Annotated in this window: 801 protein-coding genes, 3 tRNA genes, 4 rRNA genes, 1 other RNA gene and 12 pseudogenes (2 of these 821 cut by a window edge); 388 read left to right on the top strand and 433 right to left on the bottom strand. The window is 59.4% G+C overall.

What is annotated here, in order from left to right:
* Positions 1-867, top strand: partial view of a glutamine synthetase family protein gene (locus AC1MEW_RS04820; RefSeq protein ID WP_201190203.1) — the 3' portion only. It extends 510 nt beyond the left edge of the window; the window shows 867 of its 1,377 coding nt (coding positions 511-1,377); its start codon lies beyond the left edge, outside the window; its stop codon occupies positions 865-867.
* A gap of 286 nt (positions 868-1,153) precedes the next feature.
* On the top strand, positions 1,154-1,792 hold the full coding sequence (locus tag AC1MEW_RS04815; RefSeq protein WP_201198694.1) for a TetR/AcrR family transcriptional regulator: 639 nt from the start codon (positions 1,154-1,156) through the stop codon (positions 1,790-1,792).
* A gap of 203 nt (positions 1,793-1,995) precedes the next feature.
* Here AC1MEW_RS04815 and AC1MEW_RS04810 read toward each other — a convergent pair whose 3' ends face one another.
* The 8 genes from AC1MEW_RS04810 to AC1MEW_RS04775 form a co-directional block, all read right to left on the bottom strand.
* Positions 1,996-2,211, bottom strand: coding sequence for a TOBE domain-containing protein (locus AC1MEW_RS04810; RefSeq protein WP_003229256.1), 216 nt, complete (start codon positions 2,209-2,211; stop codon positions 1,996-1,998).
* Positions 2,212-2,245: 34 nt separating this feature from the next.
* Positions 2,246-3,052, bottom strand: a complete 807-nt coding sequence (gene ssuB / locus AC1MEW_RS04805; protein ID WP_201190231.1) for an aliphatic sulfonates ABC transporter ATP-binding protein — start codon at positions 3,050-3,052, stop codon at positions 2,246-2,248.
* Positions 3,049-3,831 (bottom strand): aliphatic sulfonate ABC transporter permease SsuC, encoded by a 783-nt coding sequence (gene ssuC / locus AC1MEW_RS04800; protein ID WP_480425559.1) that lies wholly within the window; start codon positions 3,829-3,831, stop codon positions 3,049-3,051. Before ssuC ends, ssuB begins: the two co-directional genes overlap by 4 nt.
* Positions 3,832-3,840: 9 nt before the next feature.
* Positions 3,841-4,989, bottom strand: a complete 1,149-nt coding sequence (ssuD, locus tag AC1MEW_RS04795; protein WP_149660253.1) for an FMNH2-dependent alkanesulfonate monooxygenase — start codon at positions 4,987-4,989, stop codon at positions 3,841-3,843.
* 25 nt (positions 4,990-5,014) lie between these two features.
* Positions 5,015-5,980, bottom strand: a complete 966-nt coding sequence (locus AC1MEW_RS04790) for a sulfonate ABC transporter substrate-binding protein (protein WP_480425557.1) — start codon at positions 5,978-5,980, stop codon at positions 5,015-5,017.
* A gap of 101 nt (positions 5,981-6,081) precedes the next feature.
* Positions 6,082-6,675: an NADPH-dependent FMN reductase gene (gene ssuE / locus AC1MEW_RS04785; protein WP_201198704.1), complete on the bottom strand. Its 594-nt coding sequence runs from the start codon at positions 6,673-6,675 to the stop codon at positions 6,082-6,084.
* Between the two features lie 317 nt (positions 6,676-6,992).
* Entirely contained in the window at positions 6,993-7,631 is a 639-nt protein-coding gene (locus tag AC1MEW_RS04780; protein WP_201198707.1) for a peroxiredoxin, read from the bottom strand.
* Positions 7,632-7,927: 296 nt separating this feature from the next.
* Entirely contained in the window at positions 7,928-9,262 is a 1,335-nt protein-coding gene (locus AC1MEW_RS04775) for an OprD family porin (protein WP_480425555.1), read from the bottom strand.
* 367 nt (positions 9,263-9,629) lie between these two features.
* Here AC1MEW_RS04775 and tauA (AC1MEW_RS04770) point away from each other — a divergent pair, with 367 nt between their 5' ends.
* Complete coding sequence (tauA, locus tag AC1MEW_RS04770) at positions 9,630-10,616, top strand: taurine ABC transporter substrate-binding protein (protein WP_480427187.1); 987 nt, start codon at positions 9,630-9,632, stop codon at positions 10,614-10,616.
* A gap of 153 nt (positions 10,617-10,769) precedes the next feature.
* On the opposite strand, the gene argA is transcribed toward tauA (AC1MEW_RS04770), so the two are convergent.
* Both argA and argE read right to left on the bottom strand, forming a co-directional pair.
* Complete coding sequence (argA, locus tag AC1MEW_RS04765) at positions 10,770-12,068, bottom strand: amino-acid N-acetyltransferase (protein WP_201198711.1); 1,299 nt, start codon at positions 12,066-12,068, stop codon at positions 10,770-10,772.
* Positions 12,069-12,335: 267 nt separating this feature from the next.
* A complete protein-coding gene (gene argE / locus AC1MEW_RS04760) occupies positions 12,336-13,505 on the bottom strand; it encodes an acetylornithine deacetylase (RefSeq protein ID WP_201198713.1) in 1,170 nt (389 codons plus the stop codon).
* Between the two features lie 157 nt (positions 13,506-13,662).
* On the opposite strand from argE, the gene AC1MEW_RS04755 reads away from it, so the two are divergent.
* A complete protein-coding gene (locus AC1MEW_RS04755; protein ID WP_322269918.1) occupies positions 13,663-15,030 on the top strand; it encodes a CYTH domain-containing protein in 1,368 nt (455 codons plus the stop codon).
* Positions 15,031-15,185: 155 nt separating this feature from the next.
* Here the strand turns inward: AC1MEW_RS04755 and AC1MEW_RS04750 are convergent, their stop codons facing one another.
* A complete protein-coding gene (locus tag AC1MEW_RS04750; RefSeq protein ID WP_123509746.1) occupies positions 15,186-15,656 on the bottom strand; it encodes an Lrp/AsnC family transcriptional regulator in 471 nt (156 codons plus the stop codon).
* A gap of 126 nt (positions 15,657-15,782) precedes the next feature.
* On the opposite strand from AC1MEW_RS04750, the gene AC1MEW_RS04745 reads away from it, so the two are divergent.
* The 6 genes from AC1MEW_RS04745 (at position 15,783) to AC1MEW_RS04720 (ending at position 20,774) form a co-directional block, all read left to right on the top strand.
* Positions 15,783-16,121, top strand: coding sequence for a hypothetical protein (locus AC1MEW_RS04745; RefSeq protein ID WP_201198717.1), 339 nt, complete (start codon positions 15,783-15,785; stop codon positions 16,119-16,121).
* Positions 16,122-16,235: 114 nt separating this feature from the next.
* Positions 16,236-18,020: a type IV pilus assembly ATPase TfpB gene (gene tfpB, locus AC1MEW_RS04740; protein ID WP_201198725.1), complete on the top strand. Its 1,785-nt coding sequence runs from the start codon at positions 16,236-16,238 to the stop codon at positions 18,018-18,020.
* 109 nt (positions 18,021-18,129) lie between these two features.
* Complete coding sequence (locus tag AC1MEW_RS04735; protein WP_201256269.1) at positions 18,130-19,050, top strand: SPFH domain-containing protein; 921 nt, start codon at positions 18,130-18,132, stop codon at positions 19,048-19,050.
* Between the two features lie 8 nt (positions 19,051-19,058).
* Entirely contained in the window at positions 19,059-19,508 is a 450-nt protein-coding gene (locus AC1MEW_RS04730; RefSeq protein ID WP_201256270.1) for an NfeD family protein, read from the top strand.
* Positions 19,509-19,573: 65 nt separating this feature from the next.
* Positions 19,574-19,894 carry a DUF2388 domain-containing protein gene (locus AC1MEW_RS04725; protein ID WP_201190679.1) on the top strand — a complete coding sequence of 107 codons (321 nt, stop codon included), beginning with the start codon at positions 19,574-19,576 and terminating at the stop codon, positions 19,892-19,894.
* Positions 19,895-20,105: 211 nt separating this feature from the next.
* Positions 20,106-20,774, top strand: coding sequence for an outer membrane protein (locus tag AC1MEW_RS04720; protein WP_201256271.1), 669 nt, complete (start codon positions 20,106-20,108; stop codon positions 20,772-20,774).
* A gap of 138 nt (positions 20,775-20,912) precedes the next feature.
* Here AC1MEW_RS04720 and gcvP read toward each other — a convergent pair whose 3' ends face one another.
* Entirely contained in the window at positions 20,913-23,786 is a 2,874-nt protein-coding gene (gene gcvP / locus AC1MEW_RS04715) for an aminomethyl-transferring glycine dehydrogenase (protein WP_480425550.1), read from the bottom strand.
* Between the two features lie 155 nt (positions 23,787-23,941).
* Here gcvP and AC1MEW_RS04710 point away from each other — a divergent pair, with 155 nt between their 5' ends.
* Positions 23,942-25,081, top strand: coding sequence for a DegT/DnrJ/EryC1/StrS family aminotransferase (locus AC1MEW_RS04710; RefSeq protein WP_201198735.1), 1,140 nt, complete (start codon positions 23,942-23,944; stop codon positions 25,079-25,081).
* A 65-nt stretch (positions 25,082-25,146) separates the two neighbouring features.
* Here AC1MEW_RS04710 and gcvH read toward each other — a convergent pair whose 3' ends face one another.
* From gcvH to AC1MEW_RS04665, 9 genes are all read right to left on the bottom strand, one after another.
* Positions 25,147-25,530, bottom strand: a complete 384-nt coding sequence (gene gcvH, locus AC1MEW_RS04705; protein WP_201198737.1) for a glycine cleavage system protein GcvH — start codon at positions 25,528-25,530, stop codon at positions 25,147-25,149.
* Between the two features lie 50 nt (positions 25,531-25,580).
* On the bottom strand, positions 25,581-26,663 hold the full coding sequence (gene gcvT, locus AC1MEW_RS04700) for a glycine cleavage system aminomethyltransferase GcvT (protein WP_201198739.1): 1,083 nt from the start codon (positions 26,661-26,663) through the stop codon (positions 25,581-25,583).
* Positions 26,664-26,818: 155 nt separating this feature from the next.
* Positions 26,819-28,435, bottom strand: coding sequence for an ABC transporter permease (locus AC1MEW_RS04695; protein WP_480425547.1), 1,617 nt, complete (start codon positions 28,433-28,435; stop codon positions 26,819-26,821).
* Positions 28,436-28,666: 231 nt separating this feature from the next.
* On the bottom strand, positions 28,667-29,671 hold the full coding sequence (locus AC1MEW_RS04690) for an extracellular solute-binding protein (RefSeq protein ID WP_480425545.1): 1,005 nt from the start codon (positions 29,669-29,671) through the stop codon (positions 28,667-28,669).
* 252 nt (positions 29,672-29,923) lie between these two features.
* Positions 29,924-31,141 carry a 2-octaprenyl-3-methyl-6-methoxy-1,4-benzoquinol hydroxylase gene (locus tag AC1MEW_RS04685; protein WP_480427184.1) on the bottom strand — a complete coding sequence of 406 codons (1,218 nt, stop codon included), beginning with the start codon at positions 31,139-31,141 and terminating at the stop codon, positions 29,924-29,926.
* Between the two features lie 9 nt (positions 31,142-31,150).
* Positions 31,151-31,636 (bottom strand): DUF4442 domain-containing protein, encoded by a 486-nt coding sequence (locus AC1MEW_RS04680; protein WP_201198747.1) that lies wholly within the window; start codon positions 31,634-31,636, stop codon positions 31,151-31,153.
* On the bottom strand, positions 31,629-32,816 hold the full coding sequence (gene ubiH, locus AC1MEW_RS04675; protein WP_201198749.1) for a 2-octaprenyl-6-methoxyphenyl hydroxylase: 1,188 nt from the start codon (positions 32,814-32,816) through the stop codon (positions 31,629-31,631). The genes AC1MEW_RS04680 and ubiH overlap by 8 nt, the downstream gene beginning before the upstream one ends.
* A complete protein-coding gene (gene pepP, locus AC1MEW_RS04670; protein WP_201198751.1) occupies positions 32,813-34,147 on the bottom strand; it encodes a Xaa-Pro aminopeptidase in 1,335 nt (444 codons plus the stop codon). The genes ubiH and pepP overlap by 4 nt, the downstream gene beginning before the upstream one ends.
* A gap of 27 nt (positions 34,148-34,174) precedes the next feature.
* On the bottom strand, positions 34,175-34,729 hold the full coding sequence (locus AC1MEW_RS04665) for a YecA/YgfB family protein (protein WP_201198753.1): 555 nt from the start codon (positions 34,727-34,729) through the stop codon (positions 34,175-34,177).
* Between the two features lie 183 nt (positions 34,730-34,912).
* Between AC1MEW_RS04665 and AC1MEW_RS04660 the strand changes: the two genes are divergently transcribed.
* The 4 genes from AC1MEW_RS04660 (at position 34,913) to AC1MEW_RS04645 (ending at position 36,337) form a co-directional block, all read left to right on the top strand.
* Complete coding sequence (locus AC1MEW_RS04660; RefSeq protein ID WP_007942437.1) at positions 34,913-35,122, top strand: TIGR02449 family protein; 210 nt, start codon at positions 34,913-34,915, stop codon at positions 35,120-35,122.
* Positions 35,119-35,436, top strand: a complete 318-nt coding sequence (locus AC1MEW_RS04655) for a cell division protein ZapA (protein ID WP_007942435.1) — start codon at positions 35,119-35,121, stop codon at positions 35,434-35,436. The genes AC1MEW_RS04660 and AC1MEW_RS04655 overlap by 4 nt, the downstream gene beginning before the upstream one ends.
* A gap of 30 nt (positions 35,437-35,466) precedes the next feature.
* A non-coding RNA gene (gene ssrS, locus AC1MEW_RS04650) (6S RNA) lies at positions 35,467-35,645 on the top strand.
* Positions 35,646-35,731: 86 nt separating this feature from the next.
* Positions 35,732-36,337, top strand: a complete 606-nt coding sequence (locus tag AC1MEW_RS04645; RefSeq protein ID WP_201198755.1) for a 5-formyltetrahydrofolate cyclo-ligase — start codon at positions 35,732-35,734, stop codon at positions 36,335-36,337.
* A gap of 35 nt (positions 36,338-36,372) precedes the next feature.
* Here the strand turns inward: AC1MEW_RS04645 and AC1MEW_RS04640 are convergent, their stop codons facing one another.
* Entirely contained in the window at positions 36,373-36,540 is a 168-nt protein-coding gene (locus AC1MEW_RS04640) for a hypothetical protein (RefSeq protein ID WP_201198757.1), read from the bottom strand.
* A gap of 195 nt (positions 36,541-36,735) precedes the next feature.
* On the opposite strand from AC1MEW_RS04640, the gene AC1MEW_RS04635 reads away from it, so the two are divergent.
* From AC1MEW_RS04635 to AC1MEW_RS04620, 4 genes are all read left to right on the top strand, one after another.
* Positions 36,736-37,185, top strand: a complete 450-nt coding sequence (locus AC1MEW_RS04635) for an EVE domain-containing protein (RefSeq protein ID WP_201256478.1) — start codon at positions 36,736-36,738, stop codon at positions 37,183-37,185.
* A gap of 259 nt (positions 37,186-37,444) precedes the next feature.
* Positions 37,445-38,410 carry an HlyD family secretion protein gene (locus AC1MEW_RS04630; protein ID WP_480425541.1) on the top strand — a complete coding sequence of 322 codons (966 nt, stop codon included), beginning with the start codon at positions 37,445-37,447 and terminating at the stop codon, positions 38,408-38,410.
* Positions 38,407-41,130 carry a ribosome-associated ATPase/putative transporter RbbA gene (gene rbbA, locus AC1MEW_RS04625; RefSeq protein ID WP_480425539.1) on the top strand — a complete coding sequence of 908 codons (2,724 nt, stop codon included), beginning with the start codon at positions 38,407-38,409 and terminating at the stop codon, positions 41,128-41,130. The genes AC1MEW_RS04630 and rbbA overlap by 4 nt, the downstream gene beginning before the upstream one ends.
* Positions 41,130-42,248, top strand: a complete 1,119-nt coding sequence (locus AC1MEW_RS04620) for an ABC transporter permease (protein ID WP_480425538.1) — start codon at positions 41,130-41,132, stop codon at positions 42,246-42,248. Before rbbA ends, AC1MEW_RS04620 begins: the two co-directional genes overlap by 1 nt.
* A 118-nt stretch (positions 42,249-42,366) precedes the next feature.
* On the opposite strand, the gene AC1MEW_RS04615 is transcribed toward AC1MEW_RS04620, so the two are convergent.
* A complete protein-coding gene (locus AC1MEW_RS04615) occupies positions 42,367-42,777 on the bottom strand; it encodes a flagellar basal body-associated protein FliL (RefSeq protein WP_480425536.1) in 411 nt (136 codons plus the stop codon).
* Between the two features lie 150 nt (positions 42,778-42,927).
* Between AC1MEW_RS04615 and AC1MEW_RS04610 the strand changes: the two genes are divergently transcribed.
* Entirely contained in the window at positions 42,928-43,905 is a 978-nt protein-coding gene (locus AC1MEW_RS04610; protein ID WP_201198767.1) for an NADPH:quinone oxidoreductase family protein, read from the top strand.
* Between the two features lie 60 nt (positions 43,906-43,965).
* Here AC1MEW_RS04610 and AC1MEW_RS04605 read toward each other — a convergent pair whose 3' ends face one another.
* Together AC1MEW_RS04605 and AC1MEW_RS04600 are read right to left on the bottom strand one after the other, a co-directional pair.
* Positions 43,966-44,580, bottom strand: a complete 615-nt coding sequence (locus AC1MEW_RS04605) for an energy transducer TonB (protein WP_201256482.1) — start codon at positions 44,578-44,580, stop codon at positions 43,966-43,968.
* 180 nt (positions 44,581-44,760) lie between these two features.
* On the bottom strand, positions 44,761-45,390 hold the full coding sequence (locus AC1MEW_RS04600; protein WP_201256483.1) for a flagellar basal body-associated protein FliL: 630 nt from the start codon (positions 45,388-45,390) through the stop codon (positions 44,761-44,763).
* Between the two features lie 132 nt (positions 45,391-45,522).
* Between AC1MEW_RS04600 and AC1MEW_RS04595 the strand changes: the two are divergent.
* Positions 45,523-46,205: pseudogene (locus AC1MEW_RS04595) on the top strand (MFS transporter); the annotation flags it as partial.
* Here AC1MEW_RS04595 and AC1MEW_RS04590 read toward each other — a convergent pair.
* A complete protein-coding gene (locus AC1MEW_RS04590) occupies positions 46,181-46,849 on the bottom strand; it encodes a gamma-glutamylcyclotransferase (RefSeq protein WP_201198772.1) in 669 nt (222 codons plus the stop codon). The pseudogene AC1MEW_RS04595 and the gene AC1MEW_RS04590 overlap by 25 nt on opposite strands.
* Positions 46,850-47,201: 352 nt before the next feature.
* On the opposite strand from AC1MEW_RS04590, the gene AC1MEW_RS04585 reads away from it, so the two are divergent.
* On the top strand, positions 47,202-47,678 hold the full coding sequence (locus tag AC1MEW_RS04585; protein ID WP_322270819.1) for a sn-glycerol-3-phosphate transporter: 477 nt from the start codon (positions 47,202-47,204) through the stop codon (positions 47,676-47,678).
* A 44-nt stretch (positions 47,679-47,722) separates the two neighbouring features.
* Here the strand turns inward: AC1MEW_RS04585 and AC1MEW_RS04580 are convergent, their stop codons facing one another.
* The 6 genes from AC1MEW_RS04580 to AC1MEW_RS04555 form a co-directional block, all read right to left on the bottom strand.
* Positions 47,723-48,691 (bottom strand): CDP-6-deoxy-delta-3,4-glucoseen reductase, encoded by a 969-nt coding sequence (locus AC1MEW_RS04580; protein WP_201198774.1) that lies wholly within the window; start codon positions 48,689-48,691, stop codon positions 47,723-47,725.
* Positions 48,691-50,157, bottom strand: coding sequence for a 4-hydroxy-3-polyprenylbenzoate decarboxylase (gene ubiD / locus AC1MEW_RS04575; RefSeq protein ID WP_007942423.1), 1,467 nt, complete (start codon positions 50,155-50,157; stop codon positions 48,691-48,693). Before ubiD ends, AC1MEW_RS04580 begins: the two co-directional genes overlap by 1 nt.
* A gap of 69 nt (positions 50,158-50,226) precedes the next feature.
* On the bottom strand, positions 50,227-52,230 hold the full coding sequence (locus tag AC1MEW_RS04570) for an acyltransferase family protein (RefSeq protein ID WP_480425533.1): 2,004 nt from the start codon (positions 52,228-52,230) through the stop codon (positions 50,227-50,229).
* 149 nt (positions 52,231-52,379) lie between these two features.
* Entirely contained in the window at positions 52,380-53,639 is a 1,260-nt protein-coding gene (gene rho / locus AC1MEW_RS04565) for a transcription termination factor Rho (RefSeq protein ID WP_007942421.1), read from the bottom strand.
* 244 nt (positions 53,640-53,883) lie between these two features.
* On the bottom strand, positions 53,884-54,213 hold the full coding sequence (gene trxA / locus AC1MEW_RS04560; protein WP_201190319.1) for a thioredoxin TrxA: 330 nt from the start codon (positions 54,211-54,213) through the stop codon (positions 53,884-53,886).
* Between the two features lie 122 nt (positions 54,214-54,335).
* A complete protein-coding gene (locus AC1MEW_RS04555; protein ID WP_201198779.1) occupies positions 54,336-55,043 on the bottom strand; it encodes a FadR/GntR family transcriptional regulator in 708 nt (235 codons plus the stop codon).
* 256 nt (positions 55,044-55,299) lie between these two features.
* Between AC1MEW_RS04555 and AC1MEW_RS04550 the strand changes: the two genes are divergently transcribed.
* From AC1MEW_RS04550 to ppx, 5 genes are all read left to right on the top strand, one after another.
* Positions 55,300-56,085: a transporter substrate-binding domain-containing protein gene (locus AC1MEW_RS04550; protein WP_201198781.1), complete on the top strand. Its 786-nt coding sequence runs from the start codon at positions 55,300-55,302 to the stop codon at positions 56,083-56,085.
* Between the two features lie 21 nt (positions 56,086-56,106).
* Positions 56,107-56,787 (top strand): amino acid ABC transporter permease, encoded by a 681-nt coding sequence (locus AC1MEW_RS04545; protein ID WP_201198783.1) that lies wholly within the window; start codon positions 56,107-56,109, stop codon positions 56,785-56,787.
* Complete coding sequence (locus tag AC1MEW_RS04540; protein ID WP_480425530.1) at positions 56,784-57,434, top strand: amino acid ABC transporter permease; 651 nt, start codon at positions 56,784-56,786, stop codon at positions 57,432-57,434. The genes AC1MEW_RS04545 and AC1MEW_RS04540 overlap by 4 nt, the downstream gene beginning before the upstream one ends.
* Complete coding sequence (locus AC1MEW_RS04535; RefSeq protein WP_201198787.1) at positions 57,421-58,158, top strand: amino acid ABC transporter ATP-binding protein; 738 nt, start codon at positions 57,421-57,423, stop codon at positions 58,156-58,158. Before AC1MEW_RS04540 ends, AC1MEW_RS04535 begins: the two co-directional genes overlap by 14 nt.
* Positions 58,159-58,401: 243 nt before the next feature.
* Entirely contained in the window at positions 58,402-59,904 is a 1,503-nt protein-coding gene (ppx, locus tag AC1MEW_RS04530; protein ID WP_201198788.1) for an exopolyphosphatase, read from the top strand.
* 206 nt (positions 59,905-60,110) lie between these two features.
* On the opposite strand, the gene ppk1 is transcribed toward ppx, so the two are convergent.
* Positions 60,111-62,336, bottom strand: a complete 2,226-nt coding sequence (ppk1, locus tag AC1MEW_RS04525) for a polyphosphate kinase 1 (protein ID WP_323570460.1) — start codon at positions 62,334-62,336, stop codon at positions 60,111-60,113.
* Between the two features lie 18 nt (positions 62,337-62,354).
* Positions 62,355-63,368 (bottom strand): porphobilinogen synthase, encoded by a 1,014-nt coding sequence (gene hemB, locus AC1MEW_RS04520; protein ID WP_480425528.1) that lies wholly within the window; start codon positions 63,366-63,368, stop codon positions 62,355-62,357.
* A 208-nt stretch (positions 63,369-63,576) separates the two neighbouring features.
* On the opposite strand from hemB, the gene AC1MEW_RS04515 reads away from it, so the two are divergent.
* Positions 63,577-64,200, top strand: coding sequence for a DedA family protein (locus tag AC1MEW_RS04515; RefSeq protein WP_201198792.1), 624 nt, complete (start codon positions 63,577-63,579; stop codon positions 64,198-64,200).
* On the opposite strand, the gene AC1MEW_RS04510 is transcribed toward AC1MEW_RS04515, so the two are convergent.
* Positions 64,181-65,416 (bottom strand): sterol desaturase family protein, encoded by a 1,236-nt coding sequence (locus AC1MEW_RS04510; protein ID WP_480425525.1) that lies wholly within the window; start codon positions 65,414-65,416, stop codon positions 64,181-64,183. The two genes, AC1MEW_RS04515 and AC1MEW_RS04510, sit on opposite strands and share 20 nt — an antisense overlap.
* Before the next feature lie 115 nt (positions 65,417-65,531).
* Between AC1MEW_RS04510 and elbB the strand changes: the two genes are divergently transcribed.
* Positions 65,532-66,200: an isoprenoid biosynthesis glyoxalase ElbB gene (gene elbB / locus AC1MEW_RS04505; protein WP_201198794.1), complete on the top strand. Its 669-nt coding sequence runs from the start codon at positions 65,532-65,534 to the stop codon at positions 66,198-66,200.
* 116 nt (positions 66,201-66,316) lie between these two features.
* Here elbB and AC1MEW_RS04500 read toward each other — a convergent pair whose 3' ends face one another.
* Positions 66,317-66,772 carry a YaiI/YqxD family protein gene (locus AC1MEW_RS04500; RefSeq protein WP_123403905.1) on the bottom strand — a complete coding sequence of 152 codons (456 nt, stop codon included), beginning with the start codon at positions 66,770-66,772 and terminating at the stop codon, positions 66,317-66,319.
* Between the two features lie 107 nt (positions 66,773-66,879).
* The gene (locus tag AC1MEW_RS04495; protein ID WP_480425522.1) at positions 66,880-68,778 is read right to left on the bottom strand and encodes an FTR1 family protein; all 1,899 of its coding nucleotides are present in this window, start codon (positions 68,776-68,778) and stop codon (positions 66,880-66,882) included.
* 166 nt (positions 68,779-68,944) lie between these two features.
* Here AC1MEW_RS04495 and AC1MEW_RS04490 point away from each other — a divergent pair, with 166 nt between their 5' ends.
* From AC1MEW_RS04490 to AC1MEW_RS04475, 4 genes are read left to right on the top strand one after another with little or no spacing between them, the layout of a single operon-like run.
* Positions 68,945-70,342, top strand: coding sequence for a COG3014 family protein (locus tag AC1MEW_RS04490; RefSeq protein ID WP_201255712.1), 1,398 nt, complete (start codon positions 68,945-68,947; stop codon positions 70,340-70,342).
* 12 nt (positions 70,343-70,354) lie between these two features.
* Positions 70,355-70,729, top strand: coding sequence for a YcfL family putative periplasmic lipoprotein (locus AC1MEW_RS04485; protein WP_480425519.1), 375 nt, complete (start codon positions 70,355-70,357; stop codon positions 70,727-70,729).
* A 23-nt stretch (positions 70,730-70,752) separates the two neighbouring features.
* Positions 70,753-71,343 carry a penicillin-binding protein activator LpoB gene (lpoB, locus tag AC1MEW_RS04480; protein ID WP_201255714.1) on the top strand — a complete coding sequence of 197 codons (591 nt, stop codon included), beginning with the start codon at positions 70,753-70,755 and terminating at the stop codon, positions 71,341-71,343.
* Positions 71,344-71,346: 3 nt separating this feature from the next.
* Positions 71,347-72,090, top strand: a complete 744-nt coding sequence (locus tag AC1MEW_RS04475; RefSeq protein ID WP_480425518.1) for a penicillin-binding protein activator LpoB — start codon at positions 71,347-71,349, stop codon at positions 72,088-72,090.
* Positions 72,091-72,299: 209 nt separating this feature from the next.
* Here the strand turns inward: AC1MEW_RS04475 and AC1MEW_RS04470 are convergent, their stop codons facing one another.
* From AC1MEW_RS04470 to AC1MEW_RS04460, 3 genes are all read right to left on the bottom strand, one after another.
* The gene (locus AC1MEW_RS04470) at positions 72,300-72,932 is read right to left on the bottom strand and encodes a LysE family transporter (RefSeq protein ID WP_480425516.1); all 633 of its coding nucleotides are present in this window, start codon (positions 72,930-72,932) and stop codon (positions 72,300-72,302) included.
* 238 nt (positions 72,933-73,170) lie between these two features.
* The gene (locus AC1MEW_RS04465; protein WP_201198803.1) at positions 73,171-73,752 is read right to left on the bottom strand and encodes a mechanosensitive ion channel family protein; all 582 of its coding nucleotides are present in this window, start codon (positions 73,750-73,752) and stop codon (positions 73,171-73,173) included.
* Positions 73,752-75,662 carry an ATP-binding cassette domain-containing protein gene (locus AC1MEW_RS04460; RefSeq protein WP_480425513.1) on the bottom strand — a complete coding sequence of 637 codons (1,911 nt, stop codon included), beginning with the start codon at positions 75,660-75,662 and terminating at the stop codon, positions 73,752-73,754. Before AC1MEW_RS04460 ends, AC1MEW_RS04465 begins: the two co-directional genes overlap by 1 nt.
* A gap of 50 nt (positions 75,663-75,712) precedes the next feature.
* Here AC1MEW_RS04460 and AC1MEW_RS04455 point away from each other — a divergent pair, with 50 nt between their 5' ends.
* Positions 75,713-76,177, top strand: coding sequence for a TIGR02444 family protein (locus AC1MEW_RS04455; RefSeq protein WP_322269938.1), 465 nt, complete (start codon positions 75,713-75,715; stop codon positions 76,175-76,177).
* Here the strand turns inward: AC1MEW_RS04455 and AC1MEW_RS04450 are convergent.
* Positions 76,174-77,274 (bottom strand): AlgP family protein, encoded by a 1,101-nt coding sequence (locus AC1MEW_RS04450; protein ID WP_201255709.1) that lies wholly within the window; start codon positions 77,272-77,274, stop codon positions 76,174-76,176. The two genes, AC1MEW_RS04455 and AC1MEW_RS04450, sit on opposite strands and share 4 nt — an antisense overlap.
* Positions 77,275-77,466: 192 nt before the next feature.
* On the opposite strand from AC1MEW_RS04450, the gene AC1MEW_RS04445 reads away from it, so the two are divergent.
* On the top strand, positions 77,467-78,132 hold the full coding sequence (locus tag AC1MEW_RS04445) for an FKBP-type peptidyl-prolyl cis-trans isomerase (RefSeq protein ID WP_201255708.1): 666 nt from the start codon (positions 77,467-77,469) through the stop codon (positions 78,130-78,132).
* Positions 78,133-78,192: 60 nt separating this feature from the next.
* Here AC1MEW_RS04445 and AC1MEW_RS04440 read toward each other — a convergent pair whose 3' ends face one another.
* From AC1MEW_RS04440 to AC1MEW_RS04410, 7 genes are all read right to left on the bottom strand, one after another.
* Positions 78,193-78,651, bottom strand: coding sequence for an Rsd/AlgQ family anti-sigma factor (locus AC1MEW_RS04440; RefSeq protein WP_046045098.1), 459 nt, complete (start codon positions 78,649-78,651; stop codon positions 78,193-78,195).
* Positions 78,652-78,829: 178 nt separating this feature from the next.
* Entirely contained in the window at positions 78,830-79,381 is a 552-nt protein-coding gene (locus tag AC1MEW_RS04435; RefSeq protein ID WP_201198820.1) for a disulfide bond formation protein B, read from the bottom strand.
* Between the two features lie 336 nt (positions 79,382-79,717).
* A complete protein-coding gene (locus tag AC1MEW_RS04430) occupies positions 79,718-80,956 on the bottom strand; it encodes a heme biosynthesis protein HemY (RefSeq protein ID WP_201198822.1) in 1,239 nt (412 codons plus the stop codon).
* Complete coding sequence (locus tag AC1MEW_RS04425; RefSeq protein ID WP_201198824.1) at positions 80,953-82,095, bottom strand: uroporphyrinogen-III C-methyltransferase; 1,143 nt, start codon at positions 82,093-82,095, stop codon at positions 80,953-80,955. Before AC1MEW_RS04425 ends, AC1MEW_RS04430 begins: the two co-directional genes overlap by 4 nt.
* Positions 82,096-82,111: 16 nt before the next feature.
* Positions 82,112-82,879 carry a uroporphyrinogen-III synthase gene (locus AC1MEW_RS04420; protein WP_201198826.1) on the bottom strand — a complete coding sequence of 256 codons (768 nt, stop codon included), beginning with the start codon at positions 82,877-82,879 and terminating at the stop codon, positions 82,112-82,114.
* Complete coding sequence (gene hemC / locus AC1MEW_RS04415) at positions 82,876-83,817, bottom strand: hydroxymethylbilane synthase (protein WP_480425510.1); 942 nt, start codon at positions 83,815-83,817, stop codon at positions 82,876-82,878. The genes AC1MEW_RS04420 and hemC overlap by 4 nt, the downstream gene beginning before the upstream one ends.
* Before the next feature lie 138 nt (positions 83,818-83,955).
* Positions 83,956-84,702, bottom strand: a complete 747-nt coding sequence (locus tag AC1MEW_RS04410; protein WP_201198832.1) for a LytR/AlgR family response regulator transcription factor — start codon at positions 84,700-84,702, stop codon at positions 83,956-83,958.
* A 460-nt stretch (positions 84,703-85,162) separates the two neighbouring features.
* Between AC1MEW_RS04410 and argH the strand changes: the two genes are divergently transcribed.
* Complete coding sequence (argH, locus tag AC1MEW_RS04405) at positions 85,163-86,557, top strand: argininosuccinate lyase (RefSeq protein WP_201198833.1); 1,395 nt, start codon at positions 85,163-85,165, stop codon at positions 86,555-86,557.
* 129 nt (positions 86,558-86,686) lie between these two features.
* On the opposite strand, the gene AC1MEW_RS04400 is transcribed toward argH, so the two are convergent.
* The gene (locus AC1MEW_RS04400) at positions 86,687-87,346 is read right to left on the bottom strand and encodes a glutathione S-transferase family protein (RefSeq protein WP_201198834.1); all 660 of its coding nucleotides are present in this window, start codon (positions 87,344-87,346) and stop codon (positions 86,687-86,689) included.
* Between the two features lie 124 nt (positions 87,347-87,470).
* Here AC1MEW_RS04400 and AC1MEW_RS04395 point away from each other — a divergent pair, with 124 nt between their 5' ends.
* From AC1MEW_RS04395 to AC1MEW_RS04385, 3 genes are all read left to right on the top strand, one after another.
* On the top strand, positions 87,471-87,755 hold the full coding sequence (locus AC1MEW_RS04395; RefSeq protein ID WP_007894899.1) for a hypothetical protein: 285 nt from the start codon (positions 87,471-87,473) through the stop codon (positions 87,753-87,755).
* 361 nt (positions 87,756-88,116) lie between these two features.
* Positions 88,117-88,362 (top strand): TIGR02647 family protein, encoded by a 246-nt coding sequence (locus tag AC1MEW_RS04390; protein ID WP_150748704.1) that lies wholly within the window; start codon positions 88,117-88,119, stop codon positions 88,360-88,362.
* Between the two features lie 182 nt (positions 88,363-88,544).
* Positions 88,545-91,391: a class I adenylate cyclase gene (locus AC1MEW_RS04385; protein ID WP_480425507.1), complete on the top strand. Its 2,847-nt coding sequence runs from the start codon at positions 88,545-88,547 to the stop codon at positions 91,389-91,391.
* 5 nt (positions 91,392-91,396) lie between these two features.
* Here the strand turns inward: AC1MEW_RS04385 and rnk are convergent, their stop codons facing one another.
* The 3 genes from rnk to cyaY all read right to left on the bottom strand — a co-directional run bounded on the left by rnk (position 91,397) and on the right by cyaY (position 93,508).
* On the bottom strand, positions 91,397-91,807 hold the full coding sequence (gene rnk, locus AC1MEW_RS04380) for a nucleoside diphosphate kinase regulator (RefSeq protein ID WP_201198839.1): 411 nt from the start codon (positions 91,805-91,807) through the stop codon (positions 91,397-91,399).
* A 1,148-nt stretch (positions 91,808-92,955) separates the two neighbouring features.
* Positions 92,956-93,171, bottom strand: coding sequence for a DUF1289 domain-containing protein (locus tag AC1MEW_RS04375; RefSeq protein ID WP_201255707.1), 216 nt, complete (start codon positions 93,169-93,171; stop codon positions 92,956-92,958).
* A gap of 4 nt (positions 93,172-93,175) precedes the next feature.
* Positions 93,176-93,508 carry an iron donor protein CyaY gene (cyaY, locus tag AC1MEW_RS04370; protein ID WP_201198843.1) on the bottom strand — a complete coding sequence of 111 codons (333 nt, stop codon included), beginning with the start codon at positions 93,506-93,508 and terminating at the stop codon, positions 93,176-93,178.
* Positions 93,509-93,822: 314 nt separating this feature from the next.
* Here cyaY and lptM point away from each other — a divergent pair, with 314 nt between their 5' ends.
* Genes lptM through AC1MEW_RS04340 form a run of 6 tightly spaced genes read left to right on the top strand, consistent with a single transcriptional unit; the run spans position 93,823 to position 98,436 of the window.
* The gene (gene lptM / locus AC1MEW_RS04365; protein WP_201198845.1) at positions 93,823-93,999 is read left to right on the top strand and encodes an LPS translocon maturation chaperone LptM; all 177 of its coding nucleotides are present in this window, start codon (positions 93,823-93,825) and stop codon (positions 93,997-93,999) included.
* Between the two features lie 9 nt (positions 94,000-94,008).
* On the top strand, positions 94,009-95,256 hold the full coding sequence (gene lysA, locus AC1MEW_RS04360; RefSeq protein ID WP_201198847.1) for a diaminopimelate decarboxylase: 1,248 nt from the start codon (positions 94,009-94,011) through the stop codon (positions 95,254-95,256).
* Between the two features lie 4 nt (positions 95,257-95,260).
* Positions 95,261-96,091 carry a diaminopimelate epimerase gene (gene dapF, locus AC1MEW_RS04355; RefSeq protein WP_201198848.1) on the top strand — a complete coding sequence of 277 codons (831 nt, stop codon included), beginning with the start codon at positions 95,261-95,263 and terminating at the stop codon, positions 96,089-96,091.
* A 13-nt stretch (positions 96,092-96,104) separates the two neighbouring features.
* Positions 96,105-96,830 carry a DUF484 family protein gene (locus AC1MEW_RS04350; RefSeq protein WP_201198850.1) on the top strand — a complete coding sequence of 242 codons (726 nt, stop codon included), beginning with the start codon at positions 96,105-96,107 and terminating at the stop codon, positions 96,828-96,830.
* Between the two features lie 2 nt (positions 96,831-96,832).
* A complete protein-coding gene (gene xerC, locus AC1MEW_RS04345) occupies positions 96,833-97,732 on the top strand; it encodes a tyrosine recombinase XerC (protein ID WP_201198852.1) in 900 nt (299 codons plus the stop codon).
* On the top strand, positions 97,729-98,436 hold the full coding sequence (locus AC1MEW_RS04340) for an HAD family hydrolase (protein WP_480425503.1): 708 nt from the start codon (positions 97,729-97,731) through the stop codon (positions 98,434-98,436). Before xerC ends, AC1MEW_RS04340 begins: the two co-directional genes overlap by 4 nt.
* A gap of 229 nt (positions 98,437-98,665) precedes the next feature.
* Here AC1MEW_RS04340 and sutA read toward each other — a convergent pair whose 3' ends face one another.
* The 4 genes from sutA to glnK all read right to left on the bottom strand — a co-directional run bounded on the left by sutA (position 98,666) and on the right by glnK (position 101,443).
* Complete coding sequence (gene sutA / locus AC1MEW_RS04335) at positions 98,666-98,989, bottom strand: transcriptional regulator SutA (protein WP_201198856.1); 324 nt, start codon at positions 98,987-98,989, stop codon at positions 98,666-98,668.
* Between the two features lie 102 nt (positions 98,990-99,091).
* A complete protein-coding gene (locus tag AC1MEW_RS04330) occupies positions 99,092-99,517 on the bottom strand; it encodes a secondary thiamine-phosphate synthase enzyme YjbQ (protein WP_033060691.1) in 426 nt (141 codons plus the stop codon).
* A 214-nt stretch (positions 99,518-99,731) separates the two neighbouring features.
* Entirely contained in the window at positions 99,732-101,069 is a 1,338-nt protein-coding gene (locus AC1MEW_RS04325) for an ammonium transporter (protein WP_201198858.1), read from the bottom strand.
* Between the two features lie 35 nt (positions 101,070-101,104).
* Positions 101,105-101,443, bottom strand: coding sequence for a P-II family nitrogen regulator (gene glnK / locus AC1MEW_RS04320; RefSeq protein ID WP_002555808.1), 339 nt, complete (start codon positions 101,441-101,443; stop codon positions 101,105-101,107).
* A 415-nt stretch (positions 101,444-101,858) separates the two neighbouring features.
* Between glnK and AC1MEW_RS04315 the strand changes: the two genes are divergently transcribed.
* On the top strand, positions 101,859-102,119 hold the full coding sequence (locus AC1MEW_RS04315) for an accessory factor UbiK family protein (protein ID WP_201198860.1): 261 nt from the start codon (positions 101,859-101,861) through the stop codon (positions 102,117-102,119).
* Positions 102,120-102,562: 443 nt separating this feature from the next.
* A complete protein-coding gene (locus AC1MEW_RS04310; RefSeq protein ID WP_201255706.1) occupies positions 102,563-103,090 on the top strand; it encodes a BRO-N domain-containing protein in 528 nt (175 codons plus the stop codon).
* 54 nt (positions 103,091-103,144) lie between these two features.
* Here the strand turns inward: AC1MEW_RS04310 and AC1MEW_RS04305 are convergent, their stop codons facing one another.
* Positions 103,145-103,450, bottom strand: coding sequence for a HigA family addiction module antitoxin (locus AC1MEW_RS04305; protein ID WP_480425500.1), 306 nt, complete (start codon positions 103,448-103,450; stop codon positions 103,145-103,147).
* A 626-nt stretch (positions 103,451-104,076) separates the two neighbouring features.
* On the opposite strand from AC1MEW_RS04305, the gene AC1MEW_RS04300 reads away from it, so the two are divergent.
* Positions 104,077-105,570 carry a YifB family Mg chelatase-like AAA ATPase gene (locus AC1MEW_RS04300; protein WP_201198872.1) on the top strand — a complete coding sequence of 498 codons (1,494 nt, stop codon included), beginning with the start codon at positions 104,077-104,079 and terminating at the stop codon, positions 105,568-105,570.
* 6 nt (positions 105,571-105,576) lie between these two features.
* Here AC1MEW_RS04300 and AC1MEW_RS04295 read toward each other — a convergent pair whose 3' ends face one another.
* The 3 genes from AC1MEW_RS04295 to AC1MEW_RS04285 form a co-directional block, all read right to left on the bottom strand.
* Entirely contained in the window at positions 105,577-106,791 is a 1,215-nt protein-coding gene (locus AC1MEW_RS04295; RefSeq protein WP_480425498.1) for an aldose 1-epimerase family protein, read from the bottom strand.
* 264 nt (positions 106,792-107,055) lie between these two features.
* Positions 107,056-109,032: a methyl-accepting chemotaxis protein gene (locus AC1MEW_RS04290; RefSeq protein WP_480425497.1), complete on the bottom strand. Its 1,977-nt coding sequence runs from the start codon at positions 109,030-109,032 to the stop codon at positions 107,056-107,058.
* A gap of 174 nt (positions 109,033-109,206) precedes the next feature.
* Complete coding sequence (locus AC1MEW_RS04285; RefSeq protein WP_201198878.1) at positions 109,207-110,127, bottom strand: LysR substrate-binding domain-containing protein; 921 nt, start codon at positions 110,125-110,127, stop codon at positions 109,207-109,209.
* A 157-nt stretch (positions 110,128-110,284) separates the two neighbouring features.
* On the opposite strand from AC1MEW_RS04285, the gene AC1MEW_RS04280 reads away from it, so the two are divergent.
* Positions 110,285-111,682 carry a NorM family multidrug efflux MATE transporter gene (locus AC1MEW_RS04280; RefSeq protein WP_480425495.1) on the top strand — a complete coding sequence of 466 codons (1,398 nt, stop codon included), beginning with the start codon at positions 110,285-110,287 and terminating at the stop codon, positions 111,680-111,682.
* A 143-nt stretch (positions 111,683-111,825) separates the two neighbouring features.
* Here AC1MEW_RS04280 and AC1MEW_RS04275 read toward each other — a convergent pair whose 3' ends face one another.
* The gene (locus AC1MEW_RS04275) at positions 111,826-113,499 is read right to left on the bottom strand and encodes a putative bifunctional diguanylate cyclase/phosphodiesterase (RefSeq protein ID WP_480425494.1); all 1,674 of its coding nucleotides are present in this window, start codon (positions 113,497-113,499) and stop codon (positions 111,826-111,828) included.
* A gap of 263 nt (positions 113,500-113,762) precedes the next feature.
* Between AC1MEW_RS04275 and rep the strand changes: the two genes are divergently transcribed.
* On the top strand, positions 113,763-115,772 hold the full coding sequence (gene rep / locus AC1MEW_RS04270; RefSeq protein ID WP_480425493.1) for a DNA helicase Rep: 2,010 nt from the start codon (positions 113,763-113,765) through the stop codon (positions 115,770-115,772).
* A gap of 56 nt (positions 115,773-115,828) precedes the next feature.
* Positions 115,829-116,401 (top strand): xanthine phosphoribosyltransferase, encoded by a 573-nt coding sequence (locus tag AC1MEW_RS04265; RefSeq protein ID WP_201198882.1) that lies wholly within the window; start codon positions 115,829-115,831, stop codon positions 116,399-116,401.
* Between the two features lie 127 nt (positions 116,402-116,528).
* Here AC1MEW_RS04265 and AC1MEW_RS04260 read toward each other — a convergent pair whose 3' ends face one another.
* The 6 genes from AC1MEW_RS04260 to dadA form a co-directional block, all read right to left on the bottom strand.
* The gene (locus tag AC1MEW_RS04260; protein WP_480425491.1) at positions 116,529-118,451 is read right to left on the bottom strand and encodes an acetyl-CoA hydrolase/transferase C-terminal domain-containing protein; all 1,923 of its coding nucleotides are present in this window, start codon (positions 118,449-118,451) and stop codon (positions 116,529-116,531) included.
* Positions 118,452-118,725: 274 nt separating this feature from the next.
* A complete protein-coding gene (locus AC1MEW_RS04255) occupies positions 118,726-119,142 on the bottom strand; it encodes a c-type cytochrome (protein WP_201198885.1) in 417 nt (138 codons plus the stop codon).
* Positions 119,143-119,323: 181 nt separating this feature from the next.
* A complete protein-coding gene (locus AC1MEW_RS04250) occupies positions 119,324-119,872 on the bottom strand; it encodes a cupin domain-containing protein (protein WP_047226150.1) in 549 nt (182 codons plus the stop codon).
* Between the two features lie 129 nt (positions 119,873-120,001).
* Positions 120,002-121,075, bottom strand: a complete 1,074-nt coding sequence (gene alr / locus AC1MEW_RS04245; RefSeq protein WP_480425490.1) for an alanine racemase — start codon at positions 121,073-121,075, stop codon at positions 120,002-120,004.
* A 109-nt stretch (positions 121,076-121,184) separates the two neighbouring features.
* Positions 121,185-121,538: a RidA family protein gene (locus AC1MEW_RS04240; protein WP_201198887.1), complete on the bottom strand. Its 354-nt coding sequence runs from the start codon at positions 121,536-121,538 to the stop codon at positions 121,185-121,187.
* Positions 121,510-122,814 carry a D-amino acid dehydrogenase gene (dadA, locus tag AC1MEW_RS04235; RefSeq protein ID WP_201198893.1) on the bottom strand — a complete coding sequence of 435 codons (1,305 nt, stop codon included), beginning with the start codon at positions 122,812-122,814 and terminating at the stop codon, positions 121,510-121,512. The genes AC1MEW_RS04240 and dadA overlap by 29 nt, the downstream gene beginning before the upstream one ends.
* 156 nt (positions 122,815-122,970) lie before the next feature.
* On the opposite strand from dadA, the gene AC1MEW_RS04230 reads away from it, so the two are divergent.
* Positions 122,971-123,459, top strand: a complete 489-nt coding sequence (locus tag AC1MEW_RS04230; RefSeq protein WP_003177284.1) for an Lrp/AsnC ligand binding domain-containing protein — start codon at positions 122,971-122,973, stop codon at positions 123,457-123,459.
* A 123-nt stretch (positions 123,460-123,582) separates the two neighbouring features.
* On the opposite strand, the gene AC1MEW_RS04225 is transcribed toward AC1MEW_RS04230, so the two are convergent.
* Positions 123,583-123,936, bottom strand: coding sequence for a YkgJ family cysteine cluster protein (locus AC1MEW_RS04225; protein WP_201198895.1), 354 nt, complete (start codon positions 123,934-123,936; stop codon positions 123,583-123,585).
* A 147-nt stretch (positions 123,937-124,083) separates the two neighbouring features.
* Between AC1MEW_RS04225 and AC1MEW_RS04220 the strand changes: the two genes are divergently transcribed.
* Positions 124,084-125,397 carry an NAD(P)/FAD-dependent oxidoreductase gene (locus AC1MEW_RS04220; RefSeq protein ID WP_201198897.1) on the top strand — a complete coding sequence of 438 codons (1,314 nt, stop codon included), beginning with the start codon at positions 124,084-124,086 and terminating at the stop codon, positions 125,395-125,397.
* A gap of 136 nt (positions 125,398-125,533) precedes the next feature.
* Here the strand turns inward: AC1MEW_RS04220 and AC1MEW_RS04215 are convergent, their stop codons facing one another.
* Positions 125,534-125,779: a DUF1127 domain-containing protein gene (locus tag AC1MEW_RS04215; protein WP_201198899.1), complete on the bottom strand. Its 246-nt coding sequence runs from the start codon at positions 125,777-125,779 to the stop codon at positions 125,534-125,536.
* Between the two features lie 178 nt (positions 125,780-125,957).
* On the opposite strand from AC1MEW_RS04215, the gene AC1MEW_RS04210 reads away from it, so the two are divergent.
* Positions 125,958-127,385 (top strand): aminotransferase-like domain-containing protein, encoded by a 1,428-nt coding sequence (locus AC1MEW_RS04210; RefSeq protein WP_201255313.1) that lies wholly within the window; start codon positions 125,958-125,960, stop codon positions 127,383-127,385.
* Between the two features lie 21 nt (positions 127,386-127,406).
* Here AC1MEW_RS04210 and AC1MEW_RS04205 read toward each other — a convergent pair whose 3' ends face one another.
* From AC1MEW_RS04205 to AC1MEW_RS04195, 3 genes are all read right to left on the bottom strand, one after another.
* Positions 127,407-129,851, bottom strand: coding sequence for a fimbria/pilus outer membrane usher protein (locus AC1MEW_RS04205; RefSeq protein ID WP_480425488.1), 2,445 nt, complete (start codon positions 129,849-129,851; stop codon positions 127,407-127,409).
* On the bottom strand, positions 129,851-130,555 hold the full coding sequence (locus tag AC1MEW_RS04200) for a fimbria/pilus chaperone family protein (RefSeq protein WP_201255315.1): 705 nt from the start codon (positions 130,553-130,555) through the stop codon (positions 129,851-129,853). Before AC1MEW_RS04200 ends, AC1MEW_RS04205 begins: the two co-directional genes overlap by 1 nt.
* Positions 130,556-130,731: 176 nt before the next feature.
* A complete protein-coding gene (locus tag AC1MEW_RS04195; protein WP_322269960.1) occupies positions 130,732-131,382 on the bottom strand; it encodes a DUF1120 domain-containing protein in 651 nt (216 codons plus the stop codon).
* A gap of 281 nt (positions 131,383-131,663) precedes the next feature.
* Between AC1MEW_RS04195 and AC1MEW_RS04190 the strand changes: the two genes are divergently transcribed.
* On the top strand, positions 131,664-133,232 hold the full coding sequence (locus AC1MEW_RS04190; RefSeq protein ID WP_201255317.1) for a phospholipase D family protein: 1,569 nt from the start codon (positions 131,664-131,666) through the stop codon (positions 133,230-133,232).
* Positions 133,233-133,419: 187 nt separating this feature from the next.
* Here AC1MEW_RS04190 and AC1MEW_RS04185 read toward each other — a convergent pair whose 3' ends face one another.
* Both AC1MEW_RS04185 and AC1MEW_RS04180 read right to left on the bottom strand, forming a co-directional pair.
* Positions 133,420-134,565 (bottom strand): MFS transporter, encoded by a 1,146-nt coding sequence (locus tag AC1MEW_RS04185; protein ID WP_201198919.1) that lies wholly within the window; start codon positions 134,563-134,565, stop codon positions 133,420-133,422.
* Between the two features lie 188 nt (positions 134,566-134,753).
* On the bottom strand, positions 134,754-136,247 hold the full coding sequence (locus AC1MEW_RS04180) for an aldehyde dehydrogenase (protein WP_201198921.1): 1,494 nt from the start codon (positions 136,245-136,247) through the stop codon (positions 134,754-134,756).
* A gap of 236 nt (positions 136,248-136,483) precedes the next feature.
* Here AC1MEW_RS04180 and AC1MEW_RS04175 point away from each other — a divergent pair, with 236 nt between their 5' ends.
* On the top strand, positions 136,484-136,846 hold the full coding sequence (locus tag AC1MEW_RS04175) for a cupin domain-containing protein (protein WP_123403799.1): 363 nt from the start codon (positions 136,484-136,486) through the stop codon (positions 136,844-136,846).
* Between the two features lie 189 nt (positions 136,847-137,035).
* On the opposite strand, the gene rpmG is transcribed toward AC1MEW_RS04175, so the two are convergent.
* Both rpmG and rpmB read right to left on the bottom strand, forming a co-directional pair.
* Positions 137,036-137,191, bottom strand: a complete 156-nt coding sequence (gene rpmG / locus AC1MEW_RS04170) for a 50S ribosomal protein L33 (protein WP_007894709.1) — start codon at positions 137,189-137,191, stop codon at positions 137,036-137,038.
* A gap of 11 nt (positions 137,192-137,202) precedes the next feature.
* Positions 137,203-137,436 carry a 50S ribosomal protein L28 gene (gene rpmB / locus AC1MEW_RS04165; protein ID WP_007894701.1) on the bottom strand — a complete coding sequence of 78 codons (234 nt, stop codon included), beginning with the start codon at positions 137,434-137,436 and terminating at the stop codon, positions 137,203-137,205.
* A 446-nt stretch (positions 137,437-137,882) separates the two neighbouring features.
* On the opposite strand from rpmB, the gene AC1MEW_RS04160 reads away from it, so the two are divergent.
* Positions 137,883-139,469, top strand: a complete 1,587-nt coding sequence (locus AC1MEW_RS04160; RefSeq protein WP_480425485.1) for an ABC transporter substrate-binding protein — start codon at positions 137,883-137,885, stop codon at positions 139,467-139,469.
* A gap of 143 nt (positions 139,470-139,612) precedes the next feature.
* On the opposite strand, the gene radC is transcribed toward AC1MEW_RS04160, so the two are convergent.
* A complete protein-coding gene (gene radC, locus AC1MEW_RS04155) occupies positions 139,613-140,287 on the bottom strand; it encodes a RadC family protein (RefSeq protein WP_201198927.1) in 675 nt (224 codons plus the stop codon).
* 135 nt (positions 140,288-140,422) lie between these two features.
* Here radC and coaBC point away from each other — a divergent pair, with 135 nt between their 5' ends.
* The 4 genes and pseudogenes from coaBC to argB all read left to right on the top strand — a co-directional run bounded on the left by coaBC (position 140,423) and on the right by argB (position 144,765).
* The gene (coaBC, locus tag AC1MEW_RS04150) at positions 140,423-141,631 is read left to right on the top strand and encodes a bifunctional phosphopantothenoylcysteine decarboxylase/phosphopantothenate--cysteine ligase CoaBC (protein WP_201205063.1); all 1,209 of its coding nucleotides are present in this window, start codon (positions 140,423-140,425) and stop codon (positions 141,629-141,631) included.
* A gap of 5 nt (positions 141,632-141,636) precedes the next feature.
* Positions 141,637-142,092, top strand: coding sequence for a dUTP diphosphatase (dut, locus tag AC1MEW_RS04145; RefSeq protein ID WP_134420907.1), 456 nt, complete (start codon positions 141,637-141,639; stop codon positions 142,090-142,092).
* 366 nt (positions 142,093-142,458) lie between these two features.
* Positions 142,459-143,835: pseudogene (locus tag AC1MEW_RS04140) on the top strand (phosphomannomutase/phosphoglucomutase); the annotation flags it as partial.
* Between the two features lie 24 nt (positions 143,836-143,859).
* Positions 143,860-144,765, top strand: a complete 906-nt coding sequence (gene argB / locus AC1MEW_RS04135; protein ID WP_123403785.1) for an acetylglutamate kinase — start codon at positions 143,860-143,862, stop codon at positions 144,763-144,765.
* 170 nt (positions 144,766-144,935) lie between these two features.
* Here the strand turns inward: argB and pyrE are convergent, their stop codons facing one another.
* Positions 144,936-145,580: an orotate phosphoribosyltransferase gene (pyrE, locus tag AC1MEW_RS04130; RefSeq protein ID WP_201198933.1), complete on the bottom strand. Its 645-nt coding sequence runs from the start codon at positions 145,578-145,580 to the stop codon at positions 144,936-144,938.
* 82 nt (positions 145,581-145,662) lie between these two features.
* Between pyrE and AC1MEW_RS04125 the strand changes: the two genes are divergently transcribed.
* The gene (locus AC1MEW_RS04125; protein ID WP_003176915.1) at positions 145,663-146,442 is read left to right on the top strand and encodes an exodeoxyribonuclease III; all 780 of its coding nucleotides are present in this window, start codon (positions 145,663-145,665) and stop codon (positions 146,440-146,442) included.
* A 79-nt stretch (positions 146,443-146,521) separates the two neighbouring features.
* Here the strand turns inward: AC1MEW_RS04125 and gltS are convergent, their stop codons facing one another.
* From gltS to rph, 3 genes are all read right to left on the bottom strand, one after another.
* Positions 146,522-147,730: a sodium/glutamate symporter gene (gene gltS, locus AC1MEW_RS04120; RefSeq protein ID WP_201255319.1), complete on the bottom strand. Its 1,209-nt coding sequence runs from the start codon at positions 147,728-147,730 to the stop codon at positions 146,522-146,524.
* Between the two features lie 398 nt (positions 147,731-148,128).
* Positions 148,129-148,497: a DUF4870 domain-containing protein gene (locus AC1MEW_RS04115; protein WP_201255320.1), complete on the bottom strand. Its 369-nt coding sequence runs from the start codon at positions 148,495-148,497 to the stop codon at positions 148,129-148,131.
* A 28-nt stretch (positions 148,498-148,525) separates the two neighbouring features.
* Entirely contained in the window at positions 148,526-149,248 is a 723-nt protein-coding gene (rph, locus tag AC1MEW_RS04110) for a ribonuclease PH (RefSeq protein WP_201190467.1), read from the bottom strand.
* A 270-nt stretch (positions 149,249-149,518) separates the two neighbouring features.
* Here rph and AC1MEW_RS04105 point away from each other — a divergent pair, with 270 nt between their 5' ends.
* The 6 genes from AC1MEW_RS04105 to AC1MEW_RS04080 all read left to right on the top strand — a co-directional run bounded on the left by AC1MEW_RS04105 (position 149,519) and on the right by AC1MEW_RS04080 (position 154,811).
* Entirely contained in the window at positions 149,519-150,382 is an 864-nt protein-coding gene (locus AC1MEW_RS04105) for a YicC/YloC family endoribonuclease (RefSeq protein ID WP_201198940.1), read from the top strand.
* 12 nt (positions 150,383-150,394) lie between these two features.
* Positions 150,395-151,015 carry a guanylate kinase gene (gene gmk / locus AC1MEW_RS04100; RefSeq protein WP_201198941.1) on the top strand — a complete coding sequence of 207 codons (621 nt, stop codon included), beginning with the start codon at positions 150,395-150,397 and terminating at the stop codon, positions 151,013-151,015.
* A 167-nt stretch (positions 151,016-151,182) separates the two neighbouring features.
* Positions 151,183-151,446: a DNA-directed RNA polymerase subunit omega gene (rpoZ, locus tag AC1MEW_RS04095; RefSeq protein ID WP_007894670.1), complete on the top strand. Its 264-nt coding sequence runs from the start codon at positions 151,183-151,185 to the stop codon at positions 151,444-151,446.
* 57 nt (positions 151,447-151,503) lie between these two features.
* Positions 151,504-153,609, top strand: a complete 2,106-nt coding sequence (spoT, locus tag AC1MEW_RS04090) for a bifunctional GTP diphosphokinase/guanosine-3',5'-bis pyrophosphate 3'-pyrophosphohydrolase (RefSeq protein ID WP_201198942.1) — start codon at positions 151,504-151,506, stop codon at positions 153,607-153,609.
* A 24-nt stretch (positions 153,610-153,633) separates the two neighbouring features.
* Positions 153,634-154,014, top strand: a complete 381-nt coding sequence (locus AC1MEW_RS04085; RefSeq protein ID WP_003229509.1) for a RidA family protein — start codon at positions 153,634-153,636, stop codon at positions 154,012-154,014.
* Between the two features lie 56 nt (positions 154,015-154,070).
* Positions 154,071-154,811, top strand: a complete 741-nt coding sequence (locus AC1MEW_RS04080; protein ID WP_322269971.1) for a putative periplasmic lipoprotein — start codon at positions 154,071-154,073, stop codon at positions 154,809-154,811.
* Between the two features lie 139 nt (positions 154,812-154,950).
* Here AC1MEW_RS04080 and AC1MEW_RS04075 read toward each other — a convergent pair whose 3' ends face one another.
* Entirely contained in the window at positions 154,951-155,808 is an 858-nt protein-coding gene (locus AC1MEW_RS04075) for an SDR family oxidoreductase (protein WP_480425482.1), read from the bottom strand.
* Between the two features lie 189 nt (positions 155,809-155,997).
* Between AC1MEW_RS04075 and exbB the strand changes: the two genes are divergently transcribed.
* The 6 genes from exbB to AC1MEW_RS04045 all read left to right on the top strand — a co-directional run bounded on the left by exbB (position 155,998) and on the right by AC1MEW_RS04045 (position 162,911).
* Entirely contained in the window at positions 155,998-156,957 is a 960-nt protein-coding gene (gene exbB / locus AC1MEW_RS04070) for a tonB-system energizer ExbB (RefSeq protein ID WP_480425480.1), read from the top strand.
* Between the two features lie 6 nt (positions 156,958-156,963).
* Positions 156,964-157,392, top strand: coding sequence for a TonB system transport protein ExbD (gene exbD, locus AC1MEW_RS04065; RefSeq protein WP_201190481.1), 429 nt, complete (start codon positions 156,964-156,966; stop codon positions 157,390-157,392).
* Positions 157,389-158,138 (top strand): TonB family protein, encoded by a 750-nt coding sequence (locus AC1MEW_RS04060; RefSeq protein WP_201198950.1) that lies wholly within the window; start codon positions 157,389-157,391, stop codon positions 158,136-158,138. The genes exbD and AC1MEW_RS04060 overlap by 4 nt, the downstream gene beginning before the upstream one ends.
* A 278-nt stretch (positions 158,139-158,416) precedes the next feature.
* Positions 158,417-159,346: a hydrogen peroxide-inducible genes activator gene (locus AC1MEW_RS04055; RefSeq protein ID WP_201198952.1), complete on the top strand. Its 930-nt coding sequence runs from the start codon at positions 158,417-158,419 to the stop codon at positions 159,344-159,346.
* Positions 159,347-159,355: 9 nt separating this feature from the next.
* Positions 159,356-161,431 (top strand): ATP-dependent DNA helicase RecG, encoded by a 2,076-nt coding sequence (gene recG / locus AC1MEW_RS04050; RefSeq protein WP_201198954.1) that lies wholly within the window; start codon positions 159,356-159,358, stop codon positions 161,429-161,431.
* 79 nt (positions 161,432-161,510) lie between these two features.
* Entirely contained in the window at positions 161,511-162,911 is a 1,401-nt protein-coding gene (locus AC1MEW_RS04045; protein ID WP_480425477.1) for an aminoacyl-tRNA deacylase and HDOD domain-containing protein, read from the top strand.
* A gap of 188 nt (positions 162,912-163,099) precedes the next feature.
* Here AC1MEW_RS04045 and AC1MEW_RS04040 read toward each other — a convergent pair.
* The 11 genes and pseudogenes from AC1MEW_RS04040 to AC1MEW_RS03990 form a co-directional block, all read right to left on the bottom strand.
* A pseudogene (locus tag AC1MEW_RS04040) lies at positions 163,100-163,171 on the bottom strand (helicase); the annotation flags it as partial.
* 394 nt (positions 163,172-163,565) lie between these two features.
* Positions 163,566-163,709: a hypothetical protein gene (locus AC1MEW_RS04035; RefSeq protein ID WP_201255101.1), complete on the bottom strand. Its 144-nt coding sequence runs from the start codon at positions 163,707-163,709 to the stop codon at positions 163,566-163,568.
* A gap of 94 nt (positions 163,710-163,803) precedes the next feature.
* Positions 163,804-164,181, bottom strand: a complete 378-nt coding sequence (locus AC1MEW_RS04030) for a helicase (RefSeq protein ID WP_480425476.1) — start codon at positions 164,179-164,181, stop codon at positions 163,804-163,806.
* Between the two features lie 192 nt (positions 164,182-164,373).
* The gene (locus AC1MEW_RS04025; protein WP_480425474.1) at positions 164,374-165,450 is read right to left on the bottom strand and encodes a hypothetical protein; all 1,077 of its coding nucleotides are present in this window, start codon (positions 165,448-165,450) and stop codon (positions 164,374-164,376) included.
* A 2-nt stretch (positions 165,451-165,452) separates the two neighbouring features.
* Complete coding sequence (locus AC1MEW_RS04020; RefSeq protein ID WP_480425472.1) at positions 165,453-165,875, bottom strand: hypothetical protein; 423 nt, start codon at positions 165,873-165,875, stop codon at positions 165,453-165,455.
* A 67-nt stretch (positions 165,876-165,942) separates the two neighbouring features.
* Entirely contained in the window at positions 165,943-166,329 is a 387-nt protein-coding gene (locus AC1MEW_RS04015) for a hypothetical protein (RefSeq protein ID WP_201255098.1), read from the bottom strand.
* A gap of 3 nt (positions 166,330-166,332) precedes the next feature.
* Positions 166,333-166,815 (bottom strand): hypothetical protein, encoded by a 483-nt coding sequence (locus AC1MEW_RS04010; RefSeq protein ID WP_480425470.1) that lies wholly within the window; start codon positions 166,813-166,815, stop codon positions 166,333-166,335.
* Between the two features lie 20 nt (positions 166,816-166,835).
* Positions 166,836-167,264: a hypothetical protein gene (locus AC1MEW_RS04005; protein ID WP_322269981.1), complete on the bottom strand. Its 429-nt coding sequence runs from the start codon at positions 167,262-167,264 to the stop codon at positions 166,836-166,838.
* A 40-nt stretch (positions 167,265-167,304) separates the two neighbouring features.
* A complete protein-coding gene (locus AC1MEW_RS04000; RefSeq protein WP_480425469.1) occupies positions 167,305-169,740 on the bottom strand; it encodes a PEP-utilizing enzyme in 2,436 nt (811 codons plus the stop codon).
* Between the two features lie 9 nt (positions 169,741-169,749).
* Entirely contained in the window at positions 169,750-171,156 is a 1,407-nt protein-coding gene (locus AC1MEW_RS03995) for a TIGR01777 family oxidoreductase (RefSeq protein WP_480425467.1), read from the bottom strand.
* Positions 171,157-171,264: 108 nt separating this feature from the next.
* Positions 171,265-172,536, bottom strand: coding sequence for a hypothetical protein (locus AC1MEW_RS03990; RefSeq protein WP_480427182.1), 1,272 nt, complete (start codon positions 172,534-172,536; stop codon positions 171,265-171,267).
* A gap of 393 nt (positions 172,537-172,929) precedes the next feature.
* Between AC1MEW_RS03990 and AC1MEW_RS03985 the strand changes: the two genes are divergently transcribed.
* Positions 172,930-173,319 (top strand): DUF6124 family protein, encoded by a 390-nt coding sequence (locus tag AC1MEW_RS03985; protein WP_201255095.1) that lies wholly within the window; start codon positions 172,930-172,932, stop codon positions 173,317-173,319.
* Between the two features lie 79 nt (positions 173,320-173,398).
* Here AC1MEW_RS03985 and AC1MEW_RS03980 read toward each other — a convergent pair whose 3' ends face one another.
* The 35 genes from AC1MEW_RS03980 to AC1MEW_RS03810 all read right to left on the bottom strand — a co-directional run bounded on the left by AC1MEW_RS03980 (position 173,399) and on the right by AC1MEW_RS03810 (position 210,240).
* Complete coding sequence (locus AC1MEW_RS03980) at positions 173,399-174,805, bottom strand: tetratricopeptide repeat protein (RefSeq protein WP_480425465.1); 1,407 nt, start codon at positions 174,803-174,805, stop codon at positions 173,399-173,401.
* A 64-nt stretch (positions 174,806-174,869) separates the two neighbouring features.
* Positions 174,870-175,616, bottom strand: coding sequence for a hypothetical protein (locus tag AC1MEW_RS03975; protein ID WP_480425463.1), 747 nt, complete (start codon positions 175,614-175,616; stop codon positions 174,870-174,872).
* A gap of 143 nt (positions 175,617-175,759) precedes the next feature.
* Positions 175,760-178,369, bottom strand: coding sequence for a T6SS phospholipase effector Tle1-like catalytic domain-containing protein (locus AC1MEW_RS03970; RefSeq protein WP_480425461.1), 2,610 nt, complete (start codon positions 178,367-178,369; stop codon positions 175,760-175,762).
* On the bottom strand, positions 178,354-178,908 hold the full coding sequence (tli1a, locus tag AC1MEW_RS03965; RefSeq protein WP_149659463.1) for a Tli1a family immunity protein: 555 nt from the start codon (positions 178,906-178,908) through the stop codon (positions 178,354-178,356). Before tli1a (AC1MEW_RS03965) ends, AC1MEW_RS03970 begins: the two co-directional genes overlap by 16 nt.
* Before the next feature lie 222 nt (positions 178,909-179,130).
* The gene (gene tli1a, locus AC1MEW_RS03960; RefSeq protein ID WP_480427179.1) at positions 179,131-179,676 is read right to left on the bottom strand and encodes a Tli1a family immunity protein; all 546 of its coding nucleotides are present in this window, start codon (positions 179,674-179,676) and stop codon (positions 179,131-179,133) included.
* Between the two features lie 220 nt (positions 179,677-179,896).
* The gene (tli1a, locus tag AC1MEW_RS03955; protein WP_480425460.1) at positions 179,897-180,454 is read right to left on the bottom strand and encodes a Tli1a family immunity protein; all 558 of its coding nucleotides are present in this window, start codon (positions 180,452-180,454) and stop codon (positions 179,897-179,899) included.
* The gene (gene tla1, locus AC1MEW_RS03950; protein WP_201255086.1) at positions 180,454-181,260 is read right to left on the bottom strand and encodes a toxin Tle1 chaperone Tla1; all 807 of its coding nucleotides are present in this window, start codon (positions 181,258-181,260) and stop codon (positions 180,454-180,456) included. Before tla1 ends, tli1a (AC1MEW_RS03955) begins: the two co-directional genes overlap by 1 nt.
* Positions 181,261-181,271: 11 nt before the next feature.
* A complete protein-coding gene (locus tag AC1MEW_RS03945; protein ID WP_480425458.1) occupies positions 181,272-183,344 on the bottom strand; it encodes a type VI secretion system Vgr family protein in 2,073 nt (690 codons plus the stop codon).
* A gap of 28 nt (positions 183,345-183,372) precedes the next feature.
* The gene (locus AC1MEW_RS03940) at positions 183,373-184,374 is read right to left on the bottom strand and encodes a serine/threonine-protein kinase (protein WP_480425457.1); all 1,002 of its coding nucleotides are present in this window, start codon (positions 184,372-184,374) and stop codon (positions 183,373-183,375) included.
* On the bottom strand, positions 184,371-185,099 hold the full coding sequence (locus tag AC1MEW_RS03935) for a PP2C family protein-serine/threonine phosphatase (RefSeq protein ID WP_201198987.1): 729 nt from the start codon (positions 185,097-185,099) through the stop codon (positions 184,371-184,373). Before AC1MEW_RS03935 ends, AC1MEW_RS03940 begins: the two co-directional genes overlap by 4 nt.
* Positions 185,099-188,638: a type VI secretion system membrane subunit TssM gene (gene tssM / locus AC1MEW_RS03930; protein WP_480425455.1), complete on the bottom strand. Its 3,540-nt coding sequence runs from the start codon at positions 188,636-188,638 to the stop codon at positions 185,099-185,101. The genes AC1MEW_RS03935 and tssM overlap by 1 nt, the downstream gene beginning before the upstream one ends.
* A 13-nt stretch (positions 188,639-188,651) precedes the next feature.
* Complete coding sequence (gene icmH, locus AC1MEW_RS03925; RefSeq protein ID WP_201199003.1) at positions 188,652-189,527, bottom strand: type IVB secretion system protein IcmH/DotU; 876 nt, start codon at positions 189,525-189,527, stop codon at positions 188,652-188,654.
* 5 nt (positions 189,528-189,532) lie between these two features.
* Positions 189,533-190,864 (bottom strand): type VI secretion system baseplate subunit TssK, encoded by a 1,332-nt coding sequence (gene tssK / locus AC1MEW_RS03920; protein WP_201190514.1) that lies wholly within the window; start codon positions 190,862-190,864, stop codon positions 189,533-189,535.
* 2 nt (positions 190,865-190,866) lie between these two features.
* Positions 190,867-191,367 carry a type VI secretion system lipoprotein TssJ gene (gene tssJ / locus AC1MEW_RS03915; RefSeq protein ID WP_201199011.1) on the bottom strand — a complete coding sequence of 167 codons (501 nt, stop codon included), beginning with the start codon at positions 191,365-191,367 and terminating at the stop codon, positions 190,867-190,869.
* Positions 191,368-191,372: 5 nt separating this feature from the next.
* Positions 191,373-192,569 carry a type VI secretion system-associated FHA domain protein TagH gene (gene tagH, locus AC1MEW_RS03910; protein ID WP_480425454.1) on the bottom strand — a complete coding sequence of 399 codons (1,197 nt, stop codon included), beginning with the start codon at positions 192,567-192,569 and terminating at the stop codon, positions 191,373-191,375.
* 17 nt (positions 192,570-192,586) lie between these two features.
* Positions 192,587-192,727, bottom strand: a complete 141-nt coding sequence (locus tag AC1MEW_RS03905; RefSeq protein ID WP_008030659.1) for a hypothetical protein — start codon at positions 192,725-192,727, stop codon at positions 192,587-192,589.
* A 315-nt stretch (positions 192,728-193,042) separates the two neighbouring features.
* Positions 193,043-194,563, bottom strand: a complete 1,521-nt coding sequence (locus AC1MEW_RS03900; RefSeq protein ID WP_480425453.1) for a sigma-54 interaction domain-containing protein — start codon at positions 194,561-194,563, stop codon at positions 193,043-193,045.
* 10 nt (positions 194,564-194,573) lie between these two features.
* Complete coding sequence (gene tssH, locus AC1MEW_RS03895) at positions 194,574-197,228, bottom strand: type VI secretion system ATPase TssH (protein WP_201199029.1); 2,655 nt, start codon at positions 197,226-197,228, stop codon at positions 194,574-194,576.
* Between the two features lie 13 nt (positions 197,229-197,241).
* Positions 197,242-198,249, bottom strand: a complete 1,008-nt coding sequence (gene tssG, locus AC1MEW_RS03890) for a type VI secretion system baseplate subunit TssG (protein ID WP_201199038.1) — start codon at positions 198,247-198,249, stop codon at positions 197,242-197,244.
* Complete coding sequence (gene tssF / locus AC1MEW_RS03885) at positions 198,213-200,000, bottom strand: type VI secretion system baseplate subunit TssF (protein WP_322269997.1); 1,788 nt, start codon at positions 199,998-200,000, stop codon at positions 198,213-198,215. Before tssF ends, tssG begins: the two co-directional genes overlap by 37 nt.
* Positions 200,001-200,024: 24 nt before the next feature.
* Positions 200,025-200,453 (bottom strand): hypothetical protein, encoded by a 429-nt coding sequence (locus AC1MEW_RS03880; protein ID WP_242486225.1) that lies wholly within the window; start codon positions 200,451-200,453, stop codon positions 200,025-200,027.
* Positions 200,450-200,671, bottom strand: a complete 222-nt coding sequence (locus AC1MEW_RS03875) for a hypothetical protein (protein ID WP_201255083.1) — start codon at positions 200,669-200,671, stop codon at positions 200,450-200,452. The genes AC1MEW_RS03880 and AC1MEW_RS03875 overlap by 4 nt, the downstream gene beginning before the upstream one ends.
* Positions 200,668-201,063: a hypothetical protein gene (locus AC1MEW_RS03870; protein ID WP_201255082.1), complete on the bottom strand. Its 396-nt coding sequence runs from the start codon at positions 201,061-201,063 to the stop codon at positions 200,668-200,670. Before AC1MEW_RS03870 ends, AC1MEW_RS03875 begins: the two co-directional genes overlap by 4 nt.
* Positions 201,060-201,446, bottom strand: a complete 387-nt coding sequence (locus tag AC1MEW_RS03865; RefSeq protein ID WP_201255081.1) for a hypothetical protein — start codon at positions 201,444-201,446, stop codon at positions 201,060-201,062. The genes AC1MEW_RS03870 and AC1MEW_RS03865 overlap by 4 nt, the downstream gene beginning before the upstream one ends.
* Positions 201,443-201,733 carry a hypothetical protein gene (locus AC1MEW_RS03860; RefSeq protein ID WP_347340435.1) on the bottom strand — a complete coding sequence of 97 codons (291 nt, stop codon included), beginning with the start codon at positions 201,731-201,733 and terminating at the stop codon, positions 201,443-201,445. Before AC1MEW_RS03860 ends, AC1MEW_RS03865 begins: the two co-directional genes overlap by 4 nt.
* A gap of 162 nt (positions 201,734-201,895) precedes the next feature.
* The gene (locus AC1MEW_RS03855) at positions 201,896-202,327 is read right to left on the bottom strand and encodes a hypothetical protein (RefSeq protein ID WP_201255080.1); all 432 of its coding nucleotides are present in this window, start codon (positions 202,325-202,327) and stop codon (positions 201,896-201,898) included.
* Complete coding sequence (locus AC1MEW_RS03850) at positions 202,324-203,244, bottom strand: hypothetical protein (protein WP_323570264.1); 921 nt, start codon at positions 203,242-203,244, stop codon at positions 202,324-202,326. Before AC1MEW_RS03850 ends, AC1MEW_RS03855 begins: the two co-directional genes overlap by 4 nt.
* On the bottom strand, positions 203,237-203,755 hold the full coding sequence (locus tag AC1MEW_RS03845) for a PAAR domain-containing protein (RefSeq protein ID WP_480425450.1): 519 nt from the start codon (positions 203,753-203,755) through the stop codon (positions 203,237-203,239). The genes AC1MEW_RS03850 and AC1MEW_RS03845 overlap by 8 nt, the downstream gene beginning before the upstream one ends.
* Before the next feature lie 10 nt (positions 203,756-203,765).
* A complete protein-coding gene (tssE, locus tag AC1MEW_RS03840) occupies positions 203,766-204,173 on the bottom strand; it encodes a type VI secretion system baseplate subunit TssE (RefSeq protein WP_201199052.1) in 408 nt (135 codons plus the stop codon).
* Positions 204,174-204,186: 13 nt separating this feature from the next.
* Positions 204,187-205,662 (bottom strand): type VI secretion system contractile sheath large subunit, encoded by a 1,476-nt coding sequence (gene tssC, locus AC1MEW_RS03835; protein WP_201199057.1) that lies wholly within the window; start codon positions 205,660-205,662, stop codon positions 204,187-204,189.
* Between the two features lie 29 nt (positions 205,663-205,691).
* Entirely contained in the window at positions 205,692-206,195 is a 504-nt protein-coding gene (gene tssB, locus AC1MEW_RS03830) for a type VI secretion system contractile sheath small subunit (protein WP_201199063.1), read from the bottom strand.
* Between the two features lie 32 nt (positions 206,196-206,227).
* On the bottom strand, positions 206,228-207,784 hold the full coding sequence (gene tssA / locus AC1MEW_RS03825) for a type VI secretion system protein TssA (protein WP_201255077.1): 1,557 nt from the start codon (positions 207,782-207,784) through the stop codon (positions 206,228-206,230).
* Positions 207,785-208,435: 651 nt separating this feature from the next.
* A complete protein-coding gene (locus AC1MEW_RS03820; protein WP_003213368.1) occupies positions 208,436-208,711 on the bottom strand; it encodes an HU family DNA-binding protein in 276 nt (91 codons plus the stop codon).
* A gap of 192 nt (positions 208,712-208,903) precedes the next feature.
* Positions 208,904-210,052 carry an NAD(P)/FAD-dependent oxidoreductase gene (locus AC1MEW_RS03815; protein WP_480425448.1) on the bottom strand — a complete coding sequence of 383 codons (1,149 nt, stop codon included), beginning with the start codon at positions 210,050-210,052 and terminating at the stop codon, positions 208,904-208,906.
* A 20-nt stretch (positions 210,053-210,072) separates the two neighbouring features.
* Complete coding sequence (locus tag AC1MEW_RS03810) at positions 210,073-210,240, bottom strand: rubredoxin (protein WP_103398534.1); 168 nt, start codon at positions 210,238-210,240, stop codon at positions 210,073-210,075.
* 201 nt (positions 210,241-210,441) lie between these two features.
* Here AC1MEW_RS03810 and AC1MEW_RS03805 point away from each other — a divergent pair, with 201 nt between their 5' ends.
* Together AC1MEW_RS03805 and ubiA are read left to right on the top strand one after the other, a co-directional pair.
* Positions 210,442-211,005, top strand: coding sequence for a chorismate lyase (locus AC1MEW_RS03805; protein WP_201199075.1), 564 nt, complete (start codon positions 210,442-210,444; stop codon positions 211,003-211,005).
* A complete protein-coding gene (gene ubiA / locus AC1MEW_RS03800) occupies positions 211,005-211,895 on the top strand; it encodes a 4-hydroxybenzoate octaprenyltransferase (RefSeq protein WP_201199076.1) in 891 nt (296 codons plus the stop codon). Before AC1MEW_RS03805 ends, ubiA begins: the two co-directional genes overlap by 1 nt.
* 109 nt (positions 211,896-212,004) lie before the next feature.
* Here the strand turns inward: ubiA and AC1MEW_RS03795 are convergent, their stop codons facing one another.
* Complete coding sequence (locus AC1MEW_RS03795) at positions 212,005-212,382, bottom strand: COG4315 family predicted lipoprotein (protein WP_201199077.1); 378 nt, start codon at positions 212,380-212,382, stop codon at positions 212,005-212,007.
* A gap of 151 nt (positions 212,383-212,533) precedes the next feature.
* Here AC1MEW_RS03795 and phoB point away from each other — a divergent pair, with 151 nt between their 5' ends.
* From phoB to AC1MEW_RS03780, 3 genes are all read left to right on the top strand, one after another.
* Positions 212,534-213,223 (top strand): phosphate regulon transcriptional regulator PhoB, encoded by a 690-nt coding sequence (phoB, locus tag AC1MEW_RS03790; protein WP_007896474.1) that lies wholly within the window; start codon positions 212,534-212,536, stop codon positions 213,221-213,223.
* 74 nt (positions 213,224-213,297) lie between these two features.
* A complete protein-coding gene (phoR, locus tag AC1MEW_RS03785; protein ID WP_207200056.1) occupies positions 213,298-214,584 on the top strand; it encodes a phosphate regulon sensor histidine kinase PhoR in 1,287 nt (428 codons plus the stop codon).
* Between the two features lie 123 nt (positions 214,585-214,707).
* Positions 214,708-216,048 carry a hemolysin family protein gene (locus AC1MEW_RS03780; protein WP_201199079.1) on the top strand — a complete coding sequence of 447 codons (1,341 nt, stop codon included), beginning with the start codon at positions 214,708-214,710 and terminating at the stop codon, positions 216,046-216,048.
* Positions 216,049-216,225: 177 nt separating this feature from the next.
* Here AC1MEW_RS03780 and AC1MEW_RS03775 read toward each other — a convergent pair whose 3' ends face one another.
* From AC1MEW_RS03775 to AC1MEW_RS03740, 8 genes are all read right to left on the bottom strand, one after another.
* Entirely contained in the window at positions 216,226-217,122 is an 897-nt protein-coding gene (locus tag AC1MEW_RS03775) for a peptidoglycan DD-metalloendopeptidase family protein (RefSeq protein WP_201199080.1), read from the bottom strand.
* Between the two features lie 242 nt (positions 217,123-217,364).
* Positions 217,365-218,318, bottom strand: a complete 954-nt coding sequence (locus AC1MEW_RS03770) for a response regulator (protein ID WP_480425446.1) — start codon at positions 218,316-218,318, stop codon at positions 217,365-217,367.
* Between the two features lie 164 nt (positions 218,319-218,482).
* A complete protein-coding gene (gene phoU, locus AC1MEW_RS03765; RefSeq protein ID WP_008150055.1) occupies positions 218,483-219,244 on the bottom strand; it encodes a phosphate signaling complex protein PhoU in 762 nt (253 codons plus the stop codon).
* 71 nt (positions 219,245-219,315) lie between these two features.
* On the bottom strand, positions 219,316-220,149 hold the full coding sequence (gene pstB, locus AC1MEW_RS03760) for a phosphate ABC transporter ATP-binding protein PstB (protein WP_201184614.1): 834 nt from the start codon (positions 220,147-220,149) through the stop codon (positions 219,316-219,318).
* Between the two features lie 142 nt (positions 220,150-220,291).
* A complete protein-coding gene (gene pstA, locus AC1MEW_RS03755) occupies positions 220,292-221,962 on the bottom strand; it encodes a phosphate ABC transporter permease PstA (protein WP_201199083.1) in 1,671 nt (556 codons plus the stop codon).
* 15 nt (positions 221,963-221,977) lie between these two features.
* A complete protein-coding gene (locus AC1MEW_RS03750; RefSeq protein WP_201199085.1) occupies positions 221,978-224,260 on the bottom strand; it encodes an ABC transporter permease subunit in 2,283 nt (760 codons plus the stop codon).
* 233 nt (positions 224,261-224,493) lie between these two features.
* Positions 224,494-225,495: a phosphate ABC transporter substrate-binding protein PstS gene (locus AC1MEW_RS03745; RefSeq protein WP_201190582.1), complete on the bottom strand. Its 1,002-nt coding sequence runs from the start codon at positions 225,493-225,495 to the stop codon at positions 224,494-224,496.
* A gap of 242 nt (positions 225,496-225,737) precedes the next feature.
* Entirely contained in the window at positions 225,738-227,036 is a 1,299-nt protein-coding gene (locus AC1MEW_RS03740; RefSeq protein WP_201199087.1) for an MFS transporter, read from the bottom strand.
* Positions 227,037-227,400: 364 nt separating this feature from the next.
* On the opposite strand from AC1MEW_RS03740, the gene AC1MEW_RS03735 reads away from it, so the two are divergent.
* Positions 227,401-227,805, top strand: a complete 405-nt coding sequence (locus AC1MEW_RS03735; RefSeq protein WP_007896491.1) for an acyl-CoA thioesterase — start codon at positions 227,401-227,403, stop codon at positions 227,803-227,805.
* Positions 227,806-227,862: 57 nt separating this feature from the next.
* A complete protein-coding gene (locus tag AC1MEW_RS03730) occupies positions 227,863-228,762 on the top strand; it encodes a D-hexose-6-phosphate mutarotase (protein ID WP_480425444.1) in 900 nt (299 codons plus the stop codon).
* An 82-nt stretch (positions 228,763-228,844) separates the two neighbouring features.
* Here the strand turns inward: AC1MEW_RS03730 and AC1MEW_RS03725 are convergent, their stop codons facing one another.
* The 5 genes from AC1MEW_RS03725 to AC1MEW_RS03705 all read right to left on the bottom strand — a co-directional run bounded on the left by AC1MEW_RS03725 (position 228,845) and on the right by AC1MEW_RS03705 (position 232,642).
* Entirely contained in the window at positions 228,845-229,381 is a 537-nt protein-coding gene (locus AC1MEW_RS03725) for a DUF3299 domain-containing protein (RefSeq protein ID WP_201199091.1), read from the bottom strand.
* A gap of 88 nt (positions 229,382-229,469) precedes the next feature.
* On the bottom strand, positions 229,470-229,715 hold the full coding sequence (locus AC1MEW_RS03720) for a GlsB/YeaQ/YmgE family stress response membrane protein (RefSeq protein ID WP_201199093.1): 246 nt from the start codon (positions 229,713-229,715) through the stop codon (positions 229,470-229,472).
* A 119-nt stretch (positions 229,716-229,834) separates the two neighbouring features.
* Entirely contained in the window at positions 229,835-230,917 is a 1,083-nt protein-coding gene (locus tag AC1MEW_RS03715; RefSeq protein ID WP_322270010.1) for a 5-(carboxyamino)imidazole ribonucleotide synthase, read from the bottom strand.
* A gap of 11 nt (positions 230,918-230,928) precedes the next feature.
* Entirely contained in the window at positions 230,929-231,420 is a 492-nt protein-coding gene (gene purE, locus AC1MEW_RS03710; protein ID WP_019694319.1) for a 5-(carboxyamino)imidazole ribonucleotide mutase, read from the bottom strand.
* Between the two features lie 304 nt (positions 231,421-231,724).
* Positions 231,725-232,642 carry a LysR substrate-binding domain-containing protein gene (locus AC1MEW_RS03705; RefSeq protein WP_201199097.1) on the bottom strand — a complete coding sequence of 306 codons (918 nt, stop codon included), beginning with the start codon at positions 232,640-232,642 and terminating at the stop codon, positions 231,725-231,727.
* Positions 232,643-232,822: 180 nt separating this feature from the next.
* Between AC1MEW_RS03705 and aspA the strand changes: the two genes are divergently transcribed.
* From aspA to AC1MEW_RS03670, 7 genes are all read left to right on the top strand, one after another.
* Positions 232,823-234,247, top strand: a complete 1,425-nt coding sequence (gene aspA / locus AC1MEW_RS03700) for an aspartate ammonia-lyase (RefSeq protein ID WP_140664972.1) — start codon at positions 232,823-232,825, stop codon at positions 234,245-234,247.
* Between the two features lie 556 nt (positions 234,248-234,803).
* Positions 234,804-236,255: an alanine/glycine:cation symporter family protein gene (locus AC1MEW_RS03695; RefSeq protein ID WP_201255075.1), complete on the top strand. Its 1,452-nt coding sequence runs from the start codon at positions 234,804-234,806 to the stop codon at positions 236,253-236,255.
* Positions 236,256-236,422: 167 nt separating this feature from the next.
* The gene (locus tag AC1MEW_RS03690) at positions 236,423-237,427 is read left to right on the top strand and encodes an asparaginase (RefSeq protein ID WP_201199101.1); all 1,005 of its coding nucleotides are present in this window, start codon (positions 236,423-236,425) and stop codon (positions 237,425-237,427) included.
* 149 nt (positions 237,428-237,576) lie between these two features.
* Entirely contained in the window at positions 237,577-238,569 is a 993-nt protein-coding gene (locus AC1MEW_RS03685; protein ID WP_480425443.1) for an AraC family transcriptional regulator, read from the top strand.
* Between the two features lie 259 nt (positions 238,570-238,828).
* Positions 238,829-239,860, top strand: a complete 1,032-nt coding sequence (locus AC1MEW_RS03680; protein ID WP_480425441.1) for a histone deacetylase family protein — start codon at positions 238,829-238,831, stop codon at positions 239,858-239,860.
* A 12-nt stretch (positions 239,861-239,872) separates the two neighbouring features.
* Positions 239,873-240,973, top strand: coding sequence for a polyamine ABC transporter substrate-binding protein (locus tag AC1MEW_RS03675; RefSeq protein WP_201255051.1), 1,101 nt, complete (start codon positions 239,873-239,875; stop codon positions 240,971-240,973).
* 129 nt (positions 240,974-241,102) lie between these two features.
* Complete coding sequence (locus AC1MEW_RS03670; RefSeq protein WP_480425440.1) at positions 241,103-245,674, top strand: dermonecrotic toxin domain-containing protein; 4,572 nt, start codon at positions 241,103-241,105, stop codon at positions 245,672-245,674.
* A gap of 33 nt (positions 245,675-245,707) precedes the next feature.
* Here the strand turns inward: AC1MEW_RS03670 and pdxR are convergent, their stop codons facing one another.
* Positions 245,708-247,258, bottom strand: coding sequence for a MocR-like pyridoxine biosynthesis transcription factor PdxR (gene pdxR / locus AC1MEW_RS03665; RefSeq protein ID WP_480425438.1), 1,551 nt, complete (start codon positions 247,256-247,258; stop codon positions 245,708-245,710).
* A gap of 104 nt (positions 247,259-247,362) precedes the next feature.
* Here pdxR and AC1MEW_RS03660 point away from each other — a divergent pair, with 104 nt between their 5' ends.
* The 3 genes from AC1MEW_RS03660 to AC1MEW_RS03650 are packed head-to-tail and all read left to right on the top strand — an operon-like array spanning position 247,363 to position 249,132.
* A complete protein-coding gene (locus AC1MEW_RS03660; protein ID WP_201199112.1) occupies positions 247,363-247,986 on the top strand; it encodes an FMN-binding negative transcriptional regulator in 624 nt (207 codons plus the stop codon).
* Between the two features lie 9 nt (positions 247,987-247,995).
* Entirely contained in the window at positions 247,996-248,442 is a 447-nt protein-coding gene (locus AC1MEW_RS03655; protein ID WP_201199113.1) for a GNAT family N-acetyltransferase, read from the top strand.
* Positions 248,443-248,460: 18 nt separating this feature from the next.
* Positions 248,461-249,132, top strand: coding sequence for a GNAT family N-acetyltransferase (locus AC1MEW_RS03650; protein WP_201199114.1), 672 nt, complete (start codon positions 248,461-248,463; stop codon positions 249,130-249,132).
* A gap of 124 nt (positions 249,133-249,256) precedes the next feature.
* Here the strand turns inward: AC1MEW_RS03650 and AC1MEW_RS03645 are convergent, their stop codons facing one another.
* Positions 249,257-250,156 (bottom strand): homocysteine S-methyltransferase family protein, encoded by a 900-nt coding sequence (locus AC1MEW_RS03645; protein WP_480425435.1) that lies wholly within the window; start codon positions 250,154-250,156, stop codon positions 249,257-249,259.
* A gap of 111 nt (positions 250,157-250,267) precedes the next feature.
* Between AC1MEW_RS03645 and AC1MEW_RS03640 the strand changes: the two genes are divergently transcribed.
* The 4 genes from AC1MEW_RS03640 to AC1MEW_RS03625 all read left to right on the top strand — a co-directional run bounded on the left by AC1MEW_RS03640 (position 250,268) and on the right by AC1MEW_RS03625 (position 257,691).
* Positions 250,268-251,089: an ABC transporter substrate-binding protein gene (locus tag AC1MEW_RS03640; RefSeq protein WP_201199117.1), complete on the top strand. Its 822-nt coding sequence runs from the start codon at positions 250,268-250,270 to the stop codon at positions 251,087-251,089.
* Positions 251,086-251,922: an amino acid ABC transporter permease gene (locus AC1MEW_RS03635; protein ID WP_480425434.1), complete on the top strand. Its 837-nt coding sequence runs from the start codon at positions 251,086-251,088 to the stop codon at positions 251,920-251,922. Before AC1MEW_RS03640 ends, AC1MEW_RS03635 begins: the two co-directional genes overlap by 4 nt.
* A 190-nt stretch (positions 251,923-252,112) precedes the next feature.
* Positions 252,113-255,070: an autotransporter outer membrane beta-barrel domain-containing protein gene (locus AC1MEW_RS03630; RefSeq protein WP_480425433.1), complete on the top strand. Its 2,958-nt coding sequence runs from the start codon at positions 252,113-252,115 to the stop codon at positions 255,068-255,070.
* A 200-nt stretch (positions 255,071-255,270) separates the two neighbouring features.
* Positions 255,271-257,691, top strand: a complete 2,421-nt coding sequence (locus tag AC1MEW_RS03625) for an autotransporter outer membrane beta-barrel domain-containing protein (RefSeq protein ID WP_480425432.1) — start codon at positions 255,271-255,273, stop codon at positions 257,689-257,691.
* Positions 257,692-257,900: 209 nt separating this feature from the next.
* Here the strand turns inward: AC1MEW_RS03625 and oadA are convergent, their stop codons facing one another.
* Positions 257,901-259,709: a sodium-extruding oxaloacetate decarboxylase subunit alpha gene (gene oadA / locus AC1MEW_RS03620; protein WP_201199130.1), complete on the bottom strand. Its 1,809-nt coding sequence runs from the start codon at positions 259,707-259,709 to the stop codon at positions 257,901-257,903.
* An 11-nt stretch (positions 259,710-259,720) separates the two neighbouring features.
* Positions 259,721-261,136: an acetyl-CoA carboxylase biotin carboxylase subunit gene (locus AC1MEW_RS03615; RefSeq protein WP_201199131.1), complete on the bottom strand. Its 1,416-nt coding sequence runs from the start codon at positions 261,134-261,136 to the stop codon at positions 259,721-259,723.
* Positions 261,137-261,326: 190 nt separating this feature from the next.
* On the opposite strand from AC1MEW_RS03615, the gene AC1MEW_RS03610 reads away from it, so the two are divergent.
* On the top strand, positions 261,327-262,289 hold the full coding sequence (locus AC1MEW_RS03610) for a LysR family transcriptional regulator (protein WP_322270023.1): 963 nt from the start codon (positions 261,327-261,329) through the stop codon (positions 262,287-262,289).
* Here AC1MEW_RS03610 and AC1MEW_RS03605 read toward each other — a convergent pair.
* From AC1MEW_RS03605 to hexR, 3 genes are all read right to left on the bottom strand, one after another.
* Entirely contained in the window at positions 262,231-262,443 is a 213-nt protein-coding gene (locus AC1MEW_RS03605) for a PA3496 family putative envelope integrity protein (protein ID WP_201199133.1), read from the bottom strand. The genes AC1MEW_RS03610 and AC1MEW_RS03605 overlap by 59 nt on opposite strands.
* Before the next feature lie 182 nt (positions 262,444-262,625).
* Positions 262,626-263,597: an IS110 family RNA-guided transposase gene (locus AC1MEW_RS03600; RefSeq protein WP_480423023.1), complete on the bottom strand. Its 972-nt coding sequence runs from the start codon at positions 263,595-263,597 to the stop codon at positions 262,626-262,628.
* A gap of 267 nt (positions 263,598-263,864) precedes the next feature.
* Positions 263,865-264,731, bottom strand: coding sequence for a transcriptional regulator HexR (gene hexR / locus AC1MEW_RS03595; RefSeq protein WP_008027445.1), 867 nt, complete (start codon positions 264,729-264,731; stop codon positions 263,865-263,867).
* Positions 264,732-264,999: 268 nt separating this feature from the next.
* On the opposite strand from hexR, the gene AC1MEW_RS03590 reads away from it, so the two are divergent.
* Positions 265,000-265,314, top strand: coding sequence for a hypothetical protein (locus AC1MEW_RS03590; protein WP_201255046.1), 315 nt, complete (start codon positions 265,000-265,002; stop codon positions 265,312-265,314).
* 73 nt (positions 265,315-265,387) lie between these two features.
* On the opposite strand, the gene AC1MEW_RS03585 is transcribed toward AC1MEW_RS03590, so the two are convergent.
* Positions 265,388-268,258, bottom strand: a complete 2,871-nt coding sequence (locus AC1MEW_RS03585) for an EAL domain-containing protein (RefSeq protein WP_480425430.1) — start codon at positions 268,256-268,258, stop codon at positions 265,388-265,390.
* Between the two features lie 258 nt (positions 268,259-268,516).
* Between AC1MEW_RS03585 and uvrD the strand changes: the two genes are divergently transcribed.
* The 4 genes from uvrD (at position 268,517) to AC1MEW_RS03565 (ending at position 272,905) form a co-directional block, all read left to right on the top strand.
* Complete coding sequence (gene uvrD / locus AC1MEW_RS03580; protein ID WP_323569989.1) at positions 268,517-270,703, top strand: DNA helicase II; 2,187 nt, start codon at positions 268,517-268,519, stop codon at positions 270,701-270,703.
* Positions 270,704-270,862: 159 nt separating this feature from the next.
* Positions 270,863-271,303 carry an EamA family transporter gene (locus AC1MEW_RS03575; protein WP_201190686.1) on the top strand — a complete coding sequence of 147 codons (441 nt, stop codon included), beginning with the start codon at positions 270,863-270,865 and terminating at the stop codon, positions 271,301-271,303.
* A 177-nt stretch (positions 271,304-271,480) separates the two neighbouring features.
* Positions 271,481-272,350: a Tim44 domain-containing protein gene (locus AC1MEW_RS03570; RefSeq protein ID WP_480425429.1), complete on the top strand. Its 870-nt coding sequence runs from the start codon at positions 271,481-271,483 to the stop codon at positions 272,348-272,350.
* A 147-nt stretch (positions 272,351-272,497) separates the two neighbouring features.
* On the top strand, positions 272,498-272,905 hold the full coding sequence (locus AC1MEW_RS03565) for an SMI1/KNR4 family protein (protein WP_007943369.1): 408 nt from the start codon (positions 272,498-272,500) through the stop codon (positions 272,903-272,905).
* 21 nt (positions 272,906-272,926) lie between these two features.
* Here the strand turns inward: AC1MEW_RS03565 and AC1MEW_RS03560 are convergent, their stop codons facing one another.
* Positions 272,927-274,690: a cation:proton antiporter gene (locus AC1MEW_RS03560; RefSeq protein WP_322270026.1), complete on the bottom strand. Its 1,764-nt coding sequence runs from the start codon at positions 274,688-274,690 to the stop codon at positions 272,927-272,929.
* A gap of 285 nt (positions 274,691-274,975) precedes the next feature.
* Between AC1MEW_RS03560 and AC1MEW_RS03555 the strand changes: the two genes are divergently transcribed.
* Positions 274,976-275,458 (top strand): acyl-CoA thioesterase, encoded by a 483-nt coding sequence (locus AC1MEW_RS03555; protein WP_201199141.1) that lies wholly within the window; start codon positions 274,976-274,978, stop codon positions 275,456-275,458.
* 148 nt (positions 275,459-275,606) lie between these two features.
* Here AC1MEW_RS03555 and pdxY read toward each other — a convergent pair whose 3' ends face one another.
* Positions 275,607-276,479 carry a pyridoxal kinase PdxY gene (gene pdxY / locus AC1MEW_RS03550; protein ID WP_201199143.1) on the bottom strand — a complete coding sequence of 291 codons (873 nt, stop codon included), beginning with the start codon at positions 276,477-276,479 and terminating at the stop codon, positions 275,607-275,609.
* Positions 276,480-276,599: 120 nt separating this feature from the next.
* On the opposite strand from pdxY, the gene AC1MEW_RS03545 reads away from it, so the two are divergent.
* Complete coding sequence (locus AC1MEW_RS03545; protein WP_201255043.1) at positions 276,600-277,013, top strand: DUF3301 domain-containing protein; 414 nt, start codon at positions 276,600-276,602, stop codon at positions 277,011-277,013.
* A 121-nt stretch (positions 277,014-277,134) separates the two neighbouring features.
* Here the strand turns inward: AC1MEW_RS03545 and AC1MEW_RS03540 are convergent, their stop codons facing one another.
* Positions 277,135-278,094: a CobW family GTP-binding protein gene (locus AC1MEW_RS03540; protein WP_480425428.1), complete on the bottom strand. Its 960-nt coding sequence runs from the start codon at positions 278,092-278,094 to the stop codon at positions 277,135-277,137.
* A 27-nt stretch (positions 278,095-278,121) separates the two neighbouring features.
* Between AC1MEW_RS03540 and AC1MEW_RS03535 the strand changes: the two genes are divergently transcribed.
* Positions 278,122-278,478, top strand: coding sequence for an NADH:ubiquinone oxidoreductase (locus AC1MEW_RS03535; RefSeq protein WP_480425426.1), 357 nt, complete (start codon positions 278,122-278,124; stop codon positions 278,476-278,478).
* Positions 278,479-278,482: 4 nt separating this feature from the next.
* On the opposite strand, the gene AC1MEW_RS03530 is transcribed toward AC1MEW_RS03535, so the two are convergent.
* Genes AC1MEW_RS03530 through dksA form a run of 3 tightly spaced genes read right to left on the bottom strand, consistent with a single transcriptional unit; the run spans position 278,483 to position 280,788 of the window.
* The gene (locus AC1MEW_RS03530; protein ID WP_201199156.1) at positions 278,483-279,151 is read right to left on the bottom strand and encodes a DUF1826 domain-containing protein; all 669 of its coding nucleotides are present in this window, start codon (positions 279,149-279,151) and stop codon (positions 278,483-278,485) included.
* Positions 279,151-280,356 carry a zinc metallochaperone GTPase ZigA gene (zigA, locus tag AC1MEW_RS03525; RefSeq protein WP_201255041.1) on the bottom strand — a complete coding sequence of 402 codons (1,206 nt, stop codon included), beginning with the start codon at positions 280,354-280,356 and terminating at the stop codon, positions 279,151-279,153. The genes AC1MEW_RS03530 and zigA overlap by 1 nt, the downstream gene beginning before the upstream one ends.
* Before the next feature lie 27 nt (positions 280,357-280,383).
* The gene (gene dksA, locus AC1MEW_RS03520; protein ID WP_201255040.1) at positions 280,384-280,788 is read right to left on the bottom strand and encodes an RNA polymerase-binding protein DksA; all 405 of its coding nucleotides are present in this window, start codon (positions 280,786-280,788) and stop codon (positions 280,384-280,386) included.
* A 124-nt stretch (positions 280,789-280,912) separates the two neighbouring features.
* Here dksA and AC1MEW_RS03515 point away from each other — a divergent pair, with 124 nt between their 5' ends.
* Positions 280,913-281,290, top strand: a complete 378-nt coding sequence (locus AC1MEW_RS03515) for a glutamine synthetase (RefSeq protein WP_201255039.1) — start codon at positions 280,913-280,915, stop codon at positions 281,288-281,290.
* On the opposite strand, the gene AC1MEW_RS03510 is transcribed toward AC1MEW_RS03515, so the two are convergent.
* Positions 281,287-282,489 carry an N-acetylmuramoyl-L-alanine amidase gene (locus AC1MEW_RS03510; RefSeq protein WP_201255038.1) on the bottom strand — a complete coding sequence of 401 codons (1,203 nt, stop codon included), beginning with the start codon at positions 282,487-282,489 and terminating at the stop codon, positions 281,287-281,289. The two genes, AC1MEW_RS03515 and AC1MEW_RS03510, sit on opposite strands and share 4 nt — an antisense overlap.
* An 86-nt stretch (positions 282,490-282,575) precedes the next feature.
* On the opposite strand from AC1MEW_RS03510, the gene folE2 reads away from it, so the two are divergent.
* The 7 genes from folE2 to AC1MEW_RS03475 are packed head-to-tail and all read left to right on the top strand — an operon-like array spanning position 282,576 to position 288,707.
* The gene (folE2, locus tag AC1MEW_RS03505) at positions 282,576-283,475 is read left to right on the top strand and encodes a GTP cyclohydrolase FolE2 (protein ID WP_480425423.1); all 900 of its coding nucleotides are present in this window, start codon (positions 282,576-282,578) and stop codon (positions 283,473-283,475) included.
* Positions 283,472-284,140 (top strand): metal ABC transporter ATP-binding protein, encoded by a 669-nt coding sequence (locus tag AC1MEW_RS03500; protein WP_322270035.1) that lies wholly within the window; start codon positions 283,472-283,474, stop codon positions 284,138-284,140. Before folE2 ends, AC1MEW_RS03500 begins: the two co-directional genes overlap by 4 nt.
* Positions 284,140-285,006: a metal ABC transporter permease gene (locus AC1MEW_RS03495; RefSeq protein ID WP_201255036.1), complete on the top strand. Its 867-nt coding sequence runs from the start codon at positions 284,140-284,142 to the stop codon at positions 285,004-285,006. The genes AC1MEW_RS03500 and AC1MEW_RS03495 overlap by 1 nt, the downstream gene beginning before the upstream one ends.
* 11 nt (positions 285,007-285,017) lie before the next feature.
* A complete protein-coding gene (locus tag AC1MEW_RS03490; protein WP_322270036.1) occupies positions 285,018-285,893 on the top strand; it encodes a metal ABC transporter substrate-binding protein in 876 nt (291 codons plus the stop codon).
* On the top strand, positions 285,890-286,450 hold the full coding sequence (locus AC1MEW_RS03485; RefSeq protein WP_480425420.1) for a gamma carbonic anhydrase family protein: 561 nt from the start codon (positions 285,890-285,892) through the stop codon (positions 286,448-286,450). The genes AC1MEW_RS03490 and AC1MEW_RS03485 overlap by 4 nt, the downstream gene beginning before the upstream one ends.
* A 2-nt stretch (positions 286,451-286,452) precedes the next feature.
* Complete coding sequence (locus AC1MEW_RS03480; RefSeq protein WP_480425418.1) at positions 286,453-287,790, top strand: dihydroorotase; 1,338 nt, start codon at positions 286,453-286,455, stop codon at positions 287,788-287,790.
* 23 nt (positions 287,791-287,813) lie between these two features.
* On the top strand, positions 287,814-288,707 hold the full coding sequence (locus tag AC1MEW_RS03475) for a His/Gly/Thr/Pro-type tRNA ligase C-terminal domain-containing protein (RefSeq protein WP_322270037.1): 894 nt from the start codon (positions 287,814-287,816) through the stop codon (positions 288,705-288,707).
* Positions 288,708-288,784: 77 nt separating this feature from the next.
* Here AC1MEW_RS03475 and AC1MEW_RS03470 read toward each other — a convergent pair whose 3' ends face one another.
* Positions 288,785-289,306 carry a DUF3617 domain-containing protein gene (locus AC1MEW_RS03470; RefSeq protein WP_201255033.1) on the bottom strand — a complete coding sequence of 174 codons (522 nt, stop codon included), beginning with the start codon at positions 289,304-289,306 and terminating at the stop codon, positions 288,785-288,787.
* Positions 289,307-289,437: 131 nt separating this feature from the next.
* On the opposite strand from AC1MEW_RS03470, the gene cls reads away from it, so the two are divergent.
* The gene (gene cls, locus AC1MEW_RS03465; protein ID WP_322270038.1) at positions 289,438-290,877 is read left to right on the top strand and encodes a cardiolipin synthase; all 1,440 of its coding nucleotides are present in this window, start codon (positions 289,438-289,440) and stop codon (positions 290,875-290,877) included.
* On the opposite strand, the gene cfaB is transcribed toward cls, so the two are convergent.
* The 5 genes from cfaB to hflK (AC1MEW_RS03440) form a co-directional block, all read right to left on the bottom strand.
* Positions 290,874-292,058 carry a C17 cyclopropane fatty acid synthase CfaB gene (gene cfaB / locus AC1MEW_RS03460; protein ID WP_201199174.1) on the bottom strand — a complete coding sequence of 395 codons (1,185 nt, stop codon included), beginning with the start codon at positions 292,056-292,058 and terminating at the stop codon, positions 290,874-290,876. The genes cls and cfaB overlap by 4 nt on opposite strands.
* A gap of 226 nt (positions 292,059-292,284) precedes the next feature.
* Complete coding sequence (locus tag AC1MEW_RS03455) at positions 292,285-294,195, bottom strand: heavy metal translocating P-type ATPase (protein ID WP_480425414.1); 1,911 nt, start codon at positions 294,193-294,195, stop codon at positions 292,285-292,287.
* Entirely contained in the window at positions 294,192-295,250 is a 1,059-nt protein-coding gene (hflK, locus tag AC1MEW_RS03450) for a protease modulator HflK (RefSeq protein ID WP_201199178.1), read from the bottom strand. Before hflK (AC1MEW_RS03450) ends, AC1MEW_RS03455 begins: the two co-directional genes overlap by 4 nt.
* Complete coding sequence (hflC, locus tag AC1MEW_RS03445) at positions 295,247-296,287, bottom strand: protease modulator HflC (protein WP_201199180.1); 1,041 nt, start codon at positions 296,285-296,287, stop codon at positions 295,247-295,249. Before hflC ends, hflK (AC1MEW_RS03450) begins: the two co-directional genes overlap by 4 nt.
* On the bottom strand, positions 296,284-298,251 hold the full coding sequence (gene hflK / locus AC1MEW_RS03440) for a protease modulator HflK (RefSeq protein WP_201255032.1): 1,968 nt from the start codon (positions 298,249-298,251) through the stop codon (positions 296,284-296,286). Before hflK (AC1MEW_RS03440) ends, hflC begins: the two co-directional genes overlap by 4 nt.
* Before the next feature lie 225 nt (positions 298,252-298,476).
* Between hflK (AC1MEW_RS03440) and lpdA the strand changes: the two genes are divergently transcribed.
* Positions 298,477-299,877 carry a dihydrolipoyl dehydrogenase gene (gene lpdA, locus AC1MEW_RS03435; protein ID WP_480425413.1) on the top strand — a complete coding sequence of 467 codons (1,401 nt, stop codon included), beginning with the start codon at positions 298,477-298,479 and terminating at the stop codon, positions 299,875-299,877.
* 58 nt (positions 299,878-299,935) lie between these two features.
* Here the strand turns inward: lpdA and AC1MEW_RS03430 are convergent, their stop codons facing one another.
* On the bottom strand, positions 299,936-300,412 hold the full coding sequence (locus AC1MEW_RS03430) for an Lrp/AsnC family transcriptional regulator (protein ID WP_201199186.1): 477 nt from the start codon (positions 300,410-300,412) through the stop codon (positions 299,936-299,938).
* A gap of 145 nt (positions 300,413-300,557) precedes the next feature.
* Between AC1MEW_RS03430 and AC1MEW_RS03425 the strand changes: the two genes are divergently transcribed.
* On the top strand, positions 300,558-301,187 hold the full coding sequence (locus AC1MEW_RS03425) for a LysE family translocator (RefSeq protein WP_480425412.1): 630 nt from the start codon (positions 300,558-300,560) through the stop codon (positions 301,185-301,187).
* Positions 301,188-301,190: 3 nt separating this feature from the next.
* Here AC1MEW_RS03425 and AC1MEW_RS03420 read toward each other — a convergent pair whose 3' ends face one another.
* The 7 genes from AC1MEW_RS03420 to AC1MEW_RS03390 all read right to left on the bottom strand — a co-directional run bounded on the left by AC1MEW_RS03420 (position 301,191) and on the right by AC1MEW_RS03390 (position 310,457).
* The gene (locus tag AC1MEW_RS03420) at positions 301,191-303,326 is read right to left on the bottom strand and encodes a hypothetical protein (protein WP_480425411.1); all 2,136 of its coding nucleotides are present in this window, start codon (positions 303,324-303,326) and stop codon (positions 301,191-301,193) included.
* Positions 303,313-304,506, bottom strand: a complete 1,194-nt coding sequence (locus AC1MEW_RS03415) for a DUF3142 domain-containing protein (protein WP_480425410.1) — start codon at positions 304,504-304,506, stop codon at positions 303,313-303,315. The genes AC1MEW_RS03420 and AC1MEW_RS03415 overlap by 14 nt, the downstream gene beginning before the upstream one ends.
* A 216-nt stretch (positions 304,507-304,722) precedes the next feature.
* Positions 304,723-305,553, bottom strand: coding sequence for a class I SAM-dependent methyltransferase (locus AC1MEW_RS03410; RefSeq protein WP_480425409.1), 831 nt, complete (start codon positions 305,551-305,553; stop codon positions 304,723-304,725).
* Complete coding sequence (locus tag AC1MEW_RS03405; RefSeq protein ID WP_323569988.1) at positions 305,547-306,701, bottom strand: acyltransferase family protein; 1,155 nt, start codon at positions 306,699-306,701, stop codon at positions 305,547-305,549. The genes AC1MEW_RS03410 and AC1MEW_RS03405 overlap by 7 nt, the downstream gene beginning before the upstream one ends.
* Entirely contained in the window at positions 306,698-307,585 is an 888-nt protein-coding gene (locus AC1MEW_RS03400; RefSeq protein ID WP_201255028.1) for a class I SAM-dependent methyltransferase, read from the bottom strand. Before AC1MEW_RS03400 ends, AC1MEW_RS03405 begins: the two co-directional genes overlap by 4 nt.
* A complete protein-coding gene (locus AC1MEW_RS03395) occupies positions 307,582-308,886 on the bottom strand; it encodes a glycosyltransferase (protein ID WP_201255027.1) in 1,305 nt (434 codons plus the stop codon). The genes AC1MEW_RS03400 and AC1MEW_RS03395 overlap by 4 nt, the downstream gene beginning before the upstream one ends.
* The gene (locus tag AC1MEW_RS03390; protein WP_201199195.1) at positions 308,880-310,457 is read right to left on the bottom strand and encodes a glycosyltransferase; all 1,578 of its coding nucleotides are present in this window, start codon (positions 310,455-310,457) and stop codon (positions 308,880-308,882) included. The genes AC1MEW_RS03395 and AC1MEW_RS03390 overlap by 7 nt, the downstream gene beginning before the upstream one ends.
* 438 nt (positions 310,458-310,895) lie before the next feature.
* Between AC1MEW_RS03390 and AC1MEW_RS03385 the strand changes: the two genes are divergently transcribed.
* Genes AC1MEW_RS03385 through AC1MEW_RS03350 form a run of 8 tightly spaced genes read left to right on the top strand, consistent with a single transcriptional unit; the run spans position 310,896 to position 319,884 of the window.
* Positions 310,896-311,810: a GDP-mannose 4,6-dehydratase gene (locus AC1MEW_RS03385; RefSeq protein WP_322270047.1), complete on the top strand. Its 915-nt coding sequence runs from the start codon at positions 310,896-310,898 to the stop codon at positions 311,808-311,810.
* Positions 311,807-312,778, top strand: coding sequence for a GDP-mannose 4,6-dehydratase (gmd, locus tag AC1MEW_RS03380; RefSeq protein WP_201199198.1), 972 nt, complete (start codon positions 311,807-311,809; stop codon positions 312,776-312,778). Before AC1MEW_RS03385 ends, gmd begins: the two co-directional genes overlap by 4 nt.
* Positions 312,779-312,781: 3 nt before the next feature.
* The gene (locus AC1MEW_RS03375; protein ID WP_201255026.1) at positions 312,782-314,224 is read left to right on the top strand and encodes a mannose-1-phosphate guanylyltransferase/mannose-6-phosphate isomerase; all 1,443 of its coding nucleotides are present in this window, start codon (positions 312,782-312,784) and stop codon (positions 314,222-314,224) included.
* On the top strand, positions 314,225-315,022 hold the full coding sequence (locus AC1MEW_RS03370) for an ABC transporter permease (RefSeq protein ID WP_201199202.1): 798 nt from the start codon (positions 314,225-314,227) through the stop codon (positions 315,020-315,022).
* Complete coding sequence (locus AC1MEW_RS03365; RefSeq protein ID WP_480425405.1) at positions 315,022-316,275, top strand: ABC transporter ATP-binding protein; 1,254 nt, start codon at positions 315,022-315,024, stop codon at positions 316,273-316,275. Before AC1MEW_RS03370 ends, AC1MEW_RS03365 begins: the two co-directional genes overlap by 1 nt.
* On the top strand, positions 316,272-317,639 hold the full coding sequence (locus AC1MEW_RS03360; protein WP_201199206.1) for a glycosyltransferase family 4 protein: 1,368 nt from the start codon (positions 316,272-316,274) through the stop codon (positions 317,637-317,639). Before AC1MEW_RS03365 ends, AC1MEW_RS03360 begins: the two co-directional genes overlap by 4 nt.
* The gene (locus AC1MEW_RS03355; protein WP_480425403.1) at positions 317,623-318,753 is read left to right on the top strand and encodes a glycosyltransferase family 4 protein; all 1,131 of its coding nucleotides are present in this window, start codon (positions 317,623-317,625) and stop codon (positions 318,751-318,753) included. The genes AC1MEW_RS03360 and AC1MEW_RS03355 overlap by 17 nt, the downstream gene beginning before the upstream one ends.
* A complete protein-coding gene (locus AC1MEW_RS03350; RefSeq protein ID WP_322270051.1) occupies positions 318,754-319,884 on the top strand; it encodes a glycosyltransferase family 4 protein in 1,131 nt (376 codons plus the stop codon).
* Between the two features lie 189 nt (positions 319,885-320,073).
* Here the strand turns inward: AC1MEW_RS03350 and AC1MEW_RS03345 are convergent, their stop codons facing one another.
* The 4 genes from AC1MEW_RS03345 to AC1MEW_RS03330 form a co-directional block, all read right to left on the bottom strand.
* On the bottom strand, positions 320,074-320,439 hold the full coding sequence (locus AC1MEW_RS03345; protein WP_322270053.1) for a DUF6124 family protein: 366 nt from the start codon (positions 320,437-320,439) through the stop codon (positions 320,074-320,076).
* Positions 320,440-320,875: 436 nt separating this feature from the next.
* Positions 320,876-322,906 carry a pyridoxamine 5'-phosphate oxidase family protein gene (locus AC1MEW_RS03340; protein ID WP_480425402.1) on the bottom strand — a complete coding sequence of 677 codons (2,031 nt, stop codon included), beginning with the start codon at positions 322,904-322,906 and terminating at the stop codon, positions 320,876-320,878.
* A 56-nt stretch (positions 322,907-322,962) separates the two neighbouring features.
* Positions 322,963-323,589 (bottom strand): glutathione S-transferase family protein, encoded by a 627-nt coding sequence (locus tag AC1MEW_RS03335; protein WP_480425400.1) that lies wholly within the window; start codon positions 323,587-323,589, stop codon positions 322,963-322,965.
* Positions 323,590-323,839: 250 nt separating this feature from the next.
* Positions 323,840-324,739 (bottom strand): LysR family transcriptional regulator, encoded by a 900-nt coding sequence (locus AC1MEW_RS03330; RefSeq protein WP_322270056.1) that lies wholly within the window; start codon positions 324,737-324,739, stop codon positions 323,840-323,842.
* A 147-nt stretch (positions 324,740-324,886) separates the two neighbouring features.
* On the opposite strand from AC1MEW_RS03330, the gene AC1MEW_RS03325 reads away from it, so the two are divergent.
* The 8 genes from AC1MEW_RS03325 (at position 324,887) to pbpC (ending at position 338,851) form a co-directional block, all read left to right on the top strand.
* Positions 324,887-325,510 carry a CDP-alcohol phosphatidyltransferase family protein gene (locus AC1MEW_RS03325; protein WP_201255021.1) on the top strand — a complete coding sequence of 208 codons (624 nt, stop codon included), beginning with the start codon at positions 324,887-324,889 and terminating at the stop codon, positions 325,508-325,510.
* Positions 325,511-325,550: 40 nt separating this feature from the next.
* Positions 325,551-327,308: a bifunctional alpha/beta hydrolase/class I SAM-dependent methyltransferase gene (locus AC1MEW_RS03320; RefSeq protein WP_480425399.1), complete on the top strand. Its 1,758-nt coding sequence runs from the start codon at positions 325,551-325,553 to the stop codon at positions 327,306-327,308.
* Positions 327,308-328,621 carry a phosphatase PAP2/dual specificity phosphatase family protein gene (locus tag AC1MEW_RS03315; RefSeq protein WP_322270058.1) on the top strand — a complete coding sequence of 438 codons (1,314 nt, stop codon included), beginning with the start codon at positions 327,308-327,310 and terminating at the stop codon, positions 328,619-328,621. Before AC1MEW_RS03320 ends, AC1MEW_RS03315 begins: the two co-directional genes overlap by 1 nt.
* Positions 328,611-329,066 (top strand): hypothetical protein, encoded by a 456-nt coding sequence (locus tag AC1MEW_RS03310; protein ID WP_322270060.1) that lies wholly within the window; start codon positions 328,611-328,613, stop codon positions 329,064-329,066. Before AC1MEW_RS03315 ends, AC1MEW_RS03310 begins: the two co-directional genes overlap by 11 nt.
* 11 nt (positions 329,067-329,077) lie before the next feature.
* Positions 329,078-329,698, top strand: coding sequence for a lysophospholipid acyltransferase family protein (locus AC1MEW_RS03305; RefSeq protein WP_480425398.1), 621 nt, complete (start codon positions 329,078-329,080; stop codon positions 329,696-329,698).
* Position 329,699: 1 nt separating this feature from the next.
* Complete coding sequence (locus tag AC1MEW_RS03300; protein ID WP_322270062.1) at positions 329,700-330,632, top strand: phosphatidate cytidylyltransferase; 933 nt, start codon at positions 329,700-329,702, stop codon at positions 330,630-330,632.
* Positions 330,633-330,710: 78 nt separating this feature from the next.
* On the top strand, positions 330,711-336,536 hold the full coding sequence (locus AC1MEW_RS03295) for an alpha-2-macroglobulin family protein (protein WP_480425397.1): 5,826 nt from the start codon (positions 330,711-330,713) through the stop codon (positions 336,534-336,536).
* 17 nt (positions 336,537-336,553) lie between these two features.
* Positions 336,554-338,851: a penicillin-binding protein 1C gene (gene pbpC, locus AC1MEW_RS03290; RefSeq protein WP_480425395.1), complete on the top strand. Its 2,298-nt coding sequence runs from the start codon at positions 336,554-336,556 to the stop codon at positions 338,849-338,851.
* 71 nt (positions 338,852-338,922) lie between these two features.
* On the opposite strand, the gene glmS is transcribed toward pbpC, so the two are convergent.
* The 21 genes from glmS to rpmH all read right to left on the bottom strand — a co-directional run bounded on the left by glmS (position 338,923) and on the right by rpmH (position 359,211).
* Positions 338,923-340,758, bottom strand: coding sequence for a glutamine--fructose-6-phosphate transaminase (isomerizing) (glmS, locus tag AC1MEW_RS03285; RefSeq protein ID WP_480425393.1), 1,836 nt, complete (start codon positions 340,756-340,758; stop codon positions 338,923-338,925).
* Between the two features lies 1 nt (position 340,759).
* Positions 340,760-341,536, bottom strand: coding sequence for a DeoR/GlpR family DNA-binding transcription regulator (locus AC1MEW_RS03280; protein ID WP_480425392.1), 777 nt, complete (start codon positions 341,534-341,536; stop codon positions 340,760-340,762).
* A 212-nt stretch (positions 341,537-341,748) separates the two neighbouring features.
* The gene (gene glmU / locus AC1MEW_RS03275; protein WP_480425391.1) at positions 341,749-343,116 is read right to left on the bottom strand and encodes a bifunctional UDP-N-acetylglucosamine diphosphorylase/glucosamine-1-phosphate N-acetyltransferase GlmU; all 1,368 of its coding nucleotides are present in this window, start codon (positions 343,114-343,116) and stop codon (positions 341,749-341,751) included.
* A 117-nt stretch (positions 343,117-343,233) separates the two neighbouring features.
* The gene (locus AC1MEW_RS03270; protein ID WP_201115593.1) at positions 343,234-343,659 is read right to left on the bottom strand and encodes a F0F1 ATP synthase subunit epsilon; all 426 of its coding nucleotides are present in this window, start codon (positions 343,657-343,659) and stop codon (positions 343,234-343,236) included.
* Between the two features lie 45 nt (positions 343,660-343,704).
* Positions 343,705-345,084: a F0F1 ATP synthase subunit beta gene (gene atpD / locus AC1MEW_RS03265; RefSeq protein ID WP_201196056.1), complete on the bottom strand. Its 1,380-nt coding sequence runs from the start codon at positions 345,082-345,084 to the stop codon at positions 343,705-343,707.
* A gap of 27 nt (positions 345,085-345,111) precedes the next feature.
* Positions 345,112-345,972: a F0F1 ATP synthase subunit gamma gene (atpG, locus tag AC1MEW_RS03260; RefSeq protein ID WP_201196055.1), complete on the bottom strand. Its 861-nt coding sequence runs from the start codon at positions 345,970-345,972 to the stop codon at positions 345,112-345,114.
* Between the two features lie 50 nt (positions 345,973-346,022).
* Positions 346,023-347,567 (bottom strand): F0F1 ATP synthase subunit alpha, encoded by a 1,545-nt coding sequence (atpA, locus tag AC1MEW_RS03255; protein ID WP_008007884.1) that lies wholly within the window; start codon positions 347,565-347,567, stop codon positions 346,023-346,025.
* A gap of 21 nt (positions 347,568-347,588) precedes the next feature.
* Complete coding sequence (locus AC1MEW_RS03250) at positions 347,589-348,125, bottom strand: F0F1 ATP synthase subunit delta (protein WP_201199223.1); 537 nt, start codon at positions 348,123-348,125, stop codon at positions 347,589-347,591.
* Positions 348,126-348,137: 12 nt separating this feature from the next.
* A complete protein-coding gene (locus AC1MEW_RS03245; protein ID WP_008027535.1) occupies positions 348,138-348,608 on the bottom strand; it encodes a F0F1 ATP synthase subunit B in 471 nt (156 codons plus the stop codon).
* 56 nt (positions 348,609-348,664) lie between these two features.
* A complete protein-coding gene (atpE, locus tag AC1MEW_RS03240) occupies positions 348,665-348,922 on the bottom strand; it encodes a F0F1 ATP synthase subunit C (protein WP_002555987.1) in 258 nt (85 codons plus the stop codon).
* 134 nt (positions 348,923-349,056) lie between these two features.
* Positions 349,057-349,926, bottom strand: a complete 870-nt coding sequence (gene atpB, locus AC1MEW_RS03235; RefSeq protein WP_201199225.1) for a F0F1 ATP synthase subunit A — start codon at positions 349,924-349,926, stop codon at positions 349,057-349,059.
* A gap of 16 nt (positions 349,927-349,942) precedes the next feature.
* Positions 349,943-350,350, bottom strand: coding sequence for a F0F1 ATP synthase subunit I (locus AC1MEW_RS03230; protein WP_201196051.1), 408 nt, complete (start codon positions 350,348-350,350; stop codon positions 349,943-349,945).
* Between the two features lie 148 nt (positions 350,351-350,498).
* Complete coding sequence (locus AC1MEW_RS03225; RefSeq protein WP_201196050.1) at positions 350,499-351,371, bottom strand: ParB/RepB/Spo0J family partition protein; 873 nt, start codon at positions 351,369-351,371, stop codon at positions 350,499-350,501.
* A gap of 9 nt (positions 351,372-351,380) precedes the next feature.
* A complete protein-coding gene (locus tag AC1MEW_RS03220; RefSeq protein WP_201196049.1) occupies positions 351,381-352,178 on the bottom strand; it encodes a ParA family protein in 798 nt (265 codons plus the stop codon).
* Positions 352,179-352,196: 18 nt separating this feature from the next.
* Positions 352,197-352,841: a 16S rRNA (guanine(527)-N(7))-methyltransferase RsmG gene (rsmG, locus tag AC1MEW_RS03215; protein ID WP_322270067.1), complete on the bottom strand. Its 645-nt coding sequence runs from the start codon at positions 352,839-352,841 to the stop codon at positions 352,197-352,199.
* A complete protein-coding gene (gene mnmG / locus AC1MEW_RS03210; protein WP_201199228.1) occupies positions 352,838-354,730 on the bottom strand; it encodes a tRNA uridine-5-carboxymethylaminomethyl(34) synthesis enzyme MnmG in 1,893 nt (630 codons plus the stop codon). The genes rsmG and mnmG overlap by 4 nt, the downstream gene beginning before the upstream one ends.
* Before the next feature lie 549 nt (positions 354,731-355,279).
* On the bottom strand, positions 355,280-356,650 hold the full coding sequence (mnmE, locus tag AC1MEW_RS03205) for a tRNA uridine-5-carboxymethylaminomethyl(34) synthesis GTPase MnmE (protein ID WP_201199229.1): 1,371 nt from the start codon (positions 356,648-356,650) through the stop codon (positions 355,280-355,282).
* 79 nt (positions 356,651-356,729) lie between these two features.
* Positions 356,730-358,418: a membrane protein insertase YidC gene (gene yidC, locus AC1MEW_RS03200; RefSeq protein ID WP_322270068.1), complete on the bottom strand. Its 1,689-nt coding sequence runs from the start codon at positions 358,416-358,418 to the stop codon at positions 356,730-356,732.
* A gap of 2 nt (positions 358,419-358,420) precedes the next feature.
* Positions 358,421-358,666, bottom strand: a complete 246-nt coding sequence (gene yidD / locus AC1MEW_RS03195) for a membrane protein insertion efficiency factor YidD (protein ID WP_073636650.1) — start codon at positions 358,664-358,666, stop codon at positions 358,421-358,423.
* Complete coding sequence (gene rnpA / locus AC1MEW_RS03190; protein ID WP_480427177.1) at positions 358,659-359,060, bottom strand: ribonuclease P protein component; 402 nt, start codon at positions 359,058-359,060, stop codon at positions 358,659-358,661. Before rnpA ends, yidD begins: the two co-directional genes overlap by 8 nt.
* 16 nt (positions 359,061-359,076) lie before the next feature.
* Positions 359,077-359,211, bottom strand: a complete 135-nt coding sequence (rpmH, locus tag AC1MEW_RS03185; protein ID WP_003213577.1) for a 50S ribosomal protein L34 — start codon at positions 359,209-359,211, stop codon at positions 359,077-359,079.
* Positions 359,212-359,778: 567 nt separating this feature from the next.
* Between rpmH and dnaA the strand changes: the two genes are divergently transcribed.
* The 4 genes from dnaA to gyrB are packed head-to-tail and all read left to right on the top strand — an operon-like array spanning position 359,779 to position 365,995.
* On the top strand, positions 359,779-361,299 hold the full coding sequence (gene dnaA / locus AC1MEW_RS03180; RefSeq protein WP_201199231.1) for a chromosomal replication initiator protein DnaA: 1,521 nt from the start codon (positions 359,779-359,781) through the stop codon (positions 361,297-361,299).
* 39 nt (positions 361,300-361,338) lie between these two features.
* Positions 361,339-362,442, top strand: a complete 1,104-nt coding sequence (gene dnaN / locus AC1MEW_RS03175; RefSeq protein WP_201199232.1) for a DNA polymerase III subunit beta — start codon at positions 361,339-361,341, stop codon at positions 362,440-362,442.
* Between the two features lie 20 nt (positions 362,443-362,462).
* The gene (recF, locus tag AC1MEW_RS03170; RefSeq protein ID WP_201199233.1) at positions 362,463-363,566 is read left to right on the top strand and encodes a DNA replication/repair protein RecF; all 1,104 of its coding nucleotides are present in this window, start codon (positions 362,463-362,465) and stop codon (positions 363,564-363,566) included.
* Positions 363,567-363,571: 5 nt separating this feature from the next.
* Positions 363,572-365,995 (top strand): DNA topoisomerase (ATP-hydrolyzing) subunit B, encoded by a 2,424-nt coding sequence (gyrB, locus tag AC1MEW_RS03165; RefSeq protein WP_201199234.1) that lies wholly within the window; start codon positions 363,572-363,574, stop codon positions 365,993-365,995.
* Positions 365,996-366,159: 164 nt separating this feature from the next.
* On the opposite strand, the gene AC1MEW_RS03160 is transcribed toward gyrB, so the two are convergent.
* Positions 366,160-366,879, bottom strand: a complete 720-nt coding sequence (locus AC1MEW_RS03160; protein WP_201199236.1) for a response regulator transcription factor — start codon at positions 366,877-366,879, stop codon at positions 366,160-366,162.
* 191 nt (positions 366,880-367,070) lie between these two features.
* Between AC1MEW_RS03160 and AC1MEW_RS03155 the strand changes: the two genes are divergently transcribed.
* The 3 genes from AC1MEW_RS03155 to AC1MEW_RS03145 all read left to right on the top strand — a co-directional run bounded on the left by AC1MEW_RS03155 (position 367,071) and on the right by AC1MEW_RS03145 (position 371,001).
* Positions 367,071-367,328 (top strand): hypothetical protein, encoded by a 258-nt coding sequence (locus tag AC1MEW_RS03155; protein WP_480425387.1) that lies wholly within the window; start codon positions 367,071-367,073, stop codon positions 367,326-367,328.
* A 424-nt stretch (positions 367,329-367,752) separates the two neighbouring features.
* Positions 367,753-368,670 carry a FecR family protein gene (locus AC1MEW_RS03150; protein ID WP_416195323.1) on the top strand — a complete coding sequence of 306 codons (918 nt, stop codon included), beginning with the start codon at positions 367,753-367,755 and terminating at the stop codon, positions 368,668-368,670.
* 18 nt (positions 368,671-368,688) lie between these two features.
* Positions 368,689-371,001 carry a CHASE2 domain-containing protein gene (locus AC1MEW_RS03145; protein WP_480425386.1) on the top strand — a complete coding sequence of 771 codons (2,313 nt, stop codon included), beginning with the start codon at positions 368,689-368,691 and terminating at the stop codon, positions 370,999-371,001.
* Between the two features lie 224 nt (positions 371,002-371,225).
* Here AC1MEW_RS03145 and AC1MEW_RS03140 read toward each other — a convergent pair whose 3' ends face one another.
* The 4 genes from AC1MEW_RS03140 to glyQ form a co-directional block, all read right to left on the bottom strand.
* The gene (locus AC1MEW_RS03140; RefSeq protein WP_201196036.1) at positions 371,226-372,005 is read right to left on the bottom strand and encodes a lysophospholipid acyltransferase family protein; all 780 of its coding nucleotides are present in this window, start codon (positions 372,003-372,005) and stop codon (positions 371,226-371,228) included.
* 81 nt (positions 372,006-372,086) lie between these two features.
* Positions 372,087-372,620, bottom strand: a complete 534-nt coding sequence (gene gmhB / locus AC1MEW_RS03135) for a D-glycero-beta-D-manno-heptose 1,7-bisphosphate 7-phosphatase (RefSeq protein WP_480425383.1) — start codon at positions 372,618-372,620, stop codon at positions 372,087-372,089.
* 6 nt (positions 372,621-372,626) lie between these two features.
* Complete coding sequence (gene glyS / locus AC1MEW_RS03130; protein WP_201199242.1) at positions 372,627-374,681, bottom strand: glycine--tRNA ligase subunit beta; 2,055 nt, start codon at positions 374,679-374,681, stop codon at positions 372,627-372,629.
* A complete protein-coding gene (gene glyQ, locus AC1MEW_RS03125) occupies positions 374,678-375,631 on the bottom strand; it encodes a glycine--tRNA ligase subunit alpha (protein ID WP_008155694.1) in 954 nt (317 codons plus the stop codon). The genes glyS and glyQ overlap by 4 nt, the downstream gene beginning before the upstream one ends.
* Positions 375,632-375,712: 81 nt before the next feature.
* On the opposite strand from glyQ, the gene tag reads away from it, so the two are divergent.
* From tag to AC1MEW_RS03110, 3 genes are all read left to right on the top strand, one after another.
* The gene (gene tag / locus AC1MEW_RS03120; protein WP_480425381.1) at positions 375,713-376,270 is read left to right on the top strand and encodes a DNA-3-methyladenine glycosylase I; all 558 of its coding nucleotides are present in this window, start codon (positions 375,713-375,715) and stop codon (positions 376,268-376,270) included.
* Positions 376,271-376,310: 40 nt separating this feature from the next.
* Complete coding sequence (locus tag AC1MEW_RS03115) at positions 376,311-377,198, top strand: lysophospholipid acyltransferase (RefSeq protein WP_201199246.1); 888 nt, start codon at positions 376,311-376,313, stop codon at positions 377,196-377,198.
* 76 nt (positions 377,199-377,274) lie between these two features.
* On the top strand, positions 377,275-377,514 hold the full coding sequence (locus AC1MEW_RS03110; protein WP_201199248.1) for a PilZ domain-containing protein: 240 nt from the start codon (positions 377,275-377,277) through the stop codon (positions 377,512-377,514).
* On the opposite strand, the gene AC1MEW_RS03105 is transcribed toward AC1MEW_RS03110, so the two are convergent.
* The 5 genes from AC1MEW_RS03105 to def all read right to left on the bottom strand — a co-directional run bounded on the left by AC1MEW_RS03105 (position 377,515) and on the right by def (position 382,235).
* On the bottom strand, positions 377,515-377,832 hold the full coding sequence (locus AC1MEW_RS03105; protein WP_201205074.1) for a tetratricopeptide repeat protein: 318 nt from the start codon (positions 377,830-377,832) through the stop codon (positions 377,515-377,517).
* Between the two features lie 175 nt (positions 377,833-378,007).
* Positions 378,008-379,381 carry a Trk system potassium transporter TrkA gene (gene trkA / locus AC1MEW_RS03100; RefSeq protein ID WP_322270073.1) on the bottom strand — a complete coding sequence of 458 codons (1,374 nt, stop codon included), beginning with the start codon at positions 379,379-379,381 and terminating at the stop codon, positions 378,008-378,010.
* A gap of 23 nt (positions 379,382-379,404) precedes the next feature.
* The gene (gene rsmB / locus AC1MEW_RS03095) at positions 379,405-380,715 is read right to left on the bottom strand and encodes a 16S rRNA (cytosine(967)-C(5))-methyltransferase RsmB (RefSeq protein WP_480425379.1); all 1,311 of its coding nucleotides are present in this window, start codon (positions 380,713-380,715) and stop codon (positions 379,405-379,407) included.
* Entirely contained in the window at positions 380,712-381,671 is a 960-nt protein-coding gene (gene fmt, locus AC1MEW_RS03090; RefSeq protein WP_201199251.1) for a methionyl-tRNA formyltransferase, read from the bottom strand. Before fmt ends, rsmB begins: the two co-directional genes overlap by 4 nt.
* Before the next feature lie 57 nt (positions 381,672-381,728).
* Positions 381,729-382,235 (bottom strand): peptide deformylase, encoded by a 507-nt coding sequence (def, locus tag AC1MEW_RS03085; RefSeq protein WP_480425377.1) that lies wholly within the window; start codon positions 382,233-382,235, stop codon positions 381,729-381,731.
* Between the two features lie 167 nt (positions 382,236-382,402).
* Between def and AC1MEW_RS03080 the strand changes: the two genes are divergently transcribed.
* The 3 genes from AC1MEW_RS03080 (at position 382,403) to tsaC (ending at position 385,221) form a co-directional block, all read left to right on the top strand.
* On the top strand, positions 382,403-383,428 hold the full coding sequence (locus tag AC1MEW_RS03080; RefSeq protein WP_201199253.1) for a LysM peptidoglycan-binding domain-containing protein: 1,026 nt from the start codon (positions 382,403-382,405) through the stop codon (positions 383,426-383,428).
* A gap of 79 nt (positions 383,429-383,507) precedes the next feature.
* Positions 383,508-384,608 carry a DNA-processing protein DprA gene (gene dprA / locus AC1MEW_RS03075; RefSeq protein ID WP_480425376.1) on the top strand — a complete coding sequence of 367 codons (1,101 nt, stop codon included), beginning with the start codon at positions 383,508-383,510 and terminating at the stop codon, positions 384,606-384,608.
* A 55-nt stretch (positions 384,609-384,663) separates the two neighbouring features.
* The gene (tsaC, locus tag AC1MEW_RS03070; RefSeq protein WP_322270078.1) at positions 384,664-385,221 is read left to right on the top strand and encodes an L-threonylcarbamoyladenylate synthase type 1 TsaC; all 558 of its coding nucleotides are present in this window, start codon (positions 384,664-384,666) and stop codon (positions 385,219-385,221) included.
* 126 nt (positions 385,222-385,347) lie between these two features.
* Here the strand turns inward: tsaC and AC1MEW_RS03065 are convergent, their stop codons facing one another.
* Positions 385,348-386,325 carry an NADPH:quinone reductase gene (locus tag AC1MEW_RS03065; RefSeq protein ID WP_322270079.1) on the bottom strand — a complete coding sequence of 326 codons (978 nt, stop codon included), beginning with the start codon at positions 386,323-386,325 and terminating at the stop codon, positions 385,348-385,350.
* A gap of 172 nt (positions 386,326-386,497) precedes the next feature.
* Here AC1MEW_RS03065 and hemF point away from each other — a divergent pair, with 172 nt between their 5' ends.
* Complete coding sequence (gene hemF, locus AC1MEW_RS03060) at positions 386,498-387,412, top strand: oxygen-dependent coproporphyrinogen oxidase (RefSeq protein ID WP_480425375.1); 915 nt, start codon at positions 386,498-386,500, stop codon at positions 387,410-387,412.
* A gap of 11 nt (positions 387,413-387,423) precedes the next feature.
* Positions 387,424-388,245 (top strand): shikimate dehydrogenase, encoded by an 822-nt coding sequence (aroE, locus tag AC1MEW_RS03055; protein ID WP_201199268.1) that lies wholly within the window; start codon positions 387,424-387,426, stop codon positions 388,243-388,245.
* A 156-nt stretch (positions 388,246-388,401) separates the two neighbouring features.
* Here aroE and AC1MEW_RS03050 read toward each other — a convergent pair whose 3' ends face one another.
* The 3 genes from AC1MEW_RS03050 to betC all read right to left on the bottom strand — a co-directional run bounded on the left by AC1MEW_RS03050 (position 388,402) and on the right by betC (position 392,577).
* Positions 388,402-389,970 carry a SulP family inorganic anion transporter gene (locus AC1MEW_RS03050; protein ID WP_201199271.1) on the bottom strand — a complete coding sequence of 523 codons (1,569 nt, stop codon included), beginning with the start codon at positions 389,968-389,970 and terminating at the stop codon, positions 388,402-388,404.
* Positions 389,971-390,125: 155 nt separating this feature from the next.
* A complete protein-coding gene (gene choX, locus AC1MEW_RS03045; protein WP_201199279.1) occupies positions 390,126-391,046 on the bottom strand; it encodes a choline ABC transporter substrate-binding protein in 921 nt (306 codons plus the stop codon).
* 16 nt (positions 391,047-391,062) lie between these two features.
* A complete protein-coding gene (gene betC / locus AC1MEW_RS03040; protein ID WP_201199281.1) occupies positions 391,063-392,577 on the bottom strand; it encodes a choline-sulfatase in 1,515 nt (504 codons plus the stop codon).
* A gap of 114 nt (positions 392,578-392,691) precedes the next feature.
* On the opposite strand from betC, the gene AC1MEW_RS03035 reads away from it, so the two are divergent.
* Positions 392,692-393,642 (top strand): choline sulfate utilization transcriptional regulator, encoded by a 951-nt coding sequence (locus tag AC1MEW_RS03035; protein WP_201199283.1) that lies wholly within the window; start codon positions 392,692-392,694, stop codon positions 393,640-393,642.
* Between the two features lie 45 nt (positions 393,643-393,687).
* Here AC1MEW_RS03035 and AC1MEW_RS03030 read toward each other — a convergent pair whose 3' ends face one another.
* The gene (locus tag AC1MEW_RS03030; RefSeq protein WP_201199285.1) at positions 393,688-394,353 is read right to left on the bottom strand and encodes an NAD(P)-dependent oxidoreductase; all 666 of its coding nucleotides are present in this window, start codon (positions 394,351-394,353) and stop codon (positions 393,688-393,690) included.
* Positions 394,354-394,437: 84 nt separating this feature from the next.
* Here AC1MEW_RS03030 and AC1MEW_RS03025 point away from each other — a divergent pair, with 84 nt between their 5' ends.
* Positions 394,438-394,794: a DOPA 4,5-dioxygenase family protein gene (locus AC1MEW_RS03025; RefSeq protein WP_201199287.1), complete on the top strand. Its 357-nt coding sequence runs from the start codon at positions 394,438-394,440 to the stop codon at positions 394,792-394,794.
* Here the strand turns inward: AC1MEW_RS03025 and AC1MEW_RS03020 are convergent, their stop codons facing one another.
* Complete coding sequence (locus AC1MEW_RS03020; protein WP_201199288.1) at positions 394,795-395,196, bottom strand: GFA family protein; 402 nt, start codon at positions 395,194-395,196, stop codon at positions 394,795-394,797.
* Between the two features lie 319 nt (positions 395,197-395,515).
* On the opposite strand from AC1MEW_RS03020, the gene AC1MEW_RS03015 reads away from it, so the two are divergent.
* The 9 genes from AC1MEW_RS03015 to AC1MEW_RS02975 all read left to right on the top strand — a co-directional run bounded on the left by AC1MEW_RS03015 (position 395,516) and on the right by AC1MEW_RS02975 (position 406,068).
* The gene (locus AC1MEW_RS03015) at positions 395,516-396,823 is read left to right on the top strand and encodes a CitMHS family transporter (protein ID WP_201199289.1); all 1,308 of its coding nucleotides are present in this window, start codon (positions 395,516-395,518) and stop codon (positions 396,821-396,823) included.
* Positions 396,824-396,893: 70 nt separating this feature from the next.
* A complete protein-coding gene (locus AC1MEW_RS03010) occupies positions 396,894-397,661 on the top strand; it encodes a TerC family protein (protein WP_201199290.1) in 768 nt (255 codons plus the stop codon).
* Between the two features lie 317 nt (positions 397,662-397,978).
* Complete coding sequence (locus AC1MEW_RS03005) at positions 397,979-399,637, top strand: Na/Pi cotransporter family protein (RefSeq protein ID WP_201199291.1); 1,659 nt, start codon at positions 397,979-397,981, stop codon at positions 399,635-399,637.
* A 174-nt stretch (positions 399,638-399,811) separates the two neighbouring features.
* Positions 399,812-401,188 carry a M16 family metallopeptidase gene (locus tag AC1MEW_RS03000; protein WP_201256278.1) on the top strand — a complete coding sequence of 459 codons (1,377 nt, stop codon included), beginning with the start codon at positions 399,812-399,814 and terminating at the stop codon, positions 401,186-401,188.
* A gap of 285 nt (positions 401,189-401,473) precedes the next feature.
* Complete coding sequence (locus AC1MEW_RS02995) at positions 401,474-402,502, top strand: DUF5924 family protein (protein ID WP_480425373.1); 1,029 nt, start codon at positions 401,474-401,476, stop codon at positions 402,500-402,502.
* A gap of 54 nt (positions 402,503-402,556) precedes the next feature.
* The gene (locus tag AC1MEW_RS02990; RefSeq protein WP_201199295.1) at positions 402,557-403,705 is read left to right on the top strand and encodes an ABC transporter permease; all 1,149 of its coding nucleotides are present in this window, start codon (positions 402,557-402,559) and stop codon (positions 403,703-403,705) included.
* On the top strand, positions 403,702-404,505 hold the full coding sequence (locus tag AC1MEW_RS02985; RefSeq protein WP_201199297.1) for an ABC transporter ATP-binding protein: 804 nt from the start codon (positions 403,702-403,704) through the stop codon (positions 404,503-404,505). The genes AC1MEW_RS02990 and AC1MEW_RS02985 overlap by 4 nt, the downstream gene beginning before the upstream one ends.
* A gap of 1 nt (position 404,506) precedes the next feature.
* A complete protein-coding gene (locus tag AC1MEW_RS02980) occupies positions 404,507-405,445 on the top strand; it encodes an MlaD family protein (RefSeq protein WP_201199299.1) in 939 nt (312 codons plus the stop codon).
* A complete protein-coding gene (locus AC1MEW_RS02975; RefSeq protein WP_480425371.1) occupies positions 405,442-406,068 on the top strand; it encodes an ABC-type transport auxiliary lipoprotein family protein in 627 nt (208 codons plus the stop codon). The genes AC1MEW_RS02980 and AC1MEW_RS02975 overlap by 4 nt, the downstream gene beginning before the upstream one ends.
* 164 nt (positions 406,069-406,232) lie before the next feature.
* Here AC1MEW_RS02975 and AC1MEW_RS02970 read toward each other — a convergent pair whose 3' ends face one another.
* The 5 genes from AC1MEW_RS02970 to AC1MEW_RS02950 form a co-directional block, all read right to left on the bottom strand.
* The gene (locus AC1MEW_RS02970) at positions 406,233-407,462 is read right to left on the bottom strand and encodes a nucleoside recognition domain-containing protein (protein WP_201199303.1); all 1,230 of its coding nucleotides are present in this window, start codon (positions 407,460-407,462) and stop codon (positions 406,233-406,235) included.
* A 233-nt stretch (positions 407,463-407,695) separates the two neighbouring features.
* Positions 407,696-409,027 carry a glutamate/aspartate:proton symporter GltP gene (gltP, locus tag AC1MEW_RS02965; RefSeq protein ID WP_201199305.1) on the bottom strand — a complete coding sequence of 444 codons (1,332 nt, stop codon included), beginning with the start codon at positions 409,025-409,027 and terminating at the stop codon, positions 407,696-407,698.
* A 699-nt stretch (positions 409,028-409,726) separates the two neighbouring features.
* The gene (locus AC1MEW_RS02960; protein WP_480425370.1) at positions 409,727-410,194 is read right to left on the bottom strand and encodes an inhibitor of vertebrate lysozyme family protein; all 468 of its coding nucleotides are present in this window, start codon (positions 410,192-410,194) and stop codon (positions 409,727-409,729) included.
* Between the two features lie 2 nt (positions 410,195-410,196).
* Positions 410,197-410,361 carry a DUF1328 domain-containing protein gene (locus AC1MEW_RS02955; protein ID WP_008002172.1) on the bottom strand — a complete coding sequence of 55 codons (165 nt, stop codon included), beginning with the start codon at positions 410,359-410,361 and terminating at the stop codon, positions 410,197-410,199.
* A gap of 96 nt (positions 410,362-410,457) precedes the next feature.
* Positions 410,458-410,745 (bottom strand): hypothetical protein, encoded by a 288-nt coding sequence (locus AC1MEW_RS02950; protein ID WP_201256276.1) that lies wholly within the window; start codon positions 410,743-410,745, stop codon positions 410,458-410,460.
* Between the two features lie 440 nt (positions 410,746-411,185).
* Here AC1MEW_RS02950 and algB point away from each other — a divergent pair, with 440 nt between their 5' ends.
* Both algB and AC1MEW_RS02940 read left to right on the top strand, forming a co-directional pair.
* The gene (algB, locus tag AC1MEW_RS02945) at positions 411,186-412,532 is read left to right on the top strand and encodes a sigma-54-dependent response regulator transcription factor AlgB (protein ID WP_201199311.1); all 1,347 of its coding nucleotides are present in this window, start codon (positions 411,186-411,188) and stop codon (positions 412,530-412,532) included.
* A 10-nt stretch (positions 412,533-412,542) separates the two neighbouring features.
* Positions 412,543-414,333: an ATP-binding protein gene (locus AC1MEW_RS02940; RefSeq protein WP_201199320.1), complete on the top strand. Its 1,791-nt coding sequence runs from the start codon at positions 412,543-412,545 to the stop codon at positions 414,331-414,333.
* 9 nt (positions 414,334-414,342) lie between these two features.
* Here the strand turns inward: AC1MEW_RS02940 and AC1MEW_RS02935 are convergent, their stop codons facing one another.
* The 7 genes from AC1MEW_RS02935 to AC1MEW_RS02905 all read right to left on the bottom strand — a co-directional run bounded on the left by AC1MEW_RS02935 (position 414,343) and on the right by AC1MEW_RS02905 (position 421,707).
* Complete coding sequence (locus tag AC1MEW_RS02935; protein ID WP_201199322.1) at positions 414,343-415,956, bottom strand: EAL domain-containing protein; 1,614 nt, start codon at positions 415,954-415,956, stop codon at positions 414,343-414,345.
* A 76-nt stretch (positions 415,957-416,032) separates the two neighbouring features.
* A complete protein-coding gene (locus AC1MEW_RS02930; protein WP_480425367.1) occupies positions 416,033-416,812 on the bottom strand; it encodes an N-acetylmuramoyl-L-alanine amidase in 780 nt (259 codons plus the stop codon).
* A gap of 103 nt (positions 416,813-416,915) precedes the next feature.
* The gene (locus tag AC1MEW_RS02925) at positions 416,916-419,027 is read right to left on the bottom strand and encodes a GGDEF domain-containing protein (RefSeq protein ID WP_480425365.1); all 2,112 of its coding nucleotides are present in this window, start codon (positions 419,025-419,027) and stop codon (positions 416,916-416,918) included.
* Positions 419,024-419,902, bottom strand: a complete 879-nt coding sequence (locus tag AC1MEW_RS02920; protein ID WP_201199334.1) for an endonuclease/exonuclease/phosphatase family protein — start codon at positions 419,900-419,902, stop codon at positions 419,024-419,026. The genes AC1MEW_RS02925 and AC1MEW_RS02920 overlap by 4 nt, the downstream gene beginning before the upstream one ends.
* A gap of 14 nt (positions 419,903-419,916) precedes the next feature.
* Entirely contained in the window at positions 419,917-420,558 is a 642-nt protein-coding gene (locus AC1MEW_RS02915) for a thiol:disulfide interchange protein DsbA/DsbL (protein WP_480425364.1), read from the bottom strand.
* Between the two features lie 200 nt (positions 420,559-420,758).
* The gene (locus AC1MEW_RS02910) at positions 420,759-421,370 is read right to left on the bottom strand and encodes a c-type cytochrome (protein WP_322270089.1); all 612 of its coding nucleotides are present in this window, start codon (positions 421,368-421,370) and stop codon (positions 420,759-420,761) included.
* 46 nt (positions 421,371-421,416) lie between these two features.
* The gene (locus tag AC1MEW_RS02905; protein WP_201199338.1) at positions 421,417-421,707 is read right to left on the bottom strand and encodes a c-type cytochrome; all 291 of its coding nucleotides are present in this window, start codon (positions 421,705-421,707) and stop codon (positions 421,417-421,419) included.
* A 191-nt stretch (positions 421,708-421,898) separates the two neighbouring features.
* Here AC1MEW_RS02905 and yihA point away from each other — a divergent pair, with 191 nt between their 5' ends.
* Positions 421,899-422,540 carry a ribosome biogenesis GTP-binding protein YihA/YsxC gene (gene yihA, locus AC1MEW_RS02900; protein ID WP_201199339.1) on the top strand — a complete coding sequence of 214 codons (642 nt, stop codon included), beginning with the start codon at positions 421,899-421,901 and terminating at the stop codon, positions 422,538-422,540.
* Positions 422,541-422,834: 294 nt separating this feature from the next.
* Here the strand turns inward: yihA and polA are convergent, their stop codons facing one another.
* The gene (polA, locus tag AC1MEW_RS02895) at positions 422,835-425,606 is read right to left on the bottom strand and encodes a DNA polymerase I (protein ID WP_201199340.1); all 2,772 of its coding nucleotides are present in this window, start codon (positions 425,604-425,606) and stop codon (positions 422,835-422,837) included.
* A 74-nt stretch (positions 425,607-425,680) separates the two neighbouring features.
* Between polA and AC1MEW_RS02890 the strand changes: the two genes are divergently transcribed.
* On the top strand, positions 425,681-425,971 hold the full coding sequence (locus AC1MEW_RS02890; RefSeq protein ID WP_201199341.1) for a DUF2782 domain-containing protein: 291 nt from the start codon (positions 425,681-425,683) through the stop codon (positions 425,969-425,971).
* Between the two features lie 59 nt (positions 425,972-426,030).
* On the top strand, positions 426,031-426,981 hold the full coding sequence (locus tag AC1MEW_RS02885) for a homoserine kinase (RefSeq protein ID WP_201199342.1): 951 nt from the start codon (positions 426,031-426,033) through the stop codon (positions 426,979-426,981).
* 127 nt (positions 426,982-427,108) lie between these two features.
* On the opposite strand, the gene AC1MEW_RS02880 is transcribed toward AC1MEW_RS02885, so the two are convergent.
* Complete coding sequence (locus AC1MEW_RS02880; RefSeq protein WP_201199347.1) at positions 427,109-428,029, bottom strand: zinc ABC transporter substrate-binding protein; 921 nt, start codon at positions 428,027-428,029, stop codon at positions 427,109-427,111.
* A 66-nt stretch (positions 428,030-428,095) separates the two neighbouring features.
* On the opposite strand from AC1MEW_RS02880, the gene zur reads away from it, so the two are divergent.
* Genes zur through AC1MEW_RS02860 form a run of 4 tightly spaced genes read left to right on the top strand, consistent with a single transcriptional unit; the run spans position 428,096 to position 430,898 of the window.
* A complete protein-coding gene (gene zur, locus AC1MEW_RS02875; protein WP_201195974.1) occupies positions 428,096-428,578 on the top strand; it encodes a zinc uptake transcriptional repressor Zur in 483 nt (160 codons plus the stop codon).
* Positions 428,578-429,363, top strand: a complete 786-nt coding sequence (gene znuC / locus AC1MEW_RS02870) for a zinc ABC transporter ATP-binding protein ZnuC (RefSeq protein ID WP_480425362.1) — start codon at positions 428,578-428,580, stop codon at positions 429,361-429,363. The genes zur and znuC overlap by 1 nt, the downstream gene beginning before the upstream one ends.
* Complete coding sequence (znuB, locus tag AC1MEW_RS02865) at positions 429,356-430,144, top strand: zinc ABC transporter permease subunit ZnuB (RefSeq protein ID WP_322270092.1); 789 nt, start codon at positions 429,356-429,358, stop codon at positions 430,142-430,144. Before znuC ends, znuB begins: the two co-directional genes overlap by 8 nt.
* Positions 430,145-430,181: 37 nt before the next feature.
* Entirely contained in the window at positions 430,182-430,898 is a 717-nt protein-coding gene (locus AC1MEW_RS02860) for a PA5502 family lipoprotein (protein ID WP_480425361.1), read from the top strand.
* A 120-nt stretch (positions 430,899-431,018) separates the two neighbouring features.
* Here AC1MEW_RS02860 and katE read toward each other — a convergent pair whose 3' ends face one another.
* Positions 431,019-433,157, bottom strand: coding sequence for a catalase HPII (katE, locus tag AC1MEW_RS02855; RefSeq protein WP_480425360.1), 2,139 nt, complete (start codon positions 433,155-433,157; stop codon positions 431,019-431,021).
* A gap of 265 nt (positions 433,158-433,422) precedes the next feature.
* Between katE and AC1MEW_RS02850 the strand changes: the two genes are divergently transcribed.
* From AC1MEW_RS02850 to AC1MEW_RS02840, 3 genes are all read left to right on the top strand, one after another.
* Positions 433,423-434,430 (top strand): methionine ABC transporter ATP-binding protein, encoded by a 1,008-nt coding sequence (locus tag AC1MEW_RS02850; RefSeq protein ID WP_480425358.1) that lies wholly within the window; start codon positions 433,423-433,425, stop codon positions 434,428-434,430.
* A complete protein-coding gene (locus tag AC1MEW_RS02845; protein ID WP_201199364.1) occupies positions 434,430-435,104 on the top strand; it encodes a methionine ABC transporter permease in 675 nt (224 codons plus the stop codon). The genes AC1MEW_RS02850 and AC1MEW_RS02845 overlap by 1 nt, the downstream gene beginning before the upstream one ends.
* 77 nt (positions 435,105-435,181) lie before the next feature.
* A complete protein-coding gene (locus AC1MEW_RS02840; RefSeq protein ID WP_322270093.1) occupies positions 435,182-435,955 on the top strand; it encodes a MetQ/NlpA family ABC transporter substrate-binding protein in 774 nt (257 codons plus the stop codon).
* A gap of 178 nt (positions 435,956-436,133) precedes the next feature.
* Here the strand turns inward: AC1MEW_RS02840 and AC1MEW_RS02835 are convergent, their stop codons facing one another.
* The 5 genes from AC1MEW_RS02835 to AC1MEW_RS02815 are packed head-to-tail and all read right to left on the bottom strand — an operon-like array spanning position 436,134 to position 440,042.
* Positions 436,134-436,769: an SCO family protein gene (locus AC1MEW_RS02835; protein WP_201199367.1), complete on the bottom strand. Its 636-nt coding sequence runs from the start codon at positions 436,767-436,769 to the stop codon at positions 436,134-436,136.
* Positions 436,766-437,665, bottom strand: a complete 900-nt coding sequence (gene cyoE / locus AC1MEW_RS02830) for a heme o synthase (protein ID WP_201199369.1) — start codon at positions 437,663-437,665, stop codon at positions 436,766-436,768. Before cyoE ends, AC1MEW_RS02835 begins: the two co-directional genes overlap by 4 nt.
* A complete protein-coding gene (locus AC1MEW_RS02825) occupies positions 437,653-438,732 on the bottom strand; it encodes a COX15/CtaA family protein (RefSeq protein ID WP_201199370.1) in 1,080 nt (359 codons plus the stop codon). The genes cyoE and AC1MEW_RS02825 overlap by 13 nt, the downstream gene beginning before the upstream one ends.
* Positions 438,733-438,742: 10 nt before the next feature.
* Positions 438,743-439,336 carry a hypothetical protein gene (locus AC1MEW_RS02820; protein WP_201199371.1) on the bottom strand — a complete coding sequence of 198 codons (594 nt, stop codon included), beginning with the start codon at positions 439,334-439,336 and terminating at the stop codon, positions 438,743-438,745.
* Positions 439,302-440,042 carry an SURF1 family protein gene (locus AC1MEW_RS02815; RefSeq protein ID WP_480425356.1) on the bottom strand — a complete coding sequence of 247 codons (741 nt, stop codon included), beginning with the start codon at positions 440,040-440,042 and terminating at the stop codon, positions 439,302-439,304. The genes AC1MEW_RS02820 and AC1MEW_RS02815 overlap by 35 nt, the downstream gene beginning before the upstream one ends.
* 70 nt (positions 440,043-440,112) lie before the next feature.
* Between AC1MEW_RS02815 and AC1MEW_RS02810 the strand changes: the two genes are divergently transcribed.
* Positions 440,113-440,316: a twin transmembrane helix small protein gene (locus tag AC1MEW_RS02810; protein ID WP_027926133.1), complete on the top strand. Its 204-nt coding sequence runs from the start codon at positions 440,113-440,115 to the stop codon at positions 440,314-440,316.
* 4 nt (positions 440,317-440,320) lie between these two features.
* On the opposite strand, the gene AC1MEW_RS02805 is transcribed toward AC1MEW_RS02810, so the two are convergent.
* From AC1MEW_RS02805 to coxB, 4 genes are all read right to left on the bottom strand, one after another.
* Positions 440,321-441,208, bottom strand: a complete 888-nt coding sequence (locus AC1MEW_RS02805) for a cytochrome c oxidase subunit 3 (RefSeq protein ID WP_201195959.1) — start codon at positions 441,206-441,208, stop codon at positions 440,321-440,323.
* 33 nt (positions 441,209-441,241) lie between these two features.
* Complete coding sequence (locus AC1MEW_RS02800; protein ID WP_201256274.1) at positions 441,242-441,796, bottom strand: cytochrome c oxidase assembly protein; 555 nt, start codon at positions 441,794-441,796, stop codon at positions 441,242-441,244.
* Positions 441,797-441,961: 165 nt separating this feature from the next.
* Positions 441,962-443,551, bottom strand: a complete 1,590-nt coding sequence (ctaD, locus tag AC1MEW_RS02795; protein ID WP_201256273.1) for a cytochrome c oxidase subunit I — start codon at positions 443,549-443,551, stop codon at positions 441,962-441,964.
* Positions 443,552-443,633: 82 nt separating this feature from the next.
* Positions 443,634-444,761: a cytochrome c oxidase subunit II gene (coxB, locus tag AC1MEW_RS02790; protein WP_201195953.1), complete on the bottom strand. Its 1,128-nt coding sequence runs from the start codon at positions 444,759-444,761 to the stop codon at positions 443,634-443,636.
* A gap of 371 nt (positions 444,762-445,132) precedes the next feature.
* Here coxB and AC1MEW_RS02785 point away from each other — a divergent pair, with 371 nt between their 5' ends.
* Entirely contained in the window at positions 445,133-445,783 is a 651-nt protein-coding gene (locus tag AC1MEW_RS02785; RefSeq protein ID WP_201199375.1) for a hypothetical protein, read from the top strand.
* Between the two features lie 120 nt (positions 445,784-445,903).
* On the opposite strand, the gene AC1MEW_RS02780 is transcribed toward AC1MEW_RS02785, so the two are convergent.
* From AC1MEW_RS02780 to AC1MEW_RS02755, 6 genes are all read right to left on the bottom strand, one after another.
* Positions 445,904-447,430 carry a SulP family inorganic anion transporter gene (locus tag AC1MEW_RS02780; RefSeq protein WP_201199376.1) on the bottom strand — a complete coding sequence of 509 codons (1,527 nt, stop codon included), beginning with the start codon at positions 447,428-447,430 and terminating at the stop codon, positions 445,904-445,906.
* Between the two features lie 90 nt (positions 447,431-447,520).
* The gene (locus tag AC1MEW_RS02775) at positions 447,521-448,252 is read right to left on the bottom strand and encodes a carbonic anhydrase (protein WP_201195944.1); all 732 of its coding nucleotides are present in this window, start codon (positions 448,250-448,252) and stop codon (positions 447,521-447,523) included.
* 243 nt (positions 448,253-448,495) lie between these two features.
* Entirely contained in the window at positions 448,496-449,554 is a 1,059-nt protein-coding gene (locus AC1MEW_RS02770) for a PA0069 family radical SAM protein (RefSeq protein WP_322270098.1), read from the bottom strand.
* A gap of 70 nt (positions 449,555-449,624) precedes the next feature.
* Positions 449,625-450,929 (bottom strand): c-type cytochrome, encoded by a 1,305-nt coding sequence (locus tag AC1MEW_RS02765; RefSeq protein ID WP_480425355.1) that lies wholly within the window; start codon positions 450,927-450,929, stop codon positions 449,625-449,627.
* 12 nt (positions 450,930-450,941) lie between these two features.
* Positions 450,942-452,726 (bottom strand): GMC family oxidoreductase, encoded by a 1,785-nt coding sequence (locus tag AC1MEW_RS02760; protein WP_480425354.1) that lies wholly within the window; start codon positions 452,724-452,726, stop codon positions 450,942-450,944.
* Between the two features lie 2 nt (positions 452,727-452,728).
* Positions 452,729-453,469, bottom strand: coding sequence for a gluconate 2-dehydrogenase subunit 3 family protein (locus AC1MEW_RS02755; protein WP_201199383.1), 741 nt, complete (start codon positions 453,467-453,469; stop codon positions 452,729-452,731).
* Between the two features lie 302 nt (positions 453,470-453,771).
* On the opposite strand from AC1MEW_RS02755, the gene AC1MEW_RS02750 reads away from it, so the two are divergent.
* Positions 453,772-454,419 carry a dual specificity protein phosphatase family protein gene (locus tag AC1MEW_RS02750; protein ID WP_201199384.1) on the top strand — a complete coding sequence of 216 codons (648 nt, stop codon included), beginning with the start codon at positions 453,772-453,774 and terminating at the stop codon, positions 454,417-454,419.
* A 56-nt stretch (positions 454,420-454,475) separates the two neighbouring features.
* On the opposite strand, the gene AC1MEW_RS02745 is transcribed toward AC1MEW_RS02750, so the two are convergent.
* Both AC1MEW_RS02745 and prlC read right to left on the bottom strand, forming a co-directional pair.
* Positions 454,476-454,763 (bottom strand): YheV family putative zinc ribbon protein, encoded by a 288-nt coding sequence (locus tag AC1MEW_RS02745; RefSeq protein WP_201199386.1) that lies wholly within the window; start codon positions 454,761-454,763, stop codon positions 454,476-454,478.
* Positions 454,760-456,838 carry an oligopeptidase A gene (gene prlC / locus AC1MEW_RS02740; RefSeq protein WP_201199388.1) on the bottom strand — a complete coding sequence of 693 codons (2,079 nt, stop codon included), beginning with the start codon at positions 456,836-456,838 and terminating at the stop codon, positions 454,760-454,762. Before prlC ends, AC1MEW_RS02745 begins: the two co-directional genes overlap by 4 nt.
* A 62-nt stretch (positions 456,839-456,900) precedes the next feature.
* Between prlC and AC1MEW_RS02735 the strand changes: the two genes are divergently transcribed.
* Both AC1MEW_RS02735 and AC1MEW_RS02730 read left to right on the top strand, forming a co-directional pair.
* On the top strand, positions 456,901-457,446 hold the full coding sequence (locus AC1MEW_RS02735) for a gamma carbonic anhydrase family protein (RefSeq protein WP_201199391.1): 546 nt from the start codon (positions 456,901-456,903) through the stop codon (positions 457,444-457,446).
* 28 nt (positions 457,447-457,474) lie between these two features.
* Positions 457,475-458,125: an HAD family hydrolase gene (locus tag AC1MEW_RS02730; protein WP_201199393.1), complete on the top strand. Its 651-nt coding sequence runs from the start codon at positions 457,475-457,477 to the stop codon at positions 458,123-458,125.
* Between the two features lie 115 nt (positions 458,126-458,240).
* On the opposite strand, the gene AC1MEW_RS02725 is transcribed toward AC1MEW_RS02730, so the two are convergent.
* Positions 458,241-459,317 (bottom strand): aminopeptidase, encoded by a 1,077-nt coding sequence (locus AC1MEW_RS02725; protein ID WP_480425351.1) that lies wholly within the window; start codon positions 459,315-459,317, stop codon positions 458,241-458,243.
* Positions 459,318-459,377: 60 nt separating this feature from the next.
* On the opposite strand from AC1MEW_RS02725, the gene AC1MEW_RS02720 reads away from it, so the two are divergent.
* On the top strand, positions 459,378-459,800 hold the full coding sequence (locus tag AC1MEW_RS02720; RefSeq protein WP_201256816.1) for a PA0061/PA0062 family lipoprotein: 423 nt from the start codon (positions 459,378-459,380) through the stop codon (positions 459,798-459,800).
* Between the two features lie 40 nt (positions 459,801-459,840).
* Positions 459,841-460,260: a PA0061/PA0062 family lipoprotein gene (locus AC1MEW_RS02715; RefSeq protein WP_201199398.1), complete on the top strand. Its 420-nt coding sequence runs from the start codon at positions 459,841-459,843 to the stop codon at positions 460,258-460,260.
* Between the two features lie 6 nt (positions 460,261-460,266).
* On the opposite strand, the gene AC1MEW_RS02710 is transcribed toward AC1MEW_RS02715, so the two are convergent.
* Both AC1MEW_RS02710 and AC1MEW_RS02705 read right to left on the bottom strand, forming a co-directional pair.
* Positions 460,267-460,506: a DUF1161 domain-containing protein gene (locus tag AC1MEW_RS02710; RefSeq protein WP_480425350.1), complete on the bottom strand. Its 240-nt coding sequence runs from the start codon at positions 460,504-460,506 to the stop codon at positions 460,267-460,269.
* A gap of 249 nt (positions 460,507-460,755) precedes the next feature.
* A complete protein-coding gene (locus AC1MEW_RS02705) occupies positions 460,756-461,187 on the bottom strand; it encodes an OsmC family protein (protein ID WP_201199402.1) in 432 nt (143 codons plus the stop codon).
* Positions 461,188-461,426: 239 nt separating this feature from the next.
* Between AC1MEW_RS02705 and AC1MEW_RS02700 the strand changes: the two genes are divergently transcribed.
* A complete protein-coding gene (locus AC1MEW_RS02700) occupies positions 461,427-462,428 on the top strand; it encodes an LLM class flavin-dependent oxidoreductase (RefSeq protein ID WP_480425349.1) in 1,002 nt (333 codons plus the stop codon).
* Between the two features lie 68 nt (positions 462,429-462,496).
* Here the strand turns inward: AC1MEW_RS02700 and AC1MEW_RS02695 are convergent, their stop codons facing one another.
* Positions 462,497-462,718, bottom strand: coding sequence for a DUF1161 domain-containing protein (locus tag AC1MEW_RS02695; RefSeq protein ID WP_201199406.1), 222 nt, complete (start codon positions 462,716-462,718; stop codon positions 462,497-462,499).
* Between the two features lie 123 nt (positions 462,719-462,841).
* Complete coding sequence (locus AC1MEW_RS02690; protein ID WP_054047931.1) at positions 462,842-463,057, bottom strand: dodecin; 216 nt, start codon at positions 463,055-463,057, stop codon at positions 462,842-462,844.
* Positions 463,058-463,214: 157 nt separating this feature from the next.
* On the opposite strand from AC1MEW_RS02690, the gene AC1MEW_RS02685 reads away from it, so the two are divergent.
* The gene (locus AC1MEW_RS02685) at positions 463,215-463,541 is read left to right on the top strand and encodes an ElaB/YgaM/YqjD family protein (protein WP_201195924.1); all 327 of its coding nucleotides are present in this window, start codon (positions 463,215-463,217) and stop codon (positions 463,539-463,541) included.
* Here the strand turns inward: AC1MEW_RS02685 and AC1MEW_RS02680 are convergent.
* The gene (locus AC1MEW_RS02680) at positions 463,538-464,431 is read right to left on the bottom strand and encodes a LysR family transcriptional regulator (protein ID WP_201199408.1); all 894 of its coding nucleotides are present in this window, start codon (positions 464,429-464,431) and stop codon (positions 463,538-463,540) included. The genes AC1MEW_RS02685 and AC1MEW_RS02680 overlap by 4 nt on opposite strands.
* A gap of 112 nt (positions 464,432-464,543) precedes the next feature.
* On the opposite strand from AC1MEW_RS02680, the gene trpB reads away from it, so the two are divergent.
* The 3 genes from trpB (at position 464,544) to AC1MEW_RS02665 (ending at position 467,156) form a co-directional block, all read left to right on the top strand.
* The gene (gene trpB / locus AC1MEW_RS02675) at positions 464,544-465,764 is read left to right on the top strand and encodes a tryptophan synthase subunit beta (RefSeq protein ID WP_201199410.1); all 1,221 of its coding nucleotides are present in this window, start codon (positions 464,544-464,546) and stop codon (positions 465,762-465,764) included.
* Entirely contained in the window at positions 465,764-466,576 is an 813-nt protein-coding gene (gene trpA / locus AC1MEW_RS02670) for a tryptophan synthase subunit alpha (RefSeq protein ID WP_480425348.1), read from the top strand. Before trpB ends, trpA begins: the two co-directional genes overlap by 1 nt.
* 121 nt (positions 466,577-466,697) lie before the next feature.
* Positions 466,698-467,156, top strand: a complete 459-nt coding sequence (locus AC1MEW_RS02665) for an anti-virulence regulator CigR family protein (protein WP_201256815.1) — start codon at positions 466,698-466,700, stop codon at positions 467,154-467,156.
* A 121-nt stretch (positions 467,157-467,277) separates the two neighbouring features.
* Here the strand turns inward: AC1MEW_RS02665 and AC1MEW_RS02660 are convergent, their stop codons facing one another.
* The 10 genes from AC1MEW_RS02660 to AC1MEW_RS02615 all read right to left on the bottom strand — a co-directional run bounded on the left by AC1MEW_RS02660 (position 467,278) and on the right by AC1MEW_RS02615 (position 477,156).
* Positions 467,278-469,239, bottom strand: a complete 1,962-nt coding sequence (locus AC1MEW_RS02660; RefSeq protein ID WP_322270106.1) for a DUF7844 domain-containing protein — start codon at positions 469,237-469,239, stop codon at positions 467,278-467,280.
* Positions 469,236-469,556, bottom strand: a complete 321-nt coding sequence (locus AC1MEW_RS02655; protein WP_201195912.1) for a DUF2388 domain-containing protein — start codon at positions 469,554-469,556, stop codon at positions 469,236-469,238. Before AC1MEW_RS02655 ends, AC1MEW_RS02660 begins: the two co-directional genes overlap by 4 nt.
* Before the next feature lie 27 nt (positions 469,557-469,583).
* The gene (locus AC1MEW_RS02650; RefSeq protein WP_201256813.1) at positions 469,584-469,901 is read right to left on the bottom strand and encodes a DUF2388 domain-containing protein; all 318 of its coding nucleotides are present in this window, start codon (positions 469,899-469,901) and stop codon (positions 469,584-469,586) included.
* Positions 469,902-470,008: 107 nt separating this feature from the next.
* Complete coding sequence (locus tag AC1MEW_RS02645) at positions 470,009-470,326, bottom strand: DUF2388 domain-containing protein (RefSeq protein WP_201256812.1); 318 nt, start codon at positions 470,324-470,326, stop codon at positions 470,009-470,011.
* 390 nt (positions 470,327-470,716) lie between these two features.
* Positions 470,717-470,869 (bottom strand): DUF1127 domain-containing protein, encoded by a 153-nt coding sequence (locus AC1MEW_RS02640; protein WP_460148371.1) that lies wholly within the window; start codon positions 470,867-470,869, stop codon positions 470,717-470,719.
* A 382-nt stretch (positions 470,870-471,251) separates the two neighbouring features.
* On the bottom strand, positions 471,252-472,745 hold the full coding sequence (locus tag AC1MEW_RS02635) for an acetyl-CoA hydrolase/transferase family protein (RefSeq protein ID WP_201199424.1): 1,494 nt from the start codon (positions 472,743-472,745) through the stop codon (positions 471,252-471,254).
* Between the two features lie 180 nt (positions 472,746-472,925).
* The gene (locus AC1MEW_RS02630) at positions 472,926-474,362 is read right to left on the bottom strand and encodes an NAD(P)(+) transhydrogenase (Re/Si-specific) subunit beta (protein ID WP_201199426.1); all 1,437 of its coding nucleotides are present in this window, start codon (positions 474,360-474,362) and stop codon (positions 472,926-472,928) included.
* Positions 474,362-474,685, bottom strand: coding sequence for an NAD(P) transhydrogenase subunit alpha part 2 (locus AC1MEW_RS02625; RefSeq protein WP_007947884.1), 324 nt, complete (start codon positions 474,683-474,685; stop codon positions 474,362-474,364). Before AC1MEW_RS02625 ends, AC1MEW_RS02630 begins: the two co-directional genes overlap by 1 nt.
* 15 nt (positions 474,686-474,700) lie before the next feature.
* Positions 474,701-475,822: a Re/Si-specific NAD(P)(+) transhydrogenase subunit alpha gene (locus tag AC1MEW_RS02620; protein WP_322270109.1), complete on the bottom strand. Its 1,122-nt coding sequence runs from the start codon at positions 475,820-475,822 to the stop codon at positions 474,701-474,703.
* Positions 475,823-476,256: 434 nt separating this feature from the next.
* On the bottom strand, positions 476,257-477,156 hold the full coding sequence (locus AC1MEW_RS02615) for a LysR family transcriptional regulator (protein WP_201199432.1): 900 nt from the start codon (positions 477,154-477,156) through the stop codon (positions 476,257-476,259).
* 157 nt (positions 477,157-477,313) lie between these two features.
* On the opposite strand from AC1MEW_RS02615, the gene AC1MEW_RS02610 reads away from it, so the two are divergent.
* The 7 genes from AC1MEW_RS02610 to AC1MEW_RS02580 all read left to right on the top strand — a co-directional run bounded on the left by AC1MEW_RS02610 (position 477,314) and on the right by AC1MEW_RS02580 (position 487,812).
* On the top strand, positions 477,314-478,495 hold the full coding sequence (locus AC1MEW_RS02610) for an acyl-CoA dehydrogenase (RefSeq protein ID WP_201199434.1): 1,182 nt from the start codon (positions 477,314-477,316) through the stop codon (positions 478,493-478,495).
* 13 nt (positions 478,496-478,508) lie between these two features.
* Complete coding sequence (locus tag AC1MEW_RS02605; RefSeq protein ID WP_480425345.1) at positions 478,509-479,729, top strand: CaiB/BaiF CoA transferase family protein; 1,221 nt, start codon at positions 478,509-478,511, stop codon at positions 479,727-479,729.
* A 641-nt stretch (positions 479,730-480,370) separates the two neighbouring features.
* Positions 480,371-481,909, top strand: a 16S ribosomal RNA gene (locus AC1MEW_RS02600).
* A gap of 300 nt (positions 481,910-482,209) precedes the next feature.
* A 23S ribosomal RNA gene (locus AC1MEW_RS02595) occupies positions 482,210-485,101 on the top strand.
* A 173-nt stretch (positions 485,102-485,274) separates the two neighbouring features.
* A 5S ribosomal RNA gene (gene rrf / locus AC1MEW_RS02590) occupies positions 485,275-485,390 on the top strand.
* A 108-nt stretch (positions 485,391-485,498) separates the two neighbouring features.
* Positions 485,499-485,614 (top strand): 5S ribosomal RNA (rrf, locus tag AC1MEW_RS02585).
* The 16S, 23S and 5S rRNA genes sit together here, the layout of an rRNA operon.
* Before the next feature lie 317 nt (positions 485,615-485,931).
* Positions 485,932-487,812 (top strand): methyl-accepting chemotaxis protein, encoded by a 1,881-nt coding sequence (locus AC1MEW_RS02580; RefSeq protein WP_201199440.1) that lies wholly within the window; start codon positions 485,932-485,934, stop codon positions 487,810-487,812.
* Positions 487,813-487,869: 57 nt separating this feature from the next.
* Here the strand turns inward: AC1MEW_RS02580 and AC1MEW_RS02575 are convergent, their stop codons facing one another.
* From AC1MEW_RS02575 to AC1MEW_RS02555, 5 genes are all read right to left on the bottom strand, one after another.
* Positions 487,870-488,337, bottom strand: a complete 468-nt coding sequence (locus AC1MEW_RS02575) for an SRPBCC family protein (RefSeq protein ID WP_201255821.1) — start codon at positions 488,335-488,337, stop codon at positions 487,870-487,872.
* A gap of 22 nt (positions 488,338-488,359) precedes the next feature.
* The gene (locus AC1MEW_RS02570; RefSeq protein ID WP_480425343.1) at positions 488,360-491,776 is read right to left on the bottom strand and encodes an amino acid adenylation domain-containing protein; all 3,417 of its coding nucleotides are present in this window, start codon (positions 491,774-491,776) and stop codon (positions 488,360-488,362) included.
* Between the two features lie 13 nt (positions 491,777-491,789).
* Positions 491,790-492,719, bottom strand: coding sequence for a diiron oxygenase (locus AC1MEW_RS02565; RefSeq protein ID WP_201255823.1), 930 nt, complete (start codon positions 492,717-492,719; stop codon positions 491,790-491,792).
* Positions 492,716-493,492 (bottom strand): DUF3050 domain-containing protein, encoded by a 777-nt coding sequence (locus AC1MEW_RS02560; RefSeq protein WP_201255824.1) that lies wholly within the window; start codon positions 493,490-493,492, stop codon positions 492,716-492,718. The genes AC1MEW_RS02565 and AC1MEW_RS02560 overlap by 4 nt, the downstream gene beginning before the upstream one ends.
* 782 nt (positions 493,493-494,274) lie before the next feature.
* A complete protein-coding gene (locus AC1MEW_RS02555; RefSeq protein WP_201255825.1) occupies positions 494,275-494,985 on the bottom strand; it encodes a GntR family transcriptional regulator in 711 nt (236 codons plus the stop codon).
* A 243-nt stretch (positions 494,986-495,228) separates the two neighbouring features.
* Between AC1MEW_RS02555 and lapG the strand changes: the two genes are divergently transcribed.
* From lapG to AC1MEW_RS02540, 3 genes are all read left to right on the top strand, one after another.
* Positions 495,229-495,921, top strand: a complete 693-nt coding sequence (lapG, locus tag AC1MEW_RS02550) for a cysteine protease LapG (RefSeq protein WP_201192596.1) — start codon at positions 495,229-495,231, stop codon at positions 495,919-495,921.
* Positions 495,922-495,935: 14 nt separating this feature from the next.
* Positions 495,936-497,882, top strand: a complete 1,947-nt coding sequence (gene lapD, locus AC1MEW_RS02545; RefSeq protein ID WP_480425340.1) for a cyclic di-GMP receptor LapD — start codon at positions 495,936-495,938, stop codon at positions 497,880-497,882.
* Positions 497,883-498,372: 490 nt separating this feature from the next.
* Complete coding sequence (locus AC1MEW_RS02540) at positions 498,373-498,645, top strand: DUF6124 family protein (protein WP_201192591.1); 273 nt, start codon at positions 498,373-498,375, stop codon at positions 498,643-498,645.
* Between the two features lie 48 nt (positions 498,646-498,693).
* Here AC1MEW_RS02540 and AC1MEW_RS02535 read toward each other — a convergent pair whose 3' ends face one another.
* Positions 498,694-499,032, bottom strand: a complete 339-nt coding sequence (locus AC1MEW_RS02535; protein ID WP_109627175.1) for a tryptophan synthase subunit beta — start codon at positions 499,030-499,032, stop codon at positions 498,694-498,696.
* A 146-nt stretch (positions 499,033-499,178) separates the two neighbouring features.
* Complete coding sequence (locus AC1MEW_RS02530; RefSeq protein WP_480425339.1) at positions 499,179-518,711, bottom strand: immunoglobulin-like domain-containing protein; 19,533 nt, start codon at positions 518,709-518,711, stop codon at positions 499,179-499,181.
* A 360-nt stretch (positions 518,712-519,071) separates the two neighbouring features.
* On the opposite strand from AC1MEW_RS02530, the gene AC1MEW_RS02525 reads away from it, so the two are divergent.
* From AC1MEW_RS02525 to AC1MEW_RS02475, 11 genes are all read left to right on the top strand, one after another.
* Positions 519,072-520,424, top strand: a complete 1,353-nt coding sequence (locus AC1MEW_RS02525) for a TolC family outer membrane protein (RefSeq protein ID WP_322270117.1) — start codon at positions 519,072-519,074, stop codon at positions 520,422-520,424.
* Between the two features lie 42 nt (positions 520,425-520,466).
* Positions 520,467-522,623 (top strand): type I secretion system permease/ATPase, encoded by a 2,157-nt coding sequence (locus AC1MEW_RS02520; RefSeq protein ID WP_201199447.1) that lies wholly within the window; start codon positions 520,467-520,469, stop codon positions 522,621-522,623.
* Positions 522,613-523,980, top strand: a complete 1,368-nt coding sequence (locus tag AC1MEW_RS02515) for an HlyD family type I secretion periplasmic adaptor subunit (RefSeq protein WP_201199448.1) — start codon at positions 522,613-522,615, stop codon at positions 523,978-523,980. Before AC1MEW_RS02520 ends, AC1MEW_RS02515 begins: the two co-directional genes overlap by 11 nt.
* Positions 523,981-524,282: 302 nt before the next feature.
* Entirely contained in the window at positions 524,283-525,170 is an 888-nt protein-coding gene (locus AC1MEW_RS02510; protein ID WP_480425337.1) for a TauD/TfdA dioxygenase family protein, read from the top strand.
* A gap of 17 nt (positions 525,171-525,187) precedes the next feature.
* The gene (locus tag AC1MEW_RS02505) at positions 525,188-526,213 is read left to right on the top strand and encodes an ABC transporter substrate-binding protein (protein ID WP_480425335.1); all 1,026 of its coding nucleotides are present in this window, start codon (positions 525,188-525,190) and stop codon (positions 526,211-526,213) included.
* A 5-nt stretch (positions 526,214-526,218) separates the two neighbouring features.
* A complete protein-coding gene (locus AC1MEW_RS02500) occupies positions 526,219-527,079 on the top strand; it encodes an ABC transporter ATP-binding protein (protein ID WP_201199454.1) in 861 nt (286 codons plus the stop codon).
* A 20-nt stretch (positions 527,080-527,099) separates the two neighbouring features.
* Entirely contained in the window at positions 527,100-527,966 is an 867-nt protein-coding gene (locus AC1MEW_RS02495; RefSeq protein ID WP_201199456.1) for an ABC transporter permease, read from the top strand.
* A 207-nt stretch (positions 527,967-528,173) separates the two neighbouring features.
* Positions 528,174-529,094 (top strand): LysR family transcriptional regulator, encoded by a 921-nt coding sequence (locus tag AC1MEW_RS02490; RefSeq protein WP_201256809.1) that lies wholly within the window; start codon positions 528,174-528,176, stop codon positions 529,092-529,094.
* Between the two features lie 217 nt (positions 529,095-529,311).
* Entirely contained in the window at positions 529,312-530,847 is a 1,536-nt protein-coding gene (locus AC1MEW_RS02485) for an MFS transporter (protein WP_480425332.1), read from the top strand.
* 26 nt (positions 530,848-530,873) lie between these two features.
* Positions 530,874-531,938: an HlyD family secretion protein gene (locus AC1MEW_RS02480; protein ID WP_201199459.1), complete on the top strand. Its 1,065-nt coding sequence runs from the start codon at positions 530,874-530,876 to the stop codon at positions 531,936-531,938.
* Entirely contained in the window at positions 531,935-533,491 is a 1,557-nt protein-coding gene (locus tag AC1MEW_RS02475) for an efflux transporter outer membrane subunit (RefSeq protein WP_480425331.1), read from the top strand. Before AC1MEW_RS02480 ends, AC1MEW_RS02475 begins: the two co-directional genes overlap by 4 nt.
* Here the strand turns inward: AC1MEW_RS02475 and AC1MEW_RS02470 are convergent.
* Complete coding sequence (locus AC1MEW_RS02470) at positions 533,472-534,161, bottom strand: NYN domain-containing protein (protein WP_480425330.1); 690 nt, start codon at positions 534,159-534,161, stop codon at positions 533,472-533,474. The two genes, AC1MEW_RS02475 and AC1MEW_RS02470, sit on opposite strands and share 20 nt — an antisense overlap.
* A gap of 501 nt (positions 534,162-534,662) precedes the next feature.
* On the opposite strand from AC1MEW_RS02470, the gene AC1MEW_RS02465 reads away from it, so the two are divergent.
* From AC1MEW_RS02465 to AC1MEW_RS02450, 4 genes are read left to right on the top strand one after another with little or no spacing between them, the layout of a single operon-like run.
* The gene (locus tag AC1MEW_RS02465; RefSeq protein ID WP_480425328.1) at positions 534,663-535,445 is read left to right on the top strand and encodes an efflux RND transporter periplasmic adaptor subunit; all 783 of its coding nucleotides are present in this window, start codon (positions 534,663-534,665) and stop codon (positions 535,443-535,445) included.
* Positions 535,442-536,761, top strand: a complete 1,320-nt coding sequence (locus AC1MEW_RS02460; protein WP_323570129.1) for an efflux RND transporter periplasmic adaptor subunit — start codon at positions 535,442-535,444, stop codon at positions 536,759-536,761. Before AC1MEW_RS02465 ends, AC1MEW_RS02460 begins: the two co-directional genes overlap by 4 nt.
* Positions 536,762-538,858, top strand: a complete 2,097-nt coding sequence (locus tag AC1MEW_RS02455; RefSeq protein ID WP_322270127.1) for a site-2 protease family protein — start codon at positions 536,762-536,764, stop codon at positions 538,856-538,858.
* Between the two features lie 11 nt (positions 538,859-538,869).
* Positions 538,870-539,367, top strand: coding sequence for a GNAT family N-acetyltransferase (locus AC1MEW_RS02450; protein ID WP_322270128.1), 498 nt, complete (start codon positions 538,870-538,872; stop codon positions 539,365-539,367).
* Between the two features lie 68 nt (positions 539,368-539,435).
* On the opposite strand, the gene AC1MEW_RS02445 is transcribed toward AC1MEW_RS02450, so the two are convergent.
* Complete coding sequence (locus tag AC1MEW_RS02445) at positions 539,436-539,747, bottom strand: DUF6916 family protein (RefSeq protein WP_322270129.1); 312 nt, start codon at positions 539,745-539,747, stop codon at positions 539,436-539,438.
* Between the two features lie 54 nt (positions 539,748-539,801).
* The gene (locus tag AC1MEW_RS02440) at positions 539,802-540,389 is read right to left on the bottom strand and encodes a phage tail protein (RefSeq protein ID WP_322270130.1); all 588 of its coding nucleotides are present in this window, start codon (positions 540,387-540,389) and stop codon (positions 539,802-539,804) included.
* 213 nt (positions 540,390-540,602) lie between these two features.
* Here AC1MEW_RS02440 and AC1MEW_RS02435 point away from each other — a divergent pair, with 213 nt between their 5' ends.
* The 6 genes from AC1MEW_RS02435 (at position 540,603) to AC1MEW_RS02410 (ending at position 555,040) form a co-directional block, all read left to right on the top strand.
* Positions 540,603-542,174, top strand: a complete 1,572-nt coding sequence (locus AC1MEW_RS02435) for a glycosyltransferase family 39 protein (RefSeq protein ID WP_480425326.1) — start codon at positions 540,603-540,605, stop codon at positions 542,172-542,174.
* A gap of 446 nt (positions 542,175-542,620) precedes the next feature.
* The gene (locus tag AC1MEW_RS02430) at positions 542,621-543,466 is read left to right on the top strand and encodes a sulfotransferase family protein (protein WP_201199481.1); all 846 of its coding nucleotides are present in this window, start codon (positions 542,621-542,623) and stop codon (positions 543,464-543,466) included.
* Between the two features lie 51 nt (positions 543,467-543,517).
* Positions 543,518-551,749, top strand: coding sequence for an Ig-like domain-containing protein (locus tag AC1MEW_RS02425; RefSeq protein WP_480425325.1), 8,232 nt, complete (start codon positions 543,518-543,520; stop codon positions 551,747-551,749).
* 40 nt (positions 551,750-551,789) lie between these two features.
* Positions 551,790-553,307 carry a TolC family protein gene (locus AC1MEW_RS02420; protein WP_322270134.1) on the top strand — a complete coding sequence of 506 codons (1,518 nt, stop codon included), beginning with the start codon at positions 551,790-551,792 and terminating at the stop codon, positions 553,305-553,307.
* 15 nt (positions 553,308-553,322) lie between these two features.
* Entirely contained in the window at positions 553,323-554,108 is a 786-nt protein-coding gene (locus AC1MEW_RS02415; protein ID WP_480425323.1) for an aspartyl/asparaginyl beta-hydroxylase domain-containing protein, read from the top strand.
* On the top strand, positions 554,096-555,040 hold the full coding sequence (locus tag AC1MEW_RS02410; protein ID WP_480425322.1) for a sulfotransferase family protein: 945 nt from the start codon (positions 554,096-554,098) through the stop codon (positions 555,038-555,040). Before AC1MEW_RS02415 ends, AC1MEW_RS02410 begins: the two co-directional genes overlap by 13 nt.
* Positions 555,041-555,097: 57 nt before the next feature.
* On the opposite strand, the gene AC1MEW_RS02405 is transcribed toward AC1MEW_RS02410, so the two are convergent.
* The 3 genes from AC1MEW_RS02405 to AC1MEW_RS02395 form a co-directional block, all read right to left on the bottom strand.
* On the bottom strand, positions 555,098-555,481 hold the full coding sequence (locus AC1MEW_RS02405; protein WP_480425321.1) for a DUF6124 family protein: 384 nt from the start codon (positions 555,479-555,481) through the stop codon (positions 555,098-555,100).
* A gap of 442 nt (positions 555,482-555,923) precedes the next feature.
* Positions 555,924-556,682: a slipin family protein gene (locus AC1MEW_RS02400; RefSeq protein WP_201255472.1), complete on the bottom strand. Its 759-nt coding sequence runs from the start codon at positions 556,680-556,682 to the stop codon at positions 555,924-555,926.
* Positions 556,683-556,684: 2 nt separating this feature from the next.
* The gene (locus tag AC1MEW_RS02395; protein ID WP_201255473.1) at positions 556,685-557,218 is read right to left on the bottom strand and encodes an NfeD family protein; all 534 of its coding nucleotides are present in this window, start codon (positions 557,216-557,218) and stop codon (positions 556,685-556,687) included.
* A gap of 198 nt (positions 557,219-557,416) precedes the next feature.
* Here AC1MEW_RS02395 and AC1MEW_RS02390 point away from each other — a divergent pair, with 198 nt between their 5' ends.
* Together AC1MEW_RS02390 and AC1MEW_RS02385 are read left to right on the top strand one after the other, a co-directional pair.
* Positions 557,417-557,878 (top strand): aminoacyl-tRNA deacylase, encoded by a 462-nt coding sequence (locus AC1MEW_RS02390; RefSeq protein ID WP_201255474.1) that lies wholly within the window; start codon positions 557,417-557,419, stop codon positions 557,876-557,878.
* Between the two features lie 117 nt (positions 557,879-557,995).
* Entirely contained in the window at positions 557,996-558,241 is a 246-nt protein-coding gene (locus tag AC1MEW_RS02385) for a DUF2789 domain-containing protein (protein WP_201192536.1), read from the top strand.
* A gap of 153 nt (positions 558,242-558,394) precedes the next feature.
* On the opposite strand, the gene AC1MEW_RS02380 is transcribed toward AC1MEW_RS02385, so the two are convergent.
* Complete coding sequence (locus AC1MEW_RS02380; RefSeq protein ID WP_201192534.1) at positions 558,395-558,754, bottom strand: helix-turn-helix domain-containing protein; 360 nt, start codon at positions 558,752-558,754, stop codon at positions 558,395-558,397.
* Entirely contained in the window at positions 558,754-559,056 is a 303-nt protein-coding gene (locus AC1MEW_RS02375; protein ID WP_201255475.1) for a type II toxin-antitoxin system HigB family toxin, read from the bottom strand. The genes AC1MEW_RS02380 and AC1MEW_RS02375 overlap by 1 nt, the downstream gene beginning before the upstream one ends.
* A gap of 239 nt (positions 559,057-559,295) precedes the next feature.
* On the opposite strand from AC1MEW_RS02375, the gene AC1MEW_RS02370 reads away from it, so the two are divergent.
* The 11 genes from AC1MEW_RS02370 (at position 559,296) to pgaD (ending at position 573,488) form a co-directional block, all read left to right on the top strand.
* Positions 559,296-559,724, top strand: coding sequence for a MarR family winged helix-turn-helix transcriptional regulator (locus AC1MEW_RS02370; protein WP_201199494.1), 429 nt, complete (start codon positions 559,296-559,298; stop codon positions 559,722-559,724).
* Positions 559,721-561,793, top strand: a complete 2,073-nt coding sequence (locus AC1MEW_RS02365) for an FUSC family protein (RefSeq protein WP_480425318.1) — start codon at positions 559,721-559,723, stop codon at positions 561,791-561,793. Before AC1MEW_RS02370 ends, AC1MEW_RS02365 begins: the two co-directional genes overlap by 4 nt.
* Positions 561,790-561,999, top strand: a complete 210-nt coding sequence (locus AC1MEW_RS02360; protein ID WP_008059581.1) for a DUF1656 domain-containing protein — start codon at positions 561,790-561,792, stop codon at positions 561,997-561,999. Before AC1MEW_RS02365 ends, AC1MEW_RS02360 begins: the two co-directional genes overlap by 4 nt.
* Positions 561,996-562,883 (top strand): efflux RND transporter periplasmic adaptor subunit, encoded by an 888-nt coding sequence (locus tag AC1MEW_RS02355; protein WP_201192527.1) that lies wholly within the window; start codon positions 561,996-561,998, stop codon positions 562,881-562,883. The genes AC1MEW_RS02360 and AC1MEW_RS02355 overlap by 4 nt, the downstream gene beginning before the upstream one ends.
* Positions 562,880-564,328: an efflux transporter outer membrane subunit gene (locus tag AC1MEW_RS02350; RefSeq protein ID WP_480425317.1), complete on the top strand. Its 1,449-nt coding sequence runs from the start codon at positions 562,880-562,882 to the stop codon at positions 564,326-564,328. Before AC1MEW_RS02355 ends, AC1MEW_RS02350 begins: the two co-directional genes overlap by 4 nt.
* 82 nt (positions 564,329-564,410) lie before the next feature.
* A complete protein-coding gene (locus AC1MEW_RS02345; protein WP_201199503.1) occupies positions 564,411-565,046 on the top strand; it encodes an NADH:ubiquinone oxidoreductase subunit N in 636 nt (211 codons plus the stop codon).
* Between the two features lie 309 nt (positions 565,047-565,355).
* Positions 565,356-566,861 carry a YdgA family protein gene (locus AC1MEW_RS02340; protein ID WP_201199505.1) on the top strand — a complete coding sequence of 502 codons (1,506 nt, stop codon included), beginning with the start codon at positions 565,356-565,358 and terminating at the stop codon, positions 566,859-566,861.
* 255 nt (positions 566,862-567,116) lie between these two features.
* Complete coding sequence (gene pgaA / locus AC1MEW_RS02335; RefSeq protein WP_201199514.1) at positions 567,117-569,597, top strand: poly-beta-1,6 N-acetyl-D-glucosamine export porin PgaA; 2,481 nt, start codon at positions 567,117-567,119, stop codon at positions 569,595-569,597.
* A gap of 12 nt (positions 569,598-569,609) precedes the next feature.
* Entirely contained in the window at positions 569,610-571,607 is a 1,998-nt protein-coding gene (gene pgaB, locus AC1MEW_RS02330; RefSeq protein ID WP_201199516.1) for a poly-beta-1,6-N-acetyl-D-glucosamine N-deacetylase PgaB, read from the top strand.
* A 1-nt stretch (position 571,608) separates the two neighbouring features.
* Entirely contained in the window at positions 571,609-572,964 is a 1,356-nt protein-coding gene (pgaC, locus tag AC1MEW_RS02325; protein WP_201199518.1) for a poly-beta-1,6-N-acetyl-D-glucosamine synthase, read from the top strand.
* On the top strand, positions 572,961-573,488 hold the full coding sequence (gene pgaD / locus AC1MEW_RS02320) for a poly-beta-1,6-N-acetyl-D-glucosamine biosynthesis protein PgaD (protein ID WP_201255477.1): 528 nt from the start codon (positions 572,961-572,963) through the stop codon (positions 573,486-573,488). The genes pgaC and pgaD overlap by 4 nt, the downstream gene beginning before the upstream one ends.
* A gap of 174 nt (positions 573,489-573,662) precedes the next feature.
* On the opposite strand, the gene AC1MEW_RS02315 is transcribed toward pgaD, so the two are convergent.
* On the bottom strand, positions 573,663-575,192 hold the full coding sequence (locus AC1MEW_RS02315) for an FAD-dependent oxidoreductase (protein ID WP_480425314.1): 1,530 nt from the start codon (positions 575,190-575,192) through the stop codon (positions 573,663-573,665).
* A gap of 141 nt (positions 575,193-575,333) precedes the next feature.
* Between AC1MEW_RS02315 and AC1MEW_RS02310 the strand changes: the two genes are divergently transcribed.
* The 5 genes from AC1MEW_RS02310 (at position 575,334) to AC1MEW_RS02290 (ending at position 579,197) form a co-directional block, all read left to right on the top strand.
* Entirely contained in the window at positions 575,334-575,894 is a 561-nt protein-coding gene (locus AC1MEW_RS02310; RefSeq protein WP_201199520.1) for a YbhB/YbcL family Raf kinase inhibitor-like protein, read from the top strand.
* Between the two features lie 90 nt (positions 575,895-575,984).
* Complete coding sequence (locus AC1MEW_RS02305) at positions 575,985-577,691, top strand: vWA domain-containing protein (RefSeq protein ID WP_480425313.1); 1,707 nt, start codon at positions 575,985-575,987, stop codon at positions 577,689-577,691.
* Positions 577,692-577,708: 17 nt separating this feature from the next.
* Positions 577,709-578,290: an RNA polymerase sigma factor gene (locus AC1MEW_RS02300; protein WP_201255480.1), complete on the top strand. Its 582-nt coding sequence runs from the start codon at positions 577,709-577,711 to the stop codon at positions 578,288-578,290.
* Complete coding sequence (locus tag AC1MEW_RS02295) at positions 578,287-578,904, top strand: hypothetical protein (protein WP_480425311.1); 618 nt, start codon at positions 578,287-578,289, stop codon at positions 578,902-578,904. Before AC1MEW_RS02300 ends, AC1MEW_RS02295 begins: the two co-directional genes overlap by 4 nt.
* Before the next feature lie 20 nt (positions 578,905-578,924).
* Entirely contained in the window at positions 578,925-579,197 is a 273-nt protein-coding gene (locus AC1MEW_RS02290) for a hypothetical protein (RefSeq protein WP_323570133.1), read from the top strand.
* Between the two features lie 151 nt (positions 579,198-579,348).
* Here the strand turns inward: AC1MEW_RS02290 and AC1MEW_RS02285 are convergent.
* A tRNA-Arg gene (locus tag AC1MEW_RS02285) sits at positions 579,349-579,425 on the bottom strand.
* Positions 579,426-579,774: 349 nt separating this feature from the next.
* Between AC1MEW_RS02285 and gabD the strand changes: the two genes are divergently transcribed.
* From gabD to AC1MEW_RS02270, 3 genes are all read left to right on the top strand, one after another.
* A complete protein-coding gene (gene gabD / locus AC1MEW_RS02280) occupies positions 579,775-581,217 on the top strand; it encodes an NADP-dependent succinate-semialdehyde dehydrogenase (RefSeq protein ID WP_201192510.1) in 1,443 nt (480 codons plus the stop codon).
* A 199-nt stretch (positions 581,218-581,416) separates the two neighbouring features.
* On the top strand, positions 581,417-582,694 hold the full coding sequence (gene gabT, locus AC1MEW_RS02275; protein WP_201199559.1) for a 4-aminobutyrate--2-oxoglutarate transaminase: 1,278 nt from the start codon (positions 581,417-581,419) through the stop codon (positions 582,692-582,694).
* 137 nt (positions 582,695-582,831) lie between these two features.
* Positions 582,832-584,046, top strand: coding sequence for a response regulator (locus tag AC1MEW_RS02270; RefSeq protein WP_201199561.1), 1,215 nt, complete (start codon positions 582,832-582,834; stop codon positions 584,044-584,046).
* Between the two features lie 188 nt (positions 584,047-584,234).
* Here the strand turns inward: AC1MEW_RS02270 and AC1MEW_RS02265 are convergent, their stop codons facing one another.
* Both AC1MEW_RS02265 and desA read right to left on the bottom strand, forming a co-directional pair.
* A complete protein-coding gene (locus AC1MEW_RS02265) occupies positions 584,235-585,224 on the bottom strand; it encodes a GGDEF domain-containing protein (protein ID WP_201199563.1) in 990 nt (329 codons plus the stop codon).
* Positions 585,225-585,589: 365 nt separating this feature from the next.
* Entirely contained in the window at positions 585,590-586,777 is a 1,188-nt protein-coding gene (gene desA / locus AC1MEW_RS02260; RefSeq protein ID WP_480425310.1) for a delta-9 fatty acid desaturase DesA, read from the bottom strand.
* Between the two features lie 147 nt (positions 586,778-586,924).
* Between desA and dibA the strand changes: the two genes are divergently transcribed.
* The 7 genes from dibA (at position 586,925) to AC1MEW_RS02225 (ending at position 594,631) form a co-directional block, all read left to right on the top strand.
* Positions 586,925-588,844, top strand: coding sequence for a phosphodiesterase DibA (dibA, locus tag AC1MEW_RS02255; protein WP_322270171.1), 1,920 nt, complete (start codon positions 586,925-586,927; stop codon positions 588,842-588,844).
* A 331-nt stretch (positions 588,845-589,175) separates the two neighbouring features.
* Positions 589,176-589,358 carry a sulfur starvation response protein OscA gene (gene oscA / locus AC1MEW_RS02250; protein WP_123498265.1) on the top strand — a complete coding sequence of 61 codons (183 nt, stop codon included), beginning with the start codon at positions 589,176-589,178 and terminating at the stop codon, positions 589,356-589,358.
* A gap of 150 nt (positions 589,359-589,508) precedes the next feature.
* On the top strand, positions 589,509-590,522 hold the full coding sequence (locus AC1MEW_RS02245; RefSeq protein WP_480425309.1) for a sulfate ABC transporter substrate-binding protein: 1,014 nt from the start codon (positions 589,509-589,511) through the stop codon (positions 590,520-590,522).
* 70 nt (positions 590,523-590,592) lie between these two features.
* Complete coding sequence (gene cysT / locus AC1MEW_RS02240) at positions 590,593-591,411, top strand: sulfate ABC transporter permease subunit CysT (RefSeq protein WP_463259051.1); 819 nt, start codon at positions 590,593-590,595, stop codon at positions 591,409-591,411.
* A gap of 12 nt (positions 591,412-591,423) precedes the next feature.
* Positions 591,424-592,296 carry a sulfate ABC transporter permease subunit CysW gene (cysW, locus tag AC1MEW_RS02235; protein ID WP_054050211.1) on the top strand — a complete coding sequence of 291 codons (873 nt, stop codon included), beginning with the start codon at positions 591,424-591,426 and terminating at the stop codon, positions 592,294-592,296.
* A gap of 3 nt (positions 592,297-592,299) precedes the next feature.
* Positions 592,300-593,289 (top strand): sulfate/molybdate ABC transporter ATP-binding protein, encoded by a 990-nt coding sequence (locus AC1MEW_RS02230; RefSeq protein ID WP_480425307.1) that lies wholly within the window; start codon positions 592,300-592,302, stop codon positions 593,287-593,289.
* A gap of 163 nt (positions 593,290-593,452) precedes the next feature.
* The gene (locus AC1MEW_RS02225; protein ID WP_480424703.1) at positions 593,453-594,631 is read left to right on the top strand and encodes an integrase core domain-containing protein; all 1,179 of its coding nucleotides are present in this window, start codon (positions 593,453-593,455) and stop codon (positions 594,629-594,631) included.
* Between the two features lie 33 nt (positions 594,632-594,664).
* On the opposite strand, the gene AC1MEW_RS02220 is transcribed toward AC1MEW_RS02225, so the two are convergent.
* Positions 594,665-595,183, bottom strand: a complete 519-nt coding sequence (locus AC1MEW_RS02220; RefSeq protein WP_201255344.1) for an Mpo1 family 2-hydroxy fatty acid dioxygenase — start codon at positions 595,181-595,183, stop codon at positions 594,665-594,667.
* Between the two features lie 84 nt (positions 595,184-595,267).
* On the opposite strand from AC1MEW_RS02220, the gene AC1MEW_RS02215 reads away from it, so the two are divergent.
* The gene (locus AC1MEW_RS02215; protein ID WP_201199581.1) at positions 595,268-595,954 is read left to right on the top strand and encodes a Crp/Fnr family transcriptional regulator; all 687 of its coding nucleotides are present in this window, start codon (positions 595,268-595,270) and stop codon (positions 595,952-595,954) included.
* 189 nt (positions 595,955-596,143) lie between these two features.
* Complete coding sequence (locus tag AC1MEW_RS02210) at positions 596,144-596,509, top strand: response regulator (RefSeq protein WP_201255345.1); 366 nt, start codon at positions 596,144-596,146, stop codon at positions 596,507-596,509.
* A gap of 267 nt (positions 596,510-596,776) precedes the next feature.
* Here AC1MEW_RS02210 and AC1MEW_RS02205 read toward each other — a convergent pair whose 3' ends face one another.
* Positions 596,777-597,781 carry an AraC family transcriptional regulator gene (locus AC1MEW_RS02205; protein WP_201199605.1) on the bottom strand — a complete coding sequence of 335 codons (1,005 nt, stop codon included), beginning with the start codon at positions 597,779-597,781 and terminating at the stop codon, positions 596,777-596,779.
* 100 nt (positions 597,782-597,881) lie between these two features.
* On the opposite strand from AC1MEW_RS02205, the gene AC1MEW_RS02200 reads away from it, so the two are divergent.
* The gene (locus tag AC1MEW_RS02200; protein ID WP_480425305.1) at positions 597,882-598,955 is read left to right on the top strand and encodes a fatty acid desaturase; all 1,074 of its coding nucleotides are present in this window, start codon (positions 597,882-597,884) and stop codon (positions 598,953-598,955) included.
* A 152-nt stretch (positions 598,956-599,107) separates the two neighbouring features.
* Here the strand turns inward: AC1MEW_RS02200 and AC1MEW_RS02195 are convergent, their stop codons facing one another.
* From AC1MEW_RS02195 to AC1MEW_RS02185, 3 genes are read right to left on the bottom strand one after another with little or no spacing between them, the layout of a single operon-like run.
* Positions 599,108-600,718, bottom strand: coding sequence for an arylsulfatase (locus tag AC1MEW_RS02195; RefSeq protein ID WP_480425303.1), 1,611 nt, complete (start codon positions 600,716-600,718; stop codon positions 599,108-599,110).
* 14 nt (positions 600,719-600,732) lie between these two features.
* Positions 600,733-601,548, bottom strand: a complete 816-nt coding sequence (locus tag AC1MEW_RS02190) for an ABC transporter ATP-binding protein (protein WP_480425302.1) — start codon at positions 601,546-601,548, stop codon at positions 600,733-600,735.
* On the bottom strand, positions 601,545-603,143 hold the full coding sequence (locus AC1MEW_RS02185; RefSeq protein ID WP_323570139.1) for an ABC transporter permease: 1,599 nt from the start codon (positions 603,141-603,143) through the stop codon (positions 601,545-601,547). Before AC1MEW_RS02185 ends, AC1MEW_RS02190 begins: the two co-directional genes overlap by 4 nt.
* A 381-nt stretch (positions 603,144-603,524) precedes the next feature.
* On the opposite strand from AC1MEW_RS02185, the gene AC1MEW_RS02180 reads away from it, so the two are divergent.
* Positions 603,525-604,538 carry an ABC transporter substrate-binding protein gene (locus AC1MEW_RS02180; protein WP_201199615.1) on the top strand — a complete coding sequence of 338 codons (1,014 nt, stop codon included), beginning with the start codon at positions 603,525-603,527 and terminating at the stop codon, positions 604,536-604,538.
* A 124-nt stretch (positions 604,539-604,662) separates the two neighbouring features.
* Here the strand turns inward: AC1MEW_RS02180 and AC1MEW_RS02175 are convergent, their stop codons facing one another.
* Entirely contained in the window at positions 604,663-605,583 is a 921-nt protein-coding gene (locus AC1MEW_RS02175; protein ID WP_201199618.1) for a LysR family transcriptional regulator, read from the bottom strand.
* A 183-nt stretch (positions 605,584-605,766) separates the two neighbouring features.
* On the opposite strand from AC1MEW_RS02175, the gene AC1MEW_RS02170 reads away from it, so the two are divergent.
* Positions 605,767-606,672 carry a TauD/TfdA dioxygenase family protein gene (locus AC1MEW_RS02170; RefSeq protein WP_480425301.1) on the top strand — a complete coding sequence of 302 codons (906 nt, stop codon included), beginning with the start codon at positions 605,767-605,769 and terminating at the stop codon, positions 606,670-606,672.
* 112 nt (positions 606,673-606,784) lie between these two features.
* Here AC1MEW_RS02170 and AC1MEW_RS02165 read toward each other — a convergent pair whose 3' ends face one another.
* Complete coding sequence (locus AC1MEW_RS02165) at positions 606,785-608,401, bottom strand: alkaline phosphatase family protein (protein ID WP_480425300.1); 1,617 nt, start codon at positions 608,399-608,401, stop codon at positions 606,785-606,787.
* Between the two features lie 216 nt (positions 608,402-608,617).
* Complete coding sequence (locus tag AC1MEW_RS02160; RefSeq protein ID WP_480425299.1) at positions 608,618-609,562, bottom strand: LysR family transcriptional regulator; 945 nt, start codon at positions 609,560-609,562, stop codon at positions 608,618-608,620.
* 165 nt (positions 609,563-609,727) lie between these two features.
* On the opposite strand from AC1MEW_RS02160, the gene AC1MEW_RS02155 reads away from it, so the two are divergent.
* The 3 genes from AC1MEW_RS02155 to AC1MEW_RS02145 all read left to right on the top strand — a co-directional run bounded on the left by AC1MEW_RS02155 (position 609,728) and on the right by AC1MEW_RS02145 (position 613,995).
* Complete coding sequence (locus tag AC1MEW_RS02155; RefSeq protein WP_480425297.1) at positions 609,728-612,085, top strand: TonB-dependent receptor; 2,358 nt, start codon at positions 609,728-609,730, stop codon at positions 612,083-612,085.
* 23 nt (positions 612,086-612,108) lie between these two features.
* A complete protein-coding gene (locus tag AC1MEW_RS02150) occupies positions 612,109-613,452 on the top strand; it encodes an aryl-sulfate sulfotransferase (protein ID WP_480425296.1) in 1,344 nt (447 codons plus the stop codon).
* Positions 613,453-613,668: 216 nt separating this feature from the next.
* Positions 613,669-613,995: a hypothetical protein gene (locus AC1MEW_RS02145; protein WP_201192463.1), complete on the top strand. Its 327-nt coding sequence runs from the start codon at positions 613,669-613,671 to the stop codon at positions 613,993-613,995.
* Here the strand turns inward: AC1MEW_RS02145 and AC1MEW_RS02140 are convergent.
* Complete coding sequence (locus AC1MEW_RS02140; protein WP_480425294.1) at positions 613,985-614,221, bottom strand: hypothetical protein; 237 nt, start codon at positions 614,219-614,221, stop codon at positions 613,985-613,987. The genes AC1MEW_RS02145 and AC1MEW_RS02140 overlap by 11 nt on opposite strands.
* 159 nt (positions 614,222-614,380) lie before the next feature.
* Here AC1MEW_RS02140 and AC1MEW_RS02135 point away from each other — a divergent pair, with 159 nt between their 5' ends.
* The 10 genes from AC1MEW_RS02135 to AC1MEW_RS02090 all read left to right on the top strand — a co-directional run bounded on the left by AC1MEW_RS02135 (position 614,381) and on the right by AC1MEW_RS02090 (position 622,839).
* Positions 614,381-615,196, top strand: a complete 816-nt coding sequence (locus AC1MEW_RS02135; protein WP_480425293.1) for an energy transducer TonB — start codon at positions 614,381-614,383, stop codon at positions 615,194-615,196.
* 45 nt (positions 615,197-615,241) lie between these two features.
* A complete protein-coding gene (locus AC1MEW_RS02130; RefSeq protein WP_201199631.1) occupies positions 615,242-615,967 on the top strand; it encodes a MotA/TolQ/ExbB proton channel family protein in 726 nt (241 codons plus the stop codon).
* 1 nt (position 615,968) lies between these two features.
* Positions 615,969-616,370 carry an ExbD/TolR family protein gene (locus AC1MEW_RS02125; protein WP_003220570.1) on the top strand — a complete coding sequence of 134 codons (402 nt, stop codon included), beginning with the start codon at positions 615,969-615,971 and terminating at the stop codon, positions 616,368-616,370.
* Positions 616,371-616,654: 284 nt separating this feature from the next.
* Positions 616,655-617,236 carry an alpha/beta hydrolase gene (locus AC1MEW_RS02120; protein WP_201199633.1) on the top strand — a complete coding sequence of 194 codons (582 nt, stop codon included), beginning with the start codon at positions 616,655-616,657 and terminating at the stop codon, positions 617,234-617,236.
* Between the two features lie 73 nt (positions 617,237-617,309).
* Complete coding sequence (locus AC1MEW_RS02115) at positions 617,310-618,242, top strand: sigma 54-interacting transcriptional regulator (protein ID WP_201199635.1); 933 nt, start codon at positions 617,310-617,312, stop codon at positions 618,240-618,242.
* 272 nt (positions 618,243-618,514) lie between these two features.
* A complete protein-coding gene (locus AC1MEW_RS02110) occupies positions 618,515-619,297 on the top strand; it encodes a MetQ/NlpA family ABC transporter substrate-binding protein (RefSeq protein ID WP_201199637.1) in 783 nt (260 codons plus the stop codon).
* Between the two features lie 576 nt (positions 619,298-619,873).
* On the top strand, positions 619,874-620,539 hold the full coding sequence (locus tag AC1MEW_RS02105) for an amino acid ABC transporter permease (RefSeq protein WP_480425291.1): 666 nt from the start codon (positions 619,874-619,876) through the stop codon (positions 620,537-620,539).
* The gene (locus AC1MEW_RS02100) at positions 620,520-621,179 is read left to right on the top strand and encodes an amino acid ABC transporter permease (protein ID WP_201199639.1); all 660 of its coding nucleotides are present in this window, start codon (positions 620,520-620,522) and stop codon (positions 621,177-621,179) included. The genes AC1MEW_RS02105 and AC1MEW_RS02100 overlap by 20 nt, the downstream gene beginning before the upstream one ends.
* Positions 621,176-621,958: an amino acid ABC transporter ATP-binding protein gene (locus AC1MEW_RS02095; RefSeq protein WP_480425290.1), complete on the top strand. Its 783-nt coding sequence runs from the start codon at positions 621,176-621,178 to the stop codon at positions 621,956-621,958. The genes AC1MEW_RS02100 and AC1MEW_RS02095 overlap by 4 nt, the downstream gene beginning before the upstream one ends.
* Complete coding sequence (locus tag AC1MEW_RS02090; protein ID WP_201199649.1) at positions 621,955-622,839, top strand: transporter substrate-binding domain-containing protein; 885 nt, start codon at positions 621,955-621,957, stop codon at positions 622,837-622,839. The genes AC1MEW_RS02095 and AC1MEW_RS02090 overlap by 4 nt, the downstream gene beginning before the upstream one ends.
* A 133-nt stretch (positions 622,840-622,972) precedes the next feature.
* Here AC1MEW_RS02090 and AC1MEW_RS02085 read toward each other — a convergent pair whose 3' ends face one another.
* A complete protein-coding gene (locus AC1MEW_RS02085) occupies positions 622,973-624,133 on the bottom strand; it encodes an AAA family ATPase (RefSeq protein ID WP_480425289.1) in 1,161 nt (386 codons plus the stop codon).
* A gap of 328 nt (positions 624,134-624,461) precedes the next feature.
* Between AC1MEW_RS02085 and AC1MEW_RS02080 the strand changes: the two genes are divergently transcribed.
* The 4 genes from AC1MEW_RS02080 (at position 624,462) to AC1MEW_RS02065 (ending at position 632,157) form a co-directional block, all read left to right on the top strand.
* Positions 624,462-625,565 (top strand): efflux RND transporter periplasmic adaptor subunit, encoded by a 1,104-nt coding sequence (locus tag AC1MEW_RS02080; RefSeq protein WP_201199655.1) that lies wholly within the window; start codon positions 624,462-624,464, stop codon positions 625,563-625,565.
* Positions 625,562-626,629, top strand: coding sequence for an efflux RND transporter periplasmic adaptor subunit (locus tag AC1MEW_RS02075; RefSeq protein WP_201199657.1), 1,068 nt, complete (start codon positions 625,562-625,564; stop codon positions 626,627-626,629). Before AC1MEW_RS02080 ends, AC1MEW_RS02075 begins: the two co-directional genes overlap by 4 nt.
* The gene (locus AC1MEW_RS02070; RefSeq protein WP_480425287.1) at positions 626,626-629,679 is read left to right on the top strand and encodes an efflux RND transporter permease subunit; all 3,054 of its coding nucleotides are present in this window, start codon (positions 626,626-626,628) and stop codon (positions 629,677-629,679) included. The genes AC1MEW_RS02075 and AC1MEW_RS02070 overlap by 4 nt, the downstream gene beginning before the upstream one ends.
* Positions 629,680-629,910: 231 nt before the next feature.
* A complete protein-coding gene (locus AC1MEW_RS02065; protein WP_480425286.1) occupies positions 629,911-632,157 on the top strand; it encodes a glycoside hydrolase in 2,247 nt (748 codons plus the stop codon).
* 102 nt (positions 632,158-632,259) lie between these two features.
* Here the strand turns inward: AC1MEW_RS02065 and AC1MEW_RS02060 are convergent, their stop codons facing one another.
* The 9 genes from AC1MEW_RS02060 to AC1MEW_RS02020 all read right to left on the bottom strand — a co-directional run bounded on the left by AC1MEW_RS02060 (position 632,260) and on the right by AC1MEW_RS02020 (position 641,694).
* Positions 632,260-632,889, bottom strand: coding sequence for a class I SAM-dependent methyltransferase (locus AC1MEW_RS02060; protein WP_480425284.1), 630 nt, complete (start codon positions 632,887-632,889; stop codon positions 632,260-632,262).
* Between the two features lie 156 nt (positions 632,890-633,045).
* On the bottom strand, positions 633,046-633,402 hold the full coding sequence (locus AC1MEW_RS02055; protein ID WP_201255352.1) for a DUF6124 family protein: 357 nt from the start codon (positions 633,400-633,402) through the stop codon (positions 633,046-633,048).
* Between the two features lie 553 nt (positions 633,403-633,955).
* Positions 633,956-634,600 (bottom strand): methionine ABC transporter permease, encoded by a 645-nt coding sequence (locus AC1MEW_RS02050; RefSeq protein ID WP_322270191.1) that lies wholly within the window; start codon positions 634,598-634,600, stop codon positions 633,956-633,958.
* The gene (locus AC1MEW_RS02045) at positions 634,590-635,711 is read right to left on the bottom strand and encodes a methionine ABC transporter ATP-binding protein (RefSeq protein ID WP_201199673.1); all 1,122 of its coding nucleotides are present in this window, start codon (positions 635,709-635,711) and stop codon (positions 634,590-634,592) included. The genes AC1MEW_RS02050 and AC1MEW_RS02045 overlap by 11 nt, the downstream gene beginning before the upstream one ends.
* Positions 635,712-635,713: 2 nt before the next feature.
* Complete coding sequence (locus AC1MEW_RS02040; RefSeq protein WP_480425282.1) at positions 635,714-636,523, bottom strand: MetQ/NlpA family ABC transporter substrate-binding protein; 810 nt, start codon at positions 636,521-636,523, stop codon at positions 635,714-635,716.
* Between the two features lie 192 nt (positions 636,524-636,715).
* Positions 636,716-638,074, bottom strand: coding sequence for an LLM class flavin-dependent oxidoreductase (locus AC1MEW_RS02035; protein WP_322270192.1), 1,359 nt, complete (start codon positions 638,072-638,074; stop codon positions 636,716-636,718).
* Positions 638,074-639,267 (bottom strand): SfnB family sulfur acquisition oxidoreductase, encoded by a 1,194-nt coding sequence (locus AC1MEW_RS02030; protein ID WP_201199678.1) that lies wholly within the window; start codon positions 639,265-639,267, stop codon positions 638,074-638,076. Before AC1MEW_RS02030 ends, AC1MEW_RS02035 begins: the two co-directional genes overlap by 1 nt.
* A 20-nt stretch (positions 639,268-639,287) precedes the next feature.
* Positions 639,288-640,529, bottom strand: a complete 1,242-nt coding sequence (locus AC1MEW_RS02025) for an SfnB family sulfur acquisition oxidoreductase (protein WP_480425281.1) — start codon at positions 640,527-640,529, stop codon at positions 639,288-639,290.
* Between the two features lie 403 nt (positions 640,530-640,932).
* Entirely contained in the window at positions 640,933-641,694 is a 762-nt protein-coding gene (locus AC1MEW_RS02020) for a hypothetical protein (RefSeq protein WP_201255354.1), read from the bottom strand.
* Positions 641,695-641,925: 231 nt separating this feature from the next.
* On the opposite strand from AC1MEW_RS02020, the gene AC1MEW_RS02015 reads away from it, so the two are divergent.
* The gene (locus AC1MEW_RS02015) at positions 641,926-642,111 is read left to right on the top strand and encodes a hypothetical protein (RefSeq protein WP_322270196.1); all 186 of its coding nucleotides are present in this window, start codon (positions 641,926-641,928) and stop codon (positions 642,109-642,111) included.
* A gap of 77 nt (positions 642,112-642,188) precedes the next feature.
* Here the strand turns inward: AC1MEW_RS02015 and tcyN are convergent, their stop codons facing one another.
* The 4 genes from tcyN to AC1MEW_RS01995 form a co-directional block, all read right to left on the bottom strand.
* Positions 642,189-642,944, bottom strand: coding sequence for an L-cystine ABC transporter ATP-binding protein TcyN (gene tcyN / locus AC1MEW_RS02010; RefSeq protein WP_201255355.1), 756 nt, complete (start codon positions 642,942-642,944; stop codon positions 642,189-642,191).
* A gap of 4 nt (positions 642,945-642,948) precedes the next feature.
* The gene (gene tcyL / locus AC1MEW_RS02005; protein WP_201199682.1) at positions 642,949-643,614 is read right to left on the bottom strand and encodes a cystine ABC transporter permease; all 666 of its coding nucleotides are present in this window, start codon (positions 643,612-643,614) and stop codon (positions 642,949-642,951) included.
* Positions 643,614-644,414, bottom strand: coding sequence for a cystine ABC transporter substrate-binding protein (gene tcyJ / locus AC1MEW_RS02000; protein WP_201199683.1), 801 nt, complete (start codon positions 644,412-644,414; stop codon positions 643,614-643,616). Before tcyJ ends, tcyL begins: the two co-directional genes overlap by 1 nt.
* A gap of 358 nt (positions 644,415-644,772) precedes the next feature.
* Complete coding sequence (locus AC1MEW_RS01995; RefSeq protein WP_201199684.1) at positions 644,773-645,765, bottom strand: D-cysteine desulfhydrase; 993 nt, start codon at positions 645,763-645,765, stop codon at positions 644,773-644,775.
* Positions 645,766-645,955: 190 nt separating this feature from the next.
* On the opposite strand from AC1MEW_RS01995, the gene epsC reads away from it, so the two are divergent.
* Together epsC and betT are read left to right on the top strand one after the other, a co-directional pair.
* Complete coding sequence (epsC, locus tag AC1MEW_RS01990) at positions 645,956-646,882, top strand: serine O-acetyltransferase EpsC (protein ID WP_480425279.1); 927 nt, start codon at positions 645,956-645,958, stop codon at positions 646,880-646,882.
* A 417-nt stretch (positions 646,883-647,299) separates the two neighbouring features.
* On the top strand, positions 647,300-649,255 hold the full coding sequence (betT, locus tag AC1MEW_RS01985; RefSeq protein WP_201205085.1) for a choline transporter BetT: 1,956 nt from the start codon (positions 647,300-647,302) through the stop codon (positions 649,253-649,255).
* Between the two features lie 17 nt (positions 649,256-649,272).
* Here betT and AC1MEW_RS01980 read toward each other — a convergent pair whose 3' ends face one another.
* The 3 genes from AC1MEW_RS01980 to AC1MEW_RS01970 form a co-directional block, all read right to left on the bottom strand.
* The gene (locus tag AC1MEW_RS01980) at positions 649,273-649,530 is read right to left on the bottom strand and encodes a hypothetical protein (RefSeq protein WP_480425278.1); all 258 of its coding nucleotides are present in this window, start codon (positions 649,528-649,530) and stop codon (positions 649,273-649,275) included.
* Between the two features lie 138 nt (positions 649,531-649,668).
* Complete coding sequence (locus AC1MEW_RS01975; protein ID WP_480425277.1) at positions 649,669-650,559, bottom strand: SDR family oxidoreductase; 891 nt, start codon at positions 650,557-650,559, stop codon at positions 649,669-649,671.
* A 10-nt stretch (positions 650,560-650,569) separates the two neighbouring features.
* Positions 650,570-651,310 (bottom strand): SDR family oxidoreductase, encoded by a 741-nt coding sequence (locus AC1MEW_RS01970; RefSeq protein WP_480425276.1) that lies wholly within the window; start codon positions 651,308-651,310, stop codon positions 650,570-650,572.
* A 129-nt stretch (positions 651,311-651,439) separates the two neighbouring features.
* On the opposite strand from AC1MEW_RS01970, the gene AC1MEW_RS01965 reads away from it, so the two are divergent.
* The 3 genes from AC1MEW_RS01965 (at position 651,440) to AC1MEW_RS01955 (ending at position 653,103) form a co-directional block, all read left to right on the top strand.
* Positions 651,440-652,330 (top strand): LysR family transcriptional regulator, encoded by an 891-nt coding sequence (locus AC1MEW_RS01965; protein WP_480425275.1) that lies wholly within the window; start codon positions 651,440-651,442, stop codon positions 652,328-652,330.
* 129 nt (positions 652,331-652,459) lie between these two features.
* Positions 652,460-652,642, top strand: a complete 183-nt coding sequence (locus AC1MEW_RS01960) for a type II toxin-antitoxin system HicA family toxin (protein ID WP_201199690.1) — start codon at positions 652,460-652,462, stop codon at positions 652,640-652,642.
* Positions 652,639-653,103, top strand: a complete 465-nt coding sequence (locus tag AC1MEW_RS01955; protein ID WP_322270201.1) for a type II toxin-antitoxin system HicB family antitoxin — start codon at positions 652,639-652,641, stop codon at positions 653,101-653,103. The genes AC1MEW_RS01960 and AC1MEW_RS01955 overlap by 4 nt, the downstream gene beginning before the upstream one ends.
* 136 nt (positions 653,104-653,239) lie before the next feature.
* Here the strand turns inward: AC1MEW_RS01955 and AC1MEW_RS01950 are convergent.
* Positions 653,240-653,361 (bottom strand): annotated as a pseudogene (locus tag AC1MEW_RS01950) (LacI family transcriptional regulator); the annotation flags it as partial.
* A gap of 22 nt (positions 653,362-653,383) precedes the next feature.
* Between AC1MEW_RS01950 and AC1MEW_RS01945 the strand changes: the two are divergent.
* The 3 genes and pseudogenes from AC1MEW_RS01945 (at position 653,384) to AC1MEW_RS01935 (ending at position 656,950) form a co-directional block, all read left to right on the top strand.
* Positions 653,384-654,441, top strand: a pseudogene (locus AC1MEW_RS01945) (NtaA/DmoA family FMN-dependent monooxygenase).
* A gap of 287 nt (positions 654,442-654,728) precedes the next feature.
* Entirely contained in the window at positions 654,729-655,766 is a 1,038-nt protein-coding gene (mgrA, locus tag AC1MEW_RS01940; RefSeq protein WP_123402695.1) for an L-glyceraldehyde 3-phosphate reductase, read from the top strand.
* Between the two features lie 158 nt (positions 655,767-655,924).
* Positions 655,925-656,950 carry an IS110 family RNA-guided transposase gene (locus AC1MEW_RS01935; RefSeq protein ID WP_322269892.1) on the top strand — a complete coding sequence of 342 codons (1,026 nt, stop codon included), beginning with the start codon at positions 655,925-655,927 and terminating at the stop codon, positions 656,948-656,950.
* A 304-nt stretch (positions 656,951-657,254) separates the two neighbouring features.
* Here the strand turns inward: AC1MEW_RS01935 and tauD are convergent, their stop codons facing one another.
* The 7 genes from tauD to AC1MEW_RS01900 form a co-directional block, all read right to left on the bottom strand.
* Complete coding sequence (gene tauD, locus AC1MEW_RS01930; RefSeq protein ID WP_480425272.1) at positions 657,255-658,097, bottom strand: taurine dioxygenase; 843 nt, start codon at positions 658,095-658,097, stop codon at positions 657,255-657,257.
* A gap of 129 nt (positions 658,098-658,226) precedes the next feature.
* Positions 658,227-659,060 (bottom strand): taurine ABC transporter permease TauC, encoded by an 834-nt coding sequence (tauC, locus tag AC1MEW_RS01925; protein WP_201199699.1) that lies wholly within the window; start codon positions 659,058-659,060, stop codon positions 658,227-658,229.
* The gene (gene tauB, locus AC1MEW_RS01920) at positions 659,057-659,851 is read right to left on the bottom strand and encodes a taurine ABC transporter ATP-binding subunit (RefSeq protein ID WP_480425271.1); all 795 of its coding nucleotides are present in this window, start codon (positions 659,849-659,851) and stop codon (positions 659,057-659,059) included. Before tauB ends, tauC begins: the two co-directional genes overlap by 4 nt.
* Positions 659,852-659,866: 15 nt before the next feature.
* Positions 659,867-660,844, bottom strand: coding sequence for a taurine ABC transporter substrate-binding protein (tauA, locus tag AC1MEW_RS01915; protein WP_201199701.1), 978 nt, complete (start codon positions 660,842-660,844; stop codon positions 659,867-659,869).
* A gap of 303 nt (positions 660,845-661,147) precedes the next feature.
* Positions 661,148-662,731 (bottom strand): glutamate--cysteine ligase, encoded by a 1,584-nt coding sequence (gene gshA / locus AC1MEW_RS01910; protein WP_480425269.1) that lies wholly within the window; start codon positions 662,729-662,731, stop codon positions 661,148-661,150.
* 382 nt (positions 662,732-663,113) lie between these two features.
* On the bottom strand, positions 663,114-663,497 hold the full coding sequence (locus AC1MEW_RS01905) for a PaaI family thioesterase (RefSeq protein WP_007972875.1): 384 nt from the start codon (positions 663,495-663,497) through the stop codon (positions 663,114-663,116).
* Positions 663,497-665,821, bottom strand: a complete 2,325-nt coding sequence (locus AC1MEW_RS01900; protein ID WP_201256650.1) for a Tex family protein — start codon at positions 665,819-665,821, stop codon at positions 663,497-663,499. Before AC1MEW_RS01900 ends, AC1MEW_RS01905 begins: the two co-directional genes overlap by 1 nt.
* Positions 665,822-666,182: 361 nt before the next feature.
* On the opposite strand from AC1MEW_RS01900, the gene ompR reads away from it, so the two are divergent.
* Both ompR and AC1MEW_RS01890 read left to right on the top strand, forming a co-directional pair.
* Positions 666,183-666,923: an osmolarity response regulator transcription factor OmpR gene (ompR, locus tag AC1MEW_RS01895; protein WP_054047784.1), complete on the top strand. Its 741-nt coding sequence runs from the start codon at positions 666,183-666,185 to the stop codon at positions 666,921-666,923.
* Positions 666,924-667,037: 114 nt separating this feature from the next.
* Complete coding sequence (locus AC1MEW_RS01890) at positions 667,038-668,351, top strand: ATP-binding protein (RefSeq protein ID WP_322270208.1); 1,314 nt, start codon at positions 667,038-667,040, stop codon at positions 668,349-668,351.
* A gap of 167 nt (positions 668,352-668,518) precedes the next feature.
* Here the strand turns inward: AC1MEW_RS01890 and rimK are convergent, their stop codons facing one another.
* Genes rimK through rimA form a run of 3 tightly spaced genes read right to left on the bottom strand, consistent with a single transcriptional unit; the run spans position 668,519 to position 670,697 of the window.
* Entirely contained in the window at positions 668,519-669,424 is a 906-nt protein-coding gene (gene rimK, locus AC1MEW_RS01885) for a 30S ribosomal protein S6--L-glutamate ligase (RefSeq protein ID WP_054047778.1), read from the bottom strand.
* Positions 669,421-669,900, bottom strand: a complete 480-nt coding sequence (rimB, locus tag AC1MEW_RS01880; protein WP_446739715.1) for a retropepsin-like aspartic endopeptidase RimB — start codon at positions 669,898-669,900, stop codon at positions 669,421-669,423. The genes rimK and rimB overlap by 4 nt, the downstream gene beginning before the upstream one ends.
* A gap of 17 nt (positions 669,901-669,917) precedes the next feature.
* Positions 669,918-670,697, bottom strand: a complete 780-nt coding sequence (gene rimA, locus AC1MEW_RS01875) for a S6 modification regulatory phosphodiesterase RimA (protein ID WP_201256649.1) — start codon at positions 670,695-670,697, stop codon at positions 669,918-669,920.
* 116 nt (positions 670,698-670,813) lie between these two features.
* Between rimA and AC1MEW_RS01870 the strand changes: the two genes are divergently transcribed.
* On the top strand, positions 670,814-671,221 hold the full coding sequence (locus AC1MEW_RS01870; RefSeq protein ID WP_201199709.1) for an RNA-binding S4 domain-containing protein: 408 nt from the start codon (positions 670,814-670,816) through the stop codon (positions 671,219-671,221).
* A gap of 330 nt (positions 671,222-671,551) precedes the next feature.
* Here the strand turns inward: AC1MEW_RS01870 and AC1MEW_RS01865 are convergent.
* Positions 671,552-671,740, bottom strand: a pseudogene (locus AC1MEW_RS01865) (phosphatase PAP2 family protein); the annotation flags it as partial.
* A 102-nt stretch (positions 671,741-671,842) separates the two neighbouring features.
* Here AC1MEW_RS01865 and hslO point away from each other — a divergent pair.
* On the top strand, positions 671,843-672,745 hold the full coding sequence (gene hslO / locus AC1MEW_RS01860) for an Hsp33 family molecular chaperone HslO (protein WP_201199711.1): 903 nt from the start codon (positions 671,843-671,845) through the stop codon (positions 672,743-672,745).
* 182 nt (positions 672,746-672,927) lie between these two features.
* The gene (locus AC1MEW_RS01855) at positions 672,928-674,469 is read left to right on the top strand and encodes a phosphoenolpyruvate carboxykinase (RefSeq protein WP_201199713.1); all 1,542 of its coding nucleotides are present in this window, start codon (positions 672,928-672,930) and stop codon (positions 674,467-674,469) included.
* A gap of 76 nt (positions 674,470-674,545) precedes the next feature.
* On the opposite strand, the gene AC1MEW_RS01850 is transcribed toward AC1MEW_RS01855, so the two are convergent.
* From AC1MEW_RS01850 to AC1MEW_RS01825, 6 genes are all read right to left on the bottom strand, one after another.
* Entirely contained in the window at positions 674,546-675,817 is a 1,272-nt protein-coding gene (locus tag AC1MEW_RS01850; RefSeq protein ID WP_480425266.1) for a type II toxin-antitoxin system HipA family toxin, read from the bottom strand.
* 2 nt (positions 675,818-675,819) lie between these two features.
* Positions 675,820-676,308 (bottom strand): helix-turn-helix domain-containing protein, encoded by a 489-nt coding sequence (locus AC1MEW_RS01845; protein WP_201256647.1) that lies wholly within the window; start codon positions 676,306-676,308, stop codon positions 675,820-675,822.
* Positions 676,309-676,499: 191 nt separating this feature from the next.
* Positions 676,500-676,853: a DUF1493 family protein gene (locus AC1MEW_RS01840; RefSeq protein WP_201256653.1), complete on the bottom strand. Its 354-nt coding sequence runs from the start codon at positions 676,851-676,853 to the stop codon at positions 676,500-676,502.
* Positions 676,854-677,165: 312 nt separating this feature from the next.
* Positions 677,166-677,462 carry a hypothetical protein gene (locus tag AC1MEW_RS01835; protein WP_480425264.1) on the bottom strand — a complete coding sequence of 99 codons (297 nt, stop codon included), beginning with the start codon at positions 677,460-677,462 and terminating at the stop codon, positions 677,166-677,168.
* 329 nt (positions 677,463-677,791) lie between these two features.
* On the bottom strand, positions 677,792-677,968 hold the full coding sequence (locus tag AC1MEW_RS01830) for an antitoxin PaaA2 family protein (RefSeq protein ID WP_201256645.1): 177 nt from the start codon (positions 677,966-677,968) through the stop codon (positions 677,792-677,794).
* Between the two features lie 65 nt (positions 677,969-678,033).
* A complete protein-coding gene (locus AC1MEW_RS01825; RefSeq protein ID WP_201256644.1) occupies positions 678,034-678,309 on the bottom strand; it encodes a hypothetical protein in 276 nt (91 codons plus the stop codon).
* A gap of 297 nt (positions 678,310-678,606) precedes the next feature.
* On the opposite strand from AC1MEW_RS01825, the gene AC1MEW_RS01820 reads away from it, so the two are divergent.
* Positions 678,607-679,110, top strand: a complete 504-nt coding sequence (locus tag AC1MEW_RS01820) for a polysaccharide deacetylase (protein ID WP_201256643.1) — start codon at positions 678,607-678,609, stop codon at positions 679,108-679,110.
* A gap of 18 nt (positions 679,111-679,128) precedes the next feature.
* Here the strand turns inward: AC1MEW_RS01820 and AC1MEW_RS01815 are convergent, their stop codons facing one another.
* Positions 679,129-679,305, bottom strand: coding sequence for a hypothetical protein (locus AC1MEW_RS01815; RefSeq protein WP_201256642.1), 177 nt, complete (start codon positions 679,303-679,305; stop codon positions 679,129-679,131).
* A 234-nt stretch (positions 679,306-679,539) separates the two neighbouring features.
* Here AC1MEW_RS01815 and AC1MEW_RS01810 point away from each other — a divergent pair, with 234 nt between their 5' ends.
* The 3 genes from AC1MEW_RS01810 to AC1MEW_RS01800 all read left to right on the top strand — a co-directional run bounded on the left by AC1MEW_RS01810 (position 679,540) and on the right by AC1MEW_RS01800 (position 683,538).
* Positions 679,540-681,468: a RecQ family ATP-dependent DNA helicase gene (locus AC1MEW_RS01810; RefSeq protein WP_480425262.1), complete on the top strand. Its 1,929-nt coding sequence runs from the start codon at positions 679,540-679,542 to the stop codon at positions 681,466-681,468.
* Positions 681,469-681,704: 236 nt separating this feature from the next.
* Entirely contained in the window at positions 681,705-682,931 is a 1,227-nt protein-coding gene (locus AC1MEW_RS01805; protein WP_201199729.1) for a 3-hydroxyacyl-CoA dehydrogenase, read from the top strand.
* Positions 682,932-683,106: 175 nt separating this feature from the next.
* Entirely contained in the window at positions 683,107-683,538 is a 432-nt protein-coding gene (locus tag AC1MEW_RS01800) for an acyl-CoA thioesterase (protein ID WP_416195302.1), read from the top strand.
* A gap of 69 nt (positions 683,539-683,607) precedes the next feature.
* Here the strand turns inward: AC1MEW_RS01800 and AC1MEW_RS01795 are convergent, their stop codons facing one another.
* From AC1MEW_RS01795 to AC1MEW_RS01780, 4 genes are all read right to left on the bottom strand, one after another.
* Positions 683,608-684,087, bottom strand: a complete 480-nt coding sequence (locus AC1MEW_RS01795) for a glycine zipper domain-containing protein (protein ID WP_201256641.1) — start codon at positions 684,085-684,087, stop codon at positions 683,608-683,610.
* Positions 684,088-684,480: 393 nt separating this feature from the next.
* Entirely contained in the window at positions 684,481-686,829 is a 2,349-nt protein-coding gene (locus AC1MEW_RS01790; RefSeq protein ID WP_480425261.1) for an FdhF/YdeP family oxidoreductase, read from the bottom strand.
* Positions 686,826-687,665 carry a formate dehydrogenase accessory sulfurtransferase FdhD gene (fdhD, locus tag AC1MEW_RS01785; RefSeq protein WP_480425260.1) on the bottom strand — a complete coding sequence of 280 codons (840 nt, stop codon included), beginning with the start codon at positions 687,663-687,665 and terminating at the stop codon, positions 686,826-686,828. The genes AC1MEW_RS01790 and fdhD overlap by 4 nt, the downstream gene beginning before the upstream one ends.
* 148 nt (positions 687,666-687,813) lie before the next feature.
* Complete coding sequence (locus AC1MEW_RS01780) at positions 687,814-688,701, bottom strand: LysR family transcriptional regulator (RefSeq protein WP_322270214.1); 888 nt, start codon at positions 688,699-688,701, stop codon at positions 687,814-687,816.
* A gap of 137 nt (positions 688,702-688,838) precedes the next feature.
* Between AC1MEW_RS01780 and lysM the strand changes: the two genes are divergently transcribed.
* Complete coding sequence (lysM, locus tag AC1MEW_RS01775) at positions 688,839-689,279, top strand: peptidoglycan-binding protein LysM (protein ID WP_201199740.1); 441 nt, start codon at positions 688,839-688,841, stop codon at positions 689,277-689,279.
* Between the two features lie 122 nt (positions 689,280-689,401).
* On the opposite strand, the gene yrfG is transcribed toward lysM, so the two are convergent.
* Positions 689,402-690,064, bottom strand: coding sequence for a GMP/IMP nucleotidase (yrfG, locus tag AC1MEW_RS01770; protein ID WP_201256640.1), 663 nt, complete (start codon positions 690,062-690,064; stop codon positions 689,402-689,404).
* A gap of 90 nt (positions 690,065-690,154) precedes the next feature.
* On the opposite strand from yrfG, the gene nudE reads away from it, so the two are divergent.
* Both nudE and cysQ read left to right on the top strand, forming a co-directional pair.
* On the top strand, positions 690,155-690,721 hold the full coding sequence (gene nudE, locus AC1MEW_RS01765) for an ADP compounds hydrolase NudE (RefSeq protein WP_054047735.1): 567 nt from the start codon (positions 690,155-690,157) through the stop codon (positions 690,719-690,721).
* A complete protein-coding gene (cysQ, locus tag AC1MEW_RS01760) occupies positions 690,718-691,551 on the top strand; it encodes a 3'(2'),5'-bisphosphate nucleotidase CysQ (RefSeq protein WP_480425258.1) in 834 nt (277 codons plus the stop codon). The genes nudE and cysQ overlap by 4 nt, the downstream gene beginning before the upstream one ends.
* A gap of 158 nt (positions 691,552-691,709) precedes the next feature.
* Here the strand turns inward: cysQ and AC1MEW_RS01755 are convergent, their stop codons facing one another.
* The 4 genes from AC1MEW_RS01755 to rfbC form a co-directional block, all read right to left on the bottom strand.
* Positions 691,710-692,165 carry a thioesterase domain-containing protein gene (locus AC1MEW_RS01755; protein WP_201256638.1) on the bottom strand — a complete coding sequence of 152 codons (456 nt, stop codon included), beginning with the start codon at positions 692,163-692,165 and terminating at the stop codon, positions 691,710-691,712.
* Positions 692,166-692,186: 21 nt separating this feature from the next.
* Positions 692,187-693,581 (bottom strand): sigma-54-dependent transcriptional regulator, encoded by a 1,395-nt coding sequence (locus tag AC1MEW_RS01750; RefSeq protein ID WP_201256637.1) that lies wholly within the window; start codon positions 693,579-693,581, stop codon positions 692,187-692,189.
* A complete protein-coding gene (locus AC1MEW_RS01745; RefSeq protein ID WP_201199746.1) occupies positions 693,578-695,386 on the bottom strand; it encodes a sensor histidine kinase in 1,809 nt (602 codons plus the stop codon). The genes AC1MEW_RS01750 and AC1MEW_RS01745 overlap by 4 nt, the downstream gene beginning before the upstream one ends.
* A gap of 105 nt (positions 695,387-695,491) precedes the next feature.
* Entirely contained in the window at positions 695,492-696,037 is a 546-nt protein-coding gene (gene rfbC / locus AC1MEW_RS01740; protein WP_201199748.1) for a dTDP-4-dehydrorhamnose 3,5-epimerase, read from the bottom strand.
* A 166-nt stretch (positions 696,038-696,203) separates the two neighbouring features.
* Here rfbC and AC1MEW_RS01735 point away from each other — a divergent pair, with 166 nt between their 5' ends.
* The 11 genes from AC1MEW_RS01735 (at position 696,204) to AC1MEW_RS01685 (ending at position 707,255) form a co-directional block, all read left to right on the top strand.
* Positions 696,204-699,116, top strand: coding sequence for an aminotransferase (locus AC1MEW_RS01735; protein ID WP_480425256.1), 2,913 nt, complete (start codon positions 696,204-696,206; stop codon positions 699,114-699,116).
* A gap of 291 nt (positions 699,117-699,407) precedes the next feature.
* Positions 699,408-700,286: an N-carbamoylputrescine amidase gene (aguB, locus tag AC1MEW_RS01730; protein WP_201199751.1), complete on the top strand. Its 879-nt coding sequence runs from the start codon at positions 699,408-699,410 to the stop codon at positions 700,284-700,286.
* 4 nt (positions 700,287-700,290) lie between these two features.
* A complete protein-coding gene (aguA, locus tag AC1MEW_RS01725; RefSeq protein WP_480425254.1) occupies positions 700,291-701,397 on the top strand; it encodes an agmatine deiminase in 1,107 nt (368 codons plus the stop codon).
* A 244-nt stretch (positions 701,398-701,641) separates the two neighbouring features.
* Positions 701,642-701,854: a hypothetical protein gene (locus tag AC1MEW_RS01720; RefSeq protein ID WP_123598111.1), complete on the top strand. Its 213-nt coding sequence runs from the start codon at positions 701,642-701,644 to the stop codon at positions 701,852-701,854.
* 355 nt (positions 701,855-702,209) lie between these two features.
* On the top strand, positions 702,210-702,881 hold the full coding sequence (locus AC1MEW_RS01715) for a DsbA family protein (protein WP_201256636.1): 672 nt from the start codon (positions 702,210-702,212) through the stop codon (positions 702,879-702,881).
* Between the two features lie 18 nt (positions 702,882-702,899).
* Positions 702,900-703,295 carry a nuclear transport factor 2 family protein gene (locus tag AC1MEW_RS01710; protein ID WP_322270220.1) on the top strand — a complete coding sequence of 132 codons (396 nt, stop codon included), beginning with the start codon at positions 702,900-702,902 and terminating at the stop codon, positions 703,293-703,295.
* A 235-nt stretch (positions 703,296-703,530) separates the two neighbouring features.
* On the top strand, positions 703,531-704,817 hold the full coding sequence (locus tag AC1MEW_RS01705; RefSeq protein ID WP_201199757.1) for an OprD family porin: 1,287 nt from the start codon (positions 703,531-703,533) through the stop codon (positions 704,815-704,817).
* Positions 704,818-705,048: 231 nt separating this feature from the next.
* On the top strand, positions 705,049-705,795 hold the full coding sequence (locus tag AC1MEW_RS01700) for a 2OG-Fe dioxygenase family protein (protein ID WP_201199759.1): 747 nt from the start codon (positions 705,049-705,051) through the stop codon (positions 705,793-705,795).
* Between the two features lie 13 nt (positions 705,796-705,808).
* Complete coding sequence (locus AC1MEW_RS01695; protein WP_201199761.1) at positions 705,809-706,246, top strand: GNAT family N-acetyltransferase; 438 nt, start codon at positions 705,809-705,811, stop codon at positions 706,244-706,246.
* Complete coding sequence (locus AC1MEW_RS01690) at positions 706,243-706,959, top strand: AzlC family ABC transporter permease (protein ID WP_201199762.1); 717 nt, start codon at positions 706,243-706,245, stop codon at positions 706,957-706,959. The genes AC1MEW_RS01695 and AC1MEW_RS01690 overlap by 4 nt, the downstream gene beginning before the upstream one ends.
* On the top strand, positions 706,938-707,255 hold the full coding sequence (locus tag AC1MEW_RS01685) for an AzlD domain-containing protein (protein WP_010464672.1): 318 nt from the start codon (positions 706,938-706,940) through the stop codon (positions 707,253-707,255). The genes AC1MEW_RS01690 and AC1MEW_RS01685 overlap by 22 nt, the downstream gene beginning before the upstream one ends.
* On the opposite strand, the gene AC1MEW_RS01680 is transcribed toward AC1MEW_RS01685, so the two are convergent.
* Positions 707,172-708,098, bottom strand: coding sequence for a LysR family transcriptional regulator (locus AC1MEW_RS01680; protein WP_201199763.1), 927 nt, complete (start codon positions 708,096-708,098; stop codon positions 707,172-707,174). The genes AC1MEW_RS01685 and AC1MEW_RS01680 overlap by 84 nt on opposite strands.
* 320 nt (positions 708,099-708,418) lie before the next feature.
* On the opposite strand from AC1MEW_RS01680, the gene AC1MEW_RS01675 reads away from it, so the two are divergent.
* From AC1MEW_RS01675 to AC1MEW_RS01665, 3 genes are all read left to right on the top strand, one after another.
* Positions 708,419-708,829, top strand: coding sequence for an antitoxin Xre-like helix-turn-helix domain-containing protein (locus tag AC1MEW_RS01675; RefSeq protein WP_201199764.1), 411 nt, complete (start codon positions 708,419-708,421; stop codon positions 708,827-708,829).
* Positions 708,829-709,506, top strand: coding sequence for an RES family NAD+ phosphorylase (locus tag AC1MEW_RS01670; RefSeq protein ID WP_201256634.1), 678 nt, complete (start codon positions 708,829-708,831; stop codon positions 709,504-709,506). Before AC1MEW_RS01675 ends, AC1MEW_RS01670 begins: the two co-directional genes overlap by 1 nt.
* A 300-nt stretch (positions 709,507-709,806) precedes the next feature.
* Entirely contained in the window at positions 709,807-711,420 is a 1,614-nt protein-coding gene (locus tag AC1MEW_RS01665) for a Fic family protein (RefSeq protein WP_480425251.1), read from the top strand.
* Between the two features lie 58 nt (positions 711,421-711,478).
* Here AC1MEW_RS01665 and AC1MEW_RS01660 read toward each other — a convergent pair whose 3' ends face one another.
* Entirely contained in the window at positions 711,479-711,772 is a 294-nt protein-coding gene (locus tag AC1MEW_RS01660) for a DUF3077 domain-containing protein (RefSeq protein WP_480425249.1), read from the bottom strand.
* A 506-nt stretch (positions 711,773-712,278) separates the two neighbouring features.
* Between AC1MEW_RS01660 and AC1MEW_RS01655 the strand changes: the two genes are divergently transcribed.
* Complete coding sequence (locus AC1MEW_RS01655; RefSeq protein ID WP_201199766.1) at positions 712,279-712,596, top strand: transcriptional regulator; 318 nt, start codon at positions 712,279-712,281, stop codon at positions 712,594-712,596.
* Positions 712,586-712,870: a helix-turn-helix domain-containing protein gene (locus AC1MEW_RS01650; RefSeq protein WP_201256632.1), complete on the top strand. Its 285-nt coding sequence runs from the start codon at positions 712,586-712,588 to the stop codon at positions 712,868-712,870. The genes AC1MEW_RS01655 and AC1MEW_RS01650 overlap by 11 nt, the downstream gene beginning before the upstream one ends.
* A 177-nt stretch (positions 712,871-713,047) precedes the next feature.
* Here AC1MEW_RS01650 and AC1MEW_RS01645 read toward each other — a convergent pair whose 3' ends face one another.
* Positions 713,048-713,389: a hypothetical protein gene (locus tag AC1MEW_RS01645; RefSeq protein ID WP_480425247.1), complete on the bottom strand. Its 342-nt coding sequence runs from the start codon at positions 713,387-713,389 to the stop codon at positions 713,048-713,050.
* A 41-nt stretch (positions 713,390-713,430) separates the two neighbouring features.
* Entirely contained in the window at positions 713,431-715,224 is a 1,794-nt protein-coding gene (locus tag AC1MEW_RS01640) for an AAA family ATPase (RefSeq protein WP_480425245.1), read from the bottom strand.
* Positions 715,225-716,175: 951 nt separating this feature from the next.
* Here AC1MEW_RS01640 and AC1MEW_RS01635 point away from each other — a divergent pair.
* Genes AC1MEW_RS01635 through AC1MEW_RS01625 form a run of 3 tightly spaced genes read left to right on the top strand, consistent with a single transcriptional unit; the run spans position 716,176 to position 717,804 of the window.
* Entirely contained in the window at positions 716,176-716,397 is a 222-nt protein-coding gene (locus AC1MEW_RS01635; protein ID WP_201256630.1) for a tautomerase family protein, read from the top strand.
* Positions 716,394-717,050 carry a DsbA family oxidoreductase gene (locus AC1MEW_RS01630; RefSeq protein WP_480425244.1) on the top strand — a complete coding sequence of 219 codons (657 nt, stop codon included), beginning with the start codon at positions 716,394-716,396 and terminating at the stop codon, positions 717,048-717,050. Before AC1MEW_RS01635 ends, AC1MEW_RS01630 begins: the two co-directional genes overlap by 4 nt.
* A gap of 43 nt (positions 717,051-717,093) precedes the next feature.
* Complete coding sequence (locus tag AC1MEW_RS01625; protein ID WP_322270227.1) at positions 717,094-717,804, top strand: SDR family NAD(P)-dependent oxidoreductase; 711 nt, start codon at positions 717,094-717,096, stop codon at positions 717,802-717,804.
* Between the two features lie 196 nt (positions 717,805-718,000).
* Here the strand turns inward: AC1MEW_RS01625 and AC1MEW_RS01620 are convergent, their stop codons facing one another.
* From AC1MEW_RS01620 to AC1MEW_RS01605, 4 genes are all read right to left on the bottom strand, one after another.
* Entirely contained in the window at positions 718,001-718,732 is a 732-nt protein-coding gene (locus AC1MEW_RS01620; RefSeq protein WP_480425243.1) for a TauD/TfdA family dioxygenase, read from the bottom strand.
* 259 nt (positions 718,733-718,991) lie between these two features.
* Entirely contained in the window at positions 718,992-719,729 is a 738-nt protein-coding gene (locus AC1MEW_RS01615) for a TSUP family transporter (protein ID WP_201256626.1), read from the bottom strand.
* A 607-nt stretch (positions 719,730-720,336) separates the two neighbouring features.
* Positions 720,337-722,802, bottom strand: coding sequence for a membrane-bound PQQ-dependent dehydrogenase, glucose/quinate/shikimate family (locus tag AC1MEW_RS01610; RefSeq protein ID WP_480425241.1), 2,466 nt, complete (start codon positions 722,800-722,802; stop codon positions 720,337-720,339).
* A gap of 190 nt (positions 722,803-722,992) precedes the next feature.
* Entirely contained in the window at positions 722,993-723,910 is a 918-nt protein-coding gene (locus AC1MEW_RS01605; RefSeq protein WP_480425240.1) for a GntR family transcriptional regulator, read from the bottom strand.
* A 152-nt stretch (positions 723,911-724,062) separates the two neighbouring features.
* On the opposite strand from AC1MEW_RS01605, the gene AC1MEW_RS01600 reads away from it, so the two are divergent.
* Both AC1MEW_RS01600 and AC1MEW_RS01595 read left to right on the top strand, forming a co-directional pair.
* On the top strand, positions 724,063-724,752 hold the full coding sequence (locus tag AC1MEW_RS01600; RefSeq protein WP_480425238.1) for an aspartate/glutamate racemase family protein: 690 nt from the start codon (positions 724,063-724,065) through the stop codon (positions 724,750-724,752).
* A gap of 3 nt (positions 724,753-724,755) precedes the next feature.
* A complete protein-coding gene (locus tag AC1MEW_RS01595; RefSeq protein WP_480425237.1) occupies positions 724,756-725,505 on the top strand; it encodes a hydroxypyruvate isomerase family protein in 750 nt (249 codons plus the stop codon).
* A gap of 91 nt (positions 725,506-725,596) precedes the next feature.
* Here AC1MEW_RS01595 and AC1MEW_RS01590 read toward each other — a convergent pair.
* The 7 genes from AC1MEW_RS01590 to AC1MEW_RS01560 form a co-directional block, all read right to left on the bottom strand.
* Positions 725,597-725,672 (bottom strand) — tRNA-Thr (locus tag AC1MEW_RS01590).
* Positions 725,673-725,750: 78 nt separating this feature from the next.
* Entirely contained in the window at positions 725,751-726,587 is an 837-nt protein-coding gene (locus AC1MEW_RS01585) for an FkbM family methyltransferase (protein ID WP_480425235.1), read from the bottom strand.
* A gap of 343 nt (positions 726,588-726,930) precedes the next feature.
* Positions 726,931-728,163, bottom strand: coding sequence for a methyltransferase (locus AC1MEW_RS01580; RefSeq protein ID WP_480425234.1), 1,233 nt, complete (start codon positions 728,161-728,163; stop codon positions 726,931-726,933).
* The gene (locus AC1MEW_RS01575; RefSeq protein ID WP_201199770.1) at positions 728,144-728,833 is read right to left on the bottom strand and encodes an ABC transporter permease; all 690 of its coding nucleotides are present in this window, start codon (positions 728,831-728,833) and stop codon (positions 728,144-728,146) included. The genes AC1MEW_RS01580 and AC1MEW_RS01575 overlap by 20 nt, the downstream gene beginning before the upstream one ends.
* Positions 728,830-729,525 (bottom strand): ABC transporter permease, encoded by a 696-nt coding sequence (locus AC1MEW_RS01570; protein ID WP_201192248.1) that lies wholly within the window; start codon positions 729,523-729,525, stop codon positions 728,830-728,832. The genes AC1MEW_RS01575 and AC1MEW_RS01570 overlap by 4 nt, the downstream gene beginning before the upstream one ends.
* 78 nt (positions 729,526-729,603) lie before the next feature.
* Positions 729,604-730,350: an ABC transporter substrate-binding protein gene (locus tag AC1MEW_RS01565; RefSeq protein ID WP_201199772.1), complete on the bottom strand. Its 747-nt coding sequence runs from the start codon at positions 730,348-730,350 to the stop codon at positions 729,604-729,606.
* A 13-nt stretch (positions 730,351-730,363) separates the two neighbouring features.
* Positions 730,364-731,137, bottom strand: coding sequence for an ABC transporter ATP-binding protein (locus tag AC1MEW_RS01560; protein ID WP_323570420.1), 774 nt, complete (start codon positions 731,135-731,137; stop codon positions 730,364-730,366).
* A gap of 562 nt (positions 731,138-731,699) precedes the next feature.
* Here AC1MEW_RS01560 and gabP point away from each other — a divergent pair.
* Positions 731,700-733,091 carry a GABA permease gene (gene gabP, locus AC1MEW_RS01555; RefSeq protein ID WP_201199777.1) on the top strand — a complete coding sequence of 464 codons (1,392 nt, stop codon included), beginning with the start codon at positions 731,700-731,702 and terminating at the stop codon, positions 733,089-733,091.
* Positions 733,092-733,163: 72 nt separating this feature from the next.
* Here the strand turns inward: gabP and vapC are convergent, their stop codons facing one another.
* The 6 genes from vapC to AC1MEW_RS01525 form a co-directional block, all read right to left on the bottom strand.
* Positions 733,164-733,571, bottom strand: a complete 408-nt coding sequence (vapC, locus tag AC1MEW_RS01550) for a type II toxin-antitoxin system tRNA(fMet)-specific endonuclease VapC (protein WP_201256175.1) — start codon at positions 733,569-733,571, stop codon at positions 733,164-733,166.
* A complete protein-coding gene (gene vapB / locus AC1MEW_RS01545; RefSeq protein WP_201256176.1) occupies positions 733,571-733,801 on the bottom strand; it encodes a type II toxin-antitoxin system VapB family antitoxin in 231 nt (76 codons plus the stop codon). The genes vapC and vapB overlap by 1 nt, the downstream gene beginning before the upstream one ends.
* Positions 733,802-733,988: 187 nt before the next feature.
* The gene (locus AC1MEW_RS01540; protein ID WP_322270243.1) at positions 733,989-734,441 is read right to left on the bottom strand and encodes a hypothetical protein; all 453 of its coding nucleotides are present in this window, start codon (positions 734,439-734,441) and stop codon (positions 733,989-733,991) included.
* 5 nt (positions 734,442-734,446) lie between these two features.
* Positions 734,447-734,863: a hypothetical protein gene (locus tag AC1MEW_RS01535; RefSeq protein WP_201199781.1), complete on the bottom strand. Its 417-nt coding sequence runs from the start codon at positions 734,861-734,863 to the stop codon at positions 734,447-734,449.
* A 37-nt stretch (positions 734,864-734,900) separates the two neighbouring features.
* A complete protein-coding gene (locus AC1MEW_RS01530; RefSeq protein WP_480425230.1) occupies positions 734,901-735,869 on the bottom strand; it encodes an alpha/beta hydrolase family protein in 969 nt (322 codons plus the stop codon).
* Between the two features lie 68 nt (positions 735,870-735,937).
* On the bottom strand, positions 735,938-736,996 hold the full coding sequence (locus tag AC1MEW_RS01525; protein WP_480425228.1) for a PDDEXK nuclease domain-containing protein: 1,059 nt from the start codon (positions 736,994-736,996) through the stop codon (positions 735,938-735,940).
* 259 nt (positions 736,997-737,255) lie between these two features.
* Between AC1MEW_RS01525 and AC1MEW_RS01520 the strand changes: the two genes are divergently transcribed.
* Positions 737,256-737,705, top strand: a complete 450-nt coding sequence (locus tag AC1MEW_RS01520) for a carboxypeptidase regulatory-like domain-containing protein (protein ID WP_201256178.1) — start codon at positions 737,256-737,258, stop codon at positions 737,703-737,705.
* A 117-nt stretch (positions 737,706-737,822) separates the two neighbouring features.
* On the opposite strand, the gene AC1MEW_RS01515 is transcribed toward AC1MEW_RS01520, so the two are convergent.
* From AC1MEW_RS01515 to AC1MEW_RS01485, 7 genes are all read right to left on the bottom strand, one after another.
* Positions 737,823-738,614: a TSUP family transporter gene (locus AC1MEW_RS01515; protein WP_480425226.1), complete on the bottom strand. Its 792-nt coding sequence runs from the start codon at positions 738,612-738,614 to the stop codon at positions 737,823-737,825.
* Between the two features lie 70 nt (positions 738,615-738,684).
* Complete coding sequence (locus tag AC1MEW_RS01510; protein ID WP_201256180.1) at positions 738,685-739,764, bottom strand: hypothetical protein; 1,080 nt, start codon at positions 739,762-739,764, stop codon at positions 738,685-738,687.
* A 331-nt stretch (positions 739,765-740,095) separates the two neighbouring features.
* Positions 740,096-740,171, bottom strand: a tRNA-Phe gene (locus AC1MEW_RS01505).
* Positions 740,172-740,274: 103 nt separating this feature from the next.
* Positions 740,275-740,547 (bottom strand): oxidative damage protection protein, encoded by a 273-nt coding sequence (locus AC1MEW_RS01500; protein ID WP_008149405.1) that lies wholly within the window; start codon positions 740,545-740,547, stop codon positions 740,275-740,277.
* On the bottom strand, positions 740,544-741,611 hold the full coding sequence (mutY, locus tag AC1MEW_RS01495) for an A/G-specific adenine glycosylase (protein ID WP_480425224.1): 1,068 nt from the start codon (positions 741,609-741,611) through the stop codon (positions 740,544-740,546). Before mutY ends, AC1MEW_RS01500 begins: the two co-directional genes overlap by 4 nt.
* Positions 741,608-743,839, bottom strand: a complete 2,232-nt coding sequence (locus AC1MEW_RS01490; RefSeq protein WP_201199830.1) for an AsmA family protein — start codon at positions 743,837-743,839, stop codon at positions 741,608-741,610. The genes mutY and AC1MEW_RS01490 overlap by 4 nt, the downstream gene beginning before the upstream one ends.
* Positions 743,840-743,915: 76 nt before the next feature.
* Complete coding sequence (locus AC1MEW_RS01485) at positions 743,916-744,320, bottom strand: acetyl-CoA sensor PanZ family protein (protein ID WP_201256181.1); 405 nt, start codon at positions 744,318-744,320, stop codon at positions 743,916-743,918.
* A 330-nt stretch (positions 744,321-744,650) separates the two neighbouring features.
* On the opposite strand from AC1MEW_RS01485, the gene AC1MEW_RS01480 reads away from it, so the two are divergent.
* From AC1MEW_RS01480 to AC1MEW_RS01450, 7 genes are all read left to right on the top strand, one after another.
* The gene (locus AC1MEW_RS01480) at positions 744,651-746,315 is read left to right on the top strand and encodes an OFA family MFS transporter (protein ID WP_201199838.1); all 1,665 of its coding nucleotides are present in this window, start codon (positions 744,651-744,653) and stop codon (positions 746,313-746,315) included.
* 309 nt (positions 746,316-746,624) lie between these two features.
* On the top strand, positions 746,625-747,218 hold the full coding sequence (gene hisB / locus AC1MEW_RS01475) for an imidazoleglycerol-phosphate dehydratase HisB (RefSeq protein WP_003218037.1): 594 nt from the start codon (positions 746,625-746,627) through the stop codon (positions 747,216-747,218).
* Positions 747,218-747,856 (top strand): imidazole glycerol phosphate synthase subunit HisH, encoded by a 639-nt coding sequence (gene hisH, locus AC1MEW_RS01470; RefSeq protein WP_480425222.1) that lies wholly within the window; start codon positions 747,218-747,220, stop codon positions 747,854-747,856. The genes hisB and hisH overlap by 1 nt, the downstream gene beginning before the upstream one ends.
* Positions 747,857-748,114 (top strand): DUF2164 domain-containing protein, encoded by a 258-nt coding sequence (locus tag AC1MEW_RS01465; RefSeq protein WP_095167374.1) that lies wholly within the window; start codon positions 747,857-747,859, stop codon positions 748,112-748,114. It begins immediately after the preceding gene.
* 42 nt (positions 748,115-748,156) lie between these two features.
* Positions 748,157-748,894, top strand: coding sequence for a 1-(5-phosphoribosyl)-5-[(5-phosphoribosylamino)methylideneamino]imidazole-4-carboxamide isomerase (gene hisA / locus AC1MEW_RS01460; protein WP_201199840.1), 738 nt, complete (start codon positions 748,157-748,159; stop codon positions 748,892-748,894).
* A 9-nt stretch (positions 748,895-748,903) separates the two neighbouring features.
* Positions 748,904-749,674, top strand: coding sequence for an imidazole glycerol phosphate synthase subunit HisF (gene hisF, locus AC1MEW_RS01455; RefSeq protein ID WP_007949037.1), 771 nt, complete (start codon positions 748,904-748,906; stop codon positions 749,672-749,674).
* 72 nt (positions 749,675-749,746) lie between these two features.
* Complete coding sequence (locus tag AC1MEW_RS01450) at positions 749,747-750,502, top strand: substrate-binding periplasmic protein (protein WP_201199841.1); 756 nt, start codon at positions 749,747-749,749, stop codon at positions 750,500-750,502.
* A gap of 56 nt (positions 750,503-750,558) precedes the next feature.
* Here the strand turns inward: AC1MEW_RS01450 and AC1MEW_RS01445 are convergent, their stop codons facing one another.
* The 4 genes from AC1MEW_RS01445 to gpmI all read right to left on the bottom strand — a co-directional run bounded on the left by AC1MEW_RS01445 (position 750,559) and on the right by gpmI (position 755,762).
* Complete coding sequence (locus tag AC1MEW_RS01445; protein ID WP_322270253.1) at positions 750,559-751,335, bottom strand: divergent polysaccharide deacetylase family protein; 777 nt, start codon at positions 751,333-751,335, stop codon at positions 750,559-750,561.
* A 1-nt stretch (position 751,336) separates the two neighbouring features.
* The gene (locus AC1MEW_RS01440) at positions 751,337-752,674 is read right to left on the bottom strand and encodes a S41 family peptidase (RefSeq protein ID WP_201199843.1); all 1,338 of its coding nucleotides are present in this window, start codon (positions 752,672-752,674) and stop codon (positions 751,337-751,339) included.
* Positions 752,675-752,708: 34 nt separating this feature from the next.
* Positions 752,709-754,004: a murein hydrolase activator EnvC family protein gene (locus tag AC1MEW_RS01435; protein WP_201199844.1), complete on the bottom strand. Its 1,296-nt coding sequence runs from the start codon at positions 754,002-754,004 to the stop codon at positions 752,709-752,711.
* Positions 754,005-754,232: 228 nt separating this feature from the next.
* Entirely contained in the window at positions 754,233-755,762 is a 1,530-nt protein-coding gene (gene gpmI, locus AC1MEW_RS01430; RefSeq protein WP_201199845.1) for a 2,3-bisphosphoglycerate-independent phosphoglycerate mutase, read from the bottom strand.
* Positions 755,763-755,915: 153 nt separating this feature from the next.
* Between gpmI and AC1MEW_RS01425 the strand changes: the two genes are divergently transcribed.
* From AC1MEW_RS01425 to secB, 3 genes are read left to right on the top strand one after another with little or no spacing between them, the layout of a single operon-like run.
* Complete coding sequence (locus AC1MEW_RS01425; RefSeq protein ID WP_201199846.1) at positions 755,916-756,329, top strand: rhodanese-like domain-containing protein; 414 nt, start codon at positions 755,916-755,918, stop codon at positions 756,327-756,329.
* 1 nt (position 756,330) lies between these two features.
* Positions 756,331-756,585 (top strand): glutaredoxin 3, encoded by a 255-nt coding sequence (gene grxC, locus AC1MEW_RS01420; RefSeq protein ID WP_010464569.1) that lies wholly within the window; start codon positions 756,331-756,333, stop codon positions 756,583-756,585.
* 56 nt (positions 756,586-756,641) lie between these two features.
* Positions 756,642-757,133: a protein-export chaperone SecB gene (secB, locus tag AC1MEW_RS01415; RefSeq protein WP_027922165.1), complete on the top strand. Its 492-nt coding sequence runs from the start codon at positions 756,642-756,644 to the stop codon at positions 757,131-757,133.
* Positions 757,134-757,262: 129 nt separating this feature from the next.
* Here secB and AC1MEW_RS01410 read toward each other — a convergent pair whose 3' ends face one another.
* Entirely contained in the window at positions 757,263-757,718 is a 456-nt protein-coding gene (locus AC1MEW_RS01410) for a tRNA (cytidine(34)-2'-O)-methyltransferase (RefSeq protein WP_007949025.1), read from the bottom strand.
* On the opposite strand from AC1MEW_RS01410, the gene AC1MEW_RS01405 reads away from it, so the two are divergent.
* Positions 757,717-758,157, top strand: coding sequence for a hypothetical protein (locus AC1MEW_RS01405; RefSeq protein WP_322270263.1), 441 nt, complete (start codon positions 757,717-757,719; stop codon positions 758,155-758,157). The two genes, AC1MEW_RS01410 and AC1MEW_RS01405, sit on opposite strands and share 2 nt — an antisense overlap.
* Positions 758,158-758,711: 554 nt before the next feature.
* Here the strand turns inward: AC1MEW_RS01405 and ntrC are convergent.
* The 5 genes from ntrC to glnA form a co-directional block, all read right to left on the bottom strand.
* Positions 758,712-760,148, bottom strand: a complete 1,437-nt coding sequence (gene ntrC / locus AC1MEW_RS01400; protein WP_059406417.1) for a nitrogen regulation protein NR(I) — start codon at positions 760,146-760,148, stop codon at positions 758,712-758,714.
* The gene (gene glnL, locus AC1MEW_RS01395; protein WP_201199850.1) at positions 760,145-761,230 is read right to left on the bottom strand and encodes a nitrogen regulation protein NR(II); all 1,086 of its coding nucleotides are present in this window, start codon (positions 761,228-761,230) and stop codon (positions 760,145-760,147) included. The genes ntrC and glnL overlap by 4 nt, the downstream gene beginning before the upstream one ends.
* 495 nt (positions 761,231-761,725) lie before the next feature.
* Positions 761,726-762,346 (bottom strand): DUF4124 domain-containing protein, encoded by a 621-nt coding sequence (locus AC1MEW_RS01390; protein WP_322270266.1) that lies wholly within the window; start codon positions 762,344-762,346, stop codon positions 761,726-761,728.
* Positions 762,343-762,852 (bottom strand): DUF4124 domain-containing protein, encoded by a 510-nt coding sequence (locus tag AC1MEW_RS01385; RefSeq protein ID WP_201199854.1) that lies wholly within the window; start codon positions 762,850-762,852, stop codon positions 762,343-762,345. Before AC1MEW_RS01385 ends, AC1MEW_RS01390 begins: the two co-directional genes overlap by 4 nt.
* 299 nt (positions 762,853-763,151) lie before the next feature.
* Positions 763,152-764,558 (bottom strand): glutamate--ammonia ligase, encoded by a 1,407-nt coding sequence (gene glnA / locus AC1MEW_RS01380; protein ID WP_123402596.1) that lies wholly within the window; start codon positions 764,556-764,558, stop codon positions 763,152-763,154.
* A 330-nt stretch (positions 764,559-764,888) separates the two neighbouring features.
* Here glnA and thiI point away from each other — a divergent pair, with 330 nt between their 5' ends.
* A complete protein-coding gene (gene thiI / locus AC1MEW_RS01375; protein WP_201199855.1) occupies positions 764,889-766,343 on the top strand; it encodes a tRNA uracil 4-sulfurtransferase ThiI in 1,455 nt (484 codons plus the stop codon).
* A gap of 139 nt (positions 766,344-766,482) precedes the next feature.
* A complete protein-coding gene (gene typA, locus AC1MEW_RS01370) occupies positions 766,483-768,303 on the top strand; it encodes a translational GTPase TypA (RefSeq protein ID WP_177088724.1) in 1,821 nt (606 codons plus the stop codon).
* 191 nt (positions 768,304-768,494) lie between these two features.
* On the opposite strand, the gene AC1MEW_RS01365 is transcribed toward typA, so the two are convergent.
* A complete protein-coding gene (locus tag AC1MEW_RS01365; protein ID WP_149416955.1) occupies positions 768,495-768,935 on the bottom strand; it encodes a YkgJ family cysteine cluster protein in 441 nt (146 codons plus the stop codon).
* A gap of 258 nt (positions 768,936-769,193) precedes the next feature.
* Here AC1MEW_RS01365 and AC1MEW_RS01360 point away from each other — a divergent pair, with 258 nt between their 5' ends.
* The 5 genes from AC1MEW_RS01360 to AC1MEW_RS01340 all read left to right on the top strand — a co-directional run bounded on the left by AC1MEW_RS01360 (position 769,194) and on the right by AC1MEW_RS01340 (position 778,722).
* Entirely contained in the window at positions 769,194-771,644 is a 2,451-nt protein-coding gene (locus tag AC1MEW_RS01360; protein ID WP_201199857.1) for a glycogen/starch/alpha-glucan phosphorylase, read from the top strand.
* A 186-nt stretch (positions 771,645-771,830) separates the two neighbouring features.
* Complete coding sequence (locus AC1MEW_RS01355; RefSeq protein ID WP_480425220.1) at positions 771,831-775,430, top strand: DUF2339 domain-containing protein; 3,600 nt, start codon at positions 771,831-771,833, stop codon at positions 775,428-775,430.
* Positions 775,427-776,800 (top strand): DUF3999 domain-containing protein, encoded by a 1,374-nt coding sequence (locus AC1MEW_RS01350; RefSeq protein ID WP_480425219.1) that lies wholly within the window; start codon positions 775,427-775,429, stop codon positions 776,798-776,800. Before AC1MEW_RS01355 ends, AC1MEW_RS01350 begins: the two co-directional genes overlap by 4 nt.
* Positions 776,801-777,104: 304 nt before the next feature.
* On the top strand, positions 777,105-778,115 hold the full coding sequence (locus AC1MEW_RS01345; protein ID WP_201199862.1) for a class 1 fructose-bisphosphatase: 1,011 nt from the start codon (positions 777,105-777,107) through the stop codon (positions 778,113-778,115).
* A gap of 4 nt (positions 778,116-778,119) precedes the next feature.
* Positions 778,120-778,722, top strand: coding sequence for a DUF924 family protein (locus AC1MEW_RS01340; RefSeq protein ID WP_322270276.1), 603 nt, complete (start codon positions 778,120-778,122; stop codon positions 778,720-778,722).
* Positions 778,723-778,784: 62 nt separating this feature from the next.
* Here AC1MEW_RS01340 and AC1MEW_RS01335 read toward each other — a convergent pair whose 3' ends face one another.
* Both AC1MEW_RS01335 and AC1MEW_RS01330 read right to left on the bottom strand, forming a co-directional pair.
* Positions 778,785-779,549 carry a methyl-accepting chemotaxis protein gene (locus tag AC1MEW_RS01335; RefSeq protein WP_413786163.1) on the bottom strand — a complete coding sequence of 255 codons (765 nt, stop codon included), beginning with the start codon at positions 779,547-779,549 and terminating at the stop codon, positions 778,785-778,787.
* A gap of 141 nt (positions 779,550-779,690) precedes the next feature.
* Positions 779,691-780,542, bottom strand: a pseudogene (locus AC1MEW_RS01330) (cache domain-containing protein); the annotation flags it as partial.
* Between the two features lie 420 nt (positions 780,543-780,962).
* On the opposite strand from AC1MEW_RS01330, the gene AC1MEW_RS01325 reads away from it, so the two are divergent.
* Together AC1MEW_RS01325 and AC1MEW_RS01320 are read left to right on the top strand one after the other, a co-directional pair.
* Complete coding sequence (locus tag AC1MEW_RS01325) at positions 780,963-781,217, top strand: hypothetical protein (protein ID WP_054054697.1); 255 nt, start codon at positions 780,963-780,965, stop codon at positions 781,215-781,217.
* Positions 781,218-781,248: 31 nt separating this feature from the next.
* Positions 781,249-781,818 carry a lipocalin family protein gene (locus AC1MEW_RS01320; protein ID WP_201199865.1) on the top strand — a complete coding sequence of 190 codons (570 nt, stop codon included), beginning with the start codon at positions 781,249-781,251 and terminating at the stop codon, positions 781,816-781,818.
* Between the two features lie 120 nt (positions 781,819-781,938).
* Here the strand turns inward: AC1MEW_RS01320 and AC1MEW_RS01315 are convergent, their stop codons facing one another.
* Positions 781,939-783,303 carry a formimidoylglutamate deiminase gene (locus tag AC1MEW_RS01315; RefSeq protein WP_201199866.1) on the bottom strand — a complete coding sequence of 455 codons (1,365 nt, stop codon included), beginning with the start codon at positions 783,301-783,303 and terminating at the stop codon, positions 781,939-781,941.
* Between the two features lie 200 nt (positions 783,304-783,503).
* On the opposite strand from AC1MEW_RS01315, the gene hutC reads away from it, so the two are divergent.
* The 21 genes from hutC (at position 783,504) to AC1MEW_RS01210 (ending at position 809,597) form a co-directional block, all read left to right on the top strand.
* Positions 783,504-784,172 (top strand): histidine utilization repressor, encoded by a 669-nt coding sequence (gene hutC / locus AC1MEW_RS01310; RefSeq protein ID WP_242486376.1) that lies wholly within the window; start codon positions 783,504-783,506, stop codon positions 784,170-784,172.
* A gap of 10 nt (positions 784,173-784,182) precedes the next feature.
* Positions 784,183-784,752: a HutD/Ves family protein gene (locus tag AC1MEW_RS01305; RefSeq protein WP_480425216.1), complete on the top strand. Its 570-nt coding sequence runs from the start codon at positions 784,183-784,185 to the stop codon at positions 784,750-784,752.
* A gap of 471 nt (positions 784,753-785,223) precedes the next feature.
* On the top strand, positions 785,224-786,921 hold the full coding sequence (hutU, locus tag AC1MEW_RS01300) for a urocanate hydratase (protein ID WP_480425215.1): 1,698 nt from the start codon (positions 785,224-785,226) through the stop codon (positions 786,919-786,921).
* Between the two features lie 166 nt (positions 786,922-787,087).
* The gene (locus tag AC1MEW_RS01295; RefSeq protein ID WP_323570482.1) at positions 787,088-788,557 is read left to right on the top strand and encodes a purine-cytosine permease family protein; all 1,470 of its coding nucleotides are present in this window, start codon (positions 787,088-787,090) and stop codon (positions 788,555-788,557) included.
* 80 nt (positions 788,558-788,637) lie between these two features.
* A complete protein-coding gene (locus AC1MEW_RS01290) occupies positions 788,638-789,606 on the top strand; it encodes an ABC transporter substrate-binding protein (protein ID WP_201199872.1) in 969 nt (322 codons plus the stop codon).
* A gap of 70 nt (positions 789,607-789,676) precedes the next feature.
* Complete coding sequence (locus AC1MEW_RS01285) at positions 789,677-790,528, top strand: ABC transporter permease (protein WP_201199874.1); 852 nt, start codon at positions 789,677-789,679, stop codon at positions 790,526-790,528.
* A complete protein-coding gene (locus AC1MEW_RS01280; protein ID WP_201199876.1) occupies positions 790,525-791,355 on the top strand; it encodes a quaternary amine ABC transporter ATP-binding protein in 831 nt (276 codons plus the stop codon). Before AC1MEW_RS01285 ends, AC1MEW_RS01280 begins: the two co-directional genes overlap by 4 nt.
* A gap of 141 nt (positions 791,356-791,496) precedes the next feature.
* Complete coding sequence (hutH, locus tag AC1MEW_RS01275) at positions 791,497-793,020, top strand: histidine ammonia-lyase (RefSeq protein ID WP_322270285.1); 1,524 nt, start codon at positions 791,497-791,499, stop codon at positions 793,018-793,020.
* Between the two features lie 119 nt (positions 793,021-793,139).
* Positions 793,140-794,672: a histidine ammonia-lyase gene (gene hutH / locus AC1MEW_RS01270; RefSeq protein WP_480425213.1), complete on the top strand. Its 1,533-nt coding sequence runs from the start codon at positions 793,140-793,142 to the stop codon at positions 794,670-794,672.
* A 111-nt stretch (positions 794,673-794,783) separates the two neighbouring features.
* Positions 794,784-796,193 carry an amino acid permease gene (locus AC1MEW_RS01265; RefSeq protein ID WP_201256961.1) on the top strand — a complete coding sequence of 470 codons (1,410 nt, stop codon included), beginning with the start codon at positions 794,784-794,786 and terminating at the stop codon, positions 796,191-796,193.
* Positions 796,194-796,209: 16 nt separating this feature from the next.
* Entirely contained in the window at positions 796,210-797,415 is a 1,206-nt protein-coding gene (gene hutI, locus AC1MEW_RS01260) for an imidazolonepropionase (RefSeq protein WP_323570483.1), read from the top strand.
* Positions 797,416-797,425: 10 nt separating this feature from the next.
* Entirely contained in the window at positions 797,426-798,229 is an 804-nt protein-coding gene (gene hutG, locus AC1MEW_RS01255; protein ID WP_201256962.1) for an N-formylglutamate deformylase, read from the top strand.
* A 266-nt stretch (positions 798,230-798,495) separates the two neighbouring features.
* Complete coding sequence (locus AC1MEW_RS01250; RefSeq protein WP_322270287.1) at positions 798,496-799,452, top strand: choline ABC transporter substrate-binding protein; 957 nt, start codon at positions 798,496-798,498, stop codon at positions 799,450-799,452.
* A 155-nt stretch (positions 799,453-799,607) separates the two neighbouring features.
* Positions 799,608-800,525, top strand: a complete 918-nt coding sequence (locus AC1MEW_RS01245; RefSeq protein ID WP_480425210.1) for an alpha/beta hydrolase — start codon at positions 799,608-799,610, stop codon at positions 800,523-800,525.
* Positions 800,526-800,629: 104 nt separating this feature from the next.
* A complete protein-coding gene (pip, locus tag AC1MEW_RS01240; RefSeq protein ID WP_480425209.1) occupies positions 800,630-801,601 on the top strand; it encodes a prolyl aminopeptidase in 972 nt (323 codons plus the stop codon).
* Complete coding sequence (gene dtd / locus AC1MEW_RS01235) at positions 801,598-802,035, top strand: D-aminoacyl-tRNA deacylase (RefSeq protein ID WP_201199888.1); 438 nt, start codon at positions 801,598-801,600, stop codon at positions 802,033-802,035. The genes pip and dtd overlap by 4 nt, the downstream gene beginning before the upstream one ends.
* 321 nt (positions 802,036-802,356) lie before the next feature.
* Complete coding sequence (locus AC1MEW_RS01230) at positions 802,357-804,189, top strand: glucan biosynthesis protein G (RefSeq protein ID WP_201199890.1); 1,833 nt, start codon at positions 802,357-802,359, stop codon at positions 804,187-804,189.
* Positions 804,182-806,752 (top strand): glucans biosynthesis glucosyltransferase MdoH, encoded by a 2,571-nt coding sequence (gene mdoH, locus AC1MEW_RS01225; RefSeq protein ID WP_201199893.1) that lies wholly within the window; start codon positions 804,182-804,184, stop codon positions 806,750-806,752. Before AC1MEW_RS01230 ends, mdoH begins: the two co-directional genes overlap by 8 nt.
* A gap of 286 nt (positions 806,753-807,038) precedes the next feature.
* Complete coding sequence (locus tag AC1MEW_RS01220) at positions 807,039-807,836, top strand: transporter substrate-binding domain-containing protein (RefSeq protein WP_201205098.1); 798 nt, start codon at positions 807,039-807,041, stop codon at positions 807,834-807,836.
* A gap of 74 nt (positions 807,837-807,910) precedes the next feature.
* Positions 807,911-808,870, top strand: a complete 960-nt coding sequence (locus AC1MEW_RS01215; RefSeq protein WP_201199896.1) for an amino acid ABC transporter permease — start codon at positions 807,911-807,913, stop codon at positions 808,868-808,870.
* Positions 808,863-809,597, top strand: coding sequence for an amino acid ABC transporter ATP-binding protein (locus AC1MEW_RS01210; RefSeq protein WP_201199898.1), 735 nt, complete (start codon positions 808,863-808,865; stop codon positions 809,595-809,597). The genes AC1MEW_RS01215 and AC1MEW_RS01210 overlap by 8 nt, the downstream gene beginning before the upstream one ends.
* Before the next feature lie 130 nt (positions 809,598-809,727).
* Here the strand turns inward: AC1MEW_RS01210 and AC1MEW_RS01205 are convergent, their stop codons facing one another.
* From AC1MEW_RS01205 to ubiE, 11 genes and pseudogenes are all read right to left on the bottom strand, one after another.
* Positions 809,728-810,432 (bottom strand): methyl-accepting chemotaxis protein, encoded by a 705-nt coding sequence (locus AC1MEW_RS01205; protein ID WP_480427170.1) that lies wholly within the window; start codon positions 810,430-810,432, stop codon positions 809,728-809,730.
* A gap of 201 nt (positions 810,433-810,633) precedes the next feature.
* A pseudogene (locus tag AC1MEW_RS01200) lies at positions 810,634-811,515 on the bottom strand (methyl-accepting chemotaxis protein); the annotation flags it as partial.
* A 369-nt stretch (positions 811,516-811,884) separates the two neighbouring features.
* Positions 811,885-812,592 carry a 16S rRNA (uracil(1498)-N(3))-methyltransferase gene (locus AC1MEW_RS01195; protein WP_201199902.1) on the bottom strand — a complete coding sequence of 236 codons (708 nt, stop codon included), beginning with the start codon at positions 812,590-812,592 and terminating at the stop codon, positions 811,885-811,887.
* Complete coding sequence (gene tatC, locus AC1MEW_RS01190; RefSeq protein ID WP_207200292.1) at positions 812,589-813,383, bottom strand: twin-arginine translocase subunit TatC; 795 nt, start codon at positions 813,381-813,383, stop codon at positions 812,589-812,591. The genes AC1MEW_RS01195 and tatC overlap by 4 nt, the downstream gene beginning before the upstream one ends.
* Positions 813,380-813,862: a Sec-independent protein translocase protein TatB gene (tatB, locus tag AC1MEW_RS01185; protein ID WP_480425205.1), complete on the bottom strand. Its 483-nt coding sequence runs from the start codon at positions 813,860-813,862 to the stop codon at positions 813,380-813,382. Before tatB ends, tatC begins: the two co-directional genes overlap by 4 nt.
* A gap of 10 nt (positions 813,863-813,872) precedes the next feature.
* Positions 813,873-814,151: a twin-arginine translocase TatA/TatE family subunit gene (locus AC1MEW_RS01180; RefSeq protein WP_123402561.1), complete on the bottom strand. Its 279-nt coding sequence runs from the start codon at positions 814,149-814,151 to the stop codon at positions 813,873-813,875.
* A gap of 25 nt (positions 814,152-814,176) precedes the next feature.
* A complete protein-coding gene (locus AC1MEW_RS01175) occupies positions 814,177-814,509 on the bottom strand; it encodes a phosphoribosyl-ATP diphosphatase (RefSeq protein WP_008047820.1) in 333 nt (110 codons plus the stop codon).
* On the bottom strand, positions 814,502-814,903 hold the full coding sequence (hisI, locus tag AC1MEW_RS01170; RefSeq protein ID WP_054054645.1) for a phosphoribosyl-AMP cyclohydrolase: 402 nt from the start codon (positions 814,901-814,903) through the stop codon (positions 814,502-814,504). The genes AC1MEW_RS01175 and hisI overlap by 8 nt, the downstream gene beginning before the upstream one ends.
* A gap of 79 nt (positions 814,904-814,982) precedes the next feature.
* Positions 814,983-816,587: a ubiquinone biosynthesis regulatory protein kinase UbiB gene (gene ubiB / locus AC1MEW_RS01165; protein ID WP_480425203.1), complete on the bottom strand. Its 1,605-nt coding sequence runs from the start codon at positions 816,585-816,587 to the stop codon at positions 814,983-814,985.
* Positions 816,584-817,207, bottom strand: a complete 624-nt coding sequence (locus AC1MEW_RS01160) for a ubiquinone biosynthesis accessory factor UbiJ (protein WP_480425201.1) — start codon at positions 817,205-817,207, stop codon at positions 816,584-816,586. The genes ubiB and AC1MEW_RS01160 overlap by 4 nt, the downstream gene beginning before the upstream one ends.
* Positions 817,207-817,977, bottom strand: a complete 771-nt coding sequence (ubiE, locus tag AC1MEW_RS01155; RefSeq protein WP_007948968.1) for a bifunctional demethylmenaquinone methyltransferase/2-methoxy-6-polyprenyl-1,4-benzoquinol methylase UbiE — start codon at positions 817,975-817,977, stop codon at positions 817,207-817,209. The genes AC1MEW_RS01160 and ubiE overlap by 1 nt, the downstream gene beginning before the upstream one ends.
* Before the next feature lie 155 nt (positions 817,978-818,132).
* Here ubiE and AC1MEW_RS01150 point away from each other — a divergent pair, with 155 nt between their 5' ends.
* The 3 genes from AC1MEW_RS01150 to AC1MEW_RS01140 all read left to right on the top strand — a co-directional run bounded on the left by AC1MEW_RS01150 (position 818,133) and on the right by AC1MEW_RS01140 (position 819,959).
* Entirely contained in the window at positions 818,133-818,408 is a 276-nt protein-coding gene (locus AC1MEW_RS01150; protein WP_201199914.1) for a polyhydroxyalkanoic acid system family protein, read from the top strand.
* A gap of 248 nt (positions 818,409-818,656) precedes the next feature.
* The gene (locus tag AC1MEW_RS01145) at positions 818,657-819,079 is read left to right on the top strand and encodes a phasin family protein (protein WP_201199917.1); all 423 of its coding nucleotides are present in this window, start codon (positions 818,657-818,659) and stop codon (positions 819,077-819,079) included.
* A 10-nt stretch (positions 819,080-819,089) separates the two neighbouring features.
* Positions 819,090-819,959: a phasin family protein gene (locus AC1MEW_RS01140; RefSeq protein WP_322270296.1), complete on the top strand. Its 870-nt coding sequence runs from the start codon at positions 819,090-819,092 to the stop codon at positions 819,957-819,959.
* 176 nt (positions 819,960-820,135) lie between these two features.
* On the opposite strand, the gene AC1MEW_RS01135 is transcribed toward AC1MEW_RS01140, so the two are convergent.
* The 10 genes from AC1MEW_RS01135 to AC1MEW_RS01090 form a co-directional block, all read right to left on the bottom strand.
* Positions 820,136-820,756, bottom strand: a complete 621-nt coding sequence (locus AC1MEW_RS01135) for a TetR/AcrR family transcriptional regulator (RefSeq protein ID WP_123511112.1) — start codon at positions 820,754-820,756, stop codon at positions 820,136-820,138.
* A 59-nt stretch (positions 820,757-820,815) separates the two neighbouring features.
* Positions 820,816-822,498: a class II poly(R)-hydroxyalkanoic acid synthase gene (gene phaC / locus AC1MEW_RS01130; protein WP_201199922.1), complete on the bottom strand. Its 1,683-nt coding sequence runs from the start codon at positions 822,496-822,498 to the stop codon at positions 820,816-820,818.
* Between the two features lie 130 nt (positions 822,499-822,628).
* A complete protein-coding gene (gene phaZ, locus AC1MEW_RS01125) occupies positions 822,629-823,483 on the bottom strand; it encodes a poly(3-hydroxyalkanoate) depolymerase (protein WP_201199924.1) in 855 nt (284 codons plus the stop codon).
* A 151-nt stretch (positions 823,484-823,634) separates the two neighbouring features.
* Positions 823,635-825,314 carry a class II poly(R)-hydroxyalkanoic acid synthase gene (gene phaC, locus AC1MEW_RS01120; RefSeq protein WP_201199926.1) on the bottom strand — a complete coding sequence of 560 codons (1,680 nt, stop codon included), beginning with the start codon at positions 825,312-825,314 and terminating at the stop codon, positions 823,635-823,637.
* Between the two features lie 525 nt (positions 825,315-825,839).
* Positions 825,840-826,220, bottom strand: coding sequence for a gamma-butyrobetaine hydroxylase family protein (locus tag AC1MEW_RS01115; RefSeq protein ID WP_201199928.1), 381 nt, complete (start codon positions 826,218-826,220; stop codon positions 825,840-825,842).
* Between the two features lie 206 nt (positions 826,221-826,426).
* Positions 826,427-827,767, bottom strand: coding sequence for an ATP-dependent protease ATPase subunit HslU (hslU, locus tag AC1MEW_RS01110; RefSeq protein ID WP_201199930.1), 1,341 nt, complete (start codon positions 827,765-827,767; stop codon positions 826,427-826,429).
* A gap of 54 nt (positions 827,768-827,821) precedes the next feature.
* Positions 827,822-828,352: an ATP-dependent protease subunit HslV gene (gene hslV / locus AC1MEW_RS01105; RefSeq protein WP_007899242.1), complete on the bottom strand. Its 531-nt coding sequence runs from the start codon at positions 828,350-828,352 to the stop codon at positions 827,822-827,824.
* Positions 828,353-828,639: 287 nt separating this feature from the next.
* Entirely contained in the window at positions 828,640-829,347 is a 708-nt protein-coding gene (locus AC1MEW_RS01100) for an SPOR domain-containing protein (RefSeq protein ID WP_201199932.1), read from the bottom strand.
* A gap of 1 nt (position 829,348) precedes the next feature.
* Positions 829,349-831,085, bottom strand: coding sequence for an arginine--tRNA ligase (gene argS, locus AC1MEW_RS01095; RefSeq protein WP_322270297.1), 1,737 nt, complete (start codon positions 831,083-831,085; stop codon positions 829,349-829,351).
* A gap of 238 nt (positions 831,086-831,323) precedes the next feature.
* Positions 831,324-833,543: a primosomal protein N' gene (locus tag AC1MEW_RS01090; RefSeq protein WP_201199934.1), complete on the bottom strand. Its 2,220-nt coding sequence runs from the start codon at positions 833,541-833,543 to the stop codon at positions 831,324-831,326.
* 291 nt (positions 833,544-833,834) lie between these two features.
* Between AC1MEW_RS01090 and rpmE the strand changes: the two genes are divergently transcribed.
* From rpmE to AC1MEW_RS01075, 3 genes are all read left to right on the top strand, one after another.
* Positions 833,835-834,065, top strand: coding sequence for a 50S ribosomal protein L31 (gene rpmE / locus AC1MEW_RS01085; protein ID WP_008080648.1), 231 nt, complete (start codon positions 833,835-833,837; stop codon positions 834,063-834,065).
* A gap of 14 nt (positions 834,066-834,079) precedes the next feature.
* On the top strand, positions 834,080-834,883 hold the full coding sequence (locus AC1MEW_RS01080; RefSeq protein WP_480425200.1) for a thermonuclease family protein: 804 nt from the start codon (positions 834,080-834,082) through the stop codon (positions 834,881-834,883).
* A gap of 180 nt (positions 834,884-835,063) precedes the next feature.
* Positions 835,064-836,332: a malic enzyme-like NAD(P)-binding protein gene (locus AC1MEW_RS01075; RefSeq protein ID WP_010464435.1), complete on the top strand. Its 1,269-nt coding sequence runs from the start codon at positions 835,064-835,066 to the stop codon at positions 836,330-836,332.
* Positions 836,333-836,589: 257 nt separating this feature from the next.
* On the opposite strand, the gene AC1MEW_RS01070 is transcribed toward AC1MEW_RS01075, so the two are convergent.
* Entirely contained in the window at positions 836,590-839,043 is a 2,454-nt protein-coding gene (locus AC1MEW_RS01070) for a penicillin-binding protein 1A (RefSeq protein WP_480425198.1), read from the bottom strand.
* A 215-nt stretch (positions 839,044-839,258) separates the two neighbouring features.
* Between AC1MEW_RS01070 and AC1MEW_RS01065 the strand changes: the two genes are divergently transcribed.
* The 11 genes from AC1MEW_RS01065 (at position 839,259) to hemE (ending at position 855,069) form a co-directional block, all read left to right on the top strand.
* On the top strand, positions 839,259-840,323 hold the full coding sequence (locus tag AC1MEW_RS01065) for a type IV pilus assembly protein PilM (protein ID WP_201199940.1): 1,065 nt from the start codon (positions 839,259-839,261) through the stop codon (positions 840,321-840,323).
* On the top strand, positions 840,323-840,889 hold the full coding sequence (locus tag AC1MEW_RS01060; RefSeq protein ID WP_480425197.1) for a PilN domain-containing protein: 567 nt from the start codon (positions 840,323-840,325) through the stop codon (positions 840,887-840,889). The genes AC1MEW_RS01065 and AC1MEW_RS01060 overlap by 1 nt, the downstream gene beginning before the upstream one ends.
* Positions 840,886-841,509, top strand: coding sequence for a type 4a pilus biogenesis protein PilO (pilO, locus tag AC1MEW_RS01055; RefSeq protein WP_480425196.1), 624 nt, complete (start codon positions 840,886-840,888; stop codon positions 841,507-841,509). Before AC1MEW_RS01060 ends, pilO begins: the two co-directional genes overlap by 4 nt.
* Positions 841,506-842,033 carry a pilus assembly protein PilP gene (locus AC1MEW_RS01050; RefSeq protein WP_480425194.1) on the top strand — a complete coding sequence of 176 codons (528 nt, stop codon included), beginning with the start codon at positions 841,506-841,508 and terminating at the stop codon, positions 842,031-842,033. The genes pilO and AC1MEW_RS01050 overlap by 4 nt, the downstream gene beginning before the upstream one ends.
* Positions 842,034-842,046: 13 nt before the next feature.
* Positions 842,047-844,113 carry a type IV pilus secretin PilQ gene (locus tag AC1MEW_RS01045; RefSeq protein ID WP_480425193.1) on the top strand — a complete coding sequence of 689 codons (2,067 nt, stop codon included), beginning with the start codon at positions 842,047-842,049 and terminating at the stop codon, positions 844,111-844,113.
* Positions 844,114-844,117: 4 nt separating this feature from the next.
* Positions 844,118-844,636 (top strand): shikimate kinase AroK, encoded by a 519-nt coding sequence (gene aroK / locus AC1MEW_RS01040; protein WP_201192108.1) that lies wholly within the window; start codon positions 844,118-844,120, stop codon positions 844,634-844,636.
* Positions 844,637-844,787: 151 nt separating this feature from the next.
* Positions 844,788-845,888: a 3-dehydroquinate synthase gene (aroB, locus tag AC1MEW_RS01035; RefSeq protein ID WP_201199948.1), complete on the top strand. Its 1,101-nt coding sequence runs from the start codon at positions 844,788-844,790 to the stop codon at positions 845,886-845,888.
* A gap of 10 nt (positions 845,889-845,898) precedes the next feature.
* A complete protein-coding gene (locus tag AC1MEW_RS01030) occupies positions 845,899-847,500 on the top strand; it encodes an SPOR domain-containing protein (protein WP_201199950.1) in 1,602 nt (533 codons plus the stop codon).
* A 350-nt stretch (positions 847,501-847,850) separates the two neighbouring features.
* Positions 847,851-852,296: a glutamate synthase large subunit gene (gene gltB, locus AC1MEW_RS01025; RefSeq protein WP_201199951.1), complete on the top strand. Its 4,446-nt coding sequence runs from the start codon at positions 847,851-847,853 to the stop codon at positions 852,294-852,296.
* Positions 852,297-852,329: 33 nt separating this feature from the next.
* Complete coding sequence (locus AC1MEW_RS01020; protein ID WP_201199952.1) at positions 852,330-853,748, top strand: FAD-dependent oxidoreductase; 1,419 nt, start codon at positions 852,330-852,332, stop codon at positions 853,746-853,748.
* A gap of 253 nt (positions 853,749-854,001) precedes the next feature.
* A complete protein-coding gene (hemE, locus tag AC1MEW_RS01015) occupies positions 854,002-855,069 on the top strand; it encodes a uroporphyrinogen decarboxylase (RefSeq protein ID WP_201199955.1) in 1,068 nt (355 codons plus the stop codon).
* Positions 855,070-855,126: 57 nt separating this feature from the next.
* Here hemE and AC1MEW_RS01010 read toward each other — a convergent pair whose 3' ends face one another.
* The 3 genes from AC1MEW_RS01010 to AC1MEW_RS01000 all read right to left on the bottom strand — a co-directional run bounded on the left by AC1MEW_RS01010 (position 855,127) and on the right by AC1MEW_RS01000 (position 858,368).
* Positions 855,127-855,771: a retron system putative HNH endonuclease gene (locus AC1MEW_RS01010; protein WP_201255443.1), complete on the bottom strand. Its 645-nt coding sequence runs from the start codon at positions 855,769-855,771 to the stop codon at positions 855,127-855,129.
* Positions 855,768-857,045 carry an AAA family ATPase gene (locus tag AC1MEW_RS01005; protein WP_480425191.1) on the bottom strand — a complete coding sequence of 426 codons (1,278 nt, stop codon included), beginning with the start codon at positions 857,043-857,045 and terminating at the stop codon, positions 855,768-855,770. The genes AC1MEW_RS01010 and AC1MEW_RS01005 overlap by 4 nt, the downstream gene beginning before the upstream one ends.
* A gap of 78 nt (positions 857,046-857,123) precedes the next feature.
* Positions 857,124-858,368 (bottom strand): MFS transporter, encoded by a 1,245-nt coding sequence (locus AC1MEW_RS01000; RefSeq protein WP_480427166.1) that lies wholly within the window; start codon positions 858,366-858,368, stop codon positions 857,124-857,126.
* A gap of 153 nt (positions 858,369-858,521) precedes the next feature.
* On the opposite strand from AC1MEW_RS01000, the gene AC1MEW_RS00995 reads away from it, so the two are divergent.
* Positions 858,522-859,415: a LysR family transcriptional regulator gene (locus tag AC1MEW_RS00995; RefSeq protein ID WP_201255440.1), complete on the top strand. Its 894-nt coding sequence runs from the start codon at positions 858,522-858,524 to the stop codon at positions 859,413-859,415.
* Between the two features lie 90 nt (positions 859,416-859,505).
* Positions 859,506-859,949 (top strand): DUF2846 domain-containing protein, encoded by a 444-nt coding sequence (locus AC1MEW_RS00990; RefSeq protein ID WP_480425189.1) that lies wholly within the window; start codon positions 859,506-859,508, stop codon positions 859,947-859,949.
* 45 nt (positions 859,950-859,994) lie between these two features.
* Here AC1MEW_RS00990 and AC1MEW_RS00985 read toward each other — a convergent pair whose 3' ends face one another.
* On the bottom strand, positions 859,995-860,432 hold the full coding sequence (locus tag AC1MEW_RS00985) for an excinuclease (RefSeq protein WP_480425188.1): 438 nt from the start codon (positions 860,430-860,432) through the stop codon (positions 859,995-859,997).
* A 139-nt stretch (positions 860,433-860,571) separates the two neighbouring features.
* On the opposite strand from AC1MEW_RS00985, the gene AC1MEW_RS00980 reads away from it, so the two are divergent.
* Together AC1MEW_RS00980 and AC1MEW_RS00975 are read left to right on the top strand one after the other, a co-directional pair.
* Positions 860,572-860,877: a type II toxin-antitoxin system RelE/ParE family toxin gene (locus AC1MEW_RS00980; protein WP_480425187.1), complete on the top strand. Its 306-nt coding sequence runs from the start codon at positions 860,572-860,574 to the stop codon at positions 860,875-860,877.
* Positions 860,874-861,161: an addiction module antidote protein gene (locus tag AC1MEW_RS00975; protein WP_007943750.1), complete on the top strand. Its 288-nt coding sequence runs from the start codon at positions 860,874-860,876 to the stop codon at positions 861,159-861,161. Before AC1MEW_RS00980 ends, AC1MEW_RS00975 begins: the two co-directional genes overlap by 4 nt.
* A gap of 360 nt (positions 861,162-861,521) precedes the next feature.
* Here the strand turns inward: AC1MEW_RS00975 and AC1MEW_RS00970 are convergent, their stop codons facing one another.
* Together AC1MEW_RS00970 and AC1MEW_RS00965 are read right to left on the bottom strand one after the other, a co-directional pair.
* Positions 861,522-861,776 (bottom strand): hypothetical protein, encoded by a 255-nt coding sequence (locus AC1MEW_RS00970; RefSeq protein ID WP_322270313.1) that lies wholly within the window; start codon positions 861,774-861,776, stop codon positions 861,522-861,524.
* Positions 861,777-861,813: 37 nt separating this feature from the next.
* A complete protein-coding gene (locus AC1MEW_RS00965) occupies positions 861,814-862,197 on the bottom strand; it encodes a DUF6124 family protein (RefSeq protein WP_322270315.1) in 384 nt (127 codons plus the stop codon).
* A 420-nt stretch (positions 862,198-862,617) separates the two neighbouring features.
* On the opposite strand from AC1MEW_RS00965, the gene AC1MEW_RS00960 reads away from it, so the two are divergent.
* The gene (locus tag AC1MEW_RS00960; RefSeq protein WP_323570221.1) at positions 862,618-863,214 is read left to right on the top strand and encodes a helix-turn-helix transcriptional regulator; all 597 of its coding nucleotides are present in this window, start codon (positions 862,618-862,620) and stop codon (positions 863,212-863,214) included.
* The gene (locus tag AC1MEW_RS00955) at positions 863,207-864,079 is read left to right on the top strand and encodes a queuosine precursor transporter (RefSeq protein ID WP_480425184.1); all 873 of its coding nucleotides are present in this window, start codon (positions 863,207-863,209) and stop codon (positions 864,077-864,079) included. The genes AC1MEW_RS00960 and AC1MEW_RS00955 overlap by 8 nt, the downstream gene beginning before the upstream one ends.
* 38 nt (positions 864,080-864,117) lie before the next feature.
* On the opposite strand, the gene queC is transcribed toward AC1MEW_RS00955, so the two are convergent.
* Positions 864,118-864,816 (bottom strand): 7-cyano-7-deazaguanine synthase QueC, encoded by a 699-nt coding sequence (queC, locus tag AC1MEW_RS00950; RefSeq protein ID WP_480425183.1) that lies wholly within the window; start codon positions 864,814-864,816, stop codon positions 864,118-864,120.
* 358 nt (positions 864,817-865,174) lie between these two features.
* On the opposite strand from queC, the gene AC1MEW_RS00945 reads away from it, so the two are divergent.
* The 9 genes and pseudogenes from AC1MEW_RS00945 to AC1MEW_RS00905 all read left to right on the top strand — a co-directional run bounded on the left by AC1MEW_RS00945 (position 865,175) and on the right by AC1MEW_RS00905 (position 877,466).
* Positions 865,175-867,247: a type VI secretion system Vgr family protein gene (locus tag AC1MEW_RS00945; RefSeq protein ID WP_480425182.1), complete on the top strand. Its 2,073-nt coding sequence runs from the start codon at positions 865,175-865,177 to the stop codon at positions 867,245-867,247.
* Entirely contained in the window at positions 867,240-868,115 is an 876-nt protein-coding gene (locus AC1MEW_RS00940; RefSeq protein WP_322270319.1) for a DUF4123 domain-containing protein, read from the top strand. Before AC1MEW_RS00945 ends, AC1MEW_RS00940 begins: the two co-directional genes overlap by 8 nt.
* Positions 868,112-871,540, top strand: coding sequence for a toxin VasX (locus AC1MEW_RS00935; protein ID WP_480425180.1), 3,429 nt, complete (start codon positions 868,112-868,114; stop codon positions 871,538-871,540). The genes AC1MEW_RS00940 and AC1MEW_RS00935 overlap by 4 nt, the downstream gene beginning before the upstream one ends.
* Entirely contained in the window at positions 871,533-872,723 is a 1,191-nt protein-coding gene (locus AC1MEW_RS00930; protein WP_322270321.1) for a DUF6708 domain-containing protein, read from the top strand. Before AC1MEW_RS00935 ends, AC1MEW_RS00930 begins: the two co-directional genes overlap by 8 nt.
* A 40-nt stretch (positions 872,724-872,763) precedes the next feature.
* Entirely contained in the window at positions 872,764-873,471 is a 708-nt protein-coding gene (locus AC1MEW_RS00925) for a DUF4123 domain-containing protein (RefSeq protein ID WP_323570219.1), read from the top strand.
* A 7-nt stretch (positions 873,472-873,478) separates the two neighbouring features.
* Complete coding sequence (locus AC1MEW_RS00920) at positions 873,479-874,549, top strand: hypothetical protein (RefSeq protein ID WP_322270323.1); 1,071 nt, start codon at positions 873,479-873,481, stop codon at positions 874,547-874,549.
* Positions 874,546-875,545, top strand: a pseudogene (locus AC1MEW_RS00915) (hypothetical protein). Before AC1MEW_RS00920 ends, AC1MEW_RS00915 begins: the two are co-directional and overlap by 4 nt.
* A complete protein-coding gene (locus tag AC1MEW_RS00910) occupies positions 875,542-876,501 on the top strand; it encodes a hypothetical protein (protein ID WP_480425177.1) in 960 nt (319 codons plus the stop codon). Before AC1MEW_RS00915 ends, AC1MEW_RS00910 begins: the two are co-directional and overlap by 4 nt.
* 8 nt (positions 876,502-876,509) lie before the next feature.
* Positions 876,510-877,466, top strand: a complete 957-nt coding sequence (locus AC1MEW_RS00905) for a transposase (protein WP_480425175.1) — start codon at positions 876,510-876,512, stop codon at positions 877,464-877,466.
* Positions 877,467-877,664: 198 nt separating this feature from the next.
* Here the strand turns inward: AC1MEW_RS00905 and AC1MEW_RS00900 are convergent, their stop codons facing one another.
* The 21 genes from AC1MEW_RS00900 to AC1MEW_RS00800 all read right to left on the bottom strand — a co-directional run bounded on the left by AC1MEW_RS00900 (position 877,665) and on the right by AC1MEW_RS00800 (position 896,570).
* Positions 877,665-878,111 (bottom strand): excinuclease, encoded by a 447-nt coding sequence (locus tag AC1MEW_RS00900; RefSeq protein ID WP_480425173.1) that lies wholly within the window; start codon positions 878,109-878,111, stop codon positions 877,665-877,667.
* Positions 878,112-878,140: 29 nt separating this feature from the next.
* On the bottom strand, positions 878,141-879,367 hold the full coding sequence (locus AC1MEW_RS00895) for a beta-ketoacyl-ACP synthase (protein WP_201199965.1): 1,227 nt from the start codon (positions 879,365-879,367) through the stop codon (positions 878,141-878,143).
* Positions 879,367-880,095: a 3-oxoacyl-ACP reductase FabG gene (gene fabG / locus AC1MEW_RS00890; protein WP_201199966.1), complete on the bottom strand. Its 729-nt coding sequence runs from the start codon at positions 880,093-880,095 to the stop codon at positions 879,367-879,369. The genes AC1MEW_RS00895 and fabG overlap by 1 nt, the downstream gene beginning before the upstream one ends.
* Positions 880,095-880,553, bottom strand: coding sequence for a hotdog family protein (locus tag AC1MEW_RS00885; protein ID WP_201199967.1), 459 nt, complete (start codon positions 880,551-880,553; stop codon positions 880,095-880,097). The genes fabG and AC1MEW_RS00885 overlap by 1 nt, the downstream gene beginning before the upstream one ends.
* The gene (locus AC1MEW_RS00880; protein ID WP_480425171.1) at positions 880,550-881,746 is read right to left on the bottom strand and encodes a beta-ketoacyl-[acyl-carrier-protein] synthase family protein; all 1,197 of its coding nucleotides are present in this window, start codon (positions 881,744-881,746) and stop codon (positions 880,550-880,552) included. Before AC1MEW_RS00880 ends, AC1MEW_RS00885 begins: the two co-directional genes overlap by 4 nt.
* Entirely contained in the window at positions 881,743-882,348 is a 606-nt protein-coding gene (locus tag AC1MEW_RS00875) for a hypothetical protein (protein WP_480425169.1), read from the bottom strand. The genes AC1MEW_RS00880 and AC1MEW_RS00875 overlap by 4 nt, the downstream gene beginning before the upstream one ends.
* On the bottom strand, positions 882,348-883,073 hold the full coding sequence (locus tag AC1MEW_RS00870) for a class I SAM-dependent methyltransferase (RefSeq protein ID WP_201255435.1): 726 nt from the start codon (positions 883,071-883,073) through the stop codon (positions 882,348-882,350). Before AC1MEW_RS00870 ends, AC1MEW_RS00875 begins: the two co-directional genes overlap by 1 nt.
* Complete coding sequence (locus AC1MEW_RS00865; RefSeq protein ID WP_201199970.1) at positions 883,070-884,317, bottom strand: tryptophan 7-halogenase; 1,248 nt, start codon at positions 884,315-884,317, stop codon at positions 883,070-883,072. Before AC1MEW_RS00865 ends, AC1MEW_RS00870 begins: the two co-directional genes overlap by 4 nt.
* Complete coding sequence (locus tag AC1MEW_RS00860) at positions 884,304-885,464, bottom strand: cation:proton antiporter (protein WP_201199971.1); 1,161 nt, start codon at positions 885,462-885,464, stop codon at positions 884,304-884,306. Before AC1MEW_RS00860 ends, AC1MEW_RS00865 begins: the two co-directional genes overlap by 14 nt.
* Complete coding sequence (locus tag AC1MEW_RS00855) at positions 885,461-887,803, bottom strand: MMPL family transporter (protein ID WP_201255434.1); 2,343 nt, start codon at positions 887,801-887,803, stop codon at positions 885,461-885,463. The genes AC1MEW_RS00860 and AC1MEW_RS00855 overlap by 4 nt, the downstream gene beginning before the upstream one ends.
* Complete coding sequence (locus tag AC1MEW_RS00850; RefSeq protein WP_201205102.1) at positions 887,787-888,377, bottom strand: outer membrane lipoprotein carrier protein LolA; 591 nt, start codon at positions 888,375-888,377, stop codon at positions 887,787-887,789. Before AC1MEW_RS00850 ends, AC1MEW_RS00855 begins: the two co-directional genes overlap by 17 nt.
* Before the next feature lie 164 nt (positions 888,378-888,541).
* Positions 888,542-888,967, bottom strand: coding sequence for an acyl-CoA thioesterase (locus AC1MEW_RS00845; protein WP_201199981.1), 426 nt, complete (start codon positions 888,965-888,967; stop codon positions 888,542-888,544).
* On the bottom strand, positions 888,960-890,504 hold the full coding sequence (locus tag AC1MEW_RS00840; protein WP_201199983.1) for an HAL/PAL/TAL family ammonia-lyase: 1,545 nt from the start codon (positions 890,502-890,504) through the stop codon (positions 888,960-888,962). Before AC1MEW_RS00840 ends, AC1MEW_RS00845 begins: the two co-directional genes overlap by 8 nt.
* Entirely contained in the window at positions 890,485-891,432 is a 948-nt protein-coding gene (locus AC1MEW_RS00835) for an LpxL/LpxP family acyltransferase (protein WP_480425166.1), read from the bottom strand. Before AC1MEW_RS00835 ends, AC1MEW_RS00840 begins: the two co-directional genes overlap by 20 nt.
* Positions 891,429-892,163, bottom strand: coding sequence for a glycosyltransferase family 2 protein (locus AC1MEW_RS00830; RefSeq protein WP_480425165.1), 735 nt, complete (start codon positions 892,161-892,163; stop codon positions 891,429-891,431). Before AC1MEW_RS00830 ends, AC1MEW_RS00835 begins: the two co-directional genes overlap by 4 nt.
* 173 nt (positions 892,164-892,336) lie before the next feature.
* On the bottom strand, positions 892,337-894,016 hold the full coding sequence (locus tag AC1MEW_RS00825; RefSeq protein WP_201255433.1) for an acyl-CoA synthetase family protein: 1,680 nt from the start codon (positions 894,014-894,016) through the stop codon (positions 892,337-892,339).
* Complete coding sequence (locus AC1MEW_RS00820) at positions 894,013-894,558, bottom strand: COG4648 family protein (RefSeq protein WP_480425163.1); 546 nt, start codon at positions 894,556-894,558, stop codon at positions 894,013-894,015. Before AC1MEW_RS00820 ends, AC1MEW_RS00825 begins: the two co-directional genes overlap by 4 nt.
* Entirely contained in the window at positions 894,555-894,809 is a 255-nt protein-coding gene (locus tag AC1MEW_RS00815) for an acyl carrier protein (protein ID WP_480425161.1), read from the bottom strand. The genes AC1MEW_RS00820 and AC1MEW_RS00815 overlap by 4 nt, the downstream gene beginning before the upstream one ends.
* Before the next feature lie 9 nt (positions 894,810-894,818).
* Positions 894,819-895,079 (bottom strand): phosphopantetheine-binding protein, encoded by a 261-nt coding sequence (locus tag AC1MEW_RS00810; RefSeq protein WP_201199993.1) that lies wholly within the window; start codon positions 895,077-895,079, stop codon positions 894,819-894,821.
* The gene (locus tag AC1MEW_RS00805) at positions 895,060-895,869 is read right to left on the bottom strand and encodes a lysophospholipid acyltransferase family protein (RefSeq protein ID WP_322270337.1); all 810 of its coding nucleotides are present in this window, start codon (positions 895,867-895,869) and stop codon (positions 895,060-895,062) included. Before AC1MEW_RS00805 ends, AC1MEW_RS00810 begins: the two co-directional genes overlap by 20 nt.
* Positions 895,845-896,570 (bottom strand): beta-ketoacyl synthase chain length factor, encoded by a 726-nt coding sequence (locus AC1MEW_RS00800; RefSeq protein ID WP_201205104.1) that lies wholly within the window; start codon positions 896,568-896,570, stop codon positions 895,845-895,847. Before AC1MEW_RS00800 ends, AC1MEW_RS00805 begins: the two co-directional genes overlap by 25 nt.
* A gap of 355 nt (positions 896,571-896,925) precedes the next feature.
* Here AC1MEW_RS00800 and AC1MEW_RS00795 point away from each other — a divergent pair, with 355 nt between their 5' ends.
* Positions 896,926-897,696 carry a ParA family protein gene (locus AC1MEW_RS00795; protein ID WP_054053184.1) on the top strand — a complete coding sequence of 257 codons (771 nt, stop codon included), beginning with the start codon at positions 896,926-896,928 and terminating at the stop codon, positions 897,694-897,696.
* A gap of 131 nt (positions 897,697-897,827) precedes the next feature.
* Here the strand turns inward: AC1MEW_RS00795 and trxC are convergent, their stop codons facing one another.
* Entirely contained in the window at positions 897,828-898,262 is a 435-nt protein-coding gene (trxC, locus tag AC1MEW_RS00790; protein ID WP_123435540.1) for a thioredoxin TrxC, read from the bottom strand.
* Between the two features lie 191 nt (positions 898,263-898,453).
* Here trxC and AC1MEW_RS00785 point away from each other — a divergent pair, with 191 nt between their 5' ends.
* On the top strand, positions 898,454-898,750 hold the full coding sequence (locus AC1MEW_RS00785; RefSeq protein ID WP_201200001.1) for a type II toxin-antitoxin system HigB family toxin: 297 nt from the start codon (positions 898,454-898,456) through the stop codon (positions 898,748-898,750).
* On the top strand, positions 898,747-899,148 hold the full coding sequence (locus AC1MEW_RS00780) for a helix-turn-helix domain-containing protein (protein ID WP_201192043.1): 402 nt from the start codon (positions 898,747-898,749) through the stop codon (positions 899,146-899,148). Before AC1MEW_RS00785 ends, AC1MEW_RS00780 begins: the two co-directional genes overlap by 4 nt.
* Positions 899,149-899,150: 2 nt before the next feature.
* Here the strand turns inward: AC1MEW_RS00780 and selO are convergent, their stop codons facing one another.
* The 5 genes and pseudogenes from selO to AC1MEW_RS00755 form a co-directional block, all read right to left on the bottom strand.
* Entirely contained in the window at positions 899,151-900,614 is a 1,464-nt protein-coding gene (gene selO, locus AC1MEW_RS00775; protein ID WP_480425159.1) for a protein adenylyltransferase SelO, read from the bottom strand.
* A gap of 48 nt (positions 900,615-900,662) precedes the next feature.
* Entirely contained in the window at positions 900,663-904,007 is a 3,345-nt protein-coding gene (mscK, locus tag AC1MEW_RS00770) for a mechanosensitive channel MscK (RefSeq protein WP_480425157.1), read from the bottom strand.
* Positions 904,008-904,043: 36 nt separating this feature from the next.
* A complete protein-coding gene (locus AC1MEW_RS00765) occupies positions 904,044-905,786 on the bottom strand; it encodes a potassium/proton antiporter (protein ID WP_201200005.1) in 1,743 nt (580 codons plus the stop codon).
* 391 nt (positions 905,787-906,177) lie between these two features.
* A pseudogene (locus AC1MEW_RS00760) lies at positions 906,178-906,777 on the bottom strand (methyl-accepting chemotaxis protein); the annotation flags it as partial.
* A 303-nt stretch (positions 906,778-907,080) separates the two neighbouring features.
* Positions 907,081-907,737: pseudogene (locus tag AC1MEW_RS00755) on the bottom strand (MCP four helix bundle domain-containing protein); the annotation flags it as partial.
* A gap of 340 nt (positions 907,738-908,077) precedes the next feature.
* On the opposite strand from AC1MEW_RS00755, the gene AC1MEW_RS00750 reads away from it, so the two are divergent.
* The 3 genes from AC1MEW_RS00750 (at position 908,078) to AC1MEW_RS00740 (ending at position 910,658) form a co-directional block, all read left to right on the top strand.
* Entirely contained in the window at positions 908,078-908,308 is a 231-nt protein-coding gene (locus AC1MEW_RS00750) for a hypothetical protein (RefSeq protein ID WP_008149645.1), read from the top strand.
* Complete coding sequence (locus tag AC1MEW_RS00745; RefSeq protein ID WP_201200008.1) at positions 908,305-908,607, top strand: cell division protein ZapA; 303 nt, start codon at positions 908,305-908,307, stop codon at positions 908,605-908,607. The genes AC1MEW_RS00750 and AC1MEW_RS00745 overlap by 4 nt, the downstream gene beginning before the upstream one ends.
* Positions 908,608-908,708: 101 nt before the next feature.
* Positions 908,709-910,658 (top strand): methyl-accepting chemotaxis protein, encoded by a 1,950-nt coding sequence (locus AC1MEW_RS00740; RefSeq protein ID WP_480425154.1) that lies wholly within the window; start codon positions 908,709-908,711, stop codon positions 910,656-910,658.
* A gap of 132 nt (positions 910,659-910,790) precedes the next feature.
* Here the strand turns inward: AC1MEW_RS00740 and AC1MEW_RS00735 are convergent, their stop codons facing one another.
* Both AC1MEW_RS00735 and putA read right to left on the bottom strand, forming a co-directional pair.
* Positions 910,791-912,593, bottom strand: coding sequence for an acyl-CoA dehydrogenase (locus AC1MEW_RS00735; protein WP_322270341.1), 1,803 nt, complete (start codon positions 912,591-912,593; stop codon positions 910,791-910,793).
* 245 nt (positions 912,594-912,838) lie between these two features.
* Positions 912,839-916,789, bottom strand: coding sequence for a trifunctional transcriptional regulator/proline dehydrogenase/L-glutamate gamma-semialdehyde dehydrogenase (gene putA / locus AC1MEW_RS00730; RefSeq protein WP_201200017.1), 3,951 nt, complete (start codon positions 916,787-916,789; stop codon positions 912,839-912,841).
* 463 nt (positions 916,790-917,252) lie between these two features.
* Here putA and putP point away from each other — a divergent pair, with 463 nt between their 5' ends.
* Together putP and AC1MEW_RS00720 are read left to right on the top strand one after the other, a co-directional pair.
* Positions 917,253-918,737 (top strand): sodium/proline symporter PutP, encoded by a 1,485-nt coding sequence (gene putP / locus AC1MEW_RS00725; RefSeq protein ID WP_201200018.1) that lies wholly within the window; start codon positions 917,253-917,255, stop codon positions 918,735-918,737.
* 360 nt (positions 918,738-919,097) lie between these two features.
* Positions 919,098-920,758: pseudogene (locus tag AC1MEW_RS00720) on the top strand (type VI secretion system Vgr family protein) (its annotated part continues 343 nt past the right edge of the window); the annotation flags it as partial.

Genomic DNA, 920,758 nt, shown 5'->3' with positions numbered 1-920,758 from the left:
AAACGTCCGCACTCGACACAGGTCTACCTGATCGACGACCTCGACGAATATGTCGATTGCCTCCAGGACATTCTGGAAGGTGCGAAAGAGCAAGGCATCCCGGCCGACGCCATCGTCAAGGAAAGTGCCCCGGCGCAGTTCGAAGTGAACCTGCACCACGTGGCCGACCCGATCAAGGCTTGCGACTACGCGGTGTTGCTCAAGCGCCTGATCAAGAACATCGCCTACGACCATGAGATGGACACCACCTTCATGGCCAAGCCTTACCCGGGCCAGGCGGGTAACGGTCTGCACGTGCACATTTCGATTCTCGACAAAGACGGCAAGAATATTTTTGCCAGTGAGGATCCCGAGCAGAACGCCGCATTGCGTCACGCGATCGGCGGTGTGCTCGAGACCCTACCGGCGCAGATGGCTTTCCTCTGCCCGAACGTCAACTCGTACCGTCGTTTCGGCGCACAGTTCTACGTGCCGAACTCGCCGTGCTGGGGCCTGGACAACCGCACCGTAGCGATTCGCGTACCGACCGGCTCGTCCGATGCCGTACGTATCGAACACCGCGTTGCCGGCGCCGATGCCAACCCGTACCTGCTGATGGCTTCGGTTCTGGCCGGTATTCACCACGGCTTGACCAACAAGATCGAGCCGGGCGCGCCCGTAGAAGGCAACTCCTACGAGCAGAACGAGCAAAGCCTGCCGAACAACCTGCGCGACGCATTGCGTGAGCTGGACGACAGCGAAGTCATGGCCAAGTACATCGATCCGAAATACATCGATATCTTTGTGGCCTGTAAGGAAAGTGAGCTGGAGGAGTTCGAACACTCCATCTCCGACCTTGAGTACAACTGGTACCTGCATACCGTGTAAGTGGTTGCAGTAAAAAAGAAACGCCGCCGGCTGATAAGGCCGACGGCGTTTTTTTATGGCCGCCATCAACCCCTGTGGCGAGGGAGCTTGCTCCCGCTGGGTCGCGAAGCGACCCCGAAACCAGTCAATGCGGTGTGTCTGACAGAACCGCATTGCGTATTAAAGGGAGTCCTACGGCCTCCAACGGGAGCAAGCTCCCTCGCCACAGTGAATCACTGAGAGCCACAGGGGATATGGAACATCTCCCGCTCTGCGTACAATGCCCGCTGCCCCGCAGGAGACTCCAATGACGCGCCCCGCCCCTATTCGCAAACCCCGCGCACGCAGCCAGGCCCGGATCGATTCGATACTCGATGCCGCCCGCACGCTGCTCGCCGCCGAGGGCGTGGCCAGCCTGTCGATCTACAGCGTCGCCGAGCGCGCGCAGATCCCGCCGTCCTCGGTCTACCACTTCTTCGCCAGCGTCCCGGCCCTGCTCGAAGCCTTGACCGCCGACGTCCACGCAGCATTCCGCGCCTGCCTGCAAGCGCCGATCAACCACGAAGCCCTCCACAGCTGGCGTGACCTGTCACGACTGGTGGAACAGCGCATGCTCGACATCTACGGCGAAGACGCGGCCGCCCGGCAACTGATCCTCGCCCAGCACGGCCTGACCGAAGTCACCCAGGCCGACCGCCAGCACGACATCGAACTGGGTGACCTGATGCACAAACTATTCGATCACCACTTCGAGCTGCCGAGGCTGCCGATGGATGTGGATGTGTTTGCGTTGGCGATGGAGCTGGGAGATCGGGTGTATGCGCGCTCGGTGCAGCTGCATGGGCAGATTACACCGCGCATGGCTGAGGAAGGGATGCGGGTGTTTGATGCGTATTTGGGGCTTTATCTGCCGCCTTACTTGCCCAAGCGCACCCTTTCAGCCTGAGTTCTCTAGTGGCTTCAATGGCCTCTTCGCGAGCAAGCCCGCTCCCACAATTGATCTTCAATGAGCATGGAATTTGTGTTCGGCACAAATCCCCTGTGGGAGCGGGCTTGCTCGCGAATGCCACACCACCGAACTCACTGATTCACTCGCATAAAAACCCCCGAAGGGCTCACACCCTCCAGGGTTGTTCGTAATGCACGCGCTTACAACTTGGCGATCGACACCTCGGTGGATTTCACGAACGCGATTACTTCGCTGCCGACCACCAGTTCCAGCTCTTTCACCGAACGGGTGGTGATCACTGAAGTGACGATCCCGGAAGCGGTTTGCACGTCGATTTCCGACAGCACGTCACCCAGCACGATTTCTTTGATCGAGCCTTTGAACTGGTTACGAACGTTGATGGCTTTGATAGTCATGATGTTGATTCCTGTCGTTGAGATGAGGCGTGAGTTATTGCGCCCAGCGCAGTTGCGTAGGCAATGGTGAAACAGGTTCCGGCTCCGGCGGCTCGCCGGGCAGTGACAGCACACGGTTGAGTACTTCGGTTTCCAGCGCCGCCAGCCGATGGGAGCCACGAACCCGAGGGCGCGGCAGTTCCACGTGCAGGTCGAGGCCGACTTCGCCCTCTTCGATCAGGATCACCCGATCGGCAATCGCCACCGCTTCACTGACGTCGTGGGTCACCAGCAACACGGTGAAACCGTGCTTTTGCCAGAGCCGTTCGATCAGTTGCTGCATTTCAATTCGGGTCAGGGCATCCAGGGCGCCTAGGGGTTCGTCCAGCAGCAGCAAGCGCGGTTGATGGATCAGCGCGCGGGCCAGGGCCACACGTTGCTTCTGGCCACCGGACAAGGCCGCCGGCCACTCATTGGCACGATCCGCCAGGCCTACCGACTCCAACGCGTCCAGTGCTTGTGGTCGCCAGTTGCCCTTGAGCCCGAGGCCGACGTTGTCGATAACCTTTTTCCATGGCAGCAGACGCGCTTCCTGGAACATCAATCGCGTGTCTTCCCGGGCATCACTCAAAGGCGCAGAACCGGCCAGCAATTCGCCGCCCGTGGGCAGGTCGAGACCAGCGAGCAAGCGCAGCAAAGTGCTTTTGCCGCAACCGCTGCGACCGACCACGGCGACGAATTGACCGGCCGGAATGTGCAGGTCGATCTCGCGCAGCACTTGCCGCGAACCAAAAGTCTTTTGCAGTTTGCGCACCGCCAGCGGAATCCCGCGCAGCAGGCGTGGAGGTTGTTGAGCAGTCATGCGACACCTCCTTTGGCAACCTGATACGCCGGATGCCAGCGTAGCCAGACACGCTCCAGTCCACGGGCCGCAAGGTCGGCCAGTTTGCCGAGCACCGCGTACAACAGAATCGCCAGCACCACCACGTCGGTCTGCAAGAACTCTCGCGCATTCATCGCCAGATAGCCGATGCCGGAGCTGGCGGAAATGGTTTCAGCGACGATCAGCGTCAGCCACATAAAGCCCAGCGCGAAACGCACACCGACCAGAATCGAAGGCAGTGCACCCGGCAAGATCACCTGACGGAACAGACTGAAACCGGACAAGCCGTAACTGCGCGCCATCTCCACCAGCGCCGGATCGACGTTGCGGATGCCGTGATAGGTATTGAGGTAGATCGGGAACAACGTGCCCAACGCCACCAGGAAAATCTTCGCCGACTCATCGATGCCGAACCAGAGGATCACCAGTGGAATCAGCGCCAGGTGCGGTACGTTACGGATCATCTGTACCGAACTGTCGAGCAAGCGTTCGCCCCATTTCGACAGGCCGGTGATGAAGCCCAACGCCAGACCAATGCTGCCGCCAATGGTGAAACCCAGCGCCGCACGCCAGCCACTGATGGCGAGGTGAGTCCAGATTTCGCCGCTGCGCACCAGGCTCACGCCGGCTTCGATCACCGCGATGGGTGCCGGCAGAATCCGTGTCGACAACCAACCCGCCGACACCGATAACTGCCACACCGCCAGCAACAACACCGGCAACGCCCAGGGCGCGAGGGTGTGGATAATTTTCTTCATGGCGGCGCCTCAGCTCTGGGACGCGGCTTTAGGGAGGATGTCGTTGGCCACCATCTCGCCAAACGGGCTGACGAAGTTGGCACCTTGGGGCTGTTCCGGGCGCTGTACGTCAATGTGCGGGAACAGCAATTCGGCGACGCGGTAAGCCTCTTCCAGGTGTGGATAACCGGAGAAGATGAACGTGTCGATGCCCAGGTCCGCGTATTCCTTCATGCGCGCGGCCACGGTCGGGCCATCGCCCACCAATGCGGTGCCGGCGCCGCCGCGCACCAAGCCAACACCGGCCCAGAGATTGGGGCTGACTTCCAGGTTGTCGCGGCTACCGCCATGCAGTGCGGCCATACGTTGCTGACCCACCGAATCGAACCGCGACAGCGAAGCCTGGGCCCGAGCGATGGTCTCGTCGTCCACATGGGAGATCAGTCGATCCGCTGCGGCCCACGCTTCCTCGTTGGTTTCACGCACGATCACATGCAGGCGAATGCCGAAGCGTACGGTGCGACCGAGCTTCGCGGCTTTGGCCCGCACTTGCTCAATTTTCTCGGCCACGGCGGCCGGTGGTTCGCCCCAGGTCAGGACCATTTCCACCTGTTCGGCGGCCAGGTCCTGCGCGGCTTCCGACGAACCACCGAAGTACAGCGGCGGACGCGGTTGCTGGATCGGCGGATAGAGCAACTTGGCGCCCTTAACGCTGATGTGCTGGCCGTCGTAATCGACGGTTTCGCCTTCCAGCACGCGGCGCCAGATGCGGGTGAATTCTACCGAGGCCTGATAACGCTCTTCGTGGCTGAGGAACAAACCGTCGCCGGCCAATTCATCCGGATCACCACCCGTCACCAGGTTGAACAGCGCACGACCGCCGGACAAGCGATCCAGTGTCGCCGCTTGCCGCGCGGCCACCGTTGGGGAAATGATCCCGGGGCGCAGGGCGACAAGGAATTTCAAACGCTGGGTGACCGGGATCAGCGACGCGGCCACCAGCCACGAGTCTTCGCAAGAGCGACCGGTGGGAATCAGCACACCGCCGAAACCCAGGCGATCCGCCGCTTGGGCGATCTGTTGCAGGTAACCGTGGTCAACGGCGCGAGCGCCTTCGGCGGTGCCAAGGTAATGGCCGTCGCCGTGGGTAGGCAGGAACCAGAAAATATTGAGGCTCATGGAGTGGTCTCCTTAGGAAATCGAATTACTGCGCGTTGGCAACGGCTGCCGGTGGCGTCCAGATCACGTCTTTGATGCTCAAGGGCTTGGGAATCAGCTTGAGCTGGTAGAAGCTGTCGGCGATTTTCTGTTGGGCGGCGACCACTTCCGGCGTGAGGAACAACGCGCCGTAGCCCTGGCGTTTCACCGAGGTCAGGGTGATGTCTGCCGGCAGGCCGAGCAGTGGCGAAACCTGTTTGGTGACGTCTTCGGGATTGGCCTTGGACCATTCACCGACAGCGCGCACTTCCTCGACAAGGGCCTTGATCACCTCGGGATTTTTCTGCGCGTAGGGTTTGGTCGCCAGGTAGAACTGATGGTTGTCGACGATGCCCTGGCCATCGCGCAGGGTGCGCGCTTGCAGTTGCTGTTCGGCGGCAGCCTGGTACGGATCCCAGATCACCCAGGCATCGACGCTGCCGCGCTCGAACGCAGCGCGGGCATCGGCGGGCGGCAGGAATACGGTCTGGATGTCGGTGTATTTGAGGCCGGCGTCTTCCAGCGCCCGGACCAACAGGTAGTGAACATTGGAGCCTTTGTTCAGGACGACTTTCTTGCCCTTGAGGTCCGCTACGGATTTGATTGTCGAGTCCTTCGGCACCAGGATCGCTTCGCTGTGCGGCGCTGGCGGTTCGTAGGCGACGTAGAGCAGATCGGCGCCGGCCGCCTGGGCGAATACCGGAGGCGTTTCACCGGTGACACCGAAGTCGATGGAGCCGACGTTCAGGCCTTCCAGCAGCTGCGGGCCGCCGGGAAATTCAGTCCATTGCACGTCCACACCTTGGGCGGCGAGGCGTTTTTCCAACGTGCCTTTGGCTTTGAGCAGCACCAGGGTGCCGTACTTTTGATAGCCGATTCGCAAAGTCTCGGCTTGTGCTTGAGAAATAACGCCGAAGGACACAGCCGCCACAAACAGAGCGACCAGACCACGACGCAAAATGACAGTGCGCATAGCGCTCTCCTATTTGCTGTTGGGTTTTGGCTGCACCTGCTTGGCCGTTAGCGGCTGAGTAAGGTGAGGACTTCAAATTCAGGGGTGGCTTAAGTGCCGGCTTAAATGCTCCAGCGAGCACTCAACAAACGTTCGTTCAGCAGGTTCGGGTCGATCGGCTTGGGCCGTCGCGCCATGGCGCTGAAAAACAGCTCCAGTGATTCATTCAGTCGTTCTTCCAGCTCGGGCGCCAACAGTGCCTGGGCGCTGCCTTCGCCGTAAGCGATCTGGCTGTCCACGGCGAAAATCCCGTGGAGCATTTCCTGGGCCTTCAATGCCGAGAGCACTGGTTTGAGTGCGTAGTCCACCGCCAACATGTGGGCGATGCTGCCGCCGGTGGCCATTGGCAACACCACTTTGTGGGCCAGGGCCCGCTCGGGGAGCAGATCCAATACAGTTTTCAGAGCGCCGGAGAACGATGCCTTGTAGACCGGCGTGGCGATCAGCAGGCCATCGGCGTTTTCAATCTGTTGCAGCAGGTCGATCACCTTCGGGCTGTCGAAGCGGGCATGCAGCAAGTCTTCAGCCGGGAAGTCCCGTACCTGATAACTCACCACTTCCACACCTTGTTCTTGCAACCAGCGCTGCGAACGCTCCAGCAGCACCCCGGAACGAGAGCGTTGGCTGGGGCTGCCACCGAGTGAGACGACCAGCATTCAGATGATTCCTTGAGCGGTGTTAGCGATTCGCCGTGCGCGATCTCGCTTTGATGGAAGTGACCTTAACAGGTGATTTATATATCCATAAATCATATTTATTCATTTAGTTATTCTTTGTAGATCTATACAGAACACCCAAATTCAGGCAAAAAAAAAGGCCGTCGAAACGGCCTGAAATCCCCTGCTTTGAGAATGCATGCCCCACCTGTAGGAGCGAGGCTTGCCCGCGCAGGCGTCATCATGGCCAGCATCAATGTCGGACGTGATGGCCTCTTCGCGGGCAAGCCTCGCTCCTACAGGGGCAGTATTTCAGATCAACGATTCGGTTGCGGCGTCAGGCGCAGGTACGGTTTCACCGCGCGATAACCCTTGGGAAAGCGTTTCTTGATTTCGTCTTCGTCCTTGAGCGACGGCACGATCACCACTTCATCACCGTCCTGCCAGTTGGCCGGGGTGGCCACTTTGTAGTTATCGGTGAGTTGCAGCGAGTCGATCACCCGCAGGATTTCATGAAAGTTGCGACCGGTGCTGGCCGGATAAGTGATGGTCAACCGAACCTTCTTGTTCGGGTCGATTACGAACAGCGAGCGCACCGTCAGGGTGTCGTTGGCATTCGGGTGAATCAGGTCGTACAGGTCCGAGACCTTGCGATCAGCGTCGGCCAGGATCGGGAAGTTGACGATCGTGTTCTGGGTTTCGTTGATGTCCTCGATCCACTTGTGGTGCGAATCCACCGGGTCGACGGACAGCGCGATGGCTTTTACGCCGCGCAGGGCAAATTCATCCTTGAGCTTGGCGGTGAAGCCCAGTTCGGTGGTGCACACCGGGGTGAAGTCCGCCGGGTGGGAAAACAGCACGCCCCAGCTATCGCCCAGCCATTCGTGGAAACGGATGGTGCCGGCGCTGGAATCCTGTTCGAAGTCGGGGGCGATGTCGCCAAGTCTGAGGCTCATGGTGCTGCTCCTGGTGAGTGCTTGATGAGCTCAACTGTGCCTGTGTTTCTTATAGTTTAAAAAGAATAAATATCGATTTATTTAGATCATAAATGAATATTAAAGATCTGTTCACTGGACCTGCACGGTCATCGAGACGAACATCGCTCACAAGGTTCGAGAAGGCCTTGAGTAGCTGCACAGAGGGGAATTTCGGGGAGGGTTTACGGGGGTGAGCCTGACTCGGAAATGTAAAAGCCCCGCTCGGCGTGGTGCCGGGCGGGGCTTTTTTTACTCAGACTTACAAGGTCACGCTATTACAACAGCGGGATCGAGTAGCTGACGATCAGACGGTTTTCGTCCTGGTCGCGAGTAGCGATGTCGGTGCGCCACATAGCGTTTTTCCAGGCAACGCCGAGGTTTTTCAGCGGGCCTTCTGGAACAACGTAACCGAGGGTGATGTCACGTTCCCATTCGGTCTTGTCACCGGTAGGGTTGTCGATGTTGCTACCACGCAGGTAGATCACACCAGCGGTCAGGCCAGGTACGCCGACTTTGGCGAAGTCATACGCGTAGCGAGCTTGCCAGGTACGTTCGCCAGCACGGGCAAACTTCTGGATCTGCATGTCGGTGATGGTGCTGTTGGACGAACCGTCACCCTGGTTCAGCCAAGGGAAATCGCTGTCGCCCTTGGTGTACTGGTAGCCGCCGCCGAAGGTGTGGCCTTCAACCGAGTACAAAGCGAGGTAGCTGTACAGGTCGTTGTCGACTTTGCCTTTGACAGTTTTGCCGCCGTAGAAACCGCTGGTGTAGTAAGCGGAGTCGTTGCCGTTGGCACCGTTGTCACGGCTGCGGTAGTAACGCAGGTCACTTTTCAGCACGCCTGGACCGATTGCCCAGTTGTGGACCAGACCCAGGAAGTTCTGCGAGTAGAAGTCCTTCAATTCACCGTAGTAGTACGATGCGGTCAGGTCTTTGGTGATTTTGTAGTCAGCACCGCCGTAGTAGAACTTGTTGCTGAACTTGCCAGCGTCATAGTTCGAGCTAGCGTTCGCGACGGCAATCGACAGATCTTCGTCGTTGCTGGAGTTACGGCCCTTGGCGGACTCGATCTGACCGGCAGTCAGGGTCAGGTCTTTGATTTCGTTGGACTTCAGCTCGCCACCGGTGAAGGTTTGTGGCAGCAGACGACCATCGTTGTACTTGATGACCGGGTTGTTCGGCATCAGGGTGCCGACTTTCAGTTCGGTCTGGGAGATCTTGACCTTACCGGTCAGACCCAGGCTACCGAAGTCTGGAACAGCACTGTTGCCATCGCTTGGGAACACGGTGCCGCCGGAAGCCGCGCCGTTGGCGTTGCCGCTCTTGTTCGAGCTGGAATCCAGACGCACGCCGTACAGGCCGATAGCATCAACGCCGAACTGAACAGTACCTTGGGTGTAACCCGAGATGAAACGCAGATCGAAGCCTTGGCCCCATTCTTCGTTTTTGTTCTTGCTCGAAGCGGTGTCCGGGCCAGTACGGTTATCGGTGTTGATGTAGAAGTTACGCAGACCCAAGGTAGCCTTGCTGTCTTCGATGAAACCGGCGGCGCCTGCCTGCTGCGCCAAAACCCCTACGGCCACTGCCAGGGCCAAAGTGGACTTGTTCATTGTTTCGCTCCTCTCGTTCTAATTCTTGTGTATCTGGTCCTGGGTCGTATGCCCTGGATCCGAAGATGCGCGATTAGCGCCAGACCGTGACCAATAAGTCAATCGTTACCAACCATGTCTACGACCTTCGTCTAACCGCAGTGATTTGGTCCCTGCAGGGTAATGAATTACTCATAAACCCAAAAAGAATTATTTCATTCTTTTTCATACCGCAATGGAATATAGCTCATCACTGCGAAACCGCACCGGGACATCAGGTATCGGCTCATAAGCTAATTACTAAATGGTATTTATTAGCCTTTTTTTAGATCGCTTAGCGTTGACACATCTTCAATTCGTCAACCCCTATCGAAAAGGCGACGCCATGATGGCCAAACGCGCACTATCCAGTCAAATTGTTACAGTTTGTATATCGATATTAATTTCCTGTGGTGCTCAAGCGGCCAACCTCACGGTGGGCTATCAGACCGGTATCGACCCGAGCAAAGTACCTCAGGCAGATGGCACTTATGAGACAGCCATTGGACAGAAAATTGACTGGCGGCGTTTTAATAGCGGCCCGGAAGTGGTCACCGCCATTGCCTCCGGCGATGTGCAGATCGGCTACCTTGGTTCCAGCCCCTTGGCCGCGGCCGCTTCACGCAATCTGCCAATCGTCGCGTTTATCGTTTCCGCCCAGATCAACGCGGCCGAAGCCTTGGTTGTGCGTAATGGCAGCGGCATCAATAAACCGGAAGATTTGATCGGCAAGACCATCGCCACGCCCTTCGTTTCAACGTCCCATTACAGCCTGCTCGGCGCACTGAAGCATTGGGGCCTCGATGCCTCAAAAGTCAAAGTGGTGAACCTGCAACCTGCTGAAATCGCCGCTGCCTGGAAGCGTGGCGACATCGACGGCGCGTTTGTCTGGTCACCGGCGCTGGGGGAAATTCGTAAGACCGGCAAGACCTTGACCGATGCCGCACAGGTCGGCCAATGGGGTGCGCCGACCTTCGAGGTCTGGGTCGCGCGCAAGGATTACGCCGAGAAGCATCCAGAGGTGGTGGCGAAATTCGCCAAGGTCACCCTGGACTCGTTCGCCGATTATGCCGCCCATAAAGACAGCTGGACTGCCGACTCGGTGCCGGTGCAGAAAATCGCCAAACTGACCGGAGCCAATGCCGCCGACGTGCCGGAATTGCTGGCCGGCTCAAACTTCCCGGATGCCAAGGCGCAACAGACCACCGCGCTGCTGGACGGCGGCACAGCCAAGGCAATTGGTGAGACAGCGAAGTTTTTGAAGGAGCAAGGAAAGGTCGAAACGGTGCTGCCGGATTACTCGCCGTACGTTAGCGCGAAGTTCGTAAAGGAATAACACAACCCCTGTGGCGAGGGAGCTTGCTCCCGCTGGAGGCCGAAGGACTCCCAAACCCGGCAGCGCGTTGATTCAGATATAACGCGATTGCCGGGCTTGGGGCCGCTACGCAGCCCAGCGGGAGCAAGCTCCCTCGCCACAATAGTTTTGTGGTTACAGGGTCTTTTCGAAGATCTTCGAATTACGCTGATAGTTGTACAGCGACGCCCGCGCCGACGGCAGGCGCTCGACGCTGCTTGGCTCGAACCCACGCTCGCGGAACCAGTGAGCGGTCCGGGTGGTCAGCACGAACAGGGTTTTCAGACCCTGCGCCCGGGCACGGGTTTCGATCCGTTCCAACAGTTCATCGCCACGACCGCCATGGCGATACTCCGGGTTCACCGCCAGACAGGCCAGTTCCCCGGCATCCGAATCGGCAATCTGATACAGCGCCGCGCAGGCGATGATCATGCCTTCGCGCTCGACCACGCTGAACTGCTCGATCTCACGTTCCAGCACTTCACGGGAACGGCGTACCAGAATCCCCTGCTCTTCCAACGGGCTGATCAAGTCCAGCAAACCACCGACGTCTTCAATCGCCGCTTCGCGCACCAGCTCGAATTGTTCCTGGGCCACCAACGTGCCGCCACCGTCGCGGGTGAACAGTTCGGTCAGCAGCGCACCGTCTTCGGCGTAGCTGACGATATGGCTACGCGCCACGCCGCCGCGACACGCTTCAGCCGCCGCATCCAGCAACTCAGCCTGATAGTTGCTGCCCAGGCGTTGCAGATGCGCCGGCACCTGTTGTGGGCGCAATTCGCGAACCAGGCGACCGTGTTCATCGATCAAGCCCAGGTCCGCGCCGAACAGCAGCAGTTTGTCCGCGCCGAGGTCGATGGCAGCACGGGTGGCGACGTCTTCACACGCCAGGTTGAAAATCTCACCGGTCGGCGAGTAGCCCAGCGGCGACAGCAGCACGATGGAGCGCTCGTCCAGCAGGCGATTGATGCCCTTGCGGTCGACCCGGCGCACTTCGCCGGTGTGGTGATAGTCGACGCCTTCGAGCACGCCAATCGGCCGTGCCGTCACCAGGTTGCCGCTGGCCACCCGCAGCCGCGAGCCCTGCATCGGCGACGAGGCCATGTCCATGGACAACCGCGCTTCAATGGCGATACGCAGTTGACCGACCGCATCGATCACGCATTCCAGGGTCGCGGCATCGGTGATGCGCATCCCGTGGTGGTAGTGCGGGATCAGGCCGCGGGCGGCGAGGCGGGTTTCGATTTGCGGACGGGAACCATGAACCAGCACCAGTCGCACGCCGAGGCTGTGCAACAGCACCAGGTCGTGGACGATATTGCCGAAGTTCGGATGCTCCACACCGTCGCCGGGCAGCATGACGACGAACGTGCAATCGCGGTGGGCATTGATGTAAGGAGATGCGTGACGAAGCCAATTAACGTATTCGGGCATGAACCTGGGCCTGTAATAAATAGCAGCCAAAAAATGGGCGAAACACAAAACGCACAACGGGCTGGTGGTTATCGTCGGAACAGGCTTGGCAACACGCGAGCTCTCCTCATGAATACGGGTTTGGACACTGGTAATTTAAACCGGTTAATCAGCCTAAACACAGAACCTGTGGGAGCGGGCTTGCTCGCGAAGGGGCCGTGTCAGCCGACATCAATATTGCCTGACACACCACTTTCGCGAGCAAGCCCGCTCCCACCTGGATTGCGTTTAACTGGCTGGCATTGGGTTTTGGGCCGGTGTCAGGCAGTAATGTTCAATCAGTTGTCGTAATAGATGCACGGTAGGCTGCAAACGTGACATTTCGAGGTATTCCCCCGGTTGGTGAGCGCAGGCGATGTCGCCCGGGCCAAGCACCAGTGTTTCGCAGCCAAGACGCTGAAGATAAGGTGCTTCCGTGCCGAACGCTACTGCTTCGGCCCGATGACCGGTGAGCTTTTCCGCGACCCGGACCAATTCGGCGTCTTCGGCCTGCTCGAACGGTGGCACTTCGGGGAACAGCGGCGCGTAATCGATCTTCACCTGATGCCGCTCGGCAATCGGCTTGAGCTTCTGCAAAATCGCCTCGCGCAGGGCATTCGGGTCCATGCCCGGCAGCGGTCGCAGGTCAAATTCCAGCGAACACTGGCCACAGATGCGGTTGGGGTTGTCACCGCCGTGGATGCAGCCGAAGTTCATCGTCGGTTGCGGCACGCTGAACTGCGGGTTGCGGAATTCGCGTTGCCATAAAAGACGCAAGCCGCGCAGTTCGCCAATCGCGTCGTGCATGGCTTCGAGAGCACTGTGCCCCAGGCTTGGGTCCGAGGAATGGCCGCTGCGACCGAGAATATCGATGCGTTCCATCATCACGCCTTTATGCAGGCGGATCGGCTTCAGGCCGGTCGGCTCGCCAATCACCGCCGCCCGGCCCAGCGGGCGTCCAGCGGCGGCCAGGGCCCGCGCCCCGGACATCGAGCTTTCTTCATCGCAAGTGGCGAGGATCATCAAGGGCTGCTTGAACGGCTGGTCGAGCAGCGGAATGACCGCTTCGATGGCCAAGGCGAAAAAGCCCTTCATGTCACAACTGCCGAGGCCGACCCAACGGCCGTCCACTTCCGTCAGTTTCAATGGATCGGTCTGCCACAACGCGCCGTCGAACGGCACGGTGTCGCTGTGCCCGGCCAGCACTAGCCCACCGGGGCCGGAACCAAAACTGGCGAGCAAGTTGAATTTTCCGGGGCTGACCTGCTGGATATCACAGGCAAAACCCAAATCACCGAGCCAGGTCGCCAGCAAGTCGATCACCGGACGATTGGTTTGATCCAGGCTCGGCTGGGTACAACTGACCGACGGCGCAGCGATCAGCGCAGCGAACTGATCTTTCATGGACGGCAAAGGCATCGCTGACTCCAAACTCCCGATTTGAAGTCCATCATAGAACCATCCGGCTTCAGGAATAAACCGCCGCGGCGCGTAGGACTTGTGAGTCCTGTACACTGCACGACCTTGGCAGCCACACATTCCCCCGGCTGCGCTCCCGATCCTGGATTTTCCGGCCATGCAGAAAGAAACCGAAATCAAACTCCGCGTCAGCCGCGAAACCCTCGCTGCCCTGCGCGAGCACCCGCTACTGAAAAAACGCAACAAAAGTGGCTGGGAACGCCGTGAGTTGATGAACCAGTACTTCGACACGCCTGAGCGCGACCTGGCCCGCGCCAAGGTTGCCCTGCGCCTGCGCCGCGATGGCGAAGAAGTGATTCAGACCCTCAAGACCCGCGGCCAGAGCGTTGCCGGTCTGTCCGAGCGTAACGAATACGACTGGAACCTGCCCAAAGCCAAGCTCGACGTGAAGAAACTCGACGGCGAATGCTGGCCTGAAGAGCTGGCCGAGCTGGACAAGAAAACCCTGAAAGCCATTTTCACCACCGATTTCGTTCGCGAACGCGCGGAAATCGCTTGGGGCCGTGGCAAGACCAAAGTGGTCATCGAAGCGGCGCTGGACTTCGGCCACGTAGTGGTCGGTAAACAGAAAGAAGAAATCTGCGAGCTCGAACTGGAACTGCGCGAAGGCGAACCTGCCGCGCTGCTGGAACTGGCCGCTGAACTGGCCGCGACCCTGGCCCTGATGCCGTGTGACATCAGCAAGGCCGAGCGCGGCTATCGTTTGTACGACGCCAACAGCTACTCGCTGAGCCTGCCGGCGCCGCAAATCACTGCCGAAATGCCGCTGGACGACGCTTTCGCCGCCCTGAGCTGGCACTTGTTGGGCAGCAGCCAGCGTCTGGCTGAACAATATCGCTTCAATGGCCACTGGCGCCTGTTGCAGGACTGGGTCGAAAACCTCGGTGAACTGCGCGCGCTGCTCAGCAGCCTCGGTCAAGCGGCACCGCGTCAGTCGACTCACGACCTGCGCGTTGCACTCGACGCCTTGCTGGAAGACTGGCGTCCGCTGGTTCAAGCCGGGCTGGACGACGAAGACGTGCGCAAAGCCGCGCCGGAGCAGTTCCTCGAAGAACTGGAAGACCCGCGCTGGGGCCTGTTCTCGCTGAACACTTCGCGCTGGTTGCTGGCCCGCACCTGGGCTGCTGATCGCAACGTGCGCGGCAATCGCCAAGGCGCTGCGCAACTGGCCAACTGGCTCCCGCGCCTGCTGGGCGAAGAAGCCACGTCCCTGCAATTGCAGCGTTATCAGCAACAGCCGGAAGACCTGGCCGAGCAACTGCCACGCATCGAACGCATCCAGGCCTGGATGCACCACGCCCGTGGCGTGCTGGACATCCCGGAAATGGATCGCCTGTACGGTGAGCTGAACAAACTGGCGCAACTGGCCAACGAGCCGATCACCGACGAAAGCCTGGATGCGCGCAAGCAGCAAGCGATTGCCGTGTATCAGAACCGTGCCTGGAAAATGTTGTTGCGTATGTAACAACTAAGACCTGTGGCGAGGGAGCTTGCTCCCGCTGGGGTGCGAAGCGCCCCCAAATCCGACAAACGCGTTACGCCTGTTTCACCGCGTTTTCGGGATAGGGAGTCCTTCGGCCTCCAGCGGGAGCAAGCTCCCTCGCCACAAGTTCATAGGCGTTACCGCAACACCGGCAAACTCGTCGTAGACTTGATCTCCGACAGCGCCACGATCGAGTTCACCTCCTGAATCCCCGGCACCATCGACAGCTTCTCAAAGAAGAAGCGCTCATAAGCCTCGATGTCCGCCGTGACGATCCGCAGCAAGAAATCCACCGACCCCATCAGCACATAACACTCCAGTACTTCGGGAAAGCCGCGAATCGCCTCGGTGAACTCTGTGAAGTTCGAACGCCCGTGGGCATTGAGTTTGATCTCGGCGAAGATCTGCGTGTTCAGGCCTATTTTCTTGCGATCAAGCAGGGTCACCTGAGCGCGAATGATCCCCTCCTCCTTCATCCGCTGAATCCGCCGCCAGCACGGCGATTGCGACAGTCCCACCTGCTCGGCGATTTGTGCGCTGGAGAGTGAGGCGTCCTCTTGCAGCAACGCGAGAATTTTGCGGTCGTAGCCATCCAGCTCGGCGTGCATAGAAAAACCTTTGATTGATAGCTCGTTGAATCAAACGATTCGATAAATCGCCAATGAGCCCAATCATAGATAAGAAATGCCCGACACCGAATGTAAAAATTCCTCCAGTGATTTTGGAGACCGACCATGCCGCATCTTGAAGCCGTGAATACCCCGCTAGCCCGCGCCGACGTGTGGAATGTCAGCAACGCCCATTGCCGCGTTCAGTACCAACTGCTGGCCGAGGCCGAACCGGATCTGCTGTGCCGCGCACTCAACCTGTTCGCCTTGCAGTTTCTGACCCCCGAGCAGGTCAACGTGCAACGCATGGACGATTTGCTGTCGATCGACATCGTCATCGACGGCTTGAGTTGGCATCGAGCTGAAGTGATCGCTGAAAAACTACGTAACCTGATCAGCGTCTGCTCGGTAAACCTGCAAAGTGCCGATGCGGCGTGGGATGAGCAAACACAAGCGGCGGGCTGAAAGAACTGGAAACGGCTTTGCCAGGTAGTGGCCCAACGGTCTGCGGGTCCGCGACTATCCTTTGCACACTGCGGTCTAGATCGCTGTTTGCAGGATTGTTCATAAGGAACCCGCATGTCCGTTCAACTTGCCACTCAGGACCGCTGGCTGGATCTCAATGATTTGCTGCGAGAACTGGTCGCCCAGGGCTTTATCAATCAGGACTCGGCCGAACTCGCGCTCAACGCCCGCCGCCGGCATGCCGCCAATGGCCAACTGCACCCGCTGGAATTTATTGCCAGCCAACACCTGGACGACCTCAGCCGTCCGGGCAAACATCTCGACCTTGAAAGCCTGACCCTGTGGTTATCCCAACAGGCCGGTCAGCCTTATCTGCGCATCGACCCACTGAAAATCAACGTCGCGGCCATCACGCCGCTGATGTCCTACGCCTTCGCCCAGCGGCACAAGATTCTCGCCGTTTCCATCGACCGCGACGCCGTGACAATCGCCAGCGCGCAACCCTACGTCACTGGCTGGGAAGCCGACCTGACCCACGTGCTGAAGCTGCCGATCAAGCGTGTGGTGGCCAACCCGGTGGATATCCAGCGCTTCAGTGTGGAGTTTTTCCGCCTGGCCAAATCGGTGACCGGCGCCACCAACGCTGATCAGCAGACCAGCACCCTGGGCAACTTCGAACAACTGCTCAACCTCGGCGCCAGCGATCAGGAGCCGGACGCCAATGACGCGCACATCGTCAACATCGTCGACTGGCTGTTCCAGTACGCGTTCCAGCAGCGGGCCAGTGATATCCATATCGAACCCCGGCGCGAGCAAGGCACGGTGAGGTTTCGCATCGATGGCGTGCTGCACAACGTCTATCAATTCCCGCCCCAGGTAACCATGGCCATCGTCAGCCGCCTGAAAAGCCTGGGCCGGATGAACGTCGCCGAAAAACGTAAACCCCAGGACGGCCGGGTCAAGACCAAGACCCCGGACGGCGGTGAAGTCGAACTGCGGCTGTCGACCTTGCCCACCGCGTTCGGCGAAAAAATGGTCATGCGGATCTTCGACCCGGAAGTGCTGCTCAAGGATTTTGATCAGTTGGGTTTCTCCGCCGATGACCTGCGGCGCTGGCAGGACATGACCCGCCAGCCCAACGGCATCATTCTGGTGACCGGGCCGACCGGTTCGGGCAAGACCACCACCCTCTATACCACCCTGAAGAAACTGGCGACTCCGGAGGTCAACCTCTGCACCATCGAAGACCCGATTGAAATGGTCGAGCCAGCCTTCAACCAGATGCAGGTCCAGCACAACATCGACCTGACCTTCGCCGCCGGGGTGCGTGCGCTGATGCGGCAAGACCCGGACATCATCATGATCGGCGAGATCCGCGACCTCGAAACCGCCGAAATGGCGATCCAGGCCGCGCTTACCGGTCACCTGGTGCTATCGACCCTGCACACCAACGATGCGCCGAGCGCCATCAGCCGCCTGCTGGAACTCGGCGTGCCGCATTACCTGATCAAAGCCACGGTGCTCGGGGTCATGGCCCAGCGCCTGGTCCGTACCTTGTGTCCCCACTGCAAGGCACCGCTGACCCTTGAGGAAGAGGATTGGCAAACCCTGACCCGCCCCTGGCAAGCACCGCTGCCGACCAATGCCCATCGCGCCATCGGTTGCCTGGAATGCCGCGACACCGGCTATCGCGGGCGCGCCGGGGTCTACGAAATCATGCAACTGACCGACAGCATCAAAGCGCTGATCACCCCCGATACCGACTTGCTGGCGATTCGGCGTCAGGCGTTCAAGGAAGGCATGCGCAGCTTGCGATTGTCGGGGGCGCAGAAGGTGGCGGCAGGCTTGACGACCATCGAGGAAGTGTTGCGGGTGACGCCGCAGAGCGAGCAGAAATGAAACCTTTTATGTCTCCTGATGATGCAAGGGGTGACTAACCGGTATTGCTACCCGACCCGCGCCGCTACACTCCAGCCATTGCAATTTCATTGATCAACAGGGAATCGTTATGCAGATCGGTAGTGTGCTTTTACTGTTTGTCGGCCTGGTCGTCGCCATTCTGTTCATGGGTTTCAAGGTCGTGCCGCAGGGCTATCAGTGGACGGTCGAGCGCTTCGGTCGTTACACCAACACCCTCAAGCCTGGCCTGAACATCATCATTCCCATCGTGGACCGCATCGGCCGCAAGATGAATGTCATGGAAAGTGTGCTGGATATTCCGCCTCAGGAAGTCATCACCTCCGATAACGCCACGGTGCAGATCGACGCCGTGTGCTTCTTCCAGGTGGTCAACACTGCGCAGGCCGCCTATGAGGTGAACAACCTCGAACACGCCATTCGCAACCTGCTGCAAACCAATATCCGTACCGTGCTCGGTTCCATGGAGCTGGATGCGATGCTCAGCCAGCGCGACGGTATCAACGAAAAACTTCTACGCACGGTCGATGAAGCCACGGCGCCGTGGGGCATCAAGATCACCCGGATCGAAATCAAGGACATCAGCCCGCCAGCGGACCTGATGGCTGCCATGTCTGGCCAGATGAAAGCCGAGCGGATCAAGCGCGCACAAATCCTCGAAGCCGAAGGCCTGCGAGCTGCTGCGATCCTGACTGCCGAAGGCAAGAAACAGGCGCAGATTCTCGAAGCTGAAGGCGGTCGTCAGGCGGCTTTCCTCGAGTCCGAAGCCCGGGAACGTCAGGCCGAGGCCGAAGCCCAGGCCACCAAAGTGGTGTCTGAAGCCATCGCTAACGGCAACGTGCAGGCGGTGAACTACTTTGTCGCACAGAAGTACATCGATGCCCTGGGCAAACTGGCCTCAGCCAATAACAGCAAAGTGATTCTGATGCCGCTTGAGGCCAGCTCGATGATCGGCGCAGTCGGCGGCATCGGCGAAATCGTCAAGGCAACGTTCGACAACAAGAAAGCCTGAGGCTCGCCATGTGGGCATTCCTGCAACATTTGTCGTTCTGGGACTGGCTGGCACTGGGCACGGTGCTACTGATTCTTGAAGTGTTCGGCGCCGGCGGTTATCTGCTGTGGATCGGCATGGCGGCGGCAGCGGTTGGCGTGCTGACCTTTGTACTGCCAAGCCTGTCCTGGGAAATGCAGTTTCTGTTGTTCGGCCTGCTCTCGATTGCCACTGCCCTGTACTGGTGGCGACGCCAGCGCAGTGCCGTGAGAGAGAGCGACCAGCCAAATCTCAATCTGCGGGGCCAGGAACTGATCGGCAAAACCTTCGTGGTGTTTGAAGCTATTGTCGACGGCCACGGCAAAATCAAAGTGGCCGATGGCGTGTGGATCGCCCACGGGCCAGATGCCGCGCTGGGTAGCCGGGTTCGGGTGGTCAGCCAGCAAGGGGCGATTCTGCTGGTGGAACCGGCTGACTGAGTGGTCATGGAACTCGATTGGGTAAATGGCGATCCAACCCCGTAGTTAATTCAGTGGAGTCACCCATCATGCGTCTCAAACTTGCTGTCGCTACCCTTGCCATGCTGTCCCTACCCGTTGGTTCAGCGATGGCCGACAGCTTTTGGCGTAACGTCATCTCGTCCGGTGCGACCACCGGTTCGACCTACCTGACCTTCAAGGATCACAAGCTGATCGTCGCGGCCCAGGACGATGCCGGCAGTTTCGTCGCCAGTGACGGCGGCATCCGCGGCCCTTACCTGGAAGCCGCCATGCAGAAAGTCCGCGCCGACAACCCGGGCCTCAAAGCCACGGACATGGAACTGGCGAATGCGATCCTGGCGAAGAACGCCGTCGCCTCGGACTAAGCGTTTACAGATGTAAAAATGCCGCTCACATGAGCGGCATTTTTTATGGGCCAGAAAAACTGCACGCCGCTTTCCTACAGAGGTGACGGTCAAAACCCTGACACCCAGACGACAATTCGCCAGCTTACTGAGGAAGGCTCTGATATTAGCGTCCGGCGTGTGAACCCAGACTTTGTCGATTCGGATTATCCACACAAGTGAATCGATACCCATGAACAAATCAAGCCTGTCGTTACTGCTGCTAGCCGCCGCCTTCAGCAATCTGTCTCATGCCGAAGGCCTATACGGCTCGGTGAAAATCCAGAGTGCCCAACAAGACCTTTCAAGCGCGCTGCTCACCAGCCCCAGGGTCAGCCATCGCGTGGTCAGCCCGGACAGCAGTAAAAACGTCGGCGGCGCACTCGCGGTGGGTTATGCCTTCAAGGGTGACTGGCGTCTGGAAGGCGAATACACCCTCAAAAACGATTCGGAGTTCAAGAGTCATTGGGCGCCGTTCAATGCCAACGTCAACAACATGCAAGTCTCGTCCAGCCGCTTGATGCTCAACGGCTACAAGGACTTCCCGCTGAACGACTACCTGTCGCTGTACGCCATGGCCGGGGTGGGTGTGGCCCACATCAGCTCCGAGGGTTATCAATCCAACACCTCGCGGCGATTCGCCAACAACAGCCAGAACAATTTCGCCTATGCCGTGGGCGTCGGGGCCGACTTCAAGCTCACCCAGCAAATCACCCTCGGCACTGGTTACCGCTATGTCGATATGGGTGACATCGAAACCGGCTACAACACCTTTGCCAACCGCATCAATGCCCGGGATGAACAGCTCAAAGGCAAGCTGCGGGAGCAGAACCTATACGTCGAGGCGCGGATGTCGTTCTGAGTTTTTGGATCAGAACGCAATCCATTGTGGGAGCGGGCTTGCTCGCGAAGGGGCCGTATCAGTCAACATTGGTGTCGGATGACACACCGCTTTCGCGAGCAAGCCCGCTCCCACATTGGATAGGTGTAAACCGGTAGATCAGCGGTAATCATCCACCGGCACGCACGCGCAAAACAGATTCCGGTCGCCATAAACGTTATCGACACGGTTCACCGCTGGCCAATACTTGTGCGCCTTGGTGTGCGCATCCGGCGTCACCGCTTGTTCGATGGTGTAAGGCCGCTCCCAGACCCCGGTGATATCAGCCAGGGTGTGCGGTGAGCGTTTCAACGGATTGTCCTCAGCGTCCCAATGACCGTTTTGCACTTCGGTGATTTCTGCGCGAATGCTCAGCATCGCCGCGATAAAGCGGTCCAGTTCAGCCTTCGATTCGCTCTCGGTCGGTTCGACCATCAACGTCCCCGGCACCGGAAAGGACATGGTCGGTGCGTGGAAGCCGTAATCCATCAGACGCTTGGCCACGTCCTCCTCACTAATCCCGGTCAGCGCCTTGAGCGGCCGCAGATCCAGAATGCATTCATGGGCCACCCGCTCGTTGCGCCCGGTGTAGAGCACCGGGAAAGCGCCGGACAAATGCTGCGCCAAGTAATTTGCGGCCAGAATCGCCACCTCGCTGGCATCCGCCAATTGCGGCCCCATCATGGCGATGTACATCCAACTGATCGGCAAAATACTCGCGCTGCCCCAAGGCGCGGCGCTGACTGCGCCGTTCTGCGGCTGCGGACCGTCGATCGGCACCACCGGGTGATTGGCCACAAACGGCGCCAGATGCGCGCGCACACCAATCGGCCCCATGCCCGGCCCGCCGCCACCGTGGGGAATGCAGAAGGTTTTGTGCAGGTTCATGTGGGACACATCGGCGCCAATATCAGCCGGTCGCGCCAGGCCGACCTGGGCATTAAGGTTGGCACCGTCCATGTAAACCTGGCCGCCATGGCTGTGGATAACTTCACAGATCTCGCTGATGCCTTCCTCATAGACGCCGTGGGTCGAAGGATAAGTCGCCATCAGACAGGCGAGTTTGTCCCCCGCTGCTGACGCTTTGCCCTTCAGGTCGTCCAGATCGACGTTGCCCGCCTCGTCACACTCAACGATCACCACCCGCATCCCGGCCATTTGCGCCGAGGCCGGGTTGGTGCCGTGGGCCGAGGACGGGATCAAACAGATATCCCGGGCGCCTTGATGCCGACTCTCGTGATATTTGCGAATCGCCAGCAACCCCGCGTACTCACCCTGGGCGCCGGAGTTGGGCTGCATGCAGATCGCATCAAAACCGGTGATCGCGCAAAGCCAGCGCTCCAGCTCCTCGATCAACAGCGCATAACCCGCCGCCTGCTCCTTGGGCACAAACGGGTGCAGGTTGGCGAATTGCGGCCAGGTGATGGGGATCATCTCGCTGGTGGCATTGAGTTTCATGGTGCAGGAGCCGAGCGGGATCATCGACTGGTTCAGCGCCAGGTCCTTGTTCTCCAACTGCTTGAGGTAGCGCAGCATCTCGGTTTCGCTGTGATGGGCGCTGAACACCGGGTGACGCAGATAAGGCGTGGTGCGCAACAATCCGTCAGGAATGCCGCAGACCAGGGTTTCAGCGTCGAGTTCGTCGACGTTAAGCCCATGATCGGCACCGAGGAATACATCGAACAGCTTCGCGACAGTGGACTCATCGCACGTTTCATCAAGACTCAGGCCCAGTTGCCCGCGTCCGAGAATACGCAAATTGATCTGCGCCGCTTGGGCGCTTTCGATGATCGCGGTTTGCGTTCCGCCGACCTCCAGGGTCAGGGTGTCGAAAAACTGTTTGTTGAGGCGGGTAATGCCATGACGCTCAAGGCCCGCGGCGAGGATACAAGTCAGCCGATGCACGCGTTGAGCAATCCGTTTCAGCCCTTCCGGGCCATGGTAGACCGCGTAGAAACTGGCGATATTGGCCAGCAGCACCTGGGCGGTGCAGATGTTCGAGTTGGCCTTCTCCCGACGGATATGTTGCTCGCGGGTTTGCAGGGCCATGCGCAGGGCGACGTTGCCACGGGCATCTTTCGACACGCCGATGATCCGCCCTGGAATCGCCCGTTTGTACTCATCACGGCTGGCAAAAAACGCTGCATGCGGACCGCCGTAGCCCATCGGTACGCCGAACCGCTGGGACGAACCAAATACCACATCGGCGCCCAGCTCTCCCGGCGGGGTCAGCATTAACAAACTCAGGAGGTCAGTCGCCACACAGGCCAGCGCCTGCTGGGCATGCAAGTGATCGATCAGTGGCCGCAGATCACGAATCTCGCCGTGAGTGTCGGGATACTGCAGCAACGCACCAAAAACCTGGTGCTGCTTCAGGTTATCCACAGCGTCGATGATCAACTCGAAACCGAAACCTTCGGCCCGGGTCCGGACCACGGAAATGGTCTGCGGATGGCAGTTCTCGTCGACGAAAAACAGATTGCTCTTGGACTTGGCGACCCGCTTGGCCAACGCCATGGCTTCAGCGGCAGCCGTGGCTTCATCCAGCAACGAGGCGTTAGCCAGCTCCAGGCCCGTAAGGTCGATGGTCAATTGCTGGAAGTTGAGCAGCGCTTCGAGCCGCCCCTGGGCAATCTCGGGCTGATAAGGCGTGTAAGCGGTGTACCAACCGGGATTTTCCAGCACGTTACGCAGGATGACGGTCGGCGTAAGGGTGCCGTGGTAACCCATGCCGATCAGGCTGGTCCAGACCTGGTTCTGTTCGGCATAACCGCGCAGCTTGGCCAGCGCCGCTTCTTCGTCGAGGGCTGGCGGCAAGTCCAGTTCACGGTTGAGGCGAATGCCTGGCGGCACGGTTTGTTCGATCAGTTCGACCCGGCTGCCGAGGCCGAGGCTGTCGAGCATCGCCTGCTGTTCGGCGGCATCGGGGCCCAAGTGGCGACGCAGGAAAGTATTGGGGTCGCGTAACTGGCTCAAGGACGGCAATTGGGACATGACGGGCTCTCTCTTGACTGGCGCTCAGCGTCGATGCAACACGGTCAAACCAGCATAGCAGTCGATACCCGAGCAGATGGCGTGGCGCCTTCGCTCAAACCGGATCATCATGTGCGGCGCATGCCTAATGTCCGCCAATCAGGTGTCTACTGTTTATGAGCCAACTGCCATTTTTGCCGTTTTCCAAACCCACCATCGACGAAGCCACGATTGCGGCGGTCGGTGATGTATTGCGTTCGGGCTGGATCACCAGCGGCCCCAAGGTCCAGGCCTTTGAAGCGCAACTGTCGGAGTTCTTTGGCGGGCGCCCGGTGCGCACGTTCAACTCCGGCACCTGCACCATGGAAATCGCTTTGCGCATCGCCGGCATCGGGCCAGGCGATGAAGTGATCACCACGCCGATTTCCTGGGTCGCCACCGCCAACGTGATTCTGGAAGTGGGCGCCACGCCGGTGTTTGCCGACATCGACCCGATCACCCGCAATATCGATCTGGATCAGTTGGAAGCCGCGATCACCCCGCGCACCAAAGCCATCATTCCGGTGTACCTCGCCGGTTTGCCGGTAGACATGAGCCGGCTGTATGCGATTGCCAAAAAACATGGCCTGCGGATAGTCGAAGACGCCGCTCAAGCCCTGGGTTCGAGCTGGAATGGCCAACGCATCGGCGCGACAGGCGACTTCGTGTCGTTCAGTTTCCAGGCGAACAAGAACGTCACCTCGTCGGAGGGCGGTTGCCTGGTACTGAACACGCCTGAGGAAGTGCGACTGGCGGAGAAGTACCGTTTGCAGGGCGTCACCCGCACGGGTTTTGATGGTCTGGACGTGGATGTGCTGGGCGGCAAGTTCAACATGACCGATGTTGCGGCGGCCATTGGCCTGGGGCAATTTGCTCACATCGAGGCGATCACTGCTCATCGTCGTGAGCTGGCCAAGCATTATTTCGCCTGTTTCGGCGCCGATTTCGAAGCGCAGTACGGGGCGCAACTGCCGCCGGCGGATTTCGAGAACAGCAACTGGCATTTGTTCCAACTGGTGCTGCCTGAGCGCAAGGACGGCCAACCGGCACGGGCCACGTTCATGGAGCAGATGCAGGCACTGGGCGTCGGCATCGGTTATCACTACCCGCCGATTCACTTGCTGAGTCTTTACCGCGAGCGCGGTTTCAAGGAAGGGATGTTCCCGGTGGCAGAACGCGTCGGCCGTTTGATCGTTTCGCTGCCGATGTTTACGGCGATGAGCAAAGCGGATGTCGAGCAGTCCGTGGCAGCGGTAAAAGCTGTATTGAAGCCGTAAACCAACCTGTGTAGGAGCTGCCGAAGGCGGCCCGAGCCTTCGGTAGCTCCTACATTGGGCGAGGATTACTCGCCGATGGCGGCTTTGTAGCCAGCTGCATCAAGCAGCTTTTCCAGGTCAGCCGTGTTGCTTGGCTTGAGTTTGAAGATCCAGGCGTTGTACGGCTCGGAGTTGAGCAATTCCGGGTTGGCGCTCAGCTCTTCGTTGACCGCAATCACTTCACCGGCAATCGGGGAGTAGATGTCGGAAGCCGCTTTAACCGACTCCACCACACCTGCCTGATCTTCGGCAGCAAACACATTGCCGACTTCAGTCAACTCAACGAACACCACGTCGCCCAAGGCTTCCTGTGCGTGATCGCTGATGCCCACGGTGACGGTGCCATCGGCTTCCAGACGGGCCCATTCGTGACTTTCGGCGAAACGCAGGTCGGCAGGGATATCGCTCATGTTCTGTGTCCTCAAGAAGAATGTCAGCGGTCGTTGCCCGCCGGAAAAGTTTAAATCAAGGTTTTGCCGTGGCGTACGAAGGTCGGTTTGACCACTCGGACCGGGTACCACTTGCCACGGATTTCCACTTCTGCGCGGTCGGCTGTCGCCATCGGCACGCGCGCCAGTGCAATCGACTTGCTTAGCGTAGGAGAGAAACTACCACTGGTGATCTCCCCTTCGCCAACATTGGCGATACGGACGACTTGATGAGCGCGTAAAACCCCACGCTCCTCAAGCACCAGACCGACCAGTTTGTGCTGTACGCCGTTGGCCCTTTCGGCTTCCAGGGCCGCACGACCAATGAACTGGCGAGTGGCCGGCTCCCAGGCAATGCTCCCGGCCATATTAGAGGCCAGCGGTGAGACGTCTTGATGAATGTCCTGACCGTAGAGGTTCATCCCGGCCTCGACACGCAAGGTGTCCCGGGCGCCAAGACCGATAGGAGAGATGCCGGCGCCGACCAGGTCATTGAAGAAACCTGGCGCCTGATCCGCTGGCAGAACGATTTCCAGCCCGTCTTCGCCGGTGTAACCGGTGCGCGCGATAAACCAGTCGCCATCAGGCTGACCTTCGAAGGGTTTGAGGATCTGGATCAGGTTTCCGCGGGACTGGGTGACCAGTTCGGCAATCTTGTGCCGGGCCTGCGGACCTTGAATAGCCAGCATCGCCATCTCGGAACGCTCATGGATCTGGACTTTGAAGCCGCCGAGATGCGCCTGCATCCAGGCCAGGTCCTGATCGCGGGTGGAGGCGTTGACCACCAGCCGATAGCCGTCGTCGAGACGGTAGACGAGCATGTCGTCGACGATACCGCCGTGCTCGTTGAGCATGGTGCTGTACAGGGCACGGCCGGAGCTGTGCAGGCGTCCGACGTCATTGGCCAGCAAATGCTGGAGCCAGGCCTTGGCCTGGGGGCCGTCGACATCGATCACGGTCATGTGGGATACATCGAAAACCCCGCAATCGCGGCGCACCTGGTGGTGTTCCTCGACCTGCGAGCCGTAATGCAGTGGCATATCCCAACCGCCAAAATCGACCATCTTCGCGCCGAGGGCGAGATGAAGGTCATACAGAGGCGTACGCTGTCCCATGGGTTTCTCCTTCCGGGCGTGGCGAAGGTGCGGACAAGCACTGCACGGGTGAAAGCCTTGAAATAGAAGGCCTACAGCCGATTTCAGCTACCTGATCTGTCAGACGGACCGCACCGAATGCCGCGCATTGTAGCCGCAAGGTGTAGGACTGGCACCTAGGCGTTTCGATGCGCCGAACGTCGAATCAATCCGATAACCGGTAACAGCCCGACCAAAACCAGGGTCAGCGCCGGCAACGACGCCCTCGCCCACTCTCCTTCGCTGGTCATTTCGAAGATCCGCACCGCCAGCGTGTCCCAGCCAAACGGGCGCATCAGCAGGGTGGCGGGCATTTCCTTAAGCACATCGACGAACACCAGCAACGCGGCGCTCAAGGTACCGGGCAGTAAAAGCGGCAGATACACTTTGAAAAACAGTCGTGGCCCACTCACTCCAAGACTACGTGCCGCTTCGGGCAAAGAAGGCCGTATTCGCGCCAGACAGCTTTCCAATGGGCCGTAAGCCACTGCGATGAAACGCACCAGATAGGCCAGCAACAACGCCGACAGGCTGCCCAGCAGTAACGGCTTGCCCGCGCCGCCAAACCAGCCCGACAGCGGAATCACCAGTTCGCGATCCAGATAACTGAACGCCAGCATGATCGACACCGCCAGCACCGAACCAGGCAAGGCGTAGCCAAGGTTGGCCAGGCTGACGCCGGAACGGATCGCCCGGGTCGGCGCCAGTCGTCGGGCAAACGCCAGCAGCAGCGCAACACTGACGGTGATCAACGCAGCCATGCCGCCCAGGTACAGGGTGTGGACGATCAGCCCGGCGTAACGCTCATCCAGGTCGAAGCGCCCGCGCTGCCAGAACCACACCATCAGTTGCAGCATCGGAATGACAAAGGCGCAGGCGAACACCAGCCCGCACCAACTCATCGCCGCCAACGCCTTGATGCCATGCAGGTGATACAACGCCTTGACCCGTGGCCGCTCGTTGCTCGCCCGATTCGCCCCCCGGGCACGGCGCTCGCCGTACAGCACGACCATCACCACCAGCAGCAACAGGCTGGCCAGTTGCGCGGCGGTCGACAGGCTGAAAAAGCCGTACCAGGTCTTGTAGATGGCGGTGGTGAACGTGTCGAAGTTGAACACCGACACTGCGCCGAAATCCGCCAGGGTTTCCATCAGCGCCAACGCCACGCCAGCGCCGATGGCCGGGCGCGCCATCGGCAATGCCACCCGCCAGAACGCTTGCCATGGCGATTGCCCGAGAACCCGAGCGGCCTCCATCAGGCCTTTGCCCTGGGCCAGAAACGCGGTGCGCGCCAAGAGGTAAACGTAGGGGTAGAACACCAGCACCAGAACGAGGATGACACCGCCGGTGGAACGCACTCGCGGCAATCGTAGCCCCGCGCCAAACCACTCCCGTAGCAAGGTTTGCACGGGACCGGCGAAGTCCAACAGGCCGACAAAGACGAACGCCAACACATAGGCAGGTATCGCAAAGGGCAGCATCAATGCCCAGTCCAGCCAGCGCCGGCCGGGGAATTCGCAGAGGCTGGTGAGCCAGGCCAGGCTCACACCCAACAGCGTCACCCCGATACCGACGCCGAGCACCAGCGTCAGGGTATTGCCCAGCAGGCGTGGCATCTGGGTGTCCCAGAGGTGGGACCAGATCTGTTGATCGATGGTTTGCCAGGAGAAAAGCAGAACGCTCAGGGGCAGCAGGACCAACGCAGCGATGACGAAGACCAGGGGATACCAGCGGCGTTGGGCGGGGTGGGCCAAGGGGATTCTCTAGAAAATTTTGAGCTAACGCAGGTCTGCGACCAGCTCCATTTTGTGGCGAGGGAGCTTGCTCCCGCTCGGCTGCGCAGCAGTCGTAAAGCAGCGGATGCGATTTAACTGACGCACCGCGCCGCCTGGTTTTGGGGCCGCTTCGCAGGCCAGCGGGAGCAAGCTCCCTCGCCACAGGTAGGCCCCCTCACCACGAACAAACGCCAACACAAAGGAGTGGCGTCAGTTCCAACCGGCCCGATCCATCATGCGAATCGCTTCAGCCTGGCGCTTGCCGGCAATTTCCACCGGCAACGTATCAGCGACAAACTTGCCCCAACTCGCCACTTCAGCAGATGGCTGAACCGCAGGGTTGGCCGGGAATTCCTGGTTTACGTCAGCGAAAATCTTTTGCGCTTGCGGCGTGGTCATCCACTCCACCAAGGCCTTGGCTGCTTCCGGGTGCGGTGCATGCTTGGTCAGGCCAATGCCCGACAGGTTGACGTGCACACCACGGTCGCCCTGATTCGGCCAGAACAGCTTTACCGCCAGATCCGGTTTCTGCTTGTGGAGGCGGCCGTAGTAGTAGGTGTTGACGATGCCAACGTCGCATTGGCCGGCGTTGATCGCGTCCAGTACCGCGATGTCATCGGAGAACACGTCGGTGGACAGGTTGCTCACCCAGCCCTTGAGGATCTGCTCGGTTTTCTCGGCGCCATGGACTTCAATCATGGTGGCGGTCAGCGACTGGTTGTAGACCTTCTTCGCCGTGCGCAGGCACAGGCGACCTTCCCACTGCTTGTCCGCCAGCGCTTCGTAAGTCGTCAGCTCGCCCGGCTTCACTCGGGCAGTGGAATAAGCAATCGTCCGCGCCCGCAGGCTCAGGCCGGTCCAGGCGTGGGAGGACGCGCGGTACTGCAGCGGGATATTGGCGTCGATGGCTTTGGAGGTGAACGGCTGGAGGATGCCCATCTGCTCGGCCTGCCAGAGGTTACCGGCGTCGACGGTGAGCAGCAGGTCGGCGGTGGCGTTTTCGCCCTCGGCCTTGATGCGCTGCATCAACGGCGCTTCCTTGTCGGTGATGAACTTCACCTGCACACCGGTTTTCGCGGTGTAGGCATCGAAGACTGGCTTGATCAACTCGTCGATACGCGAGGAGTAAACCACCACCTCGTCGGCGGCCTGGGCGGCGGTGCTGCCGATCAGGGTCAGGGCCAGTGCGGTCAGTAGACGCTTCGGTGCCAACATGGGAGCGGTCTCTCGATTGAAAAAATGAGGCCAAATGATAAGGACTCACATTTACCTTCTCAATCGAACAGTTCGCGGGTGAGTTACCAGATGTTGCACAGGGCGCCGACACAACCCCTGTGGCGAGGGGGCTTGCCCCCGTTGGACTGCGAAGCAGTCCCTGCATATCTTCAGACAAAACCTGCAATCCAACCTGCGACCGCTTCGCGCTCGAACGGGGGCAAGCCCCCTCGCCACAGGGCCATGCCCACTTCAAGCCTTGGCGAGTGCCGGCAAATCCCCGGTCAGCCCCAGCGCTTCACGCACAAACAACGCCTTGGCCTCGGGCATTTTCTCGACCAGCTTCAATCCGGCGTTACGCAACCAGCGCACTGGCAGCGGATCGGCCTGGAACAACCGTTCAAAGCCTTCCATCGCCGCCATCAACGCCAGGTTGTGGGGCATGCGCCGACGCTCGTAACGGCTGAGGACTTTCACATCCGCCAGGCGCTCGCCGCGTTCAGCCGCTTGCAGCAGCACTTCAGCCAGCACCGCCGCATCAAGGAAACCGAGGTTCACGCCCTGCCCGGCCAGCGGGTGAATGGTGTGCGCCGCGTCGCCGATCAGTGCCAAGCCTTCCGCGACATAGCGTTTGGCGTGGCGCTGACGCAGCGGCACGCACAGACGCGGATCGGCGCTGATTACCGTGCCCAAACGGCCCTCGAAGGCCCGCTCCAGTTCGCGGCAGAAGCCTTCGTCATCCAGCGCCATCAGGCGTTCGGCTTCGCTCGGCGTGGTCGACCAGACAATCGAGCACCAATCCTGCTGACCGTCACGTTCCAGCGGCAAGAAGGCCAGCGGACCGTTGTCGGTAAACCGCTGCCAAGCCGTCATTTGATGCGGTTTTGAGCTGCGCACGCTGGTGACGATGGCGTGGTGCAAGTAATCCCACTCGCGGGTCGCCACACCGGTCAGGCGTCGCACTGCTGAATTGGCGCCATCCGCCGCGATCACCAACGGCGCGCGCAAGGTGCGGCCATCAGCCAGGGTCAACAACCAGTCATCACCGGAGCGGCGCATCTGCTCAAGGCGCGCATTGGCCAGCATTCCGAGGTCGCAATCGTGCAAGCGGTCGAGCAAGGCGTCCTGAACCACCCGGTTCTCGACGATATGCCCCAGCACGTCGGCGTGCACACTGGCCGCCGAGAAGTGGATTTGTCCGGTGCCGCTGCCGTCCCAGACCTGCATGTCGGTGTACGGGCTGCTGCGTCGGCTGGCGATACCGTCCCAGACGCCGAGGCGTTCGAGGATGCGCTGACTGGCGGTCGACAAGGCGCTCACTCGCGGCTCGAACGGCGCGTCGCCGTCGAAAGGTTTGACGCTCATGGGGCTGCCGTCCAGCAGCAGGACTTCCAGCCCACTGTCTTGCAACGCCAGCGCCAGGGCGCTGCCGACCATTCCGGCCCCGACAATCAGCAGATCTGCGCGCATGTCCATGCTTTAAGCCTGTCTCGCTTGCGGCTTGAGCCGCACGTAAAGGGTTTTTTCGACCCGCGCCACCAAGGTGCCGGCGCCGTCGTGAATATCGACCTGCAACTGCGGCAGGTATTTCTCGCCATCGGCGGTCTGCCGGCGGATTTCGTCGAGCAAGGTTTCGTCGATGTTGAAGCGAGCGAACACCGGGCCTCTGCCCGGCGAAATGAAATCGATGTCGGCCGCCTTGTCCCAGACGATGTACCGATGCCCGAGGTTTTCCATCAGCATCAGCATGTAGAACGGGTCGACCATCGCATACAGGCTGCCACCGAACTGAGTGCCAACGTAGTTGCGGTTGTACCAGCCCAGCCCCATGGACACCTGAATGTCGCGGAAGTCATCGCTGATGTGCCGAACCCGCACCCCGGCCCCGAAGTACGGCGGGTAAAACGTCATGACCCAGCGCATCAACCGCGCCTTGCCGAATTTTGCGGTCAGCCACTTAAGCATCAGGACGCGTACCCAAACCCATGGCCTGGCGGGCGAACCAGCGCTTGGCCGGCGGCAACAGGTCAAGGCCGAGCAGGCCGATGTTGCGGCCCAGGGAGACCAGCGGCTGGGTGCTGCCGAACAACCGGGTGACCTGATCGGAGAAGCCGACGGTGAGGTTCTGATCCATACGCTGGCGTTCGCGATAGGCCTGCAGCGTCGCAAAGTCGCCAGGCGAAGTCTCGCTGGCCAGCAACGCGTCGGCCAGGGCCTGGGCATCGCGCAAGGACAGGTTGAAGCCTTGGCCGGCAATCGGGTGCAGGCTGTGGGCGGCGTTGCCGAGAATCGCCAGATGCGGACGCACCTGCTCTTCGGCCTCGATCAAGGTCAGCGGGTACAAATGCCGCGCGCCGACCTGCTTCAAGGTGCCGAGGCGATAACCGAACACGCCTTGCAACTCACTGAGGAAGCTCTTTTCATCAAGGGCCGCCAGCCGTTGCGCGTCCATGCCCAAACGGGTCCAGACCAAAGCGCAACGGTTGTCCGGCAGCGGCAATAACGCCATCGGGCCTTCGTCGGTGAAACGCTCGAACGCCATGCCGTTGTGGGATTCGCTCGGGGTGATGTTGGCGATCAGCGCGCTCTGGTTGTACGGACGCTTCTTGATGCCGATCCCCAGTTGCTCGCGCAGACCGGAACGGCCGCCATCAGCGAGCACCGCGAGGTCGCATTCCAGAGTGGTTTCGTCATTGAGGGTCAGGCGATAACCGTCGGTCAACGGTTCCATGCGGGTGACTTCCGCCGGGCAGCGCCAACTGACGACTTCTTTGTCCAGACCTTGCCACAAGCATTGGCCGAGCCAGGCGTTTTCCACCACATAACCCAGCGCCGGAACACCCTCTTCCATCGCCGACAGCCGTGCCGTGGAGAAACGTCCACGGTCAGACACATGAATCTGCTTGATCGGCTCGGCCCGGCGGGTGATTTCCTGCCACACGCCCAGCCGTTGATAAATCTGCCGAGCGCCATAGGACAGCGCCGAAGATCGGGCGTCGTAGCTCGGTTGGTAGGTGTCACCGGGGGCGAACGGTTCGATCAACACGATCTTCCAGCCACGGGCCTTGGCCCCGGCCTGCAACGCCAACGCCAGACTTGCGCCGACCAGGCCGCCGCCGATGATTGCCAGATTGACTCGACTCATGCCGCTTGTGTCCGTGCTTGTGCCATCAAGGCCTCGATGTCGGCGACCGTTTTCGGCACGCCTTTCGTCAGGATTTCACAACCGGTTTTGGTCACTACCACGTCGTCCTCGATGCGCACGCCAATGCCACGCCATTTCTTCGCCACGTTCTGGTTGTCCGGGGAGATGTAGATCCCCGGCTCAACGGTCAGCGCCATGCCGACTTCCAGCACACGCCATTCGCCGCCGACCTTGTACTCGCCGACGTCATGCACATCCATGCCCAGCCAGTGGCCGGCGCGGTGCATGTAAAACGCTTTATAGGCTTCGCTGGCGATCAGTTCGTCGACGTCCCCCTTCAACAGGCCCAACTTCACCAGACCGGCGGTAATCACCCGGACCGTGGCTTCGTGGGCCTGATTCCAGTGTTTGTTCGGGGCGATTTCGGCAAACGCGGCTTCCTGAGACGCCAACACCAATTCGTAGATCGCCTTCTGCTCCGCTGAATACTTGCCGCTGACCGGCCAGGTGCGGGTGATGTCGCTGGCGTAGCAGTCGATCTCGCATCCGGCATCGATCAACACCAGGTCGCCGTCCTTGAGGACCGCGTCATTCTGCTGGTAATGCAGGATGCAGCTGTTGCGCCCTGACGCGACGATCGAGCCATACGCCGGCATCTTCGCCCCGCCCTTGCGGAATTCGTAATCGAGCTCGGCTTCGAGGCTGAATTCATGCAGCCCGGCACGGCTGGCCTGCATGGCGCGGATATGCGCCTGGGCAGAAATCCGTGCGGCTTCGCGCATCACCTTCACTTCTGCCGCGGATTTATACAGGCGCATGTCGTGAAGCAGATGATCCAGGGCAACGAATTCGTTCGGCGGCTGGGCGCCGAGGTGCGCTTTAGAGCGGATCACGTTGATCCAGTCCATCAGGTGCCGATCAAATTCGGGGTTGCTGCCCATGGCCGAGTAGACCCGGTCGCGACCTTCGATCAGGCCCGGCAAGATGTCGTCGATGTCGGTGATCGGGAATGCATCGTCGGCGCCGAAGTCGCGGATCGCGCCTTCCTGGCCGGCGCGCAGGCCGTCCCACAATTCTCGTTCGGCGTTGCGCTCCCGGCAAAACAGCAGGTATTCGCCGTGCTCCCGGCCGGGCATCAGGACGATGACGGCTTGAGGCTCGGGGAAACCGCTGAGGTACTGGAAGTCGCTGTCCTGACGGTAGACGTGCTCGACGTCGCGGTTGCGAATGGCCACCGCGGCGGCGGGCAGAATCGCGATGCTGTTGGGTTCCATCTGCGCCATCAAGGCCTTGCGGCGACGGCTGTATTCCGATTTCGGGATATGGATCATGGGCAGATGGCTTTCCCTGGCAGGCGATTAGTGCAACGACGGTTTAGCAGCGGCTTCGTCGGTTTTCTTGGTTTCCGTGAACAGCAACAATGGAGCAACGCGCAGGTACTCCATCACTTCCATGTAATCGCTTTCGCCGTCGTCAGACTCTTCCAGAGCATCTTGCACCTGGGCGATGGCGGCCAGATCCTGCAGCACTTCGGTGGCTTCGGTGGTCAGGGCATATTCACGACGGGTCAGACCGAAGCCGGTCAGGAAACCCTGGCACCATTGGCCCAGCGCGGCGGCGCGGTCGGCCAGCGGTGCGTCGTCGGTTGGCAGCAGCAGAACGACGGTCATGTCGTCGCCGGTCAATTCGCCCTTGACCATCTCTTGCAGGCCGATCAGGGCGTTGCGAACGTTGTCTTGTGGCTCGCCTTCGAGCAGCTCGGCGGCATCGGCCAGCCAGCTGTCGGCTTCGAAGCCGGCACCGGCGCAACTGCGGCCGAGCAACAGGCCATGCAGTTCGGCAGGCGAGACGGAATGGCCGCTGGTGTTCAGCAGGGTGGCGAAGGCTTGGTACGGGGAATTCTGAATGGGCATGGGCAGCTAGGCGCCAGACGGCGCTATGTCTAGAATGAAGGCCTTGTATCCTACATCGACAGACTCGCCAAGACTATTAAAGGCTGTCCACCAGCCTGGGGCTGTAAGAAACTAAGCGCGCTCGACGCGTCGGCAGTTTCCTACAGAGCCTGCCACCCATCAGACACATATTCAGTGGACACAATGGAAGACACCGATCTGCAAGCGCTGATGGCCAGACTCGAGCTACTAATTAGCCGGGTCGAGCAACTAAAGAGTCAAAACGGACTCCTATTAGCTCAGGAAAAGACCTGGCGCGAGGAACGCGCGCACCTCATTGAAAAAAACGAAATCGCCCGGCGTAAGGTCGAATCGATGATTTCGCGCCTCAAGGCCCTGGAGCAAGACTCATGAGTTCAAGCAATAGCGTTACCGTGCAGATCCTCGACAAAGAATATTCGATCATCTGCCCCCAGGAAGAGCGCAGCAACCTGGTGAGTGCCGCCCGTTACCTGGACGGCAAGATGCGCGAAATCCGCAGCAGCGGCAAAGTCATCGGCGCCGACCGCATCGCCGTGATGGCCGCGCTGAACATCACCCACGACCTGCTGCACAAGGAAGAACGCCCGGACGTACAGGCCAGCGGTTCGACCCGAGAGCAGGTTCGCGACCTGCTCGACCGCGTCGATCTGGTGCTGGCAACTGATCCGGACGTCACCAAGGGCTGATTCGTGGGATCGCTTGGGGTATACTCGCGTCACTCCCTGGGGTGCTTGCCAGTTGACGATGTCCCTGAGCCGATTCGCACTACCCTGGAAGTTGCACGTTGGGCTGGTGTGCATGTCCGCTAGACGGAAAGCCTTAAAGCCTACTGCTTCTTCCACCTTGAACTTTCGGGTTCAAGGGCTAAGTCAGCAGCGGTTCATCCGGGGAGCCTGATTCCAGTCCGATGCCGGTTTAAATACCGGCATCGGCTTTTTTACGAGTACGCTTTGTGTACTCGCACTGCCGAAGCCCGAATCCATGACCGAACCTGCGCTGCTTCCCCGCCCGCAACTTCGACGCATGCTGCGCAAGGCCCGCCGCGCACTGACACCCAGTCAGCAGCGCCAGGCCGCTCGCGGGCTATACAAGCAATTGGCCCAGCAGCCGCTGTTTCGCCGCGCCAGACACATCTCTCTCTATTTACCCACCGACGGTGAAATCGACCCGCGTCTACTGCTGCGTGCTGCACAGCGCCGGGGCAAAGCCACCTACCTGCCGGTGCTCAGCGCGTGGCCGCGAACCAAAATGGTCTTCCAGCGCATTCGCCCGGGCGAAAAGCTCAAGCCCAACCGTTTCCGCATTCTCGAACCGCAAGCCAACCTCGGCCGGCAACGCAAGGTCTGGGCGTTGGACCTGGTGTTGCTGCCATTGGTCGGGTTTGACGATGTCGGCGGGCGTTTGGGAATGGGCGGTGGGTTCTATGACCGCAGCCTGGCGTACCTGGCGCGCCGCAAAACCTGGCGCAAGCCGACGCTGCTGGGGCTGGCCCATGAATGTCAGAAGGTCGAACGATTGGCTCAAGCGAGCTGGGATGTGCCGTTGCAAGGAACGGTGACCGACAAGGCGTGGTATTTCGCAAGCTAGACGCCACCACGATCAGCGGCGTCCGGAAGACAGGTTCAGCGCTTGAAGGCCGACGGCTGCAGTTGGTGGTGTTGTTGCTGTTGCGCGATTTCGATCGGCGCGTCGGTCTTGTTGTTCCACAGGCTTTGGGCATAGCCGGTGGTCACGACGCCGAGGCCAAACAAAATAACCAAAATCCATAGTAAATCCGGTTTGCGTTTCATCGATTGCCCCCCAAAGGCACATCAACACGATGACAGCAGCGGTTTCCGTTGTAGGCCGTGCAGCAGCGTCAAGCTAAGAAGGCCGGCATTTTGCGGCAACGTGAACCGACACGCAAACGCTGGCGTCAACCGACTGTCGGTTTGTCATAAAATCGCCCGACAACTTGCCCAATCACTTCGCAAGGAGCAAAACCCATGGCCTATTGGCTGATGAAATCCGAGCCCGACGAACTCTCGATCAAAGATTTGGCAAAGCTCGGCAAAGCGCGCTGGGACGGGGTTCGCAACTATCAGGCACGCAATTTCTTGCGGGCCATGGCGGTCGGCGATGAGTTTTTCTTCTATCACTCCAGCTGCCCGGTGCCCGGAATTGCCGGGACTGGCAAGATTATCGAAGCGGCCTACCCCGACCCGACGGCGCTGGAGCCTGAGAGCCATTACTTCGACCCGAAGGCCACCCCGGAGAAAAACGCCTGGAGCGCCATCGATGTGGCCCACGTCGAAACGTTCGCCAACGTCCTGAAGCTCGATTACCTGAAACAGCAAACGGCGCTGGCCGAAATGCCGCTGGTGCAGAAAGGCTCGCGCCTGTCGGTGATGCCAGTCACCGCCGAACAATGGGCCACGGTGCTCGCTTTACGCTAAATAAAGCAGAACCACCCGGTCATCCTCTTTTGCCCGCCCAATCGGGTTAGGCTTGCTCCCCTGTAGGAGCTGCCGAAGGCTGCGATCTTTTGATCCTGATCTTCGGCAATGCTGGAATCGCCAAAGATCAAAAGATCGCAGCCATCGGCAGCTCCTACGAGCGATTCACGCGCATAGAACATTATGCAAGTTGACTGGCATCAAGCCGCCCCGGCGCTCGATCAGCCAGACTAGGACGCAACAGCCGCAGGATGCCCGCATGTCTACGCACAGTCGCTCTTCGATTTTGTTCGCCAGTTCTTTGATGGTTCTGCTTCTGGGTGCCGGCGGTTTCGGTTACTGGAAGTCGATGCATGACCGTCTGCCCGAAGGCTTGTATGTCGGCAACGGCCGCCTCGAGGCCACCGAAGTGCAGATTGCCAGCAAAACACCGGGGCGACTGGCTGAAGTGCTGGTCGATGAAGGCGACAAGGTCAGCAAGGGCCAACTGCTCGCCCGCATGGACACCCGCACCCTCGAAGCCCAGCGCAACCAGGCTGAAGCCGAAGTACTACGCGCCCGGGAAAACCTCTCCGCCGCCCAGGCCAACGTGCAATTGCGCCAGAGCGAACAACTACTGGCGCAGCAGGAACTCAAACGCTCCCAGGAACTGTTCAAGCACGGTTTCGTCAGTGGCCAGATCATCGATCAACAACAAGCGCGCCTGGACACCGGCAACGCGGCGGTCGCGGCGTCCCGTGCCCAGGTTTCGGCAGTTGGCGCGGCGATTGGTGCGGCGCAGGCCCAGGTCGCGATGCTGACCAGCGAAATCGATGACAGCAGCTTGCGAGCGCCGATCGACGGGGTGATCCAGTTGCGCATGGCCGAACCCGGCGAAGTACTCGGCGCGGGCGGACGGGTGCTGTTGCTGATCGATCCAAATGACCAATACATGAACCTCTACCTCCCGGCCTCCGTCACCGGGCGCGTGGCGGTGGGCGATGAAGCGCGAATTTTGCTCGACGCGTTACCCGACCATCCGCTGCCGGCAAAAATCACCTTCGTCGCCGGCAAATCGCAGTTCACGCCGAAAGAAGTCGAAACCCGCGATGAACGGCAAAAACTGGTGTTCCGCGTCAAACTGCGCCTGACCGACCCAAGCGCCCTGCCCCAGGCCAAACCCGGCATGCCCGCCGCTGGCTACGTGCGCACCGCGCCGATTAGCTGGCCGGCCAACCTGCAATGACCGGCCTGGCGCTGCAAGCGACCGGCATCCATCACCGTTACGGCAAACAGCAGGCGCTGAGCGATATCACGTTCAGCCTGCCCGCCGGCACGCGCTGCGGGTTGATCGGCCCGGATGGCGCCGGAAAGTCGAGCCTGTTGGGGCTGATCGCCGGGGTGAAAACCCTGCAACAAGGTCAGCTGGAAGTGCTGGGCGGCTCGATCCAGGATCGCCGCCATCGCAACAGCCTCTACCCGCGCATCGCCTTCATGCCTCAGGGCTTGGGCGGCAACCTGTATCCCGAATTGTCGATCAGCGAGAACATTCACTTTTTCGCCACGCTGTTCGGCCTGTCGAAAGCCGAATGCAATCAGCGCATGCACAGCCTGCTGCTGGCCACCGACCTGCTGCGTTTTGCCGACCGCCCGGCAGGCAAGCTCTCGGGTGGCATGAAGCAGAAGCTTGGGCTCTGCTGCGCACTTATTCACGAACCGGACCTGCTGATCCTCGACGAACCGACCACTGGCGTCGATCCCTTGTCCCGACGGCGCTTCTGGGAACTGGTCGACGATGTGCGCCGCCAGCGCCCGCAACTGACACTGCTGGTTGCCACTGCCTACATGGAAGAAGCCGAGCAGTTCGAACATTGCCTGATGCTCGACGGCGGCAAGCTAATCGCGACGGGCCTGAGCAGCGAACTGGCCGCCGCCACCTCCAGCGGCAAACTCGACGAAGCGTTCACCCACTTCCAGGGCGACAACGGTCACGACAACCAACCACTGGTGATTCCACCGCGGACCGGCGCCAATACTGATGTCGCCATCGAAGCCCATGACCTGACCCTGCGTTTCGGCGATTTCACCGCCGTGGACAAGGTCAGTTTCGCCATCGGTCGCGGGGAGATTTTCGGTTTTCTCGGCTCCAACGGCTGCGGCAAAACCACCACCATGAAAGTCCTCACCGGGCTGATGCCGGCCAGCGAAGGCAGCGCCACGCTACTGGGCAACCCGGTGAACGCCAAGGACCTGGCCACCCGTAAACGGGTCGGTTTCATGTCCCAAAGCTTTTCGCTGTATGGCGAACTCAGCGTGCGGCAGAACCTCGACTTGCACGCGCGCCTGTTCGATTTACCCAAGGCCGAAAGTGCGCAGCGCATCGACGAACTGATACAGCGTTTCAACCTCGACGGCGTCGCCGATCAACAGTCCGGCGCGTTGCCTTTGGGTTTGCGTCAGCGACTATCGCTGGCCGTGGCGGTGCTGCATCGCCCGGAAGTGTTGATCCTCGACGAACCGACTTCCGGCGTCGACCCAGCGGCGCGGGATGACTTTTGGCGCTTGCTGATCGAGTTGTCCCGCGAGCAAGGCGTGACGATCTTCCTCTCCACTCACTTCATGAACGAAGCCCAGCGCTGCGACCGCATCTCGCTGATGCACGCCGGCAAGGTGCTGGCCTGCGACACGCCGGCGGCGCTGCAACAGCAATTCAAGGGCGAGACGCTGGAAGCCGCGTTTGTCACTTGCCTGGAACAGGCCCAAGGCCCGGCGGAATCACCAACAGAGGCGGCAACCGCCGACGAACCTGTCACACCCGCCAAGCCGATGAAGGAACGCGGCTTCAGCATCGGACGCCTGGTCGCTGTGGCCAGTCGCGAAGGCAAGGAACTGCTGCGCGACAAGGTGCGAATGGCCTTCGCCCTGCTCGGAGCGATTTTCATGATGGTGATCTTCGGCTACGGCATTTCCCTGGACGTGGAAAAACTCGCCTTCGCCGTGTTCGACCAGGACCAGACGCCGCAAAGCCGCTCCTACCTGGAAGCCTTCCGCAGCTCGCGCTATTTCGCCGAACAGTCACCGATCCGCGACAGCAAAGAGCTGCATCGACGCCTTCAGCGTTCGGAAATCAAACTGGCGCTGGAAATACCGCCGGGCTTTGGTCGCGACTTGTACGCCGGGCGCCAACCCACCGTGGCGGCGTGGCTGGACGGCGGGATGCCGTTTCGGGCCGAGACCAGTCGCAACTATGTTGAGGCGGTGCATCAGGCGAACATTGAGCAATTGGCCGAACAAAGCAGCCCTGCGCTGAACCATCAGGCAGCGGCCAAACTGGAAACCCGGTTCCGCTACAACCAGGACGTGGTCAGCGTTAACGCGATTGGCCCCGGGGTGATGGCACTGATCCTCGCCTTCATCCCGGCGATGCTCACCGCGCTGGGGATCGTTCGGGAAAAAGAGTTGGGCTCGATCACCAACTTCTACGCCACGCCGCTGACCCGACTGGAGTTCCTGCTGGGTAAACAGGCGCCGTATCTGGCGATCAGCCTGATCAACCTCGCGGTACTAGTAGCGATGAACCGCTGGCTGTTCGGCGTGCCGTTCAAGGGCAGCGGCCTGACCCTGGCCTTCGGCGGATTGCTCTATGTACTGGCCACCACCAGCATGGGCCTGCTGATTTCGGCGTTCACCCGCACCCAAATCGCCGCGATCCTCGGCGCCATGATCATCACCAGCCTGCCGACCATCCAGTTCTCCGGGCTGATCGTGCCGCGCTCGTCCCTCGAAGGCGCGGCGGCGGTGATGGGCATGCTGTTTCCGGCCGGGTACTTTCTCGACATCGCCGTCGGTACCTTCACCAAAGCCCTGGACCTGCGGCAGTTATGGCCGCAATGCCTGGCGCTGTTCGGGTTCTTTCTCGGGTTCACCGGGCTCAGCCTGGTCATGCTGAAAAAGCAGGAGGCCTGATGCACAAGCTTGCGCATATTTTGCGACTCGGCCTCAAGGAACTGACCAGCCTGCGCCACGACAGTGTGTTGCTGCTGTTTCTGTTCTACGCCTTTACCGTGGCGATCTACATGCCGGCCGCCGGGTCGGTGATCGGCGTGCACAACGCCAGCGTGGCCATCGTCGACGAAGATCACAGCCACCTCTCGCGGCAACTGGCCCAGGCCCTGCAACCGCCGGAGTTCCAGCGCCCGGTGTTGCTGCCGTACGGGCAACTCAATCAGGTCATGGACAGCGGCCAGTACACGTTCGTGATCAATGTGCCGGTAAATTTCCAGACGGATTTGCTGGCCGGTCGCCAACCGGCGGTGCAGGTCAATGTGGACGCCACGGCCATGAGCCAGGCGTTTATGGGCGCGGGTTACATCGGGCGGATTTTCCAACGCGAACTGCTGACCTACAGCGGCCAGACCGATCCCGCCAGCAAGGCGCCGGCGCTGCTGACCACTCGCTCGCTCTTCAATACCAATCTGGAGGGCGGCTGGTTCCTGGCGGTGATCCAGATCGTCAACAACATCACCATCCTCGCCATTATCCTCACCGGCACGGCGCTGCTGCGCGAGCGCGAACACGGCACCCTCGACCATTTGCTGGTGCTGCCGCTGACGGCGCTGGAAATCATGTTGGCGAAAATCTGGAGCAACATGCTGGTGGTGGTGGTGTGCACCTGGATCTCGCTGGAAGTGATCGTCAAAGGTGCGCTGGGCGTGCCGCTGGCCGGTTCCATGACCCTGTTTTTGCTGGTGACGGCGGTTTATCTGTTCGCCAGTACGGCGTTGGGGATATTTCTGGCGACCCTCGCCCGCTCGACACCACAGTTCGGCCTGCTGGCGATTCCGGTGATTATCCCGATGTTGCTGCTGTCCGGCGGCAGCACGCCGCTCGACAGCATGCCGCAATGGCTGCAATGGGTGATGCAGGGCTCGCCGTCGACACACTTCGTCAGCCTCAGCGCCGCGATTCTGTTTCGCGACGCCGGGCTGAGCGTGGTCTGGCCGGACTTGCTGGCGCTGACGGCCATCGGGCTGGTGTTCTTTGCGATTGCGCTGATGCGGTTTCGCAAGAGTTTGGCGTCCTGAGGGACCGAGTCGCCCCCTTCGCGATGTAAGCCCGCTCCCACATTGGTTTTGTGAACGCCACAGATCCAATGTGGGAGCGGGCTTGCTCGCGAAGAGGCCCGCCCAGACAGCACAAGTCTTATTGAATGATCAGGTTGTTGAACAACAGATCCTCAACCACCGGCTTGCCGGTTTCGTCGTTCATCACTTGCTGGGTCTGTTTCAGGGCTTCCTGACGCAGCTTTTCCTTGCCATCGATGCTGTTCATCGCCTCGGTGGTCTGCTGGGTGAACAACGCCACCAACTGGTTGCGAATCAACGGCTCGTTGGCCTTGACCGCTTTGATCGACTCTTCGCCAGTGACCCGCAGCGCCACGTCGGCCTTGAAGACCTTCAACTTCGGCGTGCCATCCAACCCATAGTTACCCACGAACGGCGGGCTCAGGGTGACGTAGCTGACTTTCGGCGCCTCGCCTTCTTTGGCGGCTTCTTCGGCCACTGCTGCCAAAGGCAGAGACAGGGCCAGCATCAACATGATCCACGCTTTCAAAATTCGCTCCTTATCCGGTTTGCGGCCTAGCATAACGACCCGCCGCGCAAGCACAAGCTTATGGCGGACTATCAGGGCCGGGCATGCTCGTTGACCCAATGACTCACACACCTACACTTATCGGCCATCACTCCCAAAGGAATAGCCCTGATGAAAGCCGTGCTATGCAAAGCCTTCGGCCCCGCCGAATCGCTGGTGCTGGAAGACGTTGCCAGTCCTGTCGCGAAGAAGAACGAAATCCTGCTGGACGTGCACGCCGCCGGGGTCAACTTCCCGGACACGCTGATCATCGAGGGCAAATACCAGTTCAAACCGCCCTTCCCGTTCTCGCCGGGTGGCGAAGCGGCTGGCGTGGTCAGCGCAGTAGGCGAGAAGGTCAGCCACCTCAAGGTCGGCGACCGGGTCATGGCCCTGACCGGTTGGGGCAGCTTTGCCGAACAGGTCGCCGTGCCAGGCTACAACGTGCTGCCGATCCCGCCTTCGATGGACTTCAACACCGCCGCCGCGTTCAGCATGACCTACGGCACCTCGATGCACGCACTCAAGCAACGCGCCAACCTGCAACCGGGTGAAACCCTGCTGGTACTCGGCGCCTCAGGCGGTGTCGGCCTGGCCGCCGTGGAAATCGGCAAAGCCATGGGCGCCCGGGTGATCGCGGCAGCCAGCAGCGCCGAAAAACTCGCGGTGGCCAAGGCCGCGGGCGCCGATGAGCTGATCAACTACAGCGAAACCAACCTCAAGGACGAAATCAAACGCCTGACCGACGGCCAGGGCGCCGACGTGATCTACGACCCGGTCGGTGGCGACCTGTTCGACCAGGCCGTACGCGCCATCGCCTGGAACGGCCGCCTCTTGGTGGTCGGTTTCGCCAGCGGACGCATTCCCGAGTTTCCGGTGAACTTGGCGTTGCTCAAAGGCGCAGCCGTCGTCGGCGTGTTCTGGGGCTCGTTTGCCCAGCGCCAGCCGCAGGACAACGCGGCGAACTTCCAGCAGTTGTTTGGCTGGTTTGCCGAAGGCAAGTTGAAACCGTTGGTGTCGCAGGTGTATCCGCTAAGTGAGGCAGCGCAGGCGATTAATGATCTTGGCCAGCGTAAGGCGGTTGGGAAAGTGGTGGTTCAGGTTCGCTGAATCCACGAAGCGGTCAGGTCCTTCCATCAGGAGGTCCTGATTGCCTTGGCAAACCCATCGCTACAACAACTTTTTGATCTCCTCCGGCAACAAACTCATAAACCTGATTAAAGGACTGTCCCCGCAACGCCTGACAATAATGGGTACGCGCTCATTGAGCCTGGCAATCAACGCCAGACGTTGCTCATTCGAGAGTTGCGCGGAGTTAAAGGTGTTCGACAGATAACTGCGGGTGTAACTAAACGCCGGCATATCAACCCAGGCAGATTCCGGGTAACGGCGCGCATCCTCATTGACCGCATGACATCTCAACTTCGTCAGCAATTTGTTGGTGTGCAGCGGCGCGCTCTGGTCGAGCCGAAAAACCATTGGCGCAACGACTTCCCTCTCAGCAGGTCTGTCTTGGTCAACCGTCCAAGGCTTGAAACGCCACTGCTCCAGCGCAACTCTGGTCGCTTCAGCGAAGTCGGGATGGTCACTCTCCAGGATGCCGACTTTGTCTACCGAACCATTCGCATGGACGGTAAACCTCACGCGTACATCACCGGTTATCCCAGCTCTGGACAAGGCTTTCGGATACACAGGTTTGGGATTGTTTTCAGGAATCAATAAGACCTCCCCCGCCCGAATGCCGAAGGACATCACCAGCAAAAACACCACCGCACACCAACGCATGACCCTGCCTCTTTGCACCTGACATGCCGGAAATGGCACCTGCAAAAAGGTTAAGGCTCCACGCCCAAGAACAGAACGCCGCGCTTTCCTGTTCCGTCGCAGGACATTTCCTAAAGTCCTGTCCTACTCCGGACACAAGAAAATCTCTCGCGGGTGCGGGTAACTTTTCTGAAAGAGCGGTCAGCCTCCGGTGGCAGTTGCGAGGTCGCCCGGCAGCAGGTGTTCCTGAATTTTCTGGCTGCGAGACTCGATGATTTGGCCCTGGTTATCGAAGCGCAGCACGATGAGCCAGTCGTAGACGTCTTCTGGCCATTTTTTCTGACCGGTGATTGCCGCGCCGTCGCCACCAAACGCTGCGATCAATTTGTCGATATGCCCGTGATGCCAGGCGATCAGTACCGTCTGTGCCTGATTGTCCTTGCTCAGGGATTTGACCAGTTTGTCGACTTGATTGTCGGCGTAGGGCTGTTCGATAGGCAGTTTCAGGCGTTGAGCCAGTGGCGTGAGGGTCAGACGTGGCCGGCTACTGTCCGTGCTGTCGCTGGTGGCGATCAGCCGTTGAGGCGTCAATGACAAACCGTTCAGGGTCAGCGGGTCGAAATAGTTGGCGTAGGCGACGGCGCGCTGTTCGCCTTTGGCGTTCAACAACGGGCCCTGATCGGGTTTCTCCGCGTGCCGCACGATCAACACCGTTACATCGCGCAGCCCACGTGCACCCTTGTCCTCGTCATGGGCCGACACCTGCGCCGCGAGAATGAGTGCCTGCACCATCAACAACCCCGAAAAAATCCTGCGTAAGCTGAGCACCATCGTCCCGTCCTTTTGAGTAAGTGTCCTGGTGAATCGAGTCTAGAACAGTGTGGCGAAAGGGTCGGCCCCGACTTGATGACCCATGTTCACAATAGAACGTTCGATCTCGCAGATTTCCGTTGTTTTGCCAATGCGATGTCGGCGATCGCGATTGCCTACGGTCTGTCGAAGTTCTTGATGGGCCTGGTGTCCGACCCGCGTTACTTCCTGCCGTTCGGCTTACGGGTCTCCGCCGGGGTAATGTTCATTTTCGGTTTCGCGCCGTGGGCAACGTCCAGCGTGACCATGATGTTCATCCCGTTGTTCATCAACGGCTGGGCGCAAGGCATGGGATGGCCCCCGAGTGGCCGGACCATGGTGCACTGGTGGTCGCAGAAGGAACGCGGTGGCGTGGTGTCGGTGTGGAACGGGAACGGGAACGTGACCGTGGCCTGACCGGCAGGATTTTCATGGCGTTGGTGACCGTGGCAACGCTGGTCTACTGGCTGAACCCGGCCGGTAACCCGACCGTCGACATGATCGCGTTGTTCTCCATTGGCTTCCTGATCTATGGCCCGGTGATGCTGATCGGCCTGCAAGCGCTGGAACTGGCGCCGAAGAAAGCTGCTGGTACGGCAGCGGGCTTTACCGGTCTGTTCGGTTACCTGGGTGGTTCGGTCGCAGCCAGTGCAGCGATGGGCTACACCGTGGACCATTTCGGCTGGGATGGCGGTTTCGTACTACTGATCGGCGCGTGCATCCTGGCGATGGTTTGCCTGGCACCGACCCTGTGGCACAAGCAAGTCGCCAGTCAGGGCCGCGAAGCGATCGCCTGATCGGACTTTGATTTGCAGCGCTTGAGCCGCGCCTCCAGATTCCGGTCTGGCATGGCGTGGCTACGCAGGGCGTTGGCGGTTTGCTCGACATAATCGCGAGTGGTGCCGTAACGCCCGCAAGCGCTTTCGAACACCTGGCTCAGCACATGATCCGGCAAGTTGCCGGCATAGCTGGGCAGGTGCCGCTCCAACACAAATCCCAATGCTTGAACCTGGCTTCCGTCTTCGAGACGGCAGTTGAGCCAGTGTGGGCGATAGGACGGGAATGGCATTTCGCGTTGCCAGAGGGCGTAGAGCGAAGCTTCGAGTTGTTCTTCAGGCAGGCGATAGGCGAACCCGCTGCATGAGCCGCCGCGATCCAGGCCAAACACCAAGCCTGGCACTTCCGGCGTGCCGCGGTGTTCGTGGGACCACAGGTACAACCCGCGATGGTAGCCGTGAACCCGGCCGCGCACGCGCTCCACCGCCGCGCATTCAGGGCGCCAGATCAACGAACCGTAAGCAAACAGCCAGACCGGCCCACCCTTGTGGCGCGCCATGGTCGACTGCATCGAGCTGAGCAATTGTTCGTGCGTAAGCTGCGGCCCCAGATCGAGCCGCGGAGGGTAAGCCAGATTCAGAAAAGCAGATTCGATGGCTGTCATGGCGGAAGTGTTCGGCCCCACAAGTATTACAAGATGTAAGCAAGATTCGCTTCATAGAACATATAGCAGTAACCGTAAAACGAAAAGTGCTAAGGGATGTATGACAGTTGTGATACCAACAAATAGTGGTTATCACTGCCAGCGTTACGTTTTATATAGCCTAATACTATTTTTGAAATGCCTTAAATACCTGAATGACATATGCATAAGCATTCGATTCATTCAGCTTCCATTCATGAAGGCCAAGGAAATTTCCTACTAAACTCTCGGACTTTCCACCTTTTCCATTGTCAGACGCCCACGTATAACGGCCTCTTTCAGGCGCAAGCCATCTGCTTAACAGGGCTCCATGATGAAAAAACCAGGGCTTTACGCCATGTTGTTAATGATCCAGGCCGGCCTCGCCGTGGCGCAGGATGACACGCAACAAGACAAGGGCTTCTGGTACGCACAGACCAGCGTCTATACCAAACATTACTCGCCGGATTCCGAACACAATAACAATCAGGACCTGATTGGTATTGAACGTAACGAAGCATCCGGCTGGGTATTTGGCGGGGCGACGTTTCGCAACTCTTTCAGTCAGCGTTCGTACTATGCCTATGCGGGCAAGCGCTATGAGAGCGCCGATTATCCGGTGTATGTGAAGCTGACCGGCGGATTGCTCCAAGGCTACAGCGGCGACTACAAAGACAAGATCCCGCTCAATCACTTCGGCGTGGCGCCGGTGATCATTCCATCCATTGGCGCTCACTACGGCCCGTTGGCCGCCGAACTGGTGTTTCTCGGCGCCAACGCGGCAATGGTGACTACGGGTGTGCGTTTCTAGAAAGAACGGCTTGCTGACCTAAGATCGCTGATCAAGATCGCGGATCAAGATCGAGGCGCGTACGCAAACACGTCAGCGCGCATCTGATGAGCATCCATCCCCGCTTCAACCAGGGCGTCCAGCGTGCCGTAGACCATGGCCGGTGAGCCGCTGGCGTAGACATGCAGAGGCTTCAGATCGGCGAAGTCTTCGCACACGGCTTCATGCAGCATGCCGCAGCGCCCTTCCCAACCGCATTGATCGCTGACAACTTTATGCAGGAACAGATTGGGTAGCTTCAGCCATTCGTCCCAATGTTCGATTTCATAAAAATCTTCAGGACGGCGCACACCCCAATACAGATGTACCGGATGCTTGAACCCGGTGGCGCGGCAATGTTCGATCAAGCTGTGAATCTGGCCCATGCCTGTGCCCGCAGCGATCAGCACCAGCGGCCCGTCCGGCAGTTCGGCCAGGTGGGTATCGCCGAATGGCATCTCGATCCGCACCATGGCATTGCGTTGCAGCTGTTCGATCAGGCTCAGCGCACTGCTTTCGCGCGCCAGTACGTGGATCTCCAGGTCGCGCCCGCCGTGGGGTGCAGAGGCCAGGGAGAACGCAGACTTCTCACCGTTCTCGCGCTCGATCATCAAGTACTGACCGGCGTGATAGCGCGGCGGCTTGCCGGCCGGCGCCCGCAGGCGAACCCGCCAGGTATCGCCGCCGACGTCCCTGCACTCAATGACCTGACACGACAAGCTGCGCACCGGCAGTTCTCCCAGCGCGAGCACGCCATCCCACAGCACGATGCAGTCTTCCAGCGGCTCTGCTATGCAAGTGTAGAACTCGCCATGGTCGCGCACATTGCCGGCCTGTTCGACCCGTCCTTCTACCAGTAGCGCCGCGCAGACATGGCAATTGCCGTTGCGACAGCTCTGTGGGCATTCATAACCCAGGCGCCGCGCGCCATCGAGAATCCGCTCGCCGGGCAATATCTCAAGCACTGCTCCGGAGGGCTGCAAAGTTACACGCATCAATCTATTCCTAACTGATTCCAGATGGCATCGATCCGTTGGGTAACGGCGTCATCCTTGACGATTACCCGGCCCCACTCGCGAGTGGTTTCGCCGGGCCATTTATGCGTGGCATCGAGCCCCATTTTCGACCCCAGGCCGGAAACCGGCGAGGCGAAGTCCAGGTAGTCGATCGGCGTGTTATCGATCATCACCGTGTCGCGCTTGGGGTCCATGCGCGTGGTGATGGCCCAGATCACGTCGTTCCAGTCTCGCGCGTTGATATCGTCGTCAGTGACGATAACGAACTTGGTGTACATGAACTGTCGCAAAAACGACCAGACACCGAGCATTACCCGCTTGGCGTGGCCCGGATACGACTTCTTCATGGTCACGATGGCCATGCGGTACGAGCAGCCTTCGGGCGGCAGGTAGAAGTCGGTGATCTCCGGGAACTGCTTCTGCAGGATCGGCACGAACACTTCGTTCAGCGCCACACCGAGAATCGCCGGCTCATCCGGTGGACGGCCGGTGTAGGTGCTGTGGTAGATCGGTTTGATCCGATGGGTGATGCGCTCGACGGTGAACACCGGGAAGCTGTCGACTTCGTTGTAATAGCCGGTGTGGTCGCCGTATGGACCTTCGTCGGCCATTTCGCCCGGATGGATCACGCCTTCGAGGATGATCTCGGCGGTGGCCGGCACTTGCAGGTCATTGCCACGGCACTTCACCAGTTCGGTGCGGTTACCGCGCAGCAGGCCGGCGAAGGCGTATTCGGAGAGGCTGTCCGGCACCGGCGTCACTGCACCGAGGATGGTTGCCGGGTCAGCGCCCAACGCCACGGACACCGGGAACGGCTGGCCGGGGTGCTTCTCGCACCACTCACGATAATCCAACGCGCCGCCACGGTGACTCAGCCAGCGCATGATGACCTTGTTGCGGCCAATGACTTGCTGACGGTAGATCCCGAGGTTCTGGCGGTCCTTGTTCGGGCCTTTGGTGACGGTCAGGCCCCAGGTGATCAGCGGGCCGACGTCGCCGGGCCAGCAGGTCTGCACTGGCAGCATCGCCAGGTCGACGTCGTCACCTTCGATGACCACTTCCTGGCAGACCGCGTCTTTGACGACTTTCGGCGCCATGGCGATGATCTTGCGGAAGATCGGCAGCTTGGACCAGGCATCCTTCAAGCCCTTCGGCGGCTCGGGTTCCTTGAGGAACGCCAGCAGCTTACCTATCTCGCGCAGCTCGCTGACCGCCTCGGCGCCCATGCCCATGGCGACCCGCTCGGGGGTGCCGAACAGGTTACCGAGTACCGGGATGTCGTAGCCGGTAGGGTTCTCGAACAGCAGCGCCGGGCCTTTGGCTCGCAGCGTGCGATCACAGACCTCGGTCATCTCCAGCACTGGAGAGACAGGGATCTGGATGCGTTTCAACTCTCCGCGCTGCTCAAGCTGCTGCACGAAATCCCGAAGATCCTTGAATTTCATTGATGATGGCACCCGTAAAATAGGCGTACATCCTACCTGCTCTGCCGGCCGCTGGCAGCTTATCGCTGCTTACTTGGCCGCATTCACGTTGCCATTGCCAAGGGTTGCCCGGGCTTGCAAGTGCTTGAACAGAGGCTCAAGTACCGGCGCAACGAACCGCGCGCCGATCTCCGACAGGTGATTGTCGTCGGTATACAGCGAATGGCCGTTGAGCTCGACCCGGCACAGGCCCGATGAATCACACAACGCCGGGGCCGGATCAACTACGGTCACACCCGAATTGGCGGCCGCAATTTGAGCGCACAACTGGCTGATGAACGCCTGGCGCTTGAAGTGCTCCGTCACCGCCAGGCCCACGTCATCGGTCGGACGATGCAACATCGCCAATCGACTTAGGCGGTAAGGCGGGCTGAACTGCTGCAGCGGCGCTTCCTTGACCAGCCAGACACGATGCCCGCCGTCCCGCAGCTTTCGCACTGTTGCCCGTAATCCTTCGGCCAGTCGTTGTTCGACGCTGGCTCTTTCATAACGACCACTGGAATTCCTCAGCGCGTGCCCGAGATCGCCTTTCGCATCGCCATAGAGATAGAGGCTCCAGCGCGCAACCAGCACTACATCGCCCACCGATTGCGGCTTCAAGGCCAGCTCGACCCGGCGATTGAACCGGGCACACGTCTGATCGAACTCCAGACCCTCAACCGGAATGCAGCCCGGGGAGCTGGCAAGGATCACGCTGACGCCATGTTTTTGCGCCCCATCATCGAACACCGGGATCAGCGCCGTGGCATGACTGTCCCCCCAGACTAGTGCCTTTGAAGCGGTAGACGCTTGAGTCCCGTAGTGACAGAAGAGCTTGTCGTCAGGGGTTTTATCATTGGCCAGGCAGCGCATCAGTTCCGGCCGCCATTCCTTCCCTTTGGCGTACTGCAAGGCTTGATCAGGCAAGCGCCAGGGTAAGCCATTGGTCCAGCGCAGCGCTTGACCGGCCAGCCCCAGCACCAACACGCCGACACCTGCCGCCAGCAAAATCTGCCGACGCCCCGCCAACAACCGCCGCTCGCGAAACGGCGTTTCGACGAAGCGCCATGACAGATAACCCAGCACCAGGCTGAGCAGAATCAAGCCTGAGATATCAAACAGGCCAGGTTCATCGACGCTGGCATAGCTGGAGAAAACAAAGACCGGCCAGTGCCACAGGTACCAGGAATAGGAAATCAGCCCAAGCCCCACCAGCACACGGCTGCCCAGCAGGCCGCCGACCAGGGTTTGCCGATGTCCGTTGGCCCAGATCAGCGCGACCACACCCAACGTCGGCAATAGCGCTGCTGCGCCGGGGAATGGGGTGCTTTTGTCGTAGCAGAACACCGCCAGCAGAATCAGCCCGAGGCCGCCCAGGCTGACAATTTGAGCGCCCATCGGTGTCAGGCGCCAGTTACCTCTGGGCGCAACCGACAGCATCGCGCCGGCCAACAGTTCCCAGGCGCGCATCGGCAACAGGAAAAAAGCTTTTTCCGGGTGATGCGCCACGGCCCAGACGCTGAGCCCGAATGACACCAGCAACACACCGAACAGCGCCAGCCGCCAATGCTTGAGGCGACTCGACAAAACCGTCAGCAGCAGCGGAAAGACAATGTAGAACTGCTCCTCAACCGCCAGCGACCAGGTGTGCAGCAACGGCTTGAGGTCGGAGGCCACATCGAAATAACCCTCCTGACGCATGAACAGGAGGTTGGACACGAACATCACCTGATAACGCACCGAGCGCCCCAGTTCCTCGTAATCCTTGGGGGCCAGCAGGAACCAGCCCACCGCCAGCACCACGATGATCATCACAAACAGCGCCGGCAGGATTCGCCGGGCACGCCGGGCCCAGAAATCGACAAAGCTGAAGCACCCGGCCTGCCGCTGGTTCCAGATAATCGAGGTGATCAGGAAACCGGAAATCACGAAAAAGATGTCCACACCGACGAAGCCGCCGGAGAAGCCAGGAATACCAAAATGAAACAGCACGACAGCAATCACAGCGATTGCGCGCAAGCCGTCGATGTCCCTTCGATAAGCAAGAGAGCTCATAAACAGTTAGGCCAGTCAGTTGAAAGTTTTTGGGTCGCATGCCCATTTCGTTTCTGTACTGACCAACCGTAGTCGCAAACCTCCCCTTTTTTTTTGCAAAAAAAAATGGCGCCCCGAAGGACGCCATTTTTAGCGGTTAAAAAACCGTCTTACTTACGCTTCATCGACAAGAAGAACTCGTCGTTGGTCTTGGTCGTTTTCAGCTTGTCGACCAGGAACTCGATGGCAGCGATTTCGTCCATCGGGTGCAGCAGCTTGCGCAGGATCCACATACGCTGCAACTCGTCGTCGGCGGTCAGCAACTCTTCGCGGCGGGTACCGGAACGGTTGATGTTGATGGCCGGGAAGACGCGTTTTTCAGCGATACGACGATCCAGAGGCAGTTCCATGTTGCCGGTGCCTTTGAATTCTTCGTAGATCACTTCGTCCATCTTCGAGCCGGTTTCAACCAGCGCGGTGGCGATGATGGTCAGCGAGCCGCCTTCTTCGATGTTCCGTGCCGCGCCGAAGAAACGTTTCGGTTTCTCCAGGGCGTGGGCATCGACACCACCGGTGAGTACTTTGCCGGAGCTCGGGATCACGGTGTTGTAGGCGCGAGCCAGACGGGTGATGGAGTCAAGCAGGATCACCACGTCTTTCTTGTGTTCGACCAGGCGCTTAGCCTTCTCGATCACCATTTCGGCAACCTGCACGTGGCGGGTTGGCGGCTCGTCGAACGTCGAGGCAACCACTTCGCCGCGCACGGTGCGCTGCATTTCGGTTACTTCTTCCGGACGTTCATCGATCAGCAATACGATCAGGTGAACTTCAGGGTTGTTACGCGCAATGTTGGCCGCGATGTTCTGCAGCATGATCGTTTTACCGGCTTTCGGCGGTGCAACGATCAGACCGCGCTGGCCTTTGCCGATCGGGGCGCACAGGTCGATGACACGACCGGTCAAGTCTTCGGTGGAACCGTTGCCGGCTTCCATCTTCATGCGCACGGTCGGGAACAGCGGGGTCAGGTTCTCGAAGAGAATCTTGTTTTTCGCGTTCTCGGGACGATCGTAGTTGATCGTGTCGACCTTGAGCAGTGCGAAATAACGCTCGCCTTCCTTTGGAGGGCGGATCTTGCCAACGATGGTGTCACCGGTGCGCAAGTTGAAGCGACGGATCTGGCTCGGCGAGACGTAGATATCGTCTGGGCCGGCGAGATAGGAAGCGTCAGCGGAGCGCAGGAAGCCGAAGCCGTCCTGGAGAATCTCCAGCACGCCATCACCGGAGATTTCCTCGCCGCTTTTCGCGTGCTTTTTGAGCAGGGAGAAAATCACGTCCTGCTTGCGCGAACGGGCCATATTTTCTATGCCCATCTGTTCGGCCAATTCGAGCAGTTCGGTAATCGGCTTTTGCTTGAGTTCAGTCAGATTCATATAGGAATGACGTAATCATTTATGGAGGGGGGGAAATTAAGCTTTTGGCTTAATGAGGCCGCGCCGCAGAGAAGGCGACAGGATCGCGTACTTATTCGAAAAGGAGTGCGTCGGCGACGGCTAGCAGGGGGCAGTGGAGAAACCAGTGCGGGGCCGAATGTACCACCTGAGTTTCGGAGCGTCTAGCCCTGAATACGCAAAAAGCCCCGCAATTTGCGGGGCTTTTTTATACAACGTCGCCGACTTAGATGTTGGCGTCGAGGAATGCAGCCAATTGCGACTTGGACAGTGCGCCAACCTTGGTTGCTTCAACGTTGCCGTTCTTGAACAGCATCAGGGTCGGGATACCACGTACGCCGTGCTTGGCCGGGGTTTCCTGGTTTTCGTCGATGTTCAGTTTGGCAATGGTCAGCTTGCCAGCGTAGGTACCAGCAATTTCGTCCAGAACCGGGGCGATCATTTTGCAAGGACCACACCACTCAGCCCAGTAGTCAACGAGCACAGGGCCGGCAGCCTTAAGTACTTCTTCTTCGAAGTTAGCGTCGGTGACGTGCTTGATAAGATCGCTGCTCATGGATGTCTCCGGGTTGTAAGCAAAAAAAAACGTGGCCCATCATAGCTGCCCTTCCCTCGTTCAGGAAGGTGCAGATGATTGAGTCTCGCTATGGTGGCGCATGAGTTTGGGTATAGCTCAAGTCATGAGGTGGCGGGGGCGATGAAAGCGATTCCGGTGCGCAGCGCGGCATTGCGCACATGTTCCTGCATTGCCTTCTGTGCCGCACCGGACGTCCGGCGCGCCAGTGCGCGGAGGATTTTGCGGTGTTCCTGCCAGGTTTCCATGGCCCGCTCTGCCCGGATGAACGGTAACTTCTGACTCTCCAGAAAGATGTCGGCGCTGGCGGTCAGGATGCTCAACATCGCCTGATTGCCGCTGGCCAGCAGGATGCGCCGATGAAATTCGAAGTCCAGCCGCGCCGCAGCATCGAAGTCGCAGGCCTTTAATTCGTTGCGCATGGCGGCGACGTTATCTTCCAGTGCATCGAGTTCATCAGTGCTTAAGGTCACGGCAGCCAACCCTGCGGCGAACCCTTCCAGGGCATAGCGCAACTGGAAGATATCCAGCGGCGAAGCCTGGGACGCAAATGGCCAACTCAGCGCTCCATCGCCTCGGGGCAAGTCCACCGGGGCCTGCACGAAAACGCCCTTGCCCGGCTGGATACTGATCACGCCCAGCGCACTCAGGGACGACAACGCCTCGCGAAGCGACGCCCGGCTAACCCCCAATTGCACCGCCAAATCCCGTTGCGAGGGCAACGCATCCCCCGGTCCGAAATCCTGTTCGGTAATCAGTTTGCGGATGGCTTGCAGCGCCACTTCAGGTACGGCGCGAGAGATCGAGTTCATGGTTTTTCAGACGAACCAGGCCAATGAGCGGCTAGTTGTAAAGCTATTCGCGGCGCCCGGCAAGTCGTGCCCCACTGGGGTTCGGTGATCAAAGGCAATGCGCTATCGAGGTGCGAAACGCGACCTGACTGTTCAGACCAGTAAGACCGAACAACACCAGTAAAACCGCGGCCTGCCACCCGCAAAGCCCAATGTTGGCATGGCCCGTGCTCTGTCGAATCGCAGAAATCACTTCTCGCCGATTCGGAGATTTGCCATGACCCAGCGTTACAGCGCCCTCCTCGCTGCCCTGTTTGCCAGCCTGATGCTGAGCCAGGCACCCGCCCACGCCGACGGTCTGGAGGATGTGGTCAAGCGCGGCACCCTCAAAGTCGCCGTGCCGCAGGACTTCCCGCCGTTCGGCTCGGTCGGCCCGGACATGAAACCGCGAGGTCTGGATATCGACACCGCCAAGCTGCTGGCTGAGCAGCTCAAGGTCAAACTCGAACTGACCCCGGTCAACAGCACCAACCGCATCCCGTTCCTGACCACCGGCAAAGTCGACCTGGTGATTTCCAGCCTCGGCAAAAACCCCGAGCGCGAGAAAGTCATCGACTTCTCCAGCGCCTACGCGCCGTTCTACCTCGCCGTGTTTGGCCCGCCAGACGCCGCTATCAAGACTCTGGACGACCTCAAGGGCAAAACCATCAGCGTCACCCGTGGCGCCATCGAAGACATCGAGCTGACCAAAGTCGCCCCGGAAGGCGTAACCATCAAGCGCTTCGAAGACAACAACACGACCATCGCCGCCTACCTCGCCGGCCAGGTTGACCTGATCGCCAGCGGCAACGTGGTGATGGTGGCGATCAGCGAGAAAAACCCGAAACGCGTGCCGGCGCTGAAAGTGAAACTCAAGGATTCGCCGGTCTACGTCGGCGTGAACAAGAACGAGCCGGCGCTGCTGGACAAGGTCAACCAGATCCTCGCCACGGCCAAAACCGACGGTTCACTGGAGAAAAACTCCCAGACCTGGCTCAAAGAACCGCTGCCGGCCGATCTCTGATCGCCAGCCGGGAGACTCAATATGGCTTATCAGTTCGACTTTATTCCGGTGATACAAAACACCGACCTGTTGCTGCGCGGTGCGCTGTTCACCCTTGAACTGACGGCCATCGGCGCGGTGTTCGGCGTCGGTCTGGGCATTGTCGGGGCGCTGGTGCGGGCGTGGAACATCCGTCCGTTTTCCGCGATCTTCGGGGTTTACGTCGAGTTGATCCGCAACACGCCGTTCCTGGTGCAATTGTTTTTCATCTTCTTCGGTCTGCCATCGCTGGGAGTGCAGATCTCCGAATGGCAAGCGGCGGTACTGGCGATGGTGATCAACCTCGGTGCCTATTCGACCGAGATCATCCGCGCCGGCATTCAAGCGATCCCACGGGGTCAACTGGAAGCCGCGGCGGCATTGGCGATGAGCCGTTTCGAAGCCTTTCGCCACGTGATCTTGCTGCCGGCACTGGGCAAGGTCTGGCCGGCGCTGAGCAGCCAGATCATCATCGTCATGCTCGGGTCGGCGGTTTGCTCGCAGATCGCCACCGAAGAACTGAGCTTCGCCGCCAACTTCATCCAATCGCGCAACTTCCGCGCCTTTGAAACCTACGCCCTGACCACGCTGATCTACCTGTGCATGGCGCTGCTGATCCGCCAACTGCTGAACTGGATCGGTCGCCGGTATATATCCAGAAGCAGCGCGGGGAGCAGCCAATGAGCGATTTCACCTTCTGGGACATCGTGCGCAACCTGCTCACGGGCCTGCAATGGACGCTGGCACTGTCGCTGGTGGCATTTATCGGCGGTGGCTTGATCGGCTTGTTGATCATGGTCATGCGCATTTCGAAAAAAGCCATGCCGCGCAACTTCGCCCGCACCTACATCGAACTGTTCCAGGGCACGCCGCTGTTGATGCAGTTGTTTCTGGTGTTCTTCGGCGTGGCGTTGGCCGGGGTGGAGATTTCCCCGTGGATGGCGGCGGCGGTGGCGCTGACGCTGTTCACCAGCGCTTACCTGGCGGAGATCTGGCGCGGTTGCGTCGACTCGATCCCCAACGGTCAATGGGAAGCTTCGTCGAGCCTGGCGCTCAACCCGCTGGAGCAGTTGCGCTACGTGATCCTGCCGCAATCCCTGCGCATCGCCGTGGCGCCGACCGTTGGCTTTTCGGTGCAAGTGGTCAAAGGCACCGCCGTCACCTCGATCATCGGTTTCACCGAACTGACCAAGACCGGCGGCATGCTCGCCAACGCGACTTTCGAACCGTTCATGGTCTACGGCCTCGTGGCCCTCGGTTACTTCTTGCTCTGCTACCCCTTGTCCCTCAGTGCGCGCTATCTGGAAAGGAGACTGCATGCCTCTGCTTAGAATTTCGGCCCTGCATAAATATTACGGCGACCACCATGTGCTCAAAGGCATCGACCTGAGCGTCGAGGAAGGCCAGGTGGTGGCGATCATCGGCCGCAGCGGCTCGGGCAAATCCACGTTGCTGCGCACCTTGAATGGCCTGGAGTCGATCAACGACGGCGTGATCGAAGTCGACGGTGAATACCTCGACGCCGCCCGCGCCGATTTGCGCAGCTTGCGGCAGAAAGTCGGGATGGTGTTCCAGCAGTTCAACCTGTTCCCGCACCTGACGGTCGGCGAGAACGTGATGCTGGCGCCGCAAGTGGTGCAAAAGGTGCCCAAGGCAAAAGCAAAAGAACTGGCAAAAGAGATGCTGGAACGGGTCGGGCTGGGGGAGAAGTTTGATGCGTTCCCCGATCGTTTGTCCGGCGGTCAGCAGCAGCGCGTGGCGATTGCCCGGGCCTTGGCGATGTCGCCGAAGGTGTTGCTGTGCGACGAGATCACCTCGGCGCTGGACCCGGAGTTGGTCAATGAAGTGCTGAGCGTGGTCCGGCAACTGGCCAAAGAAGGCATGACGCTGATCATGGTCACCCACGAAATGCGCTTCGCCCGGGAGGTTGGGGATAAGTTGGTGTTCATGCATCAGGGCAAGGTGCATGAGGTTGGGGATCCGAAGATTTTGTTCGCGAATCCGCAGACGGCGGAGTTGGCGAATTTCATCGGCACCGTGGAAGCGGCGAGCTAAGTCGCGCATATCACCTGTGGCGAGGGAGCTTGCTCCCGCTGGGCTGCGAAGCAGCCCCAAAGCCATACACCGCGCAACACCGGCAAATTCCGGTCGGCAGATTTTACGACTGCTGCGCCGCCGAGCGGGAGCAAGCTCCCTCGCCACAGAAGTTGTGCTGAATCAAGGCTTTCAGTTCTGCGCGTTGGCGCCAGCGTTTGATCGTGGCACGATGTCGAGGTTATCGACCGAGACCCCCTGACCATGCCGCAATCCCAAGCCAAGAATCTGTCCCTGATCGCCGCAATCGACCTGGGCTCCAACAGCTTTCACATGGTCGTGGCCAAGGCCCAGAACGGCGAAATCCGTATTCTTGAGCGCCTCGGCGAAAAGGTCCAACTGGCCGCCGGCATCGACGACGAGCGCCAGCTCAACGAAGAATCCATGCAGCGCGGGCTCGATTGCCTGAAGCGTTTTGCCCAACTGATCAACGGTATGCCCCCCGGCGCCGTGCGGATCGTCGGCACCAACGCCCTGCGTGAAGCCCGTAACCGGGCCGAGTTCATCCACCGCGCCGAAGAAATCCTCGGCCACCCGGTGGAAGTCATCTCCGGTCGTGAAGAAGCGCGCCTGATCTACCTCGGCGTCTCCCACACCCTCGCCGACACCCCGGGCAAACGCCTGGTGGCCGACATCGGCGGCGGCAGTACCGAATTCATCATCGGCCAGCGCTTCGAACCGCTGCTGCGCGAAAGCCTGCAAATGGGCTGCGTCAGCTATACCCAGCGCTATTTCAAGGATGGCAAGGTCACCCCGGCCCGTTACGCCCAGGCGTACACCGCGGCACGGCTGGAGATCATGAGCATCGAGCACGCCCTGCATCGCCTGACCTGGGATGAAGCCATCGGCTCCTCGGGCACCATCCGCGCCATCGGCCTGGCACTGAAGGCTGGCGGTCATGGCACCGGCGAAGTGAATGCCGAAGGCCTCGCCTGGCTCAAGCGCAAGCTGATCAAACTGGGTGATGCGGAGAAAATCGACTTCGAAGGCATCAAGCCCGACCGCCGTGCGATCTTCCCGGCGGGCCTGGCGATTCTCGAAGCCATCTTCGACGCCCTCGAACTGCAACGTATGGATCACTGTGAAGGCGCCCTGCGTGAAGGCGTGCTCTATGACCTGCTGGGCCGTCATCATCACGAAGACGTCCGCGAGCGCACCCTCAGCTCGCTGATGGAGCGTTACCACGTTGATCTGGAACAAGCCGCGCGAGTTGAACGCAAGGCCCTGCATGCTTTCGACCAAGTAGCCGCGGACTGGGACCTGGACGACGGCGTCTGGCGCGAATTGCTGGGCTGGGCCGCCAAGGTCCATGAAGTCGGCCTGGACATCGCCCACTATCACTACCACAAGCACGGCGCCTACCTGATCGAGCACTCGGACCTGGCGGGTTTCTCCCGCGAAGACCAGCAAATGCTCGCGCTGCTGGTGCGCGGTCACCGCCGCAATATTCCCCGGGACAAGTTTGCCGATTTCGGCGATGACGGCATCAAGCTGATTCGCCTGTGCGTGCTGCTGCGCTTTGCGATCCTGTTCCACCACATTCGCGGCACCCAGGAAATGCCCCAGGTCGTACTCAAAGCCAATGGCGACAGCCTGGATGTGCTGTTCCCGAAAAACTGGCTGGACGAAAACCAGCTGACCCAGGCTGATTTCGCGCTGGAAGCGGAATGGCTGACCCGGGTTGGGTTCACGCTGAACGTGCGCTAACGAACACAATTCCTGTGGCGAGGGAGCTTGCTCCCGCTGGGGTGCGAAGCGCCCCCATCTGCCTTAGTGGTTTATCAGAAATTATTAGGTGACCGGTTTTGGGGCTGCTGCGCAGCCCAGCGGGAGCAAGCTCCCTCGCCACAGGAATGTGACCAAAAAAATGGCGATCCGCAGGGATCGCCATTTTTTATGAGCCGATGTTTGCGTTAACGCACCGCAAGAATCGGGCTACCCAATCGCTCCAGCAACGTTGCCTGGGCACTGCGTGGGTTCTGGTTGCCGGTCGGTGTGTTACGGATGTAACGACCGTCCGACTGCAGGCTCCAGCTGTGGGTGTTATCGGTCAGATAAAGCTCCAGCTCTTTCTTGACCCGCATGATCAGCTTCTTGCCTTCCACCGGGAAGCAAGTCTCGACGCGTTTGTCGAGGTTGCGCTCCATCCAGTCGGCGCTGGAGAGGAACATCTGCTCTTCGCCGCCATTGAGGAAGTAGAAGACCCGGGTGTGTTCCAGGAAGCGGCCGATGATCGAGCGCACGTGGATGTTGTGGGAAACCCCCGGAATGCCAGGGCGCAGGCAGCACATGCCGCGCACCACCAGATCGATGCGCACACCGGACTGGCTGGCCTTGTACAGCGCGCGGATGATCTTCGGATCGGTCAGCGAGTTGAACTTGGCAATGATGTGCGCCGGTTTGCCGTCTAGGGCGAACTGGGTTTCCCGGGCAATCATGTCGAGCATGCCCTTCTTCAACGTGAACGGCGCGTGCAACAGCTTCTTCATGCGCAGGGTCTTGCCCATGCCGATCAACTGACTGAACAGTTTGCCGACGTCTTCGCACAAAGCGTCGTCGGAGGTCAGCAGGCTGTAGTCGGTGTACAGACGGGCGTTAGCCGCGTGGTAGTTGCCGGTGCCCAAGTGCGCGTAACGGACAATCTCGCCAGCCTCGCGACGCAGGATCAGCATCATCTTGGCGTGGGTCTTGAAGCCGACCACGCCGTAAATCACCACCGCGCCGGCCGCTTGCAGACGGCTGGCCAGTTGCAGGTTGGACTCTTCGTCGAACCGCGCACGCAATTCGATCACCGCGGTGACCTCCTTGCCGTTACGCGCAGCGTCGACCAGGGCATCAACGATTTCCGAGTTGGCGCCGGAGCGGTACAGGGTCTGACGGACCGCCAATACATGCGGGTCCTTGGCCGCCTGGCGCAGCAGGTCGACCACCGGGGTGAACGACTCGAACGGGTGCAGCAACAGGATGTCCTGCTTGCTGATCACGCTGAAGATGTTCTCGCTGTTTTGCAGCAGTTTCGGGATCTGCGGCGTGAACGGCAGGTATTGCAGCGCGCGCTGACTGTCCAGGCCGGTGATGCTGAACAGGCGGGTCAGGTTGACCGGACCGTTGACCTGATACAGCTCGGTCTCGTGCAAGTTGAACTGTTTGAGCAAGTAGTCGGACAGGTGTTTCGGGCAGGTGTCGGCGACTTCCAGCCGCACCGCATCGCCGTAGCGACGGGAGAACAACTCGCCGCGCAGGGCGCGAGCCAGGTCCTCTACATCTTCGGTATCGACCGCCAGGTCAGCGTTTCGGGTCAGACGGAACTGGTAGCAGCCCTTGACCTTCATGCCCTGGAACAGGTCATCGGCGTGCGCGTGGATCATCGACGACAGGAACACATAGTTGTCGCCAGCGCCGCCGACTTCTTCCGGAACCTTGATCACACGAGGCAGCAGACGCGGTGCCGGGATGATCGCCAGGCCGGAATCGCGACCGAAGGCGTCGATGCCTTCGAGCTCGACGATGAAGTTCAGGCTCTTGTTCACCAGCAACGGGAACGGGTGCGTCGGATCGAGGCCGATCGGGGTGATGATCGGTGCGATCTCGTCGCGGAAATAACGGCGAACCCAGGTCTTGAGCTTGGTGGTCCAGTAACGGCGACGGATGAAGCGGACCTGATGTTTCTCCAGTTCCGGCAACAGAATGTCGTTGAGGATCGCGTATTGGCGGTCGACGTGACCGTGCACCAGTTCGCTGATCCGGGCCAGGGCCTGGTGCGGTTGCAGGCCATCGGCGCCCGCCTGTTCACGGGCAAAGGTGATCTGCTTCTTCAGGCCAGCCACGCGAATCTCGAAGAACTCGTCCAGGTTGCTGGAGAAGATCAGCAAAAACTTCAGCCGTTCCAGCAACGGGTAGGACTCATCCAGCGCCTGTTCCAGCACGCGGATGTTGAACTGCAGTTGCGAGAGCTCGCGATGGATGTACAGGCTGCTGTCATCCAGGCCGGGAATGGCAATCGCCGCCGGCGCCGCAGCCGCGGGCTCGGACACCACCGGGACGGGAGCTGGCTCCACATCCGGAGGGGTTTCGTCGATTTGCTCCACCACGGGTTGGGCTTCCTTTACTGCAACTTCAGAGAGTCCTTCGGTATTCATCGAATGTTCCTGGGAGGGCTATTTTTGCTCTCGTAACAATTGGGCGGCGCGCACGGCAAAGTAAGTCAGGATGCCATCTGCGCCTGCACGTTTAAAAGCGGTCAGGGATTCGAGAATAACCCCTTCGCTCAACCAGCCATTCTGGATCGCCGCCATGTGCATGGCGTATTCGCCGCTGACTTGGTACACAAACGTCGGCACTTTGAATTCTTCTTTGACCCGATAAAGGATGTCCAGATACGGCATGCCAGGCTTGACCATGACCATATCCGCGCCTTCTGACAAGTCCGCCGCCACTTCGTGCAGGGCTTCGTTGCTGTTGGCCGGGTCCATCTGATAGGAGGCCTTGTTCGCCTTGCCCAGGTTCAGCGCCGAACCGACCGCATCGCGGAACGGACCGTAATAGGCGCTGGCGTACTTGGCCGAGTAAGCCATGATCCGCACATTCACCTGATCGGCCAGTTCAAGGGCTTCGCGGATCGCCTGGATGCGACCGTCCATCATGTCCGACGGAGCTACCACCTGAGCGCCGGCTGCAGCGTGGGACAGGGCCTGCTTGACCAGTGCGTCGACGGTGATGTCGTTTTGCACGTAGCCTTCTTCGTCGAGGATGCCGTCCTGACCGTGAGTAGTGAACGGGTCCAGGGCGACGTCAGTGATAACGCCCAGCTCCGGGAAGCGATCGCGCAGCGCACGGGTGGCGCGTTGGGCGATGCCTTCCGGGTTCCAGGCTTCGGCCGCATCCAGCGACTTGAGCTCTGGCGGCGTGACCGGGAACAGCGCCACTGCCGGAATCCCCAGTTCGACCCACTTGGCCGCCTCGATCAGCAACAGATCGATGGTCAGGCGTTCAACGCCCGGCATCGACGCCACCGCTTCGCGACGGTTTTCACCGTCCAGCACGAACACCGGCAGAATCAGGTCATCGACGGTCAAAACGTTTTCACGGACCAATCGACGCGAGAAATCATCACGACGGTTACGACGCAGGCGGGTTGCAGGAAACAATCGGTTGGCGGGGGTAAAGCTCACGGCAGACTCCTGAGCCCGCGCTGGCAGGCGAGCGTGACAGTTATAAGCTGCCATTATGACGGACACATGACAGTTGTGCTTAGCCCTGCGTCACGTAGCTGTATTCCATTGTCCGTGTAGGAATTGTTCACGTCGAGACACATTTGGACACTTTCCTGAATGTGTCTGAAGGGTTAGGCTGCGCGTTCATTTCGCTAGCACCCAGACAATGCTCCAACAATTTCTGCATGACTTCGGCTACTTTGCCCTTTTTCTCGGCACGTTCTTCGAAGGCGAAACCATCCTGGTGCTCGCGGGCTTCCTCGCGTTTCGCGGATACATGGACATCAATCTGGTCGTCGTCGTGGCGTTCTTCGGCAGTTATGCCGGTGATCAGCTGTGGTACTTCCTGGGGCGCAAGCACGGCCGCAAATTACTGGCGCGCAAACCGCGCTGGCAAATGATGGGTGACCGGGCGCTGGAACATATCCGCAAGCACCCGGACATCTGGGTCCTGAGCTTCCGCTTTGTCTATGGTTTGCGCACGGTGATGCCGGTGGCGATCGGCCTCTCGGGCTATCCGCCGGGACGTTATCTGCTGCTCAACGGGATTGGCGCCGCGATCTGGGCCAGCGCCCTGGCGGCGGCGGCCTACCATTTCGGTGCGGTGCTCGAAAGCATGCTCGGCAGCGTCAAGAAGTACGAGCTGTGGGTACTCGGCGCGCTGCTGGTGTTGGGCCTGGCCCTGTGGCTACGCCGGCGGTTCAAAAATGCTCGCCTGGCGAAGAAGATCTACGCCGACGAGCAGGCTGAACTGGCCAAGACCGCCGAGGCTAAGACGCCAGTCGAGTGAAACGGTTTCTACAGCAGTAGAGACCGATTCCACTGAGCAGGCTGTAACTGATCAGGCCGACCCAGCCTTGCGCGCTGGCCGGCCACAGCCCGACCAGCGGCGCCAGCCACACCAGCGGCACGTTCGACGCCAGCCGCAGCAGCTCCAACTTCCACGCCCACGGGCGATTCTCCAGGGCCACGCCCAACGTAAACAAACCCAGCACCACCGCACTCCAGCCGAGCACCATGGCTGCGGTCGGCAGACTCTGCTCCAGTTTCATCAAATAGCTGCCCAAGGCGATGTAGACGCAGAACTGCAACGCCACATACAGCTGCTGCCGGCCGTCCAGCGGCACGTCGAATTTGCGGAACTGGCTCAGGTCGGGTTTGTTCATCGGGTACTTGGCCGCTACGTCCGCCGGCCGCCAACCGGTGCGCATAAACCAGATTCGCAACTTGTCCCACTTGCTCTGCGCCCGCCGGGCGTCATCCCACAATTGCGCATAGAACTGCAGGTTGGCCCACAGCGGATTCCAGCTCGCCAGTGGTGTGGTCACGCCGAAAATCACCGGCTCGTTGTCGTCTTCTTCCTGAAACGAGCCGAACAGACGGTCCCAAATAATGAACACCCCGCCGTAGTTGCGATCCATGTAGAGAGCGTTCTGTGCATGGTGGGCCCGATGATTGGACGGCGTGACGAAGAACCACTCGAACCAGCCGAGCTTGGGAATGTGCTTGGTGTGAACCCAGAATTGATACAGCAGGTTCAGCGCCGCGACGCTGACGAACACCAGCAACGGCACGCCGAACACGGCCATGGGCAGATAGAAGATCCAGCCCAGCAGAAAACCGGTGCTGGTCTGGCGCAGGGCCGTGGAGAGGTTGTAGTCCTCGCTCTGGTGATGCACCGAATGCGCCGCCCAGAGGATGTTCCGCTCGTGGCCCATGTGGTGCAGCCAGTAATAGCAGAAGTCGTAGAGGACGAAGGCAAACACCCAGACCCAGGCACTGTCGCCCGAGAGTCTGAACAGTGCCAGATGCTCGAGCGCAAATGCATACGTCAGCAGCCCCATCCCCTTGGTCAGCAGGCCGGTGGTGGTCGACAACACGCCAGTGCTCATGCTGTTGATCGCGTCAGCCACGCGGTAATTGCGAACGCCGCGCCAACGGTCGGCCAGCAGTTCGATGGCTATCAGCACAAAGAAAAACGGCACCGCATACAGAATGAAATTCATGACGCGACCTGATCGCAATGGTGATGACTGATCCTAGGCCTCGCCGCGATTTAACCCTATGGCAACGAGCGACAAATTAGTGGACATTTAACGCCATGAATCTGGAGAAAAGCCCATGAGCAAAAAAATTGCAGTGATCCTTTCCGGCTGTGGCGTGTACGACGGCGCCGAGATCCAAGAAAGCGTGATTACCTTGCTGCGCCTGGACCAGCGCGGTGCCCAGGTGCAGTGTTTTGCACCGAACATCGCCCAGTTGCATGTGATCAACCACCTGACCGGCGAAGAAATGCCCGAGTCGCGCAATGTGCTGGTGGAATCGGCGCGCATTGCCCGGGGCAACATCAAGGACATCCGCGAGGCCAGCGTCGAAGACTTCGATGCGCTAATCGTGCCGGGCGGCTTCGGGGCGGCGAAGAACCTCTCCAACTTCGCGGTCGAAGGCGCCGGATGCACGGTTCAGCCAGAAGTCCTGGCATTGGCCGAAGCTTTTGCCGAAGCAAGTAAACCGGTGGGGTTGATCTGCATCTCGCCAGCGCTGGCGGCGAAGATCTATGGCCCGGGCGTGACCTGCACCATCGGCAACAATGCCGAAACGGCAGCGGCGATGAACAAGATGGGCGCGACCCATGCGGACTGCGCCGTGGGCGACATTGTTGAGGACAAGGCGCGCAAGTTGGTGAGTACGCCGGCGTATATGCTGGCGCAGTCGATCAGTGAAGCGGCTTCGGGGATTAACAAGTTGGTCGACCGGGTTCTAGAACTCACCCACGAAAATGATGTGTAACGCGGACAAATGTGGGAGCGGGCTTGCTCGCGAAGGCTGACCAACATTCAACATCGATGTCGGCTGATACACCGCTTTCGCGAGCAAGCCCGCTCCCACAGGGTTCTCGGTCTGGCTTAAGGCTTGCGAGTTAGCCGAGTGAGAATCCGGTCCAGCGCATTGGCAAACGCCTGTTTCTCCCGTTCGCCAAACGGCGCTGGCCCGCCGCTCATCTGGCCCTGTTCACGCAGGTCGGTGAACAGGTTACGCACCGCCAGCCTGTCCCCCATATTCTGCGCATCGAACTCTTTGCCGCGCGGGTCCAGCGCTGAAACGCCCTTCTTCACCAAGCGGTCAGCCAGCGGCACATCGCTGCAAATCACCAGCTCGCCGGGCACTGCGTGTTCCACCAGGTAATCGTCGGCCGCGTCCGGGCCGCTGGGCACCACGATCAGCTTCACCAGGGCCAGACCCGGTTTGATCTGCGGCTGACCGGCCACCATCACCACTTCGAACTGGCGCTTGAGGGCGAACTTCACCACCAGATCCTTGGCTGCCCGTGGGCAGGCGTCGGCATCGATCCAGACACGCATTGTGTTTTTCCTCTTAGAAAGCTTCGCGGGCAAGCCTCGCTCCTACAAGGTTAATGTAAACCCGTAGGAGCGAGGCTTGCCCGCGAATGTGAGCGCAGCGAATGCTGTTAAGAAACCGGCACCCGCCGCTTCTCTGCCATGCGACTGCGGCTATACAGCACGATGATCGCAATGATCGCCACCGCCTGCGCACTCAGCGAATACGCATCAGCGTGGATGCCCAGCCAGTCGAAGTCAAAGAACGGCACCGGCCGGGTGCCGAAGATCCCGGCTTCCTGCAACGCCTTCACACCATGGCCGGCAAACACCACCGACAACGCGCATAACAACCCGGCGTTGATGCCGAAGAATAGCGCCAGTGGCAGTTTTGCCGAGCCGCGCAGGATCACCCAAGCCAGACCGACCAACAGCACCAACGCCGTCGCGCCGCCCGCGAGCACCGCGTTATGCCCGGCAGGGCCGGCCTGCAACCACAGGGTTTCGTAGAACAGGATCACTTCAAACAGTTCGCGATACACCGAGAAGAACGCCAGGATCGCAAAACCGAAACGTCCGCCGCCGCCCACCAGGCTGCTCTTGATGTAATCCTGCCAGGCTGCCGCGTGGCGACGGTCGTGCATCCACACGCCGAGCCACAACACCATGACGCTGGCGAACAGCGCCGTGCAGCCTTCCAGCAGCTCACGCTGGGCGCCGCTGACATCAATCACGTACGCCGCCAGCGCCCAGGTCCCCAGGCCCGCCAACAGCGCCAGCCCCCAACCGACGTTGACGCTACGCACCGCCGATTGCTGGCCGGTGTTGCGCAGGAACGCGAGGATCGCCGCGAGCACCAGAATCGCTTCCAGGCCTTCGCGCAGCAAAATCAACAGGCCAGAGATGTAGCTCAGCGACCAGCTCAAGCCATCGCTGCCGAGCAGGCCGGCCGATTCCTTTAACTTGGCCTTGGCCGCATCCAGACGCTGTTCGACCTGAGCCACCGGCAAGCCGTCCTGCAACGACTGACGGTAAGCCATCAGCGATTTTTCAGTGTCTTTACGCACGTTGGCGTCGACGTTATCGAGAGAGCTTTCGACCAGTTCGAAGCCTTCCAGGTACGCCGCCACCGACAGGTCGTAGGCCTGATCGTGTTCGCCGGCACGGTAAGCGGCAATGCTCTTGTCCAGAGTTGCCGCGGTGTAGTCGAGCAACTGTGCCGGGCCACGCTTAACCTGCGGCGGTTGCGCCCGTTGTGCGCGGAAGGTTGCCAAGGCTTGCGGGCCTTCGGCGGCCAGCACTTCGGCCGGTGTCTGGCGGGCCAGGTCGGCGATGTTGTAGGTCTTTTCGGATTTGGCTGCGGTCGGGTCGGCACTGAAGCCGGCGATGTAGGTTGCCAGGTCCCAGCGCTGACGGTCGTCCAGTTGATCGGCGAACGACGGCATGTCGGTGCCTTCGACGCCCTGACCCAGGGTGCTGTATATCGCGTAGAGGCTGAGGCGATCGAGTCGCGCCGCATCGCGCAGATTGGCCGGTGGCGGCGTCATGCCAACGCCTGCCGGGCCGTCACCGACACCCGTGTCGCCGTGGCACACCGAGCATTGCTGCGCATATAGCGGCGCGCCGCGAGTCGGGTCCGGAGTAATCACCGGGGCCTGGCTGACCTCATACGCCACCGCCAGTTTCGCGCCGAGTTGGCGAGCCTGACGTGCAACGTCGGTGCCGTCCATGCGTGCAGCGATCGCGGTGCGCAGGTTGTTGACGCCTTGCTCCAATTCAGCGCGCTCGGGCTTGGCCGGTAACTCGGAGATCAAACCTTGCAGCACACCCAGAAATTCCTGCTGCTCGAGGTATTCAGACTCATCGATAACCTTGCCCGCTTCGACCGCCATCGGGTAGTCAGCGCCAATGTAATCGAGCAAATGCAGGGCCTTTGGCGCGCCTTCGGCAGTTTCGGCCTGCGCATTGAGGCTGCAAAACGCAATAACCGGCAGCACTAGCCACGCCAGAAAACGGGAGGAGGCAGTCATGAATGAATCTCAAGGGGAAATACGAAGTAATACATTGTTCACTTCCAATGACTTTCACTCAAGCTTTGTCTATGGCGGCCGCTGACGTACAGGAACAAAGTGCCATCATTCAAGTCTATTATTTACCGCCGTCTGGCGGCTTATCTTCAAGGAAGAACCACAGCAAATGGCCACCCGCCTGCGCCTCTTGTTTGCACTCAGTGCGAGCCTGCTACTGAGCGGTTGCACCTCGTTCCGTAACTACAACGCGGAGCTCGACGAGACGCTCTACTATTTCAGGGACGGCTACCTCGAGAACGCTGTCGCCGTGCTCGACCGAAACAACCCCATTGCCCCGGGCGATCTGCTCTACAACTTTGAGAGAGGCGAATTGCTGCGCCTGGACGGCAATTTTGCGGGCAGCTATGCCAACTGGGACTACGCCGACCGGTTGATCGAAGGCTGGGCAAACTCGCCTTATTTCGGCGCGTTTAAAGGCCTCACCGATTTCAACAGCTACGGCGGCAACGACAAGGTGCGCTTATACGATGGGCATGATTTCGAGAAAGTCGCGCTGACGACGCAAATGGCCCTGATGTTGCTCTCCGCCGCCGACACGGAAAATGCTCGTGTCGCAATCAAGAAAACCCACGAACGCGAAGCGATAATCGCCGACAAGCGTGACAAGGAATACCTGATACTGGAAAACCAGGCGAAAGTTCAGGGGATCCAGCTGAAATACAAAGACCTTCAGGGTTACCCGGTGGCGACCCTCGACGCCCCCGAAGTCGTCGCACTGAAAAACAGCTACCAGAGCGCGTTCAGCCATTACCTTGCCGGCTTCATTTATGAATCGCTGGACGAGAAAGACCTCGCCGCACCGGGATACCGCCAGGCAATCGAGCTGCGCCCCAATACGCCGCTGCTTGAGCAAGCCTTGCGCAACCTGGCCAAATCCCCGCTCAAGGCCGGCGAGGCCGATGTCCTGCTGATCGTGCAAACCGGTCTGGCGCCGGCGCTCACGTCGGTGCGTGTGCCGATTTCAGTCGACGTTGACGACCAAACATTCATCACCAACATGTCGTTTCCGGCCGTCGTCCCCGACACCTCCACACCACCCGTGGACTTCGTCACGGTAGACGACAAAAAACAACAGCTGACCCTGCTTAACAGCTTCGGCGACATGTCGCGCCGTACGTTGCGTGATGACATGCCGGAGATTATTCAACGCACGCTCCATCGCGCCCAGAACAATGCCCAATACCTGGCTTTCTTGAAAAAGCGCAGCCCCGAGAAACTTCAAGAGGAAATTCTGCGGCAAACCCAGCAAGAGGATGCCGACACACGGGTCTGGCGTACCTTGCCGGACAAGACGCTTGTCGCCCGGATACGGCTGAAGAAAGGCCTCCACCACCTGACGCTGCCGAATGCGCCGCAATACCCTGCGATCAAATTCGAGATTGATAAGACGCATCAAGCCTTCAGTTTGCGTGCCGTGGGAAACCGGCTTTACGCCGCCGACGTCGCCATGCGCCAAGACCCCAAGCCCGTACCCCAGGCTGTCGCCAGCCCTGCCCAACCCTGAACGGAGATTTTCATGGGATTGAAATGCTTCGCCGTTGTCGCCCTGGCCTTGTTGGCCGGTTGCGCCACCTCGCCACCACCACCGGAACCTGGCAGTGCCGCGGGCAAAGTCATGGCCACCGGACCGATTGAGAACGTGGCCATCGGCCCAATGCGCATGGCCCGGGAAAACGGTTTCCTGACGGTCAACACGCAGCTGAGCAACACCGATACCGACAACCGAACCCTCTACTACCGCTATCTGTGGATGGGGCCGGAAGGTTTTCCAGTCGCTGACGCCGACACCTGGAAAAGCCTGACCCTGTACGCCGGGCAGACGAGTTTTCTGGCCGCCATCGCCCCCGTGCCACAAGCCGTGGACTTCCGCCTGGAGATCAACACGCCGTGAACCGCCCACACAAGCACATGCCCCTGTTTGCCCGTGTCTCTTGCATTGCCCTTGCCGCGCTGCTCATCGGCGGCTGCGCCGACAACCGCTCGCCGGTGCTGGGCCGCGGCAACATCAGCTATGGCGACCCGAAAGCCGTGGAACTGGTGACCAACGAATTCGGTTCGACCGACCTGCAAATGATCGCTGAAAGCATGACCCGCTCCCTCGCGCAGTCCGGTGTTCTCAAGGGTCGCCCGGTGGTTCAGGTATACGACGTGATGAACAAGACCAGCGAGTACATCGACACGCGCGAGATCACCACGTCCATCAAGACCCAATTGATGCGTACCGGCACCGCTCGCTTTGCCAGCGACAACACCAACATGCAAAGCCAGGTCGACCATCTCAAACTGCAAAACCAAAGCGGTCTGTACAAAAAAAGTACGGTGGCCAAAACCGGCAACATGATCGCCGCCCGCTACCGTCTCGAAGGCTCGATCAGCTCGATTATCAAGCGCAGCAACGACTACAAGGACGTCTTCTACAAATTCAGTCTGCAATTGGTTGATGTCGAAAGCGGGCTGGCCGAGTGGATGGACGAGAAAGAAATCCGCAAAACCACGGAGCGCTAAGTCATGCGGACATGGATAGGCATCATCGCTTTGGTGTGCGCCGCTGGCGTACAGGCGGCGCCGAAAATCGCCGTGGCCGACCTGGCCTACGAGGCCAGCGTCGATCAATACGTTCACGTCATCTCGGCCCGCGACGATCAGCAACAGGACTATTACGGCGCCAGCGGCTCGTCCAGTTACGACGAGTACACGACAAAGAACAGCTATCTGGAGCAGACCGAAATCCGGCGTTTCAGCGGCGACATCAAAGGTCAGATCCTCAAGACCGGGATGTTCCAGCTGATTCAGGGCACGCCCTACACAGCCAACGCCAAAAGCGATGTGTATGACGTGATCAAGCGGATCAAGGCCGGTAACTTCAAGGGCGCGGATTACGTGCTGTTCGGCACGGTGTCGGACATCGACTTCACCCAAGACACGAACGAGCTGGCGAACACCGACAGCTATTCAGCGGTGCTGGCGTTGACCCTGGTGGCGGATTTCAGCCTGATCAACACCAAGACTTTCGAAATCACGTCGGCCTTCACGGCGATGGGCGAAGGCCAGGACACCAAACTGGTGAATGGCCGGGACATCAAGATTTCGCTGAACCGCCCGCGGGTGGTGCGTGACGTGTCCAAGGCATTGGGCGAAGACGTGGCCGGGCAACTGAGCCAACAGCTCGGCGGCGGGAGTTACGAGAAGCCGGGACAAGCCCCGCAGCGTAACAACCTGCCACAGGATACGGCGCCGGTGATTTTGCGCTGATCTCTGGAACGAAAAAGGCGACCTGAAGGGTCGCCTTTTTTATGCTTGTTCTTAAGCCCATCAACGCAATATTGCCGTACTGAAACCTAATGTGGCGAGGGAGCTTGCTCCCGCCCGAGTGCGCAGCGCTCGCAAAATCCGGGGGCCGCTTCGCAGCCCAGCGCGAGCAAGCTCGCTCGCCACAAGAGGTCGCTCTTGTATCCAGGGTTTTACATCACCGCTTTGCGCAGGGTTGCCATAAACGCCGCCGCACCGATGAACAGCCCGGCAAACGTGCGGTTCATGCGTTTCTGCTGTTTGGGCGTGCGCAACAGTCGCAGCACTTTGGACGCCAGCCCGGTGTAGCCGGCCATGACGATCAGGTCGACACAGATCATCGTCGCACCAAGGATCAGGTACTGAGCCACCAACGGTGTATGCGGGTCGATGAATTGCGGCAGCACCGCCAGCATGAACACCAACGCCTTGGGGTTGCTGATGTTCACCAGGAAACCACGGAACACCAGCGCCAGCGGTTTGCCGATCTGCCGTACAGACGCGTCATCGCTCATGTCGCTGGGCAACGCACGCCATTGCTTGACCGCGAGGTAGACCAGATAGGCCACGCCAAACCATTTGATCGCATAGAAAGCCGTGGCCGAAGCCGCGAGGATCGCACCGACACCAGCCGCCACAATCGCAATTTGCAATGCCAGGCCCAGTTGCAGGCCCAGGGCGTTCCAGTAGCCGCGCCAGAAACCGTAGCGCAGGCCGCTGGACATCGACGCAATCGCGCCGGCACCAGGAGACAGACTGATCACCCAGCAGGCAGCAAAAAACGCCAGCCATGTTTGAAGCACCATCGCACACCTCGACTCAGACTCGTGACAGACGTCTAAGCTAATGCGGCTTTGGCGCAATGACTACCGATTTTTTTGTCGGACAGGGTGACTGCCGACCAGCGTTTATGGCTTTAGGGCCACTTCGCGAGCAAGCCCGACCCCACAGTAGATCAGTGTTGTTCACTCATGTGATGTCTACTGAAGATCCAATGTGGGAACGGGCTTGCTCGCGATAGCGGTGTATCAGGCAACAGAAGGCTTACTTTTCGAAGCCGCTGGAAGGGAAAACATCCGACCCGCGCCAGCGGCGAACCGAGCGCTGGAAGAACAGGCTGTTAGGCACCTGCACCATCGCACTGCCAGTCCCGGCCTCTTCAGCCTCGATCAACGTGGTAAACAGCAAATTGATCGCCACCACCCGGCCTTTGACGCCGGGCTTGTCGAGGGTGTCCACCAACTCGACCACATCACCGATGCGGAACGGGCCGACAGTGAAGATCAGGATCGCGCACAGCAGATTGGAGAGCACGCTCCACATGGCGAAGAACGCCACCGCAGCCACCGCCACGAACCCGGACAACGCAGTCCAGAGTACCGTGGCCGAAACACCGAGGCGCTCCAGCACGAAAATCAACGCGCTGCCCATGATCAGCCAGCGCAGTCCACCACGCAGCGGCATCAGCAGTTGTGGCGGAAACGGATAACGTTCGCCCAGGCGAGTCAGGCATTTGGCGACGAAGCGCTGAGCAAAATACCCGGCCAGCAGGATCAGCAGGATTTGCACGCCGAGCAAAATCGGCTCGACCCACATCGCCGGCAACGGCAGTTTGAAGGCGTCCATCAGGACAGCGCCTCCAACTCCGCCTGCATGCTTTCCAGCAGTTCCAGGGCTTCCATCCAGGATTCTTCCAGTTGCGCTTCACGCACCTTCAGCTTGGCCTGTTCGGCCAGCAGATCACGCAACTCGTTCTTGCGCGCCGGTTCGTAGATATCGCTGTCGCCGAGGCTGGCATCGATCTTCGCCAGTTTCTCGTGCAGCTTGCCCAACTCGGCTTCGAGCTTGTCGGCTTCACGCTTATGTGGCGCCAGTTGCTGACGCAACGCAGCGGCAGCCTGACGCTGAGCCTTCTTGTCGGTTTTGTCCGGGTTCACCGGCGTGTTGCTGACCGGGGCATTGCGCTGGCGATACTCCACCAGCCAGCGGGTGTAGTCCTCCAGGTCGCCGTCGAACTCTTCAACCTTGCCGTCCGCCACCAGATAGAAATTGTCGGTGGTGCTTTTGAGCAAATGACGATCGTGGGAGACCACCAGTACCGCACCACTGAATTCCTGCAACGCCATGGTCAGCGCCAGGCGCATTTCCAGGTCCAGGTGGTTGGTCGGTTCGTCGAGCAGCAACAGGTTCGGCCGGCCCCAGGCGATCAACGCCAGCGCCAGACGGGCCTTCTCGCCGCCGGAAAAATTCAGCACCGGCTCATCGATACGCGCACCGCGGAAGTCGAAACCGCCGAGGAAGTCGCGCAAGGTCTGCTCACGCTCCGTCGGTGCCAGGCGCTGCATGTGTAGCAGTGGGCTGGCCTTGGAGTCGAGCGAGTCCAACTGATGCTGGGCGAAGTAGCCGACCACGGTGTTCTCGCCACGGGTCAGGCGCCCGGACAACGGCTCGAGTTCACCGGCGAGGTTTTTGATCAGGGTCGATTTACCGGCACCGTTGGGGCCGAGCAAACCGATGCGCGCGCCGGGGGTCAGTTGCAGCTTGACCTTCTCCAGCACGGCTCGCTCGCCATAACCCAGGCGAGCATCGGAGATATCAATCAACGGGCTGGAGATTTTGTGCGATTCGCGGAAAACGAAGTCGAACGGCGAATCGACGTGAGCAGCGGACAGCTCTTCCATCCGCTCCAGCGCCTTGATCCGGCTCTGGGCCTGACGGGCCTTGGTGGCCTGGGCCTTGAAGCGGGCGATGTAGCTTTCCATGTGCGCACGTTGCGCCTGCTGCTTCTCGTAGGCCTGCTGTTGCTGGGCCAGACGTTCGGCACGGGCACGTTCGAAGGCGCTGTAGCCGCCGCGATAGAGCGTGATCTTGCGCTGATCGACGTGGGCCACGTGATCGACCACGGCGTCGAGGAAGTCCCGGTCGTGGGAAATCAGCATCAACGTGCCAGGATAGCTTTTAAGCCACTCTTCGAGCCAGATGATGGCGTCGAGGTCCAAGTGGTTGGTCGGTTCATCGAGCAGCAACAGGTCCGAAGGGCACATCAACGCCTGCGCCAGGTTCAGACGCATCCGCCAGCCACCGGAGAAATCTCCGACCTGACGATCCATCTGATCGTTGGTGAAGCCCAAACCGGCCAGTAGCTTGCGCGCCCGGGCGTCGGCGGTGTAACCGTCGGCGCTGTCGAGTTCGGCGTGCAGGCGCGCCTGAGCGGCACCGTCATGGGCCGCTTCGGCGGCGGCGAGGTCGCGTTGCACCTCACGCAGGCGCAGGTCGCCATCGAGCACGTAGTCGACTGCGATGCGATCGAGGGTGTCGATCTCCTGGCGCATGTGGGCGATGCGCCAGTCGCCCGGCAGCAAGCAGTCACCCGAATCCGGGTGCAGGTCACCCAAAAGCAAGGCGAACAGGCTCGATTTGCCGGCGCCATTGGCACCGATGAGGCCGGCTTTGTGGCCGGCGTGCAGGGTCAGCTCGGCGTCTTCTAGCAGACGTTGCGGGCCACGCTGTAAAGTCAGGTTCTGAAGTCGAATCATAATGGCGGCGGAGTCTACCAGCTTCGCTCGCAACTGGCGCGAGTAGCACTATGTCCTCTGACCTGTGGAGCTTTTCCCTTGGCACTTACGCCCGCCCCGGCGTTGAAAGCCTGTGCCTGCAATTGCAATCGGCGGGAGCAAATGTCTGCCTGCTGCTCTGTGGCCTGTGGCTGGAACAAAGGGCTGTGGACTGCACCGAGCAACGCTTGCAGCAACTTTTTCAGGTGGCCGAGCCCTGGGAGGTGAATGTCGTGCAACCGATGCGCACGTTACGCCAGCAATGGAAAGCCGCCGCCGCTGACGACGCCGAACTGAATGCGTTACGCGAGCAAATCAAGGCACTGGAGCTGGAAGCCGAACGGCATCTGTTGTTGCAACTGGAGCGTACGGCCCGGAGCTGGCCGCAAAATGACGTGACCGAACGATCGGCCTGGCTGGAAGGTGTGGCGGCGGGCGCCGCCAACCTGGACCGCGACGCGCTGCATCAGCTGCGCGTCGCGGTAACCGGCGCTTAGGAAGCGCTGGTTGGGGTGGTCGCAGTGCTCGACGCGGCTGCCGGGGTTGGCGCAGCGGTGGTGGTCGAGGTGGTTGCAGCTGGAGCAGACGATGCTGCCGCAGCCGGGGTGGCTGGCTTGGCGACTGGCGCGGTAGCCGGTTTGGCGGCGACTGGTTTTTTCACTGCTGGTTTGGCGGCAGGTTTAGCGGCAGCTGGTTTTGCAGCCGGTTTCGCAGCCACTGGCTTCGCAGCGGGTTTGGCCGGGGCTGGTTTGGCAGCGCTGGCAGTAGCCGGTTTTGCAGCAGCAGTTTTAGCAACCGGCTTGGCGGCTGCAGTTTTGGCCGCTGGTTTTACTGCAGGCTTGGCCGGTGCTTTTGCAGCAACCGATTTGGCAGCAGTTTTAGCCGCGACTGGCTTGGCGGCCGGCTTGGCAGCAGGTTTCGCTGCTGCGGTTTTGGCCGCTGGTTTTGCTGCAGGTTTAGCGGCTGGTTTTGCAGCCGGTTTGGCAGCGGCAGTTTTTACAGCAGTCGGTTTGGCAGTCGTTGCTTTAGCAGCTGGTTTCGCAGCGCTGGCAGCAACCGGTTTTTTCGCTGCAGGTTTTGCTGCGGCTTTGGCCGGTGCTTTAGCAGCCGGTTTGGCAGCAGGCTTGGCGGCTGCTTTTGCAGCAACCGGTTTGGCAGCGGCTTTCTTGGCAGGTGCCGCAGCTGGCTTGGCCGAACGCAGGGACAACGCCTTGCTGACAGCCTCTTGTACGCGACCGACGCCCTGGGCCAGTTTCAGGCTTTCTTGAGCATCGCGCTTGAGTTGCAGAATGTAGGTGCGGGTCTCGGACTGACGATCCTTCAAAGCATCGAGCAGGTCTTCGAGTTGCTTCACTCCGTCCTTGGCCTTGGCTTGCGCCTTGGCTTTGCCGGCCGCCGCAGCGTCCTGCAATTTGGTACGGGATTTGTGCAGTTTTTCTTGCGCTTTTCCGCGCTGCTTTTCCAGTTTGGCGAGCAGTTTTTCAGCATCAGCCAAGGCTTGGGAACAAGCGGTTTCCAAATGCTCGAGCAGGCTGCCCGAAAGTTGTTGGAGTAAGTGCAACGGAGTATTTACAGGCTTCTTGGTGGCCGACATGGTTTACCTCCTGGCTGACGTGAATGCGGCTCATACTAGACCTCTGCTGACACCGCCGCTAGGTCATGTTGACAGTATCGAAAGCGCGGCGTTGCACCGGATTGAAAATGTTCTGCATCTGCGCAAAAGCAGTTCACCGTTTAACCCATTCTCGCTGGCATAATCCCCCGCATCTGAGGTCGGAGAGTGCCCATGTCGCGCTACCTTTTTTTATCCCTGCTCGTGTGTTTTTCCACCGTTCAAGCCGCCGAAAAAACCGCTGAGAATGATGCTCACGATCTCGCTTACAGCTTAGGCGCAAGTCTCGGCGAACGCTTGCGCCAGGAGGTTCCCGACCTGCAACTTCAAGCGCTGATCGAAGGGTTGCAGCAAGCCTATCAAGGCAAACCCCTGGCACTGAAGGACGCGCAGATCGAACAGATCCTTGCGGACCACGAAGCCCAGATCGCCTTGCAACCACCTGCACCACAAAGCGAAGAAGCCCTGGAAAAAGAGCAGCGCTTTCTCACCGAAGAAAAAGCCAGGCCCGGCGTTCATGAATTGGCCGATGGCGTGTTGATGACGGAGCTGACGCCAGGTACCGGCGCGAAGGCCGGGCCAAATGGCAAGGTTCAAGTGTTGTACATCGGTCGCCTGCCTGACGGCACGGTGTTCGATCAGAACAGCCAACCGCAGTGGTTCAGTCTCGACAGCGTGATCACTGGCTGGCGCAGTGCGCTGCAAAATATGCCGGTGGGGGCAAAATGGCGTCTGGTGATTCCATCGGCCCAGGCCTATGGCGCCGACGGTGCCGGTGACCTGATCGCACCGTTCACGCCGCTGGTATTCGAAGTCGAATTACGCGGCGCCACCAGCTGATAGCGGAAACGAAAAACGGCGCGCAAAGCGCACCGTTTTTAGCGTATTGCCGGAAAGGGTTCAGGCCTGAACCGAATCCTCTTCCTTGTGAGCGGTGTGCAGCACTTCGATCAGACAGTCTTCCAGTTCGAAGCGTTCGTGCAGCAGGCCACCCAGCTCCTTGAATTTCTCGGCTACGCACTGGCCTGCATCACACAGGTCGTTGAACGCCAGCAGCTTCTCGGTGATGACGTCGATGCGCGGATAGATGGTCTCGGCCAACTCCAGACCACGAGTGTCACCAAAGGCCTTGGCTTCACCGGTGAGCTGTTCGTAGATTTCGAAATGCCCCGCCGATACGTAATCGACCAGCACCCCGCAAAATTCCTGCAACGGCTTGCGGTTCTCGCCCAGAGCTTCAGGCTTCGCGCCGAGAGCATCATAGGCCCGAACCAGTTCGTGACGCTCCTGCAACCAGCGATCGATCAGCAGATGCACTCCACCCCAGCGTTCCTGAGCATTCTGACAACTTTCGAGCATGGTGATCTCTCTTCCCTATGTGGGTCATGCTGCTCTACACCTGCCGCACTCTTGAGGGTCAAGGATCGGCCAGGCAGAGCGTCATCGAGCAACATAATTCCAATGACACGTGCGGGCCAGATTATGCCCGCACGACAATGGCTTCAAGGTACGCAGGAGATAAAGTTCATACAAGTGTTTAATCACCCGTCCCGGCCCGGTGCGACGACTCGCCGCTGGGCGGTCCCTGACAGGCGATCCAGACGTGGCGCAGTAACTGGTAAATCCCCAGGATCAGCATCGCGACGAAGAACAGCAGACTCCATTCGGGGATGCTCAGATCAAACAAGGTCCACGAGATCTCGGCGCAGTCGTCAGTGCCCTTGAACAGCCTTTGTACGGCGCAGCCCCAAGGCATACTCCCGAACCAAGCTTCCAGATTGGGCGAACAGAGCGAGAGTTGTTGCTGCGGATCACTCTGCAACAACACCTGCCGCCACGCCGCGACAGTCCCGCCCAGGCTGGCGGACAAACCAAGCAGCCAATAGACGAAAGAACCGAATCGTCGCGGACCATGTACCGAAGCCACCAGGTAAACAACCAGGAGCAGCGCCAGGCAACCTCGCTGCAATAAACACAGCCCGCAGGGTTTGAGCCCGACCACATATTCGAGGTAATAGGAAACGCCCAAGGCCAGGGCACCTGCGGTGAAAGCCATGAAAAACAAGGAGCGTGAGCAGGCCAAAGACATGGCTAATCCGTAACAGTAGAGACAGGCGGTTACGGTAGAGGAAAGCGCGGCAGCCTTTCAAGGCAGGCCGGCACGGACACTTCACCAGAGGTGTAGGGAATTCCCGACAGAATAGAGAGGATAAGATGCAGCCCTCGGTAGGACGTTTCCGATACAGGGCTACAAAGGTAAACATCGTGCGACTGAACACAGCACTTTGTGGAGTGGGAGCTTGCCTGTGGCGAGGGAGCTTGCTCCCGTTGGACTGCACAGCAGTCCCTTTTTGAAGGCGCTTCGCACCTCAGCGGGAGCAAGCTCCCCCGCCACAGGTTTATGCCAAATCCTGAATCCTGGATGTCAGGCCCGAACAGGTACCGGCAGCGGTGCCGCCAGCAGGCGCTCGTCCAGCAGGACAAGGCCTTCCTGGAACAGTTGGTTGCTGCGCTCGGTATCGCCCAACTGTGCCAGCAACCTGGCGAGCTCCGCACAGGCTTCCGGGTTGCGCTGCAGGCGCAGGCTACTTTCCAGATAGTCCCGGGCCTTGCCCCAAAGGCTGCTTTGCAGGCACAGGCGGCCCAAGGTCAACAGCAAGCTCGGGTCGGCCGGGTGATCCTTGAGCCAGCCCTCGGCGGTTTGCAACTGCCGCGCCGGATCGCTACCGCGTACTAGTCCGTAGAGACGTGCCAGATGACTGTCAAAGTTGCGCTTGAGCGCCGCACGCAGGATTTCTTCAGCCTCGACCTGAGCGCCCAACTGGCGCAGTTGTTCAGCATAGGCCAGCACCAATTGCGGTTCCTGGCGCTGAGCATTAGTAAGCTGTTGCCAGGCGCGGGTGAGTGACTGCAACCCGACCGTCCCGTCTTCTTCGCCGCGCGCCGCAAGGCTGAGGTTTTGGCCCCAGGCTCGACGTTCCAGCTCAGCCAGTTCGGCGACAGGCAAGACTTTGTCCTTGCGCAGCTCCGGCAGCAGCCGAATGACTGCCGACCAGTCGCCCCGCTGCTGATGCAGGCGCTGTAGCTGACGCAAAGTCTGCACGTTGTGTGGGTGACGCTCGTGCATGGCTTCCAGCGTCGCCAGGGCGCCTTCGGTATCACCACGGTCGGTCTGCAATTGCGCGTGACTCAAGGCAATCGCCAACTCGGCCTGGGGCTGGCGCTCGAGGGCACGCTCCAGCAGGTTGTCACATTCCTCGTAGTGACCTTGTTCGTTGGCGGCACGTGCCGCACCGAGGTAGTACAACAGTGGCTGACGCTCGGCTTCTGCGGCCCGGTACAGATGACGCTGGGCACTGGCCCAACGACCTTCGGCGAGGTCCAGCTGGCCATGCTCGATGGCGACTTGCACCCGGCGGCTGCGATTGCGACGGGACCACGGATTGACCACGCCGCTGGAGGTCGTCACCAACTCGATCAACGCCTTGATGCCCCAAAACACCAGCCAGAGCACGGCCAGCAAGGCCAGGGTCGCCCACAGACTCGACTCGTAACGGAAGCTCTTGTAGGCGATCAGCACGTAGCCCGAGTGCTCGGCAATCGCCAACCCCAGCACCCCGGCGGCGGCGATGACCAGAAACACGATCACATAGAGGCGTTTCATGGCGTGGCCTCCTGCGCGGTGTCCGCAGCAGGTTTGGCCAGCGGCTTGATCGAGTCCTCGGCACTGACATTGCGTCGTTCAAGATAGGCCTGGACCGCACTCAACGTGCCCGTCAGGTCTGGCGTGACGACCGTAACCGGCTGCGTGCTCAACTCGCCAACCTGCTCAAGCATCACCTTGCTCTGCGGGTTGTCCGCATTGAAGTTGCCCTTGAGCACGTCCCGCGCTTCGGTCAGCGCCTGGGTATACACCGGCGCCTGACCATTGAGCGCAGCCCACTGCGCCTGCTCCAGCGCCAGACTCAAGGCCAGACGGACCTGGCTCAAACCCTGCCCGGCCAGCAAAGGACGAACATTCTTTTCAGCGTTGAAGTCAATACGGATGTAACGCGAGATCTCATCCCACCATTGCGCCCAACGACTGGCGCCATCGCCATCGGCGGTCAGGCCCAACAGCGATTCGCCACGGTCCTTATACTCCGGCGCCAGCTCGGTGAGGTTGATCACCTGGTCTCGCAAGGCACCCAGTTTCAGGAACAACCCGGTGCGGTCCGGCTGCTCGGTGCTGCGCAAGGCCACCAGGGTCTTGGCCACTTGTTCGCGGGCGGCAAAGGCGCCGGGGTCGTTCTGTTCGCGGAGAATTTCGTCGGCGCCCTGCACCAGGGCCTGGGCGCTGCTGATGTCCTGCAATGCCGAAAGACGCAGGCTGGCCAGACGCAGCAAGTGCTCGGCCTCGGCCAGACGCCAATCCTTGCGGCTGGCGCCGAGGACGCTTTCCAGCTTTTGATTCAAGCGTTGTTGATCGCCTTGCAACTGCGTCACCAGACGACGGCGGTCTTCCAGCTCGTCGGCGGCAGGCAGTTGCTCCAGGCGTGCGGTCAGGCGCTGATCACTGAGTTTCAGGCTTTGTGCCTGATCGCTCAAGGCCTGGACCTGGCTCAACTGCGCTTGAGTATTGGCTTGCAGGTGACGTACCTGCCAGACACCCCAACCGCCCACGGCGACCCCAGCGGCACCCAACAACAGTGCGACGATTGCCAGGCCATTGCCTCGGCGCTGCACAGCAGCAGGTGGTGGTGTTTCAACAGGTGCATCGAGCACCGGCTGGACGTCATCTTTAGGCAAGGCTGTTTCGCTCACGTATCCATCCTTTGCATTAGAGAACGGGTACGGGTTGCTCCCGTAACGCCGTCAGCAAAGCCGCGGCGTTCGCGCCACGACAATCCACAACTGTTTGAGCCCCGGCGGCACGTGCCAGCTCGGCGACTCTTGGGCTTGGAACAAACAACGGCAACCGCGCCAACCGTGGCCAGGCATCGCCGGCCAATTGGTGCAGGTGCTCGAAACCCTGTCCACTGCTGACCACCAGTCCGTTCAAGCGTTCCGCTTCGATCCGGTCCGGCAACGCAGCCGTCGCATAGTGCGGCAAGCCGCGACGATACAACTCCAGATAATCGACACTAGCACCAAGCTCGCGTAAACGCTCAGCCAGCAACTCGCGCCCGCCCTCCCCGCGCATGATCAACACTCGCGGATCGGGCCGGGCGATAGCCTCGCGCAACTCGGGAAGTTCAAGCAAGGCTTCGCTGTCATCGCCCTCGGCCGGGAAACTTACATCCAGGCCGGAAGCCTCTAGGATTTGAGCCGTAGCAACGCCCACGCTGAACCACTTCAACTTCGGTGGCTGCGGCCAACACTGGCCGAGCAGATCGATGCCGATTCTGGCGGCCGGCTTGCTGACCACAATCACCGCACAGTAGCGATCCAGACCCGCTATCACTGCGCGCATTGTGTCAGAGGGCGCAATCGGCTCTATCTCCAAAAGCGGCAGACAACTGCTGAAAACCCCCTGCTCGGCCAACACGCTGCTCAGCGCCGCCGACTCATCTGCGGGGCGCGTCAGCAGCAGACGCCAGCCGGTCACTCGTGACCTGCCTCGCCGTAGACCGCTTTCAAAATGTCGCCGGCGCCCTGGCTCAGCAGATCTTCGGCGACCTGCACACCCAGCGCTTCAGCTTCACTGCGCGGCGCACGGGCCTCGGCGTTAAGCAGCAGGCCACCGCTTGGATCGCCCACCAGCCCACGCAACCAGATTTGATCGCCTTCAAGCACGGCGTAGCAGGCAATCGGTACCTGGCAGCCACCATTCAGATGTTTGTTCAGGGCACGTTCGGCCGTGACGCGGGTGGCGGTGTCCTGGTGATGCAGGGGCGCCAGCAAGGCGTGGATTTCGCTATCGACGCTACGGCATTCGATACCGACCGCGCCTTGGCCACCGGCAGGCAGGCTGTCGTCGACGCTGATGGCCGAGGTGATGCGATCTTCGAAACCCAGGCGAATCAAACCGGCGGCGGCGAGGATGATGGCGTCGTATTCGCCGGCGTCGAGCTTGGCCAGACGCGTGTTGACGTTACCGCGCAGGAAACGTATTTCCAGGTCCGGACGGCGGGTCAGCAACTGGGCCTGACGGCGTAAGCTGGAGGTGCCGACGATGCTGCCCTGAGGCAACTCATCCAGGCTGGCGTAGGTGTTGGAAACGAAGGCATCGCGCGGGTCTTCGCGCTCGCAGATGCAGAACAGACCGAGGCCTTCGGGGAAGTCCATCGGCACGTCTTTCATTGAGTGCACGGCGATGTCGGCTTCGTTTTCCAGCAGCGCGGTTTCCAGTTCCTTGACGAACAGGCCTTTGCCGCCGATTTTCGACAGTGGCGAGTCGAGCAGCTTGTCGCCGCGACTGACCATGGGCACCAGCGTTACCTGCAAGCCCGGATGGGCTTCTTCCAGGCGAGCTTTAACGTATTCGGCCTGCCATAGGGCCAGCGCACTTTTACGGGTGGCGATGCGGATTTCGCGAGAGGACATGGATCAATCCGTACTGAATAGATACGGCGGATAATAACAGCTCAGTCAAATCCACTTTGACTTGTATCAGGAACTGCACGGCCTCCCTGGCCTTCAACATCCGGCAATTGGGTGTGAAATCCGCCTGTGAATGGCGGATTAAAGCTGCTGCATCATTTTGCGCACGCCGGCCACGTGACGGCGGCTGACAATCAGCGCGTCGCCGTTCAGGCCTTTGAGAAACAGCTGGAAATGCCCCAACGGCGTGCGTTGCAGGCGCTCGATACGTTCGCGGGCAACCAGGGCGTTGCGGTGGATCCGCACGAAACGGTCGCCGAATTCGTCTTCAAGAGCCTTGAGCGGTTCATCCAGCAGCACTTCGCCGCCTTCGTGGCGCAAGGTCACGTACTTGTGGTCAGCAATGAAATAGACCACCTGCCCCAATGGGATCAGCTCGATGCCTTTGCGGGTGCGGGCACTGATGTGACTGCGCGGGCCGCTACCTGTTTCGGCAGCCGGGCGAGTCAGGGCGGCAAGCTGGACACGATTGGGGCGCTCGGCCTTCTTCAAGGCCTCGAGCAATTGCTCGGCGCGCACCGGCTTGACCAGATAACCGACACCGCTGGCCTGCAAGGCCTCCACGGCGAATTCATCGGGACCGGTGCAAAACACCACAGCTGGCGGTGTTTCGCGCTCGCACAATCGTGCAGCCACTTGCAGACCATCAAGGCCCGGCATGCGGACATCGAGCAGCACGATATCCGGCTTGTGGCTGTCGATCAGCGCCAACGCCTCTTCGCCGTTCGTGGCGCCGGGCTCCATGACACTGTATCCCTCGAGTTCGCCGACCATTCGGCTCAGGCGCTCGCGGGCTAGGGGTTCGTCATCAACGATCAGGACATTCATATTGCGCTGGATTCCTGCGTGAGTCTCGCACAAGGATAGCGTAGACAGGTGAAGTGACATCCGTCACCGCGATCCACGCTAAGACTGGCGCGAGGGCCAAAAAGTGCCGCGAGACCGGCGGCTAAATTTTCATCTGCCGGGCGATTGGCGGCCCGGGCCCGCGTTGGCGAGGCATCGCCGTAGGGTTTGCTGATACACAATACGAACACCCCCTCTTCTTATAGTCAGCCGCAGCGTAGAGAAGTGCGCTGTTCCTACTGTCCAACTGTAGACGGTTGCCGGCGCGATATTGCTCAAATGAAAAATATCGTTGCGCAATTCCCTCCAGTGTTGCCCCGAGTATGGCCCTGCACATGAGAAAAAAACGTATCGACCAGTGTCAGCGACAGGATTGGCAACCCTGTTATTATCCGCCACAGCGTTCAACGCCAACTTTCTTCAAGCCGATACGAGCGAATTCATGAGCACTGACAAGACCAATCAGTCCTGGGGCGGCCGCTTCAGTGAACCCGTCGACGCCTTCGTCGCCCGCTTCACCGCCTCCGTCACTTTCGACCAGCGCCTGTATCGCCACGACATCATGGGCTCGATCGCCCACGCCACCATGCTGGCCAAGGTCGGCGTGCTGACCGATGCCGAGCGCGACAGCATCACCGATGGCCTGAAGACCATCCAGGGTGAAATCGAGGCCGGCCAGTTCGACTGGCGCATCGACCTCGAAGACGTACACATGAACATCGAGGCGCGCCTGACCGACCGCATCGGCGTGACCGGTAAAAAGCTGCACACCGGCCGTAGCCGCAACGACCAGGTCGCCACCGACATCCGCCTGTGGCTGCGTGACGAGATCGACCTGATCCTGGCCGAAATCACTCGCCTGCAAAAAGGCTTGCTGGAGCAGGCCGAGCGCGAAGCCGGCAGCATCATGCCGGGCTTCACCCACCTGCAAACCGCGCAGCCGGTGACCTTCGGGCACCACATGCTGGCCTGGTTCGAAATGCTCAGCCGCGACTACGAGCGTCTGGTGGACTGCCGCAAGCGCACCAACCGCATGCCGTTGGGCAGCGCAGCGCTGGCCGGCACCACTTACCCGATCGACCGTGAGTTCACAGCGCAGTTGCTGGGCTTTGACGCTGTCGGCGGCAACTCCCTGGACAATGTCTCCGATCGCGACTTCGCCATCGAGTTCTGCTCGGCCGCGAGCATCGCGATGATGCACTTGTCGCGTTTCTCCGAAGAGCTGGTGCTGTGGACCAGCGCGCAATTCCAGTTCATCGATCTGCCGGACCGCTTCTGCACCGGCAGCTCGATCATGCCGCAAAAGAAAAACCCGGACGTGCCGGAGCTGGTTCGCGGCAAGACGGGTCGCGTATTCGGTGCACTGATGGGTCTGCTGACCCTGATGAAAGGCCAGCCATTGGCCTACAACAAGGACAACCAGGAAGATAAAGAGCCGCTGTTCGACGCCGCCGACACCCTGCGCGACTCGCTGCGAGCCTTTGCCGACATGATCCCGGCGATCAAACCCAAGCACGCAATCATGCGCGAAGCGGCGCTGCGCGGCTTCTCCACCGCCACTGACCTGGCGGATTACCTGGTGCGCCGCGGCCTGCCGTTCCGTGACTGCCACGAAATCGTTGGCCATGCGGTGAAGTACGGCGTGGAAAGCGGCAAGGACCTGGCGGAAATGAGCCTGGAAGAGCTGCGCAAGTTCAGCGACCAGATCGATCAGGACGTATTTGCCGTGCTGACCCTGGAAGGCTCGGTGAATGCCCGTGACCATATCGGCGGCACTGCGCCGGCGCAGGTCAAGAAGGCAGTGGTTCGCGGCCAGGCGTTGTTAGCTAGCCGTTAAACCGCCAAAAGCTTCGCGAGCAAGCCCGCTCCCACATTAGTTCGGTGGTGAACACACATGCTGTGTACACCAGATCCAATGTGGGAGCGGGCTTGCCCGCGAATGCATTCTTGAAGACGCTACAAAAACCTACTTCTTGGACGCGACCATCGCCAAAAACCCTGGCATCGCCGCATCCTTGTCCGCTGCAATCCGCTGTACATGCGGGTTCTGCTCCAGACGCTCCAGCAGCGCCTTGGCCGCCGGTATCTCGGCCAACAGATCAATACCGAACAGCTTCTGCCCGACCGCACAGGCCAGCGGCACGCTGTAGAGGAAATACAAATCCGCAATGCTCAGGCTCTCACCTGCCACGTAAGGGGCGAACTTGGCGTGCCTGCCCAGCGAAGCGAAGCCCAGCAGCAACTCGGCCTTGGTCTTGTCCTTGATCGCCTCAGGCACGGTCATGCCGAAAAACGCTTCGGGATAACAGGCGCGGCCCGGCAATTCGATGTACAGCTCGATTTCCTTGGCCAGCGCCAGCACTCGCGACCGCTCAAAGGGATCGCTCGGCAGCAGCGGCGTGCCTTTCTGGCTTTGTTCGAGGTACTCGAGGATCACACTGGTTTCGTTGACGAAGCCCTGTTCGACGCCCAGCACCGGAATCTTCCCGCGCGGGCTTATAAGCAGCGCCTCAGGGCTCGGCCCCGGGTAAAACAGGACTTCTTCAAACGGCAGTCCCTTCTCCAGCAGCGCCAGCTTCACCATGTTGTAGTAGTTGCTGACGGAAAATCCATAAAGCTTGAGCATCACATAGCCTCCAGGCCGTGCGGGGTTGGCAGGTGCCTTTTATAGAACGCTCAAGCGTTTCTTGCCAGCAGCATCACAGCGTTGAATGCAGGTAAACTGCCCGCCTTAACTTGAGGAGCCTGCCATGAGCGAGCCAACTGATATCGAGATCGACGAAGAAGAGTTCGCCGAGAACACTTTGATCGAAGCGATTGAAAACCAGATCGAAAGCGACAACCCGCCAGCCGCCAAGGCAACCTTCAACAAGCTGACCCTGGTGGGTTACGAGCGTGAAGAAATCCTCAACCTGATGGCCCACGTGCTAGCAGTGGAAATCGACGCGATCCTCGAAGAAGACCGCGCGTTCAATACCGAATGGTACGAAACCGCCCTGCGCGCCCTGCCAGAGCTGCCGCCAGAGAAGAAGTAAGCCCTAACTTGTCGGCGGGGCTTTTGTGGCGAGGGGGCTTGCCCCCGTTGGGTCGCGTAGCGGCCCAGCTCTTTGCGACTGCTGCGCAGCCGAACGGGGGCAAGCCCCCTCGCCACAGGCAAGCTCCTTTGCCACAAAAGCCCAGTCTTCACCACACACGCCTGCACATACACAAATTGTCACCCTTCATTCCTGCCTTCCCCCAGACCCTGACTACACTCGTAACCACCCCGCCGCCACACCACCCGCCGGGGAATGCTTCCCGAGGCGAAAAAACCCTGCTGCCAGCACTGGACATGCCGCACGAGTGGGCTCACCTTAGGGGCGCTGTCGTCTAATTCCTAGAAAGTCTGGAGTCCTTATGTCGCTTACCCCTGAGTTGGTTGCCGAACTGGAAATCCTCGCCCTCTTCAACCTGGATAGTTCCCAGGAAGGTTTGAAAATCCATCAGACCGCTGCCCCGAAAGCGATTGCCGCCGCCCAACGCCTGTATGAGAAAGACCTGATCGACCAGCCCGATGGCGGTTACCTGACCAGCCTGGGTCGTGACGCCGCGCAAAATATACAAACCGTCCTGACCATTCTGAGCGTCCAGGAAACAGCCTAAGCACCACCGCATCGCCCACGGAAACCCCTTCCACGGGATTTCCGCGGGCATTCTGTCGCCTCGCGATAGAGATCTGACGCCAGAAACACAAATTCAGCTTAAAAGTCCCGGGGCCGAGGCGCTAAACTGCCCGTCATCCGTAGTCCCCCACGTCCGAGCCTCGCGAGCCGGTTTGAGCTGACATGACCCGCACCCATGAAATTCGCCCCGATCTGGACGAGGGAATCGACCGCAAGGTTCTCAGCCAGCTGCGCGCACGTTTTCTGAAGCTTAATGAAGGCCGCATGGCCAGGGCCATGGAAGGGTTGTCGACGCGCCAGCAAGGGGTCTTGACCTTGCTGCCGCTGTTTTTCCACGTCAATCATCCGCTGTTGCCGGGCTACGTTTCCGGCAGCACGCCGGCCGGGCTGTCGAACTACGAACCCGACAACAATGTGCTCGCCGAAGCCCAACGGCTGACCCGTTCGTTTTCCTACAAGCCACGCCACGGCAGCAATCCACCACGGCCGATTCACGGGCTGTTTTTGATGGGCAGCCTCGGCACCCTCGCCCAGGCCGATCAAAGCGACATGGACGTGTGGGTTTGCCACGCCCCGGACTTGAGCGAAAACGAACTCGCCGAGCTGCGCAAGAAATGCCAGTTACTCGAAGTCTGGGCCGCCAGCCAGGGTGCCGAGGCACATTTCTTCCTGATCGACCCGACCCGCTTCGTGCGCGGCGAACGGGATACTCAACTGAGTTCGGAAGACTGCGGCACCACCCAGCACTATTTGCTGCTGGACGAGTTCTATCGCACCGCAATCTGGCTGGCCGGGCGCACACCGATCTGGTGGCTCGTGCCGGTCTACGAAGAAGCCGGTTACGACCAGTACACCCACACGCTGATTTCCAAGCGCTTCATCCGCGCTGACGAAACCCTGGACCTCGGGCATCTGGCGCACATTCCGCCAGGGGAATTCATCGGCGCCGGGCTGTGGCAGTTGTTCAAGGGCATCGAGTCGCCCTACAAGTCGGTGCTCAAGCTGCTGTTGACCGAGGTTTACGCCAGCGAGCACCCCAAGGTCCATTGCCTGAGCCTGCGTTTCAAACAGGCCGTATTTGCCAATCGGCTGGACCTCGATGAGCTAGACCCGTACATCGTGGTCTACCGGCGCATCGAGGAATACCTGACTGCCCGTGGCGAGCCCGAACGCCTGGAACTGGTACGCCGCGCGCTATACCTGAAGGTCAATCGCAAGCTGACCGGCAGCAGCAGTCGCACCGCAAGTTGGCAGCGTTCACTATTGGAACGCCTGGCCAACGAATGGCATTGGGATCAACGGCAGCTGGCGCTGCTCGACAGTCGCAGTCAGTGGAAAGTCCGTCAGGTCAGTGCCGAGCGCCGAGCCCTGGTCAATGAACTGAATTACAGCTACCGCTTCCTGACCCAATTCGCCCGCGCCGAGCAAACCGTCAGCCTGATTAACAAGCGCGACCTCAATGTGCTCGGCCGAAGGCTGTACGCAGCGTTCGAGCGCAAGGCCGACAAGGTCGAATTCATTAACCCGGGCATCGCCCCGGACCTGGCCGAAGACACCCTGACGCTGGTGCAGGCGCCGAACAAAAAAGAACCCGGGCAAACCCAATGGGGTTTGTACAACGGCAGCCTGACCGCCCATGAGTGGGAACATTTCGCGCCGATCAAACGCAGCCGCCAATTGCTCGAACTGTTGACCTGGTGCCACCGCAACGGCGTGATCGACAGCAGCACCCGCCTGGCCTTGCACCCCGGCAGCAGCGATTTGAGCGAGTTCGAACTGTTCAACCTGCTCGGCAGCCTGCAACAGACCATCGCCCTGCCCCTGACCACCGTTGCCGAAGAACCGCTGTTGCGTCCCAGCGTGCCCAGCGAAGTGCTGATTCTGGTGAACGTCGGCGTCGATCCGCTCAAGCATCATCGCGACCTGAACATCCTGATGACCACCGAGCGCACCGACTCCCTGAGTTACGCGGGCGTGCGGGAGAACCTGGTGCTGACCCTCGATCAGGTCACCCTCAACAGTTGGAACGAAGTGCTGGTCAGTCGCTATGACGGCCCTCACGCCCTGCTCGACTGCCTGCGCGACTACCTCAACAACCTGCCCAAAGGGCCACAGCAGCCGCGCTTGCGGGTCCGCTGTTTCTGCCACAACCGCGCGCAGTTCATCGCCCAGCGCGTCGAAGCCATCATCGACACCGCGCAAAACCTGCTGTTGAGCAAACTCAATCATCGCTACCTGTTTCAGGTCCAGCAGCATTACCACGTGCTGGAACTGGTGCCCGGCCAGGTCAACCACGTCGCCCTCGCTACCCTGCCGGCGCTGTTCGACTACCTTGGCGAAGAGCTGGCGAGCTACAGCCCGCTGCACCTGGACCCGATGGCCCTCGAAGAACAAGACCTCGCGCTGCTGCTGCCGATGGGTCAGCCCGAGTGCATTCAGGTGTTCTACCGGATCAACGAGCAGCAGGCCGATCTGTACGTGCTGGATGAATTCAATGCGTTATGGCAGCAGCGCCTGCCCTATCACGACGAACAAAGCCTGTTGGTGCCGCTGCAACGCTTCCTGCAATCGATCCTGTATCGCCGCGACGCTTTGCTGCCGATGGACGCCGCCCAGCCGCTAAGCCTCGACACGCTGTATTACCAACTATTGCCGTCCGGCCCCGGCCGGGCACGGCGGGTTGAAACCCGGTCAGCGCCGCAAACCCCGGTCAACAAACCGTTCTATGACGTCCAGGCAATCATCGGCAAAGCCGCACCGGGGCAGGTGCAGGTCACGCTGTATTGCAATCAACGGGAGTTTTCGGAGTTGGAGTATGGCGATCAGTTGTTCAGCGTGGTCGCCCGGGAGATCATCAACCAGCGCCGCGAGACTGAACGCTACCGCTGCTACATCACCGACCTGGACCTGACAGGCCTGCTCGGTGATGGGCAGAGTTCAAGCAATCTGTATCTACGCTACAAGGCCGACCTGGAGCGCGCCTTGAACGAAGCGCTCGAGCAGGTCTAAGTCTTTTAGAATGAGCAGTCGCCGCCATTGGCTGGCTGCGATTCAACTTCCAGCAGCGTCAGTTTCAGGGTCTTGCCACCCGGTGCGGGCCAGTCAATGTGCTGACCGACTTTCAGGCCGAGCAAGGCACTGCCCACCGGCGCCAGAATGGAAATCTTGCCTTCGTCGGCATTGGCATCCTTGGGATAAACCAGCGTCAGGTGATAGTCCTTGCCACTGATTTCTTCGCGGCAATGCACGCGCGAATTCATGGTCACGACATCAGCGGGCACTTCATCGTGACCGACCAGTGTATCGGCGCGATCCAGCTCGGTTTGCAGCGCGATAACGCCCGGCAGCGAGTCATCTAGGCTGTCGATCAGGCGCTCCAGACGTTGCACGTCCAGACGGGTAAGGGTGATAGAAGGTACGGTCATGATCCAGGCAGACTCCTTTCTTCTGCACAAAAAAAGCAAAACCCCGCCAGAAAAAGGCGGGGTTTTCACGGGCCTCGATGGGTTGAGGCGTTTCCGGACACTATCACAGCTCAATAAATATACAAGCCGGCACCGGACGGCCTGCGCAATCCCCCCTTCGCATTACCTGCAGAGGGAATGGCGTACAGCCAAAAGGGATTGGTTGGCTGTCAGGTCGCCATCGCGAGCAGGCTCGCTCCCACAATTGGACCGAGTGCATCGGGGAGAGATTGGTTGGCTGTCAGGCCGCCATCGCAGGCAAGCCAGCTCCCACAATTGGACCGAGTACATCCGAGGGAGATTGGTCGGCTGTTAGGCCGCCATCGCAGGCAAGCCAGCTCCCACAATTGGACCGAGTACATCCGAGGGAGATTGGTTGGCTGTTAGGCCGCCATCGCAGGCAAGCCAGCTCCCACAATTGGACCGAGTACATCCGAGGGAGATTGGTTGGCTGTTAGACCGCCATCGCAGGCAAGCCAGCTCCCACAATTGGACCGAGTACATCCGAGGGAGATTGGTTGGCTGTCAGGTCGCCATCGCGAGCAAGCTCAGCTCCTACAATTGGGCCGAGTGCATCCGAGGGAGATTGGTTGGCTGTCAGGCCGCCTTCGCAGGCAAGCCAGCTCCCACAATTGGACCGAGTGCATCTGAGGGAGATTGGTCGGCTGGCAGGCCGCCTTCGCGGGCAAGCCTCGCTCCTACAGGTTGGGTGTACGCCACCCGCTTTTTACCACTCATTAGGCCGAGCGTTAGCTCGCCTGCTCTTGATCTTGCTCTGCCCGCCCCTTCGGGAGGCTGAGTGGAGGTGTTCATCTGGGGGGTGGGCGCGTAGCGCCGTGCGGCGAAGCCGCACACATCGAGAGGAGGTCGAAGCGAAGCCGACCGGAGGCGATGCCCCCAGATGAATACCGAAACGAAGGCACGCCGAGCCTAAGCGAGGGGCCGGACGCTCGGGGCGAGCCTTTTTTTGCTTACTTTTTTTTGGCGTTTGAAAAAAAAGTGAGTCGCCGTAAGGGCGAAACCGCCAGCCCCCATCACCGCAGAAACGGATATGTACTCAATCACCCAAAGCATGGTCGGCCCGAAGGCCGCCAAGACCAGCCCGGCCGCTAAAGACGCTGGCGGTCAGCAGCCTGGGCACAAATAACCCGCCGCCGATCATCATCAGCCGAGCGCCACTCACGGATGTCTTCAACATGGCGAAAACACCCCAGGCAAACCTTCTGCTCATCCAACCGACACACCCCGCTGCACGGCGAAGGCACCGCCGCGCTGACATTACTGTAAAGCGGCTTGGGCGGACGAACAGATGCAGGCTGAGTCACAGTTTCACAGACCTTCGAATTCGAATTCTGCGCCAGCTTGCTGCTTGACGATGCGCTCAAGCATCTCACCCAACTGCTCTTCGCTCTTGTCACACATCCAGCGCTCGCTCTCTTCGTCATAGTCGAAGTGGAACCCGCCGGACACCGCCGCCAGCCACAGCTGACGCAACGGCTCCTGACGGCTGAAGATCAACTGGCTGCCGTTTTCGAACTTGACGGTAAGAACACCGGCCGAGCTCTCCAGATCAATATCCAGGTCACTCTCGTCGAAAATATCCTCCAGCATCTGCTGGGTGGTATCGACCAGGTCGTGGAAACGGGCTTCGGTCAAACTCATTGCAGGAACCTCAAAAAGTGTCTGATCACGCTCAAGCGCCGCAAGATACGGGCGAGCCCCGGTGATTGCAAAGGATAACGACCAAGGGCGATCACGAAACCTGTGGGAGCGAGCTTGCTCGCGAAGAGGCCATCATATTCAACATCAATGGTGCCTGACACTACGCCATCGCGAGCAAGCTCGCTCCCACATGGGCTGCGCTTGGCCGACCTGCATCGGCACAAGCCCCGCCGGACGGGAGCCGCGTTACATAGGCAAGCTGCCGGGTGGCCGGTATACTCCGGCGCAATTAACGCATTTTCAAGGATTTCGCCATGAAGCGCCTGATCTCTTCCCTTGCCGCGCTCGTTGCGGTTGCCTGCTTAGTGTCGGCCTGTGGTCAAAAAGGCCCGTTGTATCTGCCCGATGACAACCAGGACCCAGCCGAGCAGGCCAAGTCGTCGCAACAGACCCCTGCATCCAAAGCACACAAGCACGACGTCTACCAATAAGGGAACGCCATGGACGCTTTTAACTACCGTGACGGTGAGCTGTTCGCGGAAGGCGTGGCCCTGTCCGCCATCGCCGAACGCTTTGGCACACCGACCTACGTCTACTCCCGCGCCCACATCGAAGCCCAGTATCTGGCGTATGCCGATGCGCTGGCCGGCGTGCCGCACCTGGTGTGCTTTGCAGTCAAGGCCAACTCCAACCTGGGTGTACTGAATGTCCTGGCCCGTCTCGGCGCCGGTTTTGACATCGTCTCCCGTGGCGAACTGGAACGCGTACTGGCCGCTGGCGGCAGCGCCGACAAGATCGTGTTCTCCGGTGTCGGCAAGACCCGTGAAGACATGCGTCGCGCCCTGGAAGTCGGCGTGCATTGCTTCAACGTCGAGTCCACCGATGAGCTGGAACGCCTGCAAGTGGTTGCCGCCGAGCTGGGCGTTCGTGCGCCGATCTCGCTGCGCGTGAACCCGGACGTCGATGCCGGCACCCACCCGTACATTTCCACCGGTCTTAAAGAGAACAAGTTCGGCATCGCCATTGCCGATGCCGAAGACGTGTACATCCGTGCCGCACAACTGCCTAACCTGGAAGTGCTCGGCGTCGATTGCCACATCGGCTCGCAACTGACCAGCCTGCCACCGTTCCTCGACGCGCTCGATCGCCTGCTGGGCTTGATCGATCGTCTGGGCGAATGCGGCATTTACCTGCGTCATATCGACCTCGGCGGCGGCGTCGGCGTGCGTTATCGCGATGAAGAGCCGCCGCTGGTGGCCGACTACATCAAAGCCGTGCGCGAGCGCTGCGAAGGTCGCGAGCTGGCCCTGGTGTTCGAGCCGGGCCGCTACATCGTTGCCAACGCCGGCGTGCTGCTGACCCAGGTCGAGTACCTCAAGCACACCGAACACAAAGACTTCGCCATCGTCGATGCGGCCATGAACGACCTGATCCGCCCGGCGCTGTACCAGGCCTGGATGGACGTCACCGCCGTGCGCCCGCGCGACACCGCGGCTCGTGCCTATGACATCGTCGGCCCAATCTGCGAAACCGGCGATTTCCTGGCCAAGGATCGTCAGTTGGCCCTGGAAGAAGGCGACCTGTTGGCCGTGCATTCGGCCGGTGCCTACGGGTTTGTCATGAGCTCCAACTACAACACCCGCGGGCGTACCGCCGAAGTGTTGGTGGACGGTGATCAGGCATTTGAAGTGCGTCGCCGTGAGACGGTAGCCGAGTTGTTTGCTGGCGAAAGCCTGCTGCCGGAGTAAAACCATGCTGCTGCGTTTTACCAAGATGCACGGCCTGGGCAATGACTTCATGGTCCTCGACCTGGTCAGCCAGCACGCGCACATCCTGCCAAAGCACGCCAAGCAATGGGGCGATCGGCACACCGGCATCGGTTTCGACCAGTTGCTGATCGTCGAAGCGCCGAGCAACCCGGACGTGGACTTCCGTTATCGGATCTTCAACTCCGACGGTTCCGAAGTGGAGCAGTGCGGCAACGGTGCACGCTGCTTCGCCCGCTTCGTGCTCGACAAGCGCCTGACCGCCAAACGGCAGATTCGTGTCGAGACTAAAAGCGGCATCATCGAACTGGATATCCGCAGCGACGGCCAGATCAGCGTCGACATGGGCGCACCGCGCCTGGTACCGGCCGACATCCCGTTTGAAGCCGAGGGTCAGGCTTTGAGCTATCAGCTCGAAGTCGACGGCACCACGGTCGAACTGGCGGCGGTGTCCATGGGCAATCCCCATGCGGTGCTGCGGGTCAACGACATCAACAACGCACCGGTGCATGAACTGGGACCGAAAATCGAAAACCATCCGCGCTTTCCGTCGCGGGTCAATGTAGGTTTTCTCCAGGTCATCGACCGGAACCGTGCGCAGCTGCGTGTCTGGGAACGCGGGACCGGGGAAACCCAGGCTTGCGGCACCGGCGCCTGCGCTGCTGCAGTGGCCGCGATCAGCCAGGGGTGGATGGATTCGCCGCTATTGATCGACCTGCCCGGCGGGCGCCTGTCCATTGAATGGGCAGGCCCTGGCCAACCGGTCATGATGACCGGCCCGGCAGTACGCGTATATGAAGGACAAGTGCGTCTTTGAGAGAGCCAAATCCATGAAAGATAAGCCTCAGGTTCCCGCCCTACAGCCCGACGAATCCCCTTCCGAAAGCCTTGAGGCGGCGGCGATTGCCGCGTACCTGGAGGCTCATCCGGATTTCTTCATCGAGCACGAAGAACTGCTTCCGGCCCTGCGTATTCCCCACCAGCGCGGCGATACCATCTCGCTGGTGGAACGCCAGATGACCATCCTGCGCGACCGCAACATTGAGCTGCGCCACCGCCTCTCGCACCTGATGGACGTGGCCCGCGACAACGACCGCCTCTTCGAAAAAACCCGCCGCCTGATTCTCGCGCTGATGGATGCCACCAGCCTCGAAGACGTGGTGATCGGCGTCGAAGACAGCCTGCGCCAGGACTTCCAGGTGCCCTTCGTCAGCCTGATCCTGCTGGGCGACAACCCGATGCCGGTCGGCCGATGGGCCACCCACGCCGAAGCGCAAGTGGCCATCGGCGGCCTGCTCTCGGAAGACAAAAGCGTCAGCGGCAGCCTGCGCGAGCACGAACTGGACTTCCTGTTCGGCGAAGAACAACGCAAGCAGATTGGCTCCACCGCCGTCGTCGCCATCAGCTATCAAGGTATTCACGGCGTCCTGGCCATCGCCAGCCGTGATCCGCAGCACTACAAGAGCTCGGTCGGCACGCTGTTCCTGAGCTACATCGCCGAAGTCATGGGCCGCGTGCTGCCACGGGTCAACAACTCCCTACGCTCGGTACGCTGATCGTGGAACGACAACTGGACGCTTACTGCGAACACCTGCGCAGTGAGCGTCAGGTGTCGCCTCACACGCTATATGCCTACCGCCGCGACCTCGACAAAGTGCTGGGCTGGTGCGTCAAACAGAACATCGGTAGCTGGGCCGCGCTGGATATTCAGCGATTGCGCAGCCTGATTGCTCGCCTGCATTCCCAGGGTCAATCCTCCCGCAGCCTGGCACGACTGCTGTCGGCGGTGCGCGGGCTCTATCACTACCTGAATCGCGAAGGCCTGTGCGATCACGACCCGGCCAATGGCCTGGCGCCGCCCAAGGGTGAACGTCGCTTGCCGAAAACTCTCGACACTGACCGTGCGCTGCAACTGCTGGAAGGCGCGGTCGAGGATGATTTTCTGGCACGTCGGGATCAAGCGATTCTGGAGCTGTTCTATTCCTCTGGCCTGCGGCTGTCGGAGCTGACCGGGCTTAACCTCGATCAGTTGGATCTGGCCGACGGCATGGTTCAGGTGCTCGGCAAGGGCAGCAAGACTCGGCTGCTGCCGGTCGGCAAAAAGGCTCGCGAAGCGCTGGAGCTTTGGCTGCCGTTGCGCGCCATGACCAATCCGGCCGACGACGCAGTATTTGTCAGCCAGCAAGGCCGGCGCCTCGGCCCACGGGCGATTCAGGTGCGGGTCAAGGCTGCAGGCGAGCGTGAGCTGGGACAAAACCTGCACCCCCACATGCTGCGTCACTCCTTCGCCAGCCACTTGCTTGAATCCTCTCAGGATCTGCGCGCCGTGCAAGAATTGCTCGGCCACTCGGACATCAAGACCACCCAGATTTACACCCACCTGGACTTCCAGCACCTGGCAACGGTCTACGACAGTGCCCATCCGCGGGCCAAACGCATTAAAGGCGATGAGTCATGAGAATCCAACTGATCACCTTCGACCTCGACGACACCCTGTGGGACACCGCCCCGGTGATCGTCAGTGCCGAAGCTACCTTGCGTGAATGGCTGACCGAACATGCGCCGAAGCTGGGCGCTGTGCCGGTGGAGCATTTGTGGGCCATTCGTGAACGGGTACTGATCAACGATCCGAGCCTCAAACATCGCATCAGCGCCCTGCGTCGGCATGTGTTGTTTCATGCGCTGGAAGAGGCCGGTTACGACCATGGCCAGGCTTCAGACCTGGCGGATCAGAGTTTCGAAGTGTTTCTGCATGCACGGCACCAGATCCAGGTGTTCCCCGAGGTCGAGCCGACCCTGGAAATCCTGGCCAACCATTACGCCCTCGGCGTGGTCACCAATGGCAACGCTGATGTAAGCCGGTTGGGGCTCGCGGATTACTTCAAGTTTGCGTTGTGCGCCGAAGACATCGGCATCGCCAAACCCGATGCGCGACTGTTTCACGAAGCCTTGCAGCGTGGTGGTGCGACGGCCGATACGGCGGTGCACATTGGCGATCATCCGGGCGATGACATTGCTGGCGCCCAACAGGCAGGGTTGCGTGCGATCTGGTTCAACCCGACAGGCAAAGCCTGGGAAGCGGATCGCCTGCCGGATGCGGAGATTCGCAGCCTGACCGATTTGCCGGCGGTCTTGGCACGGTGGAACGCGACTTCAGCCTGACACAAACCCTGTAGGAGCAAAGCTTGCTCGCGAAAGCGGTGGGTCATCCGACATCAATTTTGAATGTGACGGCCTCTTCGCGGGCAAGCCTCGCTCCTACAGGATTCGTATTGATCACAAATACCCCGTAGGAGCGAGGCTTGCCCGCGAAGCTTTTCGACCCTTTGTCCTCACCCATGAAAAAGCCCGCAGCGACGGCGGGCTTTTTCGGCAAGCAAGTAGCAGGCGCTTAGATAGGCCGGCTGCCGTACTTGTTGTCAGGCTTCTTGGGCGGATCGGCGACCACATTGGCCTCCACTTCCTGCACCTTGCCACCTTTGGCAAGGAACTCTTCCATGGCCTTGGCCAGGGCATCGCGCTCCTTGTTTTTGGCTTCGACGCTCGGCAGCTCATCGACTGACACAGCAGCCTTGGCCTTGCCTTTAGCGGTCGGAGCCGGCGCATCACCGCCGTCGTCGTCAGCAACGTCTTCCGCCGCTGCTTCCAAACCTTCTTCGGCCTCGTCTTCGTCACCTACTTCGAGGTCGTCGTTTTCCAGATCATCGTCGCTCATGTTCTACCTCATGACTTGCGAAAAGCAGATTAGTTATAGCCCAGCTTCGCCATCTGTCGAAGGCGGCCGGGAAAAATTCTACAACCGCTGGCTACCAGCGGTTTATGCCCCTTCACCGTGCACGGTGGCGAGGACTTTACGGGCACCGCCAAAATCACGGTGCTCGCCCAGATAAACGCCTTGCCAGGTCCCCAACGCCAGTCGGCCTGCCGAAATCGGCAAACTGAGCTGACAGCCAAGCACGCTGGCCTTGAAGTGCGCCGGGAGGTCGTCCAGGCCTTCGTCGTTATGCTCATAGCCGTCTGTGCCTTGTGGGATCAGACGATTGAAAAATCGTTCGAAGTCGCGACGTACCGCCGGATCGGCGTTCTCGTTGATGGTCAACGACGCCGAGGTATGCTGCAGCCACAAATGCAACAGACCGACCCGGCACGCCTTGAGTTCAGGCAGGCCGGCGAGTAACTCGTCCGTTACCAGATGAAAGCCCCGGGGCCTTGCCCGCAGGGTAATCAGAGTCTGTTGCCACATACAGTTCTCCGCACGTTCGGGGCGCATTCTAGCGCGCTCTGGGAAAAAACAAAGGCCCTAATATTCCTGCAATGCTGTAAGTCTTTCGCCCCAGAAAAACGCCCGGCGTAAACACGACTTAAGCCGTAGGAAAAAACCTTTCAGCTACGTCTTTAATGACAAATCCTGGACAAAAAAATGCCCGGCAAGCCGGGCAAGTTTTTTTGAGTGCGTCTTACAAGTTGTAGCCGCGTTCGTTGTGTTGTGCCAGGTCGAGGCCAACCGATTCTTCTTCATCGGTCACACGCAGACCCATGACGGCGTCCAGGACCTTGAGGATGATGAAGGTGACGATCGCGGTGTAGATCACCGTGAAGCCCACGCCTTTGGTTTGAATCCAGACTTGTGCGGCGATGTCGGTGACGGTGCCGAAGCCACCCAGGGACGGTGCAGCGAACACACCGGTCAGGATCGCGCCGAGGATACCGCCGATACCGTGCACGCCGAAGGCGTCCAGGGAGTCGTCATAGCCGAGTTTGCGTTTCAAGGTAGTGGCGCAGAAGAAGCACACCACGCCAGCCGCCAGGCCGATGATCAGCGAGCCCATTGGGCCCACGGTGCCGGCAGCCGGAGTAATGGCTACCAGACCGGCAACCACACCCGAGGCGATGCCCAGTGCACTTGGTTTGCCGTGGGTGATCCACTCGGCGAACATCCAGCCCAGTGCAGCGGCAGCAGTAGCGATTTGAGTGACCAGCATCGCCATACCGGCGGTGCCGTTGGCCGCAGCAGCGGAACCGGCGTTGAAGCCGAACCAGCCGACCCACAACATCGCCGCGCCCATCAGGGTGTAACCGAGGTTATGCGGTGCCATCGGGGTGGTCGGGAAGCCTTTACGCTTGCCCAGTACCAGGCAGGCAATCAGGCCAGCCACACCGGCGTTGATGTGAACCACGGTGCCGCCCGCGAAGTCGAGCACGCCCCAGTCGCCCAACAGCGAACCCGGACCGCTCCAGACCATGTGCGCGATTGGCGCGTAAACCAGGGTGAACCAGACGCCCATGAAGATCAGCATCGCGGAGAACTTCATCCGCTCAGCGAACGCACCGACGATCAGCGCCGGGGTGATGATCGCAAAGGTCATCTGATAAGTAACAAATACTGCCTCTGGGAACAGCGCCGTCGGGCCAGTAATGCTGGCAGGCGTGATGCCCGCGAGGAAGGCCTTGGCAAAGCTGCCGACAAAGGAGTTGAGGTTGACGACGTTGACTTCCATCCCCGTGGTATCGAACGCCATGCTGTAGCCATAAATGAACCACAGGATGGTGATCAGACCGGTAATGGCGAAGCACTGCATCATCACGGAAAGAATGTTTTTGGACCGAACCATGCCGCCGTAGAACAGCGCGAGGCCAGGAATGGTCATGAACAGCACAAGGGCAGTCGAGGTCAACATCCAGGCGGTATCGCCGGAATTGAGGACTGGAGGCGCCACCGGATCTGCCGCCATAGCCAGGCCGGGCATTACGATGGACAACAGGGCTCCTAGCCCTGCGAATTTACGCAGAGTCATATTGTTTTCTCCTGGGGCGTTGGGGTTGTGGCGGCTTAGATTGCGTCGGTATCGGTTTCGCCGGTACGGATGCGAATCGCCTGTTCCAGATTGACCACGAAGATCTTGCCGTCACCAATCTTGCCGGTGTTGGCTGCCTTGGTTATCGCCTCGATAACCCGGTCAAGATCCTTGTCGTCAATGGCGACATCAATCTTCACCTTGGGCAGAAAATCGACCACGTACTCCGCGCCGCGATACAGCTCGGTGTGACCCTTCTGCCGACCGAAGCCTTTGACCTCAGTAACGGTAATGCCCTGCACGCCGATCTCGGACAACGACTCGCGTACATCGTCCAGTTTGAACGGCTTGATGATGGCAGTGACTAGCTTCATGAAAACTCTCTCCCGAATTGGTGGACTTGCCCCAGGAAAACAAACCCGACTCAAGTCTAAGCGCAGTGCCTGGCTTTGTAACGCATCGTCGGCCCAACCTGCCCGTCCGACGCCAGCTAACCACTCCGTGCGAAACTTCCCCGTTTCACGTGGCGCACTGCATTCGTCACAGCGACTGCATCAGTGCATGGGTCACTAGCGACTAAGCAGAAAGCTTGCCATCTCGCCAAAACCCACTGAATTCAGTCCCTTGGTCGCTGCTGCAAGCCGCTTCTCACAAACGCCGATGACATAACGCACAACAACAGTGCGCTGCCGTCCGTCCGCCTGCGCGAAAAGCGTGCATCCTTGGCTGCGGATTTGACTATAGACACTGCGTGATACACTGCCCGCCATTGTTTCCAGGACCTTTCCCATGCTCGCGCCCAAAGACTTCCTCGACGCCCTGAGCGGCACCGCCTCCCGCCTCTTCAGCGGCGAAACCCCGCTGCCGAAAAGCGAAATCGAAAGCCAGTTCAAGGCTTTGTTGCAAAGCGGCTTCAGCAAGCTGGATCTGGTGAGCCGGGAAGAGTTTGATAGCCAGATGGTTGTACTTGCACGCACTCGGGCACGGCTGGAAAGCCTTGAGGCGAAGGTCGCGGAGATGGAAGCGAAGCTCAATCCACCTGCCGAGTAACCCATCTGACAATGCGTTCCCCTGTAGGAGCGAGGCTTGCCCGCGAATAGCGACACCTCGGTCTCCCAGCCCTCCCACACGGGACGGACCACCCCCGTAGGAGCTGCCGAAGGCTGCGATCTTTTGATCTCCCGCCCCGCCACAATCTCGGCAACGTCCTACAAAGATCAGTACCGCCGTCCGATAGCGTCGCAAAGCCCCGACTCCTAAGCTCACCCGATGCTGAATGTTCAGCACTGGGTTTGGCGACCTGGAAGCTTAAGGCGTACGACGACCATCGACGGCGGGTTCACTTCCGCCACATCGAGTCATGGCGGCTGTGCGTGGGAGACCTTCGGGTCTGCCGGGTTCCTTTTGCTCCGGTTCGCCAACCCGCGTACAGCTGCCACCCAATCGTTTGGCGACGATTGACGGCAGCCCCTTTAGCAAAAGGAGTTGTATCAATGAATAGTGACGACACGTATCTGACACCACACACCTTCACCCGCCACAAACTTCACCTGCACGCCCTCCTCCTCGAAAACCAACCCTGGTTCAGCGCCCGCGACCTCGGCCGCCTCCTGCGCCTCTACCTCGACGAACGCGCCGTGCGCAAACTCGACCCCGACCAATACCAAACCCTGATAATGCTCAGCCACGGCACCGTCGAAAGCACCCTGCTGATCAGCGAATCCGGCGTCTACGCACTACTGATCTACCACTACTGCCCCGAATACCGAAGCCTGCGCGAATGGCTGACCCACGACGTAGTGCCCGTCCTCAGGGACGCGCAACAACCCACCTCAACCGAACGCCCGATTTTGAGCCTGCTGAACTGGCCAGAGATGTCATTGAGCTTGCTGCACTGGAATAACCAACCGTGGATTCGGCTGCAGGATGTTCCGCACATGCTACCGGAGGGTGAACGGCCGCAGCGCGCAGGGAATGCGCCGTGGTGGAAGCGTGCTTCGCGAATGCTCCAAGCATTCTGAACGACAAAGAAAAACCCCACGTTTATAACGTGGGGTTAGTTCAGAAGCAGAGGATCAGGCACAGTGCGGAAGGCGCTCAACCTGATCCCTGATCGCAGCCCCTCGCTCAATTTCGGCCGTACGCAAATCGTAAGTCGATTGCAGGTTCAGCCAAAACTCAGGGGTCGTGTCCAGGCAGATAGATAGCCTGAGCGCCATGTCAGCACTGACGCCTCGACGTTGAAGCACGATGTCATTCACCGTCGGCGTCGAAACGCTCAATGCTCGGGCCAAGGCTGCCGCCGTAAGGTTCAGAGGCTCCAGGTATTCCTCTTTAAGGATCTCGCCAGGGTGAACCGGACGCATACCATTCTTAGTCATTACTCACCATTGCCACCAGCCATCGATTACGTATCTTCAGCGTTGAGCGACAGCACCTACCAGAAACATGAAGCGCCTAACTTTCATGCATTTCAAAAACCGCCCCAGCCGAAGCCGGGGCGGTTTCCGCCGGGTCAATCCTTACAACGGATCATTCCAGCGGTCCCGCAGAAACTCGTACAGGCGAAAAGCCCATAGCGCGTTCCTAACGAGGCTCCATATATGTTTAAGAAACTTAGACATACTTTGGCCCTCCTTGCGTGAGGCCAAACCTCCAGTGCGCTTTCCGGTGTACGCGCACCTTTGGGAATACAGGTGGGTGTTTCCATTGAGGAAGCGCGGGCCTTGGCCTCACCAAAGCCTGCAAATAAAAAACCGCCTCCTCAAGGCGGTTTTTTTTCGCCTTCGATTCAGCTTTCACCGCCGTCCTTCATCTCTCTAGGCAACGTCCTACAACAACCTCATCCCACGACTGATTACGTCGGCAACTCGACTCCCTTACGCTTCCCCCACCAGAAAAACACTCGCAACATCCTGCGAAGGTTTGGCACCTACGCCGCCGCACTACCCGACTACCCTTCAAAAAACCGCAGGAAGCGGTTCCCGTAGAAGCTCAAGGAACGACCATGTCCCTCTCCATCGTCCATAGCCGCGCCCAGATAGGCGTGGATGCGCCCGCCGTTACCGTAGAAGTGCACCTGGCCAATGGTTTGCCGTCACTGACGATGGTCGGTTTACCGGAAGCCGCGGTGAAGGAAAGCAAGGACCGGGTGCGCAGCGCGATCATCAATTCGGGGCTGCAATTTCCGGCGCGGCGGATCACGTTGAATCTCGCCCCGGCGGATTTGCCGAAGGACGGCGGACGGTTCGATCTGGCAATTGCCTTGGGGATTCTCTCGGCCAGTGTTCAGGTGCCGACGCTGACGCTGGATGATGTGGAATGTCTGGGGGAATTAGCGCTTTCAGGCGCAGTGCGGGCTGTTCGTGGCGTGTTGCCGGCAGCGTTGGCGGCGCGCAAAGCCGGGCGCACGCTGGTGGTGCCACGAGCGAACGCCGAAGAGGCGTGCCTCGCGTCGGGGTTGAAGGTGATCGCGGTGGATCATTTGCTTCAGGCAGTGGCGCACTTCAATGGGCACACGCCGATTGAGCCTTATGTATCCAATGGTTTGCTGTACGCCAGCATGCCCTACCCTGACTTGAATGAGGTGCAGGGCCAACTGTCCGCCAAGCGTGCGCTGCTGATTGCGGCGGCGGGCGCGCATAACTTGTTGTTCAGCGGGCCGCCAGGAACGGGGAAAACCCTACTGGCCAGTCGTTTGCCTGGGCTGCTACCGCCATTGGCCGAGAATGAAGCACTGGAAGTCGCGGCGATTCAGTCGGTCGCCAGTTGCGTGCAGCTAAGTCATTGGCCGCAGCGACCCTTTCGTCAGCCCCACCACTCGGCATCAGGCCCGGCACTGGTCGGTGGCGGCTCACGACCGCAACCCGGCGAAATCACCCTCGCCCACCACGGCGTGCTGTTTCTGGACGAACTCCCGGAGTTTGATCGCAAGGTGCTGGAGGTTTTGCGGGAGCCACTGGAGTCCGGCCACATCGTTATATCCCGCGCCAAGGACCGCGTACGCTTTCCGGCGCGCTTCCAATTGGTGGCCGCGATGAACCCCTGCCCCTGTGGATATCTTGGCGAGCCGAGCGGCAGATGCAGCTGTTCACCGGACATGGTCCAGCGCTACCGCAACAAACTGTCGGGGCCACTGCTGGATCGCATCGATTTGCACCTGACCGTCGCTCGGGAAGCGACTGCATTGAATCCTGCTCCCAAACCTGGCGACGACACGGCAACCGCGGCAGCACTGGTTGCTGACGCAAGAGAACGACAACACAAACGCCAGGGCTGCGCCAATGCATTCCTCGATCTGCCGGGGCTGCGCCGGCACTGCAAGTTATCCACAGCCGATGAAAGCTGGCTGGAATCCGCTTGTGAACGACTGACATTGTCACTACGAGCAGCCCACCGATTGCTCAAAGTAGCCCGAACCCTGGCGGACCTTGAGCAAGTCGATGGCATTAGCCGCGAGCATCTGGCGGAAGCGCTGCAATACCGACCAACAGCGAGCTGACCGTGATTACTCCTTAGTCAGATCCACCAACGGCGCTTGCCGCACTTCAGTCTCGCGCCCACCCTGAATCTCGCTAACACGATTCAACGCTTTATCCACAGCCCCCTTATCCGCCAACAAGCTGTAGCGAATCTGAAACTGCTTCTGCTCTTTCACCCCAATCGTCGGCACCAAACCAAGTGGCCGCTGATACCGACGGTTGTAGGAAAAGCTCGTCCCAGGCTCCAACCCAGTGACATAACCCTGCCCTTGGGTATCGGTGTTTTTCCACAACGAGAACACTGGCAACTGCTGAGTATTGAAGCCGACGGAAACCCCGAGGCTGCCAGCCTTGTTATGCAACACGGTCAGCGTGTCGCCCTTGGCATCGCCGTACGGCACGACGTTGTAAACCGTCTCGTCGTAATCCTTGGTCGGCGCACGGTAGGTCTGCCAGTCCGACAGTTCCGCTTTGGCCTTGTCGTTGAATGGCGAAACCTGCTTCACCGGCGCAGTAAAACGGGCGCCCTGTTCCAGGAATGGCGTGCTGAAGTTGCTGTGGTACAGCGCCTGGTATTCCTTCGGATAGTCGCCGTTGTTGGTCAACGTATCGTTGAGAGCAAACGCCACGCTGCCCGGTTCGGTGACCAGTTCGGTCTGCACCGAGAAGTCGACTTTCTTGAACGCCTGCTCCTTCAGCTCGCCGCGCAGGCTGATGGTGTACGGCGGTTTTTCGTCGATGTGCAGGGTTACTTTACTGGCCGGGATGTTGGCAGCGCGACCGTGCAGGGTCAGCAGCTCGCCGTTGTCGAGGCCGGGATGGCCGACCCATTCGTAACCGCAGCGGGCGACGAGTTCGTTGAAGCCTTCCAGCCAACCCAAGCCGCCGCGACCATTGAGTTCGATAAAGGACGGATTGACCACGTCCTTGACCGGCGAATCCCAGCCCATCCGCACATTGCCGACAGACGCTTGCAGGACGTTCATCCCACGGGTCGGCACTACCGAGAGTTTCATCTTGCCGTTATCGATGTCGACGATGCTGACGCCCTCCTGCCGACCGCCGTGCAGGGTGCGCAGGGTCACGGAGAAGGGTTTGTCGGTTTTTACGCCCAGTTGTTGGCTGGTGATTTGCCAGTTCTGGGCGGCTTTGTCCGTGTCGAGCAGGACGTAATCCCAGGCCATGGCGTGGGAGGCAGTGGAGAGCGCGCTGAGGGCAACGAGGAGTTTGAGCGGGGTCATGGAAGGAGCCTTTCTTGGAGTTGTGCCATTTTTATAGTCTTGCTGAAACGATTCATCAAGCTTAAATATAGAGACATGAGAAGAATTGCTGCCTAGGGGCTGGGAGCGGGTTGATGCGAAAGGGGAGGTTAAAACGGAAATGTAGGTGATCCCTTCGCGAGCAAGCCCGCTCCCACATTAGTTCGGCGGTGTACACGGCTTCTGTGAACACCAAAGATCCAATGTGGGAGCGGGCTTGCTCGCGAAAGCTATTTCAGTGGCGCCTCAACGAAACCGATCAACCTCATGCCGCAAATCCGCCGCCAGCTTCTCAAGCTCTTTGGCGGTAATGGCCAGATTGGATACCACTTCGCGCTGCTCACTGTTCGCCAGCGCAATGCTCTGAAGATTGCTGCTGAGCAAGGTCGCGGTGCTGCTCTGCTCCTGAGTTGCCGTGGTGATCGCGGCAAACTGCTGCCCCGCCGAACGGCTCTGCTCATCAATCCGCGCCAGTGCCGATGCGACGTTGGCATTGCGCGACAGGCCTTCCTGCATCAGCACATTGCCCTGCTCCATGGTGCTGATGGCGTTGCCGGTTTCCTGCTGGATGCTTTGGATCATGCCGGAGATTTCGTCCGTCGCTTCGCGTGTCCGCGACGCCAGGTTACGGACCTCATCCGCCACCACCGCGAACCCACGGCCCTGCTCGCCCGCACGGGCGGCTTCGATCGCGGCGTTCAGCGCCAGCAGGTTGGTCTGATCGGCAATCGCGGTAATCACGCCGACAATGCCGCCGATTTCCTGGGAGCGCTGGCCGAGGGTGTTAATCACGGTCGCGGTGCTGTTCAAGGCACCAGCGATTTGCTCCAGAGAAGCGGACGCTTCCTCCATGGATGTACGACCGATCTGGGTTTGCTGTGCGTTTTCCTGGGCCAGACGCTGGGTGCTGCCCATATTGTCGGCAATGTCCAGGGACGTGGCGCTGAACTCTTCCACGGCGCCGGCCATGCTGGTGATCTCGCCGGACTGCTGCTCCATCCCTTCATACGCGCCGCCGGACAGACCGGACAAGGCCTGGGCACGACTGTTGACCTCTTCCGACGCCTTGCGGATGTGCTCGACCATGGTCGACAGCGCTTGGCTCATCTGGTTGAAAGCCCGGGCCAACTGACCAATTTCGTCATTGCTCGACACGTTCAGGCGCACGCTCAAATCACCGGCACCCAAGGCTTCAGCCTGACGCACCAGATCCCCCAACGGCGCCAGTTTGCTGCGCAGCAACCAGACTGCCGAACCCACCGCAATCAACATCGCCAGCAGGCTGCCAATCGCCAGTTTAATGCCGACGTTCCAGGTCACGGCGCTGATTTCGTCTTGCGGCATGCTTGCCACCACCGACCATGGTCCGCCTTCGAAGGGCACGGCGAGGCTGTAGAATTCTTTCGATTTGTCGCTCCAGAACTCGCCCTTGCCCGGCTTCTTCGCCAGCGCAACGATGGCCGGCACGGCTTGATCCAGCGCTTGTACGCCGGCGATTGGCACTAGCCATTTATTCTGTTCGTCGAGCAGTGCCAGGGAGCCGGTCTGGCCGATACGGAAGCGTTTAAGGTTCTCGAACTGCGCGTTCTGCGCGTCGGTGTAATCGAATCCTACGAACAGCACGGCAATCACCTTACCGCTGCTGTCGCGTACGGGGGTGTACTGAGTCATGTAGGAGCGGTCGAACAACAAGGCGCGACCGACATAACTCTGCCCCGCCATCAAGCGTGCATAGGCCGGGTGAGCGTGGTCCAGCAACGTGCCGATGGCCCGGCTACCGTCCTGTTTGCTCAGGGACGTGCTGACCCGAATGAAATCCTCGCCGCTGCGCACGAACAACGTCGCCACGCCGGCGGTCATTTGCTTGAACTCGTCGACTTCCTTGAAGTTGTTGTTCAACACTTCGCTGCCCAGGTGCAAGCCCGGGGTCTGCACGCCCGCGACGGTCACCGGCTCATCCGCGTGCACGGTGAGGCCCGCGCTGAAGCGCTTCTCGAACAGACCGCTCAGGCGCTGAGTGCTTTCACGCAACGTGCCGTGGAACGTACTCAGCTGATCCGCCAGCAACCGGGCCTCACTGGCCAGGTGTTCTTCGCGGGTGGCGAGGTTGGCGGTGTTCAGCGAGCGCAGTGCGAACACGGTGCTACCGCTGATGACAATCGCCAGAATCACGGCTAGCGCGAGACCAAGCTGTGAGGCGATCCGGGCACGGGGATGAGACATGACAGCTCCTGGCCGAGCGACCGGATCCTCCTTGATCCAGCTCTACGCTCAGCAAAATTTCTAATAATGGGAAAAACGCGAAACCGGCACGAAGGTTCCACAAGCAGATTTTCGGCGGCAACGCTGAATACTTGAGTAATTAACCCGGTTATGGTCACGGGCAGCTACATCGATTTAGCTCAAGCGTTCGACGTCCGGCAACTCCATGGCCCGGACTTCCCCTTGCAGAAAATCGCTGAGCCGGCGCAAACGTTCGCCACCGGGGCGGGTTTTCGGCCAGACCAGGTAATAATTCTCACCGCTGGCGACGGCGGTCGGCCACGGCAAACTCAGACGCCCCTGCGCCACGTCCTCGGCCACCATCAGCAAATCCCCCATCGACACGCCGTAACCTCGGGCGGCCGCGATCATGCCCAATTCCAGCGTGTCGAACACCTGCCCGCCCTTGAGCGAGACCTGATCCGACAGCCCCATGCGCTCCAGCCAACTGCGCCAGTCGCGACGGTCCGGCGTCGGGTGCAGCAGCTCGGCGCTGGCCAGCCGCGCGACGTCCCACGGCTGATCCTTCAGAAGATTCGGCGCGCCCACCGGAATCAGCTCTTCGGGAAACAGGAACGTCGCCTCCCAGTCCGGAGGAAAATTCCCATTGCTGAGGATGACCGCGCAGTCGAACGGTTCGTGGTTGAAGTCCACGGAGTCGATGTCCATCCAGGCGCTGGTCAACTGCACTTCATTACCCGGTTGCAAGTGGCGAAAGCGACTGAGCCGCGCCAGCAACCAACGCATGGTGAGGGTCGACGGAGCCTTCATACGCAGGATGTCGTCTTCGGCGCGCAAGGTGTTGCAGGCGCGCTCCAGGGCCGTGAAGCCTTCGCGGATGCCCGGCAGGATCAACCGCGCCGACTCGGTTAGTTGCAAGTTACGCCCGCTGCGGTGAAACAGCCGACAGGCGAAATGCTCTTCCAGCGTACGAATATGCCGACTGACCGCGCTTTGGGTGATCGACAGTTCTTCGGCCGCGCGGGTAAACGAACTGTGCCGCGCCGCCGCTTCGAATGCGCGCAGGGCATACAAGGGAGGAAGACGACGTGACATGGAGAAAGCTCCTATAGCGGGATTCGGCAAACTTATCAGAAACGCCGCAGGATGAGTTTTAATCATGCCACCCATCCTTTTTATCCCTTTGTGCAAACCCCGCAGAGCGCCGAGAATCGAGCCTTTCCAGTTCACTTCATGAGGGAGCGTGATGACCATGCAGCATCCAGCACGTATCGAACTCTGGGCCATCCTGCGGCTGGCGGGGCCGCTGATTGCCTCGCAGTTGGCGCACATGCTGATGGTCCTCACCGACACCTTGATGATGGCGCGCCTGAGTCCCGAGGCGTTGGCCGGCGGTGGGCTGGGCGCGGCGACTTACTCGTTCGTGTCGATTTTCTGCATCGGCGTGATCGCCGCAGTCGGCACCCTGGTGGCAATCCGTCAGGGCGCCGGCGATATCGTTGGCGCGGCGCGACTGACGCAAGCCGGGCTTTGGCTGGCGTGGTTGATGGCGCTGGTGGCGGGGTTGCTGCTGTGGAACCTAAAACCGGTGTTGCTGCTGTTTGGCCAGACCGAAACCAACGTCCACTCCGCCGGGCTGTTCCTGACGTTCCTGCCGTTCGCCCTGCCCGGCTACCTGAGTTTCATGGCCCTGCGCGGCTTCACCAGCGCCATCGGCCGGGCGACACCGGTGATGGTCATCAGCCTCTGCGGCACCGTGGCCAACTTCCTGCTCAACTATGCGTTGATCACCGGGATGTTCGGTTTGCCGAAAATGGGCCTGGTGGGGATCGGCCTGGTGACCGCGATTGTTGCCAACCTGATGGCCGTGGCGCTGGCGCTGCATATTCGTCGGCACCCGGCGTATGACGCTTACCCATTGCGCCAGGGTCTGTCACGGCCGAACCGTCAGTACCTGAAAGAACTGTGGCGCCTGGGCCTGCCAATTGGCGGCACCTACGCGGTGGAAGTCGGGTTGTTTGCCTTCGCGGCGCTGTGCATGGGCACCATGGGCAGCACGCAATTGGCGGCGCACCAGATCGCGCTGCAGATTGTCTCGGTGGCGTTCATGGTGCCGGCGGGGCTTTCGTATGCGATCACCATGCGCATCGGCCAGCACTACGGCGCCGGGCAACTGCTCGATGCGCGGCTGGCCGGTCGGGTCGGGATCGCCTTTGGCGGCGCTTCGATGCTCGCCTTCGCCATGGTCTTCTGGCTGCTGCCGAATCAGTTGATTGGCTTGTTCCTCGACCACAACGACCCGGCCTTTCGCCCGGTCATCGACCTGGCTGTGAGCCTGTTGGCGGTGGCAGCGTGGTTTGAGCTGTTCGACGGCACGCAAACCATCGCCATGGGCTGCATTCGCGGGCTCAAGGATGCCAAGACCACGTTTTTGTTCGGGCTCGGTTGCTATTGGCTGATTGGCGCGCCGGCCGCGTGGATGATGGCCTTCAATCTGAACTGGGGCCCAACGGGCGTCTGGTGGGGGTTGGCGCTGGGACTGGCGTGCGCGGCGGTGAGTTTGACGCTGGCGTTTGAGTGGAAGATGGAGCGGATGATTCGGCGCGAGCCTGCGTCAGGGGCAAGCTTCCAAGTCGCCCAGCCTGACTGAGATCCCTGTAGGAGCGAGGCTTGTGTGGCGAGGGTGCTTGCTCCCGCTCGACTGCGCAGCAGTCGCAAAGATTTTGTGGCCGCTACGCGCCCAAGCGGGAGCAAGCTCCCTCGCCACAAGAGCCCGTCCCACAGATTTCGCGTTTAACTCACGATTTCGAGGGCGGGCTGCTGGCTGCTGCCAAAGGTCAAATACTCAACCAACTCCGCCAACGGCAAAGGCTTGCTGATCAGGTAACCCTGCACCTGATCGCAGCCAAAGCCGCGCAACAAGTCCAACTGCTCCGGGGTTTCCACGCCTTCGGCGACCACTTCCAAATTGAGGTTGTGCGCCAGGTTGATCATCGCGTGCACCAGTTTGCGGTTCTCTTCGCGCTCCTCCATGCCACCGACGAAGCTCTTGTCGACCTTGAGCAAGGTGATCGGCAGGCTGTTGAGGTGCACGAACGATGAGAAACCAGTGCCGAAGTCGTCGAGAGAGAAACGCACGCCGAGTCGGCCGAGGGCATCCATGGTCTGCTTGACCAGATCGCTACGGCGCATCACCGCGGTTTCAGTCAGTTCGAACTCCAGCCATTGCGCCTCAACGCCACGCTCGATGATCAAGCGACTGAGGGTCGACAACAATTGGCTGTCCTGAAACTGCCGGAACGACAGGTTGATCGCCATGTGCAGCGCCGGCAAACCACGTTCGCGCAACGCCTGCATGTCGCGCAGGGCCCGGGAAATCACCCAGTAACCCAACGGCACGATCAAACCACTCTGCTCGGCCAGCGGCACGAACTCGCTCGGCGGCAGCAAGCCCCGTTCGCCATGACGCCAGCGCACCAACGCTTCGAGGCCGACGATCTGGCCGTCTTCAAGGTTCAGGCGCGGCTGGTAATGCAGTTCCAGCTCATCGCGACGCAAGGCCCGGCGCAGCTCGCTTTCGAGATCGGCCATGCTGCGGGCATTGCGGTTGATGCGTTCGTTGAAGATGTGAAAGGTGCAGCCCTGAGTGCTCTTGGCCTGCTGCATGGCGATGTGCGCGTGCCACATCAGCGGGTCGGCGCCGGCCTGGGCCCGGGCATGGGCAATCCCGAGGCTGGAGCCGATCAACAGGCTCTCGCCGTCGACCCAATAAGGCTCGGACAACGCTTCGGTAATGCGTTCGGCCATCCATTCGGCGCGTTGCGGCGCGCGGCGGGTGTCGATCAGCAGGGCGAACTCATCGCTGCCCAGCCGGGCCAATTGATCGCCGGCCTCAAGCTGGCTTTTCAGCCGCGCGACCACTTGCAGGATCAATCGGTCGCCGGCCTGATGGCCGAGGGCGTCGTTGGCATGACGAAAGTTATCGAGATCGAGGTGGCCGAGGGCCAAACCGCGGCCGTCGTTTTCCGCCAGACGCGCCGCCAGCAGGGTCTGGAAACCCTGGCGGTTGGCGATGCCGGTCAGCGGGTCTTGCTCGGCCAGGCGTTGCAGGGTGTTTTCCAGCACGCCGCGCTCGCGCACATGGCGCAGGCACCGGCGCAACATGCCGGCGTCGAGCATATCGCGCACCAGCCAGTCACTCACACCGTCGGGCGGGGTCAGCGGCTCGTGTTCGAGCAACATCACCGTCGGCAGGCTGCAACGGCCAGGCAGAGGCTGAAGGGCCGGGATCGTCAACAACACCGCACTGCGGTTGTCTTCGAACAAACTGTTGACCGACTCCCAACTCGGCGCGCTGATCAGCACTGCCGAGCTCCCCATTGGAGCCAGACACTCGCGCAACAACGCTGCCCACGCTGGCTCTTCGGCCAGTAGCAGCAAACGCAAGGGTTCGACAGGCGTAGACAAGCTAGCTCCCTAGACTCTGCTAATGATGTAGGCGGCGGGCATTATGCCGCGCCGATAACCAATGACCAACTGACCTGGGTTATCAAACGCGGTTTTGTATCTGGAATACGAACATTAGACGCAAAACCCCCGCGCATCCTGCGTGAAAGTACCAAAACCGGCAAATAGAGATCGCGTGCTGCGTCACAAGTCGGAGAGAGCAGCACAATTCGCTGAGCCTGTTAAAATGCCGGCCCATTTCGCAAATGACTCCCTGATTCCGTATGTCCCGACTCAATCCCCGGCAGCAAGAAGCCGTGAACTACGTCGGCGGCCCTCTATTGGTGCTCGCCGGTGCAGGCTCCGGCAAGACCAGCGTGATCACGCGCAAGATCGCGCACCTGATCCAGAACTGCGGCATCCGTGCCCAGTACATCGTCGCCATGACCTTTACCAACAAGGCTGCGCGGGAGATGAAGGAACGGGTCGGCACCCTGCTCAAGGGCGGCGAAGGCCGTGGCCTGACGGTGTGCACCTTCCACAACCTGGGCCTGAACATCATCCGCAAGGAACACGTGCGGCTGGGCTACAAACCGGGCTTCTCGATCTTCGACGAGATCGACGTCAAATCCCTGATGACCGACATCATGCAGAAGGAATACGCGGGCGACGACGGCGTCGACGAGATCAAAAACATGATCGGCTCGTGGAAAAACGACCTGATCCTGCCCGCTGAAGCCCTGGAAAACGCACGCAACCCCAAGGAACAGACCGCCGCCATCGTCTACACCCACTACCAGCGCACGCTCAAGGCGTTCAACGCGGTGGACTTCGACGACCTGATCCTGCTGCCGGTGAAGCTGTTCCAGGAACACGCCGACATCCTCGAAAAATGGCAGAACAAGGTCCGCTACCTGCTGGTGGACGAATACCAGGACACTAACGCCAGCCAGTATTTGCTGGTTAAGTTGCTGATCGGCACCCGCAACCAGTTCACCGTGGTCGGCGACGATGACCAGTCGATCTACGCTTGGCGCGGCGCCCGGCCGGAAAACCTGATGCTGTTGAAGGACGACTATCCATCACTGAAAGTCGTCATGCTGGAACAAAACTATCGCTCCACCAGCCGCATCCTGCGTTGCGCCAACGTGCTGATCTCGAACAATCCCCACGAGTTTGAAAAACAACTGTGGAGCGAGATGGGCCACGGCGACGAGATCCGGGTGATCCGCTGCCGCAACGAAGATGCCGAAGCCGAGCGCGTGGCCGTTGAGCTGCTGACCCTGCACTTGCGCACCGACCGGCCGTACAGCGATTTCGCGATCCTGTATCGCGGTAACTATCAGGCCAAGCTGATCGAACTGAAGCTGCAACACCACCAGATTCCGTATCGACTGTCTGGCGGCAACAGCTTCTTCGGCCGTCAGGAAGTGAAAGACCTGATGGCTTACTTCCGTCTGATCGTGAACCCGGATGATGACAACGCCTTCCTGCGGGTGATCAACGTCCCACGCCGGGAAATCGGTTCGACGACGCTGGAGAAGCTCGGTAACTACGCCACCGAACGCAAAATCTCGATGTACGCCGCCACCGACGAAATCGGCCTGGGCGAGCATCTGGATACACGCTTCACCGATCGCCTGTCGCGCTTCAAGCGCTTCATGGACAGGGTCCGCGAGCAGTGCGCCGGCGAAGACCCGATCTCGGCCCTGCGCAGCATGGTCATGGACATCGACTACGAGAACTGGCTGCGCACCAACAGCTCCAGCGACAAGGCTGCCGACTACCGCATGGGTAACGTCTGGTTCCTGATCGAGGCGTTGAAAAACACCCTGGAGAAAGACGAAGAAGGCGAGATGACCGTCGAAGACGCCATCGGCAAACTGGTCTTGCGCGACATGCTCGAACGCCAGCAGGAAGAGGAAGACGGCGCCGAAGGTGTGCAGATGATGACCTTGCACGCCTCCAAGGGCCTGGAATTTCCCTACGTGTTCATCATGGGCATGGAAGAGGAAATCCTCCCACACCGTTCCAGCATTGAAGCCGACACCATCGAAGAAGAGCGCCGTCTGGCCTATGTCGGGATTACCCGGGCGCGTCAGACCCTGGCGTTCACTTTCGCCGCCAAGCGCAAGCAGTACGGCGAAATCATCGATTGCGCGCCGAGCCGCTTCCTCGATGAGCTGCCGCCGGACGACCTGGCCTGGGAAGGCAACGACGACACCCCCGTTGAAGTCAAAGCCGTTCGCGGCAATACCGCATTGGCGGATATACGCGCGATGTTAAAGCGCTAGAATCGACTACTTTTTAACCAGCCCTAGACGCACAGCCGTCCTTAGAGGAAAGCTTCATGGAAGCACTGCACCAGAAAATCCGCGAACAAGGCATCGTGCTTTCCGATCAGGTCTTGAAGGTCGACGCCTTTTTGAACCACCAGATCGACCCGGCCCTGATGAAGCTGATCGGCGACGAATTCGCCACGCTGTTCAAGGATTCGGGCATCACCAAGATCGTCACCATCGAAGCTTCGGGCATTGCGCCGGCGATCATGACTGGGCTGAACCTCGGTGTGCCGGTGATTTTCGCCCGCAAGCAGCAGTCCCTGACCCTGACTGAAAACCTGCTGTCGGCGACCGTTTACTCGTTCACCAAGAAGACCGAAAGCACTGTGGCGATCTCCCCGCGCCACCTGACCAGCAGCGACCGCGTGCTGATCATCGATGACTTTTTGGCCAACGGTAAGGCGTCGCAAGCGCTGATCTCGATCATCAAACAGGCCGGCGCGACCGTGGCTGGCTTGGGGATCGTGATCGAGAAGTCGTTCCAGGGTGGCCGTGCGGAATTGGATGCGCAGGGTTATCGCGTTGAATCGTTGGCTCGCGTTCAGTCGCTGGCCGGCGGCGTCGTGACCTTCATCGAATAAAGCCACACCGCAAAACCCATGTGGGAGCGGGCTTGCTCGCGAAAGCGCAGTATCAGTCAATGTTGATGTCGACTGACACACTGCCTTCGCGAGCAAGCCCGCTCCCACATTTGATTTCTGTTTGCATTTATTGCGCGGTGGCTTTGAGGCCGGTGAGCAGCAAACGCTGAAACAAATCCTCTTTCAAGCCTTCCGGGTTGGTCAGCTGCATCCGCTCCAAATGCCCGGGAAATTCCGAAGGCTGCGGCGCATCCAGCGCAGCCTTACCCAGCTCCAGAATCTCGGTCAGCTTGAACTTGCTCTTCAACCAGTTCAGCGCCCGTAACAAATCCCGTTCCACATCAGTGAAATCACACCCCAGCGGATACTCCGGAAACAGGTTCGGGTGCCGCGCCTGAATGGCCTGCAAGCGCTGAGGGTTGTTGTCGGTGAACCTCGGATCAATCCGGAAATTCTTCGGCAACTTGCCAACGGCCTGAGCCTGTTCGATCAGCCCCGGCTGGAAGCGTGAATCGCTGATGTTCAACAGCGCCTCAATCACCGCCGCATCGTTCTTGCCCCGCAAGTCGGCGATGCCGTATTCGGTGACGACGATGTCCCGCAGGTGTCGCGGGATGGTGCAGTGGCCGTACTCCCAGACGATGTTCGAATTGACCTCACCGCCCGACTCGCGCCAACTGCGCAGGATCAGCACCGAGCGCGCGCCTTCCAGCGCATGGCCCTGGGCAACGAAGTTGTACTGCCCGCCGACACCGCTGAGCACCCGCCCGTCTTCCAGTTGATCCGCCACACCGGCGCCCATCAGGGTCACGGTGAACGCGGAGTTGATGAACCGTGCATCGATGCGCTGCAAGCGTTTGAGTTCTTCCTGACCGTAGAGCTCGTTGATGTAGCTGATGCGGGTCATGTTGAATTCGAGGCGCTTGCTCTGGGGCAACTCGCGCAGGCGCTCATAGAAACTGCGCGGCCCGAGGAAGAACCCGCCATGCACCGAGATGCCGTCGGTTTGCGCGGCTTCATCGAGGGTGCCGTCGTTGGCCTGTTGCTGGGTTGCCACGTCCGGGTAGACCTTGCGCCGTACGATCCCGGCATCGGCCAATACCAGCAAACCGTTGACGAACATTTCGCTACAACCGTACAAGCCCTTGGCGAACGGCTCGACGCCACCTTCGCGATCAATCAACTGCGCCCATTGGCTCAGATTCAAGTCCGCCAACAACGCCTGGTAACCGGCGTTATCGGCCTGGCGTGCCAGCAATGCCGCCGTCAATGCATCACCCATGGAACCGATGCCGATTTGCAGGGTGCCGCCGTCGCGTACCAGCGCACTGGCGTGCAAACCGATGAAGTGGTCCTGGAAACCCACCGGCATATTCGGCGTGGAGAACAGCGTGGTGTTGTCCTTCTCGTCGATCAGCAAGTCGAAGGTGTCGATGCCGATTTCGGCGTCCCCCGGCATGTAGGGCAAATCGTTGTGCACCTGGCCGACGATCAGCACCGTCTCCCCCGCCGCCCGGCGTTTGGCGATCATCGGAAACAGGTCGAGGGTGATGTCCGGGTTGCAACTCAGGCTCAAGTGGTCCGGGTGTTCGGCATGGCTGGCCACCAGTTGCGCCACCAGGTTCAGGCCGGCGGCGTTGATGTCCCGGGCGGCGTGGCTGTAGTTGCTGCTGACGTAATCCTGCTGGGCCTGGGCGCTGTGCAGCAGGCTGCCCGGTTGCATGAAGAATTGCTCGACGTGAATGTTGGCTGGCAGGTCATCTTTGTGAAGATCGGCGAGGAAATCCAGCTCTGGATAGTCGCCGAAGACCCGTTCGATAAACGGTTCGAGGAAGCGCTTTTGCAAGCCATCGCCCAAGGAAGGCCGACCAAGGCACAGCGCGGTGTAAATCGTCAGCCGCCGTTCGGGCAGTTGCACGATGCGTTGGAACAGCGCATTGACGAAGTGGTTGGGTTTACCCAAACCCAAGGGCAAGCCCATGTGAATATGCAGCGGCAACCTTGCCAGTACGTCATCGACCGCCTGCTCGATAGAACATAACTGCACCATCTGATCCTCCCGCGCGTTCCGTGAATTGGGGTTGGACCGAGCTTGCCGGGTCTTTGCTGCAAAGAACAGTCTCAGAAGCCAAATCATGCGAACACTGATGACCCCTGTGGGAGCGGGCTTGTTCGCGAAAGCGGTGTGTCCGTCAGCATGATGGCAACTGCCAGGGCCCCTTCGCGATGCAAGCCCGCTCCCAGAAGGGATCTTCATTCACTTCAGGACAAAACAGCAGGCACAAAAAAGCCGCTCGTAAGCGGCTTTTTGCTGAAAATGGGGCTTATTTCAGGCCGGACATCTTCTGGATGGCGCCTTCAAGATCTTTCACTTCGCAGTCACTGCAGGTGCCTTTTGGTGGCATCGCATTGAGCCCTGCCAACGCAACCTTCGCCAAGCCAGCAGCGGTGCCGCCTTCTTTATCGGCGCGTTTTTTCCAGTCTGCGGCATCACCGATTTTCGGCGCGCCTAACAGGCCGGTGCCGTGGCAAGCATTGCAATGTTTGGCAATGATTTCATCAGGGGTTTTCGCTGCGCCGCCGCCTACCGAAGCAGCGACTTCCATCCCTTTGCATTCTTGACCTGTTACACAGACCTGGCCGACGGGCTCAAGACGCTTGGCGATGTCGTCGGTGGTAGAAGCTTGTGCGCTCACTGCCCATAGGGCCAATACAGTTGCTGGTGCAGCCAGCATTTTCATAATTAGGTTCACGCGTTCACCCTCAATGGTGGCTATTCACGCCCGCGGCCACGGTTCGCAGGCGGGCGCAAGTATAACGGCAAGCCCGCCACACTGAAACAACCCCAAAGTCGAAGGGGTCTTGTTGTGCGGTGTAAAACTGCTCGGGCGCCTCGGCAGTGCTGGCAGGACGCCTCTTTTCTTAGAAATTCGCCGGCGTGGCTGCGCTGATTAGTCGCGCCGGCGCGTCGAACGGATTCCGGAAACGGTGCGGCTTGGTACTTTCAAAGTAGTAGCTGTCGCCGGCTTCGAGCACAAAAGTTTCAGCCCCGACCACCAATTCCAGCCGACCTTCCACCAGAATCCCGGTTTCCTCGCCCTCGTGGGTGAGCATCTCGTCACCGGTATCGGCGCCTGGCGGGTAGATTTCATTGAGGAAGGCGATCGCCCGGCTCGGGTGAGCCCGGCCGACCAGTTTCATGGTCACGGCGCCATCGGAAATATCGATCAGCTCGTTGGCCTTGTAGACGATCTGAGTCGGTTTTTCCTGCAGGATCTCTTCGGAAAAGAACTCGACCATGGACATGGGAATCCCGCCCAACACTTTGCGCAGCGAACTGATCGAGGGGCTGACGCTGTTCTTCTCGATCATCGAAATCGTGCTGTTGGTAACACCCGCGCGTTTGGCGAGCTCACGCTGCGAAAGGCCTTTGAGCTTACGGATTGATTGCAGTCGTTCACCGACGTCCAATGCTTGCGCCTCCAGGGATTCAGGGTTGTTGAAATATTGAGCGTTATCATGGCGACAGCGTTCAGTATTTACAACACTTGGGCCTGAATCCTGTTCAGCGAGGCGACTTCCGGCGTGGCGTGCTTCGCCTCAAGACCCGGAATAGAGCAGTGGCACCCGGCGCAGGTTGCAGAAGACCTGATAAGGAATGGTGTCGGCAGCGGCGGCCACGTCGCTGGCGAGGATGTTTTTGCCCCACAACTCGACGGTGGAACCGAGGCCGGCCTGCGGCACATCGGTCAGGTCGATGCAAAGCATGTCCATCGAGACCCGGCCAATCAACTGGCTACGCTGCCCGGCGACCATCACCGGCGTGCCAGTCGGTGCCTGACGCGGGTAGCCATCGGCGTAACCCATGGCTACCACACCAACGCGCATCGGCTTGGGCGTGATGAATTTCGCGCCGTAACCGATCGGCTCGCCGGCCGGCAATTCGCGCACGCAGATCACTTTCGATTCGAGGGTCATCACCGGTTGCAGGCGCGAGGCCACAGCGTTGGCTTCTTCGAAAGGCGTGGCGCCGTAGAGCATGATGCCCGGACGCACCCAATCGCTTGGAATCTGCGGCCAACCGAGTACCGCCGGCGAGTTACGCAGGCTGACCTCGGCGGACAAACCCTGGCTTGCCGCTTCGAACACAGCGACCTGTTCGGCACTGGACTGCTCGTGCAATTCATCGGCCCGGGCGAAGTGGCTCATCAAAACGATCTTCGAGACTTTGCCGCTGGCCAGCAGCCGTTGGTAAGCCGCCTGATAATCCGCCGGATGCAAGCCAACCCGGTGCATGCCCGAATCGAGCTTGAGCCAGACCGTGATCGGCTTGCTCAGCGCGGCTTTCTCGATCGCTTCGAGCTGCCACAGCGAATGCACCACGCACCAGAAGTCATGCTCGACGATCAGCGACAGCTCATCGGCTTCGAAAAAACCTTCCAGCAACAACACCGGCGCACGAATGCCCGCGGCGCGCAGCTCCAACGCCTCTTCAATACACGCCACCGCAAACCCGTCCGCCTCGGCTTCCAGCGCCTGGGCGCAACGCACCGCACCATGGCCGTAGGCATCGGCCTTGATTACCGCGAGGGCCTTGGCCCCCGTGATTTCACGGGCGATTCGGTAGTTGTGACGCAGGGCTTGGAGGTCGATCAGGGCACGAGCAGGACGCATGGCGGCAGACTTCTAGGCGGTCATGGGAATAAAAACCGGCGCTGGCTGACGGCGTGAACCGCCAACAGCACCGGGAGAGGGATCGTTACTAACAGGTAGTTGCGGCGCGTTACGGCAGCGCGGCAACCACCGACAGCTCAACCAGGATTTGCGGTTCGCACAGCTTCGACTCAACGGTGGCACGAGCAGGGGCAACGCCTTTTGGCAGCCACTTGTCCCAAACCGAATTCATGCCTTCGAAGTGCGCATCGATGTCTTTCAGGTAAATCGTCACCGACAGTATGTGGCTCTTGTCAGTACCGGCCAGATCAAGCAAACGCTCGATGTTGGCGAGGGTTTCACGGGTCTGCTGTTCAATCCCGGCGCTCATGTCATCGCCGACCTGCCCTGCCAGATACACAGTACCGTTGTGGGCAACGATCTGACTCATGCGTTCATTGGTGAGCTGGCGCTGGATTGCCATGTTTTGCGGACTCCTGGATTTTGTGACCGTAACGGGAAATATCGAGGCCTTCGGCGCTGATCTGTGGGGTTTTCTTCGCCATCAGGTCAGCCAGCAAACGACCGGAACCACAGGCCATGGTCCAACCGAGCGTACCGTGGCCAGTGTTCAGGAACAGATTGCTGAACGGTGTAGCACCAACGATCGGCGTGCCGTCCGGTGTGGTCGGACGCAAACCGGTCCAGAAACTCGCCTGGGCCAGATCGCCGCCCTGAGGATAAAGGTCGTTGACGATCATCTCCAGGGTTTCGCGCCGACGCGGGTTCAGCGACAGGTCAAAACCGGCTATTTCAGCCATGCCGCCGACGCGGATACGGTTGTCGAAACGGGTGATCGCGACCTTGTAGGTTTCGTCGAGAATAGTCGAAGTCGGGGCCATCGCCGGGTTGGTGATCGGCACGGTCAGGGAGTAACCCTTGAGCGGATACACCGGTGCCTTGATGCCCAGCGGCTTGAGCAGTTGCGGCGAGTAGCTGCCGAGTGCCAGGACGTAGCGGTCAGCAGTTTCCAGCTTGCCGTCGATCCACACGCCGTTGATGCGATCACCGGCGTGATCGAGGCGCTGAATGTCCTGGCCGTAGCGGAATTCCACACCCAGCTTCACGGCCATTTCGGCCAGGCGGGTGGTGAAGATCTGGCAGTCGCCGGTCTGGTCGTTCGGCAGGCGCAAGGCACCGGCAAGAATGTCGGTGACGCTGGCCAAGGCCGGTTCGACGCGAGCAATACCGGCGCGGTCGAGCAGTTCGAACGGCACGCCGGACTCTTTGAGCACGGCGATGTCTTTCGCGGCGCCGTCGAGTTGAGCCTGGGTGCGGAACAGTTGAGTCGTACCGAGGCTGCGGCCTTCGTAGGCGATGCCGGTTTCGGCGCGCAATTCGTCGAGGCAGTCACGGCTGTACTCGGACAGACGGACCATGCGCTCCTTGTTCACCGCATAGCGATTGGCGGTGCAGTTGCGCAGCATCTGCGCCATCCACAGATATTGGTCGATGTCGGCAGTGGCCTTGATTGCCAGCGGCGCGTGACGCTGCAACAACCACTTGATCGCCTTGAGCGGCACGCCCGGCGCAGCCCACGGCGAGGCATAACCCGGGGAGACTTGCCCGGCGTTGGCGAAACTGGTCTCCATGGCGGCAGCCGGCTGACGGTCCACGACCACCACTTCAAACCCGGCACGTGCCAGATAGTAAGCACTGGCGGTACCGATGACGCCGCTACCCAAGACCATAACGCGCATTTTTGTGTCCCTCATCGCGGCGTACCGCTGACGTTTGATGTTCAGACCGAAGATGTGCGCAGTTTAAAAAAGATTAGCCAGTGCTTTTCACTATATAAGTGCCTATATTTGGCGACAATTCTCGGCAAAAACCCTTTTCACGGAGGCGCATCCCCTATGCGTACCAATACTCAGACCAAACGTGAGCTGGACAAGATCGACCGCAACATCCTGCGGATCCTGCAAGCGGACGGGCGCATCTCCTTCACCGAGCTGGGGGAAAAGGTCGGTCTGTCGACCACGCCCTGTACCGAGCGGGTTCGCCGACTGGAGCGCGAAGGGATCATCATGGGCTACAACGCCCGGCTTAACCCGCAGCACCTCAAGGGTAGTCTGCTGGTGTTTGTAGAGATCAGCCTCGACTACAAATCCGGCGATACTTTCGAAGAGTTCCGACGCGCGGTGCTGAAGCTGCCTCACGTGCTGGAGTGCCATTTGGTGTCAGGGGATTTCGACTACCTGGTGAAAGCGCGGATTTCGGAGATGGCTTCGTATCGCAAATTGCTGGGCGATATCTTGCTCAAACTGCCGCATGTGCGCGAATCCAAGAGCTACATCGTGATGGAAGAGGTGAAAGAGAGTTTGAGTTTGCCGATTCCGGATTGAGATCAAGTCGTCTGGACGGACGCCATCGCGAGCAAGCTCGCTCCCACAAGTACAGCGCTGTCCATGTGGGAGCGAGCTTGCTCGCGATTGGGTCGACCCGGTCCATCTGAAGGAACGCGGCCGTTAAACCAACACCTGCCGCGTCGAAGCCATGTACTCATGAATCTGCTTCTCCACCCGCGGATGAATCAGCTCCACCGGCCCGCGCCCATTGGGGCATGGCAAGGTCTTGGTGGTGCCGAACAATCGGCAGATCAGCGGCCGCTCGTCATACACGGTGCAGCCCTGTGGCCCCAGGTGCACGCAGTTCAACTCATCCATCGCCGCATCCTGCTCGGCGCGGGTCTTGCGCGGCAGACGGGACATTTCTTCCGGCGAAGTGGTCACCGGCCCACAGCAGTCATGGCAGCCAGGCACGCACTCGAACGAGGGGATCTGCTGGCGCAAGGTACGAATTTTCTGACTGTTGCAGCTCATCGAAGCGGTGACCAAAAGCGGAATAGACCGGGATTCTGACGCAAAAGCCCCGATCCAGACAGCAGCAACCGACCAGTGTTGCCCGTGCCGGAAGGTCCGGCTTATGCTCCGTCAACTTTTTCAAACACACGCCTCTGGATGACGCACATGAACGCCCGTGTTCAGCAACCGGCCCCGAATCACCGCCACGCCGCCTCTTATTACGCCGCCAGCAGCCTGCCGCAGCCCGATCATCCGGGGCTTCAGGGCGAGTTGATGGCGGATGTGTGCGTGGTCGGCGGCGGGTTCTCCGGGTTGAACACCGCGCTCGAACTGGCTGAACGCGGACTCAGCGTGGTGCTGCTGGAAGCGCACAAAATCGGCTGGGGGGCCAGTGGGCGTAACGGCGGGCAATTGATTCGTGGCGTCGGCCATGGCCTTGATCAGTTCGCCAACATCATCGGTGCCGACGGCGTGCGTCAGATGAAACTCATGGGCCTGGAAGCGGTGGAAATCGTCCGACAACGGGTCGAGCGTTTTCAGATCCCCTGCGATCTGACCTGGGGCTACTGCGACCTCGCCAACAAGCCCCGCGACCTCGAAGGCTTTGCCGAAGATGCCGAAGAGCTGCGCGGCCTCGGTTATCGCTACGAAACCCGACTGCTGCAAGCCAATGAAATGCATTCGGTGGTCGGCTCCGACCGTTACGTGGGTGGCTTGATCGACATGGGCTCCGGGCATTTGCATCCGCTTAACCTGGCGCTTGGCGAAGCGGCGGCCGCGCAGCAATTGGGGGCAAAACTGTTCGAACAGTCGGCGGTCACCCGCATCGATTACGGCACCGAAGTGAAGGTTCACACCGCCCAGGGCTCGGTCCGCGCCAAGACCCTGGTACTGGGTTGCAACGCTTACCTCAATGACCTCAACCCCGAACTCAGCGGCAAAGTGCTGCCGGCCGGCAGTTACATCATCGCCACCGAACCGTTGAGCGAAACACAGGCTCACGCGTTGTTGCCGCAGAACATGGCGGTTTGCGACCAGCGCGTGGCACTGGATTACTACCGACTCTCGGCGGATCGACGCTTGCTGTTCGGTGGGGCCTGCCATTACTCAGGACGAGACCCGAAAGACATCGCCGCGTATATGCGGCCGAAGATGCTGGAGGTGTTCCCGCAACTCGCCGGGGTGAAGATCGACTATCAATGGGGTGGCATGATCGGCATCGGCGCCAATCGCCTGCCGCAGATCGGCCGGCTCAAGAACCAGCCGAATGTGTATTACGCCCAGGCCTATTCCGGTCACGGGGTGAATGCCACGCATTTGGCGGGCCAGTTGCTGGCCGAAGCCATCAGCGGGCAGCACAGTGGTGGGTTTGATCTGTTCGCCCAGGTGCCGCACATCACCTTCCCCGGCGGCCAGCATTTGCGTTCGCCATTGTTGGCGTTGGGGATGTTGTGGCATCGGCTTAAAGAGTTGGTTTGATAGCGCGACTACTGACGCCTTCGCGAGCAAGCCCGCTCCCACATTTGATCTCTGGCGCGCACAAGATGCGTGCCTACCGCTGATCCCCTGTGGGAGCGGGCTTGCTCGCGAATGGGCCGAAAGAACACCGCCGCTATCAGATCCTCCAGAAGGGTTTAAGCCCCTCCTCCAACGCCTGCTCCCGACTCAACCCGACATCCCTGAGCTGCTCCGGGGACAGGCTCAGCAACACCCGGCGCGTGTGTAGACGATGCCAGAACAGACCCCAGCGACCAAGGCAGGACGGCGCGTTGCGCAGGCACGCCTCACGGGTGCCGTTGATTTGCCCTGCCGTCAGTTCCTGACTGTGTAACGTCAGCCGCACATCGCTCAAGCCGTTCATTTTGATTGCTCCTGTTTACTTGGGTAGCCAGAGCTTTCATGATGCGTGGGCGACAAAAAGCATTACAGATTCAAAGCATCTGTATTAATTCCATACAGATTACTGTTCAGCCCTCTGAATCCTGTATTTTTGCCCCATCTGTATGGGTTAACCGAATCACCTGTATCGAGGCAGTGCCATGACCCTTTACGTCAATCTCGCCGAATTGCTCGGCACGCGTATCGAACAGGGCTTCTATCGTCCCGGCGACCGGCTACCCTCAGTGCGGGCGTTGAGTGTCGAACACGGGGTCAGCCTGAGCACGGTGCAGCAGGCCTATCGGGTGCTCGAAGACGGCGGGTTGGCGACACCGAAACCCAAATCCGGTTATTTCGTGCCGGTCAGCCGCGATCTGCCGGAACTGCCCGCCGTTGGCCGTCCGGCGCAACGCCCGGTGGATATTTCCCAATGGGATCAGGTGCTGGAATTGATCCGCGCCGTGCCACGCAAAGACGTGGTGCAACTGGGCCGCGGCATGCCAGACATCACCACGCCGACCATGAAACCGCTGCTGCGCGGGCTCGCGCAGATCTGTCGACGCCAGGATATGCCCGGCCTGTATTACGACAACATCCACGGCAACCTCGAACTGCGCGAACAGATCGCCCGACTGATGCTCGATTCCGGCTGCCAATTGAGCGCCGCCGACTTGGTGGTGACCACCGGTTGCCACGAAGCCCTGTCCACCAGCATTCGCTCCATCTGTTCGCCCGGCGACATCGTCGCGGTGGATTCGCCAAGCTTTCACGGCGCCATGCAAACCCTCAAGGGCCTGGGCATGAAAGCCCTGGAAATCCCCACCGACCCGATCACCGGCATCAGCCTCGAGGCGCTGGAACTGGCCCTGGAACAATGGCCGATCAAGGCCATACAGTTGACCCCCAACTGCAACAACCCCTTAGGCTACATCATGCCGGAGGCGCGTAAACGCGCGTTGTTGAACCTGGCACAGCGGTTCGATGTGGCGATCATCGAAGACGATGTGTATGGCGAACTGGCCTACACCTACCCGCGTCCACGCACGATCAAATCTTTCGATGAAGACGGCCGTGTCCTGCTTTGCAGCTCCTTTTCCAAGACACTGGCGCCGGGATTGCGCATCGGCTGGGTGGCACCCGGCCGTTATCTTGAGCGGTTGCTGCATATGAAATACATCAGCACCGGCTCCACGGCGCCGCAAGCCCAAATCGCCATCGCCGACTTCCTCAAGGGCGGGCATTTCGAGCCGCATCTACGGCGGATGCGCACCCAGTACCAACGCAATCGCGATGTGATGATCGATTGGGTCACGCGCTACTTCCCCGCCGGCACCCGGGCCAGTCGACCCCAGGGCAGTTTCATGCTGTGGGTCGAGCTGCCGGAAGGCTTCGACACGTTGAAACTGAATCGTGCGCTGCACGATCAAGGCGTACAGATTGCCGTCGGCAGCATCTTTTCGGCCTCGGGCAAGTACCGAAATTGCCTGCGGATGAACTACGCCGCCAAGCCGACACCGCAGGTCGAAGACGCGGTGCGCAAGGTCGGCGCCGCGGCAATCAAACTCTTGGCGGAGACGCTCGCCGACTGATGAAGACTGAATGAGCGTCGTCTATCCCGCCCGGCACACCACCTCGACGGTTTCGTAAGGCATGGATGCTTCAGGAAGCGCGGCGGTGTCGAGTTCCAGATGGCAGGGCTGGTCATCGGTCAGCAACACCTGCAACCGAACCTTGTCAGGTGCATCGGCCAGGTACACCAGGCCGGCGTCCACCACGCTGGTCAGGTACTCGCCCTGGTCACCAAAAACCGATGCGCCTTTGGGCACCCAGTCACCCTCGGCTGTACGAACGTGGAGCATCAACCGGCGTACCGAGCCCACGCTGAAGTCCAGTCGCGGAACTGCGCCATGCCCGGCCTCGACCTCTTGATAGCCGTTGAGCACGTCAAGGTGACGGGGCAGGCTGACGGTGTCGATTTCGATACGACTGGTCTGGTAGGCCGGCAGGCTCGCAGCCACTGCACGCCCACCGCCATCCGTCCAGACCGGGCCTTGCGGCGTGCTGACCTTTATCCCGGCAGCATCGCCAACCTTGAGCAGGCCAAAGGTGTCACGCAGCGGATAGGGTGACGGTGTCAGGCCCTCATCATGAATGGCCAGGCCACCGCGCAGCGCGAGGTCGTAGCTCGTAGCACCAGCGCCGCTACGGGAATAACCGAGGTCGACACTGGTGTAACGCGGCAACACACTGAGCCTCGCGTTCATGTCCATTTGACCGGTATTGGAACGTTCCGCACCAAGGCGGTAAGCCAGGGTATCGCTGACCTGCTCGTTATAGCTGGCGCCGGTGCGCAGCCCGCGCACGTTGTCGTGACGGCTGTAGGCGTTCACGTGGCGGTTTTTCCCCAGCGGCAAACCGAGGGTGACGTACGCGCCAGTCCCGCGTGCACCGGGCAGGTTGCCGCCGCTTTCGTGCTGCACGCTCAACGACAGATTGGCCCCTGAGAAGACCCGCGACCAGGATGCGCTGATCCGCGAACGGTCCTGGCCCTCATCCATGGCATAACGCGACAGTGCCCCGGTGAACGCACCCCATTGTCGGCTGGAATGACTTAACGAAGCCCCCCACTGACGCTCGGCGCGGCCATAAGGGTCCTGAGCCTGCGCCTCTAGCCCGGTGTCTGCGAGGGTTCGAAACCCCTCATTACGCTGGCTCATCGTCAAGCTAGCGGACCAACTCTGGCCTAACGTTGTGCTGAAGGTCGCTTGAAGTTCCTGACCACTCGCCGACGCTGGCGTGCGCGAACTCAAATGTTGAAAACTCGCCACAGTCCCGCGAGCCAACGCGTGCTGCACGCCCCAGCCCAGGGACTGATAGTCGCTGGCACCCATCAGCCCGGAGCTGAACCGAGTGTCTGTCGCCCATTGCCAGTCTTTGCTCGCGGCCAGAAAAGTCGGTGCAGGTCGATCATCAAAGGTGAATCGTCGAACCTTGCCCGCCGAAAAAACATAGCCGGGCTGGGCGCCTACCGTGGCGGGGCGTAGGTTGGCGGCCGGAACGCGGATTTGCCGCTGCTCCCCATTCTCTTCAAAAACAGTGACCTCGATGTCTAACTGATAGCTGAGCAACGGTAAGTCACGGAGCGTAAACGGCCCCGCGGGAACCACGGTGGTGTAAATCACCACACCGCTCTGACGCACCTCGACACGCGAAGGCGAAAAGGCCAACCCTTCGACCGCCGTCCCGGTCCCCAGACCTTCGCTACTGCGTCGAGCCAGGGCCGTTTCCGGCAGGATCTGCACACCGGTAAATGGCTCCCCGGCGAACAGCGGTGAGTTCATGTTGAGCTGGCCCAGTTGCACCGTAGCCTGGTAGCGCTCCAGGGTGTGAGAGGCCTGGGTATACAGGTGTTCGAAGCGCTCCACGCCATCAAACGAGGTGTAGTTTTGCCGGCTGCGCACCACCCAGTCCCCTGCGTTGAACCCCAGTTCGGTACCCAGGTTCCGAAATTGGCTGGATTGCCCCTGAGTCGAGCTTGAGACCACCAGCGCGTCATAGTTCAGCAAACCCGCCGCGCCCCCCGAGACCCAGGACCTTTGCCGGGGACCCCGCGTGAGCAGTAAATCGGTGGGCACTAGCAACGACACCTGCTGCAGGCCCGGATCAAGTCGCACTTGCGCTCCGAACAAGGCATCGACAGCCCGCAAACACTGCGCAACATCGGCACGTTCGGGCACATCCGGGGGGGCGACAATGGCAGCGTGATCGAGCAGGTTAGCGTCAAGGCACAGCTGCCCTTGCTCATCAAACGTCGCCAACACTTGCCCCGACGTCGTGCCATTGACCTGCAAGAGCACTCGGCTGCGACCGGCCTGAAAACGTGGCGCGGCGCGGAAATGTTCGGCGACACCCGGGTCAATACCCCGCGCCTCAAGCACCGAGCCATCGAACTCGGTGAACGTCTCGCCCCAGGCTTTTTCCAGGGTCACGATGACCAGGACAATGCCACTGACCAAACGAAGCGAAAGTCGACGGGCAACGCTGCAACGAAGCACTACGGCAAGCTCAGCGGCGCATCGTAACTGTCCACCGCAAAGCCGTAAGTCGTCGCAGGAAACAGTCGGACATGGGTGCCCAGCGTCGAGGACGCGGCCAGGGTCAAGACCTCGCCGGGCAGAACGTAGGTGCGCCCCAGATCGAGAGTGGCGCCGCCGGGGATCAGATTCGCGGATTTCGCCAACCTCACCACATACGGGCTCGGGTTACTCACCTTGATCTGGTTGCCGGCGACCGACCAGACCAATTGCTTCCATGGCATGCGATCCACGGGCAGATTGGCCGGACGCAAAATGACCGGAATGTTTTGCCGCACGCCCAGGCTGACATGGGCGCCATTCGCGTCTTGCCGGGGCTTGATGCCCTCGAACACCACGCGTTTGAGCCGCTCGGTTTCCAGCGGCTTGGTACTGGTCATAATAAACCGCACTTGCTGGCTCTTGCCGGGCTCGACCCGCGCCACTGGCGGGTTCAGCACCAGCAGCGGTTCGTCATCCTCGGCAATATGTTCGATGGAGCTGTAGAGCAACGCTGGCAGCTCATCAGAGTTTCTGACGTTGAGCATGGCCTCGCCCAACGCCTGATCGATCACTACGACCGGCGTTTCCGGGACCATGCCGGCGGCATGCAGGCTCACGTGCGTAAACGACAGGCACAACGCGGCGACGGCGCCGAGCACCTGCGAGGGTTTCAGGGAATGCATGAGGTTCTCCAGGAGGCATCGACCGACGCCGCAAACGCAGCTTCGACCGATGCCCGTGACGCAGTAAAACCTGACCACGGCGGTTTTTTTCAGGCGAACAAATGCCCTGGTTCGCGCCAGGCGAACCCCGTCAATTGGTCAGGGTCAGAGCTTAATAACGCAGCGAGTGCGACGGCTCAGAGGTAGAACACATCGAACGTAACCGAGCCGTCGAGTTTGAACTCGTCGGTGGTCGGCGGCAGGTCAGCGGTAGGTCGAATCGACGCTGCCACTTTCATCGGGAAGGTGTGCAAGCGTGCAGCCGCTGGACCGGTCGCTGCGCTCGGCCCCCAGGAGTAGGAGATCGGCGCGTTGGATACCAACCCACTGACCGGGACACGCCATACCGGGTTGGCCGGCGAGCGCACCAGGAACGTTTGCGAGACGCCATCGGTCAACGGTTGACCGACCAACAGACCGAAGCCACCAATCCCTACGCCTTGGGTGCTGCCCAGGCCATAGTAAAGGTCATCGTTGGTGCGACCGTTAAAGGTCAGACCCGGTACCTTGGTGGCGCCACGGTTATCGGTGACCGCAATTTCCACCGCAGCCGGTGCATCGCACGCGATTTTCAGAGTGATATCCCGAGGCGGCAAGTTGTTTTGTGCGCTCGGGCTCAGGTTGCCGGAGAGGATACGACCCAGGTCAACATTGTTGCCGCCGGCAAAGGCAGGAATACACGAGGTCGGGACAACCGTACCGGTGACCGTCAGGTCAACGCTGTTTGCCTGAGCGGCAAAGGGGGTCAACGCAACAGCCAGGACGCTGCTCAAATAGAACTTTTTCATCATCACTTACCTGTGAAATGGTTGGGACATTGATGCAGATGCCGCGCAAGGAAAGATCACTCTTTTCTTCCACTCCAAATGCCTGGCGATCATTCCGTTTTTTGTAGGACTTTTATGTAGGACGACGAGGCGTTACAGATCGGAATTTTCAGCAGATGCTGTAGCCTCTTCAGGTTCATCGGGAGGAATCTGACGATCTACCCCAACCATTTCTCTTGAACACGACGAATTCTCTGGCCGTGCCATACTTCGGCCGTTACCCAAACCCGAGACGATCCGATTTGAGAGTCAGTCCGACCCTACCCTTCGTTCTGTTACTCGCCTTGCTGCTCAATGGCTGTGCAAGCCTCGACGTCTCGCGTGAGCCCAGCCAGGCATTGCCGGCGGGCAACTCGGCCTTCGGTCGCTCAATCCAGGCCCTGGCCGCGCCCCATCAAGGGCAATCGGGCTTCCGCCTGCTTTCCAACAGCACCGAAGCCTTCATGGCTCGCGCCGAGTTGATCCGCAACGCACAGACCAGCCTCGATTTGCAGTACTACATCGTCCACGACGGCATCAGCACCCGCATGCTGGTGGAGGAATTGCTCCAGGCTGCAGATCGCGGCGTGCGGGTGCGGATCCTGCTCGATGACACCACCAGCGATGGTCTGGACCAAATCATTGCAACCCTGGCGGCACACCCGCAGATTCAGATCCGTCTGTTCAACCCGCTGCAACTGGGCCGCAGTACCGGCGTGACGCGAAACATGGGCCGGTTGTTCAACCTGTCGCTGCAACACCGGCGCATGCACAACAAGCTGTGGCTAGCGGACAACAGCGCGGCCATCGTCGGCGGACGCAATCTGGGCGATGAGTATTTCGATGCCGAGCCCAACCTGAATTTCACCGACATCGACATGCTCAGCGTCGGGCCGGTGGCTGAGCAGCTCGGCCACAGTTTCGACCAGTATTGGAACAGCGCCCTGAGCAAGCCGATCGACGAATTTCTCTCAAGCAAACCGACGGCCAAGGACCTGCAAAACACCCGTACGCGCCTGGAAGAATCCCTGGAGGAGACCCGCAAACAGAATCACGCGCTGTATCGGCAACTGATGACCTATACCAGGCATCCGCGCATGGACATCTGGCGCCAGGAGCTGATCTGGGCCTGGAACCAGGCACTGTGGGATGCACCGAGCAAGGTGCTGGCCAAGGGCGAACCCGACCCGCGGTTATTGCTGACCACGCAGTTGGCACCTGAGCTCAACGGCGTCAGCAAAGAGCTGATCATGATTTCCGCCTACTTTGTGCCTGGCCAACCGGGGCTGGTGTACCTGACCGGCCGCGCCGATGCCGGGGTCTCGGTGAGTTTGCTGACCAACTCGCTGGAAGCCACCGATGTACCGGCGGTGCACGGCGGTTATGCGCCGTATCGCAAGGCGTTGCTGGAGCACGGCGTGAAGCTGTTCGAACTGCGGCGCCAGCCCGGCGCCGGTGGTGGCAGTAGTCCGCATCTGTTCCGGCGCTCGGCCTATCAGGGCTCGGATTCGAGCCTGCACAGCAAGGCGATGATCTTCGACCAGCAAAAATCCTTCATCGGCTCATTTAACTTCGATCCGCGTTCGGTGCTCTGGAACACCGAAGTCGGCGTGCTGGTGGACAGCCCGGAGCTGGCCGCGCGCTTGCGTGAACTGGCCGTGCAAGGCATGGCGCCGCCGCTGAGTTATGAGGTAAAACTGGAAAACGGCCAGCTCGTCTGGGTCACCGAAGACAACGGCAAACTGCACACATTGACCAAGGAACCGGGGAATTGGTGGCGACGGTTCAATGCGTGGATGAGCACTACCGTGGGCCTGGAACGGATGTTGTAACCAGTAGGCTTCAATCCATTGTGGCGAGGGGGCTTGCCCCCGTTGGGCTGCGAAGCGGCCCCCAAACTGGCGACATCATCCGCCAGAAAAATCGCGGTGAATGGTTTTACGACTGCTGCGCAGCCGAACGGGGCGATGCGGCGTTCCGACAAGCCCCCTCGCCACACAAGCCCGCTCCCACAGGTTTTCAGGCGGGTTCGGCCACCGCGCCAAACGCGCCTTGGCGCATCAGCAAAATCACCAACCCCAACGCCCCGACCGCCATCAGCAACGGCAACGCATGCCCGCTGATCCACTGACTGCCGGCCCCGGCCGCCAATGGCCCGATCAGGCAGCCAATCCCCCATAGCTGCGCAATGTGGGCATTGGCCCGCACCAGCGCATCATCGCGATAGCGCTCGCCGATCAGGATCAGCGACAAGGTAAACAAACCACCGGCACTCGCACCGAACAGCACCCACAGCGGCCAGATCAACAACGTATCGATCAGCAGCGGAATCGCCAGGCTCGACAGCAGCAGGACCACGGCGCACCCGGTGAACAACGTCCGCCGGGACAGTCGATCCGCCAGCGCACCGATGGGCAGTTGCAGCAAGGCATCGCCGACCACCACGGTGCTGACCATCGCCAAGGCGATCTCTGCGGTGAAGCCCTGTCGCAGGCAATACACTGGCAACAACGTCAGGATCATCGCTTCGAACGCGGCGAACAGCGACACCGCCCAGGCAATCGCCGGCAAGCCCCGGCAGAAATTCAGCAAATCGCCGAAGGTCACGCTGCTGGCTTCGCTGCTCGGTGCGCCGCTACGGCCCAGCAACAGCAACGGTGCCGTCAGCAGTAAACCGACGCCGACCCAAAAACCGTAATCCTGCTCGGTGCCCAGCGCGCCCAACAGCAACGGCCCGCCCAGTTGGCTCAACGCATAGCTGCTGCCATACAGCGCCACCAGTCGCCCGCGCCATTTCTCGACCACCAGTTGGTTGATCCAGCTTTCGCCGAGGATGAAGACGAGGGTCAGGATCACCCCGATCATCAACCGCAACACCAGCCAGATCGGATAACTCGGTAGCAGCGCCAGCAAACCGATGGACACCGCCCCGGCCCACAGGCACAGACGCATCAGGTTGGCCGTACCGAAACGCGCCGCCAGGTGGCTGGAGATCTTCGCCCCCAGCAGCACACCGATGGCTGGCATGGCCGCCATCACACCAATCGCGAACGAACCGTAGCCCCAGTTTTCCAGGCGAAACGACACCAGCGGCATGCTGACACCCAGGGCCAGCCCGACACTCAAGACAGACGCCAACACGGCGAAATAAGTCGCCCAACGCATGTTCCACACTCCTGTGGATATTATTATTCTGGCAACACAAAGCAAATGTGGGAGCGGGCTTGCTCGCGAAGAGGCCATCACATCCAACATCATCGTTGGCTGTTACGGCGCCTTCGCGAGCAAGCCCGCTCCCACAAGGGATCTGCGTCGATCAGGAGCCCGATTGACTACCGGGCTCCGTCACTGGCTTACAACTTGATCCAGGTCGCCTTCAGTTCGGTGTATTTGTCGAACGCGTGCAGCGACTTGTCGCGACCGTTGCCCGACTGCTTGAAACCACCGAACGGTGCAGTCATGTCGCCGCCGTCGTACTGGTTGACCCAAACGCTACCAGCGCGCAGTGCCTTGGCGGTCAGGTGAGCCTTGGAAATGTCTTTGGTCCACACCGCAGCGGCCAAGCCGTATGGCGTGTCGTTGGCGATCTGGATAGCTTCCTCGGCGGTGTCGAAAGCAATGACCGACAACACCGGGCCAAAGATTTCTTCCTGGGCGATTTTCATCGCGTTGCTCACGCCGTCGAAAATCGTCGGCTCAACGTAGGTGCCACCGGTTTCCTGAAGAATGCGCTTGCCGCCAGCCACCAGTTTGGCGCCGTCGGTGTGACCGGATTCAATGTAGGACAACACGGTGTTCATCTGCTGGGTGTCCACCAGAGCGCCAACGTTGGTCGCCGGGTCCAGCGGGTTGCCCGGCTTCCAGGTTTTCAACGCTGCGATCACCAGCGGCAGGAAGGTGTCCTTGATCGAACGCTCGACCAGCAGACGCGAACCGGCGGTGCAGACTTCGCCCTGGTTGAAGGCGATGGCGCCGGCAGCCGACTCAGCGGCGGCTTGCAGGTCTGGGGCATCGGCGAACACGATGTTCGGGCTCTTGCCGCCGGCTTCGAGCCAGACGCGTTTCATGTTCGATTCGCCGGAGTAGATCAGCAGTTGCTTGGCGATCTTGGTCGAACCGGTGAACACCAGGGTGTCCACGTCGTTGTGCAGGGCCAGGGCCTTGCCGACGGTGTGGCCATAACCTGGCAGGACGTTCAGCACGCCTTTCGGGATACCGGCTTCAACCGCCAGTGCGGCGATGCGGATGGCGGTCAGCGGCGATTTTTCAGACGGCTTGAGGACCACCGAGTTACCGGTGGACAGCGCCGGGCCGAGTTTCCAGCAGGCCATCATCAACGGGAAGTTCCACGGCACGATGGCTGCGACCACACCCACCGGCTCACGGGTCACCAGACCCAACTGATCGTGCGGGGTAGCGGCGACTTCGTCGTAGATCTTGTCGATGGCTTCACCGCTCCAGCTCAAGGCTTGCGCCGCGCCGGGAACGTCGATGTACAGGGAATCGCTGATCGGCTTGCCCATGTCCAGGGTTTCAAGCAGGGCCAGCTCTTCGGCGTGCTGTTTCAGCAGGCCGGCGAAACGGATCATGGTGGCTTTGCGTTTGGTCGGCGCCAGGCGCGACCACGCGCCGGAATTGAAGGTGGCGCGGGCGTTTTCCACAGCGCGCTGGGCATCGGCGGCGTCACAGCTGGCGATCTTGCCCAGCAGACGGCCATCGACCGGGCTGATGCACTCGAAGGTCTCACTGGAGACGGCATCGGTGTATTCGCCATTGATATAGGCGCGGCCTTCGATCTTCAGATCGCGAGCCCGTTGTTCCCAGTCGGCACGAGTCAGGGTGGTCATACGAGTGTCCTCCTCTTGTTGAATACGAGTGCCCCGCGTTCTTCGCGGGTGCTGTCAGGAATTCTGCCCGGCCAGCCTGCTATCGGCCCAAGGCACCTGCCACCCTAAACCAGTGGCCGGGGTTGTATCAATATATTTGACACAAGGTCGGCAAACGGCCTTGCAGTGTTCATTTTAATAAACATAGACTTTGGGTCTTTTCAGCCATCGCGCCGCAATCACGGGGAATTACAACAATGAATATCCAGGATGTCGTCGACTTCAGCCAAGCCACCACGCAGCCTGATCGCTATCGGCCAGACCCGGCAAAAGTCCTCAAGGGCGACCCAGAGCAAGCGGTGTACAACCACTACAACAGCCCGTGCGGCCAGATGAGCGCCGGCGTGTGGGAAGGCGAAATTGGCCAGTGGCTGGTGAATTACACCGAGCATGAATACTGCGAGATTGTTCAGGGCGTGTCGGTGCTGCGCGATAACGATGGCAACAGCAAAACGCTACGGGTGGGTGATCGCTTTGTCATTCCGGCGGGCTTCCGGGGTACGTGGGAAGTGCTGGAGGCGTGCCGCAAGATTTATGTGGTGTTTGAACAGAAGGCCTAAAGATTTTTGTTGTCTGGGCCGGCCTCATCGCGAGCAAGCTCGCTCCCACAGGAGATTTGCGTCGATCATAAAACCTGTGGGAGCGAGCTTGCTCGCGATGAGGGCCTGACAGGCAACGCATAACCCACAGGCAACAAAAAAGGCCCGTATCTCGCGATACGGGCCTTTTTCATAAGTCGGAAAAATCAATTACTTGATTTTGCCTTCCTTGTAGATCACGTGCTTACGAACAACCGGATCAAATTTCTTGATCTCGATTTTGTCCGGAGTAGTACGCTTGTTTTTGTCGGTAGTGTAGAAGTGACCAGTACCGGCGCTCGAAATCAAACGAATCAATTCACGCATGATTAGCTCCCTTAGATCTTGCCGGCTTTGCGGATTTCGGCCAGCACGACAGTGATGCCACGCTTGTCGATAATACGCATGCCTTTGGCAGATACGCGCAGACGCACGAAACGTTTCTCTTCTTCAACCCAGAAGCGGTGATGCTGCAGGTTCGGCAGGAAACGACGACGGGTTTTGTTGTTTGCGTGGGAAATGTTATTCCCAGTCACCGGACCCTTACCGGTAACTTGACATACTCTCGACATGCCTCAGCCCTCTAAAACCACATGCCCAACCCGGCATGGGTTGGCCGCTTAATCTCTCAGTCATTTGGCGCCAGGCGCCGCGTTTCTTTAGAGGTCTTACCGGCTACACCTACAGTGAAGGAACCGGGCCCCTAGAAAAGAGCGCTGCTTTATACCAGAAAGACCTCAGAGCAACAACATTCAGTGTGCGATGAATTCACAAAAAGCCCATTTTCCTGGCCACGAGCGCCTTGGACAAAGGCTATCGTCGATGGTGACCGCTCGTCGCAGAGCATCGGCCAACACGCCAATTCGAAGGTTTCCTCATCCACCGCACAACCAAAACTGGCGCCTATAGTCCCCCCAAAATGAAAAAGGGGATAGTCATTTGCAAAAGAGCCCACTAGGGTAGGCCTTTTCCAGACTGCACTTGCAGATGGGCCTTCGATCTGTAAAGGAATCCGACCATGCGCCTCGCTGCACTCCCCCTCTTGCTTGCCCCCCTGCTGCTGAGCCCGCTGGCCCACGCCGCCGCCCTCACCATCTGCACCGAGGCCAGCCCCGAAGGGTTCGACGTGGTGCAATACAACTCGCTGACTACCACCAATGCCTCGGCCGATGTGCTGATGAACACTTTGGTGAACTTCGATACAGCCAGCGGCAAAGTGGTCGCCAGCCTAGCGGATAGCTGGGAAGTCACGCCCGACGGCCTGAGCTACGTCTTCAAATTGCATCCGCAGGTAAAATTCCACAAAACCGAGTACTTCAGCCCGACTCGCGACTTGAGCGCCGAAGACGTGAAGTTCAGCTTCGACCGCATGCTCGACCCGGCCAACCCGTGGCACAAAGTCGCCCAAAGCGGCTTCCCACACGCCCAGTCGATGCAACTGCCGGCGCTGATCAAAAAGATCGACGCCCTCGACCCGCTGACCGTGCGCTTCACCCTCGATCACCCGGACTCGACATTCCTTGCGACCCTGAGCATGGGCTTCGCGTCGATCTATTCGGCCGAATACGCCGACCAGTTGATGAAGGCCGGCACCCCGGAGCAGCTCAACAGCCAGCCGATCGGCAGTGGCCCGTTCATCTTTACGCGCTTCCAGAAAGACGTGGCGATTCGCTACAAGGCCAACCGCGACTACTTCGGCGGCAAGCCGTCGGTGGACCCGTTGATCTTCGCGATTACCCCGGACGCCAACGTGCGCTTGCAGAAATTGCGCCGCAACGAGTGCCAGATCGCCCTGTCGCCCAAGCCTCTGGATGTGGTGGCCGCGCGGCAAGAACCAGCGCTGAAAGTGGAAAAGACTGACGCCTTCATGACCGCATTCGTCGGCATCAACAGTCAGCATCCGCCGTTGGACAAGCCCGAAGTCCGCCAAGCGATCAACCTCGCCTTCGACAAGGCCAACTACATCAAGGCCGTGTTCGAAGACACAGCTGAAGCGGCGAACGGCCCTTACCCGCCGAACACCTGGAGTTATGCCAAAGGCTTGCCGGGCTATCCGCATGACGTCGAAAAAGCCAAGGCATTGATGGCCAAAGCCGGGTTGAAGGATGGTTTTCAGACCACCATCTGGACTCGCCCTTCCGGCAGTTTGCTGAACCCCAACCCGAGCCTCGGCGCGCAACTGCTGCAATCCGACTTGGCGGAAATCGGCATTCAAGCTGAAATCCGGGTGATCGAATGGGGCGAACTGATCCGTCGCGCCAAGGCCGGCGAGCATGACCTGCTGTTCATGGGCTGGGCCGGCGACAACGGCGACCCGGACAACTTCCTCACGCCGCAGTTTTCCTGCGCCGCGGTCAAGTCCGGCACCAACTTCGCCCGTTACTGCAACCAGGACCTGGACAAGCTGATCAGCGCTGGCAAGACCACCAGCGAGCAAGGCGTGCGCACCAAGCTCTACGAACAGGCCCAGGCGCAGATCCAGCAGCAGGCACTGTGGCTGCCGCTGGCGCACCCGACGGCGTTCGCGTTGACGCGCAAAGATGTGCAGGGTTACTCGGTAAGCCCGTTTGGTCGGCAGGACTATTCGAAGGTCAGCATCAAGTAGAAACCATGGGAGCGGCTTTTGTGGCGAGGGAGCTTGCTCCCGCTTGAGTGCGCAGCGCTCACAAGATCTTTGGGGCCGGTACGCAGCCCAGCGGGAGCAAGCTCCCTCGCCACAAAAGCTCGCTCCCAGCGCCTTACACCCCGCTACATCCACCCATACTCAGCCATCGACAGCGGATCACCGTCGCCGATGATGAAATGGTCGAGTACCCGCACATCGACCAGCTCCAATGCCTCTTGCAGGCGCTTGGTCAGCATTCGGTCGGCCTGACTGGGGTCGGTGTTGCCCGATGGGTGGTTGTGGCACAGGATCAGCGCCGCGGCGTTGTGAGCCAGGGCGCGCTTGACCACCTGCCGCGGATAAACACTGGTGCTGTCGATGGAGCCACGAAACAGCGCTTCAAACGCCAGTACCCGGTGCTTGGAATCCAGAAACAGACAACCGAACACCTCGTGGGGCTCATGGCGCAGCATGGCCTTGAGGTAGTCGCGTACCGCCAAAGGACTCTCCAGCACCGAATCCCGGCGTAATCGCTCGGCCAGATGCCGCCGGGCCATCTCCAGCACCGCCTGCAACTGGGCGAACTTTGCCGGACCCAAGCCCAATTGGCTGCTGAAGGCCCGTAGATCGGCCTCCAGTAAAGTGCGCAGACTGCCGAATTGACTCAACAGGTGTCGCGCCAGGTCTACCGCGCTTTTGCCGGACACGCCGGTCCGTAGAAAGATTGCCAGCAGCTCAGCATCAGAAAGACTCGCCGAACCTTGTTCAAGAAGCTTCTCTCGCGGCCGCTCTGCTGCCGGCCAATCGCGAATGCTCATAGCACCTCCATGTCTGTGGGCGCCGCTGTTCCGTAGCGGTCGCTGTGATATCGTAGCCCATCTTTTTTGCGGGCGAATTCATCCCTGGGGAGGGGGTTTCGCCATGCAGTCATCAACGAAATGAAAGGCAGACCTATGCAGCGGCTGTATCGGAAACGCATCGTTCTGGGCGTCGGTGGCGGTATTGCTGCCTACAAGAGCGCCGACCTGGTTCGCCGCCTGATCGATCAGGGCGCCGAAGTGCGCGTGGTCATGACCCGTGGCGGCAGCGAGTTCATTACCCCGCTGACCATGCAGGCCTTGTCCGGGCACCCGGTCCACCTCGATCTGCTGGACCCGGCGGCCGAAGCCGCCATGGGCCACATCGAGCTGGCCAAATGGGCCGACCTGGTGCTGATCGCCCCTGCCACCGCAGACTTGATCGCCCGCTTGGCCCAAGGCATTGCCAATGACCTGCTGACCACCTTGGTGCTGGCCACCGACGCCGTGGTCGCCGTTGCACCGGCGATGAACCAGGCCATGTGGCGCGACCCGGCGACCCAAGCCAACCTGCAATTGCTCGAAAGCCGTGGCTTCAAGTCCTTTGGTCCAGCCTCCGGCAGCCAGGCCTGCGGCGACGTCGGCATGGGCCGCATGCTCGAAGCCACCGACCTCGCCCAGTGCGCGGCAGACTGCTTCCAGCGTCAGGCACTGACCGGCAAACACGTACTGATTACCGCCGGCCCGACCCAGGAAAACATCGACCCGGTGCGCTACATCACCAACCACAGCTCCGGCAAAATGGGCTTTGCCCTGGCCGAAGCCGCAGTGGAAGCCGGCGCCCGCGTAACGCTGATCACCGGCCCGGTGCACCTGCCGACCCCGGATCGCGTCACCCGCATCGATGTGGTCAGCGCCCGCGACATGCTCGCCGCCTGTGAAGCCGCGATCCCTTGCGACCTGTTCATTGCTTCGGCAGCGGTCGCGGACTACCGCCCGGAAGTCGTCGCCCCACAGAAACTCAAGAAAGACCCTACGAACGGCGACGGCTTGTTGCTACAGATGGTGCGTAACCCAGACATCCTGGCCACCATCGCCACGCGCCCCGACCGTCCGTTCAGTGTCGGTTTCGCCGCCGAAACCGAACACCTGCTCGATTACGCTGCGCGCAAGTTGAAAGACAAGAACCTCGATTTGATCGTCGCCAATGACGTCGCCAACCCGAGTATTGGCTTCAACAGCGAAGAAAACGCCTGCAGCGTGATCGATCGTGAATTGCACGCCACACTTTTCGCCCAGACCAGCAAGAGCAAGATTGCTCGCCAGCTGATCACTTTTATCGCCGACCGTCTGAACCAGGTTTAATTTACATGCACGCTTTGCAAGCCAAGATCCTCGACCCCCGCATCGGCACCGACTTCCCGCTGCCGCAGTACGCCACCCCAGGCTCCGCCGGCCTCGACCTGCGCGCCATGCTGGAAAAAGACACCGTGATCAAGCCGGGCGAAACCCTGCTGATCCCGACCGGCCTGTCCGTCTACATCGGCGATCCAGGCCTGGCGGCGCTGATTCTGCCGCGCTCCGGCCTGGGCCATAAGCACGGCATCGTGCTAGGCAACCTGGTCGGCCTGATCGACTCCGATTACCAGGGTCCGCTGATGGTTTCGTGCTGGAACCGTGGCCAGACCGACTTCAACATGGTGGTCGGTGAGCGTCTGGCTCAGTTGGTGTTGGTTCCTGTGGTTCAAGCGCACTTCGAGATGGTCGAAGAGTTCGTTGAGACCGAGCGTGGCGCTGGTGGTTTTGGTCACTCGGGCAGCCATTGATTCACAGGTGATCCTGTGGCGAGCGAGCTTGCTCGCGCTGGGCTGCGAAGCGGCCCCAAAAACTTTGTAAGTCATTACCGATTTTGTGAGTGCTGCGCACTCAAGCGGGAGCAAGCTCCCTCGCCACAGATGCTCTGTATGCTGGAAATTGCACAGACGTCATCTGAAAGGTTTATCACTGCAAATCAAGGTTTTGGCCGGCCAAATGCTTGCTGAAGACGGTGGCATGGCCTTTACACACCACGAACTCTCTGTGGAAAACGCCGTCATACCCTTCAGTTTGAGCCTGTCGACCCGTAGTTCACAGGCAGGTCCAGCCACTTTCGAAATGGAGCATTCCCACAGATGAGCAGCCCAGCCCAAGTCGCACCGAAGTTCCCCGACAGTATCTTCCGCGCCTACGACATTCGCGGCACCGTCCCGGAATTCTTGAACGCTGAAACCGCTTACTGGCTCGGCCGCGCTATCGGCGCGCAGAGCCTGGCCCAGGACGAACCAAACGTTTCCGTTGGCCGCGACGGCCGCCTCTCCGGCCCCGAGCTGGTCGAACGCCTGATTCAAGGCCTGGCCGACAGCGGTTGCCACGTCAGCGACGTCGGCCTGGTGCCAACGCCAGCCCTGTATTACGCCACCAACGTACTGGCCGGCAAATCCGGCGTCATGCTCACCGGCAGCCACAACCCGTCGAACTACAACGGTTTCAAGATCGTTATCGCTGGCGATACTTTGGCCAACGAACAAATCCAGGCCCTGCACGAACGCCTCAAGACCAACAACCTGAGCAGCGGCAAGGGCAGCATCACCAAGGTCGAGATCCTCGATCGCTACAACACTGAGATCGTCCAGGACATCAAACTCGCCCGCCGCCTCAAAGTGGTGGTCGATTGCGGTAACGGCGCGGCCGGCGTGATCGCCCCGCAGCTGATCGAAGCGCTGAATTGCGAAGTGATCCCGCTGTTCTGCGAGGTCGACGGCAACTTCCCGAACCACCACCCGGATCCGGGCAAGCCTGAAAACCTGGTCGACCTGATCGCCAAGGTCAAGGAAACCAACGCTGACATCGGCCTGGCCTTCGACGGCGACGGCGACCGCGTCGGCGTGGTGACCAACACCGGCAGCATCGTCTTCCCCGACCGCCTGTTGATGTTGTTCGCCCGCGACGTACTGGCACGCAACCCGGACGCGGAAATCATCTTCGACGTCAAATGCACCCGCCGCCTGACCCCGCTGATCAAGGAATACGGCGGTCGTCCGCTAATGTGGAAGACCGGTCACTCGTTGATCAAAAAGAAAATGAAACAAACCGGCGCCCTGTTGGCCGGCGAAATGAGCGGGCATATCTTCTTCAAGGAGCGCTGGTTCGGTTTCGACGATGGCATTTACAGCGCCGCGCGGCTGCTGGAGATCCTCAGCAAGGAAAAATCCACCGCGGAGGAGCTGTTTGCGACCTTCCCGAACGATATTTCTACGCCTGAAATCAATATCCATGTGACCGAAGAGAGCAAATTCAGCATCATTGATGCATTGCACGACGCGAAGTGGGGCGAAGGCGCCAACCTGACCACCATTGACGGCGTGCGAGTCGACTACGCCAAAGGCTGGGGCCTGGTGCGCGCATCCAACACCACGCCGGTGCTGGTGCTGCGCTTCGAGGCCGATGACGAGGCTGAATTGCAGCGCATCAAGGACGTGTTCCACGCCCAACTGAAACGTGTTGCCCCTGATCTCCAACTACCGTTCTGATTTTTTGATGCACCGGAGCCCTGAATGACCCTCGAACGCGAAGCCGCCGCCAACACCGCCAAGGTCCTGTCCGAAGCGCTGCCTTACATTCGCCGCTATGTCGGCAAGACGCTGGTGATCAAATACGGCGGCAACGCGATGGAAAGCGAGGAGCTGAAAACCGGCTTCGCCCGCGACATCGTGCTGATGAAAGCCGTGGGCATCAACCCGGTAGTGGTTCACGGCGGCGGCCCGCAAATCGGCGATTTGCTCAAGCGTCTGTCGATCGAGAGCCACTTCATCGATGGCATGCGCGTGACTGACGCGCAGACCATGGACGTGGTGGAAATGGTCCTCGGCGGCCAGGTGAACAAGGACATCGTCAACCTGATCAACCGTCATGGCGGCAGCGCCATCGGCCTGACCGGTAAAGACGCCGAGCTGATTCGTGCGAAAAAGCTCACCGTGACCCGTCAGACGCCGGAGATGACCCAGCCGGAAATCATCGATATCGGCCAGGTGGGCGAAGTGGTCGGGATCAACACCGACCTGCTGAACCTGCTGGTCAAAGGCGATTTCATCCCGGTGATCGCGCCAATCGGCGTCGGCGCCAACGGCGAGTCGTACAACATCAACGCTGATCTGGTGGCCGGTAAAGTGGCCGAAGCGCTGAAAGCTGAAAAGCTGATGCTGCTGACCAACATCGCGGGCCTGATGGACAAGCAAGGCACGGTCCTGACCGGCCTGACCACCCAGCAAGTCGATGACTTGATCGCCGACGGCACGATCTACGGCGGCATGCTGCCGAAGATTCGTTGCGCGCTGGAAGCAGTACAGGGCGGCGTGGGCAGCTCGCTGATCATTGACGGCCGGGTGCCGAATGCGATTCTGCTGGAGATCTTCACCGATACGGGTGTGGGTACTTTGATCAGCAATCGCAAGCGTCCGTAAGCGATAGCGCATACAAAAAGACCCCGCTCAGCCTGGCTGAGCGGGGTCTTTTTTTGCCTGCGATCCCTTGTGGGAGCGAGGCTTGCCCGCGAAAGCGGTGTATCAGTCAACGAAGATGTCGAATGTGACGGCCTCTTCGCGGGCAAGCCTCGCTCCTACACAGGTCGGTGTTACACGCCAAACTGGGCTCGGTAGGCTTCAACCGCCGGCAAATGCTGCTTGAGCTGCGGATCATCCGCCAGGAACTGCAGGACCTGGTTCAGCGAAACAATGCTGATCACCGGAATGCCGAAGTCACGCTCCACTTCCTGGATAGCCGACAACTCGCCGTTGCCTCGCTCCTGACGGTTCAGCGCGATCAGCACGCCGGCGGCCTTGGCACCGTCCTGGGAAGCGATGATCTGCATCACTTCGCGGATCGCGGTGCCAGCGGTGATCACGTCGTCGATGATCAGCACGTCGCCGGCCAATGGGGCGCCGACCAGGCTGCCGCCTTCGCCGTGGGCCTTGGCTTCCTTGCGGTTGAAGCACCATGGCAGGTCACGGCCGTGATGTTCGGCCAATGCCACCGCGGTAGTCGCCGCCAACGGGATGCCTTTGTACGCCGGGCCAAACAGAACGTCGAAGGGAATGCCGCTCTCGACAATGGCTGCCGCGTAGAAACGACCCAGCTGCGCCAAGGCCGAACCGGTGTTGAACAGGCCGGCATTGAAGAAGTAAGGACTGGTACGTCCGGACTTCAGGGTGAACTCACCGAAGCGCAAAACGCCGCGATCGATGGCAAAACGAATGAAATCGCGCTGATACGCTTGCATGAAAAAAACCCCAAATACCACGGATTTAGCTAATTAGGTTGACGCCGTGTATCATACACGCACGCGATTTTTGGGGCCATTTATGCGGATCATCAGTGTGAACGTCAATGGTATTCAGGCTGCAGTGGAGCGAGGTTTGCTCAGTTGGCTGCAAGCACAGAATGCCGACGTCATCTGCCTGCAGGACACCCGCGCCTCCGCCTTTGAACTGGACGATCCAGCTTTCCAACTGGATGGCTACTTCCTTTATGCCTGCGATGCCGAAGTACCCGCCCAAGGTGGCGTGGCTTTGTATTCGCGGTTGCAACCGAAGGCTGTCATCAGCGGTCTCGGCTTCGAGACGGCCGACCGCTACGGGCGCTACCTGCAAGCCGATTTCGATAAGGTCAGCATCGCGACCTTGCTGCTCCCTTCGGGGCAGAATGGCGATGAAGACTTGAACCAGAAGTTCAAGCTAATGGACGATTTCGCCCGTTATCTGGATAAACAGCGACGCAAACGTCGCGAGTACATTTATTGTGGCTCGCTGTACGTGGCGCAACAGAAGCTGGATATCAAGAACTGGCGCGACAGCCAGCAATCTCCGGGCTTCCTGGCACCTGAACGTGCCTGGATGGACGAGATTGTCGGCAACATGGGTTATGTCGATGCCCTGCGCGAAGTCAGCCGTGAAGGCGACCAGTACAGCTGGTGGCCGGACAACGAACAGGCTGAGATGCTCAACCTGGGCTGGCGTTTCGACTACCAGTTGCTGACCCCGGGCCTGCGCCGCTTTGTACGCAGCGCACGCCTGCCACGTCAGCCACGGTTCTCGCAGCACGCACCGCTGATCGTGGATTACGACTGGACGCTGACCATCTAAGCGTCGTTTCGCAGCTAAAAAAATGCCCGTATCGCAAGATACGGGCATTTTTTATACGCCTGTGGATATGACCCAAACCTCAGGCAACGGCAAAAAACGGCAGTGCAAGGTACAGCTTGATCACGATGACATTAATGATGTCGATGAAGAACGCACCCACCATGGGCACCACGAGAAACGCTATCTGCGAAGGCCCGTAGCGCTGCGTCACCGCCTGCATGTTAGCGATGGCCGTGGGTGTGGCACCAAGCCCAAAACCGCAGTGCCCTGCCGCCAACACCGCCGCATCGTAGTTACTGCCCATGATTCTGAAGGTCACGAAAATCGCAAACAACGCCATGACCAACGTTTGCGCAGCCAGAATGATGAAGATCGGCAAGGCCAGTGCCGCCAGATCCCAGAGTTTGAGCGACATCAAGGCAATCGCCAGAAACAGCGACAAGCTGACATTCCCCAGCACGGAAACTTCACGCTCGAATACCTGATACAAGCCCAACGCTGAAAGCCCGTTGCGCAAAACCACACCCACGAACAAGACGCACACGAACGTCGGCAACTCAAGTGCAGTGCCTTGCAGCAAGCCATTCAGAAGATTGCCGGCTAATAGGCTGACGGCAATCAGAGCGAGTGTCTCGATAAACGAAAATGGCGTAATCGAGCGCTCTTTGTTCGGCTGCTCAAAACCCTTTGGCAACCGTGGCGTTTCCTGAGGGTGGCAGCCGGGGACTTGAACACGCTTGATCAGCAGGCGAGCGACCGGACCACCTATCAAGCCTCCCAACACCAGGCCAAACGTCGCAGAGGCAATCGCAAGTTCTGAGGCAGAAGCCAGACCATACTTCTCACTGAACACCGTCCCCCACGCAGCGCCTGTACCGTGACCGCCCGCCAACGTAATCGAGCCGGTCAGCAGCCCCATCAAAGGATCGAGTCCAAGCATTTTTGCGAGGCCGATGCCCATGGCATTTTGGAGTATCAGAAGTCCAACCACTGCCAGCAGAAAAACGCCCACTACGCGACCGCCCTTCTTCAGGCTGGCGAAGTCCGCACTCAAACCGATAGTGGCAAAAAAAGCCAACATCAACGGCGTCTGTAATGAAGTATCAAAGCGGACTTCAATATCAAAAGTTCGCAATACCAAGAGAGTCAGGGCAACCAACAGGCCGCCGGCGACGGGTTCCGGAATATTGTAATTACGTAGAAAACCAACACGTGTAACAAGTCCGCGCCCCAGCAAAAGCACTAAGGAGGCGGCCACAAGCGTTCCATAAAAATCGAGCTGAATCATTGGGATTATTCTTGGCTATATATTCAAAGGCGAACGTCTTACCTACGTACGCCTTTGAACCGGCTGAGTGTCTCAACACTGATTGCTTGAAATTCAAGGACCTTCGATGGCTTGAATATGTCGAAATATTACTGAGTGAATATAACGTGGGGCAACTCTATCAACCGCAAAGTCTCATTGCCAAGGACTCAGCCGATGAGGAGGCATTGCAGTTGTGACTAAAGATGTAAGAGTGATAGTTGATAAAGAAGCGTGGCGCGCTTATCACACGTTCTATACGCCACAGATATTAATTGAACGGCAAAAATACAAATGCCCCGACAAGTCAGGGCATTTGATTTAAAGCGTCCAATGTGGGAGCAGGCTTGCCCGCGACCACAGGGGTTCTGTATTGATCGTTACTTGATTACCCGCCAGGTGAACGGATACCGATAAGGCACGCCGTCATTGGCTTTTACACCCGCGATGATCGTCAGCACCAACCCGCCGATGGCGATCAGGCCAAGCAGGAAGAACCCGATGACCACCAACATCAAAAAGAACGAGATGGTCGCGGCAATGGCGACGGTGATCTGAAAATTCAGCGCCTCCTTGCCCTGCGCATCAATGAACGGGTCACTCTCGCGCTTCATCTGCCAGAGAATCAGTGGACCAATCAGCGTGCCGAACGGAATCCAGATCCCCAGCAAGGCGGACAAGTGACAAAACATAGCCCATTGACGAACCTCTTGGCTCGGCTTGGGCAGCGGCAGTTGCTCGTCACTCATGGCGTCCTCCTTGCGTGGAACAGTCCGATCAGTCAGCCAGAGCAGCTTTCTGCAATTCGAAGATTTCGTTCATGCCTTTCTTGGCCAGTTCCAGCATCGCCGTCAGCTCTTCCGGCTGGAACGGCGCGCCTTCAGCAGTACCCTGGACTTCGATGAAGCCGCCAGTGCTGGTCATCACGACGTTCAGGTCGGTCTCGGCAGCCGAATCTTCCGGGTAGTCGAGGTCAAGCACAGGCTCGCCCTGATACATGCCTACCGAAACGGCAGCGATCATTTGCTTGAGCGGGTCGCCGCCTTTCAGGCCGCCGCGCTTCTTGATCACTTTCAAGGCATCAACCAATGCAACCATTGCGCCGGTGATCGATGCAGTACGGGTGCCACCGTCAGCCTGGATCACGTCGCAATCGACGTACAGGGTGACATCGCCCAGCTTGGACATGTCCAGCGCCGCGCGCAGGGAACGACCGATCAGACGCTGGATTTCCAGGGTGCGGCCGCCTTGCTTGCCGCGGCTCGCTTCACGCTGGTTACGCTCGCCGGTGGCGCGCGGCAGCATGCCGTATTCAGCGGTCAACCAACCTTGGCCCTGCCCCTTGAGGAAACGCGGCACGCCGTTCTCGACGCTGACGGTGCAGATGACTTTGGTATCACCGAATTCGACCAGTACAGATCCCTCGGCGTGTTTGGTGTAGTTGCGGGTAATGCGGATCGAGCGGAGCTGATCGGCAGCGCGACCACTTGGACGTTTCATAGGGGATACCTGTACGGGGGACGGAAAACTGCCGAGCATTATAGAGCCGCTGGCCGCGCCTGGGCACGTCTAAAAAATCCAGCCGACAGCTGAAGGCCGTGAAAAGCACTTAACCGACGGCCTGTAGTCCATTTGTCACACCGTGTGTTTGGGCGCATCCGCCCCACTGCGCTACAATCCTGCGCCTTGCTGCCAGTCGGCTTTAATTCATTGATATCAGGCCCGCGAAGCCCAAGGGTTTCGCGCCGGCCTGCATTGCGAGGTACCTCCATGGTGCACAGCATGACCGCCTTCGCCCGCGTCGAAAAAGCCGGCGTCCAAGGCACCCTGAGCTGGGAGCTGCGCTCGGTCAACAGCCGCTACCTGGAACCGCACCTGCGTCTGCCGGAATCGTTTCGCGACCTCGAAGGCGCCGTCCGCGAAGCCCTGCGTCAAGGCTTGTCTCGAGGCAAACTGGAATGCACCCTGCGCTTCACTGAAGAAAGCACCGGCAAAACCCTGCAAGTCGACCGCGAGCGCGCCTCGCAACTGGTCGCCGCCGCCGAGACCATCGCCAGCCTGATCAAGAACCCGGCCGCGCTGAATCCGCTGGAAGTCCTGGCCTGGCCCGGCGTGCTGGTGGGCGATGCCGCTGACCCGCAAGCCCTGAACGCCGAGGCACTGGCGCTGTTCACCCAAGGCCTGAAAGAGCTCAAGGCCGGCCGCGAGCGTGAAGGTTCCGAGCTGGCACGGTTGATCAATGAGCGTCTGACGTCCATTGAAGAAGACGTCGTGACCCTGCGTGAACTGGTCCCGCAGATGCTCGCAACCCAGCGCCAGAAAGTCCTCGACCGCTTCGCCGACATGAAAGCCGAGATGGACCCGCAGCGCCTGGAACAGGAAATGGTCATGCTCGCTCAAAAGAGCGACGTCGCCGAAGAACTGGATCGCCTGAGCACTCATATCATCGAAGTTCGCCGGGTACTCAAGTCCGGCGGCGCTGCCGGCCGGCGCCTGGACTTCCTGATGCAAGAGCTCAACCGCGAAGCCAACACACTGGGCTCCAAAGCCTTCGACCCGCGCAGCACGACGGCAGCGGTCAACCTCAAAGTGTTGATCGAGCAGATGCGCGAACAAGTGCAGAATATTGAGTAAGGCTACCCCGACATGACCCACAGCACTGGCACCCTGTACATCATTTCTGCCCCTTCGGGCGCGGGCAAGAGCAGCCTGGTCAAGGCCCTGACCGACGCTGATGAGGAGATCCGTGTCTCGGTCTCCCACACCACCCGCGCCATGCGCCCCGGTGAAGTGAACGGCGTGAACTATCACTTCGTCTCGCGCGAAGCGTTCGTGAAGATGGGCGAGCATGGCGACTTCCTCGAGCGCGCCGAAGTGTTCGGCAACCTCTACGGCACGTCGCAAAGCCACCTGCAGCAGACCCTGGACGCAGGCCACGACCTGATTCTGGAAATCGACTGGCAAGGCGCCGAGCAAGTACGCAAGTTGATGCCCCAGGCCCGCTCGATCTTCATTCTGCCGCCGTCCCTGCAGGCCTTGCACCAGCGCCTGACCAATCGCGGCCAGGACAGCGACGAAATCATTGATGGCCGGATGCGTGAAGCTGTCAGCGAGATGAGCCACTACGTCGACTACGACTACCTGATCATCAATGACGATTTCGCCCATGCACTTCACGATCTGAAGGCGATTTTCCGTGCCAATCAGCTGCATCAAAAGCGTCAGCAGCAGCGCCACGGAAAACTTTTGGCCGAATTGCTCGGCTAAACAGCTCTTCCCAAAACCGCTGCAAGGGCTTTACATTGGCACTTGCAGCGCGTTGAAGGGCTTGGTCAAAAAATCAGCGCTTCCCTAATCGCTGGTGATTTTTTAAACTGTTGAGTCCGCTCGCCCAACCGGGCAGCGCGCATATTGCATTCGCTCCGAGGAATACCATGGCCCGCGTAACCGTTGAAGACTGCCTGAACCACGTGGAAAACCGTTTTGAGCTGGTCATGCTGTCCACCAAACGTGCCCGTCAACTGGCCACCGGCGGCAAAGAGCCACTGGTTCAGTGGGAAAACGACAAGCCTACCGTTGTAGCGCTGCGTGAAATCGCTGAAGGCCTGATGAGCTACGAGTTCATCGCCAATGCTGAAATCGTCGAAGACGAACCGCTGTTCGCAGCGTTCGAGGACGAGTCCAACGAGGCCGTCTAAGCCTATGCCTGGTCGACGTAGCACGGCGCGGGGTCACAGCGAACGGCAGGAGTCATCATGCCGAGCATAGACGCCCTCGCCGATCGCTTATCGACCTACCTCGGCAATGACCAGGTCAACCTGGTCCGCCGAGCGTATTTCTACGCCGAACAAGCCCACGACGGCCAACGCCGCCGCAGCGGCGAGGCGTACGTCACGCATCCTCTTGCGGTGGCGAATATTCTTGCCGACATGCATATGGACCATCAGAGTTTGATGGCGGCCATGCTGCATGACGTGATCGAAGACACCGGCATTGCCAAGGAAGCGCTGCAAGCGCAGTTCGGCGAAACCGTGGCCGAACTGGTCGACGGGGTCAGCAAACTGACCCAGATGAACTTCGAGACCAAGGCTGAAGCCCAGGCCGAAAACTTCCAGAAAATGGCCATGGCCATGGCGCGCGACATTCGCGTGATCCTGGTCAAGCTGGCCGACCGCCTGCACAACATGCGCACGCTGGAAGTGCTGTCCGGCGAAAAACGCCGACGCATCGCCAAGGAAACCCTGGAAATCTATGCGCCCATCGCCAACCGGCTGGGCATGCACGCCATCCGCATAGAGTTCGAAGACCTCGGCTTCAAGGCCATGCACCCGATGCGTTCCGCGCGGATCTACCAGGCGGTCAAACGCGCCCGGGGCAACCGCAAGGAAATCGTCAACAAGATCGAAGAGTCCCTGAGCCACTGCCTGGCGATTGATGAAATCCAGGGCGAGGTCAGCGGACGCCAGAAACACCTCTACGGCATCTACAAAAAAATGCGCGGCAAGCGTCGGGCCTTCAACGAGATCATGGACGTCTATGCGTTCCGGATCATCGTCGACAAGGTCGATACCTGCTACCGCGTACTGGGTGCTGTGCACAATTTGTACAAACCGTTGCCGGGGCGCTTCAAGGATTACATCGCGATCCCCAAGGCCAACGGCTATCAGTCGCTGCACACCACACTGTTCGGCATGCACGGTGTACCGATCGAGATCCAGATCCGCACCCGTGAAATGGAAGAGATGGCCAACAACGGCATCGCCGCCCACTGGCTGTACAAATCCAGCGGCGACGAGCAGCCAAAAGGCACCCACGCCCGCGCCCGCCAGTGGGTCAAAGGCGTGCTGGAAATGCAGCAACGCGCCGGCAACTCGCTGGAATTCATCGAAAGCGTGAAGATCGACCTGTTCCCGGACGAGGTCTACGTGTTCACGCCAAAAGGCCGGATCATGGAGCTGCCCAAAGGCTCCACGGCGGTCGACTTCGCTTACGCGGTGCATACCGACGTCGGCAACAGTTGCATCGCCTGCCGGATCAACCGTCGTCTCGCGCCGCTGTCCGAACCGCTGCAAAGCGGCTCCACGGTCGAGATCGTCAGCGCTCCTGGCGCACGGCCGAACCCGGCGTGGCTCAACTTTGTCGTCACCGGCAAGGCGCGGACCCACATCCGCCATGCGCTGAAACTGCAGCGCCGCTCCGAATCCATCAGCCTCGGCGAACGCCTGCTGAACAAAGTGCTCAACGGTTTCGACAGCACGCTGGAAAAAGTCCCGGCCGAACGCGTCAAGGCGATGCTCATCGAGTACCGCCTGGAACTGATCGAAGATCTGCTCGAAGACATCGGCCTGGGCAATCGCATGGCCTATGTGGTCGCCCGCCGCCTGCTGGGCGAAGGCGAACAACTGCCGAGCGCGGAAGGTCCGCTGGCAATTCGCGGCACCGAAGGCCTGGTACTCAGCTACGCCAAGTGCTGCACGCCGATCCCGGGCGACCCGATTGTCGGGCACCTGTCCGCCGGCAAAGGCATGGTTGTGCACCTGGACAACTGCCGCAATATCAGCGAAATCCGCCACAACCCGGAAAAATGCATCCAGCTCTCGTGGGCCAAGGATGTCACCGGCGAATTCAACGTCGAACTGCGCGTCGAACTGGAACATCAGCGCGGCCTGATCGCCCTGCTGGCCAGCAGCGTCAACGCGGCCGACGGCAATATCGAAAAAATCAGCATGGATGAGCGCGATGGTCGCATCAGCGTGGTCCAACTGGTGGTCAGCGTGCACGACCGTGTGCACCTGGCCCGCGTGATCAAGAAACTGCGCGCCTTGACCGGGGTGATTCGCATCACCCGCATGCGTGCCTAAGCCCACTATTACAAGGAGTCATTCATGACCAAAACAGTTATCACCAGCGACAAGGCCCCGGCCGCCATCGGTACTTATTCCCAGGCGATCAAGGCTGGCAATACCGTCTACATGTCGGGCCAGATTCCGCTGGACCCAAAAACCATGGAACTGGTCGAAGGCTTCGAAGCCCAGACCGTCCAGGTGTTCGAGAACCTGAAAGCCGTGGCTGAAGCTGCTGGCGGCTCGTTCAAAGACATCGTCAAACTGAACATCTTCCTCACCGACCTGAGCCACTTCGCCAAGGTCAACGAGATCATGGGCAAGTACTTTGACCAGCCGTACCCTGCCCGCGCCGCCATCGGCGTTGCAGCCCTGCCAAAGGGTTCGCAGGTAGAAATGGACGCCATTCTGGTCATCGAGTAATACATCCGGCGCAGCCCCAACAGGTTGCGCCGACTTCGTTTTGAAAGGATTCCACCATGCGCAAAGCGCTTGCCTTCTCCCTGCTCGCCGTTTTTCTCGGCGGCTGCGCCAGCAATCCTGCCGACCGCGACATCAGCGGCACCTGGATCAACCAGGTGGCCATCGATGCTGCCTCCAAGGGCGGCCCCCTGCGCGAAGCGTTGCAGGCTTACGGCCCGAATCTGGAATGGGACGTCAACACCAAGGCCGGTCAGGCCCGCTACACCAACGGTTTTGAAAACGTCGAAGGCAAGCTGCTGGGCGACAAGTCCGGCGCCTGGAAAGTCGACTTCTATGGCAGCTCTGCCAGCGAGCTGAAACGTGACGGCAAGCAACTGAGCCAGGCCGCCAACGACAACGAACCGGCGCAGGTCTTCGATCGCGCGCTGATCCCGGTACCGGAAGGCGCGCCGATTGGCGCCAGCTTCGAGCGTGCACTGTATTCTTCGTACATGGGCGGTAGCTGGAAAGTCATCAGCGGCCCGGGTGAAGGCAACGCCGTGCAATTCGAGGCCGACGGGCAAGTGGCCGGTTTGTCGGGCGCGGACCGTTATGCCCTGTGCCTGGCAGGTGATTGCGCTTCGATGAGCGGCGGCAATGACAACATGTGGCTGCAACTGAACGGCCAGGGCAACACCTGGATCTTTGCGCGCAAGGGTAAAGAGCTGGAAATTTTCCAGGCCGTGAACACGGCCGGAGCGGATGAAATGCCTTCGTTCACGCCGGGCCAGCGGCAGTGGTTGCTCGAGAAGCAGTAATAAGGATCTAACTACAAGAAGATCCCCTGTGGGAGCGAGCTTGCTCGCGATGGCGGCATAACAATCAACGATGATGTTGGATGTTAGGGCCTCATCGCGAGCAAGCTCGCTCCCACATTTGTTTTCGGGTGACCGGAAGTCAGCAACGGCCTTCGAGAATCGCTGCATACCCTTCGCGATAACTTGGGTACTTCGGCACCCAGCCCAACGCTTTCGCCCGGGCATTGCTGCAGCGCTTGCTGCCAGTGCGGCGCACGCTCGCGTCTTCGGCCCATTCGGTCACACCCAGGTACTCCCGCAACCAGCCCACCACTTCGGCCAACGGCGCCGGCGCATCATCGACGCCGATGTAGACGTCATCCAACGCCACATCACGATGATCCGCTTCAAGTAGAAACGCCATCAACCCGGCCGCGTCGTCGGCGTGAATGCGGTTGCCGTACAGCGGTGGATCAGTCACTACGCGATAACCGCCGCGCACTTGGGTCAGCAACCTTTCGCGGCCAGGGCCGTAGATCCCGGTCAAACGCACGATGCTCGCCGGGATGCCACTGCCGAGCGCCACCTGCTCGGCCTCCAGCATCAGTCGCCCCGAAAAACCACCGGCCGCCGTCGGCGAGGTTTCATCGACCCACTCGCCACCCTCCTGACCGTAGACACTGCTACTGGAGACAAACAGCAAGCGTTTAGGTACCTGCCCGTAGTCGTTCAGCCACTCAAGTACATACTGCAAGCCCTGGACATAGGCGGCGCGGTACCCGGCTTCATCGTGATCGGTAGCCGCCGCGCAATACACCAGGTAATCCACCGCACCGATTGGCCAGGTCTCTGGACAGTCTTTATTGAACAAGTTGCCGGCAACACCAATCACCCCTTCGGGCAGACGTGAGATGTCACGCCGCAATCCGTGAACCTCCCACCCAAAACCCAGCAATTGTGTGGCCAGACGACTGCCGACATCACCGCAGCCGGCGATCAAAACAGATGGCGCGGACATCAGAACACTCCCTCAGGAAAGGTACAGACTAGCGCCCGTAAAGGACGAGCGGCTAGCAATGGAGGAAAAAAAGAGAAGCCATTACTTTTGTTAACAAGAATTAATTGCAATAATGCCAGCCACTTTTGTTCTCGGCCTTACGAGGCCTGGAAGAACATTTACCCTATTTTCCTCTCAGGTCCGGCCAGCATGACACGCAATCTATTTCCCGCTTCGCCAACCAAACGACCTCGCGCCTGGAGCGCTGTGGCCGCCCTGCTGCTCAGCCTGATGCTGGCGCCGATCGCCGCTTTCGCTGATGCACAAGCACCCGCCACTCCCGCCGCGACTGCTGATCACGCATCTCCTGCTGCCGCACTGGCCGCAACCGACTCGACTCCGGCCATTGACACCACGGCTGAAGACGCGCCGCAAGTGCTCGAGCCCGACAACTCTCTGGGCATGGCCCACGACCTGTCGCCATGGGGCATGTACCAGAACGCCGATATTATCGTGAAAATCGTGATGATCGGTCTGGCCATCGCCTCGATCATCACCTGGACCATCTGGATCGCCAAGGGCTTCGAGCTGATGGGCGCCAAGCGTCGTCTGCGGACCGAAATCGTCCACCTGAAGAAAGCCGCCACCCTTAAAGAAGCCAGCGCTTCGGCGACCAAGGCAGGCACCCTCGCCAACCTGCTGGTTCACGATGCCCTCGAAGAAATGCGCCTGTCGGTCAACAGCCGCGAGAAAGAAGGCATCAAGGAACGTGTCGCCTTCCGTCTTGAGCGTCTGGTTGCGGCCTGCGGTCGCAACATGAGCAGCGGCACCGGCGTACTCGCCACCATCGGCTCCACCGCGCCCTTCGTCGGCCTATTCGGTACCGTATGGGGCATCATGAACAGCTTCATCGGCATCGCCAAAACCCAGACCACCAACCTCGCCGTTGTAGCCCCCGGCATTGCCGAAGCCCTGCTGGCCACTGCGCTGGGTCTGGTTGCGGCGATTCCTGCCGTGGTGATCTACAACGTCTTCGCCCGCTCCATCGCCGGTTACAAGGCGCAGGTTTCCGATGCGTCGGCAGAAGTCCTGCTGCTGGTCAGCCGCGACCTGGATCACCTGCCGCCCGAGCGCAGCAGCTCGCAACCGCACATGGTGAAAGTGGGGTAATCGGCCATGGGCCTGCATTTGAAAGAAGGCGCAGACGACGATCTGGCCGAGAACCATGAAATCAACGTCACGCCGTTTATCGACGTGATGCTGGTGCTGTTGATCATCTTCATGGTGGCCGCTCCGTTGGCCACGGTGGACATCAAGGTCGACCTGCCCGCCTCCAGCGCCAAACCGGCGCCACGGCCAGAGAAACCGGTGTTCCTCAGCGTAAAAGCTGACCAACGCCTGTTCCTCGGCGAAGACGAAGTGAAAGCCGAAGCCCTCGGCGCCACGCTCGACGCCAGGACCAAGGGCAAGAAAGACACGACGATCTTCTTCCAGGCCGATAAAGGCGTGGACTACGGCGACCTGATGAGCGTGATGGACAACCTGCGCTCTGCCGGTTACCTGAAGGTGGGTCTGGTCGGTCTCGAGTCGGCAGTCAAGAAATGAACACAACGCGCCATAAGCTGACGCGTTACGGCGGGAGCCTGGCCGTGGTGCTGGGCGTCCATGCGCTGGCCATTGCGCTGGCGTTGAACTGGACGGCACGCCCACCGATCGAGCTGCCACCGCAGGCGATGATGGTGGAGTTGGCGCCGGTTCCGGCCCCGCCACCGCCCGCACCGCCAAAGGTCATCACGCCACCGCAGCCACCGGCGCCGGTAGAAGAGCTGCCGATACCGAAACTGGCTGAAGTGCCGAAGGCCGAGATTGCCGTGCCGAAACCGGTTAAACCCAAGCCAAAGCCTCAACCGCCCAAGCCTGTGGAGAAAAAACCGGAGCCGCCGAAGGAAAAACCGTCCGAGGCAAAACCGAGCGACGCGCAACCGACTCAGGCACCGACCGAGAAGTCCGCGCAGCCAGCTCCGGGGCCTTCGCCCGCCCAGCAGGCCGCCAAGGCCAGTTGGCAAGGCACGTTGCTGGCTCACTTGGCCAAGTACAAGAAGTACCCGGCAAGTGCGCAATCTCGGGGCAAGGAAGGGTTGAACCGCCTGCGCTTCGTGGTCGATGCCGAAGGTAATGTGTTGTCGTTTGAACTGGTGACCGGCTCTGGCAACGCCGATCTGGACCGGGCCACCCTGGAAATGATCAAACGCGCACAACCACTGCCCAAGCCACCGGCCGATATGCTGAACAACGGCTCTATCGAAATCGTTGCACCGTTTGTTTACTCGCTGGAAAAACGCCGGCGTTAAGTCACCGCAAATCCCCCTGTGGGAGCGGGCTTGCTCGCGAACGCGGTGTATCAGCCAACAAAGATGCTGGATGTGATGGCCTCTTCGCGAGCAAGCCCGCTCCCACAAGGGATCGCTGGCAGCAGGGATATTTGTGAAAGGCACCCGAAAGGTGCCTTTTACATATCCGCCAGCGGCAAACCTGCATTGCCTTGTGTCACTCAACACACTCAGTCTGATAACGTGCGTCTATCGATTGCAGCCGGTATGCTTGGCCCGCAACTTCATGGACGCTCGCTATGACTCTTACAGAATTACGCTACATCGTTACCCTCGCCCAAGAGCAGCACTTCGGCCATGCGGCCGAGCGTTGCCACGTCAGCCAGCCGACCCTGTCGGTGGGCGTGAAAAAGCTTGAAGACGAACTCGGTGTGCTGATTTTCGAGCGCAGTAAGAGCGCCGTGCGCCTGACTCCGGTCGGTGAAGGCATCGTGGCCCAGGCGCAAAAGGTCCTGGAGCAAGCCCAAGGCATCCGCGAACTGGCCCAGGCCGGCAAGAACCAATTGACCGCCCCGCTGAAAGTCGGCGCGATCTACACCGTCGGCCCGTACCTGTTCCCGCACCTGATTCCACAACTGCACCGGGTCGCCCCGCAGATGCCGTTGTACATCGAAGAAAACTTCACCCACGTGCTGCGCGACAAACTGCGCAACGGCGAGCTCGACGCGATCATCATCGCCCTGCCGTTCAACGAAGCCGACGTGCTGACCCTGCAACTCTATGACGAGCCGTTCTACGTCCTGATGCCGGCCCAGCACCCGTGGACCCAAAAAGAAACCATCGACGCCAGCCTGCTCAACGACAAGAGCCTGCTGCTGCTCGGCGAAGGCCACTGCTTCCGCGATCAAGTGCTGGAAGCCTGCCCGACGCTCGGCAAAGGCAACGACGGCGCCAAGCACACCACGGTGGAATCCAGCTCCCTGGAAACCATCCGCCACATGGTCGCCTCCGGCCTCGGCATCTCGATCCTGCCGCTGTCGGCAGTGGACAGCCACCATTACGCCCCCGGCGTGATCGCCGTGCGTCCACTGTCGCCACCGGTGCCGTTCCGCACCGTGGCCATCGCCTGGCGCGCGAGCTTCCCGCGGCCGAAGGCGATTGAAATCCTCGCTGACTCCATTCGCCTGTGCTCGGTGGCCAAGCCCGCTGCGCCGGTGGTTGCGGGTTAAGTCGCTGCCATGACCGAGTTGTCGCAAGTGTCGGTGACGGCACTCAAAGGTGTCGGCGAAGCCATGGCCGAGAAATTGGCCAAGGTTGGCCTGGAAAATCTCCAGGACGTGCTGTTTCACCTGCCGTTGCGTTATCAGGACCGCACTCGTGTGGTCCCGATTGGCCACTTGCGACCCGGGCAAGACGCGGTGATCGAAGGCACCGTCAGCGGCGCCGACGTGGTCATGGGCCGCCGCCGCAGCCTGGTGGTACGGATACAGGACGGCACCGGCGGTCTGAGCCTGCGCTTCTACCATTTCAGCAACGCCCAGAAAGAAGGCCTCAAGCGCGGCACGCGAATTCGCTGTTACGGCGAAGCGCGGCCCGGTGCGTCCGGGCTGGAGATCTACCATCCGGAATACCGCGCCATCACTGGCGACGAGCCGCCGCCAGTGGATGAAACCCTGACGCCGGTTTACCCGCTCACCGAAGGCCTGACCCAACAGCGTTTGCGCCAACTGTGCATGCAAACCCTGACTTTGCTCGGCCCGAGCAGCCTGCCCGACTGGCTGCCGACCGAATTGGCCCGGGACTATCAACTCGCGCCGCTGGCCGATGCGATCCGCTACCTGCACCACCCGCCCGCCGATGCCGACGTCGACGAACTCGCGCTCGGTCATCACTGGGCCCAACACCGTTTGGCCTTCGAAGAACTGCTGACGCATCAACTGTCCCAGCAGCGCCTGCGCGAAAGCATGCGTTCCCTACGCGCACCGGCGATGCCGAAAGCCACCAAGCTGCCGCCCAAGTACTTGGCCAACCTCGGCTTCACGCCGACCGGCGCCCAGCAACGGGTCGGCAATGAAATCGCCTACGACCTCAGTCAGCACGAGCCGATGCTGCGGCTGATCCAGGGCGACGTAGGCGCCGGTAAAACCGTGGTCGCCGCCCTCGCCGCGCTGCAAGCGCTGGAGGCCGGCTATCAAGTCGCGCTGATGGCGCCCACCGAGATCCTCGCCGAGCAGCACTTCATCACCTTCAAGCGCTGGCTCGAACCGCTGGGCATCGAAGTCGCCTGGCTGGCCGGCAAGCTCAAGGGCAAGAACCGCGTCGCCGCACTGGAACAAATCGCCAGCGGCACGCCAATGGTGGTCGGCACCCACGCGCTGTTCCAGGAAGAAGTGCAGTTCAAGAACCTCGCGCTGGCGATCATCGACGAACAACACCGCTTCGGCGTCCAGCAGCGTCTAGCATTGCGGCAGAAAGGCGTTGGCGGGCGGATGTGTCCACACCAACTGATCATGACCGCCACGCCGATTCCACGGACGCTGGCCATGAGCGCCTACGCCGACCTCGACACCTCGATCCTCGACGAATTGCCACCCGGCCGCACCCCGGTCAACACCGTGCTGGTCACCGATACCCGGCGCGTCGAAGTCATTGAGCGAGTGCGCGGCGCCTGTGCCGAAGGGCGTCAGGCCTACTGGGTTTGTACGCTGATCGAAGAGTCGGAAGAGCTGACCTGTCAGGCCGCCGAAACCACCTACGAAGACCTCACTGCCGCCCTCGGCGAGCTGAAAGTCGGGCTGATCCACGGCCGCATGAAGCCCGCCGAGAAAGCCGCGGTCATGGCCGAATTCAAGGCCGGCAACTTGCAACTGCTGGTCGCCACCACGGTGATCGAAGTCGGCGTCGACGTGCCCAACGCCAGCCTGATGATCATCGAAAACCCCGAGCGCCTCGGCCTGGCGCAACTGCACCAGTTGCGCGGGCGCGTGGGTCGCGGCAGCGCCGCCAGCCATTGCGTGCTGCTCTACCATCCGCCGCTGTCACAGATCGGTCGTCAGCGCCTGGGCATCATGCGCGAAACCAACGACGGTTTTGTCATCGCCGAAAAGGACCTCGAACTGCGCGGCCCCGGCGAAATGCTCGGCACGCGCCAGACCGGTCTGCTTCAATTCAAGGTCGCCGACCTGATGCGCGATGCCGACTTGCTGCCCGCCGTACGTGACGCGGCTCAGGCATTGCTGGAGCGCTGGCCGGATCATGTCAGCCCGTTGCTCGATCGCTGGCTACGTCATGGGCAGCAATACGGCCAAGTGTGAGCAGCGTCTCAGTTTCTGGACCATCGTTCCGAGCAAGCTGGTTATACTCCTGCAATTGTTTCAAAAGCGGATACACACCATGACCGAAGCTGCCCTCGCCCCAGAACCCCCGCACGCTCCGTCTGTAATTCGGCTGCTGCTCGGCAAGCTGGGCATCGCCTACGAAGAAGTTCTCGACCATCACGGCCTGAACGCCGCGCGCAAAGTGCAGGCCGTTTTGCTCGATGATGCGGTTGGCGCGCTCATGGTGCTGTTCCCGCAAAGCCAATTGCTGGACCTCAATCGCCTCGCCGAACTGACTGGCCGCCGATTGACCGCCGTCTCGACCGAACGCCTGGAAAAAATGCTCGGCAAACACAGCCTGAGCCTGCTGCCCGGCCTGCCGGCGCTGACCAGTTCGCCGTGCCTCTACGAAGAAAGCCTACTGCGCGAACCGACGTTGCTGATCAACTCGGGCGAGCCTGGCGTACTGCTGGAAATTAGCAGCGAAGCCTTCAAGTCCATGCTGACCAAAGCCAGTGCCGCCAACTTCGGCGAAGCCCTGACCAGCATCCGCCCGAACCTTGACCGCCCTGACGATGACCGCGAGGAAATCACCCAGGCCGTTCAAGCGTTCACCGCGCGACGCATCCAGCAACGCCTGGAAGCGACCATCGAGATTCCGCCGCTGGCTGAAACGGCGCAAAAAATCATCAAGCTGCGGGTCGACCCCAACGCCACCATCGACGATATCACCGGCGTCGTCGAAACCGACCCGGCGCTGGCCGCGCAAGTGGTGAGCTGGGCGGCGTCGCCGTACTACGCCTCGCCGGGCAAGATTCGTTCAGTGGAAGACGCCATCGTCCGGGTGCTGGGTTTCGACCTGGTGATCAACCTGGCGCTGGGCCTGGCCCTGGGCAAAACCCTGAGCCTGCCCAAAGACCACCCGCAACACACCACGCCGTACTGGCAGCAATCGATCTACACCGCCGCCGTCATCGAAGGCCTGACCCGCGCCATGCCCCGCGCCCAGCGCCCGGAAGCCGGCCTGACCTACCTCGCGGGCTTGCTACACAACTTCGGCTACTTGCTGCTGGCCCACGTCTTCCCGCCGCACTTCTCGCTGATCTGCCGTCACCTGGAGGTCAACCCGCACCTGTGCCACAGCTATGTTGAACAACATCTGCTGGGCATCAGCCGCGAACAGATTGGCTCGTGGCTGATGCGCTACTGGGATATGCCGGATGAGTTGGCCACGGCGCTGCGCTTCCAGCACGATCCGGGCTACGACGGTGCCTACGCCGAATACCCCAACCTGGTGTGCCTGTCGGTGCGTTTGCTGCGCAGTCGCGGGATTGGCTCCGGACCGGACGAGGACATCCCGGATGCGCTTCTGGAGCGCGTGGGCCTGACTCGCGATAAGGCTAACGACGTCGTCAGCAAAGTGCTTGAGGCTGAAGTGCTGCTGCGCGAACTCGCCTCGCAATTCACCCAAGCCTAAAAGCTTCGCGGGCAAGCCTCGCTCCTACAGGATTTATGCGATCCCTGTAGGAGCGAGGCTTGCCCGCGAAGAATCCACCTCGGTCTACCTGACTCACCACCAACCCCTGTGGCGAGGGAGCTTGCTCCCGCTCGGCTGCGCAGCAGCCGCAATCCACCCAACGCGGTGTACCTGACCCCCTTCTGATCTCAAGCCTTAGGCTTAGCCTTCCTAGGCTTCAAATACTTGGTCAACCCCTGGAACCAGATCACCAGCGCCGGCTCGGCATTCTCGCGGCAGCCACTAGCTGAAAAGACGCTGAACCGTGTATTCGAAACCATACACGGATCCGACATTACGCCGACAAATCAGACAGCAAGCCGGTGTTAACCTTTGTTCAACTTCGGGGTTGCCCCGCAGTAGACCCATCTTTTAATGGTCGAATAATTCAACAATAAAAATGCTGATCTGCGCTCCTCGTTGCCTTGCCGCAACTCGTGCAGTCTCTTTAAGTATCCAGGGGGTCACAATGTCTATTGGTGCAATCTCAACTTCGATTCCAACCACCACCACCGCGCCCACTCAGGCCGCGACTGCGTCGAGCCAGACAGCCACGCAATCGCCGACTTCCAGTACAACCGCCAGCAATACCACGGCAACCCACAAGCACCATCATCACCGCGCAGCACAAAGCAGCACTGCCAGCAGCACAACCGCATCCTCAGCCGAGCCTTCACCGACGGTGAACGGCAGTGGGCAAACCGTCGGCACGACCATCAACGTCACGGCGTAAATGCTGTAGAAGTCACTCAGATTCATAAACCCCGCTTTGGCGGGGTTTTGTATTTAAGCCTGTCGCTCTGAAAGCAGCGCGCCAACAATGATCAGGCTGGGCACAGTCGCTCCAGCAGATTCAGGGCTTGGGTTTGCGCGGCTTCAAATACTTGGTCAACCCCTGAAACCAGATCACCAGCGCCGGGTTGCCCTTAATCTGAATCGACTTGTCCTGAATCCCCGTCATAAACGCCAACTGCTTGTTCTTCGCCTGCATCGTGGCAAAGCCATACGCCGCATCTTTAAAGGCAATCGCAAACGCCGGCTCGGCATACACGCCGGACTTGCTGGTAATGCGCTGATCCTTCACCAGGAAATGACGCGCCACTTTCCCGTCCAGGGTCTGTAGTTGAAACACCAATTCCTTGTCACCCAACTGCTGTTGAAATGCAGGATTGGTCCGACTGGCCTTACCCATCAACAAACCCAGCATCCACAGAAGAAAACGAAATTTCATGCGCAAAGCCCCAAAGGAAAATGAACGGCTGGCGGAGTGTAGCGGCTTAATTCGATAACAACATCATCGAGCTGCGTTAGAAGAAGATGTCACGCTTTTTGACACCAATGACTGCCAAGTCACGCTAATCGTCTGACAAAACACGCCCCTGTAGGAGCTGCCGAAGGCTGCGATCTTTTGATCTTGCATCCATCATTCCACCGCTCCATTACTGCGCTCTAACACCCGCCCGGGAATCTTCGACACCTTGCCCGCGTCGCTCATCAACGAGGCGTATTGCTTATAGGCCTGCGCCGCCAGCTCCCTGTTTTTCAAACCCCAGTAACTGTCCGCGAGGTTCAGATAGGCCACGGTTCGGGTCGGATTCCGGGCAATCACCGCGTTCAACAACTCGATGGACTCTTCGTAATAACCGGTTTCACCGAATAGAAAACCCAAGTCGTTAGACCAACCGGGCATCTGAGGGAAGTCATACTTTTGCGCAATGTAGCTGTGCGGATAACAGTGGCCTTCACCGCCATCCATCAGGAAATTCGCCATCAGCGTCGAAACGGCCTCGGTCTGCCCTTTTCGATACAGCGCCAGTGCCTTGTCGAGCTGTTCCGCGACGTCAGTCATCATCAGTTTTTTGTTGTCACCGGCAGATTTAATGCGCAAGTCAGACAACTGCTCAAACACCTTGCGTCCATCGAAAGACGCTAAAGACATTTCACCGACCAGGCTTTTGGGTACTTCTTGAACACTGACAATTGAGTGATCACAGGACTCGTTGTTGACGACCTGCAATACATTTTTCAGCTCGAACTGCCTGGAGCTTTTGTTATAGCGAAACACCAGGTTGAAGTTATAAACGGCGTTATCTTCTTCGCTGCTGACCAGCACAAGGGCGTTCCCGGCTTCGGCAGAAGACTGCTTGACCGACACGGTGTCACCCTGCATGTCGACGACCTTCAACACACCCGCCGGGTTGTTGATTATGTTGACGCTGAAGACATCGCTCATGGCCGACGAATATTGGCTCTTGATCAACGGCAATGCCGTTGATGTGTCCAGCAGAATGTTATCGCTGCCGCCTTGCTCCGGTGATATCAACAATCGGTGGTTGGTCTCATCAGCATCGCCGGTCAGCACAAACACCTTTTGACGCGATGCATCACCCAATAAACTGGCCGGCATCTCCTTCAGAACTTGAGGCGCGGCAACCGCACTTGAACAGCCGATCACTAGCAAGCAAATCGAGAACTTCAGCTTACAAACTACTGTAAACATCCTCACCACTGACACCCCGTCTCAGGAGAAGACTCGACCAACGGGTCATGCTCAAACCCATAGCGTTTCTTACTTTTAGCGTTTGTGTAGAACATGTCGTCAATCCGCCCACCCTGACTGACCATGACGTACTCGCCCGTGACGGCCCCGCCAATTACTTCCACCCACGTGGTGGTGTATTGATAGGGACGGCCATTGGACAGTTCTTCATGCTCAGTACTTTTGTGCGCCAGTGGGATCGATTCTTTGGACGTCGAATACTTGATCGCCGCCCCTCTCCACTTGGCTGCCGGGTCGTAGTAGGTTCTGAACTCAAACTTTATGTCCTTGCCTTCCCGAGCTTTGAAACAGTTGATCTCTGTTTTCACTTCGCTGTGAGCGATCAAGGGGAACGCTAGCAGCAACAACATCCATAACTTTTTCAAGAACAACTCCCTGGTTTTGACTAACGCACTCGCAATTGGCGCCGCACCATTACGGCCCCTCCAAGCATTAACCCGCATGGGGTCTGGCCAGGCAATGCGAATAGCCTTCGGCAAACCGGCTATCAAATGACAGCGCCACGGGCTCATCCAGTTCCGCTGAGGTATTGAGTAATGACTGGGTGGCCGGGGTGTATTTGATCCAGCCGATGACTCCGCTGCCGTCGGTGTCGTAAAACAGCTGCGCGCTAACACTTTCCCCGTCATCGTCATCGATCAGCAAGTTGACCTTGTCCTTGATGACATACAGAAACGGGAAGTTGCTGCTTCGGACCAGGTCGGTCAGATAGCCGTAGCAACCTCCTTCGTTTTCGGTTGTTTGATCGGCGTAAGCAGTAGGCAAGATCAGCAAGCCGCCCAACATCGATCCCAGGAAAAACCTGATAAAGCGCTGCATCGTTTACTCGTCCTTGATTTTCAACAGCCGAAATTCGTTGCTCACGAACTCGTAATAGCGAACCAGGTCGCGGTTCTTCAGGGGTTTGCCCTGCATGTCTTCTTCGGTATCGGAGGTGATGCCAGAGACGATGATCAAGTTGCTGTCGGGCTTGTACGTCAGGTCCAACAAGTTGCCGTCATAGGCATTCGGCAGGCCTGTTGCGACGTCTCCGGTCTGCGCATCGAGCAACTCGACACACATCGTGCTGCCGCCACAGCCCACCTTATGCAGCACGTAGTGCCCAGCGAAATTGACCTGACCGGCCAGCGCTTGTGACCGCGCTTCATCCATCCATTGATTGCTGTTTTCCTGCGGGACTAACGCGTGGTTTGGGCCGGTAAAAACATCGGTGATGGAGAAGTCTTTGAACGCAGGGTCAGCGGCGAAACACTGGGTGGCTGCAATCGTCAGGAGGCCGCCCATCAACATCGAAAGTCCTTTCACGCTGTAGCTCCTGAATGAATTCATTGTTCCCATTGGCATCCGTTTTCCGGAGATGAGTCGATAGCCGGATTAAAAAGAAATCCGTACTCCTTACCGTTCGACTTCTTCGTGTAGTTCATCGAAACAATCATCCCGCCCTGACTCACCATTTCATATTCGCCGGTCACCTTTCCGTCCAACACCTCGGACCACGTCTGAGTAGTCAGCCAAGGTCTGTCGGGGCTCACCTCTTCAGCCTGGTCATCGGTTAAAACCAAAGAAATCGGCACACCGGACGACGCGTACTTAACAAAACCTCCCTGCCACTTATTTGAAGCGTCGTAATAGGTTCGCAACTCGAACTTCACCGGACTGTCTTGATCCAGTTGAAAACATAAATTCTCCGACGTCACCTCGCAGTGCGCCGTCAATGGCATCAAACCGATCAATAACAAGAGTATTTTCTTCACTTCAAATCCTTTGAAATAACCACCACCCCAAAATCCCGCCCTACGTCACCAACACCAACTCCCCATCCCGATACAACACCTCACGCCCCACCCACCCCACATCCACCTGAGGCAACACCGCCGAAGGCTTGCGCAACTCCCGCAGCAAAGTAGAACCATGAGACAACCGCCCACCCATTCGCGCAATCACCGCCCGCGCGGCCTGATAGTGCGCATGCCGCCCAGGGTCCAGCGTGTCTTCGAGCAAAATGTCTCCACCCAAAATCCCCTGCACCTGCCCCGGATAAATCATGAACCCGGTTGCTTGTTCCGTACCTTCGCGGCCGTCCTGCCAGAAGCTGCCGTCGCGGGTTCGAATGTCCGGATGCGGTGCGAACCAGTGCGCCCGGTCGGCCATCGGCATGGCGTGATGGAGGCGGAAGAAGATCCGCATCAGGTTGTCGCGGTACCACTCGCGCACTTGCAGGTAGTAGCCGCGCAGGCCCGACAGGCTGGTTGAATGGGCGACGCGGATCAGCGCGGGCCATTGCGGGAAGGCTTGCAGCGGCAGGTCGGTCGAGGCCGGGCGCGGTGTGCCTGGATCGGTTTCCCACGGCAGTCGATGCGGACTGTTTTCGAGGTTGTCATACGCAGTTGGCGGGCGGCCAAACAGGTCGCCGCCGCTGCTGGCCAACGCCGTGGCGATGCACAGATTGCCCTGCACCACGAACACATAAAACCGGGTGAACCAGTCCGCCAGTTGCTGGCCGTCGGCACTTTGGGCGATGAGTTCGGAGAGTTCCTGATCGAAGCGCTGCAAACCCCTTTCCAGCGTCAGCAAATGCCCGCGAGCGATACGTTGCATGCGTAGAAACAGTGGCAGAGAACGTACTAGACGCAACGGTCGCCAAGGCAGATGCGGTGTCGCGCCACCCACTTCTCCGGCGTAGCTGCTGGCAGAAATGCCCCAGTCCGCCAGCCGCGCCAGAAACAGATCATTGTTGATGTACGAAGCACCGCCAAACACCGCGGTGAACGGCTCATTGTCCTGCAACACCCGCGAATCCCAACGCGCCATGATCGCCGGAATACTCGCCGCCGCACGTCGTTGCGCATATTCCACGAACACGCTCGGTTGCGGCGGCAGAATCTCGGCGATGTTGGCGGCGGTCAGGTGCCGGTGCCAGCCGTAGTCGCTGATCGGCCGGTATTGCAGCAGCCAGAGTTGCTGGCCATCCCAGGCCCATTCGACGTCGCCGGGCACGTAGTGGAAGACCCGCAACACGCCTTGCAGAAAGCGCCACAACAGGTCCGCCGTCAGACCGTGGGAAGGCTTGAACGTGTCGCTGCTCCACGATTCACCAAGGCGCGAAATGATCGCGCGCTCGGGACTCATCTGACCGTCGGCCAGGGATTCGAGATGCCCTTCGACCCACTCCAACTCGACCGATAGATGCCGCACAAAAGCGATCCCTGACACCTTCGGCGTGATGAAGCGTTGCACCACCACTTCTTCTACGCCCGCCGCGCTCAACTCGACAATACGCGCCACCACGTTGGACGTCGGTTCGCGCAGGAACGTGGTGCTCAACCCGGCATTCGCCGCATCGGCTTGATCCTCGCCATAACTGGAAGAGCGCACCGCCCACGTGGCGTCCGGTTGGCTGGCGAGAAACGCCGGTAAGCGTGAATCATCGCAATCGTTGAGCGACAGCGCCGGCGGCACCGCTTGCCCGGCCAACTCGGCCAGACGCAAGCGACCGCCCTTGGTGTGCGCGACGAATCCGCTTTCGCCCGACTCCAGCCACGCGGCGAATTCGGCCGGCGAGTCGATCCACGGGTAATGCCCCCAACCGGTTTTCAAGCAGATAGTCAGATCGGCGCGGGCCAGAATCGCTGACCACGCGGCAGCCTGGGCGATGCCGAGCACGTTGTCCTGATCGCCCCATACCAGCTCAACCGGGTCGGTGATCCACTCCAGCAGCGGTAACGCCGTGTCGGCGCGCACCAGGTCCCAGTGCGGTACAAACGCGCGGCAACGAGCGTATCCGGCGCCCATGCGCTGATACTGCGCGGGCGTCCACGTCTGGTTGGAGAATTTGTGCGCGAAGACCGCCGGTTTGTTCGACAGCAACCAATGAATGGTCTTGCGAATCGGCAACGGCGACATCAACGCCGGCAGCCGTCGCTGCCACAAAAACGCCCCGACCGGCGCCAACAACACGCTACGGCAAAAGTGGCCTGGCTGACGTTGCAGCGCGTGCAACACCAGCAACGCATTGACCCCGACCGCCATGATCGCGCTGCCCTTCACCGTCATCGCCAGCAACGCCTGCGCGTACGCCGCAAGGTCTTCGCACGGCGCCTGTGGATTGTCGCCGAAACCCGGCAATTCCAGCGGCACAACCTGATAGCGCTGAAAGTGCGGCAGCGCGTCATCCCACCAATCGGCGGCGCTGCCGTTGCCGGCCAGCAGGTACATCAACGGCTTGCTCATGGACAGTCCTCAGGCGAGATCGCGCAGGGCAGCGTCGAGGGTCGGGAAACGGAACGCGTAGCCCGCCTCGGTCAGTCGGCTCGGCACCACCCGTTGACCGTCGAAAAACAGCTCCGCCATCTCCCCGGCCAGCGCCCGCACCGGCGCCGCTGGAATGTGGAACCACACCGGGCGTTTCAGGACTTTGCCGGCATGCTCGGCGAACGCAGCCTGACTGATTGCATCCGGCGCCACCAGGTTGTAAGTGCCGCTCAGATTTCGATCCTCGAACGAACGAGCAATCACTTGAATCACATCATCGCGATGCACCCAACTCATGATCTGCCGACCATCGCCCATGCGCCCGCCAAACCCCAAGCGAAACGGCATCAGCAACGGCAACAACGCACCGCCCGGACCAAACACCACGCCCAATCGCAGCACCACCTGACGCACGCCAAACGCGGTGGCTGGTTGCGCGGCGGCTTCCCATTTGGCGCACAACTCAGCCATGAAACCGCCGCCCTTGCTCGCGCCTTCATCCAGGCTTTCGCTGGCATCGCGGACGCCGTAAAAACCGATGGCCGAAGCCTGCACCCACAGCCCTGGCGTGTGCCTGGCGCTCTTCAGCCAAGTCATCAGCGCTTCGGTGGTGTTGACCCGACTGGCGAGCAGTTGCGCCTGCCGCGTGGCACTCCAACGCGGCCCGGCGACCGGTGCGCCTGCGAGGTTGATCACCACGTCAAAGGTTTCGTCGTGGCTGAGTTTGCTCAGTGACCGCACGCACCGAGCGCGGCCATCAAACAGGTTTGCGGCTTTCAACGGATCGCGAGCGAGAACGCTGACGGTGTGGCCGGCGTCGAGCAATTGGTTGACCAACGCCTCACCGATAAACCCGGTGCCGCCGGTGACCAGCACCCGCTTATAAGCGCCGCCCGCGAACGGGTTCGCCGGTGAGCCTTGATGCCGGGGGAAGTCTTTTGAAGTGTTTGCGCGACGGTCGTGGCGATAGAGCCAGAACAACGGCGGCAGCAACGTCAGCAGCGCGACGCCGTCGATCCACAGGTTCAACCAGAGCTTTGCGTCCAGAGAAAACCACAGGTCTTGCGGTGCCCAAAGCACGATGCCGGCGATCAACCCGCCCCACGCCATCGGGGTTTTGAATCGATTGCCGAGGTGCACGAGGGCGAGCATGTAGAGGGAATAACTTTGCAGCGTGGCGCCGAATACGGCGAGCCACCAGAGCTGTTGCTCGCGGGCGGCGACGGGCAAGGTGTCGGCGGCCCAGAAGGCGTGGTCGAGGGTATGCAGGTAGCCGTCGAGCATGCCCGAATGGCCGGCCCAGGTCAGGACGATGCTGACGAATAGATGCACCAGGGCCATGGCGTATAGCCAAGCGACCAGGGCTTTGCGACGGGTGTTTGCGGGGACTGGCATTCCGTGTCCTGAGGGCTTCCGTGGGGGCGCAAGTCTAAAGGAAAACGGGGGATTTAGTGATTAATCCCCGAGCCCGTTTTGCCTCAGCCATACAGGCCGGGGCCTGGACTAGCAACCGTCGGCATCAGCGCACTTAACCCAACCGCGAATCGCTTTACCCTTGGGCGTTTTGAACATGATTTTCAGAAACCCGGCTTCAACCCCTTCCTGCAACACTGAATCGCCCTTGATCAGGTACATCTTCGTCACCTCGGCCAGCACCGGCGAACTGTAAATCGGGGTCTTTTTGTTGATCGTGAGCTTCACCTCGTCCCCTGCGGACCAGTGTTGATAGGCGGGGGAGTTGAGTTTGGCGACGATGGCTTCGGCGGTTTTATAGGGGAAGGTGTAGACCAACTCCTCCGACTCGGCATCGCGGGCGATATCGCCGCCATTCCCGAAGTAGTTCGACAGTCGCTCATCCCTGACGTAACCCGCGGGTGTGTTGGCGTAGGCGTGAACCGTGTAGTAATCGCCCAAATAATTAACGCCGGTATCGGCTCTGATTCCGACCGCGTGGACGATGATTAACTCGGGCTCGGCACCGGGTTTGGTCGTTGCGAAGAAAGCGGCTTTGACCGTCCCCGTGGCCGCCAAAAACGGCAGCCCCGCGATGTTCTTTTTGGAGCCGTCGGCACAATCCACAAAATCGACGTCGATGGCCATGTCGTCGGGGTCTTGGGATTCGCCTTCCGGCAATTTGACGTAGTTGAAAACGATAGCCCCCGAGTCTGTTTGCAGTGCCGGAAAGGCTTCACTTTTTGGGGGCACGCAGGTGATCGCCGAGAGGATTTTTTTCAGGCTCGATTGATCCTCTTTAGAGAAGGTATTGCACTGGGATACGACGACAAAGCCCCGCGCTGTTTGCGCCTGAAGCGTGTTGCAGATCAATCCGAAACCTTCAGCACCACCAGGGCCAGGGTAGATCGCGTTTTTCATCTCCAACAACGTCCAGCCCGGTTGTTTCATCGCCGCTTTTGCGGTCGGCGCGGCGTCTGAAAACGCCATGAGGGCGTCGCCGTGAGGCAATGCGATCAGCCTGTTATAGCGCTGCGCGTCGTTGATGCCGACGACCGCCAGAACGTCTGGCAGGTTTTTGCCCGAGACGATGAAGGTGGGGAGGTTTTCGATTTCGTTGGTGGACTCAGGTTGGTTGCGGGGCACGAGTTTCAGGATGTTTACGTTCCCTTGCTGCATGCAGCTTGCGACTTTCAGGGCGGTTGGAGGGATGTCGAAGGGGCACGGTTGATCGGCAGCGTCCGCCTGCGGCATGGCCAGGAACAGGCTGAATAGGAAAGCGGCCATCAGTGCTGCGCGGTTTTTGTTCACAAAACAATCCATGTCGATCACTCGAAAAGCCCTTGTTTAAAGCGGTGTGGTGATTGTGTTTAAAAGTGTCGGATCATCCGCTGACAATGCCTGCAAAACCATCGGAGATTTCCTTCGATACGTGGGGGTGTTCGTGAACTAGGCGTCGTTTGCGTTCACCGATAACCTCTTCTCGTCATCGCAAAATCGGTGACTCGGACGTGCAAGTCCGGAATTGGTACACAATCGGTTATGGCTATTCATTGAGCGTTTTCTTATGCTCGCGAATTGTTATGGCGGCTGTGTGTGGGAGACCTTCGGGTCTGCCGGTCTACCGATTCCGGTCTTGCACACCTATACACAGCTGCCACCACCTTTTCGAAGTGCGAGCGAAATGGTGCTAGCTCATTAAATCGGTATTACTAAATGATCAAACCAACACCTAATCCACCCGACGACTTATCCACATCCCCCTACGAATCCCTCGATTCCAGAAAACTCCACGAAGCCGCCGAACGCGCCCTCGACTATCACCTCGGCCCCAACCCCGAGGCGAAAACCAAACCCAAACCCCGCAAAGGCGCGCTGTTCAGCGTCTCCCCCGACATCGACACCGAAGCCCTCCTGGCCAACGCGTCCGAAGACTTGCTGTCCATCAGCACCATCGCCGCCAACCTGGCCGACGACATCGACGGCCCACGACGCTCCGTCGCATTGGCGCTGAGCCGATTGGCGGATGGAGTGCGGTTATTGGTGGAGCGAGCGCTGGATCATATTGACTCGCCGAATCCGGGGGAGCATCGGGCTAAGGTGTAGTAGGAATAGGAAGGGGACGTAATGTCCCCTTCCTGCTGAGCCAAACTCACATCGCCGCTTAATAAGCGCGACCCATTGATCAAGATGCCGTAGCACACCTTCTGTCCTGAAGATCTGGCGCCATGTTTTTACCGTCGGACAGATACCATTCAGCAAGCGAATCGCTCGAACAAAAGGCGTTTTTCTCCGTATCGAAATATAAAGCCACGATGTGATTCACCATCGCGCCACGGTTGGGCAGGTAAACCTCCAAAGCGAACACTACATCTGGCAGCGCCGTTTTCCTGTCGGATTTCAGCTTTGGCGGGCCTTTAAACTTGCACGGCGCATTCAAAAACATCTCACCCAAAACACCGCCCTGATAGGTAAAAATCGAACAATTGCCTATCGAATCCTCAAACGCCATAGCCCCAATAACACTCCCCTCCCAACTCACCGAACCTTTTGGTATCAGACGAAGTTCGTGCGCCGACATATGATTTTCCTCTTCAATGGCGGCAATCATAGCGGGGGGCAATGTGGGTTCTATTTTCAGATTGGAAGGCGCGGCGTTAGCGGGCACCTCCTCCAACCCCTTGCTTCGCTCTCTAACGCGCTCCGGAATTTTTTGTTGCTTGCCCAACAACACCATTAATTCCGAGTATGTTTTGTAATACCCCGACGCAACGCGCTGTTCATTTCGGCCCCAATAAGCGTCCGCCAAATTGAGATAGGCAACCGCACGCTCCGGATTGTTAGAGATCACTATTTCAAGCAACCAGATAGCATCGTCATTAAATCCGGCTTGTTGCCAGTAGTAAGCAATATCATTGTAAAACTGCTGATCCACCTTAGAGTAAGCATTGCGCGCTATGTAACGCTCGACAAATGAGCGCTTGGGGAATTCACGAAAATGCGTTTCATCAAGATATAGCCGAGCGGTGGCTTTTTTGAACTCGCTCAACGCTTCAGTTCTAATACCTAAATCAATTCGCTGAACGAGTTCTTTTTTTGTTTTACAGTCAGCCGTGTCGCAAAAATCTGGCACGCTTGAATCAGCCAACACGTAACAATAAGGTTGAGGGGCGCCATCGGGACTGGGTATTTTGTTTAATATCAATAGCGCCCCTTGAGATGCCTGCGAAGTTGAACAATACGGCACCAACCCAAAAATATCTGATACCCCCGTCTTATTCTTATCGAACTCTGCAGCAGTTAACACTTTACTCGCTTCAACCAGGGCGACCGAAAAATGATCGGGCTTATTCATAAGCCAAAATGAATTCTCCTGCGATGTACAGTTGCATTCGCAACTGAGCACATACTGATCAGAACGCATATCCCATCTGGTTTTAGCTACTTCCCCTGAGCCACAGTAATTATCAACAGAAGCAACAGTACAAACATTAGAATCAGGATCGCAGCCAAGCTTTCCAGCATCTGCCCAAACATGCCCAGCAGCTAAAGCCAGAAAAGCCAATAGCGCGATCGACTTTACGCTTATCATTTAACGCCCCAAATCATCGTGAAGCCTCACAATAAAAATATAACCCGCCCCCCGAACGCAGCGATCACGGCACGAAAGTTACAGCCTTCAACGTTGATTCAATTTCCTCAAAGGCTTTTTCGTTAATCCATGATGGCTTAGAACTATTTATAGCTGAACCCAGCAAAACATCCCCATCGTGAACCAAACAAAAATTAATACGCCCCATACTGCCCACAAGCTCATTCTTGAAACCGAATATAAAGCCAGACCAGTTATCACCCATTAGCTCGTGAAAAACATAATTTTCCGAACTTCCTGCGTTAGCATTTGGCACCCACCCTTTCTTTGTAAGAGTCGCGGGGCATTTAAGGTCGTTCGCCTCTTTAACAAACTGAAGCTCCGGACTATCGTCATCAGCGCTTTTATTTTGATCCGAACGAAGCGAGCCAAAATTCTCTGCACTCTCACACATCAACCCAAACCATTTTGATTTGAAATTACTGTTCTCTTCAAAACTCCAGTCATACCCCGCAGACATTTCTGCCTGTGCAAGACGCGGCCAGTGCTCAACCTTCGGAATGACCTTGGACTCAAGAAACACAACATCAGGGGAATGAAACTGTACGTGTTGATGTTCAAGCAGGGCCAAGGAATATTTGCAATCTCCCTGAGAGATTGAAGCGACCGACTTTCCAGAAGCAAGGGATGAATCGCCTGGGTCGTTACCTACCTTTACGACTGTGCCAATGCGATCAACCTCGGAGGCGAAAACGGGTGTAGCTGTCATGTATGAGACGATTGATGCGAGTAATAGACAGGTTCTTTTCACTCTTGCTCTCCCCACCTAAATAAATCTGTCCCCTTTCTGAAAACCAACAGTATCGTCTCTCATTGGCCGCTCGATCTGGTGCAGAAATCTGAATACACAAACGCGAAGGACGGCTCATCAAGAGCCGCCTTCAGCGTTTGCAGTTACACGTTCTTTTCAGACGACTTCAAGTTACCAGCCTGATCGGCAACCATGTCCAACCAACCACCGGGTTTGTCCTCATCGTTAGCCGCGTTGGCCACCAAACTTGCCAAAGCGCCAGCGTCTTTCTTGCGGGCGGCTTCGACGGCTTGATGAGCCACTAGGATTTTCTGAAGGGCCGGGGTGTTGGCGTTGGCCCCGGTCAGCGGTTTGAGCGCTGGTAATGCGGCGACTTTAGCCACCATGTCGCCCGGTTCTTTAGTGAACGACCTCAACGAATCCAGGTTAGTGAGCATCGGTAGTGCAATACCGGTAAGCGGGTCGAAGGCGCTGATTTCCGGAAGACCCACTTTGCCGCTGAGTACTGGCCTCGCCAAGGACGGCAGGAACAGCCCCAGCAACATGCGAGGGTCTTTCCTCTTAATGCTCAGGCCTACGCTAGCCAAGGCAATACCGACTCCGATTACTCGTCCAGCAGTAACCAATAGTGATAGTTGCTTATTAGATTCGTTATCGAAATGAACCAGTCGAATACGGAAATAGTCCGTAAAAGGCTCTCGCGGGCCGATAGCGGAATGGTTCATAAACCATGCACGGGAGTCATGAACCTGATTATCGAACAGTGCCACTAGATCTTCCTGACCGGGTCTAGGCTTATTCGGAGCGATAAACATTTTCTCGTATCGCTTTGTGCCTTCATCATGTAGGTATGCGTATTCCTCGGCTTCGTCCTCCTCATTTATAAGGAACACAGTACCGCCTAGAAGCATGTCGGCTACGCCACCAATAGTGATTGAATCATCTACCACGCCCCACTCTTTCAGGTAGTCGTGCCGGAACTCCCCCGCTGCTCCACTCAACTGACGATGATCTAGAGGAGGCTCAAATTTTTTCTCCCAACGCATTTTGTCGACTTTTTCTTGGCCGCCGACAATTTGTATATTCAGTTGGTTTTCCTTTTCCTCAGCCTCTGTATAAGTCGGCTCAGGCTTACCCTCAGCAGCAGCAGAAGTCTTGGCATCTCTGCGTGCCTGTATCGCTTCCCAAGCATCAATTTTGGCTTTTGGCATGTCAGAGGAAGAGCGTTGAAAGAATGGTTGCTTTTCTACGCCACCGGCATAACGGTCGATTCTCCATGCGGTAATTAGCACATGCTCCTGCTTCATTACCTCCTCTAAAGCACCTCCTTTGGCTTGCGCTTGCCAAGCGTTGAAGCGTCGAACCAAGTCAGCGCTGAAATCGAATTCGCCTAAGACGGATTTCTCCATAGCACGCCACACCTCGTGATCGGGCAGAAGGGCTTCTTTGGGGACTTGCAACGGAGCACCGGCCTTGAACGCTTCAGCGTAGAGATGATGCAGAGGAATCTGGGACAACAATTCGTCGGTGCCTGCGACTGCTTTGCCTTGGTCTTTCGGTGAATACCCGCCTCCTACGTCCGAGTGCACGCCAGGATAAAAATACTCGACGGTATTATCACGATAGCCGGACGGCGCTTCTGTATCCCGCTGACCATCAATTTTTTTTGGCCTGCGGCGTATAGAGTCCAGAGGAAAACTGGCGCGCTGCTCATGAGCCGAGACCAAATGCACGCAGCGCTTTAAAAAGTGACGATCTTCGGGAACTGTTGTGTCCAGACTCGCGGTGATCATCAGGTCTTCAGGCAACCGCATGGTGTCGTCAGCCCACCCCATATGCCCAGCAGCGAATGGCGCACTATCAGCCAGACCAACTGCAGCAACGGTGTCGCAGAGACCAAGAAACTCTATAGACAACGGCAAGCCCGCAAAGCGGTATTCCATGACGCCACTCTCGCCTTGGCAACGCGTCAACGTTTGAAGCCAGTTAGCAAAAGTACGCGCCTGAGCAGCCCCACGGGAAAATCCATATACATACAAACGCATCGCTAGGATTCGAGGTTTTTGGTCTGCCTCATTGAACTTCTTAAGCTCTTTTTCTAGATCTTGGATATGCGGCCGCATAACTGCTTCGCGCTTTTTCTCTCCATTTTCCATCAGCCCTGCCGTCATGACAGTACCTAACCAAGAAGTCGCCATGCCCTCCACCAACTCTAGCGTTTGATCTGGCGAAAGCGGATTTTGCTCCGGAATAGCATCCTTTAGGGCCGCAATCAGTCGGGTTAACCCCCAATTTATTCGATTCTCACCACCATTTGCGCCGATCAGGCCGAATGAGTCTGGTACAACTTCATTGATCTCAGGAAATGTTGTCCCCACCCCTGGACTATAGTAACGATAGTACCCTGTTTGGGTTGTAGGATCTGAACCTAAACTCGCATGAAATATACGAGCTATATTGCTACACGAGGATGGACTCGAAGAGCTGTCAGCTGCGTCATTATTGTTGGTTCCATCAAACGCAATTGTTATATGCAAAGCCTTACTGCATGGCGGACCGCTTTGAATATTGCCCATAGACTGGAGCTGTTTTCGTTGTTGGTTTGTAAAGTGTGTCTCATCCGCCTTTTGTTTACGTATATTTTCCGAAACCTGATTTGGATCTGTAGGCAAACGTCCTTGTCCAGGAAACACTGGTGGCACCAATGCAGAGGCTGGACGAGGTTTAATCTCTGCGCCTATTTGTTTGGACATACCTTCGGCTCCTCCATAATCATTGGAAAGTTATAAGGATAGGCAGGATCTCCGCGCTTAATGTTGTCAGCTGAAACGCGAACTTGATCACATGGAAGAAAATGCACCTTCAAAGAGCCTGCAACTTCGTATTTTGGAATATCGACAGTCACCGTGTGATGCGTATATTGAGCTGCGTGTTTTTTTAACTCTGCACGAAAAGCATCCGTACCAAGAGGAGGCCATTTGGTTGACGAATTTGAATTAGGGTCTGCCTCCCACTCAACAATGGCTCTTAATCCAGGTGTCCATACCCTTGGTATTACACCACAACAAACTTCGCTTCCTCCACCTTGATGCGGGCCTATGTTCGGTCCTCCAGCGCCATTGACGGTAAATCTATTAATAGCGGCGGAAGTATGGTTATAGCCAGTAACCGATGTAGGGAGCATTTTTGACTGCGCCTGGCAGGCAGTCATGGTTAATATGCCAGCCAGCAATAAAATCGCGCGTATAAAGCGTGATCTAAACGCTCTTCCAGAACGGGATAGAGCCTTCATAGGCATATCTGGCCTCAGTAATGATCTGACGAATGGAAATGACATTCCAAAATACCTGCTGACAACTTTCCCTATTAGATTTGACATACCTTCGATCCCTCCATATTCATCGGGTAATACTTAAATGCCCGGAGAACCGGGTTGATGCTGCCTGAGAATGTAAATATTTGCCCGAGAGATAAAAATCACATTTTTTTGTCGCCATCAGGTTCACGAGCCTCTCTAAATTTCCGAACATGTCGTCGACTCCTGAGTCTGAAAATACGCCTTGTCGGGATAATTCTGATGGCCGGGGGTATAACAAGTCGTGGACACCCTTACTTGATCGCAAGGAAAAAAGTGAACTTGCAAAGCGCAAATTTTCTCTCCGTATTGAGGAATAGTAACGACTACCCTATGCCTCGTGAGTAGGCGCTTGTGCTCCTCCATACGTAAGTTCCAAGCATCTGAGAAGGGTTTTTCCTTCCATTTACCGTAAGCATACGGATCTGGGTCTTTTTGCCATTCAACAATGGCCTTGAGATCTGGGGTCCATACCCGAGGGACCACGCCACAACATACTTCGGCGCCGCCACCTTGGTTGGCGCCCAAATTTGGCCCCCCGGCCCCATTTATAGTGAAGCGGGTAATGGAAGCTGACGTGTGGTTGTAACCAGTCACAGGCGCAGACAGCATCTTCGACTCAGCTTGGCATGCACCTACCGTCAGCAAACTGACAGGCAATATAAATGCACGGATGCAACGCGAATATTTACTGCCAGAAATCATAGACAATCGTCGCCCTTGGCGAAAAATTCCAAGTATCAACACCGCAAAAATTTTCGCCTTGATTACGATACTTATAGGTATGGACATATCTTCGACCCCTCCATGTTTTTCGGGTAGCTACTTGAATGCCCGGAGAACCGGGTTTGATGCTGCTTGCATATAGACAAATTTTCCCGCAAGGGAAATTCTCCCATTCCTTCTATCTGCCGCACGCTGTCGTTTAAAGAATCGAACATCTCGTCGACTCCTTTATTTTGAAGTAGGCATGATCGGGATAATTCCGATGCGCTGGGGTGTAGCAGGTAGTGGAAATTCTTACCTGATCACACGGCAAAAAATGGACCTGTACCGCACACACCTCGTCTGTGTATTGAGGAATTTCGACGACCGCCTCATGCGTTGAATATTTCGCGGCATGGCGTTTATAGGCCTCCATAACAATCTGACCGTATTGATCACGCTGGATATTTTCACTTGGAAAAGGATCTTTCTCCCACTTCACAACCGCTCTTAACCTCGGATTCCAAACTACAGGGATAATGGTGCAGCACACCTGAGAGCTGAGCCCCCCCTGAAAAGGCCCAATATTTGGCCCAGCTGCGCCATTAACACTGAACCAATTTATGGCCGCGGAGGTGTGGTTGTATCCGCTCACCGGCGCACCCAAAATTTCCGGCCGCGCCTGGCACCCCGCCACCGTCATTACACTCATTAAAATCAACCCACGGACCAGCCAGGAAGACACCGCCTCCCCTGCAACCCCCGCCAACCCACTCATCAAATCAACGCCCTAACCGGCTCATCAATCACAAACGCCGAGTTCTCCACCAGCCATTGATCAATAAACGGCTCCCGCTCTTCCGGCTCTTTCAATCCCTTCTGATTCGCCGCCAATTGGCTGCGATACAGATGACGAATAAGGCTCTCATTACGGCTTAAACCATAGTGCTGCGGGATGGCGCAGTGGTCGATGCGGTAGGCGTCGGCTTCGGTCCAGGCGAGCAGGTTGGCGACTTGTGGGTGGTCGAACATGACTGGGGCGCTGGGTGGGGCGGCGACGTGGCGGACGTAGTTGCCGGGCAGGCTTTGCGGGCGTTGGTCGCGGTCGAGCCAGTGCCAGGAAATCGCGGCAGCGTGGAACGCGTTGCTTTGTGCGGGCGTGAAGGTTTCAGCGACCGGCAGTAGCATGCGGGGGTCGTAGTACCGCAACACACCCTCCGAGCGGCCCTGATTCCATTGGGCTTGGAGAAAGCTGCGCAGGTGATTAGCCAACTCGTCGAAGGCCCAAGGGCTGAACAGGGCAACGACGTGTTTGTTGCAATCGACGGCGTTGATAAAGGTTTTCAGCCAGGGCCGCTGGGACGTTTCTACGCGCAGCAGCAACGGGCCGAAGTCGGCGATGGCGACTTCCGGGGTGTTCTCGAACAGTTTGGCCAGTTGTGGCGCGTCGGTTTGCTCTGCCAGTTCTTGCAGCAGCGGGTAGTCGAGGCTGGTGGCGTCGATCAGCAGGTCGAGGTGCTGGTGTTGCAGTTGCTGGGCGTTGACCCATAACTCGTCGAGCCAGTGCAGGTTGCTTGTGGTCATGAATTCGTCCTTTATCGCGCGGCCAAGGCCTGGGCGTTTCGTTTGGCCCGGGCCAGGCATTCCTTGCAGACTGGCGGTGGCGGCATCGGTGTCGGTGCATTGCCGATTGCTTGGGGCGGCACGTCGCCAGCGATGTCGGCGTCGGCGGCGCCCGGCAAAACGGGAGGCTTAATCCCAATCCCCGTGCCCGATCCCGCCGACCCACCCGCATTAATCTTGATCACCGGCCCAACAACGGTTATGCCACCCGCATCCAGCTTGATAAAGCTCCCCCCGGCCTTAACCGTAAGCTCCATCCCAGCCTCAATAACAATCTTCGCCCCAGCCTTCAGATGTATCTCTTTCCCCACACTCGTCAGTTGCGCAGTCCCCAGCTTCACATGCTGGTTCTGCCCAATCGTCAGGTGGTCATCCATCCGCGTCTCAGTCTTGCGATCCGCAATCGTGGTGCGATGTTCTTCAGCCTTCAGCTCGGTGTAGGTGTTCTTCTCCACCGTGTCGTGGCGTTCATTGCCGACGCGGATCTTCTGGTCGTGCTCAATGTTTTCATCCCAATCCCGTTGGGCATGGATGAAGATCTGTTCCGCACCTTTCTTGTCTTCGATCCGCAGTTCGTTGTACCCGCCGCCACCCGGTGAGCTGAGGGTTTTGAAAACCGTGCGGGTTTTGTTGGCCGGCAGCTCGTAGGGAACCTGGTTTTCCTTGTGGTACAGGCAACCGGTTACCAGCGGTTGGTCGGGGTCGCCTTCGAGGAAGGTGACGAGAACTTCCATGCCGATGCGCGGGATGGCGATGGCACCGTAGCGGTCGCCGGCCCAAGAGCTGGAGACGCGCATCCAGCAGCTGGTTTTGTCATCGGCCAGGCCTTCGCGGTCCCAGTGGAATTGGACTTTGATGCGGCCGTACTGGTCGCAGTGGATTTCTTCACCTTTGGGGCCGGTGACCATGGCGGTTTGGCTGCCGAGGACGCGGGGTTTCGGGTGTTCGAGGGCTGGGCGGTAGAACACGTTCCATGGCGTGGCGAGGAAGCGGTTGCGGTAGCCCTGGTGGAAGTCGTCTTTGTTGTCGGTGGTGTCGCTGGTCACTGACTCTTCGAGGACTTGGGGTTGTTTGCCTTCGTGGAAGATTTCGGTGAGCAGCCAGAGGTCGTTCCACTCGGTGCGCGGGTGGTCGGAGATTTCCAGGAAGTGGCCGCTGTTGAGCGTGGTCTGGTCGCCCCAGCCTTCGGCTTGCTGGTAGTCGGCGCGGTGGCGTTCGAGCGCGCGTTGGCTGAGGAATTTGCCGCGCGCGCGGTCGATGAAGCGGCCGGGGTAGTCGTAGTCTTCCAGGTCCGGTTCGGTGCTTTCGCCATCGGGCTTATATGCCGCTTCGAGTTGCAGGCGTGGTTTTTCGAAGTCGTAGTCTCGGCGGGTCGTGCGGCCGGTGCGGGTTTCCAGGCGTAGTTTGAAGCCCTTGATCACCGGTTCATCCGCAACCAAGCCGCTGCCTTGCACATAAGCGGTCGGCTGGCCGAGTTTCGGGAACACGGTCTGGTCGTCGCCGAACACCAGCAAATGCCCTTTGGGCGTGTGCTGGAAGTGGTAGTGAATGCCTTCTTCTTCACACAGGCGCTGGACGAAATGCAGGTCGGTTTCGTCGTACTGCACGCAGTAATCGCGGTCCGGGCACGGCACGCTCAACTGGAATTTGTACGCGTTGCCCTTGATGCCGTGTTCGTCGAGGATCAGCGCGATGATTTTCGGTGCCGACATCTGCTGGTAGATGCGTTGGTTGGTGCGGTGATGCAGGTATTGCAGTTGCGGCACCAGGGAGATTTTGTAGCGGGTCAGGCGTTTGCCGGCATCGCCTTGGGCGACGCGGTAGATCTGGCCGTGGACGCCGCTGCCCTGTGGGTCGAGCGCGAGGAACGCCTGTTTGTGCAGGAGTTTTTCCAGGTCCAGGTCCGGGTTTTCGCTGACCAGTTCCAGGTCAAAGCGGTACGGCTGGCTGATGCCTTCGGTGCCGGTGAACGCCAGCACTTGCAGGTCGCCCACGTAGTCTTCAACGGTGAGGCTGAAGTGCGTTTCGTTAGCGGGGTTGAACATGGCTAGCTCCCTGTTCGGTAGTCATCCGTTACGCCCGCAGTCGCAGGCGTTGCAGCAAAGACGAAGTGGCGCCCATGGCGTCACGCAATTGGGCAGCGCTGATCGTGCGATCCGCCGCGTTGAAGGTCAGCGCTGCGCGCAGGGCTGGCCAGCAGTGTTTCGGTAGATTCTTGGGGGCGTGCAGCTCGCGCTCCAGGTGCTCGTCCCGGGCCTGGGTCGAGGGCAAGCGACGGAACGGGTGTTTGCCACCGGCCAATTCGTAGAGCACGCACGCCACGCCGTAGACGTCGGCGCTGGCGGTCAGCGGCAGGCCTTCGAGCAATTCCGGGGCGGCGTAGCCGGGGGTCCAGGCGTTGAAGCGGCTGCGGCTCAAGTGCGGCAGGCCGGGCAAGATGCCCTCTTCTGCCTGGCCGAGGCCGAAGTCGAACAGGCGCACGCCTTCTTCGCTGAGCATGACGTTGCTCGGTTTCATGTCACCGTGCAGCACGCCGCGAGCGTGGGCGTAGGCCAGCGCGTCGAGCAGCGGCAGCGCGATGTCGCGCAGTTCTTTCCACGGCATGCCTTGGGGCCGCTCGCAGAGTAATTTGTCCAGGGTCAGCCCACGCATGAGTTCCATGGTGATGAAGGCGCGCTGGCAGTCGGTGTCGACTTCAAAGGTGTGAAAGCGCAGCACGTTGTCGTGGCGCAGGCGTCGGGTCAGGGCGAACTCGCTGTAGAGCAAGGCACTGGCGTCCGGCGATTCGGCAAATTCTTCGCTGAGGATTTTCAGCGCAATGTAAGGGTCGGGATCGCCGAACTGTTCGTTCAGCAGGTCCCGGGCACGGTAAACCGCGCCCATGCCACCGGCACCGAGCAGGCGCTCGATGCGGTAACGGCCTGCGAGCACGTCGGGCAATTCGCCGACGCTGGCCCGGGTCGGCGCCAGCGCAGGTGAAGCCTGATTGGGCTTGGCGAACGCAAAGTAGGTCAGGTTGTTGTCCTGCTCTTCGCTCACCAGCAGGTCGTCGAGCGGTGGCATGAGTTCAGTCATTGGCGAATTACCACGGCAGTCAGGTTGTCCCGTGCCGAGCCACGCAGAGCGCCGTCGAACAGACGCTCCAGCGCAACGTGCGGCGCGGTCAGGCTCAGGGCGTTGCCCAAGGCATCGCTGCTGAGCCCTTGGTACAAACCGTCGCTGCACAACAGGAACGTATCGCCGGGGTAAACCTCGAGTTCGAGCACGTCCAGCGTCAGCACATCGGCTGCCCCGACCGCACGGGTCAAGGCATGGGCCGAAGGATGGGCGCGGGCGTCTTCGACGCTCATGTTTTGCTCGTCGATCAGTTGCTGTTGCAGCGAATGATCCTTGGACAGCTGATACAACCGCTGGCCACGCCACAGGTAGCAACGGCTGTCGCCGGCCCAGATGCAGGCCGCGCGACTGCCTTCTACCAGCAGCGCCACCACGGTGCTGCCCATGATGCTGTCGTGGCGCCCGGCAGTGACGGTCAACTCCTGACCCAAGCGGCGATTGATCCAGTGCAAGCACTGGCGAATGCCTTTGAGTCGTTCGTCGAAGTCGTCCTGCACCGGCAATTCCGCCAGGCTGGCGACGATCAACTGGCTGGCGATGTCGCCACCCTGATGACCGCCCATGCCGTCCGCGACCACCCACAGCCCCTGCTGTGGAGAGTCGAGAAAGGCATCTTCGTTGCGCGCCCGAACCTTGCCCGGATCGGTACGCGCAGCGCTGCGCCAGGGACTGGCAACCAGCATCAGAGTTGCACCGGCATACGGAAGGTGCGCAGCACGCCCATGTCGAACGGGTTCGGCGTGCGTTGGCTCGACAGCAAGTAGTTGGCGCGCAGGCCACCCACGTCAGCCTTGAGCACCAGCACGTCGCGACCGCTCAGGTACTCGGTCTGCATCAGGTCGAACAGACGGAACAGCGACCATGGGCCGGTGTTCTTTTCGATACCGATTGGGCGGCCAGCCATTTTGTCGAGGACCAGGCTGGTACGACCGTCTTCAGCATCGGTCGGCCATTTAAAGGACACCGGCACGATCGGGCCGTGACGGTATTCAATGGTCTTGTCGCCAAACTTGAACTCGGAACGGCTGACGGCCGGGTCGAGGGTGTACGGCTCGAGTTTGAACTGCACTTGCGGCTCGGCCGGGTTCTCGGCGAAGAAGCTCTGGCGAATGGTTTGTGCCGCGGCCATTTGGTCGAGGTAAACCTTGGAGATCGGCAGGCTGTGACCGTCGACGCTGCGCATGCGGTAGTTACCCGGATCGCCGCTGACGAATGGACGCATGTAGGTGTCGAAGAAGCGATCGACGATACCCTGGGCCTTGAAGAACTCGCGGAAGTCGCTGATTGCCACGTCACTGGTGCTGTGGGCGCTGAACGGATAACGCTTGTTGATCGCCTTGCCATAGAAGCCGTACAGCTCGCTCTGGTAGCGCTGGTTCAAGTACGCGTAGGAATCGTTGAGCACCAGACGCCAGGTGTCTTCGGCCAACACGTTGAACCAGACACTGACCGGACGCGGCAAGCGGTTGGACGCATTGCGCAGGTTGCTCAGCGCATCACGCTGGCCGCCCATGCGGGTCTTGGCCATTTCGAACGCCGCTTGTTCCGGCGAACTGGCGCGGGCCAGGCTCGCGACTTGCAATTGCAGGTCGTTGAGCGCGGTCAGTGCCGGGGTCAGGTCAGCGGCCGGGCCGTTGTTGTCATCCAGCAAACGGTGCAGCGGTTCGAAGCGACGTTGCAGGGATTTCTTCGCGGTGTCCGGCAGGTTCTTGGCTGCGGCCATGTCCGACGCTTTGTCCGCGGCAGCCGCCGCCAGTTTGCCGAGTTTGCCCAACTTGCCTTTCTGGTCGGCCAGTGCGCCAGCAGCATCAGCCGCTTGATCAGCCGGTTCGGCGTCTGCCGGGAACCGGGTGTTCTCGCGCACTTCCACCAGCAGTTGCAGCACGGGGGAGTTGGCCGAAGTCAGGCCCGCCAGTTGCTCGGCGCCTTCGCTGAAGTCGCTGATCGCCGGCAATGCAACCTGGCCCACGGCTTCGCTCCAGAAGTTGGCGTAGTCGCGGAAGTACAGTTGCTCCAGTTCGACCATCAGGCGACGCAAGTCCATGCCGCTGATGCCCGAGCCTTCGCCCAGTACCCAGTTGTCACGCAGGATATCGCTGACCAGCGTAGCGCCCTGGACCGAGAAGTACTGCTGATAACCCTGTTGGGTGTAGAACCCCGGGATCACGTAATCGGTGCCGACAAACAGCGAACCCTGTGGGCCCAGGTGTTGGCTCAAACGATAGTCCGGCAGGTTGCGGGCCTGCTCACGGAGCATCCGGTAAACCACGTTGGCCAGGGACTCGCTACGCAAGACCTGACGTGCCTGGGCCACCAGTTGATCATTCAGCGGGTAGACAAACGGCTGCTGGAGCAAACGCTCGAAGTGGGTGTTCAAGCCATTCTGCACGGCGGTGTTGCCGGCGTAGCGCTGGGACCACTCGGTGGCAACCCAATCCTTGAGCCAACCCGCATCGCGGCGATCCTTCATGTTCAGCATCAGGTACGCACGCAGGCTGTTGAGCAAGCGTTCGCGGTCCTGCATGTTGGCGCGGATCTGCCCTTCCAGCAGCGTCGCGACCCGTGGCAACAGTTGCGCTTCGAGCTCACGCTCGTAGGCAGCCTTGACCACCGGGTTGGTGTCTTCGCCCTGGTACAGACCGCCGCGCTCGTGGTAACCCACGTCACCTTTTTTCGGGAAGACCAGGGTCGCCGCGTAGCTGGTGTCGAGGGTCTTGAGCACGCCCATGGAATCATCACGGGCGGTCAATGCCGAGCGCGATTGGGTCCAGTTTTGAGCCAGGGAACGCAGGTTTTCCAGACGCTCATAGTTGGCAGAGAAACCGCCCGCCCACAGCAGACCGAACAGGCCCAGTGCCGCCAATGCGCCCACGTACAAGGCACGCTGGCCCCAGTGGATGCGGCTGCGTTCGCGCTTGTCCAGACCGGCCAGATCGGCCTCCGGGAAAATTACGCGGCTGAGCAAATGGTGGATGAAACGCGAACGGCCGCTGCGCAGGGTTGGCAGCATGCCGGCGTTCATGCCCAGATTGGCGCCGATGCCGGCGGTGGTCTGGTCCATCTCTTGAGTCAGGTGCGGTGCGCTGGTCAGGTAGAAACCGCGCAACTGGCTGACACGCTGGTAGCGGTTGCCGGTGAACGCCATGTCGACGAACAGGCACAGGCGCTCGCCGATCTGCCCCAGTTGATGCGGGAAGTCGAGGATGCGGCCACGGCGCTGGGTGTCGCGCTCCTGGTGCATGCGCATGATCACTTGGCTGTTCAGGCGACGCAGCAGCTCTTCGAACTCGGCGCGCAGGACGGCGACGTCGGTGCCGCTCTGCTCTTTGCGGAAGCTGGTGCCGAGTACCTGATCGCTTTCTTCGCGGGTCAGTTGATCGAAGAACTCGTCGAACCCGAGCAGGCGATCAGCCTTGCTCAATACCAGGTAAATCGGCACGTCGACGTGCAGCTTTTGATGCACGTCCTGCAAGCGGGCACGGACCTGACGCGCGAGGGTGTCGAGGTCTTGCTCGCTGCCACCGAGCAGGGTTTCCACTGGAATGGTTACCAGCACGCCGTTCAACGGACGGTTACGACGACGCTTGCGCAGCAGGTCGAGCAAGGTGCTCCAGGCGCTGCCATCGACTTCGGCATCCGGCTGGGTCAGGTAACGGCCAGCGGTGTCGATCAACACGCCGTGGTCGGCGAAGTACCAGTCGCAATGACGGGTGCCGAGGGTGTCACGGGTCAGTTTGCGGTCGATCTTGTTGATCGGAAACTCAAGGCCCGAGAAGTCCAGCAAACTGGTCTTGCCGCTGCCCTGTGGACCGATCAGCAAGTACCAAGGCAAATCACTGCGCCAGCGCTCGCTGCGACCGCGATACAGGCTCGAGGTCTTGAGGGTTTTCAGCGCGTCTTTGAAACGCACTTTCAACTCTTTCTGCTCTTCGTCGATCAGCTCTTCACGGCGGATACGATCCTGGCCGTCTTCGGTGTCTTCGACAGCCTTTTTACGCACACCGGCGCGCCAGCTGACGAAGACCATGGTCAGGCCCCAGATCAGGAACAGCACACTGATGGTCAGCAGGCGGGAGGTCGAACCTTCCCAGAACTTGTAGTCATCGACGGCCAGCAGCGGCCCGACGAACCACACCAGCAGCGCGACGAACAGCACCACCAGCAGGGTCCAGACCCAGGTCTTGCGCAAGAATGCGCCGACTTTCTTGAAAAACTTTTTCATCACACGTCCCTGTTTACGGCTTCGACAGCGGCTGGACCGCGGCCGGATCTAGCTGCTGATAAGGTTGCAGAACGGTTTCGCGTTGCTCGCCCAGTACCCAGGCAAAACCCGAATACATCACCACCAGGCAGACCACGGTGAACAGCACCACCATCCACGCCGGCACGATGCGCACCAGGCTGCGGCGTTGATCGTTCAAGCCTTCCCAATGGGGCGACAGCTCACGTGGCACGTCGCCGCGCAGTTGGCGAATCTGGCGATACAAAGCGTCGCGTATGCCTTCGAGCTCGAGCATGCCGCGAGCTTGCACGCGGTACTTGCCTTCGAAGCCCAGGGACAGGCACAGGTACATCAGTTCCAGCATCGGCAGGTGCTTGACCGGGTTTTTCGACAGGCGATCCAGCAGCTGGAAGAACTTCTCGCCGCCGAAGGTTTCGTTGTGGAAGCTGCTGAGCAGGCTCATCTGCGACCATTCACTTTCGTTGCCCCACGGTGTGGTCACGACGGCTTCGTCGACCACGGTGCAGAGCACGTAACGGGCGGCCATCACCTGGCTGCTTTCGGCGCCGTTGTGCAGCGCGCGCACTTCAAACAGCTTCAGCGCAGAGGTCAGTCGCTCGTTGAGCGCGTACATGTCTTCGCGGGTGTCGCTGTGCTTGAGGCGCACCACTTCCGACAGCAGATCGGACGCGGCGGCCACCAGCGAGTTGAGGCTGATGTTGAACGCTTCGGCCGGGCGCAGGCGCGCGGCGTAGATCATCCGTTCTTCCAACTGCTCGAAACGCGGCGGAGCAGCGAAGTCAGTCAGCGGACTCGAAGCAGGGCCGTGGCCCTGGCGGTCGAGCAGGACGGTTTTATCGTCCTGGTTATGTTCCATGTCCTTAATCATATCGATCAGTTCCTGATGGCCCAGAATTTCAGTTCAAGCTCGGCAAATTCGCCGGACACGTGGAACGCGAAGCCGCCGGAGCGCTCGAGTTGCGCCAGGTCTTCGGAACTGAGTTCGAGGATGAAATAGGTTTTGTTGGAGTGGAACGCGATCTGCCGCGGGGCCACCGGCAACGGTTTGACCTTGATGCCTGGCAGATGCAGGTTGACCAGTTGGCGAATACGCTCCACCGGGCCGACCTTGAGGTGCGCCGGCAAGCGATGGCGCAGTTCTTCGGAATCGCAGTTGGCACTGGCTGCCAGCACGAACGACGCCGAGCCCAGCAGTTTGTGGTCGTGCAACGGCGAAACGATGATCCCGTACTGACGCGCTTGCAGCACCAGTTCGATGGCGTGCTGTTCGAGCACCATCGACAGCACCTGACGAATCGCTTCCATCAGCTTGCGGAAGCTCGCGCCCTGGTCGCTGTGCTGGTAACGGCTGTCCAGGCGCGGGCGTTTGCTGTCGCTGGAGAAGGTCGCCAGATCACCGAGCATGGTCAGCAGCGTGCGGTACAACTCTTCCGGGTGAACTTGCTCCAGGCCCAAATAGTGGCGCAGCAGCAGTTCGGTGCGGTTGATCAGTTGCAGCATCATGAAGTCGCCGACTTCCGCGCCACCGACCTTGCCGTTGGAGCGGATCCGGTCGGCGATGGTGTCGCCCCGGTGGCCGAGCATGCTGATGACTTCTTTGAGGCACGACAGCAAGTAGCTGGAGGAATGCGCCTGAATGTAGGTCGGCACAAAGTCCGGGTCGAGGCTGATCACGCCGTCGGGCGTGGTGTCGAGCACTTCGCAGATCTTCAGCTTCACGTAGGCCTGGTCGCTCTGCTGCTCGCCAAGCAACAGCTTGAAATCCGGGCGGGCGCAACTGACTTGGCTGGCAGAGTCGTCGCCGGCGTTGGAGTCGGCCACTTCCGCGTCATACGCGGTGTAGCGCGCCAGCACATCGGATTGCTCCGGGCGACGGGACTCAATGTGGTTGCCGGTGACCAGCGGCAGCGCCAGGTAGATCGGCGTGTTGCCGGTGTTCGGCGGCACGTCCAGGGCCAACGGTTCGGTGTTGCCACCCAGTTCGAACAGGCTGCCGTCCGGCAGAATCCCCGAGGCCTGGCTGATCACCAGTTTGCCCATGTTGAGGAACTGCAAGTCGATGTCCAGGTTCAGGAAGCCCCAGGTGTAGCTGCCCAACAACTGGGTGCGGGTCTTCATCTGGTGGTCGTAGTAACGATCGTTGTGCTGGAAGTGCTGCGGCCGCAGCAGCATGCCTTCCTGCCAAATGACTTTATGGGAGTTCATGATCAGTCAACCGCCTTGGCGAGCGTTTCATTGGTGTTGCGGATGCCGGACTGGTCGAGGGTCAGATCAGCCTCGGTGAGGGCCACCGGGGTGATTTGCACCGTGTAGCGCCATTTGGTTTCCGGCAGGTCGCGATAGGCGGCGAGCACGCCAACGTAGCGGCTGCCCTCTTCCACGCTGAGCTTGAGCTCGACGGTTTCGCCCGGACGCAGTTCCAGCTCTTCGGTGGCGACCATGTCCGGGGCCAGGGATTCCTTGGCGCGCTCGTACAGGCTGAAGAAGTCCGCGTTCTCGAAGGCCACCGGGTGCTTGAGTTCAAACAGGCGCACGACGATTGGCGACGGACGACCGTTAAGGTCCGGGTTCAACTGATCGCTGGCGGTCAGCTTCAGGTTGAGTTTGGTCACAGTGGAATACGGCGACAGCGACGAGCAGCCGGCCAGCAGCACCAGGGCAGCCAGCGCTGTCAGCGTCTTGAAAAAAGCGGTCGAGCAGCGAGACATGCGCATCATCCTTGGTGGTCGGTGTGAAGGGTGGAAATCAGGCGGATCTGTTCTTCGTAGGCCTGGGCGAAGTCGCGGGCCAGCAGGCGCTCGCTCCAGTCATCGTCCTGACGCAGGGCCTGGTGATAACGCCCGTAAGCTCTCCAGCGGCTGCCGGAAGTGGCCAGGATCGGTTTGTTGTCGCGTTCAAAACGCAAGGTCAACTGCTCGGGCGAGAAGTGCTCCAGCGTGCCGCGAACCGCTGCTCGGCTGGCGGTCAGCAAGGCCACCTGGTGCGCTTGCAAATCGCGGAACGAACGGGAGATCGCTTGCTCGGCCGGCAACTGGCCCGGCTTGTTCGGCTGCAACAAAATGCCCAGCGCTTCACCGGCATCAACGGCGAATTTAAGCGGGTTTTTGTTGTTGCCCTGGACGATGGTCTGGGCCAGGCGCAGTTCGTTTTTCAACTCGCTGCGGGTACGCAGGCTCTGCTGCAAACCACCAACGCTTTGCTTGAGCAGGCGCGCGGCGTTCAGGGCCAGGGCTTCGCGGGCATCATGGTCGAGGCCTTTGAGGTCCACGCCCAGCGCTGCACCAAAGTGCTCCCAGAAACCGTCGCTCTGACGCTCGACCGCTTTCGGCGCCGGGGCTGGCGCGGGTTCGGCCGGGGCGTCGATCAGCTCCGGGACCATCAGGCTTTCCATGTCGATACGCGCGTAGTCGGCGCGTTGACGAGTATCTTCGGGCGCGTTGCGCGGGGAGATCAGTTCGTCGATTTCCGAGTACACGCGCTCTTGCTGATCGAGGGCGTTCAGCGGGTCGAGGTCGAGGAACGCATCATCAGGAATGATGCTGCCCGCCGCCTGCGGACGGCCGACTTCCACGTCGAAGGTCGCCGGGTCGCGGACCAGCCGCGCACGGATCTCGAAATCACCCAGCACGTAGACACTGCCGTGCTCGATGCGCATGGCTTCGCCCTTGCGCAAGCGCGCGCCGCTTTCGCTGTCCTGGATACCGTTGCTGCTGGTATCGGTCAGGTAAAACGTGCCTTCGCGGTAGCTGATCAACGCGTGATGGTTGGACAGGTGACGCTTGCGGTCCGGAATGATCCAGTCGCAATCCTCACCCCGACCAATCACGCCGCCGGCCTGTTTGAAGGTCTTCTGGCACAAATCCGTGGGCACGAATTGCTTGGTGTTCAGCATTTCGAAAACCAGTTCCATGATGATGCTCCTTGCGGTCACTTGCCGCGATTGACCGCCTGCGGATCACCCAATGGGCGATAGGTGTTGTCGTTGAATTTGTAATTGCCGCTACAGCCGCCGAGGCCGCATAGAACGACGAGGGTCAGCAGGACGGCTTGCCAGTGACGAACAGACATCAGAGGGTCTCCAGGGGTAGACAAAGTACAAAGCGCCGACCCTTTCGGGCGGCGCTGTTGGAAGCGAATGAGGTGGATTGGGAGGCTCTAGCCAATGGCTTTAAGCCGAACACCTGTATTGAGGTGACCCTTTGTGGCGAGGGGGCTTGCCCCCGTTGGGTCGCGAAGCGGCCCCAAAACTGACTACCCAGTTTATTCAGGCAAACTGCATTTACTGGATGGCGACTGCTGCGCAGCCGAACGGGGGTAAACCCCCTCGCCACAGGGAATCCGCTCACCACAAGGAGCGCGTTCAACGCAGGAATGGCCGTTGGGTTAACCATCGAAATCACCCAAATTGATATTCAGGCGCCCGAGGCGGTAGAGCAACGTGCGGCGTGGCAGCCCTAATTCGCGGGCGGCGAGGGTCTGGTTGCCGTCGTTTTTTCGCAGGCAATCGAGCAGCAGACTGCGTTCAACCTGCTCCAGACGTTCGCGCAGGTTCAAGCCGCTGTTGTCTTCCGGCATCGCTTCCATGCGCAGGGAAAAATGCTCGGCCAGCAACTCGCCGCCCTCGCACAGCAGCACGGCCCTTTCGACCAGACCTTTGAGTTCGCGCACGTTGCCCGGAAAGGCGTAGCCGGACAGGTGATCCAGCGCCGCCTCGGACCAACGCACCGCGTCCCGTTGCAAGAACGAGCAAGCCTTGTCGGCGAAGTGCCGGGCCAGGTCGAGAATGTCGCCTTCGCGATGACGCAAGGCCGGTAACTCGATAGGGAATTGCGCGAGGCGATAGTACAAGTCCTCGCGGAATTTGCCTTCGCTGACCAGCACCGCCAAATCCCGGTGAGTCGCAGCAATGATGCGCACGTCGATCTTGTGAGTGTCGTTGGAACCCAACGGGCGGATTTCGCCTTCCTGCAACACGCGCAACAACTTGGCTTGCAGGGACAACGGCATGTCGCCGATTTCATCGAGCAGCAAGGTGCCGCCATTGGCCGCATCGAACAGACCGGCGCGGTCACGATCAGCACCGGTGAACGCGCCTTTGCGGTAGCCGAACAGTTCACTTTCCAGCAGGTTCTCAGGGAACGCCGCGCAGTTCTGCACGATGAACGCCTGGGAACGGCGCGGCCCGCAATCGTGAATCGCCCGGGCAACGACTTCCTTGCCAGTGCCGGTTTCACCGCGCAGCAGCACGGTGTATGGGCTGTGCAGGACTTTGCTGATCAGCGAATAGGTCTGGCGCATGGCCGCACTTTTGCCGATCAAGCCGTAGCCGCTGATGCTCGGAACGCTGACCGGGCTCGGCAGCACTTCATTCATGGGCCGGCGCAAACGTTGCAACAGGTGCAGTTGCCCCAGCACGAACGAACCGAGTTGCCCGAGAGAATCGGCAAAGCCGTGCAGGTCGATGTCCCGGTGACTGGCGCACAGCAGCAGACCTTCAACGGCCTTCTGCTGATTAACCAAAGGCACGCACAGCAACGACTGCCATGGCGTGGCCTGGTTCGGCAGGAACGAGGTTTCGTGCAGGCTGCCGCTCAATTCACTGAGGCAGACCACGCGGTTCTGGCACAGGGCGAATTGCAATAATTGCTCACCGTTGTAATCCGCCGACAAGCTCGCCGACTCCCGGGGTTGCAGACTGCCGTTGAGGCACTCGGCATTCATCCCCAGGCACGTGTGAGTCGCGTCCAGCAGGTACAACTGGGTCAACTCGCAACCGCTGAGCTCGGCCAAACCGCGCACGAAGTCACCCAGCAACGCAGCACCGTCCGCCGCCCGCGACAGGCTGGCGAACTGCGCCAGCAAGGCTTCGGCATAGACCAGTGGTTGCGGCACTCGAGTGAACATCACACCCACCTCAGGCGAACTCGCAGATCACGCTGGCGTTGCCGTCGAGCGTTGCGTGAACGCGCTTGAGGCTTTCGCCGGTGGCCATCGCGTCGAGCAAGCGGTCGGCCACCAGCGGCAGCACGTGCAGGTCCAGCAAGTGGTCGATCAGGCGCGCGCCGCTGTCGCTTTGGGTGCAGCGTTCGGCCAAGTGATCGACGAGGTTCTGGCAGTACGAGAAGTCGAGCTGACGACGGTTCAGGCGCTCGCCCAAACGGCCGAGTTTTATTTCGATCAGCTCGCGCAGCACCGGGCCACCCACCGGGTAGTAAGGCACCACACGCATCCGCGCCAGCAGCGCCGGTTTGAAGTGCTTGCTCAGCACCGGGCGAATGGTTTCTTCGAGCACTTCAGCCGATGGCCGTGCACCGTTTTCGCAGAGTTCGGCGATGCGGTCGCTGCCCAGGTTCGAAGTCATCAGGATCAACGTGTTGCGGAAGTCGATCTCGCGCCCTTCCCCGTCGTTGGCCACGCCTTTATCGAAGATTTGGTAGAACAGGTTGAGCACGTCCGGATCGGCTTTTTCGACTTCATCGAGCAAGACCACCGAGTACGGTTTCTGCCGCACGGCTTCGGTGAGCATGCCGCCCTCGCCGTAACCAACGTAGCCTGGCGGTGCACCGATCAGGCGCGACACGGTGTGCTTCTCCTGGAATTCGGACATGTTGATAGTGGTGATGAAACGATCACCGCCGTACAACAAGTCCGCGAGGGCCAGCGCGGTTTCGGTCTTGCCGACGCCACTCGGGCCGACCAGCAGGAACACGCCAACCGGTGCATCAGGTTTGTTCAGGCCGGCGGCGGTGGCGCGCATCGAGCGATCCAGCGCGTGAACCGCTTGTTCCTGACCCCGGATGCGGGTGCGCAGGTCGGTGGCGAAGCTCGCAACCTTGGCGTTGTGCTCACGAGCCAGTTGCGCCAATGGCACACCGGTCCAGGCGCTGATCACTTCGGCTACCAGACGCGGGCACACTTCGAAGCTCACCAGCCGCTCTTTGACTTGCAACTCGGTCAGGGCTTTGTGCGTTTCGTTGAGTGCGGCTTCCAGGGTTTCAACGCTTTGCGCTTCATCCACCGGCACTTCGAGGGTTTCAATCACGGTGCCTTCGGCGTCTTCTTCTACCGTGACGGTTGGTTCGACAGCGGCAGCCTCACGAGCCTTGGCCAGTTGCTGACGCAGGTCCAGCAGGCGCTCGGCGAGTTCTTTCTGTTCGGTCCACAGCGCTTCCAGCGCGACCATTTCGTCTTCAGCTTCGGCCAAACGATCTTCCAAAGCGTCCAGCGCTTCGTGATCGATCAACAGACCAGCCTCGGCATCACGACGCAGGGCCTGACGCTGACGGCCACCTTCAGCCAGTTCGCCACGCAGGCGTTCCAGGCTTTCCGGGGCAGCGGCGAGGCTGATGCGGACGCGGGCGCAGGCGGTGTCGAGTACGTCGACAGCTTTGTCCGGCAGTTGACGGCCAGCGAGGTAGCGCGCCGACAATTCGGCCGCGGCGACCACTGCGTCATCGCGCAGGTAGATGCCATGGCTCTTCTCGTAGACCTGAGCCAGGCCACGGAGGATGGTCACCGCTTCGCTGACGGTCGGTTCGTGCAGTTGCACTGGTTGGAAACGACGGGCCAGGGCCGGGTCTTTTTCGAAGTATTTCTTGTACTCCGCCCAAGTGGTCGCAGCGATGGTGCGCAACTCGCCACGGGCCAGGGCTGGCTTGAGCAGGTTGGCCGCGTCGGAACCGCCGGCATTGCCGCCCGCGCCGATCAAGGTGTGGGCTTCATCGATGAACAGGATGATCGGTTTTGGCGACGCTTTGACTTCGTCGATCACGCCTTTGAGGCGACGTTCGAATTCACCTTTGACGCTGGCGCCAGCCTGCAACAGGCCCATGTCCAGCGACAGCAATTCGACGCCTTTCAGTACTTGCGGCACTTCACCGGCAGCGATGCGCGAGGCCAGGCCTTCGACGATGGCGGTTTTACCGACGCCGGCTTCACCGACCACGATCGGGTTGTTTTTGCGGCGACGGGCGAGGATGTCGACCATCTGGCGAATCGCGCCATCGCGGCACAGCACCGGGTCGAGTTTGCCGTCACGAGCCTGCTGAGTCAGGTTGTGGGTGAAGCGCTGCAACAGCGATTCACCCGGCACAGCCGGTTTGCCGGTGGCCGGTTGTTCTTTCTGGGACAGGGCGAATTCTTTCAGGCGCTCGATGTTCAGCTTGGCCAGCAATGACTGGTAGCGACTGCCGGCGTAGCGCATCGGGTTGCGCAGCAGCGCGAGGATCAGCGCGGCTTGCTCGACCTGGCTCTGACCCAGTTCAAGGTTGGCCACCAACAAGGCGTCTTGCAGCCATTGCACCAGTTCCGGGGCGAACACCGGGTTGCGCGAAGCGCTGTGCTCAACCCGCGATTGCAGCGCGGCGCTCAGTTCACCGGCATCTACTTCGGCATCTTGCAGCGCGCGTGCGAGCAAGCCTTGCGGGCGCTCCAGCAAGCCCAGCAGCAGGTCTTCGACGAGGATTTTGCTACCGCCACGGGCGACGCAACGTTCGGCCGAACTTTCCAGGTCACGACGGGTTTCGGCGTCCAGCGCCTGAATCAGTTGTTGCAGGTCTACGTTGATCATGGGTCATCTGTCCTTAATGAATTTTGCTGCCGAGGGTCACCACGCCGTCCGCTTTTTCGCGGCCGAGCCAACTGGTCCACCCCAGGCGACAGGCGTTCTGCTCACCGATTCGCAGTTCGCGGATTTCTTCCTGGCGCAGGACCAGGCGAATGTCGTAATCGAGCGGGTCACGCAGGGTGAACCGCACCAGCGCGCACAGCGGCTGGTAGCCGAAACCGATCGGCAGGAATTCGTGAAAGCGCAACCAGTCAAGCTCGCGGATGTGAATCCGGAACTTGCCGCTGCGGTCGCGAACGTGTTCGCCCATCACCAGGTCTTCGCCGAGCATGCTGTTGGCGCGACCGAGGCGATTGCGCTGCTCCTCGAGAATTTCCACGCGACGCTCGATGCACTGCTCGATGGTCAGTTCGGCGTGTTTGAAGTAGTAACGCAGCACCGCTTCGATCAGCGCTGCCGAGTGCGCCCGCAAGCTGAGCAAGCCGAGGTACGGCAACAAGCGTTTCCAGTTCAGTTCCTGAGCACGGCGGATCTCTTCACCACCCAGGCCGATCAGCGCAAACAGCTGCGAGGAAAACGGGTCGAGGGCGCCGCTCTGGAAGCTCGCGCGGTAGCGGTACTTCTGCCAGATCGGCAGCATCAGCCGTTGCAGGCGATGGTGAAACAGGTCGAGGAAGTTGCGGGTCGGGTTGCCGTCTTCGCTGTCGCCCAGGGCTTGTTCGCCGTAGAACGCCGGCAGCGGCGAGCCCGAGCCGACCAGGCCAATCAGGTTGAAACGCAGGCGCGCGCGCAGGTGGCCGTGCTCGGTGAAAAACTCCACGCGATCAACGTCACTGCCAGGGAAACCCAGGCTCGGGTTGGCCTGGAATTCCAGCTGGTCGTACAAATCGTCTTGGCTCAGGTGCGGGTGGGCCTCGCGCAGCCGGTCAACCACCAGCAGCACGGCCTGAAACAGCGAGTACTCGCGTATTCCTCGGGTCAGCCCGCTTAAAGCAGCGGCTGAAGGCCCATACGTGGTGTCCATTGGTACACCTCTCCCTGTGTGCTTTTTACCCGCAGCTCGTGGTACGAATTGAGACTGGCGTAAAGCGCGAAAAACTCGTTAAGAACAGAAGCGAAAACGAACAGGTCGCCCTCGCCGATATACCCTTCCGGGTCGATGGTCAGCTCGGTGCGCAACCCGCGTACCGGCAGCCCTCGGTGCAGTCGATCGACGTGTTGGTGCTTGATCGACTTGAGCCCGCCCAGCAGGCGTTTGCTGACTTTTTCAGCGTGTTGGTCGTAGTAGCGCGGCAGGTCGTAGGTTTCGAGAATCACCTTCAACGCATTGACGTCGGCCAGGGACAGATAGTTAAGCGACATGTTGCTGATCAGCTTCCAGAGGAAGTCACGGTTCAGCGGCGGCGCATAGCTCGGGGTAGCCGGGGTGATATTGCGGAAACTCAGGAACTCCGGCGTCTCTTCGCAGGCCTGGCTGATGTCGCCGAGCTTGAGCTTGCGCGGCAGGTTCTGGTTGGTGCACATCAGCTCGATCGACAGGGTTTCGTGGGCTTCGGTGTGGCGGATGCCGAAGCTCAGATACGTGTCGAGGCCGTCGTGCAACGAGGATGAACGCTGGCGAATGCTGTAGTGCGGACGGCTGTTGGGCACGTCGAAACTCGGGTCGTGCTCGAAGGATTCGAACGGCACGTACTCCTGATAACCGAGGCCACCGGGCTTCCAGCCGGTAACGGTTTCCACGGAGAACACGCCACAGTTTTCCAGGTCGAATTCGGCCGGCAACAACAGGTATTCGTCTTGCTTGCCGTCGAGACGAATCGGCAACGCGTCGTGCTTGAACAGGTTGACGATCGGCGTGCAATACAGCTTCACGTTGTCCAGGGTCGGACGCAGGCGCTGGATGCCGCTTTTACGAATATCGAAGCGCAACTCCAGGCCGCGCACTTGCTTGAGGGTGTCTTCCGGCAGCGCCTTGAGCAGGTCCAGACCGTTGATATCGACGAACAGAAATTTGTCCTGGAAGGCGAAATACTCTTGCAGGTAGCGATAGCCGCGGAAGGTGTTCAGCGGATACGGGATCAACGCTTCTTCTTCGGCAAAACCCACCGGCTGCACGCGGTCGCCCGGCATCTTGAATGCCATCGGCGTGCCGTTGGCGCCGTTGATGGGCTTGCCGGCACCGTCCAGCGGGATCAGTTCGATCCCTTCCAGGTTGCGCAGCAGGCTCAGGTAAAGCATCTGGCTGATGTAGCGCTCGCCGGCGAAGTGCAGGCGCAAGCGGCTCAGCTCCAGTTCGCCGAGGTGACCGTCAGCACTCATCTCCAGACGCAAGCTCAACAACGAACCGTCGCCCTTCACCGAGTACGTCAGCGCAGCCAGGTCCAGCGGCAAGACTTCGGTCGGGTAGCAGGTGCGGAAGCGGCAACGCACGTCATCGATCGGCACGCTTTCCACTGGCGTGTCACGCTCAACCATCAGCGCAGGACCCGAACGTTTCAGCGGGTCAAACTGCAAAATGCTGAACGCCGGCAGCGGCCGCATGTAGTTGGGCCACAGCAGGTGCATCAGCGAATGGCTGAGCTCCGGCAGCTCGTCATCAAGCTTCTGGCGCAGGCGCCCGGTCAGGAAAGCGAAGCCCTCAAGCAACCGCTCCACGTCCGGATCCCGCCCGGCCTGACCCAGGAAAGGCGCCAACGCCGGGCTACGCTCGGCGAATCGACGACCTAACTGGCGAAGTGCGGTGAGTTCGCTTTGGTAGTAGTGGTTAAAGGACACGGGTTACCTGCCTGGTATGAAATCTCATGAAAAAACTGTCCTGTAGAGCGCGACTGTCAGACCGGAAACCACGTAGCCGGCGATGAGCAGGTACGGTAAAAAAGCCAGCCAACCCACCATCATCGAGAACGCACCAAGGTTCCCCAGCAGCAAAAGCGCCAGTCCGCCGATCAACCATGGCGCGGCGTAAAACGGAATGAACGTCAGCGGCGCATACCAGATTTTCTTCAGGATCTGGCGCTCGGTTAATGTGCTCAGCGCTCGCGTAGCCCACGTGGCAAATGCGAGATAGGACGGGATGCCGAACCAGAGAACGTAGATCGTCAGGAATTGCTTCCAGTCGGATACAGACGAGTACCCATCTGCCCGATCGAGAATCATCAGAACCACGAGCACGACAATCGGCACCCAGAGGGCGGCCATCAGAAAGATGCGGCGACCAAGAGTGATCATGCCGGGCGCACCGAGGAGTAACAGGTGCCGGCGACTTCTATCGCGACCAGTGAAATCAGGACCATTAACGTCAGCCCGCGATGTAGCCGCGACTGGCGCAGCCGTTGACTGATGGCAGAGATCACCAGCAGCAGGCTCACGATCGCGAGGCCGCCGAACAGGTCACTGTCAGCTACGTACATCAGGTAGCCGCGCATCTCTTCCGATACGTCAATCATGGGCAAAAGACTCCATCCTTGAGTGTCCAGCTGCGCCGAGAGCTATCGCGCTCATGTTTGACGCCAAGCAGGGCGTAGCGCATGTCGTCAGCACTGACAAGGCGCGTGCGTTCAGATCCTTTGACGGTCAGGGAGTAGTTGCAACTGACTTGTACATCGACGTCTTCGCCATAAGACAGGTAGCTGGCGACTGCGACCCGCTCGCCCGGAGCGACGGTGCGCGCTGCCATCGGCGGTAACCAATTGGTGGCGTTCTGTGGTTCGACCTGCAGCGGCACGCCGCAGGTATTCACCAAGTCGATTTCGTTGATGTACTTGAGTTGAGTCGTGCAACCGGCCAGTAACAGGCAATCCACTGCCAACACAGACGCTATGAATGGACGAAGGTTCATTGGTGTGCCCCTCCTTTGTCTGGAGTCATGGGCAGGTACGAATCGACAGAGAGAAATTCGCCATCGGCGCTGTTGACCCGCGCCATCGTCAACGGTTTTCCATCAGGGGTCTGAAACCGCACCCAGCCCTCGCTTTGGATATCTCCGCTCTCGTATCGAACCTGCACGAAGTAATCCGGCGGATTGGATTGGCTGATCTCGATGAAGTAGCCGCCATCCTCTGCGCCACGCCATACCCCATCGGGGTGACCGGGCAGCACCGGCGTTGAAGGGTTGGAGGGACGCAGCGAGATGAACAGCGTCACCAGCGCGATGATCGCCAACACACCGATGGCGCTCAGCACGTGATTGAGCCATTTCCAAACCCCCATCCAACGCGTCATGTCGCGCACCAGGTGCGAACATCGCGCTTGTCGAAGCCTGCACACTGATTGCGCTTGGCGATTGACCGATAAGGCTCGTCGGGGGTGTAGACGAAGTAGTAATAGCGGTGCGCGTCCTCGCCATAGAGCCAGTAGTTACTTGAGCCCTGGTTGATTTCGTAGGGTTCGAAGGTCCAGATCGACGATTCACGCGGGATGAAACTCACCCGGTCCGTCAGCAACATCAGGGCGTTGGAGAATGCCGGCGTCACCCAGGCCAGAGCCACCGCGAAAACCGAAACAGCCACAGCGAGTCCTTTGATCAGAGGATGTCTGAACGGTGCGCGAAGGGACGAAGTAAGTCGGCGGTGGTGGTAAAAGGACATTTCTAGCTGCCTGGTATTGGATTCGTGTGTGTGTTCGCTTGTTTCGTGTCTACCGATCGCTGGTGCTGAGCCTGACTTCAGTTCTCAGCGGAAAAATCTTTTTATAACTTGATAAATAACCAGGGTGACAATCGAACAGAAATACCCCGCAACCAACAAATAAGGTATGTATGCCAACCATTCAACCATTAGCCTAAGACCAGCCAAGTGGCCACTGACTAAATAAATCACGCCGTACAAAAACCACGGTGCGGCATAAAAGGGTATAAAGATAACCGGAGCCCAACACGCGAGCCGGACAACTTCACGCTCGGTTTTCCGATCAATGACTCGCGATGCCCAAAATGCAAATATGAAATAGGCGCCCACGCCAAACGCCAATATAAACATATGAAGAAACTGCTTCCACCCTCCGATGGGTGTTGCAGGAGGTAATAGAGTATCCACAACAAATAACAGCGGCAATAATATTGCAGGCATCCATACTGCCCACTTGAAATAGCTTGAATAATTCATTTTACAGCAGGCTCGTTTTGGGCATCTGGCAATGACTCTAAGTAGATGTATTTCCATCGTTCGTCGTTCGGATTCAACTTCAAGAAAAAGTCGTTCCACTCCGTTATTGGTCGCATGTCCAAACGGTTTTTGTTCAACTTTTTTCTACGCAGTTCATTACCTAAGTTACCGCTGAAATTACCGCTATCGTCAATCTCCAAGCGAATCGCCGATTCAATCATTGGGTACGCACCCTCACCGGGCAAGGACCAAGCAGCACCGCCTTTTCGAACATGAACACCGAGAAACACTGCCTTGCCAGAGACGTCAGAAATGAACGCCTCGCAGTTTGGAAAACCATCACCTTTAATGTGAGTAGCGATATCAATGTACTTAGAAACGCGGTCGATCGTCAGCGTGATCTTATAGCTGACATCAAGACTCGGAACAAAAGTCTTGCCAGTCAGAGCTTTTGCCAGTTTTGAACCATAAAAAGCATGATTCTCCCCTGCATACTTTCCTTCAATTACTATTGTAGTGACTGCACCTTTCTCTGTTTTAACGGAGGGCGGACCGCCCCCTCTCGGCTTGAGTTCTCCGTCATAACGTACATGCTCACCATCCGCCATACCGGAATCGTTAGACTCAGTTTGAACAAAAAGAACTTCGTTAATAGCCGAGTTAAGAAAAAACTTATGCCAGATTCGCGAAGTTACTTCAGTACCTGCCACCCCTGACAGCCCACTTGGCTTTAAAGAATAACTCCTCGCATCACCTTCAAAGAAAAAGCCAAACAACCCGAAGTTCTTACCCGGATGAAAAGACCGAATATTGATTTCGTAAGTGGCCAGTTTCGCCAATTTTACCGTTACAACTTGCCCCTCATTACTATGAGAAGGTGTTGATGGAGCTTGGGCCAATAAGGCTTGATTAGGCATGAGCCACGCCCCCCGGTGTAATTAGCGAAATTTTGAGCATCTGGGATGACCGCCCTGTGGTAACGCACTTGGTGTGTCCTGTTGCGTCAGTCACACCTTCGTGAATCTCGCCGTTTGCTGTCTCTATTCGATAGCCATAATTTGCAATTGGATTACCTTCATCGTCCCGCAAGACAAAAAAATCGTTGAAGATTCCAGGCATCGGCAACAGCGCCACAAACGGCACCGCCGAATGCGAATTCCCAATAATCACGGTCCCGGACCCCGCCGTGACCTTGTTGCCATGAGTCCCGACGGAATCAACGGTGGCCGCCGGTTTACCGTTAATCAAAACGGTCGTGGCCAACCCGTCCGACATCGCACCACCACACGCCGAGGCATCGCCTTGGCGGGCGGCCGCGAGGCCGTCGAAGAAGACGTCGCCGGATCCGGCGGCGATCGGGTTGGTGCCGTGGCCGGAGACTGGGCAAGCGGTAGGGTCGGTGACGCGTGCTGCGGGTTTGCCGGACATACGAGTCTCCTTAGTTGACCTTGACTTGACCGCTGCCATCCAGGCGCGCGGCGAAACTGACCTGACGCTTGACCCCCTCAACTTCCAGCAGGCCTTCGATGCTGAAGGACAGGCGAAGCTGATCGTGATCACGCGGCAGGGAAATGACACGCACGTTGCTCAGGCGCGGCTCGTAGGCTTCGATAAAATTTTCGATGGCCAGACGGGCCTGACTCAGGGAGTCGTGCAGGCTCAGACGCATGTCATTGAGATCGGGTAGCCCGTAATCGGACAGCGTTTGCACGCTGCCCGCACGGGTGCTGAGCATCTTGGCCAGATGGGCAGCCACGGACGCCATGGCGGAGACCTCGCGGCTCCAGCCGACGCGTTTGTCCGCGTCGCCACCCAGGCGTTCGAAAAGGCTGCCGTATCCAGTCATGAATTAGCTCCGCTTACTCTTTGTCCAGCTTGCCAACCAGCGACAGGGTGAAATCGGCACCCATGTACTTGAAGTGCGGACGCACGTTCAGGCTCACGCGGTACCAGCCAGGCTCGCCTTCAACATCGCTGACGATGATTTGGGCAGCGCGCAGTGGACGACGGCCACGGACTTCGGCGCTTGGGTTTTCCTGGTCGGCCACGTACTGGCGGATCCACTTGTTGAGTTCCAGCTCGAGGTCGGTACGTTCTTTCCACGAACCGAGTTGCTCGCGCTGCAGCACTTTCAAGTAGTGAGCCAGGCGGTTGACGATCATCATGTACGGCAGTTGGGTGCCGAGCTTGTAGTTCAGCTCTGCTGCCTTGCCTTCTGCGCTGATGCCGAAGAACTTCGGCTTCTGCACCGAGCTTGCGGAGAAGAACGCCGCGTTGTCGGAGCCTTTACGCATGGTCAGGGAGATGAAGCCTTCCTCGGCCAATTCGTATTCACGACGGTCGGAAACCAGAACCTCAGTAGGAATCTTGGTTTCGATTTCGCCCATGCTTTCGAAGTGGTGCAACGGCAGGTCTTCAACCGCGCCACCGCTTTGCGGGCCGATGATGTTCGGGCACCAGCGGAATTTGGCGAAGCTATCGGTCAACTTGGTGCCGAACGCGTAGGCGGTGTTGCCCCACAGGTAGTGCTCGTGGCTGTTGGCGACAGTTTCTTTGTACACGAACGATTTGACCGGGTTTTCTTCCGGATCGTACGGGTTACGCAGCAAGAAACGCGGCACGGTCAGGCCAACGTAACGGGAGTCTTCCGACTCACGGAAGCTCTGCCATTTAGCGAATTGCGGGCCTTCGAAGTGATCTTTCAGATCCTTCAGATCCGGCAGGCCGGTGAAGCTTTCCAGGCCGAAGAATTTCGGGCCGGCAGCTGCAATGAACGGTGCGTGGGACATGCAGGCTACGCTGGACACGTACTGCATCAGCTTCACGTCCGGCGAGCTTGGGGACATGTAGTAGTTAGCGATGATCGCGCCAACCGGCTGACCACCGAACTGACCGTATTCAGCGGTGTAGATGTGCTTGTACAGGCCAGCCTGCATCACTTCCGGCGAATCTTCGAAATCGTCCAGCAGGTCTTCTTTCGAGACGTTGAGGATTTCGATCTTGATGTTTTCACGGAAGTTGGTGCGATCGACCAGCAACTGCAGGCCACGCCACGACGATTCCAGCGACTGGAAGTCCGGGTGGTGCAGGATTTCGTCCATCTGACGGCTGAGCTTGGCATCGATCTCGGCGATCATGCGGTCGACCATGGCCTTCTTGACCGGCTCACCGTTGTTCTGCGGCTTGAGCAGCTCTTCGATGAACGCCGACACACCGCGTTTGGCGATGTCGTAGGCTTCGTCGTCCGGCGTCAGGCGGGTTTCGGCGATGATGCTGTCGAGAATGCTGTATTCGCCGCTCTCTTTGCTCTTTTGCTGTGCTGCGCTAGTGCTCATTGTGTTGGCTTCCTTGGCTGATAGAGGACTCAGGCGTCCTGGGCTGCGGCGTTCAAGCCCAGCTCACCCAGTACGCGACCGCGGGATTCGTCGTCGGCGAGAACGCCTTCGATGGCTTTGCGGAACGCAGGCGCGTTACCCAGCGGGCCTTTGAGGGCCACCAGCGCGTCGCGCAGTTCCATCAGTTTTTTCAGCTCAGGCACTTGCTCAACCAGGCTGGCCGGGTTGAAGTCCTTCATCGAGTTGACGCGCAATTGCACGCCCAGCTCTTCAGTGCTGCCTTCTTCCTGAAGACGGTTCGGCACGCTCAGCGTCAGGCTCAGCTCTTGCTTGGCCAGCACTTCGTCAAACGTCATTTTGTCGATGCTGATCGGCTTGCGATCTTCGACTTTGCGTTCGTCCTTGCGGTGGGTGTAGTCACCGATTGCCAGTAGTTTCAACGGCAGTTCGATCTCTTCCTGTGCACCACCGGTGGCAGGTTTGAAGGTGACGTTGATGCGTTCCTTGGGGGCTACCGAGCCTTCTTTGGCCATGGCTTTTCTCCTTGCGGTTGTGGCCCTGGGGCCTATTCGAGTACCACTTCGAGATCGAGGTGGCACAGCCTGCGATAAATCTCTTCCTTGCGTTCACGCACTGCATGGTTCTGCGGTAACAACTCGCAGCAGCTATGCAGCAAATGCAGCACTTCCAGCGCAAGATCGGGCTCCCAGGCGTTCAGGCCTGAGTCCTGTAATGTTTGGTCGAGGGTTTCGAGTTGGGTCCTGGCCAGTTCGTACTTCTTGGCCATGAAGCACAGCCGCGCCAGGGCGAACTGCCAGAAAAATCGCGCCCGCCCGCCTTGGGCGGCTTGCAGGCCCTGCTTGAGGATCTGCACGGCGGCCTTGAGGCCGTCCTTGCGCAAAATCGGCAGGACTTCTTCCAGGGCCACTTCCCAGGCCGGCTGGTTGTCGGCGACTTCAACCTTGCGCGGCGCACTGGCGCTTTGCAGGTGCGGCATGACGTTGGCGCTGACCCAGGCGCGGGTGGCCGGGTCGGCAAACGGCGCGCCGTCATGGAAACGCAATTCGATGATGCCAGGCAGGCGCTGAATCAAAAGCGCGAAGTGGATTTCCACTTCGCGCATTGCCATCTCGGCATTCAGGCCCTGGAGACATTCCCAGACCATTCGCTGGCCATCGAACCAGAACGGCGCCTTCGCCAGGCTCGCCTCCAGTTCCACCAGCAAGTCCGCGTATTTGGCCTGGTCGTAACGGTCCTGATAGGCCTTGAGCTTGTCCGCCGGCAACCCGCGTAAAACGGTGATCTGCTCGGCGTTGCGCTCGGGCACCGCGTCGATGGGCAACCACAGCAGCGTGCGGTTGAGGCGCAGGGCGCGCAGGTCGGTGGCTTTCTGCTTGAGCCACCAGGCGCACAACGGGCGGGCACTTTCCTGCTGGGCGCGCAGGGCCTTGTGGGCTTCTTTCTCGTTGTCGATCGGCGCGCCGGGGGTGAACAACTGCGTCGCCGCCTGCTTGACCTGGGCGACTGCGGCACCGACCACGCCGGGTTCCGGCTGGTTATCGGCGGCGCGCTGCACCATGTTTTTCAAGCGGCGGGAGATCGGCAGCAGCAACGGCGCGTCGTCGCCCAGGTGTTCGGTGCAAGCGGCATCGAGACCTTCAAGGTGCTCCACCAACTGCCGGAACAGCGGTAACTGCTCTTTGATCGCGACGTTTTCAGTCAGCACCTGCTCAAGACGCGGCACCAACCAACTGATGGCAGCGGAGCGGGTGCGAGCCTTGTTCGGGTGAACTTCGGCCCAGTGATTTTCCGACAAGTGGTGCAGCAAACCGAGGCCCGCCAGCAGCCCCTGGAAGGACTCGCGCTGGTACAACGCCCATGTCAGCCAGGCGCCAACCCGCAAATCCTTGGACTGGGTACGCAGCAGATTTTCACTGTTTTCACGGATTTTCAGCCAGTCGATCTGACCGGCTTCATGCATCGATTGGGCTTTGGCGAGCTCGCTTTCCAGGGCCTCATATTCGCTCGAAAAGCGAACATCCTCGCCCGCGAAATTCTCTTTGGAAACAGAGGCTTTTGCGAGTTCAAGGTAATGGGCGGAAAGTTTGCTTGAGTAGGACATCCATGACCTTTAATTAGGATTACAGTCACACGCCAATTGGTGTTCCAACAGCGGCGGACAGTATCAAAGAGCTGTGATGAGTCTCATCCAATTGAGTTCGTGCTCTTTCAAGTGGGCGCATCGTACTCACGATGATGGCCACTAGCAAGCATCCGATTAAACAACAAGACGAACTGTTCTCTGTTTTGCGTAGGAGATATCCCTATATCTGTCAGGGGATCCCTTGCTCTCTGTTTAATATTTCATCTGCCAGCGCCCTGCCCCGTAACCATTGACCTAGAGCGGCTCCTGAAGTCCGGCATAACCCTTGGAGCTTCAGCCCTTGAAGCAGGTGCAAAGCATGACAAGAATAAAAAATGATAAATGTAGGAAATGTCTGAAAGGTTGCACTCATCAATGAACAAAGCGACGAGCGACAACAGCCAATTAAAAAAGTGCCATCGTTCTGATGGCATTTTATATAAAGGCGAATTCACAAAACGAAGGCGAGGACAACTATGGCCATTCACTTTGTTTCCAGAGTGTATTAACCCGTCCCGGGTGTGCTTTATATAGAGAGCAAACGACGCCCATAAAAAATGGGCCTCCGACTTAATCGGCAGGCCCATTTTTCAATACGGTTCTCCCCGTTATTCAGGGAGTTCGCCGCAATTATGGATTAACGCTGTCTTTCAACGACTTGCCTGGCTTGAACGCAACGGTGTTGCTGGCCTTGATTTTTACGGGCTCACCGGTTTGCGGGTTTTTGCCGGTGCGGGCACCGCGGTGACGTTGCAGGAAGGTACCGAAGCCCACCAGCGTGACGCTGTCCTTGCGGTGCAGAGCGCCGGTAATTTCTTCGAGAACAGCGTTGAGAACGCGGTTGGCCTGCTCTTTGGTGAGATCTGCTTTTTCAGCGATTGCAGCGGCGAGTTCTGGTTTACGCATTAGTGAAGCCCCTTTGACGGTTTTTTGTTGTTATGTCCGTGCTGTTCTCGTTGGAACAGCGCCCAAGGCGCCGCAGGTGCTCTACTCTGCGGCAGACGGGAGTGAGGATGGCACGCACGGAAGAGCCGCGCCAGTCTCGGCGCGACGTTTGTAGGGGCAAAAGCGGGGTGATTCCGACAGAACGACCGGTATTTACGCCAGCAGGGCCGGAAGCTCTTTGTTCAAAGCGAGTTTTTCCATCACCGCCGCGCCTGTCAGGGCATAACCGAGCAATTTGCCCGCACCATCACGGCATAGCACCTTGATGTCGGCGCCCTGCCCTTCAACGGTCCAGACGCCCTCAGCGCCCCGTGGTGGTGGCGAAACTACCAACGGGCAGACCGGGGTTTTCACGGTGATCGGCATCGGGCCGTAGCTGACGGCGGTCGGGTTGCCGGCCAACGTTTGGGCCAGCGCTCTCGCACAGTTCATCAGGGGCATCACGTACAACAGATTCAGCCCATCGACCTCGGCGCAGTCGCCCAGGGCGTAGATATTGGCGTGGGAAGTCTTGAGGTGACGATCGACCACCACACCGCGATTGACCTGCACGCCAGCCGCGGCCGCCAGATCGATGCGCGGACGCAGGCCGATAGCCGAGACCACCACATCGCACGGGATGACCTGGCCGTCGGACAGGTGCGCTTCCAGCCCCTCAGCCACCCGTTGCAGGCGATTAAGCACTGGCCCGAGGTGGAAACGCGCGCCGAGGCTTTCCAGCCCGGCCTGGACCGCAGCGGCTGCCGCCGGGTGCAGCAGGGTCGGCATGACCTGTTCGCACGGCGCCACCAGCTGCACTTCGTAACCGCCGAGGATCAGGTCGTTGGCGAACTCGCAACCAATCAGGCCGGCCCCCAGCAGCAACACCCGACGTTTGCCGGCCGCGGCCGCACGAAAGCGTGCGTAGTCTTCCAGATCATTGATTGGGAACACCGCGTCAGCAGCGTCGCCTTCGATTGGCACGCGCACGGTTTCCGCGCCCCAGGCCAGGATCAGATCACGATAGATCACCGATTCCTCGCCGATCCACAGGCGTTTGTGGCCCGGGTCAATGCCGCTGATGCGCGTGTGGGTGCGCACTTCGGCTTTCAACTGCTCGGCCATGGCGCCCGGTTCGGCCATGCTCAGGCCGTCGGCGTCTTTGTTTTTACCGAAGCCGGTGGAGAGCATCGGCTTGGAGTAGGAGCGTCCATCATCTGCGGTAATCAGCAGCAGCGGAGTTTCGCCATCGAGTTTGCGAAACTCCCGGGCCAGGTTGTAGCCCGCCAGGCCGGTACCGACGATCACGACAGGTGCGTTCATTCCTTACTCCTCTTTTTGTCTTAGTTGATTTCGATCATTTCGAAATCCATCTTGCCCACGCCGCAGTCCGGGCACAGCCAATCTGCCGGCACGTCCTGCCACAGAGTCCCCGGCGCAATGCCGTCATCCGGCCAGCCGTCAGCTTCGTTATAGATCAGGCCGCAGACCACACATTGCCACTTTTTCATTCAGTTACTTCCTCAGGATTCAGGCTTTTGCCGGCACGAACGGTCGATGGGTACAGCGCAGCCGTCCGGCTCAGGGGCGTTTTGTACTGATCGAGCCCGGCAGATGCAAGCGTGTTCGGCGCAACGGCGGCCCGGTTCAATCAAAATCGCAGGCTGACATGGTAAGCTCGCCGCCTCATTTGCTGCCAATAATGACTCACTGTGCCGCACTCAAAATCTCCCTGCCCGCCCGCGCCGTGGCTGCTGCAAAGCCAATTGGCGCCCCGCCCCGACGCGTCTACCCTCGACTGGCTGTTCGACGAAGGCTCCCTGACACGGCGCCTGATCCGTTTATCGAATGACGGCTTCAGCGTCACGCCGTTGTTCGAGGGCTGGCAAGCGCTGCGCGCCGACGAATGTGCGGCGCTGGAGCTGGCCGAAGGCAGCGAAGGCTGGGTGCGCGAGGTGTATTTGCGGGGTCATGGCGAGGCGTGGGTGTTCGCCCGCAGCGTTGCATCGCGCAGCGCATTGCAAGGTGACGGCTTGCACATGGACGAATTGGGCAGTCGCTCATTGGGCGAATTGCTGTTTTGCGACCAGGCGTTTCAGCGCCGGGCGATTGAGGTTTGTCACTATCCTCAAGAATGGCTGCCCGCAGAGGTCCGGGCCCCTGAACTGTGGGGCCGGCGCTCGCGTTTCGACCGCGGTGCGCTGAGCGTGCTGGTGGCCGAGATTTTCCTGCCGACCTTGTGGCTCGCCACCCGCGCCCATCCGGAGAACTGCTGATGTACCAGAGCCTGCTCAAGTCCCTGAATCGCCTGAACCCGCGCGCCTGGGACTTCATTCAGTTGACCCGCATGGACAAACCGATCGGTATTTACCTGCTGCTGTGGCCGACCCTTTGGGCGCTATGGATTGCCGGCAAGGGCTCGCCATCATTGGCCAACATCGTGATTTTCGTCCTCGGCGTGGTGCTGACCCGCGCCGGCGGCTGTGTGATCAATGACTGGGCGGATCGCAAAGTCGACGGCTACGTGAAACGCACCGAACAGCGGCCACTGGTGAGCGGCAAGATCAGCTCCAAAGAGGCCCTGATTTTTTTTGCGGTGTTGATGGGCGTGAGTTTTCTGCTGGTGCTTTGCACAAACGCACCGACCGTCTGGCTGTCACTGGGTGGCTTGGCGCTGGCTCTCAGCTACCCCTTTATGAAGCGCTACACCTATTACCCGCAAGTGGTGCTGGGCGCGGCGTTTTCCTGGGGCATGCCGATGGCGTTCACCGCCGAGACCGGTGAATTGCCGGCGGCGGCATGGTTGCTATGGATTGCCAATCTGCTGTGGACCGTGGGTTACGACACGTATTACGCGATGACCGACCGCGATGACGATTTGAAGATCGGGGTGAAGTCGACGGCGATTCTGTTTGGCGACGCGGACCGGGCGATCATTCTGACGTTGCAGGGTCTGGCGCTGGGTTGCCTGTTGCTGGCCGGGTCGAAATTCCAGCTCGGTGGCTGGTTCCACCTCGGTTTGCTGGCGGCGGCGGGCTGTTTTGCCTGGGAGTTCTGGTACACCCGCGGCAAGGATCGGATGCGCTGCTTCAAGGCGTTTTTGCACAACCACTGGGCCGGGCTGGCGATTTTCGTCGGGATTGTGCTGGATTACGCGTTGCGTTGACGCTCGAAAAAGATCGCAGCCTTCGGCAGCGCCTACATAGGATCGTATTTCAATGTAGGCGCTGCCGGAGGCTGCGATCTTTTTAGCAGTTCAAATCAATGTACACAGATCAATGCTTCGGCATGTGCCACATATCTTTGAAGCCTTCGCCCATCTTGTCACCCGGCTTTTTATCCTTCATGAAGGTGTACAGCGGTTTGCCGTCATAAGCCCACTGCATCATGCCGTCATCGCGCTTGATCGGCGCGAATTTGCCTTCGGCCTTGGCGTCTGCAGGGGCCATCATTGGTGGCCACATCTTCATACAATCACCGTTGCACATCGATTTGCCGCCCATGTCCTTGTCGAACGTATAAACCGTCATGCCTTTATGATCGGTCATCATCCCGTCTTTCATCATCACCGGGTCGGCAGCGAACGCCATTGACGGCAAAGCCAGGGCAGCGGCCAACATCAGGGCCTTGAAGGAGAACGTGTATTGAGTCATGGAAACCTTCTCTTGTGGTTGTCAGGATTCGGACTTAGAGCTTAGCCCAGGTTCATGACAATCGCAGAGCGACTAAAATACTGTCACACGACTGCAATAATTCCGTTATCTAATGCGGCGCAAGACAGTTAAATGACAAGAGGATTAAGGCATGGTTGGCAGGAGCATTCTGATCGTCGACGACGAAGCGCCCATTCGCGAAATGATCGCCGTTGCGTTGGAAATGGCCGGCTATGACTGCCTGGAGGCTGAGAACTCCCAACAGGCCCACGCCATCATCGTCGACCGCAAGCCGGACCTGATCCTGCTCGACTGGATGCTGCCCGGCACCTCCGGCATCGAGCTGGCCCGACGCCTCAAGCGCGATGAGCTGACCGGGGACATCCCGATCATCATGCTCACCGCCAAGGGCGAAGAGGACAACAAGATCCAGGGCCTGGAAGTCGGCGCTGACGACTACATCACCAAACCGTTTTCCCCCCGTGAGCTGGTGGCGCGCCTCAAAGCCGTGCTGCGCCGCGCCGGCCCGACCGATGGCGAAGCGCCAATCGAAGTCGGCGGCCTGCTGCTGGACCCGATCAGCCACCGCGTGACCATCGACGGCAAACCCGCCGAGATGGGCCCGACCGAATACCGTTTGCTGCAATTCTTCATGACTCACCAGGAACGCGCCTACACCCGTGGCCAGTTGCTGGATCAGGTCTGGGGCGGCAATGTCTATGTTGAAGAGCGCACCGTCGACGTGCACATCCGGCGCCTGCGCAAAGCCCTCGGCGATGCCTACGAAAATCTGGTACAAACCGTGCGCGGCACCGGCTACCGGTTTTCCACCAAGGCCTGAGCTGACCGCCCGGCTCGCTGACAAGGACGCATGTTTCCGTGAACCAAAACTGGCATGGCACCCTGATTCGCCACATGCTGTTGCTGGTCACCGCCTGCCTGGTGATCGGCTTGATTACCGGCTACTACGGCTGGAGCCTCGCGGCGGGCCTGGGTCTTTACCTGGCCTGGACGCTCAAGCAGCTATCGCGCCTGCACGAATGGCTGCGCCTACATAAACCCGATGAAGCACCGCCCGATGGCTATGGCTTGTGGGGCGAAGTGTTCGACAGCATTTATCACCTGCAACGCCGCGACCAACGAGTGCGCGGGCGCCTGCAAGCGGTGATCGACCGGGTCCAGGAGTCCACCGCCGCGCTCAAAGACGCGGTGATCATGCTCGACAGCGACGGCAACCTGGAATGGTGGAACCGCGCCGCCGAGACCCTGCTCGGCCTCAAGACTCCGCAAGACAGCGGCCAACCGGTGACCAACCTGGTGCGCCATCCGCGCTTCAAGGAATACTTCGAGCAGGACAGCTACGCCGAGCCGCTGGAAATCCCTTCGCCGATTAATGATCGCCTACGCATTCAGCTGTACATCACTCGCTACGGCAACAACGAACACTTAATGCTGGTACGCGACGTCACGCGCATCCATCAGTTGGAGCAGATGCGCAAAGACTTCATCGCCAACGTTTCCCACGAGCTGCGCACGCCGCTGACGGTGATCTGCGGCTATCTGGAAACCCTGCTCGACAACGTCGAGGACGTGAACCCGCGCTGGACCCGCGCCTTGCAGCAGATGCAACAGCAAGGTGGGCGCATGCAGACCTTGCTCAACGACCTGCTGCTACTGGCCAAACTGGAAGCCACCGATTACCCGTCGGACAACCAGCCGGTGCCCATCGACGGCTTGCTGAAATCGATCAAGAGCGATGCTCAACAGTTGTCCGCGCAAAAGAATCAGCGCATCACCCTGGAAGCCGACCCGACGATCCTGCTCAAGGGCAGCGAAGCCGAATTGCGCAGTGCGTTCTCCAACCTGGTGTTCAACGCGGTGAAATACACCCCGGCCGAAGGCAATATCCGCATTCGCTGGTGGGGCGATGAACAAGGCGCGCACCTGAGCGTGCAGGATTCCGGGATCGGTATCGACAGCAAACACCTGCCGCGCCTGACCGAGCGCTTCTACCGCGTCGATTCCAGCCGCAACTCCAACACCGGGGGCACCGGCCTTGGGCTGGCGATCGTCAAACACGTACTGCTGCGCCATCGTGCGCGGATGGAAATCAGCAGCGTGCCGGGGCATGGCAGCACCTTTACCTGCCATTTCGCGCCGGCCCAGGTGACCAAAACCCGGGTTATCAGCGCGGCCGACTAGTACCGGCCAGCACTCGCCACTAGTCAATCCACATGTCAGCCGCTACATTGGCTGTCTTGTGCCTGCCCTTCAGGCACCGCATTTCCCCCTTATTTGAATACACGGAAACCGCAAAACTCCATCATGGACCCATCCCCTGGCTTGACCCTCGCGACACTCTTCGCCGATTTCGGCATGATTCTTTTTGCTCTGATCCTGGTTTTGCTCAACGGATTTTTCGTTGCGGCGGAATTTGCCATGGTCAAACTGCGCTCGACCCGGGTCGAGTCCATCGCTGAAAAAAACGGCTGGCGCGGACACATCCTGCGCACCGTGCACAGTCAGCTCGATGCGTACCTCTCGGCCTGCCAGTTGGGTATCACCCTCGCCTCCCTGGGCCTGGGTTGGGTCGGCGAGCCGGCTTTCGCACACATCCTCGAACCGATGCTCGGTGCCGTCGGCGTGCAATCGCCGGAAGTGATCAAAGGCGTGTCGTTCTTTGCCGCGTTCTTCGTCATTTCGTACCTGCACATCGTGGTCGGTGAGCTGGCGCCCAAGTCGTGGGCCATTCGCAAACCGGAGCTGCTGTCGCTCTGGACCGCCGTGCCGCTGTACCTGTTCTACTGGGCGATGTACCCGGCCATTTACCTGCTAAATGCCAGCGCCAACACGATCCTGCGAATCGCCGGCCAGGGTGAACCCGGCCCGCATCACGAGCACCATTACAGCCGTGAAGAACTGAAACTGATCCTGCACTCCAGCCGTGGCCAGGACCCGAGCGACCAAGGCATGCGTGTTTTGGCGTCGGCCGTGGAAATGGGCGAACTGGAAGTGGTGGACTGGGCCAACTCCCGGGAAGACCTGGTGACGCTGGAGTTCAACGCGCCGCTCAAGGAAATCCTCGCGCTGTTCCGTCGCCACAAGTTCAGCCGTTACCCGGTGTACGACAGCGACCGTCAGGAGTTCGTCGGCCTGCTGCACATCAAGGATCTACTGCTGGAATTGGCCGCTCTGGACCACATTCCCGAGTCGTTCAACCTGGCGGAGCTGACCCGCCCGCTGGAGCGCATTTCGCGGCACATGCCGCTGTCGCAATTGCTGGAACAGTTCCGCAAGGGCGGCTCGCACTTCGCCGTGGTCGAAGAAGCCGACGGCAACATCATCGGCTACCTGACCATGGAAGACGTGCTGGAAGTGTTGGTGGGCGACATTCAGGACGAACACCGCAAGGCCGAACGCGGGATCCTCGCGTATCAGCCGGGTAAGCTGCTGGTACGCGGCGATACGCCGCTGTTCAAGGTTGAACGCCTGCTGGGCATCGACCTGGACCACATCGAAGCCGAAACCCTCGCCGGGCTGGTCTACGAAACCCTGAAACGGGTGCCGGAAGAGGAAGAAGTGCTGGAAGTCGAAGGGCTGCGGATCATCATCAAGAAGATGAAAGGACCGAAGATCATTTTGGCCAAGGTGTTGATGCTGGATTGATTGCAACACCGTTGGCGGGCGGGCTCTTGTGGCGAGGGAGCTTGCTCCCGCTGGGCTGCGAAGCGGCCCCAAACCCCGCAGCCGCATAGATCCTGACACACCGCATTCATAGGCTTTGGGACGGCTTCGCCATCCAACGGGGGCAAGCCCCCTCGCCACAATTTATCTACCTCGCGCTCACTGCTTGCCCAACGCAAAGTTGGGCAACGCGCCTACCGGTTGATTGAACTGGTACGGTATCGACACCAACCCCAAACCGGTATTGCGCTGCACCACAAAATGCAGGTGCGGCCCGCTGCTGTTGCCGGTGTTGCCCGATAGCGCCAACGCACTGCCGACCACCACCCGCTGACCTTCGCGCACGCTCACCGAGCCTTGCTTGAGGTGCAGGTACACGCCCATGGTCCCGTCATCGTGCAACACCCGTACGAAATTACCTGACGGATCATTGCCACGGCCGTTCTGGTCATTCTCGGTTTTCACCACCATGCCGGCTCGCGCCGCAATGATCGGCGTGCCTTCAGGCATGGCGATGTCCAAGGCGTAGCGGTTCTTGGCGCCAAAGTGGCTGTATTGGCCATTGGCGCCCTGGCTCAAGCGAAACGGACCACCGAGCCACGGGAAGGGATAACGATAGCTCTGAGCGGCGCCTGAAGGGTCGCCCATGGAGTATTGGAAGCTCGGGGTATACACCAGCGGCTTGCCGCCGGTAATCGCCGTGAGCAGCGCCAGCCGCGAGTTACTGCGCGCCGGCAAAACCCGGCGTATCGGCTGGCTCGGCGCCCCCTTGACGTTACTCAACCCGGCAAAGCTCAGCTCGACCTCCACCGGCGCATACAAGTCGTTGCGCACAAACACCACATCCACGCCCTTCTGCTTCTTGATGTCGAGGTACACCTGACGCTCAAGGTGCTCGACCATCCGGTCCCGAAAGACGAATACCTGAGAGCCTTTCGTGGGTTGGTCGCTGTAGGAGACCACGCCATTGGCATCGGTGGATTTGTAAATGGTCATGGCCACAGCCGAGGTGGAGGCCATGAAAAGACCACAGAAAAACAGCAGGCGCGCGAGCATGGGCAAGAGTCTGTCGAGGAAGGCCTGGGGAGGAGCCTAGCAGCTGAGATGGAGCGGCGTAGTCGGCAGATGTTTCAAATGATCGTTCCCACGCTCTGCGTGGGTACGATCAATGGGGCGCTCAGGAAGATATGTGGTGCATTCAAAGGCCTCATCGCGAGCAAGCTCGCTCCCACAGGGGAATGCATTCCAATGTGGGAGCGAGCTTGCTCGCGATGGCGATCTAACAGGCGACGCTGAGTTTAAGCACCCGGTACGAAATGCTTCTGCGCCGTACCACGGGCAATCAAGCGGGAGATGTAGTCGAGCTTCTGCGCGTCCTGATCGACAAAGCGAAAGGTCAGTTGCAGCCAGTCGCTGTCAGGTTTTTGCTCGTGGGCAACGATGGCGTGCAGGTAACCATTGAGGCGCGCGGTTTCGGCGTTGTCGCCCTGCTCCATGTCGAGCACAGCGCTTTCGAGGACTTGCGGCAGAATGTCGGCGCGCTTGACCACCAGCAGTGCTTCCTTGAGGCTCAAGGCTTTGATCACGCACGGCTGGGTGCCGCTCGACAGGCGCAACTGGCCCTGGCCACGACCGCCGCTATTGGTTGCCGCAGCAACCGGTGCCTTGACCGGCGGGCTGTTGAGCAAACCACGGGACGGCGCAGCTGCAGGTGCCGGTGCGGCAACGGCGACAGGCTTGGCGAACGGATTGACCGGGGCGGCCGATGGCGCTGCCACAGCGGCTTTGCCGCCGGTCAATGCGCTCAGGGAGTCGTTGCCGAATGCCGAGTTCATTTTGGTCGGGGCGCTGTTCATCAAGGTATCGAGCTTGCCGACCTTGTTCAGGGCCTGCTTGACCTTGGTCAGCAGTTGCTCGTTGGTGAACGGCTTGCTGACGTAACCGGATACGCCGGCCTGAATCGCCTGGACCACGTTCTCTTTGTCGCCACGGCTGGTCACCATCACGAACGGCATGGTCTTGAGGTTGTCTTGCTCACGGCACCAGGTCAGCAGTTCCAGGCCAGACATTTCCGGCATTTCCCAGTCGCACAGCACCAGGTCGAACGCTTCTTTGGCCAGCATCGCCTGGGCCTTTTTACCGTTGACGGCGTCTTCAGTCCGGATACCCGGGAAGTAGTTGCGCAGGCACTTTTTTACCAGGTCACGAATGAACGACGCATCGTCCACGACCAACACACTGATCTTGCTCATCCAACACCCCTATAAAAATCCCGGCAAGCATAACGCTGGCTGATGGCACATTGCCAAAACTCTTCAGTCACGCCGGGACTTTTCGTTCGCGGGTGCTGCTTTTTAATTCGACCTCACAAACAAAAACGCCCGACCAAAAGGCCGGGCGTTTTACTCAGGCAATCTTACTTATCGTCAGCTTTGCCCGGAACATTAGCGGTTTCACCACTTGTGCCTTCAACTTCTTCTTTCATCCGTTTGAGGCCCAGGTGACGCACGTCGGTGCCGCGCACCAGGTAAATCACCAGCTCAGAGATATTGCGCGCGTGGTCGCCGATCCGTTCCAGGGAACGCAGCACCCAAATGATGCTCAAGACCCGCGAGATAGAGCGTGGGTCTTCCATCATGTAGGTTGCGAGTTCACGCAGGGCGGTCTTGTATTCGCGGTCGATGATCTTGTCGTACTGGGCCACCGACAACGCCAGGTCAGCGTCGAAGCGAGCAAAGGCGTCTAGCGCATCGCGAACCATGTTGCGCACCTGGTCGCCGATATGGCGTACCTCGACGTAACCGCGCGGGGCCTCGCCTTCTTCGCACAACTGGATGGCGCGACGGGCGATCTTGGTCGCTTCGTCACCGATGCGCTCCAGGTCAATCACCGACTTGGAGATGCTGATGATCAAACGCAAGTCGGACGCTGCCGGCTGACGACGGGCCAGAATGCGCAGGCACTCTTCGTCGATGTTGCGTTCCATCTGGTTGATCTGGTCATCAATCTCGCGCACCTGCTGAGCCAGGCCGGAGTCGGCCTCGATCAGCGCGGTCACCGCGTCGTTGACTTGCTTCTCCACCAGCCCGCCCATGGCCAGGAGGTGGCTGCGCACTTCCTCAAGCTCGGCGTTGAACTGCGCGGAAATGTGGTGGGTAAGGCCTTCTTTACTAATCATGTTGGCGTCCTTGGAGCGTCCGGTAAGGTGCGGTGGACCGCAGCGTCAGTTCAGTGAACAACCACAGCTTCCTAGCCGTAGCGACCGGTGATGTAGTCTTCGGTCTGCTTCTTCGCCGGATTGGTGAACAGGGTGTCGGTGTCGCCAAATTCCACCAGTTTGCCCATGTACATGAACGCCGTGTAGTCGGAAACCCGCGCGGCCTGTTGCATGTTGTGGGTCACGATGACGATGGTGAACTTCGATTTCAGTTCGTAGATCAGCTCTTCGACTTTCAAGGTGGAGATCGGGTCGAGGGCCGAGCACGGTTCGTCGAGCAGCAGCACTTCCGGCTCCACGGCGATGGTGCGGGCGATGACCAGACGTTGTTGCTGACCACCGGACAAGCCGAGTGCCGACTCGTGCAGACGGTCTTTGACTTCGTCCCACAGCGCCGCGCCTTTCAACGCCCACTCGACGGCTTCGTCGAGGATGCGCTTTTTGTTGATGCCCTGGATGCGCAGGCCGTAGACCACGTTCTCGTAGATAGTTTTCGGGAACGGGTTCGGCTTCTGGAACACCATGCCGACGCGACGACGCAGCTCGGCCACGTCCTCGCCCTTACGGTAGATGTTGTTGCCGTAGAGGTTGATCTCGCCTTCAACGCGGCAGCCATCCACCAGGTCGTTCATGCGGTTGAAGGTACGCAGCAGCGTGGACTTGCCGCAGCCGGACGGGCCGATGAAGGCCGTCACACGCTGTTTCGGGATGTTCATGCTGACGTCGTACAACGCTTGTTTGTCGCCGTAGAACAGGCTCAGGCCCGGCACTTCGATGGCCACGGTTTCCTGTTCGAGACTCAGGCTCTGCTTATCGCGGCCCAGGGCCGACATGTTGATGCCGTGAGTATGTGTTTCGTGCTGCATGGGAGGCTCCCTGTGCTAACAAATTCGGTTCGGTTTTTGTGGGAGCGAGCTTGCTCGCGATGGCATCACTGCGGTTTCAACTTAAACCGCGTCGCCTGCATCGCGAGCAAGCTCGCTCCCACATAGAAATCAGTGCTGCAAATCAGCTATCCAGCGCTTTGTATTTTTCGCGCAGGTGGTTTCGAATCCACACGGCCGACAAGTTCAACGTGGCGATCACTAGCACCAGCAACAGCGCCGTGGCGTACACCAATGGCCGTGCGGCTTCGACGTTCGGGCTCTGGAAGCCGACGTCATAAATATGGAAGCCCAAGTGCATGATCTTCTGGTCAAGGTGCAGGTACGGGTAGTTGCCGTCCACCGGCAGCGACGGCGCCAGTTTCACCACACCCACCAGCATCAGCGGCGCCACTTCACCAGCGGCGCGCGCCACAGCGAGGATCATGCCGGTCATCATCGCCGGGCTGGCCATCGGCAGCACGATCTTCCACAAGGTTTCAGCCTTGGTCGCGCCGAGGGCCAACGAGCCCTCACGTACGGTACGAGGAATCCGCGCCAGGCCTTCTTCGGTTGCCACGATCACCACCGGTACCGCCAGCAGCGCCAGGGTCAGCGAGGCCCAAAGCAGACCCGGCGTACCGAAGGTCGGCGCCGGCAAGGCTTCGGGGAAGAAGATCCGGTCCACCGAGCCACCGAGTACGTAGACGAAGAAACCCAGACCGAACACACCGTAAACAATCGCCGGAACACCTGCCAGGTTGTTCACCGCGATGCGGATAATCCGCGTCAGGGTGTTCTGCTTGGCGTATTCACGCAGGTAAACCGCTGCCAGTACGCCGAACGGAGTCACGATCATCGCCATGATCAACGTCATCATCACGGTGCCGAAAATCGCCGGGAAGATCCCGCCTTCAGTGTTTGCTTCACGCGGGTCGTCGCTGAGGAATTCCCAGACCTTGCCGAAGTAGAAACTGACCTTGGTGAAGGTGCTCATGGCGTTCGGCTGATAGGCGTGAACCACCTTGCCAATGCCGATTTCGAGCTCTTTGCCGTTGGCGTCGCGAGCGGTCAGGCTGTCACGGTTGAACTGGGCGTGCAGGTCGGACAGGCGTGCTTCGATGTCTTGATAACGGGCGTTCAGTTCAGCCTTTTCAGCGTCCATGTCGGCTTGAGCGGTGGCGTCGAGTTTACCGGCCAGTTCCAGTTTGCGACCGTGCAGACGGATGCGTTCCAGACCGGCGTTGATCGCGCCGATGTCGGATTTCTCAAGGCTCTTGAGCTGTGCTGCGAGCTTGTTGACGCGGTCCACACGGGCCTGTAACTCCGGCCAGGCAGCTTCGCCCTCGGCGATGACCTTGCCGTCCTGCTTGACGTTAACGAGGTAGCCGTAGAAGTTGCCCCACTCGCGACGTTCGATGGTCATCAACTCTCGCGGCGTCGTCTGGTTGGTCAGCCACTCGCCGACGATCCAGGTGAAGTCGTTGCCGTTCAAGTCACGGTTGCCGACCTTGATCAGCTCGCGGGTCATGAATTCCGGCCCCACATCGGGCACCGGCAGGCCAGCGGTTTTCAAGCGCTCACGCGGCACTTCTTCTTTCTGCACCACTTCGCCGATGACCAGGTGATTGGCCTGGCCCGGTACGTCGTAGTTGGCGTGGATCAGGTCTGCCGGCCAAAAATGGCCCAGACCGCGCACGGCAATCACTGCCAGCAAGCCAATGGTCATGATGACCGCGATGGACACCGCGCCACCGCTGATCCAGACGCCGGGGGCGCCGCTCTTGAACCATCCATTCAGGGAGTTCTGTTTCACAGACTTCTACCTTTCTTAAAGCGACGAGTATTTCTTGCGCAGACGCTGACGAATCAGTTCCGCGAGGGTGTTCATGACGAAGGTGAACAACAGCAGCACCAGCGCCGAGAGGAACAGCACGCGGTAGTGGCTGCCGCCGACTTCCGACTCCGGCATTTCCACCGCAACGTTGGCCGCCAGAGTCCGCAAGCCTTCGAACAGGTTCATTTCCATGACCGGGGTGTTACCGGTGGCCATCAGCACGATCATCGTTTCACCGACCGCACGGCCCATGCCGATCATCAGCGCCGAGAAGATGCCCGGGCTGGCGGTGAGGATCACCACACGAGTCATGGTCTGCCACGGCGTGGCGCCGAGGGCCAGGGAACCGAGGGTCAGACCGCGCGGCACGCTGAACACGGCGTCTTCGGCGATGGAGTAGATGTTCGGGATCACCGCAAAGCCCATGGCCAGACCGACCACCAGTGCGTTGCGCTGGTCGTAGGTGATGCCCAGGTCATGGGAGATCCACATGCGCATGTCGCCGCCGAAGAACCAGGTTTCCATGTACGGGCTCATGTACAGCGACAACCAGCCCACAAACAGGATCACCGGGATCAGGATCGCGCTTTCCCAGCCGTCCGGCACTTTCAGGCGGATCGACTCAGGCAGGCGGCTGAAGACGAAACCGGCCACCAGGATGCCAATTGGCACCAGCATCAGCAGGCTGAAAATGCCCGGCAAATGTCCTTCTACATAAGGTGCGAGGAACAGGCCGGCGAAGAAGCCGAGGATCACCGTCGGCATTGCTTCCATCAGCTCGATCACCGGTTTGACCTTGCGGCGCAGGCTCGGCGCCATGAAGTAGGCGGTGTAGATCGCCGCGGCGACGGCCAGTGGCGCGGCCAGCAGCATGGCGTAGAACGCGGCCTTGAGCGTACCGAAGGTCAGTGGCGCCAAGCTCATCTTGGGTTCGAAATCGGTGTTGGCGGCGGTCGATTGCCAGACGTATTTAGGCTCGTCGTAGTTCTCGTACCAGACCTTACTCCACAACGCGCTCCAGGAAACTTCCGGGTGTGGGTTGTCGAGCAGCAGCGGTTGAATCTTGCCACCCGCTTCGACGATCACGCGGTTAGCCCGTGGCGACAGCCCGAAAATGCCTTGGCCGTCGACCACCTGGTCTACCAGCAAGGTACGGTGGGCGGTGCTGTGGAACACGCCGAGCTTGCCGGAAGCGTCGAGGGCGACAAAACCTTTGCGACGCTCTTCGGCGCTGATTTCAACGATCGGCGTGGTGCCCATCTGGAAGGTGCGGATCTGCTTCAGGCGCAGTTCGCCATCCGTGTCGCGGGCCATGAACCACTGGGCCAGGCCACCTTTGGAGTCGCCCATGATCAGCGAGATACCGCCCACCAATTGGGTACTGGCGGTGATTTGCGCTTCGCCGTCTTCAAGCAGTTTGTAGCGACCGTTGAGGCTCTTGTCGCGCAGGCTGAACACGTCGGCCTGGGCCCGACCGTTGATCACGTACAACCATTGCTGACGCGGGTCGACGAAGATGTTCTTCACCGGCTCGGTCATCTGCGGCAGATCAATGCGCTTCTGCTCGTTGGTGACTTCGCCGGTCATCATGTTTTCTTCGCTGGTCAGCGACAGCACATTGAGTTGCGAACCGGTGGAGCCGACCAGCATCAGTGTGGTGTCGGTGGCGTTGAGGCTGACGTGCTCCAGGGCACCGCCCGCTTCATTCAACGCAATCGGCGTCTCGCCGTACGGGTACTCGACAGCCGGCGAGATGGTTTTCTTGCCGTCCGGGTAGCTGACTTTATAGGTGTGACGGAACACCAGCGCCTGGCCGTTGGACAACCCTACCGCCACCAAAGGATGGCCCGGTTGGTCTTCGCCGATGGCGGTCACAGTAGTGCCGGCCGGGATCGGCAGATCGACGCGCTTGAGTTCGGCGCCACTGTCGATATCGAAGAACAATGCCTGGCCCTTGTCGGAAACCCGCATGGCGACCTGGTTCTGCTCTTCCAGGGAGATCATCAACGGCTTGCCGGCGTCTTGCATCCAGGCTGGCGTGATGGCGTCCTTGGCGGTCAGGCTGGCCCCCTGGAACAGCGGCGCAACCACGTAGGCAAGGAAGAAGAAGATCAGCGTGATCGCACCGAGAACAGCGAGGCCGCCGATGAGAACGTACCAGCGGGTCAGGCGATCTTTGAGCGCGCGAATGCGGCGCTTGCGTTTCAACTCAGGCGTATTGAAGTCAATTCGCTTGGGGGGATTGGTAGTCATGGGGGAATTGGCCAGATCATTCATGCGCACACCCTAGCGATCCTGTATGACAAAAAGATGACAATGCAGTGACGCAACAAATCCGCCGCCGGTGGGAACTGGCAGAGGATCGAAAAATTGGGGGGCGTAGGAGCTGCCGAGGAGACCGAGGCTGCGATCTTTTGATCTGGCTTTATAACTGCAAGATCAAAAGATCGCAGCCTCGGTTCCCTCGTCAGCTCCTACACAGGTCCGGGGCGTGCCCTGAACCTAGGGTGTTACTTCTTTGCGACTTCGGCGCCGCCTTCAGCCAGACCCAGGTCAGCCAGTGCTTTTGCAGCAACTTTGGCCGGCAGTGGGATGTAGCCGTCTTTCACTACAACTTCCTGGCCCTGTTTGGACAGAACCAGTTTCACGAACTCGGCTTCCAGCGGGGCCAGAGGCTTGTTCGGGGCTTTGTTGACGTAAACGTAGAGGAAACGCGACAGCGGGTATTTGCCGTTCAGTGCGTTTTCTTCGCTGTCTTCGATGAACTCAGTGCTGCCTTTCTTCGACAGAGCAACAGTTTTCACGCTAGCGGTTTTGTAGCCGATGCCCGAGTAACCGATGCCGTTCAGCGAAGAGCTGATCGACTGCACGACCGAAGCCGAGCCTGGTTGTTCGTTGACGTTTGGCTTGTAGTCGCCTTTGCACAGGGCTTCTTCTTTGAAGTAGCCGTAGGTGCCGGATACCGAGTTACGACCGAACAGTTGAACCGGCTTGTTGGCCAGGTCACCGGTCACACCCAGGTCGCCCCAGGTTTTGACTTCGGATTTAGCGCCGCACAGACGAGTGGACGAGAAAATCGCGTCGACTTGTTCCATGGTCAGGTGCTGGATCGGGTTGTCTTTGTGCACGAACACCGCCAGGGCGTCCACGGCAACCGGGATAGCGGTTGGCTTGTAGCCGTACTTCTGCTCGAAGGCAGCCAGTTCGGTGTCCTTCATTTTGCGGCTCATCGGGCCCAGGTTAGAGGTGCCTTCAGTCAACGCAGGTGGCGCGGTGGCGGAGCCAGCGGCCTGAATCTGGATGTTTACGTTCGGGTATTCTTTTTTGTAGTTCTCAGCCCACAGGGTCATGAGATTGGCCAGGGTATCGGAGCCGACGCTGGACAGGTTGCCCGACACACCAGTGGTCTTGGTGTAGCTCGGGATCGACGGGTCAACAGCGGCGAACGCGTTGGCGGTCGCAACGCCAGCAGCGACAAAAGTCATTGCCGCCATCAAACGCTTCAGTTTCATGCCTTACTCCTAGCAGATAGGGTGTGTTAAGTCGGGGCCAAGTATCAGCAGGCCGTGTGAACACTCTATGGCTGAAATATGACAATTGGATGAAAGGCCAGCATTCGGCATGTTGCAGGATAATTCGTGTCGCCTTCATCGCGAGCAAGCTCGCTCCCACAAGGCTCTGCGGCGAACACAGATCCTATGTGGGAGCGAGCTTGCTCGCGATGAGGCCAGTACAGTCGGCGCAAGAAGCCGCCTTAACGCCCCTTCTTCCAAAGATAAGCACCCACCAAAATCCCGACTCCACAAATGATCGCCACATAATAAGCAGGCCCCATCGGGCTTTCCTTAAGCAGCAATGTCACGATCATCGGGGTCAACCCGCCGAAAATCGCGTAGGCCAGGTTGTAGGAGAACGACAGCCCGCTGAAACGCACCACCGCCGGGAAGGCTTTGACCATCACATACGGCACCGCGCCGATGGTGCCGACCAGCAGACCGGTCACGGCGTACATCGGGAACAGCCATTCAGGGTGGTTGAACAGGCTGTGGTAGAAGGTCCACGAACTCAGCAACAACAATGCGCTGCCGAACACAAACACCCGGCCCGCGCCGAAGCGATCCGCCAGCGCGCCGGACGCTACGCAACCCAGGCTCAGGAACACGATTGCCAGGCTGTTGGCCTGCAACGCAATGGTCGGGGTGAAGTGGTAAACGGTCTGCAGCACGGTCGGAGTCATCAGGATGACGACGATGATGCCGGCCGACAGCAGCCAGGTCAGCAGCATGGAAATCAGAATCGCGCCACGATGGTCACGCAGCACCGCGCGCAGCGGCACTTCTTCGGCCAGGGCCTTGCGCAGTTGCAGCTCGGCGAACACCGGGGTTTCGTGCAACCAGCGACGCAGGTAAACCGAGAACAGGCCGAACACACCGCCCAGTAGGAACGGAATCCGCCAGGCGTAATCCGCCACTTCCACCGGGGTGTAAATGCTGTTGATCGCCGTGGCCACCAACGAACCCAACAAGATACCGGCCGTCAGACCGCTGGTCAGGGTGCCGCAGGCGTAGCCGATGTGCCGCTGCGGCACGTGTTCGGAAACGAATACCCAAGCGCCGGGCACCTCACCGCCAATCGCTGCGCCCTGGATCACTCGCATCACCAGCAACAGGATCGGCGCCCACATGCCGATCTGCGCGTACGTTGGCAGTAAACCCATGATCAGGGTTGGCACGGCCATCATGAAAATGCTCAGGGTGAACATCTTCTTGCGTCCCAGCAGGTCGCCGAAGTGCGCCATGACGATGCCGCCCAATGGCCGCGCCAGGTAGCCGGCGGCGAAAATGCCGAAGGTCTGCATCAGCCGTAGCCACTCGGGCATGTCGGCCGGGAAGAACAGCTTGCCAACCACCGCGGCGAAGAACACGAAGATAATGAAGTCGTAGAACTCCAACGCGCCGCCCAGGGCAGACAGCGACAAAGTCTTGTAATCGTTGCGGGTCAACGGACGTGCGGACTGGGTTGGCTGCGCAGTGCTCGAGGGCGCTGTGGTCATGGCAAGGGCTTCTCTTATAGTCGGATCTGCAACCCCAACAACGCTGGCGGAGGCTTGGGCAGGTTCGGCACGATAGCAAATTGTTCGAAAAAGCACATAGAGGTGCTTATTTGACGGTCAAAATGAGAACCCGACGGTCGTCTCGGAGTCTACCGACCGATATACTCGCAACCTTGCACCTGCTTGTAAGGGGTTGCTGTGCGAAAACGTCGTTGGCACCTGTCAGCCGATTTCGCAGAGTTTCCCTTTAGGCGCCTTACGAAAAACGTGACGAACGTAGTATGTTCGGGCTGAATCGTTTTTCCCGAAGACGGCTATTCACCTGAAGTACCAATGAGAGTCACGGGTCAGAGGCACCCCCGGCATGATAGAGCTCGAACAAGAAGATCCAATCCCGCAAGGCGACCTCGCCCTGCAAATCACCGCGCTCCCGCGTGAAACCAACGGCTTTGGCGATATTTTCGGCGGCTGGCTGGTGGCGCAGATGGATTTGGCTGGCACCGCAATGGCCAGCAAAGTCGCCGGTGGCCGCGTGGCGACCGTTGCAATCGACCGCATGGCATTTCTGGTTCCGGTGGCGGTGGGCGCTCAGCTCTCCTTCTATACCCAGGCCCTGGAAATCGGCCGCAGCTCGATCCAGATGATGGTCGAGGTCTGGAGCGACGACCCGCTGTCCAGTGAGTGGCGTAAAGTGACTGAAGCCGTATTCGTATTCGTCGCCATCGACGGCAGCGGCCGCACTCGCTCGGTTCCACCACGCGCGCGTTAAACGCGCAGACCGTTTTGCGGTCCATAGCCGTCATTGTTCCTGATTGAGAGTTGCCCCATGAGCACGCCCAACGTTGAAGCCGTCAAACTGGATGAACTGAACTGCTGGCGTATTCGCCACGGTCAGGCCGAATTGCTGGTGGCCCAGCAAGGCGCGCACATCCTCAGTTATCAGTTGGCCGGGCAACCGCCGCTGATCTGGCTCCACGACGAGGCCGTGTTCAAGACCGGTAAAAGCATCCGCGCCGGCGTGCCGGTGTGTTGGCCGTGGTTCGGCAACTTTGATCGCAACCCGCAAAGTGTCAAGACAATGCGCGTCAGCAATGAACCGGCCGGCGCCCATGGTTTTGTCAGGGCGATGGATTGGGAACTGGGCGGCATCGAAGCTGAGGGTGAAAGCCTGAAGGTCGAATTCGTCCTGCCCTACCCCGAAGGTGGTTTTGCGGGCTGGCCGCATCAGGTGGATTTGACGTTGAGCATTCGTCTGGATGAGCAACTGCACATCAGCCTGACCAGCCACAACCGCGGCGCTGAATCCGTGTCGATCAGCCAGGCGTTGCACAGCTACTTCGCCGTCAGCGACGTGCGCAACGTGCATGTTGAGGGGCTGGAAGGCTTGAGCTATATCGATACGACTAAAGACTGGACCACGACCACTCAGGCCGGCGATCTGGTTTTCACCGGCGAGACTGACCGTATCTACCTCAATACCCCGGCTAAGCTGAGCATTGTCGATCCGACCTGGGAACGCCGCATCGAGCTGACCAGCAGTGGTTCACGCTCGACAGTGATCTGGAACCCGTGGATTGATCGCGCAGCAGCGTTCAGTGACATGGCCGACGATGGCTGGCAGCGCATGCTGTGCATCGAGACGGCGAATGTGATGGACGATGTGGTGACCTTGGCGGCGGGTGCGAGTCATACCCTGGGCGTCAGCATCGGCAGCAAGCCGCTTTAAAAGCTTCGCGGGCAAGCCTCGCTCCTACGGATCACACGGACCTGTAGGAGCGAGGCTTGCCCGCGAATCGATCTAACAAACGCTACAAATCCGACTCTTTAACCGCCCGCACCTTCGCAGCATCCAGCGCATACGCCGCGTCAGCCAGGTCGTTATTGACCTTCTCGACCTTCAACGTGCCGGTGACCCACAGCGGCGTGTAGATGTCGTCCAGCTTCAAGCCTTTGGGATAACGCACCAGCACCAACTGGTTTGGTGGCGGTGGCGGCACGTGGATGCAGGCGCCCGGGTACGGCACCAGGAAAAACAGCGTGCTGCGGCCCTTGGCGTCGGTTTCCAGCGGCACCGGATAACCACCGATGCGGATGTTCTTGTCGTTCATCGACGGCACGGTTTTGGTCGAGTACATCACCGCCGGCAAGCCCTTGCTCTGCTTCATGCCACCCTTTTGGGTAAAGGTGCCATTGCCTTCGGGGGAGTTGTGATCGATTTCGGGCATGTCCTCGAGGGCTTTCTGGTCCGACTTGGGCATCAGTTCCAGCCAGTCGGTTTCCGGCAGGTCGCCGGCATGGGCAAGGCCCGAGCCCAGGAATAATAGGGTCAACAAAAGACGGCGCATTGAAATGCTCGACAAAGGAAAGGATGGCGTAATAGCGAGCATTCTAGCCCTCTGCGCGTGCACCGCGCAGAGGGCTTTGTCGCTTGAATCAGCTCTTTTTGATCAAGCCGTAAATCACCAGCAAGATGATCGCACCCACCAGCGCGCCGATGAAGCCTGCGCCCTGACCCGCATGGTAAATGCCCAGAGCCTGGCCGCCGTAAGTAGCCGCCAGCGAACCGCCGATACCGAGCAGGATGGTCATGATCCAGCCCATGCTGTCATCGCCCGGCTTCAGGAACCGAGCCAACAGGCCGACGATCAAGCCGATAAAGATGGTTCCAATAATTCCCATGGCATTTCCCTCTGATTGATTTGGTGAGACAGGACACCTGGCACAAAGCCTAGTCAGACTTTGGCATCCTGCCATCAGAGAACGGCGGACACTGAAGGTTCCGCCGCTGCCACATGAAACTATTCGGCGATGAGCGCTTCGACCTTGAGGATCTGCGCCGCCAGCGTCTCACGGTCTGCACAACGCAGATTGGCGTGACCGACCTTGCGACCGACCTTGAATGCCTTGCCGTAGTGGTGCAGGTGGCAATCAGCAATGGCGATCACTTTCTCTACCGGCGGAACCACACCGATGAAGTTGAGCATCGCGCTCTCGCCGACCTTGGCCGTCGAACCCAGCGGCAAACCGGCAACGGCCCGCAGGTGGTTTTCGAACTGGCTGCACTCGGCGCCTTCAGTGGTCCAGTGCCCGGAGTTGTGCACACGCGGGGCGATTTCGTTGGCCTTGAGACCACCGTCGACTTCAAAGAACTCGAACGCCATCACGCCGACGTATTCCAGCTGCTTGAGCACACGGCTGGAGTAATCCTCAGCCAAGGCTTGCAGCGGGTGATCGGTGCTGGCTACGGACAACTTGAGAATGCCGCTGTCGTGGGTGTTGTGAACCAGTGGATAAAACTTCGTTTCACCATCGCGAGCACGCACGGCGATCAGCGAGACTTCACCGGTGAACGGCACGAAGCCTTCCAGCAGGCAGGCGACGCTGCCGAGTTCGGCGAAGGTGCCGACCACGTCTTGCGGTTTGCGCAGGACTTTCTGACCCTTGCCGTCGTAACCCAGGGTGCGGGTTTTCAACACGGCCGGCAGACCGATCGAAGCCACGGCAGCGTCCAGATCCGCTTGCGATTGAATGTCGGCGAACGCCGGGGTAGGAATCCCCAGGTCCTTGAACATGCTCTTCTCGAACCAGCGATCACGGGCAATGCGCAGGGCTTCGGCGCTCGGGTAGACCGGGACGAACTGCGACAGGAACGCCACGGTTTCGGCCGGGACGCTCTCGAACTCGAAGGTCACCAGATCGACTTCATCGGCCAGTTGACGCAAGTGGCCCTGATCGCCGTAATCGGCCCGCAGATGCTCGCCCAACGCGGCTGCGCAAGCATCCGGCGCCGGGTCCAGGAAAGCGAAGTTCATGCCCAGCGGAGTACCCGCCAGCGCCAACATGCGGCCCAACTGGCCGCCACCGATTACACCGATCTTCATCGTCAACAACCTCAGGCGATGCGTGGGTCTGGATTGTCCAGGACGCTGTCTGTCTGCTCAGCACGGAAAGTTTTCAGCACCGCGTGGAACTGCGGGTGCTTGGCGCCGAGGATGCTCGCCGACAACAAAGCGGCGTTGATCGCACCGGCCTTGCCGATGGCCAGGGTCGCAACCGGAATGCCCGCAGGCATCTGCACGATGGACAGCAGCGAATCGACACCCGAGAGCATCGACGACTGCACGGGCACGCCCAGCACCGGCAGATGGGTCTTGGCCGCACACATGCCTGGCAGGTGGGCCGCGCCACCGGCACCGGCGATGATCACCTCGATGCCACGCGCCTCGGCCTCTTCGGCGTACTGGAACAGCAGGTCCGGGGTGCGGTGGGCAGAGACCACTTTCACCTCGTAAGGAATGCCGAGCTTTTCCAGCATATCGGCGGTGTGGCTAAGGGTGGACCAATCGGACTTGGAGCCCATGATCACGCCAACCAGTGCACTCATCGTCGTGCCTCTTCTCTCTGGGCGCCCGCAGGCGCGTCAAAAACAACAAGCCACGCAGAAATGCGTGGCTTGATTGTACGAAAAATGGCCGGACGAACCGGCCGAAGGCCGCGCAGTATACCTCAATGAAGCAGATAAACAGCCCCCGAGACGACCATCTGTCATACGGCGCAAAGTGCCGGTTTTATTGACTCGAAGGTCAGTGAAAAAGCTGCCATCACACGCTGCTCTTGTAGGAGCCAGGCTTGCCGGCGAAGGCGATCTCACGGACGCCTTCGCCGGCAAGCCTGGCTCCTACAAAACATCATTGACCGGTTGTGCCCTGCGCTGCGCCGCCTTCAAGCTTACGCCACAACAACCGCACGTTCGCCTTACGCACCAGCGCGCAGCGGTACAGGCGAATCTCCAGCGGTACATGCCATTGCGGGCCGCCGCACACCACCAGCTCACCGCGCGCCAGTTCTGCGCGCACACACAGCTGCGGCACCCAGGCAATGCCCAGTCCTTCCAGCGCCATGCTTTTCAGGCTGTCGGCCATGGCGGTCTCATAGATAGTGGTAAAGCGCAGGGCGCGCTGGCGCAGCAACATGTTCACCGAGCGCCCGAGAAACGCACCGGCGCTATACGCCAGTAACGGCACGCTGGCCTCGCCCTCCAGATCAAACAGCGGATTGCCTTCGGCGTCCGCCGCGCACACCGGCAGCATTTCAGTCTGGCCAAGGTGCAGGGACGGGAAGATCTCCGGATCCATCTGCATCGCCGCGTCCGGGTCGTAGAACGCCAGCATCAGGTCGCAGCCACCTTCACGAAGCGCGTGCACGGCGTCGCCGACGTTGGTCGCCACCAGGCGCGTGGCAATGTTCAGGCCTTCATTACGCAACTGCGCGATCCAGCGCGGAAAGAAACCCAGCGCCAGCGAGTGAGCCGCCGCCACCTGCATCACTTCGCCCTGCCCGCCTTCCAGGTGATGGAGATGGCGCAGCACTTCGCCGAGCTGCTCGACCACCGTCCGCGCGGTAACCAGAAACAACTGCCCCGCCGCCGTCAGCTCGACTGGTGTGCGCGAGCGGTTGACCAATTGCAGCCCCAGCGCGGCCTCAAGGCTGCGGATTCGCCGGCTAAATGCAGGCTGGGTCACGAAGCGTCGCTCGGCAGCCTGGGAGAAACTGCGGGTCGCGGCCAGGGCACTAAAGTCCTCCAGCCATTTGCTTTCCAGATTCATCACGCCCTCCCGGACACGCACCAACTTAGGTCACACGCTCGCCGCACACGCGACGTCACATGGGTATTATGCCGAATGTGCATAGGCTAGTGCTTAACAGCATTGGCCCAAAATTCTTCACAAGCCTAGCATTTGCAGCGTTCCGGCACAGACCGGGTCCATATCGAGATGATTTCTATCATGTCCTCCGCTGCATCTTTCCGCACAGAAAAAGACCTGCTTGGCGTACTCGAAGTACCCGCTCAAGCGTATTACGGCATCCAGACCCTGCGAGCGGTGAACAACTTCCGTCTCTCCGGCGTCCCGATTTCGCACTACCCGAAGCTGGTTGTCGGCCTGGCCATGGTTAAACAGGCCGCCGCTGACGCCAACCGCGAGCTGGGTCATCTGAGCGAAGCCAAGCACGCTGCCATCAGCGAAGCCTGTGCACGTTTGATCCGCGGCGATTTCCACGAAGAGTTCGTGGTAGACATGATTCAAGGCGGCGCTGGCACTTCGACCAACATGAATGCCAACGAAGTCATCGCCAACATCGCGCTGGAGGCCATGGGTCACCAGAAGGGCGAATACCAATACCTGCACCCGAACAACGACGTGAACATGGCGCAGTCGACCAACGACGCCTACCCGACGGCGATCCGTCTGGGCCTGTTGTTGGGTCACGACGCGCTGCTGGCCAGCCTCGACAGCCTGATCCAGTCGTTCGCCGCCAAGGGTGTAGAGTTCAACCACGTCCTGAAAATGGGCCGTACCCAGCTGCAAGACGCCGTGCCGATGACCCTCGGCCAAGAATTCCGCGCCTTCGCCACTACCTTGAGCGAAGACCTGGCACGCCTGAAGACTCTGGCTCCTGAGCTGCTGACCGAAGTAAACCTGGGCGGCACAGCGATCGGTACCGGCATCAACGCCGACCCGCGTTACCAGCACCTGGCTGTTCAGCGCCTGGCCCTGATCAGCGGTCAACCGCTGGTGCCAGCCGCCGACCTGATCGAAGCCACCTCTGACATGGGCGCCTTCGTGCTGTTCTCCGGCATGCTCAAGCGCACTGCGGTCAAGCTGTCGAAGATCTGCAACGACCTGCGCCTGCTGTCCAGCGGCCCACGTACCGGCATTAACGAAATCAACCTGCCAGCGCGTCAGCCAGGCAGCTCGATCATGCCAGGCAAGGTCAACCCGGTTATTCCGGAAGCGGTTAACCAGGTAGCGTTCCAGATCATCGGTAACGACCTGGCCCTGACCATCGCGGCCGAAGGCGGCCAACTGCAACTGAACGTGATGGAGCCGCTGATCGCGTTCAAGATCTTCGACTCGATCCGTCTGCTGCAACGCGCCATGGACATGCTGCGCGAACACTGCATCGTCGGCATCACCGCCAACGAAGAGCGCTGCCGCGAACTGGTCGAACACTCGATCGGCCTGGTCACCGCACTGAACCCGTACATCGGCTATGAAAACGCCACCCGCATCGCCCGTATCGCCCTCGAAAGCGGCCGCGGCGTGCTGGAACTGGTGCGCGAAGAAGGCTTGCTCGACGACGAAATGCTCGCCGACATCCTGCGCCCTGAAAACATGATTGCTCCGCGTCTGGTCCCGCTTAAGGCTTGATCGAACGCCCGGCTCTTGCTCTCTTAACGAAGAGCATGGAGCCATGCTCACCAGGTCGAGGGACTAGACACCTCTCACCTTTTGAGGGCTTGGGGATTTATCTCCAAGCCCTTTTTTTTAACTCTTTGGCAGCAACAGACAGAATGCCTGGAAGCTGAAAAATGTGGGAGCGGGCTTGCTCGCGAAAGCGGTTGGTCAGGCACATCGATGCAAGATGTGCCGCCATCTTCGCGAGCCGGCTCGCTCCCACATGAAACAGTTTTCACATAAGCCCGACGCCGGTAACGTCGGGTGTTTCAAAGCTTCGTTTCGTCGCTTGCACCACAATCGTGCAGACGGGCACCGCACTGATAGGTATAGTGCCGCCCCTCTTCGCGTGAGCGGTCGTCGGTAACGAGGCCATAACCCATGCGAAACCCGACCTAATAACAACCCGCGATATGGAGAATCTGGACGAACCTTCGCCTCACCTGTTATGCCCCGCGCAAACCGGTGTAACGCGATATTTCTACCCCTCCAGCATTTGCTTAAACAAAAAAATAGCGAGGAATAATCCATGCTCGAAGTCATCAACGACTTCCTCTCAGGGAAAGTACTGATCGTGCTCATTGTCGGGCTCGGTAGCTACTTCACGATCCGATCGCGTTTCGTACAATTGCGCCACTTCTTCCATATGTTCGCCGTGTTCCGCGATAGCCTCAAAAGCAGCGCCGGTCAACTCAGCTCGTTCCAGGCCCTGATGCTCAGCCTGGCTGGCCGCGTCGGTGCAGGCAACATCGCCGGTGTCGGCATCGCCGTGACCCTCGGTGGGCCAGGTGCGGTGTTCTGGATGTGGGTGACCGCGCTGGTCGGCATGTCCAGCAGCTTCTTCGAATGTTCCCTCGGCCAGCTCTACAAACGCTGCGACTCCGACGGCACCTACCGTGGCGGCCCGTCCTATTACATCCAGCACGGCCTGCAGAAACGCTGGTTGGGGATGATCATGGCGTTCCTGCTGCTGATCACCTTCGGCTTCGCCTTCAACGGCCTGCAATCCCATGCCGTGACCCACTCGCTGCAGAACGCATTCCAACTCGACCCGACGTACACCGGGGCGGCGCTGGCAGTGTTGCTGGGCCTGGTGTTCATCGGTGGCATCAAGCGGATCGCCAAGGTTGCTGACCTGCTGGTACCGGTGAAAACCCTGGTGTACATCGGCGTGACCATCTACGTGATCGTGCTGCAATTCGACCACGTGCCGGGCATGCTGATGACCATCGTCAAAAGTGCCTTCGGTCTCGACCAGGCCTTTGGTGGTTTGATCGGCAGCGCCATCGTTATGGGCGTGAAGCGTGGCGTGTTTGCCAACGAAGCTGGCCTGGGCAGTGCGCCTAACGTGGCAGCCGTCGCGTCGGTCGAGCACCCGGTTGCTCAAGGCGTGGTTCAGGCGTTCAGCGTGTTCCTCGACACCTTCGTGATCTGCACCTGCACCGCGCTGCTGATCCTGCTGTCGGGCTTCTACACCCCGGGCTTCGAAGGCGACGGCATTGCCCTGACCCAGAACTCCCTGGCCGCTGTGGTCGGTGACTGGGGCCGCAGTTTCATCTCCATCGCCCTGTCGTTGTTCGTGTTCACCTCGATCCTCTACAACTACTACCTGGGCGAGAGCAACCTGCGCTTCCTGATCGGTGAAAACCGCGCAGCGCTGATCGGCTACCGCGCACTGGTACTGGTGTTGATCTTCTGGGGTGCCATCGAAAACCTCGGTACGGTGTTCGCCTTCGCCGACATCACCATGACGATGCTGGCGTTCGTGAACCTGATCGCGCTGTTCCTGCTGTTCAAGATCGGCATGCGCATCCTGCGTGACTACGATGACCAGCGTGCTGCCGGCATCAAGACCCCAGTGTTTGATTCGAGCAAGTTCCCGGATCTGGACCTGGACCTGAAAGCCTGGCCCGCCAACCCGCCAGCCGCTGCCACCAAGGCCGAAGCTGAGCAGCAAGGCGTGACCGCAGCGCAACGCTGATCGGTAAAAACCGGGCGCATCCCCTGCGCCCGGCGTGACACAACGTGCGGCCGGCGTCATGCTCGGTCGCAGGTTGTTTTGGTGTGAAGCTGTAAGACCGCATCGCGGCCGTCGCGAGCAAGCTCGCTCCCACACAGGCTCGCTCCCACCGTTCTCGGAGAACCCCCATGAATTCCTCGACCTATCCTGCCGCCCAGCACGTCATGGTGCTCTACACCGGTGGCACCATCGGCATGCAAGCCAGCGCCAACGGCCTGGCCCCGGCGTCCGGTTTCGAAGCGCGGATGCGCGACTACCTGCACAGCCAGCCTGAGCTGGTGGTGCCGCAGTGGCGCTTTCGCGAGATGAGCCCGCTGATCGACAGCGCCAACATGACCCCGAGCTACTGGCAGCAACTGCGTGAAGCAGTGGTCGATGCCGTGGATGTGCAGGGCTGTGACAGCGTGCTGATTCTGCACGGCACCGATACCCTCGCTTACAGCGCAGCGGCCATGAGCTTCCAATTGCTCGGCCTGCATGCCCGCGTGTGCTTTACCGGCTCGATGCTGCCAGCCGGCGTGACCGACAGCGATGCCTGGGAAAACCTCAGCGGTGCGCTGGTTGCTCTGGGCCATGGCCTGGCGCCGGGCGTTCATTTGTACTTCCACGGCGAACTGCTGGACCCGACCCGTTGCGCGAAGGTACGCAGTTTCGGGCGTCATCCGTTCAAGCGTCTTGAGCGTCAGGGCGGCGGCGTGAAGGCAGCTTCGATGCCGGCATCGCTGACCTACAACCAGCCCAAACAGTTGGCGAACGTCGCGGTACTGCCGCTGTTCCCCGGCATCAGCGCCGAAGTGCTGAGCGGCCTGCTCGATAGCGGCATTCAGGGCTTGGTGCTGGAATGCTACGGCAGCGGTACCGGGCCGAGCGACAACCCTGAGTTTCTCGCCGCTCTGGAACGGGCGCGGGACAACGGTGTTGTGGTGGTCGCGGTGACGCAGTGCCATGAAGGTGGCGTCGAGCTGGATGTTTACGAGGCGGGGAGCCGCTTGCGTGGTGTTGGTGTGTTGTCCGGTGGCGGCATGACTCGCGAGGCTGCGTTCGGCAAATTGCATGCGTTGCTGGGTGCCGGGCTGGATAACGCTGAAGTGCGTCGTCTCATAGAGCTCGACCTCTGCGGCGAACTCAGCTGACACCTCACCGCCCTTGTAGGAGCGAGGCTTGCCCGCGAAGGCGTCCTTGAAAACGCCAAAAGCTTCGCGGGCAAGCCTCGCTCCTACAGGTCCGGGGCCCCAGGCATATAACTTGCTGTCTTCCAGTCACCCCAAGGCTGGAATCCTCCATGCTCCACTCCCACCTCACTACCCTCAACGCCGTCTCCCTGGTGCTCAACACCTTCAAGGCCGAAGGCCTGTCCAGCGAAGCACTGCTGGCGGGAAGCGGCATCAGCGCGGCGGATCTAAGCCGGGCGGACACGCGGATCACCACCAATCAGGAGATGCAGGTTTGCGCCAACGCAGTCGCGTTCAAGCGTGACATAGGCCTGGAACTCGGTCGGCGGATGCACGTCTCGTCCTACGGCATGCTCGGTTATGCGCTGCTCACCAGTGCCACCTTCGGTGACGCTTTACGTTTGGCGATACGTTATCCGGCGCTGTTGGGAACACTTTTCGAGCTGAGTCTTGAGGACGATGGCGAGCGTGTCTGGTTCGTCGCTGCGGATTATCGGGAAAGCCCGGCGATGGCGGTGTTCAACGCCGAGTTCTGCCTGGTTTCACTGAAAGTCATCTGCGACGACCTGCTCGGGCACCCACTGCCGCTGCGGGCTGCGCGCTTCGAACACACCGCACCGGATTATCAGGCGACCTACGCCGAACACTTCGACTGCCCGCTGAACTTCGAGGCTCCGGACAACGCGTTCGCCTTCGACCGACGCTGGCTCGACCAGTCCTTGCCACTGGCCGATGTCATCACCCATCAAGCCATGGCCGAACGCTGCCGTAAGCAGAACACCGAGTTCACCGGACGTCAGGCGTGGCTGGGGCGGATTCGTCAGTTGCTCAGCGCACAGCTGAATGCGGCGCCGGGGCTTGAGGGGTTGGCCGAGCAGATGAAGTGTTCGGCGCGGACTTTGCGCCGGCATCTGAAGGATCTGGGCTGCAGCTATCAGGAATTGCTCGATGAGCTGCGGTTCGAGCAGGCCAAGCAGATGCTCTGCGAGGATCAATTGCCGATCTATCGGATTGCCGAGGCGTTGGGGTTCAGCGAGACCGCGAGTTTCCGGCATGCGTTTGTGCGCTGGAGTGGTGTGGCGCCCAGCCAATTCCGCCCGTAACAAACCGCCCTTGTAGGCGCGAGGCTTGCCCGCGAAGCTTTTGGCGCTCTCGGGGACGCCTTCGCGGGCAAGTCGAATCGTCGCACCGCTCGCTCCTACGGGTTCTGCGTTATTTGGGGGCGTTGCAGCGCCAATAAGGGGCGAATTTCGGTCAAACCTTTTGGCCATATAAATCCCCTTTTGGCCTTTCCTGCCGTTCTCCCAAACGCTGCGCCCCGCAAGACTGTGTTCAACCGAATCAGCCTGCGGAGAACAAGAAATGCTGACGATCTACTCGGACGATCACCACCTGCATCACGGCCGTTGTGAATTGATGGACGGGCAATTGATGCCCTGCTTCGAAATGCCCTCACGTGCCGACCATGTGCTGCAACGCGTGCAGTACCGCAACCTGGGCCCGGTGGAAGCGCCGCAGGATTTTGGCCTCGGGCCAATCCAGCGCATTCACGATCGCGACTACCTCGACTTCTTCAAAGGTGCCTGGGCACGCTGGACCGAGTTCGGCACCGACGGCGACTTGCTGCCCTATACCTGGCCGGCCCGCACCTTGCGGCGGATCATGCCGACCAGCCTGCATGGCCAACTCGGTTATTACAGCTTCGACGGCGGCGCGCCGATCACTGCTGGCACCTGGCAAGCGGCCTATAGCGCAGCGCAAGTCGCATTGACCGCCCAAGCGGTGATCCAGCGCGGCGCCCGCAGTGCCTTCGCGTTGTGCCGTCCACCGGGACATCACGCCGCCAGCGACTTGATGGGCGGTTATTGCTACCTCAACAACGCCGCTATCGCCGCCCAGGCATTTCTCGATCAGGGCCACAAAAAGGTTGCGATCCTCGACGTCGACTACCACCACGGCAACGGCACCCAATCGATTTTCTACCAACGCAGCGACGTACTGTTCACCTCGATCCACGGCCATCCGGAAGCCGAATTCCCGTTCTTCCTCGGCTACGAAGATGAGCTCGGTGAGGGTCCAGGCGAAGGCTTCAACTTCAACTATCCGTTGCCCGCCGGCACGGGCTGGGACACCTGGAGCGCCGCGCTGGGCCAGGCCTGCAAAGAGATCGAGAAGTTCGGTGCCGACATTGTCGTCGTGTCCCTGGGCGTCGATACCTTCAAAGACGATCCAATCTCCCAGTTCAAGCTCGACAGCCCGGATTACCTGGCGATGGGCGAGCGCATCGCGAAGCTCGGCAAGCCGACGCTGTTCGTGATGGAAGGCGGTTACGCAGTAGAAGAAATCGGCATCAATGCCGTGAACGTTCTCGAAGGTTTTGAAAGCGCCCAATGAGGAATTAGAACAATGAACAGACTCAAGCGTTTTATCGCACCAGCGCTTTGCGCCACGGTGCTCAGTGGTGCCGTTCACGCAGAAGACCGAACGTTGCGCGTCTACAACTGGTTCGACTACATCACCCCAAAAGCCCTGGAAGACTTCAAGGCCCAGAACACCCAGACCAAACTGGTCTACGACATCTTCGACACCAACGAAGCGCTGGAAGCCAAACTGCTGACCGGTAACTCGGGTTACGACGTAGTCGTGCCGTCCAACGTGTTCCTCGCCAAACAGATTGAAGCCGGGGTGTTCCAGCCGCTGGACCGCAGCAAGCTGGCGAACTGGAACCACCTCGATCCCAAGCTGATGAAGCTGATCGAGGCCAACGACCCCGGCAACAAATTCGCCGTGCCGTACATGTACGGCACCATCCTGATCGGCTTCAACCCGGACAAGGTCAAGGCTGCGCTTGGTGCCAACGCACCGGTCGACAGTTGGGACCTGATCTTCAAGGAAGAAAACATCAGCAAGCTCAAGCAGTGCGGCGTCGCCCTGCTCGACTCGCCGTCGGAGATCCTGCCGCTGGCCCTGCAACACCTCGGCCTGGACCCGAACAGCAAGAATCCGGCGGACTACGCCAAAGCTGAAGCGCTGTTGATGAAGATCCGTCCGTACATCACCTACTTCCACTCGTCCAAGTACATGGCCGACATCGCCAACGGTGACATCTGTGTCGCGGTCGGTTATTCCGGCAGCTTCTCCCAGGCCGCCAACCGCGCCAAGGAAGCCAAGAACGGTGTCGTCGTCGACATGCGCTTGCCGAAAGAAGGCGCGCCGATCTGGTTCGACATGCTCGCGATTCCTAAAGGGGCGAAAAATCCGGAAGACGCCTACACCTTCATCAACTACCTGCTGCAACCGCAGGTGATTGCGCCGGTCAGCGATTTTGTCGGCTACCCGAACCCGAACAAGGACGCCACCGAATTGGTCGACCCAGCGATCCGCAACAACCCGAACCTGTACCCGACCGAGTCGGCGATGAGCACGCTCTACACCCTGCAACCGCTGCCGCGTGATGCCGAGCGCGCGCGGACCCGGGCCTGGACCAAGATCAAATCCGGGACCTGATTATCCTCACACTGCTGTGTTGAAGACCCGCCCGCGCGGGTCTTTTTTTTACAGGCGATAAATAATTACCGCCTCAATCAGCGTCGCGTTTCTTACCGTGGCTCAACCCTCGGTCAAAAGGAAACGACCATGACGCAAACATCCACACCCGCCCCGAAAAACGCCTCGAAATTGCTTCAGGGAAAAATCAGCCTGATCATTCAGACCAGCGAAGGTCCCAGCCTCGATGAGGCGGCCGCCAAGCTGTTACGCGACACCTTGAAGCAACAGTATCCAGAGCTGGACATCGATCCTGACCGCACGTTGCTCGTCACGCCGCAATGGAAACAGACAAGCGAACAATTCATCGGCATCGCCCCGAAAATCGAGAGCCTGACCGACGCGTTACTGAGCCAGAGCCAGTCCGGGCAAATCGCCAACTTCACCGAAGGCGAGCACTTTCTGACACCGGCACCGCTGACCATTCCGCCGATACAACTGGCCGTCAGCATCGAAGAGATTGCCAACATACTGAACGACTATGCGCCGCTGCTGTACATCGAGTTCCAGCAACGGCAACTCGATTACTGGAACGAATCGCTCGTCGACAAACCCCGTTGGCACGTACTGAGCAACACGCTGAAAAACGCCTTGAACCTCGAACAGGTCAACGGCTGGACGGCTGATCAATGCGCGGTGGCCCGAGCCGTTTTCGCGCACCCGGCCAAGACGGAACGAGCTAAAGCCAATACCACGATCCCGGGCATCCAGGCCTGCCTGATTGATATTGACTACAACAAACCGGACAACACCGGCCACCTTCTGCTGGGTGGCGCGATCGTCCTTAAAGCCACGCACAATCAGCAGGACATGCTGTTGCTGTACAGCATCGAAGGGGGCTACGAAGCGTTCGATTCCATGGACAAACTGGGCGCTTCCCTGCCTGCGCGAATGAACATGGAGAACTCCGGGGAGTCCTTTCAATGGCGTTTGTTCGAGCCTGATGGCGACATTTTCGACTACATGGCCTGGGCACTGGTTGCCGGCCAGATAGAGGCTCTTGCAGCACTCGATTCATCCAACTCTGCCTCGGCAAGGCAGATTTTTTCACCTGCACAGGCCGGCGACGCCAGTCGTTTCAGTGCAGAGGAAAAAGAGCGCATCAAGCAACTCAAGAGCGCTGTTCCCGACTGGCTCTCGAATGCCTCGGCAACCGACCTGCAGGACTACGGCCACTATCTGTCGAACCAGGGCAAGCTGCGCAACGCCTCAGAGTTCAGCGACATCCAGCTGATCACTCCTTATGCCCAGGAACAAATGCGCAACGCGATCATCGCGGACAGACGCGTGAATCACGGCAACGATGCTGCCGGACTGCCGCTTGATGAATTGCAGATCACCATCACCAACAGCATGACGGCTGGCGCCTTTACCCTGCCCAACCCACACGACATTTACGTCGAAAGCCTGGGTCAATTCGGCCTGCAAAACGTCGCGCCGTACAAGGCCGAATTGAAGTTCAAGAACAACCATGCATGCCCCGAATGGCTCACCATTGCCTACCTCAACAAAATGGCAGAGCAGGTCAACATTGGTAAAACCTACCCGGCGCTGCTGAAGAAAAAGCTGATCGATGACAGGGCTCAAGCCCTGCTTCATCAACAACGCTATGTCAGCCTGCTGCCCGACCTGCTCAAGCTCAAGGCCCTGGAATGCAAACTGCAGAACGAGGGCGGGATCGACGACGTTGGCTATCGCTATGTCTGCGAGGTAATGGATATCGCCCAGGGGCAACCGCGCAAGGACCCGCTCGACCTCGTCATTCGCCCTCTGAAGTTTGTCCCCAGGTATCGCCTGCTGTCGGGCGGCGACACCGTGGCCAACATGTTCATCATCGGGCCACGACACCCACGCGGCGGCCCATGCCTGCTCTATCGCCCGGCGCTGGAAGATCCGTTGCTACAGTTCCCTTCGCTGCAGAACATGATTTACGCCATGCACCAGCCTGGCGAACTTCGAGATTCGGTGCTGGCCTGGTTACCGACGTCAGCGCTCAGTTTCGAGTATTCACAGTACGTATTTCCTGTCGGCCTGCCTTCGCCCTGGCTAACGACAGCCTCGGGCATTGAACTGCTGTTGAACCTGGATCTGAGCGGCCCGATTGGCATTGGCACCGAGGAGGTCACCGGCGATCTGCTGACCACGTTGTTCATCAGCAACGCCCACACACTGGTGGAACAGGCTGACCGCCAGTCCCAGTCCAATGGCGAACGCCGCTGGGAGCTGCTGCGTGACAGCGGCTGGGCCATCTTCAGTGTCGCGTCGACCTTTTTGACCGGCCCGGTAGGCACCGCTGCGTGGGCCTGGCAAAGCATCGAACAGCTACAGCAAGGACTTGAGGCCCATGAGCGTGGAGACAGCCTGGTGGAGTGGACATCCCTGGGCGACGTACTCATGACGTTGGGCATGATCCTGATTCATCAGGCCGGCAAGCGCGCTACGGCAGATATCGAGCGTTTACGCGGCAGGCAAAAAAAATGGCCCGCATCCGTCACCGCTGAGCGCCCATTACCCGCGCCTGCTGCAACCACCATGACGCTGGACGCTACCGTGCTTTCCGGGGAGTTGCCTGCCTCACACGCAACGGCACTGGAAGCGGGAGAGTCAGTGCCGCGGCGCCCCCCCACCGCCCTGGGGGTATACCTGGATAGTGTGAAGGTCAGCCCGCCAAACCTGTCCGACAAGGAGTTGGGCGTCCTCTATGACAAGCCGCCGCATCTTTATCAGCTCAACGAAAAACAGTATGCCAAGGTCGCCAATCGCTGGTTCCAGGTGCGGATCAATAACGATGAACAGGTGCAGATCGTCAATCCGAAAAATCCTGTACGCAGCGGCCCGCTGTTAACGCATGACCGAAAGGGCAACTGGTATGTGGACACGCGACTGCGACTGCGTGGTGGCGGACTGAAAAGCCGCCTCACCGCGCTCCGGCTGGATAAGGAGCAGAAGAAAGCGGCCTTGTACGAAAAGGTGAAGGCCTTCAAAAGTCAGGAAAACGCCACGGCGGTCGAAGTTGCACGCCTGCGCGATAACATGATGCAAGCCACTGGTGATGACTTCAACGCCCAGACCGCGCTCTTTACCGACAAGCTCGAAACACGGATCGAAAACTATCGAGAAGCCATCGGGCAACTGAACGAATGGCGCGCACTCGGCGGTACAACCGGTTACAGCTACGATCTGTTGCGCCTGACGACCCAGATGGAAAAGCACCTGACCTTATGGTTCGCGGTCAAGACCCAGGAGTACTCGGCCGCGATCGTAACGTTGCTGAGCAACGATGCGATCAACACCGGGCTAGCGGTAGGCGGCAATACTGAGGCCATTGAAAAGACCGTTGAATTGAGCCAGGCCATCAGCGAACGGGTCGCGCTGGCCAATAACGCCGTGGCCGACCTCAAAGTACTGGGCAAAGCCTCACGCGAAGCAATCCGGGCCATCCAGAAACTGCTGCCTACCTACAGCCCTCTGGACTACAAGGCCAACGAAATCGGCATGGCGTACGAACTGTGTGTACAAGAACAGGCCGGGACGCAAATGCCACAAGCACGCCAGGCCGTGGCGGACATCGTCGTTGAAGCCGCAGAGGCCAGCCAGGAACTCACCGACATCCTGCTTGAATCCAGCAAGGGCCAGACCACCCAGCAACGCGTCACGGCGGTGACCCGGCTCACGGACGTCTTTGCCGACACCCTTCAGCGGATCGACGACCTGCCCACTCAATACCCCAACATGACTCACCCCAAGGCATTGGCCCGTTTGCAAACACTGATCAAGGAGTTCCAGGAGCACGCCCAGGAAATGCTCTACGACTTGCTGCCCGAAAGTGAACAGCCGATTGCACCGAGCCGTTCCACTTCTTCGGTTGCCGGCTCGTCGCGCCCTCAGGCCAAGGTGACGAAGACCCGTCCACGAGATCCAGCGCCTTCGGATGAGCAAAAAGCCGAGGTGCCAGCCTTCAAGAAGCTGGTTCCCAAAACCAAGCCGCCTGGCTCGCCGGTCAGGGACGACCTTGACGTCATCAGAGACGGGTTGGAGCTCAACCTGGAACTGGAGCATTTCATTACCCGCATCAGCAAGGATGCGGAACGGGCAAACAACATTCCCGCTGACAGGCAGCATGAGTTCGATTCGCAGGCACTCAAATACGAAAAAGAGGCGGCAGCGGTCGATACCGCGGTGACGAACATTCGTGCGGCCACCGGCACGCCACCTCCCGTCGCGACCCTGAGTAAGGAATTACGAAGTGCTGCCGTCCGTCTTCGAGCCACCGGTATCAGTGTCCGTGCGTCAATGCTCAAGAAGCGCAAACCTCGTCTGGAGTACCTCCAGTGGTTGCATGAGAACGGTCAGGTCAGGCTGGTCCGCAACAAGGAGGGGCGTATCAAGACAAAAGGTAAGGGAGACTATTTCCAGGAGTACCAGATACTCGACATTGCTCGCAACGATCAGCCGCTGTGGTTGGCGCATTTTCACTACGACGCCGCCGACAGCCCTGCCGCCGAACCCACTGCGGCTCATTTGAAAGTCGCGGACAGTTACCTGGACACGCTTGATATGGAGCTTAAAGGGCAACTACTTGATCTTGAACCGAGGGATTACGTGGTTCGCCGGATCACTGATCCGGCTATACGCTCATTGTTTCTCGCACTGGAACCCTAGGAACAGAAACCGGGTGGCCCGGGTGATCAAAGCCTAGCGGCACCAGGCGCTACGCAACCGAATCAGCGCCGACTCGATCGCCGCCTCCGGCACGGCGGCGAACCCCAGCACCAGCCCGGCGCGCTGATCCGCTGGCCGGGTCGAGTCGGGCAGCCAATAGCTGCTCAGCGCGTTGATCTCGACGCCCACCGCCTCGGCTTGCGCCACCAGTTCCCGCTCGCGGGCCAAGCTCTCGACCGAAACCGTCAAATGCAGCCCTGCCGCCACACTGGGCAGGCTGCCCACACCGGGGATGTCTTTTGGCCAACCAGCCAGCAGTGTATTGCGCCGACTTAGAGCGGCTCGGCGCATACGGCGAATGTGCCGCTGGAAATGCCCGGCGGCGATGAACTCGGCCATCACAGCCTGGGTGCTGACTTCCGAATGACGCACATCCACCGCACGCCGACGGGAAAACGCATCCACCAGGCCCGGCGGTAATACCAGGTAACCCAATCGCAATGCCGGGAACGCCACTTTACCGAACGTCCCGACGTACAACACCCGCCCCTGCCGATCCAGTGCTGCCAATGGGGCCAAAGGTGCGCCGCTGTAGCGGTACTCGCCGTCGTAATCGTCTTCGACGATCCAGCCTTGGGTGCGCTCGGCCCACGCCAACAACTCGAGCCGCCGCGCCAGGCTCATGATCACACCGGTCGGGTACTGATGAGACGGGGTGACATAAGCCAGTCGGCAATCGGTCAACCCGTCCAGCTCGGCGCAATTGATTCCCTCGCTGTCCACCGATACACCGTGCAATCGGCCACCCGCCACAGCAAAGGCATGACCGGCTGCCCGGTACCCCGGATTTTCGATTGCGACCCCGTCGCCCGGCTCCACAAGCAGCTGTGCACAAAGGCTAATTCCTTGCTGTGCGCCACTGGTGATCACAATTTGCTCAGCCGAGCACTGCATGCCCCGCGAACTGCGCAAATACGCGGCAATCATCCCGCGCAATCGCGCATCACCGGCCGGATCGCCATAACACAGCTGCTGTAAATCCGGTTTTCGCCAGAAAGCCGCGTTCAGCTTGGCCCATACCTCGAACGGAAACAGATCGAACGCCGGCACTCCCACCCGAAAAGCCTTCGGCGGACCGCTCGGCGGCTTGGCCAAATGGTTCTTTTCAACGCGCTCCAGCGCACCGCGGTGGATAACTTTACTGGATGGAATCACAGGTAAATCCAGCCAATTTGTGGATAAGGCTGTGGATAACCCTGTTGAAAACCCTGTGGATACTTTTGTGGATAGTTTTTTTGCCGGCAACGCGGCTTGAGGCAATTGCGCGACATAAGTCCCATCGCCCACCCGTCCTTCGATAAAGCCTTCGGCATAGAGCTGATCGTAGGCGCGGACCACGCTGTTACGGGAAATCGATAACGCCGCCGCCAAGTCACGACTGGCCGGCAATCGCGTGCCACTGGCCAGTCGCCCGTCGAGCACCCGCGCCCGCAACGCCTGATAGAGCTGACGACTCAAGCCCTGGCGGCGATCGAGTTCGATGCCGGCCGGGTTGAAGGACAGGGACAGTGGTTCGCTGGTCATTGCCTGCACCTATAAAGAATGGACCTATGAAATTGGTCGGTAATGGCTCTTACAACAGACCAATAGCCTGCCTAGGATGAAGACATTCGCCAAGGGAAATTTCCATGTATACGCCAAGCGCTTTTGCCATCGACGATTTGCAGGAACTGCATCAGCAGATACTCGCCACCCGCCTCGCCGTGCTGGTGACCCATGGTGAACAAGGCCTGCAAGCCAGTCATATCCCGCTGCTGCTGGACGCCGAGCAAGGCCCCAATGGCACCCTTTACGGGCACCTGGCCAAGGCCAATCCACAATGGCAGGAACTGCAAAACGGTGCCGAGGCGCTGGTGATTTTTGCCGGTGCCGATGCTTACGTGAGCCCGGGGTTTTACCCGAGCAAAGCCGAGCACGGCAAAGTCGTGCCGACCTGGAACTACGTCGCCGTGCACGCTTACGGCAAGGCTGAAGTGTTCAACGATGCCCATCGCCTGCGCAATCTGGTCAGCGCCCTGACCGATCGCCACGAAGCGAGCCGTGCCAAGCCCTGGAAAGTCGACGACGCCCCCGCCGACTACATCGACGGCATGCTCAAGGCCATCGTCGGTTTCGCCTTGCCGATCGAGCGCCTGGAAGGCAAACGCAAACTGAGCCAGAACCGTAGTGCCGCAGACATCGCCGGTGTGCGCGAAGGGCTTGCTGCCAGCCCCGACATGCAGGACCAGGCCCTCGCCCACTTGATGCGTTAAGGAATGAACATGAGTCAGATCGAGATTCGCCAGGTCACCACCGACGACCACGCTGCCTGGTTGCCGCTATGGCAGGCCTACTTGAGCTTCTACAACACCGAGTTGCCCGAAGCCGTCACCCAAAGCACCTGGCAGCGCATGCTTGACCCAAGCGAAACCACCCACTCCGCCCTCGCCTGGGCCGATGGCAAAGCCGTGGGGATGGTGAACTTCATCTACCATCGCTCGAACTGGAGCATTGAAAACTCTTGCTACCTGCAAGACCTGCTGGTCGTCCCCGAAACCCGTGGCACCGGCGTCGGTCGGCAGTTGATCGAATTCGTCTACGCCACCGCCAAGGCGGACGGTTGCTGCAAGGTTCACTGGTTGACCCACGAAACAAACGCCACCGCGATCCAGCTCTACGAGCGCATCGCCGAACGCCCTGGTTTCATCCAGTTTCGCAAAGCCCTTTAAGGTTCAAGGAGAACAACAATGACAACTTCACTCGCGGACTGGAAAGGCGCCCCGGCGCCCTCGGTTCAACTGATCGAAGGGCGTTTCATTCGCCTGGAAAAACTCGACCCGGCGCGTCATGCCGATGGCTTGTTCAAAGCCCTGCAGGGCCCGGGTGCCGATCCGAAACTCTGGGATTACTTGCCTTACGGTCCGTTCCCGGAGCGCAGCGTGTTCAACGATTGGCTGAACAACCACGCGGCCAACAGCGATCCGTATTTCTTCGCGGTGATCGACCGCGCCAGTGGCGATGTGCAAGGCATTCTCAGCCTGATGTCGATTGTTCCGGCCCAGGGCCGTATCGAAATCGGCCACGTGACCTTCGGCGCACCGATGCAGCGTTCGCCAAAAAGTACCGAGGCGGTTTACCTGCTGGCCAAAGAGTCGTTTGCCATGGGTTACCGACGCCTGGAGTGGAAGTGCAACAACGGCAACGCCCGCTCCAAATATGCGGCCGAGCGTTTGGGTTTCAGTTTTGAAGGTGTGTTTCGCCAGCACATGGTCGTGAAGGGACAGAACCGCGATACCGCGTGGTACTCGATTCTGGATTCGGAATGGCCGGTGGTTGGCGCTGGGTTTGAGCGGTGGCTTTCGGATGAAAACCAGACAGATTCGGGGCAGGTGAAAACCCTGGCTGAGTGCCGCGGGTAAATCTTTGGCGTCTGGACGGACGCCTTCGCGAGCAAGCCCGCTCCCACATTGGTTATGTGATTGATCACCACATTTGTGGTCAACCGAAAACCCCTGTAGGAGCGAGGCTTGCCCGCGAATGGCTTCACGCCAATTTCTGGGCGAGCACCGCAATATGCTCCGGCCCAATCCCGCAGCACCCGCCCAAATGGCTGGCCCCACGTTTCTGCCAATCGGCGGCCCAGTGCAGATAACCCGGTGGGTCCAGATCCTCGCGCAATGGGTCGAGCCCGTCGTTGGCCGTCGCCTCTTTCGGTTGCGGCGGGAAGGCATTGGCGTACGCGCCGATGTGAATGTTCACACCCAACCGCTCAAACGTTTCCCGCGCCGCATCAATCGCCGCGCCGATCACTTCTGGCTGGCTGCAGTTGAACAGCAACGTTTCGACGCCCAGCTCAGCCGCCACTGCCGCCGCCTCGGCCACCGGCTCACCGGAACGCAAACGCGGCACCTCGTCGGTGTCTTCATCCTTCAAGGTAAACGACAGCCAGAACGGCTTGCCGTCCTTTGGCAGACCCGCGTGGATCGCCCGCGCCTCGACGATTGAGCTCTGGGTTTCCGCCAGCCACAGGTCAACGTGCGGCGCGAGCCCCTTCACCAGTGGCGTCAGTAATTCGGTGACGCGCTCAGCGTCGAACAAGTCCGGCCGGTAGGAGCCAAACAGCGGCGGTAATGAACCGGCCACGCGTACCGGTTTGCCGGCAGCCTCGACTGCACGCCGCGCCAACTCACCGGCCAACGCTGCAAGCGCCTGACCCTCAGCGGCAAAACGCTCTTCGCCAATATGGAACGGCACCACCGCATAACTGTTGCTGGTGATGACGTTCGCGCCGCTTTCGATATAAGCCGCGTGCACCGCTTCGACCGCTTGCGGCGCTTCACTCAAGGCCAGCGCCGACCACTCGGGCTGCCTGAACGGCGCCCCAGCACGTTGCAGCTCACGGCCCATGCCGCCGTCCAGAATTATTGTGCTTCCTGCGCCCATATGCTTTTCACTCATAAGCTTATGAAAATAACTCACTATCAGAGTCGTTCTTATAACTATTTAATACGCACCATTCGGTTAATAACAACCATTATTTATCAGGGATCGACTATGAAAATCCAACCGCTACTGGCCTTGGGCCTGACGATTCTGGCTGCCTCTACCCAAGCCTTTGGCGGCGCCACGCTGGATCGCGTCGAGCAAAAGAAAGAACTGGTGGGCGTGTTGATGGAGAGTTATCCACCGTTCTCGTTCCTCAATGACCAGAACCAGCTCGACGGTTTCGACGTCGATGTGGCGAAAGCCGTGGCCGAGAAACTCGGGGTGAAACTGCGCCTCGAAACGCCGTCCTGGGACGTGATTGCCGCCGGCCGCTGGAGCGGTCGCTACGACATTTGCATCTGCTCCATGACCCCGAGCAAGGCCCGCGCCGAAGTCTTCGACTTCCCGGTGGAGTATTACGCCTCGCCGGCGGTGATCGTGGTCAACGCCAAGGATGACCGCATTCACAACGCCAAGGACCTGAGCGGCAAGAAAGTCGGCCTCACCAGCGCCTCCAGCTACGAAAGCTACCTGAACAAAAACCTGGTGATCGAAGGCGCCGAGGACACGAAATTGCAGTACCCGTTCGAGGACGTGCAGATCGCCCCGTATGACACCGACAACGTGGCATTCCAGGATTTGGGCCTGGGCGCTGGCGTGCGACTGGACGCGATCCTCACCAACCTGGTGACCGCGCAACCGCGCCTGAACGAAGACAAACGCTTCAAACTGGCCGGCGACCCGCTGTACTCGGAGCCAAACTCGGTGGCCATCGAAAAGGGTGACGCGCAGTGGGACGGCAAGGTGCGGGAAGTCTTCGCCCAGCTGAAACAGGACGGCACTCTGAGCAAGCTTTCACAAAAATGGATCGGCGCTGATATCAGCAAATGACTTCTTTCCCAAAACCTCCCCAGCCACCGCAACCGGTAGCTGAGTCGCGGCTGCAACGGATCTTCGGTTTCCGCACGCGGCTGTACCTGACCTGGGCGGCGATGCTCGGCTTGTTCGCCAGTTTTTTCCTGAGCTTCGACCTGAAGTTCTCGATCATCCTCGACAAACTGCCCAACCTCGTCGGCCTGCACCTGGCGCCCAATGGCTTCTTGCAAGGGGCGGCGCTGACGTTGTTTCTGTGCCTGTGCTCGATCGTCGCCTCGTCGCTGCTGGGTTTCATCACCGCACTGGCGCGGCTGTCGAAAAGCGCCGTGGCGTTCGGGATTGCGAGTTTCTACGCGTCGTTCTTTCGCGGCACGCCGCTGCTGATCCAAATCCTGCTGATCTACCTCGGCCTGCCGCAACTGGGTTTCGTGCCGGGCGCCATCGCCGCCGGGATCATCGCCCTGTCACTGAACTACGGCGCCTACCTCAGCGAAATCTTCCGCGCCGGCATCCTCGGCGTTCCCCACGGCCAACGCGAAGCGTCCCTGGCGCTGGGCATGCGCGAAACCGTAATCTTCTGGCGCGTCACCCTGCCCCAAGCCATGCGCACCATCATCCCGCCGACCACCAACCAATTCATCTCCATGCTCAAGGACTCGTCGCTGATCTCGGTAATGGGGGTTTGGGAGGTTATGTTTCTGGCGCAGTCGTATGGGCGGTCGAGCTATCGGTATATCGAGATGCTGACCACAGCGGCGGTGATTTATTGGGTGATGTCGATTGGGCTGGAGCTGATTCAGGCGCGGATGGAGCGGCATTATGGGAAGGCGTATTTGAGCCGTTCATAGGAGCCGAGCTTGCTACGGACGACGATCCGGCGATGACAGTCTCACGAACGCCATCGGCGGCAAGCCGCGCTCCCACGAGTGACAGACACTCGGAAACATCTGCAAACGATTTCATTTCCCAAAGCCATATTTCTGTAAAACCCCTCCGCTATACCAGACGGCCCGCTTATAACAAAAAGGCTGTCCACCCATGCCCTTCTCGCCCCAACGCCTGGCGCTCACTATCGCCCTGCTGATCAGCGCCAGCGCCGTCCATGCCAAAACCGTGCAGATCGACACCGCCACCACGACCGCGCAAACCCTCGGCGGTAGCGACACCCTGATGATCTCCGCCCCCGGCAGCATCACCAACAGTGGCAAGGCCGTGAGCCTGAAGGACAGCACCAGCGGCGCAGGTGTGGTGGTCGATAACTCGGGCAAGATCGTGTCCACCGGTGGTCGGGCGATCGACAGCAGTGGCGACTTGACCCAGGCGCGCAACTACAGCATTTACAACCGCAGTGGCGGGCAGATCCTTGGTTTCAACGATGCACTGCGTATCGACAGCAACTTCGCCAGCGGCAGTCTGTTGATCGATAACAGCGGCACCATCCGCTCCACCACTGGCCAAGGCCTGGACCTGGATGCCCTGCGCAGCGCCAGCGTGAAAACCACCATCATCAACCGCGCGGGCGGGCTGATTCGGGGGGACGCCAGCGACGGCATGAAGACCGGCGCCAACGCGACGATTACCAACTATGGCGAGATCTCCACCGGCGACTCGCATAACGCCAACGAGAAGTTCGACGGCATCGACATTGATACAGCGACCGGCGTGACGGTGACCAACTACGGCACCATTTCCGGCGGACGCCACGGCATCACCACCGACCTTGGCGCCACACTGGTCAACTACGGCCAGATCACTGGGCGCAACGGTTCGGGTTTCGGTTCCGATGGCGACGGCACGGTGATCAACCACGGCACGATTACCGGCGCCTATTCGGGGCTGCAACCCAACGGTGACGGCGATGGTGTGGACATCGACAACATCGCCCACATTGAAAACTACGGCACCATTCAAGGCGTCGGCGCGGGTGGTGTGGACAAGGGTGGTTTCGCCAACGGCAGTGAAGGCATCGCGCTGGGTGGCGGCTATATTTTGAACGCCAAAGGTGCGCTGATCAGCGGCGCGAACAGCGCGATCCTGGTGGACGACGGCAGCGGTGGTTCAGGTGTGGCAGCGACCACCCTGGAAAACTACGGCACCATTCAGGGACTCGACGGTTTCGGTGTGAAATTCGTCGGCGAGTTTGCCGACAACGTGATCAACGGCGGCACCATCAGCGGCAGCAACGGCCTGGCGCTGGACCTGGGCGGTGGCAACGACAGCCTCACCTTACGCAACGGCAGCCGCTTTGTCGGCATGGTTGATGGCGGCACCGGTTATGACCGCGTGGTGATGGATGACGTGGCAGGCGGTAGTTTCGGCGCCAGTCACAATTTCGAATGGCTGGAGGTCAAGCAAGGCGTCTGGACGCTGACCGGCAGCGGTGATTTCAGCGACGGCGGCGCGGTGCGCAATGGCGCGACGCTGATCAACCAGGGCGGCATCGCCGGCAGCCTGACGGTGGACGCGGGCGGTGTGTATGCCGGCGGCGGTTCGGTGGGTAATCTGCTGGTCAACGGTACGTTGCAGACCAATACGCAACTCGGCACCGCGACCGTCGTTCACGATTTGACCTTCGGCAGCGGCGGCATCCTGGCTTACGGCGTGAATGCAGATGGCAGCAGCGCCCCGGTAGTGGTCGGCGGCACCGCCAATCTGAATGGCGCGACCCTGGCGGTGAACCCCGGCAGCGGCACCTATCCATGGCAAAGCAATTACACCGTACTGCAAGCCGCGAGCATCAACGGCACGTTCGGCAAGGTTACCAGCGACTACGCGTTCCTAACGCCGACTCTCGCTTACACCCCGACTCAGGTCGATCTGACCTACACCCGCAATGACATCGCCTTCAACCAGTTCGCCGCCACCGGCAACGGCAGCAACGCCGCCAACAGCCTGGCCTCGATGGGCAAAAACAGCGCGCTCTACAACGCATTGCTCAACACCACCAACACCACGGCGGGCGCGGCCATCGAGCAACTGGCCGGCGCCAGCAACGCCAACCTGACCAGCGCGACTCTCAGCGCCAGCAGCCAGATCGGCGGCAGCATGCTCTCGGCGATGCGGCAAATGGGCGGTGGCGCAGGCTTGCTGATGGGTCTTGATCAACGGGATACGCCCGTTCTCGCTTCCACCGGAGTTCCGTCTGAAGCGCGCAACCTGAATGACCCGAACGCCCAAGGTCGTGTGTGGCTGCAAGCCATCGGCGGCTACGGCAAAATCGACGGCGAACATGGCAACAGCGGATTGGAACAACGCTCGAAAGGCAGCGTGCTCGGCGCTGATTGGGCATTCAACCCGCAATGGCGACTGGGCGTGCTCGGTGGTTATTCGAGAACCGATCTGGATGCCACCGGCGTCGACGGCAATCTCGAGAGCTGGCATGCCGGCGTCTACGCGCTACGCCAAAGTGGCCCGTTCGCGCTGCGCCTCGGTGCGGCCTACAGCGGCCATCAAGGCGAAAGCAAACGCACCGTCGCGTTCAACGGTTTCAATGATCGACCAAAAGGCGATTACGACGCCAACAGCCAACAAGCCTTCGCCGAATTGGGTTACGCGCTGGGCAGCGGTCGACTCAGCGCCGAACCCTTCGCTAACCTCGGCTACCAGCGCTATCACCGCGACAGCTACCAGGAAAAAGGCGGCGCCGCCGCGTTGCAGGTTGACGCGCAAACCCAGGACAACTTCAGCAGCACCTTCGGCGTACGCCTGGCGCACCTGAGCACGCTGGAAAACGGTATGAGCCTGACCCCACGCTTGAGCACTGGCTGGAAGCATACGTATGGCGATGTCAGCAGCTCGACGCGCCAGGCGTTTGTGGTGGGTGGCACGGCGTTCAGTGTCGATGGCAGTTCACTGGATAGGGACAGCATGGTGCTGGAGGCCGGGCTGGATCTGGGGATTTCTGCGCGTCATAGCGTGGGGATTGCCTACAGCGTCGAGATCGGCAGTAACAGCCGCAATCATGGGTTGATTGGGCAGTGGCAGATGAGATTCTGAGTTTTCGCCAACGGAAGCGTCTGGGATTGCTGTAGGGAAAAACGTCTGATGGCCGGGTGAAACGGAGGGTGGTCGAAGCCCACCGTTGATTCGGCTACAAGCGGTGTTTCTACGCCCTTCGAAACGCCCGGAAATGCCCGGCATCCCGAAACTGGATCGACTTTTACAGTTTGGCCTCACCCCAAAAGAGGCTGAACCCTATGTCCGATCAACACAAACTCCGACCACAACACCTCGCACTGGCCATTGCGCTAGCGTTGGGATGCGCTGAATTTTCAAACGCTCAAGAGTTGTCTGTTAACACCGAACCGCCTGCCCCCGCCGATGCAAAGGAGCTGCCGAGGATTGAGTCAAAGCGCGATCCGATTGCCGTTCTTCAAACCTTCACGAACGCTGAAGACACCGTAACCAAAGTGGTCGACTCACCTCAGAACGTTATAAAAGGAACAGACGCCAACGACCTCATCATCCTGAGGAACGGCGGCAGCTTCAAAGGGCGGGCTGATGGCGGTGGTGGAATCAACGTCATCCGTCTTGATGACTCCGACGGTGGCGAACTGGGAGACACACGGAACTTCAACGGCCTATACAGTTCGCAGGGCTCATGGACACTGACCAGCAAGGGAGACTTCAAAGAAGGTGTGGTGGTGTTGAATGACGGCATCCTGACCAACAATGGGAAAATCCTGGGTCGCGCGATTGCGATCGGACAGCTCTTCAATAGAGGCGACATAAGTGGCCACGTGGACGTTGAAGAGAGCGGTACTTTCACAGGCTCTGGCACCGTCGGCAGCCTGGGAGTAAACGGTCTGCTCAACGTCGACAGAATGCACGGCGCCCCGAAGATCAAAGGTAACTTGAACCTAACCGAGACAGGCGTATTGGCCTACGAGGTCAACCCCGATGGTCGGGGAGAAACGATCAAGGTTGGAGGCACTGCCAGCCTGGGCGGTTCCACACTGAAAATCGTTGCTGTACCGGGTGAATACCCGCTGAGCAGCCAGTACACAATCATCGAAGCTAAAAAGGTCGAAGGCGAGTTCGGTAAGGTCCTCAACGACTTGGCTTTCATGACCCCGACCCTGCAATACAACCAAAAGAACGTCGGCCTGACCTATGCTCGTAACGAAGTGCCTATCGAGAGTCTCGCCACTTCCAACAACGGACTGGAGTTCGCCAAAAACATCACCGAGCCACAACACATCCCCGAAGCTCAAGTGCCTTCTGACAGCGTGAACACCGACGTCGCCGAAGTGACGCCAACCTTTAACACTGACGCTCCTGCGCCAGCTCCGGAACCAATCATCTTCGCGGATACTTCCGGTGCGGTGCCACAACCCTCAACCGTTGCCGACGCTTCTGGTACTGCGCAACAACCATCCGCAGTCACTGACACTTCCGGTACCGCGCAACAACCATCCGCAGTCACTGACACTTCCGGTACCGCGCAACAACCATCCGCAGTCACTGACACTTCCGGTACCGCGCAACAACCATCCACCGTCGCGGACACCTCCGGCGCAGTTCCAAAGCCGTCGACTACCGCAAACACTCCCGCCACCGCTCAAAAACCATCCACCCCGAATGCCGCCATCGCCGCCCTGCTCGCCTCCAACAAAGCCACCGCCGCACGGGCCATCGAACAACTGGCCGGCGGCAGCAATGCCAATCTGGCCAACGCCACTCTCAGCAGCGTCAGCCCGGTGAGCAACAGCATGCTGTCGGCCATGCGCCAATTGGACAGCAGCGACCTCAATGGTAAAAGCGGAGCGCCACGTCTGGCGGCGGGCAGCGAAGCCACTGGCAGGGTCTGGCTACAGGCGCTAGGCAACGGCGGCACACTCGATCGCGGCCAAGGCAGCAGTGCCCTGCAACACTCCACCAAAGGTATGGTGCTGGGCGCAGATTGGGCACTCGATGAGCAATGGCGTGTGGGCGTGATCGGCGGACTGTCGCAAACGCGAATGGACGGCAGCCAACTGGACGGCGACCTCGACAGTTGGCACCTGGGCGCTTACGCCTTGCGCCAAAGCGGTCCGCTGGCATTGCGCCTGGGCGCGACTCACAGCAGCCATGATGGCAGCACCAAACGCCGGATAGCGTTCAACGGTTTCAGTGATCGCCCAAAGGGCAGCTACGACGCCACCACTCAACAAGCCTTTGCGGAGCTCGGTTACAACCTCGCTAGCGGCGACTTCAGCGCCGAACCCTTTGCCAATCTTGGTTACCAGCGCTATCAGCGCGACAGCTATACCGAGAAGGGCGGCGACGCCGCACTGCAAGTCCACGGGCAAACGCAAAATAACTTCAGCAGCACTTTTGGCCTGCGCCTGGCGCAGCTCAATTCCCTGGATAACGGCATGCAACTGACGCCGCGATTCAGCGCCGGCTGGAAACACACCTACGGCGATGTCGACAGCAGGACTCATCAACGACTGGTCACCGGCGGCAGGACTTACACCGTCGAAGGTGCCGCGCTGGATCGTGACAGCCTGATGCTCGATGCGGGGCTGGATCTGGCGGTTTCGGCCCGGCATACGCTGGGTGTCGGTTACAACGCAGAAGTCGGTAATGACAGCCGCAGCCATGGCGTAATGGGCCAATGGCGGATGGCGTTCTAAAACAAAGAGCGTGAGCGATTGAGCGGACGCCTTCGCGGGCAAGCCTCGCTCCTACGGGTTTTGCGTCGATGCGCGACAATAAACCGTAGGAGCGAGGCTTGCCCGCGAAAGCGTCAGCCCAGACAGCACTCTTCTCCCGGATTCACAGGCAAAAAAAAGGGGAGCACATGCCCCCCCGAGGTTTAAAGCGGTGTATCGAGACTGTTATCTCAGCCTTCGATCTCAATCAGGATTTCGCCCGGGTTCACCCGGTCGCCCTTGGCCACGTGGATGGCGGTGACCTTGCCGGCGATGGCCGCCTGGACTTCGGTTTCCATCTTCATGGCTTCGGTGATCAGCACGGCTTGCCCGGCTTTCACGGTGTCGCCTTCCTTGACCAGCACATCGACGATGTTGCCCGGCATGGTGGTGCTGACGTGGCCCGGTGCCGTGGCTTGTTTGCGCTTGCTGCTGCCGCCGCTGACGAATTCGTTGAGCGGTTCGAACACCACTTCTTCCGGCATGCCGTCGATGGTCAGGTAGAAGTGACGCTTGCCTTCAGCCTTGACGCCGACACCGGTGATGTCGACGCGGTAGGTTTCGCCGTGGACATCGATGACGAACTCGGTCGGTACGCCTTCGCCGCCGGCCGAAGCCACGCTACCGGCTTCAGGAATCGGCAACAGCACTTCCGGTGTCAGGGTGCCGGCGTTGCGTTCTTCGAGGAACTTGCGACCGATGTCCGGGAACATGGCGTAGGTCAGCACGTCTTCTTCAGACTTGGCGACCGCACCGATTTCGGCACGCAGCTTGGTCATTTCCGGCTTGAGCAGGTCGGCTGGACGAACGTCGATCACCTCTTCGCTGCCGATGGCCTGGCGACGCAGTTTTTCGTTCACGATACCCGGCGCTTTGCCGTAACCACCTTGCAGATAAAGCTTCACTTCGTTGGTGATGGTTTTGTAGCGCTCGCCGGCCAGCACATTGAAGAACGCCTGGGTGCCGACGATCTGCGAGGTCGGCGTCACCAGCGGCGGGAAGCCGAGGTCTTCACGAACCCGCGGGATTTCGGCCAACACTTCGCTCATGCGGTTCAGTGCGCCCTGCTCTTTCAGCTGGTTGGCCAGGTTGGAAATCATCCCGCCCGGTACCTGGTTGACTTGCACACGGGTGTCGACGGCGGTGAATTCGCTTTCGAACTGGTGGTACTTCTTGCGCACGGCATAGAAGTACAGACCGATCTCTTGCAGCAGTTCCAGGTTCAGGCCGGTGTCGAACTCACTGCCTTTAAGGGCGGCGACCATCGATTCGGTGCCTGGGTGACTGGTGCCCCAAGCGAAGCTGGAGATCGCGGTGTCGATGTGATCGGCACCGTTTTCGATGGCCTTGAGTTGGCACATCGCGGCCAGGCCAGCAGTGTCGTGGGAGTGGATGAACACTGGCAGCGATTGCTCGCTTTTCAGTGCCTTGACCAGTTCGCCAGTGGCGTACGGGGTCAGCAGGCCGGCCATGTCCTTGATCGCCACCGAGTCGCAACCCATGGCTTCCATTTGCTTGGCTTGCGCCACGAACGCCCCAATGGTGTGCACCGGGCTGGTGGTGTAGGCGATAGTGCCCTGGGCATGTTTGCCGGCGGCTTTCACCGCTTCGATGGCCACGCGCAGGTTACGCACGTCGTTCATCGCGTCGAAGATGCGGAACACGTCGATGCCGTTGACCGCTGCTTTAGCGACAAAGGCTTTAACCACGTCGTCGCTGTAATGGCGGTAGCCCAGCAGGTTCTGGCCACGCAGGAGCATTTGCAGGCGTGTGTTAGGCAGCGCCGCGCGCAGTTGGCGCAAACGCTCCCACGGGTCTTCCTTCAGGAAGCGTACGCAGGCGTCGAAAGTCGCGCCGCCCCAGCATTCCAGCGACCAGTAGCCGACTTTGTCGAGCTTATCGCAGATCGGCAGCATGTCTTCGGTGCGCATGCGGGTGGCGAGCAGCGATTGGTGGGCGTCGCGCAGGATGGTGTCGGTAACGAAGATTTTCTTGGTCATTGGAATATTCCTCACAGGCCTGCGTGGGCGGCGATGGCGGCGGCGATGGCCAGGGCCAGCTCTTCGGGTTTGCGCTTGATCGAGTAGTTGGTCAGTTCAGGGTGGCTTTCAACGAAGCTGGTGTTGAACTGGCCGCTACGGAATTCCGGGTTACGCAGGATTTCCTGGTAGTACGCGGCGGTGGTCTTGACCCCTTGCAGACGCATGTCGTCGAGGGCACGCAAGCCACGGTCCATTGCCTCTTCCCAAGTCAGCGCCCACACCACCAGTTTCAGGCACATGGAGTCGTAGAACGGCGGGATGGTGTAGCCGGTGTAGATCGCCGTGTCGGTACGAACGCCAGGACCGCCGGGTGCGTAGTAACGGGTGATCTTGCCGAAGCTCGGCAGGAAGTTGTTTTTCGGGTCTTCGGCGTTGATCCGGAATTGCAGCGCGAAACCGCGATGCTGGATGTCTTCCTGTTTCACCGAAAGCGGCAGGCCGGACGCGATGCGGATCTGCTCACGCACAATGTCGATGCCGGTGATTTCTTCGGTGATGGTGTGTTCCACCTGCACCCGAGTGTTCATCTCCATGAAGTACACCTCGCCCTCGGCGAGCAGGAACTCCACGGTACCGGCGTTCTCGTAACCCACAGCCTTGGCCGCACGCACCGACAGGTCGCCGATGTAGGCGCGCTGTTCCGGGGTCAGTTGCGGGCTCGGGGCGATCTCGATCAGCTTCTGGTTGCGGCGCTGAATCGAGCAATCACGCTCGAACAGGTGCACGACGTTGCCAAAGCTGTCGCCGAGGATCTGCGCTTCGATGTGTTTCGGATTGACGATGCACTTTTCCAGGAACACTTCCGCCGAACCAAAGGCCTTGGTCGCTTCGGAAATGACCCGTGGGAATGCTTGTTCAAGATCTTCTCGGCTGTCGCAGCGACGGATACCCCGGCCGCCACCACCGGAGGTGGCCTTGAGCATGACCGGATAACCGATGCGGTCGCCTTCAACCAAGGCTTCGGCGATGTCCGCAACGTTGCCCTCGGTCCCGGGAGTGACCGGTACGCCCGCCTTGATCATGCTGCGACGGGCTTCAGTCTTGTCGCCCATGCGGCGGATCACTTCAGCCGATGGACCGATGAACTTGATGCCGCGCTCGGCGCAGATATCTGCCAGCTCAGCGTTTTCCGACAGGAATCCGTAGCCGGGATGCAATGCATCACAACCGGTTTCCACTGCCAGATTTACCAATTTGCGCGCATTCAGGTAACCCGCTAGTGGCTCGGCACCGATGCTGTGGGCCTCGTCCGCACGCTTCACATGCAAGGCATGGCGGTCGGCGTCGGAATAGATCGCGACCGAGCGAATGCCCATCTCGGCGCAAGCACGCACGATTCGTACGGCAATCTCACCACGGTTGGCGATCAGGATCTTTGTTATCACTTGGAGGTTCCCTTGAGCCGGTGGTACCCACGACCTGCTAGACCAGGTCGACGCGTGACTAAATGTTTCAATTTAGTCGCAGCCCCACACTAGCCCCCATGAGGGATTAACAAAAATGATTAATAATTGGGTCAGGCATAAGTAAAGACTTATAGTTGAATCACCAGCCTGCGGCGAGACTCCTTATAAAATGCGTAAGTCCTTGATGCGTATGACATTACGTCAATTGCAGATCTTCAATGAAGTCTGTGATTTGAGGTCCTACAGCCGCGCGGCTGACGAAATGTCCCTCACACAACCTGCCGTGAGCCTACAGATTCGTCAACTTGAGGAGCTGATTGGCCAACCTTTGTTCGATTACGTCGGCAAAAAACTCTACATGACCGAAGCCGCGGAAGCGCTTCAGCGTGCCAGCCGAGACATTTTCGGGCGCCTGGAAAACCTCGACATGCAGCTGTCGGACATGCAGGGCTCACTGCAAGGGCAGCTGAAACTGGCGGTGGAATCCAGCGCCAAGTATTTCGTGCCGCACTTGTTTGCCGCGTTCAAGCGCCAGCACCCGGAAGTGAACCTGCAACTGACCGTGGTGAATCGCGGCCAGGTCATCCGGCGCCTCTCGGACAACCGTGATGATCTGGTGATCATGTCGATGGTGCCGCAGGACATGGGGCTGGAGTTCCTGCCGTTCCTTAACAACCCGATCGTCGCCGTGGCACCGCCGGAACATCCGCTGTGCCACATGGGGCCGCTGCGCTTGCAGGATCTTGAGCCTTACACGCTGCTGATGCGCGAACCAGGGTCCGGTACGCGGATGGCGTGCGAAGAGTATTTCAAAGAGAAGCGCGTGCACTTCACCCAGACCCAAGAGGTCGCGTCGGCCGAAGCCCAGCGTGAATGTGTGTTGGCGGGTCTGGGCGTCGCGCTGTTGACGCGCCACGCCCTGAACCTGGAGTTGGCGACCGGCGGACTCATTGAGCTGCCGGTCGAAGAACTGCCGCTGTATCGCAGCTGGTGCCTGGTGCAGGCCAAGGCTAAACGCCTGTCACCGGTGGCTCACGCGTTCCTTGCGTTTATCCGCAGCGAACGGGTGCAGATCAGCGCGCTGGTTGAGCGTTTCGACGGGAAGCTACGGGAGCTGCCTGCCAGTAGTTGAGTTCCAGTTCGTCAGGAAAATCGCCAATCTCGGCCAGAAGCTGACGGCGTTCGGAGCGATCTTCGATGGCGCGGCGGAATTCCATGCGGCGCTGGTCTTCTTGCTGACGACGGGTTTTCAGGGCGCTGTTGCGTTCTTCGTAGGGCTGGGCCATTTCGAGTCTCCCAAGGCGATTACGGGAGTTACACGATGAACGCTGGGGATGACGGTTTGGCGGCGGGCGGGTTACAGGGATGTGAATATTGCCGGGTTCTGCAGGCGGGGCAAAAGCAAAGATCGCAGCCTTCGGCAGCTCCTACAGGGGAATGTGAACACCCGTAGATACCGTCTTGAATCTCACCGAGCAAGCGCAAATTCAGGGTCATATGGCTGGCCCGATTTGAGCACTGCGTAAACGTAATGCAGCAGCTTGCGCATGGCAGCACAGATGATCTGCTTGGGGGCCTTGCCGTTGGCCTTCAGGCGATCTTTCATGGCGATTATTGCTTTGTTGTGTTGCAACGCGACCAAGCCCGGCATGTATAGGCCTGCGCGCAAGCGCGCTGAGCCGATCTTCGAGATCGGGCTGCGGCCCTTGAGGAGCCCTGATTCCTGGAGTTCTGGATTCAGGCCAGCAGCCGCGACAAGTTTTCGAGGGTCGTCGTACTTGCGCAGGTCGCCCAGCTCAGCCAGCAACCGCTCAAGCGTTTTCTCGCCAATGCCGTCGATGGTCACGACCAAGTCGCGCATCTGGCGCATGTCGGGGTCGTCATCGATATGTTTTTTGATCGCCTTGTGGGTTTCAACGATTTCTTTTTCGATGTGGCCAATCACCGAGTTGATCGACTCTTTGACCTTTTCGTCGGACACGTCCAGACGATTACGCTCCATTTGCTCCATCTCTTGAAGGTCATCCAGGCGACGAACCATGGCCTTCAGTTGGCGGAACTTCAGCGGTTCCGGAGCCCAAAGCTTGAGCTTTTCATTTTTTTCTTTAGCGAAGTCGGCGATCAGCTTGGCATCACTCTTGTCGGTTTTGATCCGACGTAACTCGCTGCCCGCATACGCGTGAGTCGTGGCCGGATTCACCACGCAGACCCGATAACCCTTGTTGTAGACGAACTCGGCGAGCTCCAGATGATAGACACTGGTCGCTTCCATCACGATCAGGGTCGAAGGCTCGGCCTGCTTCTGCAACCAAACTTCAAACTCTTTGAAACCCTTGGAATTGTTAGCCAGTTTGGCCTTGGTTTTATGCTTGCCATTTGGCAGATGTGTAGCGATATCAAAGGTGTTTTTAGCGACATCGACGCCGACGAAACTGGACATAACACTCTCCCAATCAGATCAATTGCGATCATCACTGCACTCTGTCCGACCTTGCGAATGCGGGCTCTAGCCAGAGGCGGGCCCAAGATACCGTTCGAACTATACGAGTGAGTGCGGAGGGTTGGAGCACGATCTACGTCACAGGCAAAAAGCCTAAGGAGCTGCACGGCTTCCAGGTCCCTCCCTCGATGATCAGTCGAGAACTATCGCTCCTGACGGAGCAATAGTCGAGATACAAGGAGCTGCCAAGGCTGCGATCTTTGGATCTTAGTCGTCCAGCGCTTTCACCGACTTGGGCGACAACCGCAAGCTACGAAGGCTGCGCTTGACGCTTTTCAGGTGATTAACCAGGCTCGGCCCGCGCGCCATGGCCACGCCCATCGCCAACACGTCGATCACCACCAGATGGGCGATGCGCGAGGTCAGCGGCGTGTAGATTTCGGTGTCTTCATGCACATCGATTGCCAGGTTGACGGTCGACAGCTCGGCCAACGGCGTCTGGCTCGGGCACAAGGTGATCAACGAGGCGCCGCTTTCACGCACCAGGTTCGCAGTGATCAACAAATCCTTGGAACGCCCGGACTGGGAAATACAGATCGCCACGTCGGTCGGCTTCAACGTTACCGCCGACATCGCCTGCATGTGCGGGTCGGAATAGGCCGCTGCGGTCAGCAACAAACGGAAGAACTTGTGCTGGGCATCCGCCGCCACCGCACCCGACGCGCCAAAGCCATAGAACTCGACGCGCTGGGCCTGAGACATCAGCGACACCGCCCGCTGCAATTCGACCGGATCGAGCTTCTCGCGAACCTCCATCAACGTGTGCAGCGTGGTGTCGAAGATTTTCAGGCTGTAGTCAGCGACCGAATCGTCTTCATGAATTGCGAACTGCCCGAAGCTCGCACCGGCCGCCAGACTCTGGGCCAGCTTCAGCTTCAAGTCCTGGAAACCGGAACAACCAATGGCGCGGCAAAAGCGCACGATGGTCGGCTCGCTGATGCCCACACTGTGGGCCAGGTCGGCCATGGAACTGTGCATCACCGCCGCAGGATCAAGCAGCACGTGGTCGGCGACCTTGAGCTCCGACTTGCGTAACAGGTGGCGTGACTGGGCGATGTGTTGCAGCAGATTCAAAGGGGTCGACTCTTTGTTATTGGCAGGTGCCGGGGATGTAGCACGCTTGTAGTTATACTACATGAATCGGCTTTTTGCCCGTTCAATGCGTAACAACATCCCCCCATTTCAGGCACGCGCGCTTCATGTAGCACTCCCGGCCCGGATTCAGTGGGACACAGCACAAAAATTTACCCATGCACTACATATGTACCGCACCTGAATAAGCCGAGCTGCATAGATTGGGTCGTGCAGGACGCAATCAAACTTATTACAGGAGTTATCAACCATGACCATTCAAACAAGTGACTGGGTCGCGCAAATCGACCGGATGCCGGGCAATCCTTCCTTTCGCACCTATGGCACCGTGCGCGTCGCACATCCGGGCATCACGCCGACACTGCTGAAAAGCAAAAAACAAGACAAGTCCTCCGATCTGCGGCTGGAACTGAAGCTTGAGAATTCTGGCGGCATTTTCATTCAGGTCGAAACGGACAAACCGGTCACCTACACGGAGCCAGGTGCTTCGCAGGTCACCGGCGTAAGCATCTTCTTCGAAGGTAAATTGCTGCACCGCATTGATAACGTGCTGACTACAAACTAAGCGCGAAAGGTTTCGTTCACCGGCTGCGTATTCGCCCGCCAGACCAACAGCGTCTGGCGGGCCTTTTAGCGATTCATTCCGCAAGCTGCTCTCGAAGCAAACCTGCCAAGGCTGTGGCATCCACAGGCCGACTGATCAGATAACCCTGCACTTCATCACAACGCTCGGCGGTCAGAAAATCCAGCTGCTGCTGGTCTTCCACGCCCTCTGCGACAACCTTGAGCGACAACCCATGCGCCATCGCAATGATCGCCCGGGTAATCGCCGCATCCTCGCTGCCCTCCCCCAAGCCCCGGATAAACGCCTGATCGATCTTCACGTAATCCACTGGAATACGCTTGAGGTAGCTCAGTGATGAATAGCCAGTACCAAAATCATCAATCGCCAGTTTCACACCCAGATCACGCAACTGCTGGAAGGTCGCGATGATGTGTTCGACGCTGTCCAGCAACTGGCTTTCGGTGAGTTCCAGTTCCAGGTGGTGCGGCGCCAGACCGGTTTCCTCCAGCACCTGGCGCACCAGACTGACCAGTTTTCCCTGACGCAATTGATGCACCGACAGGTTGACCGACACCCGGATTGGCTCAAGCCCCTGGCGCTGCCATTCGCAGGCTTGCCAGCACGCCTGACGCAGCACGAACTCGCCAATAGGGCCAATCAACCCGGTCTCCTCGGCCAAGCCAATGAAATCGCTTGGAGGCACCGAGCCCATTGTCGGGTGGTCCCAGCGCACCAAAGCTTCGGCGGCGTTCAGCCGGCCGGTGGCGAGGCAGAGTTTCGGTTGGTAAAACACCTTCAACTGCTTTTCTTCGATGGCTTTGCGCAACTGGTTCTCGAGCTGCAAACGCTCAAGGGTGCTGGCTTGCAAGCTGTCGGTGTAGAACTGGAAGTTGTTACCGCCCAGGTGCTTGGCATGTTGCATGGCCATGTTCGACTGACTGACCAGCGCGGAAATTTCTCTCGCGTTGTCCGGCAACAGGCTGATGCCCATGGACGCACTGACCACCAGTTCATGGCCGTCGACCGTCAACGGCAAGCGCAGCTTGGTCGACAACCGGGTTGCCACCCGCGCCAGGCTCGACAAGTTGCCGTAGGCGTCGAACAACACCGCGAACTCGTCACCGGACAGCCGCGCAATGGTGTCCGCCTCAGGCAACGCATTCACCAGCCGCCGAGCCATTTTCTGCAATAGCTGGTCGGCGATCTCATGGCCAAGGCTGTCGTTGAGCAGCTTGAAACGATCCAGATTGATGTGCAGCAACGCGAGGCTGCGCCGACCGCCCTGACGCACTCGCTGATGAGCCTCGCGCAGCCGTTCATGGAACAGCGAGCGGTTGGCCAGGCCCGTGAGTTCGTCGTAATGGGTCAGGTAGCGCATACGCTCTTCGGATTCGCGTCGGGCGGATAGATCGGCGAAGAAGCCTACAATATGACTAACCTTTCCCCGAGAATCGCGCACTGCGTTCAATTGCAGCCATTGCGGATACAGCTCGCCATTCTTGCGGGTTTCCACCAGCTCACCCTGCCAACTGCCGTGTTGCTCCAGTGCCTGATGAATCGCGGTGTAGTGCCGGCGGGCATCCCGACTGCACGGCAAGTCCACGACGTTGCGCCCGAGCATGTCCTCGATGTCGTAGCCGGTTACCCGGCTGAAGGCTTGGTTGACGGCGATCAGCGCGTAATTCGGGTCAAAGATCACGATGCCTTCGCTGGCTGCCTCGAACACCGTCGCCGCCAGTTGCCGCTGTTCCTCCAGGCTTTTGCTGGCACTGATATCGCGGCGAGTGCCGACCATGCGGATCACCCGGCCAGTTTCGCTGCGCTCCACCGCGCGGCCACGGTCTTCAATCCAGACCCAATGGCCGTCGCCATGCCGCACGCGGTATTCGATCTGATAATCCTCGCTGCGGCCCTTCAAGTGCTCGACCAGCGCGCGCTTGAGGGACGGCACATCGTCCGGATGCAGACGTGGCCTGAGGTGGCTGAGCATGGCGGTCACGTACTCCGGCGCCAGGCCGAACAGCTCCTGGAGCTGGGTGTGATGGACTTCGTCGGTTTGCAGGTTCCAGTCCCACAACCCGAGTTCACTGGCTTTCAATGCCAGCGCCAGGCGTGCCTCGCTTTTGCTCAAGGCTTCGGTGGCGGCGCTCAGCTCCAGACTGCGCTCGGCGACGCGGTGTTCCAGTTCGACCTGGGCTTCACGCAATTCTTCTTCAGCGCGGCGGCGCTGGTCGATTTCCTTGGCCAGTTCGTAATTGAGTTGGTCGCCCTGGGTTTGAGCGTGCTGCAAATGCTCGATCAACGCCTGATTCTGGAAGCGCCGCAACAATCCGCGATCAATCAGCCGATTGACCTGCCAGGCCACGACGCTCAACGAGCCCAGCAAAATCAGCCCGAACCAGCCCCAGCCCTGCTGCTGTTCATCACCGCCCCAGAACATATAGCCGATGGGCGGCAACAGGCAGGGCAAGGTAAAGGAGAGAAATGCCGGCAGGCTGACCGCGTAGGCCACGCTGGCCGAGAGAGCGGCGGCGCCGATCAGGCCGAACACCCAGGCTTGCTGGATGAAGGTGTCCGCGGGCACCAGGGCAATGCCGGCACCGGCGAGGGTCAGGCCGGTCATGGCCGAACCCAGTAAAAACATGCGAATCCAGACTGGATGGGCCTGACGGTTGGGAATCGCCGAATCGAAGGCCGCGACCTGAATCACTCGCAGCGCCACCAGTGACAGCAACCAGACCAGCCAGACGCTGACCAGGAAATAGCGTTGCGGGCTCCAGAGCAAACCGGCGCAGACCAGACCGTTGATCAGCATGAACAGCGTCGGCAACAGCGAGCCCTGGTAAAGCAGGCGCGTGCGTTCGACCGCCATTTCCATAGCGTACTGTTTACGAATAACCCGGGGCTCCACAGAGGGGCCCGACAGGTCGGAGCTGAGGGTCATAGGCAATGTTCTTGTTCTTATAATGAGCGTGGTGAGCCCGAATTGTGCACGGAGCATACACAAGCAAAGGCCGGGACCAAACCGCCCCAAGTGACAAAGTAGACCAAAGTATCGACCGCTGACGGCGGTATAAAAGTGTCCAAGCGAGCCCCGCCGCCGCTTGCAGCCAGTGACCGACCGGTCGTCCTCCCTTCATCTTTCATCGGCTAAATCAAAGCGGGGTTTGCCCGGTGTGACGCTGCCCCCTAGAATGCCCCGATGCGCGATGATCTCTCCCTTCTGCTGAACTCCCTCAACGATGCCCAACGCCAGGCCGTAGCTGCCTCCGTGGGTCGTCAGTTGGTCCTGGCCGGTGCTGGTTCCGGTAAAACCCGAGTGCTGGTGCACCGTATCGCCTGGTTGATCCAGGTCGAAAACGCCTCGCCCCACTCGATCCTGTCGGTGACCTTCACTAATAAGGCCGCTGCCGAGATGCGTCATCGCATCGAGCAGCTGATGGGTATAAACCCGGCCGGCATGTGGGTCGGCACCTTCCACGGCCTGGCGCACCGCTTGTTGCGGGCGCACTGGCAGGAAGCCAAGCTGAGCCAGACCTTCCAGATTCTCGACAGCGACGACCAGCAACGGCTGGTCAAGCGGGTGATCCGCGAGTTGGGCCTGGACGAGCAACGCTGGCCGGTCCGTCAGGCCCAGTGGTTCATCAACGGGCAGAAAGACGAAGGTCTGCGCCCGCAACACATTCAAGCCAGTGGCGACCTGTTCCTGGCGACCATGCGCAGCATTTATGAAGCCTACGAGGCCGCGTGCCTGCGCGCCGGTGTCATCGACTTCTCCGAACTGCTACTGCGCGCCCTCGACCTGTGGCGCGATAACCCGGGGTTGCTGGCGCATTATCAAAAGCGCTTCCGGCACATTCTGGTGGACGAGTTCCAGGACACCAACGCCGTGCAGTACGCCTGGTTGCGGCTGCTGGCCAAGGGCGGCGACAGCCTGATGGTGGTCGGCGACGACGACCAGTCGATCTACGGCTGGCGCGGGGCGAAAATCGAGAACATCTATCAGTACTCCGACGACTTCCCGGACGCTGAAACCATTCGTCTGGAGCAGAACTACCGTTCCACCGCCGGCATCCTCAAGGCTGCCAACGCCCTGATCGCCAATAACACCGGGCGCATGGGCAAAGAGTTGTGGACCGATGGGGGCGAAGGCGAAGCAATCAACTTGTATGCCGCGTTCAACGAACACGATGAAGCACGCTACGTGGTGGAAACCATCGAAAGCGCGCTGAAAACCGGCTTGGCTCGCAGTGATATTGCGATTTTGTACCGCTCCAACGCCCAATCCCGCGTTTTGGAAGAAGCCTTGCTGCGCGAGCGCATCCCGTACCGCATCTATGGCGGTCAGCGCTTTTTCGAACGGGCGGAAATCAAGAACGCCATGGCCTACCTGCGCTTGCTGGAAGGTCGTGGTAACGATGCGGCGCTGGAGCGGGTGATCAACGTCCCGGCCCGCGGCATTGGCGAGAAAACCGTCGAAGCGATTCGCGACCACGCGCGTCATAGCGATGTGTCGATGTGGGAAGCCATGCGTTTGCTGGTCGCCAACAAAGGCCTGACCGGCCGTGCTGCGGGCGCCTTGGGTGGGTTTATCGAGCTGATCGAGAACCTCGCCGCCAAGTGTATGGAAATGCCGCTGCACCTGATGACCCAGACGGTCATCGAGCAGTCCGGGCTGATCGCCTATCACGAAGCGGAAAAAGGCGAGAAAGGCCAGGCCCGGGTAGAAAACCTTGAGGAACTGGTCAGCGCTGCGCGCAATTTCGAGAAAGCTGAAGAAGAAGACGAGGACCTGACGCCACTGGCCGCATTCCTCGGCCACGCTTCGCTGGAAGCCGGCGACACACAGGCTGACGAACACGAAGACAGCATTCAGCTGATGACCCTGCACAGCGCCAAAGGCCTGGAATTCCCTTACGTGTTCCTGGTGGGCATGGAAGAAGGCTTGTTCCCGCACAAGATGAGCCTGGAAGAACCCGGCCGTCTTGAAGAGGAACGCCGTCTGGCCTACGTCGGTATCACTCGGGCCATGCAGAACCTGGTCATGACCTACGCTGAAACCCGACGCCTGTACGGCAGTGAGACCTACAACAAGGTCTCGCGTTTCGTACGTGAAGTGCCCAAAGGCCTGATTCAGGAAGTGCGGCTGTCCAACAGCGTCAGCCGTCCGTTCGGCGGTGGTCAGCAGCAGAGTTCCAGCAGTTTGTTCGGCGGCAGCGAAATCCCGGACACCGGCTTCAGCCTCGGCCAGGCTGTTCGGCATTCAGTGTTTGGCGACGGCGTGATCCTGAACTTCGAAGGCGCCGGGGCCCAGGCTCGGGTGCAGGTGAATTTTGGCGAAGGCAGCAAGTGGTTGATGCTTGGCTATGCCAAGCTCGAAGCGATCTAAAGCCCAGCAGAGGGCTAATGTGGGAGCGGGCTTGCTCGCGAAGGCAACACCGCGGTTTTACAGAAACACCGCGTTATCGCTCTTCGCGAGCAAGCCCGTTCCCACGGGGTTTTGTGCGGCATCCAAGCTGACACGGTTGATCTTATAAAGGCGCGAATCATGGGCTCAGGCTTTTTTTCTTCCTGGACATTCTGGGCCCTGCTGTCAGCGGCATTCGCCGCCATGACTGCAATCTTCGCGAAGATCGGCATCGAAAATGTCAATTCCGACTTCGCCACCCTCCTGCGCACCATCGTGGTATTGGTCAGCCTGGCCTTGATTTTGTACGCGACGGGCCAATATCAGTCATTAGGATCGATCTCTGCCAAAAGTTACCTGTTCCTGCTGCTATCAGGACTGGCGACTGGCGCCTCATGGATTTGCTACTTCCGCGCGCTGAAACTCGGCCCGGCCTCGCTGGTCGCTCCAGTGGACAAGCTCAGTGTGGTGTTGGTGGCCGTCCTCGGCGTGATCCTGCTGGACGAGAAACTCGACCTGCGCCAATGGGGTGGAATTGGCCTGATCACCGCCGGAGTGGTAATGCTCGCGTTGCGACGCTGAGCAAACTTCCGGCAGAACCTATCCACTTGTCCTACAGACAAAAGTACAAGGCCTTATTGCCCCGACGTAGCTGAACGCAACCTGTCAGGCAAAAGCCCGAAACACTCTGCCGCTAGCCAGTGTCACTTCAGCTGTGCAACATGGCGCGCGTGCCATCCACAAATGGGAATTCCCTTTATGAAACGTTTTCTTAGCATCGCCATGGCGTTGTGCATCGGCCTGACGATGAGCCTCGACGCCAACGCCAAGCGCTTTGGTGGCGGCAAAAGCGTCGGCGCTGCGCCGACCCACCAAACCAGCCAAATGGCCCCTTCTTCCGCCGCGGGCGGCGCTGCGGCGACCGCTGGTGCTGCCGGTGCCGCAGGCGCTGCGGCCAAGGCCGGCGGTGCTTCGCGCTGGCTCGGCCCTCTGGCCGGTATCGCTGCCGGCGGCCTGCTGGCCTCCATGTTCATGGGCGGTGGCTTCCAGGGCATGCAGATCTTCGACATCCTGATCATGGCGGTCATTGCCTTCTTGATCTTCCGCTTCATCGCCGCCCGTCGCCGCAAGCAGCAGGAGCACATGGCTCCGGCTGGCGCGCCGATGCAGCGTGAAGTGTTCGAGAACAAGCCTGCCAGTGGTTCGATCTTCGGCGGTTCGGCTGCACCTGCTGCCGCTCGTCCGGTGATCAATGCTCCGGCCTGGTTCAATGAACAGAGCTTCGTCGAAGCGGCCCGCAACCACTTCCAGTCCCTGCAGCAGCATTGGGACGCCAACGAAATGGACAAGATCGCCGAGTTCGTGACCCCGCAGATGCTGGAGTTCCTCAAGCACGAACGTGCAGATCTGGGCGAAGGCTTCCAGTCCACCTACATCGATAACCTCCAGGTACAACTGGATGGCGTGGATGATCGGGCGGACAAGACTATCGCCACCCTGACCTTCAGCGGTGTGTCGAAGACTTCGCGCTTCGACCAGGGCGAAGTGTTCAGCGAAAGCTGGAACATGGAACGTCCACAGGGCGAGAACCAGCCTTGGCTGGTCGCCGGTATCCGCCAGAACGGCTGAACCGACGCGCAATAAACCTGTCGCAATATTGGCGCAATCAAAACCCCGGCCTCGGCCGGGGTTTTCTATTTCGCGGTTGCATCTATAGCGAGCTACTGTATAAACCGCCCCAACTAAACCGCGCCATCAAGCAAGAGGATCCCGGACGTGGAAGAAATCATCGAACAACTGCGTGAAGCCAACGAACCGGTACCGGTCCCCTTGGAGTTGCCCGACGAAGATCAGATCGTGGAAATCGAAGAACAACTGTTCATCGACATTCCATTTGTCTTCAGAGAATTTTTGCTGACTGTCAGTGATGTGGTCTACGGCAGCCTGGAGCCGGTGACTGTCACCGACCCGCAATCCCACACCTATCTGCCGGACGTTGCCGCCAACGCTTGGGACGCTGGCGTTGATCGCAGCATGATCCCGATCTGCCAGGACGGTGACGACTACTACCTGGTTGAAGAAGACGGCACCGTGGTGCTGTGGCAGGCCGAAGAAGAGCTGATTGCCGAAGAAACCTGGGAATCGGTGTGGCACTGGGCGCGGGACGTCTGGCTGGAAAGCTGATACGCCTGACGCCCCAGGTGGTCAATGCCCGGACGATTCCTTGTGGTTGTCCAGGGTTTCCAGCAGGGCTACCTGCATGCGTGTATGCACGCGGATGAACCAGCGCCAGAGCAGCGCCGCCACGGCGGCCGCGACGACGGCGATCAGTACCAGCAACTTGTTGGTCGGCAGAATACTGGCCGACAAGGCTGCCAGCAGCAGGAAGATCACCAGCAGCGAGAGGATCGGGATCACTTCGGCGATCACCCGGCGCACTCGCTGCGTGTGGCGGCCCGCCATCTCTGGCTTCACGCCCATCTCTGCCAATAGCATCGACAGTGCCTTGAGCTTGCGATAGGCGGCGATCAGGAACGGCAGCGACAACAGCAACGCCCCACCCCAGATCAACGCTTTCTGCCAGCTCGGGTCACTGATCCAGCCTTGCAGGTAAGCCGACATACGCTCGGCGAAAAACGCGCCCGAGAAGAAAATCGCGATCACCAGCGCCAGATTGACCCCAACCTGCAACAAAATCCGCCGAATCATCGACGCCAGCAGCGCGCCCTCGCCTTGCGGCTGAATGCTGCGCAGCCACTCGCCATACATCCCCAGCACCCGACTCAAGCGCCCAGGCATGACCGCCGCCAGTTTGATCGACAGTGGGTCGGCCGCGCGGATCAAATACGGCGTCAGCAGTGTAGTCAGGACCGATACCGCCACGGCCACCGGATAGAGGAAGTTGCTGGTGACCTGCAAGGTCATGCCAAGCGCGGCGATGATGAAGGAAAATTCGCCAATCTGTGAAAGACCCATCCCGACCCGCAGTGAGGTTCGTCCGTCATTGCCGGCGATAAACGCCCCGAGGCCGCAGGACAGCATCTTGCCCAGCACCACCGCCACGGTGATCACCGCGATTGGCCAGGCATATTGCAGCAGGATCATCGGATCAAGCATCAGCCCGATGGCGACGAAGAAGATTGCGCTGAACAGGTCGCGAACCGGCTCGATCAGACGTTCGATCTTCAGCAACTGCCGGGATTCGGCCATGATCGCGCCAATCAGGAAGGCGCCGAGGACCATGCTGTATTCGAGCTTGACCACCAGCAGGCAAAAGCCGAAACACAGGCCCAGTACGGTAATCAGCAGCATTTCATTGCTTTCGAATTTAGCCACGTAGGCCAATAGCCGCGGCACCAACAAGATGCCGATGACCAGTGCGACGATCATGAACAGCGAGAGCTTGCCGACGGTCGAGAACACTTCGCCGGAACTGACCGTACCGCTGACTGCGATGCTCGACAGCAAGGCGATGATGCCGATGCCGAGGATGTCTTCGACAATCAGCACACCGAAGATCAACTGGGCGAAGCGCTCGTTCTTCATCTTCAGGTCGTTGAGGGCCTTGACGATGATGGTGGTCGAGGAAATCGCCAGGATCGCCCCCAGGAACAGCGAATCCATGGTGTTCCAGTCAAACCAGCGGCCGATTTCGTAGCCGATCCAGATCATCAGCACGATTTCCAGGAACGCCGCGATAAACGCCGTGGCTCCAACCTTGAAGAGCTTGCGCAGGCTGAACTCCAGGCCCAGGCAGAACATCAGGAAAATCACCCCGAGTTCAGCGAGGGTCTTGATGGTTTGTTCATCGTGGATCAGGCCGAACGGTGGCGTGTGCGGGCCAATAATGAAACCGGCGACGATATAACCAAGAACCACCGGTTGTTTGAAACGATGAAAGAGCACGGTTACCACGCCTGCGACCAACATGATCACTGCCAGGTCTTGAATGAAACTGATGGCATGCATGGTATGGCGCTCCTTGGGTGATAGTGCTCAAACGGCAGACGCAGGAAAGGTCTGTTGAACCAGAGTAAAAATCTGCTTATGGCGTAGGAATCGTCCTTGGGATGGGCTTTTGAAGGGTAACACCGCGACTTCCGGCAGAAAGGCGGCGCAATATATGGAAACAGATCGATCAAGGCGTGACGGCAGCCACTTGCCCGGCGTCCCGATAACTGTTGGTTTTGAAAAGCCGACTACGCACCCGCAGAGGTGCGCTCCCGAAAACCTGCCTTGACCCGTGAGAACGCTATGGAACCCGGAAACGCCCAACTGTCGATGACGGTATTGATGACCCCCGACATGGCCAACTTCTCTGGCAATGTCCACGGTGGCACCCTGCTCAAATACCTCGACGAAGTGGCCTACGCCTGCGCCAGCCGTTATGCCGGCCGCTACGTGGTGACCCTGTCGGTGGATCAGGTGATTTTCCGCGAGCCGATCCATGTCGGCGAGCTGGTGACGTTCCTGGCGTCGGTCAACTACACCGGCAACACCTCGATGGAGGTGGGCATCAAGGTGGTGACCGAGAACATCCGCGAACGCTCGGTGCGCCACACCAATAGCTGCTTCTTCACCATGGTCGCGGTGGATGACCAGCGCAAACCGGCCGTCGTCCCGCCGCTGCAGCCAGAGAACAGCGAAGACAAGCGTCGCTTTATGCAGGCCCAGCAGCGTCGGCAGATTCGCCAGGAGCTGGAAAAGCGTTATCAGGAAATCAAGGACGACGCCTGAGCTGTTCAGTCAGGTTGAGGGTGTTCTTTAGATAGCCTTCGCGAGCAAGCCCGCTCCCACATTGGTTCTGCGGTGTGCACACATTTTGTGCAACGCAGCAGAACCAATGTGGGAGCGGGCTTGCTCGCGAATGGGCTCGACACCGAACTCAGAGACTGATCGGGGTCGCTTCGAACCGCACCCGAGGATGTGCGATCCGGTCCTGCGCCCGCACCAGTTCCAGCTCATAGCTGGCGCACGCCTGGGTTTCCAGCAGCACCTCATGCACCGCGGCCGCGGTGAACTCGAACGCCGCCACCAGGCTGTCGCCCAACAGCACGCGAGCCAGGAACAGCCCGGACGTCAGGTCGCCCACGCCCACCGGCTGCCGCGGAAACGCCAACAATGGCCGACGCAGGTGCCAACTCCCTTCAGCGGTCACCAGCAGCATCTCGAAAACCTCTTCAGGTTTGCCGGGATAGTCCAGATGCTTGACCAGCACAGCCTTCGGCCCACGCGCCATCAGCGCTCGCGCCATGGCCAGGCAATCGAACAACGACTGCGGTTTGCGCCCTGAGAAGCTGTCCAGCTCCAGCTGATTCGGGCACATGAAGTCGGCGACGGCCGCCGCTTCCTCCAACAGGAAGTCACTGACCTCGACCGGCACACTGCAGCCCTTCTCCGGGTGTCCCATCACCGGATCGCACAAATACAACGCCTTGGGGTTGATCGACTTGATCCGCGCCACGCCCGTAAGGATCGCCCGGCCCTGGGCCGCACTGCCGAGATAACCCGACAACACCGCATCGCAGTTGCCCAGCTCACCAATCGCCGCGATGCCTTCCACCAGCTCGGGAATCTGATGCGGTGGCAGTATTTCACCTGCCCACTGCCCGTATTGCGTGTGGTTGGAGAACTGCACGGTGTTGAGCGGCCAGACATTCACCCCGACCCGCTGCATCGGGAAAACCGCGGCGCTGTTACCGGCGTGGCCGAACACCACGTGGGACTGGATGGCGAGCAGATGGGGCGTACGTTTCATGCGGTGAGTTTTCCGTAAAACGAATGAAATTCGAGCCGCGCAGTATGCGACTAAACGCAGCCTGTACGACAGACCAGCGACGCAGTTAAGCTGGCACTATCTTGTTGGAGCACCCTGTTGATGCTGACCCTCGGAAATATCTTCGTGCTGATGCTGCTCGCCACCGGCGCCGCGTGGCTGTGGCACAACCACGGCTTGCGCGAACGTGCGCTGGAGCGGGTCAAACAGCATTGCGCCAAGCTCCAGATCGAGCTGCTGGACGGCAACGTGGCGTTGAAAAAAATCGGTTTTATCAAAGACGCGAACGGTCGCCGACGCCTGGCGCGGGTGTATAACTTTGAATTCACCGTGACCGGCGAGACCCGTCATAACGGGACCATCACCCAATTCGGTGCGCACAGCGCGCAGATCGAACTGGCGCCCTACCCGATGCCGTTTGACGACACCCCAGCGGTGGTTGATGTGGTGAGGCCTCGTGCGGAAGTCATTGAGCTGAGCCAATGGCGGCAGGAACACACGAAGTGGCGGCCATGAAGATTTATGTCGTCAGTTAAACCATTCGCGAGCAAGCCCGCTCCCACATTGGTTTTGTGAACGACGCAGATCCAATGTGGGAGCGGGCTTGCTCGCGAAGACGGCCTCAAAGACTGCGCAATTACCGGCACCCGGCCAAGCCTTTCTGTAATTCGCTCACATCCTGCGACTCACTAAAAATCAACTCAATCCGCGAATCCTGTCGCCACTCACTCGGCCGCCAATCCAGCACCGAGTTATCCACCGCATTCGCTGAAACCCAACCGTTGACGCTGTGGATAACCAGCTTCGCCCGCCGCCAGGCAAGACTTTCAAGCCACTGACCAACGAGTGCGGCATCGAATGTCTGACTCGGATGCCAACGCCAACCAATGCTCCAGCCACCCTCCTGCGCCTGACTCAAGCAAATCGGCAGCGCGGCATCGGTCCAGATAGCCGGCATCTGCGCCAATCCCTTGGGGACGATGAAGTTATCCACACCCGTAACCGCCTGACTCCCAAGCCCCGGCAATTCGCTCAACGGCATGACCGCTTGCTGCGTCCAGAACATCGGGCGATCCGGCAACTGCGCAACAATCCGCTGACGATCATCCTCATCAAGACCTTCTGACTTGTTCAGCAGCAACAGACCCGCGCTGTTCAACGCCTCCTGTTGCGCCGCCGGCAGCGGTTTTCCGGCAGCTAGCACCTGGGCATCAAGCACCAGAACACACGGCTGAACCGCCAGCACACCTTGCCACGGCGCCTCGCTCAACTGCCGCAGCAACTGGGCCGGATGCCCCAGCCCGGAGGGTTCGATAAACAACCGATCCGGCCGCGCCTTGCGCAGCAACCGCCCGAGGCCGATCTGAAACGGCGCACCATTCACGCAACACAAACAGCCGCCGGCCACTTCACCCAGTGCGATACCATCGCTGTCCTGGGTCAGCAGAGCGGCGTCGAGGCCGATCTGGCCGAACTCGTTGATCAGCACCGCCCAGCGTTCATTCGCCGGGCGCTGGGCCAGCAGATGCTTGATCAGGCTGGTCTTGCCGGAGCCCAACGGGCCGGCGATGACGTGGGTGGGAATGTTCTGCAACATGGTCGAAGTTTTCTGAGGAGGTAAGGGATGCGGTTGATGGGATTGTCGTTGCTGCTGGCGCTGGGGTCGGGCGAGGCGTTGGCCCAAGCGTGCGTAGTACATAGCACGGCGGAACGGCTCGACGTGAAAGTCTGCCAGCAGAACCGCAACATCCCGGAGAAACTGTTCGCCGACGGTTTCTGCCAGCCGAGCCTTCCCGGTCAGAAAGTCGAGGTGCAATACGTCGACCAATGCCCCACCGGCGCCTTCGGCGTGTGCAGCAACGCCCAAGTCGCCAATATGCCTTACCGCCAGGATATTCACTATTACGGCGTGGCCACCGATGCGGCGTATTTGAAACCGTTTTGCGAGGCGCAGAGCCAGGGAAACTGGCTCAAACCTTGAGCCACTAGCTCAGCCAGTCGAGCGTCAGGATTAACCGGCGCTCGCCCGGCGCCGGTTGCGGCGAGCGGTGGATCAGGCCGAAGCCTTCATTGCCATGCCACTTCTCCCCTTTTAACAGCGCCACGTCACCGCTGTTGATTTGCTGGATCTGCGACTGGGGTTCTGCCTCGGGTTTGCCCAGTTGCCGGCGATCCATCGCCCCTTCTTTCAGCCATTGGCTGCCAATGCCGGCGTAAGTGGTGATCAGCCGCACAGGTACGTGATCGACGTGAAAGCGTGGGCACATGGCAGTCTCCAGCACCCGAAGGCGCAGGCCGATGTGCTTGGCGCCGAGTAAGCAGGCGAATGCGCTGACCAGCCAGGAGACGTCGGTGATGAAGCCTTCGTAGCCTTCCAGATCGCTGAAGCCTGAGGCCAGTCCTTTGAGGTTGGGCTCGGCGTCTTCATTGGCGATGTCCAGGGACAGGGACTCCGCCAGTGGTTCGTTCAGGGACAGAAGTAAACTGGCGAAATCCGCGATGTGTAACGGGAGTTGGCGCCGCCAGACGGCGAGATTGGCGTCGTCGTGGAGAATTTTTGTCAGGACTTTTGGGGTTGCTCCGCGGTGTTGGCGTGGTGTCCGTACTGGCGCCTTCGCGAGCAAGCCCGCTCCCACAGGGGTGAGTGTGAGCATCAGGCGGCCTCTTCGTGCCAGGGGCCGAACGGGTCTGGCAGCAGGCGCCAGCCCTCGATGCCTTGGGCCATTTCATCGTCGGTCAGCAGGCAGCTATCGAGTTCGGCGGTGAGCTGTGCAAAGTCGATGTTCTGACCGATGAACACCAGTTCCTGACGGCAATCACCCGTGGACGCCGTCCAGTTTTCCATGATCCCGGCAGTGCTTTCTTCATCCTGCGGCCATTGGGTTTTCGGCACGAAACGCCACCAGCGTCCGGCGAAGCCATGGCGCATCAAGCCGCCGGCCTGTGACCAGCTACCGGCGTCCATGTGCTTGCTGGCCAGCCAGAAAAAGCCCTTGGAGCGCAGCAGTTTGCCGTTCACCCACGGACGGTCAATGAAGCTGAAAAAGCGCTGGGGATGGAATGGTCGGCGCGCGCGATAGACCGTGGAGGCGATGCCGTACTCGTCGGTTTCCGGCACGTGCTCGCCGCGTAGTTCCTGAAGCCAGCCTGGGGCCTGGGCGGCTTTTTCGAAGTCGAAGCGACCGGTGTTGAGGATCTTCTTGAGCGGTACTTCGCCCATGACCATCGGGATGATTTCCGCTTGGGAGTTGAGCCGCTCGAGGATCGCGATCAGTTCCTGACGCTCGCTGCTGCTGATCAAGTCGATCTTGCTGATCAGGATCACGTCGGCGAATTCGATCTGCTCGATCAGCAAGTCAGTGATCGAACGCTCATCCTCTTCGCCCAGGGTTTCGCCCCGGGACGCCAGGCTCTCGGCGGCCTGGTAGTCGAGCAGGAAGTTCATCCCGTCGACCACCGTGACCATGGTGTCGAGCCGGGCAACGTCCGCCAGGCTTTGGCCTTCTTCGTCGCGGAAGGTAAAGGTTTCCGCCACTGGTAGCGGTTCGGAAATGCCGGTGGATTCGATCAACAAGTAATCAAAACGACCGTCCTTGGCGAGTTTGCTGACTTCCTCCAGCAAATCTTCGCGCAAGGTGCAGCAAATGCAGCCGTTGCTCATTTCCACGAGTTTCTCTTCGGCACGGTTCAGGCTGACATCGCGCTGAACTTCGCTGCCATCGATGTTGATCTCGCTCATATCGTTGACGATCACAGCGACGCGCAGATTCTCTCGGTTACGTAGTACGTAATTGAGCAACGTACTCTTGCCAGCGCCGAGAAAGCCCGACAAAACGGTCACAGGGAGACGATTGGGCATCAGGTATTCCTCACAGGATGTGGCCGGTCAAATCGCCCGTTGATGGCGTTCGCGCAGCTCTTCACGTTCTTTGGCTTCGATACTCAGTGTGGCGGTGGGCCGCAGCAGCAAGCGTTTGAGGCCAATCGGCTCGCCGGTTTCGCGGCACCAGCCGTATTCGCCGCGGGCCAGGTGTTCCAGGGCTTCGTCGATCTTGTCCAGGAGCTTCTTTTCCCGCTCCAGCAGGCGCAGTTGCCATTGGCGCTGCTCCTCGGCGCTGCCAACGTCAGCGGGATCGCTGTTGGGTTCCTGTTCGCGCAACACGTCGAACTCACCGGCAATGCGCGCTTGCAGTTCGCTGCGTTGAGCCAGCAACAGGTCACGGAAGAAACCTTGCTGGGCGTCGTTCATGTAATCGGCGGCGAGTTGAGCCAAGAGTTCTTGTTCAGTCATGGGAGGGTAACAAGGGCGGGCGTGTTTTAATGTTATAGTATAACAACACAAATAAACCACTCCCCTCTTGTTCGTCACGACAAAGAGCACGATGCTTGAGCCCGTTCGATCCTTGAGAAATGCCATGGGAAACGCCCTGAAGTGCGCGCTGCTGAGTCTTTCGCTATTGATCACCGTCGATGCCTGGGGACAAATCCCGACCCTGGCCAAGTGCACCCGCAGCGCCAATCTGCTCGCGTGTGTCGACCATGACGGCAACGCCTACAGCGTCAACACCGTCGGTAGCACGATTTATCTGCGCGGCTTTGAGGTGGCCGGCAAACGTTATTGGGCGCAGACCAGCAGTCGCTACGGGCAACTGACGTTTTTCACCGGCCTCGCCTCCGATGGCGAAGCCTGGGTCGGCTACACCCGCCGTGTTGGCTGGACCACCATCAATCGGTTTTCCAGCTCCGGGGGCAGCAGCGGCAAATTCACCTGTAGCCGGATTGCCGGCTGCTAGACCTGGGCTTTTTTCTGCTCCTGCTGCCAGGCAACGTAGCTGTTGAGCGGCGGGTTCTTCTGAAAATAGCGCTGTAGACCTTCGAACAAACCGTCAGCCACGGCTTGCTGATGCCGCGCGGTGACCAGCCGCTGACTGTCGCGGGCGTTCGAGATGAAGCCGGTTTCCACTAGGATCGACGGCACGTCCGGCGACTTCAGCACGGCAAATCCAGCCTGTTCCACGCGCTTCTGATGCAGCGTGGTGATGCCCGCCAGGCTGCCAAGCACGGTGCTGCCCAGCTGCAAACTGGCGGCAATGGTCGCGTTCATCGACATGTCGAGAATCACCCCGGCGAGCATCGGGTCCTTGTCCTTGAGATTGAGCAGGCTCGTGGCGCCTAAAAGATCCGCGCCGTTCTCCCGCTCCGCCATAAACCTTGCCGTGGCCGAGGTCGCGCCACCTTCAGACAGGCAATACACCGACGCGCCGGACGCTGTGAGCCGTGGTGCGGCATCGGCATGCACCGAGATGAACATGTCGGCGTTGTGTTTGCGGGCGATCTCCACGCGTTTGCGCAGCGGAACGAAGAAGTCGTCGTTGCGCACCAGTTTCACGTCATAGCCCTTCTCGCGCTTCAGTCGCTTGGCCAGCAACTGCGCAATCGACAGCACCACGTCTTTTTCTCGCTCACCTTTGGCGCCGACCGCGCCTGGGTCTTTGCCACCGTGACCGGGGTCGACCACTACGATGATGTCGCGCTTGGGGTGAGCCTTATCGATGATCGGTTCACGGATTGGCGCCGCCGCGATTTGTAGTGGCCCGGCGGTCTTGAGATCGAGCACCAGTCGATGGCCCTGCCCATCCTGTGGCGGCAGCAAAAAGCTGTTGAGCTGCACCGGCCCGCTGAGGTCGAGGACGATCCGCGTATCACCCTGACCGTAGTGACCGGAACGAATGGAGCGGATCACCGTGTTGTTCAGCGCCAACTGACTGAAATCACCGCTGAGATTCGCGCCACTCAGATCGATGATCAGCCGCTCGGGTGCGCTCAAGGAAAAAGTTTTGTACTGCACCGGTCCGCTCAGATCGAACACCAATCGCAGCTTGTCATCCGAACGCCAGAGCCGTGCGTTGCGAATCTGCGTGGCCGAAACACCAAAGGGTAAAGCGAAGGCCGCGCTGGCCAGAATCAAGTTGAGCAAGTGACGTCTGTGCATGGTGAAAGCCCGCTCGCGAAAAAGGCATCGTCGATTTAGATGTAATAATATAACATGCCAAATCAACTCCCACGATGGACCTGCTCATGAATGCGCTGACTCTGCCGGATATCGCCGCGCAGGCCGAACGCCAAGCCCTTCCACTGGAGTGGGTGGGCATGTGCGGCATTGCTCTTCCTGTTTTATTTGATGGCCAACGGCAGAGCGCAAAGGCTGATGCCGGCGTGAGTCTCGACGATGGTGACGCGCGTGGTATTCACATGTCTCGTCTATATCTGGCGTTGGAAATGCTTGAGCAGGAGAGCCTGACGCCGGCATTACTGCGCAGAGTTTTGCAGCGTTTTCTCGACAGCCATGAAGGATTGTCCTCCACTGCTTACCTGAAAGTTCACACCGATTTATTGCTCAAAAGACCCGCGCTTGTCAGTCCTTTAGCCGGTTGGAAAACCTATCCGGCAAGCATCGAAGCTCGATTGAAAAACGATATGTTCCACGTGGAACTAAAAATAGACGTGCCTTATTCCTCGACTTGCCCGTGTTCCGCAGCGTTGTCGCGCCAACTCATCCAACAACAATTCCTCGATGATTTCGCCAATACACCACTGCTGCATGCCGATGTTCTGGCCTGGCTCGGTTCCACAAAGGGCATCGTCGCAATGCCTCACAGTCAACGCAGCACTGCTCATTTGCAGCTGCGCCTGGATGACTATCTCGACGACTTGCCATTAATCGCCCTCATCAACGACGCGGAAGCCGCCCTCGGCACAGCCGTGCAAACCGCAGTGAAACGCGCTGACGAACAAGCCTTCGCCTTGGCCAACGGTCAAAACCTGATGTTCTGCGAAGACGCCGCGCGACGCTTGAACCTGGCCCTGAAACGCTCACCTGGTATCAATGGATTCCACGTCCGAGTCGTCCATGCCGAAAGCCTTCACGCTCACGACGCCGTGGCTGAAAGTCGCTGGAACTGGGAGGCAGCCGCATGATCCGCTGCCAATCCCTACGCTGGGGTGCGCCCGGCCAACCGCTCACACCCGCCGTGGATTTCGAGCTACCCAAAGGAAGCCTGACCGCCGTAATCGGCGCCAACGGCTCCGGCAAAAGTAGCCTGCTGAAAGTCATCGCCGGCCTGCAAAAACCACTGGCCGGCAAAATCGTCCTGGACGTTCCACGCAAGGGCGGTCTCTCGTTTCTGCCTCAGCAACAACACCTGGACCGCCAATTCCCCATCAGTCTGCAAGAGTTAGTAGCCGCTGGGTTCTGGGGCAGCAAGCAACCTCCAGAGATCCGTAACCAGCGACTCAAAGCCGTCCTTGATAACTGGTGCCTGACCGGTCTGGAGCACCGCCCGCTGATGGCGCTTTCCGGCGGTGAACTGCAACGCGCCCTGCTCGCTCGATTGAGTCTCGCCGAAGCGCCTTTGCTGTTACTTGATGAACCCCACGCCGCCCTCGATGAACTCGGTCAGGAATTGCTCTGGAAAAATATCCACGCCTGGCATGCCGAAGGTCGAACCCTGGTCGTCGTGTGCCATGACCTCGCCGCCGTTCGCCAACACATCCCACAAACCCTGCTGATTAAAAGCAGCGGCTGCACGCTAGGACTAAGCACCGAACTAATCCGCCAACAACCCCAAACGCAGGTGGCCTGATGATCGCCGCCGCACACCTTTGGCAACCGTTCCAAGAGTTCGTGTTCATGCGCCGGGCATTGCTCGGCGGTCTGGTCCTCGCATGCAGTACCGCGCCGCTTGGCGTGTTTCTGATCCTGCGCCGCATGAGTCTGATCGGCGATGCGGTCGCTCACGGCATCTTGCCCGGCGCCGCGTTGGGCTTCTGGTTCGCCGGCCTGAGTCTTCCGGCGCTAACGATTGGTGGCCTCGGCGCAGGCCTGAGCATGGCCGGGCTCGCCGCGTGGATCACCCGCCGCACCGGCCTGCGCGAAGACGCCAGCCTCGCCGCGATCTATCCGATCTCCCTGGCCAGCGGCGTGCTGATCCTCGGCATCGCCGGCAAGCGTCTGGACCTTCTGCACCTGTTGTTCGGCTCGGCGCTGGCGGTCGATGGCCCGACATTGACCGGCATGCTCTGGGTCTCCGGCTTCAGCCTGATTGCCATGGCGCTGATCTACAAACCGCTGTTACTCGACACCCTCGACCCACTGTTCCTGCAAACCGTCAGCCGTCTCGGACCACTTGCTCACGGAGTGTTTTTGACCCTGGTGGTGCTGAACCTGGTGATCGGATTCCAGGCCATCGGCGCGCTGATGGTGGTCGGTTTGATGATGTTGCCGGCCGCCGCCTCACGATTCTGGAGTCGCCGTTTACCGGCGCTGATGGCCATCGCCGCCGTGCTCGGCTGCCTCTCGGTGTGGTTCGGTTTACTGCTGTCGTTCTACTACTCGCTGCCCAGCGGCCCGGCCATCGTGCTGGTGGCTGGCGGTTTGTATCTGCTGTCCGTGGTGTTCGGTCCGGTGCACGGCTTGCTGCGCCGCCCGCCTTTGCTCACATCCCAATGAGGTGTTTCCCGATGCGCGCTTTACTCGTGCTGTTCAGTTTGATGCTGTCGATGTCCGTGTCTGCCGCTGAAAAACTGCAGGTGGTCACCAGCTTCAGCATCCTCGCCGACATGACCCATCAGGTTGGCGGCGACCATATCCAGATCACCAACATGGTCGGCCCGGACGCCGATGCCCATACCTACGAGCCGACCCCGGACGATGCCAAAGCGCTGCTCCAGGCCAAACTCATCATCAAGAATGGCCTCGGTTTCGAGCCATGGCTGGATCGTCTGGTGACCAGTACGGAAACAAAAGCCCCGGTGATCAGCGCCAGCCACGGTGTAATTCCACGCTCGCTGGATGAAGACGGCGAAACAATTCCCGACCCACACGCCTGGCACAACCTGGCGAACACCGAGTTGTACATCGCCAACATCACCAAGGCACTGATTGCCGCCGACCCGGCGAACAAAGCTGACTACCAGCGCAACAGTCAGGCCTACCTGAAACAGATCTACGCCCTGCTCGCCGAAGCCAAAGCCAAGCTCGGCTCGCTGCCACCAGGTAACCGCAAGATCGTCACCTCCCATGACGCGTTCGGTTATCTCGGCCAAGCCTACGGTATCGACTTCATGGCCCCTCAAGGTCTGTCCACCGAGCGCGAACCTTCCGCTGCGGAAGTGGCTGCACTGATCACCCAGATTCGCCAGGCCAAGGTCAAAGCGGTGTTCATGGAAAACATCAAGGATGCTCGCTTGCTGAAGCAAATTGCCGATGAAAGCGGTGCGCATATCGGTGGCACGTTGTACTCCGATGCACTCGCGGCAAGCGGCCCGGCCAGCACTTTCGCCGGGCTGTTCGAGTACAACCTCAACACCCTGTACGACGCGTTGAGCAAGCCATGATCCGAAAGAATCCCTCAGGTGATCTTCCGGTGATTGCGGAGTCCGCGTACGTGGATAAAACCGCGATCATCTGCGGCAAAGTGATGATCGGCGAGAACGTCTTCGTCGGTCCCTACGCGGTGATTCGCGCCGATGAGGTCGATGCCTCGGGCGAGATGGAGCCGATCACCATCGGCGCCAACTCGAACATTCAGGACGGCGTGGTCATCCACTCCAAATCCGGCGCGGCGGTGACCATCGGCGAGTTCAGCTCCATCGCCCACCGCTCCATCGTTCATGGCCCATGCACCGTCGGCAACCGGGTGTTCATCGGTTTCAACAGCGTGCTGTTCAACTGCGTCGTCGGGAATGGCTGCGTGGTGCGGCACAACTCGGTAGTCGACGGCCGGGACTTGCCCGATGCCTTCTACGTGCCGTCCACTACGCGTATCGGCCCCGGCACCGACCTGTCGCAGTTTCCGCCGGTGAGCGTCAGTGCCTCGGAGTTTTCCGAAGATGTGGCGCGCACCAACGTCGATCTGGTGCGCGGCTACAAAGCACTGCAGAACGAGTTCTGACCATGAGCAGCGTGCTGATTCGCAATGCCCGGTTGGTGAACGAAGGTCGCGCGTTTGACGGCGACCTGCTGGTGAGCAATGGCCGAATCGTCAAGATCGCCAGCAGCATCGAAGGCGAAACGGCAAGCGTGGAAATCGACGCGCTCGGTCAGTGGTTGCTGCCGGGGATGATTGATGACCAGGTGCATTTCCGAGATCCTGGAGCGCCGGACAAGGGCAGCTTTTACACAGAATCCCGAGCCGCCGTGGCTGGTGGCATCACCAGCTTCATGGACATGCCGAACACCAATCCGGCCACCCTTACCTTCGAAGCACTCGCCGATAAAAAGCGTCGAGCGGCGATCAATTCGGTGGCCAACTACGGCTTTCACTTCGGTGTGAGCAACGACAACCTCGACACCGTTGCCGCGCTCAATCCTTGCGAAGTCGCCGGGGTGAAAGTGTTCATGGGCGCGTCCACCGGCAACATGCTGGTGGACGATCCGCGGATTCTCGAGCGGCTGTTCGCCGAGGTGCCGACGATTCTGCTGGCCCATTGCGAACACACACCGAGCATCGATGCGAATGCCGCGACCCTGCGAGCGCTGTACGGCGAACGCATTTGTGCCGAGGCCCATCCACTGATCCGCAATGCCGAGGCCTGCTTTCGTTCCTCCTCATTGGCCGTGGACCTGGCCAAGCGTCATGGCACTCGTCTGCACGTTTTGCACCTGACCACGGAGCGCGAGCTAGCTTTGTTCGAAGACAAGCCACTGGCGCAGAAACACATCACCGCCGAAGTCTGTCTGCATCATTTGCTGTTCGACGATCGCGACTACCCGCGTCTGGGCAACCTGATCAAGTGCAACCCGGCGATCAAATCCCGGACCGACCGCGACGCATTGCGCCAAGCCCTGCTGAGCAACCGACTGGATGTCATCGGCAGCGATCATGCGCCCCATACGTGGGCCGAAAAGCACCGGCCTTACAGTCAGGCGCCGTCCGGTCTGCCGCTGGTGCAACACGCCCTGCCCGCGCTGCTGGAATTGGTCGCTGATGAAGTGCTGCCAATCGCCACCCTCGTGGCCAAAACCAGTCACCGGGTTGCCGATCTGTTCGCCATTCCCGACCGCGGTTATCTGCGCGAAGGCTATTGGGCTGATCTTGTTCTGATCAAACCCGAGCCCGACGGCGTCGCCGTTTCCCTACAACCGATCCTTTCTCAATGCGGCTGGACGCCCTTCGCCCAACACCATTTTCGCCACAGCGTCAGTACCACCCTGGTATCGGGGCAAATTGCCTGGCACGCCAATCGTCTACATGACAGCTGTCAGGGACTGCCCCTGCGCTTCATGCGCTAACGCCACTGCCGAGAACACCCACCATGATCCACATCACCCTGCCCGACGGCTCATTGCGTGAATACGATCAGCCACTGTCCGTGTTCGAAGTGGCGGCGAGTATCGGGCTCGCGCTGGCCCAAGCGGCAGTCGCCGGTCGGGTCGACGGCGTGTTGGTGGACTGTGGATTCATGATTCAGGGTGATGCGCGGGTCAGTATTGTCACGCCTCGGGAACCTGATGGACTGGAGATCGTTCGCCGTTCCTGTGCGCTGATGCTGGCCATGGCAGTCAAACAGTTGCATCCGAATGTGCTGTTGCTGAAGGGCTCGGCGCTGGGTGACGGGTTCTTTTATGAGTTTGCGATGGAGCGGATGTTATCGCTCGATGATCTGCCACAGATCGAAATGCGCATGCGCATGCTCGCGGCGACCAACCATTCCATCCGATGCCGGGACCTGTCATCCACCGAACGCTTGTCGGTGTATCGGCTGGGAGACGCCGAGTACTTGACCAACGGTCCACATGTTCCCGCCACAAAGGTGCTGCAAGCCTTCGCTCTGGATCATGTCGGCGGCAATTCGCTGCAACGGATTTATGGCACTTGCTGGTCCAGCCAGCAGGAGTTGGACCATTGGCGAGCACCGCCCCAAGTGATGGTGGTGAACATCGACGAGCGCCAGATCGCGTACACCCAATCGGTGACCGAGGAACTGCGGCGCAGCGGCGTGCGTGCCCTTGCGGATCTGCGTAACGAGAAAATCGCCTACAAGATTCGCGCGCACAGCGAACGGAGCGTGCCGTACCTGTTGGTGGTCGGAGAGAAAGAAATGGATGGCGGGTTTGTCAGCGTGCGCAGTTGCAGCGGGGAGGATTTCGGGCGGATGAGGATTGATGAGGTGTGTGGGTTTTTGCATCCCAAGGATTGTGGGGTTTGAAAGGACGCCTTCGCGAGCAAGCCTCGCTCCTACGGATTGCTGATCACCTGTAGGAGCGAGGCTTGCCCGCGAAGCTTTTAGGCTCTGGGCTTCACAGTCCCGCAATCCTGCCCCAACCACACCGCACGCGTATCGAGGCTACCCTTTTGCTGAATGCCGGTGGCGTTGAACGTACCGTTAACCTTGGTAGTGAACTCACGATCACTGAGGAACGTCGCCACACCCGCGCCTTGCGCTTTCGGGCAGCTGAAGCGGAATTTCCACTGGTTGCCGTTACGGTCGGTAATTTCCTGCTTGCAACCCGATTGCGGGTCCGTCAGCGGAATGTTGTCGGACGCCACCTGGGCTTGAGTCAGGCACGCCCGAATCCCTTTGCCGCCCATGGTGATGCCCTGCTTCTCCAGTTGCGCCCGTTGTTCCGGGGTCATCTGGCTTTGCAGCTGGCCAAGGATCAATTGCAGATCCGGCAGGTCCTGGTTATCAACCTTCATGTTGCTCGAGGTCAATTCCCACAAACCCGGCTGCAGCATCTGCGCCTGAGCGGCCACAGGAAGGGACAAACCAAGGGCCATGGCCAAACCCAGCAGACGAACGTTCATCGAGTAACTCCTGATCAATAGTGGCCGTTAGACGTCAGCCATGTGCTTCGGTTCATGGGCCAATTAAATAGCGACATTCTGCACGGAACATGGTCTTTTACGCATTGAATCTTCAGGAGCAAGGTTGCCCCATGGATTATTTTGGACCGCATATTTTCGGTTACATGATTGCGCTACTGCACTCGCTGGGCCTGATCGCCGCCATCCACGCCGTGTTGACCGTTCGAACCGCCCAAGGCTCGATCGCCTGGGCCCTGTCGTTGCTGTTTATTCCCTACCTCACGCTTATTCCGTACCTGGTCTTCGGTCGTAGCACCTTCGACGGTTACATCAAGGCCCGGCGCCAGGCCAACGAAGAAATGCGCAAGGCCATTTCCGAGCTGAATTGGCGACCCTGGGTCGAAGAAGCCCTGACCGCTCGCGCGTCGAATGCCTACGCGTCCTTGAGGGCGATGCCAAAACTGGGGCGCATGCCGTGCCTGGCGAACAACGAAGTGCGCCTGCTGATCAACGGAACAGCCACCTTCGAGGCGATCTTCGATGCCATCAACCACGCAAAAGAAGCGGTGCTGATCCAGTTTTTCATCATCCACGACGACCGGCTCGGCCAACGCCTGCAAACCCTATTGCTGAAAAAAGCCGCCGAAGGCGTGGCGATTTATCTGCTGTACGACCGTATTGGCAGCCACTCGTTGCCCCATAGCTACGTGCAGCCGTTGCGCGATGCTGGCGTCGAGGTCAAGGCGTTCGCCACCCGCAGCGGCTGGCTCAACCGGTTCCAGGTCAACTTCCGTAACCATCGCAAGATCGTCGTGGTCGACGGCGTGCTGGGTTTCGTCGGCGGCCACAACGTTGGTGACGAATACATGGGCGAGAAACCGCCCCTGGCGCCATGGCGCGATACTCACGTGCAAGTGCGCGGGCCGGTGGTGGCCAGCATGCAGGAATCTTTTGCTGAAGACTGGTTCTGGGCCGCGCGTTCACTGCCGCCGCTGATCCTGCCGGACGTGTACCCGGACGACGGCGTGCTGTGCCAATTGCTCGCCAGCGGCCCGGCGGATTCCTACGAAACCTGTTCGCTGTTCTTCGTCGAAGCCATTCACGCGGCGACTGAGCGGGTGTGGATCACCAGTCCTTACTTCATTCCGGACGAAGCGGTATTCGCCGCTTTACGCCTGGCGGTACTGCGCGGTGTGGACGTGCGATTGCTGCTGCCGTCGCGCCCGGATCACCGGATCGTCTATGCCGCGTCCAGTCTCTACGCGTTCGAAGCCGTTCGCGCAGGCGTGCGGGTGTTCCGTTATCAGCCCGGATTCCTGCATCAGAAAGTGGTGTTGATCGACAGCGAAATCAGCGCCATCGGCAGCGCCAACCTGGACAACCGCTCGTTCCGGCTGAATTTCGAAGTGATGTTGTTGACCGTAGACAGCGTGTTCGCCGCCGAGGTGGAACAAATGCTCAACGATGATTTCGACCAGGCCCACGAGATCGCCAAAGAAGAAAGCCGGGAGACCCACCGCCTGCAACAAGTCGGCATGCGGGTCGCCCGGCTGATTTCACCGATCCTTTAAGGCGTGTAGATGTCGTCCCGGGTCCAAGGCAGTTCATGACTGCCGTCCGGGTGTGCTTTCACCGCGAGGATCTGGTGCAGGTTGATCCAGCCTTTGGCGAACGCGTAAGCGCAACCGGCCAGATACAGCCGCCAGATCCGTAGCGTCTGTTCCGGCACCTGTTTGGCGGCAGCTTCCAGGTTGTCTTCCAGGCGTTCGCTCCAGTGATCGAGGGTACGCGCGTAATGCAGGCGCAGACTCTCGACATCGACGATTTCCAACCCCACTTCGCTGATCTCGGCAGAGATCATTGAAAGGTGTGGCAGCTCGCCGTTGGGGAACACGTACTTCTCGATGAAATCACCGGCACCGCGTCCGACAGGTCGGCCGTCAGTGTGCTTGGCGGTGATCCCGTGGTTCATCACCAGACCTCCCTCCTTCACCGCGCCGAACAGGACCTTGCAGTACTCGGTCAGGTTCGCATGGCCGACGTGCTCGAACATGCCAACGCTGACCACCTTGTCGAAACGCCCGTCCTGCGGCAAATCGCGGTAGTCGAGCAGTTGCAGTTCAACCAGATCTTCCAGCCCTTCTTCTTTAACCCGTTCACGGGCCAGGGCCAGTTGCTCTTTGCTAAGGGTAATACCGAACACCTTCGCGCCGAATTCCCGGGCCGCATACCGCGCCAACCCGCCCCAGCCGCAACCCACATCCAGCAAGTAATCGCCCGGTTGCAGGCGCAGCTTGCGGCACAGATGCCGGAATTTGGCTTGCTGGGCTTGTTCCAGCGTCTCGCTGCCGGTCTCGAAATAGGCGCAGGAATACGCCATGTCGCTGTCGAGCCACAGCTGGTAAAACGCGTTGGAAAGGTCGTAGTGATAGGAAATCGCTTTGGCGTCGGTTTCCTTGTCGTGGACGAGGCGCACCGGCTGACTGTCGGCGTCACCCAACATGGCCTGGCTCCACTCATCACAGACGCGGATTACATCGCTGATTGAGCCTTCCAGCTCAAGTTTGCCTTCGACAAATGCCGCCCCCAACAAGTCGAGGCTAGGATGGGTGAACTGGGAAACCAGTTGCGGGTCCTTGACCACAATAGTGACGCTGGGCGTCGGCCCCAGATTGAATTCATGGCCGTCCCAGAGTCGCAGGCGAAGCGGTAGCTGCAGATTCTGTAAGGCCGGTGGAAGTTGCGCGAGCATGGATAATCCCCCTTATTTCAGACGTCTGATCTGAGGGTAGACCATCTTAGAAAATTAGCTGGCTATCGAATTAATAGCCTTTTTCTATAACTCGCGGCGCTCGAGACAGCCGTCGCGACCTAAAAAACAAATGGCCCACACCTAGATGACTACGATGTGGGCGCACAGTTCTAAAAAGTTGCTGGCGCCGTAAGCTCCCGGTTTAGAGCCTTCACTCGCGGCGGACTCAAACTTCGTCTTTGAGCTTGAGCAAAGGCTCCTGAAACCGCAGCAAACGCCCGGCGTTGCCCAACACCAGCAAGGTGCTCAGGTTGTGCAGCAACGCCGCAATCATCGCTCCCGCCGCACCCAGCCAACCGAAAGCTGCGAAGGCGACAATCGCCAAGGTCCAACCCAGGCCGATGATCACGTTCACTTGCAGCGTTTGCCGGCACTGGCGACTCAACCGTACACAGGTACCGAGCCGACGCAGGTCGCTGCCGATCAGCACAATGTCTGCCGAAGCCAGCGCGATATCCGCGCCGCCGGCGCCCATGGCCACACCGACAACACCGGCCTTCAGTGCCAGGGAATCGTTGATGCCGTCACCGACCACCATCGGCCGGAAGCCACTGCCGATTTCCGTCAGTACACGATTGAGTTTGTCCTCGGGCAACGCCTGAGCTTCGACATCGCTGATACCGACATCCCGAGCCAGTGTATGCGCGACACTTTGTCGATCGCCCGTGAGCAACAACTGCCGACCCAAGCCAAGCTCGCGCAACTCGTTCAAGGCAAAGCGTGCTTCAGGTTTGACCGTGTCCGCCAGCAACAGCCAGGCGAGGAATTCACCGTCAAGCGCCAGCCCAGCAATCGGCCCGTCGTGTTCCGGAACGGCCGAAGTGTCGATGCCCAACTGCGCAAACAACTCCGGACGACCGAGTGCTGCCTCGCCCTGCTCCGTCATTGCCACCACGCCCAGCCCTTGGCGTTCGTGAATGTCCGAGAGCAGCAGGAAATGCTCCTGAGTGACCAGGCTGGCCAACGCACGGCTGACCGGGTGACTGCTCGCCGAACCAAGACTGGCGGCGAGTTTCAGCACGTGGCTGCGATCCTCCAACGGGCTATCGATGGATTGCAGACGCAAGGTGCCAAAGGTCAGCGTCCCGGTCTTGTCCACGACCAGTGACGTCAGGTCCGCCAGCTCTTCGAGGAACGCCGAGCTGCGAATCAGAATCCCGTGACGCGCCGCTACTGCTACGCCGGCAATCGCCGTGGCCGGTGCCGACAGCACCAGCGCACACGGGCAAGCCGCCACCAACACCGCCAACATTGCCTGGGCATCGTTGGTGACAAACCAGGTCACTGCCGCCAGCAGCAACACCAACACCATATAGCTGCCAGCGTAACGTTCCAGCAAACGGGTGATTGGTGGTTTGGAACGCTCGGCGCTTTGCATCAGCGCGATCACTTTACCGAGGGTCGACTCGTTGCCAGTGCGGGTCACTTCAATGCGCAGCAAGCCATCGAGGTTGATCGCACCGCCGAATACCGCCATGCCGACCACCGCTTCCAACGGCACCGACTCGCCGGTGATTGATGCGGTGTCGAGACTCGCCTGACCGGACAACACCCGACCATCCGCCGGTACTCGATCCCCGGCGCGCACCTCCACAATGTCACCAGCCTTGAGCGTGCCGTTGTCGACTTCGACAATGGCGCCGTCCGCCTGAAGCTTGCGCGCATGGCTGCGGGTCAATTTGCCGAGGGCGTGAATCGCTTCCTGGGAACCGATCACACTGCGCTCTTCCAGCACATGGCCGAAGATCATGATGATCGGCAGCAACGCTGCCGTGAGCAAATCACCGGTGGCCCAGGCACCGAGCATGGCCAGGGCGATCAGTTGATCGGTGATCCCGTGCAGGCTCGGGTAGCGCAAGCTGTACCAGGCCGAACGCATCACCGGCACAGCGACCAGTACCGAGGCGAATCCCAGCAGCAATTGACTGACACCGGTCTGCTCCGGAGAGAACCAGCGCCAGATCAGACCCAACCCGAGCAAGCCGAGGGCGAGCATCGCCAAGGTCAGTTGGCGCGCAGCGCTGCGTTGCTCAGCCGAGGACAACATGCTCGGTGCGGCGGCGGCGTGGGCAGTCATTGTGCAGCTCCCTGAATGATCAGGCGGGAATCGTCTTTCGGATCGACCGTGGTCACCGAGCCAGCCTGACCGAGAATCTTCGGCATCCGCTCACGGTAAATGCGCAGCAACATTTGCGGGTCAGTGCCCTGCTGTTGCGCCTTGGCCAGGCTCAGTACCGTCGCGGTATCCGCCGAGGCTTTGGCCAGTCGCTCGCTCGCTTGGGCATGCGCCACTTGCAGGGCACGGTCGGCTTGTTCGTTGGCGGTCTGAGTGAGTTTCTCGGCTTCGGTACGTGCGTTGGCTACTGCTTTGTCGGCTTGCTGACTGGCGGTCAGCACGGCGTTGAAGGCGTTTACTGCCGGGCCGGGCAGACTCGATTGCACGTCGACGCGAGCAACTTCAATACCGATTCCCTGCCCCGTCGCCGTCAGTTCGGCGAGGCGTTGGTTGATGCCTTGCACCAGATCACCGCGCAAGCGTTCACGACGTTCGGCAGCCTTGTTATCGGCGCCGATCAGTTCGGGACGTGCAACCAGAATGGTGTCCAGATCGCGCGCGGCGGTGAGCGCCACGGCGCTGCGAGTAACCAAGCGATCGAGTGCCGGCAGCACATGTTCGCCCTGAAGGACGAAGGCGTACGGCTCGGTGACTTTGTAAAACACCCGCACATCCAGTTGCACCACGCCGGCATCACCGGTCAGCAGATAACCGGAGCCCGCCAGTGCATCACTGAGCGGAGTGGCAAACGTGGCGACGCGATCAGCCTGCAGCGCCACATCGCTGCGCAACAGATTTTCCACTCGACGCTCGATGACCCGATCCGCCGCCGGCAACAAAATCACCTGCTCAAACGGACGCGGCCACGCCAACAACAGACCGGCATTCTGGACGCGACTCAGGGCTCCAAAGTGTAAAACCACGGCACGATTCTGCGGGTCGATCTGCCGCACATTGGAGAACGCCCAGGCCAAAGCGGCCAGCACTGTCACCGCGTACAGCGCCAGAAAAGCCAGACGCCCGGCCTGAATCCAAGGGCTGCTTAACTCATTTGTTCCACGTGGAACCAAATTCATGGCTGCGACCCGGACTTGTTATCGAGGCTCGGCGGACCGTCAACCAACACCCGGAATGGTGCTGCGTCGGTGCGCAAAATCAGTTTGGTGCCCGGCGAAACGATAGTGCCCAAGGTGTCGAGTGAGCGCAGCAGATTGTAGAGCTGCGGCGATCCAGCGTAGGCGCGGCCGTAAATCTGCGCAGCTTCAACGCGCGATTGCGCTTCGATGTCAGCAGCCTTCACCGTGGCATCGGCCTGCACAATTCGCGCATCACGTTCGGCGGCGGAACGGATTTGCGCGGCTTCGCGTTTGCCTATCGCAGTACGTTCGGTGGCGATTGTTTCACGCTCGGCGCGCATACGATCGACCGTAGCGGTCAGTGTCACAGACGGCAGCGTCAGTCGTTCAATGCCGACTTGCAGCACTCGCACGCCGTAAGTGGTCAGCAACTGTTGATCAATCTGCTGACGCAACTGCGCTTCGAACTCGGCAATGTGCACCTGGTTGGCGTCAGTGTTGACCAGGTTCGCCAGATCAAAACTGCTGGCCGTGGTTTCCAGTGCCGAGCCAACAAAGGTGCGAATCTGCCGCGCCGCTTCATCGGGCTGGTTCTGCACCGCGCGCATGAAGCGCTGCACATTGTCCGGATCGCCCTGTACCTGCCACGCCACATAAGCCTGAACAATGATGCGCAAACCATCCCGGGTGCCGACATCCTGCAAACCGCTGGACGTTGTGCGCAAGCGCAAGTCCACGGGGATTGCCGCCTCGAACGGTGCCGGCCAACGCCAGCTCAGCCCCGGCTCAAGCAACACCCGCGAGGGGTTGCCGAAACGGGTAATCACCGTGGCCTCCCCCGAACGCACTTGCACCAGGCTCGCTGCTGCGATGGCAAACGCCACCAGCAACGCCGCCCAACCCATGCGCCGCCACGGGAATGGACCGGCCTCCTGCGGATCACCGTGGTGATGATGGTGATGTCCGTGATGATGCCCGCCATGGCCGTGATCGTGGCCAGTGTGGTCATCGTGATCGTGAGTATGCGACTGGCTCAATGGGAGGCTCCTGGCTGAGCGGTATTACGCGCCGGCGCAGGGTCAGCCGGCAGCGTGAATGTACGGAGGTCGATGGTCGGCGCGTTGCTGCTGCCGCCCAGGCGATGATCGAGAACCAACAACTTGGCGTTGGCCAGGCCCTGGGTCAGTTGGCTGAAGTATTGCTCCAGCACAAAAGCCTGGCCGGCGCTGGCGAAGGCTTTGCGTTCGGCACTGAACCGAAGGTCGGAAGCCTGCGCCGCCGCATTGATTTCACGGGCGCTTGCAGTGGCTTGATCGCGAGCAATGCTGGCCTGCAACTGCGCCTGGTTGGTCGCCTCCGCTGCCGCACCGCGTTCACGAGAGATCAACGCTTGAGCGCCAATCTGCGCCGCTTGCACCGCGTGATAAGCATTGGCAGCACCGGCCGGCGGATGAATCGCTTCAACCACCGTGGCGAGAATTTCCACGCCGCTGTCGAGTTTTTTCAGGTCTGCCTGCACGGCACGGCCGATCTCTTCGCCCAGCCCTACCCGGTCTTCACCGAGCAAACCGTCGAGGGTACGCGAAGCAAAGTCGTGCACCAGAATTCGGCTGGCGGTGCTGCGAATCAGCGTCGGCACATCAGCGCTGTTGTAAGTCGCGGCCAACGCGTCTTTATCGGTCAGGCCAATGCGATAGACGAAACGCACGTCCATGTTGACGATCTGGAAGCTCTGCTTGTCGGCACGGCTGCTGGCAATGACTTGGGATTTGTCATTCACATGGCTGGCGTCCCACAAGCGATTGGCAATCGCCGGGGCCGGGCCTTCCGCGGGCTCAGCCACCACCGGTGCCGATGCTTCACCGACGCTGGTGGCCAACTCGTGGACCACGCCGTTCTCGACGCTCAACACTCGGCCCAGCGGCCAGGGCAAACCGGCGTGCAAACCTGGGCCGAAGACTTCCACCGGTTTGCCGAAACGTTCGTAGATACCGCGCCCTTGCAGCGCAATTTCGTGAATACCGGTGAGTGACCAACCGACAATCGCCACCACCGCCAACACCGGAAAAAACGCCCGGCGCATGTAAGTGAAGGCCCAGATTTGCCGCAGGTCGATGCCGAAGCGGTTGTGCAATTCGTGCTGCAACGCCAGCAACGGTTGTGGCGGCCAACGCAGCATGTCAGCGACAAAGCTTCGCGCCAGCAACGATGGTTCAAGTTGTTCACGCTGCGGACTGAACAGCGACAGCACCGCACGCAGCAACAATTCAACGGCCACCAGCCCCGGCAGCAAGCCGATCAGCACCGCCAGACGGACCGGCCAAACCGAGGTGTCATTGCCGAACAGCAGACACAACGCGCTCAGCACCAAACAGATAATCGCCACACGTGTCAGCTGCGCCAACGACCCTGCTTCCGGCCATTCGGCGAGGTTTTCCTGGGCCAGTTGACGTTCCAGCACCAACAGACCAAAAGCCAGCAACAGTGACAGCGCAGCGCCGACACTGGCCGACACTCCCAGAGCAGCAGGCGTCAGCGCCAGGTTCCAGAACTGTTCGATGCTGAACAACGCCAGCAGCGCCCAACCGGCCAGCCACAAAGTCGGCGCACCGATCTGCACCAGCATGTGCTGCCAGCGCTGCCCGAGCCGATCCAGCAAGCGTTCGTACCAACCCGCCGGCGCAACGGTTTCGTCGGCGTCGACCACCACTGGCACTGACACGCTCGGATTCATCGCCTGCGCACGCCATTCGGTCACCCACCAGGCCGATTGCAGACCGGCAATGAGTACCAGCAAACCGGCGCTCTGATTGACCAGCAGCGCCGCCCACAGTGACTGCGGCGCAAACAGCCCGGTGAAAAACGCCAGTAACAGCCCCACGCCAGCCAAGACACTCAGGCCGATTGCATATTGACGCAATCGTCGCCCGTGAAAGAGCGCCTGCTGAAAGCGCGGCAGCCCGGCTACTTGCGTTCCATCGACATCAAGATCGACTTGCATACCACCCCAGTGTTTATCGTTGCTAACGTCAAAACCCGACACAATTCGTTACCATATAACGAAAGTGGTGAAATTTCCGTACTAAATCGTTCTATCTAAAAGTGCTCGACCTGTCATTTACCTGAAGCCTTGACCTAAATACGTTGGAACGCACATATTACGTCCGTAATTTTTATCAACGGCTACGTTTACCCATCCGGCCCCTTTTACTCCAGGAGTACAAGCATGAGCACCTATGACGTCGTGATTCTGGGCGGTGGCCCGGGCGGTTACAACGCAGCGATCCGCGCCGGCCAACTCGGCCTCAAAGCCGCTTGCGTCGAAGGCCGCGCCACCCTCGGCGGCACCTGCCTGAACGTCGGTTGCATGCCGTCCAAGGCCCTGCTGCATGCTTCCGAACTCTACGACGCAGCCATGGGTGCGGAGTTCGCCAACCTGGGGATCGAGGTCAAACCGACGCTTAATCTCGCCCAGATGATGAAACAGAAGGACGAAAGCGTTACCGGGCTGACCAAAGGCATCGAGTTTCTGTTTCGCAAAAACAAAGTCGACTGGATCAAGGGCTGGGGCCATATCGACGGGCCCGGCAAGGTCACCGTGACTGACAGCCAGGGCGCCAAGACCGAGCTGACGGCCAAAGACATCATCATCGCCACCGGCTCCGAGCCCACTCCCCTGCCCGGCGTGGACATCGATAACAAGCGCATCCTCGATTCAACCGGTGCGTTGTCCCTGACCGAAGTGCCGAAACACTTGGTGGTGATCGGCGCCGGAGTAATCGGTCTGGAATTGGGATCGGTCTGGCGGCGGCTGGGCGCTCAAGTGACCGTGGTCGAGTTTCTCGACCGGATCTGCCCCGGCGTCGATGGCGAGGCCGGTAAAACCCTGCAACGTTCATTGACCAAGCAAGGCATCAGCTTCAAGTTGAGTTCGAAAGTCACCAGCGCCACCACCTCGGCCAACGGCGTGCAGCTCAGCGTTGAGCCCGCCGCTGGTGGCACCGCAGAATTGCTTGAAGCCGATTACGTGCTGGTGGCCATCGGGCGCCGGCCTTACACCCAAGGCCTGGGCCTGGAAACCGTTGGCCTCGCTACCGACAAACGCGGCATGCTCGCCAACAAGGGTCACCGCACCGAAGCCGCTGGCGTCTGGGTAATCGGCGACGTCACGTCCGGGCCGATGCTCGCCCACAAGGCCGAAGACGAAGCCATGGCCTGCATCGAGCAGATCGTCGGCAAGGCCGGCGAGGTCAATTACGACCTGATCCCCAATGTGATCTACACCCGACCAGAGCTGGCCAGCGTCGGCAAGACCGAAGAACAGCTCAAGGCCGAGGGTCGTGCGTACAAGGTCGGCAAGTTCCCGTTCACCGCCAACAGCCGGGCGAAAATCAACCACGAGACCGAAGGCTTCGCCAAAGTGCTGGCCGATGAGCGCACCGACGAAATCCTTGGCGTGCATCTGGTGGGCCCGAGCGTCAGTGAAATGATCGGTGAATATTGCGTGGCCATGGAGTTCAGCGCCTCGGCCGAGGACATCGCCCTGACCTGCCACCCGCACCCGACCCGTTCAGAAGCGTTGCGCCAGGCGGCGATGAATGTGGAGGGGATGGCGACGCAGATGTAAATCAAAGATCAAAAGATCGCACCTGTAGGCGCTGCCGAAGGCTGCGATCTTTTGATCTTTATAAACTGGGCAAATGCTCAAGCGGCAACGCCCCCGGCGTCTTCACCGTATGAATCGCAAAGTTGCTGCGAATATCACTTACCCCCGGCAACTTCAGCAGGCGCCCGGTGAGAAACCGGTCGTAGGCACGCAGATCCGGCACCACCACTTGCAGCAGAAAATCCGATTCCCCGGACACCAGAAACGCCGAAATCACCTCGGGCAACGCCGTCACCGCCTCGCGAAAGGCCTCGGCCTGTTCATCGTTGTGGCGTTCAACCTTGACCCCGACAAACACCGTCAGCCCCAGCCCCACTTCGTCACGATCAAGGTTGGCCTGATAACCGCGAATCACCCCCGCCTCTTCGAGCATCCGCACCCGGCGCAAACACGGAGACGCCGACAGACCAATCTCATCGGCCAGTTGCACATTGCTCAGTCGACCGTCCCGTTGCAGGGCGGCGAGAATCTTGCGGTCGTAGGCATCCAGTTTCATGGTTTGGCAGATCCTGATGGTGTGTACGTCATGACGTGGCAGGTTATGCCAATTCAGAAGGTTATAGAAGCGAACTACGCAAGCACCTGCCCTGCCCTCCAGCCCTAGACTGACCCTACCAAATCGACAACGAATGGGGTGCAACGTGGCAGGACTCTGGCTGTTTTTCATGGCGTTGGCGGTTGTGTATCTGCTGCCCGGCCCGGACATGATTCTGCTGCTGCAAACCGGTGCTCGTCAGGGCAAAGGCGCGGCGCTGGCCACGGCGATAGGCCTGGGCATTGCCCGCGGTTGTCATGTGGCCTTGGCGGCGCTGGGGCTGGCGGCGCTGTTCAAGGCTGCGCCCTGGACCTTCGATGTGGTGCGCCTGGTCGGCGCTGCGTACTTGCTGTGGATCGGCATTCAATGCCTGCGCACCACCCTGCTGCCGAGCTTGAATGGGGCAAACGCTGGCGGCGAAAAACCGCGCTGGCGCGACTCGATCCAACGCGGTTTGCTGACCAACCTGCTCAACCCCAAGGCACTGTTGTTCTGCTCGGTATTGCTGCCGCAGTTCATCAATCCTCAGGCAGGGCCGGTGCTCGCGCAGTTCGCCACCCTTGGTGTGTTACTGGTGGTCGCCGGTTTACTGTTCGACAGCGCCTACGCGCTGACTGGCGCGGCGCTGGGCCGTTGGCTGCAACGCAGTCCCTCGGCCCAACGCGTGCAGCAATGGTTGTTCGGAAGCCTGTTGATCGGCTTCGCGCTAAGGCTGACCTTCGTTCAACAGGCTTGAACCTTACTGCGCTTTGCGGCGACGGCGATTGATCAACAGCAACGCCGCCGCCACGACCACCACCAAACCACCAATCTGCACCGGTTTCTTGTAAGGCCGCAGGGTTGAGCGCACGGAATCAGTGGCCTGGGTCACGTAGCGTTTGCTGGCGTTTTGAAAGTCCGGATAAGGGCACTGATGGCCAAAGTCTCCGGCCCAGGTCACGTAAGGGCCTTCCTTGACGTAGCGTTGATAGAACGCGCTTTGCTCCTCAAGGCTGGAATTCCACCCCGAAGCCGCACACAACACAGCCGCAAAGGCCTGACTGGTGTGAGGTAAATTGTCGGCGGCGCGACTGGCCAGTGCCGTGGCGACGAATCGATAGTGGAAGCGCACATTTGGCTGAGCAGCGCTGGCCTGTTGGCGCTGGACTTCACCCTCGGCCACCAGCGGTCCGACTTTCAGTTCCGTGGTCTCCAGGCTGAAGTTGCCGTCGAACAACGAGGCGTAATCAGGAGACATCTCATAGCCCAGTATCTCCATCCCCCACTGACGAGCCAAGGCGCCGGCGTTGAACAAAGCGGCGGCGCGAGTAGTTGGCCACCAAGCAGCGTCGGCCGCGTGACGTAACTGTGCGTAGGCCTTGGCCTTGCTCTGCAGATCGACGTTGTCGAAATACCCTGGCGCCTCGTCGTACCGCTCTTCACGCAACAACCGCCGTCCGAGCAAATCCCGCAGCTTCGCAGCTACCGGCAGTTGCACATAATTGTCGCGCTCCTGTTGAGTCAGCGGCGGCACTGCCGGCACTTGGGTGTCGACATAATGCTTGAGTTCATCGACGGTCAGCACCCGCTCGGCGACCGTGGCCGCGTCGAGCCAATACACACCTTGACTGCGATAGAGCTGATCGAACGCTTGCAGGTAATCGCCGCGTTGCAGGGCGAGGATCGCGCTTTCACCCTCGACCCGGCAATTGGGCTTAACCGTTTCGAAATCCCAGTCCGGGGTCCGCCGTTCGCCCCAGGACTCGTTCTGCGGGAACGCCTGGGCCGCTTTCGCATAAGCATCCGCAGCGGCGGCTTTATCGCCTTCGCGCAGCGCCAGTTTGGCTCGTACCCACCAGGCCAGACCGCCGTCGCCGGCGTGTTCAAGAAAGGCCTTGGCGCTGGCGTAATCACCCTGTTGATAATTCATCGCCGCCAATCGATCCGCGTTATCCAGGCTGCCGCGGGTGCTGTTTTGCAGCAACTGGATCAGCTTTTTCTCGCTCGGCGGTTGATCACCGAATGACCAACCAACGCGACTGATCAACGATGCAGTGACCAATTGCTGCACCGATTTACCCTGAAGCAACACGGCCAACTGATCGTCAGACAGCGCCATCAGCTCGCTCATCAATTGTTTGAGCGAGGAATAACCCACCGTAGAACCAAGCAGGTTTTGCGTGGCGTAAAGCTCGATAGCGCGATTCCAGTCGCCCGCAGTGCGAACCACTCGCGCTTCTTCGCCGAGGCTGGCGACGCCCAGTTCCAGCGGATCGCTGAAGCCATCGGCACTTAACTGACGAGCCTGTTCGAAGGCCGTCTGAGCCTGGGCCAACAGGCCCGGCCCGGCGCCCGCCTCGGCGCTCATTTCATACAGCGCCCGGCCCAACGAATACGCTGCCCAAGTGCTGCGCAACGGTCGTTGATCGGCCGGTAACGCCAGGACTTTCTGGAAGTATTCAGCAGCGAGCGGATGGTCTCCCGCGCTAAACGCCACGGCACCCGCCAGGTACAGCCGCAGATCAACCGGCAGGCTCGCACCTTGCGTTTCTACCTCATGAGCATCGGTCAGCGTGCGCAGTTGCTTGACCAGCGCTTGCTGCTCAACGGTCAACCCGGCCTGCTCAGCCTTGTCCCGTTGATCGGTGTAGGAAGGCGCATCGCCGTAACCGTCGCCCGGGCTGTTGGTGGCAGCGGTGGCATTCTTCAGCCCGGCGATGGCCTGCCCAAGGCGACTGACCTCGAAGCGGAAGCTGCCTTCCGGCAGCGCAGAGAGCGACTGGTCGCGGTTATCCAGCAAACGCATCGGGAAGTCCGGCCCACAGGCCAGCGCCGAACCCAGCGGCAAACCGAGGCTCAGGCAGAGCAGATGGCGGGGCCAGTTACGGGTGAACATTCGAACCTCCTTGATCAATTTTTGCGCAGCGTGCCCAACCGATGGCGCGCTGTCCGCCGGCCGCAATTCGACCGTCGCGCAAGCGGGTGAAGGTAAGCAGATCCGGGCTCTGTTGCAACGCATAACCGGCCAGCGCATCAGCGCCATCACAGCCTTGCACCGCCAGCGTCAGGCGTTCGGGCCAGTCGCTGTCGAGATTGCCCTGGTTGCTGATGGCGATGTCATAGAGGCCGTTTTCTGCGGATAGTTTCAGGCTCAGGCGACTGTTCAACGCATCACCGCGGGCCACGGCGCCCAGTGTCGTCAGGCTCCAGGCGCGGCGATCACCGGCCAGTGGCAGACGGAACCAGATCAGGCCGGCCAGATGGGCCGGCGGATCCTGACGCAACTCAGTCGCCAATGTGCTCAATTGCAGCGGATCGGCCAGCAATTCCCGGCGTTTGCCACCCCGCTCGATGGGGACTTCGCTTTCGACGACCGGTGCACCACTGGCGTCGGGCAACAGCGCCACGCCATACGCCGGGAGTGCCAGATAGAACGGCTTAGCCGTGATGCGGCTCCAGGCCTTGGCCCACTGTTTGGCTTGATCCACGTCGAACAACCCTCGACGCGGGTCACTGACCGCATGCACCTGCAACACGCTGCTGTCGACCGTCGCCAACAGCTCGGGCAATTCAGCACTGTCGAGCCAGGCCGGCAGCGCGGTGATGCTCAGCGGCAAAGATGCCGGCAGCGTGGCGCGCAGTTGCGTGAGGAACCCCCGATAGGCTGGCAGCCGAGCGTTGCCGGCATCGTGGTCGATTTCCACGCCGGCCAAGGTCAGGCCTTGGGTTTGCCAATCGCCGAGCACTTGCTGGATCTGGGTAATGACCTCGTCCTGATCCAGCGCCTTGAGCTGACCATCCAGACGAATCACCGCAATCAGCGGTCGGCCATCGTGCTTGAGCAACCCCGGATCAATCCGCGCCCGGCGCCAGCCTTCCTGCGGGAATGCCTGCAACGCCAGCACCCGCAAGGTCGAGAAATCGGCACGGCTATCGCGCAACGCAGCCTCATGGGCCGGGGTCCATTGCCGTTGCCAGACGTAGAGTTGTTGATCGAGTGGTGGTGCGTCGTGATGCTCGCAGCCGTTGAGCACCAACGCGGCAAGCAATACCGATAGACGAATAACGAACGACATCACATCCCTGATCCCTACAAAAACAGGTCTACAGGGTACACAAAACCTGTGGCGAGGGAGCTTGCTCCCGCTGGGCTGTGAAGCAGCCCCAAAACCAGCCACCACATTAATTCAGACAGATCGAGTTCTCAGCACTAGCGACTGCTTCGCAGCCGAGCGGGAGCAAGCTCCCTCGCCACAAAAGCCACCACCACAGAAAACACTGCCAGCCTTGGGTTATTCGGCCAAAGGCTTACGAGCGATGATCACCTGACTTTTCGCCACGACAGCATCCAGTGCCTGTTTGATCTGCGCGCCCCGCGGCGAATCGAGGATCGCTTTCCAGGTATCCGCCCAGTGATTGAGCAGCGGATGGTCAGCGTTGCTGAAGTCGACCTTGGCTTCCCAGAACAACAGCATCCACATCGACCAGTAAAACCCGTACTGGCTGTGGCTCAGCACTTCCAGGCCGGCGTCACTGACCATCGCCTTGAACTGCTCTTCGCTGATGATGCGAATGTGGTTGGGCTTCTGGAAGTACTCTGGCGCGGCGATGTCCTTTTGCAGGTCTTCGGAGCTCGGGTGCGGAACGCTGAGCAAATACAACGCCCCAGGCTTGCCGACCCGCACCAGTTCAGCGAGGAACTGCGCCGGGTCGTCGACGTGTTCGATGACTTCGGTGGACACCACGCGGGTGGCGGTCGCATCGGCAATCGGCAGCGGATTGCAGTCGGTCACGTGGCACTCCACGCCCCGGGCCGGCGTATCGCTCAGGCGCTGGCGGGTCGCTTCAACCTTGGCCGCGTCAATGTCGGCAATGATGATCTTCGCCCCGCGCATGCCGCAGAAATGCACGTTGCCGCCATCACCGCAGCCGACGTCGAGCAAGGTGTCCTCAGGGGTCACCGGGAAACCGGTAAACAGCTCGCCGGTTTCCTGGTTGAACCAGCCACTGAGCATCGCGTCATGCAGGCCGAGCATGTACGGGTCGACCTTGTCCGCGACCGGTGCCACTGGCTGCGCGAGAGCGGGCGTGCCCGCCGTGAGTTTCTTCAAAAGGCTCAGCATGAGGTAGCTCCAGAGGATGGGACGGCGGTTCGGGACGTGCTCAGACGTTGCACCAGCGAGGCGCCGCGATTGCGCATGGGCATTTCGACGAAGCGGTAATTGAGTTCGCTCAACAGGACAATCAGCCCGCCAGCGATCAGGATAGTCAGGACCGGATGGCCCGCCGGACTCGGCAGACCGGCCGCCTGCAACCGGAAGATCACTTCGCGCACCAACGCGTACGCCGGAATATGGATCAGGTAAATCCCGTAGGAGCGACTGCCGATCCACACCATCAGGCTCTTCAGCAAACCTGCTGGCATCAAGTAATCACGGTTGTAGGACGCGATCCAGACCAGCACCGCGCTGAGCACGGCAATCGCGCCGATCCGGTAATTGGCGAAGGTGAAGCGGTCGGTGGCCATGAAGCTCAGCGCCAGCGCCAGGATCAGCAGCGCCGCGACGCCCGCCCACGGCCGACGCAAGAATGTCGGCTCCCAGCGCACGTAATCAGGTCGTGCACTCCACATCGCCAGCAGCACGCCGAGGGCCAATGCATCGGTGCGCACCACCATCAGGATCGGCGTGCGCAAGGTGAACAACTGCACCGCGACCAACGCCAGCAACGCCCAGACCAGGTGCTTGCGGCAGAGCAGAATCAGCAGCGGGAACAGCAGGTAAAACTGCTCCTCCAGCGACAGGCTCCAGTACACGAAACTGGTGCCGTATTCGTAGTGGAAAAAGCTGTCGGCAAAGCGGAAGTTGGCATATTGCGCGACCCCGGCCAGCGTCGCCTGCAAGTTCGCTTGCAAGGTGCCGAACGCCCCGGAGCGGTTGATAAACACACAGGCCAGCAGCATCAACGCCAGCCACAACCACGCCGACGGCAGTAAGCGAAAGGCCCGCCGCAGCCAGAAGTTACGCGTCTGCTGCCAGTATTCCTGGCGCGTGCTGCAACCCTGCAAGGCCGGGATCAAACTGCGTGCAATCACGAAGCCCGAGATCGCGAAAAACAGATCGACGCCCCACCACGGTTGCGCCCAGGCATGGATGTTTTCCAGCAATGGCACCGTGTCGGTAAACAGGCTGCCTTGCAGGTGATGAAACAACACGCCGAGCACTGCAATACCGCGCAGCAACTCGATGTCCATGATCCGTTTGCTGCTCATGCCATCCTCCCGGACGTGGCGTCGGCATCCAGCGGTTTGCGGGCGATGATCACCTGACTCTTGGGCATGAATTGATCAAGCATCTGCTTGATCGCCAGGCCATTGGGTTGTGCCAGCAAGTCTTGCCAGGTCTGCGCCCAGCTCTCCATCAGCGGTGGGTACGGCGCCTGAATCCGGTCGCGCACTGCGCCACCCAGGTCGCGACCGGCGGCGCGTTCACTGGCCCAGAAAAAGATCATGCCCATGACCCAGAAAAACCCGGTGGCCTGGCGATGCTCGATCACCAGCCCGGCGTCTTCGACCATCGCGGCAAACCGCTCCGGGGTAAAAATCTGCACGTGATTGGGCGATTGGAAATAGCTGGCCGGTGCGATGCCCTGCTGCAAATGTTCACCCACCGGGGCCGGAACGCTCAGCAAATACAGCGCCCCGGGCCGGCCCATGCGCACCAGTTCAGCCATGAACGGCTCGGGCTGATCAATGTGCTCAAGCACTTCCATGCACACGACTTTGCTCGCGCAGCCGTCGGCCAGGGGCAGCGGCAGGCTGTTGCTCACCAATCCAAGATTTTGCTTGTTCGACTGCGCATCCACCTGCAGGGCCAGCTCGCGGACCTTGTCGTGCTCGCTGTCGGTAAAGATCACCGACGCACCCTGACGCACTGCAAACAGGGTCGCCACGCCCTCACCGCAACCGACGTCGAGCAAGGTGTCGTCCGCGTTGATGGCAAAGCCATTGAGCAATTCGCCGCTGTCACCCAGAAACCAGCCATCGAGCATGGCGTCGCGCAACCCCACATCCCGTGGCGACACGGGGCTGTGCACCACCGGCAACGGCTCGGGTTTCGCCGCAGGCAACAGACGTCGCAACCATGCACGAATCATGCTTCGGGGGTTTCCAGGACAGGTGTAACGGGGGTTTTGAACAAATCGGCGAAAAACCCTTTCAAGCGTTGCTCGGCGCTGGCCTGACTGCAGAACGCTTGCAGGCTGGTCACCGCATGGGCGGACATCTGCGCATAACGCTCGGGATCGTCCTTGGCTACGTCATAACTTGCTCGATACGCCCTGCACACCGACGCCCAATCAGTGATGTAGCGCAACGTGCGGAAGGCGCGGCGCGGGTCATGGGGCCAGGCGGTCAATTCGTCGGTGGTGTCGATGATGAAGGCGTTGTCGGCATCCAGGTAATCGATCATCGCCGTGGTGCGCGGCGCCACTGCCGGTTTGCCACAGGACATGAACTCCATCAGCGGCAGGCACTGCCCTTCACCGTAAGCGGTGTTGACCACATAACTGGTGGCCTGGACCAGTTGCTCGTAATCCGCATCCGCCAGGTAACCGTAAATCAACACGATGCGGCAGCGGTAGGACTGGTTTTTGTACAAGTGATGAAGGATATCGGCCAGCGCTTCTTCGGCATCGTGGTGGGTCAGTTTGAACACCAGCGTGGCATCTTCAACGTCGCGGAAAGTCACGCAGAAGGCACTGAGCATGTCTTCCCAGTTCTTGCGCCCGTCACTGGGGTTGAACACCGAGGTATAGATCACCCCGTCGAGCACCAACTCGTGCTCACTGGCCGGCGCATCGAAATCGATGCCCTGACCCGTACGCAAATGCACCGGGCCAAACGCCTGCAGGTCGAGCTGACGACTGTCCGCCACCACCCCTTTGATCTTCAATTTCACCTGCCTGGCCAGCGGCTGGCGTTGCAACTGCGCACCACGGGCAGCGAAGCGGTCCCACACGGGCGCGGGCACGGCGACGATCGGATAGTCCGCGCCCATGGCCTCGCGCACCGCGTTGACGGTGTAGTTGGAATGCGTGATGGCCGCACCGGACGCGCGCAACACGCTGCACCAGTCATTGCGTGGTTCCCCGGCAAACGGCTCGTTGGGAATGGTGCTGAATTCCCAGGCAAACACCGCCAGGGTCGGGCAGGCAAAGTTGACCGGCGTGCGATGCGGGGGCGAGAACGACAGGAAGACACAGTCTTCACCTCGGGACAGACAGTCGAGGTACAGCGCATCGACTTCGGTCTGTGGGTCGCTGACTTCGACCACTCGCCCCAGTCGCTCCAGCACCGGCCGGTACTCCTTGAGCACGAAGTAATAGCTGTACTCCGAGCGGCCGAGGTTCTGGGCAATGGTGCGCTGGTTGGTTTCCGAATGAATGATGATCAGCATGAGGCGTTATCCGTCACGGTCGCAGGCACAGAGGCCTGCGGCACTAGCCCGAAGAAGTCCGACAGACGTTGCTGCACCGGGGCGAACGCGCAGTAGTCGTGCATGCGGTCGATGGCGGCGCGGGACATTCGCTGGTAATCCTGCGGTTGCGCCTTGGCCATCCGGTAGCTGTTTTCGTAGGCGGTTTTCAGCGACCCCCAGTCCGGTCGATAACGCAGGGTGCGGTAGATGATGCGGGTGTCCTGCGGCCAAATGGTCAGCTCTTCGCTGGACTTGACCACAAACGCCACGCGCTCATCGATGTAATCCTCCATGGCGGTGTGATCCGGGGCGATCACCGGTTTGCCGCTGGCCATGAACTCCATCAGCGGCAGGCACAGGCCTTCGCAGCGTGAAGCATTGACGTAAAAACTGGCGGCTTCGTACAGCCGGGCGTATTGCGGATCGTCCAGATAACCGTGCATCACCACCACTCGACAGGCGAACGGTGACAGCTGCGCGAGCAACGTCATCAGCTCGTCGTAGTAGGACGACAGGTCGCTTTGGGTAATCTTCAGCACCAGCGTGGCGTCGTCGGTTTCGCGGAACGCCCAGCAGAACGCGGTGATCAGCTGATGCCAGTTCTTGCGACCGTCACGCGGGTTGAAGACGGTGACGTAGACCACGCCGTCCACTTGAGTCTCGACCTGGGTGTTGGTATCCGGCCACTCCCGGGGTTCGGGCTCGGGCACTGCAACTGTCTGCGGGCCGGCGATGGCCGGCAGGTACTCGGCGAGCCGTGCATGGACGGTGTCCGACAACAAGTCGCGAACCCCTTCCCAATACCACTGGCTCAGGAAGTGCGTGCGATGGACCGGGTCCGGCAGCGATTTGCCTTTGTCCAGGCGCCACATGTGCAGGTAATGGCGGGCAATCACGAAGCGCCGTTTCAGTGTCAGCGGCGGTGGCTTCAAAGCCTCCAGCTCGGCCGCCAGCGCCGCCAGTTCCTCGGCACTCGGCGGCACCGGGATCAGCGCATCGGCGTTGAGCCCGAGGGTACGGGAGTCGAAGACGCAGCCCTTGATCTGCAGTGTTGAACCGGGGTTCACCGGCGCGCTGGTGTGGTGACTACGAATGGCCGCGAAGTTTTCCCACAACGGCGTTGGCAACACCAGCACCGGGAAGTCTTCACCCATGGCCCGGCGAATCGCCCGGGCGGTGTGGCTGGAGAGCGTGATGACCCGGCCCTGGCGCGCGAGCATGTGCGTCCAGTCCTGGCGCGGGTCATTGTCCCACTGCTCATCGGGAATCGAGTCGAACTCCCAGGCCACCACGCAGATCGTCGGGCACTCCAGATCGGTCGGGGTTTTCTGCGGCGGGGTGAACGACAGGAACAAGCTGTCTTCGCCAGCGGCGAGCAGTTGCCTGTAGAGGGGATCGACCTCGGCGACGCTGGACACCACGTGCACCCGCCCAAGGCTTTCGAGCACCGGGCGATACGCCTTGAGCACGAAGTAATAACTGTATTCGGGTCGACCAAGGCTCTGGCTGATGGAGCTGTCGTTGACGTCCGAGTAAAGAATGAAATTCATGGCATCCCACGATGAAACCGCCGTCCCGGCAGCCCCACTCTATGACGGCAAAGCAACGGATCGCGGCGGCGTTTGCCGGTCGTCGTCCATCGTCTTCTTGCCCGTCTACGTTCTTGTTTTAATGGTCAGCTTCGCGGGGATGGGAACAACTTTCGCAGCACCCCGAACGATCGCTGGATAATCGTGACGAGGGGCATTCTAAACACATCCGTTGAGGATTCGTGAACCGCCCGACGAGAAAAATGAGGCTACGCTAACGAGAACTGACCAGTCACGGTTGGACCTGTTGAAATTGCGCCGTAATTGGCACAGATTGGCTACCAAACAACTACAACAAAGACTTCGCCTGTTTTCCTACCGATGTTTTCGCACGGTCTGACAGACATTCCCGTCAGCCTGTGGGAAATGGCAGAAGTTTAATGACCAAGGGGCTGCTGTTTGAAAAAGCGTCTGTTCGTTACGGGTCTGAGTGGATTCGTAGGACAACACATCCAATCGCGTCTGAATGCCGATACCTCGAAATGGGAGCTGCTGACGGTCCCTTCGCGCTATGACCTCGGCAACCCGGACAGCCTCGCAGACCTGTGGCCCGAGCTGCCCGACGCCGTCATTCACATGGCCGGCCAGACTTTCGTTCCCGAAGCCTTCCGTGATCCGGCGCGCACGCTGAACATCAACCTGCTCGGTACCCTGAACCTGCTGCAAGCCCTCAAGGCTCGCGGCTTCAACGGCACCTTCCTGTACGTCAGCTCCGGCGATGTCTACGGCCAGGTCAGCGAAGCCCAACTGCCCATCACCGAAAGCCAGCCACCCTGCCCGCGCAACCCGTATGCAGTGAGCAAACTGTCGGCGGAATTCTTGAGTCTGCAATGGGGCCTGAGCGAAGGCTGGCCGGTGCTGGTCGCCCGTCCGTTCAACCACATCGGCACCGGGCAGAAAGACAGCTTCGTCATCGCCAGCGCAGCGCGGCAGATCAACCGAATCAAGCAAGGCCTGCAAGCGCCACAACTGGAAGTCGGTGACATCGACGTCACCCGTGACTTCCTCGACGTGGACGATGTGATTTCGGCCTACCTGGCGCTGCTCGAAAAGGGTACGCCGGGACAGGTCTACAACATTTGCTCGGGGCGCGAGCAAAGTATCCGCAGTTTGATTGAACAACTGGGGGACCTCGCCCAGGTCGACATGCAATTGATTCAGGATCCTGCGCGACTTCGCCGCGCAGATCAGCGTCGCGTTTGTGGCAGCCATGCCAAGCTCGCCCAGACCACAGGATGGACGCCTGAAATCACAACACAACAATCCCTGCGGGCGATCCTGTCCGACTGGGAGAAACGAGTAAAAGACGAATGACTAAAAGTGCACTGATCACAGGGATCACCGGCCAGGACGGGGCTTATCTGGCGAAACTGCTGCTCGACAAGGGTTACAAGGTCCACGGCCTGGTGGCCCGGCGCAGCAGCGATTCACGCTGGCGCCTGCGCGAGATGGGGGTCGAGGGCGACATCATTTACCTGGATGGCGACATGGCCGATGCCTGCTCCGTGCAGCGCGCGGTGATCAAGTCGGCGCCGGACGAGGTCTACAACCTGGCGGCGCAAAGCTTTGTCGCCGCCTCCTGGGATCAACCGGTGACCACCGGCATCGTTGATGGCCTGGGCGTGACTCATCTGCTTGAAGCGATCCGCCAGTTCAGCCCGCACACGCGTTTCTATCAAGCGTCCACCAGCGAAATGTTCGGCCTGATCCAGGCCGAGCAGCAAGACGAGAACACGCCGTTCTACCCCCGTAGCCCGTACGGCGTAGCCAAGCTCTACGGTCACTGGATCACCGTGAACTACCGCGAGAGCTTCAACCTGCACGCCAGCAGCGGGATCCTGTTCAACCACGAATCACCGCTGCGCGGCATCGAGTTCGTGACCCGCAAGGTCACCGACGCCGCCGCCCGCATCAAGCAAGGCAAACAGCAGGAATTGCGCCTGGGCAATATCGACTCCAAGCGTGACTGGGGTTTTGCCGGCGACTACGTCGAAGCGATGTGGATGATGCTGCAACAGGACAAAGCCGACGACTACGTGGTCGCCACCGGCGTGACCACCACCGTGCGCGAAATGTGCCGGATCGCCTTCGACCACATTGGCCTGAATTACCGCGACTACGTGAAGATTGACCCGGCGTTTTTCCGCCCGGCCGAAGTCGACGTGCTCCTCGGGAACCCGGCCAAGGCCCAGCGTGTGCTGGGCTGGAAGCCAAAAACCGATCTGGATACCTTGATCCGCATGATGATGGATGCGGACATGAAACGCGTCGCCAAGGAGTAGGCCATGCTGATTCCTGTGATTCTCTCCGGCGGTGCCGGGACCCGTTTGTGGCCGGTGTCCCGCGAAGGGCACCCCAAGCCGTTCATGACGCTGCCCGACGGCCAGTCGCTGCTGGGCAAGACCTACCGGCGCGCGGCGGGCCTGCTCGATGGTTGGGGCGACATCGTTACGGTGACCAACCGCGAGTATTACTTCCAGAGCAAGGATCACTACCAGGACGCGCAACTGGCCCGTCATCGCGGGCACTTCCTGCTTGAGCCGACGGGCCGCAACACCGCCCCGGCCATCGCGGCGGCGGCGCTGTCGCTGCAAGCCCTGCACGGTGACGAAGCGATCATGGTGGTCATGCCGGCCGATCACCTGATCGTCAATGTCGACGCCTTGCAGAGCGCCGTCGCGCATGCCGTGACGCTGGCCAAGGCGGGTTACCTGGTGACGTTCGGCGTCGAGCCGACGACGCCGGAAACCGGCTTCGGCTATATCGAGACCGGTGCACCGCTGGACGACAAAGGTGCGGCCAGGGTGCAGCGCTTCGTCGAAAAACCCGACCTGCAAACCGCAACGCATTACCTGGAAAGCGGCAACTTCCTGTGGAACTCCGGCATGTTCTGCTTCTCGGTGGCCACGCTGCTGACCGAGTTGCAGGTTCACGCCCCCGAACTGCTGGAACAGACCCAAGCCTGCATGGCCGTCAGCCCATCGGTGGAAACCGGCGGTTGCCTGCAACAGGAATTATCGCCGGCGCTGTTTGCCGAGATCACCGACATCTCCATCGACTACGCCTTGATGGAACGCTCGGACAAAGTGGTCGTGGTGCCCGCCGGTTTCGACTGGAGCGACATCGGCTCCTGGGGCGCGCTGGCTGCACTGGTGCCGGCCGATGCACAAAATAACCGCGCCAGTGGCGATGCGATCTTCGTCGACAGCCACAACAACTTCGTCCAGAGCGAAGGCCGGCTGGTCGCCGCGGTGGGTGTGGATAACTTGATCATCGTCGACACCGCCGACGCCGTGCTGGTGGCCCACGCCGACCGCGCCCAGGATGTACGCCGGGTGGCCAAGCAGCTCAAGGACAAAAAGCACGAAGCCTATCGCCTGCACCGCACCGTCAGCCGGCCGTGGGGCACCTACACCGTGCTCGAGGAAGGTCTGCGTTTCAAGATCAAGCGCATCGTGGTCAAGCCGGGCGGCAAGCTGTCGTTGCAAATGCACCACCACCGCAACGAACACTGGGTCGTGGTCGAAGGCATGGCCAAGGTCACCAACAACGGCACCGGCACCCACCTGGTGGCCAAGAACGAATCCACGTTCATTGCCGCCGGGCACAAGCATCGCCTGGAAAACCCGGGTGTGATCGACCTGGTGATCATTGAAGTACAAAGCGGCGAATACCTGGGAGAGGACGACATCGTCCGCTTCGAAGACCAATATGGCAGGACGGTTTGAATGCTGCTTTCCCTGTACCGATCGCTGTGGGGCTATCGAGGTTTCATCCTCGGTAGCGTCAAGCGAGAGTTCCAAGCGCGTTATCGCAATTCGTTGTTCGGTGCCCTCTGGACCGTGCTCAATCCGCTGTCGATGATCGTCGTGTACACGGTGGTCTTTGCCCACATCATGCGCGCCCGCTTGCCGGGCGTGGATGACGGCATGGCCTACAGCGTCTACCTCTGCGCCGGTTTGCTGACCTGGGGCCTGTTCTCGGAAATCACCTTGCGGTGCCAGAACATGTTTCTGGAAAACGCCAACCTGCTGAAGAAAATCAGCTTCCCGCGGATCTGCCTGCCGGTGATTGTGCTGTTCAACGCCGGCATCAATTTCGCGATCATCATCGGGCTGTTCCTCGGCTTTCTGCTGATCACCGGACGCTGGCCGGGCATGGCGTTATTGGCGCTGCTGCCGCTGTTGGCGTTGCAGGTGATGTTCTGCGCCGGGCTGGGAATGGTCCTGGGGGTGTTGAACGTGTTCTTTCGCGACATCGGCCAGTTCTATGGCATATGCCTGCAATTCTGGTTCTGGCTGACACCGATCGTGTATCCGATCAGCATCCTGCCGGAGTGGGTCCAGCGCCTGCTGCAACTCAACCCCCTGACCAACCTGATGGCCAGTTATCAGAACCTGTTCCTCTACGGCCAGTGGCCGGTGTGGAGTTCCCTGCTGCCGATCTTCGTGACCGGTGTGCTGTTCTGCGTGATCGGGCTGCGGCTGTTTCGCCAGCGGGTCGGCGAAATGGTGGATGAACTCTGATGGGGCACATACGCGTTACTGGCCTGGGCAAGGCCTACAAGCAATACCCTACGCGCTGGAGCCGACTGGCCGAGTGGCTGATCCCGTTTTCGCCGACGCGCCACCGCCAGCACTGGGTGCTGCAAGACGTGAATTTCGAGATCGCCCCCGGTGAAGCGGTGGGCATCGTCGGGGTCAACGGCGCCGGTAAAAGCACGTTGTTGAAGATGATCACCGGTACCACCCAACCGACCTGCGGCAACATCCAGCTCGAAGGCCAGGTCGCCGCCCTGCTGGAACTGGGCATGGGTTTTCACCCGGACTTCACCGGCCGGCAGAACGCCGTGATGGCCGGGCAACTGCTGGGCATGCACGTCGAAGACATCGAAGCCCTGATGCCGGAGATCGAACGTTTCGCCGAAATCGGCGAGGCCATCGATCAGCCGGTGCGCACCTATTCCAGCGGCATGCAGATGCGCCTGGCGTTCAGCGTGGCCACGGCCCGGCGCCCGGACATCCTGATCGTCGACGAAGCATTGTCGGTGGGCGACGCCTACTTCCAGCACAAGAGTTTCGACCGCATCCGCAGCTTTCGCAAAGCCGGCACCACCTTGCTGATCGTGTCCCACGACCGAGGGGCGATCCAGTCGATCTGCGACTCGGCGATCCTGCTGGATCGCGGCCGCATGGCGATGCACGACAAACCCGAAGCGGTCATGGATTACTACAACGCCTTGCTCGCCGAACGCGAAGGCCAGACCGTGCGCCAGGAAATGCTCGCCGGAGGCCAAGTGCAAACCATCTCCGGTACCGGTGAAGCCGGCATCCTCAGCGTGCGCCTGCTGGACGAAAACGAACGCGCCATCGATGCCGCCGAAGTCGGTCAACCGGTGGTGCTGGAAGTGCAGGTAGAGATTCGCCAGGACATCGAACGCCTGGTGCTGGGCTTCATGATCAAGGATCGCCTGGGCCAGGCCATGTACGGCATCAACACCCACCGCCAGGACAAAGCCCTGGACGACCTGCACGCTGGTGAGCGAGTGACCTATCGCTTTGCCTTCGTCATGGGCCTGGGCAAGGGTAACTATTCCGTGGCGCTGAGCCTGTCGCGCCTGGACTCACACCTGGACCGCAACTTCGAATGGCGCGACTACGGCCTGGTGTTCCACGTCATCAATAATCGCCACGAAGACTTCGTCGGCTGCTCGTGGCTGGGCGCCCAGACCACCATCACCCGCACGGCCACTGCCATTCACCAGGAGCGCACGTCATGACTCGCCTGCTGGTGGAATGCACCCACGTGTTCCAGCATCCCAAGGTCAACTCGGGCATTCAGCGCGTGGTGCGCAACGTCATCAATCAACTGCCGCCCAGCGTGCAGGGCGTCGAATGCATCCCGGTCGTGATGCTCAAAGGCAAGCTCTACCGAGTGCTCAAGCTCGGCGCGTTGAACATTCCGTTTTTCGATCACTTGATGATCTTTGGCGGGCGTCTGGGGCGCCTGGCCCACCGGTTCTGGCAACTGCACCAACGCCTGCACAACCGCACGAATTCGCGAGTGATCAAGCGTTTGCTGCACGTGGCCTACCGCGTCACGGCGATTACCTGTTTCAGTATTCCGCTGCGTCTGATCGACGGTCTCAACCAATACCAACTGCCCAAGCGTTGCACGCCGTTGCAGCATCAGCCGGGGGATCAGTTGGTGTTGCTGGACTCGTCCTGGCACACCGATTTCTTCCCGTTTGCCGAACAACTCAAGCGCGAAGGCGTGGGCATTGTCTCAGTCATCTACGACTTGATTCCCCTGACCCACCCGCAGTTCTACGACACGCGGCTGGTACAGGTTTTCAACGAATGGTTCGACTGGATCACTAAAACCGCCGACGGCTATGTGGCGATTTCCGCCACGGTGCGCGACCAGGTGCGCGAAGAATTGCAGCGCCGGGTCGGTCCGGCTAAAGCCGATGCCTTGTGGTTCGACTATTTCCACCTCGGCTCAGAACTGGACCTGAGCGAAGCGCGCGCTGCCGTCGAACCGCGCCTGAAGCGGATGTTCGACGCCCCGGAGCCGGTGTTCCTGATGGTCAGCACCATCGAACCGCGCAAGAACCACGACTACCTGCTGGACGCTTTTGAACTCGCCTGGGCGGCGGGCTCGACAGCCCGACTGTGCATCGCCGGGCGCATCGGCTGGAAGTGCGACGCCCTGCTCGCCCGGGTGCACAACCATCCGCAGTTGAACAAACGGCTGTTCATGTTCAACGACCTGAGCGACACCAGCCTCGAATACGCCTACTCCCACGCCCGTTCGCTGGTGTTTCCGTCCTGGGTCGAAGGCTTCGGCCTGCCCCTGGTGGAAGCCATGCAACGCGGGTTGCCCGCGATGGGCAGTGATATCCCGATCTTCCGCGAAATTGGCGGTGAGTTCATGGCCTACTTCGACCTGGCCAAGCCGCAAACCCTGGCCGATCTGGTGGTTCGCTTCGAGAACAGCGGCCAATTCCCAGCGGCTCGCAATGTCACTGATTGGCAGTGGATCGGCTGGCGTGAAGCCAGTGCGCAACTGGCCGAACGCACCCTGCGCAATCTTCAGCCGACACCGGTCGTGGCAGAGAGGCAACATGCGAATTGCCCTTAACGCCCGCATCCTCCAGGCCCCGCGCACCGGCATCGGCCATTACGTTGCCGAACTGGTGGGCGCACTCGCCTGTGAACCGGACATCGAACTTTCGCTGTTCCACGGCTGGGGCTGGAGCACTTCGCTGCCCGAGGCCGCCATACCCGGCTACTCGCGACTGTCGCCGTTGCTGCGGCAAATTCCCGGGGCCTATCAGGCACGGCGCTGGCTGGCGCAGAAACGTTTCGATCAGGGCCGGTCCCAGTCGATCGACCTGTATCACGAACCGAGTTTGTGGCCGCTGTCATTCGACGGCCCAACGGTCATCACCCTGCATGACCTGACGCACCTGCATTACCCCGAGACGCAACCGCCGGCGCGCTTGCGCGAAATCGAGCGGCGACTGGCCGATGGCGTGCAACAGGCGCAGTTGATTCTGACCGACTCGCAGTTCATTGCCGATGAGGCTCAAGCCTATTTCGCCCTGCCCGCCGAGCGTTTCATCGTCGCACCGCTGGGCGTGGCGGCGCGTTTCCATCCGCGCTCAGCCGAAGACATCGACACGGTCCTCAAGGCCCACGGGGTCGAGGCCCGAGAATATTTTCTCTGCGTCGGCACCCTGGAACCGCGCAAAAACCTGGCCCTGGCCCTGCGTGCCCACGCCTTGCTGCCGGAGGCGCAGCGCCAGCGGTTTCCGCTGTTGATCGTCGGCATGGCCGGCTGGCAGCGCGAGCAATTCAGCGAAGAACTGCGCCAGGCGCTGGCCGCCGGGCACGTCTGCTTGCTCGGTTACCTGCCCGATGAGCACGTGGCACAGCTGTTGGCCGGGGCGCAGGCACTGATTTTTCCATCGGTCTATGAAGGCTTCGGCCTGCCTGTGCTGGAAGCCATGGCCAGCGGCACGCCGGTGATTCTGGTTCAGCATTCGGCGATGCCAGAGGTGGCCGGCGCGGCGGGCAACTACATTGAACCTGACGACCCTGTCGGCTTGCGGGATGCGATGAGCCGACTGATCGACGATAAAACGCATTGGCAGGCATGCCGAGAAGCGGGACTACAACAAGCGAAGCTTTTTTCCTGGGAGCGTTGCGCGAAGATCACAGCCCGCGCCTACCGCCAGGTTTTGGGAGGTTGAATGCGAGTTCTTCATTTTTTCAAGACGTACCTGCCCGACTCCGTAGGTGGCATCGAACAAGTCATCTTCCAGCTCTGCGAAAGTGGCGCCCAGCACGGCATCGAGGGCCAGGTACTGACGCTGAGTGCCGACCCGACGCCGCCCGTGGTGAAACTCGGTCAGCATGAAGTACATCGGGCCAGACTCGACATTCAATTCGCCTCCACGGGATTTTCCTGGAGCGTGTTCAAACAGTTTCGCGAGCTGGCGGCCGAAGCCGATGTGGTCAATTACCACTTCCCATGGCCGTTCATGGACCTGGTGCATTTCGCCAGCGGCATGAACAAACCGAGCGTGGTCACTTACCACTCGGACATCATTCGCCAGAAACACCTGCTCAAACTCTATCGGCCGCTGATGAACCGTTTCCTCGCCAGCGCCGACCGCATCGTCGCGGCCTCGCCCAACTACCTGCACACCAGCGACGTATTGCAGCAGTTTCAGGACAAGACCCGCGTCATTCCCTACGGTTTGAACAAGGCCGGTTATCCACAGCCTGATACCGAGCGCATGGCCCATTGGCGGCAGAAGCTTGGGGATAAGTTTTTCCTGTTCGTGGGCGTGATGCGTTACTACAAAGGCTTGCACATCCTGCTCGACGCCTTGAAAGACGTGGATTACCCGGTGGTGATCGTCGGCGCCGGGCCACTGGAAACAGAATTGCACGCCCAGGCTGCTGCACTGGGTCTGCGCAATATCCACTTCCTCGGCCGGCTGGGGGATGAAGACAAGGTGGCGTTGCTGCAACTGAGCTACGCCATCGTGTTCCCGTCGCACCTACGCTCCGAAGCGTTCGGCATCTCGCTGCTGGAAGGCGCGATGTACGGCAAACCGATGATCTCCAGCGAAATCGGCACCGGCACCAGCTACATCAACATCCACAACGAAACCGGGCTGGTAGTGCCGCCGAGTAATCCACAGGCGTTCCGCGAGGCGATGCGCACCTTGTGGGAAGACCCGGTGCGCGCGGCAGCCATGGGCGTGAAAGCTGAGGCGCGGTATCGGCAGTTGTTTACTGCCGACGAAATGGGCCGCAAGTGGACGGAGCTGTATCAGGAATTGCTGGAAGAAAAATCCCTGTCCTACGCCTGACCCATGAGGGGTGAACCCTCTGGTGCAGTGAACCCTGTGGCGAGGGGGCTTGCCCCCGTTCGGCTGCGCAGCAGTCGTAAAACCATCGCACGCGGTGTGCTTGATACATCGCGGTGGCAGGTTTTGGGGCCGCTTCGCAGCCCAACGGGGGCAAGCTCCCTCGCCACAAAAAGCATTCCCCCTGCTGATTTAGCCGTGTGGCGCAGGTTTCGGCAGTTCGACGTTATCGAGCATCCGGTTCACCGCCAGCTCGGCCAGCATGACGATTTGCTGGATCGCCATGGCAGTGTGCCGGTTGGGACCTTCCAGGCGGGCGGCAAAGTCGCTGGTCATGATGCTGGCCTGGGCCAGGGATTCGCAGGTGTGGGCCAGCAGATCTTCGTCTTTCATATCCGGCATGATGGCGAACATCGTGCTCGGCTTACGAGCCGGCGGGGCTTTCAGGGCGGCGGGGTTTAGGTAGAAGTTGAGCGCGCGGTCGGCGGCTTCTTTGAGCTTTTTGGCGTCGAGGGTGGGGCTGTCGGTTTCTGGGGGATTCGGGGTTGCTTTGAACATAGTGGATCACCTTTAAGAAATGAGGCTGCCACTTTTTTCGTTTCCACACGAAAAGGTGACAGCTGTGCGCAGGGTGGAAAACCGAGCAAAGGCATAACCCCGGCAGACCCGAAGGTCTCCCGCACACAGCCGTCATAACTCAAAACAGCGACGATAAAAAACGCCGCAGTATGCCATGGGGCTATGCCTTTAAAACCTCGGGTTTCCACGCCCGATCGCTGATGTGCAGCGACACCCAAAGCCTATCCACCCCGTTTCCGACGGACAACCTTCAAAACCTGTCGGAAACATTCCCCAAAATCACTCGGTCTGTAGGACCACCACAGTCAAAGGTGGGAGTGAGCCTGCTCGCGATAGCGGTGGTTCAGCCTCCAGCAATGTTTAATGACAGACCGCTATCGGGAGCAGGCTCGCTCCCACAGGGGATCTGGGGTGCTTATAAGTCCAGCACCAACGGCTCAGCCCCCTGCGCCGGCACCGCACAACAAATCAGCACCTGCCCCGCCTCCGGCACTTCCGCCGGAGGCTGTGGATAATTCACCTGGCCGCTGATCAACCGGGTCTTGCAGGTGCCGCACGACCCGCCGCGACAACTGAATTCCGGGCGCAAGCCGCGGCTCTCCGCCAACTCCAGCAAACTGCCGCCGTCCGGTTGCCAGCGCGCTTCTTTGGCCGAACGCTGGAACACCACTGGCACCGAGGTCGTCGCGGCTGGGGGTTGTTCGATGACGATCGCATCCGGATCGGGGCGCCGACGCAATGTCGATGGGCCAAAGGTTTCGGCGTGAATTTGTGAATCGCGGATGTCCAGGTCCCGCAGCCCGTCGTATATGCCTTGGGTAAAACTCCCCGGACCACACAGGACAAAGTCCAATTGATCGTAGTCCTCAACCTCAAGGATCGACTGCAACAACGCCATGTCGATACGCCCGGTCAGGTCGAAGTCTTCGCCCTCCCGCGCCTCGGGTTCCGGTTGGCTGAGCAGGCGCAGCACGCGAACCGTGTCACCAGCCCCTTCAAGCAACCGATCCAGCTCGGAACGAAACGGTTGATCCGCCAAGGTCCGCGAACTCTGGAAGAACCACGTCGGCCGAATATGCCGGGTGCGCCAGCCCTGATAAACCACCTCGCGCACCATCGACAGCAACGGCGTGATGCCGACCCCGGCGGCCAGCAACACCAGTGGCCGACGCTCATGGGGCGCAACGGTGAAATGGCCCTGCGGCGCGCGAGCTTCGAGCACATCACCGACGCGGATCTGCTCATGCACGTGGGAAGACACCAAGCCGTCACGCTTCACGCTGATGCGGAAAAAATCATCGGACGGCGCACTCGACAGGCTGTAGGTGCGGATATGCGTCTCGCCGCCCACCTTAAAACGCAGCGGCAAATGCTGCCCGGCCTGGAACACCGGCAAACCGATGCCATCGGCAGGCTCCAGATAAACCGAGCGAATGTTTTGGCTTTCCGCCTCGATCCGCACCACCCGCAATGGCCGCCAGGCATCACCCAACGCCTGGGCTTGCAGGCGAGCAGCGGCCTGTTCCCAGGTGCCGGTCATCAAACTGTTCGGCGACATCCCATCGAACCGCCAGCGCAGGGCCAACGCCGCCGGCCGCCGCACCACGCGTGCAACCTCAAACGTCCACAAGCGCTCGGCGCCTTGAAAGGCTTCGACCTGCGGGCCTTCGAGGATGATCTCGGTGCGACCACTGAGTTGCAGCAGGTCACCCGATTTGAAGTCGACGAATAGCAAACCAGCCCGAGGGTTGAGCAGCAGGTTGCCCAAGGTGTTGAAGTGTAAGTTGCCGGCGAAGTCCGGAATGGTCAGGCGATTGCCTTCGATACGGACGAAACCGGGCTGGCCACCGCGATGAGAAACGTCCACCGAGCGTTGGCCGTCGACGTCCACATAACTGGCGACAAAGAACGTATCCGCCCCGGCGATCATCGCTTTGGCCGCGTCATCCAGCTCAAAGAGGTGCTGCGCCATGCGGGTTGAAGGATCCGCCAACGGCACCGTATGAAACTGGCGCAATTGAATATATTGCGGGCAGTTACCGAAGGACTGCTGCACCGAAACACCAAAGCCGCTCGCCGTCATGGCGCCGACCCGGCCGTTGAGCCGGTTGCGCCGCCGGGTGTGCAATTCGATGCCCAACAGACCAATCGCGTCCCCGGCGTGCAATTGCGCAGGGTCATCGGCTGCAGGCAGGCTGTCGAACTGCAACCCTGTAGGTGCAGGCGAATGCGCGAAGCCGGGCTGACCTTCGAGGATGCTGGCCCACGGATCGCCGTTGGCATCGACCGCGCCGTACAGCATGAACGGCAGTTGCTGATAGAACTGGCGATGCTGGTCTGGCATCTCGCTGCGAATCACCCGACGGCCGAGGGTGTCCATTCGCTCGGCAACACCCACGTGTTCCTGCATCTGCCGTTCGCCGGCGTGCCACGGTGAATGTTGCATGACAGGACTCCTTTTGGTGAAAGGATAAGACGCGAACCCACAGGGTTTGACGGGTATCAGGCAGTGGTCTGCAAACCCGCGACAGTGCGCGGCATGCCGACAAACCCAGGCAAGGCTTCAATCCGCGTCAGCCAGGCACGAACGTTGGCGTAGTCCGCCAGGGACACGTTGCCTTCCGGCGCATGGGCGATGTAGCTGTAGGCCGCGACGTCGGCGATGGTTGGCTCGTTGCCCACCAAATACTTGCTGTTAGCCAGTTCCTGATCGATCACTTTGAGCAGGTCGTGTGAGCGAGCGATCACTTCTTCGGCGTTGTAAGGCGCGCCAAACACCGTGATCAGCCGTGCTCTGGCGGGGCCAAAGGCAATCGGCCCGGCGGCCACCGACAACCAGCGCTGAACCTTGGCGGCACCGACCGGGTCGGTCGGCAGCCAGCGACCGTTGCCATATTTCTGCGCCAGGTACACCAGGATTGCGTTGGAATCCGCCAGCACCACGCCTTGATCATCCAGCACCGGCACCTGACCAAACGAGTTGAGCGCCAGGAACTCCGGCTGTTTGTGCTCGCCTTTAGCCAGGTCGACAAAGATCAAATCGGTCGGCAGTTGCAGCAGGGACAGCATCAACTCGGCACGGTGAGCGTGGCCGGAACGGGGGAAGTTGTAGAGCTTGATGGCGTTCATGATCGACTCCGCTGGGTGGTGGCGCCGATCAGACAATGATCAGCACCAATGGCGGCCATCATCCGCCTATCTCCAAATCAGCAGAATAACCAGCAAATGCAATCCATTGTTTCAGCCAATGCAATAAACCCCAAGCCCAGCACCGATCCTTGTGGGAGCGGGCTTGCTCGCGAAGACGGACTATCAGTCAACATCTTTGGAGAATATGAAATTGCCTTCGCGAGCAAGCCCGCTCCCACAGGTTCTGCGCTTACCCCAAGGCGGGATGTTCACGCAGCGCCCTCACCATAAAATCCACAAAGCTGCGAATCCGCGCCGGGGCTTTGCGCCCACCCTGGTAGACGATGTGAATCGGCAGCGGCGCCAGTTCAAAGTCAGCCAGGACGATTTCCAACTCACCGGCCGCAACTTTGCCCGCCACTTGATAGGACAGCACGCGGGTAAACCCCAATCCGAGGCATGCAGCGGTGATTGCAGCCTGATTGGCGGTGACCACCAAGCGTGGTTCCGGGCGAACGCTGATTGGCTGGCCTTTATCGAGGAACGGCCAGTTCCTGAGTTGGCCGATGGACGAAGTGGCGACAACCGGCGCGCCGGCCAGCTCCTCGGGATGTCGAGGTCGACCATGGGTTTGCAGGTAACCGGGCGACGCGCAGATCACCCGCCGCACTTCCCCCACGCGAATCGCATGCTGATTGCTGTCGGGCAAATCGCCGATACGCACCGCGACATCAATGCCCTCCTCGACCATGCTCACCACCCGATCAACCAGCAAGCCGTTGATCACGACTTCAGGGAATTGATCGAGGTAACGCACCATCACTGGCGTGACAAACAACTCGCCGAACAACACCGGCGCGGTGATCGTCAGTTGCCCACGAGGCTGGGCGTGGCTGCCCGCCGCCGAATCCTCGGCTTCCTGCACCTCGGAGAGAATTCTGCGACAGTCTTCGAGGTAACGCTGACCGGCCTCGCTCAAGTGCACGCTGCGGGTGGTGCGCGTCAACAGCAAGGTGCCGATGCGTTTCTCCAGCGCCGCCACCGCGCGAGTGACACTGGCCGCCGACATTCCCAAACGCCGTGCCGCCGCCGAGAAGCCTTGCTCCTGGGCGACGGCGGCGAAGACCTGCATTTCCTGGAAGCGGTCCATCGGTGAACTCCTGAGCACTAAAAAACGCGAGGCCGGGAGTTTCCGAATGACCCTGGATTCGCTGAAAGAGGGGTTTTGCTGGCATTCTGATTATTGTGACGTATAACCCTGAACGTTCACGCTTTCAATTGCTGAGACCGTCTGCCGATGCCTTCCATTTACCAACTCAAACCCGCATTCCAGAATTTGCTGCGACCGCTGGTTCAACGCTTGTTCGATAACGGCACCACCGCCAATCAGATCACCGTGCTGGCCGGGGTGATTTCGATCGTCGTAGGCATCGGAATCGCCTGTTTCGCCCAGCATCCGTGGGTGTTTGTGCTGATTCCCGTGTGGATGATCCTGCGCATGGCGCTGAATGCCATCGACGGCATGCTCGCCCGGGAGTTCGGCCAACAGTCGCGCCTCGGCGCCTACCTGAATGAGCTGTGCGATATCGTCGCCGACTGCGCGCTGATCCTGCCGTTTGCGCTGATTCCGGACGTGAGCCTGTTGATTGTGCTGTCGGTCACGCTGCTGGCGTTGTTCAGCGAGTACAGTGGCGTCCTCGGGCCGATGGTCGGCGCGTCGCGGCGGTATGACGGGCCGATGGGCAAAAGCGATCGGGCGTTTGTACTGGGCGTCGTGGCCACCGGCATCGCCATCGGCTGGATCAATGCGTTGTGGATTAACGTTGTGTTTGGGGTGGTCGCCGTCCTGCTGGCTTACACCTTGGTCAACCGGGTCCGTCAGGGCCTTAAAGAAGTGCAGGAAAACACTCCCTCGGCGTAAGGCCCCAAGCATAAGGACTCTCTAGCATATGGAGCATGCAATGCGCGAAACCCAGAATCAGACCTTCACCACCCACGACGGCGTTGAGCTGTTCTACCGCCACTGGCCGGCCACCGCTGCCAATCCGGATGAACCGCGCAAGGCTGTGCTGCTGTTTCATCGCGGCCACGAACACTCCGGGCGCATCGCCCACTTGGTGGATGAGCTCGACCTGCCCGAGTTCGACTTCTTTGCCTGGGACGCCCGAGGCCATGGCCAGTCGCCCGGTGCTCGCGGCGACAGCCCGAGTTTCGCCACCAGCGTGCGTGACGTGCAGACCTTTTGCGATCACCTGAACAGCGCCCACCAGATCGACGAAGAGAACATGGCGGTGATCGCCCAGAGCGTCGGCGCGGTGATTGTTTCGACCTGGGTCCACGACTACGCGCCGCGCATCCGCTCGTTGGTGCTCGCCTCGCCGGCATTCAAAGTCAAACTCTACGTGCCGTTCGCCCGTCCAGGCCTGGCGCTGATGCGCAAGTTTCGCGGCAACTTTTTCGTCAACAGCTACGTCAAGGCCAAGTTCCTCAGCCACGACCCGGAACGCGTGGCGTCCTTCGACAGCGATCCGCTGATCACCAAGGCGATTTCGGTGAATGTGTTGCTCGGCTTGTACGAAGCCGCTGACCGCGTAGTCGCCGATGCACAAGCGATTCAGGTGCCGACCCAATTGCTGATCTCCGGCTCGGACTTTGTGGTCCACCGCAAACCCCAGGAACAGTTTTTCGAACGCCTGGGCAGCCTGAAAAAAGAAAAACACATCCTCCCGGGCTTCTTCCACGACACCCTCGGTGAGCGGGATCGCGCCGTGGCAGTGGCCAGCGCCAAACGCTTCATCCTGCAAAACTTCGATTACCCGCTGGATCGTGCCTCGCTGCTCGATGCCGACAAAATCGGCCTGACTTGCGCCGAATCCGAATCCCTCGCCGCCCCGCTGCCGCACAACTCGTTGCGTGACCTGTACTGGCGCATGACCCGCGCCAGCATGCGTTTGGGCAGCAAGCTGTCCGATGGCGTGAAGCTCGGTTTCGACACCGGTTTCGACTCGGGCAGCACCCTGGATTACGTCTACCGCAACCAGCCCACTGGCAAGAGCGGACTGGGGCGGATGATTGATCAGAACTACCTGAACTCGATCGGCTGGCGCGGCATTCGCCAGCGCAAACTCAACGTCGAAGAACTGCTGCGCCTGACCATGGCCAAACTGCGTGAGGAAGGTCGCCCGGTACGGATCGTCGACATCGCCGCCGGCCATGGCCGCTACATTCTCGAAGCCTTGCAAGGCGTCAGCCCGCTGCCGGAATCGATCCTGTTGCGCGATTACAGCGACATCAACGTGCGGGACGGTGGCGCGCTGATTCGCGATAAAGGCCTGGGAGAGATCGCGCAATTCGTCAAAGGCGACGCCTTTGACCGCGCCGATCTGGCAGCGCTGGAGCCCAAACCGACGCTGGCGGTGGTGTCCGGGTTGTATGAGTTGTTTGCCGACAACACGATGGTCGGTGGTTCGCTGGCGGGCTTGGCCGAAGCGGTGGAACCCGGTGGTTATCTGGTCTATACCGGCCAGCCTTGGCACCCGCAGTTGGAGCTGATCGCCCGCGCCCTGACCAGTCACCGTCAAGGTCAGGCCTGGGTGATGCGTCGGCGCAGTCAGGCAGAAATGGATCAATTGGTGGAAGCGGCAGGTTTCCGCAAAATCACCCAGCGTGTGGATGAATGGGGGATCTTCACCGTGTCCCTCGCGCAACGGGTGCAATGATGCGCGACGCCTCAACCTCAAGAGAGCCGGGGTTGCTGAAACCGGCCGTGCTCTGGCTACTGCTGCTGGCGCCGCTGTTTTTCGCCAGCTACGGTTTTGCCACATGGGTGACGAACCAGCGCAGCGACGTCGGTACGTTCGTTTTCGATTGGGAAAGCGCCATGCCGTTCTGGGCGTGGACCATCGTCCCCTACTGGACGATTGATCTGCTGTACGGCTTTTCGCTGCTGCTGCCCAACAGCCGCCATGAACTCAAACGCCACGCCTTGCGCTTGCTCAGCGCTCAAGTAATCGCGGTCAGTTGTTTCCTGTTGTGGCCGCTGCGCTTCACCTTCGACCGGCCGGAACTGGACGGGGTGTTTGGCTGGCTGTTCGCAGTGCTGGCGGGGTTCGACAAGCCGTTCAATCAGGCGCCGTCGCTGCACATCGCTCTGCTGGTGATTTTGTGGGTCATGTACCAACGGCATTCCCAAGGGTTGTGGCGGTGGCTGGTGCACGGCTGGTTCGCGCTGATCGGTATTTCGGTGTTGACCACTTATCAACATCACTTTATCGACTTACCCACAGGCGCCCTCGCCGGTTGGCTGTGCGTGTGGTTGTGGCCGCTGGATCGGCCCAGCCCATTCAGTAGCCTGCGGTTGGCCAAGGATTCGAAACGCTGGCGCCTGGCATTGCGCTATGCCTTGGGCGCTGCGGTATTTGCCATTCCAGCCTTTGGCTTGGGCGGCGGATGGTTGTGGCTGACCTGGCCAGCCGTGGCGTTATTGATGGTGGCGCTCAATTACGCGCTGCTGGACGCCGCCGGGTTTCAGAAACGCGCCGACGGGCGCCTGACCCCGGCCTCCCGTTGGTTGTTTGCGCCTTACGTGGCGGCGGCGTGGATCAATTCACGGCTGTGGACCCGCAAGCATCCACAACCCAATGAGGTTGTGGATAACGTTTGGCTCGGCAGGCTGCCCGACGCGGAGCAACTGGCGCCGTTTAAAGCCGTGGTCGATCTTTGCGCCGAGCTGCCGCTCAATCCGCGAGGCCGCGCTTATCAAAGCATTCCGGTGCTCGACCTGACGGCACCCAGCGCTGAGCAATGCCTCGCCGCCGCCCAAGCCATTGAACAACTGCGCCAGCAAGGCCCGTTGCTGGTGTGCTGTGCGTTGGGTTATTCACGCAGCGCCACGGCGGTCGCCGCGTGGTTGCTGCACAGTGGGCGCGCAACGACGGTCGATGCCGCCGTGGCGATGATTCAAGCCGCACGTCCGCACGTGGTGCTGCATCCGGCCCATCGCCAAGCCCTGGAGAACGCCTATGCCGGCTGATATGGAATTGCAGATGGTCGCCAGTCTGCTGCGCCGGGGCCGTACCCTTGATCAGTTATCCACAGGGCTGACGCTGCTCGGTGTGTTATTCGGCTTGCTGCAATTGTTGTTGATCACTCCGGTTGCACTGGGGTTGATCCTCAGTGCCTGGCTGATCGTCGTGGGTCTATTGCAAAAATACTGGGCGCTGCGAGTCGCCTTCGATGCTGAACTGTTTGAGCTGGTCGCCCGTGACGCCGACGCCTTGCCGGACCGAACTCAAGCCCTCGACCAGGCCTTGCAAAACCTCGGCCTGCAACCGGCCAACCGTGCTGGCCGGCCCTGGGCCGAACGTCAGCGCGGAGCGTTGAAACTGCTGCGTAACCAGGCTGTCCTGCTGGCCGCGCAGGTGTTGCCCACATTAGCCGTTATCCTCGCCAGCCCTTGGCTGTCCTTCACCGGATAAGGAAATCATTTATGTTCGAACCTGTGGTCGCCACCCTCATCACCTCCATGGCCCGCACCGTCACCGGCGCCCGCAGCCTGTGGATGGGCTGCGCGCCGGAACCGGTGCAGCGGATTTATTTCGCCAACCACAGCAGCCACGGCGACTTCGTGCTGCTCTGGGCCTCGCTGCCTCCCGCCCTGCGCAAACTCACGCGGCCGGTGGCGGGCAGTGATTACTGGAACAAAAGCGCCGTGCGCCGCTACATCATCAGCCGGGTGTTCAACGGCGTGCTGATTGACCGCGAACGCAAAGACCCTGTGGATAACCCGTTGCAGCCGATGATCGATGCCTTGGAGAAAGGTGATTCGCTGATCATCTTTCCCGAAGGCACGCGCAATCTGGAAGACGGCTTGTTGCCGTTCAAAAGCGGTTTGTATCACCTGGCCAAAAGTTACCCACAGGCCCAAGTGATTCCGGTGTGGATCGCCAACCTCAATCGGGTCATGCCCAAGGGCCGGGTGCTGCCGTTGCCGCTGCTGTGTACCACCAGTTTCGGCGCGCCCCTGCAATTGGCTGAAGACGAGAGCAAAGAGCAGTTCCTTACCCGCAGCCGCGACGCGCTGCTGGCCCTCGCCCCGGAGCATTCCTGACATGGATAGACAAACCCTGATGCTCTTCGGCGGGATCGGCATGATCCTGGTGCTGGCCTCGTTGATCGGCCTGATCCTCAAGTTGCGCACCCGCGGCACGCCCAATCCAGTGGTCGACAACCTCAACGCCCGCATCAACGCCTGGTGGGTGATGGTGCTGGTGATCGGCATCGCCTTTTGGCTGGGCACCGGCGCGGTGATCCTGTTGTTCTACGCAGTGTCGTTCTATGCGCTGCGCGAATTCCTCACCCTCACGCCGACCCGGCGCAGCGATTACCCGGCACTGGTAGCGGCGTTTTACCTGGCGTTGCCGCTGCAATACCTGCTGATCTATTTCGATTGGTATGGCCTGTTTTCGATCTTTATCCCGGTGTACGTGTTTTTGCTGCTGCCGATCCTCGCGTCCCTCGGCGGCGACAGCACGCACTTCCTCGAACGTGCATCGAAAGTGCAGTGGGGCTTGATGATCGCGGTGTTCTGCGTGTCATTCGTGCCAGCACTGCTGACCCTGGACATCGTCGGGTATGAAGGCCGCAACCTGCTGCTGATCGCCTATCTGGTGATCGTGGTGCAGCTGTCGGATGTGCTGCAGTACGTCTGCGGCAAGCTGTTCGGCAAACACAAAATCGCGCCCAACCTGTCGCCCTCTAAAACCGTCGAAGGCTTTGTCGGCGGCGTGCTGCTGTCCTCGCTGATTGGCGCCGCGTTGTGGTGGACCACACCGTTCAATCCGTGGCAGTCGTTTTTAATAGCGCTGTTGATCAACCTGCTGGGCTTTGCCGGCGGCATCGTGATGTCGGCGATCAAACGCGATCGCGGCGTGAAGGATTGGGGGCACATGATCGAAGGTCATGGCGGGATGCTGGATCGGCTGGATTCGGTGTGTTTTGCGGCGCCGATTTTCTTTCATCTGGTGCGGTATTGGTGGACTTGAGAGCCCTGATCTAAAAGCCTCGCAACACTTTGGAGGTTCGCGTGTAGGATATGCCGCACTTTGCCAAGGATGCGCACCATGTTCGACACGTTCAAAAAAAACTGCCGCCGTTTTTTCGGTGTTTTTTTAACAGTGATGGGTGCGCTTTTCAGCCTCGTAGGCTGGCTGTTTAAATCGCTTTTCGGCCAATGGCAGCCGCCCTCCTGGCTGCCGGCCCTTGGCAAAAAACTGGTGGCGCTGGGGCACAAGGCCCGGCCCTATCCGCGGCAGATTGCCGGTGGTGTGTTGGGCCTGGCGCTGCTGCTGGCTGCCGGGTTTTATGGCTGGCACTGGTATTCCCACCTGCCGCAACCGCACACCGTGACCTATTCGGTGCACTCGCCGAACCTGACGGTCTACACCGAAACCCCGCCCACCATCGACCACCTGCAAATTCGCTTCAACGAATCCGTAGCGCCGTTGCAGGACATCGGTAAACCGGTCACTCGAGGCATCACCCTCAAACCCGCCGTCAAAGGTAACTGGCGCTGGACCGATGATCGGACCCTGGTGTTCGTGCCGGATCAGGACTGGCCGATCAATGCCGAATACAGCCTCGACCTCGCGAAGAAAAACCTGCTGGCCGATGGCGTACTGCTCAATCAATACAGCAACAAGGTCACCAGCCAGGCCTTTAGTGGGCGCCTGGCCCAGAAAGAGCTGTATCAAGACCCGGTCAACCCGACGCTGAAACAGCACGTCGCGACCTTTCGCTTCACCCACCCGGTGGACGAAGAAAGCCTGCGTAAACGCGTGACGATCACCCTCGGCGAAGGCCTGGCTTACCGCGACGCCCAGGCGCCGAACAAGCCGGAAATCAGCTTCGACGAACACAAGCTCAACGCCTACATCCGCTCCGCCGCCCTCGCCACACCGCTGGAAAGTGTTGCGGTGACGATCAAACTCGATGAAGGCATCAAGGCTCGGGACGGCGGTAACGTCACCCCTGCGTCGATGAGTGCTGACGTTATCGTGCCCGGTCGCTATCGCCTGACCTTCGGCAACGCCGAGGTTCAGTTTGTCGACAACGAGCACGGCGAGCCTGAACCCGTGCTGATGTTCAGCAGTTCCAGCGCCGTGACCGACGAGATGCTGGCCGGCAAGGTGCAGGCCTGGCTGCTGCCGGAAAAACTCGCCGACGATCAAACGCCCTGGTACACCAAAGACATCGACGAGAAACTGCTGGCCCGCAGCACCAAGGTCACGCTGACCCACGTGCCAAGCATCGAACCGCTCAACACCCAGCACGCCTTCAAGTTCAAGGCTCCCGCAGGTCGGGCGTTGTACGTGCGCGTCCCGGCCAACCTGGAAGCCATCGGCGGTTACCTGGCGAAAAATCCCACCGCCTCTCTGGTGAGCATGCCGGCCTACCCGCGCACGTTGCAGTTCATGTCCGACGGTGCACTGCTGAGCCTTAACGGCGAGAAACGCTTGGGCTTCATGGCCCGCGGCGTGCCCGGCGCCCATGTGGAAATCGCCCGTTTGTTGCCCAACCAGTTGCAACACCTGGTGGACCAAAGCAGCGGCAGCTTCGCCCGGCCCAATTTCAGCAATGACTATTTCGACCGGATGGTCGAGCGCATGTCCCTGGACATCCCGCTGTCCGCCGCCGACCCGTCGAAAACCGTCTACGACAACGTCGACCTCAGCCGCTACCTCAGTGCCAACGGCGGGCGGCGGGGGATATTTGTACTCAAGTTGAGCTCGCAGGATGAGCCTTCCGAGCGCACCTTCGATCGCTATTCAAGCAGCACCACCAACGACCTGCGCTTCATTGTGGTCACGGACCTTGGGATCATCGCCAAGCGCTCCAGCGACGGCAGCCATGATGTGTACGTGCAATCCATCGGCAACGGCTCGCCCGTGACCGAGGCTCAGGTCGATATCATCGGTCGTAACGGCTTGCCCGTGAGCAGCGGCAGAACCGACGCCGACGGCCATGTGCACTTCGCCAAACTCGATGAGTTGCGTCGAGAGAAAACGCCACTGATGTACGTGGTGACCCGCGGCAACGACCAGTCTTTCCTGCCGATTGCCCGCCAGTCCCAGCAACTGGACCTGTCGCGTTTCGACGTCGGCGGTCTGGAAGAAGACGGCGCCACCGAGCGTTTGAGCGCCTATCTGTTTACCGACCGCGGCCTCTATCGCCCCGGCGAGACAGCGCACGTGGGCATGATCGTGCGCAGTGGCAACTGGAAAGGCAGTTTGCAAGGCCTGCCGGTGGAACTGAAAATCCTCGACCCGCGGGGCATGGAAGTCATTCGCCAGCCCCTCAAACTGTCGGCCTCAGGCTTTGAAAGCTTTGATTTCCCCAGCAGCGATTCCGCGCCCGCCGGGGATTACACCGCGACCCTGCAACTGATCGGCGATAAAAAGACTCGCACCGACCTGGGCAGCGTCAGCTTCAAGGTTCGTGACTTCGAGCCGGACCGCATGAAGGTCAGCCTGACCCTGCACGACACGCCGGTTATCGGCTGGATCCCGCCGGATCAAGTGGTGGCCAAGGTCACTGCCCTGCACCTGTTCGGCGCCCCGGCGGCTGGCCGGCGCGTGACCGCCAAAATGTCCATGAGCCCGACAGCCGCGGCATTCGAGCGCTACCCCGATTACCGATTCCACCTCAGCGATGCCCTGGAAGCACCCAATTCCGAGGATCTGGCGGAAGTCGAGGCCGACGACAATGGCCAGGCCGTGCTTGACCTAAACCTGCAACGCTTCGCCAACAGTACCTACCGCCTGCAAGTCATGGCACAGGTCTATGAGGCCGAAGGTGGCCGCAACGTCGCGGCACAAAGCAGTCTGCTGGTGTCTTCGGCACCGTATCTGGTGGGCGTGACCAGCCAGGATGCCCTCGGCTATGTGGCCAAGGATGCAGTGCGCCAGGTGCAATGGCTGGCTATCGCGCCGGACCTCACGCCGCGGGGAGTGGATGGTTTGAGCACCGAGTTGGTCGAGCACCGCTACGTCTCGGTGTTGATCAAACAAGCCAACGGCACCTACAAATACGAGTCGCGGATCAAGAACCTCAGCCAACCTGCCGAGCCCCTCGCCTTGGGCAAGGGCGGCGCCAAACAGACGCTGAACACCGCCGCCCCTGGCGATTACACCCTGCAATTGAAGGACGCCAGCGGCAACCTGCTCAACGCCATCAATTACAGCGTCGCCGGGCGTGCCAACACCTCCCGTTCCCTGGAGCGCAACGCTGAGTTGCAACTGCGTCTGGACAAGCGCAGCTACGCCACCGGCGATGAGATTGCTATCAGCATCCGCGCGCCTTACACCGGCGCCGGGTTGATCACCATCGAACGCGACAAGGTCTACACCCAGCAATGGTTCAAGGCCGACAGCACCAACAGCGTGCAGCACATCCGTGTGCCAGCCGGTATCGAGGGCAACGCCTACATCAACGTGCAGTTCGTCCGGGACATCGGTTCGTCCGAGGTCTACATGAGCCCACTGTCCTACGGCGTGGTGCCGTTCAGCATCAACCTCGATGCGCGGCGCATGGCGCTGAAAGTCGAAGGCCCGGCGAAAATCGAGCCGGGGCAAATGCTGGACATCAAGGTAACGGCGGACCGACCTTCCCGTGCCGTGGTCTACGCGGTGGACGAAGGCATTCTGCAAGTCGCGCGCTACCAAACGCCGGATCCGCTGAGTTTCTTCTTCCAGAAACGGGCGCTGGAAGTCAGAACCAGTCAGATTCTTGACCTGATCCTGCCGGAGTTCAGCCGCTTGCTCAGCGGCGCAGCAGCGGGCGGTGATACTGAAAACGCCCTGGCTTCGCACCTCAACCCGTTCAAGCGCAAACACCAGCCACCCGTGGCCTGGTGGTCGGGGCTGGTCGATCTACCGGCCGGTGAAACCGTGTTGCATTACCAGGTGCCGGACAGCTTCAACGGCAAATTGCATCTGTTTACCGTAGCGGTCGATGCCGACAGCGTTGGCGTCAGTGAGGCCACAACCGATGTGCGCGGGCCACTGGTGATCACGCCAAACGTGCCCGCGTTTGTCGCGCCGGGGGACGTGTTCAGCGTCAGCGCTGGTGTGTTCAGCAACCTCGACACGGCGGCCAAGGTGAAATTCGAGCTGCAAACCAGCAGCGGGCTGAAAGTCGAAGGCGCTCAGAACAACACGCTGGATCTGCAACCGCGCAAGGAAGGCGTGGCCGAATTCCGCATCAAGGTCCTGGAAAACCTCGGCTCAGCGGATTTGCGCTTTGTCGCAGTACTGCCGGACGGCAAACGCATCCAGGTCGCGGAAACCACCTCGATCCGCCCGTTGAGCGAGCACCGAGTGGTCCTCAGCCTCGGCCGTTTCGACAGCGCCAGCAAAGAGCTGAAGCTCACCCACGATCTGTTTCCGCAACTGCGCAATGTGCAAGTGGGGGTCGCTGCCTCGCCGCTGGTCTGGGCCAATGGCCTCAAGCATTACCTGGATGACTACGGTTACGCCTGCACCGAACAATTGGTCTCCAAGGCGATGCCGGCGTTGATCTGGGGTGGCACTGCACCCGAGGCGGAACAAGCCTTTACCGGCGCGGTACGGATGCTCCGTCAGCGGCAGAATCAGGCCGGTGGTTTTGGCCTGTGGGCAGCCAGCCCAGACGTCGCGCCTTATGCCAGCCTGTATGCCACCGACTTCCTGATCGAAGCCAAGGAGCGCGGCTTGCCGGTACCGGAAGACCTGCTGGTGCGCGCCAACGCTTACCTCACCGACCTGGCCAACGGCCCAAGCGAAGGACAGTCGGAGTTGCGCAACCGCGCCTACGCCAGTTACTTACTGAGTCGCCAGGGGGTTGTGGTCAGTGGCGCCTTGAGCGACATCCGCGAGCGTTACGAAACCTACTTCAAAGACACCTGGAAAAACGACCTGGGCGCCGCTTACCTGGCCGCCAGTTACAAACTGCTCAAGCAGGATCGCCAGGCCGATGCGCTGTTCCGCAAGATCCCTTGGCGCACCATCGCCGACGGCTGGGAAAGCGACGGTTTGTATTACGACCCACTAGTGCACGACGCCGAGCACCTGCATTTGCTCAGCCGCCATTTCCCCGAGTTGCTGGACGATGTGCCGGTGAGCCTGCTGGATAATCTCGGCAAGCGCCTCAACGAGCAGCGTTACAACTCGCTGTCCGCCGCGCTGTTGTTGCGTGGCCTGGACAACTACGGCCAGCGCGCGCAAAGCGACATGACCCTCAAGACCTCGGCCTGGTTGGGCGAGAAACAGCAACAACTGTTGGAGATGGCCGGTCAGCCGCCCCGCGCCGCCGTACCGATAGGCACCAAAAAACTGCTCATGGAAAAAACCGACGGCCCGGCCGCGTTCTACATGTTCAGTGAGGCCGGTTTTGATCGCGGCCCCCTCAAGCCCATCAACAATGGCCTGGAGATCATCCACGAATACCTCAACCTGGACGGCAAAGCGGTCAGCAAAGTGAGTGTCGGCGATGAGTTCCTGGTGCGCCTGCGACTGCGGGCCACCAATCGTGATCAAGTGCAGCAGGTAGCTATTGTTGATTTGCTGCCGGGCGGGGTCGAGCCGGTGTATCGCTTGCCACCGGAGCCGAAAGCAGCCAGCGAGGAAGACGAGGAGTCGCAATACACCGACGACAGCGAAGAAACCAATGCCTGGCAGCCGCCTATCGGCGAAAGCGCGTTGAGCGACTGGCAACCGGAGTACATCGACGTGCGAGATGACCGCGTGGTGTTCTATGGCACGGCACGACGGGATGTCGGCACCTTCGTCTACCGCGTGCGCGCTACCAATGCCGGGACGTTCAACACACCACCGGCCTACGCCGAAGGTATGTACCAAACCACCCTGCAAGGCCGAGGCAAAGTCGGTCAGCTTGAAATCGTCAAACCTTGAGCAACCCGGGGCGACGATTGAAACCCCTGCTGGCTGTAAGCTTGGCGGTTGGGGCGGTTTTGCTGGGGCTGCGAGTTTGGCCCCATGCACCGCTGGCTGAAGCGACGTCCTCGTCACGCCAGGTGCTGGCGGACGACGGATCGCTGCTGCGCATGACCTTGGCCGCCGACGGCCAGTATCGACTATGGCTGCCTCTGGAGCGCATCTCGCCGTCGTTGGTCGAAGCGCTGCTGCTCAAGGAGGATCGCAATTTCTTCTGGCATCCGGGGATCAATCCTCCGGCGCTGCTGCGGGCGGCCACGGCCACCTACAGCGGCGGCCAGCGTCAGGGCGGCTCGACGTTGAGCATGCAACTGGCACGACGTCTGTGGGACCTCAACACCCGGCAAATTCCCGGCAAGCTGCAACAAATCGTCCTGGCGTTGTGGCTGGAGGCGCGCTACAGCAAGCACGAGATTCTGGAGGCCTACCTAAATTTGGCGCCGATGGGCGGCAACATCGAAGGCGCCGAAGCGGCGAGCCGGATTTACTTCGGCAAATCGGCGGCGACATTGTCGTTGTCCGAAGCCTTGGCGCTGGCGGTGATTCCACAGCAACCAGGGCGCCGCGCCAGTTTCGGGCCGTCGTTGCAGAACGCTCGACTACGATTGATGGCGGATTGGCGCCAGGCCTATCCCGACGATCCACGTAACAGCAGTTTGCTGGAGCTACCGCTGGAAGCGCGCAACCGTCAGCAGATTCCGTTTTTGGCGCCGCATTTGAGCGAACAGTTGCTGGCCTCCCAGACCGGTAACGAGCTCAACAGCACGTTAAATGTGCCTTTGCAGCAGCTGTTGGAACGGCTGATCAGCGGTTTTATTGCCGAGCGCAAAAGCACTGGCGTCGAAAATGCCACGGCAATCCTGGTCGACAGCCGCGACCAGAGCGTCAAGGCACTGGTCGGCTCTGCGGACTACTTATCCACAGCCCTGCATGGGCAGGTCAACGGCATCCTTGCACGGCGCTCCCCGGGTTCGACCCTCAAGCCGTTTCTCTACGGGTTGGCGCTGGACCAAGGGCTGATCCACCCGATGAGCATTCTCAAGGATATGCCGAGTAGCTTCGGTTATTTCCAGCCGGAAAATTTCGACGGCAGTTACATCGGGCCGCTGACCGCTCGCGATGCGTTGATTCGCAGCCGCAATATTCCGGCGGTGTGGCTAGCCAGCCAGGTCAAATCCCCGTCGTTGTACGGTTTTTTGCAGCAAGCCGGGATCAAGGGGCTGCGCGGCGAAAGTCATTACGGTTTGGCCTTGGCCCTGGGCGGCGGCGAGATGACGCCCGAGGAGTTGGCCCGGCTGTACCTGATGCTGGCCGGCGACGGACATTTGCGATCGCTGCGTTATCTGAGCGAACAACCGCAGACCAGCGGCGATGCACTGCTGACGCCGCAATCGGCATTCATGGTTCGCGACATGCTCAGGCGCAACCCTCGGCCCGATGGCTTACCCGCCGATAGTCGTGGCCGTCACTGGCGCACCGCGTGGAAAACCGGTACATCGTGGGGCTTTCACGATGCCTGGAGTGCCGGCATCGTCGGGCCCTACGTGTTGGTGGTGTGGGTTGGCAACTTCGACGGCCGCCCCAATCCGGCCTTCATCGGCGCAAAAACCGCAGCGCCGCTGTTCTTTCGCATCGCCGACGCTTTGCCCCTGGCCTTGCCCACGGTGGCGGATCGGGTCGACAAACCTCCCGCGGGCCTCACGCGAATCGACATCTGCGCCGCTTCCGGCGAGTTGCCCAACCGCTGGTGCCCGTCGACGCGCAAAACCTGGTACATCCCCGGCGTCTCGCCGATCCGCGTGTCCAACTTGCACCGCCCGGTGCTGATCGATACCCGCACCGGCAAAGCCGCTTGCGCGCCATTCGATCCGCAGTACACCCGTGAAGAAGTCTTCGAGTTCTGGCCCAGCGACGTGCAACGCCTGTACCGCGCCGCCGGCTTGCCACGGCGCACGCCGCCCAATGTGGTGAAAAACTGCCAGCCCAACCCCATCAGCGATCAGAGCGAAGCGCCACAAATCAGATCGCCACTCACCCAGGTCAGCTATCAGCTGCGTTTATCCCAGCCACAGGAGAGCATCTCCCTGAGCGCCAATGCGGCCAGCGATGCGTTGAATCTCTATTGGTTTGCCGACCAGACGTTGATCGGCCAAGGCCCGCCGCAGACCACGCTGAACTGGCGGCCGGGAAAGTCGGGGATGTATCAATTGCGCGTCAGCGACGATCAGGGCCGCAGCGCGAGCAGAGGGCTGCGGGTGGAGTTTGTGCCTTAGACGGTTGTGATTAACAACCGTGATCAGGCACTCCGCAGCAGCCTCTATGGGTTACACCAGCTGTGGATAACTTATTCCACAGTCACCGACTTCGCCAGGTTACGCGGCTGGTCAACGTCCGTGCCTTTCAACACCGCCACGTAGTACGACAGCAACTGCAGCGGGATGGTGTAGAGGATCGGCGACAGGATGTCGTGGATGTGCGGCATCTGTACAACGTAAGTGCCTTCGCCATTGACCATGCCGGCTTTCTCGTCAGCGAAGACGATCAACTGGCCGCCACGGGCGCGGACTTCCTGGAGGTTGGATTTCAACTTCTCCAGCAGTTCGTTGTTCGGTGCCACGGTGACCACTGGCATGTCGTTATCCACAAGCGCCAGCGGGCCGTGTTTCAGTTCGCCGGCCGGGTAGGCTTCGGCGTGGATGTAGGAAATCTCTTTGAGTTTCAGGGCGCCTTCCATCGCCACCGGGTATTGCGCGCCACGGCCCAGGAACAAGGTGTGGTTCTTGTCGGCGAACAGTTCGGCGATTTTTTCCACGGTGCTGTCCATTGCCAGGGCTTCGCCCAGACGGGTTGGCAGGCGACGCAGTTCTTCCACCAGGGTGGCTTCGACGCCTTTGGCCAAGGTGCCGCGCACTTGGCCGAGGGACAGGGTCAGCAGCAACAAACCAACCAACTGAGTGGTGAACGCTTTGGTCGAGGCCACGCCGATTTCGCGACCGGCCTGGGTCAGCAGGGTCAGGTCGGATTCACGCACCAGCGAGCTGATGCCAACGTTGCAGATTGCCAGGCTGGCGAGGAAACCCAGTTCCTTGGCGTTGCGCAGGGCGGCCAGGGTGTCGGCGGTTTCGCCGGACTGGGAGATGGTCACGAACAGGGTGTCGGGCTGAACCACCACTTTGCGGTAGCGGAATTCGCTGGCGACTTCGACCTGGCACGGAATACCGGCCAGTTCTTCGAGCCAGTAACGGGCAACCATACCGGCGTGGTAGCTGGTGCCGCAGGCAACGATCTGTACATTGCGAACTTTGGCGAACAGCTCGGCAGCCTGTGGACCGAACGCTTGCACCAGCACTTGTTGCTGGCTCAGACGCCCTTCCAGCGTGCGTTGCACAACGGAAGGTTGCTCATGGATTTCCTTGAGCATGAAGTGGCGGAACTCGCCTTTCTCTGCCGATTCGGCACTGTCGCGGTACTGCACGGCTTCGCGCTCGACGGCTTTGCCGTTAATGTCCCAGATTTGCACGCTGTCGCGACGAATCTCGGCGATGTCGCCTTCTTCCATGTACATGAAGCGGTCGGTGACCTGGCGCAGGGCCAGTTGGTCGGAAGCGAGGAAGTTTTCCCCCAGGCCCAGACCGATCACCAACGGGCTGCCGCTGCGGGCGGCGACCAGACGATCCGGTTGGTCGGCGCTGATAACCGCCAGACCATAAGCACCGTGCAGCTCTTTGACGGTGGCCTTGAGGGCTACGGTCAGATCGTGCAGGTCCTTGAGTTTATGCGCCAGCAGGTGGGCGATGACTTCGGTGTCGGTATCGGAGGTGAACACGTAACCCAGGGCTTTCAATTTTTCGCGCAGGGCTTCGTGGTTCTCGATGATGCCGTTGTGCACAACAGCCAGGTTCTGCCCGGAGAAATGCGGGTGAGCGTTGCGTTCGCACGGCGCACCGTGGGTCGCCCAACGGGTATGGGCGATGCCCAGACGTCCGATCAGCGGCGCTTCGGCCAGGGCTTGATCCAACTCACTGACTTTGCCCGGACGACGGACGCGATCGAGCATCCCGTCATTGGTGAAGACCGCCACACCGGCACTGTCGTAGCCACGGTATTCCAGGCGCTTCAGGCCTTCGACGAGGATGGCGGTGATGTTACGTTCTGCGACTGCGCCGACAATTCCACACATGCTATTTCTCCTGACTGACAGCCGCGAGGATCAAATTGATACCGCGGGCCTGAATCTGATCCCGTGCCTCAAGCGGCAAGCGATCATCGGTAATAAGGGTATGGACGCTGCTCCAGGGCAGCTCCAGGTTGGGAATCTTGCGGCCGATCTTGTCGGCCTCGACCATGACGACCACTTCCCGGGCGACTTCAGCCATGACCCGGCTCAGCCCCAACAGTTCGTTGAAGGTCGTGGTGCCGCGAACCAGATCAATGCCATCAGCACCGATGAACAATTGGTCGAAGTCGTAAGAGCGTAGTACCTGCTCGGCCACCTGCCCTTGAAAGGACTCGGAATGGGGATCCCAAGTGCCGCCGGTCATCAACAGTACCGGTTCGTGCTCCAGTTCGCTCAAGGCGCTGGCGACATTCAATGAATTGGTCATCACCACCAGACCGGGTTGCTGACCGAGTTCCGGGATCATGGCGGCAGTGGTGCTGCCGCTGTCGATGATGATCCGCGCATGCTCGCGAATTCGCGTGACCGCGGCGCGAGCGATGGCTTGTTTGTACTTGGAAACCGGCTGACCGAGGTCCGCCACCAGTTCTTGCGGCATGGTGATCGCGCCACCGTAACGGCGCAGCAGCAAGCCATTGCTTTCAAGTGCGGCCAAGTCCTTGCGAACCGTAACTTCCGAGGTTTCGAAACGCTTGGCCAGTTCATCCACACTGACTTCCCCCTGCTCGTTGAGCAAGGCAAGGATGTTGTGGCGGCGTTGTGGTGTATTGCGCTTCGACATGGGCTGGTAAGTTTCGATTCGAAAGATAACGGAAGCAATCAAAACCTATTGGCGAAACTTCGTCAAGCGTGTGGGGATAAAAAGCTTCGCGGGCAAGCCTCGCTCCTACAGGGTTCGTGTCGTTCGCATAATGGGGGACGACATAAAACCTGTAGGAGCGACGCTTGCCCGCGAAGGCGATCTGTCACCCGCCACAACACTCTGTGGATAACTCAGCTCTTCTTGATCTTCACCGGCCGCTTCCAGCCGTCGATGTTCTTCTGCCGCGCCCGCCCTACTGCCAACTGTGCGTTATCCACATTCTGGGTAATGGTCGAACCCGCCGCAGTGGTTGCCCCTGACGAGATATCCACAGGCGCCACCAACGAGTTGTTGGAACCGATGAACACATCTTCACCCAACACGGTTTTCCACTTGTTCGCACCGTCGTAGTTGCAGGTGATAGTGCCGGCACCAATGTTGGTCCGGGCGCCGATTTCGGCATCGCCCAGGTACGTCAGGTGACCGGCCTTGGCGTCCTCGCCCATGTGTGCGTTTTTCAGTTCGACAAAGTTACCCACATGGGCCCGGGCTTCCAGAACCGTTCCTGGACGCAAACGCGCGAATGGGCCGGCGTCGCTGCCTTCACCCATAATCGCGCCGTCGATATGACTGTTGGCCTTGATCACCACGCCTTTGCGCAAGGTGCTGTCCTTGATCACGCAGTTTGGGCCAATCACCACGTCGTCTTCGATAACGACGTTGCCTTCGAGGATCACGTTGATGTCGATCAGCACATCGCGACCGATGGTGACCTCGCCGCGCACATCGAAACGGGCCGGATCGCGCAGGGTCACACCCTGAGCCATCAAGCGGAGGCCGGCGCGCAACTGATAGTGACGCTCAAGCTCCGAGAGTTGCTTGCGGTCGTTGGCGCCCTGCACTTCCATGGCGTCGTGGGGTTGTTCGGTGGCCACCACCAGACCATCGCTGACGGCCATCGCAATCACGTCGGTCAGGTAGTACTCGCCCTGGGAATTGTTGTTGGAGAGACGGCTCATCCAGTCGCCCAGACGTTCAAATGGCACGGCCAGAATCCCGGTGTTGCCTTCGGTGATCGCGCGTTCGGCTTCGCTGGCGTCTTTCTGCTCGACGATGGCCGTGACCTTGCCGTCGGCATCACGAACGATACGGCCGTAGCCGGTCGGGTCATCCAACTCAACAGTGAGCAGGCCCAACTGCTGCGGCGCCACCTGCTTGAGCAGGCGCTGCAAGGTTTCGACTTCGATCAGCGGCACGTCGCCGTAAAGAATCAGCACGGTATCGGAGGTGATGAACGGTACGGCTTGGGCCACGGCGTGACCGGTGCCCAGTTGCTTGTCTTGCAGCACGAAATTAAGGTCATCCGCTGCCAGGCGCTCACGCACGGCATCAGCGCCATGACCGATCACCACATGGATGCGCTGTGGATCAAGTTGCCGGGCGCTGTGGATAACATGGCCGAGCATCGAGTTGCCGGCAATCGGGTGCAGGACCTTGGGCAATGCCGAACGCATGCGAGTGCCTTGACCGGCAGCGAGGATAACGATTTCGAGAGACATGACTGGCTACCAATCCTGGGTGGTCAGCAACTGCGACCAGATTATGAAAGTTGGAAAAGAAAAAAGGGTAGCCGAGGCTACCCTTTTTAATCAATCGCACAACAAGTCGATGACGGATTAACCGCCAAACTTCTTGCGGATCTGCTGGACGGTGCGCAGCTGAGCTGTCGCCTCAGCCAGACGTGCGGCAGCAGAACCGTAATCGAATTCTGCACCACGTTCATGCAAGGCCTTCTCGGCAGCCTTAACGGCTTCCTGAGCGGAGGCTTCATCCAGGTCGGCAGCACGTTGCACAGTGTCGGCAAGAACCTTGACCATGTTCGGCTGAACCTCGAGGAAACCACCGGATATGTAAAACACCTCGGTTTCCCCGCCCTGCTTGATCAGGCGGATAGGACCTGGCTTGAGATTAGTGATCAGCGGCGCGTGACCCAGGGCGATACCAAGATCACCCAGTGCACCGTGCGCAATCACCATCTCGACCAGGCCGGAAAAGATTTCCCCTTCCGCGCTGACGATATCGCAATGGACTGTCATAGCCATCTGATTGCCTCAACCTAAATTAGCGCCCGTTGCCGGGCGCCGGGATTACAGTTTCTTGGCTTTCTCGATCGCTTCTTCGATGCCGCCGACCATGTAGAACGCTTGTTCTGGCAGGTGGTCGTAGTCACCGTTGAGGATGCCTTTGAAGCCAGCAATGGTGTCTTTCAGGGAAACGTATTTACCCGAAGCACCGGTGAAGACTTCAGCCACGAAGAACGGCTGCGACAAGAAGCGCTGGATCTTACGAGCACGGTTTACCAACTGCTTGTCGGTTTCCGACAGCTCGTCCATACCCAGGATCGCAATGATGTCCTTCAGTTCTTTGTAACGCTGCAGAACGTACTGAACGCCGCGAGCGGTGTCGTAGTGGTCCTGGCCGATTACGTTCGGATCCAGCTGGCGCGAAGTCGAGTCGAGTGGATCGACCGCTGGGTAGATACCCAGGGAAGCGATGTCACGGGACAGAACGACGGTGGCGTCCAAGTGGGCGAAGGTGGTCGCTGGCGACGGGTCAGTCAAGTCATCCGCAGGTACGTATACCGCTTGGATCGAGGTGATCGAACCGTTTTTGGTCGAAGTGATACGCTCTTGCAGAGTACCCATCTCTTCGGCCAGGGTCGGCTGGTAACCTACTGCGGAAGGCATACGGCCCAGCAGTGCGGATACTTCAGTACCGGCCAGGGTGTAACGATAGATGTTGTCGACGAACAGCAGAACGTCGTTACCTTCGTCACGGAACTTCTCGGCCATGGTCAGGCCGGTCAGTGCTACGCGCAGACGGTTACCCGGCGGCTCGTTCATCTGACCGTAAACCAGTGCCACTTTGTCCAGAACGTTGGAGTCCTTCATCTCGTGGTAGAAGTCGTTACCCTCACGAGTACGCTCACCCACACCGGCGAACACGGAATAACCGCTGTGCTCGATGGCGATGTTACGGATCAGTTCCATCATGTTTACGGTTTTGCCTACACCGGCACCACCGAACAGACCGACTTTACCGCCCTTGGCGAACGGGCAAACCAGGTCGATAACCTTGATGCCGGTTTCCAGCAGGTCGTTGCCGCCCGCTTGTTCAGCGAAGGTTGGCGCAGGACGGTGAATGCCCCAGCGCTCTTCGGTGTCGATCGGGCCAGCTTCGTCGATCGGGTTACCGAGGACGTCCATGATCCGGCCCAGGGTCGCTTTACCGACTGGTACGGAGATGGCTGCGCCAGAGTCAGTGACTTCCAGACCGCGCTTCAAGCCCTCGGTGGAACCCATCGCAATGGTACGAACCACGCCATCGCCCAGCTGCTGCTGAACTTCCAGAGTGGTGCCGGCATCGCTTTGTACTTTCAAAGCGTTGTAGATGCTCGGTACGCTGTCGCGTGGAAATTCCACGTCGATAACGGCGCCGATGATTTGAACGATACGTCCGCTACTCATAGCTGGATCCTCTGAATATTTGAACCGTTAAACCGCGGCAGCGCCGCCGACGATTTCCGAGATCTCTTGGGTGATCGCAGCCTGACGCGCCTTGTTGTAGATCAGCTGCAAATCGCTGATCAAATCACCGGCGTTGTCGGTAGCGTTCTTCATCGCGATCATCCGCGCAGCTTGTTCAGCCGCGTTGTTCTCGACCACCGCCTGGTAGACCTGCGACTCCACGTAGCGAACCATCAAGCCGTCAAGCAGCTCTTTGGCGTCCGGTTCGTAGAGATAGTCCCAGTGGTGCTTGAGGCCTTTATCCGGGGTTGCCACCAGTGGAATCAACTGCTCCACGGTAGGCTGTTGCGTCATGGTGTTGATGAACTTGTTGGACACAACGCTCAGACGGTCGATACGACCATCGAGGTAGGCATCCAGCATCACCTTGACGCTGCCAATCAGATCATTGATCGACGGCTCTTCACCCAGGTGGCTGATAGCTGCTACGACGTTACCGCCGAAGTTGCGGAAGAAAGCCGCACCCTTGCTACCCACTACACACAGATCGATCTCGACGCCGTTTTCACGGTTTTTAGCCATGTCCTTGACCAAGGCCTTGAACAGGTTGGTGTTCAAGCCACCACACAGACCACGGTCACTGCTCACTACAACATAACCAACGCGCTTGATTTCACGGTCGATCATGAATGGGTGGCGATATTCCGGGTTAGCGTTGGCCAAATGACCAATAACCTGGCGGATGCGCTCCGCGTAAGGACGGCTAGCAGCCATGCGCATTTGTGCCTTGCGCATTTTACTGACCGCCACTTTTTCCATGGCGCTGGTAATCTTTTGCGTGCTTTTGATGCTCGCAATCTTACTGCGAATCTCTTTTGCGCCTGCCATGTAACACCTATCAGGTTAGCAAGCGGGAGCCTTGCGGCTCCCGCTGCGGCTTACCAGGTTTGGGTGGCCTTGAACTTCTCGATACCGGCTTTCATGCCAGCGTCGATTTCGTCATTGAAGTCACCCTTCACGTTGATCTTCGCCATCAAATCGGCGTGATCGCGGTTGAAGAAAGCAATCAGCGCTTGTTCGAAGCTGCCGATCTTGGCGATTTCAACGTCAGTCAGGAACCCACGCTCAGCGGCATACAGCGACAGCGCCATGTCAGCAATCGACATTGGTGCGTATTGCTTCTGCTTCATCAGCTCGGTAACGCGCTGACCATGCTCAAGTTGCTTACGGGTCGCTTCGTCCAGGTCAGAAGCGAACTGGGCGAATGCCGCCAGTTCACGGTACTGAGCCAGAGCGGTACGGATACCACCGGAGAGCTTCTTGATGATCTTGGTCTGAGCGGCACCACCCACACGGGATACCGAAACACCGGCGTTCACAGCAGGACGGATCCCGGAGTTGAACATGGCCGATTCCAGGAAGATCTGACCGTCGGTGATGGAAATCACGTTGGTCGGAACGAACGCGGAAACGTCGCCAGCCTGAGTTTCGATGATCGGCAGTGCGGTCAGGGAACCGGTTTTGCCGGTCACTGCGCCGTTGGTGAACTTCTCTACGTATTCTTCCGAAACGCGGGATGCGCGCTCCAGCAGACGGGAGTGGAGATAGAACACGTCGCCTGGGTAAGCTTCACGGCCTGGTGGACGGCGCAGCAGCAGGGAAATCTGGCGGTAAGCCACTGCTTGCTTGGAAAGATCGTCATAAACGATCAGCGCGTCTTCACCGCGGTCGCGGAAGAATTCACCCATGGTGCAACCGGAGTACGGTGCCAGGAATTGCAGTGCTGCAGATTCCGAAGCGCTCGCTGCAACGACGATGGTGTTAGCCAGTGCGCCGTTTTCTTCCAGCTTGCGAACAACGTTGGCGATGGTCGATTGCTTCTGACCGATCGCTACGTAGACACAGAAAATGCCGCTGTCTTTCTGGTTGATGATCGCGTCGATCGCCAGAGCGGTTTTACCGATCTGACGGTCACCGATGATCAGCTCTCGCTGGCCACGGCCGACTGGGATCATGGCATCGACAGCCTTGTAGCCAGTCTGTACAGGCTGGTCTACCGACTTACGCCAGATCACGCCTGGAGCAACTTTCTCGACCGCATCGGTCTCGGTGTTGTTCAGCGGACCTTTGCCATCAACTGGGTTACCCAGTGCGTCGACTACGCGACCCAGCAGTTCCTTACCAACCGGAACTTCGAGGATGCGGCCAGTGCACTTGGCGCTCATGCCTTCAGCCAGAGACTGGTAGGAGCCCAATACAACAGCGCCTACAGAGTCTTGCTCAAGGTTGAGGGCCATGCCGAAGACGCCGCCCGGAAACTCGATCATCTCGCCGTACATTACGTCGGCCAGACCGTGAATCCGCACGATACCGTCAGATACGCTGACGACAGTGCCTTCGTTACGGGCTTGGGAGGTCACATCGAGCTTGTCGATGCGGCCCTTGATAATTTCACTTATTTCGGAAGGATTGAGTTGCTGCATTGCTCTGCTGCCCCTTCAAACTCAAGATTTCAATGCTTCGGCAAGATTCGCGAGTTTGCCGCGAATCGAGCCATCGATTACCAGGTCGCCGGCGCGAATGATGACACCACCAATAAGGGCGGCATCCTCCGCAACTTGCAGGCGCACTTCCCGGTTGAGTCGTGCACTGAGAACCTTGGCGAGTTTGTCTTGCTGTTCTTGGTTCAATGCGAAAGCACTGGTGACTTCAACGTCTACCGATTTCTCTTGTTCGGCCTTGTACAGGTCAAACAGAGCGGCGATCTCCGGCAACAGCGGGAGACGGTCGTTTTCGGCAACGACGTGAATGAAGTTCTGTACCTTCACATCAAACTTGTCGCCGCACACGTCAATAAACGTGGCGGCCTTGTCTGCGCTCGTCAGTCGCGGGGCCTTGAGCACGCGCTGCATGGTGTCGTCTTGCGACACTGCTGCAGCCAGGCCGAGCATGGCTGACCAAGAGGCCAGTTGCTGGTGGGCCTGGGCGTGCTCGAAGGCTGCCTTAGCGTAAGGTCGGGCCAACGTGGTCAATTCTGCCATGATCGCCCTCGCTTAAATTTCAGCAGCCAGTTTGTTTACCAGCTCCGCGTGCGCGTTTTGATCGATTGTGGCACCCAGGATCTTCTCGGCGCCGCCAACGGCCAGTGCACCCAATTGGGCACGCAGCGCGTCTTTGACACTGTTCAGTTCCTGCTCGATCTCGGCCTGAGCCTGGACCTTCACACGGTCAGCGTCGATACGGGCTTTTTCAACAGCCTCTTCAACGATCTGGTTACCGCGTTTCTTGGCTTGCTCAATGATTTCGGCTGCCTGAGCTTTCGCTTCGCGCAGTTGCTGACCCGCTTTATCTTGGGCCAGCTCCAGGTCGCGAGCTGCTCGGGCGGCAGCGTCCAGTCCATCCGCGATCTTCTTCTGACGTTCGTGCAAAGCCGCGATGACCGGAGGCCACACGAACTTCATGCAAAACAGTACAAAAATGAAGAACGCAACGGACTGGCCAATCAGGGTTGCATTAATGTTCACGCCAACACCTCGCTCGTTCGTTGCACATCACACCAATTACTCGAAGGTTCGAGTAATTAGCCAGCGAGTTGACCAACGAATGGGTTCGCGAAGGTGAAGAACAGAGCGATACCAACACCGATCATGGTTACGGCGTCGAGCAGACCGGCAACGATGAACATTTTGACTTGCAGCATTGGAACCATTTCTGGTTGACGCGCTGCGCCTTCCAGGAACTTGCCGCCCAACAGGCCGAAACCAATTGCGGTACCCAGTGCGCCCAGGCCGATCAACAGTGCAACAGCGATAGCGGTTAGACCAACTACAGTTTCCATCTTTCCTCCCGACTTTTACGTCGTATGGTTTAGGTTTTTTAGATTTTAAAGCGGTAAAACAAATCGTTTCATAAGCCCTGTTCGGGCACCCACTCGTTTGACCGAGTGGGACATCAGACTAGTCGAGACTGGTCTTAATGGTTCTCTTCGTGCGCCATCGACAAGTAGACGATGGTCAGCATCATGAAGATAAACGCCTGCAGGGTGATGATCAGGATGTGGAACACAGCCCACGCCCACTGCAGAACTACGCCCAGGCCGCTAAGCCAGAGCAGACCGCTGCCGAACATCACAGCAATCAGAATGAAGACCAGTTCGCCGGCATACATGTTGCCGAACAGACGCAAAGCCAGGGAAATCGGCTTGGCGATCAGTGTCACGAACTCCAGCAGGAAGTTCACCGGGATCAGCAGGGCTTGAACGAAGATGTTCTTGCTGCCAAACGGGTGCAGGGTCAGTTCGCCGATGAAGCCGCCGATGCCCTTGACCTTGATGCTGTAGAAAATGATCAGCGCGAACACCGACAGGGCCATGCCCAGGGTAGCGTTCGGGTCAGTGGTCGATACGGCACGGAACGGAATGTGCGCATCACCAGTGACAAACATGGCCAGGTGAGGAATCCAGTCGACCGGGATCAGGTCGATGGCGTTCATCAGGAAGACCCAGACGAAGATGGTCAGTGCCAGCGGTGCAATCACCGGGCTACGGCCATGGAAGCTGTCTTTCACGCTGCCATCGACGAATTCGACCAATACTTCAACGAAGTTCTGCAAAGCACCAGGTTGACCCGAAGTCGCCTTCTTTGCCGCCATGCGGAAAATCAGTACGAAGATCAGACCCAACGCGACCGACCAGCCGAGGGTATCGACGTGGAAAGCCCAGAAGCCCATTTCTTTGGCCTCTGCTGCGGTGTGAGCAAAGCCCCATCCGCCGTTAGGAAGATGCCCGAAGGTCAGGTTCTGCAAGTGGTGCTGGATATAGCCCGAAGCGGTTGTTTCTGCCATGGTTGCCTCAAACGCCCTAAGGTCTCGAAAGTCTTGTTCTCATCAGCAGGGGCGAAAACCAGCTGACCAGTTGGGTCAACACGAAGACGCCGAATACAGCTAACGGCGCCAATGGCTTTACACCTGCAAACGTCAATGCAAAGAGCACTGCCGTCAAAATCAGTTTGCCCGCCTCGCCGGCATAAAAAGACCGGACGATAGCTTGAGCTGCTCGGGCGCCGGAAAACCGAAATGCCCTATGAGCGAAATAAACATTGGGTAACAAGGCTATCAGGCCTCCGCAGAGTCCTGAGTACCCGGCAACGACTCCGTGCCATTGCCAGAGCGCCAAAGCGGCAATGAGCAAAACGACAAATTGAGCCATTAACACCGGAAAAACTGCCAGGCGATGGAACGGCAAGCGGTTTGGCGTGCGGGTTTCCATCACTTCTTCCCCCCAATGGTCGGCTGCCAGAATTCAATAACTTGGCATAATTTGTGCCGACAAAATGCGCGCAGAGTATAGGGGCGGTTCAGCCCCTATTCAACTGTCAGGTAGTGATTTCCGACTGCGCGCTACATGAGGAAATGTTTCAGCGGATATGTGCAAGCACGCCTTGAAGCTCGTCGAGAGAGTTGTAACCAATCACCAACTGACCTTTGCCCTTCTTTCCGTGGCGGATCTGCACCGCAGAGCCTAGGCGCTCGGCCAGGCGCTGTTCGAGTCGAGCGATATCCGGGTCCGGTTTAACCGGTTCAGCAGGCTCTTGTTTACCCCCCAACCACTGGCGAACCAGTGCTTCGGTTTGGCGCACGGTCAGCCCACGTGCGACAACATGTCGCGCCCCTTCAACCTGTTGATTCTCCGGCAAACCGAGCAAAGCACGTGCATGACCCATTTCCAGGTCGCCGTGGGACAGCATGGTTTTGATGACTTCCGGTAACGCGATCAAGCGTAGCAGGTTAGCCACGGTTACCCGGGACTTACCCACAGCTTCGGCGACTTGTTGCTGAGTCAGTTGGAATTCCTGCTGCAAACGCTGCAGGGCAACCGCTTCCTCGATCGGATTGAGGTCTTCGCGCTGGATGTTCTCGATCAGTGCCATGGCGATGGCGGTTTCATCCGGCACATCGCGAACCATCGCCGGGATGGTTTCCTGGCCAGCCTGCTGGCTGGCACGCCAGCGGCGTTCGCCAGCGATGATTTCAAAACGACCGCCACCAATCGGACGAACCACGATCGGCTGCATCACACCCTGGGCCTTGATCGACTGCGCCAGTTCTTCAAGCGCCTGAGGATCCATGTCTCGACGCGGCTGGTACTTGCCGCGCTGGATCAGGTCCAGGGGCAGGTGTTGCAACTCACGCTGATCGGCTTGTACCGCTTGCTCTTCGAGCGAGCTGACAGTCGGACCACTCAGCAGTGCATCCAGTCCACGTCCGAGACCTCGTTTCTTGACGGCCATGGGGATTCCTTAAGTTGCCTGAGCGGCGGCGGTGCGTGAGTTTTTGCGTTGACGGCGAACCACTTCGCCCGCCAATGCCAGGTAGGCGATGGCGCCGCGCGATGATTTATCGTACGCCAGCGCCGGCATGCCATAGCTTGGCGCTTCGGCCAGGCGGATGTTGCGGGGAATCACGGTGTCATAGAGCTGCTCGCCAAAGTGTTCCTTGAGCTGAGCCGAGACATCGTTCATCAGGCTCAGGCGCGGGTCATACATGGTCCGCAGCAGGCCTTCGACTTTCAGGTTCGGGTTCAGCAGTTCGGCGATGCGCTTGATGTTATCCACAAGGTCGCTCAAACCTTCCAGTGCGAAGTACTCACACTGCATGGGGATAATTACCCCATCGGCTGCGACCAATGCGTTCAGGGTCAGCATCGACAGCGACGGCGGGCAGTCGATCAAAATGTAATCGTAGTTTTCACGGATCGGCGCCAACGCACTGCGCAGGCGGCTTTCCTTCATCTGCATTTCCAGCAGAACCACTTCGGCCGCAGTCAAATCGCGGTTGGCCGGCAACAACTGGTAACCACCGTGTTCGGAGAAGTGCATGGCCTGGGCCAGGTCGCATTCACCGATCAACAGGTCGTAGACTGAGTTTTCCAGGCCGTGTTTATCCACACCGCTACCCATGGTGGCGTTGCCCTGTGGATCGAGATCGATCAACAGCACCCGGCGCTTGGTAGCGACCAGGGAAGCTGCGAGGTTGATGCAGGTGGTGGTCTTGCCCACACCACCCTTTTGGTTCGCTATCGCGAATACCTTAGCCATTCTTGCTTGTGTTCCCAATCATGCCGTGCGGCGCAGTATCAGCAGATGGCGTTGGCCTTGGCAACCAGGTACGGCCAGGGCGTGTTCGCTATCGAGGTGGAAGTCTGCCGGCAATGCTACCAGCTCATCGGCGGGATGAACGCCCTTCATTGCCAGCCAACGTGTATCGCGGTCGCCGAGGTGGCGAGTCCAGTTGCTGAAGTTCTCCATGCTGCTGAACGCCCGGGATATGATCCCGTTGAAGGGCAGTTCTGGCCGGAATTCTTCGACGCGACTGTGGATAACTTGCAGGTTATCCAGTTTGAGTTCGAGTTTGACCTGGGTCAGGAAGCGGGTTTTCTTGCCATTGCTGTCCAGGCAGGTGACCTGGGACTCTGGAAACAGGATGGCCAACGGAATACCCGGCATGCCGCCACCGCTACCCACGTCCAGCCAACGACCGTTTTCGACAAACGACATCACGCTCAAGCTATCGAGCAAATGACGGGACACCATTTCGTCCGGATCGCGCACGGCGGTCAGGTTGTAGGCCTTGTTCCATTTGATCAACAGGGCCAGATAACCCAGCAGCAACGCGTGCTGGGTTTCTGTCAGTGTGACACCGAGCTGGCGAGCGCCTGTGGATAACTCTTCTGCGTGTTTCGAGGTGACCAACGAACTCAAGCGCTTTGCTCCAACTGACGGCCCGCGCCGCGTTTTTTCAAATGAATCATCAACAGCGAAATGGCTGCCGGGGTTACGCCCGGGATACGCGACGCCTGGCCCAGGGTTTCCGGACGGGTCGCACCGAGCTTGCTCTGGATCTCTTTGGAGAGACCGGAGATGTTCGTGTAATCGATATCCACAGGCAGTTTTGTATCTTCGCTGGCCCGCAGACGAACGATTTCATCCTGCTGGCGATCGATGTAGCCGGCGTACTTGGTCTTGATTTCGACCTGTTCTGCGACCTGTGGATCTTCTGCACCACCGCCAGTCACGGCGATCAGACCAGCGTAGTCGATTTCCGGACGGCTCAGCAGGTTGAGCAAGTTGTATTCGTGAGTCAGCGGTGTGCCGAACTTTTCGGAAATTGCATCGCCCTGCTCGGTGCCCGGGCGAACCCAGGTACTTTTCAGGCGTTGCTCTTCGAGATCGATGCTTTCGCGTTTCTTGCAGAACGCTGCCCAACGCGCGTCATCGACCAGACCGAGTTCACGACCTTTTTCGGTCAAGCGCAGATCGGCGTTGTCTTCGCGCAGGATCAGGCGGTATTCGGCCCGGGACGTAAACATCCGGTACGGTTCCTGGGTACCCAAAGTAATCAGGTCGTCGACCAACACCCCGATGTACGCCTCATCGCGACGCGGGCACCAGGCATCTTTGCCCTGCGCGCGCAGTGCGGCGTTGGCCCCGGCCAGCAAACCCTGGGCGCCGGCTTCTTCGTAACCGGTGGTGCCGTTGATTTGCCCGGCGAAGAACAGACCGCCAATGACTTTGGTTTCCAGGCTGTATTTCAGGTCACGCGGGTCGAAGTAGTCGTACTCGATGGCGTAGCCCGGACGAACGATGTGCGCGTTTTCCATGCCGCGGATCGATTGAACGATCTGCAATTGCACGTCGAACGGCAAGCTTGTGGATATCCCGTTCGGGTACAGCTCGTGTGTGGTCAAACCTTCGGGCTCGATGAAGACCTGATGGCTGTCCTTGTCGGCAAAGCGATGGATCTTGTCTTCAATCGACGGGCAATAACGCGGGCCAATGCCTTCGATCACGCCGGAATACATCGGCGAACGATCAAGGTTGGCAGCAATGATTTCGTGAGTCCGGGCGTTGGTGTGGGTAATCCAGCAGCTCACCTGTTTCGGGTGCTGCTCTTTGGAACCCATGAACGACATCACCGGGATCGGCGTATCGCCTGCTTGCTCGGTCATGACCGAGAAATCCACAGAACGACCGTCGATACGCGGCGGGGTACCGGTTTTCAGGCGACCAACGCGCAGTGGCAATTCACGCAAACGGTGAGCCAGGGCTATCGATGGCGGATCACCGGCGCGACCGCCGGAATAATTCTGCATCCCGATGTGGATAAGTCCACCGAGGAAGGTGCCTGTGGTCAACACCACGGAATCGGCGAAGAAACGCAGACCCATTTGGGTGACAACACCACGCACTTGTTCCTGTTCGACGATCAGGTCGTCGGCGGCTTGTTGAAATATCCACAGGTTGGGCTGGTTTTCCAGGGCTTCGCGGACAGCGGCCTTGTACAGAACCCGATCGGCCTGAGCGCGAGTCGCTCGCACGGCCGGGCCTTTACGGCTGTTCAACACGCGAAACTGAATACCACCCTTATCGGTAGCCATGGCCATCGCGCCGCCGAGGGCATCGATTTCCTTGACCAGGTGGCTTTTGCCGATCCCGCCAATGGCAGGGTTGCAACTCATGGCACCGAGGGTTTCCACGTTATGCGTCAGCAACAGGGTTTTTGCCCCCATGCGTGCTGACGCCAGTGCTGCCTCGGTACCGGCATGACCGCCGCCGATGACGATCACTTCAAAACGGGAAGGGAAATCCACCACGCACCTCGTGCCTGCTTAAGTAGGTAATTCAGGAATAGTTTGAGCCCGGTTTCTGGACCCGGTCGGCAAGTATAGGGACTTCGCCCTTCCTAAAGAACCCTTTGCACAAAATTTAACCAGCTGTGGAGAAGTCGGGGTTATAGAAATTAAAAAGAGAGAAATTTATTAAATCTTTGTTTTTATGTTTATTTCTACTGAGCACCATTTCTGTGGATAGATCTCTACAGGCCTTTACTTTCAATATGTACAGAGATTCAAAACCCTGTGGTCATGTGCCAAGGAGGCCCTTGGATAACCGGTTTAAGCCTGTGGATGAAAGGGGTGGTTATCCACAGAGGGGTTTATCTTCAGTTTTCAGGCCCTGTTATCAACTGCCCTTAGTGGCAGTTATTCACAGGGCTTAATCCACAGAAAAGCTTCGAATGAGGGAATTCCGGACACGGGAAATCCGCTCAAGCAGAAAAAATCTGCTTAGCACTCGGGGAAAGTTTCAGAAAAGGAGGGAACAGACAGGCGCGAATGGCCTGTCTGTGAACAGCGGAAGGACTATTTACCGATACAGAAGCTGGAAAAGATCCGTCCCAGCAGGTCATCGGAGCTGAAAGCACCGGTGATTTCGCCCAAAGAGTGCTGCGCCTGACGCAGATCTTCGGCCAATAACTCACCGGCACCCGCGAGCGTCAGCTGAGCTCGACCGTGCTCGAGGGACGCACTGGCATGTCGCAACGCCTCCAGGTGACGCCGGCGTGCGCTGAAGCTGCTTTCAGAGGTCTGCTCGTAGCCCATGCAAGTCTTGAGGTGTTCACGCAGCAACTCAAGGCCCTCGCCTGCCGACTTGGCACTCAGGCTGATGGTGACATGACCATCCTCACTGACTTCCAGGGCAATCGCTTCGCCCGTCAGGTCAGCCTTGTTACGGATCAACGTCACTTTGGCCGGGTCTGGCCGGGTTTCGAGGAATTCCGGCCACAACGCAAACGGATCAAGCGCTTCCGGGGCAGTGGCATCAACGACCAGCAACACCCGATCAGCTTCACCGATGGCTTTCAACGCACGCTCAACGCCGATTTTTTCCACCTGGTCATCGGTATCCCGCAGACCTGCAGTGTCGATCACGTGTAACGGCATGCCATCGATGTGGATATGTTCGCGAAGAATGTCCCGGGTGGTGCCGGCGATCTCGGTGACGATCGCCGCTTCACGACCGGCCAAGGCATTCAGCAGGCTGGATTTGCCGGCATTCGGCCGGCCGGCAATGACGACGTTCATCCCATCCCGCAACAAGGCACCTTGCCCGGCTTCGCGAAGGACTGTGGATAATTCATCGCGTACTTTGTCGAGCATGCTCAACACGTGGCCATCGGCGAGGAAGTCGATTTCTTCTTCCGGGAAGTCGATGGCGGCCTCAACGTAGATACGCAAACCGATCAATTGCTCAGTGAGGTTATGCACACGCTGAGAAAACGCACCTTGCAAAGAACGCAGGGCATTTCGCGCAGCTTGTGCAGAACTTGCCTCGATCAAATCGGCAATCGCCTCAGCCTGGGCCAGATCGAGTTTGTCGTTGAGGAAGGCGCGCTCGCTGAATTCACCCGGCCGGGCCAAGCGGCAACCGAGTTCCAGGCAACGCTTGAGCAGCATATCCAGCACGATCGGGCCACCGTGGCCCTGAAGTTCCAGCACATCTTCGCCAGTAAACGAGTTCGGTCCCGGGAAATACAGGGCGATGCCTTCGTCCAGCACCTCTTCGTTTTCACTGAGGAACGGGCCGTAATGGGCATATCGCGGTTTCAGTTCACGACCGCTGATGGCTTTGGCCGCCACACTCGCCAGCGGCCCGGAAATACGGACGATGCCCACACCGCCGCGACCTTGGGCAGTGGCGACGGCGGCGATGGTTTCACGAGGAACGCTCATAAACCGGTATCCAGACAAAAGTGACAGATAGCAAAACGCCCCACTAGGGGGCGTTTTGAGTGGTTATCCACAGAGTAAGTTACGCAGCGGCTTTTTTGGTAGCAGCTTCGATCTTACGCGTGATGTACCACTGTTGGCTGATGGACAGGCAGTTGTTGACCACCCAGTACAGCACCAGACCAGCCGGGAACCACAGGAAGAAGAAGGTGAAGATGATTGGCATCAGCTTCATCACCTTGGCCTGCATCGGATCCGGAGGAGTCGGGTTCAACCGCTGCTGGATGAACATGGTTGCACCCATGATGATCGGCAGAATGAAGAACGGGTCCTTGATCGACAGGTCAGTAATCCACAGCATGAACGGCGCTTGGCGCATTTCAACGCTTTCCAGCAGAACCCAGTACAGCGAAAGGAAAACCGGCATCTGCACCAGGATTGGCAAGCAGCCGCCCAGTGGATTGATCTTCTCTTTCTTGTACAGCTCCATCATGGCTTGGGACATTTTCTGCCGGTCGTCGCCATGTTGCTCTTTCAGCGCGGCCAGTTTCGGTGCCACTGCACGCATGCGCGCCATGGATTTGTAGCTGGCTGCTGACAGCGGGAAGAAAATCCCTTTGATCAGCATCGTCAGGAAGATGATCGAGAAGCCCCAGTTGCCGACGATCGCGTGGATGTGTTGCAGCAGCCAGAAGATTGGCTGGGCAATGAACCACAGAATGCCGTAGTCGACGGTCAATTCCAGACCTGGGGACAACTCTTTCAGCACAGCCTGGCTTTTCGGGCCGGCGTACAGAACAGCGCTGACTTCAGCTTTTGCACCAGGTGCAACGGTCAATGCCGGTGCGGTGTAGCCGATGATGTAGTTGCCTTTGCTGTCTTTACGGGTCTGGACGACGTTGCTTTCGCCCTTCGCCGGAATCCACGCGGTCACGAAGTAGTGTTGCAACCAGGCAACCCAACCACCGTTAACGGTTTCTTTCAGCTGACCCTTGTCCATGTCCTTCATGGACACTTTTTTGTACGGCTCGTTACTTGTCCACAGGGCGGCGCCCAGGTAAGTCGCGGTGCCAGTAGCAGTGCTGGACGAAGGATCGGAGCTGGCGTCACGCTTCAGTTGCGCGAACATCGCACCGGACCAAGGCTTGGCGCTTTCGTTGTCGATCAGGTAGGAAACGGTTACGTCATACAGGCCACGTTTCACAGTGAAACGCTTGATGTAGTTGACGCCGTCCTTGCTGAACTTCAGGTCCACGACCAATTGGTTCTGGCCGTCGGCCAGTTGGTAGATCTTCTTCTCCGAGGAGTAAACCGGACGACCGGTTGGACTTGCGTCCGGACCGTCGGTGCCGATCAAGCCGCTCTGGGCCAGATAAGTCCGCTCGTTGCCGTTATCGAACAACTGGAATGGAATTTCCGGATGGTCCTGGCGACGTGGATACAGCGGCAACGTCAACTGGGCAACATCCCCACCTTGTGGATCGATAGCCAGGTTGAGCACATCCGTTTTGATCTGGATGAGGTCTTTGCTTACAGCTACCGGAGTTTCAGTAGGTGCAGTGGCACTGGTATCGCTTGCAGCGCGTGGAATGTCGTCACTGACAGAAGCATTATTGCCAGTCGCCGTGTCCGGTAGGCCCGGTGCGGTAGTACTGGAAGCAACATTCTGAGTCGGCAGGGCAGCCTGGCCATAGTCCTGGTTCCATTTAAGAACCATAACGTAGGTCACGATTGCCAGGGCGACGATCAGGATCGTGCGTTTGATATCCATGATTACTCGGCCATCGAAGAAGAACGGGAGGTAGGGATAGGCGGAACCGGGTCAAAACCACCGGGATTCCACGGATGACAGCGACCTAAACGACGAAAGGCCAGCCAGCCACCGCGCAGAAGGCCATGATTTTCTATGGCTTCTAACGCGTAGCAGGAACAACTGGGGTAGAAGCGACAGTGGTCAGCCATCAGGGGACTAATGGCATAGCGGTAAAACTGGATCGGAACGAGTGCCAGTTTACGCATCGGGTCTGTCTACCCCTACAGTCTCGGCTTTGACTGCTGGTACTGGCGTGCTGCGTGCCAGACGCTTCCAGAGTTTGCCGAAATGCTGAATCAATTCGGGGTTTTCTACGTCCCCCAAACCTTTGCGCGCGACGATAACTATGTCCCAGCCGACCAGCGAATCCTGGTTCAGGCGAAACGACTCGCGCATCAGACGTTTGAGGCGATTGCGCTCGACGGAGAGCTTTACGCTCTTTTTCCCGATTACCAACCCGAGACGGGGGTGATCAAGATCGTTGTTGCGCGCAAGGAGCAGGAGGTTTTTCCCCGGAACCTTGCCGGTAGGGGAGTCAAAGACTGCTTTGAAATGCCGGGGCGTAAGCAAACGCTTGTCCCGACTGAAGTCCTGACTCACCTCCAGTGCCGGATTATCAAACTGCCAGACGCGCACGACCTTTGGCGCGACGACGCGACAGGACGGCACGACCGTTTTTGGTAGCCATGCGAGCACGGAAACCGTGGGTACGAGCGCGTTTGATAGTGCTTGGTTGGAAAGTACGTTTCATTGTCGTGTTACCTGGTTCGTCCACAACGGGCCGGAATGGCCCCCGTTTTAAGAGACCGGGGATTCTAGAGAAAGCAAGCCTCTAGGTCAATTTCCAACCAGCGTTTCCTTATAAATAGATCTCCAGGGGTTTTCTCGTTGGACGGTCCTTCGCTAGATATAGAAATAAAGAAGGGAATTATTTAAAGCTTTTTTATAAAGCTTATAAAAGCTAGGGGCACCATCCTCTGTGGATAACTACCTTAAGCCCTTCTAAACCGTGATGTACAGAGAATGACAACTACGGTGGAAAACGGTGGTCAGCCTGTGCTGCACTGTCGGATAAGCTGTGTGTGGAATGGCCAGTTATCCACAGGCCAGTTATCCACCGGGTTTGCCCCCCACTTGTCCAGTGCCCTCATGGACGGTTATCCACAGAGCTTATGCACATACCGCTGGTCGCCTTTTTAGCGGTTAACGCATTGATAAATCATGGCCTGTGCGCAACCTGCATGTGGATAAGTGGGCGGCTGGCCGCTACAATGGCCGCTTGTTTTTGCCTCACCGGCTTTCAACTTAGGGGATATCCGTGTCAGTGGAACTTTGGCAGCAGTGCGTGGAGCTTTTGCGCGATGAGCTGCCTGCCCAACAATTCAACACTTGGATCCGTCCACTACAGGTCGAAGCCGAAGGCGACGAGTTGCGTGTCTACGCACCGAATCGTTTTGTTCTCGACTGGGTCAACGAAAAGTACTTGGGCCGCGTCCTCGAACTGCTGGATGAGCATGGCAATGGCGTGGCGCCGGCGCTTTCCTTATTAATAGGCAGCAAACGCAGTTCGGCACCGCGCGCGGCACCTAATGCTCCGCTGGCCGCCGCGGCTTCCCAGGCTCAGGCCGCACAAGCCCCGGTCAGCGCGCCAGCCCCAGCCCCGGCCGCCACTCAGACCAAACGTGCGACCCAAAAGGTGGCCGAAGTCAGTGAAGAGCCGTCCCGCGACAGCTTCGACCCGATGGCCGGCGCCAGTTCGCAACAAGCCCCGGTTCGCGCCGAACAGCGCACCGTGCAGGTTGAAGGTGCGCTCAAGCACACCAGCTACCTGAATCGCACGTTCACCTTCGAAAACTTCGTCGAGGGTAAGTCCAACCAACTGGCCCGGGCTGCGGCCTGGCAAGTGGCGGATAATCCGAAGCACGGCTACAACCCGCTCTTCCTTTATGGCGGCGTAGGCTTGGGTAAAACCCACTTGATGCATGCTGTGGGTAACCACCTATTAAAGAAGAACCCGAATGCCAAGGTCGTGTACCTGCATTCCGAGCGTTTCGTGGCCGACATGGTCAAGGCGCTGCAACTGAACGCAATCAACGAGTTCAAGCGCTTCTACCGTTCGGTGGATGCGCTACTCATCGATGACATTCAGTTCTTCGCCCGCAAGGAACGTTCCCAGGAAGAGTTTTTCCACACCTTCAACGCCCTGCTTGAAGGTGGCCAGCAGGTCATTCTCACCAGTGACCGCTACCCGAAAGAAATCGAAGGCCTTGAAGAACGCCTCAAGTCCCGCTTTGGTTGGGGCCTGACTGTTGCCGTCGAGCCGCCAGAGTTGGAAACCCGTGTAGCGATCCTGATGAAAAAGGCCGACCAGGCCAAAGTCGATCTGCCACACGATGCGGCGTTCTTCATTGCCCAGCGTATTCGCTCCAACGTCCGTGAGCTGGAAGGCGCGCTTAAACGCGTGATCGCCCACTCGCACTTCATGGGCCGCGATATCACCATCGAGCTGATTCGCGAATCCCTGAAAGACTTGTTGGCGCTGCAAGATAAACTGGTCTCTGTGGATAACATTCAGCGTACCGTCGCCGAGTACTACAAGATCAAGATCTCGGACCTGCTGTCCAAGCGCCGTTCGCGCTCGGTGGCACGTCCCCGTCAGGTTGCCATGGCGTTGTCCAAGGAACTGACCAACCACAGCCTGCCGGAAATCGGCGATGTGTTTGGCGGTCGCGACCACACGACGGTTTTGCACGCCTGCCGCAAGATCAACGAACTTAAGGAATCCGACGCGGACATCCGCGAGGACTACAAGAACCTGCTGCGTACACTGACCACTTGATGAACACCAGCGCAGCTTATTAAGGCAAGGGACTAGACCATGCATTTCACCATTCAACGCGAAGCCCTGTTGAAACCCCTGCAACTGGTCGCAGGTGTCGTCGAACGCCGACAGACCTTGCCGGTGCTCTCCAACGTGCTGCTGGTTGTCGAAGGCCAGCAACTGTCGCTGACCGGTACCGACCTGGAAGTCGAGCTGGTCGGTCGTGTGCAACTCGAAGAACCGGCTGATCCAGGTTCCATCACTGTGCCTGCGCGCAAGCTGATGGATATCTGCAAGAGCCTGCCGAACGACGCTCTGATCGACATCAAGGTCGATGAGCAGAAGCTTGTTGTGAAGGCTGGCCGTAGCCGCTTCACCCTGTCGACCCTGCCATCCAATGATTTTCCGACGGTTGAAGAAGGCCCGGGTTCGCTGACCTGCAGCCTCGAGCAAAGCAAACTGCGTCGTCTGATCGAACGCACCAGCTTCGCCATGGCCCAGCAGGACGTGCGTTACTACCTTAACGGCATGCTGCTGGAAGTTTCCGAAGGCATCATCCGCGCCGTGGCCACCGACGGTCACCGTCTGGCCATGTGCTCGATGAAGGCCGATATCGGTCAACCGGACCGTCACCAAGTCATCGTGCCGCGCAAGGGTATCCTTGAGCTGGCGCGTCTGCTGACTGAGCCGGATGGCCTCGTAAGCATTGTCCTGGGTCAGCACCACATCCGTGCGACCACCGGCGAATTCACCTTCACCTCGAAACTGGTCGACGGTAAATTCCCCGACTACGAGCGTGTTCTGCCAAAGGGCGGCGACAAGCTGGTACTCGGCGATCGCCAGGCCCTGCGCGAAGCGTTTAGCCGTACTGCGATCCTGTCCAACGAGAAGTACCGCGGTATCCGTCTGCAGTTGGCCAATGGTCAATTGAAGATCCAGGCGAACAACCCGGAGCAGGAAGAAGCGGAAGAAGAAGTGGGCGTTGAGTACAACGGCGGCTCCCTGGAAATCGGCTTCAACGTGAGCTACCTGCTCGACGTGCTGGGCGTGATGACTACTGAGCAGGTTCGCCTGATCCTGTCCGACTCCAACAGCAGTGCGCTGGTGCAAGAGTCCGACAACGACGACTCGGCCTACGTTGTCATGCCGATGCGTCTGTAATCATGCTCAGCAGAAGCTAGATGTCCTTAAGTCGCGTCTCGGTCACCGCGGTGCGCAATCTGCACCCGGTGACCTTCTCCCCCTCTCCCCGAATTAACATTCTTTACGGCGCCAACGGCAGCGGCAAAACCAGTGTTCTGGAAGCCATTCATCTGCTGGGGCTTGCTCGTTCGTTTCGTAGTGCCCGTCTATTACCGGTGATTCAGTACGAGCAATTGGCGTGCACGGTGTTCGGTCAGGTGGAATTGGCGGAGGGCGGGCACAGCGCATTGGGGATATCCCGGGACCGCCAAGGTGAGTTCCAGATCCGCATCGACGGGCAAAACGCCCGCAGTGCGGCACAACTGGCGGAGATACTGCCGCTGCAGTTGATCAACCCGGACAGCTTCCGACTGCTGGAAGGCGCCCCCAAGATTCGTCGGCAGTTTCTCGACTGGGGTGTGTTCCACGTGGAACCGCGATTTATGTCCACTTGGCAGCGCTTGCAGAAGGCCCTGCGCCAGAGAAACTCTTGGCTGCGGCATGGTACACTTGACGCCGTTTCGCAAGCGGTTTGGGACAGGGAACTATGCCAGGCCAGCGCAGAAATTGATGAATACCGCCGCGCTTATATCAAAGCCTTGAAACCAGTCTTTGAACAGACCTTGAGCGAACTGGTTGAGCTCGAGGGCTTAACGCTCAGCTATTACCGAGGTTGGGACAAAGAGCGCGAGCTGAGTGCCGTGCTCGCCGGGTCCCTTCAACGGGATCAGCAAATGGGTCATACCCAGGCCGGACCACAACGCGCTGACTTGCGTCTTAGATTGGGCGCACATAACGCTGCGGACATTTTGTCCCGGGGTCAGCAGAAGTTGGTGGTCTGCGCCTTGCGGATCGCCCAAGGGCACTTGGTTAGCCAGGCCCGACGCGGCCAGTGTATTTATCTGGTGGATGACCTGCCGTCCGAGCTGGACGAGCAACACCGCCGTGCGCTTTGCCGCTTGCTGGAAGACTTACGCTGCCAGGTGTTTATCACCTGTGTAGATCACGAATTATTGAGGGAAGGCTGGCAGACGGAAACGCCAGTCGCTCTGTTCCACGTGGAACAGGGCCGTATCACCCAGACCCACGACCATCGGGAGTGAAGGCATTGAGCGAAGAAAATACGAATACCTACGACTCAACGAGCATTAAAGTGCTGAAAGGCCTGGATGCCGTACGCAAACGTCCCGGTATGTACATTGGTGACACCGACGATGGTAGCGGTCTGCACCACATGGTCTTCGAGGTAGTCGACAACTCCATCGATGAAGCGCTCGCTGGCCACTGCGACGATATCAGCATCATTATCCACCCGGATGAATCCATCACCGTTCGCGACAACGGTCGTGGTATCCCGGTAGACGTGCACAAAGAAGAAGGCGTTTCCGCAGCCGAGGTCATCATGACCGTGCTGCACGCCGGCGGTAAGTTCGACGACAACTCCTACAAAGTATCCGGCGGCCTGCACGGTGTAGGTGTTTCTGTTGTGAACGCCCTGTCCGAAGAGCTGGTTCTTACCGTTCGCCGCAGCGGCAAGATCTGGGAACAGACTTACATCCACGGTGTTCCGAAAGAACCGATGAAAATCGTCGGCGAGAGCGAATCCACCGGTACCCAGATTCACTTCAAGCCGTCTGACCTGACCTTCAAGAACATCCACTTCAGCTGGGACATCCTGGCCAAGCGGATTCGTGAACTGTCCTTCCTCAACTCCGGTGTCGGCATCGTCCTCAAGGACGAGCGCAGCGGCAAGGAAGAGCTGTTCAAGTACGAAGGCGGCCTGCGAGCGTTCGTTGAATACCTGAACACCAACAAGACTCCGGTCAACCAGGTGTTCCACTTCAACATCCAGCGTGAAGACGGCATCGGCGTGGAAATTGCCCTGCAGTGGAACGACAGCTTCAACGAGAACCTGTTGTGCTTCACCAACAACATTCCACAGCGCGATGGCGGTACTCACCTGGTGGGTTTCCGTTCCGCACTGACGCGTAACCTGAACACCTACATCGAAGCCGAAGGTCTGGCGAAGAAGCACAAAGTCGCCACCACCGGTGACGATGCCCGGGAAGGCCTGACCGCGATCATTTCGGTGAAAGTACCGGATCCGAAGTTCAGCTCCCAGACCAAAGACAAGCTGGTTTCTTCCGAAGTGAAGACCGCGGTCGAACAGGAAATGGGCAAGTACTTCTCCGACTTCCTGCTGGAAAACCCGAACGAAGCCAAACTGGTTGTCGGCAAGATGATCGACGCGGCTCGCGCTCGTGAAGCTGCGCGTAAAGCCCGTGAGATGACCCGTCGTAAAGGCGCGCTAGATATCGCCGGCCTGCCGGGCAAACTGGCTGACTGCCAGGAAAAAGACCCTGCCCTTTCTGAACTGTACCTCGTGGAAGGTGACTCTGCTGGCGGTTCCGCCAAGCAGGGTCGCAACCGTCGCACTCAGGCCATCCTGCCGCTCAAAGGCAAGATCCTGAACGTCGAGAAGGCGCGCTTCGACAAGATGATCTCTTCGCAAGAAGTGGGCACCTTGATCACCGCGCTGGGCTGCGGCATCGGCCGCGACGAGTACAACATCGCCAAGCTGCGTTACCACAACATCATCATCATGACCGATGCTGACGTCGACGGTTCTCACATCCGTACCCTGCTGCTGACCTTCTTCTTCCGTCAGTTGCCGGAGCTGATCGAGCGCGGTTACATCTACATCGCGCAGCCACCGCTGTACAAGGTTAAGAAAGGCAAGCAAGAGCAATACATCAAAGACGACGACGCCATGGAAGAGTACATGACGCAGTCGGCCCTGGAAGACGCGAGCCTGCATCTGAACGAGGACGCGCCGGGTATTTCCGGACCTGCCCTTGAGCGCCTGGTGAATGACTTCCGTCTGGTAATGAAGACCCTCAAGCGTCTGTCGCGCCTGTACCCACAGGAACTGACCGAGCACTTCATCTACCTGCCGGCGGTCACGTTGGAGCAACTGTCCGATCACGCAGCGATGCAGGACTGGATGGCTAAGTTTGAAGTTCGCCTACGCACCGTCGAGAAGTCCGGCCTGGTTTACAAAGCCAGCCTGCGTGAAGACCGTGAACGTAACGTCTGGCTGCCAGAGGTCGAACTGATCTCCCATGGCCTGTCGAACTACATCACCTTCAACCGCGATTTCTTCGGCAGCAACGACTACAAAACCGTTGTCTCGCTGGGCGCTCAACTGAGCACCTTGCTCGACGACGGCGCGTACATCCAGCGCGGCGAGCGCAAGAAACCGGTCACCGAGTTCAAGGAAGCACTTGAATGGCTGATGGCTGAAAGCACCAAGCGTCATACCATCCAGCGATACAAAGGTCTGGGCGAGATGAACCCGGATCAGCTGTGGGAAACCACCATGGACCCAAGCCAGCGCCGGATGCTCAAAGTGACCATCGAAGACGCCATTGGCGCGGACCAGATCTTCAACACCCTGATGGGTGATGCGGTCGAACCCCGTCGTGAGTTCATCGAAAGCAACGCCTTGGCGGTTTCCAACCTGGACTTCTGATCCAGCGGCAGCGCCAAACAAAAAGGCCAACGCTTAAGCGTTGGCCTTTTTTTATGGCTTCTGGAAAATCAAAAGATCGTCCGAACGCGGCCCGAGCCTTCGGCAGCTCCTACGCCGACCGCATTTCCCTGTAGGAGCTGCCGAAGGCTGCGATCTTTTGATCGTTACTCGATTACTGACGCCACACTTTCCAACCGATACCCATACCCATAAATCGTCAACAACTGCCAACCCCGATCTGCCGTCAGCCCGAGCTTATTGCGAAGGCGATAAATGTGAGTATCAAGCGGTCTTGAAGAGACCATTTCTTCATGACTCCAGAACCGCTCATACAGGTATTCCCGAGATAGCGGCCGGCCCAGGTTGGTGAACAGGCAGTGGGCCAGTCGGTATTCTTTTTCAGTCAGGCTGATGGGGCTGCCGGCGCGGGTGACGGTCAGCTCTGCGTCGTCGAAGACCAAGTCATTGAACGTCAGTAGTTCGGTGGCGGGTGATCGTTGCAGGCCGTGTCGGCGCAGCACTGCACTCACTCGTGCCTTGAGCTCGTTGGGGCGGAACGGTTTACTCACGTAGTCGTCAGCGCCGGCATTCAGGGCCTGGACGATATCGCTCTCAGCGTCGCGACTGGTCAGCATGATCGCGGCGGGTGGTGCGTCCATGTGTTCGCGGGTCCAGCGCAACAGCGACAGGCCACTGATATCGGGCAGTTGCCAGTCGAGGATTAGCAGGTCGAAGGTCTCCCGCCGAAGTTGTCGCAGCAGGTCCTCCCCTCGCTCGAAACTGTGCAATGTCCACGCTTGCTCTCCCGGGGAGGGGATCTGTCGCAGTGTCTGTTCCACCCGACGTAGCTCGGCGGGTTCGTCATCCAGTATTGCGACACGCATGCGCAGTGATTCCTTCATCTCGTAAGGGCAACGTTCAAGAAAAGTCCTACGGGAGCGAGTTTAGGCTGATTGCCTGAATCTGAACAATTGTGGCGAATCGCTCCGAAGTTCTAGAGGGTGGCTACGCTAGTAGCACTTCGCCCTCAGGCGAGAAGCCACTGGCAGAAAACTCAATAGGGACTGTGGGAAAGATGCATCACAAGGTTCTGGAAAAGATCGCCTGTCACGTTTTCACAAGACTGGCAGCGTTGGTGTTTGTGGGCAGCCTTGGGCTGGGATGCACAGCGGCCCAATCCTCTCCAGACGCCTATCGGGAGGCAACACCACGCTACTTCGGTGGTGGGATAAATACATCACTGGGGGATTCCCAGGGGTTTGCGCCTGTCTATTCGCTGCAAGCAGAAGCGGATCAACCCGTCAGCCAGGTAGAACAGCGCTGGGTGTTCTAGAACGCCTGGGCAATTCTGAACAATTATTGAGAATCGCCTCACAGCAGGCGCATGCCGGTAAATTCGTTCTCGCTGAGCAGGCACAACGAGCATTGGGATGTGCTCTGACGCAGGGAGCGTCAACGCCAACCTGGCGGGACCGCCGATCGCCGGTTTGCGGGCGGTCTGCAGTTCAGGGGGAAATCAAGGAGTGCCTGCTCAGGTTTCAAATCGGCTTGATGATCGGTCGATTCTGACACAGGGACGTGTCATCCCTACGGTCTATGGCTATCTGCCAGAGCGTCCGGTCAGGTATGGTGCTTCCAGCGGATCGAAGCCTTTGCGGCCTGATTACCACAAGAGCATAAAAAGCCAATCCATGAACTCCAAGACCCTTTTGCTTCTGCGCCGTTCTGGCGTCTGCCTGTTTTTGCTGACCGGCCTGATGGGGTTGATTACCCCGGACGTATCGGCTGCCCCCGCCTCCACAAAACGCCTGCCTTATATCGACGACAACCAACAATGCCGTGGCCAGCCGCTGCCCGCGACTGTAGAGCATCTGACCGGCGAAGCCTGGAAACTGGACGTCAAAGGTAAACAGGTGCCGCTGGAAGAAGGCATGAAAGTGGATGAGCGAGAAGGTGTCATGACCTCTCCTTCAGCCTTTGTCAGTCTGTCTCTGGGCGATGGCTCGCGTATTGTCTTGCCCTCAAGCTCGCGCATCACCCTGCTTTTGAATGAAGAACATTCGATCCCTCAAGTGATTCTTGAGCAGGGTCAGGTCGAGTCGTATGTGATCAAGCGCGCCAGCGACTATGATCGTTTTCAGATTGTCACGCCGGTCGGCGTACTGGGCGTGCGAGGGACACATTTTCGGGTACGCGACGATGATGGCGACCAGGCTGTGCTGGAAGTGCTGAATGGGCAAGTTGCGGTCAATCGCGAGGAAGAGCCTTCGTCTCCACAGCCTGCCAGACATTCTGTCGTACCGGACGATGACGAAGTCCAGGTCATGGCCCGTCAGGGGCTGCGTATTCAGAAACAGGGCAAGTTGACCCCGGTCGAATTGTTGCCGGCCCCCCGGCTGTTGGGGCAGGCAGGCCAGACGGGCCCGGTGCCTACTTGGCAACTGATCATGAAGCCCATTGAGGGGGCCACGCGTTATCGAGCGCAAGTCGCCACTGATGCGGCGTTTCTGAACATCAAGCAAGAGCAGTATTCGAGCACGCCGCAAGTCAACTTCCACGACCTGAAAGCGTTCTTCTATCATGTTCGGCTCTCGGCGTATGACGCCCAGGGACTAGAGGGAGAAACCGGGGTATATGACATTTTCTATTACCCCAGGACCACGCGTGTCCAATAGCACTCCGGCCGACTGCCGATGAAGGGCCGGCCAAGGAAGGAAGCGCGCGAGCCGACCCAGGCTCAACGGTTGTTCCGGCGTATGGTCCGCGAGTGGCTGTGGGTCAGTCTGATCCTGCTGCCGCTGACAGCCCTCCTGTCCCTGAGCCATGGCCTGACGTTGAGCAATCTGCTCTACGACAACCTGCGTCGACTCAGCCCGCTGCCGGTTGATCCCCGAATCTTGATTGTGACCATCGACGATTACAGTCTGCAGCAACTTGGGCAATGGCCGTGGTCGCGAGTGCTGCACGCCGATCTGCTCGATCGACTGAGCGCTGCAAAGGCCAAAGGCATTCTGTTCGATGTGATTTTCAGCGAACCCGACAGCCATCCCGACAACGATCAGCGTCTGGCCCAGGCAGCCTGTCGGGCCGGCAATGTGTTTGTGCCGCTACTGCGTGAAGGTGTGGCGCGCTATGGGCAGCCGCTGGGGGAAATAGAGCCGGTGGCACCGCTGAGTCACTGCGCCATGGGCATCGGGCACATCAATGCCGAAGCGGACGTCGATGGCATCGTGCGTAGCGTGTATCTGAGCGAAGGATCGGCGCAGAACCCCCGGGCTCAACTTGCCTGGCTGCTGTATCAATTGAGCCAGCCGGGCGATCACTCTCCATCAATGCCCGGTACCCCTGCCCCGCTGTCGGTGCAAGGTTGGCAACGTTCCCACGAAATACGTATTCCCTTCATCAGGGCCGATGCCGGATTTCCCAGCGTGCCTTACGTCAGCGTGTTGCGAGGCGAAGTCGCGCCGCAGTTGCTGCGCGATCGGCTGATTTTGATCGGTTCGACCGCACCGGGTCTGGGTGACCGCTATGTCACCCCACAATCGGCGAGTCTCGGCACGACGCCGGGCATCGAGATTCAGGCAAACATCCTCAACGGGTTGCTGCAACAGCGCAGCATTGTGGTGCTCGATGAGCGCCTTTCGGTATTGCTGTCGGTAATGCTCGTCGGGCTGCTGCTGGGTTTGTTGTTATTGCGCCCTCGCCTGGCCTTGTGGATGACCGTTGGCGGCATCGCCGTGGCCTTGCTCGGGTCTTGCCTGCTGTTGCGGCTGGGCTGGTGGTGGTCACCGGCCGCGAGCCTGCTGGGCATGTTGCTGGGTTACCTGATCTGGAACTGGCGGCGGCTGAGTGCGGTACTCGCCTACTTCGGCTGGGAACTGGCGCGTCTGGACAGCGAGCCGAAAGTCTTCCCTGAACGCCGACGCACCCAGGCCCCGGCCGGGGATGTATTGCAGGGGCAAATCGTTGCACTGGAACAGGCCATGAGCCGGACACGGGACACCCGGCGCTTCATCGCTGATGGCCTGGAATACCTGCCGGTAGCGACGCTGATCAGCGATCCGAACGGCCGAATCCTGCTGGCCAATCGCAAGGCTCGAGATGTGTTTGCCAGTGAACTGGTGGGTGAAGACTTGCTCAATCAATTAACCGCCCTGGGTTATCCGGCAGCACTCAATGGCGCGCCAGCAGCCTTGTCGGCCCTGGAACCGATGGAGTTCCGTGATACCCAGGCACGCAGCCTGCGAGTCGATCTTGCTCCACTGCTGCCCGCCGAGGGCGATACGCCGATTGGCTGGCTGCTGAGCCTGACCGACTTGAGTGTCGAACGTGATGCCGAAGAACAGCGAGCGGTGTTGTTGCGATTTCTTTCCCATGACCTGCGGGCGCCCAACTCGGCGATTCTCGCGTTGCTTGATGTGCAGCGGCATCAGGCGAGCGGCGACGCTCACCTGTTCGCCCAGATCGAGTTGCAAGTGCGCAAGGCGCTGAGCCTGACCGAGGCGTTTGTGCAGTTGGCGAAAGCCGAGTCGGAGGCCTACCAGTTCCAGCCGAGCATGTTCGCCATGCTGCTGCTCGATACCTTCGACCAGGCGATGAGCATCGCGCAGTTGAAGAACATTCAGCTGTTGCACGATCTGGATGAAGACGCCGAAGCCCTGGTCATGGCGGATCAATCGTTGCTGACGCGCGCGCTGTTCAACCTGCTGGAGAATGCGATCAAGTACAGCCCGGCCGGTTCACGGATTAGCGTGCGGGTGAGTTGTGCCAATGACTGGCTGACCTGTGAGATTACCGATCAGGGCAGAGGTATCGCCGCCGAAGAATTGCCGGAGTTGTTCAGCCAGTACCGGCGCTTTGCTTCGGCGCACGGCAATGATGGTCTGGGTTTGGGTCTGTCGATGGTCAAGGCTGTTGTGGATCGTCACGGTGGGCGGATCGAGTGCCAGAGCAAGGTCGGACAAGGCACTACATTCAGGCTTCAATTACCGGTGTTTACCGATTAAAGGCAAAAGATCGCAGCCTTCGGCAGCGCCTCACAAGCCCGTAGGGTGCGATTTTTTGAGGCACAAAAAAACCGGCTATATCAGCCGGTTTTTTTACGTCCGAAAAAAACTTATGCACCTTTTTCAGATTTTTATGAGCTTCAGAAATATGTATATAAATCATCAACCTATAAGCTAAATCCGTCGTTTTTCAACAAAACGGTACACAGGTTATCCACAGAATCTCAGACAGCCACTTGATCAGTTGTGGCAGGTGCCTGAGGAGCGGGTGGCAACGAACCCATGTCGCGCTGCATCTGCTCGTTCCAGGCCTGAACCCGATCATTCAGTGCAGCAATGGCTCGCGGCCCAGTGCCCTCGGCGTACATCGGCTCGCCGATGATCACGGTGATCACACCCTGCTTCTTCGCCCAACCGGTTTTCGGCCAGAACTTGCCGGCATTGTGTGCAATCGGCAGTACCGGAAGCTCGGCGTTGACCGCCAAGGCGCTACCGCCGCGCGAGAACTTGCCGACGGTGCCGTAAGGAACACGAGTCCCCTCGGGGAAGATCAGCACCCAAACGCCGTCCTTCAGCAATTCATCGCCCTTCTTCGCCACATGCTTGAGCGCGGCTTTCGGGTTGTCGCGGTCGATGGCAATCGGACGCAGCATGGCCATCGCCCAGCCGAAGAACGGCACGAAGAGCAGCGAGCGTTTAAGCACCTGGCTCAACGGTTCGAAGTAAGCCGAGAGAAAGAACGTCTCCCAGGTGCTCTGATGGTTCGACTGAATCACGCAGGGCTGGTCAGGCACGTTCTCGGCGCCCTTCACTTCATAGCTAATGCCCAGAAATACTTTGCTCAGCCATAAGGCGCAGCGGCACCAGTACACGTTGATGAAGCGATATCGGGCCTTGAATGGCAGAAACGGCGCGATAAAAAAGCTCAGGCTGCACCAGAGCAAAGAGCTGGTGCCCAGCAACAGATAGAAGAGGAACGTTCTGATGGCCTGCAGTATCGACATGGTGACGTTTACCGTGCGGGCTCTGCCCGTCTATATAAAGCGCAATCCCGATCAATCCTTGGTCAGGAATCTCGAAACGCTCTAATTGTGGATAAGTTCTGCGGCAATCGCCGCCAGATCGTCAAAAATCAAGGTGCCTACCGGCAGGGTCTTGCCCTGAGTCTTTTCGCCTTTTCCGGTCTTTACCAAAACTGGCTGAGAATCGACGGCTTTGGCGGCTTCCAGGTCACCGAGACTGTCGCCGACGAACCATAGATTAGTCAGCGATACGTTGTAATGCGCGGCGATGGTTTTCAACATCCCGGGTTTCGGCTTGCGGCAATCGCAGCCTTCGTCCGGCCCGTGCGGGCAGTAGACGATCAGCCCGACTTCACCGCCCTGCTCCGTCACCAACGAACGCAAGCGCTCGTGCATGGCGTCCAGGGTGGCGATGTCGTAATAGCCGCGAGCGATGCCCGACTGGTTGGTAGCAACCGCTACCGTCCAGCCGGCCTTGCTCAACTGCGCGATGGCTTCGATCGAGCCGGGGAGTGGAATCCACTCCTCCACCGATTTGATGTAAGCGTCGGAGTCATAGTTGATCACCCCGTCCCGATCGAGAATCAGCAGTTTCAAACAGTCTTACCCCAGCAGCGAAATGTCGGCGACGCCGAGGAACAGCCCACGCAAGCGGGACAACAGGGCATAACGGTTGGCGCGCACTTTGGCGTCATCCGCGTTGACCATCACGGCTTCGAAGAACGCATCCACCGGCTCGCGCAAGGCAGCCAAACGCGCCAGCGATTCACTGTACTGACGCGCAGCGGCCATCGGCTGGACAGCTTGGTCCGCCTGCTGGATCGCCGAATACAGGGAGAACTCGTTGGCGTTGTCGAAGTACTTGGCTTCCACCACCGACGGAATCGAGCCTTCGGCCTTGCTCAGCAAGTTCGAAACACGCTTGTTCACGGCGGCCAGAGCGGCGGCTTCCGGCAATTTGCGGAACGCTTGAACCGCTTGCACACGCTGATCGAAGTCCAGCGCCGAACCCGGCTTCAGGGCACGTACCGACAGGTAAGTCGCGACGTCCACACCTTCGTCTTCGTAACGGGCACGCAGACGGTCGAAGATGAACTCCAGCACCGACTCGTTCAGGCCGGCAGCCTTGATCTTGGCGCCGAACGCGTTCACGGCGAAGGCCACGGCGTCGTTCAGGTCAAGCTCGAGCTTCTTGTCGATCAGGATGCGCAACACGCCCAGGGCTGCACGGCGCAGGGCGTACGGGTCTTTGCTACCGGTTGGCAGCATGCCGATGCCGAAGATGCCGACCAGGGTGTCGAGCTTGTCCGCGATGGCCACGGCCGCACCGGTCAGGGTGGTCGGCAGTTCAGCGCCGGCACCGCGCGGCATGTATTGCTCGTTCAGTGCCAGGGCGACTTCTTGCGGCTCGCCGTCGTTGAGGGCGTAGTAGTAACCGGCGACACCTTGCATCTCCGGGAACTCACCGACCATCTCGGTCGCCAGGTCGCACTTGGACAGCAGGCCGGCACGGGAAGCCCATGCCGCGTTGCCGCCAATGCGCTGCGCGATGAACGCGGCCAGTTTGGAAACACGCTCGGCCTTGTCGTAGACGCTGCCGAGTTTTTCCTGGAACACCACGTTTTGCAGGCGCAGGTTGAAGTCTTCGAGTTTCTGCTTCTTGTCTTGCTTGAAGAAGAACTCGGCGTCGGTCAGGCGTGGGCGAACCACTTTCTCGTTACCGGCGATGATCTGTTGCGGGTCTTTGCTTTCGATGTTGGCCACGGTAATGAAACGGGGCAGCAACTTGCCGTCGGCATCCAGCAGGCAGAAATACTTCTGGTTGTCCTGCATGGTGGTGATCAGGGCTTCTTGCGGCACATCGAGGAAACGCTCCTCGAACGAGCACACCAGCGGCACCGGCCATTCAACCAGCGCGGTCACTTCGTCGAGCAAGGCTGGAGGGACGATTGCCGTGCCTTCCTGCAAGGTCGCGAGTTCTTCGGTGCGCTTGCTGATGATTGCGCGACGCTCGTTGGCATCGGCCAATACGTAGGCAGCACGCAAGTCGGTCAGGTAGTTGGCCGGCGCGGTGATGCGTACGCTTTGCGGGTGGTGGAAGCGGTGACCACGGGAATCGCGACCGGCCTTCTGGGCGAGGATCGTGCAATCGATGACCTGGTCACCGAGCAGCATCACCAGCCACTGAGTCGGGCGAACGAATTCTTCCTTGCGAGCACCCCAGCGCATGCGCTTCGGGATAGGCAGGTCGTTCAGGGAGTCTTCAACGATGGTCGGCAGCAGGCTCGCGGTCGGTTTACCGGCGATGCTCTGGCTGTAACGCAGTTTTGGACCGCTCTGATCGATTTCGCTCAGGTCGACGCCGCACTTCTTGGCGAAGCCCAAGGCTGCTTGAGTCGGGTTGCCTTCGGCATCGAACGCGGCCTGACGTGGCGGGCCGTCGAGGTTGATGCTGCGATCCGGCTGCTGAATATCCAGCGCGGTGATCAGTACAGCCAGACGACGCGGTGCGGCGTAGACGGTTTTGGCTTCGTAGCTCAGGCCAGCGGCTTGCAGGCCCTTGTCGATACCAGCCAGGAACGCGTCGGCCAGGGTGTTCAGGGCTTTAGGTGGCAGTTCTTCGGTGCCCAATTCAACCAGGAAATCCAGAGCACTCATTGTGCAGCCTCCAGCTTAGCCAACACTTCATCACGCAGGTCCGGGGTCGCCATCGGGAAGCCCAGCTTGGCGCGAGCCAGCAGGTAGGCTTGCGCAACGGAACGCGCCAGGGTGCGTACACGCAGAATGTATTGCTGACGTGCAGTCACCGAGATCGCCCGGCGCGCATCCAGCAGGTTGAAGGTGTGGGAGGCCTTCAACACCATTTCGTAGCTCGGCAATGGCAGCGGCTGGTCGAGTTCGATCAGGCGTTTAGCTTCGCTTTCGTAGAAATCGAACAGCTCGAACAGCTTCTCGACGTTGGCGTGTTCGAAGTTGTAGGTCGATTGCTCGACTTCGTTCTGGTGGAACACGTCGCCGTAGGTGACTTTGCCCATCGGACCGTCAGCCCAGACCAGGTCGTAGACCGAGTCCACGCCTTGCAGGTACATGGCCAGACGCTCAAGACCGTAGGTGATCTCGCCGGTCACCGGGTAGCACTCGATGCCGCCCGCTTGCTGGAAGTAAGTGAACTGCGTCACTTCCATGCCGTTGAGCCAGACTTCCCAGCCCAGACCCCAGGCGCCCAGAGTTGGCGACTCCCAGTTGTCTTCGACGAAGCGAATGTCGTGGACCAACGGGTCCAGACCGACGTGCTTGAGGGAGCCCAGGTACAGTTCCTGGAAGTTGTCCGGGTTCGGCTTCAGGACTACCTGGAACTGGTAGTAGTGCTGCAGCCGGTTCGGGTTTTCGCCGTAGCGGCCGTCAGTCGGGCGACGACTGGGCTGCACATAAGCGGCGTTCCAGGTTTCCGGGCCGATGGCGCGCAGAAACGTGGCTGTGTGGAAAGTGCCGGCGCCTACTTCCATATCGTAGGGCTGAAGTACCACACAACCTTGCTCGGCCCAGTATTGCTGGAGGGCGAGGATCAAGTCTTGGAAGGTACGCACGGCTGGCGTAGGCTGGCTCACGAAATTCACCTGTTTCTTGGGCTGCGATTTAAAGAGCGGGAGTATACCCGATTCGTTGCTGCGCACGCCCCCTGGAGCCTTATGCCACGCTGCTTTTGGTGTTCCGAAGATCCGCTATACATGGCTTATCACGATCAGGAGTGGGGCACGCCGCTACGCGATGCGCAGGGATTGTTCGAGTTGCTTTTGCTCGAAGGGTTCCAGGCCGGCCTCTCATGGATCACCGTGCTGCGCAAACGCGAGCGTTATCGCGAGGTGTTGTTCGGCTTTGACGTGCAACGTGTGGCGCAGATGAGCGACGCGGAAATCGCTGAATTGATGCTTGACCCCGGCATCATCCGCAACCGTCTCAAACTCAACGCGGCCCGGCGCAATGCCCAGGCCTGGCTGGCGCTGGAGGACCCGGTAGGGTTTCTCTGGTCGTTCGTTGGCGGTAAACCCGTGATCAATCATTTCAAGGATCGCAGCCAGGTGCCGGCCGTGACACCGGTCGCTGTGGAGATGAGCAAAGGCCTGAAAAAGGCTGGTTTCACGTTCGTCGGCCCGACCATTTGTTACGCGCTGATGCAGGCCTCGGGCATGGTCATGGACCACACCCAGGATTGCGATCGCTACGCGACGCTGGCGAACGGCGGTTAGAATGGCCGCCTCGCACACAGCACAAGATCAGGAGTGACCTGTGGATAAGTTTAAAGGCGCCTTGCTGGTAGGCGCTCTGCGGCTGTTTGCCCTGCTTCCGTGGCGGGCAGTGCAGGCGGTGGGCTCGGCCATTGGCTGGGTGATGTGGAAAACCCCCAACCGTTCCCGCGATGTGGTGCGGATCAACCTGGCCAAGTGCTTTCCAGAGATGGACCCGGCCGAACGTGAACGCCTGGTCGGCCAGAGCCTCAGCGACATCGGCAAGTCCCTGACCGAAAGCGCCTGCGCCTGGATTTGGCCGGCCCAGCGCTCCATCGACCTGGTGCGTGAAGTCGAAGGCCTCGACGTATTGAAGGACGCCCTCGCCTCCGGCAAAGGTGTGGTCGGTATCACCAGCCACCTGGGCAACTGGGAAGTGTTGAACCACTTCTATTGCAGCCAGTGCAAACCGATCATCTTCTATCGTCCGCCAAAGTTGAAGGCTGTGGACGATTTGCTGCGCAAGCAGCGCGTACAGCTGGGTAACCGCGTGGCCGCTTCCACCAAGGAAGGCATCCTCAGCGTCATCAAGGAGGTGCGCAAAGGTGGTGCAGTGGGCATCCCCGCTGACCCGGAACCGGCCGAATCCGCCGGGATCTTCGTGCCGTTCTTCGCCACCCAGGCATTGACCAGCAAGTTTGTACCGAACATGCTCGCCGGCGGCAAAGCGGTCGGCGTGTTCCTGCATGCCCTGCGGCTGCCGGATGGTTCGGGGTACAAAGTGATCCTCGAAGCCGCGCCCGAAGCCATGTACAGCACGGATACCGAGACGTCCTGTGCCGCCATGAGCAAGGTGGTCGAGCGCTATGTCGGGGCTTATCCGAGCCAATACATGTGGAGCATGAAGCGTTTCAAGAAGCGTCCACTCGGCGAAGAGCGCTGGTACTGACGTTAATGGCACGATCTGTGGATAATTTCTTGTAGGTCAAAATTATCCACAACAGGTTCAATCAAGGGCGCAGAAGATGTCCGACCACCGCAAATCATTTCGCATCAAAATCAGTCACGAAAGCTTCGGCGAGTGCCTGGGGCAAACCCGTAACCTCTCGACGACGGGTGTGTACGTCAAGCACCCGACCCTGTCGGCCTTGCCCAAGGGCACGGTGGTCTTCGGCCAGGTGCAAGGTTTACCCACAGGCGCGCCGCGAGTGCGCATGGAAGTGGTGCTGGTGGATGCCGAAGGGATTGGCCTGCGCTATCTCTGATTAGCGAGCCTGACGCTCAAGCTTCTTCAGAAACACCGTCATTTCCTTCTCTGCCTGCTTATCGCCATGAGCGCGGGCGGCTTCCAGGCCTTGCTCCCACGCCTGACGTGCCGCCGCAAAATCTGCCAGCGCCAAGTGCGCCTTGCCCAACAGCTTCCACGCCGCCGAATACTTCGGATCGAACTCGACGCAACGCTGGAAATGCTCCGCCGCTTTCGCGTTTTCCCCAAGATCCAGATAACCCTTGCCGAGGCCGAAGCGCAGCAAGGCGTTATCCACACCCTTGGCGAGCATTTTTTCCAGGGATTCGATCATCAGTGGATTCCTTGTCGAGGTGGGTCAGGAGTTGATCTGTTTTAGTGAGGCCGCCTTCGCGAGCAAGCCCGCTCCCACAGTAGATCTACAGTGAACGCAGGTTTGATGTACGGTCGAAATCACATGTGGGAGCGGGCTTGCTCGCGAAGAGGCCCGCCCGGCCAGCGCAAATATCGGATCAGAAGAAGCTAAGCCCCACATGAAACAGCTTCTCCACATCCCGAATATGCTTCTTATCCACAAGGAACAGAATCACATGGTCGCCGGTTTCGATCACTGTATCGTCATGGGCGATGATCACTTCTTCATCACGAATAATCGCGCCAATCGTGGTGCCCGGCGGCAACCCGATATTCTCGATCGCCTTGCCAATCACCTTGCTCGACTTCGCATCGCCATGGGCAATCGCCTCGATGGCTTCCGCCGCGCCACGGCGCAGTGAGTGCACGCTGACGATATCGCCACGGCGCACGTGAGCCAGCAAGGTGCCGATGGTCGCCAGTTGCGGGCTGATGGCGATGTCGATGTCGCCGCCCTGGATCAAATCCACGTAAGCCGGGTTGTTGATGATCGTCATCACTTTCTTTGCGCCCAGCCGTTTGGCCAGCAACGACGACATGATGTTGGCTTCGTCATCGTTGGTCAGGGCCAGGAAGATATCGGCGTCGGCGATGTTCTCTTCCAGCAGCAAGTCGCGGTCCGAAGCGCTGCCCTGCAACACCACGGTGCTGTCGAGGGTGTCCGAGAGATAGCGGCAACGTGCCGGGTTCATCTCGATGATCTTCACCTGATAGCGGCTTTCGATGGCTTCAGCCAGTCGTTCGCCGATCTGCCCACCGCCGGCGATAACGATGCGTTTGTAGCTCTCGTCGAGGCGGCGCATTTCGCTCATTACTGCACGAATGTTCGCCTTGGCCGCGATGAAAAACACTTCGTCGTCGGCCTCGATCACCGTATCGCCCTGGGGCAGGATCGGCCGGTCGCGCCGAAAAATCGCTGCTACGCGGGTTTCGACGTTCGGCATGTGTTCGCGCAACTGCCGCAGTTGCTGCCCCACCAACGGACCGCCGTAATAGGCCTTCACCGCCACCAGTTGCGCCTTGCCTTCGGCGAAGTCGATCACTTGCAAGGCACCGGGATGTTCGATCAGGCGCTTGATGTAGTTGGTGACCACTTGTTCCGGGCTGATCAGCACATCAACGGGGATCGCGTCGTTGTTGAACAGCCCGCCGCGCGTGAGGTACGCGGCTTCGCGGACCCGGGCGATCTTGGTCGGGGTATGAAACAGGGTGTGGGCGACTTGGCAGGCGACCATGTTGGTCTCGTCGCTGTTGGTCACCGCCACCAGCATGTCGGCGTCGTCGGCGCCGGCCTGGCGCAGCACGGTCGGGAACGAGGCGCGGCCCTGCACGGTGCGGATGTCCAGCCGATCACCGAGGTCGCGCAGGCGTTCGCCGTCGGTGTCGACCACGGTGATGTCGTTGGCTTCGCTGGCCAAGTGTTCCGCCAGCGAACCGCCGACCTGCCCGGCGCCGAGGATGATGATCTTCATCCAGTCACTCCCTTGAAATCCGGTTATCCGCGCGCAGCGGCAATCTTGATCAGCTTGGCGTAGTAGAACCCGTCGTGACCGCCTTCCTGGGCCAGCAATTGGCGACCATGAGGTTGTTTGATCCCCGCCGTAATGGCGAGGTCGAGTTCACGGGCGCCCGGCGTGCGAGCGAGGAAGGCTTCGATGACTTCGGTGTTCTCGGTCGGCAACGTGGAGCAGGTGGCGTAAAGCAGAATCCCGCCCACTTCCAGAGTTATCCACATGGCATCGAGCAATTCGCCCTGAAGCACCGCCAGCGCGGCGATGTCGTCGGGTTGGCGCGTCAGTTTGATGTCCGGGTGACGACGGATCACGCCAGTGGCCGAGCATGGCGCGTCCAACAGGATGCGCTGGAACGGCTTGCCGTCCCACCAGGTCGCGGTGTCACGGCCGTCGGCGGCGATCAGTTCGGCGCTCAGGCCCAGGCGTGCGAGGTTTTCCCGCACCCGCACCAGACGCTTGGCTTCCAGGTCCACGGCGACGACGCCGGCCAGTGCCGGCTCGGCTTCAAGGATGTGACAAGTCTTGCCGCCCGGCGCGCAGCAGGCGTCGAGCACCCGTTGGCCTGGCGCCAGGTCCAGCAAGTCGGCGGCCAGTTGTGCGGCTTCGTCTTGCACGCTGATCCAGCCCTCGGCGAAACCCGGCAGGCTGCGCACGTCGGTGGCGGCTTCGAGGATGATGCCATCGCGGCTGTAAACGCAGGGGCTGGCGGCGATGCCCACGTCACTCAGCAACCCGAGATACGCATCGCGGGTCTGATGGCGACGGTTGACCCGCAAAATCATCGGCGGGTGGGCGTTGTTCGCCGCGCAAATGGCTTCCCACTGTTGCGGCCAGAAGGCTTTCAGGGATTTTTGCAGCCAGCGCGGGTGAGCGGTGCGCACCACCGGGTCGTGCTCCAGCTCCGCCAGCAGCGCTTCGCTTTCCCGTTGGGCGCGACGCAGCACAGCGTTGAGCAAAGCTTTGGCCCAAGGCTTCTTCAGCTTGTCGGCGCAACCGACGGTTTCGCCGATGGCGGCGTGGGCCGGGACGCGGGTGTAGAGCAGTTGATAGAGGCCAACCAGCAACAACGCCTCGACATCGGCATCGGCGGCTTTGAATGGCTTCTGCAACAACTTGGCCGCCAGCGCCGACAGACGCGGCTGCCAGCGCGCGGTGCCGAACGCCAGGTCCTGGGTGAAGCCGCGATCACGGTCTTCGACCTTGTCCATTTGCGTCGGCAGGGAACTGTTGAGTGAGGCTTTTCCGTTAAGAACAGCGGCAAGTGCCTTGGCGGCGGCCAGACGCGGGTTCATTGAGCGTCCGCCACGTGACCGAGCACGGTGCCGACGGCGAATTTCTCACGGCGACTGTTGAAGAAGTCGCTGAAGTTCAGCGCCTTGCCGCCGGGCAATTGCAGGCGGGTCAGGCACAGAGCATGTTCACCGCAAGCGACGATCAAGCCGTCCTTGCTGGCGCTGAGAATTTCACCTGGCGCGCCCTGCCCTTCGGCGAGGCTCGCGGCCAGCACTTTCAGCGCTTCGCCATTTAGCGTGCTGTGGGTGATCGGCCATGGGTTGAAGGCGCGGACCAGGCGTTCCAGCTCAACCGCCGGGCGGCTCCAGTCGATGCGCGCTTCATCTTTGTTCAATTTGTGAGCATAGGTGGCGAGGCTGTCGTCCTGCACTTCGCCTTCCAGGGTGCCGGCAGCGAGGCCGGCAATCGCATGGATCACGGCCGGTGGGCCCATTTGCGCCAGACGGTCGTGGAGGCTGCCGCCGGTGTCTTCACCGGTGATTGGCGTGGTGACTTTCAACAGCATCGGCCCGGTGTCGAGGCCCAGTTCCATGCGCATCACGGTCACGCCGCTTTCGCTGTCGCCCGCTTCAACGGCGCGCTGGATCGGCGCCGCACCGCGCCAGCGTGGCAGCAAGGACGCGTGGCTGTTGATGCAACCCAGGCGTGGAATATCCAGCACCACTTGCGGCAGGATCAAGCCGTAGGCGACCACTACCAGCAAATCCGGCTTCAATGCGGCCAGTTCAGCCTGAGCGTCTTCGTTGCGCAGGGTCGGCGGTTGCAGCACCGGAATGTTGTTTTCCAGAGCCAACTGCTTGACCGGGCTCGGCATCAACTTTTGCCCGCGGCCCGCCGGACGGTCCGGTTGGGTGTAGACCGCGATGATCTCGTAAGGGCTGTCGAGCAGGGCCTTGAGGTGTTCGGCGGCGAATTCCGGGGTGCCGGCAAAGACGATGCGCAGTGGCTCAGTCATGAAGAAGGTCTCGCAAAAGAAAAAGGCTTGCCGCAGCAAGCCTTTGAAAGGAGGGCATCAAGCGTTCTGGCGATGGAGCTTTTCCAGTTTCTTCTTGATTCGGTCGCGTTTGAGGTTGGACAGGTAGTCGACGAACAACTTTCCGTTGAGGTGGTCGCATTCGTGCTGGATACACACGGCGAGCAGGCCTTCGGCGATCAGTTCGTACGGCTTGCCGTCGCGGTCCTGGGCCTTGATCTTGACCTTCTGTGGGCGATCAACGTTTTCGTAGAAGCCCGGCACCGAGAGGCAGCCTTCCTGATACTGCTCCATCTCGTCGGTCAGGGTTTCGAACTCAGGGTTGATGAACACCCGTGGTTCGCTGCGGTCTTCGGAGAGGTCCATCACGACGATACGTTTGTGCACGTTGACCTGGGTCGCGGCGAGGCCGATGCCTGGCGCTTCATACATTGTTTCAAACATGTCATCGACCAACTGACGCACTTCGTCGTCCACTACGGCCACAGGTTTGGCGATAGTGCGCAGGCGCGAGTCGGGAAATTCGAGGATGTCTAAAATGGCCATAAGCTTAATTGCTGCACATGTGAGGTAAAGTCGGGTCGATGGCCTGGCGGGTCCGAAGATGCAGGCTACCGTTGTAAAACGTAGCTCCCTTCTTCGAGAAGAGCCAGGAGCGAGCCACGGGGGCTCTGGCGTTTTACGCGAACGCACATAATAAAGGGATTCACCGCATGAGGAAATCACTACTCGCCTTGCTCCTTCTGGCCTCGGCCGGTTTGGCGCACGGGCAAGTGCAACTCAAGGAAGGTTTTCCGCAGCAATACACGGTGGTACGGGGGGACACACTTTGGGACATCTCCGGGAAATTCCTCCGGGAACCGTGGAAATGGCCCGAGCTTTGGCAGGTCAACCCGCAGATCCAAAACCCCAATCTCATCTATCCGGGCGATTTGCTGACCCTGACCTACGTCGATGGCCAGCCACGCCTGACCCTCAATCGCGGCGAGTCCCGCGGCACCATCAAACTGTCGCCACGCATCCGTAGCAGCCCGGTGGCCGACGCGATCCCGAGCATTCCGCTGCAATCGATCAACAGCTTTCTGCTGAGCAACCGTATCGTCGACAAGGTCGAGGACTTCGACAAGGCGCCGTACATCGTCGCGGGCGATGCGGAACGGGTGCTCAGCGGCACGGGTGACCGGATCTTCGCTCGCGGGCATTTCGACCCGAACCAACCGGTGTACGGCATCTTCCGTCAGGGCAAGGTTTACACCGATCCGCAGAGCAAGGAGTTCCTGGGGATCAACGCCGACGACATCGGAGGCGGTGAAATTATCGCGACCGAAGGCGACGTCGCCACGCTGGCGCTGCAACGCACCACCCAGGAAGTGCGCCTCGGCGACCGTTTGTTCACCGGCGAGGAACGGGCGATCAACTCGACCTTCATGCCCAGTGCACCCAAAAGCGAAATCAACGGCTTGATTATCGATGTGCCACGCGGCGTCACGCAGATTGGCGCGATGGACGTGGTCACGTTGAACAAGGGCCAGCGGGACGGTCTGGCCGAAGGCAACGTGCTGGTGGTGATGAAAACCGGCGAAACCGTGCGTGACCGTGTGACGGGCCAACCGTTGAAAATTCCCGATGAACGTGCCGGTTTGCTGATGGTTTTCCGTACCTACGACAAACTTAGTTACGGTTTGGTCCTCAGGGCAACGCGTTCCTTGGCGGTGATGGATAAGGTGCGAAATCCTTAGCCTGCTCCACAAGTTACCAACAGAGTTATCCACAGCTTATTCCCGTTTGAACGGGGCTCATAACGATCAAGGATGATCCATGTCGCTCTCTGCTGTTACACCGGTTTCCTCTGCGGAACTGGAGGCTCGCTTACGTCTTCATCGCTTGCCCGAACTCGGACCTGCGCGATTTAAAAAACTGCTGGAAGCTTTTGGCTCAGCGTCAAAAGCCATCAGTGCGCCTGCCAGCGCCTGGCGTTCGCTGGGCTTGCCCGTCGCCTGCGCGGAAGCCCGGCGCAGCAATGAAATCCGCGACGGAGCAAGCCACGCATTGGCCTGGCTAGAGCGTCCGGGCCAGCATTTACTGATGTGGGACCAGCCTGACTACCCGGCATTGCTGGCGGAAATCAGCGATGCGCCGCCGCTGTTATTTGTCGCCGGGGATCCAGGCATTCTGGAAAAGCCGCAACTGGCGATGGTCGGCAGTCGCCGCGCGTCGAGGCCGGGGATGGACACGGCTGCTGCATTTTCCCGCAGCCTGGCAGGTGCCGGATTCGTCATCACCAGCGGTTTGGCCCTGGGCATCGACGCCGCGGCGCACCAGGCGGCTTTGGACGTTGGCGGGCAAACGGTAGGTGTGCTTGGCACGGGTCTTGAAAAGTTTTATCCACAGCGCAACCGACGGCTGGCGGACGCCATGATTGCCTCGGGTAGCGCGGTGCTTTCGGAGTTCCCGCTGGACGCCGGCCCCACCGCCAGCAACTTTCCCCGGCGAAACCGGATCATCAGCGGTTTGTCCCTCGGCGTGCTGGTGGTCGAGGCGAGTGTCGCCAGTGGTTCGTTGATTACCGCCAGGCTCGCCGCAGAACAGGGACGCGAGGTGTACGCGATTCCAGGTTCGATCCACCACCCCGGCGCCAAAGGCTGTCATCAACTGATCCGCGACGGGGCGATGCTGGTGGAAACCATCGAGCATATCCTCGAAGCCCTGCGTGGCTGGCAGCAATTGCCGTTATCCATGGCCGCTCCGTCGACGACTCATCCATTACTCATGTTGCTCCACGCGGCGCCCCACACCAGTGAGGCGTTGGCTCACAGCAGTGGCTGGGCGTTGCCGAAAGTGCTGGCGGCGTTGACGGAGCTGGAAATGGATGGCCGGGCGACCTGCGAAAGCGGGCGCTGGTTTGCCAGGGTGAGCTAGGTTTTATAAGGAAGATCGGTAAACTGCGCAGAGCCTTATTCTGGAGAGTTTTTTCATGGTCAACAGTTGGCGTGTGCAGCAAGCCGCACAAGCAATTCGCGCAGGAGCGGTGATTGCCTACCCAACCGAAGCAGTCTGGGGCCTGGGCTGCGACCCTTGGGACGAAGAGGCGGTGGATCGTCTGTTGATGATCAAGGGCCGATCGGTGGGTAAAGGCCTGATTCTGGTGGCCGACAACATTCGCCAGTTCGACTTCCTGTTCGACGACTTCCCGGAACTGTGGATGGACCGCATGGCCAGCACCTGGCCGGGGCCGAACACTTGGCTGGTGCCGCACCAGAATCTGTTGCCGCAATGGATTACCGGCGTGCATGAAACGGTAGCGCTGCGGGTCAGCGATCACCCGTTGGTGCGGGATTTGTGTGCAGTGGTCGGGCCACTGGTGTCGACGTCCGCTAACCCACAGGGCCGGCCGGCGGCGCGGACGCGGATTCGCATCGAACAGTATTTCCGCGGGCAGCTTGATCTGGTGATGGGTGGCAATCTGGGTGGGCGCAAGAATCCGAGTGTGATTCGTGATGTGGCGACTGGGCATGTGGTGCGCCCGGATTGAGACCAAGGTGACCTGTGGCGAGGGAGCTTGCTCCCGCTGGACTGCGCAGCAGTCCCGTTCTTTTTAGGGAGAAGCGGGGCCGCTTCGCAGCCCATCGGGAGCAAGCTCCCTCGCCACAGTTAGGCGTTACGGCAACAAAACAGTCGACCCCGTGGTACGCCGCGCCGACAACTCGGTCTGCGCCTTCGCCGCTTCAGCCAATGGATACTTCTGGCTGATGTCCACCTTCAACTTGCCGCTGATGATCATCTCGAACAATTCATCCGCCATGCGTTGCAGGTTTTCGGCATTGTTGGCGTAGGTCGCCAGGGTTGGCCGGGTCACGTACAGAGAACCCTTCGCCGACAGAATCCCCAGGTTCACCCCGTCCACCGCGCCCGACGCATTGCCGAAACTCACCACCAGACCCCGAGGCGAAACGCTGTCCAGCGACGTCAGCCAGGTGTCCTTGCCCACGCCGTCGTACACCACCGGGACTTTTTTCCCGTCAGTCAATTCCAGCACCCGTTGTGCGACGTTTTCGTGGCTGTAATCGATGGTCGCCCAGGCACCGTTGGCCTTGGCCAGTGCAGCTTTCTCCGGTGAACTGACCGTACCGATCAGCTTCACGCCCAACGCCTTGGCCCACTGGCAGGCCAGCGAACCGACACCGCCGGCAGCGGCGTGGAACAGGATGGTTTCGCCACCCTTGAGTTCATAAGTCTGACGCAACAGGTACTGCACGGTGAGGCCCTTGAGCATCACACCGGCGGCTTGTTCGAAGCTGATCGCGTCGGGCAGGCGCACCAGGTTGGCTTCGGGTAATACGTGAACCTGGCTGTAGGCGCCCAATGGGCCGCTGCCGTAGGCCACGCGATCGCCGACCTTGAAGCGGGTGACTTCGCTACCGACGGCGTCGACCACGCCCGCGCCTTCCGAGCCCAGGCCCGACGGCAGTGCCGGCGGCGGATAGAGGCCGCTGCGGAAATAGGTGTCGATGAAGTTCAGGCCGATAGCCTTGTTGGTCACGCGCACTTGTTGCGGGCCGGGCTCGGCGGGTTCGTAATCGACATATTCGAGCACTTCGGGGCCGCCATGGGCGCGGAACTGGATACGCTTTGCCATCAGAACTCTCCTTAGGTCTTAGCTTTTAGAGGTGTAGCGCGAAGCTCCCTATCGGACTCCTAACCATGATCTTCGTCAACTGCGGTGGAGCAAGGTGCGGTGTTATCCTACGCAGCAATTTGCCGCCGGCCATTCGTGCGCCGTGTAGCTTTGCCCGATTCAAGGTGATGACATGACGACCCGCACCGAGGCCGTAAAAGCCTACCTGCTCGACCTGCAAGACCGCATTTGCGCCGCCCTGGAAGCCGAGGACGGCGGCACGCGCTTCGTCGAAGACGCCTGGGCCCGGCCTGCTGGCGGTGGCGGTCGTACCCGAGTGATCGAAAACGGCATAGTCATCGAAAAGGGTGGCGTTAACTTTTCCCACGTCTTTGGCAGCGGTCTCCCACCGTCCGCCAGCGCCCATCGGCCGGAACTGGCCGGGCGCGGCTTCGAAGCGCTGGGCGTGTCCCTGGTAATTCACCCGCACAACCCGCATGTGCCGACTTCCCACGCCAACGTGCGTTTTTTCATCGCGGAAAAAGAAGGTGAAGAGCCGGTCTGGTGGTTCGGCGGCGGCTTCGACCTGACCCCTTACTACGGCAATGAAGAAGACTGCGTGCACTGGCACCGTATTGCCGAACAGGCCTGCGTGCCGTTCGGGCCGGACGTCTACCCGCGTTACAAGGCCTGGTGCGACACCTATTTCCACATCAAGCATCGCCACGAGCCTCGGGGCATCGGCGGCCTGTTTTTCGATGACTTGAACGAGTGGGACTTCGACACCAGTTTCGCCTTCATGCGCGCCATCGGTGACGCGTTCATCGACGCATATCTGCCGATTGTGCAACGCCGCAAAAATGATGCGTTCACCGCCAAACAACGTGAATTCCAGGAGTTCCGCCGTGGCCGTTATGTCGAGTTCAACCTGGTCTACGACCGCGGCACGTTGTTCGGTCTGCAATCGGGTGGTCGTACCGAGTCGATCCTGATGTCCCTGCCGCCGCAAGTGCGCTGGGGCTATGACTGGACAGCCGAGCCGGGCAGCGAAGAAGCGCGCCTGACCGAGTACTTCCTGCAAGATCGCGATTGGTTGGCCAAGGCCTGAGAGGAGTCCTGATGGATCGTTACGTCGTATTCGGTAACCCGATTGGCCACAGCAAGTCGCCGCTGATCCATCGTCTGTTCGCCGAGCAAACCGCTCAGAAGTTGGACTACAGCACTTCGCTGGCGCCACTCGATGACTTTTCCGGGTTTGCCCAGGCATTTTTCCTTCACGGTCGTGGGGCGAATGTCACCGTGCCGTTCAAGGAAGATGCTTATCGCCTGGCCGACAGCCTGACCGAGCGCGCGCAGCGAGCCGGGGCGGTTAACACCCTGAGCAAACTGGCGGATGGCAGTCTGTTGGGCGACAACACCGACGGTGCCGGACTGGTGCGCGACCTGACGGTCAACGCCGGTTTCAGCCTCAAGGGCAAACGCATCCTGCTGTTGGGTGCCGGCGGTGCGGTACGCGGGGCGTTGGAACCGTTGCTGGCCGAACAACCGGCGTCGGTGATCATCGCCAATCGCACAGTGGAAAAAGCCGAGCTGCTGGCGGAGTTGTTTGCCGATCTGGGGCCGGTGTCCGCCAGTGGTTTTGACTGGTTGCGCGAGCCAGTGGACCTGATCATCAACGCGACGTCTGCCAGTCTGTCGGGTGATGTACCGCCGATTGCCAGCAGCCTGATCGAACCGGGCAAGACCGTGTGCTACGACATGATGTACGGCAAGGAACCGACTTCGTTCTGCCGCTGGGCCAGTGAACACGGCGCGGCGGTGGCGATGGATGGGTTGGGGATGCTGGCGGAGCAGGCGGCGGAAGCCTTCTACCTGTGGCGCGGAGTGCGCCCGGACACAGCGCCGGTGCTGGCTGAACTGCGCCGACAGTTGGCGCTGTAGCTTTTGTGGCGAGGGAGCTTGCTCCCGCTGGGTTGCGCAGCAGCCCCCCTTCTATTTTTCTGATACACCACGGTTGCTGAGTTTACGACCGCTTCGCGGCCGAACGGGGGCAAGCCCCCTCGCCACAAGTTATGCGTTTTTCATAGAAGTGGTGTTTTAGTCTTCGAAACGGATCGGGCACTTATCCGCCCCTTCCAGCTTCCTCAACTCCTCCACCACCGGCGGCCGCGCGCCGCGCAAGGTCAGGCTGCGATCCTGTTTGAGCAACCGCCGCGCTTCCTGGTGCAGCATTTCCACACCCGAATAGTCGATGAAATTGATGTGCTGCGCCTCGATCACCACCTTCGCGCCGTGCATCCGTTGCAGGCGCACTTGCAGGTAATGGCTGGCGCCAAAGAAGATCGAGCCGCCGACCCGCAGGATGTCTTCATCCCCATCGCGCCAGTGCTGTACCCGCGGTTGCGAGGTGCGTTTGAGGTAGAAGAACAGCGAAGCCAGCACCCCGGCGTAGATCGCCGTCTGCAATTCCAGCAGCAACGTGGCGACACAGGTCAGGGCCATGACCACGAATTCGGCGCGGCTGACTCGCAGCAACGCGCGAATGCCGCGATGGTCCACCAACCCCCAGGCGATCAACAGAATGCTGCCGGCCATGGCCGGGATCGGAATGTGAGCGATCAGCCCGGCGCCGAAGATGGCGAACAGCGCCACCCACAACGCCGAGAACACCCCGGCCAGTGGCGAGCAGGCGCCGGCCTCGTAGCTCAGCCCCGAACGGGTGAAGGACCCGGCTGACAGCGAGCCGGAAAAAAACGCTCCGACAATGTTTGATAAACCCTGGGCGCGGACTTCCTGGTTGGCGTCGAGCAACTGCTGTGAGCGGGCCGACAAGGAGCGGGCAATTGAGAGACTCGTCACCAGTCCGAGCATGCCCACGGCGACGGCACTCGGCAGCAGGCGCAGCACCAGTTCCAGATCCAGCGGCAACGAACTGAAGGGCGGTAAGCGCCCGACAAACGCGCTGACCAATTTCACATGGCCGAACATCGCGGGCCAGAGCCACACCAGCACACCGCTCAGGATCAGGGTGATCAATAGCGTCGGCCAGCGGGGCAGCAACAGTTTCAAGACAATCCCGACAGCGACCGTGGCAAGGCCTAGCACCAGCGAAGGTTTATCCACAGCCCCGAGGTGCGTGATCAAAGTCACCAGGCTGTTGAGCGCTGTGGCCTGGTTGGGCAAGTCGAGCCCCAGCAGATTCGGCATCTGCCCGATGGCGATCACCACTGCCGCCCCGAGGGTAAAACCCAGTACCACCGAGTGCGAGACGAAATTCACCAGTGCGCCGAAACGCAGCATCCCCAGTAGCCACTGGAAAATGCCGGCCAGGAGCGTAAGAAGCAGGATCAGCGTGATGTAGTCCTGTGACGCGGGCACGGCCAGAGGACTGACGCTGGCGTATAGGACGATGGAAATAGCCGCTGTAGGACCGCAGATCAGGTGCCAGGACGAACCCCACAAACAGGCGATCAGCACCGGGATGATCGCGGCGTACAAGCCGTATTCCGGTGGGAGACCGGCGATCAACGCGTAGGCAATGGATTGCGGCAACGCGAGAATAGCGCCGCTGAGACCGACGATCAGGTCACGACCGACGCTGGCGCGGGTCTGCCGTGGCAGCCAACTGAGAAACGGGAAGAGTGAATGGCGGCTGGGGAAGGCCATGGGTCCTCTCGGGTAGGAGTTTGCGCAAAGGGTAACAGGGTAAGCCCAACCATTGTGGCGAGGGAGCTTGCTCCCGCTGGGTTGCGCAGCAGCCCTAAAAATCTACGGGCGCTGCGCACCCGAGCGGGAGCAAGCTCCCTCGCCACAGAGGTTGCTTACAACTTGGCTTTGACTGCGCCTAACGCATCCTGCCCGTCCACGGTCTTCACCCCGTCCAGCCATTTATCCAGCACCGCTGGATTCGCCTTGATCCACGCCTTCACTGCGTCCGCATTGCTGACCTTCTTGTTCACCACTTCGGCCATGATGCTGTTTTCCATTTCCTGGGTGAAACTCAGGTTGGTCAGCAGCTTGCCAACGTTCGGGCAGGCCTGTGCATAACCTTTACGGGTCAGTGTATAAACCGCGCCGGTGTCGCCGAAGTATTTCTCGCCGCCCTTCAGGTAATGCATTTTCAGCTGCACGTTCATCGGGTGCGGCGTCCAGCCGAGGAAGGTCACGAACTTCTGTTTCTTCACCGCGCGGGACACTTCGGCCAGCATCGCCTGCTCGCTGGACTCGATCAGCTTCCACTGGCCCAGCTCGAAGTCGTTCTTCTTGATGATGTCCTGCAGCGAAATATTCGCCGGAGCGCCGGAGCCGATGCCGTAGATCTTCTTGTCGAACTTATCGGCGTATTTGTTCAGGTCGGCAAAGTTATGCACACCCGCGTCCCAGACGTAATCCGGCACGGCCAATGTGAACTCGGTGCCGTCGAGATTCTTCGCCAATTGAGTCACGTCGCCGGTGGCGACGAACTTGTCATAAAAGCCCTGCTGCGCCGGCATCCAGTTACCCAAAAACACATCGACCTGGCCATCCTTCAGACCACCAAAGGTGATCGGCACCGCCAGTGTGTCGACCTTGGCCTTGTAGCCCATGCCGTCCAGCAGAAACCCGGTGATGGCGTTGGTCGCGGCGATGTCGCTCCAGCCAGGGTCGGCCATTTTCACCGTCTCGCAGCTCTGATCGGCGTAAACCGATGCACTGCCCAGAGCCAGAAGCCCGACCGTCAGTACTGTGGATAACCTTTGCATGGACTTCCCCTTCACATTATTGGTTTTGGCAGGGTTGTGGATAACGTGCTTTGCGCTCCAGATCATCAAGGTCGATGTGGTTGCGCATGTATTGCTGACTGGCGTCCACCAGCGGCTGGTGATCCCAGCTCTTCAGCTTGCCGATGGTCAGGGCGTCGGCGACGAAACGCCGGCGCCGCTGGCTCGCGAGCACCTGTTGGTGGATCGCCGGAATGTCCCATTTGGCCCGCGCTTCGGCGAGAAAATCTTCGAACAGTGGCCGATGTTGCGGCGACTGGCTGAGTTCTTCTTGTTCACGCGGGTCGTTGTGTACGTCGAAGAGTAGGCAAGGGTCGTCTTCGCTGTAGATGAATTTGTAGGCGCCGCGCCGAATCATCATCAACGGGCTGATAGTGCCTTCGGCCATGTATTCGCCGAACACTTCATCGTGACCGCCCTGCCCTTGCAGGTGCGAAACCAGTGAGCGGCCGTCCAGCGGCAGGCCCGGTTCCAGTGAGCCACCGGCCAGTTCGACAAAGGTTGGCAGCAGATCCGCGGTAGAGACTGCCGCACTGACCCGGCCCGCTCCGAATTGTCCCGGAGCACTTATCAACAGGGGGACACGGGCAGCCATTTCAAACCAGTGCATTTTGTACCAGAGGCCACGCTCACCGAGCATGTCGCCGTGGTCGCCGGAGAAGACGATGATGGTGTCATCGATCAGTCCGGTTTCCTCGAGTGTTTCCAGGAGTTTGCCGACGTTGCTGTCGATATAGCTGCACGCACCGAAGTACGCCCGGCGCGCATCGCGAATCTTATCCACAGGCAGAGGCTTGTCCCACAGGTCGTAAACCTTGAGCAAACGTTGGGAGTGTGGATCGAGTGCAGTCTGGGCCGGCGTCTGTGGCAGCGGGATGTCGGCGTCGTCGTACATATCCCAAAAAGCCTTGGGAATCGTGTACGGGTCATGTGGGTGAGTCATCGAGACGGTCAGGCAGAACGGCTGATCGCCATCCTCGCGAATGTGATCGAACAGATATTGCTGGGCCTTGAACACCACTTCTTCGTCGAAATCGAGCTGATTGGTTCGCACGCAGGGCCCGGCTTGCAGCACTGAAGACATGTTGTGATACCAGGTCGGACGCACGTCCGGTTCGTCCCAGTTCACTGACCAGCCGTAGTCGGCCGGGTAAATATCGCTGGTCAGGCGTTCTTCATAGCCGTGGAGTTGGTCCGGGCCACAGAAGTGCATCTTGCCCGACAGCGCGGTGCGGTAGCCGAGGCGACGCAGGTAGTGGGCATAAGTCGGTACGTCTGCGGGGAAATCGGCCGCGTTGTCGTAGGCGCCGATCTTGCTCGGCAACTGACCGCTGACCAAGGTAAAGCGCGACGGCGCGCAGAGTGGGCTGTTGCAATACGCGGCGTCGAACACCACGCCTTCGGCGGCGAGGCGGCTGAGATTCGGGAGTTTGATTGGCGAAGGGCCGTAGAACGGCAACATTGGCGCGGCCATCTGATCGGCCATGATGAAAAGAATATTCTTGCGCTTCATGTGATCGCGGCATTCCATAGTGAATATTTATGCGAGAGTGCTGCGATCGAGCATGTAGTCCATGCCTTTTGCGGTAAAGCCCATGCACGGCAATGACTAGGATAAGCACAGCTTATGTATGACGCCCTTGGTGATTTGTCTCTCGACTTGCTGCGTGCCTTCGAGGCGGCGGCCCGTCAGCGCAGCTTTACCGCCGCGGCGGTGGAGCTTGGCACCACGCAACCGGCGATCAGTCAGCAGATCAAACGGCTGGAAGAACAGCTCACTACGCGCCTGTTTGATCGCATCTATCGTGGTATCGAGCTGACGGAGGCGGGGGCGATTCTTTTCGAGCAAGTTCAGCTCGGTTTACAGAATATCGACGCAGGATTGACTGCGATCAGCGCACAGCAGTCCCACGAAGTGCTGCAAGTCGCCACCGATTTCGCCTTCGCCGCCTATTGGTTGATGCCACGCCTGCACCGTTTTCACGAAGCCAATCCCCAAGTCGATGTCAGCCTGGTCACCAGCGAACGCAATCACAACATGTTGCGTACCGATATCGACGTGGCGGTGCTGTTCGGTGACGGGCGCTTCAAGCAAGGCGAAAGCCATTGGTTGTTCAGCGAGGAAGTGTTCCCGGTGTGCAGCCCGCTGTTGTTGAAGGACCGTCCCCTGCCCTTGCCGGTCCAGTCGTTGCTCGATTTTCCACTGCTGCATCTGCGTGGGGAAAACAGCAGCAACTGGTTCGACTGGAGCGGAGTGTTCCGAGAGTTGGGGATAACCTCGGCGCCGGCACCGGGACAGCTGCGTTTCGACAATTACACGTTGTTGATCCAGGCGGCGATTGGCGGCCAGGGCGTGGCCATCGGTTGGCGGCACCTTGTGGATAACTTATTGGCCCAGGGTTTGTTGTGTCGGCCGATTGCCGACACGGTGATTTCACGGCTGGGTTATTACGTTGTCTTGCCTCAGCGCAAACGTCGTGGTGTGTTGATTAAACAGTTTGTGGATTGGTTGATGGCAGAACAGGCCACCAGTGCGCAATCGTTGACTGGTTTGCCGTTTCCTTCGATTGCGGTGTGAAAGCGCAAAGATCGCACCTGTAGGAGCTGCCGAAGGCTGCGATCTTTACGGTTCTGAAGCCGCCACAAAACTCACATGTTCACCGACATGCAGGTTCAACCGCAGCTCATCAGCGATCCCGACCGCCACACGATTTAGCCGTCGCAATGGCTCGGCCAGACCCGGCTCAAGGCTGCTGCTGACCTGACTGAAATGCTCGATGGTCAGCCCGGCCACCCCGTGCGGCACATCCACCAACGTCCAGTGCAGATCGCTGCCTTGCAGGGCTTCGAGGATTTCTTCGGCGGCATGGCGCTGAAGGTCATCCTCCACCCCCGGCTCGTCCAATTCCTCAAAATGCCCCACCACAAACAAACGGCCAATGCTGGCGGCCTGCAGACCGTCGATCAATGCATCCACTGCCAGCACCTGCTCGACCGGGCCGGGCACGATGGTTTTCTCCACGTGTTCGCTGCTGATCGGCAGCCCTGGCGCGTCTAGTAGACAGATCACCGCCGAACAACCGGCCACGCTTTGTTTCACTCGTTGGGCGTCGAACAGGTCGCCATTCTTGGTGCGCAGCCCGGGTCGAGGCGCCAGCGCCGTCAGGTCATCGAGAATCGCGATCACTTCATGCTGGCGCCGCAGCATTTCAGCCATCAGCGCACTGCCCAGGCTACTCATGGCACCATAGAGCACCACTTTCACCACCGGGGTTTCGGCATTTTTCATGGCTGAGTTCCTTGTTTCCCACATATATAGCGTGTGACCTGTAGGAAATGGTGAGGGTTCGACCGGATTTCAGGAGAGGTTCAGATGCACAAGGATCACGTCCAACAGGCTCATGCCCAGCAGATCACGGGCTACCACGCTCACGTTTATTTCGACGCCAGCACCATCGATCAGGCACGGGCCTTGTGTGAGCAAGCGGCGCAATTGTTCCCATTGAAGATGGGCCGCATGCACGAGCGCCCGGTCGGTCCGCACCCGGACTGGAGCTGCCAACTGGCGTTTGGGCCGCAGCTTATCGGCGATGTGCTGCCGTGGCTGGTGCTCAATCGCAACGGCTTGGTGGTGTTCCTGCACCCGGACACTGGCGATGACTTGCTCGATCATACGGAGCACGCCGTCTGGATGGGTGCCATCCGCCCATTGGACCTGTCTATTTTCTGATCAGATCGTTTCTTCTGCTTCGCCGGGCAAGTGCTCGTCCAGATGCAGCCAGGGCAAGCGGCTGTCGGTCCAGATGTGCCGGTCGGCTGGAGCCCGCTCTGGATGATCGAGGGTGGCGATGGTCAGGTCGATGCTCTCGGGGCTGAGCAGCGTCAGTAGCGCCACCTGCGCCCCACAGGTCGGGCAGAAAAATCGCGCGCAGCTTTCAGAAGAGTCGTACCGAGTCGGTGTCCCGGCCAGCCATTCAAAGGTCGAGGCGGGCACGGTGATCCAGGTGGTCACGATTCCGCCGCTGACTCGCCGGCAAATCGAACAATGGCAGTGGGCGATGTCGTGCAGCGACCCACGAAACTGATAGCGCAGATGTCCGCAATGGCAACCGCCGGTATGAATGTCGTCCATGTTTTTACTTCCTGTGCAGTGTTTTCTGACGTTAAGCCCATCCGACGACCGGTTGCCCATCTGGACAATGCTTTCGGCAGCGAAAGCTGGCTGAAAGCTTTCCCCATTAGGATCGCCCCCCACTACCGGCAAGAGACCGGTTGGCCACGCGTGTGTTTTATCGCTCGCATGGCCCAATTAACAACAACAATGGTGATTCTGATGTCCTTTGCTACCCGCCCTTTCGCTGCAACTCCGCCCGTACGCCTCGTGCTTCCTGTTCTGCGCTGACCCACCCGGTTCGCCCATTCCCTAGCCGCGCTACGCCTGGAGTATTCCCATGCTGACTTTCCTTGGCTTTGCCATGGTCATCACGTTCATGTTCCTGATCATGACCAAGCGCCTTTCCGCGCTGATCGCCCTGATCATTATTCCGATCATCTTCGCCCTGTTCGGTGGCTTTGCGCCGAAGATCGGCCCGATGATGCTCGAAGGCATCACCAAGCTTGCGCCGACCGGCGTGATGCTGATGTTCGCCATTCTGTACTTCGCCCTGATGATCGACTCCGGCCTGTTTGACCCGGCCGTGCGCAAGATCCTCAAACTGGTCAAGGGCGACCCGTTGAAAGTTTCGGTCGGCACCGCCGTTCTGGCGCTCGTTGTTTCCCTCGATGGTGACGGCGCGACCACTTATATGATTTGCGTGGCCGCTATGCTGCCGCTCTACAGCCGCATTGGCATGAGCCCGCGAATCATGGCCGGCCTGATCATTCTCGCCGGCGGCGTGATGAACATGACCCCGTGGGGTGGCCCGACCGCCCGTGCCGCGAGCGCGCTGCATGTGGACCCATCCGACATTTTCGTGCCGATGATTCCGGCGATGCTGGCCGGTGTGGTGGCGATCCTGGCGATTGCTTACTTCTACGGCAAACGCGAGCGTGCTCGCCTGGGTGAACTGCACCTGGCCGGCGATGACGTGGACCACAGCGAAATCAGCGTTTCCCAGTACCCGGACGCCCGTCGTCCGAAGCTGATCTGGTTCAACGGCGCCCTGACCGTTGCCCTGATGTGCACCCTGATCGCTGGCCTGTTGCCGCTGCCGGTGCTGTTCATGGTGGCGTTCAGTATCGCGATGATCGTCAACTACCCGTGCCTGCAACAACAGAAGGACCGCGTTGCGGCCCACGCCGGCAGTGTGCTGGCGGTGGTCGGGCTGATATTTGCCGCGGGTATCTTCACCGGTATTTTGACCGGAACCGGCATGGTCGATGCTATGTCGAAAAGCCTGTTGGCGGTGATCCCGGATTTCCTCGGCCCGTACCTGGCGGTGATCACGGCGCTGGTGAGCATGCCGTTCACGTTCTTCATGTCGAACGACGCGTTTTATTACGGCGTGTTGCCAGTGTTGGCCGAAGCCGCCAGTCATTACGGCATCACTGCGGTGGAAATGGCGCGTGCCTCGATCGTTGGTCAGCCCGTCCACTTGCTCAGCCCACTGGTACCGTCTACATATTTGCTGGTAGCACTGGCCGGGATCGAGTTCGGTGACCATCAACGTTTTACCCTGAAGTGGGCAGTACTAGTCTGCCTGTGCATACTGGTCGCCGCCTTGCTGTTGGGGACTTTCCCGCTGTTCAGCACTTTGTAACGGCATCAACTCACCACGCCGCCAGCTTACTGCTGGCGTCGTGGTTTAACACTCGCTCAAAGGAATACACATGGAATGGCTGACCAACCCTGAAATCTGGGTTGCCTTCTTCACCCTGACTGCCCTGGAGATCGTCCTGGGCATCGACAACATCATCATGATCTCGATCCTGGTCAGCCGCATGCCCAAGCACATGCAGGCGCGCACCCGGATCTTCGGTCTGGCCCTGGCCATGATCACGCGGATCCTGTTGCTGCTGTCGATCACGTGGGTCATGCGCCTCACTGCGGACCTGTTCGAAGTGTTCGGCCAGGGTATTTCCGGGCGAGACCTGATCCTGTTCTTCGGTGGTCTGTTCCTGCTGTGGAAAAGTTCGCAAGAGATGTACCACGCGCTGGAAGGTGAAGACGAAACCGGCGACGAGCCTTCGGGCAAGGGTGGCAACTTCCTTTACACCATCATCCAGATCGCGATCATCGACATTGTGTTCTCGCTGGATTCGGTGATCACCGCGGTCGGCATGGTCTCGCACGTGCCGGTCATGGTCGCGGCGATTATCGTGGCGGTGCTGGTGATGATGCTGGCGGCTGGCAAGATCAGTGAATTCATCGACAAGCACCCGTCGCTGAAGATGCTGGCGCTGGCGTTCCTGCTGGTGGTCGGTACCGTGCTGATTGCCGAGGCCTTCGGCGTACACGTGCCAAAAGGCTACGTCTACTTCGCCATGGCGTTCTCGCTGGCGGTAGAAGCGATCAACATCAAGATGCGCACCGCGATTGCGAAAAAGAAGAAACAGCAAGACCCGGTGAAACTGCGCAAGGATGTTCCGGGGCAGTAACCCGAATGCTGTAGCGCTGCAAACCCTGTGGGAGCGGGCTCGCTCGCGAAAGCGGTGTGTCATTCAACTGTGATGTCGACTGACACGACCTCTTCGCGAGCAAGCCCGCTCCCACATTGGTTTTGCGCTGATCGTGATTCCCTCTTTCATATCTGCATCAAACTGTTTTCATGACAGTTTTATTTCAATCGACACTTTAGCTATGCGATGCTGGCGCCCAGACCGTTAGCCAACTACAGCTTAAGTACAGAACGTAGAACGTCGCGCGGTACCGTCAACTTGTCCCTTTGGGACGCTACCACCACAGGGGGCCCAGCATGCTGACCCTGCTCAATTTGTTATCTGCCGTGACCTTGCTGATCTGGGGCACGCACATCGTCCGAACCGGCATCCTGCGGGTCTACGGTTCCAACTTGCGCCATGTGATTGGCCAGAATATGTCCAAGCGCGGGCTCGCGTTTGTCGCCGGCATCGTCGTGACCGCCATGGTCCAGAGCAGTAACGCCACGGCGATGCTCGTCACTTCCTTCGTCGGTCAGGGCCTGATGGCGCTGACCCCGGCCCTGGCGACCATGCTCGGGGCCGACGTCGGTACGGCGCTGATGGCGCGAGTGCTGACGTTTGACCTGTCGTGGCTGTCGCCGCTGCTGATCTTCCTCGGGGTGATTTTCTTCCTGTCGCGCAAACAGACCCGGGTCGGGCAGATGGGCCGGGTAGCAATCGGCCTGGGGCTGATCATCCTCGCGCTGCAACTGATCGTCGAAGCCGCCGCACCGATCACCCATGCCCAAGGGGTGAAGGTGATCTTCGCCTCCCTGACCGGCGACATCCTGCTCGATGCCCTGATTGGCGCGCTGTTCGCGATGATCTCCTACTCCAGCCTGGCGGCGGTGCTGCTGACCGCGACCCTGGCCGGCGCCGGCGTGATCAGCCTACCAGTGGCCATCGGCCTGGTGATCGGCGCCAACATCGGCAGCGGTGTTCTCGCTTTTATGAGCACCAGCATGCAGAACGCTGCCGGTCGCCAAGTCGCGCTGGGCAGTCTGTTGTACAAACTGATCGGCCTGCTGTTGATCATCCCGGTGCTCGACCCGCTGGTGCACTGGATCGACAGCCTCGACTACAGCCCTCAGGAAATGGTCATCGGCTTCCACCTGCTCTACAACACCGCGCGCTGTCTGATCCTGCTGCCCAGCGTCGGGCCGATGGCTAGGCTCTGTGCCTGGCTGTTGCCGGAGCGGCCGGAACTCAACGGCATGGCCAAGCCCCGGCACCTGGACCCGACTGCACTGGTGACCCCGAGCCTGGCACTGGCCAACGCTGCCCGGGAAACCCTGCGCATCGGCGACCTGATCGACAACATGCTCGAAGCCATGCTCGACGTGCTGCACGGCAAGCAAACCGCCGTCACCCAGGAAATGCGCCGCATGACCGATGACGTCGAAGCGCTTTACAGTGCGATCAAACTCTATCTGGCGCAGATGCCCCGCGAAGACCTCAGCGATCAGGACAGCCGGCGCTGGGCGGAAATTATCGAACTGGCGATCAACCTCAAACTCGCCAGCGACCTGATCGAACGCATGCTGCGCAAGGTCCAGCAGCAGAAGACCTCGCAACGCCGGTCGTTTTCCGAGGTTGGGCTGGAAGAGTTGGCGGGGCTGCACAGCCAACTGATTTCCAACTTGCGTCTGGGGTTGTCGGTGTTTCTCAGCAGCGATCCGGAAAGCGCCCGCCAGTTGCTGCGTGAGAAACGTCGTTTTCGCGCACAGGAACGACGCTTGGCCCATGCTCATGTCAGCCGATTGCAACGTAAGATCGTGCAAAGTATCGAGACCAGTTCGCTGCACCTGGAGCTGATCGCCGACATGAAGCGTCTGAATTCGCTGTTTTGCAGCAGCGCCTACGCGGTATTGGAAACGTCCGACACCGGTGCGCTGGAGTCGGACGATTTGGCTGACATCACACATTCGCCTTGAACGTCTGGCAGTGTGGTCAGTCAGTAACTGTGGTTCGGGTTCAAGATCATCGCGAGCAGGCTCGCTCCCACAGTGGTTTTGTGAACGACTCAAATCAACTGTGGGAGCGAGCTTGCTCGCGATGGCTGCCTGGAAAGCGACACGGATCTCCAATCAGCCGTATGGAAGCTCGTTATGCGTTGTCTGTTGTTCGCCTGTCTGTTGCTCGGTTCATTCCCTTCGTTCGCCCTGGATCGTTTTCAGGTCGAAGGCTATGCGCTGCCCAACGGCCTGCAATTGCTGCTCAAGCCCGGCACCGATCGTGGGCATGTGGCGATTCGGCTGGTGGTCGGCGTCGGTATCGATGACTTCAAATGTGATGACAAAGAGCTGCCCCACCTGCTTGAACACTTGCTGTTCAGCGGCATCGACGCCAGCGGCGAAGGTGGCCTGGAAGAGCGCATGCAGGCCCTGGGCGGTGAATGGAACGCCTACACCAGCAACGCCGACACGACGTTCGTCATCGAAGCCCCGGCGAAAAACCAGCGCAAGGTTCTCGATCTGCTGCTGGCGCTGTTGACCCAGACCCGAGTCGATGACAACGCCATCAACGCCGCCAAGCAAGTGGTTGAGCGTGAGGACGGCGGCCACTACTCGCACTTGCAGCGGTGGATGGACCGTCAGGACCTCGGCCACACGGCCAGCAATCAGTTGGCCGTGGAACTGGGCCTCAAATGCCCCGAGCGGGCCGAAGTCGATCACCTGACCCGCGAGCAACTGGATAAGGTCCGCAAGGCTTGGTACGCCCCCAACAACATGACGCTTATTGTGGTCGGCGACCTCGACAAGTTGTTGCCGGCCTATCTGGAACGGGCCTGGGGCGCGCTTGAGGCAGTCGATCCCACCGACCATTTGCCGTTACCGGAAATCAACGCGAGTGCCGCCCATGAGCGCAGTCTGATTCACGGTTTTGTCGGTGGCGGTGCGAGGTTGCATTGGCTGGTGCCGGAGCCGGTGCTGGAAGACGTGCCTGATCAAACCTTCGACCTGCTCAAGGATTATCTGGATTGGGCGCTCTATCGGCAGATGCGCCTGGCCCATGGCTTGTCCTACGGTCCGTGGGCCGAGCGCGAGCTATTCGGCAGCGTCGGCTTCATGAGCCTGAACGCTGACCTTGAGCGCGAGAACGTCGCCGAGGCCGAGCAGGTGCTGGAAGACATGAAGGCCGAATTGCTCAAGAACGGTCTCGATGTCGAGACGTTCGAGCGCCTCAAGCAAGCCGCCATCGTTCGCCAGGCCTGGGCCGTGCAAGGCAACAGCGCCCTGGCCGATTACTACTGGAGCGCCCTGGGGGATTACGAGGACGGACAATTCACCGACCCGGCCAAGGAACTGCAAGGGGTGACGCTGGAGGAAGCGAACAAGGCGATGCGCGAGTTGCTGCTGCAGCCGGGGTACTTGCGGATCGAGAAGCCGTTGATCAGCTATGACCAGTTGTTGTGGGCGTTGGGTGCGGTGTTCGGATTGCTGGTGCTGGGGTTGCTGGCGTGGCGCGTCCATCGCCGGAAGTAATCCAATTTGGCGGCATGAGCGCCTTTTGTGGCGAGCGAGTTTGCCTGTGGTGAGGGGGCTTGCCCCCGTTGGGTCGCGAAGCGGCCCCAAAACCTGTTAGCGCGGTGAGTCAGGCACGCCTCAAGCAATGGTTTTACGACTGCTTCGCAGCCGAACGGGGGCAAGCCCCCTCGCCACAGGTAATCACCAGCCCTCTAGTCTTGTGTTCGCCCAAATTGATCGCCACGCAAGCGCCTCGGCGGTACCCTGTCGAGGATTTTTCCTACGACCAGTGTGAACCGCCGAATGCCTACCCTGCCTCCTTTCGTCCAGCGCATCCTCGAACTGATGAAGCGCTATCCGGGGGTCATTGCGCTCGGTGGTTTTATCTCCGGAGTTTGCAGCTTCATGCTGGTGGATCGCCAACAAGGCCTGGCGACCTGGATCACCACCATCATGCTGGTCAGCTGGGTCTGGCTGATGCTCGAAAACAGCCTCACCCGGTTGTTTACCCGCCTCTTCAAACGGGAAATCCCCCAGCCGTTGCTGCGTTATGCGACGCAGATGATCCACCAGGAAAGCCTGTTTTTTGTCCTGCCGTTTTTCTTCATCACCACCACCTGGAACAGCGGCCAACTGGTGTTTACCGGGTTGCTGGGCATTGCGGCGCTGATCTCCATCACCGACCCGCTGTACTACAAATGGTTGGCGCCACGTCGCTGGGCGTTCCTGGCGCTGCACACCCTGACGTTGTTCGCTGCGCTGCTGACCGCCCTGCCCGTCATCCTGCATCTGACGACGTCAGAGAGTTTCAAACTGGCGCTGGGCATCTCCGTGTTGTTGTCGTTCCCGAGCCTGGCCTCGATCTTTCCGATCCGAACCGTGCGCAACGCCCTGGCGATTCTGAGCATCACGCTGGGCATCGGCGCGATGGGTTGGGTGCTGCGTTCGTGGGTTCCACCAGCGACGCTGTGGATGACCGACGTGGCCATCAGCACGCAAATGCAGGATCGCACCCCCGGCGATAGCCTGGAGCAAGTCAGCGCCGAGCAGATTCGCGGCGGCGGGCTCTACGCCTACACTGCAATCAACGCGCCGCGCGGTCTGGATGAACGGATTTATCACGTGTGGCAGTTCAACGGCCAAGAGGTCGACCGCATCGCGCTGGATATTCATGGCGGGCGCAAGGAAGGCTATCGGGCCTGGACCCACAAACAGAATTTTCCCGGCAACCCGGTCGGCGATTGGCAGGTCCGGGTGTTGACCGAAGATGGGCAGGTGATCGGCGTGTTGCGCTTCGAGATCACGGACAGCACACCGACCAAAGAAAAGTAATCCGGTTCGTGCTATTACGTAGATCTGCGTAACAGCCGAACAAGCACGGAGCTTATGACCAGCAGCACATTGCCCGGCAATGCCCAACTGGACACCACTCACACCCCTGCACAATTGCGGGTTACGGGTGACTGGACGCTCGCCCATTACGCTGACCTCAAGCGCCTGGGCGACAAGCTTCGCGGCCAGTACGACGACAGCACCCACATTGATCTCAACGGCCTCGGCGCCCTCGACACCGCCGGTGCTTCGCTGCTGGTGGAGTTGCTGGGTTCCGAGCGCCTGGGCCGATCGGCCGAACACCCTGAGTGCACCCTTTCCACCGCCGATCGCGCGTTACTGCAAACCGTCTACCGCTCGCTGACCGATTTCTGCGTACCGCTCAAGGAACCGGAAATCAGCGTCGGCATTCAACTGCTGACGCGCATCGGTCGCGCCGTTGACGCGATCTGGCAAGACACCCTGCAACTGCTGGGTTTCGTCGGCCTGATTCTCGAAACCATCGCCCGCAATTTGTTTCGCCCCCAACGCTGGCGCATTACGCCGATGGTCGCGCACATCGAACAGACTGGCCTCGACGCCGCGCCTATCGTCGCCCTGCTGACCTTCCTGGTGGGCGCGGTGGTGGCGTTTCTCGGGGCGACGGTGCTGGCGAGTTTCGGCGCGAGTATTTTCACCGTGGACCTGGTGGCGTTCTCCTTCCTGCGCGAGTTCGGTGTGTTGCTGACGGCGATTTTGATGGCCGGACGCACCGCCAGTGCGTTCACCGCGCAGATCGGCTCGATGAAGGCCAACGAAGAAATCGATGCGATCCGTACGTTGGGCCTCGACCCGATCGAGTTGCTGGTGGTCCCGCGGGTACTGGCGCTGTTGGTGGCGCTGCCGATGCTGACCTTTCTGGCGATGATCTCCGGGATTATTGGCGGTGGCGTGGTCTGCGCGGTGTCGCTGGGGATTTCGCCGGCGATGTTCCTCTCGCTGCTGCAATCGGACATTGGCGTTCAGCATTTTCTGGTGGGGATCGTCAAAGCGCCGATCTTCGCGTTCCTGATCGCGGCCATTGGTTGCCTTGAAGGCTTCAAGGTTAGTGGCAGCGCCGAATCCGTTGGCGCCCACACCACGTCCAGCGTGGTTCAGTCGATTTTCGTGGTGATCGTGCTGGATGCTGTCGCCGCGTTGTTTTTCATGGAGATGGGCTGGTGAGTCGTCTACCCCGAGCACCCTCCGAGGCGGTGATCGAAGTCCGTGGGCTGTGCAATCGCTTCGGCAGCCAGAGCGTGCACGAGAACCTCGACCTGGATTTGTACAAGGGTGAAATCCTCGCCGTGGTCGGCGGCTCCGGCAGCGGCAAGTCGGTGTTACTGCGCAGCATTGTCGGTTTGCGTCGGCCCAGTGAAGGCGTGGTGAAAGTCTTCGGCAAAAACCTGCCGACGCTGTCGGAACATGAACGCTCGATGGTTGAACGGCGCTTCGGCGTGCTGTTCCAGAAAGGCGCGCTGTTCTCATCGCTGACCGTGACCGAGAACGTCGCCCTGCCCCTGATCGAACACGCCGGCCTGAGCCGTGCCGACGCCGAACACCTGGCAGCAGTGAAGCTGGCGCTGGCGGGACTGCCGTTGTCGGCGGCGGACAAGTACCCCGCGTCCTTGTCCGGCGGCATGATCAAGCGTGCGGCACTGGCCCGGGCGCTGGCACTGGACCCGGACATCCTGTTTCTCGACGAGCCCACCGCCGGCCTCGACCCGATTGGCGCGGCGGCTTTCGATCAGTTGATCCTGACCCTGCGCGATGCATTGGGTTTGAGCGTGTTCCTGGTGACCCACGACCTCGACACGCTCTACACCATCACTGACCGGGTGGCGGTGCTGGCGCAGAAGAAAGTGCTGGTGGCGGATGCCATCGACAAGGTGTCCGAAACCGACGACGCCTGGATTCACGAATACTTCCACGGCCCTCGCGGCCGCGCGGCGCTGACCGCCGCTCAACAGCTTAACGAGGTCTGACATGGAAACCCGAGCCCATCATGTATTGATCGGCCTGTTCACCGTGATTGTGGTGGCGGGCGCCCTGCTCTTCGGTCTGTGGCTGGCCAAATCCAGCGTCGACACCGAGTTCAAGGACTACGAAATTGTCTTCAACGAGGCGGTCAGCGGCCTGTCCAAGGGCAGCGCCGTACAGTACAGCGGGATCAAGGTCGGCGATGTGGTGACCCTGCGCCTCGACCCGAAAGACCCGCGCCGGGTGCTGGCGCGGATTCGTCTCGGCGGCGAGACGCCAATCAAGGAAGACACCCAGGCCAAACTGGCGCTGACCGGGATCACCGGCACCTCGATCATCCAGCTCAGTGGCGGCACACCGCAAAGTCCCAAGCTGCGGGGCAAGGACGGCGAGTTGCCGACGATTGTCGCGGCGCCCTCGCCTATCGCTCGCCTGCTGAACGACAGCAACGACTTGATGGCCGGCGTGAACACGCTGATGCACAACGCCAATCAGATGTTTTCCGCGGAAAACGTCGAGCGCATCAGCAACACCCTTGAGCATCTGGAGCAAACCACCGGGACCATCGCCGACCAGCGTGGCGATATCCGCCAGGCCATGCAGCAACTGGCCTCGATCGGCAAACAGGCCAGCGCCACCCTTGAGCAAACCACCGCGCTGATGCGCAACGCCAACGGCCTGCTCAACGATCAGGGCAAGCAGATGTTCGGCAATGCCGGGCAGGCGATGAAATCGCTGGAACAGAGCACCGCGACCATCAACAAATTGCTGACGACCAATCAGGATTCGCTCAACAGCGGCATGCAGGGCCTCAATGGCCTGGCTCCGGCGGTGCGTGAATTGCGCGACACCCTGACGTCGCTGCGGGCCATTTCCCAGCGACTGGAAGCCAACCCCAGCGGTTATCTGCTGGGCAGCGACAAGAACAAGGAATTCACGCCATGAAGCCGACTCACCTCGCCCTCCTCGCCAGTTTTGCGCTGGTCAGCTCATGCTCGATCCTGCCGAAGTCCGAGCCGTCCGATGTCTATCGCTTGCCCTCGGCCCAGACCGCCGCAGCGGCCAGTCACGGCGCGCCGCAACACTGGTCGCTACGCCTGACCAAGCCACAGGCCAGCGAGGCGCTGAACAGCCCGAAAATCGCCGTGATCCCGCAGGGCGACCTGATCAGCAGCTACAAAGCCTCGCGCTGGAGCGATCCGGCGCCGGTTTTACTGCGTAATCGGTTGCTGGACGGGTTTCAGCGCGATGGCCGGGTGTCGTTGTTGAGCACCGATGACAGCAACTTCCAGGCGGATCTGGAACTCGGTGGGAATCTGCAAGCATTCCAGACGGAGTACCAAGGCACCGCTGCAAGCGTCGTTGTACGGCTGGATGCGTTGCTGGTGCGTGGCTATGACCAGCGAATCCTCGCCAGCCACCGCTTCGAAGTGCGCCAGCCGTTGAGCGATGTGAAGGTGCCGTCGGTGGTGGCCGGGTTTGGCCAGGCCAGCGACCAGTTGACGGCGCAGGTGGTGGCTTGGGCGGTGGAGCAAGGTCAGCAATTGGTCCCACCCGTTAAACCTTGAAGGTCCAGCGGACTCTGTGGCGAGGGGGCTTGCCCCCGTTGGGTCGTGAAGCGGCCCCTACATTCTTTCGGCTCCACCGGGTCGTTTGGATTTACGACTGCTGCGCAGCCGAACGGGGGTAAACCCCCTCGCCACAAAAGCCCGCTCCCACAGGGGGGTTGTGGTTAACCGAAGAACCAGTAGCAAACAAAGATCGCGCCGACCACCCCGGCAAACTCTGCCAGCAACGCACAGCCCACCGCGTGCCGCGCCCGCTGAATCCCCACCGCACCGAAGTACACCGCCAACACATAGAACGTGGTTTCGGTACTGCCCTGAATGGTCGCCGCCACCAACGCCGGGAAGCTGTCCACCCCGGAGGTTTTCATGGTTTCGATCAGCATCGCCCGGGCGGCGCTGCCGGAGAACGGTTTGACCATCGCCGTCGGCAACGCATCGACGAAGCGCGTGTCCCAACCGGCCCACGCCACCAGATGCCGAATCCCGTCCAGACCGAAATCCAAGGCGCCGGACGCTCGCAGCACGCCCACCGCACAGAGCATCGCCACCAGATACGGCAGCAGGTTCTTGGCCACGTCGAAGCCTTCTTTGGCGCCTTCGACGAACGCTTCGTAGACCTTCACTTTGCGCAACGCGCCAATGATCAGAAACAGCATGATCAGGCCGAACAGCGTCAGGTTGCCGAGGATCGATGACAGGCCGGCCAGAGCGGTCGCCGAGAGCGTCGCCAGCAGCGCCATGAAGGCACCAAGGGCCAAGGCACCGGGAATCAGATAGGCGAGCACCACCGGGTCCCAGATGCGCAGGCGCTGCATGAACGCTACCGACAGGAAGCCGACGATGGTCGAGCAACTGGTGGCCAGCAAGATCGGCAGGAACACCAGCGTCGGGTCCGGCGCACCTTGCTGGGCGCGGTACATGAAGATCGTCACTGGCAGCAGGGTCAGGGACGAAGCGTTGAGCACCAGGAACAGGATCTGCGCGTTGCTGGCGATGGTGGTGCTGGGGTTGAGCTCTTGCAGCGCCTTCATGGCCTTCAGGCCGATTGGCGTGGCGGCGTTGTCCAGGCCCAGGGCGTTGGCGGCGAAATTGAGGGTGATCAGGCCGATGGCCGGGTGACCGGGCGGGACTTCCGGCATCAGACGCAGGAACAGCGGGCCGAGGGCCTTGGCCAGCCAGTCGACGATCCCGGCCTTTTCGGCGATCCGCAGAAAGCCCAGCCACAGGGTCAGCGTCCCGAACAACAGGACCATGACCTCCACCGACAGCTTGGCCATGGCGAAGATACTTTCCACCATCGCCGCGAAGATCCCGGCGTTGCCGCCGATCAGCCACTGCGCCAGCGCCGACACGGCTGCCACGATGAAGAAGCCAAGCCACAGGCCATTGAGCATCAGTTAAATCCCCCGAAGAATGCGGCGAATGATAGCGGGGTCGCCAGAAACGACAAACCCCGGATTTCTCCGGGGTTTGTTTAGTACGGCGTAGGCCTCGTTAAGCCCAATGTCATGGGCTGGCCCCGATCCACTGTGGGAGCGAGCTTGCTCGCGATGGCGGTATATCAGTCGACAACAATGATAGCTGTCAGTCCGTCATCGCGAGCAAGCTCGCTCCCACAGGGTTTTGCTTAGTTTTTGGAAGTCTCGCCAGCCGGCAGTTTTTCCTTGCTGCGCCAGTGCGGCAGGGAGTTCCAGTAGCGTTCGCCCTTGGCGTCGTCGTACATGCCTTCCCAGCGGGAGATAACCAGCACGGCCAGGGCGTTGCCGATCACGTTCAGTGCGGTACGCGCCATGTCCATGATGCGGTCGACACCGGCGATGAACGCCAGGCCTTCCAGTGGAATGCCAACGCTGCCCAGGGTGGCCAGCAGCACCACAAAGGACACGCCCGGTACACCGGCGATGCCTTTGGAGGTGACCATCAGGGTCAGCACCAGCAGCAATTGCTGGCTGATCGACAGGTCGATGCCGTAGAGCTGGGCAATGAAGATGGCCGCGATGCTCTGGTACAGGGTCGAACCGTCGAGGTTGAACGAGTAACCGGTCGGCACCACAAAGCTGCAAATGGCTTTCGGCGCGCCATAGGCTTCCATCTTCTCGATCACGCGCGGCAGCACAGTTTCGGAACTGGCGGTGGAGTAAGCCAGCACCAGCTCATCCTTGAAGATGCGCATCAGCCTGATCACCGAGAAGCCGAACAGGCGAGCAATCAGGCCCAGCACCACAAAGGCGAAGAAGGCAATGGCGAAGTAAACCAGCAACACCAGTTTGGCCAGCGGCAGCAAGGAGGCGAAACCGAAGTTGGCCACGGTCACCGCGATTAAAGCGAAAACACCAATAGGGGCGTAGTTCATGATCATGTGAGTGACCTTGAACATGCTCTCGGACACGCCCTGGAACATCTTCACCAGCGGCTCGCGCAGGTCCGATTGCAGGCTCGACAGACCAAGACCGAACAACACGGAGAAGAAGATGATCGGCAGCATCTCGCCGCGGGCCATGGCCGCGAAGATGTTTGACGGGATCAGGTTGAGGATGGTTTCGATGAACGCATGTTCATGCTGAACTTCGGCGGCAGTCGCCTGGTACTTGGAAATATCCACCGTACCCAGGGTGCTCATGTCGATGCCGGTGCCCGGATGGACCACGTTGGCCAATACCAGGCCGACCAGAATGGCGATGGTGGTGACGACTTCGAAGTAGAGGATGGTCTTCAGACCGATGCGCCCGAGTTTCTTCGCGTCGCCCACACCGGCAATACCCACCACCAGCGAAGAGATCACGATCGGAATCACGATCATCTTGATCAGACGGATAAAGATATCGCCTGCAGGTTGCAGGACGTTGCTGATCCACCAGGCTTTTTCGGCACTGAAATGGTTGAGCAGCGCACCGATTGCAATCCCCAATACCAGACCGATGAGGATCTGCCAGGCGAGGCTAAGCTTTGCCTTCTTCATATCATTACCCTTACTTCAGTTTGACTCGGGCAGATGCGCGAACTGGAACGCTCAATGGCGCAAAAGTCCTGTGCATCTGCCCCCGTATAAGGTGCCCCGAAGCGCGTAATTACAGCTCTTCGGCAGGCGAAAAAAGGCGCAACTATTCCGATGCAAGGAACCGACGTCTAATGCCGTAAACGCCTACCCTATGCCGAATCGGCATGAGCTTTTTCAAATGAAACTGGCGTCCCAAGCGGTTCGAATACGACATTTCGGCAGGCATAAGTGCCGTGAACCGGTCATTTCAGAGCAGGTTAGTTGTTTTTTGCGCAGGTGGATTACAGTCGAAACTTAGGAAAATGCCTACGTTTGACGGAGAAATCGCTTATGCCAAAAGTAGGAAGTTTCTCGATATACGGTCATAAGAAAAACCGCGAAACGATTTTGCGGGGAATATGCAGCAGAAGGGAATGAGCGAAGTGCTCTAGATCAACGTTTTGCACGTTGAAAGCTCTGCGCAAGTCCGTCGAGCCGCTCGGGGCCGGCGAACTTGCGTCGCAGCTTTTGCCTGACCCGGCCCTTGCGCAGACACTCCATGTGCCCGTAGGTCACTCCGACCCTGTAACAGTCAGAACGTCCCGACCCCTTGGTCATGCGCCTGCCTTCCTCGGGTGGCGCACTGGAAAGAAGCGATGCTGCTCCTTTCATATTACGAACTCAGTACCAGTTTGGATCTTTCTTGAGTTGTTCCATCAACAGGTCCTGCATGCCTTGGTTCGGCTTCCCGAGGAAGCGGTAGTCGGCATGTCGCGTGGGTGACTTGTCGGCGGGCAGTCCCGCAGGCACTTCGACCAGCATCGCGTAGGCGTCCTTCTTGTTGAAGCTGAACGCCACGATCAAGCGTTTGTTCAGGCACGTCTGCTGTGTTTCGCACAGTGGCCCGACCAGATACTTGCCGCCATTCTCTTCAACGGCATTCATTTGCTCGGAAGCACCGGACAGGTTCATCACCCATTCCGGCAGTCGTTCTTCCTTTTTCACGACTTTCGTCCAGGTATCACGGTACTGCGGGTCCGAGTTCAACAACTCGTTGGCCCGCGCCTGACCGTCATTGTTGGCGGCCATCGCTGTGGCACCACCGCCCAGAAGCAGGGCGGCTGCCAGTGTCTTCAACAAAACGCTCATGTTCAGCCTCGACCGCGACGGCCAAAGAAGAACGAAGCAACAAACATCACCAGGAACACGACAAAGAGAATCTTGGCGATACCCGTGGCGGTGCCCGCGATACCACCGAAGCCCAGCACTGCGGCGATGATGGCAATGATCAAGAATGTAATTGCCCAGCTCAACATGGTGATTCTCCTTCCGCTTCTGATAGAAATGATGCTTTTTAGAGGTGATGCAGGTGGTGCTTTTCCCGGCGTATCGATCACGCCAAGTTCGATTCTTTAGAACACCCAACGTTCCTGACGGGGCATCTCATCCACAGGCTGAGCCTGGTCGACGTCCATCATTCGCATCGGGGCGCTGTCAGCCGGGTTGCTGCTCACGGCGCTGAAGTGGGTTTGGGTGGCGTGTTGAATCGACACGCGTGGCGCCTCTGGTTGCTGGCTCTGCTCCCAGCGAACGAATTGCTGGCCGCCGATCAAGGTGATCAGAAGGGCGAGCACGGCAAACAAGCCCTGCTGGATGTGCAGCGGCGAGATGCGCAATTGGGCGGCACGTTGGCGATTCATCCTGAAACTCCTCCCACATTGGTGGTGATCTGGTTAAGGGCGTTCATTCCATAAATGCCCTGCGTTAACCAGACCATTGCAGCCTGCATGCCAGCTTTTCATAAGATAAATATTGTTTAAAAACAATGGCTTATGGTTGTGATGAAAATCGTTTCGCACGCATCCTGCACGATGGGCCCCTGAGGGTCGTGCGTAATGCACGATAGATTCGCAGGAACTTTCAAATTTTTTGAATTGAGAGGAGGGCATGGATGTCAGACGTTCACACGGGCAATCGCCGAAATGCCGGGTTTTTGATAAAAAGGTAACGAAATCAGTTCATTAGCGAGAGGGGGAGTAGATAACTGCCCCGTCATGGCTGGAATGGACCAGAATCAACCATGCAACTTGCCCGATTTGTCCGGGACTAACCAAAATCATTCATTAAGGAGCGTAGGAAAATGGAATCAGCCACTGAGCATCAAGGCCGCATTCTGCTGGTGGACGACGAGTCCGCCATCCTGCGTACCTTCCGCTACTGCCTTGAAGACGAAGGCTATACCGTCGCCACCGCCAACAGTGCCGCCCAGGCCGATGCGTTGTTGCAGCGTCAGGTGTTTGATCTGTGCTTCCTGGATCTGCGTCTGGGTGAGGACAACGGCCTCGATGTGCTGGCACAGATGCGCATTCAAGCACCGTGGATGCGGGTTGTGATTGTCACCGCCCATTCCGCGGTCGATACCGCAGTCGATGCGATCCAGGCCGGCGCGGCCGACTATCTGGTCAAACCTTGTAGCCCGGATCAATTGCGCCTGGCCACCGCCAAGCAACTGGAAGTGCGCCAACTCTCTGCGCGTCTGGAAGCCCTCGAAGGCGAAGTGCGCAAACCCAAGGATGGCCTCGACTCCCATAGCCCGGCGATGAAGGTGGTGCTCGAGACCGCCCGCCAAGTGGCCGGTACCGACGCCAATATCCTGATTCTCGGCGAGTCCGGGACCGGTAAAGGTGAGCTGGCCCGGGCGATCCACGGCTGGAGCAAGCGCGAGAAGAAATCCTGCGTGATCATCAACTGCCCGTCCTTGACCGGCGAATTGATGGAAAGCGAACTCTTCGGTCACAGCCGCGGTGCGTTTACTGGCGCCAGCGAAAGTACCTTGGGTCGTGTGAACCAGGCCGATGGCGGCACGCTGTTTCTCGACGAGATCGGTGATTTTCCACTGACGTTGCAACCCAAGTTGCTTAGATTTATCCAGGATAAAGAATACGAGCGGGTCGGCGACCCGGTGACCCGACGCGCCGATGTGCGAATCCTCGCGGCCACCAACCTGAACCTTGAGGACATGGTTCGCGACGGTCGTTTTCGTGAAGATTTGCTCTATCGCCTGAACGTCATCACCTTGCACCTGCCACCGCTGCGTGAACGTAGCGAAGACATCCTGACCCTGGCCGATCGCTTTCTGGCCCGTTTCGTCAAGGAATACGCCCGTCCGGCTCGGGGTTTCAGCGATGAAGCCCGGGAAGCGCTGCTCAACTATCGATGGCCGGGCAACATTCGCGAGCTGCGCAACGTGGTGGAGCGGGCGAGCATTATTTGTCCACAGGAGCGGGTCGAGATCAGCCACTTGGGCATGGCCGAGCAACCGGCCAATAACTCGCCACGGGTTGGCGCCGCGCTGAGTCTGGATGAATTGGAAAAAGCCCACATCGGCGCCGTACTGGCCACGGCCGGAACTCTGGACCAGGCGGCCAAAACGCTGGGCATCGATGCTTCGACCCTGTATCGCAAACGCAAGCAGTACAACCTGTGAGCAACATCCGATGAAACTCGCGATGAAGTTGCGGACCCGGCTCTTTCTAAGTATCTCCGCACTGATCACCGTGGCGTTGCTCGGGCTGCTGCTAGGGGTGGTCAGCGTGATGCAGATGGCCGGAACTCAAGAAGCGCTGGCCCGCAATAACTTCATCACTCTCGATTTGGGCCTTAAGTTGCGGCAGACGTTGGGCGACCAACTGATCATCATGCTCAGCGAGAACGCTGATCCAGCGGCATTCGAGGCCTCCAAGCAGCATTACTTTCAATTGCTCGATGAAGGCATCGCCCATGAGCAATCGGGCGATGGCGCCCAGTACGGTTTCAGTCAAGCCAAGACGGATTACCTGAGTTTTCTCCAGGCATACAGCGAGTCCCGCGACCCGACGCATGTGCTGAATGGCAATGAAGCGCTCACGGAAAAATTCAACGCGTTGCGCAATGGCTTGATCTCCGAACACAAGCGCGCACTGGACAATATCAATGACACCCAGCAAAAGGCCCGTGATCGAGCGCTGCTGATCGCCGGCCTGCTCGGTTTGGTCGGGCTGGCGGTATTAATCATAGGTTTCATCACGGCCCACGCGATCGCCCGACGTTTCGGCGGGCCAATTGAAGCCCTGGCCAAGGCCGCGGACAACATTGGCCAGGGCAATTTCGAAGTAACGCTGCCGCTATCCTCGGCGGCGGAAATGAATCAGCTGACGCGCCGCTTTGGGATCATGGCCGAGGCCTTGCGTGAGCACCAAGCGACGAATGTCGACGAGTTGCTGGCCGGCCAGCAACGTTTGCAGGCGGTACTCGACAGCATCGATGATGGTTTGCTGATGATCGACCGTCAGGGCCATCTGGAGCACCTTAACCCGGTGGCGCAGCGGCAATTGGGTTGGGACACCGAGCGTCTTGGCCAGGGGTTGGGTGCGGCGCTCGAACGTCCCGAACTGGATGAACAACTGCAATTGGTCTTGCGTGGCGGAACGCTGGAGCGGGCGCCGGAAGACCTGAGCGTCGAAGTCGATGGCGAGTCGCGGCTGTTGACCTACAGCCTGACCCCGGTCAGCCATACCCAGGGGCATATCCTTGGCGCGGTGATGGTGTTGCATGACGTCACCGAGCAGCGGGCGTTCGAACGGGTACGCAGTGAGTTCGTATTGCGTGCCTCCCACGAGTTGCGCACGCCGGTCACCGGCATGCACATGGCGTTCGGCCTGTTTCGCGAGCGGGCGAAATTTCCGCAGGATTCACGCGAAGCGGACTTACTCGACACCGTGAACGAAGAAATGCAGCGCTTGATGCAGTTGATCAACGACCTGCTGAACTTCTCCCGCTACCAGAATGGTTTGCAGAAGCTCACGCTGGGGCCGTGCTCCATCGAAGACTTGCTGGAGCAGGCGCAGGGCCGTTTTGCAGGGTCGGCCGCTGAGAGGGGCATCGACTTGCTGGTGGAAGTGCAGGGGCCATTGCCGCGTTTGCAGGCAGACCAGGCGCAGCTGGATCGAGTGCTCGATAACCTGATCGACAATGCCTTGCGCCATACCGCCCAGGACGGGCAGATCCGCTTGCAGGCCCGGCGCCACGGCGAGCGGGTGATCATCAGCGTCGAGGATAATGGCGAAGGCATAGCCTACGGCCAGCAAGGGCGGATCTTCGAGCCGTTCGTGCAGGTCGGTCGCAAAAAGGGCGGTGCCGGGCTGGGCCTGGCGTTGTGCAAGGAAATCGTGCAATTGCATGGCGGGCGGATGGGGGTTTATTCGCGGCCGGGGCAGGGCACGCAGTTCTATATGGCTCTAGCGGTATAAAAGCCGCTTTTACGCTTCGTCATCCAGCCGTCGGTTGCTCTGGCGGCGGCCACGGGTGATCAGCTCGATGAACTGCACGGCACTCAGCGCATGGGCGAACAGCCAGCCCTGACCGAACTTCACGCCTTCGCTGCTCAGGAACGCCGCTTGGGCTTCATGCTCGATGCCTTCGGCGATCACCTTGAGTTGCAGGGCCTGGGCCATGTGAATGATGTGCGGCGCGACACCGCTGCTGGCGGCGTCATGGCCCAGGGCATCGATAAAGGCCTTGTCGATTTTCAGGCAATCCACCGGCAAGGTTTGCAGATAGGCCAGGCTGCAATAGCCGGTGCCGAAGTCGTCGATCAACACCTGATGCCCGACATCACGCAAGGCTTGCAGGTTTTCCCGCGCTACCACCACATCAATCAACCCGCGCTCAGTCACTTCGAAGGCAATCTGCTTGGCTGCAACCCGGTGCAAGGTCAGCAGGCGCGCCATCACTTGGCCGATACGCGGCACCATGACATCGCAAGCTGCGAGGTTGACCGAGATATACAGCTGCGGATTGGCCCGTAGCAGTTGCCCCAACTGTTCAAGCAGGCGCTGCAAGACGAAGTCGGTCATCTGGCGGATCTGCCCGGTGTTTTCCGCCATGGGGATAAACAGATCGGGGCTGGTCAGCGTGCCGTCCGGTCGTCGCCAGCGCAGCAGCGCTTCAGCGCCGACGCAGTGGCGGCTGTCGAGATCGAAGATCGGTTGATACAACACCTGCAACTCGCCACGGCGTATCGCGCCATGCAGTTCGGCATCCAGCGATTGACGCTGGCGCGCCAGCAAAAATACCAGGAAACCGACGAAAGCACCGAGCGCCAGACTCGCTGGCACTAGCCACCACCAGACCGCAGGCACATGCATGCCGCTGCGTGGAGAGATCAGCACCAACTGGTACTCAGGATTGTTGGTGGGCATGCGGTAAATCAAACGGCTATGCGTCACTTGCAGCGCGTCGCTGCTCTTCGGTGGCCAGGGTTCCGTCGGTGGCCAGGCCTGCTCGACGCCCAGCACCGGAATCGCCCGGGTCCCATGATCGAGCACCACCAGCAGACTGCTGCCGGGCGAGAGGTCGACCATGTCGGTCAAATGCCCGCGAGAGGTCGCCACCCGGAAATTGCCACGACCCAGCATCAGCGCCGCGCGGTTTTCATCGGGTTCGGTGGTGGTATTGAGCCAATAATTGTAGGTGGGGCCTTTGATGTCCGGCGGTCGTACTACCGACAGCCCTTCTTGGCGGGGGCGGTTGGAGCAGATCCGGGTGGCGTCCATATAAGCGGCTTCGTAGACGAAGCGGTAGCTGAAGCTGATCTGCTGCAAGGTGGCGATCATTTCGTCGTCGCAGGTTCGCAACGGCTGGGCTTCCAGATCATCGAGGCTTTCACGCAGTTGTCCGAACAGCTGTTCCAAACGAGCGAGGAAGCGCTCGCCCTGGGCGTTCATTTCCTGGCTTTCGTCTTGCTCGACTTGATGCATCGCCATAAACAGACTGGCAGCCATCAGCAGTGTTGCACTCAGGACAGCAGCCATCATCGCCAAAAACCAAGGGCGATAGAACCAACTACGCAACCTCTCTCGCGCTGCAGGCATCATGGAATATCCGAAGTATTACCAATGAGTTATAGCTGCTGATTTGGATTTAGGGCTGACCGTCGGGCGGGCGTCATTATTTTGTCTGATTAAGCACCAAAAGCATGGCCGCGGTTTGCGCGTCCGGGATGCCGTCGAAACGCGAAGGGCGGAAATGCATCTGGAAGGCCGCCAGCACATGCCGGGTGGCCACATCCAGTTCGCCGGTCTGCGGCGTCGCGTAGCCCAGGCGCGCGAGCTCTTCCTGGAACCAGCCGATGCTCGGCAGTTCTGCCGCGAACTGTGCTTGGCGGCTCGCGACGGCTTGCTCGTTCGGCCAGATGCCCAGACCTTCAGCGGCCAGACGCTTCCAAGGGAACAGCGGCCCCGGATCAAGTTTACGCAGTGGGGCAATGTCGCTATGGCCGATGATGTGCCGGGGACTGATGCCGTTGCGTTTGCTGATGTCCTTGAGCAGTACGATCAAGGCCTGGACCTGAGCTTCGCTGTACGGATACCAGACGCGACCGGTCGGCGTGTCGCGGAAGCCCGGATTGACGATCTCGATGCCGATGGAGCTGGAGTTCAACCACGTCCGGCCTTGCCATTCACTTTCCCCGGCGTGCCAGGCGCGCAGGTTTTCATCGACCAGTTTGTAGACGGTCGCGCCCTTGTCATCACCGATCAAGTAGTGGCTGCTGACTTCGCCATGGGTCAATAATTGCAGCGAACGCTCCAGCGACGCGTTGGTGTAGTGCACCACCACAAACTGCACGCGGCTGTCGTGATTGGAGGAAGGGTGGCTGGTGTCGAAACGAGGACCGCTGGCACAACCGGCCAGTAATAGCAGCGACACAACGAGGGCAATATATTTCATGGCAGAAGGCAGTACGCGAAAGACGATAATGCAACAGTGTAACGTAATGCTTTGCTTGTCGACGGCAAAAGGGCTGCTTTAAACAAAATGAGACAACTGGGCTTTAGCCCAGCTCCACACGATTACGCCCGGCGTTTTTGGCCCGGTATAGCGCCTGATCGGCTCTTTTAAGCACCATGTCGCTATGCTCGCCGGGCTTGAACGCTGTGAGTCCCATCGAAATAGTGACGGTCACTCGCTCACCCTTGAAGTGAAAAGGGCAGGCTTCAATCGATGCGCGCAGGCTCTCCAGCAGTTTTGCCCCGACAGCCGGTACTGTGGCGGGCATCATCAAGACGAACTCTTCACCACCAAAGCGAGCAATAAAGTCCGACCCGCGCAGGCGTTTGCGCAGTACGCTCGCGATGATTTTCAGCACCTTGTCGCCGGCCAGGTGCCCATAGTTATCGTTGATGCGTTTGAAATGGTCGAGATCGAGCATGGCCAGCATTAACGTATTGCCATGCTGCTGCCACTCGCCTATCTCGTGTTCCAGTCGTTCGCTCCAGGCGGCGCGGTTGGGCAGGCCGGTCAGCGGGTCGATCAGGGCTTTTTGACGCTGCTCCTCAAGGTGCTCGCGGTAGCCGAGGGCTTCCTGCTCCATGTGTGCGACCCGTTCGGCCAGGCCTTGCAGACGGGCCGCAACTTCTTGTTCGCGCTCGTCTCGCTGCTTTTGATGCTGGTCCATGGTGCCCAGCAAACCTTCGAGATGGTTTTCCAGTACGTGTTTGAGGTCTTCCAGGTCGGCCGCGTCCTGCATGCTCGTTTGCAAACCGTCGACTTGTTCGCGGATCTGCGTGTCCATCTCCCGTGCGGCGGAGCGGTTATCGGCATGACCGGCGCTGGCGGCTTGCAGGTTGCTCTGAAATGACTCGAGGCGCTCGTTGAGCTGCTGCAAATACGCTTCGAATTCGTGCTGGCCGCTGTCGGTGATCGCCAGCATCAAGGTGGCCAGATCGTCGAGGATCGGCAGCAATTCGTACCAGTTCAGACCATTTTGCAGGCGACTGCGCATTGCCTCGGCTTGTGGGCGATGGCGTTCCGGCAGCGTCAAGTCGTCGAGCAGGCCCAGCAGTGTTTCTTCGATGTGCGTGGCGACGGAGCTGTAGGACGGCTCCGGTGAGTCGGGCAGGGCATAGAGGATATCTTCCTCGGGGTGCTCCGGATCAATCGCGGCCAGCGCCTGCGCCATGACTAAAGGTAAGGGCAGGCTGTCGAGGAATACCGGTGTTTCAGAAACAGCCGCCGGGGTCAGTTCATCTGGGTTGATCGCCGGTTGAGCGGGAGCCGCAGGCGCGATGATCGATGGAGTCGCTTCGTGGGGCTGTTCAGCGGCAGGCAGCGATGCCGGGGCTTGGGCTGGCGCGCGCTCTATTTGCGGCTCCAGAACCGGTGGGACAAATGTTACGACTTCCGGTGTCGGTGTCGGTAATTGCTGCGGCGCCGGTGACTCTGGCATAGCGGCTGCAATCGGCGCCGCCAAGGCTGTCGGCGGCGTCTCCTGCGGCATATGGATGGTTGGCGCGGGCTCAGCCGTTGGCTGCGTTGCTTCGGCCACAGGAGCAGGAGCTGGCGGCTCCGCAGATTGCTGGGTCGGCGCCTGAGCCTGCGTGGCGGCGGGGGCAGCAACCGTTGGCGCTGATTCTTCCACTTCCCGACTGCCGAACAACCGTTGCAGCAAACCTGGGCGACCAGGCTCGGCCGGGTTCTCCAGCTGGTTCAGGGCTTTGCCTTGCAAGCCGCTCAGTTCGCTGAGCAACAAAGGAATCTCTCGGGCCTGGCCGACGCGCCCGTCCAGTTGTTTGGCAAAGGTCTTGAGGGGACGGCTGACTTCCCGAGGCAATGGCAATGCCTGGAGCTGCGTGACCAGCGCGTTCAGTGCAGCACTGACCTGATCAGCCCGGGTTTCGCGGCGCTGCTCGGAGTCGAGCACGGCTTTTTCCAGTCGAGGCAGTAACGCTGCAAGGCCGGCATCCATGTCATCAGTGCGCACGACTTCGCGCATTTCCTTCATGCACAGGTCAACGGCGCGGTCGGTGCCCTCGGCCGCCAGAGTGCTGCGTACCAGCCCGCGTCGCAGCAAGTCGAGCCGGGCGTCCCAGCGACGTTCGAGCTTTTCCTGTTGTTCGATGCTTTTGAGGTACTTCTCTTTCCAGCGTTGTGCTTCGTCGCTCATTCATGGGATCCGCGAGGGGCAGGACTCAACGCGGGCAATGCATCGGCCGTGAGCGAACCCGGCAGACGAATCTCTACCGCGACCGGCAGGTGATCGGAAATCGGTTGTGCCAGCACTTCGACCCTTTCAAGGGTCAAGGTCGGGCTAAGCAGAATATGGTCCAGGCAGCGCTGCGGGCGCCAGCTGGGGAACGTCGCTTCCAGCTGCGGCGCCAGCAGGCCGAGGTCGCGCAGCGGAGAGTTTTGCAGCAAGTCACTGGCGTGGGTGTTCATGTCGCCCATCAGTACCTGGTGTTTGTAGCCGCCAATCAACTCGCGGATATAGGCCAGTTGCAGACTGCGTACACGGGCGCCGAGAGCCAGGTGCATCATCACGACGACCAATGCGTCCGGACCTTCGCCGAAACGCACCAGGATCGCCCCGCGGCCCTTTGGACCCGGTAGCGGATGGTCTTCAATCGCCCATGGGCGCAGGCGGCTGAGCACGCCATTGCTGTGCTGGCCGAAGCGACCGAGGTTGCGATTGAGTTGTTGATACCAGTAAGGGAAGGCGCCGAGCTGGGCCAGGTGTTCGACCTGATTGACGTAGCCTGATCGCAGGCTGCCGCCATCGGCTTCCTGCAAGGCGACCAGATCGAAGTCGCCGAGCAGATTGCCGATCTTTTGCAGATTGCCGGCACGCCCGGTGTGCGGCAACAGGTGTTGCCAGCCACGGGTCAGATAGTGCCGATAGCGCTCAGTACTGATGCCCACCTGGATATTGAAGCTGAGCAAGCGCAGACGGCTGTCTGCGGGCAGGCCCGTCGATTCCAGGTGATGCGTGTTGATCTGCGGTTCATGCAGGCCAACCACGCGTTCAGTACCCCAGCGGCGCATGGCAGGGGCCGCGCTTAGTTGGCAGCAGCCTTGTTAGCCGCTCGCTCTTGGGCGACCAGTTTGTCGGCCAGTTGCAGGGCTTGCTCGGCGCCGCCGGCGGAGCCCACGTCAAAGCGATACTTGCCGTTGACGATCATGGTTGGAACGCCGGAGATTTCATATTTCTTGGCCAGTTCACGGGCCTTGATGATTTGACCTTTGATGGCGAAAGAGTCAAATGTGGCCAGGAACTTGTCCTTGTCTACACCTTGGGTCGCCAGGAAGTCAGCCATGTCCTGTTTATCGATCAATTTCTTGTGTTCTTTCTGGATGGCTTCGAAAACCGCAGCATGGACCTTGCTCTCAACGCCCATGGCTTCCAGGGTCAGGAACATTTGACCGTGTGCATCCCAAGGGCCACCGAACATGGCTGGAATACGTACGAAGTTCACGTCGGAAGGCAGTTTCGCTACCCAAGGATTGATCACTGGTTCGAATGCATAGCAATGCGGGCAGCCATACCAGAACAGTTCCACCACTTCGATCTTGCCAGGCTCGGCGACCGGCACCGGGTTGGTCAATTCGACATAAGGTGCGGCGGGTGCTTCAGCGGCTTGTGCGGTCATGCCGAACAGGCTGGCAGCGACGAGTGCGGCGCTGATGATCAGATTACGCATGCTTTACTCCTGGACAAATTGGGTCGCCTCGCGCGACCTGTTTTCAGACAGATCATGGCGGGCTTGAGTTCTGTAGTGTAACGGCAGCGGCCACAAAAAAGGGCGGCCAAAGCCACCCTTTTTATGCTTGCATCGACGGATTAATCGAGCGTTAACGTTGCAGGAGATGTCCATCGCCCGCAACGCTCGATCCGCTGGCCTTAGTGCAGGCCTTGAATGTAGCTGGACACCGCTGCAATTTCTTCGTCGCTCATTTTTTTGGCGATGGTTTGCATGATTTTGGTATCGCCATCGTTGGTCCGGCCGCCTTCTTCTTTTCGGAAGTCGGTCAGTTGCTTGGCGACGTATTGAGCGTGCTGGCCACCCAGGTGCGGGAAGCCGGCGGCGGCATTACCTGCGCCATTCGGCGAGTGGCAACCGGTGCAGGCCGGCATGTTCTTGGTCAGGTCGCCACCACGGAACAGTGCTTCACCGCGAGCCACGACTTTAGGGTCGGCGGCGCCAACGCTGCCTTTCTGGCTGGAGAAGTAAGCGGCGAGATCGGCCAGGTCCTGATCGCTCAGGTTGGTCAGCAGGCCGGTCATTTCCAGTACCGTACGTTTACCGGACTTGATGTCGTGCAACTGCTTGTTCAGATAACGCTCGCCCTGGCCTGCCAGTTTCGGAAAGTTAGGCGCCATGCTGTTGCCATCCGGGCCATGACAGGCGCCACATACTGCGGCTTTCGCCTGACCAGCAGTTGCATCACCTGCAGCATGGGCAATGCCGGAGATCCCCACGGTCAACAGCAGACTCACGATCAATTTGTTCATCAGCTAATCCAACTACGGCTAAGGGTTAAAGAGTTATGGGCCGGGCTTACTCGCTCATCCAGCGGATGATGGCTTGGTAATCCTCGGCACTGCAGTCCATGCACAAACCACGCGGCGGCATCGCCTTGAAACCCTGGGTCACGTGTTGCACCAGCGTCTCCATACCTTTCGCCAACCTCGGCGTCCAAGCTTCCTGATCGCCCTTTTGAGGCGCCATGGGTAGTTGGCCGGAATGACAGGCACCACAAACACGGTTGTACACAGCTTCCGGATCCTGTGTAGCCTGCGCGCTGTAAAGCGGCATCAAGACCCCGGCAGCTAGCAGCCATTTCGTCATAAAACGACCTTTTCAGGGTTGAGAGCGTTCTGCGTTCTAGTGCGCAATCAAGGTCTATCGCTCTCGTGAACTTCATCCTACGCTGGGACAAAGCGCACACAAAATCTGCGGCATTATATACTGGCGTCACTGAAACGGAAACGACACCGCTTGCCGCGTCCATTCCCGGCGCCGCCCACATCGGAAATCCCATGCAACTCAAGAACCCCATCCTCGGCCTGTGCCAACAGTCCACCTTCATGCTCAGCGCTGCCAAAGTCGACCAATGTCCGGACGACGAGGGCTTTGAAGTAGCCTTTGCCGGGCGTTCCAACGCTGGTAAATCCAGCGCGCTGAACACCCTGACTCACGCCAGCCTGGCGCGGACCTCGAAAACTCCGGGTCGCACGCAGTTGTTGAACTTCTTCAAGCTAGACGATGATCGTCGTCTGGTCGACCTTCCAGGCTACGGTTATGCAAAAGTACCCATCCCGCTGAAGCTGCACTGGCAGCGTCACCTGGAAGCTTATCTGGGCGGTCGCGAGAGTTTGAAAGGTCTGATCCTGATGATGGACATCCGTCATCCAATGACCGACTTCGACTTGCTGATGCTCGACTGGGCAGTCGCCAGCGGCATGCCGATGCACATTTTGCTGACCAAGGCCGACAAGTTGACCTACGGCGCAGCGAAAAACGTCCTGCTCAAAGTACAGGCCGATATCCGTAAGGGTTGGGGCGATACGATCAGCATCCAGTTGTTTTCGGCACCAAAACGCTTGGGCCTGGAAGACGCCTACACTGTATTGGCAGGCTGGATGGAATTGGCAGACAAAGGCGCCGAGATTGCCGAGTAAGGCTTTCTTACAGGCAAAAAAAACCCCGGACTTCGTATGGGGAGGGGGAAGTTCCGGGGTTCAAGTTCCGGACCGCTAGGGCGGGGTCCAGATATCTGCCAACACTTAACACAACATAGGAGCATCGAAGGGCTTCACCAGCCATTCAGTTACTCTGAGTTGCGGTTCACGGAATTAGTTCAGAATTTTTTAAAATGCCTTTGGAATAACCCGAGGCATTTTTCGAACTAATAGCCCTTCGCCAGATTCTGCCGCGGTACCAGGCCGCAGCAGAAGCGCCCCTTTTGAGGCGGCTCAGTGAGCCTCATCCCAGTTATTGCCTACGCCAACCTCTACCAGAAGCGGTACGTCCAGCTTCACGGCGTTGCTCATGTGGGCGCGAATCTCTTCGCGCACCTGATCAACTAGGTCCTCACGCACTTCAAGCACCAATTCATCGTGTACCTGCAGGATCACTTTGGCGTCCAGGCCTGACGACGTCAGCCAGTTATCCACTGCCACCATGGCTTTCTTGATGATGTCTGCCGCGGTGCCTTGCATCGGGGCATTGATCGCCGTGCGCTCGGCGCCTTTGCGCAGGGCCGGGTTTTTCGCGTTGATATCCGGCAGGTACAGGCGACGGCCGAAAATGGTTTCGACGAAACCCTGCTCGGCAGCCTGGGTGCGGGTGCGTTCCATGTACTCGAGAACGCCAGGATAGCGGGCGAAATAGCGATCGATGTACGCCTGGGACTGTTTGCGATCAACGCCGATCTGCTTGGCCAGGCCAAACGCGCTCATGCCGTAGATCAGACCGAAGTTGATCGCCTTGGCGCTGCGCCGCTGATCGGTGGTGACGGCCGTCAGTTCGACCCCGAAGACTTCGGCGGCGGTGGCTTTGTGCACGTCCAGGTCGTTGCGGAAAGCGTGCAGCAAGCCTTCGTCCTTGGCCAGGTGAGCCATGATCCGCAGTTCGATCTGCGAGTAGTCCGCAGCCAGCAGTTTGTAGCCTTTTGGCGCGACGAACGCCTGACGAATCCGCCGACCTTCGGCAGTGCGGATCGGGATGTTCTGCAGGTTTGGATCACTGGACGACAAGCGCCCGGTCGCGGCGACGGCTTGATGATAAGACGTATGAATCCGCCCGGTGCGTGGGTTGATCTGCTCCGGCAAGCGGTCGGTGTAGGTGCTTTTCAGCTTGCTCATCGAGCGGTACTGCATCAGCACCTTGGGCAGTTGGAAATCCTGATCGGCCAGCTCCGCCAATACGGCTTCGGCGGTGGACGCCTGGCCTTTTGCGGTTTTGCTGAGGATCGGCAGGCCGAGTTTTTCGTACAGGATGGCGCCCAATTGCTTCGGCGAACCCAGGTTGAATTCTTCGCCGGCGAGGACAAACGCCTCACGCTCCAGCTCGACCATTTTCTTGCCCAGCTCAACGCTCTGAATACCCAGCAGTTCGGCATCGACCAGCGCGCCCTGACGCTCAATCCGCGCCAGTACCGGTACCAGTGGCATTTCGATTTCGCTCAAGACCTTGCTCAGGCTTGGGATCGCGTTGAGCTTTGCCTGCAAGGTTTGATGCAGGCGCAGCGTCACGTCGGCATCTTCGGCGGCGTAAGGCCCAGCCAGTTCCAGGGCGATCTGGTCAAACGTCAGTTGCTTGGCACCTTTGCCGGCAATGTCGGTAAAACCGGTGGTGGTGTGATTCAGGTACTTGAGCGCCAGGCTGTCCATGTCGTGGCGGGTCGCGGTGGAGTCCAGCACGTAGGACTCGAGCATGGTGTCGAAGGCAATGCCTTGCACGGTGATGCCGCAGCTCTGATCACCACCGATGGCGCAGTTGGCCAGGATGTTCATGTCGAACTTGGCGTGCTGGCCGACCTTGAGCTTGCTCGGGTCTTCGAGGATCGGTTTCAGTGCCCGCAGTACGGTGTCGCGATCCAGTTGCTCCGGCACGCCCATGTAGGAATGGGTCAACGGGATGTAGGCTGCTTCGTTGGCTTGTACTGCAAACGACAGGCCCACCAGTTGCGCCTGCTGTGCATCGACACCCGTGGTTTCGGTGTCGAAGGCCATCAATTTGGCGTCGTTCAACTTCTTCAGCCAGAGGTCGAAATCTGCCTGCGTGAGGATCGTCGTGTAGTTGAGTTCGGCTTCGACGACGGCTTCTTCAGCCACTGGCGCGACAACTGCCTGGCCGGAACGCTTGGCGTCGCGCTGGTTATCGTCGAACCAGCTCCTGAACTCGAGCAGGGTGTAGAGCTCGGCGAGTTTGTCGTGATCGGGCTGGCCCATTTGCAGATCGTCGAGGCCGATGTCCAGTGGCACGTCGATCTTGATGGTCGCCAGCTTATAGGAGAGGAATGCCATCTCCTTGTGCTCTTCAAGCTTGGCCGGCAGGGTCTTGGCGCCGCGAATCGGCAGGGTCGGGACAATGTCGAGCTGCGCGTAGAGCTCGGTCAGGCCACCATTTACACCCACCAGCAGGCCGGAGGCAGTCTTCGGGCCAATGCCCGGAACGCCCGGAATGTTGTCGGACGAATCGCCCATCAACGCCAGATAATCGATGATCTGCTCGGGAGCGACGCCGAATTTCTCCTTCACGCCCTCCACGTCCATGCTGCTACCGGTCATGGTATTGACCAAGGTAATGTGCCCGTCGACCAGTTGCGCCATGTCTTTGTCGCCGGTGGAGATCACCACCGGGCGGTCGGCGGCCGCGCTGCTGCGGGCCAGGGTGCCGATCACGTCATCGGCCTCGACGCCTTCGACACACAGCAACGGGAAGCCCAGGGCGATCACGCTTTGGTGCAGCGGCTCGATCTGGACGCGCATGTCGTCGGGCATGCTTGGGCGATTTGCCTTGTATTCGGCGTACATGTCATCGCGAAACGTCCCACCCTTGGCGTCGAACACCACGGCGAACGGGCTGTCCGGGTACTGCTTGCGCAGACTCTTGAGCATGTTCAACACACCCTTGACCGCGCCGGTAGGCAGGCCTTTGGAAGTGGTCAGCGGTGGCAAGGCGTGAAACGCGCGGTACAGGTAAGAAGAACCGTCCACCAGGACGAGGGGGGCTTGGCTCATGAGCAGGATCAACCTTTTCGGCGGGTCCGGCGCTAGAATAGCGGGACCGTTGACGACAAAGGGACAAGGTTATCATGCGCACACTAAATCGCCTGTTGCTGGCTGGGTTGTTTGCAACCGTTCCGTTAGCCGTCATGGCGGCGGACGATGTGTCAAAGGCTGAGCCGGAAGTCACGATCCACACGGAAGGGGACAAGGTCATTCAGGAATACCGCCAAAACGGCTTCTTGTATGCGATTAAGGTCACGCCGAAGGGTGCACCGCCATATTTTCTGGTGCGCGCAGACGGGACCGATGCAAACTTCATCCGCTCGGACCAGCCGGATATGTTGATTCCGTCGTGGAAAATCTTTGAGTGGAAGTAGTTTCTTAACTTTAATCGGCGCCGCTCGATCGCGGCGCCCGAACTGAGCAGTTTTTAACCATGTCTGTGTTCACCCCCCTGGCTCGGCCCGAGCTGGAAACCTTTCTCGCCCCATACGGGCTCGGCCGCCTGCTCGATTTCCAGGGGATTGCCGCCGGTAGCGAAAACACCAATTTCTTCATCAGCCTGGAGAAGGGCGAGTTTGTCCTGACCCTGGTCGAACGCGGCCCGGTTCAGGAGATGCCGTTCTTCATCGAACTGCTCGACGTGTTGCACGATGCCGATTTGCCGGTGCCGTACGCGCTGCGTACCACCGACGGCGTTGCCTTGCGTGAACTGGCGGGCAAGCCGGCGCTGTTGCAGCCGCGTCTGGCCGGCAAGCACATCAAGGACGCCAATGCCCAGCATTGTTCACAGGTGGGCGAGTTGCTCGGCCATCTGCACCTGGCGACCCAGGCCAACATGATCAAGCGCAAGACGGATCGTGGTCTGGACTGGATGCTGGAGGAGGGCACGCAGTTGCTCTCGCACCTGAACGCCGAGCAAAGCGATCTGCTGCAACGGGCGCTGGACGAAATCACTCAGCGAAAAGAGAAAATTCTGGCGCTGCCACGGGCGAATATCCACGCCGACCTGTTCCGCGACAACGCGATGTTCGAAGGCACGCACCTGACCGGGTTGATCGACTTCTACAACGCCTGTTCCGGGCCGATGTTGTACGACGTGGCGATTGCCTTGAATGACTGGTGTTCGGACGAACAAGGCTTGATCGACGGGCCGCGAGCCCGGGCCTTGTTGGGCGCCTATGCGGCGCTGCGCCCGTTTACTGCGGCCGAGGCCGAGTTGTGGCCGACCATGCTGCGAGTGGCGTGCGTGCGGTTCTGGCTGTCGCGGTTGATTGCCGCCGAGTCTTTCGCCGGGCAGGACGTGTTGATTCACGATCCGATGGAGTTTCAGCTGCGCTTGGCACAGCGGCAGAAGGTCAATACGCAATTGCCGTTCGCCCTTTAAATTGTGGCGAGGGGGCTTGCCCCCGTTGGAGTGCGAAGCGCTCCCATGCGATTTATCGACCGGCAATTTGGGGGGCTGCTTCGCAGCCCAACGGGGGCAAGCCCCCTCGCCACAGGTTCTGTGTCGGTTACAACGACTCCAGGCACCCTGCCAAATCATTCCCCAACTTCTCCAGTACCTGCTCATACCCTTGAGCAGTCGCCGGGGTGTAGCCGCCCAGCGCATCCAGTTCTGCCAGTTTCACCGGCAGGCCAGCCACCAGGGTTTCCGCCAGGCGTGGCCGCAGCGGCGGTTCGCTGAACACGCAAGTCTTGCCGACTTCCTGCAATCGGGTGCGCATCGCTGCGACATGCTGGGCGCCAGGCTGGACTTCAGCTGCGACGCTGAACACGCCGGTGTGCTTGAGGCCGTAAGCGTCTTCGAAGTAGTCGAACGCTTCGTGGAACACGAAGTAAGGCTTGCCGGCGATGCCTGCCAGGCGAGCCTTCAGGCGCAGGTCCAAAGCATCCAGACGCTCATCGAACGCCTTGAGGTTGCTCTGATAGCGCGGCGCGTTGTCGGGATCGGCGGCACTCAGGTCGGCGGCCATTTTCGTGGCGATCACCCGAGCATTCACCGGCGACAACCACAAATGCGCGTCCAGAGTCCCCGGACGATGATCGTGGTCATGTTCGTCGGCATCTTCGGCGTGAGATTGGCTATCTTCGGCGAAGTGTCGCAGTTTCAGGTCAGGCAAATCCTGCACGGCGACAGTGGGCAGTGTGCGACCTTTCAGCACGCGCGGCAGGAAACCTTCCATGTCCGGACCGATCCAGTACACCAGATCCACCGACTGCACTTTCCGTACGTCGGAGGGGCGCAAGGCGTAGTTATGCGGCGAAGCTCCCGGCGGCAGCAGCACCTCCGGAATCGCCACTCCGTCCTGCACCGCCGCCGCAATCAACTGCAGTGGCTTGATGCTGGTGAGCACTGTGACTTGCGCTTGAGCCGAGCCAATCAGCAGGAAACTTGCGATAAATGCGACAGGGATAGAAAAAAGTCGGGACACGATGACCACTCGAAGAGGCGAGAACGGGTAACATAATAACGTCTCTCACAAAACTCGTCGCCGCTCATGCCTAAAACACCGATTGCCAGCCGTCCCCACGACCACTCTCATTGCGTTCATAGCGCATTGTCTGAGGCCGATGCCTTGTGCGCACGTCAGGGTTTGCGCCTGACCGCCCTGCGCCGGCGGGTGCTGGAACTGGTCTGGCAAAGCCACAAGCCGCTGGGCGCCTACGACATCCTGGCGGTACTCAGCGAGCAGGATGGTCGACGCGCAGCGCCACCGACCGTGTACCGGGCGCTGGATTTCCTGCTGGATAACGGCCTCGTGCACCGCATCTCGTCGTTGAACGCCTTCGTTGGCTGCAATCACCCGGAACACGCCCACCAGGGTCAGTTCCTGATTTGCCGCGAATGCCACGCCGCGATTGAACTTGAACAAAAATCCATCAGCGACGCGATTGTCTTCAGCGCCAAGGATGTCGGATTTGTCGTGGAGGCCCAGACCGTTGAAGTGGTCGGGCTCTGCTCGGGTTGCCAGGGGGCTTGATGAGCAACGCGCTGATCCGTCTCGAACAGGTTGCCGTCACGTTTGCCGGGCAAAGCGTGCTGGAAAACATTGATCTGAGCGTCGAACCAGGGCAGATCGTGACCCTGATTGGCCCCAACGGCGCTGGCAAAACCACTCTGGTACGCGCCGTACTCGGCCTGTTGAAACCGGACAGCGGCAGTGTCTGGCGCAAGCCGAAACTGCGCGTTGGCTACATGCCGCAAAAACTACATGTCGATCCAACCCTGCCGCTCTCGGTACTGCGCTTTCTGCGCCTGGTGCCCGGGGTTGATCGGGTGCGGGCGTTGGCGGCGCTCAAGGAAGTCGGCGCCGAGCAGGTGATCGACAGCCCGGTGCAGACGGTTTCCGGTGGTGAAATGCAGCGAGTGCTGCTGGCCCGAGCGTTGTTGCGTGAGCCGGAGTTGCTGGTGCTCGACGAACCGGTGCAAGGCGTCGATGTGGCCGGTCAGGCCGAGTTGTACAGCCTGATCACGCGTTTGCGTGACCGTCACGGCTGCGGCGTGCTGATGGTTTCCCACGATTTGCACCTGGTGATGAGCACCACTGATCAGGTGGTTTGCCTGAATCGCCACGTCTGTTGCTCCGGGCACCCGGAACACGTCAGCGGCGATCCAGCCTTCGTCGAGCTGTTCGGCAAGAACGCACAAAGCCTGGCGATTTATCACCACCATCACGACCATGCTCATGACCTGCATGGCTCGGTGGTCAGCGCGACCGCGTCGGCCCAACCCCACGTCCATGGAGATAGCTGCAAGCATGGCTGATTTTCTGCTCTACGCCCTGCTTGCAGGTCTGGCCCTGGCCGTGGTCGCGGGCCCGCTGGGTTCGTTCGTGGTCTGGCGCCGGATGGCCTACTTCGGCGATACCTTGTCCCACGCCGCACTGCTGGGTGTAGCCCTGGGCTTTCTGTTGGACGTGAGCCCGACCGTGGCGGTGACCGTCGGTTGCCTGCTGCTGGCGGTGTTGCTGGTGACTTTGCAGCAGCGTCAGCCGCTGGCGTCTGACACGCTTTTGGGAATTCTCGCACCGAGCACGCTCTCGCTGGGCCTGGTGGTACTAAGCTTCATGCATGAAGTGCGGATCGACCTGATGGCCTATCTCTTCGGCGACCTGCTGGCGATCAGCCCGACCGATCTGGCCTGGATCCTCGGCGGCAGTGCGGCGGTGCTGGCGTTGCTGGTGACGTTGTGGCGGCCATTGCTGGCGATCACCGTGCACGAAGAGTTGGCCACGGTGGAAGGTTTGCCGGTGGCAGCGTTGCGCCTGACGCTGATGTTGCTGATTGCCATAGTGATTGCCGTGGCGATGAAAATCGTCGGTGTGTTGCTGATTACCTCGTTGTTGATCATCCCGGCAGCTGCGGCACAACGTCACGCCCGCTCGCCGGAGCAGATGGCATTGGGCGCGAGCCTGCTGGGCATGCTCGCGGTGTGTGGCGGGTTGGCGTTGTCGTGGTTCAAGGACACCCCGGCGGGCCCATCGATTGTTGTGACGGCCGCCGCACTGTTTCTGCTGAGTTTTGTCCTGCCCCGTCGAGGGGTGTAGACTTGCTCGTTTTTTGCGCAAATAGAGAGTCGCAGGAATGAAGTCGTTCGCCTCCCGTTATCTGCTCCTTGTCGCATTTTCTCTGCTGCTGGGCGCTTGCCAAAGCACGCCACCGGCGGCCACCGAGGCCCCCGATGCACGGGCTGCGGCGATCGCACAACTGGAACAAAACCTGGCCAGCAGCGAGCTGGCCACCGCCGAAGATCAACTGGCTGCCTTGCAGGCCCAGTCGCCCGACGACCCAAGCCTTGTGCAGTACCAACGGCAACTGGCCGAAGCCTATCTGCAACGCAGCCAGATCGTGTTGCAAAAAGGCGATGTAAACGCTGCCGCGACCGCCCTGAGCCGTGCCCGGGCATTGATGCCAAAAGCCCCGGCGCTGACCGGCGGGGTTAACAACGCCATCGTCAATGCGCGCAAGGCTGAGCTGGACAAGGCTGAGGCAGCGCTCATGGCTGCTGAAGCCAAGCCGAAAGCCAAAGTTATCGACCCGACGGCGCAAAGCACCACGGTGGCGTTGAACCTCACCGATATGAGCAAACTGCGTCGTCAACTGGATGCTATCGCCGCCGATGTGGTGAATTATGAATGTGCTGTGAGCATTCAGGCGCCGCGTACTCAGGATTACCCTTGGTTGGCGACGTTGCTGACCAACCGGGTGAAGAAGCTTGATTCGGATTTCGATTTGAAGATCGAGAAGCAGATCCTGCGCAATGTGCCGGCGCAGATGGTGTTGAGTCCGCGTAAGCCTTAAAAGCTTCGCGGGCAAGCCTCGCTCCTACAGGGGCACGTCGTTCACACTATTGGCGAACGACATAAAACCTGTAGGAGCGAGGCTTGCCCGCGAAGGCGCCCTCCCTAACGAAACACCTCTCTAGGCCGGAATCGCCTTGGCCTTAGGCTCCCTGTCCCACACCCGATGCTGCCCAATCGCGGCAAAAAACGCCTTGAACAGCTTGGCATCCGCGCCAACGATCAACCCCGCATCCGCCTCCAGTTTCAACACATCCAGCAATTGCCTGGCCTCGCCATGCAACGCAATCGCCTTCAGGTGCTTGTAGGCCTCCAGCAAGTAATGCAACGCCACGCCATCACCGCTCAACGCCTTGATCGACGCGGCGCCACCCGGCACGAACACCGCATCGAACGCCACCGACGGCAGACCTTCCATCGACGCATCCACCGGCAGTGACTTGCCATTGGCAGTTGTTACCGGCGCCGAAGTCGGCCCAAGCAATTTGGCGTGAGCACCCTCGGCGGTCAGCGCTTTCTTTATCGCCTCAATCGCTGCACCATCGACGCCGTTGGCCGCAAGAATCGCCACTTTCCGGGTTTTGATGTTTTCTGGCAGTAAATTGGCCTGACTCAGCGCCGGGGAGTGATCCAGCGACGTTTTGCGCACATCCACAGTCCCGGCTTTCGGCGCCGGCAGACCCAGGTTCTGCGCCACACGCTTGGCCAGTTCCAGGTCGATATTGGCGAGGATCTCGTTAACTTGCCGCTCACGAATCCATAACCGCTCAACCTTGCCCAACTCGAAGCTGTAAGCCGAGATGATGTGTTCCTGCTCGTGCCTGCTCATGCTCTTGAAGAACAGCCGCGCCTGGGAAAAGTGATCGCTGAACGACTCGCTGCGCTGACGAATCTTGTTGGCGTCGATGCGTTCCGGATATGTCTCGAAGCCACCGTCCTTCGCCGCCGCGGGGGTTTCTTTCGGCCAACCGCCATCAATCGAGTTGGGCTCGTAGGACGCGCGACCCTTGTCGATGGTGGTTCGGTGCAAGGCATCGCGCTGGCCGTTGTGGAAGGGAGCGACCGGGCGGTTGATCGGGATTTCGTGAAAGTTTGGGCCGCCGAGTCGGCTGATTTGCGTGTCGGTGTAGGAAAACAACCGACCTTGCAGCAGTGGGTCGTTGGAGAAGTCGATGCCTGGGACGATGTGCCCAGGGCAAAACGCAACCTGCTCGGTTTCGGCGAAGAAATTGTCCGGGTTGCGGTTCAACACCATTTTGCCCAGTGGTGTGATCGGGACGATTTCTTCCGGGATCAGTTTGGTCGGGTCGAGGATGTCGAAGTCGAAGCTGTGCTCGTTCTCTTCTTCGATAATTTGTACGCCAAGTTCCCATTCCGGGTAGTCCCCGGTCTCGATGGCCTCCCAGAGATCGCGACGGTGGAAGTCAGTGTCTTTACCGGCGAGTTTCTGCGCCTCATCCCACACCAGCGAGCAAGTGCCGGCGGTAGGGCGCCAGTGGAATTTGACGAAGCGCGATTTGCCTTCGGCATTGATCAGCCGAAAGGTGTGGATGCCGAAACCCTGCATGCTGCGCAGGCTTTTCGGGATCGCCCGGTCGGACATCGTCCAGATGACCATGTGTGCCGACTCGGGTTGCAGGGACACGAAGTCCCAGAACGTGTCATGGGCCGAGCCGCCAGTCGGCATCTCGTTGTGGGGCTCGGGTTTTACCGCGTGGACGAAGTCGGGAAACTTGATCGCGTCCTGAATGAAGAACACCGGCATGTTGTTGCCCACCAGGTCGAAGTTGCCTTCGTCGGTGAAAAACTTCACAGCGAAACCTCGTACGTCCCGCACAGTATCGCCTGACCCGCGCGGGCCTTGAACGGTAGAGAAACGGGTGAATACCGGGGTTTTCTTGCCCGGCTCCTGTAGGAAACCAGCCTTGGTCAGAGCGGAGTGGTTTTCGTAGGTCTGGAAGTAGCCATGGGCGCCGGTGCCTCGTGCGTGAACGATGCGCTCCGGAATGCGTTCATGGTCAAAATGCGTGATCTTTTCACGCATGATGAAGTCTTCCAGCAGCGAAGGCCCGCGGGCTCCGACCTTCAAGCTGTTCTGGTTGTCCGAAACCTTCACGCCCTGGTTGGTGCGCAATGCCTGTTCAGTGGCATCGGAGCGAAATTGTTCCAGGCTATCGAGCTTGGCGTTGGTGTTGCCGCGGTCCAGGGTGTCGGTCCCGGCCAATGCGCTTTTGGGAGCGCCAGGCTTCTTGGTACTCATCAGTCGTAAACTCCTCGTTGCGATTCCTGCCGTAGCCAGGATTCTTGTGCAATTCCCCAGGCACGGCACCGGGGGCGTTTTCGAGTTGCCTAATTAGTGACTGATGAGGTTTTTAGCCGTTCCTTTTTTATGACCTTTGATCGCGTTATTTCCAAATGAAAGGATGAATGCGGAATAAATGCTAATAACCTCTATACGGACAGGCTAAAATGCGCGCCCGGCTAACCGCTGATCCTTTTCCAACGCGCCCCACAAGGTTCGCTACGTGATCGAGTTTCAAAACGTCCATAAGACTTACCGCGTCGCCGGTAAGGATATTCCCGCCCTGCATCCGACCAGTCTGACGATTGAGAACGGTCAGGTCTTCGGCCTGATCGGTCATTCCGGTGCGGGAAAAAGTACCCTGCTGCGTCTGATCAATCGCCTGGAAGAGTCCAGTGGCGGCAAGATCTTCGTCGATGGCGAGGAAGTCACGGCGCTGGATGCCAATAGCCTGCGACGTTTCCGTCAGCAAGTCGGGATGATTTTCCAGCACTTCAACCTGCTGGCGTCCAAGACTGTGGCCGACAACGTCGCGCTGCCGCTGACCCTGGCCGGTGAGTTGTCCCGCGGCGAGATCGACCAGCGTGTGGCTGAACTGTTGGCCCGGGTAGGTTTGTCCGACCACGCCAAGAAGTACCCGGCGCAGTTGTCCGGTGGCCAGAAGCAGCGCGTCGGCATTGCCCGCGCCCTGGCGACCAAGCCGAAAATCCTGCTGTGCGACGAAGCCACCAGCGCCCTGGACCCGCAGACCACCGCGTCGGTTCTGCAATTGCTGGCCGAGATCAATCGCGAGCTGAAGCTGACCATCGTGCTGATCACCCACGAGATGGACGTGATCCGCCGGGTCTGCGACCAAGTGGCGGTGATGGACGCTGGCGTGATCGTTGAGCAAGGCTCGGTGGCTGAGGTGTTCCTGCATCCCAAGCACCCGACCACCAAGCGTTTCGTGCAAGAAAGCGAGCAGATCGACGAAAGCGAACAGCGCGACGACTTCGCTCACGTGCCGGGCCGTATCGTGCGTCTGACCTTCCAGGGCGAAGCGACCTACGCGCCATTGCTCGGTACCGTCGCTCGGGAAACCGGCGTCGACTACAGCATCCTGGCCGGTCGTATCGACCGCATCAAAGACGTCCCTTACGGGCAACTGACCCTGGCTGTCACCGGCGGCGACATGGAAGCGGCGTTCGGCCTCTTCACCGCGGCTGACGTCCACATGGAGGTGCTGCGCTAATGGAAGCCCTGATGAGTTTCTTCGCCAATATCGACTGGCTCGAGATCTGGCTGGCCACCGGCGACACCCTGCTGATGCTCGGCGGTTCGCTGTTGTTCACGGTTTTGCTCGGCTTGCCGCTGGGCGTGTTGTTGTTCCTGTGCAGCCCGCGTCAGTTGCTGGAATCCAAAGGCATCTACGCTGTGTTGTCGCTGGCGGTGAACATCCTGCGTTCGCTGCCGTTCATCATTTTGCTGATTGTGATGATCCCGTTCACGGTGTTGATCACCGGTACTTCGCTCGGTGTTGCTGGCGCGATTCCGCCGTTGGTGGTGGGCGCCACGCCGTTCTTCGCGCGACTGGTGGAAACCGCCCTGCGTGAAGTCGATCGCGGCATCATCGAAGCGACCCAGGCCATGGGCGCGACTACCAAGCAGATCATCATCAACGCCCTGCTGCCAGAAGCCCGTCCGGGCATTTACGCGGCGATTACGGTGACGGCAATTACACTGGTGTCCTACACGGCAATGGCTGGTGTGGTCGGCGCCGGTGGCTTGGGCGACCTGGCCATCCGTTTCGGCTACCAGCGTTTCCAGACCGATGTAATGATCGTCACCGTGGTCCTGTTGCTGGTGCTGGTGCAGGTGCTGCAAATGGTTGGCGACAGGTTGGTCGTACACTTTTCCAGAAAATAAATGGTTCACATAACCAAGACATGAGCCGGCCATTCGCTGGCAGGCGCCACACGGGCGCCTCACAAGGAGTTAGCTGAATGAAAAAACTACTCGTCGCGTTCGCAGCCGTTGCCGCGTTCTCTGCCCAGGCTGCTGAAACCCTGACCGTCGCCGCGACGCCGGTTCCGCATGCGGAGATTCTGGAGTTCGTGAAACCGGCCCTGGCCAAAGAAGGCGTGGACCTGAAAGTCAAAGTCTTCACCGACTACATCCAGCCGAACGTGCAGGTCGCCGAGAAGCGTCTGGATGCCAACTTCTTCCAGCACCAGCCGTACCTGGATGAGTTCAACAAGGCCAAGGGTACCAACCTGGTTGCTGTTGCCGGCGTGCACCTGGAACCACTGGGCGCTTACTCCAGCAAGTACAAAACCCTGGCTGAACTGCCTGGCGGCGCCAACGTGGTGATCCCGAACGACGCCACCAACGGCGGCCGTGCGCTGTTGCTGCTGCAGAAGGCTGGCCTGATCAAGTTGAAGGATGCGAACAACATCCTGTCGACCGTCAAGGACATCACCGAGAACTCCAAGGACCTGAAATTCCGCGAACTGGAAGCCGCGACCATCCCGCGCGTACTGACCCAGGTCGACCTGGCGCTGATCAACACCAACTACGCGCTGGAAGCCAAGCTTGATCCGTCCAAGGACGCACTGGTCATCGAAGGCAATGACTCGCCTTACGTGAACATCCTGGTGGCCCGTCCAGACGACAAGGACAGCGACGCGATGAAGAAACTGGTTGCTGCCCTGCACAGCCCGGAAGTGAAAGCGTTCATTCTCGAGAAGTACAAAGGCGCGGTATTGCCGGCGTTCTGATCTGCGGATGCAACGAAAAAAGGGCGCATTCAATGCGCCCCTTTTTTTGTGCCTGAAACACCGACCCTGTGGGAGCGGGCTTGCTCGCGAAAGCGGTGGGTCAGCCGACATATATGCTGAATGACACACCGTATTCGCGAGCAAGCCCGCTCCCACATTGGTGCTGTGTTAGCCCTAATCATTGACGTTTAAGCATCACCGGCAACTGCGCCACCAACTTCACGTTGTTCAGCGGTGCGCGAATGAACCCGCGCTGCGTCCCGTCCGGCCCGATCACCGCGAGGTTGCCGCTGTGGTCGACCGTGTAGTTAGGCTTGCTGGTGTCCGCCGGAATAAACGGAATGCTCACCGCGTTGGCGAGTTTCTGGATGTCTTCCACCGACGAGGCGGTCAGTCCCTGGAACTGCGGGTCGAAGTAACCCAAATACTGTTTGAGCTGCTTGGGCGTGTCGCGGTTCGGGTCGACGCTGACCAGGATGATCTGCAACTTGGCCGCCGCTTCTGGCGGCAGTTCGCTCTTGATCTGACGCAACTGGGCGAGGGTGGTCGGGCAGATGTCCGGGCAGAAGGTGTAGCCAAAGAACAGCAGACTCCACTTGTCTTTCAGCTCGTTGACCGCCACCGGTTTGCCGTCCTGGTCGGTCATCGTCACGCTCGGCAGGTTACGGCTTTGCGGCAGCAAGATGATCCCGGCGTCGATCAGTGCCGTCGGGTCACCCTGGCCCTTGCCGGACAGCACTTTGTTGACGGTCAGGCCCAGCACAAGCGCGATCAGGGCAACGAGGATGAAGACGGTTTTCTGAGTTCGAGTCATAGGTTCAACAGTAAGTAGTGGTCTACGAGCAGGGCGATAAACAGCAGGAACAAGTACCAAATAGAGTACTTGAACGTGTTGATCGCCGCGTGCGGCCGAGTGCCACGGTACAGCACCACGGCCCATTGCAGAAACCTCGCGCCCAGTCCCAAGGCACAAACGAGGTAGAGCACACCGCTCATGTGGATCACATAAGGCATCAGGCTGACTGCCAGCAGCGCGAAGGTGTAAAGCAGGATGTGGACTTTGGTGTAGTGCTCGCCGTGGGTCACCGGCAGCATCGGAATGTCGGCCTTGGCATATTCCTCTTTGCGGTGAATGGCCAGGGCCCAGAAGTGTGGCGGGGTCCAGGCGAAGATGATCAGCACCAGCAGCAATGGCTCGGCACCGATATGCCCGGTCGCGGCGGTCCAGCCGAGCAGCGGCGGGGCAGCGCCGGCGAGGCCGCCGATGACGATGTTCTGCGGCGTCGCGCGTTTCAGGAAACCGGTGTAGACCACTGCATAGCCGAGCAGGGAGGCAAGGGTCAGCCAAGCAGTCAGCGGATTGGTGAACGCCAGCAACAATGCCTGACCGAGCAGCGCCAGCACCAAGGCAAAGGTCAACGCCGCTGCGGGTGACACCCGGCCTTCAGCCAGCGGTCGCTTGTGAGTCCGCGCCATCACCGCATCGATCCGCCGGTCCACCACATGATTGACCGCCGCCGCGCCACCAGCACACAGGGCGATCCCCAGATTGCCGAACACCAGCACCGTCCACGGCACTCCGGCGCGGGTCGCGAGGAACATGCCCACCAAGGATGTGATGAGCATCAGCACCACCACTTTCGGCTTGGTCAGTTCCAGATAATCCCGCCAGATTGCCTGACTGTGACGTTCGCCGATCAGAGTCGCCATGGCATCTCTCCTTTTATTGTTATGGGCCCGGCGGAGTGTTTACGCAGGCTGAAACGCCAGCGCGCAGGGGATTGCTGCTTGACCCGAACCAGACTGGTTCGCGCGTGATAATTGACCAGCACCATCGTCAGCAACAACGTCGCACCGCCCGCGTTGTGGGCGACGGCAATCGGCAGCGGCAGGTGAAACAGCACGTTGCTGATGCCCAAGGTGATTTGTGCGCCGAGGGCGATTAGCACCAACCCGGCCAGGCGAGTCATGCCGACCACTTTTAGCTGCCAGGCCAGGCCCAGCAGCACCAGCGTCACCAGTAGGGCGCCGATCCGGTGGGTCAGGTGAATCGCGGTGCGGGCATCGCTGTCCAGTTGCCCGCCGAGGTAATTGGGCCCGATGTGTTGGGTCAGGTGAAAACCGTTGGCGAAATCAGCTGGTGGCAGCCATTGGCCGTGGCAGGTCGGGAAGTCGATGCACGCCACTGCCGCGTAGTTGGAACTGACCCAGCCGCCGAGGGCGATTTGCAGGATCACCAGCAGCAAGCCGGCGGTCGCCCAGTACTGCAAGCGTTTTGGCACCGTTAGGGCCGGCAATACGCCGGACAGCCGTAGGGTCAGCAGAAACAACAAACTCAGGGTCGCGAACCCGCCAAGCAAATGCCCGGTGACCACTTGCGGCCAGAGCTTGAGCGTCACCGTCCACATGCCGAACGCCGCTTGGGCGAACACCACCGCCAACAGAAACAACGGCAATTTCACCGGTTGCCCCGGGTGACGACGATGAACCCAGGCACGACCGGCCAGCACCGAGATCAACAGCCCCAGCGTGCCGGCGAAGTAGCGGTGGATCATCTCGTTCCAGCCTTTGTGGGCAACGACCGGCGTATCGGGGAAATGCAGTTCGGCATGGGCTAACTGGGCTTCGCTTTTTGGCACGCTGATAAAGCCGTAGCAACCCGGCCAGTCCGGGCAGCCGAGGCCGGCGTGGGTCAGGCGAGTGTAGGCGCCGAGCAACACCACAATCAGTGCCAGCAAGGTGGCAAACAGCGCGAGGCGAAATCCAGGTTTGGCCATGACGATGCCCTTATCCGATGTTCGACAGTTTCAGCAGTTGACGCAGATCGTTCAGCAGGTCCTTGCCCTTGACCGTCGGGTCGTAGCGCAGCACCAGATTGCCGTGGGGGTCGATGATCCACAGCTGCGGCGCGGTCTTGTCCCCTGTTGTTTTACTGAACGTGGTCAAGTCCATGGGGTAGCGCTGCAGTTGTGGATATTCGCGAGTCAGCTTGGCTTCATAGTCGGCGGTCAGCGGTTGCGCCGCTGCCAATGCATGACTGGCACGGGACGCATCGCGACCGAGGCCGATCTGGATTTGCCGCGCCAGGTACACCAGTTGCTGGCAGTCCACCAAGCAGTCCTTGGGCGCGGTCACCAGCATTTGCCAGCGATCCTCTTCGGCCTGCACGCCGAGGTCGGCGCGGGTCTGGCCGTTGCCGATCAGTTCGCCGTGATAACTGCGGCCGTCCGGCACCCAGAAATTCAGTTTGTACATGCCGGTGGCGAGGATCATCGGACCGATCACCCCGAGCAGGATCAGCAGCAGTTGCAAGCGACCCTTGCGCCGACTCGCCGGCGTTTTCGCCTCAGACATGCTGGGTGGATTCATGGCCGCTCCCATGGTGTTTCTCCTTTGCGTTGTGCCAGCCGAGGTAGATAAAAAGGCCGAGCAGGGCGATCGCCATGGCGAACCACTGCACGGCATAAGCGATGTGTTTTTCCGGTCCCATGGCCACCACCGGCCAATCGGCCTGGTAGGACGCGGGGCCGGTTTCTTCACGCAATTCGTAGGCAAAGCCTTCGCGATTGAGCGAGGCCCAGAGCTTGCCCGGTTCGACGGCGGTGATCAGCTTCGGCCAGGTCGATGTCGTTGGATCGGCGTGTAGTTGGAACGTCGCGCCGGGGGAAACGTAGACCCACGCGTCAATGCTCTGCGCTTCGGTGGGTGTCTTGAATTGCGGTGGGGTGCGGCGCTCCGGCCACGGCAACCAACCGCGATTGACCAGCAACCAAAGCCCGGTCGCTTGATCATGAAACGGTTGCAGCAACTCGACGCCGACCTTGCCGTTGCGCTGGCGGTTATCCAGCAACAAGCTGTGCTCGGCATCGAACTGGCCGTACAGGTGCACCCGGCGAAAGGCCGGGTCCTGGGTGTGTTGCAGCGCGGTGCTGGCCATCGGTTCGGCCGCCCTGCGCTCGGCGTAGCTTTGCAGCAGCGCGCTTTTCTCTGCGCCTCGGCTCAGTTGCCAGAAGCCGAGCGACACCAGCAGCGGCAACAACAGCGCCACTACAATCGTCGGCACGATGCCCGGCCGAAAGCGCTTCATGGCATCGCCAGAAAGTCGGTCATCGCGATAGCTATACTCAAATGCATCGCCTGTCCCCCGGAGTCTTACCATGCTCAAAGCAGCCATCGTCCTGATGCTGATTGCCACGGTTGTCAGCCTGTTCAGCGGCCTGTTTTTTCTGGTCAAGGACGACAGCAGCTCGAATCGCCTGGTGATCGCCTTGAGTGTTCGGGTTGCCTTGGCCGCCACCACCGTCGGCTTGATCGCCTGGGGTTTCTACAGCGGCCAGTTAGTGTCTACTGCGCCTTGGTAATGCCTCAAAGCACGTAGACGAAAACGAACAGCCCGATCCACACCACGTCGACGAAGTGCCAGTACCAACTCGCCGCTTCGAAGCCGAACTGGTGCTCGTTATCGAAGTGTCCGCGCATGATCCGCATCAGCATCACGAACAGGATGATGGTGCCGATGGTCACGTGGGCGCCGTGGAACCCGGTGAGCATGAAGAACGTTGCGCCGTAGACGCCCGAACCGAGGGTCAGCCCCAGTTCGTGGTAGGCGTGTGTGTATTCTTCGGCTTGCAGCGCGAGGAACCCGCAGCCCAGCAGCACGGTGATCGCCAGCCAGATTTTAAGCGCGCCGCGATGGCCTTTTTTCAAGGCGTGATGGGCGATGGTCACGGTGACGCTGGAGCTGACCAGCAAAATAGTGTTGATCAGCGGCAGGCCCCAGGGGCTGATGACTTCTTTAGGCGGCGGGAACAGTTTCGGGTCCGGGGTGTGCAGCAGCGGCCAGGCGAATTGAAAGTTCGGCCAGAGCATGTGGGCGATGCCCTTTGGGCCTTCGCCTCCCAGCGCCGGGCCAGAGATGTGCCGCACGTAAAACAGCGCACCGAAGAAGGCGATGAAGAACATCACCTCGGAGAAGATGAACCAACTCATGCCCCAGCGGAACGAGCGATCAAGCTGCGGGCTGTACAACCCCGCGCGGCTCTCCTTGATCACCGTGCCGAACCAGCCGAACAGCATGTAGGCCAGCAGCAGGCCGCCGACGAAAAAGATCAGCGGGCCGTGGGATTCCGGCCGTGCCGCTTTCAGGTCGTTGAACCAGGTGGCCAGGCCGTACACCGTGACCAGCATGCCGGCGGTGGCGATGATCGGCCATTTGCTCTGGGCGGGTACGTAATAGTGCTCATGAGTTGCCATTTATTGTTCTCCTTATCGGGCACGCTTCAACGCCTAGCCACCGGTGCTTGCAGCAGCCACGGGCGGATGACGTGCGGTGATATCGAACAGCGTGTAAGACAGCGTCAGGTGCTTCACATCCTTGGGCATGTCACGGTCAACGATGAAACGTACCGGCATCTCGATCCGTTGACCGGGCTGCAGCACTTGCTGGGTAAAGCAGAAACATTCGGTCTTGTGGAAGTACGCCGCCGCCTCGCTGGGCGCGATGCTCGGCACTGCCTGGGCGCTCATCGGGTGGTCGGTGGGGTTGTAGGCGACAAACAGCATTTCGCTCACCGCCCCGGGATAGGTGGTCAGTTCATTGCCCTTGGGATAGAACTCCCACGGCATGTCGGCGTTGTTCATCGACAGAAACTGCACGCGCACTTGCCGCGAGGTGTCGACCGTCTGTTCGCCTTCGTACTGCCCGGCGGTTTTGCCGTTGATGCCGAAGGCCTTGCACATCACGTCGTAGATCGGCACAAGGGCAAACCCGAATACAAACATCGCTACCACCACCATCAGCAGGCGCGTGACCAGTTTTTTCAGAGAAATTGAATCAGCCATGATGTCTGCCCTCACGCCCAAGCCCTGTGGGAGCGAGCCTTTGTGGCGAGGGAGCTTGCTCCCGCTGGGCTGCGAAGCGGCCCCAAAAGCTTTGCGTCTGCTTCGCAGCCGAGCGGGAGCAAGCTCCCTCGCCACACAAGTTCGCTCCCACATGGGTTACAGCGTTCATTTCACTTCCGGCGGGGTGGTGAAGGTGTGATACGGCGCCGGTGACGGCACGCTCCACTCCAGACCTTCAGCCCCTTCCCACGGTTTGGCCGGTGCTGGCGGGCCGCCGCGAATGGTCTTGATCACGATGAACAGGAAGAACAGCTGCGTGGTACCGAACATGAACGCGCCAATCGACGACACCATGTTGAAGTCGGCGAATTGCAGGTTGTAGTCCGGAATCCGTCGCGGCATGCCCGCCAGCCCCACGAAGTGCATCGGGAAAAAAGTCATGTTCATACCGATGAACGACAGCCAGAAATGCAGCTTGCCGAGGGTTTCGTCGTACATGTGGCCGGTCCATTTCGGCAGCCAGTAGTAGGCCGAGGCGAAGATCCCGAAGATCGCCCCCGGCACCAGCACGTAGTGGAAGTGCGCGACCACGAAGTAGGTGTCCTGGTACTGGAAGTCCGCCGGGGCGATGGCCAGCATCAGGCCGGAGAACCCGCCGATGGAGAACAGGATCACGAACGCCACGGCGAACAGCATCGGCGTTTCGAAGGTCAGCGAGCCTTGCCACATGGTGCTGGCCCAGTTGAACACTTTCACGCCGGTCGGCACCGCGATCAGCAGCGTGGCGTACATAAAGAACAACTCGCCCACCAGCGGAATACCAACCACGAACATGTGGTGCGCCCAGACGATAAACGACAGGAACGCGATGCTCGCCGTGGCGTAGACCATCGAGGTGTAGCCGAACAGTGGCTTGCGCGAGAAGGTCGGGATGATCGAGCTGACGGCACCGAAGGCCGGCAGGATCATGATGTACACCTCGGGGTGACCGAAGAACCAGAACACGTGCTGGAACAGCACCGGGTCCCCGCCACCGGCGGCACTGAAGAAACTGGTGCCGAAGTGGATGTCCATCAGCATCATCGTCACGCACCCGGCCAGCACCGGCATTACTGCGATCAGCAGGAACGCGGTGATCAGCCAGGTCCAGACGAACAGCGGCATTTTCATCAGCGTCATGCCAGGGGCGCGCAGGTTGAGGATGGTGGCGATCACGTTGATCGCGCCCATGATCGAGCTGATGCCCATCAGGTGGATGGCGAAGATGAAGTAGGTCACGCTTTCTGGCGCGTAGGTCGTGGAGAGCGGGGCGTAGAAGGTCCAGCCGAAGTTTGGCCCGCCGCCGGCGGTGAACAAGGTCGAGATCAACAGGATGAACGCCGCTGGCAGTAGCCAGAAGCTGAAGTTGTTCATCCGTGGCAGGGCCATGTCCGGCGCGCCGATCATCAACGGGATCATCCAGTTGGCGAGGCCGACGAAGGCTGGCATCACTGCACCGAAGACCATCACCAGGCCATGCATGGTGGTCATCTGGTTGAAGAACGCCGGTTCGACGATTTGCAGCCCGGGCTGGAACAGCTCGGCACGAATCACCATGGCGAACGAGCCGCCAATCAGGAACATGGTGAACGCAAACCACAGGTACAGCGTGCCGATGTCCTTGTGGTTGGTGGTCAGCACCCAGCGCATCAGGCCCTTGGCGGGGCCGTGGGCATGGTCGGCGGCATGACCGTGGTCATCGATTACAGCGCTCATGGCCGTTCTCCCGAGAACGAATGGGCTGGGCAGGCCGGGGCGCGCTGCCCCGACCGGTTCCTTACGTACGCAATAGACCGGGTCATTTGCTTTCCGCCTGTTTCAACTCCAGCACTTCTTTAGGCGTGACCATGTCGCCTTTGTTGTTGCCCCAGGCGTTACGTTCGTAGGTCACGACCGCTGCGATATCGACTTCCGAGAGCTGCTTGCCGAACGCCGCCATGGCGGTGCCAGGTTTGCCGAAGTAAACGCGGTGCAGGTGGTCTGCTTTCGGTCCGGTAGCAATCGGCGAACCTTTGAGCGCCGGGAACATCGGCGGCAAGCCTTGCCCTTCGGCCTGGTGACAGGCCACGCAGGTGGTGTGATAGATCTTGTCACCGCGCTCTTTGAGTTCGTCGAGGGTCCACTCCTTGGTTGTCAGCTCTTTGAGCTGCAAGGCTTCTGCCTTGCGATCGGCCAGCCACTTGTCGTAATCGGCCTTTTCCTTGACCTCGACCACGATCGGCATAAAGCCGTGATCCTTGCCGCACAGCTCGGCACACTGGCCACGGTAAATGCCGGGCTTGTCGATCCGGGTCCAGGCTTCGTTGACGAACCCCGGAATCGCATCGCGCTTGACCGCAAAGGCCGGCACCCACCAGGAGTGGATAACGTCGGCGGAAGTCACCAGGAAGCGCACCTTGGCCCCGATCGGCAGCACCAACGGTTTGTCGACCTCGAGCAAGTAGTGCTCGCCCTTGGCTTCCTTGTTGTGGATTTGATCCTGGGGGGTGGCCAGGTTGCTGAAGAACTCGACGTCCTGGCCCAAGTATTTGTAGTGCCACTTCCACTGATAGCCGGTGATCTGGATATCGATATCCGGCTCACTGGAGTCATACATCTTGATCAGGGTGGCTGTCGCGGGAACCGCCATGGCCACCAGAATGATGAAGGGCACGACAGTCCAGAGAATTTCTACGGTGGTACTTTCATGAAATTTTGCGGCCACCTGCCCGGTCGAGCGGCGGTGGACCATCATCGACCAGAACATGGCGCCGAAGACGATGATGCCGATCACTACACAGATCCAGAAAATGGTCATGTGCAGGTCAAATACTGCGTGACTGATTTCAGTCGCTCCAGGCGCCATATTCACAGTCCAGGCGGCTTGCGCCTGGCTGAAAATCGACCACAACAGGAGGCCCATCCAGACATGTGGATGTCGCATCATTGCGGGTTCCCCTTATCGTTCTTGTTATCCCGCCGGCTTTCACCTGCGGCAAGGGAGCGGCTTTTTCAGACTACGAACTTGAATCGCCGAGCCTTGCTGCATATGCAGTCGGGCGTCATCAGCTAACTCCATTCAAAACCGAGTATAGACAGCGACCGCGACCTCGCAACGCGATGGCGTAAATCAGCTGAAACAGCTTGTACTTGCGTTCCAGGGCACGAATGGAGAAGGATGCAGACGAGTGGTGGCAAATCGATATAACTGCAATGTCTCAAGGATGAAATAATTATGACAAATGCGTCTTAGCATTTTTCATAAGCCAGCTAAGTTATGTTCTCCCTATTTCATTGCCTTTGTTTCCTGGAGTTTTCATGAGCACCGCCGCATTGCGCGAGCAGATCCAAAAAGCCCAACAACATGAGGCCGAGACCGGCCTGTTAACTCGTCAACTGGAAACTCAACTGCCGCACCTGCATTCCGCCATCCAGCTACCGGATGTCGACGCCAAGGGCGTGATGACCCGTTTTGTGGCCGCTTATATAGAGCAAGTGCCGGACCTGTTGGACGCAGCCAATGATGTCGCTCGGGAAGCGGGCATCGAATCACAGATCAAACCGGTGCTGAAAATCGCCGAGCAGTTCTTCCTCAAGCCGCCGGCGATCATGACCGGGCATATCGGCCTGGACAGCCTGCTGGACGAAGCTTATCTGGCGCACCGGTTGGTCGAAGAGGTCAATGACCTGTACATCAAGCATTTTGGCCAGCCACTGATCCCATTGGACATGACTGTCGCCAACCTGATTGCCCACCAATTGATCGGCGAAGAATTTGCCAACCAACTGGATGAGGCGGTGCATCACGCCGTGGACGAGATGCTTAACGAAGACAGTTTCGCGCTGGAGTCGGTGGAAGCCTACCGCGAGAAACTCAACAGCCCGGACACCGGCACCGCGTGGAAACGCTGGCCGTGTCTGTCGCGCCAGTTGGGCGTGGGCCTGGAGCTGGATCAACCGGCTGCTTGATCCATAGATCAACACAATCCCCTGTGGGAGCGAGCTTGCTCGCGATTGCGGTGGGTCAGTCAACATAGATGTTGGATGTTATGGCCCCATCGCGAGCAAGCTCGCTCCCACAGTGTTGTTTTACCCTGTCGAACCCACTCCGGATGTGGTCCGCAACCGTCCTTCCAACCTGCGCTTCAACCCCCGCGCCTCAATCAGCAACTTCGAACCCTTGGCCGCATTCGCCCGGCCCCACTCCTCAAGCAGTTCCAGACACGAATGGTCGATGTAGCTCAGGTTATTGAGCGGTACATGCACCGTCGTGCCGGCCGGAATGGTGCCCAGCACCTGGGTCAACGCCGGTACCTTGAGAAAGGTCGCCGCGCCGATCAGCCGCAACTCCATTTCGCCGTCCTTGGGCAGGTCGATCAGGCTGATCTTCAGCCGTGAAGCCTTCCAGGCCAGTTTCGCCAGGGTCAGGCCGAAGCCGATCAGCACGCCAGTCAGCAGGTCGGTGAAGATGATCGCCAGGGCAGTCGCCGCATAGGTGAACATCGGCATCCGGCCATAACGCCCCAAGCCGCGAAAGGCCTTGACGTCCACCAGTTTGAAACCGGTGTAGACCAAAACACCGGCCAGGCTCGCCACCGGAATGCTTTGCAGCACGCTGGACAGCAACAGCACGAACGCCAGCAACCACAGACCATGGAAGATCGCCGACATTCGTGTGGTCGCGCCGGCCTGGACGTTAGCCGAGCTGCGCACGATTACCCCGGTCATTGGCAATGCACCGAGCAAACCGCAGAGCATGTTGCCCACGCCTTGCGCCGACAACTCCCGGTCGAAGTCCGAACGCTGGCCGCTGTGCATGCGGTCGACGGCGGCGGCCGAGAGCAGGGTTTCGGCGCTGGCGATGAAGGCCACGGCAAACGCGGCGATCAGCAGCGTCGGGTCAGCCAGGTTGAGCAAGTCCGCGGGTTTGAGCCAGTCGATGGCTTCAGCCAGGTTGGCCGGGACCTCCACGCGTTTGACCTGCAAGGCGAGCATCAGGCTGGCGACTGTCGCCAGACCGACACCGAGCAAGGCTCCGGGAATGAATCGCAGCGAGTGCGGGCGGAATTTTTCCCACAGCCACATCACCGCAATCGTCGACAGTCCAAGCAAACCGGCCTGCCAGCCCAAGGATGGCAACGCCTGAGCCACGGCGGCAGGGAACGCTGCGAGGTTATCCAGCCCTGACGGTTTGGGCACGGCGTCGAGCATCACATGCACTTGTGACAGCACGATCAACACGCCAATCCCGGCGAGCATGCCGTAGACCACCGCTGGCGCCGTCACCCGAAACCAGCAGCCCAGTTTCAAACGACCGGCCACCAGTTGCAGAAAACCGGCCAGCAGCAAAATCGGCCCGAGCATGGCGATACCGTGTTGGCGCACCAGCTCGAATACCAACACGGCCAGGCCCGCCGCCGGGCCGCTGACTTGCAACGGTGAGCCGGCAATCCAGCCCACCACCAAGCCACCGATGATCCCGGTGATCAGGCCTTTGGCCGGCGGCAAACCCGAGGCGATGGCGATGCCCATGCACAAGGGCAGGGCCACCAGAAACACCACCACCGAAGCCAGCAGCTCCCGTGGCAAAACAGCTTTTAGTTGCGCAGCACGCATAGGGATTCTCCCGAAGTTTTTTCAGGCATGGCGAAGCCAGGCTGCTCAATCGGCAGCCTCGGCTAAACCACACAACGATTTAGGAGGTTTTTAGAAGCGCGCTTTGGGCGTCGCCACCGGAATCGGATGGCTGCCATCGAGCGGCAGGAAACGACCCTGATCCGCGTCGTACGCTTTGATTTCGCTGGTTTCGATGCTGTAGACCCAGCCATGGATAAACAGCTGACCGTTGGCCATGCGCGAGGCCACCGATGGGTGTGTGCGCAGATGCTGCAACTGGGCGATCACATTCTCTTCGGTGAGGATGTGCATGCTTTCGTTTTCGTCAGCGCAATGGCAGTTTTCCTGGACCATGGTTTTCGCCACTTCGGCATGCCGCAGCCAGGCTTTGACCGTGGGCATTTTTTCCAGGCTCTGCGGGTTGAGTACCGCGCGCATGGCGCCGCAATCGGAATGGCCGCAAATGATGATGTGTTGCACGCCGAGGGCCAGCACCGCGTATTCGATCGCGGTGGAAACGCCGCCGTTCATTTGCCCATAAGGTGGCACAACGTTGCCGACGTTACGGGTCACGAACAGATCGCCAGGGGCGCTTTGGGTGATCAGTTCAGGAACGATGCGCGAATCGGCGCAGGCGATGAACATCGCTCTCGGGCTCTGGGCTGTGGCGAGTTTTTTGAAGAGCTCTTCCTGCTGTGGAAAGACCTCGTGATGAAAATGCAAAAAGCCGTCAACGATATGCTTCAGCGCTGCATCGGCGGACTCCGCCTCGGGGTGGGCTGAAACCGACGCAGCCAACGGCTGTTTATCCTTGTCACTCATGATTCATCCTCTTTGACGGAGATTGGGAAGTGTCCCGTTTTGTCCGATATGAAGCCAGTGGCTGTTTAAAAAAAATCCAGGTCGCAGATCTCGACCCATCAGTCACTCGATGAACAAGGTAGCCGGCGAAACTTAACTCAAACTGAATAAACCGCTCTAGAACGCACGTTCCAGGTCGCAAAAAACGTGACTGGGAATGACGGCGGCGGGTGTTTCCACTACTCAACCATAGGCCAATTGTCCTCAAATCAATGACATTTGGCGACCCGGTGGACAGAAGGCGTCGCAGTCCAGATTAAACCCTTCACGACGATTGAGCCCCAAGCGTTTGATGGTTTTGGCAAAGCGTTGCGCCAACAGGTCGGCGAATGGCCCTTCACCGCGCATCCGCGCACCAAACCGGCTGTCGTAGAGCTCGCCGCCACGACTCTGCCGAATCAGGCTCAACACATGAGCCGCGCGCTGCGGGTAGTGGGCGGCCAGCCATTCTTCGAACAACGGCGCCACTTCCAGGGGCAAGCGCAACATCATGTAGGCCGCGCTCTGGGCACCGGCCGCGTGGGCCTCGGTGAGCAGGCTTTCGAGTTCGCTGTCATTGATCATTGGAATCATCGGCGAGCACAAAACCCCCACCGGAATCCCGGCTTCGCGCATCACCCGAATGGCTCGTAATCGGGCCTTGGGCGCAGCGGCCCGGGGTTCGAGGATGCGTTTGAGTTCGTCGTCGAGTGTGGTGAGGCTGATCATCACGGCCACCAGGTTTTGCCGGGCGAGTTCAACCAGCAGATCCAGATCACGAAGAATCAGCGAACCTTTAGTGATGATGGTCACCGGATGACGGTAACGCAGCAGCACTTCCAGGGTTTGGCGGGTGATTTTGTGTTCGCGTTCGATGGGCTGATACGGATCGGTGTTGGAACCCAGGTTGATCGGCGCGCATTGATAGCCGCGCTTGGAGAGTTGCTCCTCCAGCACGTCTGCAGCGTTGGTCTTGGCGATCAGTTTGGTTTCGAAATCCAGCCCCGGCGACATGTCCCAATAGGCGTGACTGGGCCGCGCGTAGCAATAGATGCAACCGTGCTCGCAGCCGCGATAAGGATTGATCGAGCGGTCGAAGGGCAAGTCCGGCGAGGTGTTGCGGGTGATGATGGTTTTCGCCGTCTCGATGCGCACTTCGGTGCCTTGGGTGACCGGCGCTTCCTGGTACCAGCCATCGTCCTCGGCCACCGAACGGTTCGGTGCGAAGCGGTTGTGCGGGTTGGTCGCGGTGCCGCGACCGCGTGGCGGAAGAGGAGTGGACATGAAAACGCCTCGATACTGGTTTTATATACAGTAACGAGGCGTCGTTCATCTGGCTAGTGCCGCTGGGCGATCAGTTCTTCTGGGTGACCTGCCCCAAATCGTCGCCCGAGGTGGTTTTCATATCGTCCTTGCGCAGATCGGCCACGGTGCTTGCCTTGACGGGCTCGCCCTTGTTACCCCAACTGCTGCGAATGAAACTGACCACATCCGCCACTTCCTGATCCGACAACCGCCAGGCAAACGCTGGCATGGTGAAGGTCGACGGTGCCGTGTGAGTCGCCGGCAAGGTGCCGCCCTTGAGCACAACGTTAATCAGCGACGTCGGGTCTTGCGACTGCAACACCGGATTGCCCGCCAGCGCCGGGAACACTCGCGTGTAACCATGCCCATCGGTCCGGTGGCAGGCCGCACAGTTGTCGATGTACACCGAGGCGCCAGGCTTGCTGTCATCACCCTTCCACAGCGCTTGGGCGACTTGTTTGTCGTACTGATGTGGCTGGTCGTTGGGGTCATTGGCCGGCAGGGACTTGAGGTAACGGGCAATCGCGGTCAGGTCGGCGTCGGTCATGTATTGCATGCTGTGGGTCACCACATCGCTCATGCCACCGAATACCGCACTGCGGTCGCTGCGCCCGGTCTTGAGGAATTGCACCAGTTGCGCCTCGCTCCAGCTGCCGAGGCCGTCCTTGTGGTCGCCGCGCAGGCTTTTCGCGATCCAGCCTTCCAGCGGCGCGCTGCCTGACAGAAAGGTGCTGCCATCGCCGGCATTCAGGGATTTTTCCTGCATGGTCAGGGCTCTTGGCGTATGGCATGCGCCGCAATGTCCCAGGCCTTCCACCAGATAAGCCCCACGGCTGACTACCGCATCAGCGCCCGGTGCGGCTTTGTAATCCGCCACGGCCGGGGCAAACATCCAGCGCCAGCCCATCAGCGGCCAACGCATGCTCAAAGGCCAGGGAATGTCGCTGGCCTTGTTCTCCTGGGCGACCGGCGCCACGCCGTGCATGAAGTAGGCGTACAAGGCCTGCATGTCGGGTTCGGTGACGCTGGCGTAGGACGGATACGGCATCGCCGGGTACAAGGTGCTGCCGTTTTTGGCGACACCGTGGCGTACGGCTTTGTCGAAATCTTCGAAGCTGTAGTCGCCGAGGCCGGTTTTATCCGGAGTGATGTTGGTCGAGTAGATCGTCCCGATTGGCGTTTCCATCGGCAGACCGCCGGCGAACGGCTTGCCGTCCTTCGCGGTGTGGCAGGCGATACAGTCACCGGCCCGGGCAAGGTATTCGCCTTGTTTGATCAGGTTTTGATCAACTTCTGCGGCGTTGATCGAGGCACTGCCGAGCAGGGCGAAGGTCGCGATAACGAGTGCTTTCATGGTTATCGCTCCTTAAGCCTGAACCAGCGGGCCGGGGTTTTTCAGGTACTGCTCGCGGATCGCCCGCGCCGACCAGTAGGTCAACGCAGCCACCAGGCCTGTAGGGTTGTAACCCAAGCCTTGTGGGAAAGCCGACGCCCCAGGGACGAACACGTTGTGCACGTCCCAGCTCTGCAAGTAACGGTTCAGGGCGCTGGTTTTCGGGTTCGTGCCCATGATCGCGCCACCGTTGAGGTGGGTGGTCTGGTAGGCCGCGGTGTTGAAGTGATCACCGACCTGCTTGCCGATCACGGCGATAGCTTTGGGGCCCATCGCTTCGGCGATCTTGCCCATTTTTTCGACCATGAAGCGGTTCATCTTGATGTCGTTTTCCTGCCAGTCGAAGGTCATCCGCAGCAGCGGCAAGCCGTAGGCATCGCGGTATACCGGGTCGAGATCCAGGTAGTTGCCGCGGTAGGACTGATGCGCGCCGTGTGAGTCCATCGACACCTGGTGGGTGTAGTAATCGGCGGTGGCGCGTTTCCACGCACTGCCCCAGGCTGGCGTGCCCGGCGGGTTCGAGGTCCCGGAGATTGGGCGGCTGCCGGCCTGGTTGACCCACATCGGCGAGCCGCCGACGAAGCCATGCGGCCCGTGGTCGAAGTTGTCGGCGTTGAAGTCATCGATCGCCACGCCGTTGCCGCCAGCCCCGATGAAGTTGTTGGTGTGGGTGTCCTTGTCGAAGAACGCCTTGATCGTGGCCATGTTCTGGTAGGCGAAGTTCTTGCCGACCACGCCTTCACCGCTGATCGGGTCGTAAGGCTTGCCGATGCCGGAGAGCAACATCAACCGCACGTTGTGGAACTGGAACGCGCCGAGGATCACCAGATCGGCCGGCTGCTCGATCTCCCGGCCCTGGCCATCGATGTAGGTCACGCCGGTGGCTTTGGTCTTGGTGCTGTCGAGGTTGACCCGCAGCACGTGGGAATTGGGCCGCAGTTCGAAATTCGGCAGCGGCTTGAGCGCCGGCAGAATGTTCACGTTGGGCGATGCCTTGGAGTACATGTAGCAAACGTAACCGCTGCAAAAACCGCAGAAGTTACACGGGCCCATTTGGGCGCCGTAGGGGTTGGTGTACGGGCCTGAGGTATTGGCCGACGGCAGGTTGTAGGGTTTGTAACCCACGGCTGTGGCCGCTTTCTGGAACAGCTGTGCGGAGACCGTATTTTTCTGGGATTCCAGCGGGAACGGGTTCGTGCGATCCGGTGCATAAGGGTTGCCGCCCTTGCCTTCGCCGACCAGTTGGCCGTTCACCGTCCAGGCTTGACCCGACGTACCGAACACCTTTTCGGCGTAATCGAAGAACGGCTCCAGCTCTTCATAGCTGACGCCGAAGTCCTGGATGGTCATGTCCTTGGGGATGAAGCTTTTGCCGTAGCGTTCTTCGTAATGGCTGCGCATCCGCAGCTCAATCGGGTCGACCCGAAAGTGCACGCCCGACCAATGCAGCCCCGCGCCGCCCACACCGTTACCGGGCAGGAAAGCGCCGAGTTGGCGGTTCGGCAGTGCGATGTCATTCACGCTATGGCGAATGGTCACGGTCTCTTTGGAGATGTCCTGGAAGAGTTTCTTGCGAACGCTGTAGGTAAGTTCGTCGATCACCTGGGGATAGTTGCCGTCGGGGTAGGTGTCCTGCATCGGTCCGCGCTCCAGCGCCAACACGTTCAGGCCTGCTTCTGTCAGTTCTTTGGCCATGATCGCGCCGGTCCAGCCAAAACCGACGATGACTGCGTCGACCTTCTTCATAACTGTTGCCATGCTTATGCCCTCTCGCCGCGAATCGAAACTGCCGGGAAGGGGTATTGCTCGTTGCGTTCCACCCAGTCCATGAAATCGGCGCGGGCGCCGGGGAAGCCGATCATGGTCCAGCCGACCATGCCTTTGTTGCCGCCGTGGATCGGGTCGCAGAAGAACCCTTCCTTGGTGTTTTGCAGCAGCAGGTTGAAGAAAATCGTCGACGGAACGCTGTCGAAGTCAGGTTTTCCGGCTTCGAGTTGCTTCAGTAAATCGTCTCGGGTAGCGCTATCTTGGTCAGCAAATACTTTTCCGTTGACGGTTTTCGACCAGGAATCCGTGGCGGCAATGCCCAAGCGATAGATCTCTTTAGGGACGAGTTTGCTCTGCCAGCCCATTTCCGGCGGGGCGTCGGCGTTGAACGGCCCTTGCATGAACCACAGCGCGCCGGCGGCGTACGGCGTGTTCATTTGCCGGTCGATGTATTCCGGCACGCCGGCTTCGAGTGCGCCTGGCCCTTGGGCATCGTTCGGGATCAGTTGAGCGACGGCTGCCTTGATGAACGTCCATTCTTCGGCGGTGAAGTAGCTGGGTTCATAGACGCTGGTGCTGGCAGGGGTTTTGCCGGGACTGGACGGCGCCGCTTCAGGCGCTGCGAGCAGGACGGAACTGCCCAGCGCGGTGCTGGCGACGGTGACCACCGGGATCAAGGTCAGGGATTTGCGCAAAAACTCACGCCGCGGGTTGTCTCGATCTTGATCAGACATGGGGGTGCACCTCATCAGGCATTGATGGTTTTCAGCCGTTTCAATGAACGGCTTTTCGTTTTGGCAGTGATACGGGTGGACGATCAGTGAAAATGGCCACGTAACTGCAAACTTTGGTAACAAATGGTAGCAGGCTAAGAATCAGGATGAAGCGATTCAGCATAAATAAACCGGGGTTTTGCGACGAAAGTAGCCTTTGGGTCGATCGATTCACGATTCTTTGACAGTCGGCTCACAGCCCTTTGACTGGTCAAGGTTGAAGCTAGCGTTATTCATCCGCATCTTTTTCACGGTCGCCCAGCATGTCTAAAACCCGTCTTATCCCTGCGATGTGCCTGTCGTTGGTAGCCTTTTTCAATGTGTCGCTGGCCCTGGCTGACGACACGGCACCTGCGCGGCCTGCCGAATGGGCACAGTCAGTGGAGTCGAAATATAACCTCTACCAAATGTCCCCGACGCTCTACCGCAGCGCATTGCCGGACAGCGGCGCGGTGCCGCTACTGGAAAAACTCAAGGTTGGAACCGTTATCAACTTCCTGCCTGAGTCGGACAAGAGCTGGTTGTCGACGCCTGGCATCGACCAGGTGCAGCTGCCTTACCGCACCAATCATGTGGATGACGCTGATGTGCTCAAGGCGCTTCGCGCCATTCAGACCGCCGAGGCCAAAGGCCCGGTATTGATGCATTGCAAGCACGGCTCTGACCGCACCGGCCTGATGGCGGCCATGTATCGGGTGGTCGTGCAGGGCTGGAGCAAAGAAGACGCCTTGAATGAAATGACCCAAGGCGGTTTTGGCGACAGTACCCACTTCAAGGACGGCGTTCGCTACATGATGCAGGCCGATGTCGACAAACTGCGCACGGCTCTGGCCAATGGTGATTGCAGCACCAGCCCGTTCGCCATGTGCTCGATGAAGAGCTGGTTCAAATCGGCAAACGTCGAGAAGTAGGATAAAGGCAGGAGTGTCACCTTCCACACCATTGCGGTGTGGAAGGTTGTGTTCACTCAGAATTGCTCGTCAGGCTTTTTCTTCAGCTTCGGGTTCGGGAAGAATTGCACCGCCTGAACCTTGGCGTCCGGCACTTTCAGCGCCGAAACGTTGACCCGCGTGCCCAATTCCTTGGGCACTGACAGACCTTGCTCATTGAGCGTGTCGGAGTAACCGCAGGCCACGCACTCACGGTGCGGGACCTCGTCTTCGTTCCACATCATCAATTTGTCCGGCTCGCTGCAGGCCGGGCAAACTGCCCCGGCGATAAAGCGTTTTTTTGTGATCACAGGCCCCTCGCTCATGCTGCTGCGTCCTCACTCAGGCCGCTGTGGCGCAAGAGTGCGTCAATCGATGGCGCCCGGCCACGGAAGTCGACGAACAGCACCATCGGTTCCTGAGAACCGCCGCGAGCGAGGATTGCTTCACGGAAGGCGCGGCCGGTCTCGGCATTGAGCACGCCGTCTTCTTCGAACTTCGAGAAAGCATCGGCGGACAGCACTTCAGCCCATTTGTAGCTGTAGTAACCCGCCGCGTAACCGCCGGCGAAGATATGCGCGAAGCTGTTCGGGAAGCGGTTGTAGGCCGGCGGACGCATGACCGAAACCTCGTCGCGCACGCCTTCGAGCACTTGCAGCACGCTGCGGCCGTCGCCATGGGTGGCGTGCAGTTCGAAGTCGAACAACGAGAACTCGAGTTGGCGGACCATCATCAGGCCGGACTGGAAGTTTTTCGCCGCGAGCATTTTTCCCAGCAGGTCCTGAGGCAGCGGTTCGCCGGTTTCGTAGTGACCGGAGATCAGCGCCAGGCCTTCGGGCTCCCAGCACCAGTTTTCCATGAACTGACTTGGCAGTTCGACCGCATCCCAGGCCACGCCGTTGATGCCGGACACGCCAGCATGTTCGACGCGGGTCAGCAGGTGATGCAAACCATGGCCAAATTCGTGGAACAGGGTGGTGACTTCATCGTGGGTCAGCAACGCAGGCTTGCCGCTGTCGGCCGGAGTGAAGTTGCACACCAGGTTCGCCACCGGGCTTTGCAGCACGCCTTCAGCGGTGCGGCGACGGTCACGAGCGCCGTCCATCCAGGCCCCGCCGCGTTTGTTGGCGCGGGCGTAGAGGTCGAAGAAGAAGCGGCCGACGTGTTGGCCGTTTTCCTTGATTTCGAACAGGCGAACATCCGGGTGCCAAGTGTCGAAGCCTTTCTGCTCGGCGATTTCGATGCCGTACAGGCGCTGAACGATAGCGAACAAGCCGCCGAGCACTTTGTCGATCGGGAAGTAGGCGCGAAGGGCTTCTTGCGCGACGCTGTAGCGCTGCTCGCGAAGTTTTTCACCGTAGAAACCACTGTCCCAGCTTTGCAGATCCGGGCAGCCCTGTTCGGCGGCGTAGGCTTTGAGTTGTTCCAGGTCCTGAGCCGCGAACGGTTTGCTGCGCTTGGCCAGGTCACGTAGGAAACTGAGTACCTGATCGCTGGATTCAGCCATTTTGGTCGCCAGACTCAGCTCCGAGAAGCTGGCGAAACCCAGTAGCTTGGCCAGCTCCTGACGCAGGTCGAGAATTTCTACCATCACCGGGCCGTTATCGTTCTGACCGGCATTCGGGCCTTGGTCCGACGCACGGGTGCAGTAGGCGGCGTAGACTTCTTCGCGCAGGGCGCGGTCGTGGGCGTAGGTCATCACCGCGTAGTAGCTCGGGAATTCCAGGCTGATCAACCAACCGTCCAGGCCTTTGGCCTGTGCAGCGGCCGCCATTTGCGCCTTGGCCGAATCGGTCAGGCCGGCGAGGGTGGCTTCATCGGTAACGTGCTTGGTCCAGGCCTGAGTGGCGTCGAGCAACTGGTTGGAGAAGCGGCTGCCCAGCTCGGACAGTTTGCTTTGCACTTCGGCGTATCGCTTCTGCTCAGCTTCCGGCAGGTCGATACCCGACAGACGGAAGTCACGCAGTGAGTGTTCCAGAATGGTTTTTTGCGCGACGTCGAAACCGGCGGCTTCGGGGCTGTTGGCCAGGGCTTCGAATGCCTGGAACAGTTCGCGGTTCTGGCCCATCTCGGTGGAGTAGGCGCTCAGGGCCGGCAGGCAGGACTCGTAGGCTTCGCGCAGTTCGGCGCTGTTGCATACGGCATTCAGGTGGCTGACCGGGCTCCAGGCGGCGCCCAGGCGATCATTGAGTTCGTCCATTGCCAGTACCAGGCCGGCCCAGGTCGGTTGTTTGCCCTGGGTTTTGAGGATCTCGATAATGGCGGCGCGGTTGTCAGCCAGGATCTGTTCAATGGCCGGTTGCACGTGTTCGGCACGAATCGCCGAGAACGGCGGCAGGTCGTAGGACTGCAAAAGAGGGTTGTTCACGCTCACGGTTGGCACCTTGGCTGGAAGAAACATGCGGCCATCTTAATTACAATCGACGCTCACCGCAGCTATCAGCGACAGAGAGAGAACCTATCGTGACCCTTCGCAAGTATCTGAACCACACGCCGCTACTGGGCAAAGGCGCTTTTGTCGACGGCTCGGCGGTGGTAATCGGCGACGTCGAAATCGGCGAAGACAGCTCCGTCTGGCCGCTGACGGTGATCCGCGGCGACATGCACCGCATCCGCATCGGTGCGCGCACCAGCGTTCAGGACGGCTGCGTGCTGCACATCACCCACGCAGGGCCGTTCAATCCCGATGGCTTTCCCTGCTTGATCGGGGACGACGTGACCATCGCTCACAAAGTCATGCTCCACGGCTGCTCGGTGGGTAACCGGGTTCTGATCGGCATGGGCAGCATCGTCATGGACGGCGCGGTGGTGGAGGACGATGTGATCATCGGCGCCGGCAGCCTGGTGCCACCGGGCAAGCGCCTGGAAAGCGGTTTTCTGTATGTCGGCAGCCCGGTGAAACAGATCCGGCCGCTGACTGACAAGGAAAAAGCCTTTTTCACCTACAGCGCGGCGAACTACGTGAAGCTCAAGGACCTGCATCTGGCCGAAGGCTACGACCAGCTCTAAGCCTTCTCACTATTGCCCAGGAATTTTCATGCATTACCAAACTGTTTTGTTCGACCTCGATGGCACTTTGACCGACCCGCGTGAGGGGATTACCCGCTCGATCCAGTTCGCCCTGGCCAAACTGGGTATCGACGAGCCCGACCTGACCAAGCTCGAACACTTCATCGGCCCGCCGCTGTTGCAGGCGTTCATGCAGTTTTACGAGTTCGACGAGCCCAAGGCCTGGGAAGCGGTGAATTTCTATCGCGAGCGTTTCAAAGTCACCGGCCTGTATGAGAACCGCGTGTTCGACGGTGTCACACCGCTATTGGAAACCTTGAGCGGGCAAGGTCGACAGCTGTACATCGCTACCTCCAAGCCCTGGGTGTTCGCCCGGGAAATCGCCCGGCACTTCGACTTCGCCAAGCACTTCAAAGTGATTTACGGCAGTGAGCTGGATGGCACCCGGACCAACAAAGTCGAACTGATCGCCCATTTGATCGCCGAAGAAGGCCTCGACCCGGCCAACACCCTGATGATCGGCGACCGCAAACACGACTTGATCGGCGCGCGCAGCAACGGGCTTGATGCGGCGGCGGTGGGTTATGGTTTTGGCAGCCACGAAGAGCTGAGCGCCGAAGCACCGGCGTATCACTTTGAAACGCTGGAGGAGATGCATCAGGCGTTTCTGCGAGGCTGACACCGAACTGTGGCGAGGGAGCTTGCTCCCGTTTGGCTGCGCAGCAGTCGTGATTGGTCCGGAAATTATGGGGCCACTTCGCGGCCCAACGGGAGCGAGCTCCCTCGCCACAGGGTTATTTGCCGGCCAACGTTTGCAGCGCAGCTTTACGTTGCTTGCTCGGCAACCCACCCAGGCTCTCCACGGCCGCATAAAACTTCACCCAATCCCCACCCTCCTGCCTGAACAGCGCCGCAAACGCCGGCACCCATTGGTCGTACAAACCAAACGGCAGCAACTTGGCATTGTTCATCGGCGCATTGATCCAGGCGTCGTAGCGTTTATCCCCGGCCCATACGTTGTCACGCATCGTCCGATAGTCGCGACGCAGCCGTTCGAACTCGGCGGCTTTGCGTTGGCGCATCTGCTCGGCGGGCAAGGGCTGGGCGTACAGCCGTTCAAGTCGAGCGCGACTGTCCAGAACCAGTTGAGTGAACTGATCACGTTGCTGCATCTGCGCGCCGGTGTCTGGGGCGAGTCCACGGCTGGCGCGCCATTGGCGGGTGCCTTCCTGCTCGACAAACGTGGCGAAAGACTCGTTGAACTCAGTGTCGTCCTTCACATAAAACCGCTGATGGCCCAGCTCATGAAAGATCAGCGTGGCCAACCGTTCATCGCCCCAACTCATCATCGAGCTGAGGATCGGGTCATTGAACCAGCCCAGGGTCGAGTAGGCCTCGACCCCGCCGATCGACACGTCCATGCCGTTGAGTCGTTGCATGGCCGCTTCACCCCGGGCCGCGCTCTGGCTGTAGTAACCGCGGTAAGCGACGCAGCCGGCGATGGGGAAGCAATGGTTCTGCGGCGTCAGGGAAAATTCCGGCGTGGCGAAGACATTCCAGACCACATACGGCCGACCAATGTCGGCGTACAGGCGATAGCTCTGGTTATCCGGCAGGTGCAGATGCTGGCTGGCGAACACCCTAGCCTTTTGTGATTGGGCCAGATGCGCACGCAATTGTGGATCGCGCTGTGGGTCGGCAATCACCTCGGCAACCGGCTCCCGGGCCCGCAGCAATTGCAGCTGACCACTGGCTAATTGACCGTAGTAGCTGACGCTGGCGCAACCGTTGAGCAACAAAAACAACACGCCCGGAAACAAAACGCGCAAAACGCGATCAAGTAACCCAAGGCTTGGAAGCGGCCTGATCAAAATAAAATCATCCTTGGAGAGTCTGCCCGCAAGACTATCCCGCCTGACTGGAGCTCCGCTATGCGCATGTTGATGCTGACAGGAGGCCTGCTGACGCTGGCCGGTTGTGCCGGGTTCGGAATGCCCGCCCCGGACCCCGCCCAAGCCTGGATCGATCTCGGTCCAAAGCCGCAAGACACCGCGTTGCAAGCGTTGAAGGTCGATGACAAGGCGACCACCGACAAACGCTTCTTTGAAGTGCAGCCCGGCAGCCATGAATTGAAGGTGCGTTACCAGTTTGCGGTCCAGCCCACCAACATTGGCCCGGACAGTGAGCCGTTGTGGCGCGATTGTCAGTTGAGTGTGAAATTCAAGGATTTCAACGCCGGTGAGCGCTATGAGTTGCAAGCGGGAAACATCGGATTCCATCCGTGGGCAAAGCTCTATGATCAGCAGCGAAAAGTCATTGGGCACGGCACACCGGCAGGCTGCCAACGCACGTGATCGGCGTTATGCTGAATGACCAATCATCAGGACATTCATCATGCGCAGGTTATTGCTGTTGCTCACGGCAAGCGTCATTTCCGGTTGCCTGAGCCCGATGCCGGCGGTCAATCCGCAGATGGCCTGGGTCGACATGTCTACACCGACCCCCGGTGGAAAATTAATGATGGCCGAACGCCTGGATAACCAGCGATTGACCGACGGGCGTTTCTTTCAGGTCACCCCCGGCAGTCATGAGTTGATGGTGCGTTTCGACTTTGAGGTGTTCAGTGGCGGTTTTGGAATGATGAACGATCCCGCTGAGCGCCTCTGCTACCTGACCATCCGCTACGACCATTTCGAGGCCGGCCAGCGTTACATGCTCGAAGGGCGCTCATTGTCGTTCACGCCCAGCGCACGGCTGTATAACGCCAAGCGTGAGATCGTGGCCGAAGACCGGGCGGTGGACTGCGCCATTTGAGGCCAATCAACGATCGTTTTTTTGGTAGATGATCTTCTTCGTGCCGTTTGCACAGGAGCCAACGACCATTGCGGCATCGTGCTTGTCGGCTTCTTTTTTCGTGACTATTTCCAGGGTGTAGGAGGGTATGGCTTTAGCCTGGATTTTTATTTCAATTTCCTTCTTAAGCTCTTCGCAGTCTTTGGTCGCGGCCAGGGCCGAAGTCGCCAATGCACCGCAAATAACGGCCAAGACAAAACGTTTCATGGTTGAAGCTCCCTTGAGGCAGCGCGCATGTCTATGCGCTGAAGCTGCTGTCATTTATTCGACCACAGTTTTACAAAGCGAGTTCTGACTTCGCTCACAAACTGCATGTTCAACCATGGATTGTGTCGTTCATGAGATTGCCTTCGCGAGCAAGCCCGCTCCCACAGTTGAAATGCATTCCAATTGTGGGAGCGGGCTTGCTCGCGAAGGCGTCGGTGCAATCAACGCCAATTTAAAGACTTGTGAACATCAACTGACCAACGTCGCTTCGAGGCTGATCTTCGCATTCAGCACTTTGGATACCGGGCAACCTTCCTTAGCCTTTTTACTCAGTTCCTCGAACTGTGCCTGAGTTGCCCCAGGGATTTTCGCCTTGAGGATCAGTTTCACCGCCGTGATCGCAAATCCGCCCTCCACCTGGTCCAGGGTGACCTCAGCGTTGGTATCAATGCTGTCAGCCTTTAGGCCGGCGTCGCCGAGAATCATCGAAAACGCCATGGAGAAGCAGCCTGCGTGGGCCGCGCCGATCAGCTCTTCCGGATTGGTGCCTTTACCGCCCTCGAAACGGGCCTTGAAGCCGTAGGGCGCTTCTCTGAGTACGCCGGTTTCCGTGGAGATCGAACCGATGCCGGTTTTCAGATCGCCTGCCCAATGAGCCGATGCTTTCTTCGTGATAGCCATGTCTGCCTCCTCAAGATCGGCGCGAAACGTCGCGCCTTCGTGGTTTTCGCTTGGTAAGGGTTCTGAGGATAGAAGACTTGGCAAAGTTCACCCTGTCGGATCAAACCGCTTATCTGGTAGGCAAATTCATGTCTGCTATTGAAACTCGGGTATATGCCCTCATTGCATAGGGAACGCTTTCAGACTCGGCAGGTTTTCGTTCGTGAAAAAACCTGCGCCCCCATTGGAGAAGCAGGTTTATGAAACGACTGTCCGATATCAAGTTTTCGACCCTCGATCTGGTGCCCGTACGGGAGAACGGCAGCGCGGCCCAGTCACTGCACAATTCCCTGGACTTGGCCCAGCACGTCGAAAAGTTTGGCTACAACCGCTTTTGGGTGGCCGAACACCACAACATGGACGGCATCGCCAGTTCCGCGACGTCGGTGTTGCTCGGTTACCTGGCCGGGGGCACCTCGACTATTCGTGTCGGCTCCGGGGGCGTGATGCTCCCCAATCATGCGCCATTGGTGATCGCCGAACAGTTCGGCACCCTCGAAAGCCTGTATCCCGGCCGTATCGACCTCGGCCTGGGCCGCGCGCCCGGTTCCGATCAGATGACCGCCCGCGCACTGCGCCGAGAACGCTCCGGCAGTGCGGACGAATTCCCGGAAGACGTTGCAGAGCTGATGCGCTACCTCGGCCCACGCACGCCGGACCAGCGAATTATCGCGATGCCCGGAACAGGCACCAATGTCCCGGTCTGGCTGCTGGGTTCCAGTCTGTTCAGCGCGCAACTGGCCGGCGAACGCGGTTTGCCCTACGCCTTCGCCTCGCATTTCGCACCGCGTTTCATGCACGAGGCGATTCGCGTCTATCGCAATCACTTCAAACCTTCAGCGGTATTGGACAAGCCCTACGTGATGCTCGGCGTGCCACTGGTGGCGGCCGATACCGACGAACAGGCTGATTACCTGGCGACGTCGGTCTACCAGCGAATCCTCGCCCTGATGCGTGGCCAGAGCCTGGTGCAACGTCCGCCGGTGAAAACCATGGACGGCCTGTGGCTGCCGCATGAGAAGGAAGCGGTCGGCGATTTCCTGGGGCTGGCCATGGTCGGCAGCCCGCAGAAAATCCGCGCCAAACTGGAAGTGCTGATCGAGCAGACCCAGGCCGATGAACTGATTTTCACCTGCGACCTCTACGAGCACGCGGATCGCGTGCATTCCTATGAGTTGCTGGCGCAGGTCATGAAGGGCTGATCCCGGAACGACGCGCATAAAAAAGCCGACGCCATTGCGTCGGCTTTTTCATTGAGGGTGGTAACAATCTACTTTTTGTAGACGATCACTTTACTGCCGGCTTCGCACTTGCCGACGACTTTCCCGCCAGCGGCAGCGCCTTTGTCGACAATCTCCAGCGAATAGCCCGAGACATGCTTGGCATCAAGTTTCGCTGCGATTTCGCCTTTCAGGTCTTCGCACGACTTACCGCCAGCAAGGGCTGTTCCCGCGATGCTCAATAAACCTACCGCCAAAATAAACTTCTTCATCGGTCGCATTCCCTGGTCGGATCAAATGGGGAGCATCCAGCAGTAGCCAGATGCGCTCAAGTAGCGCTTTGCCATTCCCTATGGCACTCGGCCAGCGCGCAAGTTCAGAAGACTAGCTCAAACTCAGCTACTGGCAATCCTGAACCCGACTTTCAGTGTCACCTGGAAGTGGGCAGCCTTGCCGTCCTTGATGTGGCCGCGGGTTTCGGTCACTTCAAACCATTCCAGATGCTTGAGGCTTTTGCTGGCTTCGGCCAGCGCATTGTTGATGGCGTCTTCGATGCTGGTAGGGGACGAGCCGACCAGCTCGACTTTCTTGTAGGTGTGATGGTCAGTCATGGCGTTCTCCTTGGGGTATGAAATACAGCCTAGCAGTGATTTTTCGTATTACTTCTGTCGGCCAATCGGGCACCGCCGTTCAGATTTACTGCACTTTCTCAAACCCCTGAAGTCCCAACCAACACACGCTACTCATCACCAATGAAGGAGAGCCACCATGGCCAATACCTCTTTACGTAAAGCCTCATTGCAAAGCATGGAAGCCGAGATCGAGAGTCTTCTCAAATCGCTGGAAAACCTTAAGGACGACGCCTCGGACGAGTCGCGTAAAACCCTCAAGGCCCTGAAAAGCAACGCCGAGAGCGCGCTGAAACATTCGCGCCACCTGCTCGCCGATGCCTATGAAGAAGTGAAAGTGAAAACCCGCGAAACCGGGATCGCCACCCGGGACTACGCCCAGGAACACCCTTGGACTACAGCGGGTGTCGCTGTCGGTGCACTCGGTCTACTCGCGGCTTATCTGTTGTGCAAACGCGGCGACTAATCCGCTTGGCGCAGCTCGTTTTTGAGCCACTGCGCCAACTGCCGAGCGCGGCCATCCGCGGCACGCTTGGGTAGCCACAACGCCAGTTGCGCCGGGGTTTCACAGAAACCCCACGGCGCAACCAGGCGACCTGCTTTCAAGTCCTCGGCCACCAGCGGCTCAGGGGCAATCGCCACACCCAACCCCGCCACCGCGGCTTCCAGCAAATAATACAAATGCTCGAAACCCTGCCCCAACTTCAACGCCTTGGCGTCGAGGCCGCTTTGCTGTGCCCAGCTCGGCCACGCCTGAGGACGCGATGTGGTGTGCAGCAGCGGCTCGCTCAGCAGCGCGCTGACCGGCGCCTGTTGCAGCCGTTCGTAGCCGGCGAAGCGTGGGCTCAGGACCGGGCCGATGCGTTCGCTGGCCAGTTCATAGACTTGCATGTCCGCCGGCCAGGGTGGCTCGGCGAACACCAGCAAAGCGTCCAGTCCAGGCCGCCGTGGGTCGAGATCGCCTTCCCCGGCTGACAGGTGCAGGCGCAGGTCCGGCAGATCCGCATTCAAGCGTCCAAGGCGCGGAATGAACCAGCGTGCGAGCAAGCTGCCGGAGCAGCCGAGCACGAAGGGCGCGTCGGCGGTGCTTTGGGTCAATTCGGCACAAACGGTGCGCAATCGCTCAAACGCGTCGCTGCTGGCATCGCGCAAACGAACGCCGGCATCTGTGAGTTTAAGGCCACGCCCGTCCTTGACGAACAGACTAACGCCGAGGTGTTCTTCCAGCACCTTGAGTTGTCGGCTAACCGCACCATGAGTGACGTGTAGCTGTTCGGCAGCCTGACTGACGCTGTTCAGGCGGGCAGTGGCTTCGAAGGCCCGAAGGGCGTTCAGCGGAGGAAGGTCATGGCTCATGGGATATGTGAGTTTTCCTGACAGGTTGTGGCGATCTTATCGGTTTTCAGGTCGGAACGTCAGGGGTAGAGTGGTCGTCATTGTCATCACACGAATCCAACTGGAGCGACCCATGACCCAGACTAATCTGCGCAACGGCCCCGATGCCAACGGCCTGTTTGGCTCGTTCGGCGGCCGTTACGTCGCTGAAACCCTGATGCCGTTGATCCTCGACCTGGCCCGTGAATACGAACTGGCCAAGGAAGATCCGGCATTCAAAGAAGAACTGGCCTACTTCCAGCGTGACTACGTCGGTCGTCCAAGCCCACTGTATTTCGCTGAACGCCTGACCGAATTCTGCGGCGGCGCGAAGATTTACCTTAAGCGCGAAGAGTTGAACCACACCGGCGCGCACAAGATCAACAACTGCATCGGCCAGATCCTGCTGGCGCGGCGCATGGGCAAAAAACGCATCATCGCCGAGACCGGCGCCGGCATGCACGGCGTGGCGACCGCTACCGTGGCCGCGCGTTTTGGTCTGGATTGCGTGATCTACATGGGCACCACTGACATCGAACGTCAGCAGGCCAACGTGTTCCGCATGAAGCTGCTGGGCGCCGAGGTGATCCCGGTGGTGGCCGGCACCGGCACCCTGAAAGACGCGATGAACGAAGCCCTGCGTGACTGGGTGACCAACGTCGACAGCACTTTCTACCTGATCGGCACCGTGGCCGGCCCGCACCCTTACCCGGCGATGGTTCGCGACTTCCAGTCGGTGATCGGCAAGGAAACCCGTACTCAACTGCAAGATCAGGAAGGTCGCCTGCCGGACAGCCTGGTGGCGTGCATCGGCGGTGGCTCCAACGCCATGGGCCTGTTCCACCCGTTCCTGGATGACAAGAGCGTCGAGATCATCGGCGTTGAAGCCGCCGGCTACGGCATCGAAACCGGCAAGCACGCGGCCAGTCTGAATGGCGGCGTACCGGGTGTGTTGCACGGCAACCGCACCTTCCTGCTGCAGGACGACGACGGCCAGATCATTGACGCTCACTCGATCTCCGCCGGCCTCGACTACCCGGGCATCGGCCCTGAACACGCCTGGTTGCATGACATCGGCCGCGTCCAGTACACCTCGGTGACCGACGACGAAGCCCTCGACGCATTCCATAAATGCTGCCGCCTGGAAGGGATTATTCCTGCACTGGAAAGCGCCCATGCCCTGGCCGAAGTGTTCAAACGCGCACCGAACCTGCCGAAAGATCACCTGATGGTGGTCAACCTGTCCGGTCGTGGCGACAAAGACATGCAAACCGTGATGCACCACATGGAACAATCTAAGCAGGAGAAACACTGATGAGCCGCCTGCAAACGCGTTTTGCCGAACTCAAGGAACAGAATCGCGCCGCCCTGGTGACCTTCGTCACCGCTGGCGATCCGAGCTATGACACCTCGCTGGCGATCCTCAAAGGCTTGCCGGGTGCTGGCGCCGACGTGATCGAATTGGGCATGCCCTTCACCGACCCGATGGCCGACGGCCCGGCGATCCAGCTGGCGAACATCCGCGCTTTGGGCGCCAAACAGAACCTGGCGAAAACCCTGAAAATGGTTCGCGAGTTCCGTGAAGGCAACACCGAGACGCCGTTGGTGTTGATGGGTTACTTCAACCCGATCCACATGTACGGCGTGCCGCGCTTCATCGCGGACGCTAAAGAGGCCGGCGTTGACGGTCTGATCGTGGTTGACCTGCCGCCGGAACATAACGGCGAACTGTGCGACCCGGCTCAGGCTGCGGGTCTGGACTTCATTCGTCTGACCACGCCGACCACCGACGATGTGCGCCTGCCGACCGTTCTGAACGGCAGCTCCGGCTTCGTTTATTACGTGTCGGTTGCCGGTGTGACGGGCGCGGGTGCGGCAACGCTGGAACACGTCGAAGAAGCAGTTGCTCGTTTGCGTCGTCACACCGACCTGCCGATCAGCATCGGTTTCGGTATCCGTACACCGGAGCAAGCGGCGGCTATCGCTCGTCTGGCGGACGGCGTGGTGGTGGGTTCGGCATTGATCGATCACATCGCGAATGCGTCGACACCGGATCAGGCGATCGACGGTGTATTGAGTCTTTGCGCAGCGTTGGCCGAGGGCGTGCGCAAAGCACGGGTCAGCTGAAAGTAAAGTTCCTGATACAAAGGAATTAGCGCCTCGCAACACAGACTAAACAGTAAGACCGAGGGTTTCAGGACTACGTTCTGAAGCCCTTTTTGCTGTAGGTGCAGTGAGGAAACCCCCGATGAAAATGCCGAAACGGTTGATAGCCAGCCTGGGCGTACTGATGCTGAGTGCGACCCCGTTGCTGCACGCCAGCGCCGATCAGCGCGACGATCACGACCACGGCGGCCCGGAGCAGGGCCAATACGATAACCATGGTGACAACCGTGGCAATGATCACCGCGGCCCGGAGGACAACCATCGTGGCGGTCCTCCACCACATGATTTTGGCCCGGTGCGTCAGACCATTCACGACAATCACGGATACTTTGTGCGTGGTGCGCCGCCACCGCCAGGCATCCGTCTGGAACGTGGCCGGCCGTTGCCTCACGGTTATTACGGCGAACGCCTGGATCAGCGTGCGCTGGGTCGGTTGCCGCAATACGAGGGTTACGAATGGCGCCGCGCGGGCGGCGACATTGTGCTGATCGCCGTAGGAACCGGGATCGTTTATGAAATTCTGGATAATGTGTTGAATTAAGCACTGCATCGGCACAGCGCATTGCGCGCTGTGCTTCAAAAGATCGCAGCCTTCGGCAGCTCCTACATGGGATTGTGTACCCCGTAGGAGCTGCCGAAGGCTGCGATCTTTTACTTTTCTGTCAGGGCAACTCCAATCCACCCGCTGCCTTGTGCAAAGCTCTCAAATGTTCGCCAATCTGTTTAAGGTTGGCTTCATTAGCCGCAATCTCCGCCGCACGACTCGGTTCCAGCAGCGCTCTCACTTCTTTATCCAGATCCCCGGTCAGCGATTGCAGTTGCTTCTGGCGCAGGCTGCTTTCCGATTCCAATCGCTTCGACTCGCTCGGCTGTGGCAAACCATAACCACCGGTGCCGAGCAATTCGGCGGGACGGCTGAGGAAGCCGCTGTTGGCGAGAATCTGTTGCAAGGTCGCGTTGGCCTTGTCCATGCCGCCGTTTTTCAGTTCTCGAGCGCCCAAGTAGCGCTGCTTCACCTCATCCTGGGCCAATTGTAGCTGCCGACGGAAACTGGCCTGTTCCAACAACAGCAATGCCGCGCTGGTGCGCAAGTCAGCCTGATCGATCCATTGCCGGCGCTCTTCGGCGCTCAATGCCAGCCAGTCTTCGACAGTGGTCTGCTTGATCGGCAAGTGCTTCTTCAGCACTTCGAACATGGCTTGATAGCGATCGCGGAAGGAGTCGAAGCGATAACCCAGGCGTAAAGCTTCGCGAGGGTCGTCCAGCACGCTGGTGTCCGCCAATCCGCGGCCCTTGAGCACTTCCAGCAAGCCGTTGGGCATGATGCTGTCCAGTCCGGTCAGTTGCGCGTTGTTGCTGCCGCTGCGCAGCAGTTTCAGGCTTTCAACCGCGCAATTATTGGACAGGAAGAAGTAGTTGCCGTCGTAGCTCCAGTGCATCTCTGCGGCGTGTTCCACCACTTCTTCGATTTCGGTGCGAGAGAGATTCAGCGGCACCGAAGCCAGGCTGCGCATTTCGGTCTTGGTGTATTCGTCGATCACTTGGGCCAGGGGCAAGACAAACAGGCGTGACGGATATTTACCCACCAGCCCATCCCAACTCGACAACTGTACGTCACCGACGAAGGCGCGGTAGGACAGCACCAGGTGCTGATCCAGGTCCAGCCGGCAATCCGGTCCGCGTGGTCGGCCCGGCGCACAGATCACCAGGCGCAACATGCTGTGGCCCCAACGGCTGACCCAGTTCTGGTTGGCTTCGGCCAGCAGATAGTCCACGGCATAAACCCGTTCCGGGTCGACCTGGCCCAATGGTGTCTTGGCGAAGTCGTTACCGGCATTGAGGAAGGCGAAGGATTTGGCGCAAGTGTCTTTGGCGGCCGGCGCCCAGCCGAAATGTTCTTTGTAGTAGCGGTAAAGCGCAGGACGTCGGCAGGCATAGCTCGGGTCCAGGAGGAAGTACTCCATGTTGACCGCCACGAACTCCTTGGGATTGGTCGTCTCGTAGATATCCGGGCTGCGAACGATTTGCCGGTTGTGCTGCTCGCGTTCGCCACGTCGGCCGACGTATTGCGGCCAGCCGGCCAGATCCAGCAGGCGCGGGTCGTCACTGAGGGTAAAACGTCGCGCCGTCTGGCCGCGGCATTGATCGGGAATGCCGACCAGACCAGAGCTGCTATTGCGCTGGCTGCAACGCTGGATCAGCGTGCGCTGGGCAGATGGCCACAGGCGCGCGCGGTCGTAAATATGGGTGAGTTCGTGCAAGACCGTAGCGAGCATTTCCCGGCGCACGGTGCCGTGGGGGCGGTAGGTCTTTTTCGTCGCGGCGCTGCCGTCGGTGAGGCTGTCGAGCAGATTGCGATTCAGATCGAGCTCGGACACCAGCGACGCCTCGCCGTAGGCGTTGTCGGGCATTTCGTCGGTCCAGCCAACATCGATGCGCCGATCCAGTTGCTCGACGAAGCGCGGCGGCAATGCCTGCATGGCCTCATCGAGCAGCGCCTGGCTGGCCTGCACTTGCGCGGGACTCAGACCGTCGGTCTTGAGCCGTAATTGCAAGCTGGCCTGTGCGGTGTTGCCAAGCAGCAACACCATCCCGGCCAGCAGCCAGGCGCTGAGCGACCTCACAGTGCGAGGATGGCTTCGGCGAGGACCTGATCACTGGCGTCGCGGGCTTCAGGTACGCGGGTGCGCAGGGTATTGAAGGCCTCTTCCAGATGCGCGCCACGAATATCGCCATCGCTGGCGACGAAACTGGCCGCGTCGTCGTGAGCTTCGCGCACGATCTTCGAATCACGGATGGACGTGGTGGTATCAGAAGTGAAATCAAGCGTGCGCTGGGTGGCGCGAATGATCATGTTACTGGTGGCTACCAGGGTGTGCGCCTGGGCCACGTCGGCCAACAACAGCAAGCCAAGGGTGGCAGCAATCAGCGGGCTACGCATGGAACGACTCCGGAGGAACGATGATAACTATTGGACGAGAATTGCTTGTGCCAGTTCAAGGTCGCTGGCATGAAGTTTTGGCTGGCTCCGGCGCAGGTAAACCAGGGCGGATTCCAGTTGCGCTCCTCGCAGTTGGCCGTCACTGGCAATGAAAGCCGCAGCGTCATCCTGAGCGGCGATCAGCAGTTTATGGTCGAAGGGCGCAGAGGTCACCATGCTTGTGGCGTAACCACTGACCACGGTGCCTTGTGTAGACAGGTTGAAGGCGTCGAAAGCCTGGGCGGCGCCAGACCAGCAGGCCAGAAGAAACAACGGAATGGACAACAGATTTGAAAGAAAACGCATGAGACTCGATAGCTGAAAGCGAGCCTCAAGGCTAGCGCAATGCCCGGACTAGAGCCAGCGCCGAAACATTGGGACACGATGGGCGTGTCCCAATGCAGGACCGACGTTTAGATCGCCAGGATGGCCTGGGCGAGTTGTGCGTCAGTAGCGTTCAGCTGAGGTGCTTGACGGTGGATTTCGTCAAATGCGCTTTCCAGTTTCACGCCACGAATGTCGCCGCTGCTGGCGACAAAACTGGCGGCGTCATCACGAGCTGCACGCACAATTTTGTTGTCGCGCAGTGACGAAGAGAGATTGGAGGTGGCGTCGGAGCTGGATTTTAGAGCGCCAACGACGGCGTCGGTGGTCACGATAAAGCTGGAAGCGTGGGCATTGGCAGCCACGGCGAGCAGGGCAGCAACGCTCAGCAGACGAAGACGGGACATGGGGAAGCTCCTTTGGATAAACCGATTGAGAGGTGGCGCAGTGTCTGGAAGATCAGACGCCTGTCATGCGGCGTTCGCCACGTTCTGATCGGATATTAGGCTGACGCGGATGGATTCGAACAGCCCATATAGACGAAACGGCAGGAGCTGCCGAAAGCTGCGATCTTTTGATTTTGGCGTCGGCGGTGACACTTAAGATCAAAAGATCGCAGCCTTCGGCAGCTGCTAAAAGGGTGTACTGGTCAAATTTAGATTGTACAAAACTGTACTGGTTATGTGTTTCATGACCCTGAAACGACAAAACCCGTCGTGGTTTCCCACGACGGGTTTTGTTTGTTCAATTCGGGTTGCTGGCGGTGGACCCTATAGGTCAGAGCCAGCGACGCTAACTTAGCGCCAGAACGGCTTGCTCAGCTCTTCGTAGCGTTGTGCTTCGCTAATCCCGGCATCAGCCAGCAGACGCGAATCCAGACGAGCCAATTGATGGCGGCTGGTAATGCGGCGCTGCCACAACATCAGGTTGGCGATAACGCGAAGAGGCATGGAAGCCTGGGTTTTTGCAGCATTGTCTTCGAAGAACAGCTCGGAACTGAGTGTACGTTCCATGGTTGACATCCTTCCGCTTGTGGCGGGATTAGGTAGTGGTTTAACTGATGCCAATGATCCTCCTGTTTGGCCAGTCCCCCTAGATACAGTTCACTTGTATTGTGAGGGATCAATTAACTGTTTATAGGGGGTGTACTGGTCAAAATTGAGGCAACTGTACCTGTCGGCACCAATACAGTGCAATATAGGTAAGTCGACTCGAAAATGCAGAGGATTTCGGTAGGAAAAGACCAGTACAGCAGTACAGTTTTCGACAGGATCGGGTGTTGCAAGAGCCAACTGACGCAACTGTGTTTGCGTCAGCTGTGTTTTACGTCAATCAGACCACCAGCATCCGCCCGGTTTCTTCCAGGTTAATGTGCCAGCTCAGGGCATCGCGCAGGATGTGCGGGGTGTGCCCACCGAGCGCGCAGGCGGCGATGAAGTAGTCATTCAAGGCTTCGCGATAGTCCGGGTGAACACAGTTGTCGATAACCACCCGAGCCCGCTCACGAGGCGCCAGCCCGCGCAGGTCGGCCAGACCGATCTCGGTCACCAGGATGTCGACGTCATGTTCGGTATGGTCGACGTGGCTGACCATCGGCACCACGCTGGAAATCGCACCGCCCTTGGCAATCGACTTGGTGACAAAGATCGACAGGTGCGCGTTGCGCGCGAAGTCACCCGAACCGCCGATGCCGTTCATCATCCGTGTACCACAGACGTGGGTGGAGTTGACGTTACCGTACAGGTCGAACTCCAGCGCCGTGTTGACGGCGATGATGCCCAGACGCCTAACCACTTCCGGGTGATTGGAGATTTCCTGGGGGCGCAGTACCAGCTTGTTCTTGTAATGCTCCAGGTTGCCGAACACATCGGCATTGCGCCGGGCCGACAAGGTGATCGAACTGCCCGAGGCAAAGCTTAGCTTGCCGGCATCGATCAGGTCGAACGTCGAATCCTGCAACACTTCCGAATACATCGTCAGGTCTTCAAACGGCGAGTCGATCAGGCCACACATCACCGAGTTGGCGATGGTGCCGATCCCGGCCTGCAACGGGCCAAGCTTGTTGGTCATGCGCCCGGCAGCCACTTCCTGCGTGAAGAACTCGATCAAGTGATCGGCGATGGCCTGAGTTTCGGCGTCCGGTGGCAGTACAGTCGACGGCGAGTCGGATTGATTGGTGATCACGATTGCGACGATCTTTTCCGGCGGGATCGGAATGGCGGTGCTGCCAATGCGATCGTCGACCTTCACCAGCGGAATGGGCGTGCGGGTCGGACGGTAGGTCGGGATATAGATGTCGTGCAACCCTTCGAGATTCGGGTTGTGCGCCATGTTGATCTCGACGATGACGTGCTTGGCGAAAATCGCGAAGCTGGCCGAGTTACCCACCGACGTGGTCGGTACGATATGGCCTTGTTCCGTGATCGCCACGGCTTCAATCACCGCGATGTCCGGCAGCTTGAGTTGCTGGTTGCGCAGCATCTCCACGGTTTCCGACAGGTGCTGGTCGATGAACATGACTTGGCCGGCGTTGATGGCCTTGCGCAGTGTGCTGTCGACCTGGAACGGCATGCGTCGCGACAGGACGCCGGCTTCGGTCAACTGCTTATCGAGGTCGTTGCCCAGGCTGGCGCCGGTCATCAAGGTGATTTTCAGCGGCGTGGTTTTGGCGCGTTCGGCCAGCGCGTGTGGCACAGCCTTGGCTTCGCCGGCGCGGGTGAAACCGCTCATGCCGACGGTCATGCCGTCCTGAATCAGAGCGGCAGCGTCAGCGGCGCTCATCACCTTATCCAACAACGAAGGCAAGCGAATACGGTCACGGTACATGGATTATTATCTCGGGCAACGGAAGCAAGGTACTCAGTCTAGTGATTTGAAAAAAATCCGTCCCGCTACCATGGTCGAATGCCGAGCCCTGATTTAGAGCCTTTGGTCGGGTTTCACGGGGAATAAAAAAACCCCAGCCTACTAAAGGCTGAGGTTTTGGGTATTGCGCTGGCGCAGGTTTTACTCGACGGCTTTAACCATGTCCTCGATGACCTTCTTGGCGTCGCCGAAGACCATCATGGTTTTGTCGAGGTAGAACAGTTCGTTGTCCAGACCGGCATAGCCGCTGGCCATCGAGCGCTTGTTGACGATGATGGTCTTGGCTTTGAACGCTTCGAGAATCGGCATGCCGGCAATCGGCGATTTCGGATCGTTCTTGGCGGCTGGGTTAACCACGTCGTTGGCGCCCAACACCAGCACCACGTCGGCCTGACCGAACTCGGAGTTGATGTCTTCCATCTCGAACACCTGGTCGTAAGGCACTTCGGCCTCGGCCAGCAACACGTTCATGTGGCCAGGCATCCGACCGGCAACCGGGTGGATCGCGTACTTCACGGTCACGCCGCGATGGGTCAGCTTTTCGGTCAGCTCTTTCAGCGCATGTTGCGCCCGTGCAACCGCCAGGCCGTAGCCCGGAACGATGATCACGGTGTCGGCGTTGGTCAGCAGGAAGGTCGCGTCGTCAGCCGAACCGGATTTCACCGGGCGGGCTTCTTTCGAGCCAGCAGGGCCGGCTGCATCCGCCGTGTTGCCGAAACCGCCGAGCAGCACATTAAAGAAGGAGCGGTTCATCGCCTTGCACATGATGTACGAGAGGATCGCACCGCTCGAGCCTACCAGCGAGCCGGCAATGATCAGCATCGAGTTGTTCAGCGAGAAGCCGATACCCGCCGCTGCCCAGCCGGAGTAGCTGTTGAGCATCGACACAACCACCGGCATGTCCGCGCCGCCAATCGGGATGATGATCAACACGCCCAGCACGAAGGCCAGGGCCAGCATCAGCGCGAAGGCGTTGAGGTTGCCGGTCAGCATGAAGGTGATGCCAAGGGCCAGTGTCGCCAGGCCCAGCAGCAGGTTCAGCTTATGCTGGCCGCCAAACTGTACCGGTGCACCCTGGAACAGGCGGAACTTGTACTTGCCCGACAGCTTGCCAAAGGCGATCACCGAACCGGAGAAGGTGATTGCACCGATGGCGGCGCCGAGGAATAGCTCCAGACGGTTACCGGCAGGAATCGAATCGCCCAGCTGTTTAACAATACCCAGCGATTGCGGCTCAACGACAGCCGCGATCGCAATGAACACCGCGGCCATGCCGATCATGCTGTGCATGAAGGCGACCAGTTCCGGCATCTTGGTCATTTCAACGCGCTTGGCCATGATCGAACCGGCGGTGCCGCCGACCAGCAGGCCGACGATAACGTAGCCGATGCCTGCAGTCGCGAGCTCAGCGCCCAGCTTATAGATGAGGCCGATAGTGGTGAGGATCGCCAGCCCCATGCCGAGCATGCCGTACACGTTGCCGCGTCGGGACGTGGTCGGGTGCGACAGGCCTTTAAGGGCCTGGATGAAGCAGATCGACGCGATCAAGTAGAGCGTCGTTACGAGGTTCATGCTCATTACTTGGGCGCCTCTTCTTTTACGACTTTCGGGGCTTTTTTCTTGAACATCTCAAGCATTCTGCGGGTGACCAGGAAGCCACCAAACACGTTCACTGCGGCCAGTGCCACGGCCAGGGTGCCCATGGTCTTGCCCAGTGGTGTCACGGTCAAAGCCGCCGCCAGCATGGCGCCGACGATCACGATCGCGGAGATTGCGTTGGTCACCGCCATCAACGGCGTGTGCAGTGCAGGTGTTACGTTCCAGACCACGTGATAACCGACATAAATCGCCAGCACGAAGATGATCAGGTTGTAGATACCGGGGGAGATAAGCTCTTCCATCGTCTGAATCCCTGCTTAGGCGTTTTTGCGGATGACTTGGCCGTCGCGGCACATCAGGCACGCGGCGACGATGTCGTCTTCTAGGTTCACTTCGAACTGGCCTTCTTTGTTGAAGACCAGCTTCAGGAAGTCCAGCAGGTTGCGGGCGTACAAGGCCGAAGCGTCTGCCGCGACTTCACCGGCCAGATTGGTCGGGCCACAAATGGTCACGCCATTCGCAACGACCACCTGATCGGCCACGGTCAGCGGGCAGTTGCCGCCCTGGGCTGCGGCAAGGTCGATGACCACCGAGCCTGGCTTCATCTGCGCCACGGTTTCGGCACTCAATAGCGTCGGTGCCTTGCGGCCCGGGATCAGTGCGGTGGTAATGACAATGTCAGCCTGCTTGGCGCGTTCGTGCACGGCCAGGGCCTGGCGCTGCATCCAGCTCGCTGGCATTGGTCGTGCGTAACCGCCAACACCGACGGCGCATTCGCGCTCTTCATCGGTCTCGTAAGGTACGTCGACGAACTTGGCGCCGAGGGATTCGATCTGCTCTTTTACCGCAGGACGCACGTCAGACGCTTCGATCACCGCACCCAGACGTTTCGCCGTGGCGATTGCCTGCAAACCCGCCACACCTGCACCGAGGATCAGCACGCGCGCTGCTTTCACAGTGCCCGCGGCGGTCATCAACATCGGCATGAAGCGTGGGTAGTAGTGAGCGGCGAGCAGTACGGATTTGTAACCGGCGATGTTCGCTTGAGAAGACAGCACGTCCAGGCTCTGGGCGCGGGAGGTGCGTGGCGCGGCTTCCAGCGCGAACGCGGTAATGCCGCACTCGGCTAGCTTGGCGATGATTTCATTGCTGAACGGGTTGAGCATGCCCACCACAACGGTGCCGCTCTTGATCAGAGTCAGCTCGCTGTCGCTGGGCGCGACCACCTTCAAAATCAGCTCGGCACCAAACGCGTCGTTGGCGCTGCCAATGGTTGCGCCTGCCGCTTCATAGGCACTGTCGACAACACTGGCTTTTACCCCGGCGCCGCTTTGTACAGTGACCTTATGGCCCTGGCCGATCAACTTTTTGATGGTTTCCGGGGTTGCAGCAACCCGTGTTTCACCCGTCTGGGTTTCGAGAGGAACACCAATGTGCACGTCAAATCTCCTGCGTGATCTTATTGAGTAAACCCAGGCACTTCGGATGGTGCGGCTGGGGCGGCCGATCAGCACGATCCCGCCAAATCAGGCGGGGCGCGGCATTTTGCAGGCGAACTTTGTGCCCTTCAAGGGATTATGACGGGTGACGGAAAATTAACTACAAGTCACCCCGTGACCGAATGTCGCAACTAGCCGGGTCAATCCCTTGCAGGCCGTGCCTTGTAAGGATTCTGGTCGAAATTCAAGAATTTACATATCGGTACGGTGAATGAGCAGTCATGGCATCAAAATAGAGGCTCAAGGCCACGTCATCAGGCACTTGTGGGACGTTTGTACTGTTTGTCGGTACAGTCTATGAATATGCGACAAATACTTATATCTGTAGTGCTTTGGTTTTACTGACTACGGGGTCAGTTAACGAGACATAGCCTTTATCCTTCTAGGCTGTAGCTGTGGGCCTGATTCACCAGCCAATCCCGAAAAGCCCTTAAAGACGCCGATTCGACCTTTCGCTCAGGAATCATCAGGTAATAGGCCTTGATGCTCGACAGCGCTTGCGGATTGGCAATCACCAGGCGCTTCTCTGCCAGTTCACGCTGAATCAGGAACGGCGGAATCAGTGCAATCCCCATATCGTGCATGGCCGCCTGGGCGAGCATGGAGAATAGCTCGTAACGCGGGCCTGTCATGTCGCGGGGGATATTCAGGCTCTGGGAGTTGAACCATTGGCGCCAGGCGTAGGGGCGGGTGGTCTGTTGCAGTAGCGGTAGTTCCGCGATTTCAGCGGGTGTCAGGTTGGTCTTCTTGCCCAGTAGGGCTGGGCTGCACACCGGCATCGGATTCTCTCCCATCAGCCTGTGGGATTCGGTACCCGACCAGTCCGCGTCGCCGAAGTAGATCGCGGCATCGAACTCGGTGTCGGCAAACAAGAACGGACGTGTGCGGTTGGTGAGGTTAACCGTCACCTCCGGGTGCTTGTGCTGGAAGTCCTTGAGCCTTGGCAGCAACCATTGGGTGCCGAAGGTCGGCACCACCGCCAGTTCGATCACGTTCGCGCCTTGCTGGCCCATGACCGACAAGGTGTCCCGTTCAACGGCATCGAGTTGGGTGGCCACACGACGGCTATAGGAAAGCCCGGCTTCTGTCAGCTTCACTCCGCGCCGAGAGCGTCGGAACAGTTCGACACTGAGGAATTCCTCGAGGCTGGCGATCTGTCGGCAAATCGCTCCCTGGGTGAGTGAAAGTTCCTGGGCTGCCTTGGTAAAGCTCTCGTGGCGCGCTGCCGCTTCGAAGCTGATCAGGGCGGTGGTGCTGGGGATTTTTCTGCGCATGTACGTGAACCTCACTAATACGTCGCACAAATGACCTTTGGCGATGCTTCGGAGTGAGAAATTAGCACAACAGTATGCGAAATCCTCGTTTGCCGGAATGCCGCACCGGGCCTAGGATCAACCCACGTTATTTGACCCGATTCGAGAGGACTCACTCATGGGCGGTAAAGCTAGCTTCAACTGGATCGATCCCCTGCTGCTGGATCAACAGCTCACCGAAGAAGAACGCATGATCCGCGACACCGCCGAGCAGTTCGCTCAGCAGAAGCTCGCACCGCGTGTTCTGGAAGCTTTCCGCCATGAGAAGACCGACATCGCGATCTTCCGTGAGATGGGCGAAGTGGGCTTGTTGGGTGCGACCATTCCCGAGGAATACGGTGGCAGCGGCCTGAACTACGTCAGCTATGGCCTGATCGCTCGTGAAGTCGAGCGGGTTGACTCCGGTTATCGCTCGATGATGAGCGTGCAGTCCTCATTGGTCATGGTGCCGATCAATGAATTCGGTACTGAAGCGCAAAAGCAGAAGTATCTGCCGAAACTCGCTTCCGGCGAGTGGATCGGGTGCTTCGGGCTGACAGAGCCTGACCACGGTTCCGACCCGGGCGCGATGATTACTCGTGCACGCAAAGTGGAAGGCGGCTACAGCCTGACCGGCAGCAAGATGTGGATCACCAACAGCCCTATCGCCGATGTGTTCGTGGTCTGGGGCAAGGATGATGCCGGTGACATTCGTGGCTTCGTACTGGAAAAGGGTTGGAAAGGCCTGAGCGCTCCGGCGATTCACGGCAAGGTCGGCCTGCGTGCGTCCATCACCGGCGAAATCGTCATGGACAACGTGTTTGTTCCTGAAGAGAACATCTTCCCGGATGTCCGTGGTCTGAAAGGCCCTTTTACCTGCCTCAACTCCGCGCGTTATGGCATCTCCTGGGGTGCACTGGGCGCCGCCGAATTCTGCTGGCACACCGCTCGCCAGTACACGCTGGATCGTCAGCAGTTCGGCCGCCCATTGGCAGCTACTCAGTTGATCCAGAAAAAGCTGGCTGACATGCAGACTGAAATCACCCTGGCGCTGCAAGGTTGCTTGCGTCTGGGTCGTATGAAAGACGAAGGCACTGCTGCAGTCGAGATCACTTCGATGATGAAGCGCAACTCCTGCGGTAAATCCCTGGATATCGCGCGCATGGCTCGCGACATGCTGGGTGGCAATGGTATTTCCGATGAGTTCGGTGTCGCTCGCCACCTGGTCAACCTGGAAGTCGTGAATACCTATGAAGGTACGCATGACGTCCACGCGCTGATCCTTGGTCGCGCGCAGACCGGTATCCAGGCGTTCTATTAATAGGAGAACGGCCATGGGCGCGCTTTCGCATCTACGGGTACTGGATTTATCGCGGGTGCTGGCCGGGCCTTGGTCCGGGCAGATCCTGGCGGACCTTGGCGCTGAAGTGATCAAGGTCGAGCGCCCGGGCAATGGCGATGACACGCGCGCCTGGGGGCCTCCGTTCCTTAAAGACGCCTATGGCGAGAACACCAGCGAGGCCGCTTACTACCTGTCGGCCAATCGCAACAAACAATCGGTGACCATCGACTTCACCCGACCTGAAGGGCAGAAGCTCGTACGTGATCTGGCGGCGAAGTCGGACATTCTGATCGAGAACTTCAAGGTCGGTGGTCTGGCGGCTTATGGTCTGGACTATGAGTCGCTCAAGGCGATCAATCCGAATCTGATCTATTGCTCGATTACCGGGTTCGGTCAGACAGGGCCTTACGCCAAGCGCGCGGGTTATGACTTCATGATCCAGGGGTTGGGCGGCTTGATGAGCCTCACCGGTCGACCTGAGGGTGATGAGGGCGCGGGGCCGGTGAAAGTCGGTGTAGCGCTGACCGACATTTTGACCGGGCTCTATTCGACGGTGGCGATATTGGCGGCGCTGGCGCATCGGGATCATGACGGTGGCGGGCAGCACATTGATATGGCGTTGCTGGATGTGCAGGTGGCTTGTCTGGCGAATCAGGCAATGAACTACCTGACTACTGGCAATGCGCCTAAGCGCTTGGGGAATGCTCATCCGAACATCGTGCCTTATCAGGACTTTCCTACGGCGGATGGCGATTTCATCCTCACGGTGGGTAACGACGGGCAGTTTCGCAAGTTTGCCAAGGTGGCAGGTCAGCCGCAGTGGGCGGATGATCCACGCTTTGCCACCAACAAGCTGCGGGTGGCTAATCGGGCGGTACTGATTCCGTTGATCCGTCAGGCGACTGTATTCAAGACTACGACTGAGTGGGTGCTCCAGTTGGAGCAGGCGGGCGTGCCGTGTGGGCCGATCAATGATCTGGCCCAGGTGTTTGCTGATCCGCAGGTTCAGGCGCGTGGGTTGGCTATAGAGTTGCCTCACGCATTGGCCGGGATGGTGCCTCAGGTTGCGAGTCCGATTCGCTTGTCCGAGACCCCGGTGGAATACCGTAATGCGCCTCCTCTATTAGGGGAGCATACGCTTGAGGTTCTGCAGCGGGTGTTGGGGTTGTCAGTTGGTGCCGTGGCTGCTTTCAAAGAGGCTGGGGTCCTTTGAGAGATCCTTCTATATAGAAGGCGTTGTTTTGCTCTCCTATATAGAAGGAATCATGCGGTTTTCCAGCTTTCAGCAAGTTATTGATAGAAAAGCTAAATCAGGGCTTGACGGCAGATTCTGGAAGTCTATAATTCGCCCCACTTCCGGCGCAGTCGAAACGGAAAACTCCTTGGTAAACAAAGAGTTATGCGGTTTTCGACAGCGAGTTGCTTCAGGTCATCGAAGCCCAGAAGGAGTTGGTAGAGCGGTGTTGTGTGGCTCTATTAACGGTTCGATCTTCTCGGTCGAAAGTAGCGGAAAAGAGGTGTTGACAGCAGCGAGTAACGCTGTAGAATTCGCCTCCCGCTAACGAGAGATCGGAAGCGCAAGTGGTTGAAGTTGCAAAGGAAACTTTGAAAACTTCTGAAAATAACCGCTTGACAGTGACAGAGGCTGCTGTAGAATGCGCGCCTCGGTTGAGACGAAAGATCTTAACCAACCGCTCTTTAACAACTGAATCAAGCAATTCGTGTGGGTGCTTGTGGAGTCAGACTGATAGTCAACAAGATTATCAGCATCACAAGTTACTCCGCGAGAAATCAAAGATGTAACCAACGATTGCTGAGCCAAGTTTAGGGTTTCTTAAAAACCCAAAGATGTTTGAACTGAAGAGTTTGATCATGGCTCAGATTGAACGCTGGCGGCAGGCCTAACACATGCAAGTCGAGCGGCAGCACGGGTACTTGTGCCTGGTGGCGAGCGGCGGACGGGTGAGTAATGCCTAGGAATCTGCCTGGTAGTGGGGGATAACGCTCGGAAACGGACGCTAATACCGCATACGTCCTACGGGAGAAAGCAGGGGACCTTCGGGCCTTGCGCTATCAGATGAGCCTAGGTCGGATTAGCTAGTTGGTGAGGTAATGGCTCACCAAGGCGACGATCCGTAACTGGTCTGAGAGGATGATCAGTCACACTGGAACTGAGACACGGTCCAGACTCCTACGGGAGGCAGCAGTGGGGAATATTGGACAATGGGCGAAAGCCTGATCCAGCCATGCCGCGTGTGTGAAGAAGGTCTTCGGATTGTAAAGCACTTTAAGTTGGGAGGAAGGGCATTTACCTAATACGTAAGTGTTTTGACGTTACCGACAGAATAAGCACCGGCTAACTCTGTGCCAGCAGCCGCGGTAATACAGAGGGTGCAAGCGTTAATCGGAATTACTGGGCGTAAAGCGCGCGTAGGTGGTTCGTTAAGTTGGATGTGAAATCCCCGGGCTCAACCTGGGAACTGCATTCAAAACTGTCGAGCTAGAGTATGGTAGAGGGTGGTGGAATTTCCTGTGTAGCGGTGAAATGCGTAGATATAGGAAGGAACACCAGTGGCGAAGGCGACCACCTGGACTGATACTGACACTGAGGTGCGAAAGCGTGGGGAGCAAACAGGATTAGATACCCTGGTAGTCCACGCCGTAAACGATGTCAACTAGCCGTTGGGAGCCTTGAGCTCTTAGTGGCGCAGCTAACGCATTAAGTTGACCGCCTGGGGAGTACGGCCGCAAGGTTAAAACTCAAATGAATTGACGGGGGCCCGCACAAGCGGTGGAGCATGTGGTTTAATTCGAAGCAACGCGAAGAACCTTACCAGGCCTTGACATCCAATGAACTTTCTAGAGATAGATTGGTGCCTTCGGGAACATTGAGACAGGTGCTGCATGGCTGTCGTCAGCTCGTGTCGTGAGATGTTGGGTTAAGTCCCGTAACGAGCGCAACCCTTGTCCTTAGTTACCAGCACGTAATGGTGGGCACTCTAAGGAGACTGCCGGTGACAAACCGGAGGAAGGTGGGGATGACGTCAAGTCATCATGGCCCTTACGGCCTGGGCTACACACGTGCTACAATGGTCGGTACAGAGGGTTGCCAAGCCGCGAGGTGGAGCTAATCCCAGAAAACCGATCGTAGTCCGGATCGCAGTCTGCAACTCGACTGCGTGAAGTCGGAATCGCTAGTAATCGCGAATCAGAATGTCGCGGTGAATACGTTCCCGGGCCTTGTACACACCGCCCGTCACACCATGGGAGTGGGTTGCACCAGAAGTAGCTAGTCTAACCTTCGGGAGGACGGTTACCACGGTGTGATTCATGACTGGGGTGAAGTCGTAACAAGGTAGCCGTAGGGGAACCTGCGGCTGGATCACCTCCTTAATCGACGACATCAGCTGCTCCATAAGTTCCCACACGAATTGCTTGATTCATTGAAGAAGACGAGAAGCCAGCCTTTAAGGTGGCTTGTGTCGTTAGAGTTTAGAAATGAGTATTCCTCGGTGAATATTGATTTCTAGTCTTTGATTAGATCGTTCTTTAAAAATTTGGGTATGTGATAGAAAGATAGACTGGACGTTACTTTCACTGGTAACGGATCAGGCTAAGGTAAAATTTGTGAGTAATTGCGAATTTTCGGCGAATGTCGTCTTCACAGTATAACCAGATTGCTTGGGGTTATATGGTCAAGTGAAGAAGCGCATACGGTGGATGCCTTGGCAGTCAGAGGCGATGAAAGACGTGGTAGCCTGCGAAAAGCTTCGGGGAGTCGGCAAACAGACTTTGATCCGGAGATGTCTGAATGGGGGAACCCACCTAACATAAGTTAGGTATCTTAAGCTGAATACATAGGCTTAAGAAGCGAACCAGGGGAACTGAAACATCTAAGTACCCTGAGGAAAAGAAATCAACCGAGATTCCCTTAGTAGTGGCGAGCGAACGGGGACTAGCCCTTAAGTGGCTTTGAGATTAGCGGAACGCTCTGGAAAGTGCGGCCATAGTGGGTGATAGCCCTGTACGCGAAAATCTCTTAGTCATGAAATCGAGTAGGACGGAGCACGAGAAACTTTGTCTGAATATGGGGGGACCATCCTCCAAGGCTAAATACTACTGACTGACCGATAGTGAACTAGTACCGTGAGGGAAAGGCGAAAAGAACCCCGGAGAGGGGAGTGAAATAGATCCTGAAACCGTATGCGTACAAGCAGTGGGAGCCCACTTTGTTGGGTGACTGCGTACCTTTTGTATAATGGGTCAGCGACTTATTTTCAGTGGCGAGCTTAACCGAATAGGGGAGGCGTAGCGAAAGCGAGTCTTAATAGGGCGTCTAGTCGCTGGGAATAGACCCGAAACCGGGCGATCTATCCATGGGCAGGTTGAAGGTTGGGTAACACTAACTGGAGGACCGAACCGACTACCGTTGAAAAGTTAGCGGATGACCTGTGGATCGGAGTGAAAGGCTAATCAAGCTCGGAGATAGCTGGTTCTCCTCGAAAGCTATTTAGGTAGCGCCTCATGTATCACTGTAGGGGGTAGAGCACTGTTTCGGCTAGGGGGTCATCCCGACTTACCAAACCGATGCAAACTCCGAATACCTACAAGTGCCGAGCATGGGAGACACACGGCGGGTGCTAACGTCCGTCGTGAAAAGGGAAACAACCCAGACCGTCAGCTAAGGTCCCAAAGTTATGGTTAAGTGGGAAACGATGTGGGAAGGCTTAGACAGCTAGGAGGTTGGCTTAGAAGCAGCCACCCTTTAAAGAAAGCGTAATAGCTCACTAGTCGAGTCGGCCTGCGCGGAAGATGTAACGGGGCTCAAACCATACACCGAAGCTACGGGTATCACTTAGGTGATGCGGTAGAGGAGCGTTCTGTAAGCCTGTGAAGGTGAGTTGAGAAGCTTGCTGGAGGTATCAGAAGTGCGAATGCTGACATGAGTAACGACAATGGGTGTGAAAAACACCCACGCCGAAAGACCAAGGTTTCCTGCGCAACGTTAATCGACGCAGGGTTAGTCGGTCCCTAAGGCGAGGCTGAAAAGCGTAGTCGATGGAAAACAGGTTAATATTCCTGTACTTCTGGTTATTGCGATGGAGGGACGGAGAAGGCTAGGCCAGCTTGGCGTTGGTTGTCCAAGTTTAAGGTGGTAGGCTGGAATCTTAGGTAAATCCGGGATTCTAAGGCCGAGAGCTGATGACGAGTGTTCTTTTAGAACACGAAGTGGTTGATGCCATGCTTCCAAGAAAAGCTTCTAAGCTTCAGGTAACCAGGAACCGTACCCCAAACCGACACAGGTGGTTGGGTAGAGAATACCAAGGCGCTTGAGAGAACTCGGGTGAAGGAACTAGGCAAAATGGCACCGTAACTTCGGGAGAAGGTGCGCCGGTGAGGGTGAAGCATTTACTGCGTAAGCCCATGCCGGTCGAAGATACCAGGCCGCTGCGACTGTTTATTAAAAACACAGCACTCTGCAAACACGAAAGTGGACGTATAGGGTGTGACGCCTGCCCGGTGCCGGAAGGTTAATTGATGGGGTTAGCTAACGCGAAGCTCTTGATCGAAGCCCCGGTAAACGGCGGCCGTAACTATAACGGTCCTAAGGTAGCGAAATTCCTTGTCGGGTAAGTTCCGACCTGCACGAATGGCGTAACGATGGCGGCGCTGTCTCCACCCGAGACTCAGTGAAATTGAAATCGCTGTGAAGATGCAGTGTATCCGCGGCTAGACGGAAAGACCCCGTGAACCTTTACTATAGCTTTGCACTGGACTTTGAATTTGCTTGTGTAGGATAGGTGGGAGGCTTTGAAGCGTGGACGCCAGTTCGCGTGGAGCCAACCTTGAAATACCACCCTGGCAACTTTGAGGTTCTAACTCAGGTCCGTTATCCGGATCGAGGACAGTGTATGGTGGGTAGTTTGACTGGGGCGGTCTCCTCCTAAAGAGTAACGGAGGAGTACGAAGGTGCGCTCAGACCGGTCGGAAATCGGTCGTAGAGTATAAAGGCAAAAGCGCGCTTGACTGCGAGACAGACACGTCGAGCAGGTACGAAAGTAGGTCTTAGTGATCCGGTGGTTCTGTATGGAAGGGCCATCGCTCAACGGATAAAAGGTACTCCGGGGATAACAGGCTGATACCGCCCAAGAGTTCATATCGACGGCGGTGTTTGGCACCTCGATGTCGGCTCATCACATCCTGGGGCTGAAGCCGGTCCCAAGGGTATGGCTGTTCGCCATTTAAAGTGGTACGCGAGCTGGGTTTAGAACGTCGTGAGACAGTTCGGTCCCTATCTGCCGTGGACGTTTGAGATTTGAGAGGGGCTGCTCCTAGTACGAGAGGACCGGAGTGGACGAACCTCTGGTGTTCCGGTTGTCACGCCAGTGGCATTGCCGGGTAGCTATGTTCGGAATAGATAACCGCTGAAAGCATCTAAGCGGGAAACTAGCCTCAAGATGAGATCTCACTGGGACCTTGAGTCCCCTGAAGGGCCGTCGAAGACTACGACGTTGATAGGTTGGGTGTGTAAGCGCTGTGAGGCGTTGAGCTAACCAATACTAATTGCCCGTGAGGCTTGACCATATAACACCCAAGCAATTTGCTTGCTTCGAGCTGAAAAGCGAAAGAGCACCAGATTGCGGTGTGTGAAGACGAAACGAACCGAAAGTTCGAGACACTCACAAAACACCGAGATCTATCACATACCCATTCGCTGGAGCGTAATCCGTAAGGAGAACGACCTGGCTACCGAATTTCTTGACGACCATAGAGCATTGGAACCACCTGATCCCATCCCGAACTCAGCAGTGAAACGATGCATCGCCGATGGTAGTGTGGGGTTTCCCCATGTGAGAGTAGGTCATCGTCAAGATTAAATTCCGAAACCCCTATCTGCGTATGCAGGTAGGGGTTTTGTTTTAGTAGAAGTCACCATTTTTTGCTGGCACGTTACTGCGGTAACGGGCTGGTCACAGAATTTCTTGACGACCATAGAGCATTGGAACCACCTGATCCCATCCCGAACTCAGCAGTGAAACGATGCATCGCCGATGGTAGTGTGGGGTTTCCCCATGTGAGAGTAGGTCATCGTCAAGATTGAATTCCGAAACCCCTGTCTGCTAACGCAGTCAGGGGTTTTGTCGTTTTGGAGCAGGTAAAAAGCTTCAAACAACAAACGGAAAAAGTGGCAGAGATAAGCTAAGTCAGACGCTCTAGCACGCCGTTCGGCGGGAATCTGGCAAGAATTCCAGCCATTTCATACAAACCCCCTAAGATTTCTCCTTCTCGTGCCGAAAGACTAGTGAGACATGCGTGCACCAAAGTAGAGCGGCCTCAGAAAGCCGTCTGCGCTGTTACATGGAATGTTGCAATCCGGAACGCATCCCCACTTTTTCCATAAGAAGTCCCCTGAAATGAATCTTAAGTTCAGCCATAAAATCCTGCTGGCCGCTTCTGGCGTCGTAGTGCTGGCTTTCGCGTTGTTCACTTTGTACAACGACTATTTACAGCGAAATACGATCCGGGAAAATCTCGAGTCCTCCGTCCAGCAAGCTGGCGACTTGACCGCCAGCAGCGTGCAGAACTGGATGAGCGGCCGTGTGCTGGTGTTGGAAAACCTGGCACAGAACGTCGCCCACCAAGGTGCGAATGCCGATCTGCCAGGGTTGGTGGATCAACCTGCCCTCACCTCTAACTTCCAGTTCACCTATGTCGGCCAGGCGAATGGCGTATTCACCCAACGCCCTGACGCGAAGATGCCGGATGGCTACGATCCGCGTCAGCGTCCCTGGTACAAACAAGCCGTCACTGCCGACAAGACCATGTTGACCCCGCCTTACATGGCCGCGGTGGGTGGACTGGTAGTGACCATCGCCCTGCCGGTGAAAAAGAACGGCGAGTTGCTCGGCGTTGTTGGCGGCGACCTGAGCCTCGAAACCCTGGTGAAGATCATCAACTCGGTGGACTTCGGCGGTATCGGCCACGCGTTCCTGGTCAGTGCCGACGGTCAAGTGATCGTCAGCCCGGACAAAGATCAGGTGATGAAGAACCTTAAAGATATTTACCCAAACACCAACGTGCGCATCGAGAAGGGCAACCAGGAAGTCACCCTGAACAAGCAAGACCGCATCCTCTCGTTCACCCCGGTGACGGGTTTGCCGAGTGCCGAGTGGTACATCGGTCTGTCGATCGACAAGGACAAGGCCTACGCGCCTTTGAGCCAATTCCGCACCTCGGCACTGATTGCGATGTTTATCGCCGTGAGCGCCATTGCAGTGCTGCTGAGCTTGCTGATCAACGTGCTGATGCGTCCACTGACCACCATGGGCCGCGCGATGAAAGACATCGCCCAAGGTGAAGGTGACCTGACCCGTCGTCTGGCCGTGGAAAGCAAAGACGAGTTCGGTGAGCTGGGTGGTGCGTTCAACCAGTTCGTAGAGCGGATTCACGCGTCGATTTCCGAAGTGTCTTCGGCGACCCGCCAGGTTCATGACCTGTCGCAACGGGTGATGGCGTCGTCCAACGCCTCGATCATCGGTTCCGACGAACAAAGCGCTCGTACCAACAGTGTGGCCGCCGCGATCAACGAACTCGGTGCCGCAACCCAGGAAATCGCCCGCAACGCGGCAGACGCTTCACAGCACGCCAGCGGCGCGAGCGAGCAGGCCGATGACGGTCGTCAGGTGGTGGAAAAAACCATTCTGGCCATGACCGAGCTGTCGCAGAAAATCAGCCTGTCCTGCACCCAGATCGAAACCCTGAATGCCAGCACCGACAACATCGGGCACATTCTGGATGTGATCAAAGGCATCTCCCAGCAAACCAACCTGCTGGCATTGAACGCAGCCATCGAAGCGGCCCGTGCCGGTGAAGCCGGTCGTGGTTTTGCGGTGGTGGCGGACGAAGTGCGCAACCTGGCACACCGTACCCAGGAATCGGCCGAGGAGATCCACAAGATGATCACCTCGCTGCAGATCGGTTCTCGCGAAGCGGTGACCACCATGAACGCCAGCCAGGTTTCCAGTGAAGAGAGCGTCGAAGTGGCGAATCAGGCCGGTCTGCGACTGGTCAGCGTGACCCAGCGCATCGGCGAAATCGACGGCATGAACCAGTCGGTAGCCGCGGCCACCGAAGAACAGACGGCGGTGGTGGAAACCCTCAACGTCGATGTTAACCAGATCAACCTGCTGAACCAGCAAAGTGTGGCCAACCTCAATGAAACGTTGAAGGATTGCGATGCCTTGTCGTTGCAGGCCAACCGCTTGAAGCAATTGGTCGACAGTTTCAAAATCTGATTCATCGATGTAAAGAAGCCCGCTGTGGAGTTCATCCACAGCGGGCTTTTTCATGCCTTACGCAAACAACTTCTGCACATTGTTCATCGCATCATCGGCAAATCCCTGAACGAAATCCTTGAACCCCGGCAGTGCCTCGGCACCACCTTGTGCAGGTTCGGCGATGATGGTCCAGGTCGCCCGAGACTTGCCCGCCCCCAGCGATTCGACGTTCATCGCCGCCCACAAACTGGCCACGCCCAAGGTGTTGTAGATCGTGGTCCAGGTCATGCTCAGCGCCTGGTCGTCCCGGGAGTTGAGTTGCTCGACCACCAGGTTGCCGTCCTTGAAGACTTTCTTGCGCAGGGACGACACGCCTTCACCGGTCATTTCGATGTGCGACAGCGCCGGGATGAATTGATCAAAGCCAGCAAAGTTACCGACTACCTCCCAGACTTTCAAAGCGTCCGCCGGCACATCCACCGAAGACGCCACATGGCAGCCGTGAGGATTTTTGATCAGGGTATCGGGTTGCAGAGTTGTCATGGTCTTGCTCCAGTTGGGTGGGTCAGATGAAATTGATTTCTTTGAGGTAGTCGCAGCCGCGACGCAGCAGCGCCGGGGATTTTTCCGGGTAGTGCGCGCCCATTTGTCGGACACCGGCCTGGGCGTTGTCGTGGCCGATCATCGAGATATCGCCGATGTCTTCCTCGAAGCCGTTTAGGTAGAACCCCAGTACGCCGAACAGCGCGTTGTCGCTGTCGACCCGGCCCAGTTGCTGTTGCCAGTCGGCGACGCTGACCATCGAAAACTGCCGGCCTGCTTCGCGAAACGAATCCACGTAGGCGTCCCAACTCAGTGGCTCGGGGTTGTGCAGGTTGAACACCGCGTGTTCCGGCTGATAACGGCTGGCGTGGAAGGCAATGAAACGGGCGAGGAAGTCCACCGGCATCAGGTCGAAGTTCAGCGTGAACTCCGGCACCTGGCCGAGCTGGATCGAGCCCTTGAGCATCAGCATCAAACGATTTTTGTGCGGCTGGCAGACGCCGGTGAGGCTGTTGAAACTGATGTTGCCGGGGCGATACAGATTGACCCGCACACCGCGTTCCCGTGCCCGCTCCAGGATCCGCTCGCCGACCCACTTGGACAGGTTGTAGCCGTTCTTGATGTAAATCGGCGGCGTCTGCGCGGCCGGTAATTCGAGCACTCGGCCATCGTCAGAAATCGTGCTGGACGCCGAGAGCGTCGAGACGAAGTTGAAGATCTTCTTGCTGCGCCCCTCACACAAACGCAGACACTCGAAAATCGGCTCGACGTTGTCCCGCGCCAGAGACTCGTAATCGAGCACGTGATTGACGTTGGCCGCGTTGTGCACCAACGCGCCGAACTCCCGGTCCAGTCGCTCGTAGACATCAACGGCAAGCCCCAAGGACGGACGCGTAATGTCCGCCGCGTAAACCCGCACCCGGCTCAAGTCCAGATGCTCCAGACGGTTCTCGCGTAACGCGTGGGCAAAGCGTTCCGCCGCCGATTGCCCGCCACCGTCGCGCACCAGGCAGGCGACCTCAGTGGCCCCCCACGCGAGCAACGCCTCGACGATGTGCACGCCGACAAAGCTGTTGGCGCCGGTGACGATCACCTTATGCACATCGCCCATACGACTGACCGGTAGCGGCTGCACATCCAGCTCGCGGAAAGCATCGGCCATGGCCTGTTCGCTCAACACTTCTTCGGTACCCGAACCGCGCACCAGCGTCGCCAGTTTCGCGATGGTCGGCAATTCGATGAATCGGTTGATCGAGATGCTGCGACCGAACTCCTCGCGCAAACGCAGCAACATTCGCGACAGCAGGATCGAGTGACCGCCGAGGTTGAAGAAACTTTCGTCGGTGGAAATATCGCTCGCCGGCAGCTCCAGCAACTCGGCCCAGATCTCCAGCAACAGCGCTTCATCGGCACTAGCGGGTAACCGGCGGGCGCTGTTTTCCAGCACGGTCACAGGCAGTGCCAGCAACGCCTTGCGATCAACCTTGCCGTTACTCGCGAACGGCATGCTCGCCAGTTCAGTCCAGGCGCCGGGTTGCATGTAGTCCGGCAGGAATTGCACGGCGTGGGCCTTCAGCGCTTCGCGCGCGGTGCCGGGTTGGTCTTCCTGAGGCTGGGCGAGGAAGGCCAGAATCCGTCGATGACTGTCGATGACTACCGCCACTTGCCGATATAGCTGGCTGTCCCGCAGGCAGCGCTCGATCTCTTCCGGCTCGACCCGGAAGCCGCGGATCTTCACCTGATTGTCCCGTCGCCCGCAGAGCTCGATGCCATCGCGGGTCCACTTCGCCATGTCGCCGGTGCGGTAGGCGCGCAGGCTTTCACCGTTCGGCAAGCTCATGTTCAGATAGCGCTCGGCGGTCTGCTGCAGGTTGTTCAGGTAACCCAGGCATACCCCAGGGCCGACGATGTACAACTCACCGACGCTCTGCTCGGCGACCGGTTGAAAGCCCTCATCGAGAATCAGCACCTGGCTGTTGGCAATCGGGCCGCCGAGGGTGCGGTTGTTGTCGCCGGGCCGCAGCTGTCGCGCGGTGATCAGCACCGTGGCTTCGGTCGGGCCGTAGAGGTTGTAGAGATTGCCCTGTCGCGTGAGTTGCTCGATGACGTAGGGTTCGCAGACGTCGCCGCCGGTCATGACGTGATCCAGCACCTGCAACTGCTCCAGCGGCAGAATGCTCAGCAGCGCCGGGGGCAAGAAGGCGTGGCTCAGTTGTTGATGACGGATCAGCGCCACCAATTGCAGCGGGTCACGACGTTGATCGTCATTGGGTACGACTAGCTCGGCGCCCTGCAGCAGGGTTGGGAAAATATCGATCAGTGACGAGTCAAAACTCAGCGATGAAAACTGCAATACCCGACTCTGCTCGGTCAGTTGCACATAGTCGGCGTACCACGCGGTGAAGTGCGCGAGGTTGGCCTGGCTGAGCAGCACGCCTTTCGGGTGCCCGGTGGTGCCCGAGGTGTAGAGCGCCATGCACGGCGCATCGAGAGCCGGTCGCTGACGCATCAATGGTTGATCAAGATTGACGTCATTGAGGTCGATGCGGCTGATGTCCAGCGCTGGCATCTCGGCGGCGAGCGGATGCTCACCATCGTGGAGCAACAACACCGCCCCGGCGTTCTGCAGAATGTACTGCTGACGTTGCAGCGGATGGCTCGGCTCCAGCGGCAAGTACACCGCGCCACTGCCGAGAATCGCCAGAATCCCTGCATACAACGCGCTGCATTTCGGCAGACAGATGCCCACCACCAACGAGCCCTGATGTTGATCGAGCAGCGGCTGTAAACGCTGCTGGATAGCGCGGCTGTGGGCATGCAATTGACGGTAACTGAGCGACATGCCGGCGATGTTCAGCGCAGGTCGTTCGGCGCATTCGATAAAGCGCTGCTCAAGCCGCTCGATCATCGGGATCCGGCCCAGTCGCAGCAGTTCGGGTTGAGCGGTGAGGTTGAGCTGATGGACGAAGGCCAGTTGCTCTAGATACAGCAGATTTTCCACGCGCTCGAAGTGCGCGAGTGCTGTCGGCTCGGTGCACCGAAAATACTCGGTATCCCGTGAGAAGCGACTAACCAGCAGTGCCACATGGTCCACCAATTCTGCCACCGCTCGCAGGCGTAATGCCTGGCCATTGCCGCTAGGTTCTTCGGCAATCGGCACGCGAGTAAACAGCGCCGAATCATATGAGCACAGCAAGTCCAGGGTTCGCAGTCCGGCGGACTCAGCCAAACCGAGACCCAGCTGTAGCGTCAGTCGCGGCACATCGCCGAGGTCGCTAAAGACCAGGCTGTCATCGTCGATCAGTAGGTCGACGTTGCCCAACGTTCGCTCACCAAAAGCGGCGGTGCGCACCAGTGAATGTCCATGTTGTTCGAGCTCTAGCGCCAGGTCGGTCAAGGCCTGGCTTTGTCCAATGAGCACAATGTCGAGACGTCTCATGATGTTCTCCTCGTTAAACCAGGTAGTCGCTCAGGGCTGCTTGAACGCATGGCGAATCAAGCAGCGAACTGCTGCGGAAAAACCGCACGATGTTGGCGACCAGCGGGTGATGGCGATTGATCGGGAAGGCCAGCCCCGACACTTCGCTCTTGAGTGCCCGGCGCGCGGCGTCGCTGATCTGCAAGGACTCGATCAACCGGAAGTCGAAGGACTTCTGAATATCGTTGGTCAGGTAGTGGCCGATGAACACCGGCAGGATCTGCGCGATGCACTGACGGTCGGCTTCGCTCGCGGTGTGCCAGTAGATGCGCACCAGTCGTGCCCAGAAACTTGAGTGGCGGCCCTCGTCCAGCAAGTGGTCGGCCATAAGCCCCTTGATCGACTGCTTGACCGTGTCGTCCTTGGCGAATGCCGCCACATCGCCGGTCACGGTGTTTTCGGCGATGGCCACGCAGATTAATTCCACGGCGCTGCGCAGGTGTTCCGGAGCGAGTGCCACGGCCGCTGGTATCGCTCGGCTCAGCTCGATTTCATCCGGCAGTTCAATCGGCGTGATACCGGTCATGGCAACGGTCTGCTGCATGAAATCCATCGCCACCAAGGCGTGGTAATCCTCGTCCACCACCACGGTCATGGCGTCGTAGCGGCAAGCGAACGGGAAAGCCACGGCGAAACGATTTTTGGCGATGCTACGGGCGGTCTTGTCGACGATCTCGGTTTCGAAAATCACCACGTCGTTGATGAACTTGTAGAGCGTCTGCACCAGGGCGAAGTCCCGTTGTTCGGGGCACTCGCGTAGGAAGGTTTCGCTCAGCACCAATGGCTGGCGACTCAACGGATAGATCAGCTTGTCGTCGTTCTCCAGCACACGCCGGGGGCGTGTGCGGATGGTCGCACGGCTTTCCCAGGCGTCGGCGAAGGATTGGTAGTCAGCGGCGTTCATGCGCTCACCTCGCCGACGGTTTCGCTCATGCTGACGCGCAAGCCATCCCACAAGGCAATGCGGCTTTCCACAGCGGCGATGGCGCTGGCGTAAACGTCTTCCTGACGTTGCGGGTCGCCATCGACCAACCGGGCGAGGAGCTTTTCGGCGGCCGGGCCGTGGTCCTCGGAGTCGACTTCGATGTGGCGTTCCAGGTAGTAACGGAAGGTCGGTGCCTGGTCGAGACCAATGCCCCAATCGTCGAGAATCCGCTGGAACATCTGCGGGATCACGCTTTCCCGGCCATGCAGAAACACCGCTGCCACGCTATGACCCGGCGCATGCAGCGCGGTGTGCAAGGTGTTGCGCACGAACTGTGCGGCAGCCGGATCGACGTTCACACTTTGCAGCGCCACGTCATAACTCACGCCTTCTTTTTGCAACGCCACGAAGCGCTCCACCGCTGCGGTGCTTGCACCGACTTCGCGCATCGCATCCAGGTACAACTCGAAATGGCTGTAGTGACCATTGGCGGGACGATCGTCGGACTCTTCACCCAGCACAATTTCGTTTATCAACCGCGCCGCTTGTGGGTCTCGCGGTGGCAGCCAGGGCAGTTGCACGCAGGTCAGTTCCTGCTGCAGGCGCTTGGTCAGCGACATGAAGTCCCAAACGGCAAAGACATGGGTTTCCATGAAGCGCTGCAAGATTGACAACGAATGTATTTCGCCAAAGATCGGGTGAGCGCTAAGTTCGGCTTTCTTTTGATTGAGACGGTCTTTAGTCGGTTTCATGGGCGAGCCTATAAGTTGTTGGAATACCGTGGGTTGTAACGAATCAATAAGCGATGGTTAGTTAATGTTTTATAGGGGCGAGCGCAGGCCTCAATCGAATTGATGTGTAGGAGTGGTGGAACAGTTCCAGGTAGAGCGCCGCGGGCACCGTGCCTGAGCATTGCTTGCTCGGATCCGGTAGCGGCGGAGAAAAACTAATACATCAATAAAGTTCCCGGCAAGTTATTTTTATTTTATTTGAAAGTTCAACTTTCGCGGGCGCGACAAGTTCCAATAAAACTTTTTATTTGAGTTTTATAGGGGTGAAGTTGCTCCTTCCGGCTTATATAAGTCAGAATCGAATAAGAGAGTGAATACCTCACTCAAAGCAACTTTATAACTGAGTTCGTTGGTTTGATCTGAGGGGGGAAGTTGGCCGGGAATACACCATCTACTTCCTTTCCCGTGGCAAGACTCCTTCCGTAGGTTCTTGGTGCGGCGACTGCCCCGCAGGTGCGGTGCGCCGTCCGTCATTATTGGGTTGGCAGACCCAAGAGTGAGCGTAAACGACGGCCGCCGCTATCGTTGGTGCGTCATTCTTGGGGTGCAATTATCGGGCTCGGGAGGGCATTACACGGCAGGGCCAAGAACGGCAGGAGCGGCATCGCAATACCGGCCCGGGAAGAGCAAAAGGGGATTTGTAAGAAGATTATTCGCCGAGTAGCCCAGGACGGGAGTCAGCCAAATGTTGCAGCCGCGCGGCGAACACATTCAGTGTGCTCGCTCACGTGGGTGGTTGCGGTTTACTTCGAGGTTTTCCTGCTCTGGGCGGCAGTGCTATTGAGGTAGCGCGTGATGACCTCGACGCCTCGGTTGAGGTGATGTTCGAGCAGTTTGACCGAGCGTTCGATGTCCCGCTCTTCGGCGGCTCGCAGCAGCTCCCGGTGATCTTCCTGGGACAATTTGCCCAGGCCCATCGCCTCGAGGTTGAAACGCAGGAAGCGTTCTTCTTCGTTCAACCCGTCTTCGACCAGTCGTAACAGCCGACGATTTGGCGCCTTGCTGTACAGCGCCATGTGGAACAGGCGGTTGAGCCGGCCAATCTCGGTGTAGTTGTGCTCGGTTTCCAGTTCGTCGATGTAGCGGGCAGCCAGTTCGAAATCTGCAGCTTCGAGCAAAGGGATTGAACGACGCAGTGCTTCGGCTTCCAGCAGGATCCGCAATTCATAGGTTTCTGTGGCATCGCCTTGAACCAGCGCTGCGACCACGGCGCCTTTATGAGCGACTACATTGAGCAACGCTTGCGCTTCGAGTTGGCGCAAGGCTTCGCGCACCGGCATGCGGCTGACGCCGAACAAGTCGGCCAAATCTTGCTGACGCAGGGCCGTGCCGCAGGGAATGCGACCGTCGAGGATGGCTGAGCGCAGGGTTTCTTCGATCACCGAGCGTGCCAGGTGAGCGGGAATCGGCCCGTTGACCTTGATGCTGTTCAGAGGATTGGGCTTCTGTGTCACGACAACGCACCCTGATTGACTGAAGTTGGTTTTGGATCCAAATGGACACTAGTGACTGCTGTACAGGTTGTCAAACCGTGTAGAGGATTGTCTCAAGGCTCGGCCTCGTGCGGACGAATTTTTTCATGACGCCCACCATTCAAAGTTTAGCGCGTCGTGAGTGATTGCACCGTGCCATTGTCTTTTGTCGGGCTAACCTTCACCATCAACCGATTCCCTCCTGCCTACCCTGGATGCCTCGCATTGGCGGTACGTTTCGCGATCCCTCGGATGTTGCGCTGGTTGTGCTGCGCGCTGCTGCTGGCCGGCGTCATGCTGGGCGGGTTGCATGCCGATTGGGATTTTTCCCTGATCAGCCGTCGTGCCCAGGCGTTGTATGGGCCTTTGGGCGAGGGGCAGCAACGCATCGATGCCTGGCAGCATTTGTTGGCTACCCAGAAACAGGTCGGCGAGCTGGAACAGCTCAAAGTGGTCAATCTGTTCTTCAACAAGCAAATGCGCTACGAAGAAGACATCGACCTGTGGCATCAGGAAGATTACTGGGCAACCCCCATCGAAGCCTTGTGGAAGGGCGCCGGCGACTGCGAAGACTACGCCATCGCCAAGTACTTCAGCCTGCGCCATCTCGGTGTTTCCAGTGACAAGCTGCGCATCACCTACGTCAAGGCATTGCGCCTGAACCGGGCGCACATGGTGTTGACCTACTATTCGACGCCTGAGGCCATGCCGCTGGTGCTCGACAGCCTGATCAACGAGATCAAGCCGGCCAGCCAGCGAACCGATTTGCTGCCGGTCTACTCTTTCAATGCCGAAGGCTTGTACCTGCCTGGCGCCAAGGGCAACAAGAAAGTCGGTGACACCAAGCGCCTGTCCCGTTGGCAGGATGTGTTGAAGAAAATGCAGGCCGAAGGATTTCCGGTCGAGACGACTAACTAGGAGCACGCGCTTAGATGTCTTTGTTCAAACAGCTGTTGATCGCTATCTGTCTGTTCCTTGTGGTCGCCTTCACCGGCAGCTTCATGGTCAGCCTGGAGAGCTCGCGCACCCAGTACGTCAATCAGTTGCGTTCCCACGCCCAGGACGCGGCCACGGCGCTGGCGCTGTCCCTGACACCGAACATCGACGACCCGGCGATGGTCGAGTTGCTGGTCAGTTCGATCTTCGACAGCGGCTACTACGCGAGCATCCGTGTGGTTGACCTCAAGACTGATAAAACCATCGTCGAGCGCAGCGGTATTCCGGCGGTGAACAACGTGCCGGACTGGTTCATCAAATTGATCGGCCTCGAAGCCGCGGGTGGTGATGCGCTGGTCAGCCGTGGCTGGGAGCAGGCGGCGCGAGTCGAGGTGGTCAGCCATCCGATGTTTGCCCTGGCCAAGCTTTGGCAGAGCGCGCTGGGTAGCCTGGGCTGGTTGCTGATCTGTGGCGCGGTGAGTGCGGTGTTGGGTGCGCTGTTGTTGCGCCGGCAATTGAAACCGCTGGACTACATGGTCAAGCAATCCCACGCCATCGCCCGTCGCGAATTCCTCAGCCTGCCGGAGCTGCCGCGCACACCGGAATTGCGCCGGGTGGTGCAAGCGATGAACCAGATGGTCGAGAAGCTCAAGGCGCTGTTCCAGGAACAGGCCGAGCGCAGTGAAAAACTGCGCATCGAGTCCTATCAGGACAACCTCACGGGCCTGGCCAACCGACGCTATTTCGAAATGCAATTGAACGCCCGGGTGAGCAACCCGGAGCAGGCCAGTTCCGGTTATCTGCTGTTGTTGCGGGTCAAGGATCTGGCCGGTTTGAACCAGCGTCTGGGTGGTCAGCGCACCGATGATTTGTTGAAAGCAGTGGGCGAGCAGTTGTCCCGCGAGTGTGCCAAGTACCCGGAAACCCAGAACCTCGTCACCCGGATTCGCGGTGGTGAATTCGCCGTGCTGGCGCCGGGACTGGTGCGTGAAGAAGCGCTGCAACTGGCGCAGAACCTCGACAGCGCATTGGCCAGTTTGCATGCGACCGGTGCGACCGACGTGGCTTCCGTGGCGTCTATCGGGTTGGCGCCATTTGTTCATGGCGACTCGCCGCAAGCGGTGCTCGGGCTGGCGGATCAGGCGCTGGCGCAGGCCGAAGGTCAGGGCGAACAGAGCTGGGCGTGTCTGGATCACAGTGCTTCGGCCAGTGTCGGCGATGACCATCATGCGTGGCACAACCTGCTGGATAGGGCGTTGAATCAGCAGCGGTTTGAGTTGTACTTCCAGCCGGTCGTAGCCAGTCAGGACACCGCGCTGGTGCTGCATTACAAAGTGCTGTCGCGATTGATCGATGATCAGGGCCAGACCATTCCCGCTGGGCGTTTCCTGCCGTGGCTGGAGCGCTTTGGCTGGACGGCACGACTGGATCGGCTGATGTTGGAATTGGTGCTTGGGCAAATGGCCGGGCATGAAGAGTCGCTGGCGCTGAACCTGTCTTCGGCGACGCTGGCGGACCCGCAGGCGCTGAATAAAATTTTTGAAATCCTGCGCCAGCATTCAGATCAGGGTGAGCGGCTGACCCTGGAGATTGGTGAGGAGCAATTGCCGGAGCAAGCGGTGCTGGAACAGTTGACCCGACGCCTGCGCGAGCTTGGGTTCTCCCTGAGCCTGCAGCGCTTTGGTGGACGGTTCAGCATGATCGGTAACCTGGCGCGACTGGGCTTGGCGTATTTGAAGATTGATGGCAGCTACATTCGGGCGATTGATCTGGAAAGTGACAAGCGTTTGTTCATCGAGGCGATTCAGCGAGCAGCGCACAGCATCGATCTGCCGTTGATTGCCGAGCGGGTCGAGACTGAAGGCGAGTTGTCGGTGATTCGCGAGATGGGGTTGTATGGGGTTCAGGGGCAGTTGTTTGGTGAGCCTAAGCCCTGGAAGTAAGGCTTTATAGTTGAGTCGTCAATGAGGCCGTCTTCGCGAGCAAGCCCGCTCCCACATTAGAGCTCAGTCGTTCACACATTATGTGTTCACTGAAGATCAACTGTGGGAGCGGGCTTGCTCGCGAAGGCGTCAGCACAGGCGCCGGAGTATTCGGCTGACGCCACAAGGTCCTAGGAGATTTCCTTCAAGTTGTAGCGGTGTTGGTGAACTTGTTTCGTCCAAAAGCCAAGGCTAGTCTGGCTTTGTCACTGAAAAATCGGTGACACGGACGTGCAAGTCCGGGTAAAAGACGACGCGCAACGCCATGGTTACTTGGCGAGCAAACTGATGCTCGTAGTTTCTGTTATGGCGGCTGTGCGTGGGAGATCTTTCTTTCGGGAACTATCTGCCGGGGTCCGTCTGCCCGGTCTTGCACACTCGCGCACAGCTGCCACCCTATTCGCGTGCAAGCGAACGGTAGTAGCTCCCAATACACAGATGGAGATACAACATGTTCAAGGTAACGCCGAATCCCCCGGAGCCCCGCAAAGGCAAGCTCTTCACCGTCTCCCCCGACGTCGACATTGAAGCCCTGTTGGCCAACGCCTCCGAAGACTCTTTATCCATCAGCGCCATCGCCGCCGACCTCGCAGATGATGTCGATGGCTCACGCCGTTGCGTCGCGTTGGCGCTTAGCCGAATGGCCGATGGGGTTCATTTGTTGGTAGAGCGGGCGCTGGATCACCTTGAATCGCCGCCGATTCAGACTCAGCCCCAGGCTTAGCGCTCACTTAGCATTGTTGGGCTGCGATCTTTTGCTTTTACCGGAGGCTTAGATCAACCCCGTCTCATCATCATCGATCAAATGGCTCAACCCGCCCAGCGCTTCCCGGGCCTGGGTCCGGTCCATCAGTTTGGCTTGTGCGGCGGCCGGCAGGTCGGTGACGCGGATCACGCCTTTGCTGGTCAGCACCTGAATCAAGTCGTCGAGTACCCGGATCATTTCCAGGTCGCTCTGCTTAAGCTGTTTGAGGCTGGTTTCCATCACTTCGTTGGCGTACCAGGCCTGAATTTCGTGATGATCAGCCGGCAGTGTTTCCGTGGCCTCGGCGTAGGCCGCGGCTTCCACGCGCACCAATTGACCTTGCGCATCGCGTTGCACGTAAAACATTGAGCATCCCTCAGAAATGGACCGGCGTCATGCTGTCAGCAGCATAGCCAACGCAGGCGAGTATGCGGTGCGGCGACGCAATCGTCACCGGTGAGATGGGCGCAAACGTGACGGCCGCCCCAGAAGGGCGGCCGTTTTACGTTGGATCAGGTGTTGTTGTGGTCGACTTTGATGGTTGGGTCACTGCCGGCAATCAACGAGTGAATGTTGGCGGTGGACCAGTTGTTGCCTTCCAGTTTGATCGTCACGTCCGGGGCCGCCGCCACAGCGTCTGTGGAGTTGAGCTTGCCCGCCGAGCTGACTTGCAGCGACGACACACCATCAACGGTGGTGATCTTCAGGAAGTTGTCGATGGTGCTACCGGTCTCGCCCTGCAGCAAATCACGCAGGTCGATGCGGTCGCCTTCGCCTGCATTGAAGTCCTTGATCACGTCGTTGCCGGTGTCGCCGGCCTTCCAGACGAAGGTGTCGGCACCCGCGCCGCCAATCAGGGTGTCGTTGCCCGGACCGCCGATCAGCGTGTCGTTACCGGTGCCGCCGAGCAGGATGTCATTGCCCTTGCCGCCATCGAGGACGTCGTCGCCACCCTGGCCGAAGAGAATGTCATTGCCTGCGCCGCCGAGCAGCGTGTCGTTGCCGTCATGGGCGCCGGACACGTCGAACGCGGTGTAGTGCTCGGTGATGAACTGGTGCACGTTGCTGGTGGTGACTTTGCTGACGTCCACGCCGGTTTGCTGGGCGACGAACGCCTGCATGGCCTGGTAGCCCTCGCCGGCGATGCCGGTGAAGCTCACCAGGTCGCCGAACAGGATGTCATTGCCGTCACCGCCGCTGACCGTGTCGGAACCTGGCAGCGTCGCTTCGGTGTGACCGATGATCGAGTTGGCCAGGTCTTTCGGGTCGATGTTGGTTTGCGGGTTATTGTCCGAGTCGTATGGTTTCAGGTCGCTGAGGCCCACACCGCTGTTGATGCCGATGGCGTCGACATGCGACAGACCGTTCAGTATCGCGAAGCTGCTGTTGGCGTTGTCGACGGTGGTCTGGCTGGTACTGTTGCCGCTGCCCGCCAGGTTCGACAACTCGTAGGTGCCGTCGCCCTGAGCGTGAACGGTGCCCAGGTTGGAGGTGCTCCAGCCCCATTTCGACGTGTACGTCTGCAACTGCGCCGCACCGTTGCTGCTGATGGTGAAGTAGTGCGTGCTGTCGATGTACGTGCTGAAGGTGTCGCCGGTCTTGTAGTTGCTGGTTTTCACCACATCGTCGAGCTTCACGCTGCCGTACAGCGTCGGGTTGGTCTGCTCGCCGCTCTGGTAGTAGGTCGGCTGGCCGTCAGTGATGAAGTACGTGAGGTTCTTCGCCCCAGTGTTAGCCACGGCATCAGCGCTCTGGAACCAGTTGGCCGTGGTTTTGAACACGTCCTCGTAGTTGGTACCGCCGCCGGACGACATCGAGTCCAGGACTGTCTTGAGGGTAGCCAGCGCATTCGGATCGTTCAGGTTGACCGACACCGACTTGTTGACCTGGGTATCGAAGTCTGCGAGGAAGATGTTCACGGTGCCCGAGTTGCCGCCCATGCTCTGCTTCAGGGTGTTGAACACCGACGTCAGCGAGTCCTTGGCCGCGCTGATCGACGCCGCGCTCATGCTGCCCGAACTGTCGACCATGAAGGCGATGTTGTAGTTGGTGCCCGGCACCACGGTCAGGCCGCCGATGTCGGCGATCATGATGTCGTTGCCGTCGGTGCCGGTGATGGTGTCACTGGCTGCCGTGGCGGTGATCGCGTTGTACGTCGCCGGGTAAACGGTAACCGGGATCTGCGCCGTGGTGATGGCAGAACCGCCCAGCGCCTCGGTGGAAGTCGAGGTAACGGTCAGGTTGAACTGGCCGTTGAAGTAGGTCGGCGGGGTGACGGTCAGCGTGCCGAGGTTCCAGCCGGTGACGTTGGCTTCGCCGGCGGTCGCAGTGGCGGTGAAGGTGTGACCGGCGCCATCGGTAAGGACCGAGCCTGCCGGGATACCGCTGATTTTCACGCTCAGGCTTTCGGAGCCGTCGGTGTCGGTCAGTGCAGTATTGATCGCGGACAGGTGAACGTTGGTGCCTTCGAAGCCTTCGTTGAGTTTGTAGCCGTCGTAGTAGCCTTCGCCATTGGTGCCGTGCAGGTCGGAAACCGTCACGCCAGCCGCCGCCAGATCCGCCACGCCGGTGTACAGCGGCACGCCGGCACTGCTCAGGTCGATGGCGGTGCCGCCATTGACCGACAGGTTGACGTCATAGCTGCCCGGGCCGTTCTGGTTGTGGTGGTAGATGTCCAGGGTGTAGTAGCCGCTGGTGGTCGGGGTGAACGAGCCGCTCAACTGACCGCCCGCGCCCCACGTGGTGGCCGCGACGTTTTTGCCGCCGACGGTCACCAACAGGCTGTCATCGCCGGTACCGGTGAAGGTGTAGGTTTTGCCGGCTTCGAGGTAGATCAGGCCGAAGGTTTTCGACGCCGTACCGGCGGCCACGCTGCCGTCGGACTGCACGTTAGTGACGTTGCCGATGGTGTTTGGCGTACCGGCGGCATCGATGACCGATTTGAGCGTGGCGGTCGGTGCGCCGCTGCCATCGGTACCGAGGCCCGACAGGCCGGTCCAGACTTCCTTGACCAGTCCGGTGGATTTGACGCTGTTGTCCGCAACGTTCAGGGACGGTGCATCGGCGACCGGGGTGATGTCGATTTTCACCGTGCCGGTGTTGCCCAGCAGTTGGCCGTCAGTTGGCTGGAACTTGATCTGCGCGTAGTCCGCCTGATTGTTGCCCAGGCCAGTGCCACCGTAGCCGTTAGTGCCGGATTCATTGGCATCCGGGGTGAAGTGCAGCTTGCCAGCGTCGATGTCAGCTTTGGTGACGGTCTGGTTGACGGTGACGTCGGTCCAGGTCGAGCCGTTCAGGTACTGCAACTTGCCGTCGCCCGGCAGGCCGGTGATTTTCACACCCAGGCTCGCGGCCGGACTGTCGACATCGCTGACGCCGAAGGTCGACCAGCCGAGGATCAGCGGGGTGTCTTCGGTGCCGGTGACGTTAACCGGTGCAGCCGTTGGCGCGTCGTTCACGGCCACCACGTTGACGGTGGTGGTCGCGACATTCGAGTAATTGCCGCCATCGGTCACGGTCACGGTGATGATCCGTGGCACGGTGCTTGGGTCGTGGCTGCTGTTAGTGAAGCTGATGTTCTTGATCTGCTGCATGTAATCAGCGAGCGTCGCGTTGCCCGACAGGGTCAGCGTGACAGTGCCATTGGTGCTGTTGGCATTAATGGTGATGCCATTGACGCTGTTGCCCAGGTTCAGCGCATCGCCGTCCTGACGGTTGGTCAGCACGATGGTGGCGCCGGTCAGCATGGTGCTGTCCGGGTCGGTGATTTTCAGGTCGGTGTCGGCAATCGACACACCCTGGCCAGTGGTGCCTTCGGTGAACGTCACCTTGTAATCGGCACCGGTGGCGCCGCTGGAGTTGTTGGCATCGAGGTCGATGACCGGCGGCGCATCGTTGTCGATGATCGTCGTGCTGACGCTGCCGTTGGTGGCGCTGACTGCCAGGCTCTCGAAGTTGCCGCCCGTAGCCGAGTCGATCTTGACCACGAAATTTTCAGTGTTTTCGGTGATCTTGTCGTCAAGGGTCGCCACGTTGAAGGTGGCGGTGCTGGCACCGGCCGGGATTTTCACGGTGTACACGCCGGTGAAGTCTGAACCGTCGGTGGCAGTGCCGCTGTAGACGATTTTCAGCGTCACGTCGGTTTGCGCCGGGTGCGTCAGGTTGACGGTGTAGCTGGCGGTCTGGCCTTCAGTCACCGAGGTGCTGCCGGTGATGCTGACTTCGGTTTTATCGATGGTATCGGTGACGTTGGTCACGGCAGGCGTGTTGCTGGTGGCCAGGTTCTCGAAGTTACCACCGGTGGCATTGGTGATCGAGGTGCTGACCTTGCCGGCGTCGATGTAAACGTCATCGGCCGGAGCCGCGACGGTGACGGAACCGGTAGTTTTGCCAGCGTCGATGGTGATCACCGAGCCGTTCGACAAGGTCACGGTTACCGGGGTGCCAGCCGCATTGGTCAGGGTTGCGGTGTAGGTGATCTGGCCACCTTCGGCCACCGAGTTGGTTGCGGTCAACGACAGGTTGGTGGTGTCGATGGTGTCAGTGACGTTAGTCGAAACCGGCGTCTTGTCGGCCACCAGGTTTTCGTAGTTACCGCCGCTCACGTTGCTGATCGAGTTAGTCAACGGCGCATGACCGTTGAGCGCGTCGTTCGGTGCAATCGCGGTGACGGTCCCGCTGGTTTTGCCGATGTCGATGGTGATGTTTTGGCCGTTGGCCAAGGTCACGATGACCGCGCTGCCAGTCACTGGTTGGCCGACGGTGGCGGTGTAGGTGACGGTGCCACCTTCAGCCGCGGATGGATCAGCCTTCAGGGTGACGGTCGAGGTGTCGATGGTGTCGGTGACGTTGGTCACGGCCGCAGCCGGATTGGTCGCCAGGTTCTCGAAGTTACCGCCAGTGGCACCTTTGATGGTGGCTTGAACGGTGCCGGCATCCTTGTACACGTCATCGGCTGGCGCTGGGACGGTCACGGTGCCGGTGGTTTTACCGGCGTCGATGGTGATCACCGAGCCGTTGCTCAGGGTGACGGTCACCGGGGTGCCGGCCGCGTTGGTCAGGGTTGCGGTGTAGGTGATCTGACCACCTTCGGCCACCGAGTTGGTTGCGGTCAACGACAGGTTGGTGGTGTCGATGGTGTCAGTGACGTTAGTCGAAACCGGCGTCTTGTCGGCGACCAGGTTTTCGTAGTTGCCGCCGCTTACACCAGTAATCGAGTTGGTCAGTGGGGTGTGACCATTGAGGGCATCGTTCGGTGCAACAGCGTTAACGGTGCCGCTGGTTTTGCCGATGTCGATAGTGATGGTCTGGCCGTTGGCCAACGATACGGTGACCGGCGAGCCGGTCACTGGCTGGCCAACCGTCGCGGTGTAAGTGACGGTGCCACCTTCAGCCGCGGATGGATCAGCCTTCAGAGTAACGGTCGAGGTGTCGATGGTGTCAGTGACGTTGGTCACGGCCGCAGCCGGATTGGTCGCCAGGTTCTCGAAGTTGCCACCGGTTGCTTTGGTGATCGTTGCCTGCACGGTGCCGGCGTCTTTGTACACGTCATCGGCTGGCGCTGGGACGGTCACGGTGCCGGTGGTTTTACCGGCATCGATGGTGATCACCGAGCCGTTGCTCAGGGTGACGGTTACCGGGGTGCCAGCCGCATTGGTCAGGGTGGCGGTGTAGGTGATCTGGCCACCTTCAGCGACGGTGTTGGTTGCGGTCAACGACAGGTTGGTGGTGTCGATGGTGTCAGTGACGTTAGTCGAAACCGGCGTCTTGTCGGCCACCAGGTTTTCGTAGTTACCGCCGCTCACGTTGCTGATCGAGTTAGTCAACGGCGCATGACCGTTGAGCGCGTCGTTCGGTGCAATCGCGGTGACGGTCCCGCTGGTTTTGCCGATGTCGATGGTGATGTTCTGGCCGTTGGCCAAGGTCACGATGACCGCGCTGCCAGTCACTGGTTGGCCGACCGACGCGGTGTAAGTGACGGTGCCACCTTCAGCTGCGGATGGATCAGCCTTCAGGGTGACGGTCGAGGTGTCGATGGTGTCGGTGACGTTGGTCACGGCCGCAGCCGGATTGGTCGCCAGGTTCTCGAAGTTACCGCCAGTGGCACCTTTGATGGTGGCTTGAACGGTGCCGGCATCCTTGTACACGTCATCGGCTGGGGCCGCGACGGTCACGGTGCCCGTGGTTTTACCGGCGTCGATGGTGATCACCGAGCCGTTGCTCAGCGTCACGGTCACCGGGGTGCCGGCCGCGTTGGTCAGGGTTGCGGTGTAGGTGATCTGGCCACCTTCAGCGACGGTGTTGGTTGCGGTCAACGACAGGTTGGTGGTGTCGATGGTGTCGGTCACAGTGGTGCTGACCGGGGTTTTGTCGGCGACCAGATTTTCGTAATTGCCGCCGCTGACGTTGCTGATCGAGTTGGTCAATGGCGCATGACCGTTGAGCGCGTCGTTCGGTGCAATCGCGGTGACGGTGCCAGTGGTTTTGCCGATGTCGATGGTGATGGTCTGGCCGTTGGCCAAGGTCACGATGACCGCGCTGCCAGTCACTGGTTGGCCGACGGTGGCGGTGTAGGTGACGGTGCCACCTTCAGCCGCGGATGGATCAGCCTTCAGGGTGACGGTCGAGGTGTCGATGGTGTCGGTGACGTTGGTCACGGCCGCAGCCGTGCTCGGTACGAGGCTTTCGAAATTGCCGCCGGTCGCGGTGGTAATTGTGGCGCTGACCTTGCCGGCGTCGAGGTAGACGTCGTCTTTTGGTGCATCGACCGTTACGGTTCCCGTGGTTTTGCCAGCATCGATGGTGATCACCGAGCCATTCGACAAGGTCACGGTTACCGGCGTGCCGGCCGCGTTAGTCAGGGTTGCGGTGTAAACGATCTGACCACCTTCGGCCACCGAGTTGGTTGCGGTCAACGACAGGTTGGTGGTGTCGATGGTGTCGGTCACCGTGGTGCTGACCGGGGTTTTGTCGGCCACCAGGTTTTCGTAGTTACCACCGCTCACGTTGGTGATCGAGTTGGTCAGTGGCGCATGACCATTCAACGCGTCGTTTGGCGCGATGGCGGTCACGGTGCCGCTGGTTTTGCCGATGTCGATGGTGATGGTCTGGCCGTTGGCCAAGGTTACGGTGACTGGCGAACCTGTCACTGGCTGACCGACCGTCGCGGTGTAAGTGACGGTGCCACCTTCAGTCGCGGATGGATCAGCCTTCAGGGTGACGGTCGAGGTGTCGATGGTGTCGGTGACGTTGGTCACGGCCGCAGCCGTGCTCGGTACGAGGCTTTCGAAATTGCCGCCGGTCGCGGTGGTAATTGTGGCGCTGACCTTGCCGGCGTCGAGGTAGACGTCGTCTTTTGGTGCATCGACCGTTACGGTTCCCGTGGTTTTGCCAGCATCGATGGTGATCACCGAGCCATTCGACAAGGTCACGGTTACCGGCGTGCCGGCCGCGTTAGTCAGGGTTGCGGTGTAAACGATCTGACCACCTTCGGCCACCGAGTTGGTTGCGGTCAACGACAGGTTGGTGGTGTCGATGGTGTCGGTCACCGTGGTGCTGACCGGGGTTTTGTCGGCCACCAGGTTTTCGTAGTTACCACCGCTCACGTTGGTGATCGAGTTGGTCAGTGGCGCATGACCATTCAACGCGTCGTTTGGCGCGATGGCGGTCACGGTGCCGCTGGTTTTGCCGATGTCGATGGTGATGGTCTGGCCGTTGGCCAAGGTTACGGTGACTGGCGAACCTGTCACTGGCTGACCGACCGTCGCGGTGTAAGTGACGGTGCCACCTTCAGTCGCGGATGGATCAGCCTTCAGAGTAACGGTCGAGGTGTCGATGGTGTCAGTGACGTTGGTCACGGCCGCAGCCGTGCTCGGTACGAGGCTTTCGAAATTGCCGCCGGTCGCGGTGGTAATTGTGGCGCTGACCTTGCCGGCGTCGAGGTAGACGTCGTCTTTTGGTGCATCGACCGTTACGGTTCCCGTGGTTTTGCCAGCATCGATGGTGATCACCGAGCCATTCGACAAGGTCACGGTTACCGGCGTGCCGGCCGCATTAGTCAGTGTCGCGGTGTAAACGATCTGACCACCTTCGGCCACCGAGTTGGTTGCGGTCAACGACAGGTTGGTGGTGTCGATGGTGTCAGTGACGTTAGTCGAAACCGGCGTTTTGTCGGCGACCAGGTTTTCGTAGTTACCGCCGCTCACGTTGCTGATCGAGTTAGTCAACGGCGCATGACCGTTGAGCGCGTCGTTCGGTGCAATCGCGGTGACGGTCCCGCTGGTTTTGCCGATGTCGATGGTGATGTTCTGGCCGTTGGCCAAGGTCACGATGACCGCGCTGCCAGTCACTGGTTGGCCGACCGACGCGGTGTAAGTGACGGTGCCACCTTCAGCTGCGGATGGATCAGCCTTCAGGGTGACGGTCGAGGTGTCGATGGTGTCGGTGACGTTGGTCACGGCCGCAGCCGGATTGGTCGCCAGGTTCTCGAAGTTACCGCCAGTGGCACCTTTGATGGTGGCTTGAACGGTGCCGGCATCCTTGTACACGTCATCGGCTGGGGCCGCGACGGTCACGGTGCCCGTGGTTTTACCGGCGTCGATGGTGATCACCGAGCCGTTGCTCAGCGTCACGGTCACCGGGGTGCCGGCCGCGTTGGTCAGGGTTGCGGTGTAGGTGATCTGGCCACCTTCAGCGACGGTGTTGGTTGCGGTCAACGACAGGTTGGTGGTGTCGATGGTGTCAGTGACGTTAGTCGAAACCGGCGTTTTGTCGGCGACCAGGTTTTCGTAGTTACCACCGCTCACGTTGGTGATCGAGTTAGTCAGCGGCGCATGACCGTTCAACGCGTCGTTAGGCGCAATGGCGGTGACGGTGCCCGTGGTTTTGCCGATGTCGATGGTGATGGTCTGGCCGTTGGCCAAGGTCACGGTCACTGGCGAACCTGTCACAGGCTGGCCGACGGTGGCGGTGTAAGTGACGGTGCCACCTTCTGCCGCCGATGGATCAGCCTTCAAGGTAACGGTCGAGGTGTCGATGGTATCGGTGACGTTGGTCACGGCCGCAGCCGTGCTCGGTACGAGGCTTTCGAAATTGCCGCCGGTCGCGGTGGTAATTGTGGCGCTGACCTTGCCGGCGTCGAGGTAGACGTCGTCTTTTGGTGCATCGACCGTTACGGTTCCCGTGGTTTTGCCAGTATCGATGGTGATCACCGAGCCATTCGACAAGGTCACGGTTACCGGCGTGCCGGCCGCATTAGTCAGTGTCGCGGTGTAAACGATCTGACCACCTTCGGCCACCGAGTTGGTTGCGGTCAACGACAGGTTGGTGGTGTCGATGGTGTCAGTGACGTTAGTCGAAACCGGCGTTTTGTCGGCGACCAGGTTTTCGTAGTTGCCGCCGCTTACACCCGTAATCGAGTTAGTCAACGGCGCATGACCATTCAACGCGTCGTTAGGCGCGATGGCGGTCACGGTGCCGGTGGTTTTGCCGATGTCGATCGTGATGGTCTGGCCGTTGGCCAAGGTCACGGTAACCGGGCTGCCAGTCACTGGCTGACCGACCGTCGCGGTGTAAGTGACGGTGCCACCTTCAGTCGCGGATGGATCAGCCTTCAGAGTAACGGTCGAGGTGTCGATGGTGTCAGTGACGTTGGTCACGGCCGCAGCCGTGCTCGGTACGAGGCTTTCGAAATTGCCGCCGGTCGCGGTGGTAATTGTGGCGCTGACCTTGCCGGCGTCGAGGTAGACGTCGTCTTTTGGTGCATCGACCGTTACGGTTCCCGTGGTTTTGCCAGCATCGATGGTGATCACCGAGCCATTCGACAAGGTCACGGTTACCGGCGTGCCGGCCGCATTAGTCAGTGTCGCGGTGTAAACGATCTGACCACCTTCGGCCACCGAGTTGGTTGCGGTCAACGACAGGTTGGTGGTGTCGATGGTGTCAGTGACGTTAGTCGAAACCGGCGTTTTGTCGGCGACCAGGTTTTCGTAGTTGCCGCCGCTTACACCAGTAATCGAGTTGGTCAGTGGCGCATGACCGTTGAGCGCGTCGTTCGGTGCAATCGCGGTGACGGTGCCCGTGGTTTTACCGATATCGATGGTGATGTTTTGGCCGTTGGCCAAGGTCACGGTAACCGGGCTGCCAGTCACTGGCTGACCGACGGTGGCGGTGTAAGTGACGGTGCCACCTTCAGTCGCGGATGGATCAGCCTTCAGAGTAACGGTCGAGGTGTCGATGGTGTCAGTGACGTTGGTCACGGCCGCAGCCGTGCTCGGTACGAGGCTTTCGAAATTGCCGCCGGTCGCGGTGGTAATTGTGGCGCTGACCTTGCCGGCGTCGAGGTAGACGTCGTCTTTTGGTGCATCGACCGTTACGGTTCCCGTGGTTTTGCCAGTATCGATGGTGATCACCGAGCCATTCGACAAGGTCACGGTTACCGGCGTGCCGGCCGCATTAGTCAGTGTCGCGGTGTAAACGATCTGACCACCTTCGGCCACCGAGTTGGTTGCGGTCAACGACAGGTTGGTGGTGTCGATGGTGTCAGTGACGTTAGTCGAAACCGGCGTTTTGTCGGCGACCAGGTTTTCGTAGTTGCCGCCGCTTACACCCGTAATCGAGTTAGTCAACGGCGCATGACCATTCAACGCGTCGTTAGGCGCGATGGCGGTCACGGTGCCGGTGGTTTTGCCGATGTCGATCGTGATGGTCTGGCCGTTGGCCAAGGTCACGGTAACCGGGCTGCCAGTCACTGGCTGACCGACCGTCGCGGTGTAAGTGACGGTGCCACCTTCAGTCGCGGATGGATCAGCCTTCAGAGTAACGGTCGAGGTGTCGATGGTGTCAGTGACGTTGGTCACGGCCGCAGCCGTGCTCGGTACGAGGCTTTCGAAATTGCCGCCGGTCGCGGTGGTAATTGTGGCGCTGACCTTGCCGGCGTCGAGGTAGACGTCGTCTTTTGGTGCATCGACCGTTACGGTTCCCGTGGTTTTGCCAGCATCGATGGTGATCACCGAGCCATTCGACAAGGTCACGGTTACCGGCGTGCCGGCCGCATTAGTCAGTGTCGCGGTGTAAACGATCTGACCACCTTCGGCCACCGAGTTGGTTGCGGTCAACGACAGGTTGGTGGTGTCGATGGTGTCAGTGACGTTAGTCGAAACCGGCGTTTTGTCGGCGACCAGGTTTTCGTAGTTACCACCGCTCACGTTGGTGATCGAGTTAGTCAGCGGCGCATGACCGTTCAACGCGTCGTTAGGCGCAATGGCGGTCACGGTGCCAGTGGTTTTGCCGATGTCGATCGTGATGGTCTGGCCGTTGGCCAACGATACGGTGACCGGCGAGCCAGTCACTGGCTGGCCGACGGTGGCGGTGTAAGTGACGGTGCCACCTTCAGCCGCCGATGGATCAGCCTTCAAGGTAACGGTCGAGGTGTCGATGGTGTCGGTGACGTTGGTCACGGCCGCAGCCGGATTGGTCACCAGGTTCTCAAAGTTACCGCCAGCGGCATCTTTAACAGTGACTTCAACTTTGCCGGCGTCTTTATAGACGTCATCGGCTGGCGCTGGGACGGTCACGGTGCCCGTGGTTTTACCGGCATCGATGGTGATCACCGAGCCGTTCGACAAGGTCACGGTTACCGGGGTGCCAGCCGCATTGGTCAGGGTGGCGGTGTAAATGATCGAACCGCCTTCAGCTACGGTATCAGTCGCGCTCAGGCTGAGGGTTGTGGTGTCTACGGTGTCAGTGACCGTGGTCGAAACCGGTGTCTTGTCAGCGACCAGGTTTTCGTAGTTACCGCCGCTTACACCCGTAATCGAGTTAGTCAACGGCGCATGACCATTCAACGCGTCGTTAGGCGCGATGGCGGTCACGGTGCCGGTGGTTTTGCCGATGTCGATCGTGATGGTCTGGCCGTTGGCCAAGGTCACGATGACCGCGCTGCCAGTCACTGGCTGGCCAACCGTCGCGGTGTAAGTGACGGTGCCACCTTCAGCCGCGGATGGATCAGCCTTCAAGGTAACGGTCGAGGTGTCGATGGTGTCGGTGACGTTGGTCACGGCCGCAGCCGTGCTCGGTACGAGGCTTTCGAAATTGCCGCCGGTCGCGGTGGTAATTGTGGCGCTGACCTTGCCGGCGTCGAGGTAGACGTCGTCTTTTGGTGCATCGACCGTTACGGTTCCCGTGGTTTTGCCAGCATCGATGGTGATCACCGAGCCATTCGACAAGGTCACGGTTACCGGCGTGCCGGCCGCATTAGTCAGTGTCGCGGTGTAAACGATCTGACCACCTTCGGCCACCGAGTTGGTTGCGGTCAACGACAGGTTGGTGGTGTCGATGGTGTCAGTGACGTTAGTCGAAACCGGCGTTTTGTCGGCCACCAGGTTTTCGTAATTGCCGCCGCTCACGTTGGTGATCGAGTTGGTCAGTGGCGCATGACCGTTGAGGGCATCGTTCGGTGCAACAGCGTTAACGGTGCCGCTGGTTTTACCGATGTCGATTGTGATGGTCTGGCCGTTGGCCAAGGTTACGGTGACTGGCGAGCCAGTCACTGGCTGGCCGACGGTGGCGGTGTAAGTGACGGTGCCACCTTCTGCCGCGGATGGATCAGCCTTCAAGGTAACGGTCGAGGTGTCGATGGTGTCGGTGACGTTGGTCACGGCCGCAGCCGGATTGGTCACCAGGTTCTCAAAGTTACCGCCAGCGGCATCTTTAACAGTGACTTCAACTTTGCCGGCGTCTTTATAGACGTCATCGGCTGGCGCTGGGACGGTCACGGTGCCCGTGGTTTTACCGGCATCGATGGTGATCACCGAGCCGTTCGACAAGGTCACGGTTACCGGGGTGCCAGCCGCATTGGTCAGGGTGGCGGTGTAAATGATCGAACCGCCTTCAGCTACGGTATCAGTCGCGCTCAGGCTGAGGGTTGTGGTGTCTACGGTGTCAGTGACCGTGGTCGAAACCGGTGTCTTGTCAGCGACCAGGTTTTCGTAGTTACCGCCGCTTACACCCGTAATCGAGTTAGTCAACGGCGCATGACCATTCAACGCGTCGTTAGGCGCGATGGCGGTCACGGTGCCGGTGGTTTTGCCGATGTCGATCGTGATGGTCTGGCCGTTGGCCAAGGTCACGATGACCGCGCTGCCAGTCACTGGCTGGCCAACCGTCGCGGTGTAAGTGACGGTGCCACCTTCAGCCGCGGATGGATCAGCCTTCAAGGTAACGGTCGAGGTGTCGATGGTGTCGGTGACGTTGGTCACGGCCGCAGCCGTGCTCGGTACGAGGCTTTCGAAATTGCCGCCGGTCGCGGTGGTAATTGTGGCGCTGACCTTGCCGGCGTCGAGGTAGACGTCGTCTTTTGGTGCATCGACCGTTACGGTTCCCGTGGTTTTACCGGCGTCGATGGTGATCACCGAGCCGTTCGACAAGGTCACGGTTACCGGGGTGCCAGCGGCGTTGGTCAAGGTAGCGGTGTAAACAATCGAACCGCCTTCAGCTACGGTATCAGTCGCGCTCAGGCTCAGCGTGGTGGTATCAACCGTGTCGGTCACAGTGGTGCTGACCGGGGTTTTGTCGGCCACCAGGTTTTCGTAGTTACCGCCGCTAACGTCGGTGATCGAGTTAGTCAGTGGCGCATGACCGTTCAACGCGTCGTTCGGTGCAACGGCTGTGACGGTCCCGCTGGTTTTGCCGATGTCGATGGTGATGTTTTGGCCGTTGGCCAAGGTCACGATGACCGCGCTGCCAGTCACTGGTTGGCCGACGGTGGCGGTGTAAGTGACGGTGCCACCTTCAGCCGCCGATGGATCAGCCTTCAAGGTAACGGTCGAGGTGTCGATGGTGTCAGTGACGTTGGTCACGGCCGCAGCCGGATTGGTCACCAGGTTCTCGAAGTTACCGCCAGCCGCGTCTTTGACAGTGACTTCAACTTTGCCAGCATCTTTGTAAACGTCATCGGCCGGAGCTGCGACGGTGACGGAACCGGTAGTTTTGCCAGCGTCGATGGTGATCACCGAGCCATTGCTCAAGGTGACGGTCACGGGTGTGCCGGCCGCGTTGGACAGGGTGGCGGTGTAGGTGATCTGGCCACCTTCAGCGACCGAGTCTGTCGCGCCAAGGCTCAGCGTGGTGGTATCAACGGTGTCAGTGACCGTAGTCGAAACCGGCGTTTTGTCGGCGACCAGGTTTTCGTAGTTGCCGCCGCTTACACCAGTAATCGAGTTGGTCAGTGGCGCGTGACCGTTGAGCGCGTCGTTCGGTGCAATCGCGGTGACGGTCCCGCTGGTTTTGCCGATGTCGATGGTGATGTTTTGGCCGTTGGCCAAGGTCACGATGACCGCGCTGCCAGTCACTGGTTGGCCGACGGTGGCGGTGTAAGTGACGGTGCCACCTTCAGCTGCGGATGGATCAGCCTTCAGCGTAACGGTCGAGGTGTCGATGGTATCGGTGACGTTGGTCACGGCCGCAGCCGGATTGGTCACCAGGTTCTCAAAGTTACCGCCAGCGGCATCTTTAACGGTGACTTCAACTTTGCCGGCGTCTTTATAAACGTCATCGGCCGGGGCTGCGACGGTGACGGTGCCCGTGGTTTTGCCGGCGTCGATGGTGATCACCGAGCCATTGCTCAAGGTGACAGTCACGGGTGTGCCGGCAGCATTGGTCAGTGTCGCGGTGTAAACAATCGAACCGCCTTCAGCTACGGTATCAGTCGCGCTCAGGCTGAGGGTCGTGGTGTCTACGGTATCAGTGACGTTAGTCGAAACCGGGGTTTTGTCGGCCACCAGGTTTTCGTAGTTACCGCCGCTGACGTTGCTGATCGAGTTAGTCAGTGGCGCATGACCGTTGAGCGCGTCGTTCGGTGCAACGGCGGTGACGGTGCCAGTGGTTTTACCGATGTCGATGGTGATGGTCTGGCCGTTGGCCAAGGTTACGGTGACTGGCGAGCCAGTCACTGGCTGGCCGACGGTGGCGGTGTAAGTGACGGTGCCACCTTCAGCTGCGGATGGATCAGCCTTCAAGGTGACGGTCGAGGTGTCGATGGTGTCGGTGACGTTGGTCACGGCCGCAGCCGGATTGGTCACCAGGTTCTCGAAGTTACCGCCAGCGGCATCTTTGACAGTGACTTCAACTTTGCCGGCGTCTTTATACACGTCATCGGCCGGGGCTGCGACGGTGACGGTGCCGGTGGTTTTACCCGCATCGATGGTGATCACCGAGCCGTTCGACAAGGTCACGGTTACCGGGGTGCCGGCCGCGTTAGTCAGTGTCGCGGTGTAAACAATCGAACCGCCTTCAGCCACGGTATCAGTCGCGGTCAGGCTGAGGGTCGTGGTGTCTACGGTGTCAGTGACGTTAGTCGAAACCGGGGTTTTGTCGGCCACCAGGTTTTCGTAGTTGCCACCGCTCACGTTGGTGATCGAGTTGGTCAGTGGCGCATGGCCATTCAATGCGTCGTTAGGCGCGATGGCGGTCACGGTGCCAGTGGTTTTACCGATGTCGATGGTGATGGTCTGGCCGTTGGCCAAGGTTACGGTGACTGGCGAACCTGTCACTGGCTGACCGACCGTCGCGGTGTAAGTGACGGTGCCACCTTCAGCCGCGGATGGATCAGCCTTCAGCGTAACGGTCGAGGTGTCGATGGTATCGGTGACGTTGGTCACGGCCGCAGCCGGATTGGTCACCAGATTCTCAAAGTTACCGCCAGCGGCATCTTTAACAGTGACTTCAACTTTGCCAGCATCCTTGTAAACGTCATCGGCCGGGGCTGCGACGGTGACGGTTCCCGTGGTTTTGCCCGCATCAATGGTTATAACAGCGCCGTTGCTCAGTGTGACGGTCACGGGCGTGCCGGCCGCATTGGTCAGGGTGGCGGTGTAGGTGATCTGGCCACCCTCGGCGACCGAGTCAGTCGCGCTCAGGCTGAGGGTTGTGGTGTCTACGGTGTCAGTGACGTTAGTCGAAACCGGGGTTTTGTCGGCGACCAGGTTTTCGTAGTTGCCACCGCTCACGTTGCTGATCGAGTTGGTCAGTGGCGCATGGCCATTCAATGCGTCGTTAGGCGCGATGGCGGTCACGGTGCCAGTGGTTTTACCGATGTCGATGGTGATGGTCTGGCCGTTGGCCAAGGTTACGGTGACTGGCGAACCTGTCACTGGCTGACCGACCGTCGCGGTGTAAGTGACGGTGCCACCTTCAGCCGCGGATGGATCAGCCTTCAGAGTCACGGTCGAGGTGTCGATGGTGTCAGTGACGTTGGTCACGGCCGCAGCTGGATTGGTCACCAGATTCTCAAAGTTACCGCCAGCGGCATCTTTAACAGTGACTTCAACTTTGCCAGCATCCTTGTAAACGTCATCGGCCGGGGCTGCGACGGTGACGGTTCCCGTGGTTTTGCCCGCATCAATGGTTATAACAGCGCCGTTGCTCAGTGTGACGGTCACTGGCGTGCCGGCCGCATTGGTCAGGGTGGCGGTGTAGGTGATCTGGCCACCCTCGGCGACCGAGTCAGTCGCGCTCAGGCTGAGGGTTGTGGTGTCTACGGTGTCAGTGACGTTAGTCGAAACCGGGGTTTTGTCGGCGACCAGGTTTTCGTAGTTGCCACCGCTCACGTTGGTGATCGAGTTGGTCAGTGGCGCATGGCCATTCAATGCGTCGTTAGGCGCGATGGCGGTCACGGTGCCAGTGGTTTTACCGATGTCGATGGTGATGGTCTGGCCGTTGGCCAAGGTTACGGTGACTGGCGAACCTGTCACTGGCTGACCGACCGTCGCGGTGTAAGTGACGGTGCCACCTTCAGCCGCGGATGGATCAGCCTTCAGAGTCACGGTCGAGGTGTCGATGGTGTCAGTGACGTTGGTCACGGCCGCAGCTGGATTGGTCACCAGATTCTCAAAGTTGCCGCCAGCGGCATCTTTAACGGTGACTTCAACTTTGCCGGCGTCTTTATAAACGTCATCGGCCGGAGCTGCGACGGTGACGGTGCCGGTGGTTTTACCCGCATCGATGGTGATCACCGAGCCGTTCGACAAGGTCACGGTTACCGGGGTGCCAGCGGCATTGGTCAGGGTGGCGGTGTAAACAATCGAACCACCTTCAGCCACGGTATCAGTCGCGCTCAGGCTCAGGCCCGTGGTGTCTTTCGAGTCGGTGATGGTAGTCAGCGCCGGCTCGGTGCTCGGGGTCAGTTGCTCGAAATTACCGCCGGCAGTGCCAGTGATCGTAGTGCTGACGGTGCTGCCATTGTTGTAGACGTCGTTCGGCGGGGTATCGACGGTGACGCTGCCGGTGGTTTTGCCCGCTTCGATGGTAATGACCGAGCCATTGCTCAAGGTCACGGTCATCGGCGTGCCGGCCGGGTTGGTCAGGGTTGCGGTGTAAACAATCTGGCCGCCTTCGACAACAGTGCCGGTCGCGGTGAGGCTCAGGCCGGTGTTGTCGATCGAGTCGGTGATGGTCGTCACGGCCGGAGCCGGGTTCGGGGTCAACTGTTCGAAGTTGCCGCCAGTAGTGCCGGTAATCGTGGTGTTGACGGTACTGCCGTTCTGATAGACGTCATTGGCCGGGGTGTCGACGTGCACTGAGCCAGTGGTTTTACCGGCTTCAATAGTGATGGTCGAACCGTTGGACAGCGTGACAGTAACTGGCGTTTGCGCCGCGTTGGTCAAGGTGGCGGTATAGGTGATCTGGCCGCCTTCGGTGACAGTCGAATCCGCTGTCAGCGTAACAGTGGTGGTGTCGATCGAATCCGTGATGGTCGTGACCGCTGGTGCTGGATTCGGTACCAGGTTCTCGAAATTGCCGCCGGTGGTCCCGGTAATTGTGGTGCTGACAGTGCTGCCGTTCTGATAGACGTCATTGGCCGGGGTATCGACGTGCACCGAGCCAGTGGTTTTACCGGCTTCAATAGTGATGGTCGAACCGTTGGACAGCGTCACGGTAACGGGCGTTTGCGCCGCGTTGGTCAAGGTAGCGGTGTAAGTGATCTGGCCGCCCTCGGTGACAGAGCCGCTGGCTGTCAGTGTCAGGCCGGTGTTGTCCACCGAATCAGTGATGGTCGTCACGGCTGGAGCCGGGTTCGGGGTCAACTGTTCGAAGTTGCCGCCCGTTACGCCGGTGATCGTCGTGGTGACGGTACTGCCGTTGTTGTAGACATCGTTTGCCGGGGTATCGACGTGCACCGAGCCAGTGGTTTTACCGGCTTCAATAGTGATGGTCGAACCGTTGGACAGCGTCACGGTCACTGGCGTTTGCGCCGCGTTGGTCAAGGTAGCGGTGTAAGTGATCTGGCCGCCCTCGGTGACAGAGCCGCTGGCTGTCAGTGTCAGGCCGGTGTTGTCCACCGAATCAGTGATGGTCGTCACGGCTGGAGCCGGGTTCGGGGTCAGCTGTTCGAAGTTGCCGCCCGTTGCGCCGGTGATTGTGGTGCTAACGGTGCTGCCGTTCTGATAGACATCATTGGCCGGGGTATCGACGTGCACCGAGCCGGTGGTTTTACCGGCTTCAATGGTAATGGTCGAGCCGTTGGACAGGGTCACGGTCACTGGCGTCTGAGCCGGGTTGGTCAGGGTCGCGGTGTAGGTGATCTGGCCGCCTTCGGTAACACTGCCAGTCGCCGTCAGGGTAAGCCCGGTGTTGTCGACAGAGTCGGTAATGGTCGTGACCGCCGGGGCCGGGTTCGGCGCCAGGTTCTCGAAATTGCCGCCCGTAGTGCCGGTGATCGTGGTGCTGACGGTGCTGCCGTTGTTGTAGACGTCATTGGCTGGCGTCGGAACGTTCACAGTGCCAGTGGTTTTGCCGGCGTCGATGGTGATGGTCGAGCCGTTGGACAGCGTCACCGTGACTGGCGTCTGAGCCGGATTGGTCAGGGTCGCGGTGTAAGTGATCTGGCCGCCTTCAGTGACCGTCGAGCCCGCTGTCAGCGTGACGGTAGTGGTGTCGATCGAATCGGTAATGGTTGTGACCGCTGGCGTCGGATTTGGGGCCAGGTTCTCAAAATTGCCGCCTGTTGCGCCGGTGATCGTGGTGGTGACGGTGCTGCCATTGTTATAGACGTCATTGGCTGGCGTCGGAACGTTCACAGTGCCAGTGGTTTTGCCGGCGTCGATGGTGATGGTCGAACCGTTGGACAGGGTCACGGTAACCGGGGTCTGAGCCGGATTGGTCAGTGTTGCGGTGTAGGTGATTTGCCCGCCTTCAGTGACGGTGCCGCCCGCCGTCAAGGTGACGGTAGTGGTGTCGATAGTGTCGGTGACCTGAGTCACGGCCGGCACGGTCGGCGGGGTGACGAGGATGCCGGCACCACCGGTGGTGCCAGTGACCGTAACGTTGATCTGAGTCGCGTCGTTATAGACGGTGTCGTGTGGTGCCAGTGTCACGTTGACGGTGCCGGTGGTCTGGCCGGCCTGAATCACGATCACCGAGCCGTTGGACAGGGAGATGGTCAGGTCGCTGGTCGGTGCCTGGGTCAGGGTTGCGGTGTAAACCAGTACGCCGCCGGCTTCGGTGATAGTCGGCGTGGCGCTGAGGCTCAGGGTCGAGGCGTTAACGACGGTGGCGTTGTTGGTGGTCTGGGCACCGACGAAGTTTTGTGTGGCCAGCGCGGTAGAGCCGATGCCCGCGGTCGGGAAACCAATGGTCGGGTCTACCCGGCCAGCGGTTGCATCCAATACCACGAAACTGTGACCGCCACCGGCCGCACCACCCGTGCCCGCTGCTGCCGGACCGGCTGCGGCCGCTTCAAATGCAGTCGTCGGGTCGGCGCCGGCAGCGATGGCTTGCTGCAGTTCTTCAACCGATGGCGCGGCTTGTGCAGTGGCTTCTGCCAAGTTGGTGGTGGAGTCCGGATCGGTGCCACTCCACTGAGTGTCGCGGCCCAGGTCCAGGGTGCGGCCATCGGCCAATTCGAGCGTGACGGCGCCAGCGGCACCGGTGTCTACCTGATCGCCGACAAACAGCCGGTCGCCTTCAATGAGTACGCGGCGGACGCCCTCTGGGGACACCGCGAAAACCTGACCAACAATGCTTTTGACGATGGCAACAACACTGCTCATTGAAGACTCTCCGGGTGTCACGTTCAGTTGACTTCCATGGACCTGATGGCGAACTTGCCAAAGCAGTCTGGACGTACTTTTTTGAAAATTAACGCACAAGATTGACGCTACGATCCGTCAATAATTTGGCTATATTCTTTCGTTATTAACTTTATGCCAAACTATTGACCTTATGGGTGCCATCCTAAACAATCGCCCCAGTAATGTCACATTGATATTTAACGCGGCGACCTGTCCTACAGCGTGTGATCCAGTTCCTGTTTTGAACTTTCCGACATACGGTCATTCCGGTTGCCATCATCCGACGCAGCGCTACTATTTGCTGTGATTCAAGACAAGAAGTCCTGGGATATTTCCAACATGCGTTCATACCTGTTCAAGGCCTTACCCTTCGCCCTTGCCGCCAGTTTTGCCCAAGCCCAATCCTTGCCGGAAGCCATGCAACAGGCGCTGGATGTCCATCCGGAAATCCAGGCAGCGGTTAACAGTCGATTGGCCGCGGATTATCAGTTAAAGGCTGCAAAAGGTGGATACCTGCCACGGGTCGATCTGCTGGGCGGTTATGGTCGCGAAGGCTCTGACAACGCCACTACCCGTGCCGACACCGGTAGCAGTCGCTGGGAAACCCTGAACCGCGGGGAATCGAGCGTGCGTCTGTCGCAAATGGTTTTTGACGGTTTTGCGACGTCCAGCGAAGTAGGGCGCCAACAAGCCACCGTTAACTCCCGCGCCTATTCGTTGCTGGGAACGTCCGAACGCACCGCGCTGACCGTCGCTCAGGTCTATCTAGACGTACTGACTCGCCGCGAATTCGTGCGCCTGGCCGACGAAAACCTGAAAAGCCACGAACGGATTTTCGACCAGATCAAACTGCGCACCTCCCGCGGAGTGGGCAGCGGCGCTGACCTTGACCAGGCAGAAGCGCGTATGGCCCAGGCCCGCAACAACCTGATCACCGAACAAACGAACCTGGCGGACTCCGAGACCAACTACCTCAGCGCCGTCGGCCAGCTGCCCGATCAACTGGAGCGCCCGGCACCGTTCATGGCGCTGTTGCCAGCCAACCTGAATGAAGCCCGCCAGCAGATGCTGGATAACAGCCCGGTCCTGCGTTCCGCCGAATCCGACATTGCCGCTGCCGAAAAGCAATACGAAACCGCCAAGTCGACGTTCTACCCACGTTTCGATGCTGAGTTGGGCCGTACTGCCGACAACAACCTCGACGGACAGCCCGGTTCCAGCAACGAATGGCAAGCCATGCTGCGCATGCGCTTCAACCTGTACTCCGGCGGCAGCAACAAGGCTGACCTGGAATCCAAGTCCTACCTGTCCAACCAGGCGCTGGATATCCGCAACAACGCCTTGCGCGTGTTGAACGAAGAGTTGGGCCTGGCCTGGAACGCCCTGAACAATGCGAACGCTCAGGTGCCGATCGCCCAGCAATACGTCGATCACAGCACCGCCGTGCGTGTCGCGTACCAGAAGCAATTCAGCCTGGGTCAGCGCACCTTGCTCGACTTGCTCGACAGTGAAAACGAACTGTTCACCGCTTCCCGTCGCTTGGCTGATATCAAAAACATTCAGTTATTTACTCAGTACCGAATCAAGGCGACCATGGGCGAGTTGCTCAAGAGCCAGGGAGTGGTCGCACCGTTGGCATCCGTCGTGCAGAACGACGTGAAGCCAAAGGTCCAACTGCCCGGTATGAATTGAGCAGAACCTTCATTGTTCAATTGTTAGCCAAGAGTGCCGAGCGTGGAATCAGAAGTCAGTCGAGTTCAACTCATTCATGATCCACGCGCGCTGCATGACGATCCGTTACTGGATGGCCTGCTAGCCCTGTGCACGCTGCACCAGAAACCGGCCAGCGCCGCGATGCTGACCACCGGTCTGCCGTTGCCCAAGCAGCGCCTGAGCGTCGAATTGCTGCCCCGCGCAGCCGCTCGCGCCGGTCTGCAAGGCCGGGTGCTGCAACGCAAGCTGGAAGACATTCCGGCGATTGCCATGCCGGCGTTGTTGCTGCTCAAGGACGGTCGCAGTGCCGTGTTGCTTGGCTGGCACGGTGAAGACCAGGCCCGTGTGCTGCTCAGCGAAACCGATGGCGGCGAAAGCGTCGTCAGCCGTGAACTGCTGGCCGACGACTACATCGGCAAAGTCTTCTTCGCTCAACCCCAACACAAATTCGACGTCAACCACGGCACGCTGATCCCCCGTGCGCGTTCGTGGTTTCGCGACACCCTCAAGCGCTCGCGCTGGCTGTACGCCGACGCCATCGCCGCCAGTTTTCTGATCAACATCATCGCCATGGCTGCGCCGCTGTTCGTGATGAACGTCTACGACCGCGTCGTGCCGAACCAGGCCGAATCGACCCTGTGGGTGTTGGCGATCGGCATCACCGGCGCCTACCTGTTCGACCTGATCCTCAAGAGCCTGCGCAGCCTCTGCCTGGACCTGGCCGGCAAGAAAACCGACCTGATCATCTCGGCCACGTTGTTCGAGCGCATCGTCGGCATGGCCATGAAGTACCGCCCGGCCCGGGTTGGCAGCTTCGCCCAGAACATCCACGAGTTTCAGAGCCTGCGCGACTTCCTTGCGTCGCTGACGCTGACCAGCCTGATCGACCTGCCGTTTACGCTGTTGATCTTCATGGTCATCGCGATCCTTGGCGGGCACCTGGTGTGGATCCCGGTGCTGGCGTTCCCGATTGCCTTGCTGATCGGTTATGCGCTGCAGAAGCCATTGGTGGCGACCATGGAACGAACCATGGCCCTCGCCGCCGAGCGTCAGTCGAGCCTGATCGAAACCCTCGCCGGCCTCGATGCGGTGAAGGTCAACAACGCTGAAAGCGAGCGTCAGTACCAGTGGGAGCAGACCATCGGCACCCTCAGCCGCCTCGAGCTGCGGGTGAAAATGCTTTCCGGCCTGGCGATGAACATCACCTTGCTGATCCAGCAACTGGCCGGGGTGATCATGATCGTCTTCGGCGTGTACCAGATCATCGACGGCCACCTGAGCATGGGCGGTCTGATTGCCTGCTACATGCTCAGCGGTCGCGCGCTTAGCCCGTTGGCCTCGTTGTCCGGCCTGCTGACCCGTTACCAGCAAGCGAAGGTGACGATGGTTTCGGTAGACCAGATGATGGAATTGCCGCAAGAGCGCAATTTCGACGAGCGCCCACTGAGCCGCAAGGTGCTGCAAGGCGCCATCGAGTGCCGTCAACTGAACTTCACCTACCCGAATCAGCAGAACCCGGCGCTGAAGAACATCAATCTGAGCATCAAGCCCGGCGAGAAAATCGGCATCATCGGTCGCAGCGGCTCGGGCAAAAGCTCCCTGGCCAAACTGCTGGTGGGCCTCTATCAACCGGACGACGGCGCCCTGTTGGTGGATGGTGTTGATATCCGTCAGATCGACGTCAGCGAACTGCGCCACAACATCGGTTATGTGCCCCAGGACATTCAGTTGCTCGCCGGTACGCTGCGCGACAATTTGGTATCGGGTGCGCGCTATGTAGAAGACGAACTGGTGCTGCAAGCCGCCGAACTGGCCGGTGTCCACGAATTCGCCCGTCTGCACCCGCAAGGTTATGAGCTGCAAGTCGGCGAGCGTGGGCAGAACCTGTCCGGCGGCCAACGCCAGAACGTCGCCCTGGCTCGTGCGCTGTTGCTCAACCCGCCGATCCTGCTGCTCGACGAACCGACCAGCGCCATGGATAACACCGGCGAAGAACGTCTCAAACAACGCCTTGCTGCGGTGATTGAAAGCAAAACCGTGGTGCTGGTGACGCACCGTGCGTCGCTGCTGTCGCTGGTGGATCGCCTGTTGGTGATCGACCGTGGGCAGATTCTCGCCGATGGCCCGAAAGCCGTGGTGATGGAAGCGTTGAAAAAGGGGCAGATCAGTGTCGCATAAGCCAGGTTTCAAAGACTCTATCCGCCGTTACTTCAAAGGCTCCGCCTCGCTGCAAGGCCAACCGCTGCCGGAAGTGAACAAAGCGCTGATCGAAGATGCGCCGCGTGTGGTGCGGCTGACCATTTGGGCGATCATTGGCTTCTTCGTGTTCCTGATGCTCTGGGCCAACTTCGCGGTCATCGACGAAGTGACCAAGGGCGACGGCAAGGCGATTCCATCGTCCAAGATCCAGAAAATCCAGAACCTTGAGGGCGGTATCGTCTCCGAGCTGTACGTCAAGGAAGGGCAAATCGTCGAGGCCGGCGCGCCGCTGATTCGCCTGGACGACACGCGGTTCGCTTCCAATGTCGGCGAAACCGAGGCAGATCGCCTGTCGATGCTGCTGCGGGTTGAGCGCTTGAGCGCCGAAGTGGATGACCGTCCGCTGAATTTTCCAGCCGATGTGCTCAAGGCTGTGCCGAACCAGGCCAAGAGCGAAGAGTCGCTGTACACCAGCCGTCGCCAGCAGTTGCACGACGAGATCGGTGGTTTGCAGGAGCAGTTGATACAGCGTCAGCAAGAGCTGCGTGAGTTCACCTCCAAGCAGGCGCAGTACCGCAGTGGCCTGGCGTTGCAACGCCAGGAAATCAACATGTCCGAACCGTTGGTGGCTCAGGGCGCGGTATCGCCGGTGGAAGTGCTGCGACTCAAACGCGCCGAAGTGGAAACCCGCGGGCAACTCGACGCGACCACCCTGGCCATTCCACGCGCCGAATCGGCGATCAAGGAAGTGCAGCGCAAGATCGATGAGACTCGCGGCAAATTCCGCAGCGAAGCCCTGACTCAGCTCAACGAAGCCCGCACCGACCTGAACAAGGCCCAGGCCACCGGCAAAGCGCTGGAAGACCGGGTCAGCCGGACGCTGGTGACCTCGCCGGTTCGCGGCATCGTCAACAAACTGCTGGTGAACACCATTGGCGGCGTGATCCAGCCGGGCGTCGACCTGGTGGAAATCGTGCCGCTGGACGACACCTTGCTGGTGGAAGCAAAAGTCCGCCCGCAAGACATCGCCTTCCTGCACCCAGGGCAAGAGGCGACGGTGAAATTCACCGCGTACGACTACACCATTTATGGCGGGCTCAAAGCCAAGCTTGAGCAGATCGGCGCCGACACCATCACCGATGAAGACAAGAAAACCACGTACTACATCATCAAACTGCGCACCGATCGCAGTCACCTCGGCACCGATGAGAAGCCGCTGCTGATCATTCCGGGGATGGTCGCTTCGGTGGACATCATCACCGGCAAGAAGACCATTCTCAGCTATCTGCTCAAGCCGATTATTCGGGCGCGGGCTGAGGCGCTGCACGAGCGATAGTTCTCGGCTGCGACGGACGGCCTCATCGCGAGCAGGCTCGCTCCCACAGGGTTATGTGTCGGACACAAAACCCTGTGGGAGCGAGCCTGCTCGCGATGGCGGCCTAAAAGGCACTACAGCCCAAAAGCCATATCGTTATTCACTAACGGTATTTAAATTTCAATTCTTATACCTATAAAGTCACTCCCCTGCGTACCTGCCGACCAATCGGCGCGCCGCACGACACGAACCAACACGGGACCTCCGTGAGTTTCTGATCGACGCGCGCGCCCTTGAGCGTGCCGTGCGTGGGAGTGATTTAAATGTCAGCCGTTTCTGCATCTCAAAGCATCGCGCCGAAAACCTTCGACATCCGCCCGTTCAGCGGCGCCGTCGGTGCCGAAATCATCGGCCTGGACTTGTCCCGCCCGATCAATGACCAGGACTTCGCCCGCATCCACCGCGCGCACCTGGATCATCACGTGGTGGTGTTCCGCGACCAGCGCATTACCCCCGAGCAGCAAATCGCCTTCAGCCGTCGCTTCGGCGTGTTGCAGATTCATGTGCTCAAGCAATTCCTGCTGATTGGCCACCCGGAAATCCTCATCGTTTCCAACATCATCGAAAACGGCGTTTCCGTCGGCCTCGGTGACGCCGGCAAATTCTGGCACTCCGACCTTTCTTATAAAGAACTGCCAAGCCTGGGCTCGATGCTGCACGCCCAGGAGCTGCCGTCCGAGGGCGGCGACACGCTGTTCGCCGACATGCACAAAGCCTGGGACGGCTTGCCCGACGCGCTGCGCAAAGCGGTTGAAGGTCGTTCGGCCGCGCATTCCTACACGGCGCGCTACAGCGAAACCAAATTCGAAGGCAACTGGCGCCCGACCCTGACCCCGGAGCAACTCGCCCAAGTGGCCGAAGTGGTTCATCCGATCATCCGCACTCACCCGGAAAACGGCCGCAAGGCGTTGTTCGTCAGCGAAGGCTTCACCACCCGAATCGTCGGTTTGCCGGAAGACGAGAGCAAACAACTGCTCGACGAGCTCTACGCCCACAGCGTATTGCCGCAAAACATCTACCGCCATCAGTGGCAGCCCCACGACCTGGTGTTCTGGGACAACCGTTCGCTGATTCACCTTGCCGCCGGCTGCCCAAGCTACCTGCGCCGCAAGCTGTTTCGCACCACCATCCAGGGCGACGCGCCTTTCTGATTTGTCGGAGATTGATCATGTCCAAACGTCTTCCATTTGCGCCGTTGGCGGCTGCCATCGGCCTGGGCTTCAGCCTGATCGCCGGCAGCCTGGTGGCGCCGGCCGTGGCCCACGCCGAAGGTGAAATTCGCATCGCCGAGCAGTTCGGCATTGTTTACCTGTTGCTCAACGTAGTACGCGATCAGAACCTGATCGAGAAGTACGGCAAGCAGGAAGGCATCGATATCAAGGTCGATTGGACGCAGCTCTCGGGCGGCGCGGCGGTCAACGATGCGTTGCTCTCCGGTTCCATCGACATTGCCGGTGCCGGCGTCGGCCCGTTGCTGACCATTTGGGACCGCACCCACGGCAAGCAGAACGTCAAAGCCGTGGCCTCTCTCGGCAACTTCCCGTATTACCTGCTGAGCAACAATCCAAACGTCAAAACCATCGCCGACTTCACCGAAAAGGACCGCATCGCGGTGCCGGCGGTCGGGGTCTCGGTGCAGTCGCGCTTTCTGCAATACGCGGCGGCCAAGCAGTGGGGTGACAAGGAATTCAATCGTATCGACAAGTACACCGTCGCCGTTCCACACCCAGACGCCACCGCAGCGCTGATTGCCGGCGGCACGGAATTGTCCGGGCACTTCTCTAACCCGCCGTTCCAGGATCAGGCCCTGGAAAACCCGAACGTGCACATCGTGCTCAACTCCTACGACGTGCTTGGTCCAAACTCGCCGACGGTGCTGTTTGCCACCGAGAAATTCCGCGACGAGAACCCGAAAACGTATAAAGCCTTCGTTGAAGCCCTGACCGAAGCCGCCGAGTTTGCCCAGAACGACAAAGGTGCAGCGGCTGACACTTACATCCGCGTGACCAAGGCAAAAATCGACCGCGCCACACTGCTGAAAATCATCGATAACCCGCAGTTCGAATTCAGCGTCACGCCGAAGAACACTTACCCGTTGGCCGAATTCCTCTACCGCGTCGGCGCGATCAAAAACAAACCGGAGTCGTGGAAGGATTACTTCTTCCAGGACGCCAAACCGCTGCAAGGGAGCTGATCAAGATGAACGCCCCCTTGCAAGGCCACACGGCCAGCAACCCGGCCGCAGCAGCCCAAGCGCTGTTGTCGGTCGACCAAGTCAGCCTGGAATACCGCACGCCGCAGCGGGTGGTTCGGGCCACCCATCAGGTCAGTTTTGAAATCGATCCGGCAGACCGTTTTGTGCTGCTCGGCCCATCCGGGTGCGGCAAATCAACGTTACTCAAAGCCGTCGCCGGGTTTATCCAGCCGTGCGAGGGCGAGATTCGTCTTCAGGGCCAAACCGTCCATGCGCCGGGCCCGGACCGGATCGTGGTGTTCCAGGAGTTCGATCAACTGCCGCCGTGGAAAACCGTCAAACAGAACGTGATGTTTCCATTGCTGGCGTCGAAAACCCTGAAGCGAAAAGAAGCCGAAGAACGGGCGCTGCACTATCTGGACAAGGTCGGGCTGGCGGCGTTTGCCGATGCCTACCCGCACACCTTGTCCGGCGGCATGAAGGCGCGGGTGGCGATTGCTCGGGCGCTGGCCATGCAGCCGAAAATCCTGCTGATGGACGAACCCTTCGCCGCCCTCGATGCGTTGACCCGACGCAAGATGCAGGAAGAATTGCTGCTGCTCTGGGAAGAGGTGCGGTTCACGCTGTTGTTTGTGACGCACTCCATCGAAGAAGCGCTGGTGGTGGGCAATCGGATCCTGCTGTTGTCCCCGCATCCGGGTCGGGTACGGGCGGAAGTCCACAGTCATCAGTACGACTTGCACAGCCTCGGTGGCGTGGCGTTTCAGGAGTCGGCGCGGCGGATTCATCGGTTGTTGTTCGATGAAGGCCAGTCCCCGGAAACCGAGCGTGAGCTGGATTTTTCCGACATACGCATCGCTTATTGAGCCATTGAGAGGATTGCCCGATGAGCCATCTATCGTCCCCGCGTGAAGAATTCGAAACTGATTTGCAGCCGCTGACCAGCGTACCGCTGGAGCGTGAACTGCCGCTTGGCCAACGCCTCTGGCAGCAAGGCTGGCTGCGAAAAAGCCTGATCCTGATATTGCTGGCCGTGCTTTGGGAAGTCGTCGCGCGTATTCAGAACAACGACCTGCTGCTGCCGAGCTTTCTGCAAACCAGCAGCGCCCTGTATGACGGTCTGCTCAGCGGCGAGTTGCTGAGCAAAGTCTGGATCTCGCTGATCGTTTTACTGAAGGGTTACCTGATCGGCATCGTGCTGGCGTTTGCCCTGACCACCCTGGCGGTCTCGACGCAGTTGGGTCGCGACCTGCTGAGCACGCTGACCTCGATGTTCAACCCGTTGCCGGCGATTGCGCTGTTGCCGCTGGCGCTGCTGTGGTTTGGTTTGGGGCAGAACAGCCTGATTTTCGTGTTGGTGCACTCGGTGCTCTGGGCCTTGGCGTTGAACACGTACGCCGGGTTTCTCGGCGTCTCGGAAACCCTGCGTATGGCCGGCCGCAACTATGGCCTCAAGGGCATGCGTTTCGTGTTGTTCATCCTGATTCCGGCGGCGCTGCCGTCGATTCTTGCAGGGCTGAAAATCGGCTGGGCTTTTGCCTGGCGCACGCTGATCGCGGCTGAATTGGTGTTTGGCGCCACCAGCGGCAAGGGTGGTTTGGGTTGGTACATTTTTCAGAATCGCAATGAGCTGTACACCGACAAAGTGTTTGCCGGGTTGGCGGTGGTGATTTTGATTGGGTTGCTGGTGGAGAACCTGGTGTTCGACACGCTGGAGCGGGTAACGGTGAAGCGGTGGGGGATGCAGCGGTAGGTTTCAGTTTCTGCGGCGCCTGGTCTGGCCTCTTCGCGAGCAAGCCCGCTCCCACAGGGTTCGGTGTCGAACAGTAATCCGTGTCCACCGAAAATCTACTGTGGGAGCGGGCTTGCTCGCGAAGGCGCCGGCCCAGCCACCACCCAACCCAAGGATGTTTGCTAGCATTGCGCCTGAATCATTCCTGATCAGCCATGAGTGCTCAGCATGCAACTCCCGGACATGAACCTGTTGGTCGCCCTCGATGCCTTGCTCGACGAAGGCAGTGTGGTCGGCGCCGCGCGGCGGATGAACCTCAGCCCGGCGGCCATGAGCCGAACCCTGACCCGAATCCGCGAAGCCATCGGCGACCCGATCCTGGTGCGCGCCGGCCGTGGACTGGTGCCGACCCCCAAGGCACTGGCATTGCGCGAGCAGGTGCGGGACGTGGTGGAGCAAGCGGCGCTGTTGTTCCGCTCGGCCGATGCGGTGGAGCTGGGCACATTACGCCGTCGCTTCAGTATTCGCGCCAATGACTTTTTCGTCGGTGTTTACGGCGGCAAGCTGTTCGACACCATGGAGCGCCAAGCCCCGCACTGCGAGCTGCGCTTCGTCCCGGAAGGCGATGGGGACGATGAGGCGTTGCGTGAAGGGCGGATCGACCTGAGCATCAGCAACAATCGCCCGTCGATGCCGGAAGTGAAGATTCAGAACCTGTTTGCTACTCACTTCGTCGGCCTGGCCAGGGAAGATCATCCGCTGTTTGCCGAAGAAATCACCGCCGAGCGTTACGCCGGGTTCTCCCATATCAGCATGTCCCGTCGCGGCATTGCCCGTGGGCCGATCGACACGGCGCTCAATGCCTTGGGGCTGGAGCGGCGGGTGGCGGTGATTGCGCCGAGTTTCCATGCGGCGATGTTTGCGTTGCCGGATTCCGATCTGTTGCTGCCTGTGCCCAAGGAAGCACTGCTGAGCGTACGGCGTCTGGGCCTGAAACTACGTTCATTCACCCTGCCGATTCCATTGCCGACGCTAATGCTCACTCAAGCCTGGCACCCGCGCTACGACAAAGACCCGGCCCACCGCTGGATGCGCGAAACCCTCAAGGCCTGTTGCGACGAAACCTGGCTGGCCGCGCAACCGATCTGAAGTTGACGCAAATCCCCTGTGGGAGCGGGCTTGCTCGCGAAGAGGCCATTACATTCAACATCAATATTGACTGACCCACCGCTTTCGCGAGCAAGCCCGCTCCCACAGGGGCTTCATTGCTGCGCCTGACGCACTTATAACCTGCCAACAAGTCAATTTTCGTAACGCCCCACGCTCCATAAAATGCTCCGGTATTCCCTTCCGGAGCTTGCACCCCATGACTTCCCTCACGGCCCCGGCCCCTTTCGCCGTGGCCAGCCCCACCGCCGTCACGCCACCGGTCTTCGGTCTGCGGATCATCATCGGTCTGGTGGGCGTGTTGCTGGCGGTGCTGGTGTCCGGCCTGAACGAGATGGTGACCAAAGTCGCGTTGGCCGACATTCGCGGCGCGCTGGCCATCGGTTACGACGAAGGCACCTGGCTGGTCGCCAGTTACACCGCGACCTCGGTGGCGGCGATGGCGTTTGCGCCGTGGTGTTCGGTGACGTTCTCGTTGCGGCGTTTCACTCTCTACGCCATCGGCATCTTCACCTTGCTCGGCGTGCTGTGCCCGTTCGCACCGAATTACGAAAGCCTGTTGCTCATGCGCATCTTGCAAGGCCTGGCCGGCGGGGCATTGCCGCCGATGCTGATGACCGTTGCGCTGCGTTTCCTGCCGGCCAACGTCAAGCTTTACGGCCTGGCCGGTTATGCCCTGACCGCGACATTCGGCCCCGGCCTCGGCACACCATTGGCCGGGTTGTGGACCGAGTACGTCGGCTGGCAATGGACCTTTTGGCAAATCATCGCACCGTGCCTGATCGCCATGGCGGCGGTGGCCTACGGTTTGCCTCAGGACCCACTGCGCCTGGAGCGCTTAAAGCAGTTCAACTGGCGTGGTTTGCTATTGGGCTTTCCGGCGATTTGCATGCTGGTGATCGGCATCTTGCAGGGCAATCGGCTGGACTGGTTCGAATCGAGCCTCATCTGCTTTTTGCTCGGCGGCGGGTTGCTGTTGCTGGTGCTGTTCCTGATCAACGAATGGTCGCAGCCGATTCCGTTTTTCAAGTTGCAGATGCTCGGCATCCGCAACCTGTCGTTTGCTTTGATGACCCTCGCCGGGGTGTTGGTGGTGCTGTTGGCGGTGGTGATCATTCCCTCCAGTTACCTGGCGCAGGTCCAGGGTTATCGGCCGATTCAGACCGCGCCGATCATGCTGCTGGCAGCGCTGCCGCAATTGATCGCGCTGCCGTTGGTGGCGGCGCTGTGCAACCTGCGCTGGGTCGATTGCCGTTGGGTGCTGGGGATTGGCCTGAGCATGCTGGCGTTGTCCTGCCTCGGTGGTTCGCAACTGACCTCGGCGTGGATTCGCGACGATTTCTACCTCCTGCAACTGCTGCAAATCTTCGGTCAGCCCATGGCGGTGTTGCCGCTGCTGATGCTTTCCACCGGCAGCATCACGCCGATGGAAGGGCCGTTCGCCTCGGCCTGGTTCAACACCGTCAAAGGCCTGGCCGCGGTGATCGCCACCGGCGTACTCGATGCGCTGACCACCTCACGGTTGCATTTCCACTCGACCATGTTGGTCGACAGCCTCGGTAACTCTCCCCTGGCCGACAGCGACAGTGCCGGCCTTGCCCATCGGCTGCATGAGCAGGCCGTGGTGCTGACGTCTTCCGATCTTTATCTGTGCATGGCCGGCGTCGCGGTGGCGCTGATCCTGCTGATTTTCTGGCTGCCGACGCGGATCTATCCGCCGCGCGCGCCGACTTGAACGCTTCATTGAAACAGAAGGTTTTTATGACGACTTATCCAAAGCAAAAAGTGGCTGTCGGCGTTGCCGCAGCGATCGCGGTCGGCGTGCTGATTTACCTGGTCGCGCCAGGACTGTTCGGCAAGCGCACGCAACAGAGCACCAACGACGCCTTTGTCTCTGCGGACTTCACCCTGGTGGTGCCGCGGGTCGCCGGGTTTATCAAAGAGGTGTTGGTCGAGGACAACCAGCAGGTCAAGGCGGGGCAGTTACTGGCGTTGATCGATGACCGGGATTTGCGCGCCGCCGCCCAGGCCGCCGACGCCGAAACCCTGGTGGCCAGGGCGCAACTGCAAAACGCTCGGGCGACCCTTGAGCGCCAGGCATCGGTGATCGCTCAGGCTCAGGCGACGGTGGTGTCGGCCAAGGCCGAAATGGCCTTCGCCGAGCATGAACTGAACCGCTACAACCACCTCGCGGGCGTGGGCGCCGGTACGGTGCAGAACGCGCAACAGGCGCGGACCCATATCGATCAGGCCACCGCGCGGCTGGCCAACGCTATGGCGGTACTGGCGGCAGAACGCAAGCAGGTGGAGATCCTCACCGCCCAGCGTGACGCGGCGGAAGGTGGGCTGAAGCGGTCGCAAGCGGCGCTGGAAATGGCGAGCTACGAGCTGTCTTACACCCGCATCGTTGCGCCGCAGGACGGCATGGTCGGTGAGCGTGCAGTGCGGGTCGGCGCGTATGTGACGCCGGGCAGCAAGATTCTGGCGGTGGTGCCGCTGGCTCAGGCTTATGTGGTCGCCAATTTCCAGGAGACTCAACTGACGGATGTGCAGCAGGGGCAGGACGTGCGGATTCGTGTCGACAGCCTCGGTGGCGAAGCGTTGAGCGGTCGTGTCGAAAGTATCGCGCCGGCCACCGGGGTGACGTTTGCTTCGATCAAACCAGATAACGCGACTGGCAACTTCACCAAAGTGGTGCAGCGGATTCCGGTGAAAATCGTTCTTGAGCCGGGCCAGCCGTTGGCTGGGCGGTTGCGGGTGGGGATGTCGGTGGAGGCGCAGATTGATACGGCCAGCGTTGATAAGCATGAGGTCGTTCAACGATGAAAATCTCCGTTGATCATTCTGACGCCTTCGCGGGCAAGCCCGCTCCCACAGGGGAATGCATTTCAAAGTGGGAGCGGGCTTGCTCGCGAAGAGGCCAGTGGCCGCAACTGACTTTCTGCGCCTTGCTCGTCTTGGGGATGTCTGCCTGCACCGTCGGCCCGGACTTCCAAAAACCTGAGCCACAGCAAATCACCGAATGGTCAAAACCAGCAAAGCCCGCCGCCAGCCAAGCTGTCGCCCAAACCATGGACGAACGCTGGTGGGAGATTTTCCACGATCCGAAACTCTCAGCCCTGACCCAGCGGGCCCTGATCGATAACCTCGATCTGAAACTCGCCAGCAGCCGCTTGCAGCAAAGCCGCGCCGCCCGCCAGGTCATCACCGCTGATCGTTACCCTCACACCGCCGCCACCGGCAGTTATGGCCGTGAACGCAACAGCGGTGTGGGCTTGAGCGATCCGTCGGGCAAAAACGGCGACTCGGCGTTCAACCTCTGGGACGCCGGCTTCTCTGCGTCTTGGGAGTTGGACTTCTGGGGCCGCGTGCGCCGCGAAACTGAAGCCGCCGACGCGACCCTTGAAGTCGCCGAAAACGACCGTCGCGGCGTGTTGCTGTCGGTATTGGCCGAAACCGCTCAGGACTACATCCAGTTGCGCGGTGTGCAGAACACCCGAGCCGTCACCGAACAGAATCTCGACGTCGCCCGGCACAGTCTGAAGCTCTCGCAACTGCGCCTGGCCGACGGCGTGGCCACGGACCTGGACGTCGCTGAAGCGGCCGCACAAGTGGCGGCCATCGAGTCTCGCCTGCCGGCGCTGGAGCAGCGTCAGTCTCAACTGATCAACGCCCTGAGCCTGTTGATGGGCGAGCCGCCGCAAGCGTTGCAAGCCGAGTTATCCACAGATGCCCCGGTGCCGCAGACTCCGCGTCAGGTTGCCATCGGCCTGCCGTCGCAACTGGCCGAGCGTCGCCCGGACATCCGTCAGGCCGAAGCACGGCTGCATGCCGCGACCGCAAGCATCGGCGTGGCCAAGGGCGATTTCTATCCGCGGATCACCCTGTCGGGCAACGTCGGCTCGCAGTCCATGCAACTGAGCGATTTCGGTTCCTGGGGCTCGCGTTCGTTCGGCATCGGCCCGCAATTCAGCCTGCCGCTGTTCGACGGCGGCCGTCTGCGCGGCATGCTCAACCTGCGCGAAGCCCAGCAACAGGAAGCGGCGCTGGCCTACCAGCAAACCGTGCTGCGCGCCTGGCATGAAATCGACGATCAACTGACCGCCTACAACGCCAGCCAACTGCGCCGCGACAGCCTCGCCGAAGCCGTACGCCAGAACCAGATCGCCCTGCGCACCGCGCAACAGCAATACGTGGAAGGCGTGGTGGACTTCGTCAACGTGCTGACGGTGCAAGGCGAATTGTTGGCGACGCAACAGCAATGGGTCGAGAGCTCGACCGGGGTGTCGCTGGCGATGGTGGGGTTGTACAAGGCGTTGGGGGGAGGGTGGGAGTCGGTTTATCCGGTGGCGAACGTCGTTACCAATAATCCGGTTTGATGGCGGGTGTTTTACGGGTCGGAACGCGGTCTGGAAATTGGTGTGATTGCAGCTCTTCTGCGCTGATGACTCGTCGCATCCAGTGAGCGTGCTCTTTCAACGAACCGGGCGGAGTTCGTTTGAGCCCCGTCCTGTATGGAAGAACGATGCCTAGGGTTATTTGGGGAAAGTCTTCTCGGATCGCCCTGAGTGCGGGGGCCATATCCGTATCCCCTGATACCAGAACAAGTTGCTGGATGCTTTCCGTCGCCGTGACATTGGCTTGTCTGGCCGCCGTGCGATACATGCTTATCGCGATATGGACGTCCGTTTCCTTTTCTTCGAGTTTCCAGACAGGGATCGTATCTTGACGCGAGGCACGGAGTTTCTTGTTGATGAAGCGTGGTGCGCGTGCAGGTTCGAGTTGGTGGCGACCATAGTGAACGACAACATTGTGAGCCCTCAGGGCACGGACGTAAGTATCTTGAGCTTCCTTGGACGCGACGCTGCGCGTAGCCAGTTCGGGTTTAACCGACGAGGTGAAGTAGACGATTGAGGCGACAGAGCTTTGAGGGTTTTCAATGTGAGCGATATGCGCCAACAACTGCGGCAGATTTAGCCATTTATAAGGTGTGTCAGCCAGCAACCCGTAGAACACGTTGTAGCCATCAACAAAGAACGCAGTGCGCACAAATCCAACCCTCAGAAACGAAAAAACCGGCCGAAGCCGGTTTTTTCACCACCTACTGCCAGAGAACTGAATCTCTGCGTACGGGGTTGAGTAGTGCACTGATCCTAAATTGAGTGTGTCACGCACGTCAACCTTCGACTGATCAGGGCACTACTCGACTGGATCTTTTCCAGCACCGGCAATCCAGTTTTGTGGGGGGGGCGGGCCGAAGGTCAAGTCGCGAATAGCTTCATCTGTTAATGATTGTTGCGACAGACAAGCAGCGTCGGGGTGTGGGTGTATAGGAGCAAAAAGGTCCATCACCCCTTTCAGGATTGACTGAAGTGGTATTCCCAAATTTGTGTGGGATTTATTACCCAAGCCCAATGAGTGCGAGAACAAGCGAGAACTCTGAAATTTATGTCCTTCTTGAAACAACACATTTCTATCCAATGATGGCTACTCGCTTGACGCCACCCCGCGCTGTCGTAGACTCCGCTCATCCGTCAGGGAGTCACGGTCATGCCGCGTTTTGGAAGTTGGGTTCTAGGATTGACCTTTGTAACGTGCGCAGTACAGGCGCAAACACCCGCGGCAGACGATCCGCTGTTGGAAAACAGTCCGGTCGGTAGCACTTCGCAGGCCAGCAGTGAAGCTCGTGGCGTGCTGCGGGCGCGGGATCAAGCGGTGCTCGCCAGCGAGTTGCCGGGGCGTATTGTCGAGTTGCCGTTCAGTGAGGGCGAGTCGTTCAAGAAGGGCGACACCCTGGCGCGTTTCGATTGCTCGGGCTTTCAGGCCCAGCTCAATGCGGCGCAGGCTGCCACCCGTGGGGCCGGTGAAGAATTGGCTCACAACAAGCAATTGGCAGCGTTGAATTCGGTCGGGCGTTTCGAAGTGGCGCGGGCCGAGGCCAAGGTCAGCGAGACTCAGGCGCAGTCCCAGGTCTATCAAGTGCAGGTCAAACGTTGCAGCGTGATCGCGCCGTTTGATGGCCAGGTTGTCGAGCGCAAGGTCCAGCGTTATGAAAGCGTGGCTGCCGGCGCGCCGTTGCTGGATGTGGTCGACAACCGCACCCTGGAAATCCATTTGCTGATTCCGTCGCGCTGGATGGGCAAGCTCAAGCCCGGCCAAACCTTCAGTTTTGTGCCCGATGAAACCGGTCAGCCGCTGGATGCCACGGTCAAGCGCCTCGGCGCGCGCATCGATGAAGGCAGCCAGACCTTGCTGTTGGTGGCGACGCTGCCCAACGCCACGGGCCTATTGGCTGGCATGAGCGGAACGGCGCGTTTCGCGGAGCTCAAGTGAACGCCCCGGTAACGGGCGGGGCCGAGCAGGTCTTCGCCCGGTTCCTCGACCTTGAACGTCAGACCCGCGCCGCTCGCAACCCGGCGCAACTGGCTTACAGCCTGGTCAATGACGGCCAGGCCTTGTTTGGTTTTCGCCACGCGGCGTTGTTGATTGCCGGCAAGGTGCAAGCCGTGACCGGCGTAAGCACCGTGGACCCGAACGCGCCATTCGTGGCGTTCGTCGAGCAGGCGGTGGCGCAGTTGTTCAAGCTCGACCTGTTGAAGCAGGCGCGAGCGATTTCCCCCACGCTGCTGAGCGAATCGATTCAAGCCGACTGGCAAAGCCTCTCCAGCGCCCAGGTGTTCTGGCTGCCCTTGGTGGATCATCAGGGCGAGGTGTTCGGCGGTTTGTGGCTGGCCCGCGACGTGGCGTGGAACCCGCCTGAGCAAATATTGCTGTCACAACTGGGCGACACTTACAGCCACGCCTGGCTGGCGCTGCAACCGCGCAAACCCTGGCGCCTGCGCTGGACCCGAAAACGTCAGGTCGCATTGGTCGTGGTGTTACTCCTCGGGCTGCTGATCCCGGTGCGCCAATCAGTGCTGGCGCCGGCCGAAGTCGTGCCGCTGGGCGGGCGCGTGGTGGCGGCTCCGCTGGATGGAGTGATCGCCGAGTTCCTGGTCAAACCCAACCAGACGGTAAAAACCGGCGACCTGCTGCTGCGCTTCGAAAGCACCACCCTCAAGGCCCAGGCCGATGTGGCTGATCGTGCGCTGGGTGTGGCTGAAGCCGAGCTCAAGGCCAATTCCCAGCGTTCTTTCGCCGATGCTGAATCCAGTTCGAAAATTGATTTATTGGCCGCGCGGGTCGAGCAGAAACGCGCCGAACGTGATTACGCCCGTGAACTGCTCAAACGCAGTGAAGTCCGTGCCGAACGCAACGGCATCGCGGTGTTTGCCGACGCCGACCGCTGGACCGGAAAACCGGTGCAAACCGGCGAACGCTTGATGGAAATCGCCGACCCGAACCAGGCTGAACTGCGCATCGAGCTGGCGGTGGGCGACGCGATTGCCCTGGAACCGGGGGCGCAGGTCGCGTTGTTTCTCGACAGTGATCCTTTGCAGCGCCATTTGGCCAAGCTGGAACGCTCAGCTTACGAGGCACAGCCCACGGCGGGCGGGCAACTGGCCTATCGGCTGGATGCCAATTTCGAAAATGCCCCGCCGCGTATCGGTTTGCGCGGTACGGCGAAAATTTTCGGCGACCGGGCGCCGCTGGCGTTGTACCTGTTACGCCGGCCACTGGCCGGGTTGCGGCAAAGCGTGGGCCTCTAGATGGTTTTGCCGAGCTTGCGGGCCGACCTGCAATTGTCGACCGCGGCCCCAGCCCTCGACGGCTCGCCGCGCTGGACCCTGGCCGACCCGGTGCGCGGGCGCTATTTCAAACTCGGCGCGACGGCGATGCGCTTGCTACGACATTGGTCCCTTGGCGATCCCGAGCAGGTGCTGCGCGCCGCCAACCGTGAGCCGGGTTTGCCGCTGGACGGCGCCGAGCTTGAGCAGTTGCTGGGTTTTTTGCGCAGTCACGACTTGATCTCCGCCCTCGATCCGCAACAACGCGCCAGCTACAGCCTGAAGGCCGCCGCTCAGCGTCGCAGCCTGTGGCAAATCCTGCTGCATCAATACCTGTTTTTCCGTATTCCACTATGGCGCCCCGACGCGTTTCTCAATCGCGCCTGGCCTTGGCTGGAGCGTTTTGGGCCGCGGGCGTTGCGCTATGGATTACCGGCCACCTTGGGGCTGGGGGTGTTTCTGGTGTCGAGGGACTGGCAGCGCTTTGTGGCGACGTTCCCGCATTTGTTCAGCCTCGGTGGTGCCTTGTCCTTCGGCGTGGCGCTGTTCTTCGCCAAGCTGTGTCACGAGTTCGGCCACGCGTTCATGGCCAAGCGCGCCGGTTGCCGGGTGCAGAGCATGGGCGTGGCGTTCATGGTGATGCTGCCGATGTTTTATACCGACGTCAGCGACGCCTGGCGGGTCAACGATCGGCGCGCGCGGCTGCTGATTGGTGCTGGCGGTGTTATGGCGGAACTGTTGCTGGCCTGCATCGCGTTGCTGGCCTGGTCGCTGCTGCCCGACGGCCCCGCTCGTACGGCGGCGTTCATGCTTGCCAGTGCCACGTGGATCACTACGCTGGTGATCAACCTCAACCCGTTCATGCGCTTCGATGGTTACTTTTTGCTCAGCGATTTTCTTGAAGTGGACAACCTCCAGGGCCGGGCCTTTGCCCTGTGTCGCTGGCGTCTGCGTGAGTTTCTGTTCGGCTATGGCGAAGCGGCGCCGGAGCCGTGGTCGCCGAAGATGCAGCGGCGTTTGTTGATGTGGGGGTATGGCTCATGGTTGTGGCGTGCAGTGTTGTTTTTCGGGATCGCGTTGGCGGTCTACCACCTGTTCTTCAAGGTATTGGGGATTTTCCTGATGCTGGTGGAGTTGGTGTGGTTCATTTTTCTGCCGATCATGAGTGAGTGGCGCCAGTGGTGGACCCGCCGGGAACAGGCCCACGGACCGCGGGTGTTGCTCAGTGGCCTGGCGTTGCTCGGCGTGCTGTTGGTGCTGGTGTTGCCCTGGCGCAGCGCGGTGGAGTTGCCGACGATGCTCGAGGCCGGACGCGCCAGTGCCTTGCATGCGCCGGTGGCGTCGCGGGTCAAACGCGTGAATGTGCATGACGGTCAGGTAGTCGCCGAGGGTGATGTGCTGGTCGAGCTGGAATCGCCGGATCTGGACTCGCGCCAGGCTATTGTCCGTCAGGAAATTCAGATCCAGCAGTTGCAGATGCGCCGTCAGGCCGGTCGCAGCGAAACGGCAGCGGATGCCAATATCGTCGAACAGCGCCTGGCCGAAGCGGTGGCCGAATACCGTGGGCTGGCCGCTCAGCGCGAGCGCCTGTTGCTGCGTGCACCCCACGCCGGCACGGTGCGCGATTTACTGCCGCAACTGGTGCCCGGTCGTTGGCTGGCCACCAAAGACCCATTGGCGCGGGTGGTCGAAGACGGCGCGCGGTTGCGCGGTTATCTGGCCGAGGCGGACCTCTGGCGTGTGACGCCGGGGGCGCACGGGCGCTTTATCGCCGACGACCCGATGCACCCGGCGGTCGCCGTGCAACTGACGGACATCGACGCCAATGGCGTCTCTTATGTTGATCAGGAAGCACTGACGTCCGACCATCACGGGCCGATTGCCGTACGCCGTGATCAGTCGCAACGGGCTGAGCCGGTGCAAGCGCAATACGGCGCGCGGCTTAGCCTGCTCGACAACGCGCCGACGCCGATACAACCCCTGCGCGGAATCGTGGTGTTGCAGGGCAGCGGTGAGTCGTTACTGGGAACGGCCTGGCGGCGCATGGCGGCGCTGGGTGTGAGGGAAAGCGGTTTCTAAGGGAGAGCAGCATGGCGAACAACGGTGCAGTGGCGGCGGACGGTTTGGTGGTGCGGCCTTCGCGGGCCAGTGACGGGCCCTTTCTGCAAAGTCTGTATCAGGCGGCCAGGCCCGATCTGCAATGGATCGACGGCGAGCCCGAACGGGTGGAAGCGTTGGTAGCGCAGCAGTTTCGGGTGCAGGAGCAAGGGATCGAGGCTGAATATCCCAACGCGATGCATTACGTGGTGGAAAAACTCGACACACCCATCGGCGCGCTGACCACGGATTTCGGCCCCAATGAAATTCGTGTGTTGTACCTGGCGTTCATTCCTCAAGCTCGCGGCCAGGGGTATGGCCGCACGGTGCTGCAAGGGGTGCAAAAAGCCGCACAGCAAATCCGCTGCCCGGTGGCGACGGTGGTCTGGGCGAGCAACCCCCATGCGCGTCGGCATTACCTGGCGCTGGGGTTTGCGGTCGAGGAGTGCAATCCGGCGGCGGAGCGGTTGGTGTGGTATCCGCAGGGTTAGAGCCCGCAACAACGCCACAAAACCTGTGGGAGCGAGCTTGCTCCCACAGTGGTTATGTAGGCGCCTGTTCAATTAAACGCAATATAGAAATACCCCACCGCCGGATCCCGCCCCATCGCCGGTACGCGGGATACAAAAATATCCTGCACCGCGCCCAGCCCGGGCAGTTCCAGCGCACATAACCCGTCCACAAACTCCGTAGGTTCGAGGCTGTTGAACCCGACACCAAACGGCACGCGTTCGCTGTTGGGCAACTGTGAGCGGGGTTTTTGCTCAAGGCTGTCGATATGGATCGGCAGTTCACTGCCATCGGGCAAACGCAAAGTGGTGGTCTGGCCCAGCAGCGTTTGGAAGTGTTGGTCTTGAACCTGTTCCAGCATGGTGTCACTCCAGCAAGGTGAGTGGCCGGGGGAGATGAATCCCCCGGCGGTGTTTCAGTTGCGGGAAGGGAACGAGCCTTGCAGCGCGATGCTGAAGTTCAGCACCAGAAACGGGTTCATGCTGTCCATCGGCAGGCCGGTGCCGGTGGGCGAAACGGAGCCGGAAACCGTGGTGGCCGCGCCTTTGAGCGCAACAGGCGAGGCACCCTGGGCATCGGAGTAGATGGTCGCCAGACCTGGCCCGCCACCCGAGGCGCCGAGGTAGGCATTGGTCGCGGTGGGAACGCTCGCCGGGTTGCTCGCCGGGTTGGCCAGTTGCAGAGTGGTGGTCGCCGTGATCCCGGTCAGGGTGTGGGTGTGGTTGGGCAGGTTGTTGAGGGTGGCGGTGATGCTCTCTGTGCCTGAGTTTTCACCCATGACGCGCGTGGTCAGACCCGGGCCGGTGCCCTGGCAGATCGGCAGGCGACTTTGCAGGTTGGGCAGCCCGAACGTCTGGCTGCCGTTACCGCCATACACGGTCCCCAGTAGCGCATACAAGGCTTGATACTGCTGGATGTTCATGATCTGACCGTTACACAAGGCCCAACCGTTGGGCGCATAGTTAAAGCCAAACGTCATGACGGTACCCATAAATACGTCCATATATCCTCATCCTTCAGGTAAGTGGTCTGGCGGGCCCCGCGTCTATGCGTGGCCAGGTCACGCCAAGCCAGAGCGTAGACCCGGATCGGCGGCGCTGCCGGATGTCGTAATGAACAAAGCCAGCATCGACGGCTACCCTGTGGCTGGCCTAAAGTGACGGCATGTTTCAGGGGCCACACCGTCGTGGTTTTTCCGGCACCGCAAGAGGAAGTAATGGAGGCGCGTAGAGAAACGCCGGTTGGCGACACGCAAGATCCCCACGCAGCGCCAGGCGCCTGGATGGGCGCGCAACGATGGGTTCGTTGGGCCAGAGAATATTGGTTGCTGCCGATCATGGTATTGGCGGCGCTGGTGCGTTTCTACGACCTGACGGCCGCCGCGATCTGGGGAGACGAAGGCTCCAGCCTGTTGCTGAGCCAGCACTCGTTGAGCGAAATCTGGGCGCATGCCGCCCACGATGTACACCCACCGCTGTACTTCATGCTGCTGCATGGCTGGATCGACTGGTTTGGCGACGGTATTTTTTCGATCCGCGCCCTGAGTGCATTGCCGGGGATCATCACGGTCGGCCTGGGCGTGTGGCTGGTGGATCTGCTCGTCACCCGGCGCGCCGCGTTGCTGGCCGGGATCCTGCTGGCGCTGTTGCCCACCGCGGTGCGTTACAGCCAGGAAGTGCGCATGTACTCCTGGCTCGGCCTTTTACTGATAGGCGCCACGATTGCGCTGGTGTACTGGGTCCGGCAACCCCGGCGTAACGGCTATCTCGTGGTGTACGCGCTGCTGATGGCGGCGGCGTTCTATACCCACTATTTCACTGCGCTGTGCGTGATCAGTCACTGGTTGTGGCTGGCCGTGGTGCGGGTGCAGCCCGGTTATCGCCTGCGGCATATCCAGCGTCCGGCCTGGTGGCTGGCGAACCTGGGGATTGTGTTGCTGTACTTGCCTTGGGTGCCCAATCTGATCGATCTGATTCAGCACATGGATGCGCTCAAGGCCAATGGCGATGTCGGCTGGGAAGATCCGGTCACGTTGAGTTCGTTACCGTCGATGATCTGGTCGCTGCTGACCCAGGACGACGGCGGAACGTTGCCGCGCTGGCTGTTCATCACATTGCCGGTGGCGTTGCTGGCGATAATCGGCGTGGCGCTGGCGCGGGATCGCAGCGTATTTCGCGGCAGTATCCTGCTGGCGCTTTTCGGCGCGCTGCCGATCCTGCTGGTGTTCGCGGTGTCGTTCATCTCGCCGGTGTTCATTGAACGTTATTTGACCGCCTACGCACTGGGCTTGCCGATGCTGGTGGCACTGGCGGTTGATCGTCTGTACGCACGGTTTCGAGTGCTGGCGCTGGCCATTCTGGTGCTGTTCATCGGGGTTGAACTGGTGGGGGTTAAGAACAACGCCACGGCCATTCCCGGCGAACAGTTCAGCGTCATGGTCGACTACGTCAATCAGCATTTCGTCCCCGGTGACCAAATTGTCACTGGCGACATGCTCTGGTATCTCGTTTACGTCTACTACAACCGCACCGACGCCAAGCCGTTGCTGTACACGCCGCCCCAGGCCGATGGATCATCGAGCCGGCCAAATACCTATGGCTTCGGTACGTTGATGACCAGTGACGTCTATGTCGACAGTCTGGGTGAATTGCTTAAAAGCGGTGGGCGCGTCTGGCTGATCGGCTTGGCGCAGATGCCGGACGAGTTCCCCGCATTGCCCGCCGGCTGGCAAAACCTGGGCGAGAAGCGTGTGGGAGATGTCCGGGCGAGGTTGTTTGTGCGGCCGTGAGGGCATCGTCAGGCCGACAATTGGCAGCTCAGGCCTGTCGGTCTGTGCTCACTACGCAATTCTCGGAATTTGCCTACAAGTTTGGCGGACGCCAACTGATACTGCGAATCGAGCCAGCATTGAGCAATTGCACCGCGCTGTCGCCGCGCTGGCGGACGATATGGACCGCCAGCCACAGAACATGCTCCGTGCATCTGTGGTGCGATTTTGTATCGGTGCCGCACTGGCACTGACATTCATCGTGGTCAGCATCTGGGTAATGCGCCTGCTCTAACTCCCAGACCGGCTAGCCGCCCTTGATCACTGCGCTTAAACGATTCACCCGAAGAGCAGTGATATTCACTACTCTTTTTCATCGATTCAGCTCCAATTTGATATCAAAAGCCCACTAGTGGAAACCCCATCCATAGACTACGCTTTGTCCTACAAATGGACTTACGACTACGGTGAAGGGATTGCAGCAGTTCCACTTTATCTCCGGCTTGCCGCGTTCAGGCTCCACCCTGCTTTCTGCGATTCTTTTGCAGAATCCGCGTTTTCACGCCGGTATGACCAGCCCGGTCGGTTCTCTCTTCAGCAGCGTCCTTGATCAATGCAGCGCCGGCAGCGAGTTTGGTGCGGTGATCGATACCGGCCTGCGTCGCCGTCTGCTTCGCGGATTGTTCGACTCTTTCTACGCCGACAAGGCCGACAAACCAGTGGTGTTCGACACCAATCGGTTGTGGAGCTCGCGGCTGCCGGCCATCAACGACCTGTTTCCCAAAGCCAAGGTGATTGCCTGTGTGCGCAATGTCGCCTGGGTGATGGACAGTCTCGAACGCCTGTACCGCGCCAATCCTTATGAAAACACCAAGCTGTTTGTCGACGCGGCTGAGCGCAACACCGTTTATAGCCGTTGCGAAACCCTCGCTCAGCGCAATCGCCTGGTGGGTTTTGCCTGGGCGGCGCTCAAGGAAGCGTATTACGGCGAACAGGCCGAGTCGTTGTTGATCGTCGATTACGACCTGCTGACCCAGGCCCCGGAGCGGGTGCTGCGGCTGGTTTACGACTTCATCGAAGAGCCGTGGTTCGAGCACGATTTCAACAACCTGGCATATGACGCGCCGGAATTCGATCAAGGCCTTGGGATCGCGGGCCTGCACAAGGTCAAACCCAAGGTTGAACTGCAAACCAGGCGCACCATTCTGCCGCCGGACTTGTTCAAGCAATACGCGGAGTTGTCCTTTTGGCTCGATGGTTCAGCCAGCGCCGCCAATGTCATTCGTATGAAAGCCGACGCCGCGATCAGTTAATCGCGGCGTTCTCATTGATGCCTCAAGAAAGTTCGAGTTCGGGTGAGCAGCATGTGGTTGAGCAAAGGCAAGTCGCGGATTACCGAAGGCGCAAGGGCACTGGCCGCGCCCATGATCATGTCCCTGGAGCCGCGCATGCTGTTCGACGGCGCGGTGGCGGCCACGGTGGCCGATGCCGCCCAGCCTGAAAGCCATCCGACTGCCGATGCCGCCAAGGCACCGAACGCCGATCACCCGGTGGCCAGCAAGGACACTCACGGTCAGGCCGATGCAACGCCAGCCGCCGCGACACCGGTCGCGGTACCTGGGCAGAGCGTGGTGTTCGTCGATTCGCGGGTCAAAGACGCAGACAGCCTGCTCAAAGGTGTCGCGCCCGGCACCCAAGTGGTGCAACTCGATGGCAGCAAGGACGGCTTGCAGCAAATCGCCGACTACCTCGGTAGCCACCAGGGTGTCAGCACGGTGGAAATCATTGCCCACGGCAACGCCGGGGATCTGTGGCTGGGCAGCACCTACCTGTCCGCCGATAACGTCGGCGCGCGCAGCGCGGTGCTGGGGCAAATCGGCAAGGACATGAACGTCGGCGGCGACATCCTGATCTACGCCTGCTACACCGCCGAGGGTGATCGCGGCGTGAGTTTTGTCGACTCGATTGCCAACATGACCGGCCGCGATGTCGCCGCGTCCAGCAACCGCACCGGTGTGGGCGGCGACTGGAACCTGGAAATCGCGACCGGCACCATCGACAGCGTCAACGTGCTCTCGGCTCAATCCATGAGTGCGTACCAATGGGGCCTGGCCACCTGGACCGCAACCAACAACCTCGACAGCGGCACCAACTCCCTGCGCGCCGAACTGGCCTTGGCGCAGAACGGCGACATCGTGACGTTCAGTGGCAGCATGATCGTTAACCTGAACACCGAATTGCTGGTCAACAAGAACATCACCATCGACGGTGATTTGAACAACGATGGCGTGGCCGACGTGACCCTGAGCGGTCAATACAAGACCCGCGTCATTGAAGTCGCGTCCGGCAGCACGGTACTGCTCGACGGCTTGACCATCACCAAAGGCCTGGCCGCCGGCAATGGCGCTAATAGTGGTTTCACCGCCAGTGATGCCTTGGGCGGCGGGATTTTGAATGCCGGTAACCTGACCCTGAAAAACGTCACAGTGAGCGCCAACGCGGCGTCCGGCGGCGGCGGCGGTGGTGGCGTGACGCCGATTTATGGCGGCGGCAGCGGTGGCGGCGGCGGCGGGGTTGGCGGCTCGGGCGGCGGTGCCGGCGGCAACACCACGGCGCAGGGCCGGCCAACGTATTTCGGGACCGCAGGTGGTTCCGGCGTGGGCGGCATCGGCGGCAGTTATGACTCGATCCATCTCGGCGGCCGTGGCGGTGCCCTCAACGGTACCGGCGGTGCCGGCGGTACTTCCGGCACGTCGGGCTACAGCGTTGGCGGCCATGGTGGTTCGGCCACCAACGGCACCATTACGGTCGGCGGCGGCGGTGGCGGCTCCGGTTGGGACAAGGTCGGCGGTATCGGCGGCTCGGCAGCGGGCGGCGTCTATAACTCTGGCACCTTGACCGTGATCGGCACCTCGCACATCACTGGCAACATCGCGGCCGGCGGCGGCGGCGGCGGTGGCGGCGGGCTGGCGGGTGATGGCGGCAGCGCTGATCCCGGTGGCGCCGCAGGCCAGGGCATCGGCGGGATCTGGAACAAAGGCACGCTGATCATGACGGCGGCCAACTTCGCAGCCCTGAGCGGCAACGTCGGTGGCAGCGGCTCCGGCGGAGGTGCGTCGGGGGGCGGCGCCAGCGGCAGCAGCCCGACAGCGGCGACCAACCTGCGCAACGACGGCACCCTCGTCAACAATTACATCGAGCCGCCCACCGCGACCATCGTAGTGGCCGCACCGACGTTAAGCATCGGCGCAACTTCGCTGGTGACCATCACCTTCAGCACTGCCGTGACCGGTTTCACCAACGCCGACCTGACCATTCCCAACGGCACCCTGAGCGCAGTAAGCAGCGGCGATGGCGGCGTGACCTGGACCGCGACCTTCACGCCGAACGCGTCGATCACGGACACCACCAACGTCATCACCCTGGACAACACCGGGGTGCAAAGCGTCACCGGCAGTGTCGTGGGCGTCGGTACCAGCGATTCCAACAATTACATTGTCGACACCGTGCGGCCCACCGCGACCATCGTGGTCGCTGACAATTCGCTGATCGTTGGCGAAACCTCGTTGGTGACCATCACCTTCAGCGAAGCGGTCACCGGGTTCACCAATGCCGACCTGACCATTGCCAACGGCACGTTGGGCGCGGTGAGCAGCGGTGACGGCGGCATCACCTGGACGGCCACCTTCACGCCAACCGCCAGCATCACCGACACCACTAACGTCATCACCCTGGACAACACCGGGGTCAGCGACACGGCAGGCAACGCCGGTGCTGGCACCACCACCTCGAACAACTACGCAATCGACACCGTCCGGCCGAGCGCGACTATCGTGGTCGCCGACACGGCACTGGCCATCGGTGAAACCTCGCTGGTGACCATCACCTTCAGCGAAGCAGTGACCGGTTTCACCACCGCCGACCTGACTGTGGCCAACGGCAGCATCAGCGGACTGAGCACCAGCGACGGCGGTATCACCTGGACCGGCACGCTGACGCCGACCAACTCGATTACCGACACCACCAACGTCGTGACCCTGGATAACACCGGGGTCAGCGATCTGTCGGGCAACGCCGGCACGGGTACCACCAACTCCAACAACTACGGGGTCGATACCGCCCGGCCAACGGCAAGCATCGTGGTCGCCAACACCAGCCTGTCCATCGGCCAGACGTCGCTGGTGACCATCACCTTCAGTGAGGCGGTCAGCGGTTTCACCAACGCGGATTTGACCATCGCCAACGGCACGTTGGGCGCGGTGAGCAGCGGCGACGGCGGCATCACCTGGACGGCCACCTTCACGCCAACCGCCAGCATCACTGACGCGACCAACCTGATCACCCTGGATAACACCGGCGTCGCCGATCTGTCGGGCAACGCCGGCTCGGGCTCCACCAACTCCAACAATTACGCGATCGATACCGTTCGACCAACGGCGACCGTCGTGGTCGCGAATACGGCCCTGGCCATCGGCCAGACGTCGCTGGTGACTATCACCTTCTCTGAGGCGGTCACCGGTTTCACCAATGCCGACCTGACCATCGCCAACGGCTCGTTGAGTGCCGTCAGCAGCAGCGACGGCGGCGTCACCTGGACGGCGACGTTTTCGCCGTCCGCCAGCATTACTGATGCGACCAACCTGATCACCCTGGACAACACCGGGGTCACCGACACGGCGGGCAACGCCGGCACAGGCGCCACCAATTCAAACAACTACACGATCGACACCCAGCGCCCGACCGCGACCATTGTGCTCGCCGACAGCAACCTGAGTGCCGGTGAAACCTCGCTGGTGACCATCACCTTCAGTGAGGCGGTCAGCGGTTTTACCAACGCCGACCTGACCATCGCCAACGGTACGTTGAGCTCGGTTAGCAGCAGCGATGGCGGCGTCACCTGGACCGCGACGTTCACGCCGACAGCGAGCGTCAACGATGCGACCAACGTCATCACCCTGGCCAATACCGGCGTGGCTGATCTGGCGGGCAATGCCGGCAGCGGCACCACCAACTCTGGCAACTACATCGTCGACACCGTGCGTCCGAGCGCAACCATCGTTGTGGCCGACAACGCGCTGAATATCGGTGAAACGTCGCTGGTGACCATCACCTTCGGCCAGGCCGTGACCGGTTTTACCAACGCTGACCTGACCGTCGCCAACGGCACGCTCACGGCGGTGAGCAGCAGCGACGGCGGCATTACCTGGACGGCGACGTTCACACCGACCGCCAGCATTACCGACGCGACCAACCTGATCACCCTGGACAATACCGGCGTACAGGCAGTTTCTTCCGGCAACGTCGGCACGGGCACCAGCAATTCGAACAACTACGCCATCGACACCGTGCGGCCGACGGTCAGCATCGTGGTGGCGGACAATGCGCTGAAAATCGGCGACACCTCCCTGGTCACGATCACCTTCAGTGAAGCAGTTACGGGGTTCACCAACGCCGACCTGACCATCGCCAACGGCACGTTGACGGCGGTGAGCAGCAGCGACGGTGGCGTCACCTGGACGGCGACCTTCACGCCAAGCGCCAGTACCAATGACGCGACCAACCTGATCACCCTCGACAACACAGGGGTCAGCGACCTGGCGGGCAACAGCGGTAGCGGCAGCACCGATTCCAACAACTTTGTCATCGATACGGTTCGGCCTACCGCGACCATCGTCCTGGCAGACCCGATCCTGAGCGCTGGCGAAACCTCGCTGGTGACCATTACCTTCAGCGAGGCGGTGACCGGTTTCACCAACGCCGACCTGACCATCGCCAACGGCACGTTGAGTGCGGTGAGCAGCAGCGACGGCGGCATCACCTGGACCGGGACGTTCACCCCAACCGTTGGCGTGCATGACGTGACCAACGTCATCACCCTGGCCAACGCTGGCGTGGCCGACCTTGCAGGCAATGCCGGCAGCGGCACCACCAACTCGGCCAATTACACGATCGACACCGTGCTGCCGACGGCCACTATTGTGGTGGCCGATAACGCGCTGAACATCGGCGAAACTTCGCTGGTGACCATTACTTTTTCCGAGGCGGTGACCGGTTTCAGCAACGCCGACCTGACGATTGCCAACGGTACGCTCACGGCGGTAACCAGCAGCGACGGCGGGATCACCTGGACGGCGACATTCACCCCGACCAACGCCATTACCGACGCGACCAACCTGATCACCCTGGACAACAGCGGCGTGCAAAACGCTTCGGGCAACGCCGGCACTGGCACCACCGATTCGAACAACTACGCCATCGACACCCAGCGTCCTACCGCGTCCATCGTGGTCGCCAATGCGGCGCTGGGCTTGGGTCAGACCAGCCTGGTGACCATCACCTTCAGCGAAGCGGTCAGCGGTTTCACCAACGCCGACCTGCTGATCGATAACGCGACCCTGAGTAATGTCAGCAGCAGCGACGGTGGCATTACCTGGACCGCGACATTGACGCCATTGGCCGGCATTACCGACACCAGCAACATCGTTCGGCTGGACAATACCGGCGTACAGGATCTGGCCGGCAACGCTGGCGCAGGCACCACTGATTCCAACAACTACGCGATCGACAGCCAGCGTCCGACGGCTACCATCGTGGTCGCCGACAGCACGCTCAGCGCGGGTGAAACCTCGCTGGTGACCATCACCTTCAGTGAGGCGGTCAGCGGTTTCGACAACAGCGATTTGAGTGTCCCCAACGGCACGTTAAGTGCGGTGAGCAGCAGCGACGGTGGCATCACCTGGACCGCGACCTTCACCCCGACCGTCGGCGTCAAGGACACCACCAACCTGATCAGCCTGAACAACAGCGGGGTCGCCGACCTCGCCGGCAACGCGGGCACCGGCGTCACCAACTCGGCCAACTTCACCATCGATACCGTGCTGCCAACGGCTACGATTGTGGTGGCCGACACTGCACTGAATATCGGCGAAACGTCCCTGGTGACCGTTACCTTCTCTGAAGCGGTGACCGGTTTCACTAACGCCGACCTGACCATTGCCAACGGCACATTGAGCGCCGTGACCAGCAGCGACGGCGGCATAACCTGGACGGCGACGTTCACCCCGAACAACGCCATCACCGACACCAGCAACCTGATCACTCTGGATAACAGCGGCGTACAAAACGCTTCGGGCAACGCCGGCGCAGGCACCACTGATTCGAACAACTACGCCATCGACACCCAGCGTCCTACCGCATCCATCGTGGTCGCCAATGCGGCGCTGGGCTTGGGTCAGACCAGCCTGGTGACCATCACCTTCAGCGAAGCGGTCAGCGGTTTCACCAACGCCGACCTGCTGATCGATAACGCGACCCTGAGTAACGTCAGCAGCAGCGACGGTGGCATTACCTGGACCGCGACATTGACGCCATTGGCCGGCATTACCGACACCAGCAACATCGTTCGGCTGGACAACACCGGCGTTCAGGACCTGGCCGGCAACGCTGGCGCAGGCACCACTGATTCCAACAATTACGCCATCGACAGCCAGCGTCCGACCGCGACCATCGTGTTGAGCGATACCACCCTGAAACCGGGCGAAACCTCGTTGGTGACCATCACTTTCAGCGAGGCCGTCAGCGGTTTCGACAACAGCGATCTGAGTGTCCCCAACGGCACGTTAAGTGCGGTGAGCAGCAGCGACGGCGGCATCACCTGGACCGCGACTTTCACCCCGACCGTGGGCGTGACCGATGCGACTAACCTCATCACGCTGAACAACACGGGTGTCACCGACCTTGCCGGCAATGCCGGTGCGGGCACCACCGACTCCGCCAACTATGTGGTCGAGACCCAAATCCCGACCTCGACCATCGTGATCACCGACACCGCCCTCAAGGCCGGCGAAACGTCAGGGGTGACCATCACTTTCAGCGAAGCGGTAAGTGGCTTCACCAACGCCGACCTGACCGTGGCCAATGGCACCTTGAGTAATGTGTCGTCGAGTGACGGCGGAATTACCTGGACGGCGACCTTTACGCCAACCGTCAACGTGACGGACACCACCAACCTGATCAGCCTCGACAACAGCGGCGTGACCAACGCCTCGGGCAACAGCGGCGTGGGCGTGACCGACTCCAACAACTACGCCATCGACACCGCGCGGCCGACCTCGACCATTGTCGTGGCGGATTCTCGCCTGGGTATCGGTGCAACCACCACGGTCACCATCACCTTCACTGAAGCGGTTTCGGGTTTCGACCTGTCGGACCTCAGCGTCGCTAACGGCAACCTGTCCAACCTGCTCAGCAGTGACGGCGGCAAAACCTGGACCGCCACGCTGACCCCGACGGCCAACATCAACGACACCACTAACCTGATCCTGCTCGACAACAGCAACGTGACGGACGCTGCGGGCAATGCTGGCGCTGGGATCGCGATCTCTAACAACTACGCGCTCGATGCCACCCGGCCGACGGCGACAATTGTGGTCGCCAACCCGAACCTGGGCATCGGCCAGACCACGCTGGTGACGTTCACCTTCAGCGAGGCGGTGAACAATTTCGACCTGTCGGACCTCAGCGTGACCAACGGCGAGCTGACCAACCTGGCCAGCGGCGACGGTGGCAAGACCTGGACCGCCACCTTCACACCGACGGCGAACATCACCGACCCGAGCAATTTCATTGCGCTGGACACCAGCAACGTCACCGACCTGTCCGGCAATACCGGCACCGGCGTGGCAGTGTCCAACAACTACGTGATCGACGGCGAGCGGCCGACCGCCACGGTGGTGGTGGCTAACCCAAACCTGGGCGTTGGCCAGACTTCGCTGGTGACATTTGCCTTCAATGAAGTGGTGAGGGGTTTCGACCTCTCCGACATCAATGTGGCCAACGGCACCTTGTCCAATCTGGCGAGCAACGACGGCGGTAAAACCTGGACCGCGACGCTGACGCCGACCAGCAACCTAAGCAATGGCAGCAACGCGATCAGCTTGAACATGGCGGGCATCAGTGACGGTTCGGGCAACGCCGGCAGCGGTACCAGCCAGTCGAACAACTTTGCAATCAACACCGTACCGATCGTCGTTCCACCGACATCCATCGTTGTCGACGTACCGGCCGATCCGCAGTTCCGCGTCACTGAACCGGTCACAGTGTCCGATCAACCGAACCTGCCGCTGCAACCGATCATTTTCGCGGCACCTACAGGTGACCTTGGCTCGCCACTGACCTTTGTCCCGTTGTTCGAAGACCGGATCATCGGCAACGGCATCCGGCCACTGGGCGAAATTTTCATGAGTCGTGGGGCGCTGGCGCCAAGCTACATCGCGCAGGTGTTTAGCAGCAGCGACAGTGGTGGCGATGGTTCGGGGCACGGTTTCCTTGGTTTTGGCGGCGGCGATGGCGGGGTGTTCAGCACCAGTACGTTGTCGAGTCTGTTCAATCAGGACACCAGTACCGAGCGCGATTCGCTGAATAGCTTCGGCAATCATTCGATCCGCGGCGGGGATGTTTCCCAAGGGCTGCACGGCGTGTTTGGCGCGCCGAGTCTGGCCCAGCAACTGCTACAGCTCAAAGACACTGAACAACGTCAGGTCGACAGCCTGGCGGCGGCATTCAAACAGGTCGGCATCAGCGAAATGCAGGCCTGAAAAAATTTAATTCTGTGTGGCACCCAGGGGCAAACCAAGGATGAAAAGAAGTCATAAGTTGTTCGGCGCCAGCCTGCTGGCGCTGGCGATCAGCGGATGTGCAGTCAAGAGTGAACCGATTGAACGCAGCGTCAGTGAGCAACGCGCCAAAAGCGATTTGCAGAGCATGTACTCAGGTCAGGAACCCCTCAGTGGTCCGCTGACCCTGCACCAAGCCATGGCCCGCGCGGTGAAATACAACCTCGAAGGCCGACTCAAGATCATGGAAGAGGCGCTGGCCAAGCGCCAACTCGACCTTGCCAGTTTCGACATGCTGCCGCGCATGGCACTGGACGCGGGCTACGCCGGGCGTAACAACGTCAGTGCCTCCAGCAGCCAGAGCGTGCGCACCGGCACCCAATCTCTGGAACCGTCGACCTCCCAGGACCGCGACCGTAAAGTCGCCGACCTGACCATGGTCTGGAACGTTCTCGACTTCGGCGTCAGTTACATCAGCGCCAAGCAACAGGGCGACCAGCGACTGATCGTTCAGGAACGCCGGCGCAAGGTGATCAACACCATCGTCCAGGACGTGCGATCGGCCTATTGGCGAGCGGTAGCTGCTGAACGTCTGCTCACGCAGATCGACAGCCTGATGGCACGGGTCGACACGGCGCGCACCAACAGCCAGAGCATGAGCGAGCAACGCATTGGCGATCCGGTGCAAGCGTTGAGTTATCAGCGCTCGCTGATCGAGGCAACCCGTCAGTTGCAAGAGCAGCGCCGGGCACTGTCCCTGGCCAAAACCGAACTGGCGACCCTGATCAACCTGCCGATGGGCACCGATCTGAAATTGGCGACCCCGGATGATTACTCGATTCCGCAGTTGAAGGTCGGCATGGCCAGCCTTGAACATGAAGCCCTGGCCACCCGTCCGGAACTGCGCGAGCAGGATTACCAGACGCGCATCAGCACCGCAGAAACCCGTAAAGCCATGCTGCGGCTGTTGCCGGGGCTGGAGTTTTCGGCGGGCGGGCATTACGACAGCAACTCGTTTTTGGTCAACGACAAGTGGGCCGACTACGGGGTGAAGCTGACCTGGAACCTGTTCAACGTGATTTCCGCACCGGCGGCGATCGATGTGGCCAAGGCTGGCGAAGAAGTGGCCAAGGCTCGTCGTCAGGCGATGTCGATTGCCGTGCTGGCCCAACTCTACGTGGCCAACGCGAACTACCAGGAAGCAATGCATCAGTTCCAGACCAACCAGGAACTGTCGAGCATCGATGGGCAGATTCTGCAGCAGTTGCGTAATCGTCATCAGGCCGCAGGCATCGGTGAGCTAGACCTGATCCAGGGTGAACTGAACACCTTGCAGGCGGATTTGCGTCGGGACCTGTCCTACGCCGACCTGCGTAACGCTTACGGGCAAATCTTCGCCAGCGCCGGCCTCGATCCGATGCCGGATGAAGTGCAATCCACCCAGGTCCAGTCCATCGCCACCGCGTTGGCCAATCGCGAAGCCGCGTGGGCGTCGGGCGACATTGCGGTGCCAGTGCCACCTCATGCTCCGGCTCAGTAACCTGCTGCCAAAGCGATGAGCCGAGCGGCGTTCTCTCGCCTGCCAGTGACGGTGGATTTACCGTTGCTGCTGCAGGCGTTGGCGGCGATTGGCGAAGACGAGTGGCACGGTCATTTCAATAGCGCCTACTACACCGGCGACTGGAGCGGCGTGGCGCTGATTTCGGCGGCGGATGCGTTGACTGAACTCTCGCCGGGGCTCGGTGAGCCGCAGTTGCGTGCGCCCTGGCTGCGAGATCTCCATTGGCAGCAAGGGTTGCGGGATCTGCTGCTGGAAATCGTCTCGGCGCGCCTGCTGCGGCTCGGTCCGGGCGGGCAGATTCATGAGCATCGCGACTATGACCTCGGCGAGCCGAACGCCGATCTGCGGTTGCACATCCCTCTGCTCAGCCCGCCTCGCGTGGATTTTTTGCTCGACGGTCAGCGCATGTCGATGACCGCCGGGGAATGCTGGTTTCTTGATTTGTCGCGGCCCCATCGCGTGGACAATCGCGATTGTTGCACGCGGATTCATCTGGTGCTCGATTGCCGGCCCGACGCTTGGTTGGAGCAGGCGATTGCCGACGGTGTTTCGACCACGCCGCTGCCTGGCGTTGGTGATATTTCGCTGGTGCAGTTTCAGCGTTTAGTGGCCAGCGATTCGCAGCTCGCGAAAACGTTGCAGGGTTTGCCGGACGCTGAAATTTTTATCACCCGAACCTTGGAACTGGCGGCCGAGCGAGGCCTGGTGTTCTCGCGCGAAGAACTGCGTGCGGCGATGCGTAATGGTCGTCGCCAATGGAATGAACAATGGAACGCCTGAACCTGGAAGGCTGGTTGCCGATTCGGGTCTGGCAACAGGTCGGTGAGTGGCAGGTTGATTGGTGCTGGTTTGGCGACTCACCGCTGCATCAGCCGTTTTTTCGCGATGCCGTGGACGATGCCCTGCGCCTGCCGTTCAACCAGGCGTTTCGCCGACAAACGCCGTTGGCTACGCTTGGCGACTGGCAGGTGAGCCGTCCCGGTTTGGCGCCGAGTGCGTTTATCTTTCACGCTTCGCGCTGCGGCTCGACTCTGATCAGCCAGATGCTCGCCCGACTCGACAACCACATCGTCATCAGCGAGCCGCCGCCGCTGGACGCCCTGCTGCGCAGCAGTTTGCCGGCAGCCGCGCGGCGTGCCGGCATCGAAGGGTTGTTATCTGCATACGGCCAGCGTCGGCGCGGTGTGGAGCAACGAATGGTGATCAAGCTCGATGCCTGGAACATCGCTGAATTACCACTGTTGCGCGAGTGCTTTCCCGACACGCCTTGGTTGTTTGTGTACCGCGATCCGTTGGAAATTGCTGTTTCACATCTGCGCCGCGCGGGCATGCACATGGTGCCGGGGATGATCGGCGCGAGCGGGTTGGATGATGGGTTGCCCGTGGGCAGCCGCGAGGATTATGTCGCCCGAAGGGTGGGGCGGTTGCTGGCGTTGGGGTTGGCGCGATGCCGGGAGTTTGGTGGAGTGGCGGTGAATTACAGCGAATTGCCGGGCGCAATGGCAGGGCGGTTGGCTGGCTTTTTTGGGTTGGATGATGTGCAGCGAAAGCAGGTGTTTGCGGCGGTGGGACAGCATGCCAAGCAATCGTCCGAAGTGTTTGTCGGGGACAGTGATGACAAGCGCCGTGAAGCCTCGGCGCTGTTGCGCGAGCGGGTTGAGTGTTGGGCGCGAGAACCCTATGAGACATTGGAAAATGATCGGCGGGTCTGACGCCATCGCGAGCAAGCTCGCGATGGCGGTGGTCAATTCAGCACAAATCTACCTGGGCTAAACCTTGGCCTGAGCCTGCATCAGTTTCAACGCCTCCCAATCATCCAGTGCTCGCTCGACCAGCAATTGCACGCCGTCGGCCATGCGGCTGAGTGCCAGGGCGACTGAGCGGCGCGTTCCGTCTACATCGTCGGCCAGGTCGGCGGCGATGGCGCTGATGGACAGCAGGTCTTCGGAGGCGTTGGCGAGCACGGCTTTGGTGTCGATGTCGGCGGACACGTTGAAGAGTCTGCCTTTGCGGGATTTGGCGGGTTTTTCGTGGGGCGGGGGGAAGTAGTGGGCGAAGGCGCGGTCGGCGGCTTCTTTCATTTTTCTTGCGTCGAGCGCTTCGGGGGAATCGGTTCCAGAGTTTTCTGGAGGATTCGGCGTAACTTTGTGCATATAAAAAATCCTAAACAGTAAGTGGGAGCCGTCACCGTTCGCTTGCACGCGAATGGGGTGGCGGCCGAGCGCAGGTGTGCAAGACCGGGACTGTTTAGGACACCCAGCAGATCCGAGGATCTCCTGCGCGCAGCCGCCATAAAGCAGTGAGCCTGAATGCCCATTGAGAGATATGGCAATTGCGACCTAAACAGTTTCGTCGGACTTGCACGTCCGTGTCACCGATTATTCAGTGACAAACCCAGACTAGACCTGCGCTTGGGCCGGAACACGTTCACCAAAGCCGCTACAACTTGAAGGAAATCTCCGACGAGATTGCCGGACGTGGGCGTCTGTAGGAAAGATCAAAAGATCGCAGCCTTCGGCAGCTCCTACGGGACGTGGGTTACCGCCGTTTCCGGTTGAAACACCGTCTGTAGGAGCTGCCGAAGGCTGCGATCTTTTAAGATTTCGAAGACAAATCCGCCATCCCCTTCAACAACTCAATCGGCAATGGAAAAACAATCGTCGAACTCTTGTCCCCGGCAATCGAACTCAAGGTCTGCATGTACCGCAACTGCATCGCCCCCGGCTGCCGCCCCAGCATTTCCGCGGCTTGCATGAGTTTTTCCGAGGCCTGCAATTCGCCTTCGGCGTGAATCACCTTGGCCCGCCGTTCCCGCTCGGCCTCGGCCTGCTTGGCGATGGCGCGCACCATCGACTCGTTCAGGTCCACGTGCTTGATTTCGACGTTGGCCACCTTGATGCCCCAGTTGTCGGTCTGGGCATCGAGCACTTGCTGGATATCGACATTCAGCCGCTCCCGTTCGGCCAGCAGCTCATCGAGTTCATGTTTACCGAGCACCGCCCGCAACGTGGTCTGGGCGAGTTGGCTGGTGGCCATGAGGAAGTCTTCGACCTGGATGATCGCTTTTTGCGGGTCGAGCACGCGGAAGTACAACACGGCGTTGACCTTCACCGAGACGTTGTCGCGGGTGATCACGTCTTGGGGCGGCACATCGAGGACGATGGTCCGCAGGTCGACGCGGACCATTTGCTGGACCACCGGAATCAGCAGGATCAGGCCGGGGCCCTTGACCTGCCAGAAGCGTCCGAGCTGGAACACCACGCCGCGCTCGTATTCGCGCAGGATGCGGAAGGTCGACCCCGCCAGTGCAATCACCAACAGCAGCAGCGCGGCAAAACCGACTTGCAGGCCCATGACTATTCTCCAACCGGCGCCGCGTCAGCCGCGGCCACTTGTAGCAGTAATCCTTTGCGCGCCACGACGCGGACATGCTGGCCCGGTTGCAGCGGTGTGGCGCTGAGTACCTGCCAGCGTTCCCCTTGCAACTGCACCCAGCCGCTGTAGGCGTTTGTCCCTTGCAAACCGGTGACCGGCGTCACGCTGCCCAATAAACCGGCATCGCCACTGACGAGGCGGCGCGGGCGGGTTTTAAGGGCGCGGATCAGCAGGGCGATCAACAGCAGGGCACTGACCAGACCGAGGCCGATCATCAACGGCACCGGAACGCTGGCATTGGTCAGAATCACCGCGCCAATCACGAACATCACCAGACCGCCCAGACCAATCACGCCGTAATTGGGCAAGGTCGCCTCGGCCACCAGAAACGCGATGCCGAACACGATCAGCCACAGGCCAAGCGGATCGGGAATGAACAGGACAACGCCATCCGCCGCGAACGCCGAACCGCTCAAGGCCAACAGCAACGCAATTGCACAACAACGAGTGTTCACTTGACCCTCCGGGAGAGTCACGGGGTTCTTTGTATACAGTCTAGTTGAGCCTGGGGTCGTCTGAATTTTGATCCGCGGTGCGTGGTTTCCGGCGGGCAGATTTCCCACCGATTTGCGCTAGCCGACCTAGACTTCCAATGGAAGAAAACGGGTTTAATCATCGTCCGTTTGTCGTTGCAGCGGACACCGAGGTGCATCATGCGTATGGCAAGAACGGTGCAGAGCAGCCTGGAAAAGGCCCACTGCGAATTCGACATCGTCACCCACCCGCACTCGGCCAGCAGCCTTGAAACGGCGCGGGTCTCGGGCATTCCTGCCGAACGGGTGGCCAAATCGGTGATCCTCGACGACCACCATGGTCACTACCTGATGGCGGTACTGCCCGCCAGCCGCCACCTGGACCTGAGCAAAGTGCGCGGCAGCGGCGAATGGCAAATCACCCGGGAAAGCACCCTGGCGCACCTGTTCAACGACTGCGAACGCGGCGCGGTGCCGGCGTTGGGTGAGTCTTATGGGCTGGACATGGTCATCGACCCGTTGCTGACCCGGCAGAAAGACATCTACCTGGAGGCCGGCAACCACCACAACCTGGTGCACATGAGCATGCCCGAGTTTTTGAAAATGGTGCCGCATGCGGAGGTTTGCGAGTTGAGTCATTAGGTTTACGGTGTCAGTGACGCCGTCTTCGCGGGCAAGCCTTGCTCCTACAATGGACCGCAGATCCCTGTATGAGCGAGGCTTGCCCGCGAACAATTTTCAGCCACCCAGGAGCCCAATATGGAATCCCCAACCCACAGCCTGCCGTCCCTGTTCAAACAACTCGGCCTGGACAACGACCCGGTCAGCATCGACCAATTCATTGCCACTCACTCCCCGCTCAAGCCGGAATTGCATTTGGCGGACGCGTTTTTCTGGAGCGAGAGCCAAGCGGCGTTTTTGCGCGATGAGATTCTGGATGACGCGGATTGGGCGGAGGTGGTGGATCAGTTGGATGTGTTGTTGAGGAAGGGGCGGGGGGTGTAAAAATCTTTGTAAAACGACGGTAATGTGCAAAAAACTTACAAAGTGATGAAGAAATCTGATTAGAAAACCACTCACGTGCTGTTTTCAGAGCTTTATACGCGCTGTTCCTCGCCTCTGCCCTCCTTTGTTTGAAGGAGGGTGATCCGGCCAATTTCAAACCACCTCGGCAAACAGGCACTCATAAGGAATGCGCAATCCATCGTGTAGGCGCTTGATCATTTTCAGGCTCAACGGACGCTTGCCATTCAGTACTTCTGACACGCGACCGCTGGGGCCGATGAAGGCTTCAAGGTCCCGGGCAGTCAGACCTTGCTGGTCCATGCGAAATTTGATCGCCTCGATAGGGTCGGAAGCCGGAATCGCAAAATGCTCGTCTTCATATTTTTCTACCAGCAAGGCCAGTATTTCGAGTTCGTCACCCTCAGGCGAGTCCAAAGCCGCTCCCCACAGCTGCTCAATACGCAAAAGCGCATTGGTGAGGTCCTCGTCTGTTCGGATAGGTTTGATGTCCATTACACAGTCTCCGCATTGATCTGATCGTATTGAGCATGCGTGCCGACGAAGCGCACAAAACCCAATTGCCGTTCGTAGTCAATTGCCAGGATCACTCGATACTTGTTGCCGGCAATATTGAATACCACACGCCCACCTTTTAAAACGCTGGCAGTCCTTAGCTCGGCTTTTACTTCCTGGGGAGTGCGATATGACGACTTCTCCATGTGTCGATACCACTCTGAGAGAGGCGTTACGGCGTCGGCGTATGCCGGGCTACTTTCCCAGAAAATCCTCAAAGTCCCTTTGGCAATTATTCGCACAAATCGAAATTCTCCCGTTTTGGGAGATTCTAGGTGTGAGACTCATGATGCGCAACCAATCCGTTGTGCCAAACCGGTATGAAGACATTTCTGAATGTGGCCCATCGGAAGGTAGCTACTCTGTCGTTGATCCAATTTGTTTCAAAACTTGACCAGCTTTCCCCTCGAATGCGATATTGATAGTTAGCAAACTAACAGTGTGTCATTCCCCCGTGCCAAAAAACCTCGACGCTCTCCAGATGAACATCAGCAGTGCCATGGTGGTGGCCGCCAGGCATTGGCGGAAGATCTGCCAGACCACGCTGGTCAATTATGGAATCTCCGAAGCCTGCGCCGTCCCGTTGTTGATGATCGGGCGTTTGGGGGAGGGTGTGCGGCAGGTGACGGTGGCGCAGGCGGCGGGGATGGAGAGCCCGTCCCTGGTGCGTTTGCTCGATCAGTTGTGCAATTCCGGTTACGTACGCCGCACCGAAGACGCCTATGACCGCCGCGCCAAATGCCTGAGCCTGACCGACACTGGTCGCGAGTTGGTGCAAGCGGTTGAAGTCGAGCTCGTGCGTTTGCGTCACGAAGTGCTCGAAGGCATCGACCAAAGCGATCTTGAAGCAGCGCTGCGTGTGCTCAGAGCGTTTGAAGCCGCCAATCATCCGTCGGTGATCCAGCCTTGAACGGTTTTTGGACAGGCGTTCCCCCAGCGCGGGATTGGTTCTACGGCGTGCGTACGTTCGCCGCGTCAATGACCGCGCTGTATATCGCCATGCTTATGCAGATGCCGCGTCCGTATTGGGCGATGGCGACGGTTTACATCGTTTCCAGCCCGTTTGTCGGCCCGACCAGTTCCAAGGCGCTCTACCGCGCGGTCGGCACGTTTATGGGCGCAGCGGCGGCGGTGTTTTTCGTCCCGATGTTTGTCCAGAGTCCCTATGTGCTGGTGGTAATCATCGCGCTGTGGACCGGGACGTTGTTGTTCCTGTCCTTGCACCTGCGCACCGCCAACAGCTACGCCTTGATGCTGGCTGGTTATACCTTGCCGCTGATTGCCCTGCCGGTGTTGGATAACCCGCTGGCGGTGTGGGACATCGCCGAGGCGCGGACCGAAGAAATCTTCCTCGGCATCGCCGTGGCAGCAGTGGTCGGCGCCATGTTCTGGCCTCGGCGGTTGGCGCCGGTGTTCAACGATTCGGTGAATAAATGGTTCGCCGACGCCTCGACTTACAGCCTGCGCTTCCTCACTCGCGACGTGAAACCGGAAGAAGTCAGCACCCTGCGCGCGGCCATGGTGGCGACCTTCAACAGCCTGGAGCTGATGATCGGGCAGTTGCCCCACGAGGGCTCGCGGCCGCAAACGGTGCGCAATACCAAGGAACTGCGCGGGCGGATGATCCACTTGCTGCCGGTGATCGATGCCCTCGATGACGCGCTCTATGCGCTTGAGCGCCGCACCCCGGAGCTGGTGGATAAGTTCGCGCCGCTGCTGGCCGCGACCACCGAATGGCTCAATCACAAAGACGCCGACCTCGACCGCTGGCAGGCGCTGAAAGAGCAGCTCGAAGCCCTGCAACCGAGTGCCGAGGCGCTGGATGATCGCAAACAACTGCTGTTCTCCAACGCTTTGTATCGCCTCGGCGAGTGGATCGATTTGTGGCAAGACTGCCGCAGCCTGCAATACGCCATCCAGTGCGAAAGCCAGGACAGTTGGCGCGCGGTGTATCGGCATTGGCGGCTCGGTCGCCTGACGCCGTTCCTTGACCGTGGGCTGATGCTCTATTCGGCGGCGTCCACGGTCAGCGCGATCATTGTTGCTTCGGTGCTGTGGATTTTGCTCGGCTGGACCGACGGCGGCAGCGCAGTGATTCTGGCGGCCGTGGCGTGCAGCTTTTTCGCCTCGATGGACGATCCGGCACCGCAGATCTACCGGTTCTTTTTCTGGACGGCGATGTCGGTGTTGTTCGCCAGTCTGTATCTGTTTCTGGTGCTGCCGAACCTGCATGACTTCCCAATGCTGGTGCTGGCGTTTGCCGTGCCGTTCATTTGCGTCGGCACCCTGACGGTCAAGCCGCAGTTTTACCTGGGCATGCTGCTGACGCTGGTTAACACCTCGTCGTTCATCAGCATCCAGGGCGCCTACGACGCGGATTTCCTCAGCTTCGCCAACTCCAACCTGGCGGGGCCGATCGGGCTGTTGTTTGCCTTCGTCTGGACCCTGATTGCCCGGCCGTTCGGCGCAGAACTGGCGGCCAAACGCCTGACTCGTTTTAGCTGGCGCGACATTGTCAGCCTGACCGAACCGGCCAACCTGGCCGAACACCGCAAGCTCGGTGTGCAAATGCTCGACCGGTTGATGCAGCACTTGCCACGCCTGGGTTTGACCGGTCAAGACACCGGCGTCGCCCTGCGGGAAGTACGCGTTGCCCTGAACCTGCTCGACCTGCTCGCGTATACGCCGCGTGTGCTCGGTGTCCCGCAAGTGCTGCTGCAACAGGTGGTGGCCGAAGTCGGTGAGTACTTCAAGGCCTGCCTCAAGGCGGGCGAACGTTTGCCGGCACCGAGCCCCTTGTTGATGACCCTCGACCGTACCCGTCGGGCCCTGAACACCGAGTGCGATGACGAGGCCCGTCTACATTTGCTGCACGCCTTGAGCGGTCTGCGTCTGGCGTTGTTGCCCGGCGTTGAATTCGTCGGTACCGGCGAACTCGAAGAACCGCTTCCCCATGGCATCGATGGAGCGCCTTTATGATCGGTGATCTGGATATCAGCGGGGTGTTCCTGCCCACGCTGCTGGTGCTGATGGGCATTACGTATGTGTTGTACCTGTTGGTGCACGGGGTGCTGACGCGCCTGCACTTTTACCGTCTGGTCTGGCACCGGGCATTGTTCAACGTGGCTCTCTACGCTTTGCTCCTCGGCGCCGTGGACTCACTCAGTCGATACCTGATGACATGAAAAAACCTTTTTTGACCATTGGTCGCGTGCTGCTGACCTTGCTGATCGTGACCTTCGCTGTCGTCGTGGTCTGGCGCATGGTGATGTATTACATGTATGCGCCCTGGACCCGGGACGGGCACATCCGTGCCGACATCGTGCAGATCGCCCCGGACGTCTCCGGGCTGATCCAGCAAGTGGAGGTGCGCGACAACCAGTTGGTGCAACGCGGCCAAGTGCTGTTCAGCATCGACCAGGACCGTTTCAAACTGGCCCTGCGCCAAGCGAAAGCGGCAGTGGCCGATCGTGAAGAAACCCTGGCCCAGGCTCAGCGCGAGGCCAAGCGTAACCGTGGCCTCGGCAATCTGGTGCCGGGCGAGCAGCTTGAGGAAAGCCTGTCGAAAGTCGCCCGTGCGCAATCGGCCTTGTCCGAAGCGTTGGTGACGGTGGACAGCGCCCAACTCAACCTCGATCGCTCGGTGATCCGCAGCCCGGTGGACGGCTACATCAACGACCGTGCGCCGCGTGCCCAGGAATTCGTTACGGCCGGGCGGCCGGTTTTGTCGGTGGTGGACAGCAATTCGTTCCACATCGACGGCTATTTCGAAGAAACCAAACTGGACGGCATTCACATCGGCCAAGGCGTTGATATCCGAGTGATCGGTGACCGCGCTCGCCTGCGCGGGCACGTCGAAAGCATCGTCGCCGGCATCGAGGACCGCGACCGCAGCAGCGGCAGTAACCTGTTGCCGAACGTCAACCCGGCGTTCAGTTGGGTGCGGCTGGCCCAGCGGATTCCGGTGCGAATCGCCTTCGACGACGTGCCGGCGGATTTCCGCATGATTGCCGGACGCACCGCGACGGTATCGATCATCGACGACAAAACCGAGGAGCCGGCGAAATGAGCAAAGCCTCGGCTTTGGCGGTGGCCGGGTTAGGCCTGTTGCTGTCGGCGTGTCAGGTAGTCGGGCCGGATTATCTCTTGCCGGGCGAAGCTGCCGTTCACCGTGACGACTTTCAGGGCAATCTGGCGGCGAGCGACAAAGATGTCGTCTCGGCGCCGGTGCCCAGCGATTGGTGGCGCCTGTATCAGGACCCGCGTCTCGACCAATTGGTGCAGCAGGCCATGGCCTCTAACACTGATTTGCGCGTGGCGGCGGCGAACCTGTCCAAGGCGCGGGCTCAGGTCGACGAAGCCCAGGCGGCGGGCGGCTGGAGCGGCGGCGTGAAGATGGGCGCCCAGCGTTTGCAGGAGTCTGGCGAAGCGTTCCTGTTGCCAGAAAAAGTGCCTGTGGCCAATGTCGGCGACATCGGCATCACCACCTCTTATCAATTCGACCTGTTTGGCACGTTGCAGCGCGGCATCGAAGCGGCCAAGGCCAATGCCGATGCGACCCAAGCGGCAAGCGACACGGCGCGCATTACCCTGGTGGCCGACGTGGTTCGGGCCTACACCCAAGTCTGCGCGGCCAACGAAGAACGGGAAATTGCCCAGCATTCCCTCGACCTGCAGGGCCAGAGCACCACGCTGACCCAGCGCTTGCGCGATGCCGGGCGCGGCGATGAAACCCAGGTCACCCGTTCGCAAACCCAGTTCAAATCCTTGCGCGCCGACATGCCGCGTTATGAAGCGGCGCGTCAGGCCGGGTTGTTCCGTTTGTCGATGCTGCTGGCCAAACCGGTGGATCAACTGCCCGCCGGCACCGGCAGTTGCGCCGAGTTGCCGAAGATTGCGCAATTGTTGCCGGTGGGTGACGGCGCCACGCTGCTTAAACGCCGCCCTGATGTGCGTCAGGCCGAGCGCCGACTGGCCGCCGCGACCGCCGGTATCGGCATCGCCACCGGCGAGTTGTACCCGGACATCAGCATCGGCGCGAGCATCGGCACCGTTGGCACCCTGGAACACCTCGGCCAACCGCAGACCAATCGCTGGGGCTTTGGCCCGTTGCTGAGCTGGACCGTACCGTCCAACGGCTCCCGGGCACGCATCCGCGAAGCCGAAGCCTCGACCCAAGGCGCGTTGGCGCACTTCGACGGCGTGGTGCTTAACGCGATCCGCGAGACTCAAACCGGCCTGGCCCAGTACTCCGCGCTGCTGCAACGCCGGGATGCCTTGGCCGACGCCGAGCAATCGGCAAAACTGGCGGCGGACCAGACCCACCGCTTCTTCACGGCCGGCCGCGCGTCGTTCCTGGCGGACCTGCAAGCCACCCGCACTTACACCGATGTCACGGCGCAACTGGCGTCGGCCAACACTCAAGTCGCGATGAGCCAGATCGATTTGTTCCTGGCGCTCGGCGGCGGTTGGGAAAGCGGACGAACGCAAGCGTCACAGCCCGGCAAACCCTGAGGCCGTTGCTATGCTTTGATTTGACGGGGTCGCGCAGCGAACTCGTCAATCAAGGCTCGCGTTGGTCATGGGGACTCTAATAATGAAAAACCCTTATGCTCCCGGCTTCTGGTGCGCTATTGCAGCATTGGTTTTGCTGTCGGCAACCTATTTCTACGGCATCATGCTCGCCCACCAGATCGACAAGGCCTTGGTGTTCCTCGACAGCGCGTCGGCGCTGATCGCGGTGATGTCCATCGTGGTGGTGGCTTGGGCGTCGGTCCAGGGCACGCGCATCAAACGAAGACACCTCGAACAAGGCAAGACCCTGGTGCTGATCTGGGACACCAAAGTCGCGCTGCGTCGGGTCGAAACGGTGTTTGACCGTTATTTCTGGGGCAGCTACTGGCAACCGGGGCGCACGTTCCAGGAAGTCATGGGCGAACTCACCGGTACACCGCTGGAAAAAAGCCTCGAAGCCTTGAAAACCCAATGCCTGGCCCTCGACAAGCAAGTCACCGAGGAAGGCTGGCACTGGCTCAACAACGCCCGCGAACTCTCCGACGTCGCCAACGCCATGGCCCGTGAGCGCTATCAACTGGACTTCTGCGACCCGCGCGCGGAAGTGACAGGCGGGGCGGTGATCAATCGGGATTTTGAAGTGCTGGTCTATACGTGGACGGCGCGGCTAAAAAGCTTTGATCATCAGCTGGATGAGATTGAAGTGCAGTATTCCTGATCTGTGTTGGAAGGGCTGACGTTATCGCGAGCAAGCTCGCTCCCACAGTTGTTCTCTGGTGTTCATAAAATCTGTGTTCACCACCGAACCATTGTGGGAGCGAGCTTGCTCGCGATGGCGATCCTACGGCCGCTGAAACTCTCGACCCATACGAATGGTCCATAGACACTCTTTCACCTTTAATCATTAAGCCCTCCCGCCCCGCAAATGCTAATCTCCATCGCACTTTTGCGCAGTCGTGACCGCAACCCGTCATGGGTTCAGGGAAGACGACCACACTTTCAACAACGGACATTGATCGGGTAATTCATGAATAAATCAGCAGGCGTGCTTCTTGGAATTGTCGTTGCCATCGGTGCAATCAGCGCCGGCGGTGCCTGGTACACCGGCACTAAACTGGAAGGCGTGCTGAACGCCTCCGTCGTTGACGCCAACAAAGAACTGCAAACTGCGCTGGTGGGTTCCAACGGCACGGCGTCCCTGGAACTGGTGTCCGTGGAACGTGGTGTTTTCAGCAGCACTGCTCATTACCGCCTCAAGGGCGAAGGCGATATGTTCGGTGGCGCACCGGTCGAATTGCTCTTCGTCGATCATGTAGAGCACGGCCCGCTGCCGTTCTCGCGTCTGGCTTCGTTGAAGTGGTTGCCGGTCATGGCCACCAATCACTTTGAGCTGGAAAAAACCCCGCTCACGGAAAAATGGTTTGCCGCCGCCAACGGCCTGTCGCCGGTCAAAGGCGTGGTTAACATTGGTTATGACAACTCCACCAACGGCACTTTCGAACTGCTGCCGCTGGAAACGGCTCTGGATGACAAGTCCAGCCTGAAGTTTTCTGGGCTGAACATGGACATCGCCGCCAGCGCCCAGGCGCAGAAAGTGAAAGCCAGCGGTTACATGGACAGCCTGAAATTGACCACCGTGTCTGAAGATCAGGCGCCGGTGACCGTCGAGCTGAACGGCCTGACCCTGGCCAGCAACCTGGTCAAAAGCACCTACGGCTACTACACCGGCGATAACACCGTCGAGTTGACCAGCAGCAAGACCACCTTCGGCGCCAAGCAGTTGATCGTCGGCGTCAACAAATTCGAGATGAAGAACCAGACTGAAGAGTCGGGCACCAGCGCTTCCGGGCGTGCCGATTACAAAGTCGGCGAGCTGACATTTAACGGCAAAACCGTCGGTTCGGCACAAATGGCCATGAGCCTGAAGAACCTCGACATCCCGTCGACGCTGTCGTTGATGCAGATTTACCAGACCAAGCTGCAACCGTACGAGCAGGCTGCCGCCGCCGCGACTGCCGCCGGTGAACCCGCGCCAGAGCTGAACCTGACCCCGGCCGAAGAAGCGCAGGTCAAGTCCGGCCTGGAAAAACTGTTGGCCGCCGGCCCGCAATTCGCGCTGGAGAACCTGTCGTTCAACACTGCCAACGGTGAAAGCCGCGCCAACCTGGTGCTCGACCTGACCAAACCGGCGTCCATGGACCTGCCGCCGGATCAATTGGTCCGTCAGTTGATCGCCCTGTTGGACATCAACCTGCAAGTGTCCAAGCCAATGCTCGTTGACCTGCTCAGCCTGCAAGCACAAGCGGATGGCCAGACTGACGCCAAGGTCATCGTCGACCAGGCAACGGCGACCAGCGACATGTTCGCCAGCATGGCGATCGGCACACAGTTGGCCAAACTGGACGGCACCAATGTCGTCTCCAAACTGCATTACGCCAACAATCAGGTGGAGTTCAACGGCCAGAAAATGACCGTCGAAGAATTTGTCGGCTTCGTGATGGGCAAACTCGGTGGTGCTGGCGTCGTTCAGTAACCTTCGCGCGACACACTGACGCCCGGCCTCTGCGCAAGCAGACGCCGGGCGTTTTGCTGTCTGGCGTTTGAGAATTGCCGGGGCGTGAAGCAGGGAATGTAACGAATCTGAATAAATATTGTGTTCTGAATAATGGTCTACGCTTGCGTGCAAGACTGCCTAGATAAAGCTTGGCCGGGTTATCCATCCGGCTTTCCGTTACGAATGGGCAAGGAGGGCATAGCAGCCCGGCTGGCCATGTAAGGATGCTGACGAATGCTGTGTTTTTCTCGTCCCGTTGTTCCTCGTAGGTTTAGCCCGTTGCTGCGCATTGCACTCTGCAGCCAGCTGCTCTGGCCCGTGCTGGCGTTTGCCGACACGCCCTACGACCAGATGGTCCGTGATGCCCGTGCGGGTAACTACACGCCTGCGCTGACCGTACTGCGTCAGGTACCTGTGAGCCAGGCCACCAACGGCCAGGTCAGCGATCATTTGCAGATCGCCGGCTGGGCTGGCCTCGACGCCGAAGTGGTGCAGGTCTATGAGACCCAGGGGCGCAATCGGGCACTGCCGGTTCAGGCGTTGATCGCCACCGCCCGCGCCTATCGCAACCTCAAGCGCTGGGATTCGGCGACCGAGGTCTATAACAAGGCCCTCGCGCTGGAGCCGCAGAACCCGGACTTGCAACTCGGTCTGGCCATGACCCAGGCGGACGCCGGCAAACCTGACGAAGCCGTGACCCGCACCAAAGCGCTGGTGGCCGCCAAACCGGACGACCCTTCCCGTCGTCTGGCGCTGGCCTATGCCTTGACCCGCGCCGGTGCCACCTACGACGCCCTGTTTGAATACGACCAAGCCTTCATTCGGGCCGGGAGCAAGCCTGACGTTGCCCGTGAATACGTCTTTGCCCTGCAACGTGCGCGCCTGCCTGAGCCGGCCCTGCGCCTGGCCCGCCAACGGCCGGGGCTGATCGATCCGGTGCAACTGCGGGTCATCGAAGGTGATTTGGCCGCCGAACAGGTACGCATGGCTGAGTTCGCCACCCGCAGCGAGAAAGAACGCTTCGTCATTGCCGACCGTGCGCTGAGCGGTTACGACCAGTTGTTGACCACTTGGACCCCGGATCCGAAGGCTCACGATGACGTGATCCGCTGGCGCATTGATCGCATGGGCGCGCTAAAGGCTCGTGCGCGCACTGCTGAAGTCATCACCGAATATCAGAAACTGCTCGGCGAAGGCGTGAAAATTCCTACCTACGCCATGCGTTGGGTGGCGGGTGCTTATCTGGATCGACGCGAGCCCGAGATCGCTACCGACCTGTATCGCCAAGTGCTGGCGGCGCCTGATGCCGACCCTGCCGATCGTGTCGAAGACACCACGGCGCTGTATTACGCGTTGCTTGAAAGCGACCATGCGGAAGAAGCGCGCACCGTGGCGGAGAATCTGGCCAAGTCCCAGAACCCGCGTGTCGAACTCAAGGGGCTGCCTTTCGGCAACCCGAATGACTCATGGATGGACGCCCAGCAACTCGCCGCCCAGGCCGGCACGTATGGCTCTGATCTGCCGTCCGGTGAGCAGCGTTTACAGACTTTGGTGGATCAGGCGCCGGGCAACGTTGGCTTGCGCCTGGCCCAGGCTGACTTGTACCTCGCTCGAGCCTGGCCGCGCCGCGCGGAAAGCCAGCTCAAGGAAACCGAGAGCATGGTCCCGCGGGACATCGGGCTGGAAGTGGCTCAGGCCCACACCGCCATGGACTTGCAGGAATGGCGGCAGATGGATGCGCTGACCGACGATGTGGTCGCGCGTTTCCCAGACAACCGTCAGGTGCAGCGTCTGGATCGTCAGCGCGACGTGCACGACATGGCCGAGCTGCGGGTGCAAACCTACGGCGGCAAGAGTTACGGTGGTGGCAGCAACGGGGCCGGTGCGGTGGCCGGCAGCAAGGATTTCGGCATCGAAACCGTGCTCTACAGCCCGCCCATCGATGAAGACTGGCGCGTATTTGCCGGTGTCGGCTACGCCACGGGAGATTTCCAGGAAGGCACCGGTCGTGATCGCACGCAACGGCTTGGTGTCGAGCGCCGCACCCGCGACATGACCCTGGAGGCGGAGGTTTCCAATCACGACTTCGGTTATGGCGACAAGCAAGGCGCGCGCCTGTCGATTGCCCGCGACATTGACGATCACTGGCAATACGGCGGCAGCCTCGCCTACCTCTCGGCCGATACCCCGCTGCGAGCGTTGAACAGCGATGTGACGTCCAATGGCGGCAGCGGTTTCATCCGCTGGCGCGCCAATGAAAGCCGCGAATGGAAACTGGCGGTCAGCCCCTCGCATTTCAGCGACGGCAACAACCGCGTCGAAGCCTTGCTGACCGGGCGCGAGGGCGTCTATACCGCGCCGAAGGTGCAAGTTGACCTCGGCCTGGAAGTCGGCACCAGCCACAACTCCATGTCCGAGGACGTACCGTACTTCAACCCCAAATCCGATTTCAGTGTCCTGCCGACGGTGAACGTCAATCACGTTCTGTATCACCGCTACGAAACCTCCTGGAGCCAACAGTTCCAGGCCGGTGCGGGCACCTACAGCCAGCGCGATTACGGCACCGGGGGTGTCGGCCTGCTGGGCTACGGCCAGCGCTACAGCTGGAACGATGTATTCGAGGTGGGCGGCTTGTTGACGGTGATCAACCGGCCTTATGACGGCGATCGCGAAACCGATCTGCGTCTGCTCGTCGACCTCACTTACCGCTTCTAGAAGAGTTTGAAGATGCCTTTTATCTCGCGTTTCATCCTTCTGCTGGGAGTGCTGCTGGTCAGCGCCTGCGCCCAGCAAGCTCCGGCGTTCGCGCCGCCGTCCGAGCGTCCTGTTGCCGCTAACGAAACACCGTGGCCGAAAAACCACGTGCTGGGGATTGCCTACCACGACATTGAAGACCGCGACCCCGATCAAGCGGTGGTGGCCGTGCGTACCGAACGCATGATTGAACAACTGGCGTGGCTGCGGGAGAACGACTACAAACCGGTCACCATCGATCAGATCCTGGCGGCCCACAAGGGCGGTCCGGAGTTGCCGGCCAAGGCGATTCTGCTGAGCTTCGACGACGGCTATGCGAGCTTCTACACCCGCGTGCTGCCGGTGCTGCGTGCCTATAACTGGCATGCGTTGCTGGCCCCGGTCGGCGTATGGATCGATACACCGGCGAACCAGCAGGTGGATTTCGCCGGGCAAATGCGTCCGCGTTCGGACTTCCTGACTTGGGAGCAGGTGCGGGAAATCTCCAAGTCCGGGCTGGTGGAAATCGCCGCCCATACCGACGCCAGCCACAAGGGCATCCTCGCCAACCCTCAGGGCAACCTGCAACCCGCGGCAGCGACCCGGCGTTATGACGCCACCACCGGCCGCTACGAGACGGAAGAAGCCTTCCAGGCGCGCATGCGCACCGACGTCGTGACCATCTCGGAGAAAATCCGCAAGGCCGTCGGTTACAAGCCGCGAGTCTGGGTCTGGCCTTACGGCACGGCGGACGGCAGCACGTTGCAAATTATCAATGACCAGGGCTATCAAATGGCCCTGACCCTGGACGACGGCCTCGATGCCCTCGACGACCTGATGAGCAGCCCGCGCTTCCTGGTGGCTTCCGATCCGGACGGCGAGCACTTCGCCAACAGCATCGTCGCGGTGCAAGCCGATGCACCGATGCGCGTGGTGCATGTGGACCTGGATAACGTCTACGACCCGGACCCGGCCCAGCAGGAAATCAACCTCGGCAAACTGATCCAGCGCATGGCCGACATGGGCGCCAATACGGTGTTCCTGCAAGCTTTCGCCGATCCGCAAGGCGACGGCCTGGTGCACTCGCTGTACTTCCCTAACCGCCATCTGCCGGTGCGCGCCGATATTTTTGATCGCGTGGCCTGGCAGTTGCGCACCCGGGCCCACGTCAAAGTCTTCGCCTGGATGCCGGTGCTCAGTTATGCCCTGGATTCGAACCTGCCGCGCGTGACGCGCTGGGACCCGAAAACCGGCACCACCTCGGTCGACCCGGACCAGTACAAACGCCTGTCGCCCTTCGACCCGAACGTGCGGCGCATCATTGGTGAAATCTACGAAGACGTCGCTCGCCTGACCTCGGTCGACGGCATCCTCTACCACGACGATGCGGTGCTCTCGGACTTCGAAGACGCCGGCCCCGAAGCGCTCAAGGTGTATGCCGCCAACGGCCTGCCGGGCTCGATTGCCGCGTTGCGGGACGATCCAGCGGCGCTGCAACGCTGGACGCGGTTCAAGAGCCGCTACCTGATCGACTTCACCAAAGAACTCACCGCCAAGGTTCGCGCCATTCGCGGCCCGCAGGTACTGACCGCGCGTAATATCTTTGCCGAGCCGATGCTCAATCCCCAGAGCGAAGCCTGGTTCGCGCAGAACCTCGACGACTTCCTCGGCACCTACGACTGGACGGCGCCGATGGCGATGCCACTCATGGAAAAACAAAGCCTGGCGCAATCCGGGCCATGGCTCGAAGCGTTGGTAGCCACGGTCAAGTCTCGCCCCGGCGCGCTGCAGCGCACGGTGTTCGAATTGCAGGCCAAGGACTGGACGAAGAAAACCGATTCCGACATCGATGGCGCGCAGCTGAGCGACTGGATGGGCCGCCTCAAGCGGCAGGGCGCCACCAGCTTCGGCTACTACCCGGATAACTTCCTCGAGAACCAGCCGGACGTGAAAACCGTGCGACCTGCGCTCTCCAACAAGTGGAATCCATAACATGCTGGATAGAATGCTGGCCCTGCTGGTTCTGGCGATCGTCCTCGGGATACCCCTTGGGCTGATCTTCCTGCTCACCGGGCAATTCCTGATGGACTTCGTGTTCTTCTATCCACTGTTCATGTCCGGCTTGTGGATCGCCGGCGGCCTGTATTTCTGGCTGCACTGGGAGCGGCACTGGCCGTGGAAGGACGACACCTTGCCGCCACCGCTGGCCGGTGAGCCGATGATTTCGATCCTGATCCCTTGCTACAACGAAGGTGAAAACGCCGCCGACACCATCCACGCGGCGCTGGCCCAGCATTATCCGAATATCGAAGTGATCGCGATCAACGACGGCTCCAAGGACAACACCGCCGCCGTACTCGACGCACTGGCCGCGCAAGACCCACGATTGCGGGTGCTGCACCTGGCGGAAAACCAGGGCAAAGCCGTGGCCCTGCGCATGGGTGCCATCGCCGCACGCAGTGAGTATCTGGTGTGCATCGATGGTGACGCGCTGCTGGCGCCGAATACCGCAGCCTACCTGGTGGCGCCGATGCTCGATAACGCGCGCCTCGGCGCGGTGACCGGCAACCCGCGAATCCGCACTCGTTCGACGCTGGTTGGTCGGGTTCAGGTCGGTGAGTTCTCGTCGATCATTGGCTTGATCAAGCGCACACAGCGGGTCTTCGGGCGGATCTTTACTGTCTCCGGGGTGATCGTCGCCTTCCGTCGCACGGCCCTGAACCGGGTCGGCTACTGGAGCCCGGACATGATCACCGAAGACATCGACATCAGCTGGAAACTGCAACTGGACCACTGGAGCATCTTCTACGAGCCCCGTGCCCTGTGCTGGATCCTCATGCCGGAAACCCTCAACGGCCTGTGGAAGCAGCGTTTGCGCTGGGCCCAGGGCGGCGCCGAAGTGTTGTTCAAAAACATTCGTGGCATCTGGCAGTACCGCCATCGTTACCTGTGGCCGCTGCTGTTCGAATATTGCCTGTCCACCGGTTGGGCGTTCACCTTCCTGCTGTCGGTGATCTTCTGGGCAATGGGCAAATTTGTCGAAATGCCCGATCCCATCGCTGTGCATCACTTATTACCGCCGGCCTTTACCGGGTTGCTGCTGGCGCTGGTCTGCCTGTTGCAGTTCGCGATCAGCATTCTGATTGACCGGCGCTACGAGAAGGGCCTTTGGAAAACCATGTTCTGGGTCGTCTGGTATCCATTGGTGTTCTGGCTCATCAGCTTGCTCACCACCCTGGTCAGCTTTCCAAAAGTGCTGTTCGGCCAACATCAGAAACGCGCGCGTTGGGTCAGTCCGGACCGGGGCATCAAACCGCTGAATGACGATGAGGAAGAGGTCATCAAATGAAAATCATCAGAACCCGGCAGCGTCCTTTTCTGATCGTGATCGACGCCTTTTTCACGATACTGGCCTGGATCGGTCTGCTGTATTTGGTGGTACGCGGTCTCTGGCCGCTGATCGACACGCATGACGGCCCGCGCATCGATGCGTCATTTTTCGACGCCCTCGGTACGCTGCAAATCTACTTGTGGGTGGCGTTGTTCAACGCAGTGGTCCTGATTTCCTGGGCGCGTTATCAGCACCGCAAAAGCAAAAGCTTCGCCCAGCGTCGGCTGCCGGCACCGGTTGTGGACGATCACGGCTTGAGCAAAAGCTTCAAGTTGACCGGTGATCGTCTGGAAAAACTGCGCACCCCGGGCTCGATGACCATTCACAACAATCAGGATGGCGACGTCAGCCATGTGATCAGCCACTACGTTCCGATTAATCCGGCGCGGCAACCGCCGCCGCTGGCGCCGCTGGAGCATCCGCTGGTGATTCGTTTGCCGGCTGAGGATGACGACAATCGAGAGCCGCTTAGTCGTCATTAAACCTGCGCGCATCATTTTGACCTGCACTCAACTGTGGCGAGGGAGCTTGCTCCCGCTGGAGGCCGAAGTACTCCCGATTCTGGCAGTCGTCGCGGTCGCCAATTTTGCGTCTGCTTCGCAGACGAGCGGGAGTAAGCTCCCTCGCCACAGAAGAGTGGGTGAGGAAAGTAGCGGTCAGCTCACATCCCGGACCAACCGCCACGCCTCGTCCACTGCCAGCGGCTGCTTCATCCGCTCGGCCAGCATCGCCATCGCCCGTTCTTCATCGCAAGCCACCGCAGCTACCAGCACGCCATGTTTGGCGAACAGCCCGATAAAGGGCGGATGGTACGGATCGCCCTTGAACTCGACCTCATCCCAACTATCAGCATGCCCAAGGTAGTCGTAGTTTTTGCCGAAGTGCCAGGTCCAGAAAAACGGCACATCGAGATAGTGCTCATCGCCGCCCAACATGTTTGCAGCAGCGATCCGCGCCTGTTGCTGCGCCAGGCGCCAATGCTCGATCCGCTGAGGCTGGCCGTTGAGCGCAAAGGTCGCGATATCGCCGACGGCCCACAGCCCATCGGTCACGCGCATACCGCCGTCGACTTTCAGCGATTGGTCTTTTTCCTTCGGCAGATCGGCAAACACCGCAGTGGCCGGGGTGACGCCTATCCCGACCAACACCAGATCCGCCGGTAAACGTTGGCCATTGTCGAGCAGCACCGCTTCGACCTTGTCGGTGCCCTCGATGGACGCGACTTCACCGTCGGTGTGAAAGACCACGCCGTGGGCAACGTGTCGCGCCCGGATCGCTTTGCCGACGGTTTCGCCGAACTGGGCGGCGAAGGGCACGGCGTGGCGCGCCAGCACGGTCACGTCCAAGCCGAATGCGCGCAGGGACGAAGCCGACTCCAGGGCAATAAAACTGTCACCGATGATCACCGCCCGCTGACCGGGTTTGGCTGCGTCGAGAATCTGCAGCGCCTGATCTTTCGAGCGCAGTACAAAGACTTGCGGCAGATTTGCACCGGGAAGCTCCAATGGCTTGGGTATGCCGCCGGTAGCGAGCAATGCGGCGTCATAATTCAGGGCTTGGCCATCGGCCAGGCGCAGGGTTTTGTTTGGCGCATCCAGGCTCGCCACTTCGCCCCGGATTCGTTCTATGCGTTGTTCGCGATAAAAGTCATCGTCGCGCAGGGGCGGGATTTCTTCAGGCGGCATCTCCCCGGCGATCACGAATTTGCTCAACACGGTGCGGTCGTAGCCGGCATCGGCTTCCCGATCAATCAGCAGCACCCGCCCTCCAAAACCTTTTTCGCGCAATGCCGCTGCCGCCGCTGTACCTGCGGCCCCGGCACCGACGATCACAAAGGTTCGCTCATCATCCGCCGGCGGGGTGTGTGCGTCTGAGAATGGCTGATCATCGACCCAGACCTCATCTTCACGCACTTCAAGTGGGTAGCGCTTGAGGCTGTCCAGGGCCGGCGGCTCACACAGCGCGCCATCCTCGATCCGAAAGGCTGCCTTGTGCCAGGGGCAGATCAGCCGACCGTGGCACAGCGCCCCGTCGGCCAGCGGCGCCCCGGCGTGGGGGCATTCGCCCTGGAAGGCGCGCAATTGATCACCGACTCGCAGCAGAAGAATTTTGGTGTCCTTGATCCGGACTTCAAGCCCCCGGTTTTCTGGCACATCGACGAAACGGGCAACGCGGTGCAGTGCCATGAGCGCTCTCCAGGCAGGTGTTTCTCTATTGAGTTTGGCCCTTATCCCGAGGTTCAGCCCAATTGCCACTGCCAACGGGCGAACGGTACGGCTATAGTCTGCCAGCCGACGACGGCCTAACCCGCACAAGGTGCTCTGGTAATGACCCGATTGACCTCTCTGAACCCTTGGCTGGCGGCCGTTGCAGTCGCCCTTTGCGTGCAAATGCCCGTGCAGGCCCAGGAACGTTTCACCCTCAACATCCCAGGCGTCACCGACGATCGACTGTTCACCTCGGCCGCTGCCAGCGACGCGTCTGGTTGTGGCGGTCACAACCAGTCCCCGGCCCTGAACTGGAACGCCGGCCCGGCAGGCACCCTCAGCTACGCCATCGTCATGCATGATCCTGATGGCCAGAAAGGCCAGGGCGTCGATCACTGGGTGCATTACGGCATCAAGCCGACCACCCACCAGATCCCGGCCGGTGTCGGCACAAAGTCCACTTTTGAGGGCGTCGGCGGCACCAACACCAAAGGCGTCACGACCTATGTCGGCCCTTGCCCGCCGACCGGCGACAGCGCGCACCACTACGTCATCCAGATCTACGCACTGGACCTGGCGCCGGACGCCTTGCCTGCCGGCCTGACCCGCGTGCAATTGCTGGAAAAGATCAAAGATCACGTGCTGAAAAACAGCAGCGTGGTGCGGCGTTATCACCGCTGAAGATTTTTTTCACAGCGGTTTAACCCGAACCTGGCGGGCTGTCCGTCTCAGAGGATGAATGGATCAATTTCCTCCTGAGGTCAGCCCCCCATGTCCCTCCCTCTGCACTTCCTCCGCCCGGCCGCCCATGGTTTCGCCATTGGGTTACTGCTGGCTGTTGCCGGTTGCGGCGTTTCTTCCAAGCCTGATTCGGCTGCAGTCGTGGCGCCACCGGCCCAAGGTGAGCTGAAAACTGACGCATTGGTGCCGCGTGAGGCGGTCATGGCGGATACCTCGATGGCCAAGCGCAGTGCGCGTCCGGCCATATCGGCGATGTATGCGCCGATGCCCGAGTTTCCTGCGCCGGGTTATCGGGATGAGCAGCGCGAGCAATATCAGGTGCTGGCGGACAATCCGATCCACAGCGTGGCCGAAGCACCGGTTTCGACTTTCAGCGCCGACGTCGATACCGGCGCCTACGCCAACGTCCGGCGCTTGCTGAACCAGGGGCGTTTGCCGCCCGAAGGCGCCGTGCGGCTGGAGGAAATGGTCAATTACTTCCCCTACGATTACGCCTTGCCCACTGATGGCTCGCCGTTTGGCGTGACCACTGAACTGGCGCCGTCGCCGTGGAACCCGCACACCCGATTGCTGCGCATCGGCATCAAGGCCTCGGACCGTGCGGTGGCCGAGCTGGCCCCGGCGAACCTGGTGTTTCTGGTAGACGTTTCGGGCTCGATGGATCGCCGTGAGGGTTTACCGCTGGTCAAAAGCACCCTGAAATTGCTGGTCGATCAACTGCGCGAACAGGATCGGGTTTCGTTGGTGGTCTATGCCGGCGAAACACGTGTGGTGCTGGAGCCTACGTCCGGACGGGAAAAAGCGAAAATTCGTACAGCCATCGACCAATTAACTGCGGGTGGCTCAACCGCTGGAGCGTCGGGCATCGAGCTCGCCTATCAAATGGCGCAACAGGCCTTCATCCCCAAAGGCATCAACCGCATCCTGCTGGCCACCGACGGTGACTTTAACGTCGGCGTCAGCGACTTCGACAGCCTCAAGCAAATGGCTGTGGATAAACGCAAGACGGGCGTTTCCCTGACCACCCTGGGTTTTGGTGTGGATAACTACAATGAACACCTGATGGAACAACTGGCCGACGCTGGCGACGGCAACTACGCCTACATCGACAATCTGCGTGAAGCGCGCAAAGTGTTGGTGGATCAACTCGGCTCGACCCTCGACGTGGTGGCGAAGAACGTGAAGCTGCAAGTGGAGTTCAACCCGGCGCAGGTCAGCGAATATCGGCTGTTGGGGTATGAAAATCGCGCGTTGAACCGTGAAGATTTCAATAACGACAAGGTCGATGCCGGCGAAATCGGTGCAGGGCATACAGTGACGGCGTTGTACGAAATTGTGCCGAAGGGCGAGAAGGGTTGGCTGGAACCGCTGCGCTATGGCGATGCTGCATCAGGCGTTTCCGGGAAGTCTGGGGAAATGGCGATGCTGCGTGTGCGATATCAACTGCCTGAAGGTGGGAACAGTCGCTTGATCGAGCATCCTATTGTTAATAGCGCGGCGCCAGCCAGTGAAGACCTGCGATTTGCGGCGGCCGTTGCAGCGTTTTCTCAGCAACTGAAGGACGGACGCTACACCGGCGATTTCAGCCTGAAAGACACCGAAGCCCTGGCCCGAGGTGCTCGGGGCGATGACCGCTTTGGTCTGCGCGCGGAATTCGTGCAACTGATCGAGTTGGCGCAGAGCCTGCGCACTTCCTCGGCATCGAATCAGATGTCCAATGCCAACCGGATCGAGTGAAAGGGATCATCGCTGATATGACTGCTCCTGAAATGAGCACCGATGCCAGCAGCGACGAATCGCTGCTGGCGCGCTATCGCTCGGGCGACGGGCCGGCGTTCGAGATCTTGTACGCCCGCCATCGCCAGGGACTTTATCGATTCCTCCTCGGCCTCAGCGGCAAAGCCGAACTCGCCGAAGAGGTCTACCAGGACACCTGGCTGAGCCTGATCCGCAGCACCAGTCAGCCACAAGGCCGGGCGAATTTTCGTACCTGGCTTTACCAGATTGCCCGCAACCGACTGATCGACCACTGGCGCAAACATGGCATCCACAACCCTTTGCACGACAGCTACGACGAACAGGCCCACGCCGTGATCGACAACGCCGCCGACCCCGAGCAACTGCTGAGCCTGAGCCGCGACACCCAGCGCCTCGAAACCGCCCTGCAAACCTTGCCCGCCGACCAGCGCGAAGTCTTCCTCTTGCGCGCCCACGGCGAACTCGACCTGCCACAAATCGCCAGTCTCACCGAAACACCGCTGGAAACCGTCAAAAGCCGCTTACGCTACGCCCAGCAAAAACTGCGTCGGCTGCTGGCCGAGGAGGTACTGACATGACTGACGCCCGCAAAACTTCCGACGAACAAGCGATCGAGCATTTTCGCGAGCACGGCGGCGATGGCCCACCGGCGCATCTGGATGCTTTTATTTTGGCTGCTGCTCACCGGGAAGTGCCTGCGCGTAAACCGAGCCTTTGGCAGCGTTGGGTTCAGGCATGCCAGAAACCTCGCTGGCAAGTCGCATTCGCCAGCCTTGTTGGCGTAGCGCTGATGTTGGCGTTGGTGCAGCGAACGCCTGAGCAAGTGCCGCAGTTCGACTCCGCCCCGGCGCCCAAAGCCTCGTCCTTTGCGGCGAAGAAAGAAGCCGCACCGGTTGCCCGCGCTCTCGCTGCACCGTCCGGCGCGATGTCCGCGCCTGTGCCTGCTGCTCCAATGGCGGATTTTGCCGCGCCTGCTCAAAGTGAATCGATCAACGCCGAAATGGCTGATGAAGCAAAAGTCAGCAAGCGAGCGGCTGCTCCGGTGAAATCCCTGGATGATCAATTGCACGAAGTGATTCGCCTGCAAAACACCGGTCAAACCCAAGCCGCTGATGAACTGTTGAAGACATTGCACAAACGCTTCCCTGACGAAAACCTCACGGCCCTACTCAAGGACTTGAAGAAAAACTGACCGGCAGACCCTCCGCCCATTTGGCATCAGCCCCCGAAAGCGCGCACTATCGGGGCATAGCCGATGCGTTGGAGGAAGCCGTGGCGAAAAAAATCGATCGCATCGCCCAAATGTTCAACTGCCCTGTGAAGGGCGAAGAGCTGAGGCGGGGAATTATTGAGAGTCGTAAGGAGTTTCTGCTGAATAAGCAGGAAGACGCCGTTCCTGAGGAAGACATCGTTGATGATGAGGTGTTGGAGGAGCGGGACGAGGACGATGATGAGTACGACGAGTTTGATTGGACGACTGAATGACAAAAAACCGCTTCGGCGGTTTTTTAGCAAATTCAGTTATTCGGCTAAACCGAACAATTGAGTCCTCTTGCATCTCGCTCGTTTCGAGCTTTCCAGCACCCACAAAAAAGCCCCAGTCCCTAAGGCCTGAGGCTTTCTCGTTTCTTCTATATGGTGCACCAGGCGGGATTCGAACCCACGACCACTGCCTTCGGAGGGCAGTACTCTATCCAGCTGAGCTACTGGTGCAAGCGGGCGCCATGATACTCATAAGCGTTGCGGGCGTCCATGCTGCTGAATCGTCTGCGTTTTTTAAACCTGTAACAGCCGTTTGCTACGTTGATCAGAAAAAATAGGCAAATGCGGCGTTTTCGTTCTTTTTTTCGAACGCCCTATTGTCCTTTTCCGGCATTGATCCTAGGATTCGTTCGAGATTTCAAACGCTCTTGTCTGGGTGCTGAACCGCACGAGTTTCAATCAGTGCGCTATTTATGTGCTTCAGCCCGGTGAATGATTTCCCTGACGGCAGCCTATAGGGCGCCTTTCTACAATCATAATTCGCTCCGCGCTGGTCGCGGTGCTGTTAAGGAAAGCCGACATGCAGCTTAAAGACACCCAGTTGTTCCGCCAGCAAGCCTTTATCGATGGCGCTTGGGTCGATGCGGACAACGGTCAGACGATCAAGGTCAATAACCCGGCAACAGGCGAAATTCTGGGCACCGTGCCGAAGATGGGCGCTGCCGAAACCCGCCGTGCGATCGAAGCCGCTGACAAAGCGCTGCCGGCCTGGCGTGCACTGACCGCCAAGGACCGTGCGAACAAGCTGCGTCGCTGGTTCGAACTGATCATCGAGAACCAGGACGACCTGGCTCGCCTGATGACCCTCGAGCAAGGCAAGCCATTGGCCGAAGCCAAGGGCGAAATTGTTTACGCCGCTTCCTTTATCGAGTGGTTCGCCGAAGAAGCCAAGCGCATCTACGGTGACGTGATTCCGGGTCACCAGCCAGACAAGCGCTTGATCGTGATCAAGCAGCCAATCGGCGTGACCGCTGCAATCACCCCGTGGAACTTCCCGGCCGCGATGATCACCCGTAAAGCCGGCCCGGCCCTGGCCGCCGGTTGCACCATGGTGCTCAAGCCTGCTTCGCAAACTCCGTTCTCCGCATTCGCACTGGCTGAGCTGGCTCAGCGTGCCGGTATTCCGGCCGGTGTGTTCAGCGTTGTTTCCGGCAGTGCCGGTGACATCGGCAGCGAGCTGACCAGCAACCCGATCGTGCGCAAATTGTCCTTCACTGGCTCGACCGAAATCGGTCGTCAGTTGATGGCGGAATGCGCCAAAGACATCAAGAAAGTCTCCCTGGAATTGGGCGGCAACGCGCCGTTCATCGTGTTTGACGACGCGGACCTGGATAAGGCCGTCGAAGGCGCGATCATTTCCAAGTACCGCAACAACGGCCAGACCTGCGTCTGCGCCAACCGTCTGTACATTCAGGATTCGGTCTACGACGCGTTCGCCGAGAAGCTGAAAGTGGCTGTGGCCAAACTCAAGATCGGCAACGGTCTGGAAGAAGGCACCACCACTGGCCCGCTGATCGACGAAAAAGCCGTGGCCAAGGTTCAAGAACACATTGCTGACGCGATCAGCAAAGGCGCAACCGTTCTGGCCGGTGGCAAGGTCATGGAAGGCAACTTCTTCGAACCGACCATTCTGGTCAACGTGCCGAAGAACGCTGCCGTGGCCAAGGAAGAAACCTTCGGTCCACTGGCGCCTCTGTTCCGCTTCAAAGACGAAGCCGAAGTGATCGCGATGTCCAACGACACCGAGTTCGGTCTGGCTTCGTACTTCTATGCCCGTGACCTGGGCCGTGTGTTCCGTGTGGCTGAAGCCCTGGAATACGGCATGGTCGGCGTCAACACCGGGTTGATCTCCAACGAAGTCGCGCCGTTCGGCGGCATCAAGGCGTCGGGCCTGGGCCGTGAAGGCTCCAAGTACGGCATCGAAGATTACCTGGAAATCAAATACCTCTGCCTGGGCATCTAAGCTCTTAATAGATAAGCGCCGGCAAGGCATTGCTTCAAGCGGAAAGGGCACGAGAGCGCTGTCCCTTTCTGCGCTTCAAATGGAATTTTCTCTGTGGCCGGGAAAGCTGTGGCAGTCGATCATCGCATGCTGCCGTAGTTGCCTCCCCGCCGCATTTTCCTTGAACCACGCCGCCCGATGAGCGGTGAATGAGGACTTTATGAGCAAGACAAACGCATCCCTGATGAAACGCCGCGAAGCCGCTGTACCACGCGGTGTTGGCCAGATTCACCCGATCTTCGCCGAATCCGCGAAGAACGCCACCGTGACCGACGTTGAAGGTCGCGAGTTCATCGACTTCGCCGGCGGTATCGCCGTGCTGAACACCGGTCACCTGCACCCGAAAATCATCGCCGCCGTGACCGCGCAGCTGAACAAGCTGACTCACACCTGCTTCCAGGTGCTGGCTTACGAGCCGTACGTAGAACTGTGCGAAAAAATCAACGCCAAGGTGCCAGGTGATTTCGCCAAGAAAACTCTGCTGGTGACCACTGGTTCCGAAGCTGTAGAGAACGCCGTGAAAATCGCCCGTGCCGCCACTGGCCGTGCTGGCGTGATCGCGTTCACCGGCGCTTACCACGGCCGTACCATGATGACCCTGGGTCTGACCGGTAAAGTCGTGCCTTACTCGGCCGGCATGGGCCTGATGCCAGGCGGCATCTTCCGCGCGCTGTACCCGAATGAACTGCACGGTGTGAGCGTCGACGATTCGATCGCCAGCATCGAGCGCATCTTCAAGAACGACGCCGAGCCGCGTGACATCGCTGCGATCATCATCGAGCCGGTTCAGGGCGAAGGCGGTTTCTACGTCGCGCCTAAAGCGTTCATGAAGCGTCTGCGTGAATTGTGCGACCAGCACGGCATTCTGTTGATCGCTGACGAAGTGCAAACCGGCGCTGGCCGTACCGGCACTTTCTTCGCCATGGAACAGATGGGCGTATCCGCCGACCTGACCACCTTCGCCAAATCCATCGCTGGCGGCTTCCCGTTGGCCGGTGTGTGCGGCAAGGCTGAATACATGGACGCCATTGCTCCAGGCGGCCTGGGCGGCACCTACGCGGGTAGCCCGATCGCTTGCGCCGCGGCCCTGGCCGTGATGGAAGTGTTCGAAGAAGAACACCTGCTGGATCGCTGCAAAGCGGTTGGCGAGCGTCTGGTGACTGGCCTCAAAGCCATCCAGGCCAAGTACCCGGTGATCGGCGAAGTCCGTGCGCTGGGCGCGATGATCGCGGTTGAGCTGTTTGTCGACGGCGACAGCCACAAGCCGAACGCGCCTGCAGTGGCAGCGGTTGTGGCCAAGGCGCGCGACAAGGGCCTGATCCTGCTGTCCTGCGGCACCTACGGCAACGTTCTGCGCGTCCTGGTACCGCTGACTTCGCCGGACGAGCAACTGGACAAAGGCCTGGCGATCATCGAAGAGTGTTTCTCTGAGCTCTGATCGCCAAGTGTGACCTGATCGACAAAAAACCCGCTTCGGCGGGTTTTTTTATGGTCTTGAAACACATCAAGGATAAATGCGTTGTATCGAATGGCCAGCATTGACTAAGGTTCATGCATTGCCGTTGGAGTGTGCGAATGACCGCTGTGGTTTTACCCGCTGTACCGCGTGTGCTGATTGCCGAGGCCGACCCCTGGTCCCGCGACCTGCTCAAGCAGGTGTTGTTGAATGTGCGTTGCGACGCACGGCTGGATCTGTGTGCCGACGGCCAGCAGGCGATGGAACTGCTGGCGACCGTGCCTTACGATCTGGTGATCGTCGACTGGGAATTGCCCGGTATCGATGGCTTGAACGTCTTGCGTAGCGTGCGTCAGCGCAAACGTAATCCGCCGTTGCCGTTCATTCTGATGAGCAACCGCAACGACAGTGCCAGTGTGCGTGAAGCCTTGCCTTTGGCGCCCACCGCGTATCTGACCAAACCCCTGGATATGGAAAACCTGACTCACCGTTTGCAGGAACTGCTACTGAACGCTGGGGAAGAAGTGTCCTGCGAGGCACCCACGCTGGCGCCGGGCATGACCTTGTCGGTGTACCTGGAGCGTCGACGTGAGCAGACGGACGGCGCGCCGTTGATGACCGATGTGCAACTGGCGGTTAAACGCAGCCTTAACCCCAATGGTCTCGATCTGACGCTGCTGGAAGCTGAGGTCCGCAATGATCCGCAAATCACTGCGGTGCTGATCGCCGCCGCCAACAGTGCGGCCCAGCATCATGGCGCCGCGGTGCAAACCTTGTCCCAGGCGCTGCTTCGCTTGGGCACCGCGCAAAGCATGAACCTGATTCTGGGCCTGGCCCTCAAGCGCTGTGCGCGGCTCAGTGATCCGCAGTTGGCGGACTATGCCGAACGTTATTGGGATTTGTCGCTGCGTACGGCCGAATATGGCCGGACCCTGGCGCGTTTACTGGACCTGGACCAGGAGCGCTGCTATTGCGCGGGGATGCTGCATCGCCTCGGCGATCTGGCGTTGCTGCGTTGTTTGCAGGAATGGAAGCAGGCCGGTGGCGAGCTGGATGAATGGGAAGAGGTCGGTGAGGCGCTGGCCGCGTTCGGCGCGGGCTACGGTTCGGCGCTGCGCACGCGCTGGCGTCTGCCGCTGGAACTGCGGGAGCTGATTGCGGCGGTCTACCAGCTCGGTGGCGGGGTTTATTCGCGCGAAGCACTGGTGATGAACATGGCCGCGCAACTGGCGCGCCTGACCGAACACGAGGGCATTGAGGAACTGTCGAAGAGCCGGACGGCGCGGTTGCTTAAGATCGGATTGCCAGAGCTGATGCGACTACGCAAAAAGTAGCCATCACACAAACCCTGTGGGAGCGAGCCCTGTGGCGAGGGGGCTTGCCCCCGTTGGGCTGCGAAGCGGCCCTGAGTCCTGCAACCGGAATCTGTCAGGTGAACCGTGCTCTCTGGTTTTGCGATTGCTGCGCAACCGAACGGGGGCAAGTCCCCTCGCCACAGGAGTTCAGTTGCGCCGGAAAGTCGTTAGGCGGAGATAATCCGGTTCTTGCCCTGGCGCTTGGCTTCATACATCGCCGCATCCGCGCGAGCGAACAGGCTATCGAGGCTTTCGTCGTCGCTGGTGAGGCGGGTCAGGCCCTGGCTGACGGTGATGCCGAAGGTCTGCTCATCATGGCTGAAGCTCAATCGCTGAATCTCTCGCTGCAGGCGCTCGGCCACTTGCATGGCCATGTCCGGCGCACAACCCGGGAATATCGCCGCGAACTCTTCGCCGCCGATTCGCCCGAACAGATCACCCCGGCGTAATGTCGCGCGACCGCTCTCGGCGATACGTTGCAGCACAGTGTCGCCCGCCGGGTGGCCGTAGGTGTCGTTGACCTTCTTGAAGTCATCAATGTCCAGCAGCAGGAAGGCCAGCGGCGCACCTTGCAGCCGTGCCTGTTCGAACTCGCGATGGGCGCACTCGAAGAAGTGTCGGCGATTGCTGCTTTGGGTCAACACGTCGGTGGTCGCCAAGCGTTGAAGCTCGGCTTCCATTTGCTTCTTTTCGGTGATGTCCTCGGCAATACCGACGATGATCACCGGTTGCCCAGGGTCGGCCTGACGGTTGATGAAGCACTTGTCGCTGAGCCAGCGCACCTGACCGTCGGCCGCGATGATGCGGTACTCGCGGTCTTCGACGGCACCTTTGACCAGCACTTCGGCCAGGCTGCGCTCGGCGTAGTCCAGGTCGTCGGGGTAAATGCTGTCGCGCCACTGGTTGTAATCGGCCAGCAACAGGCCGGCGGAACGGCCGAAAATCCGTTCATAGGCGGGGCTGACGTACAGCACCTGACGGGTTTCCCAATTGAATGCCCAAAGCACCGCGTTGACGCTGACCAGCAAGGAGCTGAACAGTTGTTCGCGTTCGCTAAGGCGCGCGACTTCACCTTGGGCATGCATCAGTGCCATCAGGGTTTGCGCTGCCTCGGGCCACTGCGGATGGGATGAGTCTTGTAGGTTTTTAGTGACCATCGGCATAAATCTCAAAGGGCGTGCGCCGCTCGGAGGTTCGAAAGCGGCCACAACGTGGGCCTTTTATCGATTATTTCTTGTGCCACAGCAGGCGCATCACGCTTGGTGTGGGAAAGAATTGATAACAGGTCCCGGCCCGCCTGGATGGCGAAGTGTCTTTGAGATAGGGGATTTGGAGCTTAGTTCCCGCCTTGGGTGGCGAGGGAGCTTGCTCCCGCCGGGCGGTAATGGCGACGCGTTTGTTCAGTTGAAACGCGTCGTCTGGGTTTGCGTCTGCTGCGCAGCCGAACGGGGCGGTGTGGCGTTCCGACAAGCCCCCTCGCCACAGGCAAGCCTCGGTTCAGAGGCTTGCCTGTGACTACAGGTCAGACAGGCGCTGCAGGGCGCAGGGAGTAGGTTTTCAGCTGGTCGGCGAAGTCGCGCAGGGATTGAATCCCGCTGGCTTCGGCTTCGTGTACCCAATCCTTGATAGCGGCAAGCATATCGTGACCATTTGAGCTGGTCTTGACCCAGATCTGCTGCAAGGCCAGGCGTTTCTCGTAAATTACCTTCAGCGCCTGGCTGTGCTCGAGCATGTTCTGGATGCGGATATGGTGCTTGTCATCCAGCAGGCTGGTTTCCCGCGAGAGCAAACGCTTGGCCCGGTGGAACTGGTGACGGACCGAGTGATCGACCTTTTCCAGCTCCTGCTTGACCAGCGGCGCGATAACCAACTTGCGGTACTGCGCCATGATCTGGAAGCGGTTGTTGAGAATGGCCATGGCGGTGTCCATGTCCAGATTGCCCTTGCCTTCAACCCGGTGGGCGATCGGCGCAACGCGCTGGACCTTGGCCAGACGGAAGAAACTGAAGACCTGGATCCAGGCCCAACCGAGGTCGAATTCCCACTTCTTCACCGACAATTTTGCCGAGTTAGGGTAGGTGTGATGGTTGTTATGCAGTTCTTCGCCGCCGATCAGGATGCCCCAAGGCACCAGATTGGTTGCCGCATCGCGGCATTCGAAGTTGCGGTAGCCGATGGCATGGCCCAGGCCATTGACCACGCCGGCGGCCCAGACCGGGATCCACATCATCTGGATGGCCCAGATGGTGATGCCGATGGTGCCGAACAGCAGCAGGTCGATGACGCCCATGATCGCGACGCCCAACAACGGGTAACGGCTGTAGAGGTTGCGTTCGATCCAGTCTTCGGGGCAGTTCTTGCCGTAGACGCGCAGGGTTTCCGGGTTTTCCGCTTCTTTGCGGTACAACTCGGCGCCCTTGCGCAACACGGTGGAAAGCCCCTTGATGACCGGGCTGTGCGGGTCATCGACGGTTTCGCATTTGGCGTGATGCTTGCGGTGGATGGCGGTCCACTCGCGGGTGTTCTGCGCCGTGGTCAGCCACAGCCAGAAGCGGAAGAAATGTTTCAGGCCGGCATTGAGCTCCAGGGAGCGATGGGCTGAATAGCGATGCAGATAGACCGTGACACCAACAATGGTCACATGGGTCATCAGCAGGGTGACTGCCACCAGTGACCAGGGCGACAAGCCGAGAAAACCTTCGTACCACATAGGCTATAGGGCCCTCGATAAATAAAAAAACAGCCGTTGCATTATCACTAAGCCCACAGATAAAACCAGTCGCCCTTTCAGATAAGAGTGGCCGGATGTTTCTTTAACCTATAATTCCAACCCGTTTGTAGGGACATGGATGGCCGAATGACTGCAACATATCGCGATGCCTTGCGTGCAGCGCTGCTTTATCTGGTGATTTCAGTAGTCTGGCTCCAGTTCAGTGGTTATTTATTGAACAGTTTCTTCGATAGCTCCACCGAGCTGTTGCGATGGCAACTGATCAACGGTTATGCCTGGGTGCTGCTCAGCGCCGGATTAATCTTTCTCGCCCGGGCCAAACTGTTCCGCTGCCTGGGGATCGGCGCCAAATTACGCGAGCGCAATGAAGACCGGGAACGTCTGCGCCAAGCAGCAGCCGTATTCGATTGCACCCGCGAAGGGGTGTTGGTGACCGACCGCAACGGGCTGATCGTGCATGTGAACCGCGCGTTCATGGAGATCACCGGTTATCTGCGTGAGGAGGTCATGGGCCAACGGCCGAGTCTGTTCAAGTCCGGTCGCCACCCGCCGGCCTTCTATCAGGCGATGTTCGCCATGCTCGGTAGCAGCGGCGAGTGGAGCGGGGAGATCTGGAATCGGCGCAAGAGCGGCGAAATCTACCCGCAATGGCAGACCATCCGCCTCATTCATGACGACCTGGGCCGTGTCAGTCATTACGTGGCGGTGTTTTCCGACATCAGCGCGATCAAGAACTCCGAACACGAACTGACACACCTGGCTCACCACGACCCGTTGACCGATCTGCCCAATCGCCTGCTGTTCACCGATCGTGTCGAACAGGCACTGACTTCGGCGCAACTGCACAAGCGTGGTTGCGCATTGCTGATGATCGATCTGGATCATTTCAAGATGATCAACGACAGCCTCGGGCACAACATCGGCGACCAACTGCTCAAGGCCGTGGCCGTACGTTTCAAAGGCCTGTTCGTACCGGGCATCACCCTGGCGCGGCTGGGCGGCGACGAATTCGCCGTACTTGCGGAAAATTGTCCGCAACTGGTGCAAGCGGCGGCGCTGGCGCAACGGATCATCGATGGCATCAAGGAGTCGTTCGAGATCGATGGGCATCAGTTGTTCATTAACGCCAGCATCGGCATCAGCCTGTTCCCCAGCGATGCCTTGAGTGCCGATCAACTGCTGCGCAATGCCGACTCGGCGCTGTTCAAGGCCAAGAGCGCCGGCCGTGATGGTTACGCGCTCTACACCGAAGAATTGACCGCACACGCCCAGCAGCGGGTCGAGATCGCCTTCGAACTGCGCCGCGCGCTGGAACAGCAGGAACTGCGGGTTTACTACCAGCCGGTCCATGACCTCAAAACCAGTCGCTTGATCGGCGTCGAGGCGCTGGTGCGCTGGGATCATCCGCAGCGCGGTTTGATATCGCCGGCCGAGTTCATCCCGGTCGCCGAACGTACCGGGCTGATTTCCGAGATTGATGCCTGGGTCATGCGCCAAGCCTGTCAGCAGATGTGCCAATGGCAGCAGGCAGGCGTGGTGCTGTCGTTTGTCGCGGTGAATGTGTCTTCGCGGTTGTTTGCGCGCCGCGAGTTGTATCAGCAAGTGGCGCAGGTGCTGCACGAAACCGGGCTGGATCCGGCGTATCTGGAACTGGAAGTCACCGAAAGTGCGGTGATGGACGATCCGGAAGTGGCGCTGGAGCAGATGCACCGCTTGCGTGAGTTGGGTGTTCGGCTGGCCATCGACGATTTTGGCACCGGTTATTCGTCGCTGCTGCGGCTCAAGCGTTTGCCGGTGCAGAAGCTCAAGATCGATCAGGGTTTTGTCGCCGGGTTGCCGTGGGACGAGGATGACGGCGCGATTGTGCGGGTGATCATCGCGTTGGCCAACAGCATGGGGATGCAGGTGCATGCCGAAGGGATCGAGCAAGTGGAGCAAGCGGCATTCCTGCTCGAGCACGCTTGCGAACTGGGGCAGGGCTACTGGTTTGGCAGGCCGGTGCCAGCGGGGCAACTGGATTGGGCTCGGGCGCCGATTATTTGCTGAGTTCGTGATGCGCTTTTGTGGCGAGGGAGCTTGCTCCCGTTCGAGTGCGAAACGCTCGCCAACTATTAGAGGGATTTGCTCATCGGTAGCGGTGACGCTTTTGGGACTGCTACGCAGTCCAGCGGGAGCAAGCTCCCTCGCCACAGGGGTCTGAGTGATTTCAAAAACTCAAAATCCCCCGCAAGCCCTTGTCCCACCAAATAATACTTTTTGGTTATATAAACATTCTTAAATAGTCTTTTTAAGAATATCCGCGCCTATCTACTATTGCCCTCACGCCGCAAGCAGTGCCGCCACTGCCAGGCAACCTCTCAGTCGAAGGAGCAGCACCATGAGCGCATCCCTACGTAGCGTTGACGGCCAGGACGAAGCAACCATTTTGCGTGAGATCCAGAGCGCCCTGCGCGATCTGCGATTCGGCGCAGTAGAAATCACCGTGCACAACGCCCAGGTGGTCCAGATCGAACGCAAAGAGAAATTCCGCTTGCAGAACCCGGTCAATAAACCGAGCTGAAGCGAAAGATCAAAAGATCACAGCCTTCGGCAGTTCCTACGGGGGATTGATGTAGGAGCTGCCGAAGGCTGCGATCTTTGACACCGGCAACCGCGATTCAAGCAACTCATAAGAAAAGCCAACACAACCAGAATTCCAGGAGCTTTCACCATGTCGTCGATTCGTCATTTTGCTTTGGCCGCGCTGGCCAGTGCCTTTTTTGCAGGCTCCGCGGTTGCCAAGGATTACGAACTGCTCAACGTGTCTTACGACCCGACGCGCGAGCTGTATCAGGACTACAACGCCGAATTCATTAACTTCTGGAAGAAAGACCACGCTGGCGACAACGTGAAAATCCAGCAGTCCCATGGTGGCTCGGGCAAACAGGGCCGTGCGGTCATCGACGGACTGCGCGCCGACGTGGTGACCCTGGCCCTGGCCGGTGACATCGACGAAATCGCCAAACTCGGCAAGACCCTGCCAGCCGACTGGCAGACGCGTCTGCCGGATGCGAGCACGCCTTACACCTCGACCATCGTGTTCCTGGTGCGCAAGGGCAACCCTAAAGGCATCAAGGACTGGGGCGACCTGGTCAAGAATGACGTGTCGGTCATCACCCCGAACCCGAAAACCTCCGGCGGCGCACGCTGGAACTTCCTCGCGGCCTGGGCCTACGGCCTGAAAGCCAACGGCGGTGACGAAGCCAAGGCCAAAGACTACATTCAAACCCTGTTCAAGCACGTGCCTGTGCTGGACACCGGTGCTCGCGGTTCGACCATTACCTTCGTCAACAACGGTCAGGGCGACGTGTTGCTGGCCTGGGAAAACGAGGCGTTCCTGGCGCTGAAAGAAGATGGTGGCGCCGACAAGTTCGAAATCGTCGTGCCTTCGCTGTCGATCCTCGCCGAGCCGCCAGTGGCCGTCGTCGACAAGAACGCCGAGAAAAAGGGCAACGAGCAAATCGCCGAAGCCTACCTCAAGCACTTGTACAGCCCGGCCGGTCAGGAAATCGCCGCGAAAAACTTCTACCGTCCACGTGACAAGGACGTAGCGGCCAAATACGCCAAGCAGTTCCCGAAACTGGACCTGGTGACCATCGACAAAGACTTCGGCGGCTGGAAAACTGCCCAACCGAAATTCTTCAATGACGGTGGCGTGTTCGACCAGATTTACCAGGCGCAGTAACCTGCAGCAGCCATAAAACGAGCCCCGATTTAACCGTCGGGGCTTTGCGCGTTCTCAACCAAGGACTTTTATGTCGCGTCGTATCTCCCCCGTCATACCCGGCTTCGGGCTGACGCTGGGCTACACCTTGGTGTACCTCAGCCTGATTGTGCTCATTCCACTGGCGGCCATGTTCATCCATGCCTCCCAACTCACCTGGGATCAGTTCTACGCCATCGTTACCGCGCCTCGCGTGCTGGCGGCGTTGAAGCTGAGCTTCGGCACTGCGCTGTATGCCGCGATCATCAACGGCATCATCGGCACGTTGCTGGCCTGGGTGCTGGTGCGCTACACCTTCCCGGGCCGCAAGATCATCGACGCGATGATCGACCTGCCGTTCGCCCTGCCCACCGCCGTGGCCGGTATCGCGCTGACTGCGCTGTACACGCCGACCGGTCTGGTCGGGCAGTTCGCCGCAGACATGGGTTTCAAGATCGCCTACACCCCGCTCGGTATCACCCTGGCACTGACCTTCGTGACGTTGCCGTTCGTGGTGCGCACGGTGCAGCCGGTACTAGCCGATATCCCTCGTGAAGTGGAAGAAGCCGCTGCCTGCCTCGGTGCCAAACCGTTGCAAGTGTTCCGCTACATCCTGGTGCCCGCGCTGTTGCCCGCCTGGCTGACTGGTTTCGCCCTGGCGTTTGCCCGTGGCGTCGGTGAGTACGGCTCGGTGATTTTCATCGCCGGCAACATGCCGATGAAAACCGAGATCCTGCCGCTGCTGATCATGGTCAAGCTCGACCAATACGATTACACCGGTGCTACTTCCATTGGCGTGCTGATGCTGGTGGTTTCCTTCGTCCTGTTGCTGCTGATCAACTTGTTGCAGCGGCGCATCGAAACCCCATAAGGAGGCGCGAACATGTCCCAATCGTCTATTGCGGCCGCCTCTTCGGCCAACGCCGCCCGCCGTGGCAGTGCTACGTCGCGGCGCATCCTGATCGGCCTGTGCTGGCTGGTCTTCACCCTGTTTTTGCTGTTGCCGCTGTTTATCGTCGTATCCCAGGGCTTGAAAAACGGCCTGGGTGCGTTCTTCACCGCGATCTTTGAACCGGACGCCTTGTCGGCGCTGAAACTCACGGTGATTGCCGTGCTAATTTCGGTGCCGCTGAACGTGGTGTTCGGCGTCAGCGCAGCGTGGTGCGTGAGTAAATACTCGTTCCGCGGCAAGAGCATGCTGGTGACGCTGATCGACCTGCCGTTCTCGGTATCGCCGGTGATCGCCGGTCTGGTCTACGTGCTGATGTTTGGCGCCCAGGGGCTGTTCGGTCCGTGGTTGCAGGACCACGACATCCAGATCGTCTTTGCCTTGCCGGGCATCGTGCTGGCGACGATTTTCGTCACCGTGCCGTTCGTCGCCCGGGAGCTGATCCCGCTGATGCAGGAACAAGGCACCCAGGAAGAAGAGGCCGCGCGCCTGCTGGGCGCTAATGGCTGGCAGATGTTCTGGCACGTGACCGTTCCCAATATCAAATGGGGCCTGATCTACGGCGTGGTGTTGTGTACCGCGCGGGCGATGGGTGAGTTCGGTGCGGTGTCGGTGGTTTCCGGGCACATTCGCGGGGTGACCAACACCTTGCCGCTGCACGTCGAGATCCTCTACAACGAATACAACCACGTGGCCGCGTTCGCTGTGGCGAGCCTGTTGCTGATCATGGCGCTCTTCATCCTGCTGCTGAAGCAGTGGAGCGAAAACCGTATTAACCGCCTGCGCGCCAGCGCCGCGGAGGAATAAGTCATGTCGATCGAAGTGCGTAACGTCAGCAAGAATTTCAACGCGTTCAAGGCGCTGGACAACATCAGCCTGGACATCCAGAGCGGCGAACTCGTGGCGCTGCTCGGCCCGTCGGGTTGCGGCAAGACCACGCTGCTGCGGATCATCGCCGGCCTGGAAACCCCGGACCAGGGCAGCATCGTGTTCCACGGTGAAGACGTTTCCGGCCACGACGTGCGTGATCGCAACGTCGGGTTCGTGTTCCAGCACTACGCCTTGTTCCGCCACATGACGGTGTTCGACAACGTCGCGTTCGGCCTGCGCATGAAGCCGAAAAACCAGCGCCCGAGCGAAAGCCAGATCGCGGTGAAAGTCCACGAACTGCTGAACATGGTGCAACTGGATTGGTTGTCGGATCGCTACCCGGAGCAATTGTCCGGCGGCCAGCGTCAGCGTATTGCCCTGGCCCGCGCGTTGGCGGTGGAGCCGAAGGTTTTGCTGCTCGATGAACCCTTCGGCGCACTGGATGCCAAGGTTCGTAAAGAACTGCGTCGCTGGTTGGCGCGGCTGCACGAAGACATCAACCTGACTTCCGTGTTCGTGACCCACGACCAGGAAGAGGCGATGGAAGTCGCGGATCGCATCGTGGTGATGAACAAAGGTGTGATCGAGCAGATCGGTTCACCGGGCGACGTCTACGAAAACCCGGCCAGCGATTTCGTTTATCACTTCCTCGGTGACTCCAACCGTTTGCACTTGGGTGACGACAATCACGTGCTGTTCCGCCCGCACGAAGTGTCGCTGTCGCGGCATGAGCTGGAGGATCACCACGCGGCTGAAGTGCGTGATATCCGGCCATTGGGCGCCACCACTCGGGTGACGTTGAAGGTTGAAGGGCAGAGCGAACTGATCGAGGCTGAAGTGGTGAAGGATCACGACAGCCTGGTCGGGTTGGCCAAGGGTGAGACGTTGTTCTTCAAACCCAAGGTCTGGCAGAAAGTCGCCAACATCTAAAATCAAAAGCTTCGCGAGCAAGCCCGCTCCCACATTGGATCTATGGCGTACATAAATCCCCTGTGGGAGCGGGCTTGCTCGGGTAGAAACCGGAGACATCCTTTACGTTTTAAACCGGAGACATCCTTTACAGGTGTGAAATACGGTCAGGAGGTACCTGACCATGCCCTGGAATCAAGAGTCTCCAATGGATCAACGAATCAAACTCATAGGCGACTGGCTGCAAGGCAGCCATTCCAAAAGCGAGCTGGCCCATCACTACGGGCTCAGCCGACCCACTTTGGACAAATGGCTTGCACGCTACGAGGCACATGGCATTGATGGGCTAAAGGAGCTGTCACGGCGCCCGCATACGAGCCCTTTCAAAATCAGCGACGAGGTGCTTGAGTTGCTAATCGCGTACAAGCGCGAGCATCACAGCTGGGGACCTGAAAAACTGGTGCATAACCTTAAAATCGATCATCCAGAGTTGTCTTGGCCAACGGTCAGCACGGCAGGCGAGTGGCTTAAGCGAGCAGGCCTGGTGCAAAAACGGCGCTTCCTCAATCGCCCACCAGCAGGAAAAAATCCGCTGCGCGACGCCACTTCGCCTAATCAGACATGGGCAGCGGATTTTAAAGGTGACTTCGCGCTTCAGAACGGCCAACGTTGTTACCCACTGACAATTACTGATCACGTCAGTCGATTTCTATTGCTGTGCAGAGCGCAAAGCAGTGTTGCCGGCGCCCGCGAGGGTTTTGACTGGGCGTTTCGGGAGTACGGCTTGCCTGACGTGATCCGCACGGATAACGGCTCCCCCTTTGCCTCCACCGGCATTTCACGCATCTCCAGTCTGGCGGCGTGGTGGATACGTTTAGGGATCTACCCAGAACGAATTCAGCCGGGGCGACCTGACCAGAATGGCCGTCATGAACGCATGCATCGAACGCTCAAGGCTGCATTGCTTCATGCACCTGAACGTAACCTGGTGGAACAACAGTTGGCATTCGAACAGTTTCGACAAGAGTTCAATTACGTACGGCCTCACAAGGCTTTAGAGATGAAAGTTCCTGCGGACCTCTATGAGCCGTCAAAACGGCAGTACGACGGACGCGTGCCTGAGGCCGATTACGCTTCGGACATGACGATCCGCATGGTCAGGCAGAATGGGTCGATGAAATGGAAAGGCAAGATGATTTTCGTCAGTGAATCCTTGGCAGGTGAGGCGCTAGGACTCAAGGAAGTAGACGATGATGTTTGGGATATTTACCTCTGCAACTACCTTTTAGGCAGGCTGAAAAGCGGCGAAAGCCGCCTTTCAAGCCAACAGAAACGTAAAGGATGTCCCCGGTTTCAATCGTAAAGGATGTGTCCGTTTCTACATCGCGAATACGATCTACGCAGCAGCACGCTTCGGATTGATTCTCACACCCCCAACCCGCGCCTCAATCTGCTCCTTGAGGTCCTGCCGCAACCCCAACAAAAACGCCAGTTCCGCCACCACAAACAACGGCCCGACAATCAACCCCGTCACATCATCGACAAACGCCGGCTTACGCCCCTCATAGTGATGACCGACAAACTGAATCGCCCAGCCAATCACAAACATCCCCACGCCACTGCTCAGCCAGAGCATCGTGCTTTGCTGCGCCAACGCATGCCCCAGCCAAACCGACAGGCCCAGCAACACCGTCATCAGCACCCCGAGGCGCAGCTCCAGGCGCAAGTAAAACCACGCAGACGCCAACGCCAGCAGCACCGCCGGCGAAACCCAGCCTCCAGCCCATTGCGGCCGCGACAGTAAAACCGCGACGGCCACCACAATCAGCGGAATGCCGATAAAGTGGCTGGCGATATTGCGGGGGTCACGGTGGTAGGCGGCGTATTGACTGAGATGGTCAACGAGGCTTTTCATTGTTATTCCTCCTGTAGGGTGACTGATCATGCCCCGGGTTCGGCGCTCGCTCTGTCAGCCAGGCGACAATCTCTAGGAGTCTTCATGGATATGCAGGTCTGGCGTCCACGCCTGATGAGTGGGCAGTGGTTCAGTCATTTACCCGTTCCCTTTCAGGATAGTCTGCTGGCGGCAGCCCGGGTTCGGCGGTTGACGGCGGGGCAGCGGCTGTTCAAGCGTGGCGATCCGCCGTGCGGTCTGTACGCGGTACTCGAAGGCTCGATACGCATCGGTGCGGTGAGCGAGCAGGGCAAGGAGGCGCTGCTGAGCCTGGTCGAGCCACCGCACTGGTTCGGCGAAATCTGTCTGTTCGATGGCCAGCCCCGGACCCACGACGCCTATGGCGTGGGTCAATGCATCCTGCTGCACATCCCGCAAACGGCATTGCTGAAGTTGCTCGATGAACAACCGCTGTACTGGCGGCAATTGGCGTTGCTGATGAGCCACAAACTGCGCCTGACCTTCATCTACCTCGAACAACTGAGCCTGCTGCCGGCCCCGGCCCGCCTTGCCCACCGCTTGCTGATGATTGCCGAGGGCTATGGCGAAGTCGATCCGCCGCGACGGGTACTGCAACTGCCCCAGGAGCAACTGGCGTCGATGTTGTCGCTGTCGCGCCAGACCACCAACCAGTTGCTCAAGGAATTGCAGGGCCAGGGGATTATCGGCCTGGGCTATGGCGAGATCGAGATTCTGGACGCCGAGCGGTTGCGGGCGCTGGCCACGATTTAGCTGAAAACATTGACCCCCCCTGTGGGAGCGGGCTTGCTCGCGAAGGCGTCCTGTCAGCCAACATCAATGCCGATTGACACTCCGCATTCGCGAGCAAGCCCACTCCCACAGGGGGGATATGTTGAAGTTAGTGATGGGCAACCGGCCCGAACACGCCTAGCCTGTACCCCTGAATAATCGAGGTGTGCCATGCGTGTCCTGTTAGTGGAAGACGAACCTGAAACCGCCAAACTCCTGGCCAACGGCCTGAATGAGGCGAGCTATTCAGTCGATGTGGCGCTAAACGGCATGGACGGTCGGCGCTTTATCGAGTCCGGCGAGTACGAACTGATCATCCTCGACGTCATGCTGCCGGGCCTCAACGGTTGGCAGTTGCAGCAGCAGATCCGCAAACTTGGCGAAACCCCGGTGCTGTTCCTCACCACCAAGGATGGCATCGAAGATCGACTGCGCGGTTTGGAGTTGCATGAGGATGACTACCTGCTCAAACCGTTCACCGTGAGCGAACTGGTGGCGCGGGTGCGTAAGTTGTTGCGGCGTGATCGGGGGCGGTGATTACTGAAAGTCAGGCCAAAATTGGCCAACTCTTCGTTTCGAAATGCACTAAATACAATGCATTTCCATGATTTGTATAAATTTGCATCGTATGCGATGCAAGTCGGCCAAGTGGAAACTGTGGTGAGTTGAAGATCGCCTTCGTGAGCACGCCCGCTCCCACAGTGGTTCTGCGTTGTTAGTGGATTTTGTGTTCACTGAAGATCAAATGTGGGAGCGGGCTTGCTCGCGAAGGGGCCAGTCAATTCACCACACCTTCTGGATCCGTTACCGCAACCCATCCCGAAACTGCCCCGGCGTCATCCCCGTCCAGCGTTTGAACGCGCGGCTGAAGCTGCTCGTATCGGCAAACCCCAGCAAATAGCTGACCTCACTCAACGAACACTGCGGATCACGCAGATGCAGCAGCGCCAGGTTTTCGCGGCTTTCGTTGAGCAACGTGTCGAATCGACAACCCTCATCCGCCAAGTGCCGTTGCAGGCTGCGCAAGCTCAGGTGCAGGGCCTGGGCGATGCGTTCGGCGCTGGGTTCGCCTTCTGGAAGTTGTTCTTCAATGGCGTCGCGCACCTTGCGCTCCCAGGTCAGCGGTTTGAGCTGTGCCAGGGTGCGTTTGAGCACGGTTTCGTTGTGTTCGGCCAGTTCCGGGTTCGCGTCGTCCAGGTGGCTGTCGAAATCCACCAGCGAGAATTCCAGTCGGTCTTCATCGGCGCTGAAGTACACCGGGGAGCGAAAGACTTTGTGCCACTGATGCGGGTCCGCCGGTTCCGGGCGGCGCAGGTACACCGCCATTGGCGCGTACTCGCGGCCCAGGCGATTGCGGCAGGTGCGCACGTAGATCGCCGCGAAGGCGTCGATGGCTTCGAAGGCCGGGGCCAGACTACCGAGGGGGACTTTCAGGCGGAAACGGTAGCGATCCTCGCCGCGAGTCAGCTCCAGTTCCAACGCATCGCTGACCACTTGGTGATAACGCACGATGCGCTCGAACACTTCCCGCAGACTGCCGCTGGCCACCAGCGCATAACCCAACGCGTGGAATGTGGTCGGGCTGACAAAGCGCGACACCCGCAAGCCGATCGCCGGGTCGCCGCTGGCCTGCACGGCGATTTCCCACAGGCGCGTGGTGCTGGACAACGGATAACGGGCGTTCGGGTCGTCCATCAACTGCGGGTCAAGCCCCGCCTGTTGGCACAGGGCGGTGCTGTCGAGGCCCAACGCATCGAGTTGCTTGCGCAGGGCGCGGGTCCAGCTGGCGAGGGAGGTCGGTTCACTCATGGTGATTGGCGCTTCCGGTCAACAGGTTGGCGTTCACGGCTACCATCTTGTGAGGCGTCACAAGGCAGGATGTGAGCATCAATAACCAGAGGATGGAAGCATGGACCGTACTTCTGCAAGTCCCCAGCGACTGAATGCAGCCCAGCGATCAGCACATATTCGCGAAGTGGTGCTGGCCAAGGGCGTCGAACTGCGCAAACGCTACCCGATTCTTAACCATCAGGACGCTTTGGGCGCAGGCATTCTGGCCTTTGCGCTGGTCGGGATGATCGGTTCGGCGGCGCTCTACATCACCGGGCACATGGCCTGGTGGGCGTGCCTGTTGCTCAATGCGTTTTTTGCGTCGTTGACCCACGAACTGGAACACGACCTGATTCACAGCATGTACTTCCGCAAGCAACGCCTGCCGCACAACCTGATGATGGGCCTGGTCTGGCTGGCGCGGCCAAGCACGATCAACCCGTGGATCCGCCGTCATCTGCACCTCAATCACCACAAGGTTTCCGGCACGGAAAGCGACATGGAAGAGCGGGCGATCACCAATGGCGAGCCTTGGGGCATTGCCCGGCTGTTGATGGTCGGCGATAACGTGATGTCGGCGTTTATTCGCATGCTGCGGGCCAAGACCTGGGCGCACAAATTCAGCATCATCAAGCGCACCTTGAAGGTCTATGCGCCTTTGGCGCTGGTGCATTGGGGCGCGTGGTATGTGTTTCTCGGCTTTCATGCGGCCAATGGCATTGCGCATTTGCTCGGTGCACCGATTGAGTGGTCGGCGACCACGCTGTCCGTGATGCAAGTGATCGATATTGCGGCAGTGGTGATCATCGGGCCGAACGTGTTGCGCACTTTTTGCCTGCACTTTGTCAGTTCGAACATGCATTACTACGGTGATGTGGAGCTGGGGAATGTGATTCAACAGACTCAGGTGCTGAACCCTTGGTGGATGTGGCCGTTGCAAGTGTTCTGCTTCAACTTCGGCAGCAGCCACGGGATTCATCACTTTGTGGTGAAGGAACCGTTTTACATCCGCCAGATGACCGTGCCGGTGGCGCATAAGGTAATGCGCGAGATGGGGGTTCGGTTTAATGATTTCGGGACGTTTGTGCGGGCGAACCGGTTTGTTCGCAAGGACGAGGTGGTGAGCGCCACGACACAAACCGCCCAGGCCTGACTCATACCTGTGGCGAGGGGGCTTGCCCCCGTTGGGCTGCGAAGCGGCCCCAAAACCAGACGACCGAGGTTTAACAGATAGAGGTCGGTCGTCTGGTTTACGACTGCTTCGCAGCCGAACGGGGGCAAGCCCCCTCGCCACAGTGTTAGTGTTCAATCCGGCTGAAATGGCGACTCGCTCAATATCACCCCGGTCTCATCCACATAAGTCTGCCAATGTTCGATCAATGCGCTGAGCTTCTCTGGCTGACTAACCGCCAAATCATGAATCTCCCCCGGATCACTTCCCAGATCATAAAGCTGCCAGGTCGCCGGCCCCACCGGCCCCGGAATGTAAACCGCCTTCCACTGCCCCTGCCGAATCGCCCGCCGCCCGAACAATTCCCACCCGGTCACGGTGTGCTCGTCATGCACCTGCGCCGTCTCGCCGGATAGAAACCCCAGCCACGATTTCCCGCGCAACTGCGCCACTGGCTTGCCGCGCCACTGCTTGCCGGGATGGCGCACACCGGCGAGGTCGAGAATGGTCGGCGTGACGTCCATCACCGTGCCAAACCCGTGGCTGACCTGGCCCTTGAGCGACAGCTGCGGGTAATGCACCAGCGCCGGCACCCGAATCCCGCCTTCAGTGGTGAACGCCTTGAACAACCGTGACGGCGCGGTCGCGACCTGAGCCCAGCTCGGCCCGTACCAGACGTAGGAATTGGCGCGGCCGATGTTGTCCAGGCTGTTGTCGTATTGCTGGTTCAGATAAGTCAGCAGCTCCGGGCCGAATTTCGGGAAGGCTTCCAGCAGCGCGCCTTCGGCACCGTTGTCGGACATGAACAAGATGAACGTGTTGTCCAGTTGCCCCTGATTGCGCAGGTAGTCGACGACACGGCCGATGTTCCAGTCCATGCGCTCGACCATCGCCGCGTAAACCTCCATGGCTCGCGCGGAAACCTGCCGTTGTTCGTCGCTCAAGGCGTCCCATTGCGCGTTGAGCTGGATCAGCGGATGCGGTTCGACATCGGCGTCGATCAACCCCAGGGATTTTAGTTTTTCCAGACGCTCAAGGCGCAACACCTCGGGGCCTGCGTCATAGCGTCCACGGTATTTCTCGACCACGTCGGCCGGAGCCTGCAACGGCCAGTGCGGTGCCGAAAACGGCAGGTAGGCAAAGAACGGCCGGGTCTGATCGCGCTCCTTCAGATACTGCAAAAGCTTGTCGCCAAAGGCGTCGGAGGAATAGAAATCCTTCGGCAACTCATCGATGAATTGATCGTCCTCGATATACAGCGCCGGTGTGGATTTCAGCAGCCCCGGCGTTTGCTCATCGTAGGTGGGTTCGAAACCGTAATGGTTGGCAGCGCCGGGCAGCAGCGAGAACGAACGCTCGAAACCCCGCGCATGCGGCGCCAGTTCAGCGGTCAGCCCCAAGTGCCATTTGCCGCTCATCAGCGTCTGGTAACCGGCCTCGCGCAGCAACTCAGGCAACGCGACTACGCGGTCATTGAGGTGACCTTCGTAACCCGGTTTGCCGATCAGTTCGGGGGTCAGCGCTTCGGCCATGGTGCCGATGCCGGCGATGTGGTGGTCGGTACCGGTGAGCAGCATCGAACGGGTCGGCGAGCAGGTCGGCGCGGTGTGGAAGTCGGTCAGGCGCAGGCCGTTGTTGGCCAACGCATCGAGGTTCGGCGTGGCGATTTCGCCGCCGAACGCGCCGATATCGGAAAAACCCAGGTCATCCGCCAGGATCACCAGAAAGTTGGGACGTTGCGGCATCAAAAATCTCCTGTTCAGCAGGCAATAAAGGACAGCGGCAGATCGCGGATTTGTACCGGCACGACCGGTTGGTAATGGTCATCGCTGGTGAGTTCGTGCAGCAGTTCTTCGCGCAATTGGTGGAAGTCGAAACTGCTGCGCTGACGCGGATGGGGCAGGGCGATGTCGACCACTTGCTTGATCCGTCCGGGACGCGGTTCCATCACCACCACGCGGTCCGCGAGGAAGATCGCTTCTTCCACATCGTGGGTGACTAGAATCGTGGTGATTTTTGCCCGTGCCCGGATCGCCAGCAGCTCGTCCTGCATCTGCTGACGGGTCAGTGCATCGAGGGCGCCGAAGGGTTCGTCCAGCAGCAGAATCCGGGGGCTGGCGACCAGGCCGCGCGCAATCGCCACCCGTTGCGCCATGCCACCGGAGAGCTGGTGCGGATAGGCGCGAGTGAAGTCGCTGAGGCCGACCAACTCGATGAAGTCGTCCACGCGTTTTTGCTTTTGTTCGGCGCTCAGCGGTTCGTTGACCAGGCCCAGGCCGATGTTGTCGGCCACCGTCAGCCATGGGAACAAACGGTGTTCCTGAAAGACAATTCCGCGTTCGCTGCCGATGCCAGTGACCGCTTTGCCGTCCACGGTAATCTGCCCGCGAAACTGCGTATCAAGCCCCACCAGCAGTCGCAACAAAGTTGATTTACCACAGCCGCTGGAGCCGACAATGGCGACGAATTCACCCTCGGCGATTTCCAGGTTGAATTCACGTATGGCCTCGAGTTCGAAGCCGTCGACGTCGAAGGATTTGCCGACGTGGTTGAAGCTGACAATCGGTGCGTTCATGCGTGTCTCCAGCGGGTAGCGCGGATTTCCAGGCGTTGGCCAATGAGGTTGAGCAGGGCACCGGTCAGGCCCACCAGCAGCATGCCGGCCATGATCAGGTCCATGCGCAGCAGTTGCTGGGCACCGATCATCTGGCTGCCGATGCCGCCATTGGACGGCATGAAATATTCGGCGCCGATGGTGCCGAGCCAGGCGTAGATCAGGCTCAGGCGCAGGCCGGCGAAGATCCCCGGGGCCGCGCCCGGCAAGACCAGGCGGCGCAGGCGTTGGCCGAGATTCAGACGCAGCACTTGAGCGGCTTCATTCAGTTGCGGCGAGAGGTTGGCGACGCTGCGTTGGGTGGCAATAAACAGCGGAAAAAATGCAGCGAGTGCGACGAATACCCACTTGGCCAATTCCCCCAGGCCGAACCATGCGGTGAGCAGCGGCACCCAGGCGAAAATCGCGATTTGGCGGATGGCAGCGAGGGTCGGACCGAGGATGCGTTCACTGGTGTGCGACAGCCCCAGCAGCAAGCCCAGCAAAAATCCGAGTCCACCGCCCAGCAGCAAACCGCCGAGGGTGCGGCCCAGGCTCAGGGCCATGCCGCTGATCAATGTGCCGTCTCGCAGGCCGTGCCAAGTGGTTTCCAAAACCGCGAACGGGCTGACCAGGATATTCGCGTCGATCCACTGCTGATCCGTGGTCACTTGCCACAACGTCAGCAACGCCAAGGGCAGCAGCCAGGGTTGCAGGTGTTGCGAGCCTTGATACTTCGGCCCACGGCGGATTTCGGCGGTGGCCGGGTGCGGCCAGTGCACCCATTTTTTATCCAGCAGACCGATGCCGCGATCCATCGCCACGCCGATCAAACCGATGACCACGATCACCACGAAGACGATGTCGAGCATGAACAACTGGCGCGCCCAGACCATCAGGTAACCGATGCCTTCGCTGGACGCCAGCAGTTCCACCGCCAGTAACGAGGTCCAACCGGCGGCCAGCGCCAGTCGCACACCGGCCATGAAGGCGGGCAGCGCGGCGGGCAGCACCAGGCGACGGATCAACAGTCGCGGCGGCAGACGCAGCACGGCGGCGGCCTCGCGCAATTTGGGTTGTGCGTCGCGCACACCGACCAAGGTGTGCAGGGTCACCGGCACCACAATCGCCTTCACCAGCACCACCAGTTTCAACACTTCACCGATGCCGAAAAACACCATGAACAGCGGAATCCAGGCCAGGGTCGGGACTTGCGCCAAACCGGCGAACGTCGGGAACACCAGGCGCTCCAGACGCCGACTGAAACCCAGCGCCGCGCCCAAGGCTGCGCCAGCGCTGATCCCGGCGAGCAAGCCCCAGAACAGGCGTTGCAGGCTGATCCACAGATGACTCCACAACTCGCCTTGGGACAGTTCGACGGCGCTGTTCCAGACCAGAGAGGGCGCCGGCAGGATCTGCTCGCTCATCCAGTGATTGCGGCTGGCCAGCCACCATAGGGCGAACAGGCTGATCGGTAACATCCAGGGCAGGAGACGCTGGCTCAGGCTTGGCCAAAGGCGCCGGCCATTGAGCGGTGGGGCGGCCAGCGGCAGGCTGAGAAGGGAAACACGGGCCATGAATGACCTCCGTTTTTGACCTTGTAGGAGCGGGGCTTGCCCGCGAAGGCTATCTGTCAGTCACCCTCTTGTTGGATGTGACGGCCTCTTCGCGGGCAAGCCTCGCTCCAACAGGTTTAAGGTGTATGCGAATTTGATCTATAAAAATTAAAATCAATGCTATTGAGAGATAAGCGAGACCATTTAAGGCCTCCAGCCCACACGCATCCAATGCATTCGAAGAATATTTTCGATGCTGTTTATGCATACCCGCCCGAGAGCCCCGCTTTGACTGACATAGACCCAAAAGCTATAAAAATGTGAATTTATAGTATTTAAGCGTAGGGACTGATTCAGCCTACGTTCTGCTCCTCAACGCCGTCGCCACCAGGAGCCGCACCCATGAATCGTCCCTTCAAACGTGTCATCAGTCTGTTTGCCATACCGGCCCTGGCGGGGTTGCTGGCGTTCACCGCCCACGCCGACGAACTCAAGGAAATTCGGATCGCCGTGCCCGACCTCAGCGCCGGCACCCAGCACAGTGGCGGCGGCATAACGGATGTATTGCGCGACCAGCAGATTTTTGAGAAAGCCTTCGCCGATCAGGGGATCAAAATTCAGTGGAGTTTCTTCAAAGGCGCCGGGCCGGTGATCAACGAAGCGTTCGCCAACGGTCAGGTAGACCTGGCTTACCTGGGAGATCTCGCGGCAATCATCGGTAAGTCCAATGGTCTGGACACCCGCCTGCTCAGCGCCTCTGCGCGCGGGGTGAAACAGTACCTGGGCGTGGTGCCCGGTTCGGGGATCAAAACCCTGCAAGACCTCAAAGGCAAACGCGTGGCGATCTTTCGGGGCACCGCTACTCAGTTGTCTTTTGATGCGGCGCTGGCCAGCCAGGGTTTGAGCGAGAAGGATCTGAAGGTCATTAATCTGGACTTTAGCGGCGCCGTTGCCGCGCTGGCGGCCAAGCAGATTGATGCGTCGTGGGGCAGTTCTGGATTGACGGCGTTGCAAGCCAAGGGGTTGGCCGAGTTGCCGTTGAACACCAAGGATCTGGGTGGGGCGGGCAGTGTTCAGGCGGTGTTGGTGGGCACCGGGAAATTTGTCGACGAGCATCCGGAGGCGGTCGCGAAACTGTTGAAGGCGCAGCAGCAAGCGGTGGAGTGGCTGACGCAGGACAGCAACAAGGATGCGTACATTCAGTTGGTGTCGGGGCTGGCGAGTTATCCGCCAGTGATTCTTCAGCAGGATTTGAAGGATCAGAAGTTGAGCGACGTGTTCCCCTCGACGCTGGATCCGGTGTTCCTGGGGAAATTGCAGGATGCAGTGGATTTGGCTTCGCAGCAGAAGCTGATTCGCAAGCCGTTCAAAGTGACGGATTGGGTAGCGCCGGAGTTGGCTGCAGCGAAGCTCTGAATTTTTAGCGATCTCACTGGCCTCATCGCGAGCAAGCTCGCTCCCACAGTGGATCTCTGCCGGACACAAAATTTGTGTATACCGCAAATCTACTGTGGGAGCGAGCTTGCTCGCGATGGGGTCATCAAACCGCGACGCTAATCTCTTGTTTATCCACCGCCACCAACGTCTCAATCATCGCCCGCGCCGCCGGCGACAACCGAAACCCGGTGCGACTGACAATCCCGCACCGCGCATTCATGCTCTCGATGTTCTGCGGCAAATTGCGCCAGTGCAGCAACACCAGCGTGCCCTGGGCGATGTCCTCGTTAAACGCTTCTTCCGTGCCAATGCCAATCGCGTTCGATTGCAGCACGATTTTCACCAACGCCGGGAAGTGTTCGGTCTCGATGGTCGGTGAAAAATCCATCCGCCCGCTGAGGTTTGCCAGCAGTTTGCGAATGCCCGGCGGGATCAACGTGGTCGCCAACGGGTAGTCGAACATGTCGTTGGTCGACAGGCTGTCCTTGACCAGCAGTGGATGCCCCGGCCGGCAGAAGAACACCCCGCGCTTGGGCGTCAGGGCCTGGGTCTGGAAGTTCGGATCGGCTTCGAAATGGCGGATGTCGGCGATGAAGAACTCGATCTCTTCACGGCTCAGGGCGCGGCTGAGTTTTTCCCAATTATCCACCTGAAAACAGGTGCGTACTTTCGGGTGCGCATTGATGAATTGCGCCACCGCATCCGGCACCAGTTTCACCGCTGGCGCCGGGCCGCAACCGAAGCGCAGTTCACCGGCGTCGAGCTTGGTCATCTGCGTCACTTCGGCATTGAGCAGCGCCGCGCCTTGGACCAGGGTCAAGGCATGTTGCAGCACCACCTGGCCCTCGGGTGTCGGGCGCAAATCCTTGTTGCCACGGTCCACCAACACACAGCCGAACTCTTGCTCCAGCCCCTGAATACTGCGGCTGAACGCCGGTTGAGTGATGCCCATGGCGTCGGCCGCGCGGACAAAACTGCGGTGTTCGTTGAGGGCGATGAAGTAGCGCAACTGGCGAAGATCCATATGCTTTTCCGGCATCCTAAAAATAGCTCGAAGGCATTTGCGACGAGGGTTGCTAGAGGTTTTAAATGCAAGCTCTTATTCCGTCAACGAAGCATGTGGATATCTATTAGATCTAAATTGAATATAGATAGAGCATTGTTTCGCTGCCGCTCAACCGTCAGCAGTCCGATCGAGGGTCTACCCATGAGCAATGCCGCTTTAGCTGTAAAATCCGCTGTTCACGCGCTTGAAATCCATCCGGTGGCCGGCCGGATCGGCGCCGAGATTCGTGGCGTGAAACTCTCCGGCGAGCTGGACGCCAGCACCGTCGAAGCGATCCAGCAGGCGCTGGTCCAATACAAAGTCGTGTTCTTCCGCGAGCAGACGCAGCTCGACGATCAAAGCCAGGAAGCCTTCGCTCACTTGCTCGGCGAGCCAGTGGCGCACCCGACCGTACCGGTACGCGACGGCACCCGTTACCTGCTGGAACTGGACGGCGCTGAAGGCCAGCGCGCCAACTCCTGGCACACCGACGTGACTTTCGTTGACGCGTACCCGAAAGCCTCGATCCTGCGCTCGGTGGTGGCCCCGGCGTTCGGTGGTGATACCTTCTGGGCCAACACCGCGACGGCCTACAACGAGCTGGCGCCGGAGCTGCGTGAACTGGCAGACAAGCTCACCGCCGTACACAGCAACGAATATGACTACGCCGGCGCCAAACCGGACGTGTCGGCGGAAAAGCTGGAGCGCTACCGCAAGATCTTCACTTCCACCGTTTACGAGACCGAGCACCCGGTGGTCCGTGTGCACCCGATCAGCGGCGAAAAGAGCTTGCTGCTGGGGCATTTCGTCAAGCGTATCAAGGGTTATTCCCAGGCGGATTCGGTGCATTTGTTTGGTTTGTTGCAGAGCCATGTCACCCGTTTGGAAAACACCGTGCGCTGGCGCTGGAAGGCTGGCGACGTGGCGATCTGGGACAACCGCTCCACCCAGCATTACGCGGTGGATGACTATGGGACTCAGGATCGGATCGTTCGCCGGGTGACGTTGAAGGGCGAGGTACCGGTGGGCGTGGCGGGGCAGCGGAGTCAGACCATCAAAGGCGCGTAAAACACGGTCCCCTGTGGGAGCGGGCTTGCTCGCGAAAGCGGTGTATCAGTCAACATTTTTATCGACTGACACTCCGTCTTCGCGAGCAAGCCCGCTCCCACATTTGATTGGGTTACCACACGCCGATCTGGACCAATTTCTCGGTTTCCGGCTCACCATAACGAAACCGCTGCCCGCGCAAATCAATCTCTTGATGACTGATGGTCGTACGCCGCTTCAACCCGCGCACCCACTCAAACAAATACCCCGCATGCTCTTCACGAACCGCCGCAAACGCCGGATTCGCGCCCAAATCTCGCAACTCCTGCGGATCATTCAGCAGATCAAACAACTGCGGCCGAAACCCGTCGTACGCCAGGTATTTCCAGCGCTCGCTGCGCACCATGGTCATGCGGCAACGGTCGATCGGCTGCGCAAGCCGCTCCCGCGCCGGGGCCTGGAACGCGTAGTCATATTCGCTGATCGCATAGCGGCGCCAATTGGTTTTCACGCCGTGCAGCAGCGCAATCAATGAGCGTCCTTCAAGCCGGTGTTCAGCACTCGGCAAACCCAGCGCGTCAATAAACGTCGGCAACGCATCAATGGTTTCCACCAGCCGATCATCCACCGATCCTCGAGTGATATCCGCCGCCACACGCGGGTCGCGAACGATCAACGGAATCCCCACCGCAGGCTCCAGCAAAAACTCTTTCTCCCCCAAATAATGGTCGCCCAGGAAGTCACCGTGATCGCTGGTGAACACAATTAGCGTGTCATCCCATCGACCGTTGCTCTGGAGAAAATCAAACAAGCGCCCGAGCTGATCATCGACCTGTTTGATCAACCCCATGTAGGTCGGCACCACGTTCAACCGCACCTCATCACGGGAAAAATTCAGGCTTTCTTCATGCTGCCGAAACGCGTTGTACACCGGGTGATCACTCTCCTCGCCGAACGCTGCGCGCACCGGTTCAATCACCTGATCGGCGCCATACAACGCGTGATACGGCGCCGGGGCGATGTAGGGCCAGTGCGGCTTGATGTACGACAGGTGCAGGCACCACGGCTGCTCACCTTGCTCAGCGATGAAGTCGATGGCGCGGTCGGTGGTGTAGACGGTTTCCGAATGCTGCTCGGGGACGCGGGCCGGCAGATGAGCGTTGCGCATTTTCCAGCCGCTGAGGATTTCATCCTGCGGGCCTTCGGCGGCGTTGGCCCAGTCGTGCCAGGGGTTTCGACCTTCAAAGCCGTTCTCGCGCAGGTAATGGGTGTAAGGCGCGGATTCGCGTTTGTCATCGAACAACGGGTCGTCCGGGAAGATGCCGTCGTGGCGAAAATAGGCTTCGAAACCGACCTCGTTCAACGCGTCCGCCTGATCGCTGTCAGGGTCGATGGCCAACCGTTGCAACGCATCCAGATTGGGCGTGGCGTGGGTCTTGCCCACCAGCGCGGTGCGAATGCCATGCGGGCGCAGATAGTCGCCGATGGTCAGCTCTTCCAGAGGTAAGGGCACCGCGTTCCACGCCACTTGATGGCTGCTGACATAGCGTCCGGTGTAGGCCGACATCCGCGACGGTCCGCAGATCGTGCCTTGGGTGTAGGCACGGCTGAAACGCACGCCGGCAGCGGCCAGGCGATCGATGTTCGGGGTGTGCAAATGCGGGTGGCCGTAGCACGACAGGTAATCGCGGCGCAGTTGATCGCACATGATGTACAGCACGTTGCGCACGGGTTTTTGGGTGTTGGGCATGGGGTTCACCGATCAGAAGACAGGCGAGGGTTTTCGCTGGTGGGGTGGGGTTGAGGCAAGTGCATTTGGGGAATGGGTTTTATGCAGTGGGTGCATCGTTAGCCGGGCGGACGCCATCGCGAGCAAGCTCGCTCCCACAGGGAACTGGTGGTTGCCACAGAGAGTGGGCATTGCAGGATCTACTGTGGGAGCGAGCTTGCTCGCGATAGCGGTAGGTCAGACAGCCAGATTTTCAAGAGAACACACCTCTTCATCCAGCTCATCAATCTCCTTGATCTGCGCAATCATCGCCTCGGCCAACGGCGACAACCGATACCCCGCCCGGCTGACAATCCCGTACCGCGTATACAACTCCTCCAGATCATCCGCCAAACCCTCAATCTTCAAACACACCAATTCACCCTTGGCGAGGTGCAGCGCATCTGAGTAAGCACCGACAATCCCGATCGCATCCGAACGCATCACCACACTCAGCAGGCTGTAGCTGTTTTCACATTCCACGTTCGGCGTGAAATCCGGCCGCCCACTCAAGTCGACGATGACTTTGCGCAGGTTCGGCGGGCGAATGCTGACGGCCATCGGATAACTCATCAACTCCGCCGCACTGACACTCTTACGCCCCGCTAACGGGTGTCCGGCGCGGCAGCAGAAATGCCATTTGCGCGGGCGCAGGCGTTGGGTCAGGTAGTCCGGGTCTGCCTCGAAATGGCGGGTGTCGGCGACGAAGAATTCGAACTCCTCACTCAGTAGCCGCTTGCTCAGGCTTTGCCAATCGTCGACCTGAAACTGCACCCGCGCTTTCGGATAGCGCCCGATGAAGCTACCGATCGCCCGCGGGATCAACCCGGCCGCCGGTGCCGGGCCGCAACCGAAGCGTAATTCGCCGGCCTCCAGGCCATTGAACTGGCTGATCTCGTTGGCCATCTGCTGCGCGCCGCTGACCAGCCGCCGCGCGTGTTCGAGCAACACCTGACCTTGTTTGGTCGGCGCCAAGTCCTTGCGTCCGCGATCCACCAACTGACAACCGACACTGTGTTCCAGCGCCTGAATGCTGCGGCTGAACGCCGATTGCGAGAGGTTCACCGCCAGCGCACCCGCGACGAAGCTGCGCTGGTCGGCGAGGGCGATGAAGTGACGAAGTTGGCGCAAATCGATATGCATTTTTCACATAAAAAATATCGGGCGAATGCATTGGATATGCATCAGGTGGACTCCTTATAAAGGCAATCTCTTATGCAGTAAATCTTTCTAAAAACATAAATAAATAACTTAAAAGAATATGCAGGGCTGAAAGCGTTTGCGTGTTTTTTGATCAGGAGCCGCCCTATGAGTCCGTTGAACCTCGCCTCACCCCTTTCGCCCCGACGGCTCAAACGCCTGCCCCTGCCCCTGGCCCTGTTACTGGCGGGGAGCGCCCAGGCTTATGCGGCCGACACCGCGACCCCCGAAGCAGCCCCCGTCGGCAAAACCACGGCCGACAGTTCACAGTTGGAAACCGTGACCGTCACCACCCGCCGCCGCGAAGAAAGTTCGCAGGACGTGCCAACGCCGATGAGCGTGGTCAGCGGCCAGACCCTGGAAACCCAGCGGGTATATCGCATCCAGGATCTGCAACAACTGGTGCCCAGCGTCAACGTCGCCTACATGCATGCGCGCCAGTCCAGCGTGTCGATCCGCGGCCTCGGTAACAACCCGGCCAGCGATGGTCTTGAAGGCAGCGTCGGGCTCTACATCGACAACGTTTACCTCGGGCGGCCGGGCATGGCGGTGTTCGACCTGATGGACATCGAGCAGCTCGAAGTTTTGCGTGGTCCGCAAGGCACGTTGTTCGGCAAAAACACCACGGCCGGGGTGATCAACATCAGCACCCGGGCGCCGTCGTTCACCCCTGAGCGCAGCATCGAAACCTCGGTGGGCGAGGACGGTTACTTCCAAACCAAGGGCACGATTTCCGGCCCGTTGAACGATGAACTGGCGGGGCGTTTTTCGGCCTATCGCTCCAGCAGTGACGGCGACATCAAGAACGAATACAACGGCCATGAATTGAACGGCGGCTCGCGCGACGGCTTCCGTGGCCAGTTGCTGTTCAAGCCCAACGAGTCGTTCAACGTGCGCTGGATCGGCGACTATAACGAAGAAGATTCCAGCGCCGGCACCCGGGTGTTGTACAACACCGGGCCGACCATCAATGGTTTGAACCTTTACTCGGCGCGGGCCGCTACCGCTGGCGCCACATTGGTCAACGGCTCCCATCGCGAGGTCAATCTCGACAACGATCAACACGTCACGGTGCATCAGGGCGGCACGTCGGTGGAGGCTAACTGGACCTTGCCGAGCGACTTCACCCTGACCTCGATCAGTTCCTATCGCTTTTGGAATTTCACCCCGCGCAACGACGATGGCCTCAACGTACCGGCGAGTTACAACGCCGGGGTGTCGGTGGAGGATAAGCAGTACTCCCAGGAGTTCCGCCTGGCGTCACCCAAGGGTGAATTCTTCGATTACGTGCTCGGTGCCTATTACTTCGGCTCGAACCTGGACAACAAATCTTTCTCCTATTACGGCCCGCAAGCGGACATCTGGAACGGCACGCCGCGAGGCGCGCTGGCCAACGTCGACAGCGTCGGCAACGGCCACATCGAAACCAACAGCTTTGCGCTGTTCGCCCAAGGCACCTGGCACCTCACCGAGCGCCTGGACTTCACCGCCGGGCTGCGTGGCACTTATGAAGAAAAAAACGCCTGGGTGACGCGTGATGCGCCGGTCGGTGGTGCGGCAGTCACAGGCGCGGCGGCCACGGCACGAGGCGGTCGCGCCGGCGCATACGACTCCGGCGATTTGAATCAGTACAGCTCCAGCCCCTCAGGCCTGCTGAACCTGAGCTACCGCTTCACCGATGACCTGCTCGGCTATGCAACCCTGTCCCACGGCGAAAAATCCGGCGGCGTGAACCTCGCGGTCGGCTCCGCACCGACGGCCGGCGCCGACTCGTTGCTGATCGGCACCGAGCGTGCCAACAACGCCGAACTCGGTTTCAAAAGCACCCTGTGGGACAAGCGCCTGCAACTCAACGCCAACGTGTTCTGGACCCAGGTCAACGCTTACCAGACCAACGCCTATGACGACGTCAACCGCGTGCAATACCTGACCAACGCCGGCTCCGTGCGCTCCCGTGGCGTGGAAGTCGAAAGCACGATCATCCCGTTGCGCGGCCTGACCCTGAACCTCAACGGTTCCTTCAACGACGTCAGCTACCTCTCCTACAAAGATGCCCCGTGCCCGCCGGAAGTCAGTCTGCGCCCAGGCGCACCGGCCTCTTGCGACCTCAGCGGCCACCAGGTGGTCGGCGCCTCGAAATGGATCGGCAACGCCAACGGCGAATACAAATGGAACCTGAGCAACGGCTTGGAAGAGTACGTCACCGGCAGCTACGCCTTCCGCTCCAAAGCGGTAGGCACGGTGGAGGATTCGGATTTCGGGCAAATCCCGAGTTATGCCGTGGTCAACTTATCCACAGGCCTGCGCGGCGACTTCCACCAGGGCCAGTGGGATGTCTCGCTGTGGCTGAAAAACGCCTTCGACAAAACCTATTACACAACCCTCTGGACCGGCGCCAACGGCGGTTATGAAGGCTTGCTCGGCACGCCACGCACCCTCGGCCTGACCGGTCGCTACGACTTCTGATTGGTAACTCAAGGAGCTTCATCATGGTGAGCATCAAAACGGCGTTACCTGTGTTGCTGTCCGGCGCAGTATTGAGCGTTGGCGCTTTCGCGGCGCCCAGCGTCTACCCCACCGGCGTCACCCGTTACGACCCGGCCAAAGCCTTCAACCAGTACGTGATTTTCAGCGGCGCCGACAAGCAGACGCACCTGATCGACATGAACGGCAATGCGGTGAAAACCTGGCCCCAGGCCGGTTTCCCTTCGGCAATCATCGACCCGAAACTGGTCGGCGGCGAACGTGGCCACGTGCTGTTGCAACTGAGCGACAAGGACCCAGGCAAGCTCGGTTCGGCCGGTAATGGCCTAGGCAACCAGAGCGTCGGCGAACTGGACTGGAACGGCAAAGTGGTCTGGCAGTGGGGCGACAAGGCGCCGGGCGGCGCGGCGCAACAGCACCATGACCAGCGTCGATTGAGCAATGGCAACACCGTGGTGCTGGCGAACAAGGTGCACAAGGTCGACGGGTTCAAAGTGCCCGAGGTGATTGACGATGCGATCTACGAGGTCAGCCCCAAGGGTGAGGTGAAATGGCAGTGGCTGGCCTCGGAACACCTCGATGAATTCGGTTTCACGCCCGAGCAGTTGAAGCTGGTGCGCGCGAGCGACAACCCGGATTACCTGCACATCAATAACCTCAGCCTCGTCGGTCCGAACAAGTGGTTCGATGCCGGCGATAAACGCTTCAACCCGGACAACCTGTTGCTCGATTCGCGCAATGCCAACTTCATCGCGATCATCGACAAGCACAGCGGCAAAGTGGTTTGGCGCCTTGGCCCGAACCTGCCACAGATCGATCCGAAAATCCCGCAGAAACTGCCGCGTCCGATCGACCAGTTCGTCGGCCAGCATGACGCCCACATTATCCCGGCGGGCCTACCGGGCGCGGGCAATCTGTTGGTGTTCGATAACCAGGGTTCGGCGGGTTATCCGAACGTCACTCTTGGGCTGATTTCCGGTTCACGGGTGCTGGAAATCGATCCGCTCAAGAATGAAATCGTCTGGCAGTACAGCGCGGCCAGTTCCAGGCAGCCGGGTTGGGCGTTTTACAGCTCCTTCATCAGCAGTGCGCGACGTCTACCGAACGGCAACACGTTGATTGATGAGGGCATGAACGGGCGGTTTTTCCAGGTGACGGCGAACGGTGAAAACGTTTGGGAATACGTCAGCCCTTATCTCGGCAAAGCACCGGGCAGCGATGCCATCAGCAACTGGGTCTATCGCGCGTTGCCTGTGAGTTATGACTGGGTACCAAAAGGGACGCCACGTTCGCAGACAGCGGTGATTGCACCGGGTGTGGGCGCGCAGCAGACGAATGCCAGTCGTTGATTGTTTCGGCTTATCGCCAGCGGAAGTAATAGTGGTTCTATCTGGAATAACTTATGAAGACTTTGCATAGTTAATATCGCTTTTTCGTTGATTAATAACTGCGTTACGGCGTGGACAATAAACGAATGTCGAACCATGCTCTATTTCGTGAGTTTCCAGGAGGAAACTTGCTCTCATCGGAAGACACTTAATTTAAACGATAAAGGAAGTCGAACCATGTCGAGCATTAATGGTACTTACGTTAACTCAAACTCTGGCGCCAAACTGGTTATTACCGATGGTAATGATTCGAATGGCACCTTCAGCGGCAAGCTGAGCCAGGGCGGTGTGAATTACGATGTCAGCTACGGGCACTACCACTTCCAGAACAGCACCGGGCAACCGACCATCATCACCCTCACCGGGTTGAATGACGGTACGGGTTACCAAGCCTGGACGCTGTTTTCGCCGGACCACAATTATTCCCGGCTACGGGCAGCGGGTTCGCGCAATAACTTCGATGGTGATGTCGTGACATTGGGTGGCGAGTTCGTCAAGCAATAAACATCGCTGTAATAATCAACAGGCTGGTGCATTGAATATGCATCAGCCTGTTTTTGTTTGTGTGGACTATCACTTTATTGTTAGTTGTTTTTGGCTGTTCTATGTCGCACTTCTCTCCTGAATCGATGCCTTCGGCGAATACTTTCAATGCTTGAAAAGCATCGTTTTTCGCACGCATCGCTACAGCCCTTGTACGGCGTGGCTTTGGCGAAAGTGATTGCTTCATATATTCGATTCAGGTCTATCCATAACTTTAAAGGTTACTTTCAGAGATAAGCGTCTGGCCCAATGATTGGCCCGTCGATACGCCTCGCGGGGGATTCAAGTGCGGGTGTGTCGAGCTGTTCATGAACAGACCGTAAAAGAGACCGCAGGGAGTTAATCAATGGGCAATGTCCAGACCGCCGCCGGCGCACATGAGGTGCTCTGGCGCCAGGCGCCGAGTGGCGAGTTGGTCGACCTCGGCCGGGTGCACCGCGTGCCGTTGGGTCAGTTGCGTTTGCAACGTGCGCCCAAGGGCATTCTGAGCCGGCGCGAAGCGATCCTGCTCGGTGTGCTGGCGTTGCTGGTGCATGGCGCGGTGATCTATTGGGTCAATCAGCAACCGACCACCGTGCTGCCGATCGTGCCGCCGGAAATTCCGCCGATGACCATCGAGTTTTCGCGCCCGGCACCGCCCGTGGTCGAGCCGCCACCGCCACAACCTGCTCAACCCGTGGTCGAGCCACCGCCGCCCGTGGAAGACGAGTTGACCGTGAAGCCGCCGCCACCAAAACCGATTCCAAAGCCAAAACCAAAACCGGTCGCTAAGCCCGTACCGAAACCAGCTCCCAAAGCTGTTGAACAGCCGCCAGCACCGCCGCAACCAACGGCACCTGTCGCAGCCCCGGCGCCACCCGCACCACCGGCGCCCGCGCCAGTGACCCCGGCCTCGGCCAACGCCGCGTACTTGAAAAACCCGGCGCCGGAATATCCGTCCCTGGCTCAGCGTCGCGGTTGGGAAGGCACGGTGTTGTTGCGGGTGCATGTGCTGGCCAATGGCAAACCGGGCGAGATCCAGATTCAGAAAAGCAGTGGTCGCGACCAGCTCGACGACGCGGCGTTAACCGCCGTGAAGCGTTGGAGTTTCGTGCCGGCCAAGCAAGGTGATGTTGCCCAGGATGGCTGGGTCAGCGTGCCCATCGATTTCAAGATTCATTAAACCGAAACCAATTTCGCGCGAAACGTTTACACGAGGGAATACATCATGACGTTACTAGCCTCTCCACTTGAATCCATCGAAGGTGCGGTGATCTGGCTGCTGGTGGTTTTTTCCGTTGCCACCTGGGGTTTGGCGTTGCTCAAGGGCGTGCAATTCGGGCGCTTGAAAGCCCAGGATAAGAAATTTCATAAACAGTTCTGGGCCGCGTCGAGTCTCGACTCAGCGGCCGAGCTGAGCGAAACCCAGCCAGGCGCGGCGGCCCGTGTGGCCCAGGCCGGTTACGCGGCGATCCAGGTAGGTGAAGCGCCGGCCACGAATGACTTGAGCCAGGCGATCAATCATCAGGATCGTCTGGAGCGTGCGTTGCGTCAGCAGATCGTCCGCGAGCGTCGTTCGCTGGAAACCGGGCTGGCGGTGGTCGCGAGTATTGGCAGCACCTCGCCGTTCATTGGCTTGTTCGGCACGGTGTGGGGAATCATGGAAGCGTTGAAAGGCATCAGCGCGGCGGGTTCGGCGAGCCTGGAAACGGTGGCCGGGCCGATTGGTGCAGCACTGGTCGCCACCGGTGTGGGGATCGCGGTCGCGGTGCCGGCGGTGCTGGTTTACAACTACTTTTTGCGGCGCCTGAAACTCACGGCGGCGGACCTGGATGACTTCGCCCATGACTTCTACAGCCTGGCGCAGAAGAGTTCGTTCCGTCTGCTGATTCACCCGACCTCGCACAAAGTCGTGGCCCAGGGCGGTGCGCAGAAAGTGAAGGAGGCGTCCTGATATGGCCTTCTCCACGCAAGACAGTGATGAGGTGCTGAGCGAGATCAACGTGACACCGCTGGTGGACGTGATGCTGGTGCTGCTGGTGGTGTTTATCGTCACCGCGCCGCTGCTGACCAACGCGATCCCGATCAACCTGCCCAAGACCGAGGCCGTGGCCCCGGTGGAGCAGAAAGACCCGCTGGTGGTGAGCATCGATGGCGCCGGCAAGCTGTTTATCAACAAGGATGAAATCCAGCCGGATTTGCTGGAGTTCAACCTTAAATCGGCGAAGGCCAAGGATCCGGAAGTGCGCGTGCAATTGCAGGCGGACGATGGGGTGAATTACGGCGAAGTGGCGCGGGCCATGGCCTCGATTGAGCGGGCGGGGATTACCAAGTTGTCGGTGATTACTGCGCGTTAACAGATTTCAAGTTTTCCGGGGCCGTCTCCTTGGCAGGGTGCGGCCCTTTTTTTATTCCCAAGGTAAACGCAGGTCCCCTATGGGAGCGGGCTTGCTCGCGAATGCAGCGGGTCAGTCGCCATCAATGTTGTCTGATCCACCGCATTCGCGAGCAAGCCCGCTCCCACAGGGGGATACGTGCATATTCAATTAAGGTCTTAATAAATAGCTTCTTATTCCTTAACGAATATAACTCTCGTCCCTATACTCGATCAGGAACAGACACGCAGCAGGAGAGCTCCCCCATGCGCAACGAATCAATTCGCTACCTGATTGTGCCGGGCTGGCAAGGATCGCCAGAAGATCATTGGCAAAGCCATTGGCAGAACAGTCTGCCGAACAGTGCACGGGTGGAGCAGGCCGATTGGCTGACGCCGCGCCGTGAAGACTGGGTCGCGGCGCTGGCCGAGGCGATTGCCGCCGACAGCACACCGGTGATCCTGATCGCCCATAGCCTGGGTTGCATCACCGTTGCCCATTGGGCAGCCACTGCGCCGTTGCAGTTTTTGCGTCAGGTGCGCGGTGCCTTGCTGGTTGCGCCAGCGGACGTCGAACGCCCGGCCTGCTCGCCGGCCTTGCGTAACTTTGCACCGATTCCGACCACCCTGTTGCCGTTCCCGAGCCAGGTCGTCAGTTCCGACAACGACAGCGCCGTCAGCGCATCCCGTGCGATGGAGCTGGCCCGTAATTGGGGCGCCGAGGCGGGGATTCTGGCGGGTGCCGGGCATATCAATGTCAAGTCCGGTCACCAGCGCTGGGAGCAGGGTTTTGCGTACCTCTATCGCCTGCAAAACCGCATGGAACATCACGCCCTGCGCCGCGCTTGAACCCTTTATTTTTTGCTTTTGTTTTTTAAAACAACGCCCCCCGTCTCCCGGCGGTTTTGGGCGGGAGTCTGCCATGAGTTTTGAAGCCTTCGGTCAGCCGCTGCTGACCTTCCCCGATGCAGAAAAAAGTCCTCTGAGCATCCGCGCCAAGGCGCTGGTGTTTGTTGATCCGCGTTCGCGGCAGTTGCGCCAGGAATTGGAGCAACTGGCACCGCGCGCCATTTCGGTATTGATTCGCGGTGAAACCGGCAGCGGTAAAGAATTGCTCGCCCGCCACATCCACCGCGCCAGTGATCGCGGCGGGTTGTTCGTGTCGGTCAATTGCGGCGCGATCAGCCCGACGTACGCTGATGCCGAGTTGTTCGGCTATGCCGCCGGCAGTTACACCGGTTCGGCCAGCAGCCGGGCTGGCTGGTTCGGTTCGGCCAATGGCGGGACGCTGTATCTGGATGAAATCGGCGATCTGCCGCTGCCAATCCAGATCAAGTTGCTCTCAGCATTGGAAAACCACGAAGTCACCCGCGTCGGCGCTCATCAGCCGAGCCCGGTGGACGTGCGCCTGGTCGCCGCCACCAGCATCGACCTGGGCCAGGCGGTGGCGGCCGGGAAATTTCATGAACGGCTTTATCACTACCTCAGCGAAGGGCAGCTTGAGTTGCCGGCCTTGCGTGAGCGGGTGGGCGACATTCTGTCCCTCGCCGAGTATTTCCTTGGCATCTACAGCCAGCGCCTGGACTTGCCGGTGCCGTTGATCAGTGATGCGGCGCAGCATGTGCTGGAGGCGCATAGCTGGCCCGGCAATACCCGGGAACTGGAGAACGTCATTCACTTTGCGCTGCTGGTGAGTACCGGGGATGAGATCTTGCCGGAGCATTTGAATCTGCCGGAGGTGTTGCCGTCGTTGGTGCAGATTGAGCGGCAAGTTGCGCAAGTCAGCAAAAACGGCACGGTTGCCGAGCGTTCGGCCCTCAAGGACCTACTCGAAAGCTTGAGCCAAGCGCTGTAACCCTGTGGGAGAGAGTTTGCTCGCGATGGGGCCGTGTCAGTCGAAATTGATGTTGACTGACACTGCGCAATCGCGAGCAAGCTCGCTCCCACATTCGGTAAGCGGCGGGCCAGAGCTGTATGAACAAAATGGAATATCAAAGTGAATAAAAGATATTGTTCGGGAATAAAAAATCCCGGTATTGTCCGCATCACGCCAGCGATAGCACTTCACTGGCACTCGTACTAATAGCCGTCGCCATAAGCGACCGTGATTCCCGATAAGGACACTGCATGAAAAAGGTTCTGTTGTTCACCGCATTGGCGGCTGCCCTGACTGCGGGCCTGGCCCAGGCTAACGAGAAACTGGTGGTGGCGGCGACCCCGATTCCACACGCCGAGATTCTTGAACTGATCAAGCCAACCCTCGCCAAAGAAGGCGTGGATCTGGAAATCAAAGTCTTCACCGACTACGTTCAACCGAACGTGCAGGTCGACCAGAAGCGTCTGGACGCCAACTACTTCCAGACCCTGCCGTACCTCAAAAGCTTCAACGAAGGCAAAGGCACCAACCTGGTCACCGTGATCGGTGTGCACGTTGAACCGTTCGGCGGCTACTCGAAGAAAGTCAAAACCCTGGCTGAGCTGAAAGACGGCGCAACCATCGCTATCCCTAACGAAGGCAGCAACAGCGGCCGTGCCCTGATTCTGCTGCAGAAGGCTGGCCTGATCGAGTTGAAAGACCCGAAAAACGCCCTGGCTACCCCAAAAGACATCGCCAAGAACCCGCACAACTTCAAGTTCAAGGAGCTTGAGTCCGCGATGTTGCCGCGTGTTCTGGACCAAGTCGACCTGGACATGATCAACACCAACTACGCACTGGAAGCGGGCCTGAACCCGGCTAAAGATGCACTGGTGATCGAAGGTGCTGATTCGCCTTACGTGAACTTCCTGGTCGCCCGTCCAGACAACAAGGACAGCGATGCCATCCAGAAACTGGCCAAAGCCTTGACCAGCCCGGAAGTGAAAGCCTTTATCGAACAGAAATACAAAGGCGCGGTACTGCCGGCGTTCTGATTCGACGCAGCAACAAACCCCTTCAAGGTTTCAACGCCGACGGCTGATACAGCGTCGGCGTTTTTGTGTACTTGCACGAAACCCCTGTGGGAGCGGGCTTGCTCGCGAATGCGGTGTGTCAGTCGAAATTGATGCCGTCTGACCCACCGCATTCGCGAGCAAGCCCGCTCCCACAGGGGATCTGTGTGTTTCAGGAGATTCAGGCCACCCTGGCCTTCAACGCCCTGCGTAACGCCACCAACAACTTCACGATGTCTTGCGGGTCCAGCCGCTGCGGCACTTTTACGTCAGCCATTTTTCTCTTCCTTGTGATGGTTTGGCCGGGGAGTCTGGCCAAAAGCTGTCCGTCCTTGGAGGGACTTTTTGAAAAAAAGATCCCTCCTACAGTGCAAAGGAAAATAGTCGTCTTCCTTTGTCGCCGCAAATCCACGAGATAGTTTTTTGCGTGATATCAATATGCTTTAACGGTATTTAAATTCTTCTTTTTATACCTTTAAAGTCGGTGCCTGCCGGGTGGTTATCCACCGCCCATGGACTGCACCACCGTCGCTTACCGAGCGGCGTCCAGGATGTTCAATGACCTTCGATTACGCTTTTATCCTCAGCACCCTGCCGGCGTTTCTCAAAGCCGTGGGCGTGACGCTGCAGGTTGGCTTCATTGCCATCGGCACCTCGCTGCTGGTGGCGCTGATCAACGCGACGATTCTGGTGTTGCGCACGCCTTACTTGCAGCGCCTGGTCGGGCTGTACGTGGAGCTGGCGCGCAACACGCCGCTGTTGATCCAACTGTTCTTCGTCTATTTCGCCTTGCCGGCCCTGGGCATCAGCGTTTCCGGGTTCGCGGCGGCGATTATCACCATGACCTTCCTCGGCGGCGCTTACCTCACCGAAGTGCTGCGCGCCGGGGTCGATGCCGTACCGCAAGCACAACTCGAATCCGGTCGCTCCATTGGCCTCTCTCACGGGCAATTGTTGCGGTACGTGATCCTGCCGCAAGCCGGGATTCTCAGCCTGCCGTCGCTGTTCGCCAATTTCATTTTCCTGCTCAAGGAAACCACCGTGGTCTCGGCGGTGGCGGTGCCGGAGATTCTCTACACCACCAAAAGCTACATCGCGCTCTACTACAAAACCTACGAAATGCTCGCCGTGCTGACGCTGATTTGCGTGCTGTTGTTTTTGCCGCTGTCGCTGCTGCTCAGCTGTCTGGAAAGGAGGCTCCAGCATGGCCAGTTCGGGTCTTGAGTTGCTGTGGGTGTCGTTGCCGCAACTGGGCAAGGGCGCTGCGCAAACGTTATCGATCTCTTTTCTGAGCATCGCTATCAGCACCGTCGGCGGCGTGCTCTACGGCGTGTTGCGCACACTGAATTCAAAATGGCTGAACGCGATCCTGCGGATCTATCTGGAGCTGTTCCGGGCGATCCCGGTGTTGGTCTGGCTCTACCTGCTGTTTTTCGGCCTGCCGATTTTCTTTGGCCTGAGCATTCCAAGCTTCTGGTGCGCGGTGCTGGTGCTGTCGCTGTGGGGCGCCAGCGAGGTGGGCGAAGTGGTCCGTGGCGCATTGCTTTCGTTGCCTCGCGGGCAACGTGAGGCGGGGTTGTCGATTGGTCTGAACGGCCCGCAACTGTTTGGCTACGTACTGTTGCCCCAGGCGCTGAAACGCATGACGCCGCCGACCATCAACGTCTACACGCGAATCATCAAGACCAGTTCCCTGTCGGTGCTGATCGGTGTGGTGGATGTGATCAAGGTCGGCCAACAGATCATCGAGCGTACTTACGAATCGGTGCTGATCTACGGCGCACTGTTTCTGTTTTTCTTTTTCATCTGCTACCCGCTGTCGGCCGCTTCGCGCGTGCTGGAGCGGCGCTGGACGCAAGCATGAGCGCATTGATCGAGTTCAAGGGTTTCAACAAGTTTTTCGGCGAGCAGCAGGTGCTCAACGAGATCGACCTGCAAGTAAAGTCAGGCGAAGTGATCGTCATCCTCGGCCCCAGCGGCTGTGGCAAAAGTACCTTGCTGCGCTGCCTCAACGGATTGGAAGTCGCCCACAGCGGCAGCTTGAAATTCAACGGCCGCGAGCTGCTGGACAAGGGCACCGATTGGCGTGATGTGCGGCAGCAGATAGGCATGGTGTTCCAGAGTTATCACCTGTTCCCGCACATGAACGTGCTCGATAACTTGTTGCTCGGCCCGCTCAAAGTACAAAAGCGCGAACGCCGTGAGGCTCGTGCCCAGGCAGAAGCGTTGCTCGAGCGCGTCGGCCTGCTGGACAAGCGCGACGCCTTCCCGCGTCAGCTCTCCGGTGGCCAGCAGCAACGCATCGCCATCGTCCGCTCGCTGTGCATGAACCCCAACGTCATGCTGTTCGATGAAGTCACCGCCGCCCTTGATCCGGAAATGGTCAAGGAAGTACTGGAAGTGATTCAGGGCCTGGCCCGCGAAGGCATGACGCTGTTGATCGTCACCCACGAAATGGCCTTCGCCCGGGCGGTGGCCGACCGCATCGTGTTCATGGACGCCGGGCGCATCCTCGAACAAAACCCTCCCGAGCTTTTCTTTACGAACCCGCAAACCGCACGAGCGCAGCAGTTCCTGGAGAAGTTCTCCTACGTCGAAGCCCTGCCCAAAAAGACTCAAACAAAGGAACTGGAACTGCTATGAAAACTGCCAAGTCTTCACTCTTGCTACTGCCGCTGTTCGGCCTCGCGCTGCTGGCCGGCTGCAACAAAACCGATGAACCCGCCAAGCCAGCGGCCACCAGTGCCAGCGCGGCCCCGGCGGCCAGCTACCTGGAAAAAATCAAGGCACGGGACAAGTTGATCGTCGGCGTGTTTACCGACAAACCGCCGTTCGGTTTCGTCGATGAGGCCGGGCGCTACGTTGGTTTTGATACCGACATTGGCCGTCAATTCGCCAAGGATTTGCTCGGCGATGAAAACAAAGTCGAGTTCGTCGCGGTGGAACCGGCCAGCCGGATTCCATTCCTGCAAAGCGACAAGGTCGACCTGATCCTGGCCAACATGACCGTCACCCCGGAGCGCAAGGAAGCGGTGGAATTCACCAACCCGAACCTCAAGGTTGCGGTGCAGGCGCTCGTGCCGCAGGGCAGCTCGGTGAAAAATCTTGATGACCTGGCGAGCCGCACCACCATCGTCACCACTGGCACCACGGCCGATATCTGGCTGACCAAAAACCATCCGGACTGGAAACTGCTGAAGTTCGAGAAAAACTCCGAGTCCCTGCAAGCCCTGGCCAATGGTCGTGGTGATGCCTATGCCCAGGACAATCTGGTGCTGTTCAGTTGGGCCAAGCAAAACCCTGGCTACCGTGTGCTGGAGCAGACCTTGGGCGCAGAGGCACCGATTGCGCCGGCGGTGAAGAAGGGCAACATCGAACTGCGGGACTGGGTGAATACCGAGTTGGCGAAGTTGGGTGAAGAGAAATATCTGCTCAAGCTGTACGACCAGTACGTGCGTAAAGAACTGAGCGATGACACCAAGCCTGAGAGCGTGATTGTTGAGGGTGGGAAGTGGCAGGGGTGATGACCTGACCGATGCGGTGATCTTTCGTCGCCTTCGCGAGCAAGCCCGCTCCCACATTGGACCGCGTCCGCCTGGGCAACTCGGTCAACTGTGGGAGCGGGCTTGCTCGCGAAAGCGGTTTATCAGGCGCCGCTCAATCCGGCCAATACCACGCCGGCTCATCCAGCATCCGTTGCCCGACAATCCCGGTCTGACCCAATGTCTTCTCCAGCACAATGCAATTGCACTCCGGATCTTCCTGCAACGCCGAGATCAACCGCCGGGCGTGGGACACCACCCACACCTGACACTGCTCGGACGCACGGATAATCAACCGCGCCAACGCCGGCAGCAGGTCCGGATGCAGGCTGGTTTCCGGCTCGTTCAGCACCATCAGTGTCGGCGGCCGAGGCGTCAACAGTGCCGCGACCAACAGCAAATAACGCAACGTCCCGTCCGATAACTCCGCCGCCGACAACGGCCGCAGCAACCCTTCCTGATAAAACTCAATCGCAAACCGTCCGCCCTGCAACGGCGCGATGTTCAATCGCGAGCCGGGAAATGCATCGCTGATGGCGGCCTGCAAGGCGTCCGGGTCACCGATTTCGCGAATGGTCTGCAACGCGGCAGCCAGGTCGCGGCCATCGTGATGCAACACCGGCGTGCGAGTGCCCAGTTGCGGCTGGCGCACCGGGGCATCGGCATCGCTGCGAAAGTGATCGTAGAAGCGCCAGCGGCGGATGAACTCACGTAGCTGCATGACTTCCGGTGAGGTGCGAAAGCTGCCGACCTGATCGAACAAGCTGTCGAAATTCGGCGTGTGCTGGGCCAGCACGTCCCAGTTGCGCCCTTCACGGGCGCGAATCATCGGGCCTTCGCGGTCCACCAGCAGACTGGCGGGGCGGTAGAACGGTCCGGACCAGATGCATTCCTTTTTGATTTCCGGGTCCATGGAAAAGTACGACAGTGTTTTTTCAGGCAGGCCCAAGGCGATGGCGTAGCTGAAGTCCTCAGCGGCAAACCCCAGTCGCAGGCGTTTGACGCCATGACGCACGCTGGCCTCAATCGGAACTTCACCACTGCGCATGCGCCGGGTGATGGTTTCCGGGCCGGCCCAGAACGTCGAATCCAGCCCACCCTCACGGGCCAGCGCATTGACCACGCCGCCCTGAGCGGTTTCCGCCAGCAGGCGCAGCGCGCGGTAGAGGTTGGACTTGCCGCTGCCGTTGGGGCCGGTGATCAGGTTCAACCGACCCAGCGGGATCACCAATTTATTGATCGAGCGGTAATTGGCCACCGCGAGGGTTTTGAGCATGGGGAGCTTCCTGCTGCATAGGTGGCCAGTTTGCCTTATTGTCGGCCACACCGTGATCCCCTGTGGGAGCGAGCCTTTGTGGCGAGGGGGGTTGCCCCCGTTCGACTGCGCAGCAGTCGCAATACCTGCAGACGCGGTGTATCTGAGAAAACAGCGGGGCCGCTTCGCAGCCCAACAGGGGCAAGCCCCCTCGCCACAGGTTATTCACAGGGCTACAGGAATGTTGTTGGCCCCAGGGTTTGCAGCAAACCCGTGCGCGGGTGGAACCCTGTTCTAAGCTCACAGTCGTATCGTCACTTGCACGTTCGTACAACGAAAAGGAGTCTGCATGGCGGGTACCGGGTTGAAAATAATAGTGGGCCTGGGCGTCTTCGCTCTGCTGTCCGCCTGCGGCGATAAAAAACCGGTCGAGAAAGACCTGCCGCGTGTCTTCGTGCAAGCCGTCAAACCCGCGGATTACGCCGCTTCGGTGACCCTCACCGGCGACGTCCAGGCCCGCGTGCAGACCGAGTTGTCGTTCCGCGTGGGGGGCAAGATCATCCAGCGCATGGTCGATGTCGGTGACCGGGTGTCGGCCAAACAAGTGCTCGCCAAACTCGACCCGAAAGACCTGCAGACCAACGTCGATTCAGCCCAGGCCCAAGTCGTCGCCGAACAGGCGCGCGTCAAACAGACCGCCGCCGCGTTTGTCCGCCAGCAAAAACTCCTGCCCAAGGGCTACACCAGCCAAAGCGAATACGATGCCGCCCAAGCCGCATTGCGCAGCAGCCAGAGCGCCCTGACCGCCGCCCAGGCGCAACTGGCCAATGCCCGCGAACAACTGAGCTACACCTCGCTGATCTCTGATGCGCCAGGCATCATCACCGCGCGCCAGGCCGAAGTCGGCCAGGTGGTGCAAGCCACGGTGCCGATTTACAGCCTGGCCCGGGACGGTGAGCGCGACGCGGTGTTCAACGTCTACGAATCGCTGCTGGCCGAGCCGCCCTCGGATAAATCGGTGGTGGTCAGCCTGCTCGACAACCCCGCGATCAAAACCACCGGCACCGTTCGGGAAATCACCCCGGCGGTGTCCGCGCAGACCGGCACCGTGCAGGTCAAAGTCACCCTCAATGGATTGCCCGAAGGCATGCAACTCGGTTCGGTGGTCAGCGCCACCGCCAAGACACCGGGCAAATCCGCCGTGGAATTGCCTTGGTCAGCCCTGACCAAAAACCTCAGTGACCCGGCCGTGTGGCTAGTGGACGCTGACGGCAAAGCCCAATTGCACACTGTCACCGTTGGCCGCTACCTGACCGGCAAAGTGATCATCAGCGGCGGTCTGGAGGGTGGCGAAAAAGTCATCATCGCCGGCGGCCAGTTGTTGCACCCGGGAATGAAAGTCGAGATCGCCGAAAACACCTATAAGGATTTGGCACCAGGAGCCCAGCCATGAAGCGCCTGATGCTGTTGTCCGCTGGCCTGCTGTTGGTAGCCTGCTCAAAAAAAGAACCGCCGCCCGAACCGGTGCGTCCGGTGTTGTCCATCGAAGTCAAAGCGTTGAATCAGGAAGAGCTCGGACGCTTCGCCGGCAGCATCCAGGCCCGTTACGAAAGCAATGTCGGCTTTCGCGTGCCGGGTCGCATCGCCAGCCGTAATGTCGATGTCGGCGCTGAAGTCGAGAAGGGCGCCTTGCTTGCCACCCTCGACCCTACCGATCAGCAGAACCAATTGCGCTCGGCCGAAGGCGATCTGGCACGCATCCAGGCGCAATTCATCAATGCCCAGGCCAGCGCCCGACGCCAGCAAGAACTGTTCAATCGCGGAGTCGGCGCCCAGGCGCAACTGGACATCGCCCAGACCGACCTGAAAACCACTCAGGCGTCCCTCGATCAGGCCAAGGCCTCGGTCAGCCAGGCCAAGGACCAGCTCAACTACGTCGAACTGCGCACCGATCACAAAGCCATCGTCACTGCGTGGAATGCCGAAGCCGGGCAAGTGGTCACCGCCGGCCAGCAAGTGGTGACCCTGGCGCAACCGGATATCAAGGAAGCGGTGATCGACCTGCCCGACACCTTGGTCGATCAGTTGCCAACGGACGTGGTGTTCCAGGTCGCAGCGCAACTGGACCCGAGCATCACCAGCACCGCGACCATCCGCGAAATCGAACCCCAGGCCCAAAGTGCTACCCGTACACGTCGCGCCCGGCTGACCCTGGCTGATACGCCGCCGGGTTTTCGCCTCGGCACAGCGATCAGCGTGACCCTCAGCTCGGCGATCAAACCGCGCATCGAATTACCGCTCAGCGCCCTGCAAGAGGTCGATGGCAAAACCCGCATCTGGATCATTGATCCGCAGAACCAGACCGTTGCCCCAAGGGACGTCAGCCTGATCAGCCGCACCGATTCAACGGTGGTGCTGGCCGACGGCGTGAAGTCCGGTGAGCGTGTGGTCAGTGCCGGTGTGAACAGCCTGAAACCCGGGCAAAAAGTCAAAGTCGACGAGGGCAGCCCACAATGAAAGGGAGTTTCAACTTATCCGATTGGGCCCTCAAGCATCAGTCGTTTGTCTGGTATTTGATGTTCGTTGCGCTGCTGATGGGCGTGTTCTCGTACATGAACCTCGGCCGCGAGGAAGACCCCTCGTTCACCATCAAAACCATGGTCATACAGACCCGCTGGCCGGGCGCGACCCAGGAAGAAACCCTTAAACAGGTCACTGACCGCATCGAGAAAAAACTCGAAGAACTCGACTCCCTCGACTACGTGAAAAGCTACACCCGACCCGGCGAATCGACGGTGTTCGTGTACCTGCGCGACACCACCAGTGCCAAGGACATTCCGGAAATCTGGTACCAGGTGCGCAAGAAGATCAACGACATTCGCGGCGACTTCCCCAAAGGCCTGCAAGGGCCGGGGTTCAACGACGAATTCGGCGATGTGTTCGGTTCGATCTACGCCTTCACCGCCGACGGCTTGTCGATGCGCCAGTTGCGCGATTACGTGGAACAGGTGCGAGCGGCGATCCGCGATGTACCGGGGCTCGGCAAGGTCGAGATGGTCGGTGAGCAGGATGAAGTCCTCTACCTGAATTTCTCCACCCGCAAACTCGCCGCGCTGGGCATCGATCAGCGCCAAGTGGTGCAGAGCCTGCAATCGCAGAACGCCGTGACCCCGGCCGGGGTGATCGAGGCCGGACCGGAGCGGATTTCCGTGCGCACCTCCGGGCAGTTTGCGTCCGAGAAAGACCTGGCCAACGTCAACCTGCGGCTCAACGACCGTTTCTATCGCCTGGCCGATATTGCTGACATCAGCCGTGGCTACGTCGACCCGGCGACGCCAGAATTTCGCTTCAACGGTCACCCGGCCATCGGCCTGGCGATTGCGATGAAGAAGGGCGGCAACATCCAGGAATTCGGCAAGGCGTTGCATCAGCGCATGACCGACCTGACCGCCGACCTGCCGGTGGGCGTGGGTGTACACAACGTGTCCGACCAGGCCGACGTGGTGGAAAAAGCCGTCGGCGGCTTCACCAGCGCGTTGTTCGAAGCGGTGGTGATCGTGCTGATTGTCAGCTTCATCAGCCTCGGCGTGCGCGCCGGGCTGGTGGTGGCGTGCTCGATTCCGCTGGTGTTGGCGATGGTCTTCGTCTTCATGGAATACAGCGGCATCACCATGCAGCGGATTTCCCTCGGTGCGTTGATCATCGCCCTCGGTCTGTTGGTGGACGACGCGATGATCACGGTCGAGATGATGGTCACACGCCTGGAAATGGGCGAGACCAAGGAGCAGGCGGCGACGTTCGCCTACACCTCGACCGCGTTCCCGATGCTCACCGGTACGCTGGTGACCGTGGCCGGTTTTGTGCCGATTGGCTTGAACGCCAGTTCGGCCGGCGAGTACACCTTCACACTGTTCGCGGTGATCGCCGTGGCGATGCTGGTGTCATGGGTGGTCGCGGTGCTGTTTGCCCCGGTAATTGCCGTGCACATCCTCAGCACCAATGTGAAACCGCATTCCGCCGAGCCGGGTCGCATCGGCCGGGCGTTCAATGGCGGCATGTTCTGGGCCATGCGCAATCGCTGGTGGGCGATTGGTATCACCGTTGCGTTGTTCGTGGCGTCGGTATTTTCCATGCAATTTGTGCAGAACCAGTTCTTCCCGTCGTCCGACCGCCCGGAAATCCTCGTCGACCTCAACCTGCCGCAAAACGCCTCGATAGGCGAGACGCGCAAGGCTGTGGACAAGCTCGAAGCCACGCTCAAGGACGACCCGGACATTGTGCGTTGGAGCACCTACATCGGTGAAGGCGCGATCCGTTTCTACCTGCCCCTGGACCAGCAATTGCAGAACCCGTACTACGCGCAACTGGTGATCGTCAGCAAAGGCCTGGAATCGCGCACCGCGCTCAGCCAGCGCTTGCGTGAGCGGCTGCGCAAAGACTTTGTCGGCATCGGCAGCTACGTCCAGGCGCTGGAAATGGGCCCGCCAGTGGGGCGTCCGATTCAGTACCGGGTCAGCGGCAAGGACATCGATCAGGTGCGCAAGCACGCGATCGAACTGGCCACCGAGCTCGATAAAAACTCGCAAATCGGCGAAATCATTTACGACTGGAACGAACCGGGCAAAGTCCTGCGCATCGACATCGCCCAGGACAAGGCGCGGCAACTGGGGCTGTCGTCGGAAGACGTGGCCAACCTGATGAACGGCATCGTCGTCGGCTCGCCGATCACCCAAGTGGACGACGATATCTACCTGATCAACGTCGTCGGTCGCGCCGAAGACGCCGAGCGCGGTACGCCGGAAACCTTGCAAAACCTGCAAATCGTCACGCCGGGCGGCACCTCGATTCCGCTGCTGGCCTTCGCCACGGTTCGTTATGAACTGGAGCAGCCGCTGGTCTGGCGTCGCGACCGCAAACCGACCATCACCATCAAGGCTGCGGTGCGCGATGAGATCCAGCCGACCGACCTGGTGAAACAGTTGCAACCGACCATCGATAAATTCGCCGCCGGTTTGCCGGTGGGTTACAAGGTCGCCACTGGCGGTACGGTCGAGGAAAGCGGCAAGGCCCAAGGGCCGATTGCCAAGGTCGTGCCGTTGATGCTGTTTTTGATGGCGACCTTCCTGATGATCCAACTGCACAGCGTGCAGAAACTGTTCCTGGTGGCCAGCGTCGCGCCACTCGGCTTGATCGGCGTGGTGCTGGCGCTGATCCCGACGGGCACGCCGATGGGCTTCGTGGCGATCCTCGGGATCCTGGCGCTGATCGGCATCATCATTCGTAACTCGGTGATTCTGGTGACGCAGATCGATGCGCTGGAGAAGGAAGGCCTTGAGCCGTGGGATGCGGTGGCGAAAGCAACGGAACATCGTCGCCGGCCGATTCTGCTGACGGCGGCGGCGGCGAGTTTGGGGATGATCCCGATTGCGCGGGAAGTGTTCTGGGGGCCGATGGCTTACGCGATGATTGGCGGGATTATCATCGCGACATTGCTGACGCTGCTGTTTTTGCCGGCGCTGTATGTGGCCTGGTACAAAATCCGCGAGCCGAAGAAAGACGCACGGTAAGGCACAAACCCTGTGGGAGCGGGCTTGCTCGCGAAAGCGGTGTGTCATTCAGCATCTAAATTGGCTGACACACGCCTTCGCGAGCAAGCCCGCTCCCACAGGGGAATGCGGTCAACTGTAGGAGCGAGGCTTGCCCGCGAAGGCGATCTACAATTTCCCAACACTTTACTGACCGACATTTGCGTCCCGGTTGCTTACCCTCCCTGCTCTTGACGCAGAAGGGACAACCCCATGCCGCCTCTCCATCGCAATCTGTTGCTGATCTGCACCTTGCTGTTCTCGCCTTGGGCCTTGGCCAATATCGTTTTGGAAAACCCGCTGTGGCGTGTCGAACTCGACCCTGCGACCCTGGCGATTCGTGTCACGCCCGCACAGGTGCAATCGGTAGAGGCCTCGGCCGGTGCCGCCTCGCACAATGTCAGCCAACTCAAGCAGACTGCCAACCGAGCGGACTGGCAATGGGATGACGGCGCCTGGACACTCAGCGCCAGTCTCGATCAGCGTGACCTCTCCCTGTCCATCAGCGCTCGCGATCCGGGTGAGCTGGGCTTCCTCAAACAACCGGGCAGCGCCATGGGCAAAGGCCTGATCTGGCCGCTCGCCGAGGGGCATTACGTGCCGGCCGGCGATCCGTTGTGGCAATCCTTTTTGCTCGATCAGGGCGAGTTCAATACCACCCAGGACTTGAGCCTGCCGTTGTGGGGCGTCGATCACGGTCGCTTCACGTTGAACTGGCTGATGACCAATCCTTACAACAATCGCCTGACGTTCAGCACCGAAGGCAAGACCCTGGCGCTTGCTGCCCGTCACGAGTTCACCTCGCTTGAATCACGCACACCGCTGACATTTACACTGGCGTTGGGTGATGCCGACCCGTTAGCCGCTGCCAAACGCTATCGTCAATGGTTGATCGACAACGGGCAATACGAATCCTTGAGCGACAAACTGCTGAAAACTCCCGAGGCAAAAAAACTGCTGGGAGCCAGTCATGTTTATCTGTGGGGCAATGATCTATTGGGCCTCGACGATGTGCGCAGTTGGCCGGCGCTGCTGAAACTGTTGCGTGGGCAAGGCGTTCTGGCCAGCGAGTTGCGCGGCGGTTTCGACGCCGAAACGCGGGGGATCCTGAGCCGTGCCCAGCCACCCCTCGACCGTTACCAGCAAATTACCTTGCTGCGCAGCCTCAATGGCGCGTTGAACAAAAAGGCGCGAAGCGGCTGGCAGGCAGTCGCTGAGCCGGACATGCAAAAACTCGCTGATGGGTATGGCCGGCTGCGCACGGAAGTGGTGAAAGCATTCGCCGAGGCGCTGACGGCAACTCCTGAACGCTGGGGTAGCACGTTGTCGCCGAGAACGTTTGAGCAGTTGCAAGCCGCCGGGTTATCGCGCTTGTGGCTGGGGCTCGGCGAGGGCTGGGAGGGCGGTCTTTGGCATCCCGAAGCAGTGCGCCAAGGCGTGGCCGCCGGTTATCTGGTGGCGCCGTACGACTCTTATGAAACGACGTTGACCACCGCTGAAAACCCGGACTGGACCACTGCGCACCTCGGCTCACGGGCCAATCTTGAGTGTGCGATTGTCCTGAACAGCGGTGCGTTCAAAAGCGGTTTCCAGCAATCCGGGCATTACACCGATCCGCGTTGCGTGCGGCCGTTGCTTGAGGCTCGAATCCACGCCGTGCAGGCCAAGGCCGGGTTCAATAGCTGGTTTCTCGATGCCTACGCCACCGGCATGGTGTTCGACAGTTATCGCCCGGGCGCCAGAATGACCCAGGCGCAAAACGCCGAGGGCAATATCGACGCCTCGCGCTGGGTGAACGAGACGCTGCAACTGCCGGCCGGCTCCGAGGATGGCAACGCCACCACGGCCCGGGGCGTGCTGTTTGCTCATGGCATGCAGACCCCGGTGATCGGCTGGGGCGATCCGGACATGAGCAAGAACCCCAAGTCGCCGTATTACCTGGGGCGCTGGTTTCCCAACGAACAGCCGCAGGTCTTTTTCAAAACGGTGCCGCTCAAGGAACCCTATCGCACGGTGCACTTTGCCCCGCAAACCAGGTTGCCGCTGTATCAGGCGGTGTTCCACGGTTCGGTGATCACTACCCATCACTGGTTGTTCGACAGCCTGAAACTGAGCAATGTGCGGGCCGAGAATGAACTGACGCAGTTGCTCTATAACGTGCCACCGCTTTATCACCTGAGCGCTGATACGTTGAAGCAGCGACTGCCGGTGATTGCCCGACAGGATGGTTTTTTTCGGCCACTGCATGAGCGACTGGCAACTGAGGCGATGACGGATTTTCGCTGGTTGACGGAGGATCGCCTGGTGCAGCAGACGACGTTTGCCGATGGCACACGGTTGGTGGCGAATTTTGATGTGCGCGAACGTGAAGTTGAAGGCAAACGGTTGGCCGGGCAGAGCATCACGGCGTTTGGCGTGGACGGGGCGGTGATGAACTATCAGGTTTCTTCGGCGCCCTGAAGACCTTCGCGAGCAAGCCCGCTCCCACAGTTGACCGAGTTGTCCTGCCGGACGCGGTCCCCCTGTAGGAGCGAGGCTTGCCCGCGAAGGCGTCGGTCCTGACTACACCGGCTTACGCCAAACACTCGCCAACCAAGGCTGCTGCTCGCGCGGCAACCCCGCCGGCCGGTAGTAATGCTCCAGCTCCACAAACCCGGCCTCGGTCAGCAACGCCTGCCACGCCTGTAAGTCGTGATACGCCCCATACCGCGGCCCATTCCAGCCTTCCTGATTCTCCCCACGCGGGTTGGAACTGAACAACACCCCACCCGGCTTCAACGCCCCATGCAGTTGCTTCAACACCCGAGGCAATTCCTGACGCGGGATATGAAACAGCACCGCGTTGGCAAAAATCCCGTCAAAGCGCTCCGCCGGTAGATCAAGTTTCAGGAAATCCTGCTGCCAGACCTCGCAACCGCTGTCCTCTCGGGCCATCTGCGCAAACTTCTCCGAACCATCGAGACCGACAGCGGTGTGGCCCATGCGCGTGAAGGTTTGCAGGTCACGACCCGGACCGCAGCCGAAATCGAGAATGCTGAACGGCGCTTCACCCTGGATGTGCCGCAGCAACGCGTCGATGTTCTGGCTCACATCATGATCGCGTGTCCCCTCGCGAAAACCTTCGGCCACCGAGTTGTAATGGCCCAGGGTGGTGGCGGTGATTTTCTGGAGGTCGTCGGGGGTCTGTTTCATGGTCGGCTGCGCAGGCAATGTGGGTTTGCCGAATATACGCCATCAAGTCTGGGGCTGCTTCGCAGCCATCGCGAGCAAGCTCGCTCTCACAGGGGAATGAGGTCAACTGTGGAAGCGAGCTTGCTCGCGATGGCGGTTTCACTGACGACTGATGAATCAGCCCTGCTTCATCCCCAGACAATCAATCGAGCGATCAACCATCGCTTTGGCAATCTCCAGCAAATGCCAAACCGAAAACACCATGGCGCGTTCCGCCCCTTTGAGCTGGTCACCGCACTGATACGCCGTGACTGAGGCGCAACGCAGCAGATCAGCCAAATAGAGTTGGGCGTCTTCGAAGCTCACATCTTCACTGACGTTGTAGAACCGCAATTCATCGGGGGCCGAAGGCTGTTCGCCAGTGAGGTAGAAATCGATTGCACGATAGAGCGCGGATCGGTCTCTTGGCGGATCGTCGGTGGGATTGCCTTTGGTGGATGTTTCGGGAGGTGGATCGGGGACAGATTTTCTCATTGGTAAAACTCCTAGAGCTAATTGGAGCCAACCGATATCGCGACTAAACGAACAGGGGTGGCGGCTGCACGCAGGTTAGTCGACCGGTCTCTAGGCAACCCGGCGCACCCGAGGGTGCCCTGCGCACAGCCACCATAACTTTCAGGCAATGAAAACACCTGGAAAGAGGTGGCGCTGTGCGCCTAGAAAGATCCGGGCGACTAAACCCGATCACTGATATGCAGTGACGGACCGAAGACTAGCCATCAGATTTGGCAGGCGCAAGCGAGCGGAATGATCTAGGAAACGTCCTGCAAATGAAAGGGATTGGCCCTGCTGGCACCCTGATTTTCTTGTGCGAAAACTTACCTTCGCAGGTCAGTGATTACCTGTGGCGAATGAGCTTTTGTGGTGAGGGGGCTTGTCGGATCGCCGCACCGTCCCGTTCGGCTGCGCAGCAGCCGCAAAACCTGCCAGTCGGGTTTGCCTGACACGCTTCATTGAATGGTCTGGGGGCTGCTTCGCAGCCCAACGGGGGCAAGCCCCCTCGCCACAATGAGTGTTCGCAACTTTCCTAGCGCTTGTTGAGACCCCGAGCCAACCGATCCCCGCCCAACTGAATAATCGCCACTAACACCACCAGCAGCACAATCACCGTCAACATGATCTGGCTATCAAAGCGCTGATACCCATATCGATACGCAATGTCCCCCAGCCCACCGGCCCCAATCGCCCCGGCCATGGCCGACGAGTTGATCATCGTCACCAGCGTAATGGTGAAGCCGCCAACAATCCCCGGCAGCGCCTCAGGCAACAGCACATGCCAGACGATATGCCAGCGCCGGCAACCCATCGCTTGCGCGGCTTCGATCAACCCGTGATCGACCTCGCGCAAACTGACTTCGGCAATCCGCGCAAAGAACGGTGTGGCGGCAATGGTCAGCGGAACGACGGCCGCCCAAACACCATAGGTGGTGCCGACGATCAGCCGGGTAAACGGAATCAGCGCCACCATCAAAATCAGAAAAGGAATCGAGCGAAACAGATTCACGAACGCGCCCAATACGCGGTTCAGCAGGGGCGCTTCGTAGATGCCACCCTTGTCGCTGGTGACCAGAATCACCGCCATCGGAATCCCTGCCAGCAGCGCGATAAGCGACGACACGCCAACCATCAGGAAGGTGTCGATAAAACCCTGAAGCAAGCGATCAAACCACATAACCCAGCACCTCCACCTGTTGCGCCCAGTTGCCGGCACGTTGACGCAATTCCTCGGCGCCCAGGGACGAGCCTGTCACCGCCAACAGCAATTGCCCCAGCGCATGACCCTGAATCCGCTCGACGCCACCCTGAAGCAGGCGCACGCGGCCTCCGAGCGCGGCGAACAGCGCCGCCAGATCCGGTTCATCCGTCGCGCTGCCGGTGAATCGCAAACGCAGCACTACGGCCTCATCCGAGGATTGTGGTTGCGCGCGCAAACGGCTTTGCAGTTCTTCCGGCAAGGCGTGTTGCAGCGGTGCGAGCAAGGTCTTGCTGACCTCATGCTGCGGGTTGCCGAAGACTTCCCACACCGGCCCTTGCTCGACGACACCTCCGTGTTCGAGCACCACGACCCGGTCGCAGATATCGCGAATCACCGCCATCTCGTGGGTGATCAGCACAATGGTCAAACCCAGGCGCTGATTGATCTCGCGCAACAGGCCGAGGATCGATTGAGTAGTCTCTGGATCAAGCGCCGAAGTCGCCTCGTCGCACAGCAAAATCTCCGGGTCATGCACCAACGCGCGGGCAATGCCAACGCGTTGTTTCTGCCCGCCGGAAAGCTGCGCCGGGTAAGCCTTGTGCTTCTCTTGAAGGCCCACCAGTTCCAACAGTTCGCGGACCTTCTTTTCGCGCTTGTCCTTCGGCACCCCCGCTACTTTCAACGGCAATTCAACGTTCTGCCAAACGGTCTTGGCCGACATCAGATTGAAGTGCTGGAAGATCATGCCGATCCGCCGCCGCAGCGCCACCAAACGGTCTTCATCGAACTCGCCAATGTCCACCTGATCGATCAGCACTCGGCCCGTGCTCGGTTGTTCCAGGCGGTTGATGGTGCGGATCAGCGACGACTTGCCGGCACCGCTACGACCAATGATGCCAAACACTTCGCCACGCTGGATCGCGAGGTCGATGCCATGCAACGCCGCCACCGGCCCTTGCTTGCCGTTATAGGTTTTGCCCAGCCCGATGAAGCGCACATGGGCGCGGTTGAGCTCCGGGTGCAGTTCAGTTTGATCAGCATTGTGGGGCTCTGGAATATCCAGTCGCCGTTGGATAGCGGCCGTCATTTTCAGCTTTCCCAACCAGCTTGATAGAGCTTGCCGTGAGCCTTATCCAGCGCTGCCCGAACGGCTGGCGAATGCTGGTAGATGTCGACGAATTTGATCAGGCGCGGGTCGGTTTTGCTTTTTGGCTGGATCACGAACTGAATCACGTATTCCTTGTGATCGAGGCCATCGAACAGCAGCGCCGAGCCGGCATCGAAGGTCTTCGACAGGCGAATGTAGGCCGGGTAGCCCTGGACCAGGTCGGCGTCGTCGTAGGCGCGGACCAGTTGCACGGCTTCGACCTGGAGGATTTTGATTTTCTTCGGGTTGGCGATGATGTCTTCTTCGGTGGCCTTGTAGCCGACACCCGGTTTGAGGGTGATCAGCCCGGCTTTGGCCAGCAGTTGCAGCCCGCGACCGCTGTTGATCGGGTCGTTGGCGATGGCGATGGTGGCGCCTTGCGGCAGCTCGTCGAAACTTTTGTATTTTTTCGAATAGAGGCCGACGTTGTTGATGATCCCCGGCGCAAACGGCACCAGGTCAAAACCGGCGGCAGCCTTGGCGTTTTCCAGGAACGGAATGTGCTGGAAGTAGTTCACGTCGATGTCGCCGGCGGCGAGGCTGACGTTCGGCGCGATCCAGTCGCTGAACTCTACGAGTTCGACTTTCAGGCCTTGTTTGGAGGCTTCTTCGACGGCGGCTTCCAGCGGGATGGCGAAGGCGGCGGTGGTGCCGACTTTCAGCGGCGCTTCGGCGGCGAAGGTGACGGAGCTGAAGAGGCCGAGGGCCAGGGCCAGTGCTTTGACTGGGTGGGTCAGGAGTTTCTTGGTCATCATGGCTTTCCAGTCAATTATTTAATGTGTGCACGCATTTGTGGCGAGGGAGCTTGCTCCCGCTGGGCTGCGAAGCAGCCCCCAAACCATTCAATAATGGTGTGTCAGGTAAAACCGGTGCGCAGGTTTTGCGACTGCTTCGCAGCCGAACGGGACGGTGCGGCGATCCGACAAGCCCCCTCGCCACAGAGATCAGCGGCGGAACGCTGCGCCTGTGTGTTGCTCCGGCAAATGCGCCTCACCGTGAAACAGCTTCTCGCGCAGGCTGCCGCTGTCGTAAGCCGTCTTGTACGACCCCCGCCGCTGCAACTCCGGAATCACCAAATCGATGAAATCCACATAGCTTTCCGGCGTGACAATCCGCGTCAGGTTGAAACCATCCAGCCCGGTTTCGGCGATCCACGATTCCAGCTCATCGGCCACTTGCTCAGGCGAGCCGACCACGGTGATGTAGCGGCCACCGAGGGCGTGCTGCTCAAGCAATTTGCGTCGGGTCCAGTCGTTGTTTTGCAGGTTTTTGGTGGCTGACTGGATCGCGTTGCTCTTCACGTACTGGATCGGTTCGTCGATCTCGTACTGGGAAAAATCGATCGCGGTAGACGCCGAGAAATGCGCCACACCGGCCTCGGCACTGGCGTAGCTGAGGTACTCGGCGTGCTTGGTCCAGGCCAGTTCCTCGGTGGCGCCGACGATGACGTTCAAGCCCATGAACACCTTGATGTCCTCAGGGTTGCGCCCGGCCTCGACGGCGCTGGCGCGGACCTTGTCCACTTGCACCTTGGTCGACGGTTTGTTCTGGCCGCTGATAAACACGCACTCGGCGTGGCGCCCGGCGAACAGCAAACCGCGATCCGAGCTGCCAGCCTGGAACAGCACCGGTGTGCGCTGCGGCGACGGTTCGCAGAGGTGATAACCCTCGACTTGATAGAACTCACCCTTGTGTTCGACCTTGTGCACTTTTTCCGGTTGGGCGTAGATCCGCTGCTTGGGATCGTTGAGCACCGCGCCGTTTTCCCAACTGCCTTCCCAGAGTTTGTAGAGCACTTGCAGGTACTCGTCGGCCTGGTCGTAGCGGCGGTCGTGTTCGACTTGTTCGCTCAGACCCATGGCCTTGGCGGCGCTGTCGAGGTAGCCGGTGACGATGTTCCAGCCCACGCGACCACGACTCAAATGGTCGAGGGTCGACATGCGTCGGGCGAATAGATACGGCGGCTCGTAAGTCAGGTTGGCGGTGAGGCCGAAGCCGAGGTTTTTGGTGACGGCGGCCATAGCCGAGACCAGCAGCAAAGGATCGTTGACCGGCAACTGGATCGACTCTTTGAGCGGCACGTCCACCGAGTTCTGGTAGACGTCGTACACGCCGACGATGTCGGCGATGAACAAACCGTCGAACAGACCACGTTCCAGCAGCTGAGCCAGTTCGGTCCAGTATTCGATGGTTTTGTATTCGGTGGAGTTGTCCCGTGGATGCGTCCACAAGCCATGGTTGATGTGCCCGATGCAGTTCATGTTGAACGCGTTGAGCAGGATCTTTTTCTTGGCGTCGGCCATCAGATCGTCCCCCGCAGCGGCGGGTTTTCATCGTTGAGGTAGTAATTGCCGACGGCGTGATACTTCCAGCGCACCGGGTCGTGCAGGGTGTGCACCCGAGCGTTGCGCCAGTGGCGATCCAGACCGTGTTCGATCAGGGTCGCCTGGCTGCCGGCCAGTTCGAACAGCGTGCTGCCGGCGGCGAGGGAAATTTCGGTGCTGATGGCCCGGGCTTCAGCGACAGCAATCGATGCCGCTGCGACCGTCTCGGCGTTCATCTCTGCCTGGGCCTTGTCGAGGAATTCGCCGGAGCGTTCCAGCAGCGCTTCGGTGGCGTGCAGACGAATCGCCAAGTGGCCGAAGCTCTTGATGGTCAACGGGTCATCGATGGCTTTTTCATGGGTGGCGTCAATCCACGGCCGGGTTTTGGTGCGCACGAAGTGCAAGGCATCTTCGTAAGCGGCGCGGGCGATGCCGGTGTCGATGGCGGCGTGAAGAATCTGCGCCAACGGGCCAACGGTGGTCGGGCGTTCGAAGGCACTTTGAAACGGCATCACGTCTTCGGCGGCGACGTAGACGTCTTCGAACACCACCGAACCGCTGCCAGTGGTGCGCTGGCCGAAACCGCTCCAGTCATCGATGACGGTCAGGCCTTTGCTGTTGTGCGGCACGAACGCCAGTTGCTGCACGCCGTTTTCATCCACCACCGAGGTCGGGATGCGCTGGGCGTAAATCGCGCCAGTGGCGTAGAACTTGCGGCCGTTGATGCGATAGCCGTCACCGTCGCGCTTCAGGCTGGTGACGCGGTCGTGGGCGGTTTTGGTGCCGAGTTCGGCGAGGGCATTGCCGAAGCGCTGGCCGGCCAATACTTCGGCGTACAGGCGTTTTTTCTGCGCCTCGCTGCCGTTCACGCGAAGCACTTCGAGGGCGTAGAAATGGTTCTGCGGGATCTGGCCAAGGGAGCCGTCGGCCTGGGCAATCAAGGCGATCACTTTGGCCAGGGTGACGTTGGAAACCTCGGCGCCGCCGTACTCCTTGGGCACGCTGATGCCCCAAAGGCCCGAACGGGAAAACACTTCCAGTTCCGGGTGCGGTAAACGACGTTCGCGGTCGCGCAGGGCGCTGTCGCGTTTGAAATCTTCGGCCAGGTCACTGGCGACGATCAGGGCTTGCTCATCGCTGGTTATGACCGCGACGTGGTGAGAAAGAGTCATGTGTTTCTCCAGAGGTCTGGTCAAATCCAGGAGTGGCGAGCGGGTAGCGTGCCGTTGAGGTGGTAGGTGCCAACGGCGTAATACTTCCAGCGAACGGGGTCGTGCAGCGTGTGCACGCGGGCGTTGCGCCAGTGACGGTCGAGGTTGAATTCGGCAAGGGTGGCGCGGCTGCCGGCCAGTTCGAAAAGCTTTTCGCTGGCCAGCAGCGAGATCTCGGTGGTCAGCACTTTGGCTTCGGCCACGGCAATCGACGCACGGGCAGCGGACTCGGCGGTGAGCGGCGCGGCGTTGACCTGATCGAGCACCTGCCCGGCCTTGCGCAGCAGCGCTTCAGCGGCGTGCAATTCGATTTTCAGTTTGCCGATGTCGGCGATCACGTACAGGTCGTCGCTGGCCCGTTCGACCTTGGCGTCGATCCATGGCCGAGCGCGGGTTTTCACGAATTCAATGGCGTCGTCGATGGCGCCGCGAGCGATGCCGGCGTCGATGGCCGCTTGAATCAGTTGCGATACGGCGCCCTGGATGTTCGGGCTGTCGTTGATCTTCCAGTTATCCACCACCAGCTCGGCGTCGACCCGCACGTTGTTGAGCAAAATGGTGCCGCTGGCGGTGGTGCGCTGACCGAAGCCCGACCAGTCATCGACGATGCGCAAACCCGGTGTGCCACGGCGGACGAAGGCCAGCACTTGCTTGCCGTCATCGTTCAACGCCTTGACCGCTACCCAGTGAGCGAACAGCGCACCGGTGGAATAGAACTTCTGGCCGCTGACGACAAAACCGTCGCCGTCAGCAGTGATCCGCGCCTTGAGTTCGAGAGTGTTTTTGGTCCCGCGTTCTGGCCCTGCATTGCCGATGCGCCAGCCTTCGAGCACGCTTTTGAACAGCTGTTTTTTCTGCGATTCCGTGGCGCTGCCAAGTACCAGGTTCAGGATGCCGAACTGGTTCTGCGGGATCTGCCCGAGTGCCGGGTCGGCCGCGGAAATGATCGAGAACACCTCGGCAATAGTGACGAACGAAACCTGCGGGCCACCGTATTCGCGTGGGATGGCAATACTGCCCAGACCGCTGCGGGTGAATTGTTCGATTTCCGACCACGGCAGCTTGCGCTGCTGGTCACGTTTGGCGGCTTGCAAAAGGGCGACTTGCGCCAGTTCGTGGGCAGCCTTGATGGCTTGTGCGTCGTTGCGCAAAACCTGCGCGGGCAACAATAGGGGGGCGATATCCAGATCACTCTGGACGATTGCATCTGCCAGATTGGACATCAGCGCCACTCCTTGGCTGCACGCAATGCCCTGGCGTTCTGCACTGGGGTGATTGTGTTCCGGACCATACCTACCTCACATCTCATGGAAACGCCGCAATCAATGCGGCGAACGAATAACAAGAATGTCCGGTGGTCCGGTGCATATACCCTAAGCGTGTATAAATAATTAATAAACTAACTTTTAGGAATATGCATAGAAGGGTGTCTGTCCGTAGAGCAACAGTTGTTTGTGTAGCAACAGCGGTGGCCTGAGTTCGGCTGCGCAGCGGTCGTGAAACCTGAATACGCGCCCCTGTGGGAGCGGGCTTGCTCGCGAAGGCGTTGTGTCAGGCAGCATTGATGTTGGCTGATACGGCCTCTTCGCGAGCAAGCCCGCTCCCACAGGGGCGGCGGTATTTTTACTATTTGCGGGTTTCTGCAGCCTTGAGCTCTTCTTTCAACGGAACTTTCAGATAAGGATTGGCACAGCCGATCTTCAACATCCGCGGTGGCGCCCAGCGGGAGTTATTGCCCACGCGGTCGAGGATGCAGTAGGTCACTTCCAGGCGAAGATCTTCGCCCGCTTCGAGGATGATCGCCGGCGGCACCCAGACCTGGATCGGCTCGCCGATGTCGCCAGCCTTGAGCTTGGGCAGGTCCATGCGCACGTCGCCCCAGCGCAGGGTGATTTCGTCGTCGATGGCCATGTTCAGGTAGGGCTCGATAGTCAGCGGCACGCCGCGTTTGATCTGGTTCGGGTTGACCCCCTGGCGGCGAATGGTTTCGGGAATGTTCACTGGCGCCAGGCCCTGGTTTTCATCGCCGGACGCGGCAGGCGACAGGCCGCCCGGGCAGTCGAGCTTGATCTGCACTCGTGTCGCCAGCGATAGCGCCGGGTCTTGCCCAACTTGCATGACACGGTAGTGGATGTGCGAGGTGCCGTTAGCGACGAAGCTCTCTGGCACTCTCAGTCGCACGGGTTGACCGACATCGTCGACAATCAGTGCTTTCGACGCTACGTAGCAGTTGTCCCAGTACAGTTCGATCAGGTCGCCTTCATCCATTCCGGGGTAGGGCGCGACGCCGATCAGCAAGTGAGCAGCCGAGGTAATGTTGATGCCGCTCTTGTGAGATTGCGCCAGGGTCGGGGCCGCAAGTTCGGGTTTGTTCGAGGTGCTTGTCATGGGGTTCTCTCCTTGAAGCCTTGCAGCGAAGTCCGTTTCTGGAAGATCAAAGGCGCGAATTGCCGAGCAATATAACGGGCCACTATTTGCCTGTTTAAATAATGATTGAACGTGATGCCTGGCGCCTGTTAGGGCTTAGATAAGAGTGCGCCGGAACAACTGTCAATAGAGGCACTTAGTTAAGCGTTGTTTATTGTGTTATTCAGAAATGTCCTACGCGCCGGAGTTAATATGCCGCAGCGTCCTGTTGAATTTTTCCGCAAATTTAGTGGGTTTCACGGGCGCGAGGCGGCGCTGCTTGGCGCAGCGTCAGCGAAGATTTTTATGAAGATCAGGCGAAATGAGTCTGTTGCAGAACATAAATATGTAACGCACGCAGAGGCGAGGGTCGATCTATTATTTGTGGGAACTGAATAAACAAAGGCGAGGGATTTAATATGACGAAATAAATGTCACTTCCGTCCATGGAAGTTAACAAGTAGTGAAGTGATATTTCAGTTGTGCGTGTTATTCAGAAACTTGCTGAGAAACTGCTTCGTCCGCTCTTCTTTCGGGTTGGCAAACAGCGCCTTGGCTTCGCCTTGCTCGACGATCACACCCTTGTCGAAAAACACCACGCGGTTCGCCACGTCACGGGCAAAGCCCATTTCGTGGGTGACGATGACCATGGTGCGATTCTCCTCGGCGAGGCTGCGGATGGTCGCCAGCACTTCGCCGACCAACTCTGGGTCGAGCGCTGAGGTGGGTTCATCGAACAGAATCACTTCCGGCTCCATCGCCAGCGCACGGGCAATCGCCACACGCTGTTGCTGACCACCGGACAGGCGTCGCGGGTAAGCGTCTTCCTTGCCTGCCAGACCGACCCTGGCCAAAAGCTTTTTGCCCAGGGCAACGGCTTCGGCGTGAGGGATTTTCTTCACCACGATCGGGCCTTCGATGACGTTCTCAAGGGCCGTGCGGTGAGGGAACAGGTTGAAGTTCTGGAACACGAAACCGACGTGCTGGCGCAGACGTCGCACCAGACCTTGCTGCTGGTTCAGCGGGCGGCTGCCATCGATCTCGATGTCGCCGACCTTGATCCGGCCGCTGGTGGGTTCTTCGAGGAAGTTCAGGCAGCGCAGGAACGTGGTTTTACCCGAGCCGCTGGGCCCGATGATTGCCACGACCTCGCCTTCCTTCACTTCCAGATCGATGCCGTTGAGCACCACTTGACCCTTGAACTGCTTTGTCAGTTTTTCCACGACAATCATTGGGTCAGGACTCCTGGTCGTGCCGATTGACCCGCTCTTCCAACTTGTTCTGCAGGTGCGACAGCACCGTGGCCAGAATCCAGTAGATCAGCGCGGCGGCGAGATACATGGTGAAGACTTCGAAAGTCCGGGCGGTGATCAATTGCGCCTGGCGGAACAGTTCCGGCACCTGGATGGTGGCGGCCAGCGCGGTGTCCTTGACCAGCGAAATGAAGCTGTTGCCCAGCGGCGGCAGGGCCGTGCGCATCGCTTGCGGAATGATGGCCCGGCGCAGGGTCTGCGCGCGGGTCATGCCGATGCTGGCGGCAGCTTCCCACTGGCCACGTTCGATGGAGCTGATCGCGGCACGGAGGATTTCGCAGGCGTAGGCGGCCATGTTCAGCGAGAAGCCGATCAGGGCGGCCGGCAGCGGATCAAGTTCGATGCCCAATTGCGGCAAGCCGTAATAGATCACGAACAGCTGCACCAGCAACGGCGTGCCGCGAAAGAACGACACGTAGATGCGGGCCAGCCAGCTTACCGATTTGAAACGCGACAGGCGCATCAACGCCAGGCCGAAGCCCATCACCAGGCCGAAGAACATCCCGCCCAGGCTCAAGATGACCGTGTAGTACGCGCCCTTCAGCAGGAAGGGCGCGGAGTCCAGTGCGAGTTGGAAAGCTTCTTCCATTATTTGGTGACGTCAGCTTGGAAGTATTTTTCCGAGATCTTGGCCAGTGTGCCGTCGGCACGCAGCTCGTCGAGGGCCTTGTTCACTGCAGCCAGCAGTTCTGGCTCACCTTTACGCAGGGCAATGCCGGACTCCTGGCGGGAGAATGCTTGGCCGGCAGCAACGGTTTTCGGTGCTTTCTTGGCGTATTCAAGCGCAGCCAGGCGGTCGATCAGGATGGCGTCGGTACGGCCATTGTTCAGATCTGCGAACTTGGTCGGATCATCGTCGTAGGTGCGCACGTCAGCACCCGGCACATTGGCCCGGACCCACTGTTCGTAGTTGGTGCCAAGGCCTACACCGACTTTCTTGCCGGACAGGTCAGCGGCGGTCTTGATGTTCAGCGCGGCTTCCTTGCTCTTCAGCACCAGCGCCTGAATCCCGGAGATGGTGTACGGCTCGGAGAAGTCATACTTCTTCTTGCGCTCGTCGGAGATGGTCACCTGGTTGACCACTACGTCCAGGCGCTTGGATTCCAGAGCGGCGAGGATGCCGTCCCACTTGGTTGGCTGAATCTTGGCTTTAACGCCCAACTTTTTGGCCAGGGCTTCGGAGAGCTCGACTTCGAAGCCGGCCAGTTTGCCGTCGGCGTCGACGAAACTGAACGGTGGGTAAGTGCCTTCCAGGCCGACGTTGATCACGCCTGCGTCCTTGATTTTTTGCAATTGCTCACCGGCAACCGCTTGCCCCAACAGGCCAGCGCTCAGTGCCAGGCCCAGCGAACCGACCAGCAGGTTGCGACGTAGTGCGGAAAAATTCATGACAAGCCCCTGTGTTTTCTTATGAAGACGCTTTTAGGAATGTTGGCAAAATCGGGATTTGGACGACTGCGATATCCTGCCCTAAAGCAGCTTATGCGTCTCGCGCCAAATTCGCCTGCGGCGCGACTATATGATGATGCCGTTAGATAGGAAAATACTAAATATTGAGTTTGTTATTCATTTAGGGAATATGTGGCCGATGCGATCCCCGTGGCGAGGGAGCTTGCTCCCGCTCGGCTGCGCAGCAGTCGTAAACCCGTTCACTGCGTTTTAACTGAAACATCGCAGCGCAGGTTTTGGGGGGCGCTTCGCACCCCAGCGGGAGCAAGCTCCCTCGCCACAGGAATGCGTTATTCCGTTAAAGGAAGTCTTTATAGGCAAACAACGCCGGCGCCCCACCGGTGTGCAGGAAGATGATCGGACCTTCATCAAACCGCCCGCGCCCAATGCCGTCCAGCAACCCGGCCATGGCCTTGCCGGTGTACACCGGATCCAGCAGCAACCCTTCCTGGCTCGCCAGCAGTTTCACCGCCGACAGCGTCCCGGCATTCGGCTCGCCGTAACGCGGGCCAAAGTATTCATCCCACAGTTCAACCTTGAAACTCGCCGGCAGGCCCACACCCAGCAGCTCGGCGGTGCGCTCGGCCAGACCCTGAACCTTCGGCCGCTGATCTTCCTCGCTACGGGAAACGGTCACGCCAATCACTGGCAGATCCGGCAGTACTTCGCTCAAGGCCAGCGCCAGACCGCTGTGGGTCCCGGCACTGCCCGACGCCAGAACCACGGCTGCGAATTGCAGGCCGGTGTCCTTAATCTGTTCAGCCAGTTCCAGCCCGGCGCGCACGTAACCCAAGGCGCCCAAGGCGTTAGAGCCGCCAATCGGCACCAGATACGGCTTCTTGCCGTTGTTGCGCAGACGATCGGCCAGGGCTTGCAGTTGGTCGTCGGCGTTATCGAGGTTCTCCACCAACTCGACTTTGGCGTCGAACAGGTCGAGCAACAGCCGATTGCCGTTGCCGACATAGTTAGCGTCGTCGGTGCCCAGCGGGTTTTCCAGCAGCGCAACGCAGCCCAGGCCTAATTTGGCGGCGATGGCGGCAGTCTGGCGCACATGGTTGGATTGCAGCGCGCCAGCAGTGATCAACGTGTCGGCGCCCTGAGCCAGCGCATCGGCGGCCAGGTATTCGAGTTTGCGCAGCTTGTTGCCGCCCATGGCCAGTGGCGTCAGGTCATCGCGTTTGACGTAGACATCGCGGCCGAGCCAGGTCGACAGGCGTTCGAGTTTTTCCAGAGCGGTAGGGTGACCGAGCAGGTCGAGGCGATTAAAGCGGGCAAGCTGTTGTTTGATCATGGGTCCGTACTGGCGGGGGAGGATGTCAGGACTATAAGCACGGCTTTTTGCAGCGGCAACCGTCAATCGCTTATATCCGAATGTTCAGATCACAGCACTATTGGTTCTTAATTCGGCGTCGAGACCATGCCGTAGAGTAATCGCCGTCAACGCGGCCAGACAGTCCGGCCGCCCGTGAGGAGTTTTTACCGTGAGTGAGCGTTCCAGCCATTGGCAATTGCAGACCATCGTCAGCCAGCTGCGCACGGCGCGTGATCAATGGCGTGCACAAAACGGCCGCGCCAGCGGCGAGCAGGGCGGTCGCGAGTTACCCTCCCGGGCGGCCATGGCGGACATTCTCGAAGCCTTGTGCGGTGCGTTGTTCCCGATGCGGTTGGGGCCGGTAGATTTGCGCGAAGAGAGTGAAGACTTCTACGTCGGCCACACCCTCGACGTGGCGCTGAACGCGTTGCTGGCCCAGGCGCGGCTTGAACTGCGCTACGCCGCGCGCCACAGCGCCCAGGCCGACACTGAGGTCGAGGCCAAGACTATCCAGATCATCCAGGAGTTTGCCCTCGCCTTGCCGGGGCTGCGCAGCCTGTTGGACACCGACGTGCTGGCGGCCTATCACGGTGACCCGGCCGCCCGCAGCGTCGATGAAGTGTTGCTCTGCTATCCGGGGATTCTGGCGGTGATTCACCATCGCCTCGCCCATCACTTGTACCGCGCCGGGTTGCCGTTGCTGGCGCGGATCAGCGCGGAAATCGCTCACTCGGCGACCGGCATCGATATTCATCCGGGCGCGCAGATCGGCCGCAGCTTCTTTATCGATCACGGGACAGGTGTAGTGATCGGCGAGACCGCGATCATCGGTGAGCGGGTGCGGATTTATCAGGCGGTAACGTTGGGTGCCAAGCGGTTCCCGGCGGACGAGGACGGCCAGTTGCAGAAGGGCCATCCGCGGCATCCGATTGTTGAGGATGATGTGGTGATCTATGCCGGGGCGACGATTCTGGGGCGGATCACCATCGGCAAGGGTTCGACCATTGGTGGCAATGTGTGGCTGACCCGGAGTGTGCCGGCGGGGTGCAACCTGACGCAGGCGAATTTGCAGCATGATGATGGGACGCAGAAGTAAGCCTCGAAATCTCCGCTGACAGATCTGGCCTCTTCGCGGGCAAGCCTCGCTCCTACAGGTCATGCGCCATTTTCAAAATGGCGCATGACCTGTAGGAGCGAGGCTTGCCCGCGAATGGATTCACGTCGAACGCGATAATGGCATTTAGCTCATTTCCCACTGAACGAATCCCCCAACCCCCGCGTCATACCCTTCCTTGAGCTAGCGTAGGAAAGCGACCGCCGAGCCCTGCGATTAGTCCTTAGCACGCTATTCATGTTTAACTTGAACGCTCATTCAAGTTAAACCGCCGGTTTGCTGCCCGCTCACAACAGGAGGCTTGCCCTTGCCGAGTCCGTTACTGATTGCCCTGTTTCATCCCCTTGAGGTGCACCTTTCATGAGTGCACCGTCCACCCCTCCCAGCGGCCAGGTCCGCATGAATCCGCCGGTGTTTTATTTCTCGGCCGGTTTCATTCTGTTGTTCGGCATTGTCGTCATCGCCATGCCCAAACAGGCCGGTGCCTGGTTACTGGAAGCGCAAAACTGGGCGGCCAATACGGTCGGCTGGTACTACATGCTCGCAATGACCCTGTATCTGGTCTTCGTGGTGGTCACCGCGTTATCTGGCTATGGCAAGATCAAGCTCGGTGCCGACCACGACGAACCCGAATTCAGTTACCTGTCCTGGGCCGGCATGCTGTTCGCCGCCGGGATCAGCATCACGCTGTTTTTCTTCTGCGTATCCGAACCGCTGACGCACTTGTCACAACCGCCCCAAGGCACTGCCGGTACGCCGGAAGCGGCGCGGCAGGCGATGCAGATTCTGTTTCTGCACTGGGGTCTGCATGGCTGGGGCGTGTTCGCCTTCGTCGGCATGGCGCTGGCGTATTTCGCGTATCGACATAACCTGCCGCTGGCCCTGCGCTCGGCGCTGTATCCGCTGATCGGCAAGCGTATCAACGGCCCTATCGGCTACGCGGTGGACGGCTTCGGCATCATCGCCACGGTGTTCGGCCTCGGTGCCGATATGGGCTTTGGGGTGTTGCACCTCAACTCCGGGCTCGACTACCTGTTCGGCATCGCCCATACGCATTGGATTCAGGTCGGCCTGATCACGCTGATGATGGGCGCGGCGATCACCGTTGCGGTGTCCGGCGTCGATAAAGGCGTGCGGGTCATGTCCGACATCAACATGCTGCTGGCCTGTGCGCTGCTGCTGTTCGTGTTGTTTGCCGGCCCGACTCAGCACCTGCTCAACACCTTGATCCAGAACATCGGCGACTACCTCGGCGCGTTGCCGATGAAGAGTTTCGACCTCTATGCCTACGACAAGCCTAGCGACTGGCTGGGCGGCTGGACGGTGTTCTACTGGGCCTGGTGGATTGCATGGTCGCCGTTCGTGGGCCTGTTCATCGCGCGGATTTCCCGTGGCCGGACCATCCGCGAATTCGTCTTCGGCGTGCTGCTGATTCCGCTCGGTTTCACCCTGGCGTGGATGTCGATCTTCGGCAACAGCGCCATCGACCAAGTCCTCAACCATGGCATGAGCGCACTCGGTATGTCGGCCATCGATAACCCGTCGATGACCCTGTACCTGCTGCTGGAAACCTACCCGTGGAGCAAAACCGTGATCGCGGTGACGGTGTTTATCAGCTTCGTGTTCTTCGTGACGTCCGCAGACTCGGGCACCGTGGTGCTGTCGACGCTGTCCGCCAAGGGCGGCAACCCGGATGAAGACGGGCCGAAATGGCTGCGGGTGTTCTGGGGTGCGATGACCGCGCTGGTGACCAGTGCGCTGCTGTTTTCCGGCAGCATCGATGCGCTGAAATCAGCGGTGGTGCTGACTTCGTTGCCGTTCTCGATGATCCTGCTGCTGATGATGTGGGGGCTGCACAAAGCGTTTTATCTGGAGTCCCAGAAGCAGATCGCGCAGATGCATTCTCTGGCGCCGGTCTCCGGTTCAAAGCGTGGCGGTTGGCGTCAGCGCTTGAGTCAGGCGGTGCATTTCCCGTCGCGGGATGAGGTTTACCGCTTCCTCGAAACGACGGTGCGCCCGGCGATTGAAGAAGTGACGGCGGTGTTTGTCGAGAAGGGTTTGAACGTGGTCACTCAGCCGGATCCGGCGAATGACAGTGTCAGCCTGGAAATCGGTCATGGCGAGCAGCACCCATTCATCTACCAGGTGCAGATGCGCGGTTACTTCACGCCGTCCTTTGCCCGTGGCGGGATGGGGTCCAAGCAACTCAACAACCGTCGCTACTACCGGGCCGAAGTGCATCTGGCCGAAGGCAGTCAGGACTACGATCTGGTGGGTTACACCAAGGATCAGATCATCAACGACATCCTCGATCAGTACGAACGGCACATGCAGTTCCTGCACCTGGTTCGTTGATCAGGCGTCGGTGGCGGCTAGGCTTTGTTCAACACCATGAACAGAACCAGCGCCGCCACCGGCACGCCAAACACCACGCTGCCGACCACCAGTTCTGAACTGACGGGTTGGCTGGCAGTGACCACGCCCACCGCGCCGTTGATTATCGTCAATGCCAGCCACAGGATGACGAAACTGTAGGTCAGCGTCTGACGGTTGAAACCGACTCGCTCGCCGATGTAGAGCATCAGTGCCAGCAGGACCAGGCCGAAGAAAATGATGATGGTGGTGTGCATGGTGTGTTCCGTCCTTTAGCGATGTGTTGCCTTATAGGCCGCCTTCGCGAGCAAGCCCGCTCCCACAGAGGTCTGTGTGTCCAACTGTGTTGTGTTAGACGCAGATCCAGTGTGGGAGCGGGCTTGCTCGCGAAGGGGTCACTGAGGTGTCAGCTCGAGCAAATCATCAATCCCGATCCGCTCGGCAAACTCGATCCGAACCCGCTCCGAAACTTCCAGCACTTGCGCCGCGCCATCCCCGACAAAATCGATCACCGACCGCGCCGGCCGCGAGCCCTGGGGCAGTCCGATGATTCGCACGATGTCATCCGCTACCGCTTGCGGGTCAGTATCGTCCGGGGTCAACGCACTCAGGCGTTCGCCGACTTTATCCATCACTCCGTCATATCGAGCATAGGCGTTGCTGCGCGCCACATCGGCCGGTTTGCCGGCACTCGGAAAATGGTCGGTGCCGCGCGTGAAGGCGCCGGGCACGACGATTGAAGTTTCGATACCGAAGCGAGTCAGTTCGTAGGACATGCTCACCGCCAGGGAATCCATCGCTGCTTTCGCTGCGGCGTATGGGCCCATGAACGGTGGGAAACCGCCCTTGGTCGTGGTGCTGCTGATCCACAACACCAACCCCGAAGCCTGGGCGCGCATCTGCGGCAACACCGCGCGGCTGACCCGCTGGGCACCGTAGAAATTGGTGTCGAAGACTTTCATGATTTCTTCGGCGGTGAAGGCTTCGGTCGGGCCGATCACCAGGTGCCCGGCGTTCTGCATGACCACGTCGAGACGGCCTTGCTCTTTGACGATGGTCGCCACCGCCGCGTCGGCCGAATCCTGCGACAGCACGTCGAGTTCAAGCGGATGCAACTCAACGTTTTGCGCTTTGGCCCAGAGGCGAAAGCCCTCAGCCCGTGCGGCGTTGCGCCCGTTTACGTCGCGCATGCTGGCGTAAACGATGTGCCCGGCTCGGGCGAGTGATTCGGCGGCGAGTTTGCCGATGCCGGTGCCGGCGCCCGTGATCAGAATGACATTTTTCATGGGATTCACCTCAGACCAGACCGCCGTTAACCCGCAGGATTTGCCCGTTGACCCAAGCCGACTCCGGGCCGACCAGGAAGCTCACGACGCGGGCAATGTCTTCTGGCTGAGCCAGGCGTTCCAGCGGCGCCATCTTGGCGAACGTCTGGATTTGCTCTTCGCTTTTGCCGTGCAGGAACAGGTCCGTGGCCACCGGGCCTGGTGCGACCGCGTTGACGGTAATGTTGCGACCGCGCATTTCCTTGGCGAACACCTGGGTCAGGGATTCCACCGCCGCTTTGCTGGCGATGTACACCGCGTAGCCCGGTAGGTTCATGCCGACGGTGCTGCTGGAAAAGTTGATGATCCGCCCGCCGCTGTTCAGGCGAGTGGCGGCTTCACGCAGGGCGTTGAACGTGCCGCGGGTGTGGATATTGAAGTTTTGGTCGAACAGTTCGTCCGTGTGTTGCGCCAGCGGCATCACCTTGAGGATGCCGGCGTTGTTGACCAGCACATCGACCTTGCCCAACTGAGCTTCGGTCTCGTCGAACAACCGGCGTACGTCGTCGGCGCTGGCCACGTCAGCCTTGATCGCTATGGCTTGGTGGCCGGCCTGGCGCAACTCGACCACCAGTTTCGAGGCCCCGGTGGCGCTGTTGGCGTAGTTGATGGCGACGGCGAAACCTTCGCTCGCCAGTTGTTTGGCGATCACCGCGCCGATGCCGCGGGAGGCGCCGGTCACGATGGCAACTTTCGAAGTCTGAGTAGTCATGGCTGTGGTTCCTTTGAAGGTGTTTGCTTGGGGTGAAGCCAGACTCACATGTTTACTCAGGCCGATAAATGCAGGAGAGTTGCCTTGACTGTTCAATAATCGCCAATAATCAAAAGTCAGGAGCTGACCGTGGATCAAGTCAAAGCGATGAAGGTGTTCGTGCGGATTTACGAGCGCAGCAGCTTCACGCTGGCCGCCGATGACCTGAACCTGCCGCGGGCCACGCGGACCCACACGCTGAATCAATTCGAAGCCTGGCTCGGCACGCGTTTACTGGAGCGCAGCACGCGCAAGGTGCGTCCTACGCTGGATGGCGAAGCGTATTACCAGCGTTGCGTGCAGTTGCTGGCGGAGCTGGAAGAAGCCGAACTGGCGTTTCGCGGCGTTGCGCCGAAAGGGCGGTTGCGGGTGGATTTGCACGGCACCTTGGCCAAGCACTTTGTGATCCCGGCATTGCCGCAGTTCATGGCCCGTTATCCGGACATCGAGTTGTCCATCAGCGAGGCCGACCGCTTTGTCGACCTGATCGCCGAAGGCGTCGACTGCGTACTGCGCGCCGGCACCCTCGGCGACTCGGCGTTGATCGGCAAACGCGTGGCCAACCTGCGCCAGATCACCTGCGCCAGCCCGGCGTACCTGCGTAAATACGGCGAACCGAAAACCCTCGCCGACCTGAGCCAGCACCGCGCGGTGAACTACGTGTCGCGCACCACGGCCAAGCAGTTTCCGTTTGAGTTCATGGTCGATGGCGAACTGAAAGAAGTGGCCATCGATGGCGCGCTGTCGGTGTTCGGCGCAGAAATTTATGCGGCGTCGGCAATTGCCGGGCTCGGCATTATCCAGTGCCCGCATTACCGCATGGAAACGCAGATAGCCCAGGGGTTGGTGCAGGAAATCCTCACCGACACACCACCGCCGCCGATGCCGGTTTCAGTGCTGTACCCGCACAACCGACACATGTCGCCCCGGGTTCGGGTGTTTGTGGATTGGTTGGGGGAGGTGTTTGCGGGGGGGCGGTAGCCGCTGGTCCGAAGGCAAAATAGGAGTGGCCCTCATCGGCTAATATTTGTCGGAGTGTGTATGGTGTGTATCGCCATCGCTTTTAACGCCTAGAGTACGCAGCAGGTGCTGTCGAAAAAGGCGAAGGAAATGCGAAGTCGGGAAATGATCAGGATGATTGAGGAGGATGGTTGGTATCTGGTGGCGGTGAAAGGCAGTCACCACCAATACAAACATTCGAGCAAGCCAGGGAGGGTGACGATCAAGCACCCTGACTCGGATCTACCCAAGGGGACGATCAACAGCATATTGAAACAGGCGGGCTTGAAATGAGACCCGTCATCGGATTCGAGAGTCCCGATGGGGACCTATCACAGGAAGGATTCATCCAAATGAAATTCCCGGTCGTTCTGCATAAGGATGCCGACTCAGAATACGGAGTGATCATCCCGGACGTGCCGGGGTGCTTCTCTGCGGGCGGCACTGTGGCGCAGGCATTCGAAAACGTGAAGGAAGCTTTGTCCTTGCACTACGAAGGATTGGTGGCTGATGGCGAGCCTTTGCCGCAGGTCCGCGAGATTGATGCTCACCTTGATAATCCCGATTACGCGGGTGGTGTATGGGGTGTGGTCGAATTTGATATCACACCGTACTTTGGCAAGTCGGTGCGCTTTAATGCCACGCTGCCTGAGCAGTTACTTGAGCGAATTGATCAGACCGTCAGGCGGGATCAGCGCTACAGCTCAAGATCTGGTTTTTTGGCGGCTGCAGCTCTGCGTGAGTTGTCGGCCTGACACAGATCCCTGTGGGAGCGAGCTTGCTCGCGATGACGGTATGACATTCAACATTGATGTCGACTGACATTCCGCCATCGCGAGCAAGCTCGCTCCCACAGGTACTGCGCACGTCAGTGAAGGTTGTGTGGATCGCTCAGGCGCTCTCGCGTTCGATCACCCGACACTCCAGCAGATTCAACCGCTGCACCTCATCCGCCACCGGCAACACACCCAGCGTTCCAGCACCCGCGTCGTCGCCAGTACGCCAATCGCCAAACCCAAGCTCGGCGCGTTCCTGATGGCTACCGGGCACCACATTGCCGCCTGGCGGCATCCCGACGTGCCGGCCGATGCCGGACTAGACTTCAGGCACTACAAGCACCTGGCGCAGATCGCCGAAGCGGCGAAGTTTTACGCGTTGTTCATTGCCGACAGCGTGGCCGCCGCGACCAGACCGATTGCCAACCGCATGGCTCGCTCAGACCACTTTGAACCCCTGACTTTACTGGCTACTTTGAGCGCCGTGACAGAGCGCATCGGGCTGATCGCCACGCCTACAGCCGGCTATAACGAGCCGTACCATGTAGCACGAAAGTTCGCTTCTATGGACCCTCTTTCAGGGGGCGCTCGGGCTGAAATCTTGTCACTTTCGACAATGTCGCCGAAGCGCAAAATTTCGGTCGCGACTAGCATTTCGGTCATGCCGAACGCTACAGAAGGGCTCGGGAGTTCTATCAGGTGGTCACCGGACTCTGGGGTCGTTGGAAAGATGACGCCTTTGTACGCGACAAGGCCAGCAGTACGTACTACCACCCGGAAAAGTACACATCCTCGACCCTGTCGGCGAACACTTCCGGGTCAAAGGCCCGCTGAATATGCAGGCTGGTTCTACCGAACTTGGCCGTGACCTGGCGGCGCAAAACGCCGAGGCGGTGTTCACCGCGCAGACGGCGCAGGCCAATGCCCAGGCGTTTTATGTCGAGCTCAAGGGACGCTTGAACCGGTACGTTCGCAGCGCCGATTCGCTGAAAATCATGCCCGGTGTTTTTGTGGTCGTCGGGCGCACCGAAAGCGAAGCCCGGGAAAAATATGAAACGTTTCAGCAATTAGTCGAACCCGAGGTTGGCGTCGCATTACTTGGGCGTATGCTGGGTAACTTCGACTTGTCGAAGTACCTGCTGGACGGACCGCTGCCAGCGTTGCCGCTGACGGAATTGGCCGGCCAGGAGAACCTCAGCCTCGCCGAACTACGTGGTTGCGCAACTGCAGCGACGCGGGTTGTTCAGAACAGAGTACGAAGGCCGGACCTTGCGCCAGAACCTTGGATTGGCCCGGCCTTCCAATCGATTTGTATAGATGAAGGTAAAGGGCTTTTGTGGCGAGGGAGCTTGCTCCCGCTGGGGCGCGAAGCGACCCCAAAATCGGCTGGCGCGTTCTGTCAGGTTTATCGCGTTGGCTGGCTTGGCGGCCGCTGCGCAACCGAGCGGGAGCAAGCTCCCTCGCCCCAGGATTGATGTCTGACTCCAGTTAGAAGTAAGTCCAAACAAACAGGATTGATGTCTGACTCCAGTTAGAAGTAAGTCCAAACAAACAGGATTGATGTCTGGTTCCAGTTAGAAGTAACTCAAACAAGAGAGGATTCGATGACTTACACCGCTGCCGAAAACCGCTATGACTCCATCCCATACCGCCGCGTAGGCCGCAGCGGGCTGGTTTTGCCGGCCCTCTCCCTGGGGCTGTGGCACAACTTCGGCGACAGCACGCCGATCGACACCCAGCGTTCGCTGCTGCGCACCGCGTTCGACCTGGGCATCAACCACTTCGACCTGGCCAACAACTACGGCCCACCGTACGGCAGCGCCGAAATCAACTTCGGTCGCCTGCTGCGCGAAGACTTCAAGCAATACCGCGACGAGCTGATCATCTCCAGCAAGGCCGGTTGGGACATGTGGCCAGGCCCTTACGGCCAGGGCGGCGGTTCGCGCAAATACGTGTTGGCCAGCCTCGACCAGAGTCTGCAACGCCTGGGCCTCGATTACGTGGACATCTTCTATTCCCACCGCTTCGACCCGGACACCCCGCTGGAAGAAACCGCCAGCGCCCTGGCCACTGCCGTGCAGCAGGGCAAGGCGTTGTACATCGGCATTTCGTCCTACTCCGGGGTGAAAACCCGCGAAATGGCCGCGCTGTTGCAAGAGTGGAAAGTGCCGTTGTTGATTCATCAACCGGCCTACAACCTGCTCAATCGCTGGGTGGAAAAGGACCTGCTGGACGTCACCGACGAACTCGGCGCCGGCGTGATCGCGTTCACCCCGTTGGCCCAGGGTCTGTTGACCGACAAATACCTCAACGGCATTCCGAAGGATGCGCGAGTCAACCGTCCGGGCGGTGGTTCGTTGCAGGAATCGCACTTGTCCGAAGCCAACATCGCCCATGTGCGCGGGCTCAATGAAATCGCCAAGCGTCGCGGCCAGAGCCTGGCGCAACTGGCGTTGGCCTGGACGCTGCGCGACCCGCGCGTGACCTCGGCACTGATCGGCGCGAGCCGGCCGGAGCAGATTATCGAGAACGTCGGTGCGTTGAAGAATTTGAGCTTTAGCGCGGAAGAGTTGGCGGAGATTGATCGGTTTGCCCAGGAGGGCGGGATCAATCTTTGGGAGAAGCCTTCGACGGCTGAGTAAGTGTTCGGCGCCGGATTATCCGGCGCCTGTCATATCGCCTTCGCGAGCAAGCCCGCTCCCACAATTGGACTGCATTTCAAATAATGAAATGGCTCCCCCCGCCGCCCCCTGTGATCGCCCACTAAGCTTTCACAGGGGGCTCATCGGAGACCGTTGCCATGAACAAAGTAGCTATTGTCGCCATCGATCTGGGAAAACACAGCTTTCATCTGCATGCACAAGATGATCGTGGTCATGAGCTTTACCGCAAAAAGTTTAATCGGGCGGCGCTCATCCAGCATCTGGCCAATCTCGAACCCTGCACCGTTGCGATGGAAGCTTGCGGCGGAGCCCACTTCATGGCGCAGGAAGTCTCAAGGCTGGGGCATATACCCAAACTCATTGCTCCGCATCTCGTGCGTCCGTATGTGAAAAGCAACAAGAACGACTTCGCTGATGCCGAAGCGATCTGCGAGGCTGCAACTCGTCCAACAATGCGCTTTGTGCCGCCTAAGAATCAGGCTCAGCAGGCGCTGGCCATGCTCAACTCGACACGTGATTCGTTCATCAAAGAACGTACTGCTACCGTCAATCGGATTCACGCAGCCCTCCTGGAAGTCGGAATCAGCTTGGCCCCAGGCTTCAAGTCCATCAAAGATCTTCCAGCGCTGCTTGAAGCGCATCCACTTCCCGATTCCATCAAAAAACTACTGACCAGGCTGCGTGAGCACTTCAATTACTTGCACGAGCAGGTCAAGGCTTTGGATAAGGAAGTGGAGTGCCAAGCCGCTGAAGATGATCTGGCTGTTCGCTTGATGACGATGCCGTGTGTCGGCCCGATCACCTCCAGCGTCCTGGCTGCCGAGTTGGGCGATGGCAAACAGTTCAAGTGCGGCCGAGGCTATTCGGCCTCGATCGGGCTAGTGCCCAAACAACACTCCACGGGCGGAAAAACCGTACTTTTAGGCATCAGCAAGCGGGGTGACCGAAACCAGAGACGTCTGCTGATCCAGTGTGCCCGCGTCTATCTGATGCAGTTGGATCGACAGAAAGGAGCGCTGGCGGACTGGGTCCGACGGCTATGGGACAACCATCACTCCAATCATGTGGTCTGCGCACTGGCCAACAAACTGGCGAGAATCGCCTGGGCGATTGCAGCACACCACACCGAATTCGATGCGGGGCCAGGCGCGATGAACGCCTGACCCCGCAGTCACCCGAGCACCACCCACCTGGTTTGCGATGCTGGATAACAGATGACGTGAACGGCCAACCGGCCTGACGAAAACCCTGAGCTCCCACACGGCTGAAAGGCCGTCCAAGTAATTAGGATCGCCGGGCATCGATTCTCATCAAGGCGCGAATGGACCAACCTCCACTCAGACGCCGGATAGATGAAAGCAAGCCAAACACATCATCAAAAACAGTATTGCAGAAAAGGGGGAACCATAGATGTGGGAGCGGGTTTGCTCGCGAAGGGGCCAGACCAGTCAACAAAGAACTCAGGATTCACCGAAAAAACGGCACATCCCCCAACACCGTCGCCCGCTGCATCACCCGCCGTGCCGGCCGGTAATCATCCACGGCGTAATGCTGTGTCACGCGGTTATCCCAGAACGCCACGTCATCCTTCTGCCAGCGCCAGCGAATGGTAAATTCCGGCCGCGTGGCATGGGCGAAGAGAAACTTCAGAATCACTTCGCTCTCTGTTTCCGACAGCTCATTAATCTTCGACGTAAACCCTTCATTGACGAACAACGCCCGACGCCCGCTCACCGGATGCGTGCGAATCACCGGGTGCGACAGTGGCGGATTCTTGCGCCGTGCTTCTTCCCACTGAGTCAGCGCTTCTGGCGTGTTGCCGTAGCGCTCCAGCGGGAATGAGCGAGTGAAATCGTGAGTAGCGGTCAGCCCTTCAAGCAAGGTTTTCATCGGCGCCGACAACGCTTCATAGGCCGCAATGCCGCTGGCCCACAACGTGTCGCCACCGAACTCCGGCAGCAACTTGGCGCTGAGTACCGCGCCCATGGCCGGGGTCGGCAGGAAGGTCACGTCGGTGTGCCAGATCGCGTTGTCGCGGACGTCGGTGACGGCGGTGTCGAGGATCAGCACTTCTGGCTGTTCCGGTACGTTCGGGTAGATCGGGTGAATGTGCAGATCGCCGAAATGGGCGGCGAATCGCGCTTGCTGCTGCGGCGTGATCGGCTGGTCGCGGAAGAACAGGACCTGGTGCTTGAGCAGCGCCTGCTCGATGGCGTCGCGCTGTTCCAGGTTCAGCGGCTGGCTGATGTCGATGCCGCTGATCTGCGCGCCGAGGGCCGAGCTTAAAGGGACGATGTTGAGGGTGCTCATGGTGGTTCTCTTCAATCCGGGTGCTGAGCTTCTGGTGGGAGCGGGCTTGCTCGCGAATGCAGTATGTCAGGCAACATTGCTGCGACTGATACACCGCTTTCGCGAGCAAGCCCGCTCCCACATGAGTAATCAGTGTGCCTGGCCGTGCCATGGCACCAGTTTGCGTTGCAGTGCGCGCAGGCCCATTTCCATGGCGAAGGCGATCAGTGCGATCACCAGAATCCCCAGCACCACCACATCGGTGACCAGGAACTGCGCGGCCGACTGCACCATAAAGCCCAAGCCGCTGGTGGCGGCGATCAACTCAGCGGCGACCAGTGTCGACCAACCCACGCCCAGACCAATGCGCACACCGGTCAAAATATCCGGCAACGCACTTGGCAGAATCACATGCCGAATCAACTGCGCCCGAGTCGCGCCCAAGGACTGCGCAGCGCGCAATTTGGCTGGATCAACCGTGCGCACGCCAGTCGCTGTCGCGATGGCAATCGGGGCGAAGATCGCCAGGTAAATCAGCAAGACTTTCGACAGCTCACCGATGCCGCACCAGATGACGATCAGCGGTAGGTAGGCCAGCGGCGGAATAGGGCGGTAGAACTCGATCAGTGGATCGAGAATCCCGCGAGCGATGCGGTTGTGGCCGATAGCGATGCCGACCGGCACGGCAGTCAGCACTGCGAAGCCGAGGCCCAGACCGATACGGCTCAGGCTCGCGCCCAAGTGCTGCCACAACGTTGAATCCATATAGCCCGTGGTCGCCAGCAGCCAGCCTTTTTGCAGCACGGCGGACGGTGGCGGCAGGAACAGCGGTTCGATCATTCCTGTGGCCGTAACCGCCCACCAAATGAATACGAGAGCGACCAGCGTCAACACGCTGATCCAGCGAGTACTAAGGCTGCGCCGCAGCGGAATCACCTTTGACCCCGGCTTAACCGTCACGGCCGGAATTTCATAGCTGCTCATGCGCGCTCCTGCCGCTGGGCGGCGCTACGTTGGGAGAACACCTTGGCGAGTACGTGCTCGCGGGTTTCGATGAAGCGCGGGTCGGACTTGATCGCCCGTGCCGACTCGCCAGCGGCGTAACGCTGGCCAAAGTCCAGGCTCAGGCGCTCGACGATTTGCCCAGGGTTGGGCGCCAACAGAATCAGGTCAGTGGCGAGGAATACCGCTTCTTCGATGTCGTGGGTAATCAGGAACACCGGTTTGGCGGTGCGCTGCCAGACTTGCAGCAGCAGCTCCTGCATCTGTTCGCGAGTGAAGGCATCGAGGGCGCCGAAGGGTTCGTCCATCAGCAAAACGCGTGGGTCGGCAGCGAGGGCGCGGGCGAGGCCGACGCGTTGCTTCTGGCCGCCCGAGAGCTGCCAGATCCGACGGTTTTCGAAGCCGGAAAGGTCCACCAGCGCGAGCATTTCCCGAGCGCGGATTTCCCGTTTGTCTCGTGAGACGCCGGCCAGTTCGAGACCGAAACCGACGTTGGCCAACACGTCCTGCCAGGGCAGCAGGGCGTCGTCCTGGAACACCACGCCACGTTCGGCGCTCGGTCCTTTGACCGGCACGCCGTCCAGAGTGATGCGCCCGGCGCTAGGCTCGACGAAACCGGCAATCAGGTTCAACAGCGAAGTCTTGCCACTGCCGGACGGGCCGAGGGCCACCAGCAATTGCTGGGGCCCAAGGCTCAAGGAAATATCCGTCAGTACCGGTTCCGGACTGCCGGGGTACTGTGCGCTGATGCGCTCCAGCTGTAGCAAAGCCATCGCGGTTAACTCCGATCAGTTGGTGATGTATTTGGCGCTGACGTACGGGGCGTAGTCCGGCAGTACGGCTTCGACCTTGCCTTGTTCTTTCAGGAACGCGGCGGTGTCGGTGATGGCCTTGGTGGTCGGCGCGCCGAGGGTGATCACTTGATCAGCCGCCAGCGGGTAGACGTTGCCTTGCAGCAGCAATGGGATGTCAGTGGCCTTGGCGCCGGAGAGCTTCACCAGTTTGTCGACGTTGGATTGGTTGGCGAGCCAGGCTTTCGGGTCTTTGCGGTAGTCGGCGTAGGCGTCGAGGGTCACTTTGGCGAACGCGGTGACGATTTCCGGGTGCTTCTCGGCGAAGTCTTTACGCACGATCCAGGCATCGAAGGTCGGCGCGCCGAACTTGGCCAGTTCGCCGGAGGTGATCAGCACTTTGCCGTTTTCCTTGGCTACGCCGAGGGCTGGGTCCCAGACGTAAGTGGCGTCGATGTCACCACGTTTCCACGCGGCGACGATGGCCGGTGGCGCAAGGTTGAGGATGGTGACTTTCGACGGGTCGATGTTCCAGTGCTTCAGCGCGGCGAGCAGGCTGTAGTGCCCGGTGGAAACGAATGGCACGGCGATTTTCTTGCCGATCAGGTCTTGCGGGGTCTTGATCCCGGAGCCGTCGCGAGCGACCAGCGCTTCAGCGGCGCCGATCTGGGTGGCGATCAGGAAGGTTTCGACCGGGACTTTGCGGGTGATTGCGGCGGTCAGAGGGCTGGAACCGAGGTAGCCGATCTGCACGTCGCCGGACGCGATGGCGGCAATGATGTCGGCACCGTTGTCGAATTTGCGCCAGTCGATCTTGGCGTTGGTGGCTTTTTCGTAAGCGCCGTCAGCCTGGGCGACTTTGGCCGGGTCCACGGTGGTCTGGTAGGCGACGGTCACGTCAGCCGCTTGGGCAAAGAAACTCGCCGCAGCCAGGGACGCGGCCGCCAGGAGGCGAAGAGGGAAATTCAGTTTCATTGAGAAGCTCCTTGTCAGGCGACCGAGAGTCGGCGAGAAAGGAGACTAAATGATATAAGAATCAGAAAATAAATAACTTTTTCGAATTAGCTTATGAGCGGAAAATTCTAAGGAAGCGTAGTTGTGAATCGCTTTTGTGGCGAGGGAGCTCGCTCCCGCTGGAGGCCGAAGGACTCCCAATCCAGACAATCACATTCTTGAATGCCAAAACACGGTTGTCTGGTTTTGCGGCTGCTGCGCAGCCGAGCGGGAGCAAGCTCCCTCGCCACAATGATTTGCGTTTGCTGCGGAAGCGTTCAGAGGTTAGTTGCTGATGGCCAGAATACTCGCCTGATACGACCCGACAAACACATCGAAATCGCCAACCTCGTTCTGCTCCAGCTCCGCCTGTTCCGCCAGCGACGAGCGCGCCCGGGTTTCAAACTTCGCCTGATCATCGACGCTCAACGGCTCGCTACGGAAATACTCCGCATGCACACGGCTCTGACGCAGGGAGAACTGAGCAAAGCTTTCCTTATGCTCAGCCATCGCCGCCAGTACTTGGGCCGAAGGTGTGCGGGACGAATCCTTGACCTTCTCCAGTTGCACAGTCAACGCCTTGGCATGAGCATCGCCGCCATGGCTCTGATCGAGCAACGCTGCGAGTGGCGCAATCTTCTCCAGCAACTCGGTGGCCCATTCCTTCATGTCCACCGGTTGACCGTCGCGTTGCAATTGCAGGCCTGGGCGACGACCTTCCTTGACCACGCTGAGGAAGTTCGAGGTCGCGTTGCTGCAAGTGGTGTTGGCCAGCAGCGGGCTGTCGTTCAGCGCGCAATACAGCAGGAACGCATCGAGGAACCGCGACTCTTGCAAGTCGATGCCCATCGGCAGGAACGGGTTGATGTCCAGGCAACGCACTTCGACGTACTGAATACCACGTGCCACCAATGCCTGAATCGGCCGTTCGCCGGTGTAGGTCACGCGTTTCGGGCGGATGTTGGAGTAGTACTCGTTTTCGATCTGCAGGATGTTGGTGTTGAGCTGAACCCACTCACCGTCCTTGTGCGTGCCGACTTCAACGTACGGTGCATACGGCGTGGCCACCGCTTTGCGCAGGCTGTCGGTGTAGCTGGCCAAATCGTTGTAGCACGGCGTCAGGCCGGCCTGGGCGTTGCTCTGGTAACCGAGGTCGCTCATGCGCAGGCTGGTGGCGTACGGCAGGTACAACGTGTCCGGGTCCAGTTGCTCCAATTGGTGCGAGCGACCGCGCAGGAAGCCGGCGTCCAGCGCTGGGGAGGCACCGAACAGGTACATCAGCAGCCAGCTGTAGCGGCGGAAGTTACGGATCAGCGCGATGTAGGCCGACGACTGATAGTCACGGTCGGTGCCGACAAAGCCTTCAGCCTCTTTGAGCAGCGGCCAGAGCTTTTCCGGCAGGGAAAAGTTGTAGTGAATCCCGGCGATGCACTGCATGGTCTTGCCGTAGCGCAGGGCCAGGCCCTTGCGGTAGACGTACTTGAGCTGACCGATATTGGACGTGCCGTAATAGGCAATCGGGATGTCTTCCTCGGCCGGCAACGGGCACGGCATCGATGGACTCCACAGGTACTCGTTGCCGAGTTTGCTGTAGGCAAAACGGTGAATGCTGTCCAGGCTCGCCAGGGTGTCTGCCGGGTCGGGCAGGGCGGGCGTGATGAACTCCAGCAGCGATTCGGAATAATCGGTGGTGATTTGTTCGTTGGTCAGCGCGGAACCCAATTCTTCCGGGTGCGGCGTTTGCGCCAGGCGACCTTCATCGGTCACGCGCAGGCATTCACGTTCGATGCCGTGAAGGCACTGTTCGAGCAGAGAGAGGTTAGCGCGCTCGCCGAGCAGAGCCAGGCGGCGGTTGAGAAGTTCGCTCAAGTTGGATTCCTTCACGCGTCAGTCGCCCCAATATGGGGGTGGGCAAGACGGTCTACAAGGGTGAAGTTAAAACTGGCGTTTTCGCCTGGTTCTTGAGCCATACAGAGTTGATGCCTGCCAGTTAAGGATTGATCACCGCAACCCCCTGTGGGAGCGGGCTTGCTCGCGAAGAGGGTGTGTCAGTCAACATTAACGTCGCCTGACACACCGCTTTCGCGAGCAAGCCCGCTCCCACAGGTTGTGCGTCTTAACTGGCGGGCATCAGCCGCACAGACTCACAGTTAATTGCCAACTTCACTCCCTGAATCTGGCTATTGCGGACACAGAAAAGTTCGACGCCGCAGTCGTAGCGCCGAAATTAACTCAAATTGATGGCATTCATCTACAGGACAGCGAACGTGCCTTGTGCTTTTGCGACCAGTTTGTCGCCTTGCATCACGTCAGCTTCAACCACCAGCGTGCGCCGGCCCGGGTGAATTACCCGCGCCGTGCACATCACTTCACCGTCAGAAACGGCGCGAATGTAGTTAATTTTGCATTCGATGGTCGCGCTCTGCTGGTCAAAGCCGTGGGTGCTGGAACAGGCCAGCCCCATGGCAATGTCCACCAGACTGAACAACGCCCCGCCGTGCAGCTTGCCGCCGCGATTGCGCAGCTCTGGCTCAAGCGCCAGGGCGACTTGCGCCACCCCGGTTTCCAGGCTGTGCAAGCGACACCCCAGCAGCTTGAAAAAAGCGCTTTCGGTCAGCCCGGCAGGGATGTCCATCAGCGTTTCTTCAACTGCTTGGCGTTGGCGAACAGCGAAGCCATGGCGTTGTTGGCCGGGGCTGCCGCTGTGGTTTCCTTGCGCGGTGCAGTGTTCTGGGATTGGCGCGGCGCCGAACCCGGACGTGCGCCACGGGCACCGTCGATTTTCTCGCCCGGGGTGTCGCTCATGCGCATCGACAGGCCGACGCGTTTGCGCGGGATGTCGATTTCCATGACCTTCACTTTCACCACATCACCGGCCTTCACCGCTTCGCGCGGATCCTTGATGAACTTCTCCGAAAGCGCAGAGATGTGCACCAAACCGTCCTGATGCACGCCGATGTCGACGAACGCGCCAAAGTTGGTCACGTTGGTCACCACGCCTTCGAGGATCATCCCCAGTTGCAGGTCCTTGAGGTCTTCGACGCCTTCCTGGAACTCGGCGGTCTTGAACTCGGGACGCGGGTCGCGACCGGGTTTTTCCAGCTCTTGCAGGATGTCGGTGACAGTCGGCAGACCGAAGGTTTCGTCGGTGTACTTCTTCGGATCGAGGCGCTTGAGGAAACTTGCGTCGCCGATCAGCGAACGAATGTCGCGGTCGGTTTCAGCGGCGATGCGCTGCACCAGCGGATAGGCTTCCGGGTGAACGGCGGACGAATCCAGCGGGTTGTCGCCGTTCATCACGCGTAGGAAACCGGCAGCCTGTTCGAAAGTTTTTTCACCCAGACGCGCGACTTTCTTCAACGCGGCGCGGGTTTTGAACGCGCCGTGCTCGTCGCGGTGGCTGACGATGTTCTGCGCCAGGGTCGCGTTGAGGCCAGAGATGCGGGCCAGCAGCGCCACGGAAGCGGTGTTCACGTCCACGCCCACGGCGTTTACGCAGTCCTCGACCACAGCGTCCAGGCCGCGCGCCAGTTTCAGCTGCGACACGTCGTGCTGGTACTGGCCGACGCCGATGGATTTCGGATCGATCTTCACCAGCTCGGCCAGCGGGTCTTGCAGGCGACGAGCGATGGACACCGCGCCACGGATCGACACGTCGAGGTCCGGGAATTCCTTGGAAGCCAGTTCCGACGCCGAGTAAACCGATGCACCGGCCTCGGAGACCATGACTTTGGTCATCTTCATGGCTGGGTATTTTTTGATCAGCTCAGCGGCCAGTTTGTCGGTCTCGCGGCTGGCGGTGCCGTTGCCGATGGCGATCAGGTCCACGGCGTGCTTGGCGCACAGGGCGGCGAGGACCGCGAGGGTCTGGTCCCACTTGTTGTGCGGCACGTGCGGGTAAACCGTAGCGTGATCCAGCAGCTTGCCGGTGGAATCGACCACGGCGACCTTGCAACCGGTGCGCAGGCCCGGGTCGAGGCCCAGAGTGGCACGCGGGCCGGCCGGGGCCGACAGCAGCAAGTCGTGCAGGTTGTGCGCGAACACATTGATCGCTTCGGTTTCTGCGCCATCGCGCAGCTCGCCCAGCAGGTCGGTTTCGAGGTGGGTGTAAAGCTTGACCTTCCAGGTCCAGCGCACCACTTCGCCCAGCCATTTGTCGGCGGCGCGGTTCTGGTTCTGGATGCCGAATTGCTGACCGATCATGCCTTCGCACGGGTGCATGGCGCCCGGCAGCTCGTCGCCGACTTTTAGCGCGGAGCTGAGAATGCCTTCGTTGCGGCCACGGAAAATCGCCAACGCACGGTGCGACGGCATGCTTTTCAGTGGCTCATCGTGTTCGAAATAGTCGCGGAACTTGGCGCCTTCCTCTTCCTTGCCGGCGATCACGCGGGCACTGAGGGTGGCTTCCTGCTTGAGGTAGCTGCGCAGTTTGTCCAGCAGGCCGGCGTCTTCGGCGAAGCGTTCCATCAGGATGTATTTGGCGCCTTCGAGGGCGGCTTTCACATCGGCCACGCCTTTTCCGGCGTCGATGAAGCGTGCGGCTTCGGTGTCTGGCGTCAGGGACGGGTCGTTGAACAGGCCGTCGGCCAGGTCGCCGAGGCCGGCTTCCAGGGCAATCTGGCCCTTGGTGCGGCGCTTCTGCTTGTACGGCAGGTACAAGTCTTCGAGACGGGTCTTGGTGTCGGCGAGTTTGATGTCGCGTTCGAGTTGCGGGGTCAGCTTGCCTTGCTCTTGAATGCTGGCGAGGATGCTGATGCGCCGTTCGTCGAGTTCTCGCAGGTAGCGCAGACGCTCTTCCAGGTGCCGCAACTGGATGTCATCGAGGCTGCCGGTCACTTCTTTCCGGTAGCGGGCGATGAAGGGAACGGTAGAGCCTTCATCGAGTAGCGCGACGGCCGCTTCGACCTGTTGTGGGCGTACACCGAGTTCCTCGGCGATGCGGCTGTTGATGCTGTCCATAAAACCACCTGACAAATTGTGAAAGCAGGCTCGCAGGCGCAGGGTTAAAGGCTCGGCGAGACTGGTTGAGCGGCCTGGCCTGCGCCGCTACCTGGGTCAACAGGCATCCCGTTGACCCGTGAAATCGAACAATTACTGCGCACGCCTTAAAAATAAAAAGCGGCCTACTACAGTAACGATCAGACGTTGCCTGACACAAAACGCCGCGCATTATAACCAGCGTTCAGCCATTCGGGGGCATTGCACCCGGCAGGCATAAAGGTCTGAGTTCTGGCAGTGAAGGAAAAATCTGCTAACAATGCACACGGTGCGTATAACGGCAGCTACGCCATAATGCGCGCCGAGCTAAAAGGAGCATCTAATGAGCAGCACTGCAAACAATGCTGAAGGCGAAAAAATTCTTATTGTTGACGACGATCCTGGGCTGAGCAGCCTGCTGGAACGCTTTTTCGTCAGCAAGGGCTACCGTGCCCGTGCCGTACCGAACACCGAACAGATGGACCGCTTGCTGGCCCGTGAAGTGTTCAATCTGGTCGTACTCGACCTGATGCTGCCCGGCGAAGACGGTCTGACCGCCTGCCGCCGTCTGCGCGGCGCGAACAATCAGATCCCGATCATCATGCTGACCGCCAAGGGCGATGAGCTGAGCCGCATCAAGGGCCTGGAACTGGGCGCCGACGATTACCTGGCCAAGCCGTTCAACCCGGACGAGCTGATGGCCCGGGTCAAAGCGGTCCTGCGTCGTCAGGCTGCGCCTGTACCTGGCGCACCGGGCAGCGAAGACGAAAGCGTGACCTTCGGTGACTACGAGTTGTCCCTGGCCACCCGCGAACTCAAGCGCGGCGATGAAGTGCACATGCTCACCACCGGTGAGTTTGCGGTACTCAAGGCTTTGGTCATGAACGCCCGTCAGCCACTGACCCGCGACAAGTTGATGAACCTGGCCCGTGGCCGGGAATGGGATGCCCTGGAGCGTTCCATCGACGTGCAGATCTCCCGTCTGCGCCGGATGATCGAACCCGATCCATCCAAGCCACGCTACATCCAGACTGTCTGGGGCGTGGGCTACGTGTTCGTTCCGGACGGCGCCGCCACCAAGTGATCGGCGATTTGTAGGAGCGGGTGTGCGGGCAAGAGGTCAATCGACCTTGCCCGCAGACTCGCGATCCGCAATGTGCGAGCATCGCTCGCTCCTGCAAGTGTGTAGCGGTTATTCATGAAAACCCCCGTTTGGTTCCCCCAGAGTTTCTTCTCCCGCACCCTGTGGCTGGTGCTGATTGTCGTCCTGTTCTCCAAAGCGCTGACCCTGGTTTATCTGTTGATGAACGAAGACGTGCTGGTGGACCGCCAATACAGCCACGGCGTCGCCCTGACGCTGCGCGCCTATTGGGCCGCCGATGAAGAAAACCGCGCGAAGATTGCCGATGCCGCGACCCTGATCCGGGTGGTGGGCGCAGGCGTGCCGGAAGGCGAACAACACTGGCCATACAGCGAAATCTATCAGCGGCAGATGCAGGCAGAGCTGGGGGCTGACACTGAAGTTCGATTACGCATGCATTCCCCGCCGGCGCTGTGGGTCCGGGCGCCAAGCCTGGGCGATGGCTGGTTGAAAGTGCCGCTGTACCCGCATCCGCTGCGCGGCCAGAAAATCTGGAACGTGCTTGGCTGGTTTCTCGCCATCGGCTTGCTCTCCACCGCCTCGGCGTGGATCTTCGTCAGCCAGCTCAATCAACCTTTGAAGCGCCTGGTCTATGCCGCAAGGCAACTCGGCCAGGGCCGCAGCGTGCGCCTGCCGATCAGCGACACGCCGAGCGAGATGGCCGAGGTTTACCGCGCCTTCAACCAGATGGCCGAAGACGTCGAACAGGCTGGTCGCGAGCGAGAGTTGATGCTGGCCGGGGTGTCCCATGATCTGCGAACACCGTTGACCCGTTTGCGCTTGTCCCTGGAGCTGATGGGCGACCACAGCGACCTGAGCGACGACATGGTGCGCGACATCGAGGATATGGATGCAATTCTCGACCAGTTCCTGGCGTTCATTCGCGATGGTCGTGACGAGTCGGTAGAAGAGGTGGACCTGAGCGACCTGGTGCGCGAAGTCGCCGCACCGTACAACCAGAGCGAAGAGAAAGTGCGCTTGCGCCTGGAACCGATCCAGCCGTTCCCGCTACGTCGGGTGTCGATGAAACGCTTGCTGAACAACCTGATTGGCAACGCCTTGCACCATGCCGGCAACGGTGTTGAGGTCGCGGCTTATGTGTCCGGGGACACCAGCGCGCCGTATGTGGTGCTGAGTGTGATGGACCGTGGGGCGGGGATTGATCCGTCGGAGCTGGAGGCGATCTTCAACCCGTTTACCCGTGGCGATCGGGCTCGGGGCGGGAAGGGTACCGGGTTGGGCTTGGCGATCGTGAAGCGGATTGCTTCGATGCATGGCGGCAATGTTGAGCTGCGTAACCGTTCGGGTGGCGGGCTTGAAGCGCGGGTTCGGTTGCCGCTTGGGCTGATGTTGCCTAGAGACGCTGTCTAACCGTCGCACACAGCCCCTGTGGCGAGGGAGCTTGCTCCCGCTGGAGTCCGAAGGACTCCCGATCCCGGCAACCGCGTTCTTTCAGCTAGAACACGGTTGCATGGTTTTACGACTGCTGCGCAGCCGAGCGGGAGCAAGCTCCCTCGCCACAGGGGACCGAGCCGGTCTTAGCCTTTGCCTTTGGTGCGCGTCATATTTGGCCCACCATTCTTCTCAAGGTGCTCAATGATGATCCCTGCCACGTTCTTGCCGGTGGTGGTCTCAATCCCTTCCAGACCCGGCGACGAATTCACTTCCATCACCAGCGGCCCGTGATTGGAACGCAGGATATCCACCCCCGCCACGGCCAGCCCCATCACCTTGGCTGCACGCAATGCGGTCATGCGTTCTTCCGGGGTGATTTTGATCAGGCTCGCGCTGCCACCGCGATGCAGGTTGGAGCGAAATTCCCCAGGCTTGGCCTGACGCTTCATCGCCGCGATCACTTTGTCGCCGACCACGAAGCAGCGAATGTCCGCACCGCCGGCTTCCTTGATGTATTCCTGAACCATGATGTTCTGCTTCAGGCCCATGAACGCTTCGATTACCGACTCCGCCGCCGTCGCTGTTTCACACAGCACCACGCCAATGCCCTGGGTGCCTTCCAGCACTTTGATCACCAGCGGTGCGCCATTGACCATGTCGATCAAATCGGGAATGTCGTCCGGCGAGTGCGCAAACCCGGTGACCGGCAAACCGATGCCCCGGCGTGACAGCAGTTGCAGCGAACGCAGCTTGTCTCGCGAACGTGCGATGGCCACCGACTCGTTGAGCGGGAACACCCCCATCATTTCAAACTGGCGCAACACCGCGCAGCCATAAAACGTCACCGACGCACCGATCCGCGGGATCACCGCATCGAAACCTTCCAGCGGCTTGCCGCGGTAGTGGATCTGCGGCTTGTGGCTGGCAATGTTCATGTAGGCGCGCAAAGTGTCGATCACCACCATTTCATGGCCACGCTCGATACCGGCTTCGACCAGACGACGGGTGGAATACAGACGCGGATTCCGCGACAGCACAGCGATCTTCATGCAACACCTGTGGAGGAGGTAGATACCGGGAACACCGGCTTGTCTTGAACGTATTTAATCCCCGGATTGACCACCAACTGGCCGTCGATCAGGGCTTTGGAACCGAGTAGCAGCCGATAACGCATGGACTTGCGGCAGGCGAGGGTGAACTCGACCCGCCACACCCGATCACCGAGGGCCAGGGTGGTGCTGACCACGTAACGCATCTGCGCATGGCCGTTGGAGCTTTTAATGGTTTTCATCGTCACCAGCGGCGCCTCGCAGCGTCGGTGGCGCAATTGCACCACCGTGCCCAGGTGCGCGGTGAAGCGCACCCACTCTTGCCCGTCCCGCTCGAAGGGTTCGATGTCGGTGGCGTGCAGGCTGGAGGTGCTGGCGCCGGTGTCGATTTTTGCCCGAAGGCCCGCGACTCCCAAATCCGGGAGCGCCACCCACTCGCGCAGACCGACAACGGTCAAATGGTCAAATGTCTTCAATAGGAAAAAACCAGCGATTAGCGCGTCCAGGCTTCAGGCTTTACCTGAGCCAACGCTTTGAATGCAGGTTTGGCGAACCAGTAACCCTGCATCAGAAAAATTCCACAGTCCGCCAGGAAATCCCGTTCACCGGCGCTCTCAATGCCTTCGGCAATGACTGTAACGTTCAACTCCGCACAGATTGTGACAATCCCCCGGACGATAGCCTGACGAACACGGTCGCGGTCGACATCGCGGATCAGCGCCATGTCGAGTTTGATCAGGTCCGGTTGGAAATCAGCCAGCAGATTGAGCCCCGAATAACCGGCACCGAAATCGTCGATGGCGGTCATGAAGCCGAATTCGCGGTATTCACGCAGAATATTGGTCAAATGGCGATAGTTATCTACGTGCTCGCTTTCCAGGGTTTCGAAAATCAGCCGGTCGATGGGGAAATTGTGTTTTTTTGCCGCCTCCAGGGTGCTGCGAATGCATAGCTCTGGACGATAGACGGCGTTGGGCATGAAGTTGATCGACAAGTGTGTCTGCATATTTAGATTCGCCGCACCTTCAATGGCGCGCATCCGGCAGAGCTGGTCGAAGCGGTAGCGATTGTCCTCGGTCACCTGGTCGAGCACCGACAGCGCGCCTTCACCGGCCACGCCACGCACCAGCGCTTCGTGGGCGAAAATCGTCTGGTCGCGCAGGTCGACGATCGGTTGGTAGGCAAAGGAAAAATCGAAGCCCAGCGGCTCGCTTTGCTGGCAGCCCTGGCAACCGCCCTGGGGCGAGGTCAATGAAGACGGAAATTTAGTCACTCGATCACTCCATGCCGGTGGACCGGCCAAGCACACAGTCTATCTGGAGGGCCGAGTTCTTGCGCCCGACAGAAACGGTAGTACAGTTCCGACTATTGGCTGAAAGAGGAATTCATATGGCACAAAAACAGGAAGAGGACGACAAGGTCCGTCTCGATAAATGGTTGTGGGCCGCGCGTTTTTACAAAACACGTGCCTTGGCCAAGTCGGCCATCGAGAGCGGCAAGGTGCATTGTCGGGGTGAGCGCTGTAAGCCGGGCAAGGAACCGCGAGTCGGTGACGAGTTTCAGATCCGCATAGGGTTTGAGGAAAAGACGATAGTGGTCCAGGCGCTGTCGATCGTGCGCCGTGGCGCGCCGGAGGCTCAGGCGTTGTATGCGGAGACCGAGGCGAGCGTCGCCAAGCGTGAAGCGGCGGCTGCGATGCGCAAGGCCGGCTCGCTGGGCGTGAGCACCGATGGCAAACCGAGCAAAAAGCAGCGTCGGGATTTGTTCAAGTTTCGTGGAAGCAGTAACGACGAGTGAGCCTGATGTTCCTGCATTGGCCGTGAAGCCGCTTTCGCGAGCAAGCCCGCTCCCACATTAGACCGAGATCACCTATGGGAGCGTGGCTTGCCCGCGAACGAGTGCGCAGCACTCGCCGGCCGTCCCCGGATATCAGGCGCTGCGCACCACACTCATCCGCGAAACCCCCGGCAGTTTCCCCTGCCGTCCAAACAGTGGCGCCATCACTGTCAGGAAAAACTCTGAAGCGTGATACGCAAATGGCGAGTAGTAACCCCAGCCCAGCGCCCACACCGCCAGCAAAATCTCCCCGACCACCGCGTCAAATGGACGCAGACTTGTAATTGCCTACACATGGAGCCATATCGGGTGACTGGCCAACGGGGCATTGAGTCGGCGAAATAGCCACTCGTCGAAAAGCACACACAGCATCTGACCCGTAGGCCATAACCAGAATGCCAACAGCGCCAAAGGCACAAAATTGCACAAAACCAGCCGGGGCAGGTTCCACCTTGCTTGGAACAAACCCGGATTGTTCATAAAATGCCTCCAATGGCTGAACGTCGCGCACCAAAATGGTGCCGCAAAGGCGCAACTCTACGTTCTGTAACCTTCTTGTCATCAATTCAGATACCCAGACCTATGACCGATCTATCGGATACCGACTTCACCCAACGCTTCATCTTTGATGACAGCGACACCCGTGGCGAGCTGGTTGCGTTGGAACGTAGCTACGCTGAAGTGCTCGCCAAACACCCCTATCCGGAGCCGGTCGCGCAACTGCTGGGCGAACTGATGGCGGCTGCGTCGTTGCTGGTCGGCACCTTGAAGTTCGATGGCTTGCTGATCCTGCAGGCCCGTTCCGATGGCCCGATTCCGCTGCTGATGATCGAGTGCTCCAGCGAGCGCGAAATCCGTGGCCTGGCCCGTTACGAAGCCGACCAGATCGCCCCTGACGCGACCCTCGCCGACCTCATGCCCAACGGCGTGCTGGCGCTGACCGTCGACCCGACCCAGGGCCAGCGTTACCAGGGCATCGTCGACCTCGACGGCGAAACCCTGTCCGAGTGCTTCACCAACTATTTCGTCATGTCGCAGCAGGTTGGCACCCGCTTCTGGCTTTACGCCGATGGCCGTCGCGCCCGTGGCCTGCTGCTGCAGCAATTGCCCGCCGACCGCCTGAAAGACGAAGAAGAACGCGCCGCCAGTTGGCAGCACATCACCGCGTTGGGTAGCACCCTGACCGCCGATGAATTGCTGAGCCTGGACAACGAAACCGTGCTCCATCGCCTCTACCACGAAGAGCAAGTGCGCCTGTTCGATGTGCAGAAACTGCGCTTCCGTTGCAGTTGCTCGCGCGAACGTTCGGCCAATGCGTTGGTCAGCCTGGGCCTGGAAGACGCCCAGTCGCTGGTCATCGAACATGGCGGGAATATCGAGATCGATTGCCAGTTTTGCAACCAGCGCTACCTGTTTGATGCCGCGGATATCACCCAATTGTTCGCTGGTGCGGGCGTGGATACGCCGTCAGATACCCGGCACTAAAACGGTTCAGCGCAGGTAAATTCACTGCTTAGCGCCGGATTAACGCCGTTACGACGGGAGGGCCCTACTATTTTTGGGCGTTTCTGGCATAATCCGGCCCACTTTTTGTCGCGGTAGTAGTGCACGACTTTCTACTACAAAACGTTTGGAGCACACTCGGCCACTGGCCGACGGGGAATCTCATGACGCAAGCCAATAACGCCGTGTACACCGATCTGAGTGTTGATGATCTGGTAAAAGAAGCCTTGAATCGCGGTGAAGGCGAGCTTGCCGATACCGGCGCGCTGGTTGTTCGCACCGGTCACCGCACCGGCCGTTCGCCAGTCGATCGGTTCATCGTAGAAGAGCCTTCCACTCAGGCAGCCATTGCCTGGGGCCCGATCAACCGCAAGTTCCCGGCCGACAAGTTCGATGCGCTGTGGGCTCGCGTCGAGGCGTTCAACAACGCGCAAGAGCATTTCGTTTCCCACGTGCATGTAGGTGCGTCCGAAGACCACTACCTGGCCGTGAAGATGACCACCCAGACTGCCTGGCAGAATCTGTTCGGTCGTTGCCTGTTCATCAACCCGGCGCAGTACAACCCGGCCGGTCGTGACGAGTGGCAAGTGCTCAACGTGGCCAACTTCGAGTGCGTGCCTGAGCGTGACGGCACCAACTCCGACGGTTGCGTGATCCTCAACTTCGCACAGAAAAAAGTGCTGATCGCCGGCATGCGTTACGCCGGTGAAATGAAGAAAGCCATGTTCTCCGTGCAGAACTTCCTGCTGCCGGCCGCTGACGTGCTGCCGATGCACTGCGCTGCCAACATCGGCGAAGCAGGCGACGTGACCCTGTTCTTCGGTCTGTCGGGCACCGGTAAAACCACCCTGTCCGCCGACGAAAGCCGTTACCTGATCGGTGACGACGAACACGGCTGGGGCGAAGGCGTTGTCTTCAACATCGAAGGCGGCTGCTACGCCAAGTGCATCGACCTGTCCGAGAAAAACGAGCCGGTCATCTGGAAAGCCATCAAGCATGGCGCTGTGCTGGAAAACGTCGTCATCGACGACGCCAAGCACGCCGACTACGCCGATGTCAGCCTGACCCAGAACAGCCGCGCCGCCTACCCGTTGGAGCACGTTGCCAAGCGTTCCGAGAAAAACCTCGGTGGCGAGCCAAACGCTGTGATCTTCCTGACCTGCGACCTGACCGGCGTCCTGCCGCCAGTGTCCATCCTCAGCGAAGAACAAGCGGCCTACCACTTCCTGTCCGGCTACACCGCACTGGTGGGCTCGACCGAAATGGGTTCCGGCAGCGGCATCAAATCAACCTTCTCCACCTGCTTCGGCGCACCGTTCTTCCCGCGTCCGGCTGGCGAATACGCAGAACTGCTGATCAAGCGCATCCGCGGCTTCGGCTCCAAGGTCTACCTGGTTAACACCGGTTGGACTGGCGGCGGCTACGGCGTCGGCAAGCGCTTCAACATCCCGACCACTCGTGGCGTGATTGCAGCGATCCAGAGCGGCGCGTTGATCGGTGCTGAGACTGAGCACCTGGACACCATCAATCTGGACGTGCCGTTGGCTGTTCCTGGTGTTGAGACTGGTTTGTTGAACCCGCGTAATACCTGGGCTGACAAGGCTGCTTATGATGAAGCAGCTAAAGCGTTGGCTGGGTTGTTTGTTGAGAACTTCAAGAAGTTTGAAGTGAGTGATGCGATTAAGGCTGCTGGTCCTAAGCTGTAAGGCTTGGATTTAGCGAAATGAAAAAGCCGTCCTTTTAGGGCGGCTTTTTTGTGGGCGAAAGAAGAGCAGTAGAGGGTCATTTGGCAGACAGGCGAAACGCCGGAGCCATATTGTCTTGTTCACGCTTCGACAACCCCGCCGCGCTGGCCACTTTTGGCCACTGGCTCACCACTTCTTGGAAACGCTCAATAATTTCCTCCGCATCATCACGGTTAACACGAAAGATTTCGGCCACTTCACGAGCGAGCTCTAGATCCAAGGCGTTGTCGGCATCCGTGATGTTGAGTTTCAGCCCATCGGCGTGTGCCACAGGATTCATGTCGTAGGCATCAGACAAGCGCCATCCACGGCCAGGATCAAGAAGAAAACCATGGTTACGCATGTGGTCGTCGGTGTTGGAAACCAGGATGTTGAACACAATCCGTGACCACAATTCGCGGAGATCTTCGTTGGGTTCTGAGCCGTGCTCCACGAGCACTTCCGCCAATTCAAGGTAACTGGCGCCTACCGATGCATCGTCACCGTCCACGCGGTCGGTCATGGTCATGGCTGAGGCGAAATGCAGTCGCCTTCCCGTTGCCGTGCGGTCGAAGCGTTTGACCATGAAGCAGTGATGGTCGCTCGCATAGCGTTGCGCCATCCCCCTTGCCACCCGCAGACCACATTGCTCCGCCAGGGCGTTCACCACGAATTCCCATCCGCCGATGTCGTAGTCGTCGCGAGTGCTCGGGAATTTGGCGATCCACAGTTGACCATTCTTGTCAGCAACGCTGGCCTTGGGTCTGGCGCCGCCCAGTGAGCCACCGGGTGCAATCAACATTCTCAACCACTCGCGCCCATCGAGCGAGGTGTTGTCTGGATCGTTTTCCAGTGCACGGCTTGCCTGCTCCAACGCGCGTAGCTCAGTAAAGGGGGGCGCTGCCAAGTTATCTCGATCGTCCAGAAAACTTCCTTCATCGTTCAACTTGTAGCGAATAGCGCCGACTCGATAGAGGTCATGAACGCCTAGCAGGTAATCCGACTCGTAGAGCTTTGTGCCCCTAGGGATAAGTCCTTCGCGGATGTCCCGTTCCAGGCGGCGTTTCATTAGCAATTGGCCCCAGCGATCCGGGCTTGAGTCGGCAAAAACGCCGAAGCGCGTCTGGTGCTGTCCAGGGAATTGCCGTCCTTCGAAGAGCCCGATGCGGGGATCCAGCGTCGTGAAGTTCAATTCGGAATCGGCCAAAGCGCTAGGGTCGTATTCAAACTCGAACACGTTGGTGGAGCGAGCCTTTCGGGCATGGAGAAACCCAAGACGCCTTGGTCCGTTCAGGGTTTCCCAATCGGCATACACCGCGATCAGTGTCATTTTCAATCCGTCTCAGATTTGGTTTTTTTCGTGGTGAACAATTTGGCAAACGAGTGAGTGTTCAACGGGAAATCAACCTCAATATCCGAATCGGAAATGGGGCTTTCCGATGCTTCCTCCGCCCTGTCGCGAATCGGTGACGACGCCTTCGTGGAGGTCATGTTGCGCACTCGTTGGCGTTTACTGGCTGCTGCGTTCGCCTGTGGAGTTAATCGCGCGTCTTGCAGCTGGCGTCCCAACTCATCGGTTGCAGCGAGCTTGCTCAAGTCTTTCTCCAAGCCCAGAACCTGCATCACGGACATATAGGCGCCCATCGTCACGCCTGAGCCGCCGGACTCCAGAGAGCGAAGCGTTGTCAGCGACATGCCTGCCCTTTCGGCGACTTGCTTTGCGGTCAGCCTGCGACGCAGTCGAGCGAGTTTCAGGCGTTCGCCAAACTCCGCGAGCAGTCTGGATGCGGATGGCATGAGAGGCGCTGTTTTCTTAGCCATGTGCCATTATTCCTTCACTTTTAGGCTTTAACTGCCAGAATAATAGCACTTATGTGGTGATTTGCAGGGCGTTGCAAGGCTCTGTTTTCTGGTACATCCGCAATCGGTGGGGCCGGAATCCATTTTTATAACTGCCATTATTCCAACTGAATTCGTGATAAACAGCCAGAATAATGCCATTTAGGTATTCCCTAGAGACATTCCAGAGTTTGCGTATCCCAGCGCTGCGTCTTGACCGCTTGGTAAAGCATGTCGATGGTCAACGGGACTTTGTCGCCGCGACCTTTTGCCCTGCGCTTGAGATGCACATCAAAACCTTCGGGCTGGAAATAGCGATAGGCGTCGTAGTCCACGAAGTCGATCCCGAATTGTTCTTCCATCGCCTCCATCAGGTGTCGCGCATCGGCACCGTCGCAGTTCAGGTCGAAATTGATCGAGGTGGTGAGGCTGATGGATTTGCGTTCGGGCAGGCCGAGTTCTTCGTGGAGCAACTGCATGAGCAGGTGCATGGCGTGGTCGTCGGGGAAGTTGGGGGCGAGGTTCATGGTGCGTCTTCCGTTAAGGGCGTGTCGATGAGGCGGATTAAGCCTGATTTTGCGTTGGGGTGGACGTCGATCAGCGCTGGTAATCTGGGATGCGCGGGAGGGTTGGTGCTCACCTCTTATGATCTCGTTCATTTCCTGCACGCTTGCCATTAGCTCATCAAAAAACTTGCTCATGGTTATCCTCAGGTTTGATCGTTCCCATGCTCTGCGTAGGAATGTAGCCCGGGGCGCTCGGCGTTCCATCCAAAGTCGAACGCGGAGCGTCCGTGGAGGCATTCCCACGCAGAGCGTGGGAACGATCTTCGCTGGGTGTCAGGTGGGTGCTTTCCAGCCCATCATGCGTTGCTGCGCGACTTGCAGCAGGTCGCAGCCGTCCTGGGTTAGCAGGAAGAGCGCGTGGGTGATGTGAGGGATGTCTTCGACGTCGCCGTTTTTGAAGCAGATGCAGTGCAGGGTTTTGAGGAGGTCGCTGGAGGCTCGGATGCGTTGGAGGGCGCCTTCGAGGATGTCTTGGGGGTTGGCCGCTGTGTCGATGATCAGGGGCGGGGAATCGGTGAGATTGGATTGCAGTGGGCGGTAGCGATCAGTGAGCGGATTCGATGTCTTCATTGGTTTCTCTCTTTTGTATATCCGAAGGATCGCAACCATCGTGACCAAGCGATGGGTGGCGAACTGTGTTCGGGTTGGTCAACCAAGGGAGAGGAAAACCCCGGCACGCCGAGGCGTCCCAAACACAGCCGCCATAAAACGTGCCGCACAAAAGATGTCGGCAAGCATACAAGGGCATGCGTAAGTTCTCTCTCATTTTTCAGGTGACCAAGCCCGAGTCGCTGATTTGGCAGCGACAGTCACGACTATAGGTTTGAGCCACGGGGCGGCGATAGGCGATAAGGAGTCCTCGCTTGTAGGAACGGGATGAAGCTTGGATAGGGCGTTACCTACAGCTTTTTCCCCTGTCGCAATTTCTCCCGTTTGATTGCAAATATGCGCCTGGCTTCTTCATCTGGAATGCTGGGTCGTGGGTCGTCCAGGCTGGCTTGTACTAGTGCTCTGAACCACGCGTCGTAGGTTGCTGTATCGAGTGGTTGTTGAATGTCGGGGATGTTGGTTTTCATCAGGTGCACCGTGTCATCGTTTATCGCGGGCAAGCCTGGCTCCCACAGGGATCTTCGTTCAGGCATCAGATTGCGGTGGTTTTCGGCAAGCGCTGCCGGGCGATTTCCAGGAGTTCGTGTCCGTCCTGGGTGAGCAGGTACAGGGCGTTAATGATGTTGGGGATGTCGCTCGGGTCAGCCTCTTTGAAGTTTTGGCAGTAAAGCGTTTCAAGCAGATCGCTGGCGGCGCGGATGCGTAGGCGGGCGGCGTCGAGGATGGCGTGCGGGTCGGCTTCGGTGTCGATGACTAATACTGGGGTGTCGCTGTAGTTGGTTTTGAGCGGGTGATAGCGGGTGGTCATCGAGGGTTGTCCTGTGCGAAATCACGGCAGGCCGAGACACTGTTTTAGCCGCGCCGCAAACTATAGAAGGGCATGCAACTGCGCAGCAATAGCGCCGCAATGGACAGGTTTTGTAGGGGATTTACCGGGCGTTTCAGATTTGGCCTACGGGTTTCCTGAGGTTTTTTAGGTCCAAACCCCTAGAGGTTAAATTTCCTACGGGTTTGTCAGGCGTTGCGCGGCAAACCTCGGTATGGTGCGCGCCAGAATCTGTAGGGCGTTTCCAAACGTCCGACCAACGCTTAAAGGGAATTAGGTATGCAATGGCTACGTATGGCCTCGATTTTGTTGTTGTGGGCCGGTGTTTGTCGTTTGGCGGGGGCCACTGATGCGGGTGGCTCGATGGTGCTGACCAACATGGACCGCACCGGTTGGCCGGATGCACTCACCAGTCAGGCCGAATTCGATACCGCGTCCCGCGCCGAAGTGCTGATGGTTGGCAAGGCTCTGCTGGCCAGCGAAGCGCTGGACGAAACCGGCCTGAAACAACGTCTGGGCGTGCAGGCGGTGAAGCTCAAGTCTGTGCGACAAGTGCGCGACGGGTTGTGGGATCGGTTGCTGAGTACCTACCGCAATGCCAGTCAGAACTGTGATGACCAACCCTTTTGCCCGCGAGTGCGCAGCGTCGCTGATTTGCGTCAGTTGGCGGCGGCGTTCACCGGGGAAATAAGCCCGGCTCATGCGGCGTGGGCGAGCAAGAGCCGGGTGTTTCAGGAGCAGATGTTGAACGAGCAACTGCGGGTGGCCGTGGTGGTGCCATAGCCACCTGAATCGCAGTCGTCAGGATGTCCGCCAGCCCTGTTGGGCGGAACATTCAAGGGTGTCGCAGGTAGCGAGCAGCGGTGGTTCTGTGGGAAGTCCATCGCAGCCGCTCAGCAGCAGGGATGTCAGGATCAGGGTGATTGCAAAGAACGGTTTTTGAAGCATGGTCATTCCTTTTTCAAATGCCGCGCTCATCAGGCGTCCTGCCATGATGTGAAGTGCGCGGACCGTGGTTGTGCGAGGCAGACCTTACCGTCAGGTTGAGCCGCACCGCGAGGAGCAAAGTGTTTCGTTTGTTTCAACCTGTGGCAAAGGACCCAGGGGCGAGGCTGTATCATCCCGTATCGTTTTGGTCCCCGACCTTTTCTCGACTCGCTGCAATCGCCGACTAGGCTTTTGGCATCGCAGCGGTCAACGGAGTGACAGCTTATGCACAACACCCTGGAACAGGTTTTCGGTTATCCACAGTTTCGACCCGGCCAGGAGGCGGCGGTCAGCGCGGTGTTGGCCGGGCGCTCGGCGGCGGCGATTTTCCCGACCGGCTCGGGCAAGTCTCTTTGTTATCAATTGCCGGCGTTGTTGCTGCCGCACCTGACACTGGTGGTCTCGCCGCTGTTGGCGCTAATGCAGGATCAACTGGCGTTTCTACAGCGCCACGGCATCTCGGCCGGCAGTATCGATTCGGCCCAGAGCCGCGACGACGCCAGTGATGTGATGGCCCGGGCCAAGTCCGGCGAGTTGAAGATTTTGATGATTTCCGTGGAGCGCCTGAAGAACGAGCGCTTCCGCAATTTCTTGCAGCAAGTGCCGATCTCGCTGCTGGTGGTGGACGAGGCACACTGCATCTCTGAGTGGGGCCACAACTTCCGCCCTGACTACCTCAAACTTCCGGACTACCAGCGTCAGTTCAACATCCCCCAAGCGCTGCTGCTGACCGCCACCGCGACCCCCAAAGTGATCGCGGACATGGAGGCGAAATTCGCCATCGCGCCTGAAGATGTGGTGACCACCGGTTTCTACCGGCCGAACCTTAATCTGCTGGTGGAGCCGGTACGTGGTCAGGACAAGCGCCGACGTCTGGTCGAGTGGATGAGTCAACGCCCCGGCCAGCCGAGCATTGTCTACGTCACCTTGCAGAAAACCGCCGAACACATCGCCGAACATCTGGGCCGCAACGGCATCCAGGCCGAGGCCTATCACGCCGGTTTGCCCCACGAGCAACGTGAAGGCATTCAAAAGCGCTTCATGGGCGGGCAGTCCAATTGCATCGTCGCGACCATCGCCTTCGGCATGGGCATCGACAAGAGCGACATCCGCAACGTTGTGCATTTCGACCTGCCCAAATCCATCGAAAACTACAGCCAGGAAATCGGCCGCGCCGGGCGTGATGGGCAGCCGTCCGATTGCCTGGTATTGGCCAACCGCGACAGCCTCAACGTGCTGGAAAATTTCGTCTACGGCGACACCCCGGAACTGGACGGCATCCGCTGCGTACTCGACGAGTTGCAAGCCTCTACGCCCGAGGGGCAGTGGGAGTTTTTGCTAGGACCATTGGCGGATCAAAGCAACATTCGCCAGTTGCCGCTCAAGACGTTGCTGGTGCAGTTGGAACTGCGCGCAATCATCGCCCCGCGATATGCCTATTACGCTGAATACCGTTTCAAGTATTTGCAGGAACCGGAGGCCTTGCTTGCGCGTTTCGAGGGCGAGCGCAAGGACTTCGTCGCGGCGATCATCCAGACCTCCAGCCGCGCACGAACCTGGGCCACGGTGAATTTCGATGCGCTGTATGAACAGCATCAAGCCGAGCGCAATCGGGTGGTCAAGGCGCTGGATTACTTTCAGGAAAAGGGCTGGGTAGAGCTTGAAAGCAAGCAGATGACCGAGGTCTACAGCCTGCTGCAAACCGGTTTTGATGCCCAGGCCTTGAGCGAAGAGCTGCATGCCTACTTCACCCGGCATGAACAAACCGAGATCGCCCGGATTCACGCGATGCTTGATCTGTTCGCCACCGACCATTGCCTGGGTTATCGCCTGGCTGAGTACTTCGGCGACGAAAATGCGCCGCGTCAGTGCGGGCATTGTTCGGTGTGTCACGGGGATGTGGCGCGACTGCCGGCGCCGCCAGAGTTGCCGGCGCTTGTGGATAAAAACTTTGAAGCGTTATGCGGCGACTTTATCCACAGGCACGAACAGCACACCGGGCATTTCCCGTCGGCGGAGCGGGTGACGCGGTTTTTGTGCGGGATCAGCGTGCCGCTGTTCACCAAACTCAAGGCGCGGACGATTCCGGGGTCTGGTGCGCTTGAGGATTACCCGTATGCCGAAGTGCGGGAGTGGGCGCAAGCGCATCTCTGACGGTTGAAACATGGCCAATGTGGGAGCGGGCTTGCTCGCGAAAGCGGTATGACAGTCCGCAATGATGTCGACTGGCAATCCGTCTTCGCGAGCAAGCCCGCTCCCACAGGGATCTGCGGTGTTTGCGGCACCGCATCCATCTGCTGAATGTTGCTCATCACAGGAATAAATTTCAAAAAAGCGCGGCAGCTGACTATGGTGAAGGCTGTCTTTGGATCGCCAACAAGAGAACAACAATGAGCCAGACGCCGTTCAATATTCAGCGCGCCGCCGTGATCGGCGCGGGCACCATGGGCCGGGGGATTGTCATGTGCCTGGCCAACGCCGGGTTGCCGGTGCAATGGGTCGATAACAATCCGCAGATGCTTGAACAGGCGCTGGCTGCTGTCGCCGACACCTACGCCCACAACGTGCGTCAGGGCCGGATCGATCAGGCCGAAGCAGACGCCCGCATTGCACGAGTGACCAGCGCGGCCGATTACGCGGCGATCTGTGATGTCGATCTGGTGATCGAAGCGGTGTACGAAAACCTCGAGCTGAAGCAAAAAATCTTCCGTGAGCTGGATGGCCTGCTCAAACCCCAGGCGATCCTGGCCAGCAACACCTCGGCGCTGGACATCGACGCGATTGCCGCTGCCACTCGCCGCCCGCAACACGTCTTGGGCCTGCACTTCTTCAGCCCGGCGCACATCATGAAACTGCTTGAGATCGTCCGCGGCGCGCAAACCGCTCCGGCGGTGCTCGACGCCGCGCTGGCGCTGGGCAAACGCATGGGTAAGGTCAGCGTGGTATCCGGTAACTGCCATGGTTTCATCGGCAATCGCATGCTCAATACTTACGTGCTTGAGGCGCGCAAAATGCTGCTTGAGGGGGCGTTTCCTTATCAAGTGGATGCTGCGCTGCAAGGTTTCGGGTTCGCCATGGGGCCGTTCCGCATGTACGACGTGGTCGGCATCGATCTGGGATGGCGTGCCCGGCAACTGGCCGGCAAAGGGCAGGATGCGCCGCAAGTTCAGATAGAAAACCGGCTGTGCGAGCTGGGACGGTTTGGCCAGAAGAGCGGCGACGGTTACTACCACTATGAGCCGGGCAGTCGGCAGGCTGAGCACGATGTGGCGGTCGATGCGCTGGTGCTGGAAGTCAGCGAGGGGTTGGGCTTCCAACGCCGCGAGATAAGCCCTCAGGAGATCCTGGAGCGCAGCTTGCTGGCACTGGTCAACGAAGGGGCGAAGATCCTTGAGGAAGGCATTGCCGGATCGGCCCATGACATTGATCTGGTTTACCTCAATGGCTATGGCTTCCCGGCGGACAAGGGCGGCCCGATGGCCTGGGCGGATCAGCAAGGGTTGGCGGATATTCACCAGCGGTTGCTGGCGTTAGAGACCCGACAGGGTGATCAGTGGAAACCGGCGCGGTTGATTGGGGAGTTGGCGGCGGTGGGTAAGGGGTTTGCTGATAGGTGATTGATGTGGCGTCTGTCAGGGCGCCTTCGCGAGCAAGCCCGCTCCCACATTTGATCTTCAGTGAATGCAGATTTTTTGTACGACCAGAATCCACTGTGGGAGAGGGCTTGCTCGCGAAGAACGATAACGCGGTTTTCACCTTAGACTGACCATCCAACCCCAGGAACCGATGCTAATGTCCAGCCCGATGCCCCAACGCACCGACTACCCGCACTTCCAGCCCATTACCACCCGCTGGCACGACAACGACGCCTACGGTCACGTCAATAACGTCACCTACTACAGCTTCTTCGACACGGCAGTGAACACTTACCTGATCGAAGTCGGTGGCCTGGATATTCATGACGGTGAAGTCGTGGGTTTTGTGGTGAGTTCGGCCTGCGATTATTTCGCGTCCATCGCCTTCCCGGATCGCATCGAGATCGGTCTGCGAGTCGGTAAGTTGGGCAACAGTTCGGTTCAGTACGAACTGGCGGTGTTTAAGCAAGGTGAAGATGAAGCCTGTGCGGCCGGGCGTTTCGTGCACGTGTTCGTGGATCGGGCGTCGAATCAACCAGTGGCAATTCCTGCCGGTTTGCGCGGGGCGTTGGAACGATTGGTGGTTTGACAGGCAAAAAAAATCGCAGCCCTTGGGCTGCGATTTTTTCGAGAGGCCGGTAGCGGGGGGACGCCAGCCTCAGTCGTGATAGCGATGATGCTTGCGATGCCCATAGGCATGACCACGGTGACGACGGTCGTCATCACGGTAGTAGCGACGATCATCATGGCCACGATACGAACGACGATCATCTTCGCGGCTCGAGTTGCCCATGTAGTTACCCAGCGCGCCACCCGCACCGCCGCCGGCTGCGGAGCCGATCAGGCTGCCGGTGGTGCCGCCCATGCTGCGGCCGACCACGTTACCGCCGGCTGCGCCCAACGCACCGCCGATGGCGGCTTGGCCACGGCTGTGTCTGTCGGCGCCAACGGCACTACCACCGGCACCGCCCAAGGCCGCGCCAATGGTGGAACCTGTATTGCCGCCTAGTGACTGACCGACGACCGAGCCCAAAACCCCGCCCAATGCGCCGCCCACACCTGCTTCAGCAGTGCCTCCAGCAGAAGCGAAACCACTGGCCAGGCTAAGGGACAACAAGAGAATCGAGGAGAACTTCATAGAGGAACCTCAAGGGGATGACGGCGCGATCCTGAGGCTGTGTCATAGTTGTGACAATCGAAATCCGACGAGTAACACGACTTGTACACAATTCTATAAGTTACTGTTTTTAGGGCGGAACTTAAGTATTTTTCGCCAGTCTTTAGTTACTTCGGATAGGCCGTTTCAATGCAGAAACGGCCTTTTTTGTGGGCGATTGGAAAGTTACTGGCCACTAAAAATCAAAAAAGCGGACACGGTCCTGTGGCGAGGGAGCTTGCTCCCGCTGGGTCGCGAAGCGGCCCCAAAAGCAGACAAACCCAATCTTTCAGTTAGATTGGGTTTGTCTGTTTTGCGACTGCTACGCAGCCGAACGGGAGCAAGCTCCCTCGCCACAGTGGTCCGTGCTTTGTGCTACGCCGACTTCGCCATAATCAGCCCAGTCTCGCTCGCCATTTCCAACCGAATCGCCACAAACTTCGACGTCGGTGTATGGCTGCCATCCCCGGTACTTTCCAGTGGCACCAGCGGATTCACTTCCGGGTAATACGCGGCGGCCTGCCCGGCAGGAATATCAAACGCCAGCAGCGTGAAGCCCTTCACCCGACGCTCACGGCCATCGTCCCAGATCGAAACGATGTCAGCCTTTTGCCCCGGTTTGAACCCCAGGCGAATGATGTCGGCTTCGTTCACAAACAACACGTCCCGCTGACCCTTCACCCCGCGATAACGGTCATCAAGACCATAAATCGTGGTGTTGTACTGATCGTGGGAACGCATCGACTGCATGATCAGATCCGGCAAAATACCCGTGGCGCGCGTGCGCTCATGAACCAGATCCTTGGGCAGGACGTTCGCACGGAAATTGGCCCGGCCCGACGGGGTGTTCCACTTGCGGGCACCGGCACTGTTGCCGAGGTAGAAACCACCCGGATTCTTCACCCTCTCGTTGAAGTCGCGAAAGCCCGGAATGGTGTCGGCGATCAGGTCGCGGATGCGTGCGTAATCGGCCACCAGCCAGTTCCAGTCCACCGGTTTGCTGCCCTGGGTCGCGGCAGCGATGCCGGCAATGATCGCCGGCTCCGAGCGCATCTGGTTCGACAGCGCCTGCAACTGACCGTTGGAGGCGTGAACCATGCTGAACGAATCTTCCACGGTCACCGCTTGCGGGCCTTCGGTCTGGATGTCGATGTCGGTTCGGCCCAGGCACGGCAGGATCAGCGCGTCTTTACCGTGAGCCAGGTGGCTGCGGTTGAGCTTGGTGCTGATCTGCACGGTCAGGTCGCAATTGCTCAAGGCCTGGAACGTGCGTGGGCTGTCCGGGGTGGCTTGGGCGAAGTTGCCGCCCAGACCGATGAATACTTTCGCGCGGCCATCGGCCATGGCGTGAATCGCTTCGACCACGTTGTGGCCGTTTTCACGCGGCACCTTGAACTGGAAGCGTCGCTCCAGGGAATCGAGGAACGCCACCGGCGGACGCTCGTTGATGCCCATGGTCCGGTCGCCCTGCACATTGCTGTGGCCACGCACCGGGCAAAGGCCTGCGCCCGGCCGGCCGATGTTGCCGCGCAGCAGCATCAGGTTGGCGATTTCCTGGATGGTCGCTACCGAGTGACGGTGCTGGGTGATGCCCATCGCCCAGCACATGATGACGTTCTTGCCCTTGGCGTACATGCGCGCCGCTTGCTCGACTTCCACCAGGGTCAGGCCGGACTGCTCGACGATCTGCGCCCACGGCGTGTCGTCGATGGCGCCCAGGTATTCCAGCACGTTGGCGCTGTGTTCATTGAGGAAGTCGTGATCGAACACCGAAGGCTGGCCGGTCTGCTGCGCTTCGCGCTCCCAGTGCAGCAGGAATTTCGCCATGCCGCGCATTAGCGCCATGTCGCCGCCCAATGCAGGTCGGAAGTACGCAGTGTTGGTCGGTTTGTCACTGTTGGTGAGCATTTCAATCGGATGCTGCGGATGCTGGAAGCGTTCCAGGCCACGCTCTTTGAGCGGGTTGACGCACACCACTTGGGCGCCGCGTTTCACCGCTTCACGCAGGGGTTCGAGCATCCGTGGGTGGTTGGTGCCGGGGTTCTGGCCCCAAACAAAAATCGCATCCGCATGTTCGAAATCGTCGAAGGTCACGGTGCCTTTGCCGACGCCGACACTTTGCGCCAACGCCACACCGCTGGCTTCGTGGCACATGTTCGAGCAGTCGGGGAAGTTGTTGGTGCCGAAAGAACGCACGAACAACTGATAGAGGTACGCCGCTTCGTTGCTGGCGCGGCCCGAGGTGTAGAACTCGGCCTGATCCGGGCTCGACAGCCCTTGCAGGTGTTTACCGATCAGGGCGAAGGCGTCTTCCCAGCTGATTGGTTTGTAGCGATCGGTTTCGGCGTCGTAGCTCATCGGCTCGGTCAAGCGGCCCTGATACTCAAGCCAGTAGTCGCTCTGATCCAGCAGCGAACTGACGCTGTGCTTGGCGAAGAACGCCGCATCTACACGGCGTTTGGTCGCTTCCCAGTTCACTGCTTTGGCGCCGTTCTCGCAGAACGCCACCATGCCGGCTTCCTTGGAATCGCCCCAGGCGCAACCGGGGCAGTCGAACCCGCCGTTCTTGTTGGTTTTGAGCATCATGCGCAGGTTTTTCAGCGCGTTGTCGCTGGTCAACCAGGCCCGGGCAACACTGGCCAGCGCGCCCCAGCCACCGGCCGCGCCTTTATAGGGCTTGTAACGGGGGACGGGTTTCTGGTCGGCTTGTTGATGTTGGCTCACGCTTGATTCTCCATCGCTGGGCTGTAGACCCGCGGTGCACTTTTCTGCGGCAGGTGGATGAGATTGAGGTTGTGGCGACGGGCCCATTGCACGGCAAGGCCCGTGGGCGACGACAGGCTGACGAGGGTTTGAATCCCTGCGCGCAGCACTTTCTGGATCAGTTCGAGGCTGCAACGGCTGGTGACAATCGCCAGGCCGCCAGCCGTCGGGATGTTCTGGCGGATCAACCCGCCGATCAGCTTGTCGAGGGCGTTGTGCCGGCCGATGTCTTCACGGCCCAGCAGCAACTCGCCCTGGCCATTCATGAACATCGCCGCATGCACCGCGCCGCAATGCTGGCCCAGCGGCTGGAACGCGCCGATACGCTGGCGCAGGCCATCGAGCCATTCGGCGGGTGGCAACGGTGCGCCGGGCAATACTTTGAGGTCGGGCAGCGCTTGCTCGACCGCTTCCACGCCACAGAGCCCGCAGCCGCTGGTGCCGGCCAGTTGCCGACGTTGCTGCTTGAGGTTCCAGAAAGCGCGGTTGGCGATGGTCACTTGCGCGTACTGCGCCGAGCCTGAGCCGCTGAGTTGCAGATCATAAATGTCGGTTGCGTCTTCGATGATGCCGCTGCCGAGGCTGAAGCCGACGATAAAGTCTTCAAGATCGGTCGGGGTGACCAGCATCACAGCCTGGCTGATGCCATTAAAGGCAATCGCCAAGGCGACTTCCTCGGCCAGCGCGGTGCTGTCCGATTCCGTGTATTGGAGCGTGCTGTAGCTGTAGGTCTGGCTGGCGGCGGGCGCGGGCGTTTCGAGGGCGGGCGCCGCGCAGACTGGGCGCTTGGCGTTCATGGGGCATCACCGACGGTTTGGACAGCTTTAGGGGCGTTCTTTATTGGTTTGCGCAGCGTGGAAACTCATTGAGAACGCCCCCTAAGACTAGGCGCGTCAACATGTCGCGTCTAATCGCTAATACTGATCCGCCGATAGATGCCGTCGATCAAGACTCTATCAGCGATTTCTGATAAATCGCGAAACAGGCTTCCGCCAAGGCTGAACGCGGGGCGCTACGGCGCATGATCAGCCCCAGCCGGCCGAGGGTTTGAGCGTTTTCGATAGGTTGCAGGCGCAGGTGGTCGGTAAGGTTTTCGAGGCCGCCGTCCAACGGCATCACGGCGCAGCAGAACCCTCCGTGTACGGCTTGTAACAATTGATGGACCGCATCGGTTTGCAACAACGGCTGTGGCGTCAGCCCGCGGCTGTGGAAGTTGTGGTCGATGGATTGGCGAAAGTGCATGCCGCTGGTAAGCATTCCCAAGGGCAACTCAATCAGCGACTCCCAACTCAGCGGCGCCTCGCCGAACGTGTAAAAGCGCTGGTCGTAGAGCAACCCCATTCGGGTTTCGCTGAATGCCAGGGAATCAAAACGTTCGCCGTCGAGACGCTCCAGGTAGGACACGCCGAGGTCCAGCCGATTGTTCGCCAGTTGTTCGAGGATCTGTTCGGAACTCAGCGCCGAGAGTTCGAAGCGCAGGTTCGGGTGTTCGGCGTGCAGGCGCTGCATTAAAGGCAACGGATCGAAACTCGACAGCGGCACCACGCCCAACCGCAACGTACCCACCAGATTGCCGCGACAGGCCGCCGCCTCGGCCTGCAAACCGTCATAAGCCGCCAGCACTGTACGAGCCCAGGCCAGCACCCGCTCGCCCGGTGCGGTGAAGCCTTCAAAGCGCTGGCCGCGATTGACCAGCGGCAGCTCGAGTTCTTCTTCGAGGCTGCGCAGGCGCATGGACAGGGTCGGCTGAGTGATGTGACAGCGGGCGGCGGCCTGGCCGAAGTGCCGGGTTTCGTCGAGGGCGATGAGGAATTTGAGCTGCTTGATGTCCATCTTCGCTCCAGGGCGCGGTTAGGGCGGGGATTTTAGCGCTTGCGGCGGATCGACGTCATTGGTCGGGTTGGAACCGAGTCTTGCAACCTTGGTCTAGGCTTTTGCGTCTGGAAACTAAACCCCAAGGAGAGTGCACCATGAGCATTTTGAGCTTTGTGAAAGAAGCAGGCGAAAAGCTTCTTGATTTGCTGACACCGGGCAACGCTAATGCCAGTGATCAGTTGAAAGCGCACATCAAAGACGTCGGCCTGGGTAACCCGAATGTGCAGGCCACGGTGGATGGCGACAAGGTCACTGTCACCGGTGAAGTCGCAAGTCAGGAAGAGAAGGAAAAGATTCTGTTGGCCGTGGGCAATATCGCCGGCGTCGGCAGTGTGGACGATCAGATCACCGTGACCGGGCCGGTGGTGGTGGCCGCGAAGTTTGTCACGGTCGTGGCGGGCGACAGCCTCAGTAAAATTTCCCTGCGTGTGTACGGCGACGCCAATAAGTATCAGAAAATCTTCGACGCCAACAAACCAATGCTCAAGGATGTGAACAAGATCTATCCGGGGCAGTCGTTGCGGATTCCTGAATAAGGCTTGAGATTTGTGGCGAGGGGGCTTGCCCCCGTTGGGCTGCGAAGCGGCCCCAAAATCTCTGCGGCTGCTGCGCAGCCGAACGGGGGCAAGCCCCCTCGCCACAATGACCGCCTGAGGCTTTAAAGGCCTTCAATCAACTCGCGATAATCCCCAACCGCCGCAAACTCCGCCGTGTCCTTCGGCCCTTTACGGCTATCGGGCTCACGCACGGCCAACAAATGCGCCACACCAAAGTTGCGCGCACTGCGCAGGATCGGCAACGTATCGTCGATAAACAGACTGCGTGCCGGATCAAAATCGATATCCGCTTGTAAGGCATCCCAGAACTGCGGGTTCTCCTTGGCGAAACCGTAATCATGCGAGCTGATCAACCGCTCGAAATACGGCGCCAGTTCAATTCGCTCCAGCTTCAACGAAAGCGAATCACGATGCGCGTTGGTGATCATGACCACACGCTTGCCAGCCTGTTTGATCGCCGCCAGAAACGTATCCGCATCCGGGCGCAGGGCAATCAGATGAGCGGTTTCCAGCTTCAGCTCGCGCACCGGAATTTTCAGCTCGGCGCTCCAGAAATCCAGGCAGTACCACTGCAACTGGCCGGCGTTACGCTCGAACAGTGGCTGCAACTCCATTTCCGCCATGGCCCGGCTCACCCCGTGCAACTCGGCATAGCGCTGCGGCAGGTGTTCCATCCAGAAATGGTTGTCGTAGTGCAGGTCCAGCAGCGTGCCGTCCATATCCAGCAGAACAGTGTCGATGTCGCGCCAGGGCAGCAGGGACATAAAGAACTTCTCCAGCGGTAAAAAAGATATCCGAGGTAAACAATCAGGATAGGCCGGGTATAGTAACGCGTTCACGCCAAGGAGCCGTCTATGCGCCAGAAACCCACCGTACTCGCCCGCGAGATCGTCGCCACCAGCCGTTTATTCTGCGTCGAAGAGCTCAAGCTGCGCTTTTCCAATGGCGTGGAGCGCACTTACGAGCGTCTGGTCGGCAAGGGTGCCGGGTATGGCGCGGTAATGATTGTGGCGATGCTCGATGCCGATCACGCGGTGCTGGTCGAAGAGTATTGCGGCGGCACCGATGAATACGAACTGTCCTTGCCCAAAGGATTGATCGAGCCCGGCGAAGACGTGCTGGCCGCCGCCGAACGCGAGCTCAAGGAAGAGGCCGGGTATGGCGCACGGCAGTTGGAGCATCTGACCGAGTTGTCGTTGTCGCCCGGTTACATGAGCCAGAAGATCCAGGTGGTCTTGGCCACCGATCTGTACGAAGAAAGCCTTGAGGGTGACGAGCCCGAGCCGATGCGGGTGGACAAGGTCAACCTGCGTGAGTTGTCGGCCTTGGCCCAGAACCCGCAATTCACTGAGGGCCGTGCCTTGGCGGCGCTGTATCTGGCCCGAGACTTATTGACCCAACGTGGGGTGTTTTTGCCATGAATTTGAATTTTCCCCATCCGTTGATGGCGCCAGTGGTTGAACTGGCATTGAAGGCGGGTGACGCGATCCTGCCGTTTTGGCGTAACGACGTTGCTGTTACTGCAAAGTCCGATAGCTCGCCAGTGACGGCGGCTGATTTGGCAGCTCACCATGTGATCGTGGATGGGCTAACCGCGCTGGATCCGAGCATTCCGATACTCTCCGAAGAAGACGCCAACATCCCCCAAAGCGTACGCGCCGGGTGGCAGCGTTGGTGGCTGGTGGACCCGTTGGACGGGACCAAAGAGTTCATCTCCGGCAGTGAAGAATTTACCGTCAACATCGCGCTGATCGAGCAGGGCCGCGTGGTGTTTGGCGTGGTGTCGATGCCGACCAACGGGCGTTTCTATGTCGGTGGCACCGGGTTGGGGGCGTGGCGGGGTGATGCAGGCGTAACACCGTTGCCGATTCAGGTTCGCGACGTACCGGCGGCGGGCGAGGCGTTTACCGTGGTCGCCAGTCGTCGACATTCCAGCCCTGAACAGGAGCGGTTGCTGGCGGGGTTGAGTGAGAGCCTGGGTGAGCTGCAATTGGCGAACTTCGGCAGTTCGCTGAAATTTTGTATGTTGGCGGAAGGGGCGGCGGATTGTTATCCGCGCCTGGCGCCGACGTCTCAGTGGGACACCGCGGCGGCGCAAGGTGTGCTGGAAGGGGCGGGCGGTGAGGTGCTGGATTTGAGTGGTGCGCCGTTTAGTTATCCGGCGCGGGAATCTCTGCTGAATGAGTTCTTTTTGGCGTTGCCGGCGAAGGCTGCGTGGCGCGAGAAACTGCTGGCGCTGGCGCGTTCCTGACCGCGTCGAAGTGGCTTGTCCAAATGCCAGCCCGTTAAGCAAGACCCTTGTGGGAGCGGGCTTGCTCGCGAAAGCGGTGTATCAGTCAACATTGATGTTGAATCTGATGGCCCCTTCGCGAGCAAGCCCGCTCCCACAGGTTGTGTGGCGGTTCCGGTTCAGCGGTGCAGCACGTATTGCCCCGTAAACGTCACCGCATCTTCTTCTGTCCCGACATTCACAATCCGTGAATGCAGTGTCAATCGCGCCCGCCCATAGCGCTCATACATCGCCAAAAACTTCTTCCAGACCGCCGCACTCGGCGCCTGGCAAATTGCCGTGGCATCGGTCGTCACTGGCAGCGGATAGCTGATGTGCCCTTCCTGAATCACGATGTGCCCGTCTTCAATGCCTTCTTCACGCAGACGCAAATGCAGCCAGCCCCAACCGGCCAGCACGGCGCCGCAATACAGGCTGCCGCCGAACATGGTGCTCTTGTGATTGACGTTGGCGTCCAGCGGCAAGTGCAGGCGCAGTTGCTGGTCGTGCCAGTCGAGCACCTTGAGGCCCATGTCCCGGGTGAGCGGGATGTCGTGGTGCAGGATTGATTCCAGATAACGACTGTCGCGATTCATGCATAGCCTCTGCGGTTGGATTCAATCAAGGTCGTCGGTTTGGCTGCTGGGGCCACCGTCGGCGAAATTCAGGCCGTGTTTACGCAGCTTGTCGTGTAGGGTCTTGCGCGGAATGCCCAAGGCCTCGGCGAGGCTGCGCACCGAGCTGTGAGAGCGCGCCAGTTCGGCGGCAATCAGGGTTTTTTCGAAGTTTTCCACCTGCTCGCTCAGGCCACCGCTGACCACTTCCACCGTGGTGCTGACGCCGCCCTGCGGCGCGCTGTTGTCCAGTTCCAGTTCCAGTCCCAGGGCAAAGCGTTCGGCGGCGTTTTGCAGTTCGCGCACGTTGCCCGGCCAGGCGTGACGCAGCAACAGCGCCCGTTGCCCCGGCTGCAGTTCGTGGGGCGGTAAACCGTGGCGGGTGCTGGCTTCGTCGGCGAAATGCTGGAACAGCACCAGTGCATCTTCGCCACGTTCGCGCAGCGGTGGAATGCGCAGCGGTGCGACGTTCAGCCGGTAATACAAGTCGGCCCGGAAGCGCCCTTGATCGGCGGCCTGGCGCAGGTCTTCCTTGGTGGCGGCGATGACGCGGATGTCCAACGGGATCAGTTGATTGCCGCCGAGACGTTCGACCACGCGCTCCTGCAACATGCGCAGCAGCTTCACTTGCACATCCAGGGTCATGCTTTCGATTTCATCGAGGAACAACGTGCCGCCATTGGCGAATTCGAACTTGCCGATGCGGCGTTTTTGCGCGCCGGTAAACGCGCCGGGCTCGTGACCGAACAGCTCGCTTTCCACCACCGATTCGGCCAGCGCCCCGGCGTTGATCGCCACGAACGGGCCGTTACGACGACTCGACAAGTCGTGCAGCGCCCGGGCCACCACTTCTTTACCGGCACCGGTTTCACCGAGTATCAACACGTCGGCCCTGGTCGCCGCCAGTGCACCGATTTGCTCGCGCAAACGCAGCATCGGCGCCGATTGCCCGACCAGTCGGGCGCTCAATTCATTGCGGTCGCTCAGGGCCAGGCGCAGGCTGCGGTTGTCCAGTACCAGCCGGCGCAAGGCCAGGGCGCGGCGCACGCTGTCGAGCAGGGCGTCGCTGGCGAAAGGTTTTTCCAGAAAGTCATAGGCCCCGGCGCGCATCGCTTGCACGGCCAGCGGAACATCGCCGTGGCCGGTGATCAGCAGCACCGGTAGCTCCGGGTCTTGGGCGTGGAGTTCGCTCAGCAACTCGAGGCCGTCCATTCCCGGCATGCGGATGTCACTGACCACAACGCCCGGCCAGTCGCGCTCCAGTTGCCCGGCCAGGCCCTTGGCTTCGGCCAGCGGCAGGATCTTCAGGCCGGCCAGGTCCAGGGTCTGGCTCAAGGCCTGGCGCAAGTGCGGATCATCGTCGATCAACACGACCTGGATGCGGTTATCGATGGTCATGCACTTCGGTCCTCGGACGGTTGCAGGCTCACGCCGGGTGCGCCTGCGCGTAGCTTCAAGGTAATCAGGGCGCCGCCCTCCTTATGGTTGGCGAACGACAGTTCACCACCGAAGGCGCGCATCAGGGTGTCGCAGATCGCCAGCCCCAGCCCAAGACCCTGAGTGCGGGTCTTTGTGGTGTAGAAGGGCTCGCCGGCGCGACCCAGCGCTTCCAGGCAAAACCCGGGGCCGTTGTCGCGAATGTACAGGTTGACGCCGTCGGCGGTGGATTGGGCACTCAGCCAGAGTTTGCGCGGCGGACCTTTTTCGGTCAGGGCGTCGAGGGCGTTGGCCAATAGGTTGCCGAGCACCTGACGCAATCGGGTTTCCCCGGCCTCGACCCACAGCGTGGCGGCTGGCAGGTCACGGATCAGCTCGACTTCCATGCTCCGTCGACGCTTGGCCAGTAACGCCAGGGCGTCATCCAGCGCTGGTTGCAGGGCGACGCTTTCCGGGGCGTGGCGATCGCGGCGAGCGAAGGCGCGCAGGTGCGCAATGATCGAGGCCATGCGCCCGGTCAGTTCACTGATCAGCTTGAGGTTGCCGCGGGCATCGTCGGTGCGCTGATGATCGAGTAACACTTCGGCGTTTTCTGCGTAGCTGCGGATCGCCGCCAGCGGTTGATTGAGTTCGTGGCTGATGCTCGCCGACATCGTCCCCAGTGCCGACAGCTTGCCGGCCTGTACCAAGTCATCCTGGGCGCGCACCAGTTCTTGCTGGGCGTGTTCGCGTTCCAGCACTTCCTGTTTCAGGCGTCGGTTGAGGCCTTCAAGGTCGCTGGTGCGCTCGGCCACCCGGTCTTCGAGTTCGCGGCGGGCCTTGGCTTCGAAGGCGATCCGCTCCAGATAATGGCGGCGGCGCTGCATCATCAGACCGAGCAACAGCATCAATACCAGCAGCGTCGCGCCACCGATGGCCACGACCGTGCGCACCGGGCGGTCGATCAGGGTGCGGGGCGCAAGGATGCTGACGCTCCAGCCGGTTTCCTCGATCCGCTGGGTCTGGGTTAACCAAGCGTTGGTGTTGAGCTTCAACGGCCTGGAATCGCGGGTCGGGTAGGGTTGGATCGCGGTGATGGCTTTGTTCTCTTCATCACTCAAGTCGCGGGTGGAGCGAAAACGCCACTCGGGCCGCGACGTGAGAATGACCACGCCGTTGTGATCGGTCAGCAGCAGTTGTTCGGGGGTTTTGCCCCAGAGGCTTTCGGTGTGATCGAGATCGACCTTGACCACCAGCACGCCGACGACTTTCTCACCCTCGCGTACGGCGGCAGCGAAGAAGTAACCACGTTTGGCCGAGGTGGTGCCCAGCCCGAAAAAGCGCCCGAGCCGCCCGGCCATGGCTTCGCTGAAGTACGGCCGGAAGGAAAAATTACGCCCGACGAAACTGTCGTGTTTGTCCCAGTTTGAGGCCGCCAGTGTCTTGCCGGTGGTGTCCATCAGGTACATGACTTCGGCGCCGGTCTGGGCGCTGATGTTTTTCAGCAAGCGGTTGGCGTTGCCCTGAGTGACGCCATCGTCGGGCGCGCCCAGTACGGCGCGCAGGGCGGGCAGGTCGCCGAGAATCTGTGGCAGTACTTCATAGCGGTGCAGGGTGCCCAGCAGGTTGGCGACGTAGAGGTCGAGGGTCTGACGGTTCTGCCCGGCCAGCTCGCTCCGGTAGTAACGCTCGGCCAGATGCTGCAGCGGCCACAGCAACGGCGCCAGGCACAGCGCGAGCAGGGCCAGGCTGCGCCAGCGGGGTCTGCGGGGGAGGGTTGGAGTCATGAGCATCTAGCGCCTGGGGGGACAGGCGCATTATGCCTAGGGTTGCGGGCGCAGTCTGCGTAACCGGGGCCGGCGTGCTGTTGAAATGAAGTTTCAGACAGCGTTTCAGGAAAAGACGTCAGCGTCCTTGAAGAACGCGGCGGCCGCGTCCTTGCCCGACAGTTTTGGCGCTTCGTCCAGTTGCCAGTCGATGCCCAGGTCCGGGTCGTCCCAACGAATGCTGCGCTCGGCCGACGGGGTGTAGTAGTCGGTGGTCTTGTAGAGGAACTCGGCGAATTCGCTCAGCACCACGAAGCCGTGGGCGAAACCTTCTGGCACCCACAGTTGACGATGGTTGTCGGCGGACAAACGTACCGCCACCCATTTGCCGAAGTTCGGCGAGCTGCGACGGATGTCCACGGCCACGTCGAGCACTTCGCCGGCAGTGACACGAACCAATTTGCCTTGGGTATTTTCCAGTTGGTAATGCAGGCCACGTAGCACGCCTTTTTGCGAACGCGAATGGTTGTCCTGAACGAATTGTGTGTTCAGGCCGGTCGCTTCTTCAAAAGCCTTGGCGTTGAAGCTTTCGTAAAAGAAACCGCGCTCGTCGCCAAACACCTTGGGCTCGATGATCAAAACACCGGGCAGGTCGGTGGTGACTACATTCATGGGGTTTCTCCAGCAATGGACATTGATGTGTCGACATTCTTGCGCAAAGTGCCGTCCGGTGCGAGTCCTGCGATTGTCTTTTGCTTTGCGCCGATCAGGGCGGGGGTTGCGTCTCGCTCCAAGCGGTGGCGATATAAGCGCCTAATAAAATTTCAGGGGTCGTTGTATGCCGCTCGCCACGTTGCTTCACCGTGTCAGTTTGCCCAGCCCGCAAGTGTCTGCGGAGCAAGCACTAGAGCTGTTGCAGGCACATTACGGGTTGAACGGGGTATTGCAGCCCTTGGGCAGTCAGCAGGATCTCAACTTTCGCGTCGACAGCGATCGCGGTCGTTTCGTCCTGAAAATTTGTCGTGGCGACTACTCGGCGCTCGAGTTGCAGGCCCAGCACGCAGGGCTCAAGCATTTGGCCGAACATGGCGGTGTGCATGTGCCGCGGGTGATTCCAGCCAACAATGGCGCAGACCTGCTCTCGCTGGAAGTCGGCGGTCAGCCTGTCCATATGCGGCTGCTGGATTACATTGAAGGCCAGTCGTTGACGCACCTCGATTACTTGCCGGGCTCGGTGGTAGCCGGATTTGGCCGGCTCTGTGGCGAAATGGATCTGGCCTTGGCCGCTTTCGACCATCCTGGCCTTGAACGCACCCTTCAATGGGACGCCCGCCACGCCAACGCATTGATCGCCCATTTGTTGCCAGTCATCCAGGATGATCAGCAACGCGCGTTGATTGCCGAGGCCGCCGAACAGGCAGAACGACGTTTGCTGCCGTTAGTGGCGAAGCTGCCGGTGCAGGCGATTCACATGGACGTTACCGACGACAACGTGGTCTGGCAGCGGGATTCAAAACGCCAGTGGCAGTTGCAAGGGGTGATCGATTTTGGCGATCTGATTCGTACCTGGCGCATTACCGATCTGTCGGTGACGTGCGCGGCGCTGCTGCATCACGCCGATGGCGATCCGTTTTACATCTTGCCGGCGGTTCAGGCCTATCACGCGGTCAATCCGTTGCAGTATGAAGAGCTGCTGGCGCTCTGGCCGCTGATCGTTGCCCGCGCGGCGGTGCTGGTGCTCAGTGGCGAGCAGCAGGTCAGCATCGATCCGGGCAACGCCTACAGTCGCGACAATCTCACTCATGAGTGGGAAATTTTCCGCGTTGCTACATCGGTGCCGTTGGCGCTGATGGAAGCGGCGATCCTGACCGCCGTCGGCCAGAGCCTGCCGAGTATTGGCAGGGAAGGGTTTGCGCCGTTATTGCCGGGTCTGGTGGGGTGCGAGTTTGCCTTGATCGATCTGGGCGTGCTCAGTCCACATTTCGAGGCTGGTAACTGGGAGCAAGCGGGTATCGATCGGCGTCTGCTGACCGAAGCGGCGGCAGCCCACGGTTTGGCGGCTAGCCGTTATGGTCAATATCGTTTGTCCCGTACCCGGCCGGACAGTGCCGCAGAACCGGACACTTGCCCGCTGCACGTCGAGCTACGAGTGCCCCACGGTACGACGGTCGAGTCACCGTTTGCCGGTGTCGTCCACCAGCCGGAAGTGGGTGTGCTGCAACTGGATGGCCCGCAACTGAGCGTGCGTCTGTGGGGCGTCACGCCGTCGCTGCATACCGGTGCGGCGCTGGTCAAAGGTCAGGTGCTGGGTTCGGTCAGCGGGTCTTTGGTCGTGCAGTTGAGCCGTGTGGCTTCGCTCAACGCTCCGTTGTTTTGTACGCCGTCACGCGCGGCGGCCTGGCAAGCGTTGTGCCCTTCGCCCGCAGCCTTGCTTGGGCTGGCCTGTGACGCTGAAGCAGAGCTTGATTCGCAGACATTGCTGGCCCGTCGCGACGCCAGTTTCGCCCGCACCCAAAAACACTATTACGTCGACCCGCCACGCATCGAGCGCGGCTGGCGCAATCACCTGATCGACATGCAGGGCCGCTCCTACCTCGACATGCTCAACAACGTCGCGGTGCTGGGGCACGGTCATCCACGCATGGCTGCCGTCGCCAGCCGTCAGTGGTCGATGCTCAACACCAACTCGCGGTTTAACTACGCGGCGGTTGCCGAGTTCTCCGAGCGCCTGTTGAAGTTGTCGCCGGATTCCATGGACCGGGTATTCCTGGTCAACAGTGGCAGCGAGGCCAACGACCTGGCGATTCGCTTGGCCTGGGCCTACAGCGGCGGTCGGGACATGCTCAGCGTGCTCGAGGCCTATCACGGCTGGACGGTGGGCGCGGACGCGGTCTCGACCTCGATTGCCGACAACCCGAAAGCCTTGAGCAGCCGCCCTGACTGGGTGCATCCGGTGACTGCGCCGAACACCTATCGCGGCGAATTCCGTGGCCCGGACAGCGCGCCGGACTATGTGCGCAGTGTCGAACACAACCTGGCGAAAATCGCCGAGCAGAAACGCCAGTTGGCCGGTTTCATCTGCGAACCGGTTTATGGCAATGCCGGCGGTATCTCGTTGCCGCCTGGGTATTTGCAGCAGGTGTATGCGTTGGTCCGCGCTCAGGGCGGTGTGTGCATCGCCGACGAAGTGCAGGTCGGTTACGGGCGCATGGGCCACTTCTTCTGGGGGTTTGAAGAGCAGGGCGTGGTGCCAGACATCATCACCATGGCCAAGGGCATGGGCAACGGCCAGCCACTGGGCGCAGTGATCACCCGCCGGGAAATCGCTGAAGCGCTGGAGGCCGAGGGTTACTTCTTCTCGTCGGCGGGCGGCAGCCCGGTCAGTTGCCAGATCGGCATGGCGGTGCTCGATGTGATGGAAGAGGAAAAGCTTTGGGAGAACGCACAGGTCGTCGGTGGCTATTTCAAGCAACGGCTTGAAGCGCTGATCGAAACTCATCCGTTGGTGGGTGCGGTACATGGGTCGGGCTTCTACTTGGGTGTGGAGCTGATCCGTAACCGTGAAACCCTGGAGCCGGCGACTGAAGAAACCACGGCGCTGTGTGACCGGTTGCGTGAGTTGGGGATTTTCATGCAGCCGACTGGCGATTATCTGAACGTCCTGAAGATCAAACCACCGATGGTGACCTCGCGCCAGAGCGTGGATTTCTTTGTCGACATGCTCTCGAAGGTGCTCGCAGAGGGCCTGTAAACACCTACCCCTATTGTGGGAGTGAGCCTGCTCGCGATAGCGGTGGAACATGCACCATTGATGCTGACTGGGCCACCGCTATCGCGAGCAGGGATGGTGTTTAAGTTCGATTGTTATCGGCTTTATCTGGGTCAATTTAGACAGAAGGCATATCAACAGCTTTTAAAGCAGATATTTATCGGCTATAAAGTCGCCATTGCCCACGGTGTGATCAACCACGCCCGGTGCTTCTCTTTCTGTCATTGGTCGTCGTCACACTCGACCTTCAAGCAATTGCCCAGGAGATGATTCATGAGCCGTATCGTTACCGTCGCCGCTACCCAGATGGCTTGTTCCTGGGACCTTGAAGCCAACATCGAGACCGCTGAGAAGCTGGTCCGTGAGGCCGCGGCCAAAGGTGCGCAGATCATCCTGATCCAGGAACTGTTCGAGGCCCCGTACTTCTGCCAGAAACCGAACCCTGAATACCTGCAACTGGCCACAACCGTCGAAGACAACATCGCCATCAAGCACTTCCAGAAAGTCGCCAAAGAACTGCAAGTGGTGCTGCCGATCAGCTTCTACGAACTGGCCGGCCGCGCGCGATTCAACAGCATCGCGATCATCGATGCCGACGGTGCCAACCTCGGGATTTATCGTAAAAGCCACATCCCGGACGGCCCTGGCTACCACGAGAAGTACTACTTCAACCCGGGCGATACCGGCTTCAAAGTCTGGAACACCCGTTACGCGAAAATCGGCGTGGGCATTTGCTGGGACCAGTGGTTCCCGGAGTGCGCCCGCAGCATGGCGTTGCTCGGCGCGGAAATCCTGTTCTACCCTACCGCCATCGGCAGCGAGCCGCACGACAAGACCATTTCCTCCCGTGACCACTGGCAGCGTGTGCAACAGGGCCATGCCGGCGCCAACCTGATGCCGCTGATCGCCAGCAACCGCATCGGCAACGAAGAGCAGGACGGCTACGACATTACCTTCTACGGCTCGTCGTTCATCGCCAACCAGTTTGGCGAGAAGGTCCAGGAACTCAACCAGACCGAAGAAGGCGTGCTGGTTCAAAGTTTCGACCTCGACGAGCTGGAGCACATCCGCAGTGCTTGGGGCTCGTTCCGTGATCGTCGCCCGAACCTATACAATGCGATCAAAACCCTCGACGGTTCCCTGGAGTCCTGATCCCATGACCACATTACACAGCACCCCACGCGCCGACGGCTTCTACATGCCGGCCGAGTGGGCAGCACAAACCCAGACCTGGATGATCTGGCCCGAGCGCCCGGACAACTGGCGCCTGGGTGGCAAACCGGCGCAAGCCGCACACGTCGCAGTGGCCAAGGCCATCGCCCGTTTTGAGCCGGTGACCGTCGCGGTTTCCGCCGGTCAGTACGAAAACGCCCGCGCCCGTCTGGATGTGCCGAATATTCGTGTTGTCGAGATGTCCAGCGACGACGCCTGGGTCCGCGACACCGGCCCAACCTTCGTCATCAATAACAGTGGTGAAGTCCGTGGCGTGAACTGGGACTTCAACTCGTGGGGCGGTTTTGATGGCGGTCTGTACTCGCCGTGGAACCGTGACTCGCAGGTGGGCGGCAAGATCCTTGAGATCGAGCGCAGCCAGCGCTACCGCACCGAGGGCTTCGTGCTCGAAGGCGGTTCTATTCATGTCGATGGCGAAGGCACGCTGATCACCACCGAAGAATGCCTGCTCAACCGCAATCGTAATCCGCACCTCAACCGTGCAGACATCGAAGCGGTGCTCAGCGCGAATCTGGCTGTGGATAAAATCATCTGGCTGCCGGACGGTTTGTTCAACGACGAAACCGACGGTCATGTGGATAACTTCTGCTGCTACGTGCGCCCAGGTGAAGTATTGCTGGCCTGGACCGATGACCCGCAGGACCCGAACTACCCGCGCTGCCAGGCGGCGATGAAAGTGCTGGAAAGCAGCACCGACGCCAAAGGTCGCCCATTCACGGTGCACAAAATGCCGATTCCGGGGCCGCTGTATGCAACCGAGGAAGAGTGCGCGGGTGTCGATCCGGTGGACGGCACACAGGAGCGCAATCCGACCGTTCGTCTGGCCGGTTCCTACGTGAACTTCCTGATCGTCAACGGCGGCATCATCGCACCAAGCTTCGACGACCCGCTGGATGGCCCGGCGAAAGAGATTCTTCAGGGCCTGTTTCCGCAGCACGAAGTTGTGATGGTGCCGGGCCGCGAACTGTTACTGGGAGGCGGGAACATCCACTGCCTTACCCAACAGCAGCCCGCGCCGCACAAGGAGTGAGTGGGGTTGTAACAGCTTGAGTTGATTGCATATTCAACCAGGCAGCAATTGCCGCACAGCGCATGAGAGAAAGCCCGCAGCCCGTCAGGACTGCGGGCTTTTTTGTATCCACTCATCGACACCTAAGAAATATTGGCACAGCTCTTGTATCTGTGATGGTGCAAAACAGGGAGGGGAGAGCTGCGATGTTCTGTCATAAACCTTGGATAAGTTAGCCGCTCACAAACCGGGAGAGAGCGCTGAAATGAACGCCGAAGTGAATGTAGTGAGCGAGCGGACATTGCATCCCCTGGCAGTCAATAGCGAATCGCTCCAGATCCTTGCGCACTGGTTGAAATCCAATGGAACGCGTCAGATCAGAGAACCTGATCCGCGCCGGATGATGATCGAGCGCTACCCCGCTGGTTTATTCAGCGAAGCGGAGCTGGAAGCGTTGTGGGATGTGATGGAAGGATAAAAAAGAAAAACAACGGATTGATAAAAGCGCTGCCGGGAAGGCGGCGCTTTTTTATGGGCGAAGATTTTTTTGATCACTGGAGATCAACTGTGGGAGCGGGCTTGCTCGCGAAAGCGGTCTGTCAGGCGACATCTCTATCGACTGACACGGCCTCTTCGCGAGCAAGCCCGCTCCCACAGGTTGGGTGGAGTCTGGTCGGGTCCGCTTCGGGCTCAAGTCGTTGCGGTTGTCGGTCACCCCAGGCATTCGACCGATTCTTGAAACAGACTGAAATCCATTCCGGCGTTTTTCCGCAACGGCCTGAGGACTAGTCTGCCGGCATCGAGTTTTCCTACTTCTTTGCCGGAGCCTTCCCATGATCCTTCATTACATTTACGACCCGTTGTGTGGCTGGTGCTACGGGGCAAAACCGTTGGTGCAAGCGGCCCAAACCGTCCTGCCAGTGATTGCCCATGGAGGTGGGATGATGAGCGGCGCCAATCGCCAGATCGTCTCGCCACAATTGCGCAACTATGTGATGCCCCATGATCGGCGCATCGCCGAGTACACCGGCCAGCCTTTCGGTGAGGCCTATTTCGAAGGATTGCTGCGCGATGAAAGCGCAGTCTTCGATTCCACACCGCCGACGGCTGCGGTGCTGGCTGCCGAGCAGATCGCCGGCCGTGGACTGGAATTGCTGGGCCGTTTGCAGACCGCTCATTACGTGGAAGGGCGACGTATCGCCGACGAAGCGGTGTTGTTTGAACTCGCGAAGGGTCTGGGCCTCGAACTTCAAGCGTTCCAGGCCGCTTACGAGCAAGCCGGGACCGATCACCACATCAAGGAAAGCCGCGCACTGTTAGCCAAAGTCGGCGGCCAAGGCTTCCCGACCTTCGCCCTGGAACAGAATGGCCAATTCACCTTGATCGACATCGGCCCATGGCTGGGCAAGCCAGAAGCCTTTGCGGCCTGGCTGCGTCAGTCGTTGCCAACCCAAGCGTCTTCGTCCGAGCTTCAAGCCTGTGGCCTCGACGGCTGCGCCCACTGATTTCACCTGGAGTGACCCATGGATAACCTGAGCCTGATCAAAAGCACTTACGAAGGCGCGAACTCCCAGGAAAACGCGCGCAACACCGCCGCCGCCCTGGCCGCTGATGCGCAATGGACCGAGGCTGCAGGTTTCCCCTACGCCGGCACCTACGTGGGTTTCGACGCCATCGTCGAAAACGTCTTCAAGCGCCTGGCCACCGAATGGGAAGGTTTTCAGTTCAAGGTCGAGAACTACGTCGCACAGGGCGACAAGGTGTTTGCTTACGGCAACTACAGCGGAACCTACAAAGCCACCGGCCGCCCGATGAATGCGCGCGTCGCGCATTTGTGGACCTTGGCCGATGGCAAAGTCACCCACTTCGAGCAGTTCGTTGACAGCCATACCGTGCAACTGGCGCTCGCAGGCAACTGATTTCTTAGACGTTTTTCACCTATTCACAGACGATTCATGAAATTGACACAGGGTTAAGGGCGCGGATAGGATTCGCGCCAACGCCTGTGGCCGACCGCCACGACTCACAAAACAATAAAAGGCCCGCCGCGATTTTTCGTGGGCGGGCCTTTTGTTTTTGGGTGAAAAAAGAGCGCGACAGCGCCGTTTCAGCCGTTCGGCACAGCGCGTATCAACCGGTAATAAGGAAAATAATATGTTGAACAAGCGAATCAGCCTGATCGCTCTGGGGATGTTGAGCGCTACACAAGCCATGGCTAACGACCAGGCCGAATCCAAGGGTTTTGTTGAAGACAGCAGCCTCAAAGTGCTGCTGCGCAACGCCTACATCAATCGTGACTACAAAGACGGCAACCCGGATAAATCCGAGTGGGGCCAAGCGGCCATCGGTACGTTCTCGTCCGGTTTCACCCAAGGCACCGTCGGTGTCGGTGTGAATGCTTTCGGTCTGTACGCACTTAACCTGGAGCGCAGCGAAGATCGCAGCGGTGCCCAAGGTATCGATTTCTTCAAAAAGGGCGACAGCGGCAGCCCGGCCAACGACCTTTCCAAGGGCGGCGCAGCGGTCAAGTTCCGTCTGTCCAGCACCACGCTGACCTACGGCGACCAGATGCCGGAATTGCCGGTGCTGAACTACGACAACTCGCGCCTGCTGCCAGAAAGCTACACCGGCACGCTGATCACCTCCAAAGAGATCCAGGGCCTGGTGCTGAACGCCGGTCGCTTCACCGCCGAATCGCGTAAGAGCGCTGAAGGCCGTGACAGTGGTGGCTTGAAGTCGATTAACGTATTGGGCGGTAGCTACCAGTTCACCGAACAGTTCAAGGCTGCGGTTTACGCTTCCGACGTCGAAGACGTGCTGAAGAAGCAATACGTGAACGCCAATTACGTGTTCCCGATCGACAAGGATCAGTCCCTGACCCTGGACTTCAACGGCTACCGCACCAAGCTGGACGATTCCTACGTCCGTGAAAACGGTATCACCGGCGACGACAACAAGATCTGGAGCCTGGCAGCGACTTTTGCCACCGGCCCGCACTCGTTCACCGTTGCTCACCAGCGCAGCACTGGCGACAGCAACCTGGGCTACGCCTACGGCGGCTATCAGAAAGACCAGGGTCGTGTCGGCGACGGTGGCAACACCATCTACCTGTCCAACTCTTACTGGTCCGACTTCAATGCTGAAGACGAACGCAGCTGGCAACTGGGCTACGGCCTGGACTTCGGCGCTTTCGGCGTGCCGGGTCTGAGCTACAACTTCGCCTATGTGCGCGGTGACAACATCACCACGTCCACCAGCGAAGGCGGGACCGAGCGCGAGATCTTCAACCAGTTCAAGTACGTCGTGCAAAGTGGCCCGGCCAAAGACCTGAGCGTGAAACTGCGCAGCTCGATCCTGCGCGTGTCGCAGAAATCCAGCGAGTACAACGTCAGCGGTAACGAAGTACGTGTGTTCGTGGATTACCCGATCAACATCTTCTGATGATCGGCTGAGTTGATAAAACTCACTAAAAACCCCGACTGGCTCGGGGTTTTTTTTTGCTGATTTTTTTGTAAAAACGTTCTAAAGACGCCTCTTTTGGCATAAAAAAGTCGATTCAAAGCATCTTTTTACCGCGTTTAAAGCAACGCTTGATATGCCTGAAATTCTTTCTCATGGGCCGAAAATCCTGCAGATACTAGATTGAGCCGCTAAATGCAGCGGAGACTAGTAATGATCGTTTTAAACAGAGAAGTTGGCGAATCGCTAAGGCGCGACAAATTTGTCAACGTCCAGGGTGGTGACTTCAATCTCTACGGTCATTTCGCCGACTTCGTCAGACTGACCAGAAGTTGGGAAAACATGGAGCCGGACAGCTATTACGGCCAGTCCGAATCCGGAATGCGTTTCCGTCGCTACAGTGACTTCGAATACAACCCGGTGACCCGCGACTTGAAGCAGCTGGAGCACCGTGCCTATGTTCAGTCCAAAGCCAACAACAGCTACGTCGGTGGAATGGTTCGCCACTTCCAGGACTTCTCCGATGAAGTGATCAATTCGCCGGTGATGCGCAGCCTCATCGATATCGATTTTGAAGTGTACAAAAACGTCCTGCCGCCGGAATTGCACGATGAAATCTGGCAATGCCAGATCCATCAGATCCGCATTGAGATCAAACCAGGCAAACAACTGGAAATCACCCCTGAAGGTATTCATTGCGACGGTTACCCGTTCAGCGGTGTGCACTTCTGGGGACGTAACAATGTGGACGGCGCCGAAAGCCGCCTCTACAGCGCCCACGAAGAGCAACTGGCGTCGACGACCTATCAGGAAATCCTCGACACCACGTTCTTCCTCGATCGCGACATGCGCCACTACGTGACCCCGGCTCGAAATACCCATTCCCACGACATGGCGTACCGGCAAATCCTGGCGATTTCCTTCTCGCGGCCCGGGACCGCTTTCGACATTGTTCGCTGAACAGCTCGACCCCATGGACAACCCCTCTGCATCAGTGATGATGTGGCGGGCCAATGCAAAGGATGCTGTGCGCCTGGAGCGCTTTTTCCGGCAGTTCGACGAAGTGTCGTTCTGCGAGTGGCAGGACGCCAAATGCCTGCGCGGTGTGTTGGTGCAGAAGACCACCACCGCGTACCTGGCGCTCGACCTCAGTGGCGAAGTGGTCGGCGCGGTGCTGGGCGGTATGCTCGGCAGCCGTGGCACCATCAACCATTTGGCGGTGAGCCCGCAGTATCGCGCCCAAGGCGTGGGCCAGCGCTTGGTGGAAGCCGCTTCGGCGGACATGAAACGGGTCGGTGTACTGCGGATGTTCCTGTTCGTCGACGATGCTAACCTTGCCGGCAAACGCTTTTGGACCGCCCAGGGTTTTTGCGAGCCTCGCGGCGAAACGACATTTGAGAGGGACCTATGAATGAGACGTCCAGCAGCCAGCCGCTGATGGTCGAGCCGCAGCCTTCGCGCACGTTTGCTGAAGCCAGCCCGGTAGTGGCCGGCTACTTCACGGTGTCGTTTGTGTTTGGTTTGATGGCCGTCAACGCCGGGTTGCCCGTGTGGTTACCGGTCGCGATGTGCCTGTTTGTGTATGCCGGCGCTTCGCAGTTCGCCGCGCTGGCGCTGATCTCCAGCGGCGCTTCGCTGACCACGATTATCCTCACCACGTTTTTGATCAACGCGCGGCACATGCTGATGTCGGTCTACATGGCCAAGGCCTTGCGGGCGTTGGGGCTCAGTCGTTTCGAGCGCTGGTGTTATGCCGGCGGGCTGACCGATGAATCGTTCGCCTTCCACAGTGTGAAACTGGGCAGCGGAGCGCCGGTCAACGTGCGCTACCTGATCGGCTTCAACCTGTTCTGCCACACCTCGTGGGTGCTCGGCGGTTTGCTCGGGGCGATCTGCGCGCAGTACGCATCGCACCTGATCAAGTACCAACTCGACTACGCCCTGACCGCGATGATGCTCTATGTGCTGGTGTCGCTGTGCAACACCCGCAACAAGCTGATCGCCGCACTGGCCGCGGTCGTCTGCATGGGCGCCCTCAGCCTGGTCGGCAGCTCACCGTTTAATGTGTTTATTGCCACTTTCGTCGGCTGCGGGGTGGGTGTATGCCTGACCAAACGTTCCTGATTCTGGTTGTCGTGCTGATGATGGCCGTGACCTTCCTGCCGCGCGCGTTACCGCTGCAAGTGAACACCGACCATTGGCCACCCTTCGTTGCCCGGGCGCTGGAATACCTGCCAGTGGCGATCGTCGCTGCGATCAGCCTCACGCCCTTGTTAATCAAGGACCAGCATGTGCAGCTCGATCGCCCGGAATTCTATGCAGCGATTCCGACGTTGTTATGTGCGTATTTCAGCAAAAACCTCTTTCTGAGTGTGGCGGTCGGGACGGCTGCGTACATTGCGCTCGGCTCGTTCATGTAGGCGCAAATCGACGACATCACTCAACGCCTGACCCGACAAGTCAGGGTTGTTGATCGCCAGCCGCACTTCGAGGAAATCCTCGAAACCCGGGAAAATGGTCAAGCCGTTACGCTGGGCCGCCTCGCGAGACACCATGCCGAGGCCGTCCATTTGCGTGATCAGCGACAGCGTCAGGGTCTCGCTGCAGGAATAAATCGTCCGTTGACCGGTTTCGTAATTGCCCAGACCCGCGTCAAGAAAGCGCAAAAAGCTGTGGGAATACGGACAATCGTCCGCCGGACGCACCTGAAGCTTATCGCCCAGCAACACCAGTGGGTCGTTCTCCTGGCCACAATGAGCGCCGACCACCTGAACGTGCACATCCGGCAGCACAATGCTCGGTAAACCAGGCTTTTGCGGGCCGATCAGCACGGCCAGATCGAAGTCTTCGTTCTTCAGCTTACTGAGGTTTTCCATCGACTCGGCGTAAGAGAATTCCAGTTGATGGTCAGGAAACACCTCAAACAGGCGTCCGATCATTCGCCGATTGAAATCCTCCGACAGCGTGGTATTCAACGCCACCTTCAGCGTGCGCTGACCGGGCACCTTCAATGCAGTGACTTTCTCTTCCATTTGCCGCGTGGCGACCAGGACCTTGTCTATATACGGCGTGAGCTCCGTGCCCTGCGCGGTCAAGGTCAAGCCCTTGTTGGAACGTCGAAACAGGCGAAAACCAAACTGCTCTTCGACCTTGTTCAACTGCGCGGCCAACGCCTGCACCGTCAAACAGGAATGCTCTGCCGCCGCCGACAACGAGCCGGTCTGCACGATGCGCATGAGGTTGCGTAAGGTTCTGCTATCCATGGGGTAATGCCCTCTAAAGTGGGCTGGCAATTGTTGTGTACCTTGCGGCCTATCCGGCGCCTATGCCGGCTATATTCCTGCACCTGAGCATAGTTGTCGCGGCTTTAGTAGCGAATTGATTCCGTAGCCGATGGCTGGAGGCTTACACAGGATCGGGGTTTTTGGTGACTTGGGAGTGATTGAGGTAAAAAAAGTGTGAGGGTTGTACGGATTTTTAGATCGGCGAGTTAGAAGGTGGCTGTTCGCATGCGGATTAAATTCACACAATTATCCGTATCTGTACTAGGCTGACCTTACGATATTTTAAAGGAGGCCTCCCTGTGCCTACCTCATCCCCAGCCCTGACCCCACAGCAACAAATCGACTCCCCGGAAGCCGGCCGGGTCGCGCTCAAGTTCTTCTTCAACCTCATGGAACGCTGGGGCTGCAGCGCCGAGCAACAACGTACCCTGCTGGGCAAAGTCGGCAACACCACGTTCTACAAGTACAAACACCTGCCGCCCAACGTGCGTTTGCCCCACGACACCCTGGAGCGCATTTCCTACCTGATGGGCATCCATAAGGCGCTGAGCATCATCTTCAGCAACAGCCGCGAGCGTGTTTACAAATGGGTCAGTAGTCCGAACACCGCTGCGCCGTTCAATGGCCAGACGGCTTTGGATTACATGCTGGTCGGCCGCGTCGTAGACATCGCTGACGTGCGCCGCTACCTCGACGGAGTGCGCGGTTGATGGCGCCGGAACTGGCCGATCCGCAGTGGTCGCGGGCCTATCGGATCGTCAACAGCAGCTTCCCGCCGATCGCGTTGTTCGAAGACGTGCTCGACCCCGAAGATCTGCCGACCGCTTACGCTCTCGAAGCACTGACCAATGACCGATTGATGGAAGAGGCCGGCATGCTTTCTCGCGTGCGCCCCGAAGACCGGATTTCAGGCCCTGGCTCTACGCCCGTCATGGCCGCGTTCACCCACATCGGCAAAACCAGCCGCTTTACCGATGGCACGTTTGGCGTCTATTACGCCGCCAGCAGCCAGGCTGCCGCCATTGCCGAAACGAGTTACCACCAGGAGCGTTTCCTCGCTGCGACAAACGAGCCGGACCTTGAGTTGACGATGCGTACCTACGTAAACAAAGTCGTCAAACCGCTGCATGACATTCGTCAGAACTATCCGCAGCTTCATGATCCGGACACGACTGCGTATGGCCCGTCTCAAGCCTTCGCCCGACAACTGCGGGAAACGTTGTCCTGGGGATTGCTCTACAACAGCGTTCGGTTGCCTGGGCATGAATGTGTGGCGGCGTTTCGACCGCCGGCGGTGTCTATTCCGAAGCAGGGGAAACATATTCGGTATGTGTGGAGTGCGAGTAGTCGGCGGATTTCGTTTGTGTTTGAGGTGAGTGAGGTTTGAGGGGGGGAAGGGTAAAAATGGTTAGCTTTTCAGACTGGCTGACCGATTTCTGTACGGTTTTATGCAAAATTCCTGTTTTATGTTCATTTTTAAGCACATAAACTCATTTTTATGCATTTGGCGTAGATGCAGAGAACTCGATCTCTACACATGAAAATGCTTTTGTAATTGCTATAAATGTTCGTTTTTATGCATTCACATCAAAAAATAGTCATTTTTATGCAGGAAAACTTAATTTTGGGCGTTACTCTCCAGTTATAGGCATTTTTGATTTGGCTAAGCTTATACAGGAGCGTGACCTTGAGCGATTTTCCAGCAGACCCCGTCGGCGCCGCTTGGCTAGCGACGACATTGGCAGTCCTGCCGATGGCACGGCTGCCGGTGTTAAGCCAGATCGGTAGTCGACGGTCGACTCAGGTCGAGGACGGGTTTCGTCTTGAGACCTACACGGAAAATATGCGCCCCGATTCGAACCTCTCATCCCATCTGCAATTTCACCTGCGGCATGAAGTCCCGAACCTCGAGTTTCTGAGCCGACTATTCACAAAAGTCGGACCTGCACCGCTACAGGATTGGTTGAGTGCCGAGCCGAGCGGCCAATATGTACGCAGGGCAGCTTTCCTGTTTGAGTGGCTGACTGGCGAGCAACTGCAGGCGCCAGACCCAATCGGCGGTAAGTACGTAGACGCTATCAACGCCGATCTGATGGTGGCCGCTTCACCTGAAGAGGCAGTGAAAGTGCCGCGTTGGCGAGTAAATGACAACCTGCCAGGCACCCGCTACTTCTGCCCAACCGTCGTCAAGACAGAGGCCGTCAAATCGGCCGCTAACCTCGATGTTCCTCAACTCTTCGGTCAACTGACCGCAGAATTTGGCGAAGCGCTTCTGCTTCGAGCGGCGGCATGGATGACGCTCCGAGAAAGCAAAGCCAGCTTCGCCATTGAAGGGGAGGCGGATCGTTCGACGCGTATCCAGCGCTTCGCCGATGTCCTGGCACGGCGCACCGGACAGGGCGAACTGCCGCTCACCGACGCAGCGCTGGCGCAGATGCAAAACGAAATTCTGGGCGCAGTGACCACACTCACACGTCTGGGGATTCGCCAGTCCCCCGTATTTGTTGGCGAAACGGTGCGCTATCAGGAAATTGTCCATTACGTTGCTCCGCCGGAGACTGACCTAGAGCGAATGCTGGAAGGCATCCGCGTTTTTCTGAATCGCACCAAGGGTCAGTCCCCGGTCATGCGCAGCGCTGTCACCGCGTTCGCTTTCGTCTATATCCATCCGCTGGCCGACGGTAATGGCCGGGTGCATCGTTTCCTGATCAACGATATTTTGCGCCGCGATGGGGCCATTCCAGACACGGTGATTCTTCCGATTTCAGCGGTTATCACCGACGACTCTGCCGAGAGGCGTCTGTATGACAGCGTGCTGGATCAGGTTTCAAAACCGCTCATGCAGGGCATTCGTGATCAGGTAACGTTCGCCAGCACACGTACGCGATATCCTGACGGCGTGGTCTCAAACATTGAATTCACCGGCCAGGATCAGGCCCGCCCAGTGTGGCGCTACCCGAACCTGGGGCCACACGTGGTGTTCATGTCCAACGTCATCCGGCGCACGATTACCGAACAGATGCGTGAAGAGTCACGGTATTTACGCAGCCATATAAAGGCCAGACAGGCGATCAAGGAAGTCGTCGAAATGCCGGACCATCAGGCTGATCGGCTCTTGCGCTCGATGGAGCAGAACGAAGGCAAGCTGAGCAACGTATTGGCGAAGGAAATGCCGGTGCTGACGAGGCCAGAGATTTGGTCCGCCATTTCTGAAGCAGTGGCCCAGTCTGTGCGGGAGGAAGAGCCGATAGACAGTAGCGTGAGTGATCGCTACCACCCCACTCAGCCAGTGGGTAGATAACGGACTTACACAAAAAGCCCCGATTGATTCGGGGCTTTTTCATGCGTGCTGTCCTGGATTATGTGTCGACGTTATTGCGGCGATTATTCCCCGGCGCGTCGAGCACCTTCACAACGTCATCGATAATCGCCTTGCTCATATCCTGCAAATAATGCGACGCCCAGGCATGCCGGTCGGTATCGCGAACCATGGCGGCGTCTGAGGCGAGGAGTTTGGCGATGTGGAGCAGGTCGGACGCGTGGGAAAGGGCGGCGACCACCGGGACACCGGCGTTGATGCGGAACAGCGGTTGATTGGCGTGGAAGGAGAACGGGGTGAGACCTATGGTTTTCAGGTCTTGGGGGATGGTCATTGGGCACCTCCGGTTTTTTGGCGGGGGGCATGAACCGGTGTTGCAGAAATGTAAATTTCGAACGGACGAATAGTGGTCATTAGCAAGAACTCCTGAATCAAAGTTAGAGCTACCACGTTCGTTCTCAGGCGAATGGGTGGCAGCTATGCGCGGGCTGAGAACCGGAGATACAGGAATCCGGCAGACCCGAAGGTCTCCCACGCACAGCCGCCATAACACGGAAATGCAGGCACAAAAAAACGCCGGCAATTGTGATTTGGGGCGCTTGTGCGCCTGTATCTTACTCGGGTTCTCAGGCCCGGTCGCTGAGTTGGCAGCGACGGCTTGAAGGTAGCTTGAGGTGGGAGGATGCGCAATCGTGGCTAGGTGGTGGCGTCAGTGCGGATCTTAAGATTTTTATGAGCGGCCTAATCAGTATCGGGACCAAGGCGCATTGCCCGAATTTTTGGTCCGATCAGACAAACGTACATTGCTCCTCTATACGGCAAGGCCGTATAGTCAGGCCCATGTTTACGATTATCGAGACCGAAATTTTCAAGCGCTATGCTGAGTCCATCTGGGACGATGGCGAACGTCATGAATTCATTACCTGGCTGGCGGCTAATCCGTTGGCCGGGGATGTGGTTCCCGGTACCGGCGGCCTGCGCAAGGTTCGTTGGTCCCGTAGCGGGATGGGCAAACGAGGTGGTACACGTGTCATCTACTACAACACGCTTTTAGAAGGCTCAATTTGGTTGCTGATCGCCTACACCAAGGCGCAATTCGACAATTTACCCGTAGCCTTCCTCAAAAAACTGAAGGAGGAAATCAGCGATGATCAATGAACTTGAACAGTTTCAGCAGGACTTGCTGGATTCTGTACGTCAAATGAAAGCCGGCAAAGCGGCTCGTGTTACGGAGGTGCCGTTGTCAGCGGCTGCTGAAGCGCGCGCCAAAGTGGGGGTTTCTCAGAGTGCGTTTGCCAAACTGATCGGCGTCAGTTTGCGGACGTTGCAGGATTGGGAGCAAGGGCGACGTCAGCCGACGGGAGCGGCACAGACGCTTCTTCGTGTTGCTAGCCAGCATCCTGAGGCGTTGCGTGACCTTCAGGCAGTTTAAGCTAATGAATGGTAATTTATTCCTAGTGCTATTAGTTTAGAGACAAATTCGTCATGTCCAGTGTTTTTAGTGCGTCGTGACATACTGGGATATATCACGGATATGATAAATGATTGGATGTCAAAAGTGTCCGGTTGGAAGCCCGCATTTGGATGCGGGCTTTTTATAGGTGGCTGATCAAGCCGCTCTTTCTTTAAATTCGCCTCGCCATGTCTTCAATCCGATTAGGTAGGCTCTAAGTTCTGCCTCTTCTGGGATAAAGGCGGGGGCGGCTTCTTGCGACTGGCTGTGCTCATAACAAGAGTATTTAGTCATTAAGTCATCTATATACTCACAGTCGCCATGTGTAATTTTTGAAAGGTGCCCAATACGGTTATCTGTAGTCACACTTCGTCTATGGCGTTTCACAATGTCGTTCAGCAAGTCATTTTCAACTGTTCGCTCCAAGAGCTTTCTGAAGTCAGCACATATGCTTTGTGCATGAATTTTATATCCGGGAATGTCGCCGGCATCCGCCATTTTTTTGCAGCGTCCAATCTACCTATTAGTATGTTATTTGACTATTTCGTAGCGCTGTTCCAGGCTTCTGGAGATACAGGGTGTCCTGTTGTACCGTTGAATGACTCAATGCAAAGTTGATTTAAATGGGCTTTTTTCCATGCGTCGCCTTCCTTTTTTGCTGCATCCTCTATCGCACTATATAGAGAAAGCCGATGGGTGAAAATTAGCACCTGCCGATCATTTGCTAATTCAATTAGGCGTGTTGAGACGTTCCATTCATAATCTTGGTCGAGTGATGAAATTGGATCATCAAAAATGAATGGCGTGCGAGCATTTTTACCGGTTACATCCGCCAAAAAAGCCGCCAATGAGACAATGCGATGCTCCCCATCGCTTAGAATTTGATTCGGAGTGGTGCCTGCAATGACTAGACCTTTCAATTGTATTTGGTGTAGAGGGAGTCCGCTGTCAGTTCGGGTTTTTACCAGTTCAACTTTTAGATTTTTTGCTTTTAGCTTGAGTAGTTCGATGTTGAATCTTTTTATATATGCGTCTGTAATTATTTTTTCTGAAATCTCTCCGGGTTTTTTTGATGTTGCTGTTGTGTTTGTATAACGCTTAAATGTCTCGTATTGCTGGAAGTCTTTCAATCGTTTAAGTTCGAAGCGGATTGCTTCTGCCTGCTGCGCCGTCCACTCTTTCGCTTTCAGTTCACTTATTTCTTTTGTGATCGCGATTTTGTCAAACGCTAGTGTATCCTCGTCATATTGTGCAGCTTCTGCTTCAAGCTCAATTGCCTTAGTATCTAGCAATGTGGTTACTGTGATTTTCCCTGCATTAAGACCGGCACAAATATTTGTGAGTTTTTCATCCTTTATTTCAGTAAATAATGTCGCCATTTCTTGCCAGGCTTTTTGAATCAGCTCAAGCCAAGTACCCTCTGCAACTCCGGCTGCCTGGCATTTCGTCTGAAACTCTTCATCCGTGGGTACAATAGGTATCGAGTCTATTGCTAGCTTCAACGCAGCCTCAGCTGCCACCGCATTTTTTTCTAAAACCCCTTGTACATATGTTTCAAAGTCTTTGAGGCGTTGCTTGGCTTCCACATCAAGCTCTTGGTGGCATAACGGACAGCGTGAATTGACAGACGTAACCGGGAAATCTTGCAGAGGGTATGCGAACTTTAAGGAATAGTCTTTTGCTGCTTGCCAAAGGGCTCTCCAAGTTATATCTCCAACTCCGTCGAATTTAGTTAGTCCTGTAATTGCTATGGCCCCTTCAGTGGCGGTCTGACGCTTTTGTTTTGCATCGTTGCGTAACTGATAATAGATGTTGCAATTTTTTGGTGAGACTGCGGCGATACCATTTTTTAATGCTTGTGCCAAGCTAGTTATTTGTTGATTTTGTGTTCGTTTGATTTTTGCCTGTGCAACTGGATCTGCCTGAGTGAGTCTTTCATTTTTCTGTGTTAGAGCTACTTTGTCTTCGTCGTTCCAAATTAAAATATGAGATAGCTCTATTTCTTTTTGTGTTGCTGTCAGAAGTGTATACGATTGACCTGCTTTGGTATTGATATGTTCTGGCGGAAGCTTGGGTTTTTGACTGGCTAGATTGTCTTGTTTGGTTTGTAATCTGGATTTTATAAGCTTTAATGTTGATACCAAAGATTCAAAAAAGGCAATTGCCGGTGGAGTATACGCTGCAGGACGTTCGCCTCCTAAGTAAACTAAACTTGCATTTGAATCAAAGATATCAGTTGCTATCAAATCCTCTATTGGAGGGCTGTTAGCTATCCAGTTTCGAGATGTAGATAATCCGTTTAAGTTATAGGTGATTGTGCAATCTTTTATCACGGGTTGGTCTATAAATACGTTGCTTTTTAGATCTGCTGCTTGAGCTTTTCCACAAGCTTTTTTGAGAATTCTAGTGTAGCCAGATTTCCTTGTTCCATTATTCCCATAAATAACTGTGAGATTTCCCTTTCCGAAAGATAGAGGTGATTTGGGGGGAAGGTTATCAATGGCACGAATTGACCCGATAGATTCAATTCTTACATTATTAATGGCTGCGCCCGCACCATTTATTATTGGAAATTGTCTAGTAGAAGTTTTTTCCTGTCCTTCAGGGGTCTTTAATAAGTCGACTAGTTCAATAAAATCATCTTCGGATAATTTGTTGTTTTTGTAGGAGCTTTAGTGCGGCTTCTTGTATCCATGCTTGTTGGGTGTGCAACCACTTTGTAATTTCTTGTTGGAGGTCGTCCATAATTCAGATCCCTTGAGCGTATATTCGTCGTTCAATGTAAAGCTACGAACTTACTCATCGCAGCCAATTTTTATCAGTTTTTAAACGAGCAGAAATGAATATAGCTTGCGCTGCGCTTTAAGCACCGTTTTCGCAGAGAAATTTGAGGCGGCTCTGTTGGCTAGCTGTGCTTTGTATCCATCACGTCAATTCCGGAATTAAATCTTTGTTTTTTACTGTTTATTTGAGAACTTCCCAGTGCGGTTTTTGATTTTTTGAGCGAAAGGAAAATCCCACTGTCATGTCGTCAGTATCGCCATGGGCTTGGAGGAGCCTCTAAAATTGAACGTTGCAGCACACCCTTTTAGAAGGACATTCTCGTGATGAGCAGTTCTAGAAGGTGTTAAGCCGTGCAGAGTGCGAAGCATCACATATCAATTAATTACACCACGTAACTAATGATGTTCCCGCCCCCACCTTTATCCCCCTGACCCAACCCCCTACATTCTTCTCCAACGCCTCCCCATCATCCCGGCGGGGCAGGTCACTGGAGATTTCTCATGCCTTTCGTAAGCGTACGCATCACCCGCGATGGCGTTACCTCTGAGCAGAAAGCTCAGGTGATCGCCGAAATCACTGAAACCTTGCAGCGTGTTCTCAACAAGGACCCGCACCTGACCCACATCGTGATCGAGGAAGTCGACACCGATAACTGGGGTTACGCCGGCATCACCACCACCCAGTACCGCAGGCAACTGGCAGAGGCCGAGGGCAAGTCATGACCGCGTCTGTCGCCATCGATTTTATCTCTGACGTGGTGTGCCCGTGGTGTGCGTTGGGTGCTACGGCGTTGGAGCAGGCGATCGAGAACGTGGCCGGTGAAGTCTCGGTCGAGCTGACCTTCAAGCCTTTCGAGTTGAACCCGGACATGCCAGCGGAAGGTGAGAACGCGGTGGCGCATTTGATGCGCAAATACGGGCGCAGTGCCGAGGACATCGTCGCCGGTAAAGCGATGCAGATCGCTCGCGGCGAGGCCATCGGTTTCAAGTTCGATCAGGAGAAACGCAGTCACTTCTACAACACCTTCGACGCGCACCGGTTGCTGTTGTGGGCGTTGCAGGAAGGGCGGCAGGTCGCACTGAAGAAAGCCTTGCTGCGCGCTTATTTCACCGACGGCCAGAACCCGAGTGATCGCGAGACGCTGGTTCGTCTGGCGGCGGAAGTGGGGCTGGATGCGGCGGATGCGCGTGAGGTGCTGGCGTCCGGAGCGTTCGGCAAGGAAGTGCGTGAGCTAGAGGAGTTTTATCGCGAACGCGGCATTAACTCGGTCCCGGCCATGGTGCTGAACGGTCGTCACCTGGTGTCCGGTTCGCAGTCGGTCGAGTACTACGAACAGATGTTGAGGCAAATGGCGCAGGCGCCTGTTGAAGCCTGATTAATCACTTTTTCAAATCATCACTTATTAGTTGAGGTTCATCATGAGCAACTCGAAAAAAGTCATCGTTATTACCGGCGCTTCCCAAGGTCTCGGCGCAGGCATGGTCAAAGCATTCCGTGCGCTTGATTACAAAGTGGTCGCTACTTCGCGCTCGATTAAACCGTCCACCGACCCGGACATCCACACCGTGGCCGGCGACATCGGCGATCCGGTGGTTGCTCAGCGGGTTATTCGTGAAGCGATTGAGCGTTTTGGTCGTGTCGACACCCTGGTCAACAACGCCGGGATCTTTGTCGCCAAGCCGTTCACTGCTTACACCCAGGAAGACTACGCCGCCGTGCTGTCAGTGAACCTGAATGGCTTCTTCTACATCACCCAACTTGCGATTACCGAGATGGAAAAGCAGGGCAGCGGTCATGTCGTCAGCATCACTACCAGTTTGGTCGACCATGCGATTGATGGCGTGCCGTCGGTACTGGCTTCGTTGACCAAGGGTGGCTTGAATGCGGCGACCAAGTCGTTGGCCATTGAGTACGCCAAGCGCGGGATTCGGGTGAATGCGGTTTCGCCGGGCATCATCAAGACGCCGATGCATGGTGAGGAGACTTATGAGGCGCTGGGGAGTTTGCATCCGGTTGGGCGGATGGGGGAGATCAGCGATATTGCTCAGGCGGTTGTTTATCTAGATAGCGCCAACTTTGTCACCGGTGAAATTCTGCACGTTGATGGTGGGCAGAGTGCGGGTCACTAAGCCCTGGTTTTCCTAGCCCCAGAAACAACAAAGCCCTCGTACTTCTACGAGGGCTTTGTTGTTTCTGGGGCAGCAGCAGGCGTCGCATCATGCCGATGCGGCATCCGGAATCAGATAGTTGCTTTGAAAACAGTTACATTTATCTAAAAGCTATAAACCACTATAGACAGGGCATTGCCAAAGTAATGATCTGTAATCAGTGTTGCTCGGCGAGCATGTCAAATTCGTCGTGAGCTTTTGATAAGATTTTGCTCGGTTGAGAGTGAATGCCACATGTGTATTCAACAAATGAATGCTCTGCATTTTCTTGTTGCGCGATATTATATTTTTCAAAAGGCGACATGGCTCTACGAACAGGTGACTGATTCAGTATGTTTTTAAAAGTAACCCCTGAATCATCGGCGATCCAAAGTCTTCTTACCTTTCTTTTCTTGTTGCCATCGAAGAATTTATGGCGTGCGTGTAAAACTCTAAGGTTGTCCATCACCAGGATTTCCCCTGGTTCAAGACTTATATTGGTAATGTAGCGCTCATTGGTTGAATAATTGTTTTGGATGTAATTGAACGCCGCATTGGCCCATTCTGGAATAAACGCAGTGCTGTCATATCGATAGCGGATTCTTAATTTATTATCATTGATTTTTTCGAATACAGAGCAGTCCATAGACAATAAGTCGTCTCGGCAATAAGTAACACTGCCGCTGGTCATTAATGTTTTTAGTATGTCAGCTTGATTGACACGTAAGTCATTGTAGATTTTCTGCCCGTCAACCAAGAAATTATCTCCGCCAATCTCCGGCTTGGATATGCACTGGAGGATGACAAATTTGGGCGGCGTGATTTTTTTTGCCACGCCATCTACGTAAGCCATGCCATTCAAAAAAGACCGCATCAGTATGCGGGAAGAAATCACTTGATAGTTCGCCATGGTAATCGTCCTTGAAAACTTGCCAATCTTTGTTTATCGGCTCTCCACCCCCGACGACGCCACTTTTATCAGATTTTGTATGGAATTGAATTAACCCAAACTTCTCCGCGATATCTCTAAATGCCTCCACGGAGTCGTCTTGAGGCTTGATAACACAATATCCATGCTCATTAAGAAAAACCGAAATTCCCTTAGTATCAACACAATCGAATTTCTTGCTTTTCGCCATTTCACACTCCTTGTTGTGGTTATGTAACTTTCAAACGCTCTGAATAAAATGATCCAGGATCATTTTTAAACCGAAGAAAGTGACGCCAGCTTTCAAAAGCATGGCGCCTACACGCTGCGATATTCGATCTCTAAGAAACCCACCAAAGTACGAGCCGACAGTGGAGGCTATGATCATGATGATGATCAGGCCTGCGTAGTCCATGAACGCAAAGCCAGCAATTACAAAAGCAGCGACCTTCAATCCATGCAGCACACTCATTTGCATTGCATGGGTGACGATCACTTCATCTTTTTTAATATCCATCTTCATCAGGATGGGCTGTGATATCAAACCGGTGACAGCCACAAAGAGCGAAAGAAATGTTTGAACAAACCCAACGATTGCAAAATTTTTAAATATAAAACCAAGGTATGACACGATCTTGGTCCATGTGATTACCAGAATAAAAAAACCGAGGACGAGTGATAAATATTTCTCAGGAAATTTACCTATAAAGAAATATCCTATGAATGCTCCCACCAGGCAGCCGATGATGTATTTAGGAAGAATGTCGACTTTTGCACTCTTGTAATCAAAAGCAAATCGACTGGCATTGCTCACCATTTGGATCAAACCGTGAACCGGTATAACTGCTGATATAGGTAAAAATTGGGGCATCACCGCAAGCAATCCAATCCCGCCACCCACACCAATGGCGGCAGTCATAAATGAAGTTATAAAGCTCACGCCCACCAATACATATAAGCTGGCTAAGTTTTCAAACATTTTTAATTCCTGTCCAGTTTTCTTAGGATTGCAACATGCATCTCAATGCTGTGACTGCTCGTGTTGCTGTTTTTCGCTGCGCAAGCGTCTATGAGGGGCCTTAAGTAGTGATGAGTCGCCTGTAAAACTCAGCCGTTATTAATTTCAAAGGCAATAAAGCCATCAAACATGCGCAGGTCATCCGCTTCACTATCTGAGCTGTATCTTTTCAAAGACGATAAGGTTTCCGCCCGTGCTCGAGGAGTCGTATATAACAATGAGTGATGCTGGATTAGTGCGTGGGTACAGAATTCAGTGTGATAAATAGCCGCCCGATCACTTTTTATAGTGAAAGTTTTAATGTTGTTGTTAATTATGCTGGCGGTGTGCCGCGCTCAAGCGCTAACTCCCACCTTGCGGGTAATTACTGAGTGTCAGCGCGTATAGTTAAGTACTGATGTATGAGAGCAAGATAGTGTCAGGTTATACCTTCGAAACTCCGTGAGGCATTATTCGGCTCTCCGACAACACTGAGGTTTTTGTAGGGGCAGACGAAGTTATTAGAACGTCGATTTATTGCCTCCCTGTCCGACAGTGTTGCGGAGAGCCTTATCAGGCAGAACGCGATTTACTTCTCGGGCAGGGCCCAGGCGATGATGCTGTCACCCAACTTGGTTGGAATCCGGTCATGACCGCCAACCACGGCCACGACGTACTGTCGACCTTGGCTCATGTAGGTCAGGGGTGACGCCTGATTGCCTGCCGGCAGGCGTTCTTCCCACAGTAATTTTCCAGTTTCACTGTCGTAAGCCCGCATGAAACGATCGATGGCTGCACCGATAAACGTCACGCCTCCGGCGGTTGTCACGCCCGTCGCGTCACTTGGCGTACCAATCTCGAAGCGCGTACGAGAGGCAATTCCCCAAGGTCCGCTGTCGTACCCCGTACCGAATGGGCGACTCCAGACTACATCGCGCGTGCGCAGGTCGATGCCGGTAATGAAGCCCCACGGTGGCGCAATGCACGGTTGATCAAGGGGTGACATCCATGGATCTTTGATGGCGCCGTAAGGCAGCCCCGCCTGGACACGGTAGCCTTGGTTGTTGCCCGGCGCTTCCTGGAATGACTTGGCATTGATGGCGTCGAGTTGTTCGCGAGGCACCAGTCCCTGCATGTAAGGGAGCCGCTGGTTGTTGATGATCAGCAGGCCTCGTTTGAGGTCGACCATCACGCCTCCCCAGTTCAAGCCGCCATGATGGCCGGGGAAAATCAGGCTTTGTTGGCCTACGACTGGCGGTGTGAAGATCCCTTCGTAGCGTGCCTGGCGAAACTCGATGCGACATTGCAACTGATCGAATGGCGTCAAGCCCCAAGCATTTGCCTCGGTCAGTACTTCCGGCGTTTTCGATGGACGCCCCATGGTGTTCGGCATATCCGGCGAAAGCGGTTGGGTGGCCGAGGTGTAGTCCCCGGGAGCAGTTCCCTGTGGGACGGGGGATTGCACGATATCGACCAAAGGCTCGCCGGTGGCCCGATCAAGTACGAACAACTGACCGGATTTGGTGGCTTGAATGACGGCAGCGCGGGTGCCCGTTGGGGTTGGGAAGTCAATCAGATTGGGTTGTGGGCTCAGGTCGTAGTCCCACAGATCGTGGTGAACCGTCTGGAAATGCCATTTGACCTTCCCCGTGGTGGCATCCAGTGCAACCAGCGAGGAGCTGAACTTGTCCTCTTGTTCGGTGCGGGTACCGCCATAGAAGTCGCCGGCAGCGTTGCCGGTGGTGACATACACCAATCCCAGTTCATCGTCGGCGGAAAGCGGTGCCCAGGAGTTGGGTGTGCTGAGCGTGTAGGTCTCATCTTCGCCCGCGGGAGCGTTGGTGTCTGGGCGGCCCAAGTCCCAAGCCCATTTTTGTTTGCCGGTCACCGCGTCGTAGGCACGAACCACTCCCGAGGGTGCAGGGCGCACATCTGAATCAAGGACTCGGCCGCCGGTGATCACGACCCCGCGAATTACGATGGGGGCGGAGGTAATGCCGGTCGAGCCTTTTCTGAAGGTGCCTAACCCGTCTTTCAAATCCGCAAAACCTGCGTTGCCGAAGTCGGGGCACGCTTGGCCCGTCAAGGCGTCTACCGCTCCCAAGCGAATGTCGTTGGTGCCCCAGATGATGCGCGAGGCGCACAGGCCACTGGCATTGGGCACTTCGAAATAGGAGACACCACGGCAGTAGGCGCCGCCGTTGGCGAAGTAGTCGGGGTCGACTTTGGAGTCAAACCGCCAATTCTCCTTCCCAGTGGTGGCATCTATAGAAATGATGATTTGCTTTGGCGTGCAGGTGTAGAGCGAGTTACCCACCTTGATCGGCGTGGCCTCGTTCATGTATTTGGTTTTTTCACCGGGTTGCTTCACGTCGCCGTGGTGGTATTCCCAGGCTTTCACCAGGCCCGACACATTCGAAGGGGTAATTTGCGATGCGGCGGAATAGTGATTGCCCAAGTTGGAACCTGCATAGGCGGTCCAGTTGGTTTCGTCGTGTGACGCGGCAATATTCCCGTCTGGCGAGGCCACCGTATTACGACTGAAGGGTTGTTCGGGACGCGCCGTTGCGAGCGTTGAGTGGGCAAGGTGAACAGTGGTCGGGAAGAACAGAGGCACCAGGATGGTGAATGCCATGAGTAACGGCAGTAGGCCCATGATGGTGAAGTAGTGACTTCTTTTAGCATTGGCAAAGTCACGACGCACCAAGGGCCAAAAAGCCAGAAACAGAACGCTGAGAACGGCCAGCCATGCCAAGCGTGGAATGAAGGCCCAGCCATCGTACCCGGACTCCCAGATCGCCCAGGCGTACGTGGCCAGGGAGGCCGCGCCAAAGAGGTAGATGCCGAGCGACTTTTTCAGGCCGATGAGGATGGCCGATAGCAACAGGGCGGTGCCCATCATCGCGTAATAAGGTGAGCCGCCTGCTGCTACAAGGGCTCCGCCTCGATAGGCTAGTGTCGCTCCAAGCAGGGCAACACATATGGTGTAGAACCCGAACAGAAAGTTCGAGATACCCGGCCCGCTACCCAACGTCCTTTGTTTCACTGCGATCATCCCTGTGTCATTCGATATGGCCCCGCGTCCAGCGGCGCGCATAATTGCTTATTGTTCTAATGAAATACAATATCCGACGAAAAAAATTAACTCCCTAGTACGGGCGTGCCATGTTTTTGTATCTTGTTTCGATTAGAAACAATCATGCTAAGCTGATCAGCGAATTTTTGGGGAGCGTTCTGACGAGGCTTCAATCCGGAATGGGGTGTTCGGGGTGCGCTTCTGGCAAGACGTCCTGTTGAGTCTTGAGACGGCCCACTTCGTCCAGATGCCTCCAGAGAAATTGAGCGGCTTCTTCACGCCGATCAGACTCGATGAGGTCGAGCAAATGGATGTGTTCCCGGCATTGCGCCATAAGACGAGTGCGATCGACGTTGGCTTTGTAGCCAATGAAACGCCTGAGTTGGTTTTGCTGGCGTATGGCTTCGATGAAAAAGACATTTCCGGAGCACTGCACGATCAGTTCGTGAAACTGGGCGCCCACTTGGAACAGTTGGGCGCGAGACAACGTGTGGATATCCCCATCGAGCATGGCCTGCTGCTGTTGCCTGGCCCTGGCAAACGCGGCGTGATTGATCTGATAGCCGGGCTCAAGCAGTGCGGCCGGCTCGATCGCCATGCGAAAGCGGTAGCTCTGGATGTGTGTCTGGGCGTTGTGCACGAAGTCTTTGAGAACCCATCCTTGACCCGGTTTGCGCTCCACCATGGCTTCGCTGGCCAGTCTGTTCAATACCTTGAGCAATTGCCCGCGAGGCACTTCGTAACGGCGCAACAGTTGCGCTTCGAAAAAGTGGGCAGGTATTTCGCCGCCAAGAATGTCGTCGACCACGCGAAGGTAAAAGTCTTCGAAAGGATCACTGGCGAGAGGGAATGTTGTTTCCTGAATCTGCCCTGCGCCTTGTTTCAGAAAGTAGCCACGATTGGGTTCCTGAATGGCGAGATCCCACTCGGCGAGCAACGCAAAAACCCGCCGGATAGGCGAGCGCGAAACACCCAGCGCTTGCGCAAACGTCTGCTCGCGCAACGGCTCCCCGGCTTTCATCGACCGGGCGCGAACCATGTCGATGACGCGTGGGGCCAACTGCAAGGCGAGGTCTTTCTTGATCACGGGCTCTATCTCAAATGGTTAGCTTCAGTCCGTTCTCGTTGGGGTAGATACCCTCATCGGACTGGAGCAGGAAAATACCATACGAAGAAGATGGGAATCAGCACAACGTGCGCCGGCGGACGTGTCGTACAACCTTGTCGGGGCATATAAGCATGAAGGCACCACGCATTTTTCTGATCCACGCAACCGCATTGGCGATCGATCCCATCACGGCAGCCTTTGCCCGGCAGTGGCCGGAGGCACAGATCATTAATCTGCTCGAAGACTCGTTGTCCCGAGACCGAGTGGAGGAGGGCGAATTAACCGCGAATATGAAGGCGCGCTTTCTGACGCTTTCCCGCTACGCCGTACAAAGCGCAGCAGACGCCATTCTTTTTACTTGCTCGGCGTTTGGCGATGCCATCGACCTATGCAAGGCTGACATTGCCATTCCAGTACTCAAGCCGAACGAAGCCATGATCAACCTGGCTCTGACGCAAGCAACGCGCATTGCTGTGCTGGCGACGTTCGAACCTACCCTCACCTCGATAATGGCCGAATTCACGCAAGCGGCTGAGCGCAGTGGTCGAGTGCTGGAGGTGGCGCCCTATTTTGTCCCTGGTGCAATGCAGGCGCTGAATGAAGGGAACAAAGAAAGTCATGATGCCGCCATCGCGCAAATGGCCGGTCAGGTCAGAGGCTGCGATCTGATTTGTTTCGCCCAGTTTTCGATGACGAGCGCCGCAGGGCAAGCACAGTCCCGCTCTGGTTTGCCCGTATTGACCACACCCGATAGTGCAGTGCTGGAGGTGCGAAGGATGCTCCAGGCTGATGATTCGTTTCTTCCCAGGATGGAGGTTTAGTCAATGCTCAAGTTCAATGCTCATCTCGGTTTCCAATTCAATGAGTTGCCTTTTCTGCAACGCATCGAAGCCGCCGCTTCTGCTGGTTTCCGGGCGGTGGAGTTCCCGTCGCCCTATGAGTTCGACGCGAGTCTGCTGGCCGACCACCTGGCGCAATACAGTCTGCCGTTGATTCAGTTCGCCGCACCGGCTGGCGTTACCAAAGGCATCGCTGCCTTGCACGGCAAGGAAGAAGAGTTTCGCAACGGGTTGCTCCAGGCCGCCCGCTATGCAAAGGCGCTGGCGTGTTCGGATGTCCACATCATGTCTGGAGTGACCACGCAGGATGAGGCAGCGCTTATCTTCGGGGGCAACTTGGAGTATGCAGTCAAGTACTTCGAGGATCAGGGGTTGCGGCCGCTTATCGAAGTGATCAGTGCGCAGGAGATGCCGGGCTATTACATGTCTGACTTCAGCAAGGCGCAACAGGTGCTGGAAACCTTCCCGAGCGTCGGGCTGATTCTCGATCTTTACCATGCCCAACTTCTGACCGCAGACGCCGCAGGTGTTCTGGCTCGGTTTTATGACAGAACCGTCCATGTGCAAATTGCCGACTGCCCGGGTCGTCACGAACCGGGAACGGGGAGCATCGACTTTACGGTCTTGTTCGCGGCGCTGGAACAGCGCGGTTACACCGGATGGATCGGGTGTGAATACCGTCCTTCCGGTTCAACCGTTGCGAGCCTTGACTGGATTGAACCGCTAAGGGCTTAGCGCTGGCGGATCGCCAAAACGAAAAAACCCGCCAGAAGGCGGGTTTTTTGTGGGTTCCGGAGAAATTTAAAGCCTTCTCTGGAACCTTGTATGGTGCCGGCACCAGGAGTCGAACCCGGGACCTACTGATTACAAGTCAGTTGCTCTACCAACTGAGCTATACCGGCGTGTTAGGGCGACGATTATAGCGATTGCGTTGGTTCTGTAAACCCCTGAATTCAGACTATTTTTACTCGACCCTCAGGTTACCCGCGAGCCAGTGCTTTTCTGAGTTTCTGAAGCGTGCGCCAGCCCCTACTATTTTGCATCGCGTGCAGCTGCGCTTCGGCCAGTTCGGCCCGTTGCAGGGCGGTGGCGAGTTGTTTTTCAAACCCCAGATCCGCGGCGCTGACGGGATAGCTGAGCAGATGCCCCTGGCACAGTTGAAAGTTGTCGAGGTTGCACGGTGGGATGTCGAAGGCGGGTTTGAGGGCCAGGTGTTCGTTGGCCAGGAACCAGGTGTTGATGCCGTCGAACAGGATAGCTTGGTAGCCGGCGTCGGTAACGAGGTGTTCCCAGGTGTGGTCGCGGGCCCATGGGGTTTCGATGAGGATGATCCAGGGGCGCCAGGTGGCGAAGTCCATGCCGCGCAGGACGGTTTCTTCGTGGCCTTCGACGTCGATTTTCAGGAAGTGGATGGGGCGGTTCTGGGCGTATTGCTCGCAGATGGAGGTGAGGGTGCGGGCTTTGACGGTTTGGCGGCGTACGTCCATGCCCAGGGCTGTGCGTTCCTGGGCGGTGGCCGGGTCGACGGTGGAGAGGCCGGTGCCGGGGATGCCGTAGAAGGTGAGGTCGCCCGCGCTGTCGCTGGCCACGCATTGCAGGGTGGTGTCGTTGGGGCGTTGTTGGCACAGGGCGTCGTAGTAGTTTTGCATCGGTTCGACGTTGATACCGGTCCAGCCATGGTCGTAGAAGGCTTTGGTGACGGAGTCGTGGGTGGGGTCGTTGGCGCCGATGTCGATATAGAAGCCGTTTTCGAACTGTTTGAGGGCGCGCCACAGGCGGATGTCTTCGAAATTCTGTGCGTAAGAAATGAAGGTCACTGTGGCTTCCTGTCAGTTGGATTGTTCTGGGCGGTGGGCGCACTTCCGGCACCCTTATCTGTTTGTATAACAAGGGCGGTTGCCGGGTGCAATTTTCCGCTGATGGCGTCCGGGATTCGGCGGTTATGTCCTTTTGATTGAATGCTTATGCACAACGGGACGGCCGATAGGCGAGAACGGAGGCAATTTTGTGGACCTGTTCTCATTTGTTCGCAAATCCCTGTTTTTAGGGTTTTTTATTTATGTGAACAAAAAATGACCAGCAGTGTTTCAGTCACGAAACAGCGCATTTATTGGATCCACGAGAATTCCATCAACAGAGTTATCCACAGGCTGAGGCTGTTTAAGAGCGCTCGCCCAAGAGCAGGAAATTGCGTGGTGTGAGCGGGGTTTCGCAGAAGGTGCCGAGGCGAACGGTGTACCCCTGTTCGGACAGAAAAAGTGCCCGATCGAGTACCAGCCACAACTCCAGCGGGCGGCGGAAAAGGCCCCGCAGCAGCTCCAGATTGCGCACTTCGGCCAGTCGCTGCCAACCGGCGGCTTCAAGGGTTGGCCAATCCTGCGGGCCGATTGTGGATAACTCTTTCAGTGCGGCCAAATGATGGCAGTAGTCGGCGAAGGATTTATCCAGCCATGCACTGGGCAGGGACGGCGTGGGCAGGTATTCGTCGACGCCCCGCAGTTGCCGTTGCAGCAGGTCGAAAGCAAGACGTCTGGCCATCGAAGTATCGCGCTGACGTCGGACGCGAGCACCGGCAGTGACGGTTTCGCTCATCGGCAATGCGAGATCGTCGAGGGACAGCTTTAGGTCCGATCGCAAACCCGCCGAGGAAAGCGCCTCATAGGCAGGAAGGCTGATCCGGTTATAACAGCAGGGCGCGACGGCCAGTTGTTTGCAGCCCACCGCACTGGCAAGTTGGATTAACCGCACATGCAGATCGCCACAGGCGTGCAGCGCAACCGGGGTGTGATCGTTCTTCAATAAGGAAGCAGCGCCAGCCGCGAGTACATTTTGCTCAACGTGCAGCGCATGCAACTGATGACGCTGGCTGAGTGCCTGACCGCTCAGCACCAAAGAAGGGTCGTATTCCAGGCACGTCAGTTGTTGCCCGGTTTGCAGCAAGCGTCGACCCAAGTGACCTTTGCCCGAGCACCAATCCAGCCAATGTTGCGGCAATGCAGCAAATGACAAGCGACTGGCAAACGCCTCAATCTGCTGCCACTTGCGTCCCGGCACATCGACATTTAACCGATGCCCGGCCGCTTCAAGCGCTTGCGCCGGCAACTCGCCCACTGAACTCAGCTCAAGCGACAACGCCGCCAATGAAGCAAACGGCTCCGGCGCATCCAGCAAGCAAGGTTGGTTATGACTGTTTTCCGCTTCCTCCAGCGACCGCCTGCGTAGCCATAAAGCCAGTTCCGGGTAGGACGCTTCCCAAGGAAGCCGCAGATGAGTAAACGGTCGAGGCTTCCACAGCGCCTGATGCTCAATCAGAAAAGCATCCAGCGCTGCGAAACGGGCGAGTAGGGCCTCGCCCGTCAGCACGTAGGAGGAATCAACGCCCTTGGCAGGCATCGACGCGCAGCCAGCGCTCCAGCAGCTTGAAGCCGCGAACCAGCACGTAAGCCATCAACAGATAGAACATGCCCGCGGCGAAGAAGATCTCCACCGGCAGGTAGGTCCGGGCAATGATGGTGCGGGCCATGCCGGTCAGTTCCAGCAAGGTCACCGTGCTGGCCAGGGCACTGGCCTTGAGCATCAGGATCACTTCGTTGCTGTAGGCCGGCAGGCCGATGCGCGCGGCACGGGGCAGGATGATGTAGAACAGCGCTTTGGGCCGGGACATGCCCAGTGCTCGCGCGGCTTCGATCTCGCCCGGTGGAATCGCCTGGATCGCGCCCCGCAGGATCTCGGCTATATAAGCCGCTGTGTGCAGGGTCATGGTCGCCGTGGCGCACCAGAACGGATCGCGCAGGTACGGCCACATCGAGCTGTTGCGCACGGCATCGAACTGCGCCAGGCCGTAGTAGACGAGGAACAGCTGAACCAGCAACGGCGTGCCACGGAAAAAGAAGATGTACGCGTAGGGCAATGACCGTACGTACCAGAGTCGCGATGAGCGCGCGATGCCCAGCGGAATCGCCAGCAGCAAACCGGCGATCACGGCGATGGCCACCAGTTCCAGGGTCAGCGTCGCGCCTTGGGCCAGTTTCGGCAGCCACTTGATGATGACTTCCCAGTTCATGAGGCGCTCCTCGCGAAGCCGCGAGCGGCACGTCGTTCCAGAAAGTACATGCCGGTCATGGCCAGGATGGTCAGGCCCAGGTACATAAATGCAGCGACCATAAAGAAGGTGAACGGCTGTTTGGACACGGTCACGCCGATTTGCGCATGACGCATGATTTCTTCCAGGCCGATCACCGACACCAGAGCGGTGTCTTTCATCAGGATCATGAACAAGTTGCCCAGGCCCGGCAGGGCGATGCGCCACATCTGCGGCATGATCAGCTTGGTGAAGATCCGGAATTTCGACATGCCCAAGGCCACGCCGGCTTCGCGGTGACCTTTGGGGATCGCCAGAATCGCGCCGCGAAACACTTCCGTGGCGTAGGCGCCGAAGCACAGGCCCAACGCGATTACCCCAGCGGCGAAGGCATTGAGTGCGAGGTCGGGATTGCCGAAAAATTCGCCCAAGGCACGCATCAAATTGACGGTGCCGAAGTAGATCAACAGCACCCAGAGCAATTCCGGGATGCCACGAACCAGGGTCGAATACGTGCCGCCCAGCCATTGCAATGGCTTGTGCGGGGAAGTCTTGGCCAAGGCGCCGAGCAGACCGAGCACCAGCCCCAGGCACAAGGCCGAGAGAGCCAGTTTCACAGTCATCAGCGCGCCAGCGGCGAGCGCCGGGCCGAATCCGTAGAGGTCGATAATCATGGATTTCTTTTCAAATCGCGGCAGGCAATGCCAAGGACCGGCACCGTCAGCGAACGGTGCCGGTCAGGCAGGTCAGAATCAATAGATGCTGAACGGGAAGTACTTGTCGTTGATTTTTTTGTAGGTGCCGTCTTCAACGATTTCTTTCAGAGCAAGGTTCAGCTTCGCGCGAATCGGGTCGCCTTTACGTACAGCGATACCGATCTTGTCGCTTTCTTCCACCGGGTCGCCTTTGAATTCGTAAGGGCGGCCGGCGTCGCTTTTCAGCCACTCGTAGTTGACGTACTTGTCCGCGAGGATGCCGTCCAGACGACCGGAAGTCAGGTCGAGGTAGGCGTTTTCCTGGGTGTCATAGAGTTTTGTTTCAACGCCTTCCATGTGGTCTTCCATCCAGGTGCCGGCGAGGGTCGCACGTTGTGCGCCGATCACTTTGCCCTGCAGAGAAGCCTTGTCGGTTTTGAAGTCGACGTCTTTCTTGGCGATGAATTGCAGCTTGTTGGAGTAGTACGGGTCGGTGAAGTCCACCGCTTGCTTGCGCTCGTCGGTGATCGACATCGAGGAGATCAGGAAGTCGAACTTCTTGGCGTTCAGGGCCGGGATGATGCCGTCCCAGTCAGAGGTGACCACGGTGCATTCGACTTTCATCTTGGCGCACAGGGCGTCGCCGATTTCTTTGTCGAAGCCGACGACATTGCCACTGGCATCTTTATTGTTGAACGGCGGGTAGGCCGCTTCGATGCCCATCTTCAAGGTTTCGGCGGCGGCACCGGCGCTGAAGGCCAGGGTGACGGCGGCGGCCAGGAAGATTTTTTTGTAGTTCTGCATGCGGGTAGCTCCGTTAGCGGTTGCTGGACATGAATTGTTTGCAGCGCGCCGAAAGCGGGTTGTCGAACACCTGCTGTGGCGATCCTTGCTCTTCGATCAGGCCCTGGTGGAGGAACACCACTTCGCTGGAGACCTGACGGGCAAAACCCATTTCGTGGGTCACGAGCAGCATGGTGCGGCCTTCTTCAGCCAATGCGCGGATGACATTAAGTACTTCCTGGACCATTTCCGGGTCAAGGGCGGAAGTCGGCTCATCGAACAGGATGACCTTGGGTTGCATCGCCAGCGTGCGGGCAATCGCCGCCCGTTGTTGCTGACCACCGGACAGTTGCGCCGGGTAAGCATGACGCTTGTCTGCGATGCCGACCTTGGCCAGCAAGGCTTCGGCGACTTCGATGGCTTCGGCTTTGCTTTGGCCGAGCACCCGGCGCGGGGCTTCGATGATGTTGTCGAGCACGCTCATGTGCGGCCAGAGATTAAAGTTTTGAAACACAAAACCGATCTCGCTGCGCAGGCGATTGATCTGTTTGCCGTCGGCGGCAACCAGTTCGCCGTTCTTCGCGGCTTTGAGTTTGAGTTCTTCGCCGGCTACCAGGATCTGGCCCTGGTGCGGGTTTTCCAGCAGGTTAATGCAACGCAGGAACGTGGACTTGCCGGAACCGGAGGAACCCAGGATCGAGATCACATCGCCGTCGCGGGCGGTCAGCGAGATGCCTTTGAGCACCTCAAGCTGTCCGTAGCGTTTGTGCAAGTTGCGGATTTCAAGCGCGGGCGTGGCCTCAGCCATGTGCGTTCCTCATAGTGTTTCGCTCCTGCTGTTGGTGGCCTTCCTGGCGAGGCGGCCAAGCTAGCATAGCGTTCGAATGGCAGCCAACAGCGCTACGGGCGGTAAACGGATGGTGTGTGGCAGGTTGTCGCATCGGTGGAGCAGACTGTCGCGCTGCTATCAACCGAACAGACGTTTGACCCCGCTTTAAATACAAGCCGGAGCGGGGGGCACGTAAAAAAAGGCGCGATGTTGCCAGCTTTGACGGGGTGTTGGAAGCGCTAACCGGACAAACGTTCCGGATCTGCACTTTTATTGTGCGTCGCGCATTTTTTAAGTGTGTTTATGGTGCGTTGATTCGTCCTTCAAGTGGGTCGCTGGGTAACGCTCTGGCAAATTGCCATTAATCTCAATGACTTGCGATGACCGTCCGGTCAGCCTAAGAGCCGCGGTTCTCGGGACTCTGTAACATTTTGGCGCAATTATTGCGTGCAGAATACGGAACGCCCCGTTGGATTCTTTTTACGAGAAAGAAATGCCAGACGCGGTGGACTGAATCGCTTTCCTTGCAAAGGTAGTTTCAATGAGCAGCACCCAAAGCTCTAATGGCCTCGAACAGGGGCTCAAACCGCGTCATGTGACTATGTTGTCGATCGCTGGTGTTATCGGCGCCGGCCTGTTTGTTGGCTCGGGCCACGCCATCGCCGCTGCCGGCCCAGCCGTGCTGTTGGCCTACGCCGCTGCCGGCGCGCTGGTCGTGCTGGTGATGCGCATGCTCGGCGAAATGGCCGTCGCTTCGCCGGACACTGGCTCCTTCTCGACATACGCCGACCGCGCGATCGGGCATTGGGCCGGTTTCACCATCGGCTGGTTGTATTGGTGGTTCTGGGTGTTGGTGATCCCGCTGGAGGCCAACGCCGCCGCGACCATCCTGCATGCCTGGTTCCCGAATGTGGCGATCTGGGCCTTCACCCTGGTTATCACTTTGCTGCTGACGGTGACCAACCTGTTCAGCGTGAAGAACTACGGTGAGTTCGAATTCTGGTTCGCTCTGGTCAAAGTTATCGCGATCATCGGCTTCATTGGTCTCGGCATTCTGGCGATTTTCGGCTTCTTGCCGAACAGCCAGGTCAGCGGCGTTTCGCACCTGTTCGACACCCAAGGCTTCCTGCCAAACGGCATGGGCGCTGTATTGGGCGCGATCCTGACCACCATGTTTTCCTTCATGGGCACCGAGATCGTGACCATCGCGGCCGCGGAATCGAAGAACCCTGGCCAGCAAATCTCCAAGGCCACCAACTCGGTGATCTGGCGGATTGGCTTGTTCTACCTCGTGTCGATCTTCATCGTCGTGGCCCTGGTGCCATGGAACGATCCGGTTCTGGCTGCTGTGGGTTCCTACCAGACTGTACTTGAGCGTATGGGCATCCCGAATGCCAAGCTGATCGTCGACATCGTGGTGCTGGTGGCTGTGACCAGTTGCCTGAACTCGGCGCTGTACACCGCTTCGCGCATGATGTTCTCCCTGGGCAAACGCGGTGATGCGCCGGCCGTTTCCCAACGCACCAACAAAAGCGGCACGCCGTACTGGGCAGTCATCCTGTCCACCGCTGCTGCGTTCCTGGCAGTGTTCGCCAACTACGTGGCCCCGGCCGCTGTGTTCGACTTCCTGCTGGCCACCTCTGGCGCCATCGCGTTGTTGGTGTACCTGGTGATCGCCATCTCGCAACTGCGTATGCGCAAGCAGCGTATGGCACGCGGCGAAAAAATCGCCTTCAGCATGTGGTTGTTCCCGGGCCTGACCTACGCGGTGATCATCTTCATCGTCGCGGCCCTGACCATCATGCTGTTCCAGGACGCCCACCGCGTGGAGATCCTCGCGACCGGGTTCCTGAGCTTGCTGGTAGTGGCGGTCGGCTTGTTCGTAGCCCGTCGTCGCAAGATGCAGAAGGTTGGAGCGGTGGTGTTGAACTGATTCACATCGCGTAATGCAAAACGGCCGCTGTCAGTGATGACAAGCGGCCGTTTTTGTTTTCCGGGCAGTGTTTCAAGTGGGGTGAACCCAATCCTCAACCCGTAAGCCAGGTACGCGTTCAAACTCCCGAAGATTATTTGTTATTACGGTGAATCCTTGTGAGCGCGCGTGGCCGGCGATCATCTGATCATAGGGACCTATCGGTGTTCCTGCTTTTGCCAGTTCTGAACGAATCATCCCGGTGTGAGCGGCGGCATCGTAATCGAAAGGCAAGATCTCGAGGCGGGCAGCAAAGCCCTCGATGACAGCGAGGTTCTTTTCCGGCGCTGCGGATTTCTCTGCACCGTAGATCAGTTCCATCAGCGTAATTGCACTGATGCACAACTGGCCGTGATGACGATTAAACGCCTCGCGTACAACTTGGGGCTTGTTCTTGATGGTGAAAATACAGATGTTTGTATCGAGCATGAACTTGATCATCAGAACGACTCACGCTCCTGATCGATAGGTTGTTCACGGTCGGTCATGAAGTCTGTACTCACGCCTTCGCCGTCGAACCAGCTATCCCAAGCTTCTCCAGCGGGAGTGATGATTCGTGCTCTGCCGATGGCGATTACATCAACTCGTTTCACATCCCCAGGCATCGCTACGGCTTTGGGCAGGCGAACGGCCTGGCTCCGGTTGCTCATGAAAATGGTGGTTTGCTCCATGTTGTCCTCCTGCTCTTTTGCTGCAGTTGTGAGTCCAAAGGATAGTTTTTAAGCGGGATATGTCAATGGGATATACGTGTCGAGTGACAAAGGGTAGCGACAGACCTGGGCACGTTTTTGTTCTCTACAAAAAAACGGCCGCTGTCAGTGATGACAAGCGGCCGTTTTTGTTTCTATTCGAAGGCGATTACTCAGCCTTTTCTTCCTGCGCGTCCAGCGATTCGCGATAGCTATCCAGCGCAGTGCCGAAATCAGTGATGAACTGCGGATCGGTCAGCCAGGCCTGGGCGGTTTCGCGGTCCATGCCGTCGGTCCACATGCGGTAGTCGATCAGCATGTCGGCGGCCAGGTGGGTGGCGGCCATGGCTTCGTTGTCGGCGTTTTCCATATCCAGCAGTTCTGGGTGGTCGCTGATGATGTCGGCGAGGTTCGTCAGCAGGGTCAGTAGCATGTCGTTACGGCCGATGGCTTCGGCGTCGCGCATTTTGCTGAACATCGCCAGGGTGTATTCCGGGATCGGCTCGCCGATGTCGCCCAGGTCATCGTCCAGCTCGGCGGGTTTACGGCCGTGGATATTGATTTGCTTGGCTTTGATCTTGGCGCGTTTGGCGCGTTTTTGTTGCTTGTTCAGGGATGCCATTAATTTCAGTTCGCTTTCGGTTGTGTTTGGGCCGCGATGGCGTCGGACGCCGCCACGTAGTCAGCCTGGAAGGCTGGGGATTCGATCCACGCCAGGGCGCCGGCTTCGTCCGCTTCGGTGGACCACTGGCGATACTCGATCAGCGCCGCGAGGATGAAGTCCATCGCGCCTTCTTCGCCTTCCTGTTCGTACACCAGCGTCAGCAATGGGTCTTCGAGGAAAGCCGTGCACATGGCTTGCTGACTGATTTTTTCAGCGTCGATCATGGTCTTGAACAGTTCGGTCAGGTCCACCGATTCGAAGTCGATGCGGTCATCGTTCGGGTCCAGCTCCACCGGCGCGGCAGCCCGTTGGGTGCGGTTCTGCTTGGCCTTGGCTTTGGCGCGGGTGGCGCGTTTTTGCTGCTTGTTCGCGGATGCCATGGGCGTCGTTCCGTATTTCGTTGAGAGGGCAGGTCACTCAGCTACGTGAAACTCGCCGCCCGGGAGTATCGGGGGCCAGTTCGCCGTTTTGCAGCCAGGACAATGCAATGGGCCATAGTGTGGCTTGGTATGGGCTACGAAAAAAGGCGAAATGTCCGACTTCTTCTTCGCCAATGTCTTTCGGGGCGATTCGCAGATGGGTGGTCGTGCTGCCGGTGAAGTAGCCGAGCAAGCGCTCAATGGCCGGGATCGTGCCGTAAGGATCGTCGCTAAGGCTGATGGCCAGGGTTTTTGCGGTGACATTGGCGAACGGCAGCCGACCGTGCTTTGCGTGGATCACGCGACCGCTGGGGCGCTGCTCGTAGCGAGCGGTGGGCGTGCTCCAGTCGCGGACGACGCCGGCGGGCGTGTCTTCCAGCCAGCCAAGACGTTTGCCGGGGAAGTAACCGCAGATCATCGTCATCAGCGGCATCACCAGGTGCCATTTGCCGAACATTCGCCAACGGTGAGCGGGCGCATAGTCGCGCCAGTAAGCGAACTGCGCGCCGACCGTCACCAAGTGCCGGATCAGGTGCCCAGAGGCCCCCAGGCCCGCCGCACAGCCGCCAAAGCTGTGGCCGACCACGTCGATGGGCTGGCCGGGGAATTCACGCTGAGCGCGCTTGAGCATCGCTTCGAAATCCAGCGCGCCCCAGTCGGACCAGGAAGCGTCCAGCCCTTTCAGCGACGCCGGCCGCGATTCGCCGATGCCACGGTAGTCATAGGTGATGACATCGAAGTCATTGGCGAACAGGTAATCGGCGAAGCGCGAGTAGTGTCGGCAACGGACCGAAGTGGCGGCGTTGATGATCACGACCGGGCGGGCGGTGTCCTGGAAGGCGTGACGCCAGGTGAAACCGCCGAGGGTGAAGCCGTCGCAGGCGGGTTCTTTGAAGGGGGCGCTAGTAACTGGCGACGTTAACTCAGCCTGGGCTGGTGCCGGTGAGGGCATGTCCTGCAAATTCATTGGCTTTGGACCTTTGCGGGTAGCTGCCAACGATAGTCTTCGCGCAGCTTATGGACAATCTGTCGGGGTTATCGGTCTGTTTGGTTGAGCAGACGCTCTTCAATTGCCCGTCGTTCCCGATCCAGCTCAGCGCGCAACTCCTCCTCGCTCGGCAACACCAGTTTGTACTTGCTGGCGAACAGTTGTTCGTTGCCCTGTAACACCGAGTAGCGCACCACTGACTCGTTTTTTTGCGCGCAAAGAATGATACCGACGGTGGGCCCGTCTTCATCGTTGCGCTTGAGGTCGTCATACATGCGCACATACATGTCCATCTGGCCAACATCCTGATGGGTTAATTCACCGCGCTTGAGATCGAAGATGACAAAGCATTTGAGCAGGTAGTTGTAGAACACAAGATCGATGTAGAAGTCTCTGCCTTCGGTGCTTATGCGTTGCTGGCGGGCGACAAAAGCAAAACCATTCCCCAGCTCGAGCAGGAAGCCCTGAAGTTGCTCGATGAGTGCTTGTTCAAGTTCGGTTTCCAGAACGAGTCCTGCATTGGGCAGGCCGAGAAACTCGAGCATCACGGGATCCCGGATGAATTCCCGAGGGCTGTCGGTCATCGCTTTGATGTTGGTAGCGGCTTCCGTCATGACGGGAGCCTTGTCCCGACTCATCAATAGACGCTCGTAGTAGAGGGTGTTGATCTGGCGTTCCAGCGCGCGGCTTGACCAGTTTTGATTGGCGGCTTCGTCCATGTACCACTTGCGTGCCTTGTCGTTATCGACACGTAGCAGCCTTCGGTAGTGGGTCCAGCTCAATTCGTGACGCAGTGCGTCACAATTTGGGAATGCCTGGTAGAACAGCCGCATGTAGCGAAGGTTTGATGCATCAAAACCTTTCCCAAACTTCCCTGTCAGGTCCTTCGCAAGCGTCGCCAGCAATTGCTTGCCATACGTGGCCCTTTGGGCACCTTCCTGCTCGAACTCGACAATATGCCGGCCAATCTGCCAACAGGTTTGTACTTGAGCGGTATCGACCGCTCTCAAAACCTTCTGGCGCGCCTGGCGAATCAATTCGCCAAGATTGCCAAGCAGTGAGGCGAGTTGTGGGTCTTGAGTGTTGTCGGGTGTGAGGGCGCTCATGAAGTTTTCCGCAGCTGGATTGACTGGCGGAAAGAATGCCAATGACAAGCTAGTCAGCGATGCCGGGCGCTGCCGAAAAACCGGCAGGAAATTCCGATTCAATTTGCAGGACGCCACCGGCTGCGTCCGACGTTTAAGGAATACAACGCGTAGTCCTATTCGCAGTCGTCCCAAGTTCCAATCAATCTAAAACTTGGGTGTCCCGTCAGAAATCTAAAGGGGTAACGATTGGGCTCCGTAGAGCCCGGGAGTCGCCATCATGAAGTACATTCATTCACTCGTATTGCCACTCGCCGCCCTTGGCGTGTTGATGTTCCCAACCCTGTCGCATGCCGCCAGCCTCGATCCGGTCGACAATTCCGGTGTACAAGCCCAGCAGCAGCAACAGAACGGGATCACCTACCTGTCCGGCGGTATCGGCGAGGACGAGTCAAAGGCCATTCAGCAGTCCAAGGGTTATAACTTGCACATGACCTTCTCCGTTGGTTCGCAGAATCAATACATTCCCGACGTGGAAGTGGTCATTCAAAAAGCCCAGGGAGAAACCGTGCTGACCCTTACTCAGGCCGGCCCTCTGGTTTACGTTCAACTGCCTGCCGGTAAGTACACCGTTGTTGCGACTCGCAACGGCGAGGTGCGGCGTGACGTGACGGATGTAGGCAGCGGCGCTGCTCGCAATCTAGTCTTCCACTGGGGCGAGGCAAATTAGGCGCCTCGGATTTGGTGCATTGGCTTGTCAGGCTGTCGTGATTACGATTCTCAGCAGGCAGAGGCACCCGCGCTGTGAGAAACGACTGTTCAGTTCCTGATCAATACTGGCCAGTGCTTATAGCGATGCCAATGATTGGAGGACTGCTACACGCAAAGGATTGGTTTCCACGCTCAGCAGTTTGATGGCTAAGGCGCAGCAGACCACGATCAACATGGGCTTGATCAGCCGGGGACCGACCCGAACAGCCGCTCGTGCACCTAGCTGTGCACCGATGAACGCTGCCAAAGCCATGGCTATGGCAATCGGCCAGATAATTACCCCTTTGGTGATAAAAACCGATAGAGAGCCCAGGTTGCATGAGGCATTGGCAAGTTTGGTGAAGCTCATGGCCCGCATCATGCCGAGGCCACAGAGAAGGACAAGCCCGACAATGAAGAAAGAGCCTACGCCGGGGCCAAATATGCCGTCGTAGAAGCCCAGGATGGGCGCAACGGTAAACGAGAAAAGCAGGATGCCGATTCTCTTGCGCCGGTCCTCACTGGCCAGTTTTGGCGAGAGCGCAAAATAGATAGCCACCAGAATCAGCATGATGGGCACGCACACTTCCAGATAACGCTTATCAATAGAACTGACCAACAAGGCGCCACCGGCGCCGCCAATAAATCCGCAGACAACCAGGAAGCGGCCTTGGCGCCACTCGATCAAGCCCTTGCGAGCAAAGGTTATGGTTGCCGAAATAGTTGCCGAAGCAGCCTGGAACTTGTTCGTTGCAATTGCACTGATCGGATCTACACCTGCCAGAAACAACGCAGGTAAGGTGATCAAGCCACCACCTCCGGCAATGGCATCAAAAAAGCCAGCGCAAAAGGCGACAAGCGCCAACATGCCAATGACATCCCAAGACATTACATTCCCTCTTTATCGTTGTTGGCCAGTCATCACATGACGGGTCGTTCAAGCCTGAGCATTTAAAAAATCAGCCCTGCAGCAGTAATGGGTCATCTGAAACAACGATAGGAGTCGAAAATTTTGAAAGTCCGAAGATGCGAACCAAGACCCGCCTGTTGTCTTTGATGACATCCCGACAGTGCAGAGCCCGGGTGTTATTGATGGCCATGGCCGATTCCTGGGTCAGCGTGTATTTGGCGGGAGTTGCTTCGTCCACGCCCTGACAAAGGGCGGTGTAGGCTTGTTTAACAAAATTCGAGACGTTCTCGTTGACCGAAAAGCGATACGAGTTGAAACGGGCGGCGAAACCGACTTTGTCGTCGAACTCCAGAATCGAAACGTTGCGGCCATCCTGTCCTCTGCCACTGACAAAGGAATCGCTACGAGTGAACTGAAAGTTACCCGTGGTCAGTGCGAGGCAGTTGGTGACGCCAATTTTTTCGAGTATGGGAGGCAGTGGAATGACCCGAGTAGGTTCCAGGCTCGGGTTCCACAGGGCGGAAAGTATGAGCGACGAGGGAGAGGGTGAGTGCCCGTCTTTCGCGTTCACGGCGCACCAGTAAGGCGCCTCGGTATGCGGGCCAAGTGCGAGGCCGGAATGGGAGCTCAGTTCTTTGATTTCCGGCTCGGCATTGATTTTGATAAGTCCGCCACCCTTGAAGTTGGCCACCAATCGAACCAGTTTTCCTTCGTTATCCATGTCATAGGCAAAGGCAGTGTTATCCACCAGTTTCAACAGGATCTGACTACGGGCAGCCAGGCAAAGGATGTCGTATCGATTTTCGAGGGATGTCAGGTTTGGTAGTTCATTTGGAGGGCTGACATCGGTGAATTTCTGTAACCCTTCAAAGATCAACACAGAAACCAGGCCGTCGGAGTAGGCACCCAGCAGCTCACATTGGTCTTTCGAAAACGAGAACTTTAACTCGGTGGCTGCCAGAGAGGCTTTGGACTTGGCTCCTGGTGCCTGCGGCCCGCCGATCGCGGCCAGTTCTTCGGCGAATCTGTGAAGTAGGGTCGCTTGCCGAATATCAAAGCTGAAAGTTCTGATTTCTTGTTCAGTAAAAAACTCGGCGGTTTCGACGTCGTGTTTGATGGCGCCAGTCATTGTCTACATCCCTGTCGTGTATCTGCTCCCGGTTATGCGGCAGATCCTCCTTCGATTCTGCCCAGTCCGATAATCTGCGTATGTCATCCATTTCCGTTAAAGCCTACGGAGCGTTCCGACAGACCCGAAGGACAGCCAAAAAGGTTCGATCACCCCTGCTGATGCTTTTCGCGACTAGGCCTCGGCGAGCGTTACAGGCGTTTCCTGGCGTGGCGATAGGAGGTGGGGAATTGATGCTTCGTCCGGCGCTTCGATGGTGAGTGGAGCGGCGCCTGATCAAATCGCGGGCATAAAAAAACCCTGAATCTTGCGATTCAGGGTTTTCGGTATTTGGTGCCCAGAGACGGAATCGAACCGCCGACACGGGGATTTTCAATCCCCTGCTCTACCGACTGAGCTATCTGGGCAACGGGGCGCATTAAACTGGTTTTTCAGGGGGTCGTCAAGAAAGTTTTCAAAAAAATTTTAATTATTACCGTCGCTTACGTTCCGACCCCCGAAATATCGGGATTATTCAGCCGGCGGAACGTAGCCGTCAGCCTTGGCGTATTCCTCGCCGGAAAAGAACTTGTCCATCTCGCCCTGCAGATATTTGCGATCTTCGGCGTTCATCATGTTCAGGCGTTTTTCGTTGATCAGCAGGGTTTGGTGTTTCTGCCAGTCGGCCCAGGCCTTGGCCGAGACGTGGTCAAAAATGTCCTGACCTTTGGCGCCCGGGAACGGGGCGCGCTCCAGGGCTGGCAATTCTTCTTTGTACTTGCGGCACATGATGGTGCGGGTCATGACGACTCTCCTGCGTTCAATACGGCGGCCGCGCGTTCGAGCAAGGTTTTGACCGGGGCGGCAAGGCCCAGGCGCGGCGGGGTGGCGAGGTTATACCAGAGCCAGTCAGCCTCGGCCACGTGATGACCGGACTCCTGGACCTGGACCAGCCAGGGTTCGATGGACAACTGGAAGTGGCTGAAGGTGTGGACCAGGCTCGGCAGCGCTTGTTGGCTGCCCAGTTCCAGCGAGTGCTGCGTGGCCAGATGTTGCAGGTCGTCGAGGTCGTCGAGTTCCGGCAAGCTCCACAAACCGCCCCACAGGCCCGTGGAAGGCCGCCGGTAAAGCAGAATCGCACCTTTGCCGTTGGAGAGCATCGGCATCAACGTGCGCTTCTGTGGCACGGTTTTGCGCGGTTTGGGGATCGGGTAGCGGGTTTCCAGGCCGAGCATGTGCGCTTCGCAGCCCTTTTCCAGCGGGCAGAGCAGACAGCTCGGTTTACTGCGAGTGCAAAGCGTGGCGCCCAGATCCATCATCGCCTGGGTGTAGGCGTTGACTCGATCATGCGGTGTAAAGCGCTCAGCGTTCGCCCAGAGCTGTTTGGCGACCTTCGGCTCACCCGGATAACCCTCTTGCGCGGTAAAGCGCGCCAGGACCCGTTTAACGTTGCCGTCGAGGATCGGCGCCCGCAGGCCCATGCTCAGGCTGGCGATGGCGCCGGCCGTGGACAAACCGATGCCCGGCAGATCGACAAGCTTTTCCACATCACGGGGGAATTCGCCGCCGTATTCAGCGACGACGATCTTCGCGGTCTTCTGCAGATTGCGTGCGCGAGTGTAGTAGCCCAGGCCCGTCCACAAGTGCAGCACTTCGTCTTCCGGCGCTGCAGCCAGGGCTTCAACCGTCGGCAACGAAGCCATGAAACGGTCGAAGTAGTTCAGCACGGTGCTGACCTGGGTTTGCTGCAACATGATTTCCGAGACCCACACCCGGTACGGGGTGATGCCCTGTTGCCAGGGCAAGTCGTGGCGGCCGTGGCGGTCGTACCAGTCCAGCACCGCCGATGAAAACTGCTCGGCTCTCATCGCTTGAACAGCCCCTTCAATGCGTTTTTCAGTTCAGGACTGACTTTGTCACCAAGCTTCTCGTCGATCTTGTCGCTGAGCTTGTCGCCGGCCAATTTAGCCGCGACCTGGCCCATGCGTTCGTTGTCCAGGCGGCAGGCCTTGGCTCCCAGTTCCAGCGGACCACGGCAGCGCAACGGCCACTCGATGCCGACGAACTTGTCGCCGACCTGGCAGGCCGGATCCGGAATGGCGCTGGTATCGCCTTCGACGATGATGCCGACGCGATAGTCCATGCCCAGCACCCGCAGATCGACGTCGCCGTCACCGTTGACGGTCATGCCCGGGGTGCGCACTTTCATGTCGGGATTGCTGGCCACGCCGTTGCGAAAGGTCAGGTTGCCCTTGAGTTCCTGGAACGGCGTGTCCTTGCCCCGTGGTTCGCCGCTGAGGGTTTTGCGGTTCAGGGTGGCGATGCCTTTGCACAGTTGCTGCTCAAGGTTGGCATTGAGCAGCACGCCGTTGTTGATGACGAAACTGGCGTTGCCGTTGAGGCTTTCGATCAGTGCTTTCTGACTGTTGCCGTTGCCGGTCAGCGCGCTGGTGAGCGTCACCAGGCCTTTGACTGGCGGATTTTTACCCTGGCTTTCGAGGATCTTTTCCACCGGCACTTTGGTGATATGGGTTTGCATACTCAGGGCCGGCACTTGCTGACGCACGTCCAGGGTGCCCTTGGCTTCGAAGTTGCCGTTGTACAAGTCGCCGCGCAGGTTTTCGAGGGTCAGCAAGCCGCCCTGGCCGGAGGCTTTGAGCGCAGCGTTCTGGATGGGCAGTTTGTCGAGGGTCAGTAGGCCGAAGGTCAGGTCGGCATCTACGTCGAGTTTACTCAGGCGTTCCACCGGCAGCAGGCGCTCGGTGCTCCAGGCGCCTTTGGTCGGCGACGGTGGCAGCGGTGTAGTCCCGGCGCCAGCCATGGCATCGGCCTCGGTGCTGGCCACTTCGGCCTGACGCACTTGCGTGGCGCTGTTGGCTTCGGCGGATTTGGGCGGCAAGTAACGATCGACGTTGAACGTGTCAGCCTTGAGGGTGGCGCGCAGCGATTGCTTGGCGAAGTCCTCGACGGCGATCCGGCCACTGAAGTTGCTGTCGTCGACTTTCAGGTTGATGTTGTCGAACGCCAGGCTGGTGGGCGTCCCGGCGAGACGGCTGACCAGCTCGACTTTGCTCAGGCTGCCTTCGGCCATAGCCGGGAGTTTCTGGCCGATGCTGTCGACGAATTTGGCCAGGTCAAACTGGGCAATCGACAGGCCGCCGTTTATTTGCGGGGTCTTGTCGAGGTCGTTGACCTTCAGTTCACCCAAGGCGCGCAACTGGTTGGCAGAGATCTTGATCCCGGTCCATTCGGCGACGTTGGCCGCTTTATCCAGCAGCACCTGACCCTGGGCGGCGAAGGTCATGGTCTTGCCTTGCAGCGGGTCGCCGGTCACTTCGCCGGACAGTTTCATGTCTTCGAACTGGTAGCGCTGAAGGGCGCGGGCGATGCGCAGCTCACCGTTAAGCTCGGTACGAATCCGCAGCGCAGGCTGGTTCGCAGACAGGAACGCCGTGAGTTTGAGCGGAATGTTGGTCGAATCGTGAACAGCTCCGGTGCTCATCTGGATGCTTTCGGCGCTGTAGTTCTTGCCGGTTTTTTCATCGTTGTATTCAACCCGCGCGTTGTTCACGGTCAGGCTGTCGATGTCCAGGCGGATCGGCTGCGGCGGTTTTTCCGCTACAGCGGGGGCTTCTGGCGCAGGCTCGCCGGCAGCCGGCGGGGTGCCAGCTGGAGCAGTGTTGGGCTCTGGCGGGAGCTTGCCGATGTCTTCCCAGTTGCCGTGGCCGTCCTTGTCGCGGTTCAGGCGCAGGTTCAAGCCTTCGACGCGCACGTCACTCATCTGTACTTCACGGCGCAGCAGCGGCAGCACGCGAACCGACAGGCCGAGCATTTGCAAGTCTGCGTAAGGTTCGTTGGGTTTGATCAGGGTCGCGATGCTGGCGTCGTGCAATTCCAGGCCCAGCCACGGGAACAGGCTCCAGCCGATATCGCCATTGAGCGTCAGCTCGATGTGGGCCTTGTCGCGGGCAATCTGGCGAATCTCGTCTTTATAGTCGTTGGGATCGAAGAGGTGGGTCAGGGCAAAGCCCAGCGCCACAATGATCAGCAACAGCCCGAGAAGTACCAGACCCAGGATTTTGCCGAACGCTTTCATGGGCGAGTCCTTGTAGTTAGTCGAATTCGAAAAATAGCCGGGGAGTATAGCGCCCCAAAACTGACGACCGGTCAGTTCATGTCGGCAGTACATCCAATGGCACGTTCAGTTTGGCCGCCAGTGCCTGGGCTTCCAGGTGCCCGGCAGGCGCTAGCAAATGTAATGTCGCGCCCGATTGCGACGCCATTTTCTGCGCTTCGTTCACCAACCGCTCTGCCACGCCACGGCGACGGGTGATTTTTCGCACGCAAATTTGCGACAAATGCCAGACGTTCGGTTGACGTTGCAGGCGTCCGGCGCCCAGCAGCCGATCGTTGAAGCGCCCGGCAATCAGTGAGCCGTCCCGCAGGCAGCCTTCGATCAACTGCACGTCACCGGCAAACGGTGCAAACAGCCAGTGCGGCGCATCGCGGTAGATCTTTTGCAGGTCTTGCTGATCCTGGTAAGTGGCTTCGGTCAGCGGCTCGACAATGATCGGCATAGCGGTTCCTGTGAGTTTGTACGGATATCAAGCCCCGTAGGAGCAAGGCTTGTCGGCGTTAGCGTCCTTTAGATCGCCTTCGCGGGCAAGCCTCGCTCCTACCGGTGAATGGCGATTTGGAGTCGTACGAGAACAGATGACATACAAAAGGTGATGTCAGTTTGGTTTTTCTGTCACGAGCAAATGGTAACCTCTGCCGGTTCGTCCGTCCTTCTGCGACTGAACATCGCGCCCAAACGGGTTTCACCCAAAAAACGGTCATGCCTGCGTGCATAAAGGCTGTGGGTGAAGAGTGGCTGGCGAACCATACTAATAATTGGGGGATACAGAATGAGCACGAGCATAACGGCGGACGGCCTCAAGGCCGGCCAGCCCGCGTTCCTGTCCAAGGAACGCATCATCGCCAAGCCCGGTTTCAACCGTTGGCTGGTACCACCGGCCGCTTTGGCCATCCACCTTTGCATCGGCATGGCCTACGGCTTCTCGGTGTTCTGGTTGCCGCTGTCCAAAGCCCTGGGCGTGACCGCTCCAGTCGCTTGCGCGCCGGACATGAGCTTCATCTCGCAAGTTTTCTCATCTCAATGCGACTGGCCGATCTCGATGCTCGGCTGGATCTACACCCTGTTCTTCATCTTCCTCGGCTGCTCGGCAGCGATCTGGGGTGGCTGGCTGGAACATGCCGGGCCACGCAAGGCTGGTGTTGTATCGGCACTGTGCTGGTGCGGCGGTTTGCTGATTTCGGCGCTGGGGATTTATACCCACCAGATCTGGCTGATGTGGATCGGCTCCGGGGTCATTGGCGGTATCGGCCTGGGCCTGGGTTACATTTCGCCGGTCTCGACCCTGATCAAGTGGTTCCCGGACAAGCGCGGCATGGCGACGGGCATGGCGATCATGGGCTTCGGTGGCGGCGCGATGGTTGGTGCTCCGCTGGCTGCGGCATTGATGAGCCATTTTGCTTCGCCAACTGGCGTGGGCGTATGGCAGAGCTTCCTGGTGATGGCCGCGATCTACTTCGTGTTCATGATCGGTGGCGCACTGTCCTACCGCGTTCCGCCAACCGGCTGGAAGCCTGAAGGCTGGACGGCTCCGGCGAAAAAAGTGGCGAACGCGATGATCACTCATCGTCATGTCCACGTGAACGTGGCGTGGAAAACCCCGCAATTCCGTCTGGTGTGGCTGGTGCTGTGCCTGAACGTGTCCGCCGGTATCGGCATTCTCGGCATGGCTTCGCCGCTGTTGCAGGAAGTGTTTGGCGGTAAATTGATCGGTGTTGACCTGCCATTCGGTCAGTTGGACGCCGGGCAACTGGCTTCCATCGCGGCCATTGCGGCCGGTTTCACGGGGTTGCTGAGCCTGTTTAACATCGGTGGCCGGTTCTTCTGGGCATCGTTCTCCGACTACCTGGGCCGCAAAAACACCTATTTCGTGTTCTTCGCCCTGGGCTTTGCCCTGTACGCACTGATCCCGAACCTTGGTCACCTGGGTAACGTTGCGCTGTTCGTAGCGGCGTTCTGCATCATCCTGTCGATGTACGGCGGTGGTTTTGCGACTGTTCCGGCCTACCTCGCGGACCTGTTCGGTACGCAAATGGTCGGCGCGATCCACGGTCGTCTGCTGACCGCGTGGGCGGCGGCGGGCGTGCTGGGGCCGGTGTTGGTGAACTACCTGCGTGAATATCAGCTGAGCATCGGCGTTGAACGCGCTGCCGCTTACGACATCACGCTGTACATCCTCGCGGGCCTGCTGGTGCTGGGGTTCCTGTGCAACCTGCTGGTTCGCCCGGTGGCCGACAAGTACTTTATGACCGACGCGCAACTGGCTGCCGAACAGGCGCTGGGCCACGACAAGGGTGCTGACAGCAGCACTGTGCTGGAGTGGAAGGCCGCGCCGGGCAGCAAGCCGTTGGCGATTGCTGCGTGGTTGGTGGTGGGTATTCCGTTGGCGTGGGGTGTTTGGGTGACCCTGCAGAAAACAGCAGTACTGTTCCACTAAGATGTTGTCCGGGCTGGCCTGAGCCTGAGAGGCCCAGGTCAGCCCTGCATAGCATCGAACCCTGTGGGAGCGGGCTTGCTCGCGAAGAGGGAGTGTCAGTCGACATCTATGTTGCCTGGCACACCGCTTTCGCGAGCAAGCCCGCTCCCACATTTGTTTTGTGTGTTCTGCAAAATGGTTGTACGGACATGTCTATCCCCGACAGCACGGGGGTCTGTCCGTCAGGGATATCACGTATCGTGTTTCTGTTTGGCGCCCGCGCCCCTATAATGGCTGCCTTTTTCGCCCAATGATTTTGCGGAGCTGGTGATGGCCGAACGTAAGGCGTCTGTCGAGCGCGACACTCTGGAAACCCAGATCAAAGCCTCGATCAACCTGGATGGCACCGGAAAGGCCCGATTTGATATCGGTGTACCTTTTCTTGAGCACATGCTCGACCAGATCGCCCGTCACGGGCTGATCGACCTGGATATTGTCAGCAAGGGCGACCTGCATATCGACGACCACCACACGGTGGAAGACGTCGGTATCACCCTGGGTCAGGCCTTTGCCAAAGCCATCGGCGACAAAAAAGGCATCCGTCGCTACGGCCACGCCTACGTACCGCTCGATGAAGCGCTGTCGCGCGTGGTGATCGACTTCTCCGGCCGTCCTGGCCTGCAGATGCATGTTCCCTACACCCGCGCCACCGTCGGCGGTTTCGACGTAGACCTGTTCCAGGAATTCTTCCAGGGCTTCGTCAACCATGCCCTCGTCAGCTTGCACATCGACAACCTGCGTGGCACCAACACTCACCACCAGATCGAAACCGTGTTCAAGGCTTTCGGCCGCGCCCTGCGCATGGCTGTAGAGCTGGATGACCGCATGGCCGGTCAGATGCCATCGACCAAAGGCGTTCTGTAATGCAGACGGTCGCGGTTATCGATTACGGCATGGGCAACCTGCATTCGGTGGCCAAGGCCCTCGAGCACGTTGGTGCCGGCAAGGTCTTGATCACTAGCGATGCCGATGTGATTCGCGAAGCCGACCGGGTGGTATTCCCCGGCGTCGGCGCGATTCGCGACTGCATGGCGGAGATCCGTCGCCTGGGCTTCGACTCGCTGGTGCGTGAAGTCAGCCAGGACCGTCCGTTCCTCGGCATCTGCGTCGGCATGCAAGCCTTGCTCGACACCAGCGAAGAGAACGACGGCGTTGACTGCATCGGCCTGTTCCCGGGCGCGGTGAAGTTCTTCGGCAAAGACCTGCATGAAGACGGCGAACACCTGAAAGTCCCGCACATGGGCTGGAACGAAGTGAAGCAGACGGTGGATCACCCGCTGTGGCACAACATTCCGGACCTGGCGCGTTTCTACTTCGTGCACAGCTACTACATCGCTGCCGGCAATGCGCGGCAAGTGGTGGGTGGCGGTCACTATGGTGTCGATTTCGCTGCGGCGCTGGCCGATGGCTCGCGTTTCGCCGTGCAGTTCCACCCGGAGAAGAGCCATACCCATGGCCTGCAATTGCTGCAGAACTTCGCCGCGTGGGATGGTCGCTGGTAAATGGCCGTCAAGAAGAAGCCGCCGATCCTGACCCTCACTCCCGAACAGGAGAACGAGGCCAATCACAAGATCAAGCGGTTCATGGAGGATCGTTTCGAACTGGACCTGGGTTCGTTCGAAGCGGGGGAAATCCTTGAGCTGTTTACCCGCGAAATTGCGCCGCACTATTACAACAGGGCGATTTTCGATGTGCAGACGCACCTTAAAGAAAGGTTCGAAAGCATCGAAAGCGACCTGTGGGCGCTCGAGAAAAACTGATTTTCGAGCGAAGCTGAACAATCGAATTTGAAGGTTTGCCAGATGCTGATTATTCCCGCTATCGATCTCAAAGACGGTGCCTGTGTTCGTCTGCGCCAGGGCCGCATGGAAGATTCCACGGTGTTCTCCGATGACCCGGTGAGCATGGCTGCCAAGTGGGTGGAGGGTGGTTGCCGCCGTCTGCATCTGGTCGACCTGAACGGCGCCTTCGAAGGCCAGCCGGTCAATGGCGAAGTGGTCACCGCGATCGCCAAGCGCTACCCGAACCTGCCGATCCAGATCGGCGGCGGTATCCGTTCCCTGGAAACCATCGAGCACTACGTGAAAGCGGGCGTGAGCTACGTGATCATCGGCACCAAAGCCGTGAAAGACCCGGCCTTCGTTGCCGAAGCCTGCCGCGCGTTCCCGGGCAAAGTGATTGTTGGTCTGGATGCGAAAGACGGTTTCGTCGCCACCGACGGCTGGGCCGAAATCAGCACCATTCAGGTCATCGACCTGGCCAAGCAATTCGAAGCTGATGGCGTGTCCGCGATCGTTTATACCGACATCGCCAAAGACGGCATGATGCAGGGCTGCAACGTTTCGTACACCGCGGCGCTGGCCGCTGCCACGCGTATTCCTGTGATCGCGTCCGGCGGTATTCACAACCTCGGTGACATCAAGTCGCTGCTCGACGCCAAGGCGCCAGGCATCATCGGCGCGATCACCGGCCGGGCGATCTACGAAGGCACCCTCGACGTCGCTGAAGCGCAAGCTTTCTGCGATTCGTACAAAGGCTGAGGACTGACCATGGCGCTGGCCAAACGCATCATCCCTTGCCTGGACGTGGACAACGGCCGGGTGGTCAAGGGCGTCAAGTTCGAGAACATCCGCGACGCCGGTGACCCGGTGGAAATCGCCCGCCGCTACGACGAGCAGGGTGCCGACGAGATTACCTTTCTCGACATCACCGCCAGCGTCGATGGCCGCGACACCACGCTGCATACCGTCGAGCGCATGGCCAGCCAGGTGTTTATCCCGCTGACCGTCGGCGGTGGCGTGCGCACCGTGCAGGACATTCGCAACTTGCTGAATGCCGGCGCGGACAAGGTTTCGATCAACACCGCCGCGGTGTTCAACCCGGAGTTCGTCGGCGAAGCCGCGCAGCATTTCGGCTCGCAGTGCATCGTCGTCGCCATCGACGCGAAGAAGGTTTCACTGCCGGGCGAAACCCCGCGCTGGGAAATCTTCACCCACGGCGGCCGCAAACCGACCGGTCTCGACGCCGTTGAATGGGCGAAGAAGATGGAAGGCCTGGGTGCCGGTGAAATCCTGCTGACCAGCATGGACCAGGACGGCATGAAAAACGGCTTCGACCTGGGTGTCACCCGCGCGATCAGCGATGCGCTGGGTATTCCGGTGATCGCCTCCGGCGGCGTCGGCAACTTGCAGCATCTGGCCGACGGCATCCTCGAAGGCCACGCCAGTGCGGTGCTGGCGGCGAGTATTTTCCACTTCGGCGAATACACTGTGCAGGAAGCCAAGGCCTACATGGCTCATCGCGGAATCGTGATGCGCTAAACATACAGGCCAGTGGACAGCATGGCGGGCTCAAGGCACTCTTGGGCACGCCATGGATTCCGGTAGCCCGACATGCTCAAACGTCTTCTTCTCGTCCTCGCCAGCGCCTCTGTATTGCTCATCAATGCAGCCCACGCTGAAGAAAGTCCTGCCACCGACCTGGTGCTGCTGACCGAAAACTTCCCGCCGTACAACATGGCGATGAATGGCAAAAACTTTGCTCAAGACGAGAACATCAATGGCATCGCCGTGGACATCGTCCGCGAGATGTTCAAGCGCGCCAACATCACCTACAGCCTGACGCTACGTTTCCCTTGGGAGCGAATCTACAAGATCGCCCTCGAAAAACCCGGTTACGGCGTATTCGTGATGGCGCGGCTGCCGGACCGCGAGAAGCTCTTCAAATGGGTCGGCCCTATCGGTCCGGACGACTGGATCATGCTGGCCAAGGCAGACAGCAAAATCACCCTCGAAACGTTGGAACAGGCGCGTAAGTACAAGATCGGCGCCTACAAGGGTGATGCGATTGCCGAGACGTTGGCCAAGCAAGGGCTGAAGCCGATTGTGGTGCTGCGGGATCAGGACAACGCCAAGAAGCTGGTCAACGGCCAGATTGATCTGTGGGCCACAGGCGATCCGGCGGGGCGGTACCTGGCTCGACAGGACGGCGTGACGGGGCTTAAGACTGTGCTGCGGTTCAACAGCGCCGAGTTGTACCTGGCGCTGAACAAGGATGTGCCGGACGAAACCGTTGCCAAGCTCCAAGCGGCGCTGGATCAGTTGCGCAAAGAAGGTGTGGTGGACGAGATCATGGCGAAGTATCTCTAGGACCCATCAACAAACCGGGCTCCACACAAAACCCTGTGGGAGCGAGGCGTGGCAGATTACCGGTACACCCCATCCTTTCCATGCCCAGCCATCGCCTTATTGCTGCGCACGCTGATCATCAACTTGATATCAATCCAGTCGATGCCCTGAGCCTTCAGCTTCGGCAACTCCCGCTCCAGCACCGCCAGCGTCTGCGGATATGGGTGCCCGATCATCACCGCCGAACCCTGCTTGTGCGCGAGGCTGATCGCAGTCTGTAACTGAGTGAAGATCGCGGCTTCTGTGCGCTCATCATCGAGAAACACATCCCGCGAAACGCTGGCCAATCCAATCTTCTGGGCCTCGGCCGCTGCAACCGTCTGCGCGCTGGTTCGGCTGTCGACGAAGAACTTGTGCCGACGCTGCAGCTCCGCCATCAGCCAGGCCATGGCCGGTTGCTGAGCGGTCATGCGACTGCCCATGTGATTGTTGATGCCGGCGGTATAGGGCACAGCCTTGAACGCGGCGTCGAGGCGTTTTTCCAGCTCTTCGAGGGGAAGGTCAGGATGCCAGGCGAACGGGCCGGTGGCCGGGTCCATGGGCATATGCAGGATGACGATCTTGCCGGCACGATGGGCTTCGCGGGCGAATTCGGCGGCATGGGGTGTGTCGGGCATGATCGCCGTGGTCACCGGGCCGGGCAGGGCGAGCACGCGACGATCCCGGGGCAGGTTTTGCCCCAGGTCATCGATGATCAGTGTCAGGTAAGCCTTGTGAGGCGATGACTTGGCGGGATCTGCGTGAGCAGCACCCGCCAGACAGCACAACAGGACGAGGAAAAACCGCAGGCGCATCTCAGCGGCCGGAGGTGATGCTCAGCCCTTTGAGCAGGCTCAGGGCCTGGGCCAGTTGGTAGTCGTCATCCTGCGGCATGGCTTTGGCTTTGGTTTTGCTGCCGGAACCGGTCGGTTTGTCGGCGCCGCCGTTGCCATTGCCCAAGTGACCTTGCAGATCGGCTTCCTTGAAGTAATCGCCATCCTGCTCGTTGGTGATCTTGGCCTTGCGCACTTCGATGTCCGGCACGATGCCCTGGGCCTGGATCGAGCGACCATTCGGCGTGAAGTACAGTGCGGTGGTGATCTTCAGGGCGCGGTCGTTGTTCAGCGGCAGCACGGTTTGTACCGAGCCTTTGCCGAAACTGGTGGTGCCCATCAGCACTGCGCGTTTCTGATCCTGCAAGGCACCGGCGACGATTTCCGACGCCGAGGCGCTGCCGCCGTTGATCAGCACGACCATTGGCACGGCTTCGCTTTCGTCTTTGCCGGTGGCAGAGAAGCGCAGTTCAGAGTTGGCGATGCGGCCCTTGGTGTAGACGATCAGGCCCTTGGTGATGAAGTGATCGACCACTTCAACCGCCGCTTGCAGCACGCCGCCCGGGTTGTTACGCAGGTCGAGGACGATGCCGTTGAGCTTCTTGCCGTTGTCCTTGCGCAACTTGGCCAGGGCCTTGGAAACCTCTTCGCCGGTCTTGACCTGGAACTGGGTGATGCGGATGTAGCCGTAGCCCGAATCCAGCAGCTGAGCCTTGACGCTCTTCACTTGAATGGTGGCGCGGACCAGGGTCACGTCGAACGGCGTACCGCCATCGCGAACCAGGGTCAGGGTGATCTTCTGGCCGAGCTTGCCGCGCATCTTGTCCACGGCCTCGGTCATGCTCTGGCCGCGAGTCGGGGCGCCGTTGATCTTGACGATAAAGTCGCCGGCCTGGATGCCCGCTTTGGAAGCCGGGGTGTCATCGATTGGCGAAACCACTTTGATGAAACCGTCTTCGGCGCCGACTTCGATGCCCAGGCCGCCGAATTCGCCGCTGGTGCTTTCCTGCAGTTCAGCGAAGTCTTCCGGGCCCAGGTAGGCGGAGTGCGGATCGAGGTTGCTGAGCATGCCCTTGATGGCATTTTCCAGCAGGGTCTTGTCGTCTACCGGTTCGACATAGGCAGCCTTGATCCGGTCCATGACCTCGGCAAAGGTGCGCAACTCTTCCAGCGGCAATGGCGCCTTGGTGGTCGCAGCCGTGCCCGCAGGTGCAGGAGCTGGCGCCGCTACCGGGGCAGGCTGAGCGGCAAACGCCAGAGGCGCGCCGATCACCAGGGCGATCGTCAGGGCCAGCGAGGTAAGGCGGGACAAATGCAGCATGTCGAACGAACTCCTAATGTAGGTGACTCAACGCCTATCCTTGCGCGTGGCACCATTGCGCTGGATCACTCGGGTGACCCTGCTGACGAATTGCAAAATACAGCGCTGGTGTGTCCTGCCCGCCACTGTTACCGACAGTGGAGATGGACTCACCGGCTTTAACCACGTCACCCGCAGACTTGAGCAGCGTCTGGTTGTGACCGTAAAGACTCAAAAAACCGTTGCCGTGGTCCAGAATCACCAGCAGCCCGGCACCGCGCAACCAGTCGGCAAACACCACGCGGCCACCGTGCACGGCATGCACCTGGCTGCCGGCGGAGGCGCTGATCATTACGCCGTCCCACTTGGTCCGGGCATCGTCGCCGCGGCTTTCGCCGAAGCGTGCCAACAGTCGACCATCAACTGGCCATGGAAGTTTGCCGCGGGCTGAAGCAAATGCGCCGCCAAAGGTCTCGCCAGAACTTGAAACCAGCGCGCCGGGTGTCGATTTAGCGGGTTTGCGTGGGGCATCGGTGGTGGCATCTGCCTGAGCCTGAGCCTCACGTAAACGCTTTTTTTCGGCTTCCTGCTGGGCGATCAGCGCTTTTTGTCGCGCTTCTTCTGCCTCACGGGCCTGGCGGGCCAAGGTTTCTTCGATGGTTTTAAGGACTTTAGACAGGTCTGCCTGATCCTGCTCGCGAGTGGCGAGCTTCTGATCGCGAGCCTTTACGTCGTCATTGAGCTTGGCCAGGACTTTTTGGCGTTCCTGGCGGACCTTGTCGAGTTCGTCACGCTGGCTGTCGAGGCTGCTTTTCTGTACCAGCAACTGCGCCTGCTGCATGGAAATGTCTTTTTCGACGTTGGCCAGTTGGCGCAGGGTTTCGTTGAAATTCTTCAGCTGCTCCAGGCGGGCCTGGCTCAGGTAGTCGTAATAAGTGAGGGTGCGGGCAAATTTTTCCGGGTTTTGCTGGTTGAGCAGCAGCTTGAGGTACTCCTGACGACCGTTTTGGTAGGCCGCTCGGGCCTGAATGGCGATCAGTCGTTGCTGTTCAATGCGCGCGCTCTGGAGTTTTTTTTTCTCACCATCGAGTCGCTGTAGCTCGGATTCGCTTTTCTTCAGCTCTTTTTGCAGCGCGTCGACCTGCTTCTCGAGCTTGCCCATCTCGGTCTCGGTGCCTTTGAGGTCCTTTTGCACACCGGATTTTTCTTCCTGCAGCTTGCCCAGCAGTTTTTTCAGCTCGGCAATGTCCTGACGCGTAGCGTCCAACTGTTGTTGGGTTTGCGCGCGCTCGTCAGCAAAGGCCGGTTGGAGCAGGCAAGTCAGAGCGAGGGCTATCAGGACGCGAAGCATAGAGGCGGGTGATACCAGGGAAAGGGACGGCCTAGTATGCCCGGCAAGCGCCGCAAAAAAAATGCCCATTTCGGACTGTGTGATAACTGGCCTGAAAAACACCCAAAACCAATGTGGGAGCGGGCTTGCTCGCGAAAGCGGTATGTCATTCAACATTGATGTCGACTGACATACCGCTTTCGCGAGCAAGCCCGCTCCCACAGGGTATTTCGGTGTTTGATAGACCGATTACACCAGAATCGAAGTACCCGTCATCTCTTTCGGTTTCTCAAGGCCCATCAACATCAGCATGGTCGGCGCCACGTCCGCCAGCACGCCGCCATGGCGAACCTTGAAGTCACGCTTGCCGACATAGATGAACGGCACCGGCTCGGTGGTGTGAGCGGTGTGGGCCTGGTGGGTTTCTTCGTCGGACATTTTCTCGCAGTTGCCGTGGTCGGCAGTGATCAGCGCTTCGCCACCCACCTTTTCCAGGGCATCGACGATGCGGCCGACGCACAGGTCCAGGCATTCAACGGCTTTGACTGCCGCGTCGAACACGCCGCTGTGGCCGACCATGTCGCCGTTGGCGTAGTTGACCACGATCACATCAAAACGCTGGTTTTCGATGGCATCGACGATGCGATCGGTGACTTCCGGGGCGCTCATCTCTGGCTGCAAGTCATAGGTGGCGACTTTTGGCGACGGGATCAGGATGCGTTCTTCGCCCGGGAACGGTTCTTCACGACCGCCCGAGAAGAAGAAGGTCACGTGGGCGTACTTCTCGGTTTCGGCGATGCGCAGTTGGGTCTTGCCGTTTTTCGCCAGGTAGTCGCCCAGCACGTTTTCCAGGCTGCCGGCGGCGAAGGCCGAAGGCGCAGGAATGCTGGCGGCGTATTGGGTCAGCATGACGAAACCGGCCAGTTTCGGCTGGCGAGCCCGTTCGAATTCCTTGAAACCGTCTTCGACAAACACGCGGGTTAGTTCACGGGCACGGTCGGCGCGGAAGTTCATGAACACCACGGCGTCACCGTCTTCGACTTTCACCGGCTCGCCGATGGAAGTGGCTTTGACGAATTCGTCGCTCTCGCCGCGTTCGTAAGCCGCTTGCAGACCTTCCTGGGCGGTGGCGGCGTTGAATTCGCCATTGCCGTCGACAATCAGGTTGTAGGCCTGGGAGACGCGATCCCAGCGGTTGTCGCGGTCCATGGCGAAATAACGGCCGATGATGCTGGCGATCCGGCCTTTACCCAGGGCCTGGAACGCTGCGTCGAGCAGTTCGATGGACGACTGGGCGCTTTTCGGCGGTGTGTCGCGACCGTCGAGGAAGGCGTGCAGGTAGATTTTTTCGGCGCCGCGCTTGAAGGCCAGTTCGGCCATGGCGACCAAGTGATCCTGGTGGCTATGAACGCCGCCATCGGACAGCAGGCCCATGAAGTGCACGGCTTTGCCGGCAGCCACGGCTTTATCCACGGCGGCACAAATGGTCGGGTTCTCGAAGAATTCACCGTCGCGGATCGATTTGGTCACGCGGGTGAAGTCCTGATACACCACACGGCCGGCACCGAGGTTCATGTGGCCGACCTCGGAATTACCCATTTGGCCGTCGGGCAAGCCGACGTCCATGCCACTGCCCGAGATCAAACCGTTCGGTACGGTAGCGGTCAGACGGTCCAGGACAGGCTTCTTGGCCGAGTACACGGCGTTGGCTTCGTGGCTCTCACTGTGACCGAAGCCATCGAGAATGATCAGGACCAAAGGTTTAGGCGTGGTAGTCATGGATTCCACTCGTGGCTGAGTTAAAAAGAGGGCGATGGAAAAGGGAGTGGCAGTTTAAAGCGAAGTTCCGACCGCGTCACCGCCGGACGGGGTTTGGCCCACCATAGGGGCTGTGTATACTGGCCCACTTTTAACGCCCTGGAACCACCTTAAATGCTTGATCACCTGATTGCATTTGCCACCACCCACTATTTGCTGGCCGGTATTTTCGTTGTTCTGCTGGCTCTGCTGATCGCCCATGAGATGAAAGGCGGCGGCCGCAGCCTGAGCACCGGCGAGCTGACCGGGCTGGTCAACAAGGACGCAGGCGTGGTGATCGACATTCGTTCGACCAAGGATTTCGCCGCTGGCCACATCGTTGGCGCGTTGAACATTCCTCACGACAAACTCACCGCTCGCATCGGCGAACTTGAAAAGCACAAGGCCAAGACCATCATCCTGGTTGATGCCCAAGGCCAGACTGCCGGCACTCACGCTCGCGAACTCTTGAAAGCCGGCTTCACCGCCGCCAAGCTGTCCGGCGGGATTTCCAGCTGGAAAGGCGACAACCTGCCGCTGGTGAAGTGATATGAGCAACGTCGTCGTCTACTCCAGCGATTACTGCCCTTACTGCTCGCGAGCCAAGTACCTGCTCGAGAACAAAGGCGTGGCCTTCGAAGAGATCAAGGTCGATGGCAAGCCGCAGGTGCGCGCCGCCATGGCTCAGAAGGCCGGGCGTACGTCCGTGCCGCAGATCTGGATCGGCGAGCGCCACATTGGCGGTTGTGATGATTTGTTTGCCCTTGAGCGCGCCGGCAAGCTCGACGCCATGCTCAAGGCCTGACTTAAGCACCCAAGAACAGCAAACCCTAAAAGACCAAAGATCAGAAAGGATCTGAGATGACTGACCAACAGAACACTGCAGCTAGCGAAGAAGAAACCGCACCGCAATTCTCCTTGCAGCGCATCTACGTACGTGACTTGTCCTTCGAAGCCCCGAAAAGCCCGGCGATCTTCCGCCAGCAGTGGGAACCGAGCGTCGGTCTGGATCTGAACACCCGTCAAAAGGCCTTGGAAGGCGACTTCCACGAAGTCGTGCTGACTTTGTCCGTGACCGTGAAAAACGGTGAAAACGGCGAAGTGGCGTTTATCGCTGAAGTGCAACAGGCCGGGATCTTCCTGATCAAGAATCTGGACGACGCTTCGATGAGCCACACCCTGGGTGCGTTCTGTCCGAACATCCTGTTCCCGTACGCTCGCGAAACCCTGGACAGCCTGGTGACCCGCGGTTCGTTCCCGGCCCTGATGCTGGCCCCGGTGAACTTCGACGCACTGTACGCACAAGAACTGCAACGCATGCAGGCGGCTGGCGAGACTCCGACCGTTCAGTAAACGGTCCTGAGTCAACGCAAGTCCAATGTGGGAGCGGGCTTGCTCGCGAAAGCGGTGTAACAGTCAACGATGATGTTGAATGTTATGGCCTCTTCGCGAGCAAGCCCGCTCCCACATTTGTTATGTGTGTTACTTGAAACCGAGCTGACGCCAGCCTTCATACACCGCGACGGCCACGGTGTTCGACAGGTTCAGGCTGCGGCAGCCTTCGCGCATCGGCAGGCGCAGGCGTTGTTCGCCGGGCAGGGCGTCGAGCACTTCGGCTGGCAAGCCACGGCTTTCCGGGCCGAACAGGAACGCATCGCCCTCGGCGAAGCTGGCGTCGTGAAACGGCCGCGAGCCCTTGGTGGTGAAGGCGAACAGCCGTGGATGACCGAGGCTTTCCAGGCAACTGGCGAGGTCGGCATGGCGTTGCAGGGTGGCGTACTCGTGGTAATCGAGGCCGGCCCGGCGCAGGCGCTTGTCGTCCATCTCGAAGCCCAGCGGCTCGATCAAATGCAGGTGGCAGCCACTGTTGGCGCACAGCCTGATAACGTTGCCGGTATTCGGCGGAATTTCTGGTTGGAAAAGGATGACGTGAAACATGCACGGCTCCGAAGGTAAAGATGAGCGGCATTCTACGCCGCCCGTGGACAACCGTTCGAAACTATTCCCGCGGGTCATCGGTTCGCTGGCGATTGTCGGGGTGATGGTCGGCCTGATGATTGGTCGCCTGACCACGCCTGACCCCAGCCAATTGCAGCAGGTCGACGTGACGAGCGACGGGCTGGTGGTGTGGTTCAACAACGAACCCAAGTCCCACGGCGAGATCGTCGACGGCAGTCTTGCGTTGCTGTTCGAGGCTGAAGGCAAGGTGCAGAAAGGTCAGCTCAAGCTCAACGGCAAAGACGTGAACTGGCGCGTGCGTTCGAGTGATGGGGGGTTGTTGCTGACGGTGGTGGCGGCCCGGCCACTGCTGGGCGAGTGGGCCGGTAGCGAGGTCGATGACCGCTGGCGGCTGGAGATCCATCTCCGAGAGCAATAAAAGAGGGAATCCCCGGCCTGCCTGTACCAAGGTTCCCAAAACGGCAGGGACTCGCGCTTTGCGGCGTAAGTCCCGGTGTAAAGAAGGAACCCCTGACCTGCCTGTATCAAGGGCCCCAAAACGGGGTGGGCTCGTCGCTTGTGCGGTGTGAGCCCGGTGTAAAGAGGGGAATCCCCGGCCTGCCTGTACCAAGGTCCCCGAAACTGGGTAGTGAACTGAATCACTGAATGGACTATTGCAGGGGGCGTGCCAGGTTTTAACAAGTTGATACAGAAAGTCGTCAAGAGACGCTGAAAGCCCCGTATACGGGGCTTTGTCGTTTTTTCTGAGTAGTTTTTATTGCAGTTGCTGGTGGGGTTTTGGATCGATTGCCGTGCTCGATTGCGGTTCACGGTGCATTGCGGCGGTGCACTAAGGCCCTAAAAGCATCGCGAGCAAGCTCGCTCCCACAGGGTTCGTTGGTGTTCACGCAATCGCGAATACCCTGAAAATCCACTGTGGGAGCGAGCTTGCTCGCGATTGGGTCTAACAGTCAGCGATGATTTAAAGGCTGCTTAACCCTCATCCCCCTCATCATCATCCCCGCCATCAACCTTCATCCCCAATTCCTTGATCTTGCGCGTCAGGGTATTACGCCCCCAACCCAGCAAAACCGCAGCATCACGGCGGCGGCCGGCGGTGTGTTTGAGGGCGGTTTCGATCATGATCCGCTCGAAGGCCGGCACAGCACTGTCGAGCAGGCTGGACTGACCGCGAGCCAACGCCTGGTCGGCCCACTGACGCAGCGCCTGCTCCCAGTTGGTCACCGGTGCCGAATCCTGCGGCAGGTTCAGCAGTTCTGGCGGCAGGTCACTGATATGCACTTCGCGACCCGAAGCCATCACCGTAATCCAGCGGCAGGTGTTCTCCAGCTGACGCACGTTGCCGCCCCACGGCAGGTTCTTCAGGTATTCCTCGGTCTCGCTTTTCAGCAGCTTCGGCTCCACCGCCAGTTCTTGCGCGGCGCGGCTGAGGAAGTGCTTGGCCAGGGTCGGGATGTCTTCGCGACGGTCCGACAGCCGTGGGATATGAATGCGGATCACGTTGAGACGGTGGAACAAGTCCTCACGGAATTTCCCGGCGTGCACCAGGGTTTCCAGATTCTGGTGGGTCGCAGCGATGATCCGCACATCGACCTTCACCGGCGTATGACCGCCGACGCGGTAGAACTCGCCGTCCGCCAACACCCGCAGCAAACGGGTCTGGGTGTCCGCCGGCATGTCGCCGATTTCATCGAGGAACAACGTGCCGCCGTCAGCCTGTTCGAAACGCCCGCGCCGCAGATTGGCCGCGCCGGTGAACGCGCCTTTCTCATGGCCGAACAGTTCGGATTCCATCAGATCTTTAGGAATCGCCGCCATGTTCAACGCAATGAACGGCGACGCCGCCCGGGGGCTGTGACGGTGTAGGGCGTGGGCCACCAGTTCTTTACCGGTACCGGATTCGCCGTTGATCAACACGGTGATGTTGGAGTGGCTCAAGCGCCCGATGGCGCGAAACACTTCCTGCATCGCCGGCGCTTCACCGATGATTTCCGGGGTGCGGGTCAGGGCGACCGGGACTTCCAGGCCTTGCTGTTCCTGAGCGTGCTGATTGGCGCGCTTGACCAGGGACACCGCTTCATCGACATCGAACGGCTTGGGCAGGTATTCGAACGCGCCACCCTGATAGGAGGCGACAGCGCTGTCCAGGTCGGAGTGGGCGGTCATGATGATGACCGGCAGCCGTGGGTGTTGTTCGCGAATCCGCGCCAGAAGGTCCAGGCCGCTGGCACCCGGCATGCGGATGTCGGAGATGATCACGTCTGGCTGCTGGCGCGCCAGGCGGCTCATCACGCCATCGGCGCTGTCGAAGCTTTGCGTGGTCATGCCTTCTTGCTGCAAGGCTTTTTCCAGGACCCAACGGATAGAACGGTCGTCATCGACGATCCACACGGTTTCACTACGGCTCATGTCGATGTGGCTCCTTGTTCCAGTGGCAGAAAGATCGAGAAAGTGGTGTGGCCTGGGTGGCTGTCACACTCGATCAAGCCCTGGTGCTGGCTGATGATGTTCTGGGTAATGGCCAGGCCCAGCCCGGTACCGTCCGGGCGGCCGCTGACCATGGGAAAGAAGATGGTTTCCTGCAAATCCGCAGGAATGCCCGGGCCGTTGTCGATGATCTCGATCTTGGTCACCAGGCGATGGCGCACATGGCCGATGGTGAACTGGCGCATGGTGCGGGTGCGCAGGCTGATGCGGCCCAGGCGCAGCTCGTTCTGGCTGCTGATGGCCTGCATGGCGTTGCGCACGATGTTCAGAACGGCCTGAATCATTTGTTCGCGGTCGATCAATACGTCGGGAATGCTCGGGTCGTAGTCACGCACCAAGGTGATGCAGCCCTGGCTTTCGGCTTCCACCAACTGACTGACGCGTTCCAGCACTTCGTGGACGTTGCACATGGCCAGCGACGGCAGTTTGTTCGAGCCGAGCATCCGGTCCACCAGGTTTCGCAGGCGGTCGGCTTCTTCGATGATGACGTTGGTGTAATCGCGCAGGCTTTCTTCCGGCAGCTGGCGGGCGAGCAATTGCGCGGCGCCGCGAATCCCGCCCAGCGGGTTTTTTATTTCGTGAGCGAGGCCGCGTACCAGCATCTTGCTGGTTTCCTGCTTGGACAGCTGCGCCTCCTCCTTGGTGATCCGCAGCAAGCGGTCACGCGGGTGGACTTCCAGCAGCAGCATCGTGTCGCCGTTACTCAGGATCGGCGTCACCGCGTAGTCGACGGTCAGGGTTTGGCCGGTGAGCGCGGTGAGCATCGCTTCGCGCTTGGTAAACGGGTGCGCCTGCTCGACGGCTTGGCGCAAGGAGTTCAACGCCTCGGTGGATTCGGTGAACAACTCACTGATGAACTGCCCATGGCTACGCTGGCCGCTGATGGCCAGCAGCATCTCAGCCGCCGGGTTCATGTACTCAAGGCGCAGTTCAGCGTCGAGCAGGATGGTCGCGGTGGTCAGGTTGTCGAGTAGCAGTCGATGCAGTGCGTCGCTAATGGTCATAGTAGGGCGTGCTCACCGTAAATGGCGAATCGCGTTGGCGCTGTGATCGCGCCAGGCAAGGCGTAGGACGCAGAGAATGGCGTTCCCTTTTCAAGTCCTACAACGCAGCATGGCGCGATCACAGCACCAACCCGTAGGGCAAAGCCCCACGAGACGCAATTCTTCGTTACTTGTCGTTCATTTGAAGCAACCAAACTTCTCTCCTCGTGCCTAGCCTTGCGTCTCGTGGGGCTTTGCGCGATCGCCATTTACGGTGAGCACGCCCTACTCCCTCTTTTGGAGCAGGGCGCGCGCAAGAACTAAGCGCTGATGCGGGGAAAATGCAAAAACCAAACCAAAGCTCCGAAAAGAAGCGTTTAAGGCCTGAAACGGGCGTTTAACGCTCGATCGCGTGGCGTTCTGCCAGCTTTCGCGGGTACTTTCGAACCAAAATGGGTTTGCAAGTGGGAACGGTGCAACCGTTTGCACCAATATAGTGCGCAAAGCTGAACGAGGTTAGAAGAACTTCAGGAAGGGGTTTTTCTCTTCGGGAGGTTTGTCTTTGAGCGGGCATTCCGGCCGTTGGCCGTAGTCGGTGAGGGTGCAGGGCTTGACCTGGCGCTTCTGCGCCAGAGAGGTGCGGAGCATGTTGAACGGCTGATTGGCTGTGCGCTCAACGGTGCGACCCTGTTCGTCGAGGATTTCCACCGACAGGTTATGACTGCCGCGGTCGATATTGCTCAAAGCGAACACCGGGCTGAGGCCTGGCTCTGCTGTGGGCTGGCCGTCGAGTAACAAACGGTAGCGGTGGCCGCGTTGCAGTCCGGGTTCGCTGGTAACGCTGACGATCAATTCGCCGGCGTTGCTACGGATCGTCGCGTCCGGTTCCGGCACCAGCACGCGGAGCATGTCGTAGTGGAACAGCGGTTTTTCTTCGGGTTTGGTCGCAGCAACCAGCGGCGCGGCACCGGTCGGATTGGCGGGCATGCGATTGCTGGTGGCCAGCGGCACCCGCTTGGCGTTGCCGGGGCGTGGCTGGTCGGTAAAGACCCGATTGCCCTGGGCGTCGACGTAGGTATAAACGTCCGCCGTCGCCGGCAGGGCGAGCAGGCAGGCGACCAGCAGCCAGCACCTCAAGGTTTATGCACCCGTTGCACGGTGAAGGTCACGCTTGGACTTTGCTGCACGAGGTTTTCGCCACTGATCACCTGTACCGCGAGGCTGTGTTCGCCACGATCTATGTTCACCAGTTGCAGGATTGGCACGTTGCTCGGTTGACCGTAAGGCTGGTTGTCCAGCAACAGCCTGAACAGATGCGGGCCTTGCAGGCGTGGCTTGATCAGCACGCTGACGGTGAAGGTGCCGTTGTTGGCGCGCAGGGCTTCCTCGGTGGGCAGGCCGGTGAGTTCAAGCACCTCGTAGGCGCTGCGGGATTGTTCACGGCTGGTGGCTTCGGCAGGAGGAGCGGTAGGCGCCGAGGGTGCGACGCTGTTGAGCGGCGGCAACTCAACCGGCTGCGCTTTGACGCCATCGGGCGGCTGATTGCTGTATGCAGTGTTGCCGGCGGCGTCGGTGTACTTATAGATCTGCGCTGCGGCGGGCAGGGCGATCAACAGCAACATCAGTAGAAAACCACGACCCATAAGATTGACCGCAAGCGAAGGTGTTGGATTGCAGCATAGGTCACGGGTGGCGGTTGTCCCTAGTGGTTAACATTTGGGCATGATTTACCAAAATCCTCCAAGCGCCACAAACCCCCTGTGGGAGCGGGCTTGCTCGCGAAGGCGGCGTGTCATATAGCAATGATGTTGACTGACACACCGCTTTCGCGAGCAAGCCCGCTCCCACATAGGGTCGTCGTCAGTCGTTAAATCGTGGGCACAAAAAAGGCCTCCCGAAGGAGGCCTCTTTTTGTCACGCCGCTTGCGCAGGCGCTACCGGATCAGCAGCTGTAGTACAGCTCATATTCCAGTGGGTGTACGAAGGTGCGGACCTTGATTTCTTCTTCGCTTTTCAGAGCGATGTAAGCGTCGATGAAGTCATCGGAGAACACGCCGCCTTTGGTCAGGAACGCGCGACCTTTGTCCAGCTCTTCCAGGGCTTCTTTCAGGCTGCCGCAAACTTGTGGGATCTCTTTCGCCTCTTCAGGCGGCAGGTCGTACAGGTTTTTGTCAGCTGCGTCGCCAGGGTGGATCTTGTTCTGGATGCCGTCCAGGCCAGCCATCAACAGTGCAGCGAAGCCCAGGTACGGGTTAGCTGCTGGATCCGGGAAGCGAGCTTCGATACGGCGAGCGCGAGGGCTGGACACGTAAGGAATACGGATCGAAGCGGAACGGTTGCGAGCCGAGTAGGCCAGCATTACCGGAGCTTCGAAACCTGGGACCAGACGCTTGTAGGAGTTGGTCGACGGGTTGGTGAAGCCGTTCAGGGCCTTACCGTGCTTGATGATGCCGCCGATGAAGTACAGGGCGGTATCGGACAGGCCGGCATAGCCTTCGCCAGCGAAGGTGTTCTTGCCATCTTTAGCGATGGACAGGTGAACGTGCATACCCGAACCGTTGTCGCCGTACAGAGGCTTAGGCATGAAGGTCGCGGTGCGGCCGTATGCATCAGCAACGTTGTGTACGCAGTACTTCAGGGTTTGAACTTCGTCAGCCTTGGCAACCAGGGTGTTGAACTTCACGCCGATTTCGTTCTGGCCGGCAGTCGCCACTTCGTGGTGGTGAACTTCGATGGTCAGGCCCATCTCTTCCATGGCGTTGCACATGGAGGTACGGATTTCGTGGTCGTGGTCGAATGGCGGAACCGGGAAGTAACCACCCTTGACGCCTGGACGGTGGCCGCGGTTGCCGCCTTCCACGTCCTGGTCGGACATCCACGAACCTTGTTCGGAGTAGATTTTGAACATCGAACCGGAGATGTCGGACTTGAACTTCACCTGGTCGAAGATGAAGAACTCTGGCTCCGGACCTACGAATACGGTGTCGCCGATACCAGTCGACTTCAGGTATTCCTCGGCACGCTTGGCGATCGCACGTGGGTCACGGTCGTAGCCTTGCATGGTCGAAGGCTCGATCACGTCGCAAACCAGGATCAGGGTTGGCTCTTCGGTGAACGGGTCGAGAACGGCAGTGCTGTCGTCCGGCATCAGAATCATGTCGGAGGCTTCGATGCCTTTCCAGCCAGCAATGGAGGAACCGTCGAACATTTTGCCTTCTTCGAAGAAAGCATCATCCAGCGCGTCGCGAGCCGGCATGGTCACGTGGTGCTGAGTGCCTTTGGTGTCCGTGAAGCGCAGATCAATCCACTTGACGTCATGATCTTTGATGAGTTGAACCGACTTCGACATAGTGTCCTCCGGGTGGCTTCGGGCTTAGTAGTGGATGCCCTTAGAATGTGGGTGATGCCGGCGCGAATACTCTGCCATGGCAACCTGCCTCACAAGGGAGCAAATTGCATGCCAGTGCCCCACCATGGGTTTTTTGCCCCAATATCACGCTTATAGAGGCTTATTGCGCCGCAAAGCTGAAATTACCGCCCTGTAATGTAGCGTCTAATTCCATAAATGACCTGTTTTGGTGCGCTCGAAACCTTCTGCATATTAACTGGTTAAACCTTGAGCAATTTCCGCTATAATCCGCGCCCCCCTTTTTCGGCTGGCCCAGCGCGCGCTGTTTTCATGAAACTAATCGTAAAAGTCTTTCCCGAGATCACCATCAAGAGCCGCCCGGTACGGATGCGTTTCATCCGCCAGTTGGCCAAAAACATCCGTGCTGTGCTCCGTGATCTGGACCCGGCTGTGGTGGTGAACGGCGTGTGGGACAACCTCGAGCTGGAAACCCGCGTCAGCGAGCCCAAAGCCCTGAAGGAGATGACCGAGCGCCTGAGCTGCATGCCGGGCATCGCGCATTTCCTGCAGGTCGACGAATACCCGTTGGGTGACTTCGACGACATCGTTGCCAAGTGCAAGCAGCACTATGGCGATGCGTTGGCCGGGAAGATCTTTTCGGTGCGCTGCAAGCGCGGCGGGCACCACACGTTCTCGTCCATGGACGTGGAAAAATACGTCGGCAGCCAACTGCGTCGTCAGTGCGGTGCCGCCGGGATTTCCCTGAAAGAGCCGGAAATCGAAGTTCGCATCGAAATTCGCGACCAACGGTTGTACGTGATCCACAGCCAGCACAACAGTATCGGCGGTTATCCGCTGGGAGCGCTGGAGCAGACGCTCGTGCTGATGTCCGGCGGCTTTGACTCGACAGTCGCCGCCTACCAGATCATGCGCCGTGGCCTGATGAGCCATTTCTGCTTCTTTAATCTGGGCGGACGAGCCCATGAACTGGGCGTTATGGAAGTCGCGCACTTCATCTGGAAGAAGTACGGCAGCTCCCAACGCGTGTTATTTGTCAGTGTGCCGTTCGAGGAAGTACTGGGAGAAATTCTCGGGAAAGTCGATAACAGTCATATGGGCGTAGTTTTGAAGCGTATGATGTTGCGCGCTGCATCGAAGATTGCCGACCGGCTGGACATCGATGCGCTGGTGACCGGTGAAGCGATCTCCCAGGTTTCGAGCCAGACGCTGCCGAACCTGTCGTTGATCGACTGCGTGACCGAGAAGCTGGTCTTGCGCCCGCTGATCGCCAGTCACAAGCAGGACATCATCGACCTGGCCACCGAAATCGGCACTGCCGACTTCGCCAAGCACATGCCGGAATACTGCGGGGTCATCTCGGTGAACCCAAAGACCCACGCCAAGCGCAACCGCGTGGAGTACGAAGAACAACAGTTCGACATGGCAGTCCTTGAGCGTGCGCTCGAGAACGCCAAACTGGTACCGATCGATCGCGTGATCGACGAATTGGGCCAGGACTTGCAGATCGAAGAAGTCAGCGAAGCTCTGGCGGGCCAGATCATCATCGACATCCGTCACCCGGATGCCGCTGAAGACGAGCCGCTGGAACTGGCTGGCATTGAGGTACAGACGATGCCGTTTTATGCATTGAACGCTCGTTTCAAGGAACTGGACCCTACTCGCCAGTACCTGCTGTATTGCGACAAAGGCGTGATGAGTCGCCTGCATGCCCACCATTTGCTCAGTGAGGGGCATGCCAATGTGCGCGTTTATCGACCGAGCTAAGTGCCCGGGGCTGTTTGCCTGTGGCCTGCGTCACCGGCCCCCCGACGCCGCCGTCAAGCTGTAACGGCTTTGCCGGACTCTACTGTTAATCGCTGCCAAGACTTGTCAGCACACCGAATCCTCTGATCGAGATACACAAGTGATCGAAAATCTACGCAACATCGCCATCATTGCTCACGTTGACCATGGTAAAACCACCCTGGTAGACAAACTCTTGCGTCAATCCGGCACCCTGGAGCGCAACGAGCTCAACGACGAGCGCGTGATGGACTCCAACGACCAGGAGAAAGAGCGCGGTATTACCATTCTGGCGAAAAACACCGCCATCAACTGGAACGGCTACCACATCAACATCGTGGACACCCCGGGCCACGCCGACTTCGGCGGCGAAGTTGAACGCGTAATGTCGATGGTTGACTCCGTTCTGCTGCTGGTTGACGCTCAAGACGGCCCTATGCCGCAAACCCGTTTCGTGACCAAGAAGGCTTTCGAAGCCGGCCTGCGTCCAATCGTGGTTATCAACAAGGTTGACCGTCCAGGCGCACGTCCGGACTGGGTTCTGGACCAGATCTTCGACCTGTTCGACAACCTCGGTGCTACCGAAGAACAGCTGGACTTCAAAGTTGTCTACGCCTCGGCCCTGAACGGCATTGCCGGTCTGGAACACACCGACATGGCTGAAGACATGACCCCGCTGTACCAGTCGATCGTCGACAACGTACCAGCACCGAAAGTTGACCGTGACGGTCCGTTCCAGATGCAAATCTCGGCACTGGACTACAACAGCTTCCTGGGCATTATCGGCGTTGGCCGTATCGCTCGTGGTCGCGTCAAGCCGAACACCCCGGTTGTGGCTATCGATGCTGATGGCAAACGCCGTAACGGCCGTATCCTGAAGCTGATGGGTCACCACGGTCTGCACCGCATCGACGTTGAAGAAGCAGCTGCCGGCGACATCGTCTGCATCAGCGGCTTCGACCAGCTGTTCATCTCCGACACCCTGTGCGACCCACAGAACGTTGAAGCGATGAAGCCGCTGACCGTTGACGAACCAACCGTTTCGATGACCTTCCAGGTTAACGACTCGCCGTTCTGCGGCCGTGAAGGCAAGTTCGTCACCAGCCGTAACATCAAAGAGCGTCTGGACAAAGAACTGCTCTACAACGTTGCCCTGCGCGTTGAAGAAGGCGACACCGCCGACAAGTTCAAAGTCTCCGGCCGTGGTGAGCTGCACCTCTCGGTACTGATCGAAACCATGCGTCGCGAAGGCTTCGAAATGGGTGTTGGTCGTCCGGAAGTGATCATCCGTATGGTTGACGGCGTCAAGCACGAACCGTACGAAAACGTGACCATCGACCTGCCAGAAGAATCGCAAGGTTCGATCATGGAACAGATCGGTATCCGTAAAGGCGATCTGACCAACATGGTTCCGGATGGCAAGGGCCGTGTGCGCCTTGAGTACAACATCCCGGCTCGTGGCTTGATCGGTTTCCGTAACGAGTTCCTGACCCTGACCTCCGGTGCAGGCATCCTGACCTCGATCTTCGACCGTTACGACGTGATGAAGTCCGGCGACATGTCCGGCCGTCAGAACGGCGTGCTGGTTTCGGTTGCTACCGGTAAGGCTCTGACTTACTCGCTGGAAACCCTGCAGGCTCGCGGCAAACTGTTCCTGGGTCACGGCGAAGACGTGTACGAAGGTCAAATCGTCGGCATCAACAGCCGCGACAACGATCTGGGCGTCAACCCAACCAAAGGCAAGAAGCTCGACAACATGCGTGCCTCGGGTAAAGACGAAACCATCGCTCTGGTTCCGCCTATCCGTTTCACCCTGGAACAAGCTCTGGAATTCGTTCAAGAAGACGAATTGTGCGAAGTCACTCCTAAGTCCATCCGTCTTCGTAAGAAGATCCTGGGCGAAAGCGAGCGTACCCGCGCTGCCAAGAAAAGCGGCAACTGAGTTTCGACTTAGTTAAGGCTTAAAAAAACGCCCCCGACCGCAAGGTCGGGGGCGTTTTTGTTTGTCTGGGGTTTGTGCGGTGTTTCACCTGGCCCCTTCGCGGGCAAGCCTCGCTCCTACAGGTTTAGCGTTTCCCTTGTAGGAGCGAGGCTTGCCCGCGAAAGCAATCGGTCAGACGGCGAGATTCCGGATCAGAACTTCTCGAGCGTACGACGGCTACTGCTGGTCTCACGCGCCACTTCTTTAGGCTTGTAAGCGCAATACCCCGGCCGCGGGCCGATTTTCGGGTGGTTGCGGCAAGTATCCGGGCGCTTTTCATAAATAGTGCACAGACGGCTCTTACGATCCAGGTACAGGCAATCGTTGTTGCTCATGCGCTGGAGGGTGAAGATCTCGGACTTCTGGTTGTAACGCTCGACGATCCCTTCCTTCTGCAAACGCTTGGCGATGTTCTTCGCCGGTTCGCCGCGCTCGAACTCGTCGACGATGCCGATACGGATCAGATCCTTGATCTTGACCTCAACCGGCAAGGTGCAGCAGCTGGACACGCAGGAGCCGCACATCGGGGCAGAGTACTTGGCCCAGGTATCGAGGCGGTCGATCTCCGCGGCGGCGATCAGGTTGGACTTCATCATCGGTTGTTACCAGCGTGCATCAGGGCGCGCGATCATACCGGGACTGGTGGATTTTTGAACAACCTTTCGCCAGATTTTTTGCGATATCGCCAAATAACCCGTGTGTTCCGGCACGGCCCCTGCATTGATTCAGCCACATGCCAACGTAATGCCGAGCTATCTCGCACTATCAGGAAAAACTGCCGAACCAGAGCCCATACCGCCTGTCAGACCGTCTAGGCTCAGACAATTCCAAGCTCGCTCGAGGTCCTATCGATGACTCAAGAACCACTTGTTCGCGAAGCAGAGGTGGCCGCATTCCGCGACGCCGTCTTGACCAAACTCACCTACGCGGTGGGCAAAGACCCGGATCACGCCTTCGACCACGACTGGTTCGAAGCCATTGCCTTGGCCGCGCGCGATCACATGGTCGAGCACTGGATGGACCATACGCGGCAGATCTACCGCAAAGGTCAGAAGCGGGTTTACTACCTCTCCCTTGAATTCCTGATTGGCCGCTTGCTCTACGACAGCTTGAGCAACCTCGGCCTGCTGGACGTTGCCCGCGAGGCGCTGACCGAACTCGGCGTCGATCTGGAACGCATCCGCCTGCTGGAGCCCGATGCGGCGCTCGGCAACGGCGGCCTCGGTCGCCTGGCCGCGTGCTTCATGGAAAGCATGTCGACCCTCGGCATCGCCGGCCATGGTTATGGCATTCGTTATGAACATGGGTTGTTCCGCCAGGCCATCGTTGATGGCTGGCAGCAGGAGCAGACCGAACACTGGCTGGATTTCGGTAACCCGTGGGAGTTCGAGCGGCCGGAAGTCGTCTACCCGATCGGCTTCGGCGGCAGTGTCGAAACCGTGACCGACGAGGCCGGCAAGTCTCGCCAGGTCTGGACCCCGGCAGAAACCGTGCGGGCCATTGCTTACGACACCCCGGTGGTCGGCTGGCGCGGTGCGAGCGTCAACACCCTGCGCCTGTGGCGTGCCCGCGCCATGGAAGATTTGCACCTGGAGCGCTTCAACGCCGGCGACCACTTGGGCGCTGTGGCTGAAGTGGCCCGGGCCGAAAGTATTTCCCGCGTGCTGTACCCGGCGGACAGCACCGAAGCCGGCCAGGAACTGCGCCTGCGTCAGGAATACTTCTTCGTCGCCGCGTCCCTGCAGGATTTGCTGCGCCGCCATCGCAACATGCACACCTCGGTGCTGACCCTGGGCGACCACGCGGCGATCCAGCTCAACGACACTCACCCCTCAATTGCCGTGGCCGAACTGATGCGCCAACTGGTCGACGTCTACGATGTTGCGTGGGATGCCGCGTGGCAGGTGACGGTCGACACACTGTCGTACACCAACCACACCTTGCTGCCGGAAGCGCTGGAAACCTGGCCGGTCGGTTTGATGGAACGCATGCTGCCGCGGCACATGCAGATCATTTACCTGATCAACGCCCAGCACATCGATTCGCTGCGGGCCAAAGGCATCCACGACTTTGACGTGTTGCGCGCGGTGTCACTGATTGAAGAAGACAACGGCCGCCGCGTGCGTATGGGCAACCTGGCGTTCCTCGGTTCCCACAGCGTCAACGGCGTATCCGGGCTGCACACGCAGCTGATGCGCAAGACTGTGTTTTCCGAACTGCACAAGCTCTACCCGGATCGGATCAACAACAAGACCAACGGCATCACCTTCCGCCGCTGGCTCTACCAGGCCAACCCCGAGCTGACGGCGATGATGGTCGACGCCCTGGGTCCCGATCTATTGGATAACGCCGAGCAGCGGCTGATCGAACTGGAACCGTTCGCCGAGAAGACTGCATTTCGCAAGGCTTTCGCTGATCAGCGGCTGCACAGCAAGAAAGCCCTGGCGTACCTGATTCACGAACGGTTGGGCATCGCGGTCAACCCGGCGGCGATGTTCGACGTGCAGGTCAAGCGGATCCACGAATACAAACGGCAGTTGCTCAACCTGCTGCACACCGTCGCGCTGTACCAGGCGATTCGTGCCGAGCCGGAAATCGACTGGGTGCCGCGCGTGAAGATCTTCGCCGGCAAGGCGGCGGCCAGTTATCACCAGGCCAAGCTGATCATCAAACTGACCAACGACATCGCCCGGGTGGTGAACAACGACCCGACGGTGCGCGGTTTGCTCAAGGTGGTGTTCCTGCCCAACTACAACGTCAGCCTGGCGGAGAGCATCATTCCGGCGGCGGATTTGTCGGAGCAGATTTCCACAGCCGGCTTCGAGGCCTCGGGCACAAGCAACATGAAGTTCGGCCTCAACGGTGCGCTGACCATCGGCACCCTCGATGGCGCCAACGTCGAGATGTGCGAACGGATCGGCGCCGAGCACATGTTCATCTTCGGCCTTAGCGCTCAGCAGGTGGAAGCGCGCAAGCAAAATCATGAGTTCAATGCGACGCCGGATATTGCGGCGTCCCATCGACTTAATGACGTGCTACAAGCGATTCGTGGCGGGGTGTTCTCGCCGGATGATCCGTCCCGTTATGCAGGTTTGATCGATTCGCTGATCGACTATGACCGCTTCCTGGTTTGCGCCGATTTTGACTCCTACTGGGACGCCCAGATGCGCGTCGAGGCGCACTGGCATGATTCTCAAGCCTGGTGGCGTTCGGCGGTGTTGAACACGGCGCGCATGGGCTGGTTCTCGTCGGACCGGACGATTCGTGAGTACGCGACGGAAATCTGGAAGGCGTTGGAGTAACTTTTAGCAATAATTGCGAGCAAGGCCCAACGCCTGTTGGGCCGGATCGATATACTAAGCGTCAGTTTTGCCGGATGTTTCAGTGGCGTCTGCGAGAACGCCTTCGCGGGCAAGTCGAAGACGTCAGCACAAACACCACAAGGCTTCTGGACTTGCTCGGCAATGGGCCGCTTAGGGATATCGACCATGCAATGGATTTTGATGCTGATTGGCTTGGCGCTGGGCTGGATACTCGACGAGTCGTTCATCGATGCGCTGTTGGGTGCTTTGTTCGGGTTAGGCATTGGCCAAGCTTTTCGCATTGGCCGTTTAGGCAAGCAAGCTGCCGAGCAGCACCGTTTGCTCGAGCAGACGCAGGTGGCGCTCAATACATTGCTGCAACGACTGATATTGCTGGAAGGGGCTGGCTTCAAGGCACCGGAAACCAGTGAGCCAGTTGTCAGTGAGCCCGTCGCATCCCCTGAATTCATTCTCGACGACATCCCCGTCGATCCCCCCGTCGACTCCCCGGAGCTACTCTGGGAACTCCCGCCCGGACTCGAACCGATCACCGCCACGGCCTCCGAAACCAGCCGTCCGCTGCCGGCCGATGTCTGGACGCCGGAACCGATCGCTCGCGAACCGCGACAACCGGCAGCCCCGCGCGAACCTAACGTTTTCGACCGCGCCATCAACGGTGCGCGCAACTGGCTGTTCGGTGGCAACACCGTGCTGCGGGTTGGCGTGGTGCTGTTGTTCCTCGGTCTGGCGTTCCTGCTGCGCTACGCCACCGAAGGCATGGTGGTGCCGATCGAGATGCGTTACGCCGGTGTCGCCGCCAGTGCTTTGGGCTTGCTCGCATTGGGCTGGTGGCTGCGTCATCGCAACAACCAATTTGCGCTGATGTTGCAAGGTACCGGGATCGCCGTGTTGTACCTGACGGTGTTCGCCGCAATGCGCTTGCACCCGATACTCGACCCGACGGCGGCCCTGGGCCTGCTGGTCGCGGTGACGGTGTTCTCGGCGATTCTGGCGATCACCCAGGATTCCCTGGCCCTGGCCTGCGTCGCCGCACTGGGCGGTTTCGCCGCGCCGATCCTGACCTCGACCGGCGCTGGTAGCCATGTCGCGCTGTTCAGCTACTTCGTCTTGCTCAACACCGGCATCCTCGCGATTGCCTGGTTCAAGGCTTGGCGGCCACTCAACCTGATCGGTTTTGTCGGCACCTTTGGCATCGGCTTCGCCTGGGGCGCGCATTCTTACACGCCGGAGTTGCTGTGGAGCACCGAGCCATTCCTGATTCTGTTCTTCCTGATGTACCTGGGCATTGGCCTGTTGTTTACCCGGCGCAAGTTGTTGGAGATGAGCGACTCGCCTGAAGACGAGAGTCGTCAGGCATTGCTGCACTGGTCGGCGCGCAAGGGCGATTACGTCGACGGCACGATGCTGTTCGGGCCGCCGCTGGTGGGCTTCGGTTTGCAATTCGCGCTGGTCCAACATCTGGAGTTCGCTGCCGCGTTCAGTGCGCTGGCGCTGGGTATGCTCTATATGGGCCTGGCCCGATTGCTGATGGGCGGTCGCGCCTTGTTGCTGGCGGAAACCTGTCTTGCACTCGGAGTGATCTTCGCCAGCCTGGCGATCCCCTTGGGCCTCGACGCGCGTTGGACTGCTGCGGCTTGGGCGGTGGAGGGCGCGGGGATCTTCTGGCTCGGCCTGCGTCAGCAACGACCGCTGGCTCGCGCTTTCGCCTTGCTGCTGCAACTCGGTTCTGCGCTGGCGTTTCTCAGTAAGTTGCAGACCGGCGAAAGCAGCCTGTTGGACGGTTCGCCACTGGGCGCATTGATGCTCGGCGTGGCGTTGCTGTTCAGCTTCTACCAATTGCGCAAAGCCTTGCCGGAGCAGGCCTCTGAGTGGGAACGCCAAGGTTTGCCGGTGTTGGCTTGCCTCGGTTTGACGTTCCTTTATTTGCTGGCGCCGCTGTTCTTCCTCACCCACGGTACGGCGATCAGCTGGGCGCTGGCCGGGTTGGCGACGTTGTTTATTGGCCTGCGCCTGCAATCGCGCACGTTCCTGTTCACCGCGTTTGCCGTGCAATTGCTCGGCGGCGCGTTGTTCCTGTTGCGGTTGCACGGGACAAGCGATGGTTCCGCCGCGGTGTTCAGCGCTGGCTGGAGCGGTTTACTCAGTGCCTCGCTGATTGGCCTGGCGTTGATCGCCGGCATGTTGCTGGCAGCCCGCGATGAGATGGTGCGCAACGATGCGCGCTTGCTGCGTGGTTTGTCGGTGATTTTGCTGGCCGGTCTGGTGCTGATCAACCTCGCCGTGCTGTTCGTGCTGCCATGGCAAACCGCGAGTGCGGTGTGGGCCGCCAGCGGTTTGTTCATCATTTGGCTGAGTCTGTACCTCAAGCAGCGCGTGAGTTTTGTCTTCGGTCTGCTGTTGCAGGTGATCGGTGGCGCGGCGTTCCTGTTTGCCGGGCCGGACTTGCTCGGGCCGTTGGCCAGCGAAGGTCTGAAGCCTTTGGCCCACAGCGGTTTCTGGACGCCGCTGGTGCTCGGTTTGGCCGCACTGGTTGGCGCCTGGCGCTTGCAACTGGGCAATCACGGGTCGGCGTTCGATGTACTGAGCCTGAATCGCTTGTCTGAACTGCTGCTGGTGTGGGGCGCAGGCTGGTGGGCGCTGGCGTGGATCAGTGAAGTGCTGCGCTTTGCGCCTGTGGATCTGCAAGCGACCTTGCTGCTGGCGGTCGCGGCACTGAGTGTCGCGCTGTGGACGCTGTTGTCGCTGCGCCTGAAATGGTCGGCGCTGGGCTTGCTCTGCACCTTGCTGATTCCGGCGGCGGGGCTGGTGTTGGTCGCCGCGTGGCATTCGCGCTATCACCCAGCGGCCAACTTCGGCTGGCTGGTGTGGGCGGCGGTATTTGCCGTGCACTTCTTCTCCCTGCGGCGTTTGGCGCCGATGCTACCGGCGCGCGCCCTCAGCACTGCCCATGTGCTCGGCTGCTGGTTGTTGATCGGTGTGCTGGCGCTGGAGCTGCGTTACGGCTTGCTGCTGTTGTCCGAGCAGTACAACGCCTGGCGCTGGTTGGGCTGGGCGATTTTGCCGAGTGTGTATTTGGTGTTGACGGCCGCGCCACGCAACTGGCCATGGCCGGTATCGGCGTATCCGCGCGAATACCGTGTCTACGCGGCGGCGCCGTTGGCCTTGCTGATGCTGGGCTGGTTCTGGTTGGCGAACTGTGTCAGCGACGGCACCGCCGAGCCGCTGCCTTACGTGCCGCTGATCAACCCGCTGGAATTGGGCCTGCTGTTTGCGTTGTTCGGCGTTTACGTCTGGTCGCGCAGCGCGGTGACGCAATTTGCGCTGCCGAAGTTTTACGCCGAGCACGCCACGCAATTGATCGCCGGTGTTTCGTTGTTTGTCTTTTTCTCCGCAGTGGTCACGCGTACGGCCCACCATTGGGGTGGCGTGCCGTTTGAGCTGGATTTGCTGCTCGCATCGATGCAAGTGCAGGCCGGTCTATCGATCGTCTGGACCCTTATGGCGCTGGGTCTGATGATCGGCGGCCACCTGCGGCATCGCCGTGAAGTCTGGCTGATCGGCGCCGCGTTGATTGGCGTGGTGGTGGCCAAACTGTTCTTCATTGAATTGAGTAACCGTGGCGGACTCGCCCGGATCGTCTCGTTTATCGGCGTTGGCGTGTTGCTGCTGGTGGTGGGCTATTTCGCCCCGTTGCCGCCCAAGCGCGTCGAGGCTGCGCCGGATGCTGAAAAACCGGACCCGGAAACCGAAGGAGTGTCGTCTTGAGTCAGAAGCTGAACCTGGGTTGGTTGGGTGCTGTTGCACTGGGCGTGACGCTGTCCGCCAGCGCGCAAGAAAAACCGGCGGACTTCAGCACGCAAGTGCCGTTGTCCGTGAGCGGCGAAGGCCCGTGGTATCGCCTCGAACTACCGTTGAGCGTGCAATTGAACGCGCGGCAGACCGATCTCAGCGACGTGCGTGTATTCAACGCGGCCGGCGAGGCGCAGGCCTATGCCGTGGCCCGGGAAACCGCGCAGTCCGCCGAAAATCGTACCGTGACCGACGTGAAGTGGTTCCCGCTGTACAGCTCGGCAGACGCCACCGAACGTGCGCCGAGCGTGCGCGTGCAATCGAGCGCCAACGGCACGCTGGTGGAAGTGCAGCCATCGACTCAACTGGAGGCCGGCGAAGAAGTGCTGCGCGGCTGGTTGCTCGACGCGAGCGCGATCAAGGCGCCGTTGCAGCAGTTGATCCTCGACTGGACCAGCGAGCGCGAGGGCTTCCAGCGTTTCAGTATCGAAGCCAGCGACGACTTGCAGCATTGGCAGTCGTGGGGCGAAGGGCAGGTGGCGCGGTTGTCGTTTGCCGACGAACGGGTCGAGCAACATGAAGTCGGTTTGCCGGGGCAGTCGGCGCGCTATCTGCGCTTGCTGTGGAACACCCCGCAATCGGCGCCGGTGCTGACTTCGGCACAACTGGAAAGCGCCAGTACCCACAGCCTGCCGCTGCCGTTGGTCTGGTCGCAACCGTTGGCCGGCACCAGCGTGAAGTCCGGTGAATACACCTGGCAGTTGCCGATGGGGCTGAATGTCGAGCGGGTCCAGGTCGACTTGAGCCAGCCCAACAGCCTGGCGCCGGTGACCTTGTCCGGGCGACGCGAGAGCAGTTTGCCTTGGCAGCCACTGAGCAGCGGGTTGCTCTATCGCCTGACCCAAAATGGCCAGGATGTGGTGCAAAACGAATTGCAGTTGCCGGGGCAAACCGTGCAGCAGTTGAAGCTGAGCGTGGATGAACGCGGTGGTGGCTTGGGCGCTGCGGCGCCGACCGTGAAGTTCGCCGTGCGTTCGACGCAAGTGGTGTTTCTGGCGCGTGGCGCCGGGCCGTATACGTTGGCGCTGGGCAGTGCGACAGTGAAGACGGCGAATTTGCCGTTGTCGACGTTGATTCCGGATTACAGCCCGGCCAAATTTGCGACGTTGGGCAAGGCCACGGTTGATGGCGGGGCGGTGGTGACGCCGGTATCGCCAGCGGTTACCACTGCGACGGCTGACACCAACTGGAAGAAGTTCGGGCTTTGGGCGGTGTTGCTGCTCAGTGTGCTGTTCCTGGCGGTGATGGCGGCCAGTCTGTTGCGTAAACCCCCAGCCAAATCCTGAGAATGGCTGGCGCTACGCGCCATTCGCGAGCAAGCCCGCTCCCACAGTGGATCAGCGTTATGACAGAGATTTTGTTCACAACACAGGTCAAATGTGGGAGCGGGCTTGCTCGCGAAGGCGGCTTATCTGCCGGCGAAAATGTTCAATTTGCCTTCGATCCCCAAACCACATCCGCACCATTTCGAACTACGCTAAACCCCGCGCATGAACTCTATTGGGCGTATCACGTCTGATAGGAGGAAATGCGCCTCGACTCGCGTTAAACTGCGCGGGTTTTTAGCCCCCCATTCCTCCGGAGCCTTCCATGTCCCGCGTTACCCTGAGTCGCTATTTGATTGAGCAGACCCGTAGCAACAACACTCCTGCCGATCTGCGTTTCCTGATCGAAGTGGTGGCGCGCGCCTGCAAGGAAATCAGCCACGCCGTCTCCAAGGGCGCCCTGGGCGGCGTTTTGGGCAGCATGGGCACTGAAAACGTCCAAGGCGAAGTGCAGAAGAAGCTCGACGTAATCTCCAACGAGATCCTGCTCGAAGCCAACGAATGGGGCGGTCACCTGGCCGGCATGGCGTCCGAAGAAATGGACAATGCCTACCAGATCCCGGGCAAATACCCGAAAGGCGCGTACCTGCTGGTATTCGACCCACTGGACGGCTCGTCGAACATCGACATCAACGCCCCGGTCGGTACGATCTTCTCCGTACTGCGTTGCCCGAACGAATACCTGACCCAGAACGAGCCTTTGAATGAAAAGGCTTTCCTGCAACCAGGCACCCAACAAGTAGCCGCCGGTTACGCCATCTACGGCCCGCAGACCATGCTGGTGCTGACCCTGGGTGACGGCGTTAAAGGCTTTACCCTGGACCGTGAAATGGGCAGCTTCGTGCTGACCCATGAAGACATCCAGATCCCGACTTCCACTCAGGAATTCGCGATCAACATGTCCAACCAGCGTCACTGGGAAGCGCCGGTACAACGCTACGTCGGCGAATTGCTGGCTGGCGAAGAAGGCCCGCTGAAAAAGAACTACAACATGCGCTGGGTTGCCGCGATGGTTGCCGACGTGCACCGCATCCTGACCCGTGGTGGCCTGTTCATGTACCCACGCGATAGCCGCGAGCCGTCCAAGCCAGGCAAACTGCGCCTGATGTACGAAGCCAACCCGATGTCGTTCCTGGTTGAACAAGCCGGCGGCGCTTCCACCGATGGTCACCAGCGCATCCTCGACATTCAGCCTGAAGGCCTGCACCAGCGCGTAGCGGTGTTCCTTGGTTCGAAAGAAGAAGTCGAGCGCGCCACGGCTTACCACAAGGAATAAACCCATGACCGCGCCCTGGCAGCCGTTGCTCGAATGGTGGTTCGGATCTTCCGAATCACCTGACGACGTAGCGGCTGACAAGGGCAAGTTGTGGTTCGGCAAGCGCGACAGCCAGGACCTCGAAGCGCAGACGCGTTTCGGGGACTGGGTCGAGCAGGCACTGGCCGGCGGATTGACCGACTGGGCGCAACGCCCTGAAGGTTGGCTGGCTCTGGTGCTGCTACTCGATCAACTCCCGCGAATGATCTTTCGCGACACTCCCAAATCCTTCTCTGGTGATCTCCGGGCCCAAGCCCTGGTGGCACAAGGCATTGCCGCGGATTTTGATCGGCAGTTACGGCCGATTCAGCGGGTGTTCATCTATTTGGTGTTTGAGCATTGCGAGAATCTGGCGGTGCAGAACGAGGCGGTTTCGCGCTTTATCGAGTTGGTCGCGCAGCAGCCTGAGGCTGACCGGACAGTGTTTGCCGATAATCTGGATTATGCCGAGCGGCATCAGAAAGTGATTGCGCGGTTTGGTCGGTTTCCGCATCGCAATGCGGTGTTGGGGCGCGAGTCTACGGCTGAAGAGTTGGCGTTTCTTTCGGGGCCTGGGTCTCGGTTCTGATTCTTCGTTGCGGCTCAGGCCATCATCGCGAGCAAGCTCGCGATGAGGCCCTCAAGGGCGCGTTAGATCCTGAAGCTACCCACCAACTGCTTCAACCGCGCCGCCTGCTGCTCAAGGTCCGAGCAGGCCCGCAACGTTGCTTGTAAGTTCTCCACCCCTTCCTGGTTCAGCGTGTTGATCTCGGTAATGTCGACGTTGATCGACTCCACCACAGCGGTCTGCTCTTCGGTCGCGGTCGCCACCGACTGGTTCATCCCGTCGATCTCACCGATACGCTGCGTCACGCTGCCCAGGCGCTCACCGGCCTGGTTGGCGATGCCGACGCTGCTTTCGCTCTGGCGCTGGCTGTCGGTCATGGTGCTTACCGCTTCCCGGGCGCCGACTTGCAGTTCTTCGATCATCTTCTGCACTTGCTGCGCCGAATCCTGAGTGCGGTGGGCGAGGTTACGCACTTCGTCCGCCACCACGGCAAAACCGCGCCCGGCTTCACCGGCACGCGCTGCTTCGATGGCCGCGTTCAGTGCCAACAGGTTGGTCTGCTGGGAGATGCTGGTAATCACTTCCAGAATCTGCCCGATGTTCACGGTGTTGCTGTTGAGCGTCTCGATGTTGCCGCACGAATCGCTGATCTTCGCCGACAACTGCTGCATCGCAGCGATGGTTTTATCCACTACCTGCTGACCGTCCTCGGCCAAGGCGCGAGCATCGCTGGAGTGCTGAGAGGCGAGGGCGGCGTTTTGGGCGATTTCCTGGGCGGCGGCGCCGAGTTCGTTGATCGCGGCGGCCACGCTGCTGGTGCGCGAAGATTGCTGGTCGGAGTTGTACATCGACGAGTTCGAGGCCGCGACCACACGCAAGGCCACTTCGTTGACCTGGCCAGTCGCCGAGGCCACTTCGCGGATCGAGGTGTGAATACGTTCCACAAAGCGGTTGAACGAAGTGCCCAAGGCGCCGAACTCATCCTGGCCATGAATGATCAGACGCTTGGTCAGGTCGCCTTCACCTTCGGCGATGTCATGCATTGCGCGGCCCATGGTCAGCAGCGGTTGCATCAGGAAGCTGATCAGCATGCCCAGCAGCGCGATGATGATCACCACGGCGATGACCATGGCAATGATCGCCGAGGTACGGAATTCGCTAAGCATCGAGAACGCGGTGTCCTGGTCGAGCACCAGCGCCACGTACCAGTCGGCCGACGGCACACCGTTGACGTGGGTGAAGGAGATGAACTGGCGCTTGCCGTCGAGCTCGACTTCTTTCATGCCCGGGCTGACTTTTGGCGCGCCGTTCGGGTAGGCATCGGTGAGGGTCTTGAGCACCAGTTTGCTGTCCGGGTGAATCAGGATCTTGCCCTCGGCGCTGACGATAAACGCATGGCCGTGACCGCCGAAGTTCAGCGAGTTGATGATTGCGCTGACGCTGGTCAGGTCAATGTCCGCACCGGCGACGCCGATCATCTGGTTCTCATGCTGCACGGGAGTCGCGACGGTGATTACCAGTTTGCCGGACGACGCGGCGATGTACGGTTCGGTGACGATGGTTTGTCTGGCACTGTCGGCGGCCTTGTACCAGCCACGGGCGCGCGGGTCGTAATCGGCGGCGCGATTGCCGACTGGAATCGAGGTCATCACGCCTTCGGTGCTGCCGAAGTAGCTCAACTGAAAGTTGCCGGTGTAGGCCGGTAGGTCTATGGCACGTTTCAGGCTGGCCGGGGCGCTGCCATCCACGGCAATCTGCTGGGACAGCGATTGCAGCAATTGGATGCGGCTTTCCAGCCAGGTCTGGATGTTGCTGGTGGTCAGGCTGCCGAGTTCCTGCATCGAGGATTCGGTACTGCTGCGCAGGGTCTGGCGCTGGCGGTAGTCGTTGAAGAGGATGAAACAAGCGAATGCAACGGCCACTACGAGGGCAGCAGCCGACAAGATCTTGTGGCTGAACTTCATGTTTCTGGTCATTAAATGAGCTACCGCGGAGGGGACTGGTCAACAAGGGGAGCGGCAATTTGCCACGCCTGCGGCTTTGCGCTGCTTCTATGTCGACAGGCCTGCGCCAAAGATTAGGCGGATTTTTATGAAAACCGACGAAATGCCCAACAGTGCGAGAAAGTCGCTGATTTATTGGCAAAAGGCAGACGAGCGGCCTGATAAATAGCCGGGCGGTCGGGGAACCAGATGGGGGTTTTCTCTTCTAAGCTTCAGCTTGGCAGCCATGCCATTCCCCTTCGCCCCAGGAGCTACACCATGTCGCTGCGATCTATCGCCTTGCTCTCGTTCTGCGTGTTGTTGGTCGCGTGCAGCAAGGTCAATCAGGAGAACTACTCCAAGCTGTCGGCCGGCATGGCCAAGGCCGAGGTTGAAACCTTGCTGGGTAAACCCGCTGATTGCTCGGGCGCACTGGGCATGTCCAGTTGCACCTGGGGCGACAAAAACAGCTTTATCAGCGTGCAGTATGCCGGTGACAAAGTGCTGATGTTTTCCGGCCAAGGCCTGAAATAAACCGGGGCTATGCGCCCACGGGAGAAAAACAATGAAGCGGTTATTGATAGTCCTTTTTGCCGGCCTGGTATTGGCCGGCTGCGCCTCTTCTGGCGTAGATCCGTTGGCGCCCAAGACCGTCAACAGCGTCAACCTCAAGCGTTACCAGGGCACCTGGTACGAGTTGGCCCGCCTGCCGATGTACTTCCAGCGCAACTGCGCGCAATCGGAAGCCCATTACACCCTTAAGCCTGACGGCAACGTGGCGGTACTCAATCGCTGCCTGACGCCGGACTGGCAGTGGGAAGAAGCCAAGGGCACGGCTTATCCACAGGTGCCGGGCAAGACCGACAAGCTGTGGGTCGAGTTCGATACCTGGTTTTCGCGGTTGATTCCGGGTACGGCGAAGGGTGAATACTGGGTGCTGTACGTCAGCGACGACTACAAGACTGCCATTGTTGGCGACCCGAGCCGCAAGCACTTGTGGCTGCTGTCACGGACCCCAACGGTCAACGGTGTGGTGCGTGAAGAACTGCTGAGCAAGGCGCGGCAGCAGGGCTACGACACCACGCGGCTGATCTGGCGTGCGTCGGATACGAAGATGGCCAAGACCTCGAACTAAAGGCCGGCAAAGCACCCATGTGGGAGCGGGCTTGCTCGCGAAGGCGGCTTAACAGTCAACGAAGATGTTGAATGTTATGGCCTCTTCGCGAGCAAGCCCGCTCCCACATTTTGTTTGGGTTTAGCCCAGCAGATCGCGCAAAACTTGGGTGAACGCCCGGTTGCTTTCCTCTTCCCCGGCATGACGCCCGTCACGCACAACCCACTGGCCGTTGACCAGCACATCGCGCACCTGGCGATCGCCGCCGGCAAACAACCAGCGATTCAGAATCCCGTCGCCGCTGGCCGTCGCCAGGTATGGATCGTTGCCGTCCAGTACCAGCCAATCCGCACGCTTGCCGACTTCCAGTGCACCGATCGGCTGCCCCAGCGCCTGAGCGCCACCATCCAAAGCCGCGTCATACAGCGTGCGGCCAACCATCGGCTGATCCGCGCCATACAAGCGATTACGCCGCTGATCCCGCAGGCGCTGGCCGTATTCCAGCCAGCGCAATTCCTCCACTACACTCAATGACACATGGCTGTCGGAACCAATGCCCATGCGCCCGCCCTGAGCGAGGAAATCCACCGCCGGGAAAATCCCGTCGCCGAGGTTGGCTTCGGTGGTCAGGCACAGGCCGGCGATGGCGCGACTCTTGGCCATCAGCGTGACTTCTTCCGGGTTGGCGTGGGTCGCGTGGACCAGGCACCAGCGCTGATCGACTTCGGTATTTTCATACAGCCATTGCAGCGGACGACGACCGCTCCAGCTCAGGCAGTCATCGACTTCCTTCTGCTGTTCGGCGATGTGAATGTGCACCGGGCACTGCTTGTCGCTGGCGGCCAGCACTTCGCTGATCTGCTGCGGGGTGACCGCGCGCAACGAGTGGAAACACAGACCCAGCGACTGCGCCGGTTGCTGCGCGAGGATCGGCTGCAAGCGCGACTGAAGCTTGAGGTAGTTTTCGGTGCTGTTGATAAAGCGGCGCTGGCCTTCGTTCGGGGTCTGGCCGCCGAAACCGGAATGGCTGTAGAGCACCGGCAGCAGGGTCAGGCCGATACCGGCGGAGCTGGCCGCCTGGCTGATGCGCAGCGCTAGTTCGGCAGGGTCGGCGTAAGGCTGGCCATTGGTGTCGTGGTGTACGTAATGAAATTCCGCGACCGAGGTGTAGCCGGCCTTGAGCATTTCGATGTATAGCTGGCGGGCGATCACGCCGAGCTGGTCCGGGCTGATTTTTCCGACGAGGCGATACATCAAATCGCGCCAGGTCCAGAAACTGTCGTTCGGATTGCCCGCCACTTCCGCCAGCCCGGCCATGGCCCGCTGGAACGCGTGAGAGTGCAAATTCGGCATACCCGGCAGCAGCGGACCGCTTAGCCGTTCGGCACCATCTGCGTGGGAATCGGCCTGGATATGAGTCAAAACGCCGTCGGCGCTGACCTCAAGACGTACATTGTTGGCCCATCCACTAGGCAGCAGCGCGCGTTCGGCAAAGAAGGCGGACATGGTTCAGCACCCCATCGTGTGTTATTTGTATATACATATACAGACGTTTGCCTGCTCGGTAAACTCCGGCAAGCTAGTAGCCCTCAACAAATGAACAAGGAATAACCGTGACGACTCCGTCTGCCACATTGCCGCCGAATGCCAATCTGAGCGCCAATCTGGGCGACAGTCCGGCGCCCTTGTACGCCCGCGTCAAACAGATGATCACCCAGCAAATCGACAGTGGAAACTGGCCGCCGCACTACCGCGTTCCGTCGGAAAGCGAGCTGGTCAATCAACTGGGCTTCAGCCGCATGACCATCAACCGCGCCTTGCGCGAGATGACCGCCGACGGTCTGCTGGTGCGCATGCAGGGTGTCGGCACCTTCGTCGCCGAACCGAAAAGCCAGTCTGCCCTGTTTGAAGTGCACAACATCGCCGACGAAATCGCCTCCCGTGGCCATCGCCACACCTGCAAGGTGATCACCCTCGAAGAAGAGTCCGCCGGTTCCGAGCGCGCGTTGGCGCTGGACATGCGCGAAGGCCAGAAGGTCTTCCACTCGCTGATCGTGCATTTCGAAAACGATATTCCGGTGCAAATCGAAGACCGTTTCGTCAATGCGCTGGTGGCGCCGGAGTACCTCAAGCAGGACTTCACTCTGCAAACGCCTTACGCCTACCTGAACCAGGTCGCGCCGCTGACCGAAGGCGAACACGTGGTCGAGGCGATTCTGGCCGAGGCCAGCGAGTGCAAATTGCTGCAGATTGAAAAGGGCGAGCCGTGCCTGCTGATTCGTCGCCGCACCTGGTCCGGCCGTCAGCCAGTGACCGCCGCCCGTTTGATCCACCCCGGTTCCCGTCATCGTCTGGAAGGTCGTTTCCATAAATAGAGAGCCATAAATGAGTCAGTTCAAGGTTCTACGCGCAAAAGATTACCCACGCATGCCGTGGAAAAACGGCGGCGGCAGCACTGAGGAAATCACCCGCGATACCGGCACCGGTCTCGATGGTTTCGGCTGGCGCCTGTCGATTGCCGATATCGGTGAGTCGGGCGGCTTCTCGACGTTCGCAGGCTACGAGCGAGTGATCACTGTGCTGCAAGGCGAGGGCATGACGTTGCGCGTCGATGGCCAGGACACGCGAGCATTGTTACCGCTGGACCCGTTCGCCTTTAGCGGTGAAAGCCAGGTTTCGTGCACTCTGCTCGGTGGGCCGATTCGGGATTTCAACCTGATTTATGCACCAAAGCGCTATAGCGCGCGGTTGCAGTGGCTGGACGGCGAGCAGCGGTTTTTCAGTTCGGCGGGCACGGTGTTGGTGTTCAGCGTCACCGAGCTACTTGAAGTGAAGGTCGGTAACAGCGACGCACAACTGGGTCGCCATGATTGCCTGCAACTCGACGGTAATGCCGGTCTGCTGGAAGTCTCCAGTAACGGACCTTGCTGTGTGATCGAGCTGATCGCACGCTGATTCGAAATCCCTTTCGCGGGCAAGCCTCGCTCCTACAGGACTGACGTCGATCCCCCGATTGGTGATCGACGCAAAACCTGTAGGAGCGAGGCTTGCCCGCGAAGCTTTTAAGCTACACAACCCCGTTTCCCCTCGCGCACCAATTTGTTACCGAACGCCCCAGCGTGGCGCAAAGCCACGCTCAAGTAACAGCCATCATCCTCGCGCAAAAATCCCCTCGAAAAATTCCATCTCCCGCAAAACCCTTGATCTACGGGCTTTCAGCCCTTCCAAGAGCTTTTCTTGAAGGCCCTTCCAGCAAGTTGGCCGCTTGATTGCATATGCTTGTATGTACAAGTAAAGACGTATGCGTATGAGTCGACCGAGACTCCTCGCAGCGTCCACTGATTCGCTTGTGGCGCTTTGACGCGCACAGGCTGGCTTGCCCACCGCCAGGGCTGGTTTGAATTGATCGCTGAGGAGTCTTTTTTCGTGACTGACAATAAGCCTACTGCTACTCCATTTACGAAGCATCGTGACGTCGAAATCCGTGCCGCGCGCGGTAACAAGTTGACCGCCAAGAGCTGGATGACTGAAGCGCCGCTGCGCATGTTGATGAACAACCTCGACCCTGCTGTCGCCGAGAACCCTAAAGAACTGGTGGTTTACGGTGGTATCGGTCGTGCAGCGCGTAACTGGGAATGCTACGACAAGATCGTTGAAAGCCTGACCAACCTGAATGACGACGAGACCCTGCTAGTGCAGTCCGGCAAGCCGGTCGGCGTGTTCAAGACCCACACCAATGCACCGCGCGTACTGATCGCCAACTCCAACCTGGTGCCACACTGGGCGAGCTGGGAACACTTCAACGAACTCGACGCCAAAGGCCTGGCCATGTACGGCCAGATGACCGCCGGCAGTTGGATCTACATCGGCAGCCAGGGCATCGTCCAGGGCACCTACGAAACCTTCGTTGAAGCCGGTCGCCAACACTACAACGACAACCTCGCCGGTCGTTGGGTCCTGACTGCCGGCCTCGGCGGCATGGGCGGCGCTCAGCCTTTGGCCGCGACCCTGGCCGGCGCTTGCTCGCTGAACATCGAATGCCAGCAGGTCAGCATCGATTTCCGTCTGAACAGCCGTTATGTCGATGAACAAGCCACCGACCTCGACGACGCGCTGGCCCGCATCGCCAAATACACCAAGGAAGGCAAGGCGATTTCCATCGCCCTGCTGGGCAATGCGGCGGAAATCCTGCCGGAACTGGTCAAGCGCGGCGTGCGCCCGGACATGGTCACCGACCAGACCAGCGCCCACGATCCGCTCAACGGCTACCTGCCAGCCGGCTGGACTTGGGAAGAGTACCGCGCTCGCGCCAAGACCGAGCCGGCTGCCGTGGTGAAAGCCGCCAAGCAATCGATGGCGGTGCACGTTCAAGCGATGTTGGACTTCCAGAAAATGGGCGTACCGACCTTCGACTACGGCAACAACATCCGTCAGATGGCGCAAGAAGAAGGCGTGGAAAACGCATTCGACTTCCCAGGCTTCGTCCCGGCTTACATCCGTCCGCTGTTCTGCCGCGGCATCGGTCCATTCCGTTGGGCTGCACTGTCGGGCGATCCGCAAGACATCTACAAGACCGACGCCAAGGTCAAAGAACTGATCCCGGACGACGCTCACCTGCACAACTGGCTGGACATGGCCCGCGAGCGCATCAGCTTCCAGGGTCTGCCGGCACGTATCTGCTGGGTTGGTCTGGGCCTGCGCGCCAAGCTGGGTCTGGCGTTCAACGAAATGGTTCGCAGCGGTGAATTGTCCGCGCCAATCGTCATCGGTCGCGACCACCTGGACTCCGGTTCCGTGGCCAGCCCGAACCGCGAAACCGAGTCGATGCAAGACGGTTCCGACGCTGTGTCCGACTGGCCACTGCTCAACGCCCTGCTGAACACCGCGAGCGGCGCGACCTGGGTTTCCCTGCACCACGGCGGCGGCGTCGGCATGGGCTTCTCCCAGCACTCGGGCATGGTGATTGTCTGCGACGGTACGGACGAAGCGGCCGAGCGTATCGCTCGCGTCCTGCACAACGACCCGGCGACCGGGGTTATGCGTCACGCCGATGCGGGTTACCAGATCGCGATCGACTGCGCCAAGGAACAAGGCCTGAACCTGCCGATGATTACCGGCAAGTAACACGCAAAACCTGTGGGAGCGGGCTTGCTCGCGAAGAGGTCGGCACATTCAACATCTGTGCTGGCTCACCCACCGCTTTCGCGAGCAAGCCCGCTCCCACAAAAAAGCGGTTTCCACACCAATCGGTTTCACCGCAATTCCCATAACAATCCACAGAGGTTGAATCATGGCTGTTAACAGCGATCGTGCAGGCAGTAAACCGTTGATCGAGAAACGTTCGATCGACTACATCCCGGAAGCGGAAAGACACGGTCGTCTATTAAGTCAGTTCACCCTGTGGCTGGGTGCCAACCTGCAAATCACCGCGATTGTGACCGGCGCTCTGGCCGTCGTACTCGGCGGCGATGTGTTCTGGTCGTTGATCGGTTTGCTGATCGGGCAACTGCTCGGCGGCGGCGTCATGGCGCTGCACGCGGCCCAAGGCCCGCAATTGGGCTTGCCGCAGATGATCTCCAGCCGCGTGCAATTTGGCGTGTATGGAGCGGTGATTCCGCTGGTGTTGGTGTGCCTGATGTACATCGGCTTCTCGGCCAGCGGATCCTTGCTGGCGGGGCAAGCGGTGGCGCAGTTGCTGCACGTTGAAGACTGGGTCGGCATCGTGCTGTTCGCCGGCTTGATCATGGTCTTCACCATCTTCGGCTACCGGGTGATTCACGGCATCGGCCGGATCGCCAGCGTGCTCGGTGTGATCGCCTTCGTTTACCTGTTCTACAAACTGTTGGCCGGCAACGACATCATGGCGTTGCTCGGTAACAAGCATTTCTCCCTGGCGAGTTTCCTGTTGGCGGTGTCGCTGTCGGCGTCCTGGCAGATCGCGTTCGGCCCTTACGTGGCGGACTACTCGCGTTACCTGCCGCGCAGCACCTCAGCCGTGAAAACCTTCTGGGCCGTGGGCCTGGGTTCAGTGCTCGGGGCGCAGGCGTCGATGGTCTTCGGTGTATTCGCCGCGGCCCTGGCCGGTTCGCAATTCGCTCACCACGAAGTCTCGTTCATCGTCAGCCTCGGTGGCACCGGCATCGTCGCCGGTCTGCTGTACTTCGCGGTGGCGTTCGGCAAAGTCACGGTGACCACGCTCAATGCCTACGGCAGCTTCATGTCGATCGCGACGATCATCAGCGGTTTCCGTGGCAGCCGACACATCCCGAGTGCGGTGCGCCTGCTGTACATCTTCATCATGGTGTCGCTGGCGACGGCCCTGGCGTTGCTAGGCAAGGACTCGTTCCTCAAGGACTTCTCCGCGTTCATTCTGTTCCTGCTGGCGTTTTTCACGCCGTGGAGCGCGATCAACCTGGTGGACTTCTACTGCATCACCAAAGAACGCTACGACATCCCTGCATTGTCCAACCCGAACGCTCGCTACGGTCGCTGGAACATCATGGGCATCAGCATCTACGTGTTCGGCGTGTTGATTCAGATGCCGTTCATTTCTACCCACTTCTACACCGGTCCTCTGGTGGCGAGCCTCGGTGATACCGATATCTCGTGGATCATTGGTCTGGTGGTGCCGGCGGCGCTGTATTACTTCGCGGCCAAGAAATGGCACAGTCCTGTACCCGATCGTTTGATCCTGCCGGTCGAGCAGGGCGCGGTCACCGAACAAAAGCTGAGTGGGGCTGGTCGCGCTACTGCGGTTTAGACGCGACTGGATGTGGGCAGGGGCAGGGTGGATGCCTCTAGACTGCCGTAAGCCAACTCATGATTAGGAGTGTCACAACAATGCAATCGAACAAGACCCTGCTGACCACATTGCTTTCCATGGGCCTGCTGGCCAGTGCCGGCGCCACTCAGGCAGCCGGTTGGTGCGAGTCGGGCAAGCCGGTGAAGTTCGCCGGCCTGAACTGGGAAAGCGCGATGCTGCTGACCGACGTGCTGCAAGTCGTGTTGGAGAAAGGCTACGACTGCAAGACTGACAGTCTGCCGGGCAACTCCATCACCATGGAAAACGCCCTGAGCAGCAACGACATTCAAGTGTTTGCCGAAGAATGGGTTGGCCGCAGCGAGGTCTGGAACAAGGCTGAGAAGGCCGGCAAAGTCGTTGGTGTCGGCGCTCCGGTGGTCGGTGCGGTCGAAGGCTGGTACGTGCCGCGTTACGTGATCGAAGGCGATGCCAAGCGCAAGCTGGAGCCGAAGGCCCCGGACCTGAAGAACATTGCAGATCTGGCCAAGTACTCCGCCGTGTTCAAGGATCAGGAAGAGCCCTCCAAGGGCCGTTTCTACAACTGCCCGGCCGGCTGGACCTGTGAACTCGACAACAGCGAAATGCTGAAAAGCTATGGCCTGGAAAGCACCTACACCAACTTCCGCCCAGGCACCGGCCCGGCGCTGGATGCGGCGGTGCTGTCGAGCTACAAGCGTGGCGAGCCGATCCTGTTCTACTACTGGTCGCCAACCCCGCTGATGGGCCAGGTTGATCTGGTCAAACTCGAAGAGAAGCCAGGCGTGGACAAGAGCGTGACCATCAAGGTCGGCCTGTCCAAGACCTTCCATGAGGAAGCCCCGGAACTGGTGGCCGTGCTGGAAAAGGTCAACCTGCCAATCGACATCCTCAACCAGAACCTCGGACGCATGACTAAAGAGCGGATCGAATCGCCAAAACTGGCCAAGATCTTCTTGAAGGAACATCCTGAAGTCTGGCACGCATGGGTGAGCGACGACGCAGCCAGGAAAATCGATGCGGCCTTGTAGATTAAGCCTCTCCGACTGCCGGCAATGGCAGTCGGACACTTGATCGCAACCCCTTGATTGAGAGTCTCTTATGTTTCCCGAAAGTTTTACTTTTTCCATCGCCGACTGGGTCAACACTTGGGTTGATTCGCTGGTCACCAACTACGGCGACGTGTTCCGGCACATCTCCGACACCTTGTTGTGGGCCATCGTCAATCTTGAAGGCATGCTGCGTGCGGCGCCCTGGTGGCTGATGCTGGCAATCGTGGGCGGCATTGCCTGGCACGCGACCCGCAAAGTGGTGACCACGGCTGTCATCGTCGGGCTGCTGTTCCTGGTGGGTGCGGTCGGCCTCTGGGACAAGCTGATGCAGACCCTGGCGCTGATGATGGTAGCGACGATCATTTCGGTGCTGATCGGCATTCCGCTGGGCATTCTCTCGGCGCGCAGCAATCGCCTGCGTTCGGTGCTGATGCCGTTGCTGGACATCATGCAGACCATGCCGAGCTTCGTGTACCTGATCCCGGTGCTGATGCTGTTCGGCCTGGGTAAGGTCCCGGCGATTTTTGCCACGGTGATCTACGCCGCGCCACCGCTGATCCGCCTGACCGATCTGGGTATTCGCCAGGTTGACGGTGAAGTGATGGAAGCGATCAACGCCTTCGGTGCCAATCGTTGGCAGCAACTGTTTGGCGTGCAACTGCCGCTGGCCCTGCCGAGCATCATGGCCGGGATCAACCAGACCACCATGATGGCCCTGTCGATGGTAGTGATTGCCTCGATGATCGGTGCCCGTGGCTTGGGCGAAGACGTGTTGGTGGGGATTCAGACCCTCAACGTCGGACGTGGGCTGGAGGCCGGTCTGGCGATCGTGATTCTGGCAGTGGTCATCGACCGCATTACTCAGGCGTATGGTCGGCCACGGCATGAGGTGAGCAAATGAGCAACGCAGCCATCAGCAAAATCGAAGTCAAAAACGTCTTCAAGATTTTCGGCAACCGTTCCAAGGACGCGCTGGGCATGATTGCCCAGGGCAAGACCAAGGATCAGGTGCTGGCCGAAACCGGCTGCGTGGTCGGCGTGAACGACTTGTCGCTGAGCATCGGCACTGGCGAGATCTTCGTGATCATGGGCCTGTCGGGTTCCGGCAAATCGACCCTGGTGCGTCACTTCAACCGCCTGATCGACCCGACCAGCGGCGCGATCCTGGTAGACGGCGTGGACATCCTGCAATACGACATGGAAGCCCTGCGCCAATTCCGTCGTCACAAGATCAGCATGGTGTTCCAGAGCTTCGGCCTGCTGCCGCACAAAACCGTGGTGGATAACGTCGCCTACGGCTTGAAAGTGCGTGGCGAGAGCAAGCAAATGTGCTCGGAGCGCGCGCTGCACTGGATCAACACCGTGGGCCTCAAGGGCTACGAAAACAAATACCCGCACCAGCTCTCGGGCGGCATGCGTCAACGTGTGGGCCTGGCCCGCGCCCTGGCGGCGGATACCGACATCATCCTGATGGACGAAGCGTTCAGCGCCCTCGACCCTCTGATCCGCGCCGAAATGCAGGACCAGTTGCTTGAACTGCAAAAGACCCTGCACAAAACCATCGTCTTCATCACCCACGACCTCGATGAGGCCGTGCGCATCGGCAACCGCATCGCGATCCTCAAGGATGGCCGGCTGATCCAGGTCGGCACACCGAAAGAGATCCTGCACTCGCCGGCGGATGAATATGTGGATCGGTTCGTACAGCGACGGGCCGCGGTGGTTTAACAGATTTGCGGGCGGTGAAGTCTATTGTGGCGAGGGGGCTTGCCCCCGTTGGGCTGCGCAGCAGCCCCAGCGCTCGAACGGGGGGCAAGCCCCCTCGCCACAGGGTTTCATTGATCAATAGAATTTTGTATGAGGCTCCAGATGTCCCAGGCTAATAAAATCGTTATTACAGGCGACCACCTGCGTTGGCAGGATGTGGTGGCCGTCGCCCGTCATGGCGCACAGCTTGAGCTGTCGACCGAGACCTGGGCGCGGATCGACAATGCCCAGACGATCGTCCAGCGGATCGTCGCCAGCGGCGAGCGCGCCTATGGCGTCAACACCGGCCTCGGCGCCTTGTGCAACGTCTCGCTCAAAGACGAACAACTCAGCCAACTATCGCGCAACACGTTGCTCAGCCACGCTTGCGGCGTCGGCGCGCCATTGGCCGACGAACAGACTCGCGCAATTATCTGTGCCGCGATCCGTAACTACAGTCACGGCAAATCCGGCATTCATCGCCAAGTGGTTGAAGGCCTGTTGGCGCTGCTCAATCGCGGCATCACTCCGCAAGTGCCGTCTCAGGGTTCGGTGGGTTACCTGACTCACATGGCCCACATCAGCATTGCGCTGTTGGGTGTCGGCAATGTCAGCTATCGCGGGCAGATCGTTTCCGCTCAGCAAGCCTTGGCCGAAGAAGGTCTGCAACCGGTTCAGCTCGGCGCCAAGGACGGTTTGTGCCTGGTCAACGGCACGCCGTGCATGACCGGCCTCAGCTGCCTGGCGTTGGCTGACGCGACGCGTCTGGTGCAATGGGCTGACGTGATCGGTGCCATGAGTTTCGAAGCCCAGCGCGGTCAGATTGCTGCGTTCGATGCCGAGATCATCGCGCTCAAGCCGCACCCGGGCATGCAGCAAGTCGGCATCAACCTGCGGGCGTTGCTCGATGGCAGTGAAGTGATCGCCAGCAGTAAAGGTATTCGTACTCAGGATGCGCTAAGTATCCGTTCGATCCCGCAAGTTCACGGCGCTGCTCGCGATCAGCTTGAGCACGCCAGACAGCAGATCGAAACCGAACTCAACTCGGTCACCGACAACCCGATGCTGCTGGGTACTCCGGACAACTATCGTGTGATGTCCCAAGCCAACCCGCACGGCCAATCGGTCGCGATGGCGGCGGACTTGCTGGCGATTGCCATGGCCGAAATCGGCTCCATCGCCGAGCGTCGCCTGGACCGTTTGATCAACCCGCACGTCAGTGGTTTGCCGGCGTTCCTGGTGGCTAATCCGGGGGTGAACTCCGGGATGATGATCGTCCAATATGTCGCCGCTTCGCTGTGTGCGGAAAACCGTCAACTGGCGCAACCGGCAGTGCTCGACAACTACGTCACTTCGGGCTTGCAGGAAGACCATTTGAGCCTGGGCACCAACGCCGCGCTGAAGCTGCATCGCGCCCTGGAAAACTGCACGCAGATCCTCGCCATCGAGTACCTGCTGGCGGCCCAGGCGTTTGAATTCTTGAAAGAGCAACGTTTCGGCGCGGGTACCGATGCCGCTTGGCGTCTGCTGCGCGAACGCGTCCCGGCTTACGACCAGGACCGCTGGCTGGCGCCGGATATCGCTGCTGCTGCCAGTGTGTTGAAAGACCCGATTTTGCTGCACAAGGCTTTACCCAACCTCAACTGAAATCCACAACACCAGCGTGCCAAGGCGCCAGCCCCTCTCAAAAAGTCGGGAAGCGACGGACAACGGAAATCTCCGGAGCGTCTGGTTAGTTAATAAAAAGCTCTCAAAAGGAGAACGATGTGACTGCGCTTAATTTGATTCCCGGCCAACTGAGCCTTGCCCAACTGCGTGATGTTTATCAGCACCCGGTCAAAATCACCCTCGACAACAGTGCCTCGGCCCAGATCAACGCCAGCGTTGCCTGCGTGGAACAGATCCTCGCTGAAAACCGCACCGCCTACGGCATCAACACCGGTTTCGGTCTGCTGGCTTCGACCCGCATCGCCAGCGAAGACCTGGAAAACCTCCAGCGCTCGCTGGTGCTGTCCCACGCTGCCGGTGTGGGCGAGCCGATCAGCGATGCACTGGTGCGACTGGTCATGGTGCTCAAGGTCAACAGCCTGAGCCGTGGTTTTTCCGGCATTCGCCGCGTCGTGATCGACGCGCTGATCGCGCTGATCAACGCCGAGGTTTACCCGCACATTCCATTGAAAGGTTCGGTCGGGGCATCCGGCGACTTGGCGCCTCTGGCCCATATGTCCCTGGTGCTGTTGGGTGAAGGCAAGGCTCGCTACAAAGGCGAGTGGATGGAAGCCACCGAAGCGCTGAAAGTCGCCGGTCTGACCCCGCTGACCCTGGCTGCCAAAGAAGGTCTGGCGCTGCTTAACGGAACTCAGGTTTCTACCGCTTACGCATTGCGTGGCTTGTTCGAAGGCGAAGATCTGTTCGCTGGTGCCCTGGCCATTGGTGGTCTGACAGTTGAAGCGGTCTTGGGCTCGCGCTCGCCGTTCGATGCACGCATCCACGCCGCTCGTGGCCAGAAAGGCCAGATCGACGCCGCTACCGCTTACCGCGATTTGCTGGGTGAGCGCAGTGAAGTCTCCGATTCGCACGAGAACTGCGAAAAGGTTCAGGACCCATATTCCCTGCGCTGCCAGCCGCAAGTCATGGGCGCCTGCCTGACCCAGTTCCGTCAGGCCGCCGAAGTGTTGGCCGTCGAAGCCAACGCCGTTTCGGACAACCCGTTGGTCTTCGCTGCTGAAGGCGACGTGATCTCCGGCGGTAACTTCCACGCCGAACCAGTGGCCATGGCCGCTGACAACATGGCCTTGGCCATTGCTGAAATCGGTTCCCTGAGCGAACGCCGCATCTCACTGATGATGGACAAGCACATGTCGCAACTGCCGCCGTTCCTGGTGGCCAATGGCGGCGTGAACTCCGGCTTCATGATCGCCCAAGTGACCGCAGCGGCACTGGCCAGCGAAAACAAGGCGTTGTCCCATCCGCATTCGGTGGACAGCCTGCCGACTTCCGCGAACCAGGAAGACCACGTGTCGATGGCTCCGGCGGCCGGCAAGCGTCTGTGGGAAATGGCCGAAAACACCCGCGGTGTGCTGGCGGTGGAATGGCTGGCGGCGTGCCAGGGTCTGGACCTGCGTGACGGTCTGAAGACTTCGACGAAGCTGGAAAAGGCCCGTGCCATCCTGCGCGCTGAAGTGCCGTTCTATGAGAAGGACCGTTTCTTCGCACCGGACATCAATGCGGCGAGCGAGTTGTTGGCGACCCGTTGCCTGAATGAATTGGTGTCGGCGAAGTTGCTGCCTAGCCTGTAATGGCCTCTTCGCGAGCAGGCTCGCTCCCACAGGGTTTACGCAATCCAATGTGGGAGCGAGCCTGCTCGCGATTCGATTTTTGCGTCGAATAAAAATAATTAAGGACGAGAAATGCAACCACAAACCAAGGGTTTGAAACGCGGGCTCTCTGCCCGACATATTCGCTTCATGGCGCTGGGGTCGGCTATCGGCACCGGGCTGTTTTACGGTTCTGCCTCGGCCATTCAGATGGCCGGGCCTGCGGTTCTGCTCGCTTACCTGATCGGCGGCGCGGCAGTGTTCATGGTCATGCGCGCCCTCGGTGAGATGGCGGTGCACAACCCGGTGGCCGGCTCTTTCGGCCAGTACGCCAGCACCTATCTGGGGCCGATGGCGGGCTTTATCCTCGGTTGGACCTACGCGTTCGAAATGGTCATCGTCGGCATGGCTGACGTCACCGCATTCGGTATTTACATGGGCTTCTGGTTTCCGGAAGTCGCCCGCTGGATCTGGGTACTCGGCATCGTTTCGGTGGTCGGCGGCTTGAACCTGTGCAACGTCAAAGTCTTCGGTGAAATGGAGTTCTGGTTGTCGCTGCTCAAGGTTGCAGCCATCGTTGCGATGATCCTCGGTGGCTTCGGCATCATGTTGTTTGGCATCAGCACAGCGCCCGGTGCCCAGGCGACCGACATCAGTAATCTCTGGAGCCACGGTGGCTTCATGCCGAACGGCGTGGGCGGCTTGATCGCTTCGTTCGCCGTGGTGATGTTTGCGTTTGGCGGCATTGAAATCATCGGCGTTACGGCTGGTGAAGCCAAAGACCCGCAGCATGTGCTGCCCCGGGCGATCAACGCCGTGCCGTTGCGTATTCTGCTGTTCTACGTGTTGACGATGTTTGTGCTGATGTCGATTTTTCCGTGGCAGCAGATTGGCAACCAGGGCAGCCCGTTTGTGCAGATTTTCGACAACCTGGGGATCAGCTCGGCGGCGACCATTCTCAATATCGTGGTGATCTCGGCGGCGATTTCGGCCATCAACAGTGACATCTTCGGCGCTGGCCGCATGATGTACGGTCTGGCCCAGCAAGGACACGCACCCAAGGGCTTCGCCCGCCTGTCCGGGAATGGCGTGCCATGGATGACCGTGGTGGTGATGAGTGCGGCGCTGCTGCTGGGTGTGCTGCTGAATTACCTGATTCCGGAAAACGTGTTTCTGCTGATCGCTTCCATCGCGACCTTCGCCACGGTGTGGGTCTGGCTGATGATTTTGTTCACCCAGGTGGCCATGCGTCGTTCCATGAGTGCCGAGCAGGTCGCCCAGTTGAAATTTCCGGTGCCGTTCTGGCCCTATGCGCCGATGGCGGCGATAGCCTTCATGCTGTTCATCTTCGGCGTGCTGGGCTATTTCCCGGACACCCAGGCTGCATTGATTGTTGGCGTGGTCTGGATCGTGCTGTTGGTGTTGGCCTACCTGACCTGGGTGAAACCAGCGGCAGGGCAGGCGGCGCTGGTAACGCAGGAACCTTCTTTTTCTCATCGATAACCTAACGGAGGCCAGGATGAAAACGCTCTGGCAACACTGTCACGTCGCAACCATGGCGCAAGGCGTCTACTCGATCATCGAGGATGCGGCCATCGTGACGTCCGGTGCGCACATTGAGTGGGTCGGCCCGCGCAGCGAACTGCCGGCCGGCGAATACCCGGCCGTCAACGATTTGAAAGGGGCCTGGGTCACCCCGGGCCTGATCGACTGCCACACCCACACAGTGTTCGGCGGTAATCGCAGCGGCGAATTTGAACAGCGCCTGCAAGGCGTCAGCTACTCGGAAATCGCCGCGGCGGGTGGTGGCATCGCCAGCACCGTGCGCGCCACTCGCGCGGCCAGCGAAGACGAACTGTTCGCCAGCGCCGCCAAGCGTCTGAAAAGCCTGATGCGCGACGGCGTGACCACGGTCGAGATGAAGTCCGGCTACGGCCTCGATCTGGCCAGCGAGCGCAAGATCCTGCGGGTCATTCGTCGCCTCGGCGCCGAGCTGCCGGTCAGCGTGCGCAGCACCTGCCTGGCCGCCCACGCCTTGCCGCCGGAATATAAGGATCGCGCCGACGATTACATCGACCACATCTGCGCCGAGATGCTGCCGGCCCTGGCTGCCGAAGGGTTGGTGGATGCGGTCGACGCGTTCTGCGAATACCTGGCGTTCTCGCCGGCCCAGGTCGAGCGCGTGTTCATCACTGCCCAGGCACTCGGTTTGCCGGTGAAGCTGCATGCCGAGCAGTTGTCGTCCCTGCACGGTTCGAGCCTGGCGGCGCGTTACCACGCACTGTCGGCCGATCACCTGGAGTTCATGACCGAAGACGACGCCATCGCCATGGCCGAGTCCGGCACTGTCGCGGTGCTGCTGCCGGGTGCGTTCTACTTCCTGCGCGAAACCCAGTTGCCGCCGATGGACGCCCTGCGCAAACACGGGGTGAAAATCGCTATCGCCAGCGACCTCAATCCCGGCACTTCGCCGGCGTTGTCGTTGCGCTTGATGCTGAACATGGCCTGCACCTGTTTCCGCATGACCCCGGAAGAAGCACTGGCCGGCGCAACCATTCATGCTGCCACGGCGCTGGGCATGGCCGAGACTCACGGGTCGCTGGAAGTTGGCAAGGTCGCAGACTTCGTCGCCTGGCAAATCGATCGTCCCGCCGACCTGTCGTACTGGCTGGGCGGCGACCTGGAAAAACGCATCGTGCGTCACGGTGTCGAAACAAGTATTTAGGAGAGCAGTTGTGGATAAGGTTCTGAACTTCAAACAAGGCCGCGTGCCGCTGCTGATCAGCATGCCCCACGCTGGCCTGCGCCTGACCCCGGCGGTCGAGGCCGGGTTGATGCCCGACGCACGCAATCTGCAGGACACCGACTGGCACATTCCGCTGCTTTACGAATTCGCCGCCGAGCTGGGTGCCAGCACCCTGGATGCCGAGTACTCGCGGTATGTCATTGATTTGAACCGGCCGTCCGACGACAAGCCGCTGTACGCTGGTGCGACCACCGGTCTGTACCCGGCAACGCTGTTTGACGGCACTCCATTGTTCCGCGAGGGCATGGAGCCGTCTGCGGCGGAGCGGGCGACCTATCTGGAGCAAGTCTGGACGCCTTACCACAGCACGTTGCAGAACGAGCTGGCGCGACTGAAGGCCGAGTTCGGCTACGCACTGTTGTTCGATGCGCACTCGATCCGCTCAGTGGTCCCGCACCTGTTCGACGGCAAACTGCCGGACTTCAACCTCGGCACCTTCAACGGCGCCAGTTGCGATCCTCAGTTGGCCTCTCAGTTGGAAGCGATCTGCGCCAGGCACACCGATTACAGCCATGTGCTGAACGGCCGCTTCAAGGGCGGCCACATCACCCGGCATTACGGCAACCCGGCCGAGAACTTCCACGCGGTGCAACTGGAGCTGGGGCAGTGCACGTATATGGAAGAGTTTGAACCGTTCCGTTACCGGCCTGATTTGGCGGCGCCGACGCAGGTGGTGTTGAAGGAGTTGCTGCAAGCGTTTTTGGCTTGGGGCCAGAAACACTACAAACGCTAACACCTGACACATAACCCTGTGGGAGCGAGCTTGCTCGCGATGAGGCCAGAACATTCAACATTTATGTTGCCTGTCGGTCCGCCATCGCGAGCAAGCTCGCTCCCACAGGTTTTTCATTCACCTTGAAATCTGATCGGGACTGTCGCCACCGTGCAAATCTCGGTCGCCACAGTTCGCTTTTACCCTCTCGACGCTGCGTAATGTTCTGGGCACGGTGCATGAAGACACCGGACCCCATAATAATCTGCCGCACGAGAACGCTATTCATGACAAGCACCAAAGGTTTGTTCACCCGCTGTCTCTCAATCCTCTGCGGTACCGCGCTTCTGAGCACCAGCGTTCTGGCCAGTGAAGACGCTTCCTGCAAAGCCGTGCGCATGGGCGTGGTCAACTGGACCGACGTGATCGCCACCAGCGGCATGGCCGAGGTGTTGCTCAATGGCCTCGGCTACGAAAGCAAGCAAACCAGCGCCGTGCAGCAAATCATCTTCGCCGGCATCCGCGACAAGCGCCTCGATATCTTCCTGGGGTATTGGAAACCGGCGATGGACAAGAACATCGCACCGTTCATCGCCGCCAATCAGCTCAAGGTCATGGAAAAGCCCAGCCTTTCCGATGCCCAGGCCACCCTCGCTGTTCCTGACTACGTGGCCGCCGCCGGCCTGAAAACCTTCGCCGATATCGCCAAGTTCAAAGACAAGCTCGGCGGCAAGATCTATGGCATTGAGCCGGGCAGCGGCGCGAACACCACCATCAAAACCATGATCGAGACCAATCACTTCGGCTTGAAGGATTTCAAACTGATCGAGTCCGGTGAGGCCGGCATGCTCGCCGCCGTGCAACGGGCGGTGAACCGCAAGGAGTTCGTGGTGTTCGTCGGCTGGACCCCGCACCCGATGAACATCAACATGAAGATCGCCTACCTGACCGGCAGCGAAGACGTCTACGGTCCGAACGAAGGCGCGGCGACCGTCTCCACCGTCACCGCCCCGGACTATGCCGAGCGCTGCCCGAACGTGAACCGCCTGCTGCAAAACCTGACCTTTACCGCATCCCAGGAAAGCCAGTTGATGGTGCCGATCATGGAACGTAAAACGCCTCAGGATGTGGCCAGGCAGTGGCTGCGTGATCATCCGCAAGATTTGCAGCGCTGGCTGGCGGGTGTCAGCAGTGTGGACGGCAAGGATGGTGTGGCGACGGTTCAGGCCAGCCTGAAAAACTGAGGGCAGGCGCTGAACCTGTGGGAGCGGGCTTGCTCGCGAAGAAGGCGTGTCAATCGACATTAATGTTTCCTGATCCACCGCCTTCGCGAGCAAGCCCGCTCCCACAGGGTTACGTCGCATAGTCACAATCCCCTGAATTGATGGACAGCAAGCCCATGGCTCCTTATCCCCTCACCAACCAAATGTCAGCCTTCGTCGAGAAAACTCTCGGCTTCAGCAGCGCCGACAGTAGCCTGACCGGGTTGCGCCAGGCCTATAGCGAGATGTGCCAAGCGTTCACCCCGCCACGTCCCGCCGGGCTTGAGGTCACCGACTTCACGCTGTCGGGCGTGGAGGTGCGTTCCTATCGACCACCGGTGACGCCACCGACCAGCGGCTGGCCATGCATGTTGTATCTGCACGGCGGTGGCTGGGTGGTCGGGGATCTGGATTCCCACGACTTCATCTGCGCTGAACTGGCGGCAACGCTGGGGGCGATGGTCGTCGCCGTGGATTATCGGTTGGCGCCCGAGCATCCGTTCCCGGCGGGGTTCGAAGATTGCCTTAAAGTCTGGCGAGCCCTGCGCTCGGGGCCATTCTGGTTCGATCCCGAACGAATGATCGTAGCCGGGGACAGCGCTGGCGCAAACCTGGCCGCTGCGCTATGCCTGTCTTTGCGCGACACAGGCGAGCCGTTGCCCACCGCCCAGGTTTTGATTTATCCGGGGCTGGGCGGCGATCACCGATTATCGTCTCGCAGCGAATGCGCGGACGCGCCGCTGTTCAGCAGCAGCGACCTGGATTGCTATCACGCACTTTATTTACGCGGCACCCCACAACCGGGTGCCTATGCCATGCCCTTGCTCGCCGAGGATTTCAGCGGTTTGCCACCGGCGTTGATCGCCGTGGCGCAATTCGACCCATTGCGTGACGACGGTGTGAGCTATGCCGAGCGACTCAATGCCGCAGGTGTGAGCGCCACGCTTTATTACGGAGAGGGGCTGGTTCACGGCTGTTTGCGGGGGCGCGGGCAAGTCGCCGAGGTCGACCGACTCTATGAAACGCTGCTCGGGTTTCTGGCTGACAGGCTCTGACGCTGCAAGGGCATGCTCATTGACGTAATTCGGGTTTATGATGCCGGACGGCAGAATAATTGAAGTCCCCCCAGGGATGACCTCGACCCCTTACGGAGCGTGCAATGCAGACTTTGTACCCGCAGATCAAACCCTACGCCCGGCACGATCTGGCCGTCGATAAAACCCACACGCTGTATGTCGACGAAAGCGGTTCACCGGAAGGTTTGCCGGTGGTGTTCATCCACGGCGGCCCAGGCGCCGGGTGTGATGCCCAAAGCCGTCGGTACTTCGACCCAAACCTGTATCGCATCGTCACCTTCGACCAGCGCGGCTGCGGTCGCTCCACGCCCCACGCCAACCTTGAGAACAACACCACCTGGGATCTGGTCGCCGACCTCGAGCGGATCCGCAAACACCTGAACATCGAGAAATGGGTGCTGTTCGGTGGCTCCTGGGGTTCGACTCTGGCGCTGGCCTACGCGCAAACCCATCCGGAGCGTGTCCACGGTCTGATCCTGCGCGGGATCTTTCTCTGCCGCCCGCAGGAAATCGAGTGGTTCTACCAGTCTGGCGCCAGCCGTCTGTTCCCCGACTACTGGCAGGACTACATCGCGCCGATCCCGCTGGACGAGCGCGGCGACTTGCTCACCGCTTTCCACAAGCGCCTGACCGGCAACGATCAAATCGCCCAGATGCACGCAGCCAAAGCCTGGTCCACCTGGGAAGGCCGAACCGCGACCTTGCGTCCGAATCCGCTGGTGGTTGATCGCTTCTCCGAGCCACAACGCGCACTCTCGATTGCTCGCATCGAATGCCACTACTTCACCAACAACGCTTTCCTTGAGCCGAACCAGCTGATCCGCGACATGGGCAAGATCGCTCATTTGCCCGGCGTGATCGTTCATGGCCGCTACGACGTGATCTGCCCGCTGGACAACGCCTGGGAATTGCATCAGAACTGGCCAAACAGCGAACTGCAGGTGATCCGCGATGCCGGTCACGCCGCGTCCGAACCGGGCATCACCGATGCGTTGGTGCGTGCCGCTGGTCAGATGGCCCGACGCTTGCTTGATCTGCCGCCTGAAGAAGCATGAAGGGCCTGCTGCAACGCGTGCGTGGCGCGCGAGTCGAGGTAGCGGGGGAAGTGGTTGGCGCGGTAGACCAGGGTTTACTGGTGCTGGTGGCTGTCGAGCCCGAGGACACTCGGGCCAGCGCCGACAAACTTCTGCATAAGCTGCTTAACTATCGTGTATTCAGCGACGCCGAGGGCAAGATGAATCTGTCCCTGGCGGATGTCGGCGGTGGGTTGCTGCTGGTCTCGCAGTTCACCCTGGCCGCCGACACCAAGAGCGGGCTGCGGCCGAGTTTTTCGACCGCGGCACCTCCGGCCCTGGGCGAAGAACTTTTCGACTATCTATTAGGCAAAGCGAAACAGATGCATGGCACTGTGGCATCAGGTAGATTCGGCGCGGATATGCAGGTTCACCTGGTCAATGATGGCCCGGTAACCTTCCTGTTACAGACCTGACAGCCCCTGAAACAGGTTTTTAGGGGCATTTCGACTGAAAACAGGGGGTTTTCGCGATAAATACTTTGTTACCCCTGATGCGTTGTAACGCGGCCTACTAGATAATCGCGCGCTACGGGGATCAGCGTTCGTTGGTCCATTTTGACTTAGGTAGAGACTTGCCCGGAACCTATTGGGGAATCATTTAGCCCCATAGGAGTCGGAACAATGCTCGCCAACTTGGCAAGAGTGGTCTGTAGGGCCGGTTTTTTCATGCGGCACACCTCACAGGCCCTTTAACTGGCCGTTGGTTTTTTGATCTGTTTTCGGCGAGGGTTGCTCGTGATTGTTAGTCCCTGTAATGCACCAAAATTGTCTGCCAAACGGTTCCGAAGCGCACTGGTAGCGGGCTCTGCACTGCTCTGCCTGTTCAGCGCCGGCCAGCTTTGGGCATTCAATCTGGATGATGTATCGGTCAAGGCAAAAGAGCTGGCCGGGCAGAAATACGAAGCCCCGCGCAGTAACCTGCCGAACGAATTCCGCGATATGAAATTCGCGGACTATCAAAAAATTCGCTTCCTGACCGAAAAAGCCGAGTGGGCCGATCAGAAAACCCCGTTCAAACTGTCGTTCTATCACCAGGGCATGCATTTCGACACGCCGGTGAAGATCAACGAAATCACGGCCAACACCGTCGAAGAGATCAAATACGACCCAAGTCGTTTCGATTTCGGCGATTTGAAGTTCGATCCTAAAGCCACCGAACAACTGGGTTATGCCGGTTTCCGTGTGCTGTACCCGATCAACAAGGCTGACAAACAAGACGAAATCATGACCATGCTCGGCGCGAGCTACTTCCGCGTTGTCGGCAAGGGTCACACCTATGGCTTGTCCGCTCGCGGCATGGCCATTGATACCGCATTGCCGTCCGGCGAAGAGTTTCCGCGTTTCACCGAGTTCTGGATTCAACAACCAAAACCGGGTGACAAGCACCTGGTGATCTTCGCTCTGCTGGATTCGCCACGCGCTACCGGTGCCTATCGCCTGACCCTGCGTCCGGGCAGCGACACCGTTGTCGACGTCAAGGCCCAGATGTTCCTGCGTGACAAAGTCACCAAGCTTGGCATTGCGCCGCTGACCAGCATGTTCCTGTTCGGCGCCAACCAGCCGTCGAAAGTGCTGAACTATCGTCGCGAACTGCACGACTCCAGCGGTCTGTCGATCCACTCCGGCAATGGTGAATGGATCTGGCGCCCATTGAACAACCCGAAACACCTGGCGGTGAGCAACTTCGCCATCGAGAACCCGCGCGGCTTCGGCTTGCTGCAACGTGGCCGTGACTTCAGCCACTACGAAGACCTCGATGACCGTTACGACAAGCGCCCAAGCGCCTGGATCGAACCAAAAGGCGATTGGGGCAAGGGTTCTGTAGACCTGGTGGAAATTCCGACCGCCGACGAAACCAACGACAACATCGTTGCCTTCTGGAGCCCGGAAAAACTGCCTGAGCCCGGCCAACCGCTCGACGTCGCCTATCGCATGCACTGGACCATGGACGAAGCCGCCATCCACGCCCCGGACAGCGCCTGGGTTAAACAGACTCTGCGTTCCACCGGTGACGTTAAGCAGTCCAACCTGATCCGTCAGCCGGATGGCAGCGTTGCCTATCTGGTGGACTTCGAAGGCCCGTCCCTGGCCGCATTGCCGGAAACTGCTGACGTGCGCAGCCAGGTCAGCGTTGGCGACAATGCCGAACTGGTCGAGAACAGCGTGCGTTACAACCCTGAAACCAAGGGCTGGCGCCTGACGCTGCGCATGAAAATCAAAGACCCGAGCAAGGCCACCGAGATGCGTGCAGCCTTGGTCGAGAACATCGTGCCTGAGGATCTGGCCAAGTCTTCGATCCCAGCCTCCAATTCTTCTGTTGCCAAGGCCGACAAGGTCGCCGCTAGGCAGCAAGAGAAAGAGGACAAGGAAGCCAAGGACGCCAAGCAAGCCAAGCAAGCGGACGCCAAGCAGGCCGATGCCAAGCCAGTTGCCGATGCCAAGAACAAGGACAACAAAGACGCCAAGCAGCCTGCTGCTGCGAACGCGGCCCCAGCCACACCGGAATCGACAGCGACTGAAGAAGTCCTGACCGAGACCTGGAGCAACCAGTTGCCTGCCGATGAGTAATTCTCAAGTACAGCCAGAGACTCTATCGGAGTATCTGGCGCATCTACCGATGACCGACGAGCAGCGCGCGGAACTCGCGGGCTGCCAGTCCTTCAGCGAACTGCACCAGCGACTTTCGTCCTCGACGTTCGACGCACCGACCGAGGCTGCTCAAGCCTCGGTGGGCAAGCGTCTGATCCTGAACAGTGCCGAAGAGCTGGAAGAGGCCGAGATGCTGGCGGTCGACGCCAGTGGTCGTGTCGTACTCAAAGCGACCCCGCCGATCCGCCGGACGAAAGTTGTGCCGGAGCCATGGCGCACCAACATTCTGGTGCGTGGCTGGCGCCGGATGACCGGTCGCACCAATCCGCCGGCGCCGCCGAAGGATGAACGCGTGTTGCCGGCCGCTCGCTGGCGCACCGTCGGTTCGATCCGTCGCTACATTCTGCTGGTGCTGATGCTAGGCCAGACCATCATTGCCGGCTGGTACATGAAAGGCATCATGCCGTACCAGGGCTGGGCGTTCGTCGACCTGAACGAAGTGCTGCATCAATCGTTGATGCAAACCGCCACGCAAGTGCTGCCATATGCGCTGCAAACCAGCATCCTGATTCTGTTCGGGATTCTGTTTTGCTGGGTGTCGGCCGGTTTCTGGACGGCACTGATGGGCTTCCTCGAGTTGCTCACCGGTCACGACAAATACCGCATCTCCGGTAAAAGCGCCGGCAACGAGCCGATTGCCAAGGACGCACGCACCGCACTGGTGATGCCGATCTGCAACGAAGACGTACCGCGTGTATTCGCCGGTCTGCGGGCGACCTTCGAGTCGGTTGCGGCCACGGGTGACCTGGACCGCTTCGACTTCTTCGTCCTCAGCGACAGTAACGAAACCGATATCTGCGTCGCCGAGCAACAGGCCTGGCTGGACGTGTGCCGTGAAGCCAAAGGCTTCGGCAAGATCTTCTATCGCCGTCGTCGCCGTCGCGTTAAACGCAAAAGCGGCAACCTCGACGACTTCTGCCGTCGTTGGGGCGGTGACTACAAGTACATGGTTGTGCTCGACGCGGACTCCGTGATGAGCGGCGAATGCCTGACCAGTCTGGTGCGCTTGATGGAAGCCACGCCGGACGCGGGGATTATCCAGACCGCGCCACGGGCGTCAGGCATGGACACCCTTTATGCGCGCATGCAGCAATTTGCGACCCGTGTGTATGGACCGCTGTTCACCGCCGGCCTGCACTTCTGGCAGTTGGGTGAATCCCACTACTGGGGCCACAACGCGATCATCCGCATGAAACCGTTTATCGAGCACTGCGCCCTGGCGCCGTTGCCAGGTAAAGGTGCATTTGCCGGTGCGATCCTGTCCCACGACTTCGTCGAAGCTGCGCTGATGCGCCGTGCCGGCTGGGGCGTGTGGATTGCCTACGACTTGCCGGGCAGCTACGAAGAGCTGCCGCCGAACCTGCTCGACGAACTCAAACGTGACCGTCGCTGGTGCCACGGTAACCTGATGAACTTCCGGCTTTTCTTGGTCAAAGGCATGCACCCGGTGCACCGTGCGGTGTTCCTGACCGGTGTGATGTCTTACTTGTCGGCACCGTTGTGGTTCTTCTTCCTCGTGTTGTCCACGGCGCTGCTGGCGGTGAACACGCTGATGGAGCCGCAGTACTTCATGGAGCCGCGACAGCTTTATCCGCTGTGGCCGCAATGGCACCCGGACAAAGCCGTCGCGCTGTTCTCGACGACCATCGTGCTGCTGTTCCTGCCGAAGTTGTTGAGCATCATCCTGATCTGGGCCAAGGGCGCGAAAGAGTTCGGTGGCAAGTTCAAGGTGACGTTCTCGATGCTGCTGGAGATGCTGTTCTCCATGTTGCTGGCGCCGGTGCGGATGATTTTCCACACCCGTTTCGTACTCGCCGCGTTCCTCGGCTGGGCTGCGACCTGGAACTCGCCGCAACGTGACGACGACTCCACTCCCTGGAGCGAAGCGGTCAAACGCCACGGTCCGCAAACCTTGCTGGGCTTCTTCTGGGCCTTGCTGGTGATCTGGCTGAACCCGAGCTTCCTCTGGTGGCTGGTGCCGATCGTCGGTTCGTTGATGCTGTCGATCCCGGTGTCGGTGATCTCCAGTCGTGTTGGCCTGGGCCTGAAGTCCCGTGACGAGAGCCTGTTCCTGATCCCTGAGGAATACAATCCGCCACAGGCCTTGCTGGCGACCGACCAGTACACCCACGAAAACCGTTATCACGCGTTGAAGGACGGCTTTATTCGGGCGGTGGTCGATCCACAGCAGAACGCCTTGGCGTGCTCGTTGGCGACGTCCCGTCACGGTCAGGCCGAGCCGATTGAGTTTTTGCGCGCCGAGCGCGTTCGTCATGCATTGAAGGCCGGGCCTGCCGGGCTGAACAACCATGAGCGCCTGCAACTGCTGAGCGATCCGGTGGCACTGGCTCGCTTGCATGAGCAGGTCTGGAGCGAAGGCCACGCCGAGTGGCTGGACGCCTGGCGGCAATCGGTGAAAGCCGATCCCCATGCGCCGTTGCTGCCGCTCAAGCCTCTGAGTGCACAGCCTCAGTTGGCCTGACGAAAACCCCGCTTCCTTCAGACTCGGGGCGCTTCAAAAAGATCGCAGCCTTCGGCAGCTCCTACGGATGTATATCGTGTAGGAGCTGCCGAAGCTGCGATCTTTTGCTTTTCTGCCCTACAACAAGCCAACAAATCCTCCGTAAACCCTTGTGCAAACGAACGAGTGCGTTAGCATCCGTCCCCGAATTGGTGCGCCCGGGCAGCTTTCTGTTCGTATCTATCGGTTTTCAAAGGAAAATCGTCGATTGCGCGCCTCACAACGCAATGGTTTTGGGGGCTTGATGATGAAGAAGTATCTGTCGATGCTGCTGGTCGGCGTCACGGCATTGGTTGCAGTCAACGCGGCGCAGGCCGGCGCCATCGATGACGCGGTCAAGCGTGGCACGCTGAAAGTCGGCATGGACCCGACCTACATGCCATTCGAAATGACCAACAAGCGCGGCGAGATCATCGGGTTCGAAGTCGACATCCTCAAAGCCATGTCCAAGGCCATGGGCGTCAAGCTGGAGCTGGTGTCCACCGGCTACGACGGCATCATCCCGGCCCTGATGACCGACAAGTTCGACATGATCGGCAGCGGCATGACCCTGACCCAGGAGCGCAACCTGCGCCTGAACTTCAGCGAACCGTTCATCGTGGTCGGCCAGACCTTGCTGATCCGCAAGGACCTGGAAGGCACCATCAAGTCCTATAAAGACCTGAACACCGACGACTACCGCATCACCTCCAAGCTCGGTACCACCGGCGAGATGGTTGCCAGGAAGCTGATCTCCAAGGCCAAGTACCACGGCTACGACAACGAGCAGGAAGCCGTGCTCGACGTGGTCAACGGTAAGGCCGACGCCTTCATCTACGACGCGCCGTACAACGTTGTGGCGGTGAACAAGGTCGGTGCCGGCAAACTGGTGTTCCTCGACAAGCCGTTCACTTACGAGCCGCTGGCCTTCGGCCTGAAGAAGGGCGACTACGACAGCCTCAACTTCATCAACAACTTCCTGCACCAGATTCACGAAGACGGCACCTACGATCGCATCCATGACAAGTGGTTCAAAGACTCTGCTTGGCTCAAGGACATGGAATAAGGGCTTCAGCAGCGGTGTGTCAGTAACACCGCGCCGCTCCCATCGCGACACAGAATTCGGAACCATAAGACGCAATGAAACATAAAAAATCCCAATGGCCATGGCACGTTCTAACCGTGCTGTTGCTCATCGGCCTGGCCGGCGCGTTGTATTACGCCACCTCGCTGATGTCCTACGAATGGCGCTGGAACCGCGTGCCGCAGTACTTCGCCTACCACGCCGAAGAGTCCCAGCGCGCCGCCGACATCTCCACGGTCAGCGAACTGGCGCGCCAGGGCGACAAGGCTGAAGTCACCCTGCGCAATGAAGCGGGCGATGAGCAACACCTGAGCGTCGACGCAAACAGCCTGCAAGTAGCCCAGGGCGATGACGTGGCTGAAGGCGACGTGATCGGTGTCACCCGGCATTGGGCCGCCGGACCACTGCTCTGGGGGCTATGGACCACGTTGTGGCTGTCCGTGGTGTCGGGCGTGCTCGGGCTGTTGATCGGTCTGGCTACTGGCCTGTGCCGTCTGTCGAACAACCCGACCCTGCGTGATCTCTCGACCATTTATGTCGAACTGGTGCGCGGTACGCCGCTGTTGGTGCAGATCTTCATTTTCTACTTCTTCATCGGCACCGTGATGAACCTGTCCCGAGAGTTCGCCGGGATCGCCGCGCTGTCGTTGTTCACCGGCGCCTACGTGGCCGAGATCATCCGCTCCGGCGTGCAGTCGATCGCCCGTGGTCAGAATGAAGCAGCGCGCTCCCTCGGTTTGAGTGCTGGTCAGTCGATGCGTCATGTGGTGCTGCCACAAGCACTGAAACGCGTACTGCCGCCGCTGGCCGGGCAGTTCATCAGCCTGGTGAAAGACACCTCGCTGGTGTCGGTGATCGCCATTACCGAACTGCTGAAAAGCGGTCGTGAAGTCATAACCACCTCGTTCTCGCCGTTCGAAATCCTGTTCTGCGTGGCCGGGCTGTACCTGTTGATCAACCTGCCGCTGTCGAAAATCGCCAGCCGGCTTGAGCGGAGGCTCGCGCAAAGTGATTGAAGTCCGCGACCTGGTAAAAGTCTTCGACACTCGCGGCCAGGTTGTGCGCGCGGTGGATAACGTGTCCACGCAAGTGGCGAAGGGCGAAGTGCTGGTGGTGATCGGCCCGTCCGGCTCCGGCAAATCGACCTTCCTGCGTTGCCTCAATGGCCTGGAAGCATTCGATTCGGGCTCGGTGAGCATCGACGGCCTGCAACTGGCCGACCCGAAAACCGACGTGAATGCCTATCGTCGGGAAGTCGGGATGGTGTTCCAGCATTTCAACCTGTTCCCGCACATGACCGTACTGGAGAACCTGTGCCTGGCCCAGAAAGTCGTGCGCAAGCGCGGCAAGAAAGAGCGCGAGGCCAAGGCCCTGGCGTTGCTGGAGAAAGTCGGCATCGCCCAAAAGGCCAACGAGTTTCCGTCACGCTTGTCCGGCGGCCAGCAACAGCGCGTGGCGATTGCCCGGGCGCTGGCGATGGAACCTAAGGTCATGCTGTTCGATGAGCCGACCTCGGCGCTCGACCCGGAAATGGTCGGCGAGGTACTGGACGTGATGAAAACCCTGGCCGTGGAAGGCATGACCATGGTTTGCGTGACCCACGAAATGGGCTTCGCCCGGGAAGTGGCGGATCGGGTGCTGTTCTTCGATCACGGCAAATTGCTGGAAGACGCCTCGCCGGCCGAGTTCTTTGATGCGCCGAAGGATCCGCGAGCCCAGGCTTTCTTGCGGCAGGTGCTTTAATCGCGTCGACTGTCAGATCGCTTTCGCGAGCAAGCCCGCTCCCACAGTGGATCTCGGTCGAGCACAAAAAATGTGTTCAGCGAAAATCTAATGTGGGAGCGGGCTTGCTCGCGAATGGCTTCACCTCGGTTTAAACCTTAAACCGCCCAACCAACATCTGTAGATGCGTCCCCAACCGCGCCAGCTCAACGCTGGAGGCCGCGGTCTCTTCACTCGCTGCCGAGGTCTGCTCGGACACATCGCGCACGTTCAGCACGCTACGGTTGATCTCTTCGGCCACGGCGCTTTGTTGCTCGGCGGCAGCGGCAATCTGCTGGTTCATCGACTGGATCGCTGACACCGTGCGAGTGATGCTTGCCAACGAGCCACCGGCCCGGCGGGTCAGTTCGACGCTGCTGTCGGTCAGGCTGCGGCTGTTGTCCATGATGGTTGCGACTTGCTGGGTGCCGGATTGCAGGCCGACGATCAGCTCTTCGATTTCTTCGGTGGACTTCTGGGTGCGCTGGGCCAGGCTGCGGACTTCGTCGGCGACCACCGCGAAACCACGTCCGGCCTCACCGGCACGGGCGGCTTCGATGGCGGCGTTGAGCGCCAGCAAGTTGGTCTGTTGCGCTACGGACTTGATCACGTCGAGCACGCTGCCGATCTTGTCGCTTTCGCGCTTCAGATCGCTCATGGCGACGGTGGAGTTGCCGACTTCGATAGCCAGCCGCTCGATTTGGGCGATGGCTTCACCGACCACTTTGTCACCTTCGCGGGCCTGCTGATCGGCGGCGACGGCGGCTTCAGAGGCTTCCTCGGCGTTACGCGCGACTTCCTGCACGGTGGCGGTCATCTCGTGCATGGCCGTGGCAACCTGATCGGTTTCCACTTTCTGACTGTTGACCCCGGCGCTGGTTTGCTCGGTGACGGCGGACAGTTCTTCCGCAGCGCTGGCGATTTGCGTCACGCCGTTGCTGATACCGCCGATCAACTCACGCAGGCCCAGGGTCATGCTCTGCATGGCGCGCTGGAGCTGGCCCAGTTCGTCCTGACGTTCGGAGATGAGGTTGTGAGTCAGATCGCCAGCCGCGACGCGCTCGGCGACTTTGAGGGTCTGGCTCAGCGGAATGACGATCTGGCGAGTGATCGCCCACGCCGCGAGCAGGCCGAAAGCCAGTGCGAGGACGGTGGCCATCAGCAGCAGGTTTTTTGCGCTGGCGGCGTCGGTGTCCCGCACGATGGTTTGCGATGTGGTCAGTTTTTTGCTGAGGTCGAGCAGGATATCGCCTTGCTCGCTCATGCGTTTGAGCGCGGCGGCACTGGCCACTTGAGAGTCACGGAATTGGCTGACGGCAGCGCGATAGGCCTTGAGCGAGTCGGTGGCCTGTTGCAGGTTGGCGGCGTGCTGTTCCGGCAGATTGGCCGGCAGGGTCTCGAGGTTTTTCAGGGCGGCGTCGATGGCGTCCAGCGCCGGCTGCTCAGCTTCGGTCTTGGCGCTATAGGTGTAGCCGCGCACCTGGAAGCGCGCTTGCTGGATCAGTTTGCTCAGGTCGATCACGCTGTTGAACTGGGCGACGCTGTCGCCTTGCAGCAGCGCTTTCTCGACTTCAGCGACCTTGGCCACGGCGTTGTCGGCGGTAGCGCCAAGCTTGCTGCGAGCATCTTCGCGATTGGCACCGGCCTGGGTCATGGCGATAAAGGCTTGCTTGTACTGGCTGACGGCGGCCAGTTGCTGGTCGATCATCGCAACGTCGGCGGGTTGCTCGATCAGCTTGCGCGCGGTTTGCAGGCCAGCGTCGAGTTGGCCCACCAGGTCGTTGACCGCGCCCGGGCCTTGTTCGCCTCGGCGCATTTCGTAGTCCAGGCGCGCCAGGCGCAGGTCCTTGGTCAGCTCATTGAGACTGGAAATGAACCCCAGCTTATCGCCGCGGCTCATCACACCTGTCAGGCCGGTCCAGCCGGTAAAGGTGATCAAAAGGGTCAGGAGCAGGACGAGACCGAAGCCGACACCCAGTTTGCGATTAACGCTTACGTTTCCCAGTTTCTCGGCTAGCCAACGGTACATGCTGCTACTCCCCTCGGACCACAAATTGGTTTTATGAGGGCTGTATCGGCTGATGGGAGAGAATCTGTAGACGGGATGCAGTATTCAGACGGGCAAATGACTTGTGGCGAGGGGGCTTGCCCCCGTTTGGGCGCGAAGCGGCCACCGCTCTTTTCCTGCTGAACCGTATCCGTCTGGTTTACGACTGCTTCGCAGCCGAAGGGGGGCAAGCCCCCATGGCACAATGGACCGTGTTTGTGATCAGAAGAGCCGGGCCAGCAGCGCAGTAACGGCCGTTTCAACCCGCAGAATACGATCGCCCAGTTGCACTGGTCGCAAGCCGGATTTGCCCAACAACTCGATTTCGTAAGGGATCCAGCCGCCTTCGGGGCCGATGGCCAGGGTTACCGGTTCGTCCAGGCCACGAGGGCAGGGCGGGTAGTTGCCGGGGTGGCCGACCAGGCCGAGGGTGCCTTCAGTGATGGCGGGCAGACGGTCTTCGACGAATGGCTTGAAGCGCTTCTCGATGACGATCTCCGGCAACACACTGTCCCGGGCTTGTTCGAGGCCGAGAATCAACTGCTCGCGAATCGCTTCAGGCTCCAGAAACGGGGTTTGCCAGAAGCTCTTCTCGACGCGGTAGCTGTTCACCAGCACGATGCGCGGCACACCCATGGCGGCCACGGTCTGAAACACCCTGCGAAGCATTTTCGGGCGTGGCAGGGCCAACACCAGGGTCAACGGCAGCTTGGTCGGTGGCTGTTGATCGAGAACGACGCGCAATTCGGCTTCATCAGCATCCAGGCGCAGCACTTCGGCCGAACCCATTAAACCGCCGATCCGCCCGACACGCATGCTGTCACCCACCTCACAGCGATGGACTTCCTGCATGTGCGTTAACCGGCGATCACGCAGGATCGCCCGGTCGGCCGCAATAAAGTCGGCCTCTTCGAGGAGCAGCAGGTTCACGGCTGGGTCGCTGGCGGCTGGTCGTTGTGATCGTCAGCCGGTTGATCGTCCGGGTGTTCACCGCGTTTGCTGACCAGGCTGCCGAACAGGATGCCGATTTCAAACAGCAACCACATCGGTACGGCCAACAGCGTCTGCGAGAAAATGTCCGGTGGGGTCAGGATCATGCCGACCACGAAGCAGCCGATGACCACGTACGGGCGGATTTTCTTCAGGTATTTGACGTCGACGACGCCGATCCACACCAGCAGTACCACGGCCACCGGGATCTCGAACGCTACGCCGAAGGCGAAGAACAGCGTCATGACGAAATCGAGGTAGCTGGTGATGTCGGTCATCATTTCCACGCCGGCCGGGGTGGCAGAGGCGAAGAACTTGAAGATCAGCGGGAAGACCAGGTAGTAGGCGAACGCCATGCCGGTATAGAACAGCAGGATGCTGGAGACCAGCAACGGCACGGCGATGCGTTTCTCGTGCTTATAAAGGCCCGGTGCGATAAAGCCCCAGATCTGATGCAGGATCACCGGGATCGCCAGAAACAGCGACACCATCATCGTCAGTTTCAACGGCGTCAGGAACGGCGAAGACACGTCGGTAGCGATCATCGTTGCGCCGACGGGCAGGTACGCCCGCAGGGGAGTCGAGACGAAGGTGTAGATCTGCTGGGTAAACGCGAACAACCCGGCGAAGATGATGAAAATCGCCGCTACACAACGCAGCAGGCGGGTACGCAACTCGGTGAGGTGCGAAACCAGCGGCATGTGCTGGTCGTTTTCAGGAAGTTCGCTCATGGGGCTCGCGGCGGCAATGTTGGGTCGTGAGGAGCCGGCGTTGTCGGCGCGGCGGCAGGAGCAACATGTTCAATTGGTGTCGGTGCGACAACGACAGGCGCAGGCTCGACGGCAGCCACGGTAGGCGCGTGTTCTGCAGGCGGGACAACAACGGCAGGTTCTACAACTACCGGAGCATGAATCGTCTGCTCCGCCACCGGCTCAACCGGTTGCACCGGCGTCGCCTCCTGCTGGGTCGGCGTGAAGATCTTCCGCGCCTCCTGTTCCAGGGACAGAATGTGCTCGTTGTGCAGTTGCCGACGAATCTCGTCGGCACCGATTTCACGTTCAACTTCCTGTTTGATCGCGTTGAAGCTGCGCTTCAGCCGCCCGATCCACAGGCCGGCGGTGCGCGCAGCACCCGGCAAACGCTCGGGGCCCAGTACCAGCAGGGCAACGAGGCCGACGAGCAGCAGTTCAGAGAAGCTGATACCAAACATTAGTCAGTGCTCACACGTCTTTGCGGATCGGCTCTTCGACTTTCTGCGCCTGCACGTCAATGGTGTGCGGCTGGTTCAGTGGCGAGGTCGTCGTTGGTTGAGCAGGTGGCACCGGTTGGGCCGGGGTCACCGTCGGGTCAACTGGCTTCTCTTCATCGTTCATGGCTTTGCGAAAGCCCTTGATCGACTCGCCGACGTCAGTGCCGAGGTTTTTCAGTTTCTTGGTGCCGAACACCAGCACCACGACAACCAGGATGACGATCCAGTGTTTCCAGTCAAAAATGCCCATGTTGCTGCTCCTCTCTAATAATTGTTCAGGCGGACGGGCGCGAGGCTTTCTCGGCGTGTCCGGACAGACCGAAGCGACGGTCCAGTTCATCGAGTACAGCCTGGGGATGCTGCCCCAATTGGGCGAGCATGACCATACTGTGGAACCACAAATCGGCGGTTTCGTAGATCACATCGCTGCAGTCACCGCTGATGGCGGCGTCCTTGGCGGCAATGATGGTTTCGACCGACTCTTCGCCGACTTTTTCCAGAATCTTGTTCAAGCCCTTGTGGTACAGGCTGGCGACATACGAGCTGTCGGCGGCGGCGCCTTTGCGCTCTTCCAGCACCTCGGCCAGACGGGTCAAAGTGTCACTCATGGGTGTGTCCTGCAGAATAGATGGCGTGCGGGTCTTTGAGTACCGGGTCGACGGTTTTCCAGTCGCCGTTCTCGAAGACGCGGTAGAAGCAGCTCTGGCGGCCGGTATGACAGGCGATGTCGCCGATTTGCTCGACCATCAGGATGATCACATCGGCGTCACAGTCCAGGCGCATCTCATGCAGGGTTTGCACGTGGCCGGACTCTTCACCTTTGCGCCACAACTTGCCACGGGAACGTGACCAGTAAATGGCACGGTTCTCGGCAGCGCTCAGTTCCAGCGCTTCGCGGTTCATCCAGGCCATCATCAGGACGCGCCCGGTCTTGTGATCCTGGGCAATCGCTGGCACCAGGCCATCGGCGTCCCACTTGATCTCGTCCAGCCAGTTTTTCATCTTCGACTCCGACAGCGGGCCCGACACTTCATTAGTCGGGCAGGCGTTGAAACAGTGTGCCAGCGTGCGAAGGCTCTGGCTATCGGCGAACGACCAGATACAAGCCGACGGCCACCATGATGCCGGCCGGCCAATGCCCCAGTTCGTTCAGTGGCCCACCCGCAGCGAGTATCGTCCCGCCGGCCAGATGTGCACAACCGAGCAGTCGCAGCAGCCAGTCGTTCTTGCGCCGGTGCCACGGTGGCGGCGGGTCGTAGGCGTGGGGCTGGGACATGCGTTCGAGCAGGTCGCGGGCCATGTTGGCCAGGTGCGGCAACTGTTCGAACTGGCTCTGTACGTTGCCGATCAAGGCTTTGGGGCTGACGCGTTCACGCATCCAGCGTTCGAGGAACGGCTGGGCTGTGTTCCACAGATCGAGGTCCGGGTACAACTGACGGCCCAGGCCTTCGATGTTCAACAGGGTTTTTTGCAGCAAAACGAGTTGCGGCTGCACTTCCATGTTGAAGCGCCGAGCGGTCTGGAACAGGCGCATCAGCACCTGACCGAAGGAAATATCTTTTAACGGTTTTTCGAAAATCGGTTCGCAAACCGTACGGATCGCCGCTTCGAACTCGTTGAGTTTGGTTTCCGCCGGCACCCAGCCCGAATCGATGTGCAACTGCGCCACACGCCGGTAATCACGTTTGAAGAACGCGAACAGGTTGCGCGCCAGGTAATCCTGGTCTTCCGGGGTCAGGCTGCCGACGATGCCGCAGTCGATCGCAATGTACTGCGGGCTCCACGGGTTGACGGTGCTGACGAAGATGTTGCCCGGGTGCATGTCGGCGTGGAAGAAACTGTCGCGGAACACTTGGGTGAAGAAGATCTCCACGCCACGTTCGGCGAGCATCTTCATGTCGGTGCGCTGGTCGGCCAGGGTCGTCAGGTCGGTGACCTGGATCCCGTAGATGCGCTCCATCACCAGCACTTTCGGCCGGCACCAGTCCCAATAGACTTGCGGTACGTACAGCAGCGGCGAGCCTTCGAAGTTGCGCTTCAACTGGCTGGCGTTGGCCGCCTCGCGCAGCAGGTCGAGTTCGTCGTAGATGGTTTTTTCGTAGTCCTGGACCACGTCCACCGGGTGCAACAGGCGCGCGTCGGCCGAGAGTCTTTCGGCGGCGCGGGCGAGGATGAACAGCCACGCCAGGTCTTGCTTGATGATCGGTTTGAGGCCCGGGCGGATGACTTTGACGACCACTTCTTCACCGGTTTTCAGCTGCGCGGCATGCACCTGCGCCACCGAGGCCGAGGCCAGCGGTTCGACGTCGAAACGGCTGAAAACTTCGCTGATTTTTTTGCCGAGCTGCTCTTCGATCAGCTTGATCGACACTTGCGAGTCGAACGGCGGCACCCGGTCCTGCAACTTCATCAGCTCATCGGCGATGTCTTCCGGCAACAGGTCGCGGCGGGTGGACAGGATCTGCCCGAACTTGATGAAAATCGGCCCCAGGTCCTGCAGCGCCAGGCGCAATCGCGCGCCACGGGTCAGGTCCAGCGTCTTGCGCGGGAACCAGCGCCACGGCAAGGCATAACGCAGCGCCAGCAAAAACCAGGGCAGCGGCAGGGCGAACAGCAGGTCATCGAGGCGGTAGCGGATCACGACGCGCTGGATGCGCAACAAACGGCGGACGGCAAGCAGCTTCATGCGTTATCGCTTGGGTCGAGGGATCGGGAAAGGCGCTCGAAACGCGCCTCGAGACGTTCCAGATCGAGTTTGACCTGGTCCAGTTCACTGAAACGGGCTTCGGCTTCGCGCTGCCCGACGAGGGCGCGCGATTCTTCGGCCAGGTATTCGCCCAGGTTCTGGTTCAGGCTGGCGAACCCTTGCTGATAAAAGCGTGCGCGGCTGCGCAGGTGACCGCCGAGCAGTTGCGTGGCGACCGGGCCGAGCCAGCGCGAGAGTTCATACTCCCAGTCCAGCTCAAGGTCTTGCAGGACGGCTGCCAGTTCCAGCAGTACGCCGCTGTCGCCATCAAGCTCGACTTCCGGGCTGTGCAAGATCGACGTCTTGTCCTTGCTCGTCGCCAGTTTCAACAGGCTTGAGGCCGGTGCACGCAAGGTGCAGTCGGCGCCGGTTTCCCACTGGGAGGCGAGCATCAGGCCTTCATCGCTGGGCAGTATGAACAGTTGCAGCGCCGGGCTGCGGCAATCGACGGCAATCACTTTGCCGGTCAAATGCGCCAGCCGCGGCAACGCGGTGCTGTCGAGGCGCAGCACCCGGTTCAGGCCGAGTTCAACGCTGGCGAGCAGGCCGGCCAGCAGCATCAGGGCTTGATGCCGCGGTGCAGGGCGACGATGCCTGCGGTCATGTTGTGGTAGGTCACGCGGTCGAAACCGGCCTCGACCATCATCGACTTCAGTGTTTCCTGATTCGGGTGCATGCGAATCGATTCGGCCAGGTAGCGATAGCTTTCCGAGTCGTTGGTGATCAGCTTGCCCATCAGCGGCATGAAGGCGAACGAGTAGGCGTCGTAGGCTTTGGACATCAGCGCATTGGTCGGCTTGGAGAACTCCAGCACCAGCAGGCGACCGCCAGGCTTGAGCACGCGCAGCATCGAGCGCAGGGCGTCTTCTTTATGAGTGACGTTGCGCAGGCCGAAGGCGATGGTCACGCAGTCGAAATGGTTGTCGGGGAACGGCAGCTTTTCAGCGTCGGCCTGGACGAATTCGACGTTGCCAGCCACACCGAGGTCCAGCAGGCGGTCACGACCGACCTTGAGCATGGATTCGTTGATGTCGGCCAACACCACCTGGCCGGTCGGGCCAACGAGGTGCGAGAACTTCTTGGTCAGGTCGCCAGTGCCTCCGGCGATGTCCAGCACACGATTACCGGTGCGAACGCCCGACAGTTCGATCGCAAAACGCTTCCACAGACGGTGCATGCCGCCCGACAGGAGGTCGTTCATCAGGTCGTACTTGGCGGCTACCGAGTGGAAAACCTCAGCGACTTTTTCCGCTTTTTGGCTTTCCGGAACGTTTTTGAAACCGAAGTGAGTGGTGGGTTCGGCATCGCTGCCTTTGCGCTGATCAGTCATATCGCTGTCACCAGAAGAGAATGCGGGACATTCTAATCCCGGTGGCCTGCTTTGTCTTGGCAAGGCTGAAGGTAAGATAGGCAACCACCGGGACGTTTTGCCGCACAGACGGTCAAGATGCTTCAGGAAAGTATCCATAAAGCAGGAGTCATTCGATGGCCCGAATTAGTGTTGAACGTGCCCACGGCCTGGGCAAGGAAGCTGCGCGCGAGAAGGCCGATCTGTTGGCGCAGAAACTGTCCGATCAATATGGCCTGGAGCCGCAGTGGTCCGGCGATACCCTGAACCTCAAGCGTTCGGGTGTGAAAGGCGCGGTGTATGTCGGTGAAAATTCAATCAAGATCGATGTCGAGCTGGGCCTGTTGATGTCGGCCATGAGCGGCACCATCAAATCGGAAATTGAAAAGGCCCTCGATAAAGCGTTGGCTTAACCGGCAATCGATTTGCGAATGCATTCCCTGTGGGAGCGAGCTTGCTCGCGATGGCGGTATGTCAGACAACATGTATGTCGACTGGCACGACCTCATCGCGGGCAAGCTCGCTCCCACATTTGTTTGTGGTGTCTCCAAGGTTTTATGTCAGTTGTTAGGGTGCCGTTTCTAATTTTTCTCCCTACTTTGTGCATGAGCCCGACACTTTCGCGGGCAGTTCCTCAAACCTTCTGCGCGTGAGGTGCACCATGGCCAAAGTTATTTTGAAGAAAAAAATCGACGCATCGACTAACGCTCTGCAAGACGTCAGATCGTATGCCCGCAAGATCTGGCTGGCAGGCCTGGGTGCCTACACCAAGGTTGGCCACGAGGGTAGCGAGTACTTTCAAGAGTTGATCAAGGCTGGTCAAACTGTTGAAAAGAAAGGCAAAAAGGTCGTTGCTGAAAAACTCGAAGCGGCCAATGCCGAGATCGATGAAGCCAAGAGTGAAGTGAGCACTTTCAAAGGCAAGGTCGAGGTTCAACTCGACAAGGTCGAGAAGGCTTTTGACTCGCGTGTCGCAAGTGCCTTGAATCGTATCGGCATTCCGTCTAAACATGACGTTGAGACACTCTCTGCTAAGCTCGATGAGCTGACGGCATTGCTCGAACGTGTCGCGCGTAAATCTTAAGGAGAACGGGATGGCTGGTAAAAAGAATACTGAAAAAGAAGGCAGCTCGTGGATCGGGAAAGTCGAAGACTACTCCCGCAAAATCTGGCTGGCTGGTTTAGGCGTGTATTCGAAGATCGACACTGACGGCAGCAAACTCTTCGATACATTGGTTAAAGACGGCGAGAAAGCCGAGAAGCTCACCAAAAGCGCTGTCGGCAAAAAAGTCGACGCCGCCAAGGACACTGCTTCGTCGGCCAAGTCGCGCATCAGCGGCGTGAAAGATCGCGCACTGGGCAAGTGGGATGAGCTGGAAGGGGCTTTCGACAAGCGTCTGAACAGCGCCATTTCGCGCCTTGGTGTTCCGAGCCGCAACGAAGTCAAGGCGCTGCACAGCAAGGTCGATACCCTGACCAAGCAAATCGAACGGCTCACAGGTGCCAAGGTTGCGCCTGTTGCGGCGAAAACCGCAGCGGCCAAACCAGCTGCCAAAAGCGCTGCCAAGCCACTGGTTAAAGCTGCCGCTAAACCGGCTGCCAAACCAGCGGCGAAGCCTGCTGCCAAAACTGCCGCAGCGAAACCTGCAGCAGCCAAGCCAGCGGCCAAACCGGTCGCCGCCAAAGCCGCCGCTAAACCAGCAGCGAAGCCTGCCGCGGCTAAGCCCGCAGCAAAAACCGCAGCAGCGAAACCTGCAGCCAAGCCAGCGGCAAAACCTGCCGCAGCGAAGAAGCCCGCAGTGAAAAAACCGGCAGCTCCAAAAGCCGCCGCCGCACCAAAACCAGCAGTGGCTGCCGCCAAACCGGCAGTCCCGGCCAGCACAACGAACTCCGTTGCCGCACCGACCCCGGCTGCTACCCCGACTGCCGCGCCAGCTCCAGCGACGCCAACCAGTCAGTCCTGATTTTCAGGGCTCAAGAAAACGCCCGGCCTGCAAAGGTCGGGCGTTTTTTTATGCACAGTTCTATCAACACCGCAGATCCCCTGTGGGAGCGGTCTTGCTCGCGAAAGCGTCGTGTCAGCCACCTTCAATGTTGAATGACTCACCGCATTCGCGAGCAAGCCCGCTCCCACAGGGGGTTAGTCGTGTTCTTCCAGGTATTGGAGTGCTAGCTGTTCTGTCGCAGCCTTGATCGGCGGAAGCAGATGCGGCGCCACCAGCATCATGATCTGGTACACCACCAACCTCACCTCGCCCTCGCGATCCAGAATCCGCTGATAGTCCAGCGAAAACAGCAACGTCATGGTGATCTGCTCCACCAGTTGCCCCAACGCCTGGGTGTCGCTGACCAACTGCCCCTGAGCCTTCAACCGCGCCAGCAATGACGCCAGTGTGCGCTTCAACGCATTGAGCAAATTGCGGATGCCCTTGGCCAGTTTCGGCAGGCGCCCAGCCAGGTTCGACAGGTCCTGGAACAGAAACCGGTAATGCGCCAGACGCTCAACGATCAGGTGCAGGAACAGCCAATAATCTTCGGGGCCCAGTTCCACATCGGACGGTGGATCGAGCAGCGGTGCCAGCTCATTCTGGAAGCGTTCGAACAACCCGAGAATCAGCGGTTCCTTGCCGTGGAAGTGGTAGTAGAGGTTGCCGGGGCTGATCCCCATTTCGTTGGCAACTTCCATGGTGGAAACGTTCGGTTCGCCCTTTTGGTTGAACAACTGCAAAGCACATTCGAGGATCCGGTCGCGGGTTTTCATCCAGTCTTCTTAATGGTCGAGTCATGCCACGGCCTGCGTCGGCCGTGGTTCGTTGAGCGTCAGCGCACGCGGACGTAAGTGCCGGGTGCGGCTTCCATCGGTGGATAGTTCTGGTTGCCGAGGGCCATGTGGGTTTCTTTTTGCGCGCCGGAGCGTTCCTGAATCCAGCTCAACCATTGGGTCCACCAACTGCCGTTGACTTGCTTGGCGTCGTAATACCAGGCACGCGGGTCGCTGCTCAGTTTCGGGCTTTCGACAAAGTTGGCTTTCGGGTTGGAAGGCGGGTTGAGGATGCTCTGTACATGGCCGCTGTTGGACAGCACGAAGCGTCGCTCGCCACCCAGCAGCAGGGTCGAGCGATACACCGCATCCCACGGGGTGATGTGATCGTTCATGCCGGCCACGCTGAAACTGTCGACCGTGACTTTCTGCAAGTCGATTGGCGTGCCACACACCTCAAGACCGCCCGGATGGCTCAGTGGGTTGTGCTTGAAGAAGTCCAGCAGGTCGCCATGGAACGCCGCGGGCAAGCGCGTGTTGTCGTTGTTCCAGTAGAGAATGTCGAACGCCGGCGGCTCCTTGCCCAGCAGGTAGTTGTTGACGAAGTAGCTCCAGATCAAGTCGTTGGGGCGCATCCAGGCGAAGACCTTGGCCATGTCGCGACCGTCCAGCACGCCCTTCTGATAGGAGCGACGCTTGGCCGCTTCCAGGGTCTGTTCGTCGGCGAACAGGGTGGCGGGGCTGTCCATCTGGCTGTCGAGCAAGCTCACCAGATAGGTTGCGCTGGAGACTCGGCGCAGTTGTCGCTTGGCCTGAAGATGACCTTGCAACGCGGCAATCGTCAGCCCGCCGGCGCAGGCGCCCATCAGGTTGACCTCGCGGGCGCCAGTGATCGCCCGGCAGACGTTCATTGCTTCTTCCACTGCCTCAACGTAGGTCGACAGCCCCCACTCGCGGTGACGCACATCCGGGTTGCGCCAACTGATCATGAAGGTTTGCAGGCCGTTCTTCAGGGCGAACTGGACGAAGCTGTTGTGCGGGCTCAGGTCGAAAATGTAGTACTTGTTGATCTGCGGCGGCACCACCAGCAGCGGTTTTGAATACTGTTTTTCGCTCATCGGCTTGTACTGGATCAGCTCCAGCAACTCGTTGCGAAACACCACGGAACCGGTGGTGGTGGCGACGGTTTTACCGACCTCGAAGGCTTGCTTGGTGACTTGCCGGGGCAAGCCATCGTTGTGCAGGAAGTCGTCGATCAGGTGACTGACTCCGCGCACCAGGCTGTTGCCGCCGGAGTTGAAAATCTCCTTGATCGCCAGCGGATTGAGCAGGGTATTGGAGGGCGCTACGGCATCGTTGAGCAGGGCAAAAGCAAAGTGGGCGCGGGCGCGATCGTCCGGGCTCATGTTGCTCTCGTCGATCCAGGTTTTGACCTGTTTCTGCCAGCTCAGGTAGGCCTGCAAACTACGCCGGTAAAACGGGTTGAGGCTCCACGCCGGGTCGGCAAAGCGACTGTCCTGCGGGTTGGTCGGATGCAGGGTTTCCCCCAGCAGCACACGGCCCAACTGACCGCCCAGTTTCAAGGCATGCCGGGCGCTGTGCACCGGGTTGCGCAAACCGTGGGCAGCCACACTGCGCAGGGTCGACAGCAGATCCCGGCCGCGCAGACCGGTAATCGCACTTTGTGCGTTGATGAAGGCGGCGGGAGAGGGCAACGAGCCCGTCGCTGGTTTTTCGCGCATGAGTCAACACTCCTTCGTCTTCAGGCCAAAAACAAACACATCGAACCAGATCACCATAGACGCTGTTACGGGTTGTTGCGCGGAACGGCGTCCTGCCATCCCTTTCCCATCAACAAAAAGTCGGGGCGGATTAGCCGCCCAATGGCGTCGGGTGCGGATGCATCACCGCACGCTGACGTTCTTCCTCGAGGAATTTCATGATGATCGGCGCCACGGCTTCGGCCCGGGTAATCAGGAACAGATGCCCATCATCGATGATGTGCAACTGGGCGTTGGGGATCCGCCAGGCGAGCATGCGCATGTTGATCAGCGGGATCAGCGGATCGTCGTCGCCGGCCAGCACCAGCGTCGGCTGGTGGATCTTGTGCAGCCAGTGAATGCTGGTCCAGCCGAGGCCGGCAAACAGTTGCCAGTAGTAACCGAGCTTGCCCGCCGAACGCACTTTCGCCGCGTGACTGGCGGCCAGCGTCGGGTCGCGGCGGAACGAGCCGCCGTAGATCATCGGCGCAATGCGAATCACGTGGGACGGCTGGATGTAGCGCCGGGGGCTGGCCATCATCCACAGGACTTTCGGCTTGCCGGGCACCATCACCGTACCGGCCGCCGTGGCGGCCAGCACTAGTTTTTTGCAGCGCTCGGGATAGTCGTAGGCGAACTGCTGCGCCAAGGCGCCGCCCCAGGACACGCCGATCACGTTGACCTGTCCGTAGTCGAGATAGTCGAGCATCCGTGCCGTGAGCTTCGCCAGCCCCGGAAAGCGATACGGCCGGTTCGGCGTCGACGAGCCGCCGACACCGGGAACGTCGAAAGCGATGACTTCCAGGTCCGGGTCCAGCGCCGCGACGAACGGAAACACCAGCTCAAGGTTGGCGCCGATGCCGTTGAAAATCAGCAAGGGCGTCAAGTGAGGCTTGCCGGGGCGTACCGCGGTGCGGAGGGTCTGGCCATCCAGGTCGACGGTACGAAAAATGAACGGTTGCGGCATGCTTCTGGCCCTGTGGGTCACTTTCTAAAATTCATCCTCGATCCCCTGTAGGAGCTGCCGAAGGCTGCGATCTTTTGATTTTGGTTTAAGAGAATCAAGATCAAAAGATCGCAGCCTTCGGCAGCTCCTACAGTGGCGCGAGGTGTGTCAGTTACCGCTCATGTACGTAAGTGCCCGGCGCAGCTTCGCCGGCGGTGTAGGTTTTGTTGCCCAGTGTGGTCGGGGATTTCTTCAATTTGCCCGAGCGCTGAGCCTGCCACGCCTGCCAGTGCAGCCACCAGGAATCGGTGTGCTTGGTGGAGTTCTCTTGCCAGTCCTCGGCTTTCACCGGCATATCGATGCTGGTCATGTAGCGCGATTTCGGGTTGCCCGGCGGGTTCAGGATGCTCTGGATGTGGCCGCTGCTGGACAGCACGAATTCAACATTGCCGCCGAACAGTTGCGCCGACTTGTAGCAAGACTTCCACGGCGTGATGTGGTCGTTGGTGCCGGCCAGGGAAAAGATGTCGGCCGTGACTTGCTTGAGGTCGATCGGCGTGCCGCACACTTCCAGTGCGTTGGGGCGGATCAGTGGATTACTTTTGAACATCTCGATCAGGTCACCGTGGAACGCGGCCGGCAACCGTGTGGTGTCGTTGTTCCAGAACAGGATGTCGAATACCGGCGGCTCGTTGCCCAACAGGTAGTTGTTGACCCAGTAATTCCAGATCAGGTCGTTGGGGCGCATCCAGGCGAAGACTTTCGCCATGTCGCGGCCTTCCAGCACACCGGCCTGGTAGGAATGGCGCTTGGCGGCTTCGAGGGTCTGTTCGTCGACGAACAGGGCCACGTCGCTGTCCAGGGTGGTATCCAGCACGCTCACCAGCAAGGTCAGGGCGTTGACCTTCTTCTCGCCGATCGCCGCGTAGTGGCCCAGCAGGGCGGTGCAGGTGATGCCGCCGGAGCAGGCGCCGAGCATGTTCACGTCTTTGCTGCCGGTGATCGCGGTGACCACATCGACCGCTTCCTTGAGCGCTTCGATATAAGTCGAAAGGCCCCACTCGCGCTGTTCCTTGGTCGGGTTGCGCCAGCTGACAATGAACGTCTGCACGTTGTTGCGCAGGCAGAAGCGCGCCAGGCTCTTGTCCGGGCTCAGGTCGAATACGTAGAACTTGTTGATCTGCGGCGGCACCACCAGCAGTGGGCGCTCGTACACCTGCTCGGTGCTCGGCCGGTACTGGATCAGCTCCAGCACGTCGTTGCGAAACACCACCGCGCCTTCGGTCACGCCAAGCGACTTGCCGACTTCGAACGCACCCATGTTGACCTGGCTCGGCATGCCGCCGTTATGGACGATGTCCTTGGCCAGGTGGGAGAGGCCGTCGAGCAGGCTCTTGCCGCCGGTTTCGAAGAAGCGTTTGACCGCCGCAGGGTTGGCCGCACTGTTGGTCGGGGCCATGGCTTCGGTCATGAGGTTGATCACGAAATGACCGCGAGCGACGTCTTTGGGCGACAGGCTGCTGTCGTCGATCCAGGCATGGAGTTCCTTGCGCCACGCCAGGTAAGTTTGCAAATAACGTTTATAGAGCGGGTTCTGGCTCCAGGCCGGATCGGCAAAGCGACGGTCTTCGCCTGGCGGTTGCAGCTCGGATTTACCGAACAACACATTCTTGAGTTCGAGACTGAAATGAGCGACATGCTTGACACTGTGAATCGGTTGTTTGATGGCCTGCCTGAGCACCATTCGAGCAGAAGCCAGTAGATCCTTTCCACGCAGCCCAACAACTGGATTAAGCCCCAGGGTGTTTTCCGAGGCTTGATACTTCAGGTCATCGTTGTTCTTGTTACTCATCTACGACGCTCCATTGTCCTGAGACGAGTACCTGAGCTCAGCCGTGTAGTCACACAACCAATACCAGGTACTGCTGCTCGGGTGACCGTTAATTCTGCATCGCTGCTTTTTTAGTACAACGAGCACTGCAGGGAACTTGCCAGCTCCATTGGTTACCCGAGTTTAATTTTTTTCGCAAGCAGGCTGGGGCCTGTCATCCATTATTTCCTGCGCCGCGCCGGGTCTGCTGTGCCGCAGGGCAAGGCGCGAGGAGCGTAGTTTGGTCATTCCAAATAAGCTCCGAGCAACGCAGCCCTGCGGCACAGCAGGCCCGGCCCTCCGGGTTGTGCCTGAAAGCGGGCCAGGCTGCGTTGCAAGCCTTGGAAAGGGAACAGCCATTCCCAGCGGCCTGCGCCTTGCCTGGCCCGCTTTCAGGCGACAACGCGCGCAGGAAATAATGGATGACAGGCCCAATCCTCAGCCTGACGGCAGAGCATTCAAACAGATGAAATTAGAAAATGCCCTCTAAAGAGCAAAAAGCCTGATCTAGAGCATTAGCTTGACGATGGACTGGCTTGGATCGCGGGTTTTGCCGGCGGCTTTGAGCTCGGCAAGATAATCGTTCCAGAGGTCCTCTTGGCGCACGCCCAACTGGTAGAGATATTCCCAAGTGAACAGGCCGCTGTCGTGGCCGTCATCGAAGGTCAATTTCAGTGCGTACTGACCGGCCGGTTCTACCTTGGAAAGACCTACGCCGATCTTGCCAAATTGCAGGATAGGTTTGCCGTGGCCCTGGACCTCGGCGGAAGGAGAGTGCACGCGAAGGAACTCGGCGGGCAGGTGATATTCCTCGCCGGACGCGTATTTCAGCGACAGGGTTTTCGAGGCTTTGTGCAGTTTGATGTCGGTGGGGAGTTGGGTCGTCATGGGGCCGGTCGTCCGTCTTGATGAAGGCCCTGTGTCGGCGGGTGATCCTGTGGCGAGGGAGCTTGCTCCCGCTCGGCTGCGCAGCAGTCGTAAATCCGGCGAATGCGGTCTTGCTGATAAATCGCGTTCGCCGATTTTGGGGCCGCTTCGCGACCCAGCGGGAGCAAGCTCCCTCGCCACAGAAGCCCGCTCACACAGTAGGTGACCTACAGGATATAACGGGACAGGTCTTCGTTCTGTGCCAATTCGCCGAGGTGGCTGTTGACGTACTCGGCGTCGATCAGGATCACCTTGTCGTCGTGGGCGCTGGCCAGATCACCGGCGCTGAACGACACCTCTTCCAGCAGACGCTCAAGCAGCGTGTGCAGGCGGCGGGCACCGATGTTCTCGGTCTTCTCGTTGACCTGCCAGGCGATCTCGGCGATGCGCTTGATCCCGTCCGGCTGGAACTCGATGGTCAGGCCTTCGGTTTTCAGCAGGGCGCAGTATTGCTCGGTCAGCGACGCGTGCGGCTCGCTGAGAATGCGCTCGAAGTCTTCCGGGGTCAGCGCTTTCAGCTCGACGCGAATCGGCAGGCGACCTTGCAACTCAGGCACCAGATCGCTCGGCTTGCTCAGGTGGAACGCACCGGAAGCGATGAACAGGATGTGGTCGGTCTTGACCATGCCCAGTTTGGTGTTGACGGTGCAGCCTTCGATCAGCGGCAGCAAGTCACGCTGCACGCCTTCGCGAGACACGTCGATGCCGCCGGAATTGCCGCGCTTGGCGACCTTGTCGATTTCGTCGATGAACACGATACCGTGCTGCTCGACCGCTTCCAGCGCCTTGGCCTTCAACTCTTCATCGTTGACCAGGCGACCGGCTTCTTCGTCACGCACCAGTTTCAGCGCTTCCTTGACCTTGAGCTTGCGGCTTTTCTTTTTGCCCTTGCCCATGTTGGCGAACAGGCTCTGCAACTGGTTGGTCATTTCTTCCATGCCCGGTGGCGCAGAGATATCGACGCCGGCCACTTCGGCGACTTCGATTTCGATCTCTTTGTCATCCAGCTGGCCTTCACGCAGACGCTTGCGGAACAGCTGGCGGGTGTTGGAATCAGCCGAAGGTGCGGCGTCGTCGTTGTGGAAACCCATGCGTGCCGGCGGCAGCAGGGCGTCGAGGATGCGCTCTTCAGCGGCGTCTTCGGCGCGGTGGCGAACCTTGGTCATTTCCTGTTCGCGCAGCAGCTTGATGGCGGCGTCGGCGAGGTCACGAATGATCGATTCAACATCGCGACCGACATAGCCGACTTCGGTGAACTTGGTCGCTTCGACCTTGATGAACGGCGCGTTGGCCAGTTTGGCCAGGCGACGGGCGATCTCGGTTTTACCGACACCGGTCGGGCCGATCATCAGGATGTTCTTTGGCGTTACTTCAACGCGCAGCTCTTCCGGCAGTTGCATCCGGCGCCAGCGGTTACGCAGCGCGATGGCGACGGCGCGCTTGGCATCGTCCTGGCCGATGATATGGCGATTGAGTTCGTGGACGATTTCACGGGGAGTCATGGACATAGTAATTGGCGGTCCTCTAGCAAAAGCGAGCCGTGGCGCTAGGCCGAAACAGGCTTACTCGGCGAGGTCCTGCTCCTCAATGGTGAAGGTGTGGTTGGTGAATACACAGATGTCGCCGGCGATGCCGAGCGCGGTTTCGACGATTTCCCGGGCCGACAAATCGGTTTTCTTCAGCAGGGCACTCGCGGCGGCCTGGGCGTAACCGCCACCGGAACCCATGGCGATCAGGCCTTCTTCGGGTTCAACGACGTCACCGTTGCCGGTGATGATCAGCGAGGCGTCTTTGTTGGCGACGGCGAGCATGGCTTCGAGGCGGCTGAGGGAACGGTCGGTGCGCCATTCTTTGGCGAGTTCGACGGCGGCGCGAACCAGGTGACCCTGATGTTTCTCGAGCTGGCCTTCAAAACGCTCGAACAGGGTGAAGGCGTCAGCGGTAGCCCCGGCAAAACCGGCGATGACCTGACCGTGGTACAGGCGGCGAACTTTCTTCGCGTTGCCTTTCATCACGGTATTGCCGAGAGAAACCTGGCCGTCGCCGCCCATGACGACTTTGCCGTGGCGGCGAACTGAAACGATGGTGGTCAAGGGAGAGTCTCCACGCAGCGGGGCGAAAATGCCTTATGCAAACTCATATGGGGGTGGTGGAGCGTTTTTCAACTGTAGGACGAGGCGGGGGACGAGCGGTGTGTCATCTGCGAGGAAGAGTGCAGGTGAATCCCTGTGGCGAGGGAGCTTGCTCCCGCTGGAGTGCGCAGCACTCCCAAATCCAGCCACTGCGGTATGTCAGATAGACCGCAGTGGCCTGATTACGACTGCTTCGCAGCCGGACGGGAGCAAGCTCACTCGCCACAAAGCAGGTTGTTTCTGCTGGATCAGCGGCTCTGGCGTTGTTGTAACAACAGATTGCTGAACCCGCTGCCAGCCAGTTGTTTCTGGGCCGTGGTCAGTTGTTCACGGTTGCTGAACGGCCCGACCAAAACCCGATACCAGGTTTCGTCCTTCACCGTGCCGGATTCAACCGCCACTGCCTGACCGAGCAAGATGATCTGCGCGCGAACCTTGTCGGCATCAGCCTCTTTGCGGAACGAACCGGCCTGCAAGAAGAACTTGGTCACTGGCGCCGCTTTGGAAACCGGTGGCGCTGGTGGCGGGGTAATTCCGGACAGCGCAGCCTGTGCCCGCGCGGTGTCGATCTTCGCCGCTTGTTCTGGCGTGACCGGCGTGGTCGGCACCGTCGGCACTTGTGGTGTCGGCAGGGTTTTCTCCGGCACCGCGTCCGGCGGCACGATCACTTCCGATTCCGGCAGCAAGGTATAGAAGTCGTACTTCGGCTTCACCGGTTGCGTCGGGCTCGGCGGAGTCTTGTTGGCCTCGGCGATCTTGGTGGCTTTCTGCTGCTCGATCTTCTCGCGCTTGACGCTTTCGCTGCCCTTGCCAGGCTCCAGTTTCATCAGAAACACGATAAACGCGCCGACGGTCAGGCCGATGGCCATCCACAGCCAGCCCGGGATCGGTTTCTTTGCAGGAGCGGTGTAACGACTGGCGCCACGCTTGGGTGCAGGTTTTTTCTTGGCAGCCAACTTACATACGCTCCAGAGTTTCCAGACCCAAGAGTTCCAGGCCTTGCTTGAGTGTGCGACCGGTCAGCGCGGCGAGGCGCAGACGGCTCTGCATTTGCACCGGGGTATCGGCGCTGAGGATCGGGCAGTTCTCGTAGAAGCTGGAGAACAGGCCGGCGACATCGTACAGGTAGGTGCACAAAATGTGCGGCGTCCCTTTGTCGGAAACGTTGTTCAGCACTTCGCCGAACTGCGCCAGTTTGGCCGCCAGTTCATGTTCGTGCGGTGCTTCGAGAACGATCTGGCCTTCGACTTCGCTGAAGTCCTTGCCGAGCTTGCGGAACACGCCGGCCACGCGGGTGTAGGCGTACAGCAGGTACGGCGCGGTGTTGCCTTCGAAGTTCAGCATCAGGTCGAAGTTGAAGCTGTAGTCGCTGGTGCGGTGCTTGGACAGGTCGGCGTATTTCACTGCGCCAATGCCCACGACCTTGGCGATGTTACGCAACTCGTCTTCGGCCAGCTCCGGGTTCTTCTCTTTCACCAGGGTGTAGGCGCGGTCCTTGGCTTCGGTCAGCAGATCGACCAGCTTCACGGTGCCGCCATCACGGGTCTTGAACGGACGGCCATCGGCGCCGTTCATGGTGCCGAAGCCCATGTGTTCCATGTCCATCGGGTGCGTCACGAAACCGGCGAGGCGCGCGACCTGGAACACCTGCTGGAAGTGCAGGGCCTGACGCTGGTCGACGAAGTACAACGCACGATCAGCCTTCAGTTTGCCGCTGCGATAACGCACGGCTGCCAGGTCGGTGGTGGCGTAGAGGTAGCCGCCGTCAGCCTTGACGATGATCACCGGCAGCGGGTCGCCGTCGGCGTTCTTGAATTCGTCAAGGAACACGCACTGGGCACCGTTGCTCTCGACCAGCAGACCGGCAGCCTTGAGGTCGTTGACCACGTTGATCAGGTCGTCGTTGTAGGCACTTTCGCCCATTACGTCAGCCATGGTCAGTTTGACGTTCAGTTGTTCGTAGATCGCCTGGCAGTGGGACAACGAGATATCGCGGAAGCGCGACCAGAGCGCCAGGCACTCGGCGTCGCCGGCCTGCAATTTCACCACCAGACCACGGGCGCGATCAGCAAACTCTTCGGATTCGTCGAAGCGTTGCTTGGCCGCACGGTAGAAGTTTTCCAGGTCCGACAGCTCGTCGCTGGTGATCGGGTTCTCTTGCAGGTACGCCATCAGCATGCCGAACTGGGTGCCCCAGTCGCCGACGTGGTTCTGACGGATCACGGTGTCGCCGAGGAACTCCAGCACCCGCGCCACGCCGTCGCCGATGATGGTCGAGCGCAAGTGGCCGACGTGCATCTCTTTGGCCAGGTTTGGCGCCGACAGGTCAACCACGGTGCGCTGCACCGGGCCGGCCTTGCGCACGCCGACGTTCTTGTCAGCCAGCGCCGCGTCGAGGCGCGCGGCCAAGGCCTGGGTGTTCTGGAAGAAATTCAGGAAGCCCGGGCCGGCGATTTCGGTCTTGGTGACGTTTTCGTCAGCCGGCAGCGCGGCGATGATTTTTTCTGCCAGGTCGCGCGGCTTCATGCCCGCCGGTTTGGCCAACATCATCGCGATGTTGCTGGCGAAGTCGCCGTTCTTCTTGTCGCGGGAGTTTTCCACCTGGATCGCCGGCGACAGGCCTTCAGGCAACACACCTTCGTTGACGAGTTGGGTGATGGCTTGTTGGATCAGCAGGCGAATGGTGTCTTTCATGGTGTTCTCTTTCGACCGCAAGCGCGGCGGCGCTTCGATGCGCTAGTGGAAAAACTGGGCATTATCCGTGGCCCAAGCGTGCTTGCCAACTATAGCGGGCAGGTTATGGATATGTGGTGACAAATCCACCGCCATCGCGAGCAAGCTCGCTCCCACAGTGGATCAGCGGTGTTCATGCATTGTTGGCCCACCACACCCTCCTGTGGGAGCGAGCTTGCTCGCGATGGCGATCGATCAATCAATACAAATCGACGGGATCAACATCCAAAGACCAGCGCACCGCCCGCCCACTCGGCATCTGCTCCAGCGCCAGCAACCAACTGCTGAGCAACCGATGCAACGGCGCCCGGGCCGTAGCCTGTAACAACAGCTGCGCCCGATAACGCCCGGCCCGACGCTCCATCGGTGCCGGCACCGGCCCGAGCAATTCGATACCGCTCAGATTCTGCTCGGCCAGCAATCGTTCCGCCTCGCTGCACGCCTCATCGAGAAAGCCTTCGGCCTGCCCCGGTTTGTGCGCCTCGGCCCGCAGCAGCGCGAGGTGCGCAAACGGCGGCAAACCAGCAGCGCGACGCTCGCTCAGGGCCTGTTCGGCAAAGGCGAAATAACCCTGTTCGGTCAGTTGTACCAGCAGCGGATGGTCCGCGAGGTGGGTCTGGATGATGACTCTGCCCGGCTCTTCAGCCCGCCCCGCACGGCCAGCGACCTGAACGATCAACTGCGCCATGCGCTCGCTGGCGCGGAAGTCGCCGGAGAACAGCCCGCCGTCGGCATCGAGAATCGACACCAGCGTCACCCGAGGGAAATGGTGCCCTTTGGCAAGCATTTGCGTGCCGACCAAAATGCACGGCTGGCCTTTTTGAATGGTTGCGAATAGCTGATTCATCGCGTCCTTGCGCGAGGTGCTGTCCCGATCAACCCGCAACACCGGCACGTCCGGAAACAGAATCGCCAAGCGTTCTTCGGCGCGCTCGGTGCCCGCGCCGACGGGCCGCAAATCGACCTTGCCGCATTTCGGACAGTGCCGGGGCACGCGTTCAACGTAGCCGCAATGGTGGCAACGCAGTTCGCCGGAGCGCTGGTGCACGGTCATCCGCGCATCGCAGCGTTGGCACTCGGACATCCAGCCGCAATCGTGGCAGAGCAAGGTCGGCGCAAAGCCGCGGCGGTTGAGGAAAACCAATACTTGCTGGCCGGCGGCCAAGGTCTGGCCGATGGCCTGCTGCATCGGCCCGGAAATCCCGCTATCGAGCGGGCGACTTTTCACATCCAGACGCAGGAAGCGTGGCTGCTTGGCGCCGCCAGCCCGCTCATTCAGGCGTAGGAGGCCGTAGCGGCCGGTGTAGGCGTTGTGCAGGCTTTCCAGCGAAGGCGTGGCGGAGCCGAGGACAATCGGGATGTTTTCCTGCCGGGCGCGGACCAAGGCCAGGTCGCGGGCGTGGTAGCGCAAGCCTTCCTGCTGTTTATAAGAGCCGTCGTGCTCTTCGTCGATGATGATCAGGCCGGGATTTTTCATCGGCGTGAACAGCGCCGAACGGGTGCCGATAATAATGTCGGCATCGCCGTCCCGGGCGGCGAGCCAGGCTTCCAGGCGCTCGCGATCATTGACCGCCGAGTGGATCAGCGCGATCCGGGCGTTGAAGCGCTGCTCGAAGCGCGCCAGGGTTTGCGGACCGAGGTTGATCTCCGGGATCAGCACCAGCGCTTGCTTGCCGGCCTCAAGGGTTTCGCGGATCAGTTGCAAATAGACTTCGGTCTTGCCGCTGCCGGTGACGCCAGCCAGCAGAAACGCGTGATAACTGTCGAACCCGGCACGGATCGCCTCGTAGGCGGCGCGTTGTTCCGGGTTGAGCGGCAGCTCCGGCTGGGCCAGCCAATGTTCATGACGGGCGCCGGGGGCGTGCTTGCGGATTTCCACTTGCACCAGGTCTTTGGCCAGCAACAGATCGAGGCTGTCCTTGCTCAACATCAGTTTGCTCAGCAACTGATGAGCCACGCCGTGCGGGTGTTGAGCCAGCGTCGCCAGGGCATCACGCTGGCGCGGGGCGCGGGCGATGCGCGGATCATCGAGGCTGGCGCCGGGGGCGGCAGACCAGAAGCGCTCCTGGCGTGCTTCCGCCAGTTCACCCTGGCGCAACAGCACCGGCAACGCCCAGCTCAAGGTATCTCCGAGGCTGTGCTGGTAATACTGGGACGTCCACAGGCAAAGCTTGAATAGCGCGGGTGGCAGCGGCGGCGTGGCATCGAGCAGGGCCAGGGCCGGTTTAAGCTTTTCGACCGGCACTTCGCTGGTGTCGGTGACCTCCACCAGAATCCCGATCATCTCCCGCCGGCCAAACGGCACTCGCAGGCGCATGCCCGGCTGCAACTGGGCGCGCAGGACTCCGGCCGGGGCACGGTAATCGAACAGGCGGCGCAGCGGCGAAGGCAGGGCAAGGCGCAAAATGGCGTCGGGCACGCGGGGGATTCTCTTTGGACGGGCAATAATTGAATGGCTGTGCGCATAACTTGTGGGAGCGGGCTTGCTCGCGAAAGCGTTGCGTCAGACAACGTAAATGCTGACTGACACGCCCTCTTCGCGAGCAAGCCCGCTCCCACAGGGATGGTGTTAAGTGCCGGGAGCCTAGCAGACGGTCGGTAGAAGGGACAGCTTGCGTGATTGCAAAGGTCTGGTAGAATCCGCGGCCTAATTACGTGCGGTATTCAACAATAGTGTTGAGTGGCGGCACGCTAGCCTGAGGAATACACCATGAAAGCCGATATCCATCCAGCATACGAAACCATCGAAGTAACTTGCAGCTGCGGCAACAAGTTCGAAACTCGTTCGAACCTGTGCAAGCCACTGGGTACTGACGTATGCAACGAGTGCCACCCGTTCTACACCGGTAAGCAGAAGACTCTGGATACTGGCGGCCGTGTACAGCGCTTCGCAGACCGCTTCGGTGCTTTCGGCAAGAAAGCTCCAGCTGCTGCAGAGTAAGGCTGAAGAGCCCGATGGGCTTTTCCCTGCTGTTGAAAAAGGCGTCCCTTGCGGGCGCCTTTTTTGTGTCCGCAATTTGGCTTTCCGGCGCCCAGGCCTTCTGCCCGGCGCCGAGCGGTTTGACGTCTGTCGCCGTGCAGCGAGTGGTGGACGGCGACACCCTGCGCCTGAGCGATGGCCGCAGTGTGCGGATGATCGGCTTGAATACTCCGGAACTGGGGCGCCAAGGCCGCACCGACGAACCGTTCGCCGTGGCGGCACGCAAACGCCTTGAAGCGCTGGTTGCTGCCAGCAATGACCAAGTGGGTTTGCTGCCCGGTAAAGAGGCCAAGGATCGCTACGGCCGCACCTTGGCTCACGTCTACGGTGCTGACGGCGCCAATCTCGAAGCGCAAATGCTCGCCGAAGGCCTCGGTTTTCAGGTGGCCGTGGCGCCGAATGTTGATTTGGTGGCGTGCCAACAAGCGGCGGAGCGCGCGGCCCGACAGGCTGGTCTTGGTCTGTGGCGACAGTCGCCTGTACTGAAAGCGGAGCAGATCCGCGCGTCCGGTTTCGCCGTGCTCAGTGGTCGTGTGAGCAAGGTTCAACGCAATCGCGGCGGGGTTTGGATCGAGTTGCAGGATTCGGTTGTATTGCGCGTTGCACCCAATCTGCTCGGGCAGTTCGATGTCGCCGCGCTTGAACGGCTCAAAGGCAAGCAGATCGAAGCCCGAGGCTGGGTGCTGGACCGTTCCCGCCGAGGCGGCCTTGAGGGTGGCCAAGCGCGCTGGCTGCTGCCGCTTGGCGATCCGTCGATGCTTCAAACCACCCCGCGATAAAAAATTGTAGACATTGTTAATCGGGATTGTGAACAGTAAAGCCCTTGTGTTCCGTGGCTCTTGGCCCAAAGTCGTAGGGCAGGGCGCTTGACAGGGGTGACTGGTCAGTCTTGTAGGGACTTTGCGACACGCGTATCCTCGGCGGTCCGTCTGTCCAACAGTAAAAAGCGGAATGCCCACATGTCTGATTTGAAAACTGCCGCTCTCGAATATCACGCCCATCCTCGTCCAGGGAAGCTGAGTGTCGAGCTCACCAAGGCCACCGCTACCGCTCGCGACCTGTCGCTGGCCTACAGCCCCGGCGTAGCCGAACCAGTACGCGAAATCGCCCGCGATCCTGAACTGGCCTACAAATACACCGGCAAGGGCAACCTGGTTGCAGTCATTTCCGATGGCACCGCGATTCTCGGCCTGGGTAACCTCGGCCCATTGGCTTCCAAGCCAGTGATGGAAGGTAAAGGCGTGTTGTTCAAGCGCTTCGCCGGCATCGACGTTTTCGACATCGAAGTCGACTCCGAAAGCCCGCAAGCCTTCATCGACACCGTCAAGCGTATCTCCATCACCTTCGGTGGCATCAACCTGGAAGACATCAAGGCACCTGAGTGCTTTGAGATCGAACGTGCTCTGATCGAGCAGTGCGACATTCCGGTATTCCACGATGACCAGCACGGCACCGCGATCGTTACCGCTGCCGGCATGATCAACGCCCTGGAAATCGCTGGCAAAACCCTCGCTGACGCCAAGATCGTCTGCCTGGGCGCTGGTGCGGCCGCTATCTCCTGCATGAAATTGCTGGTGAGCATGGGCGCCAACATCGAAAACATCTTCATGGTTGACCGTACCGGCGTGATCCACTCCGGCCGTGACGACCTGAACCAGTACAAAGCTGTCTTCGCTCACGCGACCGACAAGCGCACCCTGGCTGATGCCCTGACCGGTGCTGACGTGTTCGTTGGCCTGTCTGGCCCGAACCTGTTGAGCGCTGAAGGCCTGAAGTCCATGGCGGCCAACCCGATCGTGTTCGCGTGCTCCAATCCTGATCCGGAAATCGCCCCGGAACTGGCTCACGCCACCCGTGACGACGTGATCATGGCGACCGGTCGTTCGGACTACCCGAACCAGGTCAACAACGTACTGGGCTTCCCGTTCATCTTCCGCGGTGCCTTGGACGTTCGCGCCAAGCGCATCAACGAAGAAATGAAAGTGGCTGCGGCCAACGCCCTGCGTGAACTGGCCAAGCTGCCGGTTCCTCAGGAAGTGTGCGACGCCTACGGCGGCATCAAACTGGAATTCGGTCGTGAGTACATCATCCCGAAACCAATGGATGCCCGTCTGATCACCGTGATCTCCGATGCCGTGGCCAAGGCCGCCATCGAGACCGGCGTAGCAACCCTGCCGTATCCGAAGAACTACCCGCTGAAAAGCGTGGATGACGTGTTCAACGGCTAAGCTGTTGTAACGCTTCAACCGAAAGCCCCGGCTCTTATTGAGTCGGGGCTTTTTTATGCCTGTGGATTTTGTGGTGTTTGTGGGGGCCCCTTCGCGGGCAAGCCTCGCTCCTACAGGTTTAGGTCGCTCGCGATATTGCTTACGACGGAAACCTGTAGGAGCGAGGCTTGCCCGCGAAGAGGTCGGCACAGAAAACACAGATATAAAAAAGCCCCGCGCTTCTCTCGAAGGCGGGGCTTTTGCGTTGCGCTACCCGATCAGAACAAATCGATCGGTGCCGCTTCGTCCGCTGGCAGCGGGCTACCCGGCGCAGCGCCGTTGCCCAGCTCGTTCACCGACGGTGGCGTGTCTTCGGCCTTGAACAGCTCGAAGTAGGCCCCAGGTGTGCTTGGGGTGGCTGCACGGCCGCTGACCGGGTCGACCCGCAGGCTGAGGATGCCTTCCGGTTCGGCTTGCGTGTGTGGCGGCTTGCCTTTGAGCGCAGCGCCCATGTAGTTCATCCAGATCGGCAGCGCGACGGTGCCACCGAACTCCTTGCGACCCAGGCTTTCAGGCTGGTCGAAACCGGTCCAGACCGTGGTCACGTAATCGGCGTTGTAGCCGGAGAACCAGGCGTCCTTGGATTCGTTGGTGGTACCGGTCTTGCCCGCGATGTCCGGACGACCCAGGGCCAGTGCGCGGCGGCCGGTACCGAGTTTGATCACGTCCTCCAGCATGCTGTTGAGGATGAACGTGGTGCGGCCATCGACAATGCGCTCGGCCAGGGCCGGGGTTTGCGGCAGTGTGCCAGGCGCGGCCGGTGCGGCAGGCGCTTCGCCCGGGGTCGGGTTGACCGTGAACGACTGGGCGGCCGGCGCAGCTACACCGCTGGTCGCTGCATTACCTTGAGGCACCGACGGCGGGTTGGCGACGAACAACGTGTCGCCATTGCGGCTTTCGATCTTGTCGATGATGTACGGGGTGATCTTGTAGCCGCCGTTGGCGAAGGTGCTCCAGCCGGTCGCGATCTCCATTGGCGTCAGGGTCGCGGTGCCGAGGGCCAGGGACAGGTTGCGCGGCAGATCCTGCTTGTTGAAGCCGAACCGGCTGATGTAGTCGATGGTGCGATCAACGCCCAGCGCCTGCACCAGTCGGATCGACACCAGGTTACGCGACTTGTACAGCCCTTCACGCAAGCGGATCGGGCCGAGGAAGGTGTTGGTGTCGTTCTTCGGACGCCAGACCTTGTCCAGGTACTCGTCGACAAACACGATCGGCGCATCGTTCACCAGCGTGGCGGCGGTGTAGCCGTTATCCAGCGCAGCGCTATAAACGAATGGCTTGAAACTCGAACCCGGCTGACGCTTGGCTTGTAGGGCGCGGTTGTAGTTGCTCTGCTCAAAGGCGAAGCCGCCGACCAGCGAACGAATCGCGCCGTTCTGCGGATCAAGGGAGACCAGTGCGCCCTGGGCCTGCGGAATCTGGCTGAACTTCAGCGAGTTGTCCGCCTGGCGTTGTACGCGGATCAAGTCACCGACCTGAGCCACATCCGACGGCTGTTTCGGGTTGGCGCCCATGCTGTTGGTGTTCAGGAATGGCCGTGCCCACTTCATGCTGTCCCAGCCAACGTGCTCGTCGCCGGTGCGGGTCATCACTTGCAGACCGTTTTTGTCGATCTGGGTGACGATAGCCGGCTCAAGGCTGCTGATGGTGCGCTGCTTGGTCAGTTCGGTGGCCCAGGCTTCACGAGTCTTGCCCGGCAGGCGCGACTCAGGACCGCGGTAGCCGTGACGCTGGTCGTAGGTCATCAAGCCTTCGTGGACTGCGGTGTTGGCCATTTCCTGCAAGTTGCTCGGCACGGTAGTCGTGACGCGGAAACCTTCGGTGTAGGCGTCGCTGCCATAACGGCCGACCATTTCGGCGCGGGCCATTTCAGCGATGTACGGCGCGTTCACTTCCGGAGTCGGCACGTGATAGCTGGCGTTCAGCGGTTCGTTGATCGCGGTGGTGTAGTCGGCTTCGGTGATTTTTCCGAGCTTGTACATGCGCCCCAGGATCCAGTCGCGACGCTCCTTGCTGCGGGCCGGGTTGGCCAGCGGGTTGAAGCGCGACGGGGCTTTTGGCAGGCCGGCGATCATCGCCATCTGCGCCAGGCTCACATCACGAATCGATTTGCCGTAGTAGACCTGCGCCGCCGCCTCGATGCCGTAGGCGCGGTTACCCAGATAGATCTTGTTGACGTACAACTCAAGGATCTCGTCCTTGGTCAGTTGCCGTTCGATTTGCAGGGCTAGCAGGATTTCAGTGGTTTTGCGCGAGAAGCTGCGTTCGCTGCTCAGGAAGAAGTTCTTCGCCACTTGCATGGTGATGGTGCTGCCGCCGGACTGGATGTGTCCGCTTTTAACCAGTTGGGTCGCGGCACGCATCAGGCTGCTGGGGTCGACACCATAGTGGTTGGCGAAATTGTCGTCTTCAGCACTTAGTAACGCATTGATGAAATTGGGGGGAATGTCGGCGAAACGGATTGGAGTCCGGCGCATTTCGCCAAATTCTGCAATCAACTTGTTGTCGCTGCTGTATACCCGTAGAGGAATCTGCAACTGAATGCTTCTCAGCGCCTCCACGGATGGCAAACCCGGACTAAGGTAAAGATAGGCGCCACTGAGACCTAAAAGCAGTCCGCAGAAAACGGCGACGATGGACCAACCGAAAAATTTCAGCAGACGAATCAAGGCTTTTGGACATCCAGGGCAAAGAATGAATTTGGCATCAGGGTCTCGGCTACACAGAGAACGACCCGCGCCGGCAGTAAAAGCGGAAAAAAACGCTGGGCATTATAAGCATTTTTCCGCAGGGAGCGTTATTTGCGCTTCTGTCAAGAAGGGGTGATTGAACGCAACACACATTACAGAGTCCGTAACTCACGGATAGTCATAGGGAATTGGTAGTGCTAGGACTCTTCAATAAAAAGACCAAAACGGTCTTGGGGATCGACATCAGCTCCACGTCGGTGAAGCTTTTGGAGCTGAGCCGCCAGGGCGACCGTTATCGGGTCGAGGCTTATGCGGTTGAACCGCTGCCGCCCAGCGCCGTGGTCGAGAAAAACATCGCCGAGCTCGAAGGTGTGGGCCAGGCACTGTCGCGTGTGCTGCTCAAGGCCCGGACCAGTATCCGCAACGTGGCCGTGGCCGTGGCCGGGTCGGCGGTGATCACCAAGACCATCGAGATGGACGCCGGGCTCTCCGACGACGAGATGGAGAACCAGCTCAAGATCGAGGCCGATCAATACATCCCTTATCCATTGGACGAAGTCGCCATCGACTTCGAAGTCCAGGGCCCATCGGCGCGAAACCCCGAGCGGGTCAATGTGCTGCTGGCCGCCTGTCGCAAAGAAAACGTCGAAGTCCGTGAAGCCGCTCTGGCCTTGGCCGGGCTGACCGCCAAAGTGGTCGACGTCGAGGCCTACGCCCTCGAACGTTCCTTTGGTCTGCTGGTAACCCAACTCGCTTCCAACCAAGAGCGCCCGACCGTCGCGGTGGTGGACATCGGCGCGACCATGACCACCCTGAGCGTGCTGCACAACGGCCGGATCATCTACACCCGCGAACAATTGTTCGGCGGTCGCCAGCTCACCGAAGAAATCCAGCGCCGTTACGGGCTGACCCTCGAACAGGCCGGGCTGGCCAAAAAACAGGGCGGCTTGCCCGACGACTACGTCAGCGAGGTGTTGCAGCCCTTTCGCGAGGCCTTGGTGCAGCAGGTGTCTCGTTCATTGCAGTTTTTCTTTGCGTCCGGTCAGTACAACTCGGTCGACAATATCCTGCTGGCCGGCGGCACCGCCTCGGTCCCCGGGCTCGACCGGCTGATCGAACAGCGGCTGGGGACGCCGACCCAGGTCGCCAACCCCTTTGCCGATATGGCACTGAGCAGCAAGGTCAACGCCGGCGCCCTGGCCAGTGATGCCCCGGCCTTGATGATTGCCTGCGGTCTGGCCCTCAGGAGTTTCGACTGATGGCGCGGATCAACCTTTTACCCTGGCGCGAAGAACTGCGCGAAGAACGCCGCAAGCGTTTTCTGCTGACGCTGGCGGGTGTGCTGGTCGGCTCGGTGGGTTTGCTCCTGATTGCCGATCAGGTCATCAGCAGCGCCATTGATCAACAAGTGGCCCGTAACGATTACCTGGGCAAACAGATTGCCGTGGTCGATGAGCGAATCAAGCAAATCAGTGACCTCAAGGCCCGTCGCCAGCAATTGGTGGAGCGCATGCGCATCATCCAGGACCTGCAAGGTAACCGGCAGATCAGCGGGCGAATTTTCGACCAGTTGGCGCGAACGCTGCCGGACGGGGTGTACTTCACCGAAGTAAAACTGAGCGGCAAAACCCTGGCTATTACCGGCGCGGCAGAGTCGAACAACAAAGTATCGGAGTTGATGCGCAATCTGGAGGCCTCCGACTGGTTCGACGCGCCGAGTCTGACCGAGGTCAAGGCGACGACCGCCGGTCAGCTGGACCAGGCCAACGTTTTTCAGCTGACCGTCCATCAGACTCAGCCTGCCTCGATGGAGGTCGCTAAATGAGGCCATCCGAATGGTTCGAAGGGCTGCGCAAGATCGACATCAACGATCTGGACACCAACAACATGGGTTCCTGGCCGCCGGCCATCAAGGCGCTGGCGGGTATTCTGCTGATGGTTATGGTTCTGGGGCTGGGCTACTACTTTTACATCAGTGACCTGGAAGATCAGCTCGATCTCAAGCGCACGGAAGAATCGACGCTCAAGGACCAATTCGCCAGCAAGGCCAGCATGGCGGCGAACCTTGAGCTCTACACCCAGCAGATGAAAGAGATGGAGAACTCCTTCGGCGTGCTGTTGCGGCAATTGCCCAGCGACACCGAAGTGCCCGGTCTACTGGAGGACATCACCCGCACCGGCCTGGGCAGTGGCCTAGAGTTCGAAGAGATCAAGTTGCTGCCGGAAGTCACCCAGCAGTTCTACATCGAGTTGCCGATCCAGATCACCGTGACCGGCGCCTACCACGACCTGGCGACGTTCGTCAGTGGCGTGGCGGGGTTGCCGCGAATCGTCACGCTGCATGACTTCGACCTTGCGCCGGCCAATCCCGAAGGTGGTGCGAAGCTGCGCATGAGCATCCTCGCCAAGACCTACCGCTACAACGACAAGGGGCTGCAAAAATGACCCCGTTTCGTTGTTTATCCATGGGTGTGTTGCTGGCGAGCCTGGCCGGGTGCGGCGGTGACAATGGCTTCAGCGACCTCGACGCGTACATGAACGAAGTGCGTCTGCATCCAGCCGGCAAGATTGAACCAACGCCGACATTCCGGTCTTCCCCCACATTCACCTACAGCGCCGCCAGCCTGCGCAGTCCGTTTTCACGGCAGGTCAGAGTCGACATGGCCGGTCAAAAGCACGGTTCGCGTAACGTCAAACCTGACCTTAATCGGGTCAAGCAGTACCTCGAAGGATTCAACATCGAGCAGTTTGAAATGGTCGGCACGATCTCCAATGCCAGCGGTTCCTTTGCGCTGCTGCGTGGGGCGGGTGGTGTGCATCGGTTGAAAGTCGGCGATTACCTGGGGCGTAACGATGGGCGGATCGTCGCCATCAGCGGCTCGCAGGTCGATGTGGTCGAAATCGTTCCCGATGGCGAAGGCGCCTGGCTGGAACGGCCGCGGACCATCCCTTTGAAAGAGCACTCATAGTGGAACTCGAACAATGAACAGGATTTTCTCAACCTTCGGTATTTCGCTATGGATAGCGCTGCTGTCGCCGATGGTACTAGCGGCCAACCTCAATACGCTGGATGTCGCAGCACTGCCGGGTGACCGCGTCGAGTTGAAGTTGACCTTCGACGGTCCGCCACCTCCGCCCCACGGTTACACCACAGAACAACCGGCGCGAATTGCACTGGATCTGCCGGGCGTGGTCAGCAAACTGGCGAGCAAAAATCGTGAGCTGGGTGGCGGCAACGCGCGCAGTGCCACGGTGGTGGAGGCCAAGGACCGCACGCGACTGATCATCAACCTGACCCAACTGACGCCCTATAGCACCCGGGTTGCCGGCAACACGCTGTTCGTGGTCATCGGGCAAGGCGCCAACGGCGCGGCGGCCAAACCGGTCGCCAGCGCACCGCGCGTCGCCACTGCCAAACCGGCTCCCGCAAAAACCTACGCACCCGTGAGCAAGGCTATTCGGGGCGTGGACTTTCAGCGCGGTACCCAGGGCGAAGGCAATGTGGTGATCGATCTATCGGATCCGACCATCGCCCCGGACATTCAAGAGCGAGAAGGCAAGATCATCCTCGGTTTCGCCAGGACCCAGTTGCCCGAGCCGTTGCGCGTGCGGCTGGACGTCAAGGACTTCGCCACCCCGGTGCAGTTCGTCAACGCCGCTGCCACCGGCGACCGCGCCACGATCAGCATCGAGCCTGTCGGCGCTTATGAGTATTCGACCTACCAGACCGACAATAAGCTGACCGTCAGCATCCGGGCGGTGACCGCCGACGACTTGCAGAAGCGTAACGCCGAGCGCTTTGCGTATACCGGTGAAAAGCTTTCGCTGAATTTCCAGGACATCGACGTGCGCTCGGTGCTGCAGCTGATCGCCGACTTCACCAACCTCAACCTGGTGGCCAGTGACACGGTGCAGGGTGGGATCACCTTGCGTCTGCAGAACGTGCCGTGGGATCAGGCGCTGGACCTGGTACTGAAAACCAAAGACTTAGACAAGCGTAAGATCGGTAACGTACTCCTTGTGGCTCCCGCCTCTGAAATCGCGTCTCGTGAGCGTCAGGAGTTGGAGTCGCAAAAACAGATCGCGGAACTGGCCCCGCTGCGTCGTGAGTTGCTGCAGGTCAACTACGCCAAGGCGAAGGACATCGCTGAGCTGTTCAAGTCAGTGACCAACAAGCAGTCGGGAATGGAGGAGCGGGGTTCGATCACCGTCGACGACCGGACCAACAACATCATCGCCTACCAGACCCAGGATCGCCTCGACGAGCTTCGCCGCATCGTTGCGCAATTGGATATCCCGGTGCGTCAGGTGATGATCGAAGCGCGGATCGTCGAAGCCAATGTTGATTACGACAAGCAGTTGGGTGTTCGTTGGGGCGGAAGCAAGACCGGTGGCAACTGGACGGGGTCGGGTGGCTCTCCCAATCTCGCCACGCCGACGGGTCAAAGCACCAGCAAACCCTTTGTTGATCTGGGGGCGCCAGGAGCCACGTCCGGGATCGGGATTTCATTTATCACGGACAATACACTGTTGGACCTTGAATTGAGTGCCATGGAAAAAACCGGCAACGGTGAAGTGGTTTCACAGCCCAAAGTCGTAACCGCCGACAAGGAAACGGCGAAGATCCTCAAAGGTACTGAAATTCCGTATCAGGAATCCAGTTCCAGTGGCGCGACAACGGTGACGTTCAAGCCGGCAGTCCTCTCGCTGGAAGTGACCCCGCAGATTACCCCGGACAACCGCATCATCATGGAGGTCAAGGTCACCAAGGATCAGCCGGATTACGCAAACGCGGTCCTTGGACAGCCGCCTATAAACAAAAACGAAGTCAATGCCAAGGTCCTGATCAATGACGGCGAGACCATCGTCATCGGCGGGGTTTTCTCAAATACTCAGAGCAAGGTTATAGATAAGGTGCCATTTCTCGGCGATGTGCCGTATCTTGGCCGCCTTTTCCGGCGTGACGTGGTTTCGGAGAAAAAATCCGAGCTGCTGGTATTTCTCACTCCGCGTATCATGAATAACCAGGCGATTGCTGTGAGTCGTTGATTCTGTGCGAAATTTGATTCTTGTAGGACCGATGGGGGCTGGTAAAAGCACCATCGGCCGGTTGCTGGCCAAAGAGCTGCGCCTGCCATTCAAAGATTCCGACAAGGAAATTGAATTGCGCACGGGCGCCAATATCCCGTGGATCTTCGATAAGGAAGGCGAACCCGGCTTTCGTGATCGCGAGCAAGCGATGATCGAGGAGCTGTGCGCGTGCGACGGCGTGGTACTGGCGACCGGCGGCGGTGCAGTCATGCGCGAAGCCAATCGTCGGGCCCTGCATGCCGGGGGGCGTGTGGTTTATCTCCACGCATCCGTCGAGCAGCAAGTCGGCCGCACCGCCCGTGACCGCAATCGTCCGCTGTTGCGCACCGCCGATCCGGCCAAGACCCTTCGGGACTTGCTGGCGATCCGCGATCCGCTTTATCGGGAAATCGCCGATCTGGTGGTTGAAACCGATGAGCGGCCACCGCGAATGGTGGTGCTCGACATCCTCGAACGCTTGCAGCAGCTACCTCCCCGTTAAAGCGCAGCGCGAAATGCGCTATCCTCGGCGTCCTGTCATGGCCGCTCAAGGTTGTGGCGGATGGCTATCAACCGGCGTCATGCCAGCAGATGCCGCGGACATTGGTTAACTCAAGGCAGGACGCCTGATTCCATCTTCACTGTGGGGACACATGCAGACACTCAAGGTCGATCTAGGCGAGCGCAGCTACCCGATTCATATTGGCGAAGGTTTGTTGGATCAGCCCGAGTTGCTGGCCCCGCACGTTCGCGGGCGGCAAGTGGCAATCATCTCCAACGAGACTGTGGCACCGCTCTATCTCGAACGTCTGACCAAAAGCCTCGCACAGTTCTCGGTCGTCTCGGTGGTATTGCCCGATGGCGAAGCCTTCAAGACCTGGGAAACCCTGCAATTGATTTTCGACGGTCTGCTGACCGCCCGGCACGACCGCCGCACCACAGTGATCGCCCTCGGTGGCGGCGTGATTGGTGACATGGCCGGTTTTGCAGCGGCCTGCTACCAGCGCGGCGTCGATTTCATCCAGGTGCCGACCACATTGCTGTCGCAAGTCGACTCGTCGGTGGGCGGCAAGACCGGCATCAACCATCCGCTGGGCAAGAACATGGTCGGCGCCTTCTATCAGCCCAATGTGGTGCTGATCGATACCGCCACCCTCAATACTTTGCCGGCTCGCGAACTGTCTGCGGGCCTGGCGGAAGTCATCAAATACGGGTTGATCTGCGACGAGCCGTTCCTCACCTGGCTTGAAGAAAACGTCGATCGCCTGCGCGCCCTGGATCAGGTGGCCCTGACTTATGCGATCGAACGCTCCTGCGCGGCCAAGGCAGCGGTGGTCGGTGCCGACGAAAAGGAAACCGGCGTGCGCGCCACGCTGAACCTGGGGCACACCTTCGGCCACGCCATCGAAACCCACATGGGCTATGGTGTGTGGTTACACGGTGAAGCGGTGGCTGCTGGCACCGTAATGGCGCTGGAAATGTCTGCACGCCTGGGCTGGATCAGCGAGCAAGAGCGAGATCGCGGTATTCGCCTGTTCCAGCGTGCCGGCCTGCCGGTCATCCCGCCTGAAGAGATGACTGAAGCCGATTTTCTCGAACACATGGCAATTGACAAGAAAGTGATCGACGGTCGTTTGCGCCTGGTGCTGCTGCGCCAAATAGGCGAAGCAGTGGTGACCGACGATTATCCGAAAGAGGTTCTACAGGCCACGCTGGGAGCGGATTACCGCGCCCTGGCTCAGCTTAAAGGTTAATAAGATCCCGATGACTAGTTTGCATGCCGACGAGGCTTTCCTCGGCCATTACCAGTTAAGTCATGACCCTTTTGCTCCACGGGTGCCTGGCTTCAAATTTTTCCCGGCCCAGCGCAAACCGGTGCTGGGACAACTGCATCACCTGGCCCGTTACAGCCAGTTGCTGCTGGTGGTCACCGGCCCGCAAGGCAGCGGCAAGACTCTGTTGCGTCAAGCCCTGGTGGCCAGCACCAACAAGCAGTCCGTGCAAAGCGTGGTGGTTTCCGCCCGTGGCGCCGGCGATGCCGCCGGTGTATTGCGTCAGGTCGCCCAAGCGCTGAACGTGGCCCAGGCTGAGGTCGGCGCGATTCTGGCCCAAGTGGTTCAGCTTGCCCTCACCGGGCAGGAAGTCTACTTGCTGGTGGATGACGCCGAGCAGCTCGACGAATCCGCACTCGAGGCCTTGATGGCCCTGGCGGCCGGTGCACCGGAAGGTCGCCCGCACGTGTTCCTGTTCGGTGAATCGTCGCTGATCGCTCAACTGGAGGCGCTGAGCCTTGAGGAAGAGCGCTTCCACGTCATCGAATTGCAGCCTTACACCGAAGAAGAAACTCGCGAATATCTAGACCAGCGGCTCGAAGGCGCCGGTCGGGGTATCGAACTTTTTACCGCGGATCAGATCTCTGATATTCACGAAAGCTCCGACGGTTGGCCTGGCAACATCAACCAGGTCGCCCGCGATGCGATGATCGAAGCCATGATTGCCAGCCGCACAGCGGTGAAGCGTCCAAGTATGGGGTTCAACATGCCGAAGAAACACGTATTGGCGATTTCTGCCGTAGTCGTGGTCGCGGTAGCCGCCGCCTGGTTGATGCCGGGCCGCAGCAAGACACCGACCACCGGCGCACCGGCCAACGAACAGGCTCAGCTGCCACTGGGCACGCCAAAACCGAACGCCGCCGGAGGTGCTCCATCCGTGGAGTTCGCCGGTAACACGCAGCCGATGCCGTTGCCGCTGGTCGGCCAGTCGCAACCGGTCATGCGCAGCCCGCTGGCCGAAGCGGCCGGTGGCATCACTGAGGGCGACGACGGCGTGCCGGTCGAAGGCTCCAGCGCTACACCGCCGACCGTGACCACTATCGCGCCGCCTACGGGCATCCAGCCGGGTCCTGCGCCGACGCCTGCCGCCAAGCCTGTGCCTGCTGTCAAACCGGCTCCGGCACCGACTCAGGTCGCTACTGCCAAGCCAGCGCCTGCCCCCGTGGCCAAACCGGCGCCAGCGCCTGCCAAGCCTGTGGTTGCTGCCAAACCTGCCGAGAAGCCGGTTGCCGTGGCCAAGGCCGCCGGTAGCGGCTGGTACGCCGGGCAAGCGCCGGGCAACTACGTGGTGCAGATTCTCGGCACCAGCTCCGAAGCCTCTGCGCAAACCTTCGTCAAGGAGCAGGGCGGCGAGTACCGTTATTTCAAGAAAGTCCTCAACGGCAAACCGCTTTACGTCATCACCTACGGCAGCTTCGCCAACCGCGATGCAGCTGTTACCGCTATCAAGGCCTTGCCAGCGAAGGTTCAGGCTGGTAAACCTTGGCCTCGCTCCGTCGCCAGCGTCCAACAGGAACTGGCAACAGCTCGCTGAAGATTCGGCGGCCTTACCCAGGCCGCCTCTCCCGGCACCTCAAAATTTCTACAAGCGCATGCCGCCTCTACAGGCCGCGTGCCTTGTGGTGTCTGCGTCACAGTAGTCTTTGAGTCGTTGCGGTCAACATTAAAAATGTTTTGACTAGCACAGCAGATCGCTTTAAACCTTTCACAAATGCGACATAGATTTGCGACAGATCGTCGTCAAATTTGTGAGCCCCTGTGTCGGTGTGTACAATGACCTCCCTTTTGCTCCCGCAAAGCCGACGTACGTTCGGCGTGGGCGGCAAGTGGTTGAATTGAAAAGAAATTTGCCTCGAAAAGAGGCAGCCTGGTGAGAAAGTGTCTATGAAAGCAGGTCTGTACCAACCAGATGAATTCAAGGATAACTGCGGTTTTGGCCTGATAGCCCATATGCAGGGCGAGCCCAGTCATACCCTTTTGCAAACGGCCATTGAGGCCCTGACCTGCATGACCCACCGCGGTGGGATCAACGCCGACGGCAAGACCGGTGACGGTTGCGGCTTGCTGATTCAAAAGCCGGATGTGTTCCTGCGAGCCATCGCCCAGGAAACCTTCGGCGTCGAATTGCCCAAGCAATATGCCGTGGGCATGGTCTTCTTCAATCAGGATCCGGTCAAAGCCGAGGCCGCTCGCGAGAACATGAACCGCGAGATCCTCGCTGCCGGCCTGACACTCGTCGGCTGGCGCAAAGTGCCGATCGATACCAGCGTCCTCGGCCGCCTGGCCCTCGAGCGCCTGCCGCAGATCGAGCAGGTGTACATCGGCGGTGAAGGCCTGAGCGATCAGGAGATGGCGGTCAAACTGTTCACCTCCCGTCGTCGCTCGTCGGTGGCCAACGCCGCTGACGCCGATCACTATGTCTGCAGCTTTTCGCACAAAACCATTATTTATAAAGGCCTGATGATGCCGGCGGACCTCACCGCCTTCTATCCAGACCTCAGCGACCAGCGCCTGCAAACCTCGATTTGCGTGTTCCACCAGCGCTTCTCGACCAACACCCTGCCGAAATGGCCGTTGGCGCAGCCGTTCCGCTTCCTCGCCCACAACGGCGAGATCAACACCATCACCGGCAACCGTAACTGGGCCGTGGCGCGTCGTACCAAGTTCACCAACGATTTGATGGACCTGGAAGAACTCGGCCCGCTGGTTAACCGTGTTGGCTCCGACTCCTCCAGCATGGACAACATGCTCGAGCTGATGGTCACCGGCGGCATCGACCTGTTCCGTGGCGTGCGGATGATCATTCCGCCTGCGTGGCAGAACGTCGAAACCATGGACCCGGATCTGCGGGCGTTCTACGAATACAACTCGATGCACATGGAACCGTGGGACGGCCCGGCCGGCGTGGTAATGACCGATGGTCGTTACGCGGTGTGCCTGCTCGACCGTAACGGTCTGCGTCCGGCGCGTTGGGTCACCACCAAAAACGGTTTCATCACCCTGGCGTCGGAAATCGGTGTCTGGAACTACCAGCCTGAAGACGTGATCGCCAAGGGCCGCGTTGGTCCGGGCCAGATCTTTGCCGTGGACACCGAAACCGGTCAGATCCTCGACACCGACGCGATCGACAACCGCTTGAAGTCTCGTCATCCGTACAAGCAATGGCTGCGCAAGAATGCCCTGCGCATCCAGGCGACCATGGAAGACAACGACCACGGTTCAGCTTTCTACGACGTCGACCAGCTCAAGCAGTACATGAAGATGTACCAGGTCACTTTCGAAGAACGTGATCAGGTGCTGCGTCCGCTCGGCGAGCAAGGCTACGAAGCCGTTGGCTCGATGGGCGACGATACGCCGATGGCCGTGCTGTCCCAGCGCGTGCGTACGCCGTACGACTATTTCCGCCAGCAGTTCGCGCAGGTCACCAACCCGCCGATCGACCCGCTGCGTGAAGCCATCGTCATGTCGCTGGAGATCTGCCTCGGTGCCGAGCGCAACATCTTCCAGGAGTCGCCGGAACACGCTTCGCGCGTGATCCTCAGCTCGCCGGTGATTTCCCCGGCCAAGTGGCGCTCGCTGATGAACCTCGACCGTCCGGGTTTCGAACGGGCGATCATCGACCTCAACTACGACGAAAGCGTCGGCCTCGAAGCGGCGATCCGCAACGTCGCCGATCAGGCTGAAGAAGCCGTTCGCTCCGGTCGTACCCAGGTTGTATTGAGTGACCGTCACATTGCCCCGGGCAAGTTGCCGATCCACGCTTCGCTCGCCACCGGCGCGGTACACCACCGCCTGACCGAAAAAGGCCTGCGTTGCGACTCCAACATCCTCGTGGAAACGGCGACTGCTCGCGACCCGCATCACTTTGCGGTGTTGATCGGTTTCGGCGCCTCGGCGGTTTATCCGTTCTTGGCCTACGAAGTGCTGGGCGATCTGATCCGTACCGGTGAAGTGCTGGGCGACCTCTATGAGGTGTTCAAGAACTACCGCAAAGGCATCACCAAAGGTCTGCTGAAGATCTTGTCGAAGATGGGCATCTCGACCATTACTTCGTACCGCGGTGCGCAGTTGTTCGAAGCCATCGGTCTGTCCGAAGAAGTTTGCGAATTGAGCTTCCGCGGCGTGCCGAGCCGCATCAAGGGTGCGCGTTTCGTCGACATCGAAGCCGAGCAGAAAGCCCTCGCCGCCGAAGCCTGGAGCCCGCGCAAGCCGATCCAGCAGGGCGGTCTGCTGAAATTCGTCCACGGTGGCGAATATCACGCTTACAACCCGGACGTGGTCAGCACCCTGCAAGCCGCTGTGCAGCAGGGCGACTACAGCAAGTTCAAGGAATACACGGCGCTGGTGGACAACCGTCCGGTGTCGATGATCCGCGACATGTTCAAGGTCAAAACCCTGGACACGCCGCTGGACATCAGCGAGATCGAACCGCTGGAATCGGTGCTCAAACGCTTCGACTCCGCGGGCATCTCCCTCGGTGCACTGTCGCCAGAAGCCCACGAAGCCCTGGCCGAAGCCATGAACCGCCTCGGTGCGCGTTCCAACTCCGGCGAAGGCGGCGAAGACCCGGCGCGCTACGGCACCATCAAGAGCTCGAAAATCAAGCAAGTGGCGACTGGTCGTTTCGGTGTAACTCCGGAATACCTGGTCAACGCTGAAGTGCTGCAGATCAAAGTCGCTCAGGGCGCCAAGCCCGGCGAAGGTGGTCAGTTGCCAGGGGGCAAGGTCAACGGTCTGATCGCCAAGCTGCGTTACGCAGTGCCGGGCGTGACCCTGATTTCGCCGCCGCCGCACCACGACATCTATTCGATTGAAGACTTGTCGCAGCTGATTTTCGACTTGAAACAAGTCAACCCGAAGGCCCTGGTCTCGGTGAAATTGGTTGCAGAAGCGGGCGTCGGCACCATCGCCGCCGGTGTGGCCAAGGCCTACGCGGACTTGATCACCATCTCCGGCTACGACGGCGGCACCGGCGCATCGCCGCTGACCTCGATCAAATACGCGGGTGCTCCGTGGGAACTCGGCCTGGCCGAAACCCACCAGACCCTGCGCGGCAACGACCTGCGCGGTAAAGTCCGGGTACAAACCGACGGCGGCCTGAAAACCGGCCTCGACGTGATCAAGGCAGCCATTCTCGGCGCTGAAAGCTTCGGCTTCGGCACCGCGCCAATGATCGCCCTGGGCTGCAAATACCTGCGCATCTGCCACCTGAACAACTGCGCCACCGGCGTCGCGACTCAGAACGAGAAGCTGCGTAAAGACCACTACATCGGCACCGTCGACATGGTGATCAACTTCTTCACCTACGTCGCTGAAGAAACCCGTGAGTGGCTGGCCAAGCTGGGCGTGCGCTCCCTCGAAGAGCTGATCGGTCGTACCGATCTGCTGGACATCCTCGAAGGCCAGACCGCCAAGCAGCAACATCTGGACCTGACCCCGTTGCTGGGCAGCGATCACATCCCGGCAGACAAGCCTCAATTCTGCCAGGTCGACCGCAACCCGCCGTTCGACAAAGGCCTGCTGGCCGAGAAAATGGTCGACATGGCCACTTCGGCCATCAACGACATGAGCGGCGCCGATTTCGCGCTGGATATCTGCAACTGCGACCGTTCGATCGGCGCGCGGATCTCCGGTGAAATCGCGCGCAAGCACGGCAACCAAGGCATGGCGAACGCGCCGATCACCTTCCGCTTCAAAGGGACGGCTGGTCAGAGCTTCGGTGTGTGGAACGCCGGCGGCCTGAACATGTACCTGGAAGGCGACGCCAACGACTACGTCGGCAAAGGCATGACCGGCGGCAAGCTGGTCATCGTGCCGCCCAAGGGCAGCGTCTACAAGACTCAGGACAGCGCCATTATCGGCAACACCTGCTTGTACGGCGCCACGGGCGGCAAGCTGTTCGCCGCTGGCACCGCGGGCGAGCGTTTCGCCGTGCGTAACTCCGGTGCTCACACCGTGGTTGAAGGCACCGGCGATCACTGCTGCGAGTACATGACCGGTGGTTTCGTCTGCGTCCTGGGCAAGACCGGTTACAACTTCGGCTCAGGCATGACCGGCGGTTTCGCCTACGTGCTCGACCAGGACAACACCTTCGTTGACCGGGTCAACCACGAACTGGTGGAAATCCAGCGGATCAGCGGCGAAGCGATGGAAGCCTATCGCAGCCACCTGCAACGCGTGCTGGACGAATACGTCGCGGAAACCGACAGCGAATGGGGTCGTAACCTCGCTGAAAACCTCGACGACTATCTGCGCCGTTTCTGGCTGGTCAAGCCCAAGGCTGCCAACCTGAAATCGTTGCTTTCCAGCACCCGTGCCAATCCGCAGTGATATGCGCCTGAAGAGTTTGATGAGGTTTTAACAATGGCTGAACGTCTGAATAACGACTTCCAGTTCATCGACGTCGGGCGCAAAGATCCGAAGAAGAAACTGTTGCGTCAACGCAAGAAAGAGTTCGTGGAAATCTACGAACCCTTCAAACCCCAGCATTCGGCCGATCAGGCCCACCGCTGCCTGGGTTGCGGTAACCCGTATTGCGAATGGAAGTGCCCGGTGCACAACTTCATTCCCAACTGGCTGAAACTGGTGGCCGAGGGCAACATCCTCCAGGCCGCCGAGCTGTCGCACCAGACCAACACCCTGCCGGAAGTCTGCGGCCGGGTGTGCCCGCAGGATCGTCTGTGCGAGGGTGCGTGCACCCTTAACGACGGCTTCGGCGCGGTGACCATCGGTTCGGTCGAGAAGTACATCACCGACACCGCGTTCGCCATGGGCTGGCGCCCGGACATGTCCAAGGTCAAGCCGACCGGCAAACGTGTCGCGGTCATCGGCGCAGGCCCGGCCGGCCTGGGTTGTGCCGACGTGCTGGTACGTGGCGGCGTGACCCCGGTGGTGTTCGACAAGAACCCGGAAATCGGCGGTCTGCTGACCTTCGGCATCCCCGAGTTCAAGCTGGAAAAGACCGTGCTGAGCAATCGCCGCGAAGTCTTCACCGGCATGGGCATCGAGTTCCGCCTGAACACCGAAGTGGGCAAGGACGTGACCGTCGAGCAACTGCTCGAAGAATACGATGCCGTGTTCATGGGCATGGGCACCTACACCTACATGAAGGGCGGCTTTGCCGGTGAGGACCTGCCGGGCGTGCATGACGCTTTGGATTACCTGATCGCCAACGTCAATCGCAACCTGGGCTTTGAAAAGTCGCCGGAAGATTTCGTCGACATGAAAGGCAAGAAGGTTGTGGTACTGGGCGGCGGCGACACGGCCATGGACTGCAACCGGACGTCGATTCGCCAGGGCGCCAAGTCGGTGACCTGCGCTTATCGTCGTGACGAAGCAAACATGCCGGGCTCGCGCAAAGAGGTGAAGAACGCCAAGGAAGAAGGCGTGAAATTCCTCTACAACCGCCAGCCGATTGCCATCGTCGGTGAAGACCGCGTCGAAGGCGTGAAAGTGGTCGAGACCCGTCTCGGCGAACCGGACGCCCGTGGCCGTCGCAGCCCTGAGCCGATCCCGGGTTCCGAAGAGATCATCCCGGCTGATGCCGTGGTCATCGCGTTCGGTTTCCGTCCAAGCCCGGCGTCGTGGTTCGAGCAGTTCGAGATCCAGACCGACAGCCAGGGCCGCGTTGTGGCCCCGGAACAAGGTAAATACAAGCACCAGACCAGCAACCCGAAAATTTTCGCCGGTGGCGACATGGTTCGCGGTTCTGACCTGGTGGTGACGGCGATCTTCGAAGGCCGCAATGCCGCCGAAGGGATCCTGGATTACCTGGGCGTCTGATCACTTTCCAGAATTGGAATGCGATCAAAATGTGGGAGCGGGCTTGCTCGCGAAGGCGGTGTAACAGTCAATATTGATGTCGACTGACACACCGCTTTCGCGAGCAAGCCCGCTCCCACATTGGTTTCAGGGTGTTACCAATACCGGAGTTTCACCGCAATAAATTGACCCGATAGACAAAAGGCTGACCTGCAACCGTGCCTTTTGCGTCGCGCTCTGAGAAAATGCCCGCACTTTTTTTCCGGATGCCGACATGACTGCCCTGAAGAACGACCGTTTCCTTCGCGCCCTGCTCAAGCAACCTGTAGACGTCACGCCGGTATGGATGATGCGTCAGGCCGGTCGCTACCTGCCTGAATACCGCGCCAGCCGTGCCAAGGCCGGTGACTTCATGAGCCTGTGCATGAACCCGGAGTTCGCTTGCGAAGTCACGATGCAACCGCTCGACCGCTATCCACAACTGGACGCGGCGATCCTCTTCTCCGACATCCTGACCATCCCGGATGCCATGGGCCAAGGCCTGTACTTCGAGACCGGCGAAGGTCCGCGCTTCAAGAAAGTCGTCAGCACCCTGGCCGATATCGAAGCCCTGCCGATTCCTGACCCACAAAAAGACCTTGGCTACGTCATGGACGCGGTCAGCACCATCCGCCGCGAACTGAACGGCCGCGTGCCGCTGATCGGCTTCTCCGGTAGCCCATGGACCCTGGCCACCTACATGGTCGAAGGCGGCTCGTCGAAAGACTTCCGCAAGACCAAAGCCATGCTCTACGACAACCCGCAAGCCATGCACCTGCTGCTGGATAAACTTGCGCAGTCGGTCACCAGCTACCTCAACGGCCAGATCATGGCCGGCGCGCAAGCGGTGCAGATCTTCGACACTTGGGGCGGCAACCTCTCGGCGGCGGCGTACCAGGAATTCTCCCTGGCCTACATGCGTAAAATCGTCAGCGGCCTGATCCGCGAACACGAAGGCCGCAAAGTGCCGGTCATCCTGTTCACCAAAAACGGCGGCCTGTGGCTGGAAAGCATCGCCGACGCTGGCGCGGACGCGTTGGGCCTGGACTGGACCTGCGACATTGGCGAAGCCCGTCAGCGCGTCGGCAACAAAGTCGCCCTGCAAGGCAACATGGACCCGACCGTGCTGTACGCCAAGCCAGAAGCCATTCGCACCGAAGTCGGCCGCATCCTCGCCAGCTACGGCAAGGGCAGCGGTCACGTGTTCAACCTCGGTCATGGCATCACCCCGGAAGTTGATCCGGAACATGCAGGCGCGTTCATGCGCGCTGTGCATGAGTTGTCGGCGCAGTATCACGAGTAATTGTTGCCCGATAAAAAACGCCCGGCTTATGCCGGGCGTTTTTGTTTGTGTTGGTTTTTAGTGACCGAGGAGTTGTTCGGCGTAGCGGGCGATGATGTGGTCGAAAGGTTTTTGATCCGAGATGTCGGTTGAGCGAATCGCGGTGACGAGGCGGTTGAGGTCTTCTTCACTGGCCTGTGTGATGAATTCCTCATCGAACAGCAGCCGGATTGTGTTCTGACGACGATTGTTCAGGTAGGCAATATCTAGCGCCAACACTTCAATCATCTTCGATGCGGGCAGGTCTTCAGAGTCTGTTGGTTGGATTTCGCCGGTTCTCAGATACCGGAAGCGCAGTTCACATCGTTCATCCATTGGAGAGATATGCAGCGCTTCGTCAAACCAGTTGCCCTTGCGATGGCCGCAGTGCAACGGGTTGCCGGGTTTTGTCTCGCGCAGGCAAGAGGCATGGAGATTCTGATACTCCAATGCCAGTTTTTCGAAATGCTCTTGAGGTTTGAAATGTTCGATATGGCTGTTGGACGCCTCTATTTCTCTACCGCAGTAGCAGCAGAAGAATCCTTGTTCAGTTAACAAGCTGTTGAGAAGGTCCCGTTTTTGCGGGTTTTGCAGCGTTGGATAAGTAGGGCTCCACTCATCGTTTGCCGAGTTTTTCCATTCTGTAAATGAAGCGGGTTCAGTTCCTTTGAGCACTCGCTTCATTTTCCGAGGATCTCCTTGCGCCTCATCAGCGCTTCGGCTCCTGCGAACTCTGGGAGGTCGGGGGCTTTTTTCTTCAGCGCCTCAAGTTGGACTTTTGCTTTTTTGAGGTCGTTGTCTTCCAGGGTGGAGAACAGCTCAGAGAGCAGCCTTTCTATTTCGGGCTCGCGTTGAGTAACGCCCATGACCTCCTCCAACACGCTACTGGAATCCAAGCCATAGGTGACCCGTGGGTGGGAGGCGTCGCCATTGTTTAGGACGATCACTTCTTCGGGTTTCAGACTGCCGATGATTTGAGGGGAGTGGCTGGCGGCGATGAACTGGACTTTGGGGAAGGCTTCTTTCAACGCCGGAACAATGTTGCGTTGCCAGGCTGGATGGAGGTGGATGTCCAGTTCGTCGATGATGACCACGCCTGAGGTGTTTTTCAGGACGTCCTTGCCCATGTGCGGGTTGAGGATGCACATGCGTCGGGCGATGTCGGCGAAGAGGGCGACCATACCGCGCTGGCCGTCGCTAAGTTGACCGAAGGGGAGAGTTTGCCCGTCGTCCATATCTATGAGTAGAGATTGCATCCGTAGGTCGTAGCGCAAGTCATTTGCTTCAGGCAATGCAAACTTAATTGCTTGATTGACCCAGGCTAGTTCGTCGTCAAACTCCGAAGACGTCAAACCTTCATCCAGTAGGGTTTGCATCCGCTCCAGTGTCTTGGCGATCAGCCAGCTCTCGAAGTCCTTTAAATCCGCGACAGCATCGAACCAGTTGTTGTAGCTGCTGAAACGCGAAATTTTTTGTTGCGCCGCAAACTCTGCAGAAACATTCGCATTTTTCCAGCGTCGATCTGCGCGATAGAACGCGAGTATTGGTAGATCGGGGTAGATTTTTGCTTCCGGTAGAGACTGTGTAAGGAATTGATCGACCGCATTTTTCAGGTTCTGATTCGTCCCTGCGGCCCAGTCTTCTACAAGGCTGATTGTTGTCCAGTCGACTGCGCCGAGAACATCGCCCTTTGCGGCCAGCGTTATTGGAAACTTTTTTTCATATCGTGTTCTGCCTCGAAACTTATCGACTATAAATCGGACATCATCATTTATCGCGAATGACTGGCCGGATTGCATGGCGCTGGCAAACTCAACAAACGACGCAGCCACCGCCTGCAACAACGAAGTCTTCCCACTCCCATTAACCCCCACCACCAGATTGAAACCCGGCTGAAAGTCAAAAGTGGCATCTTCGTAGCAACGAAAATTCTGAATGTGGAGACGGTCCAGGCGCATTCTGGCTTCCCTTTACCAAGACTGACGAATGCCGTCAGTGTACCTTGGCTCGCGATTACCGCTAGGGCGCAGTTTTGGCTAAACCTGTGCGGTGCCCGCCAGCGGCGGCAACTTCGCCAGCTTCAACGCCACCAGCAACGCAATCACCAACAACCCGCCAATAAACAACCCAATCCCGTTCCACCCGCCCAAATGCCAGAACACCCCACCTGCCGTCCCGGCAATGCTCGACCCGGCGTAATAACTGAACAGATACAGCGAAGACGCCTGCCCCTTGGCCTTGATCGCCCGGCGCCCAATCCAGCTACTGGCCACCGAATGCGCGCCGAAGAAGCCGAAGGTGAAGATCAGCATGCCAATTATCACCACCGGCAGCGGTGTGAACATCGTCAGTGTGAGGCCGGCAAGCATCAGCACAATCGTTCCCCAAAGCACCTTGCGCCGGCCCAGTTTGTCGGCCAACGAGCCGATTTTCGCCGAGCTATAAATCCCCGACAGGTACACCACCGACAGCAGCCCGACAAAGGCCTGGTCCATGTTGTAGGGCGCGGCCAGCAGGCGATAGCCGATGTAGTTGAACAGCGTGACGAACGCGCCCATCAGCACAAAGGCTTCGACAAACAGCAGCGGCAGGCCGGCGTCGCGAAAGTGCATGGTGAAGCCGTCGAGCAGGCTGCGCGGGTGCATCGAGCGGGAACGGAAGTTGCGCGATTCGGGGAGGATCTTCCAGAACACCGTCGCCGCAATCAGCGCCAGACCGCCGATCACCAGCATCGCCGTGTGCCAGCTGACGAAATCGATCAAAACCCCGGTGATCAAGCGCCCGCTCATCCCGCCAATCGCGTTGCCACCGATGTACAAACCCATCGCAAGACCGATGTGCTGCGGGTGAATCTCTTCGCTCAGGTAAGTCATGGCCACCGCCGCCAGGCCGCTTAACGATAGCCCGATCAACGCGCGCATGATCAGCACGCCTTCCCAGCTCGGCATCATCGCGCTGGCCATGGTGCACAAGGCCGCGGCGAACAACGCCGTCACCATCACCGGCTTACGCCCGACGCGGTCGGAAATCGGGCCAGTGATCAGCAGACCAATGGCAAGCATGCCAGTGGCCACCGAGAGGATCAGGCTGCTCTGCGCCGCGTTGATCGAATATTCGTGGGACAGAAGCGGCATCATCGGCTGCACGCAGTAGAGCAGGGCGAAGGTCGCGAAGCCGCCGGAGAACAGCGCCAGCACCGTGCGCATGAACATCGGCGTGCCTTTTTCGATGTAGATCTCGTTCAGCTCGGCGACGACATCGTCCAGCGCGGTGGGCTGTATTTCATGGGCGAGTGGGGCGACAGCAGTTTTCACTTCGGACCTCGGAGGGCGCAGCCGGTCAGGCAATGGAAAAAAAGCATATAGCTGCCTAACGATTCAATCCAATATATTATTCGACCTGTTTAAGACGTTTCACGACCTAATGGGGTTTTCATGGAATTGCGTCACCTGCGCTACTTCATCGCCGTCGCCGAAGAACTGCATTTCGGCCGCGCCGCCCAAGTGCTGGGCATCTCTCAGCCGCCCTTGAGCCAGCAGATTCAGGCACTGGAAGCCGAGGTTGGCGCGCGGCTTTTCGAGCGTACCAATCGTCGGGTCGAACTCAGCGAAGCCGGTCGGTTGTTTCTGGAAGAGGCTCGGTTGGCGTTGGCCCAGGTCGACAAAGCGGCAGATGTCGCCCGGCGGGCGCAACTCGGTGAGTTGGGTGAACTGAAAATCGGCTTCACCTCGTCGGCACCGTTTAACTCGACCATCCCCCAGGCGATCTTCTCGTTTCGCCAACGCTTCCCGGCGGTACACCTGAACCTGCGGGAAATGAGCAGCACCCAAGTGGCCGACGCACTGGTGGATGAGTCGATTGAAGTCGGGATCATGCGCCCGCTCGGTTTGCCGGATTCCCTCAGCGTCGTCGAATTGATGCGCGAGCCACTGGTGGCAGTGCTCAGCTCCAAGCATCCGCTGGTGAACGGCAGCGAAGAAGGCTTGTTCCTGTCGGCCCTGGCCCTCGAACCGTTCGTATTTTTCCCACGCAGTTACGGCAGTGGTCTGTACGCCCAGTTACTGACCTTGGCCCGAGATGCCGGCTTCAGCCCGCACTTCGCCCAAGAGGCCGGCGAGGCGATGACCATCATCGGCCTGGTAGCGGCGGGGTTGGGCGTGTCGGTGTTGCCGGCGTCATATCAGCGGATGCGCATTGATGGCGTGGTCTATCGGCCGCTGCTGGACCCGGAAGCGGTGTCGGCAGTGTGGCTGGTGCAACGCAAGGATCAGAAATCGCCGATGGCCAAGGCGTTTGTGGAATTGCTGACGAGGAAGTTGACGCCATAGGTCTGTAAAATTTTTTGGGTGATGGCCCTTTGCCTTTTGTCGTGTCGGCCGATAACCGTCATGGCACATCACACACTATGGAGATACAGGATGTTCAAGCAGATCACCTTCACCGCTTTGTTGGCATTGACCGCACTGACCGCTGGTTGTGCTTCGGTAAAAATGGCTGATGAAGGCCAGGATGCTCAAGCGAAAACCTTCCAGGTTTCCCCGGGCAAAGCCAACATCTACGTGTATCGCAACGAGAGCATGGGCGCCGGGGTGAAAATGCCGGTGACACTCAATGGCAAACCTGTGGGGGATACTGTCGCCAAGTCCTACCTGATGCTGGCCGTTCCGGCTGGCCAGCAGACTTTGGTGTCTTCGGCTGAAAACGATTCCGAACTGAAACTCACCGCAGAAGCCGGCAAGAACTACTTTGTCTGGCAGGAAGTGAAAGTGGGCTTCATCAAAGCGCGTAACAACCTGCAAGTCGTCGATGACAAAACTGGCCGTGCCGGCGTTGCTGAAAGCAAGTTGATTCAAGCTCAGTAAGAAGCCAGCAGACAGCCCCCGCGCCAGTCGCGGGGGCGTTCCGTCTTACGGAATACGCACCAAATCCCCCCGCAACGCCACCCGCGCCACAAAAATCCCGACCCGACACTCATAAGTATTCAGATCCTTGCGCACATGCTGATCGTAATAACTGACGATATTGGTCACTGCGTTCGCCCCAACGCGTTTGGCGTCGCCCTGCAACTTGATCAGATTCGACTGCAGCACCCACTCGCAAGCATCGCGATCACTCTTGTTCGAAGCGTTAGTCCCCAGATCGCTGATCACATTCATGCGCAGCATTTGCGGGTTCGCCGTCGGCCCGTTCCCGGCCAGGTAAAACTTCACACTGCCATCCAGCCGCCCGGCGCGGATCGCGTCGGACAGGACGGTTTCGAACGGCATGTACATGAGGTTGGTCGCCTGGCTGGCGCTGGGCAGCAGGCAGAACACAAGGGCGGCGAGCAGGGCTTTCGCTTGCATGGTCATCTCCTTGACTTGAAAAACGCAGGGAGTGCCTGGAAGAACACTGCCTCGCAGCTTTGGCGAGTGTAGACGGCCGAATGTCGACTTATAAAAATTCGGGTTGAGCGGGTGTAGCTCAAAGGCTACACTCGCATTCATGACCGAGATCCTTCGAAGTTCATCATTCTCTGGCTGGCTATCGAAGCTCGCCGACAACCGCGCCAGGATGCGTATCCAGGCGCGGATTGATCGCATGGCGGACGGGAATTTTGGTGATGCCAAAGCCATCGGAGGAGGCTTAAGTGAAGCCCGTATTGATTATGGGCCCGGTTATAGGGTCGATTTCATGCAGCAAGGCCGCCAATTGGTCATCCTCCTTTGTGGAGGCGACAAAAGCAGCCAAACCCGTGACATCAAACAAGCCAGGCTCATAGCGAAATCCTGGCAGGAGCAAAACCCATGACCGAACAATTCACTCGTTGGGACTCTGCCGAGTACCTCAAGACCGAAGAGGACATGGCTAATTATCTGGATGCTTGTATGGAGGAGGCTGGCGATGATCCGGCGTTCATCGCCAAGGCACTCGGGACTATCGCTCGCGCTCGCGGCATGACTCAGGTGGCACGAGATGCAGGGCTTTCTCGGGAAAGTCTTTACCGGGCGTTGTCAGGTGAGGGGAATCCAGAATTCGGTACCATCCTGAAAGTCGTTAAGGCATTGGGACTGAAGTTACACGCCAGCACCTAAGCTGAGAGAAAGGTTTAATGGCGAAGAAATACGCATTGAGCAATCTTGCCAATGTTCCCGAAAGGGGCTTGTAAGACTCTGAAGATCCTGGATAACCAGCTATCGCAGAGCCGGACAGGTACAGGGCGATGACAAGCCAGCCTGTTTGTTAAGGGGCGCCGAAAGGCGCCCTTTGTCTTTTTGGCATTCGCCAAATATGCAGCCCATTGCGGGCAAGCCACTGAACGTAGCCCAACTCGAAGGCCGGCAGCCTGAGCCAATTTCACCGGTTTGGAAATTGCGCAGTTGAGTAATACTGAACTCGAGGGACGGCCATTGTAAAAAAACAGACGACCCAGGCAGATCGTCCGTTTTTCGTTTCTAGGCAGAAACCTGCCCCCGCAATCGTCGGCCGATGACGTCCATCAGATCGCAGCCATCACGCAACGAAGTCACCAACACCCGCGCCAGCTCACTGTGAATACCCTCGCTGAACGCGATATTTTCCAGCAGTTGAGTCGCCGTGCGGATGCGGTAAGCCGCCGTTTCATGCAACACGTCCAGCGGTGCTTGTGTGTCGATCAGCAACGATGGGGTGGTGCAGTCGATACCGGTGATGGGCATATATCTATCCATGACAAAAAAACTCCAGTTTGAAAAAGCATGCAGCGACTCAGTGGTGGGAAGGGGTTGGGGTTTCACGCGAACCTTCGGGCAACTCCACTAGGTCCAGCGCCCGATTAACCAATAACTCGGCCAACGTGGCCAGTTGCTGAATGGCCAACGCCACATTGCGGTGGGAGCCTTCCAGATCGCAGGCCAGATCGGTGCTCATGACATTCAGGGAGGCGAGGGTTTCGCAGGCGTGACAGAGCAGGGATTCCTTGTCGGCGTCCGGGAGGATGGCGAAGACGTGGCTGATCGGGTCAGGGCGCTTTGGATTGCGCAGGCGTGCGCTGACGAGGGGTTCGGTGATGTCGGAGAGTTTGGGTGTATCGACGTTGTCGTCGGATGATGGATTTTGCGAGTCCGAGAGGGTAGGGGGTATTTTTTTCATATTGGTATTCCCTTCAAGAGTTTAAGAAACCATTAACCCTATGCAGTCCGCCAAGGTGAATTGGCGGCGTGCAAAGTTGAATGGTGCGGTAGATTTATTACCAGAAAATTCTATTTAATTAATCAAATAAATGAACATATGTGCAATTAAATGATTCATTTCTTTTCTAAATGATTTTGTAGGAAGTTGCTGTAAGAGATGACTGTGGGAAGTTTCATTAAGTTTTGTGGTATATGTCGGTAATCAAACATTCTGAATTTCTTGAGCGAAATATTATTTAATGAATGTTTTGCGTGTTTGTGATATTGATTTTGTATAAGTCCTGACTCTGTAGGATGCTGGGTTTGCAGCGAGAAACCTGCGTAGGGTTTATTTCGAGTGTGCAGCGTGTTGAAAGCGTAAGTGAATGGTAGCTATTTAATGCATAAGAAAGTAAAGACAGAACGTTTAAAAAACAATATTAAATATCTGATAAAAAGTCGTGGAGAGACGCAGCTGTCCTTGTGCAATTCCAGTGGTCTGACACGGAGTACGATATATAACATTCTGGAAGGGAGGGTGGTGAATGTTCAGCAATCTACAATTCGTAAGATTTCTGATTTTTTCGGAGTGTCTTACAAAGAAATAGAGACCGTCGATTTTGAAGAAAAGGAAGTAATTGAGAGCAGTGTTTCCATACTTGGAAATATGAATCCGGCGGCGGTTCCTGTCATTAAAGAAATTTTATTGATTAAGAGTCTGGAAAAAAGAATCGGCGAATTGGCTACCACTCACCCGCTTACTTACTATTTCGGTTCAGCCTGCAACGTAATAGGTGTGCTATTGGAAAATGATATCTGGGGTGTCTATGAGTCAGGGGATTTGCTGATAGTGAAGAAAGGTTTGTCGAGCAGTGCTACGGAGAAGTTAGTGTATGAAAGGAAAACAAAGGCGTTGCATATAATTAGTGAGGCGTATTTTGATTCTGACGTTTTCTGTATTGTAGGGGATGTGCTGGAGCAACGATTCAATGGATGATGCTGCTGAAAATAGTCGGTACAAGCTTCTCGGGTTTGAGAATAACAAAAATCTCGCCGTGATCATGGTTATCTCTACAGGAAAAGTTGTCCGAGTAAAGCTAGGCGAATTGTTGAAAAGTGATATTTTAGACAATTTAAGTAAAACGGAAATTAAGGATATTTACAGGAAGTTCTATTCTGGCGGGGCGGCATTAACTGCATACGAAGTCAATGATCGTCATGAGCGATCTTGGTTGACTTATGTTGTGCTCAATCTTTTTCTTTTCGCGCTTTATATTTTTACAAACGTAGCGGCCACAAAACTTGTTTATTTAGAGCGATTTGATGTTGTCGTCACGCCCGGAGTTTTTCTATATCCACTAACGTTTTTAATAGTCGATCTACTCAATGAGTCATATGGGTTTAAACTCGCGAGGAAGGCTATATTGTTTGCTTTTGCAAGCAATGCACTCATTATCATCTTGCTGAGCTTTACTAGCTATTTGCCCGGTTTGGCTGGTTGGAAACTTGATGCGCCGTTTAGTGAAGTCATGACTCATGTGTCTTCAGTTTTGATCGCATCCTCCATTTCATTTCTTTTTTCTGAGTATTTGAATTCTTGTTTACTGTGCAAGATAAAAGAACTCACGAATTCCAGGTTTCTGTTTCTTAGAGTATTTTTAAGCACGTTTTTTGCTGTGATAATCGATAGTTTTATTTTTTGCTTCATTGCATTTTATGGAACTATGCAAAATAGTGAAATACTAGATATAATTTATATCCAGATAACTATAAAAATGTGCTTTGCAGTTTTTAATATTTTGCCGGCTTATGGGGCAAGGTACTTGTTTAAGAAATATGTAGCTGTAGCTCAGGTGCCATAGAGAGAAGGGGGGTAATGCCCCCCCTTGCAATGTCTTCATTATGTTAGAGCTAATTTTGCTTTTAGACTGCTCGTGGTTCCTGTACGGTTTTCCAGGAACTCATTCAAACCCTTGGCGCGAAGGTTACAAGCATCACAGTCGGCGCACCCACTACCCTTTATCCCGTTGTAACAAGTAAGCGTATCGTAGCGAATTAAGTCTAGCTGTTTATGGTGATCGGCCAGCGCCCAAGTTTCGGCCTTGTTCAGCCACATGAGTGGGGTTTCAATGCGTAATTTATAATCCATCCCCAATTCTATGGACTTATTCAAGAGCGTAACAAAGTCGTCGCGACAATCAGGGTAGCCAGAACACTCTGTTTCACATACACCCGTGATTACAGCCTCGGCACCCACTTGATACGCATAAATAGAAGCTAACGTTAAAAACAGAATATTCCTGCCCGGCACGAAAGTATTTGGCACGCTTTCTTCAGAGCTTGCGGCGGTTGGGACTGGAATGTTATCTCGGGTCAGGCTGCTGATCGCCAACTCATTTAATAACGTCGTGTCGAGAACCTTGTGCACTGTCACACCCAGCTTTGCCGACAGCTGTTTTGCAACTTCAATTTCCGCGCGATGGCGCTGCCCATAGTCAAACGTGATGCAGTGTATTTCATCGTAGTTGGGTAATGCGTGGATCAAACAGGTTGTTGAGTCTTGGCCGCCACTAAAAACGATAACTGCTTTTTTATTCATGCTTTTGCTCATCCTTGGAGTGTCCCGACAGGTAGCTAGGGACATTGACCCTACCGGGAAAGCCAAAGGTCTCGCTGTGGGACGTTTCCGAAATTACATGCACCGCTTTCCTATGTTTCATTTCTTTGCCAGAAGGAGGCATGGCAAGTCCAGCTTCGGCCGGCTGCTCCCGATCATTCGCTGTGCTTCTTTCGTTGATTGACGCACCCGTTTGAAAAGAGGAAAGGTCTGGCTGTATTAAAAGACCTTTCCTACATTAATCTTTTTTTGCCGTTGCTACCGTGCGCGCCAATTTCGCGTGCACAGACCTCGAACGGTCTGGACATCACGCTTTTCTCCTCTGCTTAAGGATGAGCGTATGTTCGGCTCGGCCAATACAGCGCATTTCGCGTTGCACATCTCCGCTGTTCGTAACGATTTCAAGGTGCTGGCTTTTGAAGGGTCTGAGGCCATCAGCACCCTCTACGCCATCCATGTTGATCTGGTCAGCGAGCACCCAGATTTCGATCTGGAGAGCCTGCTCAGCCAACCGGCGTTTCTGCAATTCGGCCTGAACGGCGAAGGACTTCACGGCCGTATCGAACACGTCTGGGTGGGTGAAGCCGGTAAGCGCCTGACCCGTTATCACCTGACCCTGGTGCCGGCGCTGCACTATTTGCAGTTAAGTCACGACCAACGGATTTTCCAGCACCTGACGGTGCCGCAGATCATCACGCAAGTGCTCAAAGGGCACGGCATTCAGGGTGACGAATTCGCTTTCCATGTCAGCACCAGCCCTGTGCGCGAATACTGTACGCAGTACGGTGAAAGCGACTTCGAGTTCATCCAGCGCCTGTGCGCCGAGGACGGCATCGCCTGGCACCACCAGCACTCGCAGGACGGTCACCGGTTGGTGTTCACCGGCGATCAAACGTTCTTCCCCAAGCTGGGCGAAACCCCTTATCAGCAAGGCTCCGGCATGGTCGCGGAGCACCCGGTCGTCAGCCAGTTCGCCATGGGTTTCAGCACCCGCACCAGCACGATCACGCGCCGGGACTATGACTTCCAGCGCCCGAGCCTGCTGCTGGAAAGCCGCTTCACCGCCGAGTTCAGTCCTGAGCTTGAAGACTATCGCTACCCCGTACTGATCGAGAACGAAAAGCACGGCAAACAACTCGCTCAACAGGCCTTGGAGCGGCACCGTGCCGATTACCAGTTGGCCGAGGGCCAGAGCGATCAGCCGACTCTGCGTAGTGGTCACTTCTTCGACCTGATCGAGCACCCGCGTAAAACCTGCAACGATTTGTGGTTGTTGCTCAGCGTGACGCACCACGGGAAACAACCGCAGTCACTGGAAGAGGCCATCACCAGCGACGTCAAACCGCAAGACGGCTTCACTCAAGGTTATCGCAACCACTTCAGCGCCATTCCATGGGACGTGCATTACCGCCCACCGTTGCGCCCGCGAAAAACACAACTGGTCAGCCAGACCGCCCGCGTTACCGGGCCTGCCGGTGAAGAGATTTATTGCGATGAATTTGGTCGTGTGAAGGTCGAACTGCCGTGGGACAGAGCCGAACTCAACAGTGAGAAAAGCAGTTGCTGGCTCCGGGTTTCCTCCAGTTGGGCGGGGGAAGGTTTCGGGGCGGTGACCATCCCGCGCATCGGCATGGAAGTTGTCATCACCTACCTCGAAGGCGATCCCGATCAACCCTTGATCACCGGTTGTGTCGCCAACAAAGTCACGTCCGTCCCGCACTCCTTACCAGAGAACAAAACCAAAACTGTCCTGCGCAGCCACAGTTCTCCGCACACCGGTGGCTACAACGAACTGTCGCTGGAAGATCGCGCCGGGCAGGAAAAAATCTACCTGCGCGCCCAGCGCGACATCGAACAACTGATCCTCAACGACAGCGACACTAAAATCGGTAACGACCGCCGCGAACAGATCACTCGGGACAGCCACAGCCTGATCAGCCATGACCGTTTTGAACAGGTCGATAACCACAGCGCCAGCCTGATCAAGGGCGACGAGTTGCACACCACCCAAGGTCTTCGCAACACGGTAATCGGCGGGGATGAGCTGATCACCATCAGCGGCAATAGCAGCACGGCGGCGGCTGGCACGCTGGTGATTCAGGCTGGCGCGCACGCCCGCGTTACCGCGAGCCAGGTGGTAATCGATGCGGGTTCGAGCCTGACGCTCACCGCTGGCGGCCATCACATCGTCATCAACGCCGGCGGGATTTTCAGCAGCGTGGCCATTGTCGAGGGCGGTTCTCCGGTGGCGGGGATGGCGGCGCAGGTGGCGTTGTCGGCTGAACAGATCACGTCAGTTGCTCTTGAAGCGCCCTTGCTACTTCAGACGCAACGTTTGGCCTTGATGGCCAAACAACCGATTTGCGCGGTATGCGAAGCCGCGAAACAGCAGAGTGAACACGCCAATGGTTAATTTGCCGCCACTGCCGGACGATTTGCCTTGGGCGATGTCGGCTTATTTGCTGCTTGATGGTGTAAGCGCGTCGAACCTGGCGCAACGTCTGCACCGCTGGGATAACCCGACGTATTGCCTGTACCAAGGCACTCGCTGGCATGAGTTGTCAGACATATCGCCCTGCTTGATCCCGCTCAACGGTGAGCACGATCCACTGTTGGCGTACTTCCAGGAAAACGCCGCACTTGAATGGGGCTATTTGCTGTTCAGTCCAGCGGACGCGACAACGCTTTGTTCGCATTGGCGTCGCCTGCTGACCGTCGAACACCCCAGCGGCATTGAGGTCATGCCGCGCATTGCCGATCCAGCGGTCATTCACCCCTTGCTTGTCCTTGCACGGCAAGCGCAAAGCGCCCGCTGGTTTGGCCCCGTCGAACGGGTGTGTTTGCCCGATAGCCTCCAGGCGATCTGGCACCAACACGCACGCCCTGAGCGTGCGGCGCCAGACACCCTCGATAGCTATCGACTGACGGACGAGGAACTCACGGCGCTGGAAGAGGTGGCGTTTCGGCGTTTAGTCTTTGACTTGAGTGAGCACCTGCACGCGTACTTCCCCGAGTTCATGGCGTCGTATCCAGCGCAAAAGCGCCTGCTTCATATCCAGCAAGTGGCCCGAGAGGCTTATCAACGGGGCTTCACGTCGGAGCAGGAAATCACCCTCTACGCCAATGTTTTCGCCTATTTGGCCGGGCAGCCGGTGAGCGACCATGCGGATATTGTCGAGCTGCTCACGGTACCCACAGCGCAATCCCCTTTGATGCGTGTGCAACGTGCTGCCGAGTTGGCTCGCAGTCATACCGCTGACCCGCAAGGAGGCCGACTGTGACTGCCCGACTAGCGGCCTCACTCGATGCCAACGCCGCCGCCATGGCCACGCGTGCCAACGACGTCCGCTCACCGGTGGGGCAATGCTCTTTAATGAACCCCAAGGTGCAGTTGCTGCCGCTGCGATACGGGCTGGTCGAACACCTCGATCCCTCGTCCGAACTCGCCATGCCGCTCACACTGAGCAGTCAGCCCCTGGGCATCCGATTGTTGCGCGATGGCTACCTTTACATCATCGACAACGACACGGCCTATCTGCACGAATACCGCATTGAAAAAGGGCAGATCACAAAGCTGTTATGGAGCAGCCAAGAGGTTGCCGGCGACACGCGCACCGCTTCGGTCGGTGATCCTCACTTGGTCTTTGCCCGGCAGAACACGTTGTACGCCAGCTATTCAGAAATTCAGTGGACGGCTTACAAGTGTTCGCAAGTGCTCAAGAACAGCGCCGAGCGCGAACGCTTGATGCAATGCATCGAGCTGGCCAGTGCGTGCCCGGTCAAGGGCGGCACTGATTTGCTGAGCAAACAGCAGGCCGAAAAATGGCTGGCGGAAGTGGCAGAAAACGTTACCCAGTCAGTCTCGATAAAGGCCCTGCCCGACGGCGCCAACCGGCAAGAAAGTGAGCACTATGCCTGGGAGGACACGCCGCTGTTTCAGGAGGCGGCGATTGAAACACTCACCAGCCAGGTGCTCGGCCCTTATCAGGATGACTACCTGTTTTTGGTGTTGCGCGATGACTTTGGCGTCATGCGCGATCTGGCCAGCGCGCAACTGAAAGTGGCTGACTGGATTGAGCAATGGAGTGCCGACGATGCGGTTCAGCGCCAGTACCTGACGGGCGCTTACATCCAGTCCTTGTACGATGTGAATGCCGCGCGTCTGGAGGCTCTGGACGCGACAGATCCACAAGTCAAAGCGTTGAAAGACGACACCAGCGCCGAGCAGCAGAACGCGATTTATGACTACTTGCGGGCCAAACGTGACGACAGGGGCGCAGGACTCTATGGCGACGAGGCGTTTTGGCGAGAGGCCGCCAAAACCAATCCTCATGCTCGAGCCCACCTCACTCTGCGAGACGCGCTGGGAGAGGTGCTTTGGCAAAAGCACCAAAGCACCATCACCACGCTCAACCTGCAAACCTGGGAGGCGCTATACGGCAAAGCCATCGGCCAACGCGGCATCGATGACCTGGTCAACCGGGCAGAGATGGAAGCCTTCGTCAGCCAACAGCAACTCTTGCTGAGCCATTGGCACCAACGACTTAAGGCCATCCGCGAAGACCGGTTGAGCATGATCACCGGCGGCTACTTTCACCGGGCCGCCTGGTATTACGACTTCCAGCACGATGCGCTCATCAAGCATCGCCTGGAAACCGAATTCGTCTGCGTGGCCGCCCTGTGCTGGAATCGCGCCGCAACGGAAAAACTGGCGGCTTATCTGGAGCAAAACCTGCTTACTGTCGTGCCGGGGCTGGAAACCCTGGCGCTGAAGGACCAGTTGGAGGTGAGCAAAAAACTGACGGACTTGAGCAGCTTCTCGATCAAAGTGGGCACGGCCCAGGAGAGTCTTGCCAGCGTCAATGTGCTCGCCAGCCAGTTCAACAGTTTGATGAGTGAGCGGTTGCCCAACTATGCGGATTTGAATACGAGGTTTAAGGGGCTGCAAAGTTTGCTTGATAGCGCTTACATTCCGGCGCATCAGTTGACCGCTGCGGACCAGCTAGACCGAGTGCACAACGAATTTAAACGACAAAAAACCATTGACCCCAATGGCTTCATACGCGACATCGGCGCACCTGCACGCCTGCAACTGCTGCGCGAGTTCTCTCGCAGTGGCTTGACGCTGCGGGCGGCGTCGGCTTCCGAAATCCAGGCATTCAACAAGGCCCGCGATGCCACCCTTGACCTGCGCAGCCAGCTCAAGGAAACCTACAAACTGCGCCGTCGTGAGTTGTCGCGGGTCACCAGCGGTCTGGTGGCACCGGGTGGCGAACAGATTTACAACCAGCGTATCAATCAACTCAAGGCCGCGCTGGCGCCGTTGGAAGACAGCCTCAGTCGGGCCTTGACCGTCGGCAGTGGCCACCCTGGGCAAATCGGCACGGTGGTTGATGGGGTGGCGCCGGCACTGCGTGACGAAATGCACCGTACGGTGCGGGATTTCCGTGCGACGGGGACGTTTGGCAAGCCTCTGAGTAGCGCGCTGAAATCCGGGGGTGATGGGATTGCGCTGTTGTTGCTTGTGTTTCAGGGGCAGAAGTTTGTTGAGGCGTTGAGCGCGTTGGATAAAAAAACTATGCCGTCTCTCGCTGAGTGGGGCGTGCTCTTTGAGTCATTTGTGGGTATGTCGGCTGCGGGATTTGCGGCGGTACAAGGTCTGTCGGTGACGATTTTTCAAACGCATATTGAGCAAATGGACAGTGCTGCTGGGAAGCTCAATACGATGAGCCGTCTGGGGCGCTGGGCCGGTATTGCAGGGACCGGCGCATTTGGGTTTGGTGCTTTGGCCGCCGCAATTGATTTAGGCAAGCACTCTCAGCAATGGGGGAAAGCGCTGGCCGCAGGCGATTACAAAGGCTTGGCGGCTACGAGCCTGCAAATGGCCGGTGACGGAGTTTTGATGGGCACCAATACCTGGGGCGCCCTTCATACGACATCGATCATTAACAAAATCCTGAAAACTCCCTCCGAACTGCGGGCTCTGGCTTGGGCGGAAGCCAGCCTGCGACTGCTCAGCATCGGCGCTAAAGCCAACTTGGTGGGTTTAATCGGCACAGCCCTGCAATTGATGGGTGAAGGTCTTTACAACTACTTCAATCTGACAGCAATGCAAAAATGGCTGCAAGCCAGTGCTTGGGGGACGGCAAACTTGCAACGCAGTCTGCTAGATGACTGGACTGCGTTGGCGAAGGTGGTGCAGCAACCGACGTGCGAACTGCTCCGCGACGATAAGCGTACCTACTTGAAATTGGTGCTGCCCGGCGTTCGAACGCAGGAAATGGACAGTCGCCGATTGCAATTGCTGGCGTATCAGCAAACCCGTGATCTGCACATTCCTCGCCCCTACAGCGCCCAGTTACCGCCCGTGCGCTGGCAGGAGTGCAGCGCGGCGTGGGTGGCTACGGCCATGGTCGTCAGTCAGGAAGACGAAGCGCTGACCTTGCATCTGCCCATCAGCGACTCTCTGCAAACAACGGATTTTGCCCTGGCTTTCAACATCGGTTACCAACTGGAGGCCGAACGTGATTTGATCCACCGCACCTGCTTTGTGCTGCGTAATTTGTACGTCGCGACAGAGCGTGGTGTACGCCTGCCGGCCAAGGGGAGGTTCAAACTCGACCCGGTGGAGAGCATGCCGAGCGGCACAGGCAAAGCCCCTTACTGGTTATTTACCCGAGAAGAAATGGCGACGGTTGATGTTTAGGAAATTGTTCAAGCGCAGAAACAAAGCTGAAAACACCGAGCCCTCACCGGACATTCGCAGCCAGCGACCCAGTGCCGGGCAACTGCGGGTCAAGGGTTTGAATGAAACGTTGTTCCTCGCCCCGTTGCCGGTATACACGGGACAGGCGCAAATTTCTCGCCGTAACTTTTCGGAGATGAACGAGACCTATCTGGAGCTGGGAGGTAATAACTTCGGGATGGTGGAGTTGGGAAAAAGATTGGCCTTTCAGATATGGATGGTTTTGTGTACTGCATTTTTTGCACCCGTGCTTATTTGTCTATGGCTCGTTGCTTTTAGCCCTCCGGAGATTGATCGAAGATTTTTCGACATTGTTGGGGATGCTGTACAGGTGTTCGCCACTGGTTCTCTCCTTTTCATTATCCCGATTGGCGCCTTCGTCTACGGCATGCTATCCGGCGTCTATGCCTCAGCCAAAAGCTACCCAATCCGCTTCAACCGCCAACGCCGCGAAGTCTGCTACATCGACGACACCACCCATCGTGTCCTGATCGTCCCATGGGAAAGTGTGGTGGCCTGGGTCGCGAGCAGTCAGGGCATCACCAGCTACGGCGCGATGCGCGACTACACCTTCGGCATGGGCCTGGAAGACGAAGAGCACGACACCGTGCAGTTTGTGCTGTCGGCCCAACCCAGCGATGCCCACGCGCTGGGCATGTGGACCTCCATTCGTAACTACATGGAAGACGGGGAATTGGTGGATACCCCGAACCCTATGCTCGTCGTATTGGGGCTTACGCCAACGGAAGAAGAGCTCATACCTTACGAGGGGCTGCATACCTTTGAGATCGAACGCAACGGCGCACGCTTCATGGGTTCATTGGACGATGACGGCGGAGATCTAACCGCCGAACAGCGCCACCGTTACGGTTACGGCAAGCGGACACCCTGGCCCTTACGCTGGTGGTACGTCCGCCGCGTCCTGACCTTCTGGAAAATGCCCTACCTGATCGCCGAATGGGCCCACCGCAAGGGCCGTCCGACCCTGCCCGAACGCGTGCAAGTCTGGTCCCAACCTCTGCCCCCCGAACAGTGGGCCAAACCCAGCCCGGCGCTGCAAAAAGCCAACACGCTGGTCAAAACCGCCATGGACAAAAAAAGCGCGAACTTCGTCGATGCGTGCAAGGCGGCAGGGTTGCATTGATTCATATTGAGTTCAGTAGACGGCTTACAAGTGTTCGCAAGTGCTCAAGAACGGCGCCGAGCGCGAACGCTTGATGCAATGCATCGAGCTGGCCAGTGCGTGCCCGGTCAAGGGGGGCACTGATTTGCTGAGCAAGCAGCAGGCCGAAAAATGGCTGGCGGAAGTGGCGGAAAACGTTACCCAGCCAGTCCCGATCAAGGCCTTGGAGGAAGTCGGGCCGATGCTGGTGCCTGTTGTTTCCGATAGTCCGCTGGCCCACCTTTTTTTTCAGGAATGGAGCGCGACGTGTGGTGTGTGGCTGGAGTCGGACGCCGAAGAAACGGTGGTGCTCGACCATTTGCGCAGCCTGATTCAGGTCCGTGTAGAGGGCGATCTCACCGTCCTCTTTCGTTACTTTGAACTGCAAGCCGAGCATTGCCCGCCGCTGGACAACGCCTCGAAGGTCATGGCCGAACTGCTGCCCAAGACCTTCGCCCGGTCCATGAAAGTGGACCAGATAAGAAGTGTCGAAGATACCGACGCGCTGGGCGCAACGCTGATGAAGGACCCGACCCCGGCCAACATCAAGGCGTACACCGACGCCATGCACCGCGCGCGCGAACGCGAAAAAGTCCTCGCCCAACACCCCGAGGCCAGCGATCAAGCGCCGGGCGAGTGGAGCGCCGAAGCGTGGGACGGTCAGTCGTCGCCAATACGATACGGCTTCTGCCACGCTATATGCTGGGGCAGCGCTGACGGCGCTGATTGATAACGAAGTGCGGAAGGGGCTTGGTAAGGATCGGTTCTTTATTCGATCATCTGCGGCTCCGACGCTTACGCTGTTTGGTGCGGTTATTGGCGGGCTGTCCACCGCTGCAGCAATTGCGGAGTTCAAGTCCCTGCAAACACAACTGGAAAACGCACAAAACCGAATAGACCCGTGGCTGGAGATGCGTCAGATCGTGGTCGCTGGTCAGGTCGGCGTTTTTGGCTCTCAAGCGCTATTGGGGATGGTCCAAACGGGTAGGGCCTTGGCGGGGTTAGTGGAGGTCGAAGTCGCCGTTTTGCGGTACACCCTGTACATGGGACCGTTGAACTGGATCATTTTGGCGCTGGGTGTGCTGCACCTGATTACCACGTTCTTGCAGCAAACCCCGCTGCAAAACTTCCTGAATTTCTGCTGCTGGTCAAAAGGCCGGGCGTTCGACCTCGCACCTATTCCGCCGAAAGCTCAAGTGGACGAACTCGACCGGTTGTACCGCATTCTTTATGCGCCTCGGGTCAGTATGCAAAGTAGCTCGGATATGGGTAGTGGTAACGGCCCCTCCGGGCTGGCTACCGTCAGCTCCATCAATGCCCTGACCATCGAATTGCCAGGGGCGGAGCCCGGCAGTGTCTACCTGGAACTGAGCATGGTCGGTGACCCAGTGGATACCCAGCGCTCCCGCGACCTGATCAAAAATAGCCCAATCAACCACTACAAGTCACCGCGCCCTTGGCGAGACATGACGCCTCACTGGTTGTCCAGCAGCGTCTGTCAGTGGATACCGCACAAGGAAGGTCAGGGCTTACGGCTGAGTGGTCCCTTCAAAGAACTGAGCAACGTATTGGGCACGACACCCAGCACTGTTTCGCTAAGGTTGCGCTATCGCACGCCATTGATCTCGATGCTCGGTGCCCGCACTTTTATCGGAGGTGAACTAGGGCTGGCCTTTACCCTGAATGACACCACTGGCGTGATAGAGCTGCGGGCTGACCCAACGCCGCAACTTGATCGTGTACCGAACTACGCGCTCGGCGAGGACCACCCCGGCGCCATTTACCTGCAACCCAAGGACAAACAATGAGCATGCCACCGGCAGGCACAACGAAAAAACGGATGTTTTCGCGCAATGACTACCTGGCTCCATTGCCAATTCCTACGGGTAGAAAACCCTCGGACGTGCTCAACATTATTTGGCGCAGGAACGATGTGTTTTTGGATATTGGTAGCTATAGCATCGGCTCGGCCGTGATGGTGTTGTGGCCGGTGGTGATGCTGTTTTTAGTTATGGCTTATTTCACACGCAATATCGCCTCTGGCGATTTTAGCCAAGACATATTGGTAGCAGGCTCAATCATTACAGGCGTTCCAGCGTTATTTTTGATTCAAAGCCTCTTTCGCGAAGTCCCCTTACCTGTGCGTTTCAATCGCCAACGCCGAGAAGTCTGCGTCCCCCGCGATGATGGCGAGTACTGGATCGTGCCTTGGGAAAGTGTCACAGCAGCCGCCACTCAGCAGTCGTCTGTCAGCCAGGCCGGCAAAGTGACGATGGGCTTACTGATCATTGGTTTCGGTCTGTCAGCCAGGCCGGCAAAGTGACGATGGGCTTACTGATCATTGGTTTCGAAAACCCTGATCCACTGGCCAAGGAAGACAACAAACATTTCTCGCTAGGCTTCAACTGTGGCGGCGGCACTACGGCGATGGCGTTGTGGGAGTGCATGCGCAGTTACATGGAGATTGGTCCGCACGCTGTTGAGGATCAAACCGCACGTTTCGACAGGTCAAAAGGAATATGGGCAACCTACCTGGACGATCTGATCAAGGCCGCGAAACTCAGAGGTTGGTTCGTAACAGTCCTCTGGGAAGGGTTCTGTGGAATCTTTATTTTCAACACGCTGCTGATCGACGTGCTCGAACGTTGGAAGCTAAATCCGCCCCCGACCTGCCCTATCCCGACATCATCGAATGGTCAAAACCACTCCCTCCGGAACAATGGGCCAAATGCTCCCCGGAACTGGAGGAAGCCATAGCCACGCGCGAGGCTGAACTGGCAGTTCAGTCCAAGGACGCGGGATGAGCACGCCACCGGCAGGCACCACGAAAAAACGGATGTTTTCGCGTAATGACTATCTGGCGCCATTGCCGATCCCTACGGGTAGAAAGCCCTCTGATGTGCTTAATATCATTTGGCGCAAGAACGAGGTGTTTCTCGATGTTGGAAATTACAGCATCGGTTCGGTGGTGATGATGCTGTGGCCGATGGTGATGGTAGTTCTAGCCATGTCTTTCTTCACTAGAAATCTCAATTCTGGCTTCAGCCAAGATATTTTGATTCTCGGCTCCGTTATTGTCGGGATCCCAACGCTGTTTTTGATTCAATGTCTATTCCGCGAAGTGCCCTTACCCGTGCGCTTCAACCGCCAACGTCGAGAAGTCTGCGTCCCCCGCGAAGACGGCGAGTACTGGATCGTGCCTTGGGAAAGCGTCACCGCAGCCGCCACGCAGCAATCGTCGGTCAGCCAAGCTGGCAGAGCCACGATGGGTTTACTGATCGTTGGCTTCGAAAACCCTGACCCGCTGGCCAAGGAAGACAACAAACATTTCTCGCTAGGCTTCAACTGTGGCGGCGGCACTACGGCGATGGCGTTGTGGGAGTGCATGCGCAGTTACATGGAGATTGGTCCACACGCTGTTGAGGATCAAACCGCACGTTTCGACAGGTCAAAAGGAATATGGGCTACTTACCTGGAAGATCTGATCAAGGCCGCGAAACTCAGGGGGTGGTTAGTAACAGCCCTCTGGGAAGGGTTCTGCGGGATCTTCATTTTCAATACGCTGCTGATCGACGTGCTCGAACGTTGGAAGCTAAATCCGCCCCCCGACCTGCCCTATCCCGACATCACCGAATGGTCAAAACCACTACCCCCAGAACAATGGGCAAAACGCTCCCCGAAACTTGAAGAAGCCATCACCAAACGCGAGGCTGAACTGGCCGCGCAGGCAGAACAAGCGTTGCTCAAGGAGCGGGCTTAGAGACAATCGTGACCCAACTCCCCTCACTGCCAATCCCCGGTTGCGACGATCTACCGGACCACGACGTCTGCCTCCCGGCAAACCTGCGCCCCGACGCCAATCGCTTGATCCGCTATCTGCACGAGTTGCCGCATCGGCGAGTGCGTTATTGCCCTTGGTGCGGCAAAACCGATGTGACTCTCCAGACCCCTCCGGCCCGGCAACGGCTTCCGCGTTACTACTGCGGCTCCTGTCGTAAGAGTTGCAACAGTTTGAGCGATTCTCCTTTTGCAAATATGCACCGCATGGACCTGTGGTCTACGTTTGCGGTGTACCTGCTGGCCGGTTGGTCCAGCGTCCAGATAGCCTCTCGCTTGGGCGTGACCCCAAAGGTTTACTTCAACTGGGGGGCGGCGGTCGGTGAGGTGATGGCCGAGGAGTGTCCTGAGTTGTACCAGTGGTGGACGACACGCCATTACCGAGAAAACCTGCAACCGCCCGAGCACATTGCGCTGCAACAGCAAGCGGTTATCACGTGGATCGAGACGATGCTGAATGCGCAGCACGCGACATGCCCGAGGTGCGGGGGAGAGCGGACCTATCGAATTAAAGGCATTCGCCCGAAGTTCAAGTGCGATCCTTGTGTGACCTGCTTTTCCGTTTTGTCCGGGACGCCGCTGGTCGGGATGATCCGACCTGAACTCTGGGTTGATTTCGTGCAAGGGGTGATGGATGGCCTAAGTATCCCGGACCTTAAACGGCGCTCAGGGCTGGGCATGGGCGCCAGTTCGCGTTGGCGTGAGCAGTTTTTGTTATTGATCGAAACGTTGGGGCACTCTGAACTGTTGCAATGGATCACCTGGATGCGCAGTCGTCGCAACCACGAAGCGGTCAGTTTTGTGCGTCAGGGTGGTCATCTGGACAAGGCCACGCGCTCCATTTATCCGCAAGGGACGCGCAAGGGCAGGTTTGTTTCCTGGCGGTAGGTGCTGCGAAAGCTGCGATCTTTTGAATTTTTGCTTTTGGGCAACACCTGTCGGACTGCTCCCATTGTGGCGAGGGAGCTTGCTCCCGTTTGAGTGCGCAGCGCTCACAAAAATCTTCAGTGACTGTCTGAGTTTTGGGGCTGCTTCGCAGCCCAGCGCGAGCAAGCTCGCTCGCCACAGGATTGGGCATCAAGACCCTTACTGAACCTTCGCCAAATCCCCTTTCAACGCAACGCCCGCCATGATCGCGCCAGCGTGGCATTCATAGTTCGTTGCATCCTTACGCTCATTGCTCTTGTAGAAGCTGACAATGTTGGTCACCGCGTTAGCACCAGCGCCCTTGGCCGCTTGGAACAGGCTGATGATGGCCGATTGCGCGACCCATTCGCAGGCGACTGCGTCGGTCTTGTTGAAGGCGTTGGTTTTCTTGTTGGTCACGGCGCCGGGGCTGACGACGGTGACGGAGCCGGTCGGGGTGTTGCCGGCCAGGTAGAATTTCACGCTGCCATCGATTTTGCCGGTGCGGGTGGCCTCGGCAACGGCTTTATCGAGAGGCAGGTACACCGTGGTGTCGCGGGCCTGGCTGACGGCCGGTAGGGCGCAGATCAGCAGGGTGGCGGCCGCGGCGAGTTTCTTGACGTGCATGGAGGTCTCCTTGACCTTGATTAATACGGTTACGACCAGCGGCGAAAGATCAGCGAGGTGTTGACGCCGCCGAAGGCGAAGTTGTTGTTCATCACGTACTGGTTGCTCATCTGCCGGAACTCGCCGCGCAGGTAGTCGAGCTTGCCGCAGTGCGGGTCGACCTCGTCGAGGTTGAAAGTGTGTACGTACAGGTCGCGGTTCATCATTTCGATGCTGAACCAGGATTCCAGCGCACCGCAGGCCCCGAGGGTGTGGCCGAGGAAGCTTTTCTGCGAGCTGATCGGCATGTGCTCGCCGAACAACGAACTGGTTGCCTGTGTTTCGGCGATGTCGCCCTGTTCGGTCGCGGTGCCGTGACCGTTTACGTAGCCGATGTCCGACGGCTGCAAACCGGCGTCTTCCAGGGCCAGTTCCATGGCGCGGCGCATGGTCGCTTGCTCTGGACGGGTGGTGTGCTGGCCATCGGCGTTGCTGCCGAAACCGACGAGTTCGGCATGGATGTGTGCGCCACGGGCCAAAGCGTGTTCGAGTTCTTCGAGCACCAACATGCCGCCGCCTTCACCGATCACCAGGCCGTCACGGTCCTTGTCGTACGGCCGTGGGCTGGTTTGCGGCGCGTCGTTTTTCAGGCTGGTGGCGTAGAGCGCGTCGAAGACCATCGCTTCGGTCGGGCACAGTTCTTCGGCGCCGCCGGCCAGCATCAGCGGCAAGCGGCCGAACTTGATCGACTCGTAGGCGTAGCCAATGCCCTGGCTGCCGCTGGTGCAGGCGCTGGACGTCGGGATCAACCGGCCGGTGAGGCCGAAGAATATGCTGATATTCGCTGCTGTGGTGTGCGGCATCATCCGCACGTAGGAGTTGGCGTTCAGGCCTTCGGCTACGGAGTTGAGCAGCATGTTGCCGAACGCTTTTATCTCGTCGGTGCTGCCGGTGGACGAACCACAGGCGACGCCCATGCGCCCGTCCTTGATCGATTCATCGCCCAACAGCCCCGCGTCGGCCAACGCTTGCTCAGCAGCACCCACAGCGAGCCGCGAGACGCGACCCATGCTGCGCAGTTGCTTGCGGGTCCAGTGGCTCGGGACTTTGAAGTCATCGATCGGCCCGGCGAGACGGGTGTTGAGTTCAGTGAAGCGGTCCCACTCGTCCATCCGGCGAATGCCGCTGCGGTTGGCCTTGAAGTTGGCGGCGATGGTCTCCCAATCGCTGCCCAGTGAGGTGATGCCGGCCATGCCGGTGACGACGACGCGCTTCATCAGCACAGGCCTCCGTTGACGGCCAGAACCTGCCGGGTGATGTACGAGGCTTCCGCCGACATCAGGAAATTCACCGCACCGGCCACCTCTTCAGGTGTGCCCATGCGTTGTGCGGGGATCATTTTCATCAGTTCTTCCACCGGCACGTTTTCGTCGAGCATGGCGGTGTCGATCAGGCCGGGTGCGACACAGTTAACGGTGATTTTGCGCTTGCCCAGTTCGATCGCCAACGCTTTCGCCGCGCCGATCAAACCCGCCTTGGAGGCGCTGTAGTTGACCTGGCCACGGTTGCCGATCAACCCGGAAACCGAGGTGATGCAAACAATTCGCCCGGCGGCGCGACGACGAATCATCGGCATCATCACCGGGTGCAGCACGTTGTAGAAACCGTCGAGGTTGGTGCGCATCACCACATCCCAATCATCCTCGCTCAGCGCCGGAAAAGCACCGTCGCGAGTCAACCCGGCGTTGAGCACCACGCCGTAATAGGCGCCGTGAGCTTCAACGTCAGCTTCGAGAATGGCTTTGCAACTGGCGCGGTCAGACACATCAAATTGCAGCACGCGGGCGTTGCGGCCCAGCGCTTCGATTTCGGCCTTCACGGCCTCTGCCTCGGCCAGACCGCTGCGGCAATGCAGCACGATGTCGTGGCCAGCCTGGGCCAGACGCAGGGCGATAGCGCGGCCAATGCCACGGCTGGAGCCGGTGACCAGTACGAATTCAGTCATCACTCGACTCCTTGGATTTCTTGAAGATATTGCGCCGCCTGGGGCGGGCGGTACACGTTGAGCCGGGCGGTGGCGTGGATGCCGGGGGCGTTGATGTGGCATTCGAATACGCCCATGCCGCTGTCGTCTTCCAGCGAGCGCAGCCCGTGGATGGTCAGCTCGGTGCCGGCAGGAAAGTGTTCGACGTTGCATTCGAATTTGCGGGTGCCGAGCAGGAAGCCCAGCTCCACCGCATCGCCGCGCGCACGGGCATGGCAACCGGCGTAAGCCGCCACACTTTGGGCCATCAGTTCGATGCCGACCCAGGCCGGCAGGCTGCCGTCGGGACGGTTGAACAGGCCATCGGGTTTGACGGTGAGGCGGGTGTGAATCTGCTCGTCATCGAACGACAGGATCTGCTCGATGAGGATCATGTCGCCAGCGTGAGGCAGCAGTTCGGCGATCGGCCAGTCAATCATGGGGCGTCTCCGATAATCAGGCTGACGTTATTGCCACCGAAGGCAAACGAATTGCTCATCAGGTAGCGAGGTGCAATGGACGCCAGGCGAGTGGCCGGGGTCACCCAATTGAGCGCCGGCAGGTCGGGGTCGGGCTGGCCGTCCCAGACGTGGGGCGGCAGGAGGTGTTCGGGATTGTCGACGCTCAGGCTCAACCAGCAGAACGCCGCTTCCAGGGCACCGGCGGCGCCGAGGGTGTGACCGGTCATCGGCTTGGTCGACGAGCACGGCACGCCGTCCGGAAACAACGCGGCCACGGCCAGGCTTTCCATGGCGTCGTTGTGTTGAGTGGCGGTGCCGTGCAGGTTCAGGTAACTGATTTGCGACGGTTGCAGCGCGGCACGGCTCAAGGCCTGGTGCATTGCTTGCTGGGCGCCACGGCCGGTTGGTTCCGGTGCGGAAATGTGGTGGGCGTCAGAGCTGGCGCCGCTGCCGAGCAGGGCAATCGAGGGGCCGTCGCCAGCACTTTTACTCATCAAAAACAGCACCGCCGCTTCGCCGATGTTGATGCCGTTACGGTTGGCGGAAAACGGGTTGCAGCGCTGCTCGGACACTGCTTCCAGCGCCGAGAAACCGTTGAGCGTCAGTTTGCACAAACTGTCGACACCGCCACACAGCACAGCGTCGCACATGCCCAGATCGAGCAAGCGCTGGGCGCTCATCAAGGCTCGGGCGCTGGAAGTACAAGCGGTGGAAATCACATAGGCCGGGCCGCTCAATTGCAGCCAGTCGGCGAGGAAGTTTGCCGGCGCGCCGAGCTCCTGCTGCTGATAGTTGTAGTCGGCGGGGAACTCATGCTCACGAATGTAATGGGCCAATCCGCGACTGGCTTCGTCGATGCCCGAAGTGCTGGTGCCAAGCACGACGCCGATGCGTTCGCGGCCGTAGGTCTGAATCGCTTGATCGATCTCTGGACGAATTTGCAGCGCCGCTTCCAGCAGCAGTTGATTATTGCGGCTGCGTTGCTCGATCAACTCAGGCGGAATCGGTGCCAGTTCACCGTGAACCGCAGCCACCGGCAACGAACGTTCCGCCACCCAGCCAGACTCGCTTTGCATACCGGAGCAATCGCCGGCAAACAGATTGCGGGCGACTGCCTGTTTGTCGCGGCCCAGAGAGCAGATCACCCCCAGTGCGTTCAAATAGGCGGTCATGGCGTGTCTGCGCTCAGTGGCGTGACTTGGTATTTCGGGCCTTTTGGCAGGTTCAATTCAAAACTCAAGGGGCGTGAATAACGGACGTCCCAGCGCTCTGGCAACACGCGTTGCCCGCCATGCTGCGATGCAGTGGGATAGTTACTGTGCAACTCGCCTTCGGGCGTTAGCGCAAACAACAGCGCGGCGAACAGTTCCCGGGCTTCCGGATTCGGTGGCAGCAGACCATCGGCCTGCCAATCGCCATCGATCAACTTCTGCCGGGCCTGGGGAATGCCGAGTAAATCCATCATCGACCAACGCAGGCCAGGGCCTTCCTGCTGGATCACCAACACCCAGTCCTGACGCTGGTCAGCCATCAAACGCTGGATGTGCAATTGCAAGGGCAACGCCAGCGTTGGGCTGTGCTCGGGCAGCGGCGCGCGGCTGGCGCAAGCGCTCAGCAGCAGGGCAAAACCCAGCAGTACAAATCTCAGCAGCACCGCAAACCCTGTGGGAGCGGGCTTGCTCGCGAAGGCGGTCTGACATTCACCAATGATGTCGACTGACACACCGCTTTCGCGAGCAAGCCCGCTCCCACAGTTTTGAATTGCGCTAGACATCAAACAACACCTTCAAGAGGTTTGCGCGCCACGACATTGACCAGGGTTTCTTCCCGTTGGCCAAACGGCTTCGGCTTACGCAAACCAAAACGTTCAAACAGCCCGAAATCCTTTGCGCGACTCCACCACAAGTATGGATAAGACACATTCTGCGGGCCGAATTCAAAACCCTGCTGGCGAATCATTTCCAGATACCCGGCAGCACTCTTTTGCACATGCATCGGGTGGCGGAACAACCAGCGAATCACCCACGTATCAATGTAAGCCTCGGTGGACTCGGCGAACAGCAGATAGCCGCCCGGCTTGAGCACGCGATAGAACTCGGCCAGGGCCAAGTCCTGTTCGACGAGGTGATGAAAGGTCTGGTGACAGAACAGCAGGTCGACGCTGGCGTTGGCCACGTTGAGCGTCGCGCAGTCGCTGCCGATCAGCTCCACCGTCATGCCCTGACGCGCCGCCTCTTCTCCGCTGAGGTGCAGGCTGTGCGGGTCGGCATCGACACCGATCAGGCGTTGCGGCGAAAAAGTCTGGCGCAGGTACTGGAACGACTTGCCCTGGCCGCAACCGGCATCCAGCAACACCGGGTTGCTGGGCAGCGAATCGCTGAACAGGTTGCGCAGGTCGTTGATTGCCACCCGCAGCACATGGTGCTGCCAGGTGTGGCTGCGCAGGAACCAGAAACCGAATTTGGTTTCTTCGACGTAGTTGTCGCTCAGGTAACTCATGTCGCATCCCTTGCACAGATTTCCGAAATCACCTTCAACCGACGCTTCGCTTCGCTGACGAACGGATTGCGTTCATCCCAGGCGTAACCGGCGAGGATCGAGGCGATCATCCGGCGGATGTCCGGTGAGCTGCCATCATGGAAAATCACGTCCTGGAAGGTCCCGGCGTACCAGCCTTCGACGTAGCAGCGGAAGGTGTCGACGCCACGTTTGAGCGGGGCGGCGAACTCGGTCTGCCAGTCGACGCTTTCACCCTGCAATTGGCGATGCAATACGCCGGCGGCCATGCTCGCCGAGCGCATCGCGATGGTCACGCCGGAGGAGAACACCGGGTCGAGGAATTCCGCCGCGTTGCCCAGCAGCGCAAAGCCCGGGCCGTGCAGGGTTTTGACGTTGGCCGAGTAGCCGCCGATGGTCCGCGCCGGGGTGTCCCACACCGCGTTGTTCAGCACACCGGCCAGGCTTGGGGTTTCGGCGATAAAACCGCGCAGGCAGTCGTCCAGATTGTCGGTACGACCGTCGAAATGTTCGGCGGCGGCCACCACACCCACCGAGCACCGGCCGTTGCTGAACGGGATGGTCCAGAACCAGATGTCGCGATGGGTCGGATGGGTGGTGACGAGGATCTTGGTCCGGTCGAAGGCCGGGTTGTCGATCAGGTCCTCAACGTGGGTGAACACGGCTTGGCGCACCGGGAAATTCGACGGTGCTTCGAGGTCGAGCAGGCGCGGCAGCACGCGGCCGTAGCCGCTGGCGTCGAGCACGAAGTCGGCTTCGACGCGATACTCGCTGCCGTCCTCGCGCAGCACATTCAGCTGCGGTTTCGGCAGGTCGAAATCAGCGCTGACGATGGCTTCGCCGTAACGCAATTCCACACCTTGCAACGCTGCTTGATCGGCCAGCAACTTGTCGAAATCGGCGCGTTGCACCTGAAACGTGGTCGGCTTGCCGTTGCTGAACGTGTCGCCGAAATCGAAGTCGCTGTACTGCTCGCCCCACGCGAACGCAGCGCCGGTTTTTATCTGAAAACCAGCGGCGTTCACCGCTTCAAGCATGCCGGCCTCTTCGACGAAATCGAGGCAATGGGACAACAGGCTTTCACCGATGGAAAACCTTGGAAAATGTTGGCGCTCGATCACCAAGACATCGTGACCCTTGCGCTTGAGCAGCGCGGCGGCGATGGCACCCGAAGGGCCTGCGCCGATGACCACAACCTGACGACGTTCCATTTCAACGGTTGGCACGGGAGCTCCTTGCCGGGGCGGCGATATTCAGCGGGATTCGGTGCATGCCGGCCAGTGCCGGCAGCAATGTTGCGATCAGGCCCATCAACATCAGCGCGAAGTACAACGCCGGGCTGATGAGTTGTTGTTGCAGCAGCAGGTTGAGAAAGACGATCTCGCTCAAGCCACGAATGTTCAGCAGCAGGCTTTCCCGCCAGCGGCTGGCGCCGTCAAACGAGGCGCCGGCCCAGCCCAGGCCGAGCCAGTTACCCAGCAGTTTGCTGATGATCGGGAACAACAGCAGCGCGGTCAGTTGCAACCAGCCGAGGCTGGCCATGGCGCTGTGCACGTCGATCTGCACGATGCCGAACGTGAGAATCAGCGGGATGGCGATCCAGGTCTGCAAGCGATTCATCCAGACCGCCGGCAACGGCAACACCAGCGGCACTTTGAGCACGGCCATGCACAGCAGATAGCCGATGCCGAAAATCAGTGCGTTGAGCTTGAAATGCTCGGCCACCACCAGCAGCGCGAAGAAGCAGCCGCTGTGCAGCAGCGGTTGGCGCAAACCGAGCAGGCGCAACAGCAACGGCAGGCACGCGCCGGCCAGTGGCAGCAGCAAACTGCTCAGGTGCAGGCTGCCTTGGGCGAAGCCGAACAACGTCCAGCACGTGAGGTCGATGAGGATAGCGGTTTGCACCAAACGCCGGGTGGCGGCGGGCGGGTAGTTGATGTGTCGCAGGTACAGGTACAACACCGGGATCGCGGTGATGGCGAACACCAAACCGACCGCCAACGAGCTGATCCACGATTGCGTCGGCAACAGCCAGACCGCTGTCGCCAGCCCGCAGGCGAAGGGCAGGCAGAAACTCGGCAGGGCGATTTTCAGGCTCTGGCGATCCAGCCGCAGGTCGATCACGTCGCTGAGGATGTGTCCCAGCAGCAAGGCGAAACTCAGGCTGTAGAGGTTTTTCAGCCATACCGGCGAGATCAGATCGGCGCCGCTGAGCTGCCAGCCCGGCTCGATCCAGAAATACATCAACAGCGGCAAGCCAAACGTCGCCAGCAGCAATTGGCTGACAATCGGGATCAACCCGAAATGCCGGCCGACGCGGGTCGCGACGGCGAACAGCCCCAGGGCCATCGCCCAAAACAGCACGATCATCATGCTGCCGGCTCCGCGACGGCAGTGGCATGGACGTGACGCCCGGCCCATGGCGCGAGGATGAAGCTGAACGCCAGCCCGAGGCTCACCGATAGACCGAAGTTGCTCACCGCCGGCGTACTCGACACCGCCAGCAACCCGAACGACAGCCAAGTGGTCAACGCCGCCAGCAAGGTGCCCAGCAGGCTCACAGCGGCACCGCCGACTTGTTCGCGCATGAGAATCGCGTAATCGACGCTGATGGCCGTCACCAGCAGCAGGCCGAACAGGCTGAACAGTGTCAGCGGCTGGCCGAGCCAACCGAGGCTGGCGAGGCTGCACAGTGCGGCGAGCAATGGCAGGGCGACGATGCGCAACGCGCCGCTGAGGCCGAATGGCAGGATCAACACCAGCACGATCAGCACGCAGGAGGCGAGTTTCAATTCAGCGGCGCTGATCTGCGTAGCAGCGAAGACCTTATTCAGCTCGCCGAGGCGATCCACCAATTGCACGCCCGGTAAATCCAGCGCCTGAACCCGCAGCAGCGACGGGTTGTTCAAGCCTTGCAGGCTGATCATGGCTGCCACGCCGCCGTCAGCGGTCGGCCCCAGCCACAGGGTGCGATAAGGTTCGGCTAACGGCCCGGCCAGCGCCGCATCGATATCTTCGGTGGGCAGCGCTTGCAACTTCGCCAGTTCGGCTTGCAGCGCCTCGACTGGTACGCCGACGTCGAGCAACGGTTGCCAGAATTGCGGCAGTTTATTTAGCGCTTCACGTACTTGCTTCTGCTCACTTGGCTGGCTGACCAGTTGATTGAGGGACAGAAAGCCCTGGAGTTTGTCGAGGTTGACCAGTTGCTCCAGGCGATCAGTCAGGGCGCTTTGGCGTTCGAGTAATTCTTGCTGGTTGGCGGCGCGGATCAGGAAGAACTGGCTGGTGGGTTGGTAGCCGGTAATGCGCGCGATGGTCTGGGCTTCGTCGGTCAGGTGTTGCGGCATACCGACCCATTGGCGAATGTCGTTCTTGGTGCTGAGTTGCAACAGACCGCCGACACAGAAGACGATCAGCAGCGCCAGCAACACTGGCGTGCGAGCGCGTTGGAGAAGCGCTTCACGCAGGTTCACCAGAAACTCGGCAACCCGCAGCGGCCATTGCGCCGGCCGCAGGTCAGTGCCCTTGAGCAGGGCCGGCAGCAGGCACACCGCCGACAGGTAGGCGCCGAACAGGCCGGCGGCGGAGAACACGGCGATTTGGGTCAGCGCCGGGAACGGCGTCCAGGCCAGGGCGAGGTAGCCGATGCAACTGGTGATCAGGCTCAATGTCAGCCCCGGCAAGGTCAGGCGCAGGGCTGGCCAACTGTTCCAGGGTTTCAGGCTCCAGCTCTTGGACAGGTAGTGCAACGGGTAATCGACGGCAACGCCGATCAGGCTGGAACCGAGCACCAATGTCATCACATGCAGATGGCCGAACAGCGCGATGCAGGCCACTCCACCGAACAGCATGCCCACCAGCACCGGGACAAACGCGAGCAACACGCGCAGCCGCCGGAAGGCCAGCAACAGCAACAACAGGATGCCGAGTGTGGCGCCGCCACCGACCCAAGTCATTTCCCGGGTCGCTTGTTGCTGACCGTTGGCCGCATAGAGCAAGCCGCTGGCAGCGAGCAACTGCACGTCGCCCTGAGCCGCTTCTTCACGACTGTGTTTGAGCAGTGCGGCCACTTGCAGCGGCAGGTTCATGTCGAAGGCGTTGCCGGTGGTCCGCGCTCGCAGCAGCACCCAACTCTTGCCGTCTGCATCGGCGACCAAGGCACCGCTGCCGATGTCCAGTTGCACCGCGCCGTGTTGTGGCTGGCTGTTCTGGATGCGCCCGGTCAGGCCCAGCCAGTCATCCTGGCTCGGCACCAGGCTGAAACCGGTGAACGGGTCGAACAGCGCTTGCACGCGCTGTTGAATGAAAGCGTCGGGATGCTCGATCAGTTGTTGCCGATCCGCGTCCGAGAGCATCGCCAGCCGACCTTGCAGCAGCTGCGTGCGCAGCGCCGGCAAGTCGGCTTGCAGGGTCCATTGGACCTTTTCGAACAGACCGCTGGCCTGCCATTGCTCGCCGAGTTTCTGCGCCATGGCCACGGCTTGCTGGCGATCGGTATGGCCGACCAGCACCAGCATTTCGCGGTTCAGCGGTTCTTGCATGCGTTGTTCGGCGCGCAGTTCCAGCGCGTCCGGCGCCGTACCTGGCACCAGTTCCATCAGGTTGGCCGACAGCGGTGCGCCGTCACGCCATTGCCAGCCGGCGAGCGCGAGCACCGCCAGCAGCAGGATCAGGAACAGCCGTGGGAGCATCCGTTCACTCGGCAAAGTCATGTTGCTCCGCGTCGCTCAACGGTTGGGCGCTAGTGCTGTCCTGCATGCGCATGAGGGTGCTGTCTCCCTGGGTTTCCAGCAGTTCGATGCTGTTCACCAACTCGCCGCCGTCGATGTTGATCTGGTTGAACACTTGCTTGAGCAGCATCGAGCGCGGGGTGAGGGTCAGCTTCCATTTCTGCGCATCGCCGCTCAGCGACAGCTCGAAATCCCGTTGCAAACCGCTGCTGTCACCTTGCAGTACGGCGAGGAACAAACGGTTCTGCTCGGCACCGGCGCTCTTGCCCGGCAGCAGTTGCCAGCCGCTGGCGTCACGCCGGGCGATGCCCTTGGCGTTGATGCGGTAATCCTGTTGCAGCGGGGTTTTCAGCAGCCAGAGCAAGCCGTGATTTTTAGCGAGGACGAAGGTGCCCTTGCTGGTCAGCGGCTGGGGCAGGGCGCGCAGGTGTTTTTCCTGGACGAAGTTGCCGTGGATCACATCCGGCTTGGCCAGCTGATCGCTGAGTTGTTGCAGGTCGAAGGCCTGCGCGAGCGATGGCAGCCCTAGTAGCGCCAACACGGTCAGACACGTGATCGCTGAAAAACGTGGCGAGCGAGCTTGCTCGCGCTGGGCTGCGAAGCGGCCCCAAAAACTTGCCAACCATTGCCCTGATTGTGAGTGCTGCGCACTCAAGCGCGAGCAAGCTCGCTCGCCACAGGGAACTGGGTTGGCCTCAGAAGAGGTGTCGATACCGGTGTTCATGGCAGCATCCTTTCTACAGCGTCGGTGAACACTTTCGGCGAGGCCAATTGCATCTCACGGCTGCTCATGTCGACAGCGACCTGCACGGAAACGGCGCGGGTCAGGCGCTCACCGGTTTGCAGATCGCTGATCAGATAATTGATCTTCAGGCGGTTTTCCCACTCCACCAGGCTGGCGCGCACGTTGATCTTCTGGCCGAACACCGCACCGCGCACATAGCGCAGTTGCAGGTCGATCACCGGCCAGGCAAAACCCGACTCGACCATGGCGGTGTAGTTGTGGCCGAGCTTGTCCAGCAGCGCACACCGGGCGACTTCCAGGTATTTGACGTAATGGCCGTGCCAGACCACGTTCATGGTGTCGACGTCAAAGAACGGCACGAGGATTTCCGTATCGGCGTGAAGCACTCCCTTGCTACGCATGCAGCCTCCAGTGTTGCTCGGCGATTCGTTTCAGGCACAGACGCAATTCGCCTTCCAGGGCACGGTCTTCGATGACCGGCGGGAAGTCTTTGGCCAGCTCTTCGTGCATCGCGGCCAGGGACGGTGGCAGTGGCCGTGCGTCCTCAACCTGGCTGCGCAGCCAGACGCCTTGGTTGGCGGCCAGCAGGGTGGCGGCGGCGACTTGTTCGGTCAGCTCCAGCACACGGATCGCATCGCGGGCGGCGATGGTGCCCATGCTCACCTTGTCCTGGTTGTGGCACTCGGTGGAACGCGAGAACACGCTGGCCGGCATGGTGTTTTTCAGGGCTTCGGCGGTCCAGGCGCTGGTGCCGATCTGCACGGCTTTGAAGCCGTGGTTGAGCATGGCGCGGTCGGCAGTGGCGCCAGACAGGTTGCTCGGCAAACCGTGGTTGTAACGCTCGTCCACCAGCAGCGCGAGTTGCCGATCCAGCAAGTCAGCAACGTTGGCGACGAGGGTTTTCAGGCTGTCCATGGCGAACGCGATGTGGCCGCCGTAGAAGTGCCCGCCGTGCAGCACGCGTTCGGCTTCGGCGTCGATGATCGGGTTGTCATTGGCGCTGTTGAGCTCGATCTCGATGAACGAACGCAGCCAGTTCAGGCTGTCGGCCAACACGCCGAGCACATGCGGGGCGCAACGCAGCGAGTAGCGGTCTTGCAGACGATGCAACGGCGCGGTCGGCGCGTCGATGGCCAGGTCTTTGCGCAGCCATGCGGCGACTTGCATCTGCCCCGGATGCGGCTTGGTAGCGAACAGGCGTTCGTCGAAATGCTCAGGATTGCCTTGCAGCGCCACCACGTTCAACGCGGTGATGCGCGTGGCCAGTTGCAGCAGGTAATCGGCGCGGGCGAAGGCCAGGCAAGCGATGCCGGTCATCACGGCGGTGCCGTTCATCAGTGCCAGGGCTTCTTTAGGCCGCAGCACCAGCGGCTGCCAACCGAGTTCGCGATGCACGTCGGCAGCTTCGCGACGTTCGCCACGGAACATCACTTCGCGCTCGCCGGACAATGTCGCGGCTACGTAGGACAGCGGCGTCAAATCACCGCTGGCGCCCACCGAGCCTTCTTCCGGGATCAGCGGCAGGATGTCGTGTTCCAGGAACGCTTGCAGGCGTTCCAGCAGTTCCACGCGCACCCCGGACACGCCGTGGCACAGTGACTGCAAACGCGCCGCGAGTACTGCGCGGGTGGCCTGGGCGTCGAGCAGTTTGCCCAAGCCACAGCCGTGGAACGTGTACAGATGACGCGGCAGTGCTTCGACGTGATGCAGCGGCACCGCAACCACGCAGGAATCACCGTAACCGGTGGTCACGCCGTAGATCACGCCTTCCTTGTCCAGCAGCGAATCCAGGAATCGCGCACCCTTGGCGATGCGCTCGCGATATTCAGGGTCGCCCTGCAACTGCGTCGGCGCCTGACGGTTGGCCAGGGCCAGCACGTCTTCGATGCGCAAAGGGAGTTCGCCGAAGGTTACCGGCTCAAGCGTTGGCGTCGTCATCGGTCTTCCAGAAAGGGTAAAAGTTGAACCATTGTTGGGGCGCTTCAAGGCAATAGTGACCCAAGCGTTCGGCGTAGCGGGATGCCCACTGATGAATGACCTGTTCGCGGTCGCTGCGCTTCCACACCACGGCCTCGGCGAACGGTTCGAGGGTCAGTCGATAGTCGCCGGCCGGCTTCTTCAAACACAGCAACAGATTGACCTGACATTTGAGCAAACCGGCCAGCAGCCACGGACCTTGGGGGAACGCTGCCGGATGGCCGAGGAAATCCACAGTCACGCTGCGCCCGCCATGCAAGGGCACGCGGTCACCGGCAATCGCCAGCCACTCGCCGCGCTCCAGGCGTTCGTGCAGTTGCAGCATGATCACCGGGTTCAGTTCGCTGACCTGGATCAGCCGCAAATTGGTCGCCCCGGCTTCGCCCAGCAAGCGGTTGAACTGCTCGGCGTGCTTGGTGTGCACCAGCACGTTCATCGTGACTTTTTCGCCGATCTCGGCCAGCGCGCGGCAGACCTCGAGATTGCCCAGGTGCGCGCCGACCAGCATCTGCCCACGGGCGCCGCGCAGCTGTGTGCGCAACAGTGCCGGGTCGATGATTTCGATTTGCTCGATGCTCAGTTTGCCGTTCCAGACGTCGAGCTTGTCGAGCATCGAATCGGCGAAGGCCATGAACTGCCCGAACACCCGCCAATGGGTCGGGCGCAATTCATTGCGGCCACTCCAGTCGGCGAGGCGTTGCTGGTATTGCCAGGCGCTTTTACGAGCGCTGCGGCCGAACAGGAAAAAGTACAAGACGATGCCGTACAGCAGCGGGCTCAACAGCCGCCGGCCCAGCACTTTGGCGCAGAGGGCGGTGAATTTCATCAGCCAGAAACTGCCGCGCTCCTCGCGGTCAGCCCAGTGCTTTTTGTCTGTTTCAGTGCTCATGCTCGCCTCCGTCGCCAGAGGATCAGCGGGGCGCGCAGCAACATGCCGAAGAACAGCCGGGTGTGCATGCTCGAGATCAGTACGTTGTCGCGGAATAGGCGAAAATGCGAGACGCCGTCCAGCGGGTAATGGACCTTGGTGTGCAGCCACTGCATCGGCAGGTTGCGCCAGGCCAGGCGCACCAGAATGTCCGAGTCGAAATCCATGCGTTTGCCGATCTTCGCTGAGTCGATCAACGCCAGGGTTGGCGGCAATGGATAGACGCGAAAACCGCACATCGAATCGCGGATCTGCAACGACAACGTGTTGATCCAGACCATCACGTGGGTGAGGTAGCGCGCATACAAACGGCCCTTGGGCACGCTGGCGTCGTAGAGCGGATAACCGCAAATCACGGCTTCGGGATGGGCGCGGGACTGTTCGATAAAAACCGCGACGTCGGTGAGGTCATGCTGACCGTCGGCGTCCACCTGCAAGGCGTGGCTGAAACCCAGGCGCGAGGCTTCGCGAAAACCGGTCATGACGGCGGCGCCCTTGCCTTGATTGATGGTGAGGCGAATCAGGTAGGTGTGCTCACGTTGTGCCAGTTGATCGAGCACTTTTGCGCAGGCCGGGGTGCTCGCGTCGTCTACCAGGATGCACGGCAAACCTTGGGCGAGCAGTGCGTCGACCACCGTGGTGATGGCGGTTTCGTGGTTATAGACCGGGATGATGGCGCAGGGGTTATGCATGGCGAAGAGCCTCCGCCAATCCATTGTGGCGAGGGAGCTTACTCCCGTCCGAGTGCGAAGCGCTCGTAATGAAATCTGCGGCGACTGGTTTTGGGTCTGCTACGCAGCCCAGCGGGAGCAAGCTCCCTCCCCACAGAGATCTCCACTGCAACAGTGATTTCCATTGCCAAAGATTAAGCATTCGCCGCCTCCAGCACGATCCGCCCGCTGGAGCAGGTGGCAGTGTCGTTGCGATAGGCGAAGTACAACTTGCCGCGCACCGGGTCGAACCGCAGGTGCAGCTGGATTTCATCCCCTGGACGCACCAGTTGCTGGAATTTCAGCACTTCCATGCCGGCGAATCTAGTCGGCAAGTCCATCAACTGCTGACCCAGGCTCAAGGCCCAATCCACCTGCACCACGCCGGGCAATACCGGTGCCTGTGGAAAGTGGCCGCTGAAGTAGGCCAGGTCTGGCGGCACCGCCAGTTGCAGGCTCCACTCGCCGTCGGTTTCGACCTGTTCCAGCACCTCTGGCGCCTTCGGGCGTGGGGCCAGCAGCAGGGCTTCGACGTCGGCCTGGGGCAGTTTGCCTTGGGCGTTCAACGGCAACTGGCGCAGCAAACGCCAGCGCCGAGGCAAGGCGAGGGCTTCGCAATGTTGGCTCAGGTGCTGACGCAGTTCTTGAGTGAGGGTGCGCCGACCCTGATTGCGCAGGGCGTGCAGCCCTTGCTGACTGAGCACCAGCAACGCGCCCAGCGAGGCACGGTTTTCCTGAACCACCCCGAGGCGCGCTTCGGCGACCCAGTCGTGGGCCATCAGCGCCTGTTCCAGCATCGGTAGCGAGATACGTTTTTCTTCCAGTTTGACGATCCGGTCCAGCCGTCCCAGCAGTTCGAAACGGCCGTCGGCAGCAATCCGCGCAGCGTCGGCGGTGTGTTCAATGTGGCCGGCCGGCAAGTAGGGCGAGGCGATGAGCAACGCGCCGTCGCTGTCCTGACTCAACACGACGTCGGCGAACGGCTGCCAGAGGTTCTGGTCCTGACGCCAGGCAATACCGCCGGTTTCCGAGCTGCCGAGGATTTCCGTCGGCCATTGCTCCAGGCGTTCGAACAGGCTTTGCGCAGCCTCGGCGGGCAGGGCGCCGCCGGAGGAAAATACCCGGCGCACCGCGCTCAAGGCTGGCCAGTCGAGGTTATCGCCCATGCGCTTGAGCAGCGCCGGGCTGGCGACCCAGGCGAACGCCGAGTGTTCGCGGCTGGCGCGCTGCAAGTCTTCCGGGAAGGCCAGTTGCTTGCGCACGAACGGCCGCCCGGCGCACAGCGGCCAGAGCACCCGGAACAGCAAACCGTAAATATGTTGGGTGGCGACGCTGCCGATGATGCAGGCCGGGCCCAGGTCGGCGCCCCAGAGCTGCTCCAGGGCTTGAACCTCATTGGCCAGTTGTCGCAGGGTTTTGTCGATGCGCTTGGGCTCGCCACTGGAGCCAGAGGTGCACAGGCTGAGCTGACAGCGATCCAGGTCCAGCGCGGCGGCGGACATTGGCGAATGCTGATAGTCACTCAAGTGCGCATCATCGGCCTGATCGGTCAGCCACAGATCGACTTCAGTCGACCAGCGCTGGCGAGTCTGGGCTTGCAGGTCGGCGGGCAGCAGTACGCTGACCCCGGCGCGCCAGGCGCCCAGCAGTGCAATCGCCAGGTCGGCGCCATCTTCGAGGTGCACGGCAATGCGCTGCACACCCTGGGCTTGCAGGCCGGCGGCGAGGCGCAGGGCCTGTTCGCACAATTGCGCGTGGTTCAGCGCCGGTTCGGCCGTCACGGCACGTTCCGGCTGAGCCTTGAGCAGCAGTTGCTCAAGTGTTATCCAATTCATGGGTGGCCTCGTACCCGTTGTCGTATCAGCCATTCAATGGCAAACATCAGGCCGATCAATCCATAGGAGATCAGGCCGGTGTACAACATCCACCAACTCAGCGGCGCCCAAAGGGTCAGCGCGGCGGCGCACAATCCGTTGCAGAGAAAAAACACACTCCAGGCCACGGTGACCTGGCGGGTGTAAATAATCGCCTTGGCCGGCAGGTGCGGTTCACGCAGACGGGCCAGGCGTTCGGCCATCGGCGGGCCGTATTTCAGGCTCAGCCCGAATAGCGCCAACATGAAGCCGCTGATCAGCACCGGGTACCAACGCAATAGCACCGGGCTGTCGAACAGCGCCAGCAGCAGGCAAAACGCGATGGCGACGATGGCCATCCACAGGCTTCCGGGCCGCCGCACGCCGGTCAGCGCGCGAGCCAGCCACAGGCTGCCCAGGAGCAGGCCGAACTGCCACGGGGCGAAATGCTCCATGCCGAAATACACCGCAAAGGGGTACAGCAGGCCCGCCAGCAGCAGGCCGAGGCCGATCAATCGGCTCATACGGCCGGTTGAACCAGACGGTAGACCGCCTCGACCACGTCGCTGACGGTACGCACCGTTTTGAATTCTTCGGCGGCGATTTTCTTGCCGGTCTGGCGTTTGATGTGATCGATCAGGTCGACGGCGTCGATGCTGTCGATTTCCAGATCCTGGTACAGGTTGGATTCCAGGCTGACGCGCTCGGGGTCCAGCTCGAAGAGTTCGACCAGCGCATCGCGCAGGGTGTTGAAGATGTCGTCACGAGTTTGCATGGTCCGGTCTCAAGCTGCCTGTTTTGCAGTGACGAACGCCGCAAGGCTCGCCACATTGGAGAAGTGGTTACGGGTGTCTTTGGCGTCGGCATCGATCTTGATGCCGTACTTTTTCTGGATCGCCAGGCCGAGTTCCAGGGCGTCGACCGAGTCCAGGCCCAGGCCTTCGCCGAACAGGGTCTGGTCGTCGCCGATGTCGTCGACGCTGATGTCTTCGAGGCCCAGGGCGTCGATGATCAGCGTTTTAATTTCACGGTGTAGATCGCTCATCTTCGGCGAGCTCCTTAATAAAGTAATGGTGCAAATAGTCGTTGAGCTTGCGCGAGGCCTGTGGCGGAGGCCCCTGCTCGGAAAAGGTCTGTGGATCTATATCGGCCCCCACACGGAAACTGAAGTGCACGCGGCGTTTTGGGATCCGATACCAGGGCTCGGCCTTGGTCAATGTGGTCGGGCTGACTTTGATGATCACGGGGGTGAGGATTTTCGCACCCCGCAGGGCAATGGCCGCAGCGCCCCGATGAAAGGCCGGCGGTTGGCCGGGTTGGGTGCGGGTGCCCTCGGGAAAAATGATCAAGGTCTGGCCGCTTTTCAGCGCGTCGGCCGCGGCGTCGAGCATGTCCATGCTGCCGTCGTTGCTGATGTATTCGGTGCGGCGCAACGGACTGCGGGTGAAGGGGTTCTCCCAGAGACTCTTTTTGACCACGCAGTTGGCGTGCGGCACCAGACCAATCAAAAACACCACGTCGATCAGCGACGGGTGATTGGCGATGATCATTTGCCCCGGACGGCCGAGTTTTTCCGCGCCCTGAATGTCGTAGGTCAGCACGCCGCTGCGGGCCATGAACCGGACAAAAAACCAGAAGCAGCGACTGACGGTCTTTCGCGCCCGCAGCCGATGGGCCTGGGCATCGCCAGGCAGGCAGCCGAGCAGCGGGAAAACCAGCAACCGCAGGCACAGCCCGCCCAGCCCGAAAAGGGTAAAGCTCGCGGCGGTGGCCAGCAGGCGCCAGTAGTAGGCGTCGCGGTTTTTTTCAGTTACGGGTTGCGTTGCCAGGTCCATACACGATTTTTCCAGGCATGTTGGCAGGTTGACTGCTGGCCGAGCAGGGTACGCAACAGATTCAAGGCATGGGGCCAGTGAGTTTTGGACAACTCGTCCGGGTTGCTGTTCAGGGACAGCTGCCAGTCATTGCCGGGTGTGACTAACAAACCGACCGCATAAGGGAACGGCACATCGTCGATCCAGGTCGAGTAGGCCTCGGGCGGCTGTTCTTCGGTTACCACCAGCAACACTGCGGGCGCGCCTTCCGAAAGCAGCGCCGCCGCCTCCAGCATGCCGTGCTCAAGGCCATCGCCAGCCGCGGCGAGCGCGGTCATTTCACTGGTTTCGCTGCGCATGATCGACCACAGGCCAATGACCGCGTTGTGCACCGAAAGACTGAATTGAGTCGGCGATAGCGGCTGATCGGCCGCCAGATCACTGAGGATTTCGAAGGTGCGCGGGGTCTCGCCGTGACGGGAAATAAAGACCAACGGTAGGTCTTGCCGACCATCGGCCAACGGCCAGCCGACACTGAAGGCCATCCGCGCCAGGCGGCTGAGTCGCCGGCGCTGCATGGCCGGCAAAAACGACACGTCAGGGGCGGCATCGCTGCTCTGGAGCACGACCGGTTGTCGGCTCCAGGCCTGCCAATCGTCCACGCTTTCGAGCCCAGGGGCCCATGCGCGCCATTGGGCGATGTTGAAGTTGATCACAAAGATTCATCCCGCCCCTGCGGGCTTTCCTTGACGCGGCGGCTCGCACAATCTGCGGCGACCTTACGTGGCGCTTAACGCCGAGTGGCGCGCATTATCCCGGTGCGGCGGGCGGGTAGCAAATGCTGGTTACATTTTGCACAACCAAATGTACCGTTCGGTTCGTGAAAAAGCTGTCGTATGGCTATTGTCCACATTGAGGTCGGCCGATCTGTCGGCTCTGTCTGCGATCAGCGCACGAGTTCGCGGCTTTTTCATCAAGAGATTGCGCCTGACTCTGTAGTCCCTTTGCCCGCGAGGTAGCTAAGCAACGCCGTGGACTACTACACTCGGTCATTCTTTGATACACGGAGGTTTTGACATGCGGCGCGTGGTGTTCAATCAGAAAGGTGGTGTGGGTAAATCCAGCATTGCCTGCAATCTGGCAGCGGTCAGTGCCAGCGAGGGCTATCGCACCCTGTTGGTGGATCTCGATGCCCAGGCCAACTCCACTCAGTACCTGACCGGCCTCACCGGTAATGACATCCCGATGGGGATCGCCGATTTTTTCAAGCAGACCCTGTCGTCCGGGCCGTTCTCGAAGAAAAATCAGGTCGATATCTACGAAACTCCGTTCGACAACCTCCACGTCATCACCGCCACCGCCGAGTTGGCCGACCTGCAGCCCAAGCTTGAGGCCAAACACAAGATCAACAAGCTGCGCAAACTGCTCGATGAGCTGAGCGAAGACTACGATCGGATCTACCTCGATACCCCGCCAGCGCTGAACTTCTACGCGGTGTCGGCATTGATTGCCGCTGATCGGGTGCTCATTCCTTTCGACTGCGACAGCTTCTCGCGCCAGGCGCTGTATGGCCTGCTGGCAGAAATCGAAGAATTGAAGGAAGACCACAACGAAGGCCTGGAAGTTGAAGGCATCGTGGTCAACCAATTCCAGGCCCGGGCGAGCCTGCCTCAGCAAATCCTCGACGAGTTGATTGCCGAAGGGTTGCCAGTGTTGCCGGTGTACCTGGGCAGTTCGGTGCGCATGCGCGAGTCGCACCAAGCCAACACGCCGCTGATCCACCTTGATCCGCGACACAAGCTGACGCAGCAGTTTGTTGAACTGCATAACTTGCTAGAGAACGCGTGATTCCTGCCGGTAACGCAGAACCCATGTGGGAGCGGGCTTGCTCGCGAAAGCAGTGTGTCAGTCGACATCCACATTGACTGTCACACCGCTTTCGCGAGCAAGCCCGCTCCCACATTTGGTTTGCGGTGGCCTTAGATTCCCTGGCTACGCAACCAACTCATCAACTGCGGCAGCGGAAACGCCCCACTCTGACGCGCCACCTCCCGGCCGTTCTTGAACAGAATCAGACTCGGGATCGAGCGAATCCCCAGCTGCGCCGACAACTGCTGGTTAGCCTCACTGTCGAGCTTCGCCAACCGACACTTACCCGCCAACTGCCCCGCGGCCTGCTCGAATACCGGTGCAAACGACTTGCACGGCCCGCACCAGTCCGCCCAGACGTCCACCAGCAACGGCAGATCGCCCTTGATCTGACTGGCGTAATCGCCTTGCTTCAATTCGAAGGGTTTGCTCAGTAGAACCTCGGCCTTGCAGCGGCCACATTTTGGATGGTCGCTGAGGCGCTCGGCGGGGATGCGGTTGAGGCCGTTGCAGTGGGGGCATGGGATGAGGAGTGGGTCAGTCATTGGAGTGTTCCAAATAGAGGCTAATGAAGCTGAGTTGGAGACGTCTGCTCACATTTTCAATCGTGCGGCGGCAATCGTCGACACTACGCTGAGTGTTGCGGGCGAGCCGCTGGTCCGCCCAGGTATATCGCAACTTGCGATATTTCGGATCTGTGATTAACTTTCATAGCAAAATGCGATAAGGATGTTGCATGCATGTGTTCACCGAAAAACCAATTCGGGAGGCTAAAGCCAAATGGCCTCAGGCGGCCAATGCGTTGGATCAGTGGTATCGAATGGCCAAGAGGATCAAGCCAAATGATTTTGCGTCTATGAAATCCTCATTTCCTGCGATCGACAAAGTAGGCGATCTTCACGTATTCGATATCGGTGGCAACAAGTTACGGTTGATCGCTTATGTCCGGTACGGGCATCAAAAGCTGTACATCAAGCATGTGATGGATCACCGCGAATATGACCGGGGAAAATGGAAGGAGGGAAGGGTATGAGTGTTTTGGTCAAAAAGGCTGCCGAGCATTGGGAGTACGTTGCTCCTTTGCTCCGAAAACCAAAAAACGAAGAAGACTACGACCTGTTGGTACTAGCGCTCGACGAATTGTTAGAGATGACCAAGCTTGATGAGTCGCACCCATTGATGAGTCTGGTGGATATCATCGGCGACTGGATTGCGGAGTGGGATCACCAACACCACCCGATGCGCGAAGCGAGTGGTGCTGAGGTTCTGGGTTACATGATGCGCGAGCATGGTTTGACCCAAAGCGACCTGCCCGGCGTAGGCCCCCAATCGGTGGTCTCGGAGATATTAAGCGGCAGGCGCCAGCTCAACCTGCGGCAGATCCGCTGGTTGGCTGAGCACTTCAAGGTACCGGTCGATGTGTTTATCTGAAATTACGACGAACAACTAATCTCCAAATGCTTCCCCCACTCCGGCGGCCGCTCTGCGTAGCTCTCCATCCCGGGTTGCTCCGTGAACGGATTGCTCAACACCGCGTGCAGGCGCCGGACCTCGGCATAATCGCCACTCTCCGCCGCATCGATAGCTTTCTGCGCCAAATAGTTGCGCAAGATGTACAGCGGATTGACCGCGTGCATCCGCGTGCGGCGTTGTTCCTGATCAACTACGCCTTCACGAGCAGCCCGGGCGACATAGAGTTCGCCCCATGCATCGAAACCCTTGATGTCGACGAAGTCATCGCGTAACCGGGTGACGGCCAGTTCAGGTGACTCATCACCGAGGTGGCGGAAGAACAGCGTGTAATCAACGCCGCTGTTCTGCATCAATTGCAGCAGGCGTTCGAGCAGCTTCTGGTCGTCGTCTTCAGCGGTGGTGAGGCCGAGGCGGCGGCGCATCAGGTCCAGGTAGTGGGCCTGGTACAGCGGCAGGTACAAGCCGAGGGTTTCGCGCAGGGCGTCGACGCTGATGAACGGCGTCAGGGCCTGGGCCAGGGCGCTGAGGTTCCATTGGCCGATGGGCACTTGATTGCTGAAGGAGTAGCGGCCCTGATCGTCGGAGTGGTTGCAGATGAAGTTGGCGTCGAAGTCATCGAGGAAGGCGAACGGGCCGAAGTCGAAGGTGATGCCGAGGATCGACATGTTGTCGGTGTTCATCACCCCGTGGCAGAAACCATAGGCTTGCCATTTGGCGATCAGTTCGGCGTTGCGCTCGACGATTTCACGGAACATCGCCAGGTACGGTTCCGGCTGTTCCAGGCATTCGGGGAAGTGCATGACCAGCACGTGCTCGCCGAGGGCTTTCTGCTGCTCGGGGCGCTTGGTGTAGTAGAAGTACTCGAAATGCCCGAAGCGCACATGGCTCGGCGACAGGCGCAGGACCATGGCCGCGCGTTCCTGTTTTTCGCGCCAGACCGGCGTGTCGGAGCCGATCACGCAGAGTGCGCGAGTGGTCGGGATGTTCAGGGCATTCAATGCTTCGGAGGCGAGAAACTCGCGGATCGAGGAGCGCAGTACCGCCCGTCCATCGCCCATCCGCGAGTACGGCGTTTGTCCGGCGCCTTTGAGGTGCAAGTCCCAATGTTCGCCGGCCTCGTTGTAGACCTCGCCCAGCAACAAGCCGCGACCGTCGCCCAGTTGCGGGTTGTAGGAACCGAATTGATGCCCGGAATAGATCATTGCCCGTGGCTCGGCTTCGGCCCAGAGCTTGTGGCCGCCGAACAGCTCGGCGAACACCGGCGTCTCGGCCACCGCCGGGTCCAGGTCCAGCAGTGCCATGGCCGCGGGGCTCGCGACCACCAGCCGCGGGTTGGCGATGGGCTCGGGCAGCACGTGGGTTGAGAACGCATCGCCCAGGCGGGCGAAGCGATTGTCGAAGGTCAGTTCGTCGAGGGCTTTCAACGGCCATCTCCAGCAGAGTGTCCGAGCATTCTGCTAGGGATAAGGCGGTTAGTCGAGTTTGGTCGGCGGCGGCTCTTGTTCCGGGACGTCAGGAGTGTCGATGGTTTTCTTCTCGTCCTCGACCGGCACCAATTTGTATTCCTGACCGTGCAGGTTCTTCAGGTAAACCTCCATCTGACGGAACGAGATGTTGATGTTCTGCTTCTTGAACTCGTGGTTGATGAAGCGGTTGACCTCGTCGATGACCGGGTTGCGGTCGCCGAGGTCACGCACGTGCATGCGCAACTCGTGGTCGAGGGTGCTTTCACCGAAGTTCAGGAAGTACACATGTGGCTCGGGTTCCTTGAGCACGCGCGGGTTTTCCCGGGCGGCTTGCAGCAACAAGGCCCTGACCAGATCCAGGTCCGAACCGTAATCGACGCCGAGCTTGAGGGTCACTCGGGTGATGGTGTCGGTCAGCGACCAGTTGATCAGTTGCCCGGTGATGAACGTCTTGTTCGGGACGATGATGTCCTTGCGGTCGAAGTCGGTGATGGTCGTGGCGCGAATGCGGATCTTGCTCACCGTGCCCGACAGGTTGCCGATGGTGATGGTGTCGCCGATCCGCACCGGACGTTCGAACAGGATCATGATGCCGGAGATGAAGTTCGCAAAGATCTCCTGCATCCCGAAACCGAGGCCTACCGAGAGCGCCGCCACCAGCCATTGCAACTTGTCCCAACTCACGCCGAGTGTGGACAGGGTCGTGACAAAACCGACGCCGGCGATCACGTAGGACAGCAAGGTGGTCGTGGCGTAAGCGCTGCCCTGGGCCAGATTGAGCTTGGACAGCACCAACACTTCCAGCAGGCCGGGTAAGTTGCGCGCCAGGGCGAAGGTGATACCAATGATGATCAGCGCTCCGAGCAGGTCGCCGATGCTGATCGGCACCATGCTCATGTTGGCGCCGGTGCCGCTGGTGTATTCGTAGAGGGTGATGTTGTCCAGGTACGAGAACACTGAAATCAGGTCCGACCAGACCCAGTACAGCGCCGCGATGAAACCGCCGAGCAATGCCAGACGAATCAGGCGCAGGGACTGTTCGTTGACCTTCTCGATGTCCAGCGTTGGTTCTTCGATCACCGCTTCGCCGTCGCCCGCCTCTTTGGCAGCCTGACGTTTGGCCAGGGCGCGTTGATAGGCCAGGCGTCGGGCCGCAACGCTCAAACCACGGACGAACGTCGCTTCAATCACCAGCCAGAACATCAGCAGGTACAGGGTGTTGATCAGCCGGTCGCTGAGTTTCAGCGCGGTGTAGTAGTAGCCAAAGCACACGGCCACGAACAACGCGACGGGCAGGACGGTGAACATGATCCCAACCGCTTTGCGAAACAGCGAGGCGCTCTCGTGGGTCGGGCTGCTGATCAGCAGGCGACTGAGCAGCCAGGCCATCAAGGCATAACACGTCAGCACCACCGGCATACCGAGTACGTCATCGGCCAGGGCCGCCGGTTGCAATTCAGCAACCGCCACCACAGCCACCAGTGCCATGACCACCAGCCCGAGTCGACGGACCCAGCCCTGGAGGAATTCGACCTGAGGTTTTTCCCAGCGGAAATGCAGCTCAGCCACGCCGCCCGGCGCGAGGATCCGGTAGGCGGTGTAGAACACCAGCCAGGCCTGGCCCATTTGCAGCAGCGCGGCGCCCATGTTGGTGTTCTGCCCACGGGCGTCGATCTGCAAGGCATAGCCACACAAGGCCAGGCCCAGCGCCACCGGCATCGCCAGCAGAATATTGATCAGGATCGCCTGAGGCGTGTGCCACTGGCTGTCACGCTTGAAGTGGCCGATGTCCTGGTGAACCTTGTTCAGTCGGGCATACAGACTTTTGCGGCGCCACAGCAGGGCGCCGATCATCAATACCAAGGGCAGGAACAGCAGCGGTCGCTGAATCAGGCCGTCGCTCAGTTCGCTCAGGCTCGAGGTCCAGGGCAGCGTGGTGACTTGACGTTGCAGACGCTCTGGTACGCCGCGCATCCACTCCAGATCCAGCGGCTTGTTGCTGGGAATCCAGAACATCTGCTCGTCCAGCGTCGCCCGCAGGCTTTGCGCGGTGCTGAGCAATTGCTTCTGGTTGAGTTGCAGGGTGATGGATTCGTTGAGTACCGCACTCAGTTCGCGGTTCAGCCGTTCGAGCAGGTCGGCGCGGGTGTTGGCCAGGTCCAGCAGGTTCTTGCGCAACTGCGGGGTGACTTGCTCTGGCGGTTGAGTCGCCAGCAGGTTGTCGACGTAAGTGGCCGGGTTGCTGAGCAGTTCCCGTTGCTGGCTGACTTCAAACTGATACAGGCGAATGTCGGCGATCTGGTCTGCCAGGTCGCGGTCGAGCTTGAGGCGCGGCAGGGCCTGTTTCTGTTTATAGAGAATCTTGGAGAGCAGCAGGCTGCCCCTGAGCACGTTGATTTGCTCGTCCAGGGCCGAATCGCTCTGGGTCACGCTGTCCAGTTGTTGCTTGGTCTGCAGGTTCTGCTGGGTAACTTCGTTGAGACGGTCGGTGCTTTTGAGCAGGTAGTCCGAGAGCTTCAGGTTCGCCGCGCTTTCAGTGGCCAGCAAGCTGCTGCCGCCGGACTTCTGGGCTTCGATGGACTGTTGGGTCACCGTCTCTTGGGACTGGGCCAGGCGCTTCTGGTTGATCAGGGTTTGCAGTTCCTGGATTTCCTGGTCCTGGCGCGAGACTTTTTCCGAGAGCACGTCATGTTGGCTGTTGCCCAGGTCTTGCAACTGGCTGTTGCCGGCCAGTTCCTGGCGGCGCAGCGGGATCAGGGCGTTGAGTGCCGCGAGTTCGGCGTTGAGCTGATCACGTTGCTCGCCGCTCAAGGTCTTGCCGTTGTCTCTACCGGCCTTGAGAATGTTGTTGATCTGTTGAATGCGCGTCTGGCTGCTGGCGATCTCGGCCTGGGCGCGCTCGGGGCGGGTCTGGGCGGTGATGATCAGGCTGTTGGCGTCGGCCAGGGCTTTTTGCAGATCGCTTTGCTGGGTCGAGCGCTCGGTCAGCATCTGCTCGAGTTGCGCGATCGACAGATTGGCGTAGCGCTGCTCGATCGGCACCACTTTGGTGGCTTTGAGCCGGGCCAGCTCACGCTGGTTCTCTATGTTCTGCTTGGGCGCAGTGGCCAGTTGCTGCTTCAAATCGATCAGTTTCTGATCATAATCACGCCTGTTGTTGAGCTGGGTCAGCGTGTTCTGCAGGACGGTTTGCAGGGCTTTCTGATCGGCTTCCGGCAGTTTGCGGTCGGCGATTTTGTCCAGGCTCGCCTGCACGGCTTCGCTGGACGGCGGTTCGGCAGCTTGAAGTGTACCGACGGAGAGGCTCAAGCCCAGCAGGGCCATGATTAAAAAATTGCGCAGGGTTGGCATAGAGACCGATCGAAGCTAGGTGAAAAGAATGGCAGTTTAGAGGAACAAGCCCGGACCGGGGCGACTTCCTTCGGGGAATCTGACGCCCACTTTGCCGATCTTGTTCCCTTCCATGACCGCAACGGTCCAGATGGTGTTGTTCCACTCCACCTGGTCGCCCACGACCGGCGCACCGCCGACCTTCTGGGCAATGAAGTGGGCCAGGGACATGTCCGGATCGATGCCTTCGACTTTCAACCCGTACAGCGCCGCAACCGCAGCCAGCTGGGCGTCTCCTTCGAGTACGAAGTCGCCGAAGAAGCGCAAATCGAGGCCGCGTTGCGGTGCCTGGCTGAAGAGTTTTCCGAGCGCTGCCAAGTTGTGTTCGTGACCGATTACGCAGAGCAAATCGTCGACTTCGAGCACTGTACTACCCGACGGATGGAGTAGTTGCTGGCCACGAAACAGCGCCGCGATACGCGTGCCGTCGGGCATTTTCAGTTCACGTAGAGGCGAGCCGATGCACCATTTCTCGGCACCGAGGCGATAAACGAACATTTCCCACTCGCTGGTGACGTGGACTTCCAGTGCTGAACGGGAGATCGGTGCCGGCTCTGGCGGAACCGTCACCTTCAACAATTTGGCGACCCACGGCAGGCTCGTGCCCTGCACCAGCAGCGACACCAACACGATAAAGAAGGCGAGGTTGAAATAGAGCTGAGCGTTCGGCAGCCCGGCCATCAGCGGGAACACTGCCAGAATAATCGGGACCGCGCCGCGTAGGCCTACCCAGGAAATAAAGGCTTTTTCGCGGCCATGGAACGCTTTGAACGGCAGCAGGCCGACCATCACCGACAGCGGCCGGGCGAATAAAATCATCCACAGCGCCAGGCCTAGCGCGGGCAGGGCGATCGGCAACAAATCGTGAGGCGTGACCAGCAGCCCCAGCACCAGGAACATGCCGATCTGGGCCAGCCACGCCATGCCGTCGAGCATGTGCAGAATGCCGTGACGGCTGCGCACCGGACGGTTGCCGATCACCAGACCGCACAGATAAACAGCGAGGAAGCCGCTGCCATGCAAGGCGTTGGTCAGGGCGAACACCAGCAGACCGCCGGCAATCACCAGAATCGGGTACAAGCCGTTGGCGAGGTTGATGCGGTTGACCAGTTGCAGCATGACCCAGCCGCCGCCCAGGCCGATCACACCGCCGATGCCGAACTCGCGCACCAGATGACCGAGCAGGCTCCAGTGCAGGCCGGTCTGACCGCTGGCGAGCATGTCGATCAGGGTCACGGTGAGGAACACCGCCATCGGGTCGTTGCTGCCGGATTCGATTTCGAGGCTGGCGGTCACCCGTTCGTTCAGGCCTTTGCCGCCCAGCAGCGAGAACACCGCCGCGGCATCGGTGGAGCCGACGATGGCGCCGATCAGCAGGCCTTGAATGATGTTCAGATTGAACAGCCAGGCTGCCGCCATGCCGGTCAGCCCGGTGGTGATCAACACGCCGACGGTGGCCAGCGATAGCGCCGGCCACAAGGCCACGCGGAAACTCGCCACCCGTGTGCGTAAACCGCCATCGAGCAAAATGACCGCCAACGCGAGGTTGCCGACCAGATAAGCCGTTGGGTAGTTATCGAAAATAATGCCACCGCCGTCGACGCCAGCGGCCATGCCCACGGCCAGAATGATCACCAGAATCGGGATACCGAGGCGGGACGAAAGGGAGCTCACCAGAATGCTCGCACCTACCAGCAACGCGCCGATCAAGAACAGGCTGTTGATGGTCGTAGCATTCAAAGGCAATACTCCAGAAAGCTGAAAGGCGGACACAAACTGACCATGCAGTCTGCGTGCCAGCGATTCTAACCTGTTGAAATGTGATGCTGTCAAAAAGCTTTTGGTCCTTCGGACCTTCGCGAGCAAGCCCGCTCCCACAATAGATCTGTGTTGTACACAAACCAGGTGAACAACACGGTCAACTGTGGGAGCGGGCTTGCTCGCGAAGGCGTCAGACCTGCCGACGCTTTTACTGCGCAATCCCTGTGGCGAGGGAGCTTGCTCCCGCTGGGTCGCGCAGCGACCCCAAAAAGGCAACGCCGTGAATCAGATTCAACACGAAGACTGAATTTGCGACTGCTTCGCAGCCGAACGGGGGCAAGCCCCCTCGCCACAGGAGTGGTGTTGTTGATTAGAGGCTAAACCGTCCAACCATGTTGTTCAGGTCCAGCGCCAGGCGTGACAGCTCGTTGCTCGCAGCACTCGTCTGATTCGCCCCGGTCGCTGATTGCACCGACAGATCACGGATGTTCACCAGGTTGCGGTCCACTTCACGGGCCACTTGAGCCTGTTCTTCGGCCGCGCTGGCGATCACCAGGTTGCGTTCGTTGATCTCGACAATCGCACTGTTGATGGTGTCCAGAGACATGCCGGCACCACGCGCGATGTTCAATGTCGATTCCGCGCGTTCGGTGCTATTACGCATCGAATCCACCGCGTGTTCGGTGCCGCTCTGGATGCTGCCGATCATGCGCTCGATTTCGCTGGTGGACTGCTGAGTCCGGTGCGCCAGGGCACGAACCTCATCCGCAACCACCGCAAAACCACGTCCGGCTTCACCGGCACGGGCCGCTTCGATGGCCGCGTTCAGGGCCAGCAGGTTGGTCTGGTCCGCCAGACCGCGAATCACATCCAGCACCTTGCCGATGTCGCGGGATTCGTTGGCCAGGTCGCCAATCAGCGTCGCCGTGCTCTGCACATCGGCGCTCATGCGTTCGATGGCACTGACGGTTTCCTGCACCAGGTCACGGCCGTCACCGGCAGAGGTGGTGGCATTTTTCGAGGCTTCGGAAGTGCTCACGGCGTTGCGGGCGACTTCTTCCACGGCGCTGGTCATTTCGTTGACTGCGGTGGCGGCTTGTTCGATTTCATTGTTCTGCTGAGTCAGGCCGCGAGCACTTTCGTCGGTGACGCTGTTCAGTTCTTCAGCGGCGGACGCCAGTTGCGTCGCCGAGCCGGAAATCCGTTGCAGGGTGTCGCGCAGTTTGTCCTGCATTTTCGACATGGCCAGCAGCAAACGGCCCGCTTCATCTTCGCCGTCGACGGTGATCGGACGGGTCAGGTTGCCTTCAGCGATTTCTTCAGCGGCGCTCAATGCATTGGCGATTGGCTTGGTGATGCTATTGGTCAGCAACCAGGCGAACAGGAACGTCAGTCCGGTGGCGATCACCAGCAGCGTGACAACCAGATTGAAGGCCGAAGAATATTGATCGGAGGCCTGCTGGTTGGTGTCGATGGTCTGCTGGGTATTGATTTCCAGCAGGCGGTTCAGCGCGGTGTTGATCGCGTCAGAGTTTGTCAGCAAATCGGTGTTGAGCAGGGTGCGCAGTTCATCGACCTGATTGTTACGCGACAGCGACTTCATCCGGTCTTCAATCTGGCGATACTGACCCAGCAGCTGCACGTATTGATCATAGGTCGCACGTTCTTGAGGGCTGCTGATCAGCTTTTCATAAACGGTCTGTGCGGTGCGGATCTGCTGGTTGCGGGTTTCCAGCAGATCGATGGTTTTCTGCTGAACGTCCGGCTCGCGGTTAACCATCAGGCGATACGACAACACCCGCTGGCGCAGGGTCAACTGAGTGAACTCATCCAGACTCTTGATGCTTGGCACGCTGTTGGAGGTGATGTCTTCGGCGGCCGCGCGAATCTTGCTCATCTGGTTCAGGGCGAACACACCCAGGATCAGCATCAGAGCGCCAATCAGGGTAAAACCGAGGAACGCCCGCGGAGCGATATTCATATTACGAAGGGACATGGTGTTTACCGAAAAAGCGCATCCGTGCGGGGCTGAGACTGCTGTATGGATGACTTATCGGTCATACGACTAAAGTCTTGAGGCACTGCGTGTATTTGTCGCAGGAAGGGCTCGGCGACGAAGTGCAGGAACCAGATCCGCCTATCACAGTCTTTAAAGTTCGCGAGGAAGGTCGCCCGCCAGGAAAATCAAGGCCTTGCGCCCCAATAACCCTGGCATCGGTGGTGACTTTTCTTTATCGTACGCGCCCTTTGAAAATGCTTGGAAAATCAAAATGTTGGAAGCATCCCTTAGCCAATTGGAACAACTGGTCAGCGACCTGGTGCAACAGAACCAGACCCTGCTGGGCACCAACCAGACCCTGAGTGCAGAACTGGCCCAGGCCAAGGACGAAAACGAAAGCCTGCAACTGAGCCTGATGGAACAGGAAGAAAAACAAGGCGCCACCGCCGCCCGCATCCAGGCCTTGGTTGAGCGCGTCAGCGCCGGCCCTGTCAGCGCATGAATCATGGCACCGCAGGGGTAAAAGTCGTCTCGATCCTGGGGGAGGACTATTCGATCAAGGCGCCGGCCGGGGAAGAGCAAACCCTGCTGGATGCCGCATTGATGTTGAAGGCAGCCCTGGCCGACACCAAAAGGAAGTACCCGACGCTGATCGGTGACCGCTTGTTGGTGCTGGCGGCGATGAATCTGTGTTCCCAGCAGATCGAAATGAAAAAGCAGCACAAGCTCGAACTCGACCGTTACCAAGAGCAAGTCAGCGCCACGGTTGAAGTGATCTCCAAGACGATCAATCAGGCCTGATCGGCTTTGCGCACAACCAAAGAATAAAATTGTCGTTTGCGTTGTATACAATCGGCACGGCTGTTGCAGTGTTTCAGCCTCTTATTCTTTGGGGGTGCTCCATGCAGTTCTGGCGACGCAGTATTCAATGGCAGTTGATCCTGAGTATGGGCACCGCCCTGCTGGTCAGTATTCTGATCGTGGTTGGCGTTTATACCCTGGTGGTCAACCGCCTCGCCCAGAGTTATCTGGTCGAACAGGCACTGCCGTCGAGCATCGAAGCGATGCGCAACGACATCGAGCGAATCCTCGTCCAACCCCTCACCGCCGCCAAGGACATCGCCAGCAACAGCATGGTGCGTGACTGGCTGGCAGCGGGCGAAGACAGTGCCCAGACCGACACCTTCGCGAAGTACCTGGAAGGCATCCGCGCCGAACACAAAGCCTTTACCGCGTTGATTATCGGCACGGCTTCAAACCATTACATCACTGAAAAAGGCCTGGACCGGACTCTCAGTCGTTCCAACCCCAAAGACGCCTGGTTCTACTCCTTCCTCGACAGCAATCAGCCGCGCACCCTCAATATCGACAATGACACCGCGACCGGAGAATTGGCGCTGTTCATCGACCTCAAGGTCGAGCAGGCCGGTAAAGTCGTGGGCGTTGCCGGCCTCGGGCTGAGCATGAAAGAGCTGTCGGAACTGATCCACAACTTCAACTTCGGTGCGCGCGGCAAGGTCTATCTCGTGCGTTCCGACGGTTTGATCCAGGTTCACCCTGAGGCGCAATTCAGCGGTAAACGCACACTGGCCGAGCAAATCGGTGCCTCGGCGGCGCAAGCAGTAATGGGTCAGCTCTCTACCTCCAAAGCGTCTGCCACCAGCAGTTTTACCCGCAATGGCGAAGATTTTCTGGCGTTGAGCCTGCCACTGCGAGATCTCGGTTGGACCCTGGTGGCCGAAGTGCCGCAATCGCAGATCTACGCCGAGGCCCGTCGGGCCATGTGGATGAGCAGCGGCATCGGCCTGGCGGTGGCGCTGGTGTGTCTGATGTTGGTTGTGTTATTAGCCCGCGGGATGGTTCGACCGATCCGTCAGGTAACAGCCGCATTGGTAGCCATCGGTAGCGGTGGTGGAGATTTGACCCACAGGTTAGATTCCAGTCGCGCCGATGAGCTGGGCGACCTGGCGCGAGGCTTCAATCGATTCCTCGAAAGCCAACGCGACATGATCGGCGAAGTGCTGACCACCAGCGAGCGTTTGCGCACCGCCGTCGGCCAAGTGGCTGCGGTGGTGGACAACACCGCCGAGCGCTCCAGTCGCCAGCAGGAAATGACCGACATGGTCGCTACCGCCGTCCACGAAATGGGCCTGACCGTACAGGAAATCGCCCAGAACGCTGGCAATGCCGCGGTCGCGTCGCAAACCGCCCGCGATGAAGCGATGCAGGCGCGGGAAGTGGTCGGTGGTTCAATCCGGCATATTGAAAGCATGTCCGATGAAATCGGCGTCGCGGCCACGGCGGTGGGCGAGTTGGCGCATCAAGTGGCGTCCATCGATCAAGTGCTGGCTGTGATTCGCGGGATATCCGAGCAGACCAACCTGTTGGCGCTTAATGCTGCGATTGAGGCGGCACGGGCCGGCGACATGGGCCGTGGATTTGCGGTGGTGGCGGATGAAGTGCGGACCTTGGCGCGGCGCACGCAGTCATCGACGGATGAGATTCAACAGATGATCGGCAGTCTCAAGCAAGGTGCGGAAAATGCCGTGTCGTCCATGCATTCGGGGCAAGCGGCGACCGGGACTGGTGTTGAGTCGAGCCAGCGCACCGGGACGTCGTTGACCGCGATTACCGGGCAGATCGAGCGCATCAGTGACATGAATCATCAAGTGGCGACGGCCACGGAAGAGCAGTCGGCGGTGACGGAGGAGATCAACCGCAATGTGCAGGGGATTTCCGATCTGGCGCGGGCGACGGCGGGTGAAGTCAGAGCTTGCCGCGAGGATTGTCAGACGTTGCAGCGGTTGGCGGATGATTTGGCGCGGCAGATGGGTGGGTTCAAGTTGAGTTGATGTGTTGTCGGTGCGGGCCTCTTCGCGAGCAAGCCCGCTCCCACATTTGACCGCGTTGTGTGGTTGAACGCGGACCACTGTGGGAGCGGGCTTGCTCGCGAATGGATTTCTGCACCACCACATTACTTCTGGTTAGAACCACTCATCCTGCATCCCAAGACACACATCATCCCGCGCCTCAAGAATTGCCAACTCATGGTGACAACCCGGCACTTCCCATGTCAGGAAATACCGCGCCGCTTGCAGCTTGCCTTTATAGAAGCTCACATCCGCGGCGTTGCCCTTGGCCAGCCCTTCCTCAGCGCGAATCGCCTGTTCCAGCCAGCGCCAGCCAATCACCGTGTGCCCGAACACTTTCAGGTACAGCGCCGAGTTCGCCAGGCTGCTGTTGACCTTGCCTTGGCCCAGATCCGTCAGCAGGCCGATGGTCACGGTTTGCAGGCGCGCTACCAGTTTTTCCAGCGGTTCACGCAATGGCGTCAGCGAGTCGTACGCCTGGGCGCGCTCGGCGGTGTTGGCGATCAGTCGAATCAGTTGCTTGAGCCCGGCGCCGCCGTTCTGCGCCAGTTTGCGGCCGAGCAAGTCCAGCGACTGGATGCCGTGGGTGCCTTCATGGATCGGATTCAGACGGTTATCGCGATAGTACTGCTCCACCGGGTATTCGCGGGTGTAGCCGTGGCCGCCGAGGATCTGGATCGCCAGTTCGTTGGCCTTCAGGCAAAACTCCGACGGCCAGGATTTGACGATCGGCGTCAGTAAATCCAGCAGCTCATGGGCCTGCTTGCGCTCGGCTTCGGTCTCAAGGGTCGTGGTGTCGTCGAACAGCCGCGCCGCGTACAACCCAAGATCGAACGAGCCTTCGACGTAGGCCTTTTGCGTCAGCAACATGCGTTTGACGTCGGCGTGTTGAATGATCGCCACCGGCGCGGTGTTTGGGTCCTTGCTGTCCGGCACGCGACCCTGCGGACGCTCGCGGGCGTACTCCAGCGAATACAGATAACCGGCGTAACCGAGCATTACCGCGCCCATGCCGACGCCGATCCGCGCTTCGTTCATCATCTGGAACATGTAGCTCAAGCCGTGGTGCGGCTTGCCCACCAGATAGCCGATACACTCACCGTTATCGCCGAAGTTCAGCGCGGTGGACGTGGTGCCGCGCCAGCCCATCTTGTGGAACAGCCCGGCCAGCAACACGTCGTTGCGCTTGCCGAGGCTGCCATCATCATTGACCAAAAACTTGGGCACGATAAACAGCGATATGCCCTTCACGCCGGCCGGGGCGTCCGGCAACTTGGCCAGCACCATGTGCACGATGTTTTCCGACAGCGGATGGTCGCCGCCGGAGATGAAGATTTTGTTGCCCTTGAGTCGATAGGTGCCGTCAGACGCAGGCTCCGCCCGTGTGCGGATATCCGACAGCGACGACCCTGCGTGGGGCTCGGTCAGCGCCATGGTGCCGAAGAAACGCCCGTCGATCATCGGTTGCAGGAAGCGTTGCTTTTGCTCCTCTGTGCCGAAACTTTCGATCAGGTTCGCCGCACCCATGGTCAGGAATGGGTAAGAGGTCGATGCCGCGTTAGCCGACTGGAAATGCGCAAAGCACGCCTGGGACAGCAGCGTAGGAAGTTGCATGCCGCCGGCGTCGAAACTTCGCGCGGCGTTGAGGAAACCGGCTTCAAGGAACGCATCCACCGCCGGTTTCACTTCCGGAATCAGTATCGCCTGACCGTTCTCGTAGCGCGGCTCGTTCTCGTCGCCCTTGCGGTTGTGCGGGGCGAAGAATTTCTCGGCGATGCTGCGGGCGGTGCCGATGGCGGCGTCGAAGGTCTCGCGGTTGTGCTCGGCGAACCGCTCACGCTGGGTCAGGCCCTCGGCATCGAGGACTTCATACAGCTCGAAAGCCAGATTGCGGGAACTGAGCAGCGTCTCGGACATGTCGGCCTACCTTCTTTTGGAATGGACCGAGTCTAGGCGGGGGAAGGGCGGGGTGAACAGGATGATTGATGAGCGTGATGGTGTGTTGCGGGCAACGCTAATCAAATGTGGGAGCGGGCTTGCTCGCGAAGACGGTGCAACAGTCAATGTTGATGTCGACTGACACTCCGCCTTCGCGAGCAAGCCCGCTCCCACAAGGGTTTCGCATTCCAGGCGTCCATTGCGGGCGCCTGGTTTGTACCGGTTTAACCGATAGTCATCAGGCTGGCATTACCACCCGCCGCCGCAGTGTTAACGCTCAACGCCCGCTCGATCACCAGTCGCTCCAGCGCAATGTTGGTCTCGCCCTGGGACAGCCCATGAACCCCGACAATCGCCCCGGCACGCTTGGCCACTTGCTGGCAAACCGCACGCAGTTGATCGGAATGGCCATGATGCAGAACCGCATCAAACACCACTTCGTCCTTGTTCCAGTCGGAAACCAGCTTGATCCGCGCCTGAACTTCCTTCGGCAGACGTGCGAACAATGCCTTGGTCAGGTCAGCTTCCGGCCATACCGCCGAACCACCTACGGCCAATACCGCTGTCAGTTGAGTCAGCAGATCGCCTTCAACCTCCGCCAGGCACAGCACGTGTTCCCGTGGCAGGATCGCGTAGCTGTTGCGCTCACCGGTCGGGCCGGCCAGAACACGGGTGATCCCGCTTTGCGATTGCGCGGCGAACTGCACGCACAGGGCGCTCAGGTCGGCAAACTTGTTGCTGTCAGCCCAGGTTTGCAGGGCGGTCAGCGGCTTGCTCATGGCATCACGCAGACGAACGTCCGGCGCTGCGATGGCATCACCGCGAGCGAAGGATTGTTCGATCGCATCGGTAGGACGCGTCGACAGCAGACGGTACAGGTACAGCGGACCACCCGCCTTCGGACCTGTGCCCGACAAGCCTTCGCCACCGAACGGTTGCACGCCAACCACCGCGCCCACGATGTTGCGGTTCACGTAGACGTTACCGGCGTTGACGTTGTCGATCACCTTGGCGATGGTCTCGTCGATGCGGGTGTGCACGCCCAGGGTCAGGCCGTAGCCGGAAGCGTTGATCTGGCCGATCAGTTGATCGATGTCTTTACGCTTGTAGCGAACCACGTGCAGCACCGGGCCGAAGATCTCCCGTTGCAGCTCGTCGAAGCTCTCCAGTTCGATCAGCGTTGGCATCACGAAGGTGCCGCGTTTGACTTCTTCGGCGTCGGCGATGGCCACCTGATACACGTTGCGACCTTTGTCGCGCATGGCCTGAATGTGCTTCTCGATGCCAGCCTTGGCTTCGGCGTCGATCACCGGGCCGATGTCCACGGACAGGCGCTCCGGGTTGCCGAGACGGCATTCAGCCATGGCGCCCTTGAGCATTTCGATGACACGGTCGGCGGAATCTTCCTGCAAGCACAGAACCCGCAGTGCCGAGCAACGTTGACCGGCGCTGTCGAAGGCCGACGACACCACATCAATTACAACTTGTTCGGTGAGTGCCGAAGAGTCGACGATCATCGCGTTCTGGCCGCCGGTTTCGGCGATCAGCGGAATCGGACGACCCTGTGCATCCAGACGACCGGCGACGTTGCGTTGCAGCAAGCGAGCGACTTCGGTCGAACCGGTAAACATCACGCCTTTGACCCGATCGTCACCGACCAGACGGGCGCCAACGGTTTCGCCACGGCCCGGCAACAGTTGCAACACGCCTTCCGGAATCCCGGCTTCGAGCAGCAAGCGCACGGCTTGAGCCGCTACCAGCGGGGTTTGTTCCGCGGGCTTGGCCAGGACCGGGTTACCGGCGGCCAGCGCCGCAGCAACTTGGCCACTGAAGATTGCCAACGGGAAGTTCCAAGGGCTGATGCAAACCACCGGACCCAATGGGCGATGGGCGTCGTTGGTGAAATCGTTGCGTGCCTGCACCGCGTAGTAACGCAGGAAGTCCACGGCTTCGCGCACTTCGGCGATGGCGTTGGCGAAGGTCTTGCCGGCTTCGCGAGCCAGCAGGCCCATCAGTGGCTGAATCTCGCCTTCCATCAAATCGGCGGCACGTTCCAGAATCGCGGCGCGTTCGGCGGGCGGGGTGGCCTGCCAGATCGGGCCAGCGTTCAGGGCGCACTGGATCGCGTTGTCGACGTCCTCGACGGTCGCTTCTTGTACGTGGCCCACCACGTCACGCAGATCGGACGGGTTCAGCACCGGTGCCGGTGCTTCGCTGCTGGAGGCGCAACCTAGCATCGGCGCAGCTTTCCAGCTGTTGTGAGCGCTGGCCAGCAGCGCGCAGGACAGCGAAGCCAGACGATGTTCGTTGGCCATGTCGATGCCGCTGGAGTTGGCGCGCTCGGCACCATAAAGGTCGCGCGGTAGCGGGATGCGCGGGTGCGGCAGACCGAAGCCGCCTTCCACCGTGGCCATCTGCTCGATGCTGGCCACTGGATCGGCCACCAACGCCTGAATCGAGATCGACTGATCGGCAATCTGGTTGACGAACGAGGTGTTCGCACCGTTTTCCAGCAGACGACGCACCAGGTACGCCAACAGTGTTTCGTGAGTGCCGACCGGTGCGTACACGCGGCACGGACGGTTCAACTTGCCTTCGGAAACTTTGCCTACAACCTGTTCGTACAGTGGTTCGCCCATGCCGTGCAGGCATTGGAACTCGTACTGACCGGGGTAATAGTTCTGACCGGCGATGTGGTAAATGGCCGACAGGGTGTGGGCGTTGTGCGTGGCGAATTGCGGGTAGATGACTTCCGGCACCGACAGCAGTTTGCGCGCGCAGGCGATGTAGGAAACGTCGGTGTACACCTTGCGGGTGTAGACCGGATAGCCCTCCAGGCCTTCGACTTGGGCGCGTTTGATTTCGCTGTCCCAGTACGCGCCTTTTACCAGACGGATCATCAGGCGATGACGGCTGCGGCGAGCCAGGTCGATCACATAGTCGATCACGTACGGGCAACGCTTCTGGTAGGCCTGGATCACAAAACCGATGCCGTTCCAGCCCGTCAGCTGCGGTTCGAAGCACAGGCGCTCAAGCAGATCCAGCGACAGCTCGAGACGGTCGGCTTCTTCGGCGTCGATGTTCAGGCCGATGTCGTATTGCTTGGCCAGCAGGGTCAGCGACAGCAGGCGCGGGTACAACTCGTCCATCACACGCTCGTACTGCGCACGGCTGTAACGCGGGTGCAGTGCCGACAGCTTGATGGAAATGCCCGGGCCTTCATAAATCCCACGACCGTGGGACGCTTTGCCGATGGAGTGAATGGCTTGTTCGTACGAGGCCAGGTACTTCTGGGCGTCGTGTTCGGTGAGTGCAGCTTCACCGAGCATGTCGTAGGAATAGCGGAAGCCCTTGGCTTCGAACTTGCTCGCATTGGCCAGGGCTTCGGCGATGGTTTCGCCGGTAACGAACTGCTCGCCCATCAGGCGCATGGCCATGTCGACGCCCTTGCGGATCATCGGCTCGCCGCTCTTGCCGATGATGCGGCTCAGGGACGAAGTCAGGCCGGTTTCGTTGTGGGTCGCGACCAATTTACCGGTCAGCAACAAGCCCCAAGTGGCGGCGTTGACGAACAGCGACGGGCTGTTGCCCAAGTGCGGCTGCCAGTTGCCGGTGCTGATCTTGTCGCGGATCAGGGCGTCACGGGTGCCTTTGTCCGGGATGCGCAGCAGCGCTTCGGCCAGGCACATCAGCGCTACGCCTTCCTGGGACGACAGGGAAAACTCCTGCAACAGGCCCTGAACAATCCCGGCACGGCCGCCGGCGCTTTTCTGATTGCGCAGTTTCTCGGCAATCGAAGAGGCGAGCTTATTGGTGGCTTCGGCCATCGCGGCAGGCAGACGTGCCTGTTCCATCAGCATCGGCACCACTTCCGGTTCCGGGCGACGGTAAGCGGCGGTGATCGAGGCGCGCAGGACTGATTGCGGCAGGATGCTTTCGGCGAATTCGAGGAAGCACTGATGGGTATGATCCGTTGGCGCATCGACGGCGTCGTCGGAATCCTTAGTCAAACCGCTCAGCTCGGTCAGGGTTGCACCACCCTCGAGTTTCTCCAGGTAATTGAAAATTGCCTGCTTGATCAGCCAGTGCGGCGTGCGATCAATCGAGGTCGCGGCGGCCTTCAGCCGTTCGCGGGTTGGGTCGTCAAGTTTGACCCCAAGGGTGGTGGTAGCCATATTTTTATCCTCATGTTTGCCACGACCGCGTGGCATCAGCTGGCCGCAAGATTAGCTGTGCGCTGACAGAGGTGCAACCGGGTGCAACCCTTTTTTGTCGGAATAATTAGCGGGTGATCATGAAATAAATTCCGAAACGGAATAGTGGCCTCTCCTTGGTGCCTTTATTGACTTAAATGCCCTGTCTCTGCCCTGAAAGGGAGCAAAAAAGCGCTGTATTTCGATGAAAAGCCACCTAGGTGCAACTAATTCTCAAGAAACAGGTTGCACCTTATTTACGTTGTTGAATAGGATTCGCGCCCAAGGTGCAACCGGCTAAAAAGTCTGGTGCGCCGGCTGATGGCTTTCCTGGGGAAACATCGGTCATAAATGCGCGGGACCGGAAATCGTCTGAACGGCATCGTTGTTCGTGCACGGTTTCACACCCCGTCGCTACATAAAAACAAAGCCAGGGCGTATTTGAATGAGCGTAAGCAATCCAACCCTGATCACGTTCGTGATCTACATCGCAGCAATGGTGCTGATTGGCTTGATGGCCTATCGCTCTACCAACAACCTTTCTGACTATATTCTGGGCGGTCGCAGCCTGGGCAGCGTCGTGACTGCATTGTCCGCCGGCGCCTCCGACATGAGCGGCTGGTTGTTGATGGGCTTGCCTGGCGCGATTTACATGTCCGGCCTTTCCGAAAGCTGGATCGCCATCGGCCTGATCGTCGGTGCTTACCTGAACTGGCTGTTCGTCGCCGGCCGTCTGCGGGTGCAGACCGAGCACAACGGCGATGCGTTAACCCTGCCGGATTACTTCTCCAGTCGCTTCGAAGACAAAAGCGGCCTGCTGCGGATCATCTCCGCCATCGTGATTCTGGTGTTCTTCACCATCTATTGCGCCTCCGGCATCGTGGCCGGCGCCCGTCTGTTCGAAAGTACCTTCGGCATGTCCTACGAGACAGCGCTGTGGGCCGGTGCTGCGGCGACGATTGCCTACACCTTCATCGGCGGTTTCCTGGCCGTGAGCTGGACTGACACCGTACAAGCCACACTGATGATCTTCGCCTTGTTGCTGACGCCGATCATCGTGCTGCTGGCGACCGGTGGCGTCGACACCACGTTCCTGGCCATCGAAGCGAACGATCCAAGCAACTTCGACATGCTGAAAAACACCACCTTCATCGGCGTGATTTCGCTGATGGGCTGGGGTCTGGGTTACTTCGGCCAGCCGCACATCCTTGCGCGTTTCATGGCGGCGGATTCGGTCAAGTCGATCGCTAAAGCACGTCGCATCTCCATGACCTGGATGATCCTGTGCCTGGGCGGCACCGTCGCTGTGGGTTTCTTCGGTATTGCGTACTTCTCGGCACACCCCGAGCTGGCCGCTCCTGTGACCGAAAACCACGAACGTGTGTTCATTGAACTGGCGAAAATCCTGTTCAATCCGTGGGTTGCCGGTGTACTGCTGTCGGCCATTCTGGCTGCCGTGATGAGCACCCTGAGCTGCCAGTTGCTGGTGTGCTCGAGCGCCCTGACCGAAGACTTCTACAAAACCTTCCTGCGCAAATCCGCCTCCCAGATTGAGTTGGTCTGGGTCGGCCGCGCCATGGTGTTGCTGGTTGCGTTGATCGCCATCGCACTGGCCGCCAACCCGGAAAACCGTGTGCTCGGTCTGGTCAGCTACGCCTGGGCTGGTTTCGGCGCTGCGTTCGGTCCGGTTGTCTTGATCTCCGTAATCTGGAAAGACATGACCCGCGACGGCGCACTGGCCGGCATCCTGGTCGGCGCGATCACCGTGATCGTCTGGAAGCACTTCAACGTGTTGGGTCTGTACGAAATCATCCCGGGCTTCATCTTCGCCAGCCTGGCGATCTACATCGTCAGCAAACTGGGCGAACCGACCAAAGGCATGCTGATGCGCTTTGATGCGGCCGAGAAGGACTATCGCCTGAACAAGTGATGGGGGATGAGCTGAGGCTCTGACCTTTCGCTGAACATGAAAACGGTCCGCTTCCTTTTGGAGGTGGGCCTTTTTTTTGCGCGGATTTCGTGGCGTCGACGTTCAAATGTGGGAGCGGGTTTGCTCGCGAATGCGGTGAGTCAGCTTGCACCCATGCGGAATGTGGAACCGCATTCGCGAGCAAGCCCGCTCCCACAGGGTCAGTGGTACTCCTGAAGGGAATGTCTGTAGCCAAACATCCTAATTTGTGAAGGATATTTCCCTAAAAAAGTAGGGAAAATCTGATTTTCCTGACCTCCGCTCAACCCCCCTTGTCGCTCATGCAGAATCGCCCGCCTTCATTCTGCAGAGAGACATCGGATGTTCGCGCCTGCCAATCAACCGCGTTTCACGTTGACCCTCGACGGCGTCCAGAATGAGCTCAAGGTGCTTGAGTTCACGGGTAAGGAAGCCATCAGCCAACCCTTCCGTTTCGATCTGGAACTGGTCAGCGAACGGCCAGACCTCGAACTGGAAAGTCTCCTGCACTGTCAGGCGTTTCTGAGTTTTGATGGCGGCGGTTCCGGCATTCACGGTCAGATTTATCGGGTTGGCCAAGGGGATAGCGGCAAGCGTCTGACACGCTACCAAGTCAGCCTGGTCCCGCGTCTGGCCTACCTCGGCCGGCGCATCAATCAGCGGATCTTCCAGCACAAAAGCGTGCCGGCGATCATCGCGCAAATACTCAAGGACCACGGCATCCAGCGCGATGCCTTTGAGTTTCAACTCGGCAGCGACTACCCCGGGCGCGAGTACTGCGTGCAGTACGCGGAAAGCGATCTGGCGTTCATTCAGCGGCTATGTGCCGAGATCGGCATTCACTTCCACTTCCAGCACAGCCCCGACGGGCATCTATTGGTGTTCGGAGACGATCAAACGGTATTCCCGCGCCTGCCCGAGCCCACGCTTTACCTGCCCGGCAGCGGAATGGCCGCGAGCGCCCCGGCGATCAAGCGTTTCAACGTGCGCCTGGAAACCCGGACTACAGCGGTCACACGCCGGGACTACGACTTCCAAAAACCGCGTTTGCAACTTGAAAGTCGCGTGGACAGTGAACAGAGACCGGTGCTGGAGGATTATCACTTTCCCGGCCAATTCACTGACCGCGAACCCGGCAAGCAATTGACTCAGCGGACGCTGGAACGCCACGGCGCGGATTACCGTCAGGCAGAAGGCCGCAGCGATGAATCCGCGTTGGTCAGCGGACATTTCCTGCAACTGGCCGAGCATCCGCGCCAAACCTGGAATGACCTGTGGCTGATTACGGAAATCGAACACCGTGGCCGTCAGCCGCAGGTGCTGGAAGAGTCCGTCACCGACGACGGTGAATTCCAGGGCTACCGCAATACCTTTCTCGCAACGCCGTGGGACGTTTCGTTTCGCCCGCCGCAGGGGCCGGACAAGCCGCGAATGCTTGGCTATCAATCCGCCGTGGTCACCGGCCCGAGCGACAGCGAAATCCACTGCGACGAATTTGGCCGGGTAAAAGTCCAACTCGCCTGGGATCGCGATGGCGAACTCAATGAGCATTCCAGTTGCTGGCTACGAGTGGCCACCGGTTGGGCTCACGACCGTTATGGCAGCGTGTTGATTCCGCGGGTTGGCATGGAAGTGCTGGTGGGGTTCATCGACGCCGACGCCGACAAACCGTTGGTGATGAGTTGTCTGCCGAACGCCGCGACGCCCGTTCCGCTGGACCTGCCGGCCGACAAGACCCGCAGTATTTTCCGCAGCCAGAGCAGTCCCGGCGGCGGTGGCTACAACGAAGTTCGCATCGAGGATCGCAAAGGCGCCGAGGAAATCTACCTGCGGGCCCAGCGAAACTGGACCCAGCACGTGCTGAATGATCAACAGGTGCAGGTCGATAACGCCCGCAGCATCGTCGTCACCGGCACCGCCCGGCATGAATTGAAGGCCGACGAACAGCGCATCACTCACGGCCAGCGCCAGACCGAAGTGCGACAGGACGACCACTTGCTGGT

This window comes from Pseudomonas sp. ASL4, from assembly GCF_056680395.1.
This window is presented reverse-complemented; position numbering and strand designations above follow the sequence as displayed.

Excerpts from the sequence above, each read along its gene's own strand:
- AC1MEW_RS04815 (WP_201198694.1), top strand. The coding sequence starts at position 1,154 with ATGACGCGCCCCGCCCCTATTCGCAAACCCCGCGCACGCAGCCAGGCC.
- AC1MEW_RS04810 (WP_003229256.1), bottom strand. The coding sequence starts at position 2,211 with ATGACTATCAAAGCCATCAACGTTCGTAACCAGTTCAAAGGCTCGATC.
- ssuB (WP_201190231.1), bottom strand. The coding sequence starts at position 3,052 with ATGACTGCTCAACAACCTCCACGCCTGCTGCGCGGGATTCCGCTGGCG.
- ssuC (WP_480425559.1), bottom strand. The coding sequence starts at position 3,831 with ATGAAGAAAATTATCCACACCCTCGCGCCCTGGGCGTTGCCGGTGTTG.
- ssuD (WP_149660253.1), bottom strand. The coding sequence starts at position 4,989 with ATGAGCCTCAATATTTTCTGGTTCCTGCCTACCCACGGCGACGGCCAT.
- AC1MEW_RS04790 (WP_480425557.1), bottom strand. The coding sequence starts at position 5,980 with ATGCGCACTGTCATTTTGCGTCGTGGTCTGGTCGCTCTGTTTGTGGCG.
- ssuE (WP_201198704.1), bottom strand. The coding sequence starts at position 6,675 with ATGCTGGTCGTCTCACTCGGTGGCAGCCCCAGCCAACGCTCTCGTTCC.
- AC1MEW_RS04780 (WP_201198707.1), bottom strand. The coding sequence starts at position 7,631 with ATGAGCCTCAGACTTGGCGACATCGCCCCCGACTTCGAACAGGATTCC.
- AC1MEW_RS04775 (WP_480425555.1), bottom strand. The coding sequence starts at position 9,262 with ATGAACAAGTCCACTTTGGCCCTGGCAGTGGCCGTAGGGGTTTTGGCG.
- tauA (WP_480427187.1), top strand. The coding sequence starts at position 9,630 with ATGGCCAAACGCGCACTATCCAGTCAAATTGTTACAGTTTGTATATCG.
- argA (WP_201198711.1), bottom strand. The coding sequence starts at position 12,068 with ATGCCCGAATACGTTAATTGGCTTCGTCACGCATCTCCTTACATCAAT.
- argE (WP_201198713.1), bottom strand. The coding sequence starts at position 13,505 with ATGCCTTTGCCGTCCATGAAAGATCAGTTCGCTGCGCTGATCGCTGCG.
- AC1MEW_RS04755 (WP_322269918.1), top strand. The coding sequence starts at position 13,663 with ATGCAGAAAGAAACCGAAATCAAACTCCGCGTCAGCCGCGAAACCCTC.
- AC1MEW_RS04750 (WP_123509746.1), bottom strand. The coding sequence starts at position 15,656 with ATGCACGCCGAGCTGGATGGCTACGACCGCAAAATTCTCGCGTTGCTG.
- AC1MEW_RS04745 (WP_201198717.1), top strand. The coding sequence starts at position 15,783 with ATGCCGCATCTTGAAGCCGTGAATACCCCGCTAGCCCGCGCCGACGTG.
- tfpB (WP_201198725.1), top strand. The coding sequence starts at position 16,236 with ATGTCCGTTCAACTTGCCACTCAGGACCGCTGGCTGGATCTCAATGAT.
- AC1MEW_RS04735 (WP_201256269.1), top strand. The coding sequence starts at position 18,130 with ATGCAGATCGGTAGTGTGCTTTTACTGTTTGTCGGCCTGGTCGTCGCC.
- AC1MEW_RS04730 (WP_201256270.1), top strand. The coding sequence starts at position 19,059 with ATGTGGGCATTCCTGCAACATTTGTCGTTCTGGGACTGGCTGGCACTG.
- AC1MEW_RS04720 (WP_201256271.1), top strand. The coding sequence starts at position 20,106 with ATGAACAAATCAAGCCTGTCGTTACTGCTGCTAGCCGCCGCCTTCAGC.
- gcvP (WP_480425550.1), bottom strand. The coding sequence starts at position 23,786 with ATGTCCCAATTGCCGTCCTTGAGCCAGTTACGCGACCCCAATACTTTC.
- AC1MEW_RS04710 (WP_201198735.1), top strand. The coding sequence starts at position 23,942 with ATGAGCCAACTGCCATTTTTGCCGTTTTCCAAACCCACCATCGACGAA.
- gcvH (WP_201198737.1), bottom strand. The coding sequence starts at position 25,530 with ATGAGCGATATCCCTGCCGACCTGCGTTTCGCCGAAAGTCACGAATGG.
- gcvT (WP_201198739.1), bottom strand. The coding sequence starts at position 26,663 with ATGGGACAGCGTACGCCTCTGTATGACCTTCATCTCGCCCTCGGCGCG.
- AC1MEW_RS04690 (WP_480425545.1), bottom strand. The coding sequence starts at position 29,671 with ATGTTGGCACCGAAGCGTCTACTGACCGCACTGGCCCTGACCCTGATC.
- AC1MEW_RS04685 (WP_480427184.1), bottom strand. The coding sequence starts at position 31,141 with ATGCGCGCAGATCTGCTGATTGTCGGGGCCGGAATGGTCGGCAGCGCC.
- AC1MEW_RS04680 (WP_201198747.1), bottom strand. The coding sequence starts at position 31,636 with ATGCTTAAGTGGCTGACCGCAAAATTCGGCAAGGCGCGGTTGATGCGC.
- ubiH (WP_201198749.1), bottom strand. The coding sequence starts at position 32,816 with ATGAGTCGAGTCAATCTGGCAATCATCGGCGGCGGCCTGGTCGGCGCA.
- pepP (WP_201198751.1), bottom strand. The coding sequence starts at position 34,147 with ATGATCCATATCCCGAAATCGGAATACAGCCGTCGCCGCAAGGCCTTG.
- AC1MEW_RS04665 (WP_201198753.1), bottom strand. The coding sequence starts at position 34,729 with ATGCCCATTCAGAATTCCCCGTACCAAGCCTTCGCCACCCTGCTGAAC.
- AC1MEW_RS04660 (WP_007942437.1), top strand. The coding sequence starts at position 34,913 with ATGGAAGACACCGATCTGCAAGCGCTGATGGCCAGACTCGAGCTACTA.
- AC1MEW_RS04655 (WP_007942435.1), top strand. The coding sequence starts at position 35,119 with ATGAGTTCAAGCAATAGCGTTACCGTGCAGATCCTCGACAAAGAATAT.
- AC1MEW_RS04645 (WP_201198755.1), top strand. The coding sequence starts at position 35,732 with ATGACCGAACCTGCGCTGCTTCCCCGCCCGCAACTTCGACGCATGCTG.
- AC1MEW_RS04640 (WP_201198757.1), bottom strand. The coding sequence starts at position 36,540 with ATGAAACGCAAACCGGATTTACTATGGATTTTGGTTATTTTGTTTGGC.
- AC1MEW_RS04635 (WP_201256478.1), top strand. The coding sequence starts at position 36,736 with ATGGCCTATTGGCTGATGAAATCCGAGCCCGACGAACTCTCGATCAAA.
- AC1MEW_RS04630 (WP_480425541.1), top strand. The coding sequence starts at position 37,445 with ATGTCTACGCACAGTCGCTCTTCGATTTTGTTCGCCAGTTCTTTGATG.
- rbbA (WP_480425539.1), top strand. The coding sequence starts at position 38,407 with ATGACCGGCCTGGCGCTGCAAGCGACCGGCATCCATCACCGTTACGGC.
- AC1MEW_RS04620 (WP_480425538.1), top strand. The coding sequence starts at position 41,130 with ATGCACAAGCTTGCGCATATTTTGCGACTCGGCCTCAAGGAACTGACC.
- AC1MEW_RS04610 (WP_201198767.1), top strand. The coding sequence starts at position 42,928 with ATGAAAGCCGTGCTATGCAAAGCCTTCGGCCCCGCCGAATCGCTGGTG.
- AC1MEW_RS04605 (WP_201256482.1), bottom strand. The coding sequence starts at position 44,580 with ATGCGTTGGTGTGCGGTGGTGTTTTTGCTGGTGATGTCCTTCGGCATT.
- AC1MEW_RS04600 (WP_201256483.1), bottom strand. The coding sequence starts at position 45,390 with ATGGTGCTCAGCTTACGCAGGATTTTTTCGGGGTTGTTGATGGTGCAG.
- AC1MEW_RS04590 (WP_201198772.1), bottom strand. The coding sequence starts at position 46,849 with ATGACAGCCATCGAATCTGCTTTTCTGAATCTGGCTTACCCTCCGCGG.
- AC1MEW_RS04585 (WP_322270819.1), top strand. The coding sequence starts at position 47,202 with ATGAAAAAACCAGGGCTTTACGCCATGTTGTTAATGATCCAGGCCGGC.
- AC1MEW_RS04580 (WP_201198774.1), bottom strand. The coding sequence starts at position 48,691 with ATGCGTGTAACTTTGCAGCCCTCCGGAGCAGTGCTTGAGATATTGCCC.
- ubiD (WP_007942423.1), bottom strand. The coding sequence starts at position 50,157 with ATGAAATTCAAGGATCTTCGGGATTTCGTGCAGCAGCTTGAGCAGCGC.
- AC1MEW_RS04570 (WP_480425533.1), bottom strand. The coding sequence starts at position 52,230 with ATGAGCTCTCTTGCTTATCGAAGGGACATCGACGGCTTGCGCGCAATC.
- rho (WP_007942421.1), bottom strand. The coding sequence starts at position 53,639 with ATGAATCTGACTGAACTCAAGCAAAAGCCGATTACCGAACTGCTCGAA.
- trxA (WP_201190319.1), bottom strand. The coding sequence starts at position 54,213 with ATGAGCAGCGATCTTATCAAGCACGTCACCGACGCTAACTTCGAAGAA.
- AC1MEW_RS04555 (WP_201198779.1), bottom strand. The coding sequence starts at position 55,043 with ATGAACTCGATCTCTCGCGCCGTACCTGAAGTGGCGCTGCAAGCCATC.
- AC1MEW_RS04550 (WP_201198781.1), top strand. The coding sequence starts at position 55,300 with ATGACCCAGCGTTACAGCGCCCTCCTCGCTGCCCTGTTTGCCAGCCTG.
- AC1MEW_RS04545 (WP_201198783.1), top strand. The coding sequence starts at position 56,107 with ATGGCTTATCAGTTCGACTTTATTCCGGTGATACAAAACACCGACCTG.
- AC1MEW_RS04540 (WP_480425530.1), top strand. The coding sequence starts at position 56,784 with ATGAGCGATTTCACCTTCTGGGACATCGTGCGCAACCTGCTCACGGGC.
- AC1MEW_RS04535 (WP_201198787.1), top strand. The coding sequence starts at position 57,421 with ATGCCTCTGCTTAGAATTTCGGCCCTGCATAAATATTACGGCGACCAC.
- ppx (WP_201198788.1), top strand. The coding sequence starts at position 58,402 with ATGCCGCAATCCCAAGCCAAGAATCTGTCCCTGATCGCCGCAATCGAC.
- ppk1 (WP_323570460.1), bottom strand. The coding sequence starts at position 62,336 with ATGAATACCGAAGGACTCTCTGAAGTTGCAGTAAAGGAAGCCCAACCC.
- AC1MEW_RS04515 (WP_201198792.1), top strand. The coding sequence starts at position 63,577 with ATGCTCCAACAATTTCTGCATGACTTCGGCTACTTTGCCCTTTTTCTC.
- AC1MEW_RS04510 (WP_480425525.1), bottom strand. The coding sequence starts at position 65,416 with ATGAATTTCATTCTGTATGCGGTGCCGTTTTTCTTTGTGCTGATAGCC.
- elbB (WP_201198794.1), top strand. The coding sequence starts at position 65,532 with ATGAGCAAAAAAATTGCAGTGATCCTTTCCGGCTGTGGCGTGTACGAC.
- AC1MEW_RS04500 (WP_123403905.1), bottom strand. The coding sequence starts at position 66,772 with ATGCGTGTCTGGATCGATGCCGACGCCTGCCCACGGGCAGCCAAGGAT.
- AC1MEW_RS04495 (WP_480425522.1), bottom strand. The coding sequence starts at position 68,778 with ATGACTGCCTCCTCCCGTTTTCTGGCGTGGCTAGTGCTGCCGGTTATT.
- AC1MEW_RS04490 (WP_201255712.1), top strand. The coding sequence starts at position 68,945 with ATGGCCACCCGCCTGCGCCTCTTGTTTGCACTCAGTGCGAGCCTGCTA.
- AC1MEW_RS04485 (WP_480425519.1), top strand. The coding sequence starts at position 70,355 with ATGGGATTGAAATGCTTCGCCGTTGTCGCCCTGGCCTTGTTGGCCGGT.
- AC1MEW_RS04475 (WP_480425518.1), top strand. The coding sequence starts at position 71,347 with ATGCGGACATGGATAGGCATCATCGCTTTGGTGTGCGCCGCTGGCGTA.
- AC1MEW_RS04470 (WP_480425516.1), bottom strand. The coding sequence starts at position 72,932 with ATGGTGCTTCAAACATGGCTGGCGTTTTTTGCTGCCTGCTGGGTGATC.
- AC1MEW_RS04465 (WP_201198803.1), bottom strand. The coding sequence starts at position 73,752 with ATGGACGCCTTCAAACTGCCGTTGCCGGCGATGTGGGTCGAGCCGATT.
- AC1MEW_RS04460 (WP_480425513.1), bottom strand. The coding sequence starts at position 75,662 with ATGATTCGACTTCAGAACCTGACTTTACAGCGTGGCCCGCAACGTCTG.
- AC1MEW_RS04455 (WP_322269938.1), top strand. The coding sequence starts at position 75,713 with ATGTCCTCTGACCTGTGGAGCTTTTCCCTTGGCACTTACGCCCGCCCC.
- AC1MEW_RS04450 (WP_201255709.1), bottom strand. The coding sequence starts at position 77,274 with ATGTCGGCCACCAAGAAGCCTGTAAATACTCCGTTGCACTTACTCCAA.
- AC1MEW_RS04445 (WP_201255708.1), top strand. The coding sequence starts at position 77,467 with ATGTCGCGCTACCTTTTTTTATCCCTGCTCGTGTGTTTTTCCACCGTT.
- AC1MEW_RS04440 (WP_046045098.1), bottom strand. The coding sequence starts at position 78,651 with ATGCTCGAAAGTTGTCAGAATGCTCAGGAACGCTGGGGTGGAGTGCAT.
- AC1MEW_RS04435 (WP_201198820.1), bottom strand. The coding sequence starts at position 79,381 with ATGTCTTTGGCCTGCTCACGCTCCTTGTTTTTCATGGCTTTCACCGCA.
- AC1MEW_RS04430 (WP_201198822.1), bottom strand. The coding sequence starts at position 80,956 with ATGAAACGCCTCTATGTGATCGTGTTTCTGGTCATCGCCGCCGCCGGG.
- hemC (WP_480425510.1), bottom strand. The coding sequence starts at position 83,817 with ATGTCCTCTCGCGAAATCCGCATCGCCACCCGTAAAAGTGCGCTGGCC.
- AC1MEW_RS04410 (WP_201198832.1), bottom strand. The coding sequence starts at position 84,702 with ATGAATGTCCTGATCGTTGATGACGAACCCCTAGCCCGCGAGCGCCTG.
- argH (WP_201198833.1), top strand. The coding sequence starts at position 85,163 with ATGAGCACTGACAAGACCAATCAGTCCTGGGGCGGCCGCTTCAGTGAA.
- AC1MEW_RS04400 (WP_201198834.1), bottom strand. The coding sequence starts at position 87,346 with ATGCTCAAGCTTTATGGATTTTCCGTCAGCAACTACTACAACATGGTG.
- AC1MEW_RS04395 (WP_007894899.1), top strand. The coding sequence starts at position 87,471 with ATGAGCGAGCCAACTGATATCGAGATCGACGAAGAAGAGTTCGCCGAG.
- AC1MEW_RS04390 (WP_150748704.1), top strand. The coding sequence starts at position 88,117 with ATGTCGCTTACCCCTGAGTTGGTTGCCGAACTGGAAATCCTCGCCCTC.
- AC1MEW_RS04385 (WP_480425507.1), top strand. The coding sequence starts at position 88,545 with ATGACCCGCACCCATGAAATTCGCCCCGATCTGGACGAGGGAATCGAC.
- rnk (WP_201198839.1), bottom strand. The coding sequence starts at position 91,807 with ATGACCGTACCTTCTATCACCCTTACCCGTCTGGACGTGCAACGTCTG.
- cyaY (WP_201198843.1), bottom strand. The coding sequence starts at position 93,508 with ATGAGTTTGACCGAAGCCCGTTTCCACGACCTGGTCGATACCACCCAG.
- lptM (WP_201198845.1), top strand. The coding sequence starts at position 93,823 with ATGAAGCGCCTGATCTCTTCCCTTGCCGCGCTCGTTGCGGTTGCCTGC.
- lysA (WP_201198847.1), top strand. The coding sequence starts at position 94,009 with ATGGACGCTTTTAACTACCGTGACGGTGAGCTGTTCGCGGAAGGCGTG.
- dapF (WP_201198848.1), top strand. The coding sequence starts at position 95,261 with ATGCTGCTGCGTTTTACCAAGATGCACGGCCTGGGCAATGACTTCATG.
- AC1MEW_RS04350 (WP_201198850.1), top strand. The coding sequence starts at position 96,105 with ATGAAAGATAAGCCTCAGGTTCCCGCCCTACAGCCCGACGAATCCCCT.
- AC1MEW_RS04340 (WP_480425503.1), top strand. The coding sequence starts at position 97,729 with ATGAGAATCCAACTGATCACCTTCGACCTCGACGACACCCTGTGGGAC.
- sutA (WP_201198856.1), bottom strand. The coding sequence starts at position 98,989 with ATGAGCGACGATGATCTGGAAAACGACGACCTCGAAGTAGGTGACGAA.
- AC1MEW_RS04330 (WP_033060691.1), bottom strand. The coding sequence starts at position 99,517 with ATGTGGCAACAGACTCTGATTACCCTGCGGGCAAGGCCCCGGGGCTTT.
- AC1MEW_RS04325 (WP_201198858.1), bottom strand. The coding sequence starts at position 101,069 with ATGACTCTGCGTAAATTCGCAGGGCTAGGAGCCCTGTTGTCCATCGTA.
- glnK (WP_002555808.1), bottom strand. The coding sequence starts at position 101,443 with ATGAAGCTAGTCACTGCCATCATCAAGCCGTTCAAACTGGACGATGTA.
- AC1MEW_RS04315 (WP_201198860.1), top strand. The coding sequence starts at position 101,859 with ATGCTCGCGCCCAAAGACTTCCTCGACGCCCTGAGCGGCACCGCCTCC.
- AC1MEW_RS04310 (WP_201255706.1), top strand. The coding sequence starts at position 102,563 with ATGAATAGTGACGACACGTATCTGACACCACACACCTTCACCCGCCAC.
- AC1MEW_RS04305 (WP_480425500.1), bottom strand. The coding sequence starts at position 103,450 with ATGACTAAGAATGGTATGCGTCCGGTTCACCCTGGCGAGATCCTTAAA.
- AC1MEW_RS04300 (WP_201198872.1), top strand. The coding sequence starts at position 104,077 with ATGTCCCTCTCCATCGTCCATAGCCGCGCCCAGATAGGCGTGGATGCG.
- AC1MEW_RS04295 (WP_480425498.1), bottom strand. The coding sequence starts at position 106,791 with ATGACCCCGCTCAAACTCCTCGTTGCCCTCAGCGCGCTCTCCACTGCC.
- AC1MEW_RS04290 (WP_480425497.1), bottom strand. The coding sequence starts at position 109,032 with ATGTCTCATCCCCGTGCCCGGATCGCCTCACAGCTTGGTCTCGCGCTA.
- AC1MEW_RS04285 (WP_201198878.1), bottom strand. The coding sequence starts at position 110,127 with ATGTCACGTCGTCTTCCTCCCTTGTATGCCCTGCGCGCATTCGAAGCG.
- AC1MEW_RS04280 (WP_480425495.1), top strand. The coding sequence starts at position 110,285 with ATGCAGCATCCAGCACGTATCGAACTCTGGGCCATCCTGCGGCTGGCG.
- rep (WP_480425493.1), top strand. The coding sequence starts at position 113,763 with ATGTCCCGACTCAATCCCCGGCAGCAAGAAGCCGTGAACTACGTCGGC.
- AC1MEW_RS04265 (WP_201198882.1), top strand. The coding sequence starts at position 115,829 with ATGGAAGCACTGCACCAGAAAATCCGCGAACAAGGCATCGTGCTTTCC.
- AC1MEW_RS04260 (WP_480425491.1), bottom strand. The coding sequence starts at position 118,451 with ATGGTGCAGTTATGTTCTATCGAGCAGGCGGTCGATGACGTACTGGCA.
- AC1MEW_RS04255 (WP_201198885.1), bottom strand. The coding sequence starts at position 119,142 with ATGAAAATGCTGGCTGCACCAGCAACTGTATTGGCCCTATGGGCAGTG.
- alr (WP_480425490.1), bottom strand. The coding sequence starts at position 121,075 with ATGCGTCCTGCTCGTGCCCTGATCGACCTCCAAGCCCTGCGTCACAAC.
- AC1MEW_RS04240 (WP_201198887.1), bottom strand. The coding sequence starts at position 121,538 with ATGGCAATCCAGCGCCAGCTCACCAATGAACGCATGAGTCAGATCGTT.
- dadA (WP_201198893.1), bottom strand. The coding sequence starts at position 122,814 with ATGCGCGTTATGGTCTTGGGTAGCGGCGTCATCGGTACCGCCAGTGCT.
- AC1MEW_RS04230 (WP_003177284.1), top strand. The coding sequence starts at position 122,971 with ATGCGTACCAATACTCAGACCAAACGTGAGCTGGACAAGATCGACCGC.
- AC1MEW_RS04225 (WP_201198895.1), bottom strand. The coding sequence starts at position 123,936 with ATGAGCTGCAACAGTCAGAAAATTCGTACCTTGCGCCAGCAGATCCCC.
- AC1MEW_RS04220 (WP_201198897.1), top strand. The coding sequence starts at position 124,084 with ATGAACGCCCGTGTTCAGCAACCGGCCCCGAATCACCGCCACGCCGCC.
- AC1MEW_RS04215 (WP_201198899.1), bottom strand. The coding sequence starts at position 125,779 with ATGAACGGCTTGAGCGATGTGCGGCTGACGTTACACAGTCAGGAACTG.
- AC1MEW_RS04210 (WP_201255313.1), top strand. The coding sequence starts at position 125,958 with ATGACCCTTTACGTCAATCTCGCCGAATTGCTCGGCACGCGTATCGAA.
- AC1MEW_RS04200 (WP_201255315.1), bottom strand. The coding sequence starts at position 130,555 with ATGCATTCCCTGAAACCCTCGCAGGTGCTCGGCGCCGTCGCCGCGTTG.
- AC1MEW_RS04195 (WP_322269960.1), bottom strand. The coding sequence starts at position 131,382 with ATGAAAAAGTTCTATTTGAGCAGCGTCCTGGCTGTTGCGTTGACCCCC.
- AC1MEW_RS04185 (WP_201198919.1), bottom strand. The coding sequence starts at position 134,565 with ATGCGTTGGGCGACTTATTTCGCCGTGTTGGCGTCTGTCTTGAGTGTC.
- AC1MEW_RS04180 (WP_201198921.1), bottom strand. The coding sequence starts at position 136,247 with ATGACCACCCTGACTCGTGCCGACTGGGAACAACGGGCTCGCGATCTG.
- AC1MEW_RS04175 (WP_123403799.1), top strand. The coding sequence starts at position 136,484 with ATGAATATCCAGGATGTCGTCGACTTCAGCCAAGCCACCACGCAGCCT.
- rpmG (WP_007894709.1), bottom strand. The coding sequence starts at position 137,191 with ATGCGTGAATTGATTCGTTTGATTTCGAGCGCCGGTACTGGTCACTTC.
- rpmB (WP_007894701.1), bottom strand. The coding sequence starts at position 137,436 with ATGTCGAGAGTATGTCAAGTTACCGGTAAGGGTCCGGTGACTGGGAAT.
- AC1MEW_RS04160 (WP_480425485.1), top strand. The coding sequence starts at position 137,883 with ATGCGCCTCGCTGCACTCCCCCTCTTGCTTGCCCCCCTGCTGCTGAGC.
- radC (WP_201198927.1), bottom strand. The coding sequence starts at position 140,287 with ATGAGCATTCGCGATTGGCCGGCAGCAGAGCGGCCGCGAGAGAAGCTT.
- coaBC (WP_201205063.1), top strand. The coding sequence starts at position 140,423 with ATGCAGCGGCTGTATCGGAAACGCATCGTTCTGGGCGTCGGTGGCGGT.
- dut (WP_134420907.1), top strand. The coding sequence starts at position 141,637 with ATGCACGCTTTGCAAGCCAAGATCCTCGACCCCCGCATCGGCACCGAC.
- argB (WP_123403785.1), top strand. The coding sequence starts at position 143,860 with ATGACCCTCGAACGCGAAGCCGCCGCCAACACCGCCAAGGTCCTGTCC.
- pyrE (WP_201198933.1), bottom strand. The coding sequence starts at position 145,580 with ATGCAAGCGTATCAGCGCGATTTCATTCGTTTTGCCATCGATCGCGGC.
- AC1MEW_RS04125 (WP_003176915.1), top strand. The coding sequence starts at position 145,663 with ATGCGGATCATCAGTGTGAACGTCAATGGTATTCAGGCTGCAGTGGAG.
- gltS (WP_201255319.1), bottom strand. The coding sequence starts at position 147,730 with ATGATTCAGCTCGATTTTTATGGAACGCTTGTGGCCGCCTCCTTAGTG.
- AC1MEW_RS04115 (WP_201255320.1), bottom strand. The coding sequence starts at position 148,497 with ATGAGTGACGAGCAACTGCCGCTGCCCAAGCCGAGCCAAGAGGTTCGT.
- rph (WP_201190467.1), bottom strand. The coding sequence starts at position 149,248 with ATGAAACGTCCAAGTGGTCGCGCTGCCGATCAGCTCCGCTCGATCCGC.
- AC1MEW_RS04105 (WP_201198940.1), top strand. The coding sequence starts at position 149,519 with ATGGTGCACAGCATGACCGCCTTCGCCCGCGTCGAAAAAGCCGGCGTC.
- gmk (WP_201198941.1), top strand. The coding sequence starts at position 150,395 with ATGACCCACAGCACTGGCACCCTGTACATCATTTCTGCCCCTTCGGGC.
- rpoZ (WP_007894670.1), top strand. The coding sequence starts at position 151,183 with ATGGCCCGCGTAACCGTTGAAGACTGCCTGAACCACGTGGAAAACCGT.
- spoT (WP_201198942.1), top strand. The coding sequence starts at position 151,504 with ATGCCGAGCATAGACGCCCTCGCCGATCGCTTATCGACCTACCTCGGC.
- AC1MEW_RS04085 (WP_003229509.1), top strand. The coding sequence starts at position 153,634 with ATGACCAAAACAGTTATCACCAGCGACAAGGCCCCGGCCGCCATCGGT.
- AC1MEW_RS04080 (WP_322269971.1), top strand. The coding sequence starts at position 154,071 with ATGCGCAAAGCGCTTGCCTTCTCCCTGCTCGCCGTTTTTCTCGGCGGC.
- AC1MEW_RS04075 (WP_480425482.1), bottom strand. The coding sequence starts at position 155,808 with ATGTCCGCGCCATCTGTTTTGATCGCCGGCTGCGGTGATGTCGGCAGT.
- exbB (WP_480425480.1), top strand. The coding sequence starts at position 155,998 with ATGACACGCAATCTATTTCCCGCTTCGCCAACCAAACGACCTCGCGCC.
- exbD (WP_201190481.1), top strand. The coding sequence starts at position 156,964 with ATGGGCCTGCATTTGAAAGAAGGCGCAGACGACGATCTGGCCGAGAAC.
- AC1MEW_RS04060 (WP_201198950.1), top strand. The coding sequence starts at position 157,389 with ATGAACACAACGCGCCATAAGCTGACGCGTTACGGCGGGAGCCTGGCC.
- AC1MEW_RS04055 (WP_201198952.1), top strand. The coding sequence starts at position 158,417 with ATGACTCTTACAGAATTACGCTACATCGTTACCCTCGCCCAAGAGCAG.
- recG (WP_201198954.1), top strand. The coding sequence starts at position 159,356 with ATGACCGAGTTGTCGCAAGTGTCGGTGACGGCACTCAAAGGTGTCGGC.
- AC1MEW_RS04045 (WP_480425477.1), top strand. The coding sequence starts at position 161,511 with ATGACCGAAGCTGCCCTCGCCCCAGAACCCCCGCACGCTCCGTCTGTA.
- AC1MEW_RS04035 (WP_201255101.1), bottom strand. The coding sequence starts at position 163,709 with ATGAATCTGAGTGACTTCTACAGCATTTACGCCGTGACGTTGATGGTC.
- AC1MEW_RS04030 (WP_480425476.1), bottom strand. The coding sequence starts at position 164,181 with ATGAAATTTCGTTTTCTTCTGTGGATGCTGGGTTTGTTGATGGGTAAG.
- AC1MEW_RS04025 (WP_480425474.1), bottom strand. The coding sequence starts at position 165,450 with ATGTTTACAGTAGTTTGTAAGCTGAAGTTCTCGATTTGCTTGCTAGTG.
- AC1MEW_RS04015 (WP_201255098.1), bottom strand. The coding sequence starts at position 166,329 with ATGCAGCGCTTTATCAGGTTTTTCCTGGGATCGATGTTGGGCGGCTTG.
- AC1MEW_RS04000 (WP_480425469.1), bottom strand. The coding sequence starts at position 169,740 with ATGAGCAAGCCGTTGATGTACCTGCTGGCCGGCAACGGCAGCGCCGCC.
- AC1MEW_RS03995 (WP_480425467.1), bottom strand. The coding sequence starts at position 171,156 with ATGCCAGTCCCCGCAAACACCCGTCGCAAAGCCCTGGTCGCTTGGCTA.
- AC1MEW_RS03990 (WP_480427182.1), bottom strand. The coding sequence starts at position 172,536 with ATGGATTGTTTTGTGAACAAAAACCGCGCAGCACTGATGGCCGCTTTC.
- AC1MEW_RS03985 (WP_201255095.1), top strand. The coding sequence starts at position 172,930 with ATGATCAAACCAACACCTAATCCACCCGACGACTTATCCACATCCCCC.
- AC1MEW_RS03980 (WP_480425465.1), bottom strand. The coding sequence starts at position 174,805 with ATGATAAGCGTAAAGTCGATCGCGCTATTGGCTTTTCTGGCTTTAGCT.
- AC1MEW_RS03970 (WP_480425461.1), bottom strand. The coding sequence starts at position 178,369 with ATGTCCAAACAAATAGGCGCAGAGATTAAACCTCGTCCAGCCTCTGCA.
- tli1a (WP_149659463.1), bottom strand. The coding sequence starts at position 178,908 with ATGAAGGCTCTATCCCGTTCTGGAAGAGCGTTTAGATCACGCTTTATA.
- tli1a (WP_480427179.1), bottom strand. The coding sequence starts at position 179,676 with ATGATTTCTGGCAGTAAATATTCGCGTTGCATCCGTGCATTTATATTG.
- tli1a (WP_480425460.1), bottom strand. The coding sequence starts at position 180,454 with ATGAGTGGGTTGGCGGGGGTTGCAGGGGAGGCGGTGTCTTCCTGGCTG.
- tla1 (WP_201255086.1), bottom strand. The coding sequence starts at position 181,260 with ATGACCACAAGCAACCTGCACTGGCTCGACGAGTTATGGGTCAACGCC.
- AC1MEW_RS03945 (WP_480425458.1), bottom strand. The coding sequence starts at position 183,344 with ATGTTCAACCCCGCTAACGAAACGCACTTCAGCCTCACCGTTGAAGAC.
- AC1MEW_RS03940 (WP_480425457.1), bottom strand. The coding sequence starts at position 184,374 with ATGACTGAACTCATGCCACCGCTCGACGACCTGCTGGTGAGCGAAGAG.
- AC1MEW_RS03935 (WP_201198987.1), bottom strand. The coding sequence starts at position 185,099 with ATGCTGGTTGCCAGTCCCTGGCGCAGCGCTGCGCGTACCGATCCGGGC.
- tssM (WP_480425455.1), bottom strand. The coding sequence starts at position 188,638 with ATGAAAAAGTTTTTCAAGAAAGTCGGCGCATTCTTGCGCAAGACCTGG.
- icmH (WP_201199003.1), bottom strand. The coding sequence starts at position 189,527 with ATGATTAAGGACATGGAACATAACCAGGACGATAAAACCGTCCTGCTC.
- tssK (WP_201190514.1), bottom strand. The coding sequence starts at position 190,864 with ATGAACTCCCATAAAGTCATTTGGCAGGAAGGCATGCTGCTGCGGCCG.
- tssJ (WP_201199011.1), bottom strand. The coding sequence starts at position 191,367 with ATGTCTCGCTGCTCGACCGCTTTTTTCAAGACGCTGACAGCGCTGGCT.
- tagH (WP_480425454.1), bottom strand. The coding sequence starts at position 192,569 with ATGGAACTGGTTTTCGAAATGCTGAACACCAAGCAATTCGTGCCCACG.
- AC1MEW_RS03905 (WP_008030659.1), bottom strand. The coding sequence starts at position 192,727 with ATGTCTGTTCGTCACTGGCAAGCCGTCCTGCTGACCCTCGTCGTTCTA.
- AC1MEW_RS03900 (WP_480425453.1), bottom strand. The coding sequence starts at position 194,563 with ATGTTCACTCGAGTGCCGCAACCACTGGTCTATGCCGAAGCCTTGCTG.
- tssH (WP_201199029.1), bottom strand. The coding sequence starts at position 197,228 with ATGATCAACGTAGACCTGCAACAACTGATTCAGGCGCTGGACGCCGAA.
- tssG (WP_201199038.1), bottom strand. The coding sequence starts at position 198,249 with ATGGACACCACGTATGGGCCTTCAGCCGCTGCTTTAAGCGGGCTGACC.
- AC1MEW_RS03880 (WP_242486225.1), bottom strand. The coding sequence starts at position 200,453 with ATGATCACTCTTGGTCGCCGCATCTTTCTGATGGCCGCCCTCTGGGTG.
- AC1MEW_RS03875 (WP_201255083.1), bottom strand. The coding sequence starts at position 200,671 with ATGATTGACGTATCGGAAGAGATGCGCGGCTACCTGATGTACGTAGCT.
- AC1MEW_RS03870 (WP_201255082.1), bottom strand. The coding sequence starts at position 201,063 with ATGAACCTTCGTCCATTCATAGCGTCTGTGTTGGCAGTGGATTGCCTG.
- AC1MEW_RS03865 (WP_201255081.1), bottom strand. The coding sequence starts at position 201,446 with ATGACGCGTTGGATGGGGGTTTGGAAATGGCTCAATCACGTGCTGAGC.
- AC1MEW_RS03855 (WP_201255080.1), bottom strand. The coding sequence starts at position 202,327 with ATGAATTATTCAAGCTATTTCAAGTGGGCAGTATGGATGCCTGCAATA.
- AC1MEW_RS03850 (WP_323570264.1), bottom strand. The coding sequence starts at position 203,244 with ATGCCTAATCAAGCCTTATTGGCCCAAGCTCCATCAACACCTTCTCAT.
- AC1MEW_RS03845 (WP_480425450.1), bottom strand. The coding sequence starts at position 203,755 with ATGTCCGGCAAACCCGCAGCACGCGTCACCGACCCTACCGCTTGCCCA.
- tssE (WP_201199052.1), bottom strand. The coding sequence starts at position 204,173 with ATGACTGGATACGGCAGCCTTTTCGAACGCCTGGGTGGCGACGCGGAC.
- tssC (WP_201199057.1), bottom strand. The coding sequence starts at position 205,662 with ATGAGCACTAGCGCAGCACAGCAAAAGAGCAAAGAGAGCGGCGAATAC.
- tssB (WP_201199063.1), bottom strand. The coding sequence starts at position 206,195 with ATGGCCAAAGAAGGCTCGGTAGCCCCCAAGGAACGCATCAACGTCACC.
- tssA (WP_201255077.1), bottom strand. The coding sequence starts at position 207,784 with ATGTCCTACTCAAGCAAACTTTCCGCCCATTACCTTGAACTCGCAAAA.
- AC1MEW_RS03820 (WP_003213368.1), bottom strand. The coding sequence starts at position 208,711 with ATGCGTAAACCAGAACTCGCCGCTGCAATCGCTGAAAAAGCAGATCTC.
- AC1MEW_RS03815 (WP_480425448.1), bottom strand. The coding sequence starts at position 210,052 with ATGAACGCACCTGTCGTGATCGTCGGTACCGGCCTGGCGGGCTACAAC.
- AC1MEW_RS03810 (WP_103398534.1), bottom strand. The coding sequence starts at position 210,240 with ATGAAAAAGTGGCAATGTGTGGTCTGCGGCCTGATCTATAACGAAGCT.
- ubiA (WP_201199076.1), top strand. The coding sequence starts at position 211,005 with ATGTACCAGAGCCTGCTCAAGTCCCTGAATCGCCTGAACCCGCGCGCC.
- AC1MEW_RS03795 (WP_201199077.1), bottom strand. The coding sequence starts at position 212,382 with ATGACTCAATACACGTTCTCCTTCAAGGCCCTGATGTTGGCCGCTGCC.
- phoB (WP_007896474.1), top strand. The coding sequence starts at position 212,534 with ATGGTTGGCAGGAGCATTCTGATCGTCGACGACGAAGCGCCCATTCGC.
- phoR (WP_207200056.1), top strand. The coding sequence starts at position 213,298 with ATGCTGTTGCTGGTCACCGCCTGCCTGGTGATCGGCTTGATTACCGGC.
- AC1MEW_RS03780 (WP_201199079.1), top strand. The coding sequence starts at position 214,708 with ATGGACCCATCCCCTGGCTTGACCCTCGCGACACTCTTCGCCGATTTC.
- AC1MEW_RS03775 (WP_201199080.1), bottom strand. The coding sequence starts at position 217,122 with ATGCTCGCGCGCCTGCTGTTTTTCTGTGGTCTTTTCATGGCCTCCACC.
- AC1MEW_RS03770 (WP_480425446.1), bottom strand. The coding sequence starts at position 218,318 with ATGAGCAAGATCAGTGTGTTGGTCGTGGACGATGCGTCGTTCATTCGT.
- phoU (WP_008150055.1), bottom strand. The coding sequence starts at position 219,244 with ATGATTAGTAAAGAAGGCCTTACCCACCACATTTCCGCGCAGTTCAAC.
- pstB (WP_201184614.1), bottom strand. The coding sequence starts at position 220,149 with ATGCAGCACGAAACACATACTCACGGCATCAACATGTCGGCCCTGGGC.
- AC1MEW_RS03750 (WP_201199085.1), bottom strand. The coding sequence starts at position 224,260 with ATGAATGATCTGGCCAATTCCCCCATGACTACCAATCCCCCCAAGCGA.
- AC1MEW_RS03745 (WP_201190582.1), bottom strand. The coding sequence starts at position 225,495 with ATGAAACTGAAGCGTTTGATGGCGGCAATGACTTTTGTCGCTGCTGGC.
- AC1MEW_RS03740 (WP_201199087.1), bottom strand. The coding sequence starts at position 227,036 with ATGACCACAGCGCCCTCGAGCACTGCGCAGCCAACCCAGTCCGCACGT.
- AC1MEW_RS03735 (WP_007896491.1), top strand. The coding sequence starts at position 227,401 with ATGATAGAGCTCGAACAAGAAGATCCAATCCCGCAAGGCGACCTCGCC.
- AC1MEW_RS03730 (WP_480425444.1), top strand. The coding sequence starts at position 227,863 with ATGAGCACGCCCAACGTTGAAGCCGTCAAACTGGATGAACTGAACTGC.
- AC1MEW_RS03725 (WP_201199091.1), bottom strand. The coding sequence starts at position 229,381 with ATGCGCCGTCTTTTGTTGACCCTATTATTCCTGGGCTCGGGCCTTGCC.
- AC1MEW_RS03720 (WP_201199093.1), bottom strand. The coding sequence starts at position 229,715 with ATGGGAATTATTGGAACCATCTTTATCGGCTTGATCGTCGGCCTGTTG.
- AC1MEW_RS03715 (WP_322270010.1), bottom strand. The coding sequence starts at position 230,917 with ATGAAGATCGGTGTAATCGGTGGCGGCCAGTTGGGCCGCATGTTGGCG.
- purE (WP_019694319.1), bottom strand. The coding sequence starts at position 231,420 with ATGAGTGCACTGGTTGGCGTGATCATGGGCTCCAAGTCCGATTGGTCC.
- AC1MEW_RS03705 (WP_201199097.1), bottom strand. The coding sequence starts at position 232,642 with ATGAATCTGGAAAGCAAATGGCTGGAGGACTTTAGTGCCCTGGCCGCG.
- aspA (WP_140664972.1), top strand. The coding sequence starts at position 232,823 with ATGTCCTCCGCTGCATCTTTCCGCACAGAAAAAGACCTGCTTGGCGTA.
- AC1MEW_RS03695 (WP_201255075.1), top strand. The coding sequence starts at position 234,804 with ATGCTCGAAGTCATCAACGACTTCCTCTCAGGGAAAGTACTGATCGTG.
- AC1MEW_RS03690 (WP_201199101.1), top strand. The coding sequence starts at position 236,423 with ATGAATTCCTCGACCTATCCTGCCGCCCAGCACGTCATGGTGCTCTAC.
- AC1MEW_RS03685 (WP_480425443.1), top strand. The coding sequence starts at position 237,577 with ATGCTCCACTCCCACCTCACTACCCTCAACGCCGTCTCCCTGGTGCTC.
- AC1MEW_RS03680 (WP_480425441.1), top strand. The coding sequence starts at position 238,829 with ATGCTGACGATCTACTCGGACGATCACCACCTGCATCACGGCCGTTGT.
- AC1MEW_RS03675 (WP_201255051.1), top strand. The coding sequence starts at position 239,873 with ATGAACAGACTCAAGCGTTTTATCGCACCAGCGCTTTGCGCCACGGTG.
- AC1MEW_RS03670 (WP_480425440.1), top strand. The coding sequence starts at position 241,103 with ATGACGCAAACATCCACACCCGCCCCGAAAAACGCCTCGAAATTGCTT.
- pdxR (WP_480425438.1), bottom strand. The coding sequence starts at position 247,258 with ATGACCAGCGAACCACTGTCCCTGTCCTTCAACCCGGCCGGCATCGAA.
- AC1MEW_RS03660 (WP_201199112.1), top strand. The coding sequence starts at position 247,363 with ATGTATACGCCAAGCGCTTTTGCCATCGACGATTTGCAGGAACTGCAT.
- AC1MEW_RS03655 (WP_201199113.1), top strand. The coding sequence starts at position 247,996 with ATGAGTCAGATCGAGATTCGCCAGGTCACCACCGACGACCACGCTGCC.
- AC1MEW_RS03650 (WP_201199114.1), top strand. The coding sequence starts at position 248,461 with ATGACAACTTCACTCGCGGACTGGAAAGGCGCCCCGGCGCCCTCGGTT.
- AC1MEW_RS03645 (WP_480425435.1), bottom strand. The coding sequence starts at position 250,156 with ATGGGCGCAGGAAGCACAATAATTCTGGACGGCGGCATGGGCCGTGAG.
- AC1MEW_RS03640 (WP_201199117.1), top strand. The coding sequence starts at position 250,268 with ATGAAAATCCAACCGCTACTGGCCTTGGGCCTGACGATTCTGGCTGCC.
- AC1MEW_RS03635 (WP_480425434.1), top strand. The coding sequence starts at position 251,086 with ATGACTTCTTTCCCAAAACCTCCCCAGCCACCGCAACCGGTAGCTGAG.
- AC1MEW_RS03630 (WP_480425433.1), top strand. The coding sequence starts at position 252,113 with ATGCCCTTCTCGCCCCAACGCCTGGCGCTCACTATCGCCCTGCTGATC.
- AC1MEW_RS03625 (WP_480425432.1), top strand. The coding sequence starts at position 255,271 with ATGTCCGATCAACACAAACTCCGACCACAACACCTCGCACTGGCCATT.
- oadA (WP_201199130.1), bottom strand. The coding sequence starts at position 259,709 with ATGACCAAGAAAATCTTCGTTACCGACACCATCCTGCGCGACGCCCAC.
- AC1MEW_RS03610 (WP_322270023.1), top strand. The coding sequence starts at position 261,327 with ATGCGTAAGTCCTTGATGCGTATGACATTACGTCAATTGCAGATCTTC.
- AC1MEW_RS03605 (WP_201199133.1), bottom strand. The coding sequence starts at position 262,443 with ATGGCCCAGCCCTACGAAGAACGCAACAGCGCCCTGAAAACCCGTCGT.
- AC1MEW_RS03600 (WP_480423023.1), bottom strand. The coding sequence starts at position 263,597 with ATGTCCAGTTTCGTCGGCGTCGATGTCGCTAAAAACACCTTTGATATC.
- AC1MEW_RS03590 (WP_201255046.1), top strand. The coding sequence starts at position 265,000 with ATGACCATTCAAACAAGTGACTGGGTCGCGCAAATCGACCGGATGCCG.
- AC1MEW_RS03585 (WP_480425430.1), bottom strand. The coding sequence starts at position 268,258 with ATGACCCTCAGCTCCGACCTGTCGGGCCCCTCTGTGGAGCCCCGGGTT.
- uvrD (WP_323569989.1), top strand. The coding sequence starts at position 268,517 with ATGCGCGATGATCTCTCCCTTCTGCTGAACTCCCTCAACGATGCCCAA.
- AC1MEW_RS03575 (WP_201190686.1), top strand. The coding sequence starts at position 270,863 with ATGGGCTCAGGCTTTTTTTCTTCCTGGACATTCTGGGCCCTGCTGTCA.
- AC1MEW_RS03570 (WP_480425429.1), top strand. The coding sequence starts at position 271,481 with ATGAAACGTTTTCTTAGCATCGCCATGGCGTTGTGCATCGGCCTGACG.
- AC1MEW_RS03560 (WP_322270026.1), bottom strand. The coding sequence starts at position 274,690 with ATGCATGCCATCAGTTTCATTCAAGACCTGGCAGTGATCATGTTGGTC.
- AC1MEW_RS03555 (WP_201199141.1), top strand. The coding sequence starts at position 274,976 with ATGGAACCCGGAAACGCCCAACTGTCGATGACGGTATTGATGACCCCC.
- pdxY (WP_201199143.1), bottom strand. The coding sequence starts at position 276,479 with ATGAAACGTACGCCCCATCTGCTCGCCATCCAGTCCCACGTGGTGTTC.
- AC1MEW_RS03545 (WP_201255043.1), top strand. The coding sequence starts at position 276,600 with ATGCTGACCCTCGGAAATATCTTCGTGCTGATGCTGCTCGCCACCGGC.
- AC1MEW_RS03540 (WP_480425428.1), bottom strand. The coding sequence starts at position 278,094 with ATGTTGCAGAACATTCCCACCCACGTCATCGCCGGCCCGTTGGGCTCC.
- AC1MEW_RS03535 (WP_480425426.1), top strand. The coding sequence starts at position 278,122 with ATGCGGTTGATGGGATTGTCGTTGCTGCTGGCGCTGGGGTCGGGCGAG.
- AC1MEW_RS03530 (WP_201199156.1), bottom strand. The coding sequence starts at position 279,151 with ATGCTCACACTCACCCCTGTGGGAGCGGGCTTGCTCGCGAAGGCGCCA.
- zigA (WP_201255041.1), bottom strand. The coding sequence starts at position 280,356 with ATGCCCAATCGTCTCCCTGTGACCGTTTTGTCGGGCTTTCTCGGCGCT.
- dksA (WP_201255040.1), bottom strand. The coding sequence starts at position 280,788 with ATGACTGAACAAGAACTCTTGGCTCAACTCGCCGCCGATTACATGAAC.
- AC1MEW_RS03515 (WP_201255039.1), top strand. The coding sequence starts at position 280,913 with ATGGGAAACGCCCTGAAGTGCGCGCTGCTGAGTCTTTCGCTATTGATC.
- AC1MEW_RS03510 (WP_201255038.1), bottom strand. The coding sequence starts at position 282,489 with ATGCACAGACGTCACTTGCTCAACTTGATTCTGGCCAGCGCGGCCTTC.
- folE2 (WP_480425423.1), top strand. The coding sequence starts at position 282,576 with ATGAATGCGCTGACTCTGCCGGATATCGCCGCGCAGGCCGAACGCCAA.
- AC1MEW_RS03500 (WP_322270035.1), top strand. The coding sequence starts at position 283,472 with ATGATCCGCTGCCAATCCCTACGCTGGGGTGCGCCCGGCCAACCGCTC.
- AC1MEW_RS03495 (WP_201255036.1), top strand. The coding sequence starts at position 284,140 with ATGATCGCCGCCGCACACCTTTGGCAACCGTTCCAAGAGTTCGTGTTC.
- AC1MEW_RS03490 (WP_322270036.1), top strand. The coding sequence starts at position 285,018 with ATGCGCGCTTTACTCGTGCTGTTCAGTTTGATGCTGTCGATGTCCGTG.
- AC1MEW_RS03485 (WP_480425420.1), top strand. The coding sequence starts at position 285,890 with ATGATCCGAAAGAATCCCTCAGGTGATCTTCCGGTGATTGCGGAGTCC.
- AC1MEW_RS03480 (WP_480425418.1), top strand. The coding sequence starts at position 286,453 with ATGAGCAGCGTGCTGATTCGCAATGCCCGGTTGGTGAACGAAGGTCGC.
- AC1MEW_RS03475 (WP_322270037.1), top strand. The coding sequence starts at position 287,814 with ATGATCCACATCACCCTGCCCGACGGCTCATTGCGTGAATACGATCAG.
- AC1MEW_RS03470 (WP_201255033.1), bottom strand. The coding sequence starts at position 289,306 with ATGAACGTTCGTCTGCTGGGTTTGGCCATGGCCCTTGGTTTGTCCCTT.
- cls (WP_322270038.1), top strand. The coding sequence starts at position 289,438 with ATGGATTATTTTGGACCGCATATTTTCGGTTACATGATTGCGCTACTG.
- cfaB (WP_201199174.1), bottom strand. The coding sequence starts at position 292,058 with ATGCTCGCGCAACTTCCACCGGCCTTACAGAATCTGCAGCTACCGCTT.
- AC1MEW_RS03455 (WP_480425414.1), bottom strand. The coding sequence starts at position 294,195 with ATGACTGCCCACGCCGCCGCCGCACCGAGCATGTTGTCCTCGGCTGAG.
- hflK (WP_201199178.1), bottom strand. The coding sequence starts at position 295,250 with ATGAATTTGGTTCCACGTGGAACAAATGAGTTAAGCAGCCCTTGGATT.
- hflK (WP_201255032.1), bottom strand. The coding sequence starts at position 298,251 with ATGCAAGTCGATCTTGATGTCGATGGAACGCAAGTAGCCGGGCTGCCG.
- lpdA (WP_480425413.1), top strand. The coding sequence starts at position 298,477 with ATGAGCACCTATGACGTCGTGATTCTGGGCGGTGGCCCGGGCGGTTAC.
- AC1MEW_RS03430 (WP_201199186.1), bottom strand. The coding sequence starts at position 300,412 with ATGAAACTGGATGCCTACGACCGCAAGATTCTCGCCGCCCTGCAACGG.
- AC1MEW_RS03420 (WP_480425411.1), bottom strand. The coding sequence starts at position 303,326 with ATGTTCACCCGTAACTGGCCCCGCCATCTGCTCTGCCTGAGCCTCGGT.
- AC1MEW_RS03415 (WP_480425410.1), bottom strand. The coding sequence starts at position 304,506 with ATGTCGTTCGTTATTCGTCTATCGGTATTGCTTGCCGCGTTGGTGCTC.
- AC1MEW_RS03410 (WP_480425409.1), bottom strand. The coding sequence starts at position 305,553 with ATGCTGAGCCTTTTGAAGAAACTCACGGCGGGCACGCCCGCTCTCGCG.
- AC1MEW_RS03405 (WP_323569988.1), bottom strand. The coding sequence starts at position 306,701 with ATGAGCAGCAAACGGATCATGGACATCGAGTTGCTGCGCGGTATTGCA.
- AC1MEW_RS03400 (WP_201255028.1), bottom strand. The coding sequence starts at position 307,585 with ATGATTCGTGCATGGTTGCGACGTCTGTTGCCTGCGGCGAAACCCGAG.
- AC1MEW_RS03395 (WP_201255027.1), bottom strand. The coding sequence starts at position 308,886 with ATGCTGATCATCATTCATTCGGAAACCAACCAGCGCACCATTGCCCAG.
- AC1MEW_RS03390 (WP_201199195.1), bottom strand. The coding sequence starts at position 310,457 with ATGAATTTCATTCTTTACTCGGACGTCAACGACAGCTCCATCAGCCAG.
- gmd (WP_201199198.1), top strand. The coding sequence starts at position 311,807 with ATGACTAAAAGTGCACTGATCACAGGGATCACCGGCCAGGACGGGGCT.
- AC1MEW_RS03375 (WP_201255026.1), top strand. The coding sequence starts at position 312,782 with ATGCTGATTCCTGTGATTCTCTCCGGCGGTGCCGGGACCCGTTTGTGG.
- AC1MEW_RS03370 (WP_201199202.1), top strand. The coding sequence starts at position 314,225 with ATGCTGCTTTCCCTGTACCGATCGCTGTGGGGCTATCGAGGTTTCATC.
- AC1MEW_RS03365 (WP_480425405.1), top strand. The coding sequence starts at position 315,022 with ATGGGGCACATACGCGTTACTGGCCTGGGCAAGGCCTACAAGCAATAC.
- AC1MEW_RS03360 (WP_201199206.1), top strand. The coding sequence starts at position 316,272 with ATGACTCGCCTGCTGGTGGAATGCACCCACGTGTTCCAGCATCCCAAG.
- AC1MEW_RS03355 (WP_480425403.1), top strand. The coding sequence starts at position 317,623 with ATGCGAATTGCCCTTAACGCCCGCATCCTCCAGGCCCCGCGCACCGGC.
- AC1MEW_RS03350 (WP_322270051.1), top strand. The coding sequence starts at position 318,754 with ATGCGAGTTCTTCATTTTTTCAAGACGTACCTGCCCGACTCCGTAGGT.
- AC1MEW_RS03345 (WP_322270053.1), bottom strand. The coding sequence starts at position 320,439 with ATGTTCAAAGCAACCCCGAATCCCCCAGAAACCGACAGCCCCACCCTC.
- AC1MEW_RS03340 (WP_480425402.1), bottom strand. The coding sequence starts at position 322,906 with ATGCAACATTCACCGTGGCACGCCGGCGAACGGCAGATGCAGGAACAC.
- AC1MEW_RS03335 (WP_480425400.1), bottom strand. The coding sequence starts at position 323,589 with ATGAACGCCATCAAGCTCTACAACTTCCCCCGTTCCGGCCACGCTCAC.
- AC1MEW_RS03330 (WP_322270056.1), bottom strand. The coding sequence starts at position 324,739 with ATGGACCGCTTCCAGGAAATGCAGGTCTTCGCCGCCGTCGCCCAGGAG.
- AC1MEW_RS03325 (WP_201255021.1), top strand. The coding sequence starts at position 324,887 with ATGCCTTCCATTTACCAACTCAAACCCGCATTCCAGAATTTGCTGCGA.
- AC1MEW_RS03320 (WP_480425399.1), top strand. The coding sequence starts at position 325,551 with ATGCGCGAAACCCAGAATCAGACCTTCACCACCCACGACGGCGTTGAG.
- AC1MEW_RS03315 (WP_322270058.1), top strand. The coding sequence starts at position 327,308 with ATGCGCGACGCCTCAACCTCAAGAGAGCCGGGGTTGCTGAAACCGGCC.
- AC1MEW_RS03310 (WP_322270060.1), top strand. The coding sequence starts at position 328,611 with ATGCCGGCTGATATGGAATTGCAGATGGTCGCCAGTCTGCTGCGCCGG.
- AC1MEW_RS03305 (WP_480425398.1), top strand. The coding sequence starts at position 329,078 with ATGTTCGAACCTGTGGTCGCCACCCTCATCACCTCCATGGCCCGCACC.
- AC1MEW_RS03300 (WP_322270062.1), top strand. The coding sequence starts at position 329,700 with ATGGATAGACAAACCCTGATGCTCTTCGGCGGGATCGGCATGATCCTG.
- AC1MEW_RS03295 (WP_480425397.1), top strand. The coding sequence starts at position 330,711 with ATGTTCGACACGTTCAAAAAAAACTGCCGCCGTTTTTTCGGTGTTTTT.
- glmS (WP_480425393.1), bottom strand. The coding sequence starts at position 340,758 with ATGTGTGGAATTGTCGGCGCAGTCGCAGAACGTAACATCACCGCCATC.
- AC1MEW_RS03280 (WP_480425392.1), bottom strand. The coding sequence starts at position 341,536 with ATGTCGAAGCGCAATACACCACAACGCCGCCACAACATCCTTGCCTTG.
- glmU (WP_480425391.1), bottom strand. The coding sequence starts at position 343,116 with ATGTCTCTCGAAATCGTTATCCTCGCTGCCGGTCAAGGCACTCGCATG.
- AC1MEW_RS03270 (WP_201115593.1), bottom strand. The coding sequence starts at position 343,659 with ATGGCTATGACAGTCCATTGCGATATCGTCAGCGCGGAAGGGGAAATC.
- atpD (WP_201196056.1), bottom strand. The coding sequence starts at position 345,084 with ATGAGTAGCGGACGTATCGTTCAAATCATCGGCGCCGTTATCGACGTG.
- atpG (WP_201196055.1), bottom strand. The coding sequence starts at position 345,972 with ATGGCAGGCGCAAAAGAGATTCGCAGTAAGATTGCGAGCATCAAAAGC.
- atpA (WP_008007884.1), bottom strand. The coding sequence starts at position 347,567 with ATGCAGCAACTCAATCCTTCCGAAATAAGTGAAATTATCAAGGGCCGC.
- AC1MEW_RS03250 (WP_201199223.1), bottom strand. The coding sequence starts at position 348,125 with ATGGCAGAATTGACCACGTTGGCCCGACCTTACGCTAAGGCAGCCTTC.
- atpE (WP_002555987.1), bottom strand. The coding sequence starts at position 348,922 with ATGGAAACTGTAGTTGGTCTAACCGCTATCGCTGTTGCACTGTTGATC.
- atpB (WP_201199225.1), bottom strand. The coding sequence starts at position 349,926 with ATGGCAGAAACAACCGCTTCGGGCTATATCCAGCACCACTTGCAGAAC.
- AC1MEW_RS03230 (WP_201196051.1), bottom strand. The coding sequence starts at position 350,350 with ATGGAAACCCGCACGCCAAACCGCTTGCCGTTCCATCGCCTGGCAGTT.
- AC1MEW_RS03225 (WP_201196050.1), bottom strand. The coding sequence starts at position 351,371 with ATGGCCGTCAAGAAACGAGGTCTCGGACGTGGACTGGATGCACTGCTG.
- AC1MEW_RS03220 (WP_201196049.1), bottom strand. The coding sequence starts at position 352,178 with ATGGCTAAGGTATTCGCGATAGCGAACCAAAAGGGTGGTGTGGGCAAG.
- mnmE (WP_201199229.1), bottom strand. The coding sequence starts at position 356,650 with ATGAGCGTTCCTCGTGAAACCATCGCCGCCGTCGCCACTGCCCAAGGT.
- yidC (WP_322270068.1), bottom strand. The coding sequence starts at position 358,418 with ATGGATATCAAACGCACGATCCTGATCGTCGCCCTGGCAATCGTGACC.
- yidD (WP_073636650.1), bottom strand. The coding sequence starts at position 358,666 with ATGCGTAAACTGGCACTCGTTCCGATCCAGTTTTACCGCTATGCCATT.
- rpmH (WP_003213577.1), bottom strand. The coding sequence starts at position 359,211 with ATGAAACGTACTTTCCAACCAAGCACTATCAAACGCGCTCGTACCCAC.
- dnaN (WP_201199232.1), top strand. The coding sequence starts at position 361,339 with ATGCATTTCACCATTCAACGCGAAGCCCTGTTGAAACCCCTGCAACTG.
- recF (WP_201199233.1), top strand. The coding sequence starts at position 362,463 with ATGTCCTTAAGTCGCGTCTCGGTCACCGCGGTGCGCAATCTGCACCCG.
- AC1MEW_RS03160 (WP_201199236.1), bottom strand. The coding sequence starts at position 366,879 with ATGCGTGTCGCAATACTGGATGACGAACCCGCCGAGCTACGTCGGGTG.
- AC1MEW_RS03155 (WP_480425387.1), top strand. The coding sequence starts at position 367,071 with ATGCATCACAAGGTTCTGGAAAAGATCGCCTGTCACGTTTTCACAAGA.
- AC1MEW_RS03150 (WP_416195323.1), top strand. The coding sequence starts at position 367,753 with ATGGGGTTGATTACCCCGGACGTATCGGCTGCCCCCGCCTCCACAAAA.
- AC1MEW_RS03145 (WP_480425386.1), top strand. The coding sequence starts at position 368,689 with ATGAAGGGCCGGCCAAGGAAGGAAGCGCGCGAGCCGACCCAGGCTCAA.
- AC1MEW_RS03140 (WP_201196036.1), bottom strand. The coding sequence starts at position 372,005 with ATGTCGATACTGCAGGCCATCAGAACGTTCCTCTTCTATCTGTTGCTG.
- glyS (WP_201199242.1), bottom strand. The coding sequence starts at position 374,681 with ATGAGTGCTCTGGATTTCCTGGTTGAATTGGGCACCGAAGAACTGCCA.
- tag (WP_480425381.1), top strand. The coding sequence starts at position 375,713 with ATGCCACGCTGCTTTTGGTGTTCCGAAGATCCGCTATACATGGCTTAT.
- AC1MEW_RS03110 (WP_201199248.1), top strand. The coding sequence starts at position 377,275 with ATGTCCGACCACCGCAAATCATTTCGCATCAAAATCAGTCACGAAAGC.
- trkA (WP_322270073.1), bottom strand. The coding sequence starts at position 379,381 with ATGAAGATCATCATCCTCGGCGCCGGGCAGGTCGGCGGTTCGCTGGCG.
- rsmB (WP_480425379.1), bottom strand. The coding sequence starts at position 380,715 with ATGAACCCGCGTCTGGCCGCCGCCAAGGCACTTGCCGCTGTTCTTAAC.
- fmt (WP_201199251.1), bottom strand. The coding sequence starts at position 381,671 with ATGACTGAGCCACTGCGCATCGTCTTTGCCGGCACCCCGGAATTCGCC.
- def (WP_480425377.1), bottom strand. The coding sequence starts at position 382,235 with ATGGCCATTTTAGACATCCTCGAATTTCCCGACTCGCGCCTGCGCACT.
- AC1MEW_RS03080 (WP_201199253.1), top strand. The coding sequence starts at position 382,403 with ATGAGGAAATCACTACTCGCCTTGCTCCTTCTGGCCTCGGCCGGTTTG.
- dprA (WP_480425376.1), top strand. The coding sequence starts at position 383,508 with ATGTCGCTCTCTGCTGTTACACCGGTTTCCTCTGCGGAACTGGAGGCT.
- tsaC (WP_322270078.1), top strand. The coding sequence starts at position 384,664 with ATGGTCAACAGTTGGCGTGTGCAGCAAGCCGCACAAGCAATTCGCGCA.
- AC1MEW_RS03065 (WP_322270079.1), bottom strand. The coding sequence starts at position 386,325 with ATGGCAAAGCGTATCCAGTTCCGCGCCCATGGCGGCCCCGAAGTGCTC.
- hemF (WP_480425375.1), top strand. The coding sequence starts at position 386,498 with ATGACGACCCGCACCGAGGCCGTAAAAGCCTACCTGCTCGACCTGCAA.
- aroE (WP_201199268.1), top strand. The coding sequence starts at position 387,424 with ATGGATCGTTACGTCGTATTCGGTAACCCGATTGGCCACAGCAAGTCG.
- AC1MEW_RS03050 (WP_201199271.1), bottom strand. The coding sequence starts at position 389,970 with ATGGCCTTCCCCAGCCGCCATTCACTCTTCCCGTTTCTCAGTTGGCTG.
- choX (WP_201199279.1), bottom strand. The coding sequence starts at position 391,046 with ATGCAAAGGTTATCCACAGTACTGACGGTCGGGCTTCTGGCTCTGGGC.
- betC (WP_201199281.1), bottom strand. The coding sequence starts at position 392,577 with ATGAAGCGCAAGAATATTCTTTTCATCATGGCCGATCAGATGGCCGCG.
- AC1MEW_RS03035 (WP_201199283.1), top strand. The coding sequence starts at position 392,692 with ATGTATGACGCCCTTGGTGATTTGTCTCTCGACTTGCTGCGTGCCTTC.
- AC1MEW_RS03030 (WP_201199285.1), bottom strand. The coding sequence starts at position 394,353 with ATGAAAAATGCCGAAACCCCGGTGGTGAAAGTGGTGCTCTATGGTGCC.
- AC1MEW_RS03025 (WP_201199287.1), top strand. The coding sequence starts at position 394,438 with ATGCACAAGGATCACGTCCAACAGGCTCATGCCCAGCAGATCACGGGC.
- AC1MEW_RS03020 (WP_201199288.1), bottom strand. The coding sequence starts at position 395,196 with ATGGACGACATTCATACCGGCGGTTGCCATTGCGGACATCTGCGCTAT.
- AC1MEW_RS03015 (WP_201199289.1), top strand. The coding sequence starts at position 395,516 with ATGCTGACTTTCCTTGGCTTTGCCATGGTCATCACGTTCATGTTCCTG.
- AC1MEW_RS03010 (WP_201199290.1), top strand. The coding sequence starts at position 396,894 with ATGGAATGGCTGACCAACCCTGAAATCTGGGTTGCCTTCTTCACCCTG.
- AC1MEW_RS03005 (WP_201199291.1), top strand. The coding sequence starts at position 397,979 with ATGCTGACCCTGCTCAATTTGTTATCTGCCGTGACCTTGCTGATCTGG.
- AC1MEW_RS03000 (WP_201256278.1), top strand. The coding sequence starts at position 399,812 with ATGCGTTGTCTGTTGTTCGCCTGTCTGTTGCTCGGTTCATTCCCTTCG.
- AC1MEW_RS02995 (WP_480425373.1), top strand. The coding sequence starts at position 401,474 with ATGCCTACCCTGCCTCCTTTCGTCCAGCGCATCCTCGAACTGATGAAG.
- AC1MEW_RS02990 (WP_201199295.1), top strand. The coding sequence starts at position 402,557 with ATGACCAGCAGCACATTGCCCGGCAATGCCCAACTGGACACCACTCAC.
- AC1MEW_RS02980 (WP_201199299.1), top strand. The coding sequence starts at position 404,507 with ATGGAAACCCGAGCCCATCATGTATTGATCGGCCTGTTCACCGTGATT.
- AC1MEW_RS02975 (WP_480425371.1), top strand. The coding sequence starts at position 405,442 with ATGAAGCCGACTCACCTCGCCCTCCTCGCCAGTTTTGCGCTGGTCAGC.
- AC1MEW_RS02970 (WP_201199303.1), bottom strand. The coding sequence starts at position 407,462 with ATGCTCAATGGCCTGTGGCTTGGCTTCTTCATCGTGGCAGCCGTGTCG.
- gltP (WP_201199305.1), bottom strand. The coding sequence starts at position 409,027 with ATGAAGAAGGCAAAGCTTAGCCTCGCCTGGCAGATCCTCATCGGTCTG.
- AC1MEW_RS02960 (WP_480425370.1), bottom strand. The coding sequence starts at position 410,194 with ATGAGCGTTTTGTTGAAGACACTGGCAGCCGCCCTGCTTCTGGGCGGT.
- AC1MEW_RS02955 (WP_008002172.1), bottom strand. The coding sequence starts at position 410,361 with ATGTTGAGCTGGGCAATTACATTCTTGATCATTGCCATCATCGCCGCA.
- AC1MEW_RS02950 (WP_201256276.1), bottom strand. The coding sequence starts at position 410,745 with ATGAATCGCCAACGTGCCGCCCAATTGCGCATCTCGCCGCTGCACATC.
- algB (WP_201199311.1), top strand. The coding sequence starts at position 411,186 with ATGGAATCAGCCACTGAGCATCAAGGCCGCATTCTGCTGGTGGACGAC.
- AC1MEW_RS02940 (WP_201199320.1), top strand. The coding sequence starts at position 412,543 with ATGAAACTCGCGATGAAGTTGCGGACCCGGCTCTTTCTAAGTATCTCC.
- AC1MEW_RS02935 (WP_201199322.1), bottom strand. The coding sequence starts at position 415,956 with ATGCCTGCAGCGCGAGAGAGGTTGCGTAGTTGGTTCTATCGCCCTTGG.
- AC1MEW_RS02930 (WP_480425367.1), bottom strand. The coding sequence starts at position 416,812 with ATGAAATATATTGCCCTCGTTGTGTCGCTGCTATTACTGGCCGGTTGT.
- AC1MEW_RS02925 (WP_480425365.1), bottom strand. The coding sequence starts at position 419,027 with ATGAGCGACGAAGCACAACGCTGGAAAGAGAAGTACCTCAAAAGCATC.
- AC1MEW_RS02920 (WP_201199334.1), bottom strand. The coding sequence starts at position 419,902 with ATGCGCCGCTGGGGTACTGAACGCGTGGTTGGCCTGCATGAACCGCAG.
- AC1MEW_RS02915 (WP_480425364.1), bottom strand. The coding sequence starts at position 420,558 with ATGCGTAATCTGATCATCAGCGCCGCACTCGTCGCTGCCAGCCTGTTC.
- AC1MEW_RS02910 (WP_322270089.1), bottom strand. The coding sequence starts at position 421,370 with ATGAACAAATTGATCGTGAGTCTGCTGTTGACCGTGGGGATCTCCGGC.
- AC1MEW_RS02905 (WP_201199338.1), bottom strand. The coding sequence starts at position 421,707 with ATGACGAAATGGCTGCTAGCTGCCGGGGTCTTGATGCCGCTTTACAGC.
- yihA (WP_201199339.1), top strand. The coding sequence starts at position 421,899 with ATGCAACTCAAGAACCCCATCCTCGGCCTGTGCCAACAGTCCACCTTC.
- polA (WP_201199340.1), bottom strand. The coding sequence starts at position 425,606 with ATGAGCCAAGCCCCCCTCGTCCTGGTGGACGGTTCTTCTTACCTGTAC.
- AC1MEW_RS02890 (WP_201199341.1), top strand. The coding sequence starts at position 425,681 with ATGCGCACACTAAATCGCCTGTTGCTGGCTGGGTTGTTTGCAACCGTT.
- AC1MEW_RS02885 (WP_201199342.1), top strand. The coding sequence starts at position 426,031 with ATGTCTGTGTTCACCCCCCTGGCTCGGCCCGAGCTGGAAACCTTTCTC.
- zur (WP_201195974.1), top strand. The coding sequence starts at position 428,096 with ATGCCTAAAACACCGATTGCCAGCCGTCCCCACGACCACTCTCATTGC.
- znuC (WP_480425362.1), top strand. The coding sequence starts at position 428,578 with ATGAGCAACGCGCTGATCCGTCTCGAACAGGTTGCCGTCACGTTTGCC.
- znuB (WP_322270092.1), top strand. The coding sequence starts at position 429,356 with ATGGCTGATTTTCTGCTCTACGCCCTGCTTGCAGGTCTGGCCCTGGCC.
- AC1MEW_RS02860 (WP_480425361.1), top strand. The coding sequence starts at position 430,182 with ATGAAGTCGTTCGCCTCCCGTTATCTGCTCCTTGTCGCATTTTCTCTG.
- katE (WP_480425360.1), bottom strand. The coding sequence starts at position 433,157 with ATGAGTACCAAGAAGCCTGGCGCTCCCAAAAGCGCATTGGCCGGGACC.
- AC1MEW_RS02845 (WP_201199364.1), top strand. The coding sequence starts at position 434,430 with ATGGAAGCCCTGATGAGTTTCTTCGCCAATATCGACTGGCTCGAGATC.
- AC1MEW_RS02840 (WP_322270093.1), top strand. The coding sequence starts at position 435,182 with ATGAAAAAACTACTCGTCGCGTTCGCAGCCGTTGCCGCGTTCTCTGCC.
- AC1MEW_RS02835 (WP_201199367.1), bottom strand. The coding sequence starts at position 436,769 with ATGACTCGAACTCAGAAAACCGTCTTCATCCTCGTTGCCCTGATCGCG.
- cyoE (WP_201199369.1), bottom strand. The coding sequence starts at position 437,665 with ATGGCGACTCTGATCGGCGAACGTCACAGTCAGGCAATCTGGCGGGAT.
- AC1MEW_RS02825 (WP_201199370.1), bottom strand. The coding sequence starts at position 438,732 with ATGGCCAAACCTGGATTTCGCCTCGCGCTGTTTGCCACCTTGCTGGCA.
- AC1MEW_RS02820 (WP_201199371.1), bottom strand. The coding sequence starts at position 439,336 with ATGGGAGCGGCCATGAATCCACCCAGCATGTCTGAGGCGAAAACGCCG.
- AC1MEW_RS02815 (WP_480425356.1), bottom strand. The coding sequence starts at position 440,042 with ATGAAGCGCTTTCGGCCGGGCATCGTGCCGACGATTGTAGTGGCGCTG.
- AC1MEW_RS02810 (WP_027926133.1), top strand. The coding sequence starts at position 440,113 with ATGCTCAAAGCAGCCATCGTCCTGATGCTGATTGCCACGGTTGTCAGC.
- AC1MEW_RS02805 (WP_201195959.1), bottom strand. The coding sequence starts at position 441,208 with ATGGCAACTCATGAGCACTATTACGTACCCGCCCAGAGCAAATGGCCG.
- AC1MEW_RS02800 (WP_201256274.1), bottom strand. The coding sequence starts at position 441,796 with ATGGCTGATTCAATTTCTCTGAAAAAACTGGTCACGCGCCTGCTGATG.
- ctaD (WP_201256273.1), bottom strand. The coding sequence starts at position 443,551 with ATGAGCGCTGTAATCGATGACCACGGTCATGCCGCCGACCATGCCCAC.
- coxB (WP_201195953.1), bottom strand. The coding sequence starts at position 444,761 with ATGATGCGACATCCACATGTCTGGATGGGCCTCCTGTTGTGGTCGATT.
- AC1MEW_RS02785 (WP_201199375.1), top strand. The coding sequence starts at position 445,133 with ATGAGCACCGCCGCATTGCGCGAGCAGATCCAAAAAGCCCAACAACAT.
- AC1MEW_RS02780 (WP_201199376.1), bottom strand. The coding sequence starts at position 447,430 with ATGCGTGCTGCGCAACTAAAAGCTGTTTTGCCACGGGAGCTGCTGGCT.
- AC1MEW_RS02775 (WP_201195944.1), bottom strand. The coding sequence starts at position 448,252 with ATGAGTGACAAGGATAAACAGCCGTTGGCTGCGTCGGTTTCAGCCCAC.
- AC1MEW_RS02770 (WP_322270098.1), bottom strand. The coding sequence starts at position 449,554 with ATGTCCACTCCTCTTCCGCCACGCGGTCGCGGCACCGCGACCAACCCG.
- AC1MEW_RS02765 (WP_480425355.1), bottom strand. The coding sequence starts at position 450,929 with ATGAAAGCACTCGTTATCGCGACCTTCGCCCTGCTCGGCAGTGCCTCG.
- AC1MEW_RS02760 (WP_480425354.1), bottom strand. The coding sequence starts at position 452,726 with ATGGCAACAGTTATGAAGAAGGTCGACGCAGTCATCGTCGGTTTTGGC.
- AC1MEW_RS02755 (WP_201199383.1), bottom strand. The coding sequence starts at position 453,469 with ATGTCTGATCAAGATCGAGACAACCCGCGGCGTGAGTTTTTGCGCAAA.
- AC1MEW_RS02750 (WP_201199384.1), top strand. The coding sequence starts at position 453,772 with ATGTCTAAAACCCGTCTTATCCCTGCGATGTGCCTGTCGTTGGTAGCC.
- AC1MEW_RS02745 (WP_201199386.1), bottom strand. The coding sequence starts at position 454,763 with ATGAGCGAGGGGCCTGTGATCACAAAAAAACGCTTTATCGCCGGGGCA.
- prlC (WP_201199388.1), bottom strand. The coding sequence starts at position 456,838 with ATGTTTCTTCCAGCCAAGGTGCCAACCGTGAGCGTGAACAACCCTCTT.
- AC1MEW_RS02730 (WP_201199393.1), top strand. The coding sequence starts at position 457,475 with ATGCATTACCAAACTGTTTTGTTCGACCTCGATGGCACTTTGACCGAC.
- AC1MEW_RS02720 (WP_201256816.1), top strand. The coding sequence starts at position 459,378 with ATGCGCATGTTGATGCTGACAGGAGGCCTGCTGACGCTGGCCGGTTGT.
- AC1MEW_RS02715 (WP_201199398.1), top strand. The coding sequence starts at position 459,841 with ATGCGCAGGTTATTGCTGTTGCTCACGGCAAGCGTCATTTCCGGTTGC.
- AC1MEW_RS02710 (WP_480425350.1), bottom strand. The coding sequence starts at position 460,506 with ATGAAACGTTTTGTCTTGGCCGTTATTTGCGGTGCATTGGCGACTTCG.
- AC1MEW_RS02705 (WP_201199402.1), bottom strand. The coding sequence starts at position 461,187 with ATGGCTATCACGAAGAAAGCATCGGCTCATTGGGCAGGCGATCTGAAA.
- AC1MEW_RS02700 (WP_480425349.1), top strand. The coding sequence starts at position 461,427 with ATGAAACGACTGTCCGATATCAAGTTTTCGACCCTCGATCTGGTGCCC.
- AC1MEW_RS02695 (WP_201199406.1), bottom strand. The coding sequence starts at position 462,718 with ATGAAGAAGTTTATTTTGGCGGTAGGTTTATTGAGCATCGCGGGAACA.
- AC1MEW_RS02690 (WP_054047931.1), bottom strand. The coding sequence starts at position 463,057 with ATGACTGACCATCACACCTACAAGAAAGTCGAGCTGGTCGGCTCGTCC.
- AC1MEW_RS02685 (WP_201195924.1), top strand. The coding sequence starts at position 463,215 with ATGGCCAATACCTCTTTACGTAAAGCCTCATTGCAAAGCATGGAAGCC.
- AC1MEW_RS02680 (WP_201199408.1), bottom strand. The coding sequence starts at position 464,431 with ATGAGCCATGACCTTCCTCCGCTGAACGCCCTTCGGGCCTTCGAAGCC.
- trpB (WP_201199410.1), top strand. The coding sequence starts at position 464,544 with ATGACCCAGACTAATCTGCGCAACGGCCCCGATGCCAACGGCCTGTTT.
- trpA (WP_480425348.1), top strand. The coding sequence starts at position 465,764 with ATGAGCCGCCTGCAAACGCGTTTTGCCGAACTCAAGGAACAGAATCGC.
- AC1MEW_RS02665 (WP_201256815.1), top strand. The coding sequence starts at position 466,698 with ATGAAAATGCCGAAACGGTTGATAGCCAGCCTGGGCGTACTGATGCTG.
- AC1MEW_RS02655 (WP_201195912.1), bottom strand. The coding sequence starts at position 469,556 with ATGCGTAGCCCGCTGATTGCTGCCACCCTTGGCTTGCTGTTGTTGGCC.
- AC1MEW_RS02650 (WP_201256813.1), bottom strand. The coding sequence starts at position 469,901 with ATGCGTTTTCTTTCAAATCTGTTGTCCATTCCGTTGTTTCTTCTGGCC.
- AC1MEW_RS02645 (WP_201256812.1), bottom strand. The coding sequence starts at position 470,326 with ATGTCCCGTCTTCGTCTGCTGAGCGTTGCTGCCCTGCTCGCCGTGGCT.
- AC1MEW_RS02640 (WP_460148371.1), bottom strand. The coding sequence starts at position 470,869 with ATGCCTCTTCGCGTTATCGCCAACCTGATGTTGTGGCAGCGCCGCATT.
- AC1MEW_RS02635 (WP_201199424.1), bottom strand. The coding sequence starts at position 472,745 with ATGTACCGTGACCGTATTCGCTTGCCTTCGTTGTTGGATAAGGTGATG.
- AC1MEW_RS02630 (WP_201199426.1), bottom strand. The coding sequence starts at position 474,362 with ATGAGCATGAACCTCGTAACGACGCTCTACTTGATCGCGTCGATCTGC.
- AC1MEW_RS02625 (WP_007947884.1), bottom strand. The coding sequence starts at position 474,685 with ATGGAAGAGCTTATCTCCCCCGGTATCTACAACCTGATCATCTTCGTG.
- AC1MEW_RS02615 (WP_201199432.1), bottom strand. The coding sequence starts at position 477,156 with ATGCGCAGAAAAATCCCCAGCACCACCGCCCTGATCAGCTTCGAAGCG.
- AC1MEW_RS02610 (WP_201199434.1), top strand. The coding sequence starts at position 477,314 with ATGGGCGGTAAAGCTAGCTTCAACTGGATCGATCCCCTGCTGCTGGAT.
- AC1MEW_RS02605 (WP_480425345.1), top strand. The coding sequence starts at position 478,509 with ATGGGCGCGCTTTCGCATCTACGGGTACTGGATTTATCGCGGGTGCTG.
- AC1MEW_RS02580 (WP_201199440.1), top strand. The coding sequence starts at position 485,932 with ATGAATCTTAAGTTCAGCCATAAAATCCTGCTGGCCGCTTCTGGCGTC.
- AC1MEW_RS02575 (WP_201255821.1), bottom strand. The coding sequence starts at position 488,337 with ATGACAACTCTGCAACCCGATACCCTGATCAAAAATCCTCACGGCTGC.
- AC1MEW_RS02570 (WP_480425343.1), bottom strand. The coding sequence starts at position 491,776 with ATGAGACGTCTCGACATTGTGCTCATTGGACAAAGCCAGGCCTTGACC.
- AC1MEW_RS02565 (WP_201255823.1), bottom strand. The coding sequence starts at position 492,719 with ATGAACGCCGCTGACTACCAATCCTTCGCCGACGCCTGGGAAAGCCGT.
- AC1MEW_RS02560 (WP_201255824.1), bottom strand. The coding sequence starts at position 493,492 with ATGAAACCGACTAAAGACCGTCTCAATCAAAAGAAAGCCGAACTTAGC.
- lapD (WP_480425340.1), top strand. The coding sequence starts at position 495,936 with ATGTCTTTGTTCAAACAGCTGTTGATCGCTATCTGTCTGTTCCTTGTG.
- AC1MEW_RS02540 (WP_201192591.1), top strand. The coding sequence starts at position 498,373 with ATGTTCAAGGTAACGCCGAATCCCCCGGAGCCCCGCAAAGGCAAGCTC.
- AC1MEW_RS02535 (WP_109627175.1), bottom strand. The coding sequence starts at position 499,032 with ATGTTTTACGTGCAACGCGATGCGCAAGGTCAATTGGTGCGCGTGGAA.
- AC1MEW_RS02530 (WP_480425339.1), bottom strand. The coding sequence starts at position 518,711 with ATGAGCAGTGTTGTTGCCATCGTCAAAAGCATTGTTGGTCAGGTTTTC.
- AC1MEW_RS02525 (WP_322270117.1), top strand. The coding sequence starts at position 519,072 with ATGCGTTCATACCTGTTCAAGGCCTTACCCTTCGCCCTTGCCGCCAGT.
- AC1MEW_RS02510 (WP_480425337.1), top strand. The coding sequence starts at position 524,283 with ATGTCAGCCGTTTCTGCATCTCAAAGCATCGCGCCGAAAACCTTCGAC.
- AC1MEW_RS02505 (WP_480425335.1), top strand. The coding sequence starts at position 525,188 with ATGTCCAAACGTCTTCCATTTGCGCCGTTGGCGGCTGCCATCGGCCTG.
- AC1MEW_RS02500 (WP_201199454.1), top strand. The coding sequence starts at position 526,219 with ATGAACGCCCCCTTGCAAGGCCACACGGCCAGCAACCCGGCCGCAGCA.
- AC1MEW_RS02495 (WP_201199456.1), top strand. The coding sequence starts at position 527,100 with ATGAGCCATCTATCGTCCCCGCGTGAAGAATTCGAAACTGATTTGCAG.
- AC1MEW_RS02490 (WP_201256809.1), top strand. The coding sequence starts at position 528,174 with ATGCAACTCCCGGACATGAACCTGTTGGTCGCCCTCGATGCCTTGCTC.
- AC1MEW_RS02485 (WP_480425332.1), top strand. The coding sequence starts at position 529,312 with ATGACTTCCCTCACGGCCCCGGCCCCTTTCGCCGTGGCCAGCCCCACC.
- AC1MEW_RS02480 (WP_201199459.1), top strand. The coding sequence starts at position 530,874 with ATGACGACTTATCCAAAGCAAAAAGTGGCTGTCGGCGTTGCCGCAGCG.
- AC1MEW_RS02475 (WP_480425331.1), top strand. The coding sequence starts at position 531,935 with ATGAAAATCTCCGTTGATCATTCTGACGCCTTCGCGGGCAAGCCCGCT.
- AC1MEW_RS02465 (WP_480425328.1), top strand. The coding sequence starts at position 534,663 with ATGCCGCGTTTTGGAAGTTGGGTTCTAGGATTGACCTTTGTAACGTGC.
- AC1MEW_RS02455 (WP_322270127.1), top strand. The coding sequence starts at position 536,762 with ATGGTTTTGCCGAGCTTGCGGGCCGACCTGCAATTGTCGACCGCGGCC.
- AC1MEW_RS02450 (WP_322270128.1), top strand. The coding sequence starts at position 538,870 with ATGGCGAACAACGGTGCAGTGGCGGCGGACGGTTTGGTGGTGCGGCCT.
- AC1MEW_RS02445 (WP_322270129.1), bottom strand. The coding sequence starts at position 539,747 with ATGCTGGAACAGGTTCAAGACCAACACTTCCAAACGCTGCTGGGCCAG.
- AC1MEW_RS02440 (WP_322270130.1), bottom strand. The coding sequence starts at position 540,389 with ATGGACGTATTTATGGGTACCGTCATGACGTTTGGCTTTAACTATGCG.
- AC1MEW_RS02435 (WP_480425326.1), top strand. The coding sequence starts at position 540,603 with ATGGAGGCGCGTAGAGAAACGCCGGTTGGCGACACGCAAGATCCCCAC.
- AC1MEW_RS02425 (WP_480425325.1), top strand. The coding sequence starts at position 543,518 with ATGTGGTTGAGCAAAGGCAAGTCGCGGATTACCGAAGGCGCAAGGGCA.
- AC1MEW_RS02420 (WP_322270134.1), top strand. The coding sequence starts at position 551,790 with ATGAAAAGAAGTCATAAGTTGTTCGGCGCCAGCCTGCTGGCGCTGGCG.
- AC1MEW_RS02415 (WP_480425323.1), top strand. The coding sequence starts at position 553,323 with ATGAGCCGAGCGGCGTTCTCTCGCCTGCCAGTGACGGTGGATTTACCG.
- AC1MEW_RS02410 (WP_480425322.1), top strand. The coding sequence starts at position 554,096 with ATGGAACGCCTGAACCTGGAAGGCTGGTTGCCGATTCGGGTCTGGCAA.
- AC1MEW_RS02405 (WP_480425321.1), bottom strand. The coding sequence starts at position 555,481 with ATGCACAAAGTTACGCCGAATCCTCCAGAAAACTCTGGAACCGATTCC.
- AC1MEW_RS02400 (WP_201255472.1), bottom strand. The coding sequence starts at position 556,682 with ATGGGCCTGCAAGTCGGTTTTGCCGCGCTGCTGCTGTTGGTGATTGCA.
- AC1MEW_RS02390 (WP_201255474.1), top strand. The coding sequence starts at position 557,417 with ATGCGTATGGCAAGAACGGTGCAGAGCAGCCTGGAAAAGGCCCACTGC.
- AC1MEW_RS02385 (WP_201192536.1), top strand. The coding sequence starts at position 557,996 with ATGGAATCCCCAACCCACAGCCTGCCGTCCCTGTTCAAACAACTCGGC.
- AC1MEW_RS02380 (WP_201192534.1), bottom strand. The coding sequence starts at position 558,754 with ATGGACATCAAACCTATCCGAACAGACGAGGACCTCACCAATGCGCTT.
- AC1MEW_RS02370 (WP_201199494.1), top strand. The coding sequence starts at position 559,296 with ATGAACATCAGCAGTGCCATGGTGGTGGCCGCCAGGCATTGGCGGAAG.
- AC1MEW_RS02360 (WP_008059581.1), top strand. The coding sequence starts at position 561,790 with ATGATCGGTGATCTGGATATCAGCGGGGTGTTCCTGCCCACGCTGCTG.
- AC1MEW_RS02355 (WP_201192527.1), top strand. The coding sequence starts at position 561,996 with ATGAAAAAACCTTTTTTGACCATTGGTCGCGTGCTGCTGACCTTGCTG.
- AC1MEW_RS02350 (WP_480425317.1), top strand. The coding sequence starts at position 562,880 with ATGAGCAAAGCCTCGGCTTTGGCGGTGGCCGGGTTAGGCCTGTTGCTG.
- AC1MEW_RS02345 (WP_201199503.1), top strand. The coding sequence starts at position 564,411 with ATGAAAAACCCTTATGCTCCCGGCTTCTGGTGCGCTATTGCAGCATTG.
- AC1MEW_RS02340 (WP_201199505.1), top strand. The coding sequence starts at position 565,356 with ATGAATAAATCAGCAGGCGTGCTTCTTGGAATTGTCGTTGCCATCGGT.
- pgaA (WP_201199514.1), top strand. The coding sequence starts at position 567,117 with ATGCTGTGTTTTTCTCGTCCCGTTGTTCCTCGTAGGTTTAGCCCGTTG.
- pgaB (WP_201199516.1), top strand. The coding sequence starts at position 569,610 with ATGCCTTTTATCTCGCGTTTCATCCTTCTGCTGGGAGTGCTGCTGGTC.
- pgaC (WP_201199518.1), top strand. The coding sequence starts at position 571,609 with ATGCTGGATAGAATGCTGGCCCTGCTGGTTCTGGCGATCGTCCTCGGG.
- pgaD (WP_201255477.1), top strand. The coding sequence starts at position 572,961 with ATGAAAATCATCAGAACCCGGCAGCGTCCTTTTCTGATCGTGATCGAC.
- AC1MEW_RS02315 (WP_480425314.1), bottom strand. The coding sequence starts at position 575,192 with ATGGCACTGCACCGCGTTGCCCGTTTCGTCGATGTGCCAGAAAACCGG.
- AC1MEW_RS02310 (WP_201199520.1), top strand. The coding sequence starts at position 575,334 with ATGACCCGATTGACCTCTCTGAACCCTTGGCTGGCGGCCGTTGCAGTC.
- AC1MEW_RS02305 (WP_480425313.1), top strand. The coding sequence starts at position 575,985 with ATGTCCCTCCCTCTGCACTTCCTCCGCCCGGCCGCCCATGGTTTCGCC.
- AC1MEW_RS02300 (WP_201255480.1), top strand. The coding sequence starts at position 577,709 with ATGACTGCTCCTGAAATGAGCACCGATGCCAGCAGCGACGAATCGCTG.
- AC1MEW_RS02295 (WP_480425311.1), top strand. The coding sequence starts at position 578,287 with ATGACTGACGCCCGCAAAACTTCCGACGAACAAGCGATCGAGCATTTT.
- gabD (WP_201192510.1), top strand. The coding sequence starts at position 579,775 with ATGCAGCTTAAAGACACCCAGTTGTTCCGCCAGCAAGCCTTTATCGAT.
- gabT (WP_201199559.1), top strand. The coding sequence starts at position 581,417 with ATGAGCAAGACAAACGCATCCCTGATGAAACGCCGCGAAGCCGCTGTA.
- AC1MEW_RS02270 (WP_201199561.1), top strand. The coding sequence starts at position 582,832 with ATGACCGCTGTGGTTTTACCCGCTGTACCGCGTGTGCTGATTGCCGAG.
- AC1MEW_RS02265 (WP_201199563.1), bottom strand. The coding sequence starts at position 585,224 with ATGGTCACTAAAAACCTACAAGACTCATCCCATCCGCAGTGGCCCGAG.
- desA (WP_480425310.1), bottom strand. The coding sequence starts at position 586,777 with ATGTGGTACGAAGGTTTTCTCGGCTTGTCGCCCTGGTCACTGGTGGCA.
- dibA (WP_322270171.1), top strand. The coding sequence starts at position 586,925 with ATGACTGCAACATATCGCGATGCCTTGCGTGCAGCGCTGCTTTATCTG.
- oscA (WP_123498265.1), top strand. The coding sequence starts at position 589,176 with ATGAGCGCATCCCTACGTAGCGTTGACGGCCAGGACGAAGCAACCATT.
- AC1MEW_RS02245 (WP_480425309.1), top strand. The coding sequence starts at position 589,509 with ATGTCGTCGATTCGTCATTTTGCTTTGGCCGCGCTGGCCAGTGCCTTT.
- cysT (WP_463259051.1), top strand. The coding sequence starts at position 590,593 with ATGTCGCGTCGTATCTCCCCCGTCATACCCGGCTTCGGGCTGACGCTG.
- cysW (WP_054050211.1), top strand. The coding sequence starts at position 591,424 with ATGTCCCAATCGTCTATTGCGGCCGCCTCTTCGGCCAACGCCGCCCGC.
- AC1MEW_RS02230 (WP_480425307.1), top strand. The coding sequence starts at position 592,300 with ATGTCGATCGAAGTGCGTAACGTCAGCAAGAATTTCAACGCGTTCAAG.
- AC1MEW_RS02225 (WP_480424703.1), top strand. The coding sequence starts at position 593,453 with ATGCCCTGGAATCAAGAGTCTCCAATGGATCAACGAATCAAACTCATA.
- AC1MEW_RS02220 (WP_201255344.1), bottom strand. The coding sequence starts at position 595,183 with ATGAAAAGCCTCGTTGACCATCTCAGTCAATACGCCGCCTACCACCGT.
- AC1MEW_RS02215 (WP_201199581.1), top strand. The coding sequence starts at position 595,268 with ATGGATATGCAGGTCTGGCGTCCACGCCTGATGAGTGGGCAGTGGTTC.
- AC1MEW_RS02210 (WP_201255345.1), top strand. The coding sequence starts at position 596,144 with ATGCGTGTCCTGTTAGTGGAAGACGAACCTGAAACCGCCAAACTCCTG.
- AC1MEW_RS02205 (WP_201199605.1), bottom strand. The coding sequence starts at position 597,781 with ATGAGTGAACCGACCTCCCTCGCCAGCTGGACCCGCGCCCTGCGCAAG.
- AC1MEW_RS02200 (WP_480425305.1), top strand. The coding sequence starts at position 597,882 with ATGGACCGTACTTCTGCAAGTCCCCAGCGACTGAATGCAGCCCAGCGA.
- AC1MEW_RS02195 (WP_480425303.1), bottom strand. The coding sequence starts at position 600,718 with ATGCCGCAACGTCCCAACTTTCTGGTGATCCTGGCGGATGACCTGGGT.
- AC1MEW_RS02190 (WP_480425302.1), bottom strand. The coding sequence starts at position 601,548 with ATGAACGCACCGATTGTCAGCTTCAACCACGTCGGCAAATCCTTCGAC.
- AC1MEW_RS02185 (WP_323570139.1), bottom strand. The coding sequence starts at position 603,143 with ATGGCCCGTGTTTCCCTTCTCAGCCTGCCGCTGGCCGCCCCACCGCTC.
- AC1MEW_RS02180 (WP_201199615.1), top strand. The coding sequence starts at position 603,525 with ATGAATCGTCCCTTCAAACGTGTCATCAGTCTGTTTGCCATACCGGCC.
- AC1MEW_RS02175 (WP_201199618.1), bottom strand. The coding sequence starts at position 605,583 with ATGGATCTTCGCCAGTTGCGCTACTTCATCGCCCTCAACGAACACCGC.
- AC1MEW_RS02170 (WP_480425301.1), top strand. The coding sequence starts at position 605,767 with ATGAGCAATGCCGCTTTAGCTGTAAAATCCGCTGTTCACGCGCTTGAA.
- AC1MEW_RS02165 (WP_480425300.1), bottom strand. The coding sequence starts at position 608,401 with ATGCCCAACACCCAAAAACCCGTGCGCAACGTGCTGTACATCATGTGC.
- AC1MEW_RS02160 (WP_480425299.1), bottom strand. The coding sequence starts at position 609,562 with ATGCATATCGATTTGCGCCAACTTCGTCACTTCATCGCCCTCGCCGAC.
- AC1MEW_RS02155 (WP_480425297.1), top strand. The coding sequence starts at position 609,728 with ATGAGTCCGTTGAACCTCGCCTCACCCCTTTCGCCCCGACGGCTCAAA.
- AC1MEW_RS02150 (WP_480425296.1), top strand. The coding sequence starts at position 612,109 with ATGGTGAGCATCAAAACGGCGTTACCTGTGTTGCTGTCCGGCGCAGTA.
- AC1MEW_RS02145 (WP_201192463.1), top strand. The coding sequence starts at position 613,669 with ATGTCGAGCATTAATGGTACTTACGTTAACTCAAACTCTGGCGCCAAA.
- AC1MEW_RS02140 (WP_480425294.1), bottom strand. The coding sequence starts at position 614,221 with ATGAAGCAATCACTTTCGCCAAAGCCACGCCGTACAAGGGCTGTAGCG.
- AC1MEW_RS02135 (WP_480425293.1), top strand. The coding sequence starts at position 614,381 with ATGGGCAATGTCCAGACCGCCGCCGGCGCACATGAGGTGCTCTGGCGC.
- AC1MEW_RS02130 (WP_201199631.1), top strand. The coding sequence starts at position 615,242 with ATGACGTTACTAGCCTCTCCACTTGAATCCATCGAAGGTGCGGTGATC.
- AC1MEW_RS02125 (WP_003220570.1), top strand. The coding sequence starts at position 615,969 with ATGGCCTTCTCCACGCAAGACAGTGATGAGGTGCTGAGCGAGATCAAC.
- AC1MEW_RS02120 (WP_201199633.1), top strand. The coding sequence starts at position 616,655 with ATGCGCAACGAATCAATTCGCTACCTGATTGTGCCGGGCTGGCAAGGA.
- AC1MEW_RS02115 (WP_201199635.1), top strand. The coding sequence starts at position 617,310 with ATGAGTTTTGAAGCCTTCGGTCAGCCGCTGCTGACCTTCCCCGATGCA.
- AC1MEW_RS02110 (WP_201199637.1), top strand. The coding sequence starts at position 618,515 with ATGAAAAAGGTTCTGTTGTTCACCGCATTGGCGGCTGCCCTGACTGCG.
- AC1MEW_RS02105 (WP_480425291.1), top strand. The coding sequence starts at position 619,874 with ATGACCTTCGATTACGCTTTTATCCTCAGCACCCTGCCGGCGTTTCTC.
- AC1MEW_RS02100 (WP_201199639.1), top strand. The coding sequence starts at position 620,520 with ATGGCCAGTTCGGGTCTTGAGTTGCTGTGGGTGTCGTTGCCGCAACTG.
- AC1MEW_RS02095 (WP_480425290.1), top strand. The coding sequence starts at position 621,176 with ATGAGCGCATTGATCGAGTTCAAGGGTTTCAACAAGTTTTTCGGCGAG.
- AC1MEW_RS02090 (WP_201199649.1), top strand. The coding sequence starts at position 621,955 with ATGAAAACTGCCAAGTCTTCACTCTTGCTACTGCCGCTGTTCGGCCTC.
- AC1MEW_RS02085 (WP_480425289.1), bottom strand. The coding sequence starts at position 624,133 with ATGCTCAAAACCCTCGCGGTGGCCAATTACCGCTCGATCAATAAATTG.
- AC1MEW_RS02080 (WP_201199655.1), top strand. The coding sequence starts at position 624,462 with ATGGCGGGTACCGGGTTGAAAATAATAGTGGGCCTGGGCGTCTTCGCT.
- AC1MEW_RS02075 (WP_201199657.1), top strand. The coding sequence starts at position 625,562 with ATGAAGCGCCTGATGCTGTTGTCCGCTGGCCTGCTGTTGGTAGCCTGC.
- AC1MEW_RS02070 (WP_480425287.1), top strand. The coding sequence starts at position 626,626 with ATGAAAGGGAGTTTCAACTTATCCGATTGGGCCCTCAAGCATCAGTCG.
- AC1MEW_RS02065 (WP_480425286.1), top strand. The coding sequence starts at position 629,911 with ATGCCGCCTCTCCATCGCAATCTGTTGCTGATCTGCACCTTGCTGTTC.
- AC1MEW_RS02060 (WP_480425284.1), bottom strand. The coding sequence starts at position 632,889 with ATGAAACAGACCCCCGACGACCTCCAGAAAATCACCGCCACCACCCTG.
- AC1MEW_RS02055 (WP_201255352.1), bottom strand. The coding sequence starts at position 633,402 with ATGAGAAAATCTGTCCCCGATCCACCTCCCGAAACATCCACCAAAGGC.
- AC1MEW_RS02050 (WP_322270191.1), bottom strand. The coding sequence starts at position 634,600 with ATGTGGTTTGATCGCTTGCTTCAGGGTTTTATCGACACCTTCCTGATG.
- AC1MEW_RS02045 (WP_201199673.1), bottom strand. The coding sequence starts at position 635,711 with ATGACGGCCGCTATCCAACGGCGACTGGATATTCCAGAGCCCCACAAT.
- AC1MEW_RS02040 (WP_480425282.1), bottom strand. The coding sequence starts at position 636,523 with ATGACCAAGAAACTCCTGACCCACCCAGTCAAAGCACTGGCCCTGGCC.
- AC1MEW_RS02035 (WP_322270192.1), bottom strand. The coding sequence starts at position 638,074 with ATGGCCGACGCCAAGAAAAAGATCCTGCTCAACGCGTTCAACATGAAC.
- AC1MEW_RS02030 (WP_201199678.1), bottom strand. The coding sequence starts at position 639,267 with ATGACTCTTTCTCACCACGTCGCGGTCATAACCAGCGATGAGCAAGCC.
- AC1MEW_RS02025 (WP_480425281.1), bottom strand. The coding sequence starts at position 640,529 with ATGTCCAATCTGGCAGATGCAATCGTCCAGAGTGATCTGGATATCGCC.
- AC1MEW_RS02020 (WP_201255354.1), bottom strand. The coding sequence starts at position 641,694 with ATGACAAGCACCTCGAACAAACCCGAACTTGCGGCCCCGACCCTGGCG.
- AC1MEW_RS02015 (WP_322270196.1), top strand. The coding sequence starts at position 641,926 with ATGCCGCAGCGTCCTGTTGAATTTTTCCGCAAATTTAGTGGGTTTCAC.
- tcyN (WP_201255355.1), bottom strand. The coding sequence starts at position 642,944 with ATGATTGTCGTGGAAAAACTGACAAAGCAGTTCAAGGGTCAAGTGGTG.
- tcyL (WP_201199682.1), bottom strand. The coding sequence starts at position 643,614 with ATGGAAGAAGCTTTCCAACTCGCACTGGACTCCGCGCCCTTCCTGCTG.
- tcyJ (WP_201199683.1), bottom strand. The coding sequence starts at position 644,414 with ATGAATTTTTCCGCACTACGTCGCAACCTGCTGGTCGGTTCGCTGGGC.
- AC1MEW_RS01995 (WP_201199684.1), bottom strand. The coding sequence starts at position 645,765 with ATGATCAAACAACAGCTTGCCCGCTTTAATCGCCTCGACCTGCTCGGT.
- betT (WP_201205085.1), top strand. The coding sequence starts at position 647,300 with ATGAATCCGCCGGTGTTTTATTTCTCGGCCGGTTTCATTCTGTTGTTC.
- AC1MEW_RS01980 (WP_480425278.1), bottom strand. The coding sequence starts at position 649,530 with ATGCACACCACCATCATCATTTTCTTCGGCCTGGTCCTGCTGGCACTG.
- AC1MEW_RS01975 (WP_480425277.1), bottom strand. The coding sequence starts at position 650,559 with ATGAAAAATGTCATTCTGATCACGGGCGCCGGCACCGGCATCGGCAAA.
- AC1MEW_RS01970 (WP_480425276.1), bottom strand. The coding sequence starts at position 651,310 with ATGACTACTCAGACTTCGAAAGTTGCCATCGTGACCGGCGCCTCCCGC.
- AC1MEW_RS01960 (WP_201199690.1), top strand. The coding sequence starts at position 652,460 with ATGCGAAGTCGGGAAATGATCAGGATGATTGAGGAGGATGGTTGGTAT.
- AC1MEW_RS01955 (WP_322270201.1), top strand. The coding sequence starts at position 652,639 with ATGAGACCCGTCATCGGATTCGAGAGTCCCGATGGGGACCTATCACAG.
- mgrA (WP_123402695.1), top strand. The coding sequence starts at position 654,729 with ATGACTTACACCGCTGCCGAAAACCGCTATGACTCCATCCCATACCGC.
- AC1MEW_RS01935 (WP_322269892.1), top strand. The coding sequence starts at position 655,925 with ATGAACAAAGTAGCTATTGTCGCCATCGATCTGGGAAAACACAGCTTT.
- tauD (WP_480425272.1), bottom strand. The coding sequence starts at position 658,097 with ATGAGCACCCTCAACATCGTCCCTTTAAGCTCGGCCCTCGGCGCGCAG.
- tauC (WP_201199699.1), bottom strand. The coding sequence starts at position 659,060 with ATGAGCAGCTATGAAATTCCGGCCGTGACGGTTAAGCCGGGGTCAAAG.
- tauB (WP_480425271.1), bottom strand. The coding sequence starts at position 659,851 with ATGGCTTTGCTACAGCTGGAGCGCATCAGCGCACAGTACCCCGGCAGT.
- tauA (WP_201199701.1), bottom strand. The coding sequence starts at position 660,844 with ATGAAACTGAATTTCCCTCTTCGCCTCCTGGCGGCCGCGTCCCTGGCT.
- AC1MEW_RS01905 (WP_007972875.1), bottom strand. The coding sequence starts at position 663,497 with ATGGACATCCCTGCCGGGCTGACCGAAAGCGCTTTTTTCAAGCTGCTG.
- AC1MEW_RS01900 (WP_201256650.1), bottom strand. The coding sequence starts at position 665,821 with ATGGACAGCATCAACAGCCGCATCGCCGAGGAACTCGGTGTACGCCCA.
- ompR (WP_054047784.1), top strand. The coding sequence starts at position 666,183 with ATGAGCAGCACTGCAAACAATGCTGAAGGCGAAAAAATTCTTATTGTT.
- AC1MEW_RS01890 (WP_322270208.1), top strand. The coding sequence starts at position 667,038 with ATGAAAACCCCCGTTTGGTTCCCCCAGAGTTTCTTCTCCCGCACCCTG.
- rimK (WP_054047778.1), bottom strand. The coding sequence starts at position 669,424 with ATGAAGATCGCTGTGCTGTCGCGGAATCCGCGTCTGTATTCCACCCGT.
- AC1MEW_RS01870 (WP_201199709.1), top strand. The coding sequence starts at position 670,814 with ATGGCACAAAAACAGGAAGAGGACGACAAGGTCCGTCTCGATAAATGG.
- hslO (WP_201199711.1), top strand. The coding sequence starts at position 671,843 with ATGACCGATCTATCGGATACCGACTTCACCCAACGCTTCATCTTTGAT.
- AC1MEW_RS01855 (WP_201199713.1), top strand. The coding sequence starts at position 672,928 with ATGACGCAAGCCAATAACGCCGTGTACACCGATCTGAGTGTTGATGAT.
- AC1MEW_RS01850 (WP_480425266.1), bottom strand. The coding sequence starts at position 675,817 with ATGACACTGATCGCGGTGTATGCCGATTGGGAAACCCTGAACGGACCA.
- AC1MEW_RS01845 (WP_201256647.1), bottom strand. The coding sequence starts at position 676,308 with ATGGCTAAGAAAACAGCGCCTCTCATGCCATCCGCATCCAGACTGCTC.
- AC1MEW_RS01840 (WP_201256653.1), bottom strand. The coding sequence starts at position 676,853 with ATGAACCTCGCCCCCAACTTCCCCGACGACCACGCCATGCACCTGCTC.
- AC1MEW_RS01835 (WP_480425264.1), bottom strand. The coding sequence starts at position 677,462 with ATGAAGACATCGAATCCGCTCACTGATCGCTACCGCCCACTGCAATCC.
- AC1MEW_RS01830 (WP_201256645.1), bottom strand. The coding sequence starts at position 677,968 with ATGAAAACCAACATCCCCGACATTCAACAACCACTCGATACAGCAACC.
- AC1MEW_RS01825 (WP_201256644.1), bottom strand. The coding sequence starts at position 678,309 with ATGACCACCCGCTATCACCCGCTCAAAACCAACTACAGCGACACCCCA.
- AC1MEW_RS01820 (WP_201256643.1), top strand. The coding sequence starts at position 678,607 with ATGCAATGGCTACGTATGGCCTCGATTTTGTTGTTGTGGGCCGGTGTT.
- AC1MEW_RS01815 (WP_201256642.1), bottom strand. The coding sequence starts at position 679,305 with ATGAGCGCGGCATTTGAAAAAGGAATGACCATGCTTCAAAAACCGTTC.
- AC1MEW_RS01810 (WP_480425262.1), top strand. The coding sequence starts at position 679,540 with ATGCACAACACCCTGGAACAGGTTTTCGGTTATCCACAGTTTCGACCC.
- AC1MEW_RS01805 (WP_201199729.1), top strand. The coding sequence starts at position 681,705 with ATGAGCCAGACGCCGTTCAATATTCAGCGCGCCGCCGTGATCGGCGCG.
- AC1MEW_RS01800 (WP_416195302.1), top strand. The coding sequence starts at position 683,107 with ATGTCCAGCCCGATGCCCCAACGCACCGACTACCCGCACTTCCAGCCC.
- AC1MEW_RS01795 (WP_201256641.1), bottom strand. The coding sequence starts at position 684,087 with ATGAAGTTCTCCTCGATTCTCTTGTTGTCCCTTAGCCTGGCCAGTGGT.
- fdhD (WP_480425260.1), bottom strand. The coding sequence starts at position 687,665 with ATGAACGCCAAGCGCCCAGTCTGCGCGGCGCCCGCCCTCGAAACGCCC.
- AC1MEW_RS01780 (WP_322270214.1), bottom strand. The coding sequence starts at position 688,701 with ATGGACATCAAGCAGCTCAAATTCCTCATCGCCCTCGACGAAACCCGG.
- lysM (WP_201199740.1), top strand. The coding sequence starts at position 688,839 with ATGAGCATTTTGAGCTTTGTGAAAGAAGCAGGCGAAAAGCTTCTTGAT.
- yrfG (WP_201256640.1), bottom strand. The coding sequence starts at position 690,064 with ATGTCCCTGCTGCCCTGGCGCGACATCGACACTGTTCTGCTGGATATG.
- nudE (WP_054047735.1), top strand. The coding sequence starts at position 690,155 with ATGCGCCAGAAACCCACCGTACTCGCCCGCGAGATCGTCGCCACCAGC.
- cysQ (WP_480425258.1), top strand. The coding sequence starts at position 690,718 with ATGAATTTGAATTTTCCCCATCCGTTGATGGCGCCAGTGGTTGAACTG.
- AC1MEW_RS01755 (WP_201256638.1), bottom strand. The coding sequence starts at position 692,165 with ATGAATCGCGACAGTCGTTATCTGGAATCAATCCTGCACCACGACATC.
- AC1MEW_RS01750 (WP_201256637.1), bottom strand. The coding sequence starts at position 693,581 with ATGACCATCGATAACCGCATCCAGGTCGTGTTGATCGACGATGATCCG.
- AC1MEW_RS01745 (WP_201199746.1), bottom strand. The coding sequence starts at position 695,386 with ATGACTCCAACCCTCCCCCGCAGACCCCGCTGGCGCAGCCTGGCCCTG.
- rfbC (WP_201199748.1), bottom strand. The coding sequence starts at position 696,037 with ATGAATGTAGTCACCACCGACCTGCCCGGTGTTTTGATCATCGAGCCC.
- AC1MEW_RS01735 (WP_480425256.1), top strand. The coding sequence starts at position 696,204 with ATGCCGCTCGCCACGTTGCTTCACCGTGTCAGTTTGCCCAGCCCGCAA.
- aguB (WP_201199751.1), top strand. The coding sequence starts at position 699,408 with ATGAGCCGTATCGTTACCGTCGCCGCTACCCAGATGGCTTGTTCCTGG.
- aguA (WP_480425254.1), top strand. The coding sequence starts at position 700,291 with ATGACCACATTACACAGCACCCCACGCGCCGACGGCTTCTACATGCCG.
- AC1MEW_RS01720 (WP_123598111.1), top strand. The coding sequence starts at position 701,642 with ATGAACGCCGAAGTGAATGTAGTGAGCGAGCGGACATTGCATCCCCTG.
- AC1MEW_RS01715 (WP_201256636.1), top strand. The coding sequence starts at position 702,210 with ATGATCCTTCATTACATTTACGACCCGTTGTGTGGCTGGTGCTACGGG.
- AC1MEW_RS01710 (WP_322270220.1), top strand. The coding sequence starts at position 702,900 with ATGGATAACCTGAGCCTGATCAAAAGCACTTACGAAGGCGCGAACTCC.
- AC1MEW_RS01705 (WP_201199757.1), top strand. The coding sequence starts at position 703,531 with ATGTTGAACAAGCGAATCAGCCTGATCGCTCTGGGGATGTTGAGCGCT.
- AC1MEW_RS01700 (WP_201199759.1), top strand. The coding sequence starts at position 705,049 with ATGATCGTTTTAAACAGAGAAGTTGGCGAATCGCTAAGGCGCGACAAA.
- AC1MEW_RS01695 (WP_201199761.1), top strand. The coding sequence starts at position 705,809 with ATGGACAACCCCTCTGCATCAGTGATGATGTGGCGGGCCAATGCAAAG.
- AC1MEW_RS01690 (WP_201199762.1), top strand. The coding sequence starts at position 706,243 with ATGAATGAGACGTCCAGCAGCCAGCCGCTGATGGTCGAGCCGCAGCCT.
- AC1MEW_RS01685 (WP_010464672.1), top strand. The coding sequence starts at position 706,938 with ATGCCTGACCAAACGTTCCTGATTCTGGTTGTCGTGCTGATGATGGCC.
- AC1MEW_RS01680 (WP_201199763.1), bottom strand. The coding sequence starts at position 708,098 with ATGGATAGCAGAACCTTACGCAACCTCATGCGCATCGTGCAGACCGGC.
- AC1MEW_RS01670 (WP_201256634.1), top strand. The coding sequence starts at position 708,829 with ATGGCGCCGGAACTGGCCGATCCGCAGTGGTCGCGGGCCTATCGGATC.
- AC1MEW_RS01660 (WP_480425249.1), bottom strand. The coding sequence starts at position 711,772 with ATGACCATCCCCCAAGACCTGAAAACCATAGGTCTCACCCCGTTCTCC.
- AC1MEW_RS01655 (WP_201199766.1), top strand. The coding sequence starts at position 712,279 with ATGTTTACGATTATCGAGACCGAAATTTTCAAGCGCTATGCTGAGTCC.
- AC1MEW_RS01650 (WP_201256632.1), top strand. The coding sequence starts at position 712,586 with ATGATCAATGAACTTGAACAGTTTCAGCAGGACTTGCTGGATTCTGTA.
- AC1MEW_RS01645 (WP_480425247.1), bottom strand. The coding sequence starts at position 713,389 with ATGGCGGATGCCGGCGACATTCCCGGATATAAAATTCATGCACAAAGC.
- AC1MEW_RS01635 (WP_201256630.1), top strand. The coding sequence starts at position 716,176 with ATGCCTTTCGTAAGCGTACGCATCACCCGCGATGGCGTTACCTCTGAG.
- AC1MEW_RS01630 (WP_480425244.1), top strand. The coding sequence starts at position 716,394 with ATGACCGCGTCTGTCGCCATCGATTTTATCTCTGACGTGGTGTGCCCG.
- AC1MEW_RS01625 (WP_322270227.1), top strand. The coding sequence starts at position 717,094 with ATGAGCAACTCGAAAAAAGTCATCGTTATTACCGGCGCTTCCCAAGGT.
- AC1MEW_RS01620 (WP_480425243.1), bottom strand. The coding sequence starts at position 718,732 with ATGGCGAACTATCAAGTGATTTCTTCCCGCATACTGATGCGGTCTTTT.
- AC1MEW_RS01615 (WP_201256626.1), bottom strand. The coding sequence starts at position 719,729 with ATGTTTGAAAACTTAGCCAGCTTATATGTATTGGTGGGCGTGAGCTTT.
- AC1MEW_RS01610 (WP_480425241.1), bottom strand. The coding sequence starts at position 722,802 with ATGATCGCAGTGAAACAAAGGACGTTGGGTAGCGGGCCGGGTATCTCG.
- AC1MEW_RS01600 (WP_480425238.1), top strand. The coding sequence starts at position 724,063 with ATGAAGGCACCACGCATTTTTCTGATCCACGCAACCGCATTGGCGATC.
- AC1MEW_RS01595 (WP_480425237.1), top strand. The coding sequence starts at position 724,756 with ATGCTCAAGTTCAATGCTCATCTCGGTTTCCAATTCAATGAGTTGCCT.
- AC1MEW_RS01580 (WP_480425234.1), bottom strand. The coding sequence starts at position 728,163 with ATGCCTGCCAAGGGCGTTGATTCCTCCTACGTGCTGACGGGCGAGGCC.
- AC1MEW_RS01575 (WP_201199770.1), bottom strand. The coding sequence starts at position 728,833 with ATGAACTGGGAAGTCATCATCAAGTGGCTGCCGAAACTGGCCCAAGGC.
- AC1MEW_RS01570 (WP_201192248.1), bottom strand. The coding sequence starts at position 729,525 with ATGATTATCGACCTCTACGGATTCGGCCCGGCGCTCGCCGCTGGCGCG.
- AC1MEW_RS01565 (WP_201199772.1), bottom strand. The coding sequence starts at position 730,350 with ATGCAGAACTACAAAAAAATCTTCCTGGCCGCCGCCGTCACCCTGGCC.
- AC1MEW_RS01560 (WP_323570420.1), bottom strand. The coding sequence starts at position 731,137 with ATGGCTGAGGCCACGCCCGCGCTTGAAATCCGCAACTTGCACAAACGC.
- gabP (WP_201199777.1), top strand. The coding sequence starts at position 731,700 with ATGAGCAGCACCCAAAGCTCTAATGGCCTCGAACAGGGGCTCAAACCG.
- vapC (WP_201256175.1), bottom strand. The coding sequence starts at position 733,571 with ATGATCAAGTTCATGCTCGATACAAACATCTGTATTTTCACCATCAAG.
- vapB (WP_201256176.1), bottom strand. The coding sequence starts at position 733,801 with ATGGAGCAAACCACCATTTTCATGAGCAACCGGAGCCAGGCCGTTCGC.
- AC1MEW_RS01540 (WP_322270243.1), bottom strand. The coding sequence starts at position 734,441 with ATGGCATCCCTGAACAAGCAACAAAAACGCGCCAAACGCGCCAAGATC.
- AC1MEW_RS01535 (WP_201199781.1), bottom strand. The coding sequence starts at position 734,863 with ATGGCATCCGCGAACAAGCAGCAAAAACGCGCCACCCGCGCCAAAGCC.
- AC1MEW_RS01530 (WP_480425230.1), bottom strand. The coding sequence starts at position 735,869 with ATGAATTTGCAGGACATGCCCTCACCGGCACCAGCCCAGGCTGAGTTA.
- AC1MEW_RS01525 (WP_480425228.1), bottom strand. The coding sequence starts at position 736,996 with ATGAGCGCCCTCACACCCGACAACACTCAAGACCCACAACTCGCCTCA.
- AC1MEW_RS01520 (WP_201256178.1), top strand. The coding sequence starts at position 737,256 with ATGAAGTACATTCATTCACTCGTATTGCCACTCGCCGCCCTTGGCGTG.
- AC1MEW_RS01515 (WP_480425226.1), bottom strand. The coding sequence starts at position 738,614 with ATGTCTTGGGATGTCATTGGCATGTTGGCGCTTGTCGCCTTTTGCGCT.
- AC1MEW_RS01510 (WP_201256180.1), bottom strand. The coding sequence starts at position 739,764 with ATGACTGGCGCCATCAAACACGACGTCGAAACCGCCGAGTTTTTTACT.
- AC1MEW_RS01500 (WP_008149405.1), bottom strand. The coding sequence starts at position 740,547 with ATGACCCGCACCATCATGTGCCGCAAGTACAAAGAAGAATTGCCAGCC.
- mutY (WP_480425224.1), bottom strand. The coding sequence starts at position 741,611 with ATGAGAGCCGAGCAGTTTTCATCGGCGGTGCTGGACTGGTACGACCGC.
- AC1MEW_RS01490 (WP_201199830.1), bottom strand. The coding sequence starts at position 743,839 with ATGAAAGCGTTCGGCAAAATCCTGGGTCTGGTACTTCTCGGGCTGTTG.
- AC1MEW_RS01485 (WP_201256181.1), bottom strand. The coding sequence starts at position 744,320 with ATGCCGATCATTGTCGAGCCGCTGACCGAAGCCACTTACCAGGATCAG.
- AC1MEW_RS01480 (WP_201199838.1), top strand. The coding sequence starts at position 744,651 with ATGAGCACGAGCATAACGGCGGACGGCCTCAAGGCCGGCCAGCCCGCG.
- hisB (WP_003218037.1), top strand. The coding sequence starts at position 746,625 with ATGGCCGAACGTAAGGCGTCTGTCGAGCGCGACACTCTGGAAACCCAG.
- hisH (WP_480425222.1), top strand. The coding sequence starts at position 747,218 with ATGCAGACGGTCGCGGTTATCGATTACGGCATGGGCAACCTGCATTCG.
- AC1MEW_RS01465 (WP_095167374.1), top strand. The coding sequence starts at position 747,857 with ATGGCCGTCAAGAAGAAGCCGCCGATCCTGACCCTCACTCCCGAACAG.
- hisA (WP_201199840.1), top strand. The coding sequence starts at position 748,157 with ATGCTGATTATTCCCGCTATCGATCTCAAAGACGGTGCCTGTGTTCGT.
- hisF (WP_007949037.1), top strand. The coding sequence starts at position 748,904 with ATGGCGCTGGCCAAACGCATCATCCCTTGCCTGGACGTGGACAACGGC.
- AC1MEW_RS01450 (WP_201199841.1), top strand. The coding sequence starts at position 749,747 with ATGCTCAAACGTCTTCTTCTCGTCCTCGCCAGCGCCTCTGTATTGCTC.
- AC1MEW_RS01445 (WP_322270253.1), bottom strand. The coding sequence starts at position 751,335 with ATGCGCCTGCGGTTTTTCCTCGTCCTGTTGTGCTGTCTGGCGGGTGCT.
- AC1MEW_RS01440 (WP_201199843.1), bottom strand. The coding sequence starts at position 752,674 with ATGCTGCATTTGTCCCGCCTTACCTCGCTGGCCCTGACGATCGCCCTG.
- AC1MEW_RS01435 (WP_201199844.1), bottom strand. The coding sequence starts at position 754,004 with ATGCTTCGCGTCCTGATAGCCCTCGCTCTGACTTGCCTGCTCCAACCG.
- gpmI (WP_201199845.1), bottom strand. The coding sequence starts at position 755,762 with ATGACTACCACGCCTAAACCTTTGGTCCTGATCATTCTCGATGGCTTC.
- AC1MEW_RS01425 (WP_201199846.1), top strand. The coding sequence starts at position 755,916 with ATGCTTGATCACCTGATTGCATTTGCCACCACCCACTATTTGCTGGCC.
- grxC (WP_010464569.1), top strand. The coding sequence starts at position 756,331 with ATGAGCAACGTCGTCGTCTACTCCAGCGATTACTGCCCTTACTGCTCG.
- secB (WP_027922165.1), top strand. The coding sequence starts at position 756,642 with ATGACTGACCAACAGAACACTGCAGCTAGCGAAGAAGAAACCGCACCG.
- AC1MEW_RS01405 (WP_322270263.1), top strand. The coding sequence starts at position 757,717 with ATGCACGGCTCCGAAGGTAAAGATGAGCGGCATTCTACGCCGCCCGTG.
- AC1MEW_RS01410 (WP_007949025.1), bottom strand. The coding sequence starts at position 757,718 with ATGTTTCACGTCATCCTTTTCCAACCAGAAATTCCGCCGAATACCGGC.
- ntrC (WP_059406417.1), bottom strand. The coding sequence starts at position 760,148 with ATGAGCCGTAGTGAAACCGTGTGGATCGTCGATGACGACCGTTCTATC.
- glnL (WP_201199850.1), bottom strand. The coding sequence starts at position 761,230 with ATGACCATTAGCGACGCACTGCATCGACTGCTACTCGACAACCTGACC.
- AC1MEW_RS01385 (WP_201199854.1), bottom strand. The coding sequence starts at position 762,852 with ATGGGTCGTGGTTTTCTACTGATGTTGCTGTTGATCGCCCTGCCCGCC.
- glnA (WP_123402596.1), bottom strand. The coding sequence starts at position 764,558 with ATGTCGAAGTCGGTTCAACTCATCAAAGATCATGACGTCAAGTGGATT.
- thiI (WP_201199855.1), top strand. The coding sequence starts at position 764,889 with ATGAAACTAATCGTAAAAGTCTTTCCCGAGATCACCATCAAGAGCCGC.
- AC1MEW_RS01365 (WP_149416955.1), bottom strand. The coding sequence starts at position 768,935 with ATGAAGTCCAACCTGATCGCCGCCGCGGAGATCGACCGCCTCGATACC.
- AC1MEW_RS01360 (WP_201199857.1), top strand. The coding sequence starts at position 769,194 with ATGACTCAAGAACCACTTGTTCGCGAAGCAGAGGTGGCCGCATTCCGC.
- AC1MEW_RS01355 (WP_480425220.1), top strand. The coding sequence starts at position 771,831 with ATGCAATGGATTTTGATGCTGATTGGCTTGGCGCTGGGCTGGATACTC.
- AC1MEW_RS01345 (WP_201199862.1), top strand. The coding sequence starts at position 777,105 with ATGTCCCGCGTTACCCTGAGTCGCTATTTGATTGAGCAGACCCGTAGC.
- AC1MEW_RS01340 (WP_322270276.1), top strand. The coding sequence starts at position 778,120 with ATGACCGCGCCCTGGCAGCCGTTGCTCGAATGGTGGTTCGGATCTTCC.
- AC1MEW_RS01335 (WP_413786163.1), bottom strand. The coding sequence starts at position 779,549 with ATGTACAACTCCGACCAGCAATCTTCGCGCACCAGCAGCGTGGCCGCC.
- AC1MEW_RS01325 (WP_054054697.1), top strand. The coding sequence starts at position 780,963 with ATGTCGCTGCGATCTATCGCCTTGCTCTCGTTCTGCGTGTTGTTGGTC.
- AC1MEW_RS01320 (WP_201199865.1), top strand. The coding sequence starts at position 781,249 with ATGAAGCGGTTATTGATAGTCCTTTTTGCCGGCCTGGTATTGGCCGGC.
- AC1MEW_RS01315 (WP_201199866.1), bottom strand. The coding sequence starts at position 783,303 with ATGTCCGCCTTCTTTGCCGAACGCGCGCTGCTGCCTAGTGGATGGGCC.
- hutC (WP_242486376.1), top strand. The coding sequence starts at position 783,504 with ATGATCACCCAGCAAATCGACAGTGGAAACTGGCCGCCGCACTACCGC.
- AC1MEW_RS01305 (WP_480425216.1), top strand. The coding sequence starts at position 784,183 with ATGAGTCAGTTCAAGGTTCTACGCGCAAAAGATTACCCACGCATGCCG.
- AC1MEW_RS01295 (WP_323570482.1), top strand. The coding sequence starts at position 787,088 with ATGGCTGTTAACAGCGATCGTGCAGGCAGTAAACCGTTGATCGAGAAA.
- AC1MEW_RS01290 (WP_201199872.1), top strand. The coding sequence starts at position 788,638 with ATGCAATCGAACAAGACCCTGCTGACCACATTGCTTTCCATGGGCCTG.
- AC1MEW_RS01285 (WP_201199874.1), top strand. The coding sequence starts at position 789,677 with ATGTTTCCCGAAAGTTTTACTTTTTCCATCGCCGACTGGGTCAACACT.
- AC1MEW_RS01280 (WP_201199876.1), top strand. The coding sequence starts at position 790,525 with ATGAGCAACGCAGCCATCAGCAAAATCGAAGTCAAAAACGTCTTCAAG.
- hutH (WP_322270285.1), top strand. The coding sequence starts at position 791,497 with ATGTCCCAGGCTAATAAAATCGTTATTACAGGCGACCACCTGCGTTGG.
- AC1MEW_RS01265 (WP_201256961.1), top strand. The coding sequence starts at position 794,784 with ATGCAACCACAAACCAAGGGTTTGAAACGCGGGCTCTCTGCCCGACAT.
- hutI (WP_323570483.1), top strand. The coding sequence starts at position 796,210 with ATGAAAACGCTCTGGCAACACTGTCACGTCGCAACCATGGCGCAAGGC.
- AC1MEW_RS01250 (WP_322270287.1), top strand. The coding sequence starts at position 798,496 with ATGACAAGCACCAAAGGTTTGTTCACCCGCTGTCTCTCAATCCTCTGC.
- AC1MEW_RS01245 (WP_480425210.1), top strand. The coding sequence starts at position 799,608 with ATGGCTCCTTATCCCCTCACCAACCAAATGTCAGCCTTCGTCGAGAAA.
- pip (WP_480425209.1), top strand. The coding sequence starts at position 800,630 with ATGCAGACTTTGTACCCGCAGATCAAACCCTACGCCCGGCACGATCTG.
- dtd (WP_201199888.1), top strand. The coding sequence starts at position 801,598 with ATGAAGGGCCTGCTGCAACGCGTGCGTGGCGCGCGAGTCGAGGTAGCG.
- mdoH (WP_201199893.1), top strand. The coding sequence starts at position 804,182 with ATGAGTAATTCTCAAGTACAGCCAGAGACTCTATCGGAGTATCTGGCG.
- AC1MEW_RS01220 (WP_201205098.1), top strand. The coding sequence starts at position 807,039 with ATGAAGAAGTATCTGTCGATGCTGCTGGTCGGCGTCACGGCATTGGTT.
- AC1MEW_RS01215 (WP_201199896.1), top strand. The coding sequence starts at position 807,911 with ATGAAACATAAAAAATCCCAATGGCCATGGCACGTTCTAACCGTGCTG.
- AC1MEW_RS01205 (WP_480427170.1), bottom strand. The coding sequence starts at position 810,432 with ATGACCGCCACCGTGCAGGAAGTCGCGCGTAACGCCGAGGAAGCCTCT.
- tatC (WP_207200292.1), bottom strand. The coding sequence starts at position 813,383 with ATGAGCGAACTTCCTGAAAACGACCAGCACATGCCGCTGGTTTCGCAC.
- tatB (WP_480425205.1), bottom strand. The coding sequence starts at position 813,862 with ATGTTTGGTATCAGCTTCTCTGAACTGCTGCTCGTCGGCCTCGTTGCC.
- AC1MEW_RS01180 (WP_123402561.1), bottom strand. The coding sequence starts at position 814,151 with ATGGGCATTTTTGACTGGAAACACTGGATCGTCATCCTGGTTGTCGTG.
- AC1MEW_RS01175 (WP_008047820.1), bottom strand. The coding sequence starts at position 814,509 with ATGAGTGACACTTTGACCCGTCTGGCCGAGGTGCTGGAAGAGCGCAAA.
- hisI (WP_054054645.1), bottom strand. The coding sequence starts at position 814,903 with ATGAAAAACTGGCTGGACGAGATCAAGTGGGACGCCGATGGCCTGGTG.
- ubiB (WP_480425203.1), bottom strand. The coding sequence starts at position 816,587 with ATGAAGCTGCTTGCCGTCCGCCGTTTGTTGCGCATCCAGCGCGTCGTG.
- AC1MEW_RS01160 (WP_480425201.1), bottom strand. The coding sequence starts at position 817,207 with ATGCTGCTGGCCGGCCTGCTCGCCAGCGTTGAACTCGGCCTGAACCGG.
- ubiE (WP_007948968.1), bottom strand. The coding sequence starts at position 817,977 with ATGACTGATCAGCGCAAAGGCAGCGATGCCGAACCCACCACTCACTTC.
- AC1MEW_RS01150 (WP_201199914.1), top strand. The coding sequence starts at position 818,133 with ATGGCCCGAATTAGTGTTGAACGTGCCCACGGCCTGGGCAAGGAAGCT.
- AC1MEW_RS01145 (WP_201199917.1), top strand. The coding sequence starts at position 818,657 with ATGGCCAAAGTTATTTTGAAGAAAAAAATCGACGCATCGACTAACGCT.
- AC1MEW_RS01140 (WP_322270296.1), top strand. The coding sequence starts at position 819,090 with ATGGCTGGTAAAAAGAATACTGAAAAAGAAGGCAGCTCGTGGATCGGG.
- AC1MEW_RS01135 (WP_123511112.1), bottom strand. The coding sequence starts at position 820,756 with ATGAAAACCCGCGACCGGATCCTCGAATGTGCTTTGCAGTTGTTCAAC.
- phaC (WP_201199922.1), bottom strand. The coding sequence starts at position 822,498 with ATGCGCGAAAAACCAGCGACGGGCTCGTTGCCCTCTCCCGCCGCCTTC.
- phaZ (WP_201199924.1), bottom strand. The coding sequence starts at position 823,483 with ATGCCGCAACCGTTCATTTTTCGTACCGTCGACCTGGATGGCCAGACC.
- phaC (WP_201199926.1), bottom strand. The coding sequence starts at position 825,314 with ATGAGTAACAAGAACAACGATGACCTGAAGTATCAAGCCTCGGAAAAC.
- AC1MEW_RS01115 (WP_201199928.1), bottom strand. The coding sequence starts at position 826,220 with ATGACGACCCAACTCCCCACCGACATCAAACTGCACAAAGCCTCGAAA.
- hslU (WP_201199930.1), bottom strand. The coding sequence starts at position 827,767 with ATGTCCATGACTCCCCGTGAAATCGTCCACGAACTCAATCGCCATATC.
- argS (WP_322270297.1), bottom strand. The coding sequence starts at position 831,085 with ATGAAAGACACCATTCGCCTGCTGATCCAACAAGCCATCACCCAACTC.
- rpmE (WP_008080648.1), top strand. The coding sequence starts at position 833,835 with ATGAAAGCCGATATCCATCCAGCATACGAAACCATCGAAGTAACTTGC.
- AC1MEW_RS01080 (WP_480425200.1), top strand. The coding sequence starts at position 834,080 with ATGGGCTTTTCCCTGCTGTTGAAAAAGGCGTCCCTTGCGGGCGCCTTT.
- AC1MEW_RS01075 (WP_010464435.1), top strand. The coding sequence starts at position 835,064 with ATGTCTGATTTGAAAACTGCCGCTCTCGAATATCACGCCCATCCTCGT.
- AC1MEW_RS01060 (WP_480425197.1), top strand. The coding sequence starts at position 840,323 with ATGGCGCGGATCAACCTTTTACCCTGGCGCGAAGAACTGCGCGAAGAA.
- pilO (WP_480425196.1), top strand. The coding sequence starts at position 840,886 with ATGAGGCCATCCGAATGGTTCGAAGGGCTGCGCAAGATCGACATCAAC.
- AC1MEW_RS01050 (WP_480425194.1), top strand. The coding sequence starts at position 841,506 with ATGACCCCGTTTCGTTGTTTATCCATGGGTGTGTTGCTGGCGAGCCTG.
- AC1MEW_RS01045 (WP_480425193.1), top strand. The coding sequence starts at position 842,047 with ATGAACAGGATTTTCTCAACCTTCGGTATTTCGCTATGGATAGCGCTG.
- aroB (WP_201199948.1), top strand. The coding sequence starts at position 844,788 with ATGCAGACACTCAAGGTCGATCTAGGCGAGCGCAGCTACCCGATTCAT.
- AC1MEW_RS01030 (WP_201199950.1), top strand. The coding sequence starts at position 845,899 with ATGACTAGTTTGCATGCCGACGAGGCTTTCCTCGGCCATTACCAGTTA.
- gltB (WP_201199951.1), top strand. The coding sequence starts at position 847,851 with ATGAAAGCAGGTCTGTACCAACCAGATGAATTCAAGGATAACTGCGGT.
- AC1MEW_RS01020 (WP_201199952.1), top strand. The coding sequence starts at position 852,330 with ATGGCTGAACGTCTGAATAACGACTTCCAGTTCATCGACGTCGGGCGC.
- hemE (WP_201199955.1), top strand. The coding sequence starts at position 854,002 with ATGACTGCCCTGAAGAACGACCGTTTCCTTCGCGCCCTGCTCAAGCAA.
- AC1MEW_RS01010 (WP_201255443.1), bottom strand. The coding sequence starts at position 855,771 with ATGAAGCGAGTGCTCAAAGGAACTGAACCCGCTTCATTTACAGAATGG.
- AC1MEW_RS01005 (WP_480425191.1), bottom strand. The coding sequence starts at position 857,045 with ATGCGCCTGGACCGTCTCCACATTCAGAATTTTCGTTGCTACGAAGAT.
- AC1MEW_RS00995 (WP_201255440.1), top strand. The coding sequence starts at position 858,522 with ATGGAATTGCGTCACCTGCGCTACTTCATCGCCGTCGCCGAAGAACTG.
- AC1MEW_RS00990 (WP_480425189.1), top strand. The coding sequence starts at position 859,506 with ATGTTCAAGCAGATCACCTTCACCGCTTTGTTGGCATTGACCGCACTG.
- AC1MEW_RS00985 (WP_480425188.1), bottom strand. The coding sequence starts at position 860,432 with ATGCAAGCGAAAGCCCTGCTCGCCGCCCTTGTGTTCTGCCTGCTGCCC.
- AC1MEW_RS00980 (WP_480425187.1), top strand. The coding sequence starts at position 860,572 with ATGACCGAGATCCTTCGAAGTTCATCATTCTCTGGCTGGCTATCGAAG.
- AC1MEW_RS00975 (WP_007943750.1), top strand. The coding sequence starts at position 860,874 with ATGACCGAACAATTCACTCGTTGGGACTCTGCCGAGTACCTCAAGACC.
- AC1MEW_RS00970 (WP_322270313.1), bottom strand. The coding sequence starts at position 861,776 with ATGGATAGATATATGCCCATCACCGGTATCGACTGCACCACCCCATCG.
- AC1MEW_RS00965 (WP_322270315.1), bottom strand. The coding sequence starts at position 862,197 with ATGAAAAAAATACCCCCTACCCTCTCGGACTCGCAAAATCCATCATCC.
- AC1MEW_RS00960 (WP_323570221.1), top strand. The coding sequence starts at position 862,618 with ATGCATAAGAAAGTAAAGACAGAACGTTTAAAAAACAATATTAAATAT.
- AC1MEW_RS00955 (WP_480425184.1), top strand. The coding sequence starts at position 863,207 with ATGGATGATGCTGCTGAAAATAGTCGGTACAAGCTTCTCGGGTTTGAG.
- queC (WP_480425183.1), bottom strand. The coding sequence starts at position 864,816 with ATGAATAAAAAAGCAGTTATCGTTTTTAGTGGCGGCCAAGACTCAACA.
- AC1MEW_RS00945 (WP_480425182.1), top strand. The coding sequence starts at position 865,175 with ATGTTCGGCTCGGCCAATACAGCGCATTTCGCGTTGCACATCTCCGCT.
- AC1MEW_RS00940 (WP_322270319.1), top strand. The coding sequence starts at position 867,240 with ATGGTTAATTTGCCGCCACTGCCGGACGATTTGCCTTGGGCGATGTCG.
- AC1MEW_RS00930 (WP_322270321.1), top strand. The coding sequence starts at position 871,533 with ATGTTTAGGAAATTGTTCAAGCGCAGAAACAAAGCTGAAAACACCGAG.
- AC1MEW_RS00910 (WP_480425177.1), top strand. The coding sequence starts at position 875,542 with ATGAGCACGCCACCGGCAGGCACCACGAAAAAACGGATGTTTTCGCGT.
- AC1MEW_RS00900 (WP_480425173.1), bottom strand. The coding sequence starts at position 878,111 with ATGCACGTCAAGAAACTCGCCGCGGCCGCCACCCTGCTGATCTGCGCC.
- AC1MEW_RS00895 (WP_201199965.1), bottom strand. The coding sequence starts at position 879,367 with ATGAAGCGCGTCGTCGTCACCGGCATGGCCGGCATCACCTCACTGGGC.
- fabG (WP_201199966.1), bottom strand. The coding sequence starts at position 880,095 with ATGACTGAATTCGTACTGGTCACCGGCTCCAGCCGTGGCATTGGCCGC.
- AC1MEW_RS00885 (WP_201199967.1), bottom strand. The coding sequence starts at position 880,553 with ATGATTGACTGGCCGATCGCCGAACTGCTGCCTCACGCTGGCGACATG.
- AC1MEW_RS00880 (WP_480425171.1), bottom strand. The coding sequence starts at position 881,746 with ATGACCGCCTATTTGAACGCACTGGGGGTGATCTGCTCTCTGGGCCGC.
- AC1MEW_RS00875 (WP_480425169.1), bottom strand. The coding sequence starts at position 882,348 with ATGTCTAGCGCAATTCAAAACTGTGGGAGCGGGCTTGCTCGCGAAAGC.
- AC1MEW_RS00870 (WP_201255435.1), bottom strand. The coding sequence starts at position 883,073 with ATGAGTTACCTGAGCGACAACTACGTCGAAGAAACCAAATTCGGTTTC.
- AC1MEW_RS00860 (WP_201199971.1), bottom strand. The coding sequence starts at position 885,464 with ATGATGATCGTGCTGTTTTGGGCGATGGCCCTGGGGCTGTTCGCCGTC.
- AC1MEW_RS00855 (WP_201255434.1), bottom strand. The coding sequence starts at position 887,803 with ATGACTTTGCCGAGTGAACGGATGCTCCCACGGCTGTTCCTGATCCTG.
- AC1MEW_RS00845 (WP_201199981.1), bottom strand. The coding sequence starts at position 888,967 with ATGCGTAGCAAGGGAGTGCTTCACGCCGATACGGAAATCCTCGTGCCG.
- AC1MEW_RS00840 (WP_201199983.1), bottom strand. The coding sequence starts at position 890,504 with ATGACGACGCCAACGCTTGAGCCGGTAACCTTCGGCGAACTCCCTTTG.
- AC1MEW_RS00835 (WP_480425166.1), bottom strand. The coding sequence starts at position 891,432 with ATGAGCACTGAAACAGACAAAAAGCACTGGGCTGACCGCGAGGAGCGC.
- AC1MEW_RS00830 (WP_480425165.1), bottom strand. The coding sequence starts at position 892,163 with ATGCATAACCCCTGCGCCATCATCCCGGTCTATAACCACGAAACCGCC.
- AC1MEW_RS00825 (WP_201255433.1), bottom strand. The coding sequence starts at position 894,016 with ATGAATTGGATAACACTTGAGCAACTGCTGCTCAAGGCTCAGCCGGAA.
- AC1MEW_RS00820 (WP_480425163.1), bottom strand. The coding sequence starts at position 894,558 with ATGAGCCGATTGATCGGCCTCGGCCTGCTGCTGGCGGGCCTGCTGTAC.
- AC1MEW_RS00815 (WP_480425161.1), bottom strand. The coding sequence starts at position 894,809 with ATGCAAACTCGTGACGACATCTTCAACACCCTGCGCGATGCGCTGGTC.
- AC1MEW_RS00810 (WP_201199993.1), bottom strand. The coding sequence starts at position 895,079 with ATGAGCGATCTACACCGTGAAATTAAAACGCTGATCATCGACGCCCTG.
- AC1MEW_RS00805 (WP_322270337.1), bottom strand. The coding sequence starts at position 895,869 with ATGGACCTGGCAACGCAACCCGTAACTGAAAAAAACCGCGACGCCTAC.
- AC1MEW_RS00795 (WP_054053184.1), top strand. The coding sequence starts at position 896,926 with ATGCGGCGCGTGGTGTTCAATCAGAAAGGTGGTGTGGGTAAATCCAGC.
- trxC (WP_123435540.1), bottom strand. The coding sequence starts at position 898,262 with ATGACTGACCCACTCCTCATCCCATGCCCCCACTGCAACGGCCTCAAC.
- AC1MEW_RS00785 (WP_201200001.1), top strand. The coding sequence starts at position 898,454 with ATGCATGTGTTCACCGAAAAACCAATTCGGGAGGCTAAAGCCAAATGG.
- AC1MEW_RS00780 (WP_201192043.1), top strand. The coding sequence starts at position 898,747 with ATGAGTGTTTTGGTCAAAAAGGCTGCCGAGCATTGGGAGTACGTTGCT.
- mscK (WP_480425157.1), bottom strand. The coding sequence starts at position 904,007 with ATGCCAACCCTGCGCAATTTTTTAATCATGGCCCTGCTGGGCTTGAGC.
- AC1MEW_RS00750 (WP_008149645.1), top strand. The coding sequence starts at position 908,078 with ATGTTGGAAGCATCCCTTAGCCAATTGGAACAACTGGTCAGCGACCTG.
- AC1MEW_RS00745 (WP_201200008.1), top strand. The coding sequence starts at position 908,305 with ATGAATCATGGCACCGCAGGGGTAAAAGTCGTCTCGATCCTGGGGGAG.
- AC1MEW_RS00740 (WP_480425154.1), top strand. The coding sequence starts at position 908,709 with ATGCAGTTCTGGCGACGCAGTATTCAATGGCAGTTGATCCTGAGTATG.
- AC1MEW_RS00735 (WP_322270341.1), bottom strand. The coding sequence starts at position 912,593 with ATGTCCGAGACGCTGCTCAGTTCCCGCAATCTGGCTTTCGAGCTGTAT.
- putA (WP_201200017.1), bottom strand. The coding sequence starts at position 916,789 with ATGGCTACCACCACCCTTGGGGTCAAACTTGACGACCCAACCCGCGAA.
- putP (WP_201200018.1), top strand. The coding sequence starts at position 917,253 with ATGAGCGTAAGCAATCCAACCCTGATCACGTTCGTGATCTACATCGCA.